The sequence below is a fragment of the Streptomyces sp. NBC_00080 genome (assembly GCF_045041255.1).
GTDB classification, from domain to species: Bacteria; Actinomycetota; Actinomycetes; order Streptomycetales; family Streptomycetaceae; genus Streptomyces; species Streptomyces coriariae.
In genome coordinates this window covers 5,883,584-6,806,329 of sequence record NZ_CP108235.1, presented here as the reverse complement: position 1 = coordinate 6,806,329, position 922,746 = coordinate 5,883,584, and the positions used below count along the sequence as shown (strand labels likewise).

762 protein-coding genes, 11 tRNA genes, 1 other RNA gene, 12 pseudogenes and 1 riboswitch (1 of these 787 running past the window's edge) are annotated in these 922,746 nt (G+C 71.2%); of the genes and pseudogenes, 382 read left to right on the top strand and 404 right to left on the bottom strand.

Features of this window, described 5'->3' with window-relative positions:
• Positions 1-9 precede the first annotated feature (9 nt).
• The gene (locus OHU34_RS30255) at positions 10-453 is read right to left on the bottom strand and encodes an Rrf2 family transcriptional regulator (protein ID WP_142263895.1); all 444 of its coding nucleotides are present in this window, start codon (positions 451-453) and stop codon (positions 10-12) included.
• Positions 454-622: 169 nt separating this feature from the next.
• Here OHU34_RS30255 and OHU34_RS30250 point away from each other — a divergent pair, with 169 nt between their 5' ends.
• The 7 genes from OHU34_RS30250 to OHU34_RS30220 all read left to right on the top strand — a co-directional run bounded on the left by OHU34_RS30250 (position 623) and on the right by OHU34_RS30220 (position 7,685).
• The gene (locus tag OHU34_RS30250; RefSeq protein WP_142263896.1) at positions 623-1,291 is read left to right on the top strand and encodes a DUF3105 domain-containing protein; all 669 of its coding nucleotides are present in this window, start codon (positions 623-625) and stop codon (positions 1,289-1,291) included.
• An 11-nt stretch (positions 1,292-1,302) separates the two neighbouring features.
• Positions 1,303-1,902, top strand: a complete 600-nt coding sequence (locus OHU34_RS30245; protein WP_405772420.1) for a DUF305 domain-containing protein — start codon at positions 1,303-1,305, stop codon at positions 1,900-1,902.
• 197 nt (positions 1,903-2,099) lie between these two features.
• Positions 2,100-4,040, top strand: coding sequence for a protease pro-enzyme activation domain-containing protein (locus tag OHU34_RS30240; RefSeq protein ID WP_142263897.1), 1,941 nt, complete (start codon positions 2,100-2,102; stop codon positions 4,038-4,040).
• Positions 4,041-4,145: 105 nt separating this feature from the next.
• Positions 4,146-5,900: an NAD+ synthase gene (locus OHU34_RS30235; RefSeq protein WP_142263898.1), complete on the top strand. Its 1,755-nt coding sequence runs from the start codon at positions 4,146-4,148 to the stop codon at positions 5,898-5,900.
• A 67-nt stretch (positions 5,901-5,967) separates the two neighbouring features.
• Positions 5,968-6,522 (top strand): chloramphenicol phosphotransferase CPT, encoded by a 555-nt coding sequence (gene cpt, locus OHU34_RS30230; protein WP_142263899.1) that lies wholly within the window; start codon positions 5,968-5,970, stop codon positions 6,520-6,522.
• Between the two features lie 309 nt (positions 6,523-6,831).
• On the top strand, positions 6,832-7,257 hold the full coding sequence (locus OHU34_RS30225; RefSeq protein ID WP_405769288.1) for a polyketide cyclase: 426 nt from the start codon (positions 6,832-6,834) through the stop codon (positions 7,255-7,257).
• Entirely contained in the window at positions 7,257-7,685 is a 429-nt protein-coding gene (locus OHU34_RS30220) for a MarR family winged helix-turn-helix transcriptional regulator (protein WP_405769286.1), read from the top strand. Before OHU34_RS30225 ends, OHU34_RS30220 begins: the two co-directional genes overlap by 1 nt.
• Positions 7,686-7,737: 52 nt before the next feature.
• Here OHU34_RS30220 and OHU34_RS30215 read toward each other — a convergent pair whose 3' ends face one another.
• The 4 genes from OHU34_RS30215 to OHU34_RS30200 form a co-directional block, all read right to left on the bottom strand.
• Positions 7,738-8,961 (bottom strand): MFS transporter, encoded by a 1,224-nt coding sequence (locus OHU34_RS30215; RefSeq protein WP_142263902.1) that lies wholly within the window; start codon positions 8,959-8,961, stop codon positions 7,738-7,740.
• Between the two features lie 109 nt (positions 8,962-9,070).
• On the bottom strand, positions 9,071-10,132 hold the full coding sequence (locus tag OHU34_RS30210) for an endonuclease/exonuclease/phosphatase family protein (protein WP_142263903.1): 1,062 nt from the start codon (positions 10,130-10,132) through the stop codon (positions 9,071-9,073).
• A 182-nt stretch (positions 10,133-10,314) separates the two neighbouring features.
• Positions 10,315-10,965: a TetR/AcrR family transcriptional regulator gene (locus tag OHU34_RS30205; protein WP_405769281.1), complete on the bottom strand. Its 651-nt coding sequence runs from the start codon at positions 10,963-10,965 to the stop codon at positions 10,315-10,317.
• Between the two features lie 86 nt (positions 10,966-11,051).
• Positions 11,052-12,647 (bottom strand): MFS transporter, encoded by a 1,596-nt coding sequence (locus OHU34_RS30200; protein ID WP_142263904.1) that lies wholly within the window; start codon positions 12,645-12,647, stop codon positions 11,052-11,054.
• A 181-nt stretch (positions 12,648-12,828) separates the two neighbouring features.
• Here OHU34_RS30200 and panB point away from each other — a divergent pair, with 181 nt between their 5' ends.
• The 3 genes from panB to OHU34_RS30185 all read left to right on the top strand — a co-directional run bounded on the left by panB (position 12,829) and on the right by OHU34_RS30185 (position 15,677).
• Entirely contained in the window at positions 12,829-13,695 is an 867-nt protein-coding gene (gene panB, locus OHU34_RS30195) for a 3-methyl-2-oxobutanoate hydroxymethyltransferase (RefSeq protein WP_054238008.1), read from the top strand.
• A 141-nt stretch (positions 13,696-13,836) separates the two neighbouring features.
• Positions 13,837-14,862, top strand: a complete 1,026-nt coding sequence (locus OHU34_RS30190) for an ATP-binding cassette domain-containing protein (RefSeq protein ID WP_142263905.1) — start codon at positions 13,837-13,839, stop codon at positions 14,860-14,862.
• Positions 14,859-15,677, top strand: coding sequence for an ABC transporter permease (locus OHU34_RS30185; RefSeq protein ID WP_142263906.1), 819 nt, complete (start codon positions 14,859-14,861; stop codon positions 15,675-15,677). Before OHU34_RS30190 ends, OHU34_RS30185 begins: the two co-directional genes overlap by 4 nt.
• Before the next feature lie 84 nt (positions 15,678-15,761).
• Here the strand turns inward: OHU34_RS30185 and OHU34_RS30180 are convergent, their stop codons facing one another.
• A complete protein-coding gene (locus OHU34_RS30180; protein WP_405769277.1) occupies positions 15,762-19,169 on the bottom strand; it encodes an AfsR/SARP family transcriptional regulator in 3,408 nt (1,135 codons plus the stop codon).
• A gap of 173 nt (positions 19,170-19,342) precedes the next feature.
• Between OHU34_RS30180 and OHU34_RS30175 the strand changes: the two genes are divergently transcribed.
• Positions 19,343-20,143 carry a site-2 protease family protein gene (locus OHU34_RS30175; RefSeq protein WP_405769274.1) on the top strand — a complete coding sequence of 267 codons (801 nt, stop codon included), beginning with the start codon at positions 19,343-19,345 and terminating at the stop codon, positions 20,141-20,143.
• Here the strand turns inward: OHU34_RS30175 and OHU34_RS30170 are convergent.
• Together OHU34_RS30170 and npdG are read right to left on the bottom strand one after the other, a co-directional pair.
• Positions 20,133-20,351 (bottom strand): hypothetical protein, encoded by a 219-nt coding sequence (locus OHU34_RS30170; RefSeq protein ID WP_142263909.1) that lies wholly within the window; start codon positions 20,349-20,351, stop codon positions 20,133-20,135. The genes OHU34_RS30175 and OHU34_RS30170 overlap by 11 nt on opposite strands.
• Before the next feature lie 62 nt (positions 20,352-20,413).
• Complete coding sequence (gene npdG, locus OHU34_RS30165) at positions 20,414-21,142, bottom strand: NADPH-dependent F420 reductase (RefSeq protein WP_142263910.1); 729 nt, start codon at positions 21,140-21,142, stop codon at positions 20,414-20,416.
• A 103-nt stretch (positions 21,143-21,245) separates the two neighbouring features.
• Here npdG and OHU34_RS30160 point away from each other — a divergent pair, with 103 nt between their 5' ends.
• Positions 21,246-21,842: a hypothetical protein gene (locus tag OHU34_RS30160; protein ID WP_054238014.1), complete on the top strand. Its 597-nt coding sequence runs from the start codon at positions 21,246-21,248 to the stop codon at positions 21,840-21,842.
• 115 nt (positions 21,843-21,957) lie between these two features.
• Here OHU34_RS30160 and OHU34_RS30155 read toward each other — a convergent pair whose 3' ends face one another.
• Entirely contained in the window at positions 21,958-22,191 is a 234-nt protein-coding gene (locus OHU34_RS30155) for a hypothetical protein (protein ID WP_405769269.1), read from the bottom strand.
• Between the two features lie 57 nt (positions 22,192-22,248).
• Here OHU34_RS30155 and map point away from each other — a divergent pair, with 57 nt between their 5' ends.
• The gene (gene map / locus OHU34_RS30150) at positions 22,249-23,106 is read left to right on the top strand and encodes a type I methionyl aminopeptidase (protein WP_142263911.1); all 858 of its coding nucleotides are present in this window, start codon (positions 22,249-22,251) and stop codon (positions 23,104-23,106) included.
• A 113-nt stretch (positions 23,107-23,219) separates the two neighbouring features.
• Positions 23,220-23,867: a heme oxygenase (biliverdin-producing) gene (locus OHU34_RS30145; RefSeq protein ID WP_142263912.1), complete on the top strand. Its 648-nt coding sequence runs from the start codon at positions 23,220-23,222 to the stop codon at positions 23,865-23,867.
• Between the two features lie 73 nt (positions 23,868-23,940).
• Here the strand turns inward: OHU34_RS30145 and OHU34_RS30140 are convergent, their stop codons facing one another.
• Complete coding sequence (locus tag OHU34_RS30140) at positions 23,941-24,162, bottom strand: hypothetical protein (RefSeq protein WP_142263913.1); 222 nt, start codon at positions 24,160-24,162, stop codon at positions 23,941-23,943.
• Between the two features lie 123 nt (positions 24,163-24,285).
• Positions 24,286-24,930, bottom strand: coding sequence for a PhzF family phenazine biosynthesis protein (locus tag OHU34_RS30135; protein WP_057599727.1), 645 nt, complete (start codon positions 24,928-24,930; stop codon positions 24,286-24,288).
• A gap of 139 nt (positions 24,931-25,069) precedes the next feature.
• On the opposite strand from OHU34_RS30135, the pseudogene OHU34_RS30130 reads away from it, so the two are divergent.
• From OHU34_RS30130 to OHU34_RS30105, 6 genes and pseudogenes are all read left to right on the top strand, one after another.
• Positions 25,070-25,397: pseudogene (locus OHU34_RS30130) on the top strand (iron chelate uptake ABC transporter family permease subunit); the annotation flags it as partial.
• A pseudogene (locus OHU34_RS30125) lies at positions 25,381-25,599 on the top strand (hemin ABC transporter ATP-binding protein); the annotation flags it as partial. The pseudogenes OHU34_RS30130 and OHU34_RS30125, both read left to right, overlap by 17 nt.
• A 189-nt stretch (positions 25,600-25,788) precedes the next feature.
• Positions 25,789-26,928 carry an iron uptake system protein EfeO gene (gene efeO / locus OHU34_RS30120; protein WP_142263914.1) on the top strand — a complete coding sequence of 380 codons (1,140 nt, stop codon included), beginning with the start codon at positions 25,789-25,791 and terminating at the stop codon, positions 26,926-26,928.
• Positions 26,929-26,943: 15 nt separating this feature from the next.
• Entirely contained in the window at positions 26,944-28,200 is a 1,257-nt protein-coding gene (gene efeB, locus OHU34_RS30115) for an iron uptake transporter deferrochelatase/peroxidase subunit (RefSeq protein WP_142263915.1), read from the top strand.
• Between the two features lie 4 nt (positions 28,201-28,204).
• Positions 28,205-29,098: an iron uptake transporter permease EfeU gene (efeU, locus tag OHU34_RS30110; protein ID WP_142263916.1), complete on the top strand. Its 894-nt coding sequence runs from the start codon at positions 28,205-28,207 to the stop codon at positions 29,096-29,098.
• The gene (locus OHU34_RS30105) at positions 29,037-30,062 is read left to right on the top strand and encodes a hypothetical protein (protein WP_230196022.1); all 1,026 of its coding nucleotides are present in this window, start codon (positions 29,037-29,039) and stop codon (positions 30,060-30,062) included. The genes efeU and OHU34_RS30105 overlap by 62 nt, the downstream gene beginning before the upstream one ends.
• Before the next feature lie 108 nt (positions 30,063-30,170).
• On the opposite strand, the gene OHU34_RS30100 is transcribed toward OHU34_RS30105, so the two are convergent.
• The 3 genes from OHU34_RS30100 to OHU34_RS30090 all read right to left on the bottom strand — a co-directional run bounded on the left by OHU34_RS30100 (position 30,171) and on the right by OHU34_RS30090 (position 32,718).
• Positions 30,171-30,908 (bottom strand): bifunctional DNA primase/polymerase, encoded by a 738-nt coding sequence (locus tag OHU34_RS30100; protein WP_142263917.1) that lies wholly within the window; start codon positions 30,906-30,908, stop codon positions 30,171-30,173.
• A gap of 130 nt (positions 30,909-31,038) precedes the next feature.
• The gene (locus OHU34_RS30095; RefSeq protein WP_142263918.1) at positions 31,039-31,671 is read right to left on the bottom strand and encodes a TetR/AcrR family transcriptional regulator; all 633 of its coding nucleotides are present in this window, start codon (positions 31,669-31,671) and stop codon (positions 31,039-31,041) included.
• Between the two features lie 45 nt (positions 31,672-31,716).
• Positions 31,717-32,718: a Gfo/Idh/MocA family protein gene (locus OHU34_RS30090; RefSeq protein ID WP_230196021.1), complete on the bottom strand. Its 1,002-nt coding sequence runs from the start codon at positions 32,716-32,718 to the stop codon at positions 31,717-31,719.
• A gap of 87 nt (positions 32,719-32,805) precedes the next feature.
• Between OHU34_RS30090 and OHU34_RS30085 the strand changes: the two genes are divergently transcribed.
• Genes OHU34_RS30085 through OHU34_RS30075 form a run of 3 tightly spaced genes read left to right on the top strand, consistent with a single transcriptional unit; the run spans position 32,806 to position 36,274 of the window.
• Positions 32,806-34,119 carry a multidrug effflux MFS transporter gene (locus tag OHU34_RS30085; protein ID WP_142263919.1) on the top strand — a complete coding sequence of 438 codons (1,314 nt, stop codon included), beginning with the start codon at positions 32,806-32,808 and terminating at the stop codon, positions 34,117-34,119.
• A complete protein-coding gene (locus tag OHU34_RS30080) occupies positions 34,074-35,240 on the top strand; it encodes a serine hydrolase domain-containing protein (RefSeq protein WP_405769257.1) in 1,167 nt (388 codons plus the stop codon). Before OHU34_RS30085 ends, OHU34_RS30080 begins: the two co-directional genes overlap by 46 nt.
• A 47-nt stretch (positions 35,241-35,287) precedes the next feature.
• On the top strand, positions 35,288-36,274 hold the full coding sequence (locus OHU34_RS30075) for a small ribosomal subunit Rsm22 family protein (RefSeq protein ID WP_142263921.1): 987 nt from the start codon (positions 35,288-35,290) through the stop codon (positions 36,272-36,274).
• Positions 36,275-36,308: 34 nt separating this feature from the next.
• Here OHU34_RS30075 and OHU34_RS30070 read toward each other — a convergent pair whose 3' ends face one another.
• On the bottom strand, positions 36,309-37,949 hold the full coding sequence (locus OHU34_RS30070) for an alkaline phosphatase D family protein (protein ID WP_405769254.1): 1,641 nt from the start codon (positions 37,947-37,949) through the stop codon (positions 36,309-36,311).
• A gap of 158 nt (positions 37,950-38,107) precedes the next feature.
• Between OHU34_RS30070 and OHU34_RS30065 the strand changes: the two genes are divergently transcribed.
• Positions 38,108-38,968, top strand: coding sequence for an SDR family oxidoreductase (locus tag OHU34_RS30065; protein WP_142263923.1), 861 nt, complete (start codon positions 38,108-38,110; stop codon positions 38,966-38,968).
• Positions 38,969-39,244: 276 nt separating this feature from the next.
• Here OHU34_RS30065 and OHU34_RS30060 read toward each other — a convergent pair whose 3' ends face one another.
• Positions 39,245-40,429 (bottom strand): D-alanyl-D-alanine carboxypeptidase family protein, encoded by a 1,185-nt coding sequence (locus OHU34_RS30060; protein ID WP_405769251.1) that lies wholly within the window; start codon positions 40,427-40,429, stop codon positions 39,245-39,247.
• A gap of 223 nt (positions 40,430-40,652) precedes the next feature.
• Between OHU34_RS30060 and OHU34_RS30055 the strand changes: the two genes are divergently transcribed.
• Positions 40,653-42,131, top strand: coding sequence for an ABC transporter permease (locus tag OHU34_RS30055; RefSeq protein WP_405769248.1), 1,479 nt, complete (start codon positions 40,653-40,655; stop codon positions 42,129-42,131).
• A gap of 59 nt (positions 42,132-42,190) precedes the next feature.
• Positions 42,191-42,883: an ABC transporter ATP-binding protein gene (locus OHU34_RS30050; protein WP_020126803.1), complete on the top strand. Its 693-nt coding sequence runs from the start codon at positions 42,191-42,193 to the stop codon at positions 42,881-42,883.
• Between the two features lie 69 nt (positions 42,884-42,952).
• Here OHU34_RS30050 and OHU34_RS30045 read toward each other — a convergent pair whose 3' ends face one another.
• The gene (locus OHU34_RS30045) at positions 42,953-43,279 is read right to left on the bottom strand and encodes a nuclear transport factor 2 family protein (protein WP_142263926.1); all 327 of its coding nucleotides are present in this window, start codon (positions 43,277-43,279) and stop codon (positions 42,953-42,955) included.
• Positions 43,280-43,488: 209 nt separating this feature from the next.
• Between OHU34_RS30045 and OHU34_RS30040 the strand changes: the two genes are divergently transcribed.
• The 5 genes from OHU34_RS30040 (at position 43,489) to OHU34_RS30020 (ending at position 49,991) form a co-directional block, all read left to right on the top strand.
• Positions 43,489-44,034 (top strand): DoxX family membrane protein, encoded by a 546-nt coding sequence (locus OHU34_RS30040; RefSeq protein ID WP_020126805.1) that lies wholly within the window; start codon positions 43,489-43,491, stop codon positions 44,032-44,034.
• A gap of 127 nt (positions 44,035-44,161) precedes the next feature.
• Positions 44,162-44,560, top strand: coding sequence for a MazG-like family protein (locus OHU34_RS30035; protein WP_200839660.1), 399 nt, complete (start codon positions 44,162-44,164; stop codon positions 44,558-44,560).
• A 102-nt stretch (positions 44,561-44,662) separates the two neighbouring features.
• The gene (locus OHU34_RS30030) at positions 44,663-45,517 is read left to right on the top strand and encodes a hypothetical protein (protein WP_405769243.1); all 855 of its coding nucleotides are present in this window, start codon (positions 44,663-44,665) and stop codon (positions 45,515-45,517) included.
• Positions 45,517-47,733 carry a bifunctional serine/threonine-protein kinase/ABC transporter substrate-binding protein gene (locus OHU34_RS30025; RefSeq protein ID WP_142263928.1) on the top strand — a complete coding sequence of 739 codons (2,217 nt, stop codon included), beginning with the start codon at positions 45,517-45,519 and terminating at the stop codon, positions 47,731-47,733. The genes OHU34_RS30030 and OHU34_RS30025 overlap by 1 nt, the downstream gene beginning before the upstream one ends.
• The gene (locus OHU34_RS30020) at positions 47,733-49,991 is read left to right on the top strand and encodes a bifunctional serine/threonine-protein kinase/ABC transporter substrate-binding protein (RefSeq protein ID WP_405769240.1); all 2,259 of its coding nucleotides are present in this window, start codon (positions 47,733-47,735) and stop codon (positions 49,989-49,991) included. The genes OHU34_RS30025 and OHU34_RS30020 overlap by 1 nt, the downstream gene beginning before the upstream one ends.
• On the opposite strand, the gene OHU34_RS30015 is transcribed toward OHU34_RS30020, so the two are convergent.
• Genes OHU34_RS30015 through OHU34_RS30000 form a run of 4 tightly spaced genes read right to left on the bottom strand, consistent with a single transcriptional unit; the run spans position 49,970 to position 55,882 of the window.
• Positions 49,970-51,274, bottom strand: coding sequence for a sulfate adenylyltransferase subunit 1 (locus tag OHU34_RS30015; protein WP_200839661.1), 1,305 nt, complete (start codon positions 51,272-51,274; stop codon positions 49,970-49,972). The genes OHU34_RS30020 and OHU34_RS30015 overlap by 22 nt on opposite strands.
• On the bottom strand, positions 51,274-52,209 hold the full coding sequence (gene cysD / locus OHU34_RS30010; protein WP_142263931.1) for a sulfate adenylyltransferase subunit CysD: 936 nt from the start codon (positions 52,207-52,209) through the stop codon (positions 51,274-51,276). Before cysD ends, OHU34_RS30015 begins: the two co-directional genes overlap by 1 nt.
• Positions 52,206-52,793, bottom strand: a complete 588-nt coding sequence (cysC, locus tag OHU34_RS30005; RefSeq protein WP_230196010.1) for an adenylyl-sulfate kinase — start codon at positions 52,791-52,793, stop codon at positions 52,206-52,208. Before cysC ends, cysD begins: the two co-directional genes overlap by 4 nt.
• Entirely contained in the window at positions 52,790-55,882 is a 3,093-nt protein-coding gene (locus OHU34_RS30000; RefSeq protein ID WP_405769235.1) for an amino acid adenylation domain-containing protein, read from the bottom strand. Before OHU34_RS30000 ends, cysC begins: the two co-directional genes overlap by 4 nt.
• Positions 55,883-56,174: 292 nt before the next feature.
• Between OHU34_RS30000 and OHU34_RS29995 the strand changes: the two genes are divergently transcribed.
• The gene (locus OHU34_RS29995) at positions 56,175-57,329 is read left to right on the top strand and encodes an argininosuccinate synthase domain-containing protein (protein ID WP_160159973.1); all 1,155 of its coding nucleotides are present in this window, start codon (positions 56,175-56,177) and stop codon (positions 57,327-57,329) included.
• A 57-nt stretch (positions 57,330-57,386) separates the two neighbouring features.
• Here the strand turns inward: OHU34_RS29995 and OHU34_RS29990 are convergent, their stop codons facing one another.
• The 8 genes from OHU34_RS29990 to OHU34_RS29955 form a co-directional block, all read right to left on the bottom strand.
• Positions 57,387-58,379: an aldo/keto reductase gene (locus tag OHU34_RS29990; RefSeq protein WP_142263934.1), complete on the bottom strand. Its 993-nt coding sequence runs from the start codon at positions 58,377-58,379 to the stop codon at positions 57,387-57,389.
• A gap of 22 nt (positions 58,380-58,401) precedes the next feature.
• Positions 58,402-59,190, bottom strand: coding sequence for a methyltransferase domain-containing protein (locus OHU34_RS29985; RefSeq protein WP_142263935.1), 789 nt, complete (start codon positions 59,188-59,190; stop codon positions 58,402-58,404).
• A gap of 81 nt (positions 59,191-59,271) precedes the next feature.
• The gene (locus tag OHU34_RS29980) at positions 59,272-60,852 is read right to left on the bottom strand and encodes a condensation domain-containing protein (protein WP_405772417.1); all 1,581 of its coding nucleotides are present in this window, start codon (positions 60,850-60,852) and stop codon (positions 59,272-59,274) included.
• Complete coding sequence (locus OHU34_RS29975; RefSeq protein WP_405769229.1) at positions 60,777-65,846, bottom strand: amino acid adenylation domain-containing protein; 5,070 nt, start codon at positions 65,844-65,846, stop codon at positions 60,777-60,779. Before OHU34_RS29975 ends, OHU34_RS29980 begins: the two co-directional genes overlap by 76 nt.
• Before the next feature lie 83 nt (positions 65,847-65,929).
• The gene (locus OHU34_RS29970; protein ID WP_142263937.1) at positions 65,930-66,673 is read right to left on the bottom strand and encodes a thioesterase II family protein; all 744 of its coding nucleotides are present in this window, start codon (positions 66,671-66,673) and stop codon (positions 65,930-65,932) included.
• Positions 66,670-66,906, bottom strand: coding sequence for an MbtH family NRPS accessory protein (locus OHU34_RS29965; RefSeq protein WP_142263938.1), 237 nt, complete (start codon positions 66,904-66,906; stop codon positions 66,670-66,672). The genes OHU34_RS29970 and OHU34_RS29965 overlap by 4 nt, the downstream gene beginning before the upstream one ends.
• Positions 66,903-69,224: an acyl-CoA dehydrogenase family protein gene (locus tag OHU34_RS29960; RefSeq protein ID WP_405769226.1), complete on the bottom strand. Its 2,322-nt coding sequence runs from the start codon at positions 69,222-69,224 to the stop codon at positions 66,903-66,905. The genes OHU34_RS29965 and OHU34_RS29960 overlap by 4 nt, the downstream gene beginning before the upstream one ends.
• A 2-nt stretch (positions 69,225-69,226) precedes the next feature.
• Positions 69,227-72,577: a non-ribosomal peptide synthetase gene (locus OHU34_RS29955; protein WP_405769223.1), complete on the bottom strand. Its 3,351-nt coding sequence runs from the start codon at positions 72,575-72,577 to the stop codon at positions 69,227-69,229.
• A 354-nt stretch (positions 72,578-72,931) separates the two neighbouring features.
• On the opposite strand from OHU34_RS29955, the gene OHU34_RS29950 reads away from it, so the two are divergent.
• From OHU34_RS29950 to OHU34_RS29925, 6 genes are all read left to right on the top strand, one after another.
• Positions 72,932-73,675: a sulfotransferase family protein gene (locus OHU34_RS29950; RefSeq protein WP_200839662.1), complete on the top strand. Its 744-nt coding sequence runs from the start codon at positions 72,932-72,934 to the stop codon at positions 73,673-73,675.
• 29 nt (positions 73,676-73,704) lie between these two features.
• The gene (locus OHU34_RS29945) at positions 73,705-74,727 is read left to right on the top strand and encodes a thioesterase domain-containing protein (protein WP_405769219.1); all 1,023 of its coding nucleotides are present in this window, start codon (positions 73,705-73,707) and stop codon (positions 74,725-74,727) included.
• Positions 74,724-75,575, top strand: coding sequence for a methyltransferase domain-containing protein (locus OHU34_RS29940; protein WP_327182728.1), 852 nt, complete (start codon positions 74,724-74,726; stop codon positions 75,573-75,575). Before OHU34_RS29945 ends, OHU34_RS29940 begins: the two co-directional genes overlap by 4 nt.
• Positions 75,576-75,649: 74 nt before the next feature.
• Positions 75,650-77,800: a non-ribosomal peptide synthetase gene (locus OHU34_RS29935; RefSeq protein ID WP_405769216.1), complete on the top strand. Its 2,151-nt coding sequence runs from the start codon at positions 75,650-75,652 to the stop codon at positions 77,798-77,800.
• Positions 77,797-79,122, top strand: coding sequence for an MFS transporter (locus OHU34_RS29930; RefSeq protein ID WP_142263944.1), 1,326 nt, complete (start codon positions 77,797-77,799; stop codon positions 79,120-79,122). Before OHU34_RS29935 ends, OHU34_RS29930 begins: the two co-directional genes overlap by 4 nt.
• A 369-nt stretch (positions 79,123-79,491) precedes the next feature.
• Complete coding sequence (locus OHU34_RS29925; RefSeq protein ID WP_142263945.1) at positions 79,492-80,163, top strand: response regulator transcription factor; 672 nt, start codon at positions 79,492-79,494, stop codon at positions 80,161-80,163.
• On the opposite strand, the gene OHU34_RS29920 is transcribed toward OHU34_RS29925, so the two are convergent.
• Genes OHU34_RS29920 through OHU34_RS29900 form a run of 5 tightly spaced genes read right to left on the bottom strand, consistent with a single transcriptional unit; the run spans position 80,141 to position 85,772 of the window.
• Positions 80,141-81,214: an ABC transporter ATP-binding protein gene (locus OHU34_RS29920; RefSeq protein ID WP_405769211.1), complete on the bottom strand. Its 1,074-nt coding sequence runs from the start codon at positions 81,212-81,214 to the stop codon at positions 80,141-80,143. The two genes, OHU34_RS29925 and OHU34_RS29920, sit on opposite strands and share 23 nt — an antisense overlap.
• On the bottom strand, positions 81,207-82,232 hold the full coding sequence (locus OHU34_RS29915; protein ID WP_405769208.1) for an ABC transporter ATP-binding protein: 1,026 nt from the start codon (positions 82,230-82,232) through the stop codon (positions 81,207-81,209). Before OHU34_RS29915 ends, OHU34_RS29920 begins: the two co-directional genes overlap by 8 nt.
• A gap of 19 nt (positions 82,233-82,251) precedes the next feature.
• Entirely contained in the window at positions 82,252-83,172 is a 921-nt protein-coding gene (locus OHU34_RS29910) for an ABC transporter permease (protein WP_142263948.1), read from the bottom strand.
• A gap of 29 nt (positions 83,173-83,201) precedes the next feature.
• Positions 83,202-84,128, bottom strand: a complete 927-nt coding sequence (locus OHU34_RS29905) for an ABC transporter permease (RefSeq protein WP_230196003.1) — start codon at positions 84,126-84,128, stop codon at positions 83,202-83,204.
• Between the two features lie 33 nt (positions 84,129-84,161).
• Positions 84,162-85,772, bottom strand: a complete 1,611-nt coding sequence (locus tag OHU34_RS29900) for an ABC transporter substrate-binding protein (RefSeq protein WP_230196002.1) — start codon at positions 85,770-85,772, stop codon at positions 84,162-84,164.
• A gap of 520 nt (positions 85,773-86,292) precedes the next feature.
• Between OHU34_RS29900 and rsgA the strand changes: the two genes are divergently transcribed.
• Positions 86,293-87,453, top strand: coding sequence for a ribosome small subunit-dependent GTPase A (gene rsgA / locus OHU34_RS29895; RefSeq protein WP_405769203.1), 1,161 nt, complete (start codon positions 86,293-86,295; stop codon positions 87,451-87,453).
• Between the two features lie 216 nt (positions 87,454-87,669).
• Here the strand turns inward: rsgA and OHU34_RS29890 are convergent, their stop codons facing one another.
• Both OHU34_RS29890 and brxD read right to left on the bottom strand, forming a co-directional pair.
• Complete coding sequence (locus OHU34_RS29890) at positions 87,670-89,868, bottom strand: DEAD/DEAH box helicase (protein WP_405769199.1); 2,199 nt, start codon at positions 89,866-89,868, stop codon at positions 87,670-87,672.
• On the bottom strand, positions 89,868-91,217 hold the full coding sequence (gene brxD, locus OHU34_RS29885; protein WP_405769196.1) for a BREX system ATP-binding protein BrxD: 1,350 nt from the start codon (positions 91,215-91,217) through the stop codon (positions 89,868-89,870). Before brxD ends, OHU34_RS29890 begins: the two co-directional genes overlap by 1 nt.
• Positions 91,218-91,447: 230 nt before the next feature.
• Here brxD and OHU34_RS29880 point away from each other — a divergent pair, with 230 nt between their 5' ends.
• The gene (locus OHU34_RS29880) at positions 91,448-93,265 is read left to right on the top strand and encodes a DUF262 domain-containing protein (RefSeq protein ID WP_142263953.1); all 1,818 of its coding nucleotides are present in this window, start codon (positions 91,448-91,450) and stop codon (positions 93,263-93,265) included.
• Positions 93,262-94,308, top strand: coding sequence for a CBS domain-containing protein (locus OHU34_RS29875; RefSeq protein WP_142263954.1), 1,047 nt, complete (start codon positions 93,262-93,264; stop codon positions 94,306-94,308). The genes OHU34_RS29880 and OHU34_RS29875 overlap by 4 nt, the downstream gene beginning before the upstream one ends.
• A 156-nt stretch (positions 94,309-94,464) precedes the next feature.
• Here OHU34_RS29875 and pglZ read toward each other — a convergent pair whose 3' ends face one another.
• Both pglZ and OHU34_RS29865 read right to left on the bottom strand, forming a co-directional pair.
• Complete coding sequence (gene pglZ / locus OHU34_RS29870) at positions 94,465-97,359, bottom strand: BREX-2 system phosphatase PglZ (RefSeq protein ID WP_405769192.1); 2,895 nt, start codon at positions 97,357-97,359, stop codon at positions 94,465-94,467.
• A complete protein-coding gene (locus tag OHU34_RS29865) occupies positions 97,356-101,243 on the bottom strand; it encodes a phage resistance protein (protein WP_142263956.1) in 3,888 nt (1,295 codons plus the stop codon). Before OHU34_RS29865 ends, pglZ begins: the two co-directional genes overlap by 4 nt.
• A 346-nt stretch (positions 101,244-101,589) precedes the next feature.
• On the opposite strand from OHU34_RS29865, the gene OHU34_RS29860 reads away from it, so the two are divergent.
• Positions 101,590-101,862, top strand: a complete 273-nt coding sequence (locus OHU34_RS29860) for a type II toxin-antitoxin system Phd/YefM family antitoxin (protein ID WP_067040800.1) — start codon at positions 101,590-101,592, stop codon at positions 101,860-101,862.
• The gene (locus tag OHU34_RS29855; RefSeq protein ID WP_055511941.1) at positions 101,859-102,116 is read left to right on the top strand and encodes a Txe/YoeB family addiction module toxin; all 258 of its coding nucleotides are present in this window, start codon (positions 101,859-101,861) and stop codon (positions 102,114-102,116) included. Before OHU34_RS29860 ends, OHU34_RS29855 begins: the two co-directional genes overlap by 4 nt.
• Positions 102,117-102,151: 35 nt before the next feature.
• Here OHU34_RS29855 and OHU34_RS29850 read toward each other — a convergent pair whose 3' ends face one another.
• Together OHU34_RS29850 and OHU34_RS29845 are read right to left on the bottom strand one after the other, a co-directional pair.
• Positions 102,152-104,278, bottom strand: coding sequence for a tetratricopeptide repeat protein (locus OHU34_RS29850; RefSeq protein WP_405769186.1), 2,127 nt, complete (start codon positions 104,276-104,278; stop codon positions 102,152-102,154).
• Positions 104,275-104,685, bottom strand: a complete 411-nt coding sequence (locus OHU34_RS29845; protein ID WP_142263958.1) for a hypothetical protein — start codon at positions 104,683-104,685, stop codon at positions 104,275-104,277. Before OHU34_RS29845 ends, OHU34_RS29850 begins: the two co-directional genes overlap by 4 nt.
• A 228-nt stretch (positions 104,686-104,913) precedes the next feature.
• On the opposite strand from OHU34_RS29845, the gene OHU34_RS29840 reads away from it, so the two are divergent.
• Both OHU34_RS29840 and OHU34_RS29835 read left to right on the top strand, forming a co-directional pair.
• On the top strand, positions 104,914-105,183 hold the full coding sequence (locus tag OHU34_RS29840) for a hypothetical protein (protein ID WP_142263959.1): 270 nt from the start codon (positions 104,914-104,916) through the stop codon (positions 105,181-105,183).
• A complete protein-coding gene (locus tag OHU34_RS29835) occupies positions 105,176-105,814 on the top strand; it encodes a DUF6879 family protein (protein ID WP_405769182.1) in 639 nt (212 codons plus the stop codon). The genes OHU34_RS29840 and OHU34_RS29835 overlap by 8 nt, the downstream gene beginning before the upstream one ends.
• 120 nt (positions 105,815-105,934) lie before the next feature.
• On the opposite strand, the gene OHU34_RS29830 is transcribed toward OHU34_RS29835, so the two are convergent.
• The 3 genes from OHU34_RS29830 to OHU34_RS29820 all read right to left on the bottom strand — a co-directional run bounded on the left by OHU34_RS29830 (position 105,935) and on the right by OHU34_RS29820 (position 108,441).
• Entirely contained in the window at positions 105,935-106,810 is an 876-nt protein-coding gene (locus tag OHU34_RS29830) for a hypothetical protein (RefSeq protein WP_405769179.1), read from the bottom strand.
• A 402-nt stretch (positions 106,811-107,212) separates the two neighbouring features.
• Complete coding sequence (locus tag OHU34_RS29825; RefSeq protein WP_142263962.1) at positions 107,213-107,869, bottom strand: bifunctional 2-polyprenyl-6-hydroxyphenol methylase/3-demethylubiquinol 3-O-methyltransferase UbiG; 657 nt, start codon at positions 107,867-107,869, stop codon at positions 107,213-107,215.
• A 71-nt stretch (positions 107,870-107,940) separates the two neighbouring features.
• Positions 107,941-108,441, bottom strand: a complete 501-nt coding sequence (locus tag OHU34_RS29820) for a hypothetical protein (protein ID WP_142263963.1) — start codon at positions 108,439-108,441, stop codon at positions 107,941-107,943.
• A gap of 251 nt (positions 108,442-108,692) precedes the next feature.
• Between OHU34_RS29820 and OHU34_RS29815 the strand changes: the two genes are divergently transcribed.
• A complete protein-coding gene (locus tag OHU34_RS29815; RefSeq protein WP_405769175.1) occupies positions 108,693-109,448 on the top strand; it encodes a DUF6879 family protein in 756 nt (251 codons plus the stop codon).
• A gap of 19 nt (positions 109,449-109,467) precedes the next feature.
• Complete coding sequence (locus OHU34_RS29810) at positions 109,468-110,313, top strand: helix-turn-helix domain-containing protein (RefSeq protein ID WP_405769172.1); 846 nt, start codon at positions 109,468-109,470, stop codon at positions 110,311-110,313.
• A 199-nt stretch (positions 110,314-110,512) separates the two neighbouring features.
• Here OHU34_RS29810 and OHU34_RS29805 read toward each other — a convergent pair whose 3' ends face one another.
• Both OHU34_RS29805 and OHU34_RS29800 read right to left on the bottom strand, forming a co-directional pair.
• On the bottom strand, positions 110,513-110,716 hold the full coding sequence (locus OHU34_RS29805; protein ID WP_405769169.1) for a DUF397 domain-containing protein: 204 nt from the start codon (positions 110,714-110,716) through the stop codon (positions 110,513-110,515).
• Positions 110,713-111,543: a helix-turn-helix domain-containing protein gene (locus OHU34_RS29800; RefSeq protein ID WP_405769166.1), complete on the bottom strand. Its 831-nt coding sequence runs from the start codon at positions 111,541-111,543 to the stop codon at positions 110,713-110,715. The genes OHU34_RS29805 and OHU34_RS29800 overlap by 4 nt, the downstream gene beginning before the upstream one ends.
• A gap of 175 nt (positions 111,544-111,718) precedes the next feature.
• Between OHU34_RS29800 and OHU34_RS29795 the strand changes: the two genes are divergently transcribed.
• Positions 111,719-112,309, top strand: a complete 591-nt coding sequence (locus tag OHU34_RS29795; protein WP_405769163.1) for an ATP-binding protein — start codon at positions 111,719-111,721, stop codon at positions 112,307-112,309.
• On the opposite strand, the gene pglX is transcribed toward OHU34_RS29795, so the two are convergent.
• The gene (pglX, locus tag OHU34_RS29790) at positions 112,236-115,862 is read right to left on the bottom strand and encodes a BREX-2 system adenine-specific DNA-methyltransferase PglX (protein WP_405769160.1); all 3,627 of its coding nucleotides are present in this window, start codon (positions 115,860-115,862) and stop codon (positions 112,236-112,238) included. The genes OHU34_RS29795 and pglX overlap by 74 nt on opposite strands.
• Positions 115,859-120,586 (bottom strand): BREX system serine/threonine kinase PglW, encoded by a 4,728-nt coding sequence (gene pglW, locus OHU34_RS29785; protein WP_405769157.1) that lies wholly within the window; start codon positions 120,584-120,586, stop codon positions 115,859-115,861. The genes pglX and pglW overlap by 4 nt, the downstream gene beginning before the upstream one ends.
• A gap of 444 nt (positions 120,587-121,030) precedes the next feature.
• On the opposite strand from pglW, the gene OHU34_RS29780 reads away from it, so the two are divergent.
• The gene (locus OHU34_RS29780; RefSeq protein WP_235034475.1) at positions 121,031-122,845 is read left to right on the top strand and encodes an HNH endonuclease; all 1,815 of its coding nucleotides are present in this window, start codon (positions 121,031-121,033) and stop codon (positions 122,843-122,845) included.
• Positions 122,846-123,171: 326 nt separating this feature from the next.
• Positions 123,172-123,300 carry a DUF6408 family protein gene (locus tag OHU34_RS29775; RefSeq protein ID WP_235034476.1) on the top strand — a complete coding sequence of 43 codons (129 nt, stop codon included), beginning with the start codon at positions 123,172-123,174 and terminating at the stop codon, positions 123,298-123,300.
• 52 nt (positions 123,301-123,352) lie between these two features.
• Here OHU34_RS29775 and OHU34_RS29770 read toward each other — a convergent pair whose 3' ends face one another.
• From OHU34_RS29770 to OHU34_RS29745, 6 genes and pseudogenes are all read right to left on the bottom strand, one after another.
• Positions 123,353-125,470 carry a DUF2075 domain-containing protein gene (locus tag OHU34_RS29770; RefSeq protein ID WP_142267791.1) on the bottom strand — a complete coding sequence of 706 codons (2,118 nt, stop codon included), beginning with the start codon at positions 125,468-125,470 and terminating at the stop codon, positions 123,353-123,355.
• A 177-nt stretch (positions 125,471-125,647) separates the two neighbouring features.
• Positions 125,648-127,558, bottom strand: a complete 1,911-nt coding sequence (locus OHU34_RS29765) for a DNA/RNA helicase domain-containing protein (RefSeq protein WP_405769152.1) — start codon at positions 127,556-127,558, stop codon at positions 125,648-125,650.
• A gap of 432 nt (positions 127,559-127,990) precedes the next feature.
• Positions 127,991-134,758, bottom strand: coding sequence for a DUF3320 domain-containing protein (locus OHU34_RS29760; RefSeq protein ID WP_405769150.1), 6,768 nt, complete (start codon positions 134,756-134,758; stop codon positions 127,991-127,993).
• A gap of 448 nt (positions 134,759-135,206) precedes the next feature.
• Positions 135,207-135,611, bottom strand: an RNA gene (gene rnpB, locus OHU34_RS29755) — RNase P RNA component class A.
• A 115-nt stretch (positions 135,612-135,726) separates the two neighbouring features.
• Positions 135,727-136,506, bottom strand: a pseudogene (locus OHU34_RS29750) (DMT family transporter); the annotation flags it as partial.
• 25 nt (positions 136,507-136,531) lie between these two features.
• Entirely contained in the window at positions 136,532-137,353 is an 822-nt protein-coding gene (locus OHU34_RS29745; protein WP_142263973.1) for an AraC family transcriptional regulator, read from the bottom strand.
• Between the two features lie 200 nt (positions 137,354-137,553).
• On the opposite strand from OHU34_RS29745, the gene yaaA reads away from it, so the two are divergent.
• Both yaaA and eda read left to right on the top strand, forming a co-directional pair.
• The gene (yaaA, locus tag OHU34_RS29740) at positions 137,554-138,345 is read left to right on the top strand and encodes a peroxide stress protein YaaA (RefSeq protein ID WP_142263974.1); all 792 of its coding nucleotides are present in this window, start codon (positions 137,554-137,556) and stop codon (positions 138,343-138,345) included.
• A gap of 87 nt (positions 138,346-138,432) precedes the next feature.
• Positions 138,433-139,095, top strand: coding sequence for a bifunctional 4-hydroxy-2-oxoglutarate aldolase/2-dehydro-3-deoxy-phosphogluconate aldolase (gene eda, locus OHU34_RS29735; RefSeq protein WP_405769147.1), 663 nt, complete (start codon positions 138,433-138,435; stop codon positions 139,093-139,095).
• Here the strand turns inward: eda and OHU34_RS29730 are convergent.
• The 3 genes from OHU34_RS29730 to OHU34_RS29720 all read right to left on the bottom strand — a co-directional run bounded on the left by OHU34_RS29730 (position 139,067) and on the right by OHU34_RS29720 (position 142,296).
• Positions 139,067-140,503: a bifunctional RNase H/acid phosphatase gene (locus OHU34_RS29730; protein WP_405769145.1), complete on the bottom strand. Its 1,437-nt coding sequence runs from the start codon at positions 140,501-140,503 to the stop codon at positions 139,067-139,069. The genes eda and OHU34_RS29730 overlap by 29 nt on opposite strands.
• A gap of 180 nt (positions 140,504-140,683) precedes the next feature.
• Positions 140,684-141,427 (bottom strand): zinc ribbon domain-containing protein, encoded by a 744-nt coding sequence (locus tag OHU34_RS29725; protein ID WP_142263977.1) that lies wholly within the window; start codon positions 141,425-141,427, stop codon positions 140,684-140,686.
• Positions 141,424-142,296: a Nif3-like dinuclear metal center hexameric protein gene (locus tag OHU34_RS29720; RefSeq protein ID WP_142263978.1), complete on the bottom strand. Its 873-nt coding sequence runs from the start codon at positions 142,294-142,296 to the stop codon at positions 141,424-141,426. Before OHU34_RS29720 ends, OHU34_RS29725 begins: the two co-directional genes overlap by 4 nt.
• Before the next feature lie 574 nt (positions 142,297-142,870).
• On the opposite strand from OHU34_RS29720, the gene OHU34_RS29715 reads away from it, so the two are divergent.
• The gene (locus OHU34_RS29715; protein WP_372481765.1) at positions 142,871-144,112 is read left to right on the top strand and encodes a hypothetical protein; all 1,242 of its coding nucleotides are present in this window, start codon (positions 142,871-142,873) and stop codon (positions 144,110-144,112) included.
• 97 nt (positions 144,113-144,209) lie between these two features.
• A complete protein-coding gene (locus tag OHU34_RS29710; RefSeq protein ID WP_230195995.1) occupies positions 144,210-144,404 on the top strand; it encodes a hypothetical protein in 195 nt (64 codons plus the stop codon).
• A gap of 75 nt (positions 144,405-144,479) precedes the next feature.
• Here OHU34_RS29710 and OHU34_RS29705 read toward each other — a convergent pair whose 3' ends face one another.
• From OHU34_RS29705 to OHU34_RS29695, 3 genes are all read right to left on the bottom strand, one after another.
• Positions 144,480-145,427 (bottom strand): 3-oxoacyl-ACP reductase, encoded by a 948-nt coding sequence (locus tag OHU34_RS29705; RefSeq protein ID WP_230195994.1) that lies wholly within the window; start codon positions 145,425-145,427, stop codon positions 144,480-144,482.
• 15 nt (positions 145,428-145,442) lie between these two features.
• Positions 145,443-146,519 (bottom strand): Zn-dependent alcohol dehydrogenase, encoded by a 1,077-nt coding sequence (locus OHU34_RS29700; RefSeq protein ID WP_142263982.1) that lies wholly within the window; start codon positions 146,517-146,519, stop codon positions 145,443-145,445.
• 221 nt (positions 146,520-146,740) lie between these two features.
• Positions 146,741-147,598, bottom strand: a complete 858-nt coding sequence (locus OHU34_RS29695) for a MaoC/PaaZ C-terminal domain-containing protein (protein WP_405769141.1) — start codon at positions 147,596-147,598, stop codon at positions 146,741-146,743.
• Between the two features lie 332 nt (positions 147,599-147,930).
• Here OHU34_RS29695 and OHU34_RS29690 point away from each other — a divergent pair, with 332 nt between their 5' ends.
• The 3 genes from OHU34_RS29690 to OHU34_RS29680 all read left to right on the top strand — a co-directional run bounded on the left by OHU34_RS29690 (position 147,931) and on the right by OHU34_RS29680 (position 151,662).
• Positions 147,931-149,415: a sensor histidine kinase gene (locus tag OHU34_RS29690; RefSeq protein WP_405769139.1), complete on the top strand. Its 1,485-nt coding sequence runs from the start codon at positions 147,931-147,933 to the stop codon at positions 149,413-149,415.
• Between the two features lie 29 nt (positions 149,416-149,444).
• Positions 149,445-150,077, top strand: a complete 633-nt coding sequence (locus tag OHU34_RS29685; protein WP_054238242.1) for a response regulator transcription factor — start codon at positions 149,445-149,447, stop codon at positions 150,075-150,077.
• Positions 150,078-150,177: 100 nt separating this feature from the next.
• Positions 150,178-151,662, top strand: a complete 1,485-nt coding sequence (locus OHU34_RS29680) for a hypothetical protein (RefSeq protein WP_405769136.1) — start codon at positions 150,178-150,180, stop codon at positions 151,660-151,662.
• 7 nt (positions 151,663-151,669) lie between these two features.
• On the opposite strand, the gene OHU34_RS29675 is transcribed toward OHU34_RS29680, so the two are convergent.
• The 3 genes from OHU34_RS29675 to OHU34_RS29665 all read right to left on the bottom strand — a co-directional run bounded on the left by OHU34_RS29675 (position 151,670) and on the right by OHU34_RS29665 (position 155,105).
• A complete protein-coding gene (locus tag OHU34_RS29675; RefSeq protein WP_142263986.1) occupies positions 151,670-152,320 on the bottom strand; it encodes a class I SAM-dependent methyltransferase in 651 nt (216 codons plus the stop codon).
• Between the two features lie 176 nt (positions 152,321-152,496).
• Positions 152,497-154,239 (bottom strand): MFS transporter, encoded by a 1,743-nt coding sequence (locus OHU34_RS29670; RefSeq protein ID WP_142263987.1) that lies wholly within the window; start codon positions 154,237-154,239, stop codon positions 152,497-152,499.
• A gap of 200 nt (positions 154,240-154,439) precedes the next feature.
• Complete coding sequence (locus OHU34_RS29665) at positions 154,440-155,105, bottom strand: TetR/AcrR family transcriptional regulator (protein ID WP_405769133.1); 666 nt, start codon at positions 155,103-155,105, stop codon at positions 154,440-154,442.
• 267 nt (positions 155,106-155,372) lie between these two features.
• Between OHU34_RS29665 and OHU34_RS29660 the strand changes: the two genes are divergently transcribed.
• The 6 genes from OHU34_RS29660 (at position 155,373) to OHU34_RS29635 (ending at position 161,386) form a co-directional block, all read left to right on the top strand.
• Entirely contained in the window at positions 155,373-156,221 is an 849-nt protein-coding gene (locus OHU34_RS29660) for an NAD(P)H-binding protein (protein ID WP_405769131.1), read from the top strand.
• Between the two features lie 80 nt (positions 156,222-156,301).
• Entirely contained in the window at positions 156,302-157,735 is a 1,434-nt protein-coding gene (locus OHU34_RS29655; protein WP_405769128.1) for a DHA2 family efflux MFS transporter permease subunit, read from the top strand.
• A gap of 189 nt (positions 157,736-157,924) precedes the next feature.
• Positions 157,925-158,926, top strand: coding sequence for an N-acetylmuramoyl-L-alanine amidase (locus tag OHU34_RS29650; RefSeq protein ID WP_405769125.1), 1,002 nt, complete (start codon positions 157,925-157,927; stop codon positions 158,924-158,926).
• A gap of 178 nt (positions 158,927-159,104) precedes the next feature.
• Positions 159,105-159,911: a DUF5336 domain-containing protein gene (locus tag OHU34_RS29645; protein ID WP_082412493.1), complete on the top strand. Its 807-nt coding sequence runs from the start codon at positions 159,105-159,107 to the stop codon at positions 159,909-159,911.
• A gap of 109 nt (positions 159,912-160,020) precedes the next feature.
• A complete protein-coding gene (locus OHU34_RS29640; RefSeq protein ID WP_142263992.1) occupies positions 160,021-161,031 on the top strand; it encodes an LLM class F420-dependent oxidoreductase in 1,011 nt (336 codons plus the stop codon).
• Between the two features lie 64 nt (positions 161,032-161,095).
• Positions 161,096-161,386, top strand: a complete 291-nt coding sequence (locus OHU34_RS29635) for a hypothetical protein (protein WP_054238057.1) — start codon at positions 161,096-161,098, stop codon at positions 161,384-161,386.
• A gap of 43 nt (positions 161,387-161,429) precedes the next feature.
• Here OHU34_RS29635 and OHU34_RS29630 read toward each other — a convergent pair whose 3' ends face one another.
• The 3 genes from OHU34_RS29630 to OHU34_RS29620 are packed head-to-tail and all read right to left on the bottom strand — an operon-like array spanning position 161,430 to position 164,739.
• Positions 161,430-162,509, bottom strand: a complete 1,080-nt coding sequence (locus OHU34_RS29630; protein ID WP_142263993.1) for a prenyltransferase — start codon at positions 162,507-162,509, stop codon at positions 161,430-161,432.
• The gene (locus OHU34_RS29625) at positions 162,506-163,303 is read right to left on the bottom strand and encodes a class I SAM-dependent methyltransferase (protein ID WP_142263994.1); all 798 of its coding nucleotides are present in this window, start codon (positions 163,301-163,303) and stop codon (positions 162,506-162,508) included. The genes OHU34_RS29630 and OHU34_RS29625 overlap by 4 nt, the downstream gene beginning before the upstream one ends.
• Positions 163,297-164,739 (bottom strand): glycosyltransferase family 4 protein, encoded by a 1,443-nt coding sequence (locus OHU34_RS29620; RefSeq protein WP_405769121.1) that lies wholly within the window; start codon positions 164,737-164,739, stop codon positions 163,297-163,299. The genes OHU34_RS29625 and OHU34_RS29620 overlap by 7 nt, the downstream gene beginning before the upstream one ends.
• Positions 164,740-164,948: 209 nt before the next feature.
• On the opposite strand from OHU34_RS29620, the gene OHU34_RS29615 reads away from it, so the two are divergent.
• Complete coding sequence (locus OHU34_RS29615) at positions 164,949-165,584, top strand: TetR family transcriptional regulator (RefSeq protein WP_142263996.1); 636 nt, start codon at positions 164,949-164,951, stop codon at positions 165,582-165,584.
• A 229-nt stretch (positions 165,585-165,813) separates the two neighbouring features.
• On the opposite strand, the gene OHU34_RS29610 is transcribed toward OHU34_RS29615, so the two are convergent.
• Together OHU34_RS29610 and OHU34_RS29605 are read right to left on the bottom strand one after the other, a co-directional pair.
• Positions 165,814-166,047: a ferredoxin gene (locus OHU34_RS29610; protein WP_020126848.1), complete on the bottom strand. Its 234-nt coding sequence runs from the start codon at positions 166,045-166,047 to the stop codon at positions 165,814-165,816.
• 6 nt (positions 166,048-166,053) lie between these two features.
• On the bottom strand, positions 166,054-167,511 hold the full coding sequence (locus OHU34_RS29605; RefSeq protein ID WP_405769117.1) for an aldehyde dehydrogenase: 1,458 nt from the start codon (positions 167,509-167,511) through the stop codon (positions 166,054-166,056).
• Between the two features lie 91 nt (positions 167,512-167,602).
• On the opposite strand from OHU34_RS29605, the gene OHU34_RS29600 reads away from it, so the two are divergent.
• From OHU34_RS29600 to OHU34_RS29590, 3 genes are all read left to right on the top strand, one after another.
• Positions 167,603-168,652 carry an MBL fold metallo-hydrolase gene (locus tag OHU34_RS29600; protein ID WP_142263998.1) on the top strand — a complete coding sequence of 350 codons (1,050 nt, stop codon included), beginning with the start codon at positions 167,603-167,605 and terminating at the stop codon, positions 168,650-168,652.
• A 42-nt stretch (positions 168,653-168,694) separates the two neighbouring features.
• On the top strand, positions 168,695-169,141 hold the full coding sequence (locus tag OHU34_RS29595; RefSeq protein WP_405769115.1) for a nuclear transport factor 2 family protein: 447 nt from the start codon (positions 168,695-168,697) through the stop codon (positions 169,139-169,141).
• Between the two features lie 99 nt (positions 169,142-169,240).
• Complete coding sequence (locus OHU34_RS29590; protein ID WP_405769113.1) at positions 169,241-170,974, top strand: serine/threonine-protein kinase; 1,734 nt, start codon at positions 169,241-169,243, stop codon at positions 170,972-170,974.
• On the opposite strand, the gene OHU34_RS29585 is transcribed toward OHU34_RS29590, so the two are convergent.
• Positions 170,975-171,685, bottom strand: a complete 711-nt coding sequence (locus OHU34_RS29585; RefSeq protein WP_142264001.1) for a phosphotransferase — start codon at positions 171,683-171,685, stop codon at positions 170,975-170,977.
• A gap of 109 nt (positions 171,686-171,794) precedes the next feature.
• A riboswitch (cobalamin riboswitch) is annotated at positions 171,795-171,891 on the top strand.
• Positions 171,892-171,993: 102 nt separating this feature from the next.
• Here OHU34_RS29585 and OHU34_RS29580 point away from each other — a divergent pair.
• From OHU34_RS29580 to OHU34_RS29550, 7 genes are all read left to right on the top strand, one after another.
• A complete protein-coding gene (locus OHU34_RS29580) occupies positions 171,994-173,223 on the top strand; it encodes a prenyltransferase/squalene oxidase repeat-containing protein (protein ID WP_405772411.1) in 1,230 nt (409 codons plus the stop codon).
• Positions 173,220-173,903, top strand: a complete 684-nt coding sequence (locus tag OHU34_RS29575; protein WP_405769110.1) for an SCO2322 family protein — start codon at positions 173,220-173,222, stop codon at positions 173,901-173,903. The genes OHU34_RS29580 and OHU34_RS29575 overlap by 4 nt, the downstream gene beginning before the upstream one ends.
• Positions 173,896-175,008: an energy-coupling factor transporter transmembrane component T gene (locus OHU34_RS29570; RefSeq protein WP_405769107.1), complete on the top strand. Its 1,113-nt coding sequence runs from the start codon at positions 173,896-173,898 to the stop codon at positions 175,006-175,008. The genes OHU34_RS29575 and OHU34_RS29570 overlap by 8 nt, the downstream gene beginning before the upstream one ends.
• Positions 175,005-176,780, top strand: coding sequence for an ABC transporter ATP-binding protein (locus OHU34_RS29565; protein WP_405769104.1), 1,776 nt, complete (start codon positions 175,005-175,007; stop codon positions 176,778-176,780). Before OHU34_RS29570 ends, OHU34_RS29565 begins: the two co-directional genes overlap by 4 nt.
• Entirely contained in the window at positions 176,777-177,613 is an 837-nt protein-coding gene (locus tag OHU34_RS29560; RefSeq protein ID WP_405769101.1) for an ECF transporter S component, read from the top strand. The genes OHU34_RS29565 and OHU34_RS29560 overlap by 4 nt, the downstream gene beginning before the upstream one ends.
• A 335-nt stretch (positions 177,614-177,948) precedes the next feature.
• Entirely contained in the window at positions 177,949-178,365 is a 417-nt protein-coding gene (locus OHU34_RS29555; RefSeq protein ID WP_142264006.1) for a transglycosylase SLT domain-containing protein, read from the top strand.
• Between the two features lie 126 nt (positions 178,366-178,491).
• Positions 178,492-179,175 (top strand): YoaK family protein, encoded by a 684-nt coding sequence (locus tag OHU34_RS29550; protein ID WP_405769098.1) that lies wholly within the window; start codon positions 178,492-178,494, stop codon positions 179,173-179,175.
• 148 nt (positions 179,176-179,323) lie between these two features.
• Here OHU34_RS29550 and OHU34_RS29545 read toward each other — a convergent pair whose 3' ends face one another.
• Complete coding sequence (locus OHU34_RS29545; RefSeq protein WP_142264008.1) at positions 179,324-180,559, bottom strand: cytochrome P450; 1,236 nt, start codon at positions 180,557-180,559, stop codon at positions 179,324-179,326.
• 174 nt (positions 180,560-180,733) lie between these two features.
• Between OHU34_RS29545 and OHU34_RS29540 the strand changes: the two genes are divergently transcribed.
• Complete coding sequence (locus tag OHU34_RS29540) at positions 180,734-181,903, top strand: steroid 3-ketoacyl-CoA thiolase (RefSeq protein WP_142264009.1); 1,170 nt, start codon at positions 180,734-180,736, stop codon at positions 181,901-181,903.
• 213 nt (positions 181,904-182,116) lie between these two features.
• Positions 182,117-182,380, top strand: a complete 264-nt coding sequence (locus tag OHU34_RS29535) for a hypothetical protein (protein ID WP_405769095.1) — start codon at positions 182,117-182,119, stop codon at positions 182,378-182,380.
• 239 nt (positions 182,381-182,619) lie between these two features.
• Here OHU34_RS29535 and OHU34_RS29530 read toward each other — a convergent pair whose 3' ends face one another.
• Positions 182,620-183,228: a TetR/AcrR family transcriptional regulator gene (locus tag OHU34_RS29530; protein WP_230195979.1), complete on the bottom strand. Its 609-nt coding sequence runs from the start codon at positions 183,226-183,228 to the stop codon at positions 182,620-182,622.
• Positions 183,229-183,285: 57 nt separating this feature from the next.
• Between OHU34_RS29530 and OHU34_RS29525 the strand changes: the two genes are divergently transcribed.
• On the top strand, positions 183,286-184,185 hold the full coding sequence (locus OHU34_RS29525) for an alpha/beta fold hydrolase (RefSeq protein ID WP_230195978.1): 900 nt from the start codon (positions 183,286-183,288) through the stop codon (positions 184,183-184,185).
• 270 nt (positions 184,186-184,455) lie between these two features.
• Here the strand turns inward: OHU34_RS29525 and OHU34_RS29520 are convergent, their stop codons facing one another.
• A complete protein-coding gene (locus tag OHU34_RS29520) occupies positions 184,456-185,232 on the bottom strand; it encodes a hypothetical protein (protein WP_230195977.1) in 777 nt (258 codons plus the stop codon).
• Between the two features lie 414 nt (positions 185,233-185,646).
• On the opposite strand from OHU34_RS29520, the gene OHU34_RS29515 reads away from it, so the two are divergent.
• Positions 185,647-186,780, top strand: coding sequence for an acyltransferase family protein (locus tag OHU34_RS29515; RefSeq protein ID WP_405769091.1), 1,134 nt, complete (start codon positions 185,647-185,649; stop codon positions 186,778-186,780).
• 27 nt (positions 186,781-186,807) lie between these two features.
• Here OHU34_RS29515 and OHU34_RS29510 read toward each other — a convergent pair whose 3' ends face one another.
• Positions 186,808-187,257 carry a hypothetical protein gene (locus OHU34_RS29510; protein WP_200839665.1) on the bottom strand — a complete coding sequence of 150 codons (450 nt, stop codon included), beginning with the start codon at positions 187,255-187,257 and terminating at the stop codon, positions 186,808-186,810.
• 122 nt (positions 187,258-187,379) lie between these two features.
• Here OHU34_RS29510 and OHU34_RS29505 point away from each other — a divergent pair, with 122 nt between their 5' ends.
• Positions 187,380-187,820 carry a hypothetical protein gene (locus OHU34_RS29505; RefSeq protein WP_142264014.1) on the top strand — a complete coding sequence of 147 codons (441 nt, stop codon included), beginning with the start codon at positions 187,380-187,382 and terminating at the stop codon, positions 187,818-187,820.
• On the top strand, positions 187,817-189,970 hold the full coding sequence (locus OHU34_RS29500; protein WP_405769088.1) for a hypothetical protein: 2,154 nt from the start codon (positions 187,817-187,819) through the stop codon (positions 189,968-189,970). The genes OHU34_RS29505 and OHU34_RS29500 overlap by 4 nt, the downstream gene beginning before the upstream one ends.
• Before the next feature lie 5 nt (positions 189,971-189,975).
• On the opposite strand, the gene OHU34_RS29495 is transcribed toward OHU34_RS29500, so the two are convergent.
• From OHU34_RS29495 to OHU34_RS29480, 4 genes are all read right to left on the bottom strand, one after another.
• The gene (locus tag OHU34_RS29495) at positions 189,976-196,506 is read right to left on the bottom strand and encodes an RHS repeat-associated core domain-containing protein (protein ID WP_405769084.1); all 6,531 of its coding nucleotides are present in this window, start codon (positions 196,504-196,506) and stop codon (positions 189,976-189,978) included.
• Between the two features lie 157 nt (positions 196,507-196,663).
• Positions 196,664-200,419: a LamG domain-containing protein gene (locus tag OHU34_RS29490; RefSeq protein ID WP_405769081.1), complete on the bottom strand. Its 3,756-nt coding sequence runs from the start codon at positions 200,417-200,419 to the stop codon at positions 196,664-196,666.
• Positions 200,420-200,736: 317 nt separating this feature from the next.
• Entirely contained in the window at positions 200,737-200,931 is a 195-nt protein-coding gene (locus OHU34_RS29485; protein WP_142264017.1) for a hypothetical protein, read from the bottom strand.
• Positions 200,932-200,996: 65 nt separating this feature from the next.
• Positions 200,997-203,060 carry a phosphatase PAP2 family protein gene (locus tag OHU34_RS29480; RefSeq protein WP_142264018.1) on the bottom strand — a complete coding sequence of 688 codons (2,064 nt, stop codon included), beginning with the start codon at positions 203,058-203,060 and terminating at the stop codon, positions 200,997-200,999.
• 367 nt (positions 203,061-203,427) lie between these two features.
• Between OHU34_RS29480 and OHU34_RS29475 the strand changes: the two genes are divergently transcribed.
• Both OHU34_RS29475 and OHU34_RS29470 read left to right on the top strand, forming a co-directional pair.
• Entirely contained in the window at positions 203,428-205,089 is a 1,662-nt protein-coding gene (locus OHU34_RS29475) for a DUF2330 domain-containing protein (protein WP_142264019.1), read from the top strand.
• Positions 205,090-205,178: 89 nt separating this feature from the next.
• On the top strand, positions 205,179-205,850 hold the full coding sequence (locus tag OHU34_RS29470) for an O-methyltransferase (RefSeq protein WP_142264020.1): 672 nt from the start codon (positions 205,179-205,181) through the stop codon (positions 205,848-205,850).
• Positions 205,851-205,907: 57 nt separating this feature from the next.
• Here OHU34_RS29470 and OHU34_RS29465 read toward each other — a convergent pair whose 3' ends face one another.
• Complete coding sequence (locus OHU34_RS29465; RefSeq protein ID WP_142264021.1) at positions 205,908-206,300, bottom strand: hypothetical protein; 393 nt, start codon at positions 206,298-206,300, stop codon at positions 205,908-205,910.
• A 117-nt stretch (positions 206,301-206,417) separates the two neighbouring features.
• Between OHU34_RS29465 and OHU34_RS29460 the strand changes: the two genes are divergently transcribed.
• Positions 206,418-206,870, top strand: coding sequence for a DUF1992 domain-containing protein (locus OHU34_RS29460; RefSeq protein ID WP_142264022.1), 453 nt, complete (start codon positions 206,418-206,420; stop codon positions 206,868-206,870).
• On the opposite strand, the gene OHU34_RS29455 is transcribed toward OHU34_RS29460, so the two are convergent.
• Together OHU34_RS29455 and OHU34_RS29450 are read right to left on the bottom strand one after the other, a co-directional pair.
• Positions 206,859-207,749, bottom strand: coding sequence for a hypothetical protein (locus OHU34_RS29455; RefSeq protein ID WP_235034483.1), 891 nt, complete (start codon positions 207,747-207,749; stop codon positions 206,859-206,861). The two genes, OHU34_RS29460 and OHU34_RS29455, sit on opposite strands and share 12 nt — an antisense overlap.
• 5 nt (positions 207,750-207,754) lie before the next feature.
• Positions 207,755-208,450, bottom strand: coding sequence for a hypothetical protein (locus OHU34_RS29450; protein ID WP_142264023.1), 696 nt, complete (start codon positions 208,448-208,450; stop codon positions 207,755-207,757).
• A 152-nt stretch (positions 208,451-208,602) separates the two neighbouring features.
• On the opposite strand from OHU34_RS29450, the gene OHU34_RS29445 reads away from it, so the two are divergent.
• The gene (locus tag OHU34_RS29445) at positions 208,603-209,118 is read left to right on the top strand and encodes a GNAT family N-acetyltransferase (RefSeq protein ID WP_142264024.1); all 516 of its coding nucleotides are present in this window, start codon (positions 208,603-208,605) and stop codon (positions 209,116-209,118) included.
• Here OHU34_RS29445 and OHU34_RS29440 read toward each other — a convergent pair.
• On the bottom strand, positions 209,111-211,156 hold the full coding sequence (locus OHU34_RS29440) for an MFS transporter (protein ID WP_142264025.1): 2,046 nt from the start codon (positions 211,154-211,156) through the stop codon (positions 209,111-209,113). The two genes, OHU34_RS29445 and OHU34_RS29440, sit on opposite strands and share 8 nt — an antisense overlap.
• A 172-nt stretch (positions 211,157-211,328) precedes the next feature.
• Between OHU34_RS29440 and OHU34_RS29435 the strand changes: the two genes are divergently transcribed.
• Positions 211,329-212,468: a peptidoglycan-binding protein gene (locus OHU34_RS29435; protein ID WP_405769075.1), complete on the top strand. Its 1,140-nt coding sequence runs from the start codon at positions 211,329-211,331 to the stop codon at positions 212,466-212,468.
• 8 nt (positions 212,469-212,476) lie between these two features.
• Here the strand turns inward: OHU34_RS29435 and OHU34_RS29430 are convergent, their stop codons facing one another.
• Positions 212,477-213,124, bottom strand: coding sequence for an HAD-IA family hydrolase (locus tag OHU34_RS29430; protein ID WP_230195972.1), 648 nt, complete (start codon positions 213,122-213,124; stop codon positions 212,477-212,479).
• Between the two features lie 165 nt (positions 213,125-213,289).
• Positions 213,290-213,871 (bottom strand): TMEM165/GDT1 family protein, encoded by a 582-nt coding sequence (locus OHU34_RS29425; protein WP_142264027.1) that lies wholly within the window; start codon positions 213,869-213,871, stop codon positions 213,290-213,292.
• A 378-nt stretch (positions 213,872-214,249) separates the two neighbouring features.
• Here OHU34_RS29425 and OHU34_RS29420 point away from each other — a divergent pair, with 378 nt between their 5' ends.
• The 5 genes from OHU34_RS29420 to OHU34_RS29400 all read left to right on the top strand — a co-directional run bounded on the left by OHU34_RS29420 (position 214,250) and on the right by OHU34_RS29400 (position 220,284).
• Entirely contained in the window at positions 214,250-214,894 is a 645-nt protein-coding gene (locus tag OHU34_RS29420) for an HNH endonuclease family protein (protein WP_142264028.1), read from the top strand.
• Positions 214,895-214,972: 78 nt separating this feature from the next.
• Positions 214,973-216,619 (top strand): alkaline phosphatase D family protein, encoded by a 1,647-nt coding sequence (locus tag OHU34_RS29415; RefSeq protein WP_142264029.1) that lies wholly within the window; start codon positions 214,973-214,975, stop codon positions 216,617-216,619.
• A 181-nt stretch (positions 216,620-216,800) separates the two neighbouring features.
• Positions 216,801-218,852 carry an FAD/NAD(P)-binding protein gene (locus OHU34_RS29410; RefSeq protein ID WP_372481759.1) on the top strand — a complete coding sequence of 684 codons (2,052 nt, stop codon included), beginning with the start codon at positions 216,801-216,803 and terminating at the stop codon, positions 218,850-218,852.
• 100 nt (positions 218,853-218,952) lie between these two features.
• Complete coding sequence (locus OHU34_RS29405) at positions 218,953-219,408, top strand: DoxX family protein (RefSeq protein ID WP_020126888.1); 456 nt, start codon at positions 218,953-218,955, stop codon at positions 219,406-219,408.
• A gap of 261 nt (positions 219,409-219,669) precedes the next feature.
• Positions 219,670-220,284 carry a DedA family protein gene (locus tag OHU34_RS29400; RefSeq protein ID WP_028806341.1) on the top strand — a complete coding sequence of 205 codons (615 nt, stop codon included), beginning with the start codon at positions 219,670-219,672 and terminating at the stop codon, positions 220,282-220,284.
• Between the two features lie 70 nt (positions 220,285-220,354).
• Here the strand turns inward: OHU34_RS29400 and OHU34_RS29395 are convergent, their stop codons facing one another.
• Entirely contained in the window at positions 220,355-220,600 is a 246-nt protein-coding gene (locus OHU34_RS29395) for a DUF2277 domain-containing protein (RefSeq protein ID WP_142264030.1), read from the bottom strand.
• Positions 220,601-220,698: 98 nt separating this feature from the next.
• Between OHU34_RS29395 and OHU34_RS29390 the strand changes: the two genes are divergently transcribed.
• Positions 220,699-221,604, top strand: coding sequence for a ketopantoate reductase family protein (locus OHU34_RS29390; protein WP_142264031.1), 906 nt, complete (start codon positions 220,699-220,701; stop codon positions 221,602-221,604).
• Positions 221,605-221,662: 58 nt separating this feature from the next.
• Here the strand turns inward: OHU34_RS29390 and OHU34_RS29385 are convergent, their stop codons facing one another.
• Together OHU34_RS29385 and OHU34_RS29380 are read right to left on the bottom strand one after the other, a co-directional pair.
• Positions 221,663-222,898, bottom strand: a complete 1,236-nt coding sequence (locus OHU34_RS29385; protein ID WP_142264032.1) for an RNA-guided endonuclease TnpB family protein — start codon at positions 222,896-222,898, stop codon at positions 221,663-221,665.
• 132 nt (positions 222,899-223,030) lie between these two features.
• Positions 223,031-223,558: a GNAT family N-acetyltransferase gene (locus OHU34_RS29380; protein WP_142264033.1), complete on the bottom strand. Its 528-nt coding sequence runs from the start codon at positions 223,556-223,558 to the stop codon at positions 223,031-223,033.
• Positions 223,559-223,857: 299 nt separating this feature from the next.
• Between OHU34_RS29380 and OHU34_RS29375 the strand changes: the two are divergent.
• The 4 genes and pseudogenes from OHU34_RS29375 to OHU34_RS29360 form a co-directional block, all read left to right on the top strand.
• Positions 223,858-224,268: pseudogene (locus OHU34_RS29375) on the top strand (IS200/IS605 family accessory protein TnpB-related protein); the annotation flags it as partial.
• A 251-nt stretch (positions 224,269-224,519) separates the two neighbouring features.
• Positions 224,520-224,930 (top strand): thiol-disulfide oxidoreductase DCC family protein, encoded by a 411-nt coding sequence (locus OHU34_RS29370; RefSeq protein WP_142264034.1) that lies wholly within the window; start codon positions 224,520-224,522, stop codon positions 224,928-224,930.
• Positions 224,927-225,136, top strand: coding sequence for a hypothetical protein (locus OHU34_RS29365; protein WP_405769069.1), 210 nt, complete (start codon positions 224,927-224,929; stop codon positions 225,134-225,136). Before OHU34_RS29370 ends, OHU34_RS29365 begins: the two co-directional genes overlap by 4 nt.
• A 78-nt stretch (positions 225,137-225,214) precedes the next feature.
• Positions 225,215-225,559 carry a hypothetical protein gene (locus OHU34_RS29360; RefSeq protein WP_142264036.1) on the top strand — a complete coding sequence of 115 codons (345 nt, stop codon included), beginning with the start codon at positions 225,215-225,217 and terminating at the stop codon, positions 225,557-225,559.
• Positions 225,560-225,667: 108 nt separating this feature from the next.
• On the opposite strand, the gene OHU34_RS29355 is transcribed toward OHU34_RS29360, so the two are convergent.
• A tRNA-Val gene (locus OHU34_RS29355) sits at positions 225,668-225,742 on the bottom strand.
• 159 nt (positions 225,743-225,901) lie between these two features.
• On the opposite strand from OHU34_RS29355, the gene OHU34_RS29350 reads away from it, so the two are divergent.
• From OHU34_RS29350 to OHU34_RS29340, 3 genes are all read left to right on the top strand, one after another.
• Positions 225,902-226,672: a DUF4097 family beta strand repeat-containing protein gene (locus OHU34_RS29350; protein ID WP_142264037.1), complete on the top strand. Its 771-nt coding sequence runs from the start codon at positions 225,902-225,904 to the stop codon at positions 226,670-226,672.
• A 74-nt stretch (positions 226,673-226,746) separates the two neighbouring features.
• Positions 226,747-228,141, top strand: coding sequence for a hypothetical protein (locus OHU34_RS29345; protein WP_142264038.1), 1,395 nt, complete (start codon positions 226,747-226,749; stop codon positions 228,139-228,141).
• Positions 228,142-228,221: 80 nt separating this feature from the next.
• On the top strand, positions 228,222-228,725 hold the full coding sequence (locus tag OHU34_RS29340) for a DUF4383 domain-containing protein (protein ID WP_142264039.1): 504 nt from the start codon (positions 228,222-228,224) through the stop codon (positions 228,723-228,725).
• Between the two features lie 13 nt (positions 228,726-228,738).
• Here the strand turns inward: OHU34_RS29340 and OHU34_RS29335 are convergent, their stop codons facing one another.
• The 3 genes from OHU34_RS29335 to OHU34_RS29325 all read right to left on the bottom strand — a co-directional run bounded on the left by OHU34_RS29335 (position 228,739) and on the right by OHU34_RS29325 (position 233,547).
• Positions 228,739-229,911: an amidase domain-containing protein gene (locus OHU34_RS29335; RefSeq protein ID WP_028806344.1), complete on the bottom strand. Its 1,173-nt coding sequence runs from the start codon at positions 229,909-229,911 to the stop codon at positions 228,739-228,741.
• Positions 229,912-230,009: 98 nt separating this feature from the next.
• Positions 230,010-231,293 carry a hypothetical protein gene (locus tag OHU34_RS29330; protein WP_142264041.1) on the bottom strand — a complete coding sequence of 428 codons (1,284 nt, stop codon included), beginning with the start codon at positions 231,291-231,293 and terminating at the stop codon, positions 230,010-230,012.
• Between the two features lie 49 nt (positions 231,294-231,342).
• Positions 231,343-233,547: a transglycosylase domain-containing protein gene (locus OHU34_RS29325; RefSeq protein ID WP_200839908.1), complete on the bottom strand. Its 2,205-nt coding sequence runs from the start codon at positions 233,545-233,547 to the stop codon at positions 231,343-231,345.
• Positions 233,548-233,832: 285 nt separating this feature from the next.
• On the opposite strand from OHU34_RS29325, the gene OHU34_RS29320 reads away from it, so the two are divergent.
• Positions 233,833-234,051 (top strand): zinc ribbon domain-containing protein, encoded by a 219-nt coding sequence (locus OHU34_RS29320; protein WP_020126904.1) that lies wholly within the window; start codon positions 233,833-233,835, stop codon positions 234,049-234,051.
• Positions 234,052-234,069: 18 nt separating this feature from the next.
• On the opposite strand, the gene OHU34_RS29315 is transcribed toward OHU34_RS29320, so the two are convergent.
• The 3 genes from OHU34_RS29315 to OHU34_RS29305 are packed head-to-tail and all read right to left on the bottom strand — an operon-like array spanning position 234,070 to position 238,624.
• Positions 234,070-234,870: an HAD family hydrolase gene (locus OHU34_RS29315; RefSeq protein WP_142264042.1), complete on the bottom strand. Its 801-nt coding sequence runs from the start codon at positions 234,868-234,870 to the stop codon at positions 234,070-234,072.
• Complete coding sequence (locus OHU34_RS29310; protein WP_405769062.1) at positions 234,870-237,422, bottom strand: phosphoribosyltransferase; 2,553 nt, start codon at positions 237,420-237,422, stop codon at positions 234,870-234,872. Before OHU34_RS29310 ends, OHU34_RS29315 begins: the two co-directional genes overlap by 1 nt.
• 26 nt (positions 237,423-237,448) lie before the next feature.
• Entirely contained in the window at positions 237,449-238,624 is a 1,176-nt protein-coding gene (locus OHU34_RS29305) for an HpcH/HpaI aldolase/citrate lyase family protein (RefSeq protein ID WP_020126907.1), read from the bottom strand.
• A gap of 176 nt (positions 238,625-238,800) precedes the next feature.
• Here OHU34_RS29305 and OHU34_RS29300 point away from each other — a divergent pair, with 176 nt between their 5' ends.
• Entirely contained in the window at positions 238,801-239,544 is a 744-nt protein-coding gene (locus tag OHU34_RS29300; RefSeq protein ID WP_142264044.1) for a TerD family protein, read from the top strand.
• Between the two features lie 19 nt (positions 239,545-239,563).
• Here OHU34_RS29300 and OHU34_RS29295 read toward each other — a convergent pair whose 3' ends face one another.
• The 6 genes from OHU34_RS29295 to OHU34_RS29270 form a co-directional block, all read right to left on the bottom strand.
• Positions 239,564-240,301 carry a Tellurium resistance gene (locus tag OHU34_RS29295; protein ID WP_142264045.1) on the bottom strand — a complete coding sequence of 246 codons (738 nt, stop codon included), beginning with the start codon at positions 240,299-240,301 and terminating at the stop codon, positions 239,564-239,566.
• A gap of 100 nt (positions 240,302-240,401) precedes the next feature.
• Positions 240,402-241,550, bottom strand: coding sequence for a DUF475 domain-containing protein (locus OHU34_RS29290; protein WP_142264046.1), 1,149 nt, complete (start codon positions 241,548-241,550; stop codon positions 240,402-240,404).
• Positions 241,551-241,624: 74 nt separating this feature from the next.
• Positions 241,625-242,200, bottom strand: a complete 576-nt coding sequence (locus OHU34_RS29285; protein WP_142264047.1) for a TerD family protein — start codon at positions 242,198-242,200, stop codon at positions 241,625-241,627.
• Between the two features lie 120 nt (positions 242,201-242,320).
• Complete coding sequence (locus tag OHU34_RS29280) at positions 242,321-242,896, bottom strand: calcium homeostasis/redox stress adaptation protein (protein WP_020126913.1); 576 nt, start codon at positions 242,894-242,896, stop codon at positions 242,321-242,323.
• 112 nt (positions 242,897-243,008) lie between these two features.
• Positions 243,009-243,476: a peroxiredoxin gene (locus OHU34_RS29275; protein ID WP_142264048.1), complete on the bottom strand. Its 468-nt coding sequence runs from the start codon at positions 243,474-243,476 to the stop codon at positions 243,009-243,011.
• 144 nt (positions 243,477-243,620) lie between these two features.
• Positions 243,621-244,058 (bottom strand): DUF3052 domain-containing protein, encoded by a 438-nt coding sequence (locus tag OHU34_RS29270; RefSeq protein ID WP_020126915.1) that lies wholly within the window; start codon positions 244,056-244,058, stop codon positions 243,621-243,623.
• A gap of 405 nt (positions 244,059-244,463) precedes the next feature.
• Between OHU34_RS29270 and aceE the strand changes: the two genes are divergently transcribed.
• Positions 244,464-247,211, top strand: a complete 2,748-nt coding sequence (aceE, locus tag OHU34_RS29265; protein ID WP_142264049.1) for a pyruvate dehydrogenase (acetyl-transferring), homodimeric type — start codon at positions 244,464-244,466, stop codon at positions 247,209-247,211.
• Between the two features lie 69 nt (positions 247,212-247,280).
• Positions 247,281-248,090, top strand: a complete 810-nt coding sequence (locus tag OHU34_RS29260) for a potassium channel family protein (protein ID WP_405769054.1) — start codon at positions 247,281-247,283, stop codon at positions 248,088-248,090.
• A gap of 28 nt (positions 248,091-248,118) precedes the next feature.
• Here the strand turns inward: OHU34_RS29260 and OHU34_RS29255 are convergent, their stop codons facing one another.
• A complete protein-coding gene (locus tag OHU34_RS29255; protein ID WP_142264051.1) occupies positions 248,119-248,424 on the bottom strand; it encodes a small hydrophobic protein in 306 nt (101 codons plus the stop codon).
• 230 nt (positions 248,425-248,654) lie between these two features.
• Positions 248,655-250,274 carry an MFS transporter gene (locus OHU34_RS29250; protein ID WP_230195962.1) on the bottom strand — a complete coding sequence of 540 codons (1,620 nt, stop codon included), beginning with the start codon at positions 250,272-250,274 and terminating at the stop codon, positions 248,655-248,657.
• A 67-nt stretch (positions 250,275-250,341) separates the two neighbouring features.
• Here OHU34_RS29250 and OHU34_RS29245 point away from each other — a divergent pair, with 67 nt between their 5' ends.
• From OHU34_RS29245 to OHU34_RS29235, 3 genes are all read left to right on the top strand, one after another.
• Complete coding sequence (locus OHU34_RS29245; protein ID WP_142264053.1) at positions 250,342-250,968, top strand: TetR family transcriptional regulator; 627 nt, start codon at positions 250,342-250,344, stop codon at positions 250,966-250,968.
• 129 nt (positions 250,969-251,097) lie between these two features.
• Positions 251,098-252,315: an alpha/beta hydrolase gene (locus OHU34_RS29240; RefSeq protein WP_230195961.1), complete on the top strand. Its 1,218-nt coding sequence runs from the start codon at positions 251,098-251,100 to the stop codon at positions 252,313-252,315.
• 58 nt (positions 252,316-252,373) lie between these two features.
• Positions 252,374-253,249, top strand: coding sequence for a DUF4429 domain-containing protein (locus OHU34_RS29235; protein ID WP_230195971.1), 876 nt, complete (start codon positions 252,374-252,376; stop codon positions 253,247-253,249).
• A 30-nt stretch (positions 253,250-253,279) separates the two neighbouring features.
• Here the strand turns inward: OHU34_RS29235 and OHU34_RS29230 are convergent, their stop codons facing one another.
• A complete protein-coding gene (locus OHU34_RS29230) occupies positions 253,280-254,296 on the bottom strand; it encodes an aldo/keto reductase (RefSeq protein ID WP_405769050.1) in 1,017 nt (338 codons plus the stop codon).
• Complete coding sequence (locus OHU34_RS29225) at positions 254,293-254,787, bottom strand: MerR family transcriptional regulator (RefSeq protein ID WP_200839666.1); 495 nt, start codon at positions 254,785-254,787, stop codon at positions 254,293-254,295. The genes OHU34_RS29230 and OHU34_RS29225 overlap by 4 nt, the downstream gene beginning before the upstream one ends.
• A gap of 97 nt (positions 254,788-254,884) precedes the next feature.
• Here OHU34_RS29225 and OHU34_RS29220 point away from each other — a divergent pair, with 97 nt between their 5' ends.
• Both OHU34_RS29220 and OHU34_RS29215 read left to right on the top strand, forming a co-directional pair.
• Entirely contained in the window at positions 254,885-255,364 is a 480-nt protein-coding gene (locus OHU34_RS29220; protein WP_142264057.1) for a GNAT family N-acetyltransferase, read from the top strand.
• 33 nt (positions 255,365-255,397) lie between these two features.
• Positions 255,398-256,219 carry a serine hydrolase gene (locus tag OHU34_RS29215; RefSeq protein WP_142264058.1) on the top strand — a complete coding sequence of 274 codons (822 nt, stop codon included), beginning with the start codon at positions 255,398-255,400 and terminating at the stop codon, positions 256,217-256,219.
• On the opposite strand, the gene OHU34_RS29210 is transcribed toward OHU34_RS29215, so the two are convergent.
• A complete protein-coding gene (locus OHU34_RS29210) occupies positions 256,185-256,883 on the bottom strand; it encodes a pirin family protein (RefSeq protein ID WP_142267804.1) in 699 nt (232 codons plus the stop codon). The two genes, OHU34_RS29215 and OHU34_RS29210, sit on opposite strands and share 35 nt — an antisense overlap.
• 116 nt (positions 256,884-256,999) lie before the next feature.
• Here OHU34_RS29210 and OHU34_RS29205 point away from each other — a divergent pair, with 116 nt between their 5' ends.
• The 5 genes from OHU34_RS29205 to fabF all read left to right on the top strand — a co-directional run bounded on the left by OHU34_RS29205 (position 257,000) and on the right by fabF (position 261,923).
• Positions 257,000-258,205 carry a CdaR family transcriptional regulator gene (locus OHU34_RS29205; RefSeq protein ID WP_020126928.1) on the top strand — a complete coding sequence of 402 codons (1,206 nt, stop codon included), beginning with the start codon at positions 257,000-257,002 and terminating at the stop codon, positions 258,203-258,205.
• 89 nt (positions 258,206-258,294) lie between these two features.
• Complete coding sequence (locus tag OHU34_RS29200; RefSeq protein ID WP_142264059.1) at positions 258,295-259,221, top strand: ACP S-malonyltransferase; 927 nt, start codon at positions 258,295-258,297, stop codon at positions 259,219-259,221.
• A gap of 9 nt (positions 259,222-259,230) precedes the next feature.
• The gene (locus OHU34_RS29195; protein WP_142264060.1) at positions 259,231-260,232 is read left to right on the top strand and encodes a ketoacyl-ACP synthase III; all 1,002 of its coding nucleotides are present in this window, start codon (positions 259,231-259,233) and stop codon (positions 260,230-260,232) included.
• 81 nt (positions 260,233-260,313) lie between these two features.
• Complete coding sequence (locus OHU34_RS29190) at positions 260,314-260,562, top strand: acyl carrier protein (RefSeq protein WP_020126931.1); 249 nt, start codon at positions 260,314-260,316, stop codon at positions 260,560-260,562.
• A gap of 80 nt (positions 260,563-260,642) precedes the next feature.
• Complete coding sequence (fabF, locus tag OHU34_RS29185; RefSeq protein ID WP_142264061.1) at positions 260,643-261,923, top strand: beta-ketoacyl-ACP synthase II; 1,281 nt, start codon at positions 260,643-260,645, stop codon at positions 261,921-261,923.
• A gap of 67 nt (positions 261,924-261,990) precedes the next feature.
• Here fabF and OHU34_RS29180 read toward each other — a convergent pair whose 3' ends face one another.
• A complete protein-coding gene (locus OHU34_RS29180) occupies positions 261,991-262,485 on the bottom strand; it encodes a DUF3145 domain-containing protein (protein WP_054238125.1) in 495 nt (164 codons plus the stop codon).
• A gap of 262 nt (positions 262,486-262,747) precedes the next feature.
• Between OHU34_RS29180 and OHU34_RS29175 the strand changes: the two genes are divergently transcribed.
• Together OHU34_RS29175 and OHU34_RS29170 are read left to right on the top strand one after the other, a co-directional pair.
• On the top strand, positions 262,748-263,650 hold the full coding sequence (locus OHU34_RS29175) for an SGNH/GDSL hydrolase family protein (protein WP_142264062.1): 903 nt from the start codon (positions 262,748-262,750) through the stop codon (positions 263,648-263,650).
• A 15-nt stretch (positions 263,651-263,665) separates the two neighbouring features.
• The gene (locus OHU34_RS29170) at positions 263,666-264,643 is read left to right on the top strand and encodes an aldose epimerase family protein (RefSeq protein WP_142264063.1); all 978 of its coding nucleotides are present in this window, start codon (positions 263,666-263,668) and stop codon (positions 264,641-264,643) included.
• A 101-nt stretch (positions 264,644-264,744) separates the two neighbouring features.
• Here OHU34_RS29170 and OHU34_RS29165 read toward each other — a convergent pair whose 3' ends face one another.
• A complete protein-coding gene (locus OHU34_RS29165; RefSeq protein ID WP_405769044.1) occupies positions 264,745-267,177 on the bottom strand; it encodes a glycoside hydrolase family 3 protein in 2,433 nt (810 codons plus the stop codon).
• A 103-nt stretch (positions 267,178-267,280) separates the two neighbouring features.
• Between OHU34_RS29165 and OHU34_RS29160 the strand changes: the two genes are divergently transcribed.
• On the top strand, positions 267,281-267,874 hold the full coding sequence (locus OHU34_RS29160) for a TetR/AcrR family transcriptional regulator (protein ID WP_142264065.1): 594 nt from the start codon (positions 267,281-267,283) through the stop codon (positions 267,872-267,874).
• A 97-nt stretch (positions 267,875-267,971) separates the two neighbouring features.
• Here OHU34_RS29160 and OHU34_RS29155 read toward each other — a convergent pair whose 3' ends face one another.
• Positions 267,972-268,169 (bottom strand): hypothetical protein, encoded by a 198-nt coding sequence (locus tag OHU34_RS29155; protein ID WP_308285926.1) that lies wholly within the window; start codon positions 268,167-268,169, stop codon positions 267,972-267,974.
• A gap of 61 nt (positions 268,170-268,230) precedes the next feature.
• Between OHU34_RS29155 and OHU34_RS29150 the strand changes: the two genes are divergently transcribed.
• Positions 268,231-269,517 (top strand): pyroglutamyl peptidase, encoded by a 1,287-nt coding sequence (locus tag OHU34_RS29150; RefSeq protein ID WP_405769041.1) that lies wholly within the window; start codon positions 268,231-268,233, stop codon positions 269,515-269,517.
• A 25-nt stretch (positions 269,518-269,542) separates the two neighbouring features.
• On the opposite strand, the gene OHU34_RS29145 is transcribed toward OHU34_RS29150, so the two are convergent.
• Complete coding sequence (locus tag OHU34_RS29145; protein WP_142264066.1) at positions 269,543-270,157, bottom strand: LysE family translocator; 615 nt, start codon at positions 270,155-270,157, stop codon at positions 269,543-269,545.
• Complete coding sequence (locus OHU34_RS29140; RefSeq protein ID WP_142264067.1) at positions 270,154-270,960, bottom strand: EI24 domain-containing protein; 807 nt, start codon at positions 270,958-270,960, stop codon at positions 270,154-270,156. The genes OHU34_RS29145 and OHU34_RS29140 overlap by 4 nt, the downstream gene beginning before the upstream one ends.
• Before the next feature lie 243 nt (positions 270,961-271,203).
• Between OHU34_RS29140 and OHU34_RS29135 the strand changes: the two genes are divergently transcribed.
• On the top strand, positions 271,204-272,379 hold the full coding sequence (locus tag OHU34_RS29135; RefSeq protein ID WP_405769037.1) for a serine hydrolase domain-containing protein: 1,176 nt from the start codon (positions 271,204-271,206) through the stop codon (positions 272,377-272,379).
• Positions 272,380-272,538: 159 nt separating this feature from the next.
• On the opposite strand, the gene OHU34_RS29130 is transcribed toward OHU34_RS29135, so the two are convergent.
• Entirely contained in the window at positions 272,539-273,558 is a 1,020-nt protein-coding gene (locus tag OHU34_RS29130; protein WP_020126942.1) for an NADP-dependent oxidoreductase, read from the bottom strand.
• Between the two features lie 98 nt (positions 273,559-273,656).
• Between OHU34_RS29130 and OHU34_RS29125 the strand changes: the two genes are divergently transcribed.
• The gene (locus tag OHU34_RS29125) at positions 273,657-274,109 is read left to right on the top strand and encodes a MarR family winged helix-turn-helix transcriptional regulator (protein ID WP_142264069.1); all 453 of its coding nucleotides are present in this window, start codon (positions 273,657-273,659) and stop codon (positions 274,107-274,109) included.
• Between the two features lie 107 nt (positions 274,110-274,216).
• On the opposite strand, the gene OHU34_RS29120 is transcribed toward OHU34_RS29125, so the two are convergent.
• The 3 genes from OHU34_RS29120 to OHU34_RS29110 are packed head-to-tail and all read right to left on the bottom strand — an operon-like array spanning position 274,217 to position 275,735.
• On the bottom strand, positions 274,217-274,405 hold the full coding sequence (locus tag OHU34_RS29120; protein ID WP_142264070.1) for a hypothetical protein: 189 nt from the start codon (positions 274,403-274,405) through the stop codon (positions 274,217-274,219).
• The gene (locus OHU34_RS29115; protein ID WP_142264071.1) at positions 274,402-275,196 is read right to left on the bottom strand and encodes a GntR family transcriptional regulator; all 795 of its coding nucleotides are present in this window, start codon (positions 275,194-275,196) and stop codon (positions 274,402-274,404) included. Before OHU34_RS29115 ends, OHU34_RS29120 begins: the two co-directional genes overlap by 4 nt.
• Entirely contained in the window at positions 275,193-275,735 is a 543-nt protein-coding gene (locus tag OHU34_RS29110) for a GntR family transcriptional regulator (RefSeq protein WP_142264072.1), read from the bottom strand. The genes OHU34_RS29115 and OHU34_RS29110 overlap by 4 nt, the downstream gene beginning before the upstream one ends.
• A 170-nt stretch (positions 275,736-275,905) precedes the next feature.
• On the opposite strand from OHU34_RS29110, the gene OHU34_RS29105 reads away from it, so the two are divergent.
• Entirely contained in the window at positions 275,906-276,307 is a 402-nt protein-coding gene (locus OHU34_RS29105; RefSeq protein WP_142264073.1) for an ATP-binding protein, read from the top strand.
• A 38-nt stretch (positions 276,308-276,345) separates the two neighbouring features.
• Here the strand turns inward: OHU34_RS29105 and yjfF are convergent, their stop codons facing one another.
• The 6 genes from yjfF to OHU34_RS29075 all read right to left on the bottom strand — a co-directional run bounded on the left by yjfF (position 276,346) and on the right by OHU34_RS29075 (position 283,665).
• Entirely contained in the window at positions 276,346-277,368 is a 1,023-nt protein-coding gene (gene yjfF / locus OHU34_RS29100; protein ID WP_142264074.1) for a galactofuranose ABC transporter, permease protein YjfF, read from the bottom strand.
• Positions 277,368-278,489, bottom strand: a complete 1,122-nt coding sequence (locus OHU34_RS29095) for an ABC transporter permease (protein WP_142264075.1) — start codon at positions 278,487-278,489, stop codon at positions 277,368-277,370. The genes yjfF and OHU34_RS29095 overlap by 1 nt, the downstream gene beginning before the upstream one ends.
• Complete coding sequence (locus OHU34_RS29090; protein WP_405769031.1) at positions 278,486-280,030, bottom strand: sugar ABC transporter ATP-binding protein; 1,545 nt, start codon at positions 280,028-280,030, stop codon at positions 278,486-278,488. The genes OHU34_RS29095 and OHU34_RS29090 overlap by 4 nt, the downstream gene beginning before the upstream one ends.
• Before the next feature lie 94 nt (positions 280,031-280,124).
• On the bottom strand, positions 280,125-281,132 hold the full coding sequence (locus OHU34_RS29085; protein ID WP_020126951.1) for an ABC transporter substrate-binding protein: 1,008 nt from the start codon (positions 281,130-281,132) through the stop codon (positions 280,125-280,127).
• A 133-nt stretch (positions 281,133-281,265) separates the two neighbouring features.
• Entirely contained in the window at positions 281,266-282,312 is a 1,047-nt protein-coding gene (locus OHU34_RS29080; protein WP_142264076.1) for a LacI family DNA-binding transcriptional regulator, read from the bottom strand.
• A gap of 495 nt (positions 282,313-282,807) precedes the next feature.
• Positions 282,808-283,665 carry a hypothetical protein gene (locus OHU34_RS29075; RefSeq protein WP_405769029.1) on the bottom strand — a complete coding sequence of 286 codons (858 nt, stop codon included), beginning with the start codon at positions 283,663-283,665 and terminating at the stop codon, positions 282,808-282,810.
• A gap of 256 nt (positions 283,666-283,921) precedes the next feature.
• Here OHU34_RS29075 and OHU34_RS29070 point away from each other — a divergent pair, with 256 nt between their 5' ends.
• The 7 genes from OHU34_RS29070 to OHU34_RS29040 all read left to right on the top strand — a co-directional run bounded on the left by OHU34_RS29070 (position 283,922) and on the right by OHU34_RS29040 (position 293,238).
• The gene (locus OHU34_RS29070; RefSeq protein WP_142264078.1) at positions 283,922-285,082 is read left to right on the top strand and encodes a mandelate racemase/muconate lactonizing enzyme family protein; all 1,161 of its coding nucleotides are present in this window, start codon (positions 283,922-283,924) and stop codon (positions 285,080-285,082) included.
• Positions 285,079-286,083, top strand: a complete 1,005-nt coding sequence (locus tag OHU34_RS29065; RefSeq protein ID WP_142264079.1) for a zinc-binding dehydrogenase — start codon at positions 285,079-285,081, stop codon at positions 286,081-286,083. The genes OHU34_RS29070 and OHU34_RS29065 overlap by 4 nt, the downstream gene beginning before the upstream one ends.
• Positions 286,084-286,203: 120 nt before the next feature.
• Complete coding sequence (locus OHU34_RS29060; protein ID WP_142264080.1) at positions 286,204-287,175, top strand: hypothetical protein; 972 nt, start codon at positions 286,204-286,206, stop codon at positions 287,173-287,175.
• 152 nt (positions 287,176-287,327) lie between these two features.
• Complete coding sequence (gene chvE / locus OHU34_RS29055; RefSeq protein WP_054238250.1) at positions 287,328-288,437, top strand: multiple monosaccharide ABC transporter substrate-binding protein; 1,110 nt, start codon at positions 287,328-287,330, stop codon at positions 288,435-288,437.
• A 32-nt stretch (positions 288,438-288,469) separates the two neighbouring features.
• Positions 288,470-290,020: a multiple monosaccharide ABC transporter ATP-binding protein gene (mmsA, locus tag OHU34_RS29050; RefSeq protein ID WP_405769024.1), complete on the top strand. Its 1,551-nt coding sequence runs from the start codon at positions 288,470-288,472 to the stop codon at positions 290,018-290,020.
• Positions 290,017-291,261 carry a multiple monosaccharide ABC transporter permease gene (gene mmsB, locus OHU34_RS29045; RefSeq protein WP_142264082.1) on the top strand — a complete coding sequence of 415 codons (1,245 nt, stop codon included), beginning with the start codon at positions 290,017-290,019 and terminating at the stop codon, positions 291,259-291,261. The genes mmsA (OHU34_RS29050) and mmsB overlap by 4 nt, the downstream gene beginning before the upstream one ends.
• 279 nt (positions 291,262-291,540) lie before the next feature.
• Positions 291,541-293,238 carry a histidinol-phosphate transaminase gene (locus OHU34_RS29040; RefSeq protein ID WP_142264083.1) on the top strand — a complete coding sequence of 566 codons (1,698 nt, stop codon included), beginning with the start codon at positions 291,541-291,543 and terminating at the stop codon, positions 293,236-293,238.
• Positions 293,239-293,325: 87 nt separating this feature from the next.
• Here the strand turns inward: OHU34_RS29040 and OHU34_RS29035 are convergent, their stop codons facing one another.
• Positions 293,326-294,759, bottom strand: coding sequence for a family 43 glycosylhydrolase (locus OHU34_RS29035; protein ID WP_230195946.1), 1,434 nt, complete (start codon positions 294,757-294,759; stop codon positions 293,326-293,328).
• The gene (locus OHU34_RS29030) at positions 294,741-295,793 is read right to left on the bottom strand and encodes an arabinan endo-1,5-alpha-L-arabinosidase (RefSeq protein WP_405769020.1); all 1,053 of its coding nucleotides are present in this window, start codon (positions 295,791-295,793) and stop codon (positions 294,741-294,743) included. The genes OHU34_RS29035 and OHU34_RS29030 overlap by 19 nt, the downstream gene beginning before the upstream one ends.
• Before the next feature lie 342 nt (positions 295,794-296,135).
• Here OHU34_RS29030 and OHU34_RS29025 point away from each other — a divergent pair, with 342 nt between their 5' ends.
• Both OHU34_RS29025 and OHU34_RS29020 read left to right on the top strand, forming a co-directional pair.
• On the top strand, positions 296,136-296,552 hold the full coding sequence (locus OHU34_RS29025) for a hypothetical protein (RefSeq protein ID WP_142264085.1): 417 nt from the start codon (positions 296,136-296,138) through the stop codon (positions 296,550-296,552).
• Between the two features lie 153 nt (positions 296,553-296,705).
• A complete protein-coding gene (locus tag OHU34_RS29020; RefSeq protein WP_230195944.1) occupies positions 296,706-297,473 on the top strand; it encodes an intradiol ring-cleavage dioxygenase in 768 nt (255 codons plus the stop codon).
• A gap of 93 nt (positions 297,474-297,566) precedes the next feature.
• Here the strand turns inward: OHU34_RS29020 and OHU34_RS29015 are convergent, their stop codons facing one another.
• Together OHU34_RS29015 and OHU34_RS29010 are read right to left on the bottom strand one after the other, a co-directional pair.
• Positions 297,567-298,694 carry an FAD-dependent monooxygenase gene (locus OHU34_RS29015; protein WP_405769017.1) on the bottom strand — a complete coding sequence of 376 codons (1,128 nt, stop codon included), beginning with the start codon at positions 298,692-298,694 and terminating at the stop codon, positions 297,567-297,569.
• A gap of 112 nt (positions 298,695-298,806) precedes the next feature.
• The gene (locus OHU34_RS29010) at positions 298,807-299,457 is read right to left on the bottom strand and encodes a DUF4360 domain-containing protein (RefSeq protein ID WP_020126967.1); all 651 of its coding nucleotides are present in this window, start codon (positions 299,455-299,457) and stop codon (positions 298,807-298,809) included.
• Positions 299,458-299,816: 359 nt separating this feature from the next.
• Here OHU34_RS29010 and OHU34_RS29005 point away from each other — a divergent pair, with 359 nt between their 5' ends.
• Positions 299,817-300,305: a hypothetical protein gene (locus OHU34_RS29005; protein ID WP_142264088.1), complete on the top strand. Its 489-nt coding sequence runs from the start codon at positions 299,817-299,819 to the stop codon at positions 300,303-300,305.
• Between the two features lie 106 nt (positions 300,306-300,411).
• Here the strand turns inward: OHU34_RS29005 and OHU34_RS29000 are convergent, their stop codons facing one another.
• Both OHU34_RS29000 and OHU34_RS28995 read right to left on the bottom strand, forming a co-directional pair.
• On the bottom strand, positions 300,412-300,789 hold the full coding sequence (locus OHU34_RS29000; RefSeq protein ID WP_142264089.1) for a hypothetical protein: 378 nt from the start codon (positions 300,787-300,789) through the stop codon (positions 300,412-300,414).
• Positions 300,790-300,984: 195 nt separating this feature from the next.
• Positions 300,985-301,443: an RrF2 family transcriptional regulator gene (locus tag OHU34_RS28995; RefSeq protein ID WP_405769014.1), complete on the bottom strand. Its 459-nt coding sequence runs from the start codon at positions 301,441-301,443 to the stop codon at positions 300,985-300,987.
• Positions 301,444-301,626: 183 nt separating this feature from the next.
• Between OHU34_RS28995 and OHU34_RS28990 the strand changes: the two genes are divergently transcribed.
• Positions 301,627-302,166, top strand: coding sequence for a transcriptional regulator (locus OHU34_RS28990; RefSeq protein ID WP_142264091.1), 540 nt, complete (start codon positions 301,627-301,629; stop codon positions 302,164-302,166).
• Positions 302,163-303,449, top strand: a complete 1,287-nt coding sequence (locus tag OHU34_RS28985; protein WP_230195942.1) for an MFS transporter — start codon at positions 302,163-302,165, stop codon at positions 303,447-303,449. The genes OHU34_RS28990 and OHU34_RS28985 overlap by 4 nt, the downstream gene beginning before the upstream one ends.
• Positions 303,450-303,526: 77 nt before the next feature.
• Here the strand turns inward: OHU34_RS28985 and OHU34_RS28980 are convergent, their stop codons facing one another.
• Genes OHU34_RS28980 through OHU34_RS28965 form a run of 4 tightly spaced genes read right to left on the bottom strand, consistent with a single transcriptional unit; the run spans position 303,527 to position 308,285 of the window.
• Positions 303,527-305,038 (bottom strand): alpha-N-arabinofuranosidase, encoded by a 1,512-nt coding sequence (locus OHU34_RS28980; RefSeq protein ID WP_142264093.1) that lies wholly within the window; start codon positions 305,036-305,038, stop codon positions 303,527-303,529.
• A gap of 57 nt (positions 305,039-305,095) precedes the next feature.
• Positions 305,096-305,992 carry a carbohydrate ABC transporter permease gene (locus OHU34_RS28975; RefSeq protein WP_405769010.1) on the bottom strand — a complete coding sequence of 299 codons (897 nt, stop codon included), beginning with the start codon at positions 305,990-305,992 and terminating at the stop codon, positions 305,096-305,098.
• Positions 305,989-306,930 carry a carbohydrate ABC transporter permease gene (locus OHU34_RS28970; protein WP_142264094.1) on the bottom strand — a complete coding sequence of 314 codons (942 nt, stop codon included), beginning with the start codon at positions 306,928-306,930 and terminating at the stop codon, positions 305,989-305,991. The genes OHU34_RS28975 and OHU34_RS28970 overlap by 4 nt, the downstream gene beginning before the upstream one ends.
• Complete coding sequence (locus OHU34_RS28965) at positions 306,927-308,285, bottom strand: extracellular solute-binding protein (protein WP_405769008.1); 1,359 nt, start codon at positions 308,283-308,285, stop codon at positions 306,927-306,929. The genes OHU34_RS28970 and OHU34_RS28965 overlap by 4 nt, the downstream gene beginning before the upstream one ends.
• Positions 308,286-308,510: 225 nt before the next feature.
• Between OHU34_RS28965 and OHU34_RS28960 the strand changes: the two genes are divergently transcribed.
• The 3 genes from OHU34_RS28960 to OHU34_RS28950 are packed head-to-tail and all read left to right on the top strand — an operon-like array spanning position 308,511 to position 311,972.
• Positions 308,511-309,134: a toxin-antitoxin system, toxin component family protein gene (locus OHU34_RS28960; protein WP_230195939.1), complete on the top strand. Its 624-nt coding sequence runs from the start codon at positions 308,511-308,513 to the stop codon at positions 309,132-309,134.
• Positions 309,131-310,402 (top strand): MAB_1171c family putative transporter, encoded by a 1,272-nt coding sequence (locus tag OHU34_RS28955; protein WP_142264096.1) that lies wholly within the window; start codon positions 309,131-309,133, stop codon positions 310,400-310,402. The genes OHU34_RS28960 and OHU34_RS28955 overlap by 4 nt, the downstream gene beginning before the upstream one ends.
• Entirely contained in the window at positions 310,395-311,972 is a 1,578-nt protein-coding gene (locus tag OHU34_RS28950; RefSeq protein ID WP_405769005.1) for a pyridine nucleotide-disulfide oxidoreductase, read from the top strand. The genes OHU34_RS28955 and OHU34_RS28950 overlap by 8 nt, the downstream gene beginning before the upstream one ends.
• A gap of 258 nt (positions 311,973-312,230) precedes the next feature.
• Here OHU34_RS28950 and OHU34_RS28945 read toward each other — a convergent pair whose 3' ends face one another.
• Together OHU34_RS28945 and OHU34_RS28940 are read right to left on the bottom strand one after the other, a co-directional pair.
• Positions 312,231-313,085, bottom strand: a complete 855-nt coding sequence (locus tag OHU34_RS28945) for an SMP-30/gluconolactonase/LRE family protein (protein WP_142264098.1) — start codon at positions 313,083-313,085, stop codon at positions 312,231-312,233.
• Positions 313,082-313,855, bottom strand: coding sequence for an IclR family transcriptional regulator (locus OHU34_RS28940; RefSeq protein ID WP_142264099.1), 774 nt, complete (start codon positions 313,853-313,855; stop codon positions 313,082-313,084). Before OHU34_RS28940 ends, OHU34_RS28945 begins: the two co-directional genes overlap by 4 nt.
• A 163-nt stretch (positions 313,856-314,018) precedes the next feature.
• Here OHU34_RS28940 and OHU34_RS28935 point away from each other — a divergent pair, with 163 nt between their 5' ends.
• On the top strand, positions 314,019-314,609 hold the full coding sequence (locus OHU34_RS28935; protein WP_200839668.1) for a hypothetical protein: 591 nt from the start codon (positions 314,019-314,021) through the stop codon (positions 314,607-314,609).
• Positions 314,610-314,642: 33 nt separating this feature from the next.
• On the opposite strand, the gene OHU34_RS28930 is transcribed toward OHU34_RS28935, so the two are convergent.
• Complete coding sequence (locus OHU34_RS28930) at positions 314,643-315,527, bottom strand: hypothetical protein (protein WP_230195937.1); 885 nt, start codon at positions 315,525-315,527, stop codon at positions 314,643-314,645.
• Positions 315,528-315,906: 379 nt separating this feature from the next.
• Here OHU34_RS28930 and OHU34_RS28925 point away from each other — a divergent pair, with 379 nt between their 5' ends.
• The 12 genes from OHU34_RS28925 to OHU34_RS28870 all read left to right on the top strand — a co-directional run bounded on the left by OHU34_RS28925 (position 315,907) and on the right by OHU34_RS28870 (position 332,595).
• Complete coding sequence (locus tag OHU34_RS28925) at positions 315,907-317,394, top strand: acyl-CoA synthetase (protein WP_405769001.1); 1,488 nt, start codon at positions 315,907-315,909, stop codon at positions 317,392-317,394.
• Positions 317,391-318,851, top strand: a complete 1,461-nt coding sequence (locus tag OHU34_RS28920; protein WP_405768999.1) for a carboxyl transferase domain-containing protein — start codon at positions 317,391-317,393, stop codon at positions 318,849-318,851. The genes OHU34_RS28925 and OHU34_RS28920 overlap by 4 nt, the downstream gene beginning before the upstream one ends.
• An 85-nt stretch (positions 318,852-318,936) precedes the next feature.
• On the top strand, positions 318,937-319,275 hold the full coding sequence (locus OHU34_RS28915) for a CU044_2847 family protein (protein ID WP_020126986.1): 339 nt from the start codon (positions 318,937-318,939) through the stop codon (positions 319,273-319,275).
• Positions 319,272-320,999, top strand: a complete 1,728-nt coding sequence (locus OHU34_RS28910; RefSeq protein WP_142264104.1) for a trypsin-like peptidase domain-containing protein — start codon at positions 319,272-319,274, stop codon at positions 320,997-320,999. Before OHU34_RS28915 ends, OHU34_RS28910 begins: the two co-directional genes overlap by 4 nt.
• 86 nt (positions 321,000-321,085) lie before the next feature.
• Positions 321,086-322,114 (top strand): MoxR family ATPase, encoded by a 1,029-nt coding sequence (locus OHU34_RS28905; protein ID WP_020126987.1) that lies wholly within the window; start codon positions 321,086-321,088, stop codon positions 322,112-322,114.
• A 19-nt stretch (positions 322,115-322,133) separates the two neighbouring features.
• The gene (locus OHU34_RS28900) at positions 322,134-325,667 is read left to right on the top strand and encodes an SAV_2336 N-terminal domain-related protein (RefSeq protein WP_405768997.1); all 3,534 of its coding nucleotides are present in this window, start codon (positions 322,134-322,136) and stop codon (positions 325,665-325,667) included.
• Positions 325,668-326,007: 340 nt separating this feature from the next.
• Positions 326,008-327,045 (top strand): rod shape-determining protein, encoded by a 1,038-nt coding sequence (locus OHU34_RS28895; RefSeq protein WP_142264105.1) that lies wholly within the window; start codon positions 326,008-326,010, stop codon positions 327,043-327,045.
• 18 nt (positions 327,046-327,063) lie between these two features.
• Complete coding sequence (locus OHU34_RS28890; RefSeq protein ID WP_405768993.1) at positions 327,064-328,548, top strand: GAF domain-containing protein; 1,485 nt, start codon at positions 327,064-327,066, stop codon at positions 328,546-328,548.
• 183 nt (positions 328,549-328,731) lie between these two features.
• A complete protein-coding gene (locus OHU34_RS28885) occupies positions 328,732-329,880 on the top strand; it encodes a beta-ketoacyl synthase N-terminal-like domain-containing protein (RefSeq protein ID WP_405768992.1) in 1,149 nt (382 codons plus the stop codon).
• Complete coding sequence (locus OHU34_RS28880; RefSeq protein WP_230195930.1) at positions 329,877-330,425, top strand: hypothetical protein; 549 nt, start codon at positions 329,877-329,879, stop codon at positions 330,423-330,425. The genes OHU34_RS28885 and OHU34_RS28880 overlap by 4 nt, the downstream gene beginning before the upstream one ends.
• A complete protein-coding gene (locus OHU34_RS28875) occupies positions 330,422-331,876 on the top strand; it encodes a class I adenylate-forming enzyme family protein (protein ID WP_142264108.1) in 1,455 nt (484 codons plus the stop codon). The genes OHU34_RS28880 and OHU34_RS28875 overlap by 4 nt, the downstream gene beginning before the upstream one ends.
• A complete protein-coding gene (locus tag OHU34_RS28870; protein WP_142264109.1) occupies positions 331,873-332,595 on the top strand; it encodes a thioesterase II family protein in 723 nt (240 codons plus the stop codon). Before OHU34_RS28875 ends, OHU34_RS28870 begins: the two co-directional genes overlap by 4 nt.
• 105 nt (positions 332,596-332,700) lie before the next feature.
• Here OHU34_RS28870 and OHU34_RS28865 read toward each other — a convergent pair whose 3' ends face one another.
• The 6 genes from OHU34_RS28865 to OHU34_RS28840 form a co-directional block, all read right to left on the bottom strand.
• On the bottom strand, positions 332,701-333,555 hold the full coding sequence (locus OHU34_RS28865; protein WP_142264110.1) for a hypothetical protein: 855 nt from the start codon (positions 333,553-333,555) through the stop codon (positions 332,701-332,703).
• Positions 333,552-334,595, bottom strand: a complete 1,044-nt coding sequence (locus OHU34_RS28860) for a methyltransferase (protein ID WP_142264111.1) — start codon at positions 334,593-334,595, stop codon at positions 333,552-333,554. Before OHU34_RS28860 ends, OHU34_RS28865 begins: the two co-directional genes overlap by 4 nt.
• A 59-nt stretch (positions 334,596-334,654) precedes the next feature.
• Positions 334,655-335,731: a histidinol-phosphate transaminase gene (locus OHU34_RS28855; protein ID WP_142264112.1), complete on the bottom strand. Its 1,077-nt coding sequence runs from the start codon at positions 335,729-335,731 to the stop codon at positions 334,655-334,657.
• Positions 335,728-336,114 (bottom strand): hypothetical protein, encoded by a 387-nt coding sequence (locus OHU34_RS28850; protein ID WP_020126997.1) that lies wholly within the window; start codon positions 336,112-336,114, stop codon positions 335,728-335,730. Before OHU34_RS28850 ends, OHU34_RS28855 begins: the two co-directional genes overlap by 4 nt.
• A complete protein-coding gene (locus OHU34_RS28845) occupies positions 336,114-337,187 on the bottom strand; it encodes an SAM-dependent methyltransferase (protein WP_405768988.1) in 1,074 nt (357 codons plus the stop codon). The genes OHU34_RS28850 and OHU34_RS28845 overlap by 1 nt, the downstream gene beginning before the upstream one ends.
• Before the next feature lie 110 nt (positions 337,188-337,297).
• Positions 337,298-337,531: an acyl carrier protein gene (locus tag OHU34_RS28840; protein WP_142264113.1), complete on the bottom strand. Its 234-nt coding sequence runs from the start codon at positions 337,529-337,531 to the stop codon at positions 337,298-337,300.
• An 834-nt stretch (positions 337,532-338,365) separates the two neighbouring features.
• Between OHU34_RS28840 and OHU34_RS28835 the strand changes: the two genes are divergently transcribed.
• The 7 genes from OHU34_RS28835 to OHU34_RS28805 are packed head-to-tail and all read left to right on the top strand — an operon-like array spanning position 338,366 to position 349,110.
• A complete protein-coding gene (locus tag OHU34_RS28835; RefSeq protein ID WP_160159976.1) occupies positions 338,366-339,376 on the top strand; it encodes a ketopantoate reductase family protein in 1,011 nt (336 codons plus the stop codon).
• Positions 339,373-339,681: an acyl carrier protein gene (locus tag OHU34_RS28830; RefSeq protein WP_020127001.1), complete on the top strand. Its 309-nt coding sequence runs from the start codon at positions 339,373-339,375 to the stop codon at positions 339,679-339,681. Before OHU34_RS28835 ends, OHU34_RS28830 begins: the two co-directional genes overlap by 4 nt.
• Positions 339,678-343,823 carry a non-ribosomal peptide synthetase gene (locus tag OHU34_RS28825; protein WP_405768984.1) on the top strand — a complete coding sequence of 1,382 codons (4,146 nt, stop codon included), beginning with the start codon at positions 339,678-339,680 and terminating at the stop codon, positions 343,821-343,823. Before OHU34_RS28830 ends, OHU34_RS28825 begins: the two co-directional genes overlap by 4 nt.
• A 12-nt stretch (positions 343,824-343,835) precedes the next feature.
• Positions 343,836-344,849, top strand: coding sequence for a zinc-binding dehydrogenase (locus OHU34_RS28820; protein WP_142264116.1), 1,014 nt, complete (start codon positions 343,836-343,838; stop codon positions 344,847-344,849).
• A gap of 13 nt (positions 344,850-344,862) precedes the next feature.
• The gene (locus OHU34_RS28815; RefSeq protein ID WP_142264117.1) at positions 344,863-346,104 is read left to right on the top strand and encodes a polyketide synthase; all 1,242 of its coding nucleotides are present in this window, start codon (positions 344,863-344,865) and stop codon (positions 346,102-346,104) included.
• A 53-nt stretch (positions 346,105-346,157) separates the two neighbouring features.
• On the top strand, positions 346,158-346,586 hold the full coding sequence (locus OHU34_RS28810) for a nuclear transport factor 2 family protein (protein ID WP_020127005.1): 429 nt from the start codon (positions 346,158-346,160) through the stop codon (positions 346,584-346,586).
• A 43-nt stretch (positions 346,587-346,629) separates the two neighbouring features.
• Entirely contained in the window at positions 346,630-349,110 is a 2,481-nt protein-coding gene (locus OHU34_RS28805; protein ID WP_405768980.1) for an AMP-binding protein, read from the top strand.
• A gap of 93 nt (positions 349,111-349,203) precedes the next feature.
• Here the strand turns inward: OHU34_RS28805 and OHU34_RS28800 are convergent, their stop codons facing one another.
• Complete coding sequence (locus OHU34_RS28800) at positions 349,204-350,154, bottom strand: M28 family metallopeptidase (RefSeq protein ID WP_054238191.1); 951 nt, start codon at positions 350,152-350,154, stop codon at positions 349,204-349,206.
• Between the two features lie 690 nt (positions 350,155-350,844).
• Here OHU34_RS28800 and OHU34_RS28795 point away from each other — a divergent pair.
• The gene (locus OHU34_RS28795) at positions 350,845-351,912 is read left to right on the top strand and encodes a glycoside hydrolase family 5 protein (RefSeq protein WP_142264119.1); all 1,068 of its coding nucleotides are present in this window, start codon (positions 350,845-350,847) and stop codon (positions 351,910-351,912) included.
• 164 nt (positions 351,913-352,076) lie between these two features.
• On the opposite strand, the gene ligA is transcribed toward OHU34_RS28795, so the two are convergent.
• Positions 352,077-354,203, bottom strand: a complete 2,127-nt coding sequence (ligA, locus tag OHU34_RS28790) for an NAD-dependent DNA ligase LigA (RefSeq protein WP_405768976.1) — start codon at positions 354,201-354,203, stop codon at positions 352,077-352,079.
• 137 nt (positions 354,204-354,340) lie between these two features.
• Between ligA and OHU34_RS28785 the strand changes: the two genes are divergently transcribed.
• The 6 genes from OHU34_RS28785 (at position 354,341) to OHU34_RS28760 (ending at position 360,834) form a co-directional block, all read left to right on the top strand.
• Entirely contained in the window at positions 354,341-355,213 is an 873-nt protein-coding gene (locus OHU34_RS28785; RefSeq protein WP_142267811.1) for an LLM class flavin-dependent oxidoreductase, read from the top strand.
• A gap of 132 nt (positions 355,214-355,345) precedes the next feature.
• Positions 355,346-356,506 carry an FAD-dependent oxidoreductase gene (locus OHU34_RS28780; protein WP_142264130.1) on the top strand — a complete coding sequence of 387 codons (1,161 nt, stop codon included), beginning with the start codon at positions 355,346-355,348 and terminating at the stop codon, positions 356,504-356,506.
• A 94-nt stretch (positions 356,507-356,600) separates the two neighbouring features.
• A complete protein-coding gene (locus tag OHU34_RS28775; protein WP_142267812.1) occupies positions 356,601-357,353 on the top strand; it encodes a response regulator transcription factor in 753 nt (250 codons plus the stop codon).
• On the top strand, positions 357,340-359,418 hold the full coding sequence (locus tag OHU34_RS28770) for a cell wall metabolism sensor histidine kinase WalK (protein WP_142264131.1): 2,079 nt from the start codon (positions 357,340-357,342) through the stop codon (positions 359,416-359,418). The genes OHU34_RS28775 and OHU34_RS28770 overlap by 14 nt, the downstream gene beginning before the upstream one ends.
• 144 nt (positions 359,419-359,562) lie before the next feature.
• Positions 359,563-359,946, top strand: a complete 384-nt coding sequence (locus OHU34_RS28765; protein WP_142264132.1) for a hypothetical protein — start codon at positions 359,563-359,565, stop codon at positions 359,944-359,946.
• Positions 359,947-360,177: 231 nt separating this feature from the next.
• Positions 360,178-360,834: a class F sortase gene (locus tag OHU34_RS28760; protein ID WP_142264133.1), complete on the top strand. Its 657-nt coding sequence runs from the start codon at positions 360,178-360,180 to the stop codon at positions 360,832-360,834.
• 29 nt (positions 360,835-360,863) lie between these two features.
• On the opposite strand, the gene OHU34_RS28755 is transcribed toward OHU34_RS28760, so the two are convergent.
• Complete coding sequence (locus tag OHU34_RS28755) at positions 360,864-362,414, bottom strand: alpha-1,2-mannosidase (protein ID WP_200839670.1); 1,551 nt, start codon at positions 362,412-362,414, stop codon at positions 360,864-360,866.
• 136 nt (positions 362,415-362,550) lie between these two features.
• Between OHU34_RS28755 and OHU34_RS28750 the strand changes: the two are divergent.
• Both OHU34_RS28750 and OHU34_RS28745 read left to right on the top strand, forming a co-directional pair.
• Positions 362,551-362,964, top strand: a pseudogene (locus OHU34_RS28750) (nitronate monooxygenase); the annotation flags it as partial.
• 91 nt (positions 362,965-363,055) lie between these two features.
• Positions 363,056-363,550 (top strand): nitronate monooxygenase, encoded by a 495-nt coding sequence (locus tag OHU34_RS28745; RefSeq protein WP_268827147.1) that lies wholly within the window; start codon positions 363,056-363,058, stop codon positions 363,548-363,550.
• Positions 363,551-363,567: 17 nt separating this feature from the next.
• Here the strand turns inward: OHU34_RS28745 and OHU34_RS28740 are convergent, their stop codons facing one another.
• Complete coding sequence (locus tag OHU34_RS28740; protein ID WP_405768970.1) at positions 363,568-365,748, bottom strand: alpha-galactosidase; 2,181 nt, start codon at positions 365,746-365,748, stop codon at positions 363,568-363,570.
• 448 nt (positions 365,749-366,196) lie between these two features.
• Here OHU34_RS28740 and OHU34_RS28735 point away from each other — a divergent pair, with 448 nt between their 5' ends.
• The 3 genes from OHU34_RS28735 (at position 366,197) to OHU34_RS28725 (ending at position 368,685) form a co-directional block, all read left to right on the top strand.
• Positions 366,197-367,282 carry a LacI family DNA-binding transcriptional regulator gene (locus OHU34_RS28735; RefSeq protein WP_405768968.1) on the top strand — a complete coding sequence of 362 codons (1,086 nt, stop codon included), beginning with the start codon at positions 366,197-366,199 and terminating at the stop codon, positions 367,280-367,282.
• A 30-nt stretch (positions 367,283-367,312) separates the two neighbouring features.
• Positions 367,313-367,822, top strand: a complete 510-nt coding sequence (locus tag OHU34_RS28730; RefSeq protein ID WP_230196871.1) for a hypothetical protein — start codon at positions 367,313-367,315, stop codon at positions 367,820-367,822.
• Between the two features lie 137 nt (positions 367,823-367,959).
• On the top strand, positions 367,960-368,685 hold the full coding sequence (locus OHU34_RS28725) for an SCO4225 family membrane protein (RefSeq protein WP_230196870.1): 726 nt from the start codon (positions 367,960-367,962) through the stop codon (positions 368,683-368,685).
• Between the two features lie 115 nt (positions 368,686-368,800).
• Here OHU34_RS28725 and OHU34_RS28720 read toward each other — a convergent pair whose 3' ends face one another.
• Both OHU34_RS28720 and OHU34_RS28715 read right to left on the bottom strand, forming a co-directional pair.
• Complete coding sequence (locus OHU34_RS28720; protein ID WP_405768965.1) at positions 368,801-370,075, bottom strand: MFS transporter; 1,275 nt, start codon at positions 370,073-370,075, stop codon at positions 368,801-368,803.
• Entirely contained in the window at positions 370,072-371,469 is a 1,398-nt protein-coding gene (locus OHU34_RS28715) for an NAD(P)-binding domain-containing protein (RefSeq protein WP_405768963.1), read from the bottom strand. Before OHU34_RS28715 ends, OHU34_RS28720 begins: the two co-directional genes overlap by 4 nt.
• A 340-nt stretch (positions 371,470-371,809) precedes the next feature.
• Between OHU34_RS28715 and OHU34_RS28710 the strand changes: the two genes are divergently transcribed.
• Positions 371,810-372,178, top strand: a complete 369-nt coding sequence (locus tag OHU34_RS28710) for a helix-turn-helix transcriptional regulator (RefSeq protein ID WP_142264139.1) — start codon at positions 371,810-371,812, stop codon at positions 372,176-372,178.
• A gap of 96 nt (positions 372,179-372,274) precedes the next feature.
• Here the strand turns inward: OHU34_RS28710 and OHU34_RS28705 are convergent, their stop codons facing one another.
• Together OHU34_RS28705 and OHU34_RS28700 are read right to left on the bottom strand one after the other, a co-directional pair.
• Positions 372,275-373,066: an MIP/aquaporin family protein gene (locus tag OHU34_RS28705; protein ID WP_142264140.1), complete on the bottom strand. Its 792-nt coding sequence runs from the start codon at positions 373,064-373,066 to the stop codon at positions 372,275-372,277.
• 40 nt (positions 373,067-373,106) lie between these two features.
• The gene (locus tag OHU34_RS28700) at positions 373,107-373,421 is read right to left on the bottom strand and encodes a helix-turn-helix transcriptional regulator (RefSeq protein ID WP_142264141.1); all 315 of its coding nucleotides are present in this window, start codon (positions 373,419-373,421) and stop codon (positions 373,107-373,109) included.
• Positions 373,422-373,660: 239 nt separating this feature from the next.
• Between OHU34_RS28700 and OHU34_RS28695 the strand changes: the two genes are divergently transcribed.
• Genes OHU34_RS28695 through trxB form a run of 3 tightly spaced genes read left to right on the top strand, consistent with a single transcriptional unit; the run spans position 373,661 to position 375,363 of the window.
• Positions 373,661-373,909, top strand: a complete 249-nt coding sequence (locus OHU34_RS28695) for a hypothetical protein (protein ID WP_235034487.1) — start codon at positions 373,661-373,663, stop codon at positions 373,907-373,909.
• 48 nt (positions 373,910-373,957) lie between these two features.
• Complete coding sequence (locus tag OHU34_RS28690) at positions 373,958-374,377, top strand: arsenate reductase ArsC (protein ID WP_142264142.1); 420 nt, start codon at positions 373,958-373,960, stop codon at positions 374,375-374,377.
• Positions 374,374-375,363, top strand: a complete 990-nt coding sequence (gene trxB / locus OHU34_RS28685) for a thioredoxin-disulfide reductase (RefSeq protein ID WP_200839672.1) — start codon at positions 374,374-374,376, stop codon at positions 375,361-375,363. Before OHU34_RS28690 ends, trxB begins: the two co-directional genes overlap by 4 nt.
• A 231-nt stretch (positions 375,364-375,594) precedes the next feature.
• On the opposite strand, the gene OHU34_RS28680 is transcribed toward trxB, so the two are convergent.
• From OHU34_RS28680 to OHU34_RS28670, 3 genes are all read right to left on the bottom strand, one after another.
• A complete protein-coding gene (locus OHU34_RS28680; protein ID WP_142264143.1) occupies positions 375,595-377,130 on the bottom strand; it encodes a DUF1254 domain-containing protein in 1,536 nt (511 codons plus the stop codon).
• A 227-nt stretch (positions 377,131-377,357) separates the two neighbouring features.
• Positions 377,358-379,070, bottom strand: a complete 1,713-nt coding sequence (locus tag OHU34_RS28675) for a SulP family inorganic anion transporter (RefSeq protein ID WP_142264144.1) — start codon at positions 379,068-379,070, stop codon at positions 377,358-377,360.
• Entirely contained in the window at positions 379,043-380,401 is a 1,359-nt protein-coding gene (locus tag OHU34_RS28670) for a DUF1254 domain-containing protein (RefSeq protein ID WP_142264145.1), read from the bottom strand. Before OHU34_RS28670 ends, OHU34_RS28675 begins: the two co-directional genes overlap by 28 nt.
• A 730-nt stretch (positions 380,402-381,131) precedes the next feature.
• Here OHU34_RS28670 and OHU34_RS28665 point away from each other — a divergent pair.
• The 3 genes and pseudogenes from OHU34_RS28665 to OHU34_RS28655 all read left to right on the top strand — a co-directional run bounded on the left by OHU34_RS28665 (position 381,132) and on the right by OHU34_RS28655 (position 383,846).
• The gene (locus OHU34_RS28665) at positions 381,132-382,664 is read left to right on the top strand and encodes an MFS transporter (RefSeq protein ID WP_405768955.1); all 1,533 of its coding nucleotides are present in this window, start codon (positions 381,132-381,134) and stop codon (positions 382,662-382,664) included.
• A gap of 224 nt (positions 382,665-382,888) precedes the next feature.
• Positions 382,889-382,987 (top strand): annotated as a pseudogene (locus OHU34_RS28660) (alpha/beta hydrolase); the annotation flags it as partial.
• 427 nt (positions 382,988-383,414) lie between these two features.
• The gene (locus OHU34_RS28655) at positions 383,415-383,846 is read left to right on the top strand and encodes an ester cyclase (protein WP_160166193.1); all 432 of its coding nucleotides are present in this window, start codon (positions 383,415-383,417) and stop codon (positions 383,844-383,846) included.
• Between the two features lie 94 nt (positions 383,847-383,940).
• Here OHU34_RS28655 and OHU34_RS28650 read toward each other — a convergent pair whose 3' ends face one another.
• Positions 383,941-384,513, bottom strand: coding sequence for a helix-turn-helix domain-containing protein (locus tag OHU34_RS28650; RefSeq protein WP_405768953.1), 573 nt, complete (start codon positions 384,511-384,513; stop codon positions 383,941-383,943).
• Between the two features lie 123 nt (positions 384,514-384,636).
• Here OHU34_RS28650 and OHU34_RS28645 point away from each other — a divergent pair, with 123 nt between their 5' ends.
• The gene (locus OHU34_RS28645) at positions 384,637-385,152 is read left to right on the top strand and encodes a MarR family winged helix-turn-helix transcriptional regulator (RefSeq protein ID WP_230196864.1); all 516 of its coding nucleotides are present in this window, start codon (positions 384,637-384,639) and stop codon (positions 385,150-385,152) included.
• Between the two features lie 142 nt (positions 385,153-385,294).
• Positions 385,295-385,585: pseudogene (locus tag OHU34_RS28640) on the top strand (PPOX class F420-dependent oxidoreductase); the annotation flags it as partial.
• Positions 385,586-385,734: 149 nt separating this feature from the next.
• Here OHU34_RS28640 and OHU34_RS28635 read toward each other — a convergent pair.
• The 3 genes from OHU34_RS28635 to OHU34_RS28625 form a co-directional block, all read right to left on the bottom strand.
• Positions 385,735-386,127 carry a nuclear transport factor 2 family protein gene (locus OHU34_RS28635; RefSeq protein WP_142264150.1) on the bottom strand — a complete coding sequence of 131 codons (393 nt, stop codon included), beginning with the start codon at positions 386,125-386,127 and terminating at the stop codon, positions 385,735-385,737.
• Positions 386,128-386,164: 37 nt separating this feature from the next.
• Positions 386,165-386,947: an MBL fold metallo-hydrolase gene (locus OHU34_RS28630; RefSeq protein WP_405768950.1), complete on the bottom strand. Its 783-nt coding sequence runs from the start codon at positions 386,945-386,947 to the stop codon at positions 386,165-386,167.
• A 158-nt stretch (positions 386,948-387,105) separates the two neighbouring features.
• Positions 387,106-387,486, bottom strand: a complete 381-nt coding sequence (locus OHU34_RS28625; RefSeq protein ID WP_142264152.1) for a VOC family protein — start codon at positions 387,484-387,486, stop codon at positions 387,106-387,108.
• Between the two features lie 385 nt (positions 387,487-387,871).
• Here OHU34_RS28625 and OHU34_RS28620 point away from each other — a divergent pair, with 385 nt between their 5' ends.
• Entirely contained in the window at positions 387,872-388,219 is a 348-nt protein-coding gene (locus OHU34_RS28620; RefSeq protein WP_405768947.1) for a hypothetical protein, read from the top strand.
• Positions 388,216-388,935 carry a hypothetical protein gene (locus OHU34_RS28615; protein ID WP_405768945.1) on the top strand — a complete coding sequence of 240 codons (720 nt, stop codon included), beginning with the start codon at positions 388,216-388,218 and terminating at the stop codon, positions 388,933-388,935. Before OHU34_RS28620 ends, OHU34_RS28615 begins: the two co-directional genes overlap by 4 nt.
• Positions 388,936-389,994: 1,059 nt before the next feature.
• Here OHU34_RS28615 and OHU34_RS28610 read toward each other — a convergent pair.
• The 8 genes from OHU34_RS28610 to OHU34_RS28575 form a co-directional block, all read right to left on the bottom strand.
• Positions 389,995-393,564, bottom strand: a complete 3,570-nt coding sequence (locus tag OHU34_RS28610) for a GH32 C-terminal domain-containing protein (RefSeq protein ID WP_405768943.1) — start codon at positions 393,562-393,564, stop codon at positions 389,995-389,997.
• Positions 393,565-393,649: 85 nt separating this feature from the next.
• The gene (locus OHU34_RS28605; RefSeq protein WP_142264154.1) at positions 393,650-395,182 is read right to left on the bottom strand and encodes a glycoside hydrolase family 32 protein; all 1,533 of its coding nucleotides are present in this window, start codon (positions 395,180-395,182) and stop codon (positions 393,650-393,652) included.
• The gene (locus OHU34_RS28600) at positions 395,179-396,240 is read right to left on the bottom strand and encodes an ABC transporter ATP-binding protein (RefSeq protein WP_142264155.1); all 1,062 of its coding nucleotides are present in this window, start codon (positions 396,238-396,240) and stop codon (positions 395,179-395,181) included. Before OHU34_RS28600 ends, OHU34_RS28605 begins: the two co-directional genes overlap by 4 nt.
• Positions 396,237-397,190, bottom strand: coding sequence for an ABC transporter ATP-binding protein (locus OHU34_RS28595; RefSeq protein WP_142264156.1), 954 nt, complete (start codon positions 397,188-397,190; stop codon positions 396,237-396,239). The genes OHU34_RS28600 and OHU34_RS28595 overlap by 4 nt, the downstream gene beginning before the upstream one ends.
• Positions 397,191-397,193: 3 nt before the next feature.
• Entirely contained in the window at positions 397,194-398,114 is a 921-nt protein-coding gene (locus tag OHU34_RS28590; protein WP_142264157.1) for an ABC transporter permease, read from the bottom strand.
• Positions 398,115-398,126: 12 nt separating this feature from the next.
• Positions 398,127-399,104: an ABC transporter permease gene (locus OHU34_RS28585; protein WP_142264158.1), complete on the bottom strand. Its 978-nt coding sequence runs from the start codon at positions 399,102-399,104 to the stop codon at positions 398,127-398,129.
• A 95-nt stretch (positions 399,105-399,199) separates the two neighbouring features.
• Positions 399,200-400,882, bottom strand: a complete 1,683-nt coding sequence (locus OHU34_RS28580) for an ABC transporter substrate-binding protein (RefSeq protein WP_142264159.1) — start codon at positions 400,880-400,882, stop codon at positions 399,200-399,202.
• Between the two features lie 74 nt (positions 400,883-400,956).
• The gene (locus OHU34_RS28575) at positions 400,957-401,979 is read right to left on the bottom strand and encodes a LacI family DNA-binding transcriptional regulator (RefSeq protein ID WP_142264160.1); all 1,023 of its coding nucleotides are present in this window, start codon (positions 401,977-401,979) and stop codon (positions 400,957-400,959) included.
• Between the two features lie 197 nt (positions 401,980-402,176).
• Here OHU34_RS28575 and OHU34_RS28570 point away from each other — a divergent pair, with 197 nt between their 5' ends.
• From OHU34_RS28570 to lysA, 4 genes are all read left to right on the top strand, one after another.
• Positions 402,177-403,190, top strand: a complete 1,014-nt coding sequence (locus OHU34_RS28570; protein ID WP_142264161.1) for a carbohydrate kinase — start codon at positions 402,177-402,179, stop codon at positions 403,188-403,190.
• A gap of 1,160 nt (positions 403,191-404,350) precedes the next feature.
• On the top strand, positions 404,351-404,653 hold the full coding sequence (locus OHU34_RS28565) for a universal stress protein (protein ID WP_405768936.1): 303 nt from the start codon (positions 404,351-404,353) through the stop codon (positions 404,651-404,653).
• A gap of 168 nt (positions 404,654-404,821) precedes the next feature.
• The gene (locus tag OHU34_RS28560; protein WP_327182907.1) at positions 404,822-405,262 is read left to right on the top strand and encodes an SAV_915 family protein; all 441 of its coding nucleotides are present in this window, start codon (positions 404,822-404,824) and stop codon (positions 405,260-405,262) included.
• 9 nt (positions 405,263-405,271) lie between these two features.
• Positions 405,272-406,660 (top strand): diaminopimelate decarboxylase, encoded by a 1,389-nt coding sequence (gene lysA / locus OHU34_RS28555; protein WP_327182908.1) that lies wholly within the window; start codon positions 405,272-405,274, stop codon positions 406,658-406,660.
• A 22-nt stretch (positions 406,661-406,682) separates the two neighbouring features.
• Here lysA and OHU34_RS28550 read toward each other — a convergent pair whose 3' ends face one another.
• The 7 genes from OHU34_RS28550 to OHU34_RS28520 form a co-directional block, all read right to left on the bottom strand.
• A complete protein-coding gene (locus tag OHU34_RS28550) occupies positions 406,683-409,202 on the bottom strand; it encodes a sensor histidine kinase KdpD (RefSeq protein ID WP_327182909.1) in 2,520 nt (839 codons plus the stop codon).
• Positions 409,203-409,272: 70 nt separating this feature from the next.
• On the bottom strand, positions 409,273-409,956 hold the full coding sequence (locus OHU34_RS28545) for a response regulator (protein WP_327182910.1): 684 nt from the start codon (positions 409,954-409,956) through the stop codon (positions 409,273-409,275).
• A gap of 133 nt (positions 409,957-410,089) precedes the next feature.
• A complete protein-coding gene (locus OHU34_RS28540) occupies positions 410,090-410,758 on the bottom strand; it encodes a potassium-transporting ATPase subunit C (protein ID WP_327182911.1) in 669 nt (222 codons plus the stop codon).
• A gap of 23 nt (positions 410,759-410,781) precedes the next feature.
• On the bottom strand, positions 410,782-412,875 hold the full coding sequence (gene kdpB / locus OHU34_RS28535) for a potassium-transporting ATPase subunit KdpB (RefSeq protein ID WP_405772404.1): 2,094 nt from the start codon (positions 412,873-412,875) through the stop codon (positions 410,782-410,784).
• Between the two features lie 29 nt (positions 412,876-412,904).
• Positions 412,905-414,569, bottom strand: coding sequence for a potassium-transporting ATPase subunit KdpA (gene kdpA, locus OHU34_RS28530; protein WP_230195807.1), 1,665 nt, complete (start codon positions 414,567-414,569; stop codon positions 412,905-412,907).
• Between the two features lie 32 nt (positions 414,570-414,601).
• The gene (gene kdpF, locus OHU34_RS28525) at positions 414,602-414,691 is read right to left on the bottom strand and encodes a K(+)-transporting ATPase subunit F (RefSeq protein ID WP_016434100.1); all 90 of its coding nucleotides are present in this window, start codon (positions 414,689-414,691) and stop codon (positions 414,602-414,604) included.
• Positions 414,692-415,017: 326 nt separating this feature from the next.
• On the bottom strand, positions 415,018-416,862 hold the full coding sequence (locus OHU34_RS28520) for an APC family permease (RefSeq protein WP_327182913.1): 1,845 nt from the start codon (positions 416,860-416,862) through the stop codon (positions 415,018-415,020).
• A gap of 301 nt (positions 416,863-417,163) precedes the next feature.
• Here OHU34_RS28520 and OHU34_RS28515 point away from each other — a divergent pair, with 301 nt between their 5' ends.
• Positions 417,164-417,721: a hypothetical protein gene (locus tag OHU34_RS28515; protein ID WP_327182914.1), complete on the top strand. Its 558-nt coding sequence runs from the start codon at positions 417,164-417,166 to the stop codon at positions 417,719-417,721.
• 76 nt (positions 417,722-417,797) lie between these two features.
• Here the strand turns inward: OHU34_RS28515 and OHU34_RS28510 are convergent, their stop codons facing one another.
• Together OHU34_RS28510 and OHU34_RS28505 are read right to left on the bottom strand one after the other, a co-directional pair.
• Positions 417,798-418,547, bottom strand: coding sequence for a DUF4118 domain-containing protein (locus tag OHU34_RS28510; RefSeq protein WP_327182915.1), 750 nt, complete (start codon positions 418,545-418,547; stop codon positions 417,798-417,800).
• A gap of 96 nt (positions 418,548-418,643) precedes the next feature.
• Entirely contained in the window at positions 418,644-421,175 is a 2,532-nt protein-coding gene (locus OHU34_RS28505; protein ID WP_405768929.1) for an ATP-binding protein, read from the bottom strand.
• Between the two features lie 215 nt (positions 421,176-421,390).
• Here OHU34_RS28505 and OHU34_RS28500 point away from each other — a divergent pair, with 215 nt between their 5' ends.
• Positions 421,391-422,965 (top strand): Na+/H+ antiporter, encoded by a 1,575-nt coding sequence (locus OHU34_RS28500; protein WP_327182917.1) that lies wholly within the window; start codon positions 421,391-421,393, stop codon positions 422,963-422,965.
• A gap of 13 nt (positions 422,966-422,978) precedes the next feature.
• Here OHU34_RS28500 and OHU34_RS28495 read toward each other — a convergent pair whose 3' ends face one another.
• Positions 422,979-424,391, bottom strand: coding sequence for a hypothetical protein (locus OHU34_RS28495; RefSeq protein ID WP_327182918.1), 1,413 nt, complete (start codon positions 424,389-424,391; stop codon positions 422,979-422,981).
• Between the two features lie 560 nt (positions 424,392-424,951).
• On the opposite strand from OHU34_RS28495, the gene kdpB (OHU34_RS28490) reads away from it, so the two are divergent.
• The 6 genes from kdpB (OHU34_RS28490) to OHU34_RS28465 all read left to right on the top strand — a co-directional run bounded on the left by kdpB (OHU34_RS28490) (position 424,952) and on the right by OHU34_RS28465 (position 432,779).
• Positions 424,952-427,105 (top strand): potassium-transporting ATPase subunit KdpB, encoded by a 2,154-nt coding sequence (gene kdpB / locus OHU34_RS28490; RefSeq protein ID WP_327182919.1) that lies wholly within the window; start codon positions 424,952-424,954, stop codon positions 427,103-427,105.
• A gap of 332 nt (positions 427,106-427,437) precedes the next feature.
• The gene (locus tag OHU34_RS28485) at positions 427,438-428,250 is read left to right on the top strand and encodes an SDR family NAD(P)-dependent oxidoreductase (RefSeq protein ID WP_327182920.1); all 813 of its coding nucleotides are present in this window, start codon (positions 427,438-427,440) and stop codon (positions 428,248-428,250) included.
• Between the two features lie 238 nt (positions 428,251-428,488).
• On the top strand, positions 428,489-429,265 hold the full coding sequence (locus tag OHU34_RS28480; RefSeq protein WP_327182921.1) for a GNAT family N-acetyltransferase: 777 nt from the start codon (positions 428,489-428,491) through the stop codon (positions 429,263-429,265).
• A 399-nt stretch (positions 429,266-429,664) separates the two neighbouring features.
• Entirely contained in the window at positions 429,665-431,620 is a 1,956-nt protein-coding gene (locus OHU34_RS28475) for an APC family permease (protein WP_230195804.1), read from the top strand.
• Between the two features lie 100 nt (positions 431,621-431,720).
• Complete coding sequence (locus tag OHU34_RS28470; RefSeq protein ID WP_142264183.1) at positions 431,721-432,239, top strand: hypothetical protein; 519 nt, start codon at positions 431,721-431,723, stop codon at positions 432,237-432,239.
• A gap of 204 nt (positions 432,240-432,443) precedes the next feature.
• Positions 432,444-432,779, top strand: a complete 336-nt coding sequence (locus tag OHU34_RS28465) for a YnfA family protein (protein WP_142264184.1) — start codon at positions 432,444-432,446, stop codon at positions 432,777-432,779.
• A 726-nt stretch (positions 432,780-433,505) separates the two neighbouring features.
• Here OHU34_RS28465 and OHU34_RS28460 read toward each other — a convergent pair.
• The 3 genes from OHU34_RS28460 to OHU34_RS28450 all read right to left on the bottom strand — a co-directional run bounded on the left by OHU34_RS28460 (position 433,506) and on the right by OHU34_RS28450 (position 433,899).
• Positions 433,506-433,579 (bottom strand) — tRNA-Ile (locus OHU34_RS28460).
• A 169-nt stretch (positions 433,580-433,748) separates the two neighbouring features.
• Positions 433,749-433,821: transfer RNA gene (locus OHU34_RS28455), tRNA-Asn, on the bottom strand.
• 5 nt (positions 433,822-433,826) lie between these two features.
• Positions 433,827-433,899, bottom strand: a tRNA-Asn gene (locus tag OHU34_RS28450).
• A 157-nt stretch (positions 433,900-434,056) separates the two neighbouring features.
• Here OHU34_RS28450 and OHU34_RS28445 point away from each other — a divergent pair.
• The 4 genes from OHU34_RS28445 to OHU34_RS28430 all read left to right on the top strand — a co-directional run bounded on the left by OHU34_RS28445 (position 434,057) and on the right by OHU34_RS28430 (position 439,872).
• Positions 434,057-434,362 (top strand): YtxH domain-containing protein, encoded by a 306-nt coding sequence (locus OHU34_RS28445; RefSeq protein WP_142264185.1) that lies wholly within the window; start codon positions 434,057-434,059, stop codon positions 434,360-434,362.
• Between the two features lie 168 nt (positions 434,363-434,530).
• Positions 434,531-435,988 carry an FGGY-family carbohydrate kinase gene (locus OHU34_RS28440; RefSeq protein WP_028806369.1) on the top strand — a complete coding sequence of 486 codons (1,458 nt, stop codon included), beginning with the start codon at positions 434,531-434,533 and terminating at the stop codon, positions 435,986-435,988.
• A 222-nt stretch (positions 435,989-436,210) separates the two neighbouring features.
• Positions 436,211-437,944, top strand: a complete 1,734-nt coding sequence (locus OHU34_RS28435) for an ABC transporter ATP-binding protein (RefSeq protein WP_142264186.1) — start codon at positions 436,211-436,213, stop codon at positions 437,942-437,944.
• Positions 437,944-439,872 (top strand): ABC transporter ATP-binding protein, encoded by a 1,929-nt coding sequence (locus tag OHU34_RS28430; RefSeq protein WP_142264187.1) that lies wholly within the window; start codon positions 437,944-437,946, stop codon positions 439,870-439,872. Before OHU34_RS28435 ends, OHU34_RS28430 begins: the two co-directional genes overlap by 1 nt.
• Before the next feature lie 93 nt (positions 439,873-439,965).
• Here OHU34_RS28430 and OHU34_RS28425 read toward each other — a convergent pair.
• From OHU34_RS28425 to OHU34_RS28405, 5 genes and pseudogenes are all read right to left on the bottom strand, one after another.
• Positions 439,966-441,278: pseudogene (locus tag OHU34_RS28425) on the bottom strand (RNA polymerase sigma factor).
• A gap of 102 nt (positions 441,279-441,380) precedes the next feature.
• Entirely contained in the window at positions 441,381-443,276 is a 1,896-nt protein-coding gene (gene dnaG, locus OHU34_RS28420; RefSeq protein WP_142264189.1) for a DNA primase, read from the bottom strand.
• Between the two features lie 135 nt (positions 443,277-443,411).
• A complete protein-coding gene (locus OHU34_RS28415) occupies positions 443,412-444,677 on the bottom strand; it encodes an NAD(P)/FAD-dependent oxidoreductase (RefSeq protein WP_405768920.1) in 1,266 nt (421 codons plus the stop codon).
• A 167-nt stretch (positions 444,678-444,844) separates the two neighbouring features.
• On the bottom strand, positions 444,845-446,161 hold the full coding sequence (locus tag OHU34_RS28410; protein ID WP_142264191.1) for a deoxyguanosinetriphosphate triphosphohydrolase: 1,317 nt from the start codon (positions 446,159-446,161) through the stop codon (positions 444,845-444,847).
• A 120-nt stretch (positions 446,162-446,281) separates the two neighbouring features.
• A complete protein-coding gene (locus OHU34_RS28405) occupies positions 446,282-447,178 on the bottom strand; it encodes a sirohydrochlorin chelatase (RefSeq protein WP_142264192.1) in 897 nt (298 codons plus the stop codon).
• Between the two features lie 208 nt (positions 447,179-447,386).
• Here OHU34_RS28405 and OHU34_RS28400 point away from each other — a divergent pair, with 208 nt between their 5' ends.
• Both OHU34_RS28400 and OHU34_RS28395 read left to right on the top strand, forming a co-directional pair.
• Positions 447,387-448,064: a vancomycin high temperature exclusion protein gene (locus OHU34_RS28400; RefSeq protein ID WP_142264193.1), complete on the top strand. Its 678-nt coding sequence runs from the start codon at positions 447,387-447,389 to the stop codon at positions 448,062-448,064.
• A gap of 165 nt (positions 448,065-448,229) precedes the next feature.
• The gene (locus tag OHU34_RS28395; RefSeq protein ID WP_230195799.1) at positions 448,230-450,437 is read left to right on the top strand and encodes a molybdopterin oxidoreductase family protein; all 2,208 of its coding nucleotides are present in this window, start codon (positions 448,230-448,232) and stop codon (positions 450,435-450,437) included.
• A gap of 44 nt (positions 450,438-450,481) precedes the next feature.
• On the opposite strand, the gene OHU34_RS28390 is transcribed toward OHU34_RS28395, so the two are convergent.
• From OHU34_RS28390 to OHU34_RS28375, 4 genes are all read right to left on the bottom strand, one after another.
• Entirely contained in the window at positions 450,482-451,186 is a 705-nt protein-coding gene (locus OHU34_RS28390; RefSeq protein ID WP_308285920.1) for a DUF6215 domain-containing protein, read from the bottom strand.
• A gap of 89 nt (positions 451,187-451,275) precedes the next feature.
• Positions 451,276-451,623, bottom strand: coding sequence for a hypothetical protein (locus OHU34_RS28385; protein ID WP_200839674.1), 348 nt, complete (start codon positions 451,621-451,623; stop codon positions 451,276-451,278).
• A gap of 5 nt (positions 451,624-451,628) precedes the next feature.
• Entirely contained in the window at positions 451,629-451,916 is a 288-nt protein-coding gene (locus OHU34_RS28380; RefSeq protein WP_200839675.1) for a hypothetical protein, read from the bottom strand.
• Between the two features lie 97 nt (positions 451,917-452,013).
• Positions 452,014-453,660 (bottom strand): M4 family metallopeptidase, encoded by a 1,647-nt coding sequence (locus tag OHU34_RS28375; protein WP_054244801.1) that lies wholly within the window; start codon positions 453,658-453,660, stop codon positions 452,014-452,016.
• 178 nt (positions 453,661-453,838) lie between these two features.
• On the opposite strand from OHU34_RS28375, the gene OHU34_RS28370 reads away from it, so the two are divergent.
• The 7 genes from OHU34_RS28370 to nirD all read left to right on the top strand — a co-directional run bounded on the left by OHU34_RS28370 (position 453,839) and on the right by nirD (position 460,870).
• Positions 453,839-454,336, top strand: coding sequence for a gamma-glutamylcyclotransferase family protein (locus OHU34_RS28370; RefSeq protein WP_405768914.1), 498 nt, complete (start codon positions 453,839-453,841; stop codon positions 454,334-454,336).
• Positions 454,337-454,652: 316 nt separating this feature from the next.
• Positions 454,653-455,252, top strand: a complete 600-nt coding sequence (locus tag OHU34_RS28365) for a hypothetical protein (protein WP_405768911.1) — start codon at positions 454,653-454,655, stop codon at positions 455,250-455,252.
• A 153-nt stretch (positions 455,253-455,405) separates the two neighbouring features.
• Positions 455,406-456,032, top strand: coding sequence for a class F sortase (locus OHU34_RS28360; RefSeq protein ID WP_142264198.1), 627 nt, complete (start codon positions 455,406-455,408; stop codon positions 456,030-456,032).
• Complete coding sequence (locus OHU34_RS28355; protein WP_405768908.1) at positions 456,029-456,475, top strand: hypothetical protein; 447 nt, start codon at positions 456,029-456,031, stop codon at positions 456,473-456,475. Before OHU34_RS28360 ends, OHU34_RS28355 begins: the two co-directional genes overlap by 4 nt.
• Positions 456,476-456,705: 230 nt before the next feature.
• Complete coding sequence (locus tag OHU34_RS28350; protein WP_054244806.1) at positions 456,706-457,920, top strand: NAD(P)/FAD-dependent oxidoreductase; 1,215 nt, start codon at positions 456,706-456,708, stop codon at positions 457,918-457,920.
• Positions 457,920-460,523, top strand: coding sequence for a nitrite reductase large subunit NirB (nirB, locus tag OHU34_RS28345; RefSeq protein WP_142264200.1), 2,604 nt, complete (start codon positions 457,920-457,922; stop codon positions 460,521-460,523). The genes OHU34_RS28350 and nirB overlap by 1 nt, the downstream gene beginning before the upstream one ends.
• Positions 460,520-460,870 (top strand): nitrite reductase small subunit NirD, encoded by a 351-nt coding sequence (gene nirD / locus OHU34_RS28340; RefSeq protein ID WP_142264201.1) that lies wholly within the window; start codon positions 460,520-460,522, stop codon positions 460,868-460,870. Before nirB ends, nirD begins: the two co-directional genes overlap by 4 nt.
• Before the next feature lie 14 nt (positions 460,871-460,884).
• Here nirD and OHU34_RS28335 read toward each other — a convergent pair whose 3' ends face one another.
• Positions 460,885-462,456, bottom strand: coding sequence for a sensor histidine kinase (locus tag OHU34_RS28335; protein ID WP_405768905.1), 1,572 nt, complete (start codon positions 462,454-462,456; stop codon positions 460,885-460,887).
• Positions 462,453-463,544 (bottom strand): response regulator transcription factor, encoded by a 1,092-nt coding sequence (locus OHU34_RS28330; RefSeq protein ID WP_405768903.1) that lies wholly within the window; start codon positions 463,542-463,544, stop codon positions 462,453-462,455. Before OHU34_RS28330 ends, OHU34_RS28335 begins: the two co-directional genes overlap by 4 nt.
• A 244-nt stretch (positions 463,545-463,788) precedes the next feature.
• Between OHU34_RS28330 and OHU34_RS28325 the strand changes: the two genes are divergently transcribed.
• Both OHU34_RS28325 and OHU34_RS28320 read left to right on the top strand, forming a co-directional pair.
• Positions 463,789-464,394 carry a carbonic anhydrase gene (locus OHU34_RS28325; RefSeq protein WP_405772401.1) on the top strand — a complete coding sequence of 202 codons (606 nt, stop codon included), beginning with the start codon at positions 463,789-463,791 and terminating at the stop codon, positions 464,392-464,394.
• A gap of 389 nt (positions 464,395-464,783) precedes the next feature.
• Complete coding sequence (locus tag OHU34_RS28320; protein WP_405772399.1) at positions 464,784-466,595, top strand: SulP family inorganic anion transporter; 1,812 nt, start codon at positions 464,784-464,786, stop codon at positions 466,593-466,595.
• 96 nt (positions 466,596-466,691) lie between these two features.
• On the opposite strand, the gene OHU34_RS28315 is transcribed toward OHU34_RS28320, so the two are convergent.
• Positions 466,692-467,633 carry an oxidoreductase gene (locus OHU34_RS28315; RefSeq protein WP_230195792.1) on the bottom strand — a complete coding sequence of 314 codons (942 nt, stop codon included), beginning with the start codon at positions 467,631-467,633 and terminating at the stop codon, positions 466,692-466,694.
• A gap of 239 nt (positions 467,634-467,872) precedes the next feature.
• On the opposite strand from OHU34_RS28315, the gene OHU34_RS28310 reads away from it, so the two are divergent.
• From OHU34_RS28310 to OHU34_RS28295, 4 genes are all read left to right on the top strand, one after another.
• Positions 467,873-469,030, top strand: coding sequence for an alkaline phosphatase PhoX (locus tag OHU34_RS28310; RefSeq protein WP_142264203.1), 1,158 nt, complete (start codon positions 467,873-467,875; stop codon positions 469,028-469,030).
• A gap of 304 nt (positions 469,031-469,334) precedes the next feature.
• Positions 469,335-470,324, top strand: coding sequence for an SMP-30/gluconolactonase/LRE family protein (locus OHU34_RS28305; RefSeq protein WP_405768900.1), 990 nt, complete (start codon positions 469,335-469,337; stop codon positions 470,322-470,324).
• 163 nt (positions 470,325-470,487) lie between these two features.
• Positions 470,488-470,988 carry an excalibur calcium-binding domain-containing protein gene (locus OHU34_RS28300; RefSeq protein WP_142264205.1) on the top strand — a complete coding sequence of 167 codons (501 nt, stop codon included), beginning with the start codon at positions 470,488-470,490 and terminating at the stop codon, positions 470,986-470,988.
• Positions 470,989-471,152: 164 nt separating this feature from the next.
• Positions 471,153-472,148: an alpha/beta fold hydrolase gene (locus OHU34_RS28295; RefSeq protein WP_405768897.1), complete on the top strand. Its 996-nt coding sequence runs from the start codon at positions 471,153-471,155 to the stop codon at positions 472,146-472,148.
• Between the two features lie 69 nt (positions 472,149-472,217).
• Here the strand turns inward: OHU34_RS28295 and OHU34_RS28290 are convergent, their stop codons facing one another.
• The 6 genes from OHU34_RS28290 to OHU34_RS28265 form a co-directional block, all read right to left on the bottom strand.
• Positions 472,218-474,278, bottom strand: a complete 2,061-nt coding sequence (locus tag OHU34_RS28290; RefSeq protein WP_405772397.1) for an FtsX-like permease family protein — start codon at positions 474,276-474,278, stop codon at positions 472,218-472,220.
• Positions 474,279-474,517: 239 nt separating this feature from the next.
• Positions 474,518-475,204: an ABC transporter ATP-binding protein gene (locus OHU34_RS28285; RefSeq protein ID WP_230195811.1), complete on the bottom strand. Its 687-nt coding sequence runs from the start codon at positions 475,202-475,204 to the stop codon at positions 474,518-474,520.
• Positions 475,205-475,268: 64 nt separating this feature from the next.
• Positions 475,269-475,697, bottom strand: a complete 429-nt coding sequence (locus OHU34_RS28280) for a hypothetical protein (protein WP_230195787.1) — start codon at positions 475,695-475,697, stop codon at positions 475,269-475,271.
• Between the two features lie 81 nt (positions 475,698-475,778).
• On the bottom strand, positions 475,779-476,681 hold the full coding sequence (locus OHU34_RS28275; RefSeq protein ID WP_405768894.1) for an ABC transporter transmembrane domain-containing protein: 903 nt from the start codon (positions 476,679-476,681) through the stop codon (positions 475,779-475,781).
• Between the two features lie 270 nt (positions 476,682-476,951).
• On the bottom strand, positions 476,952-479,699 hold the full coding sequence (gene ppdK, locus OHU34_RS28270) for a pyruvate, phosphate dikinase (protein WP_142264210.1): 2,748 nt from the start codon (positions 479,697-479,699) through the stop codon (positions 476,952-476,954).
• Positions 479,700-480,189: 490 nt separating this feature from the next.
• Positions 480,190-481,413: an ROK family protein gene (locus OHU34_RS28265; protein ID WP_230195786.1), complete on the bottom strand. Its 1,224-nt coding sequence runs from the start codon at positions 481,411-481,413 to the stop codon at positions 480,190-480,192.
• Between the two features lie 120 nt (positions 481,414-481,533).
• On the opposite strand from OHU34_RS28265, the gene OHU34_RS28260 reads away from it, so the two are divergent.
• The 3 genes from OHU34_RS28260 (at position 481,534) to OHU34_RS28250 (ending at position 487,475) form a co-directional block, all read left to right on the top strand.
• Positions 481,534-483,297 carry an MGH1-like glycoside hydrolase domain-containing protein gene (locus tag OHU34_RS28260; protein WP_230195785.1) on the top strand — a complete coding sequence of 588 codons (1,764 nt, stop codon included), beginning with the start codon at positions 481,534-481,536 and terminating at the stop codon, positions 483,295-483,297.
• The gene (locus tag OHU34_RS28255) at positions 483,294-485,243 is read left to right on the top strand and encodes a glycogen debranching N-terminal domain-containing protein (protein WP_142264213.1); all 1,950 of its coding nucleotides are present in this window, start codon (positions 483,294-483,296) and stop codon (positions 485,241-485,243) included. The genes OHU34_RS28260 and OHU34_RS28255 overlap by 4 nt, the downstream gene beginning before the upstream one ends.
• Positions 485,244-485,396: 153 nt before the next feature.
• Positions 485,397-487,475, top strand: a complete 2,079-nt coding sequence (locus OHU34_RS28250; protein ID WP_405768888.1) for a CDP-alcohol phosphatidyltransferase — start codon at positions 485,397-485,399, stop codon at positions 487,473-487,475.
• Between the two features lie 20 nt (positions 487,476-487,495).
• Here the strand turns inward: OHU34_RS28250 and dusB are convergent, their stop codons facing one another.
• Positions 487,496-488,650 carry a tRNA dihydrouridine synthase DusB gene (gene dusB, locus OHU34_RS28245; RefSeq protein ID WP_142264215.1) on the bottom strand — a complete coding sequence of 385 codons (1,155 nt, stop codon included), beginning with the start codon at positions 488,648-488,650 and terminating at the stop codon, positions 487,496-487,498.
• A 240-nt stretch (positions 488,651-488,890) separates the two neighbouring features.
• On the opposite strand from dusB, the gene OHU34_RS28240 reads away from it, so the two are divergent.
• Complete coding sequence (locus OHU34_RS28240) at positions 488,891-490,336, top strand: MFS transporter (protein ID WP_405768886.1); 1,446 nt, start codon at positions 488,891-488,893, stop codon at positions 490,334-490,336.
• On the opposite strand, the gene OHU34_RS28235 is transcribed toward OHU34_RS28240, so the two are convergent.
• Positions 490,326-491,378 (bottom strand): helix-turn-helix transcriptional regulator, encoded by a 1,053-nt coding sequence (locus OHU34_RS28235; protein WP_405768883.1) that lies wholly within the window; start codon positions 491,376-491,378, stop codon positions 490,326-490,328. The two genes, OHU34_RS28240 and OHU34_RS28235, sit on opposite strands and share 11 nt — an antisense overlap.
• A 101-nt stretch (positions 491,379-491,479) precedes the next feature.
• On the opposite strand from OHU34_RS28235, the gene OHU34_RS28230 reads away from it, so the two are divergent.
• From OHU34_RS28230 to OHU34_RS28220, 3 genes are all read left to right on the top strand, one after another.
• On the top strand, positions 491,480-492,910 hold the full coding sequence (locus OHU34_RS28230; protein ID WP_142264218.1) for an MFS transporter: 1,431 nt from the start codon (positions 491,480-491,482) through the stop codon (positions 492,908-492,910).
• Between the two features lie 114 nt (positions 492,911-493,024).
• Positions 493,025-493,243 carry a hypothetical protein gene (locus OHU34_RS28225; RefSeq protein WP_020132980.1) on the top strand — a complete coding sequence of 73 codons (219 nt, stop codon included), beginning with the start codon at positions 493,025-493,027 and terminating at the stop codon, positions 493,241-493,243.
• Positions 493,244-493,304: 61 nt separating this feature from the next.
• On the top strand, positions 493,305-494,450 hold the full coding sequence (locus OHU34_RS28220) for a serine hydrolase (protein ID WP_142264219.1): 1,146 nt from the start codon (positions 493,305-493,307) through the stop codon (positions 494,448-494,450).
• A 24-nt stretch (positions 494,451-494,474) separates the two neighbouring features.
• Here OHU34_RS28220 and OHU34_RS28215 read toward each other — a convergent pair whose 3' ends face one another.
• A complete protein-coding gene (locus OHU34_RS28215) occupies positions 494,475-495,773 on the bottom strand; it encodes an MFS transporter (RefSeq protein WP_142264220.1) in 1,299 nt (432 codons plus the stop codon).
• Between the two features lie 135 nt (positions 495,774-495,908).
• On the opposite strand from OHU34_RS28215, the gene OHU34_RS28210 reads away from it, so the two are divergent.
• Positions 495,909-496,844 carry a LysR family transcriptional regulator gene (locus OHU34_RS28210; protein WP_142264221.1) on the top strand — a complete coding sequence of 312 codons (936 nt, stop codon included), beginning with the start codon at positions 495,909-495,911 and terminating at the stop codon, positions 496,842-496,844.
• Positions 496,845-496,855: 11 nt separating this feature from the next.
• Here OHU34_RS28210 and OHU34_RS28205 read toward each other — a convergent pair whose 3' ends face one another.
• The 3 genes from OHU34_RS28205 to OHU34_RS28195 are packed head-to-tail and all read right to left on the bottom strand — an operon-like array spanning position 496,856 to position 499,444.
• The gene (locus OHU34_RS28205; RefSeq protein ID WP_142264222.1) at positions 496,856-497,812 is read right to left on the bottom strand and encodes a UTP--glucose-1-phosphate uridylyltransferase; all 957 of its coding nucleotides are present in this window, start codon (positions 497,810-497,812) and stop codon (positions 496,856-496,858) included.
• Complete coding sequence (locus OHU34_RS28200) at positions 497,812-498,408, bottom strand: TetR family transcriptional regulator (RefSeq protein ID WP_142264223.1); 597 nt, start codon at positions 498,406-498,408, stop codon at positions 497,812-497,814. Before OHU34_RS28200 ends, OHU34_RS28205 begins: the two co-directional genes overlap by 1 nt.
• 25 nt (positions 498,409-498,433) lie before the next feature.
• On the bottom strand, positions 498,434-499,444 hold the full coding sequence (locus tag OHU34_RS28195; protein WP_142264224.1) for an aldo/keto reductase: 1,011 nt from the start codon (positions 499,442-499,444) through the stop codon (positions 498,434-498,436).
• A 211-nt stretch (positions 499,445-499,655) separates the two neighbouring features.
• Here OHU34_RS28195 and OHU34_RS28190 point away from each other — a divergent pair, with 211 nt between their 5' ends.
• The gene (locus OHU34_RS28190; RefSeq protein WP_230195778.1) at positions 499,656-500,768 is read left to right on the top strand and encodes an endonuclease/exonuclease/phosphatase family protein; all 1,113 of its coding nucleotides are present in this window, start codon (positions 499,656-499,658) and stop codon (positions 500,766-500,768) included.
• Here the strand turns inward: OHU34_RS28190 and OHU34_RS28185 are convergent.
• Positions 500,747-500,950: a DUF397 domain-containing protein gene (locus OHU34_RS28185; protein ID WP_142264226.1), complete on the bottom strand. Its 204-nt coding sequence runs from the start codon at positions 500,948-500,950 to the stop codon at positions 500,747-500,749. The two genes, OHU34_RS28190 and OHU34_RS28185, sit on opposite strands and share 22 nt — an antisense overlap.
• Entirely contained in the window at positions 500,932-501,774 is an 843-nt protein-coding gene (locus tag OHU34_RS28180; RefSeq protein WP_142264227.1) for a helix-turn-helix transcriptional regulator, read from the bottom strand. Before OHU34_RS28180 ends, OHU34_RS28185 begins: the two co-directional genes overlap by 19 nt.
• A 164-nt stretch (positions 501,775-501,938) precedes the next feature.
• Here OHU34_RS28180 and OHU34_RS28175 point away from each other — a divergent pair, with 164 nt between their 5' ends.
• Positions 501,939-502,331: a hypothetical protein gene (locus OHU34_RS28175; RefSeq protein WP_230195775.1), complete on the top strand. Its 393-nt coding sequence runs from the start codon at positions 501,939-501,941 to the stop codon at positions 502,329-502,331.
• A gap of 65 nt (positions 502,332-502,396) precedes the next feature.
• On the opposite strand, the gene OHU34_RS28170 is transcribed toward OHU34_RS28175, so the two are convergent.
• Positions 502,397-503,779 (bottom strand): glycine--tRNA ligase, encoded by a 1,383-nt coding sequence (locus OHU34_RS28170; RefSeq protein WP_057599977.1) that lies wholly within the window; start codon positions 503,777-503,779, stop codon positions 502,397-502,399.
• A gap of 173 nt (positions 503,780-503,952) precedes the next feature.
• On the opposite strand from OHU34_RS28170, the gene OHU34_RS28165 reads away from it, so the two are divergent.
• From OHU34_RS28165 to OHU34_RS28150, 4 genes are read left to right on the top strand one after another with little or no spacing between them, the layout of a single operon-like run.
• Positions 503,953-504,912: a metal ABC transporter solute-binding protein, Zn/Mn family gene (locus OHU34_RS28165; protein WP_405768874.1), complete on the top strand. Its 960-nt coding sequence runs from the start codon at positions 503,953-503,955 to the stop codon at positions 504,910-504,912.
• A 17-nt stretch (positions 504,913-504,929) separates the two neighbouring features.
• A complete protein-coding gene (locus OHU34_RS28160) occupies positions 504,930-505,778 on the top strand; it encodes a metal ABC transporter ATP-binding protein (protein ID WP_405768871.1) in 849 nt (282 codons plus the stop codon).
• A complete protein-coding gene (locus tag OHU34_RS28155; protein WP_054244836.1) occupies positions 505,778-506,680 on the top strand; it encodes a metal ABC transporter permease in 903 nt (300 codons plus the stop codon). The genes OHU34_RS28160 and OHU34_RS28155 overlap by 1 nt, the downstream gene beginning before the upstream one ends.
• Positions 506,681-506,739: 59 nt before the next feature.
• On the top strand, positions 506,740-507,159 hold the full coding sequence (locus OHU34_RS28150) for a Fur family transcriptional regulator (RefSeq protein WP_142264231.1): 420 nt from the start codon (positions 506,740-506,742) through the stop codon (positions 507,157-507,159).
• A 116-nt stretch (positions 507,160-507,275) separates the two neighbouring features.
• Here OHU34_RS28150 and OHU34_RS28145 read toward each other — a convergent pair whose 3' ends face one another.
• The 3 genes from OHU34_RS28145 to recO all read right to left on the bottom strand — a co-directional run bounded on the left by OHU34_RS28145 (position 507,276) and on the right by recO (position 510,336).
• Positions 507,276-508,622: a histidine-type phosphatase gene (locus OHU34_RS28145; protein ID WP_405768868.1), complete on the bottom strand. Its 1,347-nt coding sequence runs from the start codon at positions 508,620-508,622 to the stop codon at positions 507,276-507,278.
• 81 nt (positions 508,623-508,703) lie between these two features.
• Complete coding sequence (locus OHU34_RS28140; RefSeq protein ID WP_020127702.1) at positions 508,704-509,555, bottom strand: isoprenyl transferase; 852 nt, start codon at positions 509,553-509,555, stop codon at positions 508,704-508,706.
• A 31-nt stretch (positions 509,556-509,586) separates the two neighbouring features.
• On the bottom strand, positions 509,587-510,336 hold the full coding sequence (gene recO / locus OHU34_RS28135) for a DNA repair protein RecO (RefSeq protein WP_020127703.1): 750 nt from the start codon (positions 510,334-510,336) through the stop codon (positions 509,587-509,589).
• 267 nt (positions 510,337-510,603) lie between these two features.
• On the opposite strand from recO, the gene bla reads away from it, so the two are divergent.
• Positions 510,604-511,494, top strand: coding sequence for a class A beta-lactamase (gene bla / locus OHU34_RS28130; protein ID WP_230195810.1), 891 nt, complete (start codon positions 510,604-510,606; stop codon positions 511,492-511,494).
• Positions 511,495-511,555: 61 nt separating this feature from the next.
• On the opposite strand, the gene OHU34_RS28125 is transcribed toward bla, so the two are convergent.
• The 6 genes from OHU34_RS28125 to OHU34_RS28100 are packed head-to-tail and all read right to left on the bottom strand — an operon-like array spanning position 511,556 to position 518,156.
• A complete protein-coding gene (locus tag OHU34_RS28125) occupies positions 511,556-512,524 on the bottom strand; it encodes a hypothetical protein (RefSeq protein ID WP_142264234.1) in 969 nt (322 codons plus the stop codon).
• A 51-nt stretch (positions 512,525-512,575) separates the two neighbouring features.
• Positions 512,576-513,541, bottom strand: a complete 966-nt coding sequence (locus tag OHU34_RS28120; protein ID WP_142264235.1) for an SCO2521 family protein — start codon at positions 513,539-513,541, stop codon at positions 512,576-512,578.
• Between the two features lies 1 nt (position 513,542).
• On the bottom strand, positions 513,543-514,541 hold the full coding sequence (locus OHU34_RS28115) for an SCO2522 family protein (RefSeq protein WP_405768865.1): 999 nt from the start codon (positions 514,539-514,541) through the stop codon (positions 513,543-513,545).
• Positions 514,538-515,458: an SCO2523 family variant P-loop protein gene (locus tag OHU34_RS28110; RefSeq protein WP_028806490.1), complete on the bottom strand. Its 921-nt coding sequence runs from the start codon at positions 515,456-515,458 to the stop codon at positions 514,538-514,540. The genes OHU34_RS28115 and OHU34_RS28110 overlap by 4 nt, the downstream gene beginning before the upstream one ends.
• Before the next feature lie 2 nt (positions 515,459-515,460).
• Positions 515,461-517,320 carry an SCO2524 family protein gene (locus tag OHU34_RS28105; RefSeq protein ID WP_142264237.1) on the bottom strand — a complete coding sequence of 620 codons (1,860 nt, stop codon included), beginning with the start codon at positions 517,318-517,320 and terminating at the stop codon, positions 515,461-515,463.
• Between the two features lie 50 nt (positions 517,321-517,370).
• Positions 517,371-518,156 carry an SCO2525 family SAM-dependent methyltransferase gene (locus OHU34_RS28100; protein ID WP_230195772.1) on the bottom strand — a complete coding sequence of 262 codons (786 nt, stop codon included), beginning with the start codon at positions 518,154-518,156 and terminating at the stop codon, positions 517,371-517,373.
• 177 nt (positions 518,157-518,333) lie between these two features.
• Between OHU34_RS28100 and OHU34_RS28095 the strand changes: the two genes are divergently transcribed.
• Positions 518,334-518,795: a GNAT family N-acetyltransferase gene (locus OHU34_RS28095; RefSeq protein WP_142264238.1), complete on the top strand. Its 462-nt coding sequence runs from the start codon at positions 518,334-518,336 to the stop codon at positions 518,793-518,795.
• A gap of 17 nt (positions 518,796-518,812) precedes the next feature.
• Here OHU34_RS28095 and OHU34_RS28090 read toward each other — a convergent pair whose 3' ends face one another.
• Positions 518,813-519,265, bottom strand: a complete 453-nt coding sequence (locus OHU34_RS28090; RefSeq protein ID WP_142264239.1) for a protein phosphatase — start codon at positions 519,263-519,265, stop codon at positions 518,813-518,815.
• An 80-nt stretch (positions 519,266-519,345) separates the two neighbouring features.
• Between OHU34_RS28090 and OHU34_RS28085 the strand changes: the two genes are divergently transcribed.
• Together OHU34_RS28085 and OHU34_RS28080 are read left to right on the top strand one after the other, a co-directional pair.
• A complete protein-coding gene (locus OHU34_RS28085; protein ID WP_142264240.1) occupies positions 519,346-519,939 on the top strand; it encodes a SigE family RNA polymerase sigma factor in 594 nt (197 codons plus the stop codon).
• On the top strand, positions 519,936-520,880 hold the full coding sequence (locus OHU34_RS28080; protein ID WP_235034494.1) for a hypothetical protein: 945 nt from the start codon (positions 519,936-519,938) through the stop codon (positions 520,878-520,880). The genes OHU34_RS28085 and OHU34_RS28080 overlap by 4 nt, the downstream gene beginning before the upstream one ends.
• On the opposite strand, the gene OHU34_RS28075 is transcribed toward OHU34_RS28080, so the two are convergent.
• The 5 genes from OHU34_RS28075 to leuA all read right to left on the bottom strand — a co-directional run bounded on the left by OHU34_RS28075 (position 520,877) and on the right by leuA (position 527,772).
• The gene (locus OHU34_RS28075; protein WP_028806493.1) at positions 520,877-521,551 is read right to left on the bottom strand and encodes a response regulator transcription factor; all 675 of its coding nucleotides are present in this window, start codon (positions 521,549-521,551) and stop codon (positions 520,877-520,879) included. The genes OHU34_RS28080 and OHU34_RS28075 overlap by 4 nt on opposite strands.
• On the bottom strand, positions 521,548-522,855 hold the full coding sequence (locus tag OHU34_RS28070) for a sensor histidine kinase (RefSeq protein ID WP_200839677.1): 1,308 nt from the start codon (positions 522,853-522,855) through the stop codon (positions 521,548-521,550). The genes OHU34_RS28075 and OHU34_RS28070 overlap by 4 nt, the downstream gene beginning before the upstream one ends.
• Positions 522,856-522,923: 68 nt before the next feature.
• On the bottom strand, positions 522,924-525,008 hold the full coding sequence (locus tag OHU34_RS28065; RefSeq protein ID WP_142267824.1) for an MMPL family transporter: 2,085 nt from the start codon (positions 525,006-525,008) through the stop codon (positions 522,924-522,926).
• Positions 525,009-525,168: 160 nt separating this feature from the next.
• Positions 525,169-525,864 carry a TerB family tellurite resistance protein gene (locus tag OHU34_RS28060; protein WP_142264242.1) on the bottom strand — a complete coding sequence of 232 codons (696 nt, stop codon included), beginning with the start codon at positions 525,862-525,864 and terminating at the stop codon, positions 525,169-525,171.
• Between the two features lie 186 nt (positions 525,865-526,050).
• Positions 526,051-527,772, bottom strand: coding sequence for a 2-isopropylmalate synthase (gene leuA, locus OHU34_RS28055; RefSeq protein WP_020127718.1), 1,722 nt, complete (start codon positions 527,770-527,772; stop codon positions 526,051-526,053).
• Positions 527,773-528,138: 366 nt separating this feature from the next.
• On the opposite strand from leuA, the gene OHU34_RS28050 reads away from it, so the two are divergent.
• The 4 genes from OHU34_RS28050 to OHU34_RS28035 all read left to right on the top strand — a co-directional run bounded on the left by OHU34_RS28050 (position 528,139) and on the right by OHU34_RS28035 (position 532,201).
• Complete coding sequence (locus tag OHU34_RS28050; RefSeq protein ID WP_142264243.1) at positions 528,139-529,209, top strand: M4 family metallopeptidase; 1,071 nt, start codon at positions 528,139-528,141, stop codon at positions 529,207-529,209.
• Positions 529,210-529,230: 21 nt separating this feature from the next.
• Positions 529,231-529,497 (top strand): protealysin inhibitor emfourin, encoded by a 267-nt coding sequence (locus tag OHU34_RS28045; RefSeq protein WP_142264244.1) that lies wholly within the window; start codon positions 529,231-529,233, stop codon positions 529,495-529,497.
• 125 nt (positions 529,498-529,622) lie between these two features.
• The gene (locus OHU34_RS28040) at positions 529,623-530,945 is read left to right on the top strand and encodes a GH1 family beta-glucosidase (protein WP_142264245.1); all 1,323 of its coding nucleotides are present in this window, start codon (positions 529,623-529,625) and stop codon (positions 530,943-530,945) included.
• A complete protein-coding gene (locus tag OHU34_RS28035; protein WP_142264246.1) occupies positions 530,942-532,201 on the top strand; it encodes an MFS transporter in 1,260 nt (419 codons plus the stop codon). The genes OHU34_RS28040 and OHU34_RS28035 overlap by 4 nt, the downstream gene beginning before the upstream one ends.
• Before the next feature lie 4 nt (positions 532,202-532,205).
• On the opposite strand, the gene OHU34_RS28030 is transcribed toward OHU34_RS28035, so the two are convergent.
• Positions 532,206-533,063 carry an NAD(P)-dependent oxidoreductase gene (locus tag OHU34_RS28030; protein WP_142264247.1) on the bottom strand — a complete coding sequence of 286 codons (858 nt, stop codon included), beginning with the start codon at positions 533,061-533,063 and terminating at the stop codon, positions 532,206-532,208.
• Between the two features lie 126 nt (positions 533,064-533,189).
• On the opposite strand from OHU34_RS28030, the gene OHU34_RS28025 reads away from it, so the two are divergent.
• The gene (locus OHU34_RS28025) at positions 533,190-534,053 is read left to right on the top strand and encodes a helix-turn-helix transcriptional regulator (protein WP_142264248.1); all 864 of its coding nucleotides are present in this window, start codon (positions 533,190-533,192) and stop codon (positions 534,051-534,053) included.
• 132 nt (positions 534,054-534,185) lie between these two features.
• Entirely contained in the window at positions 534,186-535,592 is a 1,407-nt protein-coding gene (locus OHU34_RS28020) for a triacylglycerol lipase (protein WP_142264249.1), read from the top strand.
• A gap of 420 nt (positions 535,593-536,012) precedes the next feature.
• On the opposite strand, the gene era is transcribed toward OHU34_RS28020, so the two are convergent.
• Positions 536,013-536,966, bottom strand: coding sequence for a GTPase Era (gene era, locus OHU34_RS28015; protein ID WP_020127728.1), 954 nt, complete (start codon positions 536,964-536,966; stop codon positions 536,013-536,015).
• A gap of 174 nt (positions 536,967-537,140) precedes the next feature.
• Here era and OHU34_RS28010 point away from each other — a divergent pair, with 174 nt between their 5' ends.
• Both OHU34_RS28010 and OHU34_RS28005 read left to right on the top strand, forming a co-directional pair.
• The gene (locus OHU34_RS28010; RefSeq protein ID WP_142264250.1) at positions 537,141-538,451 is read left to right on the top strand and encodes an ammonium transporter; all 1,311 of its coding nucleotides are present in this window, start codon (positions 537,141-537,143) and stop codon (positions 538,449-538,451) included.
• On the top strand, positions 538,448-538,786 hold the full coding sequence (locus tag OHU34_RS28005; RefSeq protein WP_142264251.1) for a P-II family nitrogen regulator: 339 nt from the start codon (positions 538,448-538,450) through the stop codon (positions 538,784-538,786). The genes OHU34_RS28010 and OHU34_RS28005 overlap by 4 nt, the downstream gene beginning before the upstream one ends.
• Here OHU34_RS28005 and OHU34_RS28000 read toward each other — a convergent pair.
• From OHU34_RS28000 to OHU34_RS27940, 13 genes are all read right to left on the bottom strand, one after another.
• The gene (locus OHU34_RS28000) at positions 538,783-539,799 is read right to left on the bottom strand and encodes a WxL protein peptidoglycan domain-containing protein (RefSeq protein ID WP_142264252.1); all 1,017 of its coding nucleotides are present in this window, start codon (positions 539,797-539,799) and stop codon (positions 538,783-538,785) included. The two genes, OHU34_RS28005 and OHU34_RS28000, sit on opposite strands and share 4 nt — an antisense overlap.
• A 173-nt stretch (positions 539,800-539,972) precedes the next feature.
• Positions 539,973-541,316 (bottom strand): beta-xylosidase, encoded by a 1,344-nt coding sequence (locus tag OHU34_RS27995; protein ID WP_200839678.1) that lies wholly within the window; start codon positions 541,314-541,316, stop codon positions 539,973-539,975.
• A 171-nt stretch (positions 541,317-541,487) separates the two neighbouring features.
• Positions 541,488-541,964 carry a hypothetical protein gene (locus tag OHU34_RS27990; RefSeq protein ID WP_057600003.1) on the bottom strand — a complete coding sequence of 159 codons (477 nt, stop codon included), beginning with the start codon at positions 541,962-541,964 and terminating at the stop codon, positions 541,488-541,490.
• Positions 541,965-542,241: 277 nt separating this feature from the next.
• Entirely contained in the window at positions 542,242-542,595 is a 354-nt protein-coding gene (locus OHU34_RS27985) for a cytidine deaminase (protein ID WP_142264253.1), read from the bottom strand.
• A gap of 36 nt (positions 542,596-542,631) precedes the next feature.
• On the bottom strand, positions 542,632-542,991 hold the full coding sequence (locus tag OHU34_RS27980) for an MmcQ/YjbR family DNA-binding protein (RefSeq protein WP_142264254.1): 360 nt from the start codon (positions 542,989-542,991) through the stop codon (positions 542,632-542,634).
• 4 nt (positions 542,992-542,995) lie between these two features.
• Positions 542,996-544,303, bottom strand: a complete 1,308-nt coding sequence (locus OHU34_RS27975; RefSeq protein ID WP_142264255.1) for a hemolysin family protein — start codon at positions 544,301-544,303, stop codon at positions 542,996-542,998.
• The gene (gene ybeY / locus OHU34_RS27970) at positions 544,300-544,797 is read right to left on the bottom strand and encodes an rRNA maturation RNase YbeY (protein WP_142264256.1); all 498 of its coding nucleotides are present in this window, start codon (positions 544,795-544,797) and stop codon (positions 544,300-544,302) included. Before ybeY ends, OHU34_RS27975 begins: the two co-directional genes overlap by 4 nt.
• Before the next feature lie 13 nt (positions 544,798-544,810).
• Complete coding sequence (locus OHU34_RS27965; RefSeq protein WP_028806498.1) at positions 544,811-545,869, bottom strand: PhoH family protein; 1,059 nt, start codon at positions 545,867-545,869, stop codon at positions 544,811-544,813.
• Between the two features lie 160 nt (positions 545,870-546,029).
• On the bottom strand, positions 546,030-547,211 hold the full coding sequence (locus OHU34_RS27960; protein WP_142264257.1) for a carbohydrate kinase family protein: 1,182 nt from the start codon (positions 547,209-547,211) through the stop codon (positions 546,030-546,032).
• A gap of 172 nt (positions 547,212-547,383) precedes the next feature.
• A complete protein-coding gene (locus OHU34_RS27955) occupies positions 547,384-547,875 on the bottom strand; it encodes a hypothetical protein (RefSeq protein WP_142264258.1) in 492 nt (163 codons plus the stop codon).
• A gap of 111 nt (positions 547,876-547,986) precedes the next feature.
• On the bottom strand, positions 547,987-548,115 hold the full coding sequence (locus tag OHU34_RS27950) for a hypothetical protein (protein ID WP_268267494.1): 129 nt from the start codon (positions 548,113-548,115) through the stop codon (positions 547,987-547,989).
• A 61-nt stretch (positions 548,116-548,176) separates the two neighbouring features.
• Complete coding sequence (locus tag OHU34_RS27945) at positions 548,177-549,466, bottom strand: glucarate dehydratase family protein (protein ID WP_405768851.1); 1,290 nt, start codon at positions 549,464-549,466, stop codon at positions 548,177-548,179.
• The gene (locus OHU34_RS27940; protein WP_142264260.1) at positions 549,463-550,401 is read right to left on the bottom strand and encodes a 5-dehydro-4-deoxyglucarate dehydratase; all 939 of its coding nucleotides are present in this window, start codon (positions 550,399-550,401) and stop codon (positions 549,463-549,465) included. The genes OHU34_RS27945 and OHU34_RS27940 overlap by 4 nt, the downstream gene beginning before the upstream one ends.
• Positions 550,402-550,518: 117 nt before the next feature.
• Here OHU34_RS27940 and OHU34_RS27935 point away from each other — a divergent pair, with 117 nt between their 5' ends.
• Together OHU34_RS27935 and OHU34_RS27930 are read left to right on the top strand one after the other, a co-directional pair.
• A complete protein-coding gene (locus OHU34_RS27935) occupies positions 550,519-551,301 on the top strand; it encodes an IclR family transcriptional regulator (RefSeq protein ID WP_142264261.1) in 783 nt (260 codons plus the stop codon).
• A gap of 185 nt (positions 551,302-551,486) precedes the next feature.
• The gene (locus tag OHU34_RS27930; RefSeq protein WP_405768847.1) at positions 551,487-552,764 is read left to right on the top strand and encodes an MFS transporter; all 1,278 of its coding nucleotides are present in this window, start codon (positions 551,487-551,489) and stop codon (positions 552,762-552,764) included.
• Positions 552,765-552,798: 34 nt separating this feature from the next.
• Here OHU34_RS27930 and OHU34_RS27925 read toward each other — a convergent pair whose 3' ends face one another.
• The 5 genes from OHU34_RS27925 to OHU34_RS27905 form a co-directional block, all read right to left on the bottom strand.
• Positions 552,799-553,788, bottom strand: a complete 990-nt coding sequence (locus tag OHU34_RS27925; protein WP_230195762.1) for an adenosine deaminase — start codon at positions 553,786-553,788, stop codon at positions 552,799-552,801.
• A 20-nt stretch (positions 553,789-553,808) separates the two neighbouring features.
• On the bottom strand, positions 553,809-554,714 hold the full coding sequence (locus OHU34_RS27920; RefSeq protein WP_405768844.1) for a ribonuclease Z: 906 nt from the start codon (positions 554,712-554,714) through the stop codon (positions 553,809-553,811).
• A 6-nt stretch (positions 554,715-554,720) separates the two neighbouring features.
• Positions 554,721-555,074: a histidine triad nucleotide-binding protein gene (locus OHU34_RS27915; RefSeq protein ID WP_054244874.1), complete on the bottom strand. Its 354-nt coding sequence runs from the start codon at positions 555,072-555,074 to the stop codon at positions 554,721-554,723.
• A 197-nt stretch (positions 555,075-555,271) separates the two neighbouring features.
• Entirely contained in the window at positions 555,272-558,472 is a 3,201-nt protein-coding gene (locus OHU34_RS27910) for a S41 family peptidase (protein WP_267019967.1), read from the bottom strand.
• 45 nt (positions 558,473-558,517) lie between these two features.
• Positions 558,518-559,018 (bottom strand): hypothetical protein, encoded by a 501-nt coding sequence (locus tag OHU34_RS27905; protein ID WP_142264265.1) that lies wholly within the window; start codon positions 559,016-559,018, stop codon positions 558,518-558,520.
• Between the two features lie 79 nt (positions 559,019-559,097).
• Between OHU34_RS27905 and OHU34_RS27900 the strand changes: the two genes are divergently transcribed.
• Positions 559,098-559,493 carry a hypothetical protein gene (locus tag OHU34_RS27900; RefSeq protein ID WP_142264266.1) on the top strand — a complete coding sequence of 132 codons (396 nt, stop codon included), beginning with the start codon at positions 559,098-559,100 and terminating at the stop codon, positions 559,491-559,493.
• Here OHU34_RS27900 and OHU34_RS27895 read toward each other — a convergent pair.
• From OHU34_RS27895 to hrcA, 5 genes are all read right to left on the bottom strand, one after another.
• Entirely contained in the window at positions 559,435-559,827 is a 393-nt protein-coding gene (locus OHU34_RS27895; protein ID WP_054244877.1) for a VOC family protein, read from the bottom strand. The genes OHU34_RS27900 and OHU34_RS27895 overlap by 59 nt on opposite strands.
• A gap of 27 nt (positions 559,828-559,854) precedes the next feature.
• Positions 559,855-560,601: a 16S rRNA (uracil(1498)-N(3))-methyltransferase gene (locus tag OHU34_RS27890; RefSeq protein WP_142264267.1), complete on the bottom strand. Its 747-nt coding sequence runs from the start codon at positions 560,599-560,601 to the stop codon at positions 559,855-559,857.
• Positions 560,598-561,686, bottom strand: coding sequence for a nitronate monooxygenase (locus tag OHU34_RS27885; protein ID WP_142264268.1), 1,089 nt, complete (start codon positions 561,684-561,686; stop codon positions 560,598-560,600). Before OHU34_RS27885 ends, OHU34_RS27890 begins: the two co-directional genes overlap by 4 nt.
• A gap of 202 nt (positions 561,687-561,888) precedes the next feature.
• Positions 561,889-563,025 carry a molecular chaperone DnaJ gene (dnaJ, locus tag OHU34_RS27880; RefSeq protein ID WP_020127760.1) on the bottom strand — a complete coding sequence of 379 codons (1,137 nt, stop codon included), beginning with the start codon at positions 563,023-563,025 and terminating at the stop codon, positions 561,889-561,891.
• Positions 563,026-564,042 (bottom strand): heat-inducible transcriptional repressor HrcA, encoded by a 1,017-nt coding sequence (gene hrcA / locus OHU34_RS27875; protein ID WP_230195760.1) that lies wholly within the window; start codon positions 564,040-564,042, stop codon positions 563,026-563,028.
• Between the two features lie 159 nt (positions 564,043-564,201).
• Between hrcA and OHU34_RS27870 the strand changes: the two genes are divergently transcribed.
• Together OHU34_RS27870 and OHU34_RS27865 are read left to right on the top strand one after the other, a co-directional pair.
• Positions 564,202-564,918, top strand: a complete 717-nt coding sequence (locus OHU34_RS27870) for an MBL fold metallo-hydrolase (RefSeq protein WP_142264270.1) — start codon at positions 564,202-564,204, stop codon at positions 564,916-564,918.
• Between the two features lie 42 nt (positions 564,919-564,960).
• A complete protein-coding gene (locus tag OHU34_RS27865) occupies positions 564,961-565,764 on the top strand; it encodes a DUF3097 domain-containing protein (RefSeq protein ID WP_142264271.1) in 804 nt (267 codons plus the stop codon).
• A 318-nt stretch (positions 565,765-566,082) separates the two neighbouring features.
• Here OHU34_RS27865 and hemW read toward each other — a convergent pair whose 3' ends face one another.
• From hemW to lepA, 5 genes are all read right to left on the bottom strand, one after another.
• A complete protein-coding gene (gene hemW / locus OHU34_RS27860; protein ID WP_405768836.1) occupies positions 566,083-567,315 on the bottom strand; it encodes a radical SAM family heme chaperone HemW in 1,233 nt (410 codons plus the stop codon).
• 129 nt (positions 567,316-567,444) lie between these two features.
• On the bottom strand, positions 567,445-568,536 hold the full coding sequence (locus tag OHU34_RS27855) for a Dyp-type peroxidase (RefSeq protein ID WP_405768833.1): 1,092 nt from the start codon (positions 568,534-568,536) through the stop codon (positions 567,445-567,447).
• A gap of 148 nt (positions 568,537-568,684) precedes the next feature.
• A complete protein-coding gene (locus OHU34_RS27850) occupies positions 568,685-570,781 on the bottom strand; it encodes a SpoIIE family protein phosphatase (protein ID WP_405768830.1) in 2,097 nt (698 codons plus the stop codon).
• 224 nt (positions 570,782-571,005) lie between these two features.
• Positions 571,006-572,880, bottom strand: coding sequence for a long-chain fatty acid--CoA ligase (locus OHU34_RS27845; RefSeq protein ID WP_142264274.1), 1,875 nt, complete (start codon positions 572,878-572,880; stop codon positions 571,006-571,008).
• Positions 572,881-573,127: 247 nt separating this feature from the next.
• Positions 573,128-574,996 (bottom strand): translation elongation factor 4, encoded by a 1,869-nt coding sequence (gene lepA, locus OHU34_RS27840; protein WP_142264275.1) that lies wholly within the window; start codon positions 574,994-574,996, stop codon positions 573,128-573,130.
• Between the two features lie 269 nt (positions 574,997-575,265).
• Here lepA and rpsT point away from each other — a divergent pair, with 269 nt between their 5' ends.
• Positions 575,266-575,532 (top strand): 30S ribosomal protein S20, encoded by a 267-nt coding sequence (gene rpsT, locus OHU34_RS27835; RefSeq protein WP_020127768.1) that lies wholly within the window; start codon positions 575,266-575,268, stop codon positions 575,530-575,532.
• 208 nt (positions 575,533-575,740) lie between these two features.
• Here rpsT and OHU34_RS27830 read toward each other — a convergent pair whose 3' ends face one another.
• The 8 genes from OHU34_RS27830 to leuS all read right to left on the bottom strand — a co-directional run bounded on the left by OHU34_RS27830 (position 575,741) and on the right by leuS (position 586,691).
• Positions 575,741-576,136, bottom strand: a complete 396-nt coding sequence (locus tag OHU34_RS27830) for a nuclear transport factor 2 family protein (protein ID WP_405768827.1) — start codon at positions 576,134-576,136, stop codon at positions 575,741-575,743.
• A 120-nt stretch (positions 576,137-576,256) separates the two neighbouring features.
• Complete coding sequence (holA, locus tag OHU34_RS27825) at positions 576,257-577,246, bottom strand: DNA polymerase III subunit delta (RefSeq protein ID WP_199920283.1); 990 nt, start codon at positions 577,244-577,246, stop codon at positions 576,257-576,259.
• 66 nt (positions 577,247-577,312) lie between these two features.
• A complete protein-coding gene (locus OHU34_RS27820; protein WP_142264278.1) occupies positions 577,313-577,558 on the bottom strand; it encodes a hypothetical protein in 246 nt (81 codons plus the stop codon).
• Positions 577,559-577,728: 170 nt separating this feature from the next.
• Positions 577,729-580,416 carry a ComEC/Rec2 family competence protein gene (locus OHU34_RS27815; protein ID WP_405768823.1) on the bottom strand — a complete coding sequence of 896 codons (2,688 nt, stop codon included), beginning with the start codon at positions 580,414-580,416 and terminating at the stop codon, positions 577,729-577,731.
• Entirely contained in the window at positions 580,413-581,642 is a 1,230-nt protein-coding gene (locus OHU34_RS27810; protein WP_405768820.1) for a helix-hairpin-helix domain-containing protein, read from the bottom strand. Before OHU34_RS27810 ends, OHU34_RS27815 begins: the two co-directional genes overlap by 4 nt.
• A gap of 123 nt (positions 581,643-581,765) precedes the next feature.
• Positions 581,766-582,611 carry a DegV family protein gene (locus OHU34_RS27805; protein WP_142264280.1) on the bottom strand — a complete coding sequence of 282 codons (846 nt, stop codon included), beginning with the start codon at positions 582,609-582,611 and terminating at the stop codon, positions 581,766-581,768.
• A 158-nt stretch (positions 582,612-582,769) separates the two neighbouring features.
• A complete protein-coding gene (locus tag OHU34_RS27800; RefSeq protein WP_142264281.1) occupies positions 582,770-583,510 on the bottom strand; it encodes a hypothetical protein in 741 nt (246 codons plus the stop codon).
• 295 nt (positions 583,511-583,805) lie between these two features.
• Positions 583,806-586,691 carry a leucine--tRNA ligase gene (leuS, locus tag OHU34_RS27795; protein WP_405768817.1) on the bottom strand — a complete coding sequence of 962 codons (2,886 nt, stop codon included), beginning with the start codon at positions 586,689-586,691 and terminating at the stop codon, positions 583,806-583,808.
• 428 nt (positions 586,692-587,119) lie between these two features.
• Here leuS and OHU34_RS27790 point away from each other — a divergent pair, with 428 nt between their 5' ends.
• Positions 587,120-588,436: a ferric reductase-like transmembrane domain-containing protein gene (locus OHU34_RS27790; protein ID WP_405768814.1), complete on the top strand. Its 1,317-nt coding sequence runs from the start codon at positions 587,120-587,122 to the stop codon at positions 588,434-588,436.
• Positions 588,433-590,043 (top strand): NADH-quinone oxidoreductase subunit NuoF family protein, encoded by a 1,611-nt coding sequence (locus OHU34_RS27785; RefSeq protein ID WP_028806510.1) that lies wholly within the window; start codon positions 588,433-588,435, stop codon positions 590,041-590,043. The genes OHU34_RS27790 and OHU34_RS27785 overlap by 4 nt, the downstream gene beginning before the upstream one ends.
• A gap of 166 nt (positions 590,044-590,209) precedes the next feature.
• Here the strand turns inward: OHU34_RS27785 and OHU34_RS27780 are convergent.
• The 4 genes from OHU34_RS27780 to OHU34_RS27765 form a co-directional block, all read right to left on the bottom strand.
• Positions 590,210-590,282: transfer RNA gene (locus OHU34_RS27780), tRNA-Ala, on the bottom strand.
• Between the two features lie 131 nt (positions 590,283-590,413).
• Entirely contained in the window at positions 590,414-590,647 is a 234-nt protein-coding gene (locus OHU34_RS27775) for a hypothetical protein (protein ID WP_003976229.1), read from the bottom strand.
• A 3-nt stretch (positions 590,648-590,650) separates the two neighbouring features.
• Entirely contained in the window at positions 590,651-590,824 is a 174-nt protein-coding gene (locus OHU34_RS27770; protein WP_199920286.1) for a hypothetical protein, read from the bottom strand.
• A 69-nt stretch (positions 590,825-590,893) separates the two neighbouring features.
• Positions 590,894-592,282 (bottom strand): MFS transporter, encoded by a 1,389-nt coding sequence (locus tag OHU34_RS27765; protein WP_230195751.1) that lies wholly within the window; start codon positions 592,280-592,282, stop codon positions 590,894-590,896.
• Between the two features lie 208 nt (positions 592,283-592,490).
• Between OHU34_RS27765 and OHU34_RS27760 the strand changes: the two genes are divergently transcribed.
• A complete protein-coding gene (locus OHU34_RS27760) occupies positions 592,491-593,429 on the top strand; it encodes a helix-turn-helix transcriptional regulator (protein ID WP_235034497.1) in 939 nt (312 codons plus the stop codon).
• A 90-nt stretch (positions 593,430-593,519) separates the two neighbouring features.
• Here the strand turns inward: OHU34_RS27760 and OHU34_RS27755 are convergent.
• From OHU34_RS27755 to OHU34_RS27725, 7 genes are all read right to left on the bottom strand, one after another.
• Positions 593,520-593,592, bottom strand: a tRNA-Ala gene (locus OHU34_RS27755).
• Positions 593,593-593,684: 92 nt separating this feature from the next.
• Positions 593,685-594,359, bottom strand: coding sequence for a histidine phosphatase family protein (locus OHU34_RS27750; protein ID WP_142264284.1), 675 nt, complete (start codon positions 594,357-594,359; stop codon positions 593,685-593,687).
• Positions 594,356-594,808 (bottom strand): ribosome silencing factor, encoded by a 453-nt coding sequence (rsfS, locus tag OHU34_RS27745; protein ID WP_057600039.1) that lies wholly within the window; start codon positions 594,806-594,808, stop codon positions 594,356-594,358. The genes OHU34_RS27750 and rsfS overlap by 4 nt, the downstream gene beginning before the upstream one ends.
• A gap of 121 nt (positions 594,809-594,929) precedes the next feature.
• Positions 594,930-596,783, bottom strand: coding sequence for an LCP family protein (locus OHU34_RS27740; RefSeq protein WP_405768809.1), 1,854 nt, complete (start codon positions 596,781-596,783; stop codon positions 594,930-594,932).
• A 16-nt stretch (positions 596,784-596,799) separates the two neighbouring features.
• Positions 596,800-597,426: a nicotinate-nucleotide adenylyltransferase gene (nadD, locus tag OHU34_RS27735; protein ID WP_142264286.1), complete on the bottom strand. Its 627-nt coding sequence runs from the start codon at positions 597,424-597,426 to the stop codon at positions 596,800-596,802.
• Between the two features lie 97 nt (positions 597,427-597,523).
• Positions 597,524-597,688 (bottom strand): hypothetical protein, encoded by a 165-nt coding sequence (locus OHU34_RS27730; protein ID WP_020127785.1) that lies wholly within the window; start codon positions 597,686-597,688, stop codon positions 597,524-597,526.
• 107 nt (positions 597,689-597,795) lie between these two features.
• Complete coding sequence (locus OHU34_RS27725) at positions 597,796-597,957, bottom strand: hypothetical protein (protein ID WP_230195748.1); 162 nt, start codon at positions 597,955-597,957, stop codon at positions 597,796-597,798.
• A gap of 155 nt (positions 597,958-598,112) precedes the next feature.
• Between OHU34_RS27725 and OHU34_RS27720 the strand changes: the two genes are divergently transcribed.
• The gene (locus OHU34_RS27720; RefSeq protein WP_405772393.1) at positions 598,113-599,246 is read left to right on the top strand and encodes a M48 family metallopeptidase; all 1,134 of its coding nucleotides are present in this window, start codon (positions 598,113-598,115) and stop codon (positions 599,244-599,246) included.
• Positions 599,247-599,270: 24 nt separating this feature from the next.
• Here the strand turns inward: OHU34_RS27720 and OHU34_RS27715 are convergent, their stop codons facing one another.
• The 5 genes from OHU34_RS27715 to proB all read right to left on the bottom strand — a co-directional run bounded on the left by OHU34_RS27715 (position 599,271) and on the right by proB (position 604,271).
• On the bottom strand, positions 599,271-600,341 hold the full coding sequence (locus OHU34_RS27715; RefSeq protein ID WP_142264287.1) for a hypothetical protein: 1,071 nt from the start codon (positions 600,339-600,341) through the stop codon (positions 599,271-599,273).
• A 66-nt stretch (positions 600,342-600,407) separates the two neighbouring features.
• On the bottom strand, positions 600,408-601,019 hold the full coding sequence (locus OHU34_RS27710; protein WP_200839684.1) for a hypothetical protein: 612 nt from the start codon (positions 601,017-601,019) through the stop codon (positions 600,408-600,410).
• A gap of 68 nt (positions 601,020-601,087) precedes the next feature.
• On the bottom strand, positions 601,088-602,374 hold the full coding sequence (locus tag OHU34_RS27705) for a glutamate-5-semialdehyde dehydrogenase (protein WP_142264289.1): 1,287 nt from the start codon (positions 602,372-602,374) through the stop codon (positions 601,088-601,090).
• 95 nt (positions 602,375-602,469) lie between these two features.
• On the bottom strand, positions 602,470-603,027 hold the full coding sequence (locus OHU34_RS27700) for a hypothetical protein (protein WP_142264290.1): 558 nt from the start codon (positions 603,025-603,027) through the stop codon (positions 602,470-602,472).
• Between the two features lie 137 nt (positions 603,028-603,164).
• Entirely contained in the window at positions 603,165-604,271 is a 1,107-nt protein-coding gene (gene proB, locus OHU34_RS27695; protein WP_142264291.1) for a glutamate 5-kinase, read from the bottom strand.
• Between the two features lie 237 nt (positions 604,272-604,508).
• Between proB and OHU34_RS27690 the strand changes: the two genes are divergently transcribed.
• Positions 604,509-605,909, top strand: coding sequence for a polysaccharide pyruvyl transferase family protein (locus tag OHU34_RS27690; protein ID WP_142264292.1), 1,401 nt, complete (start codon positions 604,509-604,511; stop codon positions 605,907-605,909).
• Positions 605,910-605,963: 54 nt separating this feature from the next.
• Here the strand turns inward: OHU34_RS27690 and OHU34_RS27685 are convergent, their stop codons facing one another.
• The 8 genes from OHU34_RS27685 to rplU form a co-directional block, all read right to left on the bottom strand.
• Positions 605,964-607,190, bottom strand: coding sequence for a glycosyltransferase family 2 protein (locus OHU34_RS27685; protein WP_142264293.1), 1,227 nt, complete (start codon positions 607,188-607,190; stop codon positions 605,964-605,966).
• A 176-nt stretch (positions 607,191-607,366) separates the two neighbouring features.
• Positions 607,367-609,466 (bottom strand): hypothetical protein, encoded by a 2,100-nt coding sequence (locus tag OHU34_RS27680; RefSeq protein WP_405768807.1) that lies wholly within the window; start codon positions 609,464-609,466, stop codon positions 607,367-607,369.
• A 156-nt stretch (positions 609,467-609,622) separates the two neighbouring features.
• Positions 609,623-611,122 carry a D-ribitol-5-phosphate cytidylyltransferase gene (locus tag OHU34_RS27675; RefSeq protein ID WP_405768806.1) on the bottom strand — a complete coding sequence of 500 codons (1,500 nt, stop codon included), beginning with the start codon at positions 611,120-611,122 and terminating at the stop codon, positions 609,623-609,625.
• A 259-nt stretch (positions 611,123-611,381) separates the two neighbouring features.
• Positions 611,382-612,611, bottom strand: coding sequence for a hypothetical protein (locus OHU34_RS27670; RefSeq protein WP_142264296.1), 1,230 nt, complete (start codon positions 612,609-612,611; stop codon positions 611,382-611,384).
• 112 nt (positions 612,612-612,723) lie between these two features.
• Entirely contained in the window at positions 612,724-614,262 is a 1,539-nt protein-coding gene (locus OHU34_RS27665) for an alkaline phosphatase (protein WP_142264297.1), read from the bottom strand.
• Between the two features lie 254 nt (positions 614,263-614,516).
• Positions 614,517-615,953: a GTPase ObgE gene (obgE, locus tag OHU34_RS27660; RefSeq protein ID WP_054244906.1), complete on the bottom strand. Its 1,437-nt coding sequence runs from the start codon at positions 615,951-615,953 to the stop codon at positions 614,517-614,519.
• Positions 615,954-616,065: 112 nt separating this feature from the next.
• Positions 616,066-616,320, bottom strand: coding sequence for a 50S ribosomal protein L27 (gene rpmA, locus OHU34_RS27655; RefSeq protein WP_007381992.1), 255 nt, complete (start codon positions 616,318-616,320; stop codon positions 616,066-616,068).
• A gap of 14 nt (positions 616,321-616,334) precedes the next feature.
• Complete coding sequence (gene rplU, locus OHU34_RS27650) at positions 616,335-616,655, bottom strand: 50S ribosomal protein L21 (protein WP_007381993.1); 321 nt, start codon at positions 616,653-616,655, stop codon at positions 616,335-616,337.
• A 353-nt stretch (positions 616,656-617,008) separates the two neighbouring features.
• Here rplU and OHU34_RS27645 point away from each other — a divergent pair, with 353 nt between their 5' ends.
• The 4 genes from OHU34_RS27645 (at position 617,009) to OHU34_RS27630 (ending at position 622,542) form a co-directional block, all read left to right on the top strand.
• Positions 617,009-617,611, top strand: a complete 603-nt coding sequence (locus OHU34_RS27645; RefSeq protein ID WP_054244907.1) for an acyltransferase — start codon at positions 617,009-617,011, stop codon at positions 617,609-617,611.
• A gap of 241 nt (positions 617,612-617,852) precedes the next feature.
• Complete coding sequence (gene wecB, locus OHU34_RS27640) at positions 617,853-618,956, top strand: non-hydrolyzing UDP-N-acetylglucosamine 2-epimerase (RefSeq protein ID WP_054244908.1); 1,104 nt, start codon at positions 617,853-617,855, stop codon at positions 618,954-618,956.
• A 200-nt stretch (positions 618,957-619,156) separates the two neighbouring features.
• Positions 619,157-620,401 carry a glycosyltransferase gene (locus tag OHU34_RS27635; protein WP_020127803.1) on the top strand — a complete coding sequence of 415 codons (1,245 nt, stop codon included), beginning with the start codon at positions 619,157-619,159 and terminating at the stop codon, positions 620,399-620,401.
• Complete coding sequence (locus OHU34_RS27630; RefSeq protein ID WP_142264298.1) at positions 620,398-622,542, top strand: glycosyltransferase; 2,145 nt, start codon at positions 620,398-620,400, stop codon at positions 622,540-622,542. Before OHU34_RS27635 ends, OHU34_RS27630 begins: the two co-directional genes overlap by 4 nt.
• A gap of 83 nt (positions 622,543-622,625) precedes the next feature.
• Here OHU34_RS27630 and galE read toward each other — a convergent pair whose 3' ends face one another.
• The 9 genes from galE to OHU34_RS27585 form a co-directional block, all read right to left on the bottom strand.
• Positions 622,626-623,594 (bottom strand): UDP-glucose 4-epimerase GalE, encoded by a 969-nt coding sequence (gene galE, locus OHU34_RS27625; protein WP_142264299.1) that lies wholly within the window; start codon positions 623,592-623,594, stop codon positions 622,626-622,628.
• 72 nt (positions 623,595-623,666) lie between these two features.
• A complete protein-coding gene (locus tag OHU34_RS27620; protein WP_405768805.1) occupies positions 623,667-624,950 on the bottom strand; it encodes a nucleotide sugar dehydrogenase in 1,284 nt (427 codons plus the stop codon).
• A gap of 9 nt (positions 624,951-624,959) precedes the next feature.
• On the bottom strand, positions 624,960-626,669 hold the full coding sequence (locus OHU34_RS27615) for a glycosyltransferase (RefSeq protein WP_142264301.1): 1,710 nt from the start codon (positions 626,667-626,669) through the stop codon (positions 624,960-624,962).
• A 110-nt stretch (positions 626,670-626,779) separates the two neighbouring features.
• Positions 626,780-627,805 (bottom strand): Gfo/Idh/MocA family protein, encoded by a 1,026-nt coding sequence (locus OHU34_RS27610; protein ID WP_020127808.1) that lies wholly within the window; start codon positions 627,803-627,805, stop codon positions 626,780-626,782.
• Positions 627,802-628,917, bottom strand: a complete 1,116-nt coding sequence (locus OHU34_RS27605; RefSeq protein ID WP_142264302.1) for a DegT/DnrJ/EryC1/StrS aminotransferase family protein — start codon at positions 628,915-628,917, stop codon at positions 627,802-627,804. Before OHU34_RS27605 ends, OHU34_RS27610 begins: the two co-directional genes overlap by 4 nt.
• Before the next feature lie 486 nt (positions 628,918-629,403).
• Entirely contained in the window at positions 629,404-633,507 is a 4,104-nt protein-coding gene (locus OHU34_RS27600; RefSeq protein ID WP_405768802.1) for a ribonuclease E/G, read from the bottom strand.
• Between the two features lie 277 nt (positions 633,508-633,784).
• Complete coding sequence (locus tag OHU34_RS27595) at positions 633,785-634,549, bottom strand: TIGR03936 family radical SAM-associated protein (protein WP_142264304.1); 765 nt, start codon at positions 634,547-634,549, stop codon at positions 633,785-633,787.
• A 48-nt stretch (positions 634,550-634,597) separates the two neighbouring features.
• Positions 634,598-635,740 (bottom strand): hypothetical protein, encoded by a 1,143-nt coding sequence (locus tag OHU34_RS27590; RefSeq protein ID WP_230195736.1) that lies wholly within the window; start codon positions 635,738-635,740, stop codon positions 634,598-634,600.
• A gap of 61 nt (positions 635,741-635,801) precedes the next feature.
• Entirely contained in the window at positions 635,802-636,953 is a 1,152-nt protein-coding gene (locus OHU34_RS27585) for a glycosyltransferase (RefSeq protein ID WP_142264305.1), read from the bottom strand.
• 199 nt (positions 636,954-637,152) lie between these two features.
• Here OHU34_RS27585 and OHU34_RS27580 point away from each other — a divergent pair, with 199 nt between their 5' ends.
• Positions 637,153-638,202 carry a hypothetical protein gene (locus OHU34_RS27580; protein ID WP_405768801.1) on the top strand — a complete coding sequence of 350 codons (1,050 nt, stop codon included), beginning with the start codon at positions 637,153-637,155 and terminating at the stop codon, positions 638,200-638,202.
• 92 nt (positions 638,203-638,294) lie between these two features.
• On the opposite strand, the gene OHU34_RS27575 is transcribed toward OHU34_RS27580, so the two are convergent.
• The 11 genes from OHU34_RS27575 to OHU34_RS27525 form a co-directional block, all read right to left on the bottom strand.
• Positions 638,295-640,247, bottom strand: a complete 1,953-nt coding sequence (locus OHU34_RS27575; RefSeq protein WP_054244919.1) for a TIGR03960 family B12-binding radical SAM protein — start codon at positions 640,245-640,247, stop codon at positions 638,295-638,297.
• 91 nt (positions 640,248-640,338) lie between these two features.
• A complete protein-coding gene (locus OHU34_RS27570) occupies positions 640,339-641,844 on the bottom strand; it encodes a CHAD domain-containing protein (protein WP_405768798.1) in 1,506 nt (501 codons plus the stop codon).
• 103 nt (positions 641,845-641,947) lie between these two features.
• The gene (gene rodA, locus OHU34_RS27565; protein WP_142264308.1) at positions 641,948-643,147 is read right to left on the bottom strand and encodes a rod shape-determining protein RodA; all 1,200 of its coding nucleotides are present in this window, start codon (positions 643,145-643,147) and stop codon (positions 641,948-641,950) included.
• The gene (gene mrdA, locus OHU34_RS27560) at positions 643,144-645,393 is read right to left on the bottom strand and encodes a penicillin-binding protein 2 (protein ID WP_142264309.1); all 2,250 of its coding nucleotides are present in this window, start codon (positions 645,391-645,393) and stop codon (positions 643,144-643,146) included. The genes rodA and mrdA overlap by 4 nt, the downstream gene beginning before the upstream one ends.
• 154 nt (positions 645,394-645,547) lie before the next feature.
• Positions 645,548-646,219: a rod shape-determining protein MreD gene (gene mreD, locus OHU34_RS27555; RefSeq protein WP_020127818.1), complete on the bottom strand. Its 672-nt coding sequence runs from the start codon at positions 646,217-646,219 to the stop codon at positions 645,548-645,550.
• Between the two features lie 14 nt (positions 646,220-646,233).
• Positions 646,234-647,172: a rod shape-determining protein MreC gene (gene mreC, locus OHU34_RS27550; protein WP_020127819.1), complete on the bottom strand. Its 939-nt coding sequence runs from the start codon at positions 647,170-647,172 to the stop codon at positions 646,234-646,236.
• A 181-nt stretch (positions 647,173-647,353) separates the two neighbouring features.
• Complete coding sequence (locus OHU34_RS27545; protein WP_020127820.1) at positions 647,354-648,373, bottom strand: rod shape-determining protein; 1,020 nt, start codon at positions 648,371-648,373, stop codon at positions 647,354-647,356.
• A 231-nt stretch (positions 648,374-648,604) separates the two neighbouring features.
• Positions 648,605-649,018, bottom strand: coding sequence for a nucleoside-diphosphate kinase (gene ndk / locus OHU34_RS27540; RefSeq protein ID WP_054244926.1), 414 nt, complete (start codon positions 649,016-649,018; stop codon positions 648,605-648,607).
• An 83-nt stretch (positions 649,019-649,101) separates the two neighbouring features.
• Positions 649,102-649,467 carry a DUF4233 domain-containing protein gene (locus OHU34_RS27535; protein WP_020127822.1) on the bottom strand — a complete coding sequence of 122 codons (366 nt, stop codon included), beginning with the start codon at positions 649,465-649,467 and terminating at the stop codon, positions 649,102-649,104.
• An 8-nt stretch (positions 649,468-649,475) separates the two neighbouring features.
• Entirely contained in the window at positions 649,476-650,999 is a 1,524-nt protein-coding gene (locus OHU34_RS27530) for a folylpolyglutamate synthase/dihydrofolate synthase family protein (protein WP_142264310.1), read from the bottom strand.
• A gap of 107 nt (positions 651,000-651,106) precedes the next feature.
• Positions 651,107-653,731, bottom strand: coding sequence for a valine--tRNA ligase (locus tag OHU34_RS27525; RefSeq protein WP_142264311.1), 2,625 nt, complete (start codon positions 653,729-653,731; stop codon positions 651,107-651,109).
• 136 nt (positions 653,732-653,867) lie between these two features.
• On the opposite strand from OHU34_RS27525, the gene OHU34_RS27520 reads away from it, so the two are divergent.
• Positions 653,868-654,860, top strand: a complete 993-nt coding sequence (locus OHU34_RS27520; RefSeq protein WP_230195734.1) for a hypothetical protein — start codon at positions 653,868-653,870, stop codon at positions 654,858-654,860.
• Positions 654,861-654,950: 90 nt separating this feature from the next.
• Here the strand turns inward: OHU34_RS27520 and clpX are convergent, their stop codons facing one another.
• The 5 genes from clpX to OHU34_RS27495 all read right to left on the bottom strand — a co-directional run bounded on the left by clpX (position 654,951) and on the right by OHU34_RS27495 (position 660,254).
• Positions 654,951-656,240, bottom strand: coding sequence for an ATP-dependent Clp protease ATP-binding subunit ClpX (clpX, locus tag OHU34_RS27515; RefSeq protein WP_020127826.1), 1,290 nt, complete (start codon positions 656,238-656,240; stop codon positions 654,951-654,953).
• A 182-nt stretch (positions 656,241-656,422) separates the two neighbouring features.
• Entirely contained in the window at positions 656,423-657,103 is a 681-nt protein-coding gene (locus OHU34_RS27510) for an ATP-dependent Clp protease proteolytic subunit (protein WP_020127827.1), read from the bottom strand.
• Positions 657,104-657,485: 382 nt separating this feature from the next.
• The gene (locus OHU34_RS27505) at positions 657,486-658,091 is read right to left on the bottom strand and encodes an ATP-dependent Clp protease proteolytic subunit (RefSeq protein ID WP_028806515.1); all 606 of its coding nucleotides are present in this window, start codon (positions 658,089-658,091) and stop codon (positions 657,486-657,488) included.
• Between the two features lie 435 nt (positions 658,092-658,526).
• Positions 658,527-659,900 (bottom strand): trigger factor, encoded by a 1,374-nt coding sequence (gene tig / locus OHU34_RS27500; protein WP_142264313.1) that lies wholly within the window; start codon positions 659,898-659,900, stop codon positions 658,527-658,529.
• Between the two features lie 277 nt (positions 659,901-660,177).
• Positions 660,178-660,254: transfer RNA gene (locus OHU34_RS27495), tRNA-Pro, on the bottom strand.
• Positions 660,255-660,419: 165 nt separating this feature from the next.
• Here OHU34_RS27495 and OHU34_RS27490 point away from each other — a divergent pair.
• A tRNA-Gly gene (locus OHU34_RS27490) sits at positions 660,420-660,490 on the top strand.
• A gap of 86 nt (positions 660,491-660,576) precedes the next feature.
• On the opposite strand, the gene OHU34_RS27485 is transcribed toward OHU34_RS27490, so the two are convergent.
• A complete protein-coding gene (locus OHU34_RS27485) occupies positions 660,577-660,771 on the bottom strand; it encodes a hypothetical protein (RefSeq protein WP_030779494.1) in 195 nt (64 codons plus the stop codon).
• A gap of 411 nt (positions 660,772-661,182) precedes the next feature.
• On the opposite strand from OHU34_RS27485, the gene OHU34_RS27480 reads away from it, so the two are divergent.
• The gene (locus tag OHU34_RS27480) at positions 661,183-662,418 is read left to right on the top strand and encodes an acyltransferase family protein (protein WP_142264314.1); all 1,236 of its coding nucleotides are present in this window, start codon (positions 661,183-661,185) and stop codon (positions 662,416-662,418) included.
• Here the strand turns inward: OHU34_RS27480 and OHU34_RS27475 are convergent.
• Positions 662,415-662,873 (bottom strand): HD domain-containing protein, encoded by a 459-nt coding sequence (locus OHU34_RS27475; protein WP_142264315.1) that lies wholly within the window; start codon positions 662,871-662,873, stop codon positions 662,415-662,417. The genes OHU34_RS27480 and OHU34_RS27475 overlap by 4 nt on opposite strands.
• An 82-nt stretch (positions 662,874-662,955) precedes the next feature.
• Entirely contained in the window at positions 662,956-664,140 is a 1,185-nt protein-coding gene (locus OHU34_RS27470) for a PP2C family protein-serine/threonine phosphatase (RefSeq protein ID WP_405768794.1), read from the bottom strand.
• Between the two features lie 235 nt (positions 664,141-664,375).
• Here OHU34_RS27470 and OHU34_RS27465 point away from each other — a divergent pair, with 235 nt between their 5' ends.
• Positions 664,376-665,611, top strand: coding sequence for a GNAT family N-acetyltransferase (locus tag OHU34_RS27465; RefSeq protein ID WP_142267833.1), 1,236 nt, complete (start codon positions 664,376-664,378; stop codon positions 665,609-665,611).
• A gap of 58 nt (positions 665,612-665,669) precedes the next feature.
• On the opposite strand, the gene OHU34_RS27460 is transcribed toward OHU34_RS27465, so the two are convergent.
• Both OHU34_RS27460 and OHU34_RS27455 read right to left on the bottom strand, forming a co-directional pair.
• Positions 665,670-666,476 (bottom strand): Fpg/Nei family DNA glycosylase, encoded by an 807-nt coding sequence (locus OHU34_RS27460; protein WP_405768791.1) that lies wholly within the window; start codon positions 666,474-666,476, stop codon positions 665,670-665,672.
• Between the two features lie 566 nt (positions 666,477-667,042).
• Positions 667,043-667,528 carry a ribose-5-phosphate isomerase gene (locus tag OHU34_RS27455; protein WP_142264317.1) on the bottom strand — a complete coding sequence of 162 codons (486 nt, stop codon included), beginning with the start codon at positions 667,526-667,528 and terminating at the stop codon, positions 667,043-667,045.
• A 216-nt stretch (positions 667,529-667,744) separates the two neighbouring features.
• Between OHU34_RS27455 and OHU34_RS27450 the strand changes: the two genes are divergently transcribed.
• Complete coding sequence (locus OHU34_RS27450; RefSeq protein WP_405768789.1) at positions 667,745-669,307, top strand: amino acid permease; 1,563 nt, start codon at positions 667,745-667,747, stop codon at positions 669,305-669,307.
• A gap of 70 nt (positions 669,308-669,377) precedes the next feature.
• Here the strand turns inward: OHU34_RS27450 and OHU34_RS27445 are convergent, their stop codons facing one another.
• On the bottom strand, positions 669,378-671,534 hold the full coding sequence (locus tag OHU34_RS27445) for a protein kinase domain-containing protein (protein WP_405768786.1): 2,157 nt from the start codon (positions 671,532-671,534) through the stop codon (positions 669,378-669,380).
• A 212-nt stretch (positions 671,535-671,746) separates the two neighbouring features.
• Here OHU34_RS27445 and OHU34_RS27440 point away from each other — a divergent pair, with 212 nt between their 5' ends.
• Positions 671,747-672,469, top strand: coding sequence for an LPXTG cell wall anchor domain-containing protein (locus OHU34_RS27440; RefSeq protein ID WP_405768783.1), 723 nt, complete (start codon positions 671,747-671,749; stop codon positions 672,467-672,469).
• 87 nt (positions 672,470-672,556) lie between these two features.
• Here OHU34_RS27440 and OHU34_RS27435 read toward each other — a convergent pair whose 3' ends face one another.
• Positions 672,557-673,135 (bottom strand): biotin transporter BioY, encoded by a 579-nt coding sequence (locus OHU34_RS27435; protein WP_142264321.1) that lies wholly within the window; start codon positions 673,133-673,135, stop codon positions 672,557-672,559.
• Positions 673,136-673,601: 466 nt separating this feature from the next.
• On the opposite strand from OHU34_RS27435, the gene OHU34_RS27430 reads away from it, so the two are divergent.
• The 12 genes from OHU34_RS27430 (at position 673,602) to OHU34_RS27375 (ending at position 687,060) form a co-directional block, all read left to right on the top strand.
• Entirely contained in the window at positions 673,602-674,831 is a 1,230-nt protein-coding gene (locus OHU34_RS27430) for an ROK family protein (protein ID WP_405768780.1), read from the top strand.
• 340 nt (positions 674,832-675,171) lie between these two features.
• Positions 675,172-676,239, top strand: a complete 1,068-nt coding sequence (locus OHU34_RS27425) for an ABC transporter substrate-binding protein (protein WP_230195729.1) — start codon at positions 675,172-675,174, stop codon at positions 676,237-676,239.
• 5 nt (positions 676,240-676,244) lie between these two features.
• On the top strand, positions 676,245-677,129 hold the full coding sequence (locus tag OHU34_RS27420) for an ABC transporter permease (protein ID WP_142264324.1): 885 nt from the start codon (positions 676,245-676,247) through the stop codon (positions 677,127-677,129).
• A complete protein-coding gene (locus OHU34_RS27415) occupies positions 677,105-677,842 on the top strand; it encodes an ABC transporter ATP-binding protein (protein ID WP_405768776.1) in 738 nt (245 codons plus the stop codon). The genes OHU34_RS27420 and OHU34_RS27415 overlap by 25 nt, the downstream gene beginning before the upstream one ends.
• Positions 677,839-679,230, top strand: a complete 1,392-nt coding sequence (locus OHU34_RS27410; RefSeq protein ID WP_268267492.1) for an LLM class flavin-dependent oxidoreductase — start codon at positions 677,839-677,841, stop codon at positions 679,228-679,230. Before OHU34_RS27415 ends, OHU34_RS27410 begins: the two co-directional genes overlap by 4 nt.
• Positions 679,227-680,120: a TauD/TfdA family dioxygenase gene (locus OHU34_RS27405; protein ID WP_142264326.1), complete on the top strand. Its 894-nt coding sequence runs from the start codon at positions 679,227-679,229 to the stop codon at positions 680,118-680,120. Before OHU34_RS27410 ends, OHU34_RS27405 begins: the two co-directional genes overlap by 4 nt.
• A 113-nt stretch (positions 680,121-680,233) precedes the next feature.
• On the top strand, positions 680,234-681,631 hold the full coding sequence (locus OHU34_RS27400; protein WP_142264327.1) for an amino acid permease: 1,398 nt from the start codon (positions 680,234-680,236) through the stop codon (positions 681,629-681,631).
• 168 nt (positions 681,632-681,799) lie between these two features.
• The gene (locus OHU34_RS27395) at positions 681,800-682,441 is read left to right on the top strand and encodes a superoxide dismutase (protein ID WP_405768773.1); all 642 of its coding nucleotides are present in this window, start codon (positions 681,800-681,802) and stop codon (positions 682,439-682,441) included.
• A gap of 160 nt (positions 682,442-682,601) precedes the next feature.
• Entirely contained in the window at positions 682,602-682,844 is a 243-nt protein-coding gene (locus OHU34_RS27390; protein WP_142264329.1) for a hypothetical protein, read from the top strand.
• A gap of 120 nt (positions 682,845-682,964) precedes the next feature.
• Positions 682,965-685,217 carry an MMPL family transporter gene (locus tag OHU34_RS27385; protein ID WP_405768770.1) on the top strand — a complete coding sequence of 751 codons (2,253 nt, stop codon included), beginning with the start codon at positions 682,965-682,967 and terminating at the stop codon, positions 685,215-685,217.
• 5 nt (positions 685,218-685,222) lie between these two features.
• A complete protein-coding gene (locus tag OHU34_RS27380) occupies positions 685,223-686,422 on the top strand; it encodes a sensor histidine kinase (protein WP_405768767.1) in 1,200 nt (399 codons plus the stop codon).
• A complete protein-coding gene (locus OHU34_RS27375) occupies positions 686,419-687,060 on the top strand; it encodes a response regulator transcription factor (protein ID WP_020127852.1) in 642 nt (213 codons plus the stop codon). The genes OHU34_RS27380 and OHU34_RS27375 overlap by 4 nt, the downstream gene beginning before the upstream one ends.
• 1 nt (position 687,061) lies before the next feature.
• Here OHU34_RS27375 and OHU34_RS27370 read toward each other — a convergent pair whose 3' ends face one another.
• Positions 687,062-687,835: an SAM-dependent methyltransferase gene (locus OHU34_RS27370; protein ID WP_142264331.1), complete on the bottom strand. Its 774-nt coding sequence runs from the start codon at positions 687,833-687,835 to the stop codon at positions 687,062-687,064.
• Positions 687,836-687,881: 46 nt separating this feature from the next.
• The gene (locus OHU34_RS27365; RefSeq protein WP_020127854.1) at positions 687,882-688,526 is read right to left on the bottom strand and encodes a DsbA family protein; all 645 of its coding nucleotides are present in this window, start codon (positions 688,524-688,526) and stop codon (positions 687,882-687,884) included.
• Positions 688,527-688,676: 150 nt separating this feature from the next.
• On the opposite strand from OHU34_RS27365, the gene pepN (OHU34_RS27360) reads away from it, so the two are divergent.
• Positions 688,677-691,247 (top strand): aminopeptidase N, encoded by a 2,571-nt coding sequence (gene pepN, locus OHU34_RS27360; protein WP_142264332.1) that lies wholly within the window; start codon positions 688,677-688,679, stop codon positions 691,245-691,247.
• Between the two features lie 229 nt (positions 691,248-691,476).
• A complete protein-coding gene (locus tag OHU34_RS27355) occupies positions 691,477-692,544 on the top strand; it encodes a hypothetical protein (RefSeq protein ID WP_142264333.1) in 1,068 nt (355 codons plus the stop codon).
• Between the two features lie 262 nt (positions 692,545-692,806).
• On the opposite strand, the gene OHU34_RS27350 is transcribed toward OHU34_RS27355, so the two are convergent.
• Both OHU34_RS27350 and OHU34_RS27345 read right to left on the bottom strand, forming a co-directional pair.
• Entirely contained in the window at positions 692,807-693,277 is a 471-nt protein-coding gene (locus OHU34_RS27350; RefSeq protein ID WP_200839687.1) for an NUDIX hydrolase, read from the bottom strand.
• A gap of 9 nt (positions 693,278-693,286) precedes the next feature.
• The gene (locus OHU34_RS27345) at positions 693,287-694,207 is read right to left on the bottom strand and encodes a pyridoxamine 5'-phosphate oxidase family protein (protein ID WP_230195721.1); all 921 of its coding nucleotides are present in this window, start codon (positions 694,205-694,207) and stop codon (positions 693,287-693,289) included.
• A gap of 151 nt (positions 694,208-694,358) precedes the next feature.
• Between OHU34_RS27345 and OHU34_RS27340 the strand changes: the two genes are divergently transcribed.
• Both OHU34_RS27340 and OHU34_RS27335 read left to right on the top strand, forming a co-directional pair.
• Complete coding sequence (locus OHU34_RS27340) at positions 694,359-694,898, top strand: CGNR zinc finger domain-containing protein (RefSeq protein ID WP_405768762.1); 540 nt, start codon at positions 694,359-694,361, stop codon at positions 694,896-694,898.
• A 216-nt stretch (positions 694,899-695,114) separates the two neighbouring features.
• Positions 695,115-698,429 (top strand): S8 family serine peptidase, encoded by a 3,315-nt coding sequence (locus OHU34_RS27335; RefSeq protein WP_142264336.1) that lies wholly within the window; start codon positions 695,115-695,117, stop codon positions 698,427-698,429.
• Between the two features lie 97 nt (positions 698,430-698,526).
• Here OHU34_RS27335 and OHU34_RS27330 read toward each other — a convergent pair whose 3' ends face one another.
• Complete coding sequence (locus OHU34_RS27330) at positions 698,527-699,483, bottom strand: hypothetical protein (protein WP_405768760.1); 957 nt, start codon at positions 699,481-699,483, stop codon at positions 698,527-698,529.
• A 1-nt stretch (position 699,484) separates the two neighbouring features.
• On the bottom strand, positions 699,485-700,027 hold the full coding sequence (locus OHU34_RS27325) for a sigma-70 family RNA polymerase sigma factor (protein ID WP_199875647.1): 543 nt from the start codon (positions 700,025-700,027) through the stop codon (positions 699,485-699,487).
• A gap of 202 nt (positions 700,028-700,229) precedes the next feature.
• On the opposite strand from OHU34_RS27325, the gene OHU34_RS27320 reads away from it, so the two are divergent.
• Complete coding sequence (locus OHU34_RS27320; protein WP_142264337.1) at positions 700,230-701,249, top strand: aspartate-semialdehyde dehydrogenase; 1,020 nt, start codon at positions 700,230-700,232, stop codon at positions 701,247-701,249.
• On the opposite strand, the gene OHU34_RS27315 is transcribed toward OHU34_RS27320, so the two are convergent.
• Complete coding sequence (locus tag OHU34_RS27315; protein WP_142264338.1) at positions 701,236-701,733, bottom strand: DUF1203 domain-containing protein; 498 nt, start codon at positions 701,731-701,733, stop codon at positions 701,236-701,238. The two genes, OHU34_RS27320 and OHU34_RS27315, sit on opposite strands and share 14 nt — an antisense overlap.
• Before the next feature lie 200 nt (positions 701,734-701,933).
• Between OHU34_RS27315 and pepN (OHU34_RS27310) the strand changes: the two genes are divergently transcribed.
• Positions 701,934-704,501, top strand: coding sequence for an aminopeptidase N (gene pepN / locus OHU34_RS27310; RefSeq protein ID WP_142264339.1), 2,568 nt, complete (start codon positions 701,934-701,936; stop codon positions 704,499-704,501).
• A gap of 81 nt (positions 704,502-704,582) precedes the next feature.
• Here pepN (OHU34_RS27310) and OHU34_RS27305 read toward each other — a convergent pair whose 3' ends face one another.
• A complete protein-coding gene (locus OHU34_RS27305; RefSeq protein ID WP_405768756.1) occupies positions 704,583-705,536 on the bottom strand; it encodes an EamA family transporter in 954 nt (317 codons plus the stop codon).
• A gap of 138 nt (positions 705,537-705,674) precedes the next feature.
• On the opposite strand from OHU34_RS27305, the gene OHU34_RS27300 reads away from it, so the two are divergent.
• Positions 705,675-706,196: a MarR family winged helix-turn-helix transcriptional regulator gene (locus tag OHU34_RS27300; RefSeq protein ID WP_142264341.1), complete on the top strand. Its 522-nt coding sequence runs from the start codon at positions 705,675-705,677 to the stop codon at positions 706,194-706,196.
• A 190-nt stretch (positions 706,197-706,386) separates the two neighbouring features.
• Here the strand turns inward: OHU34_RS27300 and OHU34_RS27295 are convergent, their stop codons facing one another.
• Both OHU34_RS27295 and OHU34_RS27290 read right to left on the bottom strand, forming a co-directional pair.
• Positions 706,387-708,252 (bottom strand): hypothetical protein, encoded by a 1,866-nt coding sequence (locus OHU34_RS27295; RefSeq protein ID WP_405768752.1) that lies wholly within the window; start codon positions 708,250-708,252, stop codon positions 706,387-706,389.
• Positions 708,253-708,365: 113 nt separating this feature from the next.
• Positions 708,366-709,886, bottom strand: a complete 1,521-nt coding sequence (locus OHU34_RS27290; RefSeq protein ID WP_405768749.1) for an FAD-dependent monooxygenase — start codon at positions 709,884-709,886, stop codon at positions 708,366-708,368.
• Between the two features lie 130 nt (positions 709,887-710,016).
• Between OHU34_RS27290 and OHU34_RS27285 the strand changes: the two genes are divergently transcribed.
• Positions 710,017-710,595, top strand: a complete 579-nt coding sequence (locus tag OHU34_RS27285; RefSeq protein WP_054240026.1) for a TetR family transcriptional regulator — start codon at positions 710,017-710,019, stop codon at positions 710,593-710,595.
• Positions 710,596-710,752: 157 nt separating this feature from the next.
• On the opposite strand, the gene OHU34_RS27280 is transcribed toward OHU34_RS27285, so the two are convergent.
• The 5 genes from OHU34_RS27280 to OHU34_RS27260 form a co-directional block, all read right to left on the bottom strand.
• Positions 710,753-711,034: a hypothetical protein gene (locus OHU34_RS27280; protein ID WP_142264343.1), complete on the bottom strand. Its 282-nt coding sequence runs from the start codon at positions 711,032-711,034 to the stop codon at positions 710,753-710,755.
• A 266-nt stretch (positions 711,035-711,300) separates the two neighbouring features.
• On the bottom strand, positions 711,301-713,442 hold the full coding sequence (gene malQ, locus OHU34_RS27275; protein ID WP_230195714.1) for a 4-alpha-glucanotransferase: 2,142 nt from the start codon (positions 713,440-713,442) through the stop codon (positions 711,301-711,303).
• A complete protein-coding gene (locus OHU34_RS27270; protein ID WP_372481751.1) occupies positions 713,443-713,649 on the bottom strand; it encodes a hypothetical protein in 207 nt (68 codons plus the stop codon).
• A gap of 191 nt (positions 713,650-713,840) precedes the next feature.
• A complete protein-coding gene (locus tag OHU34_RS27265) occupies positions 713,841-714,455 on the bottom strand; it encodes a putative immunity protein (RefSeq protein WP_142264346.1) in 615 nt (204 codons plus the stop codon).
• A gap of 200 nt (positions 714,456-714,655) precedes the next feature.
• Entirely contained in the window at positions 714,656-715,192 is a 537-nt protein-coding gene (locus OHU34_RS27260) for an HNH endonuclease (protein WP_020127877.1), read from the bottom strand.
• Positions 715,193-715,516: 324 nt separating this feature from the next.
• Here OHU34_RS27260 and OHU34_RS27255 point away from each other — a divergent pair, with 324 nt between their 5' ends.
• The 15 genes and pseudogenes from OHU34_RS27255 (at position 715,517) to OHU34_RS27185 (ending at position 735,525) form a co-directional block, all read left to right on the top strand.
• A complete protein-coding gene (locus OHU34_RS27255) occupies positions 715,517-716,620 on the top strand; it encodes a mechanosensitive ion channel family protein (RefSeq protein WP_200839688.1) in 1,104 nt (367 codons plus the stop codon).
• Positions 716,621-716,902: 282 nt separating this feature from the next.
• Positions 716,903-718,114 carry an ROK family transcriptional regulator gene (locus OHU34_RS27250; protein ID WP_020127879.1) on the top strand — a complete coding sequence of 404 codons (1,212 nt, stop codon included), beginning with the start codon at positions 716,903-716,905 and terminating at the stop codon, positions 718,112-718,114.
• A gap of 108 nt (positions 718,115-718,222) precedes the next feature.
• Positions 718,223-719,572 (top strand): ABC transporter substrate-binding protein, encoded by a 1,350-nt coding sequence (locus OHU34_RS27245; RefSeq protein WP_200839689.1) that lies wholly within the window; start codon positions 718,223-718,225, stop codon positions 719,570-719,572.
• A gap of 2 nt (positions 719,573-719,574) precedes the next feature.
• Positions 719,575-720,516, top strand: a complete 942-nt coding sequence (locus OHU34_RS27240; RefSeq protein ID WP_054240031.1) for a carbohydrate ABC transporter permease — start codon at positions 719,575-719,577, stop codon at positions 720,514-720,516.
• A gap of 4 nt (positions 720,517-720,520) precedes the next feature.
• Positions 720,521-721,414: a carbohydrate ABC transporter permease gene (locus OHU34_RS27235; RefSeq protein ID WP_405768744.1), complete on the top strand. Its 894-nt coding sequence runs from the start codon at positions 720,521-720,523 to the stop codon at positions 721,412-721,414.
• 6 nt (positions 721,415-721,420) lie between these two features.
• Positions 721,421-721,576, top strand: a pseudogene (locus tag OHU34_RS27230) (6-phospho-beta-glucosidase); the annotation flags it as partial.
• An 80-nt stretch (positions 721,577-721,656) separates the two neighbouring features.
• Positions 721,657-722,922: a 6-phospho-beta-glucosidase gene (locus OHU34_RS27225; protein ID WP_142264350.1), complete on the top strand. Its 1,266-nt coding sequence runs from the start codon at positions 721,657-721,659 to the stop codon at positions 722,920-722,922.
• The gene (locus OHU34_RS27220; protein WP_405768742.1) at positions 722,913-723,887 is read left to right on the top strand and encodes an N-acetylglucosamine kinase; all 975 of its coding nucleotides are present in this window, start codon (positions 722,913-722,915) and stop codon (positions 723,885-723,887) included. Before OHU34_RS27225 ends, OHU34_RS27220 begins: the two co-directional genes overlap by 10 nt.
• 178 nt (positions 723,888-724,065) lie before the next feature.
• A complete protein-coding gene (locus OHU34_RS27215) occupies positions 724,066-725,457 on the top strand; it encodes a hypothetical protein (RefSeq protein ID WP_405768740.1) in 1,392 nt (463 codons plus the stop codon).
• Positions 725,458-725,579: 122 nt separating this feature from the next.
• Positions 725,580-726,611 carry a glutamate ABC transporter substrate-binding protein gene (locus OHU34_RS27210; RefSeq protein ID WP_142264353.1) on the top strand — a complete coding sequence of 344 codons (1,032 nt, stop codon included), beginning with the start codon at positions 725,580-725,582 and terminating at the stop codon, positions 726,609-726,611.
• 72 nt (positions 726,612-726,683) lie between these two features.
• The gene (locus tag OHU34_RS27205; protein WP_142264354.1) at positions 726,684-728,018 is read left to right on the top strand and encodes a hypothetical protein; all 1,335 of its coding nucleotides are present in this window, start codon (positions 726,684-726,686) and stop codon (positions 728,016-728,018) included.
• A gap of 2 nt (positions 728,019-728,020) precedes the next feature.
• The gene (locus OHU34_RS27200) at positions 728,021-730,744 is read left to right on the top strand and encodes a serine/threonine-protein kinase (protein WP_142264355.1); all 2,724 of its coding nucleotides are present in this window, start codon (positions 728,021-728,023) and stop codon (positions 730,742-730,744) included.
• A gap of 3 nt (positions 730,745-730,747) precedes the next feature.
• On the top strand, positions 730,748-732,208 hold the full coding sequence (locus tag OHU34_RS27195; protein WP_142264356.1) for a PP2C family serine/threonine-protein phosphatase: 1,461 nt from the start codon (positions 730,748-730,750) through the stop codon (positions 732,206-732,208).
• A gap of 170 nt (positions 732,209-732,378) precedes the next feature.
• Positions 732,379-733,761: a VWA domain-containing protein gene (locus tag OHU34_RS27190; RefSeq protein WP_142264357.1), complete on the top strand. Its 1,383-nt coding sequence runs from the start codon at positions 732,379-732,381 to the stop codon at positions 733,759-733,761.
• A 48-nt stretch (positions 733,762-733,809) separates the two neighbouring features.
• A complete protein-coding gene (locus OHU34_RS27185; RefSeq protein ID WP_405768736.1) occupies positions 733,810-735,525 on the top strand; it encodes an FHA domain-containing protein in 1,716 nt (571 codons plus the stop codon).
• Here OHU34_RS27185 and OHU34_RS27180 read toward each other — a convergent pair.
• Positions 735,522-736,550 (bottom strand): methyltransferase domain-containing protein, encoded by a 1,029-nt coding sequence (locus OHU34_RS27180; RefSeq protein ID WP_405768733.1) that lies wholly within the window; start codon positions 736,548-736,550, stop codon positions 735,522-735,524. The genes OHU34_RS27185 and OHU34_RS27180 overlap by 4 nt on opposite strands.
• A gap of 100 nt (positions 736,551-736,650) precedes the next feature.
• Here OHU34_RS27180 and OHU34_RS27175 point away from each other — a divergent pair, with 100 nt between their 5' ends.
• Complete coding sequence (locus tag OHU34_RS27175; protein WP_020127894.1) at positions 736,651-737,064, top strand: globin; 414 nt, start codon at positions 736,651-736,653, stop codon at positions 737,062-737,064.
• Positions 737,065-737,138: 74 nt separating this feature from the next.
• On the opposite strand, the gene OHU34_RS27170 is transcribed toward OHU34_RS27175, so the two are convergent.
• Genes OHU34_RS27170 through ettA form a run of 3 tightly spaced genes read right to left on the bottom strand, consistent with a single transcriptional unit; the run spans position 737,139 to position 739,897 of the window.
• Entirely contained in the window at positions 737,139-737,819 is a 681-nt protein-coding gene (locus OHU34_RS27170; protein WP_142264360.1) for a hypothetical protein, read from the bottom strand.
• Positions 737,816-738,226, bottom strand: coding sequence for a thioesterase family protein (locus tag OHU34_RS27165; RefSeq protein WP_142264361.1), 411 nt, complete (start codon positions 738,224-738,226; stop codon positions 737,816-737,818). Before OHU34_RS27165 ends, OHU34_RS27170 begins: the two co-directional genes overlap by 4 nt.
• Before the next feature lie 6 nt (positions 738,227-738,232).
• Complete coding sequence (ettA, locus tag OHU34_RS27160) at positions 738,233-739,897, bottom strand: energy-dependent translational throttle protein EttA (protein WP_142264362.1); 1,665 nt, start codon at positions 739,895-739,897, stop codon at positions 738,233-738,235.
• Between the two features lie 249 nt (positions 739,898-740,146).
• Here ettA and OHU34_RS27155 point away from each other — a divergent pair, with 249 nt between their 5' ends.
• A complete protein-coding gene (locus tag OHU34_RS27155) occupies positions 740,147-740,671 on the top strand; it encodes an HAD domain-containing protein (protein ID WP_142264363.1) in 525 nt (174 codons plus the stop codon).
• 398 nt (positions 740,672-741,069) lie between these two features.
• On the opposite strand, the gene OHU34_RS27150 is transcribed toward OHU34_RS27155, so the two are convergent.
• The 4 genes from OHU34_RS27150 to OHU34_RS27135 form a co-directional block, all read right to left on the bottom strand.
• A complete protein-coding gene (locus OHU34_RS27150; protein WP_405768729.1) occupies positions 741,070-742,488 on the bottom strand; it encodes a TQXA domain-containing protein in 1,419 nt (472 codons plus the stop codon).
• 348 nt (positions 742,489-742,836) lie between these two features.
• Entirely contained in the window at positions 742,837-743,325 is a 489-nt protein-coding gene (locus tag OHU34_RS27145; RefSeq protein WP_405768727.1) for a single-stranded DNA-binding protein, read from the bottom strand.
• A 338-nt stretch (positions 743,326-743,663) separates the two neighbouring features.
• A complete protein-coding gene (locus OHU34_RS27140; protein WP_405768725.1) occupies positions 743,664-745,850 on the bottom strand; it encodes a YfjP family GTPase in 2,187 nt (728 codons plus the stop codon).
• Positions 745,851-745,853: 3 nt separating this feature from the next.
• Complete coding sequence (locus OHU34_RS27135) at positions 745,854-747,461, bottom strand: dynamin family protein (RefSeq protein ID WP_405768723.1); 1,608 nt, start codon at positions 747,459-747,461, stop codon at positions 745,854-745,856.
• Positions 747,462-747,782: 321 nt separating this feature from the next.
• Between OHU34_RS27135 and OHU34_RS27130 the strand changes: the two genes are divergently transcribed.
• Positions 747,783-747,855 (top strand) — tRNA-Arg (locus OHU34_RS27130).
• A gap of 232 nt (positions 747,856-748,087) precedes the next feature.
• Here the strand turns inward: OHU34_RS27130 and OHU34_RS27125 are convergent.
• Positions 748,088-748,405, bottom strand: coding sequence for a hypothetical protein (locus OHU34_RS27125; protein WP_405768721.1), 318 nt, complete (start codon positions 748,403-748,405; stop codon positions 748,088-748,090).
• A 370-nt stretch (positions 748,406-748,775) separates the two neighbouring features.
• Positions 748,776-749,564 (bottom strand): 4'-phosphopantetheinyl transferase superfamily protein, encoded by a 789-nt coding sequence (locus OHU34_RS27120; RefSeq protein WP_235034501.1) that lies wholly within the window; start codon positions 749,562-749,564, stop codon positions 748,776-748,778.
• A gap of 77 nt (positions 749,565-749,641) precedes the next feature.
• Between OHU34_RS27120 and OHU34_RS27115 the strand changes: the two genes are divergently transcribed.
• Entirely contained in the window at positions 749,642-750,358 is a 717-nt protein-coding gene (locus tag OHU34_RS27115; protein WP_142264369.1) for an alpha/beta fold hydrolase, read from the top strand.
• 106 nt (positions 750,359-750,464) lie between these two features.
• Here OHU34_RS27115 and OHU34_RS27110 read toward each other — a convergent pair whose 3' ends face one another.
• A complete protein-coding gene (locus OHU34_RS27110; RefSeq protein WP_020132946.1) occupies positions 750,465-750,845 on the bottom strand; it encodes an S-adenosylmethionine decarboxylase family protein in 381 nt (126 codons plus the stop codon).
• A gap of 493 nt (positions 750,846-751,338) precedes the next feature.
• Here OHU34_RS27110 and OHU34_RS27105 point away from each other — a divergent pair, with 493 nt between their 5' ends.
• The 4 genes from OHU34_RS27105 to OHU34_RS27090 all read left to right on the top strand — a co-directional run bounded on the left by OHU34_RS27105 (position 751,339) and on the right by OHU34_RS27090 (position 755,001).
• Complete coding sequence (locus OHU34_RS27105) at positions 751,339-753,159, top strand: GNAT family N-acetyltransferase (protein ID WP_405768717.1); 1,821 nt, start codon at positions 751,339-751,341, stop codon at positions 753,157-753,159.
• Entirely contained in the window at positions 753,156-754,277 is a 1,122-nt protein-coding gene (locus tag OHU34_RS27100; RefSeq protein ID WP_142264371.1) for an HAD-IIIC family phosphatase, read from the top strand. Before OHU34_RS27105 ends, OHU34_RS27100 begins: the two co-directional genes overlap by 4 nt.
• Positions 754,274-754,552, top strand: a complete 279-nt coding sequence (locus tag OHU34_RS27095; RefSeq protein ID WP_142264372.1) for an acyl carrier protein — start codon at positions 754,274-754,276, stop codon at positions 754,550-754,552. The genes OHU34_RS27100 and OHU34_RS27095 overlap by 4 nt, the downstream gene beginning before the upstream one ends.
• Positions 754,553-754,692: 140 nt before the next feature.
• Positions 754,693-755,001, top strand: a complete 309-nt coding sequence (locus OHU34_RS27090) for a chaplin (RefSeq protein WP_142264373.1) — start codon at positions 754,693-754,695, stop codon at positions 754,999-755,001.
• Between the two features lie 138 nt (positions 755,002-755,139).
• Here OHU34_RS27090 and OHU34_RS27085 read toward each other — a convergent pair whose 3' ends face one another.
• From OHU34_RS27085 to chpG, 8 genes are all read right to left on the bottom strand, one after another.
• Positions 755,140-756,006: a tyrosinase family protein gene (locus OHU34_RS27085; protein ID WP_405768713.1), complete on the bottom strand. Its 867-nt coding sequence runs from the start codon at positions 756,004-756,006 to the stop codon at positions 755,140-755,142.
• On the bottom strand, positions 755,990-756,472 hold the full coding sequence (locus OHU34_RS27080) for a tyrosinase family oxidase copper chaperone (RefSeq protein ID WP_405768711.1): 483 nt from the start codon (positions 756,470-756,472) through the stop codon (positions 755,990-755,992). Before OHU34_RS27080 ends, OHU34_RS27085 begins: the two co-directional genes overlap by 17 nt.
• 272 nt (positions 756,473-756,744) lie before the next feature.
• Positions 756,745-757,266 (bottom strand): hypothetical protein, encoded by a 522-nt coding sequence (locus OHU34_RS27075; protein WP_142264375.1) that lies wholly within the window; start codon positions 757,264-757,266, stop codon positions 756,745-756,747.
• 154 nt (positions 757,267-757,420) lie between these two features.
• Positions 757,421-758,017: a vitamin K epoxide reductase family protein gene (locus OHU34_RS27070; RefSeq protein ID WP_230195687.1), complete on the bottom strand. Its 597-nt coding sequence runs from the start codon at positions 758,015-758,017 to the stop codon at positions 757,421-757,423.
• The gene (locus tag OHU34_RS27065) at positions 758,017-758,517 is read right to left on the bottom strand and encodes a DUF5949 family protein (RefSeq protein WP_142264377.1); all 501 of its coding nucleotides are present in this window, start codon (positions 758,515-758,517) and stop codon (positions 758,017-758,019) included. Before OHU34_RS27065 ends, OHU34_RS27070 begins: the two co-directional genes overlap by 1 nt.
• A 169-nt stretch (positions 758,518-758,686) precedes the next feature.
• Entirely contained in the window at positions 758,687-758,974 is a 288-nt protein-coding gene (locus OHU34_RS27060; RefSeq protein ID WP_142264378.1) for a hypothetical protein, read from the bottom strand.
• Between the two features lie 175 nt (positions 758,975-759,149).
• Entirely contained in the window at positions 759,150-760,094 is a 945-nt protein-coding gene (locus tag OHU34_RS27055) for a hypothetical protein (RefSeq protein ID WP_405768706.1), read from the bottom strand.
• 285 nt (positions 760,095-760,379) lie between these two features.
• On the bottom strand, positions 760,380-760,619 hold the full coding sequence (gene chpG, locus OHU34_RS27050) for a chaplin ChpG (RefSeq protein WP_020132935.1): 240 nt from the start codon (positions 760,617-760,619) through the stop codon (positions 760,380-760,382).
• Between the two features lie 238 nt (positions 760,620-760,857).
• Between chpG and OHU34_RS27045 the strand changes: the two genes are divergently transcribed.
• The 9 genes from OHU34_RS27045 to OHU34_RS27005 are packed head-to-tail and all read left to right on the top strand — an operon-like array spanning position 760,858 to position 771,298.
• Positions 760,858-761,970 (top strand): DUF3344 domain-containing protein, encoded by a 1,113-nt coding sequence (locus OHU34_RS27045; RefSeq protein WP_405768704.1) that lies wholly within the window; start codon positions 760,858-760,860, stop codon positions 761,968-761,970.
• Positions 761,971-762,019: 49 nt separating this feature from the next.
• Complete coding sequence (locus OHU34_RS27040; RefSeq protein ID WP_405768702.1) at positions 762,020-763,195, top strand: glycosyltransferase; 1,176 nt, start codon at positions 762,020-762,022, stop codon at positions 763,193-763,195.
• Positions 763,192-764,607: an exopolysaccharide biosynthesis polyprenyl glycosylphosphotransferase gene (locus OHU34_RS27035; RefSeq protein WP_142264382.1), complete on the top strand. Its 1,416-nt coding sequence runs from the start codon at positions 763,192-763,194 to the stop codon at positions 764,605-764,607. Before OHU34_RS27040 ends, OHU34_RS27035 begins: the two co-directional genes overlap by 4 nt.
• A gap of 7 nt (positions 764,608-764,614) precedes the next feature.
• The gene (locus tag OHU34_RS27030; RefSeq protein WP_142264383.1) at positions 764,615-765,925 is read left to right on the top strand and encodes an O-antigen ligase; all 1,311 of its coding nucleotides are present in this window, start codon (positions 764,615-764,617) and stop codon (positions 765,923-765,925) included.
• A complete protein-coding gene (gene murJ, locus OHU34_RS27025; protein ID WP_405768699.1) occupies positions 765,922-767,655 on the top strand; it encodes a murein biosynthesis integral membrane protein MurJ in 1,734 nt (577 codons plus the stop codon). Before OHU34_RS27030 ends, murJ begins: the two co-directional genes overlap by 4 nt.
• A complete protein-coding gene (locus OHU34_RS27020) occupies positions 767,642-768,382 on the top strand; it encodes a polysaccharide deacetylase family protein (RefSeq protein WP_142264385.1) in 741 nt (246 codons plus the stop codon). Before murJ ends, OHU34_RS27020 begins: the two co-directional genes overlap by 14 nt.
• On the top strand, positions 768,379-769,542 hold the full coding sequence (locus tag OHU34_RS27015) for a glycosyltransferase (RefSeq protein ID WP_142264386.1): 1,164 nt from the start codon (positions 768,379-768,381) through the stop codon (positions 769,540-769,542). The genes OHU34_RS27020 and OHU34_RS27015 overlap by 4 nt, the downstream gene beginning before the upstream one ends.
• On the top strand, positions 769,539-770,186 hold the full coding sequence (locus OHU34_RS27010; RefSeq protein ID WP_020132927.1) for a hypothetical protein: 648 nt from the start codon (positions 769,539-769,541) through the stop codon (positions 770,184-770,186). Before OHU34_RS27015 ends, OHU34_RS27010 begins: the two co-directional genes overlap by 4 nt.
• Positions 770,183-771,298 carry a GNAT family N-acetyltransferase gene (locus OHU34_RS27005; protein WP_405768695.1) on the top strand — a complete coding sequence of 372 codons (1,116 nt, stop codon included), beginning with the start codon at positions 770,183-770,185 and terminating at the stop codon, positions 771,296-771,298. Before OHU34_RS27010 ends, OHU34_RS27005 begins: the two co-directional genes overlap by 4 nt.
• A 28-nt stretch (positions 771,299-771,326) precedes the next feature.
• Here OHU34_RS27005 and OHU34_RS27000 read toward each other — a convergent pair whose 3' ends face one another.
• Complete coding sequence (locus OHU34_RS27000) at positions 771,327-772,733, bottom strand: glycoside hydrolase family 26 protein (RefSeq protein ID WP_405768692.1); 1,407 nt, start codon at positions 772,731-772,733, stop codon at positions 771,327-771,329.
• A gap of 162 nt (positions 772,734-772,895) precedes the next feature.
• On the opposite strand from OHU34_RS27000, the gene OHU34_RS26995 reads away from it, so the two are divergent.
• The gene (locus OHU34_RS26995) at positions 772,896-774,239 is read left to right on the top strand and encodes an ATP-grasp domain-containing protein (RefSeq protein WP_142264388.1); all 1,344 of its coding nucleotides are present in this window, start codon (positions 772,896-772,898) and stop codon (positions 774,237-774,239) included.
• Positions 774,239-775,483 carry an FAD-dependent oxidoreductase gene (locus tag OHU34_RS26990; RefSeq protein WP_142264389.1) on the top strand — a complete coding sequence of 415 codons (1,245 nt, stop codon included), beginning with the start codon at positions 774,239-774,241 and terminating at the stop codon, positions 775,481-775,483. The genes OHU34_RS26995 and OHU34_RS26990 overlap by 1 nt, the downstream gene beginning before the upstream one ends.
• Positions 775,484-775,534: 51 nt before the next feature.
• On the opposite strand, the pseudogene OHU34_RS26985 reads toward OHU34_RS26990, so the two are convergent.
• Positions 775,535-775,657: pseudogene (locus OHU34_RS26985) on the bottom strand (LPXTG cell wall anchor domain-containing protein); the annotation flags it as partial.
• Positions 775,658-776,080: 423 nt separating this feature from the next.
• Here OHU34_RS26985 and OHU34_RS26980 point away from each other — a divergent pair.
• Complete coding sequence (locus tag OHU34_RS26980; RefSeq protein ID WP_405772565.1) at positions 776,081-776,467, top strand: hypothetical protein; 387 nt, start codon at positions 776,081-776,083, stop codon at positions 776,465-776,467.
• Positions 776,468-776,503: 36 nt separating this feature from the next.
• Here OHU34_RS26980 and OHU34_RS26975 read toward each other — a convergent pair.
• The 3 genes and pseudogenes from OHU34_RS26975 to OHU34_RS26965 form a co-directional block, all read right to left on the bottom strand.
• Positions 776,504-776,707, bottom strand: a pseudogene (locus tag OHU34_RS26975) (chaplin); the annotation flags it as partial.
• 130 nt (positions 776,708-776,837) lie between these two features.
• Positions 776,838-777,065: a chaplin gene (locus OHU34_RS26970; protein ID WP_142264391.1), complete on the bottom strand. Its 228-nt coding sequence runs from the start codon at positions 777,063-777,065 to the stop codon at positions 776,838-776,840.
• 306 nt (positions 777,066-777,371) lie between these two features.
• A complete protein-coding gene (locus OHU34_RS26965) occupies positions 777,372-777,785 on the bottom strand; it encodes a rodlin (RefSeq protein WP_142264392.1) in 414 nt (137 codons plus the stop codon).
• A 231-nt stretch (positions 777,786-778,016) separates the two neighbouring features.
• Between OHU34_RS26965 and OHU34_RS26960 the strand changes: the two genes are divergently transcribed.
• The 3 genes from OHU34_RS26960 to OHU34_RS26950 all read left to right on the top strand — a co-directional run bounded on the left by OHU34_RS26960 (position 778,017) and on the right by OHU34_RS26950 (position 780,118).
• Positions 778,017-778,427, top strand: a complete 411-nt coding sequence (locus OHU34_RS26960; protein WP_142264393.1) for a rodlin — start codon at positions 778,017-778,019, stop codon at positions 778,425-778,427.
• 111 nt (positions 778,428-778,538) lie between these two features.
• The gene (locus OHU34_RS26955; RefSeq protein WP_405772391.1) at positions 778,539-779,582 is read left to right on the top strand and encodes an LCP family protein; all 1,044 of its coding nucleotides are present in this window, start codon (positions 778,539-778,541) and stop codon (positions 779,580-779,582) included.
• 128 nt (positions 779,583-779,710) lie between these two features.
• Complete coding sequence (locus OHU34_RS26950) at positions 779,711-780,118, top strand: rodlin (RefSeq protein WP_142264395.1); 408 nt, start codon at positions 779,711-779,713, stop codon at positions 780,116-780,118.
• 87 nt (positions 780,119-780,205) lie between these two features.
• On the opposite strand, the gene OHU34_RS26945 is transcribed toward OHU34_RS26950, so the two are convergent.
• From OHU34_RS26945 to OHU34_RS26925, 5 genes are all read right to left on the bottom strand, one after another.
• Positions 780,206-782,209 (bottom strand): AMP-dependent synthetase/ligase, encoded by a 2,004-nt coding sequence (locus OHU34_RS26945; RefSeq protein WP_405768687.1) that lies wholly within the window; start codon positions 782,207-782,209, stop codon positions 780,206-780,208.
• A 68-nt stretch (positions 782,210-782,277) separates the two neighbouring features.
• Positions 782,278-783,831: a von Willebrand factor type A domain-containing protein gene (locus tag OHU34_RS26940; protein WP_405768684.1), complete on the bottom strand. Its 1,554-nt coding sequence runs from the start codon at positions 783,829-783,831 to the stop codon at positions 782,278-782,280.
• A 140-nt stretch (positions 783,832-783,971) separates the two neighbouring features.
• Positions 783,972-784,826, bottom strand: coding sequence for an ABC transporter permease (locus OHU34_RS26935; RefSeq protein WP_142264398.1), 855 nt, complete (start codon positions 784,824-784,826; stop codon positions 783,972-783,974).
• A complete protein-coding gene (locus OHU34_RS26930) occupies positions 784,823-787,465 on the bottom strand; it encodes an alpha/beta fold hydrolase (protein WP_405768680.1) in 2,643 nt (880 codons plus the stop codon). Before OHU34_RS26930 ends, OHU34_RS26935 begins: the two co-directional genes overlap by 4 nt.
• A 108-nt stretch (positions 787,466-787,573) precedes the next feature.
• A complete protein-coding gene (locus tag OHU34_RS26925; RefSeq protein ID WP_142264400.1) occupies positions 787,574-788,980 on the bottom strand; it encodes an APC family permease in 1,407 nt (468 codons plus the stop codon).
• A gap of 332 nt (positions 788,981-789,312) precedes the next feature.
• On the opposite strand from OHU34_RS26925, the gene OHU34_RS26920 reads away from it, so the two are divergent.
• The gene (locus OHU34_RS26920) at positions 789,313-790,146 is read left to right on the top strand and encodes a hypothetical protein (RefSeq protein ID WP_405768677.1); all 834 of its coding nucleotides are present in this window, start codon (positions 789,313-789,315) and stop codon (positions 790,144-790,146) included.
• Between the two features lie 54 nt (positions 790,147-790,200).
• Here OHU34_RS26920 and mmsA (OHU34_RS26915) read toward each other — a convergent pair whose 3' ends face one another.
• Genes mmsA (OHU34_RS26915) through iolC form a run of 5 tightly spaced genes read right to left on the bottom strand, consistent with a single transcriptional unit; the run spans position 790,201 to position 796,282 of the window.
• A complete protein-coding gene (gene mmsA, locus OHU34_RS26915; protein WP_057600240.1) occupies positions 790,201-791,703 on the bottom strand; it encodes a CoA-acylating methylmalonate-semialdehyde dehydrogenase in 1,503 nt (500 codons plus the stop codon).
• A gap of 14 nt (positions 791,704-791,717) precedes the next feature.
• Positions 791,718-793,610 carry a 3D-(3,5/4)-trihydroxycyclohexane-1,2-dione acylhydrolase (decyclizing) gene (iolD, locus tag OHU34_RS26910; RefSeq protein ID WP_405768675.1) on the bottom strand — a complete coding sequence of 631 codons (1,893 nt, stop codon included), beginning with the start codon at positions 793,608-793,610 and terminating at the stop codon, positions 791,718-791,720.
• Positions 793,607-794,443, bottom strand: a complete 837-nt coding sequence (iolB, locus tag OHU34_RS26905; RefSeq protein ID WP_230195670.1) for a 5-deoxy-glucuronate isomerase — start codon at positions 794,441-794,443, stop codon at positions 793,607-793,609. The genes iolD and iolB overlap by 4 nt, the downstream gene beginning before the upstream one ends.
• 7 nt (positions 794,444-794,450) lie before the next feature.
• Positions 794,451-795,335: a deoxyribose-phosphate aldolase gene (locus OHU34_RS26900; RefSeq protein ID WP_142264404.1), complete on the bottom strand. Its 885-nt coding sequence runs from the start codon at positions 795,333-795,335 to the stop codon at positions 794,451-794,453.
• A complete protein-coding gene (iolC, locus tag OHU34_RS26895) occupies positions 795,332-796,282 on the bottom strand; it encodes a 5-dehydro-2-deoxygluconokinase (RefSeq protein ID WP_142264405.1) in 951 nt (316 codons plus the stop codon). Before iolC ends, OHU34_RS26900 begins: the two co-directional genes overlap by 4 nt.
• Before the next feature lie 187 nt (positions 796,283-796,469).
• On the opposite strand from iolC, the gene OHU34_RS26890 reads away from it, so the two are divergent.
• Positions 796,470-797,396 carry a sugar phosphate isomerase/epimerase gene (locus tag OHU34_RS26890; protein ID WP_142264406.1) on the top strand — a complete coding sequence of 309 codons (927 nt, stop codon included), beginning with the start codon at positions 796,470-796,472 and terminating at the stop codon, positions 797,394-797,396.
• A 75-nt stretch (positions 797,397-797,471) separates the two neighbouring features.
• Positions 797,472-797,975 carry a hypothetical protein gene (locus OHU34_RS26885; RefSeq protein WP_405768670.1) on the top strand — a complete coding sequence of 168 codons (504 nt, stop codon included), beginning with the start codon at positions 797,472-797,474 and terminating at the stop codon, positions 797,973-797,975.
• A 90-nt stretch (positions 797,976-798,065) separates the two neighbouring features.
• Here OHU34_RS26885 and OHU34_RS26880 read toward each other — a convergent pair whose 3' ends face one another.
• Together OHU34_RS26880 and OHU34_RS26875 are read right to left on the bottom strand one after the other, a co-directional pair.
• Entirely contained in the window at positions 798,066-799,001 is a 936-nt protein-coding gene (locus OHU34_RS26880; RefSeq protein ID WP_142264407.1) for a GNAT family N-acetyltransferase, read from the bottom strand.
• Between the two features lie 216 nt (positions 799,002-799,217).
• Positions 799,218-799,727, bottom strand: coding sequence for a helix-turn-helix domain-containing protein (locus tag OHU34_RS26875; protein WP_405768668.1), 510 nt, complete (start codon positions 799,725-799,727; stop codon positions 799,218-799,220).
• A 352-nt stretch (positions 799,728-800,079) separates the two neighbouring features.
• On the opposite strand from OHU34_RS26875, the gene OHU34_RS26870 reads away from it, so the two are divergent.
• From OHU34_RS26870 to OHU34_RS26860, 3 genes are all read left to right on the top strand, one after another.
• Positions 800,080-800,913 (top strand): helix-turn-helix domain-containing protein, encoded by an 834-nt coding sequence (locus OHU34_RS26870; protein WP_142267842.1) that lies wholly within the window; start codon positions 800,080-800,082, stop codon positions 800,911-800,913.
• Positions 800,914-801,348: 435 nt separating this feature from the next.
• Complete coding sequence (locus OHU34_RS26865) at positions 801,349-801,549, top strand: AlpA family transcriptional regulator (RefSeq protein WP_020131726.1); 201 nt, start codon at positions 801,349-801,351, stop codon at positions 801,547-801,549.
• 58 nt (positions 801,550-801,607) lie between these two features.
• Entirely contained in the window at positions 801,608-802,171 is a 564-nt protein-coding gene (locus OHU34_RS26860) for a GNAT family N-acetyltransferase (protein ID WP_142264409.1), read from the top strand.
• Here OHU34_RS26860 and OHU34_RS26855 read toward each other — a convergent pair.
• A complete protein-coding gene (locus OHU34_RS26855) occupies positions 802,119-803,195 on the bottom strand; it encodes a zinc-dependent alcohol dehydrogenase family protein (RefSeq protein WP_405768665.1) in 1,077 nt (358 codons plus the stop codon). The two genes, OHU34_RS26860 and OHU34_RS26855, sit on opposite strands and share 53 nt — an antisense overlap.
• Before the next feature lie 98 nt (positions 803,196-803,293).
• Entirely contained in the window at positions 803,294-805,552 is a 2,259-nt protein-coding gene (locus tag OHU34_RS26850) for an MMPL family transporter (RefSeq protein ID WP_142264411.1), read from the bottom strand.
• Positions 805,553-805,693: 141 nt separating this feature from the next.
• Here OHU34_RS26850 and OHU34_RS26845 point away from each other — a divergent pair, with 141 nt between their 5' ends.
• From OHU34_RS26845 to OHU34_RS26835, 3 genes are all read left to right on the top strand, one after another.
• The gene (locus OHU34_RS26845; RefSeq protein ID WP_142264412.1) at positions 805,694-806,365 is read left to right on the top strand and encodes a TetR/AcrR family transcriptional regulator; all 672 of its coding nucleotides are present in this window, start codon (positions 805,694-805,696) and stop codon (positions 806,363-806,365) included.
• 153 nt (positions 806,366-806,518) lie between these two features.
• A complete protein-coding gene (locus tag OHU34_RS26840) occupies positions 806,519-806,758 on the top strand; it encodes a heavy-metal-associated domain-containing protein (RefSeq protein ID WP_142264413.1) in 240 nt (79 codons plus the stop codon).
• Positions 806,759-806,869: 111 nt separating this feature from the next.
• The gene (locus OHU34_RS26835) at positions 806,870-809,113 is read left to right on the top strand and encodes a cation-translocating P-type ATPase (protein WP_230195666.1); all 2,244 of its coding nucleotides are present in this window, start codon (positions 806,870-806,872) and stop codon (positions 809,111-809,113) included.
• Between the two features lie 741 nt (positions 809,114-809,854).
• Here OHU34_RS26835 and OHU34_RS26830 read toward each other — a convergent pair.
• Complete coding sequence (locus OHU34_RS26830; RefSeq protein WP_020131734.1) at positions 809,855-811,153, bottom strand: citrate synthase; 1,299 nt, start codon at positions 811,151-811,153, stop codon at positions 809,855-809,857.
• A gap of 241 nt (positions 811,154-811,394) precedes the next feature.
• The gene (locus tag OHU34_RS26825) at positions 811,395-813,650 is read right to left on the bottom strand and encodes an ATP-dependent RecD-like DNA helicase (RefSeq protein WP_142264415.1); all 2,256 of its coding nucleotides are present in this window, start codon (positions 813,648-813,650) and stop codon (positions 811,395-811,397) included.
• Between the two features lie 209 nt (positions 813,651-813,859).
• Here OHU34_RS26825 and OHU34_RS26820 point away from each other — a divergent pair, with 209 nt between their 5' ends.
• The 6 genes from OHU34_RS26820 (at position 813,860) to OHU34_RS26795 (ending at position 821,472) form a co-directional block, all read left to right on the top strand.
• Positions 813,860-814,930, top strand: a complete 1,071-nt coding sequence (locus tag OHU34_RS26820) for a LacI family DNA-binding transcriptional regulator (protein ID WP_142264416.1) — start codon at positions 813,860-813,862, stop codon at positions 814,928-814,930.
• A complete protein-coding gene (locus tag OHU34_RS26815; protein WP_405768660.1) occupies positions 814,927-816,477 on the top strand; it encodes a sugar ABC transporter ATP-binding protein in 1,551 nt (516 codons plus the stop codon). The genes OHU34_RS26820 and OHU34_RS26815 overlap by 4 nt, the downstream gene beginning before the upstream one ends.
• Entirely contained in the window at positions 816,467-818,419 is a 1,953-nt protein-coding gene (locus tag OHU34_RS26810) for a substrate-binding domain-containing protein (RefSeq protein WP_142264418.1), read from the top strand. Before OHU34_RS26815 ends, OHU34_RS26810 begins: the two co-directional genes overlap by 11 nt.
• 84 nt (positions 818,420-818,503) lie before the next feature.
• Positions 818,504-819,493 (top strand): ribokinase, encoded by a 990-nt coding sequence (locus tag OHU34_RS26805; RefSeq protein ID WP_142264419.1) that lies wholly within the window; start codon positions 818,504-818,506, stop codon positions 819,491-819,493.
• Positions 819,490-819,879: a D-ribose pyranase gene (gene rbsD / locus OHU34_RS26800; RefSeq protein WP_142264420.1), complete on the top strand. Its 390-nt coding sequence runs from the start codon at positions 819,490-819,492 to the stop codon at positions 819,877-819,879. Before OHU34_RS26805 ends, rbsD begins: the two co-directional genes overlap by 4 nt.
• Before the next feature lie 384 nt (positions 819,880-820,263).
• Complete coding sequence (locus OHU34_RS26795) at positions 820,264-821,472, top strand: triacylglycerol lipase (RefSeq protein WP_142264421.1); 1,209 nt, start codon at positions 820,264-820,266, stop codon at positions 821,470-821,472.
• A 48-nt stretch (positions 821,473-821,520) separates the two neighbouring features.
• Here the strand turns inward: OHU34_RS26795 and OHU34_RS26790 are convergent, their stop codons facing one another.
• Positions 821,521-821,793 carry a winged helix-turn-helix domain-containing protein gene (locus OHU34_RS26790; protein WP_142264422.1) on the bottom strand — a complete coding sequence of 91 codons (273 nt, stop codon included), beginning with the start codon at positions 821,791-821,793 and terminating at the stop codon, positions 821,521-821,523.
• A gap of 166 nt (positions 821,794-821,959) precedes the next feature.
• Here OHU34_RS26790 and OHU34_RS26785 point away from each other — a divergent pair, with 166 nt between their 5' ends.
• Together OHU34_RS26785 and OHU34_RS26780 are read left to right on the top strand one after the other, a co-directional pair.
• The gene (locus OHU34_RS26785; protein ID WP_235034503.1) at positions 821,960-822,199 is read left to right on the top strand and encodes a hypothetical protein; all 240 of its coding nucleotides are present in this window, start codon (positions 821,960-821,962) and stop codon (positions 822,197-822,199) included.
• Entirely contained in the window at positions 822,196-822,456 is a 261-nt protein-coding gene (locus OHU34_RS26780; protein ID WP_142264424.1) for a hypothetical protein, read from the top strand. Before OHU34_RS26785 ends, OHU34_RS26780 begins: the two co-directional genes overlap by 4 nt.
• 32 nt (positions 822,457-822,488) lie before the next feature.
• On the opposite strand, the gene OHU34_RS26775 is transcribed toward OHU34_RS26780, so the two are convergent.
• Genes OHU34_RS26775 through OHU34_RS26765 form a run of 3 tightly spaced genes read right to left on the bottom strand, consistent with a single transcriptional unit; the run spans position 822,489 to position 825,627 of the window.
• Positions 822,489-823,289 (bottom strand): sugar phosphate isomerase/epimerase, encoded by an 801-nt coding sequence (locus tag OHU34_RS26775; RefSeq protein WP_142267843.1) that lies wholly within the window; start codon positions 823,287-823,289, stop codon positions 822,489-822,491.
• A 35-nt stretch (positions 823,290-823,324) separates the two neighbouring features.
• Entirely contained in the window at positions 823,325-824,479 is a 1,155-nt protein-coding gene (locus OHU34_RS26770; protein ID WP_142264425.1) for a dihydrodipicolinate synthase family protein, read from the bottom strand.
• A complete protein-coding gene (locus OHU34_RS26765) occupies positions 824,476-825,627 on the bottom strand; it encodes a Gfo/Idh/MocA family protein (RefSeq protein ID WP_142264426.1) in 1,152 nt (383 codons plus the stop codon). Before OHU34_RS26765 ends, OHU34_RS26770 begins: the two co-directional genes overlap by 4 nt.
• Before the next feature lie 276 nt (positions 825,628-825,903).
• Between OHU34_RS26765 and OHU34_RS26760 the strand changes: the two genes are divergently transcribed.
• The 4 genes from OHU34_RS26760 (at position 825,904) to OHU34_RS26745 (ending at position 830,003) form a co-directional block, all read left to right on the top strand.
• Entirely contained in the window at positions 825,904-826,950 is a 1,047-nt protein-coding gene (locus OHU34_RS26760; RefSeq protein ID WP_020131745.1) for a LacI family DNA-binding transcriptional regulator, read from the top strand.
• Positions 826,947-827,351 carry a hypothetical protein gene (locus OHU34_RS26755; RefSeq protein ID WP_142264427.1) on the top strand — a complete coding sequence of 135 codons (405 nt, stop codon included), beginning with the start codon at positions 826,947-826,949 and terminating at the stop codon, positions 827,349-827,351. Before OHU34_RS26760 ends, OHU34_RS26755 begins: the two co-directional genes overlap by 4 nt.
• A gap of 76 nt (positions 827,352-827,427) precedes the next feature.
• Positions 827,428-828,216 carry a sugar phosphate isomerase/epimerase gene (locus tag OHU34_RS26750; protein ID WP_230195661.1) on the top strand — a complete coding sequence of 263 codons (789 nt, stop codon included), beginning with the start codon at positions 827,428-827,430 and terminating at the stop codon, positions 828,214-828,216.
• 413 nt (positions 828,217-828,629) lie between these two features.
• Positions 828,630-830,003, top strand: a complete 1,374-nt coding sequence (locus OHU34_RS26745; protein WP_405768652.1) for an MFS transporter — start codon at positions 828,630-828,632, stop codon at positions 830,001-830,003.
• Here the strand turns inward: OHU34_RS26745 and OHU34_RS26740 are convergent.
• Positions 829,990-830,589, bottom strand: a complete 600-nt coding sequence (locus OHU34_RS26740) for an RBBP9/YdeN family alpha/beta hydrolase (protein WP_405768650.1) — start codon at positions 830,587-830,589, stop codon at positions 829,990-829,992. The two genes, OHU34_RS26745 and OHU34_RS26740, sit on opposite strands and share 14 nt — an antisense overlap.
• A 51-nt stretch (positions 830,590-830,640) precedes the next feature.
• On the opposite strand from OHU34_RS26740, the gene OHU34_RS26735 reads away from it, so the two are divergent.
• The gene (locus tag OHU34_RS26735; RefSeq protein ID WP_405768647.1) at positions 830,641-831,648 is read left to right on the top strand and encodes a LysR family transcriptional regulator; all 1,008 of its coding nucleotides are present in this window, start codon (positions 830,641-830,643) and stop codon (positions 831,646-831,648) included.
• 38 nt (positions 831,649-831,686) lie between these two features.
• On the opposite strand, the gene OHU34_RS26730 is transcribed toward OHU34_RS26735, so the two are convergent.
• Genes OHU34_RS26730 through OHU34_RS26715 form a run of 4 tightly spaced genes read right to left on the bottom strand, consistent with a single transcriptional unit; the run spans position 831,687 to position 835,022 of the window.
• Complete coding sequence (locus OHU34_RS26730; protein ID WP_405768644.1) at positions 831,687-832,043, bottom strand: hypothetical protein; 357 nt, start codon at positions 832,041-832,043, stop codon at positions 831,687-831,689.
• Positions 832,040-832,672 (bottom strand): GNAT family N-acetyltransferase, encoded by a 633-nt coding sequence (locus OHU34_RS26725; protein WP_142264433.1) that lies wholly within the window; start codon positions 832,670-832,672, stop codon positions 832,040-832,042. Before OHU34_RS26725 ends, OHU34_RS26730 begins: the two co-directional genes overlap by 4 nt.
• Positions 832,669-833,940, bottom strand: coding sequence for a 3-phosphoshikimate 1-carboxyvinyltransferase (gene aroA, locus OHU34_RS26720; RefSeq protein ID WP_142264434.1), 1,272 nt, complete (start codon positions 833,938-833,940; stop codon positions 832,669-832,671). Before aroA ends, OHU34_RS26725 begins: the two co-directional genes overlap by 4 nt.
• Before the next feature lie 5 nt (positions 833,941-833,945).
• Entirely contained in the window at positions 833,946-835,022 is a 1,077-nt protein-coding gene (locus OHU34_RS26715; RefSeq protein ID WP_405768640.1) for an EamA family transporter, read from the bottom strand.
• Between the two features lie 87 nt (positions 835,023-835,109).
• On the opposite strand from OHU34_RS26715, the gene OHU34_RS26710 reads away from it, so the two are divergent.
• A complete protein-coding gene (locus tag OHU34_RS26710) occupies positions 835,110-836,018 on the top strand; it encodes a LysR family transcriptional regulator (protein ID WP_142264436.1) in 909 nt (302 codons plus the stop codon).
• A 551-nt stretch (positions 836,019-836,569) separates the two neighbouring features.
• Positions 836,570-838,354, top strand: coding sequence for a glycoside hydrolase family 3 protein (locus OHU34_RS26705; RefSeq protein ID WP_142264437.1), 1,785 nt, complete (start codon positions 836,570-836,572; stop codon positions 838,352-838,354).
• A gap of 189 nt (positions 838,355-838,543) precedes the next feature.
• Here OHU34_RS26705 and OHU34_RS26700 read toward each other — a convergent pair whose 3' ends face one another.
• The 5 genes from OHU34_RS26700 to OHU34_RS26680 all read right to left on the bottom strand — a co-directional run bounded on the left by OHU34_RS26700 (position 838,544) and on the right by OHU34_RS26680 (position 846,426).
• Positions 838,544-839,974, bottom strand: a complete 1,431-nt coding sequence (locus tag OHU34_RS26700; RefSeq protein WP_142264438.1) for a S28 family serine protease — start codon at positions 839,972-839,974, stop codon at positions 838,544-838,546.
• A 109-nt stretch (positions 839,975-840,083) separates the two neighbouring features.
• Positions 840,084-840,488 (bottom strand): hypothetical protein, encoded by a 405-nt coding sequence (locus OHU34_RS26695; RefSeq protein ID WP_230195655.1) that lies wholly within the window; start codon positions 840,486-840,488, stop codon positions 840,084-840,086.
• 81 nt (positions 840,489-840,569) lie between these two features.
• Positions 840,570-844,310, bottom strand: coding sequence for an ABC transporter ATP-binding protein (locus OHU34_RS26690; RefSeq protein ID WP_200839691.1), 3,741 nt, complete (start codon positions 844,308-844,310; stop codon positions 840,570-840,572).
• Positions 844,311-844,458: 148 nt separating this feature from the next.
• The gene (locus OHU34_RS26685; protein ID WP_405768635.1) at positions 844,459-845,517 is read right to left on the bottom strand and encodes an esterase-like activity of phytase family protein; all 1,059 of its coding nucleotides are present in this window, start codon (positions 845,515-845,517) and stop codon (positions 844,459-844,461) included.
• Positions 845,518-845,574: 57 nt separating this feature from the next.
• Positions 845,575-846,426: a serine hydrolase gene (locus OHU34_RS26680; RefSeq protein WP_230195653.1), complete on the bottom strand. Its 852-nt coding sequence runs from the start codon at positions 846,424-846,426 to the stop codon at positions 845,575-845,577.
• A gap of 211 nt (positions 846,427-846,637) precedes the next feature.
• On the opposite strand from OHU34_RS26680, the gene OHU34_RS26675 reads away from it, so the two are divergent.
• The 3 genes from OHU34_RS26675 to OHU34_RS26665 all read left to right on the top strand — a co-directional run bounded on the left by OHU34_RS26675 (position 846,638) and on the right by OHU34_RS26665 (position 850,597).
• Positions 846,638-848,998, top strand: coding sequence for a glycosyltransferase family 39 protein (locus OHU34_RS26675; RefSeq protein WP_142264440.1), 2,361 nt, complete (start codon positions 846,638-846,640; stop codon positions 848,996-848,998).
• 210 nt (positions 848,999-849,208) lie between these two features.
• Positions 849,209-850,012 carry an endonuclease I family protein gene (locus tag OHU34_RS26670; RefSeq protein ID WP_142264441.1) on the top strand — a complete coding sequence of 268 codons (804 nt, stop codon included), beginning with the start codon at positions 849,209-849,211 and terminating at the stop codon, positions 850,010-850,012.
• A gap of 234 nt (positions 850,013-850,246) precedes the next feature.
• A complete protein-coding gene (locus tag OHU34_RS26665) occupies positions 850,247-850,597 on the top strand; it encodes a peptidase inhibitor family I36 protein (protein ID WP_142264442.1) in 351 nt (116 codons plus the stop codon).
• A gap of 54 nt (positions 850,598-850,651) precedes the next feature.
• Here the strand turns inward: OHU34_RS26665 and OHU34_RS26660 are convergent, their stop codons facing one another.
• From OHU34_RS26660 to OHU34_RS26645, 4 genes are all read right to left on the bottom strand, one after another.
• Positions 850,652-851,311, bottom strand: a complete 660-nt coding sequence (locus OHU34_RS26660) for a DinB family protein (RefSeq protein WP_142264443.1) — start codon at positions 851,309-851,311, stop codon at positions 850,652-850,654.
• A gap of 25 nt (positions 851,312-851,336) precedes the next feature.
• Positions 851,337-853,031, bottom strand: coding sequence for a thiamine pyrophosphate-binding protein (locus OHU34_RS26655; protein WP_142264444.1), 1,695 nt, complete (start codon positions 853,029-853,031; stop codon positions 851,337-851,339).
• Complete coding sequence (speB, locus tag OHU34_RS26650; RefSeq protein WP_142264445.1) at positions 853,028-853,996, bottom strand: agmatinase; 969 nt, start codon at positions 853,994-853,996, stop codon at positions 853,028-853,030. Before speB ends, OHU34_RS26655 begins: the two co-directional genes overlap by 4 nt.
• Positions 853,997-854,062: 66 nt before the next feature.
• Positions 854,063-855,526: a sodium:solute symporter gene (locus OHU34_RS26645; RefSeq protein WP_142264446.1), complete on the bottom strand. Its 1,464-nt coding sequence runs from the start codon at positions 855,524-855,526 to the stop codon at positions 854,063-854,065.
• A gap of 120 nt (positions 855,527-855,646) precedes the next feature.
• Between OHU34_RS26645 and OHU34_RS26640 the strand changes: the two genes are divergently transcribed.
• Both OHU34_RS26640 and OHU34_RS26635 read left to right on the top strand, forming a co-directional pair.
• Positions 855,647-857,116, top strand: a complete 1,470-nt coding sequence (locus OHU34_RS26640) for a PucR family transcriptional regulator (protein ID WP_200839693.1) — start codon at positions 855,647-855,649, stop codon at positions 857,114-857,116.
• Positions 857,117-857,182: 66 nt separating this feature from the next.
• Complete coding sequence (locus tag OHU34_RS26635) at positions 857,183-857,974, top strand: phosphatase (RefSeq protein ID WP_142264447.1); 792 nt, start codon at positions 857,183-857,185, stop codon at positions 857,972-857,974.
• 55 nt (positions 857,975-858,029) lie between these two features.
• Here OHU34_RS26635 and OHU34_RS26630 read toward each other — a convergent pair whose 3' ends face one another.
• From OHU34_RS26630 to OHU34_RS26620, 3 genes are all read right to left on the bottom strand, one after another.
• Positions 858,030-858,929: an acyl-CoA thioesterase II gene (locus OHU34_RS26630; RefSeq protein ID WP_142264448.1), complete on the bottom strand. Its 900-nt coding sequence runs from the start codon at positions 858,927-858,929 to the stop codon at positions 858,030-858,032.
• A gap of 36 nt (positions 858,930-858,965) precedes the next feature.
• Complete coding sequence (locus tag OHU34_RS26625) at positions 858,966-860,123, bottom strand: acyl-CoA dehydrogenase family protein (RefSeq protein ID WP_142264449.1); 1,158 nt, start codon at positions 860,121-860,123, stop codon at positions 858,966-858,968.
• A 166-nt stretch (positions 860,124-860,289) separates the two neighbouring features.
• Positions 860,290-860,883: a TetR/AcrR family transcriptional regulator gene (locus tag OHU34_RS26620; protein ID WP_142264450.1), complete on the bottom strand. Its 594-nt coding sequence runs from the start codon at positions 860,881-860,883 to the stop codon at positions 860,290-860,292.
• Between the two features lie 96 nt (positions 860,884-860,979).
• Between OHU34_RS26620 and OHU34_RS26615 the strand changes: the two genes are divergently transcribed.
• The 11 genes from OHU34_RS26615 (at position 860,980) to OHU34_RS26565 (ending at position 875,307) form a co-directional block, all read left to right on the top strand.
• Positions 860,980-862,596 carry a carboxyl transferase domain-containing protein gene (locus tag OHU34_RS26615; protein ID WP_142264451.1) on the top strand — a complete coding sequence of 539 codons (1,617 nt, stop codon included), beginning with the start codon at positions 860,980-860,982 and terminating at the stop codon, positions 862,594-862,596.
• A 14-nt stretch (positions 862,597-862,610) separates the two neighbouring features.
• Positions 862,611-864,656, top strand: coding sequence for an acetyl-CoA carboxylase biotin carboxylase subunit (locus tag OHU34_RS26610; protein WP_230195648.1), 2,046 nt, complete (start codon positions 862,611-862,613; stop codon positions 864,654-864,656).
• An 8-nt stretch (positions 864,657-864,664) separates the two neighbouring features.
• Complete coding sequence (locus tag OHU34_RS26605; protein WP_142267849.1) at positions 864,665-865,600, top strand: hydroxymethylglutaryl-CoA lyase; 936 nt, start codon at positions 864,665-864,667, stop codon at positions 865,598-865,600.
• Between the two features lie 6 nt (positions 865,601-865,606).
• Positions 865,607-866,767 (top strand): acyl-CoA dehydrogenase family protein, encoded by a 1,161-nt coding sequence (locus OHU34_RS26600; protein ID WP_405768627.1) that lies wholly within the window; start codon positions 865,607-865,609, stop codon positions 866,765-866,767.
• A 418-nt stretch (positions 866,768-867,185) separates the two neighbouring features.
• Positions 867,186-868,235 carry an ABC transporter substrate-binding protein gene (locus OHU34_RS26595; protein WP_142264453.1) on the top strand — a complete coding sequence of 350 codons (1,050 nt, stop codon included), beginning with the start codon at positions 867,186-867,188 and terminating at the stop codon, positions 868,233-868,235.
• A 114-nt stretch (positions 868,236-868,349) separates the two neighbouring features.
• A complete protein-coding gene (locus OHU34_RS26590; protein WP_142264454.1) occupies positions 868,350-869,171 on the top strand; it encodes a siderophore-interacting protein in 822 nt (273 codons plus the stop codon).
• A gap of 177 nt (positions 869,172-869,348) precedes the next feature.
• Complete coding sequence (desA, locus tag OHU34_RS26585; protein ID WP_230195642.1) at positions 869,349-870,791, top strand: lysine decarboxylase DesA; 1,443 nt, start codon at positions 869,349-869,351, stop codon at positions 870,789-870,791.
• Entirely contained in the window at positions 870,775-872,049 is a 1,275-nt protein-coding gene (locus tag OHU34_RS26580) for a lysine N(6)-hydroxylase/L-ornithine N(5)-oxygenase family protein (RefSeq protein WP_405768622.1), read from the top strand. The genes desA and OHU34_RS26580 overlap by 17 nt, the downstream gene beginning before the upstream one ends.
• Positions 872,046-872,600: a GNAT family N-acetyltransferase gene (locus OHU34_RS26575; protein WP_142264457.1), complete on the top strand. Its 555-nt coding sequence runs from the start codon at positions 872,046-872,048 to the stop codon at positions 872,598-872,600. The genes OHU34_RS26580 and OHU34_RS26575 overlap by 4 nt, the downstream gene beginning before the upstream one ends.
• On the top strand, positions 872,597-874,366 hold the full coding sequence (locus OHU34_RS26570; protein ID WP_405768620.1) for an IucA/IucC family protein: 1,770 nt from the start codon (positions 872,597-872,599) through the stop codon (positions 874,364-874,366). Before OHU34_RS26575 ends, OHU34_RS26570 begins: the two co-directional genes overlap by 4 nt.
• Before the next feature lie 71 nt (positions 874,367-874,437).
• Complete coding sequence (locus OHU34_RS26565; RefSeq protein WP_405768617.1) at positions 874,438-875,307, top strand: DUF4429 domain-containing protein; 870 nt, start codon at positions 874,438-874,440, stop codon at positions 875,305-875,307.
• Positions 875,308-875,333: 26 nt separating this feature from the next.
• On the opposite strand, the gene OHU34_RS26560 is transcribed toward OHU34_RS26565, so the two are convergent.
• Entirely contained in the window at positions 875,334-876,905 is a 1,572-nt protein-coding gene (locus tag OHU34_RS26560) for a metallophosphoesterase family protein (protein ID WP_230195638.1), read from the bottom strand.
• Between the two features lie 186 nt (positions 876,906-877,091).
• Between OHU34_RS26560 and OHU34_RS26555 the strand changes: the two genes are divergently transcribed.
• Positions 877,092-877,349, top strand: coding sequence for a hypothetical protein (locus OHU34_RS26555; protein WP_020131788.1), 258 nt, complete (start codon positions 877,092-877,094; stop codon positions 877,347-877,349).
• Positions 877,350-877,373: 24 nt separating this feature from the next.
• On the top strand, positions 877,374-879,191 hold the full coding sequence (gene glmS / locus OHU34_RS26550; RefSeq protein ID WP_142264461.1) for a glutamine--fructose-6-phosphate transaminase (isomerizing): 1,818 nt from the start codon (positions 877,374-877,376) through the stop codon (positions 879,189-879,191).
• A 100-nt stretch (positions 879,192-879,291) separates the two neighbouring features.
• On the opposite strand, the gene OHU34_RS26545 is transcribed toward glmS, so the two are convergent.
• Positions 879,292-879,858 carry a GPR1/FUN34/YaaH family transporter gene (locus OHU34_RS26545; RefSeq protein ID WP_020131790.1) on the bottom strand — a complete coding sequence of 189 codons (567 nt, stop codon included), beginning with the start codon at positions 879,856-879,858 and terminating at the stop codon, positions 879,292-879,294.
• A gap of 148 nt (positions 879,859-880,006) precedes the next feature.
• Positions 880,007-880,534: a universal stress protein gene (locus OHU34_RS26540; protein WP_057600310.1), complete on the bottom strand. Its 528-nt coding sequence runs from the start codon at positions 880,532-880,534 to the stop codon at positions 880,007-880,009.
• Positions 880,535-880,891: 357 nt separating this feature from the next.
• Between OHU34_RS26540 and OHU34_RS26535 the strand changes: the two genes are divergently transcribed.
• The 5 genes from OHU34_RS26535 to OHU34_RS26515 all read left to right on the top strand — a co-directional run bounded on the left by OHU34_RS26535 (position 880,892) and on the right by OHU34_RS26515 (position 884,315).
• Positions 880,892-881,221, top strand: coding sequence for a hypothetical protein (locus OHU34_RS26535; RefSeq protein ID WP_142264462.1), 330 nt, complete (start codon positions 880,892-880,894; stop codon positions 881,219-881,221).
• A 377-nt stretch (positions 881,222-881,598) separates the two neighbouring features.
• Positions 881,599-882,831, top strand: coding sequence for a helix-turn-helix domain-containing protein (locus OHU34_RS26530; RefSeq protein ID WP_142264463.1), 1,233 nt, complete (start codon positions 881,599-881,601; stop codon positions 882,829-882,831).
• A gap of 115 nt (positions 882,832-882,946) precedes the next feature.
• Entirely contained in the window at positions 882,947-883,549 is a 603-nt protein-coding gene (gene orn, locus OHU34_RS26525) for an oligoribonuclease (RefSeq protein WP_142264464.1), read from the top strand.
• Positions 883,550-883,655: 106 nt separating this feature from the next.
• Positions 883,656-883,728, top strand: a tRNA-His gene (locus OHU34_RS26520).
• 74 nt (positions 883,729-883,802) lie between these two features.
• On the top strand, positions 883,803-884,315 hold the full coding sequence (locus tag OHU34_RS26515; protein WP_230195637.1) for a GNAT family N-acetyltransferase: 513 nt from the start codon (positions 883,803-883,805) through the stop codon (positions 884,313-884,315).
• Positions 884,316-884,327: 12 nt separating this feature from the next.
• On the opposite strand, the gene OHU34_RS26510 is transcribed toward OHU34_RS26515, so the two are convergent.
• On the bottom strand, positions 884,328-885,383 hold the full coding sequence (locus OHU34_RS26510; RefSeq protein WP_142264466.1) for a LacI family DNA-binding transcriptional regulator: 1,056 nt from the start codon (positions 885,381-885,383) through the stop codon (positions 884,328-884,330).
• Positions 885,384-885,835: 452 nt separating this feature from the next.
• Here OHU34_RS26510 and OHU34_RS26505 point away from each other — a divergent pair, with 452 nt between their 5' ends.
• From OHU34_RS26505 to OHU34_RS26480, 6 genes and pseudogenes are all read left to right on the top strand, one after another.
• Positions 885,836-887,164: an ABC transporter substrate-binding protein gene (locus tag OHU34_RS26505; RefSeq protein ID WP_142264467.1), complete on the top strand. Its 1,329-nt coding sequence runs from the start codon at positions 885,836-885,838 to the stop codon at positions 887,162-887,164.
• A gap of 5 nt (positions 887,165-887,169) precedes the next feature.
• Complete coding sequence (locus OHU34_RS26500) at positions 887,170-888,180, top strand: carbohydrate ABC transporter permease (RefSeq protein ID WP_142267850.1); 1,011 nt, start codon at positions 887,170-887,172, stop codon at positions 888,178-888,180.
• A 41-nt stretch (positions 888,181-888,221) separates the two neighbouring features.
• Positions 888,222-889,109: a carbohydrate ABC transporter permease gene (locus OHU34_RS26495; RefSeq protein ID WP_405772385.1), complete on the top strand. Its 888-nt coding sequence runs from the start codon at positions 888,222-888,224 to the stop codon at positions 889,107-889,109.
• 159 nt (positions 889,110-889,268) lie between these two features.
• Positions 889,269-890,699 carry a GH1 family beta-glucosidase gene (locus OHU34_RS26490; RefSeq protein WP_142264468.1) on the top strand — a complete coding sequence of 477 codons (1,431 nt, stop codon included), beginning with the start codon at positions 889,269-889,271 and terminating at the stop codon, positions 890,697-890,699.
• Positions 890,645-891,040 (top strand): annotated as a pseudogene (locus OHU34_RS26485) (hypothetical protein); the annotation flags it as partial. The gene OHU34_RS26490 and the pseudogene OHU34_RS26485, both read left to right, overlap by 55 nt.
• Positions 891,041-891,149: 109 nt before the next feature.
• Positions 891,150-891,278: a hypothetical protein gene (locus tag OHU34_RS26480; RefSeq protein WP_268267490.1), complete on the top strand. Its 129-nt coding sequence runs from the start codon at positions 891,150-891,152 to the stop codon at positions 891,276-891,278.
• 79 nt (positions 891,279-891,357) lie between these two features.
• On the opposite strand, the gene OHU34_RS26475 is transcribed toward OHU34_RS26480, so the two are convergent.
• From OHU34_RS26475 to OHU34_RS26445, 7 genes are all read right to left on the bottom strand, one after another.
• Positions 891,358-892,674, bottom strand: coding sequence for a glycoside hydrolase family 36 protein (locus OHU34_RS26475; protein WP_230195636.1), 1,317 nt, complete (start codon positions 892,672-892,674; stop codon positions 891,358-891,360).
• A 92-nt stretch (positions 892,675-892,766) separates the two neighbouring features.
• Positions 892,767-893,651, bottom strand: coding sequence for a carbohydrate ABC transporter permease (locus OHU34_RS26470; RefSeq protein ID WP_020131803.1), 885 nt, complete (start codon positions 893,649-893,651; stop codon positions 892,767-892,769).
• Positions 893,648-894,628, bottom strand: a complete 981-nt coding sequence (locus tag OHU34_RS26465) for a carbohydrate ABC transporter permease (protein ID WP_142264470.1) — start codon at positions 894,626-894,628, stop codon at positions 893,648-893,650. Before OHU34_RS26465 ends, OHU34_RS26470 begins: the two co-directional genes overlap by 4 nt.
• A gap of 33 nt (positions 894,629-894,661) precedes the next feature.
• Entirely contained in the window at positions 894,662-895,978 is a 1,317-nt protein-coding gene (locus OHU34_RS26460; protein ID WP_142264471.1) for an ABC transporter substrate-binding protein, read from the bottom strand.
• Between the two features lie 249 nt (positions 895,979-896,227).
• Entirely contained in the window at positions 896,228-897,694 is a 1,467-nt protein-coding gene (locus OHU34_RS26455; RefSeq protein WP_405768609.1) for a cellulose binding domain-containing protein, read from the bottom strand.
• A 163-nt stretch (positions 897,695-897,857) separates the two neighbouring features.
• Positions 897,858-899,234 carry a HAMP domain-containing sensor histidine kinase gene (locus OHU34_RS26450; RefSeq protein WP_142264473.1) on the bottom strand — a complete coding sequence of 459 codons (1,377 nt, stop codon included), beginning with the start codon at positions 899,232-899,234 and terminating at the stop codon, positions 897,858-897,860.
• Positions 899,231-899,950 carry a response regulator transcription factor gene (locus OHU34_RS26445; RefSeq protein WP_200839695.1) on the bottom strand — a complete coding sequence of 240 codons (720 nt, stop codon included), beginning with the start codon at positions 899,948-899,950 and terminating at the stop codon, positions 899,231-899,233. The genes OHU34_RS26450 and OHU34_RS26445 overlap by 4 nt, the downstream gene beginning before the upstream one ends.
• Positions 899,951-900,104: 154 nt before the next feature.
• Here OHU34_RS26445 and OHU34_RS26440 point away from each other — a divergent pair, with 154 nt between their 5' ends.
• Positions 900,105-900,638 (top strand): hypothetical protein, encoded by a 534-nt coding sequence (locus tag OHU34_RS26440; protein WP_405768606.1) that lies wholly within the window; start codon positions 900,105-900,107, stop codon positions 900,636-900,638.
• A 40-nt stretch (positions 900,639-900,678) separates the two neighbouring features.
• On the opposite strand, the gene OHU34_RS26435 is transcribed toward OHU34_RS26440, so the two are convergent.
• Together OHU34_RS26435 and OHU34_RS26430 are read right to left on the bottom strand one after the other, a co-directional pair.
• Positions 900,679-901,545, bottom strand: coding sequence for a spermidine synthase (locus OHU34_RS26435; protein WP_142264476.1), 867 nt, complete (start codon positions 901,543-901,545; stop codon positions 900,679-900,681).
• 237 nt (positions 901,546-901,782) lie between these two features.
• On the bottom strand, positions 901,783-902,172 hold the full coding sequence (locus OHU34_RS26430; protein WP_142264477.1) for a hypothetical protein: 390 nt from the start codon (positions 902,170-902,172) through the stop codon (positions 901,783-901,785).
• Between the two features lie 256 nt (positions 902,173-902,428).
• Between OHU34_RS26430 and OHU34_RS26425 the strand changes: the two genes are divergently transcribed.
• Positions 902,429-903,886 carry a tetratricopeptide repeat protein gene (locus tag OHU34_RS26425; protein WP_142264478.1) on the top strand — a complete coding sequence of 486 codons (1,458 nt, stop codon included), beginning with the start codon at positions 902,429-902,431 and terminating at the stop codon, positions 903,884-903,886.
• Positions 903,887-903,960: 74 nt separating this feature from the next.
• Here OHU34_RS26425 and OHU34_RS26420 read toward each other — a convergent pair whose 3' ends face one another.
• Complete coding sequence (locus tag OHU34_RS26420) at positions 903,961-904,554, bottom strand: histidine phosphatase family protein (protein WP_142264479.1); 594 nt, start codon at positions 904,552-904,554, stop codon at positions 903,961-903,963.
• Between the two features lie 223 nt (positions 904,555-904,777).
• On the opposite strand from OHU34_RS26420, the gene OHU34_RS26415 reads away from it, so the two are divergent.
• From OHU34_RS26415 to OHU34_RS26385, 7 genes are all read left to right on the top strand, one after another.
• Positions 904,778-905,731: a phosphatase PAP2 family protein gene (locus tag OHU34_RS26415; RefSeq protein ID WP_142264480.1), complete on the top strand. Its 954-nt coding sequence runs from the start codon at positions 904,778-904,780 to the stop codon at positions 905,729-905,731.
• The gene (locus tag OHU34_RS26410; RefSeq protein ID WP_142264481.1) at positions 905,682-906,803 is read left to right on the top strand and encodes a hypothetical protein; all 1,122 of its coding nucleotides are present in this window, start codon (positions 905,682-905,684) and stop codon (positions 906,801-906,803) included. Before OHU34_RS26415 ends, OHU34_RS26410 begins: the two co-directional genes overlap by 50 nt.
• Positions 906,794-908,392 (top strand): hypothetical protein, encoded by a 1,599-nt coding sequence (locus OHU34_RS26405; RefSeq protein ID WP_230195633.1) that lies wholly within the window; start codon positions 906,794-906,796, stop codon positions 908,390-908,392. The genes OHU34_RS26410 and OHU34_RS26405 overlap by 10 nt, the downstream gene beginning before the upstream one ends.
• Positions 908,389-909,729 (top strand): AAA family ATPase, encoded by a 1,341-nt coding sequence (locus tag OHU34_RS26400; RefSeq protein WP_405768600.1) that lies wholly within the window; start codon positions 908,389-908,391, stop codon positions 909,727-909,729. Before OHU34_RS26405 ends, OHU34_RS26400 begins: the two co-directional genes overlap by 4 nt.
• 178 nt (positions 909,730-909,907) lie before the next feature.
• Positions 909,908-910,276 carry a hypothetical protein gene (locus OHU34_RS26395; RefSeq protein WP_020132289.1) on the top strand — a complete coding sequence of 123 codons (369 nt, stop codon included), beginning with the start codon at positions 909,908-909,910 and terminating at the stop codon, positions 910,274-910,276.
• 139 nt (positions 910,277-910,415) lie between these two features.
• Positions 910,416-911,003 (top strand): bifunctional DNA primase/polymerase, encoded by a 588-nt coding sequence (locus OHU34_RS26390; RefSeq protein WP_405768599.1) that lies wholly within the window; start codon positions 910,416-910,418, stop codon positions 911,001-911,003.
• A tRNA-Lys gene (locus OHU34_RS26385) sits at positions 910,994-911,067 on the top strand. Before OHU34_RS26390 ends, OHU34_RS26385 begins: the two co-directional genes overlap by 10 nt.
• Before the next feature lie 112 nt (positions 911,068-911,179).
• Here OHU34_RS26385 and OHU34_RS26380 read toward each other — a convergent pair.
• A complete protein-coding gene (locus OHU34_RS26380; protein ID WP_372481746.1) occupies positions 911,180-912,448 on the bottom strand; it encodes a M6 family metalloprotease domain-containing protein in 1,269 nt (422 codons plus the stop codon).
• Between the two features lie 337 nt (positions 912,449-912,785).
• On the opposite strand from OHU34_RS26380, the gene OHU34_RS26375 reads away from it, so the two are divergent.
• The gene (locus OHU34_RS26375) at positions 912,786-914,621 is read left to right on the top strand and encodes a bifunctional diguanylate cyclase/phosphodiesterase (RefSeq protein WP_142264486.1); all 1,836 of its coding nucleotides are present in this window, start codon (positions 912,786-912,788) and stop codon (positions 914,619-914,621) included.
• On the opposite strand, the gene OHU34_RS26370 is transcribed toward OHU34_RS26375, so the two are convergent.
• The 3 genes from OHU34_RS26370 to OHU34_RS26360 form a co-directional block, all read right to left on the bottom strand.
• Positions 914,600-915,718 carry an LLM class flavin-dependent oxidoreductase gene (locus OHU34_RS26370; protein ID WP_200839696.1) on the bottom strand — a complete coding sequence of 373 codons (1,119 nt, stop codon included), beginning with the start codon at positions 915,716-915,718 and terminating at the stop codon, positions 914,600-914,602. The genes OHU34_RS26375 and OHU34_RS26370 overlap by 22 nt on opposite strands.
• Positions 915,719-915,850: 132 nt before the next feature.
• Positions 915,851-916,582 carry an aspartate/glutamate racemase family protein gene (locus tag OHU34_RS26365; protein WP_142264487.1) on the bottom strand — a complete coding sequence of 244 codons (732 nt, stop codon included), beginning with the start codon at positions 916,580-916,582 and terminating at the stop codon, positions 915,851-915,853.
• The gene (locus OHU34_RS26360) at positions 916,579-917,427 is read right to left on the bottom strand and encodes an aspartate/glutamate racemase family protein (RefSeq protein WP_142264488.1); all 849 of its coding nucleotides are present in this window, start codon (positions 917,425-917,427) and stop codon (positions 916,579-916,581) included. The genes OHU34_RS26365 and OHU34_RS26360 overlap by 4 nt, the downstream gene beginning before the upstream one ends.
• Positions 917,428-917,564: 137 nt before the next feature.
• On the opposite strand from OHU34_RS26360, the gene OHU34_RS26355 reads away from it, so the two are divergent.
• Positions 917,565-918,527 carry a D-2-hydroxyacid dehydrogenase gene (locus OHU34_RS26355; protein WP_230195631.1) on the top strand — a complete coding sequence of 321 codons (963 nt, stop codon included), beginning with the start codon at positions 917,565-917,567 and terminating at the stop codon, positions 918,525-918,527.
• Positions 918,528-918,550: 23 nt separating this feature from the next.
• Positions 918,551-919,924, top strand: a complete 1,374-nt coding sequence (locus OHU34_RS26350) for an amidase (protein WP_230195630.1) — start codon at positions 918,551-918,553, stop codon at positions 919,922-919,924.
• Between the two features lie 42 nt (positions 919,925-919,966).
• Here the strand turns inward: OHU34_RS26350 and OHU34_RS26345 are convergent, their stop codons facing one another.
• Entirely contained in the window at positions 919,967-920,488 is a 522-nt protein-coding gene (locus tag OHU34_RS26345) for a DUF3830 family protein (RefSeq protein ID WP_200839697.1), read from the bottom strand.
• A gap of 97 nt (positions 920,489-920,585) precedes the next feature.
• Between OHU34_RS26345 and ehuB the strand changes: the two genes are divergently transcribed.
• The 3 genes in view from ehuB to ehuD are tightly spaced (each overlapping or abutting the next) and all read left to right on the top strand, a layout consistent with a single transcriptional unit that may run on beyond the window.
• Entirely contained in the window at positions 920,586-921,509 is a 924-nt protein-coding gene (ehuB, locus tag OHU34_RS26340) for an ectoine/hydroxyectoine ABC transporter substrate-binding protein EhuB (protein WP_142264492.1), read from the top strand.
• On the top strand, positions 921,509-922,249 hold the full coding sequence (ehuC, locus tag OHU34_RS26335; RefSeq protein WP_142264493.1) for an ectoine/hydroxyectoine ABC transporter permease subunit EhuC: 741 nt from the start codon (positions 921,509-921,511) through the stop codon (positions 922,247-922,249). Before ehuB ends, ehuC begins: the two co-directional genes overlap by 1 nt.
• On the top strand, positions 922,246-922,746 hold the 5' portion of the coding sequence (gene ehuD / locus OHU34_RS26330) for an ectoine/hydroxyectoine ABC transporter permease subunit EhuD (RefSeq protein WP_020132278.1). It continues 147 nt past the right edge of the window; the window shows 501 of its 648 coding nt (coding positions 1-501); the start codon lies at positions 922,246-922,248; the stop codon falls past the right edge of the window. The genes ehuC and ehuD overlap by 4 nt, the downstream gene beginning before the upstream one ends.

Sequence of the window (922,746 nt, the reverse complement as noted above, 5' to 3'; positions counted from 1 at the left end):
CCCGTGGAATCAGGCGAACCTCGAGATCCCCAGCAGCAGCGGCCCCGTCGGTTCCGCCACGATGTCCGCGACCGTGATCGGGTCCAGGGACGCGAAGAACGCCTCCTGAGCCCGGCGCAGGGCGCCGCGCAGCCGGCAGGCCGAGGCCAGGGGGCAGGGGGTGGCGCCCTCGCAGTCGACGACGTCGCCGTCCCCCTCGAAGGCGCGGACCACCGTGCCGACGGAGGCGGCGCGGCCCCGTTCGGTGAGGGCCAGGCCGCCGCCCCTGCCCCGCCGGGCCTCCAGCAGGCCCATGTGCTGGAGCTCGGCGACCACCTTGGCCGCGTGGGTGTAGGGGACCTCCATGGCGGCCGCCACGTCCCGGGTCGTGGGGGTCGCTTCCGGGGTGTCGCCCGCGACCGCGAGTCGCATGAGGACGCGCAGTGCCAGGTCGGTGGATCGCAACAGCCGCATGGGAGGAAGCGTAGATAATGCGCATCTTCGATTCAAATTATTCGCCCGCCCTCCCCCTCGCCCCTCTCTTGGCTGTGACCCGTCTACGACTTTCCCCGTCTCCCCATTACGATCAGCGGACTCGCACACCCCGTCCGTCCCGCCCCTTTCCCCCAGAAGGACAGGCCACATGGGTTCCGCCAACAAGACCGGCAGCGCGGCGCGCAAGGCGCGCATAGAGGAGATGCGGCGGGCCGAGCAGGGCCGTGAGCGGCGTAACCGGTTTCTCGTGATCGGCGGCAGCGTCGTCGCCGTGGTCGCGCTGGTCGCCGGTGGTGTGTTCGTCGTGAAGTCGCAGTCCGGCGACGACAAGGACACCGCCGCCGACGGCAAGGCGGCCTCGGGTCGCTTCGTCACCGGTGCGGACGGGGTCAAGACGTGGAAGGGCACGCTCGGGCGTACCCACGTCACCAAGACCGTGAAGTACCCGACCGAGCCCCCCGTCGGCGGGGATCACAACCAGGTCTGGATGAACTGCAACGGGGACGTCTACACCAAGGCCCTCGACAACATGAACGCCGTGCACTCGCTCGAGCACGGCGCGGTCTGGGTGACGTACAACAGCAAGGCGAGCAAGGCCGACGTCGACGCCCTCGCCGCCAAGGTCGAGAAGACGCCCTACACGCTCATGAGCCCGGACGACGCCCAGGCCGACCCGATCATGCTCACCGCATGGGGGCACCAGCGCACGGTGACGAGCGCGAGCGACGCGAACGTGGACGCGTTCCTCGAGAAGTTCGTGCAGGGCGAGCAGACGCCCGAACCGGGCGCCGCCTGCACGGGTGGTCTGTCGAAGTGAGGTACGCGGGAGTGGCGGTGGCCGTGGCCGGGGTGCTCGTCGCCGCCGGGGCCGTCACCTACTCCGTCGCCGAGGACGGCTCGGCGGACACCGCCGCGCCCGCCGCCGACTCCGCCGACGCCGGGTTCGCCCGGGACATGGCGGTGCACCACCAGCAGGCCGTCGAGATGTCGTACATCGTGCGGGACCGGACGACCGACGAGGACGTCCGGCGGCTCGCCTACGACATCGCGCAGACGCAGGCCAACCAGCGCGGCATGCTGCTGGGCTGGCTCGATCTGTGGGGGCTCCCGAAGGTGTCTTCGAAGGCGCCGATGAGCTGGATGGGCATGGGCGACATGGCCGACGGCGAGGACGGCGCGCTGATGCCTGGCATGGCGACCAACACCGAGCTGAAGAAGCTCGGGACGCTGAACGGCAAGGCGGCCGAGGTGCTCTTCCTGCAGCTGATGACCGCGCACCACAAGGGCGGTATCCACATGGCCGAGGGCTGTGTGGACAAGTGCACGGTAGGTGTGGAGAAGCGGCTCGCGCAGGGCATGGTCGAGGCACAGCAGTCGGAGATCGACCTGATGACGGACATGCTGAAGGCGCGCGGGGCCAAGCCTTAGGACCTGACTCGGCCGACCCACGGGAACAACCCATAGGGTTTTCCCTCGATTTCACGGACGTATCCGTCAAATCAGCCCAGCAAGCGGTCACTTGGGCGCTTCTTGGTGTTCGCATTCCCCTGGCATGAACGGTTCATCGCAAGAGTGGCCAGCACACCGAGTGATCCACTCGCGTCGAACCACATACAGGGGGTCCTATGAGATCCAACCGCGCCGCGCTGCGCGCCGGAGCGAGCATGGCGGCGACGCTGCCCATGATCGCCGGCGCGCTGGCGCTCGGCATACCCGCCGCGCACGCCGCGGACAGCCCGACCCGTGACACGCTGGCCGGGACCAAGCCCGCGTGGGCCACGGCGAAGGCGGACAAGGGCTCGACCTCGGACAGCGCCCAGGTCTCCGCCCGCGTCTACCTCGCGGGACGGGACGCCGCCGGCCTCGCCGCGTACGCGAAGGCCGTGTCCGACCCCGCCTCGCCCGCCTACGGCAAGTACCTCTCCGCCCGGCAGTCCCAGGCCCGCTTCGGCGCGACCGAGGCCCAGGTGGCCGCGGTCAGGTCGTGGCTGACGGCGGCCGGTCTGAAGATCACCGGCACGACCCGGCACTATGTCTCGGTCAGCGGTGAGGTGGCAGCCGTCGAGAAGGCGTTCGGCACCCAGCTGCACAACTACACCAAGGGCAGCCGGACCTACCGCGCGCCGTCGAAGTCGGCCTCGGCTCCCGCGAGCCTGGACGGCGCCGTCCTGACCGTCACCGGCCTGGACAACGCACCGCACAAGGCCGCGTCCAAGGACCAGCTCCCGCCGCCGGACGCGGTGTTCAAGAACTCCGGGCCGTTCTCCTCGTACTACGGCTCCAACACCGCGAGCACCCTGCCCTCGGCATACGGCAAGAAGATCCCGTACGCCGTGCAGGGGTACACCGGCAAGCAGCTGCGGGCCGCGTACGGCGCCGGCGGGTACACCGGCAAGGGGGTGCGCATCGCCATCACCGACGCGTACGCCTCGCCGACGATCGCCTACGACGCGGCCACCTACGCGAAGGCGCACGGCGACGCGCGCTGGAAGACCGGGCAGCTGACCCAGGTGCTGCCGTCGGACTACACCCGGACCGAGGAGTGCGGGGCGGCCGGCTGGTACGGCGAGGAGACCCTCGACGTCGAGGCCGTGCACGCGGTCGCACCGGCCGCGAACGTCACGTACGTGGGCGCCGCGTCCTGCTACGACGACGATCTGCTCGACTCGCTCAGCAAGATCGTCGACAACCACCTGGCCGACATCGTCTCCAACTCGTGGGGCGACATCGAGGCCAACCAGACGCCGGACCTCGCGGCCGCCTACGACCAGGTCTTCCAGTTCGGCGCGGTCGAGGGAATCGGTTTCTACTTCTCTTCCGGCGACAACGGCGACGAGGTCGCCAACACCGGCACGAAGCAGGTCGACACCCCGGCCAACTCCGCGTGGGTGACGGCGGTCGGCGGTACCTCGCTGGCGGTCGGCAAGAACGACAAGTACCTGTGGGAGACCGGCTGGGGCACCGACAAGGCCTCGCTGTCGGCCGACGGCAAGAGCTGGACGGACTTCCCGGGCGCGTACACCTCGGGTGCGGGCGGCGGCACCAGCAAGACCGTCGCCGAGCCGTACTACCAGAAGGGTGTCGTCCCGAAGGCGCTCGCCACGGCCAACAGCGCCGCCGGCAACCGCGTCGTCCCGGACATCTCGGCGATCGCCGACCCGAACACCGGCTTCAGGGTGGGCCAGACCCAGACCTTCCCGGACGGGACCGAGCAGTACAGCGAGTACCGCATCGGCGGCACCTCGCTGGCCGCGCCGGTCATCGCGGCCGTGCAGGCCCTGGGCCAGGAGGCGCGCGGCGGCAAGGCGATCGGCTTCGCCAACCCGACGATCTACTCCAAGTACGGCTCGCGGGTCTACCACGACGTCACGGACAACCCGACCGGGTCCGGGCTCGCGGTCGCGCGCGTCGACTTCGCCAACGGCTACGACGCGACGGACGGGCTGCTGACCTCCGTCCGCAGCCTCGGCAAGGACAGCTCGCTGTCCGCCGTGAAGGGCTACGACGACGTCACCGGCGTGGGTACGCCCGCAAACGGTTACGTGAAGTCGTACCGCCGGCGCTGAGCAGGTCGTCCGCGTGCCGTGCGCACGTCGGACGCGGAGGGGGCGTGGGGTATCCGACACCCCGCGCCCCCCCATCGCGTCGCATTGACGATTACACTGATGCGCGTGCCTCAACTTCGTCTCGCTCTGAACCAGATCGACTCGCGCGTCGGCGACCTCGTCGGCAACACCGAAACGATCCTCCGCTGGACCCGGCACTCCGCCGAGCAGGGAGCGCATCTCGTGGCGTTCCCGGAGATGGCGCTCACCGGGTACCCCGTCGAGGACCTAGCCCTGCGCTCCTCGTTCGTCGAGGCCTCCCGCACGGCCCTGCGCGAACTCGCCGTCCGCCTCGCCGACGAGGGCCTCGGCGAACTGCCGGTGGTCGTCGGCTACCTCGACCGGTCCGAGGGCGGCCGGCCGAAGTTCGGCCGCCCGGCCGGCTCGCCGCGCAACGCGGCCGCGGTGCTGCACAACGGCGAGGTGATCCTGACCTTCGCCAAGCACCACCTACCGAACTACGGCGTCTTCGACGAGTTCCGCTACTTCGTGCCGGGCGACACCATGCCGGTGCTGCGGGTGCGTGGCGTCGACGTGGCCCTCGCGATCTGCGAGGACCTCTGGCAGGACGGCGGCCGGGTCCCCGCGGCGCGCTCCGCCGAGGCCGGTCTGCTGCTGTCCATCAACGCCTCCCCCTACGAGCGCGACAAGGACGACACCCGTCTGGAGCTGGTCCGCAAGCGGGCCCAGGAGGCCGGCTGCACCACCGCCTACCTCGCGATGATCGGCGGCCAGGACGAGCTGGTCTTCGACGGCGACTCGATCGTCGTCGACCGCGACGGCGAGGTCGTGGCGCGGGCGCCGCAGTTCTCCGAAGGGTGCGTGGTCCTGGACCTCGACCTGCCCGCGGCCTCCGCCGACGCTCCGACGGGTGTCGTGGACGACGGTCTGCGCATCGACCGCGTCGTGGTGTCGCAGGACCCCGTCCCGGCGTACGAGCCCGAGCTGAGCGGCGGGTACGCGGAGCGGCTGGACGACGCCGAGGAGATCTACTCGGCGCTGGTCGTGGGCCTGCGCGCGTACGTCGCGAAGAACGGCTTCCGGTCGGTGCTCATCGGGCTGTCGGGCGGTATCGACTCCGCGCTCGTCGCGGCGATCGCGTGCGACGCGGTGGGCGCGCAGAACGTGTACGGCGTGTCGATGCCGTCGAAGTACTCGTCCGAGCACTCGAAGGGCGACGCGGCGGAGCTGGCGCGCCGGACCGGTCTGAACTTCCGCACGGTCCCGATCGAGCCGATGTTCGACGCCTACATGGGCTCGCTCGGCCTGACGGGCCTGGCGGAGGAGAACCTCCAGTCGCGGCTGCGCGGAACCCTGTTGATGGCCGTCTCCAACCAGGAGGGCCACATCGTCCTCGCCCCCGGCAACAAGTCGGAGCTGGCGGTCGGCTACTCGACCCTGTACGGCGACTCGGTCGGCGCGTACGGCCCCATCAAGGACGTCTACAAGACGTGGATCTTCCGGCTCGCGGAGTGGCGCAACCGCGCCGCGGCCGAGCGGGGCCAGACCCCGCCGATCCCCGAGAACTCGATCTCCAAGCCGCCGAGCGCGGAGCTGCGCCCCGGCCAGGTCGACACCGACTCGCTCCCGGACTACCCCGTCCTGGACGCGATCCTCGAGCTGTACGTCGACCGGGACCAGGGCGCGGACGCGATCGTCGCGGCGGGGTACGACCGTGAGCTGGTCGTCAAGACCCTCCGCATGGTCGACACCGCCGAGTACAAGCGGCGCCAGTACCCGCCGGGCACGAAGATCTCGGCGAAGGGCTTCGGCAAGGACCGCCGTCTGCCGATCACGAACGGCTGGCGCGAGTCGGTCTGACGGCCACCCCTCCCCGCGCTCCGAAATACGTTTCGGCCCGGGTCCGCGGCGCCCCTACGGTGGCGCGATGACAACTCAGGTGATCGTGCTGAACGGCGGCTCCAGCTCGGGCAAGTCCGGGATCGTCCGGTGTCTCCAGGCGGTCCTGCCGGATCCGTGGCTCGCCGTCGGGGTCGACTCGCTGCTCGAAGCCATGCCCGCGTCCCTGCGGGCCTCGGCCGCGGGCATCGAGTTCACCGCGGACGGCGGGGTGAGTGTCGGGCCGGAGTTCCGGACGCTCCAGACGGCGTGGCGGGAGGGGGTGGCCGCGACGGTCCGCGCGGGCGCCCGGGTCGTCATCGACGACGTCTTCCTCGGCGGAGCCGCGTCCCGGCAGGAGTGGCGGCAGGTCCTCGCCGGACTGGACGTGCTCTGGGTGGGCGTCAGATGCGAGAGCGCGGTCGCCGCGGGCCGCGAACTCGCCCGCGGGGACCGGGTCCCGGGCATGGCCGCCTCCCAGGCGGACCTGGTCCACCAGGGCGTCGACTACGACCTGGAGGTGGACACCACCCACACCGAGTCCTTGGACTGCGCGCGAGCGATCGCCGCCCGCATCAGGTGTGACGTCGGCCGACCCTCCTGACGGACGCGGGGCGGCACGGGGCGGGGCGGGACAGGGCGGGCGATCGTCCGCCCGGGTTCCGATCGCCCCTGCCGGGCCGGCGGACGGCGTCGACCCGAGCCTGTGGCGGATGCCGGGCGGCAGCCGCGTGGCCTGCGCGGCGACGTACGTACTCCGGCAGCCCCGCCGACGACCCCGCCACCCACCAGGCAACCCGCCAGGGTCCCTCCGCGCGGCCACCGACCCACCGAGGTGATCGTCGCCGCACGCTCGACATTTAGTCTGCGCGCAGATAATCTACGGATACATCATCTGATCGAGGGGGCCCGCATGTGGGAGTACGAGCACAGCATCGAGACCGACGCCACGCCCGAGGCGATCTGGCAGCTCTGGGCCGATGTGCCGAACTGGGTGACCTGGAACGCGGAGATCGAGAAGATCGAGATCGACGGTCCGTTCGCGGCGGGCGCGCTGATCACCATGACACCGCCCGGGGACGACGCGATCGTGCTGCGCGTCGCCGAGGCCGTCGTAGGGGAACGGTTCGTCGACGAGGCCCGCTTCGGCGACCTGCTGCTGCGCACCGTCCACCGGATCGACCCGATCGACCCGATCGACCGGAGCAGGGTCCGGGTGGTGTACCGGATGGAGATCACCGGCGCCGGCGCGGACGAGGCCGGCCCGCAGATCGGCCCGGCCGTCACGGCCGACTGGCCCGACACCATGGCCGCGCTGGTCGGACGGGCTCGGCGCTGATGCCCCTCAGCCCCGGCGAGAGCCCCGGATTCCTGCTGTGGCACACCACACTGCGCTGGCAGCGCGAGATCGCCGCCGCCCTGACCCCCCTGGACCTCACCCACGTGCAGTTCGTGCTGCTCGCCTGCGCCTGGTGGCTCAACGGGCAGGGCGAGCACCCCAATCAGCTGGCCCTCGCCCAGCAGGCCGGCACGGACGTCAAGATGACCTCCCAGGTGCTGCGCACCCTGGAGAACAAGGGGCTCATCGAGCGTGAGGTCGACCCGGCCGACACCCGCGCCAAACGGCTGCGCGTCACCGATACGGGCGCCGACCTGGCCCCGCGGGCGATCGCCGCGGTCGAGCAGGCCGACGCGCTGTTCTTCCAGCCGGTGTCCCGCGACGACGTGACAGCCCTGCTCGGCCGCCTGGCCCGTCCGGAAACCTGAGATGCGGTGGCCCGCGCGTCGCGGGCCACCGCATTTCACTCCTGGAGGGACGTCAGTGACGGACCCCCGCCTCGACGGTCCGCGGCACGTGTGTCGCGACGACGCGCTCGCGGCCGGTGGCCCGCGGGGTCCGGCGGGCGTCGACCGCGGCCGCGACGCCTGCCACGACCAGGCCCAGGGCCGCCAGCACCGCTCCCGCCAGTGCGGGCGAGGTCACACCGAGGCCGGCCGTGAGGGCCAGGCCGCCGAGCCAGGCGCCGCCCGCGTTGGCCATGTTGAACGCGGCCTGGTTGGCGGAGGAGGCCAGCGACGGGCCAGCGGCCGCCTTCTCCATCACCATCAGGTTGAGCGGCGAACCGGTCACGAAGGCCGCCACGCCCAGCAGGACCACGGCCAGCGCGCCGCCCCACGCGGTCGTCATCAGCAGCGGGAACAGGGCCAGGACGACCACCAGGGAGGTCAGGCCGCCGAACAGGGTCGGGCGCATCGCGTGGTCGGCGAGCCGCCCGCCCAGCAGATTGCCGATCGTCGCGCCGACGCCGAACAGCGCGAGCAGCAGCGTCACACTGGAGTCGGCGTAACCGGCGGAGTCCGTCAGCATCGGGGTGATGTAGCTGTAGGCGGAGAACAGGGCGCCGAAGCCGGCCACCGTCGTGCCGAGGGCCAGCCACACCGGCAGCGAGCGCAGGGCCGCCAGCTCGCGGCGCAGCCCGACGGCGGGCGCGTGGGCGTGGTCGCGCGGGATCAGCAGGGCCAGGGAGGCGATCGCCGCCAGGCCGATCACGCTGACGCCGAGGAAGGTCGCGCGCCAGCCGAGTTGCTGGCCCATGAGGGTGGCGACGGGGACACCCGCGATGTTGGCGACGGTCAGGCCGAGGAACATCAGCGACACCGAGCGGGCCTTGCGTTCCGGGGCGACCATGTTGGTGGCCACCACCGCGCCGACGCCGAAGAACGCGCCGTGCGGGAGACCGCTGAGGAAGCGGGCGGCCAGCAGCGAGTCGTAGCCGGGGGCGAAGGCCGACAGGGCGTTGCCCACGACGAACAGGCTCATCAGGGAGATCAGGACGGTCCGGCGGGACATCCGTGCCGTGACCGCGGCCAGCAGCGGCGCGCCGATGACGACGCCGAGCGCGTACGACGAGACCAGATGTCCGGCCGTCGGGATCGAGACATGCAGGTCGTCCGCGACGTCGGGCAGCAGGCCCATCATCACGAACTCCGTGGTGCCGATTCCGAAGGCACCCACGGCCAGGGCGAGCAGGGCCAGGGGCATGGAGGACTTGACCTTTCAGGGAGAGTGGGTTCCGTTCAGCATACGTGTCGTATGTTCAAGTACGGAACAAAGTCTCCTCGGCCCGCTATTCCGGCGAGTGACCCCCTGGTCAAGGTGTGGTGACCTTCACACGCGCCGCCACCGGCAGATGATCGCTGCCCGTCTGCGGCAGCGTCCAGGAGGTGACCGGCTCCACGCCCTTCACCATGATCTGGTCGATCCGCGCCATCGGGAACGACGCGGGCCAGCTGAAGCCGAAGCCGCTGCCCGCCGCGCCCTGCGTGGAGCGCATCTGGGAGGTCACGGCGTTGAGCGAGCGGTCGTTCATGGTGCCGTTGAGGTCGCCGAGCAGGACCACCCGGGTCAGCTTCTCGTCGGCGATCGCCTCGCCCAGCGCGTCCGCGCTCTTGTCGCGCTGGCGGGCGGTGAACCCGGCCTGGAGCTTCACCCGCACCGACGGCAGGTGGGCGACGTAGACGGCGACCTGTCCCTCCGGTGCCGTGACCGTCGCCCGCATCGCGCGCGTCCAGCCCAGCTTGATGTCGACCGGCTTCACCGCGCTCAGCGGGTACCTGCTCCACAGGCCGACCGTGCCCTGCACCGAGTGGTACTTGTACGTCGCCGCCAGCGCCTTCTCGTACACCGGCACCGCCGTGGCGGTCAGCTCCTCCAGGGCCAGCACATCCGCCTCGGACGCGGCCACGTCACGGGCGGTGCCGGCCGGGTCCGGATTGTCGGCGTTGACGTTGTGGGTGGCGACGGTGAGGTCGCCGCCGCTGCCGGTCCGGTCGACGAGAAGTCCGCCGAAGAGGTTCAGCCAGACCACGGCCGGAAGGACGACGGCGATCAGCGCGATCGCCGACTTGCGCACCAGCGCCAGCACCAGCAGCACCGGCACGAACACACCGATCCAGGGCAGGAACGTCTCCGTGAGACTGCCGAGGTTGCCGTAGCGGTTGGGGATGCGTGAATGCAGCCCCATCACCAGGGAGAACACCAGCGCGAACCCGGTGAGGACCAGACCCCGCCGCCAGATGCGCGGATCACCTCGCCAGCCCGCGCCGATCCGACCGAACAGGGTGCCGATCAGGCGCCGGAGCCGAACTCCCCGAGGCTCGGGACCCGAGCCTCCGTTGCCGTCCGTCTCCGTCATGTACGCCTGCTGCGCCATACCGTCGCCTCACTGCCTGCCTTGCACACCGTCCGTTCCCCCGGGTACGACCCTAGGGGATGATCGGCTTTGATCTCGCCGTCCCGTGACGGCCGTACGGGCACGAGGACGACCGGTGTGGTCCCACGGGTTCCGGCCCCGGGCCACAGGGCCCGGTCTGTGACGAAACGCGCACATGGGGGCTACCGCGTCGAGGAACTGACGGGGCGTAGCCCGGCGAGCAGCGTGTCGACGATGCGCGCGGGGAGGTCGGCGGGGAGATCGGCGTCGGGGCGCATGATCGCGCGGACGAGCATGGGGCCCACGAAGATGTCGTTCACCAGTTCCACATCCAGGTCGGCGCGCAGTTCGCCGTTCTCCTGACCCCGGCGCAGGACCTCGACGGCCATCCTGCGCCGGGGTTCTATCGCCGTGTTGTGGTACGCCGCCCAGATCTTCGGGCTGCTCTTCATCTGGGCGTGGACGTTGTGCAGGATCGCCGAGGAACGGTTGGCGAGACCCCTCCGCCGCAGCGCTTCGAGGAGTACGACCAGGTCGTCGCGCATGGAGGTGCCGGGGAGTTCGGGGTCCTGCGGTTCGGCGGCGCGCAGCACGTCGACGAAGAGTTCCTCCTTGCCGCTCCACCGGCGGTAGATGGCGGCCTTGCCGACGCCTGCGGTACGGGCGATGCGCTCGATGGAGATCTCGGCGAGTGAGACCCCGTCCTCCAGCAGCTTCATCGTGCCCTCGATGATGGCCCGTTCGACGGCCTCGCTGCGGGGCCGCCCCCGGACGGGCTGCTCCCCGCTCACGCCGGCCGCCGTGACGGTGGTCCCCCTGTCGCCGAGGCTCACGTGTTCGATCCTTTCGTCGCGGTGGGGGAATTGTCGCCCAGCGGGTGGGTGGGGCGGCTGTTCCCGGCCGCCCCGGCCCTCGCCCCCTACGGCTTCGTCCGCATCAACTCCCCCTCCTCCGCCGTGTCCTGCGGCGCGGGCTTCGGCCTGCCCGGCAGGAACACGGCCACCACGACCGCGCCCACAGCCGCGACCCCGGCCCCGCACAGGGCGGTGATGTGCATGGCGTGCAGGAAGGCGTCGTTGGCGGGGGCGACCAGCACCTTGCCCTGGTCGCCGAGTTTCGCGGCGATCCCGAGCGTCGCCTCGATGGACTCGCCCGCGGTGTCGCGCAGGGCCGCCGGCAGCGTGCCGAGGTGCCCCTCGATGCCGTTGCGGTACGACGCCGACAGCACCGAGCCGAGTACGGCGATGCCGAGCGCGCCGCCGAGCTGGCGGAAGGTGTTGCTGAGCGCGGAGGCGGAGCCTGCCTTCTCCCGGGGCAGCGCCTGCATGATGACCACGCTGGTGGGGGTCATGACATGGGCCATTCCGGTGCCCATGCAGAAGAAGACGATCTCCAGGAGCCAGATCGGGGTGTCGGCGTCCAGCGTGGCGAAGGCGACCAGGGTCGCCGCGAGGACGACCATCGCCCCGGTGGTCGTGGCCCGGACCCCGAAGCGGTCGACGACCAGCCGGGCGCGCGGCGCGAAGATCAGCTGGGCGGCGGCCAGCGGCAGCAGGAGCAGACCGGACTGCAGCGGGGAGTAGCCGCGCACGCTCTGGGTGTAGAAGACCGAGAAGAAGGTGACGCCCATCAGCGCGAAGAAGACCAGGGTGATGACGGCCATCGCGGCCGAGAACACCTTGTTCTTGAAGTAGTCCATGTCGACGGACGGATGGTCGCTGCGCTTCTCGTACACCACGAACGCGACGAGGACGAGCAGGCCGGCCGCTATGGTCGCCAGCACGGTCGGGTCCGTGAAGTCGGCGAGTTCGCCGCCCTTGATGATGCCGTAGACGAGCAGGACCAGGCCGACGACCGACAGGACGACGCCGACGAGGTCGACGCGGCCGGGGTTCGGGTCACGCGACTCGGGCACCAGCCACAGCATCAGCCCGAACGCGAGCAGCACGATCGGCACGTTGATGAGGAAGACCGACCCCCACCAGAAGTGGTCGAGCAGCAGACCGCCCGTGATGGGGCCGATGGCGATCGCGAGCCCGACACCGCCCGCCCAGATGCCGATCGCCTTGGGCTGTTCCTCGCGCTCGAAGACGTTCATCAGGACGGCGAGGGTCGCGGGCATCACGAAGGCGGCACCGACGGCCATCAGCGCGCGGAACGCGATGAGCTGGGCCGGCGAGCCGGATTCCGCGGCGAGCGCGGAGCCGATCCCGAAGACGGCGAGCCCGCCGAGCAGGACCTTCTTGCGGCCCAGCCGGTCACCGAGGAGACCGGCGGTGAACAGCAGTCCCGCGAAGACGAGCGTGTAGGAGTTGATCGCCCACTCCAGCTCGCTCTGGGTGGCGCCGAGGCCGGTCGGGGCAGGTGTCGAGATCGTCTTGATCGCGACGTTCAGGATCGAGTTGTCGAGCACCACGATCAGCAGGCTCAGCATCAGGACACCGAGGATCGCCCAACGACGCCGGTGCACCGCTTCCGGTATCCGCGGAGCGGTGGGGACGGCAGGAGTAGTCATGGCGTCGAGCGTAGGACACTTCCGATACGAGACCGTCTCGTATCGATTCCTCTTACCGGTTTTCTTACTGAGGCTTTACCCACAGGGGGCGCTCTGGCCCTCCCTGGCACGAAGTGCCACCATGGGTGGTGGTCCGGGGACGCCGTGAGGGCGCCTCGAGATGACGTAAGGAGCCGTTGCAATGACGCAGCTTTCGGCTGCCCGCACGAATGCCTCCGACGGCAGCAAGGCGCTGTACGGAGGCAAGGGCACACGCCGCATCACCGTTCGCGACATCGGCCTCGCCAAGGAGCGCGGCGAGAAGTGGCCCATGCTCACCGCCTACGACGCGATGACCGCCTCCGTCTTCGACGAGGCCGGGATCCCGGTGATGCTGGTGGGCGACTCGGCGGGCAACTGCCATCTGGGGTACGAGACGACCGTGCCCGTCACCCTCGACGAGATGACCATGCTGTCGGCGGCGGTCGTACGGGGCACCAGCCGTGCGCTGATCGTCGGAGACCTGCCGTTCGGCTCCTACCAGGAGGGACCGGTGCAGGCACTGCGCTCGGCGACCCGGCTGGTGAAGGAGGCCGGGGTCGGGGCCGTGAAGCTGGAGGGCGGTGAGCGCTCGCACCGCCAGATCGAGCTCCTCGTCGAGTCCGGCATCCCGGTCATGGCGCACATCGGCCTGACTCCGCAGTCCGTGAACGCGATGGGCTACCGCGTGCAGGGACGCGGCGAGGAGGCGGCCCAGCAGCTGCTGCGGGACGCGAAGGCCGTGCAGGACGCGGGCGCGTTCGCGGTGGTGCTGGAGCTGGTTCCGGCCGAGCTGGCCGCCGAGGTCACCCGGGTGCTGCACATCCCGACCGTCGGCATCGGCGCGGGGCCGGAGACGGACGCCCAGGTACTGGTGTGGACCGACATGCTCGGGCTGACCGGGGGCCGGGTGCCGAAGTTCGTCAAGCAGTACGCGAACCTGCGTGAGGTCATGGGCGACGCGGCGAAGGCCTTCGCCGAGGACGTCGTCGGCGGAACGTTCCCGCTGGACGAGCACAGCGTCCACTGAGCCATTTCCGCACCACCGCAGCCCGCCGATCTTCCCCCGTCGGCGGGCTGCGCTCTTTCGCGCCGGTGGCTGTCGGAAGGATGTCGGTGCTGTCGGCGTCCTGTCGGTGGTTTGTCGGTGGGGGTCGGCAGAGTTCCTGTCATGACGCGAATCGACAAGAACCCCAGTGGCGCGGGAAGCGCTGTAACCGTTCGGGGGTTGGTCAAGCACTACGGCGAGACCAAGGCACTGGACGGCGTCGACCTCGATGTACGGGCCGGAACCGTGATGGGGGTGCTCGGGCCGAACGGCGCCGGGAAGACGACCCTCGTGCGGATCCTGTCCACCCTGCTGGCCGCCGACAACGGGCAGGCGACCGTCGCCGGCTACGACGTCGCACGCCAGCCCCGGCAGCTGCGCCGGGTGATCGGGCTCACCGGCCAGTACGCCTCCGTGGACGAGAAGCTCCCCGGGTGGGAGAACCTGTACCTCATTGGGCGGCTGCTCGACCTCCCCCGCAAGGAGGCCCGGATCCGGGCCGACGAGCTGCTGGAGCGGTTCTCGCTGACGGACGCCGCCAAGCGGCCCGTCGGCACGTACTCCGGCGGTATGCGGCGCCGGCTCGACCTCGCCGCGTCGATGATCGGCCGGCCGCAGGTGCTGTTCCTGGACGAGCCGACCACCGGGCTCGACCCGCGCACCCGCAACGAGGTGTGGACCGAGGTCAAGGCGATGGTCGGGGACGGGGTCACCGTGCTCCTGACCACCCAGTACATGGAGGAGGCCGAGCAGCTCGCCTCCGAGCTGACCGTCGTCGACCGGGGCAAGGTCATCGCCGGCGGCGGCATCGAGGAGCTGAAGGCCCGGGTCGGCGGCCGGACGCTGCGGGTGCGGCCCGCCGACCCGCTTCAGCTGCGGCCGCTGGCGAGCTGGCTCGACGAGCTCGGCATCACCGGGCTCGCCACCACCGTCGTGGACGCCGAGCGCGGTTCCGTCCTGGTTCCGGTGCTCAGCGACGAGCAGCTGACCGCCGTGATCGGCGCGGTCAGCGCGCGCGGCATCACGCTCACCTCCCTGACCACCGAACTGCCCAGCCTGGACGAGGTCTTCCTGTCCCTCACCGGCCACCGGGCGAGTGCCCCGCAGGACGCCCAGCCCACCGAGACCCGCGAGGAGGTCGCCGTATGAGCGCGGCCACGATCGACATCAGCACGACGACCGACGCGCGCATCCCGTTCCGCAGCCACCTGCGGCACACCGGCGCGCTGATCCGCCGCAACCTGCTGTGGATCCGGCAGGACCCGGAGTCGATGTTCGACGCGGTCCTCTTCCCGGTGATCTTCACGCTGCTGTTCGTGTACGTCTTCGGCGGCTCGATCGGGCAGTCGCTGGGCGGCGGGCAGGAGGCGTACGTGCAGTACGTCATCCCCGGGCTGCTGGCCATGATGGGGATGAACATGGCGCAGGGCGTGGGCACCGGCTTCAACACGGACTTCAACTCCGGGGTCATGGACCGCTTCCGGTCGCTGCCCATCGGACGGGGCTCGGTGCTCTTCGCCAAGATCGTCGTGGAGCTGATGCGCATGCTGGTCGCGTGCGTGATCCTCGTGGTGGTGGCCGTGCTGGTGGGCTTCGACATCACCAACTGGCCCGGCCTGTTCGCCGCCGTGGGGCTGGCCACGGTGTTCGGCTCGGCACTGATGTGGGTGTTCCTCACCCTCGGCGTGATGATGAAGAGCGCGCAGTCCGTGCAGGCGATGGGCTTCCTGGTGCTGATGCCGCTCCAGTTCGGCTCGTCGATCTTCGCCCCCACCCAGTCGATGCCGGGCTGGCTCCAGAACTTCACCGAGTACAACCCGCTGTCCTCGCTCGCCGACGCGGCGCGCGGACTGATGGTGGGCGGGCCGGTCGCGCACGGGCTGTGGGTGACGCTGGCCTGGTCGATAGGGCTCACCGCGGTGATGGCACCGGTCGCGATCCACAAGTTCCGCACGAAGACCTGAGCCGGACGCCGAACGGGTCACGTCGGGACGCGGCGACACGCGTCGGGACGTGGCAGCACGCGCGTCGGGACGCATCAGGACGATTCACACCAGGGCGGTGGCCTCCTCGTAGGAGAGGCCACCGCCTTCGGCGTACGCGCTCTCGAACTCCGCGTCGCCGAGCGCGCCGCGCGTCCGGGCCATGGCCAGGTCGCGCGCCTCGCGCTCCACCCGCGGGGGTACGTGGCGCGGCGGCAGCAGGGTGTCGGCGGAGCCCAGGCAGCGGGCGGCGTCCGCGGCGCGGCCGCCGCCGTCCACACCTACGAGGGCGGTCGCGGCGATGAAGAGATAGAAGGAGCGCATCTGCGGGGCGATGGCCACGGACAGCGGATCCGTGGCCCGTTCCAGTGCGGCCCGGATGCCGGTCAGGGCCTGCGCGGACCGGCCGTCGATCGCATCCAGCCAGGCCTCCGCGCCCAGGATGAAGGAGTGGAAGACCGCGAAGTGACCGAAGTCGAACTCCTCCCGCAGCAGGTCGAGTTGCTCGCGGGCTTCGGTGCGGCGACCGGTGGCGGCCAGCCAGCCGGCGAGGAAGAGGCGGGCGATGTGCATGGCCTCGTTCACCGCGCGCTCCTCGCCGGCGATCACCTCGCGCAGCACGCGTTCGCCCCGCTCCTCGTCACCCGCCTCCAGCAGCGCGCTGCCCAGCCGGGCGGCGAGGACCGCGGACTGGGAGCGGGCGCCGAGCCGTTCGGCCTGCTCGATGGCACCCTCGTAGTCGGCGGCGGCCTCGAGGTACGCGCCCAGGCGTTCGTGCGCCTCGGCACGGGCCGAGAGGGCCTCGGCGGTGCCCCAGGCGTCGCCGAGGCGCTGGAAGATCTCCAGGGCCTCGGCCGCGTCACCGAACGCGCTCCCGGCCCAGTCGGCGCGGTTGGCGAGGATGTTGGCGCGCAACTGGAGGCAGGAGGCGAGCTCCCACTCGTAGCCGGGCGTCCGGCGGCAGGTGTCGACGTTGGCGTCGATGATGGCGCGGATGCGGTCCGGAGCGCCGGTCATCATCACGGCGAAGAACCAGAGCAGGCCGGGTGCGCGGCAGGTCTGCGGCAGTCCGGGCTCGTAGGTCTCGGCGATCAGCCGCAGCTTGGCCTGCGACGTCGCGGTCTGCCAGGTCTCCATCTCGGTGTCCATACAGGCCAGATGGGCCAGGTGGACCCCGCGCCTGGCCTCCGCGAGGACCTCGCCGGTCATCGGCGGCGGGGCGTCGATGCAGGACTTCCACACCGGCGCGGCCGGGCGCAGCGGTTCGGCGAACGGGTCGGGGCTCAGGGCCATGGCCTCGACGCACCAGGTACGGGCCTCGATGCGCAGATCGCGCATCTGCCAGTACCAGACGAGTGACAGGGTCAGGCAGAGCGCCTCCTGCTCGTCCCGGGCCGCGACGGCGCGGCCCAGCGCGGTGCGCAGGTTCTCGTACTCCAGCTGGAAGCGGTCGATGGCGTCCCGCTGCCCGGGGCCGCGCAGCAACGGCTCGGTGGTGCGGGCGAGTTCGCGGTAGTACGTCAGATGCGCCCGCTCGGCCGCCGCCCGCCGCCCCGACTCGTCCAGTCGCTCGCCCGCGTACTCGGCGACGGTCTCCAGCAGCCGGTAACGCATGTCACCCCGGGGGTCGGGAGCGGCGACGACCAGCGACTTGTCGACGAGCGAGGCGAGCAGATCGAGCGAGGCGAGGGAGTCGTGGCCCGTGCGGGAGGCGGCGGCCGGGCCGCACACCGCCTCGACGGCGGCGAGGTCGCAGCCGCGGGCGAAGACCGACAGGCGGGCCAGGACGTCGCGTTCGTCCTCGTCGAGCAGGTCCCAGGACCAGTCGACGACGGCCCGCAGGGTCTGCTGGCGGGGCAGGACGGTGCGGCTGCCGGAGGTCAGGAGGCGGAAGCGGTCGTCGAGCCGGCCGGCGATCTGACGGGGCGTCAGCATCCGCAGCCGGGCGGCGGCGAGCTCGATGGCGAGCGGCAGGCCGTCGAGCCGACGGCAGATCTCCGCACAGGCCGCCGCGGTGTCGTCGTCGGCGTCGGGCCGGAATCCCGGGCGGGCGGCCGCGCCCCGGTCGGCGAGCAGCCGCAGCGCCACCCGCTCCGGCAGCGGAGCCAGCGGGCGCAGCACCTCCCCGGGCACACCGAGCGGCTCACGGCTGGTCGCCAGCACCGTCACCTCGGGGCAGCGCGCCAGCAGTTCCTCGACGAGCCGGGCGGCGGCCTCGACCACATGCTCGCAGTTGTCGAGGACGATCAGCATGCGGCGGCGGGCGCAGTGCTCGACGAGACGCTCCAGGGGGTCGTCGTGGCGCTCGGCGGCGACCCGCATCTCCTCGGCGCCGGCGCCGTACAGCACGGTCTCGCGGGCTCCCACGGCGGTGAGGACGGCCTGCGGCACGGCGTCCGGGTCGGCGACGGGCGCGAGTTCGGCCAGCCAGACGCCGTCGCGCGCGGTGTCCCGTACGGTCTCGGCGGCCTCCTGGGACAGCCGGGTCTTGCCTGCCCCGCCGGGCCCGAGCAGGGTGACGAGCCGCGCGCTCGCGAGGTCCCCCCGGATGGCGGCGATGTCGGCCTCCCGGCCGACGAAGGAGGTGAGCCGGGCGCGGAGGTTGCCGAGGGGCGGGGGCGGCAGGGCGGAGGAATCCGGTGCGGACGGCGCCCCGTTCGGGCTCGCGGGCCCGAAGGGACGGGCCCCTTTCCCGGGGCCTGCCGAAGCGCCGGGGCCTCTCGGATCGCCGGCGCCTCCCGGATCTCCGGGGGTGAGCAGCTCCGTGTGCAGGGCGCGCAGTTCGGGGCCGGGGTCGGTGCCGAGGCGGTCCGCCAGCAGCCGGCGGACCTCGTCGTACGCGGCCAGCGCCTGAGCGGTGCGGCCCGCCTCGCGCAGGGCGCGCAGCCGCAGGGCCTGGAGGGGCTCGTCCAGCGGATGGGCGTCGCACAGCGCGGTGAGTTCGGGCAGCGACCGCTCGGCCTGGCCGAGGGCGATCGCGGCGGTGTGCCGGGCGCGCACCGCGTCGAGGCGGCGGGCCTCCCAGCGGGCCGCCTCGGCGGCGCGGTCGGGCAGGTCGGCGAGGGCCGGCCCCTGCCACAGGGCGAGGGCGTCGTCGAGGACGACGGCGGCCTTGGCGGGGTCGCCGTCGGTGAGCGCGCGGATGCCGTCGCCGGTCAGCCGCTCGAAGCGGTGCAGGTCGACGTCGTCCGGGGCGGCGGCCAGCCGGTAGCCGCCCTCGGCGGAGTCGATCGCGCCCGCCCCGAGGGCCCGGCGCAGCCGGCCGACCAGCGCCTGGAGCGCGCCCGGCGCGTCGGCGGGCGGGTCACCGGCCCACACCTCCTCGACCAGCAGCCCGGCGGGTACGCTCCGCCCGGCCCGCAGCGCCAGCACGGCCAGCAGGGCACGCAGCCGCGCTCCGCCGACGGCGACGGGGACACCGTCCGGACGGAGTGCCTGGGTGGTGCCGAGGATGCGATAGCGCACGGGGTCCATTCTCTCCGGTGGGATCGACGTCGGTCACGGGGTTCCGGCGGGGTGGCGCGAGCCGGTTGCCCGCACGTTTCGTGCCCCAGGAACCGGGCGCCGGCCACGGGACGTTTTCCCGGTATGCCCGGGCCGGGTACGGTCGGGCAGTTCCACACACGCGTACGAGCTCAGGGGGCCCCATGACCACCGCCACCACCCGCAGTGCCGAGCGGAGGATCAGTCCCGTCTTCCTCGGCATCCTGGCCGTGACGGCGGTCACCGGCTGGGCGACCTGGACGGGCTTCGCCGAGCAGCCGGGCGTGGCGGTGTTCCTGTTCGTGACGGCCGCCTGGATCGTGTCCCTGTGTCTGCACGAGTACGCACACGCGCGTACCGCCCTGCACAGCGGTGACATCTCGGTCGGCGCGAAGGGGTATCTCACGCTCAACCCGCTGAAGTACACCCACGCCCTGCTCAGTGTGGTGTTGCCGGTGCTGTTCGTGATCATGGGCGGGATCGGTCTGCCGGGTGGTGCGGTCTTCATCGAGCGCGCGCGGATCCGGGGGCGGTGGCGGCACAGTCTGATCTCGGCGGCGGGTCCGCTGACGAACGTGCTGTTCGCGGTGGTGTGCACGGCGCCGTTCTGGCTGGACGCGCTGGACGGCGTGCCGGCCGACTTCCGGTTCGCGCTCGCCTTCCTCGCCCTGCTCCAGGTCACGGCGGCGATCCTGAACTTCCTTCCGGTCCCCGGTCTGGACGGCTACGGGGTCATCGAGCCCTGGCTGTCGTACGACGTCAAGCGGCAGGTGGAGCCGTTCGCGCCGTTCGGGCTGCTGTTCGTGTTCGCGCTGCTGTGGGTGCCGTCCGTCAACGGAGTCTTCTTCGACATGGTCGACGCGGTGCTGCGCGCTCTCGGGATCGGCGACGTCGAGACGTACTGCGGTCAGTCGCTGTACCGCTTCTGGCAGGGCACGAACGAGTTCTGCGCGGTCAGCCGGTGACGTCGGCGTCCGCGGCCCTGCGCAGCTTGTCCCGCCTCACGTAGTACCAGGTCATGTTGGAGGACAGGCCCGCGAGCAGCACCCACACGATGCCCAGCAGACTGCCCTGGACGAAGGAGACGACCGCCGCGGCCACCGCGAGTACGCAGACGACGAGCGTGTAGAGGGCGAGTCGCCGGGCCGGGCTGGGCGGGGGAAGGGAGGACATGGCTCCGGGTTCTCCTGTCGGGGGACACTGCTGGGCTGCTCCGACCAGTGTCCCCCATACGCTCACACGTCCGTGACGCGCAGCCCGGCGTGGGCCTTGTAGCGGCGGTTGACGGAGATCAGGTTGGCGACCAGGGACTCGACCTGGTGGGCGTTGCGCAGCCGCCCGGCGAAGACACCCCGCATGCCGGGGATCCGGCCGGCCAGCGCCTGTACGAGCTCCACGTCGGCGCGCTCCTCGCCCAGCACCATCACATCGGTGTCGATCTCGTCGATCTCCGGGTCCTGGAGGAGGACCGCCGAGAGGTGGTGGAAGGCGGCGGCGACCCGGGAGTCCGGCAGCAGGGCGGCGGCCTGCTCGGCGGCACTGCCCTCCTCCGGCTTCAGCGCGTAGGCGCCCTTCTTGTCGAAGCCGAGGGGGTTGACGCAGTCGACGACCAGCTTGCCGGCCAGCTCCTCGCGCAGGGACTCCAGGGTCTTGCCGTGGCCGTCCCACGGTACGGCGACGATCACGATGTCGCTGCGGCGCGCGGTCTCGGCGTTGTCGGCGCCCTCGACACCGTGCCCGAGCTCGTCGGCGGCGGCCTGGGCGCGGTCGGCGGCACGCGAACCGATGATCACCTTCTGGCCGGCCTTGGCGAGCCGGTAGGCGAGACCCTTGCCCTGCGGGCCGGTCCCACCGAGCACGCCGACGACCAGTCCGGAGACGTCGGGGAGGTCCCACGGGTCCTTGGCGGGGGCCTTCGCCGGGGCGGCCGCGGTGGCGTTCTGTGCACTGTCGGTAGAGGTCATGGGCCGACTTTACGTGGGCGTGCCGAGCGGCCCTTCGTCATGTCGGGTGAACGAGGGGCGAACCCCGGGCGGGCGGCGGCCGGTTGCGGCACGATACGGCCGCATGGACGCCGTAAGGGTCGCGCTGCTGCGTGAGGTGCTCGCCGGGACCGAGTGGCTGGGGGCCACCCGGAGGTTCGCCGGGGTGCTGCGCGGGTCGGTCGTCTCGTACGGGGGCGGGCTGCTGCTGGTGGGCACGGCGGCGTACGAGCCCTGGCATCTCGCGGCGCATCTGGTGGACGAGGCCGCGTGGTCGGGTACGCCGGAGCTGGCGCCGACCCTCGTCCGGCATGCCGCGCGTCCCTCCGACCCGGCGCATCTCGCGGTCGGCCTGGGCCGGATCGAGGCGGCCAGGCGGGGCGAGACGCTGCTGGTGGCGTCGCCGTCGGGGGACGCACCGCTGCTCGAGCGGGTGTCGGACGCGCGGCGGACCGGCGTCATGATCCTGGCCCTCGGCCCGGGCGAGGGGGAGCTGACGGCCCTGGCCCACGAGACGCTGGCCGTGCCGGACGGCTCCGAGCTGGACCTGGACACCGTGCAGCACCTGGTGAGCGCGGCCGCCGGCGAGACGCTGCCCCCGACGAGAGGGCGCCGGCGCTTCGCCGACCGCCTCTCCCACCTGGCCGAACGCCTGACGGCACCGCCGCCTCCCCCCTGGTGACCTGCCCTGCCCCGCCTGCCCACGATCCGCCACCGGTCCAGCGGTCGGGAAGGGCGCTGTGCGTGGGCGCGGTGGGGCTGCCGGCGCGTGGTGGATCGCGTGACCGGTCGGGTGATCAGTCGTCGTCGGTGGCGCCGCCCGCCGGGGCGTCGTGCCACTTGGGGTCGTTCTCCCACTGGAGGTTGCGTTCGCGGGCGGTCTGCATCGCGTGCTCGGCCTCCGCGCGGTTGGCGTACGGGCCGAATCGGTCCTTGGCCGGGCACTCCGGCCCCTCCTCGACCTCCTTGTGCTCCAGGCAGTAGTACCACTCGCCCGGCTTGCCGGCGGTCGACTTCTTGAACAGGGGCATGACGGCTCCTTTCGCCATCGACATGTTCCCCCACAGCCGCTCGTTAGACTCACTGGCATGTCTGGCCAGTCGCTGCTCGTCCCCGGGGAGCTGTCCCCCATCCGTTCGGTGCCCGGAAACATCCGCCGCCCCGAGTACGTCGGCAAGCCCGCCCCGACGCCGTACACCGGGCCGGAGGTGCAGACGCCCGAGACCATCGAGGCGATGCGCCGGGCCGGCCGGATCGCCGCGCAGGCGATGGCGGAGGCCTCGAAGCTGATCTCGCCGGGGGTCACCACCGACGAACTGGACCGGGTGGCGCACGAGTACATGTGCGACCACGGCGCCTATCCGTCGACGCTGGGCTACCGCGGCTTCCCCAAGTCCCTGTGCACGAGCGTCAACGAGGTCATCTGCCACGGCATCCCGGACTCGACGGTCCTGCGCGACGGCGACATCGTCAACCTGGACGTGACGGCGTACATCGGCGGGGTGCACGGCGACAACAACGCCACGTACCTGGTCGGGGACGTCGACGAGGAGTCGCGGCTGCTGGTGGAGCGGACGCGGGAGTCCCTCGATCGGGCGATCAAGGCGGTCCGGCCCGGCCGGCAGATCAACATCATCGGACGGGTCATCGAGTCGTACGCCAAGCGGTTCGGGTACGGCGTGGTGCGGGACTTCACGGGGCACGGGATCAACTCCTCGTTCCACTCCGGGCTGATCGTCCCGCACTACGACAGCCCGCACGCGACGACCGTCATCCAGCCCGGGATGACGTTCACGATCGAGCCGATGCTGACCCTCGGCACCCACGAGTACGACATGTGGGACGACGGCTGGACGGTGCTGACCAAGGACCGCAAGCGGACGGCCCAGTTCGAGCACACGCTGGTGGTGACCGAGACGGGCGCGGAGATCCTCACGCTGCCGTGACACGACCGAAGGCCCGCTCCCTGCTGGGGGCGGGTCTTTTCTTGTACGCTTTTACCGACAAGGCGTCGGCAAACCCATTGACTTAGGTAAGCCTTACCTCAAAGGATGTGGGCATGGACTCGTTCTCGACACTCATCCGCACGGCCTCCCACGAGCAGCACGTGGAGGCCGAGACCTCGACGTTCATGAGCGACCTCCTCGGCGGCAGGCTCGGCGTCGAGGCGTACGCGCGCTACACCGAGCAGCTCTGGTTCGTCTACGAGGCGCTGGAGGCCGGCGCCGAGCGGCTGGCCTCGGACCCGGTGGCCGGGCCCTTCATCCGGTCGGAGCTGTTCCGGCTGCCGGCGCTGGAGCGGGATCTCGCGCATCTGCGGGGCGCCGGATGGCGGTCGGGTGCGTCGGCGCTGCCGGCGACCGAGGCGTACGCGGCGCGGGTGCGGGAGTGTGCCGAGCACTGGCCGGCCGGGTACATCGCCCACCACTACACGCGCTACCTGGGCGACCTCTCCGGCGGGCAGATCATCCGCGACAAGGCGGAACGGACCTGGGGCTTCGAGCGCAAGGGCGACGGCGTCCGCTTCTACGTCTTCGAGGAGATCGGCAACCCGGCGGCCTTCAAGCGGGGGTACCGGGAACTGCTGGACGGGGTGCGCGCGGACGACCTGGAGAAGCAGCGGATCGTGGGCGAGTGCAAGCGCGCCTTCGCGCTGAACACCGACGTCTTCCGGGCCCTGGGCGAGGAGTTCTCGCTGTCGGCGTGAGCGGTCTGCACGGGCGGACGGAAACGGAGCGGGCCCCCTCGCCGCACTCACGGCGAGGGGGCCCGGCGCCTGATCAGAATCGGTCGCAGTGCTTGCCGGCCCAGAAGATGTCGGCCGAGGACGTGTCGACCGCACCGATGTACGGGCTGCAGACACCCTCGTCCCCGCCGAAGTGGTGCTCGCGGGGCTCCTCGTGGTGCTGGCGGGGACCCTCGTCGGCGGTGGCGGTCGTCGCACCGGTGGCGGCGAGGGCGATGCCCAGGACGGTGGCGGCCAGAACTGAACGGATACGCATGGCGTTCCTCTCACGGGGCTCGAGTGTCACGCCCAGAGGTCCCCGTTCGCCTCCTCCCGCACACGCCAGACCACCCGTACGGCCGCGTAGAAGTACGCGGACGCCCGCGACCGGCCCTATGATTCAGCGCTCGAGGAACACGCGCCCGCCGATCTCCACCCACCCGTACGGCTGCGGGGCCGTCAGAATCTGGGAGCCCGCACCCTGGGTGATGTTCAGCGCACGGCCGAGCCGCTCGGTGAGCAGCAGCGCCGGCGCGCCCGTCGCCTCGATCTCGTCGACGCCGTCACCGCGGCCGGGGAAGCCGCGGGCGCGGATCCGGCCGGCCGGCTCGTCCTCCCAGGCCCAGGCGTAGATCCAGTCGCCGGCCGGCGGCACGGGGAGGTCGTCGACCTCGGCGGCGGTGGCGTACCGGTGGAACACGCACGGCGGGGCCCACTCCGCGCGCGCCTCGATCCAGGTGAACTCGCCGTCCAGGCGGGTGCCCACGGCGCCGGCCGGCGTGACGAGCTCGGGCACGTCGAGCAGCCAGGCGACGCCCACGCACGAGTGGTCCGCGAAGGACAGCCGCCGGGTGGGCGTGTAGACGTCGATGATCCCGCGCTCGGGGTCGTCGACGAACACCGTCTCGCCGAAGCCGAGTTTGGCCGCGAGGTCCTGCCGGTCCTCGCGGTCCGGCAGCACCGAACCTTCGCGGACCACGCCCAGTTCGTTGCCGTAGCCGCCGTTCGGCGCGCAGAAGACGCGGAGCACGTCGTAATCAGTCACCGGGGAATTGAAGCACCGTCGGCCGGCCGGGGCAGCCGAGCCACGGCGGGTGAAGGTTAGCCTAGCCTAACCTTCAGCCATGAGCGTCCTGGACAAGCCCGCCGACACCGGCGGCTCCGCCGAGAACGCCACCCCCGCAGCCCCCTTGCAGGGCGTCTTCGGCAACCCCCTCGCCGAACCGGGCGTCATCGGGATCTCCTCCGGCGCGGTGGTCGGCGCGGTCGCCTCGATCGCGTTCGGCCTGAACTTCCTCGGCAACTGGACGGTGTCGGCGTTCGCGTTCGCCGCCGGGCTCGGCACGGTCCTGCTGGTGTACGTGATGTCGCGCTCCGGCGGCCGCACCGAGGTGGTGACGCCGAATCCTCACCGGGATCGCCGTGAACGCCTTCGCGGGCGCGCTGATCGGGCTGCGCCTCTTCTTCGCGGACACGGCGGCGATCCAGCAGATCACCGGGGGACGCGCGGGTCGTGGTGCTGCACGATCCGGGGCTCCCCGCCGCCTGCGCGCACGGGGTCGCGGTCCTGTGCGCCGGGCGGTCGGCGGCGGACGGTCCGCCGGGCGAGGTGTTCACCGAGCGGCTGCTTTCGGATGTCTACGACCAGCCGGTCGAGGTGCTCGCACACCCCCGGACGGGAGCCGTACCGGTGACCCCGAAGCGGAATCTTTGAATCTCCTTTGACCATCCCTTGGGGTCCGTTTTGAGTCACCGTGATCGGCTCGTGCTCATACGGCGTCCATGAGAGGTGAATCACTGCACGGGCGGGTATCACGCAGGTAAGCCTTGGATAAGTTAGGCGAGGCTCACCAACCCTTGTGGGCCGCGTCACGCCCATATTCAGCCATCGCTGGGAGCCCGAATGCGAGCCGCCAGACTGTCCGTCGTCACCGCTGTCACCGCCGTGACCGCACTGACCGCCGTCACCGGCTGCACCTCCAAGAGCGACGCGAAAGACGGTGACCGCGTCATCAGCGTGACCGCCACCGACACCAAGTGCGTGACCTCCAAGAAGGAGATCTCCGCCGGACACGTCGAGCTCGCCATCGAGAACAAGGGTTCCAAGGTCACCGAGGTCTACATCCTCTTCCCGGACGACCGGATCGTCAGCGAGCGGGAGAACATCGGCCCCGGCACCAAGCAGCGGGTCACCGCCGAGGTGAAGGCCGGTGACTACCGGATCGCCTGCAAGCCCGGCATGAAGGGCACCGGCATACGCCAGGACCTCAAGGTCACCGGCGGCTCGGTCGCCAAGCGTGACCCGCGCCTGGACAAGGCCGTCGCCGCCTACCGCGAGTACGCGCAGGAGCAGGCCGACGCCACGCTGCCGCTCGTCGCGACCTTCGTCAAGGCGGTCAAGGCCGGCGACCTCGAAGCGGCCAAGGCGGCCTACGCGCCCTCCCGTATCGGCTGGGAGCGCACCGAGCCGGTCGCGGAGTCCTTCGGCGACATCGACCCGAAGGTCGACGTCCGCGCGGACGGCCTGGAGGCCGGCCAGACCTGGACCGGCTGGCACCGGCTGGAGAAGGCGCTCTGGCAGGACAAGAAGATCACCGCCGCGGAGAAGACCCTCGCCGACCAGCTCACCACCGACCTGACCGACTGGCAGAAGCGGGTCGGCAAGGCCGAGATCACCCCGACCTCCATGGCCAACGGTGCCAAGGAGCTCCTCGACGAGGTCGCCACCGGCAAGGTCACCGGCGAGGAGGAGCGCTACTCGCACACCGACCTCGTCGACTTCAAGGCCAACGTCGAGGGCGCCCAGAAGTCCTACGAGCTGCTCAAGCCGGTCGCCAAGGAGAACGACGCGGCCCTGGTCACCGAGCTGGACAAGCAGTTCGCCGCGCTGAACACGCTGCTGGACAAGTACCGCCCGAACACGTCCTCGTACGTGTTCACCGCGTACGACAAGGTCGCCGCCGCCGACCGCAAGGAACTGTCCGACGCGGTCAACGCGCTCGCCGAGCCGCTGTCCAAGCTCGCCGCCGCCGTGGCGAAGTAACCGAGGAGCCAGGACATGACCCAGACCCAGGGCAGCGTGCCTTCCCGCCGGTCGCTGATCGGCTGGGGCGGTGCCGGGCTCGCGCTCGGTGCCGCCGCGGCCGGCGGCGCGGTCGCGATGACCCGCACCGGCGAAGACGTCGATCCGGCGGCCGCCGAGGCGGGCGCCGCGGTCGGCTTCCACGGCAGCGTCCAGGCGGGCATCGCCACGCCCGTGCAGGACCGGCTGCACTTCGCCGCGTTCGACGTGACGACCACGGACCGCGCCGAGTTCGTCCGGCTGCTGAAGGACTGGACGGAGGCGGCCCGCCGGATGACGGCCGGGAAGGCGGTCGGCGAGGGCGCCTTCGGCGGTCTCGCCGAGGCGCCGCCGGACGACACCGGCGAGGCCCTGGGGCTCAAGCCGTCCCGGCTGACCCTGACGGTCGGCTTCGGGCCGTCGCTGTTCACCAAGTTCGGCCTCGCCGACCGGCGGCCCGACGCCCTGATCGACCTGCCCACGTTCGCCGGGGACGCGCTCGACGCGGCCCGCAGCAACGGCGACCTGTGCATCCAGGCCTGCGCCGACGATCCGCAGGTCGCCGTGCACGCGATCCGCAACCTGGCCCGGCTCGGCATGGGCAAGGTCGTCATCCGCTGGTCGCAGCTCGGCTTCGGCAAGACCTCGTCCACGACGCCCGACGCGCAGACCCCGCGCAACCTGATGGGCTTCAAGGACGGCACCCGCAACATCGCGGGCACCGAGACCGACCGGCTGGAGAAGTTCGTCTGGGTCGGCGAGAAGGACGTCAAGGAGAACTCGGCCTGGATGGTGGGCGGTTCCTATCTCGTCGCCCGCCGGATCCGGATGCACATCGAGACCTGGGACCGCACCTCGCTCCAGGAGCAGGAGGACATCTTCGGCCGCGACAAGGGCGAGGGCGCTCCGGTCGGCAAGGCCAAGGAGCGCGACGAGCCGTTCCTGAAGGCGATGAAGCCCGACGCGCACGTCCGGCTCGCGCACCCGGACTCCAACCACGGGGCGACGCTCCTGCGCCGCGGCTACTCCTTCACCGACGGCACCGACGGTCTGGGGCGGCTGGAGGCGGGGCTGTTCTTCCTCGCCTATCAGCGCGATGTGCGCGAGGGGTTCGTCCGCGTCCAGCGCAACCTCGCCACCGACGCCCTCAACGAATACATCCAGCACGTGGGTTCGGCCGTCTTCGCCGTCCCGCCGGGCGTCCGCGACAAGGACGACTGGTGGGGCCGGACGCTGTTCTCCAAGGAGGCTTGAGCCCGTGTTCTCCAACTATCTGATCGGACTGCGCGAGGGCCTGGAGGCCAGCCTCGTCGTCTGCATCCTCATCGCCTACCTGGTGAAGACGGACCGCAGGGACGCCCTCAAGCCGATCTGGATCGGCATCGGCGTCGCCGTCGCGCTCGCGCTCGGCTTCGGCTGCGTCCTCGAATTCGGCTCCCAGGAACTGACGTTCCAGGCGCAGGAGGCGCTCGGCGGCTCCCTGTCGATCCTCGCGGTCGGCCTGGTGACGTGGATGGTGTTCTGGATGCGGCGCACCGCCCGGCATCTGAAGTCGGAGCTGCACGGCAAGCTGGACGCGGCCCTCGCGATGGGCACCGGCGCCCTGGTCGCCACCGCCTTCCTCGCCGTCGGCCGCGAAGGCCTGGAGACCGCCCTGTTCGTGTGGGCGTCGGTGCACGCGGCCGGCGACGGCACCCCGCGCCCGCTGATCGGCGTGGCCCTGGGCCTGGCGACCGCCGTCCTGCTCGGCTGGCTGTTCTACCGCGGCGCGCTGAAGATCAACCTCGCCAAGTTCTTCACCTGGACCGGCGGCATGCTCGTCGTGGTGGCCGCGGGCGTGCTGGCGTACGGCGTCCACGACCTCCAGGAGGCCGACCTGGTCCCGGGCCTGAACAGCCTGGCCTTCGACATCACCGGCACCATTCCGCCGGACACCTGGTACGGCACCCTGCTGAAGGGCGTGTTCAACTTCCAGCCCGATCCGACGGTCCTCCAGGTCACGGTGTGGCTGCTGTACCTGGTCCCGACGCTCGCGCTGTTCCTCGCCCCGGTAGGGTTCGCCTCCGGGAAGGGGAAGGTGAAGTCGCCTGATGAGCAGGGAACGCAGCCTGACGACCGGGGTTCCGCGCAGTCGAAGGCTCCGCGCACGTGACCGGTACGCACTCGTAGCGGCGTCACTCACCGCCGTCTCGCTCACGGCGAGCGGCTGCGTGGTCGTCCACGGGGAGCTCGAACTGCTCCCGGCCGCCACGAAGGCGGAAGCCGTGAAGGCCGTCGAGCAGTTCACGTCCGCCTACAACAAGGCCGACGCGGCGTACGACAGTTCTCTGGACGCCGACTACACCACCGGTGCCCTCGGGATCATCGACGAGGCGCGGCTGAAGGCGGGTCGCGTCACCAACCCGGACGGCAACCCGCAGCACACACCGCTGGTGCTGTCGGACGTGAAGTACACGATCGTCGAGAAGGCGGGCTGGCCGCGCTGGTTCGTCGCCGACGCGAAGGGCAACAAGGGCGGCGACGCACGCTGGTTGATGGTGTTCAGCCGGGGCGAGCGGGCGGAGCGGTGGCAGGCGACCTATCTGACGCTGGTGGCGCCGGGCTCGGTACCGGAGTTCAAGCAGGCGGGCAAGGACGGCCACGCCGAGGCCGTACCCGCCGACTCCGCCGAACTGGCCGTCGCCCCGGAGGACTTGAGCAAGGACTACGCGGCGTACCTGCAGAGCGGCAAGGGTGCCTTCGCGGACGGCGCGTACACGAATACGCTGCGCTCGACCCGGGCGAAGAACGCCACCAAGCCGGGCCTGGCCACGCAGTACATCGACGAGCCGCTGACCGGCGGCGACTACGCGCCGCTGGCGCTGCGCACCGCGGACGGCGGGGCGCTGGTCTTCTTCACCACACACCACTACATGAAGCAGACCGCCGCGGCGGGCGCCGCCGTGCCCACGCCGAACAAGAACGTGGCCGCGCTGACGACCGGTGAGATCAAGCAGTCCCTGACGATGGAGTTCGTCGCCAACGACGTCGCCCTGGCCCCCGCGAAGGGCACGGGCAACGGCAAGGTGTCGATGCTCAGCCGCCTGGAGGGGCTGACGGCGGCGAAGGGCGCGTAGCGCTCCGCGGGCCGCATGGTGAGCCACCTGCGGGTGCGTCGGCACCTGCTGGTGCGTCGTGGCCGGTCGCGCAGTTCCCCGCGCCCCTTGCTGGGCCCGCGCCGGCTGTCAGTGACGCGAGGGCCAGGCCGTGTTCGCGTGGTCGGGCTCCTGGCCGGCGTGGCGGGCGCAGGCGTCCGTGAGGGTTTCGAGGAGGGTCAGCGGGTCGGGCAGCGCGTGCTCGGGTCCGCGCAGCCAGTGCACGCGACGGCCGTCGTCGCCGGGGAGCCGGGCGGGCGGTACCAGGACGTAGGAGCCACGGCAGTGCCAGCGCAGGCCGGGGTGCTCGTCCATGGTCTCGGGGTGGCAGTCCAGGGCGCACGGCCACCACTCGTCCTCGTCCTCGGGGGTGCCGCGGGTGAGGGTGAAGAACAGCATGCGGCCGTCGTCGCTCTCGGCGACCGGGCCGACGTCGACGCCGGAGTCGAGCAGCCGCTCCAGGGCCTGCCGGCCCGCCTCCAGCGGCACGTCGAGGACGTCGTGCGTCATGCCGGTGGCGGTGATGAAGTTGGCCTGCGGCTGATGGCGGGCCCAGCGCTCGATCTGCGCGCGGTCGGTCGTGGACTGCGTCTGCCAGGCGAAGGACACCGGGTGCCGGGCGGGGGTCGGACAGCCGACCCGGTCGCAGGAGCAGCCGTAGCCGGGAGCCGGGTGCGCGGCGGGCGCGAGCGGGAAGCCCGCTCCGGCGGCGGCCAGCAGCAGGGCCTCACGGTCGCCGTCGTCGGCGGCCTCCGTCGGGCCGCTCGTGCGCAGCCACTCCGAGATCTTGCCCCACAGGCCGGTCCGGCCGCCGAACTCCGCGCTCATCTGTCCCCTCGCCTCGCTGTGGTGCGGACAGCATGCCTCATGGTCCCACCATCCTGCGCATCGGGGGGCCGTAGCCGTGAATCGGGGCAGGTGGGACGGGTGGGGCCAGAGTGGCCTATGTGCGGCATGCTCACCGGGGCGCGAGACCGTGCAGGGCGTAGTCGACGAGGGTGTCGGTGTACTCGTAGGAGATCGGGCCCGTGTACTGGAGCCAGCGCTGGGCGAGCGGGGAGATGAAGAACTCCAGGGCGATGCGCGGGTCGAGGTCGGCGCGGACCTGGCCGGCCTCCTGCGCGGCGCGCAGCCGGTCGACGTACAGCCGGATGGACGGTTCCATCAGCTTGGCCGTGAACTCGCGGCCGACCTGTTCGTTGACCACGCCCTCGGCGGCCAGGGCCCGGGAGGGCGCCTCGAACCTGGGGTCCGTGAGCTGGTCGACGGTGGCCCGCAGGACGGCCTTGATGTCGGCGGCCAGGTCGCCGGTGTCGGGGATGACGTACGGCTCCTCCGCCGAGGCCCCCGCGTCCCGCGCCGCCTGTTCGCTGAGGTCGAGGAAGGCCTCCAGCAGGACGTCGGCCTTCGACCCCCACCAGCGGTAGATGGTCTGCTTGCCGACGCCCGCGCGGGCGGCGATTCCCTCGATCGTGGTCTTCGCGTAGCCGGTCTCCGCGACGAGGGCGAGCGCGGCGTCGTAGATGGCGCGCCGGGACCGCTCGCTGCGGCGGGTGGTGTCGGGGGCCGGCTTACCGGACTGGGTGACCATGGGTCGACGGTACCAAGCGGGTGAGACGGGACGTCTCGCGAACTGTCACGCGCCCTCGCCGGGATAGCGCACGCCGATCCGCTCGCGGACCGTGTCGAGGGTCCGCATGACGGCGAGGCTGCCGTCGAGCGGGACCAGCGGGGACTCGGTCTCGCCTGCCCGCAGCGCGCGCATGACCTCGCGGGCCTCGTGCCGGAACGTCGTCCGGGGTCCGTCGGCCGGGTCGGCGACGAACTCCTCGGGGTCACGCCCGTCGCGGTGCAGGACGAGGCGGTCGGGATGGAAGAAGCCGGACGGGATGTCGATCCGGCCGCGTGAGCCGGTGACGGAGGCGGTGGTGCCCGTACCGCCGGTCAGGGAGCAGTGCAGGGCGGCCAGCGCGCCTGAGTCCCAGGACAGGGCCAGCGCCGTCTGCAGGTCCACGCCCTCGGCGGACAGGACGGCCTGGGCGGCGATGCCCGAGGGCGCGCCGAGCAGGAGGTGGGCGAAGGAGACCGGGTAGACGCCGAGGTCGAGGAGGGCGCCGCCGCCCTGGGCGGGGTCGCGCAGCCGGTGCGAGGGCGGGAAGGGGCCTTCGAGGCCGAAGTCGGCCTGCACGGTGCGGACCTCGCCGATCGCGCCGTCGTCGACGAGGGCCTTGAGGCGGCGGATCACCGGGTTGCAGTACATCCACATGGCTTCCATGAGGAAGCGGTCGTGCTCCCCGGCCAGCGCGACCAGCTCTTCGGCCTCGCGCAGGTTCAGCGTGAACGCCTTCTCGCACAGCACGTTCCGCCCGGCCTCCAGGCAGAGTCCGGCGGCGGTGCGGTGGGCGGCGTGCGGGGTGGCGACGTAGACGACATCGATGTCCTCGTCGGCGGCGAGCGCGGCCCAGTCGCCGTAGGCCCGGGGTATGCCGAACCGGTCGGCGAACGCCTTCGCGGAGACCTCGGAGCGCGAGGCGACCGCGACGACCTCGGCGTCGGGCAGGTCGATCAGATCCGCCGTGAACGCGGCGGCGATCCCGCCGGTCGCCAGGATGCCCCACCGCACCGTGTCCGTCGTCATACCCCGCCCCGTCCTCGTGCCGTCCCAGCAGTGTGTTCGAGCTGAGAGCATAGGCGGCACAGATGTCGGAGAGGGAGGGACGGCCGGATGCCGGAGGGTGGGGCCATACCTGACGCGGCGCCGGAGGCCGTGACGGACCGGGGTACGCGCACGGGCGAGGGAGCGGGGCCGACGCTGTCCGCCCGGCGCCGGGCCGGGCTGCTCGTCACGCTCGTGCTGGGCGGGCTGACCGCCACTCCCCCGCTCTCGATGGACATGTACCTCCCGGCGCTGCCGGAGGTGACCCGCTCCCTGCACGCGCCCGCCGCGACGGTGCAGCTCACGCTGACCGCGTGCCTGGCCGGTATGGCGCTGGGGCAGCTGGTGGTCGGCCCGATGAGCGACCGGTGGGGGCGCAGGCGCCCGCTGCTGGCCGGACTCGTCGTCTACGTCGTGGCGACCGCCCTGTGCGCCCTGGCGCCCACCGTCGAGCTCCTGGTCGCCTGCCGGCTGCTGCAGGGGCTCGCGGGCGCGGCCGGGATCGTGATCGCGCGGGCCGTCGTACGCGATCTGTACGACGGCGTGGCGATGGCCCGGTTCTTCTCCACCCTGATGCTGATCTCCGGGGTCGCCCCGGTCGTGGCGCCGCTGATCGGCGCGCAGATCCTGCGGGCGACGGACTGGCGGGGCGTGTTCGTGCTCCTGACGGGGGTGGGGCTGCTGCTGGCGGTGGTGGTGTGGACCCGGCTGCCGGAGACGCTGCCCGCCGCCGAGCGCCACGCGGGCGGGGTCGGCGAGGCCCTGCGCTCGATGCGCCGACTCCTCGGCGACCTGCCCTTCACCGGGTACATGCTCACGGGCGGTTTCACCTTCGCCGCGCTGTTCGCGTACATCAGCGCCTCACCGTTCGTGGTCCAGGAGATCTACGGCGCCTCCCCGCAGACGTTCGGCCTGCTGTTCGGTGTGAACTCGGTCGGTCTGGTGCTGATCGGCCAGGTCAACGGCAGGGTGCTGGTGGGCCGCGTCCGGCTGGACCGGGTCCTGGCCGTCGGTCTCGCGGTGATCGTGCTGGCCGCGACCGCCCTGCTGCTGATGACGACGGGTGTGTTCGGCGAGGTCGGGCTGGCGCCGGTGGCCGCCGCGTTGTTCGTCCTGATGTCCGCGATGGGCGTCACGCTGCCCAACGCGCAGACCCTCGCCCTGATGCGGGTCCGGCACTCCGCCGGGTCCGCCTCCGCGCTCCTCGGTACGTCCTCCTTCCTCATCGGCGCGATCGCCTCGCCGCTCGTCGGGATCGCCGGCGAGCACACGGCCGTCCCGATGGCCGTCGTCCAGTTGGCCGCCGCACTGGTGGCGGTGGCCTGCTTCGTGGGAATGTGCCGTCCCTGGACGAAGACGGGCGCGGAAGGAGCAGTGAGCTGAGCGCACCGAGACTGCGCGTCGACACACCGGAACGGGCCGGGCTCGACCCCGCGGAGACGCGACTCCTCGTCCGCGACGTCGTGGACCTCACCACCGGCGACCGGCCCTGGGCGGCGGGTGCCGTCGTGGTCGCCGGGCGTGGCCCGGTGATCGCCGTGCGGGAGGCGGTGGGCTGGGCGGTGCGGTACTCGGCGTACGACCCGGCGGCCGACGCCGGGGTGGAGCTCCCCGCCGGGGCGCGGATCCCGATGACCGTCGACACCCCTTTCGACCTGGCGTCCCTCACCAAACTGTTCACCTCGGTCGCGGCGGTGCAGCAGATCGAGCGCGGCACGCTCGGCATCGATGCCCGGGTGGGCGCCTATCTGCCCGACTTCCACGCGGCCGCCGCCCACGGCATCACCGTCCGCCAGCTCCTCACCCACACCTCCGGGCTGCGCCCCGAGCTGCCCCTGTACGAATGCGCGGACGACGCCCGGCGGTGGGCGCTGCTACGCGCGGAGACGCCGGTCGGCGCACCGGGCACGTACATGTACTCGGACCTGAACATGCTGCTGCTCCAGCAGCTCCTGGAGCGGCTGACCGGCCGCACCCTCGACGTCCTCGTGCGGGAGGGGATCACCCGTCCGCTGGGCATGGCCTCGACCGACTTCGGCCCGTGCCCCGGCGCGGCGGCGACCGAGGACCAGCGGCGGCCGTGGGCGAAGGCGGACCGGGGGATGCTGCGGGGCGTGGTGCACGACGAGAACGCCTGGGCGTTGGGCGGGGTGGCCGGTCACGCCGGGCTGTTCTCCACGGGCCACGACCTCGCGGTGTTCTGCCGCACCCTGCTGTCGGGCGGTTCGTACGGTACCGCCCGGATCCTGGGCCCCGACTTCGTGGAGCTCCTGCTGACCCCGCCGGGGCTGGGCTTCGCGGTGGACCAGTCGTGGTTCATGGGCGAGCTGGCGGGTGAGGGTGCGGCGGGGCACACCGGGTTCACCGGGACCTCGCTGGTGCTGGATCCCGCGACGGACACGTTCGTGGTGCTGCTGGCGAACACGGTGCATCCGAGGCGACGGGTGCCGGACAGCGGGCCGCGGGCTCTGGTGGGGACGCGGTTGGCGATGGCGGTGCGGTGAAGGCCGGTGCGGTGAGGGCAGTGGCCCGGACCTGAGAAAATCCGGGGGTGAACGTCTCCGTATCCGTTTCCGAGACCCTCCGCGGTGCCCTGACGGACCTGCTCGACGGGCTGCCGCCCAAGCAGGCCGGACAGGCCGTCGAGCGGCTCATCGCCAACTACCGGGGCGCCACCCCCACCGACGCCCCCATCCTGCGCGACCGGGCGGACGTGGTCGCGTACGCCGCGTACCGGATGCCGGCGACCTTCGAGGCGGTGCGGTCGGCGCTGGAGGCGTTCGCGGACGCCGTGCCGCAGTGGTCGCCGGCCAGTCATGTGGACGTGGGCGGCGGCACGGGCGCGGCGACCTGGGCGGTGAGTTCCACCTGGGACGGGACGCGCCCGGTGACCGTGCTGGACTGGGCTGAGCCCGCCCTTGCGCTCGGCCGCGAGGTCGCCGCGGCGCACCCGGCGCTGCGCGGCGCCCGCTGGCAGCGCGCCCGCATCGGCACGGCCCTCGCCCTGGAACCCACGGACCTGGTCACTGTCTCCTACGTCCTCAACGAGCTGGCCGCCGCCGACCGGGCCGTGCTGGTGGACGCCGCCGCGTCGGCCGCGCAGGCCGTGGTGATCGTCGAGCCGGGCACGCCGGACGGTTACGCCCGGGTGATCGAGGCCCGCGACCGGCTGATCGCCGCCGGGTTCCGGGTCGCCGCGCCCTGCCCGCACAGCGCGGCCTGTCCGATCGTGCCCGGCACGGACTGGTGCCACTTCTCGGCGCGGGTCAGCCGCTCCTCCCTGCACCGGCAGGTCAAGGGCGGCTCGCTGCCCTACGAGGACGAGAAGTTCAGTTATGTCGCCGCGGCCCGGTTCCCCGTCTCCCCCGTCTCCTCGCGGGTGGTCCGGCGACCGCAGATCCGCAAGGGTCAGGTGCTCCTCGACCTGTGCGAGGCCGAGGAGCGGCTGAGCCGTACGACGGTGACGAAGAGGCACGGCGACCTGTACCGGGCGGCCCGGGACGCCGACTGGGGCGATGCCTGGCCGCCGGCCCCGTGAGCGTCGTGAGCCTCGTGGTTGCGGCGCAGGCGGCTCAGGCGGGCTTGAGCCCCTGGTCGCCGACCTCCGTCACGAAGGAGGCGGCCGTGGTGAGGGGGGCGCCCTGCGTGGTGACGTGGGGGACGGTCTTGAAGTCGGCGCGGGCGAGGTCGCGGCCGAGCGAGACGGTCGCGTAGCCGCGCAGGCCGTTGTAGAACCTCAGGTGCGGGTTGGCGGCCATGAAGGTGGCCCAGTTGGCGGGCTTCGCCGAGCCGTTGCCGCCGCTGGAGATCGACGAGGTGACGATCTCCGTGCCGAGCGTCTTCGACGCCTGGTCGTCGAAGTCCTTCTTGATGTCGAAGCCGTAGTGCACATGGACGTCGCCGGTGAGGACCATCAGGTTCTCGACGCCGGCGGCCTGGGCGCCGGTCAGGATCCGCTCGCGGGAGGCCGGGTAGCCGTCCCAGGAGTCCATGGAGACCTGGGAGGGCACGGTGGTGGAGTTGTACCGCCGGGCGAAGGTGACCTGCTGCGGGACCACGTTCCACAGGGCGCGCGAGCGGTGCCAGCCGTCGATCAGCCAGCGCTCCTGGGCGCCGCCGGTCAGAGTGCGGGCCGGGTCCACCGACTCGGGGCCCGGGACCTTCCAGCCGTCGCCGTACGCCTGGTCGGAGCGGTACTGGCGGGTGTCGAGGACGTCGAACTGGGCGAGCCTGCCCCAGTGGAGGCGAGGGTAGAGCCTGAGGTCGGGGCCGTCGGGGAGCTGCGGGCGGCGCAGCGGCTGGTTCTCCCAGTAGGCGCGGTAGGCGGCGGCCCGGCGGATGAGGAACTCCTCGGCGGGGTCGTCGTTCTCCGACACCGCGCCCGCGTAGTTGTTCTCGGTCTCGTGGTCGTCCCAGGTGACGACGAACGGGTGGGCGGCGTGCGCGGCCAGCAGGTCCGGGTCGGACTTGTACAGCGCGTACTTGAGGCGGTAGTCGTCCAGCGTCACCATCTCGTGGCCGTAGACGGCGGGCACGGTCCCGGCCGGGTAGGCGCGGGCGCCTCCGACACCGCTGACGGCGTACTCGTAGAGGTAGTCGCCGAGGTGCAGGACGAGGTCCACGTCGTCCTCGGCGAGGTGCTTGTACGCGGTGAAGTAGCCCTGGTCGTAGCGCTGGCAGGAGACCACGCCGACGGTGAGGGCGGCCGCTTTCGCGCCGGGGGCGGGGGCGGTCCGGGTGCGGCCGGTACGGCTGATCCAGGTGCCCGCCTTGAAGCGGTAGTAGTACACCCGGTCGTTCCCGAGGCCGTCGACCTGGACGTGCACGCTGTGGCCGAACTCCGGGTGGGCGAGGGTGGTGCCGCGTCTGACGGGCCGGCGGAAGGTCTCGTCGAGGGCCAGTTCCCAGTGCACGGTGATCCGCCGGGCGGGCAGTCCGCCGTCCGCCTGGTACGGGACGGGCGCGAGGCGGGTCCAGAGGAGGACGGAGCCGGGCAGTGGGTCGCCGGAGGCGACGCCGAGGGTGAAGGGGTCGGCGGTGAGCCGCGCCGGGTCGAGTTCGGCGGCGGCCGCGGTACCGGCGGCGGGCAGGTTCACCGTGAAGGCGAGCGCGGCCGCGGCCGCGGTACCGGTGAGGAAGCGACGGCGCCCCAAGTGGCGTGCGGTGGCACGGAGTTCGGGGGCGTGCTGGGACTGGTGGGCTGCGGGTGTCATTCCGGTCCTCCCCTGAGAAGTGGCGGCAGAAGGCATTGGAGTGGCCGGAGACGGCTCGCGGGCATCGTCGGGTTGGCGCGTACACAACAGTCGGATGTCGGACGCGTGCGTCCCGCATGCCGGATCCGAGGGTGGGGGCTCACGTACGCTGCGGGCCCATGAATGCCGAGAACCCCGAGAACCCCGAGACCACCGAGACCACCGAGGCAGCCCAGGGCACCCAGGGCACCCAGGGCACCCAGGGCCCCCGGGCCGCCGGTCGATCCGCCGGACGGCCGAAGATCGCGATCGTCACCGGCGCCGGTTCCGGGATCGGACGGGCGGTGTCCGTGGAACTGCTGCGCGCGGGCTGGTCGGTGGCGCTGGCCGGGCGGCGCGCCGAGACCCTGCACGCCACGGCCGCACTGGTACCCCAGGGCACGCATCTCGCCGTACGGACGGACGTCTCACGCCCGGAGGAGGTGGCGGCCCTCTTCGACGCCGTGCGGGACCGCTTCGGGCGGCTGGACCTGCTGTTCAACAACGCCGGTACCTTCGGTCCCGGCGGCGTGCCGTTCGAGGAACTCCCCTACGACGCCTGGCGGCACGTGGTGGACACCAACCTCAACGGGGCGTTCCTGTGCGCACAGGGGGCGTACCGGCAGATGAAGGAGCAGGATCCGCGGGGCGGCCGGATCATCAACAACGGGTCCGTCTCGGCGCACGCGCCCCGCCCGCTGTCGGCGCCCTACACGGCGACCAAGCACGCCCTCACCGGCCTGACGAAGTCCCTTTCGCTGGACGGCCGGGCGTACGGCATCGCGGTGGGCCAGATCGACATCGGCAACGCGGCCACCGACATGACGGCGCGGATGCAGACGGGCGCGTTGCAGGCGAACGGCGAGACCGCGCCGGAACCGGTGATGGACGTCGCCGACGTGGCGCGCACGGTGCGGCACATGGCGGAGCTGCCACTGGAGGCGAACGTGCAGTTCGCGACGGTGCTGGCGACGGCGATGCCGTACGTGGGACGGGGCTGAGGGCACCCGCCGAGGGCGGGCCGTGGTCGGCGCGCCGGTCGTCAACTCGTCAACCTGCACAAGCGGAGTTTCTCCGTCCGCACCATTGCGGCCGGTGGCGGACCTATGCTCAACTCTTCTCCACGATAACTTCACACTTGAAGTACGACAGTTCCGCCCCGTACCACCACAAGCCACACCGAGGGGGAGGGGCAGCCGTCCCAAGGCACCGGGTGGGGGTGGACCTCGCCGGGACCGCGAGGTACGCACCGGCGCCGTGGGACGGCTGCCGCACCATCAACTCGCCGGCGGCACCTCGCCGGAACGGCGCCGACGCCGGCGCAGCGCGTACGCCCCGCCCGCCAGCAGCGCCACCGCTCCCCCGGCCCCGCCGAGCGCGCCCCAGCCGTCCGGGCCCGCGCCGTCCACCGACGAGGCCTGCGCCCCGGCATGCGGCGCCCTCCCCGCGGACGACCCGCTCGCCCTGGTCCCGCCCTCGCTCAACGCCTCGACCAGCGTCCCCACCGCCCGCGCCGAACTCCCCTGCGCGAAGCCCCAGTCGAGCAGCGCGGCCGTCTCCTCGTAGACGGCGTTGTGGCCGCTCTTCGGATGCAGCACGGTGACGACGAGGGTGCGCCCCGCACGGGTCGCGGCGCCGGTGAAGGTGTTGCCGGCGTTGCTGGTGAAGCCGTTCTTCACGCCGATCAGGCCCGGATACGGCGTCACCCCGTACGTGCCCGACAGCAGCCGGTCGGTGTTCTCGATCCGGAAGGTCTTCCCGCCGCCGGCCGGGAACTCGGCCGTCCTGGTGCCGCAGTAGGCGCGGAAGTCGGCGTCGCGCAGCCCGTGCCGGGCGAAGAGGGCGAGGTCGTAGGCGGAGGACAGCTGGCCGTCGTGGTCGAAGCCGTCGGGGCTGACGACATGGGTGTCCAGTGCCTGGAGGTCGACCGCCCTCGCCTGCATCTCGGCGACCGTCTTCGCGACCCCGCCGTTCATCCGGGCGAGCACCTGCACGGCGTCGTTGCCCGAGCGCAGGAACACGCCCTGCCACAACTGCCCGACGGTGTAGGTGACCCCGGCCTTGACGCCCACGAGGCTGGAGCCGGACGGGATGCCGGCCAGGTCCGCGTCGGTCACCCGGTAGCGCTCGGTGTGCTCGAACCTGTCCAGCAGGGTGTCCGCGAACAGCATCTTCAGCGTGGAGGCGGGCGCGACCCGCAGATGCGCGCGATAGCAGGCGAGCACCTCGCCGCTGTCCTGGTCGGCGAGCAGCCAGGCCCGGGCGGTGAGCTTCTTCGGCAGGGCGCCGCCCCCGTTCACCTGAACACCGTCGGCGACGAGCCGCGCGCCGCCGACCACCACGTCGGAGGCGGCCGCGGCCGGTGTCGCCGCGAGCGGTGCGGCGGTCAGTGGCGCGGTGGCCGCGAGGGCCAGCAGGGAGCGCCGGGACAGGCGCGGGGAAGGGCGCGAGAATGCGTGCACTGCGGGACCGTACAAGGGGATTCGGGGAAAAAGGAAATCCTCAGCCAACCGCTGTCACCTGGGAAAAGCCCCTCCACAGCCTAGGAATCAGCTGTCTCAAGGAATTCTGATCCGGCGCTCCGCATTCTCAGTCCTTACACATCTTTTACTCAGGATGACTCAAAGGTTTCTCCCTAGGTTGTGGCCGCGCCCACAGAGGGCGCCAAGAACCTTAGGGAACGGGATGTTTGGCATCTATCTCAAGCGTGAACTGGGCCGGCGCAAGAAGGCCGCCCTGGTCATCGCACTGGGTCTGGCGCTCGGAATCGCGCTGGTCATCACCGTCAACTCGGTGTCGGCCGGCATGACACAGGCTCAGGACAAGGTCCTTCAGTCGCTGTACGGTCTCGGCACCGACATGACCGTCACCAAGGCCCGAACGGCGCCCACGGCCAACAGTTCCGGCGGCCCCAGATTCGAGTTCGACGCCAAGGGCGAGGACGACGACGACACGCAGCAGAGCTCGGACCGGGTCTCGACGCAGGGCGGTCAGGTCCTGAAGGCCGCGCTCGTCACGCAGGTCGCCGACCAGAAGGGCGTGGCGGCCGCGGTCGGCGCCCTCACCCTGAACGTCACCAAGGTCGACGGCTCCTTCACCCAGGGCAAGGCGCAGAGCTCCAGCGGAACCAGCGGCAACGGCGGCCAGGGCGGCCCCGGCGGCGGCAGCAGCGGCGGGTCCACCGCGGCCCCGCAGGTCCAGGGCGGCGGCGCCTCCTTCGACGTCAACTCGTACTCCGTGGCCGGTGTCGACGTCACCAACCAGGACCTCGGCCCGCTGGCGAGCTCGAAGATCTCCTCGGGTGTGACGTTCACTTCGGCGCAGGCGAACGCCAAGGTCGCCGTCGTCAGCAAGTCGTACGCCAAGGAGAACTCGTACAAGGTCGGTTCGACGCTGACGATCTCCAGCACCAAGTACAAGATCATCGGTATCGCCACCCCCGACAGCAGTGACTCCACCACGGACGTCTACCTGCCGCTGAAGCAGGCGCAGACCCTCGCCGACGCGGCGGACCAGGTCACCACGATCTACGTCAAGGCGACCGACTCCAAGCAGATCGACACCGTCAAGGCGACGATCACGAAGAACATCTCCGGCACGACGGTCACCACCTCCGCCGACCTGGCCGAGACGGTCTCCGGTTCCCTCTCCACCGCCTCCAACCTGGCGATCAGCGTCGGCAAGTGGCTGTCGATCGCCGTCCTCGTCGCCGCGTTCCTGGTGGCCGCGCTGCTCACCTCCTCGGCCGTGTCCCGCCGGGTGCGCGAGTTCGGCACCCTGAAGGCGCTCGGCTGGCCGAGCCGCCGGGTCACCCGGCAGGTCGTCGGCGAGTCCATGGTCAACGGTCTCCTCGGCGGCGCCCTCGGCATCGGCCTGGGCCTGGCGGCCGCGTACACCGTGACGGCGATCAGCCCGAAGCTGACCGCCGAGCTCGGCAACACCGGCGGCGGTGGCGGTGGCGGCATGGGTGGCGGCCCCGGCGGCGGCCCCGGTCAGCAGTCCGCGTCGAACACGATGGAGATCGCCCTCTCGGCCCCCGTCTCCGTCACCACGATCGCGCTCGCGGTGGGCCTGGCGGTCGCCGGCGGTCTGATCGCCGGCGCGATGGGCGGCTGGCGCGCCTCCCGGATGCGCCCGGCGGACGCCCTGCGCAGCGTCTCCTGACCCGCCCCCCGACCAGTCGTCACATCCCTCACGGAGAACACGGAGAACCCGGAGACCCCATGTACAACCTCACCGGCGTCACCAAGCGCTACACGCGCGGCAAGGAGACGGTCGAGGCGCTGCGCGGCATCGACCTCACGATCGCGGAAGGCGACCAGCTCGTCATCCAGGGCCCCACGGGCGGCGGCAAGTCGACGCTGCTCCAGATGATCGGCGGCCTCGACCGCCCGACCGAGGGCAGCGTCGAGCTGGACGGCGTCGACCTCGCGCGGATCAGCGAGGCGAAGCTGACCCGGCTGCGCGCCGAGAAGATCGGCATCATCTTCCAGTCGTTCAACCTCATCCCGACGCTGACCGCGCAGGAGAACGTCGAGACGGCGCTCGTCCCGCTGGGGGTGAAGCCCGCGGAGCGGCGCGAGCGCGCGGCGGAGGCCCTGCGCTCGGTCGGCCTGGGCGAGCGTCTCACGCACGCCCCGGCGGAACTCTCCGGCGGCCAGCAGCAGCGCGTGGCGATCGCCCGCGCGCTGGTCAAGAAGCCGAAGGTGCTGCTCGCCGACGAGCCCACGGGCAACCTCGACGAGGGCATGCGCGACGAGATCATGGAGGTCCTCGAAGGGCTGTGGCACGAGTACGGGCTGACGTTCATCATGGTCACCCACGACTCGTCGATCGCCCGCCGGGCCCCGCGCCTGGCCACCATCAAGGCGGGTCAGCTCACCCTGACGGAGCAGGCGGTCGCCCGCTCCTGGTGAACTCCCGCAGCCCGAGGGGCCGTTGACCGCCTGCCCGGCGGTGAACGGCCCCTCGGCCGTGCTCCCTCGCTACGCCTGGCCGGTCTCGAAACGGGAGATCCTGCCGTCGTCCTCGACGACGAAACTCCACCTGGTGCGCATCTCGCCCCAGGCGTCGTTGCGGTAGTCGGCGATGAGGGCGCGCCCTCCGGCCGACTCCTTGGTGACGTCCATGTGGCCGTGGGAGGAGAAGATCTCCCGGTCGGCCCACTGGGCGAGGTCACGGTCGGAGCCGTCGTCCGCCATGGTCGCGTCGGGGGTGAGCAGGCTGCGGAACGCCTCCTCGTCATGGGCGTTGACGGCGGCGACGAAGGCCCGCACGGCCGGGTCGCTGAGTCTGTCGATCTGGATCGCCATACGGGCCACCCTCACATCGCGGTCCGGGCCCCGCCACCCGAACGGCGCCCAGGACGGGCCGGACGGGTGTGAGTGGTGCGACGGTGGAAACACGGAGGGGGCTGCTTCTGTTCTGTTCCAGCCTGTTCCCGTCTGTTCCATCCTGTTCCTGTCTGTTCCCGTCTGTTCCTGTTCTCCTACGTCCGCCGTTCTCTGCCCAGGGAGTCACCGTGACCTGTTACGACCGTCGTGATCTGGGACTGCTGCTGCTCCGGCTCGGCACCGGCGGAGTGCTGGCGGCCCACGGCGCGCAGAAGCTGTTCGGCTGGTTCGGCGGGCACGGCCTGGAGGGGACCGGCCAGTTCATGGAGTCCGTCGGCTACGCCCCCGGCAAGGCCAGCGCGACGGCGGCGGGCCTGGCGGAGGCCGGCGGCGGCACGCTGCTGGCGCTGGGCCTGGCCACCCCGGCGGCGGGTGCGGCGGCGGCCGGCGCGATGGCGGGCGCGTCCGCGGTGCACGTCCCCAACGGCTTCTTCGCACAGAGCGGCGGCTACGAGCACGCGGCCTCCCTGGGCCTGGCCGCCGCGGGCCTCGCCATCACCGGCCCGGGCCGCCTCTCCCTCGACCACGCCCTCGGCCACACGGTCGACCGCCGCTGGATGGTCCCGGTGGCACTCGGCGCGACGGCGGCGGTCACGACGGTGGTCATCGGCATGCGGAACAAGCGGCTGCGCAGGCAGGAGGAGGGCGAGCAGGAGGCGCTGTTCGAGGAGTGAGCTCCTGGGAAATTGCCGGGGGCGGCCGGGGAGTTGCCGGGGGCCGGAGGTGACTGACGGACGTGACCTGACGGACGTGACCTGACGGACGTCACCGTCGCGGGACGTGACCTGACACCCTTCCTCCATGAGCTCCCAGCCCCAGCCCCCGAGGTCCGCACCCACCGAGCCCGAGGCCGCCGGCCCCACCGATCTCTGGACCACCGTCGACGCCCTGTGGAGCTGGCTGGACGCCGACGCGGCACACGGCGGCCGCGAGGGCCTGCTGCTGCGGGTGCTGAAGCTGTCGGAGGAGGTCGGCGAGGTCGCGCAGGCGGTCATCGGCGCGACCGGCCAGAACCCCCGCAAGGGCGTCACCCACACGTGGGAGGACGTCCAGGGCGAGCTGTGCGACGTGGCCATCACGGCGCTGGTGGCGCTGCGGACGCTGACGCCGGAGGCGGAGGGCGTGTTCGCGGGACATCTGGCGCGGGTGGCGGAGCGGTCGGTGGGGCGCGTGGGAGAGGACGGGGCAGGCGCGCGCTGATCCCGCCCGCCCCCTCTCTTCCGCGAACCGCCCGGCCACCCCTCGCGTCCCTCTGTACGATCACCGCACGCGAGGCGGGGGCCGTAGGCGGAGGGGGCGGGGATGGACGACAACACCGGTGGACGCAGGGTGGCTTGGCCATGGCGAGTCGCCGCGTCGGTCGCCGGGGCGGCCGTGGTGCTCGGCGGCTGCGGTTCCGGGGACAACGACGACGACAAGGCGGACGAGCCGAACCCCTCGGCGTCCTCGGGGTCCGCGCCTCCGGCCTCGTCCGGCTCCCCCTCGGCATCCGCGACGGGTGGTGACTCGACGTCGCTCTCCCCCTTCCGGGCGGACCCCGCCCGAGTGCCCCGTACGAAGCAGCAGGCCGAGGCGCTGGCGGCGGCGGTCGCGCTCGAGCCGGAGGCGTGGGGCGCGGACTTCGGGGCCCAGCAGCCGGCCGCGAGCACCCCGGGCACCGCCGCCGTGCTCGACGAACAGTGCCGGTGGGAGCGGCGGGCACTCCCCCAGGGAGTCCTGGCCTCGCTGTCCCGCTACAGCGAGATTCCCGCCACCGCGGACAAGGGCAAGATCAAGGTGACCGCGGGGGTGACCGTGCACGCCACGGTGCTCGACGCCGACGACCAGTTGTCCACCACGCTGGAGGAACCGTTGCGCTGCCGAGAGCAGCAGGTCCGTACCGACGAGCGGATATCCGGGCTCATGTCGCTCGCCACTCCCTACGGCCAGGGCAACAACAACTACGCCGACGACGACGTTCTGGAAATCGGTTCCTACCTCACCGGCAACAGCAAGCAGACGTACCGCTGGCAGGTCGCGCGGATCGGCACGGTGGTCGTGACCACGTCGGTGAAGGGTGCCAAGGGTTACTCGGACGACGAGTTGACGCAGTACTCGTCGCACGCCCTCGTCGCGATGCTCGACCGCGTGAAGTCCGAGCTGGGAGTGGGGAACTGATGGAGCCGTTGCGTTCTTCCGATCCCGCGCGTATCGCGGACCATCGCCTGCTCGGCCGCCTCGGCGCCGGAGGCATGGGAGTGGTGTACCTGGCGCGCACGCCGAGCGGCGCCCTGGTGGCGCTGAAGGTGCTGCTCGCCGAGTACGCCGAGGAGCCGGGCTTCAAGGAGCGGTTCCGCCGTGAGGTCGAGGTGGCCCGACGGGTCGACAACCCCTGGGTGGTTCCGCTGGCGGACGCCGACGCGGACGCCGAGGCACCGTGGCTGGCGACGGCGTTCGTCCCCGGCCCGTCGCTGGGCGAGGCGGTGGCCGCGTACGGGCCGCTGACCGAGCGCGGACTGCGGCTGCTCGGCGCCCGGCTGGCGGAGGCGCTGGGCGAGGTGCACCGGGCCGGTCTGGTGCACCGGGACCTGAAGCCGGGCAATGTGCTGATCGCCCATGACGGGCCGCGGCTCATCGACTTCGGTATCGCCCGGGCACCGGAGGACAGGACGCTCACGGCGACCGGGATGGTGGTCGGCACGCCCGGCTATCTGTCGCCCGAGCAGGCCGAGGGACGTGGTGGGGACGGCATCGGCCCGGCGAGCGACGTGTTCTCCCTCGGGTGTGTCCTGGCGTTCGCTGCGACCGGCCGGGCGCCGTTCGGCAGTGGAGCGGTCGACGCACTGCTGTACCGGGCCGTGCACGACCCGGCGGACCTCGACGGGGTGCCGGCGGGTCTGCTGGACGTGCTGGGCCGCTGCCTGGAGAAGGATCCGGCCCGGCGGCCGGACGCCGGGGAACTGGTGCGGGAACTGGCGGCCGACGACGCTCCGCAGGACGGAGAGGCGGCCGACTGGCTGCCCGACCCGGTCACCCGGCTGATCGCCGAGCGCTCGACCGCAGCGCTCGCGCTGCCGGACATCGAGCACACGCTGGCGCCGTCCGACGCGCCGGTCGATCCCGGCCCGGCGGAACCCGACACCCGCGAGACGTCCGGGGCACCGGAGCCGCAGGACGCCCGCCCGGCCGGCCGACGCCGTTTCCTGCTGCTCGCCGGTGGGGCCGTGGCGCTGGCGGCGGGCGGGGGCGGGGCCTGGTGGGCGGTCACCCGGGACGACGACGCGGGAGGCGCCGGCCCTGCCGCCGCGTCCTCGCGCCGCCCGGTGCACACCATCGCGCTGCACGGCGACCTCAGCGGCCCGCATTCGGAGACGGGCCGGGCCCAGGAGCGCGGACTGCGGCTGGCCGTCGCGGAGTTCAACGCGCGAGGCGACGCGCCGTTCACCGTGAAGGTCAGGGCCGTCGACGACGGGGGTGATCCGGTGGCCGCGGCCCGGCTCGCCGCGGAACTCACGGAGGACCCGGCGGTCCTCGCCGTGGTCGGCCCGACCACCGATGCGACGGCGCAGACGGCGCTCGCGAAGTACGACGCCGGACTGTTGCCGGTCGTCGCTGTGTCCCCCGGCGGGATCGTCCTCGTCCTCCAGGGGTTCCGCTCGTTCCTGCTCGGGCGGTTGCCTGACTCGGTGCTTTCCATCTATGTCAGTAACTACCTTCGCGGGAAGGCCCGTTCACGCAAGGTCGGTGTCGTACTCGACCGCCCGGCCGGCAACTACGCCGCGCAGCTCGCCACTTCCCTCAGCAACGAGCTCCACAACGTGCAACAGCCGTCGGTGCCCGAAGTGGTCAGCGCGATGCGCCGCGACTTCGGCAGTGCGGTGGACACGGTGCTCTCCGCCGGCGCCGACTCGGTCTTCTTCGCCGGTCTGCCCGACCGGGGGGCGTTGATCGCCGCGACACTGCGCGAACGTGCCTTCCAGGGTGCTCGCGTGTCCGGCCCGGCGCTGCTCGACGGGCAGTTCCTGACGCAGGCCCAGGAGGCTGCGGAGGGCTGGGTGATGGTGGCCCCGGTCATCGACGCCACCATCAAGCCCGAGGCGAAGAAGTTCGCCGCCGCCTACCGCGAGCGCTTCAAGGAGGCGCCGCCCCGGTACGCGGCGGAGGCCTACGACGTGACCGGGATGCTGCTGAAGGCCCTGTCGGGGCTGCCGGCGAAGAGCCGCACCCGGGAGAATCTGCTCGCGGCCGTGCGGGCGGGGAAGTACCAGGGCATCACGAAGACGTTCGCCTTCGACAAGACCGGCATGATGGTCATCGACGGCACCGGCGGCTTCCTCTGGCGGGTCGAGCAGGGCGACTTCGTGTACGGCGGCCCCGCGCCGATCACCGTCTGATGGAGCCGCTGCGCACCGGCGACCCGTCCCGGATCGGCCGGTACCGTCTGCTGCGGCGGCTGGGCGCCGGGGGCATGGGCGTGGTCTTCCTGGGCCGGGCGCCGGGCGGAGCGATCGCCGCGGTGAAGACGGTCCGGTCCTCGTACGCCGACGAGACGGGTTTCCGGACCCGTTTCCGCCGCGAGATCGAGGCCGCCCGGCAGGTGCGCAGCCCGTGGGTGGTCCCGTTGCTGGACGCGGACGCCGACGCGGAGACACCGTGGCTGGCGACCTCGTACGTACCGGGCCCCTCGCTCGCCGAGACGGTGGGCACCTTCGGTCCGCTGTCGCCGGCTTCCGTGCGGGTACTGGGCGTGCGGCTCGCCGAGGCGCTCGAGGCGGTGCACGGGGCCGGTCTCGTGCACCGCGACGTGAAGCCGGGGAACGTCCTGCTGGCCCCGGACGGGCCACGGCTCATCGACTTCGGTATCGCCCGCGCGCCGGAGGCCACGGCGCTGACCTCCAGCGGCGTGATCGTCGGCTCGCCCGGCTTCCTGTCGCCCGAGCAGGCGCGGGCGCGGGGCGGCGAGATCGGCCCGCCCAGCGATGTGTTCTCGCTGGGGTGCGTGCTGGCCTTCGCGGCGACCGGCGTCCGGCCGTTCGGCGGCGGCGCGGCGGCCGGCATGCTGCTGCGCACGGTCTACGAGGAACCGGATCCGGCGGCGCTCCCGGACGGCCTGGCTCCTTTGCTGAGGGCCTGCCTGGACAAGGATCCGCCCGGCCGCCCGAGCCTGGCCCGACTCCGCGAGGAGCTCGGGGAGGGAACGCAGACCGGTTCCGCCGGGCGATCGGACTGGCTGCCGGCGCAGGTCACCCGGCTGATCAACGACCGGTCCGCAGCCGTGCTCACCATCGGCACGATCGAGCCCACCCAGGTGTCCACGCCGACGGATACGGCGAGTACGGCCGGCAGGGCGAGTACGGCGGGTACGAACGGCACGGTGTCACCGGAGGCCGCGACGCTGACGTCCGTCACGGCCACCCCGCTCCCCACCCGCGCCCTCGGCCGCCGCGGCTTCCTGCGCCTCGGTTCGACGGCGGGAGTCCTGGCAGCGGGCGGTGGCGCGGCCTGGTGGTGGACCACCCGGTCGAAACCGGGACCGTCCGGACCGTCCGGAACCGGCGGTCCGCGCCCCGACCTCGTCGTCGCATTCCACGGCGATCTGACCGGGGCCCACAAGGAGCTCGGAAACGCCCAGCTCAACGGGGCCCGCCTCGCCGTCGAACAGATCAACGCCAAGGATGCCCACCCTTTCCGGCTCGAGCTGCGCACGAACGACGACGGCGGCGACACGAAGCGGGCCGCCGAGCTGGCCACCCGGCTGGCGAAGGACGCCGACGTGCTCGCCGTGCTGGGACCGACCACCGACGCCTGCTTCGTCACGTCCGAGGCCATGTACACCAAAGCGGTGATGCCCGTCGTGTCCGTCTCGGTGGGAACCGACACCCAGACTTCGACGGCCGACATGAGCACCTTCCACTCGCATGCGGCGCTGCGCGTCGCGGACGGGTTCCTCGCCGCCCCCTGTGCCGCCTACCTCGGCAACCACGTCGACGCCCGCAGGGCGTTCCTGGTGGACGACCGGGCGCAGGACGACTTCGCCTGGAACCTGTGCGAGCAGACCGAGCGGGCACTGCGGCAGGACGGTCGCGACGTCACGGTGACCCAGGTCGCCGCCGGGAAGATCGACTACGCGTCGCTCGCCGCCGAGGTGATGTCCGCCCGCGCGGACGCGGTCCTCTTCAGCGGCGACGCGGCCCGGGCAGCCGGCCTCGCCTCGGCCCTGCGGACCGCCAGGTTCACCGGTACCCGCATGGCGACGGAACGCGCCTTCGACCCACGTTTCCTCACGACGGCCGGCGCCGCCGCGACCGACTGGGTCTTCGCCACCTCCTTCACCGACCCGACGGCCCGCCCCTCGACCCGCGCCTTCACCAAGGCCTACCGCACCCGGTACGGCACCGCCCCCGGCTGGTACGCGGCGGAGGCCTACGACGCCGTCATGTTCCTGGCCGAGGCCTGCACCAAGGACGGCGCGGCGCTGACGGAACGGGGCGCGATCACCCGCCGGATGCCCGAGATCACGTACTCCGGCATCACCCGGACCGTCAAGTACGAGCAGGGCTACGGCTACAACCACGACGCGATGTTCCTGTTCGGGGCTACGAACGGGGCGTTCCGGTATCTGGGGCAGTATCAGGAGGCGGGGGTGTCCTGAGGCGGGAAGGCCTCTCCCACCATGCCCGCGGTGAGCGTGCTGCCGTCCTCGGGGTCGATGAGGATGAAGGAGCCGGTGAGGCGGGACTCGGCGTAGGTGTCGAGCGGGAGGGGCTCGGCGGTGCGGAGTACGGCGGCGCCGATGTCGTTGACGTCGAGTGCTGCGGGGTCGGGTTCCCGGGCCAGGCCTTCGCTGAGGTCGACACGGTGCAGCAACTGCCGGACGACCGCCCGCACGGTGCGGGAACCGTGCTTGAGCAGGACCCGGTCGCCCTCGCGCAGGGGCCGTTCGTGGAGATGGCAGACGGTGGCCCGGATGTCGTGGGTGATCGCGGGCGCCCCGGCGGTCGGCGCGATGAGGTCGCCACGGGAGATGTCGAGGTCGTCGGCGAGCAGCACGGTGACCGACTGCGGCGCCGAGGCCTGTTCGACGCTCGTGCCGAGGGCGTCGATGCCTCTGACGGTGCTGGTCGCGCCGGAGGGCAGCACGGTGACCGGGTCGCCCACGCGCAGCACACCGGAAGCGATCCGTCCGGCGTAACCGCGGTAGTCGGGATGCCGCGCGGTGCCCGGTCGGATGACGTACTGCACGGGGAAACGGGCCGGGGCTTCGGTGGGTGCGGGGCCGGCCGGCACGCGCTCCAGGTGCTGGAGCACGGTGGGGCCGTCGTACCAGTCCATCGCGGCGGACCGTTCCACCACGTTGTCCCCGGTCAGCGCGGACACCGGGATGGCGGTGACGTCACCGACGCCGAGCGACGCGGCGTAGGCGGCGAACTCCTCGGTGATCGCCCGGAAGACGGCTTCGGCGTGGTCGACCAGGTCCATCTTGTTGACGGCCAGCACGCAGTGCGGGACGCGCAGCAGGGCGGCGACCGCGGCATGGCGGCGGGTCTGCTCGACCATGCCGTTGCGGGCGTCGACGAGGATCACGGTCAGGTCGGCGGTCGAGGCGCCGGTGACCATGTTGCGGGTGTACTGCACGTGCCCGGGGGTGTCGGCCAGGATGAACCGCCGCGCCGGTGTGGCGAAGTAGCGGTGGGCGACGTCGATGGTGATGCCCTGCTCGCGTTCGGCTCGCAGCCCGTCGGTCAGCAGCGCCAGGTCCGGATCCGCCAGGCCGCGCTGCCGGGAGGCGTGCTCGACCGCCTCCAACTGGTCGGCGAGTACCGACTTGGAGTCGTGCAGCAGGCGTCCGACCAGCGTGGACTTGCCGTCGTCCACGGACCCGGCGGTGGCGAAGCGCAGCAGCGTGGCCGCCGGGATCTCGACGGTGGCGGTCATCAGAAGTACCCCTCGCGTTTACGGTCTTCCATCGCGGCCTCGGACAGCCGGTCGTCCGCGCGCGAGGCCCCTCGTTCGGTGACCCGGCTGCCGCCGATCTCGGCGATGACCTGGGCGATCGTGCCGGCGTCGGAGTCCACGGCTCCGGTGCACGACATGTCGCCCACGGTGCGGTAGCGGACCAGCCGGCGCTCGACGCTCTCGCCGGCCCCGGGTCCGCCCCACTCGCCCGCGGTCAGCCACATGCGGTCGCGGGCGAAGACGTCGCGTTCGTGGGCGTAGTAGAGGACGGGGAGGTCGACGTGCTCCCGGGCGATGTACTGCCACACGTCCAGTTCGGTCCAGTTGGACAGCGGGAACACCCGGACGTGCTCGCCCGGGGTGTGCCGACCGTTGTAGAGCTGCCACAGCTCCGGGCGCTGGCGGCGGGGATCCCAGGCGCCGAACTCGTCGCGCAGGCTGAAGACCCGCTCCTTGGCGCGGGCCTTCTCCTCGTCGCGCCGCCCGCCGCCGAAGACCACGTCGTGGCGCCCCGCGCCGATCGCGTCGAGCAGCGGCACGGTCTGGAGCGGGTTGCGGGTGCCGTCCGGGCGCTCGCGCAGCCGCCCTTCGTCGAGGTAGTCCTGCACGCGTGCCACGCGCAGCCGCAAACCGTGCGCGGCCACCGTGCGGTCGCGGTACTCCAGGACCTCGGGGAAGTTGTGCCCGGTGTCGATGTGCAGCAGGCCGAAGGGGACCGCGGCGGGGGCGAACGCCTTCCGTGCCAGGTGCAGCATGACGGCGGAGTCCTTGCCGCCGGAGAACAGCATCACCGGCCGCTCGAACTCCCCCACCGCCTCCCGGAGGATGTGCACCGCCTCGGACTCCAGCGTGTCCAGGTGCGACAGCGCGCCGGGCGGGCGGGCCGCTTCGGCCCGCTCGGGAGCGATCGTCATGCCAGTCCCCTTTCGCCGAGCAGCGCGTGCAGCGCCGCAGCGCAGTCCTCGACGCCTCGGTCGTGTGTCCGGATCCGCAGGTCGGGGGTCTCGGGCGGCTGGTACGGATCGTCCACTCCGGTCAGTCCGGTCAGCTCACCGGCGGCCTGCCGGGCGTAGAGGCCCTTGACGTCCCGGGTCGAGCAGACCTCCACCGGGGTGGCGACGTGGACCTCCAGGTAGGGGGTGCCGTGCCGCTCGTGCCGCTCACGGACCGCCTGGCGGCTGTCGGCGTAGGGCGCGATGACGGGGACGACGGCCTTGACGCCGTGCGAGGCGAGGAGTTCGGCGACGAAGCCGACGCGTCGGACGTGGCGGTCCCGGTCCGCGCGGGTGAACCCCAGGTCCGCGGAGAGGAACGCGCGGAGTTCGTCGCCGTCGAGCACCTCCACCCGGTGGCCCGTGCCGCGCAACCGCTCGGCCAGCGCACGGGCGATCGTGGTCTTGCCCGCGCTCGGCAGGCCCGTGAGCCACACCGTGGCGCCGCGGCACGCCGCGTCGGCCTCCTCGGGTGTCACCGGCTCGGCGTTCCGGCCGTCCGTCACTCGCCCACCACGGCCTCGGACGGGGCCGGGCGGTCGCCGACAAGTGTGGCGGCGCCGGCCGCGGAGCGGTAGTACAGGGCGTACCGGTGGAGGACGGCGGCGCCGACGGGCGGCCAGTCGAGTCCGGCGCGGGCCGCCAGCGCGGTGGCGTGGGTGCTGGAGAAGGCCGCGGGGTCGTCCCGGAAGAGCCCGGCCAGGGTCTCCTTGACCAGCACCTCGCCCGTGTCGCTGTCGGCGGGTTCCGGGATCAGCGCGAGGACACTCGCGAGTCCGTGGTTGTCGGGCTCCTCGACCGCCGTGCGGCGCACGGTCTCCCAGAAGGTACGGTACGGCACCTCGGCGAGGCGGAACTCCTCCCGGAAGACCGCCATCAGCTCGTCGAGGCTCACGGCGCGCGGCTGGACGGTGTGGAACCAGCCGCGCTCGCCGCCCGCGACGGCCGCCACCACCAGACCGCTCACGTAGTCCACCGGTGTGTAGTCGGTGACGATGGGGCTGGGGAACCACATTCCGGTACGCAGACAGGCTCTCACCAGCAGGTCGGGCAGGCCGTAGCGGCTCGGAACGCCGTGCCGCGAGTGAGGCATGACCTCACCGAACCGGTGGACCACCGTGGGCACGCCCCGCTCGGCGGCCTCGGCGACCAGCCGCTCGGCGACCCACTTCGACCGGGTGTAGCCGTCGGACGGCGGACGCTCGTTCCCCACCGGGCCCTCGAGACACCGCCCGGCGCCGGGGGCGGCCGCCGGGAACACCCCGAGCGTCGAGATGAAGTGCACGGCCTTGAGCCGGCGGGTCGTGGCCAGCCGGAGGATCTCGACGGTGCCCAGCACATTGGTCGTCCGGTGCGCCCGGTAGCTGCGGGCGAGGTTGACCATGGCGCCGTTGTGGACGACGGTGTCGATCTCCCCGGCCAGCCGCCGGTACGCCGTCTCCTCCAGGCCCAGCCGGGGCCGGCCGAGGTCGCCCGGGACGGCGCTGATCCGGTCCGCGAACCGCTCGTCCCACAGCTGGTAGTGCGTCAGGTTGGCGACGACGCGCTGCCGGGCGGTGCTCTCGTCGGCGGCCCGGACCAGGCAGTGCACCGTCAGCGATGTTCCGGTCAGCAGATCGTGCAGCAGATGACCGCCGATGAAGCCGGTCGCTCCGGTGAGCAGAACGCTGCGCGGGGCCTGCCCGGCGATTACCTCGACCGCCGCGCTCACCCGGATGTCCTCGGGCAGCTCGCCGTCCGTGTCGAACTGCTCGTGGGGCGGATGGTGCGGGCCGGCCGGGCCGGGGTCGCCTGGACCCTCCTCGAAGGCGCCTTCGAGGTGGGCGGTCTGTCCGGCGAGCGTCGGCCGTTCGAACACGTCCCGCACCGAGACCCGGCGCCGGAACCGTTCGGTCAGCATGACGGCGAGCCGCTGCGCGGAGAGCGAGTCGCCGCCGAGGTCGAAGAAGTCGTCGTCCGGTCCGACCGTGCCGACCGGCAGCAGATCGAGCCACGCGGCCAGTACCGCGGCCTCCGTCCCGCCCGGAGCGACGCTGCCCTCGTCGGCCGTGGCCGGCTCGCGGACCGCCGTCGCTGCGGCCATCCGGGCGAGTTCCCTGCGGTCCGCCTTGCCGTTGGGAGTGAGCGGCAGCTTGTCCAGGACGAGGAAACGGCGCGGCACCAGGGACGCCGGCAACACCTCGCGGGCGTGCGCCCGCAGGGCCTGGGCATCGGCTTCGGCTTCGGCGTGCGGCGCGCCGTCGGGTTCGGCGGGGCGTACGGTCACGAAGGCGACCAGGGACCGGTTTTCGTGGCTCTCGTGCACGACGACCTTGGCCTCACGCACCCGAGGGTGGCTCAGCAGCCCGGCCTCGACCTCGGTCAGCTCGATGCGTACGCCGCCGATCTTGACCTGCTGGTCCCGGCGCCCGACGAACTGGAGCAGCCCGTCCGGCCGCCGGTGTCCCAGGTCACCGGTGCGGTACAGGCGCGTGCCGGGGATCTCCGGGAAGGGGTTGCCGACGAACGCGGCCGCGGTCTTCCTCGCGTCCTTCAGATAGCCCAGGCCCAGACACTCGCCACCGATGCAGATCTCACCGGTCTCGCCGGGCGCGACGGGTTCCATCCGCTCGTCGACGATCACGGCGTAGGTGTTGTCGATCGGGAGGCCGATGGGCATCGGGTCGTGGTCGGCGTCGGTCACCACGTGGAAGACCGAGCCGATGGACGCCTCCGTCGGCCCGTACGTGTTGACGATCGCGACACCGGGCAGCAGGGACCGGAAGGTCTGCACGCTGTCCGCCGTCATCTCCTCCCCGCCGATCAGCAACCGGCGCAGCGAGCGCAGCCGGTCGGCCGACTCGGGCTGGACCCGCAGCAGTTCCACCAGTGTGTTGAAGATCGACGGCACGAAGTCGGTGGTGGTCACGCCATGGCGGTCGATCACGTCGAGGGTGGCGGCCAGGTCCAGGATCCCGGAGCGTTCGGGTATGACGACCTGGCTTCCGGTGGTGAGCGGCCACAGCAGCTGCCACAGAGAGGAGTCGAACTGGTGCCGGCTGTTCTGGAGCACCACCTCGTCCGGGCGGTCGCTGAGGTGGCGGCTCATGTAGGTGAAGCGGTTGAGCAGACCGCGGTGGATGTTGAGGGTGCACTTCGGCACGCCGGTCGAGCCGGAGGTGTAGAACCCGTACACGAGGTCGTCGAGGCCGGCCGGTGCCACCGCCGGCGGCGTCGGCCGGTCCCGCAGTGCGGTGACGTCGACGTGCACCGAGGGTACGTCCAGCGGCAGGGGGCGGCCGGTGCGCGAGCGGACCACCACCTTGGCGTCCAGGGTCTCGATCATCCGCGTGACCCGGTCGGCCGGCGCGGTGTCGTCGATCGGCACGAAGGGCGCCGCGAGCTTCATGGCCGCGATCATGGCGAGGGGCAGCTCCAGCCCGCCGTCCACCGCCAGCGGCACGAAGTCGCCCCGCCGGACGCCGAGTCGGCCGAGGTGCTCCGCCAGATCGTTGGCCCGCCGGTCGAGTTCGCGGTACGAGAGCGTGCGGCCGCCGAAGGTGACGGCCGGCGCGTCGGGGACGGCCCGGGCCCGGTCCTGGAACAGCTGGAGCACGGTCCGGTCCACGGGATAGGCGACCGAGCGCCCCGCAATTCCCTGCACTTGAGCCCGCGACGCGCTATTCAAAGTCCAACGCCCCCTCGATGAGCGAATCCCCGGCATGACCACTCACGCTAATCGCATGCCCGCACTCCGGGTACCGTCCAGCGATTACAGAACATGTAACCCTGGCGCTTACTCGATTACTTGTATATCCGGAATGCTTGACTGAGCGGAATGATTGCCAGCGCATTTCCACAGGGGGTTGAACTGCATTATGGAACTGAATGACCTGAAAAATCAGCGGGTGGGTCTCCTGGTGTCGGGTGGGCTCTCGTCCACCGCCGTGGCGGCCTGGCTCACGGAAAAGGGTGTCGACACCGTCTGCTACGTGGCGGACATCGGCCAGGAGACACCGATGCCCGCCGACGAACTGACCTCGGTTCTCGCCCGCATGGGGCTGAAGGCGCACACCGTCGACCTGCGCACGGACATGGCGGAGATGGCGCTCGACCTGGTCACGTACCAGGCGAGCTACGAGGGCGGGTACTGGAACACCACCGGCGCCTCCCGCGCGGTCCTCGTCGCCGGCCTGGCCCAGGCCCTGCGCGCCGACGAGCGCACCGTCCTCGCCCACGGCTGTGTCGGCGGCGGCAACGACCAGGCGCGCTTCGCCCGGTACGGCGCCGCTCTGGTGCCCGACCTGCCGGTGTTCACGCCGTGGACCACGCCGTGGATGCTGGAGCGCTTCCCCGACCGCGGCTCCATGTCCGCCTGCCTCGCCGAGGTGGGCTTCCCCGAACGGCTCACCGACTGGGCGACGTACTCGGTGGACGGCAGCATGGCGGGCTTCTCGCACGAGAGCGATGCCCTCGAGTCGCTGAGCACGCCGCCGACCGGCCTGCGTCCCCTGCTGACGCGCTGGCCGCACGAGGCGCCCGACACGGCCGAGACGTTCACGGTGCGCTTCGAACGGGGCCGCCCCGTGGAGATCGACGGCCGTCCGGTGTCCCCGCTCGACGCGGTACTGAGCGCCAACGCCGCCGGAGGACGGCACGGTCTGTCGATGCGGACCGTCGTCGAGAACCGGGTCAACGGCACCAAGTGCCGTGGCGTGTACGAGGCGCCGGGGCTCGACCTGCTCAGCCACTGCCTCACCGCGCTGTACCAGGTCGGACTCGACAAGCCCGCGACGGGACTGCTGAAGAGCCTGTCCGCGGCGCTCGGCGTGGCCGTGTACGAGGGCCGCTTCCACGACCCGTACGGCAGGGCTGCGGCCGCGGCGGCCGACACCCTGGCGGCGGGTATCGGCGGCACCGTCGAGGTGGAGCTGTACAAGGGGAACGTCACCGTTCAGCGGCTCACCGGGCTGCCCGCCGCACCCGGCACGGCACGCCAGACCCGCTTCTCGGGCGGCGGCCACCACTGGCAGCTGGAGCCGGTGATGGCCGCCAGGCCCTGACCCGGACGACCCGGACGCGAAGAGGGCCGGCCCGCTGTGGGCCGGCCCTCTTCGCGGCTACTGGGACCAGGCCGTCGGCGTACGGTCCCAGCGGTGCCGCCGCAGCTCCGCGACGAGATCGTCCGGCAACGGCTGCGCGCCGCTGACCCCGAGGTTGGCCCGGACGTGCGCGACGCTACGCATCCCGGGGATCACCGTCGCGACCGCCGGATGGCGCAGGATGAACCGCAGGGCCAGTTCGGGCAGGGTCATACCCTCCGGCACCACCTGCTTCAGCCGCTCCGCCCGCTCCACGCTGGCGTGCAGGTTCTCCGGTACGAAGTACGAGTTGCGCCAGTCACCCTCGGGCCAGGTCGACTCGTGTGTGAGCGTCCCGGTGAGCGTGCCCTCGTCGAACGGCACCCGGCAGATCACGGCGACGTCCAGATCCTGGCAGGCGGTGAACAGCTCGTCCTCGGGCGCCTGGTCGAAGATGTTGTGGATGACCTGGACGGCGTCGATCAGGCCGGTGTCGAGCGTCTTCAGGACGTTCTCGGGCTCCCAACGGTTGACGCTGATGCCGACGCCCTGGACGAGCCCCTCGTCCTTGAGCCGCCGGATCGGCTCCTGCCACCGCTCGTCATCGGCCCAGGAGTCCTCCCAGACATGGAACTGGAGCAGGTCGATCGTCTCCACGCCCAGGTTCGCCAGGCTCTTGTGGGCGTACTCGAGTATGTGGTCCCCGGGAAAGACGTCGGCGAGTCTCGACTCCCGGGTCGACGGCCAGTTCCGGTCCTTGGGAGGAATCTTCGTGGCGACGTAGCATCGATTCCCGGGATTTCCCGAGTTCTCCTTCAGCAGTTTCCCGAGCAATTCCTCACTGTGTCCGCGCCCGTAGATCCACGCCGTGTCGAAGAAATTGCAGCCGAGCCGGACGCTCTCCCGCAGGGATTCACTTCCGGCGTCGTCGTCCGCCCCCGTCCAGCCGCCCTCCCCACCGGCGATGCCCCACATTCCGTAGCCGACCTCGCCGACCTGCCAGCCGAGCCGGCCAAAACGTCGATACTGCACAGCCGATCACCTTTCAGTTCACTCAGGACCCGAGAACGGATTTCACCCCGATGATGCCCTCGAACGCCATCTGCTTCTGGACCAGTTGAGGAGAGGCGAAGCCCGCCTCGGACAGCAGACGCATGTTCTCCTCGGTGGTGAACGGCTCCAGCACCGACCTGAGGCTGCGTGACTTGCCCAGGATCTCGTCCGCCGTGAAGCCCTTGTTCTGCTTGTACTCCTCGTAGCACTGGTTGAACATGTCCTGCATCCGCGCCTCGGGCGAGCGGGTCTTCTCGAAGAGGATCAGCGCACCCCCCGGCAGCATCTCCGAGCAGATCCGCTTGATCAGCGCCGGACGCTTCCAGATCGGTACGAACTGAAGCGTGTAGTACATGATCACCAAGCTGCAGTCGCTGTAGTCCACCCGGAGGGCGTCACCGAGCTCGATGTTGACGTTGGGCAGCTCCACACAGCGCTGACGCGCCTGCGCCACCATCTCCGGCACGATGTCGATGCCGAAGAACTTCACATCCGCTTCCCGATGACGCACGGCCAGTTTGGCGGTGAGCGCCGCCGTGGAGCAGCCGATCTCGGCCACCCGACTGCCCGGGGTGACGAAGAAGTCGGACAGCTGCGCGATGATCTCGTGCCCCGCCTCGTACCCCGGGATGCTCCGGGACACGTGCTCGTCGAAGTGATCGGCCGTGTTCCCCGAGAAACTCCACCTCGGGGACTGCAACTCGATGTTGTCCCCGACCGTGGGAACACCGGACGCGTCCGTGATCAGGTCGATGTCCGCCAGCTCCTCTACCGCTTTGCTCTCAGCCATGGCCAAGGCCTTTGCCTTCCCTCGTACGGTTGTGTTGACTGCTGTGCCGGCGAGAGGCGGTGTGTCCCCGCCGTGCTCTCTTCAACTCGGTTTCGGCACCGGGCGCTTGACATCGCCCGTCAGCGCGGTGAGCGCCTCGACGAACAGCTCCGCCACCCGGGCTTCGCCGGCCGGGGACGTCTCGTCCGGGTCCACCCGCACGCTCAGCTCGACGCCCTCCCCGTCCTGGAGCCGGTTCACCTCGACCAGGACGGGGAAGTTGGTGCGGTCCTCGTACCGCCAGCCGTCCACCGTGACGTGACGCAGCCCGTGCAGCGCGTCGGAGGCGTGGAAGTCGGTGTAGTTGAACATCACGGCGAACGGGGGCCGCCCGAATTCACGCTGGATGCGCGCCAACGGGTACGCGCGGAACGGCAGATGTTGCCGCTCGGCGTCGAACACGGCACGTACCAGGTCGGCCCAGGTGCCGGTGGCGATCTCGATCCTCACGGGCAGCACGTTCAGGAACAGGCCGAGCAGCAGATCGGCGCCCTCCGTCTCAGGCCTGCCGTTGCCGCACAGTCCGCTCACCACGTCGGTCACGCCCCGCCAGGTGCCCAACGCCCACAGGTGCGCCGCCAGATAGACACTCTTGACCGGCACCCCCAGTTCGTCCGCCACCCGACGGGCTCCGGCGGTGAGCTCCGCCGGGAGCAGCAGGGTCGCCGGGCCCTGCCCACGGTCGTCCCCGTCGTCCCCGTCATCCCGGTCGGCCTCCGGGACGGACAACGGCTCGGCGCCGGCGAGCAGGTCCCGCCAGAAGGTCCGGGCCTCCCGGGACTCCCTGAGGCGCTGCTCGGCGGCCACGAAATCCCGGTACCGGATCTGCGGCATCCGTTCGAGGGCCCCGCCGCCGGAGCCGAGCCTGCTGTCGTACTCCACCAGCAGTTCGGTGGTGAACCGCGCGAAACTCCAGCCGTCGAGCAGTACATGGTGCACCGACAGCGACAGCTGGAACGTGTCCGCCGACCAACGCACCACGTGGGCACGCAGCAGCGGCGGGGCGTCGAGGTCGAACGCCGTGGCCGACTCACGGTCCCACCAGGCGCGCAGCCGAACCTCCTGCGCACGCTCGTCCAGCACCCCGAACGCCTCCTCCACCTCCAGCGGGACGGTGGCGACGCGGTGCACCAACTGCATCGGCTCGTCGAACTCGGCCAGATCGAACGAGGTCCGCAGGATCTCGTGCCGCCCGCACAGCACGTCCAGCGCGCCCCGCAGCGCGGCCTCGTCCCAGTCCGAGGTGACCCGCACGCTGGTGAGGTCGCGGTAGAGCCGCGAGTCGTCGCTCAACTCGACGTGGTAGAGGATGCCCAGCTGGAGATCCGCGAGCGGGTAGGCCGCCTCGACACCCTCCGGCACCAGGGCCGGGTCGAGTTCGGCAAGCACGCCGGTCGACGCGGCGCCCGTCGCCGATGCCCCCTCGGCCGGCTCCGCGGCCCGCGGGTCCTCGATGTCGGCCATCGCCGCCGCCAGTTCGCCGATCGTCGGATGCAGGAAGAGCTGCTCCAGGCTGAGCGGCACCCCGGCCGTCCGCGCCTCCGCGATCAGCCGCAGCGCGGTGATCGAGTCGCCGCCGAGAGCGAAGTAGTTGTCGTCCGGCCCGATCCGGTGCTCGGGCACACCGAGCACCGCGGCCCATACGGCCCGCAGCGCCCGCTCCCCCGACGAGTCCCCGAGTGCCACCAAAGCGCCCTCGGGCGTGGGGTGTTGGGTTGTGGTGGTGGGTGGGGGGAGTCGGGTGGGGTCGAGTTTGCCGTTGGGGGTGGTGGGGAGGGCGGGGAGGGGGTGAGGGTGGTGGGGATCATGTGGGTGGGGAGGTGGGTGGTGAGGTGGGTGCGTAGGTCGGTGAGGGTGGTTTCGGTGTGGTGGTGGGGGGTGGTCAGGACGGTGTAGGCGGCGAGTTGGGGGTGGTGGGGGGTGTGGGGGTTGAGGATGACGGTGGCGGCGTGGACGGCGGGGTGGGTGAGCAGGACGCGTTCGATCTCGGCGGGTTCGATGCGGAAGCCGCGGAGTTTGATCTGGTGGTCGGTGCGGCCGAGGTAGTGCAGTTCACTGCCGTGGTCGGCGGTGATCACCGTGCCGGTGCTGCCGGGGTTGCCGGGGTTGTGGGTGGTGGTGGCAGTGGTGGTGGCGAGGTCGCCGGTGCGGTAGCGGCGGCTGCCGGGCGGGCCGTCGGGGTCGGGCAGGAAGCGTTGTGCGGTCAGTGCGGGACGGCCGAGGTATCCGGCCGCGACCTGGGGCCCGCTCACGAACATCTCCGCACCCTCAAGCCCACCACCGTCGCCGGCGCCCCTACCGTCGCCGGCGGTGCCGCAGGGGTCAGTGCTGGTGCTGGTGCTGGTGCTGGTGCTGGTGTGGGGGTGGAGGGTGATGGTGAGGCCGGGCAGGGGGGTCCCGATCGGGCTGACCGCCTGTTCCTGGTCGGCGGCGGCCAGGGGCCGGTAGGTGACGTGGACGGTCGTCTCGGTGATCCCGTACATGTTCACCAGCCGCGGCCCGCGCCACCCGTACGCCGCGCTCCAGGCCTTCAGACTCCCCGGCCGCAGAGCCTCCCCGCCGAAGACGACCGTCCGCAGTGCCGTGGCCGGGAACCCCTGCGCCGCGGCCGCCGCCACCAACTGCGTGAACGCCGTCGGCGTCTGACTCAGCACCGTCACCCCCTCCCGGCACACCAGCTCCCACATCGCCGCCGGATCCCGCGTCACCGCATACGGCACCACCCGCAACCGGCCCCCCTGCAACAGCGCCCCGAACACCTCCCACACCGAGAAATCGAACGCCGCCGAATGAAACATCGACCACACCTCGTCCCCGCCCCACCCCCCGAACGCCTCACCACAGGCGGCGAACAACGCCAGCACATTGCCATGCGTCACCACCACACCCTTCGGACGCCCCGTCGAACCCGACGTATAGATCACATACGCCGTATCCCCCTCCACCACCCGAGCCCCCACCCACCGAGCAGCCGCCGCCACCTCCACCGCACCCACCGGATCATCCAGCCCCACAAACGCCACACCCTCGGCGCCGTCCAACACCCCCGCCCAACCCCGCTTGCCCAACACCACCCGGCAACCCGCGTCCGCCACCGTCTCGCGCAACCGCTCCACCGGAAAACCCGGATCCAACGGCACATACCCCGCACCCGACTTCAACACCGCCACCATCCCCACCACCAGATCCACATCCCGCTCCCCCACCAAAGCAACCAACACCCCCCGCCCCGCACCCGCAGCCACCAACCGCGCCGCCACCACCGACGACAACCGGTCCAACTCCCCATACGACAACTCCCGCACCCCGTCCCCCACCGCCACCCGACCCCCACACCGAGCCACCACCCCACCCAACACCCCATGCACACCGGTGCCGTGGGGGGCGTTCCGGTCCGACGCGGGGGCGTCGAGTGCCGGCAGGACCGCGTCGGGGGCGGCCACCGCGGCCGTCAGGCAGGCGGTGACGCGGTCCAGGATGCGTTCGACCGTGCCGGGCTCGAACAGGTCGGAGCTGTACTCGGCGGTGAGGACGAGCTCGCCGTGGACCTCCTCGACCTCCAGCGTGAGGTCGAACTTGGCGGTGCCGTTGTCCAGCGGCACCGGGGTGGCGTCCAGGCCCGCCAGACGTGCCTGCGGCCGACGTTCGCCCTGGTAGGCGAGGGCGAACTGCACCAGCGGGGGTCGGGACAGGTCCCGGCTCGGGGCGAACTCGGCGGTGAGACGGTCGAACGCCACGTATTCGTGTTCGAAGGCGTCCAGGGCCGTCTCGCGCACCTCGCCGAGCCAGCCGCGGAACGTCGTGCCGTCGGTACGGCGCAGGCGCAGGATCACGGTGTTGACGAAGAAGCCGACCACGTCGTCGAGCTCGGGGTGCGGCCGGCCGGCCGTCGGCGAGGCGACGAGGAGTTCCGACTGCCCGCACTCCTCGCTCAAGACGGCCCCCACGGCGGTGAGGACGACGCAGTACGGCGTGGTGTCCTCGGCGCGGGCCAGGGTGCGGACGCCGTGGAGCAGGCCGGTCGGGGCGGCGCGGGTGAAGCGCCGTCCCCGGTAGCTCATCACGGCCGGCCGGGGGTGGTCCGTCGGCAGGTCGAGGACGAAGGGGGCGCCGCTCAGCCCGGTGCGCCAGTAGGCGAGGGCGGCGTCGGCGGCGGGTGATTCGGCGACGTCCCGCTGCCACTGGGCGAAGTGGTCGTAACCGAGGGAGCCGGTCGGCGGCCGCGGGTCGGCTCCGGTTCGGCGGGCCGCGTAGGCGGCGGCCAGATCGCGGTCGAAGACGTCCACGCTCAGGCCGTCCGCGACCAGGTGGTGGAAGACCACGGTGAGGAGGTGGTCGTCCACCGCCACGCGGGTCAGCTCCGCGCGCACGAGCGGCGCCCGTCCGAGGTCGATGTGCTCCCCGGCCAGGCGTTCGGCACGGGCGAGGGCCGCCGCTTCGGCGTCCGGCCGGTGCGACAGATCGACCAACGGCAGGTCACCCGGCGCGGACTCCGCGACCTCGGCTGTGACCCGTCCGTCGAGGGAGACGAAGGAGGTACGCAGGCGGGGGTGCCGGTCGACGGTCTCCTGGTACGCCGACCGCAGCGCGGAAAGATCCAGTTCGCCGCGCAGCCGCAGGGCGACGGGGACGTTGTAGGCGATGCCCGCGCCACGGTGCAACTGGTCCAGGAACCAGAGGCGTTGCTCGTGGGTCGAGACGATGCCGGGTGCCACCGGGGTCGTGGAGACGGCGGGCAGCGGCGCGACGGCCGCCTCGGCACCGCCGTCCCGCGGCCCGCCGTCCCGCAGGAGTGCCGCGAGTCCGGCGACGGTGGCGGCCCGCAGGAACTCCCTCGTGGTCAGCGGGACGCCGAAGGTGTGGCGCAGCCGTCCGAGGATCCGGACCACGTCGAGCGAGTTGCCGCCGAGCGTGCGGAAGTCGTCGTTTCTGCCGATGGCCGGGCCGTCCAGCACCTCGCTCCACATCGCGGCGACGCGTTCCTCGATCGGCCCCCGCGGCGGTTCCGAGCGCCCGGACTCCTCGCGTGATCCGGCGTCCGGGGCGGGCAGGGCGCGGCGGTCTACCTTGCCCTGGGCGGTGACGGGCAGGGCGTCGAGCAGGACGAAGTCCGCCGGGACCTGGTACACGGGCAGGACCTGGCCGGCCCGCTCGCGCAGGGCGGCCCGGTCCGTGTCGCCGACGACGTAGGCGATGAGTACGGTCTCGGGGCCCGTCCCGGAGGGGACGACGACGCACTGACGTACCCCGTCGAGTTCCGCGAGTACGGCCTCGACCTCGGCGGGTTCGACCCGGTGCCCGCGGATCTTCACCTGCTGGTCGCCGCGGCCGAGGAACTCCAGTGAGCCGTCGTCGAGTTGCCGTACGAGGTCACCGGTGCGGTAGAGCCTCGCGCCGGGGCGGTCGGTGAACGGGTCCGGTACGAAGCGCTGGGCGGTAAGGCCGGGAAGGCCGTGGTAACCGCGGGCAGGCGCGGCGCCGCCCACGTACAGTTCGCCTGCCTCGCCCGTCGGGCACGGGCGCGTCGCGGCGTCGAGGACGCGTACCTCGGTCCTGCCCAGCGGGGCGCCGATGGGCAAGGTGGCCGTGTCCGGGAGGCCTGCCTCGGCCGGGTACCGCCCGGTGGTGGCGGTGATGGTGGTCTCCGTGAGCCCGTAGGCGTTGATCACCGGGATCCGGCTGTGCCGGTGCCAGGCGGCCAGCGAGCGCGTGTAGGTGGTGTCGCTGCCGACCACCAGCAGCCGCAGGGTGGGAGGCAGTTCGCGGGGGCCGAGGTCCAGGTCCGCGCCCCACTGGTCCCAGTAGGGCGTGGGCAGGTTGGCGACCGTGACGCCGTTCTCGCGGATGAACTGTTCCAGTTCGAGGGGCGACACCGAGGTGTCGGGCAGCACCACGACGCGGCCGCCCGCGGCCAGGGTCGGGAAGACCTCTTCGGCGAGTACGTCGAAGCCGGGGTTGGTGAACTGGAGGACCCGGTCGTCCGCCGTGAGCCGGAACCTGTCCCGCGCGGCGAGGGCGTGGTGGGCCAGCGAGTGGTGTTCCACGGCGACGGGCTTGGGGCGGCCGGTGGACCCCGAGGTGTGGATCAGGTAGGCGAGGGCGTGGGGCGACACGGTCGGCAAGGGGTGGCGGGCGCCGTCGGCGGGCCTGGCCGGGCGGACGTCGGCCAGGTCGAGCACGGGGACGGCGTCGGCATCCGGACCCCCTAGGGACGGGCCGGGGAGGAGGCGGCTGTCGGTCACCAGCAGCCGGGCGCCGGCCGACTCCAGCAGTCGACGGGTCCGCTCCGCGGGCAGCCCGGGGTCCAGCGGCAGGTAGGCCGCGCCGGACTTCAGCGTGGCGAGGAGCGCCGTCACCAGCGCCGCACTCCGCGGCAGCCGGACGGCGATCACGACTTCGGCCGTACCGGCCGAGCCGGCCTGGCCACCCGGGTCGGACGGGGTCGCGGTGGGGCGGGCAGATGCCAGGAGACGGGCGACGGCTTCCGCGCGTTCGTCAAGTTCGCGGTAGGTCAACCGGGTCGGACCGTCGACGACGGCGACGGCCTCGGGAGTCTCGGCCGCGTGTGCCGCGAAGAGCTGATGGACCGACTGCTCGGCGCTGTCCCCGTGTCCCACGTGTCTTCCCTCGCTCCTGGACCGGGCCCATCGCCCCGCCCGACCATGCCCATGGCCCGCCGCCCGAAGGCGCGCGGCGGCTCCTACTGTTCGTCGATCACGTCGAGCACCCGCCGTACGACGGCGTCGGCGCTCTCCTCGTGCAGGTAGAAATGGCCGCCGGGCAGGGCGAACCGTTGTGTCCGCCCGCTGGTGTGCTCGGCCCAGGCGTCCAGTTCCGCGACGTCCACCAGGGCGTCCCCGTTGCCGTGCAGGACCGTCACCGGGCAGCTCAACGGGGCTCCCCGGTACGGGCGGAAGGTGTCGCCGACCGCCAGATCCGCACGCAGGACGGGCAGCAGCATCCCCAGCAGCTCGTCGTCGGCCAGGACGGACGGGTCGCTGCCACCCATCTCCCGCAGCCACGCGATCAGTTCGCCGTCGGGCAGGGTCGCGTTGACCGATGCCCGGGACGGCAGGTGCGGGGCAGGGGCACCGGACACGATCAGGTGGGCGGGCTTGACGCCGTGCTCGTGCTCCAGCCGCGCCGCGACGGCGAACGCCACGAGGGCGCCCATGCTGTGCCCGAACAGCGTGACCGGCAGGTCGGTCTCCGGCAGGACCGCCGCGGTGGCGGCTTCGGCCAGCGGTCCGCAGCGGGTGATCAGGGGCTCGCCGAAGCGGCCCATGTGGCCGGGATACTGGACCGGGCGTACGTGTACCCGGGGGCTCATCCGGCCCTGCCAGGAGCGATAGACGCCGCCCGCGCCACCCGCGTGCGGGAAGGCGAACAGCCGCGCCGTGGCGTCCGGCTCCGTCCCGCCGAGGAACCAGCGGCCGACGCTCATCGGGTGCCGTGCGGTGTCTCGCCGAGGCTGCGGCGCAGACTCAGCGGGCGCATGTCGGTCCACACGGCCTCGATGTGCTCCAGGCAGACCGATTCCGGTCCGGTCACCCCGTCGGCGCGCCAGCCCGCGGGCGGCTCCCGGTCGGCGGGCCAGATGGAGTACTGCTCCTCGTGGTTGATCACGACCTGATACGTGATCCCGGCCTCGGGGGCGGATTCTGCCGCTGCGGTCACTGGGGGCCTCCTGTCCACTTCGGGTTTCTGTCTTCGGGCGGGCGCCCGCCGGTCTCCGCGAGCGTCGGCCGGGTCAGCATCTCCAGGTCGTCGCGTCCCGCCAGCCGGATCAGGGCTGCCTCCCGCCACAGCCGGCCGGGCGTGCCCAGCCGTACGGCCTCGGTGCGGGCCAGCCGGTAGTACCGCTGCACGGGCCGCTGCGCCGTCAGGCCCCTGGTGCCGCAGACGTGCACGGCGACCGAGGTGGTGCGCGTGACGGCTTCGGCGGCGAGGCCCAGCGCGTCCACGGCGGCCCGCTCCACGGGGCGGCCCTCGTCCGCCAGCCACGCGGCGCGGTGGACCGCGAGGCGTACCAGTTCCAGCTGGGCGGCGGCCTCGGCGAGCCGGAAGGCGATGGACTGGAAATCATGGAGGGGCACGCCGAACTGGTGCCGTTCGGCGGTGTGGGCACGGGCGGCCGTGAGCGCTCCGCGAGCCAGTCCCAGGAGGTATCCGGCCTGCCGGACGCGGTGTCGTGCGGTCAGGGAGCGGAGGTCCGGGCCGGACGGCCGGCAGACGATGTCCCGCGGTGCGATCCGGACGCCTTCGAGCGTCACCACGGTGTCCTGGCCGATCCGCTCGGTGCGCCGGGCGGATCGGCCGGCGGGCACCAGCGCCAGTGCGGTCGTGCCGTCGACGTGGACCGGCAGCAGCAGGTGGTGGGCGTTCGGGCCGTCCAGCGTGACGGGCCCGTCGACGAGCACGCCGTCGGCGGCGGCCCGCGTCCGCAAGGGCCGTTCGAGGTCGAAGTCGCCGCAGTCCACGGTGAGTTCACCGGCGGCGAGCAGGAACAGCGCCTCCCGGCCCGCGCCGGCCGGCCCCGGTCCGTCCTGCACCGCGGTGCGCAGTACGTCGGCGGTGAGCGCGACGCCTCGGTAGGGTCCGCTCAGTCCCGCGCGGCCCAGTTCCTCGCAGACGGCGAGTGAGCCGGCGAGCCCCAGGTCCAGGCCGCCCGCCTCGGCCGGCACCTCGAATCCGGGCGCCCCCAGTTCCACCAGGGCGGGCCAGGCGGGGCACCGGTCGTCGTGCGCGGCGGGAGGTCCGTGCACCGCGGTGACCGGGTCGCGGTCCCGGTCCTGGGTCGCCTGCCGCAGGCGTCGGCGCACCTCACCGCGCACCTGCCGCAGCAGCAACTCCTCGTCGTCGTGCTTGATGCCGTCGGTGTCGCCGACGGCGATGATCTGGAGCATCACCTCGGAGGTCCCCGCCGACAGCGTCAACCCGGGTGCCTCGCGGTAGGCGGCCTCCAGCATCCCGGCGGCCCGGCGGCGCGCGGCGCCGACGGGTGCGGGCAGGGTCGCGGCCCAGCCCGCCACGGACCGGGCAAGCTCACTGGTGAGCAGTTTCGCGGTCGCGGCGAGGGTGTCGTCGACCTCGTCCAGTCCCGTGGCCAGTTGTCCGATCACCCGCCACGACAGCAGCCTGGCCGCCTCCACCGCAGCGCCGTACCGGCCCGCCTCGACGAGGTCCTCGGGCTCCAGGCCTCCGTCGAGGGCGGCCGCGTACCAGCGTTCCGCCTTCAACGCGTAGTCCAGGCCGGTGCGTTCGATGGCGAGGGCGCTGGTGAGGAGGGGCCAGCCCGCGCCCTCCGCGCCCACCCGGTCCGCGGCCGGGACCCGGACCCCGTCCAGGACGACCCGGTGGAACTGCTCGTCGGCGATGCCGGGGATCGTCTCCCGGTGCACCCCCGGCGCGTGCAGGTCCACCAGGAAGAGGCTGATGCCCTGGTAGCGGTCCTCGGTGTCGCCGGTGCGGGCGGCGCACAGGGCGAGGTCGGTGATGTCGCTCTTGAGGCTGTACGCCTTCACCCCGTGCAGAAGATAGCCGTCCCCGTCGGCCTCGCGCACCGCGGTGGTCCGCAGCCCGGCCAGGTCGGAGCCGGCCTCGGGCTCGGTGTAGAGCACGCTGGCGAAACGCCGGCCGGCCGCCAGGTCCGGCAGGCAGCGGGACTTGAGGTCGGGGCTGCCGGCGAGGAGCACGAACAGGCCGACGATCTGGATGGTGTTGACGTGCAGGGTGTCCGGGACGCCGGCCCGTACCAGTTCCTCCGCGACGATCGACGCCTCGGCCAGTCCGGTGTCCCGGCCTCCGTACTCCGAGGGCCAGTTGACGGCGAGCAGGCCGCTCTGTCCGAGGGCCCGGTACAGCGGCCTGACGTCCGGCTCGCGGTCGTCGCGGAGCGCGAGCCGGTCCAGTTCCTCCTGGATGTGGCGGGCGGCGAGTTCGGCGCGGATCTCCTTGCGGAAGGCGTCCTGGGCCGCGGTGAAGCCGAAGTCCATGCTCAGGCCTCGCCCTCGAAGGTGGCGAGCCGTTCGGCCTCTTCGTCGGAGAGTCCTTCGATGAGTGCGAGCAGGTCGACCTCCGGCGCCGCCTCCAGGCGCAGCCGGTCGACGATCGCGGCGAGGTGGGCGACGGTGGGCGAGCGGAAGAACTCCGCGAGACCGACACGGACCTGGAAGCGCTCGCCGATCCGGGACATCAGCTGGGCGGCCTGGAGGCTGTTGCCGCCGAGCTCGAAGAAGTGGTCGTGGACGCCGACGGTCTCGCGACGCAGCACCTCGGCGAAGACCTCGGTGGCCAGGACGCGTTCGGTGTCCGTCCGCGGCCGGGACTCCGCGCCGCTCCCGGAGGTGTCGGCGGATGTCTCGGGGGCGGGCAGTCGGCGGTGGTCGACCTTGCCGCTGACCGTCAGCGGCAGCGCGTCGAGAGTCACGTGGAAGGGCGGGACCATGTAGGCCGGAAGCCGGTCCGCGAGATGGGCGCGGATCGCCCCTGCCTCCGGCGCGGGGTCTCCCCCGAAGGTCGTGTACGCGACCAGGTGGCGTTCACCGTGCGGGTCGGTCCACGGTACGACGGCCAGCTGGCCGATCCCGGGGAAGGTAGCCAACGCGGCTTCCACGTCGCCGAGTTCGATGCGCAGACCGCGGATCTTGACCTGCTGGTCGATCCGGCCCACGAACACGAGGCTGCCGTCCCGCCGTCTGCGGACCAGGTCTCCGGTCCGGTACAGGCGCCCGTCCGGTGTGCTGCCGAAGGGGTCGGGGACGATCTTCTCCCGGGTCAGCCCGGGCGCGCCGAGATAGCCGCGGGTCAGACCCGCGCCACCGATGACGAGCTCGCCCGCCACGCCGTACGGCACGGGTTCGAAGTGCTCGTCGAGGACGTGCCCCACGTGGTTGGCGATGGGCAGGCCGATCGGCGGGGAGGAGTTCCAGTGCCCCGGGCACTCGTGGACGATCATGGTGACGGTGCACTCGGTCGGGCCGTAGCCGTTGAAGAAGCGGCGCCCGGCGTTCCAGGCGTTCACCAGCTCGCCCGGGAACGCCTCGCCGCCGACGAAGACGATGCGCAGCGCGGTCAGGCGCTCCGGGTCGAGCAGCGCCATGACCGTGGGCGGCAGGTCGGTGACGGTGATGCCGCCCGTCTCCAGCAGTTCCTGGAGTCGCGCCATGTCGAGTCGCTCGTCGTCGCGGACCAGGTGCAACCGCGCGCCGGTGAGCAACGCGTTGAACATCTCCCCGACGGAGACGTCGAAGTTGGCCGAGGCGTAACCGAGGACGCGATCCGTCTCGGTGAGTCCGAACAGTTCCTGCGCGGCCCTGACGAAGGCGATCACCGAGTGGTGTTCGATGAGGACGCCCTTGGGGCGGCCGGTCGTCCCGGAGGTGTAGAGGACGTAGGCGACATCGTCGGGGGCGATCTCCACCGCGGGCGCGGTGTCGGGCTGGGCGGCGAGCGTCTCCGCCAGCCCGTCCAGGACGAGCAGCGGCGCGTCCGCGTCGGCCAGCTTCCCGGCCGGCCCGGCGTGGGCGACGACGGCGACCGGGGTCGCGTCGTCGAGGATGGCCGCGATCCGCGCGGGCGGGTAGCCGGGGTCGACCGGGACGTAGGCGGCCCCGGTGAAGAGGACCGCGAGGACGGCCACGACGAGGTCGGGGGTGCGGTTCAGGCACAGTGCCACCCGCTCTCCGGGGACGGCTCCGTGCCGGCGCAGCAGGTGTGCGAGGCGGTTGGCCCGGCGCTCCAGTTCGGCGTAGTCGAGTTGTTCGTCGCCGACCACCAGGGCCACGGCGTCGGGTGCCGTCCTGGCCCGGGAACGGAACATCTCCGGTACGGACACCTCGGGCAGCGCGAGCCGGGGGCCGTTCCAGCGGGTCAGCAGTTCGGTTCGCTCGTCGGCCGTGAGCAGTGTCGCCCGGGAGACGGCGACGTCCGGGTCGGCGGTGACCGAGGACAGCACCTGTCCGTAGTGGGCGAGGAGCTGGTCGATGCTCTCCGGGTCGAACAGGTCGGAGTTGAACTCCGCCTCGACGACCAGGCCTTCGGGGCGGGAGGAGATGTTCCAGCTGAGGTCGAAGCGTGAGGTTCCGGGGTCGAGCGACTCCTGCTCGACGGTGAGGCCGGGCAGACTCAGTTTCGCGTCGACCCCGTCCTGGAAGGCGAAGACGACCTGGAACAGGGGTGAGCGCGAGGGGTCGCGCGGGGGACGGACCGCGTCCACCACCCGCTCGAACGGCAACTCGCCGTGCTCGAAGGCCTCCTGGACGGTCCGGTCGACCCGGCCGAGCAGTTCGCGGAAGGACGGCGCACCCGAGAGGTCGGTGCGCAACACGAGCATGTTGACGAAGAAGCCGATGAGCCGCTCCACCTCGACGGTGTCGCGGTTGGCCATGGGGGTGCCGATCACCAGGTCTTCCTGGCCGGTGTAGCGGTGCAGCAGCACGAGGAACGCGGCGAGGTGGACTACGTACGGCCGGACGCCGGCCGAGTCCGCCAACGTCCGCACGGCGTCCGCCGTCCCCGGCGCGAGTACGCCTCGGCGGTACGTTCCGTCGTAGGTCGTCTCCGCCGGCCGCGGCCGGTCGGTGGGCAGGTCCAGGGTCGGTGCGCCGGCGAGCCGTTCCCGCCAGTGGGCGGCCAGGTTCTCGTAGGTGGCGCCGGAGAGCCGTTCGCGCTGCCAGTGCGCGTAGTCGCCGTACTGGACGGGCAGTGACGGGGGCGGCGCCCCGGTCCCGGTCTCCGCGGCGTAGGAGGCGGCGAGGTCGTCGGTGAACACCTCCCCGGACCAGCCGTCGAAGACGACGTGGTGCACGACGAAGACGAGCAGGTGGTCGCGGTCCGACAGACGCAGCAGTTCGGCCCGCCACAGCGGTCCGCGCGTCAGGTCGAAGGGAAGCCTGCCCAGTTCCGTGGCGCGGCGCCGGGCGGCCTCGTACCCGGCCGCCGCCGGTCCGGCAGCCACGTCGCGTACCTCGGACAGCAGGCCGGCCGTGGCCTCCTGCACCGTCAGGAGGTCCTGGAGCATGCCGTCCGGGCCGCGTCGGAATGCCGTGCGAAGCGTCTCGTGGCGGGCCACCGTGGCCCGCAGGGCCCGGCGCAGGGCCGCGACGTCGAGCGCTCCCGCGATCCGGTAGGAGGTGCCCACGTTGTACGTGGCCCGGCCCGGGGAGAGTTGGTCGAGGAACCAGAGCGTCTCCTGGGCGAAGGAGAGCGGTGCCGGACGGCCGGCGGGCGTGGGGGCCGCGGCGGCCTGCCGCGGCCCCGTCTGGTTGCCGCCCGCGCGGAGCTGAGCGATGAACGCGGCCCTTCGGTCCTCGGGCAACCGCGCCAGCCTTTTGATCATCTCGCTCATGACCGGAAATCTCCTCACGCCGCACGGCCGTGGCCGTCGTCGCGGCGGGTGTGCACCACGCCGGCTTCGGCCACGAGTTCTGACATTAGGAGGGGCGGCCGGAGCCGTCTTCCATAGCGGCGTTGATTCCTCGGTGCTCGCGACGTGCACCCGCGTGTATGCGGCCGTCACGAAAGTCCGCACCGCGTTTCACGACGGGTAAGCATGGTAATTACTTCGCCTTCCACGGCCCGTCCCGGCTGTCTGGCGGGTGTTCCCCAACCGCCCCCTCATGGCTAATGTGGCCGGGACACACGGGTGCGATGGGTAACGTCGGCGGACGGTCGGCGAGTCACCCGGGGAGGAGTATCAAACGTGCGCGATCAGGATTCGGCCGATCGACCCAAGCCCTCGATCATCGCTTTGTGGAGTGCCCCTCGGTCGCGCTCCACGGCTTTTCTGAAAATGATGATGGAGCGAGACGACGTCGTCTCCCTGCACGAGCCGTTCTGCCGGCTGGCCGACTTCGGCGAGGCCGAGGTCGGCTCCCGGACGGTGCGCACCGAGGCCGATCTCATCGCCGCGATCCGTGAACTCGCCCGGGACACGACGGTCTTCTTCAAGGACACGACCGACTTCAGGTACCCGGGAGTGCTGGCCGACCAGGCGTTCCTGCGGGAGGTGGCGCACACGTTCATCATCCGGGATCCCCGGGAGGTGATCGCCTCGCACTATGCGCTCAACCCCGAGCTGAAGCGCGACGACGTCGGTTTCTCCCGGCTCCATGAGCTGTATCTCGCGGTGGCCGAGGCGCAGGGTTCGGATCCTCTGGTGGTCGACTCGGACGATCTTCTCGACCACACCGAGGAAATCGTCAGGACCTACTGCCTGCACACCGGCCTCGGATTCCGTCCGGACACTCTGCAATGGAATCCCGGAATTCCGAAGGACTGGCAGCTCACGGAGCGCTGGCACGTCGATGCCGGAAACAGTTCCGGATTCACCAGAAAGCCGAAGGAATACGCCGACACCGTCGACAACCACGCCGTTCTCGCCGATTACTACCGGAATCAACTGCCTTTTTACCAATACCTGTACGACCATCGGGTCGCGGTCTGACCGACACGTTTCGGCGGAGGGGGACGCATATGGCGGAGCAAGGTGCCGAGAAGGTGCCGGCCGCCCGTATCGAGGCTCTGTCACCGGCAAAGAGGGCACTGCTGGACTCGCTGGCCCGGCGGCGGAAGAGCGCCACCTCCGGTGACCCGACGGCGTCGGCGGGTGGGCCGGTACGGCTCAGGAGCGGTGCGGCGGACAGCGGGGAGCCGATCGTCCTCGTCCATCCGATCGGGGGCGGCGTCTTCTGCTACGCCGAGCTCAGCGGGCTGATCCCCGGCGACCGGGAGGTGATCGGCCTCGCGGCGGATCGGTTCCTGCGGCAGGCCGCACCGCCGTCGGTGGAGGAACTCGCGGACCACTACCTGGGCCTGCTGCGGGACCGGGGCGTCGATCGGCCCGCGGTCCTGGCCGGCTGGTCGTTCGGCGGTGTGGTCGCCTACGAGATGGCGCGCCGCCACACCACACCCGCGGGTACCCCCGCCCAGGACGGGGGCGTCCCCGTCGTGCTCATCGACTCCGCCCCCTGGCCGCGGCAGACCGGCGCGTGGAGCCGGGCCACGATGCTGGAGATGTTCGTCGAGGACCTGCTCGGCTCCGGCGGTGTGACGGTCGACCGCGTTCCCGTCGAGCCCGCGGTGTGGCAGCTGCCGGTACCCGACGCGCTGGCCGCCGCCGCACGGCAGTTGACCGCCCGGGGCCTCGACCTCGGGCTGCCGCAGGCCGACATGACGGACCGTTACACGGTGTTCACCCACGCGACCGCCGCCATGCAGCGCCATCGCCCCCGCTCCCGCTCCGGCCCCCTCACCCTGCTGCACGCCGAGCACTCCCAGGCGTACCCGGAGACCTGGACCGCCCTGGCCCGCGACATCGCGCCGACCGTACTGCGCGTGCCGGGCGACCACTTCTCCGTGCTCCGGCCACCGACGGTGCACCGGGTCGCGGAGGCACTCGGGCAGGCCGCCGGCGTGCCGGACTCTCCTGCCCCACGCTCCCCGGCCCCGGCATCGGGGCCCGCCACCACACCGCCTCAGCACAGGAGCACACGATGAGTGACACCGAGACCACCACCACGTCGACGACGGACGAGACGGCGGGACCGCGCACGACCCGGATCGACGGCTCCGCCGACGACTACCTCTTCGAGGCCGAGCTGTACGACCTGCTGTGGGCCGATCTCAACACCCTCGACCTGCCGTTCATCCTGGCAAAGACCGAGGAGTTCGGCGGTCCCCTGCTGGAGCTGGCCTGCGGTACGGGGCGGGTTCTGCTGCCCTGCGCGGAGCGCGTGGAGCGGGCGGTCGGAGTGGACCGCTCGCCGTCGATGCTGGCCCAGGCCCGCGCCACCGCCGACGCCGCCGGGGTGCCCGAGGACAAGGTCCGTCTCGTCGAGGGCGACCTGCGCGACTTCGACCTGGGAGAGCGCTTCCCGCTGATCATCGCGGGCGGACAGCCGTTGTTCCACATGCCGACCGACGAGGACTGGGCGCGGACGCTGGACTCCGTGCGCCGCCATCTCGCCCCCGGAGGCAGGTTCGTCGCGGGCGTACCGGTGTTCCAGCAGGAGGACTTCGACAAGTACGACCAGCGCTATCTGTTCGTCGACGAGGTCCGCCATCCGTCGACCGGGCAGCGCGTGGCGATCTGGGACTACAGCGCCTTCGACTTCGACGTGCAGTCCATCACCCGGCGGCGCGTCACGGAACTCCTCGACGAACAGGGACTCGTCGTGCAGCGACGGCACGACCTGCGCACCAACTACTACCGCTTCCCCGACCAGATCCGCGGGCTCTTCGAGAAGGCCGGCCTGCGCATCGAGCGCGAGTACGGCGGATACGACGAGAGCCCGTTCGACGCCGACTCCGAGTACTACATCTGGGTGGCCACCCCCGCCGACTGACCGCCCCGGTCCGGCACCGCCCGTCCCCCGCCGACAGGTCCTCCGCCCGCCCCGCTTCCACGAAGGTGAACGCTGTGCTGAACACACCCGAGAACACCACGGTCTCCTCCTACAGCGGTGTGCATGGGGTGTTGGGTGGGGTGGTGGCTCGGTGTGGGGGTCGGGTGGCGGTGGGGGACGGGGTGCGGGAGTTGTCGTATGGGGAGTTGGACCGGTTGTCGTCGGTGGTGGCGGCGCGGTTGGTGGCTGCGGGTGCGGGGCGGGGGGTGTTGGTTGCTTTGGTGGGGGAGCGGGATGTGGATCTGGTGGTGGGGATGGTGGCGGTGTTGAAGTCGGGTGCGGGGTATGTGCCGTTGGATCCGGGTTTTCCGGTGGAGCGGTTGCGCGAGACGGTGGCGGACGCGGGTTGCCGGGTGGTGTTGGGCAAGCGGGGTTGGGCGGGGGTGTTGGACGGCGCCGAGGGTGTGGCGTTTGTGGGGCTGGATGATCCGGTGGGTGCGGTGGAGGTGGCGGCGGCTGCTCGGTGGGTGGGGGCTCGGGTGGTGGAGGGGGATACGGCGTATGTGATCTATACGTCGGGTTCGACGGGGCGTCCGAAGGGTGTGGTGGTGACGCATGGCAATGTGCTGGCGTTGTTCGCCGCCTGTGGTGAGGCGTTCGGGGGGTGGGGCGGGGACGAGGTGTGGTCGATGTTTCATTCGGCGGCGTTCGATTTCTCGGTGTGGGAGGTGTTCGGGGCGCTGTTGCAGGGGGGCCGGTTGCGGGTGGTGCCGTATGCGGTGACGCGGGATCCGGCGGCGATGTGGGAGCTGGTGTGCCGGGAGGGGGTGACGGTGCTGAGTCAGACGCCGACGGCGTTCACGCAGTTGGTGGCGGCGGCCGCGGCGCAGGGGTTCCCGGCCACGGCACTGCGGACGGTCGTCTTCGGCGGGGAGGCTCTGCGGCCGGGGAGTCTGAAGGCCTGGAGCGCGGCGTACGGGTGGCGCGGGCCGCGGCTGGTGAACATGTACGGGATCACCGAGACGACCGTCCACGTCACCTACCGGCCCCTGGCCGCCGCCGACCAGGAACAGGCGGTCAGCCCGATCGGGACCCCCCTGCCCGGCCTCACCATCACCCTCCACCCCCACACCAGCACCAGCACCAGCACCAGCGCTGACCCCTGCGGCACCGCCACCGACGGTACGGGCGCCACCGACGGTACGGGCGCCACCGACGGTACGGGCGCCGGCGACGGTAGGGGCGCCGGCGACGGTGGTGGGCTTGAGGGTGCGGAGATGTTCGTGAGCGGGCCCCAGGTCGCGGCCGGATACCTCGGCCGTCCCGCACTGACCGCACAACGCTTCCTGCCCGACCCCGACGGCCCCCCCGGCAGCCGCCGCTACCGCACCGGCGACCTCGCCACCACCACTGCCACCACCGGCGACCACCCCACCACCACCCACAACCCCGGCAGCACCACCAGCACCACCAGCACCACCAGCACCGGCAGGACCGGCACGGTGATCACCGCCGACCACGGCAGTGAACTGCACTACCTCGGCCGCACCGACCACCAGATCAAACTCCGCGGCTTCCGCATCGAACCCGCCGAGATCGAACGCGTCCTGCTCACCCACCCCGCCGTCCACGCCGCCACCGTCATCCTCAACCCCCACACCCCCCACCACCCCCAACTCGCCGCCTACACCGTCCTGACCACCCCCCACCACCACACCGAAACCACCCTCACCGACCTACGCACCCACCTCACCACCCACCTCCCCACCCACATGATCCCCACCACCCTCACCCCCCTCCCCGCCCTCCCCACCACCCCCAACGGCAAACTCGACCCCACCCGACTCCCCCCACCCACCACCACAACCCAACACCCCACCTCCACCCGCAAAGAGCCGCGGGACGCTGTCGAGACGACGCTCGTGGAACTCTTCTCCGAAGTGCTTCCCGAGCAACCCGTGGGAATAGAGGACAGCTTCTTCGACCTCGGCGGGGACTCGTTGCTGGCGATGCGCGTGATGGCCCGGGTCCGGCGCGCCTTCGGGGTCGATCTGCGCGTGGGGGCCCTGCTCGAGGCTCCGAGCGTCGAGGGGTTGGCGGTCACGGTGGTGGAAGCGTTGCTGAGCGAGGCCGATCCGGCCCAACTGGAGTCGCTGCTCACGGGGCAGGAAGACCAGTCCCGCACGCCGGCCGAAGGCGGGCCGGACCAGGAAAGGACCGCATGAACATCCGCAGCAAGCGGCGCACGGCCGACCGGGAAGGAATCACGGCGCTGCTACGGCAGCGCGAGTTCCGGTTGTTGTACATAGGCCAGACGTTCTCGGTGGTGGGTGACGCGATCGTCCCCATCGCCCTCGCCTTCGCCGTACTCGAAGTGACCGACTCCGCATCGGCGTTGGGGCTCGTGCTGGCCGCCAGGATCCTCCCCACGGTGGTCCTGCTGCTGCTGGGCGGGGTGATAGCCGACCGCATGGCGCGCCGTCGGTTGATGCTCGTGTGCGACGCGGCCCGTTTCGTCTCCCAACTGCTGTTGGGTGTCCTGCTCGTGACCGGGCACGCGTCCCTGGCGTGGATGATCGCCTTGCAGCTGATCGCGGGTACCGCCGCGGCCTTCTTCCAGCCCGCCGCCTCCGGCCTGCTGCCGGAGGTTGTCAAGGCGGGGGAGTTGCAACGTGCGAACGGACTCGTCGGGCTGAGCGAGAACGTCGCGTACACGGTCGGCCCCGCCTTCGGCGGCGTCCTGGTCGCGCTCGTCTCCCCCGGGTCCGCGCTGATCTTCGACGGTGTGACGTACGCGGTCAGCGCGGTGGCGCTGTACATGCTGCGGCTCGGCCCGAAGAAGGCGGCCGACGGTGAGGAGGCCTCCAGCATCCTCACCGACCTCAAGCTGGGCTGGCAGGAGTTCCGCTCCCGCACCTGGCTGTGGACCATGGTGGCCTGGGCCGCCAGTTTCCACCTGCTGGTGCTTCCCGCCTGGCAGGTCTTCGGTCCGACCGAGGCGCTCGCCCACCTGGGCGGGGCACCCGCGTGGGCCCTCATCACCACGTGCAGCGGGATCGGTTCGGTCCTCGGCGGTGTGATCGCCCTTCGTATGCGTCCCCGCTACATCATGCGCGCGTCGTTCCTTCCGCTCGGGCTCTACGGCTTGCAGCTGCTCATGCTGGCGCTGCTCGCCCCCGTCCCCGTGATCGCGGCCGCCGCCCTGGTCAGCAATATCGGGCTGTCCATGTTCAACGTCTTCTCGCTGACCGCCATGCAGCAGAACGTGCCGCTCGGTTCGATGGGCCGGGTGAGTTCGTACGAGTGGCTGGGCAGCATCGGTCTGCTGCCGGTCGGTCAGGCTCTCGCGGGGCCGGCCGGCGGGCTCACCTCTCCTGCCACGATGCTGACGATCGGCGCGGTGTGGATGTTCCTCACGCCCGCGTTGCTCTTCGTGGTGCGCTCGGCACGCATGTTGGAGGCGGTGCACGAGGACCCCGAGCCGGCGGACGACCCCACCGACGAGATCGCCCCGGAACCCGACGGCAGCGAACGCGCCACGGCTTGATACCGACCCGGACGACCACGGCGAATGCCGAAAGGAGACTGAAAGGAAAACAGTGCAAATGCTCTGCCCGTCAGCATGCGCACGGGGGGCGTCGTCACGTTTGCGCGCGAAGGCCATCATTTCCTGCGCGGCACATGACGGCGCCCTTAAGCATGACAGCGATGAGATTTAGCCAACCCTTGCTTTGCGTCAGCCAATCTGACAGCCTGTGCAACGAACACGCTGTAGCAAAGCTTGACCAGCGGCGACGGGGATAAGAACAACGGGAACAGGCCCAAAACGCACCATCCGGAACTTTCCCTTTCGCCTACATGGACTGGAAGGGGGCCCGCCACACTCGCGGCGTGTCCTCAAGGGGGATTTTCACGGATGACCATCAACGTGCTGATCTGCGACGAGTTGCCTGTGGTGCGCGACGGTCTACGCGCGCTGCTCTCCAGCGAGAGCGACATCAACGTCGTCGACACGACCGACAGCGGAATACACGCAATCATGCTGGTCCGCAAACATCGCCCGGACGTTGTTCTTACCGGACTCTCACTCAAGGGTCTGTCGGGAATAGAAATGATCCGGAGACTCAATCAGGAAATTGTCGAGCCTTCTCCGCGAGTGGTTGTCTACACCATGAACGACGGCTCCGACATCGTGGCCGACGTCATTCATGCCGGCGCGTGTGGACTTCTGGTGAAGGAGGTCAGTCGTGAGGAACTCCGCAGTGCCGTGCACGCCGCCGCTCGCGGTCAGGTGATGCTCGCGCCCCGGGTGGCCCAGCGGCTCGTGCACTGGTTCCGGCGTCAGGACAGCCAGCCCGAGGAGCTTTTGCAGCCGGTCCTGACGGCACTGACCCCGCGCGAACGCGAGATCCTGGTCCTCATCGCCAAGGGCATGTCGACCGAGGAGATCGCGGACGAGCTGACGATCGGCAACGCGACCGTACGGACGCATGTCTACCGGCTGCGCAACAAGCTGGAGCTGAGGGACCGGGCTCAACTCGTCTCCTTCGCCTTCCGTGCGGGCCTCATGCAGATGTCGATGTCCTAGCAGCACGCCGCCCGCCGTCACCGGCTGTGTCCGCGTCACCCGTTCTCCGTTCCGCGGCGAAGTGGCAGGCACTCGGGTGAGCCGCGGGCCCGGCCGCGTCGTCGAACCGGGCCGGCACCGCGAGCAACGGCACCTCGGCCGCGCAGCGGTCCTCGGCCTTCCAGCATCGCGTCCGGAAGTGGCAGCCGGAGGGCGGATCCGCCGGTGAGGGGACGTCGCCGGTGAGGATGATCCGCTCGCGCCGCCGCCCGGCCTCCGGATCCGGCACGGGGACCGCGGACAACAGCGCCTGGGTGTAGGGATGGGTGGGGTGCTCGTAGATCTGGGTCACATCACCCGTCTCCACCATCCGCCCCAGGTACATCACCCCGACGTGGTCGGAGATGTGCCGGACCACGGACAGGTCGTGGGCGATGAACACGTACGACAGCCCGAACTCCGCCTGGAGCCTGTCCATCAGGTTCACCACCTGGGCCTGCACCGACACGTCGAGCGCCGAGACGGGCTCGTCACAGACGATGATCTCGGGGTTGAGGGCGAGGCCGCGGGCGATGCCGATGCGCTGCCGCTGGCCGCCGGAGAACTGGTGCGGGTAGCGGTTGACGTACTCGGGGTTGAGACCGACCACGTCGAGGAGTTCCCGTACCTTGCGGCGCCGGTCGCCCTTGGGGGCCACCTCGGGGTGGATCTCGTACGGCTCGCCGATGATGTCGCCGACCGTCATGCGTGGGTCGAGCGAGGTGTACGGGTCCTGGAAGACCATCTGGATGTTGCGGCGCACCGCTTTGAGGGCCTTGCCGGACAGCCGGGCGATGTCCTCGCCCTTGTACAGCACCTTCCCGGCGGTGGGCTGTTCGAGGCGCATCAGCAGCTTGGCGACGGTGGACTTGCCGCAACCCGACTCGCCGACGATGCCGAGGGTCTCGCCCCGACGCAGGTCGAAGGAGACCCCGTCGACCGCTCTCACCGCCCCGATCCGCTTCCTGAGCAGGCCGCCGCGGGTCAGCGGGTAGTACTTGACCAGGTCCCGTACCTGGAGCAGCTCACTCACCGAAGGTCTCCTTCCAGAAGTGGCAGGCGCTCGTCCGCTCCGCGTCCACCCGGGCCGGGGCCGGCACGTCGGTGCGGCACCGGTCGCTCGCCCGGTGACAGCGCGGGTGGAAGGCGCACCCGGCGGGCATCCGCAGCAGGCTGGGCGGCAGACCGTCGATCGATCGGAGCCGGTCGCCCTTGCGGTCCAGCCGGGGAATCGACTCCAGCAGGGCCTCGGTGTACGGGTGGGCGGGCCGCCGGTAGATGTCGTGGACGGGCGCGCTCTCCACGATCCGGCCGCCATACATCACCGCGATCCGGTCCGCGACATCCGCGACCAGCCCCAGGTCGTGCGTGATCAGGATCAGCCCCATGCCGGACTCCTGACGCAACTCGGCGAGCAGATCCATCACCTGGGCTTGCACGGTGACGTCCAGGGCCGTCGTCGGCTCGTCGGCGATGACGAGATCCGGTTCGAGGGCCACGGCCATCGCGATCATGATCCGCTGGCGCATTCCGCCGGAGAACTGGTGCGGGTAGTCCCCGACCCGCGTGGCGGCCGCCGGGATCCGCACCCGGTCCATCAGCTCGACCGCCCTGGCCCGGGCGTCCTTCTTCGACAGCCCCTGGTGCACCCGGAACATCTCACCGAGCTGGTGGCCCACGCTGAGCACCGGGTTGAGCGCGGAGAGCGCGTCCTGGAAGATCATGGCGATCCTCCGGCCGCGGAGCCTGCGGCGCTCCTCACCCGTCATGGTCAGCAGGTCGCGGCCGCGGAAGAGGATCTGGCCCTGGGTGATACGGCCGGGCGGCGCATCGAGAATGCCCATCACGGCCTGCGCGGTGACCGACTTGCCGGAGCCCGACTCGCCGAGCACCGCCAGCGTCTCGCCGCTGTGCACGCGGTAGTCGACGCCGTTGACCGCCTTGGCCACGCCGTCGCGGGTGCGGAACTCGACGTGCAGATCGCGGATTTCCAGCAGGGGCGCCGCCTCCTGCGCCTCCCCGGCCGAGGCCGGGCTCTCCAGGATGGTCATGACCGGAGTTCTCCTCTCCTCAGCGCAGCTTGGGGTCGAGGGCGTCGCGCAGTCCGTCTCCGACGAAGACGAAACCCAGCACGGTCAGCACGATGGCGAAGCCCGGGCAGAGCCAGAGGTAGTCCTTGACCCCGACGAAGCCGCGGCCGGACGCCAGCATGTTGCCCCACTCCGGAACTCCCGGCGCGACCCCGATGCCGAGGAACGACAGCGATGCCACGCCGACGATCGCCGTCCCGACGTTGAACGTGGCGTACACCAGCACCGCGGTCAGGGAGTTGGGCAGGATGTGCCGCCGGATGATCCGCGCCCGGCTCGCGCCCAGCGCCCTGGCGGCGTGCACGTAGTCCATCTCGCGGGTGACGAGGAGAGAACTGCGCAGCAGCCGGGCGATGGTGGCCCACGAGAACAGGGCGAGCGAGATGATCACGGGCGTGATGCCCTGACCCACCACCAGCATGATCGCGATGGCTCCGATGAGCAGCGGGAAGGCGAAGAAGATGTCCGCGGTCCGCATGATCAGAGTGTCCGCCCATCTGCCGAAGCAGCCGGCGAGCACGCCCATCGCGATGCCCAGGAAACAGCTGAGTGTCATGGCGGCGAACCCGACGAGCATCGCGATCCGGGTCCCCGAGACCAGCCGGGAGAACAGGTCGCGGCCGAGCGCGTCGGTGCCCATCCAGTGCTGGGCCGACGGGCCCGCCAGGGTGTTCATCAGGTCCTGGGCGGACGGGTCCTGCGGGGCCAGCCACGGGCCGAACACGGCGACGAGCACCAGCAGGGTGACGATCACCAGCCCCACCACGGCGAGTCTGTTCTGGAGGAACCGGTAGCGCACGTCCCCCCACTGCGTGGTGGCGGGGATCAGGGCCTCGGGCGGCGCGGGTGTCTCGACGCCACCGGCTCCCCGCCGCTTGGTCAGATCGGTCAGATCGGTCATGAGCTCGTTTCCGTCACTACGAGGGCCGGCTACTCGAATCGGATGCGCGGATCGAGGGCCGCGCAGACCAAGTCGACGACGAGGTTGAGCACGACGAACACGGCGACGCCGTACGTGACCACGCCGAGGACGACCGGGTTGTTCTGCTCCTGGACCCCGGAGACCAGCGCGAGTCCGACGCCGTCCCAGTTGAAGATGGCCTCCGTGATCAGCGCGCCGCCCAGCATCAGCCCGAAGGAGATGCCCAGGTAGGTGATGACCGGGATCGCCGAGTTGCGCAGCACGTGCTGGGTGATCACCGTGCGTCGCGGCAGCCCCTTGGCGATGGCGGTCTTGACGTAGTCCGCTCTGAGCACCTCCAGCATGGTGCCCCGCATCAGGCGGGCGACCAGGGCGGCGTCGAGGATCGCCAGGCTGAACGCCGGCAGCACCAGCGACTGCAGATCCCCCTGGCTGAGGAGCGGGAACCAGCCGAGTTGCACCACGAAGAACTTCTGCAGGAGAAAGCCCGTGACGAACGTGGGGAAGCCGACGGCCAGCGTGGTGGAGAAGGTCGTCAGGATGTCCCAGACACTGAATCTGAACAGCGCGCCGACCATTCCGACGGAGATCCCCAGCACGACGTCGATGACGATCGCCGCCAACGCCAGTTCCCCGGTGTTGACCAGTTTCGGCCCGAGGATCTCGGTCACCGGGCGACGCTGGACGAAGTCCTCGCCCAGGTCGCCTGTGGCCAGATTGCGTACGTAGATGGCGTACTGCTCGTACACCGGCTTGTCCAGGTGATACTGCTCCCGCAACTGGGAGGCCACCACCGGGTCGCTCGCCTTCGCGTCACCCGCCAGTGGTCCGACGGGGTTTCCCGGAACCAGGAAGAGACAGGTGAACATGATGACCGTGGCGCCGAGCAGAACCACGACCAACTGCCCGAGCCTTCGGACCACATACCTTCCCACGAAGGACCTCTCTGTCGCGCCGCCCGGATCCGGTCACTTCTTGAGCGAGATGTTCTCCAGGTTCGGCGTCTCCCCGAAGTTGATGTCGTCGAGGCCGTCGAACCTGTCGGTCCGCACCACCCGGTACTCGGTCCTGGTGAAGGTCGGGATGAGCGCCATGTCGTCCATCGCGACCTTCTCGGCCTGCTTGTAGATCGCGATGCGCTGCTTCTCGTCGGTGGTGGCCCGGGCCTTGCCGATCAGCGCGTCGAAGGCGGGGTTGCTGTAGCGGGCCCGGTTGTCACCGACCACCGAACCGTCCGCTCCCCGGTTGATCGAGGCGGAGTCCAGCAGTGGGTAGAGGTAGGAGTCGGGCGTCGGGTAGTCCGCGCCCCAGGAGTAGCGGAAGAGGCCCGTGGCGTCCGGACTCTGTTCGCCCTCGAAGACCTGCTTCGACGGCAGGCCCTCGATCTCGACGTCCAGGCCGAGGACCTCCTCGATCTGCTTGCCCGCCGCCTGGATCCAGTCCTCGTGGCCCGCGCCGGCGTTGAAGGTCAGCTTCAGCGGGTCGCCCGGCTCCAGCCCCGCCGCCTTGGCGTGCGCCTTGGCCTTCGCGGGGTCCTGCTTGAGGCAGGAGGCACAGATCCCCGGCTGGTAGGAGGTGGGGAGTGCCGCCGGGACGAGGGAACTCGACGGCTTCTGGAAGCCCTGGTAGACGCTCTTGGAGATGAGGGAACGGTCGATCGCGTACGAGATCGCCAGCCGGGCGTCCTTGCTCTTCAGGGGGCCTCGGTCGGTGATCGGCAGCAGGTAGTTCATGCCGTTGGTCTCCTTGCGGATCCACTCACCCCGCGGCTTGTACTTGGCCTCGGCCGTCTTCAGTTGCGGCGTCGGCACGTGCGCGTAGTCGAACTGGCCCGTCTGGAAACCCTGGTACTCCAGGTCGAACATGCTGGTGGGGTTGAGCAGATAGATCTCGACCTTGCCCAGCTTGGCCTTCTCCAGGCCGTAGTCGTCGTTGCGCACCAGCGTGATCAGCTTGTTGTGCTGCCACTTGCCCTGCATCTTGAACGGGCCGTTGCCGATCGGGGCCTCTTGGAACTTCTTGTTCGGGCCGGTCCCGGCCGCCTTGGGCATGGGGCTGAACACGGTGTGGCTGGTCTTCTTGTCGAACTCGCAGTCGCCCGCGGTGAGATCGACCTGGAGTGTGGTCGCGTCGACCGCCTTGAGCCCGCTGAAGGCGGTGGTCTTCCCGTCCTGGAGTTCCTGGAATCCCTTGATGCCGCCGAGGTGGTAGGCGACGTCGGAGGCCATGGCCTTGCCGGCCGCCCGGGACCACCCGCGGACGAAGGCCGCGGCGTCCACGGGCTCACCGTTCGTGAACTTCGTGCCGCCCTTGATCTTGAAGGTCCACTGGGTGCAACCGGCGTTCGGCGTGGCGGACTCGGCCAGCTTGGGCACCATCTGCCCCTCCGGGCCCACCCGGTACATCCCGGTGAAGAGCACCTCCGCGGAGACCAGACCCGGGGTCTCGGCGGCCAGCGCCGGGTCGATGGTGGCGGGCTCGATGAGACCGAACCGGAAGGTGCCGCCGGCCGGGCCGTCACCCCCGTCACCGCTCTTGTCGGCTCCGCACCCGCTCGCGGCGAGTCCGACGGCCAACATTCCGGCACACCACTTCACCTTCACACGGCTCGAACCCCGCATGGAATTCCCCCTCCGCCACTGTCACTTCCTCCGTGGACACGCATCAGCACCCCCGCGAGGACGAATCCCGGATTCACCGGCACACGGCGCCCCACTGTCGGCCATCCCCTGTCGGCAGACCCCGTTTCCTTTGTCTCCGTTCGATCACAACCACCGAACATGCCACCCCAAAACAGCGCAAAGAACACAGGGGGTAGCCGAAGTGACGTGGAGCCGTCTCATCGAATGAAGGACGCTCTCGCATCGCTGCGTGCAGCACCGGAACACGAATTCAACGCAGCGTTTACGCCGGTACGCAGTCCCGACATGACATGTCGTCAACAGCCTTGTCACCGGCGCGGAAAAGGCACGCGTATCGCCGACCGCCGGTTAGTCTCGGGAGGCAGGCGCCGGACAGCGGTGCGGCCGAGGCCAGGCGAAACCGCTCAGGACGACGCCTCAACCGCCTGCCGGACGGCACTTCGAAGGGGTCGCTCTGATGACTGGTCACACGGACACACACCCGCTGAGCCGCTACGGCTGGGCGGCGGACGTGGCCGAGGGCTTCACACCCCATCTCGCCGACGGGCTGGTCCCCGCGCGGGTGGTACGCGTCGACCGGGGGCGCTGCTCGGTCGTCGTCCCCACCGCGGCAGGGGGCACGCGAACCGTCCAGGCCGTCACCGGTCCACTGGCCTCGCATGGCTCCGACCCGTACGTGCCGACGGCGCTCTTCGCGAAGCCCTCGGACGGCAGACTGCGCACCGTCTGCACCGGCGACTGGGCGGCGGTGGACCTCGAGGCCGACCCTCCCGCCGTACTGGCCCTCCTACCCCGCCGTACCGCCTTCGTCCGCTCCACCTCCTCCAAACGGTCCGACGGGCAGGTTCTCGCCGCCAACATCGACCTCGTCGTCATCGCCGTCTCCATGGCGGTCGAACTCGACCTGGCCCGCATGGAACGCTTTCTGGCGCTGGCGTGGGAGTGCGGGGCGCAGCCGCTCCTGGCGCTGACCAAGGCGGATCTCGTCGAGGACCCCGTCTCGCTGGGATACCTGGTCGCCGACTGCGAAGCGGCCGCGCCAGGCGTCCGCGTCCTGGCCGTCAGCGCCGAGAACGGCACCGGCGTCGAGGAGCTGGCCAGCACCGTCGCCGGCGGCACGGCGGTCCTGCTCGGCCAGTCCGGCGCCGGCAAGTCGACCCTGGCCAACGCACTGCTCGGCGAGGACGCCCAGCAGGTCCAGGCCGCACGGGACTCGGACGGCAAGGGCCGCCACACGACCACCACCAGGGATCTGATGCCGCTTCCCGGCGGTGGCGTCCTCATCGACACCCCCGGACTGCGCGGGGTCGGCCTGTGGGACGCGGAGAGCGGCATCGCCCAGGTGTTCTCGGAGATCGAGGAACTCGCCCGCTCCTGCCGCTTCCACAACTGCGCACACGACGCGGAGCCCGGCTGCGCGGTGCTCTCCGCGATGGCCGACGGCGGACTCTCCGAACGCAGGCTCCACAGTTACCGCAAGCTCCTGCGCGAGAACGAGTACATCGCGTCCCGCACCGACTCACGACTGGAAGCCGAGATCCGCCGCGAGTGGAAACGAAGGCAGGTCATCGGCCGCGACCGCTCCCAACGAGCGGGCGAGACCTTGGACGACCTGTAGGGAACCACGACTCACGCGGTGGAGTGTTCCGCAGGAATACAGGCGAAAGGGGAGAAGAAGAGCCACACCCAGCGACACCGGCCCCCGTCCCGAGACCGCCGGCAGGTCGATCCAGTCGACGACGTACCCGGGCTTCGGGTACTCGAGGTAACGGAGCAGTTGGGGCGGGTGAAACACCTGGCGTCCGTTTGAAGCGTCCTTGGCGACTTGTCCGATTCAGCCGTGGTACTGAAAGCGCGCCAGCTCGCCGAGCACCGAGCGGGCGCCCTCGAAGTCGGCCAGGCGGGCCGCCACCGTGGCCACGGCGATACGTTCCGGGAGGGCGGCCGAGAACTTCAGGCCGCGTACGGCCCGGCGGTCCACGTCAGGCAGGACGAGGTTCTCGCCGACGTTCTCGCGGGCCACTCGCCAGGCGTCCGGGGTGAGATCCTCGCGCAGGCGCAGCCAGCTGTCGGTAGGCCGTTGCAGGGGGTCGGTGACCGACTGGAGGGTGGCCGCCAGGGTGGCGTTGGCACGGTAGCCGGCCCAGGTCCACCAACGGACGTCGGAGCCGACGCGCGTGATCAACGTGCCGCCGGGGTGGACGGTGTCAGGCGCGTCGGTTTCGCGCTGTTCGGCCAGGCACGCCTCCGCACGCCGGGTGAGGGAGACGGGCGGGGCCGCGCCCAGCAGCACCTCGCGCATGGCACGCGTCAGGGCGTACGACAGTCCCGCGACGCCGCCGTTCATCCACTTGGCGATTCCGCCGCCGTCGGCCGGTTCGACGAAGACGCGCTTGCGCAGCCAGTCGATGTACGTGACCTGCCAACTGCGTCCACCGAGCAGCAACCGCCGGGGGCCGGGGCGTTCCTCCGTGAGCACGCTCGGGTCGGTGCGGCCGATCTCGGTGCGTCCGGACAGGACGGTGAACTGCGGAGGTGCGGTGAAGGAGGCGGTGAGTTCGATGAAGTGCCTTTTGCCGAAGCGGCGTTCCGCCTCGGGGCCGACGAACAGCATCCCCCCGTCGCTGTCGAGGAAGCCCTCCTCGGTGAGGAAGCGCAGGATAGGAGCAGCCGACTTGTCGAAAGGAACGAGGCCGTTCCACTGCCGGTCCCACAACTGGTCGCCGAGCTTGTGCTGTTGCAGGGTGACGGCAAGCAGTTGCTGGGCCACCAGGTGACGGGGCTCTGGTGGGGGGACGACCGGTTCCACCCAGCCCCGCGACCACAGCAGCAACAGGCCCGCCGCCTGCAGCAGTGTGTCCTTACGGGTGGTGAGGAACAAACAATTCCGCACAGTCCCGGGACGGCGGCCGGTGCGACCGATGCGCTGCAGGAACGAGGCGACGGAGGCCGGTGAGTCGATCTGGATGACGCGGTCGAGGTCACCGACGTCAATGCCGAGCTCGAGGGTTGACGTGGAGACGATGACGCAGTCCCGTGCCTCCGCGAAAGCCTGCTCGGAGCGGGTGCGTTCATCGACGGACAGCGAGGCGTGGGACAGGAAGACAGTCACCTCGCGTGCGCGGAGCGCCGCGCCCAACTCCTCGACCTGGCGGCGCGAGTCGCAGAAGACGAGCCGCTTCTCTCCCCTGTGCAGCGCCGCGATGAGTTTGGCGGCGTTGTCGAGGGAGCCGACGTAGTCGAGTTCCACTTCGCCCGCGGGCCTGCTGGACGGCTCGGGACTCGCTTTGCCGCCGTGTCCGCTGCCGTCTGTGTCCGGCAGGTGCACTCCAGGGGCGACCACCTGACCGGTGCGGCTGCGGATGCCGGCTCCTTGCAGCCAGTGCAGCAACTCGGCCGGGTTGCCGACGGTCGCCGAGAGCCCGACGCGCTGGATCGGCCGTCCGGTGACCCGCTCCAACCGTTCGAGCACGGCGAGCAGGTGCCATCCCCGGTCATCCCCTGCGAACGCGTGCACTTCGTCGATGACGACAGCCCGCACACTCCCCAACAGGCGGGCGTGGTCGGTCTTGACGCCGATCAGCATCGCTTCGAGCGACTCGGGCGTGGTCAGCAGGATGTCCGGCGCCTCGGCCCGGATGCGCTGCCGTTGCGATTCCTTGGTGTCACCGTGCCAGAGCGCGGCCCGTCGCCCCAGCCACTGGGCGTACCCATCAACGCGGCCGACCAGGTTGTTGAGGAGTGCCTTGAGCGGGCACAGATACAGCACGGATGTGCCGGTCCACTTCTGCTCGGTCATCGCCGACAGCAGGGGGAAGCAGGCCGCCTCGGTCTTGCCCCCCGCCGTCGGAGCCAGCAGTACGGCGTCCTGTCCCTCCATGAGCGGCGTGATCGCCGCACGCTGCAGTGGACGCAGATCGGGCCAGCCGAGGGTGTTGACGATGTGGTGCAGGACGACGGCGTCGAGTCGGTCCAGAACGTCGGCATCCTCGTCACCCGGTTCCCTCCCGGTCGGGAGTCCCGCGTCCGCCATCACAGCTCCAGGTCGATGTCATCGGCCGACGCAGAGTTTCCGGAGACCGTGGCGGCCAGGTTCCGCTCGACATCGGTGAGTTCGCTGCCGGCGACGGTGAGCCGGTAGTGCTGCCGGGGGTCGAAGTCGTCGAACTGGTCCACGCGGTCGAGCACGTCCCCGACGAGTTTCTTCAGGAACAGCCGGGGGGCCACCCCGACCTTCCCACCCAACGCCCCCCCGACGGCCACCGCGAGGTCGGCGACATACGCGTCGTCGACGACCTTCCTCACGCGCTCGGGCATTTCTGCGGCATCGGCGTACAGGTCACGGATGGTGAGGCCGAGTCCGACCAAGGAATCCTGGTTGAAGCCGGGAAGCCTGATCTGCACGGCGCGAGGGTTGTCGAAGCGCGGGTCGGTGGTGAAGTCGGTGGCCAGCCTCTGGGCGAGGGGAGCCAGACGCTGCACGCCCTGCTGACCGTCGTAGAAGGCCGGGGTGCCCGTGATGATCAGGTAGAGGCCGGGGAAGCGGCCCGAGTGGACCTCGTCGATGAGCTGCCGCAGCGCGTTGAGTGCCTTGTCGCGGGCGTCCGACCGGACCCGCTGCAGCGTCTCCACCTCGTCGAGGACGACGAACAGCCCTGTGTGCCCGGAGTCGCGCAGCACGGTGAGGAGCCCCTGTAGGAATCCGAGGGCGCCGAAGTGGTCGAGGTCGCCGCGTACCCCGGCGGTCCGGCGGGCGGAGGCCGCGACGTGCGGCTGACCGCCGAGCCAAGCCAGGACGGCCGCGGCGGTCGCCTCGTCCCCCTCGGCGAGGGCGGCCCGGTAGCCGCGCAGAGCGGTGGCGAAGGACGGAGCGTGCCGGGAGACCTCGGCGAGCCGCGCGGCAAGCAATTTCTCCACCTCGCCCGGAAGCTCGTCCTCGGTCGCGCCGGCCGCGAGGGCGTCCTCCTCCAGGGCGTAGAACCAGGCATCGATCACGGGCCGCAGCGCGCTGGGCGGGAAACTGGATGTGGTGAGCCGTTCGGTGAGCCGCCGGTAGACCGTCTCCAGCCGGTGCAGCGGGGTCTCGTTCTCCGAGACCTGGATCTCGGCCACAGCGAAGTTACGACGCTTGGCCCGCTCCCCCAGCCACCGGGTGAAGAACGTCTTGCCGGACCCGTACTCACCCCGCACGGCCTTGAACACGGAGCTTCCGGACGCCACGGCGTCCAATTCCGCGTCCAGGGCCGCTTCGAACCGGTCGAGTCCGGTGGCCAGCAGGTCGAGTCCGCTGTCAGGCACGGCACCGCGCCGCAACGCGTCGATGACGGTACGGCGGCGGGCTGCGCTCACCTGTGCGGGGCGCTGGGATCCGGTGGTGCTCACAGGAACCAGTCTTCCATTTCCCCGGGCACACCCGTACGGGGACCGAAAGGCGGCCGTCGGTCGGTCCCCGTACGGGTGTGCCGTACGGGGACCGAAAGGCGGCCGTCGGTCGGTCCGCGCTACCCGCGGCACCGTGGCGAGCCCCCACTTCGTTGAATCGGTTGACGGTCACCCGGAGACGCTGCTGGAATCACTCTCCGTACATACACCAGGGTGGGAGTAGGACGAACGTGGCGGCACTCGACAATGTGAAACTGAAGGACGTACTCGCGGACGTGGCGTCGGGCTCCTTACAGTTGCCCGACTTCCAGCGGAACTGGAAGTGGGACGACGACCGAATCCGCGCGATCATCGCGACGGTGACGCTGGACTATCCGCTCGGCGTGGTGATGACGCTGCAGACCGGCGGCGCCACCCGTTTCCGCTCCCGGACGCTCACCGGAGCACACCCGGACGGGGATCCGGCCGCGGACCTCCTCCTGCTCGACGGGCAGCAGCGTCTCACCTCCCTCTTCCAGGCCCTGTGGCTGGACGCCCCGGTGGAGACCGCGGACGCCCGCAACAAGCCCATCGAGCGGTGGTACTACGTCGACATCGCGAAGGCAGTCGGGCCGCCCGCGGACCGCGACGAGGCCATCCTGTCCGTCCCGGCGGACAAGGTGCTCCGTACCGACTTCAACCGCACAGTGGTGCTGGATCTGAGCACCACGGAGAACGAGTGCGCGGCTGGTGTCTTCCCTCTGCATCTCGTCTTCGACGCCCAGCGTGTGAACCAGTGGATGATGTCGTACGTCAAGGCGGACGAGGACCGGAACTGGAACTTGTGGGGGCAGTTCGACGAGTTGGTCCTCCAGCAGATCCGCGCTTTCCAGGTCCCGATGATCCGGCTGGCCGCCACCACCTCCATGGACGCCGTGTGCGCGGTGTTCGAGCGGGTCAACACGGGCGGCGTACCTCTGAACGTCTTCGAACTGCTCACCGCGACGTACGCCGGGGACCGCGAGTACGTGGACCGGACCGGGGACTACTACCAGCTCCCCGAAGTGTGGCGGGAGATCAAGCAGGGCCTCGCGGCCAAGTACCCGGTCTTCGGCCGACTGGACGGCGGCATCGAGAACGGGCTGAGCAGCATCGACTTCCTGCAGGCCATCGCCCTGGTACGCACCTGGGAGCGGAAGCAGTCGGGCACGGGGGCGACGGTGTCGTGCAAGCGCCGGGATCTGCTCGACCTCCCGCTGGCCGACTTCGTCCGGCTGGCGCCGAAACTCGCGGAAGCCTTCGTCTGGGTGGGCGACTTCCTGGAACGGCAATGCATCGTCCGCCCGAGCGACCTGCCGTACAAGACGCAGCTCGTACCGCTCGCGGCCGTCCGTGCCATCCTCGACACGGCGCTGGACGGCCTGGGAGCGGAGGAGAAGACCGAGCAGTGGTACTGGTGCGGAGTCCTTGGCGAGATGTACGGCGGCTCCACCGAGACCCGCTTCACCCGTGACGTCGAGCAGCTGGTCCCTTGGATCGCGCAGGACGACCGAGCGCCCGACACCGTCACGGACGCGTTCTTCTTCGCCGACCGCCTCGACAGCCTCACCACCCGCAACAGCGCCGCCTACAAGGGCATCTACGCCCTGCTGGTCAAGCAGGGGGCGGTGGACTGGCACTACACGGACAGCCCGCTCAAGCCCGGCAGGCTGGACGAGTACAGCGTGGACGTCCGGCAGATCTTCCCCAAGACCTGGTTCCGGCGGGGCAACAGCCAGGACCTGCCGACGAACTCCATCGTGAACAAGACCCCTCTGTCCTACCGCGCGGCGATGGACATGACCGGGGCGCCGGCGTCCTACCTGTCCACGATGGTCGCCGCCTCCGACATGCGCCCCGAGTGGTTCGACGATGTGCTCGCCACCCACCTCATCGATGCGGAAGCACTCCGCGACAACGACTACGAACGGTTCTACAACGACCGCTCCAAGCAGTTGCAGGACCTCGTACACGCCGCCATGGGCAAGAGGACGATGCTCCGTGACCTCGCGGAGGGCGACGCCCGATGACGACCGCACCGAACGGGCACGACCTCGCCGCGCTCAAGGGCAGCACCGTGCCCGTGCAGGACATCCTCGACCTGTTCCAGGTCAGAGTCCGCGATCACCGGACGGTGCACCGCATCTCGCAGGCGCTCACGGACGCCGGGCTGACGACACTGCCGGACTTCGCTGTCTGCGGCCTGCGCAGCAACGTCGACGTGGTGCCGCTCGCGTCCATTCCGGCACAGGCCGCCCCCGCCGACGCGGAAGAGGACGAGACGGAGGAGGCCCTGCCCTCGGCCGCCCTTCCACAGCGTCTGCTGCTCGGGGACATCCCGTCGGCACGGCGCGGGCTGGTGTCCGTCGGTCCCGGGACACCCCTGGCGCAGACCACATTCCTGATGCGCACGAAGGGCCTCGCGCAGGTCCCGGTGACCACCGGCATGGCGCAGATCCACGGGGTGGTCACCTGGGGGTCTGTCGCCAAGATGTACGAGGCGGGCAAGCAGCCGACGCTGGACAACGCGATGGAGAAGGACTCCCTTCCGGTCGCCGACACCCGCCAGGAGTTCTTCTCAGCCCTGCCGGTCATCCGCGAACACGGTTACGTCCTGGTCCGCGGCGACGACGGCTGCCTCTCGGGTGTGGTCACCGCCGCCGACGTCACGGATCGTTTCGAGGGCGCGGCAAGGCCCTTCTTCATCGTGGGGGAGATCGAGTCCCTGCTGCGCCGTTGCCTGGGCGCGGCACTGGACGAGGAGACCATCAAAGCCGTTCAGACGAACAAGAAGGCCGAGCACCGCACCGGCCAGGTCTCCGACCTCATGTTCGGCGACTATCTGAGACTCCTTGACGGCGACCAGACGAAGACATCGCTGGCCCAACGCGCCGATGCCAACTGGGAAGCCCTGAAGTGGCCCAACATGCCCAGGGAACAGTTCATCGGCCGCCTGGAACGAGTGAAGGACATCCGCAACCGGATCGCCCACTTCGACGAAAAGCCGCTTCCGCAGGAGCTGCTCGACGAGCTGACCACCTTCGCGAAGCTGCTGCGCGCGTTCGTAGCCTGAGGCGGTGGGTGGAAGTACCAGGAGAGGGGTGCCGCGTGGTGGGGCCGCAGACGTCCAGCACCTCGCAGCCCACCGCTCGGCCCAGGACGCCACCAGATACAGCTCCGGGGTGCCTCGCCGCGAACGCCAGAGGCACCCCGAACACTGTCAACCTGCTCAGAGGGCGAACTGCTCACGCAGCAGCGCCTCGTGGAGCCGTAGCGTGCGCCCGTCCGGCAAGGTCTCCAGCACCTGTACGCCGTCGTAGTTGAGGAGCTGCCTCAGGACGGCGGCGAAGCCGTCGCCCCGGGCGGTGGGCATGCCCGCCCGCTGGGCGAGCGCGGTCACGGGCAATGTGCCACCCGCGTCGAGCAGGGCGGCGAGGGCCTTGTGGACCTGCTCCTGCTGCGGCTTGCGGGCCAGACCCTCGAGCTGGACCTGATACGTCTCCGAGTCGAGCAGCGCCGTGACGAGCGCCTCGGTCCGGGAGACGACGACCGGCGTGAGCAGGGCGTCGTCTCCTCCGGCGGTGAGCGCCACGTCGAAGAGCGCGTCGGGCAGCGTCCCGGGCTCGGGTTGCTTCTTCCGGGGTTTCGCCGCCCCTTTCTTCGGAGCCGCGCCGGCCGGCTGAGCCGAACGCTCGCCCGACACCGGCCTGCCCGTCTCCTTCGAAGCCCACCAGGGTGGCCGCTGGTCTCCCAACTCTCGCCACCCCTTGGGCGGTTCCGCCCCGAACGGCAGGAAGGCGAGCACCGGGATGGTGAACTCGGCGAGGGAGGCCCCGCCGTGGTAGCCGGCCTTGAGGGCGGTGTAGCGGGAGTCCGCGTCCCAGAGCGCGACGATGGACGCGCCGGGCTCGGGCCAGACCACACGCGGCCCGGACAGGGCGATCTCCCGTTCGCCGAGCGGGCCGCCGGGCAGGCGATGGCGCGCGGACGCGGGCTCGGTGGCCGCGTCGGCCTTCGTTCCGTGCCGGTCGACGACGTGGCCGTGGTCGCTGGTGACGATGACCGCCATGCCCTGGGCCGCCGCCACCCGGAGCAGATCGCGCAGGCCGGGTACGTCGCCGACCCGCCAGGCTCCGTCACCGAGCTTCTGTTCCTTGGCGAGGCGGTCGTCGATGGCGTTGAGGACGACGGCGACGTGAGTCCTGCCGTCGGTGAGCGCTTCTGTGAGGGCCGGGCCGAAGGTGTCGCCCGCTGTCTCGGTACGCAGGTCGTCCTTGTGGAAGACGGCGGCTGGTGCCCCGCTCCACAGCTTCAGCGCGGGGAAGATCCTCTTCTCGTCGGCCTGGGTGCCCTTCATCAGGGTGCCCGCGAAGAGCGATGTCCGGGACACGGCCGTCACGGTGGGGAGGGCGGCGGCCATCGCCCGCCGACGCGGGGTGTCATCGGCCAGCGGGTCGAACTCCGCCCAGGAGCGGCGCAGTTCCTCGCCGAGTTCGTTCGCTATGGGCGCGCTCATGCCGTCGAGCACGAGCAGCAGCACCCGCCGCTCCTCCCCGCGCCGGACGACGGGTCCGACCACCCGGTCGAGGAAGGTCTCGACGGTGAGCATGCCGCCGGGCCGGGTGCCGTCCTGTGTCCAGCCGGCCAGCGAGCGCGCGAAGGACGCGTCGATCTGCCGCCGCCGGTCCCTGACGCGCGTGCCGAGCGTGTCGTAGGCGGCCTTGAGGACGGGGTCCGGGTCGCCGCCGGCCTCGATGTGCTCCAGGGCGAGGTCGGCCCAGCCGGTCTCGGCGATGTGCCGCTGTATGGCGTCGGCGACGGTGGGGGCGTCGGCGGACGGGTCGGTGGCCAGCCAGAGGGCGAGGCGCTGCCCCATGCGGGCGCGTTCGATGCGGGCGGACTCCTCCGGGTCGGCGGCGAGCCGGTGGTCCGCGAGCAGTCGGACGGTCTCCGTGACCGCGGCCGCGTCGCCCGCCGCGAGGGCCTGGCCGACGGCGGTGAACCGGGCCTCCAGTCCGCCGCGCAGGACGGGGCTCGTCGCGACAGCCGCCTCCGCGCCGAACTGGCGGGCCAGAACGGCGGCTCGGTCGAGCACGATGCCGCTGGTGCGGCGCGCCTCGCGGGCCTGGTCGGCGTCGACGCCGCCGCCCCGGTGGCCGGCCGTCAGCAGCGCGCTCACGTACTCCTCGGCGGACCGGCCGAAGACGCCCACCAGAGCGTCGAGTTGTTCGCCGACGGCCGGGGGCTGATCGCCGAAGTAGCGTTCGGCACGGCCCCGGGCCTGATACGTCTCGGGGGCGGGCTCGGCGTGCTGCCACAGGGCCTCGCACACGAGGCCGAAGGCGGCGGCGTCCGCGCCGCGCTCGGCGTCGACGAGAGCGAGCAGGGCGCGTCCGGCGAGACCGGCCTGGTCCTCCTCGCCGAGGAAGGCGGTCATCCCGGCGCGCTCGGGACCCCGCAGGCCCGGCAGGCGCTCGGGGGCTCCGGGCCGGGTCGACCAGTGCAGCAGGGTCTGCGCGTCGAGCCGGTCCTCGCCCGGGCGCCGCGTGCCGCCCTCGATGTCGTAACGGCCGAGGCGCAGGCGTCGCTGGGCGAGCGCGGTGAGGGCGTACTGCCGGGACAGCCAGCCGCCGGGCACCGGCGGCCAGCCGCCGGGCGGGGTGGCGTCGAGCAGGGCTTCGGCGGCCCAGTTGACGTCCTTCAGGCGCGGGTCGATCTGCCGCGCGCCGAACGCCTCCCGCACGACGTCCCAGCTGTCGACCATGTCGATGCGCTGTTTGTGGACGCGTGCGGTGATCGCCGGGTCGAGTTCGTTCTGCTCGCGGTCGGTGAGGACGACCAGGACGGCGGGGCCGGGGCGTCGGCCCGTCAGGTGGTCGAGGACGAGTTCGTGGACGGCGAGCGGAGAGGGCGCCACCGCGACGCCGGCCGTCCGGCCCTCGCCCCAGCCGGGTTCGGCGGGCCCGTCCCACTGGGGCGCGGACCGCAGCAGCACGACCCGGCGCCTGCCCCCGCCGTCTCCGGTGAGGGAGGCGGCGAGGGAGGACTGCGAGGACAGGTACTGGGTGACGGTCGCGGTGTTCAGCCGGACGGCGCCCGGGACGGCGGCGACGGTGTCCGTCATTCGACGACCTTCCAGGTGATCTCGATGGTCGCGTCGGGGTGGCGGGCGGCCAGTTCGGACAGTTCCGCCTGGAGGTCGGCGGCGGCGCGTGCCACGGTCGTACGGCGGCCACCGGCCGTTCGCGCGGAGCCGCCGGAGGAAGCCGGTGTGGGGCTCTCCTGAGGGGCGTAGGGGATGCGCGGGTCGCTGGTCGGTGTATTCAGGGACAGGTCGTCGGCCGTGGGCTGCGGCGCGACGGGCGCGGGCGGCGGGGTGGCGGCGGCCTGGCTGCGCTTCACCAGGGCGACGACCTCGCGCTGGGTGCGGGCCAGGGCGTCGCGCAGGTCCGCGGTGCGCTGGTCGTCGCGGGCCACGTTGCGCAGCGAGTCGAGCAGTGCCGCGCCCTCGGGGCCGAGTCCGGCCGCGAGTTCGAGGGTGCTCCAGGGCGCGGAGGCGACGGCCTCCGCGACGCCGCGGGCCTGCTTGATGGAGGTGCCGTACCGGTCGGCGCTGGTCTCGCCCAGGTCGAAGGAGGCGAGGGCCTCCACGGTCTTCTTCGCCCCGGCCGCGCCCTTGCCGGCCTCCGCCGTGAGCGCGTCCAGCAGTTGCAGGGAGCGGCGGGCGAGGGCGAGTCGTCCGGTGTCGGCGGTCTGGTCGAGGCCGAGGAAGGAGGCGTGGGCCTCCAGCTGGTGCACCAGGTCCGCAGCGTGGTCCCGGTGGGCGCGGGCAGCCTCGATGATCTGGCGGGCGAACTGGTTGACCATCCGGCCGCGCCGCAGGGCGGGAGCCTTCTGCCCGAAGATCGTCTCGAAGCGCTGCCGTGCCGTGTCCCAGTCGGAGTCGGCGGGCAGCGGCTGGCTGCGCAGCGCGTCATGGTCCTTGATCGCGGACAGTTCGGGCGCGGGGTCCAGTACGGTGCCGCCGCGCACCCACACCCGGTCGTCCATCTCGGCGAAGGAGGCGACGACGAGCCGGGCGAGGAAGTCGGGCAGACCGCGCGGGTCGGGCTTGTCCGTCCAGTCGGTGAGGGTGATCAGGGACAGGTCCCCGGTGACCCCTTGGGCGCTGGCGAGCTGGCGGAAGTGGTCGGCCCAGTAGCGGGACAGCTCGAAGTACGCCTCCTTCTGCTGCCCGAGGCGCAGGGGTCCCGCGATCCGCTGCATGAGCTTGCGGTCGGTGGCCGGGACCTCCACCCGCCCGTCACGCGCTTCCGCGGCGGACCGGACGTGGGTGAACACCTTCTTGGTGTCGATCGACTTGACGGCGGTGCCGGTGGCGTCGGGGTCGAGGTCGGGGTGCGCCGGGTACTGGTGGGCGAGCAGCTTGCCCGCGACATGCCGGATGCCGTCGTGCAGGCTCTGCCCGAAGGACAGGGTGAGGCCGTCGACGTCGGGCAGCGGGACGAGGTGGTCGTCGAAGTCGGGGACGACGTCGGCTGCCTGCTTCTGGGCCAGCCCGTACGCCTGCTTGAAGGCGCCCTTGACCTGCTTGAGCAGAGCCTCGCGCTGGGTTTCGAGGAGGCCCTTGGCGCGGCTGCGGTTGTCGGCGTTGAGGTGGCCGGCGTACTGGGTGTCGAAGCGGTGCTCGTCGGCGAGGGCCTTGTCGATGACGACGAGACGCCGGAAGTCGGCGAAGCGCTGCGCGGACAGGTGGGCGGGCAGCCAGGCGACGATACGGGACCGCTCGCCCTGCTGGCGCTCGCGCAGCCGCTGGATGCGGTTGACGTCCTCGACCGGCCCCCACTCGCCCTCGTCGAAGGGGAGGTCTATGGCGATACGCCAGCGGCCGTCCTCCTGCGGCATCAGGTCGTGGTCGGGCAGCTCGTCCTCGTCGGCGACGTTGCCGAACACGATCTCGGCGGTGCGGGAGGTACCGCGCCAGCTGAAGCCGAGCTGGTCGCTCAACTGCCCGTGCTCGACACCCAGTTCCTCGGACAGCAGACGCCGGGCGAGGGCGACCCGGTTGCCGGGGTTGTCGTTGACCTGGGCGTTGGCGATGACGGAGTCCACGTCGACGCCGGACAGCTCCAGCCGTACGCCGGGGTTGGCGTCGGTGCCGGTCTCCTTGATCTCGGGGAACCGGGCCGCCCACTCGGCGACCTTGCTCTTGATGATGCCGACCTCGGCGCCCGGGATGGGCGCGAGGACCGACCCGTGATTGAGCGCGCCGAGCCGCCGGACGGTCAGCTCCGCCAAGGAGGGCACGCTGGGCGCGAGCGCCGACAGCAGCAGGGTGCACACGAGGCGGTTGTCGCCGACGAACATGCGGCAGCGGTTGAGGCGCTGCGGGTCGGTGATGGCCTCGGGCCGGTTGACGTACTGCTCGACGTCGTCCTCGGTGATGTCGTACGAGCTGAGGAGGTAGGGCCGAAGCTTGGTCCTGTAGAGCTTGTCGGCGGCCTCGAAGACGACCTTCAGGCTGTCGGTGAACGGCTTGTCGCCGCCCTTGGCGATCACCGGGTAGAGGTCGCCGACGGGGATGAGCTGCCCGAGCCGGATCTCGCCCCGGTGGTCGGCGAGGAGTTCGCCCATCAGCTTCAGACCGGTACGGGAACGCTGCAGCGCGGACGAGATGTGGACAAGGGTGTCCATGAACGCCGGCGAGAACGGGTACGTCAGCCGGAACGACTCCGCGTCCGCGCCGGTCGTGCCCTTCTCCGAACCGAGGAGGGTGTCCCAGACCTGCGTGCCGACCCGCTTGGTCTGCTCGAAGGCCGCGTCGATGAGCCGTTCCGCCTCGGCGTCCTTCGGCTTGAGGATGCGCGCGTGAGCGATCTGCGGGAGGTTGCGGTCCTCCAGGGTGATCTTGTCGAACCGGCCGGAGGCCAGGTTCAGGGTGTCCTGGATGGAGGCCTCCGCCGCGCCGGACACCTCTTCGCCGACGAGTTCACGCAGGTCGCGCTGGCGGGCGATGAACGACACGACGGGGATGGCGCGTCGGGCGTCGCCGCCCTCCACGAAGTTCGTGATCTTGCTGGCCTCGCGGGCCACGAACTTCTGCTCGTGGATGAGGGTCGCGAGCCAGAGGATCAGCTCGTCCAGGAACAGGATCAGGCCGTCGTAGCCGAGCGACTTGGCGTGCTCGGCGATGACGGACAGACCGGCGTCCAGGGAGATGAAGCCGTGCTCGTTCTCGGCGGCGTTCTTGGCGAAGCCGGGGAAGAGGTTCGTGCTGGCGTCGTTGACCAGCTTGGCGCGCAGTTCGGCGGGGGTGGAGGGGTTACGGAGGTTGAGCGGGGTGCCGCCCTCGTGGTTCTCCTCGGCGGCGAGGGCGGTGTCGAGGAGCTGCGGGGTCCAGGCGAAGCCCTCACCCCACTCGTCCGTCTCGCCGTCGCCCGCGTCGCCGCCGCCCAGGCCGCGGATGACAGCCTCGTCACCATAGGTGGCACGGTTGGCGCGGATGTCGGCGAAGAGGGAGTCGGTCCGGTACACCTGCGGGGTCGGCGCGTCCGGGTGCAGCTTCTTGACGTGCGTGACGTACCCGCCGAGCACCCGCTGTTCGAGGGCCTTCGCGCCGAGCATGTGGTACGGCACGAGCAGGAACCTCTTGCCGTCCGTGGTCAGCCACTCGTGCTTGGTCAGCACAGGGTCGAACTCGGTACGGGCACGGGCGGCCTGATCGCCGCTGAGCAGCGCGTAGAGCACGGCCATGAAGTGCGACTTACCGGAACCGAACGAGCCGTGCAGGTAGGCCGCCTTGGAGCGGTGCCCGTCGAGCGAGGACTTGATGAGCGCCAGCGCCTCGTCGAAGTTCTCCAGCAGCCGCTCGGTGACGACGTAGTCCTTGAGCGCGTTCTGAGCGCCTTCGGGTGTCGTCGCCTCGGCGAGCGACAGCACGAAGTCCGAGGTGGAGATGTTCTCTTTGATGTCGATGACATCGCGGAGGAGGGGCGGCTGCTGGGCCATTACCGGTCACGCTCTCCATCTGGTGGTCTCCGCCACCGCTCGTCCTCGATCGTGCGGGATGTCCGCTGCCTGTTCGGCCGACCAACGGGGACAGCGAAGCCGACCGACCACAGCGAAGGCGGGCCGCCGCCCACCCGCACCGGAAGCGTCCGGCCGCCGGGCAGGCGCTTACTCCCCCTTGCGCTGTATACCCGCCTTCATACCGATCGATCAACCGGCGGCCCTCGCACCCCTGGCCACCGGAACCAGATCGGGGCTACCGAAGGCGCCTCACTCCGCGACCCGTACCAGAACCTTGTACCATTGCAGTACCATTTTCCAGTACCACCAGGAGAGGGTGCCGCAGATGACCATAAGCGCCAGCGAGGCACGCAAGGATCTCTTCCCGCTCATCAAGCGCGTCAACGACGACCACACCCCCGTGCGCATCAGCTCCAAGAGCGGCGACGCGGTACTGATGTCCGCCGAGGACTACGACTCCTGGCAGGAGACCGTCTATCTGCTGCGCTCCCCCGCCAACGCGCGCAGCCTCATGGAAGCCGTCGCACGGGACAGGGCCGGCGAGGCCGTGGTCACCAGGACCATGGCAGAGCTGGAAGAGCTGGCGGGTGACGGGTGAGAAGCGTCCACTTCGACCCGGCCGGATGGGAGGACTTCCTGTTCTGGCTCGGCTCGGACCGCGCCATGGCCCGCAGGATCACCCGGCTGATCGCCGAGATCCAGCGCACCCCCTTCACCGGCATCGGCAAGCCGGAGCCTCTGAAGGGCGACCTGTCCGGCTACTGGTCACGCCGGATCGACGACGAGCACCGGCTCGTCTACCGGGTGGACGAGAAGGAAGTCAAGATCCTCAAGGCCCGCTACCACTACTGAGGCCACCGCTGCCCGTCGCGGCAAGAGCCGTCACGTCATCGGCCCGACCGGTACATGTCCAGGAGCCGCCGGCCCGCGACCGTGAAGGGGTGATCGGGGCCCAGGCCGCGTTCCCGTCGTGCGACGACGTCGGTCATCAGCTCGATCGCCTCCTCCACATGGCCGAGCGCGGCCCGGGTCCGGGAGAGGAGCTGCCGGGCGGCGAGCACGACCGGATGCTCGGGCCCGAAGCGCCGCGCGTACGTCTCGGCGACCTGCCGGATCTCACGGTCGGCCTCGTCGAAGCGGCCCAGGAGATGCAGCGCCCACGCGTGGTTGTGTCGGGCGCCCAGTGTCACGGTGTGGTCGGGGCCGAGGGACCGATCGCATTCCGACGGCAGCGTGAGCAGTGAGCCGCTGTCCTCGGTGACCACTTCGGCGGCGGGCAGCATCTCCAGCAGGCTGGCGCGGGCCCGCAGGGTCAGCGGATGCGCGGGGCCCAGCGCCGAACGGCGCCCGGCGACGGTGCCGCGGAGCAGCGCGACGGATTCCTCGCGTCTGCCGAGGTTCGCCAGCACGAGCTGGAGGCCGTAGCCGCTGTCCGTGGTGTCGGGGTCGTCGGGGCCGAACAGGCGCTCCTGGGCGTCCCGGACCGCGCGGAGCGCCGCTTCGGCTTCGGCGTACCTGCCCAGCCGGAACAGTGCCCGCCCCGCCCTGGAGCGGGCGGCGAGGACCGTCCGGTGGTCCGCGCCGAGGAGTCGCTGTGCGAGGTCCGCCGCGGTGCGGGCGGTCTCCCAGGCGGAGAGGTAGTCACCGGTCCGGTGCAGGGCGACCGACAGCCGGGTCGCGACGGCCAGGGCATGGGCGGCGAACGGCCCGCCGATGTGCCCCAGCAGGGCCAGCGCGTGCGGTACCAGCAGGCGCAGTCGCGGATCGTGCGGCCCCGCGTCGGGCACGGCGGGCACGGCCGCGTCGAGCAGCCGGACGGCTGTCATGTCGAGGGCGGGCACCAAATCCGCGGGGGTCGCCGCCGAGACGCTGTCGAGCAGGATGCCGTGACTCTGTACGCAGCGCGCGCCGGCGGCGTCGACCAGTTCGGACAGGGACTGGTCGAGGAGGGCTCTGAGGGCCGTCTCGGTTCGGGCACGAGGTAGTACGGCGCCGATGTCGGTGTGGTTGAGCAGAGTCAGCGGCAGCGGCTCGGCGGCGAACCGGGCGAGCAGTCTGAGCAGGGCCGCCGCTTCCGGCAGTCCGCGCGCCTCGAACGCGTCGAGGGTCAGCTGCCAGGTCAGGCCGACCAGATGCCGGGGGTCCGCTTCGGACAGCGCGTCGGCTCCCCGGTCGATCAGCTGGACCCGTTCGTCTCCGTCGAGCTGGTCCCCGTAGGCGTCCATCGTCCAGGGGTCGATGACCTGGTGGGAGAGGAAGCCGCCCGCCAGGGTGAGGGCGAGGGGCAGCCGCCCGAGCCGATCCGCGACCCGCGCCGCCTGCTCCGCCGTACCGCTGTGCGGGGCGAGATCGCGCAGCACGAGCGCGGCGTCCTCCCGCGGCAGTACGCCGACGTACTGCAGCTCGGCGCCGGGCCACCACCGGGCCGCCGCTCGCCGTGTGGTCACCAGGACGGTGCCGCGCGGGCTGGTGCGCAGCCAGTTGCCGTCCCGCAGGATCTCCGGCTCGTCGGTGTTGTCCAGGACCAGTAACCAGGGTTCGGCGGAACGGTCGAGATACGTCCAGGCGAGATCGGCGGCAGGTCTGAGGCCGTTGCGTGCGGCGAGCAGTTCGCCGTCGCCCGCCCCTCGGTCGGCGGCGACGGCGAGCATGCCGGCACGCAGGCTCGCCCGGTCGGAGGCGTTGACCCACAGGCCCACCCGGCCCCGTTCTCCGGTGACCTCCTGGAACAGGGCGCAGGCGACCGCCGTCTTGCCCGAGCCGCCCATGCCGTACAGCACGTAGACCTGCCCGCCACGCTCCGCCTCGACGCTCGCCCGCAGGCGCTCCATCACCTCACTGCGGTCGCGCAGCGCGACGGGGAGCCGGCCGACCGCCGGGCGACGCACCGAGTCCGGCCCGCCGAGTGCCGGCCCGTCCCCGCCGTAGTGGTGGTGTTCGCTGATGTGCTGGTCGCCCCGCGACTGGTAGACACGTCCCTGGTCCTCGGCGTGGCCGTCCGTCCCGCCCGTCATCGCTCTGCGATGTGCTGGTCACGTCCCGCTTGGTAGACCCGGGCCTGACCGGACGCGGTGGCGTGCTGGGTGATCTGCCGGGTGGCCGAGCCACCTGGATCGAGTTGGTCCAGCAGCGCGCGCATCTCCTCGACGGCGGCGGGCCGGGCCACGAGAAGCCGCCGCACCAACCCCTGCCACTGAAGGCGTAGTTCGTCCAGGGTCTCCTGGTCGTCGGCCGCCACGGCGGTCAGCACGTCCTCGCGGCCGGCCTCCAACTCGGCGGCGACGGTCTCGGCGCGCTCGGGTTGTGTCCGGCGCCAGAGCTGTGTGATCCCGTCACGCACACGGTGCCAGGCATCGGTCGCCATCAACGTGACCAACGTGGCCCCCGCGCTCTGCGCAAGCAGGGTCACTTCTGAGTCCACAGCCGCCCCTCCGTTCACCCGATTTTCCGACAGCACAGATGGAAAGTGCCACCTGTCAGGCGTTGACGTGATTTTCTTCCCGATCAATATCATTCCAGCCCTGAGCGACATGAGACAAGGAGGAATCAATCCTCGCCATTACCCCGATGGGGCGGCTCCAACACATCGTCAGGCGGGCAAGATGCACGCTACAGTGAGGCATCCCGACCGATCGAGGGGGCGACGGAAATGGCCAGGCCATGGGAAGCGGATCCGGACACGAGTTTCAAGCGGCGCCTGGGAAAAACACCCCAGGAACTCGGAAACACCACCGGAACTCCTGACTGCCCGGACATCTGGGAACTCACCAACGGCGACATCGCCGTCATCGGCCGGGACCTCACCCAGTCACTCGGCAGGAACCTGCCCGACGGGGTCTCGATCGGGTCGGACGAACGCCTCGTGGTCATCCCCAGGAACATGCTCATCGCGGCGAAGCCGGACATCCCCAGTGTTTGACTCCTTCCCCGGCGGTACCTCCGAACGCCTTGACCGCCCCACGTACCACGCGGACTTGGGCCGGCTCTACACCAACGGGATCGGCTTCCTCAACAAGCTCGAGCGCGGCCAGCACTTCAAGGAGCGTGGCTTCCCGAGCTGGGAGGCCTTCGCCGGCGGCGACTGGGAGAGGGCTCTGTCCCTGGCCGACGAGAGGCGCGAGGACTACGCCCGGGAAATCCGGCGGGCGTCGGAACTGGGCGTCACACACCGCCGCCTCCGTGTCGTGGAATTCCCGGTCACGCCGTATGTGCAATGGGAGTTGTTCGTCCTGCGCGTACGTGTGGACGTGGGCGATGACATCAAGGTTCTGGACGCTCGCGATATTTCGAACATCGAGCGGAGTCGCCCGGTTCCAGAGGTGGTGATTCTCGGCGATGTGGCCATGTATGAGGTCGTTTACGACGAGGACGGAAATGCGGCCGGAGCCAACCGCTACACGGACGGCTCACTGATCCGAGAAACGAACGCCGGATTCGATGCGCTTTATGAGCGCGGTGAGGGATTCCAGGATTTCTTCGACCGGGAGATCGTCACCCTGGCTCCGCCCCGGGTGTCCGGCGCTCAGACTGGTCTTCGCGGTTCGCGGTGATCAGGTAGGCGGGGTGCCGAGCGAGCCCTCATGCCAACAGATCTCCGCCCCCGGCGGCGATGACGAGAACGCACGCCGCCTCGGGCCACCCCTTCGGCATTCAGGAGGGCGCTCGCCCTGTCATGGCTGAGGTTCCTCCAGCTTGATGGCAGTGGTGTCCGCGCCGTGCTGGTCAGCGTGTGCTGTGGCGAAAGGTCCGTGGTCTTCCACGACTTCGCCCTCCACGACTTCCCCATCCATCACTCGGTGCGACGGCTCCGCCAGCGGCAGGCTGGAGAGATGCTTCTTGAGCCTCTTGGCCATCGGAAGGAAGGTCGCAAGAGTGAGCCCGCCGGAGACAACGGCCCCGACGAGAGGGATGGCCTTCGAGACGGCCTTCGCGAAGGACTGCTTCGTCATCTGGACGCCGAGGTAAGCCGCGACCTTTTTCACTATCGGGTAGATGACACCCTGGGTGAGTGCCTTCTGGGGCAGCTTCTTGGCTACTTGCTTCGACATCATCCCCGCGACCTTCCCCACGGCGGTGTTCGCCGACTGGGTGCCGAACATCACGCCGAAGAACAGCGTCAGCACCCCCATGGTCGCGTCATCGACGTCATCGCCGTCGTCGGAGAACAGGTCGGGCCAGCTGTAGAGGTAGGCGAGTTTCTGCGCGATACGCACCATGTGGCCGAAGTACTGGGCCAGGTCGGCGGGCACTGTGGCGGGAAGAGCGAGGACACCGGGGATCCCGGCAGCGGCGGAGAGAGCGCTGACCTTGCCGGTCTCGAAGCGGATGGAGTCGTTGGCCACCTTGTCGAGAACCTCGACAGGGATGCCCGCCGCAGCGGGGGTCTCTTCTATCGCTCTCCGGATGTCGTCCTCGGAGCAGTGCCGAGCCAGCGCACTTCGGAGGTACGTCTCCCTGTTGATACGCACGCCGGGAAGCTTCGCTGCCGCCAGCAGCACCGCGGAGAAGCGCGACTCGGGGTTCTCGATGTCTTTGCCCTGTTTCATGGCAGGAACTTACAGCAGCTCCGCGCTCCAAGGGCCGCACTGTGCCAGCTCCGTTGGGGCCTTGTTATGTGAGTGACAGTGGCGTGCGGGCTGGGTGCATCACGATGTCGATCGTCACTTGGGACAGCGACCGCCGTCGTGAATCGAGCGTCTCTGGGCGGACGTTGATCGCCGTGGCAGCCAGCGCATGCGCGGCACCCGGCGAGCAAGGCGCGAGGGCTGCTAAAAGTGCTGCGGAGGCGGACATGCACTGGGCCCTCGGCACATGCCACAGCGTCCCGCACTCGAAAGGGAGTTCACCATGCCCTTCATCTCAACCCCACACGGGGCCCGCCTCGCCCGCCGACTCCTCGGACGAGCCGTCGCGGATCGAAGCACGAAGACGCGCTCGCCCGTTGTCCGTCACGGAGCGACCGCGCGGACGAGGAGCGTCCCGATGTGCCTGGGGTGAGGCGCGCCGAGGACCCGCGCGTCGGCCGTGGCGAACCCGGCCCGGGTGAGTAGGCGCTCCCAGACGGCCGGGCGGTAGCTGTAGCGGTAGGTGAACATCGCCTTTCCGGCGAAACCTCCCTTGTACATGCCCTGCGGCCCGTATGCGCCGGGGATGGCCGGCGGCTGCGAGAACACGAAGACGCCGCCGGGCTTGAGCCGTTGGCGGACAAGGGGGAAGAGACGGCCCGGGTCTGTGAACCAGGCGGCTCCGAAGATCGAGTAGACCGCGTCGTACAGCTCCTCGTGCTCGCTCAGGTACTCCAGCACCTCGGAGCACACGAACTCCGCGCCGGTGCCGGCCCACTTCGTGGTGGTCTTCTCGACCATGACGGGAGACAGATCGACACCCCGAGCGGCGATGCCGCGCTCAGCAAGGTGGGCGAGGGTGCGGCCTGTGCCGCAGCCGATCTCCAGTACGGAGCGCGGGTCACCCAGCAGCTCCGGGCCGGGTCCGTGACCGGCGTACTGGGTCCAGCAGAAGCCCGGCTCCGCGTCTTCCTTGAAGGCGGAAGCGGCGAAGGTGTCCCACAGCTCCGTCTCGGCGGCGATGTCGTGTTGTGCGGGCAAGTCGATTCCTCTTCGCAAGGGCTGGCCCCTGTCCTTCTGGGGACCGAGGACAGGGGCCAGCGTAGGGCTGTTCAGTGGCTGTCGGGGACCTTGTTGTCACACGGCGAGCAGTCCGTGCCGTCGATCGCCCACAGCTCCTCGTCGGTGTCGAAGCCGATGGACTTCAGGAAGTCCGCCGTGCGCAGGCACAGACCGTCGCGACGGCGCTCGATGAACGGGGCGTGGTGCTTGTAGCGGCCCGCGTTGTACGCCTCGCAGAGGGCCCACCACACGGGCGTGTCAAGGATGAGCTGGTGAACGCCGATGTCGACGAGCTTGCCGACCCCGAGATGGACCTCCGGGTGCTCCATGCAGCCGATGGTGTACATGACGGCGTTGCCGAGGACGCGTTCGGCCATGTCGCGGACCATCGTGTGGTCGCGCAGCAGCAGGGCCACTTCGCGGTCCCAGAGGGTCATGCCGCCGTCCAGCACGTTGATGGTCAGGTGCTTGATGCGGGGCTGGACGGCGTTGAGGAGTTCCTTCGGGTCCCGCGTGCGGGTGCTCACGGGCCGGTCGAGCGTGACGGTCATGGACTGCTCCTTCGGACAAAGGTCGTGCTTGTTCGGATGCGAGCCCGTGCCGCCTGTCGGCCTCTCCTGGGCTGGCCATGAACGAGACGGTAGGGAAGGGCAGGGACTGGGAGACAGAGAAGTTCCTCGAAGTTGCTTGACTTCGCGAGTGAGTTCCCCGAAGTTCCTCATATGGCCCGTCTGAACAGCGCACATGAGGCGCTGCCCGTGGGGAGGCTTGACACATTGGTCCCCCGCGAAAGGAACTGCTCATGGTGCGAAGGCTGCGCTTCAACGGGACGGGTAGCGGCGTCAACGGGTGTCCGTCTGTCCATGAGGACCTCGACACGGGCGAGGTCATCGTGCACGGCCCGCCGCTCACCGACCCCGAGGACATCGCCCGGCTCCGGCACCTGGGCGAGGGTGAGGTGCCGGTCGTGGTGCCACGCGAACTCCTCGTGGATTGGGGGCCCAAGGATATGACCCGCAAGGCGAAGGTCATCGGCCTGGACGAGTTCGACCGGCTCTTCACCCAGTTCGAGCACACGGCCTGGCGGCTGGAAACTCGGCGTCGCTACGCGTCGGACGAGGTCACCGAGACCTACGCCCAGTTCACCCGAGGTGAGCCGGTGGACTGGGACGACCAGGACTCGGAATGGTGTGCCAACCGGCGCGCACAAGCCGCGCTCGGCAAGCGAGTGGGACGGGTGCGCATCGTCGACGACCCGCCCACGACAGGACAGCTGTACTTGCTCGACAACGCACGCCGCAACAGCGCTGTCGGCGAGCGGATCATGAATCTCCGGCGCGTTGACGCCGACCGGCTGCACCTCCCCTCCGAAGACTTCTGGATCTTCGACTCACGAATGGTCGCGTTGCTCAAGTTCGACGATGCCGACAACCTGGTAGGTGTCGAACTGATCACGGAGCCCGCCGAAGTGGTGCGGTACTCCATGGTGCGCGACGCGGCCATGCATCACGCCGTCCCCTACGAGGAGTTCGCGGCCGGCCTGGCCGTGAAGGAGTAACAGAAACAGGTGCGTACCGGTGAGCACGGACTACCAGAAGGCACGCGAAGCCCTCGGGATACGCCTCCGGGAGCTTCGGCTGTCAGCCCCCGGTGGCCGTCTCACCGGTACCGAACTCGCCGACAGGTGTGGATGGCACAAGTCGAAGGTCAGTAAGCTGGAGAACGGCCGGACTACACCAACGCCCGACTGCCTGCGCAGGTGGGCGGAGGCAACCGGCCAACCGGAGGCGTACGACGAACTGCTCGGGCGGCTGCGGGGCTTCGAGTCGCACATACGGTCATGGCGGCGACAACTGGCCTCTGGGCACAAGGCGGTCCAGGACACTCATCTACGCGCCCATGCCGACGCCTCTGTATTCCGTGGCTGGGAGTCGTCCATGATTTTCGGGATTCTCCAGACGCCGGACTACGCGCAGTCGATCTTCACGAGATACGCGGAGCTACAGAGATCGCCGCGCGACACCGAGCAGGCAGTGCGCTCCCGGATGAAACGGCAAGAAGCGCTCTACGACTCGCCGAAGCGTTTCCACCTCATCCTGTGGGAAGCCGCCCTGCACGCCCAGATCTGCCCTCCGTCGGTGCTCGCCGCCCAGCTCGACCGCCTCATGGGAGTCATCGGCCTCACCACGGTCGAACTGGGGATCATCCCGCTCTCCGCCGCCCTCAAGATCCCTCCGGCCACCGCCTTCTGGATCTACGACGACCGCAAGGTGATCGTCGAAAACTGGCACGCGAAGTTGTGGATCGAGGACGAAGCCGGTGTGGACACCTATCTGCGCACCTGGAGGACACTCCGGGAGTCCGCGGTGTACGGCGTTGACGCGCACCGTCTCATCAGTGCGGCGCGGCGGGCGTTGCACTGACCGATCCGGACGGCAGGCCATGCTTCAGAGGAGCGACTCTCATCAGCTCGCGCACCAGCCCCTCCCCTACGGGCAGCCGCTCATCCCCATAGCGGACAAGGGCCCGTAGCCCTGATGCCGAACGCGGGAGGGTCTGCCCCCCGTTGAGAGAAGCGCTGGGCCCTCGGCACGTGCACACCTGCCGAGGGCCCAGCGCCTGTCAGAGTGCCGCGAACTCGATGAACGCGGTCCACGCCGTGGGGTCTACGGTCAGTGGGGCACGGGTTGTGTCCTTTGAGTCGCGGACGTGGACCCTGGTGGGGCGGACGGCGACCTCGACGCACTGGCCCCCGTCGCCAGCGCTGTAGCTGCTCTTGAACCATGCCAGGGCATCGGTGTCCGGCCCTGTCTCTTCCCCGCTCATCTCTCTCCCAGCAACTTCTCGATCAACGCCAGCGATTCTGTCGGAGTGTGGGCCTGCGCGCGAAGGATCCCGTACGTACGCTCAAGCTGCCGCACCTTGTGACGCTCTGTGTGCACACGGCTGTCGCCTTGTACCTCCGTGTACGCGATCCTGCGCCCATCCTTGGCTTCCATCAAGGTGAACGGTCCAGCGAGTCCCGCATGTTCCTGGCGGGACAACGGCATCACCTGGATTACCACGTTGCGCTTCTCCGCGATCAGCATGAGGTGCTCCAACTGGCCTCGCCAGACAGCCTCTCCGCCGAGTGGCCGGAGCAGGACAGCCTCCTCGATCACAAAGCTCAGATGCGGCGCAGGGCGGCGGGAGAAGATCTCCTGCCGTGCCAGTCGTGCGGCTACTCGCTGCTCCATGAGCGCTTCGTCCAACAGCGGCTGCCACATGGCGAACACCGCTCGCGCGTACTCCACCGCCTGCAACAGGCCGTTGACCAACTGAGTGTCATACACATGCAGCTCGACGGCCTCGGCCTCCAACTTGGCCGCATCCCGGAAGAAGGCTGGATACTGAGCCCGAGCCACCTCCTCCTTGCTCGCGCTCAACACCCCACCCGCGTCCAGCACTTCATCCGCCCGGTCGATGAACTTCGGCGGCGGGATACGTCTCCCCTGCTCGAACGAGGCAATCGTCGAGGCCGAGTACCCGGTCAGCGACCCGAGCTTCGCGCGGTCCATCCCCGCCCGCTCCCGGAACAGCTTCAACTGCCGTCCGAACACGCACAACACGCCTGTCCCGACCTCATACTCCGGCTGCTGAACCTCGTCGTCCACGCCGCGACTCCTCCCGTACGACCACCACAGCCACCGGACTCCGCCCGCCCAACGCACGGCCTGGGAACCGGTCACGCCCGACCCACGTACAAGCGCACGGCCGACGTGTACAGCCCGCACCCGTCAGCGCATCGCTCCTGGTCAACGCTACGCAGAGTCCGCGACCGTTAACCCCATGAAGTCAGCAACTCCCCCGAACGGACATATGCCACAGCCCTCGGCACTCGAACGCGCGTTCACCATGCGCTTCACCTCGACCCCACGCGGCGCCCGCCTCGCCCGCCGACTCGTCTCGCACCGCCTGAACGACTGGGGCCACCCCTACACGAGCCCGGTCAACGAGACGCTCACCCTCATCACGGCGGAACTCACCGCCAACGCCGTACGCCACGGCCACGTCCCCGGCCGGGACTTCCACCTCCATCTCACCCTGGCCGAGGGCATCGCCCGCATCGAGGTGACCGACACTCGCGCCGAGAAACAGCCTCTGGCCAGTCCCTCGACGACCGACTCGCTGTCCGAGTCCGGCCGGGGCCTGCTGCTCGTCGCCGTCCTCGCGGACGACTGGGGTGTCAGCCCTCGTTGGGCCGCTCCGGGCAAGACAGTGTGGGCGGAGCTGCACGCGCGGACCAAGGGCCACCCGCTCACGCACTGGGTGGCCCCTGAACCGACGGACCTCGATCTACTCCTGGCTACTGCTTCACTGCTGCGCGACGACCTCGGGTCGCGGCCAGAGGACGCCAGCCACGGAGGTCGTCGTCAGTGAGTCCGTGCTCACCCTGCTTCTGCTGGCGGTAACCGGCGAAGAAGTCCGCCGGGGAGCCGCTGTAGAGCATGTCGAACTCGTTGTGCCACTGGGACAGCCACGGCTGGAGTTCCAGCAGGCCGGCGAGGAACGGCGTGATCTCCTCGGTGGACAGCGCGGTGTTGGTGAAGTACGTGGCGAGGGCCTGCGCCTGCTCGCGCTGGTCCCAGCCGGCCCACCCGTACAGCTCGGGGGTGGCGGCGTTGGTCTGCCCGTAGGAGATGAACCGCTCCTTGGGCACGTCGAGCTTGCCGCGCGCCCTCCAGTAGGAGGGGCGGAGGAAGTCGGCCGAGGTGTACTTCGGCGGTACGGGGATGGAGTCCCGGATCTTCCGCTTGGCAGGCTCGTCGGGAGCGTCGTCCTCCTTGCGCTGGAGGTTCCAGACCTCTTCCCAGTCGGCGCGCTTCTTCAGCCCGGACGGCTTGTAGCGCAGGGCGGAGAGGAACGGCACGTGCTCGTCGGTGATCAGCTCGGAGACGACCTTCGCGAGTTCCTTGCGGGGCGCGTAGAGCTTGGCGACGGAGACGAAGTCCTCGTCGCGGGAGAGGGCGTCGGTGAGCCGGGACAGGGTGAGGATGGTGGGCTGACCATTCTCGTCGAACCAGAGGTCGCGGTTCTCCATCCGGTCGAACAGCCAGGAGCGCAGGGCCTTCTCCTGGAGCGTATCCCAACCCTCGGTGGCCCAACGGCGCTTGTACTCCGGGCGCTCGACCATACCGATGGCACGGTTGGACTCGATGGCGTCGATGCGCTTCTGGACGACCTCGCGGTAGAGGGCGGGCCAGTGGGCGGGGATTTCCGTGATGGGAGTGGAGTTGTGCCGCCTGAACCACTCGCCGCTGGCTTCGCCTGCCGCGACGCGGCGAGCGAGGACAATCTCGAAGGCGCGCTCGCCGAGGGCGAGTTCGGGGATGCTGGGGTCGTCGGGGTCTTCGTGGACGCGGAGATCCTCGGAGTGGAGGTTGTAGAGGGAGTAGACCTGCCAGTCCAGTTCCTCTTGGAGGGCGATCATGCGGGCGCGGGTCGTTTTCCAGCGGGCCCCGGCTTCACGGAGGACGGTGGCAGTGGGGGCGGACTTGGCTGCCACGGTTGCGGGGCTGGTGACGGTGAGCTGTTGGGCGAGGGTATCGAGGGCGGCGGCAAGGGCAGTAGGGCACTCGGCAGGTAGTGGGAACTCCTGGAGCTTTGTACCGGTGAACTCGTAGAAGCGCTCCCATACTTGCGACTTATAGCCCTCATTTACGCCCTGACTGCCCTTGTCGTGGCTCACCATCTTGAGCCAGAACCCAGCCGTGGAACTATTGAGCAGCCCAAGCAGCCGCAGATGATCCTCCTCACTCGCCCCCTCCCGCAACTTGATCACGGGCGCGGTCCTAGTGAAGGCATGCCCACTACGGTCCAGCACCACGTGATTATGTGTGGCGACGAAAGCGAAGTTGAGAGACCACGGATGCGCGCCCATATCCTTGGGCAGTTGGTGCCACTCCCACCACGGCCGACCATCTCTGAAGTAGGTCCCTCCCGTGAACGTCGAGCGGTTACCCAACTCGGTCCGGCTCGGCCACAGCAGACGAGCGATACTGGGCATCGAGTTGAGGGGTACGATGGAACGCCTCAAGTCGTATGGATGAATCACGGAGTTGCCGCCAGCGATCGCATAGTCCCGGACTTCGTCTCCGACACCGATTCGTTTGACGAACTCCGGCTCAGCACCTCGATGCTCAAGCGTCCGAGCTGGCATCGTCAACGCGTCGTCCGCATGGGTATCCCCATAGAATCCGATCCGGACGATGTGCGGCTTGAGCGCTGACACACGAGCCGTTGCCAGCGCTTCCACCAACTCCGATCCGCCGTCAGTCAAGATCCAGGGCTTCTTGGCGAAGTATCGCGCTCGGTCCAGGTCGTCCACGGACACCCACTGACTCACCGAGCCCGGCTTGTCGATCTGCTCAACGATTGCTCGCCAGACCAGCCCCTCCTCTGCGTTCTCTGGCGCGGCAGGCTCGCCCTGCACGCTTCGGACAGTCCGAATGACCGGCGATCGACCGGCTCCGCCTCGCTGCTTGCCAACCAGGATGACCGTAGGCGTCCCGTGCCCCGGAATGTAGGCACCTGACGTGTCGACGACCTCGGTCAACTCCACTGCATGCCCGAAGTAGCTCTCAATTAGCTTCGTCCCAAACTCACGCTTCATGAAGGAGTTGGCGGTGATCTGCCCGACCATGCCGTACCCCCGTCCCTCGGCATCCCCACGCTTGGCCAGGTCAAAGAACCTCTGGGCAAACGGAACCGAGAGCGCATATGTGCCCGCGCAGGCCGGATACAGTTCGCGATACAGCTCGTTGAGCTTCTTGTCCTTTACCGTGATGTATGGCGGATTTCCCACCACCACGTGATACCGCCCCGGCCGCAAGATGTCCTGGTACTCATGAACGTCCTCCGTGGCGTACTTGAACTCGGCCAACTCGTCGACGAAGCCCGCATCGACCTCGCCGAACAAGTTGTCCTGCTGTGAGCGGCGGGACTTGATCAGCGAGTCTCCGACCGCCAGAGACACCTGCCAGTCGTACTTTGCCGCCTTCGCCAACGTCCGCACACGCCCCGCCGCCATCGCCGCAACCAACAACCGGAACCGAGCAATAGCCACCGCGAACGGATTGACGTCCACACCGTGCACCGACCTCAGCGCGGCTGCCACCCGCTCGTGCACGTCCTTACCCGGCTGCCCCTCCGCCCACAGCCGAACCAACCGCCGGAACGCCCCCAACACAAAGTGCCCAGACCCACACGTAGGGTCGATCATCTTCAGTTCCTCGTACCCGAACTCCCGAACCGCAGGATTCATCGTCCGGTCCAGGATGAACTCCTCCACGAACTCAGGCGTTTGGAGCAGCGCGTACGTCTTACGGGCGGCCTCGCTCAGGTCCTGGTACAGGTCGCCCAGAAACCGGGTGTCCCAGCCCTCCGTACCGTCCTCGTTCAGCGGGTCGGTGAAGTCGTGGACAAGGACGCCCGCCTCGTCCCTCTGCCGCCAGAACTCAACCAACTCCCGCGCGCCGTCGTGCGAAAGCGGGATCTGGTACAGCGGGTTGTGGTCACTGTCGAACAGCAGCCGTCCGGCCTGCCCGTCGCCCAACTCTGCAAAGGCTCGGCGCAGCCACCCCCGGTACGTCGGATCCTCGTCCGACTCCACATACGCGTCGTACCGAGACTCCGCCAGCTCCCGCCGGTCACCGTCCGGCCCCGTCAGATACGGCTCCGGGATCAGCCGGTTGTCCTCGCAGAACCGTACGAAGACAGTCCCCAGCACCCACGCCACCGCGACCTGCGTGACCCGCTCGTCCAGCCACGAGGTCCATGTCGCCGCCGTACGCCCCAGCTTGCGTGCCTGGTCGTACTCGGCCCTCAGGCGTGCGCCGACATCGCCCAGCGCCTTCACCTGGCGCCCGAGGTCGGCTTCGACCGCCTTGACCTGCTGCTTCAGGTCGTTCAACAGAGCCTTGCGGTCGATCACTTCGCGTCTCCCTCGACACCACTGGCACCAGCACTTGCCACAACCTCGCCGGACCCCCGATGGGCGTTGCCCACCCACGTGTCCGGAAGCTGAATCCACTCCCCCAGGCCGGCCTGGTACGGCACGGCCACCTGCCCGAGCCGGGGCTCACGCGACGGGTCGGCCTGCGGGACCAGGAGCCACAACCCCCGCCCGCCGCGCCGGGCCGCCGACGCCAGCCGGTCCAGGACGCCCATCGCGTCGTACCGCGCGAACACCCCGGCCTCCGTCAGCAGCACAGGACCGGCAGGCCCAACAGGACCGGCGCCGCCACCGCCGCCACCATCACCCAGCAGCTCCGCGATCCGGGGTTCCACCGCGCCCCACGCCGTCCGCACGTACTCCGCGAACCGCACCGCACCCTTCGAACCCGGCTCGGCGGCGTCCGCCTTGAGCAGCGTCTCCCAGGTGGGCTTGGTGCCCGGAGTGACCTGCGCGTGCAGGGCCTCCAGGAACAGCTCCGTCACCGACACCGCGTCCGTGCCCAGCCGCCCGGCGCCCAGCTCCCGCACCGCGTCCCGCACCAGCTGCTGCCGTACGGTCAACACCCGGTACCCGTCCCGGCGGGCCGACGCGAGCAGCCGTTCCTCCGCGCGAACCGCGCCCGCGAGCTGCGGGTCGTCGGCGTACCGCGTCACCGCGCCCGTACGCGTCGACTGCCGCCACGCACCCGTCGTCAGGTAGCTCGACGCGTCGTCCACCCGCGTCGGCAGGTAGCGCAGCACGCCCTCGCGTTCGTGCATGCTGAGCGACAGTTCGAAGCCGGCGTCGCGCAACGCCTTGGTGAGCGGGCCGCCCGTCGGTAGTTCGTGGGTCGTGCCGCCACGCCCGTCGGGGACGACCATCTCCGGGAAGCGAGCACGGACCCGCTCGTGCACGGCCTCACCGGTCAGGCCCGGCTGCTGCCCCTCCGGCATACCCGGGATCCAGCGGACGAGCCCGGCCTGCGTGAGACGCAGCGCCCTGACCAGCGGCAGGTCGCGCGGGTAGATCTCCAGGCGCGGCGTGGCGGCGGCGTTCACGGAGGCCGCGGCCGCCAGCTCCACCATGCGCCGCTCATCCCAGTCGACCGTGCCCGGCGGCACCGTCAGCGCGCTCAGCTCGGCCAGGACGGTCGCGGCCGTCGGCAAGGTGTCCAGCTTGGTGAGCCGGTCGGCCGTCTTGCCGAGGCGAGTCGCGTACTCCAGCAGGCCGGGGGCCGTCGGGGTGTCCGGGCCGTCGTTCTCGCGCACGTCGAGCGCGAGCAGGCCGGCGCCCAGGGACTCGTCCGTCGCCTTGCGGTTCGGCTGGTGCTGGAACTCGGCTTCCTGCGGGAGCAGTTGCTCGACCTCGACCACGGCCCGTACGGCCGCCAGCGCCATCGCCCGCCGCTGTTCACGCCCCGCGAGATGCGTGCCGCGCCGGACCGCCAGGGCATCCGCGATCTCCACCGCCGAGGCGACGCGCCCCATGCTCACCAGGAGGTCGATGATCTCCTCGCGCAGTGCCTGGACGGCGGGCTCCGCCTTCCAGCGCTTGCGCTCGTCCTTGAGCATCTGCGGGATACGGCCGTGGCTCAGCCCAAGGCCCTCCGCGACATCCTTCTGCTTGGGCCAGACGCCGATGTCCGGCAGAACCCCGTGCTCGTCGGGCAGGCGCAGCAGCAGCCGCACCATCTCCGCCTTGTTGCGGTTGGAGCCGTTGTTGTTGACGGCGGGCACGAAGACGGTGGCGAGGGTGTCGAGGCTGACCGAGCGCAGCGTGCGGGCGGGCAGCGCGCCCGCCGACTCACCCGTCGCGAGGCGGCCCACCAACGCAGACTCGGCGGCCGTGAGCTGCTCCAGCTCCTCCCTGGCCTCGGCGCGGCCCTTCGGCGTGAGCGGCGAGACGGGGATCTCGCGTAGCCGCTCGCCCCACTCGCGCTGCCGCTGCTGGACCTCGTTGCGGGTCTTCGCTCCCAGTCCGGGGGCGTTGACGAGCTTGCGGCGGCTGTAGTCGAGCAGTTCACCGACAGTCGTGATGCCCAGGCCGTACAGGAACGACTGGGCAGCGGGCGTGAGCCCGGAGACTGTCAGCGGAGTATCCCGCGTGACCTCGGCGGCGAGGCGGTCGCGCTGCTGCTCGGCGGTCTCCGGCTCGGCGTCCGCGATCGCCACCTCGGCGGCGCCCTCGGCGGGTGTCCCCTCCCCCGTGGTCGCGGGGGCCGGGTGGCGGGAGCGGTGGCTGGACGGGACGGTCTGGGAGGCGTCGAGGAAGACCTTGCGCCAGGCGTCCCGCATCGGCTTCAGCTCGGGGTACCGCTTGCCGGCGTCGCGGTGCAGGGCCTTCTGGAAGAAGGCGACGAGACCGTCCCGTACGGCCGGGTCGAAGGCCTCGGCCGCGATGGTCGGGTACGGCCACTCCTTGGCATCGGTCATGCGGGGCAGGACGCTGCCGTCGCCCCACTTGGGCAGCTCGCCGGAGGCCATCTGGTGCAGGGTGACGGCGACGGCGTACCGCTCGGCGTGGGAGTCGTAGGAGCCGCGGGTGATGACGTCGACGAAGGGGTCGAGGTAGCCGTCAGTGCCCGCGTTGGTGCTCTTCGCCGGGTAGCCGGCGAGGGAGAAGTCGATGAGGACGAGTTCGCGGGTGCGGTTGGGGCGGATACGGATGGCGATGTTGTCGGGCTTGATGTCGCGGTGCCAGACGCCCTCGCCCTCCAGGAAGTCGACGGCTCCGAAGAGGTAGTCGCCGTACGCCTCCAGCTGGTCGACCTGGAGGCGGCCGTTCTCGCGGAGCTGGCGGGAGACGGTCTCCTCACGGCGGCGCGGGCGTGCGCCGCCCTCGGTGCCCTGTCCGCTGTCGTCGCGCTCGTCGCCGACGTACTCCAGGGCCAGGACGGTACGGCCGCCGATGTGCAGCGGCTCGGGTTCGACGAGGCGGATGATGCCGGAGTGGGGGCGCAGGCGACCCATGGCCTCGGCCTCGCGGGCGAGGATCTCGCTGCGACTGTCGGAGAGGGCGACCTTCAGCACGGCCAGCGGGCGGGTCCTGCGGGCTTCGGCCTGGAGGTCGCGGACGAGGAAGGCGCGGCTGGTGGAGCCGGTGCCGAGGCGGCGGCGGATCTCCCACCGGCCGGCGAACACGTCACCGGCGACGGCCTCCAGCGGGTCCTTGTCGGCGGCGGTCTCGTCGTCCTCGTCGGCCGGCCCCTCCGGGGCGGTGGCCGCCTGGGCCGGGGCGGTGAGGGAGTCCTCGACGACCTCCAGCAGTTCCAGGAACTCGTCCACGCTGGACAGGCGTTGGCCGGGGCGGTAGGCGGTGGCGGCCTGCACCAGATCGTCCACGTCCTCCGACAGGCCGTCCACCAGGGAGCTGGGGCGCAGGCCCTCCCCCGCCTCCAGGCGGGCCAGCAGCTCGGCCTGGCTGGCGGCCGGGGCCTTGCCGGTGACCAGCAGGTAGGTGAGGACGCCGAGGCCGTACACGTCGAGGTGGACCGGGTCGGGGTTGAGGGCGGTGAGTTCGGGGGCGAGGTAGGCGTCGGCGTCGTCGGCCAGGTGCATCGAGGACAGGGCGGTCGGCGCGAAGCGGGTCATGCCCTGGCCCTGGGAGGAGTCGCCGCTGCGCTGGGTGGCGATCTGCCAGTCGGAGATCTGGAGGTGCGGGGTGAGCCAGGCGGCCTCCTCCCCCACGGCCCGGCCCTTCCCGCCGCGCGGCCGGGGGACGACGAGCACGGAGCGGGCGGCGAGCGCCCGGTGGTGGATGCGGCTGGAGTGCGCGGAGCGCATGGTCTCGGCGAGCTGGCGGACAAGCGCCATCCGGCCGAGGATGTCCAGCTTCTCGCCGTACTGGACCAGGTACTCGTCCAGCTTCAGGGTGTCCGGGTGGTAGTCGAAGATCAGCGCGGGGCCGGCGGCGTGCCCGGAGGGGAAGTACTGCTTGAGCTCGACCACGCCCGGGTGCTTGAAACGGCCCAGCACCGCGGCCTCACGCCGGGCCGCGTTCTCGACGGACTGGCGCAGGGAGGCGTCCGAGCCTCGCTCGCTGAGATAGATGCGGACGCGGGCGGCCTCGGGCAGGTCGCTATGCCGGGCGAGGTAGTCCGCCCACGTGGGCCCGGAGTCGAAGGACTTCCGCTCCAGCTCGTACGGGCCGACCTTGTACTGCGCGTCGCTCTTGCGGATGCCGATGTTCTTGAGGGCCGCCTCGATCTCGCGCGAGCCGATCGCCGTGATGCGGCGGCGCTCGTCGCGCGGGGGCTCCTTGAGCATCTCCACCAGCTGGTGGATGGTGTAGACGCCGTTCTGGTCGTGGGCGGGCAGCCGTACACGAAGGCTGTTGTCCGTGAAGCAGACGGCCTCGGCGACCCAGACTCGTCTGTTGCCGGGCAGCGCGAGCAGGCCGGCCAGTTCCTTGGCCTTGCGGTTGACCAGGTGCAGCGGGTTGCCGTGCGTACGGCGGCGGCCACCGGGAGTGGTCTGCACCCAGGTGCCGTTCTCCGAGGTGACCGAGCCGTGCCAGTCCTTCAGCTCGATCATGCAGACGCCGCCGGGGGCGACGACCAGCAGGTCGACCTCGCGGACGTGGCCTGTGTTCGCGGTGAAGGTGAAGTTCGACCAGGCACGCCAGGGGTCGGAGTCCGGCAGCTTCTCCCGGATCGCGTCCAGGCCACGGCGTTCATGATCGAACTCGGACTCGGTGACCGTGACCCACCGGCCTTCCCGCATGCCTGTTCCCCGCTCCTCGTATCCCTCGAGGTCGCCTCAGCCCAAGGTCAGACCCCTCACGCAGATCCTAGTGGGTGCCAGTGACATGAGAAGAGGTCGTGAAGAGCGGGACTACAGGACATTCACCTCACATAGCGAAATACCCTGAGTCGATTTACCCCTCTTGTCACGGAAAGGAAGTTTGCGGGGCAAGCGATGGACTCGACCCAGGCATTCAGAGGCACTGCGAGCCGAGCCGCCCCTGCTGGTTCAGGCACTCCGCGGGCCACTGAGGGCACTCGCGCCGATACCCCCTCCACCACACCCCTTTACCGCGCCAGTCGCGGCAGACCCTTGCCCTTGCACCCCCATGCACAACAGGAGTGAGGACACAGGCGGCCGGTATCGAGGCAACAGGCAGGCACGCGGCAGCACTTGTCATACCTAACTACTAATGTCCTCGACATGGGACTTGGGGATATCACGCGCGCAGGCGTGCTGGCTGCAGTCGCGGAGTGTCAGGGCTTGGGGCGCGAGACGTTTCGCCGCCGATACGGCTTCGGCAGGGCATTGACATACGTCTTGGTCGTAGACGGAGACAGCTACGACTCGAAGGCCATAGCCGGCGTAGCTCATCTGTACTCAGTCGGAGCTCTGCTGTCGGCCGACGACTTCAGCGGAGGTGCACGCACAGTGGCACACCGTCTGCGAGCACTCGGCTTCACCGTGGAGGACGGAAGCACCGCTGCGGACCGCCCGCCGCAGGCAGAGCCACAGATACTCCTCCAGCCTCGCGGCGGGGCTCGGCTTCGAGGGGCACAGAACTTCGCCAAGTCGGTACACCAGGGCATCCGGATCTCGGACATCCAGGATGTGCTCGGTGACCAGGCGACCACACTGAATGCCCTGTATCCAGACGGAATCGCTCGATTGTGGGGTGCCACTCCCACCGCGCAAGACAACAACGAAAAATCACGAGCACTGCGAGATCGTCGCGTCGGTGACGATGTGTATTTCTACACGGCGAACCATTTCTTCGCTCGCGCACGCATTCTCCACCTGTTCACCAGCTCGCCTGTGGCACGGAGGGTCTGGGGAGTCGACAGTGACAACGCCACCTGGGAACACATCATGGCGCTGGGTGACGTCGAGGAATTTCCCACTCCTGTCCTCGCAGCGCCCGTGCTGCGCCAGATGAACGTTCCAGCACCTCTGTGGAGCCTTACTCTGCGGTCCCCCGAGAGCTACCGCAGCGTTCTCCCGCTGCTACCGGCGAAGAGCCGGCCGGTGGTTCCGTCACCGCTGACGCCGTCTTCAGCCACAGCCACAGCCGACCAGCTCACCGCGGAGGGTCTGCTGGAGCGGCTCGGCTCCCTCCGCACTCATCGTCAACCAGGAAGCAAAACGCCCAGCCGCCACCAGCCATTGGCCCTGCTGTGGGCGATATCCCGGATTTCCGCGGACAGGCCACGCCTGACACCGTGGGCCCTCTTCCGGACGGAGGTGAGTCCGCTCCTCGCCGAGTTCGGACTCCCCGGTTCCAAAGTCACCCCCGAGTACCCCTTCTGGCACCTGCGTGGCAGCGACCTCTGGGAGGTGCACGGGATGGAGCGTGACGCCGGTACTGCCCCTGGAACAGGTGCCCTCGACACGCACCAGCCCGTCGCCGGACTGACCCACACAAGCGCTGAGCTGCTGAGGGACCCCCTTATCCGCCTGCAGGCCGTGATCAAGCTGTGCAGCACGTACTTCGACGGTGTCGACCAGCGTGAGTTGCTAAATCGGGTAGGACTCTCTGGATACGCCACGGCTGATGGCCTGGTCGACGAGGACGAGGACGCTGACGGCCAAGAGGGTGCCGCTGCGACCGAGCGCGCGACCGGTCCAACCGCACGACGGACGCGCACCTCCTCACAGCTTGTTCGCGACGCCGCGATCACCACACGGGTCAAGGAGCTGCACGGCCACGCCTGCCAGATCTGCGAGACACGCCTGCAGTACAAGCGCAGACCGTACAGCGAGGCCGCTCACATACGTGGTCTCGGAACGCCTCACAACGGTCCGGACGAGCTGCCGAACCTGCTCTGCCTGTGCCCCAATCACCACGTCCTCTTCGACGGGCTCGAAATCTACGTCGATGTCGACGGCGTCGTGAAGCGTACACACGGGGGCAAATCCGTGGGGCGGCTTCGTCAGCACGACAGTCACCACATCGACGAAGCACACCTGGAGTACCACCGGACTCTCTGCGATCTCAACAGATGGCACGCAGCTGAGTGACTTGTCGTGGGCGGACTACTAACATCCCGGAGCCCCGCCAACGCCTTCAGGTGGAGACTCACAAACTCCACACAGCCGATACGCCCGCGTCCGGCAGCCGGCTGGAGACACCGCGAGGTCCTGATTCGGTCTGCGTCAACCGGCACGTGCACTAACCTGGTTACCCGCTACGCACCTTCCCGGAGGGTACGTCGGCGGTGTTCCAGGTGCCGGTCCTCGGCGATGAGCGACGAGTGGTCTCCACCGCGTGCCACACGCGATGTGACTGCGGATGCCCGGTAGGGCGATCCCTGCCATTCCCAGCTCACGCTCAGGAGTGGAAACCGATGGACCCCGTTGAGTACAAGCTTGCACGTCGTGACCGGATTCGTCAGATTCTGGTCGACGTCACGGTGGGAGTCATCACCAATCTGCTGGTGACGGCCCTCATCGTGGTAGCGCGCCTGGTCTTCTGACCGGCAGGTGGCGGGCCCGGGAGCCCGCCACTCCACGTACCGGTGCACCGTTTCAGAAAAGACGCAACTCTCCGGGCGGAGTGTCCTTCTTCTGACGCTTCCTGCGGCGGCGCCGTCCTCGGGCGGGACGGGGCAGATGTGGCTGTCGCGCCTGCTCCGGCAGGTTCTCCCAGGTGGGTCTCAGACCGTGGATCTGGACATCGCCGACGAGCCCCTTCAGGTAGGCCCGGGTCTCCTCGTCCGTTGAGTAGAGCACGGTCGCCCGGCTCGCCCTGGTCATCAGCACGTGGTACGCGTGCCGGACAAGTCTGGCGAACTCGTCCTCGTCCACGCTCTTCAGCTTCACCTTGGGATCGAACGACCCGGGAACGGCAACCCGCTTGACGCCCGCCTCCTTGTCCGCCATCTCCTTGCCCCGGCGGAACACCCAACGGTCACCCCGGCGCACCATGTCCTCACCCATGATCACGCCGCACCAGTCCCACTCCAGACCCTGCGCGGTGTACACGCAGCCGATCTGGCCGAGGCCGTTCTCGTGCACGGACCAGATCTTGGAAGGCGGGACGGTCTTGTTCTCGCAGAAGGACTCGCTGTCCGCGTTCCACGGCCGGTGCCAGTCACCGATCCGGACGTCGGGCTCAAGTCGCTTCTCCTTGCCCAGGGGTTTCGTCCAGGGCCAGCAGTAACCGGCGACCATGCGCGCGGACGCACCCGCCCCCGCCTCGGAATGAATGATCCGCTCGAGTTCCTCCGGGCTGTCCACGACCTCGACGTGCATCAGTCCATCCGGGGTCCACAACTCCGGCTTCGCGTCCGACACCCCCAGTGCACCACGCACCCAGCGGATGTAGGCGTCGCTGCCGCCGCACCGGAACTGTTCCCGGAGGCTGCTACGGAGCAGGACGGCGCCGTAGCGCTTCGCGGCGTCCTCCACGAGGGCGGCCGTGCCGACCTCCTGCGGACGCACGGACTGCCCTTCGTCGAGGAAGAACACCGTCAGCCGGGAGGCGTCGAGGAGTTCGTCCACCTGTGGCTTGGTACCCCAGTCCTCGGGCTTCCAGAAGCGGTTGGTGGAGCGGTCGCGCAGGCGGTGTGCCTCGTCGCAGATCAACACGTCCAGGGGAGGGTCGGGCGGGGTGACGAAGTTGCTGAAGTAGGTGAAGGTCTCCTTGAACTCCCGGTCTCCGTAACCGACATGCTCCTGTAGGGCTCCGTTGAAGGCCCGGCTGCCGCTCGCATACTTGACCGTGCGGCCCTCCGCCTCCAGTTCGGCCTTGAGCTGCAGGCCGATGGCACTTTTACCCGTGCCGGCACCGCCCGTGACGAGGAAGACCACCCGTCGCGCGTCGGGAAGGAGAGCGGGTCGCTGCGGATCCGGAAGTACTTGGGCGGCCGTCTCAAGGATCTGGTCCGCGACCTTCTTCTGACGGCCGCGCAGGGTGAAGACCGTGTCCTCACCACTGGAGCGGATCATTGCGTCGAGCAGCGGGGTGTTGCGCAGGCCCATGCTCCGTAGCAGGATCTCGGCCGCCGAGTCGGCGCCGTCGGCGGCAAAGCTGCTCCGCAGGTCCGACACCAATTGGGCGCGACGGTCGTTCGTGTAGACACGGGCGTAGGAACCGGTCGGCGCGTCCACGCCGACCAGTGGGAGCACCGAGGCGTCGGTGGCGTTGTGCAGATAGGCGAAGCCGCCACACTCGTAGTCCAGTCCGTGCAAGGGCCCTCTGTCACCCGTGAACGCCTCGTAGTATTCCCGCAGTTGCAGCGCGGGGTGCTTCTTCTCCCCCATGCCGGGGACATGCACCAGCTCCGCGGTGGCTCGCTCCACTCGGGTCACCGTCGACCAACGCTTCAGCTCGACGAGTTGGACGGACAGCCCGTTCTCCTCGGGATGATGGCCCACGAGGACGACGTCGATGAGCCGCGGGTCCCCAGCGCGGTCGGCCTCGTCGAGCGTGGCCGCGCACTCGACGACCATCTCGACGTTCCCACGGTCGGCGGCGACCAGATCCTCGGCGAGATGCACCAGGCTCTCTGCCCAGGCGGAACGTTCGGTCAACGAAGCGTCGGTGCTGAGGAAGTGCTTCCACCTCGCGGCGAGGTGGGGCACCATACGGCGTCTTGAGTTCAGGTTCAGCAGATCTCGCGCTGCCAGTTTCAGCAGGAGCATGGACACGAGGTGGATCCCCCAGGGCACGAGTGACTCGTGCGGATGGGGGCATGTCCACGTGGGGAAGCCCGTCGGGCCGCAATGACGTCTGGGATCTTAAGGAAGCGAAGTCCCTCCCAACGCATATGACACATCGGTCGGCTGGAAGCACGGGCATCATGGCCGGATATCACGTGCTCAGCGCCGCAGAAGGGGCTCCTCGATCGCGGCAGGCTGTGGCTCCTGTCGACCGGACACCAGGTCCCGCAACTTCTCCCGGGTCTCCGGGTCGGTCGAGTACACGATCGTGCCGACCATGCCCCGCGTCAGCAGCACTTTGTACGTGTTCCGAATGAGACGGTCCACATCGGTGTCCTGTGTGGACTTCTTGAACACCGGGTCCTTGGACGCGGTGCGGTCGGTGACCCAGCGGTCGCCTCGCCAAACAAGGTCCGGGCCGATGATGACGCCGGACCAGTCGTACTCGAATCCCTGGGCGGTGTAGACGCAACCGATCTGCCCGAAGCCCGCAGGGTCGGTGGCCCACAGCGCGGACGGGGGCGCGCCGGAGACCGACCGGTCTCCGCGCAAGTTCCAAGGCCGGGCCCAGCCCCCAATGACGACGTCGAGAGGCAGTGGATCGCCGGGCTTGGGCTCGGAGGACCACCGCCAGCAGTAGCCCGCGGACATCCGGGCACCGTATTTCTCGGCGCGGCGGGCGTCGAGGAACGCCTCCAGTTCTTCCGGACTGTCGGCGACCAGCAACTGCATGCGGTCGTCGGGCTCCCACACGACCGGCCCGCCGGGCTCGAGGCCGAGAAGCCGGATCACCCAGCGCAGGTAGGCGTCGCTGCCTCCGCAGCGGAACTGGCTCTCCAGGGGGACGACATGGCAGTCGATGCCTCGTCTGGCCGCGGCCTCACGGATTTCGTCCACGGTGCCCATCTCACCGGGCCGCACCACTTGGTGCTCGTCCAGGAAGAAGACCGGTACGTGGGCGACGTCGATGAGTTCGTCGATCTGCGCCCTGCCCGTCCGCAGTGCCGCGCGGGTGTAGCGGTTGGCGGAGGTCTCCCGGATACGGTGCGCCTCGTCACAGATCAGAGCACCCAGGCTGTTCTTCTCCGTGGTCATGAAGCTGTTGAAGTACTTGAAGAGATCCTGGACTTCCCGTTTGCGAGAGCCGGCCACCTTGCGCATCGTCTTGGTGAACGACTGCGAGCCGGTCGCGTGAACCGCAGCAACGCCCCTCCGATAGAGCTCGCCGAGCAGTTGGAGCGCGATCACGCTCTTCCCGGTACCGGGGCCGCCTGTGACGATGACGACTTCCTTGTGGTCGGCGCGCTTCGCCCTCTCCAACGCGTTGAGCACAATGCGGTAGGCAACCTGCTGCTCGTCGAGAAGGACGAACTGCTGTCGCTCCCGCACTTCCTGAGCTGCCACGGACATCAACTGCTTAGACGGCACGGTGGCGCCCGCGAGCAGTTCGTCCGCCGCACGGGCCCCCGGGTGCTTGTCGCTCAGCTTCGACCGGAGGTGGTCCAGGAACGCACCGCGACGCTCCCCCGTGAAGAGCAGTCCCTGCCCGTCGCGCTCGATCTCCCGCAGCCCCGCGACCCCGAGCTCGGTGGCGTTGTGCAGGAAGGCCACTCCGTGGATCCGCTCGCCGTGCTCGGCAACCGCACCGTTGAAGTTGATCAGGTAGTCGCAGTATCGCCGCACCTGCTCGATCGGGTTGAGCACGGGGTGCACGTAGGCATCGACATGGCACAGGGTGGGGTCGTCCTCGTGCGGAGCCGCCTGGCTCCACTGCTTCAGCTCCACCACAACGTAGGACGGCTCCTGTGTGACCGGGTGCAAGCCGGCGAGGACGACGTCGGCACGCTTGCTGTTCAGCGGTAGCGCATACTCCAGCATGACCTCGACGTCGCCCAGGCCGGCCTCGTTCAGCGCGGCGGTCAGAAGCGGGATGCTGCGCTCCCAGGAACGCACCTCTGAATCGCCGGGCCGATAGCCATGCATGTGGACGAACTTGTCGGTGAGGTGCAGGAACAGCGAACCGTCGAGTGCCATGACGGCGACCGTTTTCGCGGACGCGCGGAACAGCAAGGACTTCCCCCAGGCAGCACGAAAAGACTCGTGCGGGTGGGGGCATGTCCTTCGAGACTCCACCGGAGTGGAGCGGAAGCCCGTCGGGCCGCGATGACGATGTGTTTGAGGGTACCTGGCGGTACTGGCAGTCGTACCAGTGGCCGCATTGGAGGCAGCGGACCGCGTGCCCGGTCTCCCCGACCGACATCCGGATACCGAGTGCATGGGCTCAGACCCCTGGAGTCGGCGAGGTCAACCTCGGTAGCGTCCGGGTCATCCCAGCGGACGCGGCCGGTATCGGGGCTTACAGGCCGCAAGGGAGCCTGGCCAACGCAACGGCGGCCAGGGCCCCGGCCTCACCCTGCACCGCCCGACGTGGACATCGGACGGCTGCTCTACGGAGGCGACGACGAGGACTTCAACGATATGAGGAGAGCCCACCGCAACGAATCAAGAACCCTCGGCGGGCATCAGACCGCCCTCCGACTCGATCAAGTCTCCGGCGGCGATCAACGCGTCGATGTCGCCAGTCAGCGCGTCCCGGATATCGGCTCCGAGCCGCGCCCACCCAAAGAATCGAGCGGCTTCCCGCAGCAGGTCCTCGCGATGCACGCCCGGTCCTTCGTCGACGACGTTTCTGAGCACGAGCTGCCGCTCCGCCACGGGAACCTCCGCGACTCGTCGGGCGCACCGCTCCGTCGGCGTGCGGGCGAACTCCGTCTCGTGGCCGGGCCTGTCGTAGGCCGTACCGACGTGGACGATCTTGCCCTGCCTGAGCAGACGGCGAAGAGCTCGGTCGATACGGTCGCGCACCACCTGGCCGGCTCGTCCGAGGCCCCACGCGAGACGGACCCGGGTGTAGATCACCTCTTTCTCAACGGGCCCTTCCACCTCGACCACACACAGCGCCACGTCCGCCACCAGCTCAAGGGCTTCGGGGTCCTGCAACTCCACGCTCCGCATGCCTCGCTGGCTGCTCGATCGGTCACGTACCTCTGCCAACAGGTCAGGGTCGACCTCCTGGTAAGGACGGCTCCAAGGTGCAGGGCCGGCGTCGACCGTCACGAACTCCACTCGCGGGACTGCCGGACCACCTGCTGTCCCTTCTGCAGGCTCTCCGCGCCCCGCACTCATGGGGCCCTCCACCGCCTCCGCCGTACTGTCACCGCTGCCAAGGTCGCCGCCACTGCCGTCCATCCCCACGGGTGGCGCCACTCGCACCGCATGCGGATCCTCCGCACACGCCTGCTCCACCGCGGCCCGTAGCCGCGCCATCGCATCCCGCCGGTTCCGGTACCAGTCCGTGCCCCAGATTCGGTGCAGCCTCCAACCCAAGTCGCGCAGGACCGCTTCCCTGAGCCGGTCGCGGTCCCGAGCCGCCCGCGAGGAGTGATACATGGCGCCGTCGCACTCGATGCCCAGCGCGTACGTGCCGGGCGCACCCGGGTGTCGTACCGCCATGTCGATACGGAATCCGGCGACCCCCACCTGCGGCTGGACCTCATATCCCCAGCCGCGCAGGGTGTCGATGACCTCTTCTTCGAAGGGGCTCTCCGGAGCCGCGTCCGGATCGGCGGCCTCCACCTGGAGGATCGCAGGACCGTGCTGGGCGTACTGCAGGTACCGCTTGAGATGCTGCACGCTCTTGTTGGCGCTGTCCGGCAGATCGCCTGCGTGGAAGGAGGCGATGACCTCCATGCGGCGCCGGGCCCGGGTCACGGCCACGTTGAGGCGTCGCCAGCCGCCCTCTCTGTTGATGGGGCCGAATGTCGACAGCAGCTTGCCCCGGTGGTCGGGGCCGTAGCCGATGGAGAGGATGATGACGTCGCGCTCGTCTCCCTGGACGGTTTCGAGGTTCTTGACGAAGAAACCGTCGAGTCGGCCCTCCGTGAAGTGGTGGTCGAGGTCCGGGCGGGCGGCCCTCGCCTTCTGCACCGCCTCCTCGATTGCCTCCGCCTGCGCCTTCGACAGCGCGACCACGCCGAGCGTGTGCTCGGGGCGGGTGTCGAAGTGGTGGATGACGCGCTGGGCGACCTTCGTGGCCTCAAGGGGGTTGTCGCTGCTCCCGCCTCGGTCGTAGACGCCGTCCGCCTTGATGAACTCCACGCCGATGTCCGGTCCCTGTTCCAGCGCGCCCGGGAACGTGACCATGGAGTTGTCGTAGAAGTCGTGGTTGCTGAAGGCGATCAGGTTCTCGTGTCGGCTGCGGTAGTGCCAGCGCAGGGGCAGCCCGCGTAGGACTCCGCTGGCCTTGCACATGTCGAGAATGGACTCGAAGCCGTCGGTGGCGTCCTCGTCCCACTCATCGCCGTCGTCACTGTCGCCGGCCGCGCTGAAGAACGAGGTCGGCGGCAGTTGCTTCTGGTCGCCCGCCACGATGAGGGCCTTGCCCCGGTAGACGGAGTTCACCGCGTCCTGGGGCAGCACCTGGGATGCCTCGTCGAAGACGACAACGTCGAACTCGAATTCAGGCGGCAAAAACTGACTGACCGTCAGAGGGCTCATCATGAAGCAGGGCTTGACCAGCCGCACGACGTCGCGGGTCTGCTGCAGCAGGTGCCGTACGGGCATGTGGCGACGCTGTTTCTCGGACTCGCGCCGGATCACGGCGGCCTGGCCCACCGACGTCCGGCGGGGGCGGCGGGAGTTGCACGCTGCGATGACCTCGGCGTGTGCCGCTGCCACCAGGTCCTGGTCCGCCCTCTGGAAGCGCTCCACCAACTGGTCGCGTTCCACGGCCCGCATCGGCTTCAGCCTCTGGTCCGTGGCGAGCTGGTGCTCGACCCACGCGGTGAGCACCGCACGCTCCATGGCGGCGGGGAAGTCCTCGGCGGAAACCTCGCGGCGTGCAAGCTGGTCGGGCAGCCTGTCGAGGTGGTAGCGGCGCAGCATGGTCAGTGCCTCGGCGCAGCTGATCCATGCTTCGGGCCCGAAGGGGTCGTGGTCGAGGCGGGTCAGGACGGACTGGGCCGCGGTGAGGGATTCGGCGAGTTCGCGTCGCAGCTCCTCAGCCCGCTCAGGCTCGAAATACCCGGCGAGCAACTCGCGTTGAGCGCTCCAATCGCTGGAGCGGGCCGCGACGGACGAGTCGGCTGAGGCGGCCAGCATCAGCCGGGCCGCTGCCTCGGGCAGGGGCGCGGAGTGGCCGCCGTGTGCGGTACGACGGACCTTCTGGGCCCAGTCCAGGGCGTCCAGGATCGCATCACGGTCTGTCTCGGTGCCCTGGTAGAGGGAACCGAGAAGGCTTCGGTACAAGGAGTCGTTCTCCGCGAAAGAGGACTCGGCGGCACGGGCGGAGGCGACGGCGGCCACCGCTTTTCTGGCCCGGGACAGGGTGAGGCCCGTCTCCTTGTCCATGACGCGGGCGGTTGAGCGGATGAGGTCGGCCGCGTCCTCGAAGGGCTCCACATGCGCGCGGAGCCAACTCGCGGCCCGTTCGAAGGGGCGGGCAGCAAGCGCTGTGCCTACCGTCGCGACGTGGGGCTGCCCGGTGTACTCCTGCCAGAGGTCCAGGTCACGGCGGATCTGGTCGGTCTGTGCGAGGAGTTCGCGCGGTTGGGGTCGACCGTCGGCCAGTACCTCGACGAGGCTGATCCGGCGCGCTGGTTCCGTGAGCGTGTCAGGTGCGAGACCAACGATCAGCCGGGCGGCGTCCAGGGCGGCCCACAAGGCCTCGGTACGGGGGTGCCCTTCCGGGGCGTACCGGCCCAGAAACTCGCGCTGTTGCTCCGTGGCGTACGGGCCCGGTTGCTGTCGCGTCAGATCAAGGCCGCGGCGCAGGAGCTGCCCTACGTGCTGGTAGCCCGTCACACCGTTGGGCGCGGCATCGTGCAGGTCGTCCATCTGCGTCTCGAGGCCTTGGTACCAGGGGCCGAGAAGGCTACGGTCGGTTACGGCCTGAGCGGCGAACGCGGCGGTCTCCTTCTGCGCCGCGTGCGCGGCCGTGACCGCGGTGCGCACGGAGGCGAGCGTGTGCTCGGAACCGGGGCCACTGTCCCGGCGACCGACCGAGGCCACGGTGTCCAGCAACGCGACGGCCTGTCGCAATGGGGCAAGGTGGGCGCGCAGCCAGCGGGCGGCCTCGCCGAGCGGCTGCTTGGCGAGGTCGGCCGCATGCGGCGCCAGCGACGGACCGTCCAAATCCCTTCGCCACGTGGCGAGATGGCTGCGCAGCGCCGTGCCCTGCTCGACGAGTGCGGGGTGCGACTCTCGGCCGTCGGCCAGGTGAGTGGCGAGCAGACTCCGGCGGTAGGGGTCGGCGACGGTTACCGGCGCGAGTGCGTGGACCGCTTCGGCGTGCGCGAGTGCCTTGCGCAGCGCCGGGAGGTCGGGCAAAGCCGTGCCCCGATAGCGGCCGATCAGCTCGGCGTGGGTCGTGGCCAGCGACCGCAGCCTCCGGTGCGCGGCGCACCAGGCGTCGGCGAGTGGCAGCTTGTCGTTCAGCTCTCCGCGCCACGAACCGCCGTGCGTCAGCCGGGCCAAAAGCTTCCGGTCGGCCCGGATGCCGCTGGACAGCATGCCGGCAAGTCCCTGGCGGCCTTCCAGGAGCCGGTGGACTGCTTCGGACAGTTCGGGTGTGGAGACGACTTCGGGCCGGAACGTGTCGCGGGCCGCCTCCTCCGCGGCAGCCAGGTCTTCGGCGGCCGAGGAGATCTCCGTGACGGCTGCCCGAACATCGGGGAGTGCCCGGGGATCGAGCCATGCTTCGAGCGTGCGGTCCGAGGCTGTGGCCAGCTCCACGAGCGTGGCCAGATCGTCCGCCTCGGACGTCGCCTTCGGCCGGTCACACCCGAGGCGCTCGGCCACCGAGTGGGCGTGCCCGGCGGCCATCTCAAGGGCGTCGGCGAGCGTGTCGAACCGCTCGGCCAGCTCCGCGGCCTCCCGGCCGGTCAGTGCCGCGATGTCGGCGCCTGGCGGTTCCAGTGCAGCGAGGGCCTGCTCGTTGGCCGGTCTCTCGGAGCTCACTTCCCGACGAAGTTCGGCCCATCCCGGGCCCGCGTGGTTCGTCGCGAGGGCTTGTGCGGAGAGTACCTGGTCCCGTCGTAGGAAGAAGTCGCTCAGTGCGTCGGCGGCGACCCCGACGGCCGCCTCCTCCGCCCGCGCGGGGCCGTCATGGACCAGCCACTGCTCGAGAGGACGGTGTTCAGTGCCGGCCACGGCGAGCACGTCACACAGATGACGTGCTTCCTCGGGGCTGTCGGGATTCGTGAGCCCGGTGAGGTGGCTGACACCGGTGAGGCTTTGCAGAGTCCGCTCCAGCACACCAGCGGTCGTGTCGAACTCCCCGGCGAGCTGTCGCGCTCGCTCCTCCGTGAGTCCGGCGAGGTCGAGGCCGCGCGGTGCCATCGTCGAGAGCGCCTTCTCGGTTTTCCCTGGCACAGCCGTCAGCCTGGTGGACAGCTCTTGCCAACGCTCGCCCACCGCCGCACGGACGGCAGTGCTCGTACGCTGCACCTTGCGCAGTTCCGCCAGAAAGGCGTCGGCTCGGTCGTCCACCTCGTCGGCGAAGGCATCCGTGATCAGCCACGCTTCCGGCACAGGACTCCGCATGTCGAGCAGCCGCAGGAGCGCGATCAGACGGTCGATTCCGCTCTGGTCCGTGACGGGCATTCCCCCGGGCGCAAGATCTCGGTACCGGGCGACCACCGTCGTGAGCGCGTCCCGCGCCGCCTGCGCCTGCTCTAGCACAGGACGTGGATGCGGCAGGCCGACTCGCAAGTCGCGCCAGGGGAAGGACGGGTCGGCGACCGCCTCCCAAGCGTCGGAAATGGTGTTCGTCGCCTCGACGATCAGGCGCAGGTCCTCGTCACTGAGCGTCTCAGCGCGAAACGTCGCCTCTACCCCCTTGGGGTTATCGTCGCCATGGCTCAGATAGGCCACCGGCGCCTCGGACAGCCGGCCGACCCGACCGATCACGTCGTGCAGAGTCCGTCCCAGTGGGTCGCGGACCTCGTTCATCGCTTCGGCGTAGGCGCTGAGTGCGAGGCGCAGTTCTCTGGCCTGCGCCAGGGTCTGCTGTGACAGTTGCGGTGCGCGCGGCTCCTCCGCAAGCGCCCGGCCCAGCTCCTGGGCCACCGCCTTGCGGCTGGTGTTGTGGCTGTGGAGGGCCATCGCGTATGAGTCGAGTCCAACCGACTTCAGCCGGTCGAGGACGACGTCGAGGGCCGCAGCCTTCTCACTGACGAACAGCACACTGCGGCCCGCGTGCATCAGGCCGGCGATCATGTTCGTGATCGTCTGGCTCTTGCCGGTGCCGGGCGGACCGTCCAGGACGAACGACTGTCCGGCCACGGCTGCGGCGACGGCCTGCCGCTGCGAGGCGTCGGCGTCGAGCACCAGGGGGCTGTCCTCGGGCGGGCTCAGTTCGTCAATCCGATCGAGCTTGATCTCCTCGAAGTCGAAACGGTCGGAGCCGAGTCCGGAAGGGCCGAGCGCCATCGCTCGTACGAGGTCACTGCCGAGGACGCGGTCCTCGTTGTCCAGCAGGTCCTGGTACATCGACTCCTTGTGGGAGGCGAAGAGTGCGAGCACCACGCGGTCGGAAATCTGCCATCCGGCCTTGCCCGCCACCGCGCGAGCCGCGGCGGAGAGCACCGCCTGCAGATCTGAAGGGTCCTGTTCGGCGACCTGTGTCCAGTCGATGTGAAATTGCTGCAGCTTCACTTTCAGGGCCGGGTTAAGGCGCGGTTCCTCGTCATCGCTCGCCCTGAGGCGGATCCGACCGTTGCGCGCGCGCTCGATGACCACTGGCATCAGGATCAGGGGGGCGTCGCTGGCCGTCTCAGCTCCATCCTCACGCCAGCGGAGCATGCCGACGCCAAGGTTGAGGGTCCACAGACCGTAGTCGTTGAAGACTTGCGTCGCTTTGGTGCGAAGACTGTTCAACGCGCGCAGGAGAGCAGGCGCGGTGGTCTTCTGGGTGACGATGCCGTCGGTGCGGTCACCCTTCTTCGTGAGGACCACATCGCCGGATCCGATGCCCTCACTGGCCTCCGGTTCCTCGTCCGGGAGCGGCGCGAAGTCCCAGCCGCGAGTCAGGCCCTTGATGAGCTCCTGTGCGGATGGAGTCGAGATCTCCAGTGTCGCCGACTTGGTGTGGCGAAAATTGAGCAGCCGGTTGCGGCCGCTCAGGTCCACCAGCGAGGTGCGCCAGCTCTCGAGCATCGCCTTGAGGCGGTCGAGTTCCTGGCTGCCCCCGAAGTCACCCGAGTTCGTCACGCTGGTCCCTGAATGTCGTCGCTTCTGGGCCGACGGAGCACCGGCGTTGACGGCAGTCCCCACTGCCGTCAACGCAAAGCGCGGCCACGGACGTCCGTACTGTCCTGGTGGCCGCACAAGTCCCGCTGATCCCCCTGGATACGGAATTCTATGGTCAGCTCACCAATGCGTGAAGCGCTAACTACAGACCGGTTTCCTCTGCGGTCACGAAGTCTCGGTGCGCCCGGCCATCAGCCCCTTCAGGAACGCCGAGTGGAGCAGACCTCAGGCCGTCCCCACGACCTCAACGGTCCGCCCGTCCAACGCGGGCGTTTCTTCGGGTACTTGCGCGGCGTTCCACGAGCCGGGCGGCCCGCCGCCAGCTCAGATGCGGGTAGTCCCAGAAAGCCCGGAGAGGCCCTCCGTCGCAGATCAGAGGCCCTTTCCAAGGCGAAGCCAAAGGAGGCGGCAGACGAGTCGGGCTGTACGCCGGGTTCTGTCGCCCGGCTGCCTCGCGGCGGCCGGGGAGACGGCCATCCATCTAGGGCCGGCGTTGCCGCCGGCCTCGTGCGGTCTACCCGCGGACTCGGGCGGGCAGCCCTCGAACGTCCGCGCAGAGCGCGCCTTACGGCGGCTCCTTTTGACCTTGCTCCAGGTGGGGTTTACCTAGCTGCCCAGGTCACCCTGGGCACTGGTGGTCTCTTACACCACCGTTTCACCCTTACCGGGGACCGAGGTCCCCGGCGGTCTGTTTTCTGTGGCACTGTCCCGCGGGTCACCCCGGGTGGCCGTTAGCCACCACCTTGCCCTGTGGAGCCCGGACGTTCCTCGGGAAGTCCCGTGAGGGACTCCACGCGGCCGTCCGCCCGGCTCGTCTGCCGTGTCGACCATGCTACCGGGCGTGCGTCGCTCTTCGGGCCCGAGGCCGTCGCGAGGACCGAGCCCGCCAGGATCAGGGTGAAGGCGGCCACGATCGTCGCCGTCAGGGGTTCGTCGAGGAACAGGGCGCCCGCCGCCACCGCTACGGCCGGGTTGACGTAGGTGATGACCGTGGCGCGGGTGGGCCCCGCCTCCTTGATCAGTTCCATGAAGGCGACGAAGGCGACCGCCGTGCAGATGACGCCCAGGCCCGCGAGGGCCGCCAGCACGGACGGGGCGGGCAGCTCCGCGGGCCGGGTGGCGGCCGCGGCCGGTGCGTAGACCAGGGCGGCCAGGGCCAGGCAGGGAGCCGTGAGGTGGAGGGACGGGACGTCCTTGAGGTGGCGGGCGGCTATCAGCGGGGCCGTCGCGTAGCCGAGGACCGTCAGCAGGACCTCGGCCAGGGAGAGGGTGTCGCCGCCCGTGAGGTGCGGGACGGTGAGGACCCCGACACCGGCCAGGCCCAGCGCCAGGCCCGTCACCCGCCGCACGCCCAGCGTTTCCGTGTCGCCGAAGAACCGGGAGAGGGTCACTCCGACGATCGGCACGCCCGCGATCAGCAGGCCCGCCGTGGAGCTCGACAGGTGGCGTTCCGCGTCGGTGAGGGTGAACCAGGGCCCGATGATCTCGATGACCGCGAAGGCCAGCATGGGCTTCCAGTGCGCCCGTACCGTCCGCGTCAGGCCCCGCTGCCGCAGCGCGAAGGGGAGCAGGAGGGCGGCGCCCAGCGCGCATCGGGTGAACACGACCATGGACGGGGAGAGGTCCTCCACCGCCACTTTGATCATCAGGTAGGGGATGCCCCACACCACTCCCATCAGGGAGAACAGGAACCAGCCGCGTGCAGTCATAGGGGCAGTGTCGGCCGGGCCCCGGTCAGGTGTCTTGAACGCTGTTGCGGTAGGCGGCCGGGGTCACGCCCAGCACGCGGCGGAACCAGCGGGTGAGGTGGGCCTGGTCCGCGAAGCCGACGAGGCCGGCGACCTCCGCGGGACGCAGTCCGGACTCCAGCAGGCCGCGGGCCCGGGCCACCCGGTACTGGGCCAGCCAGGCGTACGGCGGCATCCCGGTCGTCGTGCGGAAGGCGCGCAGCAGCTGGTAGCGGGACAGGCCGAGGTCCGCCGCGAGGTCGGCCAGCGAGGGCGGGGCGAGCAGTTCGTCGGCCAGACGGGTGCGGACGGCCTGGGTGAGGTGTTCGGCGCCGGGGATCGTGTCGCACACCGGCCGGGCCGTGGAGTGGCGTCGGGCGAGGGCCGTCAGCAGCCAGGGGAAGCGGGACTCGGCCTCCAGGGGGTCGGGGCAGGCGGCCAGTTCCGTGTGCGTCCGGCGCAGGGCGGCGGCCAGCTCCGGGTCGTCGAGGAGGGGCTCACGGAAGTGCGGCACTCCGCCGAGGGTGCCTTCGGTGAGGAGGGCGGGGCCGGCGTACAGGGCGCGGTAGGCGTAGCCGTCGGTGTCGTTGCCCGGCCCGCCGGTGTGCGTCTCACCGGGGGCCAGGACGACGATGGAGCCGGGACCGGTACGGATGTGACCGCCGCGGTAGGCGATGATCTCCGAGCCGCCCACGCAGACGCCGACGGTGAACTCCTCGTGGGCGTGCGGGGCGTAGACGTGCCGGTCGAAGCGCGCGGTGAGGAGGTCCAGGGGCGGGCCGCAGCGCCCCAGCCGGGCTCTGGTCCACAACGCCTGTTCACGACTCACGCGCCACCCCCGTGTGACCCCGCCATGTGACCCGTGTCCGAGCCTCTACGGGTGCAACACCTTCGGCCCCCGGTTCATGCCGACGGGCGGGTGCCGGGTGAGCGGGCGGATGGGCGGAAGGGTAGGTACGGACCTCGGCCGGGGCGTCCCGTGGCACGTCGTACGCTGTCGCAGCAGAGCTCTATTGAAGGAGATTTCCCGTGCTTGTCCTGCTGCCGCCCTCCGAAGGCAAGGCGTCCTCCGGGCGTGGCGCCCCGCTCAAGCCGGAGTCGCTCTCCCTGCCGGGGCTCGGCGCAGCCCGCGAGGCCGTCCTCGACGAGCTGGTCGAGCTGTGCGCGGCCGACGAGGACAAGGCGCGCGAGGTGCTCGGGCTGAGCGAGGGGCTGCGCGGCGAGGTCGCGAAGAACACGGAGCTGCGCACGGCGGGAGCCCGGCCCGCCGGGGAGATCTACACGGGTGTCCTGTACGACGCCCTCGACCTGGCCTCCCTCGACGCGGCCGCCAAGCGGCGCGCCGCCAGGTCGCTGCTCGTCTTCTCGGGGCTGTGGGGCGCCGTACGGGTGACGGACCGGATCCCGTCCTACCGCTGCTCGATGGGCGTGAAGCTGCCCGGGCTGGGGGCGCTGGGCGCGTACTGGCGTGCGCCGATGGCGTCCGTGCTGCCGGAGGCGGCCGGGCACGGGCTGGTGCTGGACCTGCGGTCGGCGGCGTACGCGGCGCCCTGGAAGCCGAAGGGCGAGGTCGCGGGACGGACGGCGAGCGTGCGGGTGCTGCACGCGCCGACCCGGAAGGTCGTCAGCCACTTCAACAAGGCGACCAAGGGGCGGATCGTACGGAGTCTGCTGACGGCGGGGATCGACCCCGCGGGTCCCGCCGAGTTGGTGGAGGCGCTGCGGGACCTCGGATACGTGGTGGAGGAGAAGGCGCCCCCGAAGGCGAAGGCCGGGGCGGCCGCCTGGACCCTGGATGTGCTGGTGGACGAGGTGCACTGACGCACCGCTCTGACACACCCCCGCACACTGTTGCAGCATGTGCAATGCCCTTTGCGCGGGCTGCACGCCGGGGGCAGGATGAGGCGCATGACCTCACCCCTGCCCTCCTCTTCGGCTGCCTCGGTACTGGATCTGGCCCCCGTCGTACCCGTGGTGGTCGTCGAGGACGCCGCCGACGCCGTACCGCTGGCGCGGGCGCTGGTGGCGGGCGGGCTGCCCGCGATCGAGGTGACCCTGCGGACACCCGCCGCGCTCGACGCGATCCGGGAGATCTCCGGGTCGGTCCCGGAGGCGGTCGTCGGGGCCGGGACCGTGATCACGCCGGACCAGGTGACGGCGTGCGGGGCGGCCGGCGCGCGGTTCCTGGTGAGTCCCGGCTGGACGGACGCCCTGCTGACGGCGATGCGGGCGTGCGGGCTGCCCTTCCTGCCCGGTGTGTCGACCACGTCGGAGGTCGTGGCGCTGCTGGAACGCGGGGTGCGGGAGATGAAGTTCTTCCCGGCGCAGGCCGCGGGCGGCACGGCCTACCTCAGGTCACTGGCCGGACCGCTCCCCCAGGCCCGGTTCTGCCCGACCGGCGGGATCGGCCCGGACAACGCGCCGGAGTACCTGTCCCTGCCCAACGTCGGTTGCGTGGGCGGAAGTTGGATGGTCCCGGCGGACGCGGTGGCGGCGCGGGACTGGCCGCGCGTCGAGGCGCTCGCGCGGACCGCCTCGCTGCTCAGGACCGCAGGTGGGACGTGTCGTTGAACAGCCGGACGCTGGCGTTGCCGTCCGCGTAGTAGGCCACCGCCGACAGGGAGGCCGCCGACAGTTCCATGCGGAACAGCGATTCGGGCGGGGCACCCAGGGCGAGCCGTACGAACGTCTTGATCGGCGTCACATGGGTGACCAGCAGCACCGTGCGGCCGGCGTACTCCGCGACCAGTCTGTCCCGGGTGGCCGCGATCCGGGTGGCCGTCGCCGCGAAACTCTCGCCGCCCCCGGTCGGCTCCGCCTCCGGATCGGCCAGCCAGGCGTTCAGGTCCTCGGGGTGACGTTCGCGGACCTCGCCGAAGGTCAGCCCCTCCCAGGCCCCGAAGTCGGTCTCGATCAGTCCGTCCTCGACGGTGACTTCGAGGCCGAGGCGGGCGGCCACGGCCGCGGCCGTCTCGCGGGTGCGGGCGAGCGGGGAGGCGAGGATGTGCTGGACGGTCCCGCGCCGGGCGAGGGCGGCGGCGACCCGCTCGGCCTGCTCCCTGCCGACGTCCGAGAGGGAGGGATCGGTGCCGCCGCTGCCGGAGAACCGCTTCTGCGGCGTGAGCGGCGTCTCGCCGTGCCGCAGCAGCACGAAGGTGGCGGGCGCCCCGAGATCGGGCGCCGCCCCCCAGCCGACGGAGGGGGCGACTGCGGGCGTGGCGTGGGCGGAGTCGACGGGAGAGGCGGACGCCTGAGCCGACGCGGGAGGAGGAGCGGGAGCCGACGCGGGAGGAGGAGCGGGAGCCGACGCGGGAGCCGGAGCAGGAGCCGGGGTGGCGACCGTGCGGGCGGCGCGGAGATCGGCGTCGGTCGTCGTCATCGCCTTCTCCTGGACCGCGTCCGCGTCCGCGGTCGGGTCGGCGGTCGGGCGGGACCGGGCCAGGGCCTCGCGGGCCTTCGCCGCGCCCGCCGTGGCGTCGCCGGGCGGGCCCGACGGCTCGGGTGCGGCCGGGGTCACGGGGACACGGGCGTCGAGCTCGGCACGCGACGCCCCGGCGTCCCACTGCTCGCCCCGCTTGCCCGCGTCCATCGCCTCGTTCGCCAGACGGTCGGCGTGCTTGTTCCGCTCGCGCGGCATCCACTCGTAGGTGACCTGCCCGGGCGGGAGGATCCGGGCCGCCTCGGCGGCCAGCGGCTTCATGTCGGGGTGCTTGATCTTCCAGCGGCCCGACATCTGCTCGACGACCAGCTTGGAGTCCATGCGCACCCGCACCGTGGCCGACGGGTCGAGCTCACGGGCGGCGCGCAGACCGGCCACCAGACCCCGGTACTCGGCCACGTTGTTGGTGGCGACGCCGATGTACTCGGCGCGCTCGACCAGCGTCTCCCCCGTCGCCGCGTCGATCACCACGCTGCCGTAGCCCGCGGGGCCCGGGTTGCCCCGCGACCCGCCGTCGGCCTCGACGATGAACTCCCGCACGACGTACGCCCCTTACCGACTACGACTACGACTACGACTGCGACCGCCTGTGTCTCCGGCTACTGACTGCCGACGGCCGAGTGTCGACGACCGACTGCCGGCTACGGACTGCCGACGGACGATTTGCCGACTGCCGACTGCCGACTACCGGATACGGACTGCCGATTTGCCGACGGCCGACTACAGGCCGGACTCGGACGTACGCACGAGGATGCGACGGCAGTTCTCGCACCGTACGACCGTGTCGGACGGGGCCTTGCGGATCTCGGCCAGCTCGGTGATGGCGAGCTCCTGGCGGCAGCCCTGGCAGGTCCGCTGGTAGAGCTTGGCCGCGCCGACGCCACCCTGCTGCTCGCGCAGCTTCTCGTAGAGCTTGAGCAGGTCGGCGGGCACGGAGGCCGCGATGACCTCACGCTCCTTGGCGACACTGGCGGCCTCGCTGTCGAAACCCTCCAGGGCCGCGTCCCGGCGCGCGAGGGCGGCGTCGATCTTCCCCTGGACGGAGCCGACCCGCTCGGTCAGCTCGGCGGCGCGTTCCTGCGCGCTCTCTCGGCGTTCCATGACCTCCAGGACGATGTCCTCGAGGTCGCCCTGGCGCTTGGCGAGGGAGACGATCTCCCGCTGGAGGTTCTCCAGGTCCTTGGAGGAGGTGACGGCCCCGGAGTCGAGCCGCTGCTGGTCACGGGCGGCGCGCTGGCGGACCTGGTCGACGTCCTGCTCGGCCTTGGTCTGCTCGCGGGCGGTGTCGCTCTCCTCGGTCTGCGCCGCGACAAGGAGGTCGCGCAGCTGCGTGAGGTCCTTGTTCAGCGACTCGATCTCGGCGTGCTCGGGCAGGGACCTCCGCAGGTGGGTGAGCTGCTGGAGACGGGCGTCGAGGGCTTGGACGTCGAGGAGTCGGATCTGGTCGGCGGGCGCGGCGTTCAGTTGGGGGCTCCCATTGAGCTAGAGGTGGTGTTGGACGCCGCGTGGGCCGTCCAGGGGTCGGTGACCGTACGGGAGACGTGGACCCGGAGGCCCCACCCCCGCCGGTCGGAAATCTCGTCGAGCTGGGTGGCGGCCAGCTCGCACCAGGGCCACTCGGTGGCCCAGTGCGCCGCGTCGAGCAGCGCGAGAGGTGAATGGCCGTGGGCGCGGTCCGCGATGAACTCCGACGCCGGGTGGTGGCGCAGGTCCGCGGTGAGGAAGGCGTCGACGCCGGCCGCACGGACGTGGTCGAACAGGCTGTCGCCGGAGCCGCCGCTGACGGCGACGGTCCGCACCAGCGCCTCCGGGTCGCCCGCCGCCCGGATGCCCTGCGTGGTGGCGGGCAGGCGCTCGGCGGCACGGGCGGCCAACTCACGGACGGTGAGCGGGTGGTCGAGTTCGCAGACGCGACCGAGGCCGCGCCGCCCCTCGGGGTCGCTCGGGTCCGGCACCAGAGGCCGGACGACCCGCAGGTCGAGCGCACCGGCGAGGGCGTCGCTCACGCCGGGATCGGCGGTGTCCGCGTTGGTGTGCGCGACGTGCAGGGCGATGTCGTTCTTGATCAGGGTGTGCACGACACGGCCCTTGAAGGTGGAGGCCGCGACGGTCGTCGTCCCGCGCAGATACAGCGGATGGTGGGTGACGAGCAGCCCGGCGCCGAGCTTGACGGCTTCCTCGACGATCTCCTGGACGGGATCGACGGCGAACAGAACCCGGGTGACCTCCTGCTCGGGGTCGCCCACGACCGTGCCGACCGCGTCCCAGGACTCGGCCCGCTCGGCGGGCCACAGGTTCTCCAGCGCGGCGATGACTTCTGACAGACGGGGCACGGGGAAAGGCTACCTGGCCGTCTCACCGGCACGTACCGGTGCCGCCGATGCCGTCGCGGCCACGTCGGTCGCCGACCGGGAGTGAGCGGGAGGTCGATGCACACGCCTCCCACCACCCTCAGGCGAATCGCTTCTGCACCACTCTTATGAGGGAAGAAGGCCGCCCGGCGGTCCCAGGTCCGTGCGTACGAAAACTAGCTTCGTCGCCGGAGGTGACCGAACGATGACGATGCCGGCCTGTGCGATCGAGCCCACCGCTGCGGACGGGAGTGACCCCGAGGACGGCGCCCCCGAGCCCACGCCATGCGCGGAGGAGCACGTGGAGGGATACGCGAGCCACGCGATCACGGTGGATCCCGTGATCGCGACAGATCACGTGATCGCGACGGATTACGTGGCCTCTGAGGGCCGTGGGATCACGGACGACCTCGGGTTCACGGGAAACCAGGACACCGTCACAGGCCGTGTGCTCACGGGCGGCCGTGAGAGCGAGTCCGACCACGTGATCACGGGCGGCCGTGGAACCGACACCGACCCCGTGGCCAGAGCCGTTGGCGGGAGCGAGACCGACCGCATGACCACGGCCGTCGGTGGGAGCGAGACCGACCGCATGACCACGGCCGTCCGTGACAGCGAGGCTGACCGCCTGCTCACGGTCGGCCGGGGAAGCGACCCGGACCACCTGCTCACGGGTGACCGCGGGCGCGCAGCGGACTGCGTGATCACGGCTGGTGGTGCCTACGCCGCGCGGCTCGCCCGGGCCGGTGACTCCTGGTTCCCCGAGCGATGGACCCTGGACGGCCCCGAGCCGTACGCCGTACCGCTGCCCGGCAACCAGCCGGAGGAGCCCGGCACCGAGGTGCAGCCGATGGCCGACGGCCGGGTCCTGATCCGGCGGCCGATCGAGGGACGGCACGCTTTCTCGCTGCTGTATCCGACCGGCCCCGGCACGGGCGAGCTGCCGCTGGGCGCCGTCGAGTGCCCGGACGAGGGCACCCGGCTGCGCCTGCTCCCGCCGGCCCCGTGCGGCGAACGCGCGTACGCCCTCGCCGTCGGCCGCCGCACGACGACCGTGTGGCTGGTCGCGGGCGGCACCTTCGGCCCCGAGTACCTCGCCGAGATCCCCGGCCGCTGCTCGGGCGGCGTCTGGCTGGACCGTACGGGCCGCATGCTGGCGCTGGACCGTGAGGTCGGCGGCCGCACCAAGACGATCGTCGTGGACCTGGAGCGCGGCGGCGAGGTGTCGCCCCTGCTGCAGATCGCCGCCGACAGCGACGACCGTCTGCTGCTCGCCGACCCCGACAGCGGGCTGCTGCTCATCCGCTCGGACGCGCCCTCGCCGGGTGAGGCACGGCTGGGCTGGGGAGTTCTCGGCAGCACGCTGCCGGTCCGCTTCCCGGAGTCGCTGCACCCGCCGGACCTCGCTCTCACCCCCTTCGCGAGCCAGCCCGGCCAGGCCCTGGTCCCCGAGGCCTGCGCGGTGGCGCTCCGCATCGACGGCCCCTTCGGCACCTGGGTGGGCGTATGGCGTCCCGCCGATCGCCGGTTGCATCAACTCCGAGCACCTGAGGGATGGTTGGCGGGCAGTGGAGTGTGGACACCGGAGGGCGTTCTGCGGCTGCCGTACGCCACGGAGGCGGAGCCGTGCGGGGTGGCACCGCTGACGGCGCCGCTCACCGAACCGCCTTCGTCGGCGCCGTCACCGTCACCGTCAGAAGGGGCCTCGCCATGGGAGGAACCGCCGCGGCCGGCGCCCTCCGTGGCCCGTCCGGTCCCCCTTCAGCAAGCCCCACTCGGCCGACTTGTAACGAAGTAGCAGCGGTTGGCGTGGCCGCCTGGATCAGCCCCTCGGTGCGCCGGATAAAATCGTCCGGCTGTAAAGAAAGATCATGTTGACGGGGTGAATTCTTCCGATGAGCGACACAAGCACCAGGCAGCCGCTGTCCGCCGACTCCCAGGAGGCGGCCGGACACGGTCGGCACCGGGGCCCGGTCTCGTCCCAGGACGGTGACTCGGCCCCACACGGCCGGCACCGCAAGCCGACCGAGAACAGGGCCGACAGCTGGGCCGACGGTTGGGCCCAGGACAGGTCCGAGGCAACGGTCTGACGGTACGCCGTACACCGAAGGGGCTCCGGTCGTCTCTGGACGACCGGAGCCCCTTCGTATACGTCCCGCCCGCCCTTACTCCTGCCCTCGCCGCAGTCCCAGCACCTCCGCCGCGGCGAACGTCTCCCCCCGGGGCCGGTCCGCGAAGTGCGCGCCGAGGACGGCGTCCAGCTCCTCGTAGCCGAACACGTCCTCCTTGCTGTCGAACTTCGCCCGCACCCGCGGCCGGTCGACGACGGCGACCATGCCGCCGTGCGCGACGAGCAGCTGTCCGTTGATCCGAGCGGCGGCCGGCGAGGCCAAGTAGCCGACCAGCGGGGCCACATGCTCGGGTGCGAGCGGGTCCAGGCCGCCCTCGTCGGGCTGTGCGAACCCGGCGAAGACGTCCTCGGTCATCCTGGTGCGGGCGCGCGGACAGATGGCGTTGGCCGTCACCCCGTACTTGGCGAGCGCGAGCGCCGTGGACGTCGTCAGGCCGACGATTCCCCCTTTGGCCGCCGCGTAGTTGGGCTGTCCGGCCGAGCCCGCGAGGAACGCCTCCGAGGAGGTGTTCACGATCCGCCCGTACACCGGACCGCCCGCCGCCTTGGACCGGTCGCGCCAGTGTGCGGCGGCGAAACGGGTCGTGTTGAAGTGGCCTTTGAGGTGGACCCGGACGACCGCGTCCCACTCGTCCTCGGCCATCGAGAAGACCATGCGGTCACGCAGGATGCCCGCGTTGTTGACCAGTATGTCCAGCTTGCCGAACTCGCTGATCGCCAACTCGACGAGCGCACGAGCCTGTTCGAAGTCGGCGACGTCCCCGGTGTGGGCGAGCGCGGTGCCGCCGGCCGACCGGATCTCCCGCGCGACCTCCTCGGCGGGGCCGGCCGACGCCTCGCCCGACCCGTCCCGGCCGGGCTGACCGTAGTCGTTGACGACGACGGCCGCGCCCAGCCGCGCCAACTCCAGCGCCTCGGCCCGGCCGAGGCCGCGCCCGGCACCGGTGACGATCGCGGCCAGCCCCTCAAGTGGCAGTGCCATCCGGACGGTCACCCCTCAGATCTCTATGCACGTACGGAGCGCCGCCCCGGTACGCATCTGGTCCAGCGCCTCGTTGATCTCGGTGAGCGCCACCCGGTGGGTGATCAGGCCCGACAGGTCGATCCGGCCGGCCCGCCACAGGGCGATCGTCCGCTCGTAGGAACGCAGGACGTCACCGCCGCCGTACATCGAGGGCAGGATCCGCTTCTCGTCGAAGAACAGCTCGAACATGTTGAGCTGGAGGAAGTCGTCCAGGGCGCCCGCGCCGACGACGACGAGGGTGCCGCCGCGCCGGGTGTTGTCGTACGCGGTGCGGGCGGTGGCGGAGCGGCCGACGACCTCGAAGACGTAGTCGAACCCCTCGCCGCCGGTGACCAGTTGCTTCGCTCCGGGCAGGTCGTCCGGCGAGACGGCCTTCGTGGCGCCGAAGGCGAGGGCGGCCTCCCGGCGCGAGGCGACCGGGTCGACGGCGACGATCTCGGCGGCGCCCTTGAGCCGCGCGCCCTGGATCGCGGAGATGCCGACGCCTCCGCAGCCGATGACGGCGACCGACGAACCGGCTTCCACGTCAGCCGTGTTGAGGGCGGCGCCCAGGCCCGTGGTCACTCCGCAGCCGATCAGCGCGGCGATGTCGAAGGGGACGTCGTCGGGGATCGGGACCGCGCAGCCCGCGTCGACCACGACCTCCTCGGCGAAGGTTCCGGTGCCGGCGAAGCCGAAGACGTCGCCGCCGGGGCGACGGAAGTTGGGTGTGCCCGCGTTCATGAACCCGGCCAGGCACAGTTCGGTCTGGCCACGCTTGCACGCGGGACACGCCCCGCAGGCCGGCAGCCAGCAGACGACGACCCGGTCACCGGGCTTCACCCGGGTGACGCCCTCCCCCACCTCCAGGACCTCGCCCGCACCCTCGTGACCGGGCACGAAGGGCGCGGGCTGCGGGAGCACCCCGCCCATCGCGGACAGGTCCGAGTGGCACAGGCCCGTGGCCCGCACCCGGATCCTGACCCGTCCGGGGCCGAAGCCCACCGCCTCGACGTCGTCGAGGACCTCCAGCTTGTCCTGGCCGATCTCGTGCAGTACGGCTGCGCGCATGGTGCGGCTCCCCTCGGGTCCCCTCGGATGCTGGGCGGTTGCGGAGGTGAATTCAGCTGCTGCTGGAGGTGGTGCGAGTGGTTCTGCGACCCCGGTGGTCCGAGTGGTTCAGGTGCCCCGGTGGTCCCGGTGATTCAGGTGTCCCGGTGGTCCCGGTGATTCAGGTGTCCCGGTGGTCCCGGTGATTCAGGTGTCCCGGTGGTCCCGGTGGTCCGGGTGATTCAGGAGTGTTCGACGAGCGTGTCGGCGAGGACGGGCGCGTCGTCGCGTTGTACGGCGCTCACGGCCACCCGGACGGCGTCTTCCCCGCGCCACATGCGGATCCGCAGGGTCTCTCCCGGGAACACCACACCGGCGAAGCGCGTGGCGTAGCCGCGCACCCGGCCGACGTCGCCGTCGAGCAGCGTGTCGACGACCGCCTTGAGCGTGATGCCGTAGGTGCACAGGCCGTGCAGGATGGGCCGGTCGAATCCGGCGAGTTTCGCGAACTCCGGGTCGGCGTGCAGCGGGTTGTAGTCGCCGGAGAGGCGGTAGAGCAGGGCCTGGTCCTCGCGGACGGCCCGCTCGACCACCTTGTCGGGCTCACCGGAGGGCGGCTCGAGCCGGGCGGAGGGGCCCCGGTCGCCGCCCCAGCCGCCTTCTCCCCGGACGAAGATCTGGGCGTCGTTGGTCCACAGCGGCCCGTCCGCGTCGGCGACCTCGGTGCGCATGACGAGGACGGCGGCCTTGCCCTTGTCGTACACGGCGGCGATGCGTCCGGTGGCGGTCGCCCGGCCGGTCACCGGGATGGGGCGGTGGATCTCCAGCCGCTGGCCGCCGTGCAGGACACGGGCGAGGTCGACCTCGACACCGGGCATGGACAGTCCGCCGATCACGCCGGGCGAGCCGGAGCCGGCGACGGTGGCGAAGCTCGGCAGGACGTGGAGCCGGGACTCCAGCGTGTAGCGCAGTTCGTCGGGGTCGGTGGCCGGGACGCCCGCGCCGATGCCGAGGTGGTACAGCTGGACGTCCCGGCGGTCCCAGGTGATCTCGCCGGTCCGGGGTTCGGCGGCGAGCGCCTTGGCTGCGTCGATGGGCATGGAGCTCCTGATCGCTCGGATCGATCGGATGGATCGGATGGTTCCAAGACCTCGGCACGGCCGTCCGCACCGATCGGCCGCACCGAGGCCGTCACGGGGCCGCGGAACCCGCCCTACCCAGAACGGATCTAGAACGCGTTCCAGTGCGGCGACCCCCTGTATAGCCCAGGCCCCGGAAGTTGTGAAGACACCTGACGGCATGTCAGAAACGGGTGCCGATGACATTTGTCCTGCCCGACCGCGTACATCCGGCACTGCCGCGAGCGGGCGCGGAAACGTAGCGTCGAAGACAGGCCACGACCGTGGAAGACGCAGGAACGGGGGACGAACATATGACCAGGTCATTCGAGGACCGGCGCCGCGCGGCGACCTGCCGCCGGGACGCCTGGCGCTCGGCGTTCCGTACGGCACGGGAGCACCGGCGGCACTGGAGAGCGGACAAGGAGCGCTTCAAGGCCGAGTACCGCAGCGCCCGCCGGGCCGGGCGGATTCCCGAGGACCCGGGCCCGCCGGCCAGCGGCTTCACGCTGCTGCCGTGGCTGCTGATGGGGATGGGCGCGTTCTCCAACGTCTTCCAGGGCGACGCCGACCCGTGGATCGGCAGCCTGGGCCTGCTGGCGTTCAACTCGCTCTACATCTACGTCGCTTTCCGCGCCTTCGTGAAGGAGGCCCGCGAGGCCACGTCCACGCGGGTGGCGCTGGTGCTGCTGGGCCTCGTGACCTGCGGGCTCGCCCTCGGTTACGGCGGCAGCTGGCTGCTCTTCCTCCCGCTGTTCGGCCTCGCGACGGGTGCGGTACTGCGCGGCCCCCAGCTGCGGAGCATCGGTACCGCCGTCGCCGTCCTGGCGGGCGCGGTCGCCTGCGTCCGCGACGGCTGGGACGGTCTCACCATCGCCTACGCCACCTGGATCTCGACGATGGTGACGGCCGCGATCCTCTCCCTCTCCGAGGCCGTACGGGAGCTGCGCGCCGCCCGTGAGGAACTCGCCCGCCGGGCGGTGGAGGAGGAGCGGCTGCGCTTCTCCCGCGATCTGCACGACCTGCTCGGCCACACCCTGTCGGTGATCGTGGTGAAGTCGGAGGCGGCCCGGCGGCTGGCGCCGCGCGACATGGACGCGGCCCTCTCCCAGGTCACCGACATCGAGGCGGTGGGCCGCCAGGCGCTGACCGAGATCCGCGAGGCGGTCACCGGCTACCGCGAGGGCAGCCTGGCCGGCGAGCTGGACCGGGCCCGCTCGGCCCTGACGGCGGCGGGCGTCGAACCGTCGGTGAGCCGGTCCGGGCCGCCGCCGGACCCGAGGACCGCGGCCCTGCTCGGCTGGGTGGTGCGCGAGGCGGTCACCAACGTCGTCCGGCACAGCGACGCGAGCCACTGCGGGATCACGGTCTCGGGCACCCCCGAGCGGGTCCGGCTGACGGTGACGGACGACGGCAGCAGCAGCATCAGCAGCAGCAGTGGAGGAGGCGGCGACTGCGACCACGGTGACACGGGCGGCGACAGCTGCTGCGCGCCGGGCGGCGGCACCGGACTCACCGGCCTGCGCGAACGCCTGGCGGCGGCGAGCGGCACCCTGACGGCGGGCCCGGGACCACGCGGCGGTTTCACGGTCACGGCGGAACTGCCGGTCGAACTCCCGATGCCACACGTGGGCGCCACCACCACTGCCCCTGCCCCTGTCACTGCCACCGGCACCGGCACCGGCACCGGCACCGGCACCGGCAAGGCCACCGAACCCGAAGGGACACGGTCCGCCGCGGCCACGCAGTCCGCGGACACCGTGCCGTCCGTGGCCGCCGGCCCTAACCTTGGCCCGTGACCGAGATGCCGGGTTGGCCCGTGAACGAGATGCCCGACGACCACCGCCCAGCCAAGTCCATCAGGGTGCTGCTCGCGGAGGACCAGGGAATGATGCGCGGGGCGCTGGCCCTGCTGCTGGGGCTGGAGACCGACATCGAGGTCGTCGCGCAGGTGGGCACCGGGGACGCGATCGTGGACGCCGCGCTCCTCCACCGGCCGGACGTCGCGCTCCTCGACATCGAACTCCCCGGCATCAGCGGCCTGGACGCGGCCGCCGAGCTGCGCGACCAGGCGCCCGGCTGCCGGGTGCTGATCCTGACCACGTTCGGCCGGCCCGGCTATCTGCGCCGGGCCATGGAGGCCGGGGCCTCGGGGTTCCTGGTCAAGGACGGCCCGGTGGAGGAGCTGGCGGCGGCGATCCGCCGGGTGCTGGCCGGCGAGACGGTCGTGGACCCGGCACTGGCCACCGCCGCGCTGAGCGCCGGCCCGAACCCGCTCACCGCCCGCGAGTGCGACGTCCTGAAGGCCTCGGTGGACGGCGCGACCGTCTCCGACATCGCCGCCAGGCTGCACCTCTCGGAGTCCACGGTCCGCAACTACCTGTCGTCCGCGATCGGGAAGACGGGGACCCGCAACCGCATGGAGGCGATGCGGGAGGCTCGGCAGCAGGGCTGGCTGTGAGGACCGGCCGCAAAGGCCGGCCGGGCGTGAAGGCCTGCGGTGAGGGCCGGTTGCAAGAGGTGGCCGCAGAGGACCGGACCGGCGCTGGCATAGTGCCCGCATGTCTTTACCGATACGGATCCTCAGGCGTCCGGCCGCGCTGGCGGCGAGTGTCGCGGCACTGTTCGCCACGGCGGTGGCACCGGCCGCCGCCGGCGGCGGCTCCGAGCAGGTCGTCATGCGGTTCGAGACGCCGGAGACGTACGTCATGTACAACGCCGACCAGGGGGCCGCGGCTTCGAACAACGACTTCCCCGTCCCCGTCTTCGTCGAGCGGAGCAAGGGCGGCGAACCGGCCCGCAATGTCCGGGTCGTCGTGGACGCGTCGGGCCTGGGAGGCGTCGCCCGGCTCGGTGAAGGGGGCATGTGCAAGGCCGAGGGCCCGATCTACACCTGCGAGTACGGCAACGTGCAGAACGGCGACGGCGAGAGCTACAACCCCCTCGCCCTCCTCGGGGTGGACGGCGTCGAGCCGGGCGACAGCGGGACGGTGACGTACACCGCGACCGCCGACAACGCGCCCACCGTCACCGGCACCACCCGGATGACCGTCGGCGGTCCGACACTGACCGCGCCCGGGCAGGAGAAGGGCGTGAGCGGGCTGGCACCGGGAAGGTCCGCGAACGTCACGGCCCGCTTGGCCAACAACACCCGCTTCCCCACGGAGGCGGGCGTCGCCCTCCAGGTCAACGTGTCGGAGGGGCTGACGCTGACCGCACGGCACAGCAACTGCTTCTACGCGGGCCCCGCGCCCACCTCCGCCTGGTGCACCTTCCCCACGAAGGCCGCGGCGGGCGCCGCCTACCGCGCCAGCGCGCCGCTGGTCTACACGGTCACGCCGCCCGGGAGACTGACCGGCGAGGTGACCTACACCTGGTCGTCGCCGCCGGCCCGCCCCGCCGACCACACCGTGCGCGGCACCGGCGCCCCGCTCACCCTGGTCCGCACGGCCGCCCAGGACTTCGACGACACGCACGGCAGGCTCGGGATCACCACCACCGTGCAGGTCGACTACCGTCCGGTCACCGCGATCGTGCGGGGCCGGGTCGGTGACACGGTGCAGGTGCGACTCGGGCTGGAGGACCTCGGTCCCGGCCGGGTGCTGGGCGAAGAGGATCAGGGCCGCTTCGAGGTGGTCCCGCCGGAGGGCACCACGGTCACCTCGATCCCGTACGTCTTCGAGGGGGACGGTGGGAAGTGGGCCTGCGGGCGACCGGAGAAGCCCGGCGGGGCGTTCGTCTGCGAGATCGGCGACGACGGCCTCTACGAAGCGCGGCACGAAGGGGGCACCACCGCGATCGACTTCCACATCCGCATCGACCGTCGGGTCCAGGGGGCCGAGGGCACCATCCGCACGTACAACCCGTTCGACCGCACCCCGGCCAACGACGTCGCCGTCATCCCGCTCGACGCCTCGCCCGCCTCGCCCGCCTCGCCCTACCGGGTCTCCAGTCACCCCTGGGCTTGGGCCGCGGGCGCCCTGGTCCTCGTAGTCCTGGCGGCGGCGTACCTCCGTCGCCGCCGCCGCAACGCGAAACCGTCGTGACCGCGCCCTAGATGCCCGCGCCCGTGCGTCGCAGCACGCGCAGCGAGCCCGTGTCCGAGACCTCGGTGAAGGCGCCGGAGTCCAGGGCGCGGAGGTAGACGCGGTAGGGGGCCTGGCCGGTGAACTCGTCGACCGGATCGGGGAACACGTCGTGGATGACGAGGAGCCCGCCCTCGGCGACGTGCGGTGCCCAGCCCTCGTAGTCGGAGGTGGCGTGCTCGTCGGTGTGACCGCCGTCGACGAACACGAGGCCGAGGGGCGAGTTCCAGAACGCGGCGATGCGCGGCGAACGTCCGACCAGGGCGACCACATGGTCCTCCAGGCCCGCGCGGTGCAGGGTGCGGCGGAAGGTGGGCAGGGTGTCCATCAGACCGACCTCGGGGTCGACGGTCTCCGGGTCGTGGTACTCCCAGCCGGGCTGCTGCTCCTCGCTGCCCCGGTGGTGGTCGAGGGTGAGCGCGCTGACCCCGGTCTGCCGGGCCGCGTCCGCGAGCAGGATCGTGGAGCGCCCGCAGTAGGTGCCGACCTCGAGCAGCGGCAGCCCGAGCGCACCCGCCTCGACGGCGGCCGCGTACAGGGCGAGGCCCTCGTCGACCGGCATGAACCCCTTCGCCGCCTCGAACGCGGCCAGGATCTCGGGCTTGGGTGCCGCGGGCATAGGGGTCCTCCGGGGTCCGTGCGCGGTGGTGCATGCCGTGGGGGTGGTTGCGGTGGTTGTCCGTGCGCGCGGGTGGTCCGTGCGTACGGCCGCCCATGCTGCCGCACCCCCCGCCGCCGAGGCGACAGGGGGTGCGGAAACGGCGGGCCGGGGCGCGCGGGCCGGGCCCGGTGGGGTCAGGCGCTGACCGTCTCGCCGGGCAGGGCCAGGTCCAGGTCGACCGGACGCTCGTCGCCCGCGTGGGTCGCGGAGCTCGCCAGCGGCCCGTGGCCGGTGGCCTTGGCGGCGAGGACGTAGGCGCCCTGGGCCGGGACGGCGAGGGCGTAGCTGCCGTCCTCCTGCGACAGGGTGGCGCCGGCCTGGCGGCCGCGGCGGTCGATGAGCGTGACCTTGGCACGGGCGACCGGGACGCCGTCGGCGTCCAGGACCCGGCCGCGGAAGCCCCGCAGGACCTCCTCGGCGTGCTTCAGGTTGGCCTCCTCCTCGCTGCTGGCGCGCAGCTGCGGCACGGCCGACGGGCGCTGCTGCCTGGGCAGGAAGAGGGCGAGGAGCAGGCCGACCGCGACGGCGGCGGTGGCGATCAGGAAGGAGACGCGGAAGCCGTGCATGGTCGGTACGGCGACGCCGCCGACGTTGTTCGCGGTGTTGGCCAGCACCATGCCGATGACGGCGCTGGACACCGAGGTGCCGATGGACCGCATCAGGGTGTTGAGGCCGTTGGCCGCGCCGGTCTCCGAGGCCGGGACCGCGCCGACGATCAGCGCGGGCAGGGAGGAGTACGCGAGGCCGATGCCCGCGCCGAGGACGACGGCGATGACGAGGCTCTGCCAGGCGGCGCTCATCAGGCCGAGGCCCGCGCCGTAGCCGATCGCGATGATCAGCATGCCGAGGATCAGGGTGAACTTGGGGCCGTACTTGGCGGACAGCCTGGCGTAGACGGGCGCGGTGAACATCATCGTCAGGCCGAGCGGCGCGACGAGCAGACCGGCGGTGACCATCGACTGGCCGAGGCCGTAGCCGGTGGACTTCGGCAACTGGAGCAGCTGCGGCAGGACCAGGGAGACGACGTAGAACGAGACGCCGACCATGATCGAGGCCAGGTTGGTGAAGAGGACGGCCGGCCGGGCCGTGGTGCGCAGGTCGACGAGCGGGGCCTTCAGCCGCAGCTCCATCACGCCCCACAGGACGAGGACGACGGCCGCGGCGGCGAAGAGGCCGAGGGTGGTGCCGGAGGTCCAGCCCCAGTCACTGCCCTTGGTGATCGGCAGCAGGAAGAGCACCAGACCGGTGGAGAGGCCGATCGCGCCGGCTACGTCGAAGGTGCCCTCGGCACGCGCCGGGGACTCGGGGACGACGAGGAGGGTGAGGGCGATGGCGAGGGCTCCGAGGCCGGCGGCGCCGTAGAACAGGGCGTGCCAGTCGGCGTGCTGGGCGATCAGGGCCGCGAGCGGCAGGGCGAGGCCGCCGCCGACGCCGATCGAGGAGCTCATCAGAGCCATCGCCGAGCCGAGCTTCTCGCGCGGCAGCATGTCCCGCATCAGGCCGATGCCGAGCGGGATCGCGCCCATCGCGAAGCCCTGGAGGGTGCGGCCGGCGATCATCGTGATCAGGTCGCTGGTGAGGGCACTGACCAGCGCGCCGACGACCATCACCGCGAGGCTGGCTATCAGCATGCGCCGCTTGCCGTACAGGTCGCCGAGGCGGCCCATGATCGGCGTGGCCACGGCACCCGACAGCAGGGTCGAGGTCAGGACCCAGGTGGCGTTGCTGGGCGCGGTGCCCAGCAGCTGGGGCAGGTCCTTGATGACCGGGACGAGCAGGGTCTGCATCACCGCGACCACGATGCCCGCGAAGGCGAGTACCGGGACCACGGCTCCGCTCGCTTCGCGGGTGGGCCTGCCGGTCGTCGTGTGCGTCATGAGGTGGGGCCTCCGGGGGCGGTGCGTCAGGGATACATGGAGACCGAACCTGTATGCATGGGCAACTATTCCGATGCTTCGGCGTACTAACGATTTCTTTATCTTCTCTTGAAGGTTCCCCTGAAGGTCGCCCTGAGGTTCCCCTGAAGGTCGCCCCGCGCGAGCGACGGCCGGAAGTCGACCGGGGGCGGCGCCGCGTCTCAGCGGGCGGGGGTCCGGAGGATGCCGCTGAGCAGCACGTCCAGGCCCCAGGTGTCGCGGTCGCCGGGCGAGAACAGGGCCGGCCGCAGGGCGGTGATCATCGGATAGCGGTCGGCGGGCAGGGCCGCGTAGTGACGGTCGGCGTCCGCCACGACGGTCTCCTCCTTGCCCCCCTTGGTGAGGTGGGCGCTCTGTTCGGCGGCGGCCGCCGCGCTGTGGAGATGGAGCAGATCGACGGCCCAGGCGGCGGTGATGTCGTCGAGGCCGCCCTGTTTGAGCAGCGCGAGCATGCGGTCGATGACGAGCAGGGCGTTGGCGCCGGTGGGGATCGCGCCGAGGGCGACGGCGGCCAGCCCCTCGTGCCGGCTCATGGCCTCGACGGTCGCCGCGACCAGCGCGTGCAGCTGCTCCCGCCAGGTGCCCTCCGCGGTGAGCGGGACCCGGGCGAGAGCCTCGTCCAGCATCGCGGCCATCAGGTCGTCGCGGTTGGCGACGTAGACGTAGAGCGAGGCCGGCCCGGTGTCGAGCTCCTTGGCGACGCGGCGCATGGTCAGCGCGTCCAGCCCGTCGCGGTCGAGGATGGTCAGCCCGGCACGCACGATCGCCTCGCGGCTGAGAGGGGCCTTGGCGGGCCGCGCGCGGCGGCTGATCGGCTCGGGGGTCACGTGGAGAGGGTAGCGGGGAGTGGCAACGGGCACGAACGCCGGTCGCCACGAACGACGACCGTGACGAACAACGTTTGACACGAACATCGTTCGCTCCCTAGTGTCGAGATACGTTGACGAACAGCGTTCGCCACGAACGGCGTTCGCGACCCTTGAAACTCGCCGCACCTCGGAACTCGCAGCACCTCGGAACTCGCAGCACCCAGACGTCCCGACACCGAGAAGTCACGGCACCGAGAAGTCACAGCACTCAGCAAAGGAACCGTCATGATCCTGATCACCGGAGGCCGCGGCGCGGTCGCCACCCGGCTGCTCGCCCTCCTGCACGCCGACGGCATACCCGTGCGGGTCGGCTCGGCCGCCCGGGCCGACCTCACCCCGCCTCCCGGCGTCGAGACGGTCACCCTCGACCTCACCGACCCCGCGACCTTCCCCGCCGCCCTGGCCGGCGTCACCTCCGTCTTCCTCTACGCGACCCCCGACCACGTCACCGAGTTCGTCGACCAGGCCCACCGGGCCGGCGTCACCCACGTCGTGGTGCTGTCCAGCTCGAGCGTCCTGGGCGTGCTCGACTCCGAGCCGAAGGACGACCCACTGGCCGGCTCGCATCTGGCCGTGGAGCGGGCGCTGCTCGCCTCCCCGATCTCCACCACCCTCCTGCGACCCGGCTCCTTCGCCTCCAACGCCGCGTCCTGGGCCTGGCCCGTCAGGGCCGGACAGCCCGTCAGCCTGCCCTTCCCCGGCGCCCACACCGACCCCCTCCACGAGAGGGACCTGGCCGAGGCCGCCCACGCCGTCCTCACCGACCCCCGGCACCGCGGCGGCCGGTTCACCCTCACCGGACCCGAGTCGCTGACGTTCGCCGAGCAGATCGACCGGCTCGCCGCCGTCACCGGCCGTGCCATCGCGGTCAAGCACGTCACCGCCGAGGAGTGGAAGAAGGAGACCGGCGGGCACATCCCCGCCGTCTACGCCGACGCCCTCCTCGCCTGGTGGGAGTCCACGGACGGCAGGCCCGTCGCCCTCACCCGCACCGTCGAGGAACTCACCGGCCACCCCGCCCGCCCCTTCACCGTCTGGGCCACCGACCACATCGCCGACTTCACCGCCTCCTGAGCCACCGGCGTCCCGGGGCGACCTCCCACCCGCGCCCTGGGTCGAAATCCCGATGCAAGGGGCGCAACCCGGTTGAGACCATGACGCCCATGCTGGAAACCGCCGACACCGCCCGCGCCCGGAGATCCCGCCCTCCCACCGCTCCCGCCTGGCTGCTCGTGGCACTCGCCTGCGCCGGACAGTTCCTCGTCGTGCTCGACGTGTCCGTGGTGAACGTGGCGCTGCCGTCGATCCGGGCGGATCTCGGGATGAGTGCCTCGGGCCTGCACTGGGTGGTGAACGCGTACTCGATCGCCTTCGCCGGGTTCATGCTGCTCGGCGGCCGGGCGGGCGACCTCTACGGTCGCAAGCGGATGTTCCTCACCGGCCTCGCCCTGTTCACGCTGGCCTCGCTGGCCGGTGGCCTGGCGCTGGACGGACGGCAACTGCTGCTCGCGCGGGCCGTGCAGGGTCTGGGCGCGGCGATCCTCGCGCCCGCGACGCTGACGATCGTCACCTCCGCCGTACCGGAGGGCGCCGCGCGGGCGCGGGCCATCGCCACCTGGACGGCCGTCGGCGCGGGTGGTGGGGCCGCGGGCGGGCTCGTCGGCGGGGCACTGGTGGACCTCATGTCCTGGCGCTGGGTCCTGTTGATCAACGTGCCGGTCGGTGTGCTGTTGCTGGCCGGCTCGCTGTGGTGGCTGTCCGAGAGCCGGGCCGGGGACGGCCGCCGCCCGGACCTGCCGGGCGCACTGCTGGTCACGGCCGGCCTCGCCACGCTGGCGTACGGCATCTCGCGGACGGAGGCGGAGGGCTGGACGGCGCCGGCCACCCTCGTCCCGCTGGCCGCCGGGCTCGCGTCGATCGGCCTGTTCCTCGCCGTCGAGGTCCGGACGGCGGACCCGTTGATGCCGCTCGGGCTGTTCCGACTGCGGGCGGTGTCGGCGGCGAACGCGGCGATGTTCGTGAGCGGCTCGGCCATGTTCTCCATGTGGTTCTTCATGACGCTGTACGCGCAGAACGTCCTGGGCTACACCCCGCTGGAGGCCGGCCTGGCGCTCGTGCCGAGTTCGCTGGCCATCGTCCTCGCCGCGAAACTCGCGCCCCGTTTCATGCGCACGGCCGGGGCACGCACCGTGGCCACGCTGGGCACGCTGCTCGCCGCGACCGGGTTCGCCTGGCAATCGACGATGAGCGCGCACGGCGGGTACGTCACCGGGATCATGCTGCCGGGCGTCCTGATGATGCTCGGCGCGGGCCTGGCCTCGACCCCGCTCGCCTCGCTGGCCATCTCGGGCGCGGCACCGGGCGACGCGGGTCTGGTCTCCGGCCTGGTCAACACCTCCCGCACGATGGGCGGCGCGCTGGGCCTCGCGGTGCTGTCGACGCTCGCGTCCGCCCGCACCGCGGGACGCGGGACCCCGGAGGCGCTGACGGAGGGCTACGCACTGGCCTTCCGCACCGGGACGGGGGTACTGCTCGTGGGGGCGGTCCTGATGCTGACCTGGCTGCCACGCCGACCCTCCGCCGCCTGACAGCCGAGCGGAGCCGACCGATCGGCCGAAGCGGACCGACCGCCGAGGCCGACCGACCGGGCCGAGCCGACCGACCGCCGTCCGCAACCGCATCCGTCCGTCGACCGGCCGCCGCCCGTCATCCGCCTCCGTCATCCGTCCGGCGTCGTCCCGCTGGAGCTCCTCGGGGTGGCCGTTAGGGTGGCAGGCGTGTCGTACGCAGGCTCGAACCCCGGTCCCTTCGATCCCTCCGATCCCTTCGGTCCTCCGCGGCCGCGCCGCTCGCCGCTGCGCCGCCCGCTGACCGTGGCGCTCGCCGCGCTGGTGCCCGGGGCGCTGCTCGGCTGGCTGGCGTACGGGGCGCTGGGCGGAACCGGGGACGGCGGGACGGAAGGGCCAGGGGCGGGAGCGGCGCCGAGTGTCCTGAGTTCCCCCGCGAACGGCTCGGACGGTGCGGGGAGCGGCGGCGGTGCGGGCGGTGACGGGAAGACGGGTGTCGGTACGGGCACCGCCTCGGCCCCCGCCGGTTCCGGCGCGACCTCGCTCCGGGGCAAGGTCGTCGTCATCGACCCCGGCCACAACCCCACCAACTACCAGCACACCGCCGACATCAATCGCAAGGTGGACATCGGCACCAACCGGAAGGAGTGCGACACGACGGGTACGTCCACGAACTCCGGTTACAGCGAGGCGGAGTTCACGCTGGACGTGGCCCACCGGCTGCGCACACTGCTCCAGCAGCAGGGCGCCACGGTGCGGCTGACGCAGGACGGGGACCGGCCGTTCGGCCCGTGTGTCGACGAGCGCGCCCGGATCGGGAACGCGGCGCACGCCGACGCGGTCGTCTCGATCCACGCCGACGGCGCCAGGGCCGGGCAGCGCGGCTTCCATGTGATCCTGCCGGGCGCGGTGCACGAGGGCGGCGCGGACACCCGCGCCATCGTCGGCCCGTCGAAGGACCTCGGGAAGCTCGTCGCGGGCGACTTCACCCGGGCGACGGGCACTTCACCGTCCGACTACGTCGGCGACGGCACCGGTCTCGTCACGCGTGAGGACCTGGGCGGTCTCAATCTGTCAACGGTTCCCAAGGTGTTCATCGAGTGCGGCAACATGCGCGATACCAAGGACGCGGCGCTGCTGACCAGTGGCGCCTGGCGGCAGAAGGCGGCGCAGGGGATCTCTGAGGGAATCGTGAGTTTCCTGCGCGGGTAGTGATCAGGGCGCTCATCCCGGCGGACAGCGCGATCGTGGTGACGATAGTGTCGTCCCTACGATGAGGGGCCACCCCCGCGCTTCACACAGGGGCCTGACGGCGACATGGTGACAGCGACGCCTCTACCGATATGTGTATGCGTGTACCGATGACGAGACGACTGACGAAGGACCTGAAGTGAATATCCGCTCCCTCACTCGAGGCGACGGCGTGGTGATCGGAGCAGCGGTATTGCTGTTCATCGCGTCGTTCCTGGACACGTTCGACGGCTCCGGCAGTGACGTCCCGAACGCCTGGGACAACCTCGGCCTCGTAATGAGCATGTATCTCGGCGGAATCATCGGTGCCGCCCTGATCGTCGTCGCCCGCGCGCTGCCGCAGCCGCGCAAGGTGGCCGGCATCGACCTGGGGCAGTTCGGTGTCGCGCTGACGGTCTTCGCCGCGTGGACGGCGTTCTGGACGATCATCGACCCGCTCGGTGCGTTCAGCGACACCTTCGGCAGCACCGACATCGAGACGGGCTCCGGTCTGATCCTGGGCCTGATCGCCGCGCTGCTGCTGGCCGCCGGCGCGGTCGCCACCCCGCTGGTGCCCGCCCTGCAGGCCGCCCTCGTGCCGGCCCCCAGGCCGGCCGCCCCGCAGCCGTACGGCGCGCAGCCGCCCGCCGGTTACGGCTACCCGGGCGCCCCGCAGCAGCCGTCGGCGTTCGGCGGTCCGCCGCAGCAGGGCCAGCCGGGTCAGCCGCCGTTCGGCGCCCAGCCGGGTCCGGCGCAGCCGTCGGGCGGGGACTTCTCCCCGTTCTGGTTCGCCGTGCCGGTGCCGCGTCCGCTGTACGCGGAGGACGGCGCGCCGATGCCGATCGCCGAACTGGCGCCGGGTACCTGGTATCTCGCGGTCGAGCAGGGCGCCCAGGGTCTGGTCGCGCAGACCCAGGACGGCCGCCGCGGTGTCCTGCGGGACGCCTCCGGCATCCAGCGCGGCTGAGCCCCGGCTCCCGCACCGCTTCACGCACGGCCCCTCGCCCTTCCGGGCGGGGGGCCGTTGTCGTACAGTCGCAGCCTCCCTTTGTCTGACATACCGTCAGGAGGCGGGCATGCGGCTCGGTCTGGCGCTCGGCTACTGGGGCCGCGGCCCCTCCCCCGACCACGTGGAGCTGGCGCGCGAGGCGGAACGGCTCGGTTACGACTCCGTGTGGACGGCGGAGTCCTGGGGCTCGGACGCCTTCACGGCTCTCACCTGGATCGCCGCCCGCACATCGACGATCGGACTGGGCACGGCGGTCGCGCAGATGGCGGCCCGCTCCCCCACCACGACCGCGATGCACGCCCTGACCCTGGACCATCTCTCCGGCGGCCGGATGATGCTCGGGCTCGGCCTGTCCGGCCCCCAGGTCGTCGAGGGCTGGTACGGCCGGCCGTTCCCCAAGTCCCCCCTGACCGCGACCCGGGAGTACGTGGACGTGGTGCGCCAGGTGCTGCGCCGCCGGGCGCCGGTGGAACTGGACGGCCGCTTCCACTCCCATCCCTACCGCGGCCCGGACGCGACCGGCCTCGGCAGACCGCTCAGGTCCATCACCCACCCCCTGCGCCCCGACCTGCCGGTGCTGCTGGGCGCGGAGGGTCCGCGCAACGTCGCCCAGACGATCCGTATCGCCGACGGCTGGCTGCCGCTGTACTGGTCGCCCGACCGGCCGGACGTGTACGGCCCGGCGGTCGCGGAGCTGCCCGACGGTTTCCGGGTCGCGCCCCTCGCCCAGGCACGGATCTGTGACGACGTCGGCGAGGGCCTGCTGCCCGTGAAGACCATGCTCGGCTTCTACATCGGCGGCATGGGCCACGCCACCCGCAACTTCCATGCCGACCTGATGGCCCGCATGGGATACGAGGAGGAGGCCCGGCGCGTCCAGGAGCTGTTCCTGGCCGGGCGGCGCGAGGAGGCGGTGCTGGCCGTCCCGGACGCCTTCGCCGACGAGATCTCCCTGGTCGGCCCGCGCGAACGCGTCGCCGAGCGGCTGGAGTCCTGGCGCAAGGGGCCGGTGACGGACCTGCTGGTCGTCGCCCCGGACCGGACGACCCTCCGGGTGCTGGCGGAGCTCAACTCATAGCCACGGGCGCACGGAGAGCGAACACTCCACGTTTCAAACGGGATTCCGGGGCCAGACGGAAGTCATGTCTCGATATCGCAGTGGTTCCAACTCCGCCGGAACGGTCATAGCGGTGGTCGCGGACGTCATGGCCGTCATCCTCGGGCTGTGGATCCTCATGTACCTGCTGGACGCCAACCGGGGCAACGACCTGGTCCAGTTCGTGCATGACGCGGCCAACTGGCTGGCCGGCTGGTCACGTGACCTGTTCACGTTCGACGAGGCGTGGGCACGAGTGGTGGCCGGCTACGGCCTGGCAGCGGTCGTCTACCTGTTCATCGGTCACGCGATCGCCAACCGGGTCCACCGCCACTAAGGCAACTCCCGGGGCGGGTCCCAAAACCCGTCCCGGGAACAGGTCAGGCGCAGCAGTCCGCCTCGAGCCCGGACAGCCCGGACGGCAGCTGCTCCCCGCCGAACACGGCGCAGGTGGCCTCGTGACCACCGAGGGCCGCCACGGCGAGCAGCAGCGACCCCGCGGTCCAGGTGGTCAGCTCCCGGGGCCAGATCGCCTCGTCGTCGAACACGAACCCGGTCCAGTACAGGCCCGACTCCGCGTCCCGCAGGTGCTGGATCGACTGAAGGATCTCCAGCGCCCGGTCGGACTCGCCCATCGCCCACAGCGCGAGGGCGAGTTCGGCCGACTCGCCGCCCGTCACCCACGGGTTGGGGACGACACAGCGCACGCCGAGACCCGGGACCACGAACCGCTCCCACTCGGCCTCGATCCGGGACTTGGCCTCCGTGCCGGTCAACGCCCCGCCCAGCACCGGGTAGTACCAGTCCATCGAGTAGCGGTCCTTGTCGAGGAACCGCTCGGGGTGCCGGCGGATGGCGTGGCGCAGTGCCCCCACCGCCAACTCCCAGTCGGGCTGCGGCTCTTCCCGCTGCTCGGCGATGGCCAGCGCGCAGCGCAGTGCCTGGTGGACGGAGGAGGAGCCGGTGAGCAGCGCGTCGGCGGTCGGGGTGCCGTCGTCGTCGCGCCGCCAGCCGATCTGGCCGCCGGGCTGCTGGAGCCGCAGCACGTACTCGACGGCCGCGAAGACGGCCGGCCACATGCGGTCCAGGAAGGTGTCGTCGCCGGTGGACAGGTAGTGGTGCCAGACGCCCACGGCTATGTAGGCGACGAAGTTCGTCTCGCGCCCTCGGTCGGTGACGTCGTCGAAGGCGCCGTCCGCGTACGCCGCGAACCAGGAACCGTCGTCGTTCTGGTGCCGGGCCAGCCAGGTGTACGCCCGCTCGGCGGCCTCGTGTTCGCCCGCCGCGTCCAGCGCCATCGCGGCCTCGGTGTGGTCCCACGGGTCGAGGTGGTGGCCCCGGAACCACGGGATCGCGCCGTCCTCACGCTGTACGGCAAGGATGCCGGCGACGGTCTCGGCGGCCTGCTCGGCGGTGAGGACCCCGGGCAGGACGAGGTGCTCTGTCCGGGGTGTCGTCACTTGGCGTCCGCCCCGGTCTTCTCAGCCTGCTCGGTCTTCTCCGCCTGCTCGGCGTTCTCCGCCTGCTCGGAGAGTCGCGGCAGGTGCGGCTTGGTCGCGTACGCCACGAAGCTCTTGCCGATGAGCGGGTTCAGCGCCTGCTCGGCGACCCGGGTGGCGAGGGGCTTCTTCATGATGTCCCAGACCAGCAGCTTGTGGTACGCCCGTACCGGCAGCGCCTTGTCGTTGTCGACACCGAAGGCGCACTTCAGCCACCAGTACGGCGAGTGCAGCGCGTGGGCGTGGTGGGTGCCGTACGGCTTCAGGCCCGCCTCGCGGATCTTCGTGAGCAGCTCGTCCGCCCGGTAGATGCGGATGTGGCCGCCCTCGACCTCGTGGTAGGCGTCGGAGAGGGTCCAGCAGACCTTCTCGGGGCCGTAGCGCGGGACGGTGATGGCGATCCGGCCGCCCGGCTTGAGCACCCGCACCATCTCGGCGAGAACGCCCTTGTCGTCCGGGATGTGCTCCATGACCTCGGAGATGATCACGACGTCGAAGGACTCGTCGGGGAAGGGCAGGGCGAGCGCGTCGCCCTCCATGGCCGTCGCGGTGGCACCCTCGGGGGCCTCGCCGGCCTCCTTCATCGCCGCGAACCACTTGGCGACCTCGCGGATCTCCTCGGCGTTCTGGTCGAGGGCCACGACCTGCGCGCCGCGCCGGTAACACTCGAAGGCGTGCCGGCCGGCACCGCAGCCCAGGTCCAGGACTCGGTCGCCCGGGGCGAGCGGGAACCGGGAGAAGTCGACGGTCAGCACGTGGCCCTGCTTTCGCGATCGCGATCGGATGCTTCGGATACGGCGTCGGTGTCGGCACCGGCCCCGGCACCGACGGACTCGACGGCTTCGGGGGCGGCGGACGCCGCGGAAGCCTGGGCGACCCGTGAGCGACCGCGGTCGGCTATCGCCTCGCGGTACCGGGCCACGGTCCCCTCGGCGGCGCGCGCCCAGGTGAACCGTTCGAGCACCCGTTGCCGTCCGGCCGCACCGAGCCGGGCCCGCAACTCCGGGTCGCCCAGCAGTCGTCCGAGACCCGTGGCCAGCGCGCCGGAGTCGCCCGGCGGCACGGCCAGGCAGGTCTCGCCGTCGCGCCCGGCGACCTCGGGGATCGCTCCGCCGGTCGTGGCGAGCAGCGGGGTGCCCGTGGCCATGGCCTCGGCGGCCGGCAGGGAGAAGCCCTCGTACAGCGACGGCACGCAGGCGACCTCCGCCGAGCGGACCAGGTCGACCAGTTCGGCGTCGGAGATGCCCTTGACGAACTCGACGGCGCCTTCGAGGCCGTACCGCTCGATCGCCTGGGCGACCGGCCCCTCCTGCGGGCGCTTGCCGACGACGACGAGATGGGCGTGCGGGTGCTCGGTGCGCACCTTGGCCAGCGCCTCGACGAGGAAGACCAGGCCCTTGAGCGGGACGTCCGCGCTGGACGTCGTCACGATCCGGCCCGGTACGACGGGCACGGCGGGGTTCGGCGAGAACAGGTCGGTGTCGGCACCGATGTGGATGACGTGGACGCGGTCGTCACGGACGCCGAGGTGGTCGACGATCTCCTGGCGGGAGGTGCCGGAGACGGTGAGCACGGACGGCAGCCGGCGCGCGACCCGCTTCTGCATCCGGGTGAACGCGTACCAGCGGCGCACGGAGTACCGGCGCCGCCGTCCCTCGGCCGCGTCCAGCTCCAACTGCCGGTCGACGGTGATGGGGTGGTGGATGGTGGTGACGAGGGGTGCGCCGATGTCCCCCAGCAGCCCGTATCCCAGGGTCTGGTTGTCGTGCACGATGTCGAACTGACCGCTGCGCGCGCGGAGATGGCGGCGGGCCCGGAGCGAGAAGGTCAGCGGCTCGGGGAAGCCGCCGGTCCACATCGTGGCGACCTCCAGGGCGTCGACCCAGTCGCGGTACTCGCCGCGCTTCGGGGTGCGGAAAGGATCCGGCTGACGGTAGAGGTCGAGGCTGGGCAGCTCGGTGAGGGTGAGACGGTCGTCGTGGCCCGGGTCCAGCACCGGATAGGGCTGGGAGCCGATCACCTCGACGCGGTGACCGAGACGGGCGAGCTCACGCGAGAGATGCCGTACGTAGACACCCTGACCCCCGCAGAACGGGTTCCCCTTATAGGTGAGGAGAGCGATGTCGAGCGATCTCCCGCCGTCGGCGGCGAGGTCGTGCCGGGGCCCTGCCTGACTGGCCTCAGCGGTCACTCCGGGCCCCCTTCTGCCTGCATTGTCCCGCGAGACTACGACGGGACGCTAATCTAGAACAAGTTTCAGACTTGATCGTTCGGGAGGCTCTGAATCTACCGGCAGGTAGGAGAGCTGTGAGCAGTGGATCAGGTGATTCACGCCACGGCCGACCGCCCCGTCGAGCCGTGCGCCCACTGAGCCTCACCGACTGTCACGGAACGGGACCCATGTCTGCGGAAGCCAGCACTCAGCACCCTGCCCACTCCCCGCTCACCCAGCGGCAGGAGGAGCGTCGGCGCCGCATCCTGCACGCGAGCGCGCAGTTGGCCAGCAGGGGCGGGTTCGACGCGGTGCAGATGCGGGAGGTCGCGGAGTCCTCACAGGTCGCCCTGGGCACGCTCTACCGCTACTTCCCCTCCAAGGTGCACCTGCTGGTCGCCACGATGCAGGACCAGCTGGATCACATGCACGGCACGCTGCGGAAGAAGCCCCCGACGGGCGAGCGGGCGGCGGACCGCGTCGCGGAGACGCTGATGCGCGCCTTCCGCGCCCTCCAGCGCGAGCCGCACCTGGCGGACGCGATGGTCCGCGCGCTCACCTTCGCCGACCGCAGCGTCTCACCGGAGGTCGACCAGGTCTCCCGGCAGACGACGGCGATCATCCTCGACTCGATGGGCCTCACCGACCCCACCCCGGAGCAGCTCTCGGCGGTCCGCGTCATCGAGCACACCTGGCACTCGGCGCTCATCACCTGGCTGTCGGGGCGCGCGTCCATCGCCCAGGTGCGGATCGACATCGAGACGGTGTGCCGGCTCATCGACGTGACGGACCCCGGACAGCACACGAGCGGGACACACGGGTAGGACACACGAGGAGGACACGCGAAGAGGACCTACGAGACGAGAGGGTTTCCTTCAGGTCCTGTCCCGCGACCTTCAGGTCCCTCGGTCCGTCCGTCGACGTCGGCCTCGGCGGATGCCTTCGCGTCACGCAGAAGTCGGCTACTCCGGTCGGACCCCCTCATTCGCCTCGTAGGCCACTACCAGGATAGAACGTCGCAAACGTGACGCAATACCCTATCGGGAAATTTCTTCACTCCTCCGGCGGGAACACCGCCTCCCCGCTGCCCACCAACGTGAGCATGATCGCCTCCACCGGGCAGCTCTCCGCCGCCGCCAGCACCCGCTCGTTGGCGTCCATGTCCGGGTCGGCCGGGTGGGACTGGCGCGCGGTGTCGAGCCGGAAGCCGTCGGGCGCGTGGTGGATGCACTGGGCGGATCCGATGCACAGGGACCGGTCCACCTCGACGTGCCAACGATCGCCCATGGCCCGTCAGCCCTCCCATCCCGCCGGCAGGTGGATCATCTTGTGCTCGAGGTACTCGCCGAAGCCCTCGGGCCCGAACTCCCGCCCCAGCCCGGAGTTCTTGTAGCCGCCGAACGGCCCGAGCATGTCGAGGCTGAAGGTGTTCACCGAGTACGTCCCGGTACGGACCTGCCGGGCGACCTCGATGCCGTGCTCGACGTCGGCCGTCCACACGCTGCCGCTGAGCCCGTAGTCGGAGTCGTTCGCGATCTTCAGCGCCTCGGACTCGTCGCCGTAGGGCAGCAGGCAGATCACCGGCCCGAAGATCTCCTCGCGGGCGATCCGCATGGAGTTGTCGACGTCACCGAACAGCGTCGGTTCCACATACCAGCCGCGCTCCAGACCCGGCGGACGTCCCCCGCCCGTGAGGATCTTCGCGCCCTCCTCCTGCCCGATCCGGATGTAGTCGAGGTTCCGGCGCTGCTGCCGCCGCGCCACCAGCGGGCCGACCTGGGTCGCCGGGTCCAGCGGGTCGCCGACGATCAGTGCGGCCGCCGCGGCGGTGAAGGCGTCCGCGAACTCGTCGTAGCGCGAGCGCGGCAGGAGGATGCGGGTCTGGGCCACGCAGGCCTGCCCGTTGTTCATCCAGGCGGCGGAGACGATCCCGGGGACGGACGTGGCGATGTCCGCGTCCGGCAGGACGACCGCCGCCGACTTGCCGCCGAGCTCCAGGGTCACGCGGGTCAGGTTCCTGGACGCCACCTCCATGACCCGCTTGCCGGCCGCGACCGAGCCGGTGAACGACACCTTGTCGACGCCCGGATGCCCGACCAGGTACTCGCTCACCTCACGGTCCGCCGGCAGGATCGACAGCACGCCCTCCGGCAGCCCCGCCTCCCGCGCGATCTCGGCCAGCACATACGCGTCCAGCGGCGACTCCGGCGACGGCTTCAGCACCACCGTGCAGCCGGTGAGCAGCGCGGGCGCGAGCTTGGCGGCCGCGACGAACTGCGGGACGTTCCAGGGGACGACGGCCGCGACCACCCCCACGGGCTCGCGCCGCACGAGGATCTTCCCGAGCACGCCGTCGCGCCGCTCCTCGTACGTGAAGCCGCGCGCGACGGTGATCGCCGCGTCCCACACCATCATCGCGCCGAGGGCCTGCGCGAGGACGCTCCAGGAGTACGGGGAGCCGTTCTCGGAGGAGATCACCCGGGCGATCTCCTCGTGCCGCAGCGCGATGCCGTCCTTGATGCGGGTGACGACGGCGATCCGCTCGTCGAGCGACAACCGGGGCCAGGGCCCCTCGTCGAAGGCCCGCCGCGCCGCGGTGACCGCCCGGTCCACGTCGCCGGCCGACGCGTGCGGCACCCGCCCGATGACCTCCTCGGTGTGCGGCGAGACGACCTCGATGACGTCCTTGCCCAGGGGGTCGATCAGTTCCCCGCCGATGAACAGCTGTCCGTGTTCCACGAGCTCGGCCATGACCACTGCCTTCGTCTGCGTTTCTGACGGTGTTTCAGAAACTGATACCAGTTCTAGTTATAGTGGGCAATGGCCGTGTGACGGAGGGCAGATGAAGAGCAGTCAGGGCGAACCCACCACGTACGACCACGGCGGCGGTGTCCGCTCGCTCCGGGTGCCCATCCCGGACAACCCGCTGGGGCACACCCTGGTGTACGTCGTCGACACCGACCGTGGGCCGGTCCTGATCGACACGGGCTGGGACGACCCGGCGTCCTGGGCGGCGCTGACCGCCGGACTGACCGCGTGCGGCACGTCCGTCTCGGAGCTGTGCGGAGTCGTGATCACCCACCACCATCCCGACCACCACGGCCTGTCCGGCCAGGTGCGGGAGGCCTCCGGGGCGTGGGTGGCGATGCACGCGGCGGACACCTCCATCGTGCGGCGGACCCGCGAGACGCGTCCCGAGCGCTGGTACACGTACATGGCGGCCAAGCTCACCGCCGCCGGTGCCCCGGAGGAGCACATCGCCCCGCTCCGCACGCCTCCCGCCCGTCGTCGCCCCTTCCCCGGCCTGGCGCCCGCCCTCCCCGACCGCGAGATCGTCCCGGGTGAGTTCCTCGACCTGCCCGGCCGCCGGCTGCGCGCGATCTGGACGCCGGGCCACACCCCCGGCCATGTCTGCCTCCACCTGGAGGAGGACCATCCCGCTCGACTCCCGGGCCACGGGCGCCTGTTCTCCGGCGATCACCTGCTGCCGGAGATCACCCCGCACATCGGCCTGTACGAGGATCCCGACGATGCCACCGTCACCGATCCCCTGGGCGACTACCTCGACTCCCTCGAACGCGTCGGCCGGCTCGCCCCCGCGGAGATCCTCCCGGCCCACCAGTACGCCTTCACCGACGCGCCGTTCCGGGTAAGGGAGTTGCTCACCCACCACGAGGACCGTCTCACCGGACTGCTCGCCCTCCTCGCCACCCCGCTCACCCCCTGGCAGCTCGCGGAACGCATGGAGTGGAACCGCCCCTGGCCGCAAATTCCCTACGGTTCACGGAACATCGCGGTCTCGGAGGCGGAGGCCCATCTACGGCGACTGGTGAAGCAGGGACGCGCTGAGGCGGTGACCGGGAGCGACCCGGTGACGTACGTGGCCGGGTAAATCGCTCGCGGCCGACGAGGGCTCCTTGATACCAACGCCCTCATGGACCCGCTGCAGCGGCTGCTCGCCGAACGCGCCTGCGAGCGCCTCGTCGTCGACTTCGTCCACCGGCTGGATCTCGGCGAACCCTCCTCGGTGGCCGAGCTGTTCACCGAGGACGGAACCTGGGAGTGGCCGGCGGGCGGTCGGCTGGTCACGGGGCGGACGGCGCTGCGGGAGCACTTCGGTTCGCGTCCCGCCGACCGGCTCTCGCGCCGCCTCATGTCGAACATCCTGGTCACCCCGACCGCACCGGCCACCGCCCTGGCCACCTCGTATTTCTCGACGTACCGGGTCGACGGCTACGAGGGCGGCGTCGTCCCCGCCGGACCGCCCGTCCAGGTCGGGCACTACCAGGACGCGTTCCGCCAGGTCGACGGGGTGTGGCTGCTGGAGACCCGGGTGCTGTTCCTCCCCTTCGGCGGACCGACACCCCACGTAGGCTGCTGACTTGATCGGATCACCGGATCGTCAGGTCGCCGGGTCGTCGGATCATGGGGATCAGGAGCCGTGGCCGGGGGGCCGGGGTCATGAGGGGGATGAGGGCCGATGAATCATGCGACCGAGGTGTTCCAGCCACTCCAGGCGGACGATCCGCCCGTGGTGGCCGGTTACCGTCTCGCCGCCCGGCTCGGGGCGGGCGGCATGGGACGGGTCTACCTGTCGCACACACAGGGTGGCCGGCCACTGGCCATCAAGGTGGTACGCCCCGAACTGGCCGACGACCCGGCCTTCCGGCGGCGGTTCCGCCGGGAGATCAAAGCCGCTCGGCGGGTCCGCGGCGCGTACACCGCCGAACTGATCGACGCCGACGCCGACGGCGTACCTCCCTGGCTGGCCACGCTGTACGTACCCGGGCCCTCGCTGGCCGAGGCCGTCGCCCGGCGCGGGCCGTTGCCGGTGCCCGCGGTGCTGTGGCTGATGGCGGGGGTGGCGGAGGCGCTGCAGGCCATCCACGGTGCGGGAATCGTGCACCGGGACCTGAAGCCGTCGAACGTGCTGCTGGCCGCCGACGGACCGCGCGTGATCGACTTCGGCATCTCGCTGGCCTCCGACGTCACCTCGAACACCGCCACCGGCCTCGCCGTCGGCACACCGCAGTACATGGCTCCCGAGCAGGCGACCGCGGGCGAGGTCACCGCGGCGACCGATGTGTTCGCGCTCGGCCAGACGGCGGCGTTCGCGGCCCTGGGCGAGCCGCTGTACGGGGACGGTCCCTCGGTCAGCGTGCTGTACCGGATCGTGCACTCGGAACCCGACCTGTCCCTGCTGCCCGAACCGCTCCGTCCGCTGATCGCCCGCTGCCTGGCCGCCGATCCGGCGGAGCGGGTCACTCCGGCGGAGATCGTCGAATGGTGCAGGCAACGTCTGGGCGGAGAGGCGGACAGCGGCGCCGGGCCGGCGGTCTGGCGGGAGATCACCGGGCCGGAGGTGTCGGTTCCGTCTCCGGTCCCCGATCCCACCCCGGTGCACACGCTGCCCTTGATCCCGCGGCCCTCGCACAAGACGCCGCAGCACGAGACATCCCGACACGCTGTGCCCACCGACGCGATGCCCTCGAACGCGATGGCTCCGCACGCCATGGCCCCGCACGCGATGCCCTTGATCGCGCCGGTACGGTCGCAGCTCACGCGGCCGGACGGGCGGCCGGCCCGGCGTCGGCGCACCGCGCTGGTCACGGCCGCCGCCGTCACCGCGGGCGCGCTGGTGCTGACCGGTCTGACGTGGACGGTCGTGGAGGCTGCGGACCGGCTCCGCCACCGGGACGACACGACCGGGGCCTCCTCGACGCCCGGCCCGTCCAGGTCCGCGAGGTCGTCGGCGTCCTCGTCGACAGCCGCGCCGGACTCGGCGGCCGGTGACCGGACATCGCAGGGGGCGGGCTCCGCCTCGACCGTGCCCAAGACGCCGCAGGCCACCGCGTATCCCCTCCAGTGGCTGGACGCGAAGACCTCACTGGACGTCAAGGAGCCGGTCCGGCGCGAGGACAGCAAGGGGGACATCCGCTTCACCTGCGAGCAGACCGGCTGCGCGCTGGAGAGTGACACCAGCGTGTTCAACATGCTGTACGGCGATCCCGGCGGCTCTCTCGACTCGTGCCGCATCGTCCTCACCGGCGCCAAGAGTCACCGGCTTCCCCTCGCCGCGGCGGCGGCCGGCAGCGAGATCTGCGTCAAGCACCCCTCCGGAGACATCGCCCTGCTCGTGATCCAGGTGAAGTCGACCGCACTGCCGGACATCGCCTTCGTGACCGCGGACATGACGGTCTGGCGGGCTGCCTAATCAGCGGCCCGCCGTCGACCTGATCAACTCGGCTGCCGGTAGTAGGAGTTCGGTCTCCTCGCGGCTCATCGTCGGGTTGGCCGCGCGCCTCCGCAAGGCCTCGGCAAGGCCCTCCTCGGTGAGGTCGGAGGGGTCGGCCAGCAGCGCGGTCAGCATCGCCCGGGCCGGGTCGGCGATGGGCTGGGGAGAGACGGCCACCTGGGCGAGGATCACCGCGGACATGCCCCAGTCGAGCCCGGGGTCGCCCTCCTCCGCGTTGGCCCAGTCGATGACCCGGGGGCCGTCGGGCGTGAGGATCACGTTGTCCGGGTGGAGGTCCAGGTGCAGGATGCGGGCGTCGGCCGAGACCCGTCCGGGCAGGGCGTGCAGCTCGCGCAGCAGCCGGGCGAGGACGGCCCCCGCCTCCTCGGCGTCCAGCGTGCCCGCCCCGAACGCGTGGAGCATCGTCGGCCCGTTCAGCCGCTCCATGACCAGGTCGGCGCGTGAGCCGGAGGACCGTACGGCGGGTGCGGGGTAGCCGTGCCGGCGCACGTGTGTCATCACCGCCGCGAGGGTGGCCGAGTCCTCCCAGCCCTCCCGGTCACGGCGCAGCACCCACGCCTCGTCGATCTCGTACACGTCGGCCGTTCGGCCCGAGCCGAGCAACCGGCCCGGCGGCCCGCCCGGCACCCCGGCCGGCAGCCCGCCCGACACCCTCCCCGTATGCGTCATGGTCACAACATATCGGCGGCTTCCGCCCCCTCCGGGGCGCTTTCACAGCCGCCCCTCGGACGCCCGGCTACCTGCCGGTAGAGTGGCCGCGTCGTCATCACGCCCGTACAGGGGGAAGCCGGTGCAATTCCGGCGCTGACCCGCAACCGTGAGAGCCGGATCGCCCGGTACGGGACCGTGACCGGCTCACGTGCGTCGGCAGGCCCGTCGTCGCACGGCACCGTCGAGGTATACGGAGCCGAGCCGCCGGGATGTCCCGTGCTGCCCGGCTGCGTGACCTCACCGACCGGGAGAGGCACCCGCCGATCATGAACATCCGCCGCAGCGCCGCCGCACTGGCCGCCGCCACCGTCGTGCTGGGTGCCGCGGTCCCCGCCGCCGCCACCCCGTCCCCCACCCCGTCGGTGGCGATACCCGACGGTCTGTACGGCACCACCGACCCGACGTACGACGGCGTCTGGCGCCAGTCGCTGGCCCTGCTCGCGCAGCGGACCACGGGCGTCACCCCCGCCGACCGGGCCGTGGCCTGGCTGGCCGGACAGCAGTGCGCGTCCGGCGCCTTCGCCGCGTTCCGCGCGGACACCGCCAAGGCGTGCGACGCCAAGCTGATGGTGGACACCAACAGCACCGCGGCGGCCGTCCAGGCACTGGCCGCGCTGGGCGGCCACCAGGCAGCGACCGAGAAGGCCGTCGGCTGGCTGAAGTCGGTCCAGAACGCCGACGGCGGCTGGGGCTACACCCCCGGCGGCGCGAGCGACGCGAATTCGACCTCCGTGGTGACGGGCGCGATGGCGGCGGCCGGGGAGAAGACTTCGGAGGTGCGAAAGGGCGGCAAGTCGTCGTACGACGCTCTCCTCAAGCTCTCCATCAAGTGCGACATCGACCCCGACGGCGGCGCGTTCGCGTACCAGCCGGACAAGAAGGGCGCCCTCGCGGCCAACGCGGACGCGACGGCGGCGGGCGTGCTCGGGGTCCTCGGCAAGGGGTTCGTGACGACGGCCGGCAAGACGTCGGCGCCCCCCACCTGCGACCCCGCCACTGCGGGCACCCCGAGCGGACTCGCCCGCAACGGCTCCGCATACCTCGCCCAGTCGGTCCACGACACCGGCTACCTGAAGTCCGCGCTCCCCGGCGCCGAGGACCAGCCCGACTACGGCAACACCGCCGACGCCGTCGTCGCCCTCGCCGCGCAGGGTGCGACCGAGCAGGCGAAGACGGCCCTCTCCTGGCTCGAGCAGAACTCCGCAGGCTGGGCGAAGCAGAGCGGCCCCGCCGCCTACGCCCAGCTGATCTTCGCGGCCCACGCCATGGGCGCCGACCCCCGCCACTTCGGCGGCTCCGACCTCGTCGCGCAGCTCGACGCGACGGGTCCGACCCCGCAGGCCACGGCGAAGGCCACCGATCAGGCCGCCGACGCCGACAAGAAGGACGACTCGGATTCCGGTTACGGCGTCTGGTGGATCGTCGGCGTCTTCCTCGTCGCCGGTATCGGCATCGGCTTCCTGATCAGCGTCCGTGGCAGGAAGCGGCAGCCGTGAAGCGCCGGTGCGCCGCCCTCGTCCTCGCCGCGCTGCTGCTGTCGCTGACCGGCACGGTCCAGTCGGCCCAGGCCGCCGGCTACCGCTACTGGTCGTTCTGGGACCGCTCCGGCGACGGCTGGACGTACGCCACCCAGGGCCCGTCCACCGCCCGCCCCGCCGACGGCGACGTCCAGGGCTTCCGGTTCGCGGTGAGCGCGGACTCCCAGGACGCGTCGCAGCCGCGCGGCGCGGCGTCCTTCGCGACGATCTGCGCGAAGACGCCCGCAAGGGACGGCACGAAGCGGGTGGCCCTGGTCATCGACTTCGGCACGACGGCCGACGCGCCGAGCGGCGAGACCCCGCCGTCACCGCGCACGGCCTGCGCCCGGGTCTCGCCCGACGCGACGACGGCCGAGGCGCTCGCCTCGGTCGCCAAACCGCTGCGCTACGACACGAACGCCCTGCTGTGCGCGATCGCGGGGTATCCGGAGACGGGCTGCGGCGAGCAGGTGTCCGGGCAGGCGTCGGGCCAGGCGTCCGAGCAGGCGTCGGGCGCCGAGGAGCCGACGTCCGCCGGGAAGCCGGAGAAGGACGGCGGACCGTCCGTGGGCCTGTACGCGGGCGTGGCGGCGGTGGCGGTGCTGGGCGCGGCGGCGCTCTGGCAGGCCCGGCGGCGAGGATCCCGCAGGGATGGCTGACGGCCCGATCACTGATGGCCGGATCGCTGATGGCCGCCCCCGCACACCACGCACCCCGCTCCACCCGGCCGCCTGGTGGCTGTGGGCCCTCGGTCTCGGCACCGCCGCCACCCGCACCACCAACCCGCTCCTCCTCGGTCTCCTCCTCACCGTCTCCGCCTACGTCGTCACCACGTGCCGCCCCGACACCCCCTGGTCCCGCTCCTACTCCGCGTTCCTCAAGCTCGCCCTCGCCGTCCTCGTCATCCGTCTGGTGTTCGTCGTCGCCCTGGGATCCCCGATCCCCGGGACTCAGGTGCTCGTCACGCTTCCCGAAGTCCCGCTCCCCCACTGGGCGCAGGGCATCCGGCTCGGCGGCGCGGTCACGGCCGAGGGCCTGCTCTTCGCGTTCTACGACGGCCTGAAACTGGCGACCCTGCTCGTCTGCGTGGGTGCCGCCAACGCCCTGGCCAGCCCCTCCCGCCTCCTCAAGACGCTCCCCGGCGCCCTGTACGAGACGGGGGTGGCGGTGGTCGTGGCCCTCACCTTCGCCCCGAACCTCATCGCGGACGTCCACCGCCTGCGCGCCGCCCGCCGTCTGCGGGGCCGCCCGGACACGGGTCTGCGCGGCCTGCTCCAGGTGGGCCTGCCGGTCCTGGAGGGCGCCCTGGAACGCTCCGTCGCCCTCGCCGCCGCGATGGACGCCCGCGGCTACGGCCGTACCGCCGACGTCCCCGCCCCCGTCCGCCGGACGACCGCCGTCCTCACGCTCGGCGGTCTGCTCGGCGTCTGCGCGGGAACGTACGGCCTGCTCACCGCGGCGGGCGGCAGCTACGGCCTCCCGGTGCTGTTCGCCGGAGTCGTCGCGGCCCTCGCCGGACTGCGGCTGGGCGGCCGCCGCTCCCCGCGCACCCGCTACCGCCCGGACCGCTGGACCCCGCGGGCCTGTCTCACCGCCGCCTCCGGTGTCGCGGTCGCGGCCCTGCTCACCGTGGCCGCGTCCGCCGATCCGGCTGCCCTGCACCCCGGTGTGGTCCCGCTGACCGCCCCCGCCCTCCCGCTCTGGCCGGCGGCGGCCGTACTCCTCGGCCTGCTGCCCGCGTTCCTCTCCAAGGAGCCGTCGTGATCCGCTTCGAGAACGTCTCCGTGACGTACGACGGCGCCACCGAACCCACCGTCCAGAACGTCGACTTCACCGTGCCCGAGGGTGAACTCGTGCTGCTGGCGGGCCCGTCGGGCGTGGGCAAGTCGACGCTCCTCGGCACGGTGTCCGGCCTGGTCCCGCATTTCACCGGGGGCACCCTGCGCGGCCGCGTCACGGTCGCCGGCCGCGACACCCGCACCCACAAGCCGCGCGAACTCGCCGACGTCGTGGGCACGGTGGGGCAGGACCCCCTCTCGCACTTCGTGACGGACACCGTCGAGGAGGAACTCGCCTACGGCATGGAGTCGTTGGGCCTTTCGCCGGAGGTGATGCGCCGCCGCGTCGAGGAGACTCTCGACCTGCTCGGTCTGGCCGCCCTCCGTGACCGCCCCATCGCCACCCTCTCCGGCGGCCAGCAGCAGCGGGTCGCGATCGGCTCCGTCCTCACCCCGCACCCGCGCGTGCTCGTCCTGGACGAGCCGACCTCCGCGCTCGACCCGGCGGCCGCCGAGGAGGTGCTCGCCGTCCTCCTCCGCCTGGTCCACGACCTCGGTACGACGGTGCTGCTGGCGGAACACCGCCTGGAACGCGTCCTCCAGTACGCCGACCAGGTCGCCCTGCTGCCGTCCCCGGGCGCGGCCCCGCTGCTCGGCACCCCGGCGGACATGATGGCCGTGTCCCCGGTCTTCCCGCCGGTCGTGAGCCTGGGCCGGCTGGCGGGCTGGTCCCCGCTGCCACTGACCGTCCGGGACGCCCGCCGACGCGCCGGTGACCTGCGCGAACGTCTGGCAGGGCGGGAAGCTGCCCTGAGGGTGGACACTCCCCCGGCGCCCCCTGCCGGGCTCCCCGCCGGGCCCCCGGCCGGTCCTCCCGCCCGCCGCCGCTTCCGCCGTCCTCCCCCCGCGCCGTCCGCCTCCGCGGCCCCCGCCGAGGCCCGTTCCCTCTCCGTGCGCCGGGCCCGGGTCCAGGCGCTGCGCGAGGTGGACCTCACCGTCCTGCCCGGCGAGACCGTCGCCCTCATGGGCCGCAACGGCGCCGGGAAGTCGACGCTGCTCAACACCTTCGTAGGCCTCGTCGAGCCGTCGGCGGGAACGGTCCACGTCGGCGGTCTCGTGCCGCACCGCACTCCGCCCCGGGACCTGGTCCGCCGCGCCGGTCTGGTCCCGCAGGAGCCGCGCGACCTGCTGTACGCCGACACGGTGGCCGCCGAGTGCGCGGCCGCCGACCGGGACGCGGGGGCCGCCCCCGGCACCTGCCGGGCCCTGGTCTCGGACCTCCTCCCCGGCATCACGGACGGCACCCACCCCCGCGACCTCTCCGAGGGCCAGCGCCTCACCCTCGCGCTGGCGGTCGTCCTCACCGCCCGCCCGCCGCTCCTTCTCCTGGACGAACCGACCCGGGGCCTGGACTACGCGGCGAAGGCGCGCCTGGTCGCCGTCCTGCGCGGACTCGCGGCGGCCGGGCACGCGATCGTCCTGGCCACCCACGATGTGGAGCTGGCCGCGGAACTGGCCCACCGGGTGGTGCTGCTCGCGGAGGGCGAGGTGATCGCCGACGGCCCGACGGCGGAGGTGGTGGTCTCCTCCCCCTCTTTCGCCCCGCAGGTCACGAAGATCCTGGCCCCGCAGGGGTGGCTCACGGTCCCGCAGGTGCGCGAGGCACTGCGGGAGGAGCTGCCGGAGGCACTGCGGGAGGAGCGGCCGGAGGCACTGCGGGAGGAGCGGCCGGAGGCACTGCGGGAGGAGCGGCGATGACGATGCCCAGGCGGCGTCCGGTGCATCTGGGCCTCCGTTCGCTCGCCGCGTTGGCGCTGGTCAGCGCGGTGGGCGTGATCGCGTTCGGCTGGCCTTTCCTCGCCCCGCCCACCTCCGCGCTGAACGCGCACTCCCAGGACGCCCCCTGGCTGTTCGCGGGCCTGCTGGTGCTGCTGGTCGCGGTCGTGGCGGCGACGATCTCGGAGTCGGGGCTCGGCGCGAAGGCGGTGGCGATGCTGGGCGTGCTGGCGGCGACGGGCGCGGCCCTGCGTCCGATCGGCGCGGGGACGGCGGGCATCGAGCCGATGTTCTTCCTGATGGTGCTGAGCGGTCGGGTCCTCGGGCCGGGGTTCGGCTTCGTCCTCGGCTCGGTCACGATGTTCGCGTCCGCGCTGCTGACGGGCGGGGTGGGCCCGTGGATGCCGTTCCAGATGCTGGCGATGGGCTGGTTCACGATGGGCGCGGGCCTGCTGCCGGGCGGCGACCGGCTCCGTGGCCGTGCCGAACTGGCCCTGCTCGCGGCCTACGGCTTCGTGGCCGCCTTCGCGTACGGCACGGCGATGAACATGGCCGGGTGGCCCTTCATGGGCGCGCTGGCCTCGGGGGTCGCCTTCGACCCGGACGGCGCGGTGCCCGAGAACCTGGCCCGCTTCGCCGCGTACTGCGTGGCGACCTCACTGGGCTGGGACCTGGGCAGGGCGGTGGTCACGGTCCTGCTGACCCTCACCCTCGGCCCGGCGGTGCTCAGGGCGCTACGCAGAGCCACCCGGCGCGCGGCCTTCGAGACCGCGGTCACATTCGAGGCCCCACGGAAGGGCCCAGAAGGCCGTTGACCGGTGAACCACCCCACATGACTCACATCACCTACTACCCGACCTAGTCGGACAAATAGGACGCCATGCCCATGCCATAACACCCTCTGACCTGGGCATTGAGAGCCAGCTCACACGGAACGCCGAACCCCCGAATACGACCACAACTAGCAAAAGGGGTCTTTGCGGACGGCGCTCGATCCTGTTTCTCTGGATGACGTCGCAGGGTGCCGCCGAGTCCACGGACTCAGGCACCACGGCATGCAGCCACCTACCGCAACCACACGGTGCGGCCACGCACCGCGTGACTCCGGCATGCAAGCGACCGCCATCGTCTCCGAAGAAAAAGGTTCTCCGTGTCCGTCTCCGTCATCCGTCGCATCGCTTCCCCGAAGAAGGCCCTCACCGGCATCGCCGTGGCCGCCGCCACCGCGGGGATGGCGCTGTCCGCCGCCCCCGCCCACGCCGCCACGACCTCCTCCGCCGCCCAGGCCCAGGCGATCGCGCACAAGATGATCCCGAACGCGGCTCAGTACAAGGCCTTCTCCAACATCGTGAAGCACGAGAGCGGCTGGAACGTCAGCGCCAAGAACGCCTCCTCCGGCGCCTACGGCCTCGTCCAGGCCCTGCCCGGCTCCAAGATGGCCTCGGCCGGTTCCGACTGGAAGAGCAACGCCAAGACCCAGATCAAGTGGGGTCTGGACTACATGAACTCCCGTTACGGCAGCCCGGTCGCCGCCTGGAACTTCTGGCAGGCCAACGGCTGGTACTGAGCCACGCCACCGCGCTGAACAAGCGCCCCCGTACCGTCGAAGGCGGCGGCCCCCGATCCCCGGGGCCGCCGCCTTCGGCGTTTCCCGCCTTCGGGATTTCTCACCTTCGCGTGATCCACTGACCCGATGACGACCGAGCCCACCCAGGACGCCGAAACACGGGGCGTCCCCCTGGTCCCCGTCCTGCTCGCCCTGACGGTGGTCAGCGGCCTGATCGACGCGGTCAGCTACCTGGGTCTCGGCCACGTCTTCACCGCCAACATGACCGGCAACGTCGTCGTGCTGGGCTTCGCGGCGGCCGGCGCCCCGGGCTTCTCCGTCCCGCACACGGTGACCTCGCTGGCCTGCTTCCTGGTGGGCGCGGTCGTCGGCGGGCGGACGTCCCGCCGCCTGGGGGCCGGCTCCCGCCGCAGGTGGACGAGGATGACGCTGGCGGCGGAGGCGGTACTGGTGGGCATCTCGGCAGCGGTGGCCTTCGCCGCCCCGGACGACGCCCCCGTCACCGTCTACGCGGTCATCACCCTGACCGCGTTCGCGATGGGCCTGCGCAACGCGACCGTACGCAAGCTCGGCGTGGCCGACCTCACGACCACCGTCCTGACGATGACCCTCACCGGCCTGGCCTCGGACTCCCGGGCGGGCGGCGGCGCGGGCAACCGCTCCCCCCGGCGTACGGCGTCGGTGATCGCCATGGTCGTCGGCGCGGCACTCGGCGCCTGGCTGGTACTCCGCTACGGCATCGCCGTCCCGCTGCTGGTCGGGGCGGTGGTCGTGGGAGCACTGGCGCTGACGGCGTCCGGCCGGGAGTAGCAGGTGAGGGGCCGGAAGCGGGCCGTGCGCAGGCCGGAGGCAGGCCCGTGCGCAGACCGGGCGCAGACCCGGCGCAGACCGGAAGCGGCCCGGGGGCGAACCGGAAGCAGGCCGGGAGCGCGACGGCTCGGCTCCCGGCCGCCGCATGTCACTCCGCGCTGACCCGGAGTTCCTTCACCCCGTTGATCCAGGCGGACCGCAACCGGCGCGGGTCTCCCACGAGCCTCAGGTCGGGCAGGGCATCGGCGATGGCGTTGAAGATGAGGTTGATCTCGAGCACGGCGAGTGACTTGCCGAGGCAGAAGTGGGGCCCGCCGCCGCCGAAGCCGAGGTGGGGATTCGGATCCCGGGTGACGTCGAACTCGTCGGGCCGCTCGAACACCTCGGGGTCGCGGTTGGCGGAGGAGTAGAAGAGCCCGACCCGGTCCCCCTTCCTGATCGACTTCCCGCCCAGTTCGGTGTCCTGGGTGGCGGTCCGCTGGAAGGCGATGACGGGGGTGGCCCACCGCACGATCTCCTCGGCGGCGGTGCCGGGCCGATCCCGCTTGTACAGCTCCCACTGCTCGGGATGGGTGAGGAAGGCGTGCATCCCGTGGGTCGTGGCGTTCCGGGTCGTCTCGTTCCCGGCCACGGCCAGCATCAGCACGAAGAACCCGAACTCGTCGGAGTTGAGGTTGCCCTCGTTCTCGGCGGCCACGAGCGTCGAGACGATGTCGTGAGCGGGGCACTGCTTCCGCTCGGCGGCCATGTTCATGGCGTACGCGAGGATCTCGGCGGCGGACTGCTGCCCGACCTCGGCGGTGATGGCGAACTCGGGATCGTCGTACCCGATCATCTTGTTGGACCAGTCGAAGATCTTGGAGCGGTCGTCCTGGGGCACGCCGATCAGTTCGGCGATGGCCTGCAGGGGCAGCTCCGAGGCGACGGACGTGACGAAGTCGAAGGAACCGTCCTGCGCACGGGCGCTCTCGACGATCGCCGTGGCCCGGTTGCGCAGCCGCTCCTCCAACGCCCGGATCGCCCGGGGCGTGAACCCGCGCTGCACGATCTGCCGTACGCGCGTGTGCTCGGGCGGATCCATGTTCAGCAGGATGAACCGCTGGGCGTCGATCGAATCCCGTTCGATGTGCTCGTTGAACCGGATGATCGCGGTGTTGAGGTAGGAGGAGAAGATCTCGGGGTGGGTGGAAACGTACTTCACATCCGCGTGGCGGGTCACCGCCCAGTACCCCTCGTCCTGGAAGCCGGCGACATTGCCCGTCTGAGGGATCCAGCGGACCGGTTCGGCACCGCGCAACTCGGCGAACTCCGGTAGCGGCACTTGGTGTTGCAGCAGGTCGGGATCGGTGAAGTCGAACCCGTCGGGAAGCGCTGGACAGGGCATCGGCGGCTCCAGCCATCTGACGATGCGATCTGACGGTTCATCAGAAACAGATTGCCGTGAAGGTAGTTCAGGACCCTCGAGGCTGCAAGACCCTTGCGGTGACGCACATCACGTAAGCAGACTGCACACAGCAGAGAACTAGAACACGTACTAGTTCCGAAGGGATCCGCACCCATGGCCGCCGAACCCGTGATCGTGGAAGCAGTCCGCACCCCCATCGGCAAGCGCGGCGGCGCGCTCGCCAACCTGCACCCCGCCTATCTCCTGGGCGAGACCTATCGCGAACTACTCGGCCGCACCGGCATGCCCGCCGACGCCGTGGAACAGATAGTCGGCGGCACGGTGACCCACGCCGGCGAACAGTCCATGAACCCGGCACGGACAGCATGGCTGACGATGGGCCTCCCGTACGAGACCGCCGCGACGACGGTCGACTGCCAGTGCGGCTCCTCGCAACAGGCGAGCCACATGGCGGCGAACATGATCGCGGCGGGCGTCATCGACGTGGGCATCAGCTGCGGAGTGGAAGCGATGTCCCGCGTCCCCCTCGGCTCGGGCTCGAAGCACGGCCCCGGGAAACCGTTCCCGGAGGAGTGGAACGTGGACCTCCCGAACCAGTTCGAGGCGGCTGAACGCATCGCGCGCCACCGGGGGTTGAGCCGCTCGGACGTGGACGCCCTGGGCCTCCTCTCCCAGGACCGAGCGGCGGCGGCCTGGTCGGAGGAACGCTTCAAGCGCGAGACCTTCGCCGTCCAGGTCCCGACGACGGAGGACGAACAGGCGGCCGGCCAGGGCATGTGGCGCCTGGTCGACCGCGACGAGGGCCTGCGGGACACCTCCCTCGACGCGCTGTCCCGCCTGAAGCCGGTCATGCCGACGGCGATCCACACGGCCGGCAACTCCTCGCAGATCAGCGACGGCGCGGCGGCGATCATGTGGGCGTCGAAACGCATGGCCCGCGCCCTGAAGCTGAAGCCGAGGGCGAGGATCGTCGCCCAGGCCCTGGTGGGCGCGAACCCGCACTTCCACCTGGACGGCCCGATCGACGCGACCCGCGCGGTCCTCGGCAAGGCGGGCATGACCCTGAAGGACATCGACCTCGTCGAGATCAACGAGGCTTTCGCGTCAGTGGTGTTGAGCTGGGCGAAGGTCTTCGACCAGGACCTGACCAAGGTCAACGTCAACGGCGGCGCGATCGCCCTCGGCCACCCGGTAGGAGCGACCGGCGCCCGCCTCATCACGACGGCCCTGCACGAACTGGAGCGCACGGACAAGGAGTTCGCCCTGATCACCATGTGCGCGGGCGGCGCACTGGCGACCGGCACGATCATTCAGCGCCTGTAGCTCCACCGCCGGTCCAGGCGAGGAACGTCGAGAACGCGGCGGGCTCGATCGCGAGGATCGGGCCCGCCGGGGTCTTGGAGCTGGAGCAGCAAACGGCCGTCAGGGCACAGGTGACACGATCTTGTTGAGCGGTCCTGGTCGGGCGTGACTGTCGTGACGCTCTGATCGTTCGGGTGGGTGTGACGACTCGGCCGTGGATCGTGGCCCGACGACTTGTGGGCGCTGATCGAGCCGTTGCTGCCGCCTCGGCCCGAGCGGCCTCCGGGGCAGACCTGCCGGCGGCGCCTGGACCGCTGGCAGCAGGCAGGCGCCTTCGACCGGTTCCACCGCATCCTGCTCGCGGCGCTGAACACGGCCGGCGAACTCGACTGGACCCGCGCGTGCGTGGACGGCTCCCACGTCCGCGCCAAAAAGGGGGAGACGCGACCGGTCCGTCGCCGGTCGACCGGCGGAAGACTGGCAGCAAACACCATCTGATCTGCGACGGGAAGGGCACTCCACATCTGCCGGCGACGCCTCAAGAAGGCCCACCCATGCTCCTGTTACGAGCTCCAAGAGCCCGAAGACCGAGGCGGCTCAGGTCAGCTTCTTCCCCCGGTGGGGCGATCTCGTCGGGTCGGCTCAGCCCCCGTGAGGGCTGTGCCGAGTCACTTCCTGCCGAGCCGCCGGCCGCCCCAAGGTCTCTGCAGATCCATTGGCGACGGAGCCGTTCCCGCCTATCGCGGCCCTGACGGCTCGGCCGGTCGATTCGGCAGAGCCTTGGCGTTCTTGGCGGCGGCTGCCGCGACGGTTGCCAGGTCTTCGCCCGAGAAGCCGGCGCGGCTCAGCACCGCCAGAGATTTGTTCGTCGCCAGCGTGCACAACGCCAGCTCTGACGCCTCCGGCTCACCGGCCCCCGCCGCCAGCAACGCCTGCTCCAACCTCGCCCGCAGACCGTCGATCATGGCGCGGACCATCGCCCGGCCCTCCGCGTCGAGGGCCGGGAACTGCGTTGCCGACACCGTGAGCAGGCAGCCATCCGGGACCGTCGGGTCGGCGATGCGGTTCAGGGCAACCTGCAGGAAGGAGGCCACAACGGCGCTCGGGCTCGGGTGGGGGCCGGACAGTGCCTGCTCGTACAGCGGGTGGTAGGTCTGCGCGTACCGTTGGAGGCTTTTGCGGAAGAGGGCGCTCTTGTCGCCGAAGGTGCCGTAGAGCGAGCCCCGGCCCAGGCCCGTGCCCTCGGTCAGGCGATCGATCGAGGCCTCCGAATAGCCCCAGCGCCAGAAGACGTGCATCGCACGTCGTAGCGCCTCGTCCACGTCGAATTGCTTGCGGCCTGCCATGGTCCGTCAGCCTACACATCTTGTACCGATCGTTCAAAGATGGGTATGGTCGCCAGCATGACAAGCTTGCGTTCGCTGCGACTGCCTGACGGATTCCTTGACGTCTTCACCAGCCGGCTCGTGGAGGTGAACGGGCTACGACTGCACGCGGTCACCGGCGGGGACGGCCCCGCGCTGCTGCTGATCGGCGGGTGGCCCCAGACCTGGTACGCCTGGCGGGAGGTGATGCCCGCGCTCGCCCGCCGGCACACCGTCGTCGCCGTCGACTCGCGCGGGGCCGGGCTCTCCGACAAGCCCGACGACGGATACGACGCCGGCACGCTCGCCGCAGATCTGGTCGCGTTGATGGCCGCGCTCGGGCACGACCGGTTCGACGTGGTCGGCCACGACATCGGTACGTGGACCGGATACGCCCTCGCCGCCGATCACCCCGAGCGGGTGGGCCGACTCGCCATACTCGAAGCAGTGATCCCCGGTCTCACGCCGTCCCCGCCGTTCTTCGGCCCGGCCGCGGTCAACCTGAAGCTCTGGCAGTTCGGCTTCAACCGGCTCACCGACCTCAACGAGGAACTGGTCCGGGGACGGGAGCGGCTCTTCTTCGGCTGGCAGTTCGCCACCAAGGCCGCCACGCCGACCGCGATCCCCGCGTACGCCGTCGACGTCTACGTCGACGCGATCACCACGGATCCTCGCGCGCTGCGGGCGAGCTTCGCGTACTACCGGGCGCTGGACGAGACGATCGCGCAGAACGAGCAGCGCGGCAAGACCCGGCTGACGCTGCCGGTGCTCGCCGTCGGCGGCGCGCTGTGGAGTGGCGCGAATGCCGCCCAGACGATGCGGCTGGCGGCCGACGACATCACGGAGGTCGTCCTCGACGACTGCGGCCACTACCCGGCCGAGGAGCAGCCGACGCGGTTTGTCGAGATCCTGGAGGACTTCCTCGCGGCCGACCGGTAGCAGGCACGCCACACGGCTGGACTTCGCGAACGACAGGCGGAGCGTCACACACTCCGCTACGTCGTCGAGCAGGCCTTCGCCCTCCTCCACCGGTTCCAACGCCTCGCCATCCGATGGGAACGACGCCTCGAACTCCACGACGCCTTCGTCTCCCTGGCATGCAGCCTCATCTGCCGGCGACGCCTCAAGAAGGCCCACCCATGCTCCCGTTACGAGCTCAGGGCAGCAAACCCTGTGCCCTCGATGGAACCGAGCGAGTGCCGCTGTGACTCATTCGTATGTTCGTGCCGCCATGACCATGGCGGCCAAGAGGTTCCAGTCGGGCTGATCCGGAGTCTGTTTGCCGTGGTTCTCGCACCATCCGGGCAGGGAACCCACCCAGGCCCCCCATGCCTCAAGGAAGTTCTCGAGCGTGCGGTTCTCCCACTCCTCAGGTCGATCCCGTAGGTCAGCCAGAGCGGCAGCGAGGAATGCGACGAAATCTTCACGTGTCGTCACTCGAACCGCTTGATCATCCAAATTCGTAGCCGTGACCACAAGGAATTGCCGGCGAGAACGCTTCTGCTTCAGCAAGGCGGCCGCGTGGACAAACGCCAGGAGCCCGGCCCCGAAAGCGGGAGACCACAGCCAACCCCTGGGAAGGTCCTTATGGGGAGCGATCAGCCAGAACATCCCTGATGTGACCGCCCACGCGCCGAGGATCCGTAGAATCACCGCGCGCCGCGAGAGGGGCTTTGCCCGTAGCGCCTTCTGCCGCACCTCCTCGTATCTACCCGTCCTCGTGTAATAGGCGTGCAGCCATCGCGCATTGCGGCACGCCGCCCAGCCGAGCAGCCCCAGCCCCGCACCGAGCAGGGTCGCCTGAAACAGGATCACGGGGTCGTCGAAGCCGGACAAGGCCGCAGCAAACGCCACTGCCATCACAGTTCCGCTCGTCACCCCGACGCGCACGGGATGGCGAGCCGCCGCCAGTTCCAGCCGCGTAGGCGGCTCACCCGTCCCCAAGACCCGGTCGACCGCCAGCAACGCCTTTTCCCAGCGACGCATGTCCCCCCCCCCCCATGGAATCCCGCAGCAGCAACCAGGAGGGCGGCCCTGGTTGGAGTGCGAGAACCTCAGCCTTCGTTGATAAGCAGCGACCCGCAGACCGCGAACCCGTCCCCCGCCGCATCCGTCACGAGCAGCCTGGCGTACCGGGCGCTGTGCTGTCCCGGGGGCGCCACGAACTCGTCGATCTCGAGTCAAGGAGCGAACAGGCAAGCCGGGCCGGCTCAACCTCGGCCGACCGGAAGCGAACGCTCTCCGGGAGCGAGCCCCCAAGCCCCCAAGCCCCCAAGCCCCCAAGCCCCCAAGCCCCCGGAGCGACGAGACGAGACGCACCAACGTTTCACTACCCAACCGGCCGTCCACGCCGTCGAACCAAGATGTTAGTCTCGCGCTTTTCTACGATGAAGGACCCCGTTGACCCCCACCCCGGCCCCCACCCGTGACCGTCTGCCCTCCCTCACCGGGCTGCGGTTCTGGGCCGCGTTGCTTGTCGTGCTGTATCACCTGTCGCGGCAGGTCGGGATCGTGCCGGGGGTCAGTGATGTCGTCTGGTACGGGCGTAGTGGGGTCACGTTCTTCTTCGTGTTGTCGGGGGTCGTGCTCGCCTGGACCTACGACGGGGCGGGGGTGTCCGCGCGGGTGTTTCTGTGGCGGCGGTTCGCGCGGATCTGGCCGTTGCTCGCCGTCAGTGTCGGGGCGTCCGTCGGGGTGTGGTGGGCGGTCATGGACCGGGCCGTGTCGGTCAAGGCGGTGGGCGCGACCTTGCTGCTCGTGCACGCTTGGTTCCCGCAGCCCGTCATCTTCACCGGGGGTAACCCCGCCGCCTGGTCGCTGAGTGACGAGGCCTGGTTCTATCTGATCTTCCCCGTGCTGCTGGCCGTGCTTGCCAAGCGGCGAGCCAGGGTGTGGGGGTGGACGGCGGTCGGGGTCAGCCTCGGTGCTCTGCTGTTGTGGCCCGCACTGTCCGGGGCGTCGGCCACCACGCGCACCTGGGCGCTCGACTATCTGCCGCTGACCCGTTCCCTGCAGTTCGTGCTCGGAGTGGTGACCGGGCTCGCGCTCAAACACGGGTGGCGGTCGCCCGTGTCGCTGCCGGTGGCCGTCGGGCTCGTCGTCGCCTGGCATCTGGTGCTGATTCCGTGGTCGGGCGCGGTGCCGGACGCCGTCTGGTACAGCCCCTACTCCGCCTCCCAGCTGCTCTCCGCGCCCCTCTTCGCGGCCCTGATCTGGGCAGCAGCCCGTGCCGACCTCGACGGGCGGCGGACCGGGCTGGGCGGGGCCTGGATGATCCGGCTGGGGCACTGGTCGTTCGCCTGGTATCTCCTCCACGAGATCGTGATCCGGGTGGCCGTCTTCGAGTGGGGCAAGCCCGCGCCCGGCGGCGAGACGGTCGTGTTCTGGGCGGGGGTGCTGGTCGTCAGCCTCACCCTCGCGGCGCTGGCCTATCACTGCGTCGAACACCCCGCGGAACGTCGGTTGCGAAGCCTCGTGGGTGGCCGGCGGGACTCCGCACGCCCGTCCGCCGACCTGCCCGCCGGACGAGGGTGAGCTGACGCAGTTACGGCCGTCGGCGGCTCAGAGCGCCGAGGTCGGCCGCCGCCGCTGCCAGAGCCGCCGCAGCCGGACGGCCGTCGCCCAGACCGCCGCGATCAGGCCGGCCACGGCGAGGAACGCCAGCAGGACCAGCATCGGGTTGACCCAGAACGGCACGAGGTCGTACGAGGCGTTGCACTTGTTGTGCAGCGGGAAGACCCGCGACGGCTCACGCCAGTGCTCCTTGCGGTAGGCGTCGTCGTACTTCTGGCCCTCCCGGAGCGCGCACGTCTCCGCCACGTCCAGGCCGCCGGACCACGCTCCCCAGAACCACGTGAGGAACAGGCCCACGCACGACAGCACCGAGAGCGTCAGCCAGAAGACCGGCGTCCGCCGCACGCACCACGCCCTCGCGTTCGCGAGCGCGACCGCCGCCTTGCCGGACACCGTCTTCCCCGACACCGTCTTCCCCGACACCCTCTCCCCGACCATGCCGTGATTCCCCCCTCCCGGTGATCAGAACGCTCCGTCACCCCCAACTGCCGTCTGTACCATGCGTTTTGTCCCGTGCGCGTACTCAGCGGGCCGGGGTGCCCACGGGGAGGGGACGGAACATGCTGAGCGAGGCGTTGACCGCGGCCGCGGCCGGTGGGGGGATGGCCGTCGTGCAGTCGGCGGGGGCGGACAGCTGGGCCTGGTTCCGGGTGCGGTGCGCTCGGCTCGTCGGGCGGGGGGATGCCGACGCCGAGCGTGAGGCGCTGGACCGGCTCGATCGGACCGCGGCCGTGCTCGGCGCCGTCGACGAGGGTGAGCGGGAACGGGTGCGGGCCGTGCACGCGGTGCTGTGGCAAGGGGAGTTCGCCTCGCTGCTGGAGGCGCTCGCGCAGGAGGAGCGGGATCGGCTCGTCGAGCAACTCGTCCAGCTGACCAAGGAGTTCGGCGCAGATGACCGGCCGCAGGGCGGCGCCGTCAGCGGGAACACCTTTCACGGGCCCACCGCCGTCCAGACCGGCGATCACAACCGGCAGGAGAACCACTTCGGGTCCGGCGGATGAGCGACCCCCGTCCCGAGAACGGCAGCGCCGAGTCGGACCTCGGCGACGGAGGCCCGCGCGACGCGAACTCCGTCTACGACAACGCCTTCCACGGGCCCACCACCTTCCAGGTCGGTGACCGCAACACCCAGAACATCCATCACCACATCACCCACACCGGCCCCACCACCGTGGACCCCCTCGACACCACCGCCGACGAGCTCGCGCGTGTCGTCGGCGCGCAGTGGCAGGAGGAGGCCGGGCTGCGGCGGCTGCTCGACCCCGCGCCGCTGCCCGTGCGGTGGCGGGTGAGTGAGCGCAAGGTGGCGGGCAGGGTCGTCGCAGCCACCGCGGAGGGGGCGGCTCGGGCGCGGTTCGGGCCGCTGCCGGGGATCGGACCGACCACCCGGACACAGCTCCGTGACGGCGGCGGGTTGTCCGAACTGCACGCCGTATACGGCGGGTTGGCCTCCGGACGGCTGCTGCTCGTCGGGCCGCCGGCCGCCGGGAAGACCGCGGCCGCCGTGCTGCTGCTCCTCGACGCGCTCGCCCATCGGGCCGCGCGGGCCGCACCCTCCGACCGGGCTCGCGTGCCCGTGCCCGTGCTGCTCTCCCTCGACGGGTGGAACCCCGGCGAGGAGACCGCCGTCGACTGGGCCGCCGACCGGCTGACCCGCGAGTACACCCTCTTCCACGGGAAGGGAGGGCGGGGCCGCGCGCGTCAGTTGCTCGAACAGGGGCGCATCTCCCTCTTCCTCGACGGCCTCGACGAGGTCACCGGCCGACTGCGCGGGGCCATGGTGAGCGCGCTGGAGACGGCGCCGTTCCGGCTGGTGCTGGTGTCGCGGGCCAGGGAGGCGGTGCTCACCGCGAAGAAGGCCCGGCTGGGCGGCGCCCTCGCGGTGGAGATCCAGCCGGTCCGGCCCGCCGACGCCGCCGGGTATCTGCTGAACCGGCTGCCCTCCGCGCCGTCCGCCGCCTGGCGTGAGCTCACCGGGCGGCTCCTCACGGAGACCGGTTCGCCCACCGCCGGGCCGCTGGCCGCCGCCCTCGCCGGACCGCTCGCCATCGCTCTGGTCCGTGATGTCTACGGTGACGACGATCCCGTCGACGAGCTGCTCGACACCGCCCGTTTTCCCACGCCGGCGGCCATCGAGAACCACCTCCTCGATCACGCGGTCGTCGCCGCCTACACCCGACGCCCGGGACACCCCCGTCCCTCCTACTCCCCCGAGACCGCCGAACGGACCCTCCGCTACATCGCCGGGCACCTCACCCAGGAGAACTCCCGTGACCTGCGGTGGTGGCACATACCGGGCTGGACGGACCACCGGCCCCGCATGATCGCCGTGTGGATCGTCTCCGCGGTGGTGTGCGGGCCGCCCGGAGCGATCCTGGCCTGGAGCCTGACGCCGACGCCGCCGATAGTCGTGACCGGTGTCCTCTCGGCGATCGCGGGCGGCTACGGGATCGCCCGCCGGGTCGCGGAACTCGGCGTCCCGCAACCGCTGTCGAGCGCCGGCTGGCGCGACATCTTCACCCAGGAGACGGTGCGGGCGGGCTTGTGGCAGTGGATGTTCGTGGGCACCATGCTCTGCCTGCTGGTACCCCTGCTGATGGACCACGCCCCGCCGTTCTGGCTCTGGTACCTGGTCACTCTGCCGCTCGGTTTCAGCGAGGTGATGGTCACGGGCCGGGGCTACGAGATCGTCTCCCGCGCCCCCTTCCTCTCGGTGGGCGCGGGGCGCTACGACAAGGTGCGCGAGAGCTATGCGCGGCCCCCGGTGGTGGACACCCGGTCGGTGGGACCGCGGGACGTGTGGCGGCACCACATGGGGCTGCGCCTCTTCCTGGGTCTGGTGACCGGCTTCGCCCTCGGGCTGTACATCGGACCCTTGATCGGCTGGGCACAATTCCCGCTCATGGGCGCGATGTTCGCCCTCACCGCCTTGCTGTGGACCGGCGCCACCTCGGTCCTCGCCGGCAACCTCGCCGTCGCCACCGCCCTCACCGCCGTACAGCTCCACCACGAGGAGGGCACCCCCGTACGGCTGGTGCACTTCCTGGAGGACGCCCGTCGCCGCAATCTGCTGCGGGCGACGGGCCCCGTCTACCAGTTCCGGCACGCGCGGCTCCAGGAGCGGCTGGCCGCGAGCAGCGCGCCGGAGTGATCAGCTCACCGGCCGGGCGCCGGCATCGGAACGGTCTCGGTCCATCGGAACGTCATCGACAACGGTTTCTGGCCGCCGGGGAAGACCGCGCGGGCGGTGTTGGAGATGCCCGACGCCATCGGGTCCTTCGCTCCGCTCTCGTACCCTTCCTTCGACACCCCGCGGGTCAGTGACTCGACGGTCATCTTCTGTGTGATCTCGAACTGCACCGTTCCCCGCCGGTTCAGCTTGTTGTATCCGGTCACGGTCGCCTTCATGTTGAAGGAGCCGAGCACCGCGCGGGTGGCGCCCGCCGCCGTGTCCGGGTCGTTGTCACCGGCGAGCTGCATGAGGGCGTCGGACACTTCGCCCACCATCATTCCCTTGAGGGGAAGATCGTTCATGGCCGCGCCGTACTTGGTCTTGTAGTCGAGCCCCTTGATGGTCTGCCCTATCTTCGTGTTCTTGCGGTGCGAGAGGAACGTGCGCACGACCTGCATCCAGATGTGGTCCTGGACGGCCTGGGTCATCTTGTCGTTCTTGTCGAAGTAGTAGGCGGACGGTGTGACACCCATGAACCACATGGCCGTGAGCTGGGTGGCGTTCGGGTTGAGGATGACCTCCGGGTTGAGCACCAGCTGCTCGCGGTAGGCGGCCGCGGCCCGACGGCCCAACTCGTCCTGTCGCGTCCACGTGTCGCCGCTCGCCGTGCCGCAGTTGCTGTTGCACGGGTGGGGCGACTGCGGCTTGGAGTAGTCGACGGCCTCGTTGGGGCGGCCGTTGCCGGGGGTGCCGTCCGGGCGGGTCGGGCAGGGCGTGTCGTCGCCGTTGCCGCCGCAGGCGAGGCCCAGGCCGGTGGGGTCGCTGTGGGTCAGGGGGTTCTGCACCGCGTACGTGTAGCCGTTGAGGCTCTGGAGTTCGCCGGATTCCAGGAGCGGGTCGACGCTGATGAACTGGCCGATGGACGCGTCGTATTCACGGGCGCCGATGTGGGTCAGGCCCGATGTCGTGTCCCGGGTCTTGCCGAGGAAGCCCTTGTCGTCCGGCCAGGGCCCGTTCAACGTCGTGCCGCGATCGGCGCCGAAGGGGGTGGTGTAGCGCTTGGTGAAGGTCTGGCCGGTGTCCGGGTTGAGCGCCAGCGTCGAGGTCTGGTGCTGGTCACCCGTGAGGTAGGTGAGCTTGTTGGTGCCCGACTGGTTGGAGCGGACGGCGACCGTCAGTTCCTCGGCACCGTAGTAACGCTGCGACCAGGTGGTGCCGTTGGCGCGGAGGTGGAGTTCGGTGGCGCCGGTGTACAGGACGCGCTCGCCGTTCTGCGTGCCGCGGATCAGCAGGGTGCCGTCCGTGGTGTAGAGGTAGTCGGTCGCCACGCCACCCTCGGTGAGCTTGCTCAACTTGCCGTCGGGCGACCACTCCAGGCTCTGGGTTCCGCTCGCGCCGGGGCGGTGCCAGGTGTTGCCGGACTTGTCGTAGTCGTAGGAACGCTCCGGGGCGGCGCAGTCGGTCTTGGTCGTGGTGCCGGTCAGGGTGTGCGGCTGGGCGGTGAGGGTCGTGGGGTAGCAGTACGTCGTCTTGGTGTCGCCGGTGCTCTTGTGGACCGTCTCAGCGGTCCGCTGACCCGCGGCGTTGTAGGAGTAGGTGGACCAGTAGGGGGCCGGGCCCGACAGGCTCGACGCGCTCTTGGTGTCGCTGCACTTCTGCGAGGCGGGCGTCCAGGCCTCGGTCAGGCGCTGGTGACCGTCGTAGGTGAAGCACTGGGTCTCCGCGGAGCCGGTGCCGCCCAGCAGGGTCGGGTCGCTGATCGCGGTGACGTTGCCGGTCTGGTCGTAGGTGTAGGTGAGGTCCTGGAGCATGTAGCCGTGGGTCTGGTCGGTGACATGGCTGTTGGTCAGGCGGCCGGTGCCCTCCTCATAGGTGTTCGCCACGTAGACGCTCTTGTTGCCGGTGCCGCCGGTGCCCAGGGTCAACTGCTGCGGTTGCGCCAGCGCCGAGTAGTCCACGTCCAGCAGGTATCCGGTCGCGCCGCCGACCGAGGTCACGTCGCCCACGTCGTCGTATCCGTATTCGACGATCTCGGACGACAGGCCGCCCACGGCCGGCTCACGGCTGAACTTCTTGCTGCCGTCGACGTTGTACCCGGTCTCGTACGCCAGCGTGGCGGATGCGCCCGCCTTCACGAACGGGTCGCTGTCCGGCAGTTGCAGCTCGGTACCCGTGGGTCGGTTCAGGCTGTCGTAGGCGGTGACGGCCTGTGTGTAGGCCGCGCCCGCCTTGCCGTTCACGTAGCGGGTGGAAGAGGTGAGCTGCCCCTTGACGAGGGTGTCGTAGACGAAACCGGTGAGCTGGTTGGCGTCCGTCTTGGAGTTCTTCCAGGTACCGGTGGTCCGGCCCAGCACGTCGTAGTCGGTCACGACGGCCGTGCCGCGCGCGTCCGTCGTCCTGACCGGGCGGTCGAGGGCGTCGAACTCGGTGAGCGTCACGCCCTTGTCCGGGTCGGTACTGATGCCCTCACGGCCGAACAGGTCGTAGACGTACATCCACTTGGCGCCGTCGGGGCCGGTGAGCGTCATCTTCCTGCCGTCGAGGGCGAAGTCCGTCTTCATGGACGTGTACGAGGCGCCGGCGCTGCCGCCGTAGGCGGCGTCGGCCGGGCTCGTGCTCGCGTACTCGCGGGTCTCCGTCACCTGGCCGCGGACGTCGGTGATCGTGCGCTGTGCCGAGCCGCCCTCCAGGGCCGTGGTCGCGACCGAGTCGCCCGTGTAACTGGTGCTGGTGGCCCACTTCTTGATGCCGTAGGTGTACAGGGTGCTGGTCGTCGCACGGCCCGCCCCGTCGAACACCGTCCCCGTCTGCTGGGGCGCCTCGCCGTACTCGGCCCGCGTGTACGTGCCGTTGGGCGTGCTGGTGTTGTCGAAGATGTCGGCGTACGTCTCGTAGGCCAGCCCCCGCGTGTCGTAGCGCGTGTCCGTCAGCAGCCTGCCGCCCTCAGGGGTGGGCGACTGGGTCTGCAGGGGGCGCAGGAGCGCGTCGTAGATCGTGTAGGTGGTCTTGTAGGTGTCGCCGTCCTTCCTCAGCGTCGAGGTCGACACCCAGGACGGCTTGGCGCTGTCCGTGTGGTACGCGTACTTCTGGTTGGGGGTCTGGCTGCCGCTCGTCCGGTTGGGCAGCCACACGTCGGTGAGCCGGCCGAGGGCGTCGTAGGCCATCTCGGTCTTCTTGAGACCGACGTCGTAGGTGCGCAGCGGCACCGCGCGACGCGGGTCGAGGAAGGTGACCGTGTTGTACGTCTTGGCGTCCGTGGTGATGGTCTTGGTCAGCGGACCCGCGTCGACGGGCGTGTAGGCGGTGCTGGTGGGGTTCCCCACCGCGTCGGTGACCTTGAGGGTGCGGCCCAGGGTGTCGTACGTCGTGGTGGTGGCCGTCTGCCAGCCGGACGGGAGCCGGTCGCCTGCCGTGTCGGCGGTCGCGGTGTAGCCGGTGGGACGGCCGGTCCAGGTCGCCAGGCCCTTGGTGGGCTTCTGGGCCGCCGACCAAGTGGTGGCGTTCGCGGTGTCGTACACGGTGCCGACGTCGGAGAGCACACTGCCCCGCTCGGGGGCGGCCGGGTTCATCGTCGCGGGCAGGGCGAGCGAGGCGTCCGCGGTCGCGCAGCTGCGGGCGACCGTGCGGGTGCGGGCGGTCAGGCCGGTGAGACCGACGTCGGCGTTGCGGGCGTACCAGGTGCGGGTGCAGGTCTCGTCCGAGGCTTTGCCGACCTGCCCGGAGTCGTCGACCGTGACGGGCATGCCGTAGCTGTCGTAGGTCGTGTTCGTCAGGCGCTCGCGCCACGTCTGCGAGGCCGTCAGGTAGGTGTAGCTGTGCACCTTCTGCGGGCGGACGAAGCGGGCGACGTGGTCGCCGGCGCCGGACACGCTCTGGCGGGCGGTCTCCTGCGACCAGGGGTCGTTCACGGTCGCCGAGATCGCTGTGGAGCCGTCGTACGTGACCTGCTCGCGCAACTGCCCCGAGTACGGCTCGCTGTCGGTGATGGCTGCGGCCCCGAGAGCGGGCGTCGACAAGGGGGCGACGGAGACGGACTTGGCGGTGCCGTCGCTCTTCTCGTCACCGTCCATGCCCTGGAGGTAGAGGGAGACGGTGCGGGAGCGGGTCACGCCCGCCGCGCCGGTCCACGCGGTCACCTGGGCGTAGCCGCGCCACTCCGACCAGGTCCGCTCGGCCTTCGGCGCGAACGGGTCGTCGCCGTAGTGCCAGGCGGCGCCGCTGTAGGAGTAGGCGTGCTCGACCGCCTCGTTGTTGCCGGTCGGGTCGGAGACGCCGACGGCCAGCACCCGGTACTTCTGGAACCAGTCGATCGAGGCGTCCTCGCCACCGTTGATGTGCCAGAACTGCGGATAGCAGGAACGGGTGTTGGTGTCCGGGGCCGCGCCCAGCACCTGGCTGCGCACGCACTCCGCCGCCGACAGCGTCACCGTCGTGATCGCACCGGTCTCCGAGACGACGGTGGAGATCCGCGGCCGGGTCAGCGGCAGGATGTCGTCCGTGCCGTCGACGCGGTTCGGACGCATCTGGTAGGTGAACGACACCGGGTTCAGCGCGACGCTCGTGGCATCCGCCTTCGCGGTCCGCTTGAGCGACTTCAGGGTCAGTACCTGGTCCGAGCTGTCACCGATGTCCCCGCCGTCCAGGTACTGCTCGACCAGGTCCCAGGAGTCCACCGCGTCGTACGCGGCAGCGGTGGCGTTGTAGGAGAAGGTGTCGATCCCGGTCAGCCGCTTGCGGGAGAAGAAGGCCGGGCCGACCGCCTTGCACTCGTCGTCGTCCTTGGCGCAGATCGCGTCGAACGGCACGTCCGGCCAGTTGTCGGCGGTGTCCTTGGTCAGGGAGGAGCAGTCCGAGGCGGTGCAGCGCTCGGCGTAGCCGAAGGTGACCTTCGCGTCCGCCTTGTCGGTGAACAGGGCGCCCTTGCGCAGGCCGTACTCGATCCGGTCCAGGTAACCGCCGCGAACGTAGGAGGCGTTGGCGGTTTCGGCCTTGTTCTTCTTGTAGTAGTTCGATTCCTTCGTGTACCAGTAGGTGGCCGCGTTGCCCCGCAGGTCCTCGACGTAGTCGAGACTCCACCGCCAGGCCTGCGTGAGCGAGCGGTCGCCGAAGGCGTCGCCCGCGGAGTAGCCCGGCTCACCCGAGTCGTCGCCGAACACCGGCACGGTCGCCGTGGAGTTGGTGCGCTGGGCGTCCGCGCCGTCCAGCTTGTTCTGACCGAACACGTACTTGGTGCCGTCGCCGGTGACGACGGTCCAGTACTCGCCGTTGTCGTCGCCGTTGTCCGCGCCGCTGGACCGGGTCACCTTCGAGGCGTCGTCGCCCTCGAGCCGCCACTGACCGTCATCGTCGTCCTTGACCAGCCGCGTCGACTTGCCGTTCAGCACCAGCCGCGCATTGTCGTACTTCCAGCAGAGGTCCGAGATGTCCTCGTGGCCGTCCTCGTCGCACGAGCCGTAGGTGCGCTCGATGTAGGACTCGGTCAGCGAGAAGCCCTCACCGACCGACGTGCCCTGGTTGTTGGACGTGGCCGTGCGGCCGTCGACGCTGCCCGAGTCGTACGACAGCGACAGCGGCGGCAGCGGGCCGGCCGCCGCGGGCGGCAGGGTGAAGTCGTACGACCAGGTGAACGCGCCCGAACTGCCGCCCGACTCCCAGGACGAGGAGTCCGACAGCGGGGTGGCCGAGTAGTTTCCGGTGCCCTTGGGCGACTCCCCGGACCCGGCCGCGGTGGCGGTGACGGCCAGCACGGTGGCGGTCGGGGCCGCGCTGCCCGCGGCCTTCATGAGCTGGGTCGACGCACCGTCCGTGGACTCGGCGATGCTCACCTCCGCCGAAACCGACCGGTGAGCCGGGTCGTTGTCCGACGCGAGCGGACGCTGGGCGCGGCACTCGCTCTTCTCCGGGGTCGTCAGGGCGCACGCGGGAAGCTGCACCAGCCGCAGCCGCTGCGACCAGCCGCCTCCCAGGGCCGAGGAGAAACCGCTGTAGTCCACGCTCACTTCGGCCTTGCCCGCGGTGTCCGCCTCGGCGGTCAGCAGCACACCCGTGACGCCTGCCGCACGAGCGGCCTTCTGATCCAGCACGGTGACACGAGCCGTACCCGCCGCCGCGGACTTGTCCCCGGAGGACGGCGCCAACGTGACCGGGACTCCGGCCGGTTCGGCCTTCCCCGCCTTGCCGACCGCGAGGGCGAGACTGGCCTCGCCCTCCCCGGGCCAGACCGCCTTCTGCTCCGTACGGGCCCGATCGGCCTGCGCCTTGTTGGCCTTGTTGTCCTGGGTGACCCGTTGCCGGGCTTCCTTCGCGCCGAGGCCGTCGACCGTCTCGACCTTGCTCACCCGGGACTTGGGCACGTCGGGCCGCCCCAGGCCGGAGGTCTCCGCGGCCTGGGCCAGCTGCGCCGCGCCCAGAGGTGCGACGAGCGCGAGGGCCAGCGACTGCACCAGCAGCCGGCCGAAGCGGTGCCGGCCGGCACCACCCCCTCGCCAATGTGATGTGCCCCTGCCAAAGATCATGGTCATTTTCCCCCGGTCCTGTCGAAAGAGTTCAGAGAAGGTTCAGAGAGGGTTCAGAGAGGTCGGAGAGGTCGGAGAGGTGCGGAGAGGTGCGGAGAGGCACCGAAAAGTCGGGGCAGGGGCAGCCCGCCGAGCGAGCCGCCCCTGCCCCTCCTCGTCAGTCGCCTACGGTCTCTTCGATCTGCTCGGATCCGGCCATCGCGCCCGCCCACAGGCGAACGTCCGCGACGCGTCCGGGCAGGTAGTGCCCCCAGGCGTTGCCGGCGAAGTCCTTGCCTACCGCGAAGTCGCCGGAACCGGTCTTGGCCGTGAACGCCTCGTCGTCGCCGTTCTGGACGGCTCCCAGGTAGAGGCCGATCGTGCCGTCCTGGGCGTTGAAGACACCGGTCATCCTGACCGTGCCGTCCACCATCGCGGCCTCGTCGGACGCCACCGCGCTGAACGTGCCGTTGGCGTTGAGCCGGCCGAAGCGCCAGAAGCCCACCGGGACGGTCTTCTCCTCCAGGGTCTCCTCGTCCAGCACGGTCTGCTTGTCCGTCAGCTCGTACCAGAAACCCCAGGCCGAACCGTCGGCCGTCCGCTGTCCCACCACCTGGCCGGTGTAGCCGACGCTCTTGGCGGCGAGCGCGGTGGCATCCAGGGACGCCAGGGTCGTGACCGTGAACGACCCTGTGTCGTCCACCACCGGACCCGCCGTCGTGGCCGCGTCGTCCACTCCGTCCAGCACGATCGACTCGCCGTTCAGCGAGGCACCGCCACCGAGGGTCAACGACCGGCCGTAGCCCGAGGTGGTGTCGGCGACGGTGCTGTCGGCGCCCCGGTCGGCGGACCAGTCGGCGACCAGTTCCACACCGGCGTACGCCTGCGACGTCAGCGTCCGCGCGTCGTCCGCGATCTCCTCCGCGGACAGGGCCCGCTGCCACGCCGTGGGTTCGTCGATGCTGCCCTTGAAGTAGTCCACGTAGGTGTCCGCGTACAGCAGGCGGCCGATCTGGAACGCGCCGTCCGCGTGCCAGGCGGTCCCCGCGTCGACCGAGGCCTGAAGCCTGCCGTTCACATAGAGGTGGACCTTCTTGGCAACGGCGTCATGAACACCGGCCACATACGTCCACACCCCCTTGGGCGACGCGTTCGGTGCCGCCGCCTCGTGGAAGGCACCGTCCGTGCCCAGCACGCGCATGCTCCACTTGCCGCCGTAGGAGATGATGAACGGGCTGTACTTCTTGGTGAACGGGCTCGTCGTCGCCGCGGACTGGCTGAGGACCGTGACGGTCTTCGTGGAGGCGGGGTCGACCCGTACCCAGGCGGCGACCGTGTACGACCCCGTCGTGTCCAGCACCGTGCCGGCCGTGGCCGCGTAGCCGGTGCTGCCGTCGAGGGCCAGCCCCTTGTCCGTCACCGGCGTGGCCAGCGGAACACCGGCTGCGTCACGCGTGATCAGACCGCGCCTACCGCGGTCGTCGCGGACCGCGCCACCGCTCGGGGTCGCGTTGTCCGCGCCGTCCCACGTCGCGGAGTCCACGGCCGTTCCGTCGGCCTCGCCGAACTGCCACTGGCCGACCGGCTTCTCACCGTCGGCGACCACGAAGTCGACGACGGACTGCGCACCGTAGCGGGCCACGTTGTCCTTGGCCCGCACGTACAAGCGGTACGTGCCGGCCTTCGTGGGCGTGATGCCGACCGACACCGAAGCTCCGGTCTGGTCCGGCGACCACGCGGCCGTCGAGGAGAGCTTGTACTGGTAGGCGACGTTGGTGTCGCCGGTCGCGGGCCCGAACTTGAAGGTGCCCTTCACCGCGGGCCCGCCGTGAGCGGTGCAGTCGTTGGTCGTGCACGCCGTGTAGGGGCTGCCGACGGTGATGCCGGGGGCCTTGGGCGCGCTGGAGTCCACCTTGAAGTAGCACCAGCCGGTGGTGGTGGCGTTCGACGGGCCGGGCAGATTGCTGGCGCCGCCGTTGTAGTACGACCGTACCCAGCTCCGGTACCGGTAGAGCGTGCCGTCCGTGAGGGTGGACCAGGTCAGCGTCACCTTCGTGTTGTCCCCGACGTAGCCGGTCGAGGGGCGTGCGTCGCCGTTGCCCGGCGTGGTGTCCAGCCAGGTGCTGCCGCTCTTGCTGTCGAGGTCGTAGGCGATCCGCAGCTGGGCGTCCTTCTCACCGCCGGACTTGGTCTGCGCGGTCGCGGCCAGCGTCGGGGTGGGGTCGGAGACGATCGCCGGGTCGTTCTCGGCGGTCTCGCAGACCGTGCCGGAGCCGGTGACGATGCCGACCGCGCTCGGCTTGTCGGGCAGGCCGACGAAGTTCACGGCGAGCACCGCGTCGTTCTTGAACCGCTTCCACGCGGCGGTGTCCGACTCGTCGTGCGCCTTGATCTCCAGCGTCAGCCGGGAGAACTTGCCCGCCGCGAAGTTCGACACCGTCGAGGTGAGGTTCTCGTTCGTCTCGTCCGGGTTGTCGTTGAACTCGATCGGCGCGTCCGGCGCGTCCGGGTCGCACAACGAGCCACGCCCGGCCGAGACGTTCCGGTCCACCATCAGGTCCAGCTCCGCCGGCCGAGAGGACCACGTCGTCGCGGAGGAGATGTTGTTCGTACGGACCAGGTCCACCCAGCGCGGATCACACTGGAACGCCCACGGCTCCGTCACCCGGAACGTCGCGTCCAGGACCTTCTTGCCCTTCAGACTCGCCGGGGAGAACTCGAAGTACAGCTTCTGCACATACCCCGGACCGCAGTAATAGCCGTTCCAGGTACCGCACTTGCCGGCACCCTTGCCCTGGTCGTCGTCGCCGTTGCTCCAGCCGTACGACTCGTAGCCGTCACTGCGCAGCAAGGTGCGCTCCGACTCACCCCAGGTCACCGTCGGGTCGATGAAGAGCGGAAAGGCCGAGGCGTCGGACGTGGTGAGCATCTCCGTGTCCGGGACGACGGACAGCGAGTCCTTGGTGACCGCGACGTCCATCCTCGCGACCTTGTCACCCTGACCGGGCTCCAGACCCGAACCCGACGGCGCCACCTCGGCAGGGTCGGACGACTCCACCGGCTCCTCGCCGAGCACCTGCGCCCGCAGCAACTGCGGCTGAGCCCCGGCGGTCTCTGACGTCTCCGGCGTCTCCGGCGTCTCCGGCGTCTCCGGGACCTTCGGGGCCTCCGGCGTCACAGCGGTCTCTGGCGTCCCGTCAGCCTTCGGCGTCTCCCGTGCCTTCGGCGTCTCGGCCGCTGATGGCGTCTGTGACGTCAGGGCGGTCTCGCCGGCCGAGTCCCACATCCGCGCCGGCGGTGCCTTGAACACCGTGCGACCACTGCCGTCGACGGCCGCGAGATTACCCGCCGCACCCTCGCGAACGTCCAGCCCCTGAGCCTTCAGTCCGAAGGTGAGCTTCTTCAACTCCTCGTTCGCCGCCGCCTCGGGCGTCTTCACCACGAACACCGGCTGGAAACTCTCCGGCGTCGCCGTCACTTGCAGGTCGACACCCGGCAGTACCTCCGCGTATACGGCGCTCGGGCCGTCCAACCGCGGGGCCGGAAGCTTGCCCGGCCACTCCAGTTCCAGCGAATTGCCCTGATCCTCGATCCGCGCCAGCGGCGCTTTGTCACCCCCCGCCGAGAACGCGATCGACACGGCAGCGGCTTTCGGCCCCACCGAACCATCGGAGCGTTTTTCCAGCGTCGCGTCCGGTGCCTGCCAGCCACCGCCCGCCTTGGCCACGCGTATCGGAACCGCCGACTGCTCCAGCGTGAAGGTGAACCCGTCGGGATTGGCGTAGACCGTGGTCCGGTCCGTCCGCTCCCCCGCCACCTCCACCCGCTGACCGGACTCCTCCGCCTCGGCCAGCGCCTGCTGGCCCTCGGTCGAAGGCGCGGAGTCCGCCTCCGGGGAAGCCGCCACAGCCTCCTGCGCGGGTAACGCCAGCATCCCCAGCAACACGGCCAACGCGGCCGTCGTCGCTCCCGTCCCCCTGCGTCTGCCGTGTCTACGACGTCCGAACGCGCCTGAACCGCCCCGTGCCGAAAGCACTGAACTCCGCCCCCCAGAGTCAGAAGATCTCGAAAAAGTAAGCGAATTCAAACCCCTCTCTCACCCAGGGTCAAGGAACTATCGCTGTGCGCAATGACCACTTCACGCACCAAAGCCGGTCAACTGCCTCTTGAGAAACGCGCTGTCGACGGATCAATGTCCGCGCAGGGCGCGAGAAGAAGGAAGGATGAAAGAAAGAGGAAAGGGAATGGCCTTCAGCGGTTGACGGCCATCACGACGTAGAGGCCCGCGATGACCGCGAGCACGCAGACGACGGCCAGGACGATCAGCACGAGGCCGATCACGCCTGTCGCGCCGGCGATCGCCGTCCACCCGGCCCGTTCCGCGCGTTCGGCCTTCCGGACCGCGTCGCGGTAATCGCTGTCGTCGTTCCAGTCGCGATCCGTCATGATCCCCCCCGTGTCCACCCGCTGATTGTCCCACCGCTCCGGTCGGGCCCGGGCCCGAAGCGGGATCATCTCCGTGCCGGGTCCCTCTCGGACACCTCGGGCACCGCGGGCTCGACGGCCCTCGCCGCCGCCGTCGCCGTGGCGAGCCGCGCCCGCGGCCCCATGAACAGGTACGACAGGCCGAAGCCGCCGCCCACCACCAGCGCGCCGCCGACCGCGTCCAGCACCCAGTGGTTGCCGGTCGCGACGATCGCCGACACCGTGAAGAAGGGATGCAGCAGGCCCAGCGCCTTCATCCACCACTTCGGGGCGACGATCGCGATGACCAGCCCGCACCACAGGGACCAGCCGAAGTGCAGGGACGGCATCGCCGCGTACTGGTTCGTCAGCGCCGTCAGCGTCCCGTAGTCCGGCTTGGAGAAGTCCTGGACGCCGTGGACCGTGTCGATGACGCCCAGGTTCGGCATCAGGCGGGGCGGGGCCAGCGGGTAGAGCCAGAAGCCGACCAGGGCCAGCAGGGTCGCGAAGCCCAGGGAGGCGCGGGCCCAGCGGTAGTCGACCGGGCGGCGCCAGTACAGGAGCGCGAGGACCGACAGGGGCACCACGAAGTGGAAGGACTCGTAATAGAAGTCGAAGAAGTCCCGCAGCCACCCGACCTTCACCACCGCGTGGTTGGCCCAGTGCTCGATGTCGATGTGCAGGAACCGCTCGATGTCGAGGATCTGGCGGCCGTGGGCCTCCGCACGGGCCCGTCCGCCGGTGTTGGTGCCGCCGGTCGCACCCAGCCGGACCTGCTGGTACGCCGCGTACGTCACGCGGATCAGCAGCAGCTCCAGGAGGAGGTTCGGGCGGGTCAGCACCCGCTTCAGGAAGGGCAGCAGCGGTACGCGCTTCCAGCGCGTGGGGACCGGCTGCGCGTACTGCGTGGGGACCGGCGCGCGGTAGTACGGGGACGTACGCGGCAGGAACGGGACGACCGTGGCCGCCGCGACGGCCGCCAGCAGCACCGCGTTGTCGCGCAGGGGGTACAGGGCCGCCATGTTCGGCAGCATCATCTTCGCCGGGAGGGTCATCACCAGGATCACCGCCACCGGCCACACATAGCGGTCGGAGGCGCGCTTGCCGACCCGGCCGACCGCCGCCGGCAGCACCCACAGCAGCTGGTGCTGCCAGGTCGTGGGTGAGACGACGATCGCCGCGCAGCCCGTGAGGGCCACCGCCAGCAGCAGCTGGCCGTCACCGGCGTAGCGGACAGCCCGGCGGACGCCCAGCGCGGCGACGGCCGCGCCGAGCGACAGGAACAAGCCGATCTCCAGCGGGCCGGAGAGGCCGAGGCGGAGCAGGGCGCCGTGCAGCGACTGGTTGGCGAGCGCGTCGGCCTCGCCGCCGAGTCCGACGCCCGCCATGTGGTGCACCCAGTAGGTGTACGAGTCGTGCGGCATCGCCGCCCAGGCGAGCGCGGTGACCGCGGCGAACGAGGCGCCGGTGGCGGCCGCGGCGCGGCGGCGGCCGGTGAACCACAGCAGTGCGGCGAAGAGCAGGACCGTGGGCTGCAGGGCCGCCGCCAGACCGATCAGGACGCCGGCCGCCCGCCAGTCCCGTACGACGAAGCAGCCGAGCAGGACCAGCAGCACCGGGATGATGCTGGTCTGGCCGAGCCAGAGGGTGTTGCGCACCGGCAGCGACAGCATCAGCAGGCTGATCGTGACGGGCGCGGCCAGCAGGGCCGTCCGTCTGGTGACCGGCTGGGGCAGCGCACGGGCCACGACCAGGCCGAGGGCGGCGACCAGCAGCAGGGTGCCGAAGGTCCAGCCCCAGCCCAGGGCCTGTTCGGCCGCCCGGGTGAGGGGCTTGAGGACGAGCCCGCCGAACGGGGTTCCCGTGAAGCGTGTGGAGTCGTAGAGCGAGCCGTTGACGTGCAGCACGCCGTCGGGTCCGACCCAGGTCTCCAGGTCCGTCAGCCGTTCTCCGCGCGGGGTGCCGAGGACGACGGCCACCTGGCGTACGGCGAGGACCGCCGCGAGCAGCCAGAGGCCGAGGCGGGCCGCGCGCAGACGTGCCCTCGCCGTGTCGGCTGCCGTCGACCCTAAGGCCTCCGCCGGCCGCCCGCTGTGCTCCGCATTCGCCACGCCTCGTCGGCCTCCCGCCCCGTCCGTCCCACGCGTCCCGTGCACGAAGTGTCCTATCGCACCCTATGAGGCTCGCATCGCCCCTGACAGGGACGCAGGCCATCCCCACTTCACCTGACGTCCGCTCTCCTTTTGTCCGGAAGACGATAGTGGTCCCGGGGCCCCGCGGTTTCCACGGGCCGGGATGCGAGACGCGATACGGCAGGGGACGCGGGTCCGGACACGGGTCGGGTACGGGACCGTCAGCGGGCCGTCAGGGGGCGGGAATTGGCTGGGGCCGCGAACGGAACAGGGGCTTCAGCCGTACCGTCGTTGCCACCGCATTGCGCGCTGGCGGGTACGGAGAGTGCTGGAGGGGATACGAGGCATGGGCGGTTTCCCGCGGGGACGGCTGGCGTGGCGGAAACGGTTACGCGGGCGGATCACGACCGTGCTGCTGGCTCTGCTGGCGATCCAGCTCGGTTCGCTCGTCGCGCCGGCCTACGCCTGCGGCTGCGGTGCGCTGCTCCCGGGCGACCAGCGGCAGGTCGTGGTCGGCCGGGAGGTCTCCGTCGTGCGCTGGGACGGCGCGCAGGAACAGATCGTGATGCGCTTGACGGTCGACGGGGACGCCGAGCGGGCCGCCTGGATCATGCCCGTGCCGCACCGGGCGACGGTCGAGCTCGGCGCACCGGAGCTGTTCGACCAGCTGGCCGCGGCCACCGCCCCCGTGCACCGCACCCGTCATCACTTCTGGCCGCAGGACGGCGACTGGCCGCTGACCACGGGCGGTGACGCGGCGGGCCCGCCGCCGCCCAGGGCGGGGCCAGGCGTCGGCGTGATCGGACGCGAGCGGCTCGGCCCGTTCGACGTGGCCCGGCTGACCGCCACCGATCCGGGGGACCTCGACGAGTGGCTGCGCGCCAACGACTTCACCCTCCCGGGCCGCCTCGAGACCGCGCTCCAGCCGTACGTCGACCGGCGCTGGGAGTACGTGGCCGTCCGGCTGACCCCCGAGAGCAGCGGGACCGCGCTGCGCGGCGAGCTCGAGCCACTGCACCTCACCTTCGCCGCCGACACCCTCGTCTACCCGATGCGGCTGTCCCGGCTGGCGGCCACCCCGCAGTCGCTCGGCCTGTACGTCCTCGCCGCGCACCGCATGGAACCGGCCTCGCGGATCGGCGGCGAACGGCCCCGGGTGACGTTCGCCGGGCCGCTCGACAAGGCGACGGGGCCGCTGGCCGCGCTGGCGAAGGGCACACCGTTCCTGACGGCCGTCGCCCAGGAGTTCCCGCGGCCCTCGGAGATCTCCGGGGACCACGAGCTGCGCCGGGCGGCGACGGACGCCGCGTACCGGCAGGTGATCTACGAGGACCGGCTGCTCGCGCTGGCCGGGATCCCGGTGTGGCTGCTGACGGTCGTCGGCGGACTTGCCGTCCTGAACACCGTCGCGGTCGTGCTGGGGGTCCGCTGGGGCCGGGCCCGCCGGGCGACCCTGCCCCGCCCCCGCCACGCCTCGGGCCTCCACCCGACACCCACCACCGAACCCGGGACGACGCCGGTGCCGGGCCCGGCGGCACGGAGGCCTGGGCCGGTGCCGGGGCCTGCGTACCGGCCCGGGCCGGGGCCGGCGGCCGTGCCGGGCTCGACAGCGGTACCGGGGGCGGCTGCCGCCGGGCCCACGGCGTCGTCCGCACCTCCTGGTGCGTCCTCGGCGCCCGCCCCGCCCACCGGGCCCCCGGTGCCCCCGGGACCGCCGTCCCTGCGCCGCACTCCCCCTCGGCCCCCTCGACCCGCGCGGCCGCCCGTCCCCGCTGCTCCTCCCGTCCCGGCTGCCCCTCCCGCCCCTGTCGCCCCTCCCGTCCGTCCCCCCGCTCCCGCTGCCGTTCCGCCGGAGCCGCCCGCGCCACCCCAGGCACCCCGGACGCCCCCCGTGCCTTCCGCACGCCCCACTCCGCCCCCACCCACACCCAGCACGCCCCCCGCGCCACGTGCGGCGCCCTCCGCATCTTTCGCGCCTCCCGCCGCACCCCCTGCGCCGAACGGCTGAAAGCCCCGGCCGGGGATCCGTGGGGCTCGACTTAGCATTCCTGACGAGACATACCGCCGGATATGTCAGGTACACGAGAGGCAGAGCGCATGAGCGAGTCGCAGGCCTGGGACGCCGTCGACGCCTACTTCACCGACCATCTCGCCCCGGACGACGAGGTGACGGCGGCCGCGCTGCGCGACAGCGAGGCCGCCGAGCTGCCGCCCGTCAACGTCACGGCCAACCAGGGCAAGCTGCTCCAGCTGCTCGCCGAGATCCAGGGGGCCCGGACCGTCCTGGAGATCGGCACGCTCGGCGGCTACAGCACGATCTGGCTCGCCCGCGCCCTCCCCGCCGACGGCCGGCTGATCTCGCTGGAGTACAGCCCCCGGCACGCGGAGGTCGCCACCCGCAACATCGCCCGCGCGGGCCTGGACAAACTGGTCGAGGTGCGGGTCGGGCCGGCCCTGGAGTCGCTGCCGCTGCTGGCCGACGAGAACCCGCCGCCGTTCGACCTCGTCTTCATCGACGCCGACAAGGTCAACAACGCCCACTACCTGGAGTGGGCGCTGAAGCTCACGAGCGTGGGCAGCCTGATCGTCGTCGACAACGTCGTACGGGGCGGGCGGGTCGTGGACGCGGGCAGCGACGCGGGAGACGTGATCGGCACCCGCGCCGCGATCGAGCTGATCGGCTCGCACCCGAGGCTGAGCGGCACGGCCGTCCAGACCGTGGGGGCGAAGGGCTACGACGGCTTCGCGCTGGCGCGCGTGCTGGCCTAGCTCCTACCGGGGCGGACGGGCCCCGGCGGCACCGCCCCTCCCCTCCCCTCGAAATTGTCACGCCTCGTGATAGAAGCCCACGTTGACGCTGCGCGGCCCGGTGCGGTCGAGGACGATGATCTCGCCGGAGCCGCCGCGCGTCAGCGGCATGGTCCCGCCGTAGGCGAGCGGCTGGGCGTACTGGCCGCTCACCAGCCGCACCTCGGAGGACGGCTCGTCCTGCGACCCGCGCAGCCACGAGACCTGCCAGGTGCCCTCGGGACCGCACAGGAACTCCAGGTGCACCCGGGAGACGAACAGCCAGTCGTCGGGGGTCGCGAGGCGGCACACGGACTTGTCCCGGCCCACCCGGAGCACGGCACCCGGGTCGCTGGGCGAATCGGCCATCAGCATGCCGGCCGTGGCGCCCTCTTCCGTCCCGGAGACGGTGGCCATGGTGAGTTCGAGCACGTGCGCTCCCCTTGAAATGTCTTTGACATGCCTGTCGGCGTGCTGGGTCCTAAGTGTGCTTGTACAGCGGCCGCATGATAAATCGCCCGGCCCCACCGCGTCCGGCACAATGGACGCATGACCGAGCGAAAGCCACCGGGTGTCCCGTTCGAGTCCTGGGTCGACAAGCAGATCCGTGACGCGGAGCAGCGCGGCGAGTTCGCCCAACTGGCGGGAGCGGGAAAGCCGTTGCCTGCGGGTGAAGACATCACCTACGACGAACTCTGGTGGATCAAGCGCAAGATGGCCCGTGAGGGCCTCTCCGTCCTGCCACCGACGCTCGCCCTGCGCAAGGAGGCGGAGGACGCGCTCGCGGCGGCTTACGCGGCGCCTTCGGAACGCCTCGTCCGGAAGATCATCACGGACGTCAACGTCAAAGTGCGCGACATGATGTTCAAGCCGCCGCCCGGCCCCCCGCTGGGCATGAAGCCGTACGACGTCGAAGCGGTCGTACGGGAGTGGCGGGAGCGCCGGGCGGCGGCAGGTGGGTCGGCCGCGAGGGCCGAAGGGGCCGAGGGCTCAGAGGTGTAGCAGCCGCTCGGTCAGTTCGCGGTAGTCCCGCAGGGCCAGCCGGAGCTGCTCGGTGTCGGTGGCCGTCGCGGCGGCCGTCGCGGAGCGGTCCTTGCCGCCCTCCGACCCCGACTGCCAGGACCCGCGCAGGGTGCGGCGTCGGCGGTCCACGGCGTCCGTGAACTGCGCGGCGAGTTCCTCCAGCACCTGGTCGGCCTCGGCGACGGCGTCGCGCGGGCCGTCGACGAACCCGACGACCGCGTCCCGCATGCGGGAGGCGATCCGGTCGCACTCGTCGTCCGGCAGGAGGGACGCGCCGTGCCCGCGGTGCTCGGCGGCGGCTGCCGTCGGCTCGCGGCCCGTGACGGTGTCCACCGCGCCCGCGTCCCGGTGCCGGGGCTGCGCCCCTTCGCCGGAGGCGCTGAGCGGGCCCGCGTCCCGGCCGGCGCCGGCCGCCCGGCCGCGTGCCGGTCCGCCCGCGCCGGTCTCGATGCCGGTGCCGGTGCCGAGCGGCGTCGGCTCGCCCACGGCTGTCGTACCACGCGGCTCCGCCGACGTCCGTCCCCTCTCCCCCGGCAGGACGGCCTCCCCCGGCAGAGCGGCCTCACGCGGCGAGGCAGCCTCGCCGGTGCGGGCGGGTTCGCCGGTGCGTACGGTGTCGGCGCCGCGTGCGGGTTCGCCGGTGCGTGCGGCTTCGCCGGACCGCGGCGTGTCGGCGGCCCGTGCGGTGTCGCCGGGCTTCGCCGCGCGGGCTCGGTCGCCCGCCGGCCGGCGGTTCTCCGCGGTCCCGCCCGGAATCACCTCCGGAATCGCGTCCGGGCTCGCACCCGTGTCCCGTGTCGTGTCCCGCGTGGTGTCCGGCGTCGGGTTCGGCGTCTTGTTCGGTGTCAGGTCCGGCATGGCGGTCAGCCCTCCTTCGCCTGGTGACGGTGGAAGCCTCGCGGCAGATGGTGGCCGGAGCGGGAGCCGTTCTGGCTCACGCGCTCCTGCGTGCGACGACGGCCCGCGTCGTGGGAGGCCCCACCGACCAGGTCGTCGAAGAGGGCGCGCGCGTCGACCATGGCGGCGCGCATGTCCTCCGTGCCGGCTGCGCCGGACGTACCGGTCGCGCTCGCGTCGTGCGTGCCGACGCCGTTGACGCCTACGCGGGCGACCCGGTGGACGCGTCGGTAGCCCTGGACATGGTGCGCGTGGTGGACGGAGAGCGCGGCGAGCTGCTCCTCGTACTGGTCGCCGTCCGGGAAACCCCGGGCGCCGGCCACTTCGGCGAGCAGACGGTCGGCCTCGGTGACCGCCTCCTGGGGCGAGTCGACGAACCGCTCCTGCGCGGCCGTCCAGCGGGCCTCGAACCTCTCCCGCTCCGCGGGCTCCAGCGGGCGCTCGCGCAGCCCGCCGTGCCGCTCCACGAGGGCGTCGAGCTCGCGCTCGGCGGCCTTGACGTCCCCGTCGTGCCGGGCCACGGCACGGTCGTACTCGGGCCCGAAGCGACGCTTCAGACCGTGTCCGCCGTGCGAGCCGCGGGCCCGCACGGCCAGAACGGCCGCGACGGCGACGATGGCCGCCACGATCACGATCAGAGCGATGATCACTCCTGTGGACATGCCTTGCCTTCCGATGTGTCGGCCCCACGGGCCGGTTCACGCATCGGGTTGCCCGGACTGCCTCTCCCAAACGGCCTGCGCACTTACCGGGACGAGGGTGCCGACGCATATTCGGTTGCGGGGCGGCCGGGCCGTCTTCGGACAATGTCCGCATGACGACGTCGCCGACCTGGACCCTCACCGCCGAACCCTTCGACGCCCCGGTCGCCCGCGCCCTCTGGCGGGCGTACTACACCGAGGTCAGCGACCGCTACTACCTGCTGCACGAGGGGCGCAGGACCGACCCGGTGGAGCTGGAGCGGGAGATCGCCGCCCACACCGGTGCCGAACTCGCCCCGCCCGGCGGACGGTTGCTCGTCGGACGGTACGGCGGTGAACCGGCCGGCACCGCGGGCGTACGGCTGCGGGACGCCGACACCGCCGAGCTCACCCGGGTGTTCGTCCGGGCGGAGCTGCGCGGCCGGGGCGGCGCCGCGCTTCTCGTCCGGGGCGCGGAGGACGCCGCCCGCGCGCTCGGCGCCACCCGGATGATCCTCGACACCCGCGGCGACCTCGTCGAGGCCCGTGCCCTGTACGCCCGGCTGGGTTACGCGGAGACCGCGCCGCACAACGCGGACCCGTACGCCGAGCACTGGTTCGGCAAGCCGCTCGGCCACGCCCTCAGCTGAGCCGGTGGTCGGGCACCACCCGGCCGCCGTGCGGCTGTTCGCGGTCCGAGCCGCACAGCTCGCTGTTCAGCTCCTTGACGAGCTGGACCAGGTCGGTGGGCCGGTCCGGGCCCCACCAGTCGCCGAGCAGCTCGGCCAGCGACTCCTCGCGGACCTCGGCGAGCCGGTCGGCGACCTCGCGACCCTCGGCGGTCAGCAGCATGTCGAGTCCCTCGCGTACGGCGAGCCCGCGCCCCTCGATCTGACGGACGGCCTCGATGATCACCGGCAGCGGGACGGTGCTGTTCTCGGAGAGAACGCTCGGCTCGACGCTGCCGTACCGCTTGATCCGCAGCAGCAGCCAGCTCGACGCCGGATGGAGGTCCTGGCCGGCCAGGGCGGTGATCTTCCGGTAGATCTCGCGGCGGCCCTCACGGGTGCCGAGGACGGACAGCGCCCGGCACACCTCGTCGTACGAGGACCGTTCCACCGGGTTGCTGGCGAGGGTCTCGGTCACGTCGGGCGCGGTGACCGAGCCGCGCAGCGGGTCCTCCTTGAGGAACCACGCCAGGACGAAGCCGACGAGGGCGACGGGGGCGGCGTACAGGAAGACGTCGGTGATGGCGGACGCGTACGCGTCCAGGGCCTGCGGTCGCAGGGTCGACGGCAGCTCCGCGATGCCGCGCGGATCGGACTCGAGTCCGTCCACCGAGACCCCGGACGGGAGTTGCACCCCCTCGAAGGCATCCGTGAGCTTGTCGCCGAGGCGGCCCGAGAAGATCGTGCCGAAGATCGCGACGCCGAAGGAGGCGCCGATCGAGCGGAAGAAGGTCGCGCCGGAGGTGGCGACTCCGAGGTCCTCGTACCCGACGGCGTTCTGCACGATCAGCACCAGCACCTGCATGACCAGGCCGAGGCCGAGACCGAAGACGAAGAAGCAGGCGCTCATCGCACCCGTGGAGCTGTGCTCGTCGAGCCGGTGCAGGAGGAGCAGGCCGAGCGTGGTGACGCCGGTGCCGGCGACCGGGAACACCTTCCAGCGGCCGGTGCGGCTGACGATCTGCCCGGAGGCGGTGGACGCCAGCAGCAGGCCCGCCACCATCGGCAGCATGTGCACGCCGGACAGGGTCGGTGAGACGCCCTGCACCACCTGGAGGAAGGTCGGCAGGTACGTCATCGCGCCGAACATCGCGAAGCCGACGATGAAGCTGATCACCGCGGAGAGGGTGAAGGTGCGGATGCGGAACAGTTTCAGGGGGAGCACCGGTTCGGCCGCCCGCCGTTCCACGGCCACGAACGCCACGGCCAGCAGCACGCCCAGCACCGCCAGGCCGACGATCTGCGGCGAGGCCCAGTCCCAGGTGGTGCCGCCCAGCGAGGCCACCAGGACCAGGCAGGTGGCGACCGCGGCGATGAGGAAGGTGCCGAGGTAGTCGATGACGTGCTTCGCCGACTTGCGCGGGATGCGCAGGACGGCCGCGATGACGGCGAGCGCGACGACGCCGACGGGCAGGTTGACGTAGAACACCCAGCGCCAGCTCAGATGCTCGGTGAACACGCCGCCGAGCAGCGGGCCGAGGACGCTCGTGGCGCCGAACACCGCGCCGAACAGGCCCTGGTAGCGGCCGCGGTCGCGCGGCGGGACGAGGTCGCCGACGATCGCCATCGACAGCACCATCAGGCCGCCGCCGCCCAGGCCCTGGAGCGCGCGGAAGGCGATCAGCTGTGGCATGTTTTGCGCCATTCCGCACAGCGCCGAACCGATCAGGAAGATGACGATCGCGGTCTGGAACAGCCTCTTGCGCCCGTACTGGTCACCGAGTTTGCCCCACAGCGGGGTCGCGGCCGTCGACGCCAGCAGGTATGCGGTGACCACCCACGACAGGTGCTCCATACCACCGAGCTCGCTGACGATCGTGGGCAGGGCGGTGGACACGATCGTCTGGTCCAGGGCGGCGAGCAGCATGCCGAGCAGGAGGGCGCCGATGGAGACGAGAACGTTTCCGGACACGTGTTCCGCACGCGGATCCGCCGCCCTGCTGTGCGCGTCCAAGACCATGGATGCCTCCCGAGGCTCTGGTGACCCCCTCCATCGTGATCGGTGTGACCCGTTATGGCCTCTTGTAGTCGCCTTGCGCTCTGACGGAATACGACATTCCGGGGGTCGCGGGCGGCGGGGCATGTGAAGGATCTGCATAGTCTCTGGAGTTTGAATGGGGAGGGACGAACACGTGATCGATCCGACGGGGCACCAGGGGCACTCGGGGCAGCAGGGGCTGCCGTGCCCGGAGTGCGGAGCGCTCCGCGCGCTCGACAACACCCCGTCCTGCGCCTGCGCCCAGCGCGCCTCCGAGGCCCAGCGCGACACGCGCACGTCGGAGGCGGCCGCCGCGGAGGACTTCGATCCGTTGCGGATACGGCCCTACGTCGAGCTGGGAACCGAGAGCGGGGGCGGACCGGCGGGCGGGTTCGGGGGCGAGGCCGGGGGTGGCTCCGCCGGCGCGGCCGACGTGACCATGCCGCTCCCGACCGTCCCCGGCGCCCCTGGGATTCCCGGTGCTCCCGGCGTTCCCGGCGTTCCGGCCGACGCGACGATGCCCCTGCGCACAGTGCGCCCCGCCGGCCCGGCGCCGGACATGACGGCGGCGCTGCCCACTCCCCTGGCCTCGTCCGCCTCCGAGCCCAGCACGACCGACCTCAGCCTGTTCGAGGCGGCGGACGTCGGCGCGGTGCACCCCGACGACGAGGAACCGCACCGCCCGCGCCGCCGCCGCACGCTGCTGATCGCGACGACCGCGGCCGTCGTGGCCGTGGTGGCGGCGGCCGGATTCGCCTCCGGGCTGTTCACCTACGAGAAGCCGACGCGGGACGGGGCCGCCCCCGAGGACGTACGGGCCGCCGTGCCGGACGCGTCGACCAGCGCCGCCTCGGCGTCGGCCTCGCCGAGTCGCTCCGCGTCACCTTCGGCCTCCGAGGCCTCGCCGTCACCCTCCGAGAGCGAGAGTCCGTCGCCCTCCGCGTCGGAGTCGAGTGCCTCGCCCTCGGCGTCGCCGTCGGCCGACGCCGGGCAGGTCACGCCGACCGCCCGTGTGACCGGCTCCCTGGCGCCCGGCAACGGGGCGGACAACGAGGACGACTCCGGCGAGGCGGTCGTCCTGCGGCGCGGCGACAAGGGCGCCGAGGTGACCGAACTCCAGCTACGGCTGCGCCAGCTTTTCCTCTACAACGGCGAGGCCGACGGCACGTTCACCGGCGAGGTCGAGGACGCCCTGCGCAACTACCAGTGGTCCCGCGGCACGACCGAGGACGGCCTGGGCACCTACGGAGCACAGACCCGCACCCGCCTGGAGTCGGAGACGACAGAGCCGTAGCCCCCGCCTCACGCCACGTGGATCCGCACCCCGGACTCATCCGTTTCCACCCGCACCTGCCGCAGATCGCGGACCACCACGTCGGGTCCGTGCGCGGCGGCCCGCGGTCCCACTCCCACGACCCGCATCCCGGCGGCCCGGCCGGCCGCGATGCCCGCGCCGGAGTCCTCGAACACCACGCAGTCGGCCGGGGCGATCCCCAGCTCGGCCGCGCCCTTGAGGAAGCCCTCGGGGTCCGGCTTGCTCGCGCCCACCGACTCCGCGGTGACGCGCACGTCCGGGAGCGCCAGGCCGGCCGCGGCCATCCGGGCCGTCGACAGCGGCACGTCCGCCGAGGTGACCAGCGCGTGCGGGACACCCCGCAGGGAGGTGAGGAACTCCGGCGCGCCGGGCACCGGCACGACGCCGTCCATGTCGGCGGTCTCCTCCGCCAGCATCCGCGCGTTGTCCGCGTGGTTCAGGTGCACCGGCCGGCTGGGCAGCAGCACGGCCATCGAGGCGTACCCCTGGCGGCCGTGGACGACCTCCATGACGTCGTCCCCGTCGAGCCCGTGCGCGTCTGCCCAGCGCCGCCAGACCCGTTCGACGACGGCGTCGGAGTTCACGAGGGTGCCGTCCATGTCGAGCAGGAGGGCGCGGGCGGTCAGGACCGGCATCAGCAGCTCCAGGTAGGAAGAGAACAAGGCGGCCCCGCCCGCCGGTCAGGGAAAACGAGCGGGAGCCACTTTGTTTCTCTACGGTACAAAACAATGCGGGTCCACCGCCACCCCGGCCGCGAGGCGCCGGGGAGCGTTCACCCGCCGTTCAGCTCGGCCCCGGCCTCAGCCGGCGATCGCCTCCCACAGGCTCCACACCCCGAGCGCCAGCATCAGCAGCGCCGCGATCTGCGTGATCAGCTTCAGCGGCACCCGCTTCATCAGCGCCTTTCCGCCGACGATGCCGAGCCCGGCCACCGCCCACAGCGCCAGCACCGCACCCAGCCCGACGGAGAGGGGGTCGTCGTAACGGGCGGCGAGGTTCGCCGTCATGATCTGGGTGAGATCACCGAACTCGGCGACGAGGATCAGCATGAAGCCCGCGCCCGCGACCTTCCAGAAGGACTGGTTCTCCGGCCGCCGGATCTCCTCCTCACCCTCGTCCTTCTTCAGCAGCAGCACCGCCGCGCCGCCCAGGAACAGGACACCGGTCAGCGCGTGCACGAGCTGCTGCGGGAGCAGGGTCAGCACGCTGCCCGCCGCGACGGCCAGCGCGACATGCAGCGCGAAGGCGGCGGCGACCCCGGCGAAGACGTACGAGGCGCGGTAGCGGGTGCCGAGGACGAGGCCGGCGAGCGCGGTCTTGTCCGGCAGCTCGGCCAGGAAGACGACGCCGAAGACGAGCGCCGTCACGGTGATGCTGATCAAGGTTCCTCAATCGGTCGGGGGCCGCCCCACCGAGAGTCCTGACGCTTCAGGAGAAAAAGACACCTCGGCACGGCAGCACACATGTCATCCCTGCCGTGGGGCACGGATGTGCACTGCTTGCCGAAGGTCTCGCCGGCCGACCCTGTGACGGGCCTGCCTCCGGGCGCCGGCTCAGACGAGCTGAGCAGTATGTCGACGGTCCGGCGAAGAGCTACTCCCCTTCTGCGTTCCCCATTGTACGAGATCGTTCTGCCATAAACCTTGTCGTGTCATGCCCACGTCACTAACTTCTCACCGGGCGCACATCTCCCCGCAATGTGCGGCCGCGAGCATTCCCTCGCTCGCGCTCCAACACCCCGCCTCCCCCATGGAGTTCGCATGTCGAAGTTCTACGCGCGTGGACGGCTGAGCATACTCGCCGCCCTCACCGGCCTCATAGCCTCGGTCGGGCTGCTCAACTCCCCGACCGCCTCCGCCGCTCTGCCCACCCCGGTCAGCGCCGCGACCGCCCGCACCTACCTCGCCTCGCTCACCGTGGCGACCGAGGTCCGCACCGGCTACAGCCGTGACCTCTTCCCGCACTGGATCACCATCTCCGGCACCTGCAACACCCGGGAGACGGTCCTCAAGCGCGACGGTACGAACGTCGTCACCAGCTCCGCCTGCGCCGCCACCAGCGGCAGTTGGTTCTCCCCCTACGACGGCGCCACCTGGACCGCCGCCGCCGACGTCGACATCGACCACATGGTCCCGCTCGCCGAGGCCTGGGACTCCGGCGCCCGCAACTGGACCACCGCCCAGCGCCAGGCCTTCGCCAACGACCTGACCCGCCCGCAGCTCATCGCCGTCACGGACAACGTGAACCAGTCCAAGGGCGACCAGGACCCGGCCGAGTGGATGCCGTCGGTCACCTCGTACCGCTGCACCTACGTCCGCGCGTGGGTCCAGGTGAAGTACTACTACGGCCTGTCGGTGGACTCCGCCGAGAAGAGCGCGCTCACCAGCTACCTGTCGAGCTGCTGATCGACTCGTGACCGCAGGGATCTCCCCACTCTCCTCCGTCGTTCCGTACCGTACGGGGCGACGGAGGAGGGCGATCGCGTGGCCGAACTGCGGCTGGGACCAGTGCTGAGATATGCCGACGGCTCGACGGCGACCGTATGGGTCGAGGCGAGCCGCCCGTGCGCCACCGAGGTGCGCTGCGCGGACGGTGCGGGCGGCACCGCCCACACCTTCCAGGTGGCGGGCCACCACTACGCCCTCGTCGAGGTGACGGGCCTGACGGCGGGCACGGCCACGGGGTACGAGGTCCTCCTCGACGGCACCCGTGTGTGGCCGCTGCCCGACTCCCCCTTCCCGCCCTCGGAGATCCGCGCCCCCGCCGCGGTCGGCGCCGGCGATGACGGCGACGAGGTCCGGGTGGCGTTCGGCTCCTGCCGCTGGGCGGCGCCCCCGGCCGGCGGGCACGACCCCGTGGGACCCGACGCCCTCGACAGCCTGGCGGCGCGTATCGCCGCCGATCCGGCGGCGCCACGGCCCGACGTGCTGCTGCTGCTGGGCGACCAGGTCTACGCCGACGAGGTCTCCGACGCGACCCGGGAGCGGATCGCCGCCCGCCGCGGCCTCACCGACGCGCCGGGTGCCGAGGTCGCGGACTTCGAGGAGTACACCTGGCTCTACTACGAGTCCTGGCTCGACCCCGAGGTGCGCTGGCTGCTGTCCACCGTGCCCAGCTGCATGGTCTTCGACGACCATGACGTCATCGACGACTGGAACACCTCCGCCTCCTGGCTGGCCGACATGCGGGCCACCCCCTGGTGGCGTGAGCGGCTGCTGAGCGGCCTGATGTCGTACTGGGTGCACCAGCACCTCGGGAACCTCTCCCCGGCCGAGCTGGCCACCGACCCGCTCTACGCCGCCGTACGCGAGGCCCCCGACGGCACCGACGCACTGCGTGCCTTCGCCTGCCGTGCCGACGCGGACCCGGCGTCCGTGCGGTGGAGCTACCGGCGTGACTTCGGGCGCGTGCGGCTGCTGATGGTCGACAGCCGGGCGGCGCGGGTCCTCGACGAGGACGGGCGCTCGATGCTCCACCCGGGCGAGTGGACCTGGCTGCGCGAACAGACCCTCGACGGTCCAGGCTCCTACGACCACCTCCTGATCGGCACCTCGCTGCCCTGGCTGCTGCCGCACCTGGTGCACGACGCCGAGGAGTGGGACGCGGCGCTGTGCCGGGGCGAACGCGGGGCGCGCTGGGCCCGCATCGGGGAGAAGGTGCGACGCGGGGCGGATCTGGAGCACTGGGCGGCCTTCCCCGAGTCCTTCGCCGCGCTGGCGGAGCTGATCGCCGAGACGGGGGTGGGGGCAGGGGCGCCGGCGAGTGTGCTCGTGCTCTCCGGGGACGTGCACCACGCGTACGTGGCGGAGCCGTACTGGCACGAGGGCGGCGGCCCCGACGCGCGGGTGCTCCAGCTCACCTGCTCCCCGGTGCACAACTCCGTCCCCGCGTCGATCCGGGTGGGTTTCCGCTTCGGCTGGAGCGCCGTGGCCCGGGCGCTCGGCCGCCGCCTGCGTCGGCACGGCCGCCGTCCCCGGCCGCCCGTCGGCTGGCGCAAGAAGGGCGGGCCCTGGTTCGGCAACCAGCTCATGTTCCTCACCCTGCGCGGGCGTTCGGCCCGGCTGCGGCTGGAGCAGGCCCGCGGTGACGGATCGCTGACGACGGTGCAGGAGTCCGACCTGACCCCCTGAGAACACCCCTGAGGGCTCCCCGAGGACTCCCTGAGGCGGGACAACCGGGGTACCCGGGGCCCGCGTTGGCTTCCGTGACGGCCGACGGCATGATGATGCGGACCGTCCGCTTCCACCGCGGTCCCGTGGACGGTCCGCTCCATCGCGCCCCACACGCCCGGGAGTCACCCTCTTGCCCTCAGTGAACGCAGCCCAAGCCGGCGTCGGAGAGCCCGCACCGGACGCGAACGCGACACCGGTGGTCACCGTTTCCGTCGCCCTCGTCGGCGCCGGGCCGCGCGGCACCAGCGTCCTGGAACGCCTCTGCGCCTCCGCGCCGGACCTTCTTCCGCCCGGGGCGCGACTGACCGTCCACGTCGTCGATCCCGCCCCGCCGGGACCGGGTCGCGTATGGCGCACCGCGCAGTCGCGGGAGCTGCTGATGAACACCGTGGCCTCGCAGGTGACCCTGTTCACCGACGACAGCGTGGACTGCGCGGGACCGATCCGTCCGGGTCCGAGTCTGCACGCGTGGGCGGCCGGCGAGCTGGGCCCGGACGAGTACCCGACCCGCGCGCACTACGGCCGCTATCTGGAGTGGGTGTTCGCCCGGACCGTGCGCCAGGCCCCGCCGTCGGTGCGCGTCGAGACGCACGCGGCCCGCGCGGTCCGGCTCGACGACGCCGCCGACGGCCGCCAGGTCCTCACCCTGGACGACGGCCGGATCCTGCTCGGCCTGTCCGCCGTCGTCCTCGCCCAGGGGCATCTGCCGGTGGTCGCCGACACCGCCCAGCGACGCCACACCGCCTACGCCCGACAGCACGGACTGCGGCACGTCCCGCCCGCCAACCCGGCCGACGTCGACCTCGCCGCGCTCGCCCCCGGCGAACCGGTGCTGCTGCGCGGCCTCGGCCTGAACTTCTTCGACCACCTGGCACTGCTGACCACCGGCCGGGGCGGCCGCTTCGTCCACGCCCACGCCCACTCCGGTGCCGAGACCGGTACCGGTGTCGGCACCGGGCGGGCGGCCCTGCGCTATCTGCCCTCCGGTCATGAGCCGCGGCTGTACGCGGGTTCCCGGCGCGGCATCCCGTACCAGGCCCGTGGCGACAACGCGAAGGGGCCGTACGGCCGTCATCGCCCGCTCGTGCTGACCCCGGAGGTGATCGCGGGTTTCCGCAAGCGCGCGGACTCCGGTGAGGCGCCCGACTTCCTGGCCGAGATATGGCCGTTGGTGGCGAAGGAGGTGGAGACGGTCTACTACGCGGCCCTGCTGCGGGAGCCGGCGCGGCCGGGCTCCGCGGAGAGTTTCGTGCGGGAGTTCTCGTCCGTCCCGCACCGCGACGCCCGGGAGGCCGTGCTGCTCGACGGGTTCGGGATACCGCGGGCCGACCGCTGGAGCTGGGACCGGATCTCCCGGCCGTACACGGGACGGCGGTTCGCGCATCCGGGACAGTGGCGGGACTGGCTGCTCGGCCATCTGCGCAGGGACGCGGAGGAGGCCGCCCGGGGCAATGTGGACGGTCCCGTGAAAGCGGCCCTGGACGTCCTGCGCGACCTGCGCAACGAACTGCGGCTGATCGTCGACCACGCCGGTCTGACCGGCGCCTCCCGCCGGGACCACCTGGACCGCTGGTACACCCCGCTCAACGCGTTCCTGTCCATCGGCCCGCCGCGGCGCCGCGTCGAGGAACTGGCCGCCCTGGTGGAGGCGGGGGTGGTGGAGGTTCTCGGACCCCGGCTGGAGGTGCGGGAGGAGGACGGGGCCTGGCGGGCACACGCGCCGGAGGTGCCGGGATCGGCCGTCCGGGTGACGACCCTCGTCGAGGCGCGGCTTCCGGAACCGGATGTGCGACGCACCGCCGACGGCCTGCTGGCGCGGCTGCTGAAGACCGGGCAGTGCCGTCCCCACACGGTGGACGGCTATGTGACCGGAGGCCTGGACGTGACCCCGCGTCCATATAACCTGATAGACCGTCAAGGACGGCCGCACGCAAGGAGGTTGGCCTTCGGGGTGCCCACGGAGGGCGTGCACTGGGTCACCGCGGCGGGCGCCCGCCCAGGGGTGGATTCGGTCACACTTTCGGATGCGGACGCGGTGGCGAGAGCCGCCCTGTGCACGGCGGTCAGGGAGCTCGAACCCGGGGCGGAACCCCAGGCAGAGCCCCGGACGGAACCGCAGGCGGAAGGCCGGGCGGAACCTCGGACGCAACCCGGACCGTGGCTAGAAGTTGAACTTGCAAGCATCGATTAGGTGCGCCTAACGTGTGTCGCTCATTCGGTACCGCCGCCCCCACCCGGTCCTTCCCCCCATGCGGGACCGGTCCGACCGACACCGAAGGAGACCCCCCACCATGTCCGCTCGCCTCAACACCGCACAGCCCTACGCGGTCGGCCTCTTCCGCATCGTCGTAGGCCTGCTCTTCGCCTGCCACGGCGCGGCCTCGCTCTTCGGCGTCCTCGGCGGCGCCGCGGGCACCGACGGCGGCACGCTCGACTCCGGCACCTGGCCCGGCTGGTACGCGGCCGTCATCCAGCTGGTCTGCGGCAGCCTGGTGCTGCTCGGCCTCGGCACCCGCGCCGCCGCACTCCTGGCCTCGGGCTCCATGGCGTACGCCTACTTCGACGTGCACCAGCCGAGCGCCCTGTGGCCGATCCAGAACGGCGGCGAGGCCTCCGCGATGTTCTGCTGGGCCTTCCTGCTGCTGGTGTTCACCGGCTCCGGCGCCCTCGGCCTCGACCGCCTGTTCGCCGGCCGCCCGGCCACCGAGCGGGAGCCCGCGGCGCGCAAGGCCACGGTTTCCGCCTGACCCGGTTGCGACGACACCGTGATCCGCGGCCGTCCGGGCCCTCACGGCGCCCGGGTGACCGCGGATCAGCACGTGTCTGACCACGGATCAGCACGGGATGGACGCTCTCGGTGAACGTCCTGCACCGAACACATGAGCCCCCCGTGAATCTACTGTCACACTCCGGGCGTACGCTGTATGGCTGTCATTGGCCGCACCTGCCGCTCCCCCGCGACACAGCGGCACGGTCGGCCGTCACGGGGGAGACACGGGGAGTCAGTGGTGTTCGAAAGTGTGGGGGCTTTGCTCGGCAGCCCATGGATCTACGCGGTGGTGGGCCTGTCGGTCCTTCTCGACGTGTTCCTGCCGGTGCTGCCCAGCGGGGTGCTCGTCATCACGGCGGCCACCGCCGCGGCGGCGGGCTCGGGTGCGGCGACCGGTCAGGTACCGCACGACGTACCGGACATCATGGTTCTCATCCTCTCCGCGACGACCGCCTCGGTGCTGGGCGACCTGGTGGCCTACCGGCTGGCCTGGCGCGGCGGTGAGCGCCTGGACCGGGCGATCTCCCGCTCCCGGCGACTGACCACCGCGCAGGAACGTCTCGGCGAGGCGCTGGCCCGGGGCGGCGGCGCGCTGGTCGTGCTGGCCCGTTTCGCCCCCGCCGGCCGTTCCGTCGTCTCGCTCATCGCGGGCGCCGCGCACCGCCGTCCCCGCGAGTTCCTCCCCTGGTCCGCCCTGGCCGGCCTCTCCTGGGCGGGCTACAGCGCCGCCCTGGGCTACTTCGGCGCGCACTGGCTGGGCACGACGTGGCTGGCGACGGGGGTGTCGGTGCTCGCCCTGTTCGGCGCGGGGGCCGGTGCTGCGTACGTCATGCGACGGCAGCCGACGGCGTAGCGCGCCACCGGCCGGGCCCCACGTGCCCTACGTGCCCTACGTGGCTACGTGGCTATGTGCCCCACGCGCCCTACGTGCCCTGGGTGCGCGCTGCCGCGCCGCGGCCGGCTCCGCGCACCTCCAGCCCGTCCAGCAGCTCCGCCGTGGCCGCGGCGATGACCTCGACCGCTCGCTCGAACACCTCCCGGTTGTGCTCGGCCGGTGCCCGGAAGCCGGACACCTTACGGACGTACTGAAGGGCTGCGGCGCGCACATCGTCCTCCGTCGCCTTCTCGGGCAGGACGGGGGGACGCAGCGTCTTGATGCTCCGGCACATGTCTCCCAGTCTCCCCCGGCACCCCGCCCGCGTGCCATGATCAGCTCCGAGGCGGCCACCGCACCCGCGGGGCCGACCGACGAGAGGGACAACAGCACATGACGAAGGACATACTCAGCGTCGCCGTTCTCGGCCCCGGCGGGGTGGGCGGCCTGCTCGCGGCCCTGCTGTCCCGCGCCGGCCACCGGGTGACCTGCCTGGCCGGCGAGGAGACGGCGGCGGCCCTGCGCGCCGACGGCATCCGCGTCCACAGCACCCCGTTCGGCGACTTCACGGCCGGGGTCGCGGCGGACACCGAGCTGCGAGCGCCTGTCGACGCGGTGCTCATCACCGTCAAGCACACCGCCCTGGACGCGGCCCTGGCCCGGGTCCCCGCCTCGGCTGTCGGCGAGGACACCCTCCTCGTGCCGTTCCTGAACGGCGTCGAGCACCCGGCGGTCCTGCGCGCCCTGTACCGTCCGGACCGGGTCGCCCCGGCCGTCGTCCGGGTCGAGTCGACCCGGGTCGCGCCGGGCGTGATCGAGCACGGGAGCGGCTTCGCGGAGATCGACCTGACCGGCGACGCCGTGCCGCGCCCGCGCCTCGACGCGCTCGCGCGGGCGCTGGAGGCCGCCGGCCCGGCCGTCCGCGTCCTGCCGGACGAGACGGCCGCCCTGTGGGCGAAGATGGCCTTCCTCGCGCCGTTCGCCCTGCTCACCACCCGGTACGGTCTGCCGCTGGGCGAGGTCCGCACCAGGCACCGCGAGGAACTGACCGCCCTGGTCGAGGAGACCGCGGCCGTCAGCCGCGCCTGCGGCGCCCCCGCCGACCCGGCCCAGGCACTCGCCCGCTACGACTCCTTCGCCCCCGGCACGAAGTCCTCCATGCAGCGGGACGCCGAGGCGGGGCGGCCCCTCGAACTCGACGCGATCGGCGGGGGGTTGCTGCGCGCGGCCGAGCGGCACGGGGTTCCGGTGCCGGTGGCCACGCGCCTGGTACGGGAGTTGGCGGACGCTACCCGTTGACATGCTCCTCGCCCTGAAGGGCGAGGATTCTGGCCTTCCTTGACTGGCTGCCGTGCCGCTACGCGGCACGGTTTCCGGTTGGGAATCCGTGGCTTCCTGCTTCTTCGCGCTGTGCCGGGATTGCTCCTGCTCTTACCGGCGCTCCGCAGGCCGATACCGCCAGTCCGGCGGCCGTTTTCACGTTGATCGCGGCGTTGATGTCCCGGTCGTGGACAGTGCCGCAGGCGGCACAGGTCCATTCCCGGATGTTGAGGGGTTCGGGCCCGTCCACGGCACCGCAGGCGTGGCAGGTCTGGGAGGTCGGTGTGAACCGGCCGATCTTGACCAGGGTGCGGCCGTACCGTTCTGCTTTGTATTCCAGCATGCTGATGAACGAGGACCATCCGGCGTCGTGCACGGACTTGGCCAGTCTGGTGCGGGCCAGTCCCGCCACCGACAGGTTCTCCACGGCGATCCCTTGGTTCTCGGAGATCAGCTTCGTGGAGAGCTGGTGGTGGAACTCACGGCGTGTGTCAGCAACTTTGGCGTGAGCGCGGGCGACCTTCAGGCGGGCTTTGGCCCGGTTCTTCGATCCCTTCTGCTTGCGGGACAGCTCCTTCTGGGTCTTCTTCAGCTTCTTCTCCGCGCGCCGCAGGAAGCGCGGGGAGTCGATCTTCGTGCCGTCGGAGAGGACCGCGAAGTGGGTGAGGCCGAGATCGATGCCGATGATGCGGTCGGTCTCCGGCATCCGAGCCTTCTCGGCATCCGGGTCGGTGTCGATGACGAAGGAGGCGAAATACCTGCCGGCCGCGTCCCTGACGACGATGACGGAGGTGGGGACGGAGGTGGGGACGGCGGGCAGGGTGCGGGACCGTTTCACCTTCACCGCGCCGATCTTCGGCAGGCTCAGACGGCCACTGCCGGTGACGCTCCAGCGGGCGTTGGCGGTGAACCGGACCGACTGCCGGGCGTCCTTGCGAGACTTGGAACGGGGCGGGCTTATTTTCGGCCCCTTCCGAGCGCCCTTGAGAGAGGCGAAGAAGTTGCGGTAGGCGCTCTCGGCGTCCCGCAGGGACTGCTGGAGCACCACCACGGAGACCTCACCCAGCCAGCACCGCTCGGCAGTCCGTTTCGCCTCCGTGATCAGCCGCGTTGACAGCTGACCGGCCGTCGGGAAAGGCTGCCCGGCCTTACGGGCGTCCTCGCGGGCACGCACCGCGTCGTTGAACACAACACGGGCGCACCCGAACGCCCGGGCAAGCGCGGCCTGCTGAGTGGCGTCGGGGTACAACCTGAAGGCGTACCGCAGCTGCATGACGATCCCACTAGGCACGTCGAACCCGCGACGTCACCGGGAACGTGTGAACGATCCGTCACCGTCGCGAGCAGGGTCCGGCTCCGCCGCAACTAGACCGCAACGCTCCGCGTCGCAACCACAAGATTCGCTTCACCCCCGGCGCAGGTCGACGTACCAGTCGTTGGATCTGATCGGGTTCCCCTTCGGGTACTCGAAGTCGGCCTGCCCGAGCAGGGTGAACCCGGCCTTGCGGCACACCCCGTTGGACGCGGCGTGCTCCACCTTGGGGAACGCGTGCAGGGTGGGGTGGCCGCCGGGTCCGGCCTGCTGCCGTACGACGTCGACGAGCGCCCGGGCCGCTGTCGCGGCGAGCCCTCTGCCCTGGAACTCGGGCAGGATCCCCCAGCCCGTCTCCCACACCGTCTCGCCCCGCCACTCGCGCTCCCAGTAGCCGATCGAGCCGACGGTCTCCCCGGTGTCCGCGAGCGTGACCCGGTACATGCGCCCGGCGAACGGCTCGACGTAGCGCCGATGCCGGTCGGCGAGTTTCTCCTCGCTCTCCGGCCCGCCCAGATGCTCCGTCATCGCGGGGCTGTTGGCCCGCCGGAGCAGCCAGAAGTCGCCCTCCGCCCAGGGCACCAACCGCACCTGTTCCACTCCCGTGGCCCGTTCGTCCATGCGCGTCACCCTAGAGCCGGGGTCCGACACCGGCGGTCGCCCGCCGCCGTGCGAGGCTGCGGGGAGGAACCAGTCAGTGCCCCCACCGTGGGTGGGGGGTATGGAGCTGTTGCCGCTGGCGTGCGTTCAAGTGCGTTCTGGTGAGCGGGAGTGAGTGTGGGTGGTCGGTGTCGTGTCGCGCGTCTCGGCTGTGGGCTCGGTTTTCGGTGGGGAACTGACGTTCTCTCATCGAATGCGTGACCTTCGCGGATGGTGCTCGTTTCTCATGGCGACGGGATCTTCGGATGGGGGGTGACAGGGTGGGTGGGCTGAGAAGTGTCGCGGCGCCGTTCGTCGCGTCCGGGCCGTCCGGCGTGGCCGTCCGGACCCGCCTCAAGCAGCTGACGCCGGACGATGAGAAGGTGCTGCGTCTGGTCGGCGGGCATCTCGGGTCGTTGGCCTCGAAGGATCTGAAGGCGCGCTGCCGGGACGGTCTGTCGCATTCCGGTGAGGGATGGGCGGTGCGTGAGCGGGAGCTGACGCCGCTGTCGTCGTCGCGGTGGGCGGGCAGCATCACCAAGTCGTCGCATGACCAGTGGGCGCTGGCCCGCCGCTGCCAGCTTGCGCACATCCAGAACCTGGAAACCGGTGTCCGTACCATCGAGGACCGGCTGGCGCTGCCGGTCGGACAGAAGGGGACGAAGAAGGCGCCCGGCGACGGACGACACCGCCCCCACAGCACCGGAGTGATGCGGTGGGGCATCGGACCGTCCAGGCCGGACCAGGATTCCTTGGGCGTGAGGGAACCCGCCCCCGCATCCCCGGACCACGGACACGATCCGTCGGCACCGGACGCGGAACGAACGCGGAACGAACGCGGGCAACCAGAACGCCCAACACCGTCCGGGGCGTTCAGCCGAGCATGAATCCTGGAAACAGGACTCACTCCCGCTCAGTCCCTAGGAACGGTGGAGGGAAACCAGTGATCGACCCCGCTCCGCACGGCCCGCGATCCGTGCCCCCCGTACTCGCCTACGACGGGGACTGCGGCTTCTGCCAGGCGTCCGTCGACCGTATCCGCGACCTCGCCGCTCCGGCGCTGCAAGCGGTTCCGTGGCAGTTCCTGCCCGCGGAGTCGACCGCGCCGCATCTCGAACGGCTGGACCGGGAGGTGCTGTTGCTGCGCGGCGGCACGGTTCTCGCGGGCGGGGCCGACGCGCTGGCCCGCTGGCTCGGCACCTCGCCGTCCGCCGCGTACCGCACGCTCTCCGCCGTCCTCCGACTGCCCGGCGTGCGGGGCTGCGCCCGCGTGGTCTACCGCTGGGTGTCGCGCAACCGTCACCGCCTGCCCGGCGCCACCCCGGCGTGCGCGGTCCCGCCGCGCGGCGAGTGAGGCCCCTCGTTCGTCGTCGCGTCCCGACCTGCGTCCTCACCCATGGGGGACCGCCCGCCCTCGCCGACGGTCACGCCGTCGACCGTTACGTCGAGATCGGCTCGCTCACCAAGGTCGTCCACCGTCTCGACGCCGACCCGGACGGGACGGACCGGATGGGCCTCACCGTCCTCGAACGGAGCCGGACGGCCACCCGGGACACCTGAGACACAATCGAACATACGTTCACACGAACACCCCCAAGGAGCTCGCCACCCAAATTCGAACAGGCGTACCATTGCCGCGTGGCTACGACCTATGACTTTCCCAGCGACCTGCGCGCCGGTCAGGAGGAGCTGCATCAGGTCAGGGCCGAGTTGTCGGCCCTGCTGAAGCGACTTCCCTGGTCGGTCGAGCCCCTGGAGGGCTTCAGCGACGACGCGGGCTGGCGCAAGACCGAGCGCCCCGCCTCCCCCGGCTGGACGGCCGACGAGCAGGCCGAGGTGGAGAAGCTCCGGCAGCGGGAACACGAACTCGCGGTGTTCGTGACCTGCCACCGCTTCTGGGCGGAGGTCGCGACCCCGGACCGGGTGGCGGCCCGCATGCACCTCAAGCACACCCGGGAGATCCCGCCGGGGGACGAGGCCTAGACCCCGCCCGGGACGACCCGGACCCGGATCGCCGGCACCCTCCGCGGCACCCGCGCCCAGGGCATGCGAAAGGGCCCCCGGATCTCTCCGGAGGCCCTTTCGCTCACCTGGTGGGCGCGGACGGTTTCGAACCGCCGACATCCTGCTTGTAAGGCAGGCGCTCTACCCCTGAGCTACGCACCCGGGACGAGTCGACAGCCTACATTGCCCGGGGCCGTGCCCCGCAAACCCGTATCCGGGGGTTAGCCCCACCCCGGATCCGGGAGCGTGCCGGATCCCCCCGCGGGCGGCGGCTCCCTAGTGTCGTCAGGGCAACGACAGGCAGCCCAGGGGGAGATCACCATGGCACGTACGTCACGTTCGGCCCGCGCGTTCCTCGTCACCGGGGCCGTCGTGGCCCTGGCCGTCGGCACGACCGCCTGCGCCGCCGCCGACGACGACGAGCATCCCGATCACCGGGCCTTCGCCCTGCAGGGCCGCACGCTCACCATCGACTCCGACGACTCGGCGCTCGAGATCGTCGCGTCGGACGCGGCCGAGGCGGGCAAGGTCGACGTCACCCGTTGGTTCCAGGGGTCGGTCACCATCGGCAAGGAGCCGAAGGTGACCTGGTCGATGAAGGACGACCGGCTGACGCTGCGGATGCACTGCTCCGGCGTGGTGGCCGACTGCTCCGCCAAGCACCGTGTCGAGGTGCCCCGGGGCGTCGCCGTGAAGGTCGCGAGCGACGACGGCAGCGTCCGGGCACGGGGTTTCCGGGACGCGCTGAGCGTGCGCACCGAGGACGGCTCCGTGCACGTCACCGACTCGAGCGGGGCACTGGAGCTGCGCAGTGACGACGGCTCCGTACGCGCCGAGGTCGCCTCGCGCACGGTGGACGCGCGCACCGCGGACGGCTCGGTCCGCCTGACGCTGTCCGCCGTACCGGACCGGGTGGACTCCGTGAGCGACGACGGTTCGGTGACGATCTCGCTGCCCGAGGCGACCTACCGGGTGACCGCGAAGTCCGACGACGGCGGGGTGGACGTGTCCGTACCGCGCGACGCGTCCAGCACGCACGTCGTGAGCGCCCGTACCGCCGACGGCAAAGTCACTGTCCGGAACGCGAACTAACCGACCCGTGTGTTCGTCCTTAACCGGTGGGAGAATGACACCGGGCAGGGCGGATCACAGCACGGGAGAGGGATGTGACGGCGACACCAGCGCAGCCGTATTCGCCGTTGGTGCCGCGCGCACAGCGCCGTCGTGCGCGCCGGGGGCCGCATGCCCTCCGGGACACCCTCGCCCTCGTCGCCCTCCCCCTCGTGGCCGCCCTCGCGCTGCCCGCCGCGTTCGCCGGCGGCGGCACCCGGCGCTGGTTCGGCGGGCGGGCGGAGGGACAGCGGGCCGAGGCCCAGGCCGCCAAGGACGCGGCGGCGGCCGCCTTCTACGAGCTGGACACCGCCCAGCGCGACCTGCGGATCTCGATCGAGACGATCAGGGCCGTGGACGACTCGCCGGCCGCCCGGCGCGCCGTCTCCGACTTCGAGGCCGTCGGCCGGCGGATCGACGAGGCCAGCCACCAGTACATCGACGCCGTCGACGCCCATGACCTCGACCGGGACGACCTGGAGGCCTCGGCGGCCGCCCAGGCGCGCACCGAGCTGACGCGCGCGAAGGACGAGCTGGGCCGCGTCAAGCAGGAGCTGGACCGGTTCGCCGACGGGCTGGGCCCGCTGCTCGGCAAGGCCGAGACCCAGCTGGCCCGCCTCGCGCCCGCTGTGGAGCGGGCCCGGCAGGCCCTGCTGGCCGCCTCGAACGCGCTGGACGCCGTACGGGAGAGCGGGCTGCGGGCGGACGGGCTCGCGGCGCGGCTGGCGGCGCTGGCGCCCGAGCTGACGAAGCTGAACCAGGGCGCTGGGCAGCACGGCGTGCCGCAGACGCTGGAGCGGGCGGAGCGGGTGGCGCGGGAGGCCGAAGCGGTCCGGGTGGAGGCGGAGCGGCTGCCGGAGCGGGCCGCCGAGATCGACCACCGGCTCGTGTCGCTGCGGACCCGCGCCCAGGCGCTGACGACCCGCTCGGGGCAGGTGGAGCCGATCCTGAGCGAGCTGCGGCGGCGGTTCTCGGCCGCCTGCTGGCAGGACCTCCAGCACGTCCCCGACCAGGCCGGGGAGCACGTCCGGCAGGCCGAGGCGAAGCTCGCGGAGGCGCGCGTCGCGCGGGACGCGCAGCGCTGGCCGGACGCCACCGCGCTGCTGTCGACGGTGCGCGCCCTGCTGAACAGTACCGACGAGGCGGTCTCGGCCGCCGGTGACCGGCTGACCAGGCTGAACGCCGTGCAGAAGGATCCGCAGGCGGAGATCGACCGGACCCGGTTCGCGATCCGGGACGCCCAGCGGCTGGCGATGGCGGGGCGCAACACGCCCGATCCCCGGCACGCGCGCCCCCTGGACGACTCGGTGGCCCGGTTGGAGCGGGCGATCGGCACGCTGGAGGGCCGGCACCCCGACTACTGGCACTTCCTGACCGAGACGGAGGCCGTCCGTCGGGCGGTGGCGGATGTGGTGTCCGGGATCCGTGAGGAGCGCGGCACGGGGCACTGACATTGCCGCGGGCGCCCGGCGGGCGGATATTGAAGGTACGTACGGCCTCCATCGGCGCATCCACCCTCAGGGAGGCGGAGATGGCCACACACGCAGTGCACGGCCGGTCCAGGCGGCGCATCAGGTTCGACGAGCACCTGCCCGTCGACCACCGTCTGAACCTGGTCTACCGGATCGGCGCCGGGCTGATGGGCCTGGGTCTGATCGCCTTCGGGATCTTCGGCATCGTCCACAACATCGGCTTCTTCGACACCGGCGGGGACGAGGTGTGGAGCCTCAACACCAACGGGGCGCTCAGCTGGCTGTCCGTCGGCGTCGGGCTGCTGCTGCTCGTGGGCATGGTGATCGGCGGGAACTTCGCGTCCACACTGAACATGACCCTCGGTGGCCTGTTCGTCGTGAGCGGCTTCCTGAACATGGCCCTGCTGGAGACGGACTACAACTTCCTGGCCTTCGAGATCCAGAACTGCATGCTCAGCTTCGTGATCGGGATCCTGCTGCTCGTCTTCGGGATGTACGGCAGGGTGGGGTCCGCCCTGCCGCACGACAACCCGTACTGGCGGGCCCGCCACCCCGAGGGGTGACGGGCCGGCCGGATCAGGTGCGGTAGGCGTAGAAGTACGCGGTCGGGTACGACGAGACGAGGCTCGCCACCGACCGGCGCAGGGTGTTGTTCGAGTGGTAGGTCACGTACGGCACGCCGCCGCTCTTGGCGGTGACGATCATCGTGTGGTCCTTGGACCCGTCGCGGTCGAAGTCCATCTGGAGGACGTCGCCGACCTCGAGCTGGTAGACGTTGGCGAGCGCGGTGGTGCGCTTGGAGTTCTGGGCGAACCAGGACCACTCGTTGACGCCGACGAACGAGTCCGACTGGATGTCGGCGTTGCCGAACCACCTGGTGTAGTCGTACACGTAGCCGGGGACGTGCTTCCAGCCGCCCGCCTTCAGGGACTGGCTGACGAAGTTGGTGCAGTCGCCGCCGGCGCCGTGGCCGTTGTAGTCCGGATAGTCCTTGTTGTAGACGTTCCAGTACTTCTCGGCGTAGGTCGCCATCGCCTTGTAGTCATAGGCGGTGCCGGTCTTCGGGACGGCGGCCGGGTTGCGGGTGGTGGCGGCGCGCGCGGCGTTCGGCATGGTGTCGTCGGCCGTCGTGGCCGTCTTGACGGACACCGGCTTGGTGAGCGCGTTCACCGCGAGACCACCCTGGTCGGTGTCGCGGATGTTCGTCAGCTGCCAGTTGCCCTGCCGGTCGGCCTTGAACGTCAGCTCGTGGTGGGCCTCGAAGCCGGTGCTCTTCGGCTCGTTGCCGCGGACCTGCTCGTAGGTCAGCGTCGTGCTCTCGGTGACCGCGGCCTTGGCGGTACGGCCGGTCACGCGCGTGGCGTTCAGCGTGACGGTGGTGCTGGCCTTGCTGTACTTCTCACCGGCCTTCGCCAGCTTGTCCTTGCGGTCGCCCAGCGTGGACAGGGCGGCGTCCTCGGTGCGGGCCGTGCCGGACGACAGCTTGACGTCACCGGAGAAGCCGTCGGTCAGCGGCTTCGCCCGGTCGCCCTGCTTGCCGGCGACCAGGGCGTCGGTACGGTCGGTGAAGACCGCGTCCGCCAGCCGCTGGAAGGTGGCCTTCGTCCGGGCGTCGACCTTGGGGTCGTCGACGACGGCGGCACCGGCGGACCAGTTGGGCAGCAGAGCCACTCCGGCGACGACCGAGGTGGCGGCTGCCCCGAGTATCGCGACGCGGCGGCGGGTCGCCCTCAATTTCCTTGACTTCACTGATGTTTCCCCTCTTGCCCCGGCGGAGGGATGCCGGGAAGGGCATCTTTGCATGGCGTGTGTGGCTGTTGTGAAGAGGGGACCGGGTTGAGGTTTGGTTACTTCACGACGGTCGACCAGTCCGGGTTCTGCGCCGGATCCAGGGTGCGCAGCCGCTCGAGCGTCGCCGGCGTCTGCACGTCCATCCAGTCGGCCAACTCCTGGAAGGACACGCACTTGACGTCCTTCTTGGTGCACACGTTCTCGATGACCTGGTCGACGGACTTCATGTAGATGCCGCCGTTCCACTCCTCGAAGTGGTTGCCGATGAACAGGGGGGCACGGCTGCCGTAGTACACGCGGTTGAAGCCGGCCATGTAGGCGTCGACGGTCTCCTGCTCCCAGGTCGGGTACTGGGCCGCGTCGCCGTCGACCTCGCCGTCGGACTGGTTGTAGAGGAAGTTGAAGTCCATGGACAGGCCCTGGTACTTGCCGCCGTCGTAGGGGAGCAGCTGGAGCGGGAAGTCCCAGATGCCGTTCTTCTTCGTCGGCCAGATCTGGAAGTCACCGGTGGAGCTGGCGTCGTAGCGCCAGCCGTAGCTCTTGGCGGCCTTCAGCAGGTTCGCCTGGCCCTCCAGACAGGGCGCGCGGCCGCCGACGACCGCCTTCTTGAAATCGAAGGGCAGCGGGTCGATGTCCGTGTAGCCGGTGTTGGTCTTCCAGTTCTCCACGAAGGAGTAGAACTGGTCGATCTCGCTCTTCCACTCCTCGACGCTCCAGTCGCCGCCGCCCTTGGCGCCGCAGAAGTGGCCGTTGAAGTGGGTGCCGATCTCGTTCCCCTCCTTCCACGCCTCGCCGAGCTGCTCCAGGGTGGTGCGGATGTGCTCGTCGGTGGGGAAGCTGATGGCCGACGTGCCCTTGGGGTGCTGGGGCGGGGAGTACAGGTCCTTCTTGCTCTTCGGCAGCAGGTAGATGCCGGTGAGGAAGAAGGTCATGTGGGCGTTGTACTCCTCGGCCATCTTCCGGTAGTGCTCGAAGAGGCCGTCGTCGCCCATGAGCGCGCCGTCCCAGGAGAAGACCACGAACTGGGGCGGCTTCTCCCCCGGCTTGAGCGGAACCGCTTTCAGCTGCCCGGTCTGCGGCCCGGTGTACGAGGTGGAGCCGTCCCCCAGGACCTTCGTCTTGCCGTCCCACTCCGGTTCCTTGGTGGCCTCCGCCGACGCCTTCTTGTTCTCCCCCGAGGAAGCGGTCGGCGCGGTGTTCGTCGTGCGGTTGAGCACCAGGTAGCCGGCCACCAGGGACGCGACGACGAGAAGCGCCGCCAGCGTCAGGAACCCCGGATGCGTGGTGGCGGGGTGGCGCGTTGCCGGAGCCTTGCGGCGGCGGCCCGACGGTGACTTCATGTGCGGATCATTCTCCGGATTTCGGGGACGCGGGTGCTCGTCTCGGTGGTCAGCCGAGCGGGCTCATGGCACCTGACCAGATGCCGTAGGGAACGCTGTCGTCGGTCGTGCCGGCGATGCCCTTCAGTGGAAGCGGTTGGAGGCTCTTGCTCAGGTCGATGCGGTAGACGACGACCGCCGTGGACACGGCCTTGGCCGTGCCGACGTACCAGGCCGCGGTGTCGTCCTGGGTCGTGCCGGCCTTCCCCGCCACCTGGCCGAGCGAGCCGGACCGGGCGGCGTTCCCCTGCGAGGCGGGCACGTCGTCCGGGTGGGCGGTGCTGAAGGAGTCCGCGAGCGCGGAGTTGACCTCCTCGGCCACGTCGGCGCCGAAGGCGCGGTCGACGGCCGGGGTGTCCAGGACGAGCTTGGTGCCGTTCTTGGTGATCAGGCGCACCGAGTACGGCTCGGTGTGCTTGCCGCCGGCGGCGAAGGTGGAGTAGCCGCTCGCCATGCGGATCGCGCTGGGTGTGGAGCTGCCCATGGACAGTGCGGGCACCTGTGCCCCGATGCTGGAGGAGAGCAGCCCGGACTTCTCGGCGGTGGCGCGCACCACGTCGAGGCCGGCGTCCATACCGAGCTGCATGAACGGCGTGTTCACCGACAGCTCCATCGCCCGGTGCAGGGAGATCTGCCCGTACGATTCGCCGTCGTCGTTCTTGGCGGCCACCACCTTGCCGCTGCGGTCCCAGTAGGGCCCCTCGGGCGTCTTCACCGGCACCTTGTCGTCGCCGTCGTACAGCGTCTCCCCGGTGACCGGTGTGGTGTCCCCGTCGCGGGTCTTGTGGATCCCGTTCTCCAGGCCCGCGGCGTACACGAACGGCAGGAACGCGCTGCCGGCCGAGACGGTGGTGGCGTTGGACTCGTTGTAGCCCTGCGTACGGTGGTCCGGGCCGCCGTAGACGGCGAGGATCCGCCCGTCGGAGGCCACCGAGGAGGCGCCGTAGTGGGCGGTCTTCGCGTTCTTGGGGTCGTCCTTCAGGGCGTCCTTGCGGGCCTTGGTGACGGCGTCGGTGAGCTGGGTCTCGCGCTTCTTGTCGAAGGTCGTGTAGATCTGGTATCCGCCCAGGTCGAAGTCCTTGTCGGAGATCTTCCCGGCCTTCTTGGCGTACTGGGAGGCGAGTTCCACCAGGTAGTCGGTCTGCTCACCGGTGTCGTACAGCGGGTTGGACTTGAGCGGCTCGGGGAACTTCGTGTACTTGGCGCGCTCGGCCTTCGACAGTTTGCCGATGTCGACCATCCGGTCCAGGGTCCACGACCAGCGCTCCACGGCCCGGGCGCGGTTGGCGGGGTTCAGGGTCGGGTCGTACAGGCCTGCGCCCTTGAGCAGGGAGGCGAGGAACGCGGCCTCGCTGGCGTTGAGTTCGCCGACGTCCTTGCCGTAGTAGGCCTGGGCGGCGCGCTGGATGCCGTAGGTGCCGCGGCCGAACCAGCTGGTGTTGAGGTAGCCCTCGAGGATGTCGTCCTTGCTCATCTGGTTGTCGAGCTTGAGGGAGATCATGGCCTCGGTGAACTTACGGCTCACCGTCTGGTTCTGGTTCAGGTAGACGTTCTTGACGTACTGCTGGGTGATCGTGGAGCCACCCTGGGTGTCGCCCTGGCCGATGGTCCGGAACAGGGCGCGGCTGATGCCCTTGAAGGAGATGCCGGGGTCGCTGTAGAAGCTGGCGTTCTCGGCGGCCAGCACCGCCCAGCGGACGTCCTCGGGGATGTCCTTCAGCGGCATCGCCTGCCGCTGCACCCAGCCGGTGCGGGCCATCGGCGTCCCGTCGGCCCAGAAGTACACGTTGTCCTGCTGGGTGGCGTACGAGTTGATGTTGTCCGGGATGTCGGTGGCCGCGTAGGCGACGACCAGGAACATGCCGCTCAGCCCTATGGACGTGAGGACGCCGCCGAGGCACTGCCGCCAGGAGGGTATCCAGCGCCGCCAGTCGGTACGGCCCGGGCGCGGGTACTGCGGGCGGAGCTTGCGGGCGTAGGGCGTGACACGAGCCACATACGGGGCCAGTACGGCGAGGAGCGGGGCGAGCCGGGGACCCAGAAGCGAAGAAATTCGCACAAAGAGGGAAGGTCGTGGAGCTTTTCTCCGGTTTTTCGACGAACGCGGCTTTTCTTCGTCGCCACCCTCGGACATTTCCGGCATCGCCGGTATGTCCGACACCCGCAGCTGCATGGTCTCGTCCGCCCGGAAGGACGGTGGAACCTTCAACTGCATGGTTTCGTCAGGCTGTTGGGGCTTGTCCCCCTGCCCCGCCTCGCTCACGACGCGTCTCCCTCCGCACTCCGTATTGCTCGCAGGCAGACGTACAGACTTACGAGGGCCTGACATGGTTGCCGTTGACGCGGCCGCAAACCTTGAACCCTCCCGACCTTGGAGTTCAACGCGGCGCTCTCAAATTACCAGCGCTCTTCGCAAATTCTCCACAGAAGAAATCGACAGAAGTGAACAGAGCAGAAACTGCTGACACCACGTCCGAGCATAGGGGCTTAGTCTGACGCCATGCCTCGCTACGAGTACCGCTGCCGGACCTGCGGCGACACCTTCGAACTGAGCCGCCCGATGGCCCGGTCCGCCGACCCCGCCGACTGCCCCGCGGGCCACGACGACACCGTCAAACTGCTCTCCACGGTGGCCGTGGGCGGCACGAAGTCCGCCCCCGCGCCCAAGGCGGGCGGCGGAGGCGGCGGCGGATGCTGCGGCGGCGGATGCTGCGGCTGACCGCCGCCCGGCGAATTCTCAGGAGTTCTTCAGGAACTCCCGCAGGATGCGCTCCCCGGCCAGCACACCCCGCTCGGGCAGGGCGGTGATCGCCGGGGCCGTCCAGGCGGCCTCGGCCAGCTCGCCGTGGCCGGGACGCCAGCCCCGGTCGGCGACCAGCAGCAGGTCGGCGTCGAGCAGCGAGTCGCCCGCCGCCAGCGTCAGTTCCGCGCCGGTGCGGCGGGCCACCTCGCGCACGGCCGCGCTCTTGGTCAGCGGCTTCGGCACGGCGTAGATCTTGCGGCCCTGGAGCGACACGGTCCAGCCACGGTTCTCCGCCCAGGCCGCGAGCTCCTTCACCCACTCCTCGGGCAGCAGCTCGCGCTCCACGACGAGATAGGCGAACAGGTCCTCGGCGACCCGCTGCTTGCGCAGCCAGAACGGGTCCGCCGTCTTCGCCAGGTAATCCTCCACCTCCGCGAGCGGCGCGCACTCTTCGGCCAGCCTGGCCAGCACGCTCGCGTGCCAGTCCTGGTCCGTCGCGCCGTCGACCAGCAGATGGCCGCCGTTCGCGCAGATCGCGTACTTCGGCGCCGGGCCCGGCAGGTTGATGCGCTGGTACTGCTTGCGCGTCCGGGTGGTCGTCGGCACGAACACCGCCCGGTCGCCGAGGTCGGTCAGCAGCTGCGCCGACGTCTCCGTCATGAACGACAACGGCCTGGCCTCGTGCACCTCCACGCACAGCAGCCGCGGCGCCCGCGCGTCCGGCATGGTCAGCGCCAGGGCGGCCGCCGAGTAGATGAGCGTACGGTCGAGATCGCTCGCCACCAGAACCGGCATCAGACCGTCACCGCCTTGCCGTCGGCACCGGTCGCGCCCCGGGTGAACTGCGGGTGGATCAGCCCCACGCAGGTGTACGGCAGGTCGCCGACCTCCTCGACGGGCACCCCACGCTGTCCGGCGAGCAGCCGTACGTGGTCCAGGTCGGCGCCCGCGCCGGCCCGCGCCAGGATCTTCCACGGCACCCGGCGCAGCAGCACCCGGGTGGTCTCGCCGACCCCGGGCTTGACCAGGTTCACATCGTGGATGCCGTACTCCTCGCTGATCCGCTCGACGGCCCGCCAGCCCTCCCAGCTCGGCGTGCGGTCACTGGCCAGCAGCTCCTTCACCGCGCCGCCGACCGCGTCCGCGACCTCGGGGAAGCGGGCGGCGACGGCGTCCAGGAAGGCCACCGAGACGTCGGTGCCGGCGAGCTCGCGGTAGAACTTCGCGCCGTGGAAGTCGTTCGGCCCGACCAGGTCGGCCCGCAGCACGGTCCGCGAGATGAGCCCCGACACGGTCGAGTTGAGGCAGGCGGACGGGATCAGGAAGTCGTCGCGGGTGCCGTACGTCCGCACGCACGAGCCCGGGTCGGCCAGCACCGCGATCTCCGCGTCGAAGCCGGCCGCACCGCCGCCCGCCTCGAACTCCTCGATCGCCGCGGCCAGCTCCCGGGTGATCGCGCCCTTGCCGGTCCAGCCGTCGACGAACACCACGTCACGCGGGTCGTGGTGGGCGGCCAGCCAGCGCAGCGCGTTGGCGTCGATGCCCCGGCCGCGCACGATCGACACGGCGTAGTGCGGCAGGTCGAGGCCGTGCCGGAACTGCGCCCAGCGGCGCATCAGCACACCGACCGGGGTGCCGGCCCGGGCGAGCGAGACGAGCACGGGCCGGGGGGAGCGCTCGGCGATCACCGTCTCCGTGACCACGCCCACGGCCTGCGCGATCCGCGCCGCCGACGTCTCCAGCGCCGCGTGGAACAGCTCCTGGTACTGCTCGCTGGGCTGGTACTCGACGGGCAGCGACTCGGCGTAGTGCGCGCCGCCGCTCTGGATGGCCTCCTCCCGCTCCTCGGTCGGCGCCTCCAGCGTCACGTCCGAGAGGTCCTGGAGCAGCCAGCCGACCTCCTCGGGCGGGTACGAGGAGAAGGCGGGGCCGCGGAGGGGCTCGGGCAGCATGGCGGGTCTCTCTTCCGACAAGGCGGCTGCGTACAGCGGCTCGGGGACGTACGACGGCACGACCGCGAGGACGACGTGCGGGGTGTGCGCGGCGAGCTGGGACAGGAGACCGTCGGGAGCGTGCAGCTCCCGGGTGTCGGCCACGGAGTCCACGACGGCGACGACGGCGTCGAAGCCACTGCCCGCGACGTTATAGGCGTAACGCTCGCCGGGGCCGTCGGCCGGGTCGTCGTGCGCGGGGAAAACGATTCGGCTGCGTATCGCGTAGCCGGGGTCGTCGACGGCGAGGACGGGCGAGCGGGTGGTGGTCGAGTAGCGCACCTCGGCGGCCACCACCTGCTCCAGCTCACGGGCCAGCCTCAGCGGGGCGTACATCAGCTCCTCGAAACCGAGGACAAGGACGCGTGCTGCGTCCTCGGGTATCGCCTCGGCAAGACGGGCCGTCATGGCGGGGAGGGCGGTCTCCAGCCGGGCCCGGTGCTTCGGTGTGAACCCGTGCCGACCGCCGTCGGGGAGGCCGCGGGGCCAGAAGAGGTCCACGCGGGACAGGTGGCCGCGGGGCCGCGTCCGCCGGATGCGGTCGTCTTCCGGGTGCGGGTCCGTCGTGGCTTGTCGCGCGGTTCCCCGCCCACCCGCAGCCGACCGATCGCCGCTCGCGACACCCGCAGCCTCGTAGCGGGCGACCAGCTCCTGGCCCTTCTCCAGCACGCCCTCCGGGAGCCTTACCGTCCCCGAGGCGGCGGTGACCAGGTCGACGCGGGCGCCGATCTCGCGGGCGAAGTCGTCCAGACGGCCCGCGTCCGCCGCCGACCGCATGTCGACGAGGGCGACGACGACGTAGCGCCGCCGCGGATAGCGCTCGTGCAGGGCCCGGATGGTGTTCAGGACCGTGTTGCCGGTCGAGAACTCGTCGTCGACCAGGACCAGCGGCCCGTCCCCGGCCAGCAGCGCCGGGTCCTCCGGCAGCAGCAGGTGCGAGGTCGCGTGCGAGTGGGACTCCTCGAAGCCGCCCGCCTGCGCCACCCCGGCTACCGGGCGGCGGGTGGAGTGCAGGTAGGGGGCGGTGCCGAGGCCGTCGGCGACCGAGTGGCCGAGGCCGGTGGCGGTCTCCGCGTAGCCGAGGACGACCGCCTCGGCCGTCTCCTCGGCGCCCAGCAGCTCACGCACCCGGCGGCCGAGGGCGAACCCGTGGCCGTGCACCACGGACGGCGACTGCGGGACGTGCTTGCCCAGGACGTTGGAGACCAGCAGATGCGCCCGCTTGGGGTTGCGGCGCAGGGCCAGCCCCAGCAGGCCCGTCAGCGCGTCGTCGCCCACCAGCTCGACACCGAGCCGCTCGGCGACCCACGTCCCGGACCAGATCCCGTCGTCCCCGTTGTTCACTGCGTTGTTCATGCGTCCCTTGTGAGTGAGGTGGTTCTTCAGCCGGGTATTCCGGCGGCGAGCAGGTCGACGAAGCTGACGTCCTCGTGCGCGACACCGAAGACCTCGGCGCGGAGCATGGTGCGCTCGGCCCAGGCGCGGTGCGGCTTCACCTCGTTCATCTTGTTCGTGTACTGCGAGCGCAGCACACCCCCGCCGCCGCGTTCCGGCCGCAGGATGTCCGCCGCGTCGCTGTACTCCTCGTGACTGACGACGGACAGCGCGTGCACGGCCGGCACATGCGAGGGGTGGATGCAGGTCTTGCCCAGCAGACCGTTGGCGTGATCCAGGGAGATCTCGCGCAGCAGCCCGTCCATCGCGTGCTCTATCAGCTTCTCGCGCAGCTCGACGGCCTGCCCCTCCAGGAAGGGACTGTGCCGCAACATCGGCTTGAACATGCGCTCGGGAACCCGGAAGTACTCCCACACGGGGCCGGTCACCGTGAACCCGGTGCCGTCGGCCCGGCCCAGCATGTTCACCACGTCGGCGATCACCGAGGCGACGATCTGGACGTCGTAGGCGGTCATGTCGGGCGCTCTGCGCAGCCCGTACGAGGAGCAGAAGTCGGTCACGCCGAGGCGCAGCGCGAGGACCCGGCTGCGGTACTTGTCGACGGCGCGGGCGATGCCCTCCAGGGCGTCCACCCGCGACTCGCGGTACATCAGCTCGGGCGTCTCCAGGACGGGCATGCCGAACAGCCGCCGTCCGCTCGCCGTCTCGGCGCCCGCCAGCGCCTCCAGGAAGGGGATGCCCCGCTCCTCGGTGAACTTCGGGAAGACGAACCCGCTGAGCAGCTCCACGGTGGCCCCGAGCCGCCGGACCAGGTCGGGGATCTGCTCGGGCGTCCGCACCCGGATGAAGAGCAGCGGCAGCTCCGCGCCCTCCGACGCCCTGCGCCCGGCCAGGTCGGCGAACTGCCGGACCAGGTTCTCCTCACCGGCCTCGACGTCCTCGTCTCCGATGGAGTCCTCCAGGCACAGCACCATCGACACCACGCCGCGCCCGGTCTGCTTGACGATGTCGTCCGCCAGCCGGGGCCGGGTGGCCGGGCTGTACAGCGTGGCGCCCAGGGCCGCGGAGAGCAGCCTGGCCGGCGAGTCGGTGTCGAAGACGCACGGCTCCCGGTAGAAGAGGCGCTGTCGCACCTCAGGGGCGAGGTGCCCGAAATGACGCATAAATCTCCCCCGTGGTGCAAGGTAACTCTGTGGATTCGGTATGAGGTGGCCGGTAATAGTACGTAGGGATCCATGTCAGAGGTTCCCACCCGGCATGAATTTCAGGTAACTCGCGGATGAGACTTGCCGTGTACCCCGCGTTGTCGTGAGCAGGCCCGAGAAGGCAGGATGACCGCATGACGCACGCGATGCTGAAGGGGTCGAACGTCCCGCTGAAAGCCACCACGGTACGCGCCGTGCTGCGCTGGACCCCCGGGCAGGGGGTCCCGGACGTCGACGCCTCGGCGCTGCTCCTCGGTCTCGACGGCCGTGTGCGCTCCGACGAGGACTTCGTGTTCTACAACCAGCCCCGGCATCCTTCGGGGAAGGTGTGGCGGCTCGGCAAGAAGCGCGTCGCCGAAGGCCTCACGGACACCATCCAGACAGATCTGTCCGGTGTCGAGGCCGGCGTCGGCCAGATTCTGCTGGTCGCTTCGGCGGACGGCGTGACGTTCGACCGCGTACGTTCCCTCACCATCGTGCTGTACGACGCGGCAGCCGACGGCGAGCCGCTGGCCACGTTCGACATCCGCCCCGAGACGGGCGAGGAGACGGCGCTGATCTGCGGCGAGCTGTACCGGCGCGGCGAGGGCTGGAAGTTCCGCGCCCTGGGCGAGGGCTACTCCAACGGTCTCAAGGGCCTGGCCACCGACTTCGGCATCTCGGTGGACGAGTCGGAGGAGGCATCGGCCGCGGCTCCCGAACCCGCCCCGCAGACTCCCAGCCCCTCCCAGCCCCTGCCGCCCGAGCAGCCGACCTCGGCCGTCCCCCAGCAGCAGCCGGCGTACGGCTACCCTGCCAGTCTGCCGACCTACGGCTACGGCTATCCGGACGGCTCCTTCCGGCTCCCCCCGCAGGGCCCCCAGTTCGTCGGACGGTGAGCCGCCGGGGGTTCGGGCGCTACTTCTCGGCCTTCGCCTTGTAGCCCCGGCCCCACGTCAGTCCCCAGCCGTACAGGCGGTCCAGTTCCGCCTGGAACCCGTAGACGAACCGCACCTCACGGCGCACCATGAGCTCGTCCTTCACGTTCTCGATCATCACCACCGCGCAGGACCGGGCCTGCGGGTGCCGTTCGTCGAGGCCTATCTCGATCCGCGGCCCGTTGCTCGGGTACAGCGTGACGATCGCGTGCGTGCGGTCGAACGCCGGCGTCTGGTCGTAGATGTAGACGAAGACGAGCAGCCGCTTGATCTGTTCCCGGTGGTCGAGGTTGACGTACATCGTCTCGCCGGACGCCGACCCGAACCGGTCGTCCCCGCTCAGCTTCACGTACGGTGCCGCGTTCACGTCCCCCAGCAGGCCGCCCAGCGGCTGGACGACCCCCTTCGTCCCGTCGGCCAGCTCGTACAGGCAGCCGAGGTCGAGGTCGACGTTCACCATGCTCTGGCTGTGTCCGACGACCTCCGGCGGCCGCAGCGCCTTGAAGGGATGCCGCAGCAGGCTCTCCCGCTGCGGTCCGCCGATGTCGGACGTCCGCATCCGCCAGGTCAGGTTGACGCGCAGGTTGCCGGTCGCGGCACCCTGCTTGGTCAGGGAGACCTGATGATGCCGCTTGGTCAGTTCGATCGCGTTGGTTGCCGCGTTGCCCGAGTCGAAGTCGGCGGCCCGGCTGCCCAGGAGCCCGTCGAAGATGCCCATTCCCGCCCCCACGTCCACTGATGAAAACCGGCGGGGCGGCCGGTGGAGGACTCGTCCTCACCGGCCGCCCCGCTCAGAGCGTTCCTCGCTCGAAAGGTGATCACACCCCGGACGAGACCTCAGTCTTCTCGTCCGAGCCCTGGGCTTTTCCCTCGGCCGCCGCCAATGCGCGGTTGCGGCGCACGGAGGACAGGAACGACCACCCGATCAGGACGACGCCGACGAGGCCGGTGATCACCTCGTTGATCTGGTACTGGATGGTGACCATGAGGATCACGGCGAGGGCGCCGATCGCGTAGTGGGCGCCGTGCTCGAGGTACACGTAGTCGTCGAGGGTGCCCTGGCGGACCAGGTACACGGTCAGCGAACGGACGTACATCGCGCCGATGCCCAGACCCAGCGCCATCAGCACGATGTCGTTGGTGATGGCGAAGGCGCCGATCACGCCGTCGAAGGAGAAGGACGCGTCGAGGACCTCGAGGTAGAGGAACATGAAGAACGCGGCCTGGCCGGCCAGGACGACCGGCGACCGCTTCTTGCCGGTGCGCACGGCCTCTTCCTCCTCCTCGTGCTCGCGTTCCTCCTCTTCCTCGAGCTTGTCCTCGAAGTAGCCGGAGAGCCCGCCGACGACCATGTACGTGATCAGACCGGCGATGCCGGAGATCAGCACCGTCTCCGCCTTGTCGGCGTGCGCGCCACCGTGCTGGTGGGCGTGGGCCGCGAAGGTGAAGGAGGTGATCAGCAGGACGATCAGCGCGATGCAGACCGACAGCATGTCGACCTTGCCCAGCTTGGCCAGCGGGCGCTCGATCCAGCGCAGCCACTGGATGTCACGGTCCTCGAAGATGAAGTCCAGGAAGATCATCAGCAGGAACATGCCACCGAAGGCGGCGATCGACGGGTGGGCGTCGGTGACCAGCTGCTGGTACTGGTCCTTGTCGTTGAGCGCGAGGTCGACGGCGTCGATCGGGCCGATCTTGGCACTGATGGCGACGATCACGACGGGGAAGACCAGCCGCATGCCGAAGACGGCGATGAGAACACCGATCGTGAGGAAGATCTTCTGCCAGAAGGCACTCATCTTCTTCAGGATCCCGGCGTTGACCACCGCGTTGTCGAAGGACAGCGAGATCTCGAGGATGGAGAGGATCGCCACGATGCCGAAGGCCTCCCACCCCCCGTAGAAGACCGCTGCGACCAGGCCGAGCGCGGTGACCGCGAACGACCAGCCGAAGGTTTTCAGAAGCACTGGCTACCCAATCGTGTCTGGGGGTCCCCCCAAGCGAAGCTTGGGGGTGGTTCTCCCCCGCGCCGTACTCGGTTTTACGAAACGTTGACTCCGAAGTCTAGAGCGATGCCCCGCAACCCCGACGCGTACCCCTGTCCCACCGCCCGGAACTTCCATTCGCCCTGGTAGCGATAGAGCTCGCCGAAGATCATCGCGGTCTCCGTGCTGGCGTCCTCGCTGAGGTCGTAGCGGGCGAGTTCCTGGCCGTCGGCCTGGTTGACGACGCGGATGAAGGCGTTGGCGACCTGGCCGAAGGTCTGCCCCCGCTCGTCGGCCATGTGGATGGAGACCGGGAAGACGATCTTGTCGCACTGGGGTGGCACCTTGGAGAGGTCCACCAGGAGCGACTCGTCGTCGCCTTCGCCCTCACCCGTGAGGTTGTCGCCGGTGTGCTCCACCGAGCCGTCCGGGCTCTTGAGCTGGTTGTAGAAGACGAACCACTCGTCCCCCATCACCCGCCCGCTGTTGCACAGCAGCGCACTGGCGTCGAGGTCGAAGGGGGCTCCGGTGGTGGAGCGCGCGTCCCAGCCGAGTCCGATCATCACCTGAGTGAGGTTCGGCGCGGCCTTGGACAGGGAGACATTGCCTCCCTTGGCGAGCGTGACGCCCATGATTGCTGGTCCTCCCCTAGGTGGTGCTCAGGTGCTTCCTCATCGGTTGTCCTGCACGTCCGGCGCCGCCCGTAAACGGTGCGGCGCCGGACGGTCGGACCTTCGGTTGCTGCGGGTGGCTCAGACGTTGACGCCGAAGTCCTGCGCGATACCGCGCAGACCCGACGCGTAGCCCTGTCCGATGGCCCGGAACTTCCACTCCGCACCGTGCCGGTACAGCTCACCGAAGACCATCGCGGTCTCGGTCGACGCGTCCTCGCTGAGGTCGTAGCGGGCGATCTCGGCGCCGCCGGCCTGGTTCACGACGCGGATGAACGCGTTGCGGACCTGGCCGAAGGACTGCTGCCGGTTCTCGGCGTCGTAGATCGACACCGGGAAGACGATCTTCTCGATGTCGGCCGGGACCCCGGCGAGGTTGACCTTGATCGCCTCGTCGTCGCCCTCGCCCTCACCCGTGGTGTTGTCACCGGTGTGCTCGACCGAGCCGTCGGGGCTCTTGAGGTTGTTGAAGAACACGAAATTGGCGTCGCTGCCGACCTTGCCGGAGCTGTCCAGCAGCAGCGCGCTGGCGTCCAGGTCGAAGTCGGTGCCGGTCGTGGTGCGGACGTCCCACCCCAGACCGACGATGACCGCGGTCAGGCCCGGGGCCTCCTTGGTCAGCGATACGTTGCCGCCCTTGCTGAGGCTGACTCCCACAAGTCCTCCATTGGTGTCCTGGGGCGGGGAGCCCCTGGTACGTCGGATATCGGATCAACGAGTCGATCCTAGTGACGGGTTCCCGCACCACGCAGGCCCTGGAGCCGAAGAATCACAGGGTGTCGAGCGCGGCGACGTACTCGCCGAGGTCCCGGGCGTCCGGCAGCGCGTTGACGACGGTCCAGCGCACCAGGCCCTCCTTGTCGATGACGAAGGTGCCGCGCACCGCGCAGCCCTTGTCCTCGGCGAAGACGCCGTAGGCGCGGCTGACCTCACCGTGCGGCCAGAAGTCGCTGAGCAGCGGGTACTCCAGGCCCTCCTGCTCGGCGAAGACGCGCAGGGTGTGGATGGAGTCGTTGGAGACGGCGAGCACCTGGGTGTCCCGGTCGGCGAACTTCGGCAGGTTGTCGCGCACCTCGCACAGCTCGCCGGTGCACACGCCGGTGAAGGCGAAGGGGTAGAAGAGCAGGACGATGTTCTTAGGGTTCTCGCCCCCGCGGAAGTCGGAGAGCTTCACGGCCCGGCCGTGGTTGTCCTTGAGCTCGAAGTCGGGGGCCTTGTCGCCGACCTGGATCGCCATCGCCTGGTTGTCCCTTCGGTGGGGCTGTCTGGGTGAGTCCACCCTACGCAGCGACCACCGAAGGGCGCGGGACGGGCTGAGTACGAGGACCCAGCCCGCCCGGCGTCACTTCACAGCACTTGTTCGGACGTCACTCCCTGGACGTCACTTCTTGGACTTCGCGGCCTTGGGCGTCACCAGCCGGCTGCCGCTCCAGTCCTTGCCCACGCTGACGCTCTTGCTGGCCGACAGACCCGCAGTCGTCGAGGCTTCGGAGATGTCGCTCGGCTCCACGTATCCCGTACGGCCGGTCTTCGGCGTCAGGAGGAGGATCGACCCGCCTTCTTCGATGTACGTGGTGGCGTCCACCAGCGCATCCGTCAGGTCTCCGTCATCGTCGCGGAACCAGAGCACCACGGCGTCGGCGACGTCGTCGTAGTCCTCGTCCACCAGATCGCTGCCGATGACTTCCTCAATGGACTCGCGGAGCTCCTGGTCGACGTCGTCGTCGTAGCCGATCTCCTGGACCACCTGCTCGGGCTGGAAACCCAGCCTGACGGCAGGGCTGGTCCGCTCCTCCGCGTGGTCCGCGGTCGCGCTCACGGGTTGCCTCCTGATCATGTTTTGGGGAATTACTCAGCCACGCGCGTGCGCGAAGCATTGGCCGTAGTCCACACGGACGGGACGGATCGCGCAAGTACCCGGCGGTTCGGACCGCCGAAACGGTGACGATCCTGGCCGTGTCGACGCAACTCCAGGCACGCGATTCGGACGGATGGTGACGTACACCACACCTATCTGCCCTGTTTGCGTATTTGAGAACCATCCAAGGGTACGAGATTCGAACGAGTGCCGGTTACCTCGGGGTAGAGATGACGTTTGCGGCCCCTAGGTACACGATGGGGGCGGTGCAGGCACTGGAGAGTCAGCGAGTCACCCCGCGAGGCACCCGCGAGGCGCGAACGAGAAACACCGTCCCACCCAGCCCTCTGACAGGTAAGGAACAGCGTGGCTTCCGGATCCGATCGCAACCCGATCATCATTGGCGGCCTTCCGAGTCAGGTTCCTGACTTCGACCCCGAGGAAACCCAGGAGTGGCTCGACTCCCTCGACGCCGCGATCGACGAGCGCGGCCGGGAGCGGGCCCGCTACCTGATGCTCCGGCTGATCGAACGGGCCCGCGAGAAGCGTGTGGCCGTGCCCGAGATGCGCAGCACGGACTACGTCAACACCATCCCCACCCGGGCCGAGCCCTTCTTCCCGGGCAACGAGGAGATCGAGCGCCGGATCCTCAACGCGACCCGCTGGAACGCGGCCGTGATGGTGTCCAGGGCTCAGCGGCCGGGCATCGGGGTGGGCGGTCACATCGCCACCTTCGCCTCCTCCGCGTCCCTCTACGACGTCGGCTTCAACCACTTCTTCCGCGGCAAGGACGAGGGCGACGGCGGCGACCAGGTCTTCTTCCAGGGGCACGCCTCCCCGGGCATCTACGCGCGCGCGTTCCTGCTCGACCGGCTGAGCGAGCAGAACCTGGACGCGTTCCGCCAGGAGAAGTCGAAGGCGCCGAACGGGCTGTCCTCGTACCCGCACCCGCGTCTGATGCCGGACTTCTGGGAGTTCCCCACCGTGTCGATGGGCCTCGGCCCGATCGGCGCGATCTACCAGGCGCGGATGAACCGCTACATGCACGCGCGCGGGATCGCCGACACGTCGAAGTCGCATGTGTGGGCGTTCCTCGGCGACGGCGAGATGGACGAGCCGGAGTCGCTCGGCCAGCTGACCATCGCCGCACGTGAGGGCCTGGACAACCTGACCTTCGTCGTCAACTGCAACCTCCAGCGCCTGGACGGGCCGGTACGCGGCAACGGCAAGGTCATCCAGGAGCTGGAGTCGGTCTTCCGGGGCGCCGGCTGGAACGTGATCAAGCTGATCTGGGACCGCTCCTGGGACCCGCTGCTCGCCCAGGACCGCGACGGCACCCTCGTCAACCGGATGAACACGACGCCGGACGGCCAGTACCAGACCTACGCCACCGAGTCCGGTGCCTACATCCGCGACCACTTCTTCGGCGACGACCAGCGGCTGCGCGCGATGGTCGAGGGCATGACCGACGACCAGATCCTGCACCTGGGCCGCGGCGGTCACGACCACCGGAAGATCTACGCGGCGTTCAAGGCGGCCGTGGAGCACACCGGCCAGCCGACGGTCATCCTGGCCAAGACGGTCAAGGGCTGGACGCTGGGGCCGAACTTCGAGGGCCGCAACGCCACGCACCAGATGAAGAAGCTGACGGTCTCCGACCTCAAGGGCTTCCGCGACCGGCTGCACCTGCCGATCTCCGACAAGGAGCTGGAGGGCGGCCTCCCGCCGTACTTCCACCCCGGGCGGAACTCGGAGGAGATCCAGTACATGCACGACCGCCGCAAGGGTCTCGGCGGTTACGTCCCGACCCGTGTCGTGCGCTCGAAGCCGCTCGCACTGCCGGACGACAAGACGTACGCGAGTGTGAAGAAGGGCTCGGGTCAGCAGTCCATCGCGACGACCATGGCCTTTGTGCGGCTCCTCAAGGACCTCATGCGGGACAAGGAGATCGGCAAGCGCTTCGTGCTGATCGCGCCGGACGAGTACCGCACGTTCGGCATGGACTCCTTCTTCCCGAGCGCGAAGATCTACAACCCGCTCGGCCAGCAGTACGAGGCGGTGGACCGGGATCTGCTGCTCGCCTACAAGGAGTCGCCGACCGGGCAGATGCTGCACGACGGCATCTCGGAGGCCGGCTGCACGGCGTCCCTGATCGCGGCGGGCTCGGCGTACGCCACCCACGGCGAGCCGCTGATCCCGGTCTACGTCTTCTACTCGATGTTCGGTTTCCAGCGCACCGGCGACCAGTTCTGGCAGATGTCGGACCAGCTGGCGCGCGGTTTCGTGCTGGGTGCGACCGCCGGCCGGACGACCCTGACCGGTGAGGGCCTCCAGCACGCGGACGGCCACTCGCAGCTGCTCGCCTCGACGAACCCGGGCTGTGTCGCCTACGACCCGGCGTTCGGCTTCGAGATCGCGCACATCGTGCGGGACGGTCTGCGCAGGATGTACGGCAGTTCCGCCGAGCACCCGCACGGTGAGGACGTCTTCTACTACCTGACCGTCTACAACGAGCCGATCCAGCACCCGGCCGAGCCGGACGACGTGGACGTCGAGGGCATCATCAAGGGCGTCCACCGCTTCAGCGAGGGCACCTCGGGGGCGATCCCTGCGCAGATCCTCGCGTCCGGTGTGGCCGTCCCCTGGGCGGTCGAGGCGCAGAAGATCCTCGCCGAGGAGTGGAACGTCAAGGCGGACGTCTGGTCCGCCACCTCCTGGAACGAGCTGCGGCGCGAGGCCGTCGAGGTCGAGCGGCACAACCTGCTGCACCCGGAGGAGGAGCAGCGGGTGCCGTACGTGACGCGGAAGCTGGCCGGGGCCGAGGGGCCGTTCGTGGCCGTCTCGGACTGGATGCGGTCGGTCCCCGACCAGATCGCGCGCTGGGTGCCGGGCACGTACCAGTCGCTGGGCGCGGACGGCTTCGGCTTCGCGGACACCCGGGGAGCGGCTCGCCGCTTCTTCCACATCGACGCGCAGTCGATCGTGGTGGGGGTGCTGACCGAGCTGGCCAAGGAGGGCAAGGTCGACCGGTCGCTGCTGAAGCAGGCCATCGACCGGTACCAGCTGCTGGACGTGTCGGCGGCGGACCCGGGGGCGGCCGGAGGCGACGCGTAGCGCTCGGCGTGCGAAGGGGTGGTGGAGCCGCGGCTTCACCACCCCTTACTCGTTCTTTACGATGCGGGCATGCAAGAACAATCGGCGCAGAGCCGGTGGGAACTCTGGACCCAGCGCCCGTTGCTGGGCCTCGCCGTGGTGTTCGCCGTCGCCTACGCCGTGCCGATCGTGGACACCTCGGCCGACCACACCCTGACCGCCGCCTGCACCGCGGTCGAGTGGGTCGTGTGGGGCGCGTTCGCCGTCGACTATGTCGTCCGGCTGGCGCTGACGTCCGACCGGCGGCGGTTCGTGCGCACACACTGGCTGGACCTGTGCGCGGTGTTGCTGCCGTTGGCGCAGCAGCTCAAGCTGCTGCGGCTGGTCTCGACGCTGCTGCTGGTGGGGCGGCGGGCGCGGATGGCCTCGCAGATCCGGATGACGACGTACGTCGTGGGGGCGGTCGTAGGGCTGCTGATGTTCGGGTCGCTCGCCGTGCTCTCGGTGGAGCGGGAGTCGCCGGACGGGAACATCCGCACGCTGGGTGACGCGCTGTGGTGGTCGTTCACGACGATGACGACCGTGGGGTACGGGGACCACGCGCCGACCACCGGACTGGGGCGGATCATCGCCGTCGGGCTGATGCTCTCGGGGATCGCGCTGCTCGGTGTCGTGACCGCGAACATCGCCGCGTGGTTCATCGCCCGGTTCGACAAGGACGACCTCGAGGAACGCGCCCGGACGGAGGCGATCCTGGCCCTGACGCAGGAGGTACGGGCGCTGCGGGCGGAAGTGGCGGCGCTGCGGGGCGGGTCCGGAGGGGCCCTGCGGGACGGGCCGGAGGGGGCGCTGCACCCCGGGTCCGCGCCCGCCGTGCCGACCCACCAGCCGTCCCGGTAGGCCGCAGGGCGGGGGGCGAGGGGCGGCGCTACAGCAGCCCGTTGCCCGTGCCGGCCGCTCCCGCCAGCCAGATGAGTGCCAGCAGGGTGTCGATCGCGCCGAGGGCGACGGCGACCAGGGCCGGTACCGGGCGGGAACCCGCCCAGCTGCGGCCCATGGCCAGCCAGCCGCAGACGATCGCCGCCGGGCCGAGGATGATCCCCAGCGCGAAGAATCCGGCGACCGCGCAGACGAGGCCGACGATGCCGAGCGTCGCGCGATCCGGCCCGGTCCGTGACCCCATGCGGCCACGTGAGCGGGGGTACCTGCGCGTGCCGTTTCCGAAGTCGGCCATCGAACAACTCCCTGGATTCCGGGGATGTGTTGTTCTTCGGGTACCCGCGACACGCGGAACATTCCCCGCAGTTGCCGGGCAGTCGGCGCGCTGTCCCCCTCCGGCAGCGCGCCGCGGCCCTGGCCGTCCTCCCATCCGGAGGACTTGACTAACTGTGACCTGCGGCGCGTGCCGGATGCGAGGAACCTTTAGCGTTGTCACCCTGATAGGGGAAAGTTGTTGAAGTTCCGTCAGATATGACCCACGCCCGCGCCCGCTTCCGCGTTCTCGCCCCGCTTGGTGAGCAGCGCGACGAACACGGCGACGACCGCGACCCCGGCGGCGACCAGCGAGGCGAGGCTCATCCCGGAGATGAACGTGTCGTGGGCAACGTCCGTGATCTTCGCGGCGATCGCTTCGGGGGTGCCCTTGGCCACCGGCGCCACGCCGACCTGGACCGCCTCGGAGGCCTGGTCCAGCTGGGCGGGGGTGAGCTCGGGCAGGCCCGCGCCCTTCCAGTTGGCGGGCAGGTCGCCGTCCACCTTGGAGGCCATCACGGCGCCCAGGACGGCCGTCCCGAGGCTGCCGCCGATCTGCATGGCCGCCTGCTGGAGGCCGCCCGCGACGCCGGACAGCTCCATGGGGGCGTTGCCCACGATGACCTCCGTCGCGCCGACCATGACGGGGGCGAGACCGAAGCCCAGCAGGGCGAACCAGATCGACATGAGACCGCTGCCGGTGTCCGTCTCCAGCGTGGACATGCCGTACATGGCGATCGCGGTGGCGGCCATACCGCCCGCCAGCGGGATGCGCGGGCCGAGCCTGGTGATCGCCGCGCCCGCGAGCGGGGAGCCGACGATCATCATGCCGGTGAGCGGAAGCAGGTGCAGACCCGCGTCGATCGGGCTCATGCCGTGCACGTTCTGGAGGTAGAACGTCACGAAGAACAGGCCGCCCATGAAGGCGATCGCCATCAGGACCATGAGGACCACACCCGCCGACAGCGGGACCGAGCGGAACAGCGCCAGCGGGATGAGCGGCTCCTTCACCTTCGTCTCCCAGAAGGCGAAGGCCGCGAAGAGCACCGCGGAGCCGACCAGGAACGCCCAGGTCAGGCCGTCGGCCCAGCCCCAGGTCGGCGCCTTGATCAGGGCCCAGACCAGGCAGAACATCGCGCCCGAGAGGAAGGCGATGCCGAGGAGGTCGAAGGAGCGCGGGGCGTTCTCGGCGCGGTGGTCGAGCAGGATCACCACGCCCAGGACCAGGGCGAGGGCGCCGACCGGCACGTTGATGAAGAACACCGACTGCCAGTTGACGTGCTCGACGAGGACACCACCGAGGATCGGGCCGCCGGCGGTGGACGCGCCGATGACCATGCCCCACAGGCCGATGGCCATGTTGAGCTTCTCGGCCGGGAAGGTCGCGCGCAGCAGACCCAGCGCGGCCGGCATCAGCAGGGCGCCGAACAGGCCCTGGAAGACGCGGAAGGTGACGACCAGCGCGATGCTGTCGGAGAGGCCGATCGCGCCGGAGGCGGCCGCGAAGCCGACGACGCCTATCAGGAACGTCTGGCGGTGGCCGAAGCGGTCACCGAGCTTGCCCGCGGTGATCAGGGAGACCGCGAGGGCGAGGAAATAGGCGTTGGTGATCCACTGGACCTCGGCGAAGGTGGCGCCCAGGTCGCTGGCGATGGCCGGGTTGGCGATGGCCACGATGGTGCCGTCGAGGGCCACCATCATGACGCCGACGGCGACGGTGATGAGGGTGAACCACGGGTGGCCGCGCAGCCCCTTGGCGGGCGGCCCGTCCGACGGGTCCGCCGGCGCCTTGCCGTCCGGTCCCGTCGCGTCGATGGTGGTCTGACTGGTCATGCGTTCGAGGTTAGTGACAGCCGCTGACAATTGACAAACGAGTTCAGAAGTCGGTAACTGACACATCATGGAAACTCTGCGTGAGCGCAAGAAGCAGCGCACCCGGGACGCGCTGCTGCGCGCCGCCGTGGAGCTGTTCACCTCGCAGGGCTACGAGGGCACCACCGTCGACGAGATCGCCGCCGCCGTCGACGTCTCGCAGCGCACCTTCTTCCGCTACTTCGCAGGGAAGGACGAGGCCGCGCTCGCCCTGGTGGAGATGACGGTGGAGCGGTTCGTCGAGGCGGTGCGCGCGCGCCCGCAGCACGAGCCGCCGCTGGAGGCGCTGCGCCAGGCGGTGCTGGAAGGCTGGTACTCGATCAACGAGGTCGTCGAGTCCGTCGTACCCGTGCAGCTGTATCTGCGCATGTACCGCGTGATCGAGTCGACGCCGGTGCTGCTCGCCGCGCATCTGCGACGCTCGGTGGAGGTGGAGGAGGACCTCGCGCGGGTGATCGCCGAGCGCGAGGGGCTCGACGTGGACGCCGATCCGCGGCCACGGCTGGCGGTGGCCGTGTTCAGCGGGGTGATGCGGGTGACCGAACGGCAGTGGTCCACCGGCGCGGACTTCAGCCTGGACCGGATCCGCGCGCTGACTTCCCTGTATCTCGACGGGGTGGGTCCCGCCCTGCTGGGAGACTGGCGCGAGGCCTGACGGACATACGCGAGACCTGGCGGACATAGAGGCCTAAAGGCCTTTATGACCCATGCCACGTCCATCGAAACGTGATCCCCGTCACTTGGGTCACCCGAGACCCTCTCGTTCTCCTAGTGTGTCCTTTCAGTGACTTCCTTCGACACCTCCCCGCAACTCAACGTCTGGCGCGCACTGGCCGCCCTGGCCGTGGTGTTCGTGATGCTGGCGACCACCGGCTGGACGGCCCTGCGCCACCAGCGGGAGACCACCGCGCTGCAGACGTCGCGCTCGGAGTGGGAGCACGGCGTGCTGGCCGGGCACCGGTTGCCGGACCCCGGCTCCGCCCCCGCCCGGCTCGCGCGCTTCTTCGCCTCGCTGACCGCCCCGCAGCGCACCGTGCTCGTGCACGACTACCCGCTCGCGGTGGGCAACATGAACGGCGCCCCCGTCGAACTGCGCTACCGCGCCAACCGGGTGGCGCTGCTCCAGCAGATCCGGCTCGAGCGCACCCGCATGCACGACAACCGGCTCACGCCCTCGGGGCAGCAGCTGGCCGGCCGACGCATGCACCGCTACGAGTCGATGACCACCGCCGACCGGCAGATCCTCGCCTTCGATCCGGAGGGCTCCGGCCGGGTCGCCGAGGTGTTCGGCAGCCTCGACAAGGCCGAGCGGATCTCCGTCGTCGTCCCCGGCGTCGACACCGACCTGCTCACCTTCCAGCGCACGAACCGCAAGTACTCGGCGCCGGTCGGCATGGCCCAGGCCCTCTGGTCGGCCGAGCGCGAGGCGAGCCCCTCGACGCCCACGGCCGTGATCGCCTGGGCCGACTACACCTCCCCCGACGGCCTCGGCATCGACTCGGCCACCGCGATGCGCGCCGAGAGCGGCGCCGTCCGGCTGAACGCCCTGCTGACCGCCCTGCCGGGCAGCGCGCCCGTCTCGATGTTCTGCCACAGCTACGGCTCGGTGGTGTGCGGGGTCGCCGCGCACGCCATGCCGGACCGGGTGGCCGACATCGCGGTGGCCGGCAGCCCCGGGATGCGGGTGGAGAACGCGGCCCAGCTCGACACCGACGCCCGGGTGTGGGCGATGCGGGACGCCGACGACTGGGTGCAGGACGTGCCGCACCTGGAGGTCGGCGGTCTCGGACACGGCGAGGACCCGATGGCGCGGGAGTTCGGCGCGCGGGTGCTGTCGGCGCGGGAGGCCAAGGGCCACGGCGGCTACTTCGAACCGGGTACGGACAGCCTGCGCAACTTCGCCCGGATCGGCACTGGCGCGTACCGCTCGGTGGAGTGCGCCCACGATGATGCCGCCTGCACGGCGGGTTTGTCCGATACGACAGAGGCCGGACGCGCGTAGAGACGCAGGAATTGCGGCGCGCGCGGGGAGGGGACGAAGAATGGGTGTCCCGCATACGATGAGCCGCATGGGTGACGTACTGGCCGGAATTCATGCCGCCTGGGAGTTCGATTCCGACTCCGTCCTCATCCGCTACGAACGGGGGCTGCGCACGCCCAAGCTGCTGTCGGCACTGGGCGAGCGCCGGATTCCGCTGGCGGCCATCGGTCGGGTGACCCTGACCGCCGGCAAGCGCGGAACGGTCGTGCTCCAGGCGGAGCCGAGGCCGGGAGCCGACCCGTTGATGGAGGCGGCCGCGGGACAGCTCAAGGAAGGGTGCGATCCGTACCGGCTGGTGCTGCCCGCCGAACGGGAGACGCTCGCCGAGTACTACGCCGACGAGCTGCGGGCGCGGCTGACCGACTCCGGGCCGGCGGAACGGTTCCTCGTGGACGCCCCCGAGGCGCCGCTGTCGTTCAAGGCGTACGACGGGAAGGCCTCGTTCGACGGGCGCACCGTGCGGTTCCGGTGGTTCTGGACGGGCGCGTCGTCGGCGAAGTGGAAGGCCGGCGACCAGAGTTTCGCCGTGTCCGCGCTGACCGGGGTCGAGTGGCGGTCACCCGAGGTGTTCGAGGGGCATCTGCGGCTGCTGCGCGGCGAGGCCGCTCCGGCCCAGGCCGACCAGGATCCGGCGACCGTCGTCTTCGGGCTGGGGTACGGGCCGGTGCACGAGTCGCTGCCGTTCGCGGCGGCGGTCCTCGCGGCGGTCCGCGGGCGCGGATCCGCGGCGGCGGTCCAGGCGGCGGCCGTCCCGGCAGCGGCCGTGGTCGCGCCGCGCCGGGACCCCGCCGACATCGCCGAGCGGATCCGCCACCTCGGGGAGCTGCACCTGGCCGGGCTGGTCACCGACGAGGAGTTCTCCGCCAAGAAGGCCGAGTTGCTGGCCGAGCTCTAGGGCCCGACCCGAACGGGCGGGCCCCGGCTCTCACTCGCGTCCGGCGGAGGTGAACCTCATGTCCGGGTAACGGTCGCCCGCCACCTTGCCCGCGATGGGCTCCAGCGACGCCAGTTCCTCCGGCGTCAGTTCGACGGCCGTCGCCGCCGTGTTCTCCTCGACCCGGGTGGGCTTGCGGGTGCCCGGGATCGGGACCACCGACAGGCCGTGGACCCGGGACTGCTGCTGGACCCAGGCCAGGGCGATCTGAGCGGGCGTGGCCCCGTGGGCCTGCGCGATCGCGCGGATCGGGTCCAGGAGTGCCCCGTTGGCGGCGGCGTTGTCGCCGGTGAAGCGGGGCTGCCGACGGCGGAAGTCGTCGGCGGTGAGGTCCTGGTCGGCGTCGGCGAAGGAGCCGGTGAGGAATCCCCGGCCGAGCGGGGAGTACGCGACCAGGGTCACGCCCAGTTCACGGGCCGCCGGGACCACCTGGGCCTCGATGTCGCGACTGAACAGCGACCACTCCGACTGCACGGCGGCGATGGGGTGGACCTCCTGGGCCGCGCGCAGTTCGGCGGCCGTCACCTCGCTCAGGCCGAGCTGCTTGACCTTGCCCTCGCGCACCAGTTCGGCCATCACGCCGACGGTGTCCTCGATCGGCACGTACACATCGCGCCGGTGCATGTAGTAGAGGTCGATGACGTCGACGTCCAGCCGGCTCAGGCTCGCCTCGACGGACTGCCGGATGTAGGGCGCGTCGTTGCGGATGATCCGCCGGGTCGGGTCGTCCGGCGGGACCGCCAGGGCGAACTTGGTCGCGATCACGACCTCGTCGCGGTGGGCCTTGAAGAACGGGGAGAGGAACTTCTCGTTCTCGCCCGCGCCGTACGCGTCCGCCGTGTCGTACATCGTGACGCCGAGCTCCAGGGCGCGTTCCAGGGTGGCCCGGGACTCCTTCGCGTCCGAGGGGCCGTAGGCGAAGCTCATGCCCATGCAGCCGAGGCCCTGGGCACCGATCTCGGGGCCCTGTCCGCCGAGTCGGGCCGTCGGGATCCTGTGGTCGGTCATCGGGCGGTCCCTTCCGCTTCCTGGTACTGGACGCCGGTGGCGTCTCCATAGAAATTGATCTTGCGGTCGAGCACGGCGAGGGTGTCCTGGAGTTCGGCGATCCGGACCCGGACGTCCCGCCGGGTCGCCTCCAGCAGCTCGTACCGCTCGCGGAACGTGTTCTCGCCCTCCCGCACCAGTTCGGCGTACCGCACCATGTCGGCGACCGGCATACCGGTCAGCCGCAGCTTCCCGACGAGGTCGAGCCAGTCCAGGTCACGGTTGCTGTAACGGCGCTGGCCGGTGTGCGAGCGGTCGATGTGGGACATCAGCCCGATCCGCTCGTACCAGCGCAGGGTGTGGGCGGTGAGGCCGGTGAAGGCGACGACCTCGCTGATCGTGTAACTGTCCTGCCCGTCCGGACGGGGGTGCCGCGGGGGTGGCGCGGAGCAGACGTCCGGCGGGTCCGGGGTTTGCTCGATGGTCACGGGCGTGGTCTGCAACACCGTCATGTCCTCCACGCTAGGGCCTTGGAGTGCGCTCCAAGCAAGCGGAATCGGTAAGAAAACCGGGGGACGCGGCTTGATCACGCTGGTTAGCGTGCGGGGCATGAGTCTCGTACGCCGTGCCCTGCCCGAGGACGCCGCCGAAGTACTGCGGCTGCGCCAAGTGATGATCGACTCGACGTCTTCGGTGTCCCCGGTGGGCACCTCCACCGGCTGGCATGCCGAGTCGCTGCCCACGCTGCGGGAGCGGCTGACCGAGCCGGACGGGGACTTCGCGGCCTTCGTCGTGGATCACCCGGAACGGCCGGGGACGCTGGCCGCGCTGGTCGTCGGGACGGTCGAGTACCGGATCGGCCGGGCCGGCAACCCGCGGGGGACCATCGGTTTCGTCTTCAGCGTCGCCACCGACCCGGACGCGCGCCGCCGAGGGTACGCACGCGCCGGCATGGACGCGCTGCTGGCCTGGTTCCGGGCGCGGGGCGTCGTACAGGTCCACCTCACCGCGTCCGCCGACGCGGCGCCCCTCTACTCCTCCCTGGGCTTCAGGCCCAAGCCGGATCCCTTGATGGAGCTGCTGCTGTGAGTCGCGCGGGCCGGACGGCATAGGCTCGACGGCATGTCGCTCAAGAGCCTCGCGCTGATCGAGAACTGGCCGGTTCCCTCCGCCTCGGCGGGTGTCGTACGGGCCGACGGTACGGTCCTGGGGACCCACGGCCCGGTCGGCCGGCGCTTTCCGCTGGCCTCGGTCACCAAGCCGCTCGCCGCGTACGCCGCCCTCGTCGCGTACGAGGAGGGGGCGATCGAGCTGGACGAACCGGCCGGGCCGCCCGGGGCCACGGTCCGCCATCTCCTCGCGCACACCTCCGGGCTGGCCTTCGACGAGCACCGGGTGACGGCGCCTCCCGGGGAGCGGCGGCTGTACTCCAACGCAGGGTTCGAGCAGCTCGGCGACCACCTGGCGAAGGCCACGGAGATCCCGTTCGCGGAGTATCTGCGGCAGGCGGTGCTGGAGCCGCTGGGCATGACCGGCACCTTGCTGGAGGGCTCCCCGGCGAAGGACGGCGTCTCGACGGTCGAGGACCTGCTGCGGTTCGCGGCGGAGGTGCAGGCGCCCCGGCTGCTGGATCCGCGGACGGTGGCGGCGGCGATGACCGTGCAGTACCCGGGCACGAAGGGCGTGCTGCCGGGATACGGGCACCAGAACCCCAACGACTGGGGGCTCGGCTTCGAGATCCGCGACTCCAAGTCGCCGCACTGGACGGGGAGTTCCTCCTCGCCTCGTACCTTCGGGCACTTCGGCCAGTCCGGTACGTTCCTGTGGGTCGACCCCGGGGCGGGCGTCGCCGGGGTCGCCCTGACGGACCGGGCGTTCGGACCGTGGGCGGTCGAGGCGTGGCCCGCGTTCACGGACGCGGTGCTGGCGGAGGTCCGGGGCTGAACTCCTGGTCTCCCGGGCCGAACACCCACATCAGCAGCTCCGCGTCGGTCACGCCCACCGCCTCCACGTCCTTCGCGTCCGTGATGCGTGCCGCGTCCCCCGGCGCCAGCTCCTCGCCGTCCAGGCGGGCTTCGCCGCGTACGACGTGGACGTAGACGTGCGGCGCGTCCGGCACCGCCGTCCGCTCCCCCGCGCCCAGGCGCCGTACGTGCAGCATCGCGCCCGCCTCCGGGACGGCGTACGGGGTGGAGTCGGCGATGCCGCGGACCGTCCCGTAGGACGGTTCGCCGCCGGGGTCGAAGGGGGCCAGCCACATCTGGACGAAGACCAGGGGCACGTCGGCGTCGTTGCGTTCCACGTGCCGTACGCCGCCCGCGGAGCTGAGCCGCTGCACGTCCCCGGGGCGGACCACGCTCTCGTGGCCGGCCGAGTCACGGTGCGTGAGCTCGCCCTCGACCACCCAGGTCACGATCTCGGTGTGGCTGTGGGGATGCTCGTCGAAGCCGGCGCCGGGTGCGAGGCGCTCCTCGTTGCAGGCGATCAGCGGACCGAAGCGGAGGTTGCCGGGGTCGTAGTGGGGGCCGAAGGAGAAGGCGTGCCGGGTGTCGATCCCGGCGGCCGGGTCCCCGCCTCGGTAGCGCGCGTCGGCGCGCCGTACGTCCATCACGCGTCCACGGTAGACCCGCCGCCCCCCGCGCGATGACCGTGCGACGACCGCGTGCCGCCCCCTCCCGCGACCCGGCGGCGCACGCCCCCGTCCCGATAAGGCAGTCTTGTCCCGTGCCCGAACCCGAAACCAGTCACCCCGATCCCGCGGCGCACGCCGTCCACCCCCACCCCGCGACGCTGAAGCGGCTGGAGAAGTCCTCCGGAAGTCTCGCCGCCCAGGCCATCGCGCGGATGGACGAGACACTGTCGTGGTACCGGGCGATGCCCCCGGAGAACCGTTCCTGGATCGGGCTGGTCGCCCAGGCGGGCATCGCCGCCTTCACCGAGTGGTTCCGGCACCCGGACGCCCCGCAGGCCATCTCCACGGATGTGTTCGGGACCGCGCCCCGTGAACTGACCCGGGCCATCACGCTGCGCCAGACCGTCGAGATGGTGCGCACCACCATCGAGGTCATGGAGTCCGCGATCGACGAGGTCGCGGCCCCCGGCGACGAGAACGTGCTGCGCGAGGCGCTCCTCGTGTACGCCCGGGAGATCGCCTTCGCCACCGCCCAGGTCTACGCCCAGGCCGCCGAGGCACGCGGCGCCTGGGACGCCCGGCTGGAGTCGCTCGTCGTGAACGCCGTGCTGAGCGGTGAGGCCGACGAAGGGGCGGTGAGCCGGGCCGCGGCGCTCGGGTGGAACGCGCCCGAGCATGTGTGTGTGGTCCTCGGGACCGCGCCCGACGGGGACTCCGAGCTGACCGTCGAGGCGATCCGGCGGGCCGCGCGACACGCCAAGCTCCAGGTCCTCACCGGGGTGCTCGGCTCCCGGCTGGTAGTGATCGCCGGTGGCAGCGACAACCCGCTCGCCGTCGCCCGGTCGCTGATCGGGCCGTTCGCCGCGGGACCCGTGGTGGCCGGACCCGTCGTACCCGACCTGCTCGCCGCGACCCGGTCCGCACAGGCCGCCGCGGCCGGACTCAAGGCCGGTTCCGCCTGGCAGGACGCACCCCGGCCGGTGCTGGCGGACGATCTGCTGCCGGAACGCGCGATCGCCGGTGATCCCGGTGCGCGTGAGCAGTTGGTGGAGGAGATCTACAGACCGCTCGAGGAGGCCGGGTCGGCGCTCCTGGAGACGCTCGCCGTCTATCTCGAACAGGCGTCCAGCCTCGAAGGGGCCGCCCGGATGCTTTTCGTTCATCCGAACACCGTGCGCTACCGGCTTCGACGTGTGACTGACGTCACCGGTTGGTCGCCTTCGGATGTACGCTCCGCGTTCACGCTCCGGATCGCGCTGATCCTGGGGCGCCTGGTCGACGGCGATCCCCAGACCTAGGCTTTTGTCGGGGCTCCACAAAACCCCCTGCCGTTCTTCGTCCCTGTCCCCACGGGCGGCTTTGGCCGCCCACAAGAGAGAGTGTGAGAGTGCTCGTACTCGTCGCTCCCGGCCAGGGCGCCCAGACGCCCGGCTTCCTGACCCCCTGGCTCGAACTCCCCGGTGCCGCCGCCCGCGTCGCCGCGTGGTCGGACGCCATCGGCCTGGACCTCGCCCACTACGGCACCCAGGCCGACGCGGACGAGATCCGTGACACCTCGGTGGCCCAGCCGCTGCTGGTGGCCGCCGGAATCCTGTCCGCCGCGGCACTCGGTGACGTCCGCGACATCGCGCCCGGCGCGGTCGCCGGCCACAGCGTCGGCGAGATCACCGCCGCGACCTTCGCCGGCGTCCTCGACGACACCGCCGCGCTGACCCTCGTCCGCAAGCGCGGCCTGGCCATGGCCGCCGCCGCCGCGATCACCGAGACCGGCATGTCCGCGCTGCTCGGCGGCGACCCCGAGGTCTCCGTCGCGCACCTGGAGAAGCTGGGGCTGACCCCGGCGAACATCAACGGCGCGGGCCAGATCGTCGCGGCGGGCACGCTGGAGCAGCTCGCGGCGCTGAACGAGGACAAGCCCGAGGGCGTCCGCAAGGTCGTCCCGCTGAAGGTCGCCGGCGCCTTCCACACGCGCCACATGGCGCCCGCCGTCGAGGCCCTCGCCAAGGCCGCCGTGGAGCTCACGCCGGCCGACCCGAAGATCCGTTACGTCTCCAACCGCGACGGGCAGTCCGTCGCCACCGGCGCCGAGATCCTGGAGCGGCTGGTCGGCCAGGTCGCCAACCCGGTTCGCTGGGACCTGTGCATGGAGACCTTCAAGGAGCTCGGCGCGACCGCGCTGATCGAGGTCTCCCCCGGCGGCACGCTGGTCGGCCTCGCCAAGCGCGCCCTGCCCGGCGTGAAGACGCTGGCGCTGAAGACCCCCGACGACCTCGACGCCGCTCGCGAGCTCATCGCCGAGCACGGCGTCGCCTGAGGAGCCCTGATGGCGAAGATCAAGCCCAGCAAGGGCTCCCCGTACGCGCGGATCCTCGGGGTCGGCGGCTACCGGCCCGTCCGGGTCGTCCCCAACGAGGTGATCCTCGAGACGATCGACTCGTCCGACGAGTGGATCCGCTCGCGTTCCGGCATCGAGACCCGGCACTGGGCGAACGACGAGGAGACCGTCGCCGCCATGTCCGTCGAGGCGTCCGGCAAGGCCATCGCCGACGCCGGGATCACCGCCGCGCAGATCGGCGCGGTGGTCGTGTCGACCGTCTCGCACTTCAAGCAGACGCCGGCCGTCGCCACCGAGATCGCCGACAAGCTCGGCACGAACAAGGCCGCCGCCTTCGACATCTCGGCCGGCTGCGCGGGCTTCGGCTACGGCCTGACGCTCGCCAAGGGCATGGTCGTCGAGGGCTCCGCGGAGTACGTCCTCGTGATCGGTGTCGAGCGGCTGTCCGACCTGACCGACCTGGAGGACCGCGCGACGGCCTTCCTGTTCGGCGACGGCGCGGGCGCGGTCGTGGTCGGCCCGTCCAAGGAGCCGGCGATCGGTCCGACGGTCTGGGGCTCCGAGGGCGACAAGTCGGAGACCATCAAGCAGACCGTGCCGTGGACGGACTACCGCGACGGCGAGGTCGCCAAGTTCCCCGCGATCACGCAGGAGGGCCAGGCGGTGTTCCGCTGGGCCGTCTTCGAGATGGCGAAGGTCGCCAAGGAGGCGCTCGACGCCGCCGGCATCACCGCCGACGAACTCGACGTCTTCATCCCGCACCAGGCCAACGAGCGGATCATCGACTCGATGGTGAAGACTCTCAAGCTGCCGGAGTCCGTCATGGTCGCCCGTGACGTGCGCACCACCGGCAACACCTCGGCCGCCTCGATTCCGCTCGCGATGGAGCGGCTCCTGGCGACCGGCGAGGCGAAGAGCGGCGACACCGCGCTCGTCATCGGATTCGGGGCGGGTCTCGTCTACGCCGCCACTGTCGTTACCCTCCCCTAGGCACTCCGTGCCGGATCAACCGGTCCGGTGCGGGAGACACCCCACGCCACACCCTCTGGAATATCAAAGAAGGAGCGCCAAATGGCCGCCACTCAGGAAGAGATCGTCGCCGGTCTCGCCGACATCGTGAACGAGATCGCCGGCATCCCGGTTGAGGACGTCCAGCTGGACAAGTCCTTCACCGACGACCTGGACGTCGACTCGCTGTCCATGGTCGAGGTCGTCGTCGCCGCCGAGGAGCGCTTCGAGGTCAAGATCCCGGACGAGGACGTCAAGAACCTCAAGACCGTCGGCGACGCGACGAACTACATCCTCAAGAACCAGGCCTGATCCAACGGCCCCCTGGGCTGAACTGCCCCGCCACCCGGCGGTGGCGCCGCTGAATCCTCGTAACGTTGGAGAAAGAATCCGTGAGCCCGACCAATCGCACCGTGGTCGTCACCGGTATCGGCGCAACCACACCGCTGGGTGGCGACGCAGCCTCTACCTGGGAGGGTCTGGTCGCCGGCAAGTCCGGTGTCAAGGTCCTGGAGCATGAGTGGGCGGCCGAGCAGGCCGTCCGTATCGCGGCCCGCGTCGCGGTGGAGCCTCTCGAGGTCCTGCCGCGGCCGCAGGCCCGCAAGCTGGACCGCTCGGCGCAGTTCGCGCTGATCGCGGCCCAGGAAGCCTGGAAGGACGCCGGTTTCTCCGGCAAGGCCGGTGAGGACGGCAGCGAGGGCGACGTCGACCCCGACCGGCTCGGCGCGGTCATCGCCTCCGGCATCGGCGGCGTCACCACCCTGCTCGACCAGTACGACGTGCTGAAGGAGAAGGGCGTCCGCCGCGTCTCCCCGCACACCGTGCCCATGCTGATGCCGAACAGCCCCTCCGCCAACGTGGGTCTGCTCGTGGGCGCCCGCGCGGGCGTGCACACGCCGGTCTCGGCGTGCGCGTCGGGCGCGGAGGCCATCGGCTACGCCATCGAGATGATCCGTACGGGCCGCGCCGACGTCGTGGTCGCCGGCGGTACGGAAGCGGCGATCCACCCGCTGCCCATCGCCGCGTTCGGCAACATGATGGCGATGTCCAAGAACAACGACGACCCGCAGGGCGCCTCGCGTCCCTACGACGTCGCCCGCGACGGTTTCGTCATGGGCGAGGGGGCCGGCGTGATCGTCCTGGAGTCCGCCGAGCACGCCGCGCAGCGCGGGGCCCGGGTGTACGCGGAGGCGGTCGGCCAGGGCATCTCCTCCGACGCCCACGACATCGTGCAGCCGGAGCCCGAGGGCCGCGGTATCGCGCACGCCCTCCAGAACCTGCTGGACAGCACCGACCTGAACCCGGCGGAGATCGTGCACGTCAACGCGCACGCCACCTCGACGCCGGCCGGTGACGTGGCCGAACTGAAGGCGCTGCGCAAGGTGTTCGGTGACGACACCGACCACATGGCGATCTCCGCGACCAAGTCGATGACCGGTCATCTGCTGGGTGGCGCGGGTGGCGTGGAGTCCGTCGCGACGGTCCTCGCGCTGTACAACCGCGTCGCTCCGCCGACCATCAACGTCGAGAACCTCGACCCCGAGGCCGAGGCCGCCGCGGACATCGTGCGGGGCGAGGCGCGCAAGCTGCCCGTGGAGGGCCGTATCGCCGCCCTGAACGACTCGTTCGGGTTCGGTGGGCACAACGTGGTGCTGGCGTTCCGTACGGTCTGAGCGGCGCCTGTACACAGCCGAAGGGGCCCCACCTGCGAAGGTGGGGCCCCTTCGGGCTTTTCCGGTCTCACACCACCTGGTGCAGCCAGCGCACCGGAGCTCCTTCGCCCGCGTATCTGAACGGCTCCAGTTCGTCGTCCCACGGCTTGCCGAGGAGCTTGGAGAGTTCGGCCTCCAGGTCCGTCTCGCCGCGCTGACTGCGCAGCAGGGCGGCGCGCAGCCGGTCCTCGGGGATGAGGATGTCGCCGTGGATGCCGGTGACGGCGTGGAAGATGCCCAGGTCCGGCGTGCAGCTGTAGCGCTCGCCCTCGGCGGTGGCGCAGGGCTCGGCGGTGACCTCGAAGCGCAGCAGGTGCCAGCCGCGCAGCGCGGAGGCCAGCTTGGACGCCGTGCCGGCCTCGCCCTTCCAGGAGAACTCCGAGCGCCAGGTGCCGGGCGCGGCGGGCTGCCGGATCCAGTCGAGGTTGACGCGCGTGCCGAGCACCCCGGCGACGGCCCACTCGACGTGCGGGCACAGCGCGCGCGGCGCGGAGTGCACGTACAGAACTCCACGTGTCGTCACCGGGACCTCCGGGCAGAGCGGGACAGTCTTGCAGGCCGGCATGGCTGCGGTGGCAGGCAGCCGCGTTGATGGCGAGGCTACCGTGCGGCGACGCAAGGAGTGTGACGTACCGTCGGTCCCAGTGCCGTGAAACCTCCGCCATTCACTCGGCAGGACGCCTGTGCGGGCGTGAGGCGTTCCATCTTGTGGGTGTGATTCGCCGGGAACTCCCGCGCGTTGTCATAGGGGGGCGTTGTTCGAGGAGCGAGGGGAACACCAGCGGATGCGGAAACGGAACCGGCACGCGCGGGCCGTGCTCGCGGGCACGACGGCGGCCGTCCTGGGCCTGGCCGGCTGTGACGCACTGGGGGGCGGCGATGCCGGGGGAGCCTCGGGCACCCGGGCCCGGGAGGCGAAGCCGTCTCCGTCGCCGACCCCGTTGTGGGACTCCAGCCCGTCCTCCATGGCGGCCGTGGGCGACTCCATCACGCGCGGCTTCGACGCGTGTACGGTGCTCGCGGACTGCCCCGAGGTGTCCTGGGCCACCGGCGCCAGCACCGAGGTGAACAGCCTCGCCGTCCGGCTGCTGGGCGCGGCTGAGGCGGCCACGCACAGCTGGAACTACGCGGCGACCGGGGCGCGGATGGCGGACGTGCCGGCCCAGATGGCACAGGCGGCGGCCGAGAAACCGCAGTTGGTGACGGTGATGGCGGGGGCGAACGACGCGTGCCGGGAGTCGACGGCGGCGATGACGTCGGTGGCCGACTTCCGCGCGGAGTTCCAGGACGCGCTGAGCACGCTGCGCCGCGCGCTGCCGAAGACGCAGGTGTATGTGACGAGCGTGCCGAACCTGAAGCGGCTGTGGTCGCAGGGGCGGACGAACGTGCTGGGCAAGCAGGTGTGGAAGCTGGGTCTGTGTCCGTCGATGCTGGGCGACGCGGACGCGCTGGACGCGGCGGCGACCGCGCGGCGGGAGACCGTGCAGAAGCGGGTGGAGGACTACAACTCGGTGCTGGCGGAGGTCTGCGCGAAGGACGTGCGGTGCCGGTTCGACGGCGGGGCGGTGTACGACTTCAGGTTCGGAACCGACCAGTTGAGCCACTGGGACTGGTTCCACCCGAGCAAGGACGGACAGGCGCGGCTCGCTGAGCTGGCCTATCAGGGGGTCACCGCGAAGGGCTCGTGATTTAGGGTTTCGCTCATGAGCGAACACTTCGGAACACTTTCCGACGGCACTGTGGTGCACCGCTGGACTCTGGAGCGGGCGGGCACCCGGGTGCGGGTCCTTTCGTACGGCGGGATCGTGCAGTCCGTCGAGGTCCCCGACCGGGACGGGCACGCGGCGAACGTGGTGTTGGGGTTCGCGGACCTGGAGGGCTATCTCGCGCACCCGGAGCCCTTCCTCGGCGCGCTGATCGGGCGGTACGCCAACCGGATCGCGCACGCCCGCTTCCCGTTGGACGGCGTGACGTACTCGCTGGAGCCGAACAACGCGCCGAACTCCCTGCACGGCGGCGCGCACGGCTTCGACAAGCGGGTGTGGGACGTCCGGCCGGTCGAGCACGGGCTGCGGCTCAGCCGGGTCGCACCGCACGGCGAGGAGGGCTTCCCGGGCCGGCTCGAGGTCACGGCGACGTACACGCTCGACGCGTCGGGGGCGCTGAGATTCGTGTACGAGGCGGTCACGGACGCGCCGACGGTGGTGAACCTGACCAACCACAGCTACTTCAACCTGGGCGGTCCGGGGAGCGGCGGCGCGGGCGGCCACGAGCTGCGACTCGCCGCGTCCCGGTACACGCCGGTGGACGCGGACCTGATCCCGACGGGCGAGCTCGCGCAGGTGGCGGACGGCCGCTTCGACTTCCGTGCGGCCCGCAAGGTCGGCGCCGGCTACGACCACAACTTCGTGCTCGACAAGGGCGTCACGGACACTCCGGTCGAGGTGGCCGAGCTGCACGATCCGGCGTCCGGGCGGGTGCTGACGGTGGCGACCACCGAGCCGGGGCTCCAGCTGTACACCGCCGACCATCTGGGCGAGCCCTTCGAGCCCGGCGAGGGCGTCGCGCTGGAGACCCAGCACTTCCCCGACTCGCCGAACCGGCCGGAGTTCCCGAGCACCGAGCTGCGGCCGGGGGCCGCGTACCGGTCGGAGACGGTGTACGGCTTCTCCGTCAGGTAGGGGGCGCGGGGCCCCCGGAGCGCGCGCGTCGTAAAGGATGTTGCCCCGGTCCAGGGGTCAGGTCCCGGACCGGGGCTGTCAGTGGGGCGTCGGGCGCCGGTTCACACGTTAATCGTCGCGGTGATCCTGCGGTCGGCGATCGAGCGGCCCACCTGGATTTCGTACGAACCTTTCACAAAGGACCACCGGTGGTCCGCCTCGTCCCACACCTCGAAGGCCCGCTTCGGGATCTCCACGGTGACCTCGGCGCTCTCCCCCGGGCCCGCCTCGACGCCGGCGAAGCCGGCCAGCCAGCGGGCCGGGCGTTCGGGCGCCGGGGCCGTCCCGGTGGGGGCGAGGTAGACCTGCACGACCTCGCGCCCCGGCCGCGCGCCGCTGTTGCGGATCCGCACGGTGACCGTGGAGCCCGTGATGTCGACCGACTCGTACGTCCAGTCGGTGTAGCCGAGGCCGTGGCCGAAGGGGTGGACCGGGGTGCGGTGCGCCTTCTCCCAGGCGCGGTAGCCGATGAAGACGCCCTCTTCGTAGACGAGTTCGCCGTCGGTGGGGGTGACCTCGGTGACGGGGGCGTCGTCGAGGGAACCCCAGGTGGTGGGCAGCCGGCCGCCGGGTTCGTGGGTGCCCGTCAGGACGTCCGCCAGGGCCGCTCCGCCCTCCTGGCCGGGGAACCAGGTGAGCAGGACGGCCGCGACGTCCTCGCGCCACGGCAGCTCCACCGGGGAGCCCGCGTTGACGACCACGACCGTGTTCGGGTTGGCGGCGGCGACGGCACGGACCAGGTCGTCCTGCCGGCCGGGGAGGCGGAGGTCCTTGCGGTCGAAGCCCTCGGACTCGACGCGTTCGGTGGTGGCGACCACGACGACGGCCGTGTCGGCGGCCCGCGCCGCCAGGGCCGCCTCCGCGATCAGCTCGTCGGGGTCGCGCTGCGGCTCCTGGTGGGCCAGGGCGAAGGCGATGGCCTTGAAGGGGACGCCCTCGGGCAGCGCGAAGACGTGGGTGAGGGAGACCTCGACCGGTTCACCGGCGGTCAGCCGGGCCTCGGCGCGGGGCACCGGGGCGCCGAAGAACGCCTCGAAGGGGTCGCCGTCGTCGGCGGGACGCTGGACGTCGTCGTAGTACGTCGTCCCGCCGACGGCGAGGGTGAAGCCGCCCGTGCCCTTGATGCCGAAGGTGTGCGGGCCGCTCTCGCGCGGGGTGAAGGTGCCGGTCAGTTCGACCGTGTGGACGCGGTCGTGGGTGACGCCTTCGGGGAGGTCCGTGCCCATCCACTGGATCTGACCGCTCGGCGCGGACCGGGTGCCGATGACGGTTCCGGCGGCGTCGCGGCAGATCGCCCGCAGCGCGAAGCCCTTGTCGGCGACGGCGAGTTCGGTGGCGGGGTCGGCACCGACCGCGTAGCTGAGGGTGCCCTCGGGGAGCGCGGCGGTGAGGCCGTCGAGCGGGGAGACCGTGCGGGCCGGGAAGACGGTCGCGGAGCCGCCGCCGAGCACCCGGGCGTCGCGGGCGGCCGCGCCGACGAGGGCGACGGTGCCGGGCCTGAGCGGCAGCGCGTCGTCCTCGTTGCGGACCAGGACGAAGGAGCGGCGGGCCAGTTCGCGGGCGAGGGCCTCGCCGTCGACGGGGGCGGGCAGCCGGGTGACGGCCGGTTCGGCGTCCGCGAGGGCGCCGACGCGGGCGGCCAGCCGCAGGACGCGGCGTACGGCCTCGTCCACCTCGGACTCGTCGAGCCGGCCGTCGCGTACCGCCTCCGCGAGGGCCTCGCCGTAGACGGTCCGCGGTCCGGGCATGGCGACGTCGAGGCCGCCCTTGAGCGCTCCAACGGTGTCGCGGGCGGCCATCCAGTCGGAGACGTTGAAGCCGTCGAAGCCCCAGGTGTCGCGCAGCACCTCGTTCACGAGGTGGTGGTGCTCGGTCATGGTCGTGCCGTTGACCGTGTTGTAGGCGGTCATGATGCCCCAGGGGCGGGCGTTCTCGACGATGGCCTCGAAGGGGGCCAGGTACAGCTCGCGCAGGGCGCGTTCGCCGACCAGGTTGTCCACGGTGAAGCGGTCGGTCTCGGCGTCGTTGGCGACGAAGTGCTTGACGGTGGTGCCGACACCGCCGGACTGGACGCCGTTCACATAGCCCGCGCCGATCACCCCGGTCAGGTGGGGATCCTCGCTGTAGGCCTCGAAGTGGCGGCCGCCGAGCGGGGAGCGGTGCAGGTTGACCGTGGGGGCGAGCAGGACGTGGACGCCCTTGCGGCGGGCCTCCTGGGCCAGGAGGACGCCGGCGCGGTGGGCGAGTTCCGGGTCCCAGGTGGCCGCGAGGGCGGTGGGTGAGGGCAGCGCGACGGACGGGTCGTCGGCGGTCCAGCGCACACCCCGGACGCCCACGGGGCCGTCGGACATGACGAGGGACCGCAGTCCGATCTCCGGCAGCTCGGGCAGCGACCACATGTCCTGGCCGGCCAGCAGCCGGGTCTTGGCGTCCAGGTCGAGTCTGCCGAGGGCCTTCTCGACGGCCGCTTCCGTTCCCGCCTCGGTTCCCGCCATGGCGGTGCCTCCTCGTTGAGTGCCGGTGCAACGCCTCCATCGTGCCCGGGGTGCCTGTAGGGCGGTAGGTTTCGTTATCCTGCCGTTATATTCAAGGGCCTGAATGCCGTACCGTGACGGCATGAGCGCCAGGACCAGGAGCGAGGAGCGGCGGGCCGAGATCGTGCGGGCCGCCCTCGGGGTGATCGCCGAACGCGGCTACCGGGGCGCGAGCCTGGCCGCGGTCGCCGAGCGGGTGGGCCTGACCCAGCAGGGGCTGCTGCACCACTTCCCGACGAAGGACGCGCTGCTGGTGGCGGTGCTCCAGGAACGCGACCAGTGGGACGCCGTGCCGGACACCCGGTGGCGGATGGATCTGCTGGCCTCGCTCGTCGAGTACAACGCCATGCGGCCCGGCATCATCCAGACCTTCTCCGCGCTGCTCGGCGAGAGCGTCACGGAGGGGCATCCGGCGCGGGAGTACTTCACCGAGCGGTACGCACAGGTGCGGGCGAGCATGGCGGCGGTGCTGCGCACCGAGTACGGCGACCGCCTCCCGAACGGCCTCACCCCGGAGCGCACGGCCCCGCTGCTGGTGGCGGTGATGGACGGGCTCCAGTACCAGTGGCTGCTGGACCCGGAGTCGGTGGACATGCCCGGGGCGTTCCGGGACTTCCTGCTGCTGCTGGGCGAGGACGATCCCGACCGGCCGGCCTAGGCAGCCGTGCCAGGGCCGCCGCGCCGGGCCGCGGGCACCGCCACCACCTCGATCTCGATCCGCGCCTCGGGCCGGAACAGCGGGGACACCTCGAAGGTCATGCTCGTCGGCGGGGTGCCGGTGAGGAACCCGTGGCGTACGGCGCCCATTCGGCGAGCCTGTCGACGTCCGTGAGGTAGGTCGCGGCCACGGAGCGGGGGCGGTCACCGGCCCCGGCGGCGGTGGCGTTCGCCGCCGCGCTGCGGGAGGCCGCGACGGCGATCCCCGGCGCCATGGCGTAGACCACTTCCGTCACGGGATACTTCCGCCGTCCCACCCCACGCTCTCCCCCACAGCGACGGAAGGACCCGCCCCCCGTGCATCCCGCATACTCCGCGCGTTCCCTGCGCGTTCGCGTCGGCGTTCTGGCTCTGGCCCTGTCGGCCGGGCTCGCCGTTCCCACCACCACCGCCGCCGCCACCCCCGCCGCCGAGGCGGTGCCCACCCCCACGGTCGAGGAGCAGCGTCTGACGCAGGCCGTTCCCCAGGAGATCCTCGCCCGGTCCGGGTTCGACGCGGTGGCGCCGCGTCTGGCCCGGCTGCTGGAGGCCTCGCACTCCTACGCCCGGGCCCGTCAGGTCGTCACCCGCGAGGGCGCGGCCCTGTGGCGGCGGGCGGTGGACCGGGTCCAGGGGCGCGGCCCCGCCGGCGGGGACCTCAGCCGGGACGACGACCGGCCGCTGTACTGGGCGCGGCTCGGCATGACGAGCCAAGTGCGCACCTGGCAGCCCGGCTTCACGCTCACCGACGGCCAACGGGCCGCCCTGATGGACGTCTTGGAGCGCACCTCGCGCGGACAGACCGACCTGCACCTTCCGCCCCGCGCCAAGGGACTCAAGCGCGTTCTGGTCACCGGCTTCGACCCGTTCACCCTGGACCGGGACATCCGGATCTCGAACCCCTCGGGGGCGACGGCGCTCGCCCTCGACGGCACGGTGATCCGGACCGCGGACGGCCCGGCGCGGGTCGAGACCGCCGTGTTCCCGGTGCGCTGGCAGGACTTCGCGGAGCAGACGGTGGAGCGCGCGCTGCGGCCGTATCTGCCGCACGTCGATCTGTTCACCACCGTCAGCCAGGGCCGCGTCGGCCGCTTCGACGTGGAACGCACCAACGGGGCCTGGCGCGGCGGCTTCCCCGACAACGACAACATCGGCCGTACGGAGACGGTCCCGGTCACCGAGTCCGCCGCACAGCCGCAGTGGACGACCACGACGCTGCCGTACGCGGCGATCGTGGCGGCGGACACGGGCCGGTTCCCGGTCTACGACAACACGAGCGTCACCGAGATACCGGTTGGGGGTGCCCCCTCTGGGGGAGGCACCGAGCCCGTCGTCCGGCCGGACGGGCCGACGGCGGGGTCGACCGCACGGGCCGGGGGCGGCGGGAACTACCTCTCCAACGAGATCGCCTACCGGGCCACCCTGCTCCGCGACCGGCTGGGGCTGCACGACAGCCTGCCGGGCGGGCATGTGCACACGCCGGTCCTCCAGTTCGCGGCGGGCAACACCCAGGACGTGACCGATCCGGAGTTCGTGCGGAACCGGCTGGACATCGTCGCCCAGGTACGGGCGATCCTGGCCGTGGCCGTGGCGGCCGGGAGGTAGGTGCGCGCTGCCCCCGGTTCCCCGGTCAGTGCGAGGGCGCCAGCGCCAGGCTGACGCCCAGTCCCGCCAGGACCGAGCCGATGACCTTGTTGAGGACCTTCTGGCCGCGCAGCATCAGCGTGCGCATGCGGTCGTGGGAGAAGAAGACGGCTACCACGCCGAACCACAGCAGATGCGCCAGCGACATGAACAGGCCATAGCCGACCTGCTCCTGGACCGGCGTGCCGGGGCTGACGACCTGGGAGAACGTGGAGACGACGAAGAGGGTCGTCTTCGGGTTGAGGACGTTGGTCAGGAACCCCGCGCGCAGGGCCGCGAGCGGGGTCAGTCCGGTCCTGCCGGTGAGGTCGACCTCGACCTCGCCCTTGGTGCGGAAGGTACGGACGCCGATGTAGATCAGGTACGCCGCGCCGACCAGCTTGATCACGGTGAAGAGGAACGTGGACGACGCGATCAGCAGACCCACGCCGAGCATCGTGTACGTGACGTGGACGAGGACGCCCGCGGCGACTCCGGTCGCCGCGAGCAGTCCCGTACGGCGGCCGTAGAGGTAGCTGTTGCGGACGATCATCGCGAAGTCCGCGCCGGGGGCGATGACGGCCAGCACGGTGATGAGGGCGACGGCGAGCAGCTCGGTCACGAGGTGGCGTTCTCCTCTTTCGGGGTGTCGGCGCCGTCGGTCCGGTCGCCCTCGTCGATCTCCTCGCCGAGCAGTTCACGGGCCAGCAAGGTGGCGCCCGCGACCGCGCCCGGCATCAGGAACACCGCGACGACCGGCACCAGGAAGGCCAGCCCCAGGGGGGTCCCGAAGCCCCAGATCAGGGTCTTGCGGGAGCGGAGCAGGGCGAGCCGGGCCCGCAGGTCGACGCCTCGGCGCTGGAGGGCGACGGCGACGAGTTCCTCGGTGAGGAAGAAGCCGGTGACGAAGAAGCCGATCACCGGGACCACCGTCTGCCCGACGACCGGGATGAACCCGAGGGCGAACAGCAGCACGGCCCACAACAGCGCGCGGCACAGGATGCGGAGGCTGTCGCGGGCGGAGATCCACAGCTCGCGCCAGAGCGGCAGCCCGGACTCCGGGGCCGTGCCGTCGGGCGAGACGTCCCGGTCGACCTTCTCGGAGAGGCTCTCGTAGAACGGCTGCCCGATGAGCAGGGTGACCGCGGTGAAGGTGAGGACGGCGAGCAACAGTCCGAGGGCGAACAGCACGACGACGAGGAAGCCGCGGAACAGTCCGCGCCAGGGGCTCGTCCAGTCGTCGGCGAACGGTGTCGACCACCCGACGAAGTCCTCGCCCCACACCGCGAGCGCCACCAGGGCCGCCGCGTAGAGGACAAGTGTGATCAGGCCGGGAACGAGACCGAACCCGTACTGCTTGCCGTGCCGGGCCACCCACCGCTGGCCCTTCAGGAGGTACGTGAACCCCGCCCCTAGATCGCGCATGGCCGAACTCTATCGGTCGTGCACATTTCACGGCCCGGGGCCGGCCCGGGCCCGCGTGCCGTGCGCGGCGCGTCCCCGCGGCGGCCCTCGTAGGCCATCCGGGGCATCACTGACACCAACACCTGCTTGATGCAGTTGAGTCGAACAGGTACGCCTCGCCGTACCGATCTCCGGAAGCAACGATCTCGGCCAGGTGTTGATCACCATGGCACACGCAAGCAGTGGGCTGGTTGAGGAGAGCGAATGACTCGATTGACTCGGACGACGCAGGAGATCCACGGCAGCGTCGCCGACGGATTCGAAGCGGTGCGGGAGGCGTTCGCCGCGTTCGTGGCGGAGGAGCGGCCCGACTACGAAGGCCAGTTGTGCGCCCATGTGCACGGACGGCGGGTCGTCGACCTGTGGGCGCCGGGCGACGGCGCCGGCCCCGACTCCCTCTACGGCGTCTACTCCTCCACCAAGGGCGCCGCCCATCTGGTGGTCGCGCTCCTCGTCCAGGAGGGCACCCTGGAGCTGGACCGGAAAGTCACCTACTACTGGCCGGAGTTCGCGGCCGAGGGCAAGGGCGCGCTGACCCTGCGCGAGCTGCTCGCGCACCGGGCCGGGGTGATCGGCACGGACAGCGGGTTCTCGCCGCAGGAACTGGCCGACGACCGGCAGATCGCCGAACGCCTCGCCGACCAGCGGCCGTTCTGGCGACCGGGCACCGCCTTCGGCTACCACGGGCTGGTCATCGGGGCGCTCACCGGCGAGGTCGTACGGCGGGCCACGGGCCGCACGCTCCAGGAGGTGTACGAGGAGCGGGTGCGCGTCCCGTACGGGCTGGACTTCTTTCTGGGGCTGCCCGCGGCGCACGAGCCGCGGTTCCGCACCGCGCAGCCGATGGCCCCGAGCGCCGAGCAGCGGACGCTGCTGGACTCCCTGCCGGGCGGGCCGCACACCCTGTCCGCCGTCGCCTTCAACCGGCACGCCGCCGAGCCGACCGATCTGGAACTCCTGCCCAACGATCCCCTGATCCGGGCCAGGGGGCCGGCCTCGGTGGGCGGGGTGGCCTCGGCGCGCGGACTGGCCGGGTTGTACGCGGCGGCGATCAGCGAGGTCGGCGGGAAGGTGCCGCTGCTGAAGGAGGACACGGCGGCGGAGTTCGGGCAGCTGCACTCGGTGGGCTACGACGTGGTGGCGCGTTCGCACCGGTCGTACGGGCTGGGCTTCCAGGCGACCGCCGACCTCTGGCACCCGTTCCTCGGCGCCGGGGCGTTCGGGCACAGCGGGGCGGGCGGCTGCCAGGCCTTCGCGGATCCGCGCAGCGGGCTCGCCTACGGCTACACACGGCGCCGGTTCGCCTTCCCGGGCGGGTCCGCGCCGGAGAACGACCGACTGGCGGCGGCGGTGCACAGGGCGGCTCTCGCCGCCGGCTGACGGCACGGCCGTAGCCCGGACCGGCATGAGGACCGGCCGGTACGACCGGAGGGGCGTCGGCGCGAGAGCCGACGCGAGCGAAGGCCGCACCCCACGTCCAGGGGTGCGGCCTTCGCCGTACGCGACGACCGGTGTCAGGGCGGTGTCACGGACCGGGGATCAGAGCTTGACGATCATCTTTCCGGTGTTGTCGCCGCGCAGCACCCCGAGGAACGCCTCCAGGTTGTTCTCGATGCCCTCGACGACCGTCTCGCGGTACTTCAGCTCGCCGGAACGGACCCAGCCGCCGACCTCTCGGACGAACTCCGGCTGAAGGTCGTAGTGGTCGCCGACCAGGAGGCCCTCGATACGGCCACGGGTCGCGATGAGGCGGGCGAGGTTCTTCGGGCCGGGAGCCGGCTCGGTGTTGTTGTAGACGGAGATCATGCCGCAGATCACGATCCGGCCCTTCTCGTTGAGCGAGCCGATGGCCGCCTCGAGGTGGTCGCCGCCGACGTTGTCGAAGTAGACGTCGACACCGTCGGGAGCGGCCTCGCGGAGCTGCGCGGCGACGGGTCCGTTCTTGTAGTTGAAGGCGGCGTCGAAGCCGTACTCCTCGACGAGCAGCTTGACCTTCTCGTCGGAGCCGGCCGAGCCGATGACCCGGGAGGCGCCCTTCAGCCTGGCGATCTGGCCGACCTGGCTGCCGACGGCGCCGGCCGCGCCCGACACGAAGACGGAGTCGCCCTCCTTGAAGGAGCCGGTGCGCAGCAGGCCCGCGTAGGCGGTGAGACCGGTCATCCCGAGGACGCCGAGGTAGGTGGACAGGGGCGCGGCCTCGGGGTCGACCTTGACGGCCTGCTTGGCGTCGAAGGTGGCGTACTCGCGCCAGCCGCCGAAGTGCAGGACGTGATCGCCGACCGAGACGCCCTCGGCGGCGGAGGCGACGACCTCGCCGACCGCCCCGCCCTGCATGGCCTTGCCCAGCTCGAAGGGGGCCACGTACGACTTGGCCGCGCTCATCCGGCCGCGCATGTAGGGGTCGACGGACACGTAGGCGTTGCGCACCAGCACCTCACCCGGGCCGGGCTGCCGGATCTCCGCCTCGGCCAGCTCGAAGTCCTCGGGCTTCGGCCAGCCGACGGGGCGGCTGAGCAGACGCCATTCGCGGCTGGTGGTGGGGAGGGCCGACTCGGTCATGGGGGGCTGCCTTTCCTGTGCTCGCAAATGCTTCACTACCTGAAACAACCATGCTCCTGAATATTTCAGGATGTCAAGTAACGGGGTACCCTGGATCCATGCCCACCCCACATCCGGCCCCTCTCCCCGACGCCCTGACCATGGAGGTCGTCGGCCTGATCGGCGAGGTCGTGGCCCGTTACTACGAGGACTACGAGGAAGCCGCGGCAGGTCACGCCCTCACCGGCGCACAGGCCCGGCTGCTGAGCCTGCTCTCGCTGGAGCCGCTGCCGATGCGGAAGCTGGCGCAGAAACTGAAGTGTGAGCCGTCCAACGTGACCGGCATCGTCGACCGCCTGGAGTCCCGCGGCCTGGTCGAGCGGCGCCCCGATCCGGCCGACCGCCGGGTGAAGCTGGCGGCGGCCACGGCCGAGGGCCGGAAGATCGCCAAGGGGCTGCGCGAATCGCTGCGGTTCGCGCGGGAGCCGCTGGCCGGGCTGGCGGAGGAGGAGCGGGTGGCCCTGCGGGGGCTGCTGCGGCGCATGCTGGGCGCGGAGGACGGCGGGGCCTGACCGCACGGGACCTGCCTGCCGCCTGACCCCGCCGGACCCGAGCCCGTACGCCTTCGCCCGGCACGAGTGCGACCCACCGCACCGGGCCGCTCGTGCGTGTGCGCGATTCAGTCGTCCGAGCCGGAATTCCCGCCCGCGCGGTCCGTGCGGTTGGCTCCGCGGACCGGTTCGCCCGCCGCGAGGGTCACGACGGCCACGGCACGTGCCCAGCGCGGGCCGCCTCGCGCCGCCCACCAGACACAGGCACAGCCGCCGAGGACGAGCACCAGCAGCCCCGCCAGGGCAAGCACGATCACGCGTCTCCCGCCTCTTCGCCCGTGAACTCGTACTGCAGTTCGTAGAGATGACCCGCCTTCACCATCACGGTGACCTCGACGGGGCGGCCGCCGTCGCTGTGGATCATGCGCAGGGTGCGCAGGACCGGCATGCCGCTGGTGAGGCGGAGGGCCTGGTACTGGGCCTGGGTGGGAACCCTGGCGGAGACCCGGTCCGTGCTGCGGCGGGGCGGGTGGCCGAGTGCGGTCAGCAGCGCGGGGGTGCCGCCCCTGATCCTGCGGCGCTCGGCCAGCGGTGTCCCCCGGGCGATGTCCAGCGGGTAGTAGGACTCCACGAGTTCGGCGGGCTCGTCGTCGACGAGGAGTATCTGGCCGCGGAGCAGCGCGATGCCGTCGGCCGGGAGTTCGAGGGCGGCGCGCACGTCTGCGGGCGGCCGGTTCTCGGCCACGTCGAGGAGCTGCATGCGGGCGTGCGTACCGTGCTTGGCCGCCTCGGAGAGCCAGCGGTAGGGCGCTCCGGGGCTGCCCGGCAGCATGAGGCCGGCGGGCCGGACGGTGCGCTGGCGGTGCTCGCGGACCGTGACGGAGGCGCCCGCCCTGCCGACCACCAGGCGTTCGTCCTTGAGGAGCTGAAGGGCCTTCTGGACCGTGGCGCTCGACGCCTCGAAGCGTTCCTTGAGCCGGGCGGTGGTGGGCAGGCTGGCGCCGGGAGCGAGCTCTCCGCTCATGATGTCGTCGCGCAGATCGGCCGCGATCCGCTCGTGCAGGGAGCGGCGGTCGACGGCTTCCGGGTCTGCCTTGGGCACGGTCATCCGATCCTGATCTGGTAGCGCAGCCTCTGCCGTAGGGCAGGCATCACCATACGGTCGACCTGGATCGGCCGGTCGGCGTGGTCCAGCGTGAGCCGGACGAGCCGCAGGACCGGTTCCTCCGGGGCGGTCCGCAGGGCCTGACGCTCCTCCTCGTCCGGCATCCCGGCCGTCACGTCCTCCCGCACGAGGACGCCGACGTGCCCGAGCTCGGCGAGCAGGGTGAGGGCTCCGCCGGGGATCTTGGCGGTCCCGGCGAGACGGGTGCCCGCCGCTATGGCCGTCGGGTAGTAGGTGTCGGTCAACTCGCTGGGCTCCTCGTCGAGGAGGATCAGCCGTCGGCGCACGACGACCGGCTCGCCCTCGGGGACGCCGAGCAGCGCCGCCACGTCGGCGGGGGCGGGCACCTCACCGGCGTGCAGGATGCGCTGGCTGCCACGCCGCCCCTGCGCGGCGGCCTCGGCCGCCCAGGCGTCGCCCTGCCCGGTGCCCCGTGGCGTCAGATACGACAACGATGCGCTGACCCATCCGCTCGCACCCACGACTCCTCCTGTACGGCCGACCGTTCTTTCGACCCTGCCGCCCTACACGGTAGGCGACTTGGCTCATCCGCCAACCGCCACCCTCAGCCACCCTTCACTGCCTTGTTACCTTTCGCGAATAACAGTAAGGTTTCGCCGCAGGACGCCCCAGAACCACCGGAGGTGCCCCCGTGCCCCTGTCACGGCAACGTCGTTTCCCCCGCTCGCGCGCCTCCGTACGGGCCGCCCGGGTCTTCGTCCACCAGGTGCTGAGCGACTGGGACCGCGTCGACAGGCTGGACGACATAGAGCTGTGCGTGTCGGAACTCGCCACGAACGCCCTGCTGCACGGGGTGCCCCCCGGCAGGCAGTACTGCGTGACCCTCACCCTCGACGGCCCCCTGGTCCGCCTCGCCGTACGCGACACCGGTGACCATCCCATGCCCGCGTGCCCGCCGACCCCCGACGCCTGTTCGGGCCGGGGCCTCTTCCTGGCCCGGGAACTGGCGGACGACCTGGGCATCACCGAACACCCCGTGGGCAAGACGGTGTGGGTGACCTTCAAGACCGAGAGCCGGCCCGGGACACCCTGACGACGGCTCCCGGCCCGGGCCGGGAGCGTCGCATCGCCTCAGGTCTTCTTGCGGGTCGTCATGAAGCGCTGGACCAGGATGAACGCGCACAACAGCACACCGGTGGCGATCTTCGTCCACCAGGAGCTGAGGGTGCCCTCGAACTGGATGATGCTCTTGATCAGGCCCAGCACCAGCACGCCGAACAGGGTGCCCAGCACATAGCCCGAGCCACCCGTCAGCAGCGTGCCGCCGATGACCACCGCGGCGATCGCGTCGAGTTCCATACCGGTCGCGTGCAGCGGGTCACCGGACTGGATGTACAGGGTGAAGAGCAGTCCGGCCAGTGCCGAGCAGAACCCGCTCACGGTGTACACGGCGATCTTCGTGCCGCCCTGCGGGAGACCCATCAGCATGGCCGACTGCTCGTTGCCGCCGATGGCGTACACCCGGCGCCCGAAGCGGGTGTAGTGCAGGACGTAGAACGCCACGGCGAGGACGACCAGCGAGACGATCGCGCCGATGGACAGGAAGCCCATCCCCAGCGACACCTGCGCCTGGGCCATGCTGCTCACCGAGGAGTCGCTGATGGAGATCGACTCCTTGCTGATGACCAGGCACAGGCCGCGGAAGAGGAAGAGGCCGGCGAGGGTCACGATGAAGGGCTGGATCTCGAAGTTGTGGATCACATAGCCCATCAGGAAACCGCCGAGCGCGCCCACGCCCAGCGCCATGGGGATCACCAGCAGCAGCGGCAGCCCCTGGCGCTCCACCAGCCAGGCCGTGAACATCGTCGTGAAGCCGATCATCGAACCGACGGACAGGTCGATGCCGCCGGACAGGATGACGAAGGTGACACCGACCGCGGCGACCAGCAGATAGCCGTTGTCGATGAACAGGTTCAGGAAGACCTGCGGCTCGCCGAACCCGTAGTTCTGGTACCGGCTCAGGCCCACGCCGTACATCAGCAGGAAGAGCAGGGCCGTCACCGCGACGGGCAGCCGCCGGTCGCCGAGCAGACGCGAGGCCGTGGACGGGGTACGGCTGTCGGAGGCCGTGGGGGTCTGGGTGGTCGCGCTCATCACGACACCTCCATCTTGGGGGTGGCCTCGGACGCCGCGGCGGGGTCCGCCGGGGCCGCGGCCGTCTTGCCGCTTCCCTTCGCGCCGGATCCGGCGCCGAACCTGGCACCGAACACCTTGGCGCGGAACTTCGGGGACTGGAGCAGGCAGACGACGATGACGACGGCGGCCTTGAAGACCAGGTTGGTCTGGGTCGGCACGCCGATGGTGTAGATCGTGGTGGTCAGGGTCTGGATGACGAGGGCGCCGACCACCGTGCCACCGACGGAGAACCGGCCGCCCAGGAGCGAGGTGCCGCCGATCACCACGGCGAGGATCGCGTCGAGCTCGATCCACAGGCCGGCGTTGTTGCCGTCCGCGGCCGAGGTGTTGGAGCTGATCATCAGGCCGGCGATGCCCGCGCAGAGCGCGCAGAACGCGTACACCATGATCTTGATGCGCCGGGACCTGATGCCCACCAGGCGGCTGGCCTCGGCGTTGCCGCCGACCGCCTCGACCAGCAGGCCGAGTGCCGTGCGGCGGGTCAGCACCACGGTGACGGCCACGACCACGGCCACCACGAAGATGGAGAACGGCAGGGTCAGCCAGTAGCCGCCGCCGATCAGCTTGTACGGCTCGCTGTTGATGGTGATGATCTGGCCGTCGGTGATCAGCTGGGCGACACCGCGTCCGGCGACCATGATGATCAGGGTGGCGATGATCGGCTGGATGCCCATCCTGGCGACCAGGAAGCCGTTCCACAGACCGCAGACGACCGCGGCCAGCAGGCCCAGGCCCATGGCGAGCAGCACGCCGGACAGGGCGCCCTGGTCGGACTGGTCGCTGATGTACGAGCAGGCCAGTGCTCCGGTGATGGCGACCACGGCGCCGACCGAGAGGTCGATACCGCCGGTGGCGATGACCAGCGTCATGCCGACCGCCACCAGGATCAGGGGCGATCCGAACAGCACGATCGAGACGAGGCTGCCGTAGAGGTGGCCGTCCGCCATCTTGATCGAGAAGAAGTCGGGGGTGAAGGGAACGTTGACGAGCAGCAGCAGGACCAGGACCGCCACCGGCCAGAACAGGTGGTGGTGGGTCAGCGCTCGCCACCGGGAAGAGGTGGTCGAAGAGGTGGTCACTGGTGCTCTCCGCTCGCGATGGTCTCCAGGATCCGGCTCGTGGTGATCTCGGGCCCGTTGGCGATCTGCGCCACCAGCCGGCGGTCGCGCAGCACTCCGATGGTGTGACTGAGCCGGAGTACCTCCTCCAGCTCGGCCGCGATGTACAGCACCGACATGCCGTCCTCGGAGAGCGATACGACGAGCTTCTGGATCTCCGCCTTGGCTCCGATGTCGATACCGCGCGTCGGCTCGTCCAGGATCAGCAGCTTCGGCTGGGTGATCAGCCAGCGGGCCAGCAGCACCTTCTGCTGGTTGCCGCCGCTGAGCTGGCCCACCCTGGCCTCGGGGTTGGCGGGCCGGATGTCCAGCGCCTTGATGTACTTGGCGACGAGTTCGTCGCGCTGGGCGACCGGGATGGGCCGGGTCCAGCCGCGCGCGGCCTGCAGGGCCAGGATGATGTTCTCGCGCACCGTCAGATCGGGCACCAGGCCCTCGCTCTTGCGGTTCTCGGAGCAGAAGGCGACACCGGCGTTGATCGCGTCGTTCGGGGCGCTCATCGAGACCGGCTTGCCGCCGATGGACACCTTGCCGGTGTCCGGCTGGTCGGCGCCGAAGAGCAGCCGGGCGAGTTCGGTCCGGCCCGATCCGAGCAGGCCGGCGAGCCCGATCACCTCGCCCTTCCTGATCTCCATGTCGAACGGGGCGATGCCGCCGGTCCGGCCGAGGCCGTCCGCCACGAGCAGGGTCTCGCCCGCGTCGGAGTGCAGTTGGTGTTCGTGGAGTTCGTCCAGCTTACCCATGGCCTTGCCGAGCATGAGCTGGACGAGGCCGACCTGGTCGAGGTCGCGCACCATGTGCTCGCCGACGAGGGTGCCGTTGCGCAGCACGGTCATCCGGTCGCAGACCTCGTAGATCTGGTCGAGGAAGTGCGAGACGAACAGGATCGCGACGCCCTCGTCCTTCAACCGCCGCATCAGCGCGAACAGCTGGAGGACCTCGTCGCGGTCGAGGCTGGAGGTCGGCTCGTCGAGGATCAGCACCTTGGTGCCCGGCCCCTTGCCGCCGCCCGCGCCGTCGCCGGTGCCCAACGACCGGACGATCGCGACCAGTTGCTGCACGGCCAGCGGGTACGACGACAGCGGGGCGGTGACGTCGATGTCGAGTCCGAGCCGGTCCACCAGCTCCGCCGCCTGCCGGCGCAGCTGCTTCCACTGGATGCGGCCCATGCGGGTCGGTTCACGCCCGATGAAGATGTTCTCCGCCACCGACAGGTTGGGGCAGAGGTTGACCTCCTGGTAGACGGTGCTGATGCCGGCCTGCTGGGCCTCCAGCGGGCTGGTGATCCGCACGGTCTCACCGTCCAGCGTGATCGTGCCGCCGTCCAGGGAGTAGACCCCCGTGAGCACCTTGATGAGGGTGGACTTGCCGGCGCCGTTCTCGCCCATCAGGGCGTGGATCTCGCCGGGGAAGAGCCGGAAGTCGACGTCCGACAGAGCCCGTACCCCCGGAAACTCCTTGACTATGCCCGTCATTTCCAGGACGGGCCGTGGCTCTGCCATGGCAGCGCTCCTCTTGAGATTCGTTCAGGCCCGCAGGGAGCCCCGGGACCGACGGCTCGGTCGGCCGGAGACTCCCTGCCGGTGGGTGCGTCGGTCAGTACTTGCGGCTCGGGAGCGCGGCCGCGGCCTGGTCCTGCATGAAGTCGCCCTCCTCGGTCTTGATCCAGCGCTCGACCGTCTCGCCGTCCTTGACCTTCTTGACGACGTCCATCAGCTGCGGGCCGAGGAGCGGGTTACACTCGACGATGGCGTTGATCTTGCCCTCGGACATGGCCACGAAGCCGTCCTTCACGCCGTCGATCGAGACGATCAGGATGTCCTTGCCGGGCTTCTTGCCGGCCGCCTCGATGGACTGGATGGCGCCGATGGCCATGTCGTCGTTGTGCGCGAAGAGGACGTTGATGTCCGGGTTGGACTGGAGGAAGGCCGCCATGACCTGCTTGCCGCCGGCGCGGGTGAAGTCACCGGTCTGGCTGACGACGACCTTCCAGTCGTCCTTGTGGCTCGCGTCCATGACCTCCTTGAAGCCCTTGGCGCGCTCGATCGCCGGGGCGGCACCGGTGGTGCCCTCCAGCTGGGCGATCTTCACCGCGCCCTTGAGGCCGGCCTTCGCGATGACCTTCTCGAGGATCTTGGCGGCGCGGCGGCCCTCGTCGGTGAAGTCGGAGCCGACCAGGGTCACGTACAGGGACTCGTCGGAGGTCTCGACGGAGCGGTCGGTGAGGACCACCGGGATCTTCTTGGCCTTGGCCTCCTTCAGCACCGCGTCCCAGCCGGTGACGACCACCGGCGAGAAGGCGATGACGTCGACCCCCTGGGTGATGTAGCTGCGGATCGCGGAGATCTGGTTCTCCTGCTTCTGCTGGGCGTCGGAGAACTTGAGGGTGTAACCCGCCTCCTTGGCCGCCGCCTTCACCGAGTCGGTGTTGGCGCTGCGCCAGCCGCTCTCCGAGCCGACCTGGGAGAAGCCGAGCGTGATGGCCTTGCCGCCGTCCCCGGAAGAGCTGCTGGACGCGCCGTCGTCCTCCTTGGCACAGGCCGCCAGGCCGCCCGCCGCCGCCACGCCGACCGCCGCGGTGAGGAAGTTTCTTCTGCTGAGCATGTTCTTCTCCTTTGAAGAGCCGGCCCGGGGATGGACCTGCTGGTACTCGATGGACCGGCCGCACTGCGTCCAGCCTGTCGATCACTGTTCGGCATTTCGGTCACACTGCTGGTCAGGGGTACGACGGGGTCCGTCAGCGGGGAGCGCCCTCCGGTTGGGCGGCGCTCGGGAACGTACTTGCGCGTACGACGAGTTGGGGCTCGATCGCGATCCGGGGCGTGTCGGAGGCCGGTCGGCCCTCGATCTGTTCCAGGAGCAGCGCGATGCCACGCTGGCCCACCGTCGAGAAGTCCTGCCGGACGGTGGTGAGCGGCGGAGCGAAGAACTCCGACTCCGGGATGTCGTCGAAGCCGACCACCGCGACGTCCTGGGGAGTCCGGACGCCCGCCTCGCGCAGGGCCCGCAACACCCCCAGCGCCATCTGGTCGTTGGCGACGAAGACGGCGGTCAGCCCCCGGCCCACCCAGCCGGCCAGTTCCTGGCCCGCGCGGTAGCCCGACAGCGGACTCCAGTCCCCCCGCAGCAGCATGGGCGGCTCGACGCCCGCCGCTTCGAGGGTGGCCCGCCAGCCGGCGGCCCGGTCGGCCGCCTCCTGCCAGTCCTCGGGTCCGGCGAGGTGCCAGACCGTGCGGTGGCCGGCCGCCAGCAGGTGGCCGGTCGCCAGCCGAGCCCCCAGATGCTGGTCGACACCGACGCGGGGGATGTCCATGCCCGGCTCGCCGCCCACGACCACCACCGGGAAGGGATGGCGCAGTTCGGCCAGGGCGTCCACCGCCGACCGCTGCGGGGCGATGGCGACCACGCCCTCCACCCCGCCCTCGCTGAGGTGGTCCAGCGCCTCGGAGAGCGTCTCCATGGTCAGTTCGCGCAGACTGACCGTCGAGACGAGATACCCCTCGGCCCGCGCCGCCTCCTCGAGCGCGAACAGCGTGCTGGCCGGCCCGTAGAGGGTGGTGTCGGAGGCGACCACGCCCAGCGTCCGGGTGCGCCGGGTGGCCAGGGCCCGTGCGGAGAAGTTGCGGCGGTAACCCATCTCCTCGATCGCCCGCAGCACCCTGGCCCGTGTCTCGTCCCGCACGTTGGGGTGCTCCCCCAGCACGCGGGACACGGTCTGGTGGGACACGCCGGCCAGGCGTGCCACGTCGGCCATGGTGGGCGGCCGGAGCCGGGTGTGTGTCACGGCCGCACCTCCTTGGCGCTCGTCTGTCGGTAAGTCCGGTAAGTCCTGCGGTGTGGGCGGACGGTTCCGCGCCACGGGCTTCACTCCGGGATCCCGGTGGGCCCGACGACACCGGTGGGAAAAGCGAGTGGGGACGCTGCGGGCACGACCGCTCGTACCTCCCCGTGCTGACGTCGTCGCCGACTGGTGAATGCGGAGGTCATTGTGAGCGCTAACAATTCATGGCGGTCAAGGGGGTTGCACGGGAAGCTCGTCACGGTTCCATAACGCGCTTGCCTGGGGCGGGACATCACCCCTGGTCACAGGCCGAAAGGCCGGCCGAGGCCGGGCGCCGGGCAGCGGACCGACGACGGGTCGCGCGGCCGGAGCACGCCCAACCCGCTTCAGCGCACAGCTATTTCGGCCATACCTGGGCGTCCGGCCCGCCCTCCTGGACGGCCCACATGACGGCCGCTCGGCGGGCCCGGACGCGGCACGGCCTGCTCCGGCGGAGCCCTACGAGCACCACCACAGGAAGCGCGTGCACGTCTGCGAGGGCGACGGTTTCGGGGACTCGGCCGGCGCCGACGGGTCGGCGGTCGCAGTGGAGTCCGAGCCGGAGTCCGAGTCCGAGGGGGTCGATCCGGCGGTCGACCCCGGGGAGCCGGGGAGGGTCGCCGACTGGGCGTCCTTGTCCGGGCTCGGCGTGGCCGACTCGTCCTTCGCGGACTCCGAGGCCGACGGGGAGACGGAGGGGCTCGGGGAGGACGAGGCCTTGTCCCCGCCCGTGTCGGTCCGGTCGTCCAGGGGTTGCGCGGACGCGCTCGGCCCCGAGGACGAACCGTCGACCTCGGACGCCTCCCCCCCGGCCGCCGCCGGGTTCCCGGGGGAGGTGAACCCCGGTGCGTCCACGCCCAGTTCGGCCAGGCTCAGGCCACCGGCCGCGAGCGCGAAGCCGACGGTGATCAGTACGATGCGTTTGCGGCGTCTTCGGTGGGCCGAGGCCTTGCGGTCGCGGCGGCTCGCCTCCGGCGCGCCGGCCGCGCCCTGGGGGCCGCGCCGACCGCCCCGACCCTGCTCGCGGCGGCGCGCGGCCCGGCCCTGCGGCTCGCCGCTCCCGGCTTCGTGATCGACAGGCCCGTCGTGATCGTCGTGATCGTCGTGAGCGCCTTGGTCGGCTCGGCCGTCGCGGTCGTCCGGGTCGCCGTGGTCGTCCGGGTCGCCGGAGGTCCGGTGTGCCGACGCGTCCCGCGCGTACGGCTCGGGTCCGGACGCGCCGGGCGGATACGCGCGTAGCTGCTGAGCGGGCGCGCCGCACCCCGGGCAGGCGAGGGCGCCGTTGAGGTGCCGTCGGCACGGGTGGCAGTAGTCCATGACGCGGGAAGACTAAGTTCCCCGACAGGCGCGTTCCCGGGTTCACCTGTGAAAGTTGTGTGGGAAACCGGCCATACCGGCGCGACACTTCGAGTGACCTGGACCACAGCACGGCAGGCCAAGTTTCGAAAGGAGTACCGAAACTGCCGAAACCGTTACCTGTTCGACCCATTGACACTCGCCTCGCGCAATCCTTACTGTCTGCCCAGCATTTCGAACATGTGACGAAATCTCGAACAGCCGAAGGGTAACTTCCGTGCGCATCACCGGAATCAGCACGCACGTGGTCGGGACGCCGTGGCGCAACCTGACCTACGTCCTGGTGCACACCGACGAGGGCATCACGGGTGTCGGAGAGACCCGCATGCTGGGTCATACCGACGCGCTGATCGGCTACCTGAAGGAGGCCGAGGCCAACCACATTCTCGGCTCCGACCCATTCGCTGTCGAGGACCTCGTGCGCCGGATGAAGTACGGCGACTACGGGCGGGCCGGCGAGATCGTGATGTCGGGCATCGCCGTCGTCGAGATGGCCTGCTGGGACATCAAGGGCAAGGCCCTCGGCGTACCCGTCTGGCAGCTCCTCGGCGGCAAGGTCACCGACAAGGTCAAGGCCTACGCCAACGGCTGGTACACCACCGAGCGGACCCCGGAGGCCTACCACAAGGCCGCCCAGGGGGTCATGGAGCGCGGCTACAAGGCACTCAAGATCGACCCCTTCGGCACCGGGCACTTCGAGCTGGACCACCAGCAGACCCTGTACGCGGTCTCCCTCATCGAGGCCGTGCGCGACGCCATCGGGCCGGACGCCGAGCTGATGCTGGAGATGCACGGCCGCTTCTCCCCCGCCACCGCCGTCCGGCTCGCGAACGAACTCGCGCCCTTCAAGCCCGCGTGGCTGGAGGAGCCGTGCCCGCCCGAGAACCTGAAGGCTCTCGAGAAGGTCGCCGCGAAGGTCGACATCCCCGTCGCCACCGGTGAGCGCATCCACGACCGCGTCGAGTTCCGTGAGCTCTTCGAGAGCCAGGCCGTGGACATCATCCAGCCGGACGTCGGCCACATCGGCGGCATCTGGGAGACCAGGAAGCTGGCCGCCACCGCCGAGGCGCACTACGTGCTCGTCGCCCCGCACAACGTCGGCGGCCCGGTCCTCACCGCGGCCTCGCTCCAGGTCGGGTTCACCTCCCCGAACTTCAAGATCCTCGAGCACTTCAACGACTTCGCCGACTCGGAGATCAAGAAGGTCGTCAAGGGGGCTCCCCAGGTCGTCGACGGCTACTTCGAGCTGTCCCACGCGCCCGGTCTCGGCGTCGAACTCGACGTGGACGCCGCCGCCGAGTTCCCGCAGCAGCAGGCCCGTTTCGACCTCTGGGCCGAGGGCTGGGAGCAGCGCAAGCCGAAGGGCAGCAGCAAGTGAGTACAGCCGTCGTCGTCGAGGCGCCGGGCGAGCACCGGCTCGTCCCGCACGAGCCTCGGCGGCCGGAACCCGGCGAGGCGCTCGTCCGCGTCCACGCCACCGGCATCTGCGGCAGCGACCGCGAGGTCTACCAGGGCAACCGGCCCGAGGGCTACGTCCGCTACCCGCTGACCCCCGGCCACGAGTGGTCGGGGACGGTCGAGGCGGTCGGCGCCGGGGTCCCCGCGTCACTCGTCGGCCGCAAGGTCGTCGGTGAGGGCTTCCGCAACTGCCAGGTCTGCGACCGCTGTCACGCGGGCGAGACGACGCTGTGCACGGACGGGTACGAGGAGACCGGCTTCACCCAGCCGGGAGCCATGGCGGCCACCCTCACCCTGCCGGCCCGGCTGCTGCACGTCCTGGCGGACGACGCCGACCTCACCGCGGCCGCCCTGCTCGAGCCCGCCGCCTGCATCGCGGCCGCCGCGATCAAGGCGCACGCACTGCCGGGCGAGAAGGTGGCCGTCGTCGGCACCGGGACGCTGGGCATGTTCGCCGTCCAGTTCCTGAAGGCGGGATCGCCCGCCGAGCTGCTGGTCGTCGGCACCCGGAACGACCGGGAGGCGCTCTCCCGGCAGTTCGGGGCCACCGACTTCCGGACCAGGGACCAGGAGCTCCCGGACGACTTCGACGTCGTCATCGAGACCGCCGGCTCCGCGTCCGCCGCCCGGACCGCCGCCTCGCTGCTCCGGCGCGGTGGCCGGCTGGTCCTCACCGGGATCCCGGCGGCGGGCGCCGACGGACTCGACCCGACGGACCTGGTCGTACGACAGCTGGAGGTGCACACCGTCTTCGGAGCGCCGCCGGACGCCTGGTCGCACACCGTCCGGGTGTTCGGAGCCGGGCTGCTCGATCCGCTTCCGCTGGTCACGCACGAACTGCCGCTCGCCGAGTTCTCCGCGGCCATCGACCTGGTGGGATCAGGCGATCCGAAGGTGGGCAAGGTGCTGCTCAAGCCGTAAGCCCCTGAGCCGTACGCCGGTGCGGGGGCGACCTGACCGCCCCCGCACCGGCGTACACCCACACCCCGCACGACCTGAGCCGCGAACCTTGACCGAAATACCGAACACGAAGGACGGCATGTGACCACCGACGCTTCCGCCACGGCAGCCCGTCGACCTGGTGAGCAGGCGCTCACCGCGCTCGGCCTGGGCGCGCCCGCCCTCGACCCCGCCGACGCCTCCGCCCACACCTTCCCGGGCGGCGGCCGCTGGCGCACCGAGGTCCCTTCGTGCGAGGGTCCCGAAGCGCTGGCCGTCATCCTCAAGGAGGCCTCGCGCCTCGACGTGCCGATCCACCGGATCAGCCAGGGCAGCGGCGTGTGGATGCTGACCGACGCCGAGATCACCGAGATGGTCGACGCCACCGGCGAGCGTGACATCGAGCTCTGCCTCTTCACCGGGCCGCGCGGCACCTGGGACATCGGCGGCTCGACCCGCACCGACTCGCGGGGCGGTGGGCTCCGCGCCCGCGGCCACGACGCCGTCGCCGGCTGCGTCGAGGACGCCGTCCGGGCGACGGAACTGGGCGTCAAGTGCCTGCTCGTCGCCGACGAGGGCGTCCTGTGGACGCTGCACCGCGCCCGTGCGGCCGGCATCATCCCGGCCGAGACCACGCTGAAGGTCTCCGCGCTCATCGGCCCCGTCAACCCGGCGGCGTACGCGGTGTACGAGCAGCTCGGCGCCGACTCGGTCAACGTGCCCAGCGACCTCACCCTGGACCACCTGACCGAGATCCGCCGGGTCTCCGGCGCCCCCATGGACATGTACATCGAGGCCCCCGACGATCTCGGCGGTTACATCCGGATGTACGAGGTCGCCGAGCTGATCCGGCGCGGCGCACCGCTCTACCTGAAGTTCGGTCTGTCCAAGGCCCCGGGAATCTACCCGTACGGCCACCACCTGCGGGATCTGGCGCTCTCCACGGCCCGGGAACGGGTGCGGCGCGGACGGCTCGCCCTCGACCTCCTCGCCCGTCACGGCGCGGACGGCGACATGGCGCCGCTGGGCTCGCGCCTGCCGGGTGAACTCAAGCGGTTTGACATCCAGTCATAACGTTCCGGAAACCCCGCTTCACAGAAGCCGACACAGGCGCGCAGAATCCCACACACCGCTTCTTCACTTCTTCTCTTCTTCCCGGCGTTGCTCCGGGAGCGGCCGTCGCACCGCGATACCGGACCCCTGCACACACATCAAGGATGATGATCATGCGCAACCGTAGAGTCTCCCTCGCCGCCATAGCCGGAGCCGCCTCCCTCGCCCTGACTCTGTCCGCCTGCGGCCAGAGCGGTGACGGTGGCAGCAAGGACGAGGGCTCGGACAGCGCCAAGGGCGGGACCATCGGTATCGCGATGCCGACCAAGTCCTCCGAGCGCTGGATCTCCGACGGCGCCAACGTCGTCAAGGACCTCGAGGCCAAGGGCTACAAGACCAAGCTGGTCTACGGCGAGGACGACCCCGACCAGCAGGTCTCGCAGATCGAGAACCTGATCACGCAGGGCGTCAAGGCGCTGATCGTCGCGGCCATCGACAACAAGTCGCTGAACAACGTCCTCCAGCAGGCCGCCGACGCCAAGATCCCGGTCATCTCCTACGACCGCCTGATCCTCGGCACGAAGAACGTCGACTACTACGCGTCCTTCGACAACAGCAAGGTCGGCGAGCTCCAGGCCAACTACATCGTCGACAAGCTCGGCCTGAAGTCCGGCAAGGGCCCGTTCAACATCGAGCTGTTCGCCGGCTCCAACGACGACAACAACACCAAGTACTTCTTCAACGGCGCGATGAGCGTGCTCCAGCCGTACATCGACAGCAAGAAGCTCGTCGTCCAGTCCGGCCAGACCGGCCTCACCCAGGTCACCACCCTGCGCTGGGACGGCGCGACCGCGCAGAGGCGCATGGACGACATCCTCACCAAGTCGTACGGCAGCAAGAAGGTCGACGCGGTCCTCTCGCCGTACGACGGCATCTCCATCGGCATCCTGTCGGCGCTGAAGTCGGACAGCTACGGCTCCGCGAGCAAGCCGCTGCCGGTCCTCACCGGCCAGGACGCCGAGCTGGCCTCGGTGAAGTCGATCATCGCGGGCGGCCAGACGCAGACCGTCTACAAGGACCTCCGTGAGCTGGCCAAGGTCGCCACGACCATGGTCGACGACGTCCTCAACGACAAGAAGCCCGAGACGAACGACACCAAGACGTACGACAACGGCACCAAGGTCGTCCCGGCCTACCTGCTCCAGCCGGTGAGCGTGGACAAGACCAACTACGAGAAGGTCCTCGTCGAGGGCGGCTACTACACGGCCGACCAGCTCAAGTAAGCGTCGACCCTCAAGGATTGGAAGGCACGACCATGGCGGGACCCGTCCTGGAAATGCGCTCGATCGTCAAGACCTTTCCCGGTGTGAAAGCGCTGTCGGACGTCACTCTGACCGTCCGCCAGGGCGAGGTCCATGCCATCTGCGGTGAGAACGGCGCCGGAAAGTCCACCTTGATGAAGGTGCTCTCCGGTGTCCATCCGCACGGCACGTACGAGGGCGAGATCCTGTTCGAGGGAGAGACCGTCTCCTTCAAGGACATCCGGGCCAGCGAGCAGCGCGGCATCGTCATCATCCACCAGGAGCTGGCGCTGGTGCCGTACCTCTCCCTCGCGGAGAACATCTTCCTCGGCAACGAGCACGCCAGGCGCGGGCTGATCAACTGGAACGACACCCTGCGGCACGCCTCCGAGCTGCTGCGCCGGGTCGGTCTGAGCGATCACCCCGAGACCCGCGTCGCCGACATCGGCGTGGGCAAGCAGCAGCTCGTGGAGATCGCGAAGGCGCTCTCGAAGAAGGTGAAGCTGCTCATCCTGGATGAGCCGACCGCGGCCCTCAACGACGAGGACAGCGACAAACTCCTGGACCTCATCCTGGAGTTGAAGAAGCAGGGCATCACCGCGATCATCATCTCCCACAAGCTCAACGAGATCCGCAAGGTCGCGGACTCGGTGACGATCATTCGCGACGGGCAGTCCATCGAGACGCTCGACGTGAAGTCGGCGGAGACGAACGAGGACCGGATCATCAGCGGCATGGTCGGCCGCGACCTGGACAGCCGCTTCCCCGAGCGCACCCCGCACGAGGCGGAGTCGGGCGCCGCCCCGGCCCTGGAGATCCGCAACTGGACCGTGCACCACCCGATCGACCAGCAGCGCAAGGTCGTCGACGACGTGTCGGTCCAGGTGCGGCGCGGGGAGATCGTCGGCATCGCGGGCCTGATGGGCGCCGGCCGCACCGAGCTCGCGATGAGCGTCTTCGGACGCTCCTACGGCCGGCACGCGGGCGGCACCGTCCTCAAGGACGGCAAGGAGATCCGTACGAAGACCGTCGCGGAGGCGGTCGGGCACGGGATCGCCTATGTCACGGAGGACCGCAAGCACTACGGCCTCAACCTCATCGACACGATCAACCGCAACATCTCGCTGACCGCGCTGGACAAGGTGGCCAAGCGGGGGATCGTCGACGAGCACGAGGAGCGGCAGGTCTCCGAGGGCTACCGCAAGTCCATGAACATCAAGGCGCCGACCGTCTTCGAGCCGGTGGGCAAGCTGTCCGGCGGCAACCAGCAGAAGGTCGTCCTCAGCAAGTGGATCTTCGCGGGTCCGGACGTGCTGATCCTGGACGAGCCCACGCGCGGTATCGACGTCGGCGCCAAGTACGAGATCTACACGGTCATCGACCAACTGGCCGCCCAGGGCAAGGCGGTCGTCTTCATCTCCTCCGAGCTGCCCGAACTGCTCGGTATGTGCGACCGCATCTACACCATGGCCGCCGGGCGGCTCACGGGCGAGTTCCCGCGGGCCGAGGCCACGCAGGAAGTGCTGATGCGTCAGATGACGAAGGACAAAGAGGTATCGCGATGAGCACCGACGTGACCAAGAGCCCGGCAGCCGCGCCGCCCGGCAAGAGCGGCGGACCGGCGGCCGACGGCGGCCTGCTCCAGCTGGTGCTGGACGGCCTGCGCCGCAACATGCGCCAGTACGGCATGCTGATCGCCCTCGGCCTGATCGTCGCGCTCTTCGCGGTCTGGACCGACGGTGACCTGCTGCTGCCGCGCAACGTCTCCAACCTGGTCCTCCAGAACAGCTATGTGCTGATCCTCGCGATCGGCATGATGCTGGTGATCATCGCGGGCCATATCGACCTGTCGGTCGGTTCACTGACGGCGTTCATCGGCGCGTTCGCGGCCGTACTGACGGTGCAGCACGACGTCTCGTGGCCCGTCGCGGTGGTGCTGTGCCTGATCGTGGGCGCGATAGCGGGCTCGGTGCAGGGCTTCTTCATCGCGTATCTCGGCATACCGTCGTTCATCGTCACCCTCGCCGGCATGCTGATCTTCCGTGGCATGACGGAGATCTTCCTGGAGGGCCAGACCCTCGGCCCGTTCCCGGACGGTCTGCAGAAGATGGGCAACGGCTTCCTCCCCGAGGTCGGCCCGACCACGAACTACCACAACATCACGCTGCTGCTGGGCCTCGCCGTGATCGTCATGGTGGTGCTCCAGGAGGTGCGCGACCGCAAGCGCCAGCAGGAGTTCTCGCTGGACGTCGTGCCGCGCAACCTGTTCCTGCTCAAGATCGTCGCCATCGTCGCCGCGGTGCTCACCGTCACGATGCTGCTCGCCAGCTACAAGGGCGCGCCGATCATCCTGCTGGTCCTGGGCGCGCTGGTGGTCGGCTACGGCTACGTCATGCGCAACGCCGTCTTCGGCCGTCACATCTACGCGATCGGCGGCAACCTGCCGGCCGCGAAGCTGTCCGGCGTCAAGGACAAGAAGGTCACCTTCCTCGTCTTCCTGAACATGGGCGCGCTCGCTGCCCTGGCGGGACTCGTGGTCGCGGCCCGGCTGAACGCGGCCGGCCCCAAGGCCGGTCTGAACTTCGAACTCGAGGCGATCGCGTCGGCGTTCATCGGCGGCGCGTCCATGAGCGGCGGTGTCGGCACCGTCCTCGGCGCGATCATCGGTGGTCTCGTCCTCGGCGTGCTGAACAACGGCATGAACCTGCTCGGCGTCGGCAGCGACTGGCAGCAGGTCATCAAGGGCCTCGCGCTGCTCGCCGCGGTCGGTTTCGACGTCTGGAACAAGCGCAAGTCCGGTTCGTGACGCGTCCGCAGCGCTAGGACGGGTCCGCAGCTCAGGACCGGTCCGCAGCCCAGGACAGGCAGGGCCCCGCCGACACCGGCGGGGCCCTTTCGCGATGCCCCCGGGAGCCGTGGTCACGACGCCTTCACAGGTGGCCCACAAGTTCTTACCGATTCCTCAGCGGTTGAACAGCGCCACCCAAACCTTCGTATGTAAGGGCGGCCCGCGCTCCCCCGCGCGGGCCACCCAATGACGACGGGCCCGGTCGTCCCCGCCGGGCCCGCCCCATACGGAGGTTCCATGGCCGACAACGTCTCCTCGTTGTTCCGCAACACCGCGGCACACAGCCCGTCGATGGCGGCGCTGACGCGAGAGGGCGGCGAGGGAGTCGGCCCGGTGGACTTCTGTATCCCCTGCAACCCCTACTTCCCCACCCCGGCCATGATGGACACCATGGCCGCGCGGCTGCGGGACATCATCACGTACTACCCGAGCGGCGCCGACACGATCACGGCCGAGCTGTGCAACCTGCTCCAACTCCCGCCGCAGGCGGTCGCGATGGGCAACGGATCGACCGAGCTGATCACCTGGATCGACCACCTGCTGGTGCGTGAGTCCCTCGCCGTCCCCGTCCCCACCTTCGGCCGCTGGACCGACCAGCCCATGGAGACCGGCAAGCGGGTCGACATGTTCCCGCTCCAGGAGTCCAGCGGCTTCGCCCTGGACCTCGCGCAGTACGCCGAGTTCATCCGGACCCGCGGCACCAGGGCCGCCGTCATCTGCAACCCGAACAACCCCGACGGCGGCTTCCTGCACAAGCACGCACTCGTGCAGTTCATGGACGCGATGGCCGACCTGGACCTGATCGTCATCGACGAGTCGTTCCTGGAGTTCGCGGACGCGGAGCAGGAACCGAGCGTCGTGCAGGAGGCGATGATCCGGCCCAACGTCATCGTGCTGCGCAGCCTCGGCAAGAACTTCGGTCTGCACGGCATCCGGTTCGGCTACATGGTCTCCAACCCGTCGCTCGCCGGCCGGGTCCGCTCGATGCTGCCCAAGTGGAACCTCAACGCCTTCGCCGAGTACGTGGTGTTCATGCTGAAGGAGCACGGCCCCGAGTACGCGCAGAGCCTGATGCAGGTGCGCCGGGACCGTCTCGACATGGCGAGTCAGCTCAGCGCGCTGCCCGGGCTGACCGTCTACCCCTCCCAGGGGAACTTCCTCTTCGTGCGCCTTCCCGTCGGCGCCGAGGGCACCGTGGTCCGCGACCGGCTGCTCGCCGAGCATCGCATCCTGGTCCGCGAGTGCGGCAACAAGATCGGTTCGTCCAGCCGCTTCCTGCGGCTCGTGGTGCGCCCCCAGGTGGACGTTCGTCGCCTGGTGTCCGGCCTGGAACAGGTGCTCTACGGGACCAGGAGGGGAGCCGCCGTGCCCGAGCTGAGCACCGGGACCAGCTACAGCTCGGGCACGCCGGCGGTGGACCGGCTGGTCACCAACGGGTCCGGCATGCACAACCTTGCCGCTCAGGCCATGGGCGTCGCGATGCCGTCGACGGCGTCCGCCGTCGGCGCCCCGACGCCGATGCCCGCCCCGCCGATGGCCCCGGCGATGGCGCAGGCCACTCCGTCCGACGGCGCCGGGATGCCGATGCCGGCAGCGGCCCAGATCTTCCCCCAGTCGGTGCCCACCCCGGCCCCCGCGCCGGCCCCCGCCCCCGTCCCGGCCGCGGCTCCGCCGATGGCACCGGCCGCCGCGATGGCACCGGCCGCGATGGCCCCCGCCATGGCCCCCGCGGCCATGGCCCCCGCGGCGATGGCCCCCGCCATGGCTCCGGCCCCCGCCCCGCCGATGGGCCCGACCCCGCCCGGCGTCCCGGCCCGCGGCGGCCTCACGGCCGCCCAGGTCCGGGGCACCAACGGCCTCTCCCCCGCCGCCGCGACAGGCTGGCCGAACGCTCAGAGCTGGCCGAACGCGGCGGGCATGGGCCAGGCGGGATAGGACTTCGTACCGCCGACCCGTTGCGCCCCGAACGGCCGATGGCTGCTCGGGGCGCAACGGGTCGGCAGAAACTTCACCGCACACCGGCTACACCGGCTCCAGCCTCCACTGCTGGCACGTGTTGTTCAGCCAGGACCACTGACGTACGTCGGCGGAGTCCGCGGTGGAACAGTCGGCGACGTCGGCGACCTTCCCCGTGGACTGGTTGACGATACGGACGTATCCGCTGTCGGTGGTGAGGAAGCGGAAGCGCTGGCAGGTGTTGTTCAGCCAGGTCCACTGACGCAGGTCGGCGCCGTCCGCGGCGGAGCAGTCGGCGGTGTCGAGGACCTTGCCGGTGGCCACGTTGACCAGTCGGCTGGTGTCGTCGCCCTGGTCCTCGATCCGCCAGCGCTGGTTCGTGCCGCCGTTGCAGGTGTACTGCTGGACGTCGGCGCCGTCCGCCGCTGAACTCCCTGCCACGTCGAGGCACTTGCCGCTGTTGCGGTTGGTGATCCGATAGGTGGTGGCGGTGGCCGAAGGTTCACCGGAGGGGCCGCTGCCGGCCGAGCCCAGCGCCACGGGCGTGCCCAGGTTCGGGGTGCCGTCGGAGTTCCAGGTGAACTTCTGGGCCCGGGTCGTACGGCCGTTGTCGCAGCCGTCCGAGGCCGAGTCGTTGGCGTGGTAGACGATCCAGCTCTCGGTGCCGTCCGGCGAGCTGAAGAAGCCGTTGTGGCCGGGGCCGTAGACGCCCGCGGAGTCGTTGCGCTGGAACACCGGCGTGGACTTCTTCGTCCAGGACGATGCCGCGAGCGGGTCGGAGCCGGTGAGGGTGAGCTGGCCGAGTTTGTAGTCGGGGGTCCAGCAGCCGCTCGCCGAATAGACCAGGAAGGTCCTGCCGCCGCGTTGCAGGATCTCCGGGCCCTCGTTGACCGAACCTCCGGACGTCTCCCAGGAGTTGGTCGGCGTGGAGATGGTCGAGAAGCCGGTGGCCAGGGTGTACGGGTTGGACATCCGGGCCGCCACGAGGTTCTGCGTCCCGCCGCTCGCACTGCCGAACAGGTACAGCTGACCGTTGATGGTGGCGACCGTCGGATCCAGCATCCAGGCGGAGTTGAGCTGGTTCTTGTAGGTGTACGGACCCGTCGGGTCGGAGCCCGCGCTCTCCAGGACGTGGGTGCGCTGGGTCGGGTTGTAGTCGGTGACGTTCTGCCCGGCGACGTAGTACAGGTACCAGCGGCCGTTGAGGAAGTGGATCTCGGGCGCCCAGATGTTGCAGCACCGCGAAGCGGCGTCCCCGGTCCACACCTGGATGTTCGGCGCGGTGGCGAGCCCCGCGAGGGTGGCGGACTTGCGCATGGTGATGACGTTCGTCCAACTCGTCGTCACCAGGTAGTAGTTGCCGTCGTGGTACGCGATCCAGGGGTCGGCGCCCTTCTGTGCCTTGATCGGGTTGGCGACGGTGGCCGCGCTCGCCGAGGGCTGTCCGATCGCCAGGGCGAGCAGCAGCGCGGCCAGCAGGGTCAGTAGGCGACGGGCCATCCACTGCTCCAGTTCAAGAGGTTGATGCCGAGCTTGGGAGTGCCGTTGTCGTTGCCGTCGTAGTAGTGGTAGACGATCAGGTCGCCGTCGGTGTCGTGCAGGATCGACTGGCCGCCGGGGCCGATGACGCTGCCGTGGGACTCCAGAACCGCCGTGCCGCCGTTGTTCGTCATCGCGACGCCGTTCTTGTCGTAGTAGGGCCCGGTGACGGCGGTGGCGCGGCCCGCCTTCACCTTGTAGGTGGAGCTGGTGCCGGCGCAGCAGGTGTCGTAGGAGGCGAAGAGGTAGTAGTAGCCGCCGCGCTTCACGATGTAGGGCGCCTCGACGGCCTTGGTCCCGGTGGGGCGGGAGGCGATCGAGCGCCGGGCGGTGTCGGACGCGAGCTGCTTGCCGGTGGCCGGATCGATCCGGATCACCTTGATCCCCGTCCACCAACTCCCGAACGAGAGCCACCACTTGCCGTCGTCGTCCACGAAGAGGTTCGGGTCGATGGCGTTGTAGTCGCTCGACGTGATGGAGGTGTAGACGGTGCCGTAGTCGGTCCATGAGCCGGGGAGTCCGGTGCTCGAACCGGCCAGTCCGATCGCGGACTTGTTAGATCCGAAGGTGGAGACGGCGTAGTACATCAGGTACTTGCCGCCCTGGTAGGAGATGTCGGGCGCCCAGGCCTCGGTGGTGCCGTAGGAGGACCACCAGCTCGGCCGGGTGGAGAAGGCGTCACCGCCCGCGCTGAACGCGATGCGGTCGGTGGAGGTGCGGTAGGACAGACCGCCACCGGTCGCGTAGAGGAGGTAGCGGCCGGCCGAGGTCCGGATCATCGTCGGGTCGTGCACGACGGTGGAGCCGGTGACCGTACCGGGGTTGGGGTACGCGGAGGCGGTGGACGGGATCAGGGCGAGCAGGACCGCCGCCGGAACGGCGAGCAGTGCGGCCCTGCGGGCCGAGCGGGGCGTGCGGGATGTGCGGGATGCGTGGGGTGTGCGAGACGTGCGAGAGGTATGGGGCGTGTGGGGCGTGCGAGAGGTGCGGCTCATGCGGACGCTCCTTCGTGGGGGAATCATTCGTTCGCGATACCGAACAACATTCGCGTCGTCGGACGGGACCGTAGGATCGAACCCCTCGCGCGTCAATGCTTCGCGCGCGCACCCGAAAGTCTTCGAGAAACGGCACACGGCCCCTCGCGGTACGGCGTGGACGGCTCCCGTGACCACCCGACCGACACTCCTCCCACCCGGGGAGTGCCCAGCTCAACCCGGCCGCAGGCATATGACACACGAAAGTGTGTGATGCGGCGTTTCCTCTGGTTCGAGGCGATCCGCTCTGGTTCCCTCACGGACTGTGCCGTCCGGCACGCGCCCCTCGCACCCGGAGTGAACATGGCAGCCCTGACCGACGGCCTCTACCAGATCCTCTTCACCAACGAGCAGCTCCTCACCGCACCCGACGCCCGGCCGGACGCGCCGCTGATGCTCCTGCCGCAGGAGGACGGGCTCCATCAGGAGTGGAAGGTGACCGGCAAGGGCGGCGACACCTACACCATCAGCCTCCCCGACGGGCTGATGCACGCGAGCTACGACGGCGAACCGGACACGCACGAACCGGCCCTCCTGCGCCTCGAGCCCCGCGAGTGGAACCTCATCCCCGGCCAGGAGCCCGACACCTACCAGATCGCCGTCGTCGACGCCCCCATGCGGCTGGGTCTGAGCCTGCTGCGGATCTACCCGCCGCGCGTCGCCCTGGCTCCCGAGTACGGCGACCGGTACCAGGCCTGGATCTTCAAGAACATCGGCTAGCCCCGCTCGAGCCGCTCCGCCACCCCGCCGCCCGTCAGCCCGCCGACGGGCGGCACCCTCATGTCGACACTTGCCCGGCAAGTAGCTTGACGGCGCCTCACTTTGCCGAACTGACAGCCTGTCGACAGGAAGCGTTTCTACGGTGTCGTGCTCATGACAGACACCTCAGATGCGCGCCCCTCCGTCGCGCGCCGTACCGTACTCGTCGCCTCGGGCGCGACCGCAGCGGCCCTGGCCGTAGGCGCCGCTGCCACGCCCGAGGCCCCCACCGCCGACGCCGCCGACACCGCCCCCGTCGCCGCCGCGGCCGTCTGCACCCTCACGAAGGAGATGACCGAAGGCCCCTACTACCTCGACGGACAGTACGTCCGCGCCGACATCACCGAGGGCAAGGCGGGCATCCCGCTGAAGCTGACCCTCACGGTCGTCGACGACGACACCTGCGTGCCCCTCTCCAACGCCCTCGTGGAGATCTGGCACTGCGACGCCCTCGGCGAGTACTCCGGCTTCGTCGGGAACAACGGCCACAACGAACCGGACAGCGGCACCTTTCTGCGGGGCGGTGTCCTCACGAACTCCGGCGGCGTCGCGAACATCACCACGGTCTACCCGGGCTGGTACCGGGGCCGCTGCGTCCACATCCACATCAAGGTCCACACGAACGTCACCCTGACCTCGGACGGCTCCTTCACCGGTGGCCAGGAGCTCCACACCGGTCAGCTCTTCTTCAACGAGACGATCACGACGGCCGTCGCGAAGATCTCCCCGTACTCGACCAACACGGTCACCCGCACCACCCTGGCCCAGGACTCGATCTACGACGAGGGAGGCGCCGCCTCTGGCCTGCTGACCCTGACGGCCCTGGGCAGCTCGACGTCCGCCGGGTACGCGGGAACGCTGACGCTCGGGGTCGAGAACTGACCTCGACGAGGCACCGTACGACCCGTACGACCTGCACCACAGGTACGACCCGTACGACCCGTACCGCATGACCGTCCCCCGTTCGACTGGGCGTCACCGCAGCCGCGGTGGCGTCCAGTCGGCATGCCGCAGGGCGGCCCGCAGGGTCGGTCCGGAGGGCGCCAGCCGCAGGACACCGTTGCGGAGCGCCACGGCGAGGGGGTGGGTCAGCCCGTGCCCCAGCCGGCCGGCCAGGCGGGCGGCGCGGGCCACGGAACGGCTGCGCCGCCGGCGGACCGCGTCGTAACGGCGCAGCGCGGCCGCGGTGGTGGGCCCGGTCGCCAGACAGGAGGCGAGTACGGTCGCGTCCTCCAGCGCCTGACTGGCGCCCTGCCCGAGGTTCGGGGTCATGGCGTGGGCGGCGTCGCCGAGCAGCGCGACCCTGCCGACGGTGAACGCGGGCAGCGGGATGACCAGTTCGTGGATGTCGTGGTGCAGGACGTCCTGCGGCCGGGTCGCGTCCAGGAGGGCGGGGACGGGCTCGTGCCAGCCGTGGAAGCGCCGGCGCATCGCGGCGAGCGGGTCGGCGTGTCTGACGCCCGGCGGTGCGGTGAGCACCGCGTGCCATTCGGCCCGTCCGTCGGCGAAGCGGAGGTGCCCGAACTCGGCGCCCCTGCCCCAGGTCAGCTCGAGATCGGGCAGGTCGTGGAGCGGACGCGCGGTGACGGCCCGCAGGACCGTCGAACCGCTGTAGACCGCTCCGGGGTGCCGGGGGAACAGCTCGGCGCGCAGCCGACTGTCGACACCGTCGGCGGCGACGACGAGTTCGGCGTCGCCGCCCGCACCGCCGACCTCGGTCACCTCCACCCCGGTACGCACCCACCCGGCGGGCAACGCCTCGCGCAGGACGCGGTGGAGGTCGGCGCGGAGCACGCCGACGACGGGCGTCCCGAGCCGGCGCTCCAGGGCCGCGCCGTCCATCCGGGACAGCATGCGGCCGTCGGGGGTGAGGGTGCCGCCCGTGTACACCGGCCGGACGACGGCCCGTATCGCCTCGCCGACGCCCAGCGCGTCCAGCGCCCGCATCCCGTTGGCGTGCAGGGAGATCCCCGCGCCCACGTCGGCGAAGGCGGGGGCGCGTTCGAGGACCGTCGCATCCCAGCCGATCCGGCGCAGCCCGATCGCGGCGGCCAGCCCGCCGATACCTCCGCCGACGACCACCGCGCTGCGACTGCGACCCATCCCCCACGCCCCCTCCGTCCGCCGGCAGGGCGAGCCTGCGTGCCCACCGGGGGCACCGCGTGGGCCGGGTTCGTGGCCCACGCGGCGAGGTGACCCGAAGGTCGGGACGGACTCACTTGGCCGGGCACTCCTGCCAGGCCATGTGGTAGATCGTACTGAGGTCGCCGTCGGTCGAGTCCATGGTCATGAAGCTGACCTTGCTCGGCGAGGACGTGCCCGCGTTCACCCGGAGCTCGGTGTTGATGTTGAAGTTGCGCTGAACTCCGCAGGGGGCCCAGACCAGTTGGGCCCAGTCCGTGCTGTCGGTCGCCTGCCAGCTGTCGTTGAGGGAGCCGCTGAAGTTGTGGTTCTTGAACACGGTCTGCGACGAGCCCTGGAAGTAGTACGAGGCCCGCTGTACGGCGGTCGCGCCGGACTGGAGCGAGGCGTAGCCGCGGTAGTCCGCCTTGGCGATGGCGTACGTGAAGCCCGAAGGGACGTGGACGATCAGATTGAGCTGGCAGTTCTTGCGGAACGCCGTCGGGTTGGAGCCTCCGCCGACCTGGGCGAGGTAGTCGCTGTAGGTCACGGTGAAGGCGGTGTTGTCCTCGGAGACGGCGACGGCCGCCGTACCCGCGGGACAGCCCGAGCCGTTCACCGTGGCGACGTCGATGACGATCTTGTCCGGGGGCGGGTTGTCGAACACGGGGGACGAGTTGTGCGCGGGTATCGCCGCGGTGATGAGAGCGGCGACCGCACCGCCCAGGAGCAGCCCACTTGCCATGGTCTCTGTCCTTCGTTCGGATCGGTGGGGGGTGGATGCGCGCCCGGCTCGGCACAGCAACTCTGTGAAGAATCAATGGAGTTGCTGTGAAGAACCGGGGCGATCGCATCGTAGGGAGAGCAGTGGGGCGCGCCCAGGCCGAACTCCGGCCATTCACCACGGCCCGTTCACACCCGGTCGCTCCGGGTCAGGGCGCGAGGGGGCGCCCCACCCCCGCCCCGCCGCCCGCCGCCGGCCGGCCTCCGCCACGACGCCGTCTGAACTCGCTTGAAAACAAGGGTGGTTGACCGTTGCATCCCCAGGCCTTGCACAGCCCCGCATAAGGGGTTTCCTCAGAAACGCCCCTAGCTTCACGCGACATGACGGGAAACACCGAGCACCACAACGAGAACGAGACCATCAGCTCCGACGACAGCCGGCAGCCCGGTAGGCACCGGCCGGACACGTCCATGAAGCGGCGCCGCGTCCTGATCGGCGGTACGGCGGTCGCCGCCGCCGGCGGGCTCGCCGTCGCCGGGTTCGCCTCGGCCGACACCACCGACGGGACGGCGTCCTCCGCCGAGGCCGCGGCCGAGGCCTCTTCCGGCACCTCCACCACCAGCGGCGTCTGCACCCTCAACGCCGAGGTCATCCACACCGGTCAGCTCTTCTTCGACCCCGACATCAACGAGGAGATCCAGGCGACCTCGCCGTACTCCGCGAACACCACCAAGGAGACGGCCCTCGCCGACGACAGCATCTACGACGACGGGGGCGCCTCCTCCGGTCTGCTCACCCTGACCGCCCTCGGCTCCGGTGTGTCCGACGGCTACAGGGCGACGATCACCGTCGGCGTCGACTCCGCCTGACCGCCGCGCCGCCTGACCGCCGCGCCGCCCGGACGGCGCCGACGACCGCGGCCCGCACCCGTACGAGGTGCGGGCCGCGGTCGTCACGCCGGTGCCGGGCCGGGTCCTAGTAGGTGTAGCTCAGACCCGACTTGTAGGGCGTGAGGGACCGCTGGCCGACGACTCCGCGGTAGGTGTACCAGCCCCACTTCTTGCAGATGGTCTGGTAGCTGAGTGTGTTGTGGGCACCGGCCCCCACCCGGACCCGCGGATAGATGACGTTGTCGCCCCAGTCGCCGCCGGCCGGTCCGCTCGAATAGGCGTCCACCGCCCAGTACACGCCGACGACCGAACCGCCCGCCGGACAGTTCCAACTGCCCAGGTTGACCCAGACGTTCCCGCCGGTCCACGCGCTCGCGGGTGCAGCCGCGAGACCGACGACACCAGCCGCCGTCATCGCCCCCGCGGCCCACAGCCGCGCTCGGCGCACGATCGACCTGCCCATGTGACCCTCCCCTTCGGTGCAGCCGGAGTCTCGACTTCTCGCCCTGTCGCTCCGGCAGGCCAGGATCGTGTCACGCGGTGAATCGCGGCCGCTCCGGGTTCTTCGAAGCTCGAAAATAGGAGATCTGTACGCAGTGCGCCGGGCGGGTTCCCTGTCGGCCGCCCAGGGTCGGGCGATGCGGGTGGTGGCCGTGACTCACGGGTTCTCCCAGGCCGCCGGTTCCTCGGCGAGCGCCTGGACCGGGTCCGGCAGGGTGTCCGCCGCGATGTCGGCGATCGTGACGCCCTCCAGGATCCGCCGCACGTTCGCCCGCAGCGCGATCCAGAGCGGCAGCAGGGGCTGCGCCGAGCCCGTGTACGTCAGGCCGGTCGGGCGCTCTCCGCGTACGGACACGATCGGGCCGTCCACCGCCCTGATCACGTCCGCGACCGTGATCGCCGCCGGATCGCGGGCCAGCCGGTAGCCGCCGCCTCCGCCGCGCCGGCTGTCGACGATCCCACCGCGTCGCAGGTCGCCGAGGATCCCCTCGAGGAACTTGTGCGGAATGTCCTGCACGGCGGCGATCGACTCGGCCTTCACCGGGTCGCCGCCCTGCCGTACGGCGAGCTCCAGTACCGCCCGCACCGCGTAGTCCGCCCGTGCCGAGATCCTCATGGGCCCATTGTGCCGTCAGCCGCCCGCCGTCACGGGTCGGGCGCGATCCGGTGCCCGGCGCCGGACGGGCGCCACCGGTCGGCCGGTCGGGCGCGCCCGACCGGGAAACGAAGGTGTCCGGCGATTCCGAACGCTCGGGCAAAACCCCTTGCCCAATGGTCAAGAAGTGTTGACCATTGGGCCATGCCCACCGATGATGTTCCCGAGGCCCTCCACGTCACCACGGACGAGCAGCTGCGCGCCGTCTCCAGTCTCACCCGCCACCGGATCATGGCCGTGCTCCGCTTCGAGCCCGCGACGATCACGCAGATCGCCGAGCGAGTGGGCCTGGCGAAGGGGAGTTCCAGCTACCACGTACGGCTGCTCGAACGGGCCGGCCTGGTGAAGGTGGTACGAACGCGCAAGGTCCGGGGGGTCACCGAGCGGTACTACGCGATGGCCGCGCGGGCGATCGTGCTGCCGGATCCGGGCGAGGGCGGGCCGGATGTGCTGATCCGGCACGCGGTGGCGGACCTGGAGGCAGCGCCGGCGGATGCCGAGCGGCACGTACGGATGGCGCATCTGCGGCTCACCGAGGAGCAGTTCGCCGAGCTGGGGGCGCGGTTGCAGGCGCTGGCGGACGAGTACCGGGAGCTGTCCGATCCATCGCTGCCGGACGCGTCACTCGTCTTCGCACTGTTCCACCCGGCATCGCGCCGGCAGGCCGAAGGGGACGCCAAGTGACCTCAGCCATACGGAAGTTGCCGACCGGGTTCGGACGGCTGTGGACCGCGCAGACGGTGTCCTCGCTCGGTGACGGGGTGTCGCATGCCGCGTTGCCGCTGCTCGCGCTGACGTTGACGCGGGATCCGATGGCGCTCGCCGTCGTCACGGCCGCCGGAACGCTGCCGTGGCTGCTCTTCGGGGTGCTCGGCGGGGCACTGGTGGACCGATGGGACCGCCGGCGCACGATGTGGGTCACGGACGCGGCGCGTGCCGTGCTGCTCGCGATACCGGCGGCAGCGGCCGCGCTCGACGTGCTGAGCATTCCACTGCTCGCGGCCGTCGCCTTCCTCCTCGGCCTCGGCGGGCTCTTCTTCGACACGGCCGCCACGGCCTACCTGCCGGATCTGCTCGGGCGCGACCCCGCGCTCCTGGAGCGCGCCAACTCCCGCCTGCGCGGCACCCAGACCGCCGCCTCCGGCTTCGCCGGGCCGCCCGCGGGCAGTGCCCTGCTCGCGCTCGGGCGGGCGGTTCCGCTGCTCGCCGACGCGGTCTCGTTCGCGCTCTCCGCACTGCTCGTACGGTCACTGCCCGCCGCACCCCGGCCCGCACCGCAGGCCCGCGAGTCGCTGCTGCGGCAGGCGCGGGCCGGCGCCTCCTACGTATTCCGGGATCAGCTGCTGCTCGGGCTCGCGCTGCGTCCGGCGGTGGGGAACATCGCCTTCCTCGCCGTGGAGACCGTACTGGCCCTCTTCGCGCACGATCGTCTCGGCATCGACACCTTCGGCTTCGGCCTGCTCCTCACGGCGGAGGCCACCGGCGGTCTGCTCGGCGCGGGCATCGCCTCCTTCCTCGGCCGACGACTCGGCACCGGCACCGCACTGACCTGCACGGCCGCCGTCGAGGGACTCGCCGTCCTGGGCCTCGCCGCCGCCCCGAACCCGTACGTCGCCGGCCTCGCGCTCGCCGTCTGCGGAGCGGGCATGGGCGCCACGATGGTGCTCGGCCCCTCCCTCCGACAGGCGATCGTCCCCGCCCACCTGATGGGCCGGGTCGCCTCCACCTCCCGGATGCTCGCCATGTGCGCCGCCCCGTTCGGCGCCTTCCTCGGCGGCTGGCTGGCCGGCACCTACGACGTACGCACCCCGCTCTACACCGCCGCCGGCCTCCTCCTCACCATGACCGCCATCACCGCGACCATGACCAGCGACCGCCGGGTCGAGGCGGCGCTGCGTGCGGCTGCCCCCGCCGATGGTCCGGATCACTCGGAATCCCGGGATCCCGTTCAGCAGCGTGCCGTTTAGGGCAATGCGGACGGCCGGGCGCCGATCCCCCTCGTACGCCCGGCCGCGCCCGGCCGCTTCCGGTCAGGCCGGCCTGATCACGCGAGCCTGATCACGTTCCAGGACAGCGGCTCCAGCGTCGCCGTCAGCGCGCCGTCCGTCAGCGCCGTGCCCTCGGCCGGGTGCGGGGCGACCCGCTCGGGGTCGGCGAGGGTGTTGCGGGCGTCCGGGTCGGCGTCCGCGAGCACACTGTGTTCGACGACGGAGGTCAGGTCGAGGCCGGTCAGCCCGATGTGGAGCGGCAGCGCCTCGGTGCGGCTGCGGTTGACGGCGAACACGGTGACTGTGCCGTCGTCGGCGCGGACGGCGGTGGCGTGCAGAAGGTCCGCCTCGCCGTACTTGGCCGTCACATACGTCGGTGAGTCGACCCGCACGTCGAGGACCGTGCCCCGGCCGTGCCGGGACGCCTGCGCGAACGGGAAGAACGTCGTCTGCCGCCAGGCCGGGCCGCCCGGCTCGGTGAGGATCGGCGCGATGACGTTGACGAGCTGGGCGAGACAGGCGACCGTCACCCGGTCGGCGTGCCGCAGCAGCGCGATGAGGAGCGAGCCGAAGACGACCGCGTCCATGACGCTGTAGTTGTCCTCCAGCAGCCGGGGGGCCTCGGCCCAGTCCCGCGCGCCGGAGTTCTCGATCGCGTGCCACCCCGAGATGTACCAGACGTTCCACTCGTCGAAGGAGAGGTTGATCTTCTTCTTCGACTTGAGCTTCGCCCCGATGTGGTCGCAGGTGGCGACGACGTTCTCGATGAACGACTCCATGTCCACGGCCGAGGCCAGGAAGGAGTCGACGTCACCGTCCTGCGGCTCGTAGTAGGCGTGCAGGGAGATGTAGTCGACCAGGTCGTAGGTCTCCGCCAGCACCTTCGCCTCCCAGTCGGCGAACGTCGGCATCGACTGGCTGGAACTGCCGCAGGCGACGAGTTCCACCGTCGGGTCCATCTGGCGCATGGCGCGGGCCGTCTCGGCGGCGAGCCGGCCGTACTCCTCGGCCGTCTTGTGGCCGGTCTGCCAGGGGCCGTCCATCTCGTTGCCCAGGCACCAGACCTTGATGCCGAAGGGGTCCTTGTCACCGTGGTCGGCCCGCAGGTCCGAAAGCGCCGTGCCGGCCGGGTGGTTGGCGTACTCCTGGAGTTCCAGGGCCTCCGCCACGCCCCGCGTGCCGAGGTTGATCGCCATCATCGGCTCGGCCTGCGGGCCGATCTTCCTCAGGAAGGCGATGTACTCGGAGAGCCCGAAGCGGTTCGTCTCCGTCGAGCGCCAGGCGAGGTCCAGGCGGCGCGGGCGGTCCTCGGCGGGGCCGACCGAGTCCTCCCACTTGTAGCCCGAGACGAAGTTGCCGCCCGGGTAGCGGACGGCGGTGACGCCGAGTTCGCGGACCAGCTCCAGGACGTCGGTCCGCAGTCCCGCCTCGTCGGCGGACGGGTGGCCGGGCTCGTAGAGACCGGTGTAGACACACCGGCCCAGATGCTCCACGAAGCTACCGAAGAGACGGGGGTTCACTTCGCCGATGGTGAAGACGGGGTCGAGGGTGAGACGTGCGGTGCGCATGTACGCCTTTCGAGGAGGGGGTGCTTGTCCGTCGGGAGTCGGGGGTCCGTCTCCGGATCACTGGCCCGCCAGACCCGTGTGGGCCACGCCCCGCACGATCTGGCTCTGGAAGAAGACGAACACGACGATCAGCGGAAGGCCGGCCAGCAGTCCGCCGGCCATGAGCTGGGGCCAGACGATGCCGAAGGCGTTCTGCACGGTGGCGATGCCGTTCGGCATGGTCATCAGATCGGGGTTGTTGGTCACCATGTAGGGCCACAGGAAGTTGTTCCAGGAGGCGATGAAGGTGAAGATGCCGACCGCCGAGAGGGACGGCTTCGACAGGGGCAGGACGATCGTGAAGAAGATCCGCCAGCGGCCCGCGCCGTCGATGAAGGCCGCCTCCTCCAGCTCCTTCGGCAGGGACTGGAAGAACTTGTAGAGGATGTAGACCATCGCGGCCGGCGCGCACTGCGGAAGGATCATGCCCCAGTAGGTGTCCACCATGCCGAGCGACTGGACCGTGGTGAAGAGCGGGACGCCGAGGATCGCCGGGGAGAACATCAGGCCCGCCATCGTCAGCGCCATCAGCGCCGACTTGCCGCGGAACTCCGTGCGCGCGAACCCGTATCCCGCGAGGGAGGCGACCGCGAGGACGATGAAGGTGACGCAGACGGACACGACGACCGAGTTGACGAACCAGTTGGGGATGTTGCCGGCCTCGATCACCGCCTTCCAGGACTCCGCGGTGAAGTCCTGCGGGATCCAGTGCGGGGACGTCACCGATTCGGTGGCGGTCTTGAGTGACGTCGACAGCGCCCAGGCGAGCGGGGCCAGCCAGACCAGGGAGAGGGCCGCCGCCACCAGAGTGAGGGCGATCTGGGCCGGGGTCCAGGTGCCGCCCGGCCTGCGCACCGCGGGAGTCGGGGACGTCGGCAGCGCGGTCGGCGTCGTCGGCGTGGGCAGCGTCGTCATCGGGTGGCGACCTCCTCGCGGTTGCGCAGCAGCCACATCCGCCCGAGGGCGACGGCCGCGACGATGATGAAGAGGATGAAGGAGATCGCGGAGGCGTAGCCCACGCGGTAGCTGGTGAAGCCCTGTTCGAGGGTGTACTGCACGAAGGTGCGGGTCGATTCCTCCGGTCCCGGTCCGAACTGGTACATCACCACGGCCTGGTCGAAGACCTGGAGCGAGGCGAGGATCTGCAGGGCGAGGACCAGGCCGGTGATGTTGCGCAGGTTGGGCACGGTGATGTGCAGCATCCGCTGGAACGCGTTCGCCCCGTCCAGCTCGGCCGCCTCGTAGAGGTGGTGGGGGATGTTCTGAAGGGCGGCCAGGTAGAGGAGGAAGGAGAAGCCGACCGTCCACCACAGGGTCGCGACGACGACCGCGAGCATCGCCGTGGACTTCTGGGTGAGCCACGGGGTGTCCAGGCCGAGCACGTGGTTGACCATGCCGTTGGTGGGCTGGAACAGCCACCACCACAGGTTGCCGATGACCGCGGAGGGCAGCAGGAAGGGCGCGAAGAAGCACAGCCGCCACAGCCACTTGAAGTGCACCGTGTGGTGGGCGATCAGTGCCATCAGCAGGGCCACGACGACGATCACCGGGACCACGTAGAGCGTGAACTGCACGCTGTGCCAGAGGGAGTCCCAGACCAGGTCGTCCTTCAGGGCCTCGCGGTAGTTGTCGAGGCCGACGAAGCCGGTGTGGTCGCCGGAGATGTTGGCGTCGGTGAAGCTCAGGTAGAGCCCGCGGACGACCGGCAGCACGACGAACAGTCCGTACAGGACGAAGAACGGGGCCACGAACCAGCCGCCGTGCTGGAAGCGGCGGCCCCAGCGGGCGCGGGCGGATTCGGCGGCGACCGCGGTGCGCGGCGGCAGTGTCCCGACGTGCGCCAGCGTGCTCATGCGCCGGCTCCCTTCGGCTCCTGGGCTGCCGTGCGGCCGTCCATCGGGTTCTTCATCGCCAGCAGCTGCGCCAGCGCGGACTTCATCCGGCGGGCGGCCGCGTCCGGGGCGGCCGAGCCCAGGTTGGAGGCGGCCACGATCGGCCCGACGCGCTGGGCGAGGATGCCGGTGGAGCCGGCGAACCAGATGTGCGGTTCGTTGGCCTGGTGGTCCATGGCGGGGCGCGAGTACTCGCTCTGCGGTGCCAGTTCCAGGTAGGCCGGGTCCTTGAAGGTGGGCAGATAGGCCGGGACATGGCCGCCGTTGGCCCAGGTGGTGGCGTGGGTGACCATGTAGGCGGCGAGCCGGTAGGCGCCCTCGTCGGCGTCCCCGCCGCGGTCGGCCTGGTGGGGCAGGACGAAGGAGTGCGACTCGGCATGGGTGGCCGGGGTGCCGAATACCGGGGGCAGCGGCTGGGCGCCGTACTCGACCTTCTCGCCGTTGAAGTACGGCACCGACCAGTTGCCCTCCCAGGTGAACGGCGAACCGGCGAGGAACGCCTCGCCGTCCGCCTCGCCGACGGTGACGTAGCCGTCGGTGACGTGCTTGCGGAAGAACTCCAGGACCTGGGTGGCCTTGTCGGTGTCGAAGGTGACGCTCGTGTGGTCGTCGTCGAAGTAGGTGCCGCCGAGCTGCTGGTAGAAGGCGACGAAGAACCACCAGCAGAAGTTCTGGTCGTTGGCGTGCAGGCCGAGTGTCTGCTGCCCCTTCTTCAGCTGTCCCTTGGCCTCCTTCAGGATGTCGAACCACTCGTCGGTGGAGCCGGCGGCGGGGAGGCGGCCGGCGGTGTCGAGGAGTCCCGCCTTCTCGCAGACGTCCTTGCGGTAGAAGTTCAGCTGGACGTGGATGTCCAGCGGCAGCGCGTACAGCTCGCCGTCGACGATCCCTCGTTGCCACAGCACCGGGTTGAAGTCGGCCTCGCGTACGCCGTGCTCGGCGAGGAGGTCCACGTCCCAGGGGTCCAGGAGGCGGCCGGGCGCGAAGCCGGGGACGCGGCCCTGGTGCATGACCCCGAGGTCGGGTGCGCGGTTGCCGGCGGCGGCCATGGCGAGCTTGGTGTAGTAGGGGCCGCCCCAGGCGAGGGTGGAGTCCTTGACTGCGACGTCCGGGTGGCCGTCGCGGAAGGCGTCCACCATCGCCACCTGGTTGGCGCCGTCGCCGCCCTGGAAGAGGTTCCAGTAGCGGACCCGGGTCTGTGTCCCGGCGGCGAGCGCGTCGGCTCCCGTGCCGAGGGCGGCGAAGCCGAAACTGCCCGCCACCGCCAACCCGCCGGCGGCGGCGAGAAGTTGCCTGCGATTCAGGCCAGGTTGTCCCATACCTTGCCCCTGTCGTTCTATTGGTTCGACATTTCGAATTCCGCTCGTAACTTCGAACGGGACCGTAAAATCGATGCGCCCGCGCGTCAATGGTTTTGACGGGATCTATGACAGCGCTTTCTATCGGCACCCCCGACGGCCCCGTGAGAACTTCCCGTGACGTGGGCACAACCAGCCGCGTAGGCTCGAACGGGCTGCCGTACGGCGGTTGAGAAGGGGGAGCGGATGGACATCGCGGGCGCGCGCGGGAGGGCGGCCCGGATCGGCTCGGCGCTGCGGCGCGCGAGAACCGGACCGGCCATGCGCGAGCTGACCGGCGATCTCTCCGCCGCGCTACGGGCCCGCCCCGGTCGGCCGGTCGGCGTGCGGGACGTGTGCCGGGCACTGTGCGAGGAGATGTCCGCACGGCGTGGCGGGCGGCCCGTCGAGGTGCGGTTCGAGCGGTTCCCCGACGAGATCGAGGTGACCGGGCTGTGGGTCGAGTTCCAGGACTTCGACCTGGTCATCGTCGAGGAACGGGCCGAGGACGTGCAGCAGTTGGTCATCCTCGGACATGAGTTGTGGCATCTGCACGCCGGTCACCGGCATCACCACCACGGCGTCGGCACGATGGCCGCGGGCGTGCTGGCCGGACAGTCCGGCTGGGACTCCCTCGCGCTGACCGTCGCCGCCCGCAACGGCTCACGGGAGGACGACGAGGCCGAGGCCGACGACTTCGGCCACCGTCTCGCGGCCCGATTCCGGCGCTATCTGTCCGACTCGGGGCCGGCCGCCGCCGGGCCGGGCGGGGAGACGGCCGCGGTCCAGCGGACCCTCGGCTACCGCGGACGCAGGGACACCACGCGGTGAGTCACGGGCTGTACGTCTCCTTCTGGCTGCCCACCGTGGTCCTGGGCGCGGCCCTCGCCATCAAGCTGCCCAGCATCCTCAAGCTCTGGCGGGACCCGCTGCTGCGCGCCGTCGGCGGTCTGCTGGTCTTCGCCTGCGCCGTGTTCGTGTTCGCGGCCCCCAAGACCATCGCCTGGACCAACCGGGTCACCGGCGTGCCGAACATCGCGGCGCCCTGGGTGTACTCGCTGCTCACCGCGCTCTCCGCGTCCTGGCTGCTGCTGATCATCGCCTGGCGCAACGGCCGTACCGAGCGCTCGGCCCAGACCCGGCGGGCGACCCGCTGGGTGGTCTCCGTCTACGCGGGGGTGGTCGTCGCGCTGTGGGTGCTCTTCGCGCTCGCCGACGTCCCCGTGGAACAGATCCGGGACCTGGACACGTACTACGCCAACACGCCCTTCATGCGCGAGGAGATCCTGCTCTACCTGCTCGCGCACACGGTGGCCTGCTCGGTCACCGCCCGGCTCGTCTGGAACTGGAGCCGCACCGAGGGCCTCGACGCCTGGCTGCGCTGGGGACTGCGGTTCCTGGGGGCCGGCTATGTGACGAACCTGCTGTTCAGCGCGGCCAAACTGACCGCCGTCGGGGCCCGCTGGACCGGGCACGACCTGGACTGGCTGAACACCAACATCGCCCCGTCGGCCGCCTGCATCGCCGCCACCCTGGTCGCGATCGGCTTCATCGTCCCGCACGCCGGCCAATACCTCCAGGAGCGGTGGCGGATCCGCCGCCGGCACCGGAGCCTGCGGCCCCTGTCCCGGCTGATGCGGAGCGTCACCGGCGCCCGCGAGCCCTTCGACCTGCGCGCCACGCCGGAACTGCGGCTGATCCGGCGCGAGACGTTCATCCGCGACGCGCTGCTGCAACTCGCCCGGTACCTCGACGACGGCCTGCGCGCGCGGTCCTACGACGCCGGCGTCGCCCTCGGCTTCGAGCGCGGCCGGGCGCAGGCCCTCGCCGCCGCCGTGACGCTCCTGGACGCGGTCGAGGCCCGGGAGCGGTCGCTGCGGCAGCCTCAGCCCCCGGAGGCCGCCTCCTCGGCCGCCGCAGCGGCCTCCGCCACCTCCCCCACCACCTCGGCGGACCCGTCCGGGTCCGCCCGTCCGGACACCACCTACCTCCTGCGGGAGATCCAGGCCGTGTCCCGCGTCCTTCGCCACCCCGTCGACATCCAGGCGGTCCGCGCTCACGCGGCCGCCCCGGCAGAGAGCATGTCCACGCATGAGTGAACCCTCCACCCCCGCCAGAACCGCCGTAGTCCTGGGGGGATCCCATGCGGGCATGCTCGCGGCACGCGCCCTGGCCGGCCTCGCCGACCGGGTCGTGGTCGTCGAGCGGGACGTCCTGCCCGACGGCCCCGCCCCGCGCAAGGGCCTGCCCCAGGCCCGCCACGCCCACATGCTGTGGTCGGGTGGCGTGCGGGCGGTGGAGGAACTGCTGCCGGGCGTCACCGAGGCCCTCCTGGCCGCCGGGGCACGCCGGGCGCCGGTCACCACGGACATGGTCGTCATGGGCGCACGGGGCTGGTTCCGACGGTGGCCCGAGTCGCACCACGTGATCCTGGCCGGCCGCGACCTCCTGGACGCGACGATCCGGGCCCAGGTTCTCGCCGACGACCGGATCGAACTGCTCTCGGGCGTCGAGGTGCTGGGCCTGACGGGCGACGCTGGGGCGGTCACGGGGGTACGGGTGAGAGCCCGGGGCGGCCCGGCGCCGACCGCTGCCGCAGCGCCGGGTGCGGATGCGGGGTCGGGAGCGGTCGGGGGAGCGGTCGGGGACTCTCGCTCGGCGGCGAGTTCGACCGCGGGCCCGGCACCGGACTCCGGCTCGGCACCGGACTCCGGCTCGGCCACGGGCGCGGGGCCGACCCCGGGCGCGGGCGCGGAGTGGGTGGTTCCCGGCGGGCTGGTGGTCGACGCGACCGGGCGCGGGTCACGGGTCGGGCGGTGGCTGACCGAGCTCGGGCTGCCCGAGGTGGAGCGGCGCGAGGTGGACTCCGGGCTGGCCTACGCCAGTCGTCTCTATCGCGCGCCGGAGCAGGCCCGGTCCGGGTATCCGATCGTCAACGTGCAGCCCGACCCGCGGGCCGGGGGGCCGGGACGGGCGGGATTCCTGCTGCCCATCGAGGACGGACACTGGATCGCCACCCTCAACGGCACCCGGGGCGGCGAACCCTCCACCGAGAACGACGACTTCGTCCGCTTCGCCCGCGAGGAACTGCGCCACCCGGTCATCGGCGAGCTCCTCGAGCAGGCCGAGCCGGTGTCCGACGTGGCGTACACCCGGGCCACCGTCAACCGTCGGCACTTCTACGAGCGGATGCCGGCCTGGCCGGAGAACCTGACCGTCGTCGGCGACGCCCTCGCCGCCTACAACCCGCTCTACGGCCACGGTCTGGCCGTCGCCGCCCAGAGCGCGGTGATCCTGCGGGACGTGGTGCGCCGGCGTGGATGGGGCTCCGCCGGGCTGTCCCGGCGGGTGCAGAAGGCGGTGGCCCGGCCCGTGAGCACCGCGTGGGACCTCGCCGTCGGCCAGGACGTGTTCTGCCCGGGCGCGACGGAGGACGGACCCAGCCTCCGGGACCGGCTCGTGGCCGCGTATGTCGGCCGCCTGATGCTCACGGCCACCGGCAACGGCCGGATCGCCCGCCGGGTGACGGACGTGACGTCGCTGGAGCGGGGGCCCGAGGTCCTGCTGGCTCCGTCGGTGCTGCTGGCGGCCGCGCTGGGGCCATGGAAACCGGCCCTGACCGGACCACCGCTGACCGGGGACGAGCTGAAACGGGCGGGACTGGAGTAGCCAGGGACGGGCGGACGGTGCGGGACGAGCGGACGGTGCCGCCCGGACGGACGGTGCCGCGCGGACGGAGCCGGGCAGTTCGGGGCGGCCGGAGCGGACAGGTGGCCGGAGCAAACGGGGCCGCCGGAGCGGGACGGGGTGGCGCGGGGCGGTGCACCCGCCTGCGCCGACCCGACAGCCCGCACCCCGCCGACCGCCCCGGCCGCACTGCGCCGGGCCGATCGCCCGGCTTCGTCCGGCCGCCTGCCGGGTGCGCGGTCAGCCCGCGAACGGCGGTTGCGGCAGTCCCTTCCCGGCACTCGGTATCACCAGCAGCGAGCCGGCGACCGGGTGCGGTGACTCCAGGCCCACCCGGGCGGTGGTGACGTACAGGTCGGCCAGGTCGGCCCCGCCGAACGCGCAGGCCGTGACCCTCGGGGTCGGGAGGGTGAGCACCCGGTCCAGATCGCCCGCCGGGGTGTAGCGGCGTACCGCTCCCCCGTCCCACAGCGCCACCCACACGCAGCCGTCGGCGTCGACCGTGAGGCCGTCGGGGAAGCCGGCCCCGTCCTCGATCTCGACGAGGGTGCGGCGGTCGCCGACCCGCCCGTCCGCCGAGTACGCGAAGACGTCGACCCGGCGCGTCGGCGAGTCGATGTAGTACATCAGCGTCCCGTCCGGGCTCCAGCCGGTGCCGTTGCTGACCGCCACGTCGTCGAGGACCGGCTCGGGCGGGCCGTCGCCGGTGACCCGGTACAGGGTGCCGCCGCCCGGGGCCTCGTCGTAGCGCATGGTGCCGGCCCAGAGGGAGCCGTCGGGCGCGACGGCGGCGTCGTTGGCCCGGCGGCCGGGGACCGGCTCGTGGTGCAGCCAGCGAAAGCTGTCGTCCGGGTCGAGCAGGCCCACGCCGTCCCGGAGGTTGAGGACCAGGCCGCCCCCGGCGCGCGGCTTGGCCGCGCCCACGTGCTGGTCGGTCGTCCGGACCGTGCGGCGGCCGGTCGAGGGGTCGTAGCCGTGCAGGCGGGAGCCGAGTATGTCCAGCCAGAGCAGCCGGCCGGTGACCGGGTCCCAGGTCGGCCCCTCGCCGAGGGTGGCCTCGGCCCGCACGGCCACCTCGTACGACGTCGTCGTCATGCCACGCTCCGGTAGCCCAGCAGCTCGGACAGCTCGGCGGCGCCCTTCGCGGCGAGCTGCTCCAGTTCCACGCGGCGCTCGTCGCTCCAGCGGATCATCGGCACGGAGATGGACAGGGCGGCGACGACCTGGCCCGTGCGGTCGCGCACCGGCGCCGCCACACAGCTGACGTCCGGGTTGGACTCGCGGCTCTCCACCGCGACGCCCCGCTCCCGGATCTCCGCCAGTGCCTCACGCAGGGCGCCGGGCTCGGTGATGCTGTTCGGGGTCATCCGGATCAGGTCGGCGTCGTCGGGGATGCGCGCGCTGAGCTCCGGCTCGGAGAGCGAGGCCAGCAGCATCTTGCCGACGGACGTGCAGTGGGCCGGGAGACGGCGGCCGGCGGCCGACACCATCCGGACCGCGTGCGTGGAGTCGACCTTGGCGATGTAGATGACGTCCGTGCCCTCCAGGATCGCCACGTGGACCGTCTCGTCACACGTCTCAGCGACGGTGCGCGCGACCTGCTGACCCTCGGCGGCGAGGTCGAGCTGCTCGGCGTAGCGGCTGCCGAGCTGGTACGGACGTACGCCGAGGCGGTAGCGTCCGGGCTGTCCCGGTACGGCCACGATGTACGACCGTGCCGAGAGTGTGGTCACCAATTCGTGCACGGTGGTGCGCGGAAGCTGGAGCTTGCGCACGATGTCGGGGGCGGAGAGCGAACCGTCCCCGTCGAGGAAGAGCTCGAGAATGTCGAGAGCTCGGGTCACGGCAGGTACGAGGCGTCCCACAACCGGCCCCCTCCCTTAGGTAGTCGTCTCAGTGCCTGTGTTCGAGATTTCAACAGGCGATCGGCATGACGAACACAGGCTGTCATACGGCGTTGTGCCGGGCAATGGTCGGGAAACGCACAGTGGCCCGGAACAGGGCGCCGGGTGGGCCAGGATGGAGAGCATGCCGACCCAGAAACGCCTAACCGGCTCGTTCACGGCGCTCGATTTCCAACAGGTCCTGTTGCGCCGCATGGCCGATCACAACCCTGACCTGGTGGAGGACGCCCGCCATGCGCTGGGCGTCTCCCTCGCACAGATGCGGGAGGCCAACAAGCGTTGGCAGGCGATGCTCCACTCCCCGCACGCCCGGGGCTCGCTGGCCCGCTACCGCTCGGTCCTGGGCGAACCGGAGTTCCGGGCGCCCCGCCGCGTCGGGGACCTCGACTGCGAGGCCTGGCTCTGGCCGCTGCCCCTCTGGCCCGACCTGCGCTTCGAGGTGCTCCTCGCGCCGAACGGCGGCGTCTGGAACGAGTGGCTGGTCCGCGCCCCGGGAGCCACGCCGCCGCGCCTGACGAGCCTCGACGACCTCACCCCCTGGTCCTGCACGGTCGACGAGGCCGCGCGCGCCTTCGCCCCGGCCCGCCCGCTGGAGGGCACCGCCCCCACCCGCTGGGGACTGGCCTTCACGGCCCCGGACGGCTGGGGCGTACGACGGGAGGTCGTCGCCGAGTTCACCTGGGGGCTGCTGCAACGGACGGGGGTCCGGGAGTAGCGACGGCCGGTGGTGGCGCGGGAGTGGGGGCGATCAGGGGGTGGCGGCCGCCGCCAGGATCGCCGCCACGACGGTCGGCACCGACTCCGGGTGCAGGAACAGGAACAGGTTCGGCTCGACCAGTTCCAGCTCCATCACGCGCGGCTCCCCGTCGTCGCCGTCCACGAGGTCGACCCGGGCGTAGAGCAGCTCCGGCGCGTCCGGTACGGCGGCCAGCGCGCGTTCGGCGACGGCGAGCTCGGCCGGGGTGGGGGTCCAGGGCTCCAGGCCGGGGTGGGCGACCTTGTCCGCGTCGAAGGCGGTGCCGGGGGCCAGTACGGCCCGCTTGCGGCTGGCGTGCAGCAGGCGCCCGCCGAAGAACTGAAGGGCGCGCTCCCCGCCGGTGTCGATGCTCCGCATGTACGGCTGCACCATCGCCGTCAGCCCTTCGGCGTGCATCCGCGCGAGGTGCCGTACGGCCGCCTCGTGCTGGGCGGGCGTGTAGCGGGCGGCGTACCGCGCGCCGGCGCCGGAGGTGGGCTTGACGACGTACTCGTGGTCGCCCGGCAGCCCCGCGGGGGCGTCGGCGTCACCCGGGGCGAGATAGCGGGTGGGGACCGTGGGCACGCCGGCCGCAGCGAGCTCCCCGATGTACCGCTTGTCGGTGTTCCAGCGCACGACGGAGGCCGGGTTGGCCAGTCGTGTCAGCTTGCCGCACCGCTCCGCCCAGGCCGTGAACTCGGCGGCACGCCAGCTGTAGTCCCAGGTCGAGCGGATGACGGCGAGGTCGTAGGAGGCCCAGTCGGCATCGGCGTCGTCCCAGCACACGACGTCCGCCTCGGCACCGGCCGACGCCAGCGCCGCCCGCAGCCCGGGAAGGTCGCGGTCCTTGCTCGGCTCCGGCCGGGGGTCGTAGGTGACGAGGGCGACTCGGGGCACGACGGGACTCCGTTCTCGTACGTCTGTGCATCCGTACGTCCGCACGGATGCACAGACGTACGGGTGTATTCGTACGTCTGTGTGGTACCTCCGCAGGTTAACGGCCGTCCCCGCGACCGGGACAACCCGTTCGACCTTCCCCCTCGGGGAAGCCCCTCTGTACGACGGGCCGGACCTGCTGCGGCCCGCCCGGGTCGACCCGGACACCGGGTACCGCCGTGCACGCGCTGGTGGGCGCCGCGAACGGAACCGGCGGGCCGGACAACCTCCGTTGCGTCGTCGCGGACGTGGTGGAGGCGGCGGCCTGACAGGTGAGGGCTGGGCGCGTGGGGTAGGAACGGATCTGTCGCGTCCCGCAGCCACTCAAGGAGCCCGTTCCGTGTCCTCTCTCTTCCCGGCCCTGACGGACGACCCGTCCGGGCGCCCCGCCCTGCGGTTCGGCGAGCGTTCCCTGACGTACGCGCAGCTCGCCTCGGCGGCCGGTGCCGTCGGTGCGCGGGTGCGGGAGGAGGGGAGGGTCGCGGTGTGGGCGACCCCGTCGCTGGAGACCGCCGTCGCGGTGGTGGGCGCCCTGCTCGCCGGGGTGGCCGCCGTGCCGCTGAACCCGAAGTCCGGCGACAAGGAGCTCGGGCACGTCCTGGGCGACAGCGCGCCGCGGGTGGTCCTGGCGGCCCCCGGCGACGAACTGCCCGCCGTGCTGCGGGAGCTGGTACGGATCGATGTCGAGGTGGAAGCCGAGGTGGAGGCCGACGCCGACGTGCAGGGTGTCGGTGCGTCCGTGGCGTCCGTGCCGGCCGTGGCGTCCGTGGGTGACGAGGACCCGGCCCTCGTCGTCTACACCTCCGGCACCACCGGGCCGCCCAAGGGCGCGGTGATCCCGCGTCGCGCGATCGCCACGACCCTGGACGCGCTCGCCGACGCCTGGCAGTGGACCGGGAAGGACGTCCTCGTGCACGGGCTGCCGCTGTTCCATGTGCACGGGCTGGTGCTGGGCGTCCTCGGGCCGCTGCGGCGCGGCGGGTCGGTACGGCATCTCGGGAGGTTCGGCACGGAGGGCGTGACGCGGGAGCTGAGCACCGGGGCGAGCATGCTCTTCGGGGTGCCGACGATGTACCACCGCATCGCCGAGGCGCTGCCCGGCGACCCCGCACTGGCCAAGGCGCTCGCCGGGGCGCGGCTGCTGGTGTCCGGTTCGGCCGCGCTGCCCGTGCACGACCACGAGCGGATCGCGGCTGCGACCGGGCGGCGGGTGATCGAGCGGTACGGGATGACGGAGACGCTGATGAACACCAGCGTCCGGGCGGACGGGGAGGCGCGGGCCGGGACGGTCGGGGTGCCGCTGCCCGGCGTGGAGCTGCGGTTGGTGGACGAGGACGGGGCGGCCGTCGAGGCGTACGACGGGGAGAGCGTCGGGGAGATCCAGGTACGCGGGCCGAACCTGTTCACCGAGTACCTCAACCGGCCCGACGCGACAGCCGCCGCCTTCACCTCCGACGGCTGGTTCCGCACGGGTGATGTGGCCGTGCGCGACCCCGACGGCTACGTCCGGATCGTCGGGCGCAAGGCGACCGACCTCATCAAGAGCGGCGGGTACAAGATCGGGGCCGGTGAGATCGAGAACGCGCTGCTGGAGCATCCGGGAGTGCGCGAGGCCGCCGTCACCGGGGAGCCGGACGCGGACCTCGGGGAGCGGATCGTCGCGTGGGTCGTGCCGGCGGATCCCGAAGCCCTGCCGGCCGAGAGCGAGTTGGCCGACCACGTGGCCCGTCGGCTGGCGCCGCACAAGCGGCCTCGCGTGGTGCGCTATCTCGACGCGCTCCCCCGCAACGACATGGGGAAGATCATGAAGCGGGCGCTGCCGTCATGACGACGCGGCGGGCGAGCGCCCGCGAGGTCGTCGCCCTCGTCGCCGACGACTTCACCCGGTTCCCCGACCCGCCCGGCGGGGAGCGGGCCGCCACTCCCGACGGACCCCTCGGCTGGCCCGGCTACGACGCCTCGCGCGAGCGCGCCGCCCGGCGTACCGGCGAGTCGGAGTCCGTCGTCTGCGGCACGGGGAGCGTCGAGGGCACGCGGGCCGTGCTGATCGCCTTCGAGTTCGGCTTCCTGGGCGGATCGCTGGGCGAGCGCACCGGCGACCGGCTGGAGGCGGCGTACTCGTACGCCCGTGAACACCGTCTGCCGGTCGTGCCGTTGGTCGCCACGGGCGGCAGCCGGATGCAGGAGGGCATGCTCGCCCTCACCCAACTCCAGCGGGTGACCCGGCAGTCGGCGCTCACCCGGGAGGCCGGGCTGCCGCAGATCGCGGTCTTGCGGGATCCGACGACCGGCGGCGGCTGGGCCACCCTGGGCGCGGGCGCCGACGTGGTGCTCGCGCTGCCGGACGCCCAGGTCGGCTTCGCGGGCTCACGGGTCCGGCCGCCGGACGCCGACCCGGCCGCCTACACGGCCGAGGCGCAGGTCGCGGCCGGGGCGGCGGACGCGGTGGTGCCCCCGGCGGAACTGCGGGAGGTACTGGGCCGATGGCTGCGTCTACTGACCGGCGGAACGCCGCGAGCGCATCGTCCGGCCGAGACTCCCGACACCCCCGGCGAGCCGGCCGCCGCCGGGACAGGCGCCGTGCCCGGCGCGGGTGGTTCCCCGGACGGGCCCCCGTCGGGGTCGCTTCGCGAACCCGCGCCCGTTCCTGTCGCTCTCGGCGTCGCGGATCCGCCTCGTACCGGGTGGGAGGCGGTCCGGCGGGCTCGGGCGGCGGAACGGCCGCGCGCCCGGGCCTACTTGGACGCCTACTTCAGCCACCGGCTCGCGATCTCCGGGGACCGGTGCGGCGGGGTCGACCCGGACGGGATGCTGTGCGGCTTCGGCGTCCACCGGGGCCGTACGGTCGGCTACGCAGCCCAGACCGGGGCGGCCACCAGGCCCGCCGGGTACCGCACGGCCACCCGGCTGATCCGCCTCGCGGACGGGCTCGGCATCCCGGTGCTGACGCTGGTGGACACCCCGGGCGCGGCCAACGACGCCGAGGCCGAACGGCAGGGGGCCGGCGCGGCGATCGCGGAACTGTTCGGCGTGGTCGCCACCGCCCGCACGCCGATCACCACGCTGGTGATCGGCGAGGGCGGCTCCGGCGGCGCGCTGGCCCTGGCCGCGCCCGGCCGCACCTGGGCCACCCCGGACAGCTACTTCTCGGTGATCGCGCCGGAGTCGGCGGCGGCGATCCTCAAGCGGCCCCCGGCGGAGGTGGAGGCGACGGCCGATCAACTCCGGATCCGGCCACAGGACTTGGTGGAGCTGGGGGTGATCCGGATCACGGAGGCGCGCTGAACGCAGGACAATCTCCAGTACCGTCCGTGACAATGGATGCGCGCAGAGCCGCAGGACTACATGGGTGAGGAGTTACGGGGGCACCGTGGACGGACTGGTGGAGTTCAGGACCGACGACGGTGCCGTGGTCGCCGTCGAGGCGGTCACGGAGGGGCGGCCCGGTTCCCGGCTGGTGGCCCGCGACGGGACGGTCCAGGCGGCCCGCACCTTCGAGGGCGCCCTGGAGGGCGTGCGCGCGGCCGCCGAGTCCGCGCTGCGGGTGTTCCGCGACGGGACGTTGCGGCCCGACGGGGTGGAGATCGAGTTCGGGGTGAAGCTGTCGGCGGAGACCGGCGCGATCATCGCCAAGGGCACGGCGGAGGGCCATCTCGTCGTGCGGCTGACCTGGTCGCCCTCCTCCCCCGCCGCCTCCCCCACCACATGAACAGCGCCGAATGGCACGCCCGGATCGAGAGCGCGGGCCAGGTGGCGGGCGCGGGCTTCCTCGTCACCCCGCGCCGGGTGCTGACCTGCGCCCATGTCGTGCGGCAGGCCGATCCGGAGACCCTGACGGTGACGTTCACCGAACGCCCCGGCGCCCCCGCCGTACCGGCCCGGGTGGTCGCCGACGGCGGCTGGGGCGGCGGCGCAACCGACCTCGGCGACCTGGCCGTCCTGGAGCTGGCGCACGAGGTCCCGGTCGCGCCGGCCGCGCTGGCCCCCGTGGACGCCGCCCACGACCGGCGGCCCGACCGGCCCCGCAAGCTCGTCGTCTACGGCTTCCCGGTCGGCTTCGACGAGGGCACCCTCGCCGAATACCGCATCACCGCCACGCAGTTGCTCAACCGCGAGTGGATCCAGCTGGAGGCCTGGCAGCCCGGCGGCCAGCCGCTCGCCCCCGGGTTCAGCGGCGCCGCGGTCACCCTGGCGGACACCGGTGAGGTCGTCGGCATGGTCACCGCCGCCGCCGGTGACCGGGGTGTGCGCAACGGGCGGATGATGCCCACCGAGGTCATGGCCCGCTACTGGCCCGATCTGGAGGGCCTGGTCCCCACCTCGGACCACCGCACCGCCGACCGCGCCCGGCTGCGCGAACTCGTCGAACGCGCCGTGCGCGCGGGTCTGGACGGCGATCCGGGGCGGCGCGTGCGGCTCTACGAGTCCGCCCGGGGACCGCTGGACCCGGACGCACCCGAGGAGGGGTTCGACTCGCTGTGGTCGGCGGCCCTGTTCGTGCTGTGCGAGGTCGACGGCGGCGACGCGGCGGCCACCGTCGCCCGCTTCACCGCGCGTGTGGAGGCCCTGTTCCAGGCACCTGTCGGGACGGCCGCCGAGACGGCCGCCGCACCCGACTGGTCGCCCATCCTCGTCGACCTCCAGCACAGCGGCGCGGGCGACGGACACGTCCGGGTCGAGGTGTCCGCGTACAGCGGGGGGCGCCGGCATCCGGTCGGCTCCGGAACCGTCCCGCAGGCCGGGCTGCGCGCCTTCGTGCAGGACCGGATCGAGGCCGCCTTCCGGTATCTGACGCCCGGCTGCGACGAGTTGCTCGCGTTCGCGCTGCCCCGCGACTGGATCGACCTGCCCGTCGACCGCTGGGCCAGCACGCCCGACGACGACACCCCGCTCGGCTGTGTGTACCCGCTCGTCGTCACCGACCAGGCGCGCCGCAGGGCGGGTGTCCGGCATCAGCTGACCCGGGTGTGGAACCGGCTCGACGCGGCGCCCGGCGCCCGGGTGCACCGGGTCGAGTGCGGCAGCCCCGAGGAACCCCGCCGGCTCCGGGTGCGGCTGCGCCAGGACGACGCCTGTCTCGCCGGCTTCGCGACCGCCCCGGCCGCGTCCCACACCCGCCCGCACTTCGACACCTCACTCAACGCGCCCGCGCCGATGGTGATCTGGTCCCGCGAGGGCTGCGCGGGCGGTCCCGACGCGTCCTGCGCCGGCGGGGACGGCTGCGCGGGCAAGACGTTCCTGGACGAACTCGACATCTGTGTCTCCGGTGTGTCGCCCGTCGAACTCCCGCGCCGGGTACTGGCGCTGCGCGAGGAGGCCGACGCGGAGGACGGCCACTGGGCGCACGACATCCAGCTGCTGTGGGACGACCCGCGCCTCTTCGCCGACCCGCACGGCGACGCGGCCGGTCATCCCCACTCCCCCGTGACCTGAGCCGCGCCCGCCCCCGCCCCCGCCCCCACGACCGATCCACACCAGTCACACGAGCCCCACGAGTCACACCAGAGTTTCGGAGAACCATGCCGCACTGGTCCGTCTACACCGGGAACAGCGAGCCGCACCACGGCATCGACCGGCTGCCCGAGCCGCCGCCCTGGCGGGCGTTCGACGGCGAACCCGTCGTGCCGCCGCCCCGGGACGCCGACGACGAGGCGGCCGTCTCCCCGGACCGCGTCCACCGCGCCCGCTCGTACGTCGCCACCCCGGAGAGCGTCGAACTCGTCAACGCGGCCCTGGTGCTGCGCCGCCCGCTGCTGGTCACCGGTCCGCCCGGCACCGGCAAGTCCTCGCTGGCGTACGCGGTGGCGCGCGAGCTGGGGCTCGGCCCGGTGCTGCGCTGGAACATCACCAGCCGCTCCACGCTGGCCGACGGCCTCTACCAGTACGACCCGCTGTCCCGGCTGTACGCCGCCCGGCAGGCGGCGTGGCGCGAACGGGACGGGGACGCCGGGGGCGGGGTCGAGGACCATCTGCGCCTCGGCCCCCTCGGCACGGCCCTGCTGCCCTACGAACGCCCCCGCGCGCTCCTCGTCGACGAGATCGACAAGAGCGACCTGGACCTGCCCAACGACCTGCTGAACGTCCTGGAGGAGGGCCAGTACGAGATCCCCGAACTCATGCGCGCGGCACGGCACTCCGCCGAGGAGGTCACCGCCGGGGTCCTGGCCGACGGCTCGGACGACCCGGTCGCCGTCACCCGGGGCCGGGTCCGCTGCCGTGCCTTCCCGTTCGTCGTCCTGACCAGCAACGGCGAGCGGGAGTTCCCGCCCGCCTTCCTGCGCCGCTGTGTCCGGCTGAAGCTGCGCCGCCCCGGCCGCGAGCAGCTCACCGAGATCGTCCGGGCCCACCTCGACACCCCGCCGGGCGAGGCGGAACACCTCATCGACCGTTTCCTGACCCGCGCGGCCGACGGTGAACTCGCCACCGACCAGCTGCTGAACGCGCTCTACCTCACCGGGGTGGCCGGTCTGGACGCCGACTCCCGCGACGCACTGGCGGAGCGACTGATGCCGTACCTCGGCGCCACGGCGGACGGCGATGGCTTCTGAGGAGACACCGGGGGGTGACATGTCCGCCCTGGAGCGACTGACCGCACTGCTGACGGCCGCGGCGGACACCGCGCCCACCCCTCGCGAGCTGGCCGAACTGCTGTGGCTCGCAGGGCTGTCGAGCGACCCGGAGGAGGCATCGGGGCGGACCGAGCAGGCCGTGCCGGACACGATCGCCGCGGCTGCCGCACGGGCCGAGCGGGATACCGGCGGTACACCCGATGACGGGACCGGCAGCGGACCCGACCCCGCGGACGCCGACCGTACGGCGGGATGCACGTCGCCGAAGTCCGCGCCCGGCGACCCCGCCGACCGTGTCTCGCTCCACCTCCCCACGCCCGCGCCCGCCGCCGATTCGGGTGACGGCTCCGGCGGCGGCGCCGGGAGCCGGCCCGTCCTCGCGCCCGCGCCTCCGATGCTCCCGCATCCCCTCGCCCTCCAGCGGGCCCTGCGCCCGCTGAAACGCACGGTGCCCTCGGCGCGGGCCCGCCTCCTCGACGAGCGGGCGACGGCCGACCGCATCGCCCGGCTGGGCGCCCACCCGGACGTCTGGCTGCCCGTGCTGCGTCCCGCGCGCGACCGCTGGCTGCGTCTCAACCTCGTCCACGACACCGGCCCGACGATGCCGGTCTGGCGGCCCCTGATCCGTGAACTGCACACCGTCCTCGCCCAGTCGGGCGTCTTCCGCACGGTCACCCCGCACCCGGCCACACCCGACGGCGAGGCCCGGCAGGTTCCCCACCCCGCGGACGGCCGGACGGTCACCCTGATCGTGAGCGACTGCATGGGCCCGCAGTGGCGACCGGGACCGGCGGGCGAGCGCTGGTACCGGACCCTGCGGCACTGGGCGACCCGGATGCCGCTGGCCGTCGTCCAGCCGCTCCCGGAGCATCTGTGGTCCACGACGGCCCTCCCGGCCGAGCCGGGTCTGCTCTTCTCCGCGACCCGCGCGGCCCCGCTCTCCGCGCTCACGTTCACCCCGTACGACCCGCAGGCCGCGCCCCGGCCCGGCGCGGCCCTCCCGATCCCCGTGCTGGAGCCGGGCGCGCCCTGGCTGGCCAACTGGGCGGCACTGGTCGCGAGTCCGGGCGGCGCGCGCACCCCGGGTGCGGTGGCCTGGCTGTCACCGACGCCCGCCCCGCCCGGGACCGCCGGGCCGCAGGCCGCCGACCCGGCCACCCTGCCCGCCCAGGACCTGGTGCTGCGCTTCCGCGCCACCGCCTCCCGGGAGGCGTTCCGGCTGGCCGGCCATCTGGCCCTGGCCGTCCCCTCGGTTCCGGTGATGCGCCTCGTCCAGCGTGCGGTGAACCGCGACCCGCGCCCCCAGCACCTGGCCGAGGTGATCCTCAGCGGCATGCTGACCACCGTCCCGGGTCCGCCCGGCTCGTACGACTTCCGCCCCGGTGTACGCGACCTGCTGCTGCGCACCCTGCCACGCACGACACGCGGCCGCGCCCGCGAACTCCTGGACCGGATCGGCGGGTTGATCGACGAACGCGCGGGCCTCACGACGGGCGAGTTCCGCGCGGAGACAGGCGGGGCCGACGGCACGGCCGGTGCCTTCGCGACGGTGAGCGCGGAAACGGTACGCAGGCTGGGCGGAAGCATCGAGCCCCCCGCGTCACCACCCGAGGCCCCGGCCGCCGCCCTGCCGACCACTCCCCTGCCCGACGAACTCCAGCCGATGCCGTCACGGTTGACCCCCGACGCCCCCGAGACCGAACACCCCGCGGCCGAACGGCCCGAGACCCGACAGACCGCGACCGAACAGGCCGTGACCGAACGAGCGGCAGCCGAACGACCGGTGACCGGCACGCCGGCAACCGAACCCCCGGTGATCGGCTCAGGCAAGCGGCACGCTCTTGTCTTCGAGGCCGGCGCCGACCTCACCGCGCGCCCCGAAGCCCGTATCACCCTCGAATACGCCGTCCACGAAGTCCTCGCCCGTGGCGATCTCACGCCTCAGCAGTACGAGGTCCGTGTCCGCCCGAACGGGTATGTCGTGCGGATCCAGCCCGAGGCGTATCTGCTCCCGGTGCTCGCCGCCGCCCTGCGCGGGCTCCCCGGGCCGCTCGCCGAGCTGGCCGAACCGCCGCGTCTGCGGGTGACGTTCCAGGACGGGCCCGAGACCCCCGCGCCCCAGCAGGGCGCCGCCCCGGTTCTCCTCAGCGTCCCCCCGGCTCTGTACGCGGCCTTCGCCGACAGCTCCGCCGCCTCCGGGCCGCACCGCTTCCGGCCCCTGTTCGGCGACGCCCCGGACGCCCCGCCGCTCGCCTGGTACTGCCCGCTGCCGCCGGAGGAACGCGCGGGGGACGCGGCGGACGACCGCAACGACGTGCGGGAGCCGGTGCGCGGGCCCTTCCTCACCCGGGACCTCCGCCAGCTGGGCATCCCCGCGCCGGGCCGCACCGCGATCGTGCACACCCGTCCCGACAGCCCGCTCACCCTCCTCGACCCCGTCCTGCCCTACGAGGGCCGCCCGCCGCGTCCGGCGACGTACTACGAGGTCGACCTGACGCCGCAGCACGTCGTGGACCGGATCTCCCTGCCGAGCTCCGGGAAGGGCGCCTTCATCGCCGCCGTCGAGCTGACCTGGCGGGTCGACGACCCGGTGGCGTTCGTGCGGGCGGAGACCGCGGGCGTGCGCGAGCGGCTGCTGGCGCATCTGCTGACGGCGGGCTCGCGCATCACCCGCCACCACTCCGTCCGCCGGGCGGCCGGCGCGCAGCGGGCGGTGAACTCCCAGCTCGGCAGGTGGCCGGTACCGGGTCTCGCGGTGACCTGCGCGGTCACGCTCGCGCCGGACTACGCCCCGCCCCCCGAGGTGCGCCGGCCGGCCGGCCGTTCCGGGCGCCCGCTCCAGGACCTGCTCGCCGACGCCGAGACCGTGCTGTTCGGCTTCGACGGCCCGCTGGCCCGGCTGTTCACGGCGACGACCGCGCGGGCGGCCGCGCTCGACCTGCTCCGGATCGTCGCCGAGCACCGCCACCCCGAGGACGCCCTGGCGGGCCGCCCGCCGGGCGACCCGGGCGCCGCGGGCCGGGAGCTGTTCGTGCATCCGCTGGACGTGCTGCGGGCCTTCGCCCAGGACCGGCTGGGCCCGCTGCTGCGGGACCGTCTCGACCGGCTGGAGCTGAGCGCCGTCCCGGACGCGCCCAGGACGCACCACTCCGTGGTCCTCGTCCGCACCCTGCACGACACCGGGCGCCGGGTCGGGGTGGCCACGGACGTCTGCGAAGCGGCCGTCCACCGCTGTCTGGAGTCCTACCGGCTTCCGCTGCCGGCCGGCGTCCACGGCCGCGACGACGACCTCGGGCTGCTCACGCCGAATCCGGACCGGCTGCTGCGCGCCCTGCGGCCGGTCGACGCGCCCGCCGCGACCGGCCTCCTGATCGGCTCCACGCTCGCCGAGCTCGCCGCCGCCCGGGCGGCGGGTCTGCGCTTCCTCGGTCTCGCGCGCAATCCCACCGTCGAGCAGGCGCTGCTCGGGGCGGGCTGTGACGCGGTGGTCCCCTCCCTCACCCCGGTGCTGGAAGCGGCCCGCGCGCTGTAGGCAGGCCGCGCGCTACAGGTCAGGCCGGACCGTGCGGCCCGGCCGGGCGGGAACCGGAGTCGTGAAGCAGACGTACGGCCCGCGGGGGATCCTCGTCCCGGGGCAGGGTGTCTTCGGCTGATCCGGCCGCGCGCCTTCCCGACCTGACTGTATTTCGTACCTAATATGAACAAGTGAGACAAAACCCCCATTCGGGCGCGCCTCGCCCGGCCCACCAGAAAAGGCGGCCCCCTCCCCGCCCCCGCACCATGCGAAGGAGGCCGACCGCCCGGCGGCCCACACACGAGAGGCCCGCCGGCCCGGCGAGCCCCCACGGTCTGTGCTCTCGGGAGGACCTGCCATGACCGCCAGTCTGGAGCAGCTGCGCCGCTGCCACTTCGCCGTCGACCTGGGAGCGGCGCGGACGCGGGTCTACGTGAAGGGGGCCGGGCTCGTCGTCGACCAGCCGTCCGCCGCCGCGGTGAACACCCGCACCGGTGCGCTGATCGCGGTCGGCGAGTTCGCCGAGAAGATGACCGGGCGCACGCCGCACTACATCCGCGTCGTGCGCCCGGTCTCCGGCGGCACGGTCGTCGACATCGAGATGGCACAGCGCATGCTGCGCCATCTGCTCGGCGACAAGATCCGCCGTCAGCTGCGCCGCAAGCCGTTCCTGCGCGCCGCCGCCTGCACCCCGCACGACGCCGACCCGCTCGCCCAGCGCGCCGCGATCGAGACCCTGGTGGGGCTCGGCGCCCGCCGCGTGGAACTCGTCGACACCCTGATCGCCGCCGCCGTCGGCTGCGGGCTGCCCGTCGAGCGCCCCGAGGCCACCATGATCATGGTGTGCGGGGCGGCCGCCACCCAGGTCGCCGTCCTCTCCCTCGGCTCGATCGTGACCGCCGAGCGGATCCCGGTGGGCGGTGAGGCCGTGGACCACGCGATCGTCCAGCACCTGCGCCACGAGCACGAGTTGATGCTGCCCAGCCAGTCCGTCCGGCCCCTGCAGGTCGCCCTCTCCGGCAACGGCCTCACCCCGCAGGGCCCCACGTCCACCGAGATCCACGGGCGGGACGTCGCCACCGGCCTCGCCCGTTCCGTGCAGGTCGACACCGCGGCCGTACGGGACGCGATCGAGACCCCGCTGACGGCCGTGCTCGACGGCATCGGCAGGGTGCTGCGCGAGTGCCCGCCCGACCTGGTCGCCGACCTCGCCGACCGCGGGATCATGATGGTCGGCGGTTCCGCCCTGCTGCCGGGCTTCGACCAGATGCTGCGTCAGGCCACGGGGATGCCGGTACACATCGCGGAACGGCCCGACATCTGCGCCGCCCAGGGCCTGGGCGCCATGCTGGAGGGCAAGATCGAGCCGCTGACCCTGGACCCGCTGGGCGCCTGAGCCCGGGGACCGGCCACCGTGACCGGCACGCCGCCCCTGCCGCGCGCCGTCCTCGGCGTCGGCTCCGAGCTCGAACTGCGCGCCACCCTCCAGCGCGTCGTGGACGCGGCCGCCGAGCTGACCGGCGCCCGGTACGCGACGCTCACCACGACCGGTCCGGGCCGCGAGGACCGCACCGGCGTCCACACGGCCGGTCCGTCCCGGACCCCGCACGTCCCCCAGGGGCCGGGCACGTGGGAGCTGCCGATCGATGTGGACGGCGAGCCGTTCGGCCGCCTCCACCTGGCCGAAAAGGAGGGCGGTGAGCGGGAGTTCACCGCGGAGGACGTCCGGCTGCTGCACGTCCTCGCCGCCCGGGCCGGTCTGGCGATCGGCAACGCCCGCCGGTACGAGGCGGCCCGCCGGCGCGAGCGCTGGATCGAGGGTGCCGCCGCCGTCACCACCGCGCTGCTCACCGGCGGGAGCGCCGCCGACGCGCTGCTGACGGTCGCCGAACGGGCCCGCCACCTGGCCGACGCCGCCGCGGGCGTCGTCCTGCAGCGCACCGAGGACGGTGGCATGGAGATCGTCGTCGCCGACACCGACGAAACGCCCGCCGCCACCGACGGCCGTGAGGGCATCGCCGACCCCGGTGACGCCGGTGACCCGGATGACATCGTCGGCGCCACCATCCGACCGGGCAGCCCGGTGCTCGTCCAACTCCTCGGCGGTGAGCCCGTGTTCGTCGACGACTCGGCGACCGACCCCCGGATGACGACCCATGTCCGGCACCGCTTCGGCCCCAGCATGATGCTGCCGCTCCAGGCCGACGGACAGCTCATCGGCACGCTCGCGCTCCCCCGCCTGCGCGGCGACCTCCCGTACACGGAGGTCGAGAAGCTGCTGGCCGTCCAGTTCGCCTCGCAGGCCGCCGTCGCCCTGGTGCTCGCCGACGCCCGGCACCGCCGCGAGCGTCTCGCCGTCTTCGAGGACCGCGACCGCATCGCCCGTGACCTGCACGACCTCGTCGTCCAACGGCTTTTCGCCACCGGGATGATGCTCCAGGCGGCCCGGCGCGGGACCACACGGGAGACCGACCGGCAGGTCGACGAGACCCTCGGCCGGGCGGTGGACGAACTCGAGTCGACCATCCAGGAGGTCCGTACGGCGATCTTCGCGCTCCAGCAGCCGCCCGCCGAGGCACCGACGGCCTTCCGCGGCCGGGTGCTGCGCGAGACGGCGGGCGCGGCCGCCCTCCTCGGCTTCCAGCCGTCCACCCGGTTCACCGGCCCGGTCGAGAACCGGATCCCGGAGCGGACCGCCGGGCATCTCCTCACCGCCCTGCGCCGCGCGCTGGCCGCCGCGTCCGGCCGCCCGAACGTCTCCCGCGTCGAGGTGGTGATCGACGCGACGGCCGTCCTGCCGGACGGCCGGGTCGGCGTACGGCTCACGGTGCACGACGACGGGAGCGCCGGGAGCACCGGGGACGACGGGACGACCGTGACGTGGCAGGCGCCGGTGTGAGCGCGACCTGCGTCCCTTGCCACCCCAGAACTCCTTCGTTAAAATACGATTGCTGTATGCAAATAGAATTTCGATCGGCAAATCGGGGTTACGCGGATCCCGCAGAGCTTCGCTCAGAACGTTTATCGGAACACCGGGGGGATTTAATTGGGGGGTTTCCGCAGAGCCGACCGCGATCGGGCCGTGTGCATCACCGGAATGGGCTGGACCACAGCGCTGGGTGACGGTCTCGACGAGGTGTGGCAGCAGCTGACGAGCGGGCGCGTCGGCATCCGGGAGTCGGCGGGTGACGGCCGTCCGCCCGCCGCCCTCCTGACGGACGGAGGTCCGGACGGCGGACCGGACGGCAGGCGGGCCGAGGCTCCGTCCGAGCGGCAGATCTCACTCGCCGTGACCACCGCGGCCGCCGCCCTGCGCGACGCGGGCTGCCCTGCCGGGGACGTCGACACGCTGGTGCTCGGCAGCAGCCTCGGCCCGCACCTGGACGACGCCGCCGGGACCTCGCCGCACACCCTGACGTCCGCCGTCGCCGAACGGCTGGGCGTGGCCCGGTCCGCGTCGGTGAGCACCGCCTGCTCCTCCGGCGCCGACGCCGTGCTGGCCGGTGCGGCCCTGCTCACCGGCGGCGAGGCGGAACGCTGTCTGTGCGGCGGCATCGACCTGCTCACCGAGGGCAAGCTCCTCGGACACCGGGCGCTCGGCACCCTCTCCGCGTCCGGCACCGTCCGCCCCTTCGACACCGACCGGGACGGCACCCTCTTCGGCGAGGGCGCCGGCTTCCTGCTGCTGGAGACCCGGGCCGCGGCCACCGCGCGCGGCGCCCGGATCCAGGGCGAGCTGCGCGGCTGGGGCGCGTCCAACGACGGCACGGGACCGACCGCCCCCGACGAGACCGGGGCGGGCGCGGTCCTCGCCGTCCGGCGCGCCCTGGCCAGGGCCGGGGCCGACGCCCGGGACATCGCGGTGATCAACGCCCACGGCACCGGCACCCGCGCCAACGACGCGGCGGAGGCGGCGTGTTACGGCACCGTCTTCGGCCCGGAGTCGGAGGCCGTCGTGTTCGCCACCAAGCCGGCCTTCGGCCACACCCTCGGCGCCACCGGCGCCCTGGAGGCCATCGCCCTGCTCCTCGCGCTGCGGCACGGCAGCGCGCCCCCGCTCCCGCACACCCGCACCGTCATGCCGGAACTGGCCCTGCCGCTGGCCGCGGACGGCCCCCGGGAGTTCACCGGCTCCCTCGGCATCAGCCTCACCCTCGGCTTCGGCGGCTTCAACACCTGCCTGCTGCTGGCGGCCGACGAGCCGCGGACCGCGGTCGGGGGCGCCGCGTGAACCCGGCCCAGTGGTGCCCCGCGGGAGCCGTGATCACCGGCTCCGCCCTGGTAGAGACCGACGACCCGGGCACGGTCGGGCGCCGCGTCCCCGGGATGTACGCCGACCCCGTGGCCTGGCTGATGGCCGAGACCGTGGCGGCCGCGCTGGAGAACTGCGGTGACGCCGCGCCGAGCCGTCCCGAGGAGGTCGGGGTCATCGGGGTGAGCGAGCGGGCCACGCGCCACACCCTGCGCGCGCTCGCCGAGTCCGTCCCCCGCGGCCGGATCTCCCCCATGCGGTTCGCGGGCGCCGGAGCGGGCTCGCTCGTCGGAGTCGTCTGCTCGGCGTTCGGCTTCCACGGGCCGGTGTCGATGCTGCCCATGCCCCTCACCCCGGCCGTGCCGCTCACCAGAGCACTGTGCGGCGACTGGCTGCTCGGCGACCCGCCGAGCGCCGCACACGTCCTGGTCGTCACCCACGAAGTCGACGACGAAGGCAAGCACCGGGCGCACTGCCTGGTCGTCAGTGGGCCGACGCCCACGCGGAGGCCCCGGAGAACATGACCTCGCAGAACACCACCCCGCGGAACACGACCACCCCGAGCACGACGTCACCGAACCTGGCCGATCCGCTCCTCGACCCCGCCGTCGTCGGCGACTTCCTCGGCCGTGTCGAGGAGCTCTCCCCTGCCGAGGATCCGGGCGGCCAGGCCGGGCTGCCCGCCCTGATCGACCGGTTCGCGGCCCTGCCGGCCCCGCCCGGCGCCGTCGTCGTCATCGCGCTGCCGAACGGCATCCGGGCGCTGCGGTTCTTCTTCGCCGTCGCGCTGGCCGGACACACCCCCGTGCTGCTCTCCCCGTCCACCCCGGTGTCCCGGGTCCGCGAGGTGGCGCGCGAACTGGGCGCCTGCGCACTGGTCAGGGCGGCCGTCCGGGCCGACGCGTACGGCGTCACCGACGTCACCCGCACCGGCGGCGCCGACGTCGGCCTCTTCACCGGCCGGCCGTATCTGCACCACGGGCCGGGTCACGTGATCCTGATGAGCTCCGGCACGTCCGGCATGGCCACCGGATGCCTGCACGGCATCGACGCCCTGCTGCGCAACGCCCGCCGCCACGGCCGCTCCCTCGGCCAGCGCGCCGCCGACACCACCCTGGTCAGCCTGCCCGTCTACTACTCCTACGCGCTGGTCGCCCAGGTCCTCGGCGGCCTCGTGCACGGCTCACGGCTCGTCATGGCGGGACCGCCGTTCTCGGTGGCCGACTACCTGGCCACGGTCGCCGGCCGGGGCGTCACCCTCTCCTCGCTCACCCCCAGCCTGATCAAGTCCGTGGTCACCGCGGGCGGCGAACTGCCCGCGCCGCTGCGCACGCTGACCGTGGGCGGCCAGGCCCTCGACCCGTCGTACGTCTCCCGCCTGCTCAAACTCAACCCCGAGCTGGGCCTGTACATCACCTACGGGCTGACCGAGGCCGGACCACGGGTGTCCACCCTCGCCGCCCACCGGGAGCCCCCGCACCGGCACGGCTCGGTGGGGCTGCCGCTGGACGGCGTCGAGGTGCTCACCCGGCCCACCGACACCGGGGAGCGGGAGCTGCTCGTGCGCTCCGACACCGTCTACCGCAGGCGGGTCGGCGAGCCCGCGCCGTCCAAGCGCGGCGATCTGATCGAGCCCGGCCTGCTGGCCACCGGCGACATCGGACACGTCGACGACGACGGGTACGTGTACGTGCACGGCCGCTCGTCGGACTTCGCGATGGTGCGCGGCGAGAAGGTGTCGACGGCGACCGTGCGCCGGGCCGCCGAGTCGCTGCCCGGGGTGGTCCGTGCCGCGACCAGGATCGCCGTCGTGGACGACGACTCCGCCGTCCTCGAACTCGACGTCTTCGTCGACGACGCCGTACCGCCCACCGAGGCGGAGATGCGGCGGCACCTGCGGTCCCTGCTGACCCGCAACGAACTGCCGCTGACGGTCCGGATCCGGTCGCTGCGCGCGGGCGAGCACCACAAGTGACGGGCCCGGAACCGCTCACCCTGTACTGCGTGCCGCACGCCGGCGGCTCCGCGCGCAGCTTCGTGCGCTGGCGGCGCGAGCTGCCGGCCGGGCTCCGCGCCCGGCCGCTGGAGATCGCGGGCAAGGGCCTGCGCTCCCGTGAGCCGCGGGCGGCGACCCTGCGGGCGGCCGCCGCCGACCTCGCCCTCCGGCTGGACCCGCCCGGCCGGTACGCGCTGCTCGGGCACAGCATGGGCGGCCTGCTCGCCTACGAGACGGCTCTCTCCCTGCACGCCCTGGGCCGGCCCGCGCCCGAGTTCGTCGTGGTCGCCGCCGCCCGGCCGCCACACCTCCTCGGCACCTCCTCCTACGGCCCCCTGCTCGCCCTGGACGACGACGCCCTGCTCGACGCCCTCGCGGAGAACGGCCGGATCCCGATGGAGGTGCGCCGGTCACCGATGCGGCACCAGTTCGTACCGGTCATCCGCGGAGACCTCTCGCTGCTCGCCGGGCACCGCCCCGCCCCCGAGCCGCGGCCCCTGCCGAGCGACCTCGTCGCCTGGTACGGCGACGGCGACGCGGACACCCCGCCCGAGGTGATGGCCGGCTGGCGGCACTACACCCGGCGCACGCACGTCGGCGAGGCCTTCGCCGGTGGCCACTTCTTCCTCCATGAACGCTTCGAGGAGGTCGCGGCCCGGCTGCTCGGCCTGGCCGCGACACAGCGAGCGGACCGCTGACCGAGACCGGTCGGCGGCCCGCTCGCGAGAGGCGGCGCCAGGAGGGGGATGCCGGAGAAGCGGCGTCCGCGCTGGTCAGTGCTGGTCGCTACCGGTCAGGGCTGGTCAGTGCTGCACCGGACAGCCGTTCCCGCCGCCGCGCACCGGGGCGTCGGTGTCGTGCCGGGTGCCGAGCAGCCAGTACGCGTCCTCCGCCGCGCGCCACAGTTCCGGAAAGAGCGCCAGCTGCGAGCGGGCCTCCAGCGTCGCCAGGGACCGGCCGCCCAGACTCTGCGGCAGCTCGAACTCGTCGTCGCCCTCCTCGTTCCCCTTGCGCAGCCCGGGCTGGCCGCCGAGCTGCGACCAGACCATGATCAGATGGTGCTGCTTCCAGCCGAGGACACTGCCGTCCAGCCGCAGCATCGCCTCCCGCACCAGGGCCAGCGACTGCGACCCGGACGAGCGGGGGCCGTCGTAGCCGTCGTCCTGCTGGGCGATCACGTCCTGCAGGGACAGCCCGGCGCGCTCCACCGCCTGCTCGTAGGCCTTCCAGACCGGACGGGCCACCCGCCGCAGGTTGCGGTAGCCGGGCGAGTCCAGGCCGGTGGCGTCCTCGGGGAGCGCGTTGCGCATCATCAGCAGGCTGTGCTGCGGCAGGTGGTCGGTGAGCAGCCGTACCGCCTGGACGGTGACCTCGCTGAGCCCGGTGGCCCGGTCGAACATGCGGACCGCCTGGTGGTACCGGTCGTCGTCCAGGTGGCCGATGGCGCGGCGCAGCTCGTAGTGGACCTGTACCCAGGCGTACTCGGTGATGAGGTGGGTGACCTGGAAGAACCGCTGGTCGGGGTGTTCCGTCTCGCTCTCCGGGACGAGGGCGCCGAGGGCGTCGGTGAGATGCAGGACGTTCTCGTAGTTGCTGCCCCGGTCGAAGTCGTAGGAGAGCAGGGCGTTGGGCTCGTCCGGGTTCAGCGAGCGCTTCACCGGGTCTCCTCTTTGGTGTACTCGACCAGCCAGTGGCCGGGCAGCTCGAACTTCGTGGAGCCGGTCAGGGTGAGTCCGACGCCGGCGCCGAGGTCGCGCAGGTCGTCCATGCTGCGTTCGCGGCCGCCGAGCAGGACCAGCATCAGCAGGTCGGCGTAGCTCGCCATCACGGGGTCCTTGCCGCTGTCCAGCAGCCGCTCGACCACCACGACCCGCCCGCCGGGGGCGAGCGCCGCCGAGCAGCGGCCGAGGATGCGGGCGGCGTCCCGGTCGCTCCAGTTGTGCAGGGTGTTGGCGATCAGATAGACATCACCGCCGGCCGGAACCGGCTCGAAGAAGCTCCCCGCGACCAGCTCGCAGCGGTCGGACACCGGGGCGGTGACCCCGCCGGCCTCGTCGATGACGCTCGGCAGCTCCAGCAGCGTGCCGCGCAGCGCCGGGTGCTCGGTGAGCAGCTTCAGCAGCAGGGAGCCGTTGCCGCCGCCGACGTCCACGACGTGCCGCACCGACGCCCAGTCGTAGATACGGGCCAGTTCCGGCACGAGCCGGTCAGCGATCCGGGCGATGCCCGTGTTGAAGGACTTCTCGATGTCGGGGTGCGCCTCCAGGTCCTTCCAGAAGGGCCGCCCGTGCGCCTGCTCGTACACCGGCAGACCGGTGCGTACGGCGTCCATGAGCCGCCCGACGGCCGGTTCGAAGCGGGCCTCCATGGGCCGGCTGGGGTCCTCGTAGTCCAGCCAGCGGCGCAGATTGCTCGGGTGGTCGCCGAGCAGCACCCGGCCCACGTCGGTGAGCTCGTACGTCCGCTGCCGCGACGCGCTGTCGGTCGTCTCCTCGAAGAGGCCGAGGAGGCTGACGTAGTGCAGGACGCGGCCCAGGGACTGCTCGTCGGTGCCGGTCTCGGCGGCCAGGGCGGCGGCGGTCCGGTGTCCCTGCTCGACCAGGTCGGGCAGGCGGAGGGTCGCGGTCACCCGCACGGCGGTCGGGGTGAACCCGGAGCCCAGGGCGAGGATCGTGTTCAACGGGTCTTGGCGGAACACCAAAAGCCTCCAGTCGTTCTCGTTCGGTCGGTCGTTTCGCCGGGCGTTCCGGTGGAAATTCAGGGAGTGCTTTCGATCTCGTCCAAGGCGTCCAGGAACCGTGCGAGGTCCTTTTGTTCGCCGAGCGACGTGCGCAGGTAGCCGGGAAATCCGAACAGTCCTGCATTGCGAACGAGAATGCCGAAATCGGCGGCGAGACGATCCTGCGCGCGGGCACAGTCCCGGGCCGCGACGGCGACGAAGTTGGTCACGGAGGGCAGATGGGCGCGCCCGCGCCGGTCCAGCTCGCCTACGAACCAGCTCCGCCGCTCGGCGGTGGACCGGCGTACCCCGTCGACGAAGTCCCGGTCGCCGAGGGCGGCGGTCGCGGCCGCCTGGGCGAGCCGGTTCACGCTGAAGGGCAGGGCGCGCAGGGTCCCCCGCAGCCCGGCGATCAGCTCGGGCCGGCCTACGGCGTAGCCGACGCGCAGCGCGGCCAGGCCGTAGGCCTTGGAGAAGGTGCGCAGCGCGACGACGGGCGCGCCCTCGTCCAGCAGATCGCGGGTCTGCGGGGTGTCCGGGTCGGCGAACTCCATGTACGCCTCGTCGAAGACCAGCGGGACCCCGCTGCGGCCGGAGGCGTCGACCAGCGCGGCCAGTTCCCGCCGGGTGAGGGCCGCGCCGCTGGGGTTGTGCGGGTTGCACAGATAGCCGATCCCGTGTCCGGGCAGTCGCGCGGCGAAGGCGGTGGCGTCGACGGCGGTGCCGCTCAGCGGTACGGCGCCGCAGCCGCGCCCGGTGAGCTCCAGACAGGCCCGGTAGCCGGGGAACGTCCCGTCGGTGACAAGCCCGGGAAGGGTCCGGTCGCCGAGGGTGAGGGCGGTGGCCAGGACCAGCTCGTCACTCCCGTTGGCGACGGCGATGTGGTCCGGGCCGACACCCCAGTGCGCGGCGAGCGCCCGCACCAGTTCCTGCCGCTCGGGGTCCGGGTAGACGTTGACCCGCCCCAGTTCACGCTCGGCCGCCCGCACGGCCGCCTTGCTGGCGCCGTGGGGACTCTCGCTCAGGTGCAGCCGGATCAGGTCGTCGGCGCCGGGGACACTCGTGTTGAACGCCTTGCCGGCGGCCGGGGCGGCCTGTCCCGCGGCCGGGGTCACAGACTGTCCCCCAGGAGGACGCCGAAGCAGTAGCTGCCGACCTCCGCCTCGAGGGTCAGGAAGCAGTGTTCGCTGCCGGCCGGGATCCGCATGACGGCCGGGGAGAGCAGTTCATGACGTCCGCCGTCGAGTTGGACCTCGATGCGGGCGCCGCCCTTGTTCGGGGAAACCAGCAGGTAGAGCTCGTCGACCGGGTGGGTGTGCGGCGCGGCGACCGGTTTGCCGACCAGGGTGCTGAGTTCACCGCCGGCGAGCTGCACGGGCAGGCCGCCGAACATGTCGGCGGTGAGGTAGAAGGGCGCGGGCTGGTGATGTCCGGCCACGGCGAGGGGGATGGGCAGATCCTCCACGATCTCGGGGCCGGCGGGACATCGTTCGCTCATCACTGGGCCTCCAGGACGAACAGGTAGGTGTGGGGGGCGCCGAAGGGAACCGTGCGGCGCAGGTGCAGCCCGCCCTCGTGGAAGAGGTCCTCGTACTCCTCGCGCGTGTAGACCGGGACGCCCATCAGCGCGTGGGCGAGCTCGAAGCCGCTGGAGAAGACGGGCAGCGTGTCCTTCTCCCCGCGCGGGCGGACGGTGGTGTCGGCGAGCAGGAAGGTGTGCGCGCGGGGGAACGCCTTGCGCAGCGCCGGGATGACGTCCGTCCGGGTGGTGGGGTCGACGAGCAGGTCGTGCAGGAACATGAAGCTCATCGCGACGTCCACCTGGTCGGCGCCCTCGATGCGGCGGCCCCGGAAGAGGATGTCGAGGACGTCGGCGCAGATCGGCTGGACGCGGTCGGCCAGTTCGTGCCGTTCGACGGTGCCGGCGGCCAGCTCGGTGGCCGAGGCGCTGATGTCCAGGCCCAGACCGCGGGCGCCGGGGCGGGACTTGACGAGGCGGCACACGCGTTCGCTGATCCCGCTGCCGAGGTCGGCGATGACGGAGAAGTCGAGTGCGGCGATCTGCTCGTCGAGCAGGTTCCGCATCAGGGCCATGTCGGCCTGGGCCGAGCCGAGCGCCACCATGGCCTCGTCGCGCAACACGTCCTTGCCGAAAGCGCGTTCCCCTCGCGCGATGGACGCGGCGTTGGCGAAGACGTCGTGGTACCCGCCCACGCCCCAGGTGAAGAACCCTATTTTCCGACGGAGGTCGCCCCAGGCCGGCGTGGGTGTCACCCGGTCGTCGAGGACGTCGAGATATCCGAAGGCCTCCGCCGCCGACAACAACTGACGGAAAACCCTTTCGTCCAGCTGTCGTCGCCAACAGTACTCGCGCACGTCGAGCCGGTCGGTCGCGTCGAACCAGGCGAAGAGCCCCAGTTGCTCCAGGGCGAAAACGACATGTGTGGAGATGAATCCGTTGAAGGCGGTGTCGGCATCGAGCGGGGTGTTCGCGGCGCCCTGCCATTCGGCGGGACGGAAAACGCTTTCACCCAACTCTTGGAGGCCGTCACGGGAAAGGGGAGCAGTCACGAGAAGTGCCTTCCTTGTTTCGGTCGAATGCCGAGCTCCGGTCGAACCGACGTCGAGCCGGCCCGGAGTCGGCTTGAGGCGATGCCGACGCCCGAATCGGCGGCAACCGGTTACACGCGGGGCGAAGTGGCGGCGACGTGTTCCACCGCCACCGCCAGTTCCCGCACGGTGGGGTGGTCGAAGAACAGCCGGTTGGGAAGCCGGACACCGAGTTGTCGGCGCAGCCGCATGAGCACCTGCGTGGCTTTCAGGGAATGACCGCCCGCCTCGATGAAAGGGGTGTCGTCGTCGAAGTCGTCATGCCCGAGGACCTCGGTCCACGCGGCTCTGACCTGGTCTTCCATGGCCCGCACAGACGGTGTCACGGGCGGTTCGGAAACCGGCCCGGAAGGCAGTCCTGAATGCCGCCCACCAGGCGGTCCGGAAGATTGCCCGGCATGCGGATCCGGACGTGTTTTCACGCCGTCGTCACTCAAAAGAATTCCCCCGTGTCATGACGGATCACGGTCGATCGCCCCGGATGCGGAGCAGCCGTGGAAAGGCCCCGCGCATGGGCGTGGCCGGGTCGAGCTTCAATTGTTTTCCCCCGTAGAAACGGACGCTCCACCGGTGGGTCAAACCGGTTCGGTCCCTGAGGTGATTGCTCACCTGGCGGCAGACTGCCGATATCGGAGAGTAGGCAGCGGCCATCGAGCCAGTCAAGGGTCGAATGTCGGCCAGCCAGCACCGGGATCACCTTTGGCCAACACTTCAACGCTGGGTGTAAACCCGTCTTGTGATTCACTTGCATCGGCCATCCGGTTGGCCGAAAAGCGGGTTGACGGCCGAAACTCGGCACCTCTACGGTCGATGAGTCGATTGTGAACGCAGTATTTCAAGGGTTGCGTTCGAGGCCGACATCAACCGGCGTGACAGGGGGAATGATGTACGCCGCAACGGGGGAGACAGAACCGGTCGACCAACCGGTTCCATATTCCGTCAGAGTCCTTTTCGAACTCCGATGATCCTCGGATCGGTGACCACCTGACCCGTGGCCGCCTGATCCCTCAAAGGCCGTAGCCGGCCTTTTCCATCATTCACACGGTGTTGTCTACCGCTGCCCGCCGCACGGCGCAGACCTGTGCGCGCACCGCTGGACGGGCAGCGGCATTCGTCACGAGATGCATCAAGGAAGCGTGTTGAGGCATGCGATTCTGGGCGCCGGGGGAGTCGGGCTCGCCCTCGGAGCGGCGCTGGCCCGTGCCGGCCACGAGGTCGTGCTGGTGATGCGGGAGTCCTCACGAGCCCGCTACCACGGCGTGATCGACGTCCACAGCAAACTGCACGGCGACCTCGCCGTCGAGGCACGCGCGGTGGAGCGGCTCGACGAGCCGGTCGACGTCCTGTGGGTGACGGTGAAGGCGCCCGCGCTGGACGCCGCCCTGGCCCGGGTCGCCCCACGGCTGACCCCGGACTCGGTCGTCCCCCTGCTCAACGGACTCGACCATCCGCGATCGCTGCGGACCAGGTTCGGGCCCCGCCAACTCGTCGGCGCGATCCTCATCGAGGCGGAACGCACCGCGCCCGGCCGGGTCACCTGGAACTCCCTGTACGCGGAGGTCAGCCTCGCGACCACCGACGGCGACCACGCCGGGGACGGCCCCGAGGACCGCGACCACGCCGGGGACGGTCCCGAAGGGGGTGTCGGCACCGGCGGCCGGCGGCTCGGCGGGCTCGCCGAGGTCCTCGCCGACGCGGGTCTCGGCTGCACCCCGGAGCGGGATCCGGCGAGCGTCCTGTGGCGCAAGCTGGTCCTCCTGCTGCCGTTGGCGCTGGCCACCACCGCGGCCGACGGCCCCCTCGGCATCGTCCGCCGACGGCCCGAGCTGTCCGCCCTGCTGCGCGACGCCGCCCGGGAAGCCTGTGCCGTCGCCGCCGCGGACACCGTCGTGGTCGACGACCGGAACCTGCTGCACACCCTGGACACCCTGCCCGGCCGGACCGACACCTCCCTGCACCGGGACGTCGCCGCCGGGGTCCGGCCGACCGAACTCGCCGCGCTCACCGAGCCGGTGCTGCGCCGCGCCCGGGACCACCACGTGGCCGTACCCGCGCTGACCGAACTGGCCCGCAGGGCCGCGGAGCGGGAGCGGCCGGCGGAAGTTCCCGCACCGCACCGATCCACCTACCGCAAGGGAGAAACGCCATGACAGTCGGTTCGGGCGAGACACTGGACGAAACCCTGGAAGCGACCCTCAAGGAGATCCTCGTCGAGGACCTCTTCCTGGACGTGCCCACCGAACGCATCGGGGACGACGACGGCCTCCAGGACGTGCTGGGCCTGGACTCCCTCGGCTTCGTGGAGCTGCGCGCCCAGTGCGAGCAGCGCTTCGGCGTGGCCATCACGGACGCCGAGTTCACCCCTCTCCACTTCCACTCGGTGCGCACGGTGGCCAACCTGGTGCGCACCCTGCGTACGGGCACCGCCGGCGAGCACCTGGCGGTCCCGCAGTGAGGGAACCCGCCTCCTCCGAGCAGATGGACGTCTGGCTCGCCTGCCAGCGCGAACCGGAGTCCGACCGCTACAACGTCACCGTCGACCTGGAGTTCACGCCGACCGTCGACATACCGGCGCTGCGTGCCGCACTCGGCGATGTGCTGACCGCCCACCCGGCCCTGCGCTGCGCCTTCGCCACCGAGGGCGGCGAGCTGTGGCGCACCGCCGAGACCGACCCTCCGATGGCGTTCGTCACCGACCGGCTCCCCGGCCGCTACGACCGTGCGCAGGCCCTCGCCCGCGCGGTCGTCGCCGGCCGCGCACCCTTCGACCTGGCCACCGCACCGCTGCTGCGGGCGACGCTGCTGGCCGGGGAGGGCGGCGCGCTGCTCGCCGTCACGATGCACCACATCGTCTCCGACGGCTGGTCCAGCCGGATCCTCGCCGAGGACCTGGTGACGGCGTACCGGGCCCGGACGACGGGTGCCCCGGTCCCGGCTCCGCGCCCGTCGTCCGGCATCGATGCCGACATCGATGCCGGGACCGGTACGGGTGCCGGTGCCGGTGCTGCTGCCGAGGCCGGCGTCCAGGGCGGTCGCGACGCCGACGCCGACATTGATGCCGACGCCGACGCCGACGAGTACTGGACCTCCGTCCTGCGCGACGCCCCCGCCTCCCTCGCGCCCCCGCACGACCTGGTGCCGGAGGACGGCTTCCCCGGTCCCTCAGGCCGGGTGGAGGTGCTCCTGCCCGCCGAGGTACACGCGGGCGTCCAGGCGCTCGCCGCCGCCGAACGCGGCTCCCCCGCCGTCGTGCTGCTCGCCGCATGGTCGGTACTGCTGCACGCGTGGGCCGGGGAGTCCGAGGGCACCTTCGGCATGGTCTTCGCCGGCCGCCGGTACGCCGACGCCGAGCGTGTCGACCTGTTCAGCCGGGCGCTGCCGATGCGTGACCGGATGTCCCTCGACGACCGCTTCCTGGAGGTGGCGGCCCGGCTGCGCGAGCAGATGCTCGACGCGATGGAACACGCCCACCTCCCGGTGCGGCGGCTGCGGGCGATCCGCAGCGCGCGGGCCGACGGGCCGGGCGTCGAGCGGACGGTGTTCATGTACACCCCCGCCTACGAGGACGAGTGGCAGGCCGGAGAGGTGACCGTCCGCCGCTTCGACCACCCGGACGAGTCGACGAAGTACGAGTTCTCGGTCAACGTGCTGGAGGGCTCGGCCGGTACCCGGCTGTGCGTCTACTACGACACCGCCCGCTATCTCCCCGCCACCGCCGAGCTGTTCGCGGCGGAACTGCGCGAGCTGCTGGCCCGCGCCGTGACCGCCCCGGACAGCACCTGCGGCGATCTGCTCGCCGCCTGCGACCCGGGCCTGTCCGAGGTCGCCGCGCACGGCGCGCCCGTCGCGTCACCGGCGCCCGGCATCCCCGAGCTGGTCCTGCGGCACGCCGCCGACCGCCCGGACGCCATCGCCGTACGCCACGGCGAGCGCACCCTCACCTACGGCGAACTCGCCTACCGTGCAGGTGAGTTGGCCGGCTGGCTGCGCGACCGGGGTGTCGGGCCCGGCGACACCGTGGCGCTGCTGCTCGCCCCTGGCGTCGAGACCCCGGTGTTCTGGCTGGCGTCCGCCCTGGCCGGCGCCGCCTACCTCCCCCTCGACCCCGCCTATCCGCAGGCCCAGCTCCAGCTGATCGTGGACGACGCCCGTCCCGCGGTCCTCGTCGTCGACCCCGACTGCGGACAGACCCTCGACGTGCCGGAGGGCAGCGCCGTACCGGTCGACGAGGCGCTCGCGCGGGCCCGCGGCCGGTCCGCCCCCGAGCTCGCGTACGACGACACCGCGACCCTCTGCGTGCTCTACACCTCCGGCACCACCGGCCGGCCCAAGGGGGTCGTGCTGCCGCACCGCGGGCTGGCCCGGCTCTTCGTACGGCCCGACTTCCTCCCGCTGGACGAGACGGACGTCGTCGCGCAGCTGTGCCCGCTCAACTTCGACGGCGCCAGCTACGAGATCTGGGGCGCCCTCACGCACGGCGCCCAACTGGTCGTCCTCGACAAGCACCTGGTGCTCAGCCCCCGTGAGATGCGGACGGTGGTCCGCGAGCGCGGGGTGACCACGCTGCTCGTGACGACACCGCTGCTCAACCGGATCATCGAGGACGCTCCGGACCTGCTCCAGTCGCTGCGGCGGGTGTACTTCGGCGGCGAGCTGATCTCCGTACGGCACATGCGCCGTGCGCTGCGCTGGTCCCGGCCGGGCGTCCTGCTGCACAGCTACGGCCCCACCGAGAACTCCTTCACCTCGACCTGGTTCCCGATCACCGACCTCGCGCCGAACGCCAGGACGGTCCCCATCGGCCGACCCGTGCCCGGCACCGAGGTACGGGTCGTGCAGGAAGGCGGCACCCGTCCGGTGCCGCGCGGGGTTCCGGGCGAACTGCTGCTCGGGGGCGCGGGGTTGGCCGACGGCTATCTGAACGCGCCCGGGATGACGGCGGACCGGTTCGTCACCGACGGCCCGAGCCGCCTCTACCGGACCGGTGACCGGGTGCGCTGGCGCCCCGACGGTCTGCTGGAGTTCATCGGCCGCAACGACAACCAGGTCAAGATCCGCAGCCAGCGCGTCGAACTCGGCGAGGTGGAGGCGGTGTTGGACGCGCACCCGGCCGTCGAGTCGGTCTTCGTCACGACGCGCGTCAACCGGCGCGGCGAGAAGGAGATCGTCGCCTACGCGGTGGCCACGCCCGGCACGGACGCCGACGAGCTCGGTCGGCACGCCAGGCTGCGGCTACCCGCCTTCGCCGTCCCCAGCCACCTGCTGCTGGTCGGGGAGCTGCCGCTCACCCCGACCGGCAAGATCGACCGGCGCCGGCTGCCGGACCCGGAGCGGGCGACCGGGTCCGCCCGGCCCGACCCCGCTCCGGCCCCCACGGCGGCCCTCGCACCGGAGCCGCCTCCGGTGGCATCCGCGGCTTCCATGGCTTCCGGCCCTCCCCTCAGTTCCGCGAGCTCCGCGACCTCCGCGGCCTCCGTGACGGAGGGCGTGCGGGCCGCCTGGCGGGCGGTGCTGGAGCACGACGGCTTCGGGCCCGACCGCAACTTCTTCGACGCCGGCGGCCATTCGCTGCTGCTGGTGAGACTGCGGGAGCAGCTGCGGCTGGCAACCGGCGCCGACCTCCCGGTCATCGACCTGCTGCGCCATGTCACGGTCCGCGAGCAGGCCCGTCTGATCGCCACGGCCCACCGGCCCGTGAGCGGAACGGCGGCCCCGGCCGGGCCGGTGTCCCGACGACCCCTCGACGGCACGCCGTCGCGGCCGGCCGGCACGGCGCCGGTGGCGGCTCCCGGTCCGCGGATCGTCGCCCTCTCCGCCGCCACCGCCGAGGCCCTGCTCGTCGCCCGTGAACGGCTGGCCGCCCATCTGGAGGCGAACCCGGACCTGGCACTGGCGGACGTGGCCCACACGCTGGAGGTGGGCCGTCGGCACTTCGGTCACCGGTGCGCCGTCGTGGCGTCCGACCTGGCCGAGGCGGTGCGCGCCCTGCGGGCCCCGCACACCGCGACGCCCGCCGCCCCCGGTTCGCCCCCGGCCGTGGTGTTCGCCTTCGCGGACGGCACGCCGGACGGCACCGGCCGGGCCGCCGAACCGCTCACCCGCCAGCTGCGCCTGGCCGGCCGGTTCGCCGAACGGGGCGTGACCCCGGCGGCGGTGTACGGCATGGGAACGGGACGGTTCGCGGCCGCGGTGGTGAGCGGCGCGCTCACGGCCGGGGAGGGCGAGGAAGGTGTACGGCTGGTCGCCGACGGGGCCGGCGCACACATCCCCGTACCCCGCCGTCCTGCCCTGTTGTGGTCCACCGCGCTGGGTCCGCTGTTCCCCGACGGGCCCGCCCCGCAGGAACAGCATCTGTCGGCCGAGGCCGAGCCGGCCAAGCTGCTCCGGACGGCCTGTGACCGGCTCGGCGAGGTGGCCGTCCTCGACCTCACGGCCGAGGACCCCGACGAGCGGGCCCTGCTGACGGCCCTCGCGGCCCTGTGGTGCCAGGGCGCCGAGGCGCGGCTGACACCGGCCGGCCCGGCCCGTCGTCTGCGTCTGCCCGGCCACCCCCTGTCCTGGGCGTCTTCCGCGTCCCCGCTCTCCGTACATTCCTGAAGGAAGGTCCGCATGTCGCACGTACGTGGCGAAGCCGCCGTTCTCGTCGAACCCGGGCGCCTGGAGGTGGCGGAGGTCGCCTTCCGGGAGCCGGCCGAGGGAGAGGTCCTCGTCCGCAACACCGTGGCCGCCATCTGCGGCAGCGATGTGCACCGGGTGCGCGCCGAGTCCCCCTTCTTCCGGGACATGCGCGACCACCCCTATCCGTGCCCGGCGGGCTACCCGGGGCACGAGGGCGTCGGGGAGGTCGTCGAGAGCCGGTCGGCCCGCTTCTCGCCGGGCGACCTGGTGCTCACCGTGCCCAACCACGCCTACATGGCGTCGTTCGCGCGCTACCAGACGATCGCCGACCGGTTCCTGCTGCCGGTGAAGGGCACCGGGGCGCCGACCGTCCAGCTGATGGCGCAGCAGCTCGGGACCGTCGTGTTCGCGCTGAAACGGTTCTGGCCGGAGCCCGTGCCGGAGGGGTCGACGGCCGCCGTCGTCGGCGTCGGCTCGGCGGGGCTGCTGTTCCAGCAACTGCTCAAGCACCGCGGGTTCGAGAAGGTCGTCGCGGTCGACCTGGAGCCGGGGCGGCTGGCGGTGGCCCGTTCCCTCGGTGCGGACGCGACCGTGCACGTGCCCGGGCAGAGCGCCGAGGAGGTCGTCATGGAGGCGACCGGCGGCAAGGGCGCCGACCTGGTCGTGGAGGCGGCCGGCACCGACGGAGCGCGCGAGCACGCGATGCGGATGGTCGGCCAGCACGGCCGGCTGGGCTTCTTCGGCATGCCCGAGGACTACGACATGCGCATCCCGTACGCCCATCTCTTCGTCCGCCAGGCGCAGTTGATCACCGCGGTCGGCGGGGCCCAGCTGGAACCCGGGCTCCCCTCCTTCCGGACCGCGCTGGAACTGATCGGGGACGGCTCGATCCGGGTCGACGACCACATCACCCACACCTTCGACATCAAGAACATCGCCGACGCCTTCGACCTCGCGCACAACCGGCAGGACGACGTCGTCAAGATCGCGCTCACTTTCGGCTGACGGGAGGACAGGCATGTCGGAACTGGCCAAGCACTCGGCCCCGGTGGCCGTCATCGGCGTCGGCGGCCGCTTCGCCCGGGCGCCCGACGTAGGGGCGTTCTGGGACAACCTCGTCGCGGGCCGGGACTGCTTCCGGCGGGAGCCGGTCCCGGTCGTGGAGGACCTGGGCGAGGACCGGCTGCGGGTCCACTCGTGGGGGACCGCCCCGCACCGAGACACCTACGACCACACGCTCGTCGGCGTCGAGGGGCTGGACCCTCAGCACGGCATCCTGCAGGAGTCGCTGTGGCAGGCGGCGGAGGACGCCGGGGTCAGGCTGTCGGCGATCGCCGACCGGACCGCCGTCTACGCCGGCTGCGCCCGCACCAAGCATGTGCCGCGGGCCGCCTTCGACGACGTGGTGCAGGTCGACCCGACGTTCGCCGGGCCCTACTTCTCCTATCTGCAGGACCTGTGGGGCGAGTCGTTGATGCTGGACTCGGCGTGCGCCACCTCCACCGTGGCCGTCCAGCTCGCCTGCCAGAGCCTGCGGGCGCACGCCTGCGACTACGCGCTGGCCGGGGCGGTGGCGATCCAGGAGGACGCCGACGGCTCCTATCTGCGGACCCCGCGCAGCATCTACTCCACCGAGGGCATCGTGCGCCCCTTCGACCGCCGACACAACGGCGTGGTGCCCGGCGACGGCTCCGGGGCCGTCCTGCTGCGCAGACTGGACGACGCCCTGCGCGACGGCGATCCGGTCTACGCCGTCATCCGGGGCGGCGCCGTCACCAACGACGGGCGGGCCAAGCCCGGTTTCGTCATCCCCGGTGTCGACGGCAAGGTCCGCGCGGTGCGCCGGGCGCTGGAGGCGGCGGGGCTGACCGGGGCCGACGTCGACTACGTCGAGACGCACGGCGTCGGCATCCCCCTCAACGACCAGATCGAGGCGACCGCCCTGATCGAGGCCCTCGGCACCGAGGGGCCGCCGGTGGCGGTCGGCTCGGTGAAGGCCTCCGTCGGTCACTGCGACACCGCCGCCGGCATGGCGGCCCTGATCAAGACGTGCCTCGCGATCGACCGTGGCTTCCTGCCCGCGACCCCGAACACCGAGGTCCCCATCGAGGAGTTCACCGGGCGCGGCGAACGCTTCGGCATCCTCCCCGAAGGCCGTCCCTGGCCCACGAACGGCCGCCCACGCACGGCCGGCCTGATGTCGGCCGGCGTGGGCGGCACCAACGCCTTCCTCGTCCTCGAGGAAGCCCCGGCCCACTGACGCCGGGCCACTGACCACTCATCAGTTTCCGTTTTCCTTACCGAGGAGCACGCATGTCCGTCACCGCCGACCTCTACATCGAGGTCAAGAACTTCTACGCCCGCCAGATGCGCGTCCTGGACGACCTGGACATCGAGCGTTTCACCGCCACCTTCACCGAGGACGGCTCGGTCGCCCACCCGCACCGCGGCGAGAAGGTGGAGGGCCGCGAGGCGATGCGCACCAAGATGAAGAGCATGCTCCCGATGTACGAGGGGCTCGTCACCCGGCACTGGTTCGACCACTTCCTGATCGAGCAGACCGAGGGCGACGGCCTGCGCGTCACCTACTACTCGCTGGTGACCCAGACGAACACGCTGGACGAGGTGCACTTCTTCTCCTCGTCCAGCGTCGAGGACCAGATGGTGCGCGAGGAGGGTGAACTGCGCATCCGGGAGCGGGTCATCCACCGCGACAACCCCAAGTACGGCCGAGTGATCTGACCCCGCCCACGCATCCGTGAACCGCCGAAGGAGGGCAGAGCAGATGGCAGAGCAGAGGGCAGATCAGCCGGCGGAGCAACCGGCGGAACAGTCGGCGGGGCAGCCCACGGAGTCCTGGGAACCGCCGCCGGCCGAGTGGAACGACACGGCGCGGCCGTTCGAGGACCAGGTCAGCATGATCGACCTGATCGAGCGGCGCGTCCGGGAGTCCCCCGACGCTCCCGCCGTCCGCCTCGGCGAGGGGGAGGTCAGGACGTACGCGCAACTGTGGGCCGACTCGGGCCTGCTCGCCCGGTTCCTCGCCGGTCACGGGGTGGGCCGGGGCGCGTTCGTCGGCATCCTGCACGAGAACTCGTGGGACAGCGTGCTGGCCGTCGTCGGTGTGCTGCGCACCGGCGCCGCCTACGTGCCGCTGGACGCGCGCTGGCCGGCCACCCGGATCGCGGCGCCGCTACGTCAGTCGGGCATCGACTGGCTCGTCACCGGCCACGCCCTGGCGCGCCGCGCGGAGGAGGCCGGGCAGCTCGCGGGCTCCGGCGTGCGGCTGGTCTGCACGGATCTGCGGGCAGCGGCCCCGGACCCGCTGGACACGGAGACGGTCGGCCTGCTGTGGGACACCGTCGCCGAGGACGAGGACCTGGCCCGGGCCTCGGGCTTCAATCAGAACCCCGGCGACGGGATCTCCGCGGCGCAGATCGACACGTACGTCTCGCACGTGCGCGACCTGGTGCTGTCGGCGGCTCCGACGGTGGAGCTGCCCCGGGTCGTCGAGGTGGGCTGCGGTGCCGGTCTGATCGCGGGTGCGCTGCGGGACCGGGTGGCCGGTTACACGGGCGTCGACGTGTCGGCCGTGGCGCTGGAGCGGGCGGCGCGGGAGGCCGGCGAGGGGGCACGGTTCGTGCGGGCCGCGGCCGCCGACCTCGGCCGGGTGGTGGCCCCGGCGAGCGCGGACGTCGTCCTGCTCGCGAGCGTCGCCCAGTTCTTCCCCGGGTTCGAGTACCTGCGGTCCGTGCTGCGGGACGCCGTGGGCGCCCTGGCGCCGGGCGGGGCGGTGGTGCTCGCGGACCTCGCCGACCTCGGGGAGCCGGGCGAGGGACCCGACTCCGGTCATCTGCGGGTGCCCGCCGAGTGGTTCGGGCACCTCTCCGCCCAACTCGGGCTGCCGGTACGGGCGGAGATCCACCGACGCGGTGGGGACGGCTGGCCGCCGGTCCTGCGGGACCGGTACGACGTCGTCCTGCGCCTCGCGCCGCACGACACGCCCACCCCGTACACGCCGGTGATCAGCGCCTGGAGCGACGTCGAGGAGGCCCACGCCCTGCCGCTGCCGGCCGGCCCCGGCGCCGACGACACCGCGTACGTCATCTTCACCTCGGGCTCCACCGGCGTACCGAAGGGCGTGTCGGTGCGCCACCGCAGTGCCGTCAACGTCATCCAGTGGGTGAACGAGACCTACGCGGTGGGTCCGGACGACTGTCTGCTGTGGGTCACCGCGCTCACCTTCGACCTGTCGGTCTACGACCTGCTCGGCGTGCTCGCGGCCGGCGCCAGTCTGCGTGTGGTCCCCGCCGCCGAACTGTCCGACGGTGAAAGGCTGCTGGACATCATGCTGCGCGAGCCGATCACCTTCTGGGACTCGGCGCCCGCCGCGCTCGGCATGGTGATGTCCTTCGCCGACGAGCCGGGCGGGACGGACAGGGCGTCCGAGGCGAGCGCGACGGACGGGACGGGTACGACGGGTACGACGGCGGACGGCGGGTCGGTGCCGAGCCTGCGGCTGGTCTTCCTCAGCGGCGACTGGGTACCGCTGGCCCTGCCCGGCCGGGTCCGGGCCCGCTTCCCGCGGGCCCACGTCGTGGCGCTGGGCGGCGCGACCGAGGCGACGATCTGGTCCAACCACTTCGACGTCGGCGAGATCGACCCGGCCTGGACGAGCGTCCCGTACGGCAAGCCGATCCAGAACGCCCGCTACTACGTCCTGGACGGCGACCGCAAACCGTGTCCGATCGGCGTCGAGGGCGATCTCCACATCGCGGGCGTGGTGGTGGCCGACGGGTATGTCGGCGATCCGGAGCTGACGGCCGCGAAGTTCACGGCCGACACGGTGGGCGGCCTGGCGGACGAGTCCATGTACGCCACGGGCGACCGGGCGCGCTGGATGGCCGACGGCAACCTGGAGTTCCGGGGCCGCCGGGACGACCAGGTCAAGGTCCGCGGCTACCGGATCGAACTGGGCGAGGTGCTGGCCGCCCTGCGTCAGGTGCCGGGGGTGGTCGACTGCGCGGTCACCACGCTGCGGGGCGACGACGGCCCGCAGATCGTGGCTGCCGTGGCGGTGGGGGGATCGGAGCCCTCGCCGGGCGGCGGGTTCGTCCGCCGCCACCTCGCGCAGAACCTGCCCAGCTACATGCTTCCGGAGCATGTGCTCGTCCTGCCGGCCCTGCCGGTCGGCCCCACCGGCAAGGTCGACCGGGAACGGCTGGCCCGTCTGGCCGCCCGCCCCCGGAACCGCCGACGGACCTGAGAGCCGAGGAGGAGGGGACACCCGGCGAACCGAGGGGGGTCGGGACACCCGGCAGGCGCCGGATGTCCCGACCCCCCTCGCGGCCGCACGGTCCTAGCCGCGCACGCCCAGCTTCCACACCATCGCGGCGACGGCGTCGCTGTTGACGTCCAGGGCCCGCCTGTCGATGTTGGCGGGGGTGTCGCAGGCCTGGTGGTAGCACTTGTCCATGGCCTCACCGGCGGTGCCGCCCCACTTCGCGGCCTGCTCCGGGGTCTTGATCTCGGCGGATCCGGTGAAGATTCCGCCCACCGGAACGCCCTTGGCCAGAAACGGCTCGTGGTCGCTGCGGCCGTTGAGGGCGGTCGCGGGCTCGGTGGGGATGCCCTTGGCGGCGAAGTACCGGTCGAAGTGCCGGGCGACCTCCGGGCTCTGGTCATAGACGAAGTAGCCCGGGTTCGGTGAGCCGATCATGTCGAAGTTCAGATAGGCGGTGATCTTCGACAGTTCGGCCGCCGGCAGGGTGTTCACGTAGTGCGTGGACCCGATGTAGGTCTCCTCCTCCGTTCCCCAGAAGCCGAACCGGAGGTGCTGGGAAGGGGTGACGTTCTTCGCGGAAACCGTCAGCGCGGTCTCCAGGATCGCGGCGACGCTGGAGCCGTTGTCGTTGATTCCGGGACTTGTCTCCACCGAGTCGAGGTGCGCCCCGACCATGAGGACTTTTCCGGTCTGACCGCCCCTGGGCCAGTCGGCGATCAGATTCCAGCTCTTCTTTCCACCGAACTCGAATTCCTGGAGCGAGGTGGTGAATCCGGCGGCGTCCAGCTTTTTCTTCACATAATCGACGGAGGCCTGATAGCCGGCCGTGCCATGGGCGCGGTTTCCGCTGTTCGCGTCCGAGATCCGCTGGAGCGCGTCCAGGTGCCGCATCACTCTGGAGACCGAGAGGTCGGGTGCCGCACCTGCCTGAGCAGGCTCTTCCGCATGCACACCGACCGTTGTCAGCAACAGGACGGACAGTGTGGACGCCGCGACGACGGCCGGACGGGACGGCTTGAAAGGCACAGCTGTTTCCCTTCTCGGTACGAGCAATTGATCTTTCCGAATGCTTCCACGAAGCCCGCACCGAAGCCAACAGACTTCAACAGACTTCACAAACGGAACCGTCCGGACGCTGCTTTTCCGCCAGGTAGGCCACAATGGCTTTCCCTCCCGAAAGCCCACCGGAAATCAACGGTCGACAACCGACGCCACGCCGGAAAAGCACGTGCATTCATGACGCGTTTCGCACTGTCGAGAACGGCTCGGCCGAACCACGAAACCAACGAACGGCGGGACTGCGGGACTACGGGACTACGGGACCGAACAGCAGGACCGGACCACCGAGCACGTCACGGGGCGGGACGGTCGGAGTCGTCCACCGGCCCGCCGGACTCGTCCACGGGACCGGCCCCCGGGCATCTCACCGGACCGACGGCCGGGCGGCCGCACCCCTCCCGCCCGCCCCACCGCACCTCTCCCGCCCCACCCCATCGCGCCCGACTCCACCCCGGCCCACCCGTCACCGGAGCCCCGGACGTTACGCGCCGGAAACCTTGACGATCACATCGCCGGGTGCCACGATTCCGGCGCCGCCATGTTTACGTAAACATCAGCCACCCCAAGGCGTTGATGTTTACGCAAACATCGCGTGGCGGCCGCCGCCCAGCCCGCGCGTCCCCCAGCGCCGAGCCGCCTCTCCTGAAAGGGCACGTCATGCGCAAGACCCCCACCAGAGCCTCCCGCACCCCCCGCCTGCGCGCCGCCCTCGTCGCGGTCGCCGTCGCCGCCGTCACCGGCACGACCCTGGCCGGCAGCCCGGCCGCCGCCTCCTCCGGCGCCGCGCCGACCACCGACACGACCCAGTTCAAGGGCGTGAACTGGGCCGACCCGCGCGACAACTTCGCCGACGACCTCCTCCAGCTGTCCGGTCTTTCGACCACGGACACCTACCGGCAGACCTACGCGAAGGCGACCCGGATCATCGCGGCGTTCCGCGCGAACCTCGGCGCCAACACCGTGCGGCTGCCCATCAACCCGTACACGGTCGACGGCGCCTACTGGAAGTCCTATCGCGGGGTCATCGACGCGGCCTCGGACCAGGGCTTCAAGGTCATCGTGTCCTACTGGGAGGGCACGGGCGCCCAGAAGGACGGCTTCATCGACGACACGGCCACGTACTGGCCGATGTGGGACACCGTCGTCAAGGCGTACAAGAACGACAGCCGCGTCTACTTCGAGCCGATGAACGAGCCGCACGGCTACACCGACACCGAGTGGGCCGACATCGCGGCCAAGTGGCTGTCGGCGTACGCGAAGGTCCCGCGCAACCGGGTGTTCGTCAGCGGCGCCGGCTACAACGACCACGTCACCACGGTCTGTGCCGACCCGCGGCTGAAGGGCACGTACCTCTCCCTGCACCACTACGGGTTCTGGAAGGACTACGCGACCTACGACCAGTGGGTGGCCGACCTGAAGGTGCGCATCGGCGACTGCGCGAACCGGACCGTCGCGGACGAGTTCGGGGCCCCGATGACCACCGGGCTGAACTACAACGTGAAGACACCGGACGACAACTTCGTCAACTACGTCCAGGCCGTCACCGACACCTTCCGCGAGCTGAAGATGGGCTCCGTGTACTGGCCGGGTCTGCGTACCGACGACACGTACTCGCTGCAGACCCTCACCGGCACCACCGCCCGCCCCTGGCTGGCCACCACCAACCAGTCGGGCGCCGACCGCCTCGCCTGGGCATGGGGCCGAGGCAAGCCCGTCAAGGGCTGAGGCGCCCGAGGGTCCGGACGTGAGCCCCCTCGCCCGACCGGCTGCCCGGCAGCGGCCCCCACCGCGCCCGGCCCGTCACGCCCGAGGGGACCACGGACGGGCCCGAGCGATCGTCGTCACCGGGGCGGCCGACCTGACGGCCGTCCCGGTGACGGCTTGCCCGTCTACACCGTCGGCTCCCCGCCTGGGCCGGCGTCGACGTAGTCGGCGACGAGGGCGGCGAACTCGTCGGGCGCGGCGAGCCGGAGGCCGAGGGTCTCGGCCTTGGTCCGCTTGGATCCGGCGCCCTCGCCGGCGACGACGAGGCTGGTCTTCTTGGAGACGCTGGACGAGGAGCGGCCCCCGGCGCGCTCGATGAGTTCGTTCATCTGGTTGCGGCTGAGCTTCTCCAGTGCCCCGGTCATCGCGCCGGTGACGACCACGGTCATCCCGGTCAGCGGCCCGGCGGCGACGGCCTGCGTGCCTTCGCCCCCGCTCTCGCCGTCGGCCGCGTCGGGCGTCGCCGGTGCGGGCGGGGTGGCGCCGGGCTCGGTCATGTTCACCCCGGCGGCGACGAGTCTGTCGATGAGCGGGGCGAGTTCGGCGAGCTCGGCGACGATGGACGGGGCCTTCTCGGTGCCGATGCCCTCGACCTGCTGGATCGCTTCGGCGTCGGCGGCGCGCAGCAGGTCCATGGTGGCGAAGTGGCGTGCGATCCGGCGGGACATGGAGCGGCCGGTGCCGCGGACCCCGAGGGCGCACAGCACGCGGGACAGCGGCTGGTTCCTGGCCCTGGCGAGCGCGGCGAGGAGGTTGTCGGTGCTGGTCTCCCCCATCCGTTCCAGGCCGAGGAGCTGGTCGCGGGTGAGGGCGAACAGACCGGCGAGGTCGGTGACCAGTCCGGCTTCGACGAGCTGGACGACCCGGGTGTGGCCGAGGCCCTCGATGTCGAGCTGGTCGCGTCCGGCGGCGTAGGAGAGGGAGGCGACGAGGTGGCAGTCGCGGCCGTTGACGCAGCGCCAGCGCTGCTCGCTGGTGTCGATGCCCGATCCGCAGCGCGGGCACGCCTCGGGGAAGACGATGGGCTGTTCGTCGCCGGTGCGCAGATGCGCGACGGGCGCCTCGATGCGGGGGATGACGTCCCCGGCCCGGTGGACCATGACGTGGTCGCCGAGGCGCAGGTCGCGGCGGGTGATGTCGGCCGGGTTGTGGAGGGTGGCGTAGGTGATGGTGGAGCCGTCGATCTCGACCGGCTCCAGGACGGCGCGCGGGGCGATGATGCCGGTGCGGCCCACGTTCCACTCCACCGCCAGCAGCCGGGTGATCTTCTCGACGGCGGGCAGCTTGTAGGCGGTCGCCCAGCGCGGGGCGCGGGAACCCGAGCCGGCGGCCCGCTGGTCGGCGGCGAGGTCGGCCTTGACGACGATCCCGTCGATCCCGAACGGCAGCGAGGCGCGCAGCCCGGCGATCTCGGCCACCCGGGCCAGGACCTCTTCGACGCTGCGCGCGGTGACGCCGGGCACGGCCGTGGTCGCGGTGGTGTTCACGCCGTAGCCGGCGGCCCGCGTCATGAGGTCGCTGTGCGCGCTCTCCTCCAGCAGCGCGGCCGGCGCCGGTTCGGTGTCGTCCAGGGGCAGCAGTCCGTAGCCGAAGAAGGTCATCGGGACGGTGTACGCGCGTTCCCTGGCGCGCAGGGTGCCCGCCGCGGCGTTGCGCGGGTTGGCGAACGGCGCGCCGCCGTGCGCGGTGCGCACCTCGTTGGCGTGCTCGAACTGGGCGGTCGTCATCAGGACCTCGCCGCGTACCTCGACCGTGACCGGCTCCGCCAGTTCGGCCGGCAGGCCCTCGACGGTGCCGATCGCGTGCGAGACGTCCTCCCCGGCCGTCCCGTCGCCCCGGGTGATGAGCCGCGTCAGGCGGCCGCGGGTGTAGCGGGCCGCGATCGCCAGACCGTCCAGTTTCGGCTCGACGCTGAACGCGGTGATGTCATGGCCGACGCGCCGGGTGAGCGAGGCGGTCCACGCGGTGAACTCCTCCGCGGAGAAGACGTTGTCCAGGCTCAGCATCGCTCTCGTGTGCGGGACATCGCCCTCGACCGCCCCGCCGGCGACCTTGCCGGTCGGCGAGTCGGGGAGCACCTGCTCCGGGTTCTCGTCCTCCCACGCCGCGATGGCGCGCACCAGCCTGTCGTAGGCGTCGTCGTCCAGCACCGAGGTGCCACCCGCGTAGTAGGCGGCCGACGCCTTCACCGCGTCCTCGATCGCCTGCGCGTAGGCGACGGCGTCCACAATCACTGCACCGGGTGTTGTCATGCCTCACATCCTGCCTGCCACCACTGACAACGCCCCGAACGAGAGAGCGGCGGCCCCGGACTCCGGGGGCGGCCCCGGCCGGGGATACGCCGTTGATCCACCCGCCGCCCACCCCATAGGTTCCGGGCATGACGAACGTGACGAACATACGGGTCGGTGTCATGTACGACCGCGACTGGGCTCCCGAGGAGTTGCCCGGGTTCGCGCGGCGGGCCGAGGCGCTCGGGGTGGACGACCTGTGGGTGGTCGAGGACCTCGGCTGGAACGGCGGGGTGTCGGCGGCGGCCGTGGCGCTGGGGGCGACCGAGCGGCTGCGGGTGGGCATCGGGATCGCACCGGCGCCGCTGCGCAGTCCGGCGTTGCTGGCGATGGAACTGGCCACGCTGGCGCGGGTGTTCCCCGGGCGGCTGGTCGCCGGGATCGGGCACGGGGTGCGGGAGTGGATGGAGTCGGTCGGCGTCGCGCCCCGGTCGCCGCTGGCTCTCCTGGAGGAGACGATCACCTCCGTGCGCGCGCTGCTGCGCGGTGAGCGCGTCGAACTGGAGGGGCGTGAAGTACGTCTGGACGGCGTGCGGTTGGTGCACCCTCCGGTCCGGGTGCCGCCGGTGGTGGCGGGCGTGGTCCGTCCGCGTTCCCTCGAACTGTCCGGCCGGGTCGCGGACGGCACCCTGATCGCCGAGGGGCACGGACCGCGGGATCTGGAGAACACCCGGGCCCTCACCGCCAAGGGCGGGGCCGGTCCCGACCACACGCTGACCGTGCTGTCCTTCGCCTGTGTGGGCGACGACCCCGAGCAGGTCGCGCGGATCCTGCACCCGCACACCGAGGGGCACGGCGCCTGGCTGGGCCGCCCGCAGGACGAGGTGTTCACCGTCTCGGGCACCCCGGCGCAGGCCGTCGCCGACATCCACGCCCTGAAGGACTCCGGCGCCGACACCGTCGTCCTGCGCATCGTCGGCCCCGAGCCGCTGCGCCAGCTGGAAGCCGTGCTGACGGCTTTCGGACGCTGAACGGGTGAAAGGGCGGCCCGGACCGGTCGTGCGGTGCCCGGCCGGAACTCCGGGCCGCCGTCCGGGCGTTCTCCCGTGGGTGGCGTACGACGACGGGGCCGTGCGTCCATGGGCGGAACAGCGGGGTGAGGCATGGCGCGCGTACTGGTCATCGGCGGCGGGATCGCCGGCACGGCGGCGGCTCTGGCGCTGGACAAGGCGGGGCAGGAGGTCGCCGTGTACGAGGCGCATCCCGACTCCGCCGAGGACATCGGCGCGTTCCTCACCCTCGCGAGCAACGGCCTGCGGGCCCTCGCGCAGCTCGACGCGACCCCCGCGGTCACCGCGCTCGGTTTCCCGCTCACCAGCATGCGGCTGCTGGACGCCGAGGGCGGCGAGGTGGCCCGCGCCCCGCTCGGTGAGGCCGAGGACCCCCGGCTGCGGTACCGGTGCCTGCGCCGCGGCGAACTCAACGCGGCCCTCCAGACGGAGGCCGCCCGCCGTGGCATCGCGGTCGTCCACGGTGCCCGGCTCGCCTCCGTGGAGAGCGGCTCCGAAGGCGTCACCGCGCACTTCGCCGACGGCAGCTCGGCGACGGGCGACCTGCTGCTCGGCGCCGACGGCCTGAACTCCACGGTCCGCCGGGCCACCGCCCCCGCCGCACAGCCCCGGTACGCGGGACAGCGCGTCTTCTACGGCTACACCACGAGCGCGCCGGCGGCCGGGCCGGCGGAGACCGCGTGCATCACGATGATCCGCGGCAGCGCGGCCGCCTTCGGCCACACGACGTCGCCGGACGGGGAGACGTACTGGTTCGCCCGGGTCGGCGCCGACGCCCCGCTGACCGCCGACGAGATCGCGCACGCCACCCCCACCCAATGGCGGGACCTGCTCATTGCGTTGCTGCGCGAGGACACCACGCCCGCCGCGGAGATCGTCGCGGCCACCACGGCCCCCGTCCTGGTCACCAACGCGACCGAGATGCCGGGCGGCACGCCCTGGCGCTCCGGCCGGACCCTGCTCATCGGCGACGCGGCCCACGCGGCCTCCCCCGCCACCGGGCAGGGCGCATCCATGGCCCTGGAGGACGCGGTGATCCTCGCCAAGTGCCTGCGCGACGCCCCGGACACCGAGTCCGCGCTCACCCGCTACGAGGAGCTCCGCCGCCCCCGCGTGGAACACAACACGACCGTCAGCGGCAACATCTCCCGCGGCGTCCACACCCCGACGCCCCGCAGCCCGGGGCGCCCGCCCCCGGCCCGGCCCGACGAGGAAGTCACCCGCCAACTGGAGTGGACCACCGCCCTGCGTTGACCGGCACCGACGCCGAACTCCCGCTGCCGCGAGTCGACTTGCCGAGGTGCCGGTTCGGGCGCTCGCTACGATCCTCGGCGTGTGCGCAAACATCATGGTCGCCGAAGACGACGCGAAGCAGGCAGAACTGGTGCGTCGCTACCTCGAGCACGAGGGCCACGCGGTCACGGTCGTCGAGGACGGCCGTGCGGCTCTCGAGGAGGTCCGGCACCGGGAGCCCGACCTGCTCGTCCTCGATGTGATGATGCCCCGGGCCGACGGCCTCGACGTGGTGCGGATCCTGCGCGCGGAGGACCGGCAGCTACCGGTGCTGATGCTGACGGCCCGCAGCACGGAGGACGATCTCCTGCTCGGGCTGGATCTCGGCGCCGACGACTACATGACCAAGCCGTTCAGCCCCCGTGAGCTGGTGGCCCGGGTCCGCACCCTGCTGCGCCGCAACCGCCGCACCGCGGCCCCCTCCCCCGCCGCCGATCCCGGCACCGCGCCCGCCGCCCTTGCCCCGGCCGAGGCCGACGACGCGCTGACGGTCGGCACGCTCAGGGTCGATCCGGTCCGGCACGAGGTGTCGGTCGGCGGGGCGCCGGTCGTGTGCACGCCCGGCGAGTTCCGCATCCTCGCCGCGATGGCGGCGGAGCCCGACCGGGTGTTCACCAGGCAGCGGCTCCTGGCGGAGCTGCACGGCTTCGACAAGTACATCAGCGGCCGCACCGTCGATGTGCACGTCATGCATCTGCGCAAGAAGATCGAGCGGGCCCCGCGCCGGCCGGTTCGGCTGCTCACCGTCTTCGGCGTCGGCTACAAGCTGACCGACCCCGCCAAGGGAGCCCGCCGTGCGTCGTCGTGACGAGCGGTCGGGGCCAGGGCGGACGGGCCGGACGCGGCTGCCGCTCCGCAAGAGCCTGCTCGGCCGACTGCTCACCGTGTCGGCGCTGGTGGCCTCCTGTTCGGTCGCCGCCACCGCCTGGCTCGCCGTGCAGACGACCTCCGTCGCGATCCGTCAGGAGCAGGGGCGCAACCTCAGCACCGACGCGCGGATCTACGACACCCTGCTGGGTTACGCGGCCGGCCATCCCGACTGGGCGGGCGTCGGCGGCACGGTACGGGACCTGGCGCGGGAGTCCGGGCGCCGGATCGTGCTGACCACCGAGGACCGGCAGCCGCTCCTCGACTCCGCCGCCGGCACCGCGCCCACCGCCGAGTTGCCGACGCAGGCTTCGGCGGTCGTCGACCCGCTGTCGGTCGACACCGTGCTGGTGCCGGACGCCGTACCCGTCGGCACGGACCGCGTCGACCCACGAGCCGTCGGGCCGTTCCTGCTGCCCGCGAAGGAACGAACGGTCCTGCGCAGGGCCACCGCCCGCAGCGCGGAGTGCCTCGCGGGGATGGGGATCGCCGCGGATGTCGTCGACAGCCCCAGCGGGCGGCCCTGGGTCCGGTTCGTGAGCGACGGCACCGACCGCGACAGAGAGCTGAAGTGCCTGTCCGTCGACGGCGCCGCGACCACCGCGACCGAGGAGAAGGCCCTGCGCGCGCTGGAACAGCTCGCCGACGCCTGTCTGAAACGGCAGGGCCGTACGGGCGTGAAACTGAACCTGGATCTGTCCTGGGACCGGGGATACGGACAGGAGGGCACGGATGTCGGCTCGTCGGCGCCCGTCCCCGTGCCCGAGACCGGCATCACCAAGGAAGAGGCGATCGAGCGGCGCATGGCCGAGGACAAGACGGCCGAGGACAAGGCAGCCGAGGACAGGAGGGCCGCGGCGGGCGTTCCCGCCGACGGCGCGGCGCAGGCCCGCGGCAGCGGCTACGACCGGGCGGTGGCCGCCTGTGTCGGCAGCGCCCGCCGGGAACAGCTCACGGCCTATGTCGCCGCGCCCGCCCTGCTGTTCATCGACGGCCCCGGCGCCGTCAGCGTGCCCGGTTTCGACCTCTCCCCGGCCAACACCGCACGCATCGCCGGGGTCACGGCCCTCGTCCTCGCCCTCACCGTCGGCGCCTCGGTGATCGCCGGAACCCGGCTGGTACGCCCGCTGCACGCGCTCACCGGCGCCGCCCAGCGGATGCGGGACGGCCTGGACTCGGCGCCGGTGCCGGTCGGCCCGGACAACGAGATCGGACGGCTGGCGCTGGCCTTCAACGACATGGCCGCGCACCGGACCCGGCTGGAGGAACAGCGCAAGGTGATGGTCAGCGACGTCGCCCACGAACTGCGTACCCCGCTGAGCAACATCCGTGGCTGGCTGGAGGCGGCGCACGACGGACTGGCCGAGCCCGACCCGGCGTTCGTCTCCTCCCTCCTCGACGAGGCGGTGCAGCTCCAGCACCTCATCAACGATCTGCAGGACCTGGGGGCGGCCGAAGCGGGCGCGCTGCGGCTGCATCTGGAGCCGGTGTTCGTCGACGAACTGCTCGGCCAGGTCGCCGCGGCTCACCAGGGGCCGGCCGAGACCGCGGGCGTGGCCCTGGAGGTCGCCACGGCGCCCGGCTCCCCTCCCCCGCCGCCGGTCGAGGCAGACCCGGTCCGGCTGCGCCAGGCCGTCGGCAACCTGCTCTCCAACGCGGTACGCCACACCCCGCCCGGTGGCCGGGTGACGCTGCGTCCGTACGTCTCGAAGGGCGGGGACGAGGTGGCGGTGGAGGTGTCCGACACCGGCAGCGGCATCCCGGCGGGCGACGTCCCGCATGTGTTCGACCGCTTCTGGCGGGCGGAGAAGTCCCGCAACCGCAGCACCGGCGGCAGCGGCCTCGGGCTGGCGATCGTGCTCAAGCTCGCCGAGGCGCACGGGGGCACGGTGAGCGTGACGAGCACCGAGGGGCAGGGCTCGGTCTTCACCCTGCGGTTGCCGACCATGACCGACGAGGACGCCGAGCGGCCGAGGGCAGACGAGGAAACGGCCGTCCGGCCCTGACCGCACGTACGGCCCTGCCCGGCGACCCTGACACCAACGACCCTGATGCGATGACCACAACGCTCTGACAGCTTCTTCACAAGTGACGGCAAGTCTTCGGTCACGCCCGAGGCCACCGAGGCCGGGCTGGAATTGGAGTCACACATGTCCCGCCGTCCCATCCTGCGTCTCGCCGTACTGACCGCCCTCGCGGGCGGCGCACTGCTCGCCCCCGCCACCGCGGCCTTCGCGGACGACCCCACCCCGGCGGCGTCCGCGCCGGCCACGGGCACGGACTCGGCCGTGGCCGAGCGGAAGGCCGAAGCCGACAAGGCGGCCAAGGCGAAGGAGGAAGCGGCCGCGGCGGCCAAGAGGGGCGAGGACGCCAAGCAGCTGCCGCGGGGCGGCGTCGACGCGGGCGAGGCCACGGCCGACGACAGCGGCTCCGGCACCACGGCTCTCGTCGGTTCGGCCGCGGGTGCCCTGCTGCTCGCGGGCGCGGGCACCTTCGTCGTACGCCGCCGCGCCGCCGGCCGCACCGACGCCTGACCCCGCACCGACCGACACACCATGGCGCCGCCCTGCAGGGGCGGCGCCATCGCGCATCGCCGTATGTCCGCACGCACCGCGGCGTACCGCCACGGCCCCCGCTCGCCTCCGTCGGCGCCCGCGTGTCGCCGCGTACCCGCGCTCAGCCCCGCTCACCTCCGCGGACGCGTTCGCACCCCCGCGTGCGTCCGTGTGTCGCCGCGCACGCACCCACCCCGCTTGGAGCCCGTCATGTCCCCCGTACACCGTCCGGTACCCCGCAGCGCCACCCGGCCGGCCCCGGCCACCGCCCGGCTCGTCCGCGTCGCCCTCGTCGTACCCGTGGCGCTGGCCGTGCTCACCGGCTGCTCGTCCGCCGCCGGGAAGACCGCCGCCGCGGCCACCCCGGGGGCCTCCGCCGGCGCGGGCACCCCCGCGTCCGGCGGCGCGCCGCGGGCCGGGCAGCCGCCGGCCCCCGCCGAGGTGACCATCCCCTCGCTCGGGATCACCAGCCCCCTGATGGAGCTCGGCCTCGACACGGACGGCACCGTCGAGGTCCCGCCGGCCGACAAGGGCATGACCGCGGGCTGGTACACCGGCGGCGCCGTGCCCGGTGAGCCCGGTGCCGCCGTCATCATCGGCCACAACGACACCCGGTTCGGCAAGGCCGTCTTCCACGACCTCAACAAGATCACCGAGGGCGCGGACATCACCGTCACCGACGCACGAGGAGATGCGGCACACTTCTCCGTCACGGGCACCGAGAGCGTCGCCAAGAGCGCCTTCCCCACCGAGAAGGTCTACGGCCCGACAGCCGACCGAGCCCTGCGGCTGATCACCTGCGACGGCGACTTCGACGCCGAGGGACACCCGGTGAACAACCTCATCGTCTACGCGACGCGCGACTGACCGCCGGACCGCGGCTGCGGCCGCCTCGCTCAGTCGTCGCGGAGGCGGGACGCCAGGGCGGCCAGGGTCTGGGCGGTGTCGGTCAGGGACCGGACGGCCGCCTCCAGGTCGGCGGCCAGCAGGGGCGCCGGGATGGCGAGGGGCGCGGATGCCGGTGCGGGTGCGGGGACCGGCGTACCGCGATAGCCGATCGGGCCCTCGTTGTGGCGCTGGTAGTAACCGGTGAACGCCCGGCCGACGGCGCCTTCGACGAAGCGGACCCGGGCGAGCTGGGTCTCGATCGCGCCGGAGTTGCGGGTGATGTCGAGACGGTAGTGGCGGTAGCCCGAGGCGGGGGCGCGGAGGCGGAACTCCCGGGTCTCGAAGCGGCTGTCGAAGGTTTCCCCGGCGCGGGAGTCCAAGCGCGTCCAGGTACGGCCGTCGTACGAGCCCTCGAGGGTCCAGTCGCGCGGATCGCGATCGGGGCTGTCGTTCGCCGACATCAGCGTGTAGGAGGTGACGACCGCGGAGTGGGCGAGGGTGAAGTGGAGCCGGGGGGCGTCGTCGTGCGCCAGCCACTTGGACCGGGAGCCGTTCAACAGGTTGTCCGCCGTCTCCCCCACTTCCTCGAACTCGTCGCTCGCCTCGACGTCGGCCACCCGGGCGTCGGTGACGGCTTCGCCCGGCACGGTCTGGAGCATGACCACTCCGGAGTTGCCTCGCTGGTCACGCCAGGTCACCCGCTCCACGGGTGCCACACCGTCGTCCACCAGCAACCGCAGTTCGTGCGAGCTGTGCCAGCCACCGCCATGTCCCTCCTCCGTGCGGAAGCGGTGCAGCCCGGCCGCCGACGTCTCCTCGAGACCCTCGGGGAAGGACCAGCCGCCGGTGAGGCGGCCGCGGTACTCGTAGGCCGTACCGTCGGCGGTGCGGTGGCAGCCGTGGAAGTCGGACATGTTCGACTGGAAGCTGATGGCCGATTCGGTCCCGTCCTCCCCTCGCCAGCCGAGCTGCGCGGGCAGCGAGTGCTCGTCCCGGTCGAGGTGGAACACCAGCCGCGGGGCCTCCTGCCAGGACGTCGCCGAGGAGTCGTGGGCGGCGCGGAGTTCCGTCCGGTAGGCGAACACCGAGTTCCGGGCGGCCAGCGCCGCCAGCGCGCGCTCCGAGGCACCCCGTTCGTCGACGGAGTCCAGGGTGATCCGGTAGAGCCGGAGCATGCTGCGCGCCTCGGCCGAAGCGCGTATCTCCAGGGTGTTGGTCCCCGGCTTCAGCATGCCGGCCGGCACCGCGAACACGTTGTCCTGCGGAAGGTCTCCGCCGCCGGGCACGGTGAGGTCCTCGGCCAGCGCCTCGCCCTGGACGAGTACGTCGATCGGGGCGTAGCCCGGTGCGGAGCCGAGCCTGGAGACGAGGGCCGTGACGGTGAGCGTCGCCTCGGGGATGTCCTCCGGGTCCGCCACCTCGAAGTCCAGCGTCACCGTTGCGCCCGCGCCCAGCGTCAGGTGGGATCCGCCGAACTCGGCCCGGTCCTGCCTGACCACGGCGTTGGACAGCCGGGCGGGGTCGACGGAGAAGTCGGCGAAGGTGGCCTGCAAGCTCATTGCGTTCCGCTCCTGATAGACAGTCAAAAACGTTGTCACCCAAGGGAGGTGACGCGACCAGGTGGACCCTAGCGCCTCGCTCTGACAGTGCCGGACGCCCGAGTCGCCGCCCTTCGCACCGTGCCGCACGGAACCGATGCCCTTGCGCCCCGGCGAGGGCGAAGATGAAGGCATGACGTTGTCGACGGCCTTCACGGAGTTGTTCGGTGTGCGGCATCCGATCGCGTCGGCGCCGATGGGCGGCTCGGCCGGTGGCGCGCTGACGGCGGCCGTCTCCCGCGGCGGCGGGCTCGGACTGCTGGGCAGCGGCGACGGCGACCGGGACTGGCTGGCCCGCGAGCTGCCCCTCGTGGCCGAGGGCACCACAGGGCCGTGGGGGATCGGGTTTCTGACCTGGCGGATCGACGTCGCGGCGGTGGAGCACGCGCTGGAGCACGGTCCCAGGGCGGTGATGCTGTCGTTCGGGGACCCGAGCCCGTACGCCGAACGCGTCCGCCGGGCCGGTGCGGCGCTGATCATCCAGGTCACCGATCTGGCGGAGGCCGGACGGGCGGTGGACCTGGGCGCCGACGTCATCGTGGCGCAGGGAACCGAGAGCGGGGGGGCACGGCGCCCGGCACGGCCGGTCCACCCTGCCGTTCGTGCCGGTCGTGGTGGACCTGGCGGCACCGGTGCCGGTGCTCGCGGCCGGCGGGATCGCCGATGCCCGCGGGGTGGCCGCCGCGCTCGCCCTGGGCGCCGCCGGGGCACTCCTCGGCACCCGCTTCCAGGCCACGACCGAGGCCCTGGTCGCCCCCTCTACGGCCAGGGCCATCGTCCGGGGACGCGGAGAGGAGACCGAGCGCAGCAGCGTGCTCGACACCGCCCGGGGTTCCCGGTGGCCGTCGCGGTACACCGCCCGTACGCTCGGCCACCCCTTTCTCGACCGATGGCGGGGCCGGGAGGCGGAACCGGCCGCCGACCCCGAAGCCGGGCAGGCCTATCAGGACGGCGTGGCACGGGGCGAGTTCCCCGCTCTGCCGCTGTGGGCCGGCGAGGGCATCGACCTCATCGACGACCTGCCCTCCGCGGCCGATCTCGTCGGCGCCCTCGCCGCGCAGGCAGAGGACGCGCTGGCCCGCGCGGGAGGACGATGACGCGTGCGACCCGCCGGTCAGGGGCCCGGCGGTGTGCCCTCCGGCGGGGGTGACGCCGTGTCGAGGCGGAGCAGCACGGCGGTGCCGGGGCGGGGCAGGGAGACGGTGAGCTGCCCGTCGACGGCGTCCCAGGTCGCGTTCGCGTCGGCCGTGGCGGGGTAGAGCGGCGTGGGGCGGAGGTGGCTGCCGCGCAGGTGGGAGACCGTGAAGGTGCAGGTGCTGTCGTCGGCCGGGGGCCGGTCGCGGCGGCTCGGAACGCTCCCTTGTCCCGCGGCGGGCTCTCGTCGCCACAGTGCGAGCCAGCTGGTGGTGGGACCGCGCCAGCCGTAGGCCAGCCAGGTGTCCTCCCAGGAGGGCAGCCCGAGCGGCCAGAACGGCAGGCTGTCGGGGATCTCCGCGCGCAGCGCCTTGTAGGCGGAGAGGCCCGAGCGGACGAGGTCGAACTGCTCCGGACTCATGCGGTCGAGGAACCCGGACAGGTGGATGCGGCCCGGCAGCGCGCCGGTGAGGGTGAAGGCGATCTCGTCGAGGCCGAAGTGCGGCTGAGGGTAGGCCCATACGGCGGCTTGCTCCGGGGTTGCCGCGGTGGCGGCCGCGGCGGCGATGGGCGGGTAGCGCAGCGGGTCCTGCTGGTCGCTGGTGGACTGGATCTGGACGACGGCGAGTTGGGCGTAGTCCATGCGCAGTCCGCCCGACGCGCAGTTCTCCAGGACGAGTCCGGGGTGCCGGTCGAGGAGGGAGCCGAGCCAGTCGAGGTGCGCGCGGTGGTGCCCGAGCAGCCCGGCGCCGGCGCTCTCGCCGCCGTTCTCGGTGCCGGGGCCGATGTTGATGTTGTAGTCGAGTTTCAGATAACCCACCCCCCACTCCGCCACGAGCCGGTCGACGACCCGGTCGAGGTGGGCGCGGGCCGCCGGGTGGCGCAGGTCCAGGTGGTGACGGCCGTGTTCGGTGACGCGGACCCCGCCCCGACGGAAGAACGCCTCGGGCGGCAGGGTGTCGGCCAACGGGCTGCGCACACCGACCACTTCGGGCTCCAGCCAGAGCCCCGGGGTCATCCCGTGCGCTCTGACGGCGTCCAGAACCTGCTGGATGCCGCCCGGAAAACGCCTGTCCGAGGCGTCCCAGGCGCCGACGGCGTCCCACCAGCCCCGGGCGTCGTCGTCGTACCAGCCGGCGTCGACGACGAAGACCTCGGCACCGGCGGCTCCCGCCGCTTCGACGAGCGGCAGGAGCCTTTCGGTGGTGGGGTCGCCCATCAGGGTGTTCATGTAGTCGTTGTAGATCACCGGGAGTGTCGTGTGGTCCGGGTGACGGCGGCGGATCCGGCGCCGGTAGGCGGTGAGTTCGCCGAACGCGGCGTCCAGGCCACCGGTCCCGGCCCGGACAAGGACGGCGGGGACGGTGCTGAACTCCTCACCGGGAGCGAGGAGTTGGTGCCACTGGTGGTGGGAGTCGTCGGGCCCGAAGAGAGCAAGGTAGGCGGCGCCCTCCCGTTCACCGGTCTCGTAACGCCAGCCCGCGCTGGACTCGATCTGCCAGAGCCAGGCCCGGCCAGTCCGGTCGTCGGTGAGCGCGGCCATCGGCAGGTGCCGCCCCGAGGACCAACTGCCCTGCGAGTAACGCTCGAAGCAGCCGCGCCCTTCGTGGCCGTGGGCGGCCCGGCTCAGGGGGACGACGTGGTCGCGGAACGCGCTGTGCCGCCAACGGCACTCGGCGAGCCAGTCGTTGTCCGCCCAGTGGAGGGTCAGGCCGTCCGGCGCGCCCGAGTCGTCCACGATGCCGCCGACGACCAGGGTCGACACGCTCTCCAGCCGGAGCGGGGCGCGGCCCTCGTTGACCAGGCGCACCTGTGAGCGCAGGAAGCCGGCGCCGGGGCGGGTCCGCAGGGTGATGTCGGCGGCGAGGCCGGTCGCCGGATCCGCCAGCCGGATCGTCGTGCGCTGCCAGGCCCCCTCGTCGACCGTCTCGTGGTCCCGGTAGGTCAGCCGGTCGCCGATGGCGGTGTCGATGAAGCGCTCCCCCGACCAGGTCCGGCCGTGCCCCGTGGCCGTGACCTCGACCAGGGGAAGCAGGCAGGCCCGGTCCCGCCCCGGCACGCCCAGCCTGACCGACCCGGCGGAATCCACGAAGGCGTGCAGCCCAAGGGCCTCGTGCGACCAGACAAGTGACCTCTCGGCTGCTTCGTCGGCGATGGTCAACGCGGTTTCCCCTTCCGCCGTGTGCGGTCTCCCACGTACACCGCGGTGCGCGGTCTCCGATGCGTGCGGTGTGCGGTGCGCGGTTCGTCGCGGTGCGCGGTCTCCGATGCGTGCGGTGTGCGGTGCGCGGTTCGTTGCGGTGCGCCGTTCGCGGTTCGTTGCGGTGCGAGCGTCCGACGCGCCGCAGCGCGCGATGTCCGGACGCGCCGCGGGGTGCGAGCGTCCGACGGACCGCGATGGGCGATAGGCGATGTCGCGCGGATCCCGCCCGGATCGTCCACCGGCCCCTCCCCCGTCGTCCGCCGGCCTCGCCCGGCGGCTCCGCGCCTCCCGCCCGGCGGCTCCGCGTCCGTCGGCGCGCAGGGCGCGCAGGGTGCGCTGCTACGATCGCCGGGCAGATCAGGGGTTCCTGTTGACGGTCGACATTGTGACCGATCACAATCGTGACATGGATGTGACCGGTCACACAAGCCTCGGCAGTCCCTCGGATCCCGGACCGGAACCGCGTAAGGCGGCCAGCATCCGGGACGTCGCCCGGGCCGCCGGCGTCTCGTACCAGACCGTCTCACGGGTCATCAACAGCCACCCGAACGTCCGCGAGGAGACCCGCAAGCGGGTCGAGGCGGCCATCGAGGCACTGGGATTCCGACGCAACGCCACCGCGTTCGCGCTGGCCAGCGGAGTCACCCGGTCGGTCACCGTACTGACGTCGAACACCACCCTCTACGGCTATGCGGCCACCCTCCAGGGCCTGGAGGAAGCGGCCCGCGCCGCGGGTTACTCGCTGGGTGTGAAGCTGCTGACGCCCGAGGACGACCTGGACCGCACCGTCTCCTCGGCGGCGGCCGACGGCGGCGGCGGCGGCGGCGGACTGATGGTCATCGGCTTCGACCGGCTCGCCGCTTCGGCTCTGGACCGGGTCCCGGAGAACGTGCCGTGCGCCGCGGTCGTCGAAGCGCCCTCACACGGCCGGACCCCTCCCCGTCCGGCCGTCTGGGCCGACGACCGCGAAGCCGCCCGCGCCGCCACCGCGCACCTGCTGGAGCTCGGGCACCGGACCGTCCACTACGTCGCGATCCCGACGTCGGTGGGCACCCGGCGCTCGGAGGGGCCGCGTGCGCAGGGCTGGCGGGCCGCCCTGGAAGCGGCCGGCATCACCCCGCCCGAACCCCACGGCGGCAAGGGCTGGGACGCGCGGGTCGGCTACGACGAGGGACGAGAACTCGCCCGCGACCCGGGGGTCACGGCGATCCTGTGCGGCAACGACGACCTGGCGCTGGGCGTGCTGCGCGCCCTGCACCACGCCGGGCGGTCGGTGCCGGGAGACGTCAGCGTCATCGGCTTCGACGACGCCCCGCACGCGGAGTTCGTCACCCCGTCCCTCACCACCGTCCGGATGGACTTCCAGGGCCTCGGCCGCGACGCCTTCGCCCTCCTGCGCGGCCGGCTGGAGAACGGCTACCGGCCCCCCGCTCCGACGTTCGCCGGCACGGCCCTGATCCTCCGCGAGAGCGCGGGGCCCACCGACGCCTGACACCTGGCGTACGGTCAGTAGATTTCCGCCATGAGTGACGACGAGGAGTACCTGGAGAAGAGCCCGGCCGCCGCGCGGATGGGGAAGGCCGCCGAGTACTTGGTCGCGGCCTCCTGCATCCTCGCCACGGGCGGTGAACTGAACGTCTCCACCTCGCTCGTGGACGACGAGGGGGTGGACCTCGTCTTCCACCGGCGGGGCGGTTCCACGACCCTGGCCGTGCAGGTCAAAGCCCGGATGTCCACGGGAACGCAGGTCCAGCAGGGCAAGCTGATGGCGTTCGTGCGGTCGCAGACGTTCCAGCCGCGGTCCGACCTGGACATGCTGTTCGTCGCCGTCGACGTGGAGCGCGGGGCGATCATGACGGCCTGGCTGATACCGAGCGCCACCTTCGAAGCGATGGTGACCGAGCCCAACAGCAGAGGCCGCTACCGGTTCTCCGCTTCCATGAAACCGGACTCCAAGGACCGCTGGACCCCGTTCCGGCTGACCGCGGCCGAACTCCCCGGGCGCGTCCTCGATCGGCTCGCCGAACTGTGAGCACGGCGTCCACCGAACCGGCCCCGTCCGCGGCGCCCGAAACCCCCAGGCGAGGTTGAGTACCCGTACTCAGCCCCGAACGCGTGACCTGATCCATCGTGGAGACCACCGACCCGGACCGACCTCAAGGATCCACGATGACCGACGCCTCGCGCTCTCGCAGCCTCCCGGACCCGCGCCGCCTCCTCGCGCTCGCCACCGACAACTGGCAGGCCCGGGGCTACCTGGCGGTCGTCGCCGCTTCCGTCGCGGTCATGTTCCTCTTCCCGGAGAGCGGCTTCGCCGCAGGCCCCCTGCTGCTCACCGCGCCCCTCTCCTTCCTGGGGGTGGTCCTCCCCTTCGGCCCCGGCACCGAGGGCAGCGGGACGGTCGAGGTGCTCGCCACCGGCTTCTGGGTCGCATGGCTCCTGCTGTGCGCCCTCGTGAACGCCGCCGTGCTCGGCGCCCTCGTCGCGAAGCCCACGGCCGCCCGACCGTCCGGCAGCCGCGCGCCCCTCCCCCGTGTCCCGGCCCCCGCTGAGCACCCCCGGCCGGGGAGAGTCCGGGCGCTGCTGGCGCCCGCGGTGGACAACTGGCTCGCGCGCGGCTATCTCGTCGTGGTCGCGGCGGCGCTGGGGTTCTTCCTCTTCGCCGCGTACGTGCTGCCCGACGCGGGATTCGCCGGGATCTGGCCCCTCATGGCCACGGCACCCTTCAGCCTGCTCGCCTTCCTGTTGTCGACCCCCGCGGAGTACTCCTCGCTCACCTGGCTGAGCCCGCTGGTCTTCGCCGTGGGTACCGCGCTGGCCGGGCTGTTCAACGCCGTACTGCTCGGCCGGCTCGCGCACCGGCTGCGGGTGCGGGAAGCACGTCCGGCCGTCTGAGACCGGCGTCTCGGGGGTCTCGGCCCACCCCTATCAGTGGCCGGGCAGGGGGCGGACCGTGCGGATCTGCCCGCCCCGCTCGCGAGGAGCGTTTTGCGGCACACAGCGCAGTCCGTTACCGACGCGAGCTGCTCCACCCCTTGTACCTGGATGCAGCATCGGCCCCCTGACACGGCCGTGGTGGCCTGGTCGCGGTGGCGATGAGGGCGGCGAAGCCTGAGATTACCGCGAGCAACGCGAACAGGTGCGGGTATCCGCCGAAGGGTGCCGCGAGGGCGGCACCCGCGAACGGTGCGAGTGCCGCGGCCGTGGTTGCCGGAGCCGTGAGGAGCCCGGACAGGTGGCCGTAGTGGCTGGTGCCCCATCGGTCGGTGACGGCCGTGGCCTGGAGCAGGGTGAGGTTGCCACGGACCATGCCGGCCGCGATCGAGAGGGCGATCAGGAGGGCGTACGGGCCCGGGACGACGGCGAACGCGGCGGTTGTCACACCACCGAGCGCGAGGAGCGTGACCGTTCGGGCGGTGGTTCCGATATGGCGGGCGAGGGTGGCGTACAGCGTGCGGCCGAGCGTCTGGCCGGCGCCGCCGAGGCCGAGCGCCCAAGCGGCCTGGGTCGTGCTGTAGCCGCGATCGAGGAGCAGCGGGACCAGGGCGACGACCACGGCGTACATCGCGAACGACGAGAGCGTGAGGGCAGTGGCCAGCAGCCAGAACGTGCGGCTGCGCGCGACTGCCGCCGTACCGCCGACCAGGCTGGTGGAAGGGCGCGGAGCCTTGGGCCAGGGGCCGCGCAGGGCCAGGGCGTGGGCGGGGATCGTCACGGCCGCCAGTACAGCGGCCAGCAGCAGGTAGGTGGTCCGCCAGCTGAAGTGGTCGGCGAGCGCGGCCGTCAGGGGCGCGAAGACCGTGGAGGCGAGGCCTCCGGCCAGAGTGACGATCGTCAGTGCGCGGATGTGGTCCGGGGCCCACCAGCGGGTGAGTGCGGCAAAGGCGGGCTGATAGAACGTCGAGGCCATGGCGAGTCCGGCCAGCGTCCAACCCGCGAAGAAGACCGCCGGATCGGGGGCGGCGGCCACGATCACCAGGCTCAGTGCGCCGAGGACCGATCCCGCGGTCATGACGAGACGCGGACCGCGCTGGTCCAGGATGCGGCCCACGCGAATGCCCGCGAGCGCGGAGACGACCAGGGCCAGGGAGAACGCCGCGGTGGTGGTGCCTGCGGACCATCCGGTCCGGGAGGTGATCTCCGGGTTGAGTACCGGGAAGGCGTAATAGACGATGCCCCAGCTCGTGATCTGGGTGGCGCAGAGCGCGGGCAGGGCGGCACGGGGCCGCGACCGGTCCCCTTTTCCGGTCGCGGCCCCGTCAGTGAGGGCGTGGAGGTCGGTCACGAGCCGCAGCAACCGCCCGCTTGGTTCTGCTCGTCCGACTCGACGGCCGGGACGGTACCGATCTGGACGAGAGCGGGCGCGGGCGCGCAGCAGCCTCCGGCGTCCTGGTCGGCCTCGGGGGCGTCGAACAGTCCGGCGCCACCGCACACTCCGGTCTCCGGGAGGGTGAGTTCGACGCGGTCGGCGGATTCCAGGTCGCCGGCAATGGCGGCGGCGACGGATCGGACCTGCTCATAACCGGTCATCGCCAGGAACGTCGGGGCGCGGCCGTAGGACTTCATCCCGACCAGGTAGATGCCCTGTTCGGGGTGGGACAGTTCGCGGTGGCCGTGCGGGTAGACGGTGCCGCACGAGTGCTGGTTGGGGTCGATCAGCGGTGCCAACCCGACCGGGGCCTGGAGGCGCTCGTCCAGGTTCAGGCGGACCTCGGAGAGGAAGGACAGGTCGGGGCGGAACCCGGTCAGCACGATGACCTCGTCCACCGGCTCCAGCCGTCGGCCGTCCTCGGCGATCAGGACCAGCCGGCCGCTGTCGTCGCGCTCGATGGCGTCGGTGCGGAAGCCCGTGACCGCGTCGGCGTGGCCGTCGTCCACCGCGGCCTTCGCCGCCAGGCCCAGGGCACCGCGGGCGGGAAGCTGGTCGGCCGAGCCACCGCCGAAGGTGGAACCGGAGATGCCACGGCGCAGGACCCAGACCGCCTTCGTGCCCGTGCCGTCGTCGGCCTTGGCGAGGTCGGCCAGGTAGGCGAGCGCGGTGAAGGCGGATGCTCCGGAGCCGATGACCGCTGTGCGCTTGCCTGCGTGGCGGGCCCGGGCGGCGGGGTCCTTCAGGTCGGGGACCTGGTAGGTGACGCGGTCGGCCGCTGCCTTCTCGCCGAGGGCGGGCAGCCCGCTGGCACCGGCCGGGGAGGGCGTGGTCCAGGTGCCGGACGCGTCGATCACCGCGCGGGCGAAGATCCGCTCCTCCCGGCCGTCGGCATACTCGACGTGCACGACGAAGGGCTGGCTCTCGCGGTCGGCGTCGACGATGCGATCGCGGCCGGTCCGTGAAACGCCGGTCACGGTCGCGCCGAATCGGACACGCTCGCCGAGGACCTCGGCGAGGGGCTCCAGGTACTGCCCCGCCCAGTCGCCGCCGGACGGGTAGGTCGCCGGGTCGGGCCTGGTCCAGCCGGTCGGAGCAAGCAGCTTCTCGGCGGTCGGGTCGACCACCTCGCCCCAGGTGGAGAACAGCTTCACGTGCGACCACTCCCGCACCGCTGCTCCCGCGGCCGGTCCGGTCTCCAGGACGAGCGGCTCCAGGCCCTGGTCGACGAGGTGAGCGGCGGCGGCAAGACCGGCGGGACCGGCTCCGACCACGACGACGGGCAGCTCGGTAAGGGCGGGCGCGTTCACGGCGACTCCTTGCTTGTTTCGACATCTGTCGATGGCTTGCGCGGCCCAGCATGGCACCTGTATCGATGAGCGTCAACATAGACGTTCATCGAAACTGCGAGGATTCCTTCACGGCACCCACCGACGTCGTCGCCATCGGGGCCGGTCGGTCCGGACTCGCCACAGCCCATGCGCTCCTGCGGCAAGATCCACCGGCGGTGGTGACGGCGGAGCCTCTCGTCCAATTCGCCGCGAGGCGCGGGCCGGGACGCGGCCCGGGTGGCCCGCCACCCGGCCGCTGATCATGCGTACCGCCGAGCGACCCCCACCCGCTTGGTTCGACATGTGTCAACATAGACGCATGTCGAACATCAAGGCGTTGCCGCTACTGGAGCCAGAGGTTGCCGAGGGTGCCGTGCCGTGCTGCCCGCCGCTCACCGAGCGCCCCCTGACCGCCGAGGAGGCCGAACGGACCGCCGCGATGTTCAAGGCACTCGGCGACCCGGTGCGGCTCCGGCTGTTCTCGCTGGTCGCCTCACACGAGGGCGGGGAAGCGTGCGTGTGCGACATCTCCGACGTCGGTGTCTCGCAGCCGACCGTGTCCCACCACCTGAAGAAGCTCAAGGCGGCCGGCCTGCTCACCTCCGAGCGGCGCGGCACCTGGGTCTACTACCGGGTGGAGCCGTCGGTGGTGGCAGGGATGGGGCAGATGCTCAATTCCCTGGGTTGAGTGGGCCGTTCGAACGGCCCGCAAGGACGGCGTAGGCAGAACCGGCGGCGAGCCCGGACGGACCGCCGCCGATCACCGCCGCCTACTTCCTGCGGGTCATTCGGCGGACCGCGCCGGGCGGAATATGACCGCCACCAGGCCCAAGCCGACCACGCCACCGATGAGTTGCGCGCCCACGAAGCCTGCGATGGAGCCGGGTGCGATGCCCGCGAAGGTGTCGGAGAAGGTGCGCCCGATCGTCACCGCGGGGTTGGCGAAGGACGTGGACGAGGTGAACCAGTACGCGGCGCCGATGTACGAGGCGACCGCGACGGGTGCGAAGCGGAGTTGACCGGTGCGGGCCAGGCCGAAGATCAGCAGGACCAGGCCGGCGGTCGCCACCACCTCGCCCAGCAGGAGGTTCCCGGCCGAGCGGTCGTGGGTGGACCACTCCACCAACGGCTTGCCGAACATCGCGTCGGCCAGGACCGCACCGGCGATCGCTCCGACGACCTGCGCGGGGACGTAGACGGCAACTTCGCGGGTCGTGACGCCGTCGCCGCCGCGCCGTGCCGTCCACCACTCGGCCAGCGTGACCACGGGGTTGAAGTGGGCGCCCGAGACCGGGCCCAGCAGCAGGATCAGGATGCCGAGGCCGAAGACCGTGGCGATCGAGTTGGCCAGCAGCTGCACGCCGACATCGCGCGTGAGCTCGGTGGCCTGTATGCCGGAGCCGATCACGACGGCGACCAGGAGGGCGGTGCCGATGAACTCGGCCGTCGCCCGCGCGGTCAGGGGCGTACGGGGCGGGGTGGCACCCGGGGCCGGCTGCGGGCCGTGGCCCGTCACGGCGGAGGCGACGGCGGCCTCCCCGGCCCTGTCGTTCTCGGTGGCCTCGGTGGCGGTCAACAGGACTCCTCGGTGCGTGCGACGGCGACGGGCCGCCGGGTCAGGGGCAGGACCGCTTGACGTTGTTCTCGGCGGTGGCGCGCGCCGTCTCGGCGAGAGCGGCGAACTGTCCCGCGAGAGAGGCGATGACATCGGGCTTGAGCCGGTAGTAGGTGAACCGGCCGCACGGCTCCGTCTCCACGACCCCGGCCTCGCGCAGCACCTTCAGATGGTTGGAGAGGTTGGTCTGTCTGACCTCGGTCTCCTCGATCAGGTGCGTGCTGCACAGCGTCTCCTTGGCGAGCAGGGTGACGATCCGGAGCCGGACCGGGTCCGCGAGAACCCGCATCAGATCAGTGTCGACTGACATCATCATGGACTGATACTCTCACATCACTCCAGACTGATACCAGTCCGGGGTGATCCTTGGGACCCAAATCCCCACGCACGTGGAGACCCATGCCCCGAAGGGGGATCCCATGACCGCCTCTCCGCCCCCGGTCCTGCCTGACGATCGCCTCGCCTCAGGCATCGCCCGTCTCGCCCCGCGCCACCGCGGGTGCTTCTCCCCGGAGACCATTTCCCGCACCTGACGTCGAGCCGGTTGTCGCGCAGGTGCTGATCGAGGCCGGCGTGAACCTTGCGGACGCGTTTTCCCAGCCGCCGACGAGCGAAGTCGTGCGGGCCGCCGACATCGTCATCACCACGGGCTGTGGGGATGCGTGCCCCGTACTGCCGGGCCGCCGCTACCCGGACTGGCCGGTCACCGACCCCGAGAGCGCCCCGATTGCCGTCGTACGCGGCATCCGCGACGAGATCGACGCCCACGTCACCGGACTGCTCGCCTCGCTGCCGAGCATCTGAACCCGACTGCCGTACACACATCTTGATCGACCTACGAAGGAAGAACCGATGTCCTCCAGCCCGCTCGCCTCCGTGCTGTTCGTCTGCGTCCACAACGCCGGCCGGTCGCAGATGGCCGCCGGATTCCTGTCCCACCTCGCGGGCGACCGGATCGAGGTCCGCTCGGCCGGCTCCATCCCGGGTGACCAGGTCAACCCGGCCGCGGTCGAGGCCATGAAGGAAGTCGGCGTCGACATCGCCGACGCCAAGCCGAAGGTTTTGACCACGGAAGCCGTTCAGGCGTCCGACTACGTCATCACCATGGGCTGCGGCGACGCCTGCCCGATCTTCCCCGGCAAGAAGTACCTCGACTGGGCCCTGGAGGACCCGGCCGGCAAGGGCGTCGAGTCCGTGCGCCCGATCCGCGACGAGATCAAGACCCGCATCGAGGCCCTGATCGCCGAGATCGACGCCGAGCAGAAGGCGTGACCTCGGTGACCGACACCGGCATACGCGAGGTCATCGTCATCGGCTCCGGTCCCGCCGGATACACCGCCGCCCTCTATACCGCCCGGGCCCAGCTCAAGCCGCTCGTCTTCGGCGGCGCGATCTTCGTCGGCGGGTCGCTCACCACGACCACCGAAGTAGAGAACTTCCCCGGCTTCCCCGAGGGCATCGACGGCCCGGACCTCATGCTGAACATGCGGGCGCAGGCGGAGCGGTTCGGCGCGGAGATCGTCGAAGACGATGTCGTCTCCGTCGACCTGCTCGGCCGGATCAAGGAGGTCACCGACTCCGCCGGCACCGTCCACCGGGCCAGGACGGTGATCGTCGCGACCGGTTCCGGATACCGCAAGCTCGGCCTGCCGAACGAGGAGGAGCTGTCCGGTCGGGGCGTGTCCTGGTGCGCGACCTGTGACGGCTTCTTCTTCCGCGACCGCGACATCGTGGTCGTCGGCGGCGGTGACACCGCGTTGGAGGAGGCCACCTTCCTCACCCGATTCGCCCGCTCGGTCACCGTCGTCCACCGTCGCTCCGCCCTGCGCGCCTCCCAGGTCATGCAGAACCGCGCGTTCGCCGACGACAAGATCTCGTTCGCGTTCGACAGCGAAGTCGTCGAGATCAAGGAGAGCAACGGCATGCTCGGCGGCGTCGTCCTGCGCGACGTCTTCACCGGCGCCACCCGCGACGTCGACGCGACCGGCCTGTTCATCGCCGTCGGCCACGACCCGCGCACCGAGCTGTTCAAAGACCAGCTGGACCTGGACGGGGACGGCTACCTCAGGGTGCAGTCCCCGAGCACGCGCACGAACGTCCCGGGCGTCTTCGCCGCCGGCGACGTCGTCGACCACACCTACCGCCAGGCCATCACCGCCGCCGCCAGTGGCTGCGCGGCCGCCCTGGACGCCGAGCGATACCTTGCCGCCCGCACGGCGGGCGAACCCGGACCAGAGCTGGTAGCCGTCTCGGCGTAGTGCCGCAGCGGTTGTTCATTACCTTCGGGGGGCGGTTGGATCAGGCCGGGTCGATGTTCACGAAACCGAGAGGCACCCGATCCGGAGCCTCTCGGGGGCGTATCGGGACGGTGGTCTCCGTTCCTTTGCCCATGCCCCCTGCATGCCTGCGTGCGTTGCCCCCGACTCCACCCAGCCGGGGGCAAGAACCGAGATTTTCAGCAGCCTTCAAGGCCATGTGGCCGCCTTCCGTCAACCGACGCGGTTGATCGGCGGGCAGTGCCACCGCGCGTCGACGACCTCGGGGCGCGGGAGGTACATGCGCAGCGCGACGTACCAGATGCCCTGCTGCGGCGTGGGCAGCCAGTTGGACTCCCGCTCGGGCCCCGGTGAGTCCGGCTGCAGATAGAGATTCAAGCCCCCGCCATCGTCCCTGACGAGCCCCCGGGTGCGGTCTCCGATGGAGTACCTGTCGATCGGATTCGGGATCAGGTTCCGTTCCTCGTCGTAGGCGGTCAGAGACCAGAATGCGTCGACCGGAGGCAGCATCCCCGGCTCGAAGTGCAACTCGTAGCGGCCGGTGGCCAGCGTCTCACCGGCGCCGTCGGTGAAGGCCGCCATATAGACCGCTTCCTCGGGATCGTTGATGGCGATCCCCACCAGGGACTGCTCCGCGGCCCGCCTGAGGAAGTCGTCCCCGAAGTGCCCGATCTGCGGAGGAGGGTACCGCCAGCCGTTGATCAGCTCGCCCCACTGTCCGCTGAGTATCTGCTGTTCGAGCATGGGCACGGTGGTGGCGGCTGCCCGGATCAAGCCCTCCTTCACCGGCTCCGGTTGCGCCTCGACATCCAGCCCCGGGCCGATGCCGATCTCCGCGAACTGCCGGAGCAGGACGTCGTGATGCTTCGGCAGGGGGTTCTCGGCCAGCGCCGCGTTGAGCGTCTTCCACGACCCGAGCGGGTCCTCGGCGGGATCGACCGGTACCGGCACGTCACGGCGTTCCGGAAGCGTGGCGCCCTCCTGGCCGAACAGGTGAAGCGGCGTCAACCGGTACTGCTGCTGGAGCGCGTGGACGGCCGCGCGGTCGTCCTCGCCCTCGACGAGGGTCCGCCCGACCACCAGGACCCACGGAGTGGGGGCGGTCGCCGTGCGGCGCACGCCCTCCGGGAGGTCGCCGCTCCAGCCCGGGCCGATGAGGGCGAAGTCACCGGCCGTCGATCCGGTCGTCCGCATGCCCACGTAGTCGTAGTTGTCGGAAGTGAAGGCGACCAGCTCGAAGGTGAAGTAGCGGTCGCCCATGTCCGGGTGCGAGAGAATGAGGGGCTCCTCCCGCAGGTCCGCCCACGCCCAGGAGTACAGCGTGTCGTTGTTGGGGGACACGCCCTCCCGGTCCGAGGCGTCCCAGACCCTGGTCGCATGCCAGAAGTGGTTGACGGCGGCGTAGGGCGTCGTCTCGGTCTCGGGCTTCTGGGTCACCCACCGGTGCCGGAGCACGGCGTTGTACATGTAGGGGAAGCCGTAGATGAAGGCCTGCTCCCCCAGCGTGTACGCGTACTCGCGGCGCCAGTCGTCCACCCGGCCGGTCAGCGTCGGCTTCACCGCTCGCCATGCGACGGGCAGTGCCCGCGTCATCTTCCTGGCGCGGTCGATGGTGTCCCCGGGGTGACGTACGGCCGCCGCAGTGGCCCTTCCGGTGGAGACCGCCGCCTGGCCGATGCCGGCCGCCGCCGCGGCGAGATCGTGGGGCAGACGTCGCCCGGGATGGTTGCTGTCGGCTGAGGATGCCATCGCGTTCCTCTCGTGAGGCTGAACAGCACAGCCTGCAGTCACCACTCGAACTCACCACGCGAACTGGGGAAACCGGCGACCGTCGACGACGTGTCCCGGCTCCTCCCGGTGCGCCACGCGGCGGCGTCTGCGCCATGCCTGCTGGGGTTACCGGGGCGGGTGCTCCCCCACGCACCCGCTCTTCGAGTACATCAGCGCGTCCCTGCTCCGGCAACCTGGCTCGCAGGTCACAACGTTCCCCATCCGTCACTCAGCGCGTTCACGGCGTCGGTCACCGTTGCGTGGAGGCGACCCGGGCTGAGGGTCGCGTGCAGGGGGTGCCGGGACAGCGAGCGCGTGGGGCCGGCCCGGACCCGAGCCACATGGAGCTCGACTCCCTGATGGTCGAGGTCCGCGGCGAGGTCCGCCAGGGTGTCCAGGACGGGCAGGCCGAGCCGGTAGCTCGCCGTCAGGTCCACCACGACGGCGCGGGGCGGGCGGTCGGATGCCGCTACCAACTCCTTCACGGCCGTGCGGACGCGATTGACGTTGCCGAAGAAGAGCGCCCCGTCCGGCCGGGCCACGAGGATTCCCGGTGCGGCCACGGCTCGTGGGTGCTCCTTCAGGTCGCCCCACACGCCGGTGCCGGGCAGCAACCCCAGGACCGCCACACGCGGGGTGCTGGAATAGGCGATGAACAGCAGCAGCGACATCAGTACCGCGAGCAGCAGCCCGGGCAGCAGATCGAAGACCAGGACACCGAGCAGGGCGGTCAGAGCGATCCAGAGGCTGGGCCGGTCGTGCGTGGCGTAGCGGCGCATTTCCCCGACACGCAGGAAACCCTTCACGGCCACGATCACGATCGCCCCGAGCACCGCCTCGGGCAGCGGGGTGAACAACGAGGTCAGGAAGGCCCCGGTGAACAGCACCAGCACTGCCGCGACCAGGGAGACCATCGGGCTGCGGCCGCCCGCGCCCTCGGCGGCGGCGCTGCGCGACGCGCTGCCGGAGACCGCGAAGCCGCGGAAGAAGCCCACCGCGAGGTTGACCGCGCCCACCGCGACCATCTCTCGGTCCGCCTTCACCTCGTCGCCGTGGAGGCGGGCGAAGCGGCCGGCGATGCTGTAGGACTCGGCGAAGACGACCAGCGCCACCCCGAGGGAGCCGCCGACGAGTTCGGTCCAGTCGGCGGCCGTGATATCGGGCAGGTGAGGGACCGGCACGGCCGCCGGGATCCTGCCCACCGTCTCCACGCCGTGGGCGTGCAGGTTGAAGGCCTGGGAGAGGATCAGGCCGGCGGCCAGCACGATCAGCGAGGCCGGCAGCCGGGGCAGGAGGCGCTCCAGCAGCAGCAGCGAGGCCACCGCGGCCACGCCGACGGTGATCGTGGTCCACGACCAGTCGCCCGCCTGGCTCACCAGCTTCGCCAGGCGCTGGAAGAAGTCGCCCTCTCCGCTGGAGACACCGAGGATCTTCCCCGTCTGCCGCACCATGATCGTCAACGCCATGCCGAAGAGGAAGCCGACCAGGGCGGGCTCCGCCAGAAAGTTGGTCAGGAACCCCAGCCGGGCCGCTCCGGCTGCCACCAGCACCGCGCCCACGATCACCGCCAGCGCCGCCGACAACCCGACGACGGCGCCCGGGTCACTGCTGACGCCTTTGACGGTGGACGCCGACAGCACGGCCGCGGCCGACGTCGCCCCCACGATCAGAAAGCGCGAACCCCCCAGCAGCGCGTAACCCGCGAGAGCGATCGGAGCAGCGTAGAACGCGTTCTGCGGAGGGACTCCGGCGATCTCCGCATACGCCACCGACTCCGGCACGATCAACGCCCACACCGTCAGGCCGGCCAGTACGTCACCGCGCAGCAACTGCCGCCGGTAGCCGCGCACCCAGGCGGCCACCGGCAAGGCGGCGAAGCGGCGTCGGCCGGTCAGCCGACGCGGCTGATCGGCGGGCACTGCCAGCGCGCGTCGATGACTTCGGGACGTGGGAGGTACATACGCAGCGCGACGAACCAGATGCCCTGTTGCGGTGTGGGCAACCAGTTGTTCTCCCGGTCGGAGCCCGGTGAGTCGGGCTGCAGATGGAGGGTCAGGCTGCCGTCCGGCTCGGTGACCAGTCCGCGGGTGCGGTCTCCGATGGAGTAGCGGTCGATCGGGTTGGCGATCAGGTTCCTGGTCTCGTCATAGGCGGTCAGGGACCAGAAGGCGTCGACGGGGGGCAGCGACCCGGCCCCGAAGCGGATCTCATAACGGCCCGTCGACAGCTTCTCGCCCTCCGCGTCGTCGAAGGCGACGAGGTACACCGTCTCCTCGAGATCGTTCGCGGCGACACCGAACAGGGCCTGCTCCGCGGCCCGCTTGACGAAGTCGTCGCCGAAATGACCCATCTCCGGCGGCGGGTAACGCCAGCCGTTGATCAGTTTGGCCCAGTCTCCGCTGAGCAGTTGCTCCTGGAGCATGGGCAGGCCGGCAGCGGCGGCGGCGATCAGTCCCTGCTGGACGGATTCGGGCTGCTCCTGCACATCGAGGCCGGCGCCCACGCCGATCTCCGCGAACTGCCTGAGCAGGATCTCGTGGCGCTCCGGAGGAGGGTTCTCGGCCAGCATCGCGTTCAGCGTCTTCCACGGCGCGAGCGGATCCTGCTCCTGATCGACGGGCTCCAGCACGTCACGGCGCTCCGGCACGACGACGCCCTGCTTCCCGAACAGGTGGAGCGGCGTCAGCCGGTACCGGTCCTGCAGCGCGTGCACAGCGGGCAGATCGTCCTCACCGTCGACCAAAGTGCGGCCGAGCACCAGGATCCACGGGCTGGGGGCGGTCGCCGTACGACGTACCCCCGCAGGGAGCTCTCCTTCCCATCCCGGACCCACGAGGGCGAAGTCGCCGGCGTGCGGCCCCGTGGCACGCCGACCGACGTAGGCGTAGTTGTCCGAGGTGATCCCGACGAGTTCGAAGGTGAAGTAGCGGTCGCCCATCTCCGGGTGCGAGAGGATGACGGGCTCCGTGCTCAGGTCGACCCAGGCGCACGAGTAGAGGGTGTCGTTGTTGGGCGCCAGACCTTCCTGGTCGGAGGCATCGAAGAGCGTCCGGGCATGCCAGAAGTGGTCGACGGCGGAGTGCATCCTCATCTTCGGATCGGCCGGTTCGGTCACCCACCCGTGGCGCAGCTCGGCGTTGTAGATGTAGGGGAAGCCGTAGACGAAGGCCTGCTCCCCCAGTGTGTAGGCGTATTCGCGACGCCAGTCGCTGACCGCTTGCGGCGCGGGGCTCGAACCTGCGGAAGCCATCACCGCGCTCCTCTCTGTGACTCAGTCTGTGACTCAGCGGCACGCGATTCGGCCGCCCTCGGGGCCGGGCCGCCGACAAGGCACCTCTGGCTCTCCGTGGGAGACGGCCACTCTCACCCGCCGTACCGCATCGGATACGAAGCAGGACGATTCATGCGAGTTGGGCCTACTTCGAGTAGATCACCGCAGCCACAGCCCGGCAACAGCACGTGATCGCGGCCGGATCTGTCCGGCAGCCTCGCGGCCGTCGGCGTCGGCGTCGGCGGACCGGGCAGCGGGAGCAGGGTCCTGCGGGTGATCCGGGCCTCCTCGCCCCCCGGTCGAACTCCTCGAGCTGCGCCGTCAGTTCCGCGATGCGTCCCCCGTTCGCTTCGGCCTGCGCGGCGATCTCACTCGACCACTCCTCCAGGTGCGCCGGCACCGCGCCCAGGTTCAGCTCGCCGCCGCCCATGCGCCGCGTCGGGCGGGAGTGGCGGTGGCGGTCAGCACCCTGGCCGTCCGTCGCTCATGGCCCGGTACACCCTCGACTCCGCCGAAGCGGGCCGGCGCTCCTGGTCACGTACGACTGACCCTCCTGGTCCGACCAGGTGTCGAGCCGCGCGCGTCGGCCCGAGGAGGACGGGCTGGAAGCGGTGGCCCGGTTACGGTCGGTCGGCGAGCGGTCGGCGCCGACCGACGGCGACGCGACGCGACGCGAGGCGAGGCGAGGCGAGGTACGGGAGGAGCTGCTGTGTCGACTGCGGAGCCCCGGTCCATTGTCGCGATCCTCCCGATCATCTCGGGACTCTCCCTCGCTTTCGCGATCACGGCCATCGACCCGCTGGTCCTCAGCCTGAACATGCCGCAGGTCAGCCGGGCGCTCCACGTGCCGCCCGACGTCGTCGGGTTCCTAGGAGGCGCGGCGACGCTGGTCGTGGCCGCCGCCGTGCTCGCCGTGGGCAGTCTCGGGGACGCCTTCGGGCTCAAGCGGCTGCTGATGCTGGGGCTGATCGGCGACATCGTCGTCAACCTGCTCTCCGCGATCTCCCCCGGCTACACGTTCCTACTGGTGACGCGCCTCCTCGACGGCCTGGCACTGGCCGCGATCCTGGGCGTGTCGATGGCCCTGCTCAAGGTGTCGGTGCCGCCGGAGAGACGGCCGGCGGCCATCGGCATCTTCATGGCCATCGACATGGTGCTGTGCGGGGTGACCCCCGCGATCGGGGGCTGGGTGGTGGAGGCCGTCGGCTGGCGGTGGCTCTTCCTGCTTGCCCCACTGCTGTCGCTGATCGCGCTCGGGCTGACGGCCCGGTACGTCACCGAACCCCCCGTCCTGAAGCGCCGCGGAGTCGACGTCGTCGGCGTCAGCCTGGTCGGCGTCACCCTGCTGACCCTCGTCCACGGCGTCGCCGAGGCGGAGAACGGGATCTCCCAGCTCCAGGCCTGGCTGCCGCTGGTGATCAGTGCGGTCGCCGGCGTGCTGTTCGTGCTCCGTGAACGCCGGACACCGGAACCGGTCCTGGACCTGTCGCTGTTCCGCAGCGGCCCGTTCGCCGTGGCCGCGCTGGCGAGCCTGACACTCAACTTCCTCGTCGCGGGGTTCAGTTTCGCCCTCGGGCAGTTCGGCAGTGTGATCCTCTCGCTGTCCCCGCGCACGATCGGCCTGCTGTTCCTGCCCGGCACACTGGCGATCGCGGTCGCCGTCATCCTCGCCGGGCGCCTGATCGGGAAGTACACCCCACGGCCGGTCCTCATCACCGGCCTGCTGGTGATGGTCGCGGGCGGGCTGCTGATGGCGGCCACCGCTACGCCCACGATGGCGCTGTGGATCGTCGTACTGGCCACCTGGCTGACCAACCTCGGCTCGCTGGTGACCTCCGCCGCAGTGGCCGAGACCATTCTTTCGCACGCCCCGCCCGGAAAGTCCGGTGCCGTGGCCTCCGTCCAGCCCGCGTTCGGAATGACCGGCTACGCGCTCGGCCCCGCCGTCTACCTCCTGCTTCTCAACCTCTTCTTCCAGCGGCAGTGGCTCAACGACGCCGACGCGCGCGGTATGTCGGTGTCCGAGGCCGATCAGGCCGTGGACGCGACGCGAAGCGCGATGGCGCACAGTCCGGGCACTGCCGGATACGACCCGAACCTGCTCCGGCAGTCCGGACTGGACCTCGGGCTGGACTTCACCAACGGCCTGCGGCTCACCATGCTGGCCGTGAGCCTCCTGCCGCTCGCCCTGGCTGTAGCGGCGTACCTGCTCATGCCCCGCCGGACTCGGCCCGCACAGTAGGAGGCGTCCGGGTCACCAGGCGTCAAGTCACCAGGCGTCAGGAGACATCAGCCCGTCAGGCGTCAGGCGTCAGGCGGGGCACGTGGGAGCGAGCCGGTCCACTTCTGCTCGGCGCCACACACGTCCACGTGGGACCCGTCTGCGGCGGGCGCCGCGTCCGCATCAGCGCCATGTGACTCCCGGCGATCCGGCCGCGAATGGGAACGGGAACGGACCGCGAGGTGCTCCCACCACTGATACTCAAGACCGAGGACAACTCCAAGGGCCTGCCTGTCGAGGCCTTCGACGCGATCCGCGCCGGCGTCGCCGCCGATCGGTCGCAGTTCCACCACGGGAGCCCCGGACTGCATCGAGGCCTTCGCCGAGACGGACTTCACCGAGAACCTGAAGATCGACATCCCGGTGCTGGTGGCGCACGGAGACGACGACCGGATCGTCCCCATCGTGGCCGCCGACCACGAGTCGATCAAGCCCCACCCAACGGCACTCTCAAGGTCTACGCCAGTGCCCCGCACGGTCTGGTCGGGGCTGACAGCCCCGGCAGCAGCGGCCTGCGTGCGCGTAGATGACGCAATCCGCACCGAGCCAGAAGGCCCCAGGCCCTCACCCATTTCAAGATCAATCAGCCGTGAGCCCTGTCACCGTCCGCGACCTCCCCTGACAGAACAGCCCGCCGTCCCAGAGCGAATGCACGGTCGGACGCGGCGGGTCAGCATGGAAAGAAAGGGATGTTCTTGAGTGGAGGTTCCCATGACTGACAACGAAACTTTTGTCCGCGATCTCTTCCGGGCGTGGAACGACCGGGATTACGACTCCATCGCCGGGTCCGTCGCTCCGGACTGCACCCTCGTCGAGGAGGGCAGCGGAAGGACGCTGCAGGGTCCTGAGGGCTTCACCCAGCTCGCGAAGGCCATGTTCGATGCGATGCCCGACGGTAAGTTCACCCTCGACCACCTCACGTCGCAGGGGGACACGGTGGTCGTCGAGTACACGGGCAGTGGGACGCAGACCGGGGATCTGGTCCTGCACGCGGGCACTGTGCCCGCCACGGGGCGTCACGTCACGGTGCACGCGTGCGACATCTACGAGGTCAAGGACAACAAGATCAAGGAAGGCCGCGCCTATCTGGACACCGGCGCCATCATGAGCCAGCTGGGTCTGACCGAGCAGCTGCAGGGCTGACCGGAAGAAGCCCCAACGAGGATCCACGACCGGGGCGACGGGGGCTTCGGCCCGCGTGGCCACCTCCGCCTCGCACCGCAGTCGCCGGTCCGCCTCACTGGGCGTACCGGGACCCGTGTGCCGGATCTCCGCGCGGAACGTGGCCGGCCTGAGTTCCCGGGGCACCCGGTTCGGCCTCGGACTCCTCGGGGCGCGGCTCGCACACGGCGTCGGCCTGGACGTCGCCGGGACAGAGCCGCCCCACTCGACGTACTCGGCCCGCGCGTTGGCGGCCCGCGGTCTTGCGCGGGGACCGGCCCGGCGAACTGGTCAGCCTTGCGCTGCACACGCTGCTCGACGCACGCCCGGCACGGCTCGCTGGGTGTCGGCGGGCGAGCCGGTCGACGGTGCTGGAGTCGAGGGCGGCGAGGGTGTCGACCTCGCTGCGCTCCAACTGACCCTTCTCGATGCGCGAGACACGGGCCTGGGTGACACCCATGGCTTCGGCAACCTGTACCTGTGTCGTGTGCTGCCGCTTCCGCAACTCGGCGAGGCGGTGCACACAGGAGGCCAGGACCATCGCCTGCGCCACCTTCTGGATCTGGTCCTTCCCGGCATCGGTGGAGGCGAAATCCTCGGCCAGCTCTCCCCAGGAGACGGCCTGCGGGTCCTTTAGGTGATCAGTCATCACGCCCCGCCCTCTCCATCGATTCGCTTCAGATGCTCCGCGTACGCCTGCTCCCCGCAGGACGGGGATGGCAGTGGCCTACAATTAACTGTCCATGGAAGATAATTCTTCGGAAGCTGACTGATGGCTGACGCCGACCTGAAGCTGCTGTACCGGGAGCTGGTCTCGCTGGAGATCGAGCTGTGGGATGGCATCGAGGGGCGATTGAGGGCAGCGTACGACCTGCCGCTGACCTCGTTCGAGGTACTGCACCTGCTGCGGCAGCAGCCCGGCCGGCGGATCCAGGACATCGCGGAGGAGTTCTCGATCACGGTGGGCGGCACGAGCAAGGTGGTCGATCGTCTTGAGGCGGCGGGCCTGTGTGAGCGGCGAGCCAATCCGAACGACCGCCGTTCCTCGATCGTCGAACTGACGCCCGAAGGACGGAAGCTGGTGGACGGGGCGCTGAAGGTCTTCGAGGAGGAGCTGGAACTGCGTATCGGGTCGGTGATTCCCGAGCAGTCCGTACGTGAGGTGACCGCGGTCCTCAGCACACTGCGGGCGGCCGGACGCGCCCTGGACGCGGAGAGGAAGGCCGCCGCGCAGACGCCGGTGCCGGCCATGCGGGCGCCGAAGCAGCCCGGCCGACCGGCATCGTGAGCCGAGACGGCTCGGCAGGGCCCGTGGGTTGATCAGCCGGGGCCGGATGAACACAGCCCCCGGCCCCGGCCCATCAGCCCACGATTCGGTCGGCGATACCGGCGAAGGCAATGACTTTGTCGATGCGGCTCCGGACGAGGAGCTGCCGGGGCCACCGTTGCGTGCGGCGTACTCCTCGGTACGGTCGTCGCCCATGTACCGCGACGGCAGCCCTCACGTGACACCGGTCTGGTTCCTCCTCGACGGCGACGACATCGTGCTCACCACCGAGAAGAACAGGGTCAAGGGCCGCAACCTCGCCCGCGACGGACGGTTCGCCCTCTGCGTAGATGAGCACCGGCCCCCGTACGCGTTCATCCTCCTCCAGGGCCGCGCGACGATCTCCGAGGACCCGGATGGCATGCTGCGCTGGTGCGGTCTCCCGGGCGCGCGCGGCTGGTCGACGGCTTGCCGGTGCGGGTGCCGTACGTGACGAGCGCCCACCACTGCTGCCCGGTCATCTTCCGCATGCGGGTGCCTTTCGTGTGCGTACGGAACGGCTCGTGGGTGCCCGGGGCCGAGTCAGCCCCGGGCACCATGGTTCTAGCCCCAGAAGGCGTCTTCGGCGGCCGGGTCGGCGGAGAAGAGCCACATCTCGGTGATCTTGCCGTTCGCGATCCGCAGGAGGTCGACGCCGTCCATGCTCATCGACGCGCCGTCATGACGGCCGGTGAAGTGGATGGTGGCGGCGACCAGGTCGCCGTTGCCCATGAGGGTGTGGATCTTGTCGATGGCGAAGGTGCCCCGGCTGGTCTCCATCATGCTGCCGAGCATCTGGAAGACGGCGCCCTGACCCTTGTGGTCGCCGGAGAACTGGTTGGCGCCGGGCTGGTGCCAGACGATGTCGGCATCGAGGAGGTCGCCAAGAGCGGCCATGTCTCCGGTCTGGACGGCCTGGAAATAGGTGCGGGCGATGTCGATGTTCGAACTGGTCATGCCGCTTGCTCCTTGGGTTCGTGTACGGGGTTGGTGGCTATCGGGCGAAGTCGAGGCGGTCGGCGAGGTCGGCGTCGGTGAACGCGGCCTCGATCTCGTGTCGGCCTTCCTTGAAGTGGGCCCAACTGTCGTAGTGCGCGGGGACGACCCGGCGGGCACCGAGCAGCTTCGCGGCCTCGGCGCCCTGGGCGCTGTCGAGGGTGAGCAGGGCGCCTTCGAAGGCGAAGGCCATGCGGGCGCCACCGAGGAAGAGGACCGCGGTGTCGACGGGAGCGAACCTCCCGGCGATCTCCTTGACGTGCTCCAGGGCGGCGTTGTCGCCGCTGACGTACACCGAGGGCAGGTCGTCGGAGGTGAGGATGAAGCCGACGACGTCGCCGGTGACCGGTTCGCAGCCGACGGGGCCGTGCCGGGCGGGAACGCCCGTGACGGTCACGGTGCCGCCGTCGGGCCGCCAGAGCTCTGCGGTCTCCCAGAAGGCCAGCCCCTGTGCGTTGCCACCCAGACGACCGGCGCCGCTTTCGGTGGTGAAGACGACGGGGACCTCGGGCAGGAAGGCGCGGCCGGCGTTGTCGAGGTTGTCGTCGTGCGTGTCGTGGGAGAGCAGGACGGCGTCGATGCCGCCCAGGTCGGCGGCGGTGACTGGCGACGGTGCGGTTTTGACGAGCTTGTGGTCACCGGGGAGAGGCATGGGGTACTCGCCGGGCGGGTCGAAGGTGGGGTCGGTGACGAACCTGAGCCCGCCGTACTCGATCAGGGTGGTCGGGCCGCCGTATGCGTGGACGGGGATCTTTTCGCCGACGGCGCTGGTGCCGGACATCTGGGACCTCCCGGTCGGGGAACTGTGAGGACGCGAACCCTGCGGGTGGCTCCGGCAGGGGAAGGGGCGAGAAGAAAAGGGGCGGAAGGAGAAGGGCCGTCGGCCATGCTGCAGCACAGGTCATCCGGCGGGTGCCGTGCGGCTGCCTGCGCGGCCGGTCAGGGGGCGGGTGCGGAGAAGACGCCGAAGTGGTTGCCGGCCGTGTCCTGCAGCCGGGCGAAGGTGAAGCCCGCGGAGTCGGAGACCGGCTCCATGAGCACCTCGGCGCCCAGTTCGCCGGCGCGCCCGACGGTCGCGGTGACGTCCTGGACGAGGACGTAGAAGATCGCGTAGTTGGGGAACTTGCCCTCGGACTCCCACACGCCGCCCGCCGGCTGCTGGGCACCGGGCGGCATCACCGAGTGGTAGGTGACGCCCGGGGTGTTGGTGTTGAGGACGTAGTTCCAGTCGAAGAGCTCTCCGTAGAACTCCTTGGCCTTCTCCGGCTGGTCGGTGCCGAACTCGAACCAGGCGACCGAGTTGAAGGCGGGAACAGTCATGACACTCACTCCTAAAAGCCTCACATCGGGACAAAGATGACTCTCCAGGGCGCGCTTGAACCGGAGTGTGATTGCCGCGCTCCGCCGGAAGGCTCACAGGGCCTGCCTGCCGGAGCAGGCAACGAAGGCCCCGGATCAGCCGCCCACCAGCAAACCATTTAGATTCCATGGAATCAACTTCCAGAGATTATTGTTCCATGTGATGCAGATTTGGCGTCCAGTCACCTCGCCCCGCGCACGGCACAGGAACGAGGTCGACCCGGGCGCGGGCGGCCGACAGCAGAGAGGAAGCCCGTCATGGAACCGGTCGAGATCGAGGCGAAGACCCTGATCCAGAAGTCGAAGACCCCGTCGAACGACTACGTGATCAACTCCTACACCGGCTGTGTACTGCTGCGCGTACTGCTTCGCCTCCTTCGCGGGGCGGCAGTTCGGCCGATCGGCCAGGGAGTGGGGCGACTACCTGTACATGAAGAAGAACGCCGCCGACCTGGCCCGCGAGGAGCTGGCCCGGATGCCCGAGCACAAGCGCCACGGCACGATGCTGCTCAGCTCGGTCACCGACCCGTACCAGGGCCACGAGACGAAGTACCGGCTCAGCCGCGGCATCCTGCGCGAGCTGAAGACGGGAGTACCCGGGCCTGGTCCGCATCCTGACCAAGTCGCCCCGTCGTCACCCGCGGCATCGACCTGCTCACCAGCCTGCCCCGCGCCGAGGTCGGCACGACGGTGACCACCGCGGACTACGAGGTCAGCCGCTGGCTGGAGGTGCGCGCGCCACTCGCCTCCCGCCGACTGCGCACCCTCACGGAACTGCGCGAGGCCGGCATCCCCGCCTTCGCGTTCGTCGGCCCGCTCCTGCCCCACTTCGCGGTCCACCTGCCGGTCACCTCGGAAGAGGACCGCCGGATCTTCGCGGGCAACATCCTCACCGCCGTCCGTGCCGCCCAGCCGGCCCGCGTGGTGTTCTCCACCAGCGGTTTCCCCATCGATCCCGCCATCGGCGGAGCCGCCGCGACACTGGTTGCCGGCCTGACCGACAGTGGCGTGTCCCATGCGGTGATCGCGCCCGAGCCGTACCTGGAGAACCTGCTCATGCCCTACGCCCTCGACTCGGTCCGTGAGCGCGGCGTGCTGCCCTACGCGATCCGGGCCGACTTCCCCGTCTCATGGGCCTCCCACCTGGACATCGCCGATGTCGCCGTCGCCCTGTTCGAGCGCACGGACGTCACCGGTGTGGTCTCCGTCGGCCAGTACCCGGCGATCACCGGGCCCGGACCTGGCCGAGGCGTTCGGCACCCGGCTGGCAGCACGTGGCAAGCCGCCCAGTTCCGCGGGCGGCCTGCCACGCCATCCAGCGCAGCCGACCGCCCACACCAAGACGACGGTGCGGGCGGAGAGGACCGACTGCACACGGGGCGTACCTCCACACATCACGTGGTGTGCTGAGGGGGCCTCATCCGTCGCAGGAGTGAGGTGCCGTCCCGGCCGGCGATCTCTCGGTAAGTAGGGATGCCGAGGTCCACAGCGGTGCTGTGGCGGCTCTGTTCGGCGTCCAGCTGTGCAAGCTTGTCCATCGAGTTCGGCCTCGGTGATGCTGGCCGGGAGGTTGTCACGGATCTCGACCAGGCGGCCACGCCGGCTGGGCTCGGGGCGGATCATGGAGCAGCGGATGCAGGCTCTCCTGAAGCAAGACCATGTGCAACGTGGTGAGGCGCACGAGCCGTTGGTGAGCGATCCCTTGATATCGCTGATCACCGCTTCGCCCATGGTGCGAGACCGCCACTGCACGCGCACCGGCTTGTCCGCGATCCGCATCCACCGCACGAAGTGCCGAGCATCCACCCGCTCCGCGCGATCCCAACTCGCACCCCATCAAATGGGACAGCGAATCGGCCGGAGGCACCGTCGGTCCGCCCACTACTTCGCCGTCTCGGCCCCTATACGGCCCCTGCGTCTTGGCATCGCCCCTCAGGGCAGCCGCCCGGACGGCGAGCGACAACCTCGATCACCTATTCCACCGCAGGTCAGAGGGTTGAAGCTCCCCCGAGCACCGCCGGACCCCAAACCCACGAGCAGCGGATCCAGTCCGTTCAGGCGAAGTTGACGCCCCGACACCCAAAAATGAACGTTTCCGCAGGTCAGAGACCTGCACAGGTGGGGCGGGTGGGACTCGAACCCACGGCCGACGGATTATGAGTCCTTTGGGGATCTTGGCGGCCCTTGTCGATCATTGCCGATTCACGCTGTTCTTGCAGGTCAGACGTGCTGATCAGTGTCAGCCCTGTGCAGTGCTTGTCGGTCTGTTCCTGTCCTTGTGGCCCCTCAATGGCCCCTGAGCGTCTTCGAGTTGGACACGTATCACAGAAGCAGCCGCGTCCGCCCAGGTCAGCCGAGGAGAGAGAACCTTCGTACAGCGGATCCTCCTTCCCACGTGCGGAGGCTCCGCCCCAGTGCGGGGAGGGCGGAGTCTCCGCGGTCGCGGTTGTTTGTCGGCTTGACCGGCGGTCACAGCTCCTGCGCGTAGGTGTCCTGGTACGCCGCCCTCCCGCCGAACACATTCAGGGCGATGTGGCCATCGGCGTATGTCGTGTCCGTCACGTCGATGATCCGGGTGCCGTTGAGGAACACCTGGATGCGGTCGCCCTCGGTGAGGATGCGGACGGGGTAGGTCGTGCCGCGGCGGACCAGAGCCGGGACGCGGGCGAGGGCTTTGGCGTCGTCGAAGTAGCCGTTGGCCTTGGCGACCAGGCGGATCACGCGTAGGTCGGGGTCGATGTTGAGGCAGTAGGCGTCGGCGCCGTCGGAGGAGGCGCGCCAGAGGAGGGAGAGGGCGCCGCCCGTGTCCGGGGCGGGGCCGCCGAGCCGGACCAGAGTGGTGAGGTCCAGGTCCGTCGCCGTGCGGGCCGAGATCGCGTTGGAGTCCTTGTCGAAGCTTCCGGCGCGGCCCGCGCTGTCCGTCGACCAGCGGCCGGCGGGGGTGATCGTCAACTTGCCGAGGTTCGAGCGGAATTCACCGCCGGCCGGGGCGGCCACCAGCGGCTTCACCCGATCCACCAGGCGGAAGGTGCTGTCCAGCCTGTGCACCTTGAGCGACTCGATGTGTGCGGTGCCGCCCTTGGCGTAGAAGGCCATGCCGTCGGCGTCCGGGCCGGGGAAGATCAGGCTGGTCACGGCGGCCTGTCCGTCCGCGCCGAACGCCTCGACCGAGGACGAGTCGACGTACACGCGCAGGGTCACGCGGCCGTCGGTCGTCTTCATCGGCGCGGTCGTGCGGCCCGCGAAGTACTGCGTGAAGTCGCTCAGGCCCGATGCGGAGCGGTCCACGAACAGTTCGTGCGCCTCGGCGTCATATCCGACTGTCGTGTGCTGGTCGTCGTCGGTCCGGAGCCGGAAGCCGATCTCCGTGGCGGTTCCGAGGGTGATCTCGGCCTCGATCTCGTAGGCGGTGCCCCGGGCTCCCGCGAGCGGGTTCGCGGAGTCGGGGCCGACGGCGAGGTTCTTGCGGGTTGTGGTGGACGTGCGCAGCGTGACCAGCTCCGGGACCGGGCGCTGCGCCAGGCGTACGCCGTCGGCGGTGTCCGTGAGGGTCAGTTCGCGGGGGGTGCTCAGCTGGCCGTTCCAGCCGCCGGTCGGGGCGCTGAAGGGGTAGTCCCAGTTGCTTATCCAGCCCAGCCAGACGCGGCGGTCGTCGGTCAGGCCGTAGAAGGACATGGCGGCGTAGTAGTCACGGCCGGAGTCGGCGCGCAGGACCGTGCCGGCCTTCTGGTCGGGACTGAAGCCGGCGCCGTTCCACTCGCCCGTGAAGTACTGGGCGGCCGAGCCGTTCGTGGCGCGTACGGCACCGGTGCTCAGGGTGAGAACCCACTTCACCTTGTCCTCGTCGCCGTCGATGGGGAGCGGAAAGAAGTCGGGACACTCCCAGACCCCGGGTGCGGCCCAGTCGCCGTAGCCGAAGGAGCTGACCTGGGTCCAGGTGAGGAGGTCGGTGGAGGTGAAGAAGCGGATGTGGTCGCCGCCGGATACGACCATCAGCCACTGGTCGTGGGCCTCGTCGCGGATGACCTTCGGGTCGCGGAAGGTCCAGCCGGCGTCCGGGCCGCCCGGGTTCTGCACGGCCGGACTCGAGCCGCCGTGCAGCTGCCATGATCGGCCCTTGTCCTTGCTGTACGCGATGCGCACGCTCGCGTTCCCGCCCGGCTTGTCCGGGTGGTAGCTCGTGTAATAGGCGATCAGGCCCGAGCCGCCGTCGAAGAGACCGGAGGTGTCGTCGGCGTCCACGACCGCGCAGCCGGTCCAGCAGTGACCGTAGGCGTTCCAGGGCAGGGCTATCGGCAGGGGCTGCCAGTGGACGAGGTCGGTGCTGACCGCGTGTGCCCAGCGGCCCTCGTCCTGGTGGAAGAGGTGGTACTCGCCGTCGTGGTGCAGCAGGCCGCAGGGGTCGCTGGTGGAGCCGGTGAGCTGGGAGTAGTGGTACGTGGGGCGGTACGGCTCGGTGAAGTGGTCGGCGGTGCTTCGGACTTCGACGTTCTGGAAGTACGACGTCCCGTGCGCGGCCGCGGTGCCGAAGGCGGCGCCCTTGGTGCGGGACACGCGGGTTTTCAGCGCCCGTACGCCGTCCACGTACACCTCGATGGTTCTGCCCGTCGCGCGGGCCTCGACGCGGTACGTGCCTCCGGCCGTGATGCGCCGGACCGGGCCGGAGGCGGAGGCGAGGCGGGTGCCGGAGGAGCGGTCCAGCAGGACGACGGCGTTGCGGCCGGCTTCCAGGCGGGCTTCGTAGCCGCCGGAGCCGTTCGCGAACGCTCGCAGGACGAGGCCGGCCGAGGAGGAGGGGCCGCCGGGTGTGATGTCGGCTCTCGCCACCAGGTCGCCGTCGGTGAAGGGGGCCGTGCGCAGGCCGTTCTCGCCGCGGATGCCGCGCAGGTCGGGGGTCCAGGTGCCGGAGCGGGCCGTCCAGCCCTGGAGGCCGGTGGCGAGATCGGCCCCGGCGATGTTCTCGAAGGACACCGCTCCAGCCGATGCCGTGACGGCGAGTCGGCCTTTGGCGTGGGTGGAGTCCTGGGCGGTGATGACGGGGCTATAGCCGTCGGGAGAGAGGAAGTTGGTCTGCCAGTGCACGCGCAGTTCGTCGCGTTCGGCTTCGACGCGCAGGCGGTAGACCGTGTCGGCCTTGATGGTGGTCGCGTAGGTGCCGAGGGTGACGTTGCCGTCGATGCGGTAGAGCCTCAGCCTGCCCTGGTCCGCGTCGACTTGGACGCCGTAGCCGTGCGTGGCCGTGGCGTCGGTGCGCACCAGCAGTGAGGCGATGGCGGAAGCGTCGTGCAGGAGCAGGTCGGCCTGGAGCGCGGTGTCGTACGTCTTGGTCGTGGTGAGGGCGCGGGCGGTGGCTCCCAGGGTCGGTGCCGCGCGCCAGCCCAGCGGACTCGCCGTCCAGGTGCCGCCGCTCGTGGTCCAGCCGGTGAGGTTGGTGGTGACTGAGGAGAGGGACGGCGGGCCGAAGGTGACCGTGCCGCCCTGGGCGAGCAGGCCCACCGAGCCGGTGTCGTGGCGGTGGTCCTCGGTGTGGAGGAGCCGTTTGCCGTCGACATGCACCGTCAGCTCGGGCCCGTCGACTGCCACTTCGAGGTCATAGGGTCTTGCGGTCCGCGCGCCTGGAAGTGGAGCGGTGGCGAGTGTGTCGCCGTCGGCCAGGTCGTAGAGCCGTATGCGGGCGCGGCCGGGGTCGAGGGCGACCGCGTATCCGGTCGAGCCGTCCAGGGCTGCCCGGAACACCAACGCGCCTACGGCGGAAGAGGATTGGGGCGTGACGCGGGCCGCGTACGTGCCCTTGGCCGCGAGTTGCTGCTCGGACAGGGCGAGGGCGGGCCCGCGACTGTCGGCGGCCGCCTTCTGGCCCCCGTCGGAGGTGCGGGTCCAGGTGCCGGTGACGGGGATGGGGTCGGGAATCGGGGTGGCGGCGGGGGTCGCTCCGGCGGCGCTCGGGGCGGCCTGTGCTGCGGGGAGGATGCCTCCGAGAGGCAGCAGGGTGGCGGCGGTTCCTCCGGCGAGCAGGAGGGTACGGCGGGACACGCTCATGGCGGCTCCTGAGGGAGAACAGGCGAGGGTGGGCCACGGCCCCGCGGGATGTCCAGCCCGCGGGCCGTGGCCGTCTGTAAGACCGTCACGGCCACAGCGGCCGGGGTCCGTCGGTGAAGACCGACGCCATCTGCCAGGCGTCGAACCGCTCCAGGGCCACGTCGCCGTCGGCACCGATACCCACGCCTACGGCCTCGTCCGGGCGGGTGGGGTAGATCCGGGCGGTCAAGGCACGCCCGTTGGCGTAGATCTCCAGTGCGGAGTGGTCGACGAGGACGCGCAGGTCGACCCGGCCGTCGGGGTCCAACGGCAGTTCGCCGTACCGGGGTTCGGCGTCGACCGTCGGGTCGAGGCTGCTGGTCTCGCGGCGCAGGCGGAGAGTGCCGCCCGTTCCGTCCTGCGCCCTGCTCACCTCCACGACCGTGCGTTCCGCGCCGTCCGGTGTCTCGCGGACCACGAGCCGGGCGGTCGCTCCGGGAGCGAGACGCAAGGTCGTCTCGATGTCCAGCTGGTCCCCGCGCACGGCGGGCAGCCGGGTGTACCGGTCGGCCTGCCGGCCCGGAGCCACCTCTACGCGCTCCCGCCGCAGCTCGGTCAGCTCCGGCGCCGGGGCCTGATGCAGGCCGCCGTCCGTGGCGAGCGTGACGACCCTCGGCAGGGACATCACGCCGCACCAGCCGGCCTGTGCGTTCGCCTCGTCCGTCCGTCCCTCCTGGAGCCAGCCGAACATGATGCGGCGGCCGTGCTCGTCGCGAGTGGACTGGGGGGCGTAGAAGTAGCGTCCCCCGTAGTCGAGGCGGTGGAGGGCGGTCGGGTTGAAGGTGTCGCCCTGGTAGCGGCCGGTCCAGTACAGGGGGTGGTGGGTGGTGCCCTCGTCCCAGGCGGAGAAGACCAGCACGTCGGTGCTGCCGGCCTCCTCGTCCTCGCCGAGCCGGAAGAGGTCGACGCATTCCCACATCGTGCCGGTCCAGTCGAGCTCGCCCTGGTTCTGCGAGGCGTCGCCGGTCAGCAGGGGGCCGACGTAGCGCCAGCTGCGCAGATCGTCGGATTCGTACAGGAAGGCCGTTCCGCCGACGCCCCGGATGCCCGAGCCCACCAGCTGGCGCCACACCTGGCCCTCCCGCCAGACGCAGTGGTCGCGGAAGGCCGTGATGTCGATGCCCTCGGGCGGGGCGGTGATGGCCGGGTTGGCCTGGTCTTTGGTCCAGTACCGCAGGTCGGCCGATCCCCTGGCCACGCAGGGGAGTTCGTGGTCTCCGTGCCTGCCCGAGTAGACGAGCGTCGGTACTCCCCCGTCGTCCACCAGGACACCGGACCAACAGCCATCGCGGTCCGGGCCGTCCGAGCCTGGCATCAGGGCGACTGGCTCATCGGCCCAGTGCACGAGGTCGGTACTGGTGGCGTGGCCCCAGTGGATGCGGTGGTGGGCGGCGGCGAGCGGGTTGTACTGGTAGAAGAGGTGGTAGACGCCGTTCCAGTGGCTCAGCCCGTTGGGGTCGTTGAGCCAGCCGCCGGGCGAGGTGAAGTGGAAGCGGGGGCGGTGGGGGTCGCGCAGGGCGCGTTCGGCCAGCCCCTCGGCGGTGTGGCTGCCGGAGGGGAGGGTGAGGTCGTGGGTCATGCGGCGGTGGTCTCCGCTTTCTCAGTGACGTCGGTGGCGTCGGTGGCGTCGGTGGCCTCGCCGTCCGGCCGGTCGGTGGCCTTCAGGACGCGGCGGGCGATGTCGGAGGCGGGTGCGCGCAAATGGCAGCGCACCCAGTGGGGCTGGCCGTCGTCTTCGCCGACGATGTGGCGGACGGGGTCGGTGCGGCTGCACGCGCCGTCGTCGCCGTAGGGGCAGGACGTGGGGTTGAGGATCGCCTCGCGCAGGCGGGCGCGCTCGACGGGGTCGTAGCTGCCGGCCCGTTCGGGGTCGGGTACGGCGGACAGCAGCAGGCGGGTGTAGGGGTGGGCGGGGGCGTCCATCACCGCCAACGCGTCGCCGCCCTCGACGAGTTCGCCGGCGAACATGACCATCGTGGTGTCGGCGAGGTAGCGGGCGGAGCCCAGGTCGTGGGTGATGTAGAGCATGGCGATGTTCCGCTCGTCGCGCAGGCGCCGCATCAGGTTGAGCACGCCGACGCGCACGGAGACGTCCAGCATCGACGTCGGTTCGTCGGCCAGGATGAGGCGCGGCTCCACCGCCAACGCGCGAGCGATGGAGACGCGCTGACGCTGGCCGCCGGAGAGTTCGTGCGGGTAGGACTGGAGCATGTCCTCGGTCAGGCCGACCGTTTTCATCAGCTCGCGCAGCGCCTCTGGTGTGGCGGAGTGGCCGTGCAGGACGAGCGCCCGGGTGAGGAAGTGCTCGATGCGGTGGACGGGGTTGAGTGAGCCGAAGGGGTCCTGGAACACCATCTGGACCTTGCGGCGGTACGCCCGTGACGCCCGGCGCCGCTCGGTGCGCAGGACGTCCTGGCCGTCGAGCAGCACCTGTCCGGCGGAGGGCTGTTCGAGGCGGGCGAGACAGCGGGCGATGGTGGACTTGCCGCTGCCGGACTCGCCGACCAGGGCGGTGATCCGGCCAGCCGGGAGATCGAAGGAGACGTCGTTGACGGCTCGGACACGACGCCGGGAGAAGACGGTGCCGACCTGGAAGTCCTTGGTCAGACCGCGTACGGACAGCAGGGGCTGGGTCATCGCGGGGCTCCCTGGGCACTCTGGGCCGCCCACCGGCCGGGGGCGATCTCGCGCAGGTCGGGGATGTTCATGGAGCAGTCCGAGCGGTCCTCGGGACAGCGGACGTGGAAGCCGCAGCTGTCGGCGGTGCGCGGGGCGTCGAAGAGGCCGGTGAGCTCTTGGCGCGGGCCGGTCAGCGGCGGGAAGGCGTTCATCAGCGCCTCGGTGTAGGGGTGGAGCGGATGGGCGAACAGGTCCTTGGCGTCGGCGAGTTCGACGATCCGTCCGCCGTACATCACGCCCATGCGGTCCGACAGCTCGACCATCAGGGACATGTCGTGGGTGATGAAGAGGATGGAGAAGCCCAGCTCCCGCTGGAGGTCGCGGATCTGCGCCATGATCTCCTGCTGCACGACCACGTCGAGCGCGGTGGTCGGCTCGTCCATGATCAGCAGCCGGGGGTGGAGTGCGACGGCCATGGCGATGACCACGCGCTGGCGCATGCCGCCGGACAGCTGGTGCGGGTACGCCTTCAGCCTTCCCGGGTCGATGCCGACCAGCTCCAGCAGCTCGCCGGCCCGCTCACGCGCCGCCCGCTTCTTCAGCTTCTCGTGGGTGGTGAAGATGTCGACTATCTGCTCGCCGATGGTCAGGACGGGGTTGAGCGAGTTCATCGCCGACTGGAAGACCATGGCGATCTCCCGCCACCGGAAGGCGCGCAGCTCCCGTTCGTTCAGGGCGAGGACGTCCCTGCCCTGGAAGCGGATGCTGCCCGCGGTGATCTCCGCCGGGGGCTTGAGCAGTCGCATCACCGCGTTGGCGATGGTCGACTTGCCGCAGCCGGATTCTCCGGCGAGGCCGAAGACCTCTCCGACGCCGATGGAGAAGGAGACGTCGTCGGCGCCCACGACGGTGCGTCCGTCACCGCGGTATTCGACGCGCAGGCCGTTCACCTCAAGTACGGGTTCCATGGCTCAGCCCCTCCTCTCACGGCGGGCACGGCGGTTGCGCAGCCTGGGGTTGGTGATCTCGTCGACCGCGTAGTTGACCAGCGCGATGGCGAAGGCGACGAGGGCGATGCACAGCCCGGAGGGGACGAAAACCCACCATGCGCCGGTCATCAGCGCGCCGTCGTTGCCGGCCCAGTACAGGTTGGTGCCCCAGCTGACGACGCTGCTGTCGCCGAGGCCGAGGAACTCCAGGCCGGCCTGGGCGCCGATGCCGAAGATCACGCAGCCGAGCAGCGTGGTCATCACCACGGACGCCATGTTGGGCAGGATCTCGCGGAACATGATCCGCAAGGGGCGTTCTCCGGTGACGACGGCGGCGGCCACGAAGTCCTTGCCGCGGATCGACTTGGCCTGCGCGCGCAGGACCCGGGCCGAGCCCGCCCAGCCGGTGACGACGAGGACCAGGATCACGGTGGAGGTCCCGGGCGGCAGGAACGCGGCCAGGATGATGAGCAGCGGGAGGCCGGGCAGCAGCAGGAAGATGTTGGTGACCAGAGTCAGCGCGTCGTCGACGACGCGGTCGAAGTACGCGGATGCGAGGCCGACGACGATGGCGACCGCGGTCGCCACGAGCCCCACGGTGAACCCGACGAAGAGGGAACTGCGCGCACCCCAGAGGGTGAGGGCGAGCACGTCCTGTCCCTTGGCGGTCGTACCGAACCAGTGCGCGGCCGAGGGGGCCTGGCTGCCCGTGGAGTTGATGAGCGACGGGTCGCTGGGTGCCAGGACGGGTGCGAGCAGGGCGAGCAGGGCGAAGAGAGCGAGCAGGATCAGCCCGGTCAGTGCCTTCTTGCTGTCGATGAGCTGGCGCAGCAGTCCGCGCCGACGGGAAGCACGCGCGGGGGCCGTCGGCGTGGTGGCCGTGGCGATTTCGATGGCGGTCATGTCGGCACCTCCTCAGCGGACGCGGACGCGCGGGTCGAGGCGGACGTAGACGAGGTCGACGAGGAAGTTCGCGATCAGTACCGCCGCCGTGATCGTCAGGAAGATGCCCTGCATCAGTGGGTAGTCCAGGCCCTGGACGGCCATCAGCAGCTGGTAGCCGATGCCGGGGTAGGCGAAGACGACCTCGGTGAGCAGGGCGCCGCCGACGACGAAGCCGAGGGCCATGCCGAAGTTGGTGACGGAGGGCAGCATCGCGTTGCGAGCGGCGTAGCGGAACATGATCCGTGAGGGGCTGAGCCCCTTGGCCTCGGCCATGGTGATGTAGTCCTCGGCCGTTGTGGCGATCATGGTGTTGCGCATGCCGAGCATCCAGCCGCCGATGGAGACCAGCACGATGGTCAGCGCGGGCAGCACCAGGTGGGTGGCGACGTTGGAGACGAACTCGGCGTTGAAGCCGGGGGTCAGTCCGACGTCGTAGGCGTGCCGCATGGGGAACCAGCCCAGGCTCACCCCGAACAGGTACAGCGCGCCCATCGCCAGCCAGAAGTACGGGAACGAGCCGACGAAGATCAGCAGAGGCGGGAAGGCGGAGTCGAGGACGCCGCCGCGCCGCCAGGCGGCGACGATGCCGAGCAGGTTGCCGAGCACGGCGGCGATGACGAGCGCGACGCCACCGAGGAGCAGGGTCCAGCCGATCTGCGAGCCGATCACGTCGGAGACCGGGGTCGGGAAGCGGGAGATGGAGATGCCGAGGTCGCCGGTGAAGACGCTCTTGACGTAGGAGACGTACTGCTCCCAGAGGGGGCGGTTGTCGAGGCCGAAGAGTTTCCGCAGCTGGGCTATCTGGTCGGGCTGCATGGTGCCCTGGGCCTGCGCGAACATCCGGGAGACCGGGTCGCCCGGCATGAAGCGCGGGAGAACGAAGTTCAGGGTGATGGAGGCCCAGAAGGCGAGCAGATAGAACCCCAGGTTGCGCAGGATCAGACGCACGGGTCGTGCTCCCTGTCGGTGGGGGGTGAACGTGTGGCTCGGTGCGCGGGGGCGGCCGTCCGGGGAGGAGGGCGGCCGCCGGTCCGCGGGCGGCGTCAGCCCTTGACGGGCTTCAGCGAGGTGAGCACGAGGATCGTGCTGCCGTTGCGGTTGCCGAGGGTGGCGTACGGGTTCTTCTCGGTGGGCCAGCCGGTGAAGCGGGCGTCCGTGTACGCGCCCCACTCGGGGCCGGTGAACAGCGGGACGACGGGCGCGTCCTTGTTGTACAGCTCCTGCAGGCCGTTCATCTGCTCGGCTTGCGTCTTCTCGTCCGTGGCGGCGGCGAAGGCGTCGATGAGCTTGTCGGCCTTCTTGTCGCCGAAGCGGTGGTAGTTCTCCGTGGCCTGCTTACCGACCGGCTGCACCATCTTGGTCGACATCACGCCGCGGAAGTACTCGTAGGGGGTGGCGCCGTTGTTGCTCCACACGATGCCGGTGTCGAAGGTGCCGGTGTTGTACGAGGACGAGACCGCCGACCAGTCAGGCGTCTTCACGGTGGCGGTGATGCCGACCTTCGCCAGGTCCTGCTTGATGATGTTGGCGACCGAGATCCAGTCGGAGGAGGCGGAGCCGACGGAGATGTCGAGGGTGAAGTTCTTGCCGTTCTTCAGCTTCCGCTTGCCGCCGCTCTCCTTATAGCCGGCCGCGTCGAGGGCCTTGGCCGCCTCGGTGCTGTCGTACTTCGTCCAGGTGCAGGAGGCGGCCAGCGATGTGTCACGCCACTTGTCGTACGTGCGGGCCAGGCCCGTGCAGTCGGTGGGTTCGGCGTAGCCGTTCATCGCGACCTTGGTGATCTGGTCACGGTCGACGGCCATGCTGAGCGCCTTGCGCACGGCCGGATCGTTGAACGGCGCCTTGGTGGTGTTCAGCTGCCAGTTGATCATGGCGCCGGTGGCCGGGAACCAGTAGTGGTTGTGCTTCTTGTCCTTGGCGACGAAGGACTTCTCGATGTCCGGGATGAACGACTGCGTCCAGTCCACCTCGCCGTTGGTGAAGGCGATGTTGGCGCTGTCGTTGCCGGAGAAGGCGAGCATCTGGATGCCGGCGATCTGCTGCTTCGCGGGCTGCCAGTAGTCGGGGTTCTTGCGCAGCTCGTACGACTGGCTCTGGAACTTCTCGATCTTGGTGTACGGGCCGGTGCCGACCGGGTCCGGGTTGGTGAACTTCGCCGGGTCCTTCACCTTCGACCAGATGTGCTTCGGCAGGATGTAGTGGCCGCTGATCTCGTAGAAGGCGGTCGAGAACGCCTTGTCGAAGGAGAACTTCACCGTGTGGGCGTCGACCGCGGTGACCTTGTCGAGGTAGTCGAAGCCGCCGAGCACCTTCTTCTGGAGCTCGAAGGTGTAGACGACGTCGTCGGCGGTGAGCGGCTTGCCGTCCGACCACTTGACGCCGTCGCGCAGCGTGAAGGTGAGGGACTTGCCGTCCTTGGCCTGCTCCCACTTGGTGGCCAGCCACGGCGTGTCCTTGGCGTCGGCCATGCTGTGCACCGCCAGCGGCTCGTAGACCGACTGGAGGGTCATGGGGGCGGCCTGCGGGGAGAGTGGGTTGAAGTTGCGCGTGAACGTCGCCAGATCCTCGCGCGGGATGGTGAGCAGCTGGTTGCCAGAAGTGTCACCGGCGCCGGCGGCGCCCGAGCCACCCGTACAGGCGGACAGGACCAGGGCCGCGGCGGCGGTCGCGGTGACCGCTCTCAGGACGGCTCGTGGCCGCCGTGAAGGTATGCGGGAGGGTGCCATAATGGAGACTCTTTTCCTCTCTTCAACACACAGGGCGAAGACGGGATGGGATTCCTCGGCGGGCTGATTAGTGGTCAGACCGACGAGCGTTCGAGCAGCGGGCAGTCGATCGTCACCCGGTGGGTGTCGATCGGCTGCCCTGCTGCGAGGGCGGCGAGCATGTCGATGCCCTTGGTGCCCATGGCCTCGAAGGGCAGGGCGAGCGTCGTCAGCTTCGGCCGCAGATAGGCGGCGATGAGTTCCTGGTTGTCGAACCCCACCACGGCCACGTCGTGCGGGATGCGCAGCCCACGTTCCTTGATCGCGTCGTACGCGCCCATCGCCATCCGGTCGTTTCCGCAGAACAGTGCGGTCGGCCGGGCGCCGGCCGGGCGGTCCAGCAGTTCGCCGGCGGCGGTGTAGGCGCTGTCGGCGGTTGCCCAGCCGGGGACGACGAGGGCGGGGTCGAGGGTGATCCCGGCCTCGCGCAGGGCACGTTCGTACCCTTCACGCCTGCCGATGGCGGCCGGGATCGCCGGGTCGAGGTTGATGAACCCGATGCGGGTGTGACCGGCGTCCAGGAGCCGGCGGGTCGCCTTGTATCCGCCCGACACCTCGTCGGGCAGGATGCACGGCAGCTCACCGGCCGCGTCGTAGCAGTTGACGAGCACCGTCGGCACCTCCCGGACGGCCTTGGGGAGCGTGACGGCGCGGTGCCAGGTGGTGGCGTACAGCAGCCCTTCCACCCGGTGCTCCAGCATCTGGTCGAGCGCGGCGGCCTCCTGGGCGGGGTCGCCCTCGCTCGCAGCGATCAGCAGGAACCTCCGGTCACCCCAGGCGCGGCTCTGCGCGCCCGTGATCATCTCCCCCGCGAACGGGCCAGTCACGATCTCGGTGATCAGCCCGAACCACCCGCTGCGGTTCGCGGCCAGCGCCCGCGCCCCAGCGTTGGGCCGGTAGCCGAGCTCGGCGATCGCCGCCAGGATCCGCCGACGGGTCTCCTCGGGGATGGCGGCGCCGGGCTTGTCGTTCAGGACGAAGGAGACCGTGGTCCGCGAGACACCCGCATGGCGGGCCACATCGCTCATGGTCACGCGATGCGTCTTGTTCGTGGGCACTTCAGGTCCCTTTCGGCTGACCGGAGGCGAGACACCGCCTCCGGTTTCGCGCTTTAATAACGCGCGTTACTTCCTTGTGGCAGGGAAGTTACGTCCGTCTTGAGCGGCATGTCAATACCTGTACAAGGGCTGCATCAGGCCACCGATCCCGGTGCCCTTCGCGCCCGCACTCTTCCTGAGAGAGGCAGACAGTCACCATGGCCCGACCCCAGGTCCCCGTCAGCGTCACCGTCCTCGGCGAGTGCGTCGCCGACGCCTTCACCGACCCCGCCCGGTCCAGCTCCGATGAACTCGCGCTGCGCGCCCTGCCCGGTGGCGGCCCCGCCAACACCGCCGTCGCCCTCGCCCGGCTCGGCACCCCCACCCGCTTCCTCGGGCGCTTCTCCACGGATGTCTTCGGCACCCTCTTCCGTGCCCGCCTCAGCGCCTCCGGCGTCGACCTGACCGGCAGCCTGACCGCCCCCGAGCCCAGCGCCCTCGCCGTCGCCGACCTCGACGAGACCGGCCAGGCCACCTACACCTTCTACGCCGACAGCGCGGCCGACTGGCAGTGGACCGACGAAGAACTCGCCGCCACCGGGTGGGAGAGCGCGGCCTGCCTGCACACCGGCTCCCTGGCACTCATACGCCAACCCGGCGGCACCCGCATCGAGGACCACCTCGCCAAGGCCCGCGAGCACCTCACCGTGTCCATCGACCCCAACGTCCGCCCCCTGCTCGTACCGCCCACCGCCTACCGCGAACGGCTCCCCCACTGGTGCACCCTCGCCGACATCCTCCGCCTCAGCGAGGACGACCTCGCGCTGCTCCTGCCCGGCGCCAGCCCCGAAGAGGCGTGCGACACCTGGCACGCCGCCGGCGCGCGCCTCGTCATCATCACCTTGGGCGGACGGGGCGCCCTCGCCTCCCTCGACGGCCTCCGCGTCACCGTCCCGGCCCCGGCCGTGGACGTCGTCGACACCGTCGGCGCCGGGGACTCCTTCACCGCGGGTCTGCTCCACCGCCTCGCCGCCCTGGGACACCTCGGCGGCCGACTCGACCGGCTGAACCTCGAAGACTTCACCGACGCCTGTTCCTTCGCCGCCCGCGTCGCTGCCCTGACCTGCTCAGTCCCCGGCGCGAACCCGCCCTGGGCAGAAACCTCCGCGATCTCCGTTCCCGCGATCTCCGGACGCCGTCCGCTCGGCAGCAGTAGTCCAGTGGTCTCGTAGAAGCGCAGCGTTGCGGCCGGATGCCGAGGCGCTCGGCCAGCTGCGATATGCGGTAGGTCGTCGCACCACCGACGGTAAAGCCTCGACACAACTCGAAGGTCAAGACCCATCGCCAAACCACCCGAACCCCCGCCTGGACGGACAGCCAGGAGCCGTCCGTATACGGGTTCACCCGCCGGAACCTCCAGGATCGCGGGAACCCACGTGCTCCCCCCTTGGACGTGCTCGCCGACGCCGGCGCCGATCGTGCCAGCACGGTCTACCACCCACACTGAAGGAGGCCATGCTCTGGCCCGGGGCGCTCGAAGGCGCAGGCGCTACCGCGCAGCCGGCGCACACCCGTTCGCAACAATCCACAGCGGACAGGGCCTGTTGGTGACCGTCCCACCCACCGGCCTGACCAGTCGAACCGCAGGGCTCTGCGTAAGAGGGGCGAGTAACCCATCCGGGCGGTTTCCTCTTGGGGCAGTTTCCCCACCTCTGGACGTCATCACAGATCGAGCGACGCGAGGGCGACAGTGTCTCCACATCGCGATGGCAGCCCATGCCGCGCAACCGGCAAATGGGACACCGATTCACCCCGTAGACACCGTCGCCTGAACACGACCGCGCCGCCCCGGCCCCTGCACGGCCCCTGGGTCTTGGCATCGGCCCTCAGAGCAGCCACCCGGACCACGAGCGACAACTTCGAACACCCACTCCGCCGCAGGTCAGAGGGACTCGGCCTCGCCCGGCCGCCGCCGGACCCCAAACCCACGAGCAGCGGATCCAGTCCGTTCAGGCGAAGTTGACGCCCCGACACCCAAAAATGAACGTTTCCGCAGGTCAGAGACCTGCACAGGTGGGGCGGGTGGGACTCGAACCCACGGCCGACGGATTATGAGTCCCTTGGGGATCTTGGCGGCCCTTGCCGATCATTACCGATTCACGCCGTTCTTGCAGGTCAGACGTGCTGATCCGTGTCAGCCCTGTGCAGTGCTTGTCGGCCTGTTCCTGTCCTTGTGGCCCCTCAATGGCCCCTGAGGGCCTTCGAGACGGTCACTCGCCACAGCAGCAGCCGCGTCCGCCCAGTCCAGCCAAGAGGATGGAACTTACGCACAGCGGAGTCCCTTTCCACGCGGAGACGGTCCCACCTCTGGTCAGCGGGATCGCCAACGCCCGTGACCACCGTCGTCACCGAGGCCCCCCCGGTCAGCATCCGGGCGGTTCGCAGCACTCCAGGGCGGGCCCTGCTCGAGATCGCCGATCGGGCCGACGACCTCCTGGTGGTCGGCGCGGGCTGTCGCGGCAGGGTGCGCCGTGCCCTGTGTCCGTCGGTGGCCCGGTACTGCCTCGCCCGCGCCGCCTGTGCGGTGCTGGCCGTACCGCCCTCACCCCTGGCGGGCGACCTGACGTCCCTGCACCGCCGCGTCGGCTTCCGGCTGCCCCTTGATGCCCTGGAGCTGACCGACGGCACGTCCTGACCGGTCCGCCGTCATGGTCCTGTTAGGACTGCCGGGCTCCCCGTCAAGCATCCGTCAGCGACGGGGACGGGTTCCGGACCGGCGGGCATAGCGTCACCGAGGTGCCCGGCCGAACCGGCCGAGCAGCTCGCACCACCCCCTCCTGCACCGACCCTAGGAGCAGCACACATGTCTGCAATGGACCTCTGCGAGGACCCCGAGCCCTCCGAACGCGTCCCGGCCGGACTTCTCTTCGTCCCCGTCCGGTCGGGGCCCATGGGCTGCACGGCCCGCTACTTCCGCACGCCGCTGGGTGACCGTACGGCCGTCGGCTTCACCTCGGCGGACAAGCTCACCGCCACCCTCGGCACGGACCAGAGCTGCATCAGGCTCTCCGAACCCGCACTGCGCGCGCTCGCCGCGCCCCTGGGCGTCACCACGCTCACCGTCGACCCGTTGCTCTCCGCTCCCGCAGCCGTATCCGCCGTCGTCGGACCGTCCTCCTCCGAGGACCACGAAGACCTCGAGCGCGGGCGGTCCTGGCAGGACTGGACCCCTCAGCAGGTCGGCGTCCTGCGGGTGACCGGAGCCGCCGCCCTCGTCGCATGCCTGAACCTGCTGATCGGCTGAGGAGGCGCCATGTCCATCTCCGTACCGTCGTCGCTCCCGACCCCCTTCCCGTCCTCTCTGCCCGCGGATCCCCAGGCCCTGTCGCGGCTCCTCGGCGGCACCGACGGCCTGTCCGTCTGGCCCCGCTCGGCGCGCCCCGAGCCCGACGGGGACGTCTCCGTCGGCGGGGTCTCGCTCGCCGAGGCCGCCGACCGCTTCGGCACTCCGCTGTACGTGCTCGACGAGGAGGAGGTCCGCGCGCGCTGCCGTGCGTACCGCACCGCCTTCCCCGACGCCGACATCGTCTACGCGGCCAAGGCGTTCCTGTGCCGCGCGATCGTGCACTGGGTGCAGGAGGAGGGTCTGGGCCTGGACGTGTGCTCCGCCGGGGAGCTGGCGCTCGCCGTCACCACCGGCTTCCCGCCGGAGAAGATCGTGATGCACGGCAACGCCAAGAGCCCGGAGGATCTGCGGACCGCCCTGCGCCTCGGCGTCGGACGCATCGTCGTCGACAGCGCCTCGGAGATCGCCCGGCTGGCCGCGTTCACCCCGGCCGGCACCCGCCAGAAGGTCATGGTGCGGGTGGTGCCCGGCGTCGCGGCGGGCGGGCACGCCAAGGTCCGCACGGGCACCGACGACCAGAAGTTCGGTCTGTCCATCACGGACGGCTCCGCACAGCACGCGGTCACCCGGATACTCGACCAGCCGCATCTGGAACTCGTCGGCCTGCACTGCCACATCGGCTCGCAGATCGACTCCGTCAAGCCGTACGTCGCGGCGGTACGGCGGATGGTCGGCCTCATGGCCCGCATCCGGGACCACCACGGCGTCAGCCTCCCGCAGCTGAACATCGGTGGCGGGCACGCCATCGCCTACCGGCCCGGCGAGGAGAGCCTGGACGTGGGCGTCCTGGCCGGCCGGGTCCGCGCCGAACTGGAGGAGGGCTGCGCCCGCGCCGGCCTGACCGTGCCCCGGCTCACCCTGGAGCCGGGCCGGGCGATCATCGGCCCCGCGGGCATCGCCGTCTACCGGGTCCTCTCCGTCAAGCGCACCGGGCAGCACGTCTTCGTCGCCGTCGACGGCGGCATGAGCGACAACCCCAGGCCCGCGCTGTACGGGGTCCGGTACGCGCCGCGGCTCATCGGCCGCCCGTCGACGGCACCGCCCCGGCTCGTCACCGTCGTGGGCCGGCACTGCGAGGCGGGCGACGTCCTCGCGGAAGACGTCGCGCTCCCGGGAGACATACGCCCTGGCGATCTCCTCGCCGTCCCGGCGGCCGGCGCCTACCACCTGTCCATGGCCTCCGGTTACAACCTGGTCGGCCGTCCGCCCGTGGTCGCGGTCACGGACGGGCTCGCCCGCACGCTCGTCCGCCGCGAATCACTGGACGACATGAGCCGCCGGGACATCGGCCTGTAGGGGGCACCTCGATGTCGGATCGCTACCGACTCGGCTGGACGCCGGGCGCGACCGGCAGGCTGAGCACCATGGTGAGCCCGCCGCCCGGGGTGTCCTCGGCGTCGAGGGTGCCGCCCATGGCCTCGGCGAAGCCTCGCGCCACCGCCAGACCCAGTCCGACCCCGGCACCGCGAGGCGCGTCCCCGTAACGCTGGAACGGTTCGAAGATGAGCCCCTTGGCCTCGTCCGGAACGCCGGGTCCCCGGTCGACGACGCGCACCTCGACCCGGTCGGCGAGGGAACTGGCGGACACCAGGACGTGCTCGCCCGGCGGGCCGTACTTCACGGCGTTCTCCACCAGGTTGGCCACGGACCGCTCCAGGAGCCCAGCGTCGACGGCGACCATCGGCAGCGTCTCGGGGATGTCCAGCTCCACGCTGTCCTCCGGCACCCCGCCGAGTGCCATCGGCACCACTTCGTCCAGGTCCATCTCCCGGATGATCGGGGTGACGGTGCCGGTCTGGAGGCGGGACATGTCCAGCAGATTTCCCACCAGGTGGTCGAGGCGGTCGGCGCCCTCCTCGATGCCTTCGAGCAGCTCCGTCTGGTCCTCCTTCGACCATTCCACGTCGTCGGAGCGCAGCGAGGAGACCGCCGCCTTGATGCCGGCCAGGGGTGTCCGGAGGTCGTGACTGACGGCGGCCAGCAGAGCCGTACGGATGCGGTTGCCCTCGGCCAGCGCGCGGGACTGGGCGGCCTGGGACTGGAGCCGCTGCCGGTCCAGTACGACGACGGCCTGGGCGGCGAAGGCTGCCAGCACCCGGCGGTCGGCGGCCGGCAGCACCCGTCCCGTCAGCGCGAGCGCCTGGTGGTCGCCCACAGGCATGTCGACGTCCGCGTCCTCCGGCCGCTCCACGGGCCGTCCTGTCCCCGCCCGCCCGGCGCAGGTCCAGGGTTCCACGTCGCTTTCCCGCTCCAGCAGAGCGACCGATTCCATGCCGAAGGTCTCCCGGACACGTTCGAGGAGTGCCTCCAGGCTGGTCTCGCCGCGCAGCACGCTGCCGGCGAGGAAGGAGAGGATCTCCGACTCGGCGCGCAGCCGGGCCGCCTGATGTGTGCGCCGGGCGGCCAGGTCCACCACGGACGCCACCGACACGGCGACACCGACGAAGATCGCGATCGCCACGATGTTCTTGGGATCGGCGATCGTCAGGGTGTGTATGGGCGGGGTGAAGTACCAGTTCAACAGCAGGGAACCCACCACCGCCGAGGCCAGCGCCGGGTACAGACCCCCCAGCAGGGCCGCGGCCACCGTCAGCGTGAGGAAGAGCAGCATGTCGTTGGCCAGGCCGACCTCGGGCGTGACGCTGGTGAGCAGCAGCGTCAGGAGGGCGGGGCCGGCCACACCGATCAGCCAGCCCCAGACGACGCGGGACCGCCCGAGCCGCGCCCCGCGGGCCACCGGCAGTCCGCGCCCCTTGCCGGCCTCGTCGTGGGTGATCAGGTGGACGTCCAGGTCGGGGCCCGACTCGCGGGCGACCGTGGCACCGACGCCCGGCCCGAAGACGTACTGCCATCCCTTGCGACGGGAGACTCCGAGGACGATCTGGGTGGCGTTCACCCCGCGGGCGAAGTCCAGGATCGCAACCGATACGTCTTCGCCGATGACGTGGTGGAAGGTGCCGCCCAAGTCCTCGACCAGGGTCCGCTGGACGGCCAGTTCCTTGGGCGAGGCGGAGGTCAGGCCGTCGCTGCGGGAGATGTAGACGGCCAGTACCTCGCCGCCCGCCCCCTTCTCCGCCAGCCGGGCGGCCCTCCGGATCAGCGTCCGCCCCTCGGGGCCGCCGGTCAGCCCGACCACGATCCGCTCACGTGAACCCCAGATCGCCGACACCTGGTGCTCGCTGCGGTACTCCATGAGATAGGCGTCGACCCGGTCGGCCACCCACAGCAGCGCCAGCTCGCGCAGAGCGGTGAGATTGCCGGGCCGGAAGTAGTTCGACAAGGCCGCATCCACCTTGTCCGGCTTGTAGACATTGCCGTGCGCCATCCTGCGCCGCAACGCCTGCGGCGACATGTCGACCAGCTCGATCTGGTCCGCCCGCCGCACCACCTCGTCCGGCACCGTCTCCTGCTGGCGTACGCCCGTGATGGACTCGACGATGTCGCCCAGCGACTCCAGGTGTTGGATGTTGACCGTCGAGACCACGTCGATCCCGGCGGCGAGCAGTTCCTCCACGTCCTGCCACCGCTTGGTGTTGCGGGAGCCTGGGATGTTGGTGTGCGCGAGCTCGTCGACCAGGGCCACCTGCGGGTGCCGGGCGAGGACGGCATCCACGTCCATCTCGGTGAACGTGCCGCCGCGGTACTCCAACTCCCTGCGCGGCATCTGCTCCAGACCGTGCAGCATCACCTCGGTGCGCGGTCGGTGGTGGTGCTCGACGAAGGCGACCACGCAGTCGGTGCCGCGTTCGACGCGGCGGTGCGCCTCGGAGAGCATGGCGTAGGTCTTGCCGACGCCCGGTGCCGCGCCGAGGTAGATGCGAAGCTTGCCGCGTGCCATGGTCTCGTCTCTTCGTCTCTGCGGTCGGGGCCGCGGTGTGGGTGCGGGGCGGTGCGGAGCGGGAGGACGTTCAGCTCTCGAAGCGATAGCCCATCCCGGGCTCGGTGATGAGGTAGCGGGGGTGGGCGGGGTCCGCTTCCAGCTTGCGTCGCAGCTGCGCCATGTAGACGCGCAGGTAGTTGGTCTTGCTGCTCTGCGAGACTCCCCAGACCTCCTGGAGCAGCTGCTTCTGCGTGATGAGCCGGTCGGGGTTGGTGACCAGGATCTCCAGCAGGTGCCACTCGGTCGGGGTGAGACGGACGTCGTGGCCCGCGCGGGTGGCCTTCTTGGCGCGCAGGTCGACGGTGAAGTCGTCGGTGGTCACCAGGACGGTCTCGGGGGCGAGCGGTGCCTCCTCGGTACGGCGGACGGCGGCCCTCAGCCGGGCCAGCAGCTCGTCCATGCTGAACGGCTTGGTGATGTAGTCGTCGGCGCCCGCGTCGAGCGCGGCAACCTTCTCGTCGGAGGCGCGGCGTGCGGACAGCACCAGGATCGGCACGCGGGTCCAGCCGCGCAGCGCCCTGATGACGTCGGTGCCGTCCATGTCGGGCAGGCCCAGGTCGAGCAGGACCACGTCCGGCTGGCGGGCCGCGGCCAGCCGGAGCGCGGTGGTGCCGTCGGGCGCAGGGTCCACCCTGTACAGGCGGGCTTTCAGGTTGATCACGAGGGCCCGGACGAGCTGAGGGTCGTCCTCCACCACCAGTACCCGGGTCATCGGGGTACGCCTTTCCTGCTTGTACGAAGGACCGGATCGTGTGGATCATGCAGAACCGGCCCTATGGCGGCGGGAGTCGACGGTTCGGGGTGTCTCCCGTTCCGCCGACTCCCGCATGGTGCACGTAAGCCCATCAGCTCTTCGCCAGGAGTTCCTTGAGTGCGATGTTGAGCTCCAGGACGTTCACCCGGGGCTCGCCGATGAAGCCGAGGGTGCGGCCGTCGGTGTGCTCGTCGACCAGCTTCTGCACCTGGGCGACGGACAGGCCGTTCTTCTCGGCGACCCGGTGGACCTGGATGTCCGCGTAGTCGGGCGAGATGTTCGGGTCAAGCCCTGAGCCTGAAGACGTCACCGCGTCGGCGGGCACGTCGGAGGGCTGCACCGTGTAGCCGTCGACCGAGTTGTCCTTCACGACGGCGGCCTTGGCGGCGGTCACCCAGTCGATGAGGTCCTTGTTGTCACCGGACCGGTTGGTGGCGCCGGAGAGGATCAGCTTGTACTGGGTGTTGACGCTGTTGGTGCCGAGGCCGTTGGCCGGGCGGCCCTGGAACCACTTCAGGTCGGGCTCCGGGGTCTCCTGGCCTTCCTTCAGCGGCAGGTTGTACGACTGCCCGATCAGCGACGAGCCGACGACCTTGCCGTCTGCCTTGATCTCCGAGCCGTTCGCCTTGCCGGGGAGGAGTCCCTGGGCGATGCCGGTGACGGCCAGCGGGTAGATCACGCCCGTCACCACCGTCAGCACGAGCAGTGCGCGCAGCCCCGCCCACAGCAACCGGGCGGTGTTCGATACCGAGTTGTTCATGGGATCAGCACGCTTTCGAATAGTTACAGCCCGGGGATGAGGGAGATGAGCAGGTCGATGAGTTTGATGCCGATGAACGGGGCGATCAGGCCGCCGAGGCCGTAGATCGTCAGGTTGCGGCGGAGCATCCTGTCCGCGCTGACCGGCCGGTACCGCACGCCCCGCAGGGACAGCGGGACCAGGGCGATGATGATCAGCGCGTTGAAGACGACGGCGGACAGGATCGCGGAGTCCGGGGAGGTCAGGCCCATGATGTTGAGCTTGTCCAGGCCGGGGTAGACGGCCGCGAACAGCGCCGGGATGATCGCGAAGTACTTGGCGACGTCGTTGGCGATGGAGAACGTCGTCAACGCGCCCCGGGTGATGAGGAGTTGCTTGCCGATCTCGACGATCTCGATGAGCTTGGTCGGGTTGGAGTCGAGGTCGACCATGTTGCCGGCCTCCTTCGCGGCCGACGTACCCGTGTTCATCGCCACTCCGACATCGGCCTGGGCCAGGGCGGGCGCGTCGTTGGTGCCGTCGCCGGTCATCGCGACGAGCTTGCCGCCCGCCTGCTCCCGCTTGATGAGCGCCATCTTGTCCTCGGGAGTGGCCTCCGCGAGGAAGTCGTCGACACCTGCCTCCTCGGCGATCGCCTTCGCCGTGAGCGGGTTGTCGCCCGTGATCATGACGGTCTTGATGCCCATCCGGCGCAGCTCGTCGAACCGCTCACGCATGCCGTCCTTGACGACGTCCTTGAGGTGGATCACGCCCAGCACGCGGGCACCCCTGTCGTCCTCGACCGCAACGAGCAGCGGGGTACCACCGGCCTCGGAGATGCGGTTGGCGAGCGTGTCGGCGTCCTTGGAGACAGTGCCGCCCTGTTCCTTGACCCAGGCGACGACCGAACCGGCCGCGCCCTTGCGGATCCTCCGCCCGTCGACGTCCACGCCCGACATCCGGGTCTGTGCGGTGAAGGCGATCCACCCGGCGCCCTTGAGTTCTCCCTGCCGGCGCTCGCGCAGTGCGTACCTCTCCTTCGCCAGGACGACGATGGAACGGCCCTCGGGGGTCTCGTCGGCCAGCGAGGAGAGCTGGGCGGCGTCGGCGACCTGAGCCTCCGTCGTCCCGCTCACCGGCACGAACTCCGACGCCTGACGGTTGCCCAGGGTGATGGTGCCGGTCTTGTCGAGCAGCAGGGTCGAGACGTCACCTGCGGCCTCGACGGCCCGGCCGGACATGGCGAGGACGTTGCGCTGCACCAGGCGGTCCATACCCGCGATGCCGATCGCGGAGAGGAGCGCGCCGATCGTGGTCGGGATGAGGCACACCAGCAGCGCCACCAGCACGACCATCGTCAGGTGCGTGCCCGCGTAGTCCGCGAAGGGCGGCAGCGTCGCCACCGCCAGCAGGAAGACGATCGTGAGCGAGGCGAGCAGGATGTTCAGCGCGATCTCGTTGGGCGTCTTCTGCCGGGCCGCGCCCTCGACCAGGCTGATCATCCGGTCGATGAACGTCTCGCCCGGCTTCGTCGTGATCCTGACGACGATCCGGTCGGAGAGGACCTTCGTGCCACCGGTGACGGCACTGCGGTCACCGCCCGACTCACGGATGACCGGGGCGGACTCGCCGGTGATCGCCGACTCGTCGACGGACGCGACGCCCTCGACGACGTCACCGTCGCCGGGGATGATGTCGCCGGCCTCGCAGACGACCAGGTCGCCGATGCGCAGTGCGGTGCCGGGCACCTGTTCCTCGTGGTCCCCCACCAGCCTCCGGGCGACGGTGTCGGTCTTGGCCTTGCGCAGGGTGTCGGCCTGCGCCTTGCCCCGGCCCTCGGCGACCGCTTCCGCGAGGTTGGCGAAGACGACGGTCAGCCACAGCCAGGCGCTGATGGTCCAGCCGAACCAGTCGCCCGGGTCCTTGAAGGAGAAGACGGTGGTGAGCAGGGAGCCGATCCACACCACGAACATCACGGGTGACTTGACCATCACCCGCGGGTCGAGTTTGCGGAACGCGTCCGGCAGCGACTTCAGCAGCTGCTTCGGGTCGAACAGGCCCGCACCGACGCGTCCTTCGTCCTTGTGACCGGTCGGCACATCGCTGTGCGGCGCGCGGGCCGGAGTGGCTGTGGACATGGAGTCCTCTTGCTTCTCTATACGAGTGCTCATGACGCCAGCCCCTCGGCCAGCGGGCCCAGCGCCAGTGCCGGGAAGTAGGTCAGACCGGTGATGATCAGGATGGCACCCACCAACAGGCCGGTGAACAGCGGCTTTTCGGTGCGCAGGGTGCCTGCGGTCGCGGGCACCGGCTTCTGCTCGGCGAGCGAGCCGGCCAGGGCGAGGACGAACACCATGGGCAGGAACCGACCGAGCAGCATGGCCAGCCCGATGGTGGTGTTGAACCACTGCGTGTCGGCGTTCAGACCGGCGAAGGCCGAGCCGTTGTTGTTGGCGCCGGACGTGTAGGCGTACAGGATCTCGGAGAATCCGTGCGCCCCGCTGTTGGTCATCGAGTTGCCCGGGGTGGGCAATGCCATCGCCGCGGCGGTGAAGACGAGCACCAGCGCCGGGGTGATGAGGATGTAGCAGGCCGCGAACTTGATCTCGCGGGTCCCGATCTTCTTGCCCAGGTACTCGGGCGTACGGCCGACCATGAGCCCCGCGATGAACACCGCGATGACCGCCATGATCAGCATGCCGTAGAGGCCGGAGCCGGTACCACCGGGCGCGATCTCACCGAGCTGCATGCCCAGCAGGTTCAGGCCGCCGCCGAGACCGGTGTTGGAGGAGTGGAAGGAGTCCACCGCACCGGTCGAGGTGAGCGTCGTGGAGATGGAGAAGATCGAGGAGGCGCCGATGCCGAAGCGTGTCTCCTTGCCCTCCATCGCGCCGCCGGCGATGTCGAACGCCGGGCCGTGGTGGGCGAATTCGGTCGCCCACATCAGGGCGATGAAGCCGACCCAGATTGCGCCCATCGTCGCGAGGATCGCGTAACCCTGCCTGAGGCTTCCGACCATCCGGCCGAAGGTGCGCGTCAGGGCGAAGGGAATGAGCAGGATCAGGAAGATCTCGAAGATGTTCGTGAACGGGGTCGGGTTCTCGAAGGGGTGGGCGGAGTTGGCGTTGAAGTAGCCACCGCCGTTGGTGCCCAGCTCCTTGATGGCCTCCTGCGAGGCGACCGCACCGCCGTTCCACTGCTGCGAGCCGCCCATGAACTGGCCGACCTCGTGGATGCCGGAGAAGTTCTGGATGGCGCCGCACGCGACGAGGACGACCGCCGAGATGGCCGCAATCGGCAGCAGGATACGGACGACACCACGCACCAGGTCGGACCAGAAGTTGCCGAGCTCACCGGTACGGGAACGCGCGAAACCGCGCACGAGGGCGACAGCCACCGCGATGCCCACGGCCGCGGAGACGAAGTTCTGCACCGCCAGACCGGCGGTCTGCACGACGTGGCCCATGGCCTGCTCGCCGTAGTACGACTGCCAGTTCGTGTTCGACACGAAGGACGCGGCGGTGTTGAACGCCTGGTCCGGGTCGATCGCGGCGAAGCCGAGCGAGCCGGGCAGGTGGCCCTGGAGACGCTGGAGCAGGTAGAGGAAGAGGACGCTGACGGCGGAGAAGGCGAGGACACCGCGCAGGTACGCGGGCCAGCGCATCTGGGTGTTCGGGTTGGCGCCGATGCCCTTGTAGATCCACTTCTCGACGCGCAGGTGCTTGTCGGAGGAGTAGACCTTGGCCATGTAGTCGCCGAGCGGGATGTAGGCGAGCGCCAGTGCCCCTATCAGGGCGAGCAGCTGGAGCACACCGGCAAGTACGGGACCCATATCGCCCGCTGCGGTAGCAGCAAGTGTCACGGTCAGAACCTCTCCGGGAAGATCAGGGCGAGGACGAGATAGCCCAGCAGGGCGACGGCCACGACGAGGCCGACAATGTTCTCGGCGGTCACAGCTTGGTCACCCCCTTGGCGACGAGAGCCACCAGCGCGAACACCGCGATCGTGGTGACGACGAAGGCCAGGTCGGCCATCGCGAGCTCCTAGATGAGGTTCGGATTGAACGGACGATTAGAGGAAACCGCCTCCATGGCCGGATTCGGTCGCCGTTGACACCTCCCTTACGGCAACGGGTCCGGCTTTGACGGAACTCTTACGGCCGGCTCCTCCAGCTGCGGGAACGAGTCCACCCGTCCGCTTGAACAGCACGCCGGCCCGCCCCGGGCAGGGGCGGGCCGACGTGAAACGGTCAGGTGCCGAGGAACGCGGAGGCGGTGAGATCAGGAGATCCGGAACCGCAGTCGGCAGATCACCGCGTCCGTGTCCCGGCGTACGGCGTGCGCGACAACCGCGCCCCGCTGGTTCTGAAGCAGCCGCTGCCACAGCCGCTCCGGCTCGACCTCGGCGATCAGCACGGTCACGCGGGCACCGGGTTGGGCGGCGGCCGTCTCGCCCACGTACTCGGCGACCGGGCGCCCCAGGGTGCGGCGCGCGGAGGTGAGCTGGATCAGCGGCACTCCCGGGTCCCACTCCGCCCAGGCACGCGCCAGTGCATGGGCGTGGGCGCGGTCCTCGGGATCGGGATGGCAGACGGTGACCGCGCGCACCTCGTCGCCGAGGGAGGCGGCGGCGTTCAGCGCCTCACAGGTGAGCCGGGACAGGTTGGAGACCGGGACGATCACCACGGAGCGGTCGCGGTGCGGCGGCTCCGGGATGCGGCCCAGGCCGAGGCGCTCGCCGATGCGGGTATAGGCGCGGTGCACGGCCGTGAAGGCGGCGACCAGCAGCGGCAGGGCGATCACGATCAGCCAGGCACCGTCCTCGAACTTGGACACCGTGACCACGACCGCCGCCACGCCTGTCAGGACCGCGCCGAAGCCGTTGAGCAGCGCCTTGCCCTGCCAACCGGGACTCCTTTCGAGGCGCCAGTGCCGGACCATGCCCACCTGGGCGATGGTGAAGCCGACGAAGACGCCGATCGCGAAGAGCGGCACGAGGGTATTCGTGTCACCGCCGGAGAACACCAGCAGGCCCGCCGACACGATGGCCAGGGCGAGCACGCCGTGCCGGTGCACCTGCCGGTCGGCCTTCAGGGCGAAGACGTGCGGCAGGTAGTTGTCCCGGGCCAGCAGCTTCAGCAGCACCGGGAGCCCGCCGAAGGAGGTGTTGGCCGACAGTGCCAGCAGGATCATCGTCGCGAACTGGATGACGTAGAACGCCCAGTTGTGGCCGAGGGAGGCGTCCGCGAGTTGGGCGAGGACCGTGACGCCCTCGACCGGCTGGAGATGGAAGCGGGAGATCAGCACCGACAGGCCGATCAGCATCACACCGAGGACCGCGCCCAGCGCGACCTCCGCGTGCTGGGCCCGCCTCGCGCGCGGGACGCGGAAGGACGGGACGGCGTTGGCGATGGCCTCCACACCGGTCAGGGCCGCGCACCCGGAGGCGAAAGCTTTCAGCAGAAGCAGGGCGCCGACGGTGGTGGCGTTGTCCGCGAGCACGGAGGCGTGGCCCTCCGCGGCGGCGGTACTCACGGGCGCGGACCGGAACAGGCCGACCACTATCAGCACGAGGATGGAGCCGACAAAGACGGCGGTCGGCACGATGAACGCCTTGGCCGACTCCACGATCCCGCGCAGGTTCACCGCCGTGATCAGCACCAGCACGGCGAGGCACAGCCACAGCCGGTCGTCGTACAGTTCCGGGAAAGCCGAGGTCAGGGCGGCCACGCCGGCCGTGACCGCCACCGCGACGTTGAGCACGTAGTCCAGGACCAGCGAGGCCGCCGCGACCAGGCTGGTGCGTGCCCCCAGGTGCGTCTTCGCCACGGCGTAGGACCCGCCGCCGTCCGGGAAGGCGGCGATCACCTGCCGGTACGAGGCAACCAGCACCGCAAGCAGCGCGGCGATGGCCAGGGTCACCGGCAGGGTGAACCCCAGGCCGTGCGCGCCGGCGGCGGCCAGGACGAGGACGATCGCCTCGGGGCCGTAGGCCACCGATGCCATCGCGTCCAGGGACAGGGCGGCGAGCCCGGTGACGGCCGTCAGCCGGTGGCGTTCGCCGGTATCCGGCGGCTCCTCGTCGGCCGGGGACGCGCCCGCCGACTCGATGGTCAGGACAGACATGGAATCCGTGCTCCTTCACGCAAAAGGCCCGCGCACGCGGGGAGGCGATACGCGGGTGGATCCAGGTTCTGCCCTTCCCTCGCCGGTTTCGAGCCCTCCTTGCGCCTTCTTCGCGCTCGAGGCGCAGACCTTGACGCGGCCTTGACGACGGTGTGACCCGCACGACTTCGGGCGAGCGAAACCGCCCGGGACGTCGTCGCCGAGCCTCGCCATGACCAGGCGTCAAGAAGGGGGTGGAGTGTCCGTCAGAGTCGCGTCAAGGTACGAGGTCCGCGCCGCCAAGGCCTCTACCGTCGGCTTCATGGGACACCTCGACGACGCGCGAGACGATGTGGTCCTCCCTGATGGGGAGGCCTCTGATGGAGTGGCGTACGACCGCCGCTGGGCCGGGGATCTGCGCAGCGCGATCCTGTGCTCGGCCGCGATCCTCTCGCTGCTTCTGCTGATCGACTGGGGGGCCGGCCGCCTCACGGTCGTCCGCGGCGGTCTGTGGGTCGGTCTCGGCGGGCTGCTGTTCCTGGTCCTGTTCCCGCCCCGGGTCACTGCGGGTGAGGGCTGGCTGGTCTCGCGCGGGCTCCTGCGGGGGCGGCGGGTCCGCACCGATCTGCTGGTGTCGGTGCGCGTCCTGGACGGCGTCTCCCAACGTCTCCGCCTGCGGGACGTGCTCGGCAACCGGGTGGAAATCGACCCCCAGGTCCTGGTGAACAATCCCGCCCTGTGGCACCACCTGGAACGGGACGCGCACGAGTCCGCTGCCCGCGGATCGCTGACCTGCGGGGAGACCGTTCTGCGCCGGATCTCGCAGCGGATCGACCGCGAGACCGCTCTGACCGTCTTCAAGGTCTCCGGCCTGGAGTGAGGGCGTCACGCAGTCCGCCGGTGCGGTGGACGTTCCTGGCGTCGGCCCGGGTTTCCGGCGGCCCGCGGCTCCAGTGTCAGCCGTCCCGCATCGGCCCCGCCGTGTCCAGAGCCGCTCCCGTCTGGTCGGCGAGGGTCACCGCGACCAGGCGCGCCTGGAGCGGCGGCACGGGACCCGGTCCGGGCGTGAGCATGAAGCGGCCGAGGTAGCGGCCGTTGCCGTACGTACGCAGTTCGATCTCGCCCTCGGGCCAGCCGTCGATGTCGACGTCTCGGCGTCTGCGGCCCACCGCCACACTTCCGTCCTGTTCCAGCCGGGGCGGCCGCCCCATCAGGGTGCCGTACTCGAAACGGCAGGCGCGCAGCCCGAGGAGTTCGGTGAGTTCGCGCCGGACGTGGTCGACCACCGTGTCGCCGGACCTGGCGGACTGGGCGAGCTCGGCCGTGTCGTGGACACGGGTCAGATACGCAGCCTCCGTCACCGTGATCACCTCCAGCCGACGTGCGCGGGCCGCGAGCTGGGACACGATCAGACCGACGGCCAGCAGCAGAACGGCCGTCTCGATGTCCTCGGACGCGTCGATGTCGAAGGTCTGGTACGGGCGGGTGAGGAAGAAATCGAACCAGGCCGCCGCCGACAGTGCCCCGAGGGCGCCGGCGGCGCGGCTGCCCAGCGCGGCGATCGCGACGACGACCACGACGAGGATCAGCGCGGCGTTCGTGTGCGACAGGTCCGTACGGAACGGCACGAGCACGAGCGCCACCAGAAACGGCCCCACGAGGCCCGCCACCAGGGCGAGTCTGTCCCTGAGCGGATAGCCGGTCATCACGCCTTCACCTCCTGTGTCACCGGTCCTGAATTCACCGACCCTGCATCCATCGAGGCGCCGAGGGCCGACGTGCCCTCGGGCGCCGTTCGGAGCTCACACGCCCCCTGCCACGCTCTGCGTACCACTGGGGTGCCCGACCCGCTCGGCGAAGGGCAGGGACACCACCATGGTCAGACCCCCGCCGGGAGTGTCCTCCGGGGTGAGGGTGCCGTCCATCGCCTCGGTCAGGCCCCGGGCGAGGGCCAGTCCGAGGCCGAGTCCGGTGGTGTTGTCGGTGTCGCCGAGGCGCTGGAAGGGCTCGAAGAGACGGTCGCGGCTGCCCGGCGGCAGCCCGGGGCCGCGGTCGACGACCCGTACCTCGACGCGGCCCGCGTGGGCGCTGGCGGTCAGCAGCAGCTTGCGCCCGGCCGGGCTGTGTCGGGCCGCGTTGCCGAGGAGGTTGGCGATCACGCGCTCCAGCAGCGGTGGGTCGGCCAGCACCGCCGGAATCTCCTCCAGGTCGCCGACCTCCACCTCGGGGGTGTCGGTCAGTGCCGCCGGGAGGACCTCCTCCAGGGTCGTGGACCGCAGGTTCAGGGTGAGGGCGCCCGCCTGGAGGCGGCTGAGGTCGAGGAGGTTCTCCACCAGGCGGTTGAGCCTGGCCATGGACTCGTCGGCGGTGGCGAGGAGTTCCTCGCGGTCCTCGGGCGAGAACTCGACATCGCTGCTGCGCAGGGAGGCGACGGCGGCCCAGCCCGCGGCGAGCGGGGTGCGCAGGTCGTGGCCGACGGCCCGCAGCAGCGCCGTACGCATCCGGTCGGCGGCCCGGACCGGCTCGATCTCGGCGGCGGCCTCGGCGAGCTTGGCCCGCTCCACGGCGGCGCCGACGTGCGCGGCGAACGCGGCGAGGACGCGTCGCTCGGAGGACGGGAGCGTACGGCCCCGCAGCACCAGGAACGCGCCGGGCCCCGCGGGGACCACCGTGGCATGGTCGGTGTCGGGCGGCTCGTCCACCGGCTCCGCCAGCTCCACCGAGTCCATGCCGAAGGTCTCGCGGGTACGTTCCACCAGCGCCGGGATCGTCGCGCCGCCGCGCACGATGGTGCCGGCCAGCGAGGACATCGTCTCGGCCTCGGCGGTGGCGCGGGCCGAGCGCCGGGACAGGCGCAGGGATCGGTCGACGACAACGGCCACCACGGCGGCCACCACGACGAAGACGGCCAGGGCGATCAGGGCGTTGGGGTCGTCCAGTGTGAACTGGCCGATGGGTGGGATGAAGCAGTAGTTGAGGAGCAGAGAGGCCGTCACCGACGCGATGACCGCTGACGCCACGCCCCCTATGCAGGCGACCCCCACCACGGCGAGCAGGAACAGCAGTGCCTCGCTGGTGAGGTTGAGTCTGCCGCGGGCCACGTCCAGGTCGAGCAGGAAGGTGAGCGCGATCGGCAGCAGCAGGCCGGTCACCGGGCCCGCGATGCGGCGTGCGGTCGACAGGGTGCGCCTGCGCGAGGGCAGCAGAGTGCCGCGGCCGGCGCGCTCGTGCGTGACCTTGTGGACGTCGATGTCACCGGAGAGTTCGACGACCGTCTCGCCGGTGCCGCGTCCGGTGACGAAGCGTTCCAGCCGGCCGCGGCGGCTGGTGCCCAGCACGAGCTGGGTGGCGTTCTCGGCGCGGGCGAACTCCACCAGGGCGGTCGCGACGTCGTCGCCGACCACCGAGTGGTAGCTGCCGCCGAGGTCCTCGATGAGCCGCCGCTGCCGGGCCAGGGAGGCGTGGGAGGCGCCCGCGGCGAGACCGTCGCTGCGCGTGACGTGCACGGCGAGCAGATCGCCGCCCGCCGACCGGTCTGCGATGCGGGCGGCCCGCCGGATGAGGGTGTCGCCCTCGGGCCCGCCGGTCAGCGCCACGACCACCCGCTCCCGCGTCTCCCACACCCCGCCGATGCCGTGCTCGGAGCGGTACGACTGGAGGGCCTCGTCCACGCGGTCGGCGACCCAGAGCAGGGCCAGCTGGCGCAGGGCGGTCAGGTTGCCGGGCCGGAAGTAGTCTGCGAGGGCGGCGTCGACCTTCTCGGGGGCGTAGATGTTGCCGTGCGCCATCCGCCGCCGCAGCCCCTCGGGCGGGATGTCGACCAACTCGACCTGATGAGCGCGCCGTACGACCTCGTCGGGCACCGTCTCGTGCTGCGGCACCTGCGTGATCTTCTCGACGACGTCGTTCAGGGACTCCAGGTGCTGGATGTTCAGCGCGCTGATGACGTCGATCCCGGCGGCGAGGAGTTCCTCGATGTCCTGCCAGCGTTTGGCGTTGCGGCCGCCGCCCGGGACGTTGCTGTGGGCGAACTCGTCCACGATCGCGACCTGCGGCCGGCGCGCGAGGACCGCGGCGAGGTCCATCTCCTCGAACTGGCCTCCCCGGTAGCCGCAGGGGGCACGTGCGACGACCTCCAGTCCGTCGAGCATCGACTCGGTGCGCGCACGGCCGTGGCACTCCACGAACCCGACGACGACGTCGGCGCCGCGCGAGGCCCGGCGCCGGGCCTCGTCGAGCATGCGGTAGGTCTTGCCCACCCCCGGGGCCGCCCCGAGGTAGACCTTCAGTCGTCCGGGCACCACGTCACCCGTCCCGGGCGGTACCGCGCTCATACCGATGATCAACTCCCCTGGGCAAAGGCTTACTTCCTCCCACCGAAGCCTCTCCGCAGGTCTCTCGGCACGCTTCTTGACGCATCCTTGGCGGCGCTCTCCGGGACGTTGACACCGCCTTGACGAGCCTGCGCCCGATAGGGTGAGAGCGGTGTGCCGGGAAGTCTGGTCGGCAGGGAGCCACAAGGCCTCCTTCTCTTGACCAAGGGGACGGCATGCGCAGCGTAGGAACGGTCCTGGCTCTCGTGGTCCTCGCCACGCTGGTGGCGACGTTCGCGCGCCGGTGGCGCATCCCGGCGCCTTCCCTCCTCGTCGTCGCCGGACTCACCGTCGCCCTGCTGCCGGGCACCCCACGGATCGAGATCAGCCCCGAGATCATCGGCCTCGTCGTCCTGCCGCCTCTGCTGTACGCGAGCGCCGAGGAACTGTCCTGGCGCGAGCTGCGCGCGGTGTGGAAGCCGGTCGGGGTGCTGTCCATAGGGCTGGTGCTCGCCTCGGCGGCGGCGGTCGGCGCGGTGGCGTCGCTGGTGACCCCATTGTCCTGGCAGATGGCTTTCGTGCTCGGGTCGGTCCTGGCCAGCACCGACCCGGTCGCGGTCACAGCCCTCGGCCGAAGACTCGCGCTGCCGCCGAAGGTGCAGATGCTCGTCCAGGCGGAGAGCCTGTTCAACGACGCGACCTCGCTGGTCCTCTACCGGGTCGCGGTGAGTGTCGCCGTCGCGTCGGCGGCGGGCGGCTGGGGAGCGGCGGCCGGCGAGTTCGCGCTGCTGGCGGGCGGCGGCATGGTCATCGGCGCGGCCGTGGCGGGCTTGGTGGCGCTGATCCGGCGGCGCACCGAGGACCCGGTCCTGGAGACGGTGATCGCCCTGGTCACCCCGTACGCGGCCTACGTCCTGGCCGAGGCGGCGAACGCGTCGGGCGTCACCTCGGTCGTGGTCGCCGGGGTGATCCTCGGCGGCCGCGGCGACCGGCTGACCAACGCCCGCATCAGACTCCAACTGCACGCGGTGTACGGCACGGTGGTGTTCCTGCTGGAGAGCGTGGTGTTCTCCCTCATCGGTCTGGCCCTGCCCGAGCAGGTCAGCGCACTCTCCGACGGCGACCGCGCCTGGCCGCTGTATGCGCTCGCCGTCGCCGCCACTCTGATCGCCATGCGCATGCTGTGGCTGGCGCCGCTGTCGGCGGTGGTGCAGCGCAAGGGCGGCATCCAGCGGATGAACTGGCGGGTGCCGGTGGTCCTGACCTGGGCCGGCACCCGAGGGGTCGTCCCGCTGGCGGCGGCCCTGTCGATCCCGGTGACCACTGAGGCCGGCACCCTGCTCACGGAGCGCCCGCTGGTCCTCGTCCTCACCACCTCGGTCGTGGTCACCACTCTCGTCGTCCAGGGCTTCACCCTGGCACCCGTCGTCCGCCGCTCCGGCATCGCTCTGGAGCCCGACCACACGGAACGCGAAGAGGCCGAGGCCCGGTGCGGCCTCGCGAGCGCCGGTCTGAGCCGCCTGGAGCAGATCGCGGACCTCGAAGCCGTTCCGGAGGTCGTCCTCGACCGGCTCCGCCGCAGTCTCACGGCCAGGGTGGACGACGCCCGCGACCGCCTCGCGCAGACCGACGGCGCCGGCCCGTCGGCCGAGTCCGCCGACCTCACCTACCGCCAGCTGCGCCGCGATCTGATCACCGTCGAGGAAGCCGAGCTCCAGCGCCTGTACGACGAGCACCGCATCAGCGACACCACGCGGCGCCGGCTGCAACGCTCGCTGGACCTGGAGGAAGCCAGGCTGGCGGACGCGTGAGCGGGTGTCGGGTTCAGCGGAACTCGGCCAGCCGCGGCCGCAGCCCGACGGCGGTGAGGGCGACCGTCGCGAGGAGGGCCCCGACGATCCACGGGAGCAGACCACCCACGGTGGAGCGTCCGGCGGCGACGGAGTCGGTGAAGTGCCGGCGGTTGATGTCGGTCACCTTGTCCAGCTCGGTCATCCACGCCCCGAAGTGGGCGTTGGACGTGCTCGGCCCCCAGCCCATGCAGAACTCCACGGCCTCGCGCTCCTTACCCGCCGCCAGCAGGGCCCTGATCTTCCGGTCGTCGCGCTGATAGACGGCGTACGCCTCGACCGTCCGCTCGGCGGCTGCCCGCTCCCCGGGAAAGGTGATGTTGTCGAGCTCGCGCCGGAACTCGCCGGTGAAGCGCAGGTCGTCGTGGTCGGACTCGTACGCCTGCCAGGTGACGGCGAGCGCGGAGTCGTACGACGAGAGGGTCGCGCCCTGGATGCCGTACAGCTCCTGGGATTTGGCGAGGAACGTGTCGGCGTACCGGTCGCGGCGCTGGGGGTCGAGGAGGTAGCGGCTCTCGTCGGCGTTGGCGTCGTAGGCGATGGCGCGGGCACGGGAGAGGGCGACGACGGAGTCGAAGGCGTCGCGGCGGGCGCCGCGCAGGTGCTCGGCGGAGGCGGACAGCAGTTGCGTGCCGAGGACGACGGCGAGCAGGGCGAAGGCGGTGGCGGCGAGCAGGGCGGGGTTGAGGATCCGGCGGAAGCGGCGGGCCAGGTACCACTGGAGGACACCGAGCGCGACGAGCAGCAGCACACCGATCGCGACGACTGCCGTGAGCTGGGCGGAGAGCGTGGAACGGGCCTGGGCGTACTGGGCGTTGAACGCCTGGTCGTTGGAGGACACCAACTCCCGTGCGTCCGGTAGAAGTCGGTGCTGAAGCAGGTCCGTGGCCGTGCGGTAGTCGGCCAGTGCGGACGTCTTGCCGCCGGTGCGGCCGTCGTTCTCCAGGGCCCGGCCGATGGCCTCCTGGTACTCGGCGAAGTCGTCGGTGAGGGATTCCACCGTCCGCTCGTCGGCCCTGTCGCCCTGCGCGGCGACGGCGAGGGTGCGCAGGTCGTGGCTGATCTCGCGGCGGGCGTCGCCGTAGAAGCCGACGGCCTTCTCGTACGGGGTCTTCAGCCGCCCCTCACCCGCGTCGCCGTTGGACAGCAGGAGGTTGGCGGCCTGGGCGTCCATGTCGTTGAGGGCGAGGTTGAGGTCGGCGGCGCTGGTGGTGCGGGGTGCGTCGCGTCCCGCGACGGCGCCCCAGGTACCCATGGCCGCGAGCCCCGCCAGCAGGAGCAGCACGGCGAGGGCGGCGGCGAGCAAGACCGTGGCCGCGCGCAGGAAGCGCAGCCGCGCGGGCACGGTGGCCCAGAAGCGGCGGCGCAGAGCGGCCCGCGCGGCCACGGTCCGCCGACGGAAGCGCGGGCCCGGAGCGCCCGGCCGCGACCCCCCTCCGGGCCGCGGACCGGGCCGTTCTCCGGGCGGGGCGACCGGTTCGTGAGGTGCCTGTACGCCGGTCCCGGCCTCCGCCTCAGGACTGCGCATGGGTCTGGCCGTGAGCGCCACGAGCCCTCCAACATCACGTCACGGACGGTCGCCCGTGTCCCCCGTGCCCATCAGTCTGCGACCGGTTTCGGCCACGGAGGCCGCACGTTGATGCGCTCCTGACGCTTTCTCAGGGGACCTTGACGGAAGCTTGACGGCGCTCTCCGGACGGTCGTCAGGGAGGCGCAAATTCCGTGCCGACAGGGGTAGTTCGGGTGTCCGGCCCGGCTAGGTTTCTCCGAGCACGCGACGGCGTCTCGTCGTCCCCGCCACCGCCGGCGTGCGAGCACAGTCCTGCGGTGCCGGGGCCTCCGGCACCGCAGGACCCGGCGGCCACCACACGCTCTGTCAGCCCGACCGGTCGCCGGTGTGCCCCTGCGCGCGTGCGTCCGGTCCTCCACCGAGGCATGAAGGTCCCCATGTTCTCCGCCGCTCCCCAGCAGGCTCCGCCGTCCCGCCCGCAGCGCGCTCCCCGGTCCGGATCGGAAGGAGGAGCGACGCGCCGCGCACCGAGCGGACTGTTCGAACCCGCGCAACTCGTGCAGTCCTTCCCGGAGGCACTGCGCAAACTGCACCCGCGCACACTCGTCAAGAACCCGGTGCTGTTCGTCGTCTCCGTCGGAGCCGTCCTCACCACCCTCTCCTCAGTCCTCCATCCGGCCGTCTTCACCTGGGTCATCAGCGCCTGGCTGTGGCTGACGGTGATCTTCGCGAACCTCGCGGAGGCCGTGGCCGAGGGCCGGGGCAAAGCCCAGGCCGAGTCTCTGCGCAGAGCGCGTACGGACACGGTCGCGCTGCGGCTGCGCCACTGGAGCTACGGCACCGACCTGCGGAGCGCCGAGACCGAGGCCGTCGCCGCCACCGCCCTGAAGCCGCTCGACGTCGTACTCGTCGAGGCGGGCGAGCTGATCCCGGCCGACGGCGACGTCATCGACGGGGTGGCGGCGGTCGACGAGTCGGCGGTCACCGGGGAGTCGGCGCCCGTGATCCGCGAGTCGGGCGGCGACCGCAGCGGCGTGACGGGCGGCACGACGGTCCTGTCCGACCGGATCGTCGTACGGGTCAGCGCCCGCCCCGGGCACTCCTTCCTGGACCGGATGATCGCCCTCGTCGAGGGGGCCGCTCGGCAGAAGACCCCGAACGAGATCGCCCTGAACATCCTGCTGGCCGCGCTCACGATCGTGTTCGTCCTGGTCGTGGTCACCGTCCAGCCCATGGCCGCGTATGCGGACGCCGCCCAGTCCACGACCGTGCTCGTCGCCCTCCTCGTCACCCTCATCCCGACGACGATCGGCGCGCTGCTGTCCGCGATCGGCATCGCCGGCATGGACCGCCTCGTGCAGCGCAACGTGCTGGCGATGTCCGGCCGCGCCGTCGAGGCGGCCGGTGACGTGCACACCCTGCTGCTGGACAAGACCGGAACCATCACCCTCGGCAACCGTGAGGCCGCCGCCTTCGTCCCGCTGCCCGGCGTCGACGAACGGCAGCTCGCCGACGCCGCCCAGCTGTCCTCCCTCGCCGACGAGACACCGGAGGGCCGCTCCGTCGTCGTCCTCGCCAAGCGGCTCCACGGCCTACGGGCGCCCGCCGAGGGCGAGTTGGGGAACGCACGATGGGTGGCGTTCAGCGCACAGACCCGGATGAGCGGCGTCGACCTGCGCTGGGACAACGGAGCCGTGTGCGCCATCCGCAAGGGCGCCGCCCAGCAAGTCGTCGACTGGGTGCAGATGTACGGCGGCCATGTCCCGCCCGAGGCACGGTTGTTCGCGGACTCGGTGGCGGCCTCCGGAGGCACGCCGTTGCTGGTCGCCGTGCATGACTGGCACGGACCGCGAGTGTTGGGCCTGATCCACCTCAAGGACGTCGTCAAGGACGGCATCCGGGAACGTTTCGCCGAGCTGCGCCGCATGGGCATCCGCACCGTCATGATCACGGGCGACAACCCGCTCACCGCCCGAGCCATCGCCGAAGAGGCGGGCGTGGACGACTACCTGGCCGAGGCGACCCCCGAGGACAAACTCGCCCTGATCAGACGTGAGCAGGAGGGCGGCAAGCTGGTCGCGATGACCGGCGACGGCACCAACGACGCACCCGCTCTCGCCCAGGCCGACGTCGGCGTGGCCATGAACACCGGTACATCGGCCGCCAAGGAGGCCGGCAACATGGTCGACCTCGACTCCAACCCGACCAAGCTCATCGAGATCGTCGAGATCGGCAAGCAACTCCTCATCACCCGGGGCGCGTTGACCACGTTCTCCATCACCAACGACGTGGCCAAGTACTTCGCGATCATCCCGGCGATGTTCGCGGGCACGTACCCGGGCCTGGACGCGCTGAACGTGATGAGCCTGCACAGTCCCACCTCCGCCATCACCTCGGCCATCATCTTCAACGCGCTGATCATCGTGGCGCTGATCCCGCTCGCGCTGCGCGGCGTCCGGTACACGCCCTCGTCGGCACACGACCTGCTGCGCCGCAACCTGCTCCGGTACGGCCTGGGCGGGCTGGTGCTCCCCTTCGTCGGCATCAAGCTCATCGACCTGCTGGTCTCCGGGGTGCCCGGCCTTGGTTGACCGCTCGCGCGACTCGACCGTCAAGGGCCCGTATGCGCACGTCAGAGGCGTGTCAGGGAACGGCTGAACGGCTTGCCCGGGGCCTGCTGAACGGCTTCCATGGAACCTGTGAACAGCGTCTGGCTCCTCTTCGACCGGCCGCCGAGTCCCGCTCGGCCGCTCCGTCGTGCGCCGCGCTGTGCGGAAATGCCCGCGTCCGTGTCCCGCTGACGCGTTCCGCATCCCCCGGGGCGCCGTGACTCCCGTCCGGCGCCCCGCCCCCGTCTCCGTACCCGCAGGCCCGCCACCCCTCGCCGGGGTCTCGTTCGCGTGCCCCCAACCCTGGATGGACCATGTCCGACTCTGCCCTTTCGTCCCGTACCGTTCTCGTCACCGGCGCCACTTCCGGAATCGGCCTGGAGACCGCGCGGCAGCTCGCGGAACGCGGCGCCACCGTGCTGCTGCACGGCCGCACCGCCGAGGAGGCCCGCGCCGCCGCCGACCGTCTGGTCGCCACGGCAGCCATCGACGCCTCCCGATTGTGTACGTACGGCGCCGACTTCGCGCGCCTCGACGACGTGGAGACCCTCGCCCGCGAGGTCGTCACCGAGCACCCGCGCCTGCACATGCTCGTCAACAACGCGGGCATCGCCGCCCCCGAGCGTCACACCGTGACGGCCGACGGCAACGAGATCGCCTTCCAGGTCAACTTCCTCGCCCACTACCTCCTCACCTGCCTGCTGGAGCCCGCGCTGACCAGCGACCCGGGCGGCCGGGTGGTCAACGTGTCCTCGGCGCTGCACCGCACGGCGTCCATCCAGTGGTCCGACCCCAACCGCGCCCGCCGCTACTCCAGGCTCGCCGCCTACGCGCAGTCCCAGCTGGCGCTGACCGTGTTCGCGGCCGACCCGCGCGTCAGCGCGGTCTCCGTGCACCCGGGTGTCTGCGACACAGCCCTGCTCCCGCTGTACGCCCACGAGGGCGTCTCGCCCGCCGAGGGCGCCGCGCACGTGGTCCGCTTGTGCGACCCGGCGGTCGAGATCGTCAACGGCGCGTACTACGAGCGCGACGCACGGGCCGAGCCGGCTCCGGCCGCGACCGAGGACCGCACGGTCAAGCGCCTCACCAAGCTGGCGGACCTGCTGGTCGGCCACAACGCTGCCTGAACGCGGCTTCCACTCAACGGAGTTGATGACCATGTCCAAGCGCGCCCGCAAGAAGAGGGCCCGCCGCAAGAAGAAGGCCAACCACGGCGGCAAGGCCGGGCAGGGCTGACCGAGCGCCCCGTCCCTGGCCGCCGACCGCAAGCAGTGAGCACCACACGGCGGGCGAGAGGGAGCGGCACATTGCGCCCCCTCGCCCGCCGTGGCGCCCGTACTCCCGCACTCTGTCCTCGAGGTATCGATGATCGAACTCTCACCACGTCACCTGCCACCGCTCACCCGATGGTTTCCCGCCGGCTCCCCGGGCACGGCCGCCATCGGCGAGCACGTACTGAGCACCGGCATCGGCTGCTGGTGGGCCGACCACGCCGACCAGCCGCGCGCCGTCGCCGTCTCGTGCGCCGGACACGTCGTCCTGCGCGGCACCCCCGAAGCCCTCACGCCCGAAGGGCTCGCGCCCATGGCCGACAGCCTCATCGATGCTCCGGCCCGCTTCCTCCCCGCGCTCGGCGCGGCCTTCGAAAGGCTCACACCAGGGGAGCGCATGATCTGGACGCTCCAGGCCGATCCCCAGCGCGCCACCGTCCCGACGAGCGTGACCGTACGGCGCCTGAGGACCGGGGACACCGATGCCCTGAACGCCCTCGGCCCGGACTCCTCGTGGATCTCGGCCAGCTGGGGCGGGCCCCAGCGCCTCGCCGCCTCGGGGCACGGCTGGGCGGCCGTCGGCAGGAGCGGCCGCGTTCTGGCCGTCGCCTGCACCTACTTCCGCGGCGCCCGCCACGAGGATGTGGCGGTGTACACCGTCCCCGGCCGCAGACGCCACCACCTCGCCCTGGCCTGCGTCGCCTCCCTGTGCGCGGACATCACCGCGCGCGGCCACATCCCCAGCTGGAACTGCTCGCTCCACGACCGCGCAAGCCGCCTTCTGGCCTGGACCGCGGGCTTCCGCCTGGACCGCGAGTACGTCCACTACGCGGTCGGCGGCCCCGTGGCACGTGATCGACTCAGCGCGTAGGTGCCACCCGCGACACGGCGGCGCCTGCGGCACCAGCCCCGACGGCAGCCACACCGACGGATCACCCACGGCATGGCCCGCCCTCGGTCCGGACGCGAGCGCCCTCCAGGTCCGCATCACGTTCGTACGGGGAGCCCGTGGAACGGCGTACGAGATGACGCTGGGTATCCGCGCCTGATCCGCGGCCCGCACGACCCATATGGCCCAGTTCACGCCCCGCAACCGAGACGTCGCCGTCTTGATGTGCCACCAACGCTCACAGCGTCTCTCTTAACGGAAGCTTGACGCCCACGGGCGGTCTCATCCGTGGGCCCGCACGTCACTCTCTGCATACGCTGGTGCCGCCGTCCGCGTGATGGCCGAAGACCACACGCCGATCCGCGCATCAGGAGCACGCCGATGGCCACCACCGAGCACCCTCCGCCCAGCCGTCTGCGCTCCTGGATGCTGGAGGGTCTGTCCGACATGGGCAAGCACGGCGGCCACACGGGACCGCACGCCGAGCCGGAGCCGCCGCACAAGGGCCAGCCCTGGTACCGGGTGATGTGCCTGACCGGCGTCGACTACTTCTCCACCCTCGGTTACCAGCCAGGCATCGCCGCCCTCGCGGCCGGCCTGCTCTCCCCCGTCGCGACGATCGTGCTCGTCATCGTCACCCTGGCCGGCGCTCTGCCGGTCTACCGGCGCGTCGCCGAGGAGAGTCCGCACGGCGAGGGCTCGATCGCGATGCTGGAACGACTGCTGTCCTTCTGGAAGGGCAAGCTGTTCGTCCTGACCCTGCTCGGGTTCGCCGCCACCGACTTCCTGATCACGATCACCCTGTCCGCGGCGGACGCCTCGACCCACCTGGTCGAGAACCCGCACCTGGAAAGCGCCCTGCACGACAAGCAACTGCTGATCACCCTGATCCTGGTCGCCCTGCTCGGTGCGGTGTTCCTCAAAGGCTTCCTGGAGGCGATCGGCGTCGCCGTCGTCCTGGTGGGTGTCTACCTCGCGCTGAACGTCGTGGTCGTCATCGTCGGCCTGTGGCACGTCGCGACCGCAGGCCACGTGATCACCGACTGGTCCAGCGCGCTGACCGCCGAACACGGCAACGTCCTCGCCATGGTCGGCGTGGCACTGCTGGTCTTCCCCAAGCTGGCGCTCGGCCTGTCCGGCTTCGAGACCGGCGTCGCGGTCATGCCGCACGTGAAGGGCGACGACGGCGACACCGAGGAGCACCCCCGGGGCCGTATTCGCGACACCAAGAAACTGCTGACGACCGCTGCTCTGATCATGAGCGTCTTCCTGATCGCCACCAGCTTCATCACCACCCTCCTCATCCCGGAGAAGGAGTTCGAGTCCGGCGGCCAGGCCAACGGGCGCGCCCTCGCGTATCTCGCCCACGAGTACCTGGGCAACGCCTTCGGCACGGTGTACGACGTGTCGACGATCGCCATTCTGTGGTTCGCCGGCGCCTCCGCGATGGCCGGGCTGCTCAACCTGATGCCCCGCTACCTCCCCCGCTACGGCATGGCCCCGCACTGGGCCCGCGCCGTCCGCCCCATGGTGATCGTCTTCACCCTCATCGGCTTCCTGGTCACCTGGATCTTCGACGCCGACGTCGACGCCCAGGGCGGCGCCTACGCCACCGGCGTCCTGGTTCTCATCAGCTCGGCGGCGATCGCGGTGACGATCGCCGCCCACAAGGCCGGCCAGCGCAACTGGACCGTCGCGTTCGGGGTCATTTCGGCGGTCTTCCTCTACACGACGGTCCTGAACGTCATCGAGCGCCCCGACGGTGTGAAGATCGGCGCCTGCTTCATCGCGGGCATCATCCTGGTCTCGCTGCTGTCCCGGCTGGCCCGCGCCTTCGAGCTGCGCGTGACCAGCATGACGCTCGACCCGATGGCGGAACGATTCATCCGCGACATGGCCAGCCGCAAGATACGGTTCATCGCCAACGAGCCGGACCAGCGCGACAAGGCCGAGTACCGAGACAAGATCGAACAGATCCGGCAGGACAACGACATGCCGGAGCGGGAGGACTTCGTCTTCGTCGAGGTGACGGTGACGGACCCCTCCGAGTTCGAGGCGGGCCTGACGGTACGCGGCGAGGTCCTGCACAACCGCTACCGCGTCCTGACCCTGGAGTCCGCCTCCATCCCCAACGCCCTTGCCGCGCTGCTCCTCCACGTCCGCGACGAGACCAATTGCATCCCCCACATCTACTTCGAGTGGACCGAGGGCACCCCCTTCGCCAACTTCCTGCGCTTCTTCCTCTTCGGCCAGGGCGAGGTCGCCCCTGTCACCCGGGAGGTCCTGCGCGAGGCCGAACCGGACCGGGCCCGCCGCCCCCGCGTCCACACCGGCTGAATCGGCACCGCGTCAGAACCCCGTCAGGATTCGCCCGTCGGCGTAAGGACCCCGTCAGCGCCGGCCTCCCCGCCGCGCGCAGCCGCCTAGCGTCGGCGACATGACTCGGACGGACCCGTGGGCCGCGGCCGGCGACCGCCACTGGCGTGGCAGCGCCCGCCTGGCGGCCACCTGCGCACTGGCGTTCTGCGCGCTCTCCCTGCTCGTGGACTGGGACGCTGAGACGCTGACGCTCCCGCGAGCCGTGCTGTGGCTGACCATGTCCGTCATCGTCTTCACTGTCCTGCTCCCACACCGGGTGACCGCGGGGGCCGGCCGGCTGGCGGTACGCACACCCTGGCGCAGACACCTGGTGCATACGGACGCGCTGGTGGCCGTACGGCAGTACAGCGGCGTCTCCTCGCACCTGGTCCTGTGCGACCTCCACGGCGGGCGCCTGGAACTCGACCCCCGCGTCCTTGCCGCGAACCCTCTGATCTGGCACGAGCTCGACACCGGCGTCCGCCGCTCCGTCGAACGCGGCACGCTCCGCCAAGGCGCGGACGTCCTGGCACAGCTCGGCCACCGGATCGACGACGAGACCACGCGAGCGGTCCTGAAAGCGTCCGAGCTTTCCTGACCTGATGGAGATGACACGAACGTCGGTCGGCTGCCCGCCCTCGCTCTTGCCCTGGCCGGCGCGGCAGCTGGGACATGGCGGCTGGGCCGACGCCGGACCTGAGTCGGCTGCTCCTGCTCCCCTCGGCCGCGCGATCCGTGCGAGTACGGCGGCAGAGCTGCACCGGCCTCGGAGGGCGCCGGTGACCTGCGTAAGGTCCCTCCCATGACCGTTGTGCGCTCCGTTGCCCTGTTCGTCGTTGCCGCCTTGTTCGAAATCGGTGGCGCCTGGCTGGTCTGGCAGGGCGTCCGTGAGAACAAAGGCTGGATCTGGGCCGGAGCTGGTGTCATCGCACTCGGCCTGTACGGGTTCGTCGCCACCTTGCAGAACGACGACAACTTCGGCCGCGTACTGGCCGCCTACGGCGGCATTTTCGTAGCCGGCTCCATAGCCTGGGGCATGGTCGCCGACGGCTACCGCCCGGACCGCTACGACATCACCGGCGCCCTCATCTGCCTCACCGGCATGGCCGTCCTCATGTACGCACCCCGCAGCCACTGACCCGCCTGCGCACAAGTGTCGGCGACCCTCCAGCGTGACGGTCAGATCGCGGCCAGCGCGATGGTCAGCATCCTGCTTGTCGCCCAAGCGGTACGCGAACCCGGGCCGGAGCCGGTCGCCGTCTCGGTCTGGTGCCGCAGCGGTTGTTCACTGCCTTCGGAAGGCGGTTGGATCAGGCCGGGTCGGTGTTCACGAGAGCGAGAGGCATCCCGGTCCGGAGCCTGCTCGACGGCGCATCGGGACGGTCGTCGCTCAAGGGGACTGTGGTGGCGCGGTCAACGGGGCCCTGATGAACGCGGTGCGCCGTCCATGGGGCCGTTTCCTCTTCGGGCAGTTTCCCTGGCCCCTGCTTGTGTGCCAGACGCCGGCATCCGCGCCGCCTTCGGTGCCGACCCAGCACTCGACTCTGCACACGGGGACGACAGCCCATGCCACGAAACCGACAAACGGGACAACGAATCGGTCCGGAAACACCCTCGGCCTGACCCTGGTCGCGCCCTCCCGGCCCCTGTACGGCCCCTGGGTCTTGCCATCGGCCCTCGGGACAGTCACCCGGACCGCGAGCGGCAATCTCGATCACCTGCTCCGCCGCAGGTCAGAGGGCTTGAACTCCCCCGAGCACCGCCGGACCCCAAACCCACGAGCAGCGGATCCAGTCCGTTCAGGCGAAGTTGACGCCCCGACACCCAAAAATGAACGTTTCCGCAGGTCAGAGACCTGCACAGGTGGGGCGGGTGGGACTCGAACCCACGGCCGACGGATTATGAGTCCGCTGCTCTAACCGGCTGAGCTACCGCCCCATAGCGGCGTGTCGCGTACATGTGTGCGCGCCGTCTGCCGCAGCATAGCCGCTCATACGATCTCACGCTTCGGCTGGTGGACCTTGCACGACCATGGGGACAGCGCCCCTGGCCTGCACGGTTCCCGCCGACATGAAAAAGGACCCCCACGGGGTCCTCGTTCACGATGCTCCCCCGACTGGACTCGAACCAGTAACCTGCCGGTTAACAGCCGGCTGCTCTGCCAATTGAGCTACAGGGGACCGAGCTCCCCCGACTGGACTCGAACCAGTAACCTGCCGGTTAACAGCCGGCTGCTCTGCCAATTGAGCTACAGGGGAATGCCTCGTTTGCATCGAACGTACCTGCCTGGGTATTCGCCAGGAAGCGCTCGCTCGCTGCGACACATACATTAGCGCAAGCAGGGGGGTGCTCCGCCAATCGGTTCCCCCGGCGCCCATGTCGTGCCAGGGACTACGCAAGGAGAGGATGGCCGTCATGCGCTACAAGCTCACGTTCGTCGTCGGGCTGGCTGCGGGTTACGTACTGGGCACGCGTGCCGGGCGCGAGCGCTACGAGCAGTTGAAGAAGTCCGCGCGGCAGGTCGCCCAGAACCCCGCCGTGCGCAACACCGCGGAGACCGCCGCCCACCAGGGCCGCCAGTACGCGGGCAAGGCGTACCACGCGGTCAGCGACAAGGTCGGCGACCGGATGCCCGAATCGGTGGTGGGCCGGGTGCGGTCCCTGCGCGACCGCAACAGCAACGGCGCGGGTGGGGACGACTGGGGCACCAGCAACACCTAGCGGCTCCTCGATGCGCCGGGAGGGTCGCCCAGGGGCCGCGGGGATGTGACATATACGGCTCCGCCGCGGGGGCTCGACCAGCCACAACGCCCCGCTTCGGGCGGGAGTGGGACACCCCCGCGGTCTCCGCGGCCGCACCCGAGCGGCGCGTGCGGCAGAATTTTCGCCATGGGGATAGTCGCCGGGTTGGACAGTTCACCCGATTTCACTCGTATCGTCGTCTGCGACGCGGACACCGGAGCCGTGCTCCGGCAGGGGTATGCGCCGCATCCGATGGAAGGCGCCGAGAGTGCGGGAGGGCGGCCCTCCGATGTCGATCCGCAGGCCTGGCTGCTGTCCCTGGGCGAGGCCGCGGGCGGTGGGCTGCTCGAGGGGGTGCAGGCCATCGGCGTCTCCTCGCAGCAGAACGCCGTCGTGCCGCTGGACGCGCAGGGCAACACCGTGCGGCCGGCGATGGTCGGCGGGGACAAGCGGGCGCAGGTCGCGGCGGCCGACCTGATCGACGCGGTCGGCGGGCGTGAGGCATGGGCGCAGGCGGTGGGATGCGTCCCGCAGGCCGCCCAGCCGGTGACCAAGCTGCGCTGGCTGGCGAAGAACGAACCGGACGCCGCCGCCCGGACCGCCGTACTGCTCCAGGCCCACGACTGGCTGGTGTGGCAGCTCCTCGGGCGGCCCGTACGCAGGACCACCGATCGCGGCGGGGCCTCCGGGACCGGGTACTGGTCCGCCGCCACCGGCGGTTATCGGCCAGATCTCGTCGAGCTGGCGCTCGGTCACCAAGCCATGCTTCCCGAGGTGATCGGACCGTCCGAAGCGGCCGGCACGACGCCGGAGGGACTGCTGATCTCGGCCGGGACCGGCGAGACCATGGCCGCGGCGCTGGGGCTCGGAATCGGACACGGGGACGCGGTCGTCTCCCTCGGTGCCTCCGGGTCCGTGATGGCCGTGCACCACGAGGCCCTCGTCGACCAGAGCGGGATGATCACCTCGCTCGCGGACGCGACGGGCATGCACCTGCCGGTCGTCACCACCCTGAACGCCGTACGGACCCTGCGCGGGGCCGCCGAGCTGATCGGGGCGGCCGATCTGGAGGCGCTGTCGGACCTGGCGATGAAGTCGACGCCGGGGTCGCACGGGCTGGTCATGCTGCCCTACCTGGAGGGCGAGCGGACGCCGAACCTGCCGCACACGGCCGGGACGCTGGCGGGCCTGCGCCGCGAGTCGATGAAGCCGGAACACTTCGCGCGGGCCGCCTTCGAGGGCATGCTGTGCGGGCTCGCGGACGCGCTCGACGTGCTCCGCGGACGGGGTGTGGAGGTGCGGCGCATCTTCCTGCTCGGGGCGGCGGCCGAACTGCCGGCCGTGCAGGCGGCGGCACCCGCCCTGTTCGGCGCGCAGGTCGTCGTGCCGCAGCCGGCGGACTACGCGGCGATCGGTGCCGCCCGGCAGGCCGCGTGGGCGCTCGGAGCGTCGCAGGGCACCCTCGACCCGCGGACCCCGCCGGCCTGGCAGGGGGCGGCCGCGCAGGTCCTCGACCCGGGCGAGGAGCTGGCCGTCGGGCAGGCGGTGCGGCAGCAGTACGTGTCGGTGCGGGAGCAGACGCATCCGGGAGCGTTCCGCGGATAGGGGCGAGGGCTCCGCGGCCAGAGGCGCACGCGGCGTACAGGGCGCATCGGGTGCGTGGGGTGCGTGAGGCGCATCGGGTGTACAGGTGTGCATCCGGCTCACACAGACGGCCGTAAAAGCACTGCTCTCAGCTTAATCAGTTGAGGTAACGCCGGTGGAGCGTTCAACGATAGGGGCCAGGGGCAACCAATGCCCCTTCCCGCCGACTCCGAGAGACGTAGCGTGCTCATACGACTACTACGGACCTATCTCAGGCCCTACAAGAAACCCATCGCCCTGCTCGTGGGGCTCCAGTTCCTCCAGACCTGCGCCACCCTCTACCTGCCCACACTGAACGCGCACATCATCGACAACGGCGTCGTCGAGGGAGACACCGGATACATCCTGTCCTTCGGCGGCGTGATGATCGCCATCTCGCTGGCGCAGGTCGTGTGCAACATCGGCGCCGTGTACTACGGCGCCAGAACCGCTGCCGCGCTCGGCCGGGACGTGCGGGGGGCCGTCTTCGACCGGGTGCAGTCCTTCTCCGCCCGCGAGGTCGGCCAGTTCGGCGCCCCCTCGCTGATCACCCGGACGACGAACGACGTCCAGCAGATCCAGATGCTGGCCCTGATGACGTTCACGCTGATGGTGTCGGCGCCCATCATGTGCGTGGGCGGGGTGGTGCTGGCGCTCGGCCTGGACGTGCCGCTGTCCGCGGTGCTCGTCGCCGTGGTGCCGGTGCTGGGCATCTGCGTGACGCTGATCGTGCGCCGGCTGCGGCCGCTGTTCCGCTCGATGCAGGTGAAGCTGGACACCGTGAACCGGGTGCTGCGTGAGCAGATCACCGGCAACCGGGTGATCCGCGCCTTCGTCCGGGACGAGTTCGAACAGCAGCGGTTCCGCAAGGCCAACGCCGACCTCACCGACGTCTCGCTGAAGAGCGGCAACCTCCTCGCGCTGATGTTCCCGGTGGTCATGACCACGGTGAACCTGTCGTCGATCGCCGTGGTGTGGTTCGGTGCCCATCGGATCGACAGCGGTGGGATGCAGATCGGCGATCTGACCGCCTTCCTCGCCTACCTCATGCAGATCGTCATGTCCGTGATGATGGCCACCTTCATGTTCATGATGGTGCCGCGCGCGGAGGTGTGCGCCGAGCGCATCCAGGAGGTGCTGGACACCTCGTCGTCCGTGGTGCCGCCGGTGGCTCCCGTCACCGAGCTGCGCCGGCACGGGCACCTGGAGATCCGGGGGGCCGGATTCCGCTACCCCGGCGCCGAGGAGCCCGTCCTGAAGTCCATCGAGCTCGTGGCGCGCCCGGGTGAGACGACGGCCGTGATCGGCTCGACCGGCAGCGGCAAGTCCACGCTGCTCGGGCTGGTGCCCCGGCTGTTCGACGCCACCGAGGGCGAGGTGCTCGTGGACGGCGTGGCCGTCGCCGAGGTCGACCCGGTGCTGCTGGCGAAGACCGTCGGACTCGTACCGCAGAGGCCGTACCTGTTCGCGGGCACGGTGGCGACCAATCTGCGCTACGGCAATCCGGACGCGACGGACGAGGAGCTGTGGCACGCGCTGGAGGTGGCCCAGGCCAAGGGCTTCGTGGAGGGTCTGGAGAACGGGCTCGACTCCCCCATCGCGCAGGGCGGGACGAATGTCTCCGGCGGTCAGCGGCAGCGGCTCGCGATCGCCCGGACCCTCGTGCAGCGGCCGGAGATCTACCTCTTCGACGACTCCTTCTCCGCGCTCGACTACGCCACCGACGCGGCACTGCGGACGGCGCTCGGGCGGGAGACCGCCGAGGCGACCGTGGTGATCGTCGCCCAGCGGGTGGCCACCATCCGCGACGCCGACCGGATCATCGTCCTCGACGAGGGCCTCGTCGTCGGCACGGGTAGCCACCGCGAGCTGATGGCGGCGAACGAGACCTACCGGGAGATCGTGCTCTCCCAGCTCACGGAAGCGGAGGCTGCCTGATGGCCGGGCCCATGGGACGCATGATGGCCGGCACCGGTCCCGACAGCCACTCGCTGGACTTCAAGGTGTCCGGCAGGCGGCTGCTCGCCCAGTTCAAGCCGGAGCGGTTCACCCTCTACGCGATGCTGGCCTGCGTGACGCTGAGCGTCGGACTCAGCGTGGTCGGGCCGAAGATCCTCGGCAAGGCCACCGACCTGGTCTTCGCGGGCATCGTCGGACGGCAGATGCCGGCCGGGGCGAGCAAGGAGCAGGTCCTCGACTCGATGCGGGAACGCGGCGAGGGCAGCGTCGCCGACATGCTCAGGAGTACCGACTTCACCCCCGGCAAGGGCATCGACTTCGGCTCGGTCGGCGAGGTCCTGCTGCTCGCGCTCGGGGTGTTCCTGGTCGCCGGTCTGCTGATGGCGGTGGCGACGCGGCTGGTCAACAGGTCCGTCAACCGCACCATGTTCCGGATGCGCGAGGACGTGCAGACGAAGCTGTCCCGGCTGCCGCTGTCGTACTTCGACAAGCGTCAGCGCGGCGAGGTGCTGTCCCGCGCCACCAACGACATCGACAACATCGGGCAGACGCTGCAGCAGTCGATGGGCCAGCTGATCAACTCGCTGCTGACCGTCATCGGCGTGCTGGCGATGATGTTCTGGGTGTCGTGGATCCTGGCGCTGGTCGCGCTGGTGACCGTGCCACTGTCGTTCGTCGTCGCCACCCGCGTGGGCAAGCGGTCGCAGCCGCACTTCGTGCAGCAGTGGCGCACCACCGGCAAGCTCAACGCCCACATCGAGGAGATGTACACCGGTCACACGCTGGTGAAGGTGTTCGGCCGCCAGGAGGAGTCGGCGCAGCAGTTCGCCGAGCAGAACGACGCGCTGTACGAGGCCGGGTTCAAGGCGCAGTTCAACAGCGGGGTCATGCAGCCGCTGATGATGTTCGTGTCGAACATCAACTACGTGCTGGTCGCGGTGGTCGGCGGGCTGCGCGTCGCGTCGGGTTCCCTGTCCATCGGTGATGTGCAGGCGTTCATCCAGTACTCGCGCCAGTTCTCGATGCCGCTGACGCAGCTCGCGTCGATGGCGAACCTGGTGCAGTCCGGCGTCGCCTCGGCCGAGCGGGTCTTCGAACTCCTGGACGCGGAGGAGCAGGAGGCGGACCCGGTGGCGGCCGAGCGGCCCGCGGAGCTGCGCGGGCGGGTGGCGCTGGAGGGCGTGTCCTTCCGGTACGACCCGGAGAAGCCGCTGATCGAGGACCTGTCGCTGACGGTGGAGCCCGGCCACACGGTCGCCATCGTCGGCCCGACGGGGGCCGGCAAGACGACGCTGGTGAACCTGCTCATGCGGTTCTACGACGTCTCCGGCGGGCGCATCACCCTCGACGGTGTCGACATAGCGAGGATGTCCCGCGACGAACTGCGCGCCGGGATCGGCATGGTGCTCCAGGACACCTGGCTGTTCGGCGGCACCATCGCGGAGAACATCGCGTACGGGGCGTCGGGTGAGGTCACCCGCGGCGAGATCGAGGAGGCGGCGCGGGCCGCGCACGCCGACCGGTTCGTCCGCACCCTTCCGGACGGCTACGACACGGTCATCGACGACGAGGGCAGCGGGGTCTCCGCCGGTGAGAAGCAGCTGATCACCATCGCGCGGGCGTTCCTGTCGGACCCGACGATCCTGGTGCTCGACGAGGCGACCAGCTCCGTCGACACCCGCACCGAGGTGCTGATCCAGAAGGCGATGGCGAAGCTGGCGCACGGGCGTACGTCGTTCGTCATCGCGCACCGGCTGTCGACCATCCGGGACGCCGACACGATCCTGGTGATGGAGAACGGCTCGATCGTCGAGCAGGGTGCGCACACCGACCTGCTGGCGGCGGACGGGGCCTACGCACGGCTGTACAAGGCACAGTTCGCGCAGGCACTGGCCGAGGTCGACTGACGGTCCCGTCCCGGAGGCGTCCCAGGGGCGCCTCCGGGGCGTCTGCGGGACCGGCGGGGGCCGCTCGCACCGGGTGACGGTGAGCGGCCCCGCTCAGTCGAGGTAGCCCCTCAGCTGGTCCGCGAAGGCGTGGTCGCGGAGTTTGTTGAGGGTCTTGGACTCGATCTGCCGGATCCGCTCGCGCGTCACGCCGAAGATGCGGCCGATCTCCTCCAGCGTGCGCGGCCGGCCGTCCGCCAGTCCGTAGCGCAGCTGGACGACCTTCCGCTCGCGTTCGCCGAGGGTGGAGAGCACGGCCTCCAGGTGCTCGCGCAGCAGCAGGAAGGCCGCCGACTCGACGGGGCTGGCCGCGTCGCCGTCCTCGATGAGGTCGCCGAGGGCCACGTCGTCCTCCTCGCCGACCGGGGCGTGCAGCGAGACCGGCTCCTGGGCCAGCCGCAGGACCTCGCCGACGCGTTCCGGCAGGAGGTCGAGCTGGGCGGCGACCTCTTCCGCGGTCGGCTCGTAGCCGCGCTCCTGGAGCATCCGGCGCTGGACGCGGACGACCCGGTTGATGAGCTCGACGACGTGGACCGGGACGCGGATGGTGCGGGCCTGGTCGGCCAGCGCGCGGGACATGGCCTGGCGGATCCACCAGGTGGCGTACGTGGAGAACTTGTAGCCGCGGGCGTAGTCGAACTTCTCGACCGCCCGGATCAGGCCGAGGTTGCCCTCCTGGACGAGGTCGAGCATGGTGAGCCCGCGCCCGACGTACCGCTTGGCGACGGAGACCACGAGCCGCAGGTTGGCCTCGATCAGCCGCCGCTTGGCCATCCGGCCCAGGACGACCAGCCGGTCGAGGTCGAGGGCCAGTTGACTGTCCAGGTCGGTCGCGCCGCTCAGCTTCTCCTCGGCGAACAGGCCGGCCTCCACGCACCGGGCCAGCTCGACCTCCTCGGCCGCGGTGAGCAGCGGGATGCGGCCGATCTCCCGCAGGTACTGCCGGAACAGGTCCGAGGAGGGGCTGCCGCTGTCGGTGGTGCGGGTGCGGGGTGGCGGGACGGGTTCGGGGGCGTCCTCGGGAACGTCCTCCAGAGCCTCGACGGGCGGCTCCGACTCGGTCTCGGACTCGGACTCGGCCTGCGTCCCGGGGTGGGTCTCGGGGTGGTGCGCGGCACGGTTCTGCGGCGGGACGGCGGCCAGGACGTCGGTCTCGGCGTCCGGTTCCGTGCCGTCGGCCGTGCCGGCACCGGTGGTACCGGCCGTACTCTCGGCAGTGCTGACGGTCTGGGTCAGGGTCTGGGTCTGCACGGGGGCGACCTCCAGGATGATCGCTGCTGAGGTGAGCAGCAGCGGTACTTCGGGGGCGGAGTCGGCGGCCACGCCGCGTCCGTCCGGGATCGGCCGCGCTCCGAGGACTCAGGCACCGCCCCCAGTGTGGAGTACGACACACAGCCGCCACGAGGGGCGTGCGACGACTTTTTGAGTCCGGTCCGTGACCGCGTGATTACCGTGCCGCGGTCGGCGGCTCAGAGAGCGGACGGGCCCTCGTGCTGCAACGCCCTGTCGTACCTGGTCAGGATCATCATCTCGTTCTGGACGGCGGCCGACTGGGCCGGGTCCGTGTGGCCGAGACGGGTCAGCGTGCCCTGGAGATCGGTGAGCCTGCGGGTCACGGCCCTGCGGCGGACCGTCACCAGCTGCTCCCCCGCGTAGTTCTCGTCGACCGTGCGGCGCATGATCGCCTCGACCGCGAGCTCCGTCACCATCGCGCGGACCGCGTCGTCGGGCGCGGCCTCCCGGACCCGGACCAGGTACTCCTGCCCGTCCTTGACGCCGAACTCGGCGCCGCCCGCGTCCTGGATCGCCTGGCGTACGGCGGCGTAGGGCGCGGCGGTGAACTCGTCGATCCCGTACGCGTCGAAGGCCGGGGAGACCAGTTCGGGGCGCTGGAGGGCGAGCTTCAGCAGCTCGCGTTCGGTGGCGTAGACGGCGTTGCGGAGATTGAGGGCGGGGCCGCCCGCGGCGGGCCGGGAGGCGGACTCGTACGGCTGGGGGCCACGGGTCGGCGCCGGGCCCTTGCCGCCCCGGTCACGGGCCCAACGGGCCAGCTGGGCAACCCTCTTGACGACGAACTGGGTGTCCAGGATGCCGAGCATGCCGGCCAGCTGGACGGCGACCTCGTGCTGGGCGCCGCTGTTCTTGATGCGGGCGACGATCGGCGCGGCCTCGTCCAGGGCCGCGGCGCGGCCCGCGGGGGTGTCCAGGTCGTAGCGGACGACGATCTGGCGGAGCGCGAACTCGAAGAGCGGCGTGCGTGGTTCGACCAGGTCGGCGACCGCCTCGTCGCCCTTCGCCAGGCGCAGGTCACAGGGGTCCATGTTGTCCGGCGCGATGGCGATGTACGTCTCGGCGGCGAACTTCTGGTCGTCCTCGAAGGCGCGCAGGGCGGCCTTCTGCCCGGCGGCGTCGCCGTCGAAGGTGAAGATGACGCGGGCGCTGCCGTTGTCCATGAGGAGTCGGCGGAGGATCTTGATGTGGTCGCCGCCGAAGGCCGTGCCGCAGGTCGCGATGGCCGTGGTGACACCGGCCAGGTGGCAGGCCATGACGTCGGTGTAGCCCTCGACGACGACCGCGCGGCTGGACTTGGCGATGTCCTTCTTCGCGAGGTCGATGCCGTAGAGGACCTGGGACTTCCTGTAGATCGCCGTGTCGGGCGTGTTGAGGTACTTGGGTCCGTTGTCGGCCTCGTAGAGCTTGCGCGCGCCGAAGCCGACGACCTCTCCGCCGATGTCGCGGATGGGCCACATCAGCCGGCCCCGGAAGCGGTCGATGGGCCCGCGGCGCCCCTCCTGGGAGAGCCCGGAGAGGAGCAGCTCCTTGTCGGTGAAGCCCTTGCCGCGCAGATAGCGGGTGAGGTGGTCCCACCCCTGGGGGCTGTAGCCGACGCCGAAGTGCACTGCCGCGGCCTGGTCGAAGCCACGCTCGGCGAGGAAGATCCGGCCGGTGTCGGCCTCGGATCCGGTGGCGAGCTGTTCCGCGTACCACTCGGCGGCGATCTTGTGCGCCTCGACGAGGCGGATGCGTTCACCGCGCTGGTGGGCGGGGTTGTAGCCGCCCTCCTCGTAGCGCAGGGTGATGCCGGCCTGGGCGGCGAGCCGCTCGACCACCTCGGAGAAGGTGAGGTGGTCGACCTTCATCACGAACGTGATGGTGTCGCCGCCCTCCTGGCAGCCGAAGCAGTGGAACAGTCCCTTGCTCGGGCTGACCTGGAAGGACGGCGACTTCTCGTCGTGGAAGGGGCAGAGGCCCTTGAGGTTGCCGCCGCCCGCGTTGCGCAGCTGGAGGTACTCGGACACCACGGCGTCGATCGGGACCGCGTCCCGTACCGCCTTCACGTCCTCGTCGTTGATCCGTCCTGCCACGAGGTGATTCTACGGGGGCGCGCCGACATCTCCGGCGGGCCGTGGCGCCCTTGGGGTGCGCGGGGCCGTGACATGCGCGGCTCGCCCGCGGGGCGCGAGCGGCCGCACACGCCCCGCGGACGACCGGAACCCGGCCTAGGCGCCGAGGCCGTCCAGCGGCACCCGGGGGTCCGCCAGGGCCTCCGTGTCGATCCGCTCGCGCGAGCGGATCAGCTTCTGGATCGGCTCTGTGACGTCCCACACGTTCACGTTCATCCCGGCGAGGAGGCGGCCCTCCTTCAGCCAGAACGCGACGAACTCCCGCTTGCCGGCGTCACCGCGGATCACCACCTCGTCGTACGTCCCCGGCGGGGCCCAGCCGCTGTACTCCATGCCCAGGTCGTACTGGTCGGAGAAGAAGTAGGGCACGCGGTCGTAGGCGACGTCCTGACCGAGCATCGCGCGGGCGGCCGCCGGGCCGCCGTTCAGGGCGTTGGCCCAGTGCTCGACGCGCAGCCTGGTGTCGAAGAGACCGTGCGGGAAGGACGCGACGTCGCCGGCCGCGTAGATGTCGGGGTCGGAGGTGCGCAGCCGGGCGTCGACCGCGATCCCGCCGCCGTGCGCGCGGTCGGCGAGGGTGAGGCCCGCCGCCTCCGCGAGGCCGGTGCGGGGGGCCGCGCCGATCGCCGCGAGGACGTCGTGCGCCGGGTGTTCCTCGCCGTCGTCGGTGCGGACGGCGAGGACCATGCCGTCCTGGCCGACGATCTCGGTGAGCCGGGCGCCGAAGTGGAAGCGGACGCCGTGCTCGCGATGCAGGTCGGCGAAGACGGAGCCGAGCTCCGGGCCGAGGACGCCGTGCAGCGGGGTGGGCTCCGGTTCGACGACGGTGACCTCGGCCCCGTAGTCGCGGGCCGCCGCCGCGATCTCCAGGCCGATCCAGCCGCCGCCGGCGATCACGATGTGGCCGTTGTCACGGCCGAGGGCGGCCAGGACGCCCTTGAGGCGCTCGGCGTGCGCGAGCCGGCGCAGATGGTGCACGCCCGCGAGGTCGGTGCCGGGGATGTCCAGCCGGCGGGGTTCCGCGCCGGTGACGAGGAGCAGCTTGTCGTAGTGGACGAGCGTGCCGTCGTCACCGAAGCGGACCGTCTTCGCGGTGCGGTCGATCGCGTCGACGGTCTGGCCGAGGTGCAGCTCGATGTCGTTCTGCGCGTACCAGGCGGGCTCGTGCACGAAGACGCTCTCCCGCGTCTCCTTGCCCAGCAGGAAGCCCTTGGAGAGCGGCGGCCGCTCGTAGGGGTGGTCGCGTTCGTCGCAGATCAGTATCACGCGGCCGGTGAAGCCCTCCGCCCTCAGCGTCTCGGCCGCCTTGGCGCCGGCCAGGCCTCCTCCGACGATGACAAATGTCTGATCCGCGTCGACCACGTGATGCCTCCTACCGGGTTTCTGGGGGGTGGTCCCCCAGAGAACACTGAGCGTGCCGCCACATGCGAGCGTCCCGCACGCAGCGTGATGGGGGAAGGGGGACGTGCCCGATCAGGGCACGTCGGGTCACGTTCCGGGCCCGTTCGGGCGCACCCGGTCCGCACTTGTCAGGATCTCGTCCGCTCCGTCAGACGGCTGTGCAGCGAGCGGGCCGAGGCGTCGGTGAGGGACGCGATCTGGTCGACGACGACCCGCTTGCGGGCGCGGTCGTCGGGTGCCTGGTCGAACAGAGCGCGGAACTGGGGGTCGAGGCCGTCGGGCGCGCGGGCGGTGAGCGCCTCGGCGAGCTCGCTGATGACGATGCGCTGGTCGGCGCGCAGGACTTCCTGTTCGGCGCGCTGCATGACGTACCGGTCGGCGACCGCCTTGAGGACCGCGCACTCCAGGCGCGCCTCTTCGGGTACGACGAGCTCGGCGCCGTAGCGGGTGAGACTCCCGGTGCCTCCCCCAGTGCCTGGACGGCCTGGGTGGTACCCCCATCGCGCGCGGGTGGCGCCCTCGGCGGCCAGGCAGAAACGGCCGATGAGCTGGCTGGTGGCGTCCTTCAGCCGGGCCTGGGCGGCCGCCGTGCCGTCGTAGCCGTGCGGCCACCAGTCCTGGTCCTGGAGGCGGTCGAGGGCGGCGGCCAGTTCGGCCGGATCGGTGCCCGCGGGGACGTAACGGCCGACGGCGACCCGGAAGATCTCCCGGCGCTCCGGTTCGGCGTGCAGGCAGTTGGGGTCGATGTGCCCCGCGTGCAGGCCGTCCTCCACGTCGTGCACCGAGTACGCCACGTCGTCGGCCCAGTCCATGACCTGCGCCTCGAAGCACGTACGCGTACCGGGGGCCGTTTCGCGGACCCAGTCGAAGACGGGCCTGTCGTCCTCGTAGACGCCGAACTTGCCGGACGCCGGATCGACGGGATGTGCGTCCCGGGGCCAGGGGTACTTGGTGGCGGCGTCGAGGGCGGCCCGGGTGAGGTTCAGGCCCACGGAGCCCTCGGCGGTGAAGCGTTTGGGTTCGATGCGGGTGAGGAGCCTCAGCGACTGGGCGTTGCCCTCGAAGCCGCCGCAGTCGCGCGCGAACTCGTTCAGCGCCTGTTCGCCGTTGTGCCCGAACGGGGGGTGCCCGAGGTCGTGGGAGAGACAGGCCGCCTCGACCAGGTCGGGGTCGCAGCCGAGTGCGGCGCCCAGCTCGCGGCCCACCTGGGCGCACTCCAGGGAGTGGGTGAGGCGGGTGCGGGGGGTGGCGTCCCAGGCGTCGGTGCGGGTGCCCGGGGTGACCACCTGGGTCTTGCCGGAGAGCCTTCTGAGCGCGGAGGAGTGCAGGACGCGGGCACGGTCTCGTTGGAAGGCGGTCCGGCCGGGGCGTTTGTCCGGCTCGGGGGCCCAGCGGGCGACTGACGTCGGGTCATAGGCGGTGTCGAGGTGTGCGGTGCCTTCCATGTCTCGACAGTAAGCGGCGGGGGTGACAATCGGGTGGTACCGGGCGCCTGCCCGGCTGTCGGATCCGGCACGCCGGCGGGTCCGTCCGGTGCGTCGGCGGGTCCGGGCCGCCCCGGGGGCTCAGGCCGACGCCAGTTCGGGGGCCGTGCTCGCCGGGGTCGCCCAGGCCTGGTCGTAGCGGTGCAGGAGCAGGCTCGCCATCGCCGGGTGGGTGCCCAGCGGGGCGGACGCGATCCAGGGGGCCGCCTGCGCGCACTCGGTCGCGAAGCGGCCGGGGGCCGTGAAATAGGAGGCGACCGCCACCCGGTCACGGCCGCGCGCGGCCAGGGCCCGCAGCGCCGTGGGAACGGTCGGGGTCGCCGTCGAGGCGTAGGCGGGAACCACCGGGACGCCCAGTCGGCGCGCCAGGAGGCGGGCCGTACGGCGGGTGTCGACGGCCGAGTCGGGGTCGCGGGAGCCCGCCGCCGCGAGGACGACCGCACTCGTCCGGCGTTCCTCCTGCGTCAGGTCCGTGCGCCAGCCCGCCTCGACCAGGCGCGTGTGCAGGGTCTCCACGAGGAACGGGTGCGGGCCGAGCGGTGCGGCCACGCGCGTGTGCACCCGCGCCTTCGCGGCCATCTCGGGGATGTCCCGCTTGACGTGGTAGCCGCGGGCCAGGAGCAGCGGGACCAGGACGGCGTCCGTCGTGCCGTGGGCGTCGAGGTCGGCGAGGGTGTCCGTCAGCAGCGGCTCGTTGAGCTCGATGTGACCGAGGTGCACCGGCAGACCGGGGCGCTGCTCGCGGACGCGGTCCAGCAGCGTACGGACGGTGCTCAGCGCGCGCGGGTCGCGGCTGCCGTGGGCGACGACGACCAGCGCGGGCGGGCCGGGACGCCGGCGGCCGTCGAGCTGGACGAGGCTGAGCTGGCTGGCGAGCTGGGAGCTGATCCGGTTCATGATGTGCGCCGTACTGTCGAGGTGGACTTCGGACTCGTCGTGGACTTCGGACTCGTCGTACTGAGCGGGCGACGCCTTCATGAACAGATCCTGACGGCACGAGGTTGCACCCCCGTTGCCTGACCGTCACGAGTGTTTTCCGGTCGTTCACGCCGGGCCCGGGGGCGGTGTGAGATGTCGCTCGTGGTGCGGGAACGAACCGGATCACCGTCGGCTGCGTCTTCTCGGGCCGAAGGGGGCTTGCGACCCGCTCGCCTGTTCGACCTGTTTCGACCTGGGGGATCACCGTATGGACATCCGTCGACCGCGGCTGCCGCGCACCCGTGCCGGCCGGCGACGGCTGGTGCAGGCCGTGATGGCCGGGTGCGTGCTCGCGCTGCTGCCGGCCACCTGGCTGTACGTCTCCACGGCCGACCGGCTCGGTACGACCGCCGACGCGCCGCGCACCGAGGTCGCCGTCGTGTTCGGCGCCGGTCTGTGGGACGGCGAGCCCTCGCCGTATCTCGCGCACCGGCTGGACGCGGCGGCGAAGCTGTACCGGGAGGGCCGTATCGAGGTCGTGCTCGTGACGGGGGACAACAGCCGCGAGGACTACGACGAGCCCGACGCCATGCGCACCTATCTGACCCGGCACGGGGTGCCCGCCGAGCGGATCGTCAGCGACTACGCCGGTTTCGACACCTGGGACTCCTGCGTCCGCGCCAAGAAGATCTTCGGCGTCGACAAGGCCGTGTTGATCAGCCAGGACTTCCACATCCGGCGGGCCGTCGCCCTGTGCGAGGCGGCGGGGGTGGACTCGTACGGCGTCGGGGTCGCCGCCAAACACGACGTGACCTGGTACTACGGGGGCACCCGGGAGATTCTCGCGGCCGGCAAGGCGGCCCTGGACGCGGTGTTCGAGCCGGACCCCAGGTTCCTCGGACCGAAGGAACCGGGAGTGACGAGGGCCCTCGCCGACGACCGGTGAGGTGGCGGGTGGGGCGGCGGGCCAGGCAGCGGGCCCGCCCCGCGTGCGGCAGTCCCGCTCCGCCGGGCGCCTCACGGTGGGTCCGGTCCGGCGAGGAGGGCACCACCACACCGCCGTAACAGGAGACCGCACGGCGCGTAACACGGCCGAAGCACGCTGGAGCGTATGCCGACCACTTCGACGCCCACCCACTGCCCGTACTGCGCCCTGCAGTGCGGGATGGCCCTGTCGCCCCTGCCCACGGGGGGCGTCGAGGTGGTCGAGCGCCCGGACTTCCCGGTGAACCGGGGCGCACTGTGCGGCAAGGGCCGTACGGCGCCCGCGGTGCTCTCCTCCCGGGTACGGCTGACCTCCCCGTTGGTGCGGTCCGGCGATTCGCTCGTGCCGGCCACCTGGGAGGAGGCACTGGACCGGATCGCCGGGGAGCTCGGCAGGGTGCGCTCCGAGCACGGTGCCGACGCGCTCGGCGTGTTCGGCGGGGGCGGGCTGACGAACGAGAAGGCGTACACGCTCGGCAAGTTCGCGCGGGTCGTGCTCGGTACCTCGCAGATCGACTACAACGGCCGGTTCTGCATGTCGTCCGCGGCGGCGGCCGGCATCAAGGCGTTCGGGCTCGACCGGGGGCTCCCCTTCCCGCTGGAGGACATCCCGCGGACGGGGTGCGTGATCCTGGTCGGATCCAACCTCGCGGAGACCATGCCGCCCGCTCTGCGGTTCTTCAACGAGCTGCGGGAGAACGGCGGCACGCTGATCGTGATCGACCCGCGCCGCACGAAGACCGCCGAGCAGGCCGACCTGCACCTCGCGCCCCGGCCGGGAACGGATCTCGCGCTGGCGCTGGGTCTGCTGCACCTGATCGTCGCCGAGGGGCGGGTCGACGAGGAGTACGTACGGGAACGGACCACCGGCTGGGAGGACGCGCGGGCGGCCGCCATGGCGCACTGGCCGGAGTACGTGGAGCGGATCACGGGGGTGTCCGTTCCACAACTCCGCGAGACCGTAAGGCTGTTCTGCGAACCCGAGGCCGCGATGGTGCTCACAGCGCGGGGGCCCGAGCAGCAGTCCAAGGGCACCGACACGGTCGGCGCGTGGATCAACCTCTGCCTCGCGACGGGACGGGCCGGGCGGCCGCTCAGCGGCTACGGCTGTCTGACCGGGCAGGGCAACGGGCAGGGCGGGCGCGAGCACGGCCAGAAGGCCGACCAGCTGCCCGGCTACCGCAAGCTGGACGATCCGGCGGCCCGACGGCACGTCGCCGAGGTGTGGGGCGTCGACCCGGACTCGCTGCCCGGCCCCGGTCGCAGCGCGTACGAGCTGCTGGACGCGCTGGGGTCCGACGTCCGGTCACTGCTGCTGATGGGGTCGAACCCGGTGGTCTCCGCGCCGCACGCCGCGCACATCGAGGAGCGCATCAAGTCCCTCGAGTTCCTCGCCGTCTGCGATGTCGTCCTGTCCGAGACGGCGGCCCTCGCGGACGTCGTCCTGCCGGTCACCCAGTGGGCGGAGGAGACGGGGACGACGACCAGCCTGGAGGGACGGGTCCTGCTGCGCCGCCAGGCGATCACCGCCCCGGAGGGCGTACGGAGCGACCTGGAGGTCCTGCACGAGCTGGCGGCTCGACTCGGCGTCGAGAAGGGCTTCCCGACCGACCCCGAGGAGGTCTTCGAGGAACTCCGCCGAGCCAGTGCGGGCGGCGTCGCGGACTACTCCGGCATCACCTACGCGCGCCTGATGGAGGAGAGCGGGGCCGGGGTGTTCTGGCCCTGCCCCGCGGAGCCGGAGGGCGAGGCGCGGGCCGGGGGCAGTGCGGGTGCCGGGGGCGATGCGGTGACCGACGGGGGTGATGCGCCGACCGTCGGGGGCGAAGAGGGAAGCGAGGGCGCCGAGGGAGGCCGGCTGGGGCACCGGCCGGCGGCCGGTACGCCTCGGCTCTTTCTCGACCGGTTCGCCACGGAGGACGGACGGGCGCGCTTCGTGCCGGTCTCGCACCGGCCCAACGCCGAGGAACCGGACGACGACTACCCCGTCCTGCTCACCACCGGGCGGGTCGTGTCGCAGTACCAGTCCGGCGCCCAGACCCGCCGCGTGGACGAGCTGAACGCCGCCGCGCCCGGCCCGTTCGTGGAGCTGCACCCCCGGCTGGCGGCGCGGCTCGGAGCGTCCGAGGGCGACCCGCTGGCCGTGGTGTCGCGCCGCGGACGCGCGGTGGCCCCGGCCCGGATCACCACCGGGATCCGCCCCGACACCGTCTTCATGCCGTTCCACTGGCCGGGCGAGGGCCGCGCCAACACGCTGACCAACCCGGCGCTGGACCCGACCTCGCGCATGCCGGAGTTCAAGGTGTGCGCGGTGCGGGTGGAGATCGCCGAGTAACCGGCCCCCGACCGCCGTCAGCCAACCGGATTCGTCCGACGCCGTCAGCCTGCCGCCGCCCAGCCCGGGATCGCGGGCAGGACCTTCTGCGCGATGCTCAGCAGGGCGGCGTCGTCCGGCCGCACGTTGTCCTGGCGCCAGATGGCGATCTCGTAGGAGCCGCCGCCGTCCTTGGTGTCCGGGGCGACGGCCAGCGCACGGGCGATGCCGCCGGGGGCGGTGTCGGACTTGCCGCCGCCGAGGTCGAAGCTGAAGGCGATCGTCTGGCTCGAGTAGAGCACCGCGGGGTGGCCCGCGATCGTCTTCGACTCGGCTTCGTTCAGCAGGCCCTCCATCCCCGCGACCGGGAGGTCGTCGTAGGACCGCGAGAGCTTCACGGTGTAGGTGTCCAGTTGGACGGTCCCCTCGGGACTGGGGATCTCCGTGCCGCTCGCCATCTTGACCGAGCCGTCACTGCCGTAGGCCGTCAGCGCGTGCTCCTGCGGAGTGCCGAGCAGCGCCGGCAGGTCCGCGCGGTTCAGCGCGGTGCACAGCTCCGTCCCGGAGATGCGGTGCGCCGCGTGCGCTTTCTCGGCGGCCTTCTTGTCCTCGTCGTCGAGGCGGCAGACCGCCGGTTTGTCGGCGGCCGCGGCGTCGCTCTTCTGGATCACGTACAGCCCGCCCCCCAGCGCCCCGACCACCACCAGCGCCGCGATGGCTTGAGCCCATGCGTTCGGGCCCTTCTCGGGCGCGGCAACTATCTCGGCCATGTCCCCCATTACCCCCGGTACCCCCTGCTCGCGCCGGATGCGCGCGGGGGGAGCGTAACGGGTGATCCAGCCACGGGGAAGCGAGTTCCTCACCAGTGAGTAACATCGAGCACCCGTGCGCAGTGCGGATCCCCGTCGTCCGCCACCGTCTGCTCCGCCTCCCCCCGAACCAGCGAGGGAAGCGCCGAGATCAGCGCCGTGAGCGCCCCGGTCGTCCGGACGTCGGCGGCGGTCACCCCCGGGAGGCCGTCGGCCCGGAAGTACAGCCGCACCCGGTCCTGGTCCAGGAAGAGAAAGCCGTGCAGGAGGGGGTCCGTCGAGTGGTCCTCGTCGAAGCACGTGGCCCGGGCCAGGGTCCGCACCAACCGCAGCCCCCGATCGACGGCCGTCTCGTCGGCGCGCGGCACGACCGCCGGGTCCACGGGAACGAGCGGCATCCCCATCACCGTGCCGCCCCCGGCCGGCCGCCCTCCCCGCACAGCGTGCGCAGCATCCCGATGACGTCATACGCCGTCACACCGTCCTCACCGACGAGGAGAGGAATCTCGTAGAGCGTCAACTCCCCTGTGCCCACAGCACTTACGGGCCCGACGGCGACCCGCACGGCATCCGCGCCGGCGGGGGCGGGCAGCACCCCGCGCACGTACGACGCCCCGACGAGCGGGGCGTGAAGATGCTGAAGCACGAGGGGAATCAGGTCGGCCTGATCACGCACGGTCTCTTCGTCCACGGGTGCATTGTCGACGCCGGGGGTGGTGAAGCGCTGCCGGCCGCCCCGGTTCCGCGGTTCGGGTTCGGGGCGGCCGCGTCACGCTGCTGGGGGCGGGTCAGTTCACGTTGACCGCGGTCCAGGCCGCTGCCACCGCGTTGTACTCGGTGGTGCCGGTGCCGTAGAGGTCGCGGGCCGCGTTCAGGGTGGCCGTTCTTGCCGCCGCGTAGTTCGTCGAGGACGTCATGTAGACGGTCAGGGCGCGATACCAGATCGCGCCGAGCTTGTCGCGGCCGATGCCGGTGAGCGTCGAGCCGTTGTACGTCGGGGAGTTGTAGGTGACGCCGTTGACGGTCTTCGTGCCGCTGCCCTCCGCGAGGAGGTAGGCGAAGTGGTTGGCGACGCCGGACGAGTAGTGGACGTCGAGGTTGCCGACCGAACTGCTCCAGTAGTCGGCGGAGTTGCCGTCCTTGCTCGGCTTGTCCATGTAGCGCAGGGCGTCCCGGCCGAAGCCGGAGCGGACGATCTTCTCGCCGATGAGGTAGTCACCGGTGTCGGAGGAGTTCCCGGCGTAGAACTCGACCAGGCTGCCGAAGATGTCGGAGGTCGCCTCGTTCAGGCCGCCCGACTCGCCCGAGTAGGTCAGTTTGGCCGTCTTCGAGGTCACGCCGTGGGACATCTCGTGGCCGGCCACGTCCAGGGCGACCAGCGGGCCCAGCTGGGTGCCGTCACCGTCGCCGTAGGTCATGCAGAAGCAACTGTCGTCCCAGAAGGCGTTGTTGTAGCTGTTGCCGTAGTGGACGCGGTTGTAGGAGCCCTTGCCGTCGTTGCCGATGCCGTTGCGGCCGTGCACGTTCTTGTAGTAGTCCCAGGTCACGTCGGTGCCGTACTGGGCGTCGACGGCAGCCGTGGAGCGGTCCGCCGTGGCGCCGGTGCCCCAGTGGTTGTCGGTGTCGGTGAAGAGGGTCGCGGGGGCGCGGCTGATGCAGATGCCGAAGATGCACAGGTCGGTCTTGTTGGCCGCGTCACCGGTGTACGTGTTGCCGCGGGTCGGGTCCTTGAGCTGGTAAGTCGATCCCGAGAGGGTCGTCTCCAGCGGGACCGTGCCGCCGTACAGGGACTTGCCGTCGCCCGTGGCGGTCTCGATGGTGTCCCAGGCGTCGATCTGGGCGCCGGTGCGCGCGTCGGTCAGCACCGCGCGGGCGACCGGGTTGCCGAGCGTGTCCAGGGCTACGACATCGGTCCGCCAGGCCAGTTTCGGAGCGCCGTGCAGCGCGTCGACGACCAGCTGCGGCTTGGCCTTCACCTGCTTCAGCGTCTCGCCGAGATTGGCGGCGCGCAGGGCGTTCACGGCGACGTCTGCGGCCTTGGGGGCGGACACCTTCGGGGTGATGCTCGTCAGCGAGATCGTCGCCCTCGTCGCCCGGTTCGCGCTGCGGTACGCGCCGTCGGGTGCCAGATGGACGACGAAGTCACCGCCCAGTACGGGAAGTTGGCGGTACGTGCGGTCGTAGCGGACGTGCTGCGTGCCGTCCTTGTCGACGACCACGTCACGGACGGAGGTGCCCTGCACGGAGGTGAGGCCCAGGGTCGCCGCGTAGTCGGCGAGTACCGCCGCCGCGTTGTCGAGCGCCGTCGCCCGGGTCGGCCTGTCCGCCGCGTCGGCGACCGGGGAGAGTACGGCGGCCAGGAGCGTGGCCGTGGTGGCGGCGATACCGGCGGTGGCGAGACGGGAACCTCGGACGTGCTGCCGTATCCGACTCATCAGTGTCTTCGGTCTCCTCGAGAAGGCGCCGTGGGGGGCGCGTGTGGGGGTGGCCTGTGGGTGGCCTGTGGAGGTGGCGCTGATGTCGTCCTGGCATTTAAGAGGCCATGACATGTCATGTCCATAGCGCATGCGCGATGGACCGGTGAGGGGGCGGTGAGGGGAGAGAATCGTTTCCGTGAGCGCCCCGGAACTCCCCTTCTTCGTCTACGGCACCCTCCGCCCCGGCGAGGTCAACCACGACCTCCTCCTGCGCGGTCGCACCCTCCGCGAGGAACCGGCCCGGCTGGCCGGGGCGGTGCTCTACCAGGGGCCCGGCTATCCCTACGCGGTGGAGGAGCCGGGCGGGACGATCACCGGCGAACTCGTCACGCCCCTCCCCCGGACCTACGTGCGACTGCTCGCCGAGCTCGACCGGCTGGAGGAGTACGTGCCGGGCGACCCGCGCAACCTGTACGAGCGGGTCGAGCGCGAGGTGGCTGCGCCACCAGTGACGACGGCGCCAAGGGGTGGCGATGGACGTGGAGATGGGGACGGGGAGGAGGGGGGAGCGGTTCTTCGGGGTGCGAGTCCTGTCGTACGTGCATGGGTGTACGTCGCCGCGCCCGCCGTCGCCGACCGCCTGCGGGCCCGGGGCAAGCTGATCGAGAGCGGGGACTGGCTCACCCGGCGGTGACCTCACCCGGACCTGCGGCGGCGACCGCACCCGGCGACCCCGCGGCGGCACTCACCCGACCCCGCGGCAGCCGTCCGGCCCGTACCGGCGTGGCCACCCCCGGCGGCGGTCACCCGTTCACCCGCCCCATGCGCGCTTTTCCATACCGGGCCCTCCGCACGCCGGTGACCTGGTGAAACCCTCGTCGGGCCACCCGACCGCGCGCGCATCTGACACCCATTCATCCCATTCCTGACGCTCCCTCAGGAAGCGCGCTCGCCGTGCTGCGACTTACCTCGGAAGGGCAGGGAGACTCGAAGAGCTCGAAGGAGCACCGATGCGACGCACCGCCCGTCGTACCGCACGTCGTGCCGCGCATGTGCTGACCGGTACCGCGCTCACCGTCATCACCACGGCCGGGTTCGCCGCACCCGCTCAGGGCGCCGGCACCGATGCGGGTGCCGGTGCCCGTGTCAGCGCCAGTGCCGGTTCCGGTACCCGTGCCGGGAGTCTTGAGGTGTATCCGTCCACCGCGGTGCCGGGCGGGCAGGTCTCGGTGAACACGGCGGCGTGCGGCGACGGCGGAGCGGCGACGGGCGACGCCGGGGCGGTGGGTGCCGGCCGCTTCCCGCTGGCGCCCAGCGCGCACGAGGGCGAGGCGATCGGACGGTTCCGGGTGCCGCCGAGCTCGCAGCCGGGAACGTACGAGATCGTCGCGGAGTGCGCCGCGGGCGGGCGGCGCGTCACCGGGGACCTGGTGGTCGTGCTGGCCTCCGACCGGCAGCCGGTGCATCCGCGAGGAAGTGTGAAGACGGGGGTCGGCGGCGCACTGGGCCCCGACCCCGTACAGACCGCGGCCGGTGTGGCGGCTCTCGCCGTCGCCGCCGCGGGCGGTACCTGGCTCCTGCATCGCCGGGCGAGAGGCGACGGGATCTGACGGACACCCTCCGCTGTCCGTCCGCCGGTACCGCATGTCCCCTCCCCCTCCGGGTCCGACGCCCCTCGCGGCCCGGAGGGGGAACGGGGTCCCCCCTGGCCAGGAGATTCACGGAAAGCGTCCGCGCGAAGAGTCACGCAGAAGGGTCCTGGGATGCGCAGGGTCGGCAACACCGCCATAGCGGCCGTCACCGTGATCGCTCTCGGCGGCGGCGCGTGGCTGCTGCACAGCGGCGCCGAGACACACGCTCCGCCGCAGCCGTCCGCGGCCCAGGCCCACTCGGCCGGTCCGGGCGCACCGGGCCGGTCCGCCCCGGCGCTGCCGCCCTCCCCGCCCGACCGCGTCCGCATCCCCGCGATCCATGTGGACGCCCCGCTGACGGGCCTCGCGCTCACCCCGTCGGGCAGCCTCGACGTCCCGCCCGCCGAGAAGAAGAACCTGGCCGGCTGGTACGAGGCCGGCACCACTCCCGGCGAGAGAGGCACCGCGATCGTCGCCGGCCATGTCGACAACGCCGACGGCCCCGCCGTCTTCTACGACCTGGGCGCCCTGCGCAAGGGCAGTGCCATCGAGGTGGACCGGCGCGACGGAAGCGTCGCGGTGTTCACCGTGGACGCCGTCGAGGTCTACCAGGCACGCGACTTCCCCGACGAGAAGGTGTACGGGGCGGCGAACAGGCCGGAGCTGCGGGTGATCACCTGCGGCGGGGGCTATACGAAGTCGACCGGCTATCAGGGGAACGTCGTCGTCTTCGCGCATCTCACGTCCTCGCGCGCGTGACCGGGCAGCCGGCCTCGATGGAGGCGCTCAACCGGCTGCCTCCGGTCACCGGCAAGGTCTACCGCGGCGACTGGAATCTCGGCGGGGACGACTCGATCTACCGGCTCGGCAAGCAGGCCGCGCTGAACTACCGGCCCGGCTCCGTCTTCACGACCTCGTTCGACAGCACCAGCCGGGAGAAGTCCGTGGGGCTGGGCTTCATGCGCGGCCAGCGGGTCTCCGGCACGAAGACGCACCGGATCCTCCTGGAGCTGACACTCACCGGGAAGTACGGCCGTGACATCGACCCGTTCCACCAGTACCAGGGCACCGAGGCGGAGGTCCTGCTCATGCCGGGCGCGAGTTTCAAGGTGGACAGGAGCGAGTGGGTGCAGGACCCGGGCCACGACCCGGCGAACGGCGGCAGCGACTGGTACGAGCACGTCCACGCGACAGAGGCCTGACGGCGGCCCACCCGCATGACGGGCCCCAGGCCCAACGGGGCGGCCCGTCCCGGGTGGGGCGGGGCCGTGCCCAGGTGGAGGTGTGCCGGAGCCAAGGCGGACGGGTCGTGTCCGGGTGGGGGTGGGGTCGTAACCCTCACACCCCCGCCCAGGCCCCGCTGAGGGCAGCGTTCCTCGCGGGAAACAACGGTGATGCGGTCGGGTAACGTCGACAACGCACGCTCCTGGACATGACCTCGAATTCGCGTGTGGTGGTGATCGGCGCCGGCCTCGCGGGCGTACGACTCGCCCGCCGGCTCGGCGAGCTGGGCACGCCCGCGCTGCTGATCGGCGAGGAGGAGCACCGGCCCTACAACCGGGTCCTGCTCGCCGAGGTGCTGGCCGGCCGGTACGCCCCCGAGGTGATCGCGCTGCCCGCGCCCGCCGGACTGGTCCGGGGCCGGGTCACCGGCATCGACCGCGACCGGCGGACCGTGGCCTGCGCGGACGGCTCGGAGATCGCATACGACACCCTGGTCCTGGCCACCGGCTCCAACCCGGTGCTGCCGCCCCTGCGCGGTCTGTTCACCCCCGATCACGTCCTGCCGGAGGGCGTCCACGCCTTCCGCACCATGGACGACTGCCTCGGTCTGTCGAAGGCGGTACGGCCGGGCGTGCGGGCGGTCGTCATCGGCGGCGGGCTCCTCGGGGTCTCCGCGGCCCGTGCGCTCGCGGTACGCGGCGCCCAGGTCGTCCTCGCCCAGCAGGCCGAGCGGCTCATGGAACGCCAGCTCGACCCGAACGCGTCCAAGCTGGTGCTCCGGCACCTGAGGGACCTCGGCGTCGAGGTCCATACCGAGTGCCGGGTCCGCGACGTGCGCTGCGTCGGCGGCGCCGTCCGCTCGGTGGAGATGGCCGACGGGTACACCCTCGGCGCCGACCTGGTGGTGCTGGCCTGCGGGGTCTCTCCGCGCGCCGGACTCGCCAAGGCGGCGGGGCTCGCCGTCCACAAGGGAATCCTGGTCGACGACGAACTCCGCACGTCCGACCCGTACATCCGGGCGATCGGCGACTGCGCACAGCACGACGGGAACGTGTACGGGCTGGCCGCACCCGCGCTGGAACAGGCGGACGTCCTCGCCGAGTCGCTCGCCGGAGACACGGGCTCCCGGTACGCCGGCACCCGCGCCCTCACCCGGCTCACCCTCGCCGGGAACAGCGCCTTCGACCTCGCCGCCTTCGGCGAGACGGAGCCGCGCCCCGGCGACGACGTCGTACAGCTCGCCGACGCCACCCGGGGCACCTACCGCAAGGTCGTCGTCCGCGACGACCGCCTGGTCGGCGGGGTCCTCGTCGGCGAACTCGGCACCGTCGGCGCGCTGGCGCGCGCCTGGGAGGGAGCAGAGCCGCTCCCCTCCGACGGCGGCCCCCTGCTCCACCTGCTCACCAACGATGGAGGCTCCTGATGACCGCCACCCCCGGGGGCACCCCCACGATCGTGCTCGTCGGCCACGGCATGGTCGGCCAGCGCTTCCTCGAGGCGCTCGCCGAGCGCGGCCTGACCGCCACGCACCGCGTGGTCGTGCTCTGCGAGGAGCCGCGTCCCGCGTACGACCGCGTGCAGCTCACCTCGTACTTCTCGGGCAAGACGCCCGAGGACCTGTCGATGACCGACATGCGGTTCATCGCCGACCACGGCATCGAGCTGTACGTCGGTGACCCCGCGGAGACGATCGACCGCGAGGCCCGCAAGGTGACGGCCCGCTCGGGACTGGCGGTCGACTACGACATCCTCGTCCTGGCCACCGGCTCCTACCCCTTCGTGCCGCCCGTCCCGAACAAGGACGCCGAGGGCTGCTTCGTCTACCGCACGATCGAGGACCTCCTCGCGATCGAGGAGTACGCCAGGACGCGGACGACGGGTGCCGTGGTCGGCGGTGGGCTGCTGGGCCTGGAGGCGGCCGGTGCGCTGAAGGGCCTCGGGCTCACCTCCCACATCGTGGAGTTCGCGCCCCGCCTGATGCCGGTCCAGGTCGACGAGGGCGGTGGCGCCGCGCTGCTGCGCACCATCGAGGACATGGGGCTGTCCGTCCACACGGGCGTGGGCACCCAGGAGATCGTCGTCGACGAGTCCGGCGCCGTCACCGGCATGAAGCTCTCCGACGGCTCCGAACTCGCCACCGACCTGGTGGTGTTCAGCGCCGGTGTCCGTCCCCGCGACCAGCTGGCCCGCGAGTCCGGCCTGACGGTCGGTGAGCGTGGCGGCATCGCCGTCGACGAGCAGTGCCGCACGCTGAACGACCCGCACGTGTTCGCGATCGGCGAGTGCGCGCTGGCCGCCGACGGCCGGGTGTACGGCCTGGTGGCCCCCGGCTACGAGCAGGCCATCACGGTCGCCGCGACGATCGCCGCCGACGAGTCCGAGCAGCTGACCTTCACCGGCGCCGACCTCTCCACCAAGCTGAAGCTGCTCGGTGTGGACGTGGCGTCGTTCGGTGACGCGCACGGCACCGCCGAGGACTGCCTCGACGTCGTCTACTCCGACTCCCGCTCGGGCCTGTACAAGAAGCTGGTCATCGGCCGCGACGGCACGCTGCTCGGCGGCATCCTGGTCGGCGACGCGGAGGCGTACGGCACTCTGCGCGCCTTCACCGGGTCCGTACCGCCCGTCGCTCCCGAGTCGCTGGTCCTGCCGGCCGGTGCCGGCGAGTCCGTCCAGCTCGGCCCGTCCGCACTGCCGGACGAGGCGATCGTCTGCTCCTGCCACAACGTGTCGAAGGGCACGATCCGCGGCGCGGTGACGGAGCACTCCTGCACCACCGTGCCCGAGGTGAAGAAGTGCACCAAGGCCGGTACCGGCTGCGGCAGCTGCGTCAAGGTGCTCGGCCAGCTGGTCACCGCCGAGCTGGAGGCGAGCGGCGTCGAGGTCGACAAGGGCCTGTGCGGCTGCTTCTCGCAGACCCGCGAGGAGCTGTACGAGATCGTCCTCGCCCTGCGCATCAACACCTACCAGGACCTCCTCGACCGCTACGGCCGGGACAGCGCCCGGGGCGGCGACGGCTGCGAGGTCTGCAAGCCGACCGTCGGCTCGATCATCGCCTCCCTCGCCCCGACGATCGGCGCGAGCGGCTACGTCCTGGACGGCGAGCAGGCGGCCCTTCAGGACAGCAACGACCACTTCCTCGCCAACCTCCAGAAGAACGGCTCCTACTCGGTCGTCCCGCGCATCCCCGGCGGTGAGATCACCCCCGAGGGCCTGATCGTGATCGGGGAGATCGCCCGCGACTTCGGCCTCTACACGAAGATCACCGGCGGCCAGCGGATCGACATGTTCGGCGCCCGCGTCGAACAACTCCCGCTGATCTGGACCAGGCTGGTGGACGCCGGCTTCGAGTCCGGTCACGCCTACGGCAAGTCGCTGCGCACGGTGAAGTCCTGCGTCGGCCAGACCTGGTGCCGCTACGGCGTCCAGGACTCCGTCCGCATGGCGATCGACCTGGAGCTGCGCTACCGGGGGCTGCGCTCCCCGCACAAGCTCAAGTCGGCGGTGTCGGGCTGCGCCCGCGAGTGCGCCGAGGCCCAGTCGAAGGACTTCGGCATCATCGCCACCTCCAACGGCTGGAACCTCTACGTCGGCGGCAACGGCGGCGCCACCCCGCGCCACGCCGACCTGCTCGCCCAGGACCTCACCGACACCGAACTGGTACGCCTCATCGACCGGTTCCTGATGTTCTACATCCGCACCGCCGACCGCCTGGAGCGCACCTCGACCTGGCTGGACCGGATCCCCGGCGGGCTGGACCACGTACGGGACGTGGTGGTGGAGGACTCGCTCGGCATCTGCGAGGAGCTGGAGTCCCTGATGACCGACCACGTCGCGCACTACGCCGACGAGTGGGCGACCACCATCAACGACCCGGAGAAGCTCGCCCGGTTCGTGTCCTTCGTCAACGCGCCCGACACCCCCGACCCGGTCGTCGGCTTCGTGCCCGAGCGCGACCAGATCAAGCCCGACCTGCCGTTGCTGTCCATCGGCCACCGTCCCCTGGAAGGGAGCGCCCAGCGATGACCCTGGCACTCGAGACGACCGACCTCAAGGTCCAACTTCAGCTGGAGGGGCAGTGGTTCACGGTCTGTGACCTCAGCCAGCTGATCCCCGGCCGCGGGGTGGCCGCCCTGCTGCCCGACGGCCGCCAGGTCGCCCTGTTCCGGGACCGGGCCGGTGAGGTGTACGCCGTCGACAACCGCGATCCGTTCGGCGGCGCGGCCGTCCTCTCCCGTGGTCTGACCGGCACCCACGAGGGCCGCACGTTCGTCGCCTCCCCGCTGCTCAAGCAGCGTTTCGACCTGCTGAGCGGGGAGTGCCTGGACGACGACACGGTGCGCATCGCCACCTACCGGGTGCGCACCGCCTGACGCTCGTCCGCCGCCTACCGCCGGCCCGGTGTCGTGGACTGGAGGCGTCTGACCGGACGCCGGCCGGGGGTGCCGGCGCCGGCGACCGTGTTCGCGCTGCCGCCGTTGTCCCCGGTACCGCCCGCGTTCCCGGTGCCGCCGGGCCGGGCCGGTACCGCCGGGAGCCGGACCACCGCGTCGAGGCCGCCGCGCGGCGCGGACCGCAGGACCACCTCGCCACCGCTCGCGTGGGCGAGGCGCTGCACCAGGGCGAGGCCCAGACCGGTGCCGCCCTTGGGGGCGTCCGGGGCGCGCCAGAAGCGGTCGAAGGCACGCCGGCGCTGCTCCTCGGTCATGCCGGGACCCTCGTCCATGACGTGCAGCTCGACCCAGCCCGGACCGGCCGGGCGGTGCGGATGCCGATGCGGGTGGCGGTGCGGGAAGCGGCGCTCGTGGGGCGGGTGGTGGCGCGGGTCGACGGAGACCGTGGAGCCCGGGGGCGCCACCCTGAGGGCGTTGGAGAGCAGGTTGTCGAGGATCTGCTCCACGGCCCCGGGCAGCGCCAGCACCCCGCCCGCGTAGTCCCCCGCCAGTGCCAGCCACACGCCGTGCTGCTCGAACAGCGGCGTCCAGGCGCGGTGCCGCTCCGCGCACACCCGGCCCAGGTCGACCGGCTCCCGTTCCACGGCGCTCTCGTCGAGCCGGGCCATCGCGAGCAGCCCCTCGACCATCCGGGCCAGCCGGTCGGTCTCGGTCAGCGCGGCGGTGAGCGAGCCCCGCGCGTCGAGGGCGATGTCGTTCTCCAGGTTCTCCAGCCGCAGCCGCAGCGCCGCGAGGGGCGTCTTCAGCTGGTGCGAGGCCTCACCGGCGAAGGCCCGCTGGGAGGCCAGCAGGTGTTCCAGTCGGGCGGCGGTCCGGTTGAAGGTCGCGGCGAGACTGCGGACCTCCGGCGGCCCGTTGGTGATCGCCACCGGGACCGCGGTACCGCCCATCGCCAACTCGTGCGTGGCGTACTCCAGTTCACGGATCGGGCGACCGGTCCAGCGGGCGATGACGAACCCGAGAGCGGCCACCGCGGTGAGCGCGGCCAGTCCGCCCAGGGCCAGCAACAGCCAGACGTGGTGCACCCGTTCGGACACCATCCGGGTCGGCACGGTGATCCGGACGGCGCCCTGTTCCTCGACGCCGTGGCGTACCGGGGTGGCCACCGCCAGGTACCGCACACCGCCGATGGTGGAGGTGCGCACGTCGGCCGTCGCGGTACCGCGCAGGGCGGCGGCGATGCCCGGCCAGGAGGCGAGGCCGCTCTCCTCCCTTCGGTTGAGCGGATGCGAGGAGGCCAGCAGGGTGCCGCTCCCGTCGACGATCAGCACCTTGCCGCCGATGCGTTCGGCGCAGTGCGCGGCCCGCTCGGGCAGGTCCTGCGCCGCGCGGCCCGCCGAGATGGACAGCGAGGCGAACGCCGAGACCGACTCCGCCTCGTCCGTCGCCGCGTTGATCACCCGCTCCCGCTCGCCGCGCGAGTACACGAAGCCCAGCGGGATCTCCAGGCAGAGCAGGACCAGGGCGGCGAGGGTGAGATAGCTGAGCAGCAGCCGACGGGTCATCGGTAGGCCGCCGAGTGCTGGTCGTAGCGTTGCGGGTCGTAGGCGTGCGGAGCATGGACGTGCGGTTGGGGGGCCGACGGCTCGTAGGCGCTCTGGGGATGGGCGGGCCGGGGGTGAGCGTGCCGGGCGAAGGCCGGTGGAGCCGTGGCCGGCGGGGCGGAAGCCGATGGTTCGTAGGGCTGTCGCGCGCTCGGGGAGGAGGTGTGCACCGCCAGCCGGAAACCCACTCCGCGCAGCGTCTGGATCCAGGCCGGGTTTCCCAACTTCCTTCGCAGAGTGGCCACATGGACGTCCAGCGTCTTGGTCGGCCCCTGGTAGTGCGGGTCCCAGACCCGGTCGAGGATCTGCTGGCGTGAGTACACGGCCCCCGGATCCTCGGTGAGCAGCGCGAGCAGCTCGAACTCCTTGGGTGTCAGGGCCACCGCCTCCTCCCCCACCCACACCTGCCGGGTCCGCCGGTCGACGACCAGGGGACCGGCGGCGGCTGTGACGGCTGTCGGGGCGGCTGCTGTGGCGGCGACTGCGGCAGTGGCCGTCGTGGCGCCCTCGAACGCCTCGAAGGCCTCGAAGGCTCCGTTCGCCGCGAAGGCTTCACTCGTCCCGAACGCTCCGGTCGTCCCGAACGCTCCGCTCGTCCCGGACGTCGGGGAGGCGAGAGGGGTGGCGGCCGCCGGCGCGAAGGACTCCCCGCCGACCGGCTCCTGCCCCGTGAACTCCCGCTCGGCCAGGCCTCGGTGCGTCCGCCGGATCACCGCACGCACCCGCGCCACGAGCTCACGCATGCTGAACGGCTTCGCCAGGTAGTCGTCGGCGCCCAGCTCCAGACCCAGCACCCGGTCGGCCTCCTCCCCCCGGGCACTGAGGATGATGATGGGGACGTCGGAGTTCTGCCGGATGCCCCGGCAGACGTCGATGCCGTCGATGTCGGGCAACCCCAGGTCGAGCAGGACGACATCGCCGTACGGCCCCCTCAACCCCTCGCCGCCGGTGCCGACATGACGCACCGCCAGCCCGAAGTTCCCGAGGCCCTCGACGAGCGGCTCGGCGATCGTCCGGTCGTCCTCGATGAGCAGGACTCGTACACCCATGCGTTCCCGTCTCTCCTGTGCACCGAATTCACGTGTTCCGTGGATCCGTCACGCTACAAGAACGGTCAGGAATACACCTCAGATCTCCCGGACAATGTGAGCAGCGGCTCAACTCCGGACGAAAACTGTCCCCTTCTTGTCGGCGGTTTAGTGTTCCTCTAACCTTCGCCTGGCATTGGCTCCTCTACGGTGATGAGGAACTGGTCGGACCCTCATGCCGACCAGCTCTGACCTGGGAGGATCCGTGAAGGCACTGCTGGACCGCGCCCGCTCGTTCAAACGACGGGTCGCCTTCGAAAGCGGCGAATACCGGCGACTGGCCGAAGGCCAATATCCCGAGGCATTGTTCATCACCTGCTCGGACTCACGGGTGATACCCGCACTGATCACGGGCGCGCGGCCCGGTGAGATATTCGAGCTGCGAAACGCGGGAAACATCGTTCCGCCGCACGGCCGGCAGGGCGCCTCCGGCGAGGCGGCCACCATCGAGTACGCACTGGAGGTGCTCGGCGTTCAGGACATCGTGGTGTGCGGCCACTCCCACTGCGGTGCGATGGGCGCCCTCAAGTCCGGCGACGACCTGTCCGCCCTTCCCGGCGTGGACGCCTGGCTCCAGTTGGCCCGCCCCAGGCTGGCGCCCGTCCTGGACGGCGACGTCGAGGATCCGTCGATGCCGGACGTCGCCCAGCTGAACGTCGTCAACCAGCTTGCGGTGCTGCGTAGTTACCCGGCGACGCAGCGACGTCTCGACGCCGGGCGACTGCGCCTGCACGGCTGGTACTACGAGGTGCACACCGGGCAGGTGCACGAGCTGGACGAGGACGGTCTGTTCCGGGTGCACGCGGCATGAGCGGCGCACACGCCAGGCATGCCCGGGGCCGGGGAACGAGCACGGGCACCGCCCCGGGCGCGGAGTGGGACCCGGGCGCCGACCGGGACACGGGCACCGACCGGGGAACGGGCGCGGACTGGAGTTCCGGGGCCAGTGACGGAAGGGGCCGCACATTCGGGCAGGCGGCCGGGCTGACCGGTCCGCCGCCCCGGCCGGCGCCACCACCGCGGCCTATGGCCCCTCCGACGCCCACGCCCCCGCCCGCGCCGACACCCACGCAGAAACCGACGACCGGGTGGGACACCACCGCGAAGGGCGCTTCGAAGAACACGGCGAAGGCCGCCTCGAAGGACGCGGTGCCGGGCACAGCGGCAGGCACGGCGAAGGGCTCGGCGAAGGGCTCGGCGATGGCCGCCCTGAAAGCGGCTGCGCCCAAGGGTGACCTGGCCACCGAGATCACCGCGTCCCTAGTCGTCTTCCTGGTCGCGCTCCCGCTGTGCATCGGCGTGGCCGTCGCCTCGGGCGTCTCCCCCGAGCTGGGCATCATCTCGGGCGTCATCGGCGGCCTGGTGGTGGGCGCGGCACGCGGCAGCACGCTTCAGGTGAGCGGCCCGGCCGCCGGTCTCGCCGCGCTGGTCGCGGAGACCGTGCTGGAGTACGGCGTGGCCATGCTCGGCGTGATCGTGCTCTTCTCCGGCCTCCTCCAGATCGTCCTCGGCCTGGTCAAACTGGGCCGGTTCTTCCAGGCGATCTCCCTGGCCGTCGTCCAGGGCATGCTCGCGGGCATCGGCCTGCCGCTGATGTTCAGCCAGGCGTACCCGGTGGCCGACGCGAAGGCCCCCGGTACCCCGCTGGAGAACATGGCCGGCATCCCCGGCCTGCTCGCGGACACGGTCGCCGACCCGCAGGCGATGATCGCCGCCGGGCTGGGCATCGCCACGGTCGCCCTGAGCTTCCTGTGGAAGAAGGCTCCGGGACCGGTCAAGAAGGTGCCGGCGGCCCTGGTCGCGGTGGGCATCGGCATCACGGTCGCCGCGCTGCCGGGCGTCGACGTCAAGACACTCCAGGTGGGCAATCTGCTGGCCTCCGTCGACGTGCCGGGGGCGGAACAGTTCGCGGGTCTGGCGGACGCCGGGATCATCACCGCGATCCTGACCTTCACCGTGATCGCCTCGGCGGAATCACTGTTCACGGCGGCGGCGGTGGACCGTATGCACGACGGTCCGCGCACCCGCTACAACCCCGAGCTGATCGCCCAGGGCGCCGGCAACACGCTCGCGGGACTCCTCGGCGCCCTGCCCATCACCGCGGTGGTGGCCCGTAGTTCGGCGAACGTCCAAGCGGGCGCCAAGACCCGGCTCTCCCGCACCCTGCACGGCCTGTGGCTGCTGGCGTTCGCGCTGCTGCTCCCCCAGGTGCTGGCCCTGATCCCGATCTCGGTCCTGGCGGGCGTACTCGTGCACAGCGGCTGGAAGCTCTTCGCTCCCGACGAGTTCCCGAAGATGTGGCGGCAGGACCGGGGCGAGTTCGCCGTCATGATGATCACCACCCTGGTCATCGTGGCGACGGCGCTTCTGGAGGGCGTCCTGATCGGCCTCGCGGCAGGCATCGTGCTGGCCGCGGTGCGCATGTCCCAGACGGTCATCCGGCAGCACACCGAGGACGACACCGCGAAGGTGGTGATGGCCGGCAACGCGACCTTCCTGCGACTGCCCCAGGTCATCGAGGCCCTGGAGTCCGCCGCCGAGGCCGGCAGACCCCGCATCCGGCTCGACCTCACCGGCGTGACCCACCTCGACCACGCCTGCCGCAGCCAGGTGGAGGAGTTCACCGCCCAGCAACGCGGCAAGGGCCTGCGGGTGGAACTGCTGATGCCGGGCCCGGCGCGACGACCCGCCGCGGAGGAGGAAGCGACACCCGTGGCGGCCGGCCCCCGGCTCTCCGACCTCCAGCCCTCCGACCCGCTGCCCCGCCGCCGGAGGGCCCCCGCGCCCGCCACCGTCTCCGCCGCCTCCGGATCCGCTCCCGGCCCCACCGCCGAGTGGTTCTACCTGGACACCACCCCGATGCCGGAGGACTTCGCGCAGCGGTACGCGGAGGAGTACGCCCCGGCGTATGCGGAGGAGTACGCCCCGGGGTGGGCGGAGGGTTACCCGCGGGGCTACTCGGAGGGATACGCGGACGAGTACCCGTCCGGGTTCGCGCGCGGGCAGGCGTAACCGCGGGCACGGGCGCGGCCACGGGTCTGCCGGACTCCCGGGAGCACTGCCTGCGGCTGCCCGAAGGACTCCACCGTGACGGTGAGCGGCCGGGGCTCAGCCCTTGAGTGCCTCGAAGGACACCCCGGTCAGCCGCTCGGAGGCGGCCCACAGGCGCTCCCCCGCCCGGTCGTCGAGGGTCCAGGGTGCTCGCCGCGACGGCGCCGGCGCCCCGCGCCACATGGCGAGGGACGGCCCGGTGAACGAGTCCGGGCGGACACCGGGCGCGGTCGCCGCGTACAGGGCGGGCAGCGCGCCGGCCTCGGCGGGCTGGGCGAAGACCCGGTTGCCGAGCGCCATCAGCCGCTCCGCGACCCGGCGCCCCTCCGCCCGGGGCCCCGCCGTCTGGAGGTTGGTCGCCGCGTACCCCGGATGCGCGGCCGCCGCGACGACTCCGGCCCCGGCCGCCGTGAGCCTGCGCGCCAGCTCGTGCGTGAAGAGCAGGTTGGCGGTCTTCGAACGTCCGTAGGCAATCCAACGCCGGTATTTGTGTGCGGAGTTGAGATCGTCCGGGTCGATGTTGCCGAGCAGGTGGACCATGCTGGAGACGGTCACGATCCGCGTCGCCCCGGCCGGTGCGTCCTGCGCGGCGAGCAGCGCGGGCAGCAGCAGCCCCGTGAGGGCGAAGTGCCCGAGATGATTCACCCCGAACTGCGTCTCGAACCCGTCGGCGGTGGTGCCGTACGGCATCGCCATCACGCCCGCGTTGTTGACGAGCAGGTCGAGCCGGTCGTAGGGCAGGCCGTCCGCGAACTCCCTTACGGAGGCGAGGTCCCCGAGATCGAGCCGCCGCAACTCCGCCTTCGCACGCGGCACTTCCTCATGCAGTCGCCGGACGGCCTCCCGCCCCCGCGTCTCGCTGCGGCAGGCGAGCACCACTCGCGCCCCCTTGCGGGCGAGCTCGCGCGCGGTGACGTACCCGAGCCCGCTGTTGGCCCCGGTGACGACGGCGGTGCGACCGCCCTGGTCGGGGATGTCGTGCGCGCTCCAGCCGGACATGGCCGTACTCCCTCCGCGGTGTGCACGGCCCGCGGCGTGCCCGGGCAGCGGTGCACGGCCCGCGGTGTGCACGGGCAGCCTACGGCGCTCCCGGTCACCCATCCCGCATCTCCCCGTTACGACATGTCCACGACATGGCTACCCTGCGCTTCTAGCGTTCGGCAGCGCACGACCCTGAACGACCCCGTCGCCGGGACCGGCGGGCGGGCCGGTTCACCACACCACCCCTGGGAGTGAGCGTGGAACGTCGTACCTTCCTGCGTGCGGCCGCGATCGGCGGCTTTTCCGCCGTACTCGGCGGAACCCTCTGGCGCGGCGCCGCCCACGCCGCCCCGGCCCAGCCCGGCGCGGGCCCGTACGGGGCCCTCGGCACGGCCGACGCCAACGGCATCCGGCTCCCGAGCGGTTTCACCAGCCGGGTGATCGCCCGCTCCGGCCAGACGGTGTCCGGGACCTCGTACGCCTGGCACAACGCCCCCGACGGCGGAGCCTGTTACGCGGACGGCACGGGCTGGATCTACGTCTCCAACTCGGAGATCAACCCGTCGGGCGGTGCGAGCGCGGTGAGATTCTCGGCGACGGGGACGATCACGGCCGCGTACCGCATCCTCTCCGCCACCCGCCAGAACTGCGCGGGCGGCAAGACGCCGTGGAACACCTGGCTGTCCTGCGAGGAGGTCGATCGCGGGTACGTCTACGAGACCGACCCCTGGGGCACGAAGGCGGCGGTCCGCCGGGACGCGATGGGCCGTTTCAAGCACGAGGCGGCCGCAGCCGACCCGGTCCGCGAGGTGCTCTACCTGACCGAGGACGTGACCGACGGCTGCTTCTACCGTTTCCGGCCGACGAGCTGGGGCGACCTGTCCTCGGGGACGCTGGAGGTCCTCGTGGCCGGCACGGCGACGAGCGGCCCCGTGACCTGGTCCCCGGTGCCCGACCCGACCGGTGCCACCGCCACCCGCAACCAGGTCTCCGGCGCCAAGCGCTTCAACGGTGGCGAGGGCTGCCACTACGCCGACGACACCTGCTGGTTCACGACGAAGGGCGACAACCGGGTCTGGCAGTACAACGCGGCCGCCCAGACGATCGAACTCGCCTACGACGACTCGCTGGTGACGTCCGGCACGGCTCCCCTCACCGGGGTGGACAACGTCACGGGCTCCGCCTCCGGCGACCTGTTCGTGGCGGAGGACGGCGGCACCATGGACATCTGCCTCATCACCCCCGACGACGTGGTCGCGCCCTTCCTGCGCGTCGACGGCCAGTCGGGTTCCGAGATCACGGGCCCGGCCTTCTCCCCGGACGGCACCCGTCTGTACTTCTCCAGCCAGCGCGGCACGAGCGGCAGCTCGTCGGGCGGGATCACCTACGAGGTGAAGGGGCCGTTCCGGACATAGGGACGCCTGGGGCAGGCACTTCGGCTCGGGCCGGGCCAGGATTGACAGGAACTCGACAGCAGAACGGAGGAACGCGGTCGGGCGGCGGCTCGTTACTCGCCAACGAAGTCCAAGCGGAGTGAGACCACACACCGGCGGCCACGGCCCCACCGGGCATGGCCACGGTTCGCCGTGTCGCGCCGTACGCGGAGTCACGCCGTCGGCAGAGTCACATCGTTGGCAGGGTCACACCGGTTCGAAGATCACACCGTTCGCAGAGTTACGCCGTTCGCCGCCCGCACCCCACTCACGGAGGCACGTAACCATGATCCCCGCTCCCACGCCCGCCCCCACCCCGTCCCGCCGCACCGTCCTCGGCGGCGCGGCCCTGGCCGCCCTCACCCTGACGGCTGCGGCGGCCCCCGCCGCGACCGCGGCCAACTCCCCTGCCGATGCCGCGAAGTTCCTTACCGGTGAGGCGGGTTGGCCGACCGAGTACTCCCTCCCCGACGGCTGGCTCCCCGAGGGCATCGCCATCGGCAGCAAGCCGTACGCCTACCAGGGCTCCCGCGCCGACGGCGGCATCCTCCGCACCGACCTGCGCACCGGCGAGGGCACGGTCCTGTACGCGGGCGGCACCGGCCAGGTGTCGGTCGGCCTGAAGCTCGACCACGACGGCCTGCTGTACGTGGCGGGCAGCACGGGAGTGGCGCGCGTGATCGACTCCCGCACCGGCGAGCTGCTGACAACCCACCAACTCAGCCCGGCCGCAGGCCACTTCATCAACGACGTGACCCTGCTCGGCGACCGGGCCTGGTTCACCGACTCACGGGACGCCGTGCTGTACGGCGTCCCGCGCGGCCGGACCGACGGCGGGATCCGTGCCCTTCCGCTCATCGGCGACTGGGTCCAGCTCCCCGACGTGAACAACGCCAACGGGATCGTCGGCACACCGGACGGCCGGGGTCTGATCGTCGTCAAGAGCACACCCGGCGAGCTGTACAACGTGAACCTCAGGACCGGTCACGCCACGAGGATCACGCTGGTCGGCGCGTCGGACGTGGTGAACGGCGACGGCCTCTACCGCATCGGCCGCACGCTGTACGTGGTCCAGAACCGTCTGAACCTGATCAGCGTCTGGTCCCTGGACCGCACGGCGACCACCGCCACGCTCACCCGCACGATCACCGACCCCCGCTTCGACGTCCCCACCACGGCCGCCCGTTACGGCGACCGCCTGTACCTGGTCAACGCGCGCTTCACCAGCCCGCAGCTCCCGGAGACGACGTTCACGGCGGTAGCGGTCTCCATCTGACGAACCGTCCGGCCCGCCGGGGCGGCACTCGACGAGCGCGGGTGCCGCCCCTCCCCGGCGACCGGGGTGATGCGCACAGAAAGTAACAGAACGGCCACTCCTCCCACACCCCGAGCAAAACGCCCATACCGTCGTCCCCTCACACCACAGCTCGGGGGGACACATGAGCAGCAGCAACCCGTACACCACCGCACCCACCCAGAACCCCACCCCCCGGTGGGCCAGGAAGAGGTACGTCCTGCCCGCCCTCGCCCTGGCCCTGTTCCTCGGCGCGGGCATCGGCGGAGCCGACGGCGGCACCACGACGGAGGCGAAGCCGACGTCCGCCGAACCGCAGCCCACGGTGACCGTGACGACCACGACGACGGAGACCGCCGTCCCCGAGCCGGCGGGCACGGTGACCGTCACGGCGACGGAGACGGTGAAGGTGACGAAGACGGTCACGGCGAAGGCGGCGGCGAACGAAGCAGGCTCCGGGGCCGGATCCGACGAGTCCGACAGCTCAGCCGATTCCGCCGACTCAGCCGATTCCGCCGACTCCGGAAGTGCCTACTACGCCAACTGCACGGCCGCCCGCGCGGCCGGCGCCGCCCCGGTCCGCGTGGGCGACCCGGGCTACGGGCGCCACCTGGACCGCGACGGCGACGGTGTGGGCTGCGAATAGGAAGAGGGGAAGAGGGAACGAAGTCGCGAGCCGCCGCCGGAGTCGTGGACCCGGTACGCCTCGGCGACCGCCGGCCGTTTGCCGAACCGGCAACAGAACTCGCGACGCGCTCGCCGGGACCGCACCCTCGGGACCGATAGACGATCTCAAGTCTCGGAGGGTCGATGCCGCAGCAGACCGCGAACGACGTGAAACACCGCCTGGTCCCCTCGCCCGCAGGCCGTGTCCACGTGGTGGAGCAGGGCGAGGGCCCCTTGGTCCTGCTCGTACACGGCTTCCCCGAATCCTGGTACTCCTGGCGTCACCAGTTGCCGGCACTGGCCGCGGCCGGGTACCGCGCGGCCGCCCTCGACGTCCGCGGCTACGGCCGCTCCTCCAAACCCCGGCCCACGGACGCGTACCGCATGCGGGAACTGGTGGCGGACAACGCCGCGGTCGTGCACGCCCTGGGTGAGGGGTCGGCGACGATCGTCGGCCACGACTGGGGCGCGACGATCGCCGCCCACTCCGCCCTGCTGCGCCCGGACGTCTTCCACGCGGTGGGTCTGCTGAGCGTCCCCTACACCCCACCGGGCGGACCGATGCCGAGCGAGGTCTTCGCTCAGATGGGCGCGACGGGCGGGGAAGAGGAGTTCTACGTCTCCTACTTCCAGGAACCCGGCCGCGCCGAGGCGGAGATCGAGCCCGACGTACGAGGCTGGCTCACCGGCTTCTACGCCGCCCTGTCCGCGGACACCATGCCGGCGGCGGGCTCCCCGGACCCCCACTTCGTCACCCGGGGCGGAAAGCTGCGCGACCGCTTCCCCACCGGGGGGCTCCCCGCCTGGCTCACCGAGGAGGATCTCGACGTCTACGCGGCGGAGTTCGAGCGAACCGGCCTGACCGGCGCCCTGAACCGCTACCGCAACATGGACCGCGACTGGGCGGACCTCACGCCCTTCAACGGCGCCCCGATCACCCAGCCGTCCCTGTTCATCGGCGGCGCCCTCGACGCCTCCACGACCTGGCTGGCCGCCGCGATCGAAGCGTTCCCCGCGACCCTCCCCGGCCTCTCCTCATCCCACATCCTCGAAGACTGCGGCCACTGGCTCCAACAGGAACACCCCGAACAAACCAACCACCTCCTGACCACCTGGCTGTCCACCCTGCCGAAACCCTGACCCCCACCACCACAAAGGGCGGCACCCTCACACAGGGTGCCGCCCCCATCCACATCCGACCGCCACCCATCAATCGCGCCGAATCAACTCCGGATCGATCCGCCGCCCGATCAGGGGCAGCGCGCCGAGCGCGGCGACGACCACAACACCGAGCGCGGAGGCGAGAAGCAGCGGCAGCCCGGCCCCGTCCCAGAAGACGGCCCCGCCACCGGTCACCAGGTAACTGGACTCCGCCATCTTCCCGGTCACCACCGCGAGCACGAGCCCGACGGCCAGGGGCAACACAACCTGCGCGACCTGAACGGCACGGAGTGTCCGAGGCCTGGCCCCGAGCAACGCCAGGGCAGTGACCTGCGGTCGGCGTTCCACAGCTCGATCGGTGGCGGCAACGAGGTACGCCGCCACCCCGATGATCAGGCCCAGGATCATGCCTACGGCGAGGAGGGTCTTGATGACGGTGATCTGCTGAAGAGCGGCGGCGTCCACGCCGTCCGTCTCGACCTCGATCGTGGGGTCGACCCCGGCGATGCCTTCGAGTACGGAGCGAACGGTCCCGGGGGCGGCGCTGCTGAGGAGCTTGAGGGTGGCTCGGTCCTCAGGACGGAAACCGGCGGGGAACAGGGACGGTGGAATCAGAACAGCGCCGCTGCTGACCATCTGTGCTGCCGTGTCGTCGTGATACTTGATCGTCTGACGCGGCACTTCCACGTTGACGACCCGGCGCTCGCCTTCGGAGTTACGCAAGTGAAAGGGAAAGCTCTTTCCCGGCTTGCTGGCCTCGTCGTACGTGTGACCCTGAACCATCAGCCGGGCGGGACGTCCGTCGACGCAGTTCTCGACCAAGGACGCCATCCTGCGCAGTTGCCCGCAAGTGGCGATCACGGCACTGATACTCGTCAACACCTCGCTGCTGGGTTCCGTCCACGACTGCGCCTGAATGGCGTGGCTACGGACGCCCGGGACCTGGGTGAGAGCCCGCTCCTCATTCTCGGGAACATCGTCTAGCGCCATGGTGTAGAGCTGAACCGGCGAGGTGTTCTTGGAGACCTGGTTCAGCTCGATGAGCACGCCCTGCGTGAGTGACGCCGCGTAGACCAGCAACACCAGGCCGGTCGCCACGCGGAGAGCACCGCCCGGTTCCACTTCGTTGCGGCGCATGGCGAGACCCAGAGACAGCGAACTCGTGACCCGGGCAACTGTCCGGGCCAGCACGCGCGAGAGGATCGGCAACGACAGCACGAGGCCAGTACCGACCAGCACGACGGCGAGCGGCATCAGGATCGCGGAGAACGACGTGTCCGTGGGTACATTCCCCGTCGCGCCGGCCGCGCAGTATCCGATGACGATGCCCAGTCCGGGAACAAGCGGGAGCAGGCCCCACAGACGCGGCGGCTTCTCCACGGCGCTGCGCCGCACGGCCAGCGGGTTGGCCGCGGCCTTCTTCGCTCCGACCCGACCTACGAACCAGGCCAACGCCGGACAACCCACCAGACAGACGAGGAGCGCCGTCCCGGGCAGCGCACCATCGGCCGGGTACCACTTGAACCCGGGCAGCCCCATCCGCGCCACCAATTGGTTGATGACCCAATAGGCACCCAGACCGAGCACGGCTCCCAGCAGCGCGGCAGCGACGGTCTCGGCCGCGTTGACACGCTGTGTGCCCTTTGCGCTCAGCCCGAGCAGGCGCAACGCGGCCAGCCGCCTCATACGGGAAGCGGCGGACAGCCGGGCACACACGGAAAGGAAAACTGCCAGCGGCAGCAGTACGACACCGGCCAAGGTGAAGCGCAAAATGTCGAGCGTGGAGGGCTCCACGGTCGGGAAGCGCGCATATTTCCAACCGAACTCCGACAAGTGGCCACCCCCCTTCAGCTCTTCGGGTCTGGCGCCGACGTACGCGTAAAGCTCGTCAGGCTGGGCCAGCCCCTGGGCGGAGATGAGGCCGACCTCGTCCCCGGGCAGAAGTTGAGAAAGGCCGGGATCTCTGTTCAGCAGCTCGTGCAGCCGAGGGGACACGAACACCTCACCGGGGCCCGGAAGTTCAGGCAGCCCAGGTGGCGGGGTGATGGGTGCCACGCCTGTCTGAGCCACGAAGATCCGGGTCAGGGGTTCTGAACCGTAGGGGTCCATTCGGGTGAGGGCCAAGCCAGGAGCTCTACTCGCTGTTGAGGCGCAACTGCCCCTTCCATTCGAGCAATCCGGCTCGCGATCCGCCTTCCGGGCATCTTGTGCGGCTAGGATTCCCGGAATCGCTAGCACTACAGCCAGACAACACACACCGATCGCGCTTCCGACTGTCATGAGTAGAAAGCGCACACGGTTGCCTCGACCGCTCCCCACCAACAACCGCAAACCCAGAAGAAGTTCCTTCACGACGCTTCCCGCACCTGAGCTGTAAGCACACCGTCGCACATGGTGTAGAGGTAATCGGCCCTAGCTGCCACCTGTGCATCATGCGTGACAAGAATTACAGCTGTCCCCTGCGACCGCGCCAGGCCGAGGAATTCGTCTAGCACAGCCTCAGCATTGCCGCTGTCGAGCGAGCCAGTGGGTTCATCGGCGAACACGACGGTCGGTCGGTGCACCAATGCACGTGCGACAGCCACTCGTTGACTCTGCCCACCAGAAACCTGTGAAGGCCGTCGCTGCCGAAGGTCGGCAAGCCCCAGCCGCTCCAGCACTTCACCGGCCGCGGTCAACGCCTCCGCCTTGCGCTGCCCAGCTAGGCGCAGCGGCAGGGCAGCGTTCTCCTCCACAGTCAACTCCGGCAGGAGTTCGCCATACTGGAACACGAATCCGAAGCGTTCTCGGCGAATGGCACTGATTTCCTCGTCATCGAGAGCACCGAACGAGCGCCCTTCGAAGCAGACCTCACCACGGGCCACCGGCAAAACTCCAGCTAGGCAATACAACAGTGAAGATTTTCCGGACCCGCTCTGACCGGTAATTGCCACGACGTCTCCCCGCCCCAAGGAGATGTTCGCATTTAGGACAGCTGACGTTTCACCATAGAAGAGGTCGACTCCTTTGGCGGACAGGACTTCTGACGTATTGATCGCGTTCTCCCATCAGGAGCCCGAGCCCGGGTAGACGTACCTGGGCTCGGGAAGTCGGACAGGCTCAGCCACGGTCCCAGTCGTGCGTGTAGAGTCGCACCGGCGCGCAGTTGTTCGGGCGAAGTGCACCACGGTCTCGGCACACTCGGAACCTCACTTTTGCCGTGTAGCGCTGCGCCCCATCCCAGTTGGACTTGTGCAGTCGGACAGAACGCCCCTGCTTGCCGTAGTAGCGAACCCAGTCGTGGCCCTGAACCTTGACTTCGGCGTAGACGTTATGGCGATCACCGGGAGACGTGTCCGTGAGCTGTCCCCACCACTCAAAGGCTCCATGGTTGGTCCCGGGCCGGTTGAACTTGTACTTCCCGCTGCTGAACTCAACGCCAGTCGACTCAAAGGCCGGGAGTTCTCCCCCTACAGGCGTAGCAGGCGCCGCCACCACCCCGCCGAACATCAGACCAACCGCAGCCAAGCCGAGCACTGCCCTCTTCATGCATGCCTCCCGTAACCATCAGCGACGCAACCATCGCTGGTAGTAACGGACTGTAGCGGCACGTAAGTTGACAGAAACGATCTATCGCCCCACAACCATCACATCAGGCGATCGACTTCCAGCCACGTCGCCACAAAAAAAGCCACCCTCGCGCCACCGACACCTGGCCCTGCACCTCAGGACGCCACCCACGCGTAAGCGTCCCCCCGAGCGGACGGCGGCCCGGAACCACGCCGTGGCCTCCCGGCTCAACCGGCGCCGCTCGGCGTCCTGGCGGCCGTACGCCTGGGTGAGGACGAGGTTGCCGAGCGACTCCTCCACCACGGAGGTGACCGTGCCGTCGGCGACCCCGGCCCTCGCGTGCGACGGACCGGACACCGGCGGCGAACCTCCGGGCGGCCAGCCAGAAGAGGGGGCGAGGACGAAGGTCGCCGCCGCGAGTTCCCAGCGCAGCCAGAACGCCGCCGCCGCGTAGACGACGGCGCTGAACATCGCGGACGCCGTGCCGATCAGCCCGGAGACGGCGATCTGCTCGATCGCCTCGACGTCGCCGGTCAGCCGGGAGAGGAGATCTCCCTGGCGGTGGCGCTGGAAGAAGCGCGGGGGCAGTTTCCGCACATGGTCGAAGACGTGCTCGCGCAGGCGCATCACGAACCGTTCCGACACCCGGACGGCGAGGGAGCCACCCGCGTACCCGACGGCCGCGCCGACCACGGCGATGCCGAGCCACTGGGCCGCGTTCTGGAGCGCGTTGTCGGTGAGGTCGCCGAACAGCAGGATCGCGGCGGTCTCCGCGAGCGCGCCCAGCACGGTGCAGAGCCAGACACCCACGAGCCGGCTTCGCAGCCCCTTGGTCATGGGCCAGAAACGGCGGAAGGCGGTGCGGGGCGAGAGGGTGGGGGGTGCCGGGGGCGTGCCGTTGTCGTCACCGGCAGGGTCGTCACCCTGAGCGATCCCGCCGCCCGACGAGAAGGAACTTGACACGCACCGTCAGGGCCCGAGAGAAACTCGGAATTCAATGCGCGAAAACATGCTGTGAAAACAACCTTGCATTTTTTCCTTGGTGTTCATTAGGAGTGCCCCATTGACCTGCGTGAATTGATCAGCGCATGCGGATCTCGCGGGAGGACGACGCGCACGGACAACGCAAGAGGACGGCACCCCCGCACAGGGTGCCGTCCTCCGTGGTGCGCCGGGGCCGTCGCCGATCGGTGAGGGTCGGGGACCGGCGGCGGCTCCGGGGTCATCGGGGCGTCAGCGGTGGTCGCTGCCCGTCGACTGCGAGGCCGCCCGGCCCGCCTCCAGCCGCGCCACCGGGATCCGGAACGGTGAGCAGGAGACGTAGTCGAGTCCCACCTCGTGGAAGAAGTGGACCGACTCCGGGTCGCCGCCGTGCTCGCCGCAGACGCCGAGCTTCAGGTCGGGGCGGGTGGCGCGGCCGGCCTCCACCGCCAGCTTCACCAGGGAGCCCACGCCGTCCCGGTCGATCGTCTCGAACGGGCTGACGCCGAAGATGCCCTTCTCCAGGTAGGCCGTGAAGAACGAGGCTTCGACGTCGTCGCGGCTGAAGCCCCACACCGTCTGGGTCAGGTCGTTCGTGCCGAAGGAGAAGAACTGCGCCGCCTCGGCGATCTGACCGGCGGTCAGCGCGGCGCGCGGCAGCTCGATCATCGTGCCGATCGAGAGCTTCAGCTGGACGCCGGTCGCCGCCTCCACCTCCGCGATGACCTGGTCGGCCTCCTCGCGGACGATCTCCAGCTCCTGGACGGTGCCGACCAGCGGGATCATGATCTCCGCGCGCGGGTCGCCCTTCGCCGTCTTGCGCTCGGCGGCGGCCTCGGCGATCGCCCGTACCTGCATGGTGAACAGGCCGGGGATGACCAGGCCGAGACGTACGCCGCGCAGGCCCAGCATCGGGTTCTGCTCGTGCAGGCGGTGGACGGCCTGGAGGAGCCGGAGTTCGTTCTCGTGGGGCTCCTGACGGGACTCCGCCAGGGCCACCCGGACCGACAGCTCGGTGATGTCGGGCAGGAACTCGTGCAGGGGCGGGTCCAGGAGCCGGACCGTGACCGGGAGGCCGTCCATCGCGGAGAACAGCTCCACGAAGTCCTGCTTCTGGAGCGGCAGGAGTGCCTTCAGCGACTCCTCGCGCTCGGTCTCCGTGTCCGCGAGGATCAGGCGCTCGACCAGCTCACGACGGTCGCCGAGGAACATGTGCTCCGTACGGCACAGGCCGATGCCCTGGGCGCCGAAGCGGCGGGCGCGCAGCGCGTCCTCGGCGTTGTCCGCGTTGGCCCGGACCCGCAGACGGCGCTTCCGGTCCGCGAAGGCCATGATCCGGTGGACCGCCTCGACCAGTTCGTCGGCGTCGTTGGCGCCCGCGTGCATCCGGCCCTCGAAGTACTCCACGACGGGGGACGGGACCACCGGGACCTCGCCCAGGTAGACCTTGCCCGACGACCCGTCGATCGAGATCAGGTCGCCTTCCTCCACCACATGACCGCCCGGGACCGTCATCCGGCGGCGCTTGGTGTCGACCTCGAGTTCCTCGGCGCCGCAGACACAGGTCTTGCCCATGCCTCGGGCCACCACGGCCGCGTGGGAGGTCTTGCCGCCGCGCGAGGTCAGGATGCCCTCGGCCGCGATCATGCCGTCCAGGTCGTCGGGGTTGGTCTCCCGGCGGACCAGGATGACCTTCTCGCCGGAGCGGGACCACTTGACGGCCGTGTACGAGTCGAAGACCGCCTTGCCGACCGCCGCGCCCGGCGACGCCGCGATGCCCCGGCCGACCTGCTGGACCTTCGCCTCGTCGTCGAAGCGCGGGAACATCAGCTGGGCGAGCTGGGCGCCGGTGACCCGCTGGAGCGCCTCGGCCTCGTCGATCAGGCCCTGGTCGACGAGCTGGGTGGCGATGCGGAAGGCCGCGCCCGCCGTGCGCTTGCCGACGCGGGTCTGGAGCATCCACAGCTGACCGCGCTCGATGGTGAACTCGATGTCGCAGAGATCCTTGTAGTGGTTCTCCAGCGTCGCCATGATCTGCATCAGCTGGTCGTACGACTTCTTGTCGATCGTCTCCAGCTCGGCGAGCGGGACGGTGTTGCGGATGCCCGCCACCACGTCCTCGCCCTGGGCGTTCTGGAGGTAGTCGCCGTACACGCCCTGGTGGCCGGAGGCGGGGTCGCGGGTGAACGCCACGCCGGTACCCGAGTCGGGGCCCAGGTTGCCGAAGACCATCGAGCAGACGTTGACGGCCGTGCCCAGGTCGCCCGGGATGCGCTCCTGGCGGCGGTAGAGCTTGGCGCGGTCGGTGTTCCAGGAGTCGAAGACCGCGTGGATGGCGAGGTCCATCTGCTCGCGCGGGTCCTGCGGGAAGTCGCGGCCGGCCTCGGTCTTGACGATCCGCTTGAACTTGGTGACCAGCTTCTTGAGGTCGGCCGCCTCCAGCTCGGTGTCGACCGTGACCTTCTTGGCGGTCTTCGCGGCCTCCAGCGCGTCCTCGAAGAGTTCGCCGTCGACGCCGAGGACCGTCTTGCCGAACATCTGGATCAGGCGGCGGTAGGAGTCCCAGGCGAAACGGTCGTCGCCTGCCTGCTTGGCGAGGCCCTGGACCGACTTGTCGGAGAGGCCGATGTTGAGGACCGTGTCCATCATGCCGGGCATCGAGAACTTGGCGCCGGAGCGGACCGAGACCAGCAGCGGGTCGTCGGCCTGGCCGAGCTTCTTGCCCATGCGCTGCTCCAGCGCGTCGAGGTGCGCACTCACCTCGTCACGCAGTGCCGCCGGCTCCTCGCCGCTGTCGAGGTAGACCTTGCAGGCCTCGGTGGTGATGGTGAAGCCCGGAGGGACCGGAAGGCCCAGGTTGGTCATCTCGGCGAGGTTCGCGCCCTTGCCGCCGAGGAGATCCTTGAGGTCCTTGTTGCCCTCGGTGAAGTCGTAGACGAACTTCACGCCCTCAACGGTCGCGGCCTGCTCGGCTACCTGGAGATCTTTGTTTTCCGACACGGGTCTCGACTCCTCGAGGACGCGGTGGCTGCCCTGACGGCCAGGAACATACCCAGATCGAAGGCTCCTGGGTACGTCCACTCGCGCGTCATGTGCCCGTAACCAACCGTCCGCCAGCGGATCGAAAGTCAAGGCTTGGCAAGCGCACGGCCGTCGATGTTTTCACTTCTTGAACGCAAGCACCTCCCGACGGCCTCTCGCATGCCCCATATTACGCTCAGATGAGCACTGTGCGGCACGATTGATTTCGATCGATGAACGATCAAGGGGTGGCACTGAGTGCCACCCCTTGGAGAAGTGCAGTCGCCCTTGATTCGCTCATCTGAGCACTGCCCCCCTCAGGGGTGGCGAGAATCACGCTGGAATCAGCCTTGTGCGGACGCCCCGATTTCACGATGCGGACGCACCCGAAGACCCGTCCAGGGATGGAAACCTGCTCGTCACACGAGGATCCCGGGGGTTCCCGGGAGTCCCGTCACACGAGCGTCCCTCACACCCCGAGCGCCAGCAACCGCTCCTCGACCCGCTCCGGCGCGTACAGGTGCTCCACGACCAGCGCACCCGCTCCCACCAGGCCCGCCCGCTCCCCCAGCCGCGAGGTCACCACATCGAGGCGGGCCGTGGAGCGGGGCAGCGCGCGCTGGTAGAGCAACTCGCGCACACCCGTCAGGAAGGCGGTTCCGGCCAGATCTCCGGCGATCATCAGAACCCCGGGGTTGAGCAGCGTCACGACGGTCGCCAGTACGTCCCCGACCCGGCGCCCGGCCTCACGGGCCAGGGCGGCCGCCTCCGGGTGACCGGCCGCGAGCAGATCGCGCACATCCGATCCCGAGGACGCCGGGACACCCGACTCCGCCAGCCTCCGCGCCACGGCGCCACCGCTGGCGACCGCCGCGAGACAGCCGTAGGAACCGCAGCGGCACAGCGCCTCCGCGCCCACCCGGATGTGCCCGATGTCGCCGGCCCCGCCGTCGATGCCGCGGAAGATCGAGCCGCCGACCACGACCCCCGCGCCTATGCCTGTCGATACCTTGACCAGCACGAACGCCGAGCAGTCGGCGTATCCGGTGCGCTGTTCGCCGTACGCCATGAGGTTCGCGTCGTTGTCGACGAGGACGGGGACCGCGACCGCGCCGCCGTATCCGCCCGCGTTCCCGCCCGCCGTCCGTTCGGTGAAGGCGCGGGACAGCCGGCCCCTTATGTCGTAGCCGTCCCAGCCGGGCATGATCGGCGGCTGGACGACCCGGCCGGTCTCGCTGTCGACCGGGCCGGGCACGGCGAGTCCGATGCCGCACACTTCGTCCGGCCGGTGGCCCGCCTTCTCCAGCAGCTCGGCGAACCAGCCGCCCAGCTCGCCGAGCACCGCGTCCGGCCCGTCCTCGATGACCAGCGTGCCGCCGTGCTCGGCCAGGATCTCCCCGGTCAGCGTCAGCACGGCCGCGCGCGCGTGCCGCGTGTCCAGGTCGGCCGCCAGGACGACGGCGTGGGCGTCGTCGAACTCCAGGGTGATCGAGGGACGGCCACCCAGCGGGGAGTCGACCGGGCCGCCGGCCCCCTCGCGCAGCCAGCCGGCGCGGAAGAGCCGGTCCAGGCGCTGGCCGACGGTGGCGCGGGAGAGGCCGGTGGCCTGCTGGAGGGCACCACGTGTCGTCGCCCGTCCCCTGCGCACCAGTTCGAGCAGATCTCCGGAGCTGGCCTGGCCTCGTCCCGTCATGCGCACCCCCTTGTGTTTCTCAAGCCTGCATTACATATTGAGTTTTGCGTGTTAAATAGACGTAACCCTATGGTAGCCACTGCCGAACCGGTCGGCCTTGTCGTCTTCGGGGAGCCCCGAGTGGATCGCACCGCCCAGCTCATCGCCCGCCCGGCGGAGTACGCCGTTGCATACGATCCGTCGGGTCCACCGGGTCCGCCGCAGCTCGGGGCCCCGGCACCCGGTACTCCGCACCTCGGCGCTCTGCGCCGCAGGGCGGCGAGCGTGCTGGCGGGCAACTGGACGGGTACGTCGACGGTTCCCTCACCCGGTCTGTACCCGCACCAGTGGTCCTGGGACTCGGCCTTCATCGCCATCGGCCTGCGGCACGTCTCGCCGCGCCGGGCGCAGACGGAGCTGGAGACGCTGCTGGCCGCCCAGTGGGACGACGGACGCATCCCGCACATCGTGTTCAACCCCTCCGTGCCGCTCGACGCGTACTTCCCGAGCCCGGACTTCTGGCGCTCCTCGACCGCGGGGCGCGCTGCGGGCGCCCCGCGCACCGTACAGACCTCCGGCATCGTGCAGCCACCGGTGCACGCGCTCGCGGCCTGGCTGGTGCACTGCGCCGACCCGGGACTCTCGCGCGCCCGCGGTTTCCTCACCCGGGTGTACCCCCGGCTGGCCGCCTGGCACCGCTATCTGCTGCACCGGCGCGACCTGGGCGGGGGCGGGCTGGTGTCCGTCGTCCATCCGTGGGAGCAGGGCATGGACAACGCGCCGAGCTGGGACGCGCCGCTCTCCCGGGTCGCCCCGGCCCCGGCCCGCTCCTTCCGGCGCGCCGACCTCGACCACGGGGCGCCCGAGGACCGTCCGACGGACCTGGACTACGGGCGGTACGTCCGGCTGGCCACGGAGTACCGGGACGGCGGATACCGCGACGGCGGAGTGCGCGACAGCGCGTACGGCGAAGGCGGGGTGCGGGACGGCGGACACGGCGACGGCCGGGTACGGGACGGCGGACACCGCGACGGCCGGCCCCAGGACGGGCGGGAGCAGGACGGTCGAGAGCAGGGCGGCCAGGATGAGGACGGTCGGGACGAGGACGGCAGGCCGCGGGACGGGCGGAAGCTGGGCGGTGGCTACGAGGACGCGTCCGGTGCGGGGGGCCGGGGCGGCGCCGGGGGCGCGGAGTTCGCCGTCGAGGATCCCGCCTTCAACGCGCTGCTCATCGCCTCCGAGCACGCCCTCGCGCGTATCGCGCACGAGCTGGGCGCGACCGGCACGGCCCGGCACGCGCGCGCGGAGCGGCTCACGGCGGCGCTCGTCGAGCGGCTGTGGGACCCGGCGGAGGGCATGTTCTTCTGCCGTGACCTGCGCGGCGGGGATCCGGACCCGGGCCGGCGCCCGCTCACCGGCGCCCTCGTCCCGGAGCGGGGCGTCTCCGGCCTCGTCCCCCTTCTGCTGCCGGGCCTGCCCCGCGAGGTGGCCGCCGCTCTCGTGGGCACCCTGCGCGGCCCGCACTTCGGCCTGGGCACCACCACCCGCCTCGCACCCAGCTACGACCTGCTCGGCGAGGCCTTCGACCCGCACCGCTACTGGCGCGGCCCGGCCTGGTTCAACACGAGCTGGCTGCTCGAACGGGGCCTGAGGCTGCACGGCGACCAGGCCGGTGCGGACGCGCTGCGCGGGGCCGTTCTGGACATCGCGGACACCTCCGACTTCGCGGAGTACGTCGACCCGTACACCGGCGAGGCCTGCGGCGCGACCGGCTTCAGCTGGACCGCGGCGCTCACGCTCGACCTGCTGCACGACGACACCACGTCAGGCACGGGTGTCATGGCCGGCCCGGGAATCCCGGCCGGCACGGGTATCACGGCTCTCAAGGGAGGGGACCGGGGATGACGGACCGACATCATCTGCTCGTGTACGGCGGGACGTTCGCCGCCGTGGGCGACCGCGGGGACATCAGCGGCGTACGGGGCTCCGGGGTGGCCGCGGGATCCCCCGAGGGGTTGTTCGTCCGGGACGCCCGGCACCTCAGCCGCTGGCAGCTGACGGTCGACGGCGCCGTGCCGGAGGTGCTCTCGCCGGTCGCGGACGGGGACACCACGCGGTGCGTGCTCGTCCCGCGAGGCGGCCGCAACGAGCCGCCGTCCTGCACGCTGTTCCGTGAACAGGCCGTCGGTGACAGCTCGTTCGTGGAATCGCTGCGAGTGGTCAGCAACCGCCCGGTGCCGACGACGGTCCGTCTCGCGGTCACCGCCGACGCCGACTTCACCGACCAGTTCGAACTGCGCTCCGACCACCGTACGTACGCGAAGACCGGCGTCGTCCGCCGCCGCCAGATCCTCGACGACGGCGTGGAGTTCACCTACCGGCGCGGCGAGTGGAAGTCCTGTACGACGGTGACGGCCGAGCCCGTGCCGGACGGCATCGAGGAGACCGGCACCGGCGCCCGCCGGCTGGTGTGGAAGCTGGAGCTCGAACCGCACGGCTCCGCCGAGCTGACCCTGCGGGTGATGGCCCGGCCGCACGGCGAGAAGCGGGCCCTGCGGGTGCCCCGCTCACCGGCCTCGGTCACCGGACAACTCCTCGCGCACGAAGGCGAGTTCGTGGAGGGCGTGGCCTTCCCGACCGGCTGGCCCGAGCTGGCCGCGGCCTGTGCGCGCGGTCTCGCGGACCTGGCCTCGCTCCAGGTCCAGGCGACCGGGCCGGACGGCGAGGAGCTGCGCGTCCCGGCGGCGGGCGCCCCCTGGTTCCTGACCCTGCTGGGCCGTGACGCCCTGCTCACCTCCCTGTTCACCCTCCCCTACCGGCCCCGCCCGGCCGCCGCCACGCTGCTCGCGCTCGCCGCGGCCCAGGCCACCGAGACCGGCCCGCGTACGGTGTCCCAGCCCGGCAAGATCGTGCACGAGGTGCGGCACGGCGAGCTCGCCCACTTCGAGCAGGTCCCGTACGGCCGCTACTACGGCTCGGTGGACGCGACCCCGCTGTTCCTGGTCCTCCTCGGCGCGTATGTCGAGCAGACCCGTGATGTGACGCTCGCCCGCCGTCTGGAGCCGCACGCCCGCGCGGCGATCGGCTGGATGCTGGACCACGGCGGGCTCACCTCCCGCGGCTACCTGGTGTACCGGGCCGACCAGGGCGGTCTGGCCAACCAGAACTGGAAGGACTCCCCCGGCGCCATCTGCTCCGCGGACGGTACCCGCGCGACCGGAGCGGTGATGGCGGCGGGGGCCCAGGGCTACGCGTACGACGCGCTGCGCCGCACGGCGTGGGTGGCGCGCACGGTGTGGGAGGACGAGAAGTACGCGGCCCTGCTGGAACAGGCGGCCGCCGACCTGCGGGACCGGTTCCAGCGGGACTTCTGGATGCGGGAGCGTTCCTTCCCGGCGATCGCCCTGGACGGCGAGGGCCGCCAGGTCGACGCGCTCGCCTCGGACGCCGGGCATCTGCTCTGGTCGGGCCTGCTGGACAAGGAGTACGGGGAGCTGGTCGGCCGGCGGCTGCTGGAACCGGACTTCTTCTCCGGCTGGGGCGTACGCACCCTGGCGTCCGGGCAGCCGGCCTACCACCCGCTCTCCTACCACCGCGGTTCGGTCTGGCCGCACGACAACGCGCTGATCACGCTGGGCCTCGCCCGCTACGGCCTGCACGACGAGGCCCGGACGGTCGCCCATGCGCTGGTCGACGCGGCGACCGCGACCGGGCACCGTCTCCCCGAGGTTCTCGCGGGCTACGGCCGTGACACCCACGCGGAGCCGGTACCGTACCCGCACGCGTGTGTACGGGAGTCCCGTTCGGCGGCGGCCCCGTTGGCGCTGCTCACGGCGGTCGGGGGCGCGTGACCGGCTGCTTGGCGCGCCGTTTGCGCGGTGTTTGCCGAGCGCTGGCCGAGGGCGGCTGAACGCGAGCCCAAGGCAGGCCGTACGAAACTGTGGCGGATCCGGCCCCATGCCGGATCCCCCGAACCGCCGGGCTTCGTACGGAAGGACCCTCGGGTGCCTGTCACCACTCGCTCATCCCAGCCGCCCACACCGCAAGACCCCGAGACCCTGCCGGCGGAGACCGCGTCAGCCGAGATCCCATCGGAACGGACCCCGGCCGCCCCCGGCGAGCCCGACGCGGTCGGCAACCCCACCGAGGTCGGCGAGTCCGCCGACCCCACCGAGGCCCCCGAGCCCGACAAGCCCACTGAGTCCACCGAGCCCGGCGACCCCGCCGAACCTGCCGAGGACGCCGAGGACCGCGAGGCCGCCGAGGACCGCGAGGTCGGCAAGCCCGCCGAGCTGGTCGGGCCCGGCAAGCGCACAGAAGCCACCGAAGACACCGAGAACACCGAGAACACCGAGGACACCGAGGCCGGTGAGTACGCCGAGGTGGTCGAGCCTCGGGGGATTCGGGCGCGGGTCTCGTACTGGCGCGGGTGGCGGGGGCGGCATCCGCGGGCCGCTCGGGTGGTGTGGTGGGCGGCGACCGTCGCTTCTCTGCTGCTCGTGTTCGGGGCGCTGTCCATGCCGAATCGTCTCTTCGCGCTGCACCTGAGCCGGTTCGTGCGGCTGCCGGGTGAGGCGATCATCGGAGCGGCCGCGCTGCTGGCGCTGCCGCGCCGGCCCCGGGTGGCGCTGGCGGCGCTGGCCGGCGCGGCCCTCGGCGCGCTGACCATACTGAACGTGCTCGACATGCAGTTCGTGGAGTACCTGGGCCGCCCGTTCGACCTGGTCCTGGACTGGATCCTGCTGGACGACGCGCAGTCCTACGTGGCGGACTCGATGGGCGGGACCGTCGCGCTGGCCGCGACGATCGGGCTGATCATCCTCGTCGTACTGATCATGGCCGTCATGGCGCTGGCCACGGTCCGGCTGAGCGGGCTCCTGGTGCGCGACACCCGGCGGGCGACCCGGGGCACGCTGATCGCGGGCACCGTCTGGATCACCTGCTCGGTCCTCGGGGTCCAGTTCGCCGGGCTGCCGGTCGCCTCCGACCAGGTCGTGAACTCGCTCACCTCCGAGGCCAGGCGGGTGCGGGCGACCCTCCAGGACGAAGCGACGTTCGGGAAGGTGGCCCGCAGCGACACGTTCGGGGCCACCCCGGCCGCCCAGCTCGTGCCGGACCTGCGCGGCAAGGACGTCATCTTCGCCTTCATCGAGAGCTACGGCCGCAGCGCCGTCGAGGACCCGGGCATGGCGCCGGGCGTCGACGAGACGCTGAGCACCAGCACCGCGGCCCTGACGAAGGCCGGCTTCAGCGCGAAGAGCGGCTGGCTGACCTCGGCGACGTACGGCGGCAGCAGTTGGCTCGGCCACTCCACCACCCTGTCCGGCCTGTGGGTCGACACCCAGCAGCGGTACCGCACGGTCATGGCCAGCGACCACCTGTCCCTGACCAAGGTGTTCCAGAAGACCGGCGCCTGGGACACGGTCGGCATCATGCCGGGCGTGCAGAAGGGCTGGCCGGAGCAGAAGTTCTACGGCCTCGACAAGGTCTACAACGCCTTCCAGATGGGCTACCAGGGTCCGAAGTTCAGCTGGTCGACCATGCCCGACCAGTACGCCCTGGAGGCGTTCCAGCGGCTGGAGCACGGCCGCACCGACCGCGACAAGCCGCTGATGTCGGAGATCATCCTGACCTCCAGTCACCAGCCCTGGGCGCCGATCCCGAAGATGGTCGGCTGGGACGAGCTCGGCGACGGTTCGGTCTTCGAGGACATCCAGGCGGACGGCGAGAAGGCGTCCGACGTCATCGCCGACTCCGACAAGTCCAAGAAGGAGTACGGCAGGTCCATCCAGTACTCGGTGACCGCCCTGACCCAGTGGCTGGAGCGTTACGGCACCGACGACACCGTCCTGGTGTTCCTCGGCGACCACCAACCCATCAGCCGGGTCAGCGGCAACAACGCGAGCCGGGACGTGCCGGTCTCGATCGTCGCCAAGGACCCGAAGGTCCTCGACAAGATCGCCGCCTGGAACTGGACGGACGGCCTGAAGCCGGCCCACGACGCCCCGGTGTGGAAGATGAGTTCCTTCCGCGACAGGTTCCTGAAGGCGTACGGCTCGACCCCGCACCCGACGACGGGCTGAGCGCCGGGCGGGGCGTCGCGTCAGCCGCCCGAGGTGTCCAGTTCCGCGTCCTCGCTGATGCCCGCGCAGTCGTACGGGTCCTTCAGCCAGCCGTCCGGCAGCACGACCCGGTTGTTGCCGGAGGTGCGGCCCCGGGGGCCGTCGGCGCCGGTGGGCCAGGGCTGGTCGAGGTCCAGCTCGTCGAGACCGGCCCGGAGTTCGGCGAGCGACGAGGTGATGGCCAGCCGCTTGCGCATCTCGGAGCCGACCGCGAAGCCCTTGAGGTACCAGGCGACGTGCTTGCGGAAGTCGATGACCCCGCGCGGCTCGTCGCCGATCCACTCGCCGAGCAGGGTGGCGTGCCGGACCATGACGTCGGCGACCTCGCGGAGCGAGGGCCGGGCGATGTCCTCGGTCCGTCCCTCGAAGGCGGCCACGAGGTCGGCGAAGAGCCAGGGCCGGCCGAGGCAGCCGCGTCCGACGACCACGCCGTCGCAGCCGGTCTCGCGCACCATGCGTAGGGCGTCCTCGGCCGACCAGATGTCGCCGTTGCCGAGGACGGGGATCTCCGGGACGTGTTCCTTCAGGCGGGCGATCGCCTCCCAGTCGGCGGTGCCGCCGTAGTGCTGGGCGGCGGTGCGTCCGTGCAGCGCGATCGCGGTGACGCCCTCCTCGACGGCGATACGGCCCGCGTCGAGGTAGGTGATGTGATCGTCGTCGATGCCCTTGCGCATCTTCATCGTCACCGGCAGGTCGCCGGCCCCGCTCACCGCCTCGCGCAGGATCGCGCGCAGCAGAGGGCGCTTGAAGGGAAGCGCGGAGCCGCCGCCCTTCCGCGTCACCTTGGGGACCGGGCAGCCGAAGTTCAGGTCGATGTGGTCGGCGAGGCCCTCCTCCGCGATCATGCGGACGGCCTTGCCGACGGTCGCCGGGTCGACGCCGTACAGCTGGATCGAGCGCGGCTTCTCGGTCGCGTCGAAGTGGATCAGCTGCATGGTCTTCTCGTTGCGCTCGACCAGCGCCCGGGTCGTGATCATCTCGCTCACGAACAGGCCCTTGCCCCCGCTGAACTCCCGGCACAGGGTCCGGAAGGGAGCGTTGGTGATCCCGGCCATGGGGGCCAGGACGACCGGCGGGGTGACGGTGTGCGGGCCGATCCGGAGGGTCGCGTTCTGCGTGGGCGCGGTCGTGGGCATCCACCCATTGTCACGCATCGGACGGTGTGCCCGGCCGCAGGTTCCCGCACCCGACTCCCTCCCCGCCCCCTCCCCCTCACCCGTGCACGCGCCCCCACCCCACTCCCCCCCACACACACCCCACCTCCACCCGCAGCCCCGGACCTCGCACTCGCAACCGTCACCACCCCCGCGACCGCAGGCATCCCATGTATCGACCATTAGTTAGGCGCACTATTGATGTCGGCTACGATGAACCGCATGCCCGAGCTCAGCCCTCGCCGACGGCTCCTGGTGCTCGCGATCTGCTGCATGAGCCTGCTGATCGTGAGCCTCGACGTCACCGTCCTCAACGTCGCCCTGCCCGCGATGCAGAGCGATCTGCACGCCTCCACCGCCGGCCTCCAGTGGACGATCGACGCGTACACGCTCGTGCTGGCGGTGCTGCTGATGCTGGCGGGATCGACCGCCGACCGGATCGGCCGCAAGAAGGTCTTCATGGCCGGGCTGGTCGTCTTCACGATCGGCTCGCTCCTGTGCTCGCTCGCCCCGAACCTGGAGCTGCTGGTCGCGGCCCGGATGGTGCAGGCGGTCGGCGGCTCCATGCTGAACCCGGTCGCCATGTCGATCATCACCAACACGTTCACCGACCCCCGCGAGCGGGCCCGCGCCATCGGGGTGTGGGGTGCGGTCGTGGGCATCTCGATGGCCGCGGGGCCGCTGCTGGGCGGACTCCTGGTGGAGTCCGTCGGCTGGCGGTCGATCTTCTGGCTCAACCTGCCGATCGGCCTGGTCGCCCTGCTGGCGACCCTGCGGTACGTCCCCGAGTCCCGCGCGCCGAAGGCCCGCCGCCCCGACCCGGTCGGCCAGCTGCTGGTCATCGCCCTGTTCGGCCCCCTCACCTACGCGATCATCGAGGCGCCGGAGGCGGGCGCCTCGACCAGCCTCCCCTTCGCCGCGGTGGCGCTGGCCTCGCTGATCGGCCTGCTCCGGTACGAGCCCCGGCGCGCTGAACCGCTCGTCGACCTGCGCTTCTTCCGGTCGGTCCCGTTCAGTGGGGCGACCGTGGTCGCGGTCGCCGCGTTCGCCGCGCTGGGCGGGTTCCTGTTCCTGTCCACGCTCTACCTCCAGAACGTGCGGGGCCTCGACGCCCTGCACGCCGGGCTGTGGATGCTGCCCATGGCCGTGCCGATGTTCCTGTGCGCCCCGCTGTCCGGGCGGCTGGTCGGCAGCCGGGGACCGCGGCTGCCGCTGCTGATCTCGGGCGCCGCGATCACGACGAGCGGGCTGCTGTTCGCCGTCTTCGAGGCGGAGACCTCCGACGTGACGCTGTTCCTCGGGTACGTGCTGTTCGGCGTGGGCTTCGGGTTCGTGAACGCGCCGATCACGAACACGGCGGTGTCCGGCATGCCACGCGGTCAGGCGGGCGTCGCGGCGGCGGTCGCCTCCACCAGCCGCCAACTGGGCCAGACGCTGGGTGTCGCGGTGATCGGCGCGGTCCTGGCGGCGGGCGTGAGCACCTCGGCGTACCGCGCCACCTTCGTCTCCGCCGCCGTCCCCGGCTGGTGGATCCTCACCGGCTGCGGTGCCGTCGTTCTCGTCCTGGGCGCCGTGACCACCGGGTCCTGGGCCCGGCGGACGGCGGAACGGACCGCGCGGCGGCTGGAGTCGCCGGAGGTCCGGGAGGCCGCGAGCCTCAGCGCCTGACCCTGCGCTCCACGGCCTCGGTGACCTCGGCGATCTCCGCGGTCCCACCGCCCTCCTCGGCCTCCGCGGAAGACACCTGCGCGAACGCGTACAGCTTCTCCAGCCGCTCCCGCGTCACCTCGTCCGCCGGTGCGTACGTCACCAGCCGCGCCCCGAGTTCCGGGCTCAGCCAGAGGTCGGTGTGGGTGAGGTCCAGGAGGCCGACGTGCGGGTTGCGGAACTGTTTGGTCTTGCTGCGGGTCGCGACGACCTCGTAGCGCTCCCAGTTCTCGCGGAACTCGGGGGACTCCGCCTGGAGCCGCTTGACCAGCATCTTCCAGGCGGGCTCGGTGAGATGGCCGGCCATGGAGGCGCGGAGCTTCGCGGCCATCAGACGCATGGTCTCGTCGAGGTGGACGACCGACTCGCGCCACTGCGGGTGGGTGTGGACGAGGATCATGCAGTTGCGGTCCTCGGGCGGGATCGCGTCCAGGTCGCAGAGCAGACGGGCGTAGGTGCGGTTGTAGGCCAGGATGTCGTAGCGGCTGTTCTGGACGCAGGCCGGCAGCGGGTCGAGCTGGTCGAGCACCTCGCGTACGGCGTCGGTGACCCCGGTGCACGACGAGGCGGGGGTCGGGTCGGTCGCGGCGGCCAGTTGGAAGAGGTGCGCCCGTTCGCTCGGGTCGAGCAGCAGTGTGCGGGCGAGGGCGTCCAGCACCTGGACCGAGACCTGGATGTCCCTGGACTGTTCGAGCCAGGTGTACCAGGTGACGCCCACCGCCGAGAGATGGGCGACCTCCTCGCGACGCAGCCCCGGCGTCCGGCGGCGCGCTCCGCGTGGGAGACCCACCTGCTCGGGCGTGATCCGCTCACGGCGGCTGCGCAGGAAGGCGGCCAGCTCGTGGCGCCGGATCTCCGAGCCGCCGGCCGCGCGCGACTCGCGGCCCTCCCCCGCCTCACGGACCCGCGGGACCTCGCGGTTTCCCTGGACCTCACCGTTTCCCCGGGTCTCGCGGATCCGCTGGGCCTCGCGCGCGCGTGTCTCCTGGGCCATCGTCGTCATGCCTCCAGCGTGCGGCCGCCCGGACCCTGTTGCCAGGTACTCCTTCTACCAGGATAAGAAGCATCTGGTACCCGTCTGAGCGGCGGCGCAGGCTCGGGAGCGTGACTGAAACCATCGCCACCCCAGCCGCCGCAAGGACGGTCGCGGCGCCCCACGCGCTCGGCTCGCTCGGGCTGTTCACCGTGCTGCTCGGCGCGGCCCTGCCCCTGATCGACTTCTTCATCGTCAATGTCGCCCTGCCCACCATGGGCCGGGATCTCGCCGCGAGCGAGTCCGTCCTCGAACTCGTCGTCGCCGGGTACGGGCTCGCGTACGCCGTTCTGCTCGTGCTGGGCGGCCGGCTCGGCGACCTGTTCGGCCGGCGCCGGCTCTTCCTGGGCGGCATGGCCGCCTTCGGCCTGACCTCGCTGGCCTGCGGACTCGCGCCGGACGCGTGGTCGCTGGTCGCGGCGCGGGTCGCGCAGGGCGCGTCGGCCGCCGCGATGGTTCCGCAGGTGCTGGCCACCATCCAGTCGTCCACCGAGGGGCCGCGTCGCGCCAAGGCGATGAGCCTGTACGGCGCGACGGCCGGGCTGGCCATGGTCGCGGGCCAGATCCTGGGCGGCGTGCTCGTCGCCGCGGACCTCGCCGGCAGCGGCTGGCGGTCCGTGTTCCTCGTGAACGTCCCGGTCGTGGTCGTCGGGCTCGTCCTCGCCGTCCGTACGGTCCCGGAGACGCGCTCGCAGCACCCCGAGCCCGCTGACGGACCCGGCACCGTGCTCCTCGCCGCCGCCCTGCTGACGCTGCTCGCCCCGCTCACCGAGGGCCGGGCGGCGGGCTGGCCGCTGTGGACGTGGCTGTCGCTGGCCGCGTTTCCGCTGGTGACGGGCGCGTTCCTCGCGGTGGAGCGGCGGGCCGACCGGCAGGGCCGTACCCCGCTGGTGCCGCCGAGCCTGTTCGCGCTGACCACGCTGCGGCGCGGCCTGACGATCATGGTGCCGTTCGCGATCGGCTTCAGCGGGTTCATGTTCGTCATCGCCGTGGCGCTCCAGAGCGGGGCGGGGCTGGGCCCGGTGCCGGCCGGTCTGGCGCTCACGCCGATGGCCCTGGCCTTCTTCCTCGTCTCGCTGGCCGGGCCACGGCTGGTGGCGCGGTTCGGGTCCCGGGTGGTCACGGCGGGCTCGGTGGTCCAGGGCGTGGGTGTCGTCCTCATCCTGCTGGCGGTGCGCGCCGACTGGCCGGACGTCGGCTTCGTCGAGCTGCTGCCGGGCGCGGCGGTCGCCGGTGCGGGGCAGGCTCTCCAACTGCCCGTCGTCATGCGGATCGTGATGTCCGAGGTGCCGCCGGCCCGCGCGGGCGTCGGCAGCGGGGTGATGGTGACCACCCAACAGGCCTCGCTGGCGCTGGGTGTGGCCACTCTCGGCACCCTGTTCCTGTCCCTGGTCCCGGGGATGGGCATAAGGGACGCCCTGGTCACCACGCTGGCCGTGCAGTTGGGCGGGATCGTCGTGACGGGGCTGCTGAGCCTGCGGCTGCCGCGCAGGGTGGGGTGACTCCGGCGCCCGGGACCGGCCTCGGGAACGGCTTGGACAACTCGACGGGACGAAACCCCTGTTGATGTTGGTATTGCTGCACACTCCTTGCTGGCCGAGATTTCGGGAGGCGTGGTGCTGGAGATCAATACGAGCAAGGTGAGCCGCTGGGACCAGCACGGGCGGGAGCATGTCGTCAGAGTGCGGCGCGCGGGAGTGCAGCGCACGATCAGATGTGACACGTGCGGCTGGCGCAAGGGGGCGCAGTTCCTGCCCTGGCTGAAGGCCGAGGAACACCTCGCCGAGGCGCACCAGGCGACGGTGGATCCCTCGGAGGGCCGCGAGCCGCGATGACTTCCGGCCGTCCCGGAGGTCATAGGGACGACGAATGGACATCGCACCGGGAGGCCGGCCCATGAGCGCTCTGCACGAGACCCTGCGACGGTACGTCGACGACGGCACCGTCCCCGGAGCGGTGGGCCTCGTGGCCCGCGGCGGCTCGGTGGAGGTGGTGACCGCCGGTTCGCAGGACAGCGAGGGCACCGCCCCGATGGACCGGGAGTCCCTCTTCCGGATCGCCTCGATCACCAAGCCGGTCACGGCGGCGGCACTGCTGATGCTGGTGGAGGAGGGGCGGCTGGCCCTGGACTCGCCGGTGGCCGAGTGGCTGCCCGAACTGGCTGACCCGGTGGTGGTCCGTACGCCGTCCGCTCCCGTCGAGGACGTGGTGCCGGCGGCCCGCCCGATCACCGTCGAGGACCTGCTGAGCTCCCGTCCGGGCTGGGGCTTCCCGGCCGACTTCTCGCTGCCGGCGGTGCAGGCCCTGTTCGGCATGCACAAGGACGGTCGGGCCCCGCAGGCCTACCCGGACCCGGACACCTGGCTGGCGGAGCTGGCCCGCGTGCCCCTGCTGTACCAGCCGGGCGAGGCCTGGCTGTACGACACCGCCTCCGATCTCCAGGGGATCCTGATCTCACGGGCGTCCGGCCGCACCTTGCCCGAGTTCCTCGCGGAACGGATCTTCGAGCCGCTCGGCATGAAGGACACGGCGTTCGAGGTCCCGAAGGAGAAGCGGGACCGCTTCACCACCGCCTATCGTCCCGACGGCGCGGGTTCGCTGGCGGTGGCGGACACCCCGGACGGCGGGTGGCACCGCGTCCCGGCCTTCCCGTCGGGCGGCGGCGGGCTGGCGTCCACGGCCGACGACTGGCTGGCGTTCGCCCGTCTGCTCCTGAGCGGCGGCGAGGCGGGCGGCCGCACCCTTCTCTCCCCGACCTCCGTGCGTCGCATGACGACCAATCACCTGACGGCACGGCAAAGGGAGTTCGGCTCCCTGTTCCTGGAGGGCCAGGGCTGGGGCTACGGCGGCGGGGTCGACGTCTCCCCCGTCGACCCCTGGAACGTGCCCGGCCGCTACGGCTGGGTCGGCGGCACGGGAACGACGGCCCACATCGTCCCGCAGACGGGCACGGTCACCATCCTCCTCACCCAGGTGGCGATGGAGAACCCGACGCCCACGCCCCTGATGCGGGACTTCTGGCGGTGCACGGCGGGGAGCTGACCTCCGGCGGGATCGCCGGAGCCATCAGGCACGGTTCGGTGCCGCCTCCGGCTCGGGCTCCGGACCCTGCTTCGGCCCCGGACCCTGCTCCGGCTCCGGCTCCGGCTCAGAGAGATGCGCTGCCGCGCGGCGGGGGAGCAGCAGCGGGGTGGCCAGCAGGAGCACACCGGCCAGGCCGATGGCCGTACGTGGGCCGAGCAGGCCGCCCAGCACGCCCCAGACGGCGGTCAGGAGCGCGGTCGACGCCTTGGTCGTCACCGCCCAGGCGGACAGTGTGCGGGCGACCCGGTCGGTCGCGGTGCGCTCGAGGCGGTAGGTGGCGTACACGGGGTTGAAGACCCCGCAGCAGAAGATGAGCCCGAGCTCGACGCCCATCACCAGCAGCAGCCCGCCGGTGCCCGGCCCGAGGAACGCCAGGCCGACGGGCCAGATCGCGCGCAGCGCCCCCGCCCCGGCCAGAATCCGGTGCTGCCCGAAGCGGGTGACGAGCGGTCGGGCCAGCCGCGAGCCGAGCAGTCCGCCGATCGCGGGCGCGGCGAAGGCGAGGCCGTACTGCCACGGCGCGAAGCCGAGCCGGCCGAGCATCAGGACGGTCAGCAGCGGCTGGGTGGCCATCACCAGGCCGTTGAACAGGGCGGTGTTGAAGAACAGGGGACGCAGCGTCGGGTCGGCGAGGATGTACCGCCAGCCGTCGAGCAGGTCCCCGGCCCGCATCCGCACGGCCTCCCGGCGCTCGGCCGGCGGCTCGTGCCCGCCCATCGCGCGCAGGCCCAGGGCCGAGAGCAGGTAGCTGACCGCGTCGGCCACCACCGTCGCCACCGGACCGAGGAGCCCGATCGCCACGCCGCCCAGCGGCGGGCCGATGATCGTGGTCGTCCAGGTGGTGGACTCGAACCGGGCGTTGGCCACGAGCAGGTCCTCCGCCGGCAGCAGTGTCTTCAGGTAGGCGCCGGAGGCGGCACGGAAGGTGATGTCGGCCGCCGCGACGACGACCGAGACCAGCAGGAGCTGAACGAAGGAGAGGACGCCGCACGCGAACGCGGCGGGGATCGTCAGCAGCGCCGCGCACCGCACCAGGTCCATCGCGATCAGCACCGGCCGCTTGCCGCGGAACTCCACCCACGGGCCGAGCGGTACCGCCACGACCGCGCCCACCGCGGCCCCCACGGAGGCGAGCGCGGCGACCTCGGCCGGTCCGGCGTGCAGCACCTGGACGGCGATCAGCGGGAACGCGCCGAAGGCGAGCCAGGTGCCGAGCGCGCTGGTTCCGTACGCTCCCCAGAGCCACCCGAAGCGCCGCCCCAGCCGGTGCCCGCTCCTCATGCCCGCCGCCCCTCGCCCCTAATCCGCACAACCGATCCGCGTCCGGAAGCATCAAAGCGAGCAACCCACCCCGGGATCAAACAACCGCAGGACCATGCGAACACAACCATCGGTTGTATCCATAGGGTGTCCGCCATGGATCTCGACACCGTCCGGACCTTCGTCGTCGCCGCCGACGCGGGGCAGTTCCAGGAGGCCGCCGCCGAGCTGGCGATCACCCAGCAGGCCGTCTCGAAGCGGATCGCCGCGCTGGAGCGCAATCTCGGGGTGCGGCTGTTCACCCGCACCCCACGCGGCGCCGAACTCACCATCGACGGGCAGGCGTTCCTGCCCCACGCACGCGAGCTGCTGCGCGTCACCGAGCGCGCGGTCGCGTCCGTGCGCACCGGCCACCGTCCGCTGCGCGTCGACGTGATCGCCTCACGCGGCGCGGCGACGGGCCTGATGCGCGGCTTCCACCGCGCACACCCCGAGATCGACCTCGACGTGGTGATGCTGTTCGACATCGAGAGGGCCGTAGCCGCCATCCGGTCCGGTGCGATCGACGCGTCCTTCCGCGCCGTCGCCGCGCCCGGCAGGCCGCTGCCCGAGGACATCGCGTCCGTCCGGGTGCTCGACGAGCCGCTCCAGCTCCTCACCGGCTCCGCCCACGCGCTGGCGGGCGCCCGGTCGGTGCCCCTGGCCCAGCTCGCCGGGCACCGGATCTGGATGCCCGGCCTCGCCCCCGGAACCGAGTGGACCGCCTACTACGACGACCTGATCGCCGAGTTCGGCCTCACCATCGAGGCGACCGGCCCCAACTTCGGCTCCGACGCCCTTCTCGACACCATCGCCGACACTCCGGCCCTGGCCACCTTCATGGGCGGGCAGACCCGTCTCGTCTGGCCCACCGGCCACGGCCTGCGCCTCATCCCGGTGACCGACCCGACGCCCGTCTATCCGCACTCGCTCCTCTGGCACCGGGACAACCCCCACCCGGCGCTGGCCACCCTCCGCGCCCACCTCGACGCCACGGCGGCCGGCCACGGCGCCGCCGGGACCTGGGCGCCGGGCTGGGTGCTGCCGCACTGAACCCCTCGCGTCTACGCGAGCGGGGACCGACCTGATCGTTCCTCGGTCGGTGCGAGGGAAGCGGCCCGGTCGTCGCGGGCGTCGAGGTCGCCGACCAGCCGCCGCAGCACCGGCCCGTACTCGGGGTGGGCCAGGGCGTGGGCCAGCTGGGCGACGAGGTAGTCGGCCGGGTTGCCCGTGTCGTACCAGCGGCCCTGGATGACCTGGCCGTACACCGCGCGGCCGCGGGCGTAGGCGTTGATGGCGTCGGTCAGGTAGATCTCACCGGTCCGGTGCTCGTACCAGCGGCGGGTCTGCTCGCGCAGCTCGTCGATGATGCCGGGCGTGACGACGTAGCCGCCGATGGCCGCGTACGCCGACGGTGCCCGCGCGGGGTCGGGTTTCTCGACGAGGCCGGTGATGCGCAGGGTGCCGTCGCCGAGGTCCTCCTTGACGACGGGGACGCCGTAGCGCTGGGAGTCGGCGGGGTCCATCGGCAGCAGGGCCAGCACCGGGCAGCCGGTCTGCTCGTAGGCGCGGATCAGTTGCTGGGCGCGGGGGGTCTCGGCGACGAAGACGTCGTCGGGCCACAGGACCAGGACCGGCTCGTCCCCGAAGGAACGGGCGGCGTTCAGCACCGGCGTGCCGTTGCCGTACGGACCGCGCTGGTCCAGATAGGTGATGTGGCCCCTGCGAGCCAGCTCGCCGACCTCCTCGACCGCGTCCGCGTAGGACGTCCTGCCGTCGGCGCGGAGCTGCTCGACGAGGGCCGGGTTGGGGCGGAAGTGGTCCTGAATCAGGCTCTTGCCGCCGGATACGACGATGGTGATGTCGGTGATGCCCGAGTCCACCAGCTCGCGCACGGTGTGCTCGATCACCGGCTTGTCGCCGACCGGGAGCATCTCCTTCGGGATGGCCTTCGTGAGGGGCAGCAGCCGCGAGCCGAGGCCGGCGGCGGGGATCACGGCCCGGCGGATCGTCGGCGCCATCAGGCCGGCCCCCGCAGTCCCCGCATCAGCAGGTCCACCAGCGCCGTGAAGTCCTCCTGGGCACCCGGTCGCTCCCACACCCGGTGGTAGCCGGGGTCGTGGAAGCGGCCGGTGGCCTGGAAGACGGCGCCGGCGGTGGTCCTCGGGTCGGGGACGGCGAAGTCGCCCGACGCCACTCCCGCCTCGATGATCCGGGTGAGCTGGCCGGTCAGGTCGGCGAGGTGCTCGCCGACCACCTCGCCGCTCTCCCCGGTCAGGACCATGTAGGTGGCGAACAGCTCGGGGTCGTCGCCCGCCTTGCGCCGCTTGGCCTCGAAGAGGGCCGCGAGCCAGTCGCGCAGCCGGGTCTCCGGGGCACGTGTCCCGTCGGCGGTGATGGCGGAGAGGGTCTCGGACGTACGGTCCAGCCACCGCTTCGTGACCGCCTCGCGCAGCGCCGCCTTCGTCCGGAAGTGCCGGTAGACGCTGCCGTGACTGACGCCGAGCGCGCGGGCCACGTCGACCACGGTGGCCTTGGCCGGGCCGTGGCGGCGCAGCACCTCCTCGGTCGCCTCGAGGATGCGCTCGGCGGTCAGGGTCTCGGTGGTCGGTGACATGCTCAGACCGTACCCGGAGGGCGGGTCAGCGCTCGCTGTCGAGGTGGGCCATCGCGGCGGCCGAGTAGCGTTCACCGGCGGCCGCGTCGGCCGGGACGGCGGCCTCGATCGCGGCGAGGTCGGCGGCCTCGAGGACGACGTCCAGCGCACCCAGCGACTCCGCCAGCCGTTCCCTGGACCGGGCGCCCACCAGCGGCACGATGTCCTCGCCCTGGGCCAGCACCCAGGCGATCGCGATCTGCGCGACGGAGACGCCCTTCTGCTCGGCGATCTTCCGCAGGGCCTCCACCAGGTTCAGGTTGTGCTGGAGGTTGTCGCCCTGGAAGCGCGGCGAGTAGGCCCGGAAGTCGTTCGCGGCGAGCTTGCGGTCGGGGGTGAAGTGCCCGGAGATCAGCCCGCGCGACAGCACGCCGTACGCCGTGATGGAGATCCCCAGCTCCCGGGTGACCGGCAGGATCGACCGCTCGATGCCACGCGAGATCAGCGCGTACTCGATCTGGAGGTCGGCGATCGGCGCGGTGGCGGCGGCCTTGCGGATGGTCTCGGCGCCGACCTCGCTGAGGCCGATGTGCCGGACGTGCCCCTTCTCGACCAGCTCGGCGATCGCGCCGACGGTCTCCTCGATCGGTACGTCGGGGTCGAGCCGGGCGATGCGGTAGACGTCGATGTGGTCGACGCCCAGGCGCTGGAGGGAGTAGGCGGCGAAGTTCTTCACGGCCGCCGGACGGCCGTCGTAGCCGCTCCAGCCGCCGTCCGGGTCGCGCAGGGCGCCGAACTTCACGCTCACCTGCGCCTGTTCGCGGCGGGCGGCGGGTGCGGAGCGCAGGGCTTCGCCGATCAGCAGCTCGTTGTGGCCCATGCCGTAGAAGTCGCCGGTGTCCAGCAGCGTCACGCCGGCCTCGAGGGCGGCGTGGATCGTCGCGATCCCCTCGGTCCGGTCCGCGTCGCCGTACAGCGCGGACATGCCCATGCAGCCGAGGCCGAGGGCGGAGACCTGGGGACCGGTGGTGCCGAGGGAACGGGTTCGCATCGTCATGCCCACCAGCCTGGCATGACAGATGACAGATTTCAACATCTGTCATCTGACATCTGTAATCTGCCGTCCGTCATCTGCCGTCCGTCATCCGATATCTGTCCGGTCGACGGGGCCGGAGCGCCGAGGACAATGAGAGATGTCGGTGCGCAGTCACCCCGGCGGCGCCTGCCGCCGACCGAGCGGCCCTTCCGCGCCGCCGTGGAGGCCTGCCATGAGCATTCGCATAGCCACTTTCAACATGGAGAACCTCTTCCGCCGACCCACGGCCTTCCGCATCGAGGACCCGGCGAAGCGCGAGGAGATCCTCGACGACTTCGCCACGCTGGTCGCACTCCTCGACCTGCCGGTGTACACGGACGACGACAAGACGAAGATCGCCGGTGTCATCGAGAAGCACCGTGCGTACGACATCGACCCGAAGGACCCGCCGCCGATCTACGTGAACCAGTCACGTCCGGGCAAGGACTCCGGACTGTTCAAGACGACGGGGTCGGGAAAGAGCACACACGTCGAGGTCACCGCCAAGGGCCGTTCCGCGTGGGCCGGTTGGGCCGAGCTGGGGCAGGACGACTTCGAGCTGACCGTGGTGCGCAACACCGGCCGGGTGGTCTCGGAGGTGGACGCCGACATCCTGCTCACCGTGGAGGTCGAGGACCGGCTCACCCTGGAGCGCTTCAACACGCAGGTGCTGGCCGGGGCGCTCGGCCGGCGGCCGTACCCCTACGCCCTCCTGATCGACGGCAACGATCCCCGGGGTATCGACATCGGGATCCTCAGCCGGCACCCCATCACGTCCGTGCGAACCCATCTCTTCGACACCGGCCCCGAACGTCCCGACCTGCGCCTCTTCAGCCGCGACTGCCCCGAGTTCGAGATCCAGCTCAACGGGACACCCCTGGTGCTCCTCGGCAACCACCTGAAGAGCAAGTTCCAGGACAACCCCGACCTGCGTCTGGCCCAGGCGGAGCGGGTCGCGGAGATCTACCGGGCCGCACTGGAGCGCACCCCGCACGTCATCGTCGCCGGGGACCTCAACGACGACCCGGACAGCGACCCCGCGACGGTCCTACGGGACACCGGTCTGCGGGACGTGATGAGTCACCGCGCCTATCGCGGACTGCCCGGCACCCACGGGGAGTGCAAGAGCGAGCGGGACAAGCTCGACTATCTCCTGCTCTCCCCCGAGCTGTGGCCGGAGGTCCAGCACGTCGGGCTGGAGACCCGCGGCATCTTCGCGAAGGACATCAAGTCCTTCGACACGGTGACCTCGAAGGGCACCGCGGCCTCCGACCACGCGGCGCTCTACGTGGACCTGGACCTGTAGACACGGACGAAGTGGCCCCAGGCGTCCGCGCCGAACGCCAGCACCCCTCGGGCGGGGTCCTTGCTGTCCCGGACCGGGACGAGGGAGGGGTGATGGTCGGCGACTTCGAGGCAGGCGCCGCCGTCCTGATTGCTGTAGCTGCTCTTGCGCCACACAACACCGCTCAGGTCGATGGCTCGCACAGAACTTCCTCCAACAATCGCCGGATGAACACACGCGATCCGTCCGGGGAAAGGGCCAAATCGCGTACCAGATCGTATCTGAGCTGGAGCCGTTCGACCTTGGCCGTTTCCTGAACCAGCTCGCCCGCGTAACCGGTCTCCACCCAGGCAACGGTACTGCCGTCAGGTTGCCGCAAGAAGACTGTGTCGGTGTTCGACAAGGCGTGAAGTCCAGTCGAGAACGGCAGGACGTGAAGGGTCACTTTCTTGCGCTCACCCATAGCCAACAGGTGCTCCAACTGCCCACGCCACTCGCCGGAGTCGCGCAGCGTCGTACGCAGCACCGACTCGGAGAGGATCGAACGGAAGCGCGGCGCATCCTCCGCCACCAGCAGCTGGCTGCGCCCCATGCGTGCCTCGACTTGCCCTGTCAGCTCCTCCCCATCCAAGCCACCCGCTTCCAGGAACTCGCGGGCGTAGCCCGGGGTTTGCAACAAGCCGTGCAGGTTCGCCGAGGCGTAGTGCCACAGACTGACCGCCTCGGCCTCCAACTCCATGTACCGCCGATACTGCTCCTTGAACTGCGACGGATCCGCCACCGCCAGTTCCCACAGCGTGAGCAGCATCGGGGCCGTGCCGTAATGCTGGTCCAGCGCCTCCACGATCTCCGGGCTGCCCAGGCTCTGGCCGCCCTCCATCTTTCCGAACGTCGACGCGTTCCAGCCCAGGACCACCTCCAACTGCCGCAGACTGTCCCCCTTCTCGGTCCGCAGGAGGCGCAGCTCTTCCGCGAAACGTCGCCGGGGTTCCTGGCTACGGCCCGTGATCACCCGCCTGGACGGCATCCAACCCTCCGGAATTTGTGGAATATGCGCTGTCCGACGACGCCCAGCCCCACGTCAGCGGCGCGCCGATCCCGATCTCGGGCCATCCTGACGACGACCCCCACCACGCAGAGTAGCCCAACTGTCACAATTAGTATGTAAGTTGGGTGAAAGGAGCGAAAGACATGCACGACACGCAGCACGAGCCGGGCGCCCTGCTCTACGACCCCGCGACGGACAAGGTCGGCGAGTACCAGGACCGGTCCGGGCCCTACGCGATGCTGCGGCCCGTCGGCGGCGGCCGGGAGTGGCAGGCCGACCCGGCGACGCTGCGGCCGGCGACGACCGAGGAGCGGCTGAGCGCGGGCGTGCGGGCGGCGAACCGGCGCGCACGGACCGACGCGCCGTTCATGGTCGGCATCGGCACGCCCCGTCCGCCCGCCCCGGAGCCGGACTGCGCCGAGTGCGAGGACCTGGCGTCGCGCCGGGAGAGCGCCCGCGCCGCGCACGACTACAGCGCGGAGACCGACGCGAACGTGCTGCTGCGCGGCCATCAGAAGCGGGCACACCCCGCATGACGAGTGCCGGGCCCCTCGGAAGGGACCCGGCACCGGCGTTCAGGCAACGAAGAGGAAATACGAGGTCAGCAGCCGATCAGGCGGCCGGCGAGGTAGCTCTCGATCTGGTCGAGGGACACCCGCTCCTGCTTCATCGAGTCACGCTCGCGGACGGTCACCGCGTTGTCGTCCAGGGTGTCGAAGTCGACGGTCACGCAGTACGGCGTACCGATCTCGTCCTGGCGGCGGTAGCGGCGGCCGATGGCACCGGCGTCGTCGAACTCGATGTTCCAGTTCTGGCGCAGCGCGGCGGCGAGGCCCTTGGCCTTGGGCGACAGCTCCGGGTTACGGGACAGCGGCAGGACCGCGACCTTCACCGGGGCCAGACGGTGGTCCAGACGCAGAACGGTCCGCTTCTCCAGCTTGCCCTTGGCGTTGGGCGCCTCGTCCTCGATGTAGGCGTCGAGGAGGAAGGCCAGCATCGCGCGGCCGACACCGGCCGCGGGCTCGATGACGTAGGGGGTCCAGCGCTCCTGGGCCTCCTGGTCGAAGTAGGAGAGGTCCTGGCCGGAGGCCTTGGCGTGGGCGGAGAGGTCGAAGTCGGTGCGGTTGGCGACACCCTCCAGCTCGCCCCACTCGTTGCCGCCGAACTGGAAGCGGTACTCGATGTCAGCGGTGCGCTTGGAGTAGTGGGAGAGCTTCTCCTTCGGGTGGTCGTACCACCGCATGTTCTCCTCGCGCAGGCCCAGGCCGGTGTACCAGTTCCAGCGCTGCTCCATCCAGTACTCCTGCCACTTCTCGTCCTCGCCCGGCTTGACGAAGAACTCCATCTCCATCTGCTCGAACTCGCGGGTGCGGAAGATGAAGTTGCCGGGCGTGATCTCGTTGCGGAAGGACTTGCCCATCTGCGCGATGCCGAACGGCGGCTTGCGGCGCGAAGTGGTCTGCACCTGGGCGAAGTTGGTGAAGATGCCCTGGGCGGTCTCGGGGCGCAGGTAGGCGATGGAGCCGGTGTCCTGCGTGGGGCCGAGGTGGGTGGAGAGCAGACCCGAGAACTGCTTGGGCTCGGTGAACTGGCCCTTGTTGCCGCAGTTGGGGCAGTTCACGTCCGCCAGGCCGTTCTCCGGCAGGCGGTGGTGCTTGGCCTCGTACGCCTCCTCCAGGTGGTCCGCGCGGAACCGCTTGTGGCAGGAGGTGCACTCGGTCAGCGGGTCGGAGAAAGTGGCGACGTGGCCGGAGGCCACCCAGACCTCGGGGGCCAGGATGACGGACGAGTCGATGCCGACCACGTCCTCGCGCGACGTCACCATGTAGCGCCACCACTGGCGCTTCAGGTTCTCCTTGAGCTCGACACCCAGCGGTCCGTAATCCCAGGCGGCCTTCTGGCCGCCGTAGATCTCACTGCACGGGAATACGAAGCCACGGCGCTTGCTCAGGCTGACGATGGTGTCGATCTTGTCGGCGGCCACGGTGCTCTCTTCATAACGACGACGGGCGGCGAAGCGAGATGCGCTTCCAGAGAAGACTTCAGGGTACCGGCGGGGACTCCCCCTCGACCAAATCGGATCCCTACCCAGACCCTTACCCAGCCGTTACCAGGCCTTGTTGACAACGGTTTCCATATTTGTTGAAAATGACTGTCATGAACGTACGACGACGACTCATATCCGGCACCGCGGTCGCGGCGGTCACGGCCTTCGGCCTCGGCACCCTCTCCGCCTGCTCCTCCGACAGCGCGGCCGCGGCCAACACGGACAAGTTCGACGTCGTCGCGTCGTTCTACCCGATGGCCTTCCTCGCCGAGCAGATAGGCGGGGACCATGTGAACGTCACCAGCCTCACCGAGCCCGGCCAGGAGCCGCACGACCTGGAGATCAGCGCCAAGCAGACCGCCGTGCTCCAGGAGTCCGACGCGGTGCTCTACCTCAAGGACCTGCAGCCCTCCGTCGACGACGCTGTGGCCCAGTCCGAGATCAAGACGAAGATCGACGCCGCCTCCCTCACCACGCTGGAGAAGCACGGCAACGAGGTCGGCGGCCACGCGGCCGAGCACGACGACCACGAGAACGAGGAGCTGTCCGGCCTCGACCCGCACATCTGGCTCGACCCGGTGCGCTACTCCCAGGTCGCCGAGGGTGTCGGCAACGCCTTCGAGAAGGCCGATCCGGACCACGCGGCCGCCTACAAGGCGAACACCGCGGCCCTCGTGAAGAAGCTCGGCGCCCTGAACACACAGTTCAAGGACGGACTGGCGAACACGAGGACCAAGGTCTTCGTCACCACGCACGCCGCCTTCGGCTACCTCGCCGAGCGCTACGGCCTGACCGAGGAGGCCATCAACGGCCTCGACCCCGAGTCGGAGCCCAGCGCCGCCCGCGTGAAGGAGCTTGAGAAGATGGCGAAGGCCGACGGCGTCACGACCGTGTTCTACGAGACGCTCGTCAGCGACAAGACCGCGAAGACCATCGCCTCCGACGCGAACCTCAAGACCGACGTCCTCGACCCGATCGAGGGCATCACGAAGAAGTCCCGGGGCACGGACTACTTCTCGGTCCAGGAGGCCAACCTCAAGGCGCTGAAGACAGCCCTGGGAACGAAGTGATCTCTACGGAGGGCGTCATGGACGCGAGCGTCACCGGCGCGAAGGCCGAGTCCGTCTCATCGGAGTCCGTCCCGGAGTCCGTCGCGTCGGATTCCGTCGCGTCGGAGTCCGTCATCTCGCTGCGCGGTGTCCGCGCCGAGCTGGGCTCGCGCCCGGTCCTGCGGGGCATCGACCTCACCGTGCGGCGCGGTGAGGTCGTCGCCCTGCTCGGCGCGAACGGCTCGGGCAAGTCGACCGCCGTGCGCAGCGTGATCGGGCAGGTCCCGGTCAGCGCCGGGGAGGTCGAGCTGTTCGGCACCCCGCAGCGCCGGTTCCGGGACTGGGCGCGGATCGGGTACGTCCCGCAGCGCACGACGGCCGCCGGCGGGGTCCCGGCCACGGTGACGGAGATCGTCTCCTCGGGCCGGCTCTCCCGCACCCGTTTCGGCGTCTTCCGCAAGGCCGACCGGGAGGCCGTACGGCACGCCCTGGACCTCGTGGGCATGGCCGACCGGGCCAGGGACAACGTCGACGCCCTCTCCGGCGGCCAGCACCAGCGCGTGCTCATCGCCCGCGCGCTGGCCGCCGAACCCGAACTGCTGATCATGGACGAGCCGATGGCGGGCGTCGACCTGGCCAGCCAGGAGGTCCTGGCGCAGACCCTGAAGGACCAGGTCGCGGCCGATACGACGGTGCTCCTCGTCCTGCACGAACTGGGCCCCCTGGAGCCGCTGATCGACCGGGCGGTCGTCCTGCGCGACGGCTGCGTCCAGCACGACGGCCCGCCCCCGCGCGCCCTCGGCCAGCACGCGCTGCCCGGCCACGACCACGTACACCCGCACGCACCCGCGGGCGCCGAACCGATCCGCACGGGACTGCTGAGCTGATGGACTTCCTGAACTACGCCTTCATGCAGCGGGCGCTGCTGGCCGCCGTCCTGGTCGGCATCACGGCCCCCGCCGTCGGCATCTACCTCGTCCAGCGCCGCCAGGCCCTCATGGGCGACGGCATCGGCCATGTCGCGATGACCGGTGTCGGCCTGGGCTTCCTGCTGTCCTGGTCCCCGGTGTGGATGGCCACCGCCATCTCGGTCCTGGGCGCGGTGACCATGGAACTGATCCGCTGGTACGGCAGAACCCGCGGCGACATCGCCCTCGCCATGCTCTTCTACGGCGGTATGGCCGGCGGCGTGATGTTCATCAACCTCGCGCCGGGCGGCTCGAACGCCAACCTGACGTCGTACCTGTTCGGATCGCTGTCCACCGTCTCCGAGTCGGACGTCACGGCCATCTGCCTGCTCGCGGCCTTCGTGGTCGTCGTCACCCTGGGCCTGCGCCGCCAGCTCTTCGCGGTCAGCCAGGACGAGGAGTTCGCCCGGGTGACCGGCCTGCCGGTCCGCGCGCTGAACCTGCTGACGGCGATCACGGCGGCGGTCACCGTGACGGTGGCGATGCGGGTGGTGGGCCTGCTGCTGGTGTCGGCCCTGATGGTGGTCCCGGTGGCCGCGGCCCAACAGCTCAGCCGCAGCTTCGCCGCCACCTTCGCGATCGCGGTGGCGATCGGCGTGACGGTGACCATCGGCGGCACGGTCACCTCCTACTACCAGGACGTCCCGCCCGGTGCGACGATCGTGCTGCTGACCATCGCCGCGTTCATCGCGCTGAGCGTGCTGGCCGCTCCGCTGGCCCGGCGCCGCGCCCGCGCGCTGGCGGCGGCCCAACCCGCCGGCGATCCGGCGGAGTGCGCGATTCCGGCCACCCGGGCGGCGGGGGACGAGGTCGGCGTCTGACCGCGCACAGTCGGGGCTGGCACAATGGCCCGGCAAGCCGCAGACGTGAGGAGGCAACGGTGACAACCGCTGGACCGCCCGTGAAGGGCCGTTCCACCCGGCAGCGTGCCGCCGTGGCGGCGGCGCTCGACGAGGTCGACGAGTTCCGCAGCGCCCAGGATCTGCACGACATGCTCAAGCACAAGGGCGACTCGGTGGGTCTGACCACGGTCTACCGCACCCTCCAGTCCCTCGCCGACGCGGGCGAGGTCGACGTCCTGCGCACCTCGGACGGCGAGTCGGTGTACCGCCGGTGCTCCACCGGCGAGCACCACCACCACCTCGTCTGCCGCGTCTGCGGCAAGGCCGTGGAGGTGGAGGGCCCGGCGGTGGAGAAGTGGGCCGAGGCCATCGCCGCGGAACACGGCTACGTCAACGTGGCCCACACGGTGGAGATCTTCGGCACCTGTTCCGACTGCGCGGGTGCCGCCGGCGGCTGAGCGGTTGTGCGGTGCGGGTCGGGTGGGGTGACCGGACCCCGGGGGCTGCGCCCCCGGACCCCCGCTGTCGGCCCTGAACGGGCCTCGTCCTCAAGCGCCGGACGGGCTGAAGACACTCAGCTGCGGTCGAAGCAGCGTTCCAGTTCGTCCAGGTCGTAGAACTTGCTGCCCTTGGCCATCGGGGTGCAGGCGGCCTTGAAGGGCGTCTCCTGCTCGTTGTAGAGCATGCGGACCAGGAACCGGCCGTTCTTCTCGTAGACGTCCCACTGGATGTTCGAGGCGAGGGGGGCCACGTCGGCGCCGCGCCACGGGTTCGAGGCGTAGGTGTACGGCCGGGTGGCGGTGACCGGCTTCGTGCTGCCGGGCAGGCCCATCAGGGCGGCCAGCGGGATGATCTCCTCGGCGTGGGTGAAGCGGAGTTCGGCGCCCAGGTTGCCGGTACCGGACCGCTTGGCCTCCACCTGCCGGAAGAAGTCGTCGAGCAGGACGTCCGCCATCTTGTACGTGATGTCGCTGTCGGCGAAGCCGGGACCCTTCTCGTAGAAGTCCTCGGCGTCGCTCAGGTACCCGAACCAGGCGGCGTCGGAGGTGGAGAGGTACCGCTGCATCCCCCAGCCCTCACCGCCCGGACTCTCCTCGCTCATCGCGGGGGCGATGGCGTACAGGTTGTAGACCGCCTGGGCCGCGGCGACCCGGTCGGCGTCGGCGAGCTGATCGACGAAGGCGGCCTTGAACAGGCGCCGCAGGACGCTGTACGCGGCCCGGTGGGTCTTCGGCTGGTCGGTGATCTTCGCCAGGGTGTCCGCGAGGCGCTGGTCGTGCGCGAGGTAGTCGCGGTAGGCCGCGCCGCCGTCGGCCTTGTGGAAGTAGAGCAGGTCCTTGTCGGTGCGGGTCGCGCCGATCAGCGGCCCGAGGGCCGGCTCGGCGTCGGCGAGGGCGCCCGCGTACAGATCAGCGCTGTCGGTGGCCCGGCCCTGGCCGGAGCTGACGACGTCGATCTTCTCGCCGTCGCGCGCGATCCCGGCGAAGAGGGAGGGCAGCCGGGCTGCCGTGCGGGCGGCCGTGTCCTGGATCTCCTCCTTGCCGAGACCGCTCAGGTTGCCGTAGCCGACCTTCGCCATGGCTGCCTGGAGGGCGCGCACCTTCGGGCCGAACTCCTCGCCCTTGCCGGTGAGCTGGCCCGCGGCCTCGGCCTTGTCCCAGAGGGCGAGGATCAGGTCGCCGTCCTCTCTGTCGGTGGCGGAGCGGGAGCCGTGCCGGGAGACGTTCTCCGTGAAGACGGGGGTGAAGCCGGCCGGCGGCCGCTGGTAGGAGCGTGCGCTCTGCTCGGGCGCGTAGGTGGCCTTCGTGCCGTAGCTGTCGCGGTGCGCGAGGTGTGTGCCGGAGTCGGCGGCGTGGGCGGGCAGCGCGGTGAGCACCAGCGCGCCGAGGGCGGTGGCGAGGGCGGGGGTGACGCGGTTCATGTGCGGGCCGTTTCAGCGAGCGGGAGACCGGAGTCGGACTGATCTCCCGCAGCGTCGACGGGCCGGGTGAACGCACGGAGGCTAGGAGGTGGCCTCCTGGTCCGGAGTCTTCCCCTCCATGGCCAAGAGTTCCTCATTCGTGACCGCGCCGCCGAAGCGACGGTCCCGGGACGCGAACTCGACGCACGCCCGCCACAGGTCGCGGCGGTCGAAGTCGGGCCACAGGACGTCCTGGAAGACCAGCTCCGCGTACGCGCTCTGCCAGAGCAGGTAGTTGGAGGTGCGCTGCTCGCCGCTCGGCCGCAGGAACAGGTCGACGTCCGGCATGTCCGGGTAGTACAGGTACTTCGCGAGGGTCTTCTCGTTGACCTTCGACGGGTCGAGCCGGCCCGCCTTCACATCCTCGGCGAGCGCCTGCGCCGCGTCCGCGATCTCCGCCCGGCCGCCGTAGTTCATGCAGAAGTACAGGGTGAGACGGTCGTTGTCCTTGGTCTGCTCCTGGGCGACCTGGAGCTCCTTGGCGACCGACTTCCACAGCTTGGGCATCCGGCCCACCCAGCGCACCCGGATGCCGAGCTCGTCGAGCTGGTCGCGGGTCTTGCGGATGAAGTCGCGGTTGAAGTTCATCAGGAAGCGGACCTCGTCGGGCGAGCGCTTCCAGTTCTCGGTGGAGAAGGCGTACAGCGAGATGTTGCGCACGCCCATCTCGACCGCGCCCTGCAGCACGTCGAGGACCTGTTCGGCGCCGACCTTGTGCCCCTCGGTGCGCGGCAGCCCGCGCTCCTTGGCCCAGCGGCCGTTGCCGTCCATGACGATCGCCACATGCTCGGGGACCAGCTCGCCCGGGAGCTTCGGCGGGCGCGCGCCGGACGGGTGCGGCTCCGGCGTCCGGTACTCACGACGCTGCCGCCCCAGGAACCCGCGTACCACCATGTGCCTCTCGTCTCCTCTGATTCTCGCTTGCTTATTTCTCTACGTACCTGAGTGAGCGCAGCCCGCGCTCCAGGTGCCAGTGCAGATAGGCGGACACCAGCCCGCTGCCCTCCCGGACGTACCGCGCCTCGCACGCGTCCGCCGTCTCCCAGTCTCCCGTGAGCAGCGCGCCCAGCAGGACCAGGGTCTGTGGCGAGGGTACGACGCTGCCGGCCACCCGGCAGTCGACGCAGACGGAGCCACCGGCCGCGACGGAGAAGAACCGGTTGGGTCCCGGCATTCCGCACTTGGCGCAGTCGCCGAAGCTCGGCGCGTATCCGTTGACGGCCAGCGACCGCAGCAGGAACGCGTCGAGGACGAGGTGCGGGGCGTGCTCCCCGCGGGCCAGGGTGCGCAGCGCCCCGACGAGCAGCAGGTACTGCTGGACGGCCGGTTCGCCCTCGTGGTCGGTGAACCGCTCGGCGGTCTCCAGCATGGCCGTCCCGGCGGTGTAGCGGGCGTAGTCGGTCACGATCCCGCCACCGTAGGGAGCGATGATCTCGCTCTGCGTGCACAGCGGCAGCCCGCGTCCGACCAGTTCGCTGCTGCCCCGCGCGAAGAACTGCACGTCGACGTGGGAGAAGGGTTCGAGGCGGGCGCCGAACTTGGACTTCGTCCGCCGTACCCCCCGTGCCACGGCCCGCACCCGCCCGTGCCCGCGCGTGAGCAGCGTGATGATGCGGTCGGCCTCGCCGAGTTTCTGGGTCCGCAGGACGATGCCGTCGTCCCGGAAGAGACTCATCGGGCACCGCCGGGAGCGGCCTGCCGGGGGTGCGGCATGCCGCGGTCCGCCGCACCCGGCCGGCGGGTGGGGGGCACGATGCCGTCGTCGCGGAACAGGCTCATGCGCCCATTCTCGCCTACGCCGCGGGAGCGGTGTGCCCGCCCGCCACGATCCCTCGGACGGGGCGCCCACGACCAGGGACGGCGCAATCGACGGCGCAACCAATGGGAGCGGAGTGACGTCCGTGACAGAGGAGACCATGATCCTCGACGGACGGAGAGAACGATCTTAAGCTCGCACCTTTCCCCCAGGCCCTCCCGCCGCACCCTGCTGACGGCCGGCGCGGCCACCACGGCCGTCCTGCTCACCGCGGGCCCCGCCGGGGCCGCCACGGACCCCGTCACCGACCGCCTGCGCGACCTCGAAGCCGCGCACGGCGCCCGTCTCGGCGTGTTCGCGTACAACGTCCGCACCGGGTGCTCGGTCCGCTACCGGGCCGACGAACGCTTCCCGGTCTGCTCCCTGTTCAAGACCCTGGCGGTCGCGGCCGTCCTGCGGGACCTGCCCGAGGGAACACTGGACCGCCGCGTCTTCTGGACGTCGACGGATGTGGTGGAGAACTCCCCCGTCACCCAGGACCATGTGGCCGACGGCATGACGATCGCCGAACTGTCCGCCGCGGCGATCCAGCGCAGCGACAACACGGCCGGCAACCTGCTCCTGCGCGAGCTGGGCGGCCCCACGGCGATCACCCGCTTCGCCCGCTCCGTCGGCGACCGCGTCACCCGCCTCGACCGCTGGGAGCCGGACCTCAACTCGGCCGAACCGGACCGGGTCACGGACACCACCACCCCGTACGCGATCGGCCGCACCTATGCCCGGCTCGTCCTCGGCGACGCGCTGGCCCCGGCCGACCGCCGACGCCTGACCGACTGGATGCTCGGCACGATCACCAGCGCCAACCGGTTCCGCGCCGGACTCCCCCCGACCTGGACGGTCGCCGACAAGACCGGCGGCGGCTGGTACGGCGCGAACAACGACGCCGGAATCGCGTGGACCCCGGACGGCGCCCCCGTCGTCCTGGTCGTCCAACTCACCAAGCCGGACCGGGAGGCGGCCTACGACAACGAACTGATCGTGAAGACGGCGGGGGTGCTGGCGGAGACACTGGGCTAGGGCCGGAGAAGGCCTCAGCCCACAACCCACAGCCCGCAGGCCTCACCACAGGCCACAGGCCCTAGGATCCGTCGGGCCGCAGCCGGACGCTGTCGGGAACGCCGTTCGGGGAAGTGCCCGGGGCGGCGGCCTCCCACAGCTGGTCGAACCGGCGGATCAGGGGCTGGACCTCGTCGGCCCGGGCGTTCACCGTCGTCGAGGTGTTCACGCTGAGCTGGTCCGCGTGGATCTCGTACGACAGCACCCCGTCGAAGACGATGCAGTCGATCATCTTGCCGCGGCGCAGGTACAGCGGGAGTTCCTCCAGGGCCACCACCTGGACCTGGATGCCCATCTCCCGCTGCTCCGCGCAGATCGGTTCCAGGGCGGCCAGTTCCTCGGGCCGCTTCACGATGAACAGGCGCCGGACCGAGATCTGCCGTTCGAGGATCGCCTCGCGCTGGGCGGTCAGATAGCGTCCGGCCGGCTCGGTGTTCCAGAACCCGTCGTCGACGACGGTGGTGCTGATGGCGTCGATGCTCGTCCTGGCGCACTTGGTGAGGGTCAGGAGCCAGTCGTGGTTCTCGCCCGCGCACTCGGCGCTGAGGTTGGTGAAGTCCTCCATCTGCGCGGCGAGACGGTCGATCTCCGTATGCGCGAACTCGTGCAGGATGTCGGGCCCCATGGCCACGACCTTGGTGGCGTGCTCGGCGAGCCGGGGCACCCCGTCGCCGCGCAGCTTCTCCACCTCGGTGAAGAGCTTCGTCGCCTCGCCTATGTCGGCGAACCGCTTGTCGACCGACTCCCTGAGATCGCCCAGCTGGCTGACGAAGGACGCCAGGAACTGCACGATCAGCACGATGCCGCCGCACAGCACGGACAGCACGAGCTGCCACGGGCCGTCCTCCTCGGACGGTCCGACGACATTGGTGAGCAGGTAGACGCCGCCACCCGTCACCACGGTGATCAGGATCTTCTGCGTCACGTGCCGGGCGCCCTCGGCGTCCCGGATCCGGTCGCCCCGGAAGTTCGGGTTCGTCGGTGCATGCATCTCTCTGTCTCCCCCCGTCGGGATGCTGCGCGAAAAGCTGTCGTGTTGCCGTCAGGACAGGGCAGGCACCTCACCCCGGACGAGGTTCTGCAGTGCCAGCTGGTCCCGGATGCGCTGTGCCATGGTGTTCCACTGCCTGCTGAACCCCGGGTGGCGCTCCAGCTCCTCCCAGGGCGGGCTCAGGGCCCGGTCCAGGCGCGCCTGGGGCATCCACAGGTGCAGCAGATGGTCGACGAGCGGACGCAGCACCTTCATCGCGGCCGCCTGGTTCTCGGAGCCGGGCGGCAGGCCGTCGAGCTTGTCGCCGACGGTCGTCAGCAGCCAGTCGTGCAGGGCGAGGTCCTCGCACAGCGTGGCCGCCGCCACGGGGGTGGTCCCGCGCGGCAGCCGCAGCTCGACGATCCGCCGCCCCGAGCCGAGTTCGGTGAAGAGGGCCGACGCCGGCTCGCCGTCGTCGGCCGGTGACGCGGTCCAGCGCAGGCTGGTGTCGGTGGTGGTGAGCGGAGCGTCGTGGTCCAGGAGGTCGTGCCTGCGGGAGATCCTCGCCAGCAGGGACTCGGCGATCGAACCGACGTCCAGCCGGTCCTGTTGATCTCCGGTCAGGAAGCCCTCGGTGACGGACTTCTCGGGCAGCCTGCCGACCGGGACCAGCGAACCGGGCCGGACCAGGTAGTACCCCCAGGGCCGGCGCCGGTCGGGCCCGGTGGCCGGGGCGGAGAAGTACGCCGTCGACTGCAGGACGCGGCCCTCGACGAGCCCCGCGTGCGCGGCCACCGTGCCGACCGCGCGGACCTTGGCCCCGGTGGCGGTGGGCAGCCGGCAGTCGACGCCGGTGAGGACGTCCGGGGAGAGGGCGTGCCGGTTGGGGCGCCGCGAGGTCCGGACGGGTTCGTCGGCGCGCAGCCGCAGCAGCAGCACGGCCGTCCGCTCGTCCACCGCCCTGCGGGTGGGCAGCAGGCAGGTCCGCACCTCACCGCAGATGAGGGCGGGACCGGCGGTCGTGCCCAGGCCGCTCATGTCACAACCCCGGCGGGAACACGTAGGACGTGCGGTCCACGACCCCCGCGGGCACGGTGAAGCCCTCACCGGCGGACCGCGCGGCGACCTGCTGGAGCGCCTCGGCCTCCACGTGGACCTGGTCGAGGATGACGTGTACGGCGTGCTCGACGGGCAGGAACCGGGTCGGCAGGACGCTGCACGTGACGTAGGCGGTGAAGGGCGTCGCGGCGGGGTTGAGCTGGAGGACGGGCGGCAGCGCGTCCCACTCGGCCGGGAACTCCGCACCCTGCCAGCGGGTGGGGGTGAGCACGGCCGCGCCGTTGTCCCGCAGCAGCCCGAGCCGGACCAGCTGCCAGACGGACGCCAGGAAGGCGCAGGACCAGGTGCGCGCGTCCTCGGGCCCGTTCCACAGTTCGACGTCCAGGAACACGGAGTGGCCGCGGGCCTCGGTCTCGCTCGGCGGCTGCCAGACGCCGGTGGCGTCCAGGGCGGCCGAGGTCCGCTGGGAGGGGGTGCGGCGGCCGTTGGTGAGCCAGCCGGTGCGGCCGACGGGCGGACGGAAGCCGTTGCTGCCGGGCGGCGGTGACTCCACCAGCCGGTGCAGGACGGACTCGGCCGGTCGGGCCCGGTCGCGGTGGTCGGAGCCGCCGGGGCCGGGGGCGGGGCCGGCGCAGCCCGACTCGCGGGCCAGGTAGTCGATGGTCAGCCCGGCCTCGGCCGCCGCCGCCAGCAGGGGCGGGATCAGCTCGGCGGGGGTGGCCAGCCGGGAGAAGTAGTCGTCGATCAGGAAGCAGGTGCTGATCCGGGGCCGGCGGCCCGGCGGCAGCGGGCCCAGACCGGCCCGCGCGGCCTCCACCCAGGGCCGTACGCCGGCGAAGTGGCGGCGCAGCCGTGCCGCCCCCTTAGCGAAGTCCTCCATGTACAAGTGGCCTAATTCCAGGGAGAGATGGGAGAAGGGCACGGATTCGGTGCGCGGGTCGGCGCTGCTCTCCCGGAAAACGGTGCCCGGCCCGTTCACAACTGCCCCCAGAACTTGTCGTCGGTCAGCCGCTGCGCGAGATCCCCGATGGCCTGCCAGGTCTCGTTGTTGGCGATCCGGCGGTCGTGCACGTCCTCGTCGGTGATGAGGCGTTCCTGCCACTGGAGGACGGGTTCCAGCGGAATGGACGCCAGCACCCGGGTTCTGCCGATGCCTCGGCCGGCCGCGAGTTCCTCGAGTTCCTTGTCGCACTGCCGCATCCACGCGTACTGCGCGGGCGACACCTGGGACCACAACGGCGACTCGAGATCGGGCACCGCGGCGCGGACGAACCTGATGGCGCCGCCCAGCACGTCGGGGTCGTGTCCGATGGCCGTACCGGCTTGCACTATCCCCTGTTTCCCGAATACGAGTTCGGCCGCCGCCATGACGTGCTGGCGGGTCCACCGGTGATAGACGAGCCAGCGGTTCTTGAGGCGGCCGAGTCCGCCTCGGGGCGAGGTGGCGGCGAGTGCCAGGTCCATCGCATAACTGCGTCCGGCGCTCAGGTCGATGATGATGACGTCGAATTCGCGTTTCAACCGAAGGACGAGATCCACACAACGGTGCAGGTTCTCCTCGTCGGTGACGAATTCACCGGCCGTGCGGTCGCCGGGCAGCAGTACCAGCCGCCCGGAGCCACCGGGCCTGCCGCGCAGCACGGGGTGCTCGGTGCGCGCCCAGACGTCGACCCGCAGCGGCTCGCCCGTCTTGCCCTTCAGATACGAGTGCAGTCCGCGCCCCTCGGCCTCGGAGAGGACGTCGGGCAGGTCGAACACGGCGGCGGCGGTGGGCGAGCCGAAGTCGAAGTCCAGGTAGCAGACGTCGTCCCCGTCCAGCGCGCGGTGATACGCGAGGTTGGCGCTGGTGACGGACCGGCCGGTGCCTCCCTTGTCGGAGGCGGCGAAGACGAGCACCTTCACACCCCCCGGGCGTCTGCGCCCCGGGCGCGGGCCAGGGCGTAGAGCCGGGCGAGGACGCCGAGGGCGAGCGCGTGGGCGGTGCCGGGCTGTTTGTCGACGAGCTGACGGGCGCGACGCAGATCGGCCTCGATGCCCTTGATCTCTTCTCCCTGGGGACTCTTGGGGGCGGGAGCGGGCTGCTCCAGCTGCTCCTTGCCGAACAGGTGGGCTGCCTCGCTGAGCGCCGCCTGGGCCAGGGCGGTCATCTCGGAGCTGCGGATCGGATCCTGCGCGTAGAGGGCGTGCGCGGCCACCATGCACTCGGTGACCCGCTCGGTGATGCTCCAGGACAACGGTCCTGTGCGGACCGGCGATTCGGGGTACACGGCGTGCACGTTGTCCCACAGGCCGACACCCTCGCCGTCACTGACGCGACGCGCCCAGAGGTGGTCGAGGATGTTCTCGGCGAGCGCGAGCAGACGGTCCTGCGAGCCGATGTTCCGGGACAGTGCGCACAGTTGGACCGTCCGCTTGAGCAGCTGCGCGGAGAAGTCGCCCATCGTCCACTTCATGGCCGGGCCGATCTCCTCACTGCCCAGCAGCGGGAGGGTGACGCCGGGGTTGTGCAGGCCGATCGCCGGGTCCTCACGGGCCGTGCGGCTCGTGATGCGGCCGCGTTCGGCGAGGCGTTCCATGACGGCGACGGTGCGGGTGAGGTCGTCGTCGGTGGCACGGCGGCGCAGCAGGTCGTGGACGAGGATCGAGGCCACGGACAGGGAGAAGTACTCGGACTCCAGCTGCTGGAGCGTGGTGCGCCAGGGGATCTCCTCCAGCGGCCAGGTGGCGGCGTCGAAGCGGGCGATGCCCGACCAGTACTGCTGGGTGATCTCCCAGCGCAGCCGCAGCGCGTCGGCCAGCTTCTGCTGTTCGGCGGTGAGCAGGCCGAGGACGAGGGTGCGCTCGGAGGACAGGTCGGGGATGCCGTCGAGGGCGACGACGGTGAAGTACAGGTACGGCACGGCGTGGGCGACGCCCTGGGGCTGCTTGCCGATGTCCTGGGCGGTCTGCGCCTCGACCTCGACCTCGGGGGCGTCCTTCACCAGGCTCCAGGCCCAGCCGCACTCGAACAGCCGGTTCTCGTTGCGGAGTTGGTCGGCGACATCGGTGTCCAGGCCGAGGGTGACGCTCTCGCTGATGAGGGCGCGCAGCGACTTGAACCGGTCCTGGAAGCGTTGCAGGACCTGCCGGTCGGACAGCCGGCCCCGGCCGAGCAGCCGCGCGAGCGCCTGCCCCTGGTCGGAGGCGATGTCGACGACGTTGACGGTGAAGGAGCGCAGCAGGCTCACCATGGCCGCGGTCAGGCGGGCGCTGGTCGCCTCTTTCAGCTTGTCGATGCGGGCGAGGGTGCTGGCCCGCTGGGTCTTGCCCCGGTACACCTTGAGGAAGCCGAGGGTGGCCAGGCAGAGCGTGATCGACATGGAGTAGGAGTCGACGACTCCCACTTCCTCCTGCTCCTTGGAGAGTTCGTGCTCCGGGTTCTCCGGGGCGAAGTAGTAGCCGCCGGCGAAGGTCGGACTCTCCTCGCCGCGGTGGTTCTCCATGAAGTCGCCGAGGATCTCCAGGAGGTTCATGGGAATCTCGCTGGAGTCACCCGCGTTCCTGAGGGCCCTCTCCACGTCCAGCTGAGTGGTGTCGGGGTCGTCCAGACGGAACGGTTCGATTTCGGTGGCGGGGTACAGAAGGCATAGCAGGCGCTCCGCGTCGGCGACGCTGCTGCGGCCGCCCCATTCACCCCATTGCCATTCTCCGTTGTCGAAAGAATGACGAGCGATGGCCTGCCACACCTCGAGCAGGTTCTGTCTCGGCTTGATCTGCATGCCCATTCCCCTCGCACAGGCCCATCACCATGTGAAAGAACTCCGACATCTTATTCGTCGCGCCGCTCTTTACGTTGCCCGCAGGCCAGGATCATACCCGTGTAGCCGTCCCGTACGAGCTGCTTCGGATTGGCCGTGCGGTGAATCTCCACATGGTCCGCGTAACCGCCGAGAACCGCCCGGACTTCGGATTCGTCGATATCCCGGGCGGGAAATTCGTGAGAACCGACGCGATACCCTTCGGAATGTTCCATGAACGCGGCGGCGAATGGCGCACCAGAATTCAGGGCGTTCATGAAACACCCCACCCCTCGCCGGAATTCGGCGAGCGAGGTGGTGATGGACTCGGCGACGAAGAACATCGTGCCGAGGTCCCAGCGCCGCGTATCGGCGCAGAGATCGAAGAGACTGCCCGACTCGGGTTGCTGGACGGCCTCCTTGAAGCGGACCCGGGGCGTCATGCCGAGCGTGGCATATGCCTCGTCCTTGCACAGGACGTTCCAGAACTGATCCCAGTGGGGCGCGTAGTCGGGGCACTGCCTCCGGAGATACTCCAGATTCCGGGAGGACCGCTCCAGCAGCGTGATCCGGTCGCACCAGGGAAGCATGGCAAGGGCCGGATAGAGATTGGGTCCGGCGCCGACATCGATACCGGAAGCCACTCGCCCACGTCCTCGGAAGTGATCACTGAAGTGATCGCGCACATGGGAGAGGATCTCCTCGTCCACGGCCTGCATCTCGAGGTAATTGTGGCTGATGTACACGCCGGGATCGAAGTCGTCCCAGAGCACGTCATCATTCAGCTTTTGGTCAGCTGTGGGCGGTACCGAGGTCATGATTCAGCGTAGCAGGACGCATGGGTCTTGAAGGAGTGGGTGCACAGAGCAATGATGGAGATCAGGTACGCAAATCGCACTGGCTGCAATTCGATTTGTCGACATTCACAAGGGGACGGTATGACTCCTCTTCCCGGAGATCGTTTTCCGTCGGGCACCGGTTCGATAATGAGCCAGATGTCCGGAGAAAGACCCTTACGGATCAGAGCGGTCACCGAGGCGGATCTACCCCATATCGTGCGCCTCGATGCCGACGCGTTCCCTCACGGCCCCTACCCCTACTTCGTCCTGCGCCAGCTCATCGCCGCCTGCGCCGGCCTCGTGTACGTCGTGGACGACGGCACGGACCTCTACGGATACGTGCTCGCGACCTCGCCGAACGACGCGCAGAGCTGGGTTCTCAGCCTCGCCATCACCCCCGGGCTGCGCGGAAAGGGTCTCGGCCGGCAGCTGATGACGAAACTGCTCGGCCTGCTACGGACGAAGGGCACCCATTCCGTCCGGCTCTCCGTGGAGCCGCGCAACGATTCGGCCATCGCGTTGTACCGCTCCCTGGGCTTCGTCCCGGATCCCGGCGGGCCCCGCGCGGACTACTTCGGCCCGGGCGAGGACCGTCTCCTCATGACGCTCACCCTGTAAGACTCACCCCGTGAAGCTCACTCGGTGAGCTCCCCGAACCCCTGCACATACCGGCGCTGCCAGGGCGTCTCCACCGCGCGTCGGTCGTAGTGGCGGCGGACGTAGTCCACCGCCTCGGCCGCCGGTACGCCGTCCAGGACCGCCACGCAGGCCAGGGCCGTTCCGGTGCGGCCGCGGCCGCCGGCGCAGGCGATCTCCACGCGTTCGTCGGCAGCGCGGCGCCACGCCTCGGTGAGGGTCGCACGGGCCTGCGCGCGGTCGCTCGGGAGGCGGAAGTCGGGCCAGCGGAGCCAGCGGGACTCCCAGGGCGGCCGTGGGGGCCGCGCGCCGAGGAGATAGACGCCGTACGCGGGGGTGGGGGCCGTACGGTCGAGCGGGCGGCGCAGGCCGCGGCCGCGGATCAGGCGGCCCGACGGCAGCAGGAGCACCCCGGGGTCACCCTCACGCCAGACCCACGCGTCGTTTCTCATCTCCCCATTCGAACGCGGTCACGGGGGACGGGCAACCGATTCGGCGCAACCGGTGGTCTGGAGGGCGAGGAGGGTGCTTGATGCAGGCCGAACAAGAAGACCGGTTCCAGGAGTTCGTCAGAGCCCGGTGGTCCCGGCTCGTACGGACCGCGTATCTGCTCACGGGGGACGTCCACCACGCGGAGGACCTGACGCAGACCGCGCTGGCCAAGGCGTACCGGTCGTGGCGGCGGATCTCGCGCACCGACAACCCGGAGGCGTATGTGCGGCGGATGCTGGTCAGTTGCAACAGTGACCGGTTCCGCAAGCGGCGGGTCGCCGAGGCGCTGACCGCGGCGCCGCCGGAGCGGGCGGGGCGCGACGAGGGTGCGGGGCGGGTGGAGGAGCGCGGCTCCCTGCTGGCCGGGTTGGCCCAACTACCGCCGAAGCAACGGGCAGTGGTGGTCCTGAGGTACTGGGAGGACCTGTCCGAGGCGGAGGTGGCCGACGTGCTCGGCTGCTCCCCCGGCACGGTCAAGAGCCAGGCGTCGAAGGGGCTCGCGAAGTTGCGCAGGTATCCGGGGCTGGCCGCCGACCGCACGGTGTCCGGTGGTCGGGGGCCGGGTCAGGGCCCTCGGGGTGAGGGCCACAGTCACGTTCCGATTCAGGGTCAGGTTCAGGGAGGCAGCAGGTGAACGGGGCGGGAGAGCGGGTGAACCAGGGGGACTTCGGGTTCGAGGAGCGGATGCGTGAACTGCTCGCCGAGGACGCGTACACCATCCAGCCCTCGTCGGCGCCGTATCCGGCGATCCGACGGCGTGGACTGGCCGAGCGGCGGCGGCGTGTGGCGATGGCCGGGGCGGCGTTGATGACGCTGGCCGCGGTGCCCGTGGGGGCGTACGCCGTGGCCGGGGGGAACGGGGAGCGGGGCGCGGACACGGCGGCACCGAAGCCGTCGGTCAGCGCCCCGCACAGCCCGGCCGGGAGCCCGCGGGCGACCGCGGGCGGCACGGCGGCCGGGCCCGCGCAGCCGGCCACCGGCGGGCAGTTGCTCGACGGGATCACCTTCGCGCAGGCGGCGGACGGGCTGAAGAAGTGCCTGGCCGCCGAGGGCGGGCCGCCCGGGAGCGCCGCGGATCTGGGCGAGGCCGAGAACTACCGGATCATCCTGGCGATCAGGAGCACCGGAGACTCCAACTCCCCCGGCGACGGAATCTACGTCACCGCGGTGGAGAAGCGGTCCGCGGGCCGCTGGGTGGTCTGCTCCATCAAGGACGGTGTGGCCTCGGGCATCAGCGCCGGCACGATCGACACCGGGGTGCCGGGCACGGGCCCGGTCGTGGTCGACAGCAACGGCGAGCAGTTGTACCAGCAGTCGTTCATGGACAAGGGCAGGTGGAAGCTGCCGTTCAGGTGGGGAATGATCGGCACCGTCGAGGCGTCGGTGGCCAAGGTGACCGTGTCCTACGGCGACGGCGGTCCCGTGACCGCGACCCTGGACCACGGCTGGTTCGCCGTCGCCGGTCAGCTGAACCAGCAGGTCACGCTGGCCCCGCACGTCAAGGGCTACGACGGCTCCGGCAAGCTGGTCTACGACTCCGACCAGGACGGGACGTACCAGCGCACGCTGCCCTAGGGCGCGCTCGGCCCCGGCGTGACCAGCCCCGACTCGTAGGCCACGATGACGAGTTGGGCCCGGTCCCGGGCGCCCAGCTTGCCCATGATCCGGCTGACGTGGGTCTTCGCGGTGAGCGGGCTGAGACCCAGCTCCTCGGCGATCCCGGCGTTGGTCAGGCCACGGGCCACCAGGGCCAGCACCTCGCACTCCCGTTCGGAGAGACACTCCGGGCCGCCCGCCGTGGGCGGTCCGGAGGGGCCGCGCAGGAACCGGGCGATCAGCCGGGCGGTGGGCCCCGGCGACAGCAGCGCCTCGCCGGCGGCGACCGTGCGGATGGCGTCGAGGAGCTCGGCGGGCCGGGTGTCCTTCACGAGGAAGCCGGCCGCCCCCGCACGCAGCGCCTCGACGATGTTCTCGTCGGTGTCGTACGTGGTCAGAACGAGGACGCGTACCCCGGCCAACTCCTCGTCGGCGGCGATCAGCCGGGTCGCCTCGATGCCGTCGAGGTCAGGCATGCGGATGTCCATCACCACCAGGTCGGGGCGTTCACCGCGGGCCAGCGCCACCGTCTCCCGGCCGGTACCGGCCTGCCCGATCACCCGCATGTCCGGCGCCGACTCGACGAGCATCGCGAACGCCTCCCGCACGAGGGTCTGGTCGTCCGCGAGCAGCACTCTGAGCGGCTTCATCGGTCCTTCCCGTGCGGCAGTACGGCGCTCACTTCGAAGCCCTTCCCGTCGTCGCGCGGTCCGGCCCGCAGCGAGCCGCCGACGCTGCGCGCCCGCTCCCGCATCCCGACGATCCCGAAACCGGGCGCACGACCGCCTTCAGCCGCACGGCCGCCTCCCCCCGCGCCGCCTCCCCCCATGCCGCCGTCTCCCCCCGTGTCCACGCCCGCTCCGTCGTCCGTCACCCTGAGCCGCAGGGCGTCCTGCTCCTCGTACACCCGGACCCGGACCCCGACCCCCGCCGTCGGGTCGTCGGGTCCGCCGCCCCGGCCGCCGTGCCGCACCGCGTTCGTCAGTGCCTCCTGGACGATCCGGTAGGCGGCCGCGCCGACCGCGGGCGGTACCTCCCCGGACCGTACCGTCAGTTCGACCCGCGCACCGGCCGCACGGGCCGTCTGCGCGAGATCGGACAGACCGTGCAGACCGGGGAGCGAACCCCGGGCGTCGGATGCGCCGAGGTCGCGCAACACCTCCAGTGTCGTACGGAGTTCGCCGCGCGCGCTGCGGCAGGTCCCGGCGATGTCGTCGAGGGCCTTGGCGACGGCCGCGCGGTCCAGGCGGTCGGGGTCGGCGGCAAGGACGTGCGCGGCGACGGAGGTCTGCACACCGATCAGGGTGATGGTGTGCGCGAGGAGGTCGTGCAGGTCACGGGCGATACGCAGGCGTTCCTCGGCGACGCGGCGGCGGGCCTCCTCCTCCCGGGTGCGTTCGGCGCGCTCGGCGCGCTCGACGATGGCGGCGACATAGCGGCGGTAGTAGCGGACGTCGATGCCGCAGAAGAGGATGGCGATGATCCAGCCGGAGATCCGCAGGAACTCCAGCGCCTTTTCCGGGTTGCCGAGGAAGTTGAGGATCAGTGTCGGGCCGAGGATGGCGCCCCCGGTGATCAGTGTCTGGCGTACCGTGCCGGTCGCCGCGACCGTGTAGAGCGCCACCATGGTCGCGGGAAGGGGCGCGACGTGGTTGTAGTCCAGTGCGTGGTACGGGGCGACGCAGGCCGCCACCGCGATCAGCACCAGCAGCGGACTGCGGCGGCGCCAGGCCAGGGGCACGTTCGCGGTGAGCAGCAGCGTCCAGCCGAGCGCGTCGGGCCGGGGCCCGTCGCCGCCGATCAGGGCGAGGGCCGTGGACAGGGCGGCCGTCGTCAAGGCCAGCAGTACGTCGTTGCGGGTGCCGTGCGGGGCGGTGCGGGGGTCGCGGTTGATCGCCGCCATGATCCGCTCGCCCGGACGGGGCCGCACCGTTGCCGTCGTGGTCTCCTGCACGGGTTCATCCTGCGGCACGGGGGCGCCCCTCCGGGAGAGGAGGGACGCCCCGTCGGTCGGCGAGCGGCTCACACCGGCTCCGTCTGCCGCTCCGGCCGGCCCGGCTGCTCCGGCGCCGTCTCCGGCGCCCGCGACAGCCGCCCCGGCCACCACACCTTGCGGCCCAGCGCCACGCTCGCGCTGGTCACGAGATAGGTGCGGACGAGGAAGGTGTCCAGCAGCACCCCGACCGCGATCACGAAGCCCAGCTCGACGAGTTGGACGAGCCCCATGTTCGTCAGCACGGCGAAGGTCGCGGCGAGGACGAGGCCGGCGGAGGCGATGACCCCGCCGGTCGTCCGCAGCGCGGTCAGGGCCGCGGCGACGGGATCGGCGCCGCGCATCGACTCCTCCCGCATCCGGTGCATGAGGAAGATGCCGTAGTCGACGCCGAGGGCGACCAGGAACACGAAGGACAGCAGCCCCAGCCCCGGATCCGTGCCCTCGAAGCCGAACACCGGCCCGAACATCAGCCCGCCCAGGCCGAGCGCCGCACCCCACACCGCGACCACGGCGGCCACCAGCATCAGCGGCGCGACGAGCGACCGCAGCAGCGCGATCAGGATCAGCAGGACGGAGACGAGGACGAGCGGCACGACGACCAGCCGGTCGCGGGCGTTGGTGTCCACCAGGTCGATCTGCTGGGCGCTCGGCCCGCCGACGTAGGAGCCGGTCAGGCTGTCCCGGAGTGCCTCGATGGTCGCCGTCTCGGCCGCGGACTGCGGCGGTGCGGCGGCGGTCACCATGATCTCCGTCCAGCCTTCTCCGGTACGGCCCTGCCGTACGTCGGCGACGCCGTCCGTGTCCCGGATCGCGGCGAGTGTGGCCTCGGTCCGGCCGGCCGGGGTCATCACCTCGATGGACTGTGCGGACTGTTCCGGGAAGGCCTCGGCCAGGGTCTTCATGGCGACGACCGACTCGGGCCGGTCGACGAAGGAGTCCTGCTGCTTGACGGCACCGGACAGGTTCAGCATGCCCAGCGCGAGGGCGCCGAGCAGGACGGCGCCGGCCGCCAGGACGGTCCGCGGCCGCCGCCCGGCCGAGGTGCCCATCGCGGCGAACAGCGACCGGCGAACCTTGGGCGTGCTGCCGTAGGCGGGCACCAGCGGCCAGAACACCCGGCGGCCCAGCAGGACGAGGAGCGCGGGCAGCAGCGTCAGCATCGTGACGAGCGCGCACAGCACGCCCACCGTGCCCAGCGGTCCCATGCCCCGGTTGGAGTTGAGGTCGGCGGCGAGCAGGCACAGCAGCCCGGCGGCGACGGTGCCGGAGGAGGCCAGCACGGCGGGGCCGCAGCCGCGCAGCGCGGCCCGCATGGCGTCGTACGGCCGCTCCACGCGCCGCAGTTCCTCCCGGTAGCGGGAGACGAGCAACAGGGCGTAGTCCGTCCCCGCGCCGAAGACGAGGATGGTCATGATGCCCGAACTCTGCCCGGACACCGAGGTGCCGAAGCCCTGGTTGAGGCCGTAGGCGACGCCCATGGACAGGTAGTCGGCGATCCCGGCCACGGCGAGCGGCACCAGCCACAGCACCGGGCTGCGGTAGATGAGGATCAGCAGGACGGCGACGACACCGACGGTCGTGTAGAGCAGCGGTCCGCCGAGCGACTCGTACACCTTGCTCGCGTCGGTGGCCAGCGCGCCCGTCCCGCCCACCTCGACGCTCAGCCCGCCCTCGCTGTGGACGACTTCACGCACGTCCTCGACGAAGGCGTCCCGCTTCTTCTCGTCGGTGCCGGGCTCGTTGGTGGCGACCGGGTACATGAGCGTGGCGCCGTCGGCGGACGGGACGCCCCGCGGGGCTCCGGTCAGCGCGTGGTCCCCGGCGACCCGGGCGACCTGCTCCTGTGCCGTCGTCCGGTCGGCGGCGGTCAGGCCGCCGTCGCGGTGGTAGACCAGCACCAGCTCGGTGCTCTCACCGCCGGGCAGCTGCTCCTGGAGCTTCGCGACCCTGGTCGAGTCGGCGCTCGCCGGCAGGTAGTCGGTGACCCGGTTGTGCTGTACGTCGGCGAGCTTGGCGGCGAACGGCGAGGCGATGGCGAGCACGCCCACCCACAGTGCGAGCACCACCCAGGGGATGGCGCTGCGCCGGCTCTTCGCCTTCCCGGCCCCCATGAAATCTCCGGCCCCCATGATTCGGGCCCTCCCTTCGGCACGGCTGTCTGGTTGCGCTCTCCAGACTTCCGGTACGCGGGGGGCGGATCGTCGCGCGTGAGGGCGAGTTCGGGAGTACTGCCGGGGGTGTCCGGGCGGGGGGACTACTCCCTGGGGAGTATCAGGACGGCGTCCGGGCCTCGACCAGCAGGCGGGTCACGTCCTCCGCGCGGATCGTCAGGGCCGCGCCCACCGTCGTGAGGACCTCTCGCTCGGCCGGGGTGTACGGGCCGTCCGCGAGGGCGATGCGGGCGCCCTGGAGCAGGATCGATTCGCGGCCGACCGCGGCGAGGTGCGGGGCGAGCGGGTCGAGGGCCTCGTGGAGCTCTATGGCGAGGCCCGCGCCGTACGGTTCGCCGTAGTTCTGGCCGGTGTCGGAGGCGACGGCGGCGACGAGCGCGGCGAGCTGTTCCTGCGTGCAGTCGGTGAAGCCGGCCGCGCGCACGGCGCCCACCGCCGTCTCCAGGGACGTACGGGAACAGGTGCCGCCCGCGGACAGGACCGCGAGGGCGACGGTGTGGACGGCGTCGCGGAGCATCGCCGAGAAGCGGATGGTGGTGGGGTGGTCGAGGACGTCGGTGCCGAAGTGTCGGCGGCAGGCCGCGCACTCGACGACCGGGCCGGTCTCGCCGCGTGGCACGACCGGCATGCCGAGGAGGGTGAAGCGGCGGTGGCCGGTCAGCCGCTGGTAGTTGCGGTCGCCTCCGCAGCCCGGACAGAAGAACTCACCGTCGCCCGCGGGCGTCCACGCGGTGCGGGTCCCCAGGATGCGGGCAAGCCCGGTGACACGGCCGTCACGTCCCCGTTCTGGCAGCACGTCGCACCTCCGTAACCCCGCGGCAACATCGCCGCACGCCTCCGTGATGTTAGCCACATCCATGAGGTGTAGTCAGCACCCAGGACGAGACCTTCCCGTGACCTCCACAGCGGGATGGCCGATAAACGACGGGACCCCGACCGCCGTATACAGCGGTCAGGGCCCCGAAAGTCCCGGTCAGGCCGGTCAGCGGGTCGCGCGGTTGACGGCGGAGACGACCGCCTTCAGCGACGCACGCGTCGTGTTCGCGTCGATGCCGATCCCCCACAGGATCTTGTCGTCGATCGCGCATTCGATGTAGGAGGCGGCCTGCGCGGAGGCGCCCTCGCTCATCGTGTGCTCCTGGTAGTCCAGCAGGCGTACGTCGATGCCGACGGACTCCAGGGCGTTGAAGAAGGCCGAGATCGGACCGTTCCCGGTGCCGGTCAGGACGGTGTCCTCGCCGTCGACCGTGGCCTCGACGGTCAGGGTGTCGACGCCGTCGGTGTCGGTCGTGGACTGGCCCGCGCGGACCTGGATGCGGCCCCAGGGGTTCTCCGGGTTCGGCAGGTACTCGTCCTGGAAGACCGACCAGATGGCGCCGCCGGTGACCTCGCCGCCCTCGGCGTCCGTCTTCGCCTGGATGAGCTTGGAGAACTCGATCTGCATGCGGCGCGGCAGGTCCAGCTTGTGGTCGTTCTTCAGGACGTACGCGATACCGCCCTTGCCGGACTGCGAGTTGACGCGGATGACGGCCTCGTAGGAGCGGCCGACGTCCTTCGGGTCGATCGGCAGGTACGGGACCGCCCACTCGATGTCGTCGACGGTGACACCCTTGGCGGCCGCGTCGGCCTCCATCGCGTCGAAGCCCTTCTTGATGGCGTCCTGGTGGGAGCCGGAGAAGGACGTGTAGACCAGGTCGCCCACGTACGGGTGGCGCGGGTGGACCTCCATCTGGTTGCAGTACTCCCACGTACGACGGATCTCGTCGATGTCGGAGAAGTCGATCTGCGGGTCGACGCCCTGGGAGAACAGGTTCATGCCCAGGGTGACCAGGTCGACGTTGCCGGTGCGCTCGCCCTGCCCGAACAGACAGCCCTCGACGCGGTCGGCGCCGGCCATCAGCGCCAGCTCGGCGGCGGCGACGGCCGTGCCGCGGTCGTTGTGCGGGTGGACGGAGACGCAGACGTGCTCGCGGCGGGAGAGGTTGCGGCTCATCCACTCGAAGCGGTCGGCGTGGGTGGACGGCGTGGAGCGCTCGACGGTGGCCGGCAGGTTCAGGATGATCTCGCGGCCCGGGCCGGGCTGCCAGACGTCCATGACCGCTTCGCAGACCTCCAGGGCGAAGTCCAGCTCGGTGTCGGTGAAGATCTCGGGGCTGTACTGGTAGCCGAACTCCGTTTCGGGGCCCAGCAGCTTCTCGGCGTACTCGACGACCAGCCGGGTGCCGTCGACGGCGATCTGCTTGATGTCGTCCTTGGAGCCGCGGAAGACGACCCGGCGGAACACGGGCGCCGTGGCGTTGTACAGGTGGACGGTCGCCCGCTTGGCGCCCTTCAGGGACTCCACGGTCCGCTCGATCAGGTCCTCGCGGGCCTGGGTCAGTACGGAGATGGTGACGTCGTCCGGGATCGCGCCCTCTTCCTCGACGATCGAGCGCACGAAGTCGAAGTCGGTCTGGCCGGAGGCCGGGAAGCCGACCTCGATCTCCTTGTAGCCCATCTTGACCAGCTGGTCGAACATCCGGCGCTTGCGCTCGGGCGACATGGGGTCGATCAGGGCCTGGTTGCCGTCACGCAGGTCGGTGGAGAGCCAGCGGGGGGCGACGGTGATCCGGTTGTCGGGCCAGGTGCGGTCGGGGATGTCGACCTGGTCGTACTGTCCGTACTTGTGGATCGGCATGCGGCTGGGCTGCTGGCGGTTCGCCATGGGGCGTGGGCTCCTCGGGGTGACCGGAGAATGTCCGGGCGGAAGGACGGCCGACGCGCAACACCAAGCACCGCGGGGAGGGGGTCGGCCTCGACTACAGGCCCTCGCCGCGGCAGCTAAGGAGAAGCAGCCCGAAATGCATAGTGCTCGGCAGCCTAGCGGAGCCGCTCCGGTCGCGCGGGTTCGTTCCAGTATGCGGGACCGGCGGGATGAACCATAGGAAAAGGTGCAGAACGTGCGCCACGCCACTCGTCACCCTTCCGCCATACCATCCGGCGCCGCAGATCAGGCCCCTTTGTCACCGTATTTCACCAATCATGGTTGCCGGTGGTGACAGCCGCATAACGCAGTGCAATGGTGCCGGGCATGACGACTCACGGGGGCTTCGAGCCCGTCTTCTGCACCGTCGTACCGCCACACGTCCTCGACCGGCTGGCGCGCAACGACAACCCCGCTCTCTCCGGTCCCGCCCGGCGCACCATCCTGCGTGACAGCGAGCTGCGCGCCCTGCGTCAGGTGAACACCGAGTACGGCCTCCTGGCCGCCCCGACGGCGAAGGCACCGTCGGACCAGCCGCTGCGCACGATCTACGACGCCGAGCACGGCACCTCGCTGCCCGGCACCAAGGTCCGCGCCGAGGGCGAGGACCCCGGCCGGGACGCCACCGTCAACCGCGCCTACTCCGGGCTCGGCGCCACCTTCGACCTGTACCTGAAGGCCTACCGGCGCCACTCGATCGACGGCGACGGCCTGGCCCTCGACGCCACCGTGCACTACGACGAGGGCTACAACAACGCCTTCTGGAACGGCGAGCAGATGGTGTTCGGCGACGGCGACGGCGAGATCTTCGTCGACTTCACCAACTCCATCGACGTCATCGGGCACGAGCTCACCCACGGCGTCACGCAGTACACGGCGAACCTGACCTACAACGGCCAGCCGGGCGCCCTCAACGAGTCGATGTCCGACGTCTTCGGCTCGCTCATCAAGCAGTACTCCCTCGGCCAGACCGCCGCCGAGGCCGACTGGCTGATCGGCGCGGGCCTGCTCGCCCCGGAGGTCACCGGCACCGCCCTGCGCTCCATGAAGGCGCCGGGCACCGCGTACGACGACGACGTCCTCGGCAAGGACCCGCAGCCCGCGACGATGGACGAGTACGTCCGCACCGGGCGCGACAACGGCGGCGTCCACATCAACTCCGGCATCCCCAACCACGCGTTCTACCTGGCCGCCACGGCCCTCGGCGGCTACGCCTGGGAGAAGGCCGGACAGATCTGGTACGACGTCCTGACCGGCGGCGAGCTCTCCGAGCGGGCCTTCTTCACCGACTTCGCCAAGCTGACGGTGCAGGCCGCGCGCGAGCGCTTCGGCAGCGGCGGGGAGGAGCTCCAGGCCGTGGAGAAGGCGTGGGAGCAGGTGGGGGTGCGGATTCTCTGAGTCCGTAATAGACAGGGACCCATGCGTATTCAGGTGAGTCGCACGGGCGGGTTCGCGGGCATCGAGCGCCGTGCCGAGGTGGACACCTCGGGACGGCCCGACGCCCACGAGTGGCACGCCCTGGCCGAGCGGGCGGTCGCCGCCGGCCGGGGCGTGCCTTCGGTCGGCGTACCGGACGGCTTCAGCTACGAGATCACCGTGGACGGCAGGACGGTGTACGCGGCCGATCCCCGGCTCACGGAGGAGCAGCGCGAGCTGATCTCACGGGTGCTGAAGGAAGGGGCCTGAGGGGGCTCGCCGGGGGCGCGCGGGGTGGTTGCGGGGCGCCTGCGGCAGGCCGGCGGGAGGGGCATAACTGGCAGTTCACGCCGGGACGTTGACTTCCTTACCCAGCGGTAAGGATGATCCCGCCCATGGCGAACGATCCGCGCGACGCGGCGAACCCGATGCCCCGGTTTCCGGCAGACTTCCTGTGGGGCGTGTCCACCTCCGCGCATCAGATCGAGGGCGCGGCGGACCAGCGCGAACCTTCGGTCTGGGACACCTTCACCGCCGCGCCGGGACGGGTGAAGGACGGCTCCACGGCGGCGGTGGCCTGCGACCACTACCACCGCTACCCCGAGGACGTGGCACTCCTGTCGGGCCTGGGCGTGGACGCCTACCGCTTCTCGATCTCGTGGCCGAGGGTGAACTCGCCCGGCGGCCTCGACTTCTACGACCGGCTCGTCGACGAGCTGTGCGCGGCCGGTGTCCGCCCGGTCCCCACCCTCTTCCACTGGGACCTGCCGGTCCGGCTCGACTGGCTGGAGCGGGACACGGCGGCCCGTTTCGCCGAGTACGTGTCCGTGGTGGCCGGGCGCCTCGGTGACCGCGTGACGAACTGGATCACCGTCAACGAGCCTGCCGAGCACACCCTGCTGGGGCACGCCCTCGGCACCCACGCGCCCGGCAAGCAGCTGCTGTTCGACGCGCTCCCGGCCGCCCACCACCAGCTGCTGGGACACGGCCTCGCCGTCCAGGCGCTGCGCGCGGCCGGCGCCACGGACATCGGCATCGCCAACTCGCACGGCCCCACCTGGCCGGCCTCCCGGGAACCCGCCGACGTGGAGGCGGCCGCCTTCTACGACCTCCTGCTGAACCGGCTGTTCGCGGAGCCCGTGCTGCTGGGCGCATACCCGGAAGGGCTCGGCGATCTGATGCCGGGGGACGTCCAGGCCGACCTCAAGGTGATCTCGGAGCCGCTCGACTGGTACGGGATCAACTACTACGCCCCGACGAAGGTGGGCGCCCCGCAGGGCACGGAGATCGAGTTCGGCGGCATCCGCATGCCGGCCGAACTGCCCTTCTCCGTCCAGCAGATAGCGGACGTCCCGGTGACGGACTTCGGCTGGCCGGTCGTCCCGGAGGGACTGACGGAACTCCTCACCACCTTCCGCGACCGTTACGGCGACCGGCTCCCCCCGATCGTCATCACGGAGAACGGATGCAGCTACGACGGCGTGGACGACCAGGAGCGCATCGCCTACCTGGACGGTCATCTGCGCGCCCTGCACCGGGCCGTGGAGGCGGGCGTCGACGTGCGCGGCTACTTCGTGTGGTCGCTGCTGGACAACTTCGAGTGGGCGGAGGGCTACGAGCGCCGCTTCGGCCTGGTCCACGTGGACTTCGAGACCCTGGCCCGGACCCCGAAGGCGTCGTACGCCTGGCTGCGGGACGTCCTGCGGGCGCAGAGATGACGACGGCGGACAGGGCCCCGGCCGCCGCGCTGGCCGAGCCCGTCGAGCGGGTCGGCCGGGGCTGGACCTCGGCCCTGTCCCTCGCCAACGGAGCGATCTGGGTGGGCTGGTACGGCCCCCTCCAGATCCTGCTGGCCTCCCAGGCCGAGGACTTCGCGCCCGGCTCGGGCATGTCGAAGGAGACCATGCTGGCCTGGGTGACGGGCGTGGGCGCGGTGGTGTCCCTGGCCGCGAACCCCCTCTTCGGCGCGCTGTCGGACCGTACGACGTCCCGCCGGGGCCGCCGTACACCGTGGATCGTGGCGGGGACCGCGGGCGGCGCCCTCTCGCTCCTGCTGCTCGCGGGAGCGGACGGCGTCTGGACCATGGCGGCGGGCTGGTGTCTGGTCCAGCTGACGCTGAACGCGGCCTTCGCGGCGGTGACGGCCGCCGTCCCCGACCGGGTCCCCCGGCTCCAACGGGGCTCGGTGGGCGGCTGGCTGGGCGCCGCGCAGATCCTCGGCGTGGTCGGCGGCACCGGGCTCGCGACGGCCGCCGGGGGCGTCGGGGCGGGGTACGTGGCGTGCGCGGTGTTCACGACGCTGGGCGTGCTGCCGTACGTGCTCCGGTACGAGGATCTGCGGCTGGCCGAGGAGGACCGGCCGGCCTGGTCCTGGCGGGGCTTCGCGGCCGGTTTCCGGCTGAGCCCGCGCATCTATCCCGACCTGGGCTGGGCGTGGCTGACCCGCTTCCTGATGAACCTGAGCAACGCGCTGGTGCTGCTGTACCTGCTCTACTACCTGCGCGACCGCCTGCACCACTCCGACCCCGAGCAGGGCGTGCTGATCCTGACCGCGGTGAACGGGCTGACGCTGCTCGCCACGGTGGTCGTCGGGGGCGCCTGGTCGGACCGGGTCGGCAGGCGCAAGCCGTTCGTGATCTGGTCGGGCGTGCTGATGGCGGTGGCGACGGCCGGGCTGGCGGTCTGGCAGACCTGGCCGGGCGCGATCGTCGCGGCGGCGGTGCTGGGCGTCGGCTTCGGCGTGTTCACGTCGGTCGACTTCGCGCTGATGACCGACGTGCTGCCGAAGGCCGGGGACCGGGGCAAGGACCTGGGCGTCATCAACGTGGCCAACGCCCTGCCCCAGGTCGCGGCCCCCGCCCTCGCCGCGCCGATCGTCACCTACCTGGGCGGCTACCGGGTGCTGTACCTGGTGGCGGCGGCGGTCGGGCTGGCGGGGGCGGTGCTGGTGGGCCGGATCAGGGGGGTGGACTGACCCGTCAGAGGGCTCCGGCGTCCCGGGCCGCGTAGACGCTGGGGTACAGCGGGCGGAAGCCGAGCTCGCGGCGGATGCGTTCGGTGGAGGTCAGCTGGAAGAACGGGTCGGGGTCGGTGCGCTCGTAGAGCTCGGCGGGCACCTCGACCCCGTTGAGCTGGTGCAGTTCGACCGCCGTGACGGGGGCGTCGTCGGCGATGTTGTAGGCCCGTCCTGCGGCTCCCGGCGCGTGCAGCAGACGCAGCAGTCCCTGGGCGACGTCCACGTGATGGACCATGTGCAGCCGCTGCGCCGCCGCCCAGTCGCCGGCCCACATCAGCGACTGGGCGAGGTGCGGATCGCCCTCGCCGTAGACGAAGGCGAGGCGGCCGACGCGCACGTCCAGGCCGTCCAGCGCGAACAACTCCCGCTCGGCCACCCCCTTCGCCTCGGGGTAGGCGCCCCACATCGCGCCGCCGCCGGGCCGGACCTCGTCGTCCTCGACCAGCGGGCGGCCCCGCCCGAGGCCGTACACCAGTCCCGTGCTGACCTGCACGAAGCGCCGCACACCCGAGGCCAGCGCGGCGCGGCCCAGTTCCACCGCCGCGTCCCGGTTGACGGCCCAAGCCTCCTCGTCCGGCACCCCGCGGAAGGACGCCGCGACATTCACGACCGCGTCCACCCCGGCCACCGCCTTGCCGAGCACCTCCGCGTCCCGCAGATCCCCGAGCACGACCTCGGCGCCCAGCTCCGCGAACCGCTCCCCCCGTGCCGCGTTCCGCACCAGGACCCGCACCCTCTCCCCCGCCGCGGCCTGCGCCAGCAGCCTCGGCACAAAGCGCCGACCGACCTGTCCCGTCGTACCCGTCACCAGTGTCAACATCGTCGTTCACTCCTCTTCGTCCGGTGCCACCAGCCTCGGACGGAGCCGGGACGACCGGGAGAGACCCGTCGATCAGGGGACCGGCAGTCCCTGGATAAGACGGGCGGACTGCCGCAGCCTGGAGGGGTGAACCGAACCGAACTCGCCGACTTCCTCCGCCGTGGCCGGGCCCGTCTGACCCCGTCGGACGTGGGTCTGACGCCGGGTGCCCGCCGCCGTACACCCGGACTGCGTCGCGAGGAGGTGGCCCAGCTGGCGGGCATGTCGGTCGACTACTACACGCGTCTGGAACAGTGCCGCGGCCCGCGTCCGTCCCGCCAGATGCTGACGGCGCTGGCCCGCGCCCTGCGCCTCACCGAAGACGAGCGCGACCACCTGTTCCACCTGACCGGCGAGGAGCCCCCGCGCCGTGAGACGGCGTCGGCGCACGTCCCGCCCGGCCTGATGCTGGTCCTGGACCGACTGCACGACACCCCGGCGCAGGTCGTGACCGACTGCGGCGAGGTCCTGGCCCAGAACGCGATGGGCAGGGCGCTGACCCGCGATGTGATGTCCCGCCCCCGGCGCGAGCGCAACCTGCTCCGTCTCTACTTCCTCGATCCGCAGGCCCGCAGCCTGTTCCCGGAGGAGGACCGGCCGGACCACGCCCGCGCCCAGGTGGCCAACCTGCGCGCGGTGGCCGCCGCCCGCCCCGACGACCCCGAACCGGCCGCGCTGGTCGCCGAACTCCGTTCATCGAGCGAGGAGTTCGCCCGCCTCTGGGACGAACACGAGGTGTCCCTGCGTCACAAGGCGACGAAACGCTTCCTGCACCCGCTGGTCGGCCTGCTGGAACTGGACTGTGAGGTCCTCCTCAGCCACGAGCACCACCAACTCCTGGTCATCCACACGGCCCGCCCGGGCACGGAGGCCTACGAAAGGCTCCAGTTGCTCCGGGTGGTGGGGTTGCAGGACTTCACCCACAGCGGGGTGGAGGCCGGCGGTCACTGAGGCGACGGGTGTCCGGGTGCCCCAGGCGCCCCACCGCGTCGCATCACCCATGGGTCGCTGTTTGGGCATACGCCCCCCTCGGGCATCACCCGGCTGCTAGAAACGCTGCGCACGGTGAACGGGGGGTGCGCAATGCGGCGTGAGTCGGTCGAGGACCTGGTGGTGGTCGTCCCGGGCATCATGGGCAGCCGTCTGGCTGTCGACGGACGCGAGGTGTGGGGGCCATCGGCGGGGGCCGTGTGGGAGGCCATCAGGACGTTCTCGGGATCGGTGCGGCAGCTGACCCTGCCGAAGGACGTCGGCGACGGCCATCCGGGGGACGGCGTCAAACCGGTCGGACTGTTCCCGGCGCTCCACGCCTTACCCGGAGTGTGGCCGCTGACCGACGGATACGACACCCTCCTGATCTGGCTGCAGCGCATGTTCACGCTCCGGCCCTCGTCGAACCTGATCGGGTTCGCGTACGACTGGCGGCTGTCGTGTCGCTACAACGCCGGTCTCCTGGCCCGCCGGATCGACGAGGCGCTGGGCCGCTGGCAGGCATCGGACCCACGGCGTACGAACGCCAAGGTGCGGCTGATCTGTCACTCCATGGGCGGTCTGGTCGGCCGCTATTACGTCGAGTGCCTGGGTGGTGCGGAGGTCACCCGTCAGCTGATCACCCTCGGCACCCCGCACCGGGGAACCATCGGCGCGCTGGACTCGCTGCTGAGCGGCCCCCGCCTGAGTCGGCGCGGGCCGAGGGTGGGCCCGCTCACGGGCTTCGCCCGCAGCCTCCCGTCCCTGCACCAGCTCACCCCCGACTACGCCTGCCTGGACAGCCCCGGGGGCCTGCTCCACCCGCGCGAAGTGCCCGGCGGCCTGCCCGGACCCGACTCCTCCCTCCTCCAGGACGCGGGGGCGTTCCACGCCGAGATCCGCGAGGCCGCACGGGAGCGCGTCCGGCGAGGCGGAAGCGACCATCAATGCCTGCCGGTGATCGGGGTACGGCAGCCCACGGCGACGACCGCGGCGCTGGAGGGCGAACGCCTGCGGCTGATCGAGACCATCCTGGGCGAGGACGAGGGCGGCGACGGACGGGTGCCGCGGTTCGCGGCCTTCCCCGACGAAGTCCCCATGAACAGCCCGGCAGCCCGGTCGGCCTTCGCGACCCATGGCGCGATCAAGACCCACGCAGGCGTACGGGAGGACCTGTTCGACTGGCTGGCTCCCAGCCCTCGCGTCTACCGCGGCGTAGGCACGGCGTACCCGCTGAGTCTGCGCGTCCCGGAGGAGTCGCCGACGAACGAGCCGCTGACGGTGGAGGCGGTGGCGGCCACGGCCCGCCCGGGAGCGGACGAACTGGCCGTCCTGGCGGCGTTCGACCACCCCGACGGCTCGCGCACCCAGGGCACGCTGACCAACCTCGGCGACGGCCGCTACGGCGGCGCGTTCCGGAACCTGGGCCCCGGGGCGTACCGGGTGTCCGCACATGCGGTGGGGGACGACGCGACGCGGGCGGTGACGGCACTGGTGCTGGTGGGAGACGGGGACGTATGAGCGAGAACGCACCGTCGGCGCAGGACGGAACGCTGCTGGTCGTGGTGTACGACACCTACCAGGATCCCCGTTTCGCGCCGCTCCGGGGCGCGGTGCGACAGGTCGATGACCTGGCGGACGAGTTGAGCCCCTTCGGCTACCGGCTGACTGCCCTCACCAACACGGACCAGGACCTGCTGACCACCGGACTCGCGCAGTGGTCGGCCGGGTGGCGGGCCGACGGGGGACACGGTCCTGCCGTGGTCGCCTGGTCCGGACACGGCGAGATCACCCCCGAAGGGGATCTGCAGCTCATCGGGCACCCTGTTCTCGCGGCTGGCCCTCGCAGCCACCGGCCAGCTCTCCGCGCCGGCGCCCCGGCCGGTGTGAACGGCCGGGGGTGGACAGCCCCGGGGAGCCGGGGCCCGGAGGCTCCGGTCCTCAGAACCCCAGCTTGCGCAGCTGCTTCGGGTCGCGTTGCCAGTCCTTCGCGACCTTCACGTGCAGGTCGAGGAAGACGGGTGTGCCGAGCAGTGCTTCGATCTGCTTGCGGGACTTGATGCCGACGTCCTTCAGGCGCTTGCCCTTGGGGCCGATGATGATGCCCTTCTGGCTGGGCCGCTCGATGTAGATGTTCGCGTGGATGTCGAGCAGCGGCTTGTCCGCCGGACGGTCCTCGCGCGGGAGCATCTCCTCGACGACCACCGCGATGGAGTGCGGGAGCTCGTCCCGGACGCCCTCCAGCGCCGCCTCGCGGATCAGCTCGGCGACCATCACCTGCTCGGGCTCGTCCGTCAGGTCGCCCTCGGGGTAGAGCGGCGGGCTCTCCGGGAGCATCGGGGCGAGCAGGTCCGCCAGCAGTCCGACCTGCTGGTCGCCGACCGCCGAGACCGGCACGATCTCCGCCCACTCGAACCCCAGCTCCTTGCCGAGCTGGTCGATCGCGATGAGCTGCTCGGCAAGCGTCTTGGAGTCCACGAGGTCGGTCTTCGTCACGACCGCGACCTTCGGGGTCCGCTTGATCCCGGCCAGCTCCTTGGCGATGAAGCGGTCGCCGGGGCCCAGCTTCTCGTTGGCCGGCAGGCAGAAGCCGATGACGTCGACCTCGGCCCAGGTGGCGCGCACGACGTCGTTGAGCCGCTCGCCGAGCAGGGTGCGCGGCTTGTGCAGGCCCGGCGTGTCGACCAGGATCAGCTGGGCGTCAGGGCGGTGCACGATGCCCCGCACCGTGTGCCGGGTGGTCTGGGGACGGTTGGAGGTGATCGCCACCTTCTTCCCGACCAGAGCGTTCGTGAGGGTGGACTTGCCCGCGTTGGGACGGCCCACGAAGCAGGCGAAGCCGGCGCGGTGGATGGCCTCGGCCGACTGCTCGGATGACTGGTTACGAACGCTCATGGCCCCCATTCTCCCTGATCCACGAAGCCCCGCCGCACACACGAGCGGCAGCACCCTCCACCGTGAGCTACCGGAAACCTCCACGCAACGAAACGTCACGGAAACACACCTGTACGCGACCGGAAACCGGGAGCGGTGAACCTCTGACGAGCCCCCGCATCGTTGGAGACTCCCGTGACTCTGGCCGCCGCCCACGCGAACACCGGCGACACCGCCTGGCTGCTCGCCGCCACCGCCCTCGTCCTGCTGATGACCCCGGGTCTCGCCCTCTTCTACGGAGGCATGGTCCGCACGAAGAGCGTCCTCAACATGCTCATGATGAGCTTCGTGTCGATCGCGCTGGTCACGGTGGTGTGGCTGACGGCCGGCTACTCGCTCGCGTTCGGCGACGACGTCGGGGGCGGGCTGATCGGCGGCCTCGAGCACGCCGGGATGGCGGGCCTCGGCCCGGACAGCGTGCAGGGCACGGTCCCCACCCTCCTGTTCGCCACCTTCCAGCTCACCTTCGCGATCATCACGGCCGCACTGATCAGCGGCGCGATCGCGGACCGGGCGAAATTCGGCGCCTGGCTGGTCTTCGTGCCGGTCTGGGCGCTCCTCGTATACGTTCCCGTGGCGCACTGGGTGTGGGGCCCCGGTGGCTGGATCCTCGACCGGCTCGGCGCCCTCGACTTCGCCGGCGGCCTCCCCGTCGAGATCACCTCGGGTGCCTCGGGGCTGGCGTTGTGCCTGGTCCTGGGCCCGCGCCTGGGCTTCAAGAAGGACGCGATGCGTCCGCACAACCTCCCCATGGTGATGCTGGGCGCGGGTCTGCTCTGGTTCGGCTGGTTCGGCTTCAACGCGGGCTCGGCACTGGGCGCGAACGGTCTGGCGGCGGCCGCCTTCCTCAACACCCTCGCCGCGGGCTGCACCGGTCTGCTCGGCTGGCTCTTCGTCGAGCAGCGGCGCGACGGTCATCCGACGACGCTGGGCGCGGCGTCCGGCGCGGTCGCGGGCCTGGTGGCCATCACGCCCTCCTGCGGCTCGGTCTCCCTGCTCGGTGCCCTGGTCGTCGGCCTCGCGGCCGGTGTCGTCTGCTCCTATGCGGTGGGCTGGAAGTTCAAGCTGAACTATGACGACTCCCTCGACGTGGTGGGGGTCCACCTGGTCGGCGGGATCATCGGCACGCTCCTCATCGGCGTCTTCGCGGTGGACACCATGACCGGCGGCGCCGAGGGCCTCCTCTACGGCGGCGGACTCGGTCAGCTCGGCAGGCAGCTGGTCGCCGTGGTCGTCGTGGGGGGGTACGCCTTCACCGTCACGTACGGCATCGCCAAGGTGCTCGACAAGGCGATCGGCCTGCGCGCGCACGAGGACCACGAGCACTCCGGCCTGGACCTTACGGTGCACGCCGAGACGGCATACGATCACGGCGTCCTGGGCCACGGCGCCCCGGTCGGCTCGCACTCCGTCCTCTCCGCCCAGAAGGTCAAGCCACAGGAATGAAGCTCATCACCGCGATCGTCAAGCCCTACCGCCTCGACGAGGTCAAGACGGCCCTCCAGGAGCTCGGCGTGCACGGCCTGACCGTGACCGAGGCCAGCGGCTACGGCCGGCAGCGCGGCCACACCGAGGTGTACCGGGGCGCCGAGTACCAGGTCGACCTCGTGCCCAAGGTGCGCATCGAGGTCGTCGTCGACGACGCGGAGTCCGAGGCCGTGATCGACGCGATCGTGCGTGCCGCGCATACCGGGAAGATCGGTGACGGCAAGGTGTGGGCGCTGCCGGTCGAGACGGTCGTGCGGGTGCGGACGGGGGAGCGGGGGCCCGACGCGCTTTAACCTCCGGCGGTTCGGCTCAGTTTCGGCTGCGGGTCCGCCGGGGCCGGTCGCGCAGTTCCCCGCGCCCCTGGGCGGCTGGGCCCTGCGGGCCCTCGCCGCCTTCTGATCAGGAACCACCCCCCTGCTGCGATCGCCGCCGCCGCTGTCCCCACCACCAGCCACGGCACCGCCACGAAGGACGCTGTCGCCGACTCCTCGGTGTTCTTGGCGGTAGCCGTCAGCTTGACGTCGGTCCAGTCGAGCTGGGGGGCGTCGCGCCAGCGTTCGGTGAGGCGGACGCGCTGGCCCGGGAGGAGCTGGGAGGGGAGCTTCGTCAGGTCCCGGGCAAGGAGCGTGCGGCCGAACAGACCGCTCGCCTTCAGCTCCACCTTCGGTGCGAGGGTGACGTTGCCGGTGTTGTGCAGGGTGTAGGAGATCGTCGCCGTGCTGTCGCCGAGGCCGGGGACCAGCGGCTGGTCATGTCCGACCGTGACGTTCTCGACGGCGAGCGCGGGCAGCGTGGGCCCGCCGACCTGGAGGTAGACGCGGGCGCCGACGGCCCGCTGGACGCCCAGCGCGACCCCGCCGTCACCCTGCTCGACCCGTTCGTCGAGGGCGACGATGGCCCCCGGATGGTCACCGGGCTCGGCCCCCTCGGGCACCCGGACGGTGAACGGCACGGTGACCGTCGCCCGGCCGGGCACGGTGACCCGGTCCTTCGGCAGCTCGGCCCAGGCGCCCACGCCGCGCATCTTCTCGCCGAGCGACTTCACGGCGAACCCGCCGTCGCGCGCGGTGTTGTAGGCGTCGGCCGCGTACAGCCGGAAGGTGAGGGGCTCGGCCGTCTTGTTGGCGACGACGACCTTGTCCTCGATCGTCTGGCCGGGATCGGCGGAGACGTAGAAATAGGGCCGCGCGGCGACGGCCGAGGAGACGGGGTAGACCGACCAGCTGCCGTTGTCGGCGGCGCGGGCGGGGGTCGCGAGCGTCAGGAACAACAGCAGCGGCAGGAGGAGGACGTACGGCTTGCGCATGGGTGCGGACCCCCCAGCGGACGGGCCCCGGCAGGCGGGCCCCGGCGAACGGGCTTCGACGAGCGGGCTTCGACGAGCGGGCTTTCACGAACAGGCTTCGAGGGCTGGGTGGTCGGGCGGGTGCGGACCTGTGGGGCGGGCGCCCGGCCACCGGTGGACGTGGTGCGTACGGCTCAGGTGAGCGTGAGGGTCAGGACGCCGGCGTAGCTGCCCGGAGGCGTGAACGACGGTACGTCGAGGGACAGTTGGGCGCCGGTGGTGAACTCGCCGCCGGTGGCCGTGCCGTCGGGTGTGGACGCCAGGGTCGCCCCCGCGGCGCCGACCGTGCCCGCCGAACCGGCCTGACAGGTGCTCGGGCTGCCCGCCTTGGTGGTGCACGCGGGCGTCCAGCTCAGCTTGCCGGCGTCGATCTTGGCGCCGGGGCCGCTGAAGTCGGTGACCTTGCCGGTCAGGGACCAGCCCGCGGGTCCGCCGCGGAAGTCCTTGACGGTCACGGTCTGGAGCGCGCCGGTCGAGGCCCCGCCCTGGCCGAAGTCGACCGCGGACAGCTGGACGGCGTCCCCGGCCTGGGACATCGACAGCGTGCCCGCCCGGACCGTGGTGGTCACCTTCTGGCTGCCCTCCGGTACGGGCTGGTCGTCGATGACGACGTACGCGACCGGCCCGGCACCGAGGTCCGAGCTCCACGCGCCGCCCTCGTACGCCACGACACCGGTCGTGGTGAGGTCGCTGACGACGAGCGAGCCGGAGATGCCGCCCTGCGCGTTGGCGGTCACGGTCGCCGTGTCCGCGGTCTGGGCGGACGCGGAGCGCCCGGCCAGCGTGACGGTCGCGCCCGCGGTGAAGCCGCTGCCGGTGACGGCGACGGCCGCGCCCGGACTGCCGGAGGCCGAACCCAGCGAGATCGCACGGGTGTTGGCCGGCGGGTTGTCGGCGGCGGTGACGGTCTCCGAGACCGGGGCGGGCGGGTTGGTCACCGTGCAGGGGGTGTCCAGCTCCAGGATGTAGCTGGTGTGGATGTTGTAGTCACCGGGCGAGAGGGTGATCGCGCCGGGCGTGGTGACCGTGAAGGTGCCGGTCATGGAGAACGACGGGAAGGCTCCCCTGCCGGGTACCGGGGGGTTCTGCCTCGGCCCCGTGACCGTGACGCTGCCGGTCTGCGCGCCACCGAGGGTGACCTTGCCCGTCGGCGTCATGATGTCGGCCGGCAGGGCCAGGTCGGTGGGGTTGCTCGCGGCGGGCGTGACCACCGTGTACGTGACGGTGACGGTGTCGCCGACCTGCGGACTGGTGTTGTCCGCCGTGATCTTCGCGGTGGTGGTGCCGTCGATCGGCGGGAGGCCCGCGATGGCCGGCGGGATGCAGTGCGTGTCGAAGTCGACGTTGGACGCGGCGACGGCCGGGGCCGCCGCCAGCGCCCCGCCGGCGGTGACCGCGAGCGCGGTCGCCCCGAGCAGCGACGCCCAGCGCCGTCTTCGGGAACCTCGGGTGCTTCCGGAACTTCGGGGTGAACCCATGTTGCCCCCTCCTCCAGGGTGCGGGCGCAGCGGCTCTTCTGCGCCGACAGGGGGCATTGAGGTGCGGATCGCGTGAGAAGTCAATGGACATCACGTGGTGAACTGATGGGCCGTCAGCTCTCCGGTTCAGCCGGAAAACTGACGGCCTGTCGGCTCAGTTTCCAACCGCTATCAGCTGAACACGAACGGACCCGGCGCCTGTGCCGCGTTCGCCGTACAGGTGACGGTGATCCCGAAGACGACCATCTTCAGGGAGCCGCCGTAGAAGTTCAGGCTGTCACCGGAGGCCACGGTCCCGTTGAGCGGACCGACCGTGATCGGGTCGCCGGTGGCCATGGCGGGGTTCACGGCGCCGGAGAAGACCCTGGCGGCACCGGTCGAGTTCGCCATCGTGAGCGTGGAACTGATGCTGTTCGCGCCGATCGGGATCGGCGCGGTGATGGCGGTGGACGACAGTTTGAGGGTGGCGGCCGTACCCGTCTGGGTGGCCGTGAGGGTGGCTGCGCCGCCTCCGAAGAGACCGCAGTTGGCGGTGACGGTCGCCGTCAGCGGGGTGACGGCGACAGCCGAGGGCGCGAGGGCCAGTCCGGTGACCGCGAGGGCCCCGACCAGCATTGCCGCACCTGATCCGATTCGCTTGCCTCTCATGGGATCCGCTCCCTTCCCGAATTCGGGAATCCATGTGGGGGGTGGATGGACGGGAGATGCCGACGGACCACCGCCCGGGAGGGATGGGTGCGGACACCCTGCCCAGGTGGAGATCTGACGTCCGGATCCGACATCCGGATCCGACGTCAGTATCTGACGGTCCGTCGGAACTTGCGGTTCCATTGATGCGCGAGCGATGCGAGAACGGCAAGGTTGAAAACCGGCCTACCTCCGGCGTGCCTCCGGCGACCCGCCGTGGACCGCCCCGGGCCGGCCGTCAGCCCGCGGAGACGGTGTGCCGCACGGTCCCGTCCGGCGCGGCCACCAGCACCGGCGTCCCCACCCCGCCGAGATCCCGCACGGCGGCCAGATCAGCCTCGTCGGCCGTCTCCGACGCGGTCACCACCGCCGCCGCCTCCAGCGACTCCGCCCCCGAGGCCACCGCCATCGCCACCGCCGTCCGGAGCGCGCTCAACCGCAGCGACGGCAGCTCCACCGTCGCCGCGACATAGGTACGTCCGGTCTCGTCCCGTACGGCGGCCCCCTCGGGCACACCGTTGCGGGCCCGCGCGGAGCGGGCCAGGGTGACGATCTTGCGGTCCTCGGGGTCGAGCGCGTTGCTGTCGGTCATGCCCCGAGCATACGAAGAACCGATCCGCGCACCGCGTCAGGGACGGTCGAGCCGCAGCCGCTCGGCCCGCGGCAGACCGGCGACCACCAGGTCGTAGGAGTCCTCGACGAGCTCCCGGACCAGCCGGTCCGGGAGCTCCCCGTCGACCGTCACCGTGTTCCAGTGCCGCTTGTTCATGTGCCACCCGGGGACGATCAGCCCCTCGTGCTCCCCGCGCAGGCGCACCGCGTCGTCCGGGTCGCACTTGAGGTTCACCGTCAGCGGCCGCGCGTCCAGGGTCGTCAGGGCGAACAGCTTGCCGCCGACCTTGAAGACCGAGATCTCCGGCCGGAAGGGGAAGTCCTCCACCGCCGCGTTGAAGGAGAGGCACAAGGCGCGCAGTTCCTGAGGTGTCACTCCGTCACTCCGGTTTCGTCTCGTCCTGTGGCCGGTCCGCCGCTTCCAGCGGCTCCACCAGCACCGTGACGATCTTGTTGCGGCGACCGGCCGCGGCCTCCGCCGTCAGCCGCAGCGCGCGCCCGTCCGGCAGGTCGACCACGCTCGACGCCCCGGCGATGGGCACCCGGCCCAGCGCCTTGGCGAGCAGCCCGCCGACGGTCTCCACGTCCTCGTCGTCGTACTCCTCGAGGCCGTACAGCTCGCCGAGGTCGGTGATGTCGAGGCGGGCGGTGACCCGGTGACGGTCGTCGCCGAGTTCCTCCACCGGCGGGAGTTCACGGTCGTACTCGTCGGTGATCTCGCCGACGATCTCCTCGAGGATGTCCTCGATGGTGACGATGCCGGCCGTGCCGCCGTACTCGTCGATGACGACGGCGACGTGGTTGCGGTCCTGCTGCATCTCCCGCAGCAGGTCACCGGCGTTCTTGGTGTCGGGCACGAAGGCGGCGGGCCGCATCGCCGTCGACACCAGCTCGCCCTCGGCGTCCCGGTTGATGTGCGTCTTGCGGACCAGGTCCTTCAGATACACGATGCCGACGATGTCGTCCTCGTTCTCCCCGGTCACCGGTATGCGGGAGAAACCGGAGCGCAGGGCGAGGGTCAGCGCCTGGCGGATGGTCTTGTACCGCTCGATGACGACGAGGTCGGTCCTCGGGACCATGACCTCGCGCACGAGGGTGTCGCCGAGCTCGAAGACGGAGTGCACCATGCGGCGCTCGTCGTCCTCGATCAGGGACTCCTTCTCGGCGAGGTCGACCAGCGCGCGCAGCTCCGCCTCGGAGGCGAAGGGACCCCGGCGGAAGCCCTTGCCGGGGGTCAGCGCGTTGCCGATGAGGATCAGGAGCGACGGGATCGGGCCCATGATCCGCGCCAGCGGGAGCAGCACGTACGCGGCCGCCGTCGCGGTGTTCAGCGGGTGCTGGCGGCCGATGGTGCGCGGGGAGACGCCGACGGCGACGTACGAGACGAGGACCATCACGCCGATCGCCGCGAACAGGGCCCCGGTCGTGCCGTCGATCTCCTGGAGGCAGGCGTAGGTGACCAGCGCGGCGGCCGCCATCTCGCAGGCGACGCGGACCAGCAGCGCCACGTTCAGATAGCGGGTGGGGTCGGCGGCGATCTGCGCGAGCTTGGCGCTGCCCCGTCGGCCGGACCGTACGGCCTCCTCGGCGCGGAAACTGGAGACGCGCGCGAGGCCCGCCTCCGCGCAGGCGGCGAGCCAGGCGACCACGACCAGGGCGATCGCGCCGGCGACGAGGGTGAGGCTCATGAGACGGTCGGGGCCGGGGACGGGCCGGTCAGGCCCTTCTCCGCACGCCAGCCGTCGACGATGGCGGCCTGCAGACCGAACATCTCGGCCTTCTCGTCGGGCTCCTCGTGGTCGTACCCCAGCAGGTGCAGCACCCCGTGGACGGTGAGCAGTTGGAGCTCCTCGTCCATGGAGTGCCGCGTCGGCGCCTCGGTGCCCTGCCGGGCGGCGACCTCGGGGCACAGCACGATGTCGCCGAGGAGGCCCTGCGGGGGCTCGTCGTCGTCCTTCGACGGCGGACGCAGCTCGTCCATCGGGAAGGACATGACGTCCGTCGGCCCCGGCAGGTCCATCCACTGGATGTGCAGCTGCTCCATGGCATCGGTGTCCACGACGATCACCGAGAGCTCGGAGAGCGGGTGGATGCGCATCCGCGCGAGCGCGTAGCGGGCGATGTCGAGGATCGCCTGCTCGTCGACCTCGGTTCCGGACTCGTTGTTGACGTCGATCGACATGGTGCTGGCTTGTCTACTTCCGCTTGTTACGGCCGCCCTTGTGGGTGCCGTTCTCCGTACCGTTCTCGCTGTCGTACTGCTCGTACGCGTCGACGATACGGCCGACGAGCTTGTGCCGGACGACGTCCTGCGACGACAGGCGGGAGAAGTGGACGTCGTCGAGCCCCTCCAGGATGTCCTGAACCTGCCGCAGACCCGACTTCGTGCCGTTCGGCAGGTCGACCTGGGTCACGTCACCCGTGATCACGATCTTCGAGTCGAAGCCGAGCCGGGTGAGGAACATCTTCATCTGCTCGGGGCTCGTGTTCTGGGCCTCGTCCAGGATGATGAAGGCGTCGTTCAGGGTACGGCCACGCATGTAGGCCAGCGGGGCGACCTCGATCGTGCCCGAGGCCATCAGCTTCGGGATCGAGTCCGGGTCCAGCATGTCGTGCAGCGCGTCGTACAGCGGGCGCAGGTACGGGTCGATCTTCTCGTACAGCGTGCCCGGGAGGAAGCCGAGCCGCTCCCCCGCCTCGACCGCCGGGCGGGTCAGGATGATGCGGTTGACCTGCTTGGACTGGAGGGCCTGGACCGCCTTGGCCATGGCCAGGTAGGTCTTGCCGGTACCGGCCGGGCCGATGCCGAAGACGATCGTGTGCTTGTCGATCGCGTCGACGTACCGCTTCTGGTTGAGGGTCTTGGGTCTGATGGTGCGACCGCGCGAGGACAGGATGTTCTGGGTCAGAACCTCGGCCGGGGTCTCCTGGCCGTCACTCGTCCCGTTCTCACTCGCCCGCAGCATGGCGATCGAGCGTTCCACTGCGTCCTCCGTCATCGGCTGTCCGGTGCGGAGCACCAGCATCATCTCGTCGAACAGGCGCTGGACGAGAGCGACTTCCCGTGGGTCGCCGACCGCGCTGATCTCATTGCCCCGGACATGGATGTCAGCCGCCGGGAAGGCCGTCTCTATCACGCGCAGGAGGGAGTCTCCGGATCCCAGCACCGTCACCATGGGGTGCTGGGCGGGAACGGTGAACTGTGCTCTCGCCTTGCCCTGCGCGGGCGTGTGAGCTGTGGGTGTCTGAGTCATAGGCCGGCCCGAGGGCCTCTACGTCCTCCCGGATGCGTCTCGCCTGCCACGAGGGCGGCCTGGCGAGTTCAAGGGTACGCCAGGGGACTGACAACGCCGTAGGGCTTTTCCGGGTCCGGCGAGGGGGCGGACGAGGGGGCCGGCGACCGCGTCCCGGCCGCTATGCCGAGCGGCCGAAACCGATCGTCGGCACCGCTCTGCGCAACGGCCACGGGCCGGCCTCCTCGGCCGCCGGGAGCAGCGCCGGGAGCAGGGCGTCCAGGAACGCGTACCTCAGCAGCGCCTCGGGGTCCTGGCTGTCGACCGACTGGACCCTGCGCCACCAGGCCGCGATCTCGGGCCAGCCGGGGGCGGAGAGCGAGCCGCCGAACTCCTGCACGGAGAGGGCCGCGGTGAGGCCGGCGAAGGCGAGGCGGTCGGCGAGCGGCCAGTCGGCCAGCGTGCCGGTGACGAAGCCGGCCACGAAGACGTCCCCCGCGCCGGTGGGGTCGAGGGCCTCGACGGCGATGGCCGGGACCTCGGCGGACTCGCCGGTGCGCCGGTCCACGGCGTAGGCGCCCTCCGCACCGAGGGTCACGACCGCGACCGGTACGTGCTCGGTGAGGGCGTGGGCGGCGGCGCGGGGACAGGTGGCGCCGGTGTAGCGCATGGCCTCCTCCGCGTTCGGCAGGAAGGCCTCGCAGTGCGCCAGGTCGGTGAGGCCGGCCAGGTCCCAGGCACCGGTGTCGTCCCAGCCGACGTCGGCGAAGATGCGGGTGCCGCGACCGGCGGCCCGCTCGATCCAGGGGGCGGGCTTGCCGGGGGTGAGGGAGGCGACGGCGGCGCGGGCGTGCGGCGGGTGCTCGGGCGCCCCTTCCTGCGTCAGCACGGCCTCGACGGGCGGTTCGTGGCCGTGGGAGACCATGGTCCGCTCGCCCTCGTAGGCCATGGAGACGGTGACCGGCGAGTGCCAGCCGGGGACGGAGCGCGAGGCGCTGAGGTCGATGCCCTCGCCCTGTTCGAGGGCGTCCCAGCAGTACTCGCCGTAGTGGTCGTCCCCGAAGGCCGCGGCCAGGGAGGTGCGCAGGCCGAGCCGGGCGAGCGCGGTGGCCATGTTGGCGACGCCGCCGGGGCTGGAGCCCATTCCGCGCGCCCAGGACTCGGTCCCGCGCACGGGGGCGGAGTCGAGCCCGGTGAAGATGATGTCGAGGAAGACGGTGCCGGTGAGGTAGACGTCCCACGGCGGATCGTCGGGGGCGCGCCGGACTGCCAGGGGGTCGACCCGGGCAGCCTGGCAGATCTGGCCGGCCTTGCCGGTCCGGCGGTGGTGTCCCTCTCCGGTGGACGCGTTGGACGCGGTCACGGTGCGCTCCCTGACGTGGTGCCGATCTGGCCAGTGTGCACCACCCCACCGACAACACGCGGTCCGTCACACGCGAGCCGGGGACAACCACCCTTCGGTACGCAGCGGGGGCGGGAGATGCGGAGGGGACGGGATGTGCGGGGTACGGGGCTGCTGAGGTACGGAGATCACCTCAACCGCCGCGGACAGCGCCTTCCGGCCACACCACGTCCACCGGCAGGCCCGCCGCCCGCGCTTCGAGGACGGTGTCGGCGGTGCCGCCGCCCCGGCCGGAGGGCGGTTCGCCGTTCCACACGGCGACGAGCCGGTCGGCGCGTTCGATCAGTACGGTGTTGGCGGCCTCGTACGCCTGCCGGCCGGCCTTCTCCCGAGGCAGGACGAGGATCTCCGCGGCGGCTTCGAGCAGGCGGTCGAAGAGGGGGACGTCGGCGGGCCCCACCTGGCTCAGCCGGTAGTCCCGCGACGGGACGACGACCGTCAGGCGTCCACCTGCCGCGAGGACGGCCTCGGCGAACAGCAGGTCGGCGCCCCTGGCGAGGCAGGAGACGCCGACGAGCCGGCCGTCGTGGGCGTACCGCCCGAGCAGGCCGTCCAGGGCCGAGCGGACCAGGGGGAGGCTGTCCTCGGTCAGGTCCATGTGCCCGGTCACCGCGATGATCGTCACGTCACGCGTCCCCTTCGCCTCGCCGACCGGTCGGCGCCGGACGGCAGCCGGGCCGCGGCGGTCGGGCGCGGATCGTACCGCGCCTCCTCGGCCCCGCCCGGCGCCGTTCCGTCAGGCCGTGGCCGGGCGCGGGGGCATCGCGCGGGCGGCGCCCGGGGTGGCCTCGGGGGCCGGGGGCGCCGGGGCGGCCGGGTACTTCGCCGGGCGGGAGCGGACGGTTTCGGGGACTGCTGCTGACACGAGCGGCTCCGATCGCGGCCAGGGGATGGGGAGTTGCCGGTGCGGGGCCACCGGCGCGAAGTCACCAGCGGGGGACGGCCGGGGTGACCCAGTCGGGGTCGGCCAGGCGCATGGCCGCCGCGTCGTCGCGCTCGCGCAGGGCGCCGTCGTCGTCGAGCCAGCGCCGGTGCAGGAACCGGAGCTTGTCCCGGTCGAGTTGGACGCCGAGGCCGGGCGCGTCCGACACGGTGACCTTGCCGTCGTCGAAGGTGAGGCGTTCGGTGAGGACGTCCTCCGACTGCCAGGGGTAGTGGGAGTCGCAGGCGTGGTGGAGGTCCGGCACGGTGGCCGCCACGTGGGTCATGGCGGCGAGCGAGATGCCCAGGTGGGTGTTGGAGTGCATGGAGATGCCGACGCCGAACGTCCGGCAGATCTCGGCGAGTTGCCGGGTGTTGCGCAGTCCGCCCCAGTAGTGGTGGTCGGAGAGGACGACCTGGACGGCGTCGCGGGTGAACGCCTCCTTGATCTCGGCGAACGTCGTCACGCACATGTTGGTGGCGAGCGGCACGTCGGTCTGCGCGGCCACCTCGGCCATGGCCGGGGTGCCGAGGGCCGGGTCCTCCAGGTATTCGAGGATGCCGCCGATCTCGTCGGCCACCTTGAGTGAGGTCGCCACGGACCAGGCGCCGTTGGGGTCGAGCCGCAGCGGGTGGCCGGGGAACGCCTCGGCCAGCGCCCGTACGGCGGCGATCTCCTCGTCCGGCGGGAAGACGCCGCCCTTGAGCTTGAAGGAGGTGAAGCCGTAGCGCTCCTTGAAGCGCCTGGCCTGCTCGACCACCCCGGCCGGGTCGACGGCGGCGCCCCAGTCGTCCTTCTCCGCGGGGACGCCCTCGGGGTGGTCGGCCCACTTGTAGAAGAGATAGGCGCTGTATTCGACCGCGTCGCGCACCTTGCCGCCGAGCAGGGTGTGCACGGGCAGGCCGAGCGCCTTGCCGAGGGCGTCGAGGCAGGCGACCTCGAAGGCGGAGACGACGGACAGCCGCAGCTTGTCGGCGGTCTGCACGCCGCGCAGCCCGCCGACGTCCACCTGCCCGGAGACCCGGGAGCTGTCGACGGCCACCTCGTCGGCGACGGTGAACAGGCCGTTCAGGTCGCTCACCGGGCGGCCGTGCAGCTTCTCGGCGAACGGGTGGGCCAGTTCCAGGTACTTGGTGTCGCCGTACGTCTCGCCTACGCCCGTGACCCCGTCCGCCGTCTCGACCTCCACGATCAGCCGGGGCGTGTACGGCTGGTGCACGCCCTGGGTGTTGAGCAGCGGCGGGTCGGCGACCAGGATCGGGGTCAGGCGGACGTCGGTGATCGTGAGGTTCACAGCGCGGCTCCTACGAGGTCGAGGCCGGCGCTCAGGAGGGCCCCGAGTTCGGCGAGGTCGGTGGGCGAGGGGTCGGTGAGCGGGGCGCGGACGGGTCCGACGGGGCGGCCGCGCAGCCGGGCCGCCGCCTTCACCAGGGACACGGCGTATCCCGGTACCCGGTCGCGGAGTTCGACGAGTGGGACGTAGAAGTCGCGCAGCAGCCGGTCCACCGACTTGTCGTCGCCGTCGCGCAGCGCGGTGAAGAAGGCGTTCGCGATCTCCGGGGCGAAGGCGTGGACGGCGGAGGAGTAGGCGGGGACGCCGACGGTGGCGTAGGCGCGGGCCTGGATCTCGGCGGTGGCGGCGCCGTTGAAGAAGAGGAAGCCGTCGGGCGCGGCGAGGGTGAGCCGCTGGAGGCGGTCGAGGTCGCTGTGGCCGTCCTTGAGGCCGATGACGCCCGGGATGGCGGCGACCCGCCGCAGCGCGGCGGCGGTGAAGGTGACCTGGCCGCGCTGGTAGGCGATGAGGGGCAGCCGGGTGCGGGCGGCGAGCTGCTCCAGCTGGGCGACGAGGCCGTCCTGCGGGGCGGCGACGAGGTAGTGCGGCAGGACGAGGAGGGCGTCGGCGCCGGCCTCCTCCGCGATGCGCGCGAACCGGGCGGCCTGGGCCCAGCCGTAGCCGACCCCGGCGACGACGGGCAGGCGGCCGCCCGCCTCCTCGACGGCGATCGTGACCACCTGGCGGTACTCGTCCTCGTCGAGGGAGAAGAACTCTCCGGTGCCGCAGGCGGGGAAGACGGCGCCGGGTGCGGTCGCGATCTGTGCCGCGACATGCGCGCGGAAGCCGTCGGGGTCGAGGGAGCCGTCGTCGTGGAAGCTCGTGAGCGGGAACGACAGCACCCCCTGTGCCATGCCGTCCCTCAGGCGTCGGACCGTTTCCCTGTCGAGGCTCACCCTCGGTCATCTCCCTATGTGGATGTCATCTACGTATGAAGATGGAGGTTAGATACGCGAACGCTGACCGTCAATGGGTGCGCGCTCCCCCGACCCGCACACCCTTACGATCGGCACATGTCGGAGACAGGCGGCGTCCGCGAGGTGAAGTCCGCGGCGCGCACGGTCGAGCTGCTGGAACTGCTCGCGGCGCGCGGCGACCGGCCGGCGCGGCTCCAGGAGCTGGCGGACGAGCTGGGGGTACCGCGCAGCTCGATGTACGCGCTGCTCCAGACCCTGATCAGCCGGGGCTGGGTACGCACGGACGTGACCGGCTCCCTCTACGGCATCGGCATCCACGCCCTGCTGACCGGCACCAGCTATCTCGACTCCGACCCGCGCGTGCGGCTGGTGCGGCCCTACCTCGACGAGGCGTCCGAGGCGCTGGGCGAGACGATCCACCTGGGCCGGCTGGACGGCCGGGGCGTGGCGTATCTGGCGACGCGCGAGTCGCACGAGTACCTGCGCACGATCAGCCGGGTCGGGCGGCGGCTCCCGGCGCACGTCGGCGCGCTCGGCAAGGCGCTGCTGGCGCAGCGGCCGGACAGCGAACTGCCCGAGGGGCCGTACGAGGCGTTCACCCCGCACACCCGCACGAGCCGGCAGGCGCTGCTCGACGATCTCGCCGGGGTGCGGGCGCGCGGGTACTCCGTGGACCGCGAGGAGGGCGTCCTCGGCATCGTCGGGTTCGGGTTCGCGCTGCGCTACGACACCCCCGCGCAGGACGCGGTCAGCTGCTCGGTGCCGGTGGCCCGGCTGACGCCGGAGCACGAGGGGCGGATCGTCGCGGTGATGCGGGAGATCAGGGCGAAGATCGAGGCGACGGCACCGGGTTCCGGCGGCGCCGCCGACTGGCGTTGACGCTCGCCGTTACCCGCTCTCCAGCGCCCCAAAACGCATGGTGATCCACATCACTCACCCTGCCCTTCAGCTCGCACCGCGTGCTTGATACAAATTGCCCGCGCGTTCCTGTCCGTCGACGGTCGGCGCCCCACCCCTCCTCCGGCCCCTTCCGAGCCGTCCCTTTCGCATGCCCTGGAACGCCCGTGTTCGCCCCACGCACCACCCTGCCCTGGCCCGTCGTCGCCCTGTTCACGGCCGGGTACCTCGCCCCCTATCTGCTGCCGACCGTGGTCGGCCGACTGGACGCCGGGCTGCCGCTGTCCGCCACCGAGGCCGGAGCCGTCGGCAGTGCGCTGCTGCTCGGTTCGGCCGCCGCCGGGTTCCTGCTCGCCTCCCGTGTCGAGCGCATCGGGGCGCGGACCCTCGCCCGGATCGGCCTGACCCTCGCCGTGCTCGGCTACGGCGGTGCCGCCCTCGCCGGTGGGGTGACCGCCGTCATCGCGGGCGCGGTCCTCGGCGGCTTCGGCTCCGGCACGGTCACCACGGTCGCCGCCACCCGGATCGCCGCCCATCCCGACCCGCACCGCGTCTCCACGGCGGGCCTGCTCGGGGTCTCCGCGCTCGCGGGCGCCGTCTACCTGACGGTGCCGCACCTGGGCGCGGGGCACGGTCAGCCGCTGGCCGCGATCGCCCTCACCGCGCTCGCCGTCTGGCCGCTGACGGGGCGTCTGCCCGGCCGGGCGGCCCCGGTCCGGACCCGCCGCGAGGACCGGTCGCGGCTTCCCCGGCTGCGGGCCGGACTCGTCCTGGCCGCCGCCATGCCCTGCTGGTCGCTGGTCCAGAACTCCCTCTGGGGCGTCAGCGGACGCATCGGCCTGACCCAGGCGCACCTCACCGAGGCCGGCGTCGGTGTCGTCTTCGCGGTGGCGCTGGGAGCCGGGCTCACGGGTGTGCTGGGCGCGGGGGCGCTCGGGACGCGGCTCGGGCGGGCGGTGCCCATCGGCGCCGGGACCGTCCTGATCGCCGGCTGTGTCGTCGCCAGCGCCTCCGCTACCGGGCCGGTGAGCTTCGCGGCCGGCGAGATCGCCTGGAACACGCTCTACCCGATCGTGCTGTCGTACCTGATCGGACTGGCCGCCTCGCTCGACCCGCGCGGCCGCTGGGCGGTGCTCGTCGGGTCGGCGTCCTCACTGGGGACGGCGGCGGGGCCGCTGACCGGGAGCGTGCTGTCGGCGTGGGCCGGGTTCCCGGTGATGGGCCTGCTGCTGGGGGCCGGGCTGCTCGTCGTCGCGGTGCCGATGACCGCCGTAGCCCTGCGCACGGGCGGCGGCCCGCAGGTCGCGGGCTCGGTGCGGCGGCGCGGCCGTACCCCGGAGCCGCAGGTGGTGGAGATTCCGGTGGAGGGCTCGGCGGTACCCGTCCGGGACGCGTACGGCACGGCCGGACCCCGGCGGGCGGGTGCCGCGCCGGGATCAGGCTGAGACCGCCCGCCCGCCGGGCGTGACCGGGACCGGCCTAGAACCTGTAGGCGTCGACCTCCGCGAGATACCGCGCCCGCCGCTCCTCGTCGTCCTCCAGGAAGGAGGCGACGAAGGAGTTGCGGGCCAGCTCGCGCAGCCGCTCCTCGCCCAGGCCCAGGGCGGCGCCCACGGCGTCGAAGTTGTCGCCGGCGTATCCGCCGAAGTAGGCCGGGTCGTCGGAGTTGACCGTGCACAGCAGCCCTGCGTCGAGCATGGCGGGCAGCGGGTGGTCGGCGAGGACGTCGACGGTGCGCAGCCGCACGTTGGACAGCGGGCACAGCGTCAGCGGGATCCGCTCCCGCACCAGCCGCTCGACGAGGGCCGGGTCCTCCATGCACCGGAGCCCGTGGTCGACGCGCTCCACGCCGAGCACGTCCAGGGCCTCGGTGATGTACTCCGGCGGCCCCTCCTCGCCGGCGTGCGCGACGCGCCGCAGTCCCAGAGCGGCCGCCGCCTCGTACACCTCGCGGAACTTCACCGGCGGATGCCCGACCTCGGCGGAGTCCAGGCCCACACCGGTGATCCGGTCGAGGTGGGGCCGCGCCGCCTCCAGCGTCTCCAGCGCCGATTCGGCGGACTCGTCGCGCAGGAAACACAGGATCAGACGGGTCGAGATGCCGTGCTCGGCCTCACTGCCGCCCAGCGCGCGCCACAGCCCGTCCACGACCGTGCCCATGCTCACCCCGCGGGCGAGGTGGGCCTGCGGGTCGAAGAAGATCTCCGCGTGCCGCACGCCCTGCGCGGCGGCCCGCGCGAGGTAGGCGTTCGCGAGGTCCTCGAAGTCGCGCTCGGTGCGCAGGACCGCCATGAGCTCGTAGTACAGGTTCAGGAACGACTGGAGGTCCTCGAACTGATACGCCTTGCGGAGCTCGTCCGTATCGGCGTACGGCAGTGCGACCCCGTTGCGGGCGGCCAGCTCGAAAGCCAGCTCGGGCTCCAGGGTTCCTTCGATGTGCAGGTGCAGTTCAGCTTTGGGGAGGGGCATCAAAGCATCGTACGACCGTTTTATCGGCGTTTCGGAACCGGCACCCGCAGCAGGTCGTGCGCCACGGTCAGCTCGCCCTCGAACCCGGCCGCCCGCGCCTGCCGCTCGAATTCCTCCGGCTCCGCGTAGCGCTGGCTGAAGTGGGTGAGGACGAGATGCCGGACCCCGGCGTCACGGGCCACCCGGGCGGCCTGACCGGCGGTCAGATGACCGTGGTCGACGGCGAGTTGCTCGTCCTCGTCGAGGAAGGTCGACTCGATGACGAGCAGGTCGGCGCCGTCGGCGAGCGCGTGCACGCCCTCGCACAGCCGGGTGTCCATGATGAACGCGAACCGCTGTCCGGTCCGCACCTCGCTGACCTCGTCCAGCGACACCCCGCCGATCGCACCCTCCCGCTGGATCCGGCCGACGTCCGGCCCCTTGATGCCGTGCGCGGCCAGCTGCTCGGGCAGCATGCGGCGGCCGTCCGGCTCGACGATCCGGTAGCCGTAGGACTCGACGGGGTGGGAGAGCCTGGCGGCTTCGAGACGGTAGGACGCGGTGGTGGCGAGCACCCCGTCCGCGTCCACCGGGACCTCGGTGATGCCGACGGTCTCGCGGTAGGCGGTGGAGTAGCGCAGCCGGTCGAAGAAGCGCTGCCCGGAGCGCGGATAGTGCGCGGTGACCGGGTGCGCGACCTTGTCCAGGTTGATGCGCTGGATGACACCGGCGAGACCGAGGGAGTGGTCGCCGTGGAAGTGCGTGACGCAGATCCGGTTGAGGTCGTGCGCGGCGACCCCGGCGCGCAGCATCTGCCGCTGGGTGCCCTCGCCCGGGTCGAAGAGGACACCCTCGCCGTCCCAGCGCAGCAGGTAGCCGTTGTGGTTGCGATGCCGGGTGGGGACCTGGCTGGCGGTGCCGAGGACCACCAGTTCACGTACGGACACGGCGGCCTATCCGGGGGGCCAGTGCAGGCCCCGGCCGCCGACGACGTGCGCGTGGGCGTGCCAGACGGTCTGACCGGCGCCCGCGCCGGTGTTGAAGACGACGCGGTAGCTCTCCAGCTTGTCCTCGTCCGCGACCGCCTGCGTCTCGCGCAGCACGTCGGCGGCGAGCTCCGGCGCGCCGGCGGCCAGCGCCGCGGCGTCCCGGTAGTGCGCCTTCGGGATCACCAGGACGTGGGTGGGCGCCTGCGGGTTGATGTCCCGGAAGGCGATGGTCGTCTCGGTCTCCCGCACGATCGTCGCCGGGATGTTCCCCGCGACGATCTTGCAGAACAGACAGTCGTCCTGCGGTTCCCCTGCCATGCGGGTTCCTCCTCAGACGGTTGATCAGTACGGGGGCATGGTAGCGGGGGGCTGCCGCCCCCCGGGTTTGCTCGCCCTTCTCCCCACCGAGTCGGGATGGGGGTCCCCCCGCGCGAGCGCAGCCGAGCGTGGGGGAGGGTGGGCACAGGTCCGGGGGTCCAGGGGGCGGAGCCCCCCGGACGGGACGGCAACCCGGCTCACGGCAGAACGGGCGGGACCTTCGCCGGGGTCTCCTCAAGAGCGGCCAGCGCCAGCGAGACCGCCTCGTCCAGCTGGACGTCCCGCTCCGCCGCGTAGTCCTGGGGGGCACAGACCACCTCGACGTCCGGGTCGACACCGTGGTTCTCCACGCCCCACTCGTACCCCTCCAGCCAGAACGCGTACTTGGGCTGCGTGACGAGCGTCCCGTCGACCAACCGGTACCGGCTGTCGATCCCGATCGTCCCGCCCCACGTGCGCGTGCCCACCACCGGCCCGATCCCGAGCGCCTTGATCGCCGCGTTGACGATGTCCCCGTCGGACCCGGAGAACTCGTTGGCGACGGCGACGACGGGCCCCCGGGGCGCGTCCTCCGGATAGCTGGACGCCCGCATCCCGCGCGGCAGGTCCCAGCCGACGATGCGCCGGGCGAGCTTCTCGACGACCAACTGCGAGGTGTGCCCGCCCCGGTTCTCCCGGACGTCCACGATCAGCCCCTCCCGCGCCACCTCCACCCGCAGGTCACGGTGGATCTGGGCCCACCCGGGCGCCTGCATGTCGGGCACGTGCAGATACCCCAGCCGCCCGCCGGAGGCCTCGTGCACGTACGCCCGCCGGTCCGAGACCCACGCGTGGTAGCGCAGCGCCTCCTCGTCCGCGACGGGGACGACGACGGCGTGCCTCGGCTCGCCCCCGCCGGACGGCGAGATCGTCAGCTCGACGACCTTGCCCGCGGTGCCGACGAGCAGCGGTCCGGGCCCGGCGACCGGATCCACCGGCTGCCCGCCGACGGCGACGACGGCGTCACCGGCCCGCACCGCGACGCCGGGCGCGGCGAGCGGGGAGCGTGCGTCGGGGTCGGAGGTCTCCGAGGGCAGGACCCGGTCGATACGCCAACTGCCGTCCTCGTGACGGGAGATGTCGGCGCCCAGCAGACCCTGCCGGGCGCCGCCGCCGTGGCCGCCGCGCGGCATGACGTAGGCGTGCGAGGTGCCGAGTTCGCCGTGCACCTCCCACAGCAGGTCGACGAGGTCGTCGTGGGTGGCGACCCGTTCCAGCACGGGCCGGTAGCGGTCCAGGACGCCGTCCCAGTCGACGCCGCCCAGGTCGGGGCGCCAGAAGTTGTCCCGCATGATCCGGCCGGTCTCGTCGAACATCTGCCGCCACTCGGCGGCCGGGTCGACGGTGCGGCGGATCCGCCCGAGGTCGACGGTGATGTTGCTGTCGCTGTCCTCGTCACCGGAGGCGCGCCGGTCGCTCGGGACGACCTTGAGCTTGCCGTCGGTCCACAGCAGCAGCCGCTTGCCGTCGCCGCTGACCTCGAAGCCGTCGGCGTCGGCGGCGAGGTGCTCGATGCGCTGCTGGGCGAGGTCGTAGCGCTCCAGTTCGGTGTGCGGGTCGGGGTCGTCCGGGGTGGCCCGGGAGGCGCCGAGGACACCGCGCACGGGGTGCCGCAGCCACAGCACGCCGTCCTTCGCCGCGGCGAGCCCGGAGTACCGGCCGGCCTCCACCGGGAAGGGGACTATCCGGTCGGCGAGGCCTTCGAGGTCGATACGGGTGGTCGGGGTGCCCTCGCTGTCGGGTGTCTCGTCCTTGTCGGGGGCCTCGAAGGGCCTGCCGTGCCGCTGCGGGCCGAAGGGGGACGGGGTCGTCGCCGCGAGGGTGATGAGGTGCGGGCGGGCCCCGGCCACGAAGGACAGGTCGAAGACGTGCTCGTCGTAGACCGGGTCGAAGGCGCGTGCGGAGAGAAACGCGAGGTGCTTGCCGTCGAGGGTGAAGGCGGGCGCGTAGTCCCGGAAGCGCAGGGGGGTCGCCTCGGTGACCGACAGGTCGGTGACGTTGGCGAGCTTGAGCTGGCTGAGCGGGCGCGGCCCGGGGTGGGACCAGGCCAGCCAGGCCGAGTCCGGCGAGAAGACCAGGTCGGACACCTCGCCGTCGGGGCTGCTGTCGACCTCGCGGACCTCACCGGTCTCCCGCTCGACGAGCAGCAGCCGCCCGTCGTGCGCGGCGACGGCGGCCCGGCTGCCGTCGGGTGCCATCGCGAGCTCCAGGACCCGGCCGAGCCGTCCGGCGGCGAGCCGGCGCGGAGTGGCACCGGGGGCCGTGCCGGTGGCCGGGGCGAACTCCAGCGCGTCCTCGCCCTCGGCGTCGGTCACCCAGACGACCCACTCCTCGCCCTCCGTGCGGAAGGTGCGCGGCAGCCGGGCCCGGACGCCGGGTTCGGCGGCGAGTGCGCGGGCGGGTCCGGAGCGGTGGGTCACCCAGTGGACGGCGCCGCGCACCTCCACGGCGCTGCCCCGCGCGGTGTGGTCGGGCGCCGCTCCGCCCAGCCAGCGGGAGGCGGCGACGGGATACGGGCGGCGGTCGGTGCGCTGCCCGCCGAGGCGGATGTCGAGCCGGCGCGGTTCGGCCCCGTCGAGGTCGTCGAGCAGCCACAGCTCGCCCGCGGACATGTACACGACCCGGGTACCGTCACCGGCGGCGTGCCGCGCGTAGAAGCCTTCGAGCGGGGTGTGCCGCCGCAGGTCCGACCCGTCGGCGAGGGAGGAGTACAGGGCTCCCGTGCCTTCGTGATCCGACAGGAACGCGAGACGCTCCCCCGCCCAGACGGGGTGTTCGATGTTGCCGTCCAGCTCCTCGTGCAGCCGGACGAACTCCCCGTCGCCCTCCCGGTCGATCCACAACTTGCCCGCCGTACCGCCCCGGTAGCGCTTCCAGTGGGCGGCCTCGCGTCCCATCGGCGCGGACAGCACCACGGTGTGCGGGCCGTGCGCGACCGTGCCGACCGGCCCGTACGGCAGCGTCGTCGCCGGTCCGCCGTCGACCGGGACGGCGCGGGCCCAGCTGCGGCGCAGGGTCGCCTGGTCGTAGGTGCTGACGGCGAGGACCCGGCCGTCCGGGGTCCAGCCCCGCACCCGGGTCTGCCAGCTCCCCCAGTACGTCAGCCGGGTCGACGGGCCGCCGTCGACGGGGGCGATGTGCACCTCGGGGGCGCCGTCGCGGGTGGAGGTCCAGGCCACGGTGGTGCCGTCGGGCGAGATACGCGGCAGGGTGACCGGCACGTTGTCGGCGCTGACCCGCCAGGCGCGGCCGCCGTCGAGGGGGGCCAGCCACACGTCGTCCTCGGCGGCGAAGGCCACCGACTCGCCGTGCAGATGGGGGTATCGGAGGTATGCGGCAGGCGTCGCGGGCTGTGTCACCGAATCACTGTATGCACCGGCGGGACCGCAGGTCAGGGGTTTCGATCACTTCTTTCCGCCGCCGCCCCCGCCTCCGTCCCCGCTCACCGTCTCGGTGACCGTGACGGTCACGGTGACCGTCGGCCGCCCGCCGGGCCGGTCGGACTCGGACGGCTCGACCGGCGACGGCGTCGCGGACTTGCAGTCGCCGAGACCGCTCACCCGGAACAGCTGCTTCTTCCCGACGACGGCGGTGAGATCCCCGCGCACACAGGCCCCGTCGACCGCCCGCGCGACCTGACCCTCGACCGTGATGTCCCGCCCGTCCGCGGTCTTCCCCTGACAGTCCACGGCGGCGACGGTCCCCGCCTTCTCCTGGTCCTCGTACCGAGCCGTGCAGGTCAGCCAGCGCACGTCCACGTCCCGCCGCTGGATCTCGGCCGTCGCGGCCTCGTCGGTGGTGTACGCCACGGACATGCTGCTCAGCCCGCCCGGCTCGCACGCCACGACGCCCACCGCCGCCACGGCCACCGACGGGAGAAGCCAAATGCGCCTCAACGCCCCCATGGACCGCAGCGTGCCACTCGGGCGGGCGGTGCGGTAGCCCGTATGCGGTCACGTTCCGCGCCGGTCCTACGCTGGGCGCATGAGCGACCAGCGCCGCCGGAGAACCCTCGTCGTGGACGAGACGACCACCTATGTGTGGACGGTCCGCCACCGGCACGTGGTCGGAGGGCCCTGCCAGGAGGTGCTCACCCTTCACCGGGACGGGGTGCGCACCCACATCGTGTTCCAGGACGGTGAAGGGCGTTACGTGGGCAGCGTCGCATACGGGCACAGCGGCGGGGTGGGCGACCGCCACCATCACCTCAACCTCAACCGACCCGGTGTGGTGCGCGCCTTCGTCGACGAGGCCGTCAAGCGGGAACTGCTGCCCCTGAACGGCGAGTTGGACGGCTGGGAGCTGTTCACCGCCGTCGCGCTCAGCCGCGCAGCAGCAACCACTCCTGAAGTTCCACCAGATTGCCCTCCGGATCCTTGAGGTAGGCCACGCGCATCCGGTCGGCCATCGGGGCGGGGCCGTGGATCAGGGCGGCGCCGCGGGCGGTGATCCGCGCGCACAGGGCGTCCAGGTCGTCGACGCGCAGGGCCACCAGGGAGCGGTGACCGTTCGCCGTGTCGCCCAGCTCGCCCAGCACCTCCGCCATCATCTTCCGGTCCTGAATGGCTATCCCCGTCGCACCGGTGGCGGGCGAGAACTTCTCGTACGGTCCCCGCTCCGCCCCCGACTGCGGCTTGAGGCCGAGGACGTCGGCGTAGAAGCGATAGCAGGCGGCGAAGTCGGTGACCAGCAGCCTTACCTGGACGAATTCCACGATGTCCTCCCGGAGGGACGGGCGGGGTCAGGACCAGCGACCGGTCCTGCCCAGGATCAGGGACGCGGCCGCCGTGCCGGCGGTCGAGGTGCGCAGGACGCTCCGCCCGAGCCGGTACGCCTTCGCACCCGCCTGCGCGAAGAGCGCCAACTCGTCGGGCGAGACGCCCCCTTCGGGGCCCACGACGAGCACGATCTCGCCCGTGGTGGGCAGTTCGGCGGTGGCCAGGGGCTCGCTGCCGTAGTCACGGTCCTCGTGCAGGACGGCGGCGAAGTCGGCACGGGCGAGCACCTCCGCCACCTGCCGGGACGTCGACGCGTCGGCGATCTCGGGGAAGCGGACCCGACGGGACTGCTTGCCGGCCTCGCGGGCGGTGGCCCGCCACTTGGCGAGAGCCTTCGCGCCGCGCTCGCCCTTCCACTGGGTGATGCAGCGCGCGGCCGCCCACGGCACGATCGCGTCGACGCCGGTCTCGGTCATCGTCTCGACGGCCAGTTCGCCCCGGTCGCCCTTCGGCAGCGCCTGGACGACGGTGATCCGGGGCGCCTCGGCGGGCTCCTCGACCACCTCCCCCAGGCTCACCGCCAGCCGGTCCTTGCCCTCGGTGGCGACGACCTCGCCCCGCGCCCAGCGCCCGGCGCCGTCGGTGAGGACGACCTCCTCGCCGGTCCGCAGCCGCTTCACGGAGACGGCGTGCCGGCCCTCGGGACCGTCCAGCACGAACGCGGAGCGGGAGGCCGGGAGTTCGTCGACGACGAAGACGGGCGCCGTCACGAGGCACCGCCCTCACGAGCCCGGAATTCCGCCAACGCCGTCCGCGCCTCGGCGATTTCGGACACCAGGACCTCCACCAGTTGCCCGGCGGGCAGCTCGCGGGCCAGCCGGTGTCCCTGTCCCGCCCACAGCGCCATGCCCTGCGCGTCGCCCGCCTTGGCGGCCGCCTTGCGCAGCGGCGACGTGAGGTGGTGGACCTCCGGGTAGGCGGCGGGCGCGTACGGGCCGTGCTCGCGCACGAAGCGGTTGACCAGGCCGCGGGCCGGGCGGCCGGAGAAGGCACGGGTCAGCTCGGTGCGTACGAAGAGGGGGTTGGTCAGCGCCTGCTTGTGCACGGCGTGCGCGCCGGACTCGGGCGTGACGAGGAACGCGGTCCCCAGCTGGGCCGCGTCGGCACCGGCCGCGAGAGCCGCGGCGATCTGGCTGCCGCGCATGAGCCCGCCCGCGGCGACGATCGGCAGGTTCACGGACTCGCGGACCTGGGCGATCAGTGCGAGCAGCCCGATGCCGGAGCGGTCGTTCTCCGGGTTGTCCTTGTGGGTGCCCTGGTGGCCGCCGGCCTCCACACCCTGCACGATCACCGCGTCAGCGCCGGCCCGCTCCACCGCGCGCGCCTCCGCGGCAGTGGTCGCCGTGACCAGGGTGAACGTTCCCGCGCGCCGCAGGGAGTCGAGCACCTCGGCGCTCGGGACGCCGAAGTGGAACGAGACCACCGCCACCGGGTTGTCCAGCAGCACCGCGAGCTTGGCGTCGTAGCCGTCGTCGCGGCCGCTCTCCGGGTCCCCGAGCTCGGTCTCGTACCAGGCGGCCTCACCGGCCAGCTGGTGGGCGTAGACCTCGACGGCGCCCGTCTCCGCGTACTCGGGCTGCGGCATGAAGAGGTTCACGCCGAAGGGGCGGGCGGTGAGGCTCCGCAGCTGCTTGATCTCCTGGTACACGCCGTCGGCCGTCTTGTACCCGGCGGCCAGGAATCCGAGCCCGCCGGCCTCGCACACGGCGGCCGCGAGCCGCGGGAGGGAGACACCGCCCGCCATGGGGGCCTGCACGATCGGATACGGGAAGAGATCGGTCAGTGCGGAGGACATGACGGCATGTTGTCACGTCCTCCGAACAAGTCCGAATCGGCCCTTCCCATCGGCACGTGCTTGCACGTGCCGGCAGATCCAGCCCGACCGGCGCTCGAGGACGGGGCCCGTTCAGGGCCGATACGGGGGCCTGGGGGCGCAGCCCCCAGCGACGGGAAAGGGAAGGGGCGGCGGGGGCGAGAAGGCCCCCGCACACCCACCGTCACCGCCCGTTGAACGCGTCCTTCAGCCGGGAGAACAGCCCCTGCTGTCCGGGCTGGAACTGCCCGGTGGGCCGCTCCTCACCACGCAGCTTGGCCAGCTCCCGCAGCACCCGCTCCTGCTCGGGGTCGAGCTTGCTCGGCGTCTGCACCTCGACATGCACGATGAGGTCACCACGTCCCCCACCCCGCAGATGCGTGACACCGCGGCCGTGCAACGGGATCGACTGGCCGGACTGGGTACCGGGCCGGATGTCGACCTCCTCCAGCCCGTCCAGCGTCTCCAGCGGCACCTTGGTGCCGAGCGCCGCCGCCGTCATCGGCAGGGTCACCGTGCAGTGCAGGTCGTCGCCGCGCCGCTGGAACTGCGCGTGCGGCAGCTCGTGGATCTCCACGTACAGGTCGCCGGCGGGGCCGCCACCGGGGCCGACCTCGCCCTCGCCCGCGAGCTGGATCCGGGTGCCGTTGTCGACACCGGCCGGGATCTTCACCGTCAGGGTGCGGCGCGAGCGCACGCGCCCGTCGCCCGCGCACTCCGGGCACGGGGTCGGCACGACGGTGCCGAAGCCCTGGCACTGCGGACACGGCCGCGAGGTCATGACCTGCCCGAGGAAGGACCGCGTCACCTGCGACACCTCGCCGCGGCCGCGGCACATGTCACACGTCTGGGCGCTGGTGCCGGGGGCAGCGCCCTCGCCACTGCACGTCGTGCAGACGATCGCCGTGTCGACCTGGAGGTCCTTGGTCGTGCCGAAGGCCGCCTCCTCGAGGTCGATCTCCAGCCGGATCATCGCGTCCTGGCCGCGCCGGGTGCGCGAGCGCGGACCGCGCTGCGACGCCGTACCGAAGAACGCGTCCATGATGTCCGAGAAGTTCCCGAAGCCGCCCGCGCCGAAGCCGCCCGCGCCTCCGCCGCCCGACTGCGACAGCGGATCGCCGCCGAGGTCGTAGACCTGCTTCTTCTGCGGGTCCGACAACACCTCGTAGGCGGCGTTGATCTCCTTGAACCGCTCCTGGGTCTTCGGGTCCGGGTTGACGTCCGGGTGCAGCTCGCGCGCGAGCCGCCGGAAGGCCTTCTTGATCTCTTCCTGCGACGCATCGCGGCGCACGCCGAGAACGGCGTAGTAGTCCGTGGCCACCTACGACTCCGCCAGGATCTGTCCGACGTACCGTGCCACCGCTCGTACCGCTCCCATCGTTCCCGGGTAATCCATGCGGGTCGGTCCGACCACGCCCAGCTTGGCGACTGCCTCGCCGCCCGAACCGTAGCCGACCGACACCACCGAAGTGGAGTTGAGTCCCTCATAGGCGTTCTCGTGACCGATGCGTACGGTCATGCCCGAATCCCCCGCCTCGCCAAGGAGCTTGAGGAGCACGACCTGCTCCTCCAGTGCCTCCAGGACGGGTCGGATGGTGAGGGGAAAGTCATGTCCGAAGCGGGTGAGATTGGCGGTTCCGCCGATCATCAGCCGCTCCTCGTTCTCCTCGACGAGCGTCTCCAGCAGGGTGGAGAGCACCGTCGTGACCGTGCCGCGGTCCTCGTTCTCGAACGCGTCCGGCAGATCCTCCACCAGATGCGGCACGTCCGCGAACCGCCGGCCCGCGACCCGGCTGTTGAGCCGCGCGCGTAGATCCGCCAGCGAAGCCTCCCCGAAGGGCGCCGGGCAGTCCACCATCCGCTGCTCGACCCGCCCGGTGTCCGTGATCAGCACGAGCATCAGGCGTGCGGGCGCGAGCGAGAGAAGCTCCACGTGCCGCACGGTCGAGCGGGTCAGCGACGGGTACTGCACCACGGCGACCTGCCGGGTGAGCTGCGCGAGCAGCCGTACGGTCCGGGCCACCACGTCGTCGAGGTCGACGGCGCCGTCGAGGAAGTTCTGGATGGCCCGCCGCTCGGGACCGGTCATCGGCTTGACGCCGGCCAGCTTGTCGACGAACAGCCGGTAGCCCTTGTCCGTGGGGATCCGCCCGGCGCTGGTGTGCGGCTGGGCGATGTACCCCTCGTCCTCCAGGGCGGCCATGTCGTTACGGACCGTCGCCGGGGACACGCCGAGGCTGTGCCGCTCGGTGAGCGCCTTCGACCCCACGGGCTCCTCGGTGCCGACGTAGTCCTGGACGATGGCGCGCAGCACCTGGAGCCTGCGTTCACTCAGCATCGCGCGCACACCTCCAGCAGTCGTCCCCAGTCCCCTGGGAGCCCCGTCTGGCACTCTTCACATCCGAGTGCCAGCGTTCCCCGGCCCAGTGTACGGCTGTGGGGTACACCCGGGGCAAGGTCGGCCCCCGGCGCAGCGTCGTAGGGCTAGCGTCGCGGTATGACGGTGACTTGGGAAGAGCTGGGGTGGGAGCGGGTCGCGGCCGGGGTGGGACGGGTACGGCTGCCGGGCTGGGACTGCACGGCGGGGCTGGTCGTCGGGGCGGGCGCGGTACTGATGATCGACGCGGGGTCGAGCCTGGCCGAGGGGGCGCGGCTGCGGACGTGGGCCGAGGAACTCACCGGCTCCCGTGTGACCCATCTCGCCCTCACCCACCCCCACTTCGACCATGTGTTCGGGGCTGCGGCGTTCGCGGGCGCGGAGGTCTTCGGGGCGGTGGGGGTCGACACCGTGCCGGCCGAGGAGCTGCGGGCGGACGCGGTGCGCAACGGTCTCGACGAGACGGCGGCGACGGAGGCCGCGGACACGCTCGTCCGGCCCCGGCACCTCGTCTGCGGCGAGTGGACCCTCGATCTGGGCGGCGGCCGGCAGGTCCTGCTGGCGAACGTCGGCCCCGGCCACACCGCCCATGACCTGGCGGTCCTGGTCCCCGGCAGCCCCGAGACGGTGTTCTGCGGCGACCTGGTCGAGGAGTCCGACGCGCCCCAGGCCGGCCCCGACGCCGTACCGTCCCACTGGCCCGCCGCCCTCGACCGCCTCCTCGAACTCGGCGGCGAGGACGCGCTGTACGTGCCCGGTCACGGGGCGGTGGTGGACGCGGCGTTCGTACGGGCGCAACGTGACGCGCTGGCGGCCCGTTTCGGCGTGTCGCGCTGATCGTGTGTCCCTCGGCCCGGCGCTTCTCCTATCGTCATGCGAATGCGCCAGTACTCCGCCGACCTGACCCCTCCCTGGAAGCGGCCGAAACCGGTCCCCGAGGTCCCGGCGGAGGCCGGGCTGGTGGTGGAGGAGCCCGGCACCGGGTTCTGCGGGGCGGTGATCCGCTGCGAGGCGGGCACGGTGACCCTGGAGGACCGCTTCGGCAAGCACCGGGTGTTCCCGCTGGAGCCGCGCGGCTTCCTGCTGGAGGGCAGGGCCGTGACCCTCGTACGGCCCGCGTCCGGCGGTCCCGTACGTCCCACCCGTACCGCCTCGGGTTCGGTCGCCGTCCCCGGGGCACGCGCGCGCGTGGCCCGCGCCGGCCGCATCTACGTCGAGGGCCGGCACGACGCCGAGCTGGTCGAGAAGGTGTGGGGCGACGATCTGCGCGTCGAGGGCGTGGTCGTGGAGTACCTGGAGGGCGTGGACGACCTGCCGGCGATCGTCGCCGAGTTCGCGCCGGGACCCGACGCGAAGCTGGGCGTCCTGGTGGACCACCTCGTCCCCGGCACCAAGGAGTGGCGCATCGCGCGGTCGGTCACGAGCGAGCACGCCCTGGTCGTCGGCCACCCGTACATCGACATCTGGGAGGCCGTGAAGCCGTCGGCCGTCGGCATCGAGGCCTGGCCCCGGGTCCCGCACGGCCAGGACTGGAAGACGGGCGTGTGCCGGGCCCTGGGCTGGCCGGAGAACACCGGGGCGGTCTGGCAGGCCATCCTGAAGCGGGTGGGCACCTACAAGGACCTCGAACCGGAACTGCTGGGCCGCGTCGAGGAACTGATCGACTTCGTGACGGCGCCCTGAGCCGCGGGCCTCCGGGGCCCGGGAACGGGCTTCCGGGCTCGGGGCTCCATGCTCGACGCTTCCGGGCTCGGGCCTCCGCACCCGGCCCGAACCTTCCGTCTCGGGTCTTCCGTCTCCGGTCGCCGGGCTCGGTCGTCGCCGGGCTCCGGTCTCGGGTCTCCGGTCGCCGGGCTCGGTCGTCGCCGGGCTCCGGTCTCGGGACTCCGTCCGGGCTCCGGGCTCCGGGGTCCGGGGTCCGGGGTCCGGGGTCCGGGGTCCGGGGTCCGGGGTCCGGGGTCCGGGGTCCGGGGTCCGGGGTCCGGGGTCCGGGGTCCGGGGTCAGTCCACCAGGTCCCGCACCACCGCGTCGGCCAGCAGCCGCCCGCGCAGGGTGAGCACGGCACGCCCCTCGCCGTAGGGGCCGCTGTCGAGCAGTCCGTCCGCCAGGGCCCGTCGTGACGCCGCGAGCCCCTCCGGCCGCAGCAGGGCCAGCGGTACGCCCTCCCGCAGCCGCAGCTCCAGCAGGATGCGTTCCACCCGGCGGTCCTCGGCCGGCAGCAGCTCCCGTCCGGCCCCCGGCGACCGTCCGGCCGCCAGCGCCGCCGCGTACGCCCCGGGGTGCTTCACGTTCCACCAGCGGACGCCGCCCACGTGCGAGTGCGCGCCCGGGCCCGCGCCCCACCAGTCGGCGCCGCGCCAGTACAGCTCGTTGTGCAGGCAGCGGGCCGCCTCGGAGGTCGCCCAGTTGGACACCTCGTACCACTCGTAGCCCGCCGCGGCGAGAGTCTCCTCGGCGATCAGGTACCGGTCGGCGTGGACGTCGTCGTCGGTCATCGGGACCTCGCCCCGGCGGATCCGGCGGGCGAGCTGGGTGCCCTCCTCGACGATCAGGGCGTACGCCGAGACATGGTCGGGACCGGCGCCCAGTGCGGCGTCCAGCGAGGCCCGCCAGTCGTCGTCCGACTCACCCGGGGTGCCGTAGATCAGGTCCAGGTTGACGTGGTCGAAGCCCGCCGCCCGGGCCTCCGCCACACAGCGCTCGGGCCTGCCCGGGGTGTGCGTGCGGTCGAGCACCTTCAGCACGTGCTGCCTGGCGCTCTGCATGCCGAAGGAGATCCGGTTGAAGCCGCCCTCGCGGAGGGTGGCCAGATAGGCGGGGTCGACGGACTCCGGGTTCGCCTCGGTCGTCACCTCCGCGTCCGCCGCCAGCCCGAACTCGTCACGGATCGCGCCCAGCATCCGCACCAGGTCGGAGGCGGCCAGCAGGGTCGGCGTTCCGCCGCCGACGAAGACCGTGCGGACCTCGCGCGGGTCGTCCCCGAGCACCTTGCGGGCCAGCCGGACCTCGTCGATCAAGGTGTCGGCGTAGTTGTCGCGGGAGGCGAGCACTCCGCCGGTGCCGCGCAGCTCCGTGGCGGTGTAGGTGTTGAAGTCGCAGTAGCCGCAGCGGGTCGCGCAGTACGGGACGTGCAGATAGAACCCGAGGGGGCGATCGGCGGCGCCGGCGAGCGCGTGCGCGGGGAGCGCGCCGTCGTCGGGAACCGGCTCACCGTCGGGAAGTGCGGAAGGCATGCAACCCATTGTCCCGTACGTCCGCCCCACCCCCGGATGCCCGCCGGTCCGGACCACTCGCACCGGACCCGCACACCGGCCGCCGGGTCGATGCCGGATACCGAACCGGCGCCGGACGCCGGTGGGCGGTCAGTCCAGCAGCTCCGCACCCAGCGGCCGTCCCGCTCGTGCGCCCGGCAGGACGTACGCCACCGCCGAGCCCCGGGCCTCGGTGAACCCGCTCAGCTCGTCCTGGGCCGCCATCCGGCGCTGCACCCGTGCGAACAGCGCGGGGTCCCGCATGAACGCGAGGAACAGCAGGCCCTGGTCGGTGGGGCCGTCGGCATAGGAGTAGCCGCGGCGCAGCATCCGGGCCCCCGAGTCGAGGCGGGGGCTGACGGCCCGGACGTGGGAGCGCGGCGGGGCGGCCGCCTCGGGGCCGCCGGCCGACGGAGCGCCGTCCAGCGGGCCGCCGGTCGAGCGGCCGCGGCCGATGATCTCCTCCTGACGGTGCACGGCGAGCCGCGCGAAGTCCTCCAGACGCAGGTGGACTCGTCGTACGACGAGATAGGTGGCGTTGCCCGACCACACCCATCGTTCGCACTCCTCGGGGGTCGGGTTGGCGGGCCCGTCCTTGAAGCCGAGCAGATTGCGCGGGGTGGTGCCGCCGTCGGGTGACGGGGGCAGGAAGCCGTCCTGCCGCCAACGCGGGTACAGGGTCTCCCCGGCCAGGCGGGTCAGGGTCGCGGCGATCGCCTCGGTGGCGTCCGCGGTGTCGGCGCAGAGCTGCACCAGCAGGTCGCCGCCGCAACGGTCGGGGTCGAGCCGGTCACCGGTGAAGGCGGGCAGCTCACGCAGGGCGGCCGGGGCCCGCAGGCCGAGGCGCGCGGGGAGAGCGGGGCCGATGCCGAGGGTCGCGGTGAGGCGGGCGGCGCGCGAGCTGTCCGACTCCAGTGTCTCGGCGAGGGCGTGGGTCCACCCGCCGAGCACTGCCTTCAGCGCTCGCACGCCCGCCGCGCCGTTCAGGGCGGGGTCGAGGTCGTACGCCAGGAGCAGCGCGGTGGCCTGCCGCGGGGTCGTCACCCCTGCCTGGCGCAGGCCGTGGAAGCCGGGCCCGCGGGCGTCCTCGGGCGGATCGGCGTCACGCGTACAGGCGGTCACGGTCAGCCCGAGTCCCGCTCCGGCGATCAGGACCCGTCGACGGGTGGGCGTTCCAGATACGGCATTCGTCGCCTTCTGCACGAACCGGACGATACATCCGCAAGACCGACCGCCCGGTCTCCCCCGCCCCACCCGACACCCCCAGCCCTCTCCCGGCCGCGCACCACCGCGTCCGGCCCCGCCACCGCCGTACCCGGCTCCACCCCAGGCCGACAGGCGCGAGCGGTGCCTACTCCGCCTGAAGCACCAGCAGGGCCAGGTCGTCCTCCGGCGGCTGGTCGCCGAACTCGTGCACCAGCCGCCGGATCCGCTCCGCGATCAGCTCCGCGTCGAGTCCGACGCACCCCGCCAGCGCCGCGGCGAGACCGTCCTCGTCGTCGAACTGCCGCAGGCCCGACCGCCGTTCCGTGACGCCGTCGGTGACGCACAGCAGGCTGTCGCCGGGCCGCAGCTCCAGACTGTCGCTGGTGTACGTGGCTTCCTCGATGACTCCGAGCAGGGTCTGCGGCCGCCCGCCCGTGGCGACCGAGCCGTCCGGGCCGAGCAGCAGCGGCAGCGGATGCCCGGCGGAGGCGAGGGTGCAGCGGACCCCTCCCTCGAAGGGGGCCAGCTCGCCGTAGAGGAGCGACAGGAAGCGGGTCTGCGGGCCGTCGCCCGGCCCGGCGGGGCCGACGAAGGCGCGGGCGGCGGCGTCGGCGGCCTCGGTCGCGTCGTCGAGGAGGAGCTGGTTGAGCCGGTCCAGGACATCGGCCACGCCATAGCCCTCGCGGGCCAGCAGCCGCAGCCAGGGCCGGGCCAGGCCGATGACCACGGCCGCCTCGGGCCCCTTGCCCTGCACGTCACCCACCGCGAAGCACCAGCGGCCGTCGCCCGCCGGGAACAGGTCGTAGAAGTCACCGCTCGGGCCGCCCTGCTCGCGCGGCTCGTAGACGAGGGCGCTGCGCACCCCGGGGATCTCGGCGACCGCGCCGGGCAGCAGCCCCCGTTGCAGGACGGCGCTGATGGTGGCCTGGCGGGCGTACTGGCGGGCCGCCCCGATGGCCAGCGCCACCCGGCGGCCGAGATCCTCGACCAGCCCGGTGACCTCGTCGGCGAAGGCGGGCAGCCCGGCCTGCCCGATGACCAGGGTGCCGAGCGGTCGGCCGCCGGCGATCAGCCGGTAGGCGAGGGCCGTGCCGTGCGGGCCGAGCGCCGCGCCGGGCCAGGGAAAGGACTCGGGTCCGGAGCGGGGGCCGCCGTCGGGCGGACACGGCGGATCCTTCTCCAGGGCCCGGCGCAGCTCCTCGACGCGGCTCTCGCAGCCGTGCCAGACCCTGGCCAGCCGTGGCCCGGGCCCTCCGGCCCACTCACCGCGCCCGCTCACCTCGTCCTCCAGCCACACCGCGCACCAGTCGGCGAGCCGCGGCACGAGCAGCTGGCCGGTCAGCGCGGCCACCAGATCCTCGTCGAGCTGCCCGGCGAGCAGATCGGACGCCTCGGCGAGAAAGGAGAGGGCACCGCGGTTGAGCCAGTCCCGGTCCCGTGACCCGACCTGCTGCGGGACCGGAGCCAGGGCTTCGAGGAGACCCGGGCCGGAGTCGAGCGGGCGGTCCGGGTGGGCGGTGAGGCCGGCGGGACCGAAGCATCCCAGGTGTCCCGCCTGGCCGGGGACGTCGTGCTCGGGGCCGGGACACGGCTGGTCGGCACGGCCGGGCCGGTCGGCGTCGTGGGACTCGGGGGCCGTCGGCAGCAGCCGGGCCCAGACCGTCTTCGTCCCCCTGCGGTACGTCACCCCCCAGGCGTCGGCGAGCGCGGCGACCAGGCGCAGGCCGCGGCCGTACTCCGGCGTCCCGTACGACGGTTCGGCGGTGCCGTCGCGCGGGGCGCGGGAGGGGTGATGGTCGGAGACCTCGACGACGACCGCGCGGCAGCCACCGGGGTGCCCGGGGTGTTCGGGATCCTCCTCCAGCCGGCATGCCAGCTCGACGTCGGTGCCGGCGTGCACGACGGCGTTCGTGACCAGCTCGCTCACGACGAGTGTGGTGTCCTCGGCCAGGCGCTCTCCGGGTTCCCCGGCCTCCCCGGCCTGCCCGGCCTCCCCGGCCTGCCCGGTCTGCCCGGTCTGCCCGGTGCGCCCGGCCTCCCCCACCCCCTTCGCGCCGAGCAGGCCGAGACCGGCCCACTCCGCCAGCGCGGAGCGCACCAGCTCGCGGGCGGCGCCGGGCGCGAGGGGACTGCCGTTCAGGGTCGCGCGGATGTGCGGGAGCGCGATCGAGTGCGCACTCGGGTGCGCGGGCGCGCCCTGGGCACGGGACACGGTCTCCCGTTGCGTCGGAATGGCCCCCATGCGCAGCTCCCCGGGCGGTCGGATGTCCACAGGGTGACAGACCGGTCCCGGCCATGAGCGCTGGGTTACCGAAGTGGGCCGTCCTGAGCGAGAACCGTGCTACGCCACTGTCCGCATGTGCTCGATGAGGCACGCTTGAGGGGCGGAATCCGAGCATTCGGACTCCGCCCCGGCCGCGCGCCGACGCGCCGTGCTCCGCGCCGTCGCGCCCCCGCGCTCGCGTGCTACGCCTCGCGCGATCCGGCGTACATCTCGTCGATGAGGTGCTTGTACTCCCGCTCCACGACGGGCCGCTTCAGCTTCAGGCTGGGCGTGATCTCGCCATGCTCGACGTCCAGGTCCCGGGGCAGCAGCCGGAACTTCTTGATGGTCTGCCAGCGCTGGAGTCCCTCGTTGAGCTGCTTGACGTAGCCGTCGATGAGCTCCACGGTGACGGGCGAGGCGACGACGTCCGCGTACGACTTTCCGGCCAGCCCGTTGTCCTTCGCCCAGTCGAGGAGGGACGGCTCGTCGAGGGCGATGAGCGCCGTGCAGAAGTTCCGGTCGGCGCCGTGCACGAGGATGTTGGAGACGTACGGGCACACCGCCTTGAACTGTCCCTCGACCTCGGCGGGCGCGATGTACTTGCCGCCGGACGTCTTGATGAGGTCCTTCTTGCGGTCGGTGATGCGCAGGTACCCGTCGGGCGACAGCTCGCCGATGTCGCCGGTGTGGAACCAGCCGTCGGCCTCCAGGACCTCGGCGGTCTTCTCCGGGAGCCCGTGGTAGCCCTCCATGATGCCGGGGCCGCGCAGCAGGATCTCGCCGTCGTCGGCGATCCGCACCTCCGTGCCGGGCAGCGGCTTGCCGACCGTGCCGGTGCGGTAGGCCTCACCGGGGTTGACGAAGGAGGCCGCGGAGGACTCCGTCAGGCCGTAGCCCTCCAGGATGTGGATGCCGGCGCCGGCGAAGAAGTAGCCGATCTCCGGGGCGAGCGCCGCCGACCCGGAGACACACGCGCGCAGGTTGCCGCCGAAGGCCTCGCGGATCTTGGCGTAGACGAGCGCGTCGGCGACCTTGTGCTTGGCGTTGAGCCCGAAGGGGACGGCGGCGGTGCCGGTGCGCCGGAAGTTGTCCTGGGCGGCCTTGGCGTACTCGCGGGAGACCTCGGCGGCCCACTGGAAGATCTTGAACTTGGCCCCGCCGCCCGCACGGGCCTTGGCGGCGACCCCGTTGTAGACCTTCTCGAAGATGCGCGGCACGGCGGCCATGTACGTCGGCTGGACGATCGGCAGGTTCTCGATGATCTTGTCCACTCGACCGTCGACGGCGGTGACGTGCCCGACCTCGATCTGGCCGGAGGTGAGGACCTTGCCGAAGACGTGCGCGAGCGGCAGCCACAGGTACTGCACGTCGTCGGGGCCGACCAGACCGGTCGCGGCGATCGCCTTCGCCATGTACGACCAGTTGTCGTGCGGCAGGCGGACGCCCTTGGGCCGGCCGGTGGTGCCGGAGGTGTAGATCAGGGTGGCGAGCTGGTCCTTCGTGATCGCGCCGACCCGCTCCTTGATCAGCTGGGCTTCCTTCTCCAGCCGGGCGGCGCCGCGCTTCTCCAGCTCGTCGAGGGTGAGGATCCAGTCGGCGGTCTCCACACCGGCCGGGTCGATCACGACCACATGGGTGAGGGCGGGCAGCTCGGCGCGCTTCTCGACCGCCTTGGCGAGCTGGGCCGCGTCCTCGGCGATCAGCACCTTGGACTCGGAGTCCGCGAGGATGAACGCGGACTCGTCGGCGTTGGTCTGCGGGTAGACAGTGGTCGTGGCGGCCCCGGCGCACATGATGCCGAGGTCGGCGAGGATCCACTCGAGCCGGGTCGAGGCGGCGAGCGCGACGCGCTCCTCGGCCCGCACGCCCAGCTCGATCAGGCCGGCCGCGATCGCGTAGACGCGTTCGGCGGCCTGCGCCCAGTTCAGCGACTTCCAGTCGTCGGGGCCCTCGCCGGACGCGGCCGGTACCGGATACCGGTACGCCTCGGCGTCGGGCGTGGCCGCCACGCGCTCCAGGAAGAGGCCCGCGACGGACGGCGGACGGTTCTCGATCAGTGTCTGTGTGTCGCTCACGACATCCTCCGGGCCCGCGACGATGCGGCTGGCTCATTGCGGCGTCGTTCGACGCGGCGGTTGTTGACAGCGGCGGCTGTTGACGGCGGCTGTTGTTTAACTCACGAGTAACTACCGAGCAGGGATCAGAGTAGAGGGCGACTGGCCAGCACGTAAGGGGCTCCGGGCAGTCACTTTCTCCTGAATACAGCCACAGGGCCCGCCGCGCTGTCGCGCGACGGGCCCTGAAAACCTGCGGGAATCGTGGCTATTTCTTGCCCTTGCCCGATCCCGGGTTGTCGTCACTGCTCAGGACGGCGATGAAGGCCTCCTGCGGAACCTCCACGGAACCCACCATCTTCATCCGCTTCTTGCCTTCCTTCTGCTTCTCCAGCAGCTTCCGCTTACGGGAGATGTCACCGCCGTAGCACTTGGCGAGGACGTCCTTGCGGATGGCGCGGATCGTCTCGCGGGCGATGACCCGGGAGCCGATGGCCGCCTGGATGGGCACCTCGAAGGCCTGCCGCGGGATGAGCTCGCGCAGCTTGGCGACGAGCCGCACGCCGTACGCGTACGCCGCGTCCTTGTGCGTGACCGCCGAGAAGGCGTCCACCTTGTCGCCGTGCAGCAGGATGTCGACCTTGACCAGGCTGGAGGCCTGCTCGCCGGTGGGCTCGTAGTCCAGCGAGGCGTAGCCGCGCGTCTTGGACTTCAGCTGGTCGAAGAAGTCGAAGACGATCTCCGCGAGCGGAAGCGTGTAGCGGATCTCGACCCGGTCCTCGGAGAGGTAGTCCATGCCGAGCAGGGTGCCGCGCCGGGTCTGGCACAGCTCCATGATCGAGCCGATGAACTCGGAGGGGGCGAGGATCGTGGCGCGTACGACGGGCTCGTACACGTCGTCGATCTTCCCCTCGGGGAACTCGCTCGGGTTGGTGACGGTGTGCTCGGAACCGTCCTCCATGACGACGCGGTAGACCACGTTCGGCGCGGTGGCGATGAGGTCGAGCCCGAACTCGCGCTCCAGCCGCTCGCGGATCACGTCGAGGTGCAGCAGACCCAGGAAGCCGACGCGGAAACCGAAGCCGAGGGCGGCGGAGGTCTCCGGCTCGTACACCAGCGCGGCGTCGTTGAGCTGGAGCTTGTCGAGGGCGTCGCGCAGCTCGGGGTAGTCGGAGCCGTCCAGCGGATACAGACCCGAGAAGACCATCGGCTTCGGGTCCTTATAACCGCCGAGCGCCTCGGTGGCCCCCTTGTGCAGGGTGGTGATCGTGTCACCGACCTTGGACTGGCGGACGTCCTTCACGCCGGTGATCAGATAGCCGACCTCACCGACACCGAGGCCGTCGGCCGACTTCATCTCGGGGGCCGAGACACCGATCTCCAGCAGCTCGTGCGTCGCGCCGGTGGACATCATGCGGATCCGCTCACGCTTGTTGAGCTGACCGTCGATGACACGCACGTACGTGACGACACCGCGGTAGGAGTCGTACACCGAGTCGAAGATCATGGCGCGCGCGGGGGCGTCCTGGACGCCGACCGGTGCGGGCACATCGGCCACGACGCGGTCCAGCAGCGCCTCGACGCCCAGACCGGTCTTGGCGGAGACCTTGAGCACGTCCGCGGGGTCGCAGCCGATGAGGTTGGCGAGCTCCTCGGAGAACTTCTCGGGCTGGGCGGCCGGAAGGTCGATCTTGTTCAGTACGGGGATGATCTTGAGGTCGTTCTCCATCGCCAGGTAGAGGTTGGCGAGAGTCTGGGCCTCGATGCCCTGGGCGGCGTCGACCAGGAGGACGGTCCCCTCACAGGCGGCCAGCGACCGGGACACCTCGTACGTGAAGTCCACGTGCCCGGGGGTGTCGATCATGTTGAGGATGTGGGTCTTGCCCGGTTCCCCGGTCGGGGCCCAGGGCAGTCGGACCGCCTGGGACTTGATCGTGATGCCGCGCTCACGCTCGATGTCCATGCGGTCGAGGTACTGAGCACGCATCTGGCGCTGATCGACCACTCCGGTCAGCTGGAGCATGCGGTCGGCGAGCGTGGACTTGCCGTGGTCGATGTGCGCGATGATGCAGAAATTGCGGATCAGAGCCGGGTCGGTACGGCTCGGCTCGGGCACATTGTTAGGGGTCGCGGGCACGCAGGGTCCTGTCTCTTGAGGCGCCTTGTGCCTCGGGTCGGATCGATACGTAGGCTCCATGGTCCCACGGGTGGCGACCGGGAACCGGTTTGGGCCACTCGGGGAGCCACTGGTAGTCTGGGCAGCTGTGTCTCTTGCCCTCTCAGCACGAGGCACATCTCCTCGGAGAACTTCCCGGACAACACTTCTCGGGGAACTTCGAGGCATCTCGGAAACTCATCGGTACGGGACCCGTACGGGCCCGTGCCTGAACCTGAAAAGGCTCATTCGTGGCGAACATCAAGTCCCAGATCAAGCGGATCAAGACCAACGAGAAGGCTCGGCTGCGCAACAAGGCCGTCAAGTCCTCCCTGAAGACCGCGATCCGCAAGGCCCGTGAGGCTGCTGCCGCGGGTGACGTCGAGAAGGCCACCGAGTACCAGCGCGCTGCCGCGCGTCAGCTCGACAAGGCCGTCTCGAAGGGCGTCATCCACAAGAACCAGGCCGCCAACAAGAAGTCGGCGCTTGCTTCCAAGGTCGAGACCCTCAAGGGCTGAATCCCTCAGATCTGATCGCCGGAAGGACCAGGGCGGGCCCTCTCTCATCCGCCCCCGACCGGCACCCTACGGATCGCGCACGGCCTGCGTTCGCCACGCGGGCGCGATCCAACAGCTTGAAGCATGAACCGAAGGCCCCCGCGGCTAGCCCTTCCCCAGGGCGGGCGCGGGGGCCTTCGGTCTGCCGAGACAGGTGTGGCAGGGCCCGTCAGGACCAGAAGTCGTTGCTCGTGTCGATGTCCTCGACGCACTCGTCGAGATCGCTGATCTTGTCACCGACGATCCGGAAGACGATGCCCCCGTTGTCGTCCATGTGCTTGCCGTCGCGGTCGGCGGTGATCCGGTGCAGGGAGACGGCGTGCCCACGACCGTCGACGAGTACGGTGCGCAGGTCGACGCGCAACGATCCGCCCGTCTCCGAGAACAGCCTGCCGTACATGTCCATGACCGCGTCGAGGCCCTTGAAGTCCCCGGAGAGCATGTGGGAACCGGGCACGTGGTGCGTGCAGTCCCCCGTCATCATCCCGCGCAGGGTGTCCATGTCTCCGCGGGTGAAGGCGTCGTATCCCTTGCGGACAAGTGCCGCGTGCGGGTGTTCAGCCATGTCGATCGCCACCTTTCCCATGCGCCGGCGATGTGCGGCTGGTACCCCCGATTCTCCTCCCCGCCAGGGGAACGGCTACTGGATCACCCCGGCGGCACCGTCGGTGCGTGGGGTGGACGGCTACCCGCGCCCCCCGGACCGCGCCGCCCGCGCGACCGCCACGACGGCCTTCTCGAGGGCGTACTCGGGGTCGTCACCGCCGCCCTTCACTCCCGCGTCCGCCTCGGCGACGGCCCGCAGCGCGACGGACACTCCGTCCGGCGTCCAGCCCCGCATCTGCTGGCGCACCCGGTCGATCTTCCAGGGCGGCATGCCCAGCTCCCGCGCGAGATCGGCCGGCCGGCCACCCCGCGCCGAGGACAACTTGCCGATGGCCCGCACTCCCTGCGCCAGCGCACTGGTGATCAGCACCGGCGCGACCCCGGTCGCCAGCGACCAGCGCAGCGCCTCCAGCGCCTCGGCGGCCCGCCCCTCCACCGCCCGGTCGGCGACGGTGAAGCTCGATGCCTCGGCCCGCCCCGTGTAGTACCGCCCGACGACGGCCTCGTCGATGGTCCCCTCGACATCGGCCACCAACTGGGACACGGCCGAGGCCAGCTCCCGCAGATCGCTGCCGATGGCGTCGACGAGCGACTGGCACGCCTCCGGCGTGGCCGACCGCCCGGTGGCCCGGAACTCCTGCCGCACGAAGGCCAGCCGGTCCGCCGGCTTGGTCATCTTCGGACAGGCCACCTCCCGCGCCCCCGCCTTGCGCGCGGCGTCCAGCAGCCCCTTGCCCTTGACTCCGCCGGCGTGCAGCAGCACCAGCGTGATCTCCTCGGCGGGCGACCCCAGATACGCCTTGACGTCCTTGACCGTGTCGGCGGACAGGTCGTGCGCGTTGCGTACGACCACGACCTTGCGTTCCGCGAAGAGCGAGGGGCTGGTCAGCTCGGCGAGCGTGCCGGGCTGCACCTGGTCCGGGGTCAGGTCGCGCACGTCCGTGTCGGCGTCGGCGGCCCTGGCCGCGGCCACCACCTCCTGCACGGCACGGTCGAGCAGGAGGTCCTCCTGGCCCACGGCAAGCGTCAGCGGGGCGAGAGGGTCGTCATTCGCAGTCTTCCTTGCCATCACCGAAAGCATCCCACGAGCCACTGACAACCCGACCCCCACCGACGAGCCGCCGACGGGCCACGGTCACGGCTCCTCCCGCCAGCCCTCCCACTCCCCCACGAACTCGTCGAGCGCCGCCGCGTCGAGGCGTGCCTCCTCGTCCCGCAGCAGGACGAGCCACTGCGCGTCCTCCGCGTCGTCCTCCCCCGCCAACGCGTCCCGGACGACCCTCGGCTCCTCGCGCACCCCGAACCGGTCCCCGAGCGCCTGGGCCACCTCCTCCGCGGCATCGCGATCGGGCAGCACCAGCACATGTCTCACATCACTCACCGCACCATTTTCCGACACGCTCGGGAGACAGCCCCCAGGCGGTATCCACGCAGTGCCCAGGCAGTGCCGCGGCAGCACTCGGACAGTGCCTCAACCGGGCGCCCCGGACAGTCCTCCAACCGGTCGCCCCGGACGGTCACACCAGCCTTCGGCCGAGAGATTCTCGACCCTCAGTCCCGCGCCACCCGCAGCTCCCCGTCCGTACCGGTGGCGACCGCCAGCGCCCCGTCCCGGTCCGTCCGCAGCACCGCCGCCCCTCCCGCGCGCAGCGCCGCGACCGTGCTGGGCGCGGGATGCCCGTACGGGTTGTCCGCGCCGCACGAGATCAACGCCAGCCGTGGCGCCACGGCGCGTATGAGGTCGGGGTCCTGGTAGGCCGAGCCGTGATGGGCCACCTTCAGCACGTCCACCCCACGCACCGACGGTGCCGCCGACGATCGCAACAACGCCTGCTGGGCCGGGGGTTCGAGGTCGCCGAGCAGCAGTATCCGCAGCCCGGCCGCCCGCACGAGCAACGTCACGCTCGCGTCGTTCGGCCCGTCCGGGCGCGGCGCCGGGTGCGGTGGCGGCCAGAGCACCTCCCAGTCGAGAGCACCGACCCGCCGCCGCTCCCCGGCCGCGGCCCGCACCACCGGCACATCCCTCGCCTCCGCCTCCCTCCGTACGAACTCCACCTGGTCCACGGGCTCCTCGAACCCCGTCGTCTCGATCGCCCCCACCTCCCGGCCCCGCAGCACCCCCGGCAGCCCGGCCACGTGATCCGCGTGGAAGTGGGTCAGTACGACGAGCGGCACCCGGGTGATCCCGAGCTTGCGCAGACACCGGTCGACCAGTGCCGGATCCGGCCCGGCGTCCACCACCACGCCGGCGCCCCCGCCCGCCGCCAGGACCGTCGCGTCACCCTGCCCCACGTCGCACATCGCGAGCCGCCAGCCCGGGGGCGGCCAGCCCGTGAGCACCCGGGTCAGCGGCGGCGGTTGAACCACCACGAGCAGAAGCAGCACCCCGCAGACCGCGCACAGCCACGGGTGCCGCGACAGCCGCCGCACGAGCAGCACCACCACGCCCGTGACCAGCGCGAGCAGGAACGCCCCGCCCCAGCTCCCCGGCCAGTCCACTCCCCCGCCGGGCAGCGCCGCCCCGGTCCGCGCCACACCCGCGATCCACCCGGCCGGCCAACTCGCACCCCACGCCAGTGCCTCGGCCAACGGCATCGCCACGGGAGCCGTCGCCAGCACCGCGAAGCCCAGTACCGTCGCCGGCGCGACCGCGAACTCCACCAGGAGATTGCAGGGCACCGCCACCAGACTCACCCGAGCCGACAACACCGCCACGACCGGCGCGCACAGCGCCTGCGCGGCTCCCGCGGCCGCCAACGCCTCAGCGAGCCGTGGGGGCACCCGGCGCCGTCGCAGCGCGGCACTCCAGCGCGGCGCCAGCGTCAACAGGGCCCCGGTGGCGAGGACGGACAGCAGGAACCCGTAACTCCGGGCCAGCCACGGGTCGTACAGCACCAACAGCAGCACCGCCGTCGCCAGCGCGGGGAACAGTGACCGACGGCGGCCGGTCGCCAGCGCGAGCAGCACGATCGCTCCACAGGCCGCGGCGCGCAGCACGCTCGGGTCGGGCCGGCACACCACCACGAAGCCCAGGGTGAGCGCGCCGCCGAGCAGCGCGGTCGCCCGGAGCGGGACGCCGAGGCGAGGTGCCAGACCGCGCCGTTCGACGTGCTGGGCCAGCCCGGGAGGGCCGAGGAGCAGCGCGAGGATGATCGTGAGGTTGCTCCCGGAAACGGCGAGGGTGTGGGCCAGATCCGTCGCCTTGAACGCCTCGTCCAGTTCGGGCGTGATCCGCGAGGTGTCTCCGACGACCAACCCCGGCAGCAGCGCCCTCGCGTCCGCCGGGAGTCCGTCGGTGGCCGCCCGCAGCCCCGCCCGCAGCCGCCCCGCCGACCGCTGCGCGCCCGAGGGCTCCCGCACGACCGACGGCACCGCCCGGCCCCGCACCCGCAGCACGGCCGCGAACCGGTCCCCGCCGGCCAGCGCGGGCACCAGCCGCCCGGTAACGCGCACCCGTGTGGACGGCAACAGCCCCAGCCACGAAACCCCGGACCGCGCCCCGGACCACATTCCGGACCGCATCCCGGATCCCCGCACACCGCCGGGCATCAGACGGCCCGGCGTCTCGCGGCTCCAGGGGTTCACCCGGGCCCCGCTCTCGGCCCGGCGCGAGCCGACGTCCACCACCACCAGCACCGGGGCCCGCGTCGCCACGGCCGCCCGGGGCGTTCCCTCGACGCTGCGCACCTCGGCGTTGATCAGGACGGAGTCCGGGGTCACGTGGTCACCTCTGACCCGGGGCCGGGTGAGCCGTGGGTCGGAGGTGATCTCGACCTCGGCGGTGACGGTCGCGTACTCCCGCGCCAACTCCGGCACCGGCCCCCGGCGCAGATCGGCCCCGTGCAGCCCGGCCGACGCGGCAGCCGCGCCCACGCAGAGCATCGAAGCGGCGACGGTGACCCGGGGCCACATGCGCCTACCGGCAGTAGGCCCTGCAACAGGTTCGGCAACGGGACCCGCACCACGCCCCGCCGCACGCCGGCCCACGATCAGAAGGGCACCGGCGGCCAGGAGGCAGACGGCCACGACGCCACCCACCACCCCGGGAGACGCGTCCAACGTCAGCGCCGCCGTCGCCCAGGCCGCCAGCGCGGGCGGTACGAGCCGTAGATCCACCGGCCCTTCCTGGCGTGGATGGGCGTCGCCCAGCCGCTTCCCGGAGGCCGCGTGCACGGCGCGGCGGGCAGCGGAGCCGGGCCCGGCCCGAACGCCCACGGCCTCGATGTCTTCGCGCCTCATGGCCGCACGAGGTTCCGCAGGTCGGCGAAGCGTCGCTCGCCGATGCCGTTGACCTCGCGCAGTTCGTCCACCGATCGGAAACCGCCGTGCTGCGCCCGGTAGTCGATGATGTGCTGCGCCAGCACGGGGCCCACGCCCGGCAGCGTGTCGAACTGGTCCACGGTGGCCGTGTTGAGGGAGATGGGCGCCGGGGGCCCGGCTCCTGTGTCGGCACCGGTGGAACCCGCCGCAGCCGACCCCGCTCCCGTCCCGGCGGCTCCGGTCTGCGGGGCGGGGACACCGACGACGACCTGCTCCCCGTCCACGAGAAAACGCGCACGGTTGAGACCGTCGGTGTCGGTGCCCGGTCGCACACCACCGGCCGCGCCCAGTGCGTCGACCACGCGTGAACCGGCCGGGAGTCGGTGGATGCCGGGCTTCCTCACCTTGCCGCTGACGTCCACCACGATCTCGGCCCCGACCGTGCTGCCGACGCCCGGCGGACCTGCCGAAGGGCCAGGCCCGGCAGCCGGGTTCAGCCCTCCCGCCTCGTAGGGCGCGGCGGCTCGCACCACCTCCGGTGCCCGCACCGGCTGAACCCGGCCGACCCAGAAGTGCTGCACGGCGAAGGCGGCGACGACGACGAGCAGCACCGAGAGCGCGAGCACACTCCTGCGTTCCAGTCCGCAGCGCGCCAGCAGCCACACCGGCATCCGCTCCCGCAGAGCAAGCCCCACCCGCCCCTGCCAGGGCTCGGCGACACGAGGAGCACGCCCCTTACGCATCTCATCGCCGCTGCCGCCGATGCCGATACCGCTGTCGCTGTAGCCGTCGCTGCCGGCATCGACATGCGATACGCCCTCGCCGTCGGCCACATCTGCCTGCGGCGCACCCGACCTCTTCAGAACACCCGGGGCAACAGGCACCCCCGCCGCCACCGACACTGCCCCACCCGCCGACTCCGACGCACCCGACGCACCCGACGCACCCGACGCACCAACCAGGACAGCACTCTCACCATCCCCACCGCCCCCACCCGGCGGTCCCATCCCCATCTCTCCTTGTTCCCGGGGCCGTTCGGCGAAGAGCACCTTCGCCCGGCGGCGGATCTCCTCCGCCGAAGCGTGCCGGGGTCCGGTCCGACCGGTGCCAGGGGGACGGAGACGGTGCGAACGGCCGTCGGAGCCAGGGCCCCGGCCGGGGCCGCTGGTCGCGTTCGGGCTGCGTGGACGTGATCGAAGTGCCATGCGACGAGGATCGGACACTTCGCCGCGCCGCGATGATCTTGCTCAATTTCCGTGGATGAAAGCCCAGTTGTGGATAACTCCACCACTCACACGAGTGAGCACTCACACGAGTGCGCCCAGCCGTCAGCGCGGCGAGACCACGACGCCCAGCAGCCCCGGTCCGGTGTGCGCCCCGATCACCGCGCCGACCTCGCTCACATGCAGGTCGGCGAGTCCGGGCACGCGGGACCGCAGACGGTCGGCGAGCGCGGACGCCCGGTCGGGGGCGGCGAGATGGTGCACGGCGATGTCGACCGACCCGCTGCCCGCCCGCTCCGCCCCGAGTTCCTCCAGGCGGGCGATCGCCTTCGACGCCGTCCGTACCTTCTCCAGGAGGTCGATGCGCCCCCCGCTCAGCTGGAGCAGCGGCTTCACCGCGAGCGCGGAGCCCAACAGGGCCTGGGCGGCGCCGATCCGGCCGCCGCGGCGCAGGTACTCGAGGGTGTCGACGTAGAAGTAGGCGGAGGTGCCGGCGGCCCGTTTCTCCGCCGCGGTGACCGCCTCGTCGACCGTGCCGCCCGCGTCGGCGACCTCGGCCGCCGCGAGCGCGCAGAAGCCGAGCGCCATCGCGACCATGCCGGTGTCCACCACCCGTACCGGCACCGGCGCCTCACGCGCCGCGACCACCGCCGCGTCGTAGGTGCCGGACAGTTCGGCGGACAGGTGCAGTGAGACGATGCCGGTGGCACCGGACTCGGCGATCCTGCGATACGTCTCGGCGAAGAGCTGGGGGCTGGGACGCGAGGTGGTGACGGAGCGTCGCTTCTGCAAGGCCTGGGCGAGGGAACGGGTGGAGATCTCGTTGCCCTCTTCAAGAGCCTGGTCGCCGAGGACGACGGTCAGGGGCACCGAGGTGATGCCGTGACGCTCCATCGTCCGCTGCGGCAAGTAGGCCGTTGAATCCGTGACGATCGCGACATGGCGGGACATGACCTGGAGGTTACCTGGCGTAGCCCCTGTGCGGCAGCCCGGCCCCTCGCAGCTGGACCGCCCTTGACCGAATCCAGTACCACGCCTGACGGCACCCGATCCAGGACCCCGTCACCTGACGAACCGGGGCCCCGGAGGGCAGGAATCCGGCCCCGGCCTCAGGTGGTGCTCTCGGGGCGCGGTTTCTTCTGCCACGGGTAGGTGGGGCGCGGTCCCGGTGGGGTGATGGCGGGCCGGGTCGGCTCCTGCGGCGGGCGTGCGCCGGGTGTCTGCGGCCACGTCTGTCCTTGCGCCGCACCGTCGGCGGCCGGTGCTTCGGGCCACGGGGGCGGCGGCGTCTGCGTGGAGGAGTCCGACGTGGTCCAGTGGCGAAGAGCACCGGCCTCGACGTCGATCTGGGCGCTCAGGGAGTCGAGGTCGTCGTCCGCGAAACGGCGGGCCCGGTCGCGGGCCGCCCAGCGCAGCGAGTCCGCCGATCCCACGAGGCGCTCGGTGCGCTCGCGCAGTGAGGGCAGCCGCGCGGCGAGCGTCGTCCGGTCCGGTTCCGATTCCAGGCGTTTGAGCTCGGTGTCCAGTTCGTGTCCGTGCGCGCTGAGCCTGTGGAACAGGGCGAGGGACTCCTTGAGGGACTCGTCCTCGGTGACGCCCGCGTGCAGCGCGTCCTGGGTGGCCCGCATCGAGGTGCGCAGCTTGAGCCTCAGCTGGGCGATCTCGCCGGCGGGTCCGAACTGGGCGAAGGACTTGGCCCGCAGGGTGTGGTCCTCGACCGTGCGCCTGGCCTGGTCGATGGTGCGGTCGACGCCGCGCTTGGCGGCTCCGATCACCTTCACGGTGGCGTAGGCGCCGAGCACCACAAAGAGCACGAAGAGCAGGGCGACTACTGCGATCACTGCTTCCACGAGCTCCTCCTGCGGTCTGCCACGACACATCCGGCGCCGCACAGGGCACGCCGCACTTCACACGGTAAACGAGACGGGCAGGTTCGGAGTTCCACAAGAACCCCGAACCTGCCCGTAGGGGACTACCCGGAGCCGCACCCACCGGCCCGCGACACCCGGCCCGGCCGTGCGTGCGGCCCGGTCGCCCACAGCCCGGTCATGCACAGAACCCGGTCATGGTCGTCCGTGCAGCCCGCTCATGCGTACCGCCCCGTCACGTTCAAGCTCACGCCTGCGCTCACGCCTGCGCTCACGCTCACGCCGGAACGATGTTCACCAGCTTCGGCGCCCGCACGATGACCTTGCGGATGCCGGCCCCGCCCAGCGCCTTCACGACACTCTCGTCGGCCAGCGCCACCTTCTCCAGCTCCTCGTCGGAGATCGCCGGGGACACTTCCAGGCGCGCCTTGACCTTGCCCTTGATCTGCACGACGCAGGTCACGCTCTCGTCCACGACGTACGCCGGGTCGGCGACCGGCAGGTCCCGGTGGACGACCGAGTCGGTGTGGCCCAGCCGGCGCCACAGCTCCTCGGCGATGTGCGGGGCCAGCGGGGCGACCAGCAGCACCAGGGGCTCGGCGACGGAACGCGGCACCGCGCCGCCCGCCTTGGTCAGGTGGTTGTTCAGCTCGGTGATCTTGGCGATGGCGGTGTTGAAGCGCAGACCCTCCAGGTCCTGGCGCACTCCGTCGATCGCCTTGTGCAGGGCCCGCAGGGTGTCCTCGTCGGGCTCGGCCTCGACGACGCTCAGCTCGCCGGTGGTCTCGTCGACGACGTTGCGCCACAGCCGCTGCAGCAGGCGGTACTGACCCACCACCGCGCGCGTGTCCCACGGCCGCGACACGTCCAGCGGGCCCATCGCCATCTCGTACAGGCGCAGGGTGTCGGCGCCGTACTCGACGCAGATCTCGTCCGGAGTGACCGCGTTCTTCAGGGACTTGCCCATCTTGCCCAGCAGGCGGCTGACCTTCTCGCCCTGGTAGAAGTACGCGCCGTCGCGCTCCTCCACCTCGGCGGCCGGCACCGGGAAACCGCGGCTGTCGCGGTAGACATAGGCCTGGATCATGCCCTGGTTGAACAGCTTGTGGAACGGCTCCGCGGAGGAGACGTGTCCCAGGTCGAACAGGACCTTGGACCAGAAGCGCGCGTACAGCAGGTGCAGCACGGCATGCTCGGCGCCACCGACGTACAGGTCCACACCGCCGTGCGGCTGACCCTCGCGGGGGCCCATCCAGTACTGCTCGATCTCCGGGTCGACCAGCTTCTCGCTGTTGTGCGGGTCCAGGTAGCGCAGCTCGTACCAGCAGGAACCGGCCCAGTTGGGCATGGTGTTGGTCTCGCGGCGGTACCTGCGCGGACCGTTGCCGTCGCCCAGGTCCAGGGTGACGTTCACCCAGTCCTCGTTGCGCGACAGCGGCGTCTCCGGGGAGGTGTCCGCGTCGTTCGGGTCGAAGGTGCGGGGCGAGTAGTCCTCGACCTCGGGCAGCTCCAGGGGCAGCATCGACTCGGGCAGCGAGTGGGCGACGCCGTCCTCGTCGTAGACGATCGGGAAGGGCTCGCCCCAGTAGCGCTGACGGCTGAACAGCCAGTCGCGCAGGCGGAAGTTGACGGTGCCCTCGCCGATGCCCTTGCGGGCCAGCCACTCGGTGATGCGGGCCTTGGCGTCGACGACGCTCAGGCCGTCCAGCGAGATCTCCTCGTTGGACGAGGCGATGATCTTCGCGTCGTACGACCCGAAGGCGTTCTCCCACGTCGACGTGTCGGTGCCCCGGCCGTCGGTCGGCTCGACGATGCAGTGGATCGGCAGCTCGAAGGCGCGCGCGAACTCGAAGTCGCGTTGGTCGCCCGCCGGGACGGCCATGATCGCGCCGGTGCCGTAGCCCATCAGCACGTAGTCGGCGATGAAGACGGGGACCTGCTCGCCGTTGACCGGGTTGGTGGCGTACACGCCGGTGAATACGCCGGTCTTGTCCTTGGCCTCGGCCTGGCGCTCGACGTCGGACTTCGACGCGGCCTGCGCCCGGTACGCGGCGACGGCCTCGGCCGGGGTCGTGTGGCCGCCGGTCCAGACGTCGTGCGTGCCCTCGGGCCAGGCGTCCGGGGTGAACTTGTCGACCAGCGGGTGCTCGGGCGCCAGGACCATGTAGGTCGCGCCGAACAGGGTGTCCGGGCGCGTGGTGAAGACCGTGATGCGCTCGCCGTCCACGGGGAAGTCGACGCGGGCGCCCTCGGAGCGGCCGATCCAGTTGCGCTGCTGGAGCTTGATCGCCTCGGGCCAGTCCAGGGCGTCCAGGTCGTCCAGCAGACGGTCCGCGTAGGCGGTGATGCGCATGTTCCACTGGCGCAGCTTGGCCTTGAAGACGGGGAAGTTGCCGCGCTCGGAACGGCCGTCGGCGGTGACCTCCTCGTTGGCCAGCACGGTGCCCAGACCGGGGCACCAGTTGACCGGGGCGTCGGAGGCGTAGGCCAGGCGGTACTCGCTCAGGACGTCGGCGCGCTCGGTGGCGGTCAGCTCGTTCCACGCGCGCGTGTGGCCCGGTACGCCGCGCTCACCGGACTCGAACTGGGCGACCAGTTCGGCGATCGGGCGGGCCTTGTCCGCCTCGCCGTCGTACCAGGAGTTGAAGATCTGCAGGAAGATCCACTGGGTCCACTTGTAGTAGTCCGGGTCGATCGTGGCGAACGACCGGCGCTTGTCGTGGCCCAGACCCAGCCGGCGCAGCTGGGACTTCATGTTGCTGATCGCCGCTTCGGTGGTGATCCGAGGGTGCTCGCCCGTCTGCACGGCGTGCTGTTCGGCGGGCAGGCCGAAGGCGTCGAAGCCCAGGGTGTGCAGGACGTTGTGGCCGGTCATGCGCTGGAAGCGTGCGAAGACGTCGGTCGCGATGTAGCCGAGAGGGTGGCCGACGTGCAGGCCCGCACCCGAGGGGTACGGGAACATGTCCATGATGAACTTCTTGGGCCGGGCCACCAGCTCGGGGTCACCGGCCAGGTCGCCCTTCGGGTTCGGTGCGGCGTACGTACCCTCGGCGTCCCAGAAGTCCTGCCAGCGTGCCTCGATCTCGGCGGCCATGGCAGCCGTGTAGCGGTGCGGCGCGGCCTCCGCCGGTGCAGCGGCGGCAGCGGGGTTCGTCTCGCTCATGGTCCTCAAAGCTCCATCGATCGTCTCTGCCAGCGGGTTGTCGTCCAGGAAACGAAAAATCCCCTCGCACAGGAGGGGACGCCGCGCCGATTCCGAACCGTCCGTTCACCGGCGGTCGGGACTGATCAGCGCGGCTCGCTAAGCAGAAGGCGTACAGCACGCATGGCGTTAGGGTACCGCAGGCCTTGAGCAAGCCGCGACGTTCGTACGTATGCATGGTCGCGACAACGTTGCTGCGACCAGAATGGCGAGGCCGGAACTGAATCAAGGTCAAGGGTTACTTCGCGTAACAGTAGCTAAGGGACATCACAACAGCCACATTGTCGTTTGATAACAGCGCAATAACTCAAACCTCGTACCCATCGGTATGGAGCCACTTAGAGTTCGGCAGCGGGACCGCTTTCCCGAAACTGCTCGGAGTTGCCCCCATGAACCCTCGTCCTAGTAACAGCTCGCTCCCCAAGCCCGGCCGGTCGGTCTATGGGGTGGCGACAGCTGTCGTCCTGGTCCTCATACCCGTGGTCGTGCTGGTCGGCGGCGACCAGTTCCAGGCATTCCTGAACTTCGGTGCGGGCGTGCTGTCACTGGTATGCCTCACCTGCTCGGTCATCTGGGGCCTCGTCGCCCAGGACCGGCTCATCCTCAACACGCGTCAGCGGATCATCGCGCAGGCCATCCACCGCGTGACCGCCGTGGGCTCCATCGCCTTCCTCGTCGTCCACATCTCCGTCAAGCTGGTACTGCAGCACACCGTCCTGATCGCCGCACTGATCCCCTTCAGCCTCGGCATCAAGGGCGCCGCCGGACTCATCGGCCTCGGCTCCCTGGCCGCCCTGCTCATGATCTTCGTCGGCATCACCGGCGCACTGCGCAACCGGTTCTCCGCGCCCGCCGAGGTGGCCGCCCGCTGGCGCGCGATGCACATGCTGGCCTACCCGGCGCTGTGCGCGGCCCTGATCCACGGCCTGTTCGCGGGGCGCGCGGCCAAGCCGTTCTTCATGGTCTCGTACGAGCTGTGCCTGGCCGGCGTCATGGCCGCCCTCGCCCTGCGTTCCGCCCCGCGCCCGTTCAAGCGCAAGGTCGCCGACCAGATCGCCGCGATCCTCGGCACCCAGGAACGCTCGGCGATGGACGGCCTGGACGCGTCACGCGCGCGCCGGTCGGAGACCGGATCGTCCGCGCTGCCGGGCTACGAGGGCCGCTCCGGCCGCTCACCGCTGACCGACACGATGGGCTCCACCCGGATGTCCCCGCCGGCGTCGCCGCTGTACGACACACCCGCGCCCGCCGCCCAGGAGCCCGCGAACGGCTTCGCGGCCGCCTACCGCGCCGTCAACACACCGCAACGCGGCCAGCAGCAGCCCTACGCGGCCGACCAGACGGCACGGATGAACCTGCCGTTCGACATCCAGGCCACCGAGGCCATCCCACGGGTCGACACCGGCGGCAGCACCTCGGGCAGTTGGCCGGTCCCGTCCCCGCCGCCGGTCGGCGAGGCACCCCCGTCGGCCTACGACCCGCTCCAGGACACGGGATTCAACATCCCGGTCTATGACAATTCGGGCACCGCTGGGTACGGCGGACGTGACGTATACGACACCGGTGAGACGAACCCCTCTTTCGGGACGTACAACCAGAACGACACGTACAACAGCGGTCCCGCCAATGAACCATCACCTGGCTCGTCGTTCGACGCACCGGGTTCGGGCGAACCTTGGAACACGCCTTCCGGAGGCTATAGGTGAACGAGGCCCTGCCCGACGTCCCAGAAGTCCGCGTGGTCGGGCTTCCGCAGCTCACGTCGGGCTTCGACCTTGTCGAAAGACTTGATCTACCCATGCACCTGAAGGTGCACGGGCCGCTCGAACCCCTGGGCGGAGAGGCACTCGCGAAGCTCTCCGAGAACATCAACCTGAAGGGCCGCGGCGGCGCGGGCTTCCCCTTCCACAAGAAGCTGCGCTCGGTCGCCGAGGCGGCGATCAAGCGCGGCGTACGGCCGGTCGTCGTCGTCAACGGCAGTGAGGACGAACCGGCCTGCCGCAAGGACACGGTGCTCATCAACCGTGCCCCGCACCTCATCCTGGACGGCGCGCTGCTGGTCGCGGAGGCGCTGGGTGCCCGCACGCTCGTGGTGGGGGTCACCCGCGAATCCACTCAGCGCTCCATGGAGGCCGCGCTCGCCGAGCGCGGCCTCAGCAACGGCCGCAGATCGGCGCTCAAGGCATTCGTCCAACGCAACCCGATCCGCATGGTCACCGGCGCCGCCGCCTCACTGATCCGCTCCATCGACGGCGGCCCGCCGATCCCGCCCGGCCGCAAGGTCAGCGCCTCGCAGAACGGCGTCGGCGGCGCGCCGACCCTGCTCTCCAACGCCGAGACGTTCGCCCAGCTGGCCATCGCCGCCCGCATCGGCCCGGAGCGCTACGGCAACACCGGCCTGTACGACGAGCCGGGCACCGTCATGCTGACGGTCTCCGGCGCGGTCGCCCGCCCGATGGTGATCGAGGTGCCCACGGGCGTGCCGCTGCGCTACGTCCTTCAGCTCGCCGGCGCCCCGCCGGTGCCCCAGGGCGTGCTGACCGGCGGCTACCACGGCAAGTGGATCGACGCCGCCACGGTCAACGAGGCGATCGTCTCCCGCAACTCCCTCGACGCGGTGGGCGGGGCGCTCGGCGCCGGCGCGATCCTGCCCATCAGCCAGGACACCTGCCCGCTGGGGGAGTCGCTGCGCGTGGCCCAGTGGCTGGCCGACGAGAGCGCGGGACAGTGCGGTCCCTGCTACCTCGGCCTGCCGGCCGCCGCGCGCGGCATGGAGGACATCATCAACGGCGGCGGCCCGGCCGCCCTGGAGGCGCTCAAACAGGTCGCCAAGAACGTCAAGCGGCGCGGTGCGTGCTCGCACCCGGACGGCTCCGCGATGTTCCTGGAGTCGACCATCAAGGCGTTCACCGACGACCTGGCCGCGCATGTCCTCGGCAACGGGTGCGGACGCCCCGTGGAGGGCGTTCTGCCGCTCTTCGAGGCCGGCATGGCCCCGGCGGCCATCACGAGCGGCAACCCGCCGGAGGACAGCGGCTCGAGCCGCCAGAAGATCTTCGTCGACTGGACGCTGTGCCGCGGGCACGGCCTGTGCGCCGACATCCTCCCGGAGGTCTTCCAGCTCGGCGCCGACGGCTTCCCGACGGTGGCACAGGCGAAGGTTCCGCAGAACGCGGAGGCGAAGGCGCTGCGCGCGGTACGCCGCTGCCCGGCCCTCGCCCTGCGCGTCGAGGAGGACACGCGCGCGCAGGCGCCCGCCCGTAACCTCCCGGTCCTCTCCCAGGGCCGCGGCCGCCGCGCCCTCGGCCGCTGAGCGTCGGCCGACGACGAACGACGGACAACAGACGACAAGGGGCCGCCTCGGACGAGGCGGCCCCGAAGCGTCGGTCCTGACGGAATGTCCGAAGAGGGAAGGCCGGAACGCCGACCGAACGCAAAAAGATCCCGCCGGATCGCATCCGATCCGGCGGGATCTGCTGTGGAGCTAAGGAGAATTGAACTCCTGACCTCCTGCATGCCATGCAGGCGCTCTACCAACTGAGCTATAGCCCCTCGTGGCCAAGCGGCGAAGCCGCGTACCGACCGTGTCGCCCGGTTTCCCCGGCGGCGACGCCAACATTACCGGCCCGGAGCGTGGACCACCAAATCGTTTCCACCCTGTCCGGTTTCAACCCTTATGCGGGTCAAGCGGTGACGAACGAGTAGAACCGCTTGAGCGTGCAGTGCTCCTCGAGGAGCCGCCCGTAGATCGGCTCGCCCTCCAGCTCACGGTACGTCTCGATCGGGTCGCCTTTTATGATCAGCGCCCGCGCGCATTCCTCGCACCAGTACTGGTAGTCGGGGTTGACCGGCTCCATGTCACGGACGATCGGGGTGCCGCTGCCGCACCAGTCGCACTTCCGCCTGTGTGCACCCATCGATCAGCTCCAGCTGTGGCCGCAGGCCGTGCACACGTAGGAAATCCCGCCGTTGTCACCGAGAACCTGGGCCACATGACCGGAACCGCAGGAGGGGCAGCTGAGCCGGGTGGCCTTGTCCGGTGTCACCGCCGCTTCGGAGAGGTCACCGACCTCTCCGAGGATGCTCGCAGGCATCGCTACTCCCTCCCGTCGGGCCGCGCTCCCTTCCGGCCGTTTGATTCTGCCACGGCCGGGCCAATACGGTCAGCGACGCCTCAGTACCAGTCCGGACACGGCACCCAGGGCAGCTGTCGTAGCGAGCGCGAACATGCATGTGAGAAGCGCTTCCGAAGAGGTATACGCCTCTGGGGCCCCAAGTGACTCAAGCCGCTCGAAGAACAGTGTGCCGAAGGCCGCGACACCGATCAGCTGCCCTAGCTGGGTGACCGTCGCGAGCAGTCCGCTGGCGTCCGCCGCGTCCTCGGGCCGCACCGCCGCCAGCGCCCCGGTGAGCGTCGGGCTGAAGGCGAGGGCGAGCCCGACGCCCACGCCGGCGTACGCCGCGTACAGCCAGGCACCGCCGTGGTCGCCGCCCCGGAAGGCCAGCCCCACTCCCAGCACGGACAGCGCGGTGAGCGTGAACCCGGCCGGGGCCAGGGACCGTTGCCAGGACGCGGGCCACCTGCGCCAGGTCAGTCCGACAAGCCCGAAGACCACGGCGGTCGGCGCGAAGGTGAGGCCGGCGCGCAGCGCGCTGTAGCCGAGGCCGCCCTGGACGTGCAGGGTCAGCACGAACAGGAACCCCCCGTTGACCGCCATGACGGCCAGCACGCGCAGGACGGCGAGACCCATCCCGGGGTGACGCAGCACACGGGGCGCGATCAGTGGGGCGCCGCCCCGCCGGGCGAGCCGGGCCTCGTAGCCACGGAACAGCGCCAGAGCGAGGGCACCGACGGCCAGCGACACCCAGGACCACAGCGGCCAGTCCTCCTCCTGCCCGAGCACGAGCGGCACCGTGATCAGTGACACGGCGGCGCCCAGAAGCACGAGGCCTGGCCAGTCCATCTCGCGCGCCCCTGCCCGCGCCCCCGCGCCCGCCCCCGCGCGGCCCGCTCCCCCACCACGGGGCAGGACGCGCCGGCCGGCGACCAGCAGGACCAGACCCACCGGCACGTTCACGAGGAACACCGGCCGCCAGCCGGTGCCCAGCAGATCGGCGGCGACCAGGACACCGCCCACCACCTGCCCGGCCGCCGCACCGACGGCGAGGACCGCCGCGTAGACGCCCAGTGCCCGCACCCGGGCCTCGCCGGTGAACGTGCGCTGGATCAGGCTGAGCACCTGCGGGATCATCACCGCCGACCCGGCCCCCTGCACCAGCCGGAAAACGATCAGTTCGGTACTGCCCTGAGCCAGCCCGCAGGCCAGCGAGGCGGCCGTGAAGAGAGCGAGCCCGACGAGGTGGACGCGGCCGTGCCCGAACCGGTCGCCGAGGCGGGCGCCGGTGATCAGCAGCACCGAGTACGTGATGGCGTATCCGGCGACGACCAGTTGGAGGTCCGCGCCGGAGGCGTTCAGGTCGGAACCGATCGTGGGGGCCGCGACGTTCACGATGAAGACGTCGAGCAGTGCCATGAACTGGGCTGCGAGCACGACCGCCAGCAGCAGCCGAGGCCGATTGTCAGTGCCAGGGTCTTTACTGGCAGCAGGACTTGAAGCGGGTGGAACGGGCGCGGGGATCGGGCTCGGCCGAGGTGTCGTCGTCATGCCGTCGAGCGTGAGGGGGATCCGGTACGGGTGCCGAGAGCCCGCTGATGCTGGTACTGACGGCACCTGGCAGGGGACGGACGGGGGAGCGACCATGGGGGACGTGACGACGGGGGACGTGACGACGGTGACGCGAACAGGCACGAAGACAAAGCCGGGACCGGAGCCGAGGCCCGCGGCGGGGTCGTCGCATCGACGCCGACCCGAGCTGGCCGCGTTCCTGCGCAGCAGGCGGGCCCGGGTGACACCGGGTGACGTCGGGATGCCACCCGGGTTGCGGCGCCGCACTCCGGGACTGCGGCGCGAGGAGGTCGCGCAGCTCTCGGGCGTGGGCGTGACCTGGTACACCTGGCTGGAGCAGGGCCGGCCGATCAACGCCTCCGCGCAGGTCCTGGACGCCGTGGCGCGCACCCTGCGGCTCGATCCGCCGGAGCGGGAGCATCTGTACCACCTGGCGGAGGTGCCCTACGCGTACGTGCCGGAAGCCCTGGCGCAGAGCGTGGGTCCGGAGATCCAGGGCATCATCGACGCCCTGGCGCCCCGACCGGCGGTGGTCTACAACTCGCGCTACGACATCCTGGCCACCAACCCCGTCTACCACGACCTGTTCATCACGCCGGTGGACGACTGTGCGCCGGGGCCCAACAACGCGCTGTGGCGGCTGTTCACGGTCCGGGAGCAGGACTGCCCGCTGCTGTTCCGGGACAAGGAGCTGCCGGTGATGGTGGCGACCCTGCGGGCGTCGTACGGGCTGCACGCCGGTGAGCCCGGCTGGGAGGACTTCATACGCCGGCTGTCGCAGGCGAGCCCGCTGTTCGCACGGCTGTGGGAGTCCGGTGACGTGGCGGAGCCCGGCCGCCGTGTGAAGGTCTTCCGGCACGAGGCGGTGGGCGAGCTGCGGATGACGTCGACGTCCCTGTCGATCAACGGGATGCCGGAGTGCCGGATCGTCGTGTACACGCCCAACGACGAGGAGACGGAGCGCCGCGCGGCCATGCTGCGGAGCGGAGCAACGAAAGATCCCGCCCCCTGAGGGGACGGGATCTTCGCGAACAGACCTCAACCGGCCGCTACCGATCTTTGACAACTCAAAAGAGTTTCGACCGACAGGCCAGGTGATCCGTGGAGCTAAGGAGAATTGAACTCCTGACCTCCTGCATGCCATGCAGGCGCTCTACCAACTGAGCTATAGCCCCTTGCGTTCTTCCCGCTCGGCGGGCGAACAAGAAGAACTTTAGCCTGCGACCTGCCGGAAAGTGAAATCCGGGTCCCGGCGGCCGCACGGCGCTCAGTCGTCGTCGCCGAGCACCGGCTCGGGCAGGGTGCCGGCGTTGTGCTCGAGCAGGCGCCAGCCCCGAGCGCCCTCACCGAGGACGGACCAGCAGCAGTTGGAGAGACCGCCGAGGGCCTCCCAGTGGTGGGCGTCCAGGCCGAGGAGGCGGCCGATGGTGGTGCGGATGGTGCCGCCGTGACTGACCACGACGAGCGTGCCGTCCTCGGGCAGCTTCTCGGCGTGCCGCAGCACCACGGGAGCGGCACGGTCGGCGACCTCGGACTCCAGTTCGCCGCCGCCTCGACGGACCGGCTCACCGCGCTTCCACGCGGCGTATTCGTCGCCGTGGCCGGCGATGATCTCATCGTGCGTCAGCCCCTGCCAGAGTCCCGCGTACGTCTCACGCAGGGCCTCGTCGTGGGTCACCTGGAGGCCGGTGAGGGCGACGAGCTCGGCGGCCGTGTTCGCGGCCCGCGACAGGTCCGAGGAGATGATCGCGTCGGGCTGGAGGGAGGCGAGCAGCCGGGCGGCACGGCGGGCCTGGGCCACGCCGGTCTCCGTCAGCTCCACGTCCGTCGTGCCCTGGAAGCGGCGCTCCACGTTCCAGGCGGTCTGGCCGTGCCGCCACAGGATGACCCGGCGGCCACGGCCCGGCTTGAGGTCGGCGGCGTTCTCCGCGGCAGCGCTCACCGCAGCTCCCCGAACCCGGCCGTGTCGTCCTCCTCGGCCTCGGCCTGCAGCTTGGCGTGCTCCTGGGCCTTGCCGCGGGTCGCCTTGGCGTCGGCGGGCAGATCCAGCTCGGGGCAGTCCTTCCAGAGCCGCTCGAGAGCGTAGAAGACACGCTCCTCGCTGTGCTGGACGTGGACGACGATGTCGACGTAGTCGAGCAGGATCCAGCGGGCGTCGCGGTCGCCCTCACGGCGTACCGGCTTGGCGCCGAGCTCCTTGTTGAGGCGCTCCTCGATCTCGTCGACGATCGACTTGACCTGGCGGTCGTTGGGCGCGGAGGCCAGCAGGAAGGCGTCCGTGATCGACAGCACGTCGCTGACGTCGTACGCGATGATGTCGTGCGCGAGCTTGTCGGCAGCCGCCTGGGCGGCGGTCTGGATGAGCTCGATGGAGCGGTCGGTGGCGGTCACTACGTGGCTTTCCGTCGGCGGACACTTGTCCCCAAGGGTCTCACGGTCCGCCGACGGCACCCCACGTGATGGAGGGATCACCCGCGCGGGGGCCGCTTCGGCCCGGCCCCCACGCGTGCTCTCAGTCGGCCGACCCGGCCGACGAGGGCCGGTAGTCCTCGCCCAGGACGACCGCGACGTCGGCGTTCGCGGAGACCGTGCCCTTCTTCACCGCGTCGGCGTCGAGTCCCAGGGTCTTGGCGACCTCGGTGGCGTTCTCCTTGCCGGCGGCGTCCGCGTAGAGGACCTGGGAGGTGGCCTTCGTGTTCGACGGGGTGCCGGCCTCCGAGAAGGTGAAACCGCCGTTCAGGAGCACCACGCGCGCGTCCTCGGTGTTGGCCTTGGTGCCGCTGGCGTTCTGGACGGAGACGCTGACGGCCGCGTCCTTGTCGGGGCTCTTCGCGGCGCCGCCGAGGACGTCCTTGACGACGCTCGCGCTGGCCTCCGCGTTGAGGGTGCCGTCGGTCTGCACGGGCAGCAGCGCGGTCTTGTAGTCGCCGCCCTTGGCGAGGTCCGCGAGCTTGGCCAGGAAGGTGCCGAGGTCCTTGTCGGTCAGCGAGGGGTCGAGGATCTGCGCCAGGGTCTGGACGGTGACGGTGGCGCCCTGAGCGTCGGACGACACCTTGCGCAGCACTCCCTGCATCACCTGGCCGAACCGCTCCAGCTGGGCGTTCTGGGCCTCGCCCGTGGCGCGGTAGGTGGCATAGGCGACGGCCATCTTGCCGCTGAGGGTCTGCTTCTCGCCCTTGTTGACGAGGGGCGCCCCGCCCTTCTTGGCGGCCGGGTCGGGCACCGCGACGTCCGTGTCGACGTCGATGTTGCCGACGAGGTCGACGAGGTTCTGGAGGTAGGGCGTGTCGAGCCGCCAGGTGCCCTCGATGTCGGTGCCGAGGACGGTGTCCAGCGCGTCGCGCGTGCCGGCCGAGCCGTCGTCGTCGACGGACTTGGCGAGGGTCGTCGTCGTGCCGTCCTCGTCCGTGACGACGAGGGAGTTGGGCAGCAGGACCGTGGCGGCCTGTTTGGTGGTGGTGTTGTCGACGAGCAGCACCGTCGAGGTGCCGCCGCCGGTGGTGTTGTGCAGGTGGACGACGACCACGTCACGCTTCTGCGCCGCGGTGGCGGTCGTGGTGCCGGTGCCGGAGTCCGAGGACGACGACAGGCCGGGCAGCTTCCCGGCGTACCAGAGGTAGCCCACTCCGCCGACCGCGACCAGCGCCAGGACCACGGCGAGGGCGACGAGTCGGCCACGGGCGCGGCGCTTGGCCTCCTCGCGGCGCTCGGTGCGGTTCTCGGTGAAGTTCAGCCAGTCGATGACGTCCTCGGAGTCGCCGTCGGGCTCCTCCACGAACGCGAACTGCTCGGTCTCGTAATCCCGTTGGGACTGACCGGGGGCTGCGGGCGCGCCGCGCCCGGGCGCCGCCGCACCGGGGCGTCCGTCGGCGTCGCTGCCGGTTCCGGCCTCGGCCTCGGTCTCGACCGGACCGCCCTGCTGCGGGATGTAGGCGGTCTGCTCGGCGGCGCGGGGCTGTTCGACCCGGGGCTGCTGTCCACTGGTGGCGGTCTGCCCGTAGGGGTCGTACGGGGCCTGCGTCGCGGTGCCGTAGGGGTCGTAGCCGGCGGGAGCCTGTCGGCCGGTGTCGTACGGGTCGTAGGCGGCGGGAGCCTGTCGGCCGGTGTCGTACGGGTCGTAGGCAGGCGTCTGCTGCTGCCCGCCGGCGCCGTAGGGGTCGTAGCCGTACCCCTGCTGCCCCTGCTGCCCCTGCTGCCCCTGCTGCCCCTGCTGTGGAACCTGCTGCCCCTGCTGCCCGTACGGGTCGTAGGACTGCTGTGGCACCTGCTGCGCCGGGACCTGTCGGTAGACGGGCTGCCCGAACTCGTCGTAGCCGACGAGCTCGTACTGGTCGCCCCCGTACCCCGCGTCGTATCGGTCGTTCACCGGTACCCCTCTCGGCTCACTCGCCGCGGTACAGCTCGCGCTTGTCGATGTAGCGCACGACTCCGTCCGGCACCAGATACCAGACGGGGTCGCCCTTGGCGACTCTCGCACGGCAGTCTGTGGAGGAGATGGCGAGCGCGGGCACCTCGACGAGCGAGACACCGCCTTCGGGCAGACCGGGATCCGTCAGGTTGTGTCCCGGCCGGGTGACGCCGATGAAGTGCGAGAGGGAGAACAGTTCCTCGCTGTCCCGCCAGGTCAGGATCTGGCCCAGGGCGTCGGCGCCGGTGATGAAGAACAGGTCGCTCTCGGGGTTGAGGGCCCGGAGGTCGCGCAGGGTGTCCACGGTGTACGTGGGGCCACCGCGGTCGATGTCGATACGGCTCACCGAGAACTGCGGGTTCTCGGCGGTCGCGATGACCGTCATCAGGTAGCGGTCCTCGGCCGGGGAGACACTGCGATGGCTCTTCTGCCACGGCTGGCCGGTCGGGACGAACACGACCTCGTCCAGGCGGAACTGCGCGGCGACCTCACTGGCCGCCACGAGGTGTCCGTGGTGGATCGGATCGAACGTTCCGCCCATGACGCCGAGACGGCGCCTTCCCGGGCTCGACGGGCCGGTAGGCATGTCCTGCTCTCCCATGCGTGCAGACCCTACCGGCCCGGTCCCGGGGCCCCGGCCGGCGGATGCCCGGAGCGCCCCGCTATGCCGGACTGCCCGTCGGTGAACACGTCGTGTCTCAGCGGTCGCGGTTGAAGCGGGTGGTGATCCACAGCAGGAGCAGCAGGATGAGGAAAGCCGCGCCGCCGGTGATGTACGGGCTGAGGCTCTCGTGGTTGCCACCGTGCTCCTCGCCCTCGGCGGCGAGGGTGACCAGCTGGGCAGCGGTGCTGTGAAGGCTCATCTTCGGCAGGACCTATCCGGTGGGCGGGATAAAGATGTCGGCCCATGGTAAGCGGGCGCCCGCGCGGCGATCACGCCGACTCCGCCATCGGGAACCTTCCCGGCGACTCAGTCGTCCTTCCGCTTGTAGCCCCGCAGCAGGAACCACGCGGTGAGCACACAGCCCAGGATCATCACGACCAGTACGACGCGGAGCAGATTCCCCGCCCCCTGCTGCTGAGCGGCGCCGGCTGCTTCGGTGAGCCAGGCGGCTGCGGGGCGGTGCTCCATGGGGCGGGACTCCTTCGGTGTAGTGCCCGTCCACGGTAACTCCGCCTAGGCTGGGATCCGCTTCGGGGGCGCAAAGGGCCGCACAAGGGTCCGTAAAGGGTCAGGCAGAGGCCACACAGCAGGTAGCGGCCACACAGACGCACATGGGGGAAGACATGTCCGACGACGGCCACGAGCAGAACGGCACCGGCCACGAGAGCGTGCCCAGCAGGCAGCGCAGGCGCTTCCCGGGAATCTCCTCCCGTGCGTACGAGCACCCGGCCGACCGCTCCGCCCTGGTGGCGCTGCGCAAGCTGAGCGGCTTCGACACCGTGTTCAAGGCGCTGAGCGGGTTGTTGCCCGAGCGGAGTCTGCGGCTGATGTTCCTGTCCGACTCGGTGCGGGTCTCCGACCAGCAGTTCGCGCACCTCAACGACATGCTGCGGGACGCCTGTTACATCCTGGACCTGGAGAAGGTCCCGCCGATGTACGTCACCCAGGACCCGCAGCCCAACGCGATGTGCATCGGGCTGGACGAGCCGATCATCGCGGTCACCACCGGGCTCGTCGAGTTGCTCGACGAGGAGGAGATGCGCGCGGTCGTCGGCCACGAGGTGGGCCACGCCCTCTCCGGGCACGCCGTGTACCGCACGATCCTGCTGTTCCTGACGAGCCTGGCGATCCGGATCGCGTGGATCCCGCTGGGCAACCTCGCGATCATGGCGATCGTCACGGCGCTGCGCGAGTGGTTCCGCAAGTCGGAGCTGTCCGCCGACCGGGCGGGTCTTCTCGTCGGCCAGGACCTGAGGGCCTCGATGCGCGGCCTGATGAAGATCGCCGGCGGCAACCACCTGCACGAGATGAACGTGGACGCGTTCCTGAAGCAGGCCGAGGAGTACGAGGCGGGCGGCGACCTGCGCGACTCCGTCCTGAAGATCCTCAACGTGCTGCCCCGCACGCACCCCTTCACCACCGTGCGCGCGGCCGAGCTGAAGAAGTGGGCCGAGTCCCGCGACCACCAGCGGATCATGGACGGCCACTACCCGCGGCGCACCGAGGACAAGGACACGTCGGTCACGGACTCCTTCCGTGAGTCCGCGAGCCACTACGCGACGAGCGTCAAGAGCTCCAAGGACCCGCTGATGAAGCTGGTCAGCGATATCGCGGGCGGGGCGGGCGACCTGGGTGGCCGGGTGCGGCGCGGCTTCGGCGGGTTCGCGGGCTCGGCTCCGGCGGAGGACCAGCCGCCGAGGAACGGCTCGGACGGCTGGGACGGGACTACGGACACGCCGCCGCGCGCCGACAACTGATCCGGAGCACGGCCCTGAGCGGATTCACACCTTCGGCTGTGCGCTCGTCGCGAGCGATCCGCACAGGGCCGTCGCGCCGCCCGTCGCGTAGGGGTCCGTGCCGGCCGGGCCGCCCGTCTTCGCGGTCTGGCCGGCCAGCAGCGGACGCAGGTGGTTGGTGGAGTCCTCGGCGCAGGACAGCGGGCCGGCCTGGACGTAGGACACGATCAGCTGGACCTGGTGGGTGCGCAGGTCGGTGCGGTCGAAGCGGAAGTGCAGCTCGCGGCGGACGGTGAAGAGGGAGGCCGAGGTGTCGGCGCCCGCGCCGGCCGGCCGCAGCGCGTACACGAAGGTGTGGTCCGCGGTGACCTCGAGGGTCGCGGCGTCGGTCTCGGCGGCCTGGAGCGTGCCCTGGACGCGGATGCTGCTGTCGGCCAGCTGGGCCTGGGCGGGGTCGAAGCGGACCAGCCAGCCGGTCGGCGCGTGCCGGCCGTCGGCGACCGGGTGGCTGAAGCTCTCGTCGAACTGGTCGAGCTGCTCGGCGGCGACCAGGGCCCGCACGGGCCGCACCTGCTGCCGGGTGAGCACCTCCGGGTAGAGGGAGGAGTGCACGATGTACTCCTTGGCCGCGGTCAGGGCGGTGACGACCTGGCTGTCGGAGAAGTGGGCGGTGCGCCGCGAGGCGGGCAGCGGGATGCCCTCGGCGCCGATCCGGAACTGCGCGGCGGGACTGTGCGCGAACAGCGACTCGGCGTCGGCCGCGCCGGGCACGACGCCCTGCGGGGAGAGCGGGATGACGGTCATCCGCAGCGGCTCGACGGACCGACGGGCCACGGCGCTCTGGTAGGGGTTGCGTACGCCCATGTAGATGGCGGTCCCGAAGGCGACGGCGATCAGCATGACCAGGATCAGTACCTGCCGCGACAGGCCCCGGCGCCGGGGCGGCCGGCGACGGACGGCGGGCGCGTGGTCGGCCATGCGCTCCTGCGCGGAGTACTCCTGGATGCGGGCAGCGCGGACGAACGATTCGTCGAAGACGACGGATCGGTACTCGTCCTCTCCACCTCCGGGAGTGCCCTCGGGTGTCCCCTCCGGTGGGTCTCCAGGCCCGGCCATACTTTCAGAGTAGGTCGCAGGGACCTCAGGTAAACGCCCTGCCGCACGACAACTTCTGACAGCCGCTCAGGGCGTGCGCGGAACCGCCGAGACAGGTGGCTGGGAGTGGTCGGCGGACGCCGAGGGAGGCGGCACGCTCCCCTGTTCGAGACCGGTCGTGGCGGGCGAGGGCAGCTGGTCCCGGCTGCTCGACGAGGCGCCCCGGTAGACCGCGGCGAAGGCCAGCGCGACCATGCCTACGCCCATGACGAGGGCGAGCATCCAGGCGACGGGGCGATGCCAGCGGACCTGCCTGCCGTACGCCCCGGGGGCGCCGTAGCGGCGTTCCCACGCTTCGGGGAGTTCGGCGTCGTCCAGCTCGTCGAGATCGGGATCATGGCCGAAATCGCCGGGTCCGTCGGAACCGTAGCCATCGTCGTAGTGGTCGCCGCTGGCGCGGGCCCGGCGGGCCTCGGCCTCGGAGGCCTCGGCTCTCGCCTCCGCGGCGGCCAGGAGGCGCTCCACGGCGGTCGGCTCGTGTACGACGGCCGCCTTGACGAACGCCTCGTCGAAGACCACGGAGGCGAACTCTTCGTCCGACACCCCGCGGTCGTGGTCGTCGTCGGGCTCCCAGCCGTCAGGGAACGGCGTACCCCCCACGTCCTCCGGCACAAATCCAGAGTAGACCTGGGGGGTCAATTTGGGCAGTCGGTAGGGAAATTCATCCGCCGGATGAGACACCTCTCACGACAGTCCCGAAGGGGGTTTCAGCGCCGTACGTGCCCGTCGCCCGTGACGATGTACTTGGTGCTGGTCAGCTCCGGGAGGCCCATCGGGCCCCGGGCGTGCAGCTTCTGGGTGGAGATGCCGATCTCCGCACCGAAGCCGAACTGGCCGCCGTCGGTGAAGCGGGTGGAGGCGTTCACGGCCACCGTGGTGGAGTCCACCAACTGGGTGAAGCGGCGGGCGGCCTGCTGCGAGGTCGTGACGATGGCCTCGGTGTGGCCGGAGGTCCACAGCCGGATGTGCTCGACGGCCCGGTCCAGCGAGTCGACGACGGCGGCGGCGATGTCGTAGGAGAGGTACTCCGTCTCCCAGTCCTCGGGCGTGGCCTCGACCACGGTCGCCTTGGAGTCCTTGGCATAGGCCAGCACGCGCTCGTCGGCGTGCACGGTCACGCCCGCCTCCGCGAGGGCGTCCAGGGCGCGCGGCAGGAACCGGGGGGCGATGTCCTGGTGGACCAGGAGGGTCTCGGCGGCGTTGCAGACGCTGACCCGGTGCGCCTTGGAGTTGATCAGGATGTCGATCGCCATGTCGAGGTCGGCGTGGGCGTCGACATAGACGTGGCAGTTGCCGGTGCCGGTCTCGATGACCGGGACGGTGGACTCCGTGACCACGGTCCGGATGAGCGAGGCGCCGCCGCGCGGGATGAGGACGTCGACCAGGCCGCGGGCCCGCATCAGCTCGCGCACGCTGTCACGGCCCTCGCCGGGCACCAGCTGTACGGCGTCGGCGGGCAGCCCGGCCCCGCCGACGGCGTCGCGGATCACCCGGACGAGGGCGGTGTTCGACTCGTAGGCGGAGGACGAGCCGCGCAGCAGGACCGCGTTGCCGGCCTTCAGGCAGAGGGCGGCGGCGTCCACGGTCACGTTCGGGCGGGCCTCGTAGATGATGCCGACGACACCGAGCGGGACGCGGACCTGGCGCAGGTCGATGCCGTTGGGGAGGGTGGAACCGCGGACGACCTCGCCGACCGGGTCGGGCAGCGCGACGACGTCCCGGACGTCCGCGGCGATGGCCCGTACCCGCTCCGGGGTGAGGGTCAGCCGGTCCACGATCGCCTCGCTGGTGCCCGCCTCACGGGCCTTGGCGATGTCCTTCGCGTTGGCCTCGACGATTTCGCTCGTACGGACCTCCAGCGCGTCCGCGATGGCGAGCAGCGCGTCGTCCTTGGCGGCCCTGGGCAGCGGCGCGAGGTCGGCGGCGGCCGCCTTGGCGCGGTAGGCGGCGCGGGTGACCGGGGACATGGAGTCGTACGGCGAGAGCGTGGTCATAAGGGAAGGGTAGTGCGCCGCGCGGGCCGGTCCACCGTTCGTTCCACACCCCGAGATGTGCCGCCGGGACGCCCCGGGGCGCGTCGGCGAGCGGTTCAGTACGGGTGGACGCCGACCGGGGTCGCCGGGGCCGGTCCGTAGCCCTCCGCGATGCGCTGGTGGTAGGTCTGGCGGTCGATGACCTCCAGGCCGACGATCTCCCAGGGCGGCAGCCCGGCGGTCTGGCGGTGCTCCCCCCACAGCCGCAGGGCGACGGCGGCCGCGTCGTGCAGGTCGCGGGCCTCCTCCCAGTACCGGATCTCGGCGTGGTCGCCCGCGTACCTGCTGGTCAGGAGGAAGGGATGGTCGTGGGCGAGCTGCTCGAGGGCCCGCCGGACCTCCTTCAGCGGGGCCTCCTCACCGGAGACGCTGAGGGTGACATGCCACAGCCGCGGGACGTCCACGGGCTGTCCGCCCTTCGACTCGGCGCCCTCCTGGGCCAGGTACCGGTCGCCCGCCGCCACGCTGGTCAGGGCGCGCTCCTCACCCGGCGCGCGCGAGGGTGCCGGACTCGCGGCGCGTGACGACGCCGGACCGGCCGCACGCGGCGCCGCCGAACCGGTTTCGCCGGTACTCCCACGGGTCGCTGCCACCCCAGGGCGCACTCGTCTCACGACGGCCTCCTTTACGCAGCGCTCGTGCGGAATGTGTCCCGCGTTCTCTGTCCCTGGAACAAAGTTGAGCAGGCCGCACGGCTCCGTGGGGCGGTTTCACGGAACGTCCCCCACCGGTACGGACCGTTCGAGCGGGTTTACGGGTGCAGGATCACCAGGTCGTCCCGGTGGACGACCTCGCGCTCGTACTCCGCGCCCAGCTCCCGCGCCAGTTCCCTGGTCGACCGCCCGATCAGCCGGGGGATCTCCTTGGCGTCGAAGTTGACGAGCCCGCGGGCCACCGCGCGTCCCCGGGTGTCGCGCAGTTCGACGGGGTCACCCGCGCTGAACTCGCCCTCGACGGCGGCGATCCCGGCCGGCAGCAGCGAGGTGCGCCGCTCGACGACCGCGCGCACCGCCCCGTCGTCCAGCGTCAGCGAGCCCTGCGGGGTGGAGGCGTGCTGGAGCCACAGCAGCCGGCCGGCGGAACGCTTGCCGGTGGAGTGGAAGTAGGTGCCGGTGTCGCCGCCGGTGAAGGCGTCGGCAGCGTGGACAGAGCTGGTGAGGACCACCGGGATGCCGGCTGCGGCCGCGATCCGGGCGGCCTCGACCTTGGTGACCATGCCGCCGGTACCGACGCCCGCCTTGCCCGCGCTGCCGATCTCGACGTGCGCCAGGTCCTCGGGGCGCCGCACCTCGGCGATCCGCGAGGTGCCGGGCCTGCCGGGGTCTCCGTCGTACACGCCGTCGACGTCGGACAGCAGGATCAGCAGGTCGGCGTGGACGAGGTGGGCGACGAGGGCGGCGAGCCGGTCGTTGTCGCCGAAGCGGATCTCGTCGGTGGCGACGGTGTCGTTCTCGTTGACGATCGGGAACGCGCCCATCGCGAGCAGTTCGTCGAGGGTGCGGGAGGCGTTGCGGTGGTGGGCTCGCCGGCTCATGTCGTCGCTGGTCAGCAGCACCTGTCCGACACGGACGCCGTAGCGGGCGAAGGAGGCGGTGTAGCGGGCCACGAGCAGACCCTGGCCGACGCTCGCGGCGGCCTGCTGGCGGGCGAGGTCCCGGGGGCGGCGGCGCAGACCCAGCGGGGCGAGGCCGGCGGCGATGGCGCCCGAGGAGACGAGCACGATCTCCTTCTCGCCCCCGCTGCGGCTCTTGGCGAGGACGTCGACGAGCGCGTCGACCCGGTCGGCGTCGAGCCCGCCGGAGGCGGTGGTCAGCGACGAGGAGCCGACCTTGACGACGATCCTGCGGGCCTCGCTCACGGCCTGCCTTGCCCCTGCCACCTTGTTCTTCGCCCCTTGCGTAGGTCGACGGCTGCCCGCCTGGCAATCTACGCGAACAGGGGCGGAGGCCGCGCAGGAGTTTCACCTCGCGGACGGTACGCCGGTGTAACCGTTCGCTCACGCTTTGCGTACGGCAAAAAGGTTGTACTGGTTCCCCATCTGATTTGAAGAGAACACAAATTTATTTTGAAGTTTGTGTCACCTACAGTTCGCCCTGTGAAGCGCATACTCCTGAGATCGGGGAAGAGCCCCTTCGACGTCGTCCCCGTCGAGGAAGCCCTCCACCGCGACGTCATCGCCACCAACTCCGGCAACCTGATCTTCAGTGATGCCGCCCACAAGATCCTCACCACGCCGGACTCCGAGGTCTTCTCGAACGGCATGCGCACGGACGTGAGCGCGGCGGCCCGGATCAACGAGGAGTACGACGCCTTCGTCGTGCCCCTCGCCAACGCCTTCCGGCCGACCTTCGAGCAGCCGCTCCAGCGGCTGACCAGGCTCATCGGGAAGCTGAAGATCCCGGTCGTGGTGATGGGTGTCGGCGCGCAGACCGGTGTGACCTACGACCCGGCGCGGCTGAAGCCCATGGAGGCCAGCGTGCGCGCCTTCTGTGCGGCGGTGCTGGAGCACAGCGCCTCCATAGGCGTGCGGGGCGAGTTCACCGAGCAGTACCTGAACGACATGGGCTTCCGGGACGTCGAGGTCATCGGCTGCCCGTCGATGTTCATGCACGGCGACCGGCTGCCCGTCGAGAAGAAGACGCCGACACTGACCGCGGAGTCGCGGATCGGCATCAACGGTTCTCACACCGCGGTGCGCGGCGGCGGTCTGCACAAGGTCATCACCCGCACCCACGAGCGCTACCCGAACCTGCGCTACATAGGCCAGAACCTCACCGACGCCAAGCAGCTGCACTGGCGGGACGTGGACTCCCCGGCCGGCCGGATCACCGAGATGCCGACCCACCCCGACCACCCGATGTACCGGGAGGACAAGGCCCGGGTCTACATCGACCCGATCACCTGGATCGACGACCTGCGGGAGTTCGACTACTCGTTCGGCTCGCGCATCCACGGCAACATCGCGGCGCTGCTGGCGGGCACGCCCGCGACGGTGCTGGCCTTCGACTCGCGCACGCTGGAGCTGTGCCGCTACTTCGAGATACCGCACCGGCTGCTCAGCGAGGTGAGCGCGGACCTCGACCCGGCCGACCTCTACGAGGAGGCCGACTTCAGCGGGCTCACCGGCAACCACAAGGAGCGCTTCGACCGCTTCACCGCGTTCCTGGACAAGAACGGGCTGCCGAACACCTTCACCCACGGCGACGGCGGCGTGGCCTTCGAGAAGAAGCTGCGCTCGCTCTCCTTCCCGCCGGGCGTGCGCCCCTGGAACGACGCGGACCTCGCCTCGCTGGCCGGCCGGTTCGGCTGGCTCCAGCAGCGCATCACCGAACTGGACACCCACAACGCCCAGTTGAAGCGGGACCTGGCGAAGAACCGGCCCGGCGCGAAGGCCGCGGCCAAGGCCGCCGCGGTCATCCCCGCCCCGTCGATCTACCGTCGCGCGAAGCGTGCCGTGGGCGGCCCGCTGCGCCGGGCGCTGAAGCCGAGCAAGTAGGCCCCGCCGAGCACGACCGGGCGACACCACGGGCGGGCGGAACCCCACGCGGGCTCACGCGGCCGCCGTGCCGCCCGGTCGCATCGGACGCCGGCGTCGGCGAAGCCTGCGGCGGACCTTGCGGACGAAGCCGCGCAGGAAGGTCTCGGTCGGGTCCTTGCGCCAGCCGGGGAAGTCCTTCGCCTCGCGCGGCTCGGCCAGGTAGATCCGGTCGGGCAGGCCGGCCGTGCGGGAGCCGTAGTGCGGGTAGGCCAGGTAGAGCTGGGTGTTGCGCTTCTTCAGGACCGGGACCGGCTCGCTCTTGGCCTTGATGAACTCGAGTACGTCCACGAGGAGTTCGGAGCGCTGCCGGGCCACCAGCTCCAGGCGCAGCCGCTCGTGGACCCTGAGCCGCTGGGCGACGCCCTCGTTCCAGTAGGCGTCCATCAGCGGCTTGGCCAGCTCCATCTTGGTGCGCCGGATCTCCTCGTCGTTCCTGAGGAAGACGGGCCCGAACTGCGGCAGCACGGTGACGAGGAAGGGGCGGACCATGAGCACGTCCCGCTTGGCGCCGGGCGGGACGAGCCGCTCCAGCAGGCCCATCAGGGCGCGCGCGGAGTCGAAACGCAGGGTGTAACTCCCGCTCTTCGTCACATGCTTGCCGTCGCTGCGGCCCACCAGGTAGTAGCAGGTGTAGTCGGCGACCACGGAGACGCCGTCGGCCCGCAGATAGGCCTCCATCGTGAACAGGGCGTCCTCGCCCGTCCACAGCGACTCGTCGAAGCGCATGCCGTGGCGCTCCAGGAACTCCCGGCGGAACAGCTTCTGCGCGCTGAGCGTGAACTTGATGTTGGAGGAGTAGACGTCCGTACGGTCGAGGGTCTCGCCCCACATCGACTTCGGCGGCTTGCGGTTGATGCCCTCGACCCGGCCGAGGACCACGTCGGTGCCGTTGCGGTCGGCCATGGCCACCATGCGTTCCAGGGCCTCGGCGCCGAGCCGGTCGTCGGCGTCGAGGAAGAAGACATAGCGCCCGGTGGCCTTGGAGAGGCCGACGTTGCGCGGGCCGCTGGGGCCGCCGGAGTTCTCCTGGCGGATCACGGTGACGGCCATGGGCACGCGGGCGGCGAACTCCTCCAGGTACTCCCCCGTGCCGTCCCGGGAGCCGTCGTCCACCGCGATGACCTCCAGGCGCGCCGCGTCCAGGGTCTGTGCCTCGACCGATGCCAGGCACTCGACCAGGTACGGCATCGCTTCGTACGCCCCGATGACCACCGTGACGTCAGGCTGCGCAGTGGTCACTTTTCCCTCTCATCACGCACCGGTTCCCCCGCATGAACACTTTGGATACCCGGTAGACGATGGATGAACGGGGTGGGTTGCCTGGGTTTCGGTACGTGTCCCACATCACAGAACGCGACTGAGGCCGGGCCCCCGGAGAGAACTCTCCGGGGGCCCGGCCTCAGGAAATACGGGCGTCAGCCGGCCGTGACGCCCTTGGCATCCTTGGGCAGTTCCGTCGCGTCGTCCGGCGCGGCGCCGACCGCGTTGTCCGCCGCGGAGGCGTGCGACTCCTGGCCCACGTTGCGTGCCTCGGCCTTCAGCGCGAGGTCGGTGATCGCGGTGTCGAACTGTTCGAGCGAGGTGGGCTCGTCGGGTCCGAGCAGGTACTCCTTGAGTTCCTTGCGGTCCTTGGCCAGCGGATCGGCGGCCGGGTTGCCGACCGCGTCGAGCAGCTGGTCCAGCTCGGCGGCGCTGTTGGTGAGGATCACCGCCGCGCGCACGGCGGTGTTCTGCCGCCTGAACTCCTCGGCGCCCAGCTCCGCGGAGTCCGCGACCGCATACGGCTTGCCGCTCGCGATGAAGTCGGAGACCACGCTGGAGATGTCCGAGACCATCGCCTCGGAGGCGTTGAAGCAGTCGTACAGCAGGGGTCCGGTGCCGGTGATCACCCGGTGCTCGAAGGAGGGGAAGGAGCGCCAGTAGGCCTCGTTCCACTCGGCGCGCAGCCGGGCGGCCTCCTGGTGCTTGCGGACGTCGACGATGCCGTCACGGCTCGTCACGGCCTCGTCGGCGCGCTCGTCGAACGCGAGGGAGAGACCGTCCAGCCGGGCCTTGAGGCGGGTCAGTTCCGCCTTCGCCTCGGCCTCGGACGCCGGGTCCGCGGTGAAGCGGGGGTCGCCCGCGCGCTGGGCGGCGGCCTTCTTGATCAGGGCGGTGATCCGCCGGTGCGCGGCGCCCGCCTTGGCGCTGCGGGTGCCGGTGAAGGGGTGCGGCTTGTACAGGACGCGGACCGGGGGATCGGCCGCGACCAGCTTCTTCACGATGTTCTCGCCGGCCAGCAGGAGCGAGGTGTTGCCCGGGTTGTCGTCCCAGCCCTCCCAGGTGGGCGCGTACAGGACCGTCGCGATACGACCCGCGGGCGTGCCCTGCGAGGTCCTGATCGGCGCCAGTTGCGGACGGCCGACCTCCACGATGTCCTCGTCGCGGATGCCGACGTCGGCGATGGCGTAGCGGTCGCGGCCCGCGCGGCCGGCGGTCCACACCTCGTCGTAGACCTTGCTGAACGGGTTGACGCTGGCGAGCTTGTCGCTGTCGCCGTGGCCGATGAAGACGTGCTTCATGGTCGGCACCCGCAGCAGGTGGATGTTCTTGCCGACGTTCGCGCAGTACAACGCGACCCGCACCATGGACAGGTCCATGTTCATCAGGTGCACCCCCCCGGGCACGCAGACGACAGGGACCGAGGTGGGCGCCATCTTCTCCAGGACGGTGCGCTCACGCAGGATGACCAGGGGGCGGGACTCCATCTGCTCCATGGTCTCCAGCCACATGTTGACCTGGTAGGCGGAGTCGTCGGAGCCGGAGAAGTACAGCACCGTCTGCGGCCGGTACTCGCGCAGCCAGGCGCTGACCGTGCCGAGCACCTTGTCGGCCTTCGGCGGCAGCCGCTTCGCCCGCAGGTGCGGCACCAGCACCAGCACGTACAGCGTGCCCAGGCCCAGGGTGACGGCGATGCCGGCGAAGCCCGCGGCCTCGGAGTCGGTGACCGCGCTGACGAGGAGACCCACGACGGCCGCGAGGTCGAGGTGGAGCATCTTCACGGTGGCGCGACTCAGCAGCCGGCGCGGCGGCGCGTCCGGAATGCGCAGCCTGGAGGCCAGGTCGACGTTCCTGGTCACGACCGGCATCTGACGGCGCTTGCCGATCAGGGTGATCAGCGCGCCGTGCGGGGCCTGGAGACCGAAGAACACCGTGAAGCACGCGATCGCCGCGTAGAAGACCGGCTCCTGGGAGAGGTCGAGTCTCGCCAGCAGCAGGATCAGCAGCAGCTCGCGGACCAGGAACCGGGTGGACAGACCGGCCCGCACCTTGCCCAGGAGGGCGATGAGGCGACTGCCTTTGCGGTGGAGGTAAAGGTCCGCCAGGTACGTAACGGCGGCCGCGGCGGCGAAGGCGGGGGCGCTCGGAACGAGCGCGGCCGCCATGAGGCCGGGGTAGCCCAGCATCATGAGGACCGCCGCGGCCAGTTCGGCCGCGCTGCCCACCCGGGCTACGCGAATAGCGGTGGATATCACGGAGAAACCTGCTCTGGGAGGGGGCCGGTCAGAGGTACTAAAAGTCCGGAAAATCCTTTGTGAAGGTTTCGGGAGTTTTACGGCTCAGGCCTCTGTGAATTCTCCGTAAACAGGGAGTCACAGAGGCCTGAAAAATCGATGGCTATTTCCGCTGGATTATGCCATGCCATCCTGTCGGTCGAGCACTCCGGCCAGGGCCGCCTCGAAGCCCGACGCCCGGCCGGCGGCCGCCGTCGGGTCCTGCTGGCGGACGTCGATCACATGCCCGGTGAGCTCGGAGAGCAGCACGTCGAGCGAGGTGCGGGCGACGGCCTCGGAGGAGAGCAGGCTGCCCGAGGGCTCCTGCCCGAAGGCCTTCGTACGCATGGGTGTGGCCGTCCGTTCCGGGTTGACGCAATTCACCCGGATGCCGTCACCGGCCCACTCGTCGGAGAGCGCCTGGGTGAGATTCACCATGGCCGCCTTGGTCGAGGAGTACAGGCTGTACTCGGCACGTCCCCGGGTGTAACTGCTGGAGGTGTACAGCAGCAGCTGACCCTTCGTTTCCGCCAGGTACTTGTACGCCGAACGTGCGATCTGCACCGGTGCCAGGTAGTTGACTTTCAGCGCTTCCTCGATGGTCGCGTTGTCGGTCTCGGCCAGCTTGCCGATGCGCAGGACGCCCGCCGTGTTGACGACGTAGTCGATGCGCCCGGTCTCGCTGTATGCCTTGGACAGGGCGTCGTCGACCTCCTCCGGGTTCTCCACGTGCGTACCGGTGGTGGAGCGGCCCAGGGCGTAGACCGTGGCGCCGTAGCCCTCGGCGAGCTCGGCGATGTCCTTGCCGATGCCGTAGGAACCGCCGAAGACGACCATGGTCCTACCGGTCAGGAGCTCGCGGTAGACCTCCTCGCCGTTCTGCTCGGGGGTGGCGGAGGAGGCCAGCTGGAAGAGCTTGTCGGCGATGAAGACGTCGACGGGCTGAGTCACCTTCATGTTGTACTCGTCACCCGCCACGACGTGGATCGGCACGTCGGGCAGGTAGCGCAGCACGACGGTGCAGTCGTCGGTGGCCTGGAAGTTGGGGTCGCCCGCCGCCACCTCGTAGGCCCGGCGGATGGTGGACAGCTTGAACGCCTGCGGGGTCTGACCGCGGCGCAGCCGGGAGCGGTCCGGGATCTCGGTGATGAACTCGCCGTCCTCGCCGTGCGTGCGCGTGACGATGATGGTGTCCGCGGACGGGATGGCGACGTCGACCGCCTGGTAGCGCTCCAGCGCCGTGACGCAGTCGTCGATGACCCGCTGCGAGAGCAGGGGACGCACGGCGTCGTGGAAGAGGACGTTGAGATCCTCGCCGTCGGCCAGCTCCTCGCCCAGGGCCGCGATGGCGCGCTCGGTGGTCTCGTTCCGCGTGGAGCCGCCCTCGATGATCTTCCGGACCTTCTTGAAACCGGCCTTGGACACGATCTTCTCGATGTCCGGCACATAGCCCGGTGCCATCAGCACGATGATCTCGTCGACCGAGTCGGCCTTCTCGAACGTGGTCAGGGTGTGCTCGATGACTGCCTTGCCGGCGATCTTCAGCAGCTGCTTGGGGATCGACAGACCCACCCGCTGACCGGTGCCACCGGCCAGGATCACTGCGGTGGTAAGGGGCTTGGCTATGTGCTGGGACACAGAGGACCTACCTTGGGGCGACAGGGAACGGGGGAAATGGTCCCACTTGCGGTAACCGCGATGCAAGGTGAGCGCCGTTCGCTGCAAATGTTCACGCAACCCGCCATTCACCTTGCGTAGCCGGTGATTGATTGGACACCGGCGCGGCTTCCCATGGATGGTCCCTGGAAATCCTGTGAGTTACTCCACAAGGAGTATGTCATTGCCGAGAGTGACGGAGCGCCACGGAAACCCCGGACACGAGCGGCGCCGGACGGCGTCAGTGCCGCCGCAACCGCTTGAGGCAGCGGTGCCCGAGAACCCGTACGAGCTCCTTCGACGAGGTCTGGTGGACCGCGCGTACCGAGCCCCCGCCGGGCGCCGCGGCCACCGCGGCAAGGGCCCCGTACAAGGCCTGAGCGGCCACCTCGGGAGCGATCCGGGCCTCCCCCGGCCCTTGCCCGGCGGGCTCGGGCACAGCGGACGGAGCGGACAGCAGGGCCGGGTCACCGATCACCCGTACCCCCGTCGACCCGATCCCGTCGGCCATCTCGGCGCCGATGCCGGTGGCCGCCCGGACGGCCCAGTCGGGTGTGGAGATCCTCACGTCCTGTGAGGTGGGACTGCACGTGTTCTTCATATGCATGACCGCGCCGTTACGAACGAGCAGTGAATAGAGCTCGTCGGGGAGGCCATTACCGCGGAATTCCTTGTTGAGGTGGCGCAGCATTTCGGTCTCGGCGAGGGTGAGTGAGCGATTCGCCGTGTCCGGAACCGGCTGAAGGAGATTGGCGGGCAGTCCGAGCAGTCCCTCGAAGACACGCATGAGCCCGCCCCGGTCCCGGTCGTCCACCACGACGACGGTGACCCGGTCGGCCCCGACCACCCGCACCCACCGCTCGACCAGCCGGTCGTGCCGGTGCCGGCGCCAGAAGCTGGGGTTGGGCTTCTCGTAGGGGGCCTTGCGGAGCATGTGCTCCAGCCAGTCCTCGTAGCCCATGCGCAGGCCGTTCTGCACGTACTGCTGCCACTGCGAGGGCATGATCCGCACCAGCGGGCGCAGGGTGACCAGCACGTGCACCGAATCCCCGCCGAGCTGCTCGACGATCCGCTCGGCGGTCGCGTCGTCCGGGGCGTCGGCGAAGAACTCGCTGCTGATCACGCAGGTGTGGCGGCCGGCGGCGTGCACCTGGTCCACGAGCCGCGCCCAGTGCCGCTCGGTGGGCGTGCTGTCGCCGATCATCCCGGTCCGCGAGCAGGCCGCCAGCACGGCCTGCATGGGGTGTCTGCTCTGCGCCGGGTACGCGACGCCGTACGCCGGCAGCGCCTCCTTCGCCGCGAAGAGGGCGCCCTGGATCGAGGTCGTCCCGGTCTTGTGCGGCCCTATGTGCAGCAGGCGGGTGCCGGCGGGCAGCGGGGTGGCCTTCCCGGGGACCGGGGCGCCGTCGCTCGCACGGTCCGAGGGGTTCGTACAGTCCGCGGGGTTCGTGGTCGTACAGTCCGTCTCCATGGTCAAAAGACGGTAAGAGGGGTTCCTTAGGGGACCCTGAGAGGAGCCTGGGGCACAGATGAGTCCCGGGCGTGGTCCCGGGCCCCGGTCGGCGTTCTCCCCCTCGGGGTTCTCACACCCGCCGCACCCCGCTCTTACCGTCCGCCACCCGCAGCCTCGCGAGCGTACGGGCGGTCGCCTTCGGCTTGAGAACCGTGTCGACGACGCGGACGGTCGCGTCGACGGCGTCGGCCCGGATGTCGAAGAGGTGGTAGCCGCGGTGGGCGTCGATCAGCTTCCAGTGCGGGTTGTCGGCCTTCAGCGGGTCCCACTGGGCGTGGAAGGCTGCCTGGTCCTGGTCGCCGTTGCTCGAGACGGAGGTGCCGACGAACTCGGCGCCGACGACGGCGGAGCCCGGGTCGGCGAAGTCCTTCCTCAGGTCGCTGATCATGGTCAGGTGCCGGTCGCCGCTGAGGACGACCGGGTTGCGGACCGAGGCGAACTCCTGCAGGAGGGCGTTGCGTTCGACCTGGTAGCCGTCCCAGGCGTCGTAGTACCACTGCTTGCCGGGGCCGGCCAGCAGATCGGCCTCCGCCAGCATGATCTGCGAGGCGACGAGGTTCCAGCGGGCGCCCGAGCCGTGCAGCGAGTCGAGCAGCCACTGCTTCTGCTCGGCGCCGAGCATGGTGCGCCCGGGATCCTGGGCGCCCGCCTGGCCGGTGGCCTGGTCGGTGCGGTACTGCCGGGTGTCCAGCACGTTGAGCCGGGCCAGCCGGCCGAACTGGAAGCGGCGGTGCATGCGGATGTGCGGCCCGTCCGGGATCGCGGTGGCCCGGACCGGCATGTGCTCGTAGTACGCCTGGTAGGCCGCGGTCAGCCGGGCCACGAAGGCGTCGTGGCCCTGCTGACCGGGATCCTGCGGGATCTCCCCGGCGTAGTCGTTGTCGACCTCGTGGTCGTCGAAGGTGACCACCCAGGGCGCGTGGGCGTGCATGCGCTTCAGGTCGGGGTCGGAGCGGTACTGCGCGTACCGGTTGCGGTACTGCGTGAGCGAGTACGGCTCACCGCTTCCCTCGTGCCGCCGTACGGCCGTGGCCGAGGGGCCCGACTCGTAGATGTAGTCGCCGACGAAGAGGACGAGGTCCGGGTCCTGCGCGAGCATGTCGGCGTACGGCGTGAAGTAGCCGTGCTGCCAGTTCTGGCAGGAGGCGAGCGCGATGCGCAGCGGGCCGCCGGAACCGAGGAGGCCGGGCGCGGTGCGGGTGCGGCCCACGGGCGAGAGCTGGCCGCCGGCCCGGAAGCGGTACCAGTACACGCTGCCCGGACGGAGCCCTCGCACATCGACGTGAACGCTGTGCCCGTACGCGGACAGGGCCTGGGCGGTGCCCTTGCGGACGGAGGCGGCGAAGCGCGGGTCGGGCGATATCTCCCACTGCACGGGGACGGTCCGGTCGGGCATGCCGCCGCCGTTCAGCGGGTCCGGGGCGAGCCGGGTCCACAGGACGATGCCGTCGGGCAGGGGGTCTCCGGAGGCGACGCCCAGGCTGAACAGCCCGGCGGGCAGCGGTGCTTCGGCCGCGCGGGCGGTGGCGGGCAGCCACAGCTGGGCGGAGGCGGCGGCACCGACCACGGCGGCGCCCGCGGTCAGGAAACGGCGACGGTCGGCGGCCATCCGTTGAACTCCCTTGCCTCACCCGTCTCTTGGGCACCTGGCCTTCGGGAGACCGGGCCCCGGGACCCTCGGCCCCCTTGGACACGGCGAGGCTGTCATGCGGCGCGGGTCGGCCCGCTGAACTCAGGAATTCGCGTGCATGACAAGTGGGGGGACAACGAGAAACCCGTGGCGGCCGACCGGAGGACGGCCGACCACCACGGGTCCGGAAAACGGGGCCGGAAGGCCCGGAGAGGCTAGAAGGCCCGGAGAGGCTAGAAGGGCTCGAAGCCCTCGAACTCCTGGGTCGCCTCGTCACGTTCGGCCTGCTTGTCCCGGCGGCGCTGGGTCGCGGGACGCGGCTCCTCGAAGCGGTGGTCCTCGCCCCGTCGGCCGAGCATCTCGGCGCCGGCGGTCACGGACGGCTCCCAGTCGAAGACGACCGCGTTGTCCTCGGGGCCGATGGCGACGCCGTCGCCGCCCCGGGCACCCGCCTTCATCAACGCGGCCTCCACACCGAGGCGGTTGAGCCGGTCGGCGAGGTAGCCGACGGCCTCGTCGTTGTTGAAGTCGGTCTGCCGCACCCAGCGTTCGGGCTTCTCACCCCGGACGCGGAACAGGCCGTCCTCCTCCAGCGTGACGGTGAAGCCGGTGTCGTCGACCGCCTTGGGACGGATGACGATCCGGGTCGCCTCCTCCTTCGGCCTGGCCGCGCGCGCGGCGCCCACCATCTCGGCGACGGCGAACGACAGCTCCTTGAGGCCCATGTGGGCGACCGCGGACACCTCGAAGACGCGGTAGCCGCGCGCCTCCAGATCCGGGCGGACCATCTCGGCGAGGTCCTTGCCGTCCGGTACGTCGATCTTGTTCAGCACCACGAGCCGCGGCCGGTTGCCGAGGCCGCCGTACTGCTTGAGCTCCTCCTCGATCATGTCGAGGTCGGAGAGCGGGTCGCGCTCGGACTCCAGGGTGGCCGTGTCCAGCACGTGCACGAGGACGCTGCACCGCTCGACGTGGCGCAGGAACTCCAGACCCAGGCCCTTGCCCTGGCTGGCGCCCGGGATCAGGCCCGGCACGTCGGCGATCGTGTAGACGGTGGAGCCGGCCGTCACCACGCCCAGGTTCGGGACCAGGGTCGTGAACGGGTAGTCCGCGATCTTCGGCTTGGCGGCGGACAGGACGGAGATCAGCGACGACTTGCCCGCGCTCGGGTAGCCGACGAGGGCCACGTCCGCGACCGTCTTCAGCTCCAGGACGATGTCCTGGAGGTCGCCGGGCTCGCCGAGCAGCGCGAAGCCGGGCGCCTTGCGGCGGGCCGAGGCCAGCGCGGCGTTGCCGAGGCCGCCGCGGCCGCCCTGGGCGGCGACGAACGAGGTGCCGTGGCCGACCAGGTCCGCCAGCACGTTGCCGGCCTTGTCCTGGATCACGGTGCCGTCCGGGACCGGCAGGATCAGGTCCTGGCCGTCCTTGCCGGAGCGGTTGCCGCCCTCGCCGGGCTTGCCGTTGGTGGCGCTGCGGTGGGGCTTGTGGTGGTAGTCGAGGAGCGTGGTGACCGACTGGTCGACGACCAGGATCACATCGCCGCCACGGCCGCCGTTGCCCCCGTCGGGGCCACCGAGCGGCTTGAACTTCTCACGGTGGACGGAGGCACAGCCGTGGCCTCCGTTACCCGCGGCGACATGGAGTTCGACGCGGTCCACGAAGGTGGTCATGGTAGGTGCCTCCAGCACTGCGAAAACGTACGGGTTTCTTACTGCCTAACACGCGAAAGGCGGACCCGCCTTCCCACACGGGAAGTGAGGTCCGCCTCGCGAAAGCTTCCGATCAGGCGACCGGAACGATGTTCACGACCTTGCGGCCACGGTGGGTACCGAACTCCACCGCACCGGCGTTCAGCGCGAACAGCGTGTCGTCGCCGCCACGGCCGACGCCCGCACCGGGGTGGAAGTGGGTGCCGCGCTGGCGGACCAGGATCTCACCCGCGTTGACGACCTGACCGCCGAAGCGCTTCACGCCGAGCCGCTGGGCATTGGAGTCGCGACCGTTCCGGGTGGACGATGCGCCCTTCTTGTGTGCCATGTCTCCTCAGTCCCTTACTTCGCAGCCGCGGGGATCTCAGTGACCTTGATCGCCGTGTACTGCTGGCGGTGGCCCTGACGACGGCGGTAGCCGGTCTTGTTCTTGTAGCGAAGGATGTCGATCTTGACGCCCTTGTGGTGGTCCACGACCTCGGCCTGGACCTTGATGCCGGCCAGCACCCACGGGTCGCTGGTCACAGCGTCGCCGTCGACAACGAGCAGGGTCGAGAGCTCGACCGTGTCGCCAACCTTGGCAGTGGAAATCTTGTCAACCTCAACGATGTCGCCGACAGCAACCTTGTGCTGGCGACCACCGCTGCGCACGATGGCGTACACGCGGATCTCACTCTCTCGCTCTGGGACGGCATCCCCGCAGTCCAGCCACCCGGGATCGAACACGGACGGCCTCTCCCGACCACCGAGGTAACCGGCACCCGGGAGGAAGAGGGTTTACGGGGATGTGACATGTCAGCCGACACGCCGAGGGTCAAGGCTACGGGCCCCGGCTTGAGGGGTCAAACCGGGCCGTCCGCCCGGCATCGACCCTCTCGACCGTTCATACGGCCGCCCAGGTCACCGCCGACGGCCCCTGCCCGCACGCGCCTGTGCGGGCAGGGGCCGTCCTCGCAGGGGGCGCCACCCCTGCCCGTATGCTCGCCAGGCGTAGCCAGACACCGGAAGGCGGAGAAGTGAACTACAGGGTCCAGCCCAGCGCCCAGGTCGACGCGGGTGCCGAGATCGGCGCCGGGAGCAGTGTGTGGGACCTCGCCCAGATCCGGGAGGGCGCGCGGCTCGGCGAGGGCTGCGTGGTCGGCCGCGGGGCGTACGTCGGTTCCGGTGTCCGCATGGGCGACAACTGCAAGCTCCAGAACTACGCGCTGGTCTACGAGCCGGCCGAGCTCGGCGACGGCGTCTTCATCGGCCCCGCCGTCGTCCTCACCAACGACCACAACCCGCGCTCCGTGGACCCCGAGGGCAAGCAGAAGCGCGGCGGCGACTGGGAGGCCGTCGGCGTGCGCATCGCCGACGGGGCGTCCATCGGGGCGCGCGCGGTGTGTGTCGCGCCCCTCACCATCGGCCGCTGGGCGATGGTCGCCGCGGGCGCCGTCGTCACCAAGGACGTGCCGGACTTCGCGCTGGTCGTGGGCGTCCCGGCCCGCCGGGTCGGCTGGGTCGGGCGGGCCGGCGTCCGGCTGGTGGAGCGGGACGGGGAGCCCGGGGTGTGGGAGTGCCCGGAGACCGGCTCCCGCTACGACGAGAAGGACGGCACGCTGGTCGAGCGCACCGCGTAGGCGGCCCGTCCGCGTTGACCCTATTTACGCACCCGTAAACGCAAGGTTCACGAAATCGTTATGCGAGTGGGCCGAAGCCCGAAAGCCGTGTTCTGACCACGGCTTGGACGGACATGGACAGGACACGACAGGACGCGCTCCCCCGACAGGGCAACCCACTGCGGATCCGGCGCGTCCAACCCTTTGCCTACCATTTCCTTTGCTCGCCCCCCACCTGCCCGCCCCAGAAGAAGAGTGCTCTGTGAAAGTCATCAGCATCGTCGGCGCCCGTCCCCAGTTGGTGAAGCTCGCACCCATCGCGGCCGCCTTCGCCGAAACCGAGCACGAGCACGTCATCGTGCACACCGGGCAGCACTACGACGCCGACCTCTCGGACGTCTTCTTCTCCGGACTCGGCATCCCGGATCCCGATGTCCACCTCGGGGTCGGCTCCGGCAGCCACGGCGTGCAGACCGGCGCCGTCCTCTCCGCGCTCGACCCGGTCCTCGACCGTGAGCAGCCCGACTGGGTGCTCGTCTACGGCGACACGAACTCCACCATCGCCGGCGCGCTGTCGGCCGTGAAGATGCACCTGCCCGTGGCGCACCTCGAGGCGGGACTGCGCTCGTTCAACCGGCGGATGCCGGAGGAGCACAACCGCGTCCTCACCGACCACAGCGCCGACCTGCTCCTCGCGCCCACCGAGGAGGCCATGCGCCACCTCGCCAACGAGGGCCTCGCCGACCGCGCCCGACTGGCCGGCGACGTGATGGTCGACATCTGCCTGCGCATCCGCGACCAGGTCCGCGCCGGCGAGTTCCCGGCGCCGGAACTGCCCGAGGGCATCGACCCGACGCAGCCCTTCCTGCTGGCGACCCTGCACCGCCCGGACAACACCGACGACCCCGAGCGGCTCGCCGCGATCGTCGACTCGCTCGCCAAGCTGCCGGTGCCGGTGGCGCTCGCCGCCCACCCGCGGCTCGTCGCCCGCGCCCACGAGCACGGCATCGACCTGGCCCAGGGCAACCTGCACGTCGGCCGCCCGCTGCCGTACGCGAGCCTGGTCGCCGCCGTGCTGGCCTCCGTGGGCGTGGTGACGGACTCCGGCGGTCTCCAGAAGGAGGCGTTCCTGCTGGAGCGCATCTGCACCACGATCCGCCCGGAGACCGAGTGGGTGGAAACCGTCAACACGGGCTGGAACGTCCTTGTACCCGACCCGCACACGCTGTCGCCCCAGGAATGGGCCGAGACCGTGACCCGCACCGTGCCGACGGACGACCCTGGCATCCCGTACGGCGACGGCCGCGCGGCGCACAACGTCGTCCGTCTCATGGAGGAATGGAAGGGGGGCAGCCGGCCCGCCTGACATGAGAATCGGAACAGGGGAACGTGGCCGTCCGCCTGCGGACGGCCACATGTGACCCACAGTCCGTGCATGTCAGCGTGCTAGCGTCAACCGCTATGTCATCGTCTCCCCCGTCCGGGCCGCCTGCGGAAGGCAAGCGACCGCACGTCATCTATCTCGCCATCGGGTTCCCCCCGGCCGCCAAGAGCTCCACGTACCGGATGCGCGAGACCGCCAACCAGTTCGTGAAGGTCGGCTGGGACGTCACGGTCGTCAACATCGCCCGGGAGTCCTGGGAACTCGACTCGGGCATCGACCTCTCCCTGCTCGACCAGGTCGACCCCCGGGTGAAGATCGTCGAACTGCCGCTGGCGCGCGAGGACCTCGAGACGGACATCCGCCTCTTCGACGAGGCGCGTGCCCTCGACCCCAACGGCTGGGTCGCCAAGCTCCGCAAGCGCCAGACCGAGAACTTCCCGGAGCCGAACTTCGGTGAGTGGCGCGACGACCTCGAGCAGGCCGTGCTGCGCATCCACCGGGAGAACCCGGCGGACCTGCTGCTCGCCAGCTGCGTGCCGTACGTGAACCTCGCCGCGGCCTGGAAGCTGTGGGAGGAAGCGAAGGTGCCGTACGCGGTGGACTTCCGCGACGGCTGGTCCATCGACGTCATCGACGGCGTCGAGGCCTTCGCCCGCGACTCCGCCGAGGGCGTCTGGGAACAGAAGATCCTGGATCACGCGGTGTCGCTGTGGGTCGTCAACGACCCCATCGCCGAGCACTACCGGCGGCGCTACCCCGACTTCGCCGACCGCGTGCACGTCGTCCGCAACGGCTACGACGCGGACAGCTCTCCGGGCCGGGCGCACAACCCCGACGCCGAGTCGGGTCTCGTCTTCGGCTACCTCGGCACGGTCAACTTCACGGTCCCGCACCTGGAGACGGTGCTCAACGCCTGGCGCGCCGCCCGCGCCAAGGAGCCGCTGCTGGCGAACGCGCGCTTCGAGCTGCGTGGCCATCTCGGCAACGGCGCCACCCGCGGTGCCAACCGACACGCCGAGGTCTTCAAGGAGGCCGAGGCCGACGGCGTCGTCTTCGGCGGTCCCGCGGCCAAGGCCGAGGTCTCCTCGATCTACGCCAGCTGGGACGCCATGGTGCTGATCCTCATCGGCGGCCGGTTCGTTACCTCCGGCAAGGTGTACGAGTACATGGCGACGGGCCTGCCGATCGTGTCGGCGCACGCCGTCGAGCACGACGCCTCGAACGTGCTGAGGGGCCACCCGCTGTGGACCGGCGCCCCCGGCATCGACGAGGCGGGCCTGACCGAGTCCTTCATCAAGGCCGCCCACATGGCGGTGGAGACCACCGACGAGGAGCACGCCGACGCGATGGCCCACGCCGACCAGTTCACTCGTGAGGCGCTGATGTCCGTCGCCGTCAAGAACCTTGTCGAGGAGCTCGCCAAGTGACCGAAGTCCTGCTCGTGGCGTCCGTCCGGCCGAATTTCGGCGTGCTCGCGGACACGGTGCGCAAGTTCAACGCCCAGGGCGCGCGCGTGCACCTGGCGGGCATGTTCCACCTGGAGGCCGAGGGCGTCCCGGAGGAACTCGCCCAGGTCGAGCTGGCCGGTGCGCACCAGCTGCCGCGCACCCTCAAGCACCGCAGCCAGGCCGTGCGCCGTCGGCTCGGCAAGGCCCCGCGCGGCCTGCGCAACTGGACGCAGGTGCGCAGCGACTCGTGGCTGCGCTCCCACGGCCGCAAGGCCGACGTGCTCGTCGCCCTGGACGTGGCCGCCGTGTACACGGTGTGGCGGCTCGCCGAGTACAACCGCACCGCCGCGGCCAGGTTCGGGCTGGCGCCCGCGCTGAAGGCCGTCGAGGAGCTCGAGGCGCAGGGCGGCACCACGGCCCGCCACTCGACCGTCCTGCCGCCGCTGAGCGCCGTCGCCCGTGATGTGAAGCGCTCGGTCGACCGGCTGCCCGCGCAGCTGGTCCGCACCGTGACCCCGCGGCCCGTGATGCGTTCCGGCGTCGGCGCCCGCCTGTGGCGCTCGGCCGTGACCGCGCCCGGCATGCCCATAAAGGTGCGCGCCGCGACCTCGCGGTACGTGGCCGAGGGCATGCAGTGGGCGGGCCGCACCAGCGGTGCCGCGCTCACCCTCGCGGACGCCGCCTCGAAGATCCCGGACCTCCAGCTGCGGGCGGACCTCTACAACGAGGGCGTCATGCAGGAGCTGAAGAAGGGCATCAGCCCCCGCTTCCTGGGCAAGGCGGTAGCGGCCCAGCTCGCGAACGCCGACGCGCTCTTCGCCAAGGGCAGGACCGACGAGGCGGCCGAGGCGCTCAACCGCACCCTGTTCCTGCACTTCCACCGGGTGCTGCACATCGACCAGTTGTCGTCGCCGCTGGCGAAGGACGCCGAGGGCTTCGTCGCCCCGCTGCACCGCTCCAAGGCGTTCCAGGCACTGAGCCGCCCCCGTGGCCGCAAGGTGCCCGCCGCGCCCGCCCCCACCGACCGCCCGCTGCGGCTGCTGGTGACGACGAGCGCCAACGACAACTTCCTGCACCTGATCAAGGAGCACTTCGCCGACCACCCGGGCGTCGAGCTGCGCTACCTCGACCTGGCCGCGAACAAGCACCTGAAGCGGATCTCCTGGGCCGCCCCGCGGATGCTCAAGGACCGGCTGGCTGGCGACACGAGCGACTACCAGGAAGAGGTGGAGCGCCTGATGCGCCCGCACCTCGACTGGGCCGACACCGTGTTCCTGGAGTGGGCGGCCGGTCCGGCCGGCATGCTCACCACGATCGACCCGGGCGACACCCGGATCGTCGTACGCCTGCACAGCTACGAGGCGTTCACCCGCTGGCCGCACATGACGGACTTCTCCCGGATCGACGACCTCGTCTTCGTCGCCCCGCACGTGAAGGACCTCACCGCCTCGCTGGTGCCGACGCTGCGCGGCGAGCAGGCCCCGCGGTTCCACCTCATCGACAACGCCATGGACCTGTCGGGCTTCAACCGCACGAAGCCGGCCGAGGCCCGCTTCAACCTCGGTCTGGTCGGCATCAGCCAGGTCGCCAAGGACCCGAAGTGGGCCCTGGACGTCCTGGAGCGGGTCCGCAGGCACGACGAGCGCTACCGGCTGCTCCTGGTCGGCGGCGACATGGACCCGAAGACCAGCCAGGCCACCAAGGACTACCTGGCCGAGTTCGAGGAGCTGCTGGCCCCGCTGGAGGAGTCCGGCGCGGTGGTCCGGCTCGGCCCGACGGACGACGTCCCGTCGAAGCTCGTCGAGATCGGCACGATCATCAGCTCCTCCGTGCGCGAGGGCTGCCACGTCGGTCTGATGGAGGGCGCGGCCAGCGGTGCCGTGCCCGTCGCCCGCGACTGGCCGTTCTACGCGGGCAAGCCCAACAGCGCCCGCACCCTCTACCCCGAGGGCTGGGTCGTGGCCTCCCCCGCCGAGGCGGCCGAGCGGATCCTGAAGATCACGGCCACGGAGGAGTCCTGGCGCGCGGCGGGCAAGCTCGCCACCGAGCACGCGCTGACCGTGTGGGACTGGCCCGTGGTGCAGAAGCACTTCGAGAAGCTGCTCCTCGAAGAGGGCTGACCGGCTCTTCGCCGTCTTCGCCGTACGAGTGAGGGCCCCCGGGATGATCCCGGGGGCCCTCACTCATGCGCCTGCTCGTGCGCTCACGGGTGCCGCAGCCGCCACCCCGCCCACGCCGACTCCACCATCTCCCGCACGCCGCGCTCCGCGCTCCAGCCGAGCTCCTGGTGGATGAGGTCGGCGGAGGCCACGACCCGGGCCGGGTCGCCCGGACGGCGGGCGGACACGTCGGGCCCGGACTGCGCGCGGCCGGTGACGTCCTGGATGACGCCGATCATCTCGGCGACCGAGACACCTTCACCACGGCCGATGTTGAGGACCAGCCGGGCCTCGGGATCGGCGGCGAGCCGGCGGGCGGCGGCGACATGCGCGGCGGCGATGTCCTCGACGTGGATGTAGTCGCGGACGCAGGTCCCGTCGGGCGTCGGATAGTCGTCACCGAAGATCCGCGGCGCCTCACCCGCCTCCAGCCGCTCGAAGACCATCGGAACGAGGTTGTAGACGCCGTCGTCGCCCAGCTCGGGCGTGGCCGCGCCCGCCACGTTGAAGTAGCGCAGCGAGGCGGTCGCCATCCCGTGCCGGGCACCGACCGCCCCGACCAGCCACTCGCCGGCGAGCTTGGTCTCGCCGTAGGGGTTGATCGGCGCGCACGGCGTCTTCTCGGTGACGAGGTCGACGTCGGGCATGCCGTACACGGCGGCGGACGAGGAGAACAGGAACCGGCGGACTCCCGCGGCGACGGCCGCGTCCAGCAGGACCCGCATGCCCTCGACGTTCTCGCGGTAGTAGTACAGCGGCCGGTCCACGGACTCGCCCACCTGCTTCTTGCCCGCGATGTGCACGATGCCGGTGATGCCGTGCTCGCGCAGCACCCGCTCGACGGTGTCGCCGTCGAGCACCGTGCCGACCTCCAGCACCACACCGTCCGGGAGCCGCTCGGCCCGGCCCGTGCTCAGGTCGTCGAGGACGACGACCGGCTCACCGGCGTCCGTCATCGCCTTCACGACATGCGAGCCGATGAAACCGGCGCCGCCCGTGATCAGCCAGGACATGGGAAAACCTTCCTGCACCAGGGCCCCGCCCCAGACACGGGACGGGGCCACGAGGTTGTTCGCGTACGAGCGTCAGCCGCCGATGACGACGCGGCGGACGCCCTTCCAGGCCTCCGGGTCCGTCGTACGGCGACCGTCGACCAGGACCGTGACGTCCGGCAGGTCGGCCGGGGTCAGCGTGCGGTACTCGGCGTGGTCGGCCTGGAGGATCGCCGCCGTGACCTTCTCGCCCGCGTGCGGGGTGAGACCGTGGGCGGCGAGCTCCCCGTCCGTGTACATCGGGTCCGAGACGAACGGCACCGCGCCCCGCGCCTTGAGGGCCTCGACGGTCGGGAACACGCCGGAGAAGGCGGTCTCCTTCACGCCACCGCGGTAGGCGGCGCCCAGCACCAGCACGTTCACACCGGTCAGGTCGCCGTAGGCGGCGGCCAGCAGGTCAACGGCGTACTCGGGCATCGCGGCGTTCGCCTCACGGGCGGAGCGCACGACGGTCGCGGCCGGGTCGTTCCACAGGTACATCCGCGGGTAGATCGGGATGCAGTGACCGCCGACGGCGATGCCCGGCTGGTGGATGTGGCTGTAGGGCTGCGAGTTGCAGGCCTCGATGACCTTCTTGACGTCGATGCCGTTGCTGTCGGCGAAGCGCGCGAACTGGTTCGCCAGGCCGATGTTGACGTCCCGGTAGGTCGTCTCGGCGAGCTTGGCCAGCTCGGAGGCCTCGGCGGTGCCCAGGTCCCACACGCCGTTCGGCCGGGGCAGGTCGGCGCGCTCGTCGAAGTCCAGGACCTGCTCGTAGAACTCCACACCACGGGCGCTCGACGCCTCGTCGATGCCACCGACCAGCTTGGGGTAGCGGCGCAGGTCGGCGAAGACCCGGCCGGTCAGCACGCGCTCCGGGGAGAACACCAGGTGGAAGTCCTCGCCCGCGGTCAGCCCCGAGCCCTCGGCCAGCATCGGCGCCCAGCGGGTGCGGGTGGTGCCGACCGGCAGCGTGGTCTCGTAGCTGACGAGCGTGCCGGGCTTGAGGCCCTGGGCGATCGCCTTCGTCGCGGAGTCCATCCAGCCGAAGTCCGGGGTGCCCTCGGCGTCCACGAACAGCGGGACGACCACGACGACGGCCTCGGACTCGGCGACGGCGGACGCGGTGTCCGTGGTCGCGCTCAGCAGCCCGGCGTCGACGGCCTGCTTCAGCTTGACGTCGAGGTCGTGCTCGCCGGGGAACGGCTCGACGCCGGCGTTGACCAGCTCGACGACCTTCTCGTTGACGTCCGCGCCGATGACCCGGTGGCCCTTGGAGGCGAACTGCACGGCCAGCGGCAGGCCGATCTTGCCGAGTGCTACTACACAGATGTTCATGGAGGGTCGCTACTTCCTTTTGGAACCGGTCGGCTTCTTGGAGCCGTTCGGCTTGGACTTCTTGGCGCCGACCGCCCGCTTCAGGCGGCCGGCCCCGGACTTCAGTTTCCGCACGAGTCTCTCGAGCCCCCGGCGGAGCACCGCGATCTTCGGCGGGTACATCTGGGCCGTGTCGATCACGACACGCCCCTTGTCGTTCACCACGGCCGACGCCCGGTAGGGGTCCCCCTCCCGGCCCCACTGGCGCGCCAGCGGCATGGGCAGGTCCTTGCCCCGTACGGGAATCTCGTACGTCGAACCGGCCACGTCCAGGTATACCCGCACGCCCCGCTTCGCGGTGACGTACGCCAGCGGGACCCGGGCGTGCAGCACGGTGGCCGCGCCGTCCTCGGACGGTTCGAGGGTGACCTCGCCCACCGGCGCCGGCAGCACGTGGTCCGCCTTCAGCCGGCGCGCGCCGGGCTTGTCGGCCGACTTGGGCATGGCCTTGTCGGCGAGCCGCAGCACCGCGCCGTCGACGTCGCCGAGCACCGGCACCCGGACGGACAGCGTGTACGTGAGCGCCTCGCCCTGCTGCTCCCAGCCGGAGGCCAGCAGCTCGGTGCCCTGGGCGAGGCGGCCCGGCACCGACTCCCCGACCAGCTCGTAGACCCGGTCGGCCAGACCGATGCGCGGGTCGCGGAATCCGGCGTACCGGGCGTAGGCGCGCTCGCCCTCGAGGACGAACGGCGGCGCCCCGTGTTCTTTCTCCGAGCTGATCGCCTCGGCGAGCTCGTCGATAGCGCCGGCCCGGGCCAGGGCTATGCGCACCCGGCGCTTGACGTCCATCGCGTCACGGATGCCGTCGGTGAAGTAGACGTCGGCGAGCCGCGCGATGCCCGCGCAGATCTGCCGCTGGAGTTCACGGTCCAGGCCCGGGAAGTCGTCCTGGACGAGCTTGGCGAGCTCCCAGGTGAAGTGCCGGCGCAGCAGCGCGTCCCGCTCGGGTCCCGCCTCGACGAGACCGGCCGTGAAGTCCATGATCTCGGCGGCGGCCCGCAGCCGCGCCAGGTGGTCGGCACGGTAGGTGATGTTGCTGGAGTCGCCGCGCTTGACCGCGTAGTAGCAGGTGTAGTCGGCCACCACCGAGATCTTCTTCGCGCGCACGCACGCCTCGATGGTGAACGGCTGGTCGCTGCCCACGGGCAGGTGCTCGGGGAAGCGCAGCTTGTACTTCTCGACCAGGTCCCGGCGGAACAGCTTGGTGTTGGCCAGCGTGAAGGGCAGCGCGGAGTGGTACAGGCTGACGTCCGGGTCGTTCTGCTTGTACAGCGCCTGGTGCACGTAACGGCCGTTGGTGCCGACCATCTTGCCGACCACGACGTCGGAGCCGTGCTGGTCGGCGCAGTCCACCATCCGCTCCAGCGCTTCCTCGCCGAGGTAGTCGTCGGAGCCGATGAAGTACACGTAACGGCCGGTGGCCACCTCCAGCGCCCGGTTGCTGGGCGCGGCCGGGCCGCCGGAGTTCGGCTGGTGGAGCACCTTGACGGTGTCCGGGTACAGCGCCGCGAACCGGTCCAGCTCGGGGCCGCTGTCGTCGGTGGAGCCGTCGTCCACGGCGACGATCTCCAGGCGCTCACGGCCGATGCTCTGCCCGACGAGGGAGTTCAGGCACTCCGTCAGGTACGGCATCGTGTTGTAGACGGCAACGATGACGCTGACGTCAGGCGCAGCAGACATGCTCCGACTCCTGGTCTCCGACAGCCGACGGCCGGCTGGGTCCTGCGGGGAAAGTCTCACAGAACATAGGAGTCCTGCCGAGCACGCACCGTTCCCCCGATGTGTGATGCTCAGCTGCCATCTGCGGCCAGATCCTCCGGCAGAAGGGACACGCTGCGGTCGGTGTTCGCCGATTCGAGGACCGCGGCCGCCACCTCGACGGTACGCATGCCCTGGCGCAGGGTGCAGATGTCGGCGGGCTTGCCGAGTACCGCGTCCCGGAACAGCTCGTGCTCGACCTGGAGCGGCTCGCGCTTCGGGATGGCGTACCGGATCATGTCGCCCTCGGACACTCCGCGGAACGCCCGCAGGGCCTCCCACTCGGTGGTCACGGCGGCGTTGGAGTGGAACGTCAGGTCGGCGGTGAGGGTGTCGGCGATGAAGCAGCCGCGATCACCGGTGACCGAGGTGAACCGCTCCTTGAGCGGGCTCAGCCAGTTCACCAGGTGGTTGACCATGGTGCCGTCGTCGAGACGCCCCACCGCGGAGACCATGTCCTCGTGCTCACGGCCGCTCTTGGAGACGGTGTGCGCGGCGATGGACACGTACTGGCGTCCGGTCACCCAGCCGGTGAGGTCGATGTCGTGGGTGGCGAGGTCCTTGACGACGCCGACGTCCGCGATGCGGTGCGGGAAGGGGCCCTGGCGGCGGGTGACGACCTGGTAGACGTCACCGAGCTCACCGGCCTCCAGGCGGGCGCGCAGCGACATCAGCGCCGGGTTGCAGCGCTCGATGTGCCCCACGCCGGCCACCAGGCCGCGCGACTCGAAGGCGTCGACGAGACGACGGGCGCCCTCGACGGTGTCGGCGACCGGCTTCTCGACCAGCGCGCACACACCGGCCTCGGCGAGCGCCAGGCCGACCGGCTCGTGCAGAGCGGTGGGGCAGGCCACGACGGCGTAGTCCACGCCGAGCGCGATGAGCTCCTCGACGGTATTCAGGATCGGCGCGCCCTGGGCGGCACCGAACTTGTCGCCCATCGGGTCGACGACGCCGACGAGGTCGACGCCCTCCAGACCGGACAGGACGCGGGCGTGGTGACGCCCCATGGAACCGAGGCCGACGAGTCCCGCTCGCAGCGACTTCCCGGTACTCACAGTTGCTCCCCCAGAGCATTGACGGCGGTGACGATGCGCTCCAGGTCCTGGGCGGACAGGGCCGGGTGCACGGGCAGGGACACTACCTGGGCGGCCGCGCGGTCCGTTTCGGGCAGGTCCCAGTCACGGCCCGCCTTCTGGTCCGGCTCCCAGTACGGCTTCAGCCGGTGGATGGGAGTCGGGTAGTACACGGCGTTGCCGATGCCGGCCTCGGTCAGCTTGGCCATGGCGGCGTCGCGGTCGCCCAGGACGCGCACCGTGTACTGGTGGTAGATGTGCCGGGCGCCCTCGGCGACCTTCGGCGTGATCACGTTCGGCGCGGTGATGTGCTCGGTGAGGTACGCGGCGTTGGCGATGCGCTGCTCGGTCCAGCCGTTCAGCTTGCCGCGCTGGACGCGGCCGATGGCGGCGGACACGTCCGTCATGCGCACGTTGGCGCCGACGATCTCGTTGGCGTAGCGCTTCTCCATGCCCTGGTTGCGCAGCAGGCGCAGGGTGCGGGCGGTCTCCGCGTCACCGGTGGAGATCATGCCGCCCTCGAGGCTGTGCATGTTCTTCGTCGGGTAGAAGCTGAAGGTGCCCGCGGCACCGAAGGCGCCGACCGGGGTGCCGTTGAGCGCGGCCGCGTGGGCCTGGCAGGCGTCCTCGATCACGGCGAGCCCGTGCTGCTCGGCGATCGCCATGATCTTGTCCATGGCGGCCGGGTGACCGTACAGGTGCACCGGCATGATCGCGGCGGTGCGCGGCGACAGGGCGGCCTCGACGGCGGCCGGGTCGAGGCAGTACGTCTCCGGGTCGATGTCGGCGAAGACCACGTCGGCGCCGACCAGCCGTACCGCGTTGGCGGAGGCGGCGAAGGAGAACGACGGCACGATGACCTCGTCGCCCGGGCCGAGGCCGAGGGCGAGGAGCGACAGGTGCAGCGCGGAGGTGCCGGAGTTGACCGCGACGCAGTGACGCCCGTCGACGAGCTCCGAGAACTCCTCCTCGAAGGCGGCCACTTCGGGCCCCTGGACGACCATGCCGCTGCGCAGTACGCGCACCGCGGCCTCGATCTCCTCCTCGCCGATCACGGGCTTGGCGGCCGGTACGAACTCATGGGCGTCGGTCATCGACATCCCCTCCTCTACGGCGACCTCTAAGCCGCACCACGTCTTGCATGGTCGGGAAGAGCCGTGTCGATGCTCAGCACGGCCGCATCCCTGGTGTTGTCCGCCGCTGCCGGTGAGCGGGGCGGACGGGTTGTACACAGGACCCCGCCCCCCTGAGGGCTCCTTGCGGGAAGTCAGCCGTGTCCGGTTGGAAGACCGGATGTGCTCATCGGCCGGGGTCACGGTGTGCATATCTTTGGCCACCGGGACCACAGTGCACGTTACCAGCACGCGGACAGCGATTTTCCCAAGGGTTACCACAGTGAAACTCACGGAGAGCGTGCGCTCCGTCACAAGCGAGACACAGGGTAACTCGCCGCTGAACGCAATGCGACGCGGGCACCCGGAGGATACCGGGTGCCCGCGTGACGCTCAGCCGGACTCAGCCGGACTCAGCCAGAATCACGAGGAGTCAGACGGAGTCGGAAGGAACCGGAAGGACCGGAGTCACTCCTCCGTCGAGGCCGAGACCGTCGGCTGGCCCTGCTGGGCCGCCGCCGTGGTCTTCGACACCGCCTTCGCGGCCTTCTTCGCCGTCGTCTTCTTCGCGACGGTCTTCTTCGCGGCCGTCTTCTTCACCGCCGCCGTCTTCTTGGTGGCGGCCTTCTTCGCCGTGGCCTTCTTCGCCGTCTTGCGCGCGGCCGCCTTCTTCGCCGGAGCGGCCTCCGCCTCCTCGGCGGACGCCTCGGTCTCCTCGACGGGGGTCTCCGCCACCGAAGGCACGACCACGACGGCCGTCTCCTCGGACGCGGTCGGCGCGGTGGCCTTGCGCACGGCACGGCGCCGCGGGCGGGCCGGAGCCGCGCTCTCGACGACGGGCTCGGCGACCTGCTCCGGCTCGGCCTGCTCCACCGGAGCGGCCTCGGCGGCCGGGGCCGGCGCGACCGACGGCTCGGCGACCGTCAGCACGGCGGCCTCCGCCCCGGCGGGCGAACCGGCCGGCGCGGACACCTTGCGGGTGGCGCGACGACGGGTACGGCCCTTGGGCGCGGCCTCGTCGACGGGGGCCTCGGCGGCCGCGGCCTCGACGACCGGGTCCTCGACGGCGACCGGCTCGGCCTGCGCGGCGACGGCCTCGGCCGGCTGCACCGGACGCTCGGCCTCCGCCTCGGCGGTGACGTCCTGCGCGGTGGGCGCCTCGACGGCGGCCTCGACGGGCTCCTCCGTGGCGCTCTCCTCGAAGCCGCCTGCCCTGCGCGACGCGCCGCCCCTCGGCGCACCCGCCGGAGCGGACGCCCGGCGGCTCGCCCGACGGCGACCCCGGCCACGCGTGGCAGAGGCTTCCGCCTCGGCGATGCTGCTGTACAGCTCCTCGTCCGGCGCGAACTCGGGGGCCGCGAGCGCGACCGGCTCGGCCACCTCCGCGGCGACCTCGGCCTCGCTCTCCGTCTCCTGGCCGGCGCCCGCGAGCGACTCGGCGACGTCGACCGTCACCGTGTCGTGCTCGTGGTCGTGACCCTGTCCGTCGCCACCGCGGCCGCGCTTCTTGCGCTTGCCGCCGCCACCGACCGCGGTCGGCTGCTCCATGTGGACGATGACCCCGCGCCCGTTGCAGTGCACACAGGTCTCGGAGAACGACTCCAGCAGTCCCTGGCCGACCCGCTTACGGGTCATCTGCACGAGCCCCAGCGACGTCACCTCCGCGACCTGGTGCTTCGTACGGTCGCGGCCCAGGCACTCCAGCAGGCGCCGCAGCACCAGGTCCCGGTTGGACTCCAGCACCATGTCGATGAAGTCGATCACGATGATGCCACCGAGGTCGCGCAGCCGCAGCTGGCGCACGATCTCCTCGGCCGCCTCCAGGTTGTTCCTGGTGACCGTCTCCTCGAGGTTGCCGCCCTGCCCGGTGAACTTGCCGGTGTTGACGTCGACGACGACCATCGCCTCGGTCCGGTCGATCACCAGCGAACCGCCACTGGGCAGCCAGACCTTGCGGTCCAGCGCCTTGGCGAGCTGCTCGTCGATCCGGTACGTGGCGAAGACGTCGACCTCGGAGGTCCACCTGTTCAGGCGGTCGGCCAGGTCGGGCGCGACGTGCGAGACGTACCCGTGGATGGTCGACCAGGCCTCGTCACCACTGACGATGACCTTGGAGAAGTCCTCGTTGAAGATGTCGCGCACGACCCGGACGGTCATGTCCGGCTCGCCGTACAGCAGCGTCGGCGCGTTGCCGCCGTTCTTCGCCTTCTTCTGGATGTCCTCCCACTGCCCCTGCAGCCGCTCGACATCACGGCGCAGCTCGTCCTCGCTCGCGCCCTCGGCGGCGGTGCGCACGATGACGCCCGCGTCCTCGGGGACGATCTTCTTGAGGATCGTCTTCAGCCGGGCCCGCTCGGTGTCGGGCAGCTTGCGGCTGATGCCGGTCATCGAGCCCTCGGGCACATACACGAGGTAGCGGCCCGGGAGCGAGACCTGGCTGGTCAGCCGGGCGCCCTTGTGGCCGATCGGGTCCTTCGTCACCTGGACGAGGACCGACTGACCCGACTTGAGGGCGGCCTCGATGCGACGCGGCCCGTTGGCCATGCCGAGCGCCTCGAAGTTGACCTCACCGGCGTACAGGACGGCGTTGCGCCCCTTGCCGATGTCGATGAAGGCGGCCTCCATCGACGGCAGCACGTTCTGGACCTTGCCCAGGTACACGTTGCCGACGTAGGAGGTGGCCTGCTCCTTGTTGACGTAGTGCTCGACGAGCACGTTGTCTTCCAGGACGCCGATCTGGGTGCGCTCGCCGCTCTGGCGGACGACCATCACCCGCTCGACGGCCTCGCGGCGGGCCAGGAACTCGGCCTCGGTGATGATCGGCACCCGTCGGCGGCCCTGCTCACGGCCTTCCCGGCGGCGCTGCTTCTTGGCCTCGAGACGGGTCGAGCCCTTGATGGACTGCACCTCGTCGGACGGCTCGGAGGGCTTGCGCGGCTCACGGACCTTGACGACCGTGCGCTCCGGGTCCCCGTCGCTCTGCTCGGCGTCGGAAGAGGAGTCACCGGCACGACGACGACGGCGACGGCGACGACGGCTGCCGGCGGTGGAGCCACCGGCGTCCTCCTCGGCGTCCTCCGCGTCCTCGTCCTCCTGCTCGGCGGTGTCCTCGGCGTCCTGCACGGCCTGCTCGGCGGCGAAGTCGTCGGACTCGGCCTCGCCGGAGTCCCCCTCGCCGTCGGCGGCATCGCCACGACGGCGGCGACGGCCACCACGACGGCGGCGGCGGCGCGACCCGGTCTCCTCGGTGTCGTCGTCACTGTCGACGACGTCCTCGGCCTCGTCGGCCTCGTCCGGCTCGGTCTCCGACTCGTCCGCGGCGGGGGCCGCGACGGGCGCGGCGGCCGCGGCGGTCCGGCCGGTCTCGGCCTCGTCGCCGAAACCGGCGGCGCGGCGACGACGGCGACGACGCGACCCGGTCGGCTCCTCGGGAGCCTCCTGAGTGACCTCGGCCTCTTCGGGCTCCTCGGCCTCCGGCACCTCGGTCCCGGCGGCGGCGGCCTCGGCCGCGGCCCGCTGCGGTGTCTGGAACTGCGGTTCGGCGAACACAGGCGCCTGGAACACGGCGACCGCGGGCCGCGCCGGACGACGCGGCGCGTCGGACTCCGCGCTCTCCTGCGAGGGCGCGGAGAAGCCTCCGGCGGCCCGGCGGACCACACGACGGCGCCCACGACGGGAACCGGCGTCCTCGTCGGCCTGAGCGGACTGGGCGGCCTGAGCTGTCTCGGCGGCGGGCGTGGCCTCGGCCGGGGCGGCAGGCGCCTCGGGAGCCTTCGCCTCTTCGACGGGGGCGACCACCGGCTCGGCGACCTCGGCGGGCGCGGTCACCCGACGGGTGGCGCGACGGCGGGTCCGGGGAGCGGGCTCGGCGGGCGCCTCGTCGGCCACGGCCGGAGCCTCTGCCTCGGCGGCGACGGCGGGCGTCTCGGCCTCCGGCGCACCGGCGGGCGCGGTCGCCCGGCGGGTGGCACGGCGCCGCGTACGGGGGGCGGCCTCGGCGGGCGCCTCGTCCGCCACCTGCGCGACGGGCTCGGGCTCGACGACGGGCTCGGGCTCGACGGCGGGCTCGACGACCTCGGCAGCGGCTTCGGAAGGCGTCGCGACGCGACGCGTGGCCCGGCGACGGCTGCGGCGGGGAGCGGCGTCCTCGGCGGCGGCCTCCTCGGCGGGGGCTTCCTCCACGGCGGGCGCGCTCACCTCGGCGGCCACGGGCAGCACGGTCTCGGCGGCCTCGGCGGCGGCCGGAGCCCCGGCGGGCGCGGAGGCACGGCGGGTGGCCCGGCGCCGGGTACGCGGCGCGGCCTCGGCGGCTTCCCCGACCTCGGTGTCGGCGGTGCCGTCGGCCTGAGCGGCCTCGGTGACCTCGTCTGCGAGGTCCTCCTCCGCCAACTGCTCGGCGGACTCCACGGCCGGTATGGCCGGCGTGGTGATCTCGGCCGAGGTGTCGGCGGCGGCGACCGGCGGACCCGCCGGCCGGGAGGCGGCACGGCGCCGACGACGCGGCGGCAGGGTGTCGCTGGGGGTGTTGTCGGAGTCCGTGGCGGACTCTGCGGATTCGGTTGGCTCGAGCATGCGGGCGTTTCTCCCGTCAGGCTCCCGGGCGCCGCGCCTGGTCCGGCGTCGATCACGGGGGATCGATCGCCGTTGACGTCCGCGGCTCGCGCGATGCGCGGTGCCGCCGTCCGGGGCGCGGGCGCCGCACGGGAGCTCTCTGTGTCCTGTCTCGCCGGTTCCGTACGCCGAATGCGTACGGCCTGGCGAAAGTCTTCTGGTCGGTTCGCCGCCCGACCCAGGTGGCTCCCGAGTACGAGGGCGGCGCTACGACGTACGTTCCTTCGCGGAACCTTCCCTACGCGGGCGCCTTCGCGGCGGCAGCGGGTTCGGCCGTTGTGGGGGCCTGAGCTGCCTCGCGGTCGGGCGCGAGCGGGTCGGTCACCGTGCCGGTCTCTTCATCGAGCAGCCCCTGCGCCAGCCTGGTCACCGCAGCGGGGACCGGCGGCGCCAGGTCGGCCACGGCGCGAAGACCGGACAGGACGTCGTCGGGTCGTACGGCAGGCGTCACGTGCCGAACAACCAGCCGCAGTATCGCACAGGGCTGGTCCGTCGGCCTATCAGCAGGTTCACCGTGCGTCTCAAGTTGCACGACGGCGGCGCGGGCGTCGAAGGTTCGGACGCCGTTCTTGGCCATTCGCTGGACCTCGACGGCGTCGGCCTGGTTGAAGGCCTCCACCGCGCGATCGGCGTCGGCCGGGTCCACCCCGTCCAGCCGCAGCTCCCATACGGAGGCGGTCAGCCGGTCGGCGAGGCCCGAGGTCCGGGCCTCGACCGCGTCGACGACGTCGAGCCCGGTGGGCAGCGACTCGTCGAGGAGGATTCTCAGCTTCTCCGGGTCACGCGCCGCGGTGAGCGCGATCTCCAGATACTCCGCCTCACTGCCCGTGCCGGTGGGTGCGGCATTGGCGTACGACACCTTCGGATGCGGCGTGAACCCCGCCGAGTACGCCATCGGCACCTCGGCACGGCGCAACGCACGCTCGAAGGCGCGCTGGAAGTCACGGTGGCTGGTGAACCGGAGGCGGCCGCGCTTGGTGTAGCGCAGTCGGATGCGCTGCACCGCGGGTGCGGGCGGCGGGCCTTCGGGCTGTCGCTTGCCCAGTGTCGTTCAGTCCTTCGTGAGAGCGGTCGTACTCCTACCAAGAGTACGTGCCTCGGCCCCCGATGGTTCCCGCCGGCCGACCTCCTCCCGCTCCCGCGGCTCCCCGAAGAGCATCCGGCGCACGTCCGCGCGGGCCTGCCGGGCGGTCTCCCGGGCGGCGGCCAGGGTCTGCCGGGTGGCCCGGCCCACGCTGCGCGCGGCGCGGGCTGCGGGACGCAGCACGGCGTCCCGGACGACATGCCCGACCGGCGTGAGGACGGTCCGGTACGCCCAGCGCACGGGCTCCACGAAGATCCACCGGAGGAGGGTCCCGAGGAACCGTCCGACGGCCCGCGAGATCCGTCCGGCGATCCGCCAGGCGTGCCCGAGGGCCTCCCCCACCTCCCGCGCGACGACCGCCAGGAAACGGCCGACGGGGGCGAGCACCCAGCGCCACAGGGCGAGGACCGGCAGCACGACCAGGATCCGGGCGGTCCAGTACAGGACCAGGCCGATCCCGGTGACGAGCAGCGCCGCGAGCCGCCACACCCCGCGTGCGCACCAGGCGATCGCCCGCCCGACCGGCGCGAGGATCCACCGGTGGACCCAGCCGGCCGGCACGACGACGAGGTGGCGCACCAGCCACGCCACGACGGTGTACGCGCCGACGCCGACGGCCGCGAGAACGGCCCCGATCCCCTGCAGCAGCCACCGGCCCGCATGCCCGAGGGGCGTCAGCACGCGCGCGTACACCCACGCCAGCCCGGCCCCGATCCCGCGCGCCAGCCACGCGATCCCGTGCCCGACCGGAGTCAGGAGGTACCGGTAGGACCACACCACCGGCACCACGAGCAGCACCTTGACGAGCCACCCGAGCGCCCTGCCCACCGGGACGAGGGCATAGCGCCACAGCCCGATGAACGGCCAGACGAACAGCGCCTTCCCGAGCCACAGCAGGGCCCGTCCCAGCGGCCGGAGGACCGCGTCCCGCAGGAGCCGCCCCACCACGACGAGCGCGTCCCACACCATGCGCAGCGGCACGACCAGCACGAGCACGACGATCCGCACGGGCAGCCGGATCGCCACCACGAGGCACCCCTCGGGCGCCCGTACGGGCGGCTGCGCGGGCTGTCCGGCGGGCTGTCCGGCGCGCGGTTTCTCCAGGTCCATAACGACGTAGACGCTACAACCACCCCGGTGGATGCGCTGTTGAGGATGTGTCAGGCGCGGGTCACTTCTTCCGGGGCCGCGCCGCCTTCCCCGCCCGGGACGCCTTCGGACGGCGCTCCGGGCCGGCCGGCCGGGGGACGGCCTGGAGGTGGGGCGCGGAGAACTCGCGGTTGGTCCGCGTCTGCCGGCGGACGGCATCGGGCAGGTCCGGCATCGCCAGCAGGGTGTCGCACGCCCGGACGGCGGTCTGGTGGTCGCCGACCCAGTAGGCGCAGATGGAGTACTCGAAGAGAAGACCCCACCGGTACACCCAGGGCCTGGTGAACAGCAGGTCGTCGGGCTCACTCCGGCCGACGACCGCGCCGAGCAGCGCGTACGCGGTGTGGTATCGGCTCTGGAGCCGCAGCCGTGAGGCCAGTTCGTAGACGGCTTCGAGGCGGGCCGGGCGGGACTCCCAGGCGCGGGAGAACGCGTTCATGGCGCCGGGCCAGTCGTCCGCCTTGTCCGCCCGCAGGACCCCTGCCTCCAGCAGCGAGCAGTAGACCTCCTCGCCCCAGCCGCCGAGCTCGGCACGCCGCTCGTACAGGGCGATCGCCTCGTCCACATGGCCCAGGTCGCGTTCGGTGTTGGCGAGGTAGAAGACCGTGCGCGCGTTGGTGGGGTCGCGCTCCAACTCGCCCCGCAGCAGGCGCGCGTCGCGCTCGAACTTGTCGCTGCGGCAGCCGCCGTCCGCGTGGTCCTCGATGACGAGCGCCGCCAGGTTCTCCTGGCGGTCGGGGCCGTCGGTGCACGGGTACTCGTGGGTGACACCCTCGTAGCGCCAGGCCAGGTCGCCCCGCATGAGGTGCTTGAAGCGGTGCTGGGTGCCCGGGGTGTCGTACCGCAGCATGTACGAGCCCGCCGTGAGCCGGGGCAGCGGGGCGTCCTGGCGCATGACGTGGTCGGCGTCGAGCGTGAGCAGGTAGTCGGCCTTGCCGCGGGCGTGCTGGATGTTCAGCGTCCGGTTGTGCCCGAAGTCGACCCAGGGCTCCTCGTGGAGCTCGCCCGGAATGCCGTCGAGCACCTTGCGGATCAGGTCCTGAGTGCCATCGGTGGAACCGGTGTCGGAGATCACCCAGTAGTCGATGAGGGGCCGTACGGACTCCAGGCAGCGTTCGATCACACGCGACTCGTCCTTGACGATCATGCACAGGCACAGGGTCTGGTTCGTCACGGGCGTCAAGGTGACACAGGTCCGTCTCCCAGCCGCCCGCTCCACGCGGGGAGTACCCCATCAGCACGCACCTATTAGTCCGATACGTCGATAAAAAATATCTTTCGGACCTTGTGCCTCGCGGGAACCGGTCCGGTCAGGTCAAGCTCACCCTCAGGTTCGGGGAGCGCCCCGGCCGCTCGACGCAAGGAGCACTTGAATGCGCCCAGAGTTCGGACCGTACTCACTCCTCGGGCCGGTGGCCCGACACCGATGCAAGCGGGCCGGCATGGTGGCTTCGCTCGCCGTGATCCTGGCGGCCGGCGTGATCAGCCCGGCTGCGGCGGCGGCCCGCAGCGTCACCGACCGAGTGCAGGCGGAGCTCCCCTCCCCTGGCGGCAAGTGCAAGCCGGGGCACCACAAGCCGGACCACCACAAGCCGCGGGCGATCGAGGCCGGCGGCAAGGACAAGTGCAAGGGCCCGACGGGTCCCACCGGCCCCAAGGGTCCGAAGGGCCCCAAGGGTGACCACGGAGTCACCGGCGCGACCGGCCACACCGGACCGACGGGCGCCACGGGCGCCACGGGCGCGACCGGTGCGGACGGGATCGACGGGATCGACGGCGCGACCGGAGCCACGGGCGCGACCGGTGCGGACGGCATCGACGGCGTCACCGGAGCCACCGGCGCCGACGGCGTCGACGGCGCGACGGGAGCCACCGGCGCGACGGGAGCCACCGGCGCGACCGGTGCGGACGGCATCGACGGCGTCACCGGAGCCACCGGAGCCACGGGTACGAACGGCGTCGACGGCGCCACCGGTCCGACAGGTGCGACCGGAGCCACCGGGGCGACCGGCCCCTGTTCCGACATCGACGCCTCGCAGGACGCCAACGGCTTCGAGCTGAGGGTCGCGCTGACCGGCGGAGTGACGTACGCGGGCATCCACGACCTCCGCGTCACGCCTCAACCGTTCCTGTGGACGGACCTCAGCACCCACCCGAACTACCCCGCGGGCGGCCTGGACCCCGACGGACGTGACGTGGGCTTCGTCTGCGGAGCCGCCGTCAACGGGCACAACGCCAATGCCGGGAACCCCGTCAAGTTCGACGTCATGACCACCACCGGCCAGGTCTGGGAGACCACCTGCGTCGCGGTCGGCGTCACCAACCCGGCCACGCTGAACTGCAACGACGCCAACGGTCTGCCCAACCCCTGGACCAAGGTGACCCTCCAGCCGCTCGTCGGCGCCGTCAACGGCGGCTCGTGACGGACGCGGCACCACGCTGAAAGCGATGCCCGGAGGTCCGCCGTCCGACCTCCGGGCATGGTCGCGATACCCCGCAGGGCCGCCGCGCATCCTCAGTGGCTGTGCGCCGCGCTCCCCGCCGGCTGCTTCACCGTCAACGGCAGCAGTTTCTTGCCGGTCGGGCCGATCTGGATGTGGGTGTCCATCGCCGGGCACACCCCGCAGTCGAAGCAGGGCGTCCAGCGGCAGTCCTCGACCTCCGTCTCGTCGAGGGCGTCCTGCCAGTCCTCCCAGAGCCAGTCCTTGTCCAGGCCCGAGTCCAGGTGGTCCCAGGGCAGGACCTCCTCGTAGGACTTCTCCCGAGTCGTGTACCAGTCGACGTCCACGCCGAAGGCGGGCAGCGTCTTGTCCGCGCAGGCCATCCAGCGGTCGTAGGAGAAGTGCTCGCGCCAGCCGTCGAAGCGGCCGCCGTCCTCGTAGACGGCGCGGATGACGGCGCCGATACGGCGGTCACCGCGCGAGAGGAGACCCTCGACGATGCCCGGCTTGCCGTCGTGGTAGCGGAAGCCGATCGAGCGGCCGTACTTCTTGTCGCCCCGGATCTTGTCCCGCAGCTTCGTGAGACGCGCGTCGGTCTCCTCGGCGGAGAGCTGCGGCGCCCACTGGAACGGGGTGTGCGGCTTCGGCACGAACCCGCCGATCGAGACCGTGCAGCGGATGTCGTTCTGGCCGGAGACCTTGCGGCCCTCGGCGATCACCTTCATCGCCATGTCGGCGATCTGGAGGACGTCCTCGTCCGTCTCCGTCGGCAGACCGCACATGAAGTACAGCTTCACCTGACGCCAGCCGTTGCCGTACGCGGTGGAGACCGTCCGGATCAGGTCCTCTTCGGAGACCATCTTGTTGATGACCTTGCGCATGCGCTCCGAGCCGCCCTCGGGGGCGAAGGTCAGGCCGGACCGGCGGCCGTTGCGGGTCAGCTCGTTGGCCAGGTCGACGTTGAAGGCGTCCACGCGGGTGGAGGGGAGGGACAGGCCGATCTTGTCCTCCTCGTAGCGGTCCGCGAGCCCCTTCGCGACCTCGCCGATCTCGCTGTGGTCGGCGCTCGACAGCGAGAGCAGGCCGACCTCCTCGAAGCCGGTCGCCTTCAGGCCCTTCTCGACCATGTCGCCGATACCGGTGATCGACCGCTCGCGCACCGGGCGCGTGATCATGCCGGCCTGGCAGAAACGGCAGCCGCGGGTGCAGCCGCGGAAGATCTCCACCGACATGCGCTCGTGCACCGTCTCGGCGAGCGGGACCAGCGGCTGCTTGGGGTAGGGCCACTCGTCCAGGTCCATGACCGTGTGCTTCGACACGCGCCACGGAACGCCCGACTTGTTCGGCACCACACGGGCGATCCGGCCGTCGGGGAGGTACTCCACGTCGTAGAACCGCGGGATGTACACCGCGCCCGTCTTCGCGAGACGGAAGAGGACCTCTTCGCGGCCGCCCGGCCGGCCCTCCGCCTTCCACTCGCGGATGATCTTCGTCATGTCCAGCACGGCCTGCTCGCCGTCGCCGATGACCGCCGCGTCGATGAAGTCGGCGATCGGCTCGGGGTTGAAGGCCGCGTGACCGCCCGCCAGCACGATCGGGTCGTCGAGGCCGCGGTCCTTGGACTCCAGCGGGATGCCCGCGAGGTCCAGCGCCGTGAGCATGTTCGTGTAGCCCAGCTCCGTGGAGAAGGACAGTCCGAACACGTCGAAGGCCTTCACCGGCCGGTGGCCGTCCACGGTGAACTGCGGGACCGCGTGCTCCCGCATCAGCGCCTCCAGGTCCGGCCACACGCTGTACGTGCGCTCGGCCAGGACCCCCTCCTGCTCGTTCAGCACCTCGTAGAGGATCATGACGCCCTGGTTGGGCAGCCCGACCTCGTAGGCGTCCGGGTACATGAGCGCCCAGCGGACGTCGCAGGACTCCCAGGGCTTGACGGTGGAGTTGAGCTCGCCGCCCACGTACTGGATCGGCTTCTGCACATGCGGGAGCAAGGCTTCTAGCTGCGGGAAGACCGACTCGACAGACATCGCGGCATTACCTTCGTGAGCTGACGGGGACAGGGGTGACCATCAAGCGTAACCCGCTCGGCGGACTCCCCCGTCCGCGAAGCTCACGGCGCTAGACCTCCATCGAGCCGCTGGTCTTCTTCCACTCCGCCGGCAAGGCCTCCTCGACCCGCTCCGCGCGCCGCTCCTCACGGGCGTACAGCACGCCGTACGTGAAGGTGCTCTCCCCCGCCGCGTGCGCCACGGCGGACAGCTCCCGCAGGGTGGTGCGGGCCATGACGCTGTCCTGGTGGTCGCCGAGCAGACTCTGCAGCGACTTCATGGACTTGACCAGCGTCCTGGCCGTGCCGCCGAGGGCCGGGCCGGCCGTCTCGGCCGCGTACCGCGTCCGCTTGGCCTTCTTGCGGGCCTCGTGCAGCGCGAGATCGCGGTCGGTACCCGGCTCCTGCTCCATGGCCTCCTCGACCAGCGCGGACACCTTCCCGAAGTCCTTGCGTACGGCCTTGGCGAGCACCTTGTCCGGCTTCCTGCCGGCCGCCTTGAGCACCGGCGGGTCGGTGACCACGGCGTCCAGGCTGTCGAGGAGCGTCAGATAGCGCTGGGAGTCGAGTACGCCGAGCAGCCGGCGGCGGGACCCGTGCTCCCCGGCCTCGGCCCAGGTGCGCAGCCGTTCGCGGATCGGGCCGGAGACCAGGGTGGAGGGCAGTTCGTCGAGGGACGCGTCCAGCCGTTCGGCCAGCACCTCGTGGTCGCGGCCCACGCCCAGTTCCCCGGCCAGCCATTTCAGTTCGTCGGCGATCGGGTCGGTGACCTCCCGGTCCAGGACCTTGGGGAAGGATCGGAACGTGCTGCGCAGCCGGCGGGTGGCGACCCGCATGTCGTGGATCGACTCCTCGGCGTCCCGGCGCACGGCCGGGTCCAGCTCGACGATCGCGTCCCGCTGGGCACGGATGTACGCCAGGACGTGGTCGCCGGCGGTGACGGGCTCGGCGGGGCGCTTGTCCTTCGGTCGCGGATGCCCGCCCTTCGTCTCCGCCAGCGCCCGCGCCAGCTTCGACGCCGACTTCGACGGCCGTACGCCCGCCTTGCGCAGCCGCTTCTCCACCTTGTCGAGCAGGACCGGATCGCCGCCGTCGGCGAGCTCCACCTCGATCTCGGTCCACTGGGCGCTGCCCTCGCCGCCGAACTTCCGGTCCGCGCGTACGGCGTCCACGCTCGCCTCGGCGAGCAGCCGGCCCTGCGCGTCGACGAGTTCACGGATGTCCCGGCTGGAGCGCAGCCGCACCACGGGCACGAGCTGTCCCTCACGGACGCGGGAGCGGACCAGCCCGGCGAGCTCGTCGGGTACGGCGTCGGAGAGCGGGGCCCGGATCTCGTCCCGGACGCCGGGTCCCACCGGCAGCTTCAGATGCCAGCCGGCGTCGGAACCCCCGGTGCGGCGGCGCAGGGTGATCGAGGCAGAAGCCAGGCGCAGGTCGGAGGTGTCGTAATAGGTCGCGTCCAGCTCGGTGACGCCCTTGTCGAGAACGGACGCGACCCCGGCGACACCGGTCAGGTCGGGCAGCCCGCTCTCATCGGATTCGTACTTGCGCTCGATCTCGCGTTTCGTCTCCGTCATGAATCGAACCTAGTCGGAGTCGGGCCCGAACGGCAGTGTGCACCGGACCCGAATCACGACCCGACCAGGGGAAAACAGAAGGTCTGACGCTGTCTCGTGCCTCTCACGCCGACATGGGCCGCTGCACCCGGATGGACTGGAGCAACCCCAACGCCACCCAGACAGCGAACATCGACGTGCCGCCGTAGGAGACGAACGGCAGCGGCAGACCCGTCACCGGCATGATCCCCAGGGTCATCCCGATGTTCTCGAAGGACTGGAAGGCGAACCAGGCGACGATGCCCGCGGCGACGATCGTGCCGTACAGCTCCGTGGTCTCACGAGCTATGCGGCTGGCACGCCAGAGGATCACCCCGAGCAGGACGATGATCAGGCCCGCACCCATGAAGCCCAGTTCCTCGCCCGCGACGGTGAAGACGAAGTCCGTCTGCTGTTCCGGGACGAACTGGCCTGTCGTCTGCGAGCCGTGGAACAGCCCGGCGCCGGTGAGGCCGCCGGAGCCGATCGCGATCCGCGCCTGGTTGGTGTTGTAGCCGACGCCCGCGGGATCGAGGCTGGGGTTGGCGAAGGCGGCGAAGCGGGCGATCTGGTAGTCGTCCAGGATGTGCAGCTGCCAGACGGCGATCGCGCCGGCCGCGCCCGCACCGAGCAGTCCGAAGACCCAGCGGTTGGAGGCGCCGGAGGCCAGCAGCACACCCAGCACGATCATCACCATGACCATGACCGACCCGAGGTCGGGCATCAGCATCACGATCAGCATGGGGACGGCCGCGAGCCCGAGGGCCTGGAGCACCGTGCGGTGGTCGGGGTAGAGCTTGTCGCCGGCGTCGACCCGGGCCGCGAGCAGCATCGCCATGCCCAGGATGATCGTGATCTTCACGAACTCCGAGGGCTGGAGCGAGAAACCGCCGCCGACCACGATCCAGGAGTGCGCGCCGTTGACCGTCGATCCCAGCGGCGTCAGCACCGCCAGGATCCCCATGAGCGAGAGGCCGTAGAGGACCGGCACGGCGTTGCGCAGGGTGCGGTGGCCGAGCCAGATCGTGCCGATCATCAGGCACATGCCGATACCGGTGTTCATCAGATGCCGGACGAGGAAGTAGTACGGGTCGCCCTGGTTGATCTCGGTGCGGTTGCGGGTCGCCGAGTAGACCAGGAGCGAGCCGATCAGCGACAGGGCGATCGCCGACATCAGTATCGGCCAGTCCAGCCGCCGGGCCAGCGAGTCACGGGCGAAGACCCGGGTCCAGCCGGCCCGCTCGGGCCCGTATCCGGAGACGGAGAAACCGTTCGCGCCGGTCATGTGCACATCCTCCGGCTTCCCCTCTTCCGCCGTCGCCGGCGGGTGTCGCGGTTGGTGCCCGTGTTCTGCTGCACGGTGGCACCCGGCTGCGTCTCGTCCGGCTCCGGCGCGCCCTCCTGGCTGACGCGCTGCTCCTTCGCCGGGTCCTTGGAGACCTTCGGGGCCTTGATCGTGCCGTCCGCCTGGACCTTCGGCAGGCTGGTCTGCGGGGTGGGCAGCAGGGCGTTCTTCTTGTCGACCTTGCCGTCGTCGGCGACGCCGTACATCGCGTTGTAGATGTGCCGCACGGCCTCACCGGAGGCGCCCGAACCGGTACCGGCCTGCGCGATCGTCATCACGACCGTGTAGTCCTTGCTGTACGTGGCGAGCCAGGACGTCGTCTGCTTGCCGTAGACCTCAGCGGTACCGGTCTTGGCGTGCAGCGGGATCTCCTCCTGCGGCCAGCCGCCGAACTTCCAGGCGGCGGTACCGCGCGTGACCACGCCCTCCAGCGCGGCGTCCATGCCCTTGATCGTCGCCTTGTCGACCGGCAGCTTGCCCTGGACCTTGGGCTTGATCTCCTGGACGGTCTTGCCGTCGGCGCTGACGATCGCCTTGCCGATGGTCGGGGTGTACATCGTGCCGCCGTTGGCGAGCGCCCCGTAGATCACGGCCTCCTGGATCGGGGTGACGAGGGTGTCGCCCTGACCGATGGAGTAGTTGATCGAGTCGCCCTCGCGCATCTTGTTGCCCTCGAGGCAGTTCTCGTACGCGATCTTCTCGACGTAACTGCCGTCCTTCTTGCCGTACTTGCACCAGGAGTCCTTGTTGGCCTTCCAGTAGGACTCCTTCCACTGACGGTCCGGGACCCGGCCGGTGACCTCGTTGGGCAGGTCGATGCCGGTCTCCTTGCCGAGACCGAACTGGTGGGCGGCCTTGTAGAAGTAGTCCTTGGGCTCACCCTTGGCCGGGTTGATGCCGCCGTCCTTCTTCCACTCCCGGTCCGCGAGACCGTAGAAGACGGTGTCGCAGGAGACCTCCAGGGCCCGGCCGAGGGAGATCGGGCCGAAGCTCTCGCCCTCGAAGTTCTTGAAGACCTGGCCGCCCACCGAGTACGAGCTGGTGCACGGGTAGCCGCCGTCCCACTCGTAGCCCGCCTCGACCGCGGCGGCCGTGGAGACCACCTTGAAGGTCGAACCGGGCGCGGACTGACCCTGTATGGCCCGGTTCAGCAGCGGGTAGTCGGAGTTCTTCCCGGTGAGCTTCTTGTAGTCCTTGGCGGAGATGCCGCCGACCCAGACGTTGGGGTCGTAGGCCGGCGCGGACGCCATGGCGACGACACGGCCGGTCTTGGCCTCCATCACCACGACCGCTCCGGAGTCGGCCTTGTAGTTCTCGCCGGTGATCTTGTCGAACTGGGTGCGGGCGATCTTCATCGCGTTGTTCAGCTCGTACTCGGCGACCCGCTGGACGCGGGCGTCGATGCTGGTGACGAGGTTGGAGCCGGGCTGGGCCGCGTCCGCCTCGGCCTGGCCGATGACACGGCCGAGGTTGTCCACCTCGTAGCGGGTGACGCCGGCCTTGCCGCGCAGTTCCTTGTCGTACTGGCGCTCCAGGCCGCTGCGGCCGACCTGGTCGGAGCGCAGATACGGCGAGTCGGTGTCCTGGGCCTTGGTGATCTCGTCGTCCGTCACCGGGGAGAGATAACCGAGGACCTGTGCGGTGTTGGCGTTCCCGGGGGCCGCGTAACGGCGTACGGCCTCGGGCTCGGCGGTGATGCCGGGGAAGTCCTCGGCGCGCTCGCGGATCTGGAGGGCCTGCTTGGCGGTGGCCTCGTCGGTGATCGGGATCGGCTGGTAGGGCGAGCCGTTCCAGCAGGGCTGGGGCGTCTTCGCGTCACACAGCCGGACCTTCTGCTCGACCTCCTCGGGCTTCATGCCGAGGACACCCGCGAGCTTGGTCAGGACCGCCTTGCCGTCGTCCTTCTGCTTCAGCAGGTCGGTGCGGGAGGCGGAGACCACGAGCCGCGTCTCGTTGTCGGCGAGGGCCACTCCGCGCGCGTCCAGGATCGAGCCGCGCACGGCGGGCTCGACGACCTGCTGGACGTGGTTGCCGGAGGCCTCCTTGGCGTACTCCGCGCCCTCCCGGATCTGGAGGTACCACAGGCGGCCGCCGAGGGTGCCGAGCAGGGAGAGGACGAGGATCTGGATCACGACGAGCCTGATCTGGACCCGTGGGGTCCGACCGGTCTCGGGAATGTTGGTCACTGCGGTGCCTCCCCCTCTCCGTACCCGGAGTCGGTACGCGATCGTGTGTGCGCGGACGAATGATGAACGATCAGCCTGTGAGGCCTCGTTCCGGCAGAAGCTCCCCGTTCGGGTGATCCATCCCCTGGCGCGCTCCACGCACCGGCGCCCGCGCTCACAGCCGCTTGACCCCCTTGATCCGGCCGGCGCGCGCCCCGCGTGAGCGGGCCGCCTTCAGCTTCAGTCCGTTGCGCTGCCCGCCGATCCTGAGACCCGTCCCGGAGGAGAGCCAGCCGGACGAGATGTCCGGGCTCTTGGCGGCGGAGTTGGTCTCCGCGAGGGGATCGTTGTCGGCGCGCCGCGCCAGGAACATGACCGCGGGGACGACGAACGGGGCCAGCAGCAGGTCGTACAGCCCCGCCGTGAACAGCAGCCCGGTGAGGCCGACATGGCGGGCCGCCGTGTCACCGACGAGGGCGCCCACCCCGGCGTACAGCAGGGTGGAGCCGATCGCGGCGCCGACGACCACGACCATCGGGCCGGTGGCCGACTTGATCTGCCCGCTCTCGGGCTTGATGAGCCCGGCGAGGTAGCCGATCACGCACAGCACGAGGGCGTAGCGCCCGGCCGCGTGGTCGGCGGGCGGCGCGAGGTCGGCGAGCAGACCGGCGCCGAAGCCGATGAGGGCGCCGCCGACATGGCCGTAGACCATGGCGAGGCCCAGCACGGTGAGCAGGAGGAGGTCGGGGACGGCGCCGGGGAGGTGGAGGCGGGCGAGGACGCTCACCTGGATCACCAGGGCGACGACGACCAGCGGGACGGAGAGCAGGATCCGGTTGACGCGCATGGGGTTGTCAGCTCCTACTGCTGCTGGCCGTCTACGGGTGCGTTCGCGTTCGGAGTGACCGTCACGGTCACCGTCGGCGTGGGGACCGGTTTGGGCTTCGAGGGGAGCACGGTGTCGCGCGGATCCTTCTTCGGAGCCTCGACGACCACGCCCACGATGTCGAGCTTGGTGAAGCTGACGTACGGCGTGACGTAGAGGGTGCGGGTGAGGTCGCCGCCGGAGGGGTCGACGCGGGAGACGACGCCGACGGGGACGCCGGGCACGAAGGGCTTGTCGGCCTGCGAGCCGAAGGTGACCAGCCGGTCGCCCTTCTTCACCTCGGCCTTGCCGTTGAGGAGTTCGACGCGCAGCGGCCGGTCGCCCTGTCCGGAGGCGAAACCGAGCTCGTCGGACGCCTCCATCCGGGTGCCGACGGTGAAGTCGGGGTCGCTGGCCAGGAGGACGGTCGCGGTGTTGGGCCCGACGGTGGTGACCCGCCCGACCAGGCCGTCCCCGTTGAGGACCGTCATGTCGCGCTTGACGCCGTCGTTCGCGCCGACGTCGATGGTGATGGTCCAGGAGAAGCCCTGGGCCGCTCCTATCGCGATGACCTCGGCGCCCTTGATGCCGTACTGGCCCGTGCCGGCGATCTTCAGCATCTTGTCGAGCTGCGCCAGCCGGCTTCGGTTGCGGTCGTCGCTGCCGAGCTTCGCCTTGAGAGCCGCGTTCTCCTTCTCCAGGTCGGTGAGCCGGTCGTGGCGTTCACCGGAGTCCCGGACGGCGGAGACGGCGTTGCCGACGGGATCCACCGCCGACGACACGCCGTTCTCGATCGGACCGAAGGCCGCGGCCGCGGCCTGCCGGGCACCGTCGACCGGGGAATCCTCCCCACCGCGGATGTCCACCGTGATCAGCGCGAACGCTACGGCGATCAGCAGCACCAGGAGCAGCCGGCTCTCTCGTGTGTCCCTCACGTGCGGCGGCCGTGCCCTTCCTCGAGAAAAAACCAAGAACAGGAATCAGGAAGCAGGATCTGGAATTGGGGTAGCCCCGGGCCAAGATGACCAAGGGCGCTTTGTGGGAGCTTATGCCTCAATATCAACGATCCGCCGCACGAGAGGAGATCATCCCGTACGGCGGAATCGAAGCGTTACGTCATCTGCGGGGCGCGGCGTCCAGGACCTGCTGGAGCGCCTCGAACTCCTCGACACACTTCCCGGAGCCGAGCGCCACGCTGTCCAGCGGGTCCTCGGCGATGTGGATGGGCATGCCGGTCTCCCGGCGCAGCCGCTCGTCCAGACCGCGCAGCAGGGCTCCGCCGCCGGTCAGAACGATTCCTCGGTCCATGATGTCGCCGGACAGCTCCGGCGGGCACTTGTCGAGGGTGGTCTTCACGGCGTCGACGATCGCGTTGACGGGTTCCTCGATCGCCTTGCGCACCTCGGCGGCCGAGATGACTACGGTCTTGGGCAGCCCGGACACGAGGTCCCGGCCGCGGATTTCGGTGTGCTGGTCGTCGTCGAGGTCGTAGGCCGAACCGATCGTGATCTTGATCTGTTCGGCCGTCCGCTCACCGAGGAGGAGGCTGTACTCCTTCTTGATGTGCTGGATGATCGCGTTGTCCAGTTCATCGCCCGCGACGCGGATGGACTGGGCGGTGACGATGCCGCCGAGCGAGATGACCGCGACCTCCGTGGTGCCACCGCCGATGTCCACCACCATGTTGCCCGTGGCCTCGTGGACCGGCAGGCCGGAGCCGATGGCCGCGGCCATGGGCTCCTCGATGATGTGCACCTGACGGGCGCCGGCCTGGGTCGACGCCTCGATGACGGCGCGGCGCTCGACGCCCGTGATGCCCGAGGGCACGCAGACGACGACCCGCGGACGAGCCAGATACCGCCGCTTGTGGATCTTCAGGATGAAGTAGCGGAGCATCCGCTCGGTGATCTCGAAGTCGGCGATCACGCCGTCCTTCAGCGGACGCACGGCAACGATGTTGCCGGGCGTGCGCCCGATCATCTTCTTCGCTTCGGCGCCGACCGCGAGGATGCCACCGGTGTTGGTGTTGATCGCGACGACGGACGGCTCGTTGAGTACGATCCCGCGACCCCTGACGTACACCAGCGTGTTGGCGGTCCCGAGGTCGACAGCCATGTCACGGCCGATGAACGACATTGAGTTCCCCATCAGGATTCGACTGGCCTTCCATGAGCTTTGAGGGCTTATCAGGTCGGCGAGGTGGGTGCTGTGACGTGAAGGCTTCCATCGTAAACGCGCCTGCACGAACACTGCGGAGCGGTCTCCGCCATTGTTTGCAGATGCTGTGAGGGTTCGCTTCTGGAGACGGGCGTTCGGGGACTCACGTTCCCTCGATCGCCCGCTTCAGCCGCTCCGGACGCCGTCGGATCAGGCTCGGCCGGGGAAGAAGATCTTCACCTCGCGCTCGGCGGACTCCTCGGAGTCGGAGGCGTGGATCAGGTTCTCGCGGACGATCACACCGTAGTCGCCGCGGATGGAGCCGGGGGCCGCGGCGATCGGGTCGGTCGGACCCGCGAGCGCGCGCACGCCCTCGATGACCCGGTCGCCCTCGACGATCAGCGCGACGACCGGACCGGAGGCCATGAACTCCACCAGCGGCTCGTAGAAGGGCTTGCCCTTGTGCTCGCCGTAGTGCTGTTCCAGCGTGTCCTGGTCCAGGGTCCGCAGCTCCAGCGCGGTGATCTGCCAGCCGGCCTTGCGCTCGATACGGCTGATGATCTCGCCGGTCAGGCCACGACGGACGGCGTCGGGCTTGAGCAGGACGAGGGTGCGCTGGCTCACGAGGTGACTCCTTCTACTGCCGGTGTGTTTCTCATGCCGGTGTGTGCGGTGGGATGAGGTTACAGGGCGTGTCCTGACACCTGTTACGCAGCGTCAGCGGTATCCGCAGAGGCTGCGGCGGCCTGTGCGGCGAATCGCGCCTTCGCCTCGTCGACCTTCCGCCCGAAGTGCACGGACGCCCACCACAGGGCCCCGAACAGCACCCCCAGGAAGAACATGATCGGGACGAAGAAGCCGGACGCGACAAGGGCGATCTGGAGCGCCCAGCCGAGGGCGACGCCCCCGGGCCGGGTGACCATGCCGCACAGCAGCACGCTGAAGAACATGGCGATGCCGCACACCGTCCACACCGTGCCGGTGGACAGGTCGGCGTCCTTCATGGCGACCAGACCGGCGAAGCCGATGACGAAGAACTCGCCGATCAAGGTCGAGGAGCAGAGCGTACGCATGGGGGACCTCAGCCCTTTCCGAGAAGCAGTCGGGCCTCGCCGACCGTGATGACGGAACCGGTGACCAGCACCGCGCCACCCGCGAACTCGCCCTCCTCCTCGGCGAGCGTGACCGCCGCCTCCAGAGCGTCGGGCAGCCTCGGCTCGACCTGGACGCGGTCGTCACCGAACACCTCGACGGCGATCGCGGCCAGTTCGTCGGCGTCCATCGCGCGATGGCTGGAGTTCTGCGTGACGACGACCTCGGCGAAGATCGGCTCGAAGGCCTCCAGGAGGCCCCGCACGTTCTTGTCGCCGCTGGCCCCGACCACACCGATCAGCCGGCTGAAGTCGAATGCCTCGCCGACGGCCTCGGCGGTCGCCCGCGCGCCGGCCGGATTGTGGGCGGCGTCGAGGACCACGGTCGGGGAGCGCCGTACGACCTCGAGGCGGCCCGGCGAGGAGACGGCCGCGAAGGCCTTGCGGACCGTGTCGATGTCGAGCGGCTCGGGGCGCTGCGAGCCGACGCCGAAGAACGCCTCGACGGCGGCGAGCGCGACGGCCGCGTTGTGCGCCTGGTAGGGGCCGTGCAGGGGCAGGTACACCTCGGGGTACTCGCCGCCCAGGCCGCGCAGCGTCACCATTTGTCCGCCGACGGCGACCTGGCGGGCGACGACCCCGAACTCCAGCCCTTCCCGGGCCACGGTCGCGTCGACCTCGACGGCCTTCTTCAGCAGCACCTGGGCCGCGTCGACCGGCTGCTGGGCCAGGATGACGGTGGCGTCCTGCTTGATGATCCCGCCCTTCTCGGCGGCGATCTCGGCGGTCGTCTCCCCGAGCCGGTCGGTGTGGTCCAGGTCGATGGGCGTCACGACGGCGACGTCCCCGTCGATCACGTTGGTCGCGTCCCACGAGCCGCCCATCCCCACCTCCACGACGGCGACGTCGACCGGCGCGTCCGAGAAGGCGGCGTACGCCATGCCGGTGAGCACCTCGAAGAAGGACAGCCGGTACTCCTGCATGCCGTCGACCATCTCGACGTACGCCTTGATGTCGTCGTAGGTCTCGATGAACCGCTCGGCGGAGATCGGCGCGCCGTCCAGGCTGATCCGCTCGGTGATCGACTGGACGTGCGGGGAGGTGTACCGGCCCGTGCGCAGGTCGAAGGCGCCCAGCAGGGCCTCGACCATGCGGGCGGTGGAGGTCTTGCCGTTGGTCCCGGTGATGTGGATCGAGGGGTACGACCGCTGCGGGTCCCCCAGCACGTCCATCAGCGCGGCGATGCGGTCGACCGAGGGCTCCAGCTTGGTCTCGCCCCAGCGGGTGGCCAGCTCCGCCTCGACCTCGCGCAGGGCCTTGTCGACCTCGGGGTCCTCAGGACGCGTGGGCACATCGGCCTGGGGCGCGCCGCCCTGGGTGCGCAGGGTGCGGCTGCCGGCTTCGATGACCGCGAGATCGGGGTCGCGGTCGGTCTCCTCCGCGATGATCTCGTCGAAGGGATCGAGGGGGTCGGGCAGGTCGTCTTGGTTGCCGTTCGGGGGGAGCTCGCTCACGGGGCCAGTCTACGGACGGCCGGTGACAGACGTAGGCGAAGGCCCCCGGAACCGTGACGGTCCCGGGGGCCTTCGTCGTCGGGCGTCGTCAGGGCGCCCCACGGTGCCTACGCCTGCGGCAGGCGCTCCAGCTGGGTCTGGATGCGGGCGATGTCCTCGTCCGCCTTGGCGAGGCGGGCGCGGATCTTCTCGACCACGTTGTCCGGGGCCTTCGCCAGGAACGCCTCGTTGCCGAGCTTGGCGTTGGCCTGGGCCTTCTCCTTCTCGGCGGCCGCCAGGTCCTTGGCCAGGCGCTTGCGCTCCGCGACCAGGTCGATCGTGCCGGACAGGTCCAGCGCGACCGTGGCGCCCGCGACCGGCAGGGTCGCCGTCGCCGAGAAGGCGTCGCCCTCCGGCTGGAGGCGGAGGAGCTGGCGGATGGCGGTCTCGTGGGGCGCCAGCGCCGTGCCGTCGAGCGTCAGCCGGGCCGGGACCCGCTGGCCGGGCTGGAGTCCCTGGTCGGCGCGGAAGCGGCGGACCTCGGTGATCACGGACTGGAGGCTCCGGATCTCCTGCTCGGCGGCCGCGTCCCGGAAGCCACTGTCCTCGGGCCACTCGGCGATGACGACGGACTCGCCACCGGTGAGCGTGGTCCACAGCGTCTCGGTGACGAACGGGACCACCGGGTGCAGCAGCTTGAGGGTGACGTCGAGGACCTCGCCGAGGACGCGGCCGGAGACCTTCGCGGGCTCACCGCCGGCCATGAACGTCGTCTTGGACAGCTCGACGTACCAGTCGAAGACCTCGTCCCAGGCGAAGTGGAACAGCGCGTCGGAGAGCTTCGCGAACTGGAAGTCCTCGTAGAGCGCGTCCACTTCGGCGACGACCGAGTTGAGACGGGAGAGGATCCAGCGGTCGGTCGCCGACATCCGCGAGGCGTCCGGCAGCGGGCCGTCGACCGTGGCGCCGTTCATCAGCGCGAAGCGCGTCGCGTTCCAGATCTTGTTGGCGAAGTTGCGCGATCCCTGGACCCAGTCCTCGCCGATCGGGACGTCGACGCCGGGGTTGGCGCCACGGGCCAGGGTGAACCGCAGCGCGTCGGAGCCGTACTTGTCCATCCAGTCCAGCGGGTTGACCGCGTTCCCGAAGGACTTCGACATCTTCTTGCCGAACTGGTCGCGGACCATGCCGTGCAGGGCGATGGTGTGGAACGGCGGGGTGCCGTCCATCGCGTACAGGCCGAACATCATCATCCGGGCGACCCAGAAGAAGAGGATGTCGTAGCCGGTGACCAGGACGGAGTTCGGGTAGAACTTCGCGAGCGACTCGGTCTGTTCGGGCCAGCCGAGCGTGGAGAACGGCCACAGGCCGGAGGAGAACCAGGTGTCGAGGACGTCGGTGTCCTGACGCCAGCCCTCGCCGGTCGGCGCCTCGTCGTCGGGTCCGACGCAGACGACCTCGCCGTTCGGCCCGTACCAGACCGGGATGCGGTGACCCCACCACAACTGCCGCGAGATGCACCAGTCGTGGAGGTTGTCGACCCAGTCGAAGTACCGCTTCTCCATCTCCTGGGGGTGGATCTTGACGCGGCCGTCGCGGACGGCGTCGCCGGCGGCCTTCGCCAGCGGGCCGACCTTGACCCACCACTGCATGGACAGGCGCGGCTCGATGGTGGTCTTGCAGCGCGAGCAGTGGCCGACGGAGTGGGCGTACGGCCGCTTCTCGGCGACGATCCGGCCCTCGGCGCGCAGGGCGGCGACGATGGCGGAACGGGCCTCGAGCCGGTCCAGACCCTGGAAGGGGCCGTGGGCCGTGATGACGGCGTGCTCGTCCATGATGGTCAGGGACGGCAGGTCGTGGCGCTGGCCGATCTCGAAGTCGTTCGGGTCGTGGGCCGGGGTCACCTTGACCGCGCCCGTGCCGAACGCCGGGTCGACGTGCGTGTCGGCGACGACCGGGATGGACCGGTCGGTCAGCGGCAGGCGGATCTGCTTGCCGACCAGGTGCCGGTAGCGCTCGTCGTCGGGGTGGACGGCGACGGCCGTGTCGCCGAGCATCGTCTCGGCGCGGGTCGTGGCGACGACGATGGTCTCGTCCCCCTCGCCGTACTTCATGGAGACGAGCTCGCCGTCGTCGTCCTGGTACTCGACCTCGATGTCGGAGATCGCGGTGAGACAGCGCGGACACCAGTTGATGATGCGCTCGGCGCGGTAGATGAGCTCGTCGTCGTAGAGCCGCTTGAAGATGGTCTGGACGGCCTGCGAGAGGCCCTCGTCCATGGTGAAGCGCTCGCGCGACCACGCGACGCCGTCTCCCAGGCGGCGCATCTGGCCGCTGATCTGGCCACCGGACTCGCCCTTCCACTGCCAGACGCGCTCGACGAACGCCTCCCGGCCGAGGTCGTGCCGGGACTTGCCCTCCTTGCCCAGCTCCCGCTCGACGACGTTCTGCGTGGCGATGCCGGCGTGGTCCATGCCGGGCTGCCACAGCGTCTCGAAGCCCTGCATGCGCTTGCGGCGGGTGAGGGCGTCGATGAGCGTGTGCTCGAAGGCGTGCCCGAGGTGCAGGCTGCCCGTGACGTTCGGCGGGGGGATGACGACGGTGTACGGAGGCTTCTCGCTCTTCGCGTCGGCCTCGAAGTAGCCCCGCTCTACCCAGCGCTCGTACAGCGGCCCCTCTACATCGGCCGGCGCGTACTGGGTCGGCAGTTCGGTGTGGGGCGCTGATGGCTGCTGCTGAGCGTTCTCGGTCACGGGGCCAGTTTAGGGGTGTCACGGCGCCGTCCCGAAACGTGTTTGCTCTGTAACGGTAGGGGCCCCGCTGCCGTGCAGGTGTTGGCTTTGAGCCAGGATGTGAAAATCACATAAGCATCTGGAGGGGAACCCAGAAATGAGTCACAACCAGCCGGGCCCGTACGGCGGGCCGCCCCAGCAGCCCGGACCGTACGGCCAGCAAGGCCCGTACGGCCAGCCGCCGCAGGCGCCCCAGCCCGGCTACGGCTACCCCCAGCAGCCCCCCGCCCCGCAGCCCGGCTACGGCTACCCGCAGCAGCCCCCGCAGGGCGTCCCCCCGCAGACCCCGCCCTACGGCCAGCAGCCGCCGCCCTATGGCCAGCCCCAGCCCCCCTACGGCCAGCAGCCGCAGTACGGCTTCCCGCAGCCCCCGGCCCCGAGCGGCGGCGGCAAGAAGGCGGGCATCATCATCGGCGCCATCGCGGTCGTCGCCGCGATCGGCGTGGGCGCGTACTTCGTGATCGGCGGAGGCGGCGGCGGCCTCGAGGACGACGGCGCCCACACGCTGAACACCCCGGCGACCGTGATCAGCGAGTACAAGCAGGTCGGCAAGGGCGCCGAGAGCAGCGACTCGGACACCACCAAGTATCTGACGGCCAGCGGCGTCAAGGGCGGCAAGGCCGTCGTCGGGCAGTGGTCGACGGCGGACTTCGGCGACTACGACCCGGAGAACCCCGACTCCTCCGACCTGCCCAGCGAGGCGGAACTGCTCACCGCCAAGGGCATCACCCTGGTGGGCGGCTACGGCGAGATCGCGGACCCCGAGGCGGCCCTGGACAAGTACTTCGTCGCCATCCAGAAGGAACTCGAGGACAGCAACTCCTCCAGTTCGTCGAGCACTACCGAGGGCAAGACCGAGCTGATCGGCCAGCCCGAGGAGGCCGACATCGACGGCGCGCTCATGAAGTGCCAGTCGGCGAAGAGCACCAACTCGCTGACCAAGAAGGAGTCGACCGACTGGTTCTGCGTCTGGTCCGACTACAGCACGATCGCCATGGTGTCCCCGGGCGACAACACGAAGAGCATCACCAAGGACGCGGCGATCGACATCACCACGAAGCTGCGTGACGAGGTCCGCGTCAAGGCCTGACGCCTTGGACCGCCCGACCCGACGTCGAAGGGCCCCGGTCGCTCGACCGGGGCCCTTCGTCGTACGGATGCGGATCGGTACAGGTGCGGATCAGGCGGTCTTCTGCTCGCCCGGGCCGCGGCCGCCGCGGGCGTCGCGCGGGATCAGGGTCGGGTTGACGTTGGAGAGGACCACGTCCGCCGTGATGACCACGCGGGCCACGTCCTTGCGGGAGGGGACCTCGTACATGACCGCCTGGAGGACTTCCTCCATGATCGCGCGCAGGCCGCGGGCGCCGGTCTGGCGGAGGATGGCCTGGTCGGCGATGGCCTCCAGGGCCTCCCGCTCGAAGTCCAGCTCCACACCGTCGAGTTCGAAGAGCCGCTGGTACTGCTTCACCAGCGCGTTGCGCGGCTCGATCAGGATCTGGAGGAGCGCCTCGCGGTCCAGGTTGTGGACCGAGGTGATGACCGGGAGACGGCCGATGAACTCCGGGATCATGCCGAACTTGACCAGGTCCTCCGGCATGACGGCCTCGAACTGGTCCTTGGACTCCAGCTCGCGCTTGGAGCGGATCGTCGCGCCGAACCCGATGCCCTTGGCGCCGGCCCGGGTCTCGATGATCTTCTCCAGGCCCGAGAAGGCGCCGCCCACGATGAACAGCACGTTCGTCGTGTCGATCTGGATGAACTCCTGGTGCGGGTGCTTGCGGCCGCCCTGCGGCGGGACCGAGGCGGTGGTGCCCTCCAGGATCTTCAGCAGGGCCTGCTGCACGCCCTCGCCCGACACGTCACGGGTGATGGAGGGGTTCTCGCTCTTGCGCGCGACCTTGTCGATCTCATCGATGTAGATGATGCCGGTCTCGGCCTTCTTGACGTCGTAGTCCGCGGCCTGGATCAGCTTCAGCAGGATGTTCTCGACGTCCTCGCCGACGTAGCCCGCCTCGGTCAGCGCCGTGGCGTCGGCGATCGCGAACGGGACGTTCAGCATGCGCGCCAGGGTCTGTGCCAGGAGCGTCTTGCCCGAGCCGGTGGGGCCGAGCAGGAGGATGTTGGACTTCGCCAACTCGATGGCGTCCTCGCGGCTTTGGCCGCCGCCGTTCTCACCGGCCTGGACGCGCTTGTAGTGGTTGTACACCGCTACCGACAGGGCCTTCTTGGCGGGCTCCTGGCCCACCACGTAGCCCTCGAGGAACTCGTAGATCTCGCGCGGCTTCGGGAGTTCCTCCCAGCGGACCTCGCTCGTTTCCGCGAGCTCTTCCTCGATGATCTCGTTGCAGAGATCGATGCACTCGTCGCAGATGTACACACCGGGCCCTGCGATGAGCTTCTTGACCTGCTTCTGGCTCTTGCCGCAGAACGAGCACTTGAGCAGATCGCCGCCGTCACCGATGCGTGCCACGGTGTGCTTCCCCTTCGCCTGGGAGACGACTGGACGCTTACGAATCCAGCGGCTCCTGGTGCTGCCTTATTCCGACGGTACCTTGCCTGGCCCCCCGTTCGGGCCCCCCTTGGCACGGTTCACTGTGACGTGGACCGTGTCACACCGCCCCGAGGGGGGCCCGAACGGGACGACCCCGTGCGTCAAACGAGCGAGTTGTTGTTCAGCTTGCGGGTGGAGATGATCTGGTCGATCAGGCCGTACGCCAGCGCGTCCTCGGCCGTGAGGATCTTGTCGCGCTCGATGTCCTCGCGGATCTTCTCGATCGGCGTGGTCGAGTGCTTGGCCAGCATGTCCTCCAGCTGCGCGCGCATCCGGAGGATCTCGTTGGCGGCGATCTCCAGGTCGGAGACCTGGCCGCGGCCCGTCTCGCTGTACGGCTGGTGGATCAGCACGCGCGCGTTCGGCAGCGCCATGCGCTTGCCCGGCGTACCGGCGGCCAGCAGGATCGCGGCGGCGGACGCCGCCTGACCCATGCAGACCGTCTGGATGTCGGGCTTCACGAACTGCATCGTGTCGTAGATCGCGGTCAGCGCCGTGAAGGAGCCGCCCGGGCTGTTGATGTAGACCGAGATGTCGCGGTCCGGGTCCATCGACTCCAGGCACAGCAGCTGCGCCATGACGTCGTTGGCGGAGGCGTCGTCGATCTGCACGCCGAGGAAGATCACGCGCTCCTCGAAGAGCTTCGCGTACGGGTCGTACTCGCGGACGCCCTGCGAGGTGCGCTCGACGAAGCGCGGGATGACGTAGCGGGATTCGGCGCGAGGGCCGGTGTATTCGGCCTCGGTGCGGGCGTAGATGCCGCTGCCGGGGAAGTCGTTCACGGTGTCTCCTGGAAAGAGGACTGGGGCGGTGGGCTGGAGGGGCTGGATGGGGCGCTGACGGCTTCCGGGATCCTCGGCGACCCGGGAGGCCTCGCGGGCCCCTGAGTGGCTCCGAGGGCCACCCAGGGGCCTCCTCGGGGCTCCTGGAACCGCGGGGGCCTCCGTGAGGCCTCCCGGAAGTCCGGGAGGCCCGAGGGACCTCCGAGGTGCTCCCGCTCCGGGGGCCTCTGGGCACTCCCGGGAGCTTTCGGAACTCCGGGGGCCCTTGAGGGCTTTCGGAACTCCGCAGGGGTCCGGGGGCTCCCGGAGACTCCGGAAGGGGCGCGGGCACTCAGGGGGCTCCGGGGAGCGCCCTGCGTGGCCCTGCTGCCGTCAGTGGTCCTCAGGCCGCCCCGGTACCGCCGCCGCCCGGCATGCCGGCCGCCGTCGGGATGACGTCGTCGATGAGGCCGTACTCCTTGGCCTCGAACGCGTCGAACCAGCGGTCGCGGTCCGAGTCGCGGGTGACCTGCTCGACCGTCTGGCCGGTGTGCTGGGAGGTCAGCTCGGCCATGCGCTTCTTGGTGTGCAGCAGCCGCTCGGCGTGGATCTTGATGTCGGAGGCCGAGCCCGCCAGGCCCGCGGAGGGCTGGTGGATCAGGATCTCGGCGTTCGGCAGCGCGAAGCGCTTGCCGGGCGTGCCCGCGCTGAGCAGGAACTGCCCCATGGAGGCCGCGAGACCCATGGCGATGGTCACCACGTCGTTCTTGATGAACTGCATCGTGTCGTAGATCGCCATGCCGGCCGTGATCGAGCCGCCGGGGCTGTTGATGTACAGGTAGATGTCCTTGTCCGGATCGGCGGCAAGGAGCAGCAGCTGTGCGGTGATCTTGTTGGCGATGTCGTCGTCGACCGCCTGGCCGAGGAAGATGATCCGCTCGCCGAGCAGCCGGTTGTAGACCTGGTCGCCGAGGCCACCACCGATGGGGTCGCCGGCGGCTGTGGGCATCAGATTCGTCACGTATCCACCTGCTCGTCTTACGACGGCGCCGGGCCGTCTCACGTGTACTGCCGGGGGCAACGGAGAGTCCCCTGCCCTCGTACTCATGGACCCTAACGCGCGGGTCCCTTCGGGGAATCCCGGAGAGGAGAGTGTTCGCCGGGGGCGTAGACGTGGGACCCGCGTCCGTGGGCGGCCACGGGCCGTCCGCGGACGGTCGCGCCCCGCAGCGGGGCCACGCCTTCGCCGCCGCGAAGGCCGCACCGGCGCCACCCGGGCCGCCGCGCGGAACGGCACCCCGACACCCCGGCTTGCAGGCCGCCCTGCGAACGGTCGGGCCCCTGCACGCACGGCCGACCCCGGTCGGTCCCATGACAGAGGGGCCCCGGAGCGCATACCGCTCCGGGGCCCCTCGTGTCTGCGTCAGAGGTGACGCGAGGCCGCTCAGGCCTCGGTGTTCTCCTCGGAGGTCGTCGCCTCGGCGGCGTCCTCCTCGGCCTCTTCCTCGTCGTCCAGGTCGATGACCTCGCCGTTGGTGTCCTTCACCGTGGCGGACTCGACGACCGTGGCCAGAGCCTTGCCGCGGGCGACCTCGCCGACCAGGAGCGGAACCTGGCCGCCCTCGACGACCGCCTGGGCGAACTGGTCGGGGGACATGCCGGAGGAGGCGGCACGGCGCATGAGGTGCTCGGTGAGCTCCTCCTGGTTGACGTTCAGCTTCTCGCGCTTGACGAGCTCGTCGAGCACGAACTGGGTCTTGATGCCCTTGACCGCGGCCTCACGGGTCTCGGTCTCGAACTCCTCGGCGGTCTTGCCCTGGATCTCCAGGTACTTGTCGAGGTCCAGGCCCATCTGCCCGAGCTGGTGGTGCTCCAGGTTGTGCTTGCGGGTGTTGACCTCGTCCTCGAGCAGCTTCTCGGGGACGGGCACCTCGACGAGCTCCAGCAGCTTCTCCAGGACGCGCTCCTGGGCCTGCGTGGCCTGGTCGTACTGCTTCGTGTTCTCGAGGCGCTTGCGGCTGTCGGCCTTGAGCTCGTCGAGGGTGTCGAACTCGGAGGCGAGCTGCGCGAACTCGTCGTCCAGCTCGGGGAGCTCGCGGGCGGCGACCTGGGTGACCTTGACGGTGACCTCGGCCTCCTTGCCGGCCGCCGAGCCGCCCTTGAGCTCGGAGGTGAAGGTGGCCTCGCCACCGGCCTCCAGGCCCTTCACGGCCTCGTCGATGCCTTCCAGCAGCTCGCCGGAGCCGATGGTGTAGGAGACGCCGCTGGCGACGCCGTCCTCGAGGATCTCGCCGTCGACCTTGGCCTCCAGGTCGACGGTCACGACGTCGCCGTCCTCGGCGGCACGCTCGACCGGGGAGGTCGAGGCGAAGCGCTCACGGAGCTGCTCGACCGCCTTGTCGATGTCCTCCTCGGACACCTCGACGGCGTCGACCTCGACCTCGATGGAGGAGAAGTCCTCGGGGAGCTCGAGGGCGGGACGGATGTCCACCTCGGCGGTGAAGTTCAGCGTCTCGCCGTCCTTCAGCTCCGTGATGTCGACCTCGGGCTGGCCGAGGACGTCGATCTCGGCCTCGTTGACCGCCTCCGTGTAGAACTTCGGCAGCGCGTCGTTGACGGCCTCCTCCAGCACGGCGCCACGGCCGAAGCGCTGGTCGATCACCCGGGCGGGGATCTTGCCCTTGCGGAAGCCCTTCACCGTGACCTGCTGGTTGATCTTCTTGTACGCCGCGTCGAGGCTGTCCTTGAGCTCCTCGAAGGGCACCTCGATGCTGAGCCGAACCCGAGTCGGGTTCAGGGTCTCCACGGCGCTCTTCACGGTTCGGTCTCCTTGGGGGCTGACTTCTTGGTTTCTGCAGGAGCCAGACCGGCTCCCGCGGATTCGCCGCCCGGAGGACCTACCAGAGGATGAGGCACACGGGCGTGCAGCTTGCATAGTAACGGCAGCGACGACACGCCCCAAAGGCGATCAAGCGAGGTGACCGCGCAGATGGCCGCTGACGGCCGGTGATGGCCGTTCGGTGGTCACCGATGGCCGGGTCGGTGGCCGGTGATGGCCGTACCGGCCGATTCGGTGGCCGCGCACGGCCGGTCGTTGGTCGGGGTGGCGGGATTTGAACCCACGGCCTTCCGCTCCCAAAGCGGACGCGCTACCAAGCTGCGCCACACCCCGTCTGGTGCGACACGTAGGGTACATGCCCGCAGGCCGCCTGACCGCCGCTTTTGCCCAGCCTCGGAGCGCGCCGCCGCGGGTCCGGGAAACGGGGTGTGCGCGGCAGGGTGCCGACCCGCTACGATGCCTGCAGTGCCGCGGTCGCTGACCTGCGGCGCGTCATGTGCGGGCGTAGCTCAATGGTAGAGCACTAGTCTTCCAAACTAGCTACGCGGGTTCGATTCCCGTCGCCCGCTCTGTACGACTGGGGCCGGGTCGGAGATCACTTCTGCGACCCGGCCCCCGTCGTGTTCGGGCGCCCGCCCACACGCGGGGGCGGGCCTCAGAAGCTGATCGAGTTGATGGTGTCCGCGAGGGAGTCGAGGAAGCGGTTGATCGACGGGGCCATGCCGGTCGAGGCGAGGAAGAAGCCGAACAGGATCGCGACTATCGCCGGCCCCGCCTTGATCGACCCTCCCCGGATGAGCACCACCAGGATGATCGCCAACAGCAGCACCACTGACAGTGAAATGGCCACAACTGATCACACACCCTCGGTCGGTCCGCACTCCCGAGACCATCGTGCCACCAACGGGGCCTCCCTATGCGGCCCGTGACACATCATCGCGCGGACGCGTCCGGCCGAGGGTGCGCCGCACAGCAATTCGAGGACGTACCCGCACAGGGAATTGGGGCAGTTCGTTGCCGTGTCCACACAACGCCTGCGCAGGTAATTCGAATTATGGCCGCAGCCCGATCAACACAGGTGCACAACCGGCGTTATGCACCTTTTAGTCGGGATGAATCGTGACATCAAGGCCGGATGCGCACTGGCCATCACCGGGCCACCACGCCCCGGGGCCAATGCGGCAGGCAATCCTCAGGGCAATAACAAGGAATGACCTGGGGCGTTTTACGAATACGCGCGCGCGACGCTAGGGTGCCTCAAATGTTCCACGCCGCCTCGTCTCTCGTTCCGAGCACCCGCTCGCGCCAGAACCAGAACGACCAGCACGACCAGCACGACGAGCACGACCAGCCCAGGGACAGATCCGTCGGACGGCCGTCCCCGCGGCCCGCCGCGAAGCGCGACGCGTTCTTCGACAACGCGAAGTACCTCGCGATCGTGCTGGTGGCCATGGGACACACCTGGGAGCCGCTGAAGGGCGACAGCCGGGTGCTCACGGCGGCGTACGTGCTGGTGTACACCTTCCACATGCCGGCCTTCATCGTCATCTCCGGCTTCTTCTCCCGCAGTTTCGACGGCAGCCCCGGCAAGCTCAAGCGGCTGGTGACGGGCATCGTCGTGCCGTACGTCGTCTTCGAGACCGCCTATCCGCTCCTGAAGACGTACGTCGACGGCTCCCCCCAGGACATCAGTCTGCTCGACCCCTACTACCTGACCTGGTTCCTGTGCGCACTGTTCATCTGGCGGCTGACCACACCCATCTGGAAGCTGGTCCGGTATCCGCTGCCGCTCGCGCTGGGCATCGCCATGCTGGCGTCCGCCACCCCGAACATCGGTGGTGACCTGGACCTCCCGCGCGTCCTTCAGTTCCTGCCGTTCTTCGTGCTGGGACTGATCCTGAAGCCGGAGCACTTCGCGCTGGTGCGCCGGCGCTCGTTCCGGATCGCGGCGGTGCCGGTGTTCGCCTTCGCGCTGGCCTTCGCCTGGTGGGCGGTGCCGCGGATGAACAGCGGATGGCTCTACCACCGCAACTCCGCACAGGAGCTGGGCGTCCCGTGGTGGGTCGGTCCCGTCATGCAGCTCGCCCTGTTCGGCTGCTCCCTGCTGCTGACCGCCTGCTTCCTCTCCTGGGTGCCGGGGCGCACGATGTGGTTCACGGCGCTCGGCGCGGGCACGCTCTACGGCTACCTGACGCACGGCCTGCTGCTCAAGACCGCCGACTACCGCGGCTGGTTCGATCACCCCGCGCTGCACCGCCCGCTCGGGGAGATCGCGGCCACGGTCGCCGCGGCCGCAGCCGTCACCCTGTTGTGCACCGCGCCCGTGCGGCGGGTGCTGCGGTGCGTGGTGGAACCGAAGATGGACTGGGCCTTCAAGCGGGACGCCGCCGAGCTCGCCCGCGAGCGTGAAAAGGCCGAGCAGGCCGAGAAGGCCGAGCAGCGGCAGACGCCCGGCGTGCGGGGACAGCAGGAGCGGCCGGCGGACGTCGCGGGCTAGACGCCCTCGTCCCGCCGGGCCGTGAGGCCGAGGAGCGCGCGCATCCGTGCGTACTTCTCGGTCAGCCGCGCCCGGGTCGGTGCGTCCAGGACCGCGAGCCGCGCCGGGTCCGCGTTGTGCGCCAGGTCCGCCTCCTTCACCAGCAACGCGCCCGGCGTGGCCAGAACGCGCCCCGCGTACGCCTCCGGCGTCTCCCCCGCCCGTTTGGTGACCGCCAGGACCACGGCCTTCGTACGGTCGCTCAGCGCCGCCTCGTCCAGCCAGGTCTCGGACAGGGCGTCGTCCTCGACGGCGTCGTGCAGCCAGGCGGCCGCGATCTGATCGGCGTCGCCGCCCCGCGCGCGTACGCCCTCGGCGACCGCCTGGAGGTGCTCGGCGTAGGGGCGGCCCGCCTTGTCGGTCTGTCCCTGATGGGCGGCGCGGGCGAGGCTCTCGACCTCGGACAGGGTGAGCATCGTGGGTGGCCCCCTCGGGGGTGTCGGGAGCCCCGGCGGAGCTCAGGAGGGTTCGGGAGAGCCCAGGGCGGTACGGGAGAGCTCAGGACAGGGGGGACGACTGGGACGTCGGGCCCTCGCGGCAGACCAGCAGCAGGGCGCGGTCGTCGTTGACGTCCTTCGCCACCGCCTCGATCAGGTGCCAGGCGGCGCCCTGGAAGCCGCCGGCCACGTACCGGTCGGCCTCGCCGGTGAGACGGTCGATGCCCTCGACGATGTCCCGGTCGGAGGTCTCCACCAGGCCGTCGGTGAAGAGCATCAGCACATCGCCGGGGCGCAGCGAACCCTTCACGGGGTCGAACTGGGCGCCGTCGTACACCCCGAGGAGCGGGCCCTCGGCGGCCTTCTCCTCCCAGCGGCCACTGCCCGCGCTGAGCTGGAGGCCCGGCGGATGGCCGGCCGAGTAGAGCTCGTAGTCGCCGGAGTCGAGGTCGAGGACCAGGTGGATGGAGGTCGCGAAGCCCTCGTCCCAGTCCTGGCGGAGCAGATAGCCGTTGGCGGCCGGGAGGAAGGCGTGCGGCGGCAGCGAGCCGAGCAGGCCGCCGAAGGCGCCCGACAGCAGCAGCGCTCGTGAACCGGCGTCCATGCCCTTGCCGGAGACGTCGGTGAGGACGACCTCCATGGTGCGGCCGCCGTTCGTCCGCGCGGCGACGACGAAGTCACCGGAGAACGACTGGCCCCCGGCCGGCCGCAGCGCCATCTCGCGGTGCCAGCCGTGCGGCAGGCTCGGCAGCTTGCTCTGCACCCGGATACGTTCGCGGAGGTCGAAGAGCATGGTGCCGCCGCGCCGCCAGGGCACGCCGACCCGGCTGCGGAACTGGGCGATGAGCAATCCGAAGAAACCGCATGCTGCGACGACCAGGACCACGCCGGGGGTGACTCTGGACGGGCCCTCCGTGTACGGGCCCAGTTGCACCGACTCCACGATGAGGGCCGTGGCCGCCGCGGCGTACAGGCCGAGCAGGCTCGACGGGCGCAGCAGCAGTCCGCCGGCGACGATCGGCAGGACCAGTGCGGCCGGTGAGCACCACACCGAGTTGGCGAGCGTGGTGACGGCGATCAGCGGAACCGTGAGCAGCAGGAACGCCAGCGCGATCCAGTCCGAACCGTCGCCGCGGAAGTAGTCGACGGCGCTTCTGCGCAGGCCGGTGCGGACCCGGTGCATCAAGTGCTTCAACCGGGCCGTCAACGTCTCGGCTTCCGCGCGCCGCTGCCGTCCTACTGCCATTAGTTCGGGACCCTATCCATCGAACCCGCCGCTTGGCACGGGAGGTCCCACTTGTCCCCCCTCCGAGGCTCAACTTCACAGTGAACTTCACGGAAAGCGCTCGCGCCCCGAGGAGGGAGAAATTGGCTGGCTCGTCCCGCATGGGACTGCTAGGCATGAGTCCATGACGAGTGAGGCGACGGGCCGTGCGACCTCTTCCGCGGCCGAGCGCCGGGAAAAGCGGAAGGTGCGGGAGATGCGGGAGTCGCGGGAACCACGAGTGCTGCGCCGGGACGAATGGGACGAGTGGTACGACACCCTGCTCCGCGCCTTCGGCGGGATCGGGGACTCGACCGAGGAACGGGAGCTTTTCAGGGCGCTCACCTCGTACGAGCGCTCCCTGGGCGTGTGGGACGGCGACCGGTGCGTGGCCACGGCGGGGGCGTACGACTTCCGGCTGACGGTACCGGGCGGGGCCTCGGTGCCCGCGGCGGGCGTGACGATGGTCGGCGTGAGCGCGACCCATCGGCGGCGCGGGGTGCTGACCTCGATGATGCGGCGGCAACTGGACGATGTACGGGCGTGGGGCGAGCCGCTCGCCATCCTCACCGCCTCCGAACCGGACATCTACGGACGGTTCGGGTACGCCGCCGCGACCTTCGGACTGCACGCCGAGATCGACACCAGTCGGGTACGGCTGTCCGTCCCGGCCGGCACGGACGACGTACGGCTGCGGTACGTCGACCCCGGCGCGGAACTCGAGGTGTGCGAGGCGGTGTACGCGCGGACCGTGCCCGCCCGGGCCGGGATGCTCGCGCGCCGGCCCGGCTGGGAGCGGCTGGGGCTGCTCGATCCGGAGAGCGAGCGGGGCGGGGCGTCGCCGCTCCAGTGCGTGCTCGCCGAGCGGGACGGGAAGGTCACCGGGTACGTCCGCTTCCGGGTGCGGTCCGAGTGGCGGGACAGCGGGCACAACGGGCAGGTGCGACTCCAGGACCTGGTGGGGGTCGATCCGGTGTCGGAGGCGGCGCTGTGGCGGTTCCTGTTCGGGATCGACCTCACGACCTCGCTGAAGGTGCGGGGGCGGCCGATGGACGAGGCGTGGCAGCATCTCGTCTCCGACATCCGGCGGTGCGAGCTGCGGGTGCGGGACTCGTTGTACGTGCGGCCGGTGGACGTGGGCGCGGCGCTCGAGGCACGGACGTATCAGGCGCCGGTGGACGTGGTGTTGGACGTCGAGGACGCCTTCTGCCCCTGGAACTCCGGGCGTTGGCGGCTGTCGGGGGATGCCAAGGGCGCGGTGTGCGGGCGCACCTCCGACGCCGCCGATCTCGCTCTGTCCGTACGGGAGTTGGGGGCGGCGTATCTCGGGGGTGTCAGCCTGGCCTCGCTGGCGGGGGCCGGGCGGGTGCGGGAGCTGCGGCAGGGCGCGCTGGCGGAGGCCTCCGTCGGGTTCGGGGCGACCGCCGCCCCCTGGCTGCCGCACGGGTTCTGACGGTCTGCTTCCGACGGGGCCGCGCGGTCGGTTCCGCCGGCAGGTCGGGTGCCGGCGGTCAGTTCTTCTGGCAGGTCGGGCACCAGAAGAGGTTGCGGGCGGCGAGGTCGGCGGTGCGGACGGCGTCGCCGCAGAGGTGGCAGGGCTGGTGGGTACGGCGGTAGACGTACACCTCCCCGCCGTGGTCGTCGACGCGCGGCGGGCGGCCCATCGCTTCCGGGGTGTGCTGCGGGCGGACCGTGTCGATGCGGTTGTTGCGGACGCCCTCGCGCATCAGGGCGACCAGGTCGGCCCAGATCGCGTCCCACTCGGCGGGGGTGATGTCCCTGCCCGCGCGGTACGGGTCGATGCGGTGCCGGAAGAGGACCTCGGCCCGGTAGACGTTGCCGACGCCGGCGATGATCTTCTGGTCCATGAGGAGGGCGGCGATCGTCGTACGGCTGCGGGAGACGCGGGTGTACGCGGCCCGGGGGTCGGCGTCGGCGCGGAGGGGGTCGGCGCCGAGGCGGGCGTGTATCGCCTGCTTCTCGTCGCCCGTGATCAGGGCGCAGGTGGTGGGGCCGCGGAGGTCCACATAGGAGGTGACGTCGGCGAGGCGGAGACGGACGGTGTCCGTGGGCGGTGGCGCGGGGGCCGGGCCGAAGGTGACCTTGCCGAAGAGGCCCAGGTGGATGTGGATCCACCGGTCGCCGGTGAAGCCGAGGAAGAGGTGTTTGCCGTGGGCCTCGGTGCGGGTGAGGGGGGTGCCGGTGAGGAGGGCGGCGGCGTCGGTGAACTTGCCCTGGGGGCTGGTTACTTGGAGGGGGTGGTGGGTGAAGCGGGCGTAGTCCTGCGCCAGTCGGTGAATCGTGTGCCCTTCCGGCACCGGGGTCTCCTTCTCTTTCCCACCCGCCCACCCGACTCGGTCAGTTGACAGGTCACCCACGCCGGGGCTCCGCCCCGACCCCTCACTCTCCCACCCACCCACCCGACTCGGTCAGGTGAGAGGTGGAGGTCCGGGGCTCCGCGGGGGCTCTGCCCCCCGCACCCCCAGCGGGGCTCCGCCCCTGCACCCCGGAGCAGGGCTTCACCCCTGGGCCCGGACAGGGCTTTACCCCTGCACTCCGGACAGGGCTTCACCCCTGGGCCCGGGGCAGGGCTTCACCCCTGGGCCCGGGGCAGGGCTTCACCCCTGGGCCCGGGGCAGGGCTTTACCCCTGGGCCCGGGGCAGGGCTTCATCCCTGGGCCCGGAGCGGGGCTTCGCCCCAGCACCCCGGCGGCTCTTTGCCTTTCCGCCCCGGTGAGGCTTCGTCTCTCCACCCCGGCGGGGTCTTGCCCCTCCGTCCCGGCGGAGCCTCTCGAGGCTTCGTCTCTCCACCCCGGCGGGGCCTTGCCCTCCGTCCCGGCGGAGCCTCTCGAGGCTTCGTCGCCGCGCGAGGCTTCGTCCGCGGCTACTGCTGCGGGTGGTGGGGCGGGATTGCCGGGAGGTCGCCCGTGGTCTCGTACGACGACAGCATGTCGATGCGGCGGATGTGGCGTTCGTCCTCGGAGAACGGGGTGGCGAGGAAGGTCTCGACGAACTTCGTCGCCTCGTCCTGGGTGTGCATGCGGGAGCCGACCGCGACGACGTTGGCGTTGTTGTGCTGGCGGCCGAGGGACGCGGTCTCCTCGCTCCAGGCCAGGGCGGCACGAACGCCCTTCACCTTGTTCGCCGCGATCTGCTCGCCGTTGCCGGAGCCGCCGATCACGATGCCGAGGGACTCGGGGTCCGCGGCCGTCCGCTCCGCGGCGCGGAGGCAGAACGGCGGGTAGTCGTCCTGGGCGTCGTAGATGTGGGGCCCGCAGTCGACCGGGTCGTGACCCGCCGCCTTCAGCCATTCGACGAGGTGGTTCTTGAGTTCGAAGCCGGCATGGTCCGAGCCGAGATACACGCGCATGGGATGAGTGTGACACGAGTGTTGCGGGGTAGCAGCGCCGGGTGCCGCGTCCGAAATCCCTGAGCAATCCCATAGAAGCTCAGGAAAACCTCAAGTAACGATCTGGAATCAAAGGTTCCCGAATTCATTCGCCTCGGATTCACTGGACCGGCTTGTACGCCCCCCACGCACGACGCACCTGATTCCCCTCACGCGGCGCAAAGGAAAACCATCCTCATGACTTCGCAGCCGACCCTCACCAAGGCCGACCACGGCCCCGGAGGTTCCGGAGAACCCGGAAGCGGATCCGGGTCCGGACTTCAGGCAGGGCTCAAGAACCGGCATCTGTCGATGATCGCCATCGGCGGGGTCATCGGAGCCGGATTGTTCGTCGGTTCCAGTTCCGGTATCGCCACCGCCGGGCCGGGCATTCTGCTGTCCTACGCTCTCGTCGGCACGCTCGTGGTGCTGGTGATGCGGATGCTCGGCGAGATGTCCGCGGCCAATCCGACCTCCGGTTCGTTCTCCGCCCACGCCGACCGGGCGCTCGGCCGCTGGGCCGGTTTCTCCATCGGCTGGCTCTACTGGTTCTTCTGGGTCGTCGTGCTCGCGGTGGAGGCCACCGCCGGGGCCAAGATCCTCGAAGGGTGGATGCCCGGCGTACCGCAATGGGGATGGGCGCTCATCGTGATGGTGGTGCTGACCGCCACCAACCTCGTCTCCGTCGGGTCCTACGGCGAGTTCGAGTTCTGGTTCGCCGGGATCAAGGTCGTCGCGATCGGCGCCTTCATCATCGTCGGCGGGCTCGCCGTTTTCGGCGTGCTGCCCGGTGTCGACAGCGACAAGGCGGGACTCGGCAACCTCACCGACCACGGCGGCTTCCTGCCCAACGGACCCGGCGCCATCCTCACCGGTGTGCTGCTCGTCGTCTTCTCCTTCATGGGCAGTGAGATCGCCACCCTCGCGGCCGGCGAGTCCGAGAACCCGCAGCGTGCCGTGACGAAGTCCACGAACAGCATCATCTGGCGCATCGGCGTCTTCTACCTCGGTTCGATCTTCGTCGTCGTCACGCTGCTGCCCTGGGACGACGCGGCCATCAAGGAGCAGGGCTCCTACGTGGCCGCCCTCGACTCCCTCGGGATCGCGCACGCCGGTCAGATCATGAACTTCATCGTGCTGACGTCGGTGCTGTCCTGTCTCAACTCCGGCCTCTACACGGCCTCCCGCATGGCCTTCTCGCTCGGCGAGCGGGGTGACGCGCCGAAGATCTTCGCCCGGACGACGAGCCGTGGTGTTCCTCTCGCCGCGATCGTCGCCTCGGTGACGTTCGGGTTCGTCGCCGTCTTCTTCAACTACAAGTTCCCGGACTCCGTCTTCCTCTTCCTCGTGAACTCCAGCGGCGCCGTGGCCCTGTTCGTCTGGCTCGTGATCTGCTTCTCGCAGCTGCGGATGCGGAAGATCATCCAGGCCGAGTCGCCGGAGAAGCTGGTCGTGAAGATGTGGCTGTACCCGTATCTGACCTGGGCGACGGCCGCGCTGATCGTCTTCGTGCTCGGTTACATGCTGACCGACACCGAGGGGGAGAGCAGCGGGCGGACGACCGTGCTGCTGTCTCTGCTCGTCGCCGCCCTCGTCGTCGCCGTCGCCTTCCTGAAGGAGGGCCGGGTCAAGGCCAAGGCCAAGGCCGGGGCCGGGGCCGGGGCCGGGGCCGGGGCTCCTGCCCCCGCCTCTGTCTCTGCCTCTGGCTCTGACTCGGTCACCGGCACCGGCACCGGCACCGGCGGCCGCGAAGTCGAGTAGCTTCCCCCGGAGGCCGATGAACGGGGTCCGCTTCGGCGGGCCCCTTCTCGTCGTCATCGCCATCGTCACGTCACATCACGGTGAAGCTGTCCTTGACCTTCTCGTACGTCTTCTGGGCCGCCACCTCGGCCGCGGGCTGGTACCAGGTGTTGATCTGGTACGACTTCCCGCTCTCGTCGAAGCCCAGGAGCCGGGCGTGCCAGCGGGTGCCCTGGAGCGTGAACGTGTACTCCCAGACGACCGCAGGCAGGCCTCGGAACGTCGTCTCCTCAAGGCGGATCTTGCTGTAGTCCCGGCCCTGGTGGGCGTTCCGTTCGGAGGTCCGCCAGGTGTCCATCAGGTCGCCCCGGGCCAGGGAGGACTTGGCGACGAGTTCCTGGCTGCCGTCGGGTGACGTGTAGTGCACCTCCGCTCCCGTCTTCACGTCCCGCCGCCAGCCCTTGGGCGTCGCCCACGCGAAGCCTCCGGCCTCCTGGTGCGTGCCCGGGGGCAGGCTCGGGGGCCTGAACGTCCCCTCGACCGTGGGCGACGCCGAGGGAGTCGCACCGGAGCCGGAACCGGAACCGGTGCCGGTGCTCGAACCGGCGACGGGGGACGGATCGGGCGAGGAGCCGTCTGCCTGGTTGCCGCCGTCGTGCGAGCCGGGGGCCGATGCCAGCACGATCGCGAGGACCGTGGCCACGACGACGACACCGACGGCGGCGACCGCGCCGGACCGGCGCCCCGTCCAGCCCCTCGTCCAGCCCCCCGTACGGCGCCCGGCGGAAGTGGCCGGGACAGCCGGACCGGGCAGCTCACCGCCGGTTGGCGGGCCCGCTCGACGGGTCGGCGACGAGTGCGGGGCCGGGTGCGGGGCCTGGTCCGGGGCCGGGTGCGGGGCCTGGTCCGGGGCCGGGTTGCGTTCCGTCACCGCTCGGGAGCGGGCGAGCGAGATGCCGGAGCGCGAGGGCGGGGTTCGCGGCGGGCTCGGGGACGGAGGTTCGGAGCCCGACTCCGAGCGCATCTCCGAGGCCGCTTCGCTGGAGGCCTCGGCGGAGGCACGGTTGGAGACACCTATGGAGGCATCGGCAGAAGCATCGGCTGCCACAGGGGGTTCGTCGGGCGAGTGGGGCGGACGGGGCGAGTGGGGCGCCTTGATGGGGTTCAGGAGTACGCGAGTCGGCGCTTCCCGCAATGGCAACTCCCCCACGTCCGAGAGCGGTTCCGGCCACCGGCCCCCTGTCGCCCCCTTGGCCTCCTCGTTCCCCTCAGTCCCCGCGATCCCCGCGATCCCCGCGACCCCCTCCCCGCTGTCGGCGTCGCCGGTGTCCACCACCTCCTCTGCTCCCTCCTCCACCACCTCCACTTCCGGCGTCGGCGTCGGCGTCGGTGCGAGCGGCGGGCAGGCTATGCGCTCAAGGGTGGATTCCAGGTCGGTGAGGGTGGGGCGGGCCGTGGGTTCCTTGGCCAGGAGGGCGGTGAGGACGTCGTACAACGGGCCCGCGTTGGACGGGAGTCGGGGCTCCTCGTAGAGGACCGCGTGCAGGGTCGCCAGGGTGGTGTCCCGGGAGAAGGGCGAGTGGCCGGCCAGGGCGGCGCAGAGGGTCGCGCCCAAGGACCACACGTCGGAGGGCGGGCCCTGCGGGTGGCCCGAGATGCGCTCGGGGGCCATGTAGTCCGGGGAGCCGACCAGCATGCCGACCATGGTCAACGCCTTCGTGTCCTGGATCGCGGCGATGCCGAAGTCGGTGAGCACGATCCGTCGGACGTCGGTCTCCCCGTTGCCCACGCCTCCGCTGTCCCCTCCGCTTTCCCCGCTTTCCCCGCTCTCCACCAGCACGTTGCCCGGTTTGATGTCGCGGTGCAGTACTCCCCTCGCGTGCACCTGGCGCAGGGCCGTGACCAGGCCCAGGCCGATCCGGGCGGCTTCACGTGGGCCCAGCGGGCCTTCCTCGGCCATGATCCGTTCGAGGGAGCGGCCGGCCACCAACTCCATGACGATCCACAGACGTTCGCCCTCGTCGACGACGTCGTAGACGCGCACCACGTTGGGATGGTCGATGCGGGCGGTGGCCCTGGCCTCGCGCAGGGTGCGTTCGCGGCGGGTGCGGGTGTCCTCCGAGTCGAGGCCGTCGATGCGCATCTCCTTCACCGCGACCTGCCGGTCGAGCACCTCGTCGGTGGCTCGCCACACGCGCCCCATTCCGCCCTGGCCGATACTCTCGACCAGCCGGTAGCGCCCCGTCACCAGTAACCCGGAGAAACCACCGCTCCCGAAATTCTCTGCATTCCCCGGTTTCTCTGCGTTTCCCGCATTTCCCGGCAATCCGCTGCACCCCCTCCATTGCCCGGCTCCGGAACACAATAGTCACACTTAAGGCCCTATCAGCATAGTGTGGAGAAATCTTGTGGTACCTCTTCCAGTACTGCGAATTCAGGCGCAGCCAAGGGGGGGCGAACATGAGTTCTCGTCGTGCGACGACCGTCGCCGGATCGCTGGTCGTGGCATCTTTCTCGGCGGTGTTGATCCTTTCCTTCCCTGCCGGGGCGGACGATCAGGGGCCGGGAAGCGGCAAGGGGGGAAAGCCCGTCGACGAGGCGCCCACGGGCGTGAAGACGACGACGACACTGCCGGAGCGGATCTCGGTCGACAACAGTTCCGGGAAAACGGCGATCACCGCCACCGTGAAGAACGAGGGGACCAAGGACAGCGGACAGATAAAGCTTTTGGTCGTCGGTTTCGACGGCCTCGCAGTCAAAAGCGTTCAGGGCTGTGACGCCATCGCGGAGAAAGATCTTCCGGAGGGATCCAACAGCGGTTTCTCCTGCCCCATCGACAATCTCGCGGCCGGGGCGTCGAAGTCGTACGCCGTCGACGCGACCTTCGACCTGAGCAAGACCGGGAAGATCTGTCTGCCCGTCCAGACCGCCGACGGGAAGAAGACGTTCTGGCAGCAGGGCCCGGTGCCGTTCGGTACGACGAACCCGTCGCCGAACGCGCCCGCCACTCCGCTGCTCCTCGGCACCGACAACACGCCGGTGGGTCCCGGCGGCGACGAACTGCCCAAGACCGGTGTCGGGCAAAACGTGTTGCCGCTCGGCGCGGCCGGAGGCGCACTGCTCGCGGCGGGCGCGGCCGGACTGTGGTGGTCCCAGCGGCGGCCGGAGCGGCGGGAGAGCTGACCGGGCCCCACGCGAAAGGGGTTCGCCGGGCCGGGTCGCGTGACGCGACCCGGCCCGGCGAACCCCTTTGTCATCGCCCGAGGGCGGTTACTCCTTGACGAGCTTCCAGGCCGTCGGGAGCAGGCCCATCGCCAGGGCCGCCTTGACGGCGTCGCCGATCAGGAACGGCGTGAGGCCGGCCGCGATCGCGGCGGAGGCGCTCATGTCGGCGGCGTAGGCCAGGTACGGGACGCCGACGAGGTAGATGATCGCCTCGCCCAGCAGCATCGTGCCCGCCATGCGCAGCACGGAGCGGTCGGCGCCCCGGCGGGCCAGGGCGCCCACGGCGGCGGTCGCGAGGATCATCCCGAGGATGTAGCCGAAGGAGACGGAGACACCGGAGCTGCCGTTCGCGAACCACGGCACACCGGCGAGACCGGCCACCGCGTAGACGGCGAGGGAGGAGACACCTCGGCGGACGCCGAGGGTGGTGCCGACGAGCAGCGCCGCGAAGGTCTGGCCGGTCACCGGGACCGGGGAGCCGGGGACCGGGACCGCGATCTGGGCCGCGAGGCCGGTGAGCGCGGCACCGCCGAGCACGAGCGCGATGTCCCGGACACGGGAAGCGGGGAGGAGGTCGGCGAGGACCTTTCCGGGACGAGCGGGGGTGACGGCGGCGGTGCTCATGGGGACTCCGCGAGATCGGGACGGACGGGACACGGCGACGCTATCCCAGGGCGATCGGGGCGATCACCGTCCGCGGTCGACAAACGGTCGAACCCGAGGTTGGTGGGCTCCTGACAAAGGGTGGGGGTTACACGCGGTACGGGGTGACCCTGGTCACTGAGGTGGAGTGGTCCGGGATACGCGGGTGCCCCGGGCGGTCTCTGTAGGGTTTCGCCAACCGAACGGCGGGCCGTCTCGCCCGTCGGTCGCCATCTGGGCAGGGCCGAGCCCCTTTGCTAGCTTCGAGCCATGGTTGCCCAGGCCCAGGCCCTGAACTTCTCGTCGCGTCGCCACGTCGACCTGCGACGCGTGGGCGCGGCCGCCTGTCGCCCTCCGGTGTGAGGCGGGCGGAGCCGATCATCCGGCGCGCCGCGCTCCACAGACGGCGCAGTGTCGGACCGGCTCCCGACTTCCGAGGAAGTTCCCCATGCCCCGTACCGCGGCTCCTCCCGCCCCGCCCTCTCCCGTCACCCGGGTCGCCGACAGCGACCGGCGGCGTACCAGCGCCAGCGTGATCCTGCGGTCCGTGCTGGAGCACGGGCCGGTCGCGCGCTCCACCATCGCCCGGCTCACCGGGCTGTCCCCCGCTTCCGTCACCGACCACTGTGCCCGGCTCACCGGGCTCGGGCTGCTCCGGGAGGCGGCGGTGCCCCGGCGCAGCAACGGGGTGGGCAGGCCGCACGTTCCCGTGGATCTGGACGACTCGCGGTTCGTGGTGGGCGGGGTGCATGTGGCGGTGCCTTACACGACCGTGTCGCTGCTGGATCTGCGCGGCCGGGTGGTGGCACGGCGGGAGTTGAAGCATCGGGGCCGGCTCGAACCGTCCGGGGTGCTGGCGCGCGCCGCCGACGGGCTCGGCGCGCTGCTGGGTGAGGCCCCCGGCTGCCGGGCCCTCGGCGTGGGGGTCGCCGTGGGCGGCTGGGTGGACCGCGATTCGGGGACCGTCGTCGAGCATCCACTGCTGGGGTGGCGGGACGCGCCGGTGCGGGAGGCGGTCGGCGCGCACACCGGGCTGCCGGTCCAGGTGGACGGCCACGCCCGCGCGTTGGTCAACGCGGAGCGGCTGTTCGGGCAGGCACGCGGCAACCTGAGCGTGCTGCATCTGTTCGTCGGGAACGTGGTCGACGCGGCGTTCGCCACGCACGACGAGGTGCACCACGGGCCGCGTTCGCAGGCGGGCGCCATCGCGCATCTGCCGTTGGCCGGCGGCACGGAGCCCTGCGCATGCGGCCGGGCCGGCTGCCTCCAAGTGGAGCTCAGCGAGCGGACGTTGTGCCGACGGGCCCGGCAGGCCGGGGTGATCGACGGGGTGAACCCGATGCACGTGGTCGCCGCGGCGGACGCCGGGAACCCGGTGGCCGTACGGCTGTTGCGGGAGCGGGCGCGGATGGTGGGCCGGGCCGCCGGGCTGCTGCTGGACGTACTCAATCCGGAGCGGGTCGTCGTCACCGAGGTGGGCGTGCTGTTCCGGGATGACTGCCTCGCCGCGCTGCGGGACGAGGTCGGGGCGGGGCGCTCCGCCGCCGTCTCGCCGAGCAGCTTCCGCGACTCCGTGCTGGCCGTGGCGGGCGGGGCGGTGGCCCTGGACGTGCTCTACCGGGATCCGCTGGCCTCGTCCCGGCCGCGTCCCGCGGGCGTCCCACCTGAGCCGAGTTAATTCAGAAACTCCGAATGTTGACAGGCCCCACACGTGGACAGGAACATCTTTCTCATGAGCTGTCGCACCTTCTGTTGCTGACGCCCCGGCGCGCCGGGAGCGCGCCCTTCTCCTGCCTTTAGCCGCAGGCTTCGTTTCGGTCTTGTTGCAGATTCCTTGCAGATTCCTTGCGGATTCCTTGCGGATTCCTTGCGGATCTTCCGAGGGTCTTCCGCGGGCCTCCTGCGGACTTCTTGCGAATTCCTCTCGATTCCCGCAGGCCCTTGCGGCCTCTGCCACACCCGCTTTCCTCCGCCGGCTTCCGCCTGCCTTGTCTCCGTTTTCCCCTGGGGGTTCTCCCGTGCCTGTTTCCCGTACGCCCGGTGTCGACCGGCGTCTCTTCCTCGCCTCGCTGCTGGGCGCCGCCGCCGGTGTCGCCGGGCTCAGCGGCTGCGCCGAGAGCAGTGCCGCCACCGGTGGCGAGGGCGCCGCCACGGCCCCGCTCGCCGACAAGGTGCCCGCCGGCACGAGCCTGAAGATCGCCTCCTACCAGGGCGCGCAGCAGTTGCAGCTGAAGCTGGCGAAGCTGCCCGAAATGCCCTTCACGGTGTCGAACTGGCTGAACATCGGGGCCGGCCCCGACGTCATCAACGCCTTCCGCGCGAAGTCCCTGGACGTCGCCAACAACGCGGGCATTCCGCCGATCCAGGCGCATTACCAGGGCTTCGACGCGAAAATCGTCGCGATCAACATCACCCGCAAGCCGAACTACGTCTTCGCCACCAAGCCGGGCAGCGACATCAAGGCCGTCGACGACTTCCGCGGAAAGAAGCTGGCGTTCTCGCAGGGGCAGGCGCAGGGCGTCGTCCTGCTGCGGGCGCTGAAGAAGGCCGGCCTGAAGTACGACGACGTGAAGCTGGTCCCGCTGACCAGCAACCAGTTCCTCACCGCCCTTCAGTCGGGCCAGGTGGACATCGCCCCGCTCGGCAACACCCAGTCGCCCGCCTACCTCAAGCAGTACGAGTCCAAGGGCGCCCGGATCATCACCACCGACGTCGTCGACCTGCTCAGCCTGCTGTGGGCGCCGGCGTCCGTGCTGAACGACAAGGCGAAGGCCGCCGCCGTCGCCGCGTACATCCCGCGGTGGGCGCAGGGCCTGGTGTGGAGCTACGAGAACCCGGACGCCTGGAACGAGGAGTTCTACGTCAAGACGCAGAACCTGACCCTCGACCAGGCCCAGTCGATCACCGCGCTCGCCAACAAGCCGCTTTTCCCGCCGAGTTGGGACGAGGCCATCAAGTGGGAGCAGGAGACCGCGGACCTCCTCGCGGAGGGCGGCTTCGTGAAGAAGTTCGACGTCTCCTCGCTGTTCGACCACCGCTTCGAGGGCATCGCCGCCAAGTCCGTGGCAGCCGAGTACCGGAGTTGACCGCCATGACCACCAGTGCAAGCACGAGCACGACCACCGGCACGACCGCGACCACGGTCCCCGCCGTCGCCGTCACCGCCGACGACGGTCCTCGGGTCCGCCGCCGACAACGACGCCGTGGACTGGCTCCCGGCAAACCGTGGCCGGCCTCCCGGCTCGTCGGACCCCTGCTGCTCATCGTCCTGTGGGCCGCCGCCTCGGCCGCCGGGCAGCTGGACACCGGGGCGATCCCCGCGCCCTGGACGGTGCTGCGGACCGGCGTGAACCTGTGGACCGACGGGACGCTGACCACCGACGTCCTCACCTCGCTGGAGCGCGCCGCCTACGGCTTCGCGATCGGCCTGACCACCGGGGTGACGCTCGCGCTGGCCTCGGGGCTGACCCGGTCCGGGGAGGCCCTGATCGACGGGACCGTGCAGCTCAACCGGGCGATCCCGACCCTCGGTCTGATCCCGCTGTTCATCCTCTGGCTGGGCATCGGCGAGACCTTCAAGATCGCGATCATCGCCATCGTCGTCTACATCCCGATCTACCTCAACACGCATGCCGCGCTGTCCGGCATCGACCACCGGTTCGTCGAACTCGCCGAGGTGCAGGGCCTGTCGAAGGTCCAGTTCATCCGGCAGATCGTGATCCCCGGCGCCCTGCCCGGATTCTTCGTGGGACTCCGGCTCGGGGTGACCGGCTCCTGGCTGGGACTGGTGGTCCTGGAGCAGATCAACGCCACCAGCGGCCTCGGTTACATGATGTTCCAGGCCCAGAACTACGGCCAGTCGGACGTCATCCTCGTCGGCCTCCTCATCTACGGCGTCTTCGGTCTCCTTTCCGACACCGCGGTCCGTCTCATCGAACGGAGGGTGCTGTCGTGGCGCCGCACACTGAGCAGCTGACCCGCTCCGCCGCCGTCCAACTGCGCTGCCTGACACGGTCGTTCGAGGACCGCACGGTTCTCGACGGCATCGACCTGGACATCCCCGCCGGCCAGTTCGTGGCCCTCCTCGGGCACAGCGGGTCCGGCAAGAGCACCCTGCTGCGGGCGGTCGCCCACCTCGACCACGAGGTCGTCGGCAGCGGGCAGCTCACGGCCCCGGAGCGGGTGTCGGTGGTCTTCCAGGACTCCCGGCTGCTGCCCTGGCGGCGGGTGCTGGACAACGTACTCCTGGGTCTCGACGGCAAGGAGGCCGAGCAGAAGGGTCGCGAGGCCCTCGCCGAGGTGGGGCTGAAGGGCCGCGAGCGGGCCTGGCCCAACGAGCTGTCCGGCGGTGAGGCGCAGCGGGCCGCACTGGCCCGCTCACTGGTCCGCGAACCCGAACTCCTCCTCGCGGACGAGCCGTTCGGGGCGCTGGACGCTCTCACCCGGATCAAGATGCACACCCTGCTGCGCGAGCTGTGGGAGCGCCACCGGCCTTCCGTGCTGCTCGTCACCCACGACGTGGACGAGGCGATCGTGCTCGCCGACCGGGTTCTCGTCCTCGACCACGGCCGTATCGGCCTCGACCTGACCATCGACCGCCCGCACCCGCGCTCGTACCGGGACCCGCTGCTCGGCGAGTACCGCGAACGGCTGCTCGCCGCCCTGGGCGTCACGGAGGACCACAAGTGACCACGGCTCACCCCGGACGACAGCTCCACCTCAACGCTTTCCTGATGAACACCGGCCACCACGAGGCGTCCTGGCGGCTCCCGGAGAGCGACCCGTACGCCCACGTGGAGCTGGACCACTACGTCCACCTGGCCCGGATCGCCGAACGCGGCACCTTCGACTCCCTGTTCCTCGCCGACGGCCCGCAGCTCTGGGGCACCATCGCCCAGCGCCCGGCCGGCGCCCTGGAACCGCTCACGCTGCTGACCGCGCTGGCCACGGCCACCCGGCACATCGGCCTCATCGCCACCGCCTCCACCTCCTACAACTCCCCCTACAACCTGGCCCGTAAGTTCGCCTCGCTCGACATCATCAGCGGTGGCCGGGCGGGCTGGAACATCGTCACCACCGCCGGCGCCGAGGCCGCCCGCAACTTCGGTCTGGACGCCGAGCCCGCGCACGCCGAGCGCTACGCCCGGGCCGGCGAGTTCCTCGACGTGGCCCTGAAGCTCTGGGACAGCTGGGAGGACGACGCGGTCGTCGCCGACAAGGCGGCCGGCGTCTGGGGCGACGACGCGAAGGTCCACCCGCCCCGGCACCGGGGGACGTACTTCAGTGTCGAGGGCGCCCTCAACGTCCCGCGTTCCCCGCAGGGATACCCGCTGCTGGTGCAGGCCGGGTCGAGCGAGGACGGCAAGGCGTTCGCCGCCCGGTACGCGGAGGCGGTGTTCACCGCGCAGCAGACGCTCGCCGACGCGCAGGCCTTCTACGCCGACCTCAAGTCCCGTACCCGGCAGGCCGGCCGGGATCCCGAGCACATCAAGGTGCTGCCCGGGATCGTCCCGGTGATCGGATCGACGGAGGCCGAGGCGCGGGCAAACGAGCAGGTCCTGGAGGACCACATCGTGCACACGCACGGGGTCCAGCGGCTGGAGCAGCTGCTCCAGCTGGAGCCCGGCGCCCTGGAGCTGGACGCCGAGCTGCCCGCCGACCTGCCGCCGGAGAGCGCGATCGAGGGCGCCAAGAGCCGCTACACCCTCGTGGTGGAGCTGGCCCGGCGCGAGCGCCTCACCGTGCGGCAGCTGATCGGGCGGCTCGGTGGCGGGCGCGGGCACCTCACCTTCGCGGGCACGCCGGAGCAGGTCGCCGACGCGATCGAGAGCTGGTTCACCCAGGGCGCCGCCGACGGGTTCAACATCATGCCCGCGGTGCTGCCCTCGGGTCTGGACGCCTTCGTCGACCACGTCGTGCCGATCCTGCGCGCCCGTGGCCTGCTGCGGACGGAGTACGACGGCCGCCCCCGCAAGACCCTGCGCGAGAGGTACGGCCTGCCGCGCCCCGCCAACCAGTACGTGAACGCTCCCGCACCCGTCCTCGTCCGACCCTCGTCCGAAAGGAACCTCCCATGAGCATCGAGATCCACAAGGTCACCGCGCACATCGGCGCCCAGGTGTCCGGCGTCGACATCGCGAAGCCCCTCGACGAGGAGACCTCCACCGCGCTGCGCGAGGCGCTCAACGTCCACAAGGCCCTGGTCTTCGACGACGTGAACCTGGACGACGCGGGCCAGCAGGCCTTCGTCCGCCACTTCGGCGACCTCACCACCGCCCACCCGACCGTGCCTGCCGTCGACGGCTCCCCGAACGTGCTGCCGGTCGACAGTGAGCGCGGCCGCGCCGCCAACCACTGGCACACGGACGTCACCTTCGTCCTCAACCCGCCGCAGGCCAGCACCCTGCGCAGCCTGGTCCTCCCGCCGTACGGCGGCGAGACGCTGATCACCAGCTCGGCGGCGGCCTACCGTCAGCTGCCGGAGCCGCTCAGGCAGCTGGCCGACACCCTGTGGGCCGAGCACACCAACGACTACGACTACGCGGTGCCGGAGGAGACGGTCGACGAGGCGCAGGCCGCCGCGCGCGCCCAGTTCACCTCGATCAAGTACCGCACGGTCCACCCGGTGGTCCGCGTGCACCCGCTGACCGGGGAGCGCGGCCTGTTCATCGGGGGGTTCGCGCAGCGCATCGTGGGGCTGTCGCCGGGCGAGTCCCGCAAGATCCTCGACCTGCTCCAGTCGTACGTCACCCGGCCGGAGAACATCCTGCGCCACCGCTGGTCGGAGAACCAGCTGGTCCTGTTCGACAACCGCATCACCCAGCACTACGCGGTCGACAACTACGACGGCCGGCCCCGCCGGCTGCACCGGGTGACGGTCGCGGGTGACATCCCGGTCGGCATCGACGGCAAGGAGAGCTACTCGATCGAGGGCGACGCGGCGCACTACACGTCCGTAGCCGCCTAGACACACCGCGTATCCGGTCCGTCCGGATGCTGGGCAGCCCCTCCGCCGGTGCGGAGGGGCTGCCCAGACTGTGGGCGTTTTTGCCCATCTCACGCATTGGACGAGCCGCGCCCATGCCCAGCAGCACCACCGTCGGGACTCCACCGGAGCCGGACGTCACCCTGTCCCACGGCCTCAAACAGCGCCATCTGTCGATGATCGCCCTCGGGGGCGTCATCGGTGCCGGTCTCTTCGTCGGCTCGGGCGCGGGTATCGCCGCCGCCGGTCCGTCGATCGTCCTCGCCTACGCCCTCTCCGGCCTGCTCGTGATGCTGGTGATGCGGATGCTGGGCGAGATGTCGGCCGCGTATCCCTCGTCGGGCTCGTTCTCCGCGCACGCCGAGCGGGCCTTCGGCCCCTGGGCGGGCTTCACCGTGGGGTGGGCCTTCTGGGTCCTGCTGTGCACGGCCGTCGGCCTGGAGGGCATCGGCGCCGCGAAGATCGTCACCGGCTGGCTGCCGGGCACCCCCGAGTGGGCCTGGGTCGCCCTGTTCATGGTGGTGTTCTGCGGGACGAACCTGGCCGCCGTGAAGAACTTCGGCGAGTTCGAGTTCTGGTTCGCGGCCTTGAAGGTCGGCGCGATCACCCTGTTCCTGGTGCTGGGCGTGCTGGCCGTCGCCGGCGTCCTGCCGGGCACGGACTCCCCGGGGGCCTCCCATCTGGGCGAACTCTTCCCGCACGGCAGTCAGGGCCTGGTCGTCGGCCTGCTCGCGTCCGTCTTCGCGTACGGCGGCCTGGAGACGGTCACCATCGCCGCCGCCGAGTCGGAGGACCCGGTCCGGGGCGTGGCGAGCGCGGTCCGTACGGCGATGTGGCGCATCGCGCTGTTCTACGTCGGCTCCATGGCGGTCATCGTCACGCTCGTCCCCTGGGACGCGAAGGCGGTCGTCGAGCAGGGCCCCTACGTCGCCGCGCTCGACCGTCTCGGCATCCCGGGGGCCGGCCAGGTCATGAACGTGGTGGTGCTGGCCGCGCTGCTCAGCGCCATGAACGCCAACGTCTACGGCTCCTCGCGCATCGCGTACTCGCTGGTGGAGCGGGGCCACGGCCCGAAGGCGCTGGGCCGGGTGTCGAGCGGCGCACCCCGGGTCGCGGTGCTCGTCTCCTGTGTCTTCGGCTTCGGCTGCGTGCTGCTCAGCTACTGGCGTCCGGACGACGTGTTCCCCTGGCTGCTGAACATGATCGGCGCGGTGATCCTGGTCGTCTGGATCTTCATCGCGTGTTCCCAGCTGCGGCTGCGCGGCCGTCTGGAGCGGGAGGCGCCCGAGCGGCTTGCCGTCCGGATGTGGGCGTTCCCGGTGCTCACCTGGGTCGCCCTGGCGGGGATGGCGGCGATCTTCGTCCTGATGGCGCGGGAGCCGGGCACCCGGGTGCAGCTGTACTGGTCGGGCGGGATGACGGCGTTCCTGGCGGCCGTCGGGTACGCATGGCAGCGGCGGCGACGGCGGGAGCACGGGCGGGCCACGGACTGACCTGCCCGCCCCTCACCCGCTCCCCCCTCCCCCACCGGCCCTCACGCGAAAGACGCGTGGGGGCCTTTCCGTTGCCGCCAGGCCCGGCGGGCTTGCCCTGAACCCCCTTCTTGTTGCTAGCCTGCACTTGCAAGTTACTTGCAATAAGAGGTTTGAGGGGACCCCGCCATGCCCGTCTACACGCTGCCCGAACTGCCCTACGACTACTCCGCGCTCGCCCCCGTGATCAGCCCGGAGATCATCGAGCTGCACCACGACAAGCACCACGCAGCCTATGTGAAGGGCGCCAACGACACGCTGGAGCAGCTGGCGGAGGCCCGGGACAAGGAGCAGTGGGCGGCGCTGAACGGCCTGGAGAAGAACCTGGCCTTTCACCTCTCCGGCCACATCCTGCACAGCATCTACTGGTCCAACATGACCGGCGACGGCGGCGGTGAGCCCCTCGCGGCGGACGGCGTCGGCGACCTCGCGGACGCGATCACCGAGTCCTTCGGCTCGTTCGCCGGCTTCAAGGCCCAGCTGACCAAGGCGTCCGCGACGACGCAGGGTTCCGGCTGGGGCGTCCTCGCCTACGAGCCGCTCAGCGGCCGGCTGATCGTCGAGCAGGTCTACGACCACCAGGGCAACGTCGGCCAGGGTTCCGTGCCGGTCCTCGTCTTCGACGCCTGGGAGCACGCCTTCTACCTCCAGTACAAGAACCAGAAGGTCGACTTCATCGAGGCCATGTGGGCCGTCGTGAACTGGCAGGACGTGGCCCGGCGATACGAGGCCGCGAAGTCCCGCACGGACGTCCTGCTGCTCGCCCCCTGAGGCAGCGTGAAGCGTCCTGCCTCGTGATCGTCTTCTCACCCTTCACGGCGGCAGGCGGAGTGCAGGAGCGGCCCCGCGAGGACATGACTCGCGGGGCCGCTCCCGTACGCCCTGGCCGGGGGCTTCCCAAGGACCGCGTCGGGGGGCGACAGTGGCCCGCATGGGTCTTCCGAAGAGGCGTTGCCCCAACTGCGGGGACACCGAACAGCACTTCCGGCACCTGCGCGGCGCCGAGCGGGCCTTCGCCCTGACACAGACGCAGGTGCCGGCGCACCGGGCGGATCTCGACAAGTACCGGCGCTGCACCCGCGAAGGCTGTGTGCGGGTGCAGTCCTACTTCAACTGGCGGTCCGGCTTCGACCTTCCGGAGGAGTTCCGGACGTCTCCGCAGCCGACCACCTAGGGGAGATCCCCCGGCCCCGTCGGGGGATCTCCCCAGACTCCGGGTCCACCGATCGGTGGACGGGAAGTTCAACCGAGCACCTCTGTCCGCCAACTGCCCAGGCCGGACAGGCTTTTGGGCATGAACTCACTCACTGTGCGCATGGCGCGTTCCAGCGCGCGGCACCCCTGGCGGGCGATCGTCGGCTGGCTGGTCTTCGTGGCGCTCTGCCTGGCGGTGGGCAGTGCCGTCGGGATGAACAGCGCGAGGACGGCCGACTACCGGGTCGGCGAGGCCGGCCGGGCCGAGGCCATGGCGGCCGAGGGGCGGCTGGAACGCAGATCCGCCGAGCAGGTGCTGATCTCCGCGCGGTCGGGCACCCTCGGCACCGAGGCGGCCCGCGCCGCCGTCCGGGACCTCACCGCCCGGATGGAGCGGCGGCCCGAGGTCGCCGAGGTGGCCGCGCCGGTCCGCTCCGCCGACGGCCGGATCCTCATGGTCGAGGTGACGCTGCGGGGCGAGGAGCGGGACGCCAAGGACAAGGTCGACGCGCTCACCGCGCAGACCACGGCCGTCCAGCGGGCCCACCCGGAGCTGCTGCTCCAGGAGACCGGCAGCCCCTCCATCAGCAAGGGCGTCGACGAACAGCGCGGTGACGACCTCGCGCTCTCCGAGAAGATCACCCTGCCGGTCACGCTGCTGACCCTGCTGGCCGTGTTCGGCTCGCTCACCATGGCCGCCGTACCGCTGCTGCTCGCACTGTCGTCGATCGCGGCGGCCGTCGGGCTGTCGATGGTGGCCTCGCACGTCTCCCCGGACACCGGGGTCGGCACGAACGTCATCCTGATGATCGGCCTCGCCGTCGGCGTCGACTACACGCTCTTCCATCTGAAGCGGGAGCGCGAGGAGCGGGCCCGCTCCGGGGGGCTGCTGAGCTCGCAGGCCCTGGTCGAGCTGGCGGCCGCCACCTCGGGCCGGGCCGTGATGGTCTCCGGGCTCGCGGTCGTCGCCTCCACCACCACGCTGTACCTGGCCTCGGACGTCATCTTCTCCTCGCTCGCCACGGGCACCGTGGTGGTCGTCCTGGTCGCGATGGCCAGCTCCCTGACGGCACTCCCCGCGCTGCTGACGGTGCTGGGGAAGCGGGCGGAGCGCAGGGCCGCGCGCCGGGCGGAGCGGGGCAGGCCCGTCCGCCGCCTCCGCGGCGGAAGCGGCGGAAGCGGCGGAAGCGACGGAAGCGACGGAAGCGGTGAGAGGGGTGAGAGCGGCGGCCGGGTCTGGACCGCGCTGCTGCGTCCCGCCGCCCGGCACCCCCTCGCCACCCTCGGTGTCTCCGTCCTCGCCCTGCTCGCGCTCGTCGTCCCGCTGGCGGGCCTGCACATCACGGAGATGAGCCGGGACACCCACTCCCGGGAGATCCCCGCCATGCGGGTGTACGACCGGCTCAACGAGGCGTTCCCGCAGCACCGGGTCACCCACCAGGTGGTCGTGCGCGCCGACGCCGCACGGGCCGCCGAGGTCGCCGAGGCCCTGGACGCAGTGACCCGGCTCGCGGACGCCGACCCCCTGTTCACCGGCACGCCCCGGCTCCGCACCTCCGCGGACCACCGTGTCAGCACCCTCGAACTGCGCGTGCCGTACCTCGGCGACTCCGACCAGGCCTACGACTCGCTCGACCACCTGCGTCACGACTACCTGCCCGCCACCGTCGGCCGGATCGCCGGCGCCGAGTACGGCGTCAGCGGGGACGTGGCCCGGTACACCGACTATCCGGCACACCAGAACGGCAAACTGCCCCTCGTCCTCGGGGCGTTGCTGCTGGTGACCTTCCTGATGACGCTGTACGCGTTCCGCTCCGTCGTCCTCGGGCTGATCGGCGTGGTGCTGAACCTGCTGTCGGCGGCGGCCGCGCTCGGGCTGCTGGTCCTCGTCTTCCAGCACACCTGGGCCGAGGGGCTGCTGGACTTCCGCTCCACCGGGTCGATCGGGTCGCGGGTCCCGCTGTTCCTGTTCGTGATCCTCTTCGGACTCTCCATGGACTACCAGGTGTTCGTCGTCAGCCGGATCCGGGAGGCCGTGCTCGCGGGCGCCCCGACCCGGCAGGCGGTGCTCGACGGGGTCCGCCGGTCGGCGAGCGTGGTGACCAGCGCGGCGGTCGTGATGACGACGGTGTTCGTGAGCTTCGTCTTCCTGCACATCATCGAGATGAAGCAGATCGGGTTCGTGCTCGCGGCGGCCGTCCTGCTGGACGCCTTCGTCGTACGCATTCTGATCCTGCCGTCGGCGATGCTGCTGCTGGGCGAGCGGAGCTGGTGGCCGGCGCGGCCGGACCGGGGGACGGCGGAGCCGCGGGCCCAAGCGCCCACCGGGCGCCCGGTGGCCGACGTACGTTGATCGGTATGACCGCTCTCGCCGGGCCCTCCGCCGACGCCTTCTGGGCCACCTCCCTGCGCCGCTGGAACGCGGTGTGCTGGGTGCTGTTCGCGGCGATGGCCGTCGGGATCGCCGCCCTGGGCCGGCCCGGTGGGGGCATGTACGAGGCGCTCGCGCTGCTGGGCAGCGTGGTGCTGTGCTACGCGATCCTCGACCGCTTCCCGGACAATCCCGTGGTACGGCCGCACGGCTATCTCACGGTGCTGGTGCTCGCGCTCGGCGGGCTGGCGTATCTGCGCACCAGCTACGCGGCGCTGTTCATGGTGACGCTGCCCCACTACTGGATGTTCGGGCGGACCCCGAGGATCTCGATGGGGTTCCTGGGGCTCGCCACCGCCTCGACGCTGCTGGGCAGCTGGCTCCTGCAGGGCTGGTCGGCGGAGTTCCTCGGCGAGACGGCCGTGTCCACCCTCATCGTCGTCGCGGTGGGGGTGCTGATCGGGCTGTGGGCGCACTCGGTGGTCGCGCAGAGCACCGAACGGGCGCTGCTCATCGAGGAGTTGGAGCGGACGCAGGCGCAGCTCTCCGCGGCGCACCAGCGGCAGGGCGCGGCGGACGAACGGGAGCGGCTGGCGCGCGAGATCCACGACACCCTCGCGCAGGGCTTCGCGTCGATCGTGGTGCTGGCGGAGGCGGCCCGGGCCGGAATGGCGGCCGATCCGGGGCGCAGCGCCCAGCAGCTGCGGTCGATCGCGTCGACGGCCCGCGAGAACCTCGCGGAGGCACGGGAGTTGGTGGGCCCGGACGGGCAGGCGGGGGCCGCGGTGGCGGGCTCCGCGGCGCCGGCGCTACGGCGGGTCCTGGACCGTTTCGTCGAGGACACCGGGCTCAGCGTGGACGCCGACCTGGCGGACCTCGACTGCGACCAGCGGACCCGGATCGCGCTGCTGCGCTGCACCCAGGAGTCCCTGGCCAATGTGCGCAAGCACGCCCGCGCCTCCACGGTCGGGGTGGTGCTGGCCCGGCGCCCCTACGGGGTGGAGCTGGAGATCACCGACGACGGCGCCGGGTTCGTGGTGGAGGAGTCGAGGGGCTTCGGACTGGACGGGATGCGCAAGCGGGTGGCGGAACTGGGCGGACGGCTGACGGTGACCAGCTCGGTCGGGGACGGGACGCGGATCCTGGCGTCGATCCCGCTGGCCCAGGGCACGGAGGGAGCGGCATGAGCGAGGTGACGGCGCTGCGGGTCGTCGTGGTCGACGACCACACCGTGATGCGGGCCGGGGTGGTGGCCCTGCTGGCCGGTGAGGACGGCATCGAGATCGTCGGCGAGGCGGGCGACGGCCGTGCCGCCCTCGACCTCGTCGAGCGGCACGACCCCGACGTGGCCCTGGTCGATCTGCGGATGCCGGTGCTCGACGGGGTCACCACGACGACCGAGATCGTCGCCCGCCATCCGCGCACCCGGGTACTGATCCTGACGACGTACGACACGGACGCGGACATCGAGCGCGGGGTGGAGGCCGGCGCCATCGGCTATCTGCTGAAGGACACCACGCGCGAGCAGCTCGTCGACGCGATCCGGGCGGCGGCACGCGGGGAGACGGTGCTCGCGCCCCGGGTGGCCCAGAAGCTGGTGGCCCGGCTGCGGCGCCCGGTCCAGGAGGCGCTGACCGCCCGGGAGACGGACGTCCTCGGCGCGGTCGCCGACGGGCTGACCAACGCCGAGATCGGCCGGCGTCTCGTGATCTCGGAGGCCACCGTCAAGACCCATCTGCTGCGCCTGTTCGCCAAGCTCGACGTGAACGACCGGACCCGGGCGGTGGTGGTGGCCATGGAGCGGGGGCTGTTGCGCCCGCCGTGACTCAGGGCTTGCGGCCCACACCGCCGTGCTGGCCGATCGGCAGCGGGGGCGTTCCGTCCGGGCGCCACATCGGGACGGACACCACGCCCGGTGGCACCATGTCGAGCCCCTCGAAGTAGCCCTCGATCTGCTCGACCGGGCGCAGGAAGTACGGGACGGCCCCCGTCTCGTTGTAGGCGTCCTGGGCCCGCTCGTAGGCGGGATCGGTGCCACGGGAGCCGTCGTTGACGCAGAGGTGGCTGCCGGAGGGCAGGCCGGACAGCAGGGCGCCGACGAGGTCGCGGGCACGGTCGTAGTTCTCGACGTGGCCGAGGATGCCGCTGAGGATCAGGGCGGTGGGGCGGGTCAGGTCGAGTGTGCGGGCCGCGGCTTCCAGGATGCGCGCGGGCTCGTAGAGGTTCAGGTCCTCGTAGGCGGTGAAGCCCTCGGGGGTGGAGGTGAGCAGCGCGCGGGCGTGGGCGAGGACCAGGGGGTCGTTGTCGACGTAGACGATCCGCGACTCGGGCGCGAGGCGCTGGGCGACCTCGTGGGTGTTGTCGACGGTGGGAAGCCCGGTGCCGACGTCGAGGAACTGGCGGATGCCCGCCTCCTCGACCAGGTAACCGATGCTGCGGCCGAGGAACGCCCGGCTGCTGCGGGCGATGGTGACGATGCCGGGAAAGACGGCGGTGTAGGCGTCGCCGGCCTCCTCGTCCACCGGGTAGTTGTCCTTGCCGCCCAGCCAGTAGTTCCAGATCCGGGCCGAGTGCGGTACCGAGGTGTCGATCTCCGTCATGGGGTCCATGGTGCCCCGCGAGAATGCTCGCGGGGCACCACTGCCGTCACAGGTTGCTGAAGTCCGGGCCCTTGGTCCGGGTGCGCTTGATCTCGTAGAAGCCGGGGACCGAGGCGACGGCGAGGGTGCCGTCCCAGAGGCGGGCGGCTTCCTCGCCCTTCGGCGCGGGGGTGACCACGGGACCGAAGAAGGCGATCTGCTCACCGTCGGGGCCGGGGACGGCGATGACGGGGGTGCCGACGTCCTGGCCGACCTTCTCGATGCCCTCCTTGTGGGAGGCGCGCAGCTGGGCGTCGAACTCGAAGTCCGACTGCTCGGCGTACTCGATCAGGGACGCGGGCAGACCGACGTCCTTGAGCGCGCCGGCGATGGCCTCCACGGTCGGGCCCTCGCCGTTGTTGTGGATGCGCGTGCCGAGCGCGGTGTAGAGGGGGCCGAGGACGTCGGCGCCGTGCAGCTGCCAGGCGGCGGTGACCACGCGCACCGGCTGCCAGGCCTTGACCGCGAGCATCTCGCGGTACTCCTCGGGCAGCTCGTCGAGCTTGTTCTCGTTGAGGACGGCGAGGCTCATCACGTGCCAGCGGACCTCGATGTCACGGACCTTCTCCACTTCCAGCACCCACCGGGAGGTCATCCAGGCCCACGGGCAGAGCGGGTCGAACCAGAAGTCGACGGGGGTCTTCTCCGACATGTCTCTCCTTGAGCAATCCTCATGAGATAAGCGTTTCCCCCGTGAACACCGGCGTTCCTGCCGCACATTCCCTGCTGCCCCGCGTCAGGGGCGCGTGGCAGGATCACTCCTGTCCGAAAGCCCATGCTCAAGCACTGAGGGAGTACCGCCGTGCCCGGTGAGAACCTGTCCCGCGACGAGGCCCGGGAGCGGGCCGCCCTGCTGTCCGTCGACGGGTACGACGTGTCCCTCGACATCAGGTCGGCGGTCGGCGACCGGACCGGGGACGAGCCTCGCACCTTCCGGTCGGTCACCACGATCCGCTTCCGCAGCAGCGAGCCCGGCGCGTCGAGCTTCGTGGACCTGATCGCGCCGAGTGTGACGTCCGTCTCCCTCAACGGCCGCGACCTCGACCCCGGCGAGGTCTTCGACGGCGCCCGGATCCTGCTGGAGGACCTGGCCGCGGAGAACGAGTTGATCGTCGACGCCCAGTGCGCCTACTCCCGCACCGGCGAGGGCCTGCACCGCTTCGTCGACCCGGAGGACGGCGAGGTGTACCTGTACACCCAGTACGAGCCGGCCGACGCCCGCCGGGTCTTCGCGGGATTCGAGCAGCCCGACCTCAAGGCCCCGTTCCGCTTCGAGGTACGGGCGCCCGAGGAGTGGGTGGTGTGGAGCAACGGCGTCGGCGAGCGCACCGACGGGGTGTGGCGCTTCGCGGAGACGAAGCCGATCTCGACGTACATCACCTGTGTCGTGGCCGGCCCGTACCACTATGTGACGGACACGTACACGCGCGACCTGGGTGACGGTACGACGCTGGAGATCCCCCTCGGCGCGATGTGCCGCAAGGGTCTGGCGCCCCACTTCGACTCCGCGGACGTCTTCCTCGTCACCAAGCAGGGTCTGGACTTCTTCCACGACCACTTCGACTACCCGTACCCGTTCGGCAAGTACGACCAGGCGTTCGTGCCCGAGTACAACCTCGGCGCGATGGAGAACCCGGGTCTGGTGACCTTCCGCGAGGAGTACATCTTCCGGGGCAAGGTGACGCAGGCGTCGTACGAGGCGCGGGCGAACGTCATCCTGCACGAGATGGCACACATGTGGTTCGGCGACCTGGTCACCATGGTGTGGTGGGACGACCTGTGGCTGAAGGAGTCCTTCGCCGACTTCATGGGCACGTTCGCGAACGTCGGCGCGACCCGCTTCACCGACGCCTGGATCACCTTCGCCAACCGCCGCAAGGCATGGGCCTACCGCGCCGACCAGCTGCCCTCCACCCACCCGATCACCGCCGACATCCGCGACCTCCAGGACGCGAAGCTGAACTTCGACGGCATCACCTACGCCAAGGGCGCCTCCGTCCTGAAGCAGCTGGTGGCGTACGTCGGCCAGGACGCGTTCCTCGAGGGCGCGCGGCGCTACTTCAAGCGGCACGCGTACGGCAACACGCGCCTCGGTGATCTGCTGTCGGTGCTCGCCGAGACCAGCGGCCGGGACATGGGCGGCTGGGCGCGGTCCTGGCTCCAGACGGCGGGTGTGAACTCGCTGACCCCGCAGGTGCTGCTGGACCCGCAGGGCCGGATCGACGAGCTGGCGGTGGTCCAGGAGGCCGCCGAGGCGTACCCCGAACTGCGGCCGCACCGGGTGGCGATCGGCCTGTACCGCCGCGAGGAGGGTCGTCTCGTGCGGTACGCGCGCGCCGAGACGGACGTCGACGGTCCGCGGACGGTCGTGACGGAGCTGGCGGGTGCCGAGGCCCCGGAGCTGGTGCTGGTCAACGACGACGACCTGACGTACTGCAAGGTGCGCTTCGACGAGACCTCGCTGGCCACGCTGCGCGAGCACCTCGGTTCGATGACCGACCCGCTGGCCCGTGCCCTGTGCTGGTCGGCGCTGTGGAACCTGACCCGGGACGCGCTGCTGCCCGCGCCCGACTTCGTGGACCTGGTGGTGCGCTTCGGGCACCACGAGTCCGACATCGGCGTCCTCCAGATGCTGCACGCGTGGGCGGACTCGGCGCTGGTCCACTACGCGCCGCGGTCCTGGCGGCGGACGGGCGAGGAGCTGCTGGCCGGCACCGCGCTGCGGAATCTGCGGGCGGCCGCGCCGGGCAGCGAGCACCAGCTCGCCTGGGCGCGCTTCTTCGCGACGGTGGCGTCCTCCGACTCCGACTTCGAGCTGCTCCGGGGACTGCTGGACGGCGTGGCGACGATCGACGGCCTGGAGGTGGACCAGGAGCTGCGCTGGGTGTTCGTGGAGCCGCTGGTCGCACACGGGTACGCCGACGAGAAGGCGCTGGCGGCCGAACTGGCCCGGGACGACACGGCGTCCGGCAAGCGGCATCAGGTCCGCTGTCTCGCGGCCCGCCCGTCGCAGGCGGTCAAGGCGCAGGCGTGGGCCCAGCTGACGGAGTCGGACTCGCTGTCCAACGCGCTGGTGGAGGCGACGATCGCGGGATTCGCGCAGCCCTCACAGCGGGAGCTGCTCGTGCCGTACACGGAGAAGTACTTCGCGTCGATCGAGCGGATCTGGGCCGAGCGGTCGATCCAGATCGCGATGACCGTCGTCAAGGGTCTGTTCCCGTCGCTCCAGGACTCCCCCCGGACGCTGGAGGCGACCGACGCGTGGCTCGCGGCGCACGAGTCGGCGGCCCCGGCGCTGCGTCGGCTGGTACTGGAGGCGCGCGACGACCTGGCGCGGTCGCTGCGGGCGCAGGCGGGCGGCGCGGGGGCCTGAACCGACCGAGCGCTCCGGCCTTGAGCTTTGGCCATGAATTCCGCTGACGGTCACCGTTACGGAATTCAGGTATTCCGACCCGTAACTCCTGGCTCCCCCATTCGGGACCAGGGGTTTTCGGCGCCCCATCGGCATCCGAACACCCGTCCTTTAGGACGAGCTTGTCCGGATTTGTCGACGGGTGTGTAACAGCGGTTAAGAGACCGGCCGGACGCGGAATCCCCGTTGCATGAACCACCACAACACCCCGCTCCCCCAGGTTCCCTCGGCGTCCCCCCGCCCCGTCCGTCACCTCTCGGACGTACAGTGCCGCGTCACGACGGCGGGCCGGCTCCGCGCGCAGGGCGTCGCCGTGGCCGAGGCGAACGAGCAGTGCCGTCCCGGCGGCCCCTGGCAGCAGCTCCTCCCCGGCGTGTACCTGCTCCACCCGGGCCCGCCGACCAGCGAGGAGCGGCTGCACGCGGTGCTGATGTACGCGGGCCGCGACACGGCGACGCCGCCGCCCGCGGTGCCGAGCCAGCCGGGCGCCGGCGATCCGCACCGGCCGGTGTACAAGGAGGCGATGATCACCGGGCTGGCGGCCCTGAACCTGCACGGGCTCTCGTCCGCTCCCCCGCTGCCGTCCCTGGAGCACATCGACGTCCTGGTCCCGCGGCTGCGCCGGCTGCGCTCGACGGGCTGCGCCCACGTCGTCCGTACCGGCTCCCTTCCGGCTCCCGAGCAGGCCACGGGAGTTCCGGTGGCGCCGGTGCCCCGCGCGCTGGCCGACGCGGTGGCCCAGTTGACGGACGCGGCAGTGGTGCAGCGGCTGCTGTCCGAGGCGGTACGCGGGGGCCACTGCGAACCGACCGCGGTGGTACGGGAGTTGAACAACGCCAAGCTGCTGAGCCGCCCGCACGTGGTGGACGCGGTGGACTCGCTGCTCGCGGAGGGGCGCGCGTTCGCGGAGGACCGGCTGTACACGATGGTGTGCGACTACGGCCTTCCCGACCCGGTGTGGAACGTGGACCTGCGCCTGCCGGGCGGTCCCCACCTGGGCGGTCTGGACGCGTACTGGCCGGAGCAGGCGGTGGCGGTCGAACTGGACACCCGGGCACCGCGACAGGACGAGGACGCGCTCTGGTCGGAGTACGCCCGCAAGCGTGAGCATCTGGAGCGGCTCGGCATCACGGTCGTGTACATCACGCCGAAGAAGCTGAGGGACGCGATGGAACAGCAGGCGGCGGTGGTCCGCACGGCGTTGATGGCGTCGGGCGACAGGGACCCGGCCGCGTATGTCGTGGTGCTGCCCCGGTAGGGACGGACCGGGGCGGTCCCAGGAGGGGAGAGGAGGGGCCGTCGGGTGTGACCCGACGGCCCCTCCTCATGCCGTCCCGCCGCGCGCAGCGGACGGTCGGTGCCGACGCGATCGGCGAGTTCGGCGCGGAGGGCGGCCGGTTCGGCCATGTGGTCGTCGACGACCTGGATCTTCTGCTCGAAGAGGGCGGAGAGGGAGTGGGTGCCGTGGCTGCGGTAGGGGTGACGTTCGCGGGGTATCGCGCACGGGGTTCGGCTGATGCTCAGGGGACGGCCGGCGGGGGCGCGAACACCCGTCCTTCCACCGGGCGTTCGCGCCACAGCTGCAGCGCGATGTCGACCAGGGCGACCCGGGTGAGGGCGGGGACCGCGTCCAGGTCGTGCCAGGCGGCCAGGTCGGTGGAGCCGTTCACCTCGTTGCGCAGTTCGCCGCCGACGACCCGGACCTCGTAGACGACCCGCACGCCGTGGTGGTCCACGGCGCGGCGAAGTCCCCCGCGGCGGAAGGTGCGGTGGGAGGAGTCGATGCCGAGCAGGCCGGTCACCTCGACGCGGTAGCCGGTCTCCTCGTCGAGTTCGCGCACGACGGTGTCGAGGGGGTCTTCGCCGTGCTCCATGCCACCGCCGGGCAGCACCCACTCGGGGGTGCCGTCGGCGGCCGGCGAGCGAGCGAGCAGGAGCTGTCCGTCACGGACGCAGACGGCATAGGCCGCCACCCTCAACTTCTTGCGCATGGAGGGACGTTAGCCGGTCGGGTCCGGGTTCGCAGGGGAGTATTCCGGCGCGGACCAGCGCAGCGGCAGCGCGGCGGGGGTGTCGACCGCCTCCGTGACGGTGAAGCGGACCGTACGCTCGCCGTCGGGTGCGAACCGGGTGGCGGCCTCGCCCGTGAGCTGGAGGGTGCGGCCCGTCGTCCAGTCGAGGAACAGCAGGCCGGCGCGTGGGTCCCTGGCGAGGTTGCCCAGAGTGAGGAACATGGAGTTGCCGGGGTGGTCGCGCCAGATGAGCGTGCGCGGTGAAGTCACGTGCACGAAGCCGGGGTTGCCGCCGCGGTGGCTGAGTTCGGCGCCGGCGCCGTCGGGATGGAGGGTGGCGAGGAAGAAGGTGTCGGCGGCGGCGAGGAAGTCCCGCTGCTCTCCGGTCAGTTCGGTGCCGCGGAGTGGGCTGCCGGGCGTGCGGTCGACCGTCTCGTAGCCCTCCCTGCGCTGTATGTATTTGGGGCAGTTGGCGAACACCCGGTCGGTCTCGACGGCGAAGCCGCGCGGGGTGGGCAGCAGCCGGCCGTTCAGCCGCATACGGCGACGGGTGCGCGGATCGAGGACGATGGTGCCCACCGGGGTCCCGGGGGTCGCCAGTGCCGTCGCGAGGGGGTCTGCCGACGAGGGCGCGTCCGCACCGCCCGACCCCCCGCAGGTGCCGGTGGCGACCGAGATCCTGCGGGGTCCGGTGGCCCGGACGAAGCCGGGGGCGCCCGTGACCGCCGACGCCCAGACCCGGCCGTCGACCGGGTCGGCGGCGCCCAGCACCAGCAGCGGCTGGAGCTCCAGGAAGGCGGCGACGACCGGCCTGATGCCCTCACCGATCGCCCGGCCCAGGTGATCGGCGAGGTCACGGACCCCGACGCGGTCCTGAACCGCCCGCGAGCCGGAGTGGTAGACGCCCATGAGTCGCTCGACCTCCTCGGCACCGGCGGACCCCTCGGACGGTGCGCGAGCAGCCCACAGAAAAATAACCCCTGATACTCACTTTAAAGGTTAGACCCCACCATGTCAACCGGTCACATACCCTTGAGCGGTTAGCACGGAAGGAGCCCCGATGTCCGCCACCGCCCCCGATCCCCGCCCCCTCACCGGCGAGCCCCTCGCGCTCGACCTGCTCAACACGCGGTGGGTACGGGAGGGCGCCGTCGAGGATCTGCTGCGGGACCCGGAAGGGCTCGCCGTGTGGCTCGCCGCGAACGGACTGGACGGGCACTTCGCGGCCGACGCGGCGACCCTGCGGCACACCCTCCGGGCGCGGGACGCGATCGAGGCCGCGGTGGACGGCCCGGCGGACACCGTCGGCGTCGACACCGTGCTCGGACACGGGCGGATCCGGCCCACCCTCACCGCCGAAGGGCCCGGCGAGCGGGCCGAGTTCAGGGACGACACCTGGGGGCCCGGCTGGCTGGCCGCCCGGAACTACCTGGAGTTGCTCTCCACCGCCCCCGACCGGATCCGCCGCTGTGCGCACGAGGCCTGCGTGCTGCACTTCTTCGACACCTCACGCAACGGCACCCGCCGCTGGTGCTCCATGGCGGCCTGCGGCAACCGCGCGAAGGCCTCCCGGCACTACGCCCGCGCCAAGGACGCCTGACCCGGCCGCAATCCGCACCACCGGCGGACAGCCCTCGCACAGGGGGCTCGTAGAGGGTTTTCCCCATACATCCATATCGATTCGGTCAACTCTCCCCAAACAGCTGCCCCTTAGGTAAAGCTTTGCGGTCATCCGGGACCGCATTCCGGACGACCGTGATCAGGAAGGAACGGCCTGGTCACGTGGTGCTCGTTCCTTCACCTACAAGGGATGCCGATGACCCTCACCCCCCAGCGTGAACCGATATCGGGCGCAAGACGTGTGGCCCGGATAGCCGTGGCCGCGGGCCTGGTGGCCGCGCTGTCCGCGGCCGGTCCGATACCCATGGCCTTCTCGGCCGACTCCGGCCAGGCCCCGGCCTCGGCCGACCCGGGCGCGAAGTCCGCCCACGACAAGCTCGGCTCCGACGACGCCGACCTCCTCGCCGAGGCCAAGGCCGCCGGCGACAAGAACGTCACGCTGATGGTCGCGACCGCCCCCGGGCAGACCGAGCAGGTCGCCAAGGAGCTGGACGCGGTCAAGGGCGGCTCCGTGGGCCAGTCCTACGACAAGGTCGGCTACGTCCGCGCCACCGTCCCGACGGGCAAGGCCGACTCGGCGATCGCCGCCGCGGTCAAGCTGTCCTCGGTGCACGCCATCGACCTGCGGCAGGACATCGCCCTCGACGACCCGACGCCGAGCGCGGACACCGCGAAGGGCGCCGGCTCCGCCGCGAAGACGAAGACCTACGCCGCGCCGGACAAGAAGACCCCCGCCGAGAACCCGTACAACCCGTCCTTCGAGACGGGCGCCGTCGACTTCGTGAAGAAGAACCCGAAGGCGGACGGCCGCGGCGTCACCATCGGCATCCTCGACTCCGGTGTGGACCTGGCGCACCCCGCGCTCCAGAAGACCACCACCGGCGAGCGCAAGATCGTCGACTGGGTGACGGCGACCGACCCGATCATCGACAGCGACGCCTCCTGGCGCGCGATGACGACCTCCGTGTCCGGGCCCAGCTTCACCTTCGGCGGCCGGACCTGGACGGCGAAGGCCGGTTCCTACCAGGTCAACCTCTTCCGGGAGTCCGCCACCGCGGGCGGTGACGCCAAGGGTGACGTCAACCGCGACGGCGACACCACCGACGTGTGGGGCGTCCTGTACGACGCCGCCGCCGGCACGGTCACCGTCGACGTGAACAACAACGGCGACTTCACCGACGACACCGCGATGAAGCCGTACAAGGACGGCTACCAGATCGGGTACTTCGGCACCGACAACCCGGCGACCGACGTCGCCGAGCGGCAGCCGTTCGTCGTGCAGATCCGCAAGGACGTGCCGATGGACCCGTACGGCGGCGACTGGGTCGGCAAGAAGGCCGACTTCGCCAACATCGGTCTCATCGCCAGCGAGCACGGCACGCACGTCGCCGGCATCACCGCCGCGAACGGACTGTTCGGCGGCAAGATGAACGGCGCCGCGCCCGGCGCGAAGATCGTCTCCTCCCGCGCCTGCGTCTTCGGCCCGGGCTGCACCAACGTCGCCCTCACCGAGGGCATGATCGACCTGGTCGCCAACCGCGGTGTCGACATCGTCAACATGTCGATCGGCGGTCTGCCGGGTCTGAACGACGGCAACAACGCGCGCGCCGAGCTGTACACGCGCCTCATCGACACCTACGGCGTCCAGCTGGTCATCTCGGCCGGCAACGAGGGCCCCGGCGCCAACACCATCGGCGACCCCGGTCTGGCCGACAAGGTGATCTCGGTCGGCGCGGCCATCTCCAAGGAGACCTGGGCCGCCAACTACGGCTCGCAGGTGACGAAGAAGTACGCGCTGCTGCCCTTCTCCTCGCGCGGCCCGCGTGAGGACGGCGGCTTCACGCCGACGCTCGTCGCCCCGGGCGCCGCGATCAACACCACGCAGACCTGGCTCGAGGGTGCCCCGGTCGCCGAGGCGGGCTACCCGCTGCCGGCCGGCTACTCCATGCTCCAGGGCACCTCGATGGCCTCCCCGCAGGCGGCGGGCGCCTCGGCGCTGCTGATCTCGGCCGCCAAGCAGCAGAAGGTCGCGCTCACCCCGGCGATCCTGCGCACGGCACTGACCTCGACCGCCGACCACATCAAGGGTCTTCAGGCGTACGAGGAGGGCGCGGGCGCCATCAACATCGTGGACGCCTGGAAGTCCATCAGGAAGGGCGCCACCGCCCACGACTACGCCGTCAAGGCGCCGGTCGACACCGCGCTCGACTTCGCGCTGAAGACGCCGGGCTTCGGCACCGGCATCTACGACCGCGAGGGCGGCCTGAAGGCCGGTCAGAAGAAGACGTACGACGTCACCATCACCCGTACGTCGGGCGCCGACAAGGCGATCCGCCACGAGCTGCACCTCGAGAACAACGCGGCCGGCACCTTCAAGATCCTCGGCTCGGACGAGGTGAAGCTGTCGCTGAACAAGCCGGTCACCGTCAAGATCCAGGCGCAGCCGAGGGCCGCGGGCATCGCCAGCGCGATCCTCGAGGTCGACGACCCGAGGACCGAGGGCATCGACAAGCAGATCCTCAACACGGTCGTCGTCTCGACCCCGGTGAACTACACGTTCCACGCGTCGAAGACCGTGCAGCGCAACAGCTCGCAGTCCTACTTCCTGACCGTGCCCGAGGGCGCGCAGTCGCTGGAGGTCGCGATCAGCGGGCTGAAGGACAAGAGCCAGACCCGGTTCATCTCGATCCACCCGTACGGTGTCGCGGTCGAGGACAGCTCCACGATCTACTGCTACAACAACTACCTCGACGGCAACGGCTGCAAGCCCGACGCCCGTTCGTACCAGAACCCGCAGCCCGGGGTCTGGGAGATCGAGGTCGAGTCGCGCCGCACCTCGCCGCTGCTCGACAACCCGTACAAGCTGGACGCCACCGTCTACGGCGCGGCCTTCGACCCGGCGACCGTGACCGTGCCCGAGGCGAAGGTCGGCACCCCGGCCCCCGTCTCCTGGAAGGTCAAGAACAACTTCGCCGCCATCGACGGCAAGCTGGCCGGCGGTCCGCTCGGCTCCTCCAAGGCGGCCCGCCCGACCATCGCGAACGGCGCGACCGAGACCACCACGGTCGAGGTCCCGGCCGGCGCCAAGTCGCTGGACGTCTCCATCGGCAACGTCTCCGACGCCTCCGCCGACCTGGACCTGACGGTCTACGACGCGGCCGGCAACCAGGTCGCCCAGCAGGCCGACGGTGACTCGGAGGAGGCGGTCTCCATCCCGTCGCCCGCCGCCGGCACGTACACCATCGAGGTCGCGGGCTACTCGGTCCCGGCCGGCACGACGGCGTACGACTACCTGGACGTGTTCTTCTCGTCCACGCTCGGCACCGTCGACGTCGACGAGTCGACGCCGGTCAAGCTCGGCACGGGTGCCTCGGCGTCGGTCTCCGCGACCGTCACCGCCGCGGCCGCCGCGCCCGAGGGCCGGGCCTTCTTCGGCCAGGTCCAGCTGGTGAACGCGCGGGGCACCGTCGCGGGTATCGGCAACGTGGCCATCGAGAAGGTCACTCCGTAACCGGTAGCGCCACCGGTCAAACGATCGACCGACAGCGGTCGAACAGGGGCGGGCGTCCATCGGGGCGCCCGCCCTTCGCCGTGTCACGGCGTCCCGCCTATTCGCAGGTGACGCCCTCCGCCTCGGGCAGGGCCCGGGCGAGCGCCTCTCGTTCGGGGAGGATGTCGGACTCGCCGACCGCCCAGACGTCGGGGGTGGTGGACCCCTTCGACAGGGCGACCAGGACGTGGTCGCCCTCCCGCAGCAGCGGGTCCATGTCCGCCTCCATCACGAAGTCGGCCTCGGGCCCGCTCTCGGCCGGCCGGTAGGCGTGGGTGACGTGCAGCGTGACCCGCTCCCGGGTGGTGCCCGCCACCTGGTCGACGGCGGTGACGTCCCCCTCGACGACGAGCCGGGCGCAGGCCAGATAGCCGGGGTCGCCGAGGAGGCTCGCGCCGCCGCCCGCCGACGCGTCGGCCTTCTCGTCGGATCCGGCCGCGCTGTCGGCGCTCTTGTCCGACTCGACGTTGGCCACCCCCTGGCCGATCTGGACGACCACCCAGCCGCCCCCGAGGACCAGCGCACCGGCGGCGGCCACACCGGCCAGCCGCAGGGCGAGGGGACGGACCCGGCGCGGTGGGCGAAGCTGCCGCACCGGGGCGGTCTCCGGGACCCGCACCGGCTCGCGCGCCGGCTCGCGTCCCGGCTCGCGCACCGGCTCCGTCAGGACGTCCGCGAGGACGCCGAGCTGCTCGCGCAGGAGCGCCACGTCGGCGGTCGCCGAGCGGTGGGCGGCCAGGTAGGCGGTATCGGCGCGGGCTTCCTCGGAGAGGCCGGAGAGGGGCACGCCGAGGACGGCGGCCATCAGCGCGTCCATATTGTCCTCACCCTCCTGTCCGTCCTGGCCCTCGTACGGGTCGCGGCCTTCGTCGTGGCCTTCGTCGTGGGTCTCGTCGTGGCCTTCGTCGTGGGTCTCGTCGCGGCCTTCGTCATGGTCGTCTTCGTGCGGTTCGTATCCGTGTCCGGGTCGCCCGTGCTGTTCGGGTCGTCCGGGTTGTCCGGGCAGGGCGGTCACGTCACACCACCTCGTCTTCGTGCAGGCGGGCGCGCAGGGCCCGGACCGCCGTGTGCAGGCGGCTCTTGACGGTGCCCTCCGGGACGCCCAGTTCCACGGCGATCGAGCGCACCGGCAGGTCGGCGTAGAAGCGCAGGACGACGACCTGGCGCTGGGCGTCGGGCAGGTCGTCCAGTCCCTGCGCGACGGCGAGGGAGAGCACGCTGGTGTCCTCGCCGGACGGGTGCTCGTGCTGGCGCAGCGAGGCCAGCCGCTCCCCCAGCCGCTCCTGGCGGCGCTTGGCGCGGTGCCAGTCCATCGCGAGGTTGGAGGCGACGACGGCCGCCCACGCGGAGACGTCTCGTGGCGTCTCGTACCCCTTCGCCGCGCGCTCCAGGAGCCGCAGGCGGACCTGCTGTACCCCGTCCGGCAGATCCGCCTGCGGCACCCCGCCCAGCGCGAGCACCGCCCGCACCCGGCGTTCCTGCGCCGCGTCCAGCGGATCGTCGCCCTGTCCGGCCCCGTCCCCCTGGGCGCGCCGGGCCTTTCTGCGCAGCACAGCCACCCCTCTCTACCGCGTTTCCTCTACGACGCCGTGGCGCGCGAAAACGTTCGGCGCCACCGCGGGAAATCCTCGGGAGGCATACGTCACACCGGCGCGTGTCCCAGTCCTCGGGCATGGTGGGCAAAGAATTGGACAGGTGGGCCGGGGTCGGCCGCATGATGGAAAAGTCCGTAAAGAGCCGTGAACAGAGCAAGGAGTCGCCGTGAGGGTCGGAATCGTCGGAGCCACCGGTCAGGTCGGCACGGTCATGCGCAGGATCCTCAAGGAGCGTGACTTCCCCGTCACGGAGCTGCGTCTGTTCGCCTCGGCCCGTTCGGCGGGGACGGTCCTGGACGGCGTGACGGTGGAGGACGCGGCGACGGCCGACTACGCGAACCTCGACATCGTCCTGTTCTCCGCCGGTGGCGCGACCTCGCGGGCACTGGCCGAGAAGGTCGCCGCGCAGGGCCCGGTCGTGATCGACAACTCGTCGGCGTGGCGCAAGGACCCCGAGGTGCCGCTGGTCGTCTCCGAGGTGAACCCGCACGCGATCGTGGACCGCCCCAAGGGCATCATCGCCAACCCGAACTGCACGACGATGGCCGCGATGCCGGTCCTGAAGCCGCTGCACGCGGAGGCCGGTCTGGAGGCGCTGGTCGTCGCGACGTACCAGGCGGTGTCCGGCTCGGGCCTCGCGGGCGTGGCGGAGCTGCACGGGCAGGCGCAGAAGGTCGTGCCCGACGCGGACCGGCTGACCCACGACGGCGAGGCGGTCGACTACCCGGAGCCGCAGGTCTACAAGCGCCCCATCGCCTTCAACGTGATCCCGCTCGCGGGCTCGATCGTCGAGGACGGCCTGAACGAGACCGACGAGGAGCAGAAGCTCCGCAACGAGTCCCGCAAGATCCTGGAGATCCCCGGGCTGAAGGTCTCCGGCACCTGTGTGCGCGTCCCGGTCTTCTCCGGCCACTCCCTCCAGGTCAACGCCCGTTTCGCGCGTCCGATCAGCGCCGAGCGCGCGACGGAGCTGCTGGGCGGCGCCCCGGGCGTGGCCCTCAGCGACATCCCGACCCCTCTCCAGGCGGCCGGCAAGGACCCGTCGTTCGTGGGCCGCATCCGGGAGGACGAGACCGTGGAGCACGGTCTCGCCCTGTTCATCTCCAACGACAACCTCCGCAAGGGCGCGGCGCTGAACGCCGTACAGATCGCGGAGCTGGTGGCGGCCGAGCTCAGGTCCGCCTGACCTCGTAGAGGAAGCAGCCGTACTCGACGGCCCGGACGTGCACGAACGCCACGTCCGGGTCGTCGAACGCGTCCCGGAACGCCTCGTCGAGCCCGCCGACGCCTACGAGCGCGCCGCCCAGGATGCGGCCTTCGGCCGAGTACCGCCGCACGGTGCGGTGCGCCTGGTCGAAGGGGTGGTCGTCCCCGGCGAACCCCGCGCAGCCGTCGGCGTGGACGAACACGGGCCCCTGCTCGTCGTAGGCCCCGGGGTCGACCCCCGCGCCGGCCGCCCAGCGACGCAGCGGCGCGTACGAGACGAGCGCGATCCGCTCCCCCACGGCACTGCGCCCCAGACAGCACCGCAGCGGGGCGCCGCCCTCCTCGTCGGCGAAGGGTTCCGTCCGCCGTCCGGCGTCGTCGACGACCCGGAGCTCGTCGAGCACACCGCCCGGGATGGCCCGTGGCGCGCAGGCCACGTCGTTCACGTTCACTGTGAAGGTCATACCTCCACCCTGGCGCCGGGCGGCCGAGGAGACCGGCGGCTTCCGGACGTCGTGCTCGAGAGCGGTCCCGACGACGTCGACCGGACCATCGACTCGGCGGACGGCCGGACGGCCCGGACGGCCGCCCATAAGGTCGTCGCCCCAGGCAGCCGTCCCGTGGAAGGATGACGCAACCGACACATATCCGAGGAGATGACCGCGTGCCTGGCACAAACCTGACTCGCGAAGAGGCGCAGCAGCGGGCGAAGCTGCTCACCGTTGACTCGTACGAGATCGATCTCGACCTCTCCGGTGCCCAGGAGGGAGGGACCTACCGGTCCGTCACGACGGTGCGCTTCGACGTCGCGGAGGGGGACGCGGAGTCCTTCATCGACCTGGTGGCGCCCACCGTCCACGAGGTCACGCTGAACGGGGACACCCTCGACGCGGCGGGGCTCTTCAAGGACTCGAGGATCGCGCTGCCGGGCCTGCTGCAGGGCCGCAACGTCCTGCGGGTCGTCGCGGACTGCGCGTACACCAACACCGGTGAGGGTCTGCACCGGTTCGTCGACCCGGTCGACGAGCAGGCCTATCTGTACACGCAGTTCGAGGTTCCGGACGCCCGCCGTGTCTTCGCGTCGTTCGAGCAGCCGGACCTCAAGGCCGCCTTCCAGTTCACGGTGAAGGCGCCGACCGGCTGGACCGTCATCTCCAACTCCCCGACGCCCGAGCCCAAGGACGACGTCTGGGCCTTCGAGCCGACCCCCCGGATCTCCAGCTACATCACCGCGCTCATCGTGGGGCCGTACCACAGCGTCCACAGCGTGTACGAGAAGGACGGACAGTCGGTGCCCCTCGGCATCTACTGCCGACCCTCCCTCGCCGAGCACCTCGACTCGGACGCGATCTTCGAGGTCACGCGGCAGGGCTTCGAGTGGTTCCAGGAGAAGTTCGACTACGCGTACCCGTTCAAGAAGTACGACCAGCTGTTCGTGCCGGAGTTCAACGCGGGCGCGATGGAGAACGCGGGCGCGGTCACCATCCGGGACCAGTACGTGTTCCGGTCCAAGGTGACCGACGCGGCGTACGAGCTGCGCGCGGAGACGATTCTGCACGAGCTGGCCCACATGTGGTTCGGCGACCTGGTCACCATGGAGTGGTGGAACGACCTGTGGCTGAACGAGTCGTTCGCCACGTACACCTCCATCGCCTGCCAGGCGTACCACCCGCAGTCGCGCTGGCCGCACTCGTGGACCACGTTCGCCAACTCCATGAAGACCTGGGCGTACCGGCAGGACCAGCTGCCGTCCACCCACCCGATCATGGCCGAGATCCGCGACCTGGACGACGTCCTCGTCAACTTCGACGGCATCACCTACGCCAAGGGCGCCTCCGTCCTGAAGCAGCTCGTGGCGTATGTCGGCATGGACGAGTTCTTCGCGGGCGTGCAGGCCTACTTCAAGCGGCACGCCTACGGCAACACGCGCCTGTCCGACCTCCTCGGCGCGCTGGAGGAGACCTCCGGCCGTGACCTCGGCACCTGGTCGCAGAAGTGGCTCCAGACCGCCGGCATCAACATCCTCCGTCCCGAGATCGAGACGGACGCCGCCGGTGTCATCACCTCCTTCGCGATCCGTCAGGAGGCCCCGGCGCTCCCGGCCGGCGCCAAGGGCGAGCCGACCCTGCGCCCGCACCGCATCGCCGTCGGTCTGTACGGACTCGACGACGACAGCGGCAAGCTGGTGCGGGACGAGCGCGTCGAACTGGACATCGACGGCGAGCTGACGGCCGTACCGCAGCTGGTCGGCAAGCGCCGTCCGGACGTCGTCCTGCTCAACGACGACGACCTTTCGTACGCCAAGGTCCGCCTCGACGAGCAGTCGCTCGCCTTCGTCACCGAGCACCTCGGCGACTTCGAGTCGTCCCTGCCGCGCGCCCTGTGCTGGGCGTCCGCCTGGGACATGACCCGGGACGGCGAGCTGCCCACCCGCGACTACCTGTCCCTGGTGCTGTCCGGCATCGGCAAGGAGTCCGACATCGGGGTGGTCCAGTCGCTGCACCGCCAGGTCAAGCTCGCCATCGACCTGTACGCCGCGCCGGCCACCCGCGAGGCCCTGCTGACCCGCTGGACGGACGCCACGCTGGCGCATCTGCGGTCCTCCACGGCGGGCAGCGACCACCAGCTGGCGTGGGCGCGCGCGTTCGCGGCCACCGCCCGTACGCCGGAGCAGATCGACCTCCTGGAGTCGCTGCTCGACGGAGGCCAGACCATCGAGGGGCTGGCCGTCGACACCGAGCTGCGCTGGGCGTTCGTGCAGCGGCTGGTGGCCGTGGGGACCTTCGACGAGGCGGACATCGCCGCCGAGTACGAGCGGGACAAGACGGCCGCCGGCGAGCGGCACGCGGCCACCGCGCGGGCCGCCCGGCCGACCCCGGAGGCCAAGGCGGAGGCGTGGGCGTCGGTCGTGGACTCCGACGAGCTGCCGAACGCCGTCCAGGAGGCGGTCATCGGCGGCTTCGTCCAGACCGACCAGCGTGAACTGCTCGCTCCCTACACGGACCGGTACTTCGAGGTCGTCAAGAGCATCTGGGACTCCCGTTCGCACGAGATCGCCCAGCAGATCGCGGTCGGCCTCTACCCGACGGTCCAGGTCTCCCGGGAGACCCTGGCCAAGACGGACGCCTGGCTGGCCTCGGCCGAGCCGAACGCGGCCCTGCGCCGCCTCGTCTCCGAGGCACGCGCGGGTGTGGAGCGTGCGCTGAAGGCCCAGGCGGCCGACGCGCAGTAGTCCTTCCCGGCAGTCCCTACGCGGCGGAGGGCGCCCGATGTCTCATCGGGCGCCCTCCGCCGTACCCGGGCCGCGTCGCTCTCACCGCCGGAGCGCCGGAGCGCCGGACCTGTCCCGTCCGGGCCGGTCCCGGTCTGCGCGAGCCTTCCGCCCAGCGGGCCCGAACCTGCGCACGGCCGTCCCGCCGCCGGTCCTCAGCTGGCCCGCCACCGTCGCGCCGAACGCCAGCGCCATGCCCGTCAGCTGGAGCGGCGTCAGCGCCTGGCCGAGGGCGGCCCAGCCGACGACGGCCGCGGTCAGCGGGGAGAGCGGGCCCAGGAAGGTGACCTGAGTGGCGGTGAGCCGGCCGATGCCACGGAACCAGAGCCAGTACGAGACGGCCGTGTTCGCCAGGGCCAGATAGAGGTAGCCGCCGACCGCGCGGCCGTCCAGGGCGGGCGGGGCGCCCTCGACGAGGAAGGCGAGCGGGGCGATCAGCAGGCCGCCCGCCGTGAGCTGCCAGCCGGCGAGGGCGAGCGGGCCGACGCCGTCCGGACGGCCCCACCGCTTGGTGAGGACCGTCCCGGCCGACATCGAGGCGGTGGAGGCGAGCGCCGCGAGGACGCCGAGCGGGTCCAGCGCCCCGGCCGCCTTCAGCACCACCAGGCTGACGCCGAACGCGGCCACGACCCCGGCCAGCACGGTCCGGGCGGTCGGCCGCTGCCCCAGCAGCAGCGCCGAGAGACCGACGACGAACAGTGGTCCCACCGAACCGACGACCGCCGCCATGCCGCCGGGGAGCCGGTAGGCGGAGAGGAAGAGGAGCGGGAAGAAGGCGCCGATGTTCAGCGCGCCGAGTATCGCGGCCTTCCCCCACCAGACACCGCGCGGCAGGACCCGGCCGAGGGCGAGCAGCAGCAGCCCGGCGGGCAGGGCCCGCATCAGGCCGGTGAACAGCGGGCGGTCGGCGGGGAGCAGCTCGGTGGTGACGGCGTAGGTGGTGCCCCAGGAGACCGGGGCGAGAGCGGTGAGCAGGACGGTCGTGGACCTCTTCATGGAATTAGCTTAGCGCTAAGCGACTTAGCGTCAAGCGGCTTAGTGCAGATCGGCTTAGCAGCAAGTGACTTAGCGTAGATCGGCTTAGCGGAGAGCCACTTTCTCGTGGGTGACCGTAATCGGGGGGATACTCGTCCCATGAGCAGCCCGCAGCCCCCGCGCAAGGATCCCGTCGACGCGATCATCGAACAGTGGGCGACGGTCCGGCCCGACCTCGACACCGGCGCCATGGAGGTCTTCGGCCGGATCTCCCGGCTCGCACGCGCGATGGGCGACCGGATGGAGAAGGCGTACGCGGCACTCGGCATCGGACGGGGCGAGTTCGACGTACTCGCCACCCTCCGCCGCTCCGGCGAGCCCTACACCCTCTCGCCCCGCGAGCTGTCGGCGACGCTCATGCTCACCACCGGCGGCATGACCGGCCGCCTCGACAAACTGGAACGGGCCGCACTGCTGCGCCGCTCCCCCGACCCGCACGACCGCCGGGGCCTCCAGGTGACGCTGACCGAGAAGGGGCTCGACCTGGTCGACCAGGCCGTCGGCGCGGGTCTCGCCGCCCAGACCGACGCCCTGGCCGCCGCCCTGGACACCGAGCGGGCCGGTCAACTGGCGGACCTGCTGCGGGAGTTGCTGCTGACGACGGAGACGTCGAGGAGCTGAGCCGGGCACCGCGACCGGCACTCCGACCGGCACCGCGACCGGGCACTCGACGAGCCGACCCGGTCGGCCGGGAGTCGACCGGGAAGCCGACCGGATCCGGCCGGGAGTCGACCGGGGATCCGGCCCCGTAGCCGACCAGGGAGTCGCCGGAGCCGACCGGGAGCCGGCCGGGGAGTCGACCGGGGGCCGGTCAGCCGTCGAAGGGCCAGGTGTAGCCGAGCTCTTCGGCGCGCTTGCGAGTGCCGCCGCTCACCCGGCTGTAGCTCTTCGGATCCTCCTCGGCCAGTCGGCGCAGGGCTGCGGCGGCCTGCGCCTCGGGCGGGGTGCCGTCGTCCGGGACGGTCCAGCGGAACACGAGCGGATCCCCTTCCGGGCGCCCCGCGCCGAGTCCCGGCTGGTACCAGAAGTGCACCTGGGCGGTGTCCGGCTCCTCGTGGCCGGTGCTGATCCAGCCCCGGCGTGCATCCCAGCGGCTCAGCAGCTCCGGTCGTTCGACCAGCCCCGCCTTGATCAGCCGGGCCACGGTGCGGGCCGGCCAGGCCCAGGCCCGGTCCTCCTCCGCGCGGGCGATCTCCGCGTCGTAGGCGGTGGCGTCGAACCGGAGGACCGGGAGTTCGGGCGCGGGACCGCGGCTGCCCGGCGGGGGCGGCCGCCGCCAGTCCTCCCACACGACTCGGTCGCCGTCGCGGCGGATGGTGACGTGGAGCGCGCCACAGCACCCCTCGCTGCACCAGGCCTCCGCCAGCCGCACCCGGCGGGGCTCCGGGCCGGCCCGCAGCAGACCCTCGTCGAGGAGCTCCTCCGGACTGTGCGCGGGCCCGTGCGCGAAGACCGCCGGGACGAGGGGCCGCCCGTCGACGAGAACGCGGGTCTCGACGGGCGCCCGGTCCACGGGGTCTCCGGCCACGATCTCGACGCGCAGTCCCATGTCGGGCGCGGCGGGACGCCTGAACGGCCGCCGTCCGGTACGCCGGATCCAGCCGGCCCGGAGCCGCCGGGCCACGTCGGCCGGGCCCTCCGGGGCGAGTCCGGCCGTGGCCGTGGCGGTCCAGGAGGGCTCCGCCAGCTGTCGGCCGAGGGATGCGAGGAGCGTCTCGCGGCAGCCGGAGGGCCAGTCCAGCAGCACTCCGGGACCGCTGCTCAGATCGAGGGCGAGCGAGAGCAGCGTGGCGTGCTGTTCGACGGTCGGCGGCAGGAGACCGGCCCGGGTGACAACGGTTTCGTACACGGCGGGTGCCTCGCGGTAGGTGAGAAGTTCGGTCGTGTTGTCGCTCGCGCACCCCATCCGGACGAGCAGCCGGGCCACCCGGGCGAGCAGGGCCGGGTCGGCGGGATGCCCGGCGAGCAGGTCGGGCAACCGGGCGGCTTCCGCGATACGGCGGGCGGTCGTGGCGCCGAGGAAACGGGGTTCGGCCCGGAAGGCCACCAGCTCCGAGCGGACGGCCCGGTCGTCCCCCGCCCCCAACGCACGGACGAGCGGCCGCAGTTCGCCACGACTGACGGAGGTCACCAGCCACAGGACGGCGGCGGACCGGCGGTCGAGGGCGTCGAGGGCTTGCACGGCCGGCCCGGTGAGCGACCGGAGCAGGCCGAGGGTGGAGAGGTACGGGACATCCTCGGGCTCGCCGAGGCGGGTGAGAAGGGCGAGGCCCGCGGTGACGGCGGGCACGGTGCTGCCGGTCCGGGTCAGTTGCCTGGCCAGTGCGCGCGCGGTGGCGTGCTCGTCGGCCGGCAGCGGCAGGGCGGCGACGGCCGACCCGATCAGATTCCGGTGTCGGCCCCGGACGCCGAGTTCGGCGAAGCGACGGTGCAGGGTGGCCGGATCCTCCGGCAGCGGGTTCAGTGCCTCCCGGACGACACCCGCCATCTCCCTGCGGGACAGCCGCGTCTCAGGGCGCTCCGAAGGGAGGTCGGCGGGAAAGCCGGTGCGGAGGTCGGTGGAAGAGTCGGCGGGGAGGTCGAAACCACGGCCGGGCGGGAGCCCGTCCGGCGACTCCTGCCTCAAGCGCCGTACCTGGTCGTACAGGGCGGGCGACGGCACAGCCGGGGCGCTCACCGAGCGGTGGGGAACTCGATTCGATAGGTCATGCGCAGGAGCCTGTCAGCCGGCACACGGCCTGTCGACGGAATTACCGGCACCGCCGCGCACAGGTGCTTCCCGGCGCACTCTCAGCCGACGTGCGTCGCGAGGGCGGCCTCCACGGCGCCCGGCTCGGCGGTGTCGGACGCCCAGGCCGCATAGCCGTCGGGACGTACGAGCAGTGCCGTACGGCGGTCGCTCGCCCAGTGCGCCACGGCGAGCCGGTCCTTGCGGCGGGCGTCGGCACCGCGGTCGCCGTGGGCCTCCGGGGTGATCAGGACGAAGCGGCCGCCCCGCAGCTCCTCGTAGAGGCGGGCACCCTCGGCGAGAGCGACGTCCGGGACGCGGGTGCCGGTGAGCCGGTGGGCGCCGCGGGGAGCGGGATAGCGGTAGCCGATGCCCGTGAGCTGACCGACGGCCCTGCGGCGGACGGGAGCCGCGACGCCGAGGAAGCCGGTCAGCGCGGCACGCAGGGCCAGCGTCCAGGGGCGTTCGGCCATGGCGAGGCGCACGATGCCGCCGCTGCTGCGCAGGACGGACCTGCCGACGGGGTGCCGTTCGGCCTGATAGGTGTCGAGGAGGTCGGCGGGCGCGTGACCGTTGACCACCTGGGCGAGCTTCCAGCTCAGGTTGGCCGCGTCCTGGAGCCCGGTGTTCATGCCCTGGCCGCCGGCCGGGGTGTGCACGTGCGCGGCGTCGCCGGCCAGGAACACACGGCCGACGCGGTAGGCGGGCGCCTGACGTTCGTCGCTGTGGAAGCGGGACATCCAGCGGGCGTCGTACATCCCGAAGTCACGGCCGAGGGCGAGCCGGGTGACCTCCTTGACCTCGTCGAGGTCGAGCGGTTCGCTGTCGGGGACGTCGCGGGCGCGGTTCCAGCCGATCAGCCGGTAGTAGCCGTCGCCGAACGGCGCGAGAAAGGCGAAGGCGTCGCCGACGGCGTTGACGGTGAGCAGCGTCTCGGGCTCCTCCGCGAGCCTGACGTCCGCGAGAACGACGGAGCGGATGACGGAGCGGCCCGGGAAGGGCAGTCCGATCGCGTCCCGCACGACGCTGCGCATGCCGTCGGTACCCACGACGTACGCGGCGCGCAGCTCTTCGCCCGGCGCCTCACCGGCCGTGACGGTGGTGGCGGTATCGGCGGTGGCGGCGGCGGTGCGGACCTGCACGGTCACGCCGTCCGCGTCCTGGCTCAGGCCTGTCACCTCGGTCTCGTACCGGAACTCCACGCCCGCCTCGACGGCGCGCCGCCGCAGCGCCTTCTCCACCTCGTACTGCGGGAGGACGAGAAGGTGGTTGAAGCGGGAGGGGAGCGTGTCGAGGGCGACGGTGAGGCGGCCGAAGAGGCGGAGCCGGTCGAGGGGCCGGCCGGCCTGCTCGAGTTCGTCGGCGAGGCCGCGGGCGTCGAGCTGTTCGAGGGTACGGGCGTGCAGCACGAAGGCGCGGGAGAGGTTGCTGAGGTGGTGAGGGCGCTTCTCGACGAGGGTGACCGGGACACCGGCGGTGGCGAGGTCACCGGCCAGGAGCAGCCCGGTGGGACCGGACCCGACGACGATCACGGGACGGGGAGTGGTGCCGGTGGTTCCAGTGGTTCCAGTGGTGCCGGTCATCGTGGCCTCCTGGGGTGCCAACGCTTGTTGGTCAACACTTGTTGGTCAACGCTTGTTGGCAAACATAGGACTGCGACGAAGCAGATGTCAACGCTTGTTGGCCTACACATGTTGGCCTACGCTTGTTGGCATGCCAGACAGCAAGCCCCCCGGCTCCCCCCGCCGCTCCGACACCACCCGCACCGCCATCCTCGACGCCGCCCGCGAACGGTTCGCCGCCGACGGCTACGAGCGGGCGACCATCCGCGCCATCGCGCGGGACGCGAGCATCGACCCGTCGATGGTGATGCGCTACTACGGCAGCAAGGAGGGTCTCTTCGCGGCGGCCGTCGCCGTCGACCTGAAGCTGCCCGACCTCACCGCGCTTCCCCGAGAGGAGATCGGCCGGGCTCTCGTGACCCACTTCCTCGACATGTGGGAGGAGAACGAGGTGCTCACCGCGCTGCTCCGGGTCGGCGTGACCAACGAGGCCGGGGCGGAGCGGATGCAGGGCATCTTCCGCGACCAGCTCCTGCCGGTGGCCCGTACGGTCTGCCCCGACCCCGAGCAGGTCCCGGCCCGGGCGGCGCTCTGCTCGACCCAGTTGCTCGGGCTCGCGCTCACCCGCTACGTCCTGCGCTTCCCGCCGGTCGTGACGCTGCCCCGGGAGGAGGCCGTCGCGTGGCTGGCGCCCACGGTGCAGCGGTATCTGACGGCACCCCACCCATAAGGTCCCGGGCGGGTCCAGGTCCCGGCCGGGCGGGGGCGGCGCGGGGCCGCAAACGCGTCGAGGGCGTCGGCTTCCTCCGCGTACGGCATGTGCGCACGCGGAGGGAGTCGACGCCCTCGGGCCCGAATCCGGGCCGGGAGTCAGGGGGCCGGCGAGGCTAGGCCTTGGCCTTCGCCCGGCCCTTGACGGTGATGTTGGAGCTGGTGGTGTCGCCCCTGTCCTTCGACTTGTCCAGGACCCACACCAGGCCGGCGATGAGCAGGAACAGCGCGATGGGGGCCACCACATAGAGGCCCAGCGTCTCGCCGACGCTCAGACCCGGGCCGGGGTCGTCACCGTCGTCGCGGGTCAGCGCGAGCGCGGGGGACGACATGAGCAGCATCATCAGCGTCGTACCGGCAGCCAGGGCGCCGGCGCGCAGGGCGTTCTTCTTGTCCACGGTGCCCAAGTTAGCGAACGGTGTCGGGGAGCGCGCGCCCGGGGTGCCGTATGAGGCGCGGGGCGCTCGCACGGCCGCCCGCGGGACTGCCGCCGTCGCGGCTCCGTCGCACCCCCGTCGCACCCCCGTCGCGGCTCGGTCGCGGCTCCGAAAGGCCCCGTCCACCTCGCCCTCGGACTCCCGCTCGCACGCGGCTCGAACTCCCGCCCACGCTCCGCCCAGGCCCCCGCTCAAGCTCCTCCTCCTGCACCCGCCCATGCCCCCGCTCAGGCTTCCGCAGAAGCTTGGGCCGAGGATCGGGCAGAGGTTCGGGCGGCGGGGCTGCTGCCGGCGGGGTCGCGGCCGTGCTCTTCCCTCAGCACCTCGATCAGCGCCCGCAGCCTCGGCGAGGCCGCCAACTCCTCCAGGGTCACCGGGCGGCCCGTCGCGTCCGCGATCGGCAGCCGCCAGTTCGGATACTGGTCCCAGGTGCCGGGGAGGTTCTGCGGGCGGCGGTCGCCGACGCCGTCCGGGAGCCAGACGCCGATCATGCGGGCGGGCGTGCGCAGCAGGAAGCGGTGGACGGCCTGGACCTCGGCCTCCTCGGAGGAGCGATCGCCGCCGCCGGTGCCGGCCAGCAGTCCGAGGCGGGTGAGCAGGCCCAGCCACTCCGCCGCGTCGTTGGCCGCCTCGGCGCGTTCCTCCTCCACGGGCCGGGTCAACAGGCCGAGCCGGTCCCGGAGTTCGACGTGCTCGCCGGTGAGCCGGGCGGCGGTGGACGGCAGGTCGTGCGTGGTGGCGGTGGCCAGACAGTCGTCGCGCCAGCGATCGGGCGACAGGGGGCGCCCGTCGCCGTCCCAGTCCCGTTCGAACCACAGCACGGAGGTACCCAGCACCCCACGTTCGCGCAGCGTCTCGCGCACGCCCGGCTCGACGGTGCCGAGATCCTCGCCGATCACCACCGAACCGGCCAGGGAGGCCTCCAGGACCAGGACGGCGAGCATGGCCTCGGCGTCGTAGCGGACGTAGGCGCCCTCGGTCGGCGGCTCGCCCTGTGGGACCCACCAGAGGCGGAACAGGCCCATGACGTGGTCGATGCGCAGGGCGCCCGCGTACCGGAAGAGGGCCTTGAGGAGCCGCCGGTAGGGGGCGTAGCCGGAGGCGGCCAGCCGGTCCGGGCGCCAGGGCGGCAGGCCCCAGTCCTGGCCGCGCGCGTTGAAGGCGTCCGGCGGTGCGCCCACCGACATGCCGGCGGCGAAGTACTCCTGCTGCGCCCACGCGTCGGCGCCCTCGGGGTGCACGCCGACCGCCAGGTCGTGCACGATCCCGACCGGCATGCCCGCCTCGCGGGCGGCGCGCTGGGCGTCGGTGAGCTGGGCGTCGGTGAGCCAGGCGAGGCGGGAGTGGAAGTCGACGCGGTCCATCAACTCGCCGCGGGCGCGGGTGGTCTCGGCGGAGCGCGGGTCCCGGAGCCCGGCCGGCCACCGCCGCCACTGCGACCCGTGCACCTCGGCGAGCGCGCACCAGGTGGCGTGGTCCTCCAGGGCCTGGCCCTGCTCGGCGAGGAAGTCGCAGTAGGCGGCGCGCCGGCCGGGTCCGAGCGGTACCCGGGCGACCAGCTCCAGCGCCTCCCGCTTCAGCTCCCACACGGCGTCCCGGTCGATCAACCCGCCCTTCTCCAGGACGGCTTCGCGCAGCCGTCCGGCGCGGTCGAGCAACGCGGACCGCGGATCGTCGTCGTCCCGGACGTACGCGAACTCGGGGACGTCCTCGACCCGCAGATGCACCGGGTCCGGAAAACGGCGCGAGGAGGGCCGGTACGGGGAGGGATCGGTCGGGGTGCCGGGCACGGCCGCGTGCAAGGGGTTGACCTGTACGAACCCGGCACCGAGCGCCCGCCCCGCCCAGGAGGTCAGCTCGCCCAGGTCACCGAGGTCGCCCATGCCCCAGGAGCGTCGGGAGAGCAGGGAGTACAGCTGGACGAGGAGGCCGTACGAGCGTCCCGCGGGCGTGGGCAGACGGGGCGGGGCGACGACGAGATGGGCGCGGCCGGTCCGCCCGTCGGGTGCGGTGACCGTCAGCTGATGCACCCCGAGCGGGAGTTGCCCGACGGAGTCGCGGCACTCGCCCTGCTCGGTCTCCACCCGCAGGGCGGTGCCCTCGGGGAGGGCGGCGAGCGCTTCACAGGGGCTTCCGCGCCAGCACACCACGGTCGGCGGCAGCAGCCGCTCGCGCAGCGCCCGTTCCCGGGCGGCGAGCGCGGCGCGTACGGCCTTCGGGGTGCCCGCGTCGACGCCGAGGGCGGCCAGGGCGCGGGTGACGGCACCGGCCGAGGCCGTCACCGTGCGGTCCGGGGAGGGTTGGTAGGAGGTGGCGACGCCGTGCAGCGTGGCGAGCCGGGCGAGCTCCTCTCCGGGGGGCGCGGTCATCTAGGGCCTCGTGGAGTCGGAGTCCGTGACGGCGAGTGGCGGCTCGCTGGTCAGGGGCTCGGCGTCGGGCAACGGAGGTTCGCTGGTCAGCGGGGGTTCGGCAGAGGTCCCCTCGGCGCTGAAGGCGCCGAGGTAGGGGTCCTCGAACTCGACGGGGGTGGCGGCGGACGGCTCCGCCAGGCGTTTGGAGCGGGCCGGTGCGATCACGGTGGCCTCCTCATCAGTACGGCATCGGATACCCCAGCCCTACCCAGCGGACGCGGGGACAGACGTCCTCACGTCATTACACGCCGCCACCCCCTCCCGCGGCCCGCGCCGACACGGCGGACCGGCGCGCCGAAACGACGACGCCCCCCAGAGCACCCCCAGGGCGCCCCCAGACCGCCCCCAGACCGCCCTCAAGCGCGCAGCGCGGCGTCGAGATCGCGTATGAGCTCTCCCACGCGTCCGCCTCCGGGAGGTGCGGCCGGCAGCCGGCCGAGCACCGCGGCGACCGCCGGCGGCGCGTGACGACACGCCCAGTCCAGGGTCCCCACACCGGCAACGGGGCTCCTCCCCGCGGCAGGGTCACCCACGGCGACGGGCCGGGCCTCTCCCGCTGCCAAGTCACCCGCCGCCAACTCCTCCGCTCGCGCCGCGTGGGCCGCCGCACCGAGCACGTGCTTCACCTGATGCGCGTTCGCCAGGGGATGCAGATACGCGGCGGCGGCCGCATGACTCGCCGCTCGTGCCGCGTCGGCCGCGGCGGGTGAGGCGGGTGAGGCGGCTGAAGCAGGTACGGCGGCGTCCTGTGCCGCCCGGTAGGCCGCCCACGCGCTCTGCCGCAGGGCGCCCGTGCGCCGGCCGCCGCCGGCGAAGGCCTCCGCCGCTTCGACGGCCTCGCGAGGGCGCGGGTCCGCGGGAAGGCTCTGTTCGAAAAGCGGCAGCGTTCTGCGTGCGCAGCGGGCCGCGTAGCCCGCGATCTCCCGCAGTTCGTGTTCGCTCAGCTCGATCTTGTCCGACTCGGTGGGCACGGCTCCATCCTGCCGCCGCCCGGACCCCGCCCACCAGACCGGCGCCCACCGGACCAGTCCGTTCAGGCCGGGTTGCGCCACGGGCGACGACGCTGCGGCTCCGGGGGCACACAGGACCCCCGGAGCCGGTCGCGCCCGGCTCGGAGGCCGTGGTGACGCGGTGCGATGACGCGGACGACGCAATACGAAGACCCGGATCGTCAGGCGGAGATGCCGTCGATCCGGGCCAGAGCGTCGTCGGCGCCGTACGGCTGCAAGTACGGCAGCCAGCGCGGGTCCCTATGCCCGGTGCCGATGATGCGCCAGGCGAGTCCGGAAGGTGGAGCGGGTTTGTGGCGCAGCCGCCAGCCGATCTCGACGAGGTGCCGGTCGGCCTTGGTGTGGTTGCAGCGACGGCAGGACGCCACGACGTTGTCCCACACGTGCTTGCCCCCGCGACTGCGCGGGATGACGTGGTCGACGCTGGTTGCGACGCCACCGCAGTACATGCACCGGCCCCCGTCCCGGGCGAAGAGCGCCCGACGGGTCAGAGGAACGGGCCCCCGATAGGGAACCCGGACGAATCGCTTGAGCCGGACCACGCTGGGTGCGGGGACTGTGACGGTCGCGCTGTGCAGGAAGGCGCCGGATTCCTCGAGGGAGATCGCCTTGTTCTCCAGGACGAGGACGAGCGCGCGGCGGAGCGGTACGACGCCGAGCGGCTCGTACGACGCGTTGAGGACCAGGACATGCGGCACGGATGCCTCCTTGGGCGTCGGCGGCGCGTGGCTCGCGCCGGGACGATCTGTGGTCAGTCTCCCCTCTTGCCTGGTGGACGCGCCACCATGTCCCGGTAACGGGCTGGGAGTGTTTTCGACCACACCCTGTTGTCTCCCCAGGATCATGGCCTGTTCAAGCGCGGGTGAGGACCGTCTCTCCTTCACGGAACACGCCGGACCACACACAATGCCCCGTTAGTGTGGTGGTTCTGCCCGTCCGGTGACCTTTCCGTGACCTCGCAGCGCGTGTCGCCCTTGACCGCCGCGCCGAATGGAGCAGTGCAGCACCTGGAGGTACTTGCCGTGTCCTTGCCCGCCGCCCTGCCGGCCGCCGACGTGTCACCGTCGCCGACTCCCTCGCAGTCGCCGACCGCGGTGACCGTGCCGTCCCTCCAGGACGCCCAGGAGAGCGCGACGAACGCGGCCAGCTGGGTCGAGCAGAACTGGTCGACCTGGCTGGCGATCGGTCTGCGCGTCCTGCTGATCCTGGTGATCGCGGTGGTGCTGAGAGTGGTGGTGCAGCGGGCGATCACCAAGCTGATCGACCGGATGAACCGCACCGTCTCCTCGGTCGACGGCACGGCGCTGGGCGGGCTGCTGGTCAACAACGAGCGGCGGCGTCAGCGCTCGCAGGCGATCGGCTCGGTGCTGCGTTCGGTGGCGAGTTTCGTGATCCTCGGCACGGCCGCCCTGATGGTGTTGGGCACCTTCGAGATCAATCTGGCCCCGCTGCTGGCCTCCGCCGGTGTCGCGGGCGTGGCGATCGGTTTCGGCGCACGCAACCTGGTCACGGACTTCCTCTCCGGTGTGTTCATGATCCTGGAGGACCAGTACGGCGTCGGTGACCAGATCGACGCGGGCGTGGCGACCGGCGAGGTCATCGAGGTGGGACTGCGCGTGACGAAGCTGCGCGGCGCCAACGGTGAGATCTGGTACGTCCGCAACGGCGAGGTCAAGCGGATCGGCAACCTCTCGCAGGGCTGGGCGACGGCCGGCGTCGACGTGACCGTCAAGGCGTCCGAGGACCTCGACCTGGTCAAGGCCACCCTGGACGAGGTCGCCGAGAAGATGAGCAAGGAAGAGCCCTGGAACGAGCTCCTGTGGAGCCCGATCGAGGTGCTCGGCCTGGACAGCGTCCTGCTCGACTCGATGGTCGTCCGCGTCTCCGCGAAGACGATGCCCGGCAAGGCCCTGGCCGTCGAGCGGGAGCTGCGCTGGCGCGTCAAGCGTGCCTTCGACGCGGCCGACATCCGCATCGTGGGCGGCGCGACGGCCCCCGCCACGGAGGACCCGGCCGACCCGACGGCCGCGGTCGCGGCCCCGTCGGTGTTCTCCAACGCGGACTCGCCCCAGTCGGCGGCGGCGACCCCGATCGCGCAGCCCCGGCCGGTGACCCCGGCGAAGTAGCCCGCACATCGGAAGGCCGCACCCGGAGAGATCCGGGTGCGGCCTTCCGGCGTCCAGCGGGCCCTGCCGACCTGCCGACGGCCTCTCCGACGACCTTTGCGCCCCAGAAGTAACGACTCTGTTGCCTCGGGGGCGTTTCCCCTTTCCCTCCTTGACGTCCCCTTCGTGACGGGTCTACGTTCCTGCCAGCCGATAGGAAACTTTCCTAACAGTGACCGGATGTGGACTTGCGTCCGGCGTACTTGAGAAGCTGGGCAGTTCAGAAAGGCAGGTGTCGCCCCCATGGCAGGAATCGCCGGTACGCCGGGCACCCCGCGCGTCCTGCGCGCCATGAACGACCGCGCCGCCCTCGACCTCCTGCTGGCGCATGGCCCCCTGTCCCGCACCCGCATCGGCAAGCTCACCGGCCTGTCGAAGCCCACCGCCTCACAGCTGCTGGCCCGACTGGAGGCGGCGGGACTGGTGCTCGCGACCGGCACCACCGAGGGGCGCCCCGGCCCCAACGCCCAGCTGTACGAGGTCAATCCGGCCGCCGCGTACGCCGCGGGGCTCGATGTCACCCCCGAACGCGTCCTGGCCGCCGTCGCCGACGCCACCGGCCGCACCGTGGGCACGTTCGAGGTGCCCACGCCCGGCCGGAAGACCGCCGACGCCGTCGTGCGGCAGGTCACCGACGCCCTCGACGGCGCGGTGAAGGCCGCGGGCCTCACCCGGGACGAGGTGCGACGGCTGGTCGTCGCCACCCCCGGCGCCTTCGACCCCACCACCGGTCGGCTGCGCTACGCCTCCCACCTGCCCGGCTGGCACTCCCCCGCGCTGCTCGACGATCTCGCCGCGGCCCTGCCGATGCCGGTCGAGTACGAGAACGACGTCAATCTCGCCGCCGTCGCCGAGCAGCGCCTGGGCGCGGCACGCGGCCACGAGGACTTCGTCCTGCTGTGGAACGAGGGCGGTCTCGGCGCCGCTCTGGTCCTCGGCGGCCGGCTGCACCGCGGCTGGACCGGCGGCGCCGGCGAGGTCGGGTTCCTGCCGGTTCCGGGCGCACCCCTGGTCCGGCAGGTCACCAAGGCCAACAGCGGTGGCTTCCAGGAGCTGGCGGGCTCCCAGGCCGTCCCCCGGCTGGCCCGGGAGCTCGGCATCACCGACCTCCCGTCCGGACCGTACGCCGAGGCCGCCGCCGCACTCGTCGGGCGGGCCGCCGCCGAGGACACCGCCCCGCACCGGCAGCTGCTCCAGACGTACGCGACCCGGCTCGCGACCGGTCTCGCCTCACTGGTCTCCGTACTCGACCCCGAACTCGTCGTCCTCAGCGGCGCCTCCCTGACCGCCGGCGGCGAGGTGCTGCGCGCCCTCGTCCAGGACGAGCTGGAGGAACTGGCCGCGTCCCGGCCGAAGCTGGTCATGGGCGACGTCACCGAACGGCCCGTGCTGCGCGGCGCGCTGGAGAGCGCGCTGGCGGCCACCCGCGACGAGGTCTTCGACACCTCGCGCTAGCCGCACCACCACCCCCTCCCCCGGACCCGCACCTCACCCCGCTCCACCCCGCTCCACCTCACCTCACCGCATTCCACTCACCCTGCCCTGTCCCTGGAAGGCTCCGCCATGCCCACACGCATACCCGCAGTCGTCCGAAAGGCGGCTTTTGCCCTCACCGCCTCCACGGCACTCCTGCTCAGCACCACCGCCTGTACCGGCCAGTCCGCGACCGGCTCCGACGACGACGCGTCGAAGGAGACGACCCTCACCTTCTGGCACGCCTGGAGCGCGCCGAACGAGGTGAAGGCCGTGAAGTCGCTGATCGCGGGCTTCGAGAAGGCGCACCCCAACATCCATGTGAACGTCGTCGGCAACATGACCGACGACAAGATCAACCAGGCGCTGCGCGCGGGCGGCACCAAGGCACCGGACGTCATCTCGTCGTTCACCACCAACAACGTCGGCAAGTTCTGCTCGTCGGGCGCCCTCGTCGACCTCAACCCCTTCTTCGAGAAGGCGGACATCGACCCGTCCACGACCTTCCCGAAGGCCATGAACGAGTACACCCGGTTCGACGGCAACCGCTGCGCCGTCCCGCTGCTGGGCGACGCGTACGGCCTCTACTACAACAAGACGGCGTTCGCGAAGGCGGGCATCACCGCTCCCCCCAAGACCTGGTCCGAGTTCGAGGCCGACGCCAAGAAGCTGACGATCGCCCAGGGGAACACGTTCAAACAGCTCGGCTTCATGCCGAACTACCACGGCTGGGAGACGACCACCGAGCACTACCTCGGCCAGTTCTCCCCGACGTACTTCGACACGGCCGGCAAGTCGACCATCGCCACGGACCCGGCCGTCGCCTCCGCCTTCACCGTCCAGAAGAAGCTCGTCGACGACCTCGGCGGCTTCAAGAAGCTGGAGACCTTCCGCTCCACGCTCGGCGACGAGTGGGGCCCCAAGCACCCCTTCCAGACCGGTCAGGTCGCCATGCAGCTCGACGGCGAGTGGCGGCTGGGCATGGCCCTGGAGGCCAAGCCGGACTTCGAGATCGGGGTCGCCCCACTGCCCGTCCCGGACGACCAGGCGGCCCAGTACGGCAAGGGCTACATCACCGGCACCATCGCCGGTATCGCCGCCACCAGCAAGAAGCAGAACGCGGCCTGGGAGCTGGTGAAGTACATGACCACCGACACGGACGCGGTCGTCGCCTTCTCCAACGCCATCCACAACGTGCCGTCCACCCTGGCGGCCCTGAAGTCCCCGGACCTGAAGTACGACGCGCGTTTCAAGACGTTCCTGGACATCGCCGCGAACCCGAACTCGACCACCTCCCCGGCGTCGATCAACGGCGGCGTCTACCTCACCACCGTGCAGCAGCTCGGCTACGACTACGAGAGCGGCAAGGTCACCGACCTGAAGGCCGGCCTGAAGAAGGCGGCGGCGCAGATCGACACGGACATCGCGCAGGCGAAGTAGCGATGACCACCCACACGTTGAGGGCGAAGCACCGGCGCTCGGCGCTGCGCACCCTCGCCTTCCTCTCTCCCTGGCTGATCGGTTTCGCGGTCTTCTTCGCGTACCCGATGATCTCGACGGTCTACTTCTCGTTCATGCACTACGACGGCTTCAAGCCGCCGACGTGGAGCGGCACGAAGAACTGGACGTACGTCTTCGAGCACTATCCGTTCTTCTGGCCGGCCCTGCGCAACACGCTCTGGCTCGTCGTGATCATGGTGACCCTGCGCGTCCTGTTCGGACTCGGGATCGGCATGCTCATCACGAAGATCAAGACCGGTACGGGTGTCTTCCGCACCCTCTTCTACCTGCCCTACCTGGCCCCACCGGTGGCGGCCACCATGGCCTTCGCCTTCCTCCTCAACCCCGGCACCGGCCCGGTCAACTCGATCCTGGAGAAGATCGGCATCCCGGCGCCGGGCTGGTTCAACGACCCGAGCTGGTCCAAGCCGGCCCTCACCCTGATGTTCCTGTGGGGGGTCGGCGACCTGATGGTCATCTTCATGGCCGCGCTGCTCGACGTACCGAAGGAGCAGTACGAGGCCGCGGAACTGGACGGCGCCTCGGCCTGGCAGCGGTTCCGGTTCGTCACCCTCCCCAACATCTCGCCGATCATCATGTTCGCGGTCGTCACCGGCGTGATCGCGGCGATGCAGTGCTACACACAGCCCCTGGTCGCCGGAAAGGTCGCCTCGGGTGTGATCCAGGGCGCGGGCACCATGTTCGAGCCCGGTTATCCGGAGCACTCCACCCTCACCCTTCCCCAACTCGTCTACAACCTCGGCTTCCAGCGCTTCGACTACGGCTCGGCCTGTGTCGTGGCCCTGGTCCTGTTCGCCCTGTCGATGGCGTTCACCGCGCTGTTGATGCGGCGCCGGGGCGGTCTCATCCAGGCAGGTGACTGACCCCATGACCCAAGTACTCGACCGTCCCGCGGAGTTGCGGACGCCCTCCTCCCCCGCCGAGCGCACCGCCCGCCGCAGGGCCCTGCTGGAATGGATCGCGGTCCACTCCCTCGGCCTGGCCGCGGCCCTCTTCTTCACCCTCCCCTTCGTGTTCGTGTTCCTGACGTCCCTGATGAGCGACTCCCAGGCACTCAGCCGGGACCTGATCCCGCACACCTGGGAGTGGGCCAACTACCGGAAGGTCTTCGACACCCCGGGCTTCCTCACCTGGTGGCGGAACACGCTGGTCTACGCCGGGCTGGGCACGGTCCTCACCGTCGTCTCGTCCGTCCCCGTGGCGTACGCGCTGGCCAAGTTCCGCTTCCGGGGCCGGAATCTGGCGCTCATGCTGGTGATCTCGATGATGATGCTGCCCCCGCAGGTGGTCGTCATCCCGATGTACCTGTTCTGGGCGAAGCAGCTGGACCTGTCGGGCACCCTGTGGCCGATGATCATCCCGCTGGCGTTCGGCGACGCGTTCTCGATCTTCCTGTTGCGCCAGTTCCTGCTGACCATCCCCAACGAGTACCTGGACGCGGCGAAGGTGGACGGCTGCGGCGACCTGCGCACCCTGCTGAAGGTCGTGCTGCCGATGGCGAAGCCCGGTATCGCCGCCGTCGCCCTCTTCCAGTTCTTCGCCGCCTGGAACGACTACTTCGGCCCGCAGATCTACGCCTCCGAAAATCCGGACGCATGGACCCTCTCCTACGCCCTGGAGTCCTTCAAAGGCGCGCACCACACCGACTGGAACCTCACCATGGCGGCCACCGTGCTGGTCATGGCCCCCGTGATCCTCGTGTTCTTCTTCGCCCAGAAGGCGTTCGTCGAAGGTGTCACCCTCACCGGAGTAAAGGGTTAACAAGCCATGAAACTCACCGTGGTCGGCGGCGGCTCGACCTACACCCCCGAACTCATCGACGGCTTCGCACGCCTGCGGGACACCCTCCCCGTGGAGGAACTGGTCCTCGTCGACCCGGCGGCCGACCGCCTGGACCTCGTCGGCGGCCTGGCCCGCCGCATGCCGCAGATTCCCGGGGGACAACCCCCGGCCCCCCGGCCCTCGAACACCGCCCCCGGCACCCGGAAGCGAGGCACTCGCCAGTGAAACTCACCGTGGTCGGCGGCGGCTCGACCTACACACCCGAACTCATCGACGGCTTCGCACGCCTGCGGGACACCCTCCCCGTGGAGGAACTGGTCCTCGTCGACCCGGCGGCCGACCGCCTGGACCTCGTCGGCGGCCTGGCCCGCCGCATCTTCGCCCGGCAGGACCACCCGGGGCGCATCGTGACGACGTCCGACCTGGACGCGGCCGTCGAGGGCGCCGACGCCGTGCTGCTCCAGCTCCGCGTCGGCGGCCAGGCGGCGCGCGAGCAGGACGAGACGTGGCCGCTGGAGTGCGGCTGCGTCGGGCAGGAAACGACGGGAGCGGGCGGCCTCGCGAAGGCGCTGCGTACCGTCCCCGTGGTCCTGGACATCGCCGAACGGGTGCGCCGGACCAACCCGCACGCCTGGATCATCGACTTCACCAACCCGGTCGGCATCGTCACCCGCGCCCTGCTCCAGGCCGGCCACAAGGCGGTCGGCCTGTGCAACGTGGCGATCGGTCTCCAGCGGAAGTTCGCCGCACTGCTCGACGTCGCCCCGGCCGACGTCCACCTGGACCACGTCGGCCTCAACCACCTCACCTGGGAGACCGGGGTACGGCTGGGTGGTCCCGAGGGCCAGGACATGCTGCCGGGCCTCCTGGCCGCCCACGCCGACACGATCGCCGCCGACCTGCGCCTGCCCCGCGTAATCCTGGACCGGCTGGGCACGATCCCCTCCTACTACCTGCGCTACTACTACGCGCACGACGAGGTCGTAAGGGAGCTGCGCACGAAGCCGTCCAGGGCGGCGGAAGTGGCCGCGATGGAACGCCGGTTGCTGTCGCTGTACGCGGACCCGGCCCTGGACGAGAAACCGGAGCTGCTGGCGAAGCGCGGCGGCGCCTACTACTCGGAGGCGGCGGTGGACCTGGCGGCGGCACTGCTCACCGGCTCCGGCAGTCCGTACCAGGTGGTGAACACGCTCAACAACGGCACGCTGCCCTTCCTCCCCGACGACGCGGTGATCGAGGTCCAGGCGGCGGTGGGGCCCAAGGGTCCGTCCCCGCTCCCCGTGCCGCCCCTCGATCCGCTCTACAGCGGCCTGACGGCGAACGTGACGGCGTACGAGGACCTGGCCCTGCGGGCGGCCCTGCACGGCGGCCGCGAGAGGGTCTTCAAAGCCCTGCTGTCCCACCCCCTGGTCGCCCAGTACGAGTACGCCGAGCAGCTGACCGACCAGCTGATCGCACACAACCGGGAGCATCTCGCGTGGGCCTGACGGCAAGCGTGCTCGCCATCGACGCGGGCAACAGCAAGACGGACGTCGCGGTCGTGGCGGTCGACGGAAGGGTCCTCGCCACGGCCCGTGGCGACGGCTTCCGCCCGCCCGCCGTGGGCGTGACGGCGGCGGTGGACGCCCTGGCCGACACCGTCACGCGCGCGTACACGGCGGCCGGCGTCGACTCCGCCGTCCATGTCTCGGCCTGTCTGGCCAACGCCGACCTGCCGGTGGAGGAGGAGCAGCTGGCTGCGGCCCTGCACGCACGCGCGTGGGGCACCTCCGTGGACGTCCGCAACGACACGTTCGCCATCCTGCGGGCGGGCGTCGCCGAACCCCGGGGGGTGGCCGTCGTCTGCGGCGCCGGCATCAACTGCGTCGGCATGCGCCCCGACGGCCGCACCGCCCGCTTCCCGGCCCTCGGCCGCCTCTCGGGCGACTGGGGCGGCGGCTGGGGCCTCGCCGAGGAGGCGATATGGCACGCGGCGAGGGCGGAGGACGGCCGGGGAGGACCGACCACCCTCACCGACGCGCTCCCGTCCCACTTCGGCCTGCCGTCCATGTACGCCCTGATCGAGGCCCTCCACCTGGAGCACATCGCCCCGTCCCGCCGCCACGAACTGACCCCGGTCCTCTTCGGGGCGGCGCGGGACGGGGACGCGGTGGCGCGCACGATCGTCGACCGGCTGGCGCAGGAGGTGGTGTCCATGGCGACGGTGGCCCTGACCCGACTGGACCTTCTGGAGGAGGAGACGCCGGTACTTCTGGGGGGAGGCGTTCTCACCGCGGGCCACGGGCAACTGGACGACGGGGTACGGGAACTCCTGGCCGCGCGGGCGCCGAAGGCGGTGGCGAGCGTCGTACGGGAGCGCCCGGTGCTGGGGGCCGCGCTGCTGGGCCTGGACCGGCTGGGGGCGGACGCCGACGTGCAACGAAGGGTGCGCAGCCACTTCCACGCGGGGTGAGTGACGCATGCGCCCCCGAACACGACACGGGCCCCCACGAAGGAACCGAACACCCACCCGACGCGTATTCATGGACAGGGGTGACTGCGATCTGATCAAGATCCAGTGAAGGCCGGTGCGCATGACCGGTCCCGCCAGCGATACTGGCGGCGGTAGATGACCATGGGGGAGGTCAAACGTGGCAAACCCGGCACCAGGCAGCACCGTAGCGCCACTTGCGCCGGCCTCGGCGCCACCGCCGACGCGCCGTACGGCGTTCGCCGAGGGCGTCGACAGGGCGCGCGCGGCGGCGACCACGGAGCCGGGCCGGCTCCGCATCATCGGCGCCTTCCTCGCCCTGCTCGTCCTCGCCTTCGGCGCCGTGACGGCCTGGCAGACGACCGACCGCGCGGCCGCCGCCGACGACGTGCTGCACAAGAGCCAGCCGCTCAGCACGGCCGCGGCCGACATCTACCGTGCGCTGGCCGACGCCAACACGGCGGCCTCCAGCGGATTCCTGGCGGGGGGCCAGGAGACGGCGGAATCCCGGTCCCGCTACGAGGAGGACATCGACGAGGCCGCCTCCAAGCTCGTCACGGCGGCCAACAACGCCGACCCCGATTCGCCCTCGACGGCGTTCATCACCAAGCTGAACAAACTGCTGCCCGAGTACAAGGGCCTGGTGGAGCGCGCGCGGACGTACAACCGGCAGGGTTTCCCGGTCGGCGGCGCCTATCTGCGGTACGCGAACCAGAAGATGCAGGGGGAGATGCTCCCGGCGGCCCAGGATCTCTACACGAAGGAGAACCAGCGCCTCCAGGACGACTACGGCGACGCCACCCCCTACCCGTGGGCGGCGATCGGACTGGGCGTCCTCGCGCTGGCCAGCCTCGCCTGGGCGCAGCACCGCAACTACCGCCGTACGAACCGGGTCCTGAACCACGGCCTGGTCGCGGCGACGGCGACCACCACGATCGTGCTGCTCTGGCTGGTCGTCGGCCACAGCGTGGCCCGCGCGGGGCTCGACGACTCCTACGACCACGGCGTCCGCTCGCTGAACGTCCTGCACGACGCCCGGATCGCCTCCCTGAAGGCGCGCGGCAACGAGAACCTGACGCTGGTGGCGCGCGGCGCCGAGACGGTGAAGGTGGCCGCCGACGGCGAGGAGGTGACGCTCGACAAGTACGACCACGAGTTCACCACCGAGATCACCACCCTCGGCAAGGGCCTCACCCTCGCGGCGAAGCTCGCCGACGACCAGGCGGGCGAGAAGCCGGTCGCGTCGGCCGAGAGCAACATGGCGGAGTGGAAGAAGCGCCACACCGCGGCCCGCGCGCAGGACGACAACGGCAACTACGAGCAGGCGCTGGCCCTGGTGATCGGCGGCAAGGACGCGACCGGCGCGTGCTTCGACAACGTCGACCAGAACCTCGCGGACGCGCTGGCGCACGAGCAGACCGAGTTCCGGCAGGCGGCCGGGGACGGCCTGGGCGCGATGACCGGCCTGCCGATCGGCGCCGCCGTGCTCGCCGTGCTGGGTGCCGCGGGCGCGGTCGTCGGCATCGGCCGCAGGCTGTCGGAGTACCGGTGAACGGGCGTCTGCCGGTGAACGGGCGCGGATCGGTGAACAGGCGTCTGCCGGTGGGCAGGAGCGTGTCGGTGGACGGGCGCGAACCGGCGGAAGGAGGCGTACCGGTGGAAGGGGGCGTGACGATGCGTGTGCGACGAGTGCGGGCCGGCCTGAAGGGCTGGGGCGGGGTGGGCGCGATGGCGGCCCTGTGCGCCCTCGCGCTGTCCTTCGTCCTGCTGCTGCCGTGGACGACCCGGTCGCCCGGCGACGGAAGCACCGGCCGGGCCGGCCAGGGCGTCGCCGCGGGCACCCAGGCTGCCGACGCCGACTGCACCGACCCGGAGAAGCGGACGCCGACGCCGTCGAGCGCCGACGGTCCGACGATCGCGGCCATCAAGGCCCGGACGGGCGAGAAGCGCAAGCTGATCGTCGGCGTCGACCAGAACAGCTACCGCTGGGGCTACCGCGACCCCAACAACACGGGCGCGGAGCTGGAGGGCTTCGACATCGACCTGGTCCACCGGATCGCCCAGGACATCCTCGGCGACCCGAACGCGGTCCAGTTCAAGGCCATCCCGACCAACCAGCGCATCCCGGCCATCCAGGAGGGCCGGGTCGACATGGTCGTACGCACCATGACGATCTCCTGCACCCGCCTCGCCGATGTCGCGTTCTCCGCGCCCTACTTCAAGACGGGACAGCAGGTCCTCGCACCCAAGTCCTCGACGATCAAGGGCTACGACGACACGCTGGCGAAGAACAAGGTCTGCACGGCGACCGGTTCGACGGCCAACACCAAGCTGGTCGACGACAAGAAGGCGGGCAGGATCGCCTCCAGCGTCGTGATCGCCACCCCCGTGCCCAACCAGCTCGACTGCCTGGTGCGCTTGCAGCTCGGCGAGGTCGACGCGGTGGTCACCGACGGCGCGCTCGCGGCCAGTCAGGCCGCCCAGGACCCCACGGTCGAACTGAAGGGCGCCCCCTTCACGACCGAGTACTACGGCGTGGCCATGAAGAAGAACGCGACGGATCTGGTACGCCGGGTCAACCAGATCCTGGTGGAGTACCGCGCGAGCGGCTGGCAGGCCTCGTACGACAAGTGGCTGTCGGCGACACTGGGCAGTGACGCGACGAAGTCGAAGCCGCCCGCCCCCCAGTACCTGAGCACGAGCTGACGACCGGCGGGCGGGACGGCAGGGCAGGCGGCGGACAGAGCCGGGAAGACCGACAGCAGCGAGAGGTGATCGATGGGCGTCACGGGACCCCCCGGGCCGGTGATGGACCGGGACGAGGTCGACCGTGCGCTGGCGCGGCTCGGCGCGGAGCACGAGGCGATCGAGACCTCGCTCCTCGCCCTCCAGGACCACGCGGGCCGCAGGCTCCTCGAAGGCGCCGAACTCACCGGTGTCACCAAGGAGCGCTGGGCGTCCGCGGAGGCGTCGATCACGCTGCTGTGGACGTACTTCGACGCGTACACGGACGCGCTGCGCGGCGCCCGTGACATCCGCTCGCGCCGCCGCTGGTCCAGCCGTGAGGACCTGGCGGAGCTGACGGAACTGCTGCGCGGCGAGTCGGTCACGGTGGCCGGCTCGGCCGCCGGTACGGCCGCCACCGCCAACGCGCCCACGCTGCACGGCGCGGGCCGGCTCAGCCACAGCTTCTCCCTCACCACCCTCGTCGACCGGATGAACGAGCTGTACGCGTCCTCGCTCGACATGGTCGTGACGGCCGACGCGGTGTGGTCGGCGCTGCCCGCCCGGATAGATTTACTGGCCGCGGAGCTCCAGCGCACCCGCGCGCTCGCGCACTCCGTCGGCGTCCGCCCGGGCGAGCACCCGGCGGGCGACGACCTGGAGCGCATCACCCACACCCTGACCTCGCTGCGCGAGCAGGTGGTGTCGGACCCGCTCGCCTTCTGGGTACGCGCGCAGGGCAGTTCGGCGCCGGGCGGCGGCCGTCCGGACACCACGGTGTACGACCGTGAGGCACGCGCCCTGGAGGACGTGCGCCGGGAGATCGACGCGGTACTGACGGTCCGTCAGGATGCCGAGCAGCGGCTGGTGAAGCTGCGGGACATCCTCAGCCGGGCCGACCGGACGCTCGCCGAGGCGCGCACCGCGCGCGGCGAGGTGCTCGCGAAGATCGCCGCGACGGAGGTGCCGGTGGTCAGCGGCCCGCCGACCGTGCTCCAGGAGCAGCTCGCGACGGCCGCCGAATACCGCCGGCAGGCCCAGTGGCACCGCCTGTCGCCGCTCCTGGAAGCCCTGGAGCAGAAGGCGGAGGACGAACTGCTGCGTGCCCGTGAGTCGTTGACCGCGGTCACCCAGCCACTGGCGGTCCGCGCGGAGCTGCGCGGCCGTCTCGACGCGTACAAGGCGAAGGTCGCCCGGCACGGGCTCGCCGAGGACCCGTTCCTCATCGAGCGCTACGACGCGGCGCGCCGCATGCTGTGGAGCGCGCCCTGTGATCTGCGCGTGGCCGGACAGGCCGTCCTGCGCTACCAGCAGGCGGCCGCCGAACTGCTCACGGCACCGCGCGTGCCGGAGCAGGGCGGACCTCAGGACCGTAGGGGGGAGCAGTAGCCATGAGTCAGGCAGGGCAGGCGTGTCAGCGGCCGGGCTGCGAGGGGTCGTACGAGGATGTGGGCGGCGGCGAGCTGTACTGCGACACCTGCGGTCTGGCCCCGGTCGTCTCCGGGGGAGGTCTGATCGGCTCACCGCCGACCGGGGTGACCGGGGGCGGCAAGGGCTCGGCGGGCAGCGCCAGTTCACGGTCCAGCGGGCGCAGCGCCCGCAGTACCCGTACGTCGTCGCAGTCGTCGAAGTCGCGCCGCTCGGTGTCCGGGCGGCTGTCCCGGTCGCTCTCGGGCAAGTCGACGGGCCGTTCGGTGTCGGTGCGCAGCTCCGGCTCGACTGCCGGCTCCTCCGGGCGGGCCCGGCTCGGCGCCGGCCTGGTCACGGTGCCGCAGGTGCCGCGGCCCGACCCGCGCGGGATGGTGCAGGAAAACCCCGAGGTGCCGGAGCGCAAGCGGTTCTGCTCGCGCTCCGACTGCGGTGCCCCGGTGGGCCGTTCGCGCGGCGAGCGGGAGGGACGCACGGAGGGCTTCTGCACCAAGTGCGGCCACCCGTACTCCTTCGTGCCGAAGCTGAAGGCCGGCGACGTCGTGCACGGCCAGTACGAGGTCGTGGGCTGTCTGGCGCACGGCGGGCTCGGCTGGGTCTACCTGGCGGTCGACCGGGCGGTCTCCGACCGGTGGGTGGTGCTCAAGGGCCTCCTGGACACCGGTGACCAGGACGCGATGGCCGCGGCGATCTCGGAGCGGCGCTTCCTCGCCGAGATCGAGCACGCCAACATCGTGCGGATCTACAACTTCGTCGAACACCTCGACCAGCGCACCGGCTCGCTCGACGGCTACATCGTCATGGAGTACGTCGGCGGCAAGTCCCTCAAGGAGATCGCCAACGACCGCCGCACCCCGCAGGGCAAGCGGGATCCGCTCCCCGTGGAGCAGGCGTGCGCGTACGGCATCGAGGCGCTCGAGGCGCTCGGCCATCTGCACAGCCGCAACCTGCTGTACTGCGACTTCAAGGTCGACAACGCGATCCAGACCGAGGACCAGCTCAAGCTGATCGACATGGGCGCGGTCCGGAGAATGGACGACGACGAGTCGGCCATCTACGGCACGGTCGGCTACCAGGGCCCGGAGGTCGCGGAGGTCGGGCCGTCGGTCGCCTCCGACCTGTACACGGTGGGCCGTACGCTCGCCGTCCTGACCTTCGACTTCCAGGGCTACACGACCGTCTTCGTCGACTCGCTGCCGGACCCCGACAACATCGAGGTCTTCCGCCAGTACGAGTCGTTCTACCGGCTGCTGGTCCGCGCCACCGACCCCGACCCGGCCCGCAGGTTCGCCTCCGCGCAGGAGATGGCGGAGCAGCTGACGGGCGTGCTGCGCGAGGTCGTCTCGCTGCAGAGCGGCCGGGCGCGGCCCGCGCTGTCGACCCTGTTCGGGCCGGAGGTCAAGGTCACGGACACGGAGCTGTTCCCGAAGCCGACCGGCGAGGTGTCACGGCTGGGGGCGCGGGTCGCCGTCAAGTCGTCGCGTCCGTTCGGCGGTTCGGCCTCCGCGCCGGTCCTCACCCGCGGCCCGGGCAGCGGGACCGCGGCACCCGGCGGCACCGCTCCGGCCCTGCCGGGCGCCACTCCCCCCGTCCTGCCGGGCGCCGCTCCCGCCTTCGCCGGCGCGGCTCCCGCACTGTCCGGCGCCACCCCCGCCTTCGTCGGCGGCTCGGGGCTGCCCGGTGTCGCGTCGCCCGGAACCGGTAGCGCCGGCGCCGGAAGCACCGTCGCCCCGAGCGCTGCCGCCCCCGGCCTCGTGAAGACCGTCCCCGCGCCCGCCGCCGCACTCGCGCTGCCCGTTCCGCACGTCGACGCCACCGACCCCAACGCGGGCTTCCTGGCCGGCCTGCTGGCGTCCGCGCCCGCCGAGCTGATCACGGCTCTCGCGGCCGCGCCGGCGCCCTCGGTCGAGACCCGGCTGCGGCAGATCCGCGCCTGGCTGGAGAACGGCGACCACCAGGCCGCCCTCATGTCCCTCCAGAAACTGGAGGGCGAACGGCCCGACGACTGGCGGGTGGTCTGGTACCGGGGCGTGACCTCGCTGGTCACCGGCGACCACGAGGGCGCCGCGCTCGCCTTCGACGCGATCTACGACGCCTTCCCGGGCGAGCCCACGCCCAAGCTGGCGCTCGGCCTGTGCGCGGAGGTGCTGGGGCAACTGGACAACGCCGCCGAGTACTACCGCCTGGTGTGGTCGACCGACCCGAGCTATGTGAGCTCCGCGTTCGGCCTGGCCCGCGTACAGCTCGCGGCCGGGGACCGCCGCAGCGCCGTACGGACGCTGGAATCGGTGCCGGAGTCCTCCATCCACTACACGGCGGCCCGGGTGGCGGCCGTACGGGCCCGGCTCCGGGAGCGGACCGCCCTCGCCTCCGACGTACCCTTCCTGGAGGACCTCACCGCCGCCGCGGCCCAGGTCGAGGCGCTGGACGCGTACGGTCTGGACCCGACGCGGCGCGAGCAGTTGTCCGCGGAAGTCCTCGGCTGTGCCCTCGACTGGATACTCTCCGGTGGCCGGGGCGCGGGCTCGACCGCACCGGTGCTGCTCGGCAGCGAACTGGACGAGCGGGGGCTGCGCTTCGGCCTGGAGCGCTCGTACCGCACGCTGGCCCGGCTGGCGACCGGCGGCGAGGAAAGGATCGACCTGGTGGAACGTGCCAATCGTTACCGCCCCCGGACGTGGGTGTAGTTGATGTCCCAGATGCCCCGGCAGGCCGCCCTGCCGACGTGTCCGAGCTGCGCGGAGCCGCTCGACGCGGGTGACCGTTTCTGCGGCGCGTGCGGATACGACCTGTCCGCCGTACCGCCGCGCCCGGACGACCATCCGACCCTCACGATGAACGGCTCGGCCCAGCAGCCTCCCGCGCAGGCGGCGGCAGGGCCGACGGGCCCGACGGTCAGCGGTACGGCCGTGCCGGGTACCGGCCCGATCGGCGCGAGGGCGAACGGTGCCGGCTTCAACGGTGTCGCCGCCGCGGCACTGCCGCCGCAGTCGGGCTCGGGAGCACCGGTGCCGCCGGGTTCCGGTGCGCCGGTACCGCATGCGTCCGGAGCGTCCGGGCCGCAGGGTCCCGGTGTGCCACCGCCGTCGGGTCCCGCCGCCTCCCCCGCTTCCGGGGACTCCGGAGGCGCCGGTGTCTCCGGTGTCCGGTTCGACCGGCCCTCGGAGCCCGACGAGTACGCCCTTCAGGCGCCGGACCCCCGGGTGGCCGCAGAGGCCGCCGTGGTGGCCGAGACCGCCCAGGTGTGCGTGGCCTGCCGGGCGGGCCGGGTCGACGACGACGGGTACTGCGAGAACTGCGGGCACGCCCAGCCGCGCGAACGCGACCACATGGAGCTGGAGTCGGGGCCCTTGGCCGCCGTCAGCGACCGCGGTCTGCGCCACCACCGCAACGAGGACGCCTTCGGCCTCGGCCGCACCGCCCTGCCCGACGGCTCGCCCGCGCTCGTGGCGATCGTCTGCGACGGCGTGTCCTCCGCCACCCGCCCCGACGACGCCTCCCTCGCCGCGTCGAAGACGGCACGGGAGTCGCTGCTCGCCGCCCTGCCGCAGGGCACGCACCCGCAGCAGGCCATGCACGAGGCGATCGTCGCCGCCTCATACGCGGTCAACGCGCTGGCCGACGAGCCGGCCACGGCCCGTGAGCACGCCCCGCACCAGAACGCCCCGGCCTGCACCCTCGTGGGGTCGATCGTCACACCTGGACTGCTCGTCGTCGGCTGGGTCGGCGACAGCCGCGCCTACTGGGTCCCGGCGGACCGCAGTTCACCCCCGGCCCGGCTCACCGAGGACGACTCCTGGGCCGCCCAGATGGTCGCCGCGGGCCTGATGAGCGAGGCGGAGGCCTACGCCGACGAGCGCGCCCACGCGATCACCGGCTGGCTCGGCGCCGACGCCTACGAACTGGAGCCGCACACCGCCTCCTTCAAGCCGGACCGGCCCGGTGTGGTGGTGGTGTGCACGGACGGTCTGTGGAACTACGCGGAGGCGGCCGAGGAAATGGCCGAGGTCCTCCCGCCGGACGCCTCCGCCCGGCCGCTGCACAGCGCACGCGTCCTGGTCGGCCACGCCCTGGACGGCGGGGGCCACGACAACGTAACAGTGGCCGTCGTGCCGTTCCCCGCCCCCGCGCAGGGGGCAGGATCGGCCTGAGGCCGCAAACAGGGAAACACCGGAGAACACCGGAGAACACCGGAGAACACCGGAAAACACGGGGAAACACGGGAAGCACGGGGAAGCACGCCTATCGGACCGGTGGGGACCGGTCCGTATTCAGACATCGCCCCGCGAGCGCGGGGTTTCCGAGGGGGATTTGAGTAGGCATGGCCAATTTCTCGAAGTCGAACGTGCCGCAGTTCTCGGTGGACGTCTACCAGAACGAGTACCTGCCGGAGGGCGGCCGCGAGGTCAACGCGATCGTCACGGTGACCGCCACCGGCGGCGGCACGGTGGGCAGCGCGGCAGCCGCGCCCCATCTGTACTCGCCGAGCCAGGGCCCGTCCGCCGCCGTGGCGATCATGGTGGACTGTTCCGGCTCGATGGACTACCCGCCGACCAAGATGCGCAACGCCCGCGACGCCACCGCCGCCGCCGTCGACACCCTGCGCGACGGCGTGCACTTCTCGGTGATCGGCGGCACCCATGTCGCCAAGGAGGTCTATCCGGGCGGGGGCCGGCTCGCGGTCGCCGACGCGACCACCCGCGAGCAGGCCAAGCAGGCGCTGCGCCGGCTGAGCGCGGGCGGCGGCACGGCGATCGGCACCTGGCTGCGGCTGGCCGACCGGCTGCTGTCCACGGCGGACGTCGCCATCCGGCACGGCATTCTGCTCACCGACGGCCGCAACGAGCACGAGTCGCCGCAGGACCTCAAGACCGCCCTCGACGACTGCGCCGGCCGTTTCACCTGTGACGCCCGCGGAGTGGGCACCGACTGGGAAGTGAAAGAAGTCACAGGGATCGCCTCCGCCCTGCTCGGCACCGCCGACATCGTCGCCGACCCGGCCGGCCTCGCCGCCGACTTCACGCAGATGATGGAGACGGCGATGGGCAAGGAGGTCGCGGACGTCGCGCTGCGCCTGTGGACCCCGGTCGGCACCGCCATCAAGTTCGTCAAGCAGGTCGCGCCGACGGTCGAGGAGCTGACCCAACGCCGGACGGAGGCGGGCCCGCGCGCGGGCGACTACCCCACCGGTTCCTGGGGCGACGAGTCCCGCGACTACCACGTGTGCGTCGAGGTCCCGGCCGCGAACGTCGGCCAGGAGATGCTCGCCGCCCGGGTCTCGCTGGTGATCCCGCAATCTGGGGGCACCTCCCGCTCGAGCGGAGCCGAGAGTGGGGGAGGGACGGTCCAGAACCTCGGCGCGCAGGGTCTCGTGCGGGCCGTGTGGACCGACGACATGTCCGCTTCCACGTCGATCAACCCTCAGGTCGCGCACTACACGGGGCAGGCCGAACTGGCACAGGTCATCCAGCAGGGGCTCGACCTTCGCAAAGCGGGCGATATGGATGGAGCAACGGCCAAACTGGGCCGGGCCGTTCAGCTCGCGAGCGCCTCGGGGAACGGTGATACTGCGAAACTGCTTGCGAAGGTGGTGGACGTGGTCGATGCCACGACAGGTACTGTGCGACTGAAGGCGAAGGTCACGGACGCCGACGAGATGACGCTCGAGACCCGGTCCACAAAGACTGTTCGTGTAAAGAAGTGACCTGAACCCGCTTTTGGGACACCGAAGGAGAGAGGGGGACGCGCCGACATGCCGACCTGCCCGAACGGACACCAGTCGGGTTCCGACGACTGGTGCGAGGTCTGCGGTCACCGCATGGCCGGTGCCGTACCTCCGCCCCCTCCCCCACCGCCGCCAACCGCCGGCGGCTACGGCTTCCCGCCGCCCGGCCAGGGTCAGGGCGGCCAGCCCGGCGGACGGCACCTGTCCTCCGTGCCGGACCACGAGCCGGAGCTCTGCCCGCAGTGCCGTACGCCCCGTGAGGGCGGTGCGCCGTTCTGCGAGGAGTGCCGGTGGAACTTCCTGACCAACACGGCCACCTCCTACACCCCGGCCGCCCCACGCCCACCGGCGCCGGGCCCCGGCGCGGGTCCGGGCGGCCCGGGTCCCGGCGGTCCTGGCGGCCCCGGTGGCCCCGGTGGCCCCGGTGGCCCCGGCGGGCGTTTCCAGCCGCCGCCTCCCTCCTACGGGGGCAGTGACTCGTTCGAGTACCAGAGCTCCCGCCCGTCCCAGATGAACCGTCCCGCCGAGCCGATCCCGCCGTTCGGCGGCGAGCCCTCGGGCCCGGGCGGTCAGGGCAGGCCCGGTGGCCAGGGTGGTCCGGGCGGTCCTGCCGGTGGTCCGCCTCCGGGCGCCTTCGGACGCGACCCCTCCGGCCAGGGCGGCGACCCCTTCAGGCGCGAGCCGTCCGGCCCCGGCGGCCGTCCTCCCGGCCCGCCCGGCGATCCCTTCGGGCGTGAGCCTTCGGGTCCGCCCTCGGACCCCTACCGACGTGAGCAGAGCGGACAGGCCTCCGATCCCTTCGGGCGCGAGCCCGGCGGTCCCGGCGGCGACCCCTTCGGGCGCGAGCCGGGCGGTCCCGGCGGCCGTCCATCGGGTCCGCCCGGCCCCGGCGGCCCGTCCGCCTTCGGCGCCGACCCCTCGCGACCCGTTCCGCAGCCACCCGGGCCCACGCCCACGGCCGGTCCCGGCATACCGGGCCAGGGCGGCTTCGGTGGCGGCCAGCACGACCCCAGGAACCAGAACGACCCCAGGAACCAGGGCGGTCCCGGGAACCAGGGTGGCCCCGGGGCTCCGCAGGCCTTCCAGCCGTCCGGCCCGACGGCCCCGTCCGGCTTCCCGCCGGAGACCGGTCGTCCGCAGCAGCCCGGCGGCCGACCCTTCGGCGGCGCCGACGACGACTGGGTGATCTCCCCGCCGTCGCACACCGGCCCCGGTCAGGGCGCGCCCGGTGGCCCCGGTGGCCCCGGCCCGGCTCAGGGCGGCGGTGGCTACGGCTACCCGCAGCCCGGCACCAACCAGGCACCGCCCCCGCCCGGCCCCGCCTACCAGCAGCAGCCGGCGACCTGGTCGGTGACCATCGGCCCGGACCGCGCGTACTTCATGGCGATGATGCACCGCTCGGGCCCCGAGGCCGCGGGGCTCAACCTGCCCGCGTACTCGCCCGAGCAGCAGCGCATGCTCACCGGCAACCAGTTCACCATCGGCCGCCGTCGCCACTCCACCGGGGAGACCCCCGACCTGGACCTGTCGGTGCCGCCGGAGGACCCGGGCGTCTCGCACCAGCACGCGGTGCTGGTCCAGCAGCCGGACGGCAGCTGGGCCGTCGTCGACCAGAACTCGACGAACGGCACCACGGTCAACGGCTCGGAAGAACCGATCCAGCCGTTCGTCCCGGTGCCGCTCCAGGACGGCGACCAGGTGCACGTCGGCGCCTGGACGACGCTCACGATCCGCCGCGGCTAGGCCTCGACGAGGCCCGGCCCCGACATATCCGTCCTACCCGTCGAACCCGGCAGGGGCCACGCGTACGGCCCCTCCGGTTCGTCGAGCCACGCCCACGCGTGCTCGGCGCCGACCGTGATGCCGTACCGCTCCCGCCCCGGCATGCCCTCGCGCTCCCACAGGGCGGACGCCTCCTGCGGGTCGAGGGTGCCCCGGGTCAGGGCCAGCAGGAAGCGGAACGTGTCGCTCTCCCTGGCCCGGTGCGGCACTCCGGCGAGTGCCACCTGCTCCGGCTCCGGCCGCTCCGACCCGCGCAACGGCACGAAGTACGCCGGGGTCTCCAGGAAGTGGCCCTCGGCGTGTCCGGCGTCCCGCACGGTCAGCGCGATCAGCCCGGTGGCCAGCGGCGCCAGGATCAGGGCTCCGGGGACGCACTGGGTGAGCCAGGCGCGCGGGACCGACGCCAGCGTGCAGGTCGCGATGATCCGGTCGAAGGGAGCGCGTTCGGGTACCCCGCGCGCCCCGTCCCCGGTGACGACGGTCGGCCGGTACCCGGCGTCGTCGAGGTGCCGGCGGGCGGACTCGGTGATCTCCGGGTCCAGGTCGACGGTGGTGACGTTCCCGTCGCCGAGCCGGTACGACAGCAGCGCCGCGTTGTAGCCGGTGCCCGCGCCGATCTCCAGCACCCGGTCGCCGTCCGCGACCCGCAGCTCGGCCAGCATCAGCGCCATCAGCGAGGGCTGGCTGCTGGAGGAGAGCAGCACGCCGTCGCGCAGCCTGGTGGCCAGTGGGACGTCCTCGTACACGCCCCGCACCCAGCGCTCCCGGGCGCGCGGGTCGGGGCTCCCGCCCCAGCGCCGTTCATAGCCGCCGACACCGCCGACGTAGTAGTACGGCACGAAGAGGTGGCGCGGGACCGCCGCGAAGGCCTCCGCCCAGCGCGGATCGGCGCCGAAGGCCCCGCTCGCCTCGATCTCGCGCAGCAACACCGCCCGCGCCGATGTGGCGAGATCTGCCAGCTCCTTGTCGAGTGCGTCCGCGCTCATGACTCCACTGTGCGGCGCGCGGCCCCGGGAAGCGAGCCGCCGGGAGTGACCGCAGGGGGCGGTCCTAAGCCTCAAGTCCTCCGTCTCCCGGTCTGAGACCATGGGAGACGTGAAAGAGATTCGGCGCGGCACGCTTCAGGAGCAGACCTTCTACGAGCAGGTCGGTGGGGAGGAGACCTTCCGCCGGCTGGTCCACCGTTTCTACGAGGGAGTCGCCGAGGACCCGATCCTGCGGCCCATGTACCCGGAGGAGGACCTGGGTCCGGCCGAGGAGCGTTTCGCGCTGTTCCTCATGCAGTACTGGGGCGGTCCCACGACCTACAGCGAGCACCGCGGCCACCCGCGTCTGCGCATGCGGCACGCCCCCTTCGTCGTGGACCGGGCCGCGCACGACGCCTGGCTGAAGCACATGCGGGTCGCGGTCGACGAACTCGGTCTGTCCGAGGAGCACGAACACACCCTGTGGAACTACCTGACGTACGCGGCGGCGTCGATGGTGAACACCCCGGAGTAGACCGCGCCGGGGCGTGACGGGGGACGAACGGACAGGGCACGTGGCCGGGGACCTGGCGCCGCGGACGGCGCGCTTCAGCGGACGCTGATGTCGAGCATCCCCAGCCGTCCCGCCCGCCGTACGGCGATCGACCCGTACGGTGTGCGCAACCGCAGCCACGCGCCGAAGGAGACCAGTTTCAGCTCCTCCGAACCCGTGGAGGGCCGAAGGAATCCGAGCGACTGGGCCGCGTGCACGGCGCGCACGGGAAGTCCGGTGTCGCCGACCGTGCGGGACCAGATCTCCCGCCCGATCCGGTCGAGTTCGGCCCGCGTCCGCTGCTCGGCCGTCAACTCCTCGGTACGGGAACGGAATTCGGCGACGGCCGCACCGACCATCGCACGCAGCGCGTCCGCGGCCGGCAGCCCCGCCTCGGGCCGCCAGCCACCGCGCGGCGGCAGCACACCGGCCCACGGCGGCCCGGTGACGGCCGCGGGAACGACGGCCGTCGCGGCACTCTCGTCGACCGACTCCAGCAGCTCCCCCGCCGACACGGTCACGTCCAGCCTGACGTCGAGGCCGTTCTCGTACGGCTTGGCCAGCCGGACCGCACGGATCGCGAGCACCTCGAAGGAGGGCGGCCGACCGAAGACGGCCAGCGCGGTGCCGGCCGCCTGGAGCCGGACCGCCGCTCCACGGTCGTAGTGGAGCAGCCGGGAGAGGAAGGCCGCGACATCCGCCGCCTCCCCCTCGTCGGCGAGGTGGAGCACCGTCATGCGGCGACGGCCTCCTCGTCGTCGTCCCGGTACTCGGCGAGGAAGTCACGCTCCTCGGCGGTGAGCCGACGCGGCCGCTGTGCCTCGAAGTCGAACGGCACGATCACGGTGGAGGCGGTGACATAGATCTGGTCGCCGTCCTTCACCTCGTAGGCGATGGTGAAGGACGCCGCCCTGATCTGGGTGATCCACAGTTCGATGTCGACCGGGGAGTGCCGGTGGACGAGCTGCCGCTTGTAGTCGATCTCGTGGCGGGCCACCACGGACCCCTGCTTGAAGTCCTTCTCCGGGCGGAACAGGAAGTCGATACGGGCTTCCTCCAGATAGCGGAGGAACACCACGTTGTTGACGTGGCCGTACGCGTCCATGTCCGCCCAGCGCAGTGGGCAGCGGTAGATGTGCCGCAAGATCGATCAGCCCCGGGTCAGCTTCTTGTAGGTGGCGCGGTGCGGACGAGCCGCGTCCGCTCCCAGCCGCTCGACCTTGTTCTTCTCGTACGACTCGAAGTTGCCCTCGAACCAGAACCACTTGGACTCGCCCTCGTAGGCGAGGATGTGCGTGGCGACCCGGTCGAGGAACCACCGGTCGTGGGAGACGACCACGGCCGCACCCGGGAACTCCAGCAGCGCGTTCTCGAGGGAGGACAGCGTCTCGACGTCGAGGTCGTTCGTCGGCTCGTCGAGGAGGAGCAGGTTGCCGCCCTGCTTGAGGGTGAGCGCGAGGTTGAGGCGGTTGCGCTCACCACCGGAGAGCACACCGGCCGGCTTCTGCTGGTCGGGGCCCTTGAAGCCGAACGCGGAGACGTACGCGCGGGACGGCATCTCGACCTGCCCGACGTTGATGTAGTCGAGCTCGTCGGAGACCACGGCCCACAGCGACTTCTTCGGGTCGATGTTCTCGCGGCTCTGGTCGACGTACGAGATCTTGACGGTGTCGCCGACCTTGATGGACCCGGAGTCCGGCTCCTCGAGTCCCTGGATCATCTTGAAGAGGGTGGTCTTGCCGGCGCCGTTCGGGCCGATGATCCCGACGATGCCGTTACGCGGCAGCGTGAAGCTGAGGTCGTCGATGAGCACCTTCTCGCCGAAGGCCTTGGAGAGGTTGTTGACCTCGACGACGATGGAGCCCAGGCGCGGGCCCGGCGGGATCTGGATCTCCTCGAAGTCCAGCTTCCGCATCTTGTCCGCCTCGGCCGCCATCTCCTCGTACCGGGCGAGACGTGCCTTGGACTTGGCCTGACGCCCCTTGGCGTTGGACCGCACCCACTCGAGCTCTTCCTTCAGACGCTTCGCACGCTTGGCGTCCTTCTGCCCCTCGACCTTGAGGCGGCTCGCCTTGGTGTCGAGGTAGGTGGAGTAGTTGCCCTCGTAAGGGTGGGCGCGACCGCGGTCGAGCTCCAGGATCCACTCGGCGACGTTGTCGAGGAAGTACCGGTCGTGGGTGACGGCGACGACGGTGCCGGGGTACTTCGCGAGGTGCTGCTCCAGCCACTGCACGGACTCGGCGTCCAGGTGGTTGGTGGGCTCGTCGAGCAGCAGCAGGTCGGGGGCCTCGAGCAGCAGCTTGCACAGCGCGACACGGCGGCGCTCACCACCGGAGAGGTTGGTGACGGGCCAGTCGCCGGGCGGGCAGCCGAGGGCGTCCATGGCCTGCTCCAGCTGGGTGTCCAGGTCCCACGCGTTGGCGTGGTCCAGGTCCTCCTGGAGCTTGCCCATCTCGTCCAGCAGCGCGTCGGAGTAGTCGGTCGCCATCAGCTCGGCGACCTCGTTGAAGCGCTTGAGCTTGCCCATGACCTCGGCCGCGCCGTCCTGCACGTTCTCCAGAACGGTCTTGGACTCGTCGAGCGGCGGCTCCTGGAGCAGCATCCCGACGCTGTACCCGGGCGACAGGAACGCGTCTCCGTTGGAGGGCTGCTCGAGCCCCGCCATGATCTTCAGAACGGTGGACTTACCGGCACCGTTAGGCCCGACCACACCGATCTTCGCGCCGGGCAGGAAGCTCAGCGTTACGTCGTCAAGGATGACCTTGTCGCCGTGTGCCTTGCGCGTCTTGCGCATGGTGTAGATGTACTCAGCCAAGAGAAACCGTCCGGCAGCTTGAGATCTGGCAGTGGGCAGGTGGGCAGATACACCCCATCTTGCCTGAGGTCCAGCCCTGGGTGTTAACCCATTCGGCCGGGGGGCTGTGAGCTGGGCTTTCGTCGTACACGGCCGTGGCCGACCTGCCACTGTCGGTCGCCGCCGAGCACCCTCGGGGAACCCGGGACCGCCCAAGACGGCCCAGCCCAAGGACGCCACTCCCTCACCGGGCGGGGCTATCGTGCGCCTGTGACACGCGCAGCACAGCGTCCTCTCCTCTTCCTCGACGTCGATGGTCCACTCATCCCGTTCGGGACAGTGCCCGGCCACCCACAGGCCGCCACTACCGGGGTCCCGACGCCTGCCGATCAGGGGAACCCACTGCTGGAGCGGCTTGCCCCCGGGATCGGGGCACGCCTCCTGGCCCTCTGCTGCGACCTCGTATGGGCCACGACCTGGATGGAGAATGCGAACGTGGTGGTCGCCCCACGGATCGGACTCCCGACCCTGCCTGTGGCGGAGTGGCCGGACACCACCGCGGACACCGAGCCAGACCCGCGTGGCCTGCACTGGAAGACCCGCCGCCTCGTCGAGTACGCCGACGGCCGGCCATTCATCTGGGTCGACGACGAGATCAGCTCCATGGACCGCCACTGGGTCGCTGCCCAGCACCCCGGGCCGTCGCTGCTCCATCGCGTAGAACCGGCCCGGGGCCTCACCGACGCGGACTTCTCCGCGATCACCGATTGGCTCGGCATCGTCGCGCCGAGATGAACACGGCTTCTCGCCGGTGTGCCTCTCGCCTGTGCAGGGTGGGGGCGTTCACCTGTGGGCAGCCTCTGTCCGCTTTGGTTGACCTCGGACTGCCCAGGGACGGCCCGGCGGCGATCACTGGTCGGCGGTCCGCCACTCATTCAGTGCGCTGTGACGTAAGCACCCGCCCCATGCGCTTCGGACAGCAGCCCGAGGGCCGCGGACTTCACCCGGGGCCCCGGGCCGTGTTCGACCAGGTCCAGCCATGCCAGGCCGGATGGGGTACCTCCGACCAGTTCTCCGCGTCGACGGCTCCGAGGACGTCGACGGCACCGAGGGCGCCGAGAGCGTCGGGGGCACCTCGGCATTGTGTCCTCGATGCCCCTGCGCCTGCGCCTGCCGCTGCCCGCCGACTCCGCTCAGTGGCGGGTCTCGTTCTCCTTGCGGCCCACGAGCAGGAGGGCCGCTCCGCCGATGACCACCAGGCCGATGGCGGTGCCGGCGATCAGCGGGGTGGCGCTGGTGCCCCCCGTCGCGGCGAGGTTGGTGTCGTCGGTGGTGGAGGTGCCGCCCACGGTGGCCGGGCTCGGTTCGCTGAGGGTCTGGGTCGTCAGGCCGGCGGTCTCGTCGGCCTGGGTCTCGCAGTCCAGGACGCCGGTGAAGCGGCTCTCGACGCCTTGCGGACCGTTGATCGTGAAGGCGTAGGCCTGGTCCTCCTGGAGCGGGATCGTCACCGTCCGGGACTCACCGGCCGCGATGGTGTACTCGGTCTCCATCAGCTCGAAGGTGAACACCTGGTCGCCCTGGTTGACGGCCGTGATGTCCACTCCGCTCTTCGCGCAGTTCTTCGCCGCGGACAGTGCCGGTATGGCGCCCTGCTTCGCCCAGGTCGCGCTCGCCGTCGCCGACACCGTCGACTCGCTGGAGCCGGCCAGGATCTGGGTCTGGCTGCGGCTCTCGGAGGTGAAGGCGCGGCCGACGGGGACAGTGGTCGAGGCCTGGACGGTGAGCTCGGCCGAGCCGTCGGCCGAATCGGCCGGCACGTCGAAGAACAGCTGACTGCCGTCCGTCACCGACGTGACCACCTTGCCGTCCTTGCCGACGATCCGCACGCCGCTGGTGGCGGCGTCCAACGGAGGCGTCACCGTCACACCGCCCGCGTTGGTGTGCACGGTCACCGGGCCGAGGAGTTCGCCGGGGTGACCGGAGACGGCGGGCGTCTCGAGGGTCAGCGACGCCTCGGGCTCCGCCACGGTGCGGGCAGCCTTCTGGAGGTAGTCCGCGAGCCGCTCGGCCTGCGCGTCGACGGCGTCGACGTCCGCGCCGTCCGAGTAGCGCCAGATGGCCACCTGAGTGCCGGTGGCAGCGTCCTGTTCGGTGAGACCGCCGTCGATGCCGGCCTTGTCCGCGAGCGAGGCCAGGTCGTTCACCTGGGGGTAGGAGTGCTGAAGGATCCAACGGATGCGGCCCGCGTCCTTGTTGGCACCCAGCGAGGTGCCGCTCCAGGGCGTCTCCTGGTACTTGGCGTCCTTCTGCGTGGGGTTGTAGAGGTCGACGCAGTAGGTCTGCAAGGTGCCGCCGCCCTCGACGGACATCTCGAACAGGCCGGCCGAGACCTCCTGGTCGCCGCCGTCGGCGTGGATCACCGCGGTGCCGTAGGTCTTGAGGCCGCCTATCGTCGCGGTGGCCCCGCCCTGACTCTGCGTCACCTCGGCGGCGGCGGCCGTGCCCGCGCCGGCGATCGCACCGACGGCGAGGAGGCCGGATGCCAACGCCGCCGCGGCGAGGCGGACCGCCCCTCGCCCGCGTGCGAGCGGCGCGGAGAACGAACAAATCACACAATTCCCCTTCGAGCAGGACCCGTTGATGTGGGGGGTACGGGTCCCACCAGCAGAATCAGAAGCCCCGTGAGCCACGTCCGGCATCCTAGAGACGTCGCGCAGTGCGCTTCCCGGTCATCTCATCGGATCGCCGATCCGACTCGGAATCGTTATCCCCAAGATCGTCCAGAGGCCTGACTTATCGACAAATCCACTTGGTTGCTCGAACCGCATACGCCGATAAGCCACAGTTCGGTCGGCGTCGGCGCGGCACCGGCATTGACGGTCCGTCACCACTCCGTCGCATGACATCGCGTCCTCGCTCCCTCCCGCACCGCGCCGCCCAACCCCGTCCTGCCCCTCAGCTCATGTCACCGCCACCGGCTCGCGCCGCCGGCTCTTTGGGGTATCGGGCTCGGGCTCGGTGGCATCGGCGGCCGCTGTCTCCCACTCGGGCTCGGGCCGCGCCGGTGCGCCGACGGCCATCGGCTCGGGTTGGCCCGAGCGCCGGAAGGCGGAGGTGCCCCGCGAGATGTCATGGCCGATCGCCACGGCGTCGATGTCCGCCGACGTCCGGCTCTGCTGTCCCTCGCGCGACTCCGTACGCACCCTCAGCCTGCCCTGCACCATCACCGGGTCGCCGACGTTCAGCGAGGCCGCCGCGTTGGTGGCCAGTTGCCGATTGGCCCACACCGTGAAGAAGTTGGTGTGCCCGTCGGTCCAGGTGCCCTTCTCGCGGTCCCAGTAGCGCGAGGTCACCGCCAGCCGGAACCTCGCCGACGCCCCCGCCGCCAGGTCCCGGTAGACCGGCTGCGTCGCCACGTTGCCGACCGCGCAGACCATCGTCTCGTTCATCGTGAACCCCTCCTCGCCGGACGGTCACCCCGCCCGGGTACACGTACGGGCCCGTCCCGCACGGCTGCGTCCGCCGTGACAGCCGCGGCCCTTTCGCCGCGTACCGTCACCGCCCTCACGGCGACCGCATCCGTCGCGATCACCGCGAAGCCAGACTGCCTCCGTCGGACCGGGCCCGCCGAGCGCTGTGGACCACCCACCGCCTGTGGAAAACTCCACCACCCGGACGAGTGATCCACGCGCCGCGCACTGTGGATCACCCAACTCGGATCAGCTCTCGCGGATCACCCCTCGCGGATCACCCCTCGTGGATCACCGTCGCGGATCACCACGGCACCTCACCGAGCGGCGGCCCCCACCCCCGTGACCCGCCCGTACTGCTCACGGACCTCCCGGTACCGCAGCAGTTCCGCGGCGACGGGATCCAGTACACGGGCCCGGCCGCACCCGGCCGCCGCCTCCCGCAACCGGCGCTCCGCGTCCTGCCCGTACCGCCGGGCCGGCCCCCGTGCCGCCAGTCGGCAGCTCCACTCGACGAGCGGGCCGCCGATGATGCCGGTCACCATCAGCAGCACCGGAACCCCGAGGTTCGGCGCCAGCACCCCGACGATCTGTCCGAGCAGCCACAGCCCGCCGACCACCTGGAGCAGGGTCATGCACGCCTGCGCCAGCACGGCCACCGGCCACCAGCCCGGCCGCGGCGGCCGCCCCGGCGGCAGCCCGGCCCGCGCCGCCAGCTGGTCCAGCGCCTCGGGCAGCCCGCCGGCCCCGCGTACGGCCGCCTCGCGCACGGCCTGCGCCCACGGCATGGGCAGCCCCGCCGAGGCCCGCTCGGACACCGTGCGCACCGCCTGCTCGACGCGCTGCCGTGCCGTGGCCTCCTCGTCGGCCGGAGCACGCAGCGGCAGCCGTCCGGTGGGAGGGTCGCGCCGGTCCTGCTGCCACCGCCACAGCCGTAGCCACGGCGTCCCGCACGCCCGGCCCGCGTTGCGCAGCCAGGCGCGTTCGGCGGCCTCGCCCGCGGCGGTGGCGCCCACGGCGTCCGCCAGGCAGTCGGCGAACTCGTCCCGCGCCTCCTCGCTGAGCCCGGTGCGTCGCCCGGTGGCGTAGACGGGCCGCAGCCGCCACGCGGCGGCGTCCACATCGGCGGCGATCCGCCGTGCCGCGGCGCCGCGTTCCGTGACGAACTGGCCGAGCACTTCGCGCAGTTCTCCGATGCCGTCGCCGGTGAGCGCGGACAGGGCGAGCACGGTGGCGCCCGGCTCGCCGTACTCGCCGAGGGCGACTCCGTCCTCGTCGAGCAGGCGTCGCAGGTCGTCCAGGACCAGCTCGGCGGCCTCGCCGGGCAGCCGGTCGACCTGGTTGAGGACGATGAACATGATCTCCGCGTGGCCCGCCATGGGCCGCAGGTAGCGCTCGTGGAGGATCGCGTCGGCGTACTTCTCGGGGTCGACGACCCAGATGACGGCGTCGACGAGTGCCAGAACGCGGTCGACCTGCTCGCGGTGCTGCACGGCCGCCGAGTCGTGGTCGGGCAGGTCGATCAGGACGAGCCCGCGCAACTGCGCCTCGGCGTCCTGACTCTGCACCGGCCGCCTGCGCAACCGGCCCGGGATGCCCAGCCGGTCGATGAGGGTCGACGCGCCGTCGCTCCAACTGCACGCGATGGGTGCGGAGGTGGTCGGGCGGCGTACGCCCGTCTCCGAGATGTTCACTCCGGCGAGGGCGTTGAACAACTGCGACTTGCCGCTCCCGGTGGCGCCCGCGATGGCGACGACGGTGTGCTGACCGGAGAGCCTGCGCCGGGCCGCCGCCTCGTCGAGCACCCGGCCGGCCTCGGCGAGGGTCCGGCTGTCGAGCCGGGCGCGGGAGAGCCCCACGAGTTCACGCAGCGCGTCGAGCCGGGACCGCAGGGGGGCGTCGTAAGTGAGCGGGGTCGACGGCAGGGTGCTCCCGCCGCCACCGCCGATCCGGGTCTCCATGACGGCGGCCTGCTCGGCGGCGGAGGCCTCGCTCAAGCGGCGGGCGATGAGCCCGTCGTCCCAGGCCCCGTCGGAGTCCGAACCCGGTTCGGCACCCGCGTCCGCACCCGTATCTGCCCCCGGTTCCGTACCGGGTTCGGAACCGGGTTCCCTGCGGGAGGGCGCGTGCGGGCCGGTGCCGGCGGCCGTGCGTGGGGCGGTGACCCCGTCGGCGTCGGACACGCGCGCGTGGACGGCCGCCTCCTGCTCGCGGGGCTCCTTCGCGGAGTTCCTCACGGGCAACCTCGCGGGCACCTTCGCGGATTTCTCCGCCGTACCGCCGTCCTCAGCACCCACGCGGTCCTGCGCCCGCGTCTGCTCCTGCTTCCCGGCTTCCGGGTTCTCCCCCGTGCCCGAGCTGCTGTCCGTGCTGTCCTTGCTGTTCTTCCGATCATTGTCGATCCGGCCGCTGTCGGTCTGATCGTGGTCCGCGTGGTCGTTGTGCATGTGGTCGTTGTTCATGTGGTCGTTGTCCGTGTGGTCCTGGTCAGTGACGGCGGTCACCGGTCACCTCTCCTTCTGAAGTACGGACAGCGCGGCGATGAGTTCGGCCTGGGGTTCGGGGTGGACTTCGAGCCCGTCGAGGGGCGCGAGGCGCCGTTCGCGCTCGGTTTGCAGCACGCGGTCGAGGTGTTCGGTGAGCAGCCGTCCGGCGCGGTCGCGCAGCCGCAGCGCCCCGTGGGCACCGATCCGTTCGGCGAGGCCCTCCCCGGCCGAACGCGCCCTGCGCCCTCCCAGCAGGGCGGTGGCGACGAGGGCGGCGACCGACTCCGGATCGGGCGCGACACCGCGTTCGAGGCCGCGGACCTCGTCCTCGGCGTACTCCTCGAGCTCGCGCCGCCACCGTCGTACGGCAAGGCCGATCCGGTGCTCGGTGCTCTCCGACGATGGATCCCGTTCCGTCAGCTCCGGTGCGTCCGAGGCCGGTTCGCGCCGCCAGGCATCGTCGACGCGTTCGTCGGCGGCGGTGACGGCGCACAGCAGGAGGGCGCCGAGGCTCTCCACCAGGGCGTCGAGGAGTTCACCGGCGGTGCAGTCCAGCGGGAAGGCCCGCCAGCGCTTGAGCGCGTCGCCGGCGAGCACGGCACCGCTCTGCAGACGGCCCCGCACGCGCGTGTACTCGGTGTCGTACGCCGTGTCGACGGCCGAGGTGAGGCGCAGCGCGGCGGCGTGCTGCGAGGCGGCGGCGCCCGCCAGTTCGGGCATCCGGGCCTTGAGGGAGTCGAGGACGCCCTGGGCCGTACGGGCCAGGGCATGGCGGCGGGAGCCGGGGTCCTGGACGTGGTGGACGAGCCAGTTCCGCAGCGGCGCCACGGCGGTGGCCGGAAGAAGCCCCCCGCCCCACGCGGACTCGGGCAGTTCGGGCACCGTGAAGCGCGGTACGTCGCCCAGCCCGGCCTTGGTGAGCAGCGCGCCGTACTGCCGGGACACCTCGGAGACCACCTGGTGGGGCACCCGGTCGAGGACCGTCACGAGCATGGCGTCGTACTCCTTGGCGGTACGGAGCAGGTGCCAGGGCACGGCGTCGGCGTATCGGGCGGCGGTCGTGACCATCACCCAGATGTCGGCGGCACAGATCAGTTCGGCGGCGAGCACGCGGTTGTCGGCCACGAGGGAGTCGATGTCGGGTGCGTCCAGGATGGCGAGGCCCGGTGGGAGGGTGTCTGCGGTCTCGATCCGCAACACGTGTCTGCCGTCCTCGCCGGGCAGCAGCAGATCGTCCGCGGGCTCCTGATGGGGCGCCCACACGCGCGTGAGCCGCGGCAGTACCCGCATGCCGCTGAACCAGTGTTGGTCCTCCGGATGGCACACGAGGACCGGAGTCCGTGTCGTCGGCCGCAACACGCCCGCCTCGCTGACGCGCTGGCCCACCAGGGAGTTGACGAGGGTCGACTTGCCGGCGCCGGTGGAACCGCCCACGACGACGAGCATCGGCGCGTCGGGCTGCTTGAGCCGGGGCACCAGATAGTCGTCGAGCTGGGCGAGCAGTTCGTCGCGGTTGGCACGCGCGCGTGGGGCCCCCGCCAGGGGAAGCGGGAAGCGTGCGGCGGCGACACGGTCGCGCAGGGCGGAAAGTGCGTCGAGCAGCTGAGGCCGTACGTCCAAGGTCACCACATGCGAAGAATGCCCAATTTTAGGGGATTTATGAAGCATATAGGCATGTCTGCGCGCCGACAGGACACAAGGGGCGGAAGGTACGACTGGGACAGAGGCACAGCGCAGGCATAACGAGTGCACAACACCCGTGGCCCGGGACGCGAAAAGCGATGCACGATTCGCACCTGCCTGCGATTATCAGGACCGCTTCACCGAACCTCCACATTGAGCCACGGAGGCGAAGCAACCGGGACAAGGAACCGGGAGCCCTATCCTTGTCCCCGGCAACGTCACGGATCAGCCCACACCCGGGCAGCACGTACGAGGCCACCACACCCGGCCCCCGTAGCTCAGTGGATAGAGCAGGCGCCTTCTAAGCGCTTGGCCGCAGGTTCGAGTCCTGCCGGGGGCGCAAGTCTCCGCCCTCCCTTCGGGAGGGCATTTTTGCTGTTCAGAGCACGTTTCGTGCGACATGGCGCGGCCCCGGAGGCTCCCCCGACGATCAAGGGAAGGTTCCGGGGCTGTCCGGCTGTCACCGGGATTTCGCGGGTGGCCCTGTCGAATACGTGTCGAAATTCTCGGCGCGAAGCCTCGGTCTCCGTAGGCCGGCTCGGGCAGCCCCTCGGCAGCCTCCAGGCACTGTTTCAGGTCAGGCAGCCGCGTCCTGAGCCGTCCTCGTCCTCGACCATGCCGATGGCGAAGGGGAATCCCTTCAGGAAGTCGCGCCTCGCAGGGTCTTGCTCCGCTTCGGCCAAGGCCACGAGCACCTGCACGAGCCGCTCACGTTGGCCGGAGGGCAGGCGCAGCAGTTCCCCGCCGACGCTCTCCATGATCTTCACCGCGGAATCGGGATCCACCTCCTCGTCCCCGCAGCTCTCCAGCCACCACACGACATCGACGAGCATCCCGGTGAGCGCCGGCACGAGCGGATCCCTGCCAGTCATGTCAGCCATATCAGTCATGCGCGCAACGTAGCCGCGCCCTGTGACAGCGCCTCTCGGGACGGCGCCCGACCTCGTCACTCGGGGACGCGGCAGTCGCTCCGCCAGGATCCGCCGCATGACCAACGACGCCCCTGCCTGTCCTGATTGCGGCCGGCCCATGGAATCCGGTGGCCTCGTACTGTCCGGGCGGGAGGACGACGGCCTACGGGCCTGCCGGTCGCTGTGGAGGTGTGCCGATAGGCATGCCTGGTGGGGCTGGGCCGACCGGCCGGAGGAGGCATCGGAGGTCTGCCCGGTGCCAGAGCTGTTCCGCTGACATCCGACTGCACCCGACTGGACGGGCGTAGCCCGAGCCGGCTTTCTGCCGAGGATCCGCGTGACCGGGTGGTCAACGGTCGTACGCGGCCAGCGTCCCCGAGCCGTCGTGCACGGTGACCCGCACCCCGTCGGCCTCCCCTCGCCCACCCCCATCCCCCGCCCCGGCGACCGCCACCGCCGCGGGATGCATGCCGTCGACGACCATGTCCGCCATGCTCATCATGTGGGGCCGGGTGGCGAGTCGGGCGGGCCAGGCGAGGACGGCCGGTGGTTGCTCGGGTCCGGATACCTCAAGCTCGCGCAGCGGCACCGCCAGCCCCACGCCAAGCGCCTTGAGCACGGCTTCCTTCCGCGTCCAGGTGCGCAGGAAGGCCGGCTGCCGTTCGGCTGCCGGGCGGGCGTACAGCGCGGCGAGTTCCGCGTCGGACAGGGCGACACGGGCGGCGGAGTCGACGTCCATGTCGGCGTGGGACTCCTCTACGTCGAGGCCCACCTCACCACCCCGGCAGACCGCCACGCCGACGAGCGCGCCGCTGTGGGTGACGGAGAAGGCGACGGAGTGGTCGTAGGCCGGAGGGGTGCCCGCAGGGTCGTCCGGCGGTAGTGCGAGGTGGACCTTGCCGTGTGACCCGCCGCAGCGTGGACACACGCGGCGCAGGGGGACGTCCGCCGGGGGCAGCCCGAGCAGTTCGCCGAGGACCAGACGGCTGAGGGCGCAGCCGACGAGGAACCGCCCCCTGCCCGCAGGGTCGACGGTCGACTCGTACCGGACGCGTTCCACGGGATCGAGGAGTGCCCGCAGACCCGTCCGGGCGTCCTCCAGACGGGCCCACCACACCTGCACCGGGTGTCCTGTCACAGCGCCTCGTCCTGGTTCGATGATCAGCCCACGCCACTACACTCCTGCTCACACCACACCACACGAGGGGCAGCCGCATGCGACTGCACACACAGGAGTGGGGAACGGGCGAGCGCGTCGCCGTCCTCGTCCACGGCATCATGTCCGACCACCGCACGTGGCACGAGCTGATCCCGGTTCTGACCGGACGGGGCTACCGCGTCCTCGCCGTGGACCTGCGCGGGCACGGCGTCAGCGCGCGCGGGGAGTACGAGCCCCGGCTCTTCGCCGAGGATCTCCTCGACACGCTGCCGCACGCCCCGGAAGTGGCGCTGGGCCATTCGCTGGGCGCGCTGGCCCTGGCCCTGGCGGTGGCGGACCTGCAACCGGCCCGCGCCGTCTACTCGGAACCGGCCTGGCAACTCGCCGGGGCCCACGGGTCCCTGGATCCGGCCCTCTTCACGCTCTTCAAGCGCTCGTCCCGCGCTCTGGCCGCCCTCTCCCGCCCGCCGCGCGACGGGGAACCGGACGAGCGACTCGACAAGCGGGCCGCGGCCGAGCGCCAGGCCCTCGACCGATGGGACGAGAAAACGGCGCTCGCGCTCTCCTCCCACCGGCACATCGACCACACGCCGCAGAAGGCTCTGGTGCCCTCTCTCGTCCAGACCTCGGACCCGAGCATGCTCGTCAGCGCGGAGATGCGGGCGGAACTGGTGCGACGCGGTTTCGAGGTGCGTACCGTGCCCGAGGCGCCGCACGCGATCCACCGGGACCGGTTCGACGCTTTCGTCGAGTCGCTGTCGGGGTGGCTGTAAGGGCGGTGAGGGCTGTGGGGCCTGCGGCTGAGCAGGTCGGAAAGCAGTTCGGTGAATCGGTCGAGCCGGTCGGATCAGATGAACGAGCCAAACCCGTCGAAGCAGGTCAGTGCACCGCGCGCAGCATGCGCGTCACGTTGATCCGCGTCGGCGAAAGGCCGACCTCCACGCTCTGCATCATCCGCTCGCCGTTGAGCCGGCCATAGGCGAGCAGGTCGACGTTGGCCAGGCTGAATTCGGGCCAGGTGTGAATGCTCAGGTGCGATGCGGAAAGCAGGAGAATCGCGGTGACGGCACCGTTCGGGAAAACGTGCGACGCCTCGCCGAGAACCGTGGCGTTTCCCTTTTCAGCGGCCGTGCGCAGCACCTGGAGGAGGCGCTCCTCGTCGGTCAGGATGCTGTGATCGCTCACCCATACATCGACGGCATAAGAGCACAGATCGTCGACGTTTATACCCTCGGTGGCGAGGTTGGCGGAGTTGGTCATGGGGAAACCGGGGGTGACGAACCGCTGCCCCCGTCTCCTTTCACATAGATCTGCGCTGGTCCGCGCGGCCAAAGGGGAAGGTTGCGAGGCCGGTAAGCGGCGCTCGATGGTACCCAGCGTAGCATCCGGGGCGCTCCAGGGCTCGCGCGTGCACCGCGTCAAGGAGAGGGCAGGGGGTCCGGGGAATTCACCCGAAAACCCACCGCACCCCTTCCGGGAACCCTTTTCCAAACTCACCCTCGAACGTCACGGCAGCACAGCGAACAGAATTCCATTCGGAACATGCGCAGCCTTCACGGGATTCCCCGGAACCCGCCCTGACGCCACTCGAATTCCGCATCGTTTCCCCGCCGATTCCCCACCGTCCGAGCGGGTCCGAAGGCCTGCGTACCAGCCCGTATACTCGATAGTCCCGGAATCCATCAATCAGCTTGCCTGGAGCAGCATTGTGACGAACGCGCGTCGGCACCCTCGGAGCACCACCGCGGATTCCGTGCTCACGGAAGTCGCGGAAGCGGTCCGGCTCCAGGAGGGCCCGCCCGGAGTCCGGTCCGTCCTGCGCGCCCTGCGCCGTCTGGCGCCCGCGTCCACGAAGGACCTCAGCCGCGCGACCGGGCTGCCCGTCCCGATCGTGGCCGCCCTGGGGAACGAACTGCGCCGCCGGGGATTCGTCACCACACAGCGTCCGTCCCGGCTGACCGAGGCCGGTCTGGACCTCGTCGCCCAGCTCGGCATGGACCTGACCCTCGACGCCACCTGCACCACCTGTGACGGGCGCGAGCTCGTGATCCCCGACGTCCTGGACGAAGCCGTACGGCGGCTGCGTGCCCTCATGGAGTCGGGTCCCGCCGCGGACATGGCGATCGACCAGTCGCACTGCACGGCCGAGACCAAGGTGCGCCGGGTGCTCGCGCTGCTCACGGCGGGCGCGCTGCCCGGCGGCTCCCTGCTGCTGATCGGCGACGACGACCTGGTGTCCCTCGCCGTCGCCGTGGTGGGCGACGTGCTCGGCGCTCCGATCGTCGAGCGGGTGACCGTCGTGGACATCTCCCCGGAGATCCTCGACTACATCCAGAAGGTGTCGGCCGGTCTCGGCACCCGTGTCGAGACCGTCCAGCACGACCTGCGCCTGCCGCTGCCCGCCGAGCTCCACGAGCAGCACGACGTGGCCATGACCGACCCGCCGTACACCGCCGAAGGCGCCCGCCTCTTCCTCTCCCGTGCCGTGGAGGGGCTGCGGCCCGGCCCCTCGCACAGCGTCTTCTTCTCGTTCGGCGGCAAGAGCCCGGACGAGATGCTGGAGGTACAGCGGGAGATCATGGGGCTGGGCCTGGTCACCAACGGTTTCGTCCGCAACTTCAACGAGTACGAGGGCAGCGGCATCCTCGGCGGTGTCGGCTTCTTCCAGCACCTGCTCACCACCACCTCGACGGCTCCCTCCCACGCGGGCGAGTTCAGCGGTCCCCTGTACACGGGCGACAAGCGGACCCGGCAGCGCGAGTACACGTGCGTGGCGTGCGACGCCCGGCTCCGCGTCGGGCCCGGCGCCCGCTGGACCGCGGTCGCCGCCCTGCGCGAGGAGGGCTGCCCGAACTGCGGCAAGGGCCCCTTCCGCCCCGGTCGCCTGGTCCCGGCGGAGGATCCGGCGCCCCCGGCCGAGCAGCCCCCGGCCCCAGTCCAGGTTCCCGTCCAGGCCCCCGTCCAGCAGGCAGCCCCCACACCGGCTCCGGCATCCGCTCCGGCTCCGGCGCCCGCCGCTCCCGTCGGACGTACCTACGGCTGGCGTCCGCCGGCCGAGCAGGACCGTGCCGCCCTCGCCGAGCGGGCCCGGCCGTACGTCACTCGCCAGGCCGACGAGCGTGATCTGCCGGCCATCGGGAGGTTCGAGGCCGAGATCGCCCGTGTCTCCTTCGGCGAGGACGCCATCGACGACCCCGCGCGGTGGGCGTCCCGCCTCGGACGTGCCATGGAGAAGTCGAAGGAGGGCATGATCGTCGCCCACGGCCCGGGCGAGGAACCCGTCGGCTGGTGCTGGGTGAGCATCAACCAGAACGCGATGACCGGCGACCGCTACGCCAACTTCCGTTCCCTTGCGGTGTCCCCGGTGGACAACCGCAGCGCCGTCGCCGAACTCCTCCTCACCGCCGGTCTGGAGTTCTGCCTGGCCGGCGGCATCACCGAGGTCGTCGGCCGAGTGCACGTGGGCAACGTCCCGATGCGCACGGTGTACCGCAAGTTCGGCTTCGACCCCACCAGCCTGTCGATGAAACTGTTCCTCCCCGAGGGCGAGCCGGAGGGAGGCAGCGCCCGATGAGCGTCACGGACGGCTTCGATCCCGACGGCGTCAAGTGCGTCGTCTGGGATCTCGACGGCACCCTGTGGGACGAGATCGCCGTCGAGTCGGCCACCGACGACCTGCCCACGCCCCGCCCCGCGGCGCTCGCCGCGATCGACGCCCTGGCGGCCCGCGGTGTGCTCAGCAGCATCGCGAGCCGCAGCGCGCCCTCGGTGCTCGACCGGCTGGACGCAGTGCCGCAGGTGCGGGCGCGCTTCCTGGCCCCGCAGGTGTCCTGGCAGGACAAGAGCGAGTCGCTGCGCAGGATCGCCAAGGACCTCGGCATCGCGGTGGACGCCCTGGTCCTGGTCGACGACTCCCCCTACGAGCGCGCCGAGGTCGAGGCCCTGCTGCCGGGCGTGCGCACCCTCGCGCCCGAGGACGTGCCCGCGCTGCTGGCCGCGTTCGAGGGCCGGGAGGTCACCGCCGAGTCCCGGGAACGCGTGCGCCGCTACCGCACGGAGGAGACCCGCAGGGCCGAGGGCGAACGCTTCGAGGGCTCGCGCGAGGAGTTCCTGCGCTGGTGCGACATGCGCCTCACCGTCGGCGCGGCCACGGCCGACGAGATCCCGCGCGCGCTGGAGCTCGCCGCCCGTACCCACCGGCTGAACTCCTCCGGTCTCACCCCCGACCGCCTGCGCGAGCTGGCCTCCTCGGACGGACACGAGCTCTACACCGCCCGCATGACGGACCGTTTCGGCGAGTACGGCATCATCGGCGCCGCCCTCGTCGACCGCACGCAGCGCGCCGACGGCGGCGCCTCCGCCACCTGGTCCGTCCCGCTGCTCGCCCTCTCCTGCCGGGTGGCCGGCCGGGGCGCGGCGGCGGCCTTCCTGTTCCGGCTGATGGAGCGGGCCCGCGAGGCCGGCGCCGAGGAGTTCCGGGTCACCCTGCGCCCGACGGACGCCAACCTGGAGATGCGCATCCTGCTGCGCCAGGCGGGCCTGCGCCGCACGGACGCCACCGCCACCAGCACCACCACCGCCGCCCCTGCCACCGCCGCGGATTCGGCGGTCCTGGGCAGGACACTTCAGGGCGACCTGCCCGGGTCACCCGCGTGGCTGCACGTATCCGACCGAGAGGACGCCGAAGCGTGACGGACATCCAAGAACGGGCCGCGGTGGAACGGGAGCTCCGTTCACTGATCGCGGAGGCGGCCCGTCTGGACGAGGCGGTGGTCGCGGAACTCCCCGCCGACACCGATCTGTTCGGCCCGGAGATCGGTCTCACCTCGCTGGCCGGCGTGACCCTGCTGGGCACGGTCGACAAGCGCTACGGCGTCGACGTGGCCGCGCTGGATCTGAGCCTGGACAGCCTCCAGTCGATCGCCACCCTGACCGACTTCGTCGCGACACATCTCCAGTCGCACTAGCCACCCGACTGTACGACCGTCCTGTTCAAAAAGGGTGATCCGTCCGAACGCACCGTGACCCGCTCACGGTGTCGGCGTTGAACGGGGAGTGCGGCGGCGCCCCCTGCCATCGCACGAACCGAATCCCTAAGGAGAACGTGATGTCTCGCATCGCGAAGGTGGCCGCTGTTGCCCTCGGCACCAGCGCCGTGGTGGTCAGCGGAGCCGGCCTGGCCATGGCGGACGCGGGTGCGCAGGGCGCGGCCGTGGGTTCGCCGGGTGTCCTGTCGGGCAACGTCGTCCAGGTTCCGGTCAACATCCCGGTCAACGTCTGCGGCAACAGCATCAGCGTCATCGGCCTGCTGAACCCCGCCTTCGGCAACACCTGCGCCAACGTCAGCGACCACGACAAGGGTGGCGACAAGCACCACGACAAGCACGGTGACAAGCACGGCGGCTACGGCGGCTGAGCTTCACCCCGTACGTCCCGGACGTACACCCCGGTCGTACCCCGCGTACGTACCACCAGGAGAGCCCCGGCACCTCGAGCGCCGGGGCTCTCCCGCTGTCCGCGGGCGGTTCACCACGACGGGCTCACCGCGACCCGCTCAGGCGTACCGGTAGATCCGGGACGCGTCCTCCAACTGGTCCGGGGTCACGTCCCACGGGGGCAGCTTCTCCTGCCTGGCGACGACCCGGCGGTACTGGCTACTGGTCGGCCCCGGCGGTTCGGCGGGCAGGTAGCGGTGTTCGCGGTGCCTGCTCTGCCAGCGGGTCCACAGCAGGTCGACGAAGGCGTGGTGCAGCCAGAAGACGGGGTCGTTGACCGACGCGCCGCCGAGCATGACCCCGCCGACCCATCGGTGCACCCGGTTGTGGTTGCGCCAGGCGGCGCTGCCCGATCCGGTGCCCCACCCCTCCAGCTTGTTGCGGAAGCCACGGGTGACCGTCGAGTCCCAGGGCTCGGTGTCGTAGACGGGGTCCTGGAGCGCCCGGTCCACGTCGCTCCCGGTGGGCAAGTCGATCGGGGCGGCGGCCCGGCCCAGGTCCCGGGTGAGGAACTCCCCGTCGGTCACGTTCTCCTTGATGGTCCAGTCGCCGGTGGCGTAGGCGAACGGCCCGGTCGTCACCTGGTGGTCGGAGCGCCGTCCGTTGCCGCCGAGGAGATCCTTGGTCCAGGGCGCGGCGGTCGCGGTGCGGTCGCGCGTCCAGTCCCAGTAGGGCACCGTCACCGAGGAGTCGACCCGGCGCAGTGCCTGCTCGAGGTCCAGCAGGAACCTGCGGTGCCAGGGCAGGAACGAGGGCGCCATGTGGGCCGTCCGCAAGCCTCCGTCGCCGTCGGACACGTAGTAGTCGATGTGCATGCGGACGAACTCGTCGTACTCGCCCTTCCGTTTGATCTCCAGCAGCGCCTTCACGAAGCGCCGTCGTTCGGCGCCGGTGAGTGTGCTGACGTCCTTACGGGTGTAGGCCATGGTCTCCCCCCATGTGCGGGTGTCGGTGTGCTGGATCCGCCGCGCGCAGCCGTTCCCCCGGGCCGAGCCCGTCCACGGTGGCACGGGCCGCCTCCAGCGGGGTGGCGTACGAGCTGTAGTGGTCGACCATGCTCAGCCAGGTGCCGTCGGCGCGGCGCATGAGGTGCAGGGGGCGGCCGTCGACCGTGATGTCCCACCTCACCTCCGCCGCGGTCGCGGTTCCCGTCGAGGCGAGGACGCCCTGGATGTGCCGGCCCCGGTAGGTCTCGTCGAAGGAGTCCGTGGGGCCGCCGTCCACCGGGCGCGAGGGCCGGGAGGCGGTGACGACGGGGACGATCGCGAGGGCCGCGGCGGCGCCGAGCAGCCCGCGCAGCAGGTCCCGTCGCCGCGCGCCGCGCGCCGCGACGGGTCTGCCCGTGACCACCGGCACTGCGGTCACGGGTACTCCGTCGACGCTGACGACCATGGTGTGCTCCTCGTCCGGTGCACCGGCCCGGTTCGCTGATCCGGTCCGGCTGTCCGTAGCGGGTTTCTGTAACGGGTTTCTGCAGCAGGTCTGCATGGCGGGTTTCTGTAGCGGCTTTCCGCAGCGTTTCCATGGGAGTAACCGCCCGGCGGCCCTCCTGGTCACCGGCAGGCGCCCGAACGGTCCGCCGGGGGCACGGATCCGGACACGGCGACGGGCCCGGACGACGGCGTCCGGGCCCGTGGTTCGTGGCGGTTCGTCCGCCAAAGGGGCTAGAGACCCTCGCCCACACCGAGGTCCGCGCCGGGCACCGTCCGCAGGACCGGGCTGATCACTCCCGCCTGGGGCAGCTGGAGGTCCGGCAGGCCGAAGCGGTCGGGGTTGGGCGCGGTCAGCGGGGCGTCCAGGGTCAGGCCCGGGCCCTGCGTGCGCAGGTCGGAGGCGGGGGCGTCTAGGCCGAGGTGGTTGAAGTCGCTTCCCAGGACCTCCGGCAGGGGCGCGCGCAGCCCCACACCGGGCAGCCCCGCGGCGACCGGCAGCTGCGGAACGACCCGGTCGGGGATGAGCCGGCCCTCGACGAAACGCGGTCCCTCGGGCGCACCGGGCGTCGGCAGGGGGATCTCGCCGCCGATCGTGGGCAGTTCCACGTTGAGGGACTTCTCGACGCCGTCGAGCGGTACGGGAACGGGCACCGTGCCGATCGCGGCGGCGGGGGTCACGGAGGCGGCGGCACCGGCTGCGGCCGCCACGCACGTGATGACTGCGGCGAGGGTTCCTCGGGTGGTCGACTTCATCTCGGGTACGGGCCCTTTCGGAGGGGTTCGGGGGGCGTTGCGTCCGTACCGGGTAACGAGCCGGAAAACGACATCAGTTCACAATTCCCCCGAGTGCCGTAATAGTGCTCATGCCATACAGAGCTAAGGGCACATCGGTACGACGGAGTGATGGTCAGCTAGTCCAGAAATCCCACCATCGGGTCAGGATCAGCATGCCGATCACCCCGATGTGCAGCAGCGGAAGTACCCAGGTGAATTCGGCGAGGAAGTTCCGCACTCCCGCCGGGGCCGGCAGGAACGCGTGGCGTACGTCGAACGCGACGGCGTACCAGAACATGAGGATCGTGGCGACCCAGGCCAGACAGCACCACAGACACAGCGCGTTGATCCGGTACAGGGACTCGAACTGCAACCAGGACACGAACCCGACACCGAAGAGACAGCCGCCGGTGAAGGTCAGCCAGTACCAGCGCGGGAAGACGGCACCGGCCAGCAGGCTCACGCCGACGCACACGACGATCCCGTAGGCGACCAGGCCCAGCATCGGATTGGGGAACCCGAACGCCGAGGCCTGGTCGCTCGTCATGACGCTGCCGCAGGAGACGACCGGGTTGAGGCTGCACCCGGGGGTGAAGCCGGGGTCCTCCAGCAGCTTGAACTTGTCGAGGGTGATGACCCAGGCGGCCAGCAGTCCGGCCGCACCGGTGAGGACGAGCAACAGGGCGTACGCGCGGCCGCCGCCCGCGGGCGGCGGGTGCGGCCGGCGCATCAGCCGCGCAGACTGCGAGCGGGCAGGACGATGTGTGCGGCGGCCTTCAGGGTCTCGTGGGCGCCCGCGAACGCGGCCAGTTGGTCGGGGGTGACGGCCCGGCCGGGCACGGCCTCCGGCCAGGCGCGGGTGGTGAGGACGAGGTAGGCGTAGCCGCGCTGCTCGACGGCCGCGAGCCACTCCTGCGGCGGGAGGCACTGGGCGTTGAGGCCCGGCATGCTCAGGACGGCCGCACCGGACTGGACGAGCAGGGTGAACGGCAGGCTGGACCGCTCGGTGCCGTCGACGACGTCCCCGCCGACGGGCATGCCGTTGTCGGTGAGCAGACGCGCGACGGCGACGGCGGTCCCCTCGGGGCCTTCCGCGGTGTCACCGAGGGAGTAGGCAAGGAGGTAGGGCATGTCGCTGCCGTCGGGGGCCTCGCCGCTCCACGGCATCACGACGAGGGTGCCAAGGTCGGCCACGCGGAAGGGGCGGGTTGCGCTCGGGGTTGAGGTCACCGCGCGACCCTATCGACGCACAGGGGGGCGTTCGGGCCTGTTCTCACCCGACCGGAGGACGCCGGTCCGTTGCTCCACACGAACGAGGGACGCGCCGCTCGACCCGCCTCGAACAGCGCCGAGGGCCGGTCCCGTCGGTGACGGGACCGGCCCTCTCGGGAAAGGCGACTCAGCCCTGCAGCGGCAGCCCGCCGAGGAGGGCGTCGTGGTTGTTGAGGGCACCCGTCGCGCCCTTGACGGTGCTGAGCACGGAGTCCTTGTTCTCGGTGTCGAGCGCGTCCGACTGGTGCTGGACGGGCATCGCGTCCTCCAGGTTGATGGGCCCCCTGGTGAGGGTGTCCACGGCACCGTTGAGGCTGGTGGGCGTGAGGTCGGCGGGGGTCGCGAACGCGGGCACGGCGGCACCGGCGAGGACCATGGATCCGGCAACGACAGCGGCAGCCTTCAGGGACTTCATCGGATTCCTTTCTTCGGCGACCCGGCGAATCGGCCACTTGGCGAATCGGCTACTCGAGTCACCGGGGAAATTCTGACGTCGTGCCTAACGAGCCCCGCCGAGAGCGGAAACCGTGTACGCAGAAAATTTCCGCACCCCGGCGGAATGCCGGGGTGCGGAAATCAGGGAGCGACCGTCAGCTGGTGGGCAGCGCCGGCACGGCCGCGGCCGGTGCCTCGACGGGCAGGGTCGGCAGGGTCAGACCGGCGCCGGCCAGCGTGGCGCTGAGCAGGTCGAGCAGGCTGGACACCACCCCGGTCACCGCCGGGGCGACCTGGCTGACGTCGAGGGACGTCGCGGCCGCGAGAAGAGCGGCGACCGCCTTGTCCAGCGCGGCGACGGCGTCGGACACCGGGTCTGCGGCGGCCTTCGCCTTGGCGTCGTCACCGCCCTTGCTGAGCACGGGCTTGGCCGGCAGAGCGGCGGCCGCGTCGGCCGGCACCGCGGGCTTCGCCGGCAGCACGACGGCCGAGTCCGCGGGCACCGCGGGCTTCGCCGGCAGCACGACGGCCGGGTCGGCGGGCACCGCGGGCTTCGCCGGGACCGCGGCAGCGGGGTCGGCGGGCACCTCGGGCTTCGCCGGGACCGCGGCAGCGGGGTCGGCCGGGACCTCGGGCTTCGCCGGGACCTCGGCAGCGGGGTCGGCCGGGACCTCGGGCTTCGCCGGGACCTCGGCGGCCGGGTCGGCCGGCTCCGCCTCGGGGTCGGCCGGAGTCGCCGGAGTCGCCGGGGTGGCCGGAGTGGCCGGGGTCGTCGGGGTCGTCGCCGTGATCTTGGCGACGGCGGCCTTGACGGCGTCGCCGAGCTCGGCCGCCTGGTCGGCGGTGAGCTGGCCGTCGTCGGCCTTGAGGACGGTGTCGAGGAGGTTGGCTACCGGGGTGATGACAGTGCCGAGCTCACCGAGGCCCTGGGCCTGGGCGAGCAGCGCGTCGGTGCCGGCGACGGGCGTATTCGACGCCGCGACGTTGCGCTCACGGGCAGCGGCTCCGTCGGCCGCCATGGCGGCGGGGCCGGCGATGCCGAGGACAAGGGTGGCGCAAAGTGCGGTGGAAGCAATACGCCGTACGGGCAGACCACGCATGGGGGAATCCTTTCGATTGCGTCGGGTCTCATCCCCACCGTGCAAACGACCGTCGCCCTCCGCAACAGATCGATCGCTTTGTGTGACGGCTGTTCTCCCAGCTCACTCGCATCACCCCTGGTGAGAGGGCCTGTCAAGGCTCACCGAGCGTGTCGGGACGGCGTCCCCCCATTCGGGGCAAGGCGTCGGCGACCCCCTCGCCAACACGAACGGCCGCCCTCCTGGCAGGAGGGCGGCCGTTCGGCGAATGACGTGTCGTGACCTCGAAAAGGAAGAAGAGGGACGTCAGTCGTTGATGCAGGTGTTGCCGAACGCCGGGTTCAGCAGGCCGATCACGTTGATCGTGTTGCCACAGACGTTGACCGGGATGTGCACGGGAACCTGGACGACGTTGCCCGACAGCACGCCCGGGGAGTGCTCGGCGACGCCGTTCGCGCCACTGTCGGCGGCGGCGATGCCGGAGGCGCCGGCGACGGCCGCGGCGGCAACGGAGGTCAGGACCAGGCCCTTCGCGATACGCGACATGGAGAGATGCTCCTTGGGGTTTTGACACAAACACCCGGGCGGGGATGCCCGGCGCTGAAGTCAACGCGCGGGGCTCGCGGGGGTTGTGCCGCCAAACGAGTGATGTCACCGGACCCCGACTTCACCATTCCGACACACTTGTCCGGTTTCTGCGGATTAATCCGGACAGCGGTTAGAGTTGCGCCCCATCCGACGTACGCCTATAGCAAGCAAATCGCACGAAAGGGCACCGCCGGTCATGCGTAATTCCCTGGGTCCGCTGCTACGCCGCGCAACAGTCGGCGTTCTCGCCCTCACCGCCCTCTGGGCACCCGGCGGCGCCCGGGCGGCCGGCGCGCCGCCCGCCGCGGAGGCGCAGCAACTCGCCTTCACACAGCGCTACCACGCGACTCAGCACGGCGGGATCGTCCGCGCGGCCAACGCGGCCATCAGCTGCCGCACCACCACCACTCCCACGGGCAAGGCGGCCCCCGCCTGTCCCGCCGTGCGCCGGGGCGGGGCGGCCGTCAACAACGCCTTCGACATGTTCTACGTCGACGTGGACCGCGACCCGAACACCTACAACTCCTCCCGCGCCGAGGTCAGGCTCCCGCAGGGCGCGCGGGTGTCGTACGCGCGGCTGTACTGGGGCGGCAACCTGCGCGTGGGCGAGCAGAAGCCACCGAAGGACAACGGGCGGGTGCTGATCGCCGAGCCCGGCGGGGAGTACAAGGCGGTGCTCGCGGACACGGTCGTCGGCCACCGGGTGGCCCAGGGCGCCGACGCCTTCCAGGCCTCCGCGGACGTCACCGCGCTGGTACGCGCGAGCGGTCAGGGCCTGTACACGGTCGCCCAGATCAACGTGGCCATGGGCCGTTCGGCGGCCGGCGCGTGGGGCGGCTGGACGCTGGTCGTGGCGTACGAGAACCCGACGGAGCCGCTGCGCGACCTGTCCGTCTGGGACGGCTTCGACACCCTCGGCTCCCCCGCGGGCAAGGAGATCCGGCTGCGCGGGCTCGCCATCCCGCAGGGCGCGGGAGGCCGGGCGGGGCTCGTCGCGTACGACGGTGACCGCGGCCGAACGGGTGATTCGCTCATGTTCTCGACCGGTGGCCGACCGGCCGTCCCGCTCACGGACGCGGTCAACCCATCTGACGATGTGTTGAACTCCACGATCAGCGAGCCGGGGGAGGCTCCGGCGGCGCGTGTACCGGCGTACGTCAACACCCTCGGCTACGACTCCGATGTGTTCGATCTGAGCGGCGGTTTGCGGCGCGGCGGTGACCAGCTGACCGTCCGGCTCGTTTCCCACCGGGACGCGGCGTGGGCCGGGGCGCTCTTCGTCGCCGTCGACACACGGAAGAAGCAGTAGGCGCGTTCCCGCCCGTCCCGAGCGCCACCGTGAGCGAGGAAACCGCGCAATGCACCAGCCAGAACCCGACGCCAGACCCCGGGTCCTGCATCTCACCCAGCCCGTGGACGGCGGGGTCGCCCGGGTCGTGACGGATCTGACGCGGGCCCAGGTCGCGGACGGACTGCACGTCACCGTGGCCTGCCCGGCCGGCCGGCTCGCCGGGGACCTGCGGTCCCTGGGCGCGGACGTGCGGCACTGGGCGGCGAGCCGGTCGCCGGGTCCCTCGCTTCCCGGTGAGGTACGACGGCTCGTACGCCTGCTCGCCGAGGTACGCCCCGACCTGGTGCACGCGCACAGCGCGAAGGCCGGACTGGCCGGGCGGCTCGCGGTACGCGGGCGGATCCCGACCGTGTTCCAGCCGCACGCCTGGTCCTTCGAGGCGGTGGGCGGGACCACCGCGGCCCTGGCGCTCAAGTGGGAGCGGTTCGGCGCTCGTTGGGCGGACCGGCTGGTGTGTGTGAGCGAGGCGGAGCGCACCACCGGCCTGCGCGCCCGGATCGGCGGGCAGGTCAGCGTCATCCCCAACGGCATCGATCCCGAGCGCTTCCACCCGGCTTCCGTCGACACCGTACGGGCCGCCCTCCTGCCCGAACTCGACCCGGCCGCACCGCTGGTGGTGTGCGTGGGGCGGCTGTGCCGGCAGAAGGGGCAGGACGTCCTGCTGGCGGCGTGGACGGACATCGCACGGAAGGTGCCCGGCGCCCGGCTGGTCCTGGTCGGCGACGGCCCGGACGGGGAGCGGCTCCGGCCGCGTGCGCCGGAGTCGGTGCTGTTCGCCGGGGCCGTCGCCGATGCCGTGCCCTGGTACCAGGCCGCCGACCTGGTCGTGCTGCCCTCGCGCTGGGAGGGCATGGCACTGGCCCCGCTGGAGGCGCTGGCGTGCGGACGGCCCGTGGTGGTGACCGACGTGGACGGCGCCCGGGAGAGCCTGCCGGCCGCACTCGCGCCCCGCTGTCTGGTACCCGCCGAAGACCCGGCGGCGCTGGCCGGTGCCGTCGCCGGACTGCTGCTCGACCCGCTGCTGCGCGAGTCGCTCGGCCAGCAGGGGCGCCGGCACGTCCTGACCACGCACGACGTGCGGCGCACGGCCGAGGCGGTCGCGGGCGTGTACCGCGAACTGCTCACGACCACACAAGGGGCGCGCGTCGCGCCCACCGAGTGCAGGGAGTCCATCCACTCGTGACTGCGGAAAGCACCGTCCCCTCTCCGGGCGCGCAGCCCGGGTACTCGCCCGTCTCGGTCATTCCGCGACGGGAGAGCGGAGCGGGATTCCGGTTCCCCACCCGGCGGCCCCCGGCTCGCCCCGCGTCGCCGCTGCCGCTGCTGTTCACCGACGGCCTCGCCACGTTCGTGGGCGCGCTGGCACTGACCGGGGCGCAGCGCCGCCCCCTGCTGGTGGCCCTGCTGGTGGCGGCGACCATATTGCTGCGCCCGCAGCGACCACGTCCGGTGGCGGGGGTGCTGGACGAACTGCCCACCGTCTGCGGCCGGATCGCGGTGGCCTGGCTGGCGCTGGGCACGCTCGTCGCGGCGTGGAACCCGGCCCACGCGCTGTCGGTCCGCACGCTGGTCCTCGGGTGCGCGGCGCAGGCCGCGGCCGGCTGCGCGGGCCGCGCGCTGGTGCATCTGCGGCACCGCCGGGCGCTGCTGCGCCGTCCGCACGCCGCGCTCGTCATCGGCCCCGCCGCGACCGCGCAGCGGGTGGCCGCCGCCGTGCTGCGGCACCCCAGGTCCGGGGTCCAGCCGGTGGGCATCGTGGCCGAGCGGCCGGACGGCGCCGACGGGCTGCCCGTGCTGACCACGGGTCAGGAGGTGCAGCGGGCCCTCATCCAGAACGGCGTCCGGGACGTGCTGTGCGTCCACCCCGCCGTACGCACCGTGCAGGGCCCGCTGCTGCGGGCGCTCGCCGAGTCGGGCTGCGCGGTGTGGGAGGTCGACGCCGACACCCCCTCGTACGCGAGCCGCGAACAGCTCGCCGGGTTCTCCTGCCGGCGTCTCGACATGGGCACCCGGCGCCGGGGCAGTCTCGGCAAGCGGCTGCTGGACATCGCGGTCTCCGGGGCGCTGCTCCTGCTGCTGAGCCCGCTGCTGGCGGTGTGCGCGGTGGTGCTGCGACTGACCGACGGGCCCGGGGTCGTCTTCCGGCAGGAGCGCATCGGCAAGGACGGCCGGCCCTTCACGCTGCTGAAGTTCCGCACCCACCGCCCGGTCGACGAGCACGAGGCCGCGACCCGGTGGAGCGTGGCCGGCGAGCGGGAGATGAGCCGCTTCTGCCGCTTCCTGCGCCAGACCTCGCTGGACGAGCTGCTCCAGCTGTGGAACGTCCTGTGCGGCGACATGAGCCTGGTCGGCCCGCGCCCCGAACGTCCCTACTTCGTCGGTCAGTTCAGCCAGACCTACCCCGGCTACGCGGCCCGCCACCGGATGCAGACCGGCATCACCGGCCTCGCCCAGGTCCAGGGGCTGCGCGGCGACACCTCGATCGAGGACCGGGCCCGCTTCGACAACGCGTACATCGACAACTGGTCGCTGTGGCAGGACATCTGCATCCTGCTGCGCACCGCGGCCGCCCTCGTGCGACCGACCGGGAGCTGAATCGCCGATGACCCTCGCCCTGCCCCTGCCCCGCGCCCGGACGCTGTCACCCGTCCTGCCCGTGGTCGCCGTGGTCGCCCTGCTCGGCCTGCCGATCGGCCCCGGCGGCGAGGGCGGCGCCGGACCGGCCGACGCGCTGTCCGCGCTGGTCGTGCTGTTCTGCGCGGTCCGGCTGCTGCGGCAGCGGCGGCGCCCGCTGTCCCGTACGGCCGCCCTGGTGCTCGGACTGCCGGTGGTCGGGCTCGCGCTCGCCGCGATGGGCGCGTCCTCGCCGGGGGCGGGGCTCTCCGGTCTGGGCCGCTACCTCCAGATCTTCGTGCTCGTCCCGGCGGCCGTCGTTCTCCTCGTCCGCGACCGGGCCGACTTCCGGGTGCTGGCCTGGTCGTTCGTCGGGCTCGCGGGGTGGCAGGGGGCGGTCGGCGTCCACCAGTTCGTCACCGGGACCGGCGCCTCCTACCAGGGCGAGAACATCCGGGCGGTCGGCACCTTCGGGCCGCAGGACGTGATGGGCATGGCGACCGTCGTGGCGTTCGGCCTGATCTGCGCCGTCGGGCTGGCACTCGGCCGGACCCCGGTACGGCAGCGGGTGATCGCCGCCTGCTCGGCGCTCGCGCTGCTGGTGCCGCTCGCGCTCTCCTTCAGCCGGGGCGCGTGGATCGCGACCGTGCTGACCTGCGCGATCCAGCTGGCGCTCGCCGGACCGCGGCGGGCTCTGAAGGTGGGCGCGGTGACGGCCGCGGCCGGGGTGATCCTGGTGGGCGGCTTCGGGATCGGCTCGGCGATGCTCCAGGAGCGCGTGACCAGCATCACGCAGGTCAGGGACGCGCCCGACCAGTCGGTCACCGACCGGTACACGATGTGGGCGGCCGCGGTCGGCATGTGGCGCGACCAGCCGCTGACCGGCGTCGGGCTGAAGGGCTTCCCCGAGCACCGCGACGGCCACGCCTCGCTCGCGCTGTCCTCCGGCAGCGACACCGACGGCGGGGGCGGCGGATTCGTCAAGCAGCCGCTGCTCTCCCCGCACAACATGTACCTGCTGATCCTCAGCGAGCAGGGCCTGATCGGGCTGCTCGCCCTCGCGGGCGGCTGGCTGGCGATGCTGGCCTGCGGGCTGCGCGGATGGTTCCGGGTCCGGCACTCCGGCCCCGGCCTCGACTGTGCGCTCGTCGCCTGCGGCCTGCTGATCTGGCAGCTCGTGGACTTCACGTACGCCGACATCGGCGGTCCCTCGACCGTGCTGACCGCCGTCGTCTTCGGGGCCGTGGCCTGGTGGGCGCTGGTCGGCGCCGGCGGCCGCGAGGAAGCGCTCGCCCGATGACGGTCACCCCTCCCCGGACGCCTCGCACGGACGGTCCCGCCTCCGTGCCGTCGGCGCGGTCCGCCGCCCGGTCCGGGGAGACGGCCGACGCGGCCGCCGCAGCGGCGGCGGCCGACGAGAAGGAGGGCGGCGGGCTGGAGATCGCGGGGCAGGAAGGCGGCGAACTCCCCCCGGCCTCCCGTCGGTTCCTCGCCAGGGCCACGCTCGTCACCGCCGTCCTCTCGGTCGCCGGCGCCCTGCTCGGGCTGGTGCGGGACCAGGCGCTGGCCCGGCTGTTCGGGGCGGGCAGCGACACCGACGCCTTCCTCGTGGCGTGGACCGTGCCCGAGTTCGCGGCCACGCTGCTCATCGAGGACGGGCTCGCGTTCGCCCTGATCCCGGCGTTCAGCATGGCGCTGGCCCGCCGCTCCCAGGGCGCCCCCGGCGACCCGGTCCGCGCCCTGGTCGCCGGCACGCTGCCCCGCCTGTCGCTGGCCTTCGTCGCGGTGGGCGCCCTGTTCATCGGCCTGGCACCGCAGTTGGTCGAGGTCCTCGCCCCGGGCCTGCCCGACCCGGCGCTCGCCGTCGACTGCACCCGGCTCACCGCCACCTGCGTGGTGAGCTTCGGGCTCGCCGGGTACTGCAGCGCAGCCCTGCGCGCGCACCGGCGGTACGGAGCTCCCGCGGCGATCTACGTCGCCTACAACGTCGGCATCATCACCGGGATGTTCGTGCTCGGCGGGCGTTGGGGGGTGCGCTCGGCGGCGGCCGGGGTCGCGGTCGGCGGACTGCTGATGGTCCTCGTCCAGCTGCCCTCCCTGCTGCGTCGGCTGAGGAAGCGCGGGCCGGCCGAGGAGGCCTCCGCGCAGGAGGAGGCCCGGCCCCTCGACACCCTGCTCCTCACGACCGTGCTCCTGTTCGCGCTGTGCCGGCAGTCCCAGGTCCTCATCGAGCGCTTCCTCGCCTCGCAGCTGCCGGCCGGGGCGATCTCGCACCTGAACTACGCGCAGAAGGTCGCGCAGATGCCGATGATCCTGTCGGTGATGGTGTGCACGGTCACCTTCCCGGTGGTCGCGCGGGCGCTGGCCGAAGGGGACACCGAGCGGGCCCGCTCCCGGGTCGAGCGGGATCTGGCGCTGGCCGCGTGTGTCGTGCTGCTGGGCACGGCCGCCGTGCTGGCCTGCTCGCCGCAGATCATCGAGGTCCTCTTCCAGCGGGGCGCGTTCACCGCGAAGGACACGGCGGCGACGGCGGGCGTGATGCGGGTCTACGCACTCGGGCTGCTCGGCCAGACCCTGGTGGGCGTGCTGGTCCGCTCGTACTTCTCGGCCGGCCGAGGCTCCTGGTACCCGGTCGGCGCGATGGCCTCCGGGATCGTCGTGACCTCCTGGATCGGCGCGCTCGGCGTCGGCACCTGGGGCGTGTACGGGATCGCCGCCGCCAACGCGATCGGCATCACCGTCACCGCCCTCGTCCTGCTGGCCGGGATGGGCCCGCGTAGCGTTCCGGTCGAGGTCCGGGGCGTGCTGCGCGAACTGAGCCGCCCGGTGCGGGCGGCGCTGGTGGCCACCCTGGCCGGGTCCTTCGCCGCCGGGCGGTTCACCGACCCCCTGTCCGGCCTGGCCGCCGGGGGGCTCACCGTGACCGTCGTCTTCCTGTTGCTCGGCCGTGCCCTGGGCTCCCAGGGCATCGTCTCCGCACTCCGTTCCGTACGTTCCGCGACCCGAAGGTTCTCCCATGTCCGCTCCTGACAACAGCAGACGCACTCCCGTCCCGTGGGTGGCGATGTACCACTCCGTGGGGGACTGCTCCGAGGATCCGTACCGCATCACCGTCACCCCCGAGCGGCTGGAGAAGCAGCTGATGTGGCTGCGCAGGCGCGGGCTGCGCGGCGTCTCCATGGCGAAGCTGCTCGCCGCCCGCGCCCGGGGCGAGGGCCGCAACCTGGTCGGTCTCACCTTCGACGACGGGTACGCGGACTTCCTCACCGAGGCGCTGCCCGTGCTGCGCCGCCACCGCTGCACGGCCACCCTGTTCGTGCTGCCCGGCCGGCTCGGCGGCGACAACGCCTGGGACCCGCTGGGCCCGCGCAAGCCGCTGCTGACCGCCGACGGCATCTGCCGGGCGGCCTACGAGGGCGTCGAGATCGGCTCGCACGGCCTCACCCACGTCGATCTGACCAAGGCCGACGACCTCACCCTCAAGACGGAGACCGTCGAGAGCCGCGCGGCCCTCACCTCGTTGCTCGGCACCGAGGTCGACGGCTTCTGCTACCCGTACGGGACGATCGACCAGCGCGCCATGGACGCCGTGCGCGAAGCCGGTTACGGCTACGCCTGCGCGATCGACCCCGGCTCGCTGAACGGGCTCCACGCCCTTCCCCGCCTGCACATCGGGCAGAGCGACAACTTCCTCCGCATGCACGTGAAGTACCGGCTGCACCGGTTGCGCCGACAGCCCGTCGAGGGGCTGCGGTGAAGGCACTGCACATCATCACGGGGCTCGGCGTCGGCGGGGCCGAGCAGCAGCTGCGGCTGCTGCTGCGGCACCTGCCGGTCGAGTGCGAGGTGGTGACGCTGACGAACCCGGGGACGGTGGCCGACGGGCTGGCGAGCGACGGGGTCCGGGTCGTCCACCTCGGCATGGCCGGCAACCGCGACCTGGCCGCGCTGCCCCGCCTGGTCCGGATCATCCGCTCCGGCGGCTACGACCTCGTCCACACCCACCTCTACCGGGCCTGCGTGTACGGCCGGCTGGCCGCACGGCTCGCCGGGGTCCGCGCGGTCGTCGCCACCGAACACTCCCTGGGCGACTCGCAGATGGAGGGGCGGAAACTGACCTCCGGGGTCCGCGCGCTCTACCTGGCCAGCGAACGGCTGGGCCGCACCACGGTCGCCGTCTCCCCCACGGTCGCCGACCGACTGCGCGGCTGGGGGGTCCCCGCCCCCCGGATCGAGGTCGTCCCCAACGGCATCGACCTGGCCCGCTTCCGCTTCGACCCGGACGCCCGCCGGCACACCCGGCGCCGCCTCGGCCTGCCCGACCACGCCTATGTCGTCGGCGGCGTCGGACGGCTCACGGCGAGCAAACGCTTCGACGTCCTCATCCACGCCCTCGCCCGGCTCCCCGCCGACCACTGGCTGTTGCTGGTCGGCGGCGGTCCCGAGGAGAACGTGCTGCGCCGCACCGCGCACGAGGCGGGGGTCGCCGACCGGGTCCTGTTCACCGGCGAACGCCCCTGCGTCCCCGACGGCACCCCCGGCCCCGACCTGCCCTCCCTCACCTCCGCCATGGACCTGTTCGTCTCCCCCTCCCCCGAGGAGACCTTCGGTCTGGCCGTCGTCGAGGCGCTGGCCTGCGGTCTGCCCGTGCTCTACGCCTCCTGCCCCGCGATCGAGCAGCTGCCCGCCCGCGCGAGGGGCGCCCGCCGGGTGACCGGCGGCATCGAGGCGTTCGTCCGCGCGCTGACCGAGGCGCGCGCGCAGCCCCCCGGCCCGCGCACCGTCTCCGAAGCCGCCCGCCACTACGACATCACCCGCAGCGCCGCCCAGCTCATGGACGTGTACGCGGCCACCGTTTCCGGACCGCCCCTGCTCTCCCCCGCCACCCCGACACCCCAGGGAGTCAGTTCCCCATGACCGAGAACCCCCGCCGCCCCGCCGCCCTGCGCCGCGCCAAGGCGCTCCCGCCCTGGTCCCTGCTCGCGGTCGGCGCCGTCGCCGGCGGACTGCTCGGCGGCACGTACGGCGTCCTCAAGCCGCCCGCGTACACGGCCACCGCCTATGTCGTCGCCGTCCCCACCGAGAAGTCCGACCCGGCGTCCGCGCTCGGCTTCGCGCAGGCCTACGGCCGGGTCGCCACGCAGCTGGCGGTGCTCGGGGACGCGCAGGTGTGGGCCGGCGTGCCGGTGAAGACGCTCCAGCAGAGCGTGCAGACGGCGACCTCGCCGGACGCGCCGATGGTCTCGATCACGGCGACCTCCTCGCGGGCCGACCTGGCCGCCGACATGGCCAACGCGGTCTCCCGCTCGCTGACCCAGCACGCCAAGAGTTCCAAGGCCGCCACCAACGTCGAGCTCCAGCAGTTCGCCCGCGCGGTCCGGCCGACCGGCCCCTCCTCGGTGTCGCCGGCGGTGACGGGTCTGGTGGGGGCGAGCGCGGGCGGTCTGCTCGGCGGGCTGCTGCTGCTCGTACGGCCGAAGCGGGGCCGGGAGGACGAGGCCGCGCGCCCCGCCGCCGTCCCCGGCCCGGCCTTCGCCGCCGACGCCCACGGAGCGCTGTGAAGCCGACGTTCACCACCGAACTCGTCACCGACGAGCGGGCCTTCGCCGCCCTGGCTCTGGCCTGGGGCCGGCTGTACCAGCGGTGCGCGAGTGCCACCCCGTTCCAGAGCCATGCCTGGCTCCACTCGTGGTGGCTGTCGTACGGCAGGCGCGGCCGGCTGCGTCTGCTGCTGGTCCGCGACGGCGCCGAACTCGTCGCGGTGGCCCCGCTGATGGCCGTACGCCGACCGCTGCCGGCGCTCGTGCCGCTCGGCGGGGCGATCTCCGACTACGGGGACGTCCTCGTCGACGACGAACAGGGCGAGCGTGCCGTCGCCGCGCTCACCGAGGGCCTGGCGGCGGCCGCCCGCACCGCGCTGATCGACTTCCGCGAGGTGCGGCCGGGCGGCGCGGTGGAGCAGGTCTACGAGCGGTGGCGCGGCCCCCGACGGCGGGTGAGCGACTCGGTGTGCCTGGAGCTGCCCGCCGTGCCCATGGACGAACTGGTGGCGCGGCTGCCGTCGGCGAAGGCCCAGCGGGTGCGCGCCAAGCTGCGCAAGCTGACCGCGCTGGGCGTCGAGCGTCAGGTCGTGTGTCCGGAGGAGGTCGACTCGGCGCTGCGCCGGCTGCTGGAACTGCACCAGTTGCAGTGGCAGGGCCGGAAGGTGACGGGCGAGCACCTGCGGACACGGTTCTGCGAGCACCTGGTGCGCTCGGTCGGGCCGATGGTGCGCTCCGGGGACGCGGTGGTCACCGAGTTCCGGCTCGACGACGACGTGGTGGCCGTCGATCTGACCCTGCTGTCGCGACGGCTGGCCGGTGGCTACCTCTACGGAGCCCATCCCCGGCTGCGCGAACGCAAGGCGGACGTGGCGGTGATGCTGCTCGACGCGTGCGCCGAGCACTCCCGCAGCGGGGGCCGCGCCGCGCTCAGCCTGCTGCGCGGCAACGAGCCCTACAAGCATCACTGGCGTCCCGAACCGGTCGTCAACCAGCGGCTGCTGCTGGCCCGCGGGCGTACCGCGCCGCTGCTGTCGGCGGTCGTGTGCGACGTGGCCGCGCGACGGCGGGGCAAGGAGTTGCTGCTCCGGCTGGAGCAGCGGAGGGAGCGTGACGGTGGCGGCAGGTCCTGACGCGGGCCTGCCGCCACCGCACCTCGCTTCACTCGTCGTCCGACCACCAGTCCAGCCGGAAGCACAACTTGCCGCCGATCCAGTACTCGACCCAGTCGCCCAGGTCCATCGGAGTGCAGTTCGCCGTGGGTTCCGCGGGAGGCTCGGTCGTGGGATCCGTCGAGGGCGCCGGGGGCGACGGCTCCACGGAGGGTGCCGGACTCGTCGGTGGCGTGCTCGGCTCGTCGGTGCGGCCGGACATCAGCGAGCGGTAGACGGCGGACGCCTGCGGGTTCTGCCCGCACTGCCACACACCGTGCGGGCAGTAGTCCGTCACCGTGTTGTACAGCGGTTTGTGCTCGTCCATCCAGGCGAGCATGCGCCGCATGTATTCGGCGTTGTCACCGTTGCGGAAGAGTCCCCATTCGGGATAGGAAATGGGCTTGCCATGGCTTTTGGCGAAGTCCACGTGCGCCTGGAGCCCGTAGGGTTCTTTCACCTGCTCGTCGAAGGACAGGCCGGTCGGCTGATCGTAGGAGTCCATTCCGAGGATGTCGACCGTGTCGTCCCCCGGATAGCACTCGGTCCACGGAACGGCGTCCTTGCCGCGGGTCGGCGTGAAGTCGAACCTGAATTTCTGGCCCGGCACCGAGCGCATGGTGGAGACGATCCTGTTCCAGTACTTCTTCCAGGCCTCCGGGTCCGGCCCGCACCGATGGGTGTACGTGATGCCGTTCATCTCCCAGCCGAGCACGATCACCGTGTCCGGCACCTTCAGCGCGACCAGCCGCTCGGCGAGAGCCCTGAAGTGGTGATCGAACTCCCCGGCCGCACCCTGCCGCAGGAGCCCGCGTACCTCCTCGTCGGACACCCCCTCCTCGTTGCGCTCCATCATGGGCACGTTGAGGACGAGCATGCGGTCGTCCTTCTCCAGCCTCCAGTCCGCCCACACGTCGAGGAAGCCGGGCGGACCTTCGATGTTGTGCCACAGGTCGCCCGGCAGGTAGGTGTGGCCGACGCGCAGCTCCGCGCCGTCCAGCCACTCGCTGAGCTGGGCCATCCGGGCCACGCCCCGGGCGCCGTAGTCGAGGTAGGCGCCGAACGCGGGGGCGCTCTTCGCGGGCGGCACGGCCGGGGCGGACGGCGTGACGGTCTCCGCCGGGGTCACCGGTACCTCGGGAGTCACCGGCGTCGCGGGGGTCACCGGTACCTCGGGAGTCACCGGTGCCGCTGGTGTCACGCCCGGGACGGGTACGACCGGGCCGGGCTCGGCGGGTGCGGGGAGGGTTGCCGCGGCCGTCGGGACGGTCGGGGTGGGAGCGGGAGGATCAGCGACCCGCACCACCCCCGCGCCCGCGGCGAATCCAGGTCCGGACGCCAGGGCGGCCGACGCCGCGACCGCTGCCGCGACGACGGCCAGCCGTCGGGACCGCGCGCGACGCTGCTGTGGAGCCATGCCTGCTCCTTTCTCCACTCTCACGTAACGCGCAAGGTCCGCGCGTTACTGACACTCAGTCATATGAAAGTCACACGAAAAGGAATTACGCCACCGCCGCTACGGCTTTCGAGTGTCTCGATCGCCCGTACCGGTGAACTGAACCGAAGGACCCGGAAACACATGCCCGAGTCGCTGCTCGACACCCGCGTCCCCGCTGTTCTTCTGCGGATCGACCGGAATCCCTTTCACCACGGAACGCTGGGTGCCGTGCGCTCTCTCGGCAGAGCCGGAATCGACGTGCACGTGGTCGCCGACTCCACGGGAAGTCCCGTACGCAAGTCCCGTTTCGTACGCCAGTTGCATCCCCCGCCGCCGCCCGGCGCCACCCTCGCCGACATCGCCGCCACGCTGCTGCGGGTGGCCGCCCGCATCGAGCGGCCGGCCGTGCTGATCCCGATGGACGACGCCGGCGCGGTCGCGGTGAGCCGGCTGCGCGAGGAGCTGGCGCCCGCCTACCTGCTGCCGCAACAGCCCGGATCGGTGCCCGAACGGGTCGCCGACAAGGCGGAGCTGACCAGGCTGTGCGCGGCGGCGGACGTGCCGCACCCGCTCACCGTGATCCCGGACAGCGCGGCGAAGGCCGCCTCCGCCGCCTGGCGGCTCGGTCTGCCGGTGGTGGCGAAGTGGAGCCGGCCCTGGCTGCTGCCCGCCGATTCGGGGCTGCGCAGCACGGTCGTGGTGCGCTCCACCCAGGAGGCGCGCGACCTGTACCTGCGCACCCCCGAGGCCGGCAGCCAACTGCTGCTCCAGGCCTTCCTGCCGCCGGGCCCGGACCGCGACTGGTTCTTCCACGGATACGCCGACCGCTCCGGCGCGGTCGGCGGCGGCGGCCCCGGCCGCAAACTGTGCGCCTGGCCCCGCGGCGCGGGGCTCACGGCGGTGGGCGAGTGGACCGAGAACCCGCAGGTGCGCACGCTCGCCCAACGGCTCACCGACGAACTCGGCTACCGGGGCATCTTCGACCTCGACTTCCGCCGCTGCGGCGCGACGGGCGACTACCACCTGCTCGACTTCAACCCGCGCCCCGGCGCCCAGTTCCGGCTCTTCGCCGACGGCACCGGACTCGACGTCGTCCGCGCCCAGCACCTCGATCTGACTTACCGTCCGCTGCCGGCCGGGGTGCCGCAGCCGGGCCGGGCGTTCGTCGTGGAGAACTACGCGCCGCTGGCCGCGCTGCGCCCCGCCCGCCACGGCCGTGAGCTGGCCTGGCACGCGGTCGACGACACCGCTCCCGGCCGGGCCATGTGGGGCCTGTGGGGCGCCCATGTCGCCCGTCGGCTGCTGGACCGGCTGCGCCGGGCCGGTGCCTCGGGCGCGGCGGGGGTCCGGCCCCGCGTGGTCCGCCAGGCGACGCCGCCCACGCCGTCCCTGACGGACCTGGCCGAACCGCCGCCGGGCGCACCGGCCCCGACCGCGCCCACTCCGGCCGCACCGACCGACGACGAGAAAGCGAGCAGCTGCTGATGTACGACCTGCTGGTGGTGGGCGCGGGCCCGTACGGCCTGTCCATCGCGGCGCACGCCGCGGCCGCCGGGCTGAAGCTGCGCGTCTTCGGCCGGCCGATGGCCTCCTGGCGCGACAACATGCCGGGCGGGATGTTCCTGAAGTCCGAGCCGTGGGCCTCCAACCTCTCCGACCCCGCGGCCCGCTGGCGGCTCGACGCGTACTGCGCGACCCAGGGCGTGACGGCCCGGCACGGGGAGCCGATCCCGGTGGAGATGTTCGCCCGGTACGGGCTGTGGTTCGCCCACAACGCCGTCCCCGAGGTCGACGAGCGCACGGTGACCCGGATCGTGCCCCGGCCGGGCGGCTTCGAGGCGGTCACCGCGGACGGCGAGACCGTGCGGGCCCGGACGGTCGCGCTCGCCGTGGGCGTCATGCCGTTCGTCGAGATCCCGGCCGCCCTGCGCGGACTCTCCCGCGACCTGGTCTCGCACAGCAGCCACCACGGTGACCTGGACCGCTTCCGCGGCCGGGACGTCACGGTGATCGGCGGCGGCCAGGCGGCTCTGGAGACGGCCGCCCTGCTCGCCGAACAGGGTTCGCGCGTAAGGGTGTTGGCCCGTGCCGACCGGTTGCGCTGGAACGATGTGCCCGCGCCGTGGGAGCGCCCGTGGTGGCAGTCGGTCCGCTCCCCGCAGAGCGGGCTCGGCTGCGGCTGGCGCAACTGGTTCTACGCAGAACGCCCCGGCATCTACCGCCGGCTCCCGGAACCGACCCGGGCGCGCATCGCGGCGACGGCGCTCGGGCCGGCCGGCGCCTGGTGGGTGCGGGACCGGGTGGAGGGCTCCGTGCGGGTACGTCTCGACCACGAGGTGACGGCGGCGCGAGCGGTCCCGGGCGGGGTACGGCTCGAGGTGGCCGGAGGGGACTCCTTCGAGACCGAGCACGTGATCGCGGCCACCGGCTTCAAGGCGACCCGGGACCGGCTCGGACTGCTCTCCGGCGAACTGCGCGGGGCGCTGGCCGCGGTGTCCGACGGTTCCCCCGAGGTGGGCCGGGACTTCGAGTCGTCCCACCCCGGCCTGTTCCTGGCCGGACTGGTGACGGCGGCCGGCTTCGGCCCGGCGATGCGCTTCGTGTACGGCGCGAGCTTCACGGCGGGAACCCTCGTCCGGGGCGTACGGCGCCGGCTGCACTTGGGTGTGCCGAGCGGGGCGATCCCGGCACCGGGTCGGCACGGGGCGGCGGAGACCGTACGGCGTTGAGCCGGATGGGGCGCGGGTGCCGGGCGCGAGGGCGTCCGGCACCCGCTGCTCTCACCTACGGGACGCGGCTCGGCCTCGCCGGTACAGGACGGCACCGCCCGCGATGAGCGCCGCGCTGACGCCGGAGGCGGCCAGCAGAGCGGCGCGCTCACCGCCGGTGTGCGGCAGCTGCGGCGGCGAACTGTGCTCCCCGCCACCCTCCGGAGGCGTGGTGTGCCCGCCGTGCGGAGGCTGACCGCCGCCGCCACCGTGCGGAGGCGGAGTGGAGTGCCCCCCACCGGGCGGAGTACTCCCACCACCATGCGGAGGCGGAGTGGAGTGCCCCCCACCGGGCGGAGTACTCCCACCACCATGCGGAGGCGGAGTCGAATGACCCCCACCGGGCGGAGTACTCCCACCACCATGCGGAGGCGGAGTCGAATGACCCCCACCGGGCGGAGTACTCCCACCACCATGCGGAGGCGGAGTCGAATGACCCCCACCGGGCGGAGTACTCCCACCACCATGCGGAGGCGGAGTCGAATGACCCCCACCAGGCGGCGTCGTGTGACCCCCACCAGGCGGCGTCGTGTGGCCCCCTCCGGGAGGCGGGGTCGTGTGACCGCCACCGCCGCAGGTGTCGCCGTAGCCACCGCAGTCGTCCCCGGAACCGTGGCCCTCGTGCCCGGCACCCCCGTGCCCGGATTCGCCGTAGCCCGAATCCCCATGACCGGAGTCGCCGTGACCGGAGTCGCCGTGACCGGAGTCGCCGTAGCCGGACTCGTCGTGACCGGAGTCCCCGTAACCGGAGTCCCCGTGACCGGAGTCGCCGTAGCCGGACTCGTCGTGACCGGAGTCCCCGTAACCGGAGTCCCCGTGACCGGAGTCGCCGTAGCCGGACTCGTCGTGACCGGAGTCTCCGTAACCGGACTCGTCGTGACCGGACTCGCCGTCACCGGAGTCCCCGTAACCGGACTCGCCGTCACCGGGTGGTGTGCCGTGTGAGCGGTGTCCGTGCGCGTCCGAGAGGTTGGCACAGGAGTTGCCGAACACCGGGTTGAGCGCGGCGATGACGTCGACCGAGTTGCCGCAGGCGTTCACCGGGACGTGCAGCGGGGCCTGGACGGAGTTGCCCGACAGAACCCCGGGCGAACCCTTGGCGGCTCCTTGGGCTGTTGAGTCGGCGAGGGCGTTGCCGCCCGCGCACAGGGACAGAATGCCCGTCGCGGCGGCGGCCGCGACCATTCCCCTGCTCAGGGTCTGTCGCAATCTCGTTGTCTTCCTGCTGGTAGAAGTGGGAAAAGCCGGCCCTGGACCACAGGTGTGTCGTCCGGGGCCGGCCTCGATCCAGCCGTACGGCTGGCGTGTCGCGTTGTCAGTCGTTGATGCAGACGTTGCCGCCGGCCGGGTTCAACGCGGCGATGATGTTGATCGAGTTGCCGCACACGTTGACCGGGATGTGGATCGGAACCTGGACGACGTTGCCCGACAGGACACCCGGCGAGCCGATGGCCGCACCGTTGGCACCGGCGTCGGCGAAGGCGGGGGCAGCCCCGCCGAGGGCCAGGATCAGACCCGCGACAACAGCAGCGCTCTTCTTCATGACTTTCCCTTCTCTGCGGTCATGCCCAGATGACGGTCGAAACCGAGCGAGCGCAACTGGAACGGCTCGCACCATGACCCGCAAGCTGCAAACGAGAGATAGACAGCCGAAGAAACCAACGAACGCGCGTCGCACGGGAATTCACTCGAACGCCTTCGGGTGATTAACACGAACGGCCCACTGGAGAGGAAACGATTCGCCTGAATCGCGAAGAAAATGGCAGGACATCAGCGGGATGAAGAATGCTCCGGCCGGACGGCCCGCCGGGGAACGGAACGGGCCGCCCGGCGGACAGTGCCGGGGACGTCAGTGGTTGGCGACGCCGTTGCCCGAGAGCGCGGAGATGTCGTCCAGGATGTGCGACAGCGGCTCGTCACCCTTGGCCTGGGTGGAGTTCTCGGCGCACTGCTGGTTCTGCGGGGCGGACAGGACGGGGATGTCCTGGACGCCGACGTTGGCGATGACGGCGAGAACGGACTGCACGTCAGCCTTGACCGGCAGACCCACACAGAGCTTGTTGGCGGTGCCCTGCACCAGGGTGGCCTGGGGGCTCATGTCGCCCTTGGTCACCGAGTTCCCGAACGCCTCGTGCGCACCGTTGCCACTGGCGGAGGTGGTGCCGGCGTCGTCCCCGATGGCAAGCGCCTGAGGGGCGACCGCCGCGGACATACCGACGACGGAAGCGGCGACCGCCGCCGCGGCCATTGCCTTCTTGAGCATTTCGCTATTCCTTTCCCTGTCCTGACTTCCGGTCAGGACCATGTGCCTGCCACCGAACCAACCGGAAGCGCCGTATTTGGTTGCGGCCAGTCACCCGATCGGTTTTCCCGTCCCGGCAGCCGGAGTTCGCCGCAATAGGCCATCGGAGTGAATCGGAGCAACCAAACAGGTCAGGTGAAGTTAATCCGAACGCTCCGGTGGACGGGGCTTCTCACCGAAGGGACTCAACAAGTGATCAAGAAGGTACTGGCCACCGCTGCGGTCGCCGCTTCCGTCGTCGGCATCTCCGCCGCCGCGGCGGCCCCGGCCCTCGCCATCGGCAACGACAGCGGCACCACGTCCGCCAGCGGCAACGGCGCCAGCCAGTCGTTCGGCAACTCGGCCACCTTCGGCAACATGAGCCCCCAGATGGCGCTCATCCAGGGCTCCTTCAACAAGCCCTGTATCGGTCTGCCGGCGAAGCTCAACGCCCAGTCCATCCTCGCCCTGGTCAACGTGGGCGTGCAGGACATCCCGATCCTGTCGGCCCCGCAGAACCAGCAGTGCGTCGAGAACAGCACCCAGGCCAAGGGCGACGAGCCGCTGTCGCACATCCTGGACGACATCTCGGCCCTCTCGGGCAACGGTGCCGCCAACCACTGAGTCCGACGTGGTGAACGGGTTCATTTCCTGAGCCCCTGGGTGGTTTCTCCGCCCGGACAGCGGGCCGCCGGATCATCGGCGGCCCGCTGTTCTAGCGTGCGGCGCGTGACGATGAAGAGAAACCTTTGGCCACGCCGCCTGGCGATTCCCGGAATCGTCCTGGCCGCCACGGGCGCGCTGCTCGGCAGTTCCGCCCTCCCCTCACTGCCCGGACTCCACGGCCGGGCACCCGCCCCGCGCGGGCTCAACATCCTGCTGATGGGCACCGACGAACGGGACACCCTCACCGCCCACCAGAAGCAGAAGTTCCACGCCGGTGGAAAGCCCTGCGGATGCTCGGACGTCCTGATGCTGATCCATGTCTCGGCCCGACGGGACCGGGTCAGCGTGATCGGCATGCCCCGCGACTCCGCCGCGGAGATCCCGCCGTACCGGGAGAAGCCCGGCGCCAGGGAACGCCCGCCGCATCCGGCGAAGCTCAACGCCGCCTACCAGGAGGGCGGTCCGGAGCTCATGATCCGGACCGTGGAGTCGATGGCCAAGCTGAACATCGACCGGTTCCTCCAGGTGGACTTCCGGCGCTTCATGAACAGCGTGGACGCGGTCGGGGGCGTCGAGGTGTGCACACCGCGGCGGCTGAAGGACTCCGCGACCAGGCTCGACCTCAAGCCCGGCAAACACCGGCTCGATGGCGGACGGGCGTTGCAGTACGTCCGTTCACGCCATGTCGACGGCAGCGCCGACCTCGGCCGGATCCAGCGTCAGCAACGCTTCCTGGTCCAGGCCTGGCGGGAGGTGCGGGAACGGAAGCTGCTCACCCATCCGAGGCGTATGACGCACCTGGCGGAGATGCTGCTCGGTTCCGGTCGGCAGGGTTTCCAGGCCGGCGAGCTCATCGAACTGGCGGCCGCGCTGCACCGGCTGCCGGACTCGGCCACGGAGTTCACGACCGTGCCGATCGCTGGATTCGCCCCGGCCCGGCTGGGCATCGGAGCGGCGCTGGCCTGGGACCTGAAGGAGGCGGACACCCTCTTCACCAAGGTGCGCGACGACCGGCCGCTGGTCGAGCGGGGTGCGGAGCCGAAGCCGAAAGACCCACCGGACATCCTCGGCAGGCCGTTCCCGGTACGGGGGAGCGCGTACGCGTGCCACTGAGGGGCGCACGGTTGTCGTGCGCGATGCGCTGCGCCGATCGGGGCACAGCGCGCAACCCCGGGCGGGGACGGGGCGTTGTTGATCACGCAGCTCCTCCCCCGGAGTCCGCCTTTTCGAAGGGAACGAACATGAAGAAGCTGTGGGCGACCGCGGCCCTCGCCGCCTCCGTCGCCGGTCTTGCGGCGATGAGCGCCCCGCAGGCCCTCGCCATCGGTGACGACAGCGGCACCACGTCCGCCAGCGGCAACGGCGCCTCGTCGGAGTTCGGCAACTCGGCCACCTTCGGTGACCAGAGCCCGCAGCTTTCGCTGGTCCAGGGGTCGCTGAACAAGCCGTGCATCGGCCTGCCGGCGAAGCTCAACGCCCAGTCGCTCATCGCGGCTCTGAACATCGGCGTGCAGGACATCCCGATCCTGTCGGCCCCGCAGAACCAGCAGTGCGTCGAGAACAGCACCCAGGCCAAGGGCGACGAGCCGCTGTCGCACATCCTGGACGACATCTCGGTCCTGGCCGGCAACGGCGCGGGCAACGGCTGAGCAACAGCCTGACGTACCGCTGCGGCGGGTCACCGGTTCTCCGGTGGCCCGCCGTTTCGTGTGTTCACCCGCGGACGTCTCGCGGTGTCACTTGCGGTACAGCTGCTCGATCTCCTCGGCGTATCTGGCCGTCACCGCGTGCCGTTTGACCTTCAGGGACGGGGTGAGCAGTCCGTTGGTCTCGTTGAACTCGCCCTCGACCAGGGTGAAGGCGCGGATCGACTCGGCCCGGGAGACTGCCTCGTTGGCGTAGTCGACGGCCTTCTGGACGTCCGCACGCAAGCGGGGATCGCGCAGTACCTCGGGGAGCGGGGTGCCGGCGGGGAGACCGCGCACGGTCAGCCAGTGGACGATCGCGTCGGGGTCGAGGGTGACGAGGGCGGCGACGAAGGGGCGGTTGTCGCCGACGACCAGGCACTGGCCGACCGGGGTGCGGCTGCGCAGCCGGTCCTCCAGGACGGCCGGGGAGACGTTCTTGCCGCCCGAGGTGACCAGGATGTCCTTCTTGCGGCCGGTGATGGTGAGGTAGCCGTCGTCGTCGAGGGAGCCGAGGTCGCCGGTGGCGAACCAGCCGTCGGTGCGGACCTCGGCGGTGGCCGCCGGGTTGTTCCAGTAGGAGTCGAAGACCACTCCGCCCTCGATGAGGATCTCGCCGTCGTCGGCGATCCGGACGGCCGTGCCGGGGACGGGCCGGCCGACGGTACCGGGCCGGGGTTTCAGGGGCGGGACGAGGGTGGCGGCGGCGGTGGTCTCGGTCAGGCCGTAGCCCTCGTAGACGATGATGCCGGCCGCGTAGAAGAAGAGGCTGAGGGTGCGGTCGAGGGGGGAGCCGCCGCTGATGGCGTAGCGCATGCGGCCCCCGAGCTCCTTGCGGATGCGGCGGTAGACCAGGAGGTCGTAGAGGGCCCAGGCGGCGTAGAGGCCCGGCCCGGGGCCCTTGACCTTCCCCTTGGCGTTCCCCTTGGCGTTCCCCTTGGCTTCCCCCTTGCCTCCGTCGCTGTCTCCGTCTCCGCTTACGCCCTCGCCTTCGTTCAGGAACTTGTCGAGGTAGGCCTGGGCGAAACGTACGGCGATGCGTTCGGCGCGGTCGAAGGAGGCGCCGCGGCCCATCTTCTCGGCGGTGGCGCGGCCGGTGTCGTGGATGCGCTCGAAGAGATAGGGGACGCCGACCAGGAAGGTGGGGCGGAACTCCTTGAGAGCGGGACGGAGTTCGTCGGGTTTGACGCTCGGGAAGTGGCCGGTCTCGATGCGGGCCATCAGACAGGCGATCTGCAGGGTGCGGCCCATGATGTGGGCGAGCGGGAGGAAGAGGAGGGTGGAGGCGGTCTGGCCGGTGACCTCCTTGAAGATCGGGTGGAGCAGTTCGAGGGTGTTGGCGGCCTCGGCGTGCAGGTTGGCGTGCGTGAGGACACAGCCCTTGGGGCGGCCGGTGGTGCCGGAGGTGTAGCACAGGGTCGCGGTGGTGCCGGGGGTGAGGGCGGCTCGGCGCTCGGTCACCTCCTCGTCGGGGAGGTCGCGGCCGAGGGCGTGCAGTTCGGCGACCGCGCCCGCGTCGAGTTCGAGGATGCGCGGGGGCAGCGGGTGGTGTGCCGTGCCGGTCGTCGCCGTACGGGCGTTGTCGGCGTTCTCGACGACGATCAGGGTGGCGCCCGAGTCCCGGACGATCCAGTCGACCTGCTCGGCCGACGAGGTGGCGTAGATGGGGACGGTCTGGCCGCCGGCCGCCCAGATCGCGAAGTCCAGGAGGGTCCACTCGTAGCGGGTGCGGGACATCACGGCGACCCGGCCGCCCTGCGCGAGGCCGTGCGCGATCAGGCCCTTGGCCGTCGCGGTGACCTCGGCGGCGAACGCGGCGGCGGTGACCGGGTGCCAGCCGGCGGGCCTCCGGCGGCGCAGTACCACCGCCTCGGGGGCTTCGGCCGCGTTGGTGAAGGGGAGGTCGGCCGTGCTGCCGGTGGTGGGCGGCGCCACCAGGGGCGCGGTGCGGGCCTCCCGTACGGTGCCGGTGTCGTCCCTGAGCAGGTCGACCCGGGTGCGGGAGGCCAGGTCGGTGCGCTTCCTCGCCCGCTTCAGATCCTTGCGTACGCCCATGACGGCTCCCCGGTCGCGTGCGGCTGCATGTGCCGGGTGAGTAACTTACTCACGCGTAAGGTTCTGCACTAGAGGTCGAGACGGCCGGCGTCGTCGATCGCGTCCGCGAGGCCGCGGACGTCCTTGTCCTCGGTCTCGTTCGCCAACCTTTCGCCGGTTTCACGGAGTTCGCCCAGGCTGGGGGCGTCCGGCAGGGGGATCTCCGGTCGGCGCAGGGCGTCGGCGAAGTAGGCCGCGGTCGTCGTGACCTGGAAGCGGACGGGTGCGTCGGTGAGCCGGTCGTGCAGGGCGCCGGTCTCCAGTCGGCCGGAGTTCTCGTGCGGGGTGCGGGTGTCGGGGTCGAGCCAGCGCACGGTGGCGGTGGCGAGACGGCCGTCGGCGCCGGGCTCGGTGCGTACCGCGTACAGGGCGGTGACGGTGTGGCCGGGGCCGACCTCGCCGCCGTCGACGCGGTCGTCGCGGAAGTCGTCGTCGGCGACCCGGCGGTCGTCATAGCCGATGAGGCGGAACTCGGCGACGGTCTCGGGGTCGAAGGCGACCTGGGCCTTGGCGTCACGGGCGGTCAGGTCGATGTTGCGCGGGAGGTCGGTGGAGAAGACCTCGCGGGCTTCGTCCTCGGTCGAGACGTAGGTGGTGTGGCCGTCGCCCTTGTCGGCGAGGCGTTCCATCAGGGCGTCGCCGTAGTCGCTGCCGACCCCGACGCCGAAGAGGGTGATGCCGTGTTCGCGGCGGGCGGTGGAGATGCGTTCCAGGATGGAGTCGGCGTCCGTGTCCCCGGTGTTGGCGAGGGCGTCGGAGACCAGGACGACCCGGTTCGTGGCGCCCTCGCGCAGGCCCTCGACGGCGGCGGCGTAGCCGGTCTCGACACCGGCGCCGAGGTTGGTGGAGTCGGTGGGTTCCAGGCCGCTGATGGCCTGGTGGACGCGGTCGCGGTGGTCGCCGAGGCGGGTCATCGGCAGTACGGTCTCGGCCTCGCCGCTGAAGGTGACGAGGGCGACGGAGTCGTCGTCGCGGAGACGGTCCGTCATCGTGCCGAGGGCTGACCTGGCCAGGTCCAGGCGGCCCGGTTCGGCCATCGAGCCGGAGACGTCGATGACGAAGGTGAGGGCGGCGGGCGGGCGTTCGCCCTGCTGCTCGGCCGTGCGGGTGGCGAGGCCCACGCGGACCAGGGACCAGTCGTCGACGCCGGTGCGGGCGCCGTCGACGGTGACCGAGAATCCGTTGCCGTCGGGGCGTTCGTAGTCCTGGCGGAAGCTGTTGACGAACTCCTCGGGGCGGATCGTCGAGGGGTCCGGGCGCTGTCCCTCGGTGAGGGTGCGGCGGGCGTAGCCGTACGACGCGGTGTCGACGTCGAGGGCGAAGGTGGAGAGGTGGTCGGGGGCGGCCGTCCTGCCGTCCTCGTCCGTCTCCTTGTCCGCGCCCCCGTCCGTGTTCCCGTCCGTGTCCCCGCGGGGTGCGCTCGGCGCGGGGAAGGCCTCGCTGCCGCGGGCCGCTCCGTCCGAAGCCCTGTCGGCGTCCGAGCCGTCCGCGCCGCAGCCGGTGAGCAGCAGTGCGGTGGCCGCCGCGGCGACGACGAAGAGTCGTGGTATCCGGTGTGTCCGGTGTGTCCGGCGTGTCTTCATGTGCGTTCCCCCTGTGTCCGTCGACGTCTGTGACTGTGACGGGACAGGGGGCCGGAACGTGCGACACGCGGTGTTGCGGATCCGTCTCGAACCGGGCACGAGGGCGGTCCTTCGAGACCGGTGGGTGACCCTCCGGTGACCTAGGACACCACGTCCTTGCGGGCGAAACCCCGGAAGGCCAGGGCGAACAGGACCAGGGCATAGGTCACGGAGACGGCGGTGCCCTGGATCATGCCGGACCACTCGGGGGTGGGCTGGACGGCGTCGGCCCAGGCGAACTGCCAGTGCGCGGGCAGGAAGTCGCGCCAGTCGCCGAGGGCGGTGACGGCGTCCAGGACGTTGCCGACGATGGTCAGGCCGACCGCGCCGCCGACGGCGCCGAGCGGGGCGTCGGTCTTCGTCGAGAGCCAGAACGCGAGCCCGGCGGTGACCAGTTGGGAGACGAAGACGTACCCGACCACGATCACCAGCCGCTGGGCCGCCGTGCCGGAGTCGAGCGCGCCGCCCGTGGGCAGCTCCAGGGGGCCCCAGCCGTAGGCGGCGGAGCCGACGACGAGGGCGACGACGGGCAGCAGGACCATCGCGGCCAGGCTGAGGCCGAGGCCGACGACGAGCTTGGACCACAGCAGGCGGGCCCGGGGCACGGGGGCGGCGAGGAGGTAGCGCAGCGAGGACCAGCCGGCCTCCGAGGCGACCGTGTCCCCGCAGAACAGGGCGACCGGGATGACCAGGAGGAAGCCCGCGGACACGAACAGGTTGACGGCGGCGAAGTTGGCGCCGGACGCCGTCGCGGTGTCCATCAGCGTCACCTGGTTGTTGCGGCCGCCGGGCTCGCCACCGATCGCGAAGGCGATGAGCAGGACGAACGGCAGGGCAGCGAGGATGCCGCCCATGACCAGCGTGCGGCGGCGCTTGAGCTGGCGGACCAGCTCGACGCGCAGCGGCAGCGTGCGGCCCGCCTGGTAGCCGGAGGCGACCTCGGTGAGCGTGCTCATGCGGAACCTCCGATCAGGGTGAGGAAGGCGTCCTCCAGGCGGCGGTGCGGGCCGACCGCCTGGACGGGCACGTCGAGCCGGACGAGTTCGGCGACCAGGCGCTGGGCGCTGCCGTCGGCGTCCAGACGGACCAGCAGGCCCTCGGCGGTGGGGGCTGCCGAGGCCACCCCCGGCAGCGCGGCGATCTTCTCCACGACCGGCTCCTCCACGGGGGTGGCGGTGCCCACGAGGAGGGTGTCGCCGGAGCCGACGATCTCGGCGACCGGGCCCGCCTGGACCAGCCGGCCCCGGTCCATGACCACGAGGTGCGTGCAGGACTGCTCGACCTCGGACAGGAGGTGGCTGGAGACGATGACCGTGCGGCCGGCCGCCGCGTACCGGATCATCACCTCGCGCATCTCGCGGATCTGCGGCGGGTCGAGACCGTTGGTCGGCTCGTCGAGGATGAGCAGGTCCGGGAGGCCGAGCATGGCCTGGGCGATGGCGAGGCGCTGGCGCATGCCCTGCGAGTAGGTGCGGACGGCGCGGGCGAGGGCGTCGCCGAGGCCGGCGATCTCCAGGGCCTCCGCCAGGTGGGCGTCCCCGGCGGGACGGCCGGTGGCCCGCCAGTACAGCTCCAGGTTCTCCCGGCCTGACAGGTGCGGCAGGAAGCCGGCGCCCTCGACGAAGGAGCCGACGCGGGAGAGGACGGGCGCGCCCGGGCGGATGGCGTGGCCGAAGACCCGGATCTCGCCGCCGTCGGGGCTGATCAGACCCATCAGCATGCGCAGGGTCGTCGTCTTGCCCGCGCCGTTCGGGCCGAGGAGACCGAGGACCTGGCCCTTCTCGACACGGAAGGACAGGTCGCGGACGCTGTAGCGGTCGCCGTTCGCGTACTTCTTGCTCAGGTCGGTGATCTGGAGCGGGACCTCGGCGAGCGCGGGGTCGGGGGCGGGGCCGGCGGTGCGGCGGCGGGCCGTCAGCAGCAGGGCGAGCGCGATCGCCGCGCCCGCGAGGGGCAGCCACCAGACCCAGGACGGGAGCGGCGCGGCCGCGGTCGTCACGGCGGGGGCGGTCGGGACCTTCAGGTCGCCCTTCATCGAGACGGTGTACGTCGCCGGCGTCATCGGGGAGGCGTAGCCGAGGTCGGTGGAGGCGAGGACCAGGCGCAGCCGGTGGCCCTCCTCGACCTTGTGGTCGATCGCCGGGAGCGTGATCGTGACGTCCTTGCCGGCCTTGGCGCCCTCGACGCGGACCGGGGTGACGAGCTGGGAGGGCAGCACCTGGCTGCCGCTGGCGCTGACGTCGTAGACCTTGGCGAAGAGGACGGCGGTGTCGGACGTCGACTTCACGTGGACGGTGACCGTCGGGGAACCGGTGACCCGCAGGCCGCCGGTGACCGGGGCGGAGGCGAAGGCGGCGTACTGGCCGGGGAAGTCGAGGGAGACGCCGACGCCGAGGGAGGAGAGCTGGGAGAGGCCTCCGCCGCCGAGTCCCGGCAGGGCCGAGACGGCGGGCGGGCTGGCGCCCGGCGGGTTGGCGAAGGACTGCTCCTCGCGGCGGCCGGTCAGGGGGAACGAGCGCTCGCCGTTCTCCAGGCCGGGGTAGCTGTCCGCGCTGGCGCCCCTGAGCTGGGCGGCGCCGTCGGTGGAGTCGACGCCTCCGGTGCGGGTGACGCGGAAGGCGGGGCCGGTGTCGGCGGCCTTGTCGTCCTTGAGATAGCGGTCGAACCAGGCACGCACGCGTGTCTGGACGCGATCGCCCTCCATGTCGCCGCCGTCGTGGCCGCCCGCGATCCAGTCGACGTCGACGGGGGCGCCGTTGGCGCGGATCGCCTTCTCGGCCGCGTCGGACTGGGCGAGCGTGAAGAGGGAGTCGGTCTGGCCCTGGATGAGCAGGGTGGGGACCTTGATGCGGTCGGCGACGGCGGACGGCGAGCGCTGTTCGAGGAGCGCGCGGGCGGCGCTGTCGGGAGTCCCGGACTCGGCGACGCGGTCGTACATCGCGGCCAGGGCGGGTTCGAAGCGGGCCGTGCCGCCACCGGTGTTGACGAAGATGCCGGCCCACAGCTTCTTGAACACGCCGTCGGGGAACAGGGCGTCCGCGAGGTTCCAGTAGGTGATCGCGGGGGCGATGGCGTCGACGCGGTCGTCGTAGCCGGCGGCCAGCAGGGAGATCGCGCCGCCGTAGGAGGCGCCGGCCACGCCCACCCGGGGGTCGCCTGCCTTGTCGAGCTGCACCTGGGGCTGTTTCGCGAGCCAGTCGATGAGTCGGGAGACGTCGGCGACCTCGCCCTTCGGGTCGTTCAGCCCGATCTTGCCGGTGGACTTGCCGAAGCCGCGCGCCGACCACGTGAGCACCGCGTATCCGTCGCGGGCCAGCGTCTCGGCCTGCTGACGTACGTCGTCCTTGCTGCCGCCGAAGCCGTGCCCGAGGAGGACGGCGGGGCGGCGGCCGGTCCCGGCGGTGAAGTAGGAGGTGTCCAGCTTCACGCCGTCCACCGCCATGACCCGGTCGGTGTGGCGCACCGCGGGCGTGTCGTCGTCGGAGGCGACGGCCGTCCAGGTACCGGCACCGGCGAGTACGACCACGGCGGCCACGGCGGAGACGATCCGTCGTGGCCGCCGTGGTCCTCGCAGACCGGGCAGTCGAAGATCCATGCTTCAACCGTACGGGGTCAACCTGTCGTGGAGATGTCGACCGCAGACCGAACTCGTCGCCATCCCGGCGGCGTACGGAGCCGTCTCGCCCTACACCAGCCGCGGTACTCAGACCGGTGTGTCCCGGGCGTCCTCCGGGATCGACACCAGCCAGCGGGTGTCGCGGTGGGGGCGGAGGTAGAAGGCCCAGTAGAGGGTGGCGGCGGCGGTGATACCGCCGGTCCACACGAGGTAGGCCGTCTCCTGCTGGGTGAGGATGTAGCCGAGGACGACGATCAGCAGGACCGGCAGCACCGGCCACAGGGGCATGCGCCAGGCGTGGGTGTCCTTGTGGCGGCCGCGGCGGGAGAGCAGGGCGGCGACCGCGACGAGCAGGTACATGCCCGTCACGGAGACGCCGGTGACGCCGTACAGGGTGTCCAGGTTCACGAAGCAGAGCAGCGCGCCGGGGACGCCGACGGCGAGGGTGGCGACCCAGGGGGAGCCGAACCGGCCGAGCTTGGCGAAGAGGTCGTTGACCGGCCGGGGCCAGGCCTTGTCGCGGGCGGAGGCGAACAGGACGCGGGAGTTCTGGATGACCATCACGATGCCTGCGTTGATGATCGCGAGCGCCACGCAGAGGCTGACGAAGGTGCCGACGGCCGAGTTGGACCAGGCGGTGACCATGGCGCCGATGTCGCCGCCGGTCAGCTCGGTGAGGTCGGAGGCGCCGAAGGTGATGGCGACGACCGGGACCAGGATGATCACGGAGGAGATGGCGAGGGTGGCGAGGACCGTGCGGGCGACGTTGCGGCGCGGGTTCTCCAGCTCCTCGGAGAGGTAGACGGCGGTCGAGAAGCCCTGGGTGACGAAGAGGGCGATGGCGAGGCCGGAGACGACCAGCATGGCGGTGACGGTGTCGGTGTGGCCGTCGGCGCCGGCCACCTGCATCGAGACGAGGCTGCCCGCGCCGCGGTGGCCGTGGGCGAAGCCCAGCACCGCGACGACGGCCGCCGCGATGACCTCCAGGACCAGGAAGACGCCGGTGATCCAGGCGTTGGCGCGCAGGTCGAGCAGGCCGGCGAGGGTGGCGAGCAGCATGACGCCGGCGCCCGCGAGCGAGGGGTCGAGGTGGACGACCGGGGCCAGGTAGTCGGCCGTGCCCATCGCGATCACCGGCGGGACGATCATGACGACGAGCAGGGAGAGGACGAAGACCAGCCAGCCGGCGAGCCGCCCGGCCAGCGTCGACACCATGGCGTACTCGCCGCCCGCGCTGGGGATGAGGGTGCCCAGCTCCGAGTAGCAGAACGCCACGGCGATACAGAGCAGTGAGCCGATCGCGATCGTGAGGGCGGTCGCGGTGCCGAGCGAGCCGAAGAGGTCCGGGACGACGACGAAGAGGGTGGAGGCCGGGGTGACGCAGGAGAGGGTGAGGAGGGTGCCGCCGACGACTCCGATGGAGCGCTTGAGCTTCTGGGGACTGTCGGGCACCTGAGGGAGGGCGGCCTCGACAGGGCGGAGCGTGTCGGTCATGCGGCGATTCCGATCGACTCGTGCGGCGGGGGTGAGGCGGGAGCGCTATCGCCTCCGGCGGCTTTGGTCGTACGTCGTTCGTCCGCTCCCGGCGGCTGCATGGAATCCCGACGGAAACCGGTGCGTCAATAGGTGTTCACCTACGGAATCCGTTGCCGGGAGCACCTCTTGGTCACGGATCTGACACTTACGGGCGGACCGTTCAACCCCCTCGGGACGTGCGGGAACCGCAGGGCGGGCGCCAAAAAAACGTGCGGACGTTCGGGATGTGGACGTGTCAGTGTGTCCCTCCAGGGTTCGGGGATCACAGACGAAGCACAGGGTGGGGACTCATGAAGCTGAAGTACGCGGCCGTCCGGACGGCGGTCACGGCGGCCGCGCTGATCACGACGGCCGGGTGCGGCACCGAGGCCGCCGAGGGGACGGCCGAGGCCGTGGACGGCACCGACGCGATCATGGCGGCGCTCGGCAGGGCGACCGACCGGACCGAGCAGGTGGGCTCGGCGGAGGTGAGGATGACCACCTCCATGGGCACCGGCACCCCGGTCACCATGGACGGCACCTACTCCTGGGGCGACGGATTCGCGTTCGACGTCCTGATGGACACCGCGGCCGCGCAGATGCAGCAGATGCAGGACGATCCGAAGATGCGCATGCTCTTCGTGGACGGCGCGTACTACTACGACGTCGACCCGCAGGCCTCGGGCCCGCTCGAGGGCAAGGAGTGGATGAAGATCGACGGCTCGGCCGTCTTCGGCCGGCAGGGCGCGCAGGCGCTCAGCGGCAGCGGCGGCAGCCCGTCGGCGTCCATGAAGGGCCTGAAGTACGCCGACAACGTCGAGGACCTGGGCTCGGAGACGGTGAACGGCAAGACCGCGACCCACTACCGGGCCGTCGTCGACCGGAAGGGCATGGGCAAGTACAAGGAGGCCTACGGCAACGAGGACAACCTCTTCGGCTCGCTCACCGGCGGCGCGACCTCGATCACCATGGATGTCTGGGTCGGAGCCGAGGACCTGCCGGTACGCATGATCCAGGAGATCGGCACCATGAAGGTCACCATGGACTTCGAGAAGTTCGGCGCCACGGCCGAGGTGAAGGCGCCGCCGGCCGCGCAGACCGGTGACCTCACCGAGGCGATCAAGGAAGCCGGCGCCGCACGGTGACACGAACGCGCCTGTCCCCCTCGCGAGGGGGACAGGCGCGTTCGGGCCTCAGCCTCAGTGGTTGCGGGGGAAGCCCAGGTCCACGCCGCCGGGGCCGTCGGCCGGGTCCGGCCAGCGAGTCGTGACGACCTTGCCGCGGGTGTAGAAGTGGGTGCCGTCGTTGCCGTAGATGTGGTGGTCGCCGAAGAGCGAGTCCTTCCAGCCGCCGAAGCTGTGGTAACCCACCGGGACCGGGATCGGGACGTTCACGCCGACCATGCCCGCCTCGATCTCCAGCTGGAACCGACGGGCCGCGCCGCCGTCCCGGGTGAAGATCGCCGTGCCGTTGCCGAACGGCGAGCTGTTGATCAGCGCCACACCCTCGTCATAGGTGTCCACGCGCAGCACGCACAGCACCGGGCCGAAGATCTCGTCCTGGTAGGCCTTCGCGGTCGTCGGGACCTTGTCCAGCAGCGAGATACCGATCCAGTGACCGTCCTCGAAGCCCTCGACCGTGTAGCCGGAGCCGTCCAGGACGACCTCCGCGCCCTCGGCCGCCGCGCCCGTGACGTAGGACGCCACCTTGTCGCGGTGCACCTTCGTGATGAGCGGGCCCATCTCGGAGGTGGGGTCGTTGCCGGGACCGATCTTGATCTTCTCGGCGCGCTCGCGGATCTTCTGCACCAGCTCGTCACCGATCGCGCCGACCGCCACGACCGCGGAGATCGCCATGCAGCGCTCGCCCGCCGAGCCGTAGGCCGCCGACACGGCCGCGTCCGCCGCCGCGTCGAGGTCGGCGTCCGGCAGGACCAGCATGTGGTTCTTCGCGCCGCCCAGCGCCTGGACCCGCTTGTGGTTCGCGGCGGCGGTGGTGTGGATGTACCGGGCGATCGGCGTCGAGCCGACGAACGACACGGCCTTGACGTCCGGGTGCTCCAGGAGGCGGTCGACCGCGACCTTGTCACCGTTGACGACATTGAAGACACCGTCCGGCAGCCCGGCCTCGGCCAGCAGCTCGGCGAGCTTCAGGGACGCCGACGGGTCCTTCTCGGACGGCTTCAGCACGAAGGTGTTGCCCGTCGCGATGGCGATCGGGAACATCCACATCGGGACCATCGCCGGGAAGTTGAACGGCGTGATGCCCGCGACGACACCCAGCGGCTGGCGGATGGACGACACGTCCACCCGGCTGGCCACCTCGGTCGACAGCTCGCCCTTCAGCTGCACGGTGATCCCGCACGCCAGGTCCACGATCTCCAGACCGCGCGCGACCTCGCCCAGCGCGTCCGAGTGCACCTTGCCGTGCTCGGCGGTGATCAGCTCCGCGATCTCGTCCCGGTGCGCGTCCAGCAGCGCCCGGAACTTGAACAGGATCGTGGTCCGCTTGGCGAGGGAGGACGTGCCCCAGGTGGCGTAGGCGTCCTTCGCGGCGGCCACCGCGGCGTCGACCTCGTCGACGGTCGCGAACGCGACCTTGGTGGTGACGGCGCCGGTCGCCGGGTCGGTGACCGGCCCGTACGTACCCGACGCGCCTTCGACGGTCTTGCCGCCGATCCAGTGGTTGACGATCTTCGTCATGACCGAGTACTCCTTCACAGATGGCGGCGACGGGTGGAGACGTGCCGTTCGTACAGCTCACGTGCCTTCACCGCGGACGGTCGGGTCGCGGTCTCGGCCACAGGTACATCCCACCAGGCCTGCGCGGGCGGCGGGCCCGACACAGTGTCGGCCGTTTCCGTCTCGACGTAGACACATGTGGGAGTGTCGGCGCGGCGCGCCTCGGCGAGGGCCTCGCGCAGTTCACGGACGGTCTTCGCGCGCAGCACGCGCATACCGAGGCTGGCCACGTTGGCGGCCAGGTCGACGGGCAGCGGGGCCCCGGTGAAGGTGCCGTCGTCCGAGGTGTAGCGGTACGCGGTGCCGAACCGCTCGCCGCCCACCGACTCCGACAGACCGCCGATCGAGGCGTAGCCGTGGTTCTGCACGAGCAGGATCTTGATCGCGATCCCCTCCTGCACGGCCGTCACGATCTCCGTCGGCATCATCAGATAGGTGCCGTCGCCGACCAGTGCCCAGACGTTGCGCTCGGGAGCGGCCAGCTTCACGCCGATCGCGGCCGGGATCTCGTACCCCATGCAGGAGTAGCCGTACTCCAGGTGGTACTGGTCACGGGAGCGCGCCCGCCACAGTTTGTGCAGGTCACCGGGGAGTGAACCGGCCGCGTTGATGATCACGTCCGACTCGTCGGCGAGGGCGTCCAGGGCGCCGAGCACCTGCGGCTGGGTCGGCCGTACGTCCGGCTCCTCGGCCTCGTAACAGGCGTCGACGCGCTGCTCCCAGCGCTCCTTGTCCTCCGAGTACTCGGTGACATAGGCGTCGGTGACGCGGTGGCCGTGCGTCTGGAGGGCCGCGGTCAGCTCGCCGAGGCCGCTGCGGGCGTCGGCCACGAGCGGCAGACCGGCGAGCTTGTGGCCGTCGTAGGGCGCGATGTTGAGGTTGAGGAAGCGGACGCCGTCGGCGGCGAACAGGGTGTTGGAGGCGGTGGTGAAGTCCGTGTACCGGGTGCCCACGCCGATCACCAGGTCGGCGGTGCGGGCGAGTTCGTCCGCCGTCGCCGTGCCGGTGTGGCCCACGCCGCCCACGTCCTGGGGGTGGTCGTAGCGCAGCGAGCCCTTGCCGGCCTGGGTGGAGGCGACCGGAATGCCGGTGGTCTCGGCGAACTCGGCGAGCGCCTCCTCGGCGCGGCTGTGGTGGACCCCGCCGCCGGCGACGATCAGCGGGCGGCGGGCGGCCCGGATCACGCGGACCGCCTCCGCGAGTTCGGTCGGGTCGGCACCCGGACGGCGTACGACCCAGGTGCGCTCCGCGAAGAACTCGTCGGGCCAGTCGTAGGCCTCGGCCTGGACGTCCTGGGGCAGCGCGAGGGTGACCGCGCCCGTCTCCACCGGGTCGGTGAGGACGCGCATCGCCTGGAGGGCCGCCGGGATCAGGGCCTCGGGGCGGGTGACGCGGTCGAAGTACCTCGACACGGGGCGCAGCGTGTCGTTGACCGACACGTCGCCCGCGTAGGGGACCTCGAGCTGCTGGAGCACCGGGTCGGCGACGCGGGTCGCGAAGATGTCGCCGGGCAGCAGCAGGACCGGAAGGTGGTTGACGGTCGCCAGGGCGGCGCCGGTGACCAGGTTGGTCGCGCCGGGGCCGATCGACGTCGTCACCGCGTGGGTGGACAGCCGGTTCGACTGGCGGGCGTAGCCGACGGCCGCGTGGACCATCGACTGCTCGTTGCGGCCCTGGTGGAACGGCATGTCGTCGCCGTACTCGACCAGCGCCTGGCCGAGGCCGGCGACGTTGCCGTGGCCGAAGATGCCCCAGGTCGCGCCGATCAGCCGCTGCCGTACGCCGTCGCGCTCCGTGTACTGGGCGGCGAGGAAGCGGACGAGTGCCTGGGCGACCGTCAGCCTCGTCGTCGAGGTCTGCGCCGTCATCGGTAACCCCCTGTGCTCTCTACGTGGTCCGGGTGGAAGCAGATCCGCCACTCCCGTGTCTCGCCCGGTCCCGCCATGACGTTCAGGTAGTACATGGCGTGGCCGGGCTGGGCGATGGCCGGGCCGTGCCAGCCGTCGGGGACGAGCACGGCGTCGCCGGAGCGGACCTCGGCGAGGACGTCGGATCCGCCCTCGCGTGAGGGGGATACGCGCTGATAACCGAACCCGTTCGGGCCGTCGATCTCGAAGTAGTAGATCTCCTCGAGCTCGGCCTCCTCGCCCGGTCGGTGCTCGTCGTGCTTGTGCGGCGGGTACGAGGACCAGTTGCCGCCCGGGGTGATCACCTCGACGGCGATCAGCTTGTCGCAGTCGAAGGCGTCGGCGGAGGCGAAGTTGCGCACCAGACGGGCGCAGTTGCCGCTGCCGCGCTCTTCGACGGGGACCTCCGGCGCGGGGCCGTAGCGGGCGGGGAGTTGTCGCTCGCACTTCGCTCCTGCCAGGGCGAAGCGGCCTCCCGCGCCGGAGGCGATCTGGACCCGGGCGTCACGGGGAACGTACGCGAAGTCGGTTACCGACGCGAAAACGCTCTCCCTGCCCAGGAGTTGGAACTCTTCACCGGCTGTTTGCACGGTACATCCGCCTTTCAGCGGAAGCACGATCCACTCACTGTCACCCGTGCCGAACAGGTGCGTGCCACCCGGCTCCAGCTCGACGATCCGCAGACTGCAGTAACCCCAGCCGGCTCGTTTCGGATCGATGTCGAGCGTGTAGTCGGCGCCGGCCGTGGTGCCGTGCGGGAGATACAGGTCGTGGTGCGGCTCTGTGTGTGTCATGCGGCCCTCACAGCAGTCCTACGGCGGTGTCCACGGCGGCGGCGACATCCCCGTCCGCCGGGTAGAGCAGCGAACGGCCGACCACCAGGCCCCGGACGGTGGGGAGCTGGAGCGCCCCGCGCCACTTCTCGTACGCGCCGTCCTGGTCCTCGCCGACCTCGCCGCCCAGCAGGACGGCGGGCAGCGTGGACGTCTGCATGACCTCGGCCATGTCGTCGGGGTTGTCGGTGACCGGGAGCTTCAGCCAGGTGTAGGCCGAGGTGCCGCCCAGGCCCGAGGCGATGGCGATCGACTTGGTGACGGCCTCCGCGGAGAGGTCGTTGCCCACCTTGCCGTCGGGGGTGCGGCGGCTGATGAACGGCTCGACGAAGAGGGGGAGCTTACGGGCGGCCATGTCGTCGATGGCGCGGGCCGTGGACTCCAGGGTGGTGAGCGAGCCCGGGTCGTCGTAGTCGATGCGCACGAGCAGCTTGCCCGCGTCGAAGTTCAGCCGCTCGATGTCCTCGGGGCGGTGGCCGGTGAAGCGGTCGTCCAGCTCGAAGACGGATCCCTGGAGGCCGCCGCGGTTCAGCGAGCCCATGACGACCTTGCCGTCGAGGGCGCCGAGGAGGAGCAGATCGTCCAGGATGTCGGCGGTCGCGAGGACGCCGTCGACGCCGGGCCGGGAGAGGGCCAGGCACAGGCGCTCGAGCAGCCCGGCCCGGTTGGCCATGGCCAGCCGGTCGCCGCCGACGCCGAGCGCGCCACGGGCCGGGTGGTCTGCGGCGACGATCATCAGGCGGCCGGAGTCACCCAGCAGCGGTCTGCGCGGGCGGCGGGCGGCCGCCTCGGCGATCGCCTCGGGGCGCTGCGTGCGCAGGCGGACGAGTTCGGAGATGTCCACGGTCGTCACAGGACGGCCCCCGCCTTGAGCGCGGCTTCCACTTCGTCCGGTGTCGGCATCGCGGAGGAGCACTCCAGCCGGGAGGCGACGATGGCGCCCGCGGCGTTGGCGTGACGCATGATCTTCTCCAGGTCCCAGCCCGCGAGCAGACCGTGGCAGAGGGAGCCGCCGAAGGCGTCACCGGCCCCGAGGCCGTTCAGGACGCTCACCGGGAGCGGCGGGACCTCGGCGGACTCGCCCTTGCTGTTGACGGCCAGGACACCCTTGGGGCCCTGCTTGACCACCGCGAGTTCGACACCGGCGTCCAGCAGCGCCTGGGCCGCGGCGCGGGGTTCGCGCACTCCGGTGGCGACCTCCACCTCGTCGAGGTTGCCCACGGCGACGGTGGTGTGCCTGAGGGCCTCGACGTAGAACGGGCGGGCCGTGTCGGGGTGGCTCCAGAACATCGGGCGCCAGTCGAGGTCGAAGACCGTGGTGCCGGCCTTGGCCCGGTGGGCCAGGGCGGCGAGGGTCGCCGTACGGCTGGGTTCCTCGCTCAGGCCGGTGCCGGTGACCCAGAAGATACGGGTCTCGCGGACGGCGTCGAGGTCGAGTTCGTGGGCGTCTATCTCCAGGTCCGGCGCCTTGGGCTGCCGGTAGAAGTACAGCGGGAAGTCGTCCGGCGGGAAGACCTCGCAGAAGGTGACGGGCGTCGGCAGTCCGGGCACGGCGGTGACCCAGCGGTCGTCGACGCCGAAGCCGCGCAGGGCCTCGTGCAGATAGGTGCCGAAGGGGTCGTCACCGGTGCGGGAGATCACCGCCGTCTCGCGGCCGAGGCGGGCTGCGGCGACCGCGACGTTGGTCGCCGATCCGCCCAGGAACTTCCCGAAGGACGTGACCTGCGGGAGTGGGACGCCCGTCTGTAGCGGATAGAGGTCCACCCCAATCCGCCCCATGGTGATCAGGTCGTACGCCATCGAGTTCCCTTCACATCGGTTCGTTCGTCGACTCGGCCCCGAGGCGCCGCTCGTGGACGTCCCCGGCACACGTCCCGTATCGGCTCTCACGGCTTTCTAGCCCCGCGCGGCGGGCCCTGTCAATGTTTTGTCCAGACATTCGGACCAGCCCTTGACACCCCTTCGGTGAGACAGCACGCTGACGCCCATGACGTCGTTGTCACCTCAGTCACCAGTTTCCGGTGTTTCCCGCATCCGTGTCGGATCCGCCCCCGACAGCTGGGGCGTCTGGTTCCCGGACGATCCCGCCCAGGTCCCCTGGCAGCGCTTCCTCGACGAGGTCGCGCAGTCCGGCTACGAATGGATCGAGCTCGGCCCCTACGGGTACCTGCCGACCGATCCCGCACTCCTCACCGAGGAGACGGCCAAGCGTGGCCTGAAGGTGTCGGCGGGCACGGTCTTCACGGGCCTGCACCACGGCGAGGCCGTCTGGGAGAAGACCTGGGCGCATGTCGCGGACAACGCGGTGCTCGCCCAGGCGATGGGCGCGAAGCACCTGGTCGTCATCCCGTCCTTCTGGCGGGACGACAAAACCGGCGAGGTACTGGAGCCGGACACCCTCACGCCCGAGCAGTGGCGCAACCTCACCTCGCTGACCGAGCGGCTCGGCAAGGAGGTGCGGGAGCGGTACGGCCTGCAGATCGTCGTCCACCCGCACGCCGACACCCACATCGACAGCGAGGAGAACGTGGTCCGCTTCCTGGACGGCACCGACTCCGACCTGGTGTCGCTGTGCCTGGACACCGGGCACTACGCGTACTGCGGCGGCGACAGCGTCAAGCTGATCGAGACCTACGGCGAGCGGATCGGATACCTGCACCTCAAGCAGGTCGACCCGGAGATCCTGGCGGACGTGCGGGCCGACCAGGTGCCGTTCGGGCCGGCCGTCGCGCGGGGCGTGATGTGCGAGCCGCCCGCCGGTGTGCCCGCGCTGGGGCCGGTGCTGGAGGCCGCGCGGAAGCTGGATGTCGATCTGTTCGCGATCGTCGAGCAGGACATGTATCCGTGCGAGCCGGACGCTCCGCTGCCCATCGCGCAACGTACGCGGGCGTTTCTTCGGAGCTGCGGCGCCTAGACGAGCAGGTCTGATCCCCGGTCAGTGGTCCTATGCGATCGGTGACCGGGTGATCGGGGCTGTGGTTGCGTTGTCGTGCCACATCGCGGCGGCCATCGCGAGGATGCGCCGAGCGACGCGAATCGCGACTCCCGCGCAGCTGCGGCCGCCGTGGTCGTCGAGGTCGAGCCGACCTTTGAGGGTGTCGTTCACCGACTCGATCAGTTGCCGCACCTTCTTGAGCATCGGGTTCGCCGCAGCGGGCCGGCCTCGACTTCGTGCATCGAGGCCGGCACCTCGCGCTCGCCGATCTTCGGATCGGCCAAGGCCCGCAGGATCGGCATCCCGGACGGAGTGCACACCGGATACGGCTTCAGCCCTCAGTGGCACCGCGAGTGGCCGGCGCGGTACCCATGGCCCGCCCATCCGGCCGGGTCCGAGCGTTTCACCGTTGGCCGCGACATCCCGCAGGGCACCGGGGTGGAGTCCACGATCCAGCAGTCGTCCAGCCGGAAGTCGCTCGACTTCGCCGGCATCCGGATGACCCGCTCGACCAGGCCGAGCGCGGACCGCAGCCGCTCGTTGCAGCCGAACTGCTGAGGGAGGTACGGGAAACCACCCGTCCAGCCCCACCGACCGGGGTGGGGAGGGGCCGCTCAGCATTCGTCACGGCGCGGGAGCGGCCCCCGCTCACAACCGGCGGGTGAACTCCTGGCGGTCGGCGAAGTTCTCGTAGCCTGCCCGTTCGAAAGCCATGATCATGGCGGTGTTGGCCGCGTCGCAGTCGCCGCGGATCTCCTCGGCGCCCGCTTCGACCAGCAGCCGCGTGCCGCGGGCCACCACCGCCGTCGCGTAGCCGTTGCCGCGGCAGGCGGGAGACACCGCCACCAGGCCGATCACCGCGGTCGAGGGGTTTCGGGCGGGGAGGCTGAGGGCAGCCGGCGTGCCGTCCGGAGCGTAGCCGAGTTCCCACCACGAGGGCTCGTACAAGAACTCCTCCATGTCCGCGAAGAGGCTCTCCGCGGCACGCCGGGGGCCATGTCGGGCGACCTTGGCGGCGAGTTGGGCGTCGGCACTGGTCGGCAGCGCCTCGGCGAGGAGAGCGATGAACGGCTCACGGCCCAGACCGGGCAGGGAATGCCAGGTCAGTCGGTCATCATGCGCAGTGAGTTCCACCCCGGAGCGGCGGCGGAAGCGGCGACCGTCACGGGCCCGCTCGAAGCCCGCCAGACGGAGAAGCTCGGCGCGCCGTTCCGGCTCCGCCTGGAACTGCGGCGGCTGCGTCGGCGAGTCGGTGACGTGCTCCAGCTCCGTGGCGCCGAGCGAGTCGGCCAGGGCGACGGCCTCGGCCAGCAGCGCCTGGCCGGTGGCCAGGCCGGGTTCGTCCCACGGTGCCTCAAGGAGCACCAGGGCCATCGGGACGTCTTTCCCGGGAAGGGTCCATAGCGCGGTGGCCGCGGTGAGCCGACCGGCCTCGTCCTCCGCGACCAGGCACCACTCCGGCCGGGTGCACTTCTTGGCAAGGAGGTCGGTGAGGTAGGCGGCCGTCCCGGCGTTGCGCTCGGGCTGGTCGGAGTGCTGGACGAGGGCGGGTAGTTCGACGGGGCGCGCTATACGTACAAGCATGTACCGGGATCATCCTGTCTCTCGATGACGTAGCTGGCTTTGCATGAAATCGCCACCCAGTGGCACCGGCAGGCCTGGCTGTTCCTGCCCTTGTCAGTCCGACCATCTGACCCGGGCCTACGGACTGGATACCGTCGGCCCCCTGCCGCGGCAGTGGATCCCACGACCGATCGGCGGTGGTCGTGGCCTGGCGCGGGGCGGTGCGGCGTAGGCATCTCATTTCACCGGGTAGCGCACCACCAACACCCCCTCCACATCCCTCCCCACCGCCTCGTACCGATGCGGTACATCCGCCGCCCACCGGGCGTGGCCGCCCGGGCCCACCTCGAACGGGGCGGAGGCGGGACCAACCAGCGCCGTGCCGCTGAAGACCAGCAAGTGCTCCTCCGTGCCCGGCACATGAGCGGCCGAGCGCTGCACCGCGCCGCTCTGGATGCGGATGCGATACACCTCCGACACCGCAGCCGCGTCCTGCACGCGGTCCGTCAGCACCGCGTGCACCGCCGCGCCCCGCACCGGGGCGGGGCCGACGACCGCGCTCAGCGGCGCCTCGAGGGCCGTGGTCAGCGCGTACAGCGTCTCCAGGGTCGGATTGCGCCGGCCGGTCTCCAGTTCCGAGAGCGTGCCCTTGCCGACGCCGGAGCGGCGGGCCAGTTCCGACAGCGACAGGCCGCCGTCCTGGCGCAGACGGCGCAGCCGCTCGCCCACCTCCTGGCCCAGTTCCACAGCTTTCCGCCCCTACCGCGCCGGTGATGCATGGTCGTGACGCGACCAGCGTTCCATGAACAGAACGTTCTGTAAACGGAACGATCGCGGCGATGCACACGCACCGCCACTCAGGCGGGGTTCGGACTTACTCGTCCCGTCCTTCGTCTGCGGTCGAGTGGGGGTTGGCCGCACAGTTCCCCGCACCCCTGGGGAACTGCGGTGGCCGCTTCTAGCATGGGTGCCCATGACTGCGAGCGTGGTACGCACCCGGTCTGGACAAGGGCCCGGTGGCTCCTGGGAGTTCGCCGCGGCTCGGCCCCATCCGCGGCTGCGGCCGGGGGTGATGAGCTACCGCGGGATCCGGCTCGCCATGAACGGGCCGCGGCGGCGGCTCGAGACGCCCATCGGGGCCTCGACCCTGCTGCTGGGGTTCGAGCAGCCGGTGCGGATCTCGCGGGCGGGGCGGACGCCGGACACGCTCGTGTCCGTGTACTGCGGGCCCACGACCACGCCCGCCGTCGGAGAGCACGGCGGGCGGTTCTCGGGCATCGAGGTGCTCATGACGCCCTGGGCCGCGTTCACCCTCTTCGGCACGCCCCAGCACGAGCTCGTCAACCGCACCGTCGATCCCGACGAGCTGCCGCACTCCCTGGGGTCGCCCCTCGGTGAACTCGCCGCCGCGCTGGCCGCGTTACCCGGCTGGGCGGACCGGTTCGGGCTGCTGGACGAGGTTCTCACCCGGTGGCGGGAGGCCGGTACGCCGAGTTCGGAGCGGGTGGCGCGGGCCTGGTCGCTGCTGGTGCGGACGAGCGGCACGATACCGGTGCCCCGGCTGGCCGAGGAGGTCGGCTGGAGCGTACGGCACCTGGAGAACCGTTTCCGTGAGCAGATCGGGCTCGGCCCCAAGGCGGCGGCCCGGGTGCTGCGGTTGCAACGGGCTCGTCGGCTGCTGGCGCAGGGGCAGAGCGCGGCAGAGACCGCCGCCCTCTGCGGCTTCTACGACCAGGCCCATCTCAGCGGCGAGTTCAAGGCGATGACGGGGTGCACGCCGAGGGAGTTCGCGCAGGCCAGGCGGCTTCCGGCACAGGTGTCGCCGGCCGCGGACCGGCTGAGCGGGGAGGCGACGAGCCTGGTCCTGCCGGCCCGCCCGGACGATTGGTCCGGACCGGGTGCGTATTTTTCCAAGACCCGCCGCATTGGCTGAATACAGGCTGGGGGTCTGCCAGTTGATCCGGCGATTTCCGGCCGTTCCGGGTGCTTCGAGTCTTCCGGTGCTTCGAGCACTCCGGACTCTTCGGTCGTTCTGGTCGTTCCGGGGGGATGGCGGGGAGCGGGAACGGGTCGGGCCTGTCGCAGCGGGCCCGGCCCGCCTCCTGTCGACGACCTCGGGGCAGTTGTCAACACGCCCCTCCCATGGGCCCCGCACACTTCTCTGCTTCACCTGTGTCACAAACTCCCCTTTTATGTCACACATATCGCGCATACGCGGGTCTTGTGTCACACGAGGTCAACAGCCGCTTCCTCACGGTCACCGGGTGTCGTTCACCGGGCACAGGCTTGGTGATCGCCAGCGCAGTGCCGGGCTCCCCCGGGCGGCCTCCCGGCCGCCGACCCCCGCGCGCGCAGGGAGGTGCAACTCATGACCGACCGAAGGCTCTGGTCCTACAAAGAGATCGCGGCGCACATCAAGGTGCAGCCGGACACCGTGCGGTCCTACCGCAAACACGGACTGCTGCCCCAGCCCGACCATGTCGAAGGCGGCAAGCCCTTCTGGTACGCCGACACCGTGCGTGCCTGGGTCGCCTCCCGGCCGGGCAACCGGGGACGCGCTCTGGACTGACCCTCGGCGGAGAAAAAACCGGCTGTGCCTCACGGACACGTGGGGCACAGTGCTGCGGGTGAACTTCTCCGTCAAACCGCTGCTCTCCGGCCCGAAGACCGTGCTGCGGCCCTTCACCGAGGCCGACGCCGACACCATGTGGGAGATCATCGGCGACCCCGAGGTCGTCCGCTTCACCTTCCCGCCGAACAGCGACCTCACCCGGGAGCGGGTGCGTTCCTGGTACGGCTCCCGCACCGAGCAGCCCGACCGGCTGGACCTCGCCGTCACCGTCCGCGACACCGGCGAACTGGTCGGCGAGGTCGTGCTGCACGAGTGGGACCCGGACGCCCGCAGCTGCACCTTCCGCACGCTGCTCGGAGCCCGGGGCCGCGACCGCGGGCTCGGCACCGAGGCGACCCGGCTCATCGTCGGCCACGGCTTCGAGCAACTGGGCCTGCACCGCGTCCAGCTGGAGCTGTACGGCGACAACGAACGGGCCCGGCGCGTCTACGAGAAGGTCGGGTTCGTGGTCGAGGGGGTGCGGCGGGAGGCCGCGCTGCGCGACGGGGTGTGGGTGGACGAGGTGCTCATGGCGATCCTGGACCGGGAGTGGGCCGCGCTCGGGCCCACGGATCGATGACCGTCACCCCGGCTCCCGGGGCGCTGCCCAGCGCGGACAGGGCGGCCGGGGTCTCGTCCAGTGTGATCGTGGACGTCACCAGCAGATCGGGGCGCAACACCCCCGCACGGACCAGCTCCAGCATCTTCGGGTAGGTGTGCGCGGCCATGCCGTGGCTGCCCAGGATCTCCAGTTCCAGGGCGATGGCACGGGCCAGCGGGACAGGGGTGGTGCCGTCCGCCGACGGGAGCAGGCCGACCTGGACGTGCCGGCCGCGGCGGCGCAGCCCGTTCACCGAGGCGGCGCAGGTGGCGGGGGATCCGAGCGCGTCGAGGGAGAGGTGTGCGCCGCCCCCGGTCAGCTCACGGACCGCCTCCGCCGTGTCCGGCACGCCCCGCGCGTCCACGCACTCCGCCGCGCCGAACTTCCGCGCCAGGTCCAGGGCCTTCGGGGACACGTCCACCGCCACCACCCGTGCCCCGCTCGCCGCCGCGATCATCACCGCCGAGAGGCCCACGCCTCCGCAGCCGTGCACCGCCACCCACTCCCCCGCCGCGACCCGGCCCTGTTGCACCACCGCCCGGAACGCCGTGGCGAACCGGCAGCCGAGGGAGGCGGCGGTGGCGTACGACAGGCCGTCGGGGATCGCGACCAGGTTCACGTCGGCGTGCTCCAGGGCCACGTACTGGGCGAAGGAGCCCCAGTGCGTGAAGCCGGGCTGGGTCTGCCGCTCGCACACCTGGTGGTCGCCGGCCGCGCAGGACGGGCAACTGCCGCAGCCGCACACGAAGGGGACGGTGACCCGGTCGCCCGCCCGCCACCCGGTGACCCGGGCACCGACCTCCTGTACGACACCGGCGAGTTCATGCCCGGGCACGTGCGGCAGGGCGATGTCCGGGTCGTGGCCCATCCAGCCGTGCCAGTCGCTGCGGCACAGGCCGGTGGCCTCGACGCGCACGGTGACTCCGTGCGGGGCCGGTCGGGGGTCGGCCAGTTCGCGTACCTCGGCCGGCTCCCCGTACCGCTCGAACACCACAGCCCGCATGTGCCCTCACCCTCGCCTTCGCCCGCGGAGACCGGCGGTGCCCCGCGGAGACCCACGGTGACCCGCGGACCTCCGTCCACCATGGATCTCCGCGAACGCTAACCGTGCGCGTCGACCTTGTCCCGCCCGGGCCCGTCGGGCGCGGATTCGTCCGGCGCCGGTTCCGGCGCGGCGGCCGGTGCCTGCCGCACCGACTCCCCCTCGCTCAGTCCGAACCGCCGGTGGAACCTGCGCAGCGGTGCCGGCGCCCACCAGGTGGCCCTGCCGGTGAGGCGCATGATGGCCGGGACCAGGAGGCTGCGCACCACCATCGCGTCCATCAGGACCGCCAGGGCGATCCCCAGGCCGAGCATCTTGGTGTTGGTGACCCGCGAGGTGCCGATCGCGACCATCACCACCGCCAGGATGACCGCCGCCGCCGTGATCAGGCCGCCGGTGCGCCGCAGGCCCAGAGCGACCGCCCCTTCGTGGTCGCCGGTGCGGTCGTACTCCTCCTTGATGCGGGAGAGCAGGAACACGCCGTAGTCCATCGAGAGGCCGAAGGCCACGCAGAACATGAGGACCGGGAGGGTGGTCTCTATGGATCCGGGGCTGGTGAAGCCGAGCGGGCCGGAGAGATGGCCGTCCTGGAAGACCCAGACCACCGCGCCGAACATCGCCGTCAGGCTGAGCGCGTTGAGCAGCACCGCCTGGAGCGGGATCAGCACGCTGCCGGTCAGCAGGAAGACCAGGAGCAGGGTGACGATGGCGATGAAGGCGACCGCCCACGGCAGTTGGGCGCCGATCGCGTGCTTGGAGTCGACCAGGACGGCCGCCGTGCCGGTCACGGCGGTCTCGAAGGGAGCGGATGTGGCGCGCAGCTCACCCACCAGGTTCTGGGCCGCGTCGTCGACCGCCTCGCCCTTGGGCAGCACCGTGAAGTACGCCGAGTCGCCGTTCACCAGCGGGCCGTCCACCCGGGCCACTTCCGGCAGCGCGGCGACGCGCTGCTTGTAGGCGGCGTACTGGGCCTGGGTCGCCGTGCCCTCGGCGAGGACCTCGAGGCCGCCGCCGGGACTGCCCGGGAAGCCGTCCCTGATGTGCTGCTGCACGACGTGGGACTCGGCCGAGGAGGGCAGCTGGCGGTCGTCGGCGGTGCCGAACCTCACGCCGAGGAAGGGCAGTCCGAGGAGGACGAGGACGGCCGTGGTGGCCAGGGCGAAGAAGGGGGCGCGGCGCATGACCAGGCTCGCCGTGCGGCCCCAGGCCCTGCCGCCCTCGTCACCGGGCGCCGGCGCGGGCCGGCCCCGGCGGAACAGGCGGCGCAGATCCAGGGAGTCGACCCGGTCGCCCAGCAGGATCAGCGCCGCCGGGAGCAGGATCAGGGCGGCCGCGGCGGCCAGCAGGACCACGGCCATGCCGGCGTAGGCGAAGGAGCGCAGGAAGTACTGGGGGAAGAGGAGCATCGCCGCCAGGGACACCGCGACCGTGAGCGCGGAGAACAGGACCGTGCGGCCGGCCGTGCGCAGGGTGGTGCCGATGGCCGTCGACGGGTCGGCGCCGGCGGCGAGTTCCTCGCGGAAGCGGCGGACGATGAACAGGGCGTAGTCGATGGCGAGGCCGAGACCCAGGGCCGTGGTGAGGTTCATCGCGAAGATCGAGACGTCGGTGAACCGTGTGAGGCCGCTGAGGACGGCGTTGGTGCCGAGGATCGCGACGATGCCGATGCCGAGCGGCAGCAGGGCGGCGATCGCGCTGCCGAAGACCATCACCAGCAGCACCAGGGTGATCGGCAGGGCGATCATCTCGGCGCGGGTCAGGTCCTCCTGGATGATGGTCTGCATCTCGTGCCGCACGGCGACGCCGCCGCCGATCTTCACCTCCACCGGCCCGTGCGTGCCGCGCAGTGCGGGGGCTATGCGGTCGAGGGTCTCCCCCATCGCCTTCTCGTCGCCCGTGATGCGGGCGGCTATCAGCGCTTCGTGGCCGTCCTGCGCGCGCAGGGCGGAGGCCGCTCCCGCGTCGGCCTGCCAGTAGGAGCCGACGCCGACGATGCCCTTCTCGGCGGCCAGGCTCGCGGTGAGCCGGTTGGCCTCGGCGACGACCGCCGGGTCGTCGACGGAGGCCCGGCCCGCGTCGAGCAGCAGCAGAAGGTTGGGCTGGGAGCCGGGGAACTCACGCTCCAGGGCCTTGGTCGCGTACGTGGACTGCGCGCCCGGATCCTCCCAGCCACCGCTGCCCAACCGCTCGGCGACCCCACTGCCGGCCAGCACCGCGAGCACGGTGAGCACCAGGGCCGCGAGCAGCGACAGCCTGGGCCGGGCGGTCACGAAGCGGGTCCAGCCTCCGGGACGGGGTGGGCTGTTGACTTCGGTCATCGTGCGGTGTCCCCTTCACCCTGCAAGCAGTCGTGCAAGCCGTAAAATGGCAAACACGAGAGAGCGCTCGCGTTTCTGATCCCAGAATGCGAGCGACCACTCGCGTTTGTCAATCGGGTCCGGGAAAGCTGGGGAAAACGCGTGGCCGAGAGCCAGGAGAAGGAACAGCCGCGCCGGCGCCAGGCGCGCGGCGAGCGGCGTATCGCGCAGCTGCTCGAGGCCGCGGCCAGCGTCTTCTGCACGACCGGCTACACCGCCGCCAGCACCAACGCCATCGCTCGCGAGGCCGGCGTCTCACCGGGCACGCTCTACCAGTTCTTCCCGAACAAGGAAGCGATCGCGATCGAGCTGGGCGACCGCCTCATGCACGAGATGCGCGACGCCTTCGGCGAGGCGCTCGCCCCGGTCGACCCCGCGACCCCGCTGGAGGAGGCCGTCGGCGCGGCCGTGGACCGGTTCATCGCCTTCAACTGCGACCATCCGGTGTTCTTCGCCCTGATGCACGGGCCCGACATCCCCGGGCACATCGCCGAGGAGCACGACGCGCTGCACGCCACCCTGCTCGCCCGTATCGAGGGCCTGCTCTCCTCCCTGCTGCCGGACTCGCCGCCCGCCGACCTGACCCGCACGGCGCACATGTGCCTGGGGCTGTACAAGGCGGGCCTGGAGCTGGTCCTGGGCCACGAGGGCGTCGAGCGCGACGCGTACGTGCAGGAGCTGAAGCACGTGCTGATCCGCTATCTGGAGCCACTGGTGGGCGACCGGCCGGGCCGTGTCGAGAGCAGCGGCGCCGGGGCCACTACGGCCCGGTAGTCCGGGTACCCGCCTCCTCTGCCGGAAGCATCCGCACACCCTCCGCGCGGCGGGTCCTGTTCTTTGATTCATACCCCCTAGGGGTATAGTCTCCATTGACGGGAGACCTCTCGCGGCCCCGCCCGCCCCACCTGCCTCCACGAGGAGAACGACATGACCGCTCAAACCGACACCCCGGGCTCCGTCACCACCGTCTACAAGGTGAGCGGCATGAGCTGCGGCCACTGCGAGGGCGCCGTCTCCGGCGAGCTCTCCGACCTCGCCGGTGTCACCTCGGTGAAGGCCGTCGCCTCGACCGGCGAGGTCACGGTCGTCTCCGCCGCCGCGCTCGACGAGGAGGCCGTACGCGCCGCCGTCGACGAGGCGGGCTTCGAACTGGTCGGCCAGGCCTGAGGCACCCGCACCCCGAGCACCTCTCCTCGACACCCCTCCTCCACCCACCGGGCCGTGCCGACCAGCTGATACTGGTTCCGTACGGCCCGGTCCGCTTCCTGGAGCACGGACATGACCAGCACCACCACGGAAACCCCGATAGCCGAACCGCCCGCGCCGACCGCCGAGGTCGAACTGCTCATCGGCGGGATGACCTGCGCCTCCTGCGCGGCCCGCGTCGAGAAGAAACTCAACCGCATGGACGGCGTCGTCGCGACGGTCAACTACGCGACGGAGAAGGCCAAGGTCAGCTACCCGGCCGGGACCGAGGTCGCCGACCTGATCGCGACCGTGGTGAAGACCGGGTACACGGCCGAGGAACCCGTGCCCGCCCCGGAGCCGGTCCTGGAGGACACCCCCCAGGACCCCGAGCTCGCGGACCTGCGGCACCGGCTCCTCGTCTCCGTGCTGCTCGCCGCGCCCGTCGTCCTGCTCGCGATGGTCCCGTCACTCCAGTTCGACAACTGGCAGTGGCTCTCGCTGACGCTGGCCGCGCCCGTGGTCGTCTGGGGCGGCGGCCCGCTGCACACGGCCGCCTGGACGAACCTGCGGCACGGCGCGGCCACCATGGACACGCTGGTCTCGGTCGGCACGCTGGCCGCGCTCGGCTGGTCGCTGTGGGCGCTGTTCTTCGGCGACGCGGGCATGCCCGGCATGCGGCACCCCTTCGAACTCACCGTCTCCCGTACGGACGGCGCCTCCACGATCTATCTGGAGGTCGCCGCCGGCGTCACCGCCTTCATCCTGCTCGGCCGCTACCTGGAGGCCCGCTCCAAGCGGCGCGCGGGGGCGGCGCTGCGGGCGCTCATGGAGCTGGGCGCGAAGGACGTCGCCGTGCTGCGGGACGGGAGGGAAGAGCGGATCCCGGTCGACCTGCTGGCCGTCGGGGACCGGTTCGTCGTACGGCCCGGGGAGAAGGTCGCCACCGACGGGACGGTCGTGGAGGGCACGTCCGCCGTCGACGCCTCGATGCTGACCGGCGAGTCGGTCCCGGTGGACGTCGGGCCCGGCGACGCCGTCACCGGCGCGACCGTGAACGCCGGCGGCCGGCTGGTCGTCGAGGCCGGCCGGATCGGCGCGGACACCCGGCTCGCGCGCATGGCGCAGCTGGTCGAGGCCGCACAGACCGGCAAGGCCGAGGTGCAGCGGCTGGCCGACCGGATCTCCGGGGTCTTCGTACCGGTGGTGCTGCTGATCGCGCTCGCCACCTTCGGCGGCTGGCTCGGCGCGACGGGTGACACGGTCGCCGCGTTCACGGCGGCCGTCGCCGTCCTGATCATCGCCTGCCCGTGCGCGCTCGGGCTCGCCACGCCGACCGCGCTCATGGTCGGCACCGGGCGCGGCGCCCAGCTCGGCATCCTCATCAAGGGACCGGAGGTCCTGGAGTCCACGCGCCGTGTCGACACCGTCGTACTCGACAAGACCGGGACCGTCACCACCGGCCGGATGACCCTTCAGGACGTGTACGTCGTCGACGGCACCGACGAGCGGCAGCTGCTGCGGCTCGCGGGCGCCCTGGAGCACGCCTCCGAGCACCCGGTCGCCCGGGCGGTGGCGGCGGGCGCCGAGGAGAGGGCCGGGAAGCTGCCGGCGGCCGAGCGGTTCGAGAACGTGCCCGGGCGGGGCGTGCGCGGGCTGGTGGAGGGCCACGAGGTGGCCGTGGGGCGCCTCTTCGAGACGGTTCCGGACGAGGTGGCCCGGGCCAAGGAGGAGGCCGAGCGGGGCGGCCGCACGGCCGTCGTCGTGGGGTGGGACGGCGTGGCGCGCGGGGTGCTCGCGGTCGCGGACGCGGTCAAGGAGACCAGCGCCGAGGCGGTACGGCAGCTGCGGGCGCTGCGGCTCACCCCGGTGCTGCTGACCGGGGACAACCGGGCGGTCGCGGAGGCGGTCGCGGAAGCGGTCGGGATCGACCGGGTGATCGCCGAGGTGCTGCCCGAGGACAAGGTCGACGTCGTACGGCGACTGCAGGACGAGGGGCGGGTCGTCGCCATGGTCGGGGACGGTGTCAACGACGCGGCCGCGCTCGCCACCGCCGATCTGGGGCTGGCCATGGGGACGGGCACGGACGCGGCGATCGAGGCGAGCGATCTGACGCTGGTGCGGGGGGATCTGCGGGTGGCCGCGGACGCCATCCGACTGTCCCGGCGGACCCTGGCGACGATCAAGGGCAACCTGGTGTGGGCCTTCGGGTACAACGTGGCCGCGCTGCCGCTGGCCGCCGCCGGGCTGCTGAACCCGATGATCGCGGGGGCGGCGATGGCGTTCTCGTCGGTGTTCGTCGTGACGAACAGCCTGCGGCTGCGCGCCTTCAAGTAATACCGCCGAGTAGGTCGTTGCCGATCAGGGAGACCCCTGGAGTCCTGCGCGAGCCTCACATAAGCTCTTCACAAGGCTCGCGCATCATCCTTACGCTTGGGCCCCGATCGCCGTATCCGGTCTCTTGCGCATCTAACGGACATACGCAAGAGACACAGATCACAGTGATGTGAACGTAACCATCGAAGGGGTTCGAAGGTCTAAGTTGACGATGTCAGGAAGCGTCTTGGGGGGCGTGACCTGACGTCTGAGGATGTCTTGGGGGACTTCCTCAGAGATGCGTTGCCGGGGCACGCACACCGGGAAGCTTTGAGCGGCCCTCCCAGCGTGCGCTGTCCCGGCAGATCGCACACGGCGGTGGTGGGACGAGTTCTGCTCGTTCTGCTCAACCGCAGGCACGACAACCGAAGATGGTCACAAACAGCGAATTCAGGCGCTGTTCTCACAACGCCCGGCCGGATCCCGTGGGGGGAATCCGCACCGGGACATGGGAAGGCGCCCTGGTCGTCGGCCCGTGGGGGGACTGGCGCCGGGGCGCCTTCCGTATGCCCTGCGCACCCGACCGCCGGACGCCCATGCAGCCGGCCACCGCGCCACCGCGCACGAGTCCGCCGACGACCACTGCCGGGACGCAGGACCACCGGGGCCGCACACACCACTGCCCGGGACATCGGTCCCGGGCAGTCAGGAAATTCACCAGTGGCGGAGCACCCGATCAAGCGGCGCCCCCACCGGCAGGTGTCAGCGCTCCTCGACCGGGACGAAGTCGCGCTCGACGACACCCGTGTAGATCTGGCGCGGGCGGCCGATGCGGGAGCCGGGCTCCTTGATCATCTCGTGCCACTGGGCGATCCAGCCCGGGAGGCGGCCCAGGGCGAACAGGACCGTGAACATCTCGGTCGGGAAGCCCATGGCCCGGTAGATCAGGCCGGTGTAGAAGTCGACGTTCGGGTAGAGGTTGCGCGAGACGAAGTAGTCGTCGGAGAGCGCGTGCTCCTCCAGCTTCAGCGCGATGTCCAGCAGCTCGTCGGACTTGCCGAGAGCCGAGAGGACGTCGTGCGCCGCAGCCTTGATGATCTTCGCGCGCGGGTCGAAGGACTTGTACACCCGGTGGCCGAAGCCCATCAGGCGGACGCCGTCCTCCTTGTTCTTCACCTTGCGGATGAAGGAGTCGACGTCGCCGCCGTTGGCCTGGATGCCCTCGAGCATCTCCAGCACGGACTGGTTGGCGCCGCCGTGCAGCGGGCCCCACAGCGCGGAGATGCCGGCCGAGATCGAGGCGAACATGTTCGCCTGCGAGGAGCCGACCAGGCGGACCGTGGACGTCGAACAGTTCTGCTCGTGGTCCGCGTGCAGGATCAGCAGCTTGTCGAGCGCGGAGACGACGACCGGGTCGAGCTCGTACTCCTGCGCCGGCACCGAGAACGTCATGCGCAGGAAGTTCTCGACGTAGCCGAGGTCGTTGCGCGGGTAGACGAACGGGTGACCGATCGACTTCTTGTAGGCGTACGCCGCGATCGTCGGAAGCTTGGCGAGCAGCCGGATGGTGGAGAGGTTGCGCTGCTTCTCGTCGAACGGGTTGTGGCTGTCCTGGTAGAACGTGGACAGCGCGGAGACCACCGACGACAGCATGGCCATCGGGTGGGCGTCGCGCGGGAAGCCGCGGTAGAAGTTCTTGACGTCCTCGTGCAGGAGCGTGTGCTGGGTGATGTCGCTCTTGAAGACGGACAGCTCGTCGACGGTCGGCAGTTCGCCGTTGATCAACAGGTACGCGACCTCAAGGAAGGTCGACCGCTCGGCCAGCTGCTCGATCGGGTAGCCGCGGTACCGGAGGATGCCCTGCTCGCCGTCGAGGTAGGTGATGGCGGATTTATAGGCGGCGGTGTTGCCGTAGCCGCTGTCCAGGGTCACCAGACCGGTCTGGGCGCGAAGCTTCCCGATGTCGAAGCCCTTGTCGCCGACGGTGCTGTCGATCACCGGGTAGGTGTACTCGCCATCGCCGAACCGCAGTACTACAGCGTTGTTGGTGTGCTCGCTCACGTCATCCCTCACCGACGTTGTGCCTCTTCTTCGAGGTTGCCCTGACTGTCTCTAACCATCCCCCATTTGGCGCACGAGAGTGCACTCGGGGTCGACCATTGGGCTCATCGGCGGCACTCAGTGCCGCCAACCAGCTCATCCTGCCGCCTTCGTCACGCTTGGGGAAGTGCTCTGTGACCTTCACGACTCATTTGATCGATCATTTTTTGTGATGTTCCGACGATCCCGCACGAACCAGCCGTCAACGGCCCGCCAGCCGGTGATCCAGGGCCGTGCAGCGACGGCCCGCCGACACCGTGCGCACCGCCTGACCGATCGCCTTGCGGGAGCCGACGAGGACGACCAGCCTCTTGGCGCGCGTCACGGCCGTATACAAGAGGTTCCGTTGAAGCATCATCCACGCCCCCGTGGTGACGGGGATCACCACGGCGGGATATTCACTTCCCTGTGAACGGTGAATGGTGACCGCGTACGCGTGGGCCAGTTCGTCCAGTTCGTCGAACTCGTACGGAACCTCCTCGTCCTCGTCGGTCAGCACCGTGAGGCGCTGGTCGACCGGATCGAGCGAGGTCACCACGCCCACGGTGCCGTTGAAGACACCGTTTTTCCCCTTGTCGTAATTGTTGCGGATCTGGGTGACCTTGTCGCCGACACGGAAGACCCGGCCGCCGAACCTCTTCTCGGGCACGTCGGGGCGACCGGGGGTGACGGCCTGCTGGAGCAGGCCGTTGAGGGCGCCCGCGCCGGCCGGGCCGCGGTGCATGGGCGCGAGCACCTGCACGTCCCGGCGCGGGTCCAGGCCGAACTTCGCCGGAATGCGCCGGGCGGCCACGTCCACCGTGAGGCGGCCGGCCTCCTCCGTGTCGTCCTCGACGAAGAGGAAGAAGTCCTTCATGCCGTCGGTGACCGGGTGCTGTCCGGCATTGATCCGGTGCGCGTTGGTCACCACGCCGGACTGCTGGGCCTGGCGGAACACGCGCGTGAGGCGCACGGCGGGCACCGGGCTGCCGTCGGCCAGCAGATCGCGCAGCACCTCGCCCGCGCCGACGCTGGGCAACTGGTCGACGTCCCCCACGAAGAGCAGGTGCGCGCCCGGGGGTACGGCCTTGACCAGTTTGTTGGCGAGGAGCAGATCCAGCATCGACGCCTCGTCGACCACCACCAGGTCCGCGTCCAGCGGCCGGTCCCGGTCGTAGGCCGCGTCGCCACCGGGCTTGAGCTCCAGCAGGCGATGGACGGTGGAGGCCTCGGCGCCGGTCAGCTCGGCCAGCCGCTTGGCGGCGCGGCCGGTGGGCGCGGCCAGCACGACCTTGGCCTTCCTGGCGCGGGCCAGCTCCACGATCGAGCGGACGGTGAAGGACTTGCCGCAGCCGGGGCCGCCGGTGAGAACGGCGACCTTCTCGGTCAGCGCGAGCCTGACGGCCGCCTCCTGCTCGGGCGCGAGTGCGGCGTCGGTACGGGACTTCAGCCAGGCCAGCGCCTTGTCCCAGGCCACCTCACGGAAGGCCGGCATCCGGTCCTCCTCGGTGCGCAGCAGGCGCAACAGCTGTGCGGAGAGGGAGAGTTCGGCGCGGTGGAAGGGGACCAGATAGACGGCGGTGACCGGCTCTCCCCCGTCGGGCGCCGGGACCTTCTCGCGGACGACTCCGGGGTCCTCGCCCTCCTCGGGCGGCGCCGCGAGTTCGGCGAGGCACTCGATGACCAGGCCGGTGTCGACCTGGAGCAGCTTCACCGCGTCGGCGATCAGCCGCTCCTCGGGGAGGTAGCAGTGGCCCTGGTCGGTGGCCTGGGAAAGGGCGTACTGGAGACCCGCCTTGACGCGCTCCGGGCTGTCGTGCGGGATGCCGACGGACTGGGCGATCTTGTCGGCGGTGAGGAAGCCGATGCCCCAGACGTCGGACGCGAGCCGGTAGGGCTGGTTCTTCACGACCGAGATGGAGGCGTCGCCGTACTTCTTGTAGATGCGGACGGCGATGGAGGTGGACACCTCGACGGTCTGGAGGAAGAGCATGACCTCCTTGATCGCCTTCTGCTCCTCCCAGGCGTCGGCGATCTTCTTCGTGCGTTTCGGGCCGAGGCCGGGGACCTCGATGAGCCGCTTCGGCTCCTCCTCGATGATCTGCAGGGTGTCGATGCCGAAGTGCTGGGTGATGCGGTCGGCGAAGACCGGGCCGATGCCCTTGACCAGTCCTGAGCCGAGGTAGCGGCGGATGCCCTGGACCGTGGCGGGCAGGACGGTCGTGTAGTTCTCGACGGTGAACTGCTTGCCGTACTGCGGGTGGGAGCCCCAGCGGCCCTCCATGCGCAGGGACTCGCCGACCTGGGCGCCGAGCAGCGCGCCGACGACCGTGAGGAGGTCGCCGCCGCCTCTGCCGGTGTCGACACGGGCGACCGTGTAGCCGTTCTCCTCGTTCGCGTACGTGATGCGCTCGAGCACGCCTTCCAGCGTGGCCGTACGCCGCTCTCCCGCTTGGGCGGCCCCCGCCTGTTCGGTCATGATCCGACGTTACCGCCCGCCACCGACAGGCCCCGGGGGGCGACCGCCGGCCGCCCGCCCGGCGCCGTTCATCACGATCCGGTCTCGGGATGCGGTCGAGGGCTTGATTAACCCCTGTGTAATCGATTCCAATCCTTCCTACACGTCGATGTAATCGATTCCATGACCTCGACGTTCATGAACCGAGTCCACAAGGAGGTGGGGCGGCGATGGCGAGCATCAAGGACGTCGCGGCCGAGGCGGGGGTCTCCGTCGCCACGGTGTCGCGCGTCCTGAACGACCATCCGTCGGTCAGCGAGGACGCACGCACGCGTGTGCTGGCCGCCGTCGAGGCGCTGGGCTACCGCCCGAACGCCGTCGCCCGGTCGCTGCGCACCGACCAGACCCGCACCCTGGGCCTGGTCATCAGCGACGTGCTCAACCCGTACTTCACCGAGCTGGCCCGCTCCGTCGAGGAGGAGGCCCGCGCGCTCGGCTACAGCGTCATCATCGGCAACGCCGACGAGCGGCCCGACCTCCAGGACCACCACGTACGGACCCTGCTGGACCGCCGGATCGACGGCCTGCTCGTCTCCCCGACCGACGGCGGCTCGCCGCTGATCCTCGACGCCGCGCGCGCGGGGACGCCGATGGTGTTCGTCGACCGGTGGATCCCGGGCGTCGACGTGCCGGTGGTCCGGTCCGACGGACGCGCGGCCGTGCGGGACCTCGTCGCGCATCTGCACGGGCTGGGGCACCGCAGGCTCGCCATCATCGCCGGCCCCGCCGCCACCACCACCGGCAGCGAGCGCGTCGAGGCCTTCCGGGCCGCCATGGCCGAGTACGGGCTCCCCCTCCCGGACGCCTACACAGGCCAGGGCGACTTCCAGGCGGAGAGCGGCCGGCGGGTCACCGAGGGCTTCCTCGACCTGCCCGAACCGCCCGAGGTCGTGTTCGCCGCCGACAACCTCATGGCACTGGGCGCCCTGGACGCCGTACGCGCGCGTGGGCTGCGGGTTCCGCAGGACATCGCGCTGGCCGCGTTCGACGACATCCGCTGGTTCGTGCACACCGACCCGCCGATCACCGCGATCGCCCAGCCGACGGGCGAACTGGGGCGGGCCGCCGTGCGCGCGCTCGTCGACCGCATCGAGGGACGGCCCCCGCAGTCCGTCACCCTCCCGGCCCGGCTCGTCGTGCGCCGTTCGTGCGGCGAGCCGGGCCCCCAAGAGCCGCCCGCTCCCGAGGAGTTCCCCGCCTCCGTGGAGCCGTCCCCCGCAATGAACAGGAGCCAGACGTGAGCAACGCGGACGAGTTGCTGCGCATCGAAGGCATACGCAAGACCTTCCCCGGTGTGGTCGCGCTCGACAGCGTCGACTTCGACCTGCGCCGGGGTGAGGTGCATGTGCTGCTCGGTGAGAACGGCGCGGGCAAGAGCACCCTCATCAAGATGCTCTCCGGTGCCTACCGGCCCGACGCCGGGCGGATCCTGGCCGGCGGCGAGGAGGTGCGCATCCATGGCGCGCAGGACTCCGAGCGCCTCGGGATCGCCACCATCTACCAGGAGTTCAACCTCGTTCCCGATCTCACCGTCGCCGAGAACATCTTCCTGGGGAGGCAGCCGCGCCGCTTCGGGATGATCGATCGCAAGCGGATGGAGAGCGAGGCGGCCGTCCTGCTGGAACGGGTGGGGGTGAACGTCTCGCCCCGCACGCGCGTGCGTGAACTCGGCATCGCCCGCCTGCAGATGGTCGAGATCGCCAAGGCGCTCAGCCTGAACGCGCGCGTGCTGATCATGGACGAGCCGACCGCCGTGCTGACCTCCGAGGAGGTCGAGAAGCTCTTCGTCATCGTGCGCAGGCTGCGCGAGGACGGCGTCGGCATCGTGTTCATCACGCACCACCTCGAGGAGATCGCCGCCCTCGGCGACCGGGTCACGGTCATCCGCGACGGCAGGAGCGTCGGGCAGGTCCCGGCCATCACGCCCGAGGACGAGCTGGTGCGGCTCATGGTGGGCCGCTCCATCGAGCAGCAGTACCCCAGGGAGCGCGCCGAGACGGGCGCCGCGCTGCTGTCCGTCGAGGGACTCACGCGGGACGGCGTCTTCCACGACGTCAGCTTCGAGGTGCACGCCGGTGAGGTCGTCGGTGTCGCAGGGCTCGTCGGCGCCGGTCGTACCGAGGTCGTACGGGCCGTCTTCGGGGCGGACCCGTACGACCGCGGAGCCGTCCGGGTCGGCGGCGCGCACCTCCCCCGGTACGACGTGAACGCCGCGATGGCGGCCGGGATCGGGCTCGTGCCCGAGGACCGCAAGGGCCAGGGGCTGGTGCTCGACCAGTCGGTCGAGGAGAACCTCGGGCTCGTCACCATGCGGGCCGCGACCCGTGGCGGGCTGGTGGACCTGAAGAGCCAGCACGAGGCGGCGGCGCGGATCGCGGGGCAGCTGGGCGTGCGGATGGCGGGCCTCGGCCAGCAGGTGCGCACGCTCTCCGGCGGCAACCAGCAGAAGGTCGTCATCGGCAAATGGCTGCTGGCCGACACCAAGGTGCTGATCCTCGACGAGCCGACGCGCGGGATCGACGTCGGCGCGAAGGTCGAGATCTACCAGCTCGTCAACGAGCTGACGGCCGCCGGTGCCGCCGTCCTGATGATCTCCAGCGATCTGCCCGAGGTGCTCGGCATGAGCGACCGGGTGCTGGTGATGGCCCAGGGCCGGATCGCCGGCGAGCTGTCGGCGGACGAGGCGACCCAGGACTCGGTCATGGCGCTCGCCGTCAGCACCGCCCTTCACGACGAAGACCACGAAAACGACGAAACCGAAGAACTGGAGGCCGGCCGTGGCCGCTGAGACGCTCAAGAGCGGGACGGGCGCCGGGGGCGCCACGGCGGTCCGCCGTCTGCTCCTCGACAACGGCGCGCTGACCGCGCTGATCGTCCTCGTCATCGCCATGTCGGCGCTGTCGGGTGACTTCCTGACCACGGACAACCTGCTCAACGTGGGTGTCCAGGCGGCCGTGACCGCCATTCTCGCCTTCGGCGTGACCTTCGTGATCGTCTCGGCGGGCATCGACCTGTCGGTCGGCTCGGTGGCTGCCCTGTCGGCCACCGTGCTGGCCTGGAGCGCCACGCAGCACGGCGTGCCGGTGGTGCTCGCGGTGGTCCTGGCCGTCGCGACCGGTATCGCGGCCGGCCTGGTGAACGGATTCCTCATCGCCTACGGCAAGCTGCCGCCGTTCATCGCGACGCTCGCGATGCTGTCGGTCGCACGCGGTCTGTCGCTGGTGATCTCCGAGGGCTCGCCGATCGCCTTCCCCGACTCGGTCTCGCACCTCGGTGACACGCTCGGCGGCTGGCTGCCGGTACCGGTGCTCGTGATGGTCGTGATGGGGCTGATCGCCGCGTTCGTGCTCGGCCGGACGTACATCGGCCGTTCGATGTACGCCATCGGCGGCAACGAGGAGGCGGCACGCCTGTCCGGCCTGCGGGTGAAGAAGCAGAAGCTCGCGATCTACGCGCTGTCCGGCGTGTTCGCGGCCGCGGCGGGCGTCGTGCTCGCCTCCCGGCTGTCCTCCGCGCAGCCGCAGGCCGCCGACGGTTACGAGCTGGACGCGATCGCCGCGGTGGTCATCGGTGGCGCCTCCCTCGCGGGTGGTACGGGCAAGGCCTCGGGCACCCTGATCGGCGCGCTGATCCTGGCGGTGCTGAGGAACGGTCTGAACCTGCTGTCCGTCTCCGCCTTCTGGCAGCAGGTCGTCATCGGTGTCGTCATCGCGCTGGCGGTGCTCCTCGACACGGTGCGCCGCAAGGCGGGGGCGACCCCGATGGCGGCCGGGACGGGCAGCGGCGGCGGCAAGGGCCGGCAGGCGGCGACGTACGGTCTCGCGGCCGTGGTCACCGTGGCGATCGTCGGCGCGACCTCCTTCCTGCACGGCGGCAACTCGTCGAGCGCCAACCCGAAGGTCGGTCTGGCGCTGTCCACGCTCAACAACCCGTTCTTCGTGCAGATCCAGTCGGGCGCGAAGGCCGAGGCGAAGAAGCTGGGTGTGGACCTGACGGTCACCGACGCGCAGAACGACGCCTCGCAGCAGGCCAACCAGCTCCAGAACTTCACCAGTTCCGGCCTCGACTCGATCATCGTCAATCCGGTGGACTCGGACGCGGCGAGCAACTCGGTGAAGGCCGCCGACAAGGCGAAGATCCCGGTGATCGCGGTCGACCGGGGCGTCAACAAGGCCACGGTGGACGCGCTGGTCGCCTCCGACAACGTGGCCGGCGGTGAGCTGGCGGCCAAGACGGTCGCCGAGAAGCTGGGCGGCACCGGCAAGATCGTCATCCTCCAGGGCCAGGCGGGCACCTCCGCGGCGCGGGAGCGGGCGGAAGGTTTCGCCAAGGGTCTGAAGGCCTACCCCGGCATCCAGGTGCTGGCCCAGCAGCCGGCCGACTTCGACCGCACCAAGGGCCTCGACGTGATGTCGAACCTGCTCCAGGCGCACCCGGACGTCCAGGGCGTCATCGCCGCCAACGACGAGATGGCGCTCGGCGCGATCAAGGCGCTGGGCGCCAAGGCGGGCAAGTCCGTGCAGGTCGTCGGCTTCGACGGCACCCCGGACGGGCTGACGGCCGTCAAGAACGGCACGCTGTACGCGTCCGTGGCGCAGCAGCCGTCCCAGCTGGGCAGGATCGCGGTGGACAACGCGTTGAAGGCACTCCAGGGCAAGAAGGTCGAGAAGACGGTGAAGGTGCCGGTGAAGGTGGTCACGAAGGAGAACGTGGCCGGCTTCAGCGGCTGACATTCGGCGAGCGGGCGGACGGCCGTCCGGGGGAACACCTCCGGGGACCGTCCGCCCCGAGTCACGTATCAGGGGAGTCACTTCATGTACGACTACGACCTTCTGGTCGTAGGGTCGGCCAACGCCGACCTGGTGATCGACGTCGAGCGCAGGCCCGCCGCCGGTGAGACGGTGCTGGGTTCGGACCTGGCGGTCCACCCCGGCGGCAAGGGCGCGAACCAGGCCGTCGCGGCCGCCCGGCTCGGGGCCCGTACGGCCCTGCTGGCCCGGGTCGGCGACGACGCGTACGGGCGGCTGCTGCTCGACTCGCAGCGGGCGGCCGGGGTCGACACGGCAGGCGTCCTGGTGGGCGGGGCGCCCACGGGCGTCGCGCTGATCACCGTGGACCCGTCGGGCGACAACAGCATCGTGGTGTCACCGGGGGCGAACGGGCGGCTGACCCCGGCGGACGTCCGCGCCGCCGCCGGCCTCCTCCACGCCTCCCGGGTGGTGTCGGCCCAGCTGGAGATCCCGCTGGAGACGGTCGTGGAGGTCGTCCGGAACCTGGCGCCGGACAGCCGCTTCGTGCTGAACCCGTCACCGCCGCGCCCGTTGCCCGCCGAGGTGCTGGCGGCCTGCGACCCGCTGATCGTCAACGAGCACGAGGCGAAGGTGATCCTCGGCGAGGCGGGCGTGAGCGAGGACCCTGAGGACTGGGCGCGGCTGCTGCTCGCGAAGGGGCCGAGGTCGGTGGTCGTGACGCTGGGTTCGGAAGGCGCGCTGGTGGCGTCGGTGGAGGGCGTCTCCCGGGTGCCGTCCGTGAAGGTGGCGGCGGTGGACACGACGGGTGCGGGCGACTCCTTCACGGCGGCGCTGGCCTGGCGGCTGGGCACGGGTTCCAGCCTGGCCGAGGCGGCGGCTTACGCGGCGCGGGTCGGGGCGGTGGCGGTGACCGGGCGAGGGGCGCAGGAGTCGTTCCCGACGGCTCAGGAGGTCGAGGCCCTGCGCGGCGCCGATCCGGGGGACGCCCCCCGGGCCCCCGGCCGAGGGTCGGGCAGCGTGCCCGAGGACGCTCGGCGAGGTGACTCCCGGTGAAGAAGGCCGGGATCCTCAACCGTCATCTCGCCGGTGCGCTGGCCGAGTTGGGGCACGGGGACGGGGTGCTGGTGTGCGACGCCGGTATGCCGATACCGGACGGGCCCAAGGTGGTCGACCTCGCGTTCCTCGCGGGGGTCCCGTCGTTCGCCGAGGTGGTCGACGGGCTGCTCGCCGAGCTGGTCGTGGAGGGCGCCACGGCGGCGACGGAGGTGCGGGAGGCCAATCCCGCGGCGGCCGGGCTGCTGGACGGACACTTCCCCGGGCTGGCCCTGGTTCCGCACGAGGAGCTGAAGCGACTGTCCGCCGGGGCCCGGCTGGTGGTGCGCACGGGCGAGGCACGGCCGTACGCGAACGTCCTGCTCCGGTGCGGGGTGTTCTTCTGAGGTCCGCCGATGTTCTTCCGAGGTCCACCGACCGCGGCGGAAAAGCTTCGAGGGGGTCCGGTCCGTCGACCGGGCCCCCTCGGCTTTTCCCCTCCGTACCAGAACCCCCGCGATCCCCCCGGATCCCCCTCCAGAAGCCCTGATGCCACGTACGACAGGCGGAAGCGCGGAAGGGTTGTACGGCTTCCGGGAAATTTCCGGCAGCCCGTCCGGCGCGAACGGCCGAGCGAACAGAACAGGCCACCGGCACATGCCAGGCGCATCAAACACCTGCCGGGCGCATTGCATCCCTTGTAATGAACCGCGCAGGTCAAACGGGTGACGAGGGCAAATCGCCCCTCATGATGTGGTCGTTCCCCACCCCCCTCCCACCAGGAGACGACCATGTCGGAAACTGCCGAGCCCAACGTCGGTACGTTCACCCTCGGCGCCTCGCCGGCCGTCGAGACCCTCGCCGCGGTCGAGATTCCCGAACACGAGGAATGGACGCTGCCGAACGGCTTCGCCTGGGTGTTCCCGGGCGAGGGCAACACCGGCGGCCTCAGCCGCCCCGTGATCATGGCCGACGGCTTCAACCTCGGCCGGAGCGAGCTCGACAAGCTCTATCAGGGGCTGGAGACGGGCGACTTCCCGTTCGTCAGCGAGCTGCGCCGGCGCGGCCGGGACGTGATCCTGCTGGGCTTCGAGGAGCGCAGCGCGTCCATCCTGGACAACGCGCAAGCCGCCGTGGCCGCCGTCATGCGGGCCAACGCCGAGAAGCAGGGCGACGCTCCCCTGGTCGTCGGCGGGTTCAGCATGGGCGGCATCGTCACCCGTTATGCGCTGGCCAAGCTGGAGACGCAGCGGATGCACCACCAGACCGCGCTGTACTTCTCGTACGACAGCCCGCACCGCGGCGCCTCCATCCCCGTCGGCGTGCAGGCGTTCTCGTACTTCATCCCGTTCCCGAACGACTTCGCGAGGCAGATGAACAGCCCGGCCGCACGCCAGATGCTGTGGCGCCACTACGACAAGGACACCGGGAAGATCGGGGTCGCCAAGGAGCGCACCGAGTTCCTGGCGGCGCTCGACCGGATGGGCGGCTGGCCGCGGATCCCGCGCACGATCGCCATCGCCAACGGCCGCGGCGACGGGATCGGCCTGCCGGATGTCACACCCGGTGAGATCGCGCTCCGGATCGACCGGATCTACCCGGGCACCACCTTCTACACCCAGGCCCAGGGCGACGACGTGACGGTCGCCTACCTGAACCGGCGCCTCCCCCAGGCCGAGGGCACCATCACCACCGACGGCTTCCCGGAGCTGGACGGCGCACCCGGCGGCACCCTGCACACGTACAAGATCCTCGCCGACGCGATGAAGAAGCTCGGCGGCACGGTAGACCTGCGCCATGAGGAGGTGTGCTTCGTGCCGTCGGTGAGCGCGGTCGCCATCCGCGACATCGAGACACAAGCCGACCTGTACGCGAAGGCCGACGAACTGCCCCCGGAGGAGAGCGAGTTGGACGACTTCGTGCTTTCGTCCACGACCACGCCGCACACCGGGATCACCGAGGAGCTCTGCACCTGGCTGATGGACCGGCTGCCGCACTGATCCCTTCAGAGGGGGCCCGGCCCGCAGGCCCGGCCCCCTCGGCCCCGGCTAGACAGAAGGCGCGGGCGCCTCGGGGGAGGGTGGCAGGGGGTCGGCCACGAACGAGCCTCGGGCGCGTACGGTCACCACCAGCCCCCTGTCCCGAAGGATGTCCAGAGCACGGCGGACCGTACCCGGACCGACTTTGTGCTCGTGCGTCATGGTCAGTTCGCCCGGCAGTCGCGTGCCCGGAGGGTACGCGCCGGAACGGATCTTCCGCTCGATGATCGCGGCGAGCTGTTCATAGACGTACTGAGGTGAATCGGGGCTGATCTTGTCCACGCGTTGACCGTAAGCCGCTACCTTCCACCGCGCATTACTTAGTACTACTACCAACCACTACCTACCACTACCGCTCTCGCGATACAGTCCAGGAAAACGAAGACGCCCCGGCGGGAAGATGACAGCTTCCATGCCGGGGCTGAGCCGACTGAACTGGAGTCGACCTGTGCGCAGCCTACTGGGCCTGCTGACCGCGGTCCTGAGCCTCTTCCTGCCTCCTCGCGGAGCGCACCGCGCCCCCGGCGTCCCGGCGTTCCCGGCCGCCTACCCGCGCCTTCCCGCGCGCCGGGCGCTGCCGTACCCCGCGGACGTGATCCTCGCCGACGGCCTGCCCCTGGTCAGGCCGTACCTCGCCGTCCTGGAACGCGAACGCACGGGACGCGCTCAGGAAGGCAGGGCCGCATGAGCACCCGGCGCTTCCGCAGCCTCGGCATCGACCCCGCCACCGGCAAGGAGGCCTTCGTGGTCGCGCGACCGGGCGGTCTCCTCGAAGAACTCGCCGACACGCACGCCCTGAAGGCCGCCGCCGTCCTGGTGACGGTCGTCGGCGCCGTACTGGCGGCGGCCAGGTCGTCCGACGCCGAACTCGCCGCCTTCGTACCGTCACTGCACGCGGCGCTCGAGGAATGCGTCGGCATCATGGCGGCGGACAGGGAGCGCTGACACCGGGGGACCGCCGGCAGGGCGCGGTGCCGTCAGTCCGCCGTGTGCGTCACGAAGCGTTCCGCGGTCTCGGCGAGCACCTCCCTGCCGTCCCTCGCCCACAGGGCGTCGTTGAACAGTTCGACCTCGATCGCGCCGGTGTATCCGGCCGCCGTCACATGTCCCAGCCACTCGCGCATGTCGATCGCGCCGTCGCCGATCTGGCCGCGGCCGTTGAGGACGCCCTCCGGGAGGGGGGTCGTCCAGTCGGCGAGCTGGAAGGTGTGGATACGGCCCTCCGCGCCCGCCCGGGCGATCTGCGCGGGCGCCTGGTCGTCCCACCAGATGTGGTACGTGTCGACGGTGACGCCGACCTGGTGGGCGGGGAAGCGTTCCGCGAGGTCCAGGGCCTGGGTGAGGGTGGAGACCACGCAGCGGTCGGAGGCGTACATGGGGTGCAGGGGCTCGATGGCCAGCTTCACCCCGTGGTCCTCGGCGTAGGGGCCGAGGACGGACAGCGCGTCGGCGATGCGCTCGCGGGCGCCGTGCAGGTCCTTGGAGCCGGCGGGCAGACCGCCGGAGACAAGGACCAGCACCTCGGTACCGAGGGTCGCCGCCTCGTCGATCGCCCGGCGGTTGTCGGCCAGGGCGGCGGCCCGTTCCTCCGGGTCGATCGCCGTGAAGAAGCCGCCGCGGCACAGTGTCGTCACCGTCAGGCCCGCGTCGCGGACCAGCTTGGCGGTCCGCTCCACGCCGTACGTCTGCACCGGCTCGCGCCACAGGCCGACGTTGGTCACGCCCGACTCCCGGCAGGCGTCCGCCAGTTCGGGCATCGACAGGTGCTTCACCGTCATCTGGTTGATGGAGAAGCGGGTCAGATCCGGGTTGCTCACTGGGTCACTCCGTACAGGGCGAGCAGGTTCTTCATCCGTTCCTCGGCCAGCTTGGGGTCGGGGAACAGGCCCAGGCCGTCGGCGAGTTCGTAGGCGCGGGCGAAGTGCGGGAGGGAACGGGCCGACTGGAGGCCGCCGACCATCGTGAAGTGCGACTGGTGGCCGGCCAGCCAGGCCAGGAACACCACGCCCGTCTTGTAGAAGCGGGTGGGGGTCCGGAACAGGTGGCGGGACAACTCGACGGTGGGGTCGAGGAGTTCGCGGAAGCCGGCCGTGTTCCCCGTGTCGAGGACCCGGACCGCCTCCGCCGCCAGTGGGCCCAGCGGGTCGAAGATGCCGAGGAGGGCGTGGCTGAAGCCCTTCTCGTCGCCCGCGATCAGCTCGGGGTAGTTGAAGTCGTCGCCCGTGTAGCAGCGCACGCCCTGCGGCAGCCTGCGGCGGATGTCGATCTCCCGCCCGGCGTCCAGCAGCGAGACCTTGATGCCCTCGACCTTGTCGGGGTGGGCGGCGACGACCTCCAGGAAGGTGTCCGTCGCCGCGTCCAGGTCCGACGAGCCCCAGTAGCCCTCCAGCGCCGGGTCGAACATCGGGCCCAGCCAGTGCAGGACCACCGGCTCCGCGGACTGGCGCAGGAGGTGACCGTAGACGTCGAGGTAGTCCTCGGGGCCCGCCGCGGCCGCCGCGAGGGCACGGGACGCCATCAGGATGGCCCGGGCGCCGGAGGCCTCGACGAGGGCGAGCTGCTCCTCGTAGGCCGCGCGGACCTCGGCGAGGCCCGCCGGGCCGGTGAGCTGGTCGGTGCCGACGCCGCAGGCGATGAGGCCGCCCACGGACTTCGCCTCGGCGGCGGACCTGCGGATCAGCTCGGCCGCGCCCGCCCAGTCCAGGCCCATGCCGCGCTGGGCGGTGTCCATCGCCTCGGCGACGCCGAGCCCGTGGGACCACAGATGGCGGCGGAAGGCGAGGGTGGCGTCCCAGTCGATCGCGGCGGGCGAGTCGGGCGTGGTGTCCGCGAACGGGTCCGCGACGACGTGCGCCGCCGAGAAGACCGTACGGGAGGTGAAGGGCGCCCCGGTGGTGAGCGCGAGGGGCTCGGTGCGGGGCTCGTAGGTCCGCAGGGCCCCGGCGGCGCCGGGAAGCTGGATCGTCACAGCGTGACCTCCGGGACGTCCAGACGCAGGCCTTCCGAGGAGGACTTCAGGCCCAGTTCGGCGAGCTGGACGCCACGGGCGCCGGCCAGCAGGTCCCAGTGGTAGGGGGCGTCGGCGTAGACGTGCCTGAGGAACAGCTCCCACTGGGCCTTGAAGCCGTTGTCGAACTCGCCGTTGTCGGGGACCTCCTGCCACTGGTCGCGGAAGACCTCGGTGGCGGGGATGTCCGGGTTCCAGACGGGCTTGGGGGTCGCGCTGCGGTGCTGGACACGGCAGTTGCGCAGACCGGCGACCGCCGAGCCCTCCGTGCCGTCGACCTGGAACTCCACGAGCTCGTCGCGGTTGACCCGGACCGCCCAGGAGGAGTTGATCTGGGCGATGGCGCCGCCGTCGAGTTCGAAGATGCCGTAGGCCGCGTCGTCGGCCGTGGCGTCGTAGGGCTTGCCGTTCTCGTCCCAGCGCTGCGGGATGTGCGTGGTGGCGACGGCCTGGACGGACTTCACCCGGCCGAACAGCTCGTGCAGGACGTACTCCCAGTGCGGGAACATGTCGACGACGATGCCGCCGCCGTCCTCGGCGCGGTAGTTCCAGGACGGGCGCTGGGCGGCCTGCCAGTCGCCCTCGAAGACCCAGTAGCCGAACTCGCCGCGGATGGACAGGATCCGGCCGAAGAAGCCGCCGTCGATGAGGCGCTTGAGCTTCAGCAGGCCCGGCAGGAACAGCTTGTCCTGGACGACGCCGTGCTTGATGCCCGCGGCGGTGGCGAGGCGGGCGAGTTCGAGGGCGCCGTCGAGGCCGGTGGCCGTCGGCTTCTCGGTGTAGATGTGCTTGCCTGCGGCGATCGCCTTCTTGATGGCCCCCTCGCGCGCGGAGGTGACCTGGGCGTCGAAGTAGATGTCGACGGTGGGGTCGGCGAGGACCTCGTCGACGTCCGTCGAGACGTGCTCCAGGCCGTGCCGCTCGGCGAGCGCCCGCAGGGCGTGCTCGCGGCGGCCGACGAGGATCGGTTCCGGCCACAGCACGGTGCCGTCGCCGAGGTCGAGCCCGCCCTGCTCGCGCAGGGCCAGGATGGAGCGGACGAGGTGCTGGCGGTAGCCCATGCGCCCCGTCACGCCGTTCATGGCGATACGCACCGTCTTGCGTGTCACGTCGGTCCCTTCGTAGGCGTAGTACGCGGTTGTGCGCGCCGCGTACGCCTCTTCCTGATCAGCGTGACAGCAAGCGCTTTCTATACAAGGAGAAGCTAGCCTCTGACCAGCGGTCCGGACAAGACCGTGTCCATCTCGAGTTGTTCGAGGGGGCGAACAGCGGGGGTCATGGGCCGTAAGGTCTGCTCGACACGCCCGGAACCAAGCCCTTGAGGCAGCTGTCTACCAGGGCGTACGACGACGTACGACGAGATGCGTGACCGGAGGACAGACGAGATGACGGTGACCCTGGCGGACGTGGCGGCCCGCGCGCAGGTCTCGCCCGCGACGGTGTCGCGCGTGCTGAACGGGAACTACCCCGTCGCCGCTACCACCAGGGAGCGGGTGCTGCGGGCGGTCGACGAGCTGGACTACGTACTGAACGGGCCGGCGAGCGCACTCGCCGCGGCGACGTCCGACCTGGTCGGCATTCTGGTGAACGACATCGCGGACCCCTTCTTCGGGATCATGGCGAGTGCGATCCAGTCGGAGATCGGGGGGCCGGGCGGGCGGGCCGGCGGCGAACGGCTGGCGGTGGTCTGCAACACCGGGGGCTCGCCGGAGCGCGAGCTGACCTACCTGACGCTCCTTCAGCGGCAGCGGGCCGCGGCCGTGGTGCTGACCGGCGGAGCCATGGAGAACGAGCCGCACGCGGCGGCGGTGGCGGCGAAGCTGCGCCGACTCGGCGAGGCCGGGACGCGGATCGTGCTGTGCGGTCGACCGCCGGCCCCGGAGACCGCGGCGATCGCGCTGACCTTCGACAACCGCGGGGGCGGGCGGGAACTGACCGAGCATCTGATCGGGCTCGGGCACCGGCGGCTCGGCTACATCGCGGGCCCGGAGGAGCGGACGACCACCCGGCACCGGCTGGAGGGCCACCGGGCGGCGCTGGCCGCGGCCGGCATCGAGGAGGACCCCCGCTGGACCGTGCACGGACGGTACGACCGCCGGGCCGGCTACGAGGCCACGCTGGAACTGCTGCGCCGGGACCCCTCCCTGACGGCGGTCGTCGCCGCCAACGACTCCGTCGCCCTGGGCGCCTGCGCGGCGCTGCGCGACTCCGGCCTGCGGATCCCGGACGACGTCTCGGTCGCCGGCTTCGACGACCTCCCCTTCAGCATCGACGCGGTGCCCTCCCTCACGACGGTGCGGCTGCCGCTGGCCGAGGCGGGGGCGCGGGCGGGGCGCATCGCGATGGGCCGCGAGGAGCCGCCGCCCGGCGGGATCGCCACGGTACGGGGCGAGTTGATGGTGCGGGGGTCCTCCGGAGCGCCACGGGAGTGAGACTGCCCCTCGCGCACGACCGGGCCGAGCTGATCGAGGTCGTCCGGATCGGCGATCCCGCCAGGCACCTCACCTCGCGGGATCTGGCCGGTGACGTCGTCGAGGTCTGGGCAGGGGAGGAGGTACGGCAGCTCCTGCGCCTGGTCGGCGAGCTCCCGGACAGCCAGAAGTACCGCTGCTTCCTCCCCGGCTGGGGCATCCGCGTTTACGACGACACCGATCCCGAGCCGCTCTTCGAGATCGCGTTCTGCTTCCGGTGCAACGGAGCCCGGCTCTGGGGGCGTGACGTCACGGAGGAGCAGCGGCACCAGGACTTCGCAGCGGAGAGTGCGGCCGGACGGGAGCTGCTGCGCCGGTTCCGCGCCTGTGTCCCCGGGGGAGACATCGGCCGCCCCGGGTGAGATGTCGGCGGCCCCGGGTGAGGCGTCGGCGGCCCCCACTGGACCCGAACCCCGTACCGGGGTGACAGTGGTGACCATGAAGCTCGCCTTCTCCACCCTCGGTGTTCCCGGTGTTCCCCTGCCCGAGGTGCTGCGGCTCGCGGTCGCGCACGGGTATCACGGCGTGGAGCTGCGCGCCCATCCGGAGGAACCGGTTCATCCGGGGCTGAGTCCGGACGAACGGTCCGACGCCGCCGCCGCGTTCAAGGCGGCGGGCGTCGAGATCCTGGGGCTCGCGGGCTACCCGCGGGTCGCCGCGCCGGGCGACGACGAGCCCGTGATCGAGGAGATCCGGGTCCTCCTCGACCTCGCCCGCGACCTCGGGGCGCCCTTCGTCCGGGTCTTTCCCGGCGGCGAGGACGAGCACGCCGACGCCATCGCCGCCCGGCGGCTCGGCACCGCCGCCGAGTACGCCGCCGACCTCGGCGTACGCATCCTGCTGGAGACCCACGACTCGCACCGCACCGGCGCGGACGCCATCCGTGTGCTCGGCCTGGTCGGGCATCGGCAGGTCGGTGCGCTGTGGGATGTCATGCACACCTGGCTGGGCGGCGAGCAGCCGCAGGAGACCTACGCGGCACTCTCGCCCTATCTCGGATACGTGCAGGTCAAGGACATCGCCTCGGCCGAGGACAGCACCCCGCTGGCCCTCGGCGCCGGGGTGCTGCCGCTCGCCGACTGCGTCGAGGTCCTGACCCGGCACGGCTGGGACGGATGGCTGTGCTGGGAGTACGAGCGGCGCTGGTACGAGAACGCCGAGCCACTGCCCGGACTGCTGAACGCCGGGCGCGACCATCTCGCCCGCCTGCTGAACGACTCCGCGTGAGAACGGGGCGTTCGGGCTGAGGCCCGGCAGGGCGCACGGCCCGTATCCGGCCGACGCCCGGCAGGGCGTACGGCCCGGCTTACGGCCTGGCGCCGAACAAGACCTCCGGCCCGGCCGTTCGGCAGGGCGCGCGGCCCGTATTCGGCCCACATCCGGCGGGGCGTGCGGTCCGGCCTTCGGTCCGGGGCCGGGCAGAGCCTGCGCCGGGTGTTCGGCAGGGTGTGGCCTGGATCCGGCCGGTACCGGCAGGGCATCCGGCGCGCGTACGGTCTGGCGCCGAGGCCGGCAGCCGGCGGCCCGGCACCCCGCGGGGCGTGCGGGGCCGGGTAATCGAGTGGCACCTCGGGTGGTGTGCGGGTTAGCCTCCGCGCCGTGTATCAGCAGCCAGCGGCGTGCGGCGCCGTCGTTCTGTCATGAGTCTTCTGTCCAGGGCCCTGGTCGACGTTCGTCCCCTGCGTTCCTCCCCCGTCTTCCGGCGGCTGCTGATCGGGCGCACGGTGTCCACGCTCGGCGGCTTCATGACCATGGTCACCGTCATGTACCAGGTCTGGGACACGACCCACAGCTCGGTCTGGAGCGGCGCGGTCGGGCTGGCACAGGCGCTGCCGCTGATCGGCGTCGGGCTGTTCGCGGGTGCCTGGGTGGACCGGGCCGACCGGCGCCGCGCGTATCTCCTGAGCACCGTCGGCTCGGCGGTCTGTTCCGTCCTGCTGGCCGTGCAGGGCTTCACCGGGCAGGTGCCGGTGGCCGCGGTGCTGGGGCTGGTGGCGGTGCAGTCGTCGTTCGGGGCGATCGGCGCGCCCGCGGCGGGCGTGTTCCTGCCCCGGCTGCTGCCCAAGGACCAGGTGGCCGCCGGTCTCGCCCTGAACCAGGTCACGGGCCAGGCGATGATGCTGCTCGGCCCGGCCGTCGCCGGTGTCGTGCTCGGCTGGTGGGGCGTCGGCGTCTGCTACCTGGTGGACGCCCTCACCTTCGGCATGGCCTTCTACGGCGCCTACGGATTGCCCGCGCTGCCGCCCGAGGGCGAGAAGTCCCGCCCCGGTGTCCAGGGCGTGCTGGACGGCCTGCGGTTCCTGACCGGTCACCGGGCGGTGCGCGGCGCGCTGCTGGTCGACCTGGCGGCCACCGTGCTGGCGATGCCCGCCAGTCTGTTCCCGCTCGTCAACGAGGAACGCTTCGGCGGCGACCCGCGCACGCTCGGTCTGTTCCTGTCCGCGCTCGCCGTGGGAGGGGTGGCGGCGACCGCCCTCTCCGGACCGGTCACCCGGCTCGCCCGCCCCGGCCCGGTGATGCTCTGCTCCGCGGGCGTCTGGGGCACGGCCCTCGCCCTCTTCGGCCTGACGACCAGCGCCTGGGCGGGCCTGGGGATGCTGGCGGTGGCCGGTGCGGCGGACTCGGTCGCGGTGCTGTCCCGGGCCACGATCGTGCAGACCCGCACCCCGGACGCCCTGCTGGGCCGGGTGACGGCGGCCGAGGCGATCGTCGGCCAGGCGGGGCCCAACCTCGGCAACCTGCGCGGCGGTGTGGTGGCCGGCTGGACCTCGGGCACGACCGCGCTGATCACCGGCGGCCTGATGTGCCTGGCGGCGGTCACCGCGGTGGGGACGACGACTCCGGAGCTGCGGGGCGGCCGCGCGTGCGGAACCGATCCGCAGGCCCCCGGGCCGCAGGCCGCCACTCCCGCCGCGCCACCGGTCACCCCACCGGCCCCCGCCAAGGCACCGCCGGCCACCACACCGTCGGCCACCACGCCGTCGGCCACCGCACCGCCCGCTACCGCACCCTGAGCTTCGCCTCCCCGTCCAGGCACCACTCCAGTACCGACGGCCAGGAGCCGTAACCGGCGTCCAGGTCGAGGTGGCCGGCGCCCGGGAGGAGTTCGGCGGTCAGGCCCGGCAAGTCGCCGTAGGCCGCCTGCACGCCTTCCGGGAGGTAGGGGTCGTCGTCCCCGGCGACGAGCCGGGTGGGGTGCGGGAGCGCGCGGCCGTCGAGCCGCCCGGGGAGGTTCCCGGCGAGCCGGAACCCCTCGACCGCCGGATACCGCGCGAGGACCGAGCCGGACGGCGGAGCGACCAGCAGCACCCGGTCGACGCCCGCCGGTCCCGGCAGGTCGCGGGCGACGGCGTGCAGCCAGAGGAGGACCGAGAGGCTGTGGGCGACGACCACCCGCTCGGAGCCGGCGGCGAGCCCGTCGAGGTGGCGGGCGAGCTCGGTCAGCCACACCTCCAGGTCGGGGTCGTCCGGGTCGGGCAGCTGCGGGTAGACGACCTCGTGGCCGAGCTCGGTGAGGCGGTCCGCGAGCCAGTGCTGCCAATGGTCCTCGGGACGGTGGTTCTGCCAGCCGTGGAGGATGAGAAAGGAGCGCGTGGTCATGGGTCCGATGATTTCCGATCCCGTCACGCAAGGTCCAGTTAATCTTTTCCGGTGGAACCCGTAAGCCAGCCCTTAATCCAGCCGTCGAGCCGGCCCTCGGGCCCGCCCGCGAGTCAGCCGCCGGGCAGGCTCCTGGACACGGCCTTCTCCATCGACCTGCGCCGCCTGACCGTCCTGCGCGAGCTGGAGCGCCGGGGCAGCCTCGCGCGGACGGCCGAGGCCCTGCACCTCACACCCTCGGCGGTCTCCCAGCAGCTCGCCGCCCTCGCCCGTGAGCTGGGCGTGCCGCTCACGGAACGGGACGGCAGGGGCGTACGCCTCACCGGTCAGGCCCGGGTCCTGCTCGCGCATGCCGAGGTCATCGCCGCCCAACTGGAGCGGGCCCGCGCCGACCTGGCGGTGTACGGGGAGGGCGGCCGGGGCTCGGTCACCGTCGGCTGTTTCTCCAGCGGCATCCTGGGGCTGCTGCCGGCCGCGCTGCGGGCGTTGCGCAACCGGCTTCCGCACCTGCGCCTGGACGTCGTGGAGGCGGAGCCGCCGGATCTGTTCACCGCGCTCGACGGCGGGCAGGTCGATGTGGCCGTCGCCGTCGACTTCGCGGCCGCTCCCCCGCACACCGACCGCCGCTACACCCGCGAGGACCTGCTGACGGACGTCCTGGACCTCGCCCTCCCGCCCGACCACCCCCTCGCGGAGCGCGCCGAGGTGCCGTTGCGGGAGCTGGCCACGGACGTCTGGATCGTCGGCAACGCCCTCAGCTGCTGCGGGGCAGTGACCCGTTCGGTGTGTGCGGCGGCCGGGTTCACGCCCGACATCCGGCACGCCGTGAACGACTGGGCCGCGCTGGCGGGTCTGGTGGAGGCGGGGCAGGGGGTGGCGCTGGTGCCCCGGCTGGTGCGGTCGCTGTACGCCCACCGGGAACTGGCCCTGCGCCCGGCACAGGGCGAGCCGCCGTCCCGGAACGTCTTCGTCGCCGTACGGGCCGGGGCGGAGCGGGATCCGGTCGTCGCGGCGGTGCGGGAGGAACTGCGTACGGCTGCCGCCCGCCTGCCGGCATGACCCCGGGGGGCTTGTGTCAGGTCCCCGGGGGGCTTGTGTCAGGTGACGGCGGCGATGACGACCAGCGTCACCCAGATCACGGCCACCGCGGCCCCTCTGGCCAGGGCCACCCGGTCGAGGACGCCGCCCAGCCGACCGGTGCGGCCGGCCGGCAGGGCGCGCAGCGCCCGGCTGAGCAGCAGCGACGCACCGGCCACGGAGGCCAGCAGGAAGACGGGGCCTTCGCGGGGAAGGTCCGGGTCCCAGGGCTCCCGCGCGTGGTTCTCCAGGTACAGGAGCATGGCGAGGGCGTACCAGAGGAGCACGCTGCCGGCCGTGACGACGGTTTCCAGCGCCGAGGACAGCACCTCCCCGGGCCGGACGAACCGCCGTGCCGCGTTCCCGGCGGCGCTCACCGCGCCCGCGGCGGGAATCCCGCCACCCGTTCCACCAGCCGCCGCTCGCACCTCGGCCATTCCTCCGCCGTGATGGAGAAGATCGCGGAGTCGCGCAGGCGGTCGTCCTCCCCCGGCGCCCAGGAGCGGGACCAGTTGCGCAGGACGCCCTCGAAGCGGGCGCCGACGCTCGCGATGGCCGCGCGGGAGCGGGTGTTGCGGGCGTCCGTCTTCAGGTCCACCCGGGAGACGCGCCACTGCGTGAAGGCGTGCCGGAAGAGGAGGAGCTTGGCCTCGGCGTTGATGCCGGTGCCCTGGGCGGAACCGGCCAGCCAGGTGAAACCGACCTCGACGGCGTCCAGTTGCTCGTCACTCCGCCAGGAACGCGGCTCCCAGTACGAGGTCGCGCCGACCGCCCGGCCGGAGGCCAGGGAGATCTGGGCGTAGGGCGCGAGTCTGCCGGTCGCCGCGCGGGCGAGCTGGGCCTCGACGTAGTCACCGACCTCGTGCGCCCTCGGCACCCAGGTGAAGTCGTACGTCTGCCGGTTCTCCTCCGCCGCCAGCGCCAGCTCGGCCGTGTGCCGTTGCTCCAGCGGCTCCAGGCGCACCAGCGCGCCTTCGAGGACCGGTCCCTCCAGCTTGAAACTCACCCGTCGCTGTCCTTCCGCAGTACCTTCGCCAGTTCCGCGAACGCCTCGTGGAATCCGGGGAAAGTCTTGCGGACACAGCCGGGGTCGTCGAACGAGATTCCGGGGACGCGCAGTCCGGTCACCGCGAAGGACATGACGATGCGGTGGTCGCCGTAGGTCTTGATGTCGGCGCCCGCGAGGGAGCCGCCCGCACCGGAACCGGCCGCGCCGGGCCTGATCTCGATCCAGTCGGGGCCGGTCGCCACCTCGGCGCCCAGCCGCCGGAGGTTCTCCGCGCAGGCCTCCAGGCGGTCGCACTCCTTCACCCGCGTGTTCGCCACGTCCTCGATGCGTACGGGCCCGGAGGCGAAGGGGGCGATCGCGGCGAGGGTCGGCATGGTGTCGGAGATGTCCCGCATGTTGACCGTGACGCCGTGGAGTTCGCCGGTCCCGGACACGGTCGTACGGTCCGCGCCGACGTCCACCCGGGCGCCCATCCGCCGCAGTACGTCCACGAATCCCAGGTCGCCCTGGAGCGCGCGCTCGCCGAGGCCCGGCACGGTCACCTCGCCGCCGGTCAGCGCGGCCGCCGCGAAGAAGTAGCTCGCGGTGGAGGCGTCGGGTTCGATCGCGTAGCTCGTGGCCCGGTAGCCGCCCGGCGGAACGACGTACGTGTTCCCCTCGCGCCCCACCTCCACGCCGAACGCCCGCATCATCGCGATCGTGATCTCGACGTACGGCACCGAGACCAGGTCGGTGACCGTGATGCGCAGGCCGGTGCGGGTGAGCGGGCCGAGCAGGAGGAGGGCGGTCAGGTACTGGGAGGACTGGCCGGCGTCCAGCACCACGTCCCCGCCCTCGACGCCGGACGCCCGCACGGTCAGCGGGTGGTGGCCCTCCGCCTCCTCGTGCCGCAGGTCCACGCCCAGGTCGCGCAGGGCGCGGGTGAGCGGGAGGAGGGGGCGGCGGCGCATCTGCGGGGAGGCGTCGAAGCGGTACGTGCCGTGGCCGGCGGCGGCGAGGGTCGGCAGGAAGCGTGCCGTGGTCGCGCCGTCCCGGCAGTAGACGTCGGCCTCGGCGAGCGCCGGGCCCTGCGGGCGGCCGTCGACCTGCCAGGCGTCCGGCGTCCGTCCCACCCGGTAGCCGAGCCGGGTCAGGCCCTCGGCGAACCCCTCGGTGTCGTCGGAACGAAGGGGGCGCTGGAGGGTGGTGACGCCGTCGGCTGCCGCCGCCAGGAACAGGGCGCGGGCGGTGAGGGACTTGGAACCGGGGATGTCGACGAGGGCCATGCCCCTCATGATCCCGCGCCGGTCCGCTCCGGCGCCGGTACGTCCACGGGATGGACGGAGGTCCAGGCGGTTCCCTCCGGCTGAACAACAGGTGGAACAGCGGGCTGGTCGGCGGGCTGGTCAAGGGCTTGGTCGGCGGGTTGAGCAGCAGGCTGCACAGCCGGTGGGACGGCAGATGCGGCGGCCGGTGTGGCGGCCGGTGGGACGGCAGACGGGACGGCAGTTGCAGCGGCCGGTGCGAGCGAGGTGAGTGCCACCCCGCCCACCAGCAGCGCCGCCGCGCACCAGCGCAGGCCGCTCACCGGCTCGCCCAGGAACAGGGCGGCCGACGTCATGCCGAAGACCGGTACCAGGAGGGAGAAGGGGGCCACCGTGGACGCCGGGTGTCGGTGCAGCAGCCAGCCCCACGCGCCGAAGCCGAAGACCGTGGTGACCCAGGCGACATAGCCCAGCGTGCCGACGCCCTGCCAGTCCAGCGCGCGCAGCGCGGCCAGGTCCCGCGACGGGCCCTCGGTCAGCAGGGAGAGGGCCAGCAGGGGCAGCACCGGGACCGTGCTCACCCACACCATGAAGTTCAGCGGGTCCGGCGGGGAGGCCTTGCGGGTGAGGACGTTCGACGCGCCCCAGCAGGCCGCCGCCGCGACGACCAGCGCGAACGCGCCGAGCGAACCGGAGGCGCCCTCGTCGGCCGCGGCCACCCCGATCCCGGCGAGGGCCACGGCCATGCCCAGCAGCCGGACGCGGGTCGGGCGTTCGCCGAGCACCGCGAAGGCGATGACGGCCGTGAACACCGACTGGATCTGGAGGACCAGCGACGACAGGCCGGCCGGCATGCCCGCGTCCATGCCGACGAACAGCAGCCCGAACTTCGCCACCCCCAGCACGAGACCCACCGCCACGATCCACTTCCAGGCCACCTTCGGGCGGCCCACGAAGAACACCGCGGGCAGTGCCGCCACCAGGAAACGCAGGGCCGAGAAGAGCAGCGGCGGGAAGTGACCGAGGCCGATCTCGACGACGGTGAAGTTCACACCCCAGACGGCGGCGACGAGGACGGCGAGGGCGAGGTGAGCGGGGCGCATGCGCCGAGGATCACCCGCCCGGACCGTGAAGCACCAGCGATGATTGCTGCATGGTGGGATGAAGGAACGCTACCGATTGGACTCACGGTGCTCGATCTCCAGCGACTGCGCGCCCTGCACGCCGTCTCCGTCCACGGCACCGTGGGCGCCGCGGCCGCCGCCCTCGGATACACCCCGTCGGCGGTCTCCCAGCAGATCACCAAGCTGGAGCGGGAGACCCGGACGGTGCTGCTGGAGCGGGCGGGGCGCGGCATCCGGCTCACCGACGAGGCACTTCAACTCGCCGCCACGGCGAAGGAGTTGCTGGCGATCGTCGAGCGGGCCGAGACCGGGCTCGAGGAGCGGCGCGGGGTGCCGGCCGGGCGGCTGACCATCGCCGCGTTCGCCTCGGCGGCGCGCGGACTGCTGCCGTCCGTCCTCGCCGACCTGGCCCGTCGGCACCCGGCTCTGGACGCCCGGCTCACCGAGGTCGACCCGCACCTGTCCGTGGACCTGGTGGCGAAGGGGGCCGTCGACCTCGCCGTCGCGCACGACTGGGACATCGCGCCGCTGCCCGCCCCGGCGGGTGTCGAGCACGCGGTGATCGGCGACGACGCGTGCGATCTGCTGGTGCCCGAGGCGCACCCCTTCGCGGGGCGGACGGGCGTACGGCGGGAGGAGCTGGGCGGTGAGCGGTGGATCTGCCAGCCGCCGGGCCGGGTCTGTCACGACTGGCTGGTGCGCACGCTGCGGGCGGCGGGGCACGAGCCCGACCTCGTCCACACGGCCGAGGAGAATCCGACCCTCGTCGCCCTGGTGGCCGCCGGTCTCGGGGTGGCGCTCATCCCCCGCCTCGGACGCGGTCCGCTGCCGGCCGGCGTCGTGGAGGTCCCGCTCGACCCGACGCCCGTACGCCGGCTGTACGCACTGTGGCGCACGGGGGCGGCCCGGCGTCCGGCGATCGCGGAGACGGTGCGGGTACTGCGTGAGGAGTGGCCAAGAGCGTCAGCACACTGACCAACCCGGACCACGGGACCACGGGACTCCGGACCATCGAGCCTCCGGACCATCGAGCCTCCGGGCCCGGCCTCGCGCCCCCGGCCCCGCGCACCGGGTCGCCCGAGTCGCACGCCGTCCTCGGCGTGGCCACGCACCGGACCGTCGGAGCCGGGCGGCCGGGCGCCGGGGGCCGCCCGTCGGGCGATCGCGCACCCGATGGCCTGGGCCGGGTGGCGGCCCCGCCCCGGGCGGTTCGACGTCAACGGTCCGGGCTCGGGTGGTCGTTGCACCGGTCCCTCCTGCCGCACCCGTATCGACTTCCGTGAAACGGGGTGCGACCGGGAACCCTGTTCGAACCCCACTCGTCCAACTTCCAAGCTGTCGGACGAGTCACCTCGGTGCGGTGTCGGCCCTCGCTGCTGGCTGCGATCGCTGACCCACCCTCTCCGCCGCACCGCGGCCCGGCGGCCGAGCCGTCATCGGCGCGCCCCCCCTCCAATGCGCCGATGGCGGCGCCTCCCGCAGGTAGCGTGCGCCACCGGACCGGCCCCCCACCGGAAGGAGCGCACATGCCCTCCAGACGCACCGTCCTCGCCGCCGGCGCGGGCGTCACCGCAGCCCTCGCCGTCGGCGGTCCGGCGCACGCGGACGACCGTCGTCCCGACGAACTCCTCGCCCGTATGACCCTGGAGGAGAAGGTCGGCCAGGTCTTCGTCTCGCGGGTGTACGGCCACTCGGCGACCGCGCCCGACCAGGCCGACATCGACGCCAACCTCGGCGAACACGGCGTCCGCACGGCCGCCGAGCTGCTCGCCCGCTACCGGCTCGGCGGGATCATCTACTTCGCCTGGGCGCACAACACCCGGGACCCGCGGCAGATCGCGGACCTCTCCGACGGTATCCAGCGGGCCTCCCTCCAACAGCCGCGCGGCCTGCCGGTGCTGATCTCCACCGACCAGGAGCACGGCGCCGTCTGCCGGGTGGGCCGCCCCGCCACCCTCTTCCCGGGCGCCATGGCGATCGGCGCCGGGGGCAGCCGTGCCGACGCCCGTACCCTCGGCCGCCTCGCCGGCCGTGAGCTGCGGGCGATGGGCATCCGGCAGGACTACTCCCCCGTCGCCGACGTCAACGTGAACCCGGCCAATCCGGTCATCGGCGTCCGTTCCTTCGGCGCCGACCCGACCGCGGTGGCCGCCCTGGTCGCGGCGGAGGCCGAGGGCTACCGGGCGGCGGGAGTGGCGGCGACCGCCAAGCACTTCCCCGGGCACGGCGACACCGCCGTCGACAGCCACACCGGCTTCCCCGTCATCACCCATTCGCGCGAGGAGTGGGAGACGCTGGACGCGGTGCCCTTCCGGGCGGCGATCGCGGCCGGCGTCGACTCCCTCATGACCGCGCACATCCTGGTCCCCGCCCTGGATGCCTCCGGGGACCCCGCCACCCTCTCCCGTCCGATCGTCACCGGCATCCTGCGCGAGAAGCTCGGCTACGACGGGGTCGTGGTCACCGACGCCCTCGACATGGCGGGGGTGCGCACGAAGTACGGCGACGACCGGGTGCCGGTGCTCGCGCTGAAGGCCGGTGTCGACCAGCTCCTCAACCCGCCGGACCTGGACGTGGCCTGGAACGCCGTCCTGAAGGCCGTCCAGGACGGGGAGCTCGCGGAGCGGCGGCTCGACGCATCGGTCCTGCGGATCCTGCGGCTGAAGGCACGGCTGGGTCTGTTCGACGAGCCGTACGTCAGCCCGGCCGACGTGGGGCGGACGGTCGGGGCGCCGGAGCACCTCGTCGCGGCCGACCGGATCGCCGAGCGGACCACGACGCTACTGGTCAACGAGGGACCGCTGCTGCCGCTCTCGCCCCGGACCCACCCCCGGCTCCTGGTGGTCGGTGCCGACCCGGCCTCCCCCACCGGCACCACGGGCCCGCCCACCGGCGTCCTGGCCGCCGCTCTCACCGCACTGGGGTTCAGGGCGACGGCCCTGGCCACAGGCATGGCCCCGTCCGCCGAGACGATCGCCGGGGCGGTGACGGCCGCGGGAGGGGCGGACGCCGTGGTGGTCGCGACCTACAACGTCACGGCGGCCGACGCGCAGCGGACGCTGGTGCGGCGACTGGCGGCGACCGGCCGGCCGGTGGTGGCGGTGGCCGTCCGCAACCCGTACGACGTGGCCCAACTCCCCTTCGTCCGCGCCTGCTTGGCAGCCTACTGCTGGACCGACGTCGAACTGCGGGCCGCCGCCCGGGTGATCGCCGGGGTGGTCGGACCGCGCGGGAAGCTGCCGGTGCCCGTGCGGCGGGCGGACGATCCGACGCAGGTGCTGTACCCGATCGGGCACGGCCTGACGTACTAGGTCGTGTCCGCGCCCTGGCCGCACGCCGACCGCCGGGGCGTGTCCCCGCACCGCGCGCGCTCGAAGACCGGTGACCTGCTCACGGTGTTCCGGGGCGCGCAGTCACCTCACCGGTGAACGGCACGACGGCCGACCGGCATGTGAGCCGGCCGGCCGTCGGGGCCGCTGTGCGCGGCGAGTTGGTGAGTGTCACGGACGCAGCGCGGGCTCCCGCTCCACGTCCCGGACGTCCAGCTTCGCGTCGAACTTCGCCAGCGGCCGGGCCTGCGAGACGGCGCTGGGCGCGACGCCCGCCCAGGCCAGGATCCGGGCCGTGGCCAGCGCCTTCTGGTCGGCGACCAGACCGGCGACGTTCGCTCCGTGGTTCAGGCCGGGGGCCGTGAGGACATAGCTGTCCTTCGCGCCCTTGCCGAGCCGGAAGCGTTCCGCGCCCCACGGGTCGTTCTGGCCGTAGACGAAGAGCATGTGATGGGCGTTGTGCTTGACCCAGGTGTCCACGTCGCGCATCGCCGACGGCTGGAACTTCATGGTGATGTCACGCGGGACGAAGTTCCGCGGGGGCTGGTAGCCGTAGCGGATGTACTTCTTCTCGATGGACGGGAAGTGGATGGTGGGGGCGCCCAGTTGGGTGCCCGCCTGGTAGTAGTACGGGGTGTACGGGGTCAGGCCCTGGTCCGTGTAGAACGAGAAGCCCGAGATCGTGTCGATGGACGTCCAGATCTCGTCGTCCGTCGCCGTGGCCGCGTCGGCCGGGATCGACTCGCAGTCGGCCAGCAGGCTGTACTGCCAGAAGCCCCAGACGTAGTCGAGGACGACGGCCTCGTAGGCGCGGTCCAGGCTGCCGATGGTGGTGAAGGTGAAGCCCTCCGCCGACGCGTAGTCCGCGTACTTCTTCTCCAGCGGCTCCCGGCGCACCAGCGCCTCGCGCTGTACGGCGTTCAGGCGGTCGCGGCACTCCTTGGTGCCGACGCCCGCGAAGAAGCGGTCGTAGGCGGAGTCCTCGTCGTTGACGACGTCGTTCGGGGCCACGTAGGCCACCACGCCGTCCATGTCCCTGGGGTAGAAGCGCTCGTAGTACGTCGCCGTCATGCCGCCCTTGGACCCGCCCGTGGAGATCCAGTTCTTGGTGTAGATCTTCTTCAGCGCCTTGAAGATGCGGTGCTGGTCGCTCGCCGCCTGCCAGATGTCCAGCTTGGACCAGTCGGCCGGGTCGGGGCGGGAAGGCGTGAAGAAGCGGTACTCCATGGAGACCTGGTTGCCGTCCACGATCTGGGTGGGCTCGCGGCGGCTGGGGGTGGTGGAGACGTTGTAGCCGCCGGTGTAGAAGACCGTGGGGCGCGCGGTGTCCTTGTGCAGCACGGTGATCCGCTGCTGGAACGTGCCCTTGGCGGGGTGCCGGTGATCCACCGGCTGGGTGTAGTTCAGGACGAAGTAGCGGTAGCCGGGGTACGGCTTCTCCTCGACCAGGCTCATGCCGGGTACGGCGAGGAGCCGGTCCTTGATGTCCGTGCCGGCGGTGGCCTTGGGCTCGGCGGCGGTGGCCGCCCCTGCCGTGGCCGCCGTGCTCAAGGTGCCTATGAGCACCGTGAGCGCCAGCAGCCATCTGAGCGCCTTGCGCATGCGCGTGCACCCTCCCTGTGAGACAGATGTGCGTCGCCGGAAGCTATCGGAGCAACACCCGTCACACCAGAGGGGATTGACGTACCGTGCCGTCACCTCGCGGGTCGGCTCAGCAGAGGATCCAGCCGGAGCGGTACGAACCGCCGGCCACCGCGCCGGTCACCCGCACACACCGGTGCCCCGCGTAGACCCTGGCCGGCGGGGAACTGCGCGTGTGCTTCCGCGACTTCGACACGGCGACATGGCCACGTGCCTGCACGCTCACCGAGACCAGCCGCCTGGTGCCGGGGTTCTTCTGGACGGTGACGGCACAGACGTAGCCACTGCCCTTGTAGACCAGCACGGAGCCGGTGGAGAAGGGCAGCGTCCGCACCTTGCGGCCCGGGCAGGACCCGGCGGAGGTCGCGGCATGGGCGCTGCCCGGCGCGACGACGGCGAGCAGCGCGGACACGATCGTCACGACCAGCCCGAGCACCAGCCGCCGGACCGTCCCGCTTCTCGCACCTGTGCCCACAGTCCCGCCCCTCCCACGTCCGCCGTACGCACGATCGCCGTACTGATGTACGGACGCACGGCACACGCCGAATGGTTGCCCTCACACCGCCGCGGGCTCGTCCTCGCCGACGAAGGTGCGCCAGAGGCGGGCGTATCTGCCGTCCAGGGCCAGGAGGGCGTCATGGGTGCCGTCCTCGACGACCCGGCCGTGATCCATCACCACGACGCGGTCCGCTCGGGCGGCGGTGGTCAGGCGGTGGGCCACGACCAGTGTGGTGCGGCGGCCGGTCAGGCGGTCCGTGGCCTGGTTGACCTGGGCTTCCGTGGCCAGGTCGAGGGCGGCCGTCGCCTCGTCGAGGAGCAGGACGTCCGGGTCGACGAGCTCGGCGCGGGCCAGCGCGATCAGCTGCCGCTGGCCGGCGGAGAGGTTGCGGCCGCGCTCGGCGACCTCGTGCAGGTAGCCGCCGTCGAGGGTGGCGATCATCTCGTGCGCGCCGACCGCCCTGGCCGCCGCCTCCACCTCGGCGTCGGTGGCGTCGGGCCGGCCGTAGGCGATGGCGTCGCGGACGGTGCCGGGGAAGAGATACGCCTCCTGCGGGACGACGCCCAGCCGGTGGCGGTACGAGGTGAGGTCGAGGGCGCGCAGGTCCGTGCCGTCGACGGTGACCCGGCCGCCGGTGGGGTCGTAGAAGCGGGCCACCAGCTTGACCAGGGTCGACTTGCCCGCGCCGGTCTCACCGACGAAGGCGACGGTCTGCCCGGCCGGGATGCGCAGCTCGATGCCGGTCAGGGCCTCTTCGGGCTCGTCGGCGGAGCCGTACTGGAAGTGCACGTCCTCGAAGGCGATCTCGCCGCGCAGCGAGAGGACCTCCTCCGGCTCGTCGGCGGACTCCGTGGACGTCGGCTCCCGGAGCAGCTCCTGGATCCGGCCCAGGGAGACGGTCGCCTGCTGGTAGCCGTCGAAGACCTGGGACAGCTGCTGGACGGGGGCGAAGAACAGGTCGATGTAGAGGAGGTACGCGACCAGCGCACCGGTGGTGAGGGTCGCCGCGTCCACCCGGCCGGCGCCCGCGATCAGCACCGCCGCCGCCGCGACCGACGACAGCAGCTGCACGAACGGGAAGTAGATCGAGATCAGCCACTGTCCCCGGATACGCGCCTGGCGGTAGCTGTCGCTGCGCTCCGCGAACCGTGCCGCGCCGTCCCGCTCGCGCCCGAAGGCCTGCACGATCCGGAGCCCGGACACCGACTCCTGGAGATCGGCGTTGACCGTCGACACCCGCTCGCGGGCCAGCTCGTACGCCTTCACGCTCGCCCGGCGGAAGAAGTACGTGGCGACGACCAGGGGCGGGAGCGTCGCGAAGACGACCAGCGCGAGCTGTACGTCGATGACCAGCAGGGCGCCCATGATGCCGAAGAAGGTGACGATCGCGACGAAGGCCGTGACCAGGCCGGTCTGCAGGAAGGTGGAGAGGGCGTCGACGTCCGTCGTCATCCTCGTCATGATCCGGCCGGTCAGCTCCCGCTCGTAGTAGTCGAGTCCGAGCCGCTGGAGCTGGGCGAAGATCTTCAGCCGGAGGGTGTAGAGGACGCGTTCGCCGGTGCGGCCGGTCATCCGGATCTCCCCGGTCTGCGCGACCCACTGCACCACTACGGAGAGCAGCGCGAGCAGCGAGGCCGCCCAGACGGCCCCCAGCGCCGCCCGGGTCACCCCCTGGTCGATGCCGTGCCGGATCATCACCGGCAGCAGCAGGCTGGTCCCGGCGTCGACGGCGACCAGGGCGAGGCTGACGAGAAGGGGCGCGCCGAAGCCGCGCAGCAGCCTGCGCAGGCCGTAGGACGCCTCCGGCCGGACCGCCTGCCGCTCGTCGACGTCGGGGGTGTCGACGAGCGGCGGCAGCGCCTCGATCTGGGCGAGCAGCTCGGGGGTGGCCGGCATCCCGGAGAGGGCGGTGTCCTTCGGCTCCCGGTCGCCGGTCCACAGCCGGGGGGTGACCCCGCGCTCGGCGTCGAACTCGGCGTCCAGTTCGTCGCGCAGTTCGTCGCGGGCGGAGGTGTCCTCGCCGGGCGCCCCGGGCTGGGCGTGGCCGGGCGAGACCCCGCCGAGCTCGTCGGGGTCGGTGAGCAGCCGGCGGTAGAGCGCGGAGCGTTCCTGGAGCTCCTCGTGGGTGCCGAGGTCGGCGAGGCGGCCGGCGTCCAGGACGGCGATGCGGTCGGCGAGGTTGAGGGTGGAGCGGCGGTGCGCGATGAGCAGGGTCGTGCGGCCCTGCATGACCTGTTTCAGGGCCTCGTGGATCTCGTGCTCGACCGCCGCGTCCACGGCGGAGGTCGCGTCGTCGAGGACCAGCAGCCGCGGGTCGGTGAGGATCGCGCGGGCGAGCGCGACCCGCTGGCGCTGGCCGCCGGAGAGGGTCAGACCGTGCTCGCCGACCGTCGTGTCGTAGCCGTGGGGCAGCTCGGCGATGAACCGGTCGGCCTGGGCGGCACGGGCCGCCGCCTCGATCTGCTCCTGGGTGGCCTCGGGACGGCCGTACGCGATGTTGGCGCGGACGGTGTCGGAGAAGAGGAAGGAGTCCTCGGGGACCAGGCCGATCGCGGCCCGCAGCGAGTCGAGGGTGAGCTCGCGGACGTCGTGGCCGCCGATGAGGACGGCACCCCTGCCGACGTCGTAGAAGCGGGGCAGCAGGAGGGAGACGGTGGACTTGCCGGAGCCGGAGGAGCCCACCACCGCGAGGGTCTCGCCGGGGCGGATCTCGAACGTGAGGCCGTCGAGGACCGGTCGGCCGGGGTCGTAGCCGAAGCTCACGTCGTCGAACTCGACGGTGGCGGGGGCGTCCGCGGGCAGTGCCTTGGTGCCGTCCTTCATCGACGGTTCGGTGTCGATCAGCTCCAGGACGCGTTCGGTGCCCGCGCGGGCCTGCTGGCCGACGGTGAGGACCACGGCGAGCATCCGTACCGGGCCGACGAGCTGGGCCAGGTAGGTGGAGAACGCGACGAAGGTGCCGAGGGTGATGTGGCCGCGCACGGCCAGCCAGCCGCCGAGCGCCAGCATGGCGACCTGGCCGAGGGCGGGGACGGCCTGGAGGGCGGGGGTGTAGGCCGAGTTCAGACGGATCGTGCGCAGCCGGCCGGCGAAGAGCCGGCGGCCGACCTCGCGCAGTTTGCCGGTCTCCTGGTCCTCCTGGCCGAAGCCCTTCACGACCCGGACGCCGCTGACGGCTCCGTCGACCACGCCCGCGACGCCCGCCGCCTGGGCCTGGGCGTACCAGGTGGCGGGGTGCAGCCTGGTACGGCTGCGCCTGGCGATGTACGCGAGGGCGGGTGCCACGGCGAGGGCGACCAGGGTGAGCGGGAGGGACAGCCAGGCCATGACGACCAGCGAGATCAGGAAGAGGAGCAGGTTCCCGATCGTCATCGGGAGCATGAAGAGCAGACCCTGGATGAGCTGGAGGTCGCTGGTGGCCCGGCCCACGACCTGGCCGGTGGACAGCTCGTCCTGACGCCGGCCGTCGAGGCGGGTGATCGTCTCGAACATCTCGGTCCGCAGGTCGTGCTGGACGTCGAGGGCGAGGCGTCCGCCGTAGTAGCGGCGCACGTAGGTGAGGACGTAGACGAGGACGGCGGCGGCGATCAGGGCTCCGGCCCAGGGGCCCATGTCCCGGCTGTGGTCGCCGATCACATCGTCGATGATCACCTTGGTGACCAGCGGGACCAATGCCAGGACGGCCATGCCGGCGAGCGAGGAGCCGAGCGCGAGCACGACGTTCACCGGGTGCCGCCAGGCGTACCCGGCCAGTCTGCGCGCCCATCCTCGCCGCTGCTCCCCCTGCTGCACTGCCACGCCGGTGCCTTCCTGTCGTCACTGGCCGTCCCGGTCGCCCGGTCGTCCTGTTCTGCCGGAAGGCACCAACGCCGAAAGAAGCGGATTTCATCCCTCCGCAACAGTCGGGGACGCACGGTCACAGCCGGTCAGCGGTGGCCGGACGCGGTCAGACGCGTACGCGCAGCCGGTAGAAGCGGGTCGTCTGGGCCGCGTTCTGGTTGTCGTCGCTGACCAGGAGCACCTCCAGGCGGCCCTTGGCCCGGCCGGTGATCACCATGCCCTCGATGTTGTCGAGCAGCGGGTTCGGCTGGGGCTGCTCGGCGGTCGCTCCCTGTGACGGGCAGTTCACGATGTCGGCGAGGAGCGTCTTCTTCACCAGGCGCACGCCGCCCTGGCCGGTGAGGTCCGCGATGCCGCCGGTGTCCGTGGCGTGGCGGGGGTCGGCCAGGTAGAGGCGGACCGTGTTGCCGACGCCGGCGGTGAAGCCGCGCTCCAGGACGAGGAGCCGGCCGTCGGGCAGGGCCTGGATCTCGGGGACGCCGAGGCCGGAGTCCGCGCGGTAGGCGTACTGGACCGAGAGCGCGAACCCGCCGTGCTGCCGCCGCCAGGTCTGGAAACGGACGATGCCCGCGCTGTCGCCGGAGATCGCGTACTCCATCGACGCGAGGAGGGTCCGCCCGCCGGGCAGCAGCGTCAGGCCCTCGAAGGTCTGGTTGGACGTGGCACGGCCGGCCGGGGCGACGAGGAGCGAGGACGGGACCGGAAGACGGTCGAGGATCCTGCCGTCGCGGCTGTAGCGGCGGATGGACGGCTCGGTCTCGGAGGTGATCAGACGGGTGCCGTCACCGTCGATGGCGAGACCCTCGCTGTCGAGTGCGGCGCCGCTCTCGTCGGCGAGCGGGACGACCGACTTCGGGGCGAGGGTCTTCGCGTCCAGGCCGAAGAGCGAGGAGCGGTCGGAGAGGGCCGCGAGGGAGCCGTCCCGGTCCAGGGCGAGCGCGGAGAAGTTGCCGACGAAGGTACCGTCGAAGGTCGTCTTGTCGAGGGCGTCGGAGAAGCCGTCGAGGGAGACGGCCGGTGAACAGGCCTTGTCCGTGGCCGTGTTGGCGACGGTGTGCGTGGCTGTGCTGGTGGCCGGGTGGGCGTCGGCGGGCCCGGCGGCGGTGGGAGTGGTGGCCGCCGCCAGGCCGACGGTGAGGGTGGCGAGTACGGTTCGCAGGCGCATGGGCGTCACCGTAGGCCGGGTCGGTGACGTGCGGTGGGACACCGAGTAAAGGCTCGTTCAGGAGGCGGCCAGGTCCTTGTGGATGACCTTGGCGACGCCCTGAATGGTCGTGATGCCGTAGTTCATGGTGCTGTTGCCGTGGGTGAGGACGGTCATGACGTAGTCGTGGCCGCCGCCCTTGAAGGTGCCGACGCTGTGCACCCGCCAGCCGTGCGTGGCGCGTGACAGCCACCCGTTCTTGACGTGCCAGCTGACCCCGGCCGGCCTCCCGTAGGGGGTACCCCAGCGCTGCGCGGAGACGACCTTGCCCATCAGCGTGTTGACGTAGGCGCGCGAGACGTCGGTCAGGACCGTGTTCTTGGCGGTCAGCAGCTTCAGCAGCTTCTGCTGGTCGGTGACGGTGATCTGGGTCAGGCCCCAGTAGCCGTTCGCGCCGGGCTTGGTCTGCGTCATCTTCGCGGCCGTCAGGAAGTTCTTGATCTTCGTCGTGCCGAGCTGCTTCCACAGGGTGGAGGTGGAGGCGTTGTCCGACTTGGTGATCATGGCCGTGGCGAGGGTCTTCTCACGGCTGGTCAGCGCCCGGCCGGTCTTCTGCGCGTCCCACAGCAGCGCGGACAGGACGGTGACCTTGACGACGCTGGCCGAGTCGAAGGCGGTGGAGGCACGCAGGGTGCAAGTGGTGTTGGTGGTGCGGTCGTAGAGGCCGACGGCGACCGTGCCCTTGCGGTTCGCCAGTGCGGCGGTGATGTCCTTCTTCAGCTTGGCCGCGAGCCCGGCCTTGGCCGACGTACAGCTCACGGTGGGGGTGGCGGCCGCGGCGGGCGTGGCGGCCGCCACGCCGCCTATGAGGACGCCGGCGGTGAGCCCGGCGCCGAGCAGCCTTCTGCTTCTTCGTGTCCGGTGAGTCATGACCTGTTGACACACAAGTTCGCACGAAAGGTTGTACGCATCGCCAAGGTTGTATGCGTCACCAAGGTCGTGTGCGTCACCAGGGTCGCGTGCGTCACCTCGGGTGTTGGGGAAAGCCTGGGCAACGCGTTACCGCGGCCTATGCGTTCTCACAGGCGGCGGCCAGCTCGACCACAGCGACCACCCACAACTGCCGTACAGCATGCGCAGGGTGACATCTGCCACCGATCCACTCCCCCACCCGACCGTGCCCCCTGCCGTGTCCCCGGACTGGGCCCCGCCGACGACCTCCGAGACGGCCCCCGCGACGCCCCCGCCGGACAGGGCGCCACGCTGGTCGCTGCCCGTGCTGATCGCGATCATGATCCTGGCGGGCGTGCTGTACTCCTGGAACCTGTCCGGGTCGAGCCTCAACAGCTTCTACAGCTCCGCGATCTACAGCGGTACGCAGAGCTGGAAGGCGTGGTTCTTCGGCTCGCTGGACGCCGGGAACTTCATCACCGTCGACAAGCCGCCGTTCGCGCTCATGATCATGGGCCTGTCCTGCCGGATCTTCGGGTTCGGCACCTGGCAGATGATGCTGCCGGAGGTCGCGGCGGCGCTGGGCACGATCTGGATCCTGCACTCCTCGGTGAAGCGGGTCTTCGGACACGCGGCCGCCGCCGTCGCGGCCCTCGTGCTCGCGCTGACGCCGATCACCGTCGCCATCAACCGCGACAACAACCCGGACACCGTCCTCGTCCTGCTGATGGTGGCCGGCGCGGCCCTCGCCCTGCGGGCCACCCGCGACGACCGGCTGCTGCCGCTCCTCGGCTCCGCGGTCTGCTTCGGGCTCGCCTTCAACACCAAGATGCTCCAGGGCTACATCGCCCTGCCGGCCGTCTTCGCCGTGTACCTGTACGCGTCGAGGCCGGGCTGGAAGAAGAAGGCCGTGAACCTGGCGCTGGCCGCCGTGGCGCTGGCCGCGGCCAGCTTCTGGTGGGCGACGGCGGTGTCCCTGGTGCCCGCCGACGACCGGCCGTACATCGGCGGTTCGACCGACGGCAGCGCCTGGGACCTGATCATGGGCTACAACGGCCTGGGCCGGGTCCTCGGCGGCGAGGGCAACGGCGGGGGCGGCGGAGGCGGCGGATCCTTCGCCGGGACCGCGGGCATCGGCCGGATGTTCAACGACGTCCTCGGCGGCCAGATCTCCTGGCTGATCCCGTTCGCGGGCATCGCGCTCGTCGCCGGCCTGGTGCTGCGCGGCCGGGCCCCCCGCACCGACCCCACCCGCGCCGCGCTGGTGCTGTGGGGCGGCTGGCTGGTGCTGCACTACCTGACCTTCGCCATGGCCGAGGGCACCATGCACCCCTACTACACGACCGCGCTCGCCCCGGGCATCGCGGCGCTGTGCGGTGGCGGCGGGATCATGCTGTGGCGTGCCCTGCGCGGCGGTGACGCCCGCTGGTCGTGGGTGCTGCCCGTGGGGCTCGCGGTCACCGGCGTCTGGGCGATCGTGCTGCTGCGGCGCGCCACCGGCTGGAACACCTGGCTGTGGCCGGTCGTCGGCGTGGTCATGGTCCTCGCGATCGTGGGCCTGTTCGTGCTGCGCTCCGCGAGCTCCGGCGTCAGGGTCCGGCTGCTCGGCGCGTCCGTCGCCGCGGCGATCGTGGCGGCCCTCGCCGGTCCGACGGCGTACGCCGCCTCGCCGGCCTTCGGTTCTTCCAGCGGCATGATGGGCGGCACCAACCCGACCGCGGGTCCGTCCACCGGTGGCGGCATGGGCGGTCCCGGCGGCGGCGGTGGCCGGGGCGGCTTCGGCGGCGGCAACGGTGGTCCCGGCGGCCAGGCGCCCGGTGGCACCCAGCAGGGCGGCCAGGCCGGCGGCGAGTTCCCCGGCGGCGCGGGCGGCGGCAACGGCGAACTCCCGCAGGGCGGCGCACCCAGCGGCGCGCCGAGCGGCGGCCAGGGCGGCCAACAGGGCGGCACGAACGGCGGGTTGCCCGGCGGCGCGCAGGACGGCGGCGAGAGCGGCACGGCTCCGGGCGGCGGCACCGGTGGTGGCCCCGGCGGCGGTACCGGTGGCGGCGGCATGGGCGGCGCCGACAGCGAGCTCATCTCGTACCTGGAGAAGCACCAGGACGGCGCCACCTGGCTGATCGCGGTCTCCAACTCGCAGAGCGCGGGCCAGATGATCCTCAGCAGCGGCAAGCCCGTCATCTCCATGTGGGGCTTCACCGGCAGCGACCAGGCGATGACCCTCGCCAAGCTCAAGGAACTGGTGAAGAAGGGCGAGCTGCACTACATCCAGCTCGGCGGCGGCGGTATGGGCGGCAACAGCAGCCTGAACCAGGAGATCACCGCCTGGGTGCAGAAGAACGGCACGGCGGTGCCGGAGAGCGCCTACGGCTCGACGTCGAACTCCGCGACCGGCTCCGGCTCCGCGACCGGCTCCGGCTCCGCGACCGGCTCCGGTTCCGCGACCGGCACGGGCTCTGAGCCCTCCGGCTCGGACGCCTCGGGCACGGACACCTCGTCGCAGAGCAACCAGTCGACGATCTACCGGCTGGACGCCTCGGACGTGAGCTGACCGGCACGGCCCAACGGTCCAGAACGGCCCCTGACTTCACTGTCGGGGGCCGTTTCGTCGTAAGAAAGCGCGTTCAACTCGCGTAGACAAGGGGCAATTTGCCGGTTCCCGTCACCTGATGGACATGTCAGATTCATTGCCATGACCGCATGTGCATGTCACTCTCCCGATTGCCGCCTCCAATCAACCCGCGTAGATCGGACACCCCACATGCTGGCGACACGCATACGCCGATGGAAGTCGGTGGCGCTTGCCACCACTGCCGTCCTGGTCGGTCTCACCGCGCCCGCGCTCACCGCGACCCCCGCCGCGGCGACCACGACGGCCTACGACGCGACGTACTACAAGAACGCGGTCGGCAAGACGGGCACGAGCCTGAAGTCCTCGCTGCACACGATCATCAGCAGCCAGACGAAGATCTCGTACTCCGCGGTCTGGGAAGCCCTGAAGGCCACCGACCAGGACCCCAACAACAGCAGCAACGTCATCCTGCTGTACAGCGGTGTCTCGCGAGCCAAGTCCCTCAACGGCGGTGACGTCGGCGACTGGAACCGCGAGCACACCTGGGCCAAGTCCCACGGCGACTTCGGCGAGGTGACCGGTCCGGGCACGGACCTGCACCACCTGCGTCCCGCGGACGTCCAGGTCAACAGCATCCGCGGCAACCTGGACTTCGACAACGGCGGCAGCGCGGTCACCAACGGCGGCGGCAGCACCGTCGACTCCGACTCCTTCGCGCCGCGCGCCGCGGACCGGGGCGACGTGGCCCGCATGATCCTCTACATGGCCGTGCGCTACGAGGGTGACGACGGCTTCGCCAACCTGGAGCCCAACGAGAAGGTGGGCAACGGCAGCAACCCCTACATGGGCAAGCTCTCCGTACTCAAGGCGTGGAACGAGGCGGACCCGCCGAGCGCCTTCGAGGAGAAGCGCAACCAGGTCATCTACGACACCTACCAGCACAACCGCAACCCGTTCATCGACCACCCGGAGTGGGTCGAGGCGATCTGGTAGGACCCGCGGCGAGATCGAGGAGGGGCTGAACTTCCCTTGACGAAAGGGGGGTTCAGCCCCTCTCGGCGTACCGGGGCACGCACCGAAGGAGTCGGTGTGATGGAACGACTAGTTCCCTCACACCGGTGAAGTCGGATCTTCGTCCCGGGCATGTCGCCCGGCCCGGGCGCGAGGCTGGGGGCGCCTCGGCAGATCCGCCGGGAGCGATCCCGACTCCTTTTCCCGGAGACGCTCATGAAGCTTCGCGCCTGGTCCTTCGCCGCCGCTCTCGCCCTCACCGCTCTCGCCCTGCCCGCCCAGAGCGCCTCGGCGGCCGCGGCGCCGTCCTGTCCCGACGGATCGATCTGTTTCTACAGCGGCGAGAACTTCCGCGGCAGCAGCTGGGAGTGGACCGCCCGCAGCGGCTACCGCGACATGCCGCCCGCCCTCCACGACCACGTGGGTTCCTTCGTCTCCAGTACCCGCGCCTGTTTCATCAACTGGGGCCCGGTGGAGAAGCGGAACGTCTTCAACGCCGACTACCGCACCCGCTACCTGGGCGACTTCGGCGGCCGGATCGACGCGGTGGGCCCCGGCGCCTGCTGACCTCTGCCCCCGTCCCGCCGCTCGCCATCCCCCGCTCGGCCCTCCCGCTCGGTCCTATCGCTCGCCCTCACCGCGGGGTGCGCCGTACCAACGCCACCGGCTGAGACGCGCGTGACCCGGGATCTCTCCCCGGCCGGTGGCCCACAGCAGGGTGGGCCACCGGTCGGTGCCGGCCGGGGCGTCCGGGAAGAGCCTCGCCAGCACCCGGTCGCACAGTCCGGCGTCCGGCTCCCACCGGACACCGAGCCCCTCGGCGACGTCATGCAGATGGACCAGCGTCTCGACGACCCCCATGGCGGCGAACCCCTCGGGGTCGGAGACGCCGAAGACGTGGTGCGCCCGGACGCCCGCCGGCGTGGTCCGCACCATCGCGGTCAGCAGCGCCCCGCAGGCCTCCAGCACCTGCGCGAGTCCGGCCGCCCCGGCCCTGCGGTCGGCGAAGACGACGTTCGCCGGCGCACCGGGCCGCTCCGCGCGCCACACGAAGGGCACCTCGGCGTCCGAGGGCTCGCCCCGCGGGCCCAGTTGGGCGGCGTAGGCGAACAGGTCGTCGGCCAGATGCTCGACGGTCTCCCAGCAACTCCATTCCAGGGAACCGGCCTTGGCGTCCCAGTCGGCCGCCTCGGCCCCGCGCAGCGCGGCCACCGCCGACCGGACCGCCTCCTGCACGTCGTCGGCGGTGACGGGGCCGGGTGATCCGTGTGCTTCAGACATGGCGGGACCGTATCAACGGCCTTGCCTAGGACAGGTGCGTGGGCGCGAACATCCGCAGCACCGCCGGGAGGAGGACCACCGAAGGGCCGGGCGTGGACAAGGCCTTCGCCAGGTCCGCCTCCAGGGTCTGCGGAGACGTCCGCACCCCCGGTACCCCGAAGGACTCCGCCAGGGCCACGTAGTCCGGGCGGGTCAGCTCGGTGGCCGTGGGCTCGCCGAAGGCGTCGGTCATGTACTCGCGCAGGATGCCGTAACCGCCGTCGTCGACGATCAGCCAGGTGACGTTCAGGTCGTACTGCCGGGCCGTCGCCAGCTCCGCGATCGAGTACAGGGCGCCGCCGTCCCCCGACACCGCCAGCACCGGGCGGGTCGGGTCGGCCGCCGCCGCGCCCAGCGCCGCCGGGAAGCCGTAGCCCAGGCCGCCCGCGCCCTGGGCCGAGTGCATGTGGTTGGGGCCCTTCGCGTCGAAGGCCGACCAGGCCCAGTAGGCGAGGATCGTCATGTCCCAGAAGGACGGGGAGTCGGCCGGCAGCGCCTTGCGGACCGACGCCAACACCTCCTGCTCCAGGGTGAGTTCCTGGGCGGCGATGCGGTCCGCGACCTTCGCGAGGACCTCACGGACGCGCTCGGCGGCCTCCGGCCGGGCCCGCTCCACCACCGGCTCCACCGTCTCGAGGAGCGCCTGCAACGCCAGTCGCGCGTCCGCGTGGATGCCGAGCGCCGGATGGTTCGACTCCAGCTTCCCCAGGTCCGCCTCGATCTGGACGACCCGGCCCCGCGGCTTGAACGTGTAGTAGTTGGAGGAGAGTTCACCGAGCCCGGAGCCGACGACCAGCAGGACGTCCGCGTCCTCGAGGAAGTCCGTGGTGTGCCGGTCCTCGATCCAGGACTGGAGCGAGAGGGGGTGCGTCCAGGGGAACGCGCCCTTGCCGCCGGGCGTGGTGACCACCGGGGCCTGCAGGGCCTCCGCCAGCTGCTTCAGCTTGCCCGAGGCGTCCGACCGTACGACCCCACCGCCCGCGATGATCGCCGGACGGGCCGCCCTCGACAGCAGGTCGGCCGCCACGGCGGTCAGTTCGGGGCGCGGCGGCAGCTCTTCGGGGAAGGCGTCGCCGCCGGTGACCACCGGGATCCGCGTCTGCGCGAGGAGCACGTCCTGCGGGATCTCCACCCACACCGGGCCGTGCGGCACGCTCAGCGCGGACTTCCAGGCCGCCTCGATCGCGGACGGGATCTGCGACTGGGTGCGGACGGTGTGGACCGACTTCACCACGCCACGGAACGAGGCCGCCTGGTCGGGCAGTTCGTGCAGATAGCCGTGGCGGCCGCCGCCCAGGCCGGCGGTCGGGATCTGACTGCTGATCGCCAGCACCGGTGCCGAGGCGGCCGCCGCCTCCTGGAGCGCCGCGAGCGAGGTCAGCGCGCCCGGGCCGGTCGACAGCAACAGCGGGGCCGCCTCCCCCGTGATGCGGCCGTAGGCGTCCGCCGCGAACCCCGCGTTGTTCTCCACCCGCAGGCCGATGTACCGCAGCGAGGAGCGGCGCAGCGCGTCGAACATGCCGAGCGCGTGCTGGCCGGGCAGCCCGAAGACGGTGGTGGCGCCGAGCCCGGCCAGGGTCTCCACGACCAGGTCCCCGCCGTTGCGACCGGAGGGAGGGTTCAGAGCAGCGGCGGTCTGCGCCTCCGTCGGGCGGAGTACCAGGTCGTGGTCGTGGGTCACTTCGCGCGAGCCTCGGCAATCTGTCGGGACATGATCGTGGTCAGTTCGTACGCCGTGTGGGACGCGGCCACCGACGTGATCTCCGCGTGATCGTACGCGGGGGCCACCTCGACGACGTCCGCCGAGACCAGGTTGCACGAGGCCAGGCCGCGCAGGATCTCCAGGAGCTCGCGCGAGGTCATGCCGCCCGCCTCCGGGGTCCCGGTGCCGGGGGCGTGCGCCGGGTCGAGGCAGTCGATGTCGATGGAGATGTAGAGGGGGCGGTCGCCGATGCGCTGCCGCAGCTGGTCGGCGACCTCGTCGGCACCGCGCCGGTAGATGTCGGCCGAGGTGACGATGCCGAAGCCCATCTTCTCGTCGTCGGTGAGGTCCTGCTTGCCGTACAGCGGGCCGCGGGTGCCGACGTGGGAGAGCGCCTCGGTGTCGAGGATGCCCTCCTCCACGGCCCGGCGGAACGGCGTGCCGTGGGTGTACTCCGCGCCGAAGTACGTGTCCCAGGTGTCGAGGTGCGCGTCGAAGTGGAGCAGGGCCACGGGCCCGTGCTTCTTCGCGACCGAGCGCAGCAGCGGCAGCGCGATGGTGTGGTCGCCGCCCAGGGTCATCAGGCGGGCTCCGGTGCCGAGCAGGTCGTCGGCCGCCGCCTCGATCGTCTCCACGGCCTCGTGGATGTTGAACGGGTTCACCGCGATGTCGCCGCCGTCCGCCACCTGGGCGAGGGCGAAGGGGGAGGCGTCCTGCGCCGGGTTGTACGGCCGCAGCAGCCGGGACGCCTCGCGGATCGCGTTGCCGCCGAAGCGGGCGCCCGGCCGGTACGAGACGCCCGAGTCGAACGGCACGCCCACCACGGCGACGTCGGCGCGGCCGACCTCGTCGAGGCGGGGCAGCCGGGCGAAGGTCGCGGGACCGGCGTACCGCGGGACGCGGGAGGAGTCGACGGGGCCGCGGGGTGTCTCGTTGCCACTCATGGAAATGCTCTCTTTCTTACGCTTCGTCGCGTATGTACTACTACTCGTATGACTGTACTGGGACGTCTACCGGGACACCGGGACGGGGGAGGTTCCGGCCGTCCCGGGGGTCCGTCCGGCCAGTCGCTCGCGCCAGGCGGCCAGTACGGCGGGGTCGGTGGCCGGGGTCGCCAGGGACACGGCGAGGTAGGCGGCCAGGGAGGCGAGGAGGCCGTAGTAGACCGGCTCGTTGGCGAGGATGCCGTAGCCGGCCATCAGGCCGATCACCGCGACGCCACCGACCACGACGGAGGCGAGGGCGCCGTGGACCGTGCCGCGCTTCCAGAGCAGTCCGCCGAGGATGGGCACCAGCAGCCCGCCGACGAGCAGGTTGTACGCCACCGTCAGCGCCTCGACGACGTTGTTCAGGGCGATCGCCGTGACGATCACCGCGACGCCCATCAGGAGGATGAACAGGCGGTTGCCCCTGACCTCGTCGCGCTCCTCGCCTACGGCGCCGGCGACGCCCCGCAGCCGGGACCAGATGTCGTTGTTGGCGACGGTCGCGCAGGCGATCAGCGCGCCGGACGAGGTCGACATCACCGCGGCGAGCGCGGCGGCCAGCACCAGTCCCCGCACGCCGACCGGGAGTTCGTCCTTGACGATGGTCGCGAAGGCGGCGTCCGCGGAGGCGAGGTTCGGGTAGAGCACCTTGGCCGCCGTGCCGATGACGGCGCCGGCGAGGGCGTACACGAGGCAGTAGGTGCCCGCGACCGTGCCGCCCCACTTCGCCGTCCGGTCGCCGCGGGCGGTGAACACGCGCTGCCAGATGTCCTGGCCGATGAGCATGCCGAAGGTGTAGATCAGCACGTAGGTGAAGATGGTCTCGCCGCCGATGCCCAGCGGGTCGAAGTAGCCGGTCGGCAGCTTCGCCTTCATCTCGCCGAAGCCGCCCGCCCTGACCACCGCGATCGGCAGCAGCAGCAGAAGCACGCCGATCGTCTTCACCACGAACTGCACCATGTCGGTCAGGGTGATCGACCACATGCCGCCGAGCGTCGAGTACGCGACGACGATCGAGCCGCCGAGGACGATCGCGACGGTCCTGTTCATGTCGAAGAGGACGTCGAAGATGGTGGCGTAGGCGATGGTCGACGTCACGGCGAGCATCAGGGTGTACGCCCACATCACCACGCCCGAGATCACACCGGCCCGGCCGCCGTAGCGCAGGTCCAGCATCTCGGAGACCGTGTAGACCTTGAGGCGGGCGATCCGGGCCGAGAAGAAGACGGAGAGGGCGAGCAGGCCCAGGCCGATGGTGAACACCATCCAGGCGCCGGACAGCCCGTACTGATATCCCAGACCCACGCCACCGATGGTGGACGCGCCGCCGAGGACGATCGCCGCCATGGTGCCGGAGTACATGACGGGCCCGAGGCGGCGCCCGGCGACGAGGAACTCGCTCTTCGAGCGGGCGCGGCGCATGCCCCACCAGCCCATGGCCAGCATGCCGGCCAGATAGACGGCGATCACGGTGTAGTCGACGGCCATGGGGGCCCACCCTTCTCGATGGCTGAGGTGGTTCGGGAGTTGACCCTAGGTGGCCGAAAAGTGCCCTGGAAGTGTACGTTTCATCCATTCGACCCGCGCTCAGTAGAGGGATCGTCCATAGTGCCGGAGCCCGCCGTACCCCCCGCCGTACCTCCCACCCCACCGGTCCCGCTCGCCGCCCTGCTCGCCCGCGAGGACCTCGCCCTGCGGCAGATCGCCGGGCCCGCCGATCCCGGCACCGTGCTGCACGGGGCACACACCTCGGAGATGGCCGACCCGTACCCGTATCTGCTGGGCGGCGAGCTGCTGCTGACGGCGGGCGTACACATCCCCGAGGCGGCCGGGTCGGGGACGTACTTCGCGGACTATGTCTCGCGGATCGTCGCGGCGGGCGGCGCGGCGCTCGGGTTCGGGGTCGCGCCGGTGCACGACACCGTGCCGAGGGCACTGGTCGCCGCCTGCGAGGCGTACGAGCTGCCGCTCCTGGAGGTGCCCCCGCAGACGACGTTCTCGGCCGTGGCCCGCGCGGTCTGGCAGCTGATGGAACGGGCCCGCACCGCCGAACTGCGCCGGGTGACCGAGGCCCAGCAGAGCCTCGCGGCCGCCGCCTCCCGTCCGGACCCGGTCCCGTCCGTCCTGCGGCAGCTCGCCCAGCGGGTCGGGGGGCGCGCGGTGCTGTACGGGCCGGAGGGGACGGAGATCGCGGGGGCGGGACGGACGTCCGCGGACGCGCCCCTCGCCGGGCTCGCCCGCGTCCTTCTCTCCCGTGCCTCCGTCACCGCCGGCGACACCGCCCCCGACGGCACCCATCTCGCCGCCTACGCGCTCGGGGCAGGCCGCGGGTTCGTGCTCGGGGTGGCGGCGCCCCGGCGTGACCCCGGTGACCACACCATCGCCTCCGTCGCCGCCGTCCTGCTCTCGCTCCTCACCGGCGAGCACCAGAGCGGCTCTGGGGCGGCCCGCTCGTCGGCGCTCGTACGGCTGCTGCTGGGGGCCGTGCCCGCCGAGGTGGCCCCGCTGCTGGGGGGCGATCGGTGGTTCGTCGTGCACGCCCGTCCGGACGCGCAGGCCGTCGACCCGGTGGCGGCCTCCGCGCTGGGCGCCGGCCTCGGATCACCGCTGGTCGACCTCGCGCACGACGTCGTACGGGTCCTCGTCCCGGCCGACGGCCCGCCGCGGCCGCAGCCGGGCTGGACCCTCGGCGTCAGCGCGGAAGCGGCCCCCGCCGACTGGCCGGCCGCCGACGCGCAGGCGGCCCGCGCGCTGGCCCGGGCGCGCGCCACCCGCACGGCGCTCGTCCGGCACGGCTCCGGGGCCGGACTGCGGGACCTGGTGCCCGACGACGAGGCCCGGGCCCACGCCCGGGCGCTCCTCGCCCCGATCCGGACGGGCGCAGCGAGCGCCGCGCTGCTCGAGACACTGCGCACCTGGCTCTCCCTGCACGGCAGTTGGGACCGTACGGCGGTGGCGCTGTCCGTGCACCGCAACACCGTGCGGCAGCGGATCGCCCGCTGCGCGGCCCTGTTGGGGACCGACCTGGACGATCCGGACGTCCGGATGGAGCTGTGGTTCGCCCTGAAACAACAGTGAGTGACGCGTGTCCCAGCGTCCGGAACAGCACAGACGCGCACCGCCCGCTGCCTCACAATGGAAACCATGCCGATACCCGGGACGCCCAGCCGCGCCGAACTCGTCGACCATCTCGTCAGAACCCGTATCGCCGGGGACGTCGCCACGCCCCGCGAGAACAACCTCTCCCACTACCGCCAGCTCGCCAACGGTGTCCGCAACTTCTGGCTCGGCCTGGAACTCGGCGACCGCTGGACCGACGAGCAGGACGTGCTCGCGGTGATGGCCGAGCGGGTCGGCGTGAACGACGATCCCGAGTACCGCTACGGCCAGGACACCATCGACCCCGAGCTGACGGTCGACGGCCTGGACCGGCTCGCCGCCCGGCTGCGCAAGGCGGCCGAAGGACGCCAGCGGGTCCTCTTCGCCACCGGCCACCCCGGTGGTCTCCTCGACGTGCACCGCGCCACCGCCGCGGCCCTGCGCGCGGCCGGCTGCGAGATCGTCGTCATCCCGGAGGGGCTCCAGACGGACGAGGGGTACGTCTGGCAGCTGGCCGACGTGGCGGTCCTCGAACACGGCGCCACGCTCTGGCACACCCACTCGGGCGAGCCGATGAAGGCGATCCTCACCGCGCTCGAACGCGAGGGCCGGCCGCTGCCCGACCTGGTCGTCGCCGACCACGGCTGGGCGGGCTACGCCGGGCAGCACGGCGTCGACTCCGTCGGTTACGCCGACTGCAACGACCCGGCGCTGTTCATCGCCGAGTCGGAGGGCACCGTCCAGGTGGCGGTCCCCCTCGACGACCACGTCGTCAGCCCGCGTCACTACGACGTGATGACGGCGTACCTGCTGGCGGAGGCGGGGCTGACCGAGTAGGCGAGGTCGAAGCCCCGGGAGAGGGCGCCGCACGCGCGGGTGCGGCGCCGGGTGCTCAGTCGCCCCGGGGGGCGCGAACCACACCCTCCTGGATCACCGAGACGGCGAGCCGCCCGTCCTGGGTGTAGATGCGGGCCTGGCCGAGGCCCCGGCCGCCGTGCGCGGAGGGCGACTCCTGGTCGTAGAGGAGCCACTCGTCGGCGCGGAACGGGCGGTGGAACCACATCGCGTGGTCCAGGGACGCCCCCACCACGTCACCGACCGCCCAGCCGCCGCGCCCGTGCGCGAGCAGGACCGAGTCGAGGAGCGTCATGTCGGAGACGTAGGTGGCGAGGACGACGTGCAGGTGGGGGTCCCCCCGAACGGAGTTCGGGGGAGGGTCGTCGGCCAGCTTGCCGTTGGCGCGGAACCAGACCTGGGAGTGCGGCTCGCGCGGCGCGCCGAACCGGCCGTACGGCGGCTCGTCGACATAGCGCAGGTCGACCGCCTCGCGGGCCTCCAGAAACCTCTCGACGACCTCGGGATCGAGGTGGGCGTAGCCGCGCAGCCGTTCCTCGGAGGTCGGCAGCGTGGCCGGGTCCGGGGCGGGCGGCATGGGGGTCTGGTGGTCGAAGCCCTCCTCGTACCGCTGGAAGGAGGCGGACAGCGCGAAGATCGGCTGTCCGTGCTGGACGGCGACGACGCGGCGCGCGGTGAAGGACCGGCCGTCGTTCATCCGGTCGACCGTGTAGACGATGGGCGCGCCCGGGTCGCCCATGCGCAGGAAGTACGCGTGCAGGGAGTGGGCGAGCCGGTCCTCGGGGACCGTCCGTCCGGCGGCGACCAGCGCCTGCGCCGCCACCTGCCCGCCGAAGACGCGCGGGACGACGGCGGAGCGGGACCGGCCGCGGAAGATGTTCTCCTCGATCTGCTCGATGTCGAGCAGATCGAGGAGATCCTGTAGTGCCTGGCTCATGGCGTCTGGTTGTAGCGGCCCGTAGTTGCGGGCTGCTTACAGACCCATGTCCTTCGCGATGATCGACTTCATGATCTCGCTGGTGCCGCCGTAGATGCGGTTGACGCGGTTGTCCGCGTACAGGCGGGCGATCGGGTACTCGTTCATGAACCCGTAGCCGCCGTGCAGCTGGAGGCAGCGGTCGATCACCCGGTGGGCGACCTCGGTGCAGAACAGCTTGGCGCTGGCGGCCTCGGCCGGGGTCAGCTCGCCCGCGTCCAGGGCCTCCGTGGCGCGGTCGGCGACGGCCTCGGCCGCGTCCACCTCGGCCTGGCAGGCGGCCAGCTCGAACTTGGTGTTCTGGAAGTGCGCGACCGGCTTGCCGAAGACCACGCGCTCCTGCACGTACTGCTTGGCGAACCGGACGGCGGCCTTGGCCTGCGCGTACGCGCCGTAGGCGATGCCCCAGCGCTCGGAGGCGAGGTTGTGGCCGAGGTAGTAGAAGCCCTTGTTCTCCTCGCCGAGCAGGTCCTCGACGGGCACCTTGACGTCGACGAACGCCAGCTCGGCGGTGTCGGAGGTCTTCAGGCCGAGCTTGTCCAGCTTGCGGCCGATCGAGTAGCCCTCGGCCTTGGTGTCCACCACGAAGAGGGAGATGCCGTGGCGGCGGTCCTCGGCGGTGGGCGCGGCGGTACGGGCGCAGACGATCATGCGGTCGGCGTGCACGCCACCGGTGATGAAGGTCTTGGAGCCGTTGAGGATGTAGTGCGTGCCGTCCTCGGAGAGCTTGGCGGTGCTCTTCATGCCCGCGAGGTCGGAGCCGGTGCCCGGCTCGGTCATCGCGATCGCCCACATCTCCTCGCCGGAGACGAACTTCGGCAGGAAGCGCTTCTTCTGCTCGTCGTCGGCGAGCAGCTTGATGTACGGCAGACCGAGCAGCACGTGCACACCGGAGCCACCGAAGGAGACACCCGCGCGGGCGGTCTCCTCGTACAGCACGGCCTCGAACTTGTACGAGTCGATGCCGGCGCCGCCGTACTCCTCGTCGACGCGGATGCCGAAGACGCCGAGCTCGGCGAGCTTGTAGTAGAAGTCGCGCGGCGCCTGGCCGGCCGCGAACCACTCGTCGTAGACGGGGACGACCTCGGCCTCGATGAAGGCCCGGAGGGTCTCCCGGAACGCCTCGTGATCCTCGTTGAACACCGTACGGCGCACCGCCGGCCCCTCTCTGCGCCTAAGCCGGCGCCGCTCTCGCGGATGTGGTCGCTCGCCGTCGGGGTGCTCGATCGATTGCCGCGACCCCATGGCTAAGCGCTTGCTCAGAGAACAACCGTACCGGCGAGTACGAAGAGCGTCCAGGGTGGGGCGGGGGTAACGCTCGTCACTCCACGGCCGCCGCGAAGGCCCCCCGCGCCATCCGGTGCAGGAGGGCGGCGGTGGTCGCGCGGCCCGGCAGGGAACCCGGTCGGCCGAGGTGCGGGGTGGAGTTCAGCAGACCGAAGACGGAGTGCACCGCGGAACGGGCGGTCGGCTCGGCGAGGCCCGGATAGACGGCACGCAGGGCCTCCACCCACAGTTCGACGTACTGCCGCTGGAGCTGGCGGACCAGCTTGCGGTCGCTGTCACGGAGGCGGTCCAGCTCACGGTCGTGCAGGGTGATCAGAGGACGGTCGTCGAGGGCGAAGTCGATGTGGCCCTCGACGAGCGAGTCGAGGAACGCCTCGGGCGATACGCCGTCGGCCTCCTGGAGGCGCAGCTTCGCACCGGTCAGCAGCCGGCCGCTGATTCCGACCAGCAGCTCGGCGAGCATCGCGTCCTTGCCCGGGAAGTGCCGGTAGAGCCCCGGCCCGCTGATGCCGACGGCGGCGCCTATCTCGTCCACCCCCACGCCGTGGAACCCGCGCTCGGCGAACAGCCGCGCGGCCTCCCTGAGGATCTGCTCGCGACGGGTGGGGGCGTCGGTTCTCGTGGCCATGAAGGCAATTCTAGACAGGGAGGTTAGCGGTCGTTAACCTGAAGGAAATGGTTAACGCTCATTAACAGTCGATCACTGGGTGAGGGGACCGCAAGGATGGAGCAGGCACCGGAGCTGACGAGCGCGGCAGACCCCGCGTCGGAGGCCTGGCGGGCCAACGAGGCGGCGCACCGCGCACTCGTCGACGAGCTGCGCGGCAAGCTGGCCGCGGCCCGGCTGGGGGGTGGGGAGAAGGCGAGGGCACGCCATACCGCGCGCGGGAAGCTGTTGCCCCGGGACCGGGTCGACACCCTCCTGGACCCGGGTTCGCCCTTCCTGGAGCTCGCCCCCCTGGCCGCCGACGGCATGTACGAGGGGCAGGCCCCGGCGGCCGGGGTCATCGCCGGGATCGGGCGGGTCGGCGGGCGCGCGTGCGTGATCGTCGCCAACGACGCCACCGTCAAGGGCGGCACGTACTACCCGATGACGGTGAAGAAGCATCTGCGGGCCCAGGAGGTCGCCCTCGAGAACCGGCTGCCCTGTCTGTATCTCGTGGACTCGGGCGGGGCCTTCCTGCCCATGCAGGACGAGGTGTTCCCGGACCGGGAGCACTTCGGGCGGATCTTCTACAACCAGGCCCGGATGTCCGGGGCCGGAATCCCCCAGATCGCCGCGGTGCTGGGCTCGTGCACGGCCGGCGGGGCCTACGTCCCGGCCATGAGCGACGAGGCCGTCATCGTCCGCGGCCAGGGCACGATCTTCCTGGGCGGGCCCCCGCTGGTGAAGGCCGCCACCGGCGAGGTCGTCACCGCGGAGGAGCTGGGCGGCGGCGAGGTGCACGCGCGGGTGTCCGGCGTGACCGACCACCTCGCGGAGGACGACGCGCACGCGCTGCGGATCGTCCGCGACATCGTCGGCACACTCCCCGCGCGCGGGCCCCTGCCCTGGGAGGTGCGGCCGTCCGTCGAACCCAAGGTCGACCCCTACGGGCTGTACGGCGCGGTGCCCGTCGACTCCCGCACCCCCTACGACGCGCGCGAGGTCATCGCGCGCGTGGTCGACGGCTCCCGCTTCGCGGAGTTCAAGTCCGAGTTCGGGCAGACCCTGGTCACCGGCTTCGCCCGGATCCACGGCCACCCGGTCGGCATCGTCGCCAACAACGGCATCCTGTTCTCCGAGTCCGCCCAGAAGGGCGCCCACTTCATCGAGCTGTGCGACCAGCGCGGGATTCCGCTGGTGTTCCTCCAGAACATCTCCGGGTTCATGGTCGGCCGGGACTACGAGGCCGGCGGCATCGCCAAGCACGGCGCCAAGATGGTGACGGCCGTGGCGTGCACGCGCGTGCCCAAGTTGACGGTCGTCGTCGGCGGGTCGTACGGCGCCGGGAACTACTCCATGTGCGGCCGGGCCTACTCGCCCCGCTTCCTGTGGATGTGGCCGGGCGCCAAGATCTCCGTCATGGGCGGTGAGCAGGCCGCCTCCGTCCTCGCGACCGTCAAGCGGGACCAGCTCGAGGCGCGGGGCCAGGAGTGGCCCGCGGACGAGGAAGAGGCCTTCAAGGCACCGGTCCGGCAGCAGTACGAGCGGCAGGGCAACGCCTACTACGCCACCGCCCGCCTCTGGGACGACGGCGTCATCGACCCGCTGGAGACCCGGCAGGTGCTGGGCCTCGCCCTGACCGCCTGTGCCCATGCGCCGCTGGGTGACCCCCAGTTCGGCGTCTTCCGGATGTGAGGAGGGGAGCAATGATGTTCGACACCGTGCTTGTGGCCAACCGGGGCGAGATCGCCGTCCGCGTCATCCGCACCCTGCGCGCGCTGGGCGTGCGCTCGGCGGCCGTCTTCTCCGACGCCGACGCGGACGCCCGGCATGTCCGGGAGGCCGACACCGCCGTCCGCATCGGTCCGGCGCCGGCGGCCGAGAGCTACCTGTCGGTGGAGCGGCTGCTCGCGGCGGCCGCCCGCACCGGCGCGCAGGCGGTGCACCCCGGCTACGGCTTCCTCGCGGAGAACGCCGGCTTCGCGCGCGCCTGCGCCGACGCCGGGCTGGTCTTCATCGGACCGTCCGCGGACGCCATCTCCCTGATGGGCGACAAGATCCGGGCCAAGGAGACCGTGCAGGCGGCCGGGGTGCCGGTGGTGCCCGGGTCCAGCGGCAGCGGACTCACCGACGCCGAACTCGCCGACGCGGCCCGTGAGATCGGCACCCCCGTGCTGCTCAAGCCGTCGGCCGGCGGCGGCGGCAAGGGCATGCGTCTGGTCCGGGACCTGGCCGTGCTGGACGAGGAGATCGCCGCCGCCCGCCGTGAGGCCCGCGCCTCCTTCGGGGACGACACGCTCCTCGTCGAGCGGTGGGTGGACCGGCCCCGGCACATCGAGATCCAGGTACTGGCCGACGGCCACGGGAACGTGGTGCACCTGGGAGAGCGCGAGTGCTCCCTCCAGCGCCGGCACCAGAAGATCATCGAAGAGGCGCCCTCGGTCCTGCTGGACGAGAAGACCCGCGCGGCCATGGGCGAGGCGGCGGTCCAGGCGGCGCGCTCGTGCGGCTACCGGGGCGCGGGCACGGTGGAGTTCATCGTGCCGGGCAACGACCCGTCCTCGTACTACTTCATGGAGATGAACACGCGGCTCCAGGTGGAGCACCCGGTCACCGAACTGGTCACCGGTATGGACCTGGTGGAGTGGCAGCTGCGGGTGGCCGCCGGTGAGCCGCTGTCCTTCGGCCAGGACGACGTCCGGCTGACCGGGCACGCGGTCGAGGCGCGGATCTGCGCCGAGGACCCCGCGCGCGGGTTCCTGCCCTCCGGCGGGACGGTGCTCCGGCTGCGCGAACCCCAGGGCGACGCCGTACGCACCGACTCCGGGCTCAGCGAGGGCACCGAGGTCGGCAGCCTCTACGACCCGATGCTGTCCAAGGTGATCGCCTACGGTCCGGACCGGGAGACCGCGCTGCGTCGGCTGCGGGCGGCCCTCGCCGAGACGGTCACGCTGGGCGTGCAGACCAACGCAGGGTTCCTGCGGCGGCTGCTGGCCCATCCGGCGGTGGTGGCCGGCGAGCTGGACACGGGTCTGGTGGAGCGGGAGGCCTCGACGCTCGTCGCGGCCGACGTGCCACAGGACGTCTACGCGGCGGCGGCGCTGCTGCGCCAGGCCGCGCTCTCCCCCGCGCCCGGCCCGGGCTGGGTGGACCCCTTCGCCGTCGCGGACGGCTGGCGGCTGGGCGGCGAGCCCGCCTGGACGGCACACCACCTGCACGTGCCGGGGCACGACCCGGTGACCGTCCGCGTGCGCGGCACGGCGGACGGCACCGCCGAGGTGCTGCCGGACGGGACGGACACCCCGCTGCGGGGTGCCGGGGGCCCGCCCCCGGCGCCGGGAGGGGATCCCCGGTTCACCTGCCGGCTCGACGGCGTCGCCCAGTCCTTCGCGGCACTGCCGGACGGCACCTGGCTCGGCCGGGACGGCGACGCCTGGAATGTGCGCGACCACGATCCGGTCGCCGACTCCCTGTCCCGAGGGGCTCACGCGGGCGCCGACTCGCTCACCGCGCCCATGCCCGGCACGGTCACCGTGGTGAAGGTCGCCGTCGGCGACGAGGTGACCGCGGGCCAGAGCCTGCTGGTCGTCGAGGCGATGAAGATGGAGCACGTCATCTCCGCCCCGCACGCCGGCACGGTCGCCGAACTGGACGTGACGCCGGGCACGACGGTCGCCATGGACCAGGTGCTGGCCGTCATCGCACCGGCGGAAACACCGCCGGAGGCACCGGCAAGGGCACAGGAGGACCAGTGACACTTCCCATGGCCGTACCGGCCGAGGGCCTTCCCGCGCGGGTGCGCATCCACGAGGTGGGCCCGCGCGACGGCCTCCAGAACGAGAAGGCGACCGTGCCGACGGCCGTCAAGGCGGAGTTCGTCCACCGCCTCGCGGACGCGGGTCTCACCACCATCGAGGCGACCAGCTTCGTCCACCCCGGCTGGGTGCCCCAACTCGCGGACGCCGAGGAACTGTTCCCGCGTGTGAGCGGCCTCGATGTGGCGCTCCCGGTGCTGGTGCCGAACGAGCGCGGCCTGGACCGGGCCCTCTCCCTGGGCGCCCGCCGGGTCGCCGTCTTCGCCAGCGCCACGGAGTCCTTCGCCAAGGCCAACCTCAACCGTTCGGTGGACGAGGTGCTGGCGATGTCCGGGCCGGTGGTGGCCCGGGCCAAGGCGCGGGACGTGCATGTGCGGGGCTACCTCTCCATGTGTTTCGGCGATCCGTGGGAGGGCGCGGTCCCGGTGGACCAGGTCGTCCGGGTCTGCCGGGCCCTGCTCGACCTGGGCTGCGACGAGCTGAGCCTGGGCGACACGATCGGCGTGGCCACCCCGGGTCACGTCCGGGCCCTGCTGACCGCGCTGAACGAAGGGGGCGTGCCCACGGGCGCGCTGGGCGTGCACTTCCATGACACGTACGGCCAGGCGCTCGCCAACACCCTCGCCGCGCTCCAGCACGGCGTGACCACCGTCGACGCCTCGGCGGGCGGACTCGGCGGCTGCCCGTTCGCGAAGTCCGCCACCGGCAATCTCGCCACCGAAGACCTTGTGTGGATGCTGCGTGGCCTCGGCATCGACACGGGGGTGGACCTCGGCCGTCTCGTCGCCACGAGCGAGTGGATGGCCGGCCGACTGGGCCGACCCAGCCCTTCCCGCACCGTCCGAGCACTCGGCGGCACGACACAGCCCCACAAGGAGCAGTGACCCGAAATGGACCACCGTCTCTCCCCCGAACTGGAAGAACTCCGCCGCACTGTGGAGGAGTTCGCGCACGACGTGGTCGCGCCCAAGATCGGTGACTTCTACGAGCGGCACGAGTTCCCGTACGAGATCGTCCGTGAGATGGGCCGCATGGGCCTGTTCGGGCTGCCGTTCCCCGAGGAGCACGGCGGCATGGGCGGCGACTACCTCGCGCTCGGCATCGTGCTGGAGGAACTCGCGCGCGTCGACTCGTCCGTGGCGATCACCCTGGAGGCGGGCGTCTCGCTGGGCGCCATGCCGATCCATCTCTTCGGTACGCCGGAGCAGAAGCGGGTGTGGCTGCCGCGGCTGTGCTCCGGCGAGGTCCTCGGCGCCTTCGGTCTGACCGAGCCGGACGGCGGCTCGGACGCGGGCGCGACGCGTACGACGGCCCGGCTCGACCCCGAGACGGACGAGTGGGTGATCAACGGCACCAAGTGCTTCATCACCAACTCGGGCACGGACATCACGGGGCTGGTCACGGTCACGGCGGTGACCGGCCGCAGGCCGGACGGCCGGCCGCTGATCTCGGCGATCATCGTCCCGTCCGGCACGCCGGGCTTCACGGTCGCGAGCCCGTACTCGAAGGTCGGCTGGAACGCCTCCGACACCCGTGAGCTGTCCTTCTCCGATGTGCGTGTCCCGGCGGCGAACCTGCTGGGCGAGGAGGGCCGCGGGTACGCGCAGTTCCTGCGGATCCTCGACGAGGGGCGTATCGCCATCGCGGCGCTGGCGACCGGTCTCGCGCAGGGATGTGTGGACGAGTCGGTGAAGTACGCGAAGGAACGGCACGCGTTCGGCCGTCCGATCGGCGCCAACCAGGCCATCCAGTTCAAGATCGCCGACATGGAGATGAAGGCCCACACGGCCCGCCTCGCCTGGCGGGACGCGGCCTCGCGGCTGGTGGCCGGCGAACCCTTCAAGAAGGAGGCCGCCGTCGCCAAGCTCTACTCGTCGACGATCGCCGTCGACAACGCCCGCGACGCCACCCAGGTGCACGGCGGCTACGGCTTCATGAACGAGTACCCGGTGGCCCGGATGTGGCGCGACTCCAAGATCCTGGAGATCGGGGAGGGCACGAGCGAGGTGCAACGGATGCTGATCGCACGCGAGTTGGGGATGCCCGGCTAGCCCCGGTGGCCCAGGGCGCGAGGCGGTGCGCGCTGGACCGCGGCGGCCGTCGGGGGCCGACGGGGGCCGACGGGGGCGCGTTCGCGCGATGGCCGGAAGTCGACCTGACACCGCCGACCCGATATCCACAGGAGGTCGCCGCACCGCCCGCTCCGGGCCGGTACGACGGCCTCCTCGGCATGTTCCGAGGCGGCCTGACCGCGCTTCACATCCTCGGAGCGAGCGGCAACTCCAGGCCCGTTCAAGTCTCCTGACACCCCGTACACCTTTGATCCACAGGACGGGCACAGAAAGCGGGCATGCGTCGAGGCGGGCGTTCCGCAACCCCGAACCACCCTCTGGACACGAGCTGAGGTTAGGCTAACCTACGTTCGAACCGTCCTCGGGTGATCCGCCCCGTCCGAAAGTAGCCAGAGACATGCCCAACGCCAGAGCCGCTCGTCCCACCCGCCGTGGCATCCTCGCCGTCGGTGGCGCACTGGGCCTCGGTGCCGCCCTCGCCGCCTGCGGGGACGACGACGCGAGCAGCAGTGGCTCCCGGTCGTCGGCGAGCGCTTCGGCCAAGTCCGGTCCCTGGACCTTCAAGGACGACCGCGGCACCACGGTGAAGCTCGACAAGATCCCCGCGAACATCGTCGCCTTCACCGGCGTCGGCGCCGCCCTGTACGACTACGGCATCCAGGTCAAGGGCGTCTTCGGCCCGACCAAGACCGCCGCGGGCAAGGCCGACGTCCAGGCCGGCGACATGGACGTCAGCAAGGTGACGGTCCTCGGCAACGTCTGGGACGAGTTCAACGTCGAGAAGTACGCGGCCCTCGCGCCCGAGGTGCTCATCTCCACGATGTTCGACAACGCCGGCACCCTCTGGTACGTCCCCGAGGCCTCCAAGGACAAGGTCGCCAAGCTCGCCCCGAGCGTCGGCATCTCCGTCTACGACCGTCAACTGACCGCTCCGCTCCAGCGCATGTGGGAACTGGCCGAGTCGCTCGGCGCCGACATGACGGCGGCCGCGGTCACCGACGCCAAGAAGAAGTTCGAGGACGCGGCCGCCCGGCTGCGCGCCGCCGCCAAGGCCAAGCCCGAGATCAAGGTGCTGGCCGGTTCCGCGAGCGAGGCGCTCTTCTACGTCTCCGGCACGAACCTCTCCATCGACCTGGAGTACTTCAAGGCCCTCGGCGTGAACTTCGTCGAGCCGCCGGAGAGCGCGAAGGCGGAGGGTGGCGGCTGGTACGAGTCGCTGAGCTGGGAGAACGTCGACAAGTACGCGGCCGACATCATCATGATGGACGACCGCTCCTCGACCATCCAGCCTGCCGACATCACCGAGGCGACCTGGAAGAAGCTGCCCGCGGTGAAGGCCGGTCAGGTCATCGCGCGGTCGCCGGAGCCGATTCTTTCCTACGCGAAGTGTGTACCGCTTCTCGAGAACCTCGCGGAGGCTCTCGAGAAGGCGAAGAAGGTCAGTTGACATAGCGGTGGCTCCGGTCGTGGGTGAGCTGCGGTCCGTTGTGGCTGGTCACACAGTTCCCCGCGCCCCCAGAAGCAGGTGAGCCACCCCTACCCACGCTTACAGGAGCCCCCCGTGACCACCGCCGTTGTCGCGCCCTTCCGGTTCTTCTCCCTCCACGTCGTTCGGACCCGGCGGGTCGGGTCGTCGCTCGTCCGGGTCACCTTCACGGGGCAGGATCTCGAGCACTTCTTCTCCGACGGACACGACCAGTCGCTGTCGCTGTTCCTGCCGCACCCGGGGCAGAGCGAGCCGCAGGTACCCTTCGAACTCGGGGACGGCTGGTGGCAGGCGTGGCGTGAACTGCCGGACGACGTACGGGCGGTGATGCGTTCGTACACGCTCCGGGCCCTTCGCCGGGACGCGCTCGGGCGCACCACCGAGATCGACATCGACTTCGTGCTGCACGCCCCGGCCGGGCCCGCCTCCGCGTGGGCCGCGGGCGCCGGTGCCGGGGACCGGGTCGTCCTGCTGGGGCCGGCCCTGGCCGACAACCGGGCGATCCGGTTCCGGCCGCCCGGCGACACCGACCTGATCGTGCTGTGGGGTGACGAGAGCGCCCTGCCGGCCGTCGCGTCGATCCTGGAGTCCCTGCCGGCCGGACAACGCGTCCGGGTCTGGCTGGAGGCGCACGACATGGGGAACGTGCGGGAGTTGGCGACCGCGGCGGACGCCGAGATCACCTGGGTGGTCGGGGAGAGCTCCGTGGACGCCGTCCGCGAGGCCCGGCTCCCGGCCGCCGAGCGCCCGTACGTCTGGATCGCGGGCGAGTCGGGGGGTGTGAAGGCGTTGCGCCGCCACTTCGTCAGGGAACGCGGGATCGACCGGCGCCGCATCACCTTCGTCGGGTACTGGCGCCAGGGCATGAACGAGGAACAGCTCCGCGCGTCGGAGTAGCCACCACCCGTGCCCCCGCAGGCAGTTGTGCGGGGGCATCGACGTGATCACCGTCACGGCAGAGGCAGGGCACCTCCTGCGTTACTTAGGTTAGGCTAACCTAAGTTGAATCAGCGGCTCCGTCCCCGAGCCCGTCCCGCAGCAGACCTCGTCCCCACCCCCCGGAGGACCTCCACCATGCGCTCGCACCTGCTCAATGACACGACCGCGGAGCAGTACCGCCGCTCCGTGACCGAAGGAGTAGAGCGGGTGGCCGCCAAAATCGCCGCCACCGACCGTCCGTTCACCGGCGTCTCGGTCGACGCCCTCGCGCCCCGCATCGACGGGATCGACCTGGACAAGCCGCTGCACGACACCACGGCCGTCCTGGACGAGCTGGAGGAGGTCTACCTCCGCGACGCGATCTACTTCCACCACCCCCGCTACCTCGCCCACCTCAACTGCCCGGTGGTCATCCCCGCCGTGCTGGGCGAGGCGGTCCTGTCGGCCGTCAACTCCTCCCTCGACACCTGGGACCAGTCGGCCGGCGGCACCCTCATCGAGCGCAAACTGATCGACTGGACGACGGCCCGGATCGGCCTCGGCCCGGCCGCCGACGGCGTGTTCACCTCCGGCGGCACCCAGTCCAACCTCCAGGCGCTGCTGCTCGCCCGCGAGGAGGCCAAGGCGCAGTCTCTCGCCGACCTGCGCATCTTCGCCTCCGAGGTCAGCCACTTCAGCGTGAAGAAGTCCGCGAAACTGCTGGGCCTCGGACCCGACGCGGTGGTGTCCATCCCGGTCGACAACGAAAAGCGGATGCAGACCGTCGCGCTCGCCCGCGAGCTGGAGCGGTGCAAGGACGCCGGTCTGACACCCATGGCCGTGGTCGCCACCGCCGGCAGCACCGACTTCGGCTCCATCGACCCGCTGCCGGAGACGGCCGAGCTGTGCGACCGGTACGAGACCTGGATGCACGTCGACGCGGCCTACGGCTGCGGGCTGCTGGCCTCCGTGAAGTACCGGGGCCGGATCGACGGCATCGAGCGCGCCGACTCCGTCACCGTGGACTACCACAAGTCCTTCTTCCAGCCGGTGAGTTCGTCGGCCGTACTGGTCCGCGACGCGGCCACGCTCCGCCACGCCACCTATCACGCCGAGTACCTCAACCCGCGCCGCATGGTGCAGGAGCGCATCCCCAACCAGGTGGACAAGTCCCTGCAGACCACGCGCCGCTTCGACGCGCTCAAACTGTGGATGACCCTGCGGACCATGGGCGCCGACGGCATCGGGCAGCTCTTCGACGAGGTCTGCGACCTGACCGTCGAGGGCTGGCACCTGCTGGCCGCCGACCCGCGCTTCGACGTGGTCGTCCGGCCGTCGCTCTCCACCCTCGTCTTCCGCTACATCCCCGCCGCCGTCACCGACCCGGCCGAGATCGACCGCGCCAACCTCTACGCCCGCAAGGCCCTGTTCGCGTCCGGTGACGCGGTGGTCGCGGGCACGAAGGTCGGCGCCCGCCACTACCTGAAGTTCACCCTGCTGAACCCCGAGACGACGACCGACGACATCGCCGCCGTCCTCGATCTGATCGCCGGCCACGCCGAGCAGTACCTGGGAGAGTCCCTTGACCGCGCTTCCTGAAGCCAGCCACACCTATGACTTCGTGGGGATCGGGCTCGGCCCCTTCAACCTCGGCCTCGCCTGCCTCACCGAGCCCATCGACACACTCGACGGCGTCTTCCTGGAGTCCAAGCCGGACTTCGAGTGGCACGCCGGCATGTTCCTCGACGGCGCCCACCTCCAGACGCCGTTCATGTCGGACCTGGTCACCCTGGCCGACCCGACCTCGCCGTACTCCTTCCTCAACTACCTGAAGGAGAAGGGCCGGCTGTACTCGTTCTACATCCGCGAGAACTTCTACCCGCTGCGGGTCGAGTACGACGACTACTGCCGCTGGGCCGCGAACAAGCTGAGCAGCGTGCGCTTCTCGACGACGGTCGCGGAAGTGACGTACGAGGACGACGTGTACGTCGTGCGGACCACCGCCGGCGAGCGGTACCGCGGCCGTCACCTGGTCCTCGGCACCGGCACGCCCCCGTACGTCCCGCAGGCCTGCGCGGACCTGGGCGGCGACTTCCTGCACAACTCCCGCTATCTGCGGCACAAGGCGGAACTCCAGAAGAAGGAGTCGATCACGCTGGTCGGCTCCGGGCAGTCGGCCGCCGAGATCTACTACGACCTGCTCAGCGAGATCGACGTCCACGGCTACCGGCTGAACTGGGTCACCCGCTCCCCGCGCTTCTTCCCGCTGGAGTACACCAAGCTCACGCTGGAGATGACCTCCCCGGAGTACATCGACTACTTCCGCGAGCTGCCGGAGCAGACCCGCTACCGCCTGACGGCCGAGCAGAAGAACCTCTTCAAGGGCATCGACGGCGATCTCATCAACGAGATCTTCGACCTGCTCTACCAGAAGAACCTCGGCGGCCCGGTGCCCACCCGGCTGCTCACCAACTCCTCACTGACGAGCGCACGTTACGCCGACGGCACCTACACCCTCGGCTTCCGCCAGGACGAGCAGGGGAAGGACTTCGAGCTGAGCTCCCAGGGGCTGGTCCTGGCCACCGGCTACCAGTACACCGAGCCGGAGTTCCTCGCACCCGTCCGGGAGAGACTGCGCTACGACTCCCACGGCAACTTCGACGTCGCCCGCAACTACTCCATCGACACCACGGGCCGGGGCGTGTTCCTGCAGAACGCGGGCGCGCACACCCACAGCATCACCTCCCCCGACCTCGGCATGGGGGCGTACCGCAACAGCTCGATCATCCGTGACCTGCTCGGCAGCGAGTACTACCCGGTCGAGAAGACCATCGCGTTCCAGGAGTTCGCCGTATGAGCACCACCACGGCCGCCGTCGGCCGTCTCACCCTGCGCCCGCTCGACCCCGTCGAGGACGCCGAGCTGCTGCACGGCTGGGTCACCCACCCCAAGGCCGCGTACTGGATGATGCAGAACGCGAAACTGGTGGACGTCGAGCGCGCCTACATGGACATCGCGGCCGACGAGCACAGCCACGCCCTCATCGGCCTGCACGACGGCGAGCCCGCGTTCCTGATGGAGTACTACGACCCGGCCCACCGTGAGCTGGTCGGCCTGTACGAGCCGAGGCCCGGCGACGTCGGCATGCACTTCCTGGTCGCCCCCACCGACCGGCCCGTGCACGGGTTCACGCGGGCCGTGATCACCACCGTGATGGCGCGCCTCTTCGACGACCCGGCCACCTCCCGGGTCGTCGTCGAGCCGGACGTCTCCAACACGGCCGTGCACGCCCTCAACGAGGCCGTCGGGTTCGTGCCCGAGCGGGAGATCCAGAAGCCGGAGAAGCAGGCGTTGCTGAGCTTCTGCACCCGCGAGCAGTTCGTCGCGGCGACGGGGGTGCGGGCATGAGCCTCGCCGGCGCCGTCGCCCACCTCTCCCCCGAGCGCTGGGAGAAGGCCAACCGTCTGCTCGTCCGCAAAGCCCTCGCGGAGTTCGCGCACGAGCGCCTGATCACCCCGGAGGAGAAGGACGGCCGCTTCGTCGTCCGCAGCGACGACGGGCTGACCTACTACCGCTTCACCGCCGTCCGCCACGCCCTCGACCACTGGCAGGTGGACGCCGACTCGATCACCCGCACCCGCGACGGCGCCGAACTCCCGCTTGCCGCAATGGACTTCTTCATCGAGCTGAAGAAGACGCTGGGCCTGAGCGAGGAGATCCTGCCGGTCTACCTGGAGGAGATCTCCTCCACCCTCTCCGGCACCTGCTACAAACTGACCAAACCGCGGATCACGTCGGCGGAGCTGGTCAGGAGCGGCTTCCAGGCCATCGAGACCGGGATGACCGAGGGCCACCCCTGCTTCGTCGCCAACAACGGGCGGCTCGGCTTCGGCATCCACGAGTACCTGTCGTACGCCCCGGAGACGGCGAGCCCGGTCCGGCTGGTGTGGCTGGCCGCGCACCGCTCGCGGGCCGCGTTCACGGCGGGCGTCGGCATCGCGTACGAGTCGTTCGTGCGGGAGGAACTGGGCGAGAAGACGGTCGAGCGGTTCGACGCCGTCCTGCGCGAGCAGGACCGGGACCCGGACGACTACCTCCTCATCCCCGTCCACCCCTGGCAGTGGTGGAACAAGCTCACCGTCACCTTCGCCGCCGAGATCGCCCGCGGGAACCTGGTCTGCCTGGGCGAGGGCGACGACGAGTACCTGGCGCAGCAGTCCATCCGGACGTTCTTCAACTCCTCGCACCCCGAGAAGCACTATGTGAAGACGGCCCTGTCCGTCCTCAACATGGGCTTCATGCGCGGGCTCTCGGCCGCCTACATGGAGGCGACCCCGGCCATCAACGACTGGCTGGCCCAGCTCATCGACAACGACCCGGTGCTGCGCTCGACGGGCCTGTCGATCATCCGGGAGCGGGCGGCCGTCGGCTACCGGCACCTGGAGTACGAGGCCGCCACGGACCGCTACTCGCCGTACCGCAAGATGCTGGCCGCGCTGTGGCGGGAGAGCCCGGTGCCGACGCTGCGGGACGGCGAGTCGCTCGCGACCATGGCCTCCCTGGTCCATGTGGACCACGAGGGCAGGTCGGTGGCCGGCACGCTGATCGAACAGTCGGGCCTGACGCCGACGCAGTGGCTGCGCGGCTACCTCCAGGCGTACTACACCCCGCTCCTGCACAGCTTCTACGCCTATGACCTGGTGTTCATGCCGCACGGCGAGAACACGATCCTGGTCCTGAAGGACGGGGCGGTGCAGCGGGCGATCTACAAGGACATCGCCGAGGAGATCGCGGTCATGGACCCGGACGCGGTGCTGCCGCCCGAGGTCCGGCGCATCCGCGTCGAGGTGCCCGAGGACAAGAAGCTCCTGTCCATCTTCACGGACGTCTTCGACTGCTTCTTCCGCTTCCTCGCGGCCGGCCTCGCCACCGAGGGGATCCTCGAGGAGGACGACTTCTGGCGCACGGTCGCCGAGGTCACCCGCGCCTACCAGGAGGCGAACCCCGAACTGGCCGACAGGTTCCGCCAGTACGACATGTTCGCCCCCGAGTTCGCCCTGTCCTGCCTCAACCGTCTCCAGCTGCGCAACAACCAGCAGATGGTGGACCTGGCGGACCCGTCGGGCGCCCTCCAGCTGATCGGAACCCTGAAGAATCCCGTCGCGGGGTTCTGATCCGGGCAGACGGGCGCCCCCGAGTACGGTCCTCGGGGGCGCCCGTCGCCATGTTTGGAAGAATCCTCAGCATGGCGGAAATCATCCAGAAGGACGGCACCTGGGTCTTCGACGGCGATGCCCTGCGGCTGACCCCGGGCCGGGACAAGAACGTCAGCCCGCTCCGCAGGGAACTGGGTGAACTGATCGTCCCCCTGGGCGCGTTGGCCGGGCTGTCGTTCGAGCAGGGAAAGAAGACCGGGCGGCTGCGGCTACGGCTGCGGGACGGCGCCGATCCCCTGCTCCAGGCGACCGGCGGACGGCTGACCGAGCCGCACGATCCGTATCAGCTGCTCGTCGAGTCCGACCGGTACGGGGTCGCCGAGTACCTCGTGGACGAGGTGCGCCGGGCACTGCTCCTCGACGAGGTGCCGACCGACCCGGTGGACGCGTATCTGCTGCCCGGCCCGTCGGTGCCCCTGTCCGCCTCCGCCGGGGACGGCACGGCGGGCTTCGACGGTGAGCGGGTACGCCTGGAGTGGAACTGGAAGACCGAGGAGTCCAAGGCCTCCGCCGGCGCGCGCAGTATCGGCATCGCGGAGATCGAGGCGGTGGAGTGGCAGCCCGCGGTCGGCCTCGAGAACGGCTGTCTGCGCTTCCGGCTGCGTCACGCGCCGACGAAGGCACCGGCCAAGTACGACCCCAACGCCGTGGAGCTGTGGGGCTTCAGGAAGGACCCGCTGATGGCGCTCGTCGCGGCGGCCGTGCAGGCCAGGCTGCCCCACCCGGCGGCCGGACCCCGGGAGTCCGTACCCGCGCAGCGCGAGGCGGACTCCGCCGGCGGGGACGACCACGACGCGCTGCTGCGCCGGCTGCGCGAACTCGGCGAGCTGCGCCGGGACGGCGTCCTGACGGACGAGGAGTTCGCGATGGCCAAGCAGGCGGTCCTCAGGCGCCTGTAGCGCGACGAGGACCGCCTGTGCCGGGACTACTTCGCCTTGCGGGCCACCGTGAAGTGGTCGACCTGGTCGCCGGTCTCGGCGATGCCGCGCACGGTCAGCGTGGCCGTGCGGCCCTTCGCGGCCGGGGTCACGTCCACCCGCAGGAACGAGTAGTCGAGGTAGCGCACGCGCGACCAGGTGACGGTCTCGTTCACCTTGCCGTCCTTGGTGTTGATGAAGGACGCGACGGAGTCGACCTCGTTCTCGTGGCCCTCGTAGGAGAGCGGGGCGCTGAAGGCGTACAGGCTGCGGCCGGCCGCGCCCGCCGTGACGTACACGACACCGTCGGTCTCGGGGTACGCCGTGCCGCCGATCGGGAGCTTCTTGGTGACGGCGCCCTTCTTGAGGACGTCGGTGCGCTCGTACTGGTGGTTGTGGCCGTTGATGACCAGGTCCACCGTGTACTTCTCGAACAGCGGCACCCACTCCTGGCGCACGCCCCCCTCCGAGGCGTGCGCGGTGGAGGTGCAGTAGGCGCAGTGGTGGAAGAAGATCACGACGAAGTCGACGTCCTTCGACGCCCGGTACTTCTTGAGCTGCGTCTCCAGCCACTTGGTCTGGGTGCCGCCCGAGATGCCGAGGTTCGCCGGGATCTCGAAGGAGACGTCGTTGGCGTCGAGCGAGATCACCGCCGTGTTGCCGTAGACGAACGTGTAGACGCCCGGGAGGTTCTTCGCGTCGGGGCCGTTGTCCGGGAGGCTCCAGCGGGCGTCCTCGCCGCCGTAGCCGTTGGGCGAGTACCAGGCCTCCATGTCGTGGTTGCCGTAGGCCGGCATCCACGGGACGGACTTGGCGACGGACTCGGTCTGGGCGAGGAACTGGTCCCAGACGCGGGAGTCGAAGCCGGTGTCGGCGGACTTGCCCTGGCCGGCCGGGTCGGCGTAGGCGATGTCGCCGGCGTGCAGGTGGAAGGCCGGGTTCTGGCCGAGGAGGAGGCTGTTGTTGGCGAGTCCGTGGTAGCCGACGCCCTCGTCGCCGAAGGCGGTGAAGGTGAACGGCGCCTTGTGGTCGGGGGCGGTGGTGAACGTGCCGAGGGTGCCGAGGAGGTGGGCGGCGGCCGGGTCGAAGCCCGCGTGACCGACGCCGTAGTAGTACGTCCTGCCGGGCTTGAGGTGGGTGAGTTCCGCGTGCAGGTAGTACTGGGTGTGGTCGCCGCCGGCGCCGACACCGGCCGGGGTGTGGAGGGTGCGCACCTCGGCCTCGATCTTGCGGGAGAGGTCCCAGGGGTGGGCGCCGATCCGGATGAAGGGCTTCTTCACCGCGACCGGCACCTGCCAGGAGACCGTGATCTCGGTGCGCGGGTCCTTGCCGTAGGCGAGGTGGCGCCCGAAGGGGGCGACGAGGGCGCCGTCGACGTGCTCGGCGGCCGGCGTGGTCTTCGGGGTCTGCGTCGGCACAGCCGCCTGCGCCGTGGCGCCGGTCACGAACGCGCCGCCCGTGACGGCGCCCAGGGTGACGGCGCCGCCTCTGATCATCGTGCGCCGGGAGAACTTGGCGCGCAGGTACTCGTGCTGCTCGGCCATGCTCATGCGGTCGGCGAGCTGCTCGGGTACGCCCATGCGAGGAGTGTCCATGACGTCTGAAACTCGTCGCCTCGGGCGACGGGCCGCGAGCCGCCGAATGGACGGCCGGGGAACGGCAGCTCATAACACATTCAAGGTTCCCCCAAGGCTCCTTAACAGGCGTCTGCCCGAAATCGGGCACGATTCTTGCGAAACCGGCTCGCGTACCCCAGGATCTACCGGGTGCACGACGAACTCGTTGATCACCTGACGCGCTCCACGCCCCTCCAGCGGGGCGAGGCGCTACGGGTGATCCAGGACGTGCTCGCCTACTTCGACGAGACGACCGAGAACTACGTCCGTCGCCGCCACCGCGAGCTCCAGGCCCAGGGCCTGGTCAACGCGGAGATCTTCGAACGGGTCGAGGCGGACCTGAAATACCGTGCGGTGGCGCCGCCCGAGCTCACGCTCAGGCAACTGCGGCGCATCGTCTACGGGTGATCGAAAGCTTGGGGATACCTATACATGTGCGGAATCGTCGGATACATCGGCAGGCGTGACGTGGCCCCGCTGCTGCTCGAAGGCCTTCAGCGGCTCGAGTACCGCGGCTACGACTCGGCGGGCATCGTCGTCACCTCGCCGAAGACGGCCGGCCTGAAGATGGTCAAGGCCAAGGGCCGGGTCCGCGACCTGGAGGCCAAGGTCCCGGCGCGCTTCAAGGGCACCACCGGCATCGCCCACACCCGCTGGGCCACGCACGGCGCCCCCTCCGACGTGAACGCCCACCCGCACATGTCGGCCGACCTCAAGGTCGCCGTCGTCCACAACGGCATCATCGACAACGCCTCCGACCTGCGGAAGAAGCTCGAGGCCGACGGCGTCGAGTTCCTCTCCGAGACGGACACCGAGGTCCTCGTCCACCTCGTCGCCCGCGCCCAGGCCGAGAAGCTCGAGGACAAGGTCCGCGAGGCGCTGCGGGTGGTCGAGGGCACCTACGGCATCGCCGTGATGCACGCCGACTTCAACGACCGGATCGTCGTCGCCCGCAACGGCTCCCCGGTCGTCCTCGGCATCGGCGAGAAGGAGATGTTCGTCGCCTCGGACATCGCCGCGCTGGTCGCCCACACCCGCCAGATCGTCACCCTCGACGACGGCGAGATGGCCACCCTGAAGGCCGACGACTTCCGCACCTACACGACCGAGGGCACCCGCACCACGGCCGAGCCGACCACCGTCGAGTGGGAGGCCGCCTCCTACGACATGGGCGGCCACGACACCTACATGCACAAGGAGATCCACGAGCAGGCCGACGCCGTGGACCGCGTGCTGCGCGGCCGCATCGACGACCGCTTCTCCACCGTGCACCTCGGCGGCCTCAACCTGGACGCCCGCGAGGCGCGCCAGATCCGCCGGGTGAAGATCCTCGGCTGCGGCACCTCGTACCACGCGGGCATGATCGGCGCCCAGATGATCGAGGAGCTCGCCCGCATCCCCGCGGACGCCGAGCCCGCCTCCGAGTTCCGCTACCGCAACGCGGTCGTGGACCCCGACACCCTGTACATCGCCGTCTCGCAGTCCGGTGAGACGTACGACGTGCTGGCGGCCGTCCAGGAGCTGAAGCGCAAGGGCGCCCGGGTGCTGGGCGTGGTCAACGTGGTCGGCTCGGCGATCGCCCGCGAGGCGGACGGCGGCGTGTACGTGCACGCGGGCCCCGAGGTCTGCGTCGTCTCGACGAAGTGCTTCACCAACACCACGGTCGCCTTCGCGCTGCTCGCCCTGCACCTGGGCCGCACCCGCGACCTCTCGGTGCGCGACGGCAAGCGGATCATCGAGGGCCTGCGCAAGCTGCCCGCGCAGATCGCCGAGATCATGGAGCAGGAGGCGGAGATCGAGAAGCTGGCCGAGACGCTCGCCGAGGCCCGCTCGATGCTCTTCATCGGCCGCGTCCGGGGCTACCCGGTCGCCCGTGAGGCCTCGCTGAAGCTCAAGGAGGTCTCGTACATCCACGCCGAGGCCTACCCGGCCTCCGAGCTCAAGCACGGTCCGCTGGCCCTCATCGAGCCCGCGCTCCCGACGGTCGCGATCGTCCCCGACGACGACCTGCTGGAGAAGAACCGCGCCGCGCTGGAGGAGATCAAGGCCCGCAGCGGAAAGATCATCGCGGTCGCCCACCGCGAGCAGGAGAAGGCCGACCAGACGGTCGTCGTCCCCAAGAACGAGGACGAACTCGACCCGATCCTGATGGGCATCCCGCTCCAGCTCCTCGCCTACTACACGGCGAAGGCGCTCGGCCGCGACATCGACAAGCCGCGCAACCTGGCGAAGTCGGTGACGGTGGAGTAGCCCTCCCCGCTCGCACAGAACGGCCCCCCACGCGCGCCACCCGCGCGTGGGGGGCCGTTCTCCTGCCGGGGACGCCCAACTCCCCGGCGCCGGCTGCCGATCAGCCCGTGGCCGTCACGCCGGGGCGGGCAGCACGTCGCGGAACTGCCGTGGGCCAGTGGGCCAGCGCCGCGGTCGCCGCGTACCAGGCCACCGCGCCCGCCGCGACGGCGAACCAGCCGCCGACCTTGGTGAGCCCGTCGCTGTCGGCGAACCGGGCGACGGCCATCAGCACCAGCCCGACGCAGAACAACCCGTAGGTGCCCTGGCCGAGTTGGTCGCCACCGGCGAGGGTCAGGGAGAGCGCCACGAGGGCGAACAGGAGCAGGAAGAGCCCTGCGGCGTTGTCGGAGACCTGGGTGCCGGCGGAGACCGCCCAGGTGAACCAGAAGGCGCCGAGGACGGTGTAGGCGGTACCGGCGGCCGCGTCGCGGTCGCGGAGTGCGAGCAGGCCGGCGACGAACAGTGCGACGCCGCCGACGTAGTGGGCGATGGATACGGCGTCCGCCGCCGTCACGCCGTCGATGAGGTCGGTGTACCCGAGCCCGAAGGCCAACAGGGTGACACCCAGGGCGAGTCGGCCGGCGATCGTGGTGGTGCTGCTTCCCGCAGAGACGTCGTTGTCCACGGCGGGCTCCCTTCATGCACGTGCAGTTGTGTGAGCGGTATATGCCCTTCACAAAGGCACAAACACCCCTACGCACCAGTAGATTTATGCTGCGCGGCAAGGCGGGACGGGTGTACCCGGATCTCATCTCACCTGGGAGGGCGGCGAGTTACGGAATGACAACGACGGGCCGCTTGGCCCGCTTGGCGAGCCGCCCGGCGACCGAGCCGAAGATCCGGCCGACGATCCCGTGGGTCGAGCCGACGACGATCGCGTCGGCCTCGTACTCCCGCCCCACCTCTTCGAGTTCGTGGCAGATGTCGCCGCCGCGCTCGACCAGGATCCAGGGCACCTCGGCGAGGTACTCCGCGCAGGCGAGCTCCAGACCGAGCACCTCGGTGCGGTGGTCCGGCACGTCGACGAAGACGGGTGGCTCGCAGCCGGCCCACACCGTGGTGGGCAGCCGGTTGGCGACATGGACGATGATCAGGCCGGAGCCGGAGCGGTGGGCCATGCCGATGGCGTACGCGAGCGCGCGTTCACTGGACGTGGAGCCGTCGAAGCCGACGACCACGCCGTGCTTGAAGGCTGGATCGCAGGAGTGGCGTGCGTCTTCCGCCGCCTGGGGCTCGGCCGCCGTAGGGTCGGCGACGGGCCGCTTGCGGTCCGCGGGTTCGAAGAATTCGTGACCGGCCATGGCTGTCTCGGCGTATTGATCCTTATACGGGTGGGACGCGGCGGTGTGAGCGAAGGAGCTGTCCGGGAATCATCTTCCCAACCCCATACCCCCAAGGGTACGGCGGCACGCCTCCGAGGCCCAGTTCCCGCACGCCCCCGGTGGGGGTTCCAGGGAGCATGCACGAGCGGACGCCCGTAACGCAATGGTTGCTGCCCCGTACAGGCGGTTTGCACAGGATTCACTTACGCGGGACCGCCGCCGACAGTGACCGACCGCTCGAACAGGCGTTGAACCCCGTGCACCGCCGTCCCCGCACCCCGTCCGACCGCCGCCACCCCGCCCCTCGCACCGCCGCCCCAGGAAGGAGCCCGCTCCGTGCCCTCGCCCCGCGCCACCGCCGAGCCCCGCCCCGGCGACGACCGGTCGACCGACCTGATCCGCTGGGCGGCCTTCAGCTGCTTCCTGGTCCCGGTGGTCCTCCTCTGGTACGGCACCTCGCTGGCCGGCGCCACCGGCACCGCCCTCGGCCTCGCCGCCGTCACGGCCGCCTGCCGGGTGCTGCTGCGCCGGTCCGAGCGGTGCGCGGCCCGGTTGCTCGACGAGGAGCCGGCGCCACAGGCGCACCCCCGGGGGCGCCATCAGCGCACCGGGACGGGGTCACACCGTGGCGGTCGTCACTCTGGTGGAAACTCACCGGTCGGTTGACCGGTTTTCACGCACGGACCCGCTTCTTTTCAGCCAACTTCCGGTGATGGCGCATCCCTTGCCCCAACCACCCCCCACCCCCCGTTCCACCTGCACGGAAAGGGCCTCAGGGGCCCTGCGCACCCTACGGGGATTGGCCACCACACCGAGGCGCACTTCCCTGCACGGCCCACGAGTGCAACGCTTCGTGATCGAATGCTTCACGCCAAGTTGCCATGTCGACAATCTGCCGGGTGGCGAACTGGCCACGCCGGCATTGTGCGACACGTTAGATTCGATCTTGACTGTCTACGGCGGGGGACTCGTGCAGGACCGAGGGGAAACGTGCAGGAGCGACACAACCGAGGAGCCGCGACCACCGAGGGGGGCTTAGCAGGATGAGCCACGACTCCACTGCCGCGCCGGAAGCCGCGGCCCGGAAACTCTCCGGGCGACGCCGCAAGGAGATCGTCGCGGTGCTGCTGTTCAGCGGCGGCCCCATTTTCGAGAGTTCCATTCCACTGTCGGTGTTCGGGATTGACCGCCAGGACGCCGGCGTACCGCGCTACCGCTTGCTGGTGTGCGGTGGCGAAGAAGGCCCGCTGCGGACCACAGGGGGCCTGGAACTCACCGCGCCACACGGCCTGGAGGCGATCGCACGGGCGGGCACGGTCGTCGTGCCGGCCTGGCGTTCGATCACCTCGCCGCCGCCGGAGGATGCGCTCGACGCACTGCGCCGGGCGCACGAGGAGGGTGCCCGCATCGTGGGCCTGTGCACCGGCGCGTTCGTGCTGGCCGCCGCGGGTCTGCTGGACGGCCGCCCGGCCACCACCCACTGGATGTACGCGCCGACGCTGGCCAAGCGCTATCCGTCGGTTCACGTGGATCCGCGTGAACTGTTCGTCGACGACGGCGATGTGCTGACGTCGGCGGGGACGGCGGCCGGAATCGATCTCTGTCTGCACATCGTGCGGACGGATCACGGCAACGAGGCCGCGGGCGCGTTGGCCCGGCGGCTGGTCGTCCCACCACGCCGGTCGGGCGGCCAGGAGCGCTACCTCGACCGGTCTTTACCGGAGGAGATCGGCGCCGACCCGCTCGCCGAGGTCGTCGCCTGGGCGCTGGAGCATCTCCACGAGCAGTTCGACGTGGAGACGCTGGCGGCACGCGCCTATATGAGCCGGCGCACGTTCGACCGCCGCTTCCGGTCCCTGACCGGCAGCGCACCGCTCCAGTGGCTGATCACCCAGCGGGTGCTCCAGGCCCAGCGCCTGCTGGAGACGTCGGACTACTCGGTGGACGAGGTCGCGGGGCGCTGCGGCTTCCGTTCGCCGGTGGCCCTGCGCGGCCACTTCCGCCGGCAGCTCGGCTCGTCCCCGGCGGCGTACCGGGCGGCCTACCGGGCCCGCAGGCCCCAGGGCGAACGGCTCGCGGACAACGAACCGTCGCCGCCACCGGCGCCGCAGGCGCTGCACCCGGACGCTCCGGGACCGGTACCGCCGCAGCTGCGGCGTACCGCCTCGGCCACGGCCGGTGCGATGGGCTCGTCGGCGACCCTGCCGTCCGAGCACGCGCGGGACGCGTACGCGACCTCGCGGGCGAGTCTGCCGGGGCAGCGCAGCGGTACCTGAGCGGACGACGGAACCTCTCGCGCGTCGGCCGGGCCCACCGGCCCGGCCGGCGCCCGGGCACGAGAGCGCCCACGCGGGGCACCTCAAAAGGCGACGTCAGCTTTAGGGTGGTCGCATGAACGATCGCATGGTCTGGATCGACTGCGAGATGACCGGCCTCTCGCTGTCGGACGACGCTCTCATCGAGGTTGCCGCCCTCGTCACCGACTCCGAGCTGAACGTGCTCGGCGACGGTGTCGACATCGTCATCCGCCCGCCGGCCCGGGCGCTGGAGACGATGCCGGAGGTGGTGCGCGAGATGCACACCGCGTCCGGGCTGCTCGACGAGCTGGCGGGCGGGACGACCCTCGCCGAGGCCGAGGCCCAGGTGCTGGCCTATGTACGGGAGCACGTGAAGGAGCCGGGCAAGGCGCCGCTGTGCGGCAACTCCGTCGGCACGGACCGCGGTTTCCTGGCGCGGGACATGACCTCCCTGGAGGGCTACCTCCACTACCGGATCGTCGACGTGTCGTCGATCAAGGAGCTCGCCCGGCGCTGGTACCCGCGGGCGTACTTCAACAGCCCCCCGAAGAACGGCAACCACCGCGCCCTCGCCGACATCCGCGAATCCATCGCGGAACTGCGCTACTACCGTGAGGCGGTCTTCGTGCCGCAGCCCGGGCCGGACTCCGACACCGCCAGGACCATCGCCGCGAAACACGTCCTGCCCAGCAGCTGACGGGGCCCCGAAAAAGGCGTGCACGAGCACCCCCTCGGACCCTGTACACTTTTTCTCGGCCGGTAGGGAGAACGCGGGAGACCGCAAAATCCGACTGCCGGGCGTGGTGGGTGTAGCTCAGCTGGTAGAGCACCTGGTTGTGGTCCAGGATGCCGCGGGTTCAAGTCCCGTCACTCACCCTGAGTCATCAGCCGGTGACTTCCCGCAAGGGAGGTCACCGGCTGATGTGTTTCCCGTGTTCCCGGGAGGGGTCATGCGCCCGAGTGTCCCGGCCGAGCCGTTCGCGACCGCCCGGATCGACCTCGTCCCGCTGCGCGTCGACCACGCGGCGGAGATGGCGGTCGTCCTGGGCGATCCCGCGCTGCACAGCTTCACCGGCGGCGCCCCCAGCACACCCGAAGCCCTGCGCGCCCGCTACGAACGGCTCGTCGCCGGTTCGCCGGACCCCTCGATCTCCTGGTGCAACTGGGTGCTGTGGGTGCGGGACGCCGACCGGCCGGCCGGGACCCTGCAGGCCACCGTGACCGGGCGGGACCACGCCGAGATCGCCTGGGTCGTCGGCACCCCCTGGCAGGGCCGCGGCCTCGCCTCCGAGGCGGCCGCAGGACTCGTCGGCCGGCTACGGGCTCAGGGCGTGCGCACGATCGTCGCCCACGTCCACCCCGACCACCACGCGTCCGCGGCCGTGGCCCGCGCCGCCGGGCTGTCGGCCACCGCGGAGCGGCAGGACGGCGAGGTGCGGTGGCGGCTGGTCGTCGCGCCGTGAACCGTGCCCCGCTCAGGAGGAGGAGCGCCCCACCAGCTCCGTCGCCAGTACGACCTGGCGTCGCTCCAGGCCCCGCGACACCGCGGGACGGCGGTCCGCGATCTCCGTGAGGAGCAGGTCCAGCATCCTGCGGCCCATCTCCTCGATGGGCTGGCGGACGCTCGTCAGCGGCGGGTCCATGTGCCGGGCGATCGCCGAGTCGTCGTAGCCGACCATCGCCACGTCCTCCGGGAGTCGGCGGCCCGCCTCGCGCAGTGCCCGGCGGGCGCCGGCCGCCATGACGTCGGAGCCCGCGAAGACCGCGTCGAGGGAGGGGTTGCGGGCGAGGAGTTCCCCCATCGCGCGGTGTCCGCCCTCCTCGGTGAAGTCGCCCGGCGCGATCAGGCCCTCGTCCGGCGGGTACCCCGCGTCGCGCAGGGCGTCCCGGTAGCCGTCGACGCGGCGCTGGGCACCGTAGACGTCCAGGCGGCCGGTGATGTGGGCGATGTGGGTGCGGCCCCGGGACAGCAGGTGTTCCACCGCCGAGCGGGCGCCGCCGTAGTTGTCGGAGTCCACGGACGGGAGGGTCTCCGCGGCGGAGCGCGGGCCGCTGATCACCGCCGGGATCTCCAGCTGGGCCAGCAGGTCGGGCAGCGGGTCGTCGGCGTGGACCGAGACCAGGAGAACCCCGTCGACGCGGTGCGCCGCCAGGTACTGGGCGAGCCGGCGTCGTTCGCGATCGCTACCCGCGAAGATCAGCAGCAGCTGCATCTCGGTGTCGGAGAGCTCCGCGCCCACGCCGCGCAGCATGTCCGAGAAGTACGGCTCGGCGAAGAAGCGGGTCTCCGGCTCGGGGACCACCAGCGCGATCGCGTCCGTGCGGTTGGCGGCCAGGGCACGGGCCGCGGTGTTGGGGACGTAGCCGAGCTCGGCGACGGCTGCCTCGACGGCCGCGCGGGTGGCGTCACTGACTCTCGGCGAGCCGTTGATCACCCGGGAGACCGTGCCGCGGCCGACACCGGCGCGTGCGGCCACCTCTTCGAGAGTCGGCCGCCCTCCGCTCCGGCTCCGCGCTCCGTGGCTTGCCATGGGCCCCGCCTTCCCGCCGTCGTTCACGCTGGCCTGGAATCTAACAGCCCCGTCCGTTCAGCCCATCTTCGCCGACGGCAGCCGTCCCCCGGGGACCCGCCTCGGTGCCACGGGGGCCCGCATCCGTACGCCGGACGGGCCTCGGCTCAGGACGCCGGGCGCACCCGACTCCCCGCCACCGGAGGGCTCGTCCGTCGCCGCTCACGGCCGGAAAGCGCTGTCCGCCCGAGTTAGCTAACAGGCAGATAACTGAACGCATCTCTCCGCGCTCCCACCCTTGACACCCCCGCCCGAACCGACGACTCTTCAACACATCACCTGTGGGAGCGCTCCCACGGTACCTGACACATACACATCCCGCACGTTCCCCGCCCGAGCCGCAGCGAGTAACTAACGGGCCCAACAATGCAGTTGGCCGGGGGGTCGGCACGTCAGGGCAACAGGAGGACGCAATGCGAGCACGTACCCGAACCACCCGCCGGGTGGTGGTCCTGGCGGCCGTAGCGTCGCTGGGCGCCGGGCTGCTGGCCGGCTGTGCCGACGACGGCAACGACGACGCTTCCGACGGCTCGTCGTCGGGCAGCGGCAAGGGCAAGACGACGATCACGCTGGGTCTGTTCGGCACGATGGGCTTCAAGGAGGCCGGTCTCTACACCGAGTACGAGAAGCTCCACCCGGACATCAAGATCGCCGAGAACGTCACGGAGCGGAACGAGAACTACTACCCGGCGCTCCTGAACCACCTCACGACCAACAGTGGCCTGATGGACGTCCAGGCCATCGAGGTCGGCAACATAGCCGAGGTCGTCGCCACCCAGGCGGCCAAGTTCGAGGACATGTCCAAGGTCTCGGGCGTCGACAAGAGCAAGTGGCTGGACTGGAAGTGGTCGCAGGGCACCACCAAGGACGGCCAGACGATCGCGCTCGGCACCGACGTCGGCCCGATGGCCCTCTGCTACCGCAAGGACCTCTTCCAGGCGGCCGGTCTGCCCACCGACCGCGAGGCGGTCGGCAAGCTGTGGGCGGGTGACTGGAACAAGTTCATCGCCACCGGCGAGCAGTACAAGAAGAAGGCCAAGGCCGGCACCTTCTTCATGGACTCCCCCGGCGGCCTGATCAACGCCATCCTCAGCAGTGAGAAGGAGAAGTTCTACGACTCCTCCGGCGAGATCATCTACAAGTCGAACCCGGCCGTGAAGGCCGCCTTCGACCTGACCGCGAAGGCCGCCGAGGAGGGCCTGGTCCAGGCCCAGACGCAGTTCCAGGCGGCCTGGGACACCACGATCGCCAACAGCAAGTTCGCCACCATCGCCTGCCCGCCGTGGATGCTCGGCACGATCAAGGGCAAGGCGAAGGCCGAGGACGCCGGCAAGTGGGACGTGGCCGTCGCGCCCAAGTCCGGCAACTGGGGCGGCTCCTTCCTGGGCGTGCCGAAGAGCGGCAAGCACGTGAAGGAGGCCGAGGCGTTCATCACCTGGCTGACCGCGCCCGAGCAGCAGGCGAAGCTGTTCAAGGTGCAGGGCTCCTTCCCGAGCACGCCGAGCGCGTACACGATGCCCGAGGTGACCGGCGCGAAGAACGACATGACCGGTGACTCGCCGATCGGTACGGTCTTCTCCGAGGCCGCCAAGACCGCTCCGGTGCAGGTGATCGGTCCGAAGGACCAGATCATCCAGCAGGGCCTGACCGACAACGGCGTCATCCTCGTGACGAAGGGCAAGTCGGCGGCGGAGGCCTGGGAGACGGCCACCAAGACCATCGACAACAACCTGGACAAGTGACCCGAATGGCCACCCGCCACGACACCGCCGCGCCCCCCACCAAGGAGGGGGGCGCGGCCCCGGGCCGCCCGGCCGCCGTTCCCACGGAGGCGGAGCAGCGGCATCGGGCCCGGCTCTCCCGCCGCTGGCAGCGGGACAAGCGCTGGAGCCCGTACGCCTTCGTCTCGCCGTTCTTCCTGCTGTTCCTCGCGTTCGGCCTGTTCCCGCTGGTCTACACCGGCTGGGCGTCGCTGCACCAGGTGGAGCTGACCGCGCCCACCGACATGGAGTGGGTGGGGATGCGCAACTACACGCGCATCTTCGACGACGACTTCTTCTGGAACGCGGCGAAGAACACCCTGACGATCGGGATCATCTCGACCGTTCCGCAGCTGCTGATGGCGATGGGCCTCGCCCACATCCTCAACTACAAGCTGCGCGCCTCGACCTTCTACCGGGTCGCGATGCTCGCGCCGTACGCGACCTCGATCGCGGCCGCCTCGCTGGTCTTCGTGCTGCTCTTCGGGCGCGACTACGGCATGATCAACTGGGCGCTGCACTTCGTCGGGATCGACGCGATCGACTGGCAGAACGACAAGTGGCCGTCGCAGATCGCCGTCTCGTCGATCGTCATCTGGCGGTGGACCGGCTACAACGCGCTCATCTACCTGGCCGCGATGCAGGCGATCCCGCAGGACCTGTACGAGTCGGCGGCGCTGGACGGCGCCAGCCGCTGGAAGCAGTTCCTGCACGTGACGCTGCCGTCGCTGCGGCCGACGATCCTGTTCACGGTCGTCGTCTCGACGATCGGCGCCAGTCAGGTCTTCGGCGAACCGCTGCTGTTCGACGCCAACAAGGGCGCGTCGGGCGGCGCGGAGCACCAGTTCCAGACGCTGGGCCTGTACCTGTACGAGCAGGGCTGGGTGAACCAGCACCTGGGCCGGGCCTCGGCGATCGCCTGGACGATGTTCCTGATCCTGATCGTGATCGGCATCGTCAACTACGTCATCTCGCGCCGGCTGCGCGCCAGTAGTTAGGAGTACCGGCCGTGACGACGACGACAACGACCGCGAAGTCCGTGGAACCCAAGGACGCAGTGCCGACGGCCCGGAAGGTGCGCCGGCCGAAGTCCGCGCGGGCCGGCGGGCAGATGCACGGCGGACCGATCGCCTACATCATCCTGGGCGTGTTCACCATCGTTTCGCTGTTCCCCCTGGTGTGGACGGCTATCGCGGCGTCCCGCGACAACAACCGGCTGGCGCAGAACCCGCCGCCGTTCGTGTTCGGCTCCAACCTCTTCCACAACCTGGACGTGGCCTGGAACGACGCGAACCTGGGCAAGGCGTTCGTCAACACGACGATCGTGGCGGGGACCTCGGCGGCGACGATCGTCTTCCTGTCGACGATCGCCGGGTTCGCCTTCGCCAAGCTCCGGTTCCGGGGCCGGGGCGCGCTGATGCTGATCGTGATCGGCACGATGATGGTGCCGCCGCAGCTGAGCATCATCCCGCTGTACATGATGGTCGCCAAGCTGGAATGGACGGACCAGCTCCAGGCGGTGATCCTGCCGTCGCTGGTGAGCGCGTTCGGTGTGTTCTTCATGCGGCAGTACCTCATCCAGGCGCTGCCCGACGAGATCATCGAGGCGGCCCGGGTGGACGGCGCGAGCAGCTGGCGCGTGGTGTGGCACGTGGTGTTCCCCGCGGCGCGCCCGGCGATGGCGGTGCTCGGCATGCTGATGTTCGTGCAGACGTGGAACGACTTCCTGTGGCCGTTCCTGGTGCTGAGCCAGACCGGCAACCCGACCGTGCAGGTCGCGGTCGCGGGTCTCGGCCGCGGGTACACCCCGGACCAGTCCCTGATCATGGCGGGCGCGCTGCTGGGCACGCTGCCGCTGCTGCTGGTCTTCGCGATCTTCGGCAAGCAGATCGTGGGCGGCATCATGCAGGGCGCCGTGAAGGGCTGAGGACGCGTCGCGGCTTCGTGCGACGCCTTACGACTCCTTACGCCGCCCTCCCGTCCGTCCGTGACTTCATGGGGGCCGGGTCACCGCCGCCCCGGCCCCTTCCCCACCACTTCCCCCCCGACCTCGTCGGTCTCGACGACCACCCATGGGAGCGCTTCCATGCCTGAGCCCATTACTCCGGTGACCTTTCCGCCCGCCTTCCTCTGGGGTGCCGCGACCTCCGCGTACCAGATCGAGGGGGCGGTGCGCGAGGGCGGCCGTACCCCCTCGATCTGGGACACCTTCAGCCATACGCCGGGCAAGACGGCCGGTGGCGAAACCGGTGACATCGCTGTCGACCACTACCACCGCTACCGCGACGACGTGGCGCTGATGGCGGAGCTGGGCCTGTCCACGTACCGCTTCTCCATCTCCTGGTCCCGGGTGCAGCCGACCGGGCGCGGCCCCGCGGTGCAGGTGGGCCTGGACTTCTACCGCCGCCTGGTGGACGAGCTGCTGGCGGCGGGCATCAAGCCGGCCGTCACCCTCTACCACTGGGACCTCCCCCAGGAGCTGGAGGACGCGGGCGGCTGGCCGGAGCGGGACACGGCGTTCCGGTTCGCGGAGTACGCGCAGATCGTCGGCGAGGCGCTCGGCGACCGTGTGGAGAACTGGATCACGCTGAACGAGCCGTGGTGCAGCGCGTTCCTGGGCTACGCGTCCGGGGTGCACGCGCCGGGCCGTACCGAGCCGGTGGCATCGCTGAAGGCGGCGCACCACCTGAACCTGGCGCACGGGCTGGGCACGTCGGCGCTGCGCGCGGCCATGCCGGCCCGCAACTCGGTGGCGATCAGCCTCAACTCCTCGGTGGTGCGCCCGCTCTCCCCGGGCGACCCGGCGGACCTGGCCGCGGTGCAGAAGATCGACGACCTGGCCAACGGCGTCTTCCACGGCCCGATCCTGCGGGGCGCCTACCCGGAGACGCTGCTGGCGGCGACCTCGTCGCTGACGGACTGGTCCTACGTCCAGGAGGGCGATCTGCGCGCCATCCACCAGCCGTTGGACGCGCTGGGCCTGAACTACTACACGCCCACCCTGGTCTCGGCGGCGGACGCGTCGGTGCGGGGCCCCCGTTCGGACGGTCACGGTGCGAGCGACCACTCGCCGTGGCCGGGCGCGGACGACGTGGCCTTCCACCTGACGCCCGGCGACCGCACGGAGATGGGCTGGTCCATCGACCCGACCGGCCTGCACGAGCTGATCATGCGCTACACGGCGGAGGCGCCGGGCCTGCCCCTCTACATCACGGAGAACGGCGCGGCCTACGACGACAAGCCCGACTCGGACGGCCGTGTCCACGACCCGGAGCGCATCTCCTACCTGAACGGCCACCTCGCGGCGGTCCGGCGGGCGATCGCGGACGGCGCGGACGTGCGGGGCTACTACCTCTGGTCCCTCCTGGACAACTTCGAGTGGGCGTACGGCTACGAGAAGCGGTTCGGCGCGGTGTACGTGGACTACGCGACGCTGACCCGCACGCCGAAGTCGAGCGCGCTGTGGTACAGCCAGGCGGCCCGCACGGGCACCCTGGCGCCGACCGAGACCAACTGACCCGGGGAGCGGGGAGAGGGCGCGGTGGGCTGGGGGGCCTGCCGCGCCCTTCGCCGTTGATCGCTCCTGTCCACTTTCCGTCCGGGTCGGCGGGATCTGTGGCACGCTCGTTGCGCCCACGACCTCCTGTCGCCGAAGGTGTCGGCAGGATCGGTGACGGCGTACCGGTGATCTGCGTCATCGGCGGCTCCGGGCCCGGCAGGTCCTCCCTGTGGCACGCCGGTGTGGTCCCCCGGCTCCGCGCCCGGCACGAGCGGCTGATGGTGGTGACGCTCCGCCCCTCCGACGCCGGTACGCCGCTGAACGCCCTGGCCTTCGCGCTGGACACGCTGCCGGAGCCGGACCGGGAGGCCTCGGGCCCGTCCGTGGAGAGGCTCGCCTCGCGGCTGGCCGGGGGCGCGATGGCCGATGTGGTGGCCGCGGTGCTGGAGCGCCGCGGGGGGCGAGCGCATGCTGATCTGCGTCGACCAGTTCGAGGAGCTCTTCGGCCGGCCCGTGGACGACGGGGCGGCGTTCGCCGGGGCGCTGGGGGCCTGCCTCACCGAGCCCCGGCCGGCAGCCCCCGCCCCGCCCGACTGACCGGCCCCCGTCGAAGAGGCGGTCGGCGTGCCCGGGTCGTCGACGTCACCCGGTGGTCGGCGTCACCGCACGCGACGCGTCATCGGTCGTCTGCCGACAGCAGACGGCGGGTGGTGTCCACGCCCCAGATGTCGAGCGACAGCAGCCGGTCGCTGGATGCCATCAGGCCACCGGTCGCCTCCACGTGCGCGGCCCACCGCTCGCGGGTCTCCACCGCCGGACGGGCCATCAGACAGTCCGGGTCGTTGGTCCAGAGCCGGCCGTGCTGCCACTGGCGGCCGGCGCCGGTGAACTCGGCCGGGTCCTGGCCGGGCTGGCTGTAGTCGTCGGCCTCGGGACGGCGGTGCGGGGCCGTGTCGGGGCTGACCCGCATCGCGTCGAAGAGTCCGAGGGAGGGCAGGATCGGCGCGCCGCAGCCCAGGAGGTACGCGTCCGGGCCGATCGCCGCGCGGATCAGCTCGACGCCCGAGCGGTACGCCGTCAGCGCGTCCACGGTGTCGTCGTGCCGTACGCCGTCCAGCGCGCCCGCGTACAGGAAGTCGACCTTGAAGTAGTCGTAGCCCTCGGCGCGCAGAGTCCGGAAGACGTCCGTCAGGTAGGCCGCCGCCTCGGGGTGGGTGGTGTCGAGGACCCGCAGGTCGTGGCCCCAGTTGTGGCCGGCGTGCGCGAAGCCGCCGTCGGCCGAGCGGACCAGCCAGTCGGGGTGCCGGGCGGCCAGTTCGCTGCTCGGGTCGACCAGGAAGGGTGCCGTCCAGATGCCCGCGCGGCGGCCCCGGGCACGGATGGCGTCGGCGATGCCGGAACGGGAACGGAAGCGGCCCGAGAGGACGAGCCAGTCGCCGAGGGCGCGCTGGTAGCCGTCGTCGATCTGGACGACGTCGACGGGCAGGTCGAGGGTGTCCATCGCGCGGAGGTTCTCGTGGATGTCGTCCTCGGTGACGTTGGTGAAGTACTCGTACCAGGAGCACCAGACGGTCGGCGCGGGGCGGGGGGCCGGGAGGCCGAGCCCGGCGGCCCAGTCGGACAGGAGCGCCTGGATGCCGGTGCCCGTGTACTCCTTCACCGGGCCGTCGGCGCTGATCTCCGCCACGGATCCGGCCCGGGTGAGGCGGATGGACGGCACCTCCGACGCCGGGTCCGGCGCCGCCCACAGCCGTACCGGTGAGCCGTCGCCGGGGTCGAGGGCCAGCAGCCCCTCCCCCTGGAAGGCTCCCGCGGGGACGGTGACCCCGGGGCGGTAGCAGACCGTCGCCCAGTTGTCGTTCGTCGGGCGGTACGGGGTGTCGCGGAGGGCGTAGGAGCCGCTCGGGCTCCAGGACTGCCAGCCCTCCTCGTGGACGCGGGCTCGACGCGGGTCCACGGGGACGGCGGCCACCGGGGTGAAGGGGTGGTGCACGGGGTTCTCTTTCACGGGGAGGGGCGCGGGGTGGGGCGCGCCGAGGAGGGGGCGCGCCAGGGAGGGGCGCGCCCAGACGGAGGAGGCGGGCGTCAGCCCTTGTTGGCGCCCAGGGTCAGGCCGCTGACGAACTGGCGCTGGAGCACGAAGTACACGATCAGCGTGGGGATCGCGGTCAGCAGGGCGCCGGCGGCGACCAGGTTGGGGTCGGTGAAGTACTGGCCGGAGAGGTTGTTCAGGGCCGAGGTGATCGGCATGTTCTCACCGGTGGAGATCAGCACGATCGCCCAGAAGAAGTCGTTGTAGATCCAGATGGAGAGCAGGGTCGCCAGGGCCGCCATCGCGGGCTTGCACAGCGGCAGCACGATCTGCCAGTACAGCCGCCACACGGACGCGCCGTCGACCAGCGCGGCCTCGGTCAGCTCGTGCGGCAGCGAGCGCATGTAGTTGCTCAGCACGAAGGCGCAGAAGCCGGACTGGAACGCCACGTGGATCAGGACCAGGCCGAGCGCGGAGTCGTAGAGCTTGCCGCTGACCGTGATGCCCGGCAGGTCGACCAGGAGGTACAGGCGGTACAGCGGGGTGATGATCACCTGCTGCGGGAGCAGGTTGCCGGCCGTGAACACCAGGAGCAGGAACAGGTTGACCCGGAAGTCGAAGCGGCTGACGTAGAACGCCACGCACGACGACAGGAAGAGGGTCACGAGCACGGCCGGGACCGCGATCAGCAGCGTGTTCCCGAAGTAGTGCAGCATGTCCGACTGCTGGAACGCGTCGGTGAAGTTGTCGAGGCTCAGTTTGTCGGGCCAGGAGACATAGCCCTTCTCGCTGGTCTCCGCGTAGGGGCGCAGGGCCGCGAACAGGGCCCACAGCAGGGGCGCCAGCCAGGCCAGGGACGTCACGACGAGGAACGTGTGCAGCAGGATCCGGGCGGGGCGGACGGGGGTGCGCTGCTTGGACGCGAGGGTCGCGCTCATGCTCGCCGCTCCTTCCGGAAGGTCGCGATCAGGTACGGGATGATCACGGCGAGGGAGATCACCAGCAGGACGACGGCGATCGCCGATCCGTATCCGATGCGGCTGGACTCGCCGATGATGTTGTTGGTGACCAGGATCGACAGCAGTTCGGTCCCCTGGGCGCCCTTGTTGAAGACGAAGACCAGGTCGAAGGCGCGCAGGGCCTCGATGATCGTGACGACGAGGACGACGGTGTTCGTGGGCCGCAGGGTCGGGAAGACGACGTTCTTGAACGTCTGCCACTCGTTCGCGCCGTCCAGTGCGGACGCCTCGCGCAGGGCCGGGTCGACGCTCTTCAGGCCGGCCAGGTAGAGGATCATCATGTAGCCGGCGTGCCGCCAGGAGGCGGCGATGAGGATGGCCCAGAGGTTGAGGTCCGGGTCGCCGATCCAGTCGATGTAGTGGCCCGGCTCGTTGGCGCCGATCAGGCTGTTGATCAGGCCCGTGTCCGGGTTGTAGACCAGCTGCCAGACGAAGCCGATGACGGCCATGGAGACCACGACCGGCAGGAAGAAGGCCGTCTGGTAGACCCGGCTGAACCGGATCCTCTTGTCCAGCTGGACCGCCAGGAAGAGCCCGAACGGGGTCGGGATCAGGATGAGCACGACGAACCAGACGACGTTGTGCTGGACGGCGGGCCAGAACTGCGGGTTGTTGCTGAACAGCTCCCTGAAGTTGTCCAGCCCCACCCACTTGATCGAGTCGAAGCCGATGCCGTCCCAGGTGGTGAAGGCGAGGGCGACGGAGGCGAGGGCGGTGACCCAGACGAGGGCCACGTGCAGGATCGTCGGCACGCCGGCCATCAGGCCGAGCGTGAGCCGGTCGCGGCGGGTCAGCAGGCGCCGGTGGCCCTGCGGAGCGCGCTTCTTCGGGGTCGTGGTGCCCGGAGGCGGCTCGGCGGCCGCCTCCGGGATCTTCGTGGTCGTTTCGGAGCTCATGTGTCGGTGCTCATCCGCCTCGGGCGACGCGGCTCAGCCGGACGCGAAGATCGTCTTCTTCTGACGCTCGATCGACGTCAGCAGGCTGTCGATCCCCTTGGGGTCGCGGACGAACTTCTGGAGCGCGGGCTGCATCACCGTGGAGGTGAAGTCGGGCCGGCTGTCACGGTCCATGAACTGCGTGAGGTGCTTGGCGCCGCTGATCATCGCGTACGCCTTCTTCTGCAGGGCGGTGTACGAGGAGGTGTCGGCCTTGGAGGAGGCGGCGACGACGCTCGGGTCGGCCTTGAGGTAGATCGCCTCGGCCTCCGGGGTGCCCAGGTACTGCAGGAGCTTGACGGCGGACGCCTTGCTCTTCGGGGCCTTGGAGAGCATGAAGCCGTCGGTGGGCGCCTCGACGGTGTCCTGGCCGTAGGTCGGGTCGATCTCCGGGAAGGCGAAGAAGTCGAGGTCGTCGGCGTCGGCCTGGTTCGTGAACTGCTGCGCGACGAAGGTGCCCAGCAGATACATGCCGGCCTTCTTGGAGACGAGGGTCTGGGCGGCGTCCTGCCAGGTGCGGCCGACGGCGCCGTCCTGGTGGTAGGGGAGGAGCTCGGCCCAGTGGTCGAAGGTCTTGCGGACCTTCGCGTCGGTCCAGGAGGCCTTGCCCGCCATCAGCTCGACATGGAAGTCGTAGCCGTTGGTGCGGAAGTTGATCTGGTCGAAGGTGCCGAGCGCGGGCCAGGCGTCCTTGTCGCCGAAGGCTATGGGGACGAGCCCGTCCTTCTTCATCTGCTTGCACAGGGCGACGAGCTGGTCCCAGGTGGTGGGGACGGTGTAGCCGTGCTGCTGGAAGACGCTCTTCCGGTAGAAGAGCGCCCAGGGGTACGTGTACAGCGGCACGAAGTAGTACTTGCCGTCCTCGCCCTTGCTGAGCGCCTTCATCGCGTCGGGGAAGTCGCCGCCGATCTGCTGCCACACGTCGTCGATCGGGGTGGCGAGCTTCTTGGCCGCGAAGAACTGCATGCGGTAGCCGGCGAACCAGTTGAACACGTCGTCCGGGGTTCCCTGGAGGTAGGAGTTGATCTGCTCCTGGAACGTGTTGTGGTCCTTGGTGTTCACGTCGACCGTGATTCCGGACTGCTTCTTGAAGGCCGCGTAGATCTCCGCGAAGGCCTTCTTCGGGACGGCGTCGGAGGCGTTGGAGCCGAGGGTGACGGTCTTCGGGTCGGCCGCGGTGCCGCTGCCGCCGCAGGCGGAGAGCAGGGGTATACCGGCGCCGAGCACGGCCGCGCCGCCCATACCGCGCAGAAGGGTACGACGGCTCGGGGAGGGGAGAGCGAGGCGGCCGGAGGGGGAGAGGTGGTGCATGAGCGGCTCCTGACGCGAGGTTCGGCCACAGCGTGTGGCTGAAAGCCGGTCGCAATCGACCAGAAATCAACTTGACCGAACACGGGGTGGCGCAATAACAGCCGTATGTCCGGTCATGCGTCAAGAGCCGCTGGCTTCATTTGTCGAAACGTAATCGACATACCTTGATCGCTTAAGTGATCAACTCCCGCTCTCCTTCTTGATCATTTGATTGATCACTTATAGGCGACGATCACTTGTAGGCATCGATCACTTGTAGGCGACGAACGCCTTCGAGAACGCGGAGTCGGTCTGGACGATCGAACTGCAGGTCGCGTCCGCGTAGTTCTTGGCCCCGCCCGCGCACTGCTTGTCCCGGGTGGCCGACCACATCGACAGCGGGCCGAGCCCCTTGGCCTTGGCGAAGGCGACGAGCTGGGTGGCGTCGTCGACCTTGAATATCTCGGACGTGACGTCGTTCACACCGATCATCGGGGTGACCCCGACCGTCTTCCAGGCCGCGCCGTCGCTGAGCCCGAGGACGCTCTTGACCTGCGCCTGGGTGGCGGTGGCGGCCTGCTCGGCATAGGTCCCCATGTCGCCGCTGTACGCCGGCCCGTAGTCCATCGCCATGATGTTGACCGTGTCGATCCCGACGCCGGCGGACTTGGCGCCGGCCAGCAGGTTCACCCCGTCCTGCGTCAGCCCCTCGGGCATCACGGGGAGGGTGAACGAGACGTTCAGATCCGGGTGCTGCTGCTGGAGCTTCGCGATCGCCTGGGCGCGGCGGGTGTTGGCCGCCGTGTCGGGCAGCGCGCCGCCCTCGATGTCGAAGTCCACCTTGGTCAGTTGATAGGCGTCCACCGCCTTTCCGTACGCCGCCGCCAGCGCGTCCGCCGAGGAGCAGGTCGTCGCCAGCTCGGAGCCGGAGGCGCCGCCGAAGGAGACCCGGACGTCACCGCCCTTGGCCCGCAGCGCCCCGATCTGAGCGGCCACACCGTCGCTCGCGAGGTCGGTCACACCACCCCACTTGGGCGTGCAGCCACCGCCGTCGGTGACGAACGCCAGGTTGTAGTCCTTGACGCCGGTCGCGCTCACGCTCGCCAGGAGGTCGAAGGCGGGGTACAGGGAGGTGTCGACGTAGGGGGCGAACCCGGCGGAGGCGGTGGTGCCGGTACCCGTGCTCGCGCTGGCGCTCGGGGCGGGAGAAGTGGTCGCCGAAGAGGTGGGCGAGGAGGTGGCGGTCTGGCTCGGGGCCGTGGTGGGGCTCGCGCTTCGGGTCGGCCTGCCACTCGGCTCGGGCGTGGCGCCGTCGTCGGCGGAACACTGGGCGCCGTCGACCAGACAACCGGCCGGATCCCCGCTGCCGGTGACGACGAAGCCGACGGTGACGGACTCCCCGACGGCGAGCCCGTCGGTGTCCCACTTCGGCGGCGAGACGGTGACGTGCTGCCCGCTGACGGCGGACTCGCCGTTCCACAGGGAGCTCAGTTTCGCCCCGGCCGGCAGCTCGAACTCGAGCTTCCAGTCCGCTTTCACCCGACCGCTGTTGTTCGTCACGACGTACTGCGCGGTGTATCCCGTCGACCAGTCGCTGGTCCTGGTGTAGGCGGCCCCGATGCCGGCCGCCTGCGCGGTACCGCCGAGCAGCACGGCCCCGCCGCCCACCACGGCCGCGGCGACCGCGCCGCCGATCATCTTGTTCCTGCCACTGATCCTGCGCCGATGCGTGCTCATCACGTGCCTGCCTTCACTGCTCACGGGGATCCCGAGGGGGGTGCGGCAGCACGCTAGCGATCCCGAACCGGGCAAACCGCCTGACAGGGACGGCCGTCGAGGTTCTTAGGGAGCGCTTAAGGAACACATCGGGGGCGGTTAAAGGTCGAGACCAATTCGCCCCTCAGGAACGGCCGACGAGCGCCCGCCGCCGTCTGCGGACAGCTCCCCGGTGGCCCCTGCGCACCGGCTCCCGCCCGTCCAGCTGGATCCAGAGCCGCACCTCGGTGCCGCCCAGTACCGAGGAGCCGATGCGGACGTCACCGCCCGTCGACTCCGCGAGCCGACGGACGATGTCCAGGCCGAGGCCGGTCGAGCCCGCGGTGCCCGAGCCCCGGCCGCGCGCCATCGCCGCCTCGGGGTCGGCGATGCCCGGGCCCGCGTCCGAGACGAGGACGATCACCGCGTCCTCGCCGTTGTGGACGTCGACCGCGAAGGCCGTGCCCTCCGGGGTGTGCCGGAACACGTTGCCGAGCAGGGCGTCCAGTGCCGCGGCGAGATCGGTACGGGCCACGGGTATGCGGACCGGGCGGTCCACACCGGCCGTGCGCACCTTGCGGCCCTCGTCCTCCGCGAGCGCCGACCAGAACGCCATCCGCTGCCGGACCACCTCCGCCGCGTCGCAGCCCGCGCCCGGACCGGCGGCCGCCGTCTGCGGCTTGGCCTCGCGCGCCGTCCTGATGATCGTGTCCACCTCGCGCTCCAGCTGGGCGACGGCGGTCCTCGTCTGCTCGGCGGCCGGAGACTCGCCCAGGGAGGCCGCGTTGAGCCGCAGCACGGTCAGCGGGGTCCGCAGTCGGTGGGACAGATCCGCCGCCAGCTCCCGCTCGTTGGCCAGCAGTTGGACGACCTGATCCGCCATCGAGTTGAACGCCACCGCCGCGAGCCGCAGTTCGTTCGGCCCCTCCTCGGGCACTCTCGCCCCGAGCTTGCCCTCCCCCAGCTCGTGCGCCCCCTCGACCAGCCGCCTGGCCGGCTGCACCATCCGTACGCCCAGCCGGTCGGCGACGGCGACCGAGCCGACGACCAGCGCGGCCCCGACCGCCGCCAGCACCGCCCAGGCCGTGCCGACGCCGTTGCTCACCTCGGACTCCGGGACGTACACCTCGATGACCACGGTCCCCAGGCTCAGCGCGACCGGCTGGAGCAGGGCGGAACCCCCCGCGACCTCGGTCGTGGAGGCGCGGCCCAGCTTCCGTACGGCCGCGATGTCCGCGTCCGCGGCGCGCTGCCGGCCGAGGTCGACGGCGGCCCGGCCGTCGCTCGCCGGCAGATGCACCGCCATGCCGTCGTCCGAGCCCGCCGAGGCGACGACCCGCTCCAACTGGTCGCGGTCGGTCGTGATGGACAACGCCGGGACCACGACCGCGGCCTCCCGCTCGGCGTTGGAGAACGCGCGGTCGCGTGCCATCTCCTTGATGACGAGGCCGAGCGGGACGGCGAAGGCGACCACGACCATCGTGGTGACCGCCAGACAGACCTTGACCAGTGCCCATCTCATCGGATCGGTCCCGTCCCCCCGGAGTCGCAGACGGGCGGCTCCAGCTTCACGCCGACACCCCGCAGGGTGTGCAGATAGCGCGGCCGCGCCGCCGTCTCGCCCAGCTTGCGGCGCAGCCAGGACAGATGGACGTCGATGGTCTGGTCGTCGCCGTAGGACTGCTGCCACACCTCGGCCAGCAGTTCCCGGCGCGGGACCACGACCCCCGGCCGGCCCGCGAGAAAGGCCAGCAGGTCGAACTCACGGCGGGTGAGGTCGAGCCGTACGCCGTCCAGTTCGGCCTGGCGGCGCAGCGGGTCGACGGTCAGACCGCCGACCCTGATGACGCTGGAGGGCGAGGGCTCCGCGGCACCGGACCGGGCCCGCCGCAGCACGGCCGCCATCCGCGCCGACAGGTGCTCCACCGAGAACGGCTTGGTCAGGTAGTCGTCCGCGCCCGCGTTCAACAGCCGGACGATCTCCGTCTCGTCGTCACGCGCGGTGGCGATGATGACCGGCACGTCCGTGATGCCGCGCAGCATCTTCAGGGCCTCGGAGCCGTCCAGATCGGGCAGGCCGAGGTCGAGGATGACCACGTCGAAGCGGAAATGGGCGACCTCGCGCAGCGCCTCCAGTGCCGTACCGACGCTGCGCACGAGGTGCGAGGCGTCGGTCAGCTGCCGGATGAGCGCCGAGCGTACGAACTGGTCGTCCTCGACCACGAGCACACTTGCCATGCGCCGCAACCTACGCCATGCGGGCGAGGGTCATTCGGGCCTGTGGACAACTCGGCTCCTGTGGACGACCGGTGAGTCGACCGTGCGCGGCCGAGGGAACGGCCGAGCACATCCGTGCGACACGGGTGAGGCGCGTGGGGCAAGATGGCCCGCGATGCGCAGAGGACTCGTACACGTACTGGCCTGGTCGCTCGCCACGGGCGCGGCGGTCACGCTGTCGTGGTGGGGTGTACACACGGTGATGGCGGGCACGGCCTACGACCCGCCACGCGCCCTGCCGCTCACCGCGGGCGACACGATCACGCAGGAGTCGAAGCCGCCGGCCTCGCCGACGAGCGGCCCGTCCGCGTCGCGGAGCCCGTCCCCGACCCCGAGCCGGACCCCGGCACCCCCCTCCCCCTCCCGGACGGTGTCGACCGCCGGTCCCTCCCCCAGCGCCTCCGGAACGCCCCGGGGCACGTACCGGGGCACGGTCAAGAGCTACGACACCGACGGCGGGCTGGTCGTCTTCGACCTGGGCAAGGCCTCCGCGTCGCTGGTCTCGGCGACGCCGGGCGCGGGCTGGTCGATGCAGGTGTGGAAGACGGAGTCGTGGATCCGGGTGGAGTTCAGCTCCGGCGCGGACCGGGTGTCGGTGTTCTGCACCTGGCACGACGGGCCGCCCCGGGTGGAGGTGGGCACGTACTGACGGCCGGAGCTCCGGGCGACGGGTCGGCCTGGGGAACGCCCTAGCGGAAGACCGAGGGCGGCGGGGCCGGTGAGGCCACCGCCGACGCGTCCACGACCGGTACCGCGCCGCCGGTGAAGTCGGTGAGCGCCCTGCCGTGCTCGACCCGGCCGGGGTGGGGGTCGGAGGCGGCCCTGCGGGTCAGTTCGGCGGTGGGCAGCGCCAGGTCGGAGGCGACCAGCACGGCGTTGCCGAACCGTTTGCCGCGCAGCACGGTCGGGTCCGCGACCAGCGCGAGTTCCGCGAACCGGGCGGCGGCGGTGGCGATCTGGCCGCGCAGATGCGCGAGCGGAGGGCCGTCGGCGAGGTTGGCGGCGTAGGCCCCGCCGGGCTTGAGCGCCCTGCGGACCTCGTCGAGGAACTCGGTCGAGGTGAGGTGGGCGGGGGTCCGGGCGCCGCTGAACACGTCTGCCAGGACGAGATCCGCCCACCCGTCGGGCACCTTGGCGAGCCCTTCGCGTGCGTCGACCGACCTCACCCGGATACGCGCCCCCGGGTCCAGCGGCAGCTCCCGGCGGACGAGTCGGACGAGGGCCGCGTCCCGTTCGACGACCTGCTGGGTGGAGCGGGGTCGGGTGGCGGCGACGTACCGGGCGAGGGTGAACGCGCCGCCGCCGAGATGCACGACGTGCAGGGGCTTGCCGGGCGGTGCCACGAGGTCGATGACATGACCGAGGCGCCGCTGGTACTCGAAGGAGAGGTGAGCGGGGTCGTCGAGGTCGACGTGCGACTGGGGGGCTCCGTCGATGAGCAGCGTCCAGGCCCGCGCCCGGTCCCGGTCGGGTACGAGCTGGGCGAGCCCGCCGTCGACGGGCTCGACGACGGCGTCGGCGTCCCGCTCGCGCCGGGTGTTCCTGGACTTTGCCATGACAGCATTTTCGCAGGCCGCGGACGCTCCCCGCGCGCCCGGCTCAGGGCGACCGGACAGCGAACGGACAGCGGCCGGTCAGGGCCGGACGGCGAGCGGGAACGGGCCGCACCAGCAGGCGGGCACAGGCCGGGCGAGCGGGAGCCGGACGAGCGGTCGCGGAGCTCACGGACACGCGCGTGCGCTCGCGGGCCCACGCGCAGCCGGATGCCTCGCCGGTCACATCGGGAGGCGTCCTCACCGGCAGCTGTCCGCCGCCTCGATCAGCCGGGCCGCCTCACCCAACGCCCGCCGCAGCACCGCCGGATCCGTCGCGAGGTCGGCCTCACCGGGGGGCACCAGCCAGTCCGAGCCCTGGGCCGGCGCCTCGGGGGCGAGTCGCAGCCCCCTGCCGTCGGTCTTCGTACAGGTACTGCCCGGCATGTCCCAGGCCGCCGCCGTCCCGGCCGGCACCACGAAGCCGAGCGTGTCGTCGCCGTCGTCGTGCAGGACGGGCCCCACCCCGTCTCCCGTCGACCCCCTTCGCAGGATGTCGACCGCCTCCAACCCCTGACGGGTCGACACCGTCACCAGGTCGCACGCCGCCACCGATGCCATAGAAGGAACGTTGCTCTGGCTGGTCTCCATCCCGGCCTCCACCGCGCAGCCCGCCTGTAGTCCACAAGGTTCAACGCCTCACGGCGTCAAGGGCTACGGCGGAAGTCCGCCGCAAAGGATGGCAGTTCATGGCAGATCACGGATGAGATATCCGGTTTGTAGCCAAACACCGCATGGCGGCCCGACCACAGCAGGTACGTTCTTGCCCGCCGGGAACAAGGGTGCCACACGGACAACTCATCCCTATTCCGGCATGGTTCGACGGTTCGCACGAGAGGACCCGGCCATGGCGTCGTCAACGGTGACCCCACCTCGGCCCGACCGGCCGGCACGGCCCAACCTCGCCTTTCGCCACCTGCGCGGACATCGCTCACCCGCCGAGTTCGCCGCACTCGTGCGGCGGGCGGCGCGGGAGATCGGCGAGTGCGTCAGCTGTGACGCGCGCTACATCGGGCGCGTCGAGGCGGGCGAGATCCGCTGCCCCAACTACGCGTACGAGCGGGTGTTCCTGCACATGTTTCCCGGCCGCACGCTCACCGATCTGGGGTTCGCGCCCCGCGCGTCCGTGCGCGGACGAGGGGCGCGCACCCCTGAGGACGAGCCCTGCGCGCACACCACCAGACCGGAGCGCACTACCAGTGACGAGCGGAACACGGCTGAGACGGGTGGGACGCACCAGCCGTATGACACGCAGGACCCGTACGACAAGTACCACGACCACGAGGAGAGCGACGTGCTGCGTCGCGCATTCATGACCGGCGGAGGTGCCACGATGGCCGCCGCCACGCTGGGCCCCCTCGGGCTCGCCCACGACGCGTCCACGGCCCGTCCCGTGCGCCGCGCGGGAGCGAGCGAGGCCGGCGCCCTCGAAGAAGCGGTCCGCAGGATCCGGCTGCTGGACGACCGGCACGGGGCCGACGGGCTCTACCGGCGCGCGGCCGCCCCGCTACGCGCTGCCTACGCGCTGCTGGACGCCGGTACGACCCGGCAGACGACCGCCGACCGGCTCCACTCGGGCGCCGGTGAACTCGCCATCTCGGTGGGCTGGCTGGCACACGACTCGGGCCGGTTCGACGACGCGCGCTCACACTACGCGGAGGCGCTGGCGACCGCCCGGGTGACCGGGGACCAGGGGCTGGAGGCGCACGCCTTCTGCAACACGGCGTTCCTGGCGCGGGACTCGGGCCGGCCCCGCGAGGCCGTCCGTGCCGCCCAGGCCGCCCAGCGCGTCGCCCGCCCCCTGGGCTCACCCCGCCTGATGTCGCTGCTGGCGCTGCGCGAGGCGGGCGGCTGGGCGGGGCTCGCCGACCGCACCGGCTGCGAACAGGCCCTCGTCCGCGCGCAGGCCCTCTACGACCGCGGTCCCTGCGACAGCGACCCCGAGTGGATGAGCTTCTACGGCGAGGCCGAGCTCGAGGGGCTCGAGGCGCAGTGCTGGTCGACGCTGGGCGACTGGCCCCGCGCGGCCCGGCACGCGAAGCGGGCGGCGGACCTCCAGGACCCGCACTTCTCCCGGAACATCGCGCTGTACACGGCCGAGCTGGCGGACGACCTCGCGCGCGGGGGCCTTCCCGACGAGGCGGCGGTGGCCGGGATGCGGGTCCTGGACCTGCTGGACCAGGTCCAGTCCTCCCGGATCCAGACGATGCTCGCGGGTACGGCCAGAGTGCTGTTGCCGCACCGGCGGGCGGGGGGCGTGTCCACCTTCCTGGAGCGGCACGCCTCGACACCGCGGATGGTGTGAGACCCGGCCTCCGCAGCCGCCCGCGGTCACCGCTGCCGTCCGCGACCACCTGCGATCATCCGAGGTGCCCGCGGTTACCCGAGGTGCCCGAGGTCGTTCCAGCTCTCGATCGCCGGTTCGCCGTAGGCCCAGCCCAGGACCGACAGTGACGTCGGGTTCAGCCGGATCCGGGCCGCGAAGTCCAGCGGCAGGCCCAGCCAGCGCGCCCCGATGGAACGGAGAATGTGCCCGTGGGCGAAGACCAGCACGTCCCGGTCCGCCGAGCGGGCCCAGGCGACGGCTTCGTCCGCGCGGGCGGTCACCTCGGCGAGCGTCTCCCCCTCGGGGACGCCGTCGCGCCAGATGAGCCAGCCGGGCCGGACGGCCTGGATCTCGGCGGGGGTCATGCCCTCGTAGGCGCCGTAGTGCCACTCCATCAGGGTGTCCCAGGTGGTGGCCCGCTCACCGAAGCCGGCGAGCTCGCACGTCTCACGCGCGCGTGCCAGCGGGCTGGTGCGTATCTCCACGTCCGTCAGGCCGTCGTACGGGGCCCGGTGCAGCCGCTCGCCGAGCAGCTTGGCGCCGCGGCGGCCCTCCTCCAGGAGAGGCACATCGGTCCTGCCGGTGTGCTTGCCGGACAGCGACCACTCCGTCTGTCCGTGCCGGGCCAGCAGGATGCGCGGTGCCATGGGGGACCTTTCCGGGGAGACCCTGAGAGGGATCAGGGAAGAAACCAGGGGCGGAGCCCTTCCATCATCGCTCACCCTGAACAGGGGCAACCCGGTGGGCGATCTCAGCGTCTTTGAGAGCCGGGGGGCCCACGAGGGGCGCGCGCACGCGCCGTAAAGTGGCCCGTCCCGAGCCACTGGCACACCAGCGACGAGACAGCGACACGAAGGGGGAGGCAATCGGATGCCGCAGACCGAGACACCAGGCACCGAGGCGGCCCCGCGGACACGGCTGCGCTGGTGGACCGAGGTGCCCCTGCTCCTGCTGGTGTACGCCTGCTACTCCGCGGGCCGGCTGCTCGCGCGGGGCGATGTGACCACCGCCGTCGACCACGGCCTGGCGATCCTGCGCGTCGAGAAGTTCCTGCACATCAACGCCGAGCATCCGCTGAACCGGCTGTTCAGGACCGAGGCGTGGATCGGCGTACCGGCCGACTTCTGGTACGCGTCACTGCACTACGTGGTGACGCCGGTGATCCTGGTCTGGCTGTTCCGGTCCCGGACCCAGCTCTACCGGGCGGCCCGCACCTGGCTGATGACGTCCACGTTCATAGGTCTCATCGGCTTCACGCTGATGCCCACCTGCCCGCCCCGGCTGCTGTCGGCCGGCCACGGCTTCGTGGACACCATGGCCCAGTACAGCTCGTACGGCTGGTGGGGCGGCGAGGCGAGCGCGCCGCGCGGCATGGGCGGCATGACCAACCAGTACGCGGCGATGCCGAGTCTGCACGTCGGCTGGGCCCTGTGGTGCGGCGTCATGCTGTGGCGGCACGGGGGCACGCGTACGGCGAAGACGGCCGGTGTCGTCTACCCGCTGGTGACGACGCTCGTCGTGATGGGCACCGCCAACCACTACTTCCTCGACGCGGTCGCGGGCGCGGCCGTGATGGCCGTCGGGCTGCTGCTGACGCCGTTGGTGATGCGCGGCGCGGACCGGGCCCGGGTGTGGTTCGCGGGCCGTGTCCCCCTGGTCGCGGCGGCCTCTCCGACCGCATCGGCCTCGATTGTCAGTGGCGGATGCCAGACTTCGACGGGTGAGCGAATTCCACGGCAGCGCGAGTCACGGTTCGGCCCAGGAGCCGAGCCGGGTGCCACCCCCTCGGACGCGGGGGACGGCGCTCCGGCAGCGGCTCGCTGAGCTGCGCGGCCCCGACGTTCCGGCCAAGGCGCTGGACGCCCGTGCCCTCGCGGCGCTGGCGGCGAACCCGGGCTGCGAGCGCCGCGCGATCCTCGACGGCGCCGGGGTGGACAAGGCGACGCTGGCGGACGCGCTGGGCTCGCCCTCGGCCTTCGGACAGTCCCAGTTCGCCCTGACCCGCGGCAACGCGTTCGAGGCGAAGGTGAAGGCGGACGGCGGCGCGGAACTGCTGCGACTGGTGCACGAGCGGCTGGATCCCGGCGCCGCGCCGCCCGTCGGCGCGGCCCTGCCCGACCTGTCCGCGATCGGCCCCGAGGGCCGCACCGCGCGCACCGCGCTGGCGCTGCGCGAGGCCACCGGGGCGACCGGCACCTGGACGCTCCTGGACCATCCGATGATCGCGCTCGACGTCGCGGGCTCCCCCGCCTTCCTGGAGCCGGACGCCGTGGTGGTGCACCCGGACGGCAGCTGGACGGTGGTGGAGATCAAGTCCTTCCCGATGCTGGACGGCTCGGCGGACCCGGCGAAGGTCGGTGCGGCCGCCCGGCAGGCCGCCGTGTACGTGCTCGCCCTCGAGGCGGTCGCCGCCCGCCTCGATCCGGCCCCGCGCGTGCGCCACCGGGTGCTCCTGGTCTGCCCCAAGGACTTCTCCAACCTGCCCACCGCCTCCGCCGTGGACGTGCGCAAGCAGCGCGCGGTCACCAGCCGCCAGCTGGCCCGCCTCACCCGCATCGAGGACATCGCCGACACCCTCCCCGAGGGCACCTGCTTCTCCCCCGAGCTGCCCGCCGAGCAGCTCACGGCGGCCGTCGAGGCGGTCCCTGCGGCGTACGCGCCCGAGTGCCTGGCCGCCTGCGAGCTGGCGTTCCACTGCCGTGAGCGGTCCCGCGCGGCCGGCGCGGTCACCTCCCTGGGCCGTTCCGTGCGGGCCGAACTGGGCGGGCTGACGACCGTCGAGGACGTCCTGGCGGCGGCGCGCGGCGAGAGCGGCGACCCGCGGGATCCTGCGGTGGCCGCCCTGCGCCGGGCGGCACGGCTGCGCACCGAGGCCCTGGGGACGATGTGTCACTGATCACCACGCTCGCCCGCCTCGAGGCCGTCACCACCGGCCGCGCCCAGCCCACCGCCACCGTCCGGCACCGGCACCTGTCCGAGCGGCCGCTGGTCTTCGTGCCGCTGACCACCGCCGGTGAGGCCGGTGCCCCGCTGGGCGCGCTGGTCGGCACCGACCGGGAGGCGCCGCGGCTGCTCGTCGTGGCGCAGCCGCGCGACCGCGAGCTGAGGTTCGCGTTCCTCGCCGAACTGGCCGACGTCGTCCTGCCGTACCTCGACTCCTACGCCGACGTCGTCGAGGCCGCCGAGCGCAGCGAGACCGACCCGGAGACCGGCAAGCGCGTCAAGGTCGAGGTCGAGCTGTGCGCCGACGCGCCCCAGCTGATCGTCCCGAGCCGTGCGGGCGTCGACTTCGTACGCCTCCTGGGCCGCTCCATGCGCTTCCGGCGGACGGCGGAACAGGACCCGGAGACTCCGTATCCCGCGCCTTCGCGCGTGCCGCTGCTCGGCCGGTGGCTGACCCACTTCGGGGAGCGCTCCCGGGTGCCCGGCTCCTCGCTGCTGACGGCGATGACGGAGGTCCTGGGGCGGCACTGGGCGACCGGACAGTCCAGCCTGGAGGACCAGCACCTGGGGGCGCAGCTCGCCTGGATCGCCCCGCCGCCGGGTGAGACGGGCGCGCAGGCGGCGCTGCGCGCGGAACTCGCGCGGGACGCCGCCGGACAGCTGCGGTGCCCGCCGGCCGGTCCGGCGACCGACCCGGCGTTCGACAACAAACTGCTCGCCCCGGCCATCGAGCGCTACGACCGCGCGCGTACCGCCCTGGCCACCGCCGAGGACGGCCTCCAGGCCGACGACCGGCTGGGCGCCCTCACCGCGGCCGAGCAGGAGATCCGCGAGCTGGTGAAGAGCCGGACGCTGCCCACCTGGAACAGGGTGTGGGAGGGCCTGGACCTGCTGCGGGCGCTGCCGGAGGGCGCGCACGTCGAGGAGCGGTGGACGCGCGACCGCTGGTCGTTCACCGGCCACCGCGACCGGGTCGTCGCCGGTGAGCCCCCGCAGCCGCGCCGCGACGACGCGGTCACCGCCGCCAACAAGCTCGCCACCCGCGAGCGCGAACAGGCCCGGCTGGAGGCGCAGGAGGCGCTGGACGACCCGCTGGTGATGGCGGGACGGCGGCTGGCCGGGGAGGCGTTCGCGGGCGAGGTCGTCGACGTGGTCATGGCGTACAGCGAGAGCAAGCGGCCGAGCCCGCGCCCGCTGGTCACCGTACGGACGGACGACCGGCCGCATCTCGGGGAGCGGGCGAAGGTGTTCCGGTCGCTGGGCGGGAAGCCGCAGGCGGCCGAGTTCGTGGGGCGCGACGGCGAGGAGGAGGACGGCCTGCTGGTGCTCCGGATCGTCGACAAGATGGGCCGCGGCAAGGAGCCCGAGGTGGGGTCCGTGCCCGAGAAGGGCGACCGGCTCTGCTTCACGCTCTTCGAACACGAGCAGCGCGGCGGCGCCAAGCTGCCCGATCCGGAGGACACGCCGTGGACGCACGGCGGTCCGCCGGGCGAGCAGGCGCCCGAGGTCCCCGATTCCGTCACCCAGGAGGATGTGCTGTGACCACCGAGGCCGCCTTCGACCCCGGTACCGCCGCCACCCGCGCCACCGACGCGATCCTGCGCGACACACTGCACGGCACCGCGCGCGGGGTGGTCGTCGACTCCCCGCCCGGCGCCGGCAAGTCCACGCTCGTCGTCCGGGCGGCGCTGGAACTGGCCGACGCGGGGCGGCCGTTGATGGTGGTCGCGCAGACCAACGCGCAGGTCGACGACCTGGTCGTACGGCTCGCGGTGAAGAACCCCGAGCTGCCGGTGGGCCGCCTGCACAGCAGCGACGCCGACCCGTACGACAAGGTGCTCGACGAGCTGCCGAACGTACGGAAGTCGGCGAAGGCGGCGGAGCTGGCCGGCCTGCCGGTGGTGATCTCCACCGCCGCCAAGTGGGCGCATGTGAAGGTCGACGAGCCGTGGCGGCACGCCATCGTGGACGAGGCGTACCAGATGCGGTCGGACGGGCTGCTGGCCGTGGCCGGGCTGTTCGAGCGGGCGCTGTTCGTGGGCGACCCGGGGCAGCTGGACCCGTTCTCGATCGTGGGCGGCGAGCAGTGGGCGGGCCTGTCCTACGATCCGTCGGCCTCGGCGGTGAGCACCCTGCTCGCCCACAACCCCGAGCTGCCGCAGCACCGGCTGCCGGTGTCCTGGCGGCTTCCGGCGTCGGCTGCGCCCCTGGTCTCCGACGCGTTCTACCCGTACACCCCGTTCCGCAGCGGCACCGGACACGGCGACCGGAGGCTGTCCTTCGCGGTGCCGCCGGACGGCTCCGGCACCGACCGGGTGATCGACGAGGCGGCGGAGTCGGGCTGGGGCCTGCTGGAGTTGCCCGCCCGGCACACGCCCCGGACCGACCCGGAGGCGGTGCGGGCGGTCGCGACGGTCGTCCGGCGGCTGCTGGACCGGGGCGGCGCGGCCACCTCGGAGCTCTCCCCCGACCCCACCCCGCTGACCGCCGACCGGGTCGCGGTCGGCACCGCCCATCGCGACCAGGCGGCGGCGGTGCGGGCGGCACTGGCGGAGCTGGGCGTCGCGGACGTGACCGTGGACACGGCGAACCGGCTCCAGGGCATGGAGTTCGACGTGACGGTGATCCTCCACCCGCTCTCCGGCCGCCCCGACGCCACCGCCTTCCACCTGGAGACAGGCCGCCTGTGCGTCCTGGCCTCCCGCCACCGGCACGCGTGCGTGGTGGTGTGCCGGGCAGGCGTGGGCGACCTCCTCGACTCCTACCCGTCGACGGAACCGGTCCAGCTGGGAACCCTCGTGAAGTTCCCGGACGGCTGGGAGGCGAACCACGCGGTGCTGGCGCACCTCGCGGAACACCGGGTGCGCTGGAGACCCTGAGCGGGCGGGAGTATCGGGGGCCCGAGGCCGTGACCCGGCGGGAACATCGGGGCGGCCGGGAGCCTTGAGACTGCGGGGCCGAGGGCCTCTTGCGCGACCGGGGGACAATGGAGGGTGGTCCACTCCACCGGTGCTGTCCACCCGTGGAACCATCCGAACCGTACGAGGAGGAGAAGACATGGCGGAGCCCACGCCGCGTCGGAACGAACCGCGGCTTCGCCCCGCGCCCCTGCTCTTCGAGCCCGCCGAGGCGGCCGGTGATCCGGAGCACTTCTTCGACCTGGAGTCGATAGACGATCCGGCCGCGTTGCTCGCGCGGGCGACGGAACTGACGCTCGCGTTCCGGGCGGCCGCCGACCGGGCGGTGGAGTTCCAGGCCATGGCCGCCGCACAGCTCGCCGATCCGCGCCGCTTCGACCGGCTGACACCGGCGGACATCGGCGAACGGGCCGAGTGGACCGAGGACTACGCGAAGAAGATGGTCGAGTTCGGCCGGGATCTGCTGCGGGGCGACACCGAGGGTCGGGGGCACGCCGACCCCGTCTGAGCGCCGCGCCCGCCGCGCCGCGTCCGCCCTGCCCGCCTGGCATATGCCGGGCGGGCAAGATACTCCTCCCCGTCCCCTCCCGTCCCGGTTTCCCGCAACCCTGTGAATTCGTCCGCTCACCCCCGGTAGACCTGGCGGTATGAGCAGCGCATGCGACGAACCCATCGGCGTCACCCCGGACGGCGCCGCCTGGCTGGCCTCCGCCGGGACATATCCGCGCAGCACGCTCGCCTTCTGGGAGGAGCGGCCGCAGGCCCCGGTGGTGCTGCCCTGCGGCTCGGCGTTCGACATCGTCAGCGCGCCCTCGATGTTCGGGCGGCTGATGCTCGACCGGCTGTGGGGCGAGGGGCCGGGCTCCGGGCCGGTGGCGGCGTTCCGCGGGCGGACGCTGCTGTTCGCGGCGCCGGGCACGGCCCAGCGCCTGCCCTCGCTGCTGGAGTGGGAGGAGTGGAGCGCCGAAGGCCGCCGGGACGGCCGTACCGCGACGGTGCCGCCGCTGCTGTGTCACGGCACGGGCGACGCGGTGACCGTGCCCGCGCTCACCCCCGCCGGGGACGGTGCGTCGACGCGCTGGATGGTCGCCCCGGACACCCGTCATCCCTGGCTGCCCGGCCCGGAGATCCTGCTGTGGGCGGCCGTCCGGGCGGCCCGTTCGGCCGTGCGGATTTCGATTTCTCCTCCCCAGGACCAGGATGCTAAGGTCTACGACGTCAGCAGGCGCCGCTAGCTCAGTTGGTTAGAGCAGCTGACTCTTAATCAGCGGGTCCGGGGTTCGAGTCCCTGGCGGCGCACCGACAGCAAAGGCCCCTCGCGAGAGCGAGGGGCCTTTCGCGTGTCCTAAACGGGTCACGTCCGGGAGGGGCAGGTCCAGGACGGGTCACGTCCGGGACGCCGCAGGAGGGGTCACAGCTTCGTCCCCGGTGTGATCCTCACCGTCCACTCCCCCGACACCGTGCGCCCCTCCACGTCCACCCGTACGCCGTTGCCCGGCACCGTGAAGCTCTCGCCGAGGGCGACCGGGGCGTCCGCGAGGGGCGGGTAGACCGAGTCCTCCCAGCAGGCCTCGGTGCGCGGATGGGCGTCGATCACCTCGACCGGGCCCCGGCCGGACCGGGCGCCGCTGCTGACGCGGTAGACGAGGATGCCGGTGCGGCAGGCCGCCCGGTCGTTGCCCGCCGGACCGCGCGCCTCGAAGGCGAGCGCGCTGTCGGGGCCGGTGCGCACCACGGCCAGCTTGGGCCCGTTGCCGAGCCCGAAGGACGGCGCTCCCGAGGCGCCGGCGACCTGCACGCCCGGCCCGGCGCTCAGCGGCTCCAGGGTCAGCCGGGTCGGACCCGGCCCCCGTACGCACACCACTTGGCGCTCGTCCAGCCAGCCCAGTTTCCACTTGTGCCAGGCGAAGAGGTCCGGGGCGAGGCCGAACTGGCTGCCCATCAGGTCCCAGTCGCCGACGTAGGTGTCCCAGTCGCCCTTGCCGTCGACGGGGCGGTGGTAGAGGTCGGGCAGGTCGAAGACGTGGCCGGTCTCGTGGGCGAGGACGAGACGGTCCGGGGGATGCTGCTCGAAGACGGTGACGACCCGGCGGATGTCCGCGCCGTCGGCGTTCAGCGGGGTGTCCAGGTTGACGACCTTCGTGGCGTCCGAGTCGACGCCCGGCGCGTCCGGGTCGGCCACGAAGTAGACGACGTCGTAGCGGGAGAAGTCCACGTGGGGGTCGGCGGCGGCCAGCGCGTCGTGCAGGTAGGCGGCCCGGCTGTCGGCGTCCCAGTCGCGCTGTATGGCGTACGCGGTGGACGGCTTCGGCATGCCGATCCAGCGCTTCAGCGGATGCGCGCGCAGGGCGAACTTCCCGTAGGACGCCTGCCGGAAGAAGGTGCTGGTGGCCGGGAAGTGGTCGGCGGCCAGTTCGTCGGGGGAGGTCGTCGGGTACCGGTCCGGGAAGGACAGGAAGACCATCACGGCGTCGAGGGAACGGGCCGGCCGGGGGTAGGCGCTGTTCCAGGTGTCCACGCCCTCCGAGTGGTGGGCCGCGGTGCGGGTCAGGGCGCACGGGGCGGGTGAGAAGGGCTCGGCGACCGAGGGGCCGCCGACGAGCGAGTTCGCGACCAGCGCCGAGAGGGTGGTGAACACGGCCGCCGTACTGCGCAGTCGGGGGCGCGGAAGCAGTCGCACACGTCGCGGCAGTCGCGGCACAGAGACCTCCGGAAGGCGGTTCACAGGACACCGCCACCCAGCCTGTGTGAAATTGTCGTACTACGCCCTGTTTGTCTGCCCCAGACGAGTGAGAAGGCAGAAAGCGGGCATCACCTCGACACCCCCGGAATTCTCACGGAACGTCACAAGCGGTCGTCCCCCCACAGAACCGGGCCAGGTGCGGGCAGAAACGATCTGTCAGAAAGGCCGGTTGTTCGGGGACACTGGGCAGTGGCTGCGCGGGTCCGGGGGCAGCCTCTATGATCGGCAGACTTTCCTGCACGGACAGCGATCGAGTGCACTGCGGGAGCGAGCGGTGAGCGGAACGTCCGAAGGGCCGACGCCCGCGGCAGACCTCGACCGGTCAGCCGTCACAGAGAGTGACATCGACAGTACGGAAAGCGGGCTCCTGGTCAACCGACCACCGGCCTACCGTTCCGTCTTCGCGGCGGCACCCCTCGCCATGGCCGTGGTCGACGGCGAGGGTCGCATCGTCGACGCCAACGACGCGCTCGGCGCGCTGCTCGGCGGCGGGAGCGAGGGCCTGGTCGGACGGGTCGCCTCCGACCTGCTGGACCTGACCTCCGACGCGCGCACCTGGCACGCCTACCGCGAGGTGCTGCGCGGCCGTCAGGCGAGACTGCGCTGCACCCGGCGCCTGAAGCAGCCCGACGGGCGCTCACTGTGGGCGCAGGTCACCGTGTCCCCGCTCGACGCGGACATGCCCGGCGTACTGCTGTCGGTCGCCGACGTGAGCGCTCACCGTGACCTCCAGGCGAGACTGCGGCATCTCCAGATGCACGACCCGGTCACCCGGCTGCCCAACCGGACCCTGTTCTTCGAGCGGGTGTCCGCGGCACTGGAGGCGGAGGCGTACGAGCAGAGCGGGACCGGCCGGATCGGCCTGTGCTACCTGGACCTGGACGGCTTCAAGGCGGTCAACGACACCCTCGGCCACCGGGTCGGCGACCTGCTGCTGGCCGCCGTCGCCGAACGGCTGACCGAGAGCGCCGAGCAGGCCGGGCAGACCCGGCCGAGCGTGCCGCTGGTGGCCCGGCTGGGCGGCGACGAGTTCGCCCTGCTGGTCGAGGACTCCACCGGCACCGAGCAGCTGGCCGACCTCGCCGAGTCCGTGCTCAAGGCGCTCCAGGCCCCCTTCGACCTGGCCGGGCACCGGCTGAACGTCTCCGCGTCGATCGGGGTGGTGGAGCGGCACGCGGCCGGCACCACGGCGACCGGTCTGATGCAGGCCGCGGACACGACCCTGTACTGGGCGAAGGTGGACGGCAAGGATCGCTGGACCCTGTTCGACCCGGAGCGCAACGCCCATCTGATGACCCGGCAGGCGCTGGCCTCCACGCTCCGTCCGGCCATCGAGCGCGGCGAGTTCCGCCTCGACTACCAGCCGCTGGTCGGCATGTCGGACGGCCGGCTGCGCGGTGTGGAGGCACTGGTCCGCTGGGATCACCCCCGGTTCGGGCTGCTGTCGCCGAATCGGTTCGTCGCGCTGGCCGAGGAGGACGGTTCGATCGTGCCGCTCGGCCGATGGGTTCTGGCCACCGCCTGCCGCCAGGCACGGCAGTGGCAGCTGGACAATCCGGACGATCCGCCGCTGTTCGTCAGCGTCAATGTGGCGGTGCGTCAGGTGTGGGACTCCGACCTGGTGGCGGATGTGGCGGAGATCCTCGCCGAGACCGGGCTCGCGCCGCACCTGCTCCAGCTGGAACTCACCGAGTCGGCCGTGATGGGCTCGGCGGGGCGGCCGCTCCAGGCGCTCCAGGCCCTCAGCGACATGGGCGTCGGCATCGCCATCGACGACTTCGGCACCGGCTACTCCAACCTCGCCTACCTGAGCCGACTGCCGGTGTCGGTGCTGAAGCTCGACGGGTCCTTCGTCCGCGGCTTCCAGTACGAGGGCGCGGGCTCCCCGCCGAACCCGGCCGACCAGGTCGTCGTCGAGGCGATGATCGACCTCGCCCACCGGCTGGGACTGACCGTCACCGCCGAGTGCGTGGAGACCTCCGCGCAGGCGACCCGGCTGCGCAGCATCGGCTGCGACACCGGACAGGGGTGGCTGTACTCCCGTCCGGTGTCGCCGGACCGTATCTCCGAGCTGATGGGGACCGAGACCTACGCCGTCGGCAACCCGTAGGCGTCCGCGACGAGTTCGTAGGAGCGCAGGCGCAGCTCACCGCGGTGGGCGTGGCTGGTGAGCATCAACTCGTCGGCACCCGTGCGCTTGTGGAGGTCGTCGAGGCCGGAGCGCACCTCGTCGGCCGTGCCGTGGATGATGTTCGCGCCCCAGGAGTCGACGAACTCCCGTTCCAGCGGACTGAATTCGTGCGCCTCCGCCTCCTCGGGGGAGGGGAACAGGCCGGGGCGGCCGCCGCGCAGCCGGATCATGTTGAGGCCGGTGGCCAGGACCTGGCGGCGGGCCTCGCGCTCGTCGTCGACGGCGAGCACGGAGACGCCGATCAGCGCGTACGGCTCGGCGAGCACCTCGGACGGCCGGAAGGACTCCCGGTACAGGTCGAGGGCCGGGACGGTGTTCTGCGCCGAGAAATGGTGTGCGAAGGCGAAGGGCAGGCCGAGCACACCGGCCAGCCGGGCACTGAAGCCGGAGGAGCCGAGCAGCCAGACGGGCGGCCGGTGCGGCGACTGCACCCCGCCGGGGGACGTGCCCTGGACCGGGCCGGGGATCGCGTGGATACGGCGGTAGCGGTGACCGTCGGGAAAGTCGTCGTCCAGGAAACGGGTGAGCTCGGCGAGTTGCTCGGGGAAGTCGTCGGCGCCCTCGTGCAGGGTGGCGGTGCGGCGCAGGGCGGCGGCGGTGGCGCCGTCGGTGCCCGGGGCGCGGCCGAGGCCGAGGTCGATGCGGCGGGGGGCCAGCGCCTCCAGGGTGCCGAACTGCTCGGCGATGACGAGGGGCGCGTGGTTGGGCAGCATCACGCCGCCCGAGCCGAGCCGGATGCGGTCGGTGTGGGCGGCGAGGTGGGCGAGGATCACCGCGGGCGAGGAGGAGGCGACGCCCGGCATCGAGTGGTGCTCGGCGACCCAGTAGCGGTGGAAGCCGCGCGACTCGGTGAACCGCGCGAGGTCGACGCTGGTGCGCAGGGCGTCGGTGGCGGTGCGACCCGAGCCGACGGTGACCAGGTCCAGCACGGAGAGCGGCACCGGTGCGCCGCCCTGGGCCACCCCTCGGATCTCGTCCGCCTCCGTCACATCGCTCACCGTCTCGTCCGCCGCCACGGGGGTCCTCCTGTTGTCGACCGTGCACTGTCCTCGGGCGGTTAACAGGAGGGTGTCCCCGTTTATTCCCGGCCGGCCTGCCGGACCGACCGGCGCGACCGACCGGCGCGACCGACCGGCGCGACCGACCGCTCAGACCTGCACGATCGGCTCCCGGGTGAACAGGACGCCCAGGCCCGTGGCGTTCACCCGGCGGTCGGTGAGGCGCAGGGCCTCCCAGACCGTGACCTGGTTGGCGGTGAGGACGGGCTTGCCGAACTCCTTCTCCAGAGCGGGGAGGAACGCGGCCGTGTGCAGGGCGGTGTCGGGCAGCAGGATCGCCCCGGCGTCGGGCGCGTCGGCCGCCCGTGCGAGGGCGAACACCTCCGCCTCGCCCCAGGTGCCGACCTCGGCCGCCGTGACGATCCCGGCGCTGTGGACGCCGGTCACCTCCACTCCGCCCGCCCGCAGGAACCCGGCGAACAGTGCCGCCACGTCGTCCGGGTACGTGGCCCCGACGGCGACCCGCCCGGCGCCGATCTCACGGGCCGCGTGCACGAAGGCGAAGGAGGTGGAGGAGGCCGGCATCCCGGCGGTCGTGGCCAGGGCGCGCACCTGCTCCTGGGCGCCCTCCCAGCCGTGCACGAAGCCGCCGCTGGTGCAGGCCCACACGACCGCCTCGGCGCCGGCCAGCCGCAGCTGCTCGACGCCCTTCGCCAGCCGGTGCGGCGCACCCATCTCGCGCAGCGCGTCGACCCTGTGCGCGTCCTCGCCGATGTCCGTGTGGACCAGGTCCAACCGGATGTCACTGCCCAGGAGCTGCTCGATACGGGGGTAGTCGTCCTCGGCCGAGTGGCCCGGATAGAGGAAACCGAGTGCGGTCATGTCCAGCCTTCCTGCTGCTCTTCGTCCGGCAGGACCGGGGGTTCCTGCGGCACGGGAAGTTCCCGCGGTACCCGGGTGTCCGGCAGCCCGGGGGGCCACACACGTGCCGAAGTGTCCAGCAGCGCTTGATACGGTCCCACCGCTCGGGTACCCAGTCGGCGCAGCGCCGCCCACATGGTCACCTGGTTGGCCGAGATCACCGGTATCCGCAGTTCGGCCTCCAGTTGGGGGATGACGTCGTAGGTCGGCAGGTTGGTGCAGGAGATGAACAGGACGTCGGCGGTGGCGGGCGCGGGCACCGCCCGGTGGGCCATCTCCACCACCTCCCGGTACGGAACCCTCCAGATGTGCCGGGTCAGGCCCATGAACGCGCGTCCGGTGACCGTGCCGCCCGCCTCGGCCACGTACTCCTCGAGCGAGCGCGTCACCGACTCCGTGTACGGCGTCACCAGCGCCACCCGGCGGGCGCCCAGCTCCGTCAGGGCCTCGATCAGCGCGCCCGAGGTGGTCACGGACGGTGTCGCACCGGCCCTGGTCATCGCCTCGCACATCGCCCGCTCCCCCGCGAGCCCGCCGACGAAGCTGCCCGAGGCGCAGGCATAGGCGACGGTCTCGGGGGCGACCGCGATCAGGGTGCGGACGGCGTCCCTGAGGGTCTCGTGCTCGCTCACCCGGCGGGCGAGATCCAGGCTGACCTCGACGGGGACGTACGGCGTGCGCGTCAGGTGGAGCGAGACGTCGTCCGGCGTCCAGCGCCACAACTCGCGATCCAGCGCGAAGTCGAAGGGGGCGACGACCCCGAGGCCGCGCTGCGCGCGGGGGCCGCCGAGAAAGGTGACGTCCATTGCGGGCACCGCCCTCACCGGGAGACAGGATGCGCAACGAGCCGTACGCACGGCCGTGTTGACGACGGTAGGTTCGGGTGCGAACGTGGTCAATCCGCGCACGTCAGGCACTTGGTCACGGACGGAGGGGGCATCGGATGGCCGTCGTCCCCGCAGCCCTGCCCACGGTTCTCGTGCTGGACAGCGATCCCCTGCCCCGGCTCGGGCGTCTCACCGGGCGGGCCCGGGTGCTGCACACCGACGAGGCATCCCTCGCCGCGCGGCTGCCCGAGGCGGACGTCCTGCTGGTCTGGGACTTCACCTCGCACGCCGTGCGCGCCGCCTGGCCCGGCGAGGGGCCGCGGCCGGGCTGGGTGCACACGGCGAGCGCCGGCGTGGACCACCTGCTCTGCCCCGAGCTGGCCGCCTCGGACACGGTGGTGACGAACGCCCGCGGCATCTTCGACGAGCCGATCGCCGAGTACGTCGCCGCGCTGGTCCTGGCGATGGCGAAGGATCTGCCGCGGAGCTGGGAGCTTCAGCAGCGGGGCGAGTGGCGGCACCGGGAGGGCGGGCGGGTCTCCGGGACCCGGGCCGTCGTGGTCGGGTCGGGGCCGATCGGACGGGCGATCGCCCGCACCCTGAAGGCGCTCGGCATGACCACGGCCGTCGTCGGCCGCGTCCCGCGCACCGGCATCCACGGCCCCCAGGACCTGGACCGACTCCTCGCCCGCGCCGACTGGGTGATCGCGGCCGCCCCGCTCACCGAGCAGACACACGGCATGTTCGACACCCGGCGGTTCGGCGTGATGCAGCCCTCCGCCCGCTTCGTGAACGTCGGCCGCGGCCCGCTGGTCGTCGAGGACGCGCTGGTGCGGGCCCTGGAACGGCGGTGGATCGCGGGCGCCGCCCTGGACGTCCTCACCACCGAGCCCCTCCCCGCCGACAGCCCGTTGTGGCACGTCCCGGGGCTGCTGATCTCGCCCCACATGAGCGGAGACACGGTCGGCTGGCGGGACGAACTCGGCGCGCAGTTCGTGGAGTTGTTCGAGCGGTGGGCGGCGGGCCGGCCGCTGAAGAACGTGGTCGACAAGCAGCGCGGATACGTGCCCGGACACTGACGTCCCCGGCTTCGGGAGGGTGCATGACCGACCTCACCACACTCACGGCGACCGAGCTCCTCGACGGTTACCGCAAGGGCGAGTTCAGCCCCGTGGAGGCGACCCGCGCGGCCCTGGACCGGGCGGAGCGGATCCAGCCGGAGGTGAACGCGTTCGTACGGATCCTCGCCGACGAGGCGCGGGCGCAGGCGGAAGCCTCTCGGGAGCGGTGGCGGCGCGGGGAGCCGGCCGGGCCGGTCGACGGGGTGCCGGTGACGGTCAAGGACATCCTGCTGCTGAAGGGCCATCCGACCCTGCGCGGCTCGAAGTCCGTCGACCCGTCAGGGTCCTGGGACGAGGACGCCCCCTCCGTCGCCCGGCTGCGCGAGTCCGGCGCGGTCTTCGTCGGCAAGACGACCACGCCCGAGTTCGGCTGGAAGGGGGTGACGGACTCCCCGCTGACCGGTGTGACCCGCAACCCGCACGACCCGTCGCGCACGGCGGGCGGTTCCAGCGGCGGGAGCGCGGCCGCGGTGGCGCTCGGCGCGGGGCCGCTGTCGCTGGGGACCGACGGCGGGGGCAGCGTCCGGATCCCGGCCGCGTTCTGCGGGATCTTCGCGCTGAAACCGACGTACGGCCGCGTGCCGTTGTACCCGGCGAGCGCCTTCGGCACGCTGGCGCACGTGGGTCCGATGACCCGGGACGCGGCGGACGCGGCGCTGCTGCTCGACGTGATCGGCGTGCCGGACCCACGGGACTGGTCGGCGCTGGGTCCGCCGGACGGGTCGTTCCGGGCGGGGCTCGACCGGGGCGTGCGCGGACTGCGGGTGGCGTACTCGCCGTCGCTCGGCGGACAGGTCGCGGTACGGCCGGGGGTCGCGGCGGCGGTGCGGCGGGCCGTGGAGCGGCTGGCGGAGCTCGGCGCGTACGTCGAGGAGGCCGACCCGGACTTCACCGACCCGGTGGACGCCTTCCACACCCTGTGGTTCGCCGGGGCCGCCCAGGTGACCCGACGGCTGCGGGCGGACCGGCGGGAGACGCTCGACCCGGGGCTGCGGGAGATCTGCGCCGAGGGCGCGCGGTACTCCGCCCTCGACTATCTGTCCGCGGTGGACGTCCGGATGGAACTGGGCCGCCGCATGGGCCGTTTCCACGACACCTACGACCTGCTCCTCACCCCGACGCTGCCGATCACGGCGTTCGAGGCGGGAGTCGAGGTGCCGGCCGGGTCGGGGCATCGGCGCTGGACGGGGTGGACCCCCTTCACCTACCCCTTCAACCTCACCCAGCAGCCCGCGGCCACCGTCCCGGTGGGCACGGACGGCGACGGGCTGCCGGTGGGGTTGCAGATCGTGGCCGCCCGCCACCGGGACGACCTGGTGCTACGGGCGGGGCACGCGTTGCGCGGGTGGTCGTAGCCCGCGCCCCTCGCCCTCGCCACCCGCTCTCACCCCGGCCCCTCACCCGGCAGGGGCGCCCCCGGGCGGGCCGGAGCGCCGGAACCGCAGCGTCTCTCCCGCCGCGCCCGTTCGCCACAGGTCGTTGCACCCTTCCGCCATCTCCTCCAGGCCCTCCACGATCCGCCCCCAGACGATGCCGGGGACCCAGCCGACGTCGCCGTTGAGGAGCAGGTTGTTGCGTTCGTAGAAGAGGGCCAGGTCGACGACCGTGGTGCCGGGGCGGACCTCGCGGTCGTAGCCGTAGGCCTGGGTGCCGAGTTCCGTTCCCGCGAAGGAGAAATAGCAGAGATCTCCCGGGATGGGAGTGACGGTCGGGTTCTCCAGCGGTGGTTCGGATGTCGTGAATGGCGGGAAAAGGGCGTAGATCTCGTTACGGGCGTATTTGGCGTGGTAGACGTCTCCGGCGAGCGGAAGGGAATCCCAGACGGCCGCGCAGGTGATCGGCGCACGATCGTCGAGCAGCTGCGCCGTGGCGGTGATTCCGCGCTTGACCAGCGAGACTTCGATGTATCGGTCAGCCATGCGTTCCATGGTCCACCCGCGGTCAAGGCGGCCTCGGTGACGACCGGGGCCGAAAGCGACCCGTGTAACTCGCATGAAGTCGGGTAGCGGCGCGCCTATGGCTCGACCACACGCGCATCGATCAGGAACCGACAACGGCCGCCACGGAAGACTCAGCCGCCGCTCGCTGCTCGCCGGAGCGGCGCTGAGCGCTGCGGGGGGTCTCGGGGTGGTCGGCTGCAGCCGCGTCCCGGGGGACGGAAAGGTGTTGGGAGGCAGCCTCCTGGACACCCTGCGGGATCAGGGATCCGTGAAGATCGGCATCGCCAGCGAACCGCCCTTCGGCTATGTCGGAGACGACGGACAGGCCACCGGAGAAGCACCCGCGATCGCGAAAGTGATCTTCAATAAACTCGGCATCGACGAGGTCAAGCCGGTGCCGGTGGACTTCGGTGCCCTCATACCCGGGCTGAAGGCCCGGCAGTTCGATGTGGTGTCGGCCGGGATGTACATCAATCCCCTGCGGTGCGAACAGGTGCTGTTCGCCGACCCGGACTACCTGATGCTGGACGCCTTCATCGTCAGGAAGGGCAACCCGCACGGCATCAAGACGTATGAGGACGTCAAGAAGAAGGGCCTCAAGCTGGCCTCCGGCAAGGCATACGCCCAGATCGACTACGCCAAGGCCGCGGGCATCTCCGATGTGCTGGTCCTGCCGGACCAGGTGGCCGGGCTCGACGCGGTGGCGCAGGGCCGGGTGGACGCCTTCGCGGGCACGCGCATCACGGTCAAGTCGGCGGTGGCGGGTTCCGGACGCGTGTCGGCCACCGAGCCGTTCCAGCCCGTGGTCGACGGCAAGCCCGCCTACGGCGCCGGCGGATTCGCCTTCCGGCAGTCCGAGAAGAACTTCCGGGACGCGTTCAACAAGGAGCTGCTGAAGCTCAAGCAGGACGACTACAGGGAACTCCTGCGGATCGTCGGCCCCTTCGGCTTCGCCAAGGCCGACATGACGGACCTCACGGCGAAGGAGCTGTGCGGCTGATGATGACTTCCGAGTTCTTCACCACCTGGTTCCTGCCGGGGGTCTGGGTCACGGTCCAGGTGACGGTGCTCTCCGCGGCCCTCGGCGCCGCCATCTCGTTCGGCATCGGTCTCGCCCGCGGGTCGCAGTTCTGGATCGTCCGCTTCCTCGCCGGGACCTACTTCGAGGTCTTCCGTGGCATGTCGGCGCTGGTGCTGATGTTCTGGATGTTCTTCGCGCTGCCCCTCTTCGGCTGGCAGCTGGTGCCCATGTGGGCCGGCGTCAGCGCGCTCGGCCTGACCTATGGCGCCTACGGCTCCGAGATCGTGCGCGGTTCGCTGGCCGCCGTCACGCCGGCCCAGAAGGAAGCGGGCATCGCGCTCAACTTCACCCGCCTGCAGCGGCTGCGCCTGATCGAACTGCCCCAGGCGTGGCCCGAGATGGTGCCGCCGTTCAACAACCTGCTGATCGAGCTGCTGAAGGGCACCGCCCTGGTGTCGGTCATCACCGTGGCCGACATGACGTTCGCCGGCAATCTGCTCCGGCTGGGCACCAACGAGACCACCCCGGTCTACACCCTGCTGCTGGTCCTCTACTTCGTTCTCGCCTTCCTGATCACCCGTGGCATGCGGCTGCTGGAGCGCAGGGCGAAGGCCGGCATCGGGCAACTGCCGGTGAAGAACGGCGGGACGACCAGGAAACCCGGCGCCCGCGGCGAAAGCCTGCAGGCCGGTTCGCAGTCCGCGGGAGGTATGGGATGAGCTGGGACTGGAACGTCGTGGACGACTTCATGCCGCGGTTCTGGGACGGCGTGCTCGTCACCCTGCAAGCCCTGGCCATCGGCACCCTGATCGCCTTCGCGCTCGGTCTGGTGTGGGCGCTGGCACAGCGGTCCGCGCAGGCCTGGGTGCGCTGGCCGGTCGTCGCCGTCACGGAGTTCATCCGCAACACACCGCTGCTGGTGCAACTCTTCTTCCTCTTCTACGTGGTCCCCAACTTCGGCCCGTCGATGTCGCCGCTCACCACCGGCATCGTCGGCCTCGGACTGCACTACTCCACCTACACCGCGGAGGTCTACCGCGCGGGCATCGACGGCGTGCCCGCCGGCCAGTGGGAGGCGGCCACGGCGCTGAGCCTGTCCAAGGGGCGCACCTGGCGGGCGGTGATCCTTCCGCAGGCGATCCGCCGCGTCGTCCCGCCGCTGGGCAACTACGTCGTCGCCATGCTCAAGGACTCCCCGATGATCGCGACCATCGGG

Coding starts and splice junctions, on each gene's coding strand:
- OHU34_RS30255 (WP_142263895.1), bottom strand. CDS start 453: ATGCGGCTGTTGCGATCCACCGACCTGGCACTGCGCGTCCTCATGCGA.
- OHU34_RS30250 (WP_142263896.1), top strand. CDS start 623: ATGGGTTCCGCCAACAAGACCGGCAGCGCGGCGCGCAAGGCGCGCATA.
- OHU34_RS30240 (WP_142263897.1), top strand. CDS start 2,100: ATGAGATCCAACCGCGCCGCGCTGCGCGCCGGAGCGAGCATGGCGGCG.
- cpt (WP_142263899.1), top strand. CDS start 5,968: ATGACAACTCAGGTGATCGTGCTGAACGGCGGCTCCAGCTCGGGCAAG.
- OHU34_RS30225 (WP_405769288.1), top strand. CDS start 6,832: ATGTGGGAGTACGAGCACAGCATCGAGACCGACGCCACGCCCGAGGCG.
- OHU34_RS30220 (WP_405769286.1), top strand. CDS start 7,257: ATGCCCCTCAGCCCCGGCGAGAGCCCCGGATTCCTGCTGTGGCACACC.
- OHU34_RS30215 (WP_142263902.1), bottom strand. CDS start 8,961: ATGCCCCTGGCCCTGCTCGCCCTGGCCGTGGGTGCCTTCGGAATCGGC.
- OHU34_RS30210 (WP_142263903.1), bottom strand. CDS start 10,132: ATGGCGCAGCAGGCGTACATGACGGAGACGGACGGCAACGGAGGCTCG.
- OHU34_RS30200 (WP_142263904.1), bottom strand. CDS start 12,647: ATGACTACTCCTGCCGTCCCCACCGCTCCGCGGATACCGGAAGCGGTG.
- panB (WP_054238008.1), top strand. CDS start 12,829: ATGACGCAGCTTTCGGCTGCCCGCACGAATGCCTCCGACGGCAGCAAG.
- OHU34_RS30190 (WP_142263905.1), top strand. CDS start 13,837: ATGACGCGAATCGACAAGAACCCCAGTGGCGCGGGAAGCGCTGTAACC.
- OHU34_RS30185 (WP_142263906.1), top strand. CDS start 14,859: ATGAGCGCGGCCACGATCGACATCAGCACGACGACCGACGCGCGCATC.
- OHU34_RS30180 (WP_405769277.1), bottom strand. CDS start 19,169: ATGGACCCCGTGCGCTATCGCATCCTCGGCACCACCCAGGCACTCCGT.
- OHU34_RS30175 (WP_405769274.1), top strand. CDS start 19,343: ATGACCACCGCCACCACCCGCAGTGCCGAGCGGAGGATCAGTCCCGTC.
- OHU34_RS30170 (WP_142263909.1), bottom strand. CDS start 20,351: ATGTCCTCCCTTCCCCCGCCCAGCCCGGCCCGGCGACTCGCCCTCTAC.
- npdG (WP_142263910.1), bottom strand. CDS start 21,142: ATGACCTCTACCGACAGTGCACAGAACGCCACCGCGGCCGCCCCGGCG.
- OHU34_RS30160 (WP_054238014.1), top strand. CDS start 21,246: ATGGACGCCGTAAGGGTCGCGCTGCTGCGTGAGGTGCTCGCCGGGACC.
- OHU34_RS30155 (WP_405769269.1), bottom strand. CDS start 22,191: ATGCCCCTGTTCAAGAAGTCGACCGCCGGCAAGCCGGGCGAGTGGTAC.
- map (WP_142263911.1), top strand. CDS start 22,249: ATGTCTGGCCAGTCGCTGCTCGTCCCCGGGGAGCTGTCCCCCATCCGT.
- OHU34_RS30145 (WP_142263912.1), top strand. CDS start 23,220: ATGGACTCGTTCTCGACACTCATCCGCACGGCCTCCCACGAGCAGCAC.
- OHU34_RS30140 (WP_142263913.1), bottom strand. CDS start 24,162: ATGCGTATCCGTTCAGTTCTGGCCGCCACCGTCCTGGGCATCGCCCTC.
- efeO (WP_142263914.1), top strand. CDS start 25,789: ATGCGAGCCGCCAGACTGTCCGTCGTCACCGCTGTCACCGCCGTGACC.
- efeB (WP_142263915.1), top strand. CDS start 26,944: ATGACCCAGACCCAGGGCAGCGTGCCTTCCCGCCGGTCGCTGATCGGC.
- OHU34_RS30105 (WP_230196022.1), top strand. CDS start 29,037: ATGAGCAGGGAACGCAGCCTGACGACCGGGGTTCCGCGCAGTCGAAGG.
- OHU34_RS30100 (WP_142263917.1), bottom strand. CDS start 30,908: ATGAGCGCGGAGTTCGGCGGCCGGACCGGCCTGTGGGGCAAGATCTCG.
- OHU34_RS30095 (WP_142263918.1), bottom strand. CDS start 31,671: ATGGTCACCCAGTCCGGTAAGCCGGCCCCCGACACCACCCGCCGCAGC.
- OHU34_RS30090 (WP_230196021.1), bottom strand. CDS start 32,718: ATGACGACGGACACGGTGCGGTGGGGCATCCTGGCGACCGGCGGGATC.
- OHU34_RS30085 (WP_142263919.1), top strand. CDS start 32,806: ATGCCGGAGGGTGGGGCCATACCTGACGCGGCGCCGGAGGCCGTGACG.
- OHU34_RS30070 (WP_405769254.1), bottom strand. CDS start 37,949: ATGACACCCGCAGCCCACCAGTCCCAGCACGCCCCCGAACTCCGTGCC.
- OHU34_RS30065 (WP_142263923.1), top strand. CDS start 38,108: ATGAATGCCGAGAACCCCGAGAACCCCGAGACCACCGAGACCACCGAG.
- OHU34_RS30055 (WP_405769248.1), top strand. CDS start 40,653: ATGTTTGGCATCTATCTCAAGCGTGAACTGGGCCGGCGCAAGAAGGCC.
- OHU34_RS30050 (WP_020126803.1), top strand. CDS start 42,191: ATGTACAACCTCACCGGCGTCACCAAGCGCTACACGCGCGGCAAGGAG.
- OHU34_RS30045 (WP_142263926.1), bottom strand. CDS start 43,279: ATGGCGATCCAGATCGACAGACTCAGCGACCCGGCCGTGCGGGCCTTC.
- OHU34_RS30035 (WP_200839660.1), top strand. CDS start 44,162: ATGAGCTCCCAGCCCCAGCCCCCGAGGTCCGCACCCACCGAGCCCGAG.
- OHU34_RS30030 (WP_405769243.1), top strand. CDS start 44,663: ATGGACGACAACACCGGTGGACGCAGGGTGGCTTGGCCATGGCGAGTC.
- OHU34_RS30025 (WP_142263928.1), top strand. CDS start 45,517: ATGGAGCCGTTGCGTTCTTCCGATCCCGCGCGTATCGCGGACCATCGC.
- OHU34_RS30020 (WP_405769240.1), top strand. CDS start 47,733: ATGGAGCCGCTGCGCACCGGCGACCCGTCCCGGATCGGCCGGTACCGT.
- OHU34_RS30015 (WP_200839661.1), bottom strand. CDS start 51,274: ATGACCGCCACCGTCGAGATCCCGGCGGCCACGCTGCTGCGCTTCGCC.
- cysD (WP_142263931.1), bottom strand. CDS start 52,209: ATGACGATCGCTCCCGAGCGGGCCGAAGCGGCCCGCCCGCCCGGCGCG.
- OHU34_RS29985 (WP_142263935.1), bottom strand. CDS start 59,190: ATGGCTGAGAGCAAAGCGGTAGAGGAGCTGGCGGACATCGACCTGATC.
- OHU34_RS29970 (WP_142263937.1), bottom strand. CDS start 66,673: ATGAGCGTCGGCCGCTGGTTCCTCGGCGGGACGGAGCCGGACGCCACG.
- OHU34_RS29960 (WP_405769226.1), bottom strand. CDS start 69,224: ATGGACTTCGGCTTCACCGCGGCCCAGGACGCCTTCCGCAAGGAGATC.
- OHU34_RS29955 (WP_405769223.1), bottom strand. CDS start 72,577: ATGAGCGAGATGATCAAAAGGCTGGCGCGGTTGCCCGAGGACCGAAGG.
- OHU34_RS29945 (WP_405769219.1), top strand. CDS start 73,705: ATGGCGGAGCAAGGTGCCGAGAAGGTGCCGGCCGCCCGTATCGAGGCT.
- OHU34_RS29940 (WP_327182728.1), top strand. CDS start 74,724: ATGAGTGACACCGAGACCACCACCACGTCGACGACGGACGAGACGGCG.
- OHU34_RS29930 (WP_142263944.1), top strand. CDS start 77,797: ATGAACATCCGCAGCAAGCGGCGCACGGCCGACCGGGAAGGAATCACG.
- OHU34_RS29925 (WP_142263945.1), top strand. CDS start 79,492: ATGACCATCAACGTGCTGATCTGCGACGAGTTGCCTGTGGTGCGCGAC.
- OHU34_RS29915 (WP_405769208.1), bottom strand. CDS start 82,232: ATGACCATCCTGGAGAGCCCGGCCTCGGCCGGGGAGGCGCAGGAGGCG.
- OHU34_RS29910 (WP_142263948.1), bottom strand. CDS start 83,172: ATGACCGATCTGACCGATCTGACCAAGCGGCGGGGAGCCGGTGGCGTC.
- OHU34_RS29900 (WP_230196002.1), bottom strand. CDS start 85,772: ATGTTGGCCGTCGGACTCGCCGCGAGCGGGTGCGGAGCCGACAAGAGC.
- rsgA (WP_405769203.1), top strand. CDS start 86,293: ATGACTGGTCACACGGACACACACCCGCTGAGCCGCTACGGCTGGGCG.
- OHU34_RS29890 (WP_405769199.1), bottom strand. CDS start 89,868: ATGGCGGACGCGGGACTCCCGACCGGGAGGGAACCGGGTGACGAGGAT.
- OHU34_RS29875 (WP_142263954.1), top strand. CDS start 93,262: ATGACGACCGCACCGAACGGGCACGACCTCGCCGCGCTCAAGGGCAGC.
- pglZ (WP_405769192.1), bottom strand. CDS start 97,359: ATGACGGACACCGTCGCCGCCGTCCCGGGCGCCGTCCGGCTGAACACC.
- OHU34_RS29865 (WP_142263956.1), bottom strand. CDS start 101,243: ATGGCCCAGCAGCCGCCCCTCCTCCGCGATGTCATCGACATCAAAGAG.
- OHU34_RS29860 (WP_067040800.1), top strand. CDS start 101,590: ATGACCATAAGCGCCAGCGAGGCACGCAAGGATCTCTTCCCGCTCATC.
- OHU34_RS29850 (WP_405769186.1), bottom strand. CDS start 104,278: ATGACGGGCGGGACGGACGGCCACGCCGAGGACCAGGGACGTGTCTAC.
- OHU34_RS29840 (WP_142263959.1), top strand. CDS start 104,914: ATGGCCAGGCCATGGGAAGCGGATCCGGACACGAGTTTCAAGCGGCGC.
- OHU34_RS29830 (WP_405769179.1), bottom strand. CDS start 106,810: ATGAAACAGGGCAAAGACATCGAGAACCCCGAGTCGCGCTTCTCCGCG.
- OHU34_RS29820 (WP_142263963.1), bottom strand. CDS start 108,441: ATGACCGTCACGCTCGACCGGCCCGTGAGCACCCGCACGCGGGACCCG.
- OHU34_RS29815 (WP_405769175.1), top strand. CDS start 108,693: ATGGTGCGAAGGCTGCGCTTCAACGGGACGGGTAGCGGCGTCAACGGG.
- OHU34_RS29805 (WP_405769169.1), bottom strand. CDS start 110,716: ATGAGCGGGGAAGAGACAGGGCCGGACACCGATGCCCTGGCATGGTTC.
- OHU34_RS29795 (WP_405769163.1), top strand. CDS start 111,719: ATGAAGTCAGCAACTCCCCCGAACGGACATATGCCACAGCCCTCGGCA.
- pglW (WP_405769157.1), bottom strand. CDS start 120,586: ATGCGGGAAGGCCGGTGGGTCACGGTCACCGAGTCCGAGTTCGATCAT.
- OHU34_RS29780 (WP_235034475.1), top strand. CDS start 121,031: ATGGGACTTGGGGATATCACGCGCGCAGGCGTGCTGGCTGCAGTCGCG.
- OHU34_RS29775 (WP_235034476.1), top strand. CDS start 123,172: ATGGACCCCGTTGAGTACAAGCTTGCACGTCGTGACCGGATTCGTCAG.
- OHU34_RS29770 (WP_142267791.1), bottom strand. CDS start 125,470: ATGCTCCTGCTGAAACTGGCAGCGCGAGATCTGCTGAACCTGAACTCA.
- eda (WP_405769147.1), top strand. CDS start 138,433: ATGACCTCACCCCTGCCCTCCTCTTCGGCTGCCTCGGTACTGGATCTG.
- OHU34_RS29715 (WP_372481765.1), top strand. CDS start 142,871: ATGACCACGGCCGTCGGTGGGAGCGAGACCGACCGCATGACCACGGCC.
- OHU34_RS29710 (WP_230195995.1), top strand. CDS start 144,210: ATGAGCGACACAAGCACCAGGCAGCCGCTGTCCGCCGACTCCCAGGAG.
- OHU34_RS29705 (WP_230195994.1), bottom strand. CDS start 145,427: ATGGCACTGCCACTTGAGGGGCTGGCCGCGATCGTCACCGGTGCCGGG.
- OHU34_RS29700 (WP_142263982.1), bottom strand. CDS start 146,519: ATGCGCGCAGCCGTACTGCACGAGATCGGCCAGGACAAGCTGGAGGTC.
- OHU34_RS29695 (WP_405769141.1), bottom strand. CDS start 147,598: ATGCCCATCGACGCAGCCAAGGCGCTCGCCGCCGAACCCCGGACCGGC.
- OHU34_RS29690 (WP_405769139.1), top strand. CDS start 147,931: ATGACCAGGTCATTCGAGGACCGGCGCCGCGCGGCGACCTGCCGCCGG.
- OHU34_RS29685 (WP_054238242.1), top strand. CDS start 149,445: ATGCCCGACGACCACCGCCCAGCCAAGTCCATCAGGGTGCTGCTCGCG.
- OHU34_RS29680 (WP_405769136.1), top strand. CDS start 150,178: ATGTCTTTACCGATACGGATCCTCAGGCGTCCGGCCGCGCTGGCGGCG.
- OHU34_RS29675 (WP_142263986.1), bottom strand. CDS start 152,320: ATGCCCGCGGCACCCAAGCCCGAGATCCTGGCCGCGTTCGAGGCGGCG.
- OHU34_RS29670 (WP_142263987.1), bottom strand. CDS start 154,239: ATGACGCACACGACGACCGGCAGGCCCACCCGCGAAGCGAGCGGAGCC.
- OHU34_RS29660 (WP_405769131.1), top strand. CDS start 155,373: ATGATCCTGATCACCGGAGGCCGCGGCGCGGTCGCCACCCGGCTGCTC.
- OHU34_RS29655 (WP_405769128.1), top strand. CDS start 156,302: ATGACGCCCATGCTGGAAACCGCCGACACCGCCCGCGCCCGGAGATCC.
- OHU34_RS29640 (WP_142263992.1), top strand. CDS start 160,021: ATGCGGCTCGGTCTGGCGCTCGGCTACTGGGGCCGCGGCCCCTCCCCC.
- OHU34_RS29635 (WP_054238057.1), top strand. CDS start 161,096: ATGTCTCGATATCGCAGTGGTTCCAACTCCGCCGGAACGGTCATAGCG.
- OHU34_RS29615 (WP_142263996.1), top strand. CDS start 164,949: ATGTCTGCGGAAGCCAGCACTCAGCACCCTGCCCACTCCCCGCTCACC.
- OHU34_RS29610 (WP_020126848.1), bottom strand. CDS start 166,047: ATGGGCGATCGTTGGCACGTCGAGGTGGACCGGTCCCTGTGCATCGGA.
- OHU34_RS29605 (WP_405769117.1), bottom strand. CDS start 167,511: ATGGCCGAGCTCGTGGAACACGGACAGCTGTTCATCGGCGGGGAACTG.
- OHU34_RS29600 (WP_142263998.1), top strand. CDS start 167,603: ATGAAGAGCAGTCAGGGCGAACCCACCACGTACGACCACGGCGGCGGT.
- OHU34_RS29595 (WP_405769115.1), top strand. CDS start 168,695: ATGGACCCGCTGCAGCGGCTGCTCGCCGAACGCGCCTGCGAGCGCCTC.
- OHU34_RS29590 (WP_405769113.1), top strand. CDS start 169,241: ATGAATCATGCGACCGAGGTGTTCCAGCCACTCCAGGCGGACGATCCG.
- OHU34_RS29585 (WP_142264001.1), bottom strand. CDS start 171,685: ATGACGCATACGGGGAGGGTGTCGGGCGGGCTGCCGGCCGGGGTGCCG.
- OHU34_RS29580 (WP_405772411.1), top strand. CDS start 171,994: ATGAACATCCGCCGCAGCGCCGCCGCACTGGCCGCCGCCACCGTCGTG.
- OHU34_RS29570 (WP_405769107.1), top strand. CDS start 173,896: ATGGCTGACGGCCCGATCACTGATGGCCGGATCGCTGATGGCCGCCCC.
- OHU34_RS29560 (WP_405769101.1), top strand. CDS start 176,777: ATGACGATGCCCAGGCGGCGTCCGGTGCATCTGGGCCTCCGTTCGCTC.
- OHU34_RS29550 (WP_405769098.1), top strand. CDS start 178,492: ATGACGACCGAGCCCACCCAGGACGCCGAAACACGGGGCGTCCCCCTG.
- OHU34_RS29545 (WP_142264008.1), bottom strand. CDS start 180,559: ATGCCCTGTCCAGCGCTTCCCGACGGGTTCGACTTCACCGATCCCGAC.
- OHU34_RS29540 (WP_142264009.1), top strand. CDS start 180,734: ATGGCCGCCGAACCCGTGATCGTGGAAGCAGTCCGCACCCCCATCGGC.
- OHU34_RS29530 (WP_230195979.1), bottom strand. CDS start 183,228: ATGGCAGGCCGCAAGCAATTCGACGTGGACGAGGCGCTACGACGTGCG.
- OHU34_RS29525 (WP_230195978.1), top strand. CDS start 183,286: ATGACAAGCTTGCGTTCGCTGCGACTGCCTGACGGATTCCTTGACGTC.
- OHU34_RS29520 (WP_230195977.1), bottom strand. CDS start 185,232: ATGCGTCGCTGGGAAAAGGCGTTGCTGGCGGTCGACCGGGTCTTGGGG.
- OHU34_RS29510 (WP_200839665.1), bottom strand. CDS start 187,257: ATGGTCGGGGAGAGGGTGTCGGGGAAGACGGTGTCGGGGAAGACGGTG.
- OHU34_RS29505 (WP_142264014.1), top strand. CDS start 187,380: ATGCTGAGCGAGGCGTTGACCGCGGCCGCGGCCGGTGGGGGGATGGCC.
- OHU34_RS29500 (WP_405769088.1), top strand. CDS start 187,817: ATGAGCGACCCCCGTCCCGAGAACGGCAGCGCCGAGTCGGACCTCGGC.
- OHU34_RS29495 (WP_405769084.1), bottom strand. CDS start 196,506: ATGATCTTTGGCAGGGGCACATCACATTGGCGAGGGGGTGGTGCCGGC.
- OHU34_RS29490 (WP_405769081.1), bottom strand. CDS start 200,419: ATGCTGGCGTTACCCGCGCAGGAGGCTGTGGCGGCTTCCCCGGAGGCG.
- OHU34_RS29485 (WP_142264017.1), bottom strand. CDS start 200,931: ATGACGGATCGCGACTGGAACGACGACAGCGATTACCGCGACGCGGTC.
- OHU34_RS29475 (WP_142264019.1), top strand. CDS start 203,428: ATGGGCGGTTTCCCGCGGGGACGGCTGGCGTGGCGGAAACGGTTACGC.
- OHU34_RS29470 (WP_142264020.1), top strand. CDS start 205,179: ATGAGCGAGTCGCAGGCCTGGGACGCCGTCGACGCCTACTTCACCGAC.
- OHU34_RS29460 (WP_142264022.1), top strand. CDS start 206,418: ATGACCGAGCGAAAGCCACCGGGTGTCCCGTTCGAGTCCTGGGTCGAC.
- OHU34_RS29455 (WP_235034483.1), bottom strand. CDS start 207,749: ATGCCGGACCTGACACCGAACAAGACGCCGAACCCGACGCCGGACACC.
- OHU34_RS29450 (WP_142264023.1), bottom strand. CDS start 208,450: ATGTCCACAGGAGTGATCATCGCTCTGATCGTGATCGTGGCGGCCATC.
- OHU34_RS29445 (WP_142264024.1), top strand. CDS start 208,603: ATGACGACGTCGCCGACCTGGACCCTCACCGCCGAACCCTTCGACGCC.
- OHU34_RS29440 (WP_142264025.1), bottom strand. CDS start 211,156: ATGGTCTTGGACGCGCACAGCAGGGCGGCGGATCCGCGTGCGGAACAC.
- OHU34_RS29430 (WP_230195972.1), bottom strand. CDS start 213,124: ATGCCGGTCCTGACCGCCCGCGCCCTCCTGCTCGACATGGACGGCACC.
- OHU34_RS29420 (WP_142264028.1), top strand. CDS start 214,250: ATGTCGAAGTTCTACGCGCGTGGACGGCTGAGCATACTCGCCGCCCTC.
- OHU34_RS29405 (WP_020126888.1), top strand. CDS start 218,953: ATGTCCGCTCGCCTCAACACCGCACAGCCCTACGCGGTCGGCCTCTTC.
- OHU34_RS29395 (WP_142264030.1), bottom strand. CDS start 220,600: ATGTGCCGGAGCATCAAGACGCTGCGTCCCCCCGTCCTGCCCGAGAAG.
- OHU34_RS29390 (WP_142264031.1), top strand. CDS start 220,699: ATGACGAAGGACATACTCAGCGTCGCCGTTCTCGGCCCCGGCGGGGTG.
- OHU34_RS29385 (WP_142264032.1), bottom strand. CDS start 222,898: ATGCAGCTGCGGTACGCCTTCAGGTTGTACCCCGACGCCACTCAGCAG.
- OHU34_RS29380 (WP_142264033.1), bottom strand. CDS start 223,558: ATGGACGAACGGGCCACGGGAGTGGAACAGGTGCGGTTGGTGCCCTGG.
- OHU34_RS29350 (WP_142264037.1), top strand. CDS start 225,902: ATGGCACGTACGTCACGTTCGGCCCGCGCGTTCCTCGTCACCGGGGCC.
- OHU34_RS29340 (WP_142264039.1), top strand. CDS start 228,222: ATGGCCACACACGCAGTGCACGGCCGGTCCAGGCGGCGCATCAGGTTC.
- OHU34_RS29330 (WP_142264041.1), bottom strand. CDS start 231,293: ATGAAGTCACCGTCGGGCCGCCGCCGCAAGGCTCCGGCAACGCGCCAC.
- OHU34_RS29325 (WP_200839908.1), bottom strand. CDS start 233,547: ATGCAGTTGAAGGTTCCACCGTCCTTCCGGGCGGACGAGACCATGCAG.
- OHU34_RS29320 (WP_020126904.1), top strand. CDS start 233,833: ATGCCTCGCTACGAGTACCGCTGCCGGACCTGCGGCGACACCTTCGAA.
- OHU34_RS29315 (WP_142264042.1), bottom strand. CDS start 234,870: ATGCCGGTTCTGGTGGCGAGCGATCTCGACCGTACGCTCATCTACTCG.
- OHU34_RS29310 (WP_405769062.1), bottom strand. CDS start 237,422: ATGAACAACGCAGTGAACAACGGGGACGACGGGATCTGGTCCGGGACG.
- OHU34_RS29305 (WP_020126907.1), bottom strand. CDS start 238,624: ATGCGTCATTTCGGGCACCTCGCCCCTGAGGTGCGACAGCGCCTCTTC.
- OHU34_RS29300 (WP_142264044.1), top strand. CDS start 238,801: ATGACGCACGCGATGCTGAAGGGGTCGAACGTCCCGCTGAAAGCCACC.
- OHU34_RS29295 (WP_142264045.1), bottom strand. CDS start 240,301: ATGGGCATCTTCGACGGGCTCCTGGGCAGCCGGGCCGCCGACTTCGAC.
- OHU34_RS29285 (WP_142264047.1), bottom strand. CDS start 242,200: ATGGGCGTCACGCTCGCCAAGGGAGGCAATGTCTCCCTGTCCAAGGCC.
- OHU34_RS29275 (WP_142264048.1), bottom strand. CDS start 243,476: ATGGCGATCCAGGTCGGCGACAAGGCCCCCGACTTCGAGCTCAAGGAC.
- OHU34_RS29260 (WP_405769054.1), top strand. CDS start 247,281: ATGCAAGAACAATCGGCGCAGAGCCGGTGGGAACTCTGGACCCAGCGC.
- OHU34_RS29255 (WP_142264051.1), bottom strand. CDS start 248,424: ATGGCCGACTTCGGAAACGGCACGCGCAGGTACCCCCGCTCACGTGGC.
- OHU34_RS29250 (WP_230195962.1), bottom strand. CDS start 250,274: ATGACCAGTCAGACCACCATCGACGCGACGGGACCGGACGGCAAGGCG.
- OHU34_RS29245 (WP_142264053.1), top strand. CDS start 250,342: ATGGAAACTCTGCGTGAGCGCAAGAAGCAGCGCACCCGGGACGCGCTG.
- OHU34_RS29235 (WP_230195971.1), top strand. CDS start 252,374: ATGAGCCGCATGGGTGACGTACTGGCCGGAATTCATGCCGCCTGGGAG.
- OHU34_RS29230 (WP_405769050.1), bottom strand. CDS start 254,296: ATGACCGACCACAGGATCCCGACGGCCCGACTCGGCGGACAGGGCCCC.
- OHU34_RS29225 (WP_200839666.1), bottom strand. CDS start 254,787: ATGACGGTGTTGCAGACCACGCCCGTGACCATCGAGCAAACCCCGGAC.
- OHU34_RS29220 (WP_142264057.1), top strand. CDS start 254,885: ATGAGTCTCGTACGCCGTGCCCTGCCCGAGGACGCCGCCGAAGTACTG.
- OHU34_RS29215 (WP_142264058.1), top strand. CDS start 255,398: ATGTCGCTCAAGAGCCTCGCGCTGATCGAGAACTGGCCGGTTCCCTCC.
- OHU34_RS29210 (WP_142267804.1), bottom strand. CDS start 256,883: ATGGACGTACGGCGCGCCGACGCGCGCTACCGAGGCGGGGACCCGGCC.
- OHU34_RS29195 (WP_142264060.1), top strand. CDS start 259,231: ATGGCGAAGATCAAGCCCAGCAAGGGCTCCCCGTACGCGCGGATCCTC.
- OHU34_RS29190 (WP_020126931.1), top strand. CDS start 260,314: ATGGCCGCCACTCAGGAAGAGATCGTCGCCGGTCTCGCCGACATCGTG.
- OHU34_RS29175 (WP_142264062.1), top strand. CDS start 262,748: ATGCGGAAACGGAACCGGCACGCGCGGGCCGTGCTCGCGGGCACGACG.
- OHU34_RS29170 (WP_142264063.1), top strand. CDS start 263,666: ATGAGCGAACACTTCGGAACACTTTCCGACGGCACTGTGGTGCACCGC.
- OHU34_RS29165 (WP_405769044.1), bottom strand. CDS start 267,177: ATGGCGGGAACCGAGGCGGGAACGGAAGCGGCCGTCGAGAAGGCCCTC.
- OHU34_RS29160 (WP_142264065.1), top strand. CDS start 267,281: ATGCCGTACCGTGACGGCATGAGCGCCAGGACCAGGAGCGAGGAGCGG.
- OHU34_RS29140 (WP_142264067.1), bottom strand. CDS start 270,960: ATGCGCGATCTAGGGGCGGGGTTCACGTACCTCCTGAAGGGCCAGCGG.
- OHU34_RS29135 (WP_405769037.1), top strand. CDS start 271,204: ATGACTCGATTGACTCGGACGACGCAGGAGATCCACGGCAGCGTCGCC.
- OHU34_RS29130 (WP_020126942.1), bottom strand. CDS start 273,558: ATGACCGAGTCGGCCCTCCCCACCACCAGCCGCGAATGGCGTCTGCTC.
- OHU34_RS29125 (WP_142264069.1), top strand. CDS start 273,657: ATGCCCACCCCACATCCGGCCCCTCTCCCCGACGCCCTGACCATGGAG.
- OHU34_RS29115 (WP_142264071.1), bottom strand. CDS start 275,196: ATGACCGTGCCCAAGGCAGACCCGGAAGCCGTCGACCGCCGCTCCCTG.
- yjfF (WP_142264074.1), bottom strand. CDS start 277,368: ATGAGCGCGACCACCCAGACCCCCACGGCCTCCGACAGCCGTACCCCG.
- OHU34_RS29090 (WP_405769031.1), bottom strand. CDS start 280,030: ATGGCAGAGCCACGGCCCGTCCTGGAAATGACGGGCATAGTCAAGGAG.
- OHU34_RS29085 (WP_020126951.1), bottom strand. CDS start 281,132: ATGCTCAGCAGAAGAAACTTCCTCACCGCGGCGGTCGGCGTGGCGGCG.
- OHU34_RS29075 (WP_405769029.1), bottom strand. CDS start 283,665: ATGGACTACTGCCACCCGTGCCGACGGCACCTCAACGGCGCCCTCGCC.
- chvE (WP_054238250.1), top strand. CDS start 287,328: ATGCGCAACCGTAGAGTCTCCCTCGCCGCCATAGCCGGAGCCGCCTCC.
- mmsA (WP_405769024.1), top strand. CDS start 288,470: ATGGCGGGACCCGTCCTGGAAATGCGCTCGATCGTCAAGACCTTTCCC.
- mmsB (WP_142264082.1), top strand. CDS start 290,017: ATGAGCACCGACGTGACCAAGAGCCCGGCAGCCGCGCCGCCCGGCAAG.
- OHU34_RS29040 (WP_142264083.1), top strand. CDS start 291,541: ATGGCCGACAACGTCTCCTCGTTGTTCCGCAACACCGCGGCACACAGC.
- OHU34_RS29035 (WP_230195946.1), bottom strand. CDS start 294,759: ATGGCCCGTCGCCTACTGACCCTGCTGGCCGCGCTGCTGCTCGCCCTG.
- OHU34_RS29030 (WP_405769020.1), bottom strand. CDS start 295,793: ATGAGCCGCACCTCTCGCACGCCCCACACGCCCCATACCTCTCGCACG.
- OHU34_RS29025 (WP_142264085.1), top strand. CDS start 296,136: ATGGCAGCCCTGACCGACGGCCTCTACCAGATCCTCTTCACCAACGAG.
- OHU34_RS29020 (WP_230195944.1), top strand. CDS start 296,706: ATGACAGACACCTCAGATGCGCGCCCCTCCGTCGCGCGCCGTACCGTA.
- OHU34_RS29015 (WP_405769017.1), bottom strand. CDS start 298,694: ATGGGTCGCAGTCGCAGCGCGGTGGTCGTCGGCGGAGGTATCGGCGGG.
- OHU34_RS29010 (WP_020126967.1), bottom strand. CDS start 299,457: ATGGCAAGTGGGCTGCTCCTGGGCGGTGCGGTCGCCGCTCTCATCACC.
- OHU34_RS29005 (WP_142264088.1), top strand. CDS start 299,817: ATGACGGGAAACACCGAGCACCACAACGAGAACGAGACCATCAGCTCC.
- OHU34_RS29000 (WP_142264089.1), bottom strand. CDS start 300,789: ATGGGCAGGTCGATCGTGCGCCGAGCGCGGCTGTGGGCCGCGGGGGCG.
- OHU34_RS28995 (WP_405769014.1), bottom strand. CDS start 301,443: ATGAGGATCTCGGCACGGGCGGACTACGCGGTGCGGGCGGTACTGGAG.
- OHU34_RS28990 (WP_142264091.1), top strand. CDS start 301,627: ATGCCCACCGATGATGTTCCCGAGGCCCTCCACGTCACCACGGACGAG.
- OHU34_RS28980 (WP_142264093.1), bottom strand. CDS start 305,038: ATGCGCACCGCACGTCTCACCCTCGACCCCGTCTTCACCATCGGCGAA.
- OHU34_RS28975 (WP_405769010.1), bottom strand. CDS start 305,992: ATGACGACGCTGCCCACGCCGACGACGCCGACCGCGCTGCCGACGTCC.
- OHU34_RS28970 (WP_142264094.1), bottom strand. CDS start 306,930: ATGAGCACGCTGGCGCACGTCGGGACACTGCCGCCGCGCACCGCGGTC.
- OHU34_RS28965 (WP_405769008.1), bottom strand. CDS start 308,285: ATGGGACAACCTGGCCTGAATCGCAGGCAACTTCTCGCCGCCGCCGGC.
- OHU34_RS28960 (WP_230195939.1), top strand. CDS start 308,511: ATGGACATCGCGGGCGCGCGCGGGAGGGCGGCCCGGATCGGCTCGGCG.
- OHU34_RS28950 (WP_405769005.1), top strand. CDS start 310,395: ATGAGTGAACCCTCCACCCCCGCCAGAACCGCCGTAGTCCTGGGGGGA.
- OHU34_RS28945 (WP_142264098.1), bottom strand. CDS start 313,085: ATGACGACGACGTCGTACGAGGTGGCCGTGCGGGCCGAGGCCACCCTC.
- OHU34_RS28935 (WP_200839668.1), top strand. CDS start 314,019: ATGCCGACCCAGAAACGCCTAACCGGCTCGTTCACGGCGCTCGATTTC.
- OHU34_RS28920 (WP_405768999.1), top strand. CDS start 317,391: ATGACGACGCGGCGGGCGAGCGCCCGCGAGGTCGTCGCCCTCGTCGCC.
- OHU34_RS28910 (WP_142264104.1), top strand. CDS start 319,272: ATGAACAGCGCCGAATGGCACGCCCGGATCGAGAGCGCGGGCCAGGTG.
- OHU34_RS28905 (WP_020126987.1), top strand. CDS start 321,086: ATGCCGCACTGGTCCGTCTACACCGGGAACAGCGAGCCGCACCACGGC.
- OHU34_RS28900 (WP_405768997.1), top strand. CDS start 322,134: ATGTCCGCCCTGGAGCGACTGACCGCACTGCTGACGGCCGCGGCGGAC.
- OHU34_RS28895 (WP_142264105.1), top strand. CDS start 326,008: ATGACCGCCAGTCTGGAGCAGCTGCGCCGCTGCCACTTCGCCGTCGAC.
- OHU34_RS28875 (WP_142264108.1), top strand. CDS start 330,422: ATGACCTCGCAGAACACCACCCCGCGGAACACGACCACCCCGAGCACG.
- OHU34_RS28850 (WP_020126997.1), bottom strand. CDS start 336,114: ATGAGCGAACGATGTCCCGCCGGCCCCGAGATCGTGGAGGATCTGCCC.
- OHU34_RS28840 (WP_142264113.1), bottom strand. CDS start 337,531: ATGGAAGACCAGGTCAGAGCCGCGTGGACCGAGGTCCTCGGGCATGAC.
- OHU34_RS28830 (WP_020127001.1), top strand. CDS start 339,373: ATGACAGTCGGTTCGGGCGAGACACTGGACGAAACCCTGGAAGCGACC.
- OHU34_RS28820 (WP_142264116.1), top strand. CDS start 343,836: ATGTCGCACGTACGTGGCGAAGCCGCCGTTCTCGTCGAACCCGGGCGC.
- OHU34_RS28815 (WP_142264117.1), top strand. CDS start 344,863: ATGTCGGAACTGGCCAAGCACTCGGCCCCGGTGGCCGTCATCGGCGTC.
- OHU34_RS28810 (WP_020127005.1), top strand. CDS start 346,158: ATGTCCGTCACCGCCGACCTCTACATCGAGGTCAAGAACTTCTACGCC.
- OHU34_RS28805 (WP_405768980.1), top strand. CDS start 346,630: ATGGCAGAGCAGAGGGCAGATCAGCCGGCGGAGCAACCGGCGGAACAG.
- OHU34_RS28795 (WP_142264119.1), top strand. CDS start 350,845: ATGCGCAAGACCCCCACCAGAGCCTCCCGCACCCCCCGCCTGCGCGCC.
- ligA (WP_405768976.1), bottom strand. CDS start 354,203: ATGACAACACCCGGTGCAGTGATTGTGGACGCCGTCGCCTACGCGCAG.
- OHU34_RS28780 (WP_142264130.1), top strand. CDS start 355,346: ATGGCGCGCGTACTGGTCATCGGCGGCGGGATCGCCGGCACGGCGGCG.
- OHU34_RS28775 (WP_142267812.1), top strand. CDS start 356,601: ATGGTCGCCGAAGACGACGCGAAGCAGGCAGAACTGGTGCGTCGCTAC.
- OHU34_RS28765 (WP_142264132.1), top strand. CDS start 359,563: ATGTCCCGCCGTCCCATCCTGCGTCTCGCCGTACTGACCGCCCTCGCG.
- OHU34_RS28760 (WP_142264133.1), top strand. CDS start 360,178: ATGTCCCCCGTACACCGTCCGGTACCCCGCAGCGCCACCCGGCCGGCC.
- OHU34_RS28755 (WP_200839670.1), bottom strand. CDS start 362,414: ATGAGCTTGCAGGCCACCTTCGCCGACTTCTCCGTCGACCCCGCCCGG.
- OHU34_RS28735 (WP_405768968.1), top strand. CDS start 366,197: ATGGATGTGACCGGTCACACAAGCCTCGGCAGTCCCTCGGATCCCGGA.
- OHU34_RS28730 (WP_230196871.1), top strand. CDS start 367,313: ATGAGTGACGACGAGGAGTACCTGGAGAAGAGCCCGGCCGCCGCGCGG.
- OHU34_RS28725 (WP_230196870.1), top strand. CDS start 367,960: ATGACCGACGCCTCGCGCTCTCGCAGCCTCCCGGACCCGCGCCGCCTC.
- OHU34_RS28710 (WP_142264139.1), top strand. CDS start 371,810: ATGTCGAACATCAAGGCGTTGCCGCTACTGGAGCCAGAGGTTGCCGAG.
- OHU34_RS28700 (WP_142264141.1), bottom strand. CDS start 373,421: ATGATGATGTCAGTCGACACTGATCTGATGCGGGTTCTCGCGGACCCG.
- OHU34_RS28690 (WP_142264142.1), top strand. CDS start 373,958: ATGTCCTCCAGCCCGCTCGCCTCCGTGCTGTTCGTCTGCGTCCACAAC.
- OHU34_RS28680 (WP_142264143.1), bottom strand. CDS start 377,130: ATGGCATCCTCAGCCGACAGCAACCATCCCGGGCGACGTCTGCCCCAC.
- OHU34_RS28670 (WP_142264145.1), bottom strand. CDS start 380,401: ATGGCTTCCGCAGGTTCGAGCCCCGCGCCGCAAGCGGTCAGCGACTGG.
- OHU34_RS28655 (WP_160166193.1), top strand. CDS start 383,415: ATGACTGACAACGAAACTTTTGTCCGCGATCTCTTCCGGGCGTGGAAC.
- OHU34_RS28650 (WP_405768953.1), bottom strand. CDS start 384,513: ATGACTGATCACCTAAAGGACCCGCAGGCCGTCTCCTGGGGAGAGCTG.
- OHU34_RS28645 (WP_230196864.1), top strand. CDS start 384,637: ATGGCTGACGCCGACCTGAAGCTGCTGTACCGGGAGCTGGTCTCGCTG.
- OHU34_RS28635 (WP_142264150.1), bottom strand. CDS start 386,127: ATGACCAGTTCGAACATCGACATCGCCCGCACCTATTTCCAGGCCGTC.
- OHU34_RS28630 (WP_405768950.1), bottom strand. CDS start 386,947: ATGTCCGGCACCAGCGCCGTCGGCGAAAAGATCCCCGTCCACGCATAC.
- OHU34_RS28625 (WP_142264152.1), bottom strand. CDS start 387,486: ATGACTGTTCCCGCCTTCAACTCGGTCGCCTGGTTCGAGTTCGGCACC.
- OHU34_RS28610 (WP_405768943.1), bottom strand. CDS start 393,564: ATGAGCGTGTCCCGCCGTACCCTCCTGCTCGCCGGAGGAACCGCCGCC.
- OHU34_RS28605 (WP_142264154.1), bottom strand. CDS start 395,182: ATGACCCACGACCTCACCCTCCCCTCCGGCAGCCACACCGCCGAGGGG.
- OHU34_RS28600 (WP_142264155.1), bottom strand. CDS start 396,240: ATGACCCAGCCCCTGCTGTCCGTACGCGGTCTGACCAAGGACTTCCAG.
- OHU34_RS28595 (WP_142264156.1), bottom strand. CDS start 397,190: ATGGAACCCGTACTTGAGGTGAACGGCCTGCGCGTCGAATACCGCGGT.
- OHU34_RS28590 (WP_142264157.1), bottom strand. CDS start 398,114: ATGACCGCCATCGAAATCGCCACGGCCACCACGCCGACGGCCCCCGCG.
- OHU34_RS28580 (WP_142264159.1), bottom strand. CDS start 400,882: ATGGCACCCTCCCGCATACCTTCACGGCGGCCACGAGCCGTCCTGAGA.
- OHU34_RS28570 (WP_142264161.1), top strand. CDS start 402,177: ATGGCCCGACCCCAGGTCCCCGTCAGCGTCACCGTCCTCGGCGAGTGC.
- OHU34_RS28560 (WP_327182907.1), top strand. CDS start 404,822: ATGTCTGCAATGGACCTCTGCGAGGACCCCGAGCCCTCCGAACGCGTC.
- lysA (WP_327182908.1), top strand. CDS start 405,272: ATGTCCATCTCCGTACCGTCGTCGCTCCCGACCCCCTTCCCGTCCTCT.
- OHU34_RS28550 (WP_327182909.1), bottom strand. CDS start 409,202: ATGGCACGCGGCAAGCTTCGCATCTACCTCGGCGCGGCACCGGGCGTC.
- OHU34_RS28545 (WP_327182910.1), bottom strand. CDS start 409,956: ATGACCCGGGTACTGGTGGTGGAGGACGACCCTCAGCTCGTCCGGGCC.
- OHU34_RS28540 (WP_327182911.1), bottom strand. CDS start 410,758: ATGAACAACTCGGTATCGAACACCGCCCGGTTGCTGTGGGCGGGGCTG.
- kdpB (WP_405772404.1), bottom strand. CDS start 412,875: ATGTCCACAGCCACTCCGGCCCGCGCGCCGCACAGCGATGTGCCGACC.
- kdpA (WP_230195807.1), bottom strand. CDS start 414,569: ATGGGTCCCGTACTTGCCGGTGTGCTCCAGCTGCTCGCCCTGATAGGG.
- OHU34_RS28520 (WP_327182913.1), bottom strand. CDS start 416,862: ATGTCTGTCCTGACCATCGAGTCGGCGGGCGCGTCCCCGGCCGACGAG.
- OHU34_RS28515 (WP_327182914.1), top strand. CDS start 417,164: ATGGGACACCTCGACGACGCGCGAGACGATGTGGTCCTCCCTGATGGG.
- OHU34_RS28510 (WP_327182915.1), bottom strand. CDS start 418,547: ATGACCGGCTATCCGCTCAGGGACAGACTCGCCCTGGTGGCGGGCCTC.
- OHU34_RS28505 (WP_405768929.1), bottom strand. CDS start 421,175: ATGAGCGCGGTACCGCCCGGGACGGGTGACGTGGTGCCCGGACGACTG.
- OHU34_RS28500 (WP_327182917.1), top strand. CDS start 421,391: ATGCGCAGCGTAGGAACGGTCCTGGCTCTCGTGGTCCTCGCCACGCTG.
- kdpB (WP_327182919.1), top strand. CDS start 424,952: ATGTTCTCCGCCGCTCCCCAGCAGGCTCCGCCGTCCCGCCCGCAGCGC.
- OHU34_RS28485 (WP_327182920.1), top strand. CDS start 427,438: ATGTCCGACTCTGCCCTTTCGTCCCGTACCGTTCTCGTCACCGGCGCC.
- OHU34_RS28480 (WP_327182921.1), top strand. CDS start 428,489: ATGATCGAACTCTCACCACGTCACCTGCCACCGCTCACCCGATGGTTT.
- OHU34_RS28475 (WP_230195804.1), top strand. CDS start 429,665: ATGGCCACCACCGAGCACCCTCCGCCCAGCCGTCTGCGCTCCTGGATG.
- OHU34_RS28470 (WP_142264183.1), top strand. CDS start 431,721: ATGACTCGGACGGACCCGTGGGCCGCGGCCGGCGACCGCCACTGGCGT.
- OHU34_RS28465 (WP_142264184.1), top strand. CDS start 432,444: ATGACCGTTGTGCGCTCCGTTGCCCTGTTCGTCGTTGCCGCCTTGTTC.
- OHU34_RS28445 (WP_142264185.1), top strand. CDS start 434,057: ATGCGCTACAAGCTCACGTTCGTCGTCGGGCTGGCTGCGGGTTACGTA.
- OHU34_RS28440 (WP_028806369.1), top strand. CDS start 434,531: ATGGGGATAGTCGCCGGGTTGGACAGTTCACCCGATTTCACTCGTATC.
- OHU34_RS28430 (WP_142264187.1), top strand. CDS start 437,944: ATGGCCGGGCCCATGGGACGCATGATGGCCGGCACCGGTCCCGACAGC.
- OHU34_RS28410 (WP_142264191.1), bottom strand. CDS start 446,161: ATGGAAGGCACCGCACACCTCGACACCGCCTATGACCCGACGTCAGTC.
- OHU34_RS28405 (WP_142264192.1), bottom strand. CDS start 447,178: ATGAAGGCGTCGCCCGCTCAGTACGACGAGTCCGAAGTCCACGACGAG.
- OHU34_RS28400 (WP_142264193.1), top strand. CDS start 447,387: ATGGACATCCGTCGACCGCGGCTGCCGCGCACCCGTGCCGGCCGGCGA.
- OHU34_RS28395 (WP_230195799.1), top strand. CDS start 448,230: ATGCCGACCACTTCGACGCCCACCCACTGCCCGTACTGCGCCCTGCAG.
- OHU34_RS28390 (WP_308285920.1), bottom strand. CDS start 451,186: ATGGCCGAGATAGTTGCCGCGCCCGAGAAGGGCCCGAACGCATGGGCT.
- OHU34_RS28385 (WP_200839674.1), bottom strand. CDS start 451,623: ATGCCGCTCGTTCCCGTGGACCCGGCGGTCGTGCCGCGCGCCGACGAG.
- OHU34_RS28375 (WP_054244801.1), bottom strand. CDS start 453,660: ATGAGTCGGATACGGCAGCACGTCCGAGGTTCCCGTCTCGCCACCGCC.
- OHU34_RS28365 (WP_405768911.1), top strand. CDS start 454,653: ATGCGACGCACCGCCCGTCGTACCGCACGTCGTGCCGCGCATGTGCTG.
- OHU34_RS28360 (WP_142264198.1), top strand. CDS start 455,406: ATGCGCAGGGTCGGCAACACCGCCATAGCGGCCGTCACCGTGATCGCT.
- OHU34_RS28350 (WP_054244806.1), top strand. CDS start 456,706: ATGACCTCGAATTCGCGTGTGGTGGTGATCGGCGCCGGCCTCGCGGGC.
- nirB (WP_142264200.1), top strand. CDS start 457,920: ATGACCGCCACCCCCGGGGGCACCCCCACGATCGTGCTCGTCGGCCAC.
- nirD (WP_142264201.1), top strand. CDS start 460,520: ATGACCCTGGCACTCGAGACGACCGACCTCAAGGTCCAACTTCAGCTG.
- OHU34_RS28335 (WP_405768905.1), bottom strand. CDS start 462,456: ATGACCCGTCGGCTGCTGCTCAGCTATCTCACCCTCGCCGCCCTGGTC.
- OHU34_RS28330 (WP_405768903.1), bottom strand. CDS start 463,544: ATGGGTGTACGAGTCCTGCTCATCGAGGACGACCGGACGATCGCCGAG.
- OHU34_RS28320 (WP_405772399.1), top strand. CDS start 464,784: ATGGCCGCCCTGAAAGCGGCTGCGCCCAAGGGTGACCTGGCCACCGAG.
- OHU34_RS28315 (WP_230195792.1), bottom strand. CDS start 467,633: ATGTCCGGCTGGAGCGCGCACGACATCCCCGACCAGGGCGGTCGCACC.
- OHU34_RS28305 (WP_405768900.1), top strand. CDS start 469,335: ATGATCCCCGCTCCCACGCCCGCCCCCACCCCGTCCCGCCGCACCGTC.
- OHU34_RS28300 (WP_142264205.1), top strand. CDS start 470,488: ATGAGCAGCAGCAACCCGTACACCACCGCACCCACCCAGAACCCCACC.
- OHU34_RS28295 (WP_405768897.1), top strand. CDS start 471,153: ATGCCGCAGCAGACCGCGAACGACGTGAAACACCGCCTGGTCCCCTCG.
- OHU34_RS28290 (WP_405772397.1), bottom strand. CDS start 474,278: ATGGACCCCTACGGTTCAGAACCCCTGACCCGGATCTTCGTGGCTCAG.
- OHU34_RS28280 (WP_230195787.1), bottom strand. CDS start 475,697: ATGAAGAGGGCAGTGCTCGGCTTGGCTGCGGTTGGTCTGATGTTCGGC.
- OHU34_RS28265 (WP_230195786.1), bottom strand. CDS start 481,413: ATGACGGGACGAGGCCAGGCCAGCTCCGGAGATCTGCTCGAACTGGTG.
- OHU34_RS28255 (WP_142264213.1), top strand. CDS start 483,294: ATGACGGACCGACATCATCTGCTCGTGTACGGCGGGACGTTCGCCGCC.
- dusB (WP_142264215.1), bottom strand. CDS start 488,650: ATGCCCACGACCGCGCCCACGCAGAACGCGACCCTCCGGATCGGCCCG.
- OHU34_RS28240 (WP_405768886.1), top strand. CDS start 488,891: ATGCCCGAGCTCAGCCCTCGCCGACGGCTCCTGGTGCTCGCGATCTGC.
- OHU34_RS28235 (WP_405768883.1), bottom strand. CDS start 491,378: ATGACGACGATGGCCCAGGAGACACGCGCGCGCGAGGCCCAGCGGATC.
- OHU34_RS28220 (WP_142264219.1), top strand. CDS start 493,305: ATGAGCGCTCTGCACGAGACCCTGCGACGGTACGTCGACGACGGCACC.
- OHU34_RS28215 (WP_142264220.1), bottom strand. CDS start 495,773: ATGAGGAGCGGGCACCGGCTGGGGCGGCGCTTCGGGTGGCTCTGGGGA.
- OHU34_RS28210 (WP_142264221.1), top strand. CDS start 495,909: ATGGATCTCGACACCGTCCGGACCTTCGTCGTCGCCGCCGACGCGGGG.
- OHU34_RS28205 (WP_142264222.1), bottom strand. CDS start 497,812: ATGGCGCCGACGATCCGCCGGGCCGTGATCCCCGCCGCCGGCCTCGGC.
- OHU34_RS28200 (WP_142264223.1), bottom strand. CDS start 498,408: ATGTCACCGACCACCGAGACCCTGACCGCCGAGCGCATCCTCGAGGCG.
- OHU34_RS28195 (WP_142264224.1), bottom strand. CDS start 499,444: ATGACGATGCGAACCCGTTCCCTCGGCACCACCGGTCCCCAGGTCTCC.
- OHU34_RS28190 (WP_230195778.1), top strand. CDS start 499,656: ATGAGCATTCGCATAGCCACTTTCAACATGGAGAACCTCTTCCGCCGA.
- OHU34_RS28180 (WP_142264227.1), bottom strand. CDS start 501,774: ATGCCGTCCAGGCGGGTGATCACGGGCCGTAGCCAGGAACCCCGGCGA.
- OHU34_RS28175 (WP_230195775.1), top strand. CDS start 501,939: ATGCACGACACGCAGCACGAGCCGGGCGCCCTGCTCTACGACCCCGCG.
- OHU34_RS28165 (WP_405768874.1), top strand. CDS start 503,953: ATGAACGTACGACGACGACTCATATCCGGCACCGCGGTCGCGGCGGTC.
- OHU34_RS28160 (WP_405768871.1), top strand. CDS start 504,930: ATGGACGCGAGCGTCACCGGCGCGAAGGCCGAGTCCGTCTCATCGGAG.
- OHU34_RS28155 (WP_054244836.1), top strand. CDS start 505,778: ATGGACTTCCTGAACTACGCCTTCATGCAGCGGGCGCTGCTGGCCGCC.
- OHU34_RS28145 (WP_405768868.1), bottom strand. CDS start 508,622: ATGAACCGCGTCACCCCCGCCCTCGCCACCGCCCTCGGCGCGCTGGTG.
- OHU34_RS28140 (WP_020127702.1), bottom strand. CDS start 509,555: ATGGTGGTACGCGGGTTCCTGGGGCGGCAGCGTCGTGAGTACCGGACG.
- recO (WP_020127703.1), bottom strand. CDS start 510,336: ATGAGTCTCTTCCGGGACGACGGCATCGTCCTGCGGACCCAGAAACTC.
- OHU34_RS28125 (WP_142264234.1), bottom strand. CDS start 512,524: ATGCATGCACCGACGAACCCGAACTTCCGGGGCGACCGGATCCGGGAC.
- OHU34_RS28120 (WP_142264235.1), bottom strand. CDS start 513,541: ATGAGCGGCCTGGGCACGACCGCCGGTCCCGCCCTCATCTGCGGTGAG.
- OHU34_RS28105 (WP_142264237.1), bottom strand. CDS start 517,320: ATGCAGATCAAGCCGAGACAGAACCTGCTCGAGGTGTGGCAGGCCATC.
- OHU34_RS28100 (WP_230195772.1), bottom strand. CDS start 518,156: ATGACCTCGGTACCGCCCACAGCTGACCAAAAGCTGAATGATGACGTG.
- OHU34_RS28095 (WP_142264238.1), top strand. CDS start 518,334: ATGTCCGGAGAAAGACCCTTACGGATCAGAGCGGTCACCGAGGCGGAT.
- OHU34_RS28090 (WP_142264239.1), bottom strand. CDS start 519,265: ATGAGAAACGACGCGTGGGTCTGGCGTGAGGGTGACCCCGGGGTGCTC.
- OHU34_RS28085 (WP_142264240.1), top strand. CDS start 519,346: ATGCAGGCCGAACAAGAAGACCGGTTCCAGGAGTTCGTCAGAGCCCGG.
- OHU34_RS28075 (WP_028806493.1), bottom strand. CDS start 521,551: ATGAAGCCGCTCAGAGTGCTGCTCGCGGACGACCAGACCCTCGTGCGG.
- OHU34_RS28065 (WP_142267824.1), bottom strand. CDS start 525,008: ATGGGGGCCGGGAAGGCGAAGAGCCGGCGCAGCGCCATCCCCTGGGTG.
- leuA (WP_020127718.1), bottom strand. CDS start 527,772: ATGGCGAACCGCCAGCAGCCCAGCCGCATGCCGATCCACAAGTACGGA.
- OHU34_RS28050 (WP_142264243.1), top strand. CDS start 528,139: ATGACGACTCACGGGGGCTTCGAGCCCGTCTTCTGCACCGTCGTACCG.
- OHU34_RS28045 (WP_142264244.1), top strand. CDS start 529,231: ATGCGTATTCAGGTGAGTCGCACGGGCGGGTTCGCGGGCATCGAGCGC.
- OHU34_RS28040 (WP_142264245.1), top strand. CDS start 529,623: ATGGCGAACGATCCGCGCGACGCGGCGAACCCGATGCCCCGGTTTCCG.
- OHU34_RS28035 (WP_142264246.1), top strand. CDS start 530,942: ATGACGACGGCGGACAGGGCCCCGGCCGCCGCGCTGGCCGAGCCCGTC.
- OHU34_RS28030 (WP_142264247.1), bottom strand. CDS start 533,063: ATGTTGACACTGGTGACGGGTACGACGGGACAGGTCGGTCGGCGCTTT.
- OHU34_RS28020 (WP_142264249.1), top strand. CDS start 534,186: ATGCGGCGTGAGTCGGTCGAGGACCTGGTGGTGGTCGTCCCGGGCATC.
- era (WP_020127728.1), bottom strand. CDS start 536,966: ATGAGCGTTCGTAACCAGTCATCCGAGCAGTCGGCCGAGGCCATCCAC.
- OHU34_RS28005 (WP_142264251.1), top strand. CDS start 538,448: ATGAAGCTCATCACCGCGATCGTCAAGCCCTACCGCCTCGACGAGGTC.
- OHU34_RS28000 (WP_142264252.1), bottom strand. CDS start 539,799: ATGCGCAAGCCGTACGTCCTCCTCCTGCCGCTGCTGTTGTTCCTGACG.
- OHU34_RS27995 (WP_200839678.1), bottom strand. CDS start 541,316: ATGGGTTCACCCCGAAGTTCCGGAAGCACCCGAGGTTCCCGAAGACGG.
- OHU34_RS27990 (WP_057600003.1), bottom strand. CDS start 541,964: ATGAGAGGCAAGCGAATCGGATCAGGTGCGGCAATGCTGGTCGGGGCC.
- OHU34_RS27985 (WP_142264253.1), bottom strand. CDS start 542,595: ATGACCGACAGCAACGCGCTCGACCCCGAGGACCGCAAGATCGTCACC.
- OHU34_RS27975 (WP_142264255.1), bottom strand. CDS start 544,303: ATGAGCCTCACCCTCGTCGCCGGCGCGATCGCCCTGGTCGTGGTCGCC.
- ybeY (WP_142264256.1), bottom strand. CDS start 544,797: ATGTCGATCGACGTCAACAACGAGTCCGGAACCGAGGTCGACGAGCAG.
- OHU34_RS27965 (WP_028806498.1), bottom strand. CDS start 545,869: ATGACTCAGACACCCACAGCTCACACGCCCGCGCAGGGCAAGGCGAGA.
- OHU34_RS27935 (WP_142264261.1), top strand. CDS start 550,519: ATGTCGGAGACAGGCGGCGTCCGCGAGGTGAAGTCCGCGGCGCGCACG.
- OHU34_RS27925 (WP_230195762.1), bottom strand. CDS start 553,788: ATGCCCCTCCCCAAAGCTGAACTGCACCTGCACATCGAAGGAACCCTG.
- OHU34_RS27915 (WP_054244874.1), bottom strand. CDS start 555,074: ATGGCAGGGGAACCGCAGGACGACTGTCTGTTCTGCAAGATCGTCGCG.
- OHU34_RS27905 (WP_142264265.1), bottom strand. CDS start 559,018: ATGGGGGCGTTGAGGCGCATTTGGCTTCTCCCGTCGGTGGCCGTGGCG.
- OHU34_RS27900 (WP_142264266.1), top strand. CDS start 559,098: ATGAGCGACCAGCGCCGCCGGAGAACCCTCGTCGTGGACGAGACGACC.
- OHU34_RS27885 (WP_142264268.1), bottom strand. CDS start 561,686: ATGTCCTCCGCACTGACCGATCTCTTCCCGTATCCGATCGTGCAGGCC.
- hrcA (WP_230195760.1), bottom strand. CDS start 564,042: ATGCTGAGTGAACGCAGGCTCCAGGTGCTGCGCGCCATCGTCCAGGAC.
- OHU34_RS27870 (WP_142264270.1), top strand. CDS start 564,202: ATGACGGTGACTTGGGAAGAGCTGGGGTGGGAGCGGGTCGCGGCCGGG.
- OHU34_RS27865 (WP_142264271.1), top strand. CDS start 564,961: ATGCGCCAGTACTCCGCCGACCTGACCCCTCCCTGGAAGCGGCCGAAA.
- hemW (WP_405768836.1), bottom strand. CDS start 567,315: ATGCCTTCCGCACTTCCCGACGGTGAGCCGGTTCCCGACGACGGCGCG.
- OHU34_RS27850 (WP_405768830.1), bottom strand. CDS start 570,781: ATGGGGGCCATTCCGACGCAACGGGAGACCGTGTCCCGTGCCCAGGGC.
- OHU34_RS27830 (WP_405768827.1), bottom strand. CDS start 576,136: ATGGCTGAACACCCGCACGCGGCACTTGTCCGCAAGGGATACGACGCC.
- holA (WP_199920283.1), bottom strand. CDS start 577,246: ATGGCAAGGAAGACTGCGAATGACGACCCTCTCGCCCCGCTGACGCTT.
- OHU34_RS27815 (WP_405768823.1), bottom strand. CDS start 580,416: ATGAGGCGCGAAGACATCGAGGCCGTGGGCGTTCGGGCCGGGCCCGGC.
- OHU34_RS27810 (WP_405768820.1), bottom strand. CDS start 581,642: ATGGCACTTCGATCACGTCCACGCAGCCCGAACGCGACCAGCGGCCCC.
- OHU34_RS27805 (WP_142264280.1), bottom strand. CDS start 582,611: ATGTCCCGCCATGTCGCGATCGTCACGGATTCAACGGCCTACTTGCCG.
- leuS (WP_405768817.1), bottom strand. CDS start 586,691: ATGAGCGAGACGAACCCCGCTGCCGCCGCTGCACCGGCGGAGGCCGCG.
- OHU34_RS27790 (WP_405768814.1), top strand. CDS start 587,120: ATGAACCCTCGTCCTAGTAACAGCTCGCTCCCCAAGCCCGGCCGGTCG.
- OHU34_RS27775 (WP_003976229.1), bottom strand. CDS start 590,647: ATGGGTGCACACAGGCGGAAGTGCGACTGGTGCGGCAGCGGCACCCCG.
- OHU34_RS27770 (WP_199920286.1), bottom strand. CDS start 590,824: ATGCCTGCGAGCATCCTCGGAGAGGTCGGTGACCTCTCCGAAGCGGCG.
- OHU34_RS27760 (WP_235034497.1), top strand. CDS start 592,491: ATGGGGGACGTGACGACGGGGGACGTGACGACGGTGACGCGAACAGGC.
- nadD (WP_142264286.1), bottom strand. CDS start 597,426: ATGGGAGAGCAGGACATGCCTACCGGCCCGTCGAGCCCGGGAAGGCGC.
- OHU34_RS27730 (WP_020127785.1), bottom strand. CDS start 597,688: ATGAGCCTTCACAGCACCGCTGCCCAGCTGGTCACCCTCGCCGCCGAG.
- OHU34_RS27725 (WP_230195748.1), bottom strand. CDS start 597,957: ATGGAGCACCGCCCCGCAGCCGCCTGGCTCACCGAAGCAGCCGGCGCC.
- OHU34_RS27720 (WP_405772393.1), top strand. CDS start 598,113: ATGTCCGACGACGGCCACGAGCAGAACGGCACCGGCCACGAGAGCGTG.
- OHU34_RS27715 (WP_142264287.1), bottom strand. CDS start 600,341: ATGGCCGGGCCTGGAGACCCACCGGAGGGGACACCCGAGGGCACTCCC.
- OHU34_RS27705 (WP_142264289.1), bottom strand. CDS start 602,374: ATGACCACGCTCTCGCCGTACGACTCCATGTCCCCGGTCACCCGCGCC.
- OHU34_RS27670 (WP_142264296.1), bottom strand. CDS start 612,611: ATGGAGACGGACTGTACGACCACGAACCCCGCGGACTGTACGAACCCC.
- OHU34_RS27665 (WP_142264297.1), bottom strand. CDS start 614,262: ATGGCCGCCGACCGTCGCCGTTTCCTGACCGCGGGCGCCGCCGTGGTC.
- obgE (WP_054244906.1), bottom strand. CDS start 615,953: ATGACCACCTTCGTGGACCGCGTCGAACTCCATGTCGCCGCGGGTAAC.
- rpmA (WP_007381992.1), bottom strand. CDS start 616,320: ATGGCACACAAGAAGGGCGCATCGTCCACCCGGAACGGTCGCGACTCC.
- OHU34_RS27635 (WP_020127803.1), top strand. CDS start 619,157: ATGCGCGAGACCGCCAACCAGTTCGTGAAGGTCGGCTGGGACGTCACG.
- galE (WP_142264299.1), bottom strand. CDS start 623,594: ATGTCCTGGCTGATCACGGGCGGCGCCGGTTTCATCGGCTCGCATGTC.
- OHU34_RS27620 (WP_405768805.1), bottom strand. CDS start 624,950: ATGAACATCTGTGTAGTAGCACTCGGCAAGATCGGCCTGCCGCTGGCC.
- OHU34_RS27615 (WP_142264301.1), bottom strand. CDS start 626,669: ATGTCTGCTGCGCCTGACGTCAGCGTCATCGTTGCCGTCTACAACACG.
- OHU34_RS27605 (WP_142264302.1), bottom strand. CDS start 628,917: ATGACCGACGCCCATGAGTTCGTACCGGCCGCCAAGCCCGTGATCGGC.
- OHU34_RS27600 (WP_405768802.1), bottom strand. CDS start 633,507: ATGCTCGAGCCAACCGAATCCGCAGAGTCCGCCACGGACTCCGACAAC.
- OHU34_RS27590 (WP_230195736.1), bottom strand. CDS start 635,740: ATGGACCTGGAGAAACCGCGCGCCGGACAGCCCGCCGGACAGCCCGCG.
- OHU34_RS27580 (WP_405768801.1), top strand. CDS start 637,153: ATGCGCCCAGAGTTCGGACCGTACTCACTCCTCGGGCCGGTGGCCCGA.
- OHU34_RS27575 (WP_054244919.1), bottom strand. CDS start 640,247: ATGTCTGTCGAGTCGGTCTTCCCGCAGCTAGAAGCCTTGCTCCCGCAT.
- OHU34_RS27570 (WP_405768798.1), bottom strand. CDS start 641,844: ATGACGGAGACGAAACGCGAGATCGAGCGCAAGTACGAATCCGATGAG.
- rodA (WP_142264308.1), bottom strand. CDS start 643,147: ATGACCGGCGCGAACGGTTTCTCCGTCTCCGGATACGGGCCCGAGCGG.
- mreD (WP_020127818.1), bottom strand. CDS start 646,219: ATGCGCGTCAACCGGATCCTGCTCTCCGTCCCGCTGGTCGTCGTCGCC.
- OHU34_RS27545 (WP_020127820.1), bottom strand. CDS start 648,373: ATGTCGTTCATCGGCCGTGACATGGCTGTCGACCTCGGGACCGCCAAC.
- OHU34_RS27535 (WP_020127822.1), bottom strand. CDS start 649,467: ATGCGTACGCTCTGCTCCTCGACCTTGATCGGCGAGTTCTTCGTCATC.
- OHU34_RS27520 (WP_230195734.1), top strand. CDS start 653,868: ATGAGTCACAACCAGCCGGGCCCGTACGGCGGGCCGCCCCAGCAGCCC.
- OHU34_RS27505 (WP_028806515.1), bottom strand. CDS start 658,091: ATGCCCACAGCCGCCGGCGACCCCATCGGTGGTGGCCTCGGCGACCAG.
- OHU34_RS27480 (WP_142264314.1), top strand. CDS start 661,183: ATGTTCCACGCCGCCTCGTCTCTCGTTCCGAGCACCCGCTCGCGCCAG.
- OHU34_RS27475 (WP_142264315.1), bottom strand. CDS start 662,873: ATGCTCACCCTGTCCGAGGTCGAGAGCCTCGCCCGCGCCGCCCATCAG.
- OHU34_RS27470 (WP_405768794.1), bottom strand. CDS start 664,140: ATGGCAGTAGGACGGCAGCGGCGCGCGGAAGCCGAGACGTTGACGGCC.
- OHU34_RS27465 (WP_142267833.1), top strand. CDS start 664,376: ATGCGGGAGTCGCGGGAACCACGAGTGCTGCGCCGGGACGAATGGGAC.
- OHU34_RS27455 (WP_142264317.1), bottom strand. CDS start 667,528: ATGCGCGTGTATCTCGGCTCGGACCATGCCGGCTTCGAACTCAAGAAC.
- OHU34_RS27450 (WP_405768789.1), top strand. CDS start 667,745: ATGACTTCGCAGCCGACCCTCACCAAGGCCGACCACGGCCCCGGAGGT.
- OHU34_RS27440 (WP_405768783.1), top strand. CDS start 671,747: ATGAGTTCTCGTCGTGCGACGACCGTCGCCGGATCGCTGGTCGTGGCA.
- OHU34_RS27435 (WP_142264321.1), bottom strand. CDS start 673,135: ATGAGCACCGCCGCCGTCACCCCCGCTCGTCCCGGAAAGGTCCTCGCC.
- OHU34_RS27430 (WP_405768780.1), top strand. CDS start 673,602: ATGCCCCGTACCGCGGCTCCTCCCGCCCCGCCCTCTCCCGTCACCCGG.
- OHU34_RS27420 (WP_142264324.1), top strand. CDS start 676,245: ATGACCACCAGTGCAAGCACGAGCACGACCACCGGCACGACCGCGACC.
- OHU34_RS27405 (WP_142264326.1), top strand. CDS start 679,227: ATGAGCATCGAGATCCACAAGGTCACCGCGCACATCGGCGCCCAGGTG.
- OHU34_RS27400 (WP_142264327.1), top strand. CDS start 680,234: ATGCCCAGCAGCACCACCGTCGGGACTCCACCGGAGCCGGACGTCACC.
- OHU34_RS27395 (WP_405768773.1), top strand. CDS start 681,800: ATGCCCGTCTACACGCTGCCCGAACTGCCCTACGACTACTCCGCGCTC.
- OHU34_RS27390 (WP_142264329.1), top strand. CDS start 682,602: ATGGGTCTTCCGAAGAGGCGTTGCCCCAACTGCGGGGACACCGAACAG.
- OHU34_RS27385 (WP_405768770.1), top strand. CDS start 682,965: ATGAACTCACTCACTGTGCGCATGGCGCGTTCCAGCGCGCGGCACCCC.
- OHU34_RS27380 (WP_405768767.1), top strand. CDS start 685,223: ATGACCGCTCTCGCCGGGCCCTCCGCCGACGCCTTCTGGGCCACCTCC.
- OHU34_RS27375 (WP_020127852.1), top strand. CDS start 686,419: ATGAGCGAGGTGACGGCGCTGCGGGTCGTCGTGGTCGACGACCACACC.
- OHU34_RS27370 (WP_142264331.1), bottom strand. CDS start 687,835: ATGACGGAGATCGACACCTCGGTACCGCACTCGGCCCGGATCTGGAAC.
- OHU34_RS27365 (WP_020127854.1), bottom strand. CDS start 688,526: ATGTCGGAGAAGACCCCCGTCGACTTCTGGTTCGACCCGCTCTGCCCG.
- OHU34_RS27355 (WP_142264333.1), top strand. CDS start 691,477: ATGAACCACCACAACACCCCGCTCCCCCAGGTTCCCTCGGCGTCCCCC.
- OHU34_RS27350 (WP_200839687.1), bottom strand. CDS start 693,277: ATGCGCAAGAAGTTGAGGGTGGCGGCCTATGCCGTCTGCGTCCGTGAC.
- OHU34_RS27345 (WP_230195721.1), bottom strand. CDS start 694,207: ATGGGCGTCTACCACTCCGGCTCGCGGGCGGTTCAGGACCGCGTCGGG.
- OHU34_RS27340 (WP_405768762.1), top strand. CDS start 694,359: ATGTCCGCCACCGCCCCCGATCCCCGCCCCCTCACCGGCGAGCCCCTC.
- OHU34_RS27335 (WP_142264336.1), top strand. CDS start 695,115: ATGACCCTCACCCCCCAGCGTGAACCGATATCGGGCGCAAGACGTGTG.
- OHU34_RS27315 (WP_142264338.1), bottom strand. CDS start 701,733: ATGACCTTCACAGTGAACGTGAACGACGTGGCCTGCGCGCCACGGGCC.
- OHU34_RS27305 (WP_405768756.1), bottom strand. CDS start 705,536: ATGAAGAGGTCCACGACCGTCCTGCTCACCGCTCTCGCCCCGGTCTCC.
- OHU34_RS27300 (WP_142264341.1), top strand. CDS start 705,675: ATGAGCAGCCCGCAGCCCCCGCGCAAGGATCCCGTCGACGCGATCATC.
- OHU34_RS27290 (WP_405768749.1), bottom strand. CDS start 709,886: ATGACCGGCACCACTGGAACCACTGGAACCACCGGCACCACTCCCCGT.
- OHU34_RS27285 (WP_054240026.1), top strand. CDS start 710,017: ATGCCAGACAGCAAGCCCCCCGGCTCCCCCCGCCGCTCCGACACCACC.
- malQ (WP_230195714.1), bottom strand. CDS start 713,442: ATGACCGCGCCCCCCGGAGAGGAGCTCGCCCGGCTCGCCACGCTGCAC.
- OHU34_RS27250 (WP_020127879.1), top strand. CDS start 716,903: ATGGCAGGAATCGCCGGTACGCCGGGCACCCCGCGCGTCCTGCGCGCC.
- OHU34_RS27245 (WP_200839689.1), top strand. CDS start 718,223: ATGCCCACACGCATACCCGCAGTCGTCCGAAAGGCGGCTTTTGCCCTC.
- OHU34_RS27240 (WP_054240031.1), top strand. CDS start 719,575: ATGACCACCCACACGTTGAGGGCGAAGCACCGGCGCTCGGCGCTGCGC.
- OHU34_RS27235 (WP_405768744.1), top strand. CDS start 720,521: ATGACCCAAGTACTCGACCGTCCCGCGGAGTTGCGGACGCCCTCCTCC.
- OHU34_RS27210 (WP_142264353.1), top strand. CDS start 725,580: ATGCGTGTGCGACGAGTGCGGGCCGGCCTGAAGGGCTGGGGCGGGGTG.
- OHU34_RS27205 (WP_142264354.1), top strand. CDS start 726,684: ATGGGCGTCACGGGACCCCCCGGGCCGGTGATGGACCGGGACGAGGTC.
- OHU34_RS27200 (WP_142264355.1), top strand. CDS start 728,021: ATGAGTCAGGCAGGGCAGGCGTGTCAGCGGCCGGGCTGCGAGGGGTCG.
- OHU34_RS27195 (WP_142264356.1), top strand. CDS start 730,748: ATGTCCCAGATGCCCCGGCAGGCCGCCCTGCCGACGTGTCCGAGCTGC.
- OHU34_RS27190 (WP_142264357.1), top strand. CDS start 732,379: ATGGCCAATTTCTCGAAGTCGAACGTGCCGCAGTTCTCGGTGGACGTC.
- OHU34_RS27185 (WP_405768736.1), top strand. CDS start 733,810: ATGCCGACCTGCCCGAACGGACACCAGTCGGGTTCCGACGACTGGTGC.
- OHU34_RS27180 (WP_405768733.1), bottom strand. CDS start 736,550: ATGAGCGCGGACGCACTCGACAAGGAGCTGGCAGATCTCGCCACATCG.
- OHU34_RS27175 (WP_020127894.1), top strand. CDS start 736,651: ATGGGAGACGTGAAAGAGATTCGGCGCGGCACGCTTCAGGAGCAGACC.
- OHU34_RS27170 (WP_142264360.1), bottom strand. CDS start 737,819: ATGACGGTGCTCCACCTCGCCGACGAGGGGGAGGCGGCGGATGTCGCG.
- OHU34_RS27145 (WP_405768727.1), bottom strand. CDS start 743,325: ATGAACGAGACGATGGTCTGCGCGGTCGGCAACGTGGCGACGCAGCCG.
- OHU34_RS27125 (WP_405768721.1), bottom strand. CDS start 748,405: ATGACTGATATGGCTGACATGACTGGCAGGGATCCGCTCGTGCCGGCG.
- OHU34_RS27115 (WP_142264369.1), top strand. CDS start 749,642: ATGCGACTGCACACACAGGAGTGGGGAACGGGCGAGCGCGTCGCCGTC.
- OHU34_RS27110 (WP_020132946.1), bottom strand. CDS start 750,845: ATGACCAACTCCGCCAACCTCGCCACCGAGGGTATAAACGTCGACGAT.
- OHU34_RS27100 (WP_142264371.1), top strand. CDS start 753,156: ATGAGCGTCACGGACGGCTTCGATCCCGACGGCGTCAAGTGCGTCGTC.
- OHU34_RS27090 (WP_142264373.1), top strand. CDS start 754,693: ATGTCTCGCATCGCGAAGGTGGCCGCTGTTGCCCTCGGCACCAGCGCC.
- OHU34_RS27085 (WP_405768713.1), bottom strand. CDS start 756,006: ATGGCCTACACCCGTAAGGACGTCAGCACACTCACCGGCGCCGAACGA.
- OHU34_RS27080 (WP_405768711.1), bottom strand. CDS start 756,472: ATGGTCGTCAGCGTCGACGGAGTACCCGTGACCGCAGTGCCGGTGGTC.
- OHU34_RS27075 (WP_142264375.1), bottom strand. CDS start 757,266: ATGAAGTCGACCACCCGAGGAACCCTCGCCGCAGTCATCACGTGCGTG.
- OHU34_RS27070 (WP_230195687.1), bottom strand. CDS start 758,017: ATGCGCCGGCCGCACCCGCCGCCCGCGGGCGGCGGCCGCGCGTACGCC.
- OHU34_RS27060 (WP_142264378.1), bottom strand. CDS start 758,974: ATGAAGTCCCTGAAGGCTGCCGCTGTCGTTGCCGGATCCATGGTCCTC.
- OHU34_RS27055 (WP_405768706.1), bottom strand. CDS start 760,094: ATGCGTGGTCTGCCCGTACGGCGTATTGCTTCCACCGCACTTTGCGCC.
- chpG (WP_020132935.1), bottom strand. CDS start 760,619: ATGTCGCGTATCGCGAAGGGCCTGGTCCTGACCTCCGTTGCCGCCGCG.
- OHU34_RS27045 (WP_405768704.1), top strand. CDS start 760,858: ATGCGTAATTCCCTGGGTCCGCTGCTACGCCGCGCAACAGTCGGCGTT.
- OHU34_RS27040 (WP_405768702.1), top strand. CDS start 762,020: ATGCACCAGCCAGAACCCGACGCCAGACCCCGGGTCCTGCATCTCACC.
- OHU34_RS27030 (WP_142264383.1), top strand. CDS start 764,615: ATGACCCTCGCCCTGCCCCTGCCCCGCGCCCGGACGCTGTCACCCGTC.
- murJ (WP_405768699.1), top strand. CDS start 765,922: ATGACGGTCACCCCTCCCCGGACGCCTCGCACGGACGGTCCCGCCTCC.
- OHU34_RS27020 (WP_142264385.1), top strand. CDS start 767,642: ATGTCCGCTCCTGACAACAGCAGACGCACTCCCGTCCCGTGGGTGGCG.
- OHU34_RS27010 (WP_020132927.1), top strand. CDS start 769,539: ATGACCGAGAACCCCCGCCGCCCCGCCGCCCTGCGCCGCGCCAAGGCG.
- OHU34_RS27000 (WP_405768692.1), bottom strand. CDS start 772,733: ATGGCTCCACAGCAGCGTCGCGCGCGGTCCCGACGGCTGGCCGTCGTC.
- OHU34_RS26995 (WP_142264388.1), top strand. CDS start 772,896: ATGCCCGAGTCGCTGCTCGACACCCGCGTCCCCGCTGTTCTTCTGCGG.
- OHU34_RS26990 (WP_142264389.1), top strand. CDS start 774,239: ATGTACGACCTGCTGGTGGTGGGCGCGGGCCCGTACGGCCTGTCCATC.
- OHU34_RS26970 (WP_142264391.1), bottom strand. CDS start 777,065: ATGAAGAAGAGCGCTGCTGTTGTCGCGGGTCTGATCCTGGCCCTCGGC.
- OHU34_RS26965 (WP_142264392.1), bottom strand. CDS start 777,785: ATGCTCAAGAAGGCAATGGCCGCGGCGGCGGTCGCCGCTTCCGTCGTC.
- OHU34_RS26955 (WP_405772391.1), top strand. CDS start 778,539: ATGAAGAGAAACCTTTGGCCACGCCGCCTGGCGATTCCCGGAATCGTC.
- OHU34_RS26950 (WP_142264395.1), top strand. CDS start 779,711: ATGAAGAAGCTGTGGGCGACCGCGGCCCTCGCCGCCTCCGTCGCCGGT.
- OHU34_RS26945 (WP_405768687.1), bottom strand. CDS start 782,209: ATGGGCGTACGCAAGGATCTGAAGCGGGCGAGGAAGCGCACCGACCTG.
- OHU34_RS26940 (WP_405768684.1), bottom strand. CDS start 783,831: ATGAAGACACGCCGGACACACCGGACACACCGGATACCACGACTCTTC.
- OHU34_RS26935 (WP_142264398.1), bottom strand. CDS start 784,826: ATGAGCACGCTCACCGAGGTCGCCTCCGGCTACCAGGCGGGCCGCACG.
- OHU34_RS26930 (WP_405768680.1), bottom strand. CDS start 787,465: ATGGATCTTCGACTGCCCGGTCTGCGAGGACCACGGCGGCCACGACGG.
- OHU34_RS26925 (WP_142264400.1), bottom strand. CDS start 788,980: ATGACCGACACGCTCCGCCCTGTCGAGGCCGCCCTCCCTCAGGTGCCC.
- OHU34_RS26920 (WP_405768677.1), top strand. CDS start 789,313: ATGAAGCTGAAGTACGCGGCCGTCCGGACGGCGGTCACGGCGGCCGCG.
- mmsA (WP_057600240.1), bottom strand. CDS start 791,703: ATGACGAAGATCGTCAACCACTGGATCGGCGGCAAGACCGTCGAAGGC.
- iolD (WP_405768675.1), bottom strand. CDS start 793,610: ATGACGGCGCAGACCTCGACGACGAGGCTGACGGTCGCCCAGGCACTC.
- iolB (WP_230195670.1), bottom strand. CDS start 794,443: ATGACACACACAGAGCCGCACCACGACCTGTATCTCCCGCACGGCACC.
- iolC (WP_142264405.1), bottom strand. CDS start 796,282: ATGGCGTACGACCTGATCACCATGGGGCGGATTGGGGTGGACCTCTAT.
- OHU34_RS26890 (WP_142264406.1), top strand. CDS start 796,470: ATGACGTCGTTGTCACCTCAGTCACCAGTTTCCGGTGTTTCCCGCATC.
- OHU34_RS26880 (WP_142264407.1), bottom strand. CDS start 799,001: ATGCTTGTACGTATAGCGCGCCCCGTCGAACTACCCGCCCTCGTCCAG.
- OHU34_RS26870 (WP_142267842.1), top strand. CDS start 800,080: ATGAACGGGCCGCGGCGGCGGCTCGAGACGCCCATCGGGGCCTCGACC.
- OHU34_RS26865 (WP_020131726.1), top strand. CDS start 801,349: ATGACCGACCGAAGGCTCTGGTCCTACAAAGAGATCGCGGCGCACATC.
- OHU34_RS26855 (WP_405768665.1), bottom strand. CDS start 803,195: ATGCGGGCTGTGGTGTTCGAGCGGTACGGGGAGCCGGCCGAGGTACGC.
- OHU34_RS26850 (WP_142264411.1), bottom strand. CDS start 805,552: ATGACCGAAGTCAACAGCCCACCCCGTCCCGGAGGCTGGACCCGCTTC.
- OHU34_RS26840 (WP_142264413.1), top strand. CDS start 806,519: ATGACCGCTCAAACCGACACCCCGGGCTCCGTCACCACCGTCTACAAG.
- OHU34_RS26835 (WP_230195666.1), top strand. CDS start 806,870: ATGACCAGCACCACCACGGAAACCCCGATAGCCGAACCGCCCGCGCCG.
- OHU34_RS26825 (WP_142264415.1), bottom strand. CDS start 813,650: ATGACCGAACAGGCGGGGGCCGCCCAAGCGGGAGAGCGGCGTACGGCC.
- OHU34_RS26820 (WP_142264416.1), top strand. CDS start 813,860: ATGGCGAGCATCAAGGACGTCGCGGCCGAGGCGGGGGTCTCCGTCGCC.
- OHU34_RS26805 (WP_142264419.1), top strand. CDS start 818,504: ATGTACGACTACGACCTTCTGGTCGTAGGGTCGGCCAACGCCGACCTG.
- OHU34_RS26795 (WP_142264421.1), top strand. CDS start 820,264: ATGTCGGAAACTGCCGAGCCCAACGTCGGTACGTTCACCCTCGGCGCC.
- OHU34_RS26780 (WP_142264424.1), top strand. CDS start 822,196: ATGAGCACCCGGCGCTTCCGCAGCCTCGGCATCGACCCCGCCACCGGC.
- OHU34_RS26775 (WP_142267843.1), bottom strand. CDS start 823,289: ATGACGGTGAAGCACCTGTCGATGCCCGAACTGGCGGACGCCTGCCGG.
- OHU34_RS26760 (WP_020131745.1), top strand. CDS start 825,904: ATGACGGTGACCCTGGCGGACGTGGCGGCCCGCGCGCAGGTCTCGCCC.
- OHU34_RS26750 (WP_230195661.1), top strand. CDS start 827,428: ATGAAGCTCGCCTTCTCCACCCTCGGTGTTCCCGGTGTTCCCCTGCCC.
- OHU34_RS26745 (WP_405768652.1), top strand. CDS start 828,630: ATGAGTCTTCTGTCCAGGGCCCTGGTCGACGTTCGTCCCCTGCGTTCC.
- OHU34_RS26740 (WP_405768650.1), bottom strand. CDS start 830,589: ATGACCACGCGCTCCTTTCTCATCCTCCACGGCTGGCAGAACCACCGT.
- aroA (WP_142264434.1), bottom strand. CDS start 833,940: ATGGCCCTCGTCGACATCCCCGGTTCCAAGTCCCTCACCGCCCGCGCC.
- OHU34_RS26715 (WP_405768640.1), bottom strand. CDS start 835,022: ATGCGCCCCGCTCACCTCGCCCTCGCCGTCCTCGTCGCCGCCGTCTGG.
- OHU34_RS26705 (WP_142264437.1), top strand. CDS start 836,570: ATGCCCTCCAGACGCACCGTCCTCGCCGCCGGCGCGGGCGTCACCGCA.
- OHU34_RS26700 (WP_142264438.1), bottom strand. CDS start 839,974: ATGCGCAAGGCGCTCAGATGGCTGCTGGCGCTCACGGTGCTCATAGGC.
- OHU34_RS26685 (WP_405768635.1), bottom strand. CDS start 845,517: ATGCGCCTGCGAACCGTACTCGCCACCCTCACCGTCGGCCTGGCGGCG.
- OHU34_RS26680 (WP_230195653.1), bottom strand. CDS start 846,426: ATGACTCACCGGACACGAAGAAGCAGAAGGCTGCTCGGCGCCGGGCTC.
- OHU34_RS26670 (WP_142264441.1), top strand. CDS start 849,209: ATGCTGGCGACACGCATACGCCGATGGAAGTCGGTGGCGCTTGCCACC.
- OHU34_RS26665 (WP_142264442.1), top strand. CDS start 850,247: ATGAAGCTTCGCGCCTGGTCCTTCGCCGCCGCTCTCGCCCTCACCGCT.
- OHU34_RS26660 (WP_142264443.1), bottom strand. CDS start 851,311: ATGTCTGAAGCACACGGATCACCCGGCCCCGTCACCGCCGACGACGTG.
- speB (WP_142264445.1), bottom strand. CDS start 853,996: ATGAGTGGCAACGAGACACCCCGCGGCCCCGTCGACTCCTCCCGCGTC.
- OHU34_RS26645 (WP_142264446.1), bottom strand. CDS start 855,526: ATGGCCGTCGACTACACCGTGATCGCCGTCTATCTGGCCGGCATGCTG.
- OHU34_RS26635 (WP_142264447.1), top strand. CDS start 857,183: ATGCCGATACCCGGGACGCCCAGCCGCGCCGAACTCGTCGACCATCTC.
- OHU34_RS26630 (WP_142264448.1), bottom strand. CDS start 858,929: ATGAGCCAGGCACTACAGGATCTCCTCGATCTGCTCGACATCGAGCAG.
- OHU34_RS26620 (WP_142264450.1), bottom strand. CDS start 860,883: ATGGCCACGAGAACCGACGCCCCCACCCGTCGCGAGCAGATCCTCAGG.
- OHU34_RS26615 (WP_142264451.1), top strand. CDS start 860,980: ATGGAGCAGGCACCGGAGCTGACGAGCGCGGCAGACCCCGCGTCGGAG.
- OHU34_RS26610 (WP_230195648.1), top strand. CDS start 862,611: ATGTTCGACACCGTGCTTGTGGCCAACCGGGGCGAGATCGCCGTCCGC.
- OHU34_RS26605 (WP_142267849.1), top strand. CDS start 864,665: ATGGCCGTACCGGCCGAGGGCCTTCCCGCGCGGGTGCGCATCCACGAG.
- OHU34_RS26600 (WP_405768627.1), top strand. CDS start 865,607: ATGGACCACCGTCTCTCCCCCGAACTGGAAGAACTCCGCCGCACTGTG.
- OHU34_RS26595 (WP_142264453.1), top strand. CDS start 867,186: ATGCCCAACGCCAGAGCCGCTCGTCCCACCCGCCGTGGCATCCTCGCC.
- desA (WP_230195642.1), top strand. CDS start 869,349: ATGCGCTCGCACCTGCTCAATGACACGACCGCGGAGCAGTACCGCCGC.
- OHU34_RS26575 (WP_142264457.1), top strand. CDS start 872,046: ATGAGCACCACCACGGCCGCCGTCGGCCGTCTCACCCTGCGCCCGCTC.
- OHU34_RS26570 (WP_405768620.1), top strand. CDS start 872,597: ATGAGCCTCGCCGGCGCCGTCGCCCACCTCTCCCCCGAGCGCTGGGAG.
- OHU34_RS26565 (WP_405768617.1), top strand. CDS start 874,438: ATGGCGGAAATCATCCAGAAGGACGGCACCTGGGTCTTCGACGGCGAT.
- OHU34_RS26560 (WP_230195638.1), bottom strand. CDS start 876,905: ATGGGCGTACCCGAGCAGCTCGCCGACCGCATGAGCATGGCCGAGCAG.
- glmS (WP_142264461.1), top strand. CDS start 877,374: ATGTGCGGAATCGTCGGATACATCGGCAGGCGTGACGTGGCCCCGCTG.
- OHU34_RS26540 (WP_057600310.1), bottom strand. CDS start 880,534: ATGGCCGGTCACGAATTCTTCGAACCCGCGGACCGCAAGCGGCCCGTC.
- OHU34_RS26530 (WP_142264463.1), top strand. CDS start 881,599: ATGAGCCACGACTCCACTGCCGCGCCGGAAGCCGCGGCCCGGAAACTC.
- orn (WP_142264464.1), top strand. CDS start 882,947: ATGAACGATCGCATGGTCTGGATCGACTGCGAGATGACCGGCCTCTCG.
- OHU34_RS26515 (WP_230195637.1), top strand. CDS start 883,803: ATGCGCCCGAGTGTCCCGGCCGAGCCGTTCGCGACCGCCCGGATCGAC.
- OHU34_RS26510 (WP_142264466.1), bottom strand. CDS start 885,383: ATGGCAAGCCACGGAGCGCGGAGCCGGAGCGGAGGGCGGCCGACTCTC.
- OHU34_RS26505 (WP_142264467.1), top strand. CDS start 885,836: ATGCGAGCACGTACCCGAACCACCCGCCGGGTGGTGGTCCTGGCGGCC.
- OHU34_RS26500 (WP_142267850.1), top strand. CDS start 887,170: ATGGCCACCCGCCACGACACCGCCGCGCCCCCCACCAAGGAGGGGGGC.
- OHU34_RS26490 (WP_142264468.1), top strand. CDS start 889,269: ATGCCTGAGCCCATTACTCCGGTGACCTTTCCGCCCGCCTTCCTCTGG.
- OHU34_RS26480 (WP_268267490.1), top strand. CDS start 891,150: ATGCTGATCTGCGTCGACCAGTTCGAGGAGCTCTTCGGCCGGCCCGTG.
- OHU34_RS26470 (WP_020131803.1), bottom strand. CDS start 893,651: ATGAGCGCGACCCTCGCGTCCAAGCAGCGCACCCCCGTCCGCCCCGCC.
- OHU34_RS26465 (WP_142264470.1), bottom strand. CDS start 894,628: ATGAGCTCCGAAACGACCACGAAGATCCCGGAGGCGGCCGCCGAGCCG.
- OHU34_RS26460 (WP_142264471.1), bottom strand. CDS start 895,978: ATGCACCACCTCTCCCCCTCCGGCCGCCTCGCTCTCCCCTCCCCGAGC.
- OHU34_RS26455 (WP_405768609.1), bottom strand. CDS start 897,694: ATGAGCACGCATCGGCGCAGGATCAGTGGCAGGAACAAGATGATCGGC.
- OHU34_RS26450 (WP_142264473.1), bottom strand. CDS start 899,234: ATGAGATGGGCACTGGTCAAGGTCTGTCTGGCGGTCACCACGATGGTC.
- OHU34_RS26445 (WP_200839695.1), bottom strand. CDS start 899,950: ATGGCAAGTGTGCTCGTGGTCGAGGACGACCAGTTCGTACGCTCGGCG.
- OHU34_RS26440 (WP_405768606.1), top strand. CDS start 900,105: ATGCGCAGAGGACTCGTACACGTACTGGCCTGGTCGCTCGCCACGGGC.
- OHU34_RS26435 (WP_142264476.1), bottom strand. CDS start 901,545: ATGGCAAAGTCCAGGAACACCCGGCGCGAGCGGGACGCCGACGCCGTC.
- OHU34_RS26430 (WP_142264477.1), bottom strand. CDS start 902,172: ATGGAGACCAGCCAGAGCAACGTTCCTTCTATGGCATCGGTGGCGGCG.
- OHU34_RS26425 (WP_142264478.1), top strand. CDS start 902,429: ATGGCGTCGTCAACGGTGACCCCACCTCGGCCCGACCGGCCGGCACGG.
- OHU34_RS26420 (WP_142264479.1), bottom strand. CDS start 904,554: ATGGCACCGCGCATCCTGCTGGCCCGGCACGGACAGACGGAGTGGTCG.
- OHU34_RS26415 (WP_142264480.1), top strand. CDS start 904,778: ATGCCGCAGACCGAGACACCAGGCACCGAGGCGGCCCCGCGGACACGG.
- OHU34_RS26395 (WP_020132289.1), top strand. CDS start 909,908: ATGGCGGAGCCCACGCCGCGTCGGAACGAACCGCGGCTTCGCCCCGCG.
- OHU34_RS26390 (WP_405768599.1), top strand. CDS start 910,416: ATGAGCAGCGCATGCGACGAACCCATCGGCGTCACCCCGGACGGCGCC.
- OHU34_RS26365 (WP_142264487.1), bottom strand. CDS start 916,582: ATGACCGCACTCGGTTTCCTCTATCCGGGCCACTCGGCCGAGGACGAC.
- OHU34_RS26360 (WP_142264488.1), bottom strand. CDS start 917,427: ATGGACGTCACCTTTCTCGGCGGCCCCCGCGCGCAGCGCGGCCTCGGG.
- OHU34_RS26355 (WP_230195631.1), top strand. CDS start 917,565: ATGGCCGTCGTCCCCGCAGCCCTGCCCACGGTTCTCGTGCTGGACAGC.
- OHU34_RS26350 (WP_230195630.1), top strand. CDS start 918,551: ATGACCGACCTCACCACACTCACGGCGACCGAGCTCCTCGACGGTTAC.
- OHU34_RS26345 (WP_200839697.1), bottom strand. CDS start 920,488: ATGGCTGACCGATACATCGAAGTCTCGCTGGTCAAGCGCGGAATCACC.
- ehuB (WP_142264492.1), top strand. CDS start 920,586: ATGGCTCGACCACACGCGCATCGATCAGGAACCGACAACGGCCGCCAC.
- ehuC (WP_142264493.1), top strand. CDS start 921,509: ATGATGACTTCCGAGTTCTTCACCACCTGGTTCCTGCCGGGGGTCTGG.